Below are 922,746 nucleotides of genomic sequence, written 5' to 3' on the forward strand. Positions count from 1 at the left end.
TTTCCGGATGCGCGTGAACGTGCTCGCGCCGCTCGGCATCGCCGAATTGGCCGCGCACGACACGAGCGCGGCCATCGCGGCGCGCAGCGTGACGAATGCCGTCGAAGCCCACATTACCCAGCACCTGTTCGATTATGGATTCTTTAAAACTGGAAATTAAAAAGCTTCTGATCGAAGCTCTCGATCTCGAAGACCTGAGCCCGGCCGATATCGACGACGATGCACCGTTGTTCGGTTCCGACGGCATCGGTCTCGACTCGATCGACGCGCTCGAGATCGGCATCGTGCTGCGCAAACAATACCAACTGACCATCGCGGCGAACGACGAACGCACGCGCGAGCACTTTCGCTCGATCAACACGCTCGCCGCGTTGGTCGAGAGTCAGCGCGAAGCGGCGCACGCTGCGAACGAAACCACAAGGAAGGGGGATTAACCGTGTCTGAGACTGAGATTCTTGAGCGCATCCGCGCGATCTTCAAGGAAAACTTCGCGATCGAGCCGGAGCGCGTGACACCCGACGCTCATCTGTTCGACGAGCTCGATCTCGACAGCATCGACGCGGTCGATCTCGCGATCAAGCTGCAGGAAATGACCGGCCGCCGCATCAAGCCGGAGGACTTCAAGTCCGTGCGCACGGTCGGCGACGTGATCGACGCGGTCGAATCGCTGCTCGCGGCGCAAGGCTGATGCCGCCCGCGCGCCCGCGCCCGCAGATGTCAAAGCCACGCCCCGCCGCAAGCGAATCCGGCACGCGCCTTCACTGGAGCAGGACCGCCGTGCAGGTGCCGCTGAGACTTGCTTACCCTGCGCTGATTTTGTGCGCATGGCACTGGGACGCGCCGCGTCTCGTCGGCTGCTTGCTGCTCGCGACTGTATGGCTGCAGCGCTGGGCCGGCGGCGGTCCGGTCGCGATGCCGCTGCGCCAGTTGTCCGCGCTCGACTGGGGCGTGGTGATGCTGCTGAGCTGCGCGTCGGTGGCGATCGTCGTCACCGATAGCGAGCTGCTGCTGCGCTTCTATCCGTCGCTCGTCAATCTCGGTTTGCTGATCGCGTTCGGCGCGACGCTCGTGCGCGGGCCGTCGATGATCGAAAAATTCGCGCGCCTCGGCAGCCCTGAACTGCCGCCGGGCGCGGTGCGCTATACGCGGCGCGTGACCCAGGTCTGGTGCGGCTTTTTCATGCTGAACGGGGTGTTTTCCGCCTATACCGCGCTCGATTGGAGCCGCGCGAGCTGGTCGCTGTACAACGGCGCCGTCGCGTATGGGCTGATCGGCGCGCTGCTTGCCGGCGAGTACGTGTGGCGGCGCCTCTTCATGCTGCCGCGCGCCGCGCGGGCGGGTTCGGAGGCGGCCTGGTGATCGCGTTGCACGATCTGTTGTCGCCCGACGCCGCGCTCGTCGCGGGTGATGCGCTTGCCGCACCGGTGTGCCGCGACGGCGCGGTGCTGCTCGATCGTGCGGCGTTTCGCGCGCGCGTCGAGGGCTTGGTCGAGCTCGTGCGCATGCACGACGCGCCACGCTGCGCGGTCTGTATCGACGATCCGTTTGAGTTCGCCTGCGCATTGTTCGCGCTGCTCGCGTGCGGCAAGGAGCCGGTGATCCCGGCCAATGCGACGCCGGGCTATCTCGCCGATCTCGCGGGCGCCTACGACTTCATGCTGACGGACGCGGATCTGCCGCCGTTCGTCGCATCGGCGCATGCACATGCCGCCGCTAGCGCCGCCTACCTGATCGACCCGCACGCGCCGCTCACGCTCTACACGTCGGGCAGCAGCGGCACGCCGAAGCCGATTCGCAAGACGCTCGCGCAATTCAACGCTGAAGTGCACACGCTGGAACTGCAGTGGGGTGGGTTGCTCGGCAACGCGACGATGCTCGCGAGCGTGCCGCATCACCACATCTACGGCCTGCTGTTTCGCGTGTTGTGGCCGCTCGCGGCCGGCCGCTCGTTCGATCGCGCGATCGGCATGGAGCCGCAGCAGCTGCAGGCGCGCATCGCGCAATGCGGCGCGACGGCGATCGTGTCGACACCCGCGCAACTATCGCGCTGGCCCGCGTTGCCGGGCTTCGCCGCGCTGACGCCCGCGCCGCGCGCGTTCTTTTCGTCGGGTGGTCCGCTCGCGGCCGACGCCGCGCAGCCCTATGCGGCGAGCTTCGGCGCGGCGCCGCTCGAAATCTACGGCAGCACGGAAACCGGCGGGATCGCGTGGCGGCGCCAGGATCAGGGCGACGCGTGGCAGCCGGTCGCCGGCGCCGAGCTGCGCCGCGACGACGACGGCGCGCTGTGCGTGCGTTCGCCGCATCTCGATCACGACGGCTGGCATCGCACGGGCGACCGCATCGCGTTCGATGCCGACGGGCGCTTCCGTTTGCAAGGGCGCCTCGACCGCGTGCTGAAGCTCGGCGGCAAGCGCGTATCGCTGCCGGAACTCGAGGCGCGTCTCGCGCTGCATCCGTTTGTCGCGCAAGCGGCGCTGGTGCCGCTCGACGGCGCATCGCGCGAACGGGTCGGCGCAGTGGTCGCGCTGAGCGAAGCGGGCAGCGCGGCGTTGCGCGACGAAGGCCGCGTTGCGCTCGCGAAAACGCTGCGCCGGCATCTGGCCGACTACTTCGATGCGGTCGTGCTGCCGCGTCACTGGCGTTTTCGCATCAGTCTGCCGTTCGACGCGCGCGGCAAGCTGCCCGCCAGCGCGGTGGCCGCCGCGTTCGCGCCGCGCGCCGAGGGCATGGAAGTGCTCGCCGAAACGCGCGACGGCGACACGCTGCACTACGTGCTGCGCGTGCCGCCGTCGCTCGTGCATTTCGCCGGCCACTTTCCGGGCTTGCCGATTCTGCCGGGCGTCGTGCAGGTCGACTGGGCGGCGCGACTCGCGGCCGGGCATTGGCCGCGGGCGCGCGAGGTGGCGTCGGTCGACCGCTTGAAGTTCATGGCGCCGGTGTCACCCGGTGCGGTGCTCGAACTCACGCTCGCGTACGAGCTCGAGCGTCGGCGCGTGCAGTTCGCGTACCGGCTCGACGGACGCGAATGCGCGTCGGCCGTGCTCGTGCATCGGGAGGACGCATGATCGAGTTCGCGCCCTGCATCGTCATTCCGATCTACAACCACAAGGACGCGATCGGCGCGACCGTCGCGCATCTCGCGGTGCACGGCCTGCCGATGTTCGTCGTCGACGACGGCAGCGACGAGCCGACCCAGCAGGTGCTCGCCGGGCTCGCGCGGCAGTACGCCGGACAGATGACGCTGCTGCGTCTGCTCGAAAACGGCGGCAAGGGTGCGGCGGTGATGGCGGGCCTGCGCGCGGCGCGCGCCGCGGGCTACACGCACGCGCTGCAGATCGACGCCGACGGCCAGCACGACGCGGCCGACGTGCCGCGCTTCATCGACGCGGCGCGCACTGAACCCGCTGCGGTGATTCTCGGCCGTCCGGTCTACGACGACAGCGTGCCGAAGGCACGTCTGTATGGCCGCTATCTGACCCACGTGTGGGTGTGGATCGAGACGCTGTCGCTGACGATCCGCGATTCGATGTGCGGCTTTCGTCTGTATCCGCTCGCGCTCGCGTGCGAGCTGATCGACACCGTGCAGCTGCCGACGCGCATGGACTTCGACATCGAGATCCTCGTGCGTCTGTACTGGCGGCGCGCCGCGTTCCGCTCGATCGCGACGCGCGTCACCTATGCGTCCGACGGCGTGTCGCATTTCGACGTGCTGTGGGACAACGTGCGCATCAGCCGCAGCCATACGCGGCTCGTGTTCGGCATGCTGTCGCGCCTGCCGATGCTGCTCGCGCACAAGGTGATGCCGCGCCGCGGCGTGGTGGCCGACGACATCGATGAAGCCCAGCCCGAAGCATGGTGGCGTCTCGCCGAACGCGGAAGCCACCTCGGCATGAGCCTGCTCGCGCTCAGCTGCAAGCTGTTCGGGCGCCGCTTCACCGCGCTGTGGCTGCATCCGATCGTCGCGTATTTTCTGCTGACGGGCCGCGCCGCGCGCGCCGCGTCGGGCAACTACTTCACGCGTCTGAACGCGGTGGCGCCGTCGGTGGATACGCCGCGTCCGGGCTGGCTGTCCGCGTATCGCCATATGCTCGCGTTCGCGCAGTCGGGCTTCGACAAGCTCGCCGCGTGGAGCGGCCGCGTCAACGAAACCGATGTGACGTTCGACGATCCTTCGGCGTTCGAAGCACTGAGCGCGAGCGGCAACGGTGCGCTCGTGATCGGCGCGCACCTCGGCAATCTGGAGATGATGCGCGCGCTCGCCGTGCGCGGTGAGCACGCGAAGGTCACGGCGGTCGTCTACACCGAGCACGCGCGCCGCTTCAATCGCGTGCTGGCGTCGTCGAATCGCGACTTCGCGCGGCATCTGCTCGAGGTCGGCGACTTTGGTCCCGAGACGGCGGTGCTGATGCAACAACGTATCGATGCGGGCGAGCTGCTGGTGATCGTCGGCGATCGGGTGCCGGCGCGCGAAGCGGGACGCACCACCGACGCGCAATTTCTCGGCGCGAGCGCGCCGTTCGCGCAAGGGCCGTACGTGCTCGCGCATGCGCTCGGCTGTCCGGTCTACCTGTTTTTCTGCCTGAAGGAACGCGACGGCTATCGCATGTACTTCGAGCCGTTCGCCCAGCGCATCGAGCTGCCGCGCCGCGAACGCGCGCAGCATCTGGCCGCGTGGGCGCAACGCTACGCGCTGCGCCTCGAACACTATTGCCGCAAGGCACCTTATCAATGGTTCAACTTCTTCGATTTCTGGGCCAGCCCCAAGCGAGGCGCGAATGGCCGAACATGATCTGAACGATGTGCGGCCCGCATGCGGTGTGGCGAATGCCGACGTCGCTGCTCATGCCGATTGCACGCCGATCGTCGTCGGTGCACGCCGGCTGACGATCGAAGAGGTCGTCGCGATTGCGCGACGGCGGGCGTCTGTCGCGCTGAGTGACGATCCCGCATGGCGCGCGCGCATTGAGCGCGGCGCCGCGTTCCTGCGCCGCCAGTTGGCCGCCGGCGCGACCGTGTACGGCGTCAACACTGGGTACGGCGACGCCTGCGTGGTCGACGTGCCGATGGCGCTCGTCGAGGCGTTGCCGCTGCAACTGACGCGGTATCACGGCTGCGGCATGGGCGCCTATCTCGACGACGCGCAAACGCTCGCGGTGATCGCCGCGCGCCTCAATTCCCTCGCCTATGGCTTTTCGGGCGTGCGTACGGTGCTGCTCGAACGCCTCGCAGCCCTGATCAATCATCGCGTGTTGCCGCGCATTCCGTCCGAGGGTTCGGTCGGCGCGAGCGGCGATCTGACGCCGCTGTCCTACGTGGCGGCCGCGCTCGCGGGCGAGCGCGACGTGCAGTACGCCGGCGGGTTGCGCGCGGCGCGCGACGTGTGGACCGAGCTGGGTGTCGAGCCGCTGACGCTCGCGCCGAAGGAAGGCCTCGCGCTGATGAACGGCACGGCCGTGATGACCGGCCTCGCCTGTCTCGCGGTGGTGCGCGCGGAGCACCTGACGCGGCTTGCCGCGCGTTTGACCGCGCTGTCGACCGTCGCGCTCGACGGCCGTGCCGCGCACTTCGACGCGACGCTGTTCGAGGTGAAGCCGCACGCGGGCCAGGCCGAAGCGGCCGCGTGGATCCGCGCCGATCTGGCCGGCCGCGCCGACACGCCCGGGCATCGCCTGCAGGACCGCTATTCGATTCGCTGCGCGCCGCACGTGATCGGCGTCGCGCGCGATGCGCTCGGCTGGGTGCGGCGCGACGTCGAAAACGAGCTGAACAGCGCGAACGACAATCCGCTCGTCGATCCCGACAACGAACGCATTTTGCACGGCGGCAACTTCTATGGCGGCCATATCGCGTTCGCGATGGATGCACTGAAAGTCGCCGTCGCGAATCTGGCGGATCTGATGGACCGGCAGCTCGCGTTACTCGTCGATGTCAACTTCAACAACGGCTTGCCGCGCAATCTGTCGGGCGCGGCGCCCGAACGCGCCGCGATCAATCACGGCTTCAAGGCCGTGCAGATTTCGTCGTCCGCATGGACCGCCGAGGCGCTGAAGAACACGATGCCCGCGAGCGTGTTTTCGCGCTCGACCGAGGCGCACAATCAGGACAAGGTCAGCATGGGCACGATCGCCGCGCGCGATTGCCTGCGCGTGCTCGAATTGACGGAACAGGTCGCCGCCGCGCACACGCTCGCGACGGTGCAGGCCGTGCATTTGCGCTTGTGCATCGACAGTGCGACACCGGTGCCCGCGCCGCTGCGCGCGTTTGTCGACGACGTCGGCGCGCGCTCGCCGTTCGTCGCCGAGGACCGCGCGCTCGAAGGCGAGTTGCGCGCGTTGACCGCGCGCATTGCCGGGTGCGAACTGCTGGACAGGGACGACTATCGCGAGGGAGCCAACGCATGAGCGACGCCGCGAAACTGAACCAGGTGCTGACTGCCAGCGCGACGCTCGAAGTGCCGTTTCACGACGTCGACGCGATGAACGTGTGCTGGCACGGCAATTATCTGAAGTACTTCGAGATGGGCCGTGCGGCGCTACTGCGCGCGTTCGACTACGACTATCGCGAGATGCGGGCGTCCGGCTATCTGTGGCCGATCGTCGAGGCGCATCTGAAATACGTGCGGCCGGCCGTGTACGGACAGACCCTCGAAGTGCGCGCCCAACTGCTCGAATACGAAAACCGCCTGAAAATAGACTATGAAATCGTCGATTGCGCGTCGGGCACGCGGCTCACGAAGGGCTATACAATCCAGGTCGCCGTCGATGCCGCCACCGAGGAATTGCAGTTCGTGTCGCCGCCGGTCGTATTCGACAAGCTGGAGCGTGTATGGGGACGATGAATCGCCGTGCGCTGACAGTGGTCGTGTCACGGCTCGCGGGGGTGATCGGCGTGATGGGGGCGCTCGCATTGCCCGCGGGGTCGGCCGCTGCGGCTACCGCAAGCAACCCAGCCCCGACCAACGAGTCCGCCAACAGTGCCGCCAACAACGCCAACGCCGCGCTGGTCTCGCAGATCGCCGCGCATCTCGCGCAACCCAAGGGCGTGCGCGCGCGATTCACGCAGACGCAGACGCTCGCCGCGATGAAGCAGCCGCTCGTCAGCAACGGCACGTTGCTGTTCTTCCGCGAGCGCGGCGTGATCTGGCAGATCGACACGCCCTACAAGTCCACTTACGTGATCACCGACGCTAACGTCGCGCAGCTCGACGCCAGCGGCCATCGCGTCAGCACCCATAGCGCGCAGGCCACGCGCGGCGTCGCGCAGGTCTCGAAGATGATGCGCGCGATGCTCGGCGGCGATCTGTCGGCGCTGTACTCGCAGTTCGACGTGAGTGCCGAAGGCAACGCCGCGCAATGGCGCATGCGACTCACGCCGAATCAACCGCAGCTCGCGCAGTCGATCAAGGGCCTCGACATGAGCGGCGGCGATTATCTGCAAAGCCTGCGCATCACGCTCGCGAACGGCGACGTGACGAAGCTCGAGTTCGCCGACAGCACGGCCGTCGCCGAGCCGACGCCGGACGAGCTCAGCCTGTTCGGAGCACCGTGATGGCGGTGCCGCAGCAGCGAGCCGCGAAACAGGCCGCGAAACAAGCCGCAAAGCGCGCATGGGGCGTGCGTGCCGCATGGCTCGCGCTCGCGCTGCTGGCGGCGCTCTATTGCGGTTGGCGCTTCGCGGGAGCGTCGCCGCTCGAAACCAATCTGCTCGCACTGCTGCCCGCAACCGAAGCGGACCCCGTCGCCGAAAAAGCGGTCGACACGCTCGCCGGCGCGCTCGGCGACCGCACCGTGCTGCTGGTCACGAGCCGCGACGATGCACACGCAAAAGCGGCCGCGAAGCAACTGGGCGCGTCGTTGCGAAAGAGCGGCGCATTCGCATCGGTGACGGCCGAGCTGCCGCCGTTCGACCTGTCACAGATCGCGGCGCTGTATCTGCCGTATCGCTTCGGCCTGCTCGCGCCGGCCGATCGCAGCGCGCTCGCGAGCGCCAGCGCAACGACGCTGCACGACCTGCTCGCGCAACGCATCTATAGCCCGCTGCAAGGCGGCCTCAGCACCCAGCTCGCCGACGATCCGTTCGGCTGGCTCGAACGCTGGCTCGGCAATCTGCCGCTCGCGACGTCGAATCTCGAAGTCGAGGACGGCCTGCTCGTGGCGCACCGTCACGACGCGCAGGGCGACACGACCAGCGTGCTGATCGTCGCGACGCTGCCCGGCTCCGCCTACGAAACGAAGACGCAGCAGGCGGTGCGCGCGGTGCTCGCCGATGCGCAAAGCAGCTTGCGTCAGACGTTCCCCGACGTATCGCTGGCGCGCACCGGCGCCGTGTTCTATGCCGAGGCCGCGCGCAGCGCATCCGAACGCGAAGTGCACGTCATCGGTATCGCGTCGCTGTGCGGCATCGCGCTGCTGATGACGTGGGTGTTCCGCTCGCCGCGTCTATTGCTGCTTGGCTTCGTATCGACGGCGCTCGGCATCGTCTGTGCGCTCGCGGCGACGCTGCTGGTGTTCGGCAAGCTGCATCTGTTGACGCTCGTGTTCGGTGCGAGCCTGATCGGCGAGGCGGTCGACTATTCGATCCAGTATTTCGTCGTCTACCTCGGCGCGGGCCGCGACTGGGAGGCGCGGCGCGGCGCGCGCACGGTGCGGCCCGCGCTCAGCGTTGCGCTCGCGACGAGTCTGCTCGGCTACGCGATCCTGATCTGGGTGCCGTTCCCCGCGTTGAAGCAGATCGCGTGTTTCGCGATGGTGGGCATCACGACCGCGTTCGTGTCGGTGCTGTCGCTGCTGCCCGCGCTGCTCACGCGCGCGCCGAAGCGCAGCCCGCAACGCGTGTTCGCGGGCGCGGCGCGGCTGCTCGTGCGCTGGCAGCAGGCGCTCGGCGGCAAACGCGCGTGGCTGGTCGCGGCGCTGCTGCTGATCGCGGCGGTGCCCGGCTGGCTGCGTCTGACGAGCGACGACGACGTTCATCTGCTGATCCAGCGCGACGCGTCGCTGGTCGCGCAGGAAGACACAGTGCGCGCAGCGGTCGGCGTCGATAACAGCGCGCAGTTTTTCGTCGTGCGCGGCGCGACGCAGGAAGCGGTGCTGCAACGCGCCGAAGCGCTCGGCGCGCAGCTCGATGCGCTGAACGGCACCGCGGATAGCGTCGGCGGCTATCAGTCGGTCGCGCAGTTCGTACCGTCCGCGCAGCGTCAGAACGACGATCGCGCGCTGCTCGCGCAGCACGCGTTCCACGACCCCGCCGCCTTGCGCGCGACGCTGCTGCAAGCCGGCTTCAAGGACGAAGTCGCCGATGCGTGGCTCGCCGCGTTCGCGAAGCCGGCAGCGCCGCTCACCGTCGAGCGCTGGCTCGCGGCGCCCTGGTCGCAGCCGTATCGGCATCTGTGGCTCGGCGCGGTGGGATCGAACCGGGCGAACCGAGCGCATGCGCCGGCAGGCTACGCCGCCGTCGTGATCCCGCAAGGCGTGACGCCGCGCAACGAGCCTGCGCTGATCGCGCTCGCGCACGGCTTACCCGGCATCGTGTTCGTCGACAAGGCCGGGAGCGTGTCGAAGCTGTTCGGCGCCTATCGCGTGGACACCGGCTGGTGGTTGGGCGGCGCGCTCGCGCTGGTGTGCGCGCTGCTGATGCTGCGCTACGGAGCGCGCGGCGGTATCGCGACGACTTTGCCCGTGCTGCTCGCGCTCGGCGTCGCGTTGGCGGTGTTCGGCTATGCGGGCGTGCCGCTCAATCTGTTCAACTGGCTCGCGCTGATGCTGGTGCTCGGCGTCGGCGCAAACTATGCGGTGTTTCTGCGCGAAGGCTGTTCGCGCGCGGATGCGAATCTCGGCGCGGTGTGGACCGGCGTGTTGCTGTCGGCGGCCACCGCGTTGTTGTCGTTCGGCATGCTCGGCATCAGCGCGATGCCCGCGCTCAGAAGCTTCGGCACGACGCTCGCGCTCGGCATCGCGGTCGCGGTGCTGCTTGCGCCTATCGGCATGCCATCGGAATCACGGAGGGCGGCATGAACGCGCCATCAGTTTATTTGCACGCGCTCGGCATGATCAACGCGCTCGGCGGCGATGTCGACGAGATCGTGCCGGCGCTCGCCGCCGCGCGCTCGCGCGGCATGGGCAACGTGCATACCGGCATCGGCGATGCGTTCGTCGGCAGTGTGCTTGCGCCGCTCGATCTCGCGCCGCGCGCCGATCTCGCGCGCTACGACTGCCGCAACAACCGGCTGCTGCTCGCGGCGCTCGCGCAGATCGCGCCCGCGATCGAAGCCGCGCGCGAGCGCTACGGCCCTGAGCGCATCGGCGTCGTGCTCGGCACCAGCACGTCGGGCATCGAGGCGGCCGAGAGCGCGTTCGTCTATCACGCGCAAGCCGGCGAATTGCCGGGCAGCTTCAACTACCGGCAGATGGAAATCGGCACCGCCGCGCCATTCGCGGCCGCCGCGCTCGACCTGCAGGGGCCGGCGTTCACGATTTCGACGGCCTGCACGTCGAGTGCCAAGGCGTTCGCGTCGGCGCGTCGGCTGCTGCAATTGCGGTTGTGCGATGCGGTTGTCGTCGGTGGCGTCGATTCGCTATGCGAGTTGACCGTGCAGGGCTTCGCGTCGCTCGAATCGACCAGCCGCGTGCGCACCAATCCGATGAGCCGCAACCGTTGCGGCATCAACGTCGGTGAGGGCACGGCCGTGTTCCTGATGAGTCGCGATGAAGCGGCGGTGCGGCTCGCGGGTCTCGGCGAATCGAGCGACGCGCATCATATTTCGGCGCCGGACCCGCACGGCGTCGGCGGCGAAATCGCGTTGCGCGAGGCGCTGGCGGACGCGGGCATCGCGGCGTCGGCGGTGGGCTATGTGAATCTGCACGCGACCGCCACGCAGAAGAACGACGACATGGAAGCGCATCTGATGGCGCGCGTATTCCCCGACGGCGTCGCCGCGAGCGGCACCAAGCCGCTCACCGGCCACCAGCTCGGCGCGGCCGGGGCGACCGAAGTGGGCTTCGCGTGGCTCACGCTCGCGCGCGAGAACGCGACGTTGCCGCCGCATCTGTGGGACGGCGAGGCCGATCCCGCGCTGCCCGCGCTCGACCTCGTCGACGGCACGCGCTATTTGCCGCGCGGCACGGCCACGCAGTACGCAATGAGCAACTCGTTCGCATTCGGCGGCAGCAATGTCAGCCTGATTCTGGCCCGGTAACACGCATGACGACTTCTCTGCTGACCGACGCGCAACTCGCGCGGCAACCGATCGAGGCGATGATCCCGCATCGCGGCAGCATGCTGCTGCTCGATGCGATCGACAGGTTCGCCGACACCACATTGAGCGCGTTCGCCAACGTCGACCCGCATGCATGGTATGCGGACGCCGCCGGCGCGATGCCCGCATGGATCGGCATCGAGGTGATGGCGCAAGCGATCGCCGCGCACGTCGCGCTCATCGCGATGCGCGCCGGCGGCCACGCGCGTGCCGGCGTGCTGCTCGGCTCGCGCAGCTATCGGGCGCTGCAACCGGCGTTCCGAAGCGGCGCGCGTTTGCGCGTTCAGGTCAGCGAACTGCTTCGCAGCGAAGCAGGCCACGGCGCCTACGAATGCACGCTCGACGACGACGGCGGCGTGCGCTGCGCAGAAGCCGTGATCAAGGTGTTTCAACCGCCCGATTTTCAGTCATTCATCGAAGGGAGTGTCAGTTCATGAGCCGGCGAGTTCTCGTTACCGGCGCAAGCCGCGGCATCGGCCGCGCGATTGCGTACAAGTTGGCCGCCGACGGCTTCGCCGTGACCGTGCATTGCCGCACGGGACGCAGCGAAGCCGACGCGGTCGCGACGGGCATCGCCGCGCAGGGCGGCATCGCGCGGGTGCTGCAATTCGACGTGCGCGAGCGCGCCGCGTGCCGCGAGGCGCTCGAAGCGGACGTGGCCGCGCACGGTCCCTACTACGGCATCGTGTGCAGCGCGGGCGTCACGCGCGACGCCGCGTTCCCGGCACTCACCGAAGAAGACTGGGACGTCGTGATCGAAACCGGCCTCGACGCGTTCTACAACGTCGTACATCCGCTGACGATGCCGATGGTGCGCGCGCGCCAGGGCGGACGCATCGTGACGATCGCGTCGGTGTCGGGCGTGATGGGCAATCGCGGCCAGGTCAACTACAGCGCGGCGAAGGCCGGACTCATCGGCGCGAGCAAGGCACTCGCGGTCGAGCTCGCGTCGCGCAATATCACCGTCAATTGCGTCGCGCCGGGGCTGATCGAGACCGGCATGCTCGAACAGATGACGCTCGATCACGCGCTGAAGACCGTGCCGATGAACCGCGTCGGCCAGCCGGCCGAGGTCGCGTCGGTCGTGAGCTTTCTGATGTCGGATGGCGCGTCGTACCTGACGCGCCAGGTGATCGGCGTGAACGGCGGGATGATCTGATGAAGCGCGTCGTCATTACCGGCATGGGCGGCGTGACCGCGTTCGGCGATAGCTGGGACGCGGTCGAAACCCGCCTGAAACGCGGCGAGAACGCGGTGCGGCGCATGCCCGAATGGGACTACTTCGCGTCACTGCATACGCGGCTCGCGTGTCCGCTGCCCGAGTTCACGACCCCCGCCCATTACCCGCGCAAGAAGGTGCGCTCGATGGGCCCGGTATCGCTGTACTCGGTGCGCGCGAGCGAATTCGCGCTCGCCGACGCGGGCCTTGCCCACGACACCCGCATCGCCGACGGCCGCATGGGCGTCGCGTACGGGTCGTCGTCGGGTTCCGTGCAGCCGATCCGCGCGTTCGGCTCGATGCTCGAAACCGGCTCGATGAGCAACGTCACGTCGAACAGCTACGTGCAGATGATGCCGCACACGACGGCCGTCAACGTGAGCCTGTTCTGGGATCTGAAAGGCCGCATCATCCCGACCTCGTGCGCATGCGCGTCGGGCAGCCAGGCGATCGGCTACGCGTACGAGGCGATCCAGTCCGGCAAGCAGACGCTGATGCTGGCAGGCGGCGCGGAAGAGTTATCCGGCCCGGCGGTGGCCGTGTTCGACACGCTGTACGCGACCAGCACGCGCAACGGCGAGCCGCATCTGACGCCGCGTCCGTTCGATGCCGCGCGCGACGGCCTCGTGGTCGGCGAGGGCGCGGCGACGCTGGTGCTCGAAGAATACGAGCACGCGCTGGCGCGCGGCGCACGGATTCACGCGGAGGTCGTCGGCTTCGGCTGCAACTCGGACGGCGCGCACATGACGCAACCGACCGCCGACACGATGGCGCTCGCGATGCAACTCGCGCTGCGCGACGCGCAATTGCCGCCCGAGGCGATTGCCTATGTGAACGCGCACGGCACCTCGACCGATCGCGGCGACATGGCCGAAAGCCACGCGACCGCGCAGACCTTCGGTGCGCGCATGCCGATCAGCTCGCTGAAAAGCTATATCGGTCACACGCTCGGCGCGTGCGGCGCGATCGAGGCGTGGTGGACGATCGAGATGATGAAGCGCAACTGGTACGCGCCGACGCTGAATCTCGAGAACGTCGATCCGGCCTGCGCGCCGCTCGACTACATCGTCGGCGGTGCGCGCGAGATCGACGCCGAGTACGTGATCAGCAACAACTTCGCGTTCGGCGGCATCAACACGTCGCTGATTTTCCGGCGCGTTCGATGAGCGTCAGCCTGCAACGCGTAGTCGTGACCGGCATGGGCATCGTGTCGTGCCTCGGCAATACGCTCGACGATGTCTCGACTGCCTTGCGCGCTGGGCGCTCGCGCGTCGAGCGGATCGATGCGTGGCGCGAGCGCGGGTTTGCGTCGCAGGTGGCCGGCGTCGCGTCGGTCGCGCGCGAGGCGCCATTCGAGCGCAAGCTCGAACGCTTCATGGGCGACACCGCGCGCTTCGCGTGCCACGCGGCGCAACGTGCGATCGACGATGCCGGGCTCGCCGTCGCGGCCTTGCAGTCGCCGCGCGCGGGCGTCGTGATCGGCTCGGGCGTCGGCGCGATGGCGAGCTACGACGCGGCGCTCGCGATCGCGCAAACGCGCGGCGTCGACAAGGTGCCGCCGTACACGGTGCCGCATGCGATGAGCAGCACCGCGTCGGCGAACGTCGCGCAGACATTCGGGCTCGAAGGCGTCAGCTATTCGCCATCGTCGGCATGCACGACATCGGCGCTCGCGATCGGTCAGGCGATGCAACTGATCCAGACCGGGCGGCAGCAGATCGTGCTCGCGGGCGGCAGCGAAGCGCTGCACGACAACATGACGCTGATGTTCGACGCGATGGGCGCGCTGTCGCGCCGCTTCAATGACACGCCTGACCGCGCATCGCGGCCGTACGACACGCAGCGCGACGGTTTCGTGATTGCGTCGGGCGGTGGCGTGCTGGTGCTCGAAGCGCTCGATCATGCGCTCGCGCGCGGCGCGCGCATCTACGCGGAGCTGACGGGCTTCGGCGATTGCACGGATCGCGCGGGCATGGTCGCGCCTCGCGCGGCCGGCATCGCGCGCGCGATGCGCGGTGCGCTCGGACCGGCGGGCCGCCGTCCCGACTACGTGAACACGCATGCGCCGTCGACACCGCTCGGCGATCTCGAAGAACTGCACGCGTTGCGCGACGTGTTCGGCGCATCGGGCCAAGGGGTGCCGGCGTTTTCGTCGACCAAGGGCATGACCGGGCATTCGCTTGGCGCGTGCGGCGCGCACGAAGCGATCTATACGCTGTTGATGATGCGCGACGGTTTTATCGCGGGGACGGCCGAGGTCGACGCGCCGGAGCCGCAAGTGCGCGACATGCCGCTCGCGCGCACCGCGCGCGATGCAAGCATCGACACGGCGATGTCGATTTCATTCGGGTTCGGCGGCAGTTGCGCGAGCCTGATGTTCGAAGCGTGGCGAGCGTTTGAGCCAGCTGCACCGACTCGCCACGATCACTGGCCGCGCAACGCGTGAGCGGCCGCAAATGCGTAGACAGGGAAGAGGATAAGAATGAAAAAGTTTTCTTTGGTGGGTGCGATGTTGGTGGTGGCATTGGCGCAGGCCGGCTGCGGCACGGAAGTGAAATCGTTGCCGTTCACGGCGTCGGGTGGCGAATCGCGCGGCGAGGTGCCGGTGTACTTCGGCGATCAACCTCACCAGCCGGTGAAGACGCGGCTCGGCGAAGTGTCGTACTCGGTGCGCATTGCGCGCAAGATGTCCGAGCCGAACGAAGCGTGCCACCTGGCGCTCGCCGAAGCGGTCGGCAAGCTGCGCGCCGCGGCGCGCGAGCGTCACGCGAATGCGGTGATCGACGTGTCGACGCGCTTTCATGGCACCGAAACCGACTCGTCGAGCGACTTCACCTGCGGCGTGAGCCCGAGCGCGGCCGCGATCGCGGTGCGCGGCCAACTGGTGGTGCTGGACGCGGGCTGACTTTGAGTCAGGCTTCGCCAGTTTTCACGGCCGCGACATTGACCAGCGTCTCGCGACGCTTGCCGGGTTGCGGCCGGTACAAACCGAATCGTTCGAGCAGACCGAAGTCTGTCGCGCGGCTCCACCACAGGTACGGCAGCGAAACATGGTGAGAGCCGAAGCTGAAGCCGCCGCGGCGGATCATGTCGAGATAGCCGTCGGCGCTCTTTTGCACCTGCATTGGATGACGAAACAACAGCCGGATCACCCACGACTTGATGTACGCATCGGTCGATTCCGCGAACAGCAGCACGCCCCCGGGTTTGAGCACGCGGTGGAACTCGGCGAGCGCGCGCTCCTGCTCGACGAGGTGATGGAAGGTCTGATGGCAGAACACGATGTCGGCGCTCGCATCGGGCAGCGGCAGTTGCGCGCAGTCGCCATGCAGCAGTTCGATGTCGGCGAGCGTCTCGCGGCAGGCGTGCGCGGCCCGCGCGGCGAGCGTCAGCGACGGTGCATGAAAATCGATGCCGACGATGCGGCGTGGTCGGAACGCCTCAGCGAGCAGGCGAAACGAAATGCCTTGCCCGCAGCCCGCATCGACGATGACCGGCGCGTCGGGCAATGGCGCATCGATCAGGCGCTTCAGATCGTTGATCGCGACCCGCAACACGTGGTGCTCCCACGTGTGCGTGCGCAGGAACCAGATGCCAAAGGCCGTCTCCGGCACAAAGGGCACACTGGACAGTTCGGATGACGGCACGATGCACTCCCCGGCGAAACGTCGTTGTTGGTGTGGAGGGAGGATTGTATCGACAAGACGCTGCATTGCGCGACGTTGCGCGGTGCGCGACCCCCCCGCATGCGTTGCAGCAACGCGTGCAAATCGTTGGAGCAGTGAATTGAATAGCGATACTTCAATGCGGACCGTGGTCGATGTCGCGATCATCGGTGCCGGTCCGGCCGGCTCGGTGGCTGCCGCGCTGTTGCGTCAAGCAGGCCGCTCGGTGCTGGTGCTGGAGCGTCAGCACTTTCCGCGCTTCTCGATCGGCGAGAGCCTGTTGCCGCAAAGCATGGCGTACCTCGAAGAGGCCGGCATGTTGCAGGCCGTCGTCGAGGCGGGCTTCCAGTACAAGAACGGCGCGTATTTCGTGTATCGCGACCAGAGCTCGTCGTTCGACTTTCGCGATAAGTATTCGCCGGGCTGGGGCACCACGTATCAGGTCGAGCGCGCGCTGTTCGACGACGTGCTGATTCGCTGCGCGGCCGCGCAGGGCGCCGACGTGCGTTTCGGCCACACGGTGAGCGCGGTGTGCACCGATACGGCGCCGCTGCTCGACGTCTCCGATGAAGCGGGGCACGCGTATCAGGTCGAAGCGCGTTTCGTGCTCGATGCGAGCGGTTTCGGGCGCGTGCTGCCGCGCCTGCTGCAGCTGGAGACGCCGGCGCGGATGCCGACGCGCGCCGCTCTCTTCACGCATGTGCGCGATGGTCTGGCTCCCGACGACATCGATCGCAACAAGATTTGCATCGCCACGCATCCCGAGCGTCGCGACGTGTGGTTCTGGATGATTCCGCTCGCGGGTGGCCGTGCTTCGGTGGGGTGTGTCGCCGAGGCGAGCTTTCTCGATGTGCCGCAAGCGCAGCGCGAGGCGACGCTGCGCGCGCTGATCCAGCAGGAGCCGACGCTGAACCTGCTGATCGGCCAGGCGCCGTTCCTGATGCCGGTGCGGCAGATCGGCGGTTATGCGGCGAACGTCGCGAGCCTGCACGGGCCGGGCTATGCGTTGCTCGGCAACGCGGGCGAGTTTCTCGACCCGGTGTTTTCGTCGGGCGTGACGATCGCGCTGCGCTCCGCGCATCTGGCGGCGCGCACGCTGAACCGGCAGCTCGACGGCAACACGGTCGACTGGTCAGCCGATTACGACGTGCCGTTGCGCAAGGGCATCGATACGTTCCGCGCGTTCGTCGAGCGTTGGTACACGGGCGAGCTGCAGGACATCATCTACTACCCGGAGCAGACACCGACGATTCGTCGCATGATCTGCGCGGTGCTCGCCGGTTATGCGTGGGACGAGTCGAATCCGTATGTCGCGGACCCGGTGCGGCGGCTCAACGCGTTGCACGAGGTGTGCAAGCCGGGCTGAGGCGCGGCCCGGTTCGCATCGGCGTGAAGCCAGCCTCCAGCCAACCTCAGGCCGCGACGACGCGCCCCGGCACGCGCTGGCGCGCGTCGTCGCGGCGATGCACGCACTTGCCGGCCGCATACGTTTCATACACGGCGCGATCGTCACCGAGCAGCGCGAATGCGAATAGCAGCTCCTCGAGCGATTCGCGCCGCGCGGTGCGGCGCGCGAGCAGCGGCGTCGCCCGCGGATCGAGCACGACGAAGTCCGCTTCCGAGCCGTCCCTCAGCGTGCCGATCTTGTCGCCGAGATCGAGCGCTTCGGCCGCGCCGGCGGTCGCGAGATAGAACATGCGCGTCGCCGTCAGATGATGGCCGCCGAGGCGCGCAACCTTGTGCGCTTCGTTCATCGTCTGCAGCATCGAGAACGACGTGCCGCCGCCGACGTCGGTCGCGAGCGCGATCGGCATGCCGGCCGAGTCGGCCTTGTCGAAGTCGAACAGGCCGCTGCCGAGGAACAGGTTCGAGGTCGGGCAGTGCGAGGCGAGCGCGCCGGTTTGCGCCATGCGCTTGCGGTCCTCGTCGTCGAGGTAGATGCAATGGCCGTACACCGCGCGACGGCGCAAGAGCCCATAGTGATCGTAGATGTCGAGATAGCTGCGGTGGCCGGGGAACAGCTCGGCGACCCATTTCACCTCGTCGGAGTTCTCGGCCACGTGGCTCTGAATGAACACGTCCGGATGCAGCCGCGCGAGCGCGCCGCACGCTTCGAGTTGCGCCTCGGTCGAGGTCGGCGCGAAGCGCGGCGTCAGCGCGTACATCTGGCGGCCGCGATCGTGCCAGCGGCCGATCAGCTCGGCGCTGTCGTCGTAGCCCGATTGCGCGGTGTCGCGCAGGAACGCGGGGCAGTGGCGGTCCATCAGCACCTTGCCCGCGACCATGCGCAGATTGCGCGCTTCGCTCTCGGCGAAGAGGGCGTCGGCGGATTCCTTGTGCACCGTGCAGTACACGAGCGCGGTCGTCGTGCCGCAGGCGAGCAGTTCGTCGAGGAAAAAGCTCGCCGTGTCGCGGGCCTGCGCGATGTCGGCGAAGCGGCGCTCGGTTGGGAACGTGTACGTGTCGAGCCACGGCAGCAGACCCGGCGCCGGCGACGCGATCATGTCGGTCTGCGGATAGTGGATGTGGGTATCGATGAAGCCCGGCACGATCAGCTTGTCGCGCCGCTCCACGACCTGCGTGCCGGGCGCGAGCCGCGACGCGAGCGCCGCATACGCGTCCGCCGCGACGACGCGGCCGTCTTCCACGATCAGGAGACCGTCCTCGTGGAACACCGCGGCGTTCGGCGCGTGCGCCGGATCGCCGTTGAAGGTCAGCAGAGGGGCGCGGAATGCCGCTTGCGCCGCTTGCGCGGTATGAGCCGATTCAGTCATGGAAAAGCTGTCTCCGAATGTTGAAAGCTGGGCGGCGCGGGCAGCGGCAGCGGCTTCCCGGTTCGGGTCGTTGCCGTTTGCCCGAACGAAGCGAAGCCGCCGGCCGCCGACCTCGGTCGAGGCCCGTCAGTTGAAATCCGTCGGCGCGCGGCTCAGTGCCGCCAATGCGCGTCGAGCTTGCCGATCAGCATCGCGCGTTCCTCGGGCGTCACGAAAGAGGCCTCGAAGCCGTTGCGGATGATCGTGTAGACCTCGGCGTCGTCGAGCTTCAGCGCGTCGATCGTCGCCAGATAGTTCGCGTTCACGTAGCCGCCGAAATAGGCCGGATCGTCGGAATTGACGGTCACCGCGACGCCGCGATCGAGCAGGTCTTTCAGCGTGTGTTTGGTCAGGTCGTCGAACACGCACAGCTTCAGGTTCGACAGCGGGCACACGGTCAGCGCGACGCGCGTGTCGGCGAGGCGCGTGACGAGCGCCGGATCCTCGATGCTGCGCACGCCGTGATCGACGCGGTCGACCTTCAGCACGTCGAGCGCCTCGTAGATGTAGGACGGCGGGCCTTCCTCGCCCGCATGCGCGACGAGCTTCAGACCGAGCGCGCGCGCCTTCGCGAACACGCGCTCGAACTTCGACGGCGGATGGCCGCGTTCCGACGAATCGAGCCCCACGCCGATCAGCCGATGCTCGTACTGCTCGAACAGCGGCAGCGCTTCGTCGAAAGTGGCGAGCGCATCGTCCTCGGACAGATGGCGCAGGAAACACAGGATCAGCTTGCTCGACATGCCGCGCTTCTCCGCCTCGGCGAGCGCGCGTTCGATGCCGGCCACGACGGTCGCGATTCGCACGCCGCGCTCGGTATGCGTCTGCGGGTCGAAGAAGATTTCGCTATGCACGACGTTGTCGGCGAGACAGCGCTCGACGTAGGCCATCGTCATGTCGTAGAAGTCCTGCTCGTGCAGCAGCACGCTCGCGCCCGCATAGTAGATGTCGAGGAACGATTGCAGGTCGGTGAACGCATAGGCGGCGCGCAAGGCTTCCACCGAGTCGTAGGCGAGCTTCACGCCGTTGCGTTGCGCGAGCGCGAAAATCAGCTCCGGTTCGAGCGAGCCTTCGATGTGGATATGCAGCTCGGCCTTCGGTGCGCGCGCGGTTTTGTCGGCGAGCGTAACGGGGGAAACGGGGGTAGCGGTTGTCGGGTTCATCGTGGTTTGGAATTGTGTGGTGGGTAACGAGCGGCGCCGGCCGCGTATCAAACCGCCTGCGTCGGGTGGCGCGCACCCGCGTTCGCCTCGACGGCTTGCAGCAACTGCGCGGCCGCCGAGATCGCGATGACCTCGGGCGACTTGTCGACGATGCCGTCGACGCCGAGCGGACACTTCATCCGCGCGATCCGCGCCGGATCGATGCCGCGAGCCGCGAGCCGATGCTCGAACTGCTTGCGCTTGGTATGCGAGCCGATCATGCCGAAGAACGCGAAGTCGCCGCGCCGCAGGATGCGTTCGGCCAGTTCGAGATCGCGCGCGTGGTTGTGCGTCATCACGACGAAGTACGTGTTCGGCGCGGCCTGATCGATCGCCTCGTCGGGTGCGTCGTTCGCGTCGATCATCACGTTCGCCGCGTGCAGCGCATCGAGCGACGGAAACTGCGCGTCGCGCTCGTCGACCCAGCGCACCGTGCAAGGCAGTGTCGCCAGCACGCGCACGAGCGCCGCGCCGACGTGACCGGCGCCGAACAGCACGACGGCGAATTCGCCTGGCGCGATGGTTTCGGTGAGGAGCGCGCTGCTGTCGTCGAAACCGGCGCCGTCCCACAGCAGACAGTCGGCGCCGTCGATGCCGGGCTCCGGTTCGGACAGCATCACCGCATCCGGCGCGGGGCCGAACGATACGCTACGCACCGTCGATTGCCCCGCCACGAGGCGCTTGGCGAGCGACGTGAGCCAGCCGAGATCGCCGACGTCGAGCCGCTCGAACGCGAGGATCACGGCGCCGCCGCAGCACTGGCCGAGGCTCGGCCCCAGCGCGAAGCGTTCGAGCCGCCGCATATGCGGCGCGCGCATGCCGTCGCGCAGCACCTGGCGCGCGGTCTCGATCGCCTTCCATTCGAGGTGGCCGCCGCCAATCGTATGCTTGGCCGCCTCGCGCGTGACGATCATCTTCGTGCCGGCTTCGCGCGGCGCCGAACCTTCGACGCGCGCGACCGTCACCAGCACGGCGGCGTCGCCATGCGCGAGCAGATGTTGCAGGTCAGTGAGCCAGGCTTGCATCCGGCGATTCTCCGTGGGGGGCCGCGTGGGGCGTTTCCGCGGCGGGTTGCGTGTTTGTGTCGGTGCTATCGGGGTGCGCGGCGGCTTCGGTCGAATCTGCGTTCTGCGACGCGTTCATCGCACTCAACGTGTCCAGCGCATCGAGTATCGCCTCGGGCGTCGCCGGCGCGCGCAACGGCGGAGCATGTCGCGCGCCCGGCACTGCGGCCGCGATCGCGTCGCGAATCGCGAGAAACACCGAAAACGGCAGCAGCAACGGCGGCTCGCCGACCGCCTTCGAGCGGAACACGGTCGGCTCGGCGTTGCTGTTGTCGTAGAGCCGAACGTGGAACGCGGCGGGCGTGTCGCTGACCGCGGGAATCTTGTACGTCGACGGCGCGTGCGTCATCAGGCGGCCGTCGCGGTTCCACCATAGCTCTTCAGTGGTGAGCCAGCCCATGCCCTGAATGAAGCCGCCTTCGATCTGGCCGAGATCGATCGCCGGATTGATCGACTGGCCCGCGTCGTGCAGCACGTCCGCGCGCACGAGCTTCCACTCGCCGGTCAGCGTATCGACGACGACCTCCGACACCGCCGCACCATACGCGAAGTAATAGAACGGATGACCGGTCAACGACTTCGCATCCCAATGCACTTTCGGCGTCGCGTAGAAGCCGTCCGACCACAACTGCACGCGCGCGAGATACGCGGCGTTGACGATCTGTTCGAACGGCAGCGCGCCGCCGTTCACCGACACGCTGCCGCGCGCGAATTGCACGTCGTTGGCGTCGCCGCCGAGCTGGCGCGCCGCGACTTCCGCGAGCCGCGCGCGGATCGTCCGCGCGGCGGCTTCGGCGGCCATGCCGTTCAGGTCGCTGCCGGTCGAGGCCGCGGTTGCCGACGTGTTGGCGATCTTCGAGGTATCGGTCGCGGTCACCCGGACGCGCGATAATGGCAAGCCGAACTGATTCGCGACAACCTGCGCGACTTTCGTGTTGAGCCCCTGGCCCATCTCGGTGCCGCCGTGATTGACGAGCACGGAGCCGTCCTTGTACACGTGCACGAGCGCGCCGGCCTGATTCAGGAACGGCACGTTGAACGAGATGCCGAACTTGACCGGCGAAAACGCGAGGCCGCGTTTGAGCACGGGACTCTTCGCATTGAATTCGGCGAGTGCCGCGCGACGCGCGCGGTAGTCACTCGAATCTAGCAGCGCGTCGGTCAGCGGCGCGATGATGTTGTCTTCGACGCGTTGTCCGTACGGCGTCGTATCGCGTTCGCCGACGCCGTAGTAATTCGCGAGCCGCACGTCGAGCGGATCGAGCCGCAGCTCGCGCGCGATGCCGTCGAGCAGCACCTCCATCACGAGCGCGCCCTGCGGTCCGCCGAAGCCGCGAAACGCGGTGTTCGACTGCGTATTGGTCTTGCAGCACAGCGCGACGATATCGACGTCGGACAGGTAGTACGCGTTGTCGAAGTGGCACACCGCGCGCGTCGCGACCGCGCCGGACAGATCCGCGGAATAGCCGGCGCGCAATGCGATTTCGACGCGCACGCCAAGCAGGCGGCCTTGCTCGTCAAAGCCCGCTTCGTACTCGTAGACCGCATCGTGGCGCTTGCCGGTGATCAGAAAGTCGTCGTCGCGATCGGCGCGCAGCTTGACCGGGCGACGCAGGCGTTGCGCCGCAAGCGCGGCCACGCACGCGAACAGCGCCGATTGCGATTCTTTGCCGCCGAAGCCGCCGCCCATGCGCCGGCATTCGCAGACGACGTTATGCGCGGGCCAGTCGAGCATGTGCGCGACGACCTGCTGCATTTCGCTCGGATGCTGCGTCGAGCTGTAGACGAGCATGCCGTCCATTTCCTTCGGCACCGCATAGGCGATCTGGCCTTCGAGATAGAACTGCTCCTGGCCGCCGACCTCGAACGTGCCGGCCAGTCGATGCGGCGCGGCGGCGATCTTCGCGTCGGGGTCGCCGCGCCGCAGATGCAGTGGCGGCAGCACGAACTGCTTCGCGGCTTTCGCATCGGCGGCGGTGAGGATCGCGTCGAGCGGCTCGTAGCGGATCACGTCGTCGCTTTTCGCGAGCGCGGCGGCGCGACGTGCGAGTTCGTGGCTCTCGGCGATCACCGCGAAGACCGGCTGGCCCAGATAGAGCACTTCGCCGTCGGCGAGGATCGGATCGTCGTGGAGCACCGGGCCGCAATTGTTTTCGCCGGGGATATCGTCGGCGCTCAGCACTGCGATCACGCCGGGCGCGTTTCTCACTGCGTCGAGATCCATCGACACGATGCGCGCATGTGCATGGCGCGACAGGCCGAGCGCCGCGTGCAGCGTGCCGTGCAGCTCGGCGATGTCGTCCGTGTAGGTCGCTTCGCCGCTCACGTGCAGCGCGGCGGATTCGTGCGGCAGTGGTACGCCGATCGACGCGTCCTCGCGTTGATCGGCACGCGCGTCCGCGCGTTCGATAAAGGCATCGGTCCGGTTCATCACGGCGACTCCTTCACGACGGCTGCGTCCGCCTCGAACGCGAACGCGTTCACGTCGCAGAGCGCGAGCGGCGCGTCGTCGCGCGTTTCGAGGTAGAAGCGCCACAGCAGATTGCGCGCGACCTTCAGCCGATACGCGCTCGACGCGCGCATGTCGGTGAGCGGCTGGTAGTCGGCGGCGAGCGCGTCCATCGCGCGACGGGCCGTCGGTTCGTTCCACGCCGCGCCGTTGAGCGCGGCTTCGGCATGCGCGGCCCGCTTCGGCGTCGCCGCCATGCCGCCGAACGCGACCCGCGCCGCGCGGATCGTCCCATCTTCCGCGACGTGCAGCGCAAACGCCGCGCACACCGCCGAGATGTCCTGGTCGTAACGCTTCGCCACCTTGTAGGTGCGAAACCGCAGCGCGCCGGCCGGGCGGGGCACGCGCAGCGCGCTGACGAATTCGCCTTCGGCGAGCGCGGTCTTCTGGTAGCCGAGGTAGAACGCGTCGAGCGGCAGGGTGCGGGTCGTGCGATCGCGGCGCAGCACGACCTCGGCGCCGAGCGCGAGCAGTGCCGGCATCGAATCGCCGATCGGCGAGCCGTTCGCGACGTTGCCGCCGAGCGTGCCCGCATTGCGGATCGGTAGCGATGCGAAGCGCGTCCACAGTTCGGCGAGCTCGGGGTAATCGGCGGTGAGCGCCGCGTACGCGTCTTCGAGTGTGACCGCTGCACCGATTGTCAGCGTTTGCGCATCGTGCGCGATCGCCTTCAACTCCGCGACGTTGCCGGTGTACAGCAGCTCGTCGAGATCGCGGAACTGCTTGGTGACCCAAAGCCCGACGTCGGTGCTGCCCGCAACGATGCGCGCGTCCGGATGCTGCGCGCGCAGCGTCGCGAACGCGTCGAGCGTGAGCGGGGCGTGGAAGGTGGGCGAGCCGAAGGCGGCGCCGCGTGCGTTGGGTGCGCTGTATTCGAACGTGTCTTCGCGTTGCAGCGTGCGCAGCGTGGCCGCGATGGCCTCGCGGTCGAGCGCGACGCGCGGATGCTGCGCGTAGTCGAACATCTTCTGCGCGGCGTCGATGATCGGCCGGTAGCCCGTGCAGCGGCACAGGTTGCCGGACAGCGCGGCGTCGATTTCATGGCGGGTCGGCAGGCCGGCGGCGACGGGCTGGTTTTCGTAGAGCGCCCACATAGACATGACGAAGCCGGGTGTGCAGAAGCCGCATTGCGAACCGTGACAGTCGACCAGCGCCTGTTGCACCGGATGCAGCGCGCCGTTCGCGGCGCGCAGGTCTTCGACGGTGAAGAGGGCGCGGCCGTCGAGTGTCGGCAGGAACTGGATGCAGGCGTTGACCGCCTTCAACGTGAGATCGCCGCGCGCATCGAGTTCGCCGATCACGACCGTGCATGCGCCGCAGTCGCCTTCCGCGCAGCCCTCCTTGGTGCCGGTGCAGCGTAAGTCCTCGCGCAGGTGCTGCAGCACGGTGCGCGTCGCCGGAACGCCCGTGACCTCGCGGACGGACCCCTGGTGGTAGAAGCGGATGGTTTGCGTTGTCATGGCGAATCGGAAGACAGTGCGGACCGGGCGCGCGTTACGCATGGGGTCGCAAAAGCCGGCCTCGCGCACGTAGATCGCCATCCTTATCCAAAGATAGCACTACCCCGGCCCGAAAATATTTCCTGTGTCGCATGAAGCTCATGCGGCGGCGGTCATGATGCCGGTACGATTCGCGCCGAGGCGAGAAGTTGCGTGCGCCGGAGCGGGGACCGACAGGAACGGCGCGCGATCGCGGAACGTCGCGTAGAAAAAACGCCGGACTTCGGTGCCCAGCATGGGCAACACGAAGTCCGGCGCCATTGGCGATGCGAATCGGTAAGCGCCCTGGCGGCGAGTTCGGCGCTTCAGGCGGTGTTCGAAGCTCGCTCGACCAGGCTGCCCGCCGTCAGGACACCCGATGGCGATTGCGCACCAGGCTCAGCACCAGCGCGACGAACGCGACGATAAACGCGACGCCCGACCACATCGGCAGCGTCAGCCCGAGAATCGGCGGATATGCGGTTTCGCACAGACCCGCGACCTTGAACACGCTCGGCAGCCAGTGCGCGGGGGGCAGGCTGTCGACCACCGGCTGCAGTGCGTCGAAGCCGCAGCTGAAGCCAGGATTCGCCTGAATGTACACATGGCGCGCCGCGGTCGCGATGCCGGCGAGCGCCGACAGCGCCGCCATCACTTCGAGCAGGCGCACGCCGCGCCAGTGCCTGAAGAGCGCGCCGAGGAACGCGAAGATCGCGATCAGCAGGAAGAAATAGCGCTGGATGATGCACAGCGGGCACGGGTCTTCGCGCAGGCCGAACTGCAGATACAGCGCACCGCCCACGAGGGCGAGGCAGATCAGGCCGAGCAGAACCAGCAGGGTTCGCTCGCGGCGCAGCATTGCGGAGTCGTTAGTCATGGATCTTCGATTGCTCTGGAGACGAAAGGGCGGGTGCCCGCGATTCTAGCGCGAACCCCGGCCGCGCCACTTGTTGCCTGAACATTGCGCGGCGGCGACCGCGCCGGGCGGCCAACCCCGGCGCGCTTTACCGGATCGCTTTCAGCACTGCCTCGGCCGCGCGGCCGATCGCGAGCAGCGCGTCGTCGGCGTGCGGTGCGCCCGCCAGCATCAGGCCGACCGGCGCGTCGCCGCGCAGATGGCACGGCATCGACAGCGCGCAGCTATCGAGGAAGTTGAACGCGCTCGGATTGCGCAGGATCAGCGCATTGGTGCGGCCGAACGCGTCGTCGTCGTTGAGCAGGTCGGCGAGGCGTGGCGGCACGACCGGCACGGTCGGCGCGACGACCGCGTCGAAACGCTGCCACAGCGTGCGCGCGGCTTCGTCGAGCATCGCGTCGCGCTCGGCGACCAGGTCCAGATAGTCGACCGCGCTGGCCGGTTGCCCCTTCATGATGCGCACGAGCACGCGCGGATCGTACTGCTCGCGATGCTTGTCGAGCAGCGGACGATGCCACGCATACGCCTCGATCGACGAAAAGCCGAAGCGGTTGATCTCCGGCAGCCGGTCGAGCGGCGCGAAGCGCACCTCGCTGACAATCGCGCCGGCCGCCTCCAGATGCTTGAGCGCGGTATCGATCGCGCGCGCGACTTCAGGCTCGACGCCGTCGGTCACGAAATTGGTCAGCACACCGAGGCGCACGCCTTCCAGCGGCCGCGCGGCCGGGATGCGCGGCTCGAGCCCGGCGAGCATCCGGTCGACCAGCGCGCAGCATGCGACCGACACGCCGATCGGCCCGAACGAATCGAGCGTCGGCGACAGCGGCACGCCGCCCTGCTTCGGGATGCGCGCGGCGGTCGGCTTGAAGCCGGTCAGCCCGCACAAGGCGGCCGGGATGCGGATCGAGCCGCCGGTGTCGGTGCCGAGTGCAACCGCGGCCATGCCGTCGGCGACCGAGGCCGCCGCGCCCGACGACGAGCCGCCCGAAATCCGCTCGTCGCCCTTCACGCCGCGCCGGTACGGCGACAGCGGATGGCCGTAGTGCGGATTCAGGCCAAGTCCGGAAAACGCGAACTCGCTCATGTTGGTCCGCCCGACGATCACGGCGCCGGCCCGCTTCAGACGCGCGACCGCGACCGCGTCGGCCTTCGCGGCGGGCGCGTCGGCGAGCACGACGGAGCCCGCGCGGGTCGGCTGGCCTTCGATGTCGAACAGGTCCTTGACCGACACCGGAATCCCGGCGAGCGGCGACAGCACGGTGCCGGCCGCGCGCAGGCGGTCGTGCGCGTCGGCGGCGGCGCGCGCGGCGTCGGTGTCGACGTGCATGAAGACGGCGGCGCCCTGGCCGGCCGGATCGGCGATCCGGTCCAGCGCGGTTTCGACGAGCGCGCGGCTCGTCGTGCGGCCGGCGGCGAGATCGGCGGCAAGCTGGGCAAGCGGCGGGAAGGGGGCGAATTCAGTGGCCATGATGTCGGTAGAAATCCGGTTGAGCGCAGCGCGGGCGCATGAGCGAGGCAGTGCGGAGCCAAAGGGAAAGCTCCGTCCGCATTGTAGAGCAAGGTTTTGCGGCCGAGCGGCCTGCTACTGGCGGCGCGGCGCGGCGCGCGAATTCGCCAAAAAGATGGCCGGTTCGTTTGCTACACTGCGCTTTCAGAGATTACTGTTTGTAAGGAAAGCGCTCATGCACCATGGCATCGGCTTCATCCAGGATCTGGCCGTCGTGATGGCGCTGGCCGGCGTCGTCACCGTGCTGTTCCATCGCATGAAGCAGCCGGTGGTGCTCGGCTATATCGCGGCCGGCGTGATCATCGGACCGTACACGCCGCCGTTCCAATTGATCCACGACGAACAGACGATCCAGACGCTCGGCGAGCTGGGCGTGGTGTTCCTGATGTTTTCGCTGGGCCTCGAATTCAGCCTGCGCAAGCTGTTCAAGGTCGGCGCGACGGCGATCGTCGCCGCGCTGTCCGAAATCGTGCTGATGCTGTGGATCGGCTACGAGATCGGCAGCGCGTTCGGCTGGACTCCGATGGACTCGCTGTTCCTCGGCGCGATCCTCGCGATCTCGTCGACGACGATCATCGTGAAGGCGCTGTCCGACCTCGGACTCAAACGCGAAAGCTTCGCGCAGCTCGTGTTCGGCATTCTGATCGTCGAGGACATTCTCGGTATCGCGATGCTTGTGCTGCTGACCGGCATCGCGCAGACCGGGCAGCTGTCGGCCGGGCTCGCGGCCGTCACGCTCGGCAAGCTGCTGCTATTCATGACGGTGTCGCTGCTGGTCGGCGTGCTGCTCGTGCCGCGCGCGCTGAACTACGTAGCGCGCACGGGCAGCGACGAGATGATGCTCGTGTCCGTGCTCGGCTTCTGCTTCGGCTTCTGTCTGCTGGTCGTCAAGCTCGATTACAGCATCGCGCTCGGCGCGTTCCTGATCGGCGCGATCATGGCCGAGTCGCGCCATCTGCATCGGATCGAGCATCTGATCGCGCCGCTGCGCGACGCGTTTTCCGCGATCTTCTTCGTGACGATCGGACTGATGCTGAACCCGGCCGTGATGCTCGACTACGGGTGGCCGATCGTCGTCATCACGCTCGCGGTGGTCGTCGGCAAGATCGTGTCGTGCGGGCTCGGCACGTTTCTGTCGGGGCAAGACGCGCGCACCTCGATGCGCGTCGGCATGACCGTGTCGCAGATCGGCGAGTTCTCGTTCATCATCGCGACGCTCGGTCTGACGTTGAAGGTGACGAGCGGGTTTCTGTATCCGATCGCGGTCGCCGTGTCGGCATTGACGACGCTGACGACGCCATATCTGATCCGCGTGGCCGATCCGCTCACGCGCCGCATCGGGCAGGCGATGCCCGCCACGTTGTCCAACGTGTTCGGTATGTACGGGCAATGGCTGCGCAGTTTGATCACGGCGCGCGGCGAGCCGACACTCATGAGCATGACGCGGCGCATCGTATTGCAGATCGCGGTGAATCTCGCGCTCGTCGCGGCCATTTTCCTGGCCGTGTCGTATAGCGCGCCGCATAGCGGCCGGCTGCTCGCGCACTGGCTCGACGACGAGCCGCTGCAACGCGTCGTGCAGTGGAGCGTCGCGCTCGTCGTTTCGCTGCCGTTTCTCGTGGCCGTGTATCGCAAGACCAAGTCGCTCGCGCTGCTACTCGCCGAAGTCAGCGTGCAGCCGACCACCGCGGGGCGCTTCACGAGCGCGCTGCGTCACGCGATCGCCGATCTCGTGCCGATCGTGTCGATGATCGGCGTGTTTCTGCTGGTGGCGGCGCTGTCGAGCAGCATCCTCCCGCCGACTGGCCTGCTCGTCGCGGTGCTCGTGTGCGCCGCGCTGCTGCTCGCGCTCGTGTGGCGCTGGTGTGTGAAGATTCATGCGTCGATGCAGATCGCGTTGCGGGAAACCTTCGACGAGCAGCCAGATCCTTGACTCATCGGGGTCGGTGTAACGCTTCGCAACAATGTGAGCAATTGTGTGCGGATTTGCGGGGGCTGCAGCAGTGACGGATAATCAGGGCATATTCATTCGTTCGCGTGTAAGGCGCCTGTCCGACAGTCATGAGCGAAAACAAACCCGAAAACGCCGGCACGACCGGCAGTCCGCAGCCGGCCTCACCCGCGCCGAGCAGTGCACCGGCCGAACCGGCCGCCTCGCTTCCTCCGTCGCATGAAGATGCCACCCAGTCGGCCGCCAAAGACACGAGCCCGGCGGCCGAGGAGGCGACCGCGAGGTCGTCGACCGACGATCCGCTCAGCGCATCGTCGGTCACGCCCGAAAATCCGCGCACGGCGCGGCTGCGCGACGCAGTCGAGGCACGCAGCGCCGCCGCCGAATCGACCGCGCGCCAGGAAGCCGCGGTGCACGAGCGCGAAGCGCGGCGCGCGGGTACGCACAGCGGCGGCGCGACCACGGTGAAACCCGATCCAGTCGTCAAACCGACGGCGGCCGCCGGCGAGCCGCACGCGGGCGGCGTTAGCGCCGCGGACATTGCCACCGACGACGAAATCGCCACCGAGCCCGCCGCACCCGCGGCGCGTGCGCCCGGCTCGCCGCCGCGCGGTTTCGGCGCGGCACCCGATTTCAGCGCCACCAACCCGCCGCCGCCCAACGCGCTGCCACCGTCGCCGCCGCGCTATCTGAGGCAGAGCGATTCGGCGTGGAGCGTGTTCGGCCGCATCATCGCGGCGCGCGCGCGGCAGCTGTTCGATCGCGCGGGGCAGCGGATCACGCAGCGCACGCTGCGCATCGGCGTGTCGGCGCGCATCTTCCACCCGGAACCGGGCGCGAAGGGCTTGCGCGGCAAGACGCTGCAGTATCTGGAGGAATCGATCGCGCACTGGGTGATGTCGCGCGACGTGCTGGTGTTCATGATCCCGACCGTCGGTCATCAGGGCATGCTGCACCCGAGCAACATCCGTCTGCGCGACTATGCGAAGCATCTCGATGGCCTGCTGCTGCAAGGCGGCGCCGACGTGTCGCCGCAGACCTATGCGGAAGCGGCGAACAGCCACGAATGGCCCGGCGACCGCGTGCGCGACATGTACGAGCTCGAGCTGCTGCACGAGTTCATCGAGTCGGGCAAGCCGGTGCTCGGCGTGTGCCGTGGCTGCCAGCTGATCAACGTCGCGTTCGGCGGCACGCTGTATCAGGACATCGCAACGGAAGTGCCGACCGCGAACGCTCACGTCAACGAGAACTACGATCAGCACCGGCACGGCGTGCACTTTCCGGATGGCTCGACGCTGGTGAACATGTTTCCCGGGCGACGCGACGCGATCGTCAACTCGATTCACCATCAGGCGGTAAAGACGCTGGGCCGCGATCTGAATATCGAGGCGGTGTCGGCGTCGGACGGCATCATCGAGGCCGTGCGCTACCGGCGCGCGCCGTTCGTGATGGGCGTGCAGTGGCACCCGGAGTTTCATCGCGCGGGCGGGCCGGAGCTGCTCGATTGCACGCCGTTGCTCGATACGTTCCTGCGGGTCGCGCGGGAGACGCGGTTTTAAGCATCGCGGGTTTGCGTTGGCGCGGCGTGCGCGGTCGAGGTTGAGTCCGCGGCGTGGTTGCGCATCGGTCCCGCGCTTTCGCTGTTTTCCGCAGCCCGAGGGAGCCATTCCATCCATCTGACGCACTGTCATGTTATGTGGCAGTGCATTTTCTTCTCTCGAAATAATCAGGAGTGCGAGTAGCTTTGCGTCGCGATAAATCCGCGCGATAGTCCAACATTATTCTGGATCGGCGTGGAGCAGGCATATGAAGTACTCCTTGATTATCCGGCGCGCTATGTTGCTCGCCGGTGCCTATGCGTTGTTGCATACGGGAGTTGCGGTGGCACAGCAGGACGGCGTGAGCGCGCCGCTGGTGGACACGCGGCCGGCTCCAGGCGAGTTGGCGCCGCGAGAGGCTGGCCCCCAGTCCGTCGCTGAGCCCGAGGTGTCCGCGAATACGCCCGCCGCCGCGCGCGGCGACGTCGCCGATTTGATCCAGTTGATTCACGACGCGAACCTCAGCGAACTACGCACGACCTACAACGGCAGCTACGGTGCGGGCCTGTTCTTCCATCCGCCGCGGATGACGTACTACGTCGCGTTGTTTCAGAACAAGCATTTCTGGCGCGTGATCAGGAGCGATTCGGCAGAGCGCGCGGAAGCGATCTACGCCGGTTTCGCGCAGCAGACGCAGCAACCCGCGGACGTCGGGATTCGTCGCACGCGCTTGCAGGCGCAGAATGCGTATCTGCAGGGCAGCATCGCGATATCGCAGCAGCAGGCGCAATTGCTGCAGACCGATCTCGACGTCGCCCGCACGCAGCAGGCGAAGGTCGACGACCGGCAGCGCCAGACGCGCGACGAGGCGCTCGCGCTGCGCGCGGAGCGCGACAACGCGCAGGCGCAATTGCGTCAACTTCAGAGCGCGGTCACGCGCTTGCAGCAGCAGACGGAAGCGGGTTTGCCTGCGTCGAAGTAAAGGCGGCGCTCATTGCGCGAATTGTTCCGGGATTTCGGTGACACGACGCTGCGATATGTGGTTCATCCACTCGGTGCTATTTGCCGGCAGATTGTTCGATACGGTGGAGCGCGGCAGCGGCGCGACGTCGCGCAAAGACATCATGGCGAACGTCGTCATATCAGCGTATCCGTCTTCGCCGAACCGGGTACGAACGCGCGCTTCATGCGATGGGTCGTTCGCGGCATGGCGATTTACCGGAAGCGGATGCGTTTGCATGCGAAGCGCGCGACGCGGAGGCGATGAGTAAATCGCGTCACGCGGAGTGGGCGCATGTCGCGTGGCGGTGCGCTGAGGCAAAGCCGCGATGCGCGCGGGTGCGGCGGCGGCCACGTCGACAGGTAATGGCGGAAGCACAGGAGCCGGTGTGACGGCCTCCGCAATCACCGGTGCTTCGGGACTCGCAACCAGATGCTGCGCACGACGCTTTTCTACCGGCGTCGGCGATGGGGTAGCGCGAATGCGCCTTCGATCGGGATGAGCGGCGTGCTGGTCATCGGTTTCTTCCGGTGTCTCGGACAGTCACACCGGTGCGGCAGTGACGGAATCTGTAGGGGGCCGATGAAGCCATCGGCAACAGAAAATCATGCCTCGAAGCGACGCCACGCGCATCAAGCACCCTCAACCACGGCGTTCAAGCCTTCAACCGGTACACGTAGCGCAACGCGGTGATATCCACGCCGCCCATCTGATCGGGCTCCGCGCCGACCAACTGCCAGCCGTGTCGCTCGTAAAAGCCGATCGCCGCCGTATTGCCCTCGAGCACGTACAGATACAGCTGTGCCTCGCCTTGCGCGCGCGTCCAGTCTACGGCTGCGTGCATCAGTGTTTTGCCGACGCCGATGCCCTGATAACCGGGCAGCGCATGCAGGTTGTCGAGCAGCACGCCCCACGCGGACTCGGGTTGGCGCTCGACACATACGAAGCCGGCCGGCTCGCCGGCCAGCTCGGCGATCAGCACGATGCGGCGCTCGCCGCCCGGCGCGCCGAGACGTGCTTCCCAATACGCGGCGCGTTCGCGCGTGACTTCGCCGTCGAGGAACGCGTCGGGCAACAGACCGCGATAGGTCGCCTGCCAACTGGCACTGTGGATCGACGCAATCAGCGCGGCGTCCTCGAGCGTGGCGGGGCGCAGGGAAAGAGCAGGGGTGGTTCGCATCGGCGTAATCGACTGAATGGCCTCGCGCGGACAGTCTGCGGTCGCCCGCGGGTGTCGCGCGTAAGCAAACTGTATGCGTTTCGCGTCGACCCTATCAGCAGTAACATTACGTGGCATCGGCCCGGCATCGAGATCAGCGTTTACCCTGATATCGAATGAACGCCGTGAGCAGCAGAATGCGACGCCCCCGGGCGCGCTTGCTTATATCTGTGTGTGCGCCTGCGGCATCCGCTTGCCACACGCAGCGGATCGTTCCAACTGCCCGCTCGTCACCGTCCGCGTCGATCCGTCCGACAGGGCGACGGGCCTATCCGAGAGTGTCATGTCTACAGCGACCCACGCCGCTTCCACCACCGAAGAATCCAAGGTCAAGACAGTGTTCCGCGTCGTCAGCGGCAACTTTCTTGAAATGTACGACTTCATGGTTTATGGCTACTACGCTTCCGCGATCGCCAAGACCTACTTTCCCAGCGGCAGCGATTTCGCGTCGCTGATGCTGTCGCTGTCCGTGTTCGGCGCGGGCTTCCTGATGCGTCCGCTCGGCGCGATCGTGCTCGGCGCCTACATCGACCATCACGGCCGTCGCAAAGGCCTGATCCTCACACTGAGCCTGATGGCGCTCGGCACGCTGACGGTCGCGACGATACCGGGCTACGCGACCATCGGGCTCATGGCGCCCGTGCTCGTGCTGCTCGGCCGGCTGCTGCAAGGCTTCTCCGCCGGCGCTGAGCTCGGCGGCGTGTCGGTGTATCTGTCGGAGATCGCGACGAAGGGCAACAAGGGCTTCTATTGCTCGTGGCAGTCGGGCAGCCAGCAGGTCGCGGTGGTATTCGCCGCGCTGATCGGCGTGGGGCTCAACAAGATTCTGCCCGCCGACCAGATGTTCGCGTGGGGCTGGCGCGTGCCGTTCCTGATCGGCTGTCTGATCGTGCCGTTCCTGTTCATCATCCGCCGCTCGCTGCAGGAAACCGAGGAGTTCACGGCGCGCAAGCATCGTCCGAGCGTGGGCGAGATCCTGAAGTCGATGCTCGCGAACTACCCGATCGTGCTTGGCGGCATGGGTATGGTCGTCATGACGACCGTGTCGTTCTACATGATCACCGCTTACACGCCGACCTTCGGCAGGGAAGTGCTGAAGCTGTCGGCGATCGACGCGCTCGTCGTCACCGTCTGCGTCGGTATCTCGAATCTGATCTGGCTGCCGTTGTCCGGCGCGTTGTCGGACCGCATCGGCCGCCGTCCGGTGCTGCTCGCGTTCACGATCCTGACGATCCTCACCGCGTATCCGGCGCTGCAATGGCTCGTCGCCGAACCGTCGTTCGCGCGTCTGCTCGCCGTGCAGCTGTGGTTGTCGTTCCTGTACGGCTGCTACAACGGCGCGATGGTCGTCGCGCTGACCGAAGTGATGCCGGTCGAAGTGCGTACCGCAGGCTTCTCGCTCGCGTACAGTCTCGCGACGACGATCGGTGGCTTCACGCCGGCCATTGCCACGCTGCTGATCCACGTGACCAGCAACAAGGCGGCGCCGGGTCTGGTCCTCGGCGTGGCGGCGATCTGCGGTCTGCTCGCGACGCTGTTCCTGTATCGCACGCCGGAGGCGCGCAATCAATATCGGGCGGCCTGACGGTTCACTTCGTGTTCTGAAAACAAAAGACCCCGCGAAAGCGGGGTTTTTTGTTTGCGGCGGGCGCGTGGTCTGTGGCTACCCGTGCTGCAATTCGTTAGCGACCACCTCGACGACTTCGTCCCACGCGCCCGGCCGCGGCTGACGCACGAGCGTCGCGCCGGGATACCACGGGCTGCGTGTGTCGCCGTCGAACCAGCGCCAGTCGGCGGCGAACGGCAGCATCAGCCACAGCGGCTTGCGCAGCGCGCCCGCGAGGTGCGCGATCGACGTGTCGATCGACACCACCGCGTCGAGCCGCTCGACGATCGCGGCGGTATCCGCGAAGTCGCCGATGCGGTGGTCGAAACGATGGATCGCGGCCGCGCGCGGATGCGCGTCGAGCGCCGCGCGGTCGTCCTCGGACAGATCGGGCTGCAACACGATCCAGTCGATGCCATTCAGTGCGAACAGCGGCTCCAGCGCGGCGAGCGGCATCGTGCGGGTTTCGTTGCGCTGGATGCGCCCCGACCATGCGATCCCGATCTTGCGCTTCGCCTGACCGCCGAGCGAGCCGCGCCATCTGCGGCTATAGGCCGGCGGCACGCTCAGATAGGGCGTGCGCGCGTCAATCGTGTCGTAGCGCGTGCCGAGCGCTAGCGGCAGGCTCAAGAGCGGAATCTGCAGATCGGCGGCGGGGCGCGGCTGGCCCTGCGCGATCAGCGAGACGCGCCACGTCATCGCGACGGGCGCGAAGAGCGGCATCAACTGCGGCTGCACTTCGAGCACGACGCGCGCGGCGCGTTGCGCGGCAAGCGGTACGAAGCGCGCGAACTGCAACGTGTCGCCGAAACCCTGTTCAGCATGGATCAGCAGCGTGTATTTTTCGATCGACTCGCCGTGCCAGCGCGGCAACGTCTGGATCACCGGTTGTGCGACAGTTTGCAAGCGCCATTCGTATTCGGGCAGCCCGCGCTCGAAGTCGCGCATCGCGAGCCACGCGAGCGCACGGTTCATATGTGCGGACGCCAGATCCGGGCGCAGCCGCAGCGCCTGATCGAGCGCGCGCACCGCGGCCGCGTGCGCGCCGAGCGCCTGATGCGCGGTACCGAGCGCAAGCCACGCGAGCGCGAATTGCGGATCGAGCCCGACCGCGCGCTCCAGATACGGCAGGGCCTGTTCGGCACGGCCGAGCGACGCGAGCGCGTTGCCCATGCCATAGATCGCGGGCGGCAGGTTCGGCTGCAGACGCAGTGCCGCTTCAAATGACGCGACTGCCTGCGCATGGCGGCCGGTCGCATCGAACGTATTCGCGAGATTGAAGTGCGCGGCGACGAAGCGCGGCTCGGCGGCGAGCGCGGCCTCGAAGCAGGGCACCGCCTCGTTCGGTCGATCGAGCGCGTTCAGCGACATGCCCATGTTGTTCAGCGCGCCCGCGTGACCGGGGCGCAGCTCGAGCGCGCGCCGGAACGACGCGATCGCGTCCGCGTGACGGCCGAGCGCGTGCAGCGCGTTGCCGAGATTGTTGTGCGACGACGCGTCGTTCGGCTGCAGGCGCAGCGAACGTTCGAACGCATCGGCGGCGTCTTCGTGACGGCCTAGCGACGCGTACGCGTTACCGAGGTTGTAGTGCGCCATCGGGAAGGTCGGCGCGAGCGTCAGCGCGTTGCGGAACTGCTCGATCGCGTCGTCGATCTGGCCGAGCGCCTTCAGCGCATTGCCGAGGTTCAGCTGCAGCGCCGCGTCTTCGGGGCGCAGATCGACCGCGCGCCGCACCAGCGCCGCGGCTTCGGCGTGCTGGCCCTGCTGGTGGCGCAGCACGCCGAGCAGATGCAGCGCGTCGACGTGGCTGGGGTCGTGGTCGAGCGTGGTGCGGTAGCCGCGTTCGGCGTCGTCGAGGCGGCCGTCACGATGCGCCGCGAACGCGCGGTCAAATACAGGTTGCATGACGGGGAGGGCATTCGGATCAATCAGACTGAGGGCGCATTTTCCCATACTTGCGCAAGTGGCCCGGATTTGCGCGGAGCGTGAGTTCATGGCAACGACGGATGGAACCCCGCGCGACCCTCTTGCCGACGCGCGATTGATGCAGCGCACCCGTGTGCGCAAGAGCGGCGGCGTACACTAGATCGCATTGTTGCCTCCGGAGTTCCGCATGGACGCTGCCGCTTACGACGCGTCGCCGGTGCTGATCGTCGGGGCCGGTCCGACCGGACTTGCCGCAGCGATGAGTCTCGCGCGCGCCCACATCCCCGTGCGCCTGATCGACAAGGCGCCCCAGCCGAACCTTTACTCGCGCGCGATCGGCATTCAGGCACGTACGCTCGAACTGCTCGAGCAGCATCGGCTGGTCGAACCGTTTCTCGAGCTCGGCCATCGCGCGCGCGTGGCGAATCTGTTTTCGAACGGCATGCGACTTGCGCAGCTCGATTTCGACCCGTTGCACACGCGCTATCCCTATCTGCTGTTTCTTGACCAGTCGGTGACTGAGCGGCTCCTGACCGAGCATCTGGCGACGCTCGGCGTGAAGGTCGAGCGCGGCGTCGAGCTCATGGCATTCATGCAAGGCTCCGCGAGCGTTCAGGCGACCTTGCGCCGCGCAGACGGCCGCACGGAAGCCATGCGCCCGTCGTATCTGCTCGCGGCCGATGGCGCGCACAGTTCGATTCGCCATCGCCTCGGCCTGAACTTCGAGGGCAAGACCTTCGACCAGACCTTTCTGCTCGCCGACCTGCACGCCGAAACCGACTGGCCCGACGACGAGTTCCATATCTTCGCGTCGGGCGACGGTCTCGTCGCGCTGTTTCCGATGGGCCACGGCCGCCATCGTCTTATCGCCGATCATGCGGTCGAGCCGTCCGCCAGTGCCGCGCCGCCGACCCCCGCGGTGCTCGGCGAGCCGCCGCTGGACCGGGCGCCGGCGCCGTCGCTCGAACAATGCAAGGCGCTGATCGCGCGACGCGTGCGCGAGCGCGTCGACGTGTCGGATCTGGCGTGGTCGGCGTACTTCCACGTGAACAGCCGGATGGTCGATCGGCTGCGCGTGGGCCGCATCTTCCTCGCCGGCGATGCCGCGCACGTACACAGCCCCGCGGCCGCGCAAGGCATGAACACCGGCATCCAGGAAGCGCTCAATCTCGGCTGGAAGCTCGCGCGCGTGATCGGCGGCGCGGCGCCGGATCGTCTGCTCGACACGTATCACGCCGAGCGACATCCGATCGAGCGCGAGGTGCTGCGGCAGACCGGTTTCATCACGCAGATGGCCGAGGCCGATCACGGGCCACTGAAGCTGCTGCGCGAGCGCGTGATGCCGCTGCTGGCCGCGCTCGGTCCGCTGCGCGATGCCGCACGCGCGACGATCAGCGAGCTGTCGATCCAGTATCGGCGCAGTCCGCTGACGCTCGAACGCGTGCTCGACGGCGGCCCGCGCGCGGGCGAGCGCGCACCCGATGCGCTCGTGCACGTCGTCGACGGTCCGCTCGGGCGCGCGCCGGGTGTCGGCTGCATTTTCGATCTGCACGATCCGGCGTTCTTCTCGCTGTTTCTGCTGTTGCCGCCGCTGCCCGTCGATGGCACGCCGCTCGATCCCGCCGCGAAACATGCACCGCCGCCGGACCCCGAAGTAGAAAAGCTCGCCGCCGAGGTCGAGCGGCTGCTGCCGAACGCGGTGCGGATCTGGCGCGTCACCGATACGAGCGGCGACGGCGGCCCGGCGTTGTCCGAATCGTACGGGCGCACGCGGCCGTCGTTTTATCTGGTGCGGCCCGACGGCTACATCAGCGCGCGCGGACGCACCGGCTCGGACCTGCACGGTCTCGTACGGCACTGCGAAGCGTGGTTTACGGTTGGTGGAGAGATATCGGAGCAGGCGACGTTGTAATTGGCGCCGCCTGTTGCGTCGCACGGGCACGCACGCGGCAGCGGATCGCGCCGCCGCGCCTGGTTGATTGGGGGAAACGGCCCGAGCCTAAGCGGCCGGCGCCTGGGCCTGCGCCTGCGCCGGCGTCAACTTCTCGCGATACCTGACGATCGCCTCGCGCGTGAAGTCTGATAGCGCGATGTCATACGTGTCCGGCGCTTCGTCGAGCGTCGCGAGCAGCGCGCGCCGCATGCGCGGCTCCCAGAAGCGGCGGATGTGTTCGGCGACGCCGGTCAGCGCTTCCTCGTGGTCGGGCATCGACTCGAAGAAGTCGCCGATCCGGTTCGCCATGTCGATCAGATTCCGATTGTCCATGGTTCGCCTCACTTGCCCGCGGTGACGGCCGCGGCCGCATTGGCCAGCTCGCGCTGCTTCAGCAGTTCGAGCTGTTCGCTATTGAAGCGCGAATAGTCCTTCTGCCATTGCGACGGCTGCTCGACCGGCATCACCTGCACCGCGGTGACCTTGTATTCGGGGCAGTTGGTCGCCCAGTCGGAGCTGTCGGTCGTGATCACGTTCGCGCCCGATTCGGGGAAGTGGAACGTCGTATAGACGACGCCCGGCTGCATCCGCTCCGTCACCTTCGCGCGCAACACGGTCTGCCCCGCGCGCGATTCGATGCCGACCCAGTCGCCGGTTTGGATGCCGCGTTCCTCGGCATCGTGCGGATGCAGTTCGAGGCGGTCTTCGTCGTGCCAGAGCGAGTTCTCGGTGCGGCGCGTCTGCGCGCCGACGTTGTATTGCGTCAGAATGCGCCCGGTCGTCAGCAGCAACGGATACTTGCGCGTGACCTTCTCCGGCGATGCGATGAACTTCGTGATCACGAACCTGCCCTTGCCGCGCACGAAGGTGTCGACGTGCATCGTCGGCGTGCCGTCGGGCGCGTCCTCGTTGCATGGCCACTGGATGCTGCCCATTTCGTCGATCTTCTGGTACGACACGCCGTGGAAGGTCGGCGTGAGCCGCGCGATTTCGTCCATGATCTCGGACGGATGCGTGTAATCCATCTCGTAGCCGAGCGCGCGCGACAGCAACTGCGTGACCTCCCAGTCCGCGTAGCCGCCGAGCGGCGGCATCACCTTGCGCACGCGCGAGATGCGGCGCTCGGCATTGGTGAACGTGCCGTCCTTTTCGAGGAACGACGAGCCGGGCAGCAGCACGTGTGCATACTTGGCGGTCTCGTTCAGGAAGATGTCCTGCACGACGATGCATTCCATCGACGACAGCGCCGCCGCCACATGATGCGTGTTCGGGTCCGACTGCACGATGTCCTCGCCCTGGCAGTAGAGGCCCATGAAGCTACCGTGCAGCGCGGCGTCGAACATGTTCGGAATGCGCAGGCCAGGTTCCGGTTGCAGTGTGACGGCCCAGGCGTTTTCGAACTGCGTGCGCACGAGCGGATCGCCGATGTGACGATAGCCGGGCAGCTCGTGCGGGAACGAGCCCATGTCGCACGAACCCTGCACGTTGTTCTGGCCGCGCAGCGGATTCACGCCGACACCTTCGCGGCCGATGTTGCCGGTCGCCATCGCCAGGTTCGCGATGCCGATCACCATCGTCGAGCCCTGCGCGTGTTCGGTGACGCCGAGGCCGTAGTAGATCGCGGCGTTGCCGGCGCTCGCGTAGATGCGCGCGGCTTCGCGTACCTGTTGCGCGGGCACGCCGGTCGCCGCTTCGGTCGCTTCCGGCGAGTTCTCCGGCAGCGCGACGAAATCGCGCCACTGCTCGAACGCGCGGGTTTCGCAGCGCTCGGCGACGAACGCTTCGTCGAGCAGGCCTTCGGTGACGATCACATGCGCGAGCGCGTTGACGATCGCGACGTTGGTGCCGGGCCGCAATTGCAGATGGTGTGACGCTTTCACGTGCGGCGTATCGACGATGTCGATCCGGCGCGGATCGACGACGATCAGCTTTGCACCCTCACGCACGCGCCGCTTCAGACGCGAGGCGAACACCGGGTGGCCGTCGGTCGGATTCGCGCCGATCACCATGATCACGTCGGCTTTGTCGACCGATGCGAACGTCTGGGTGCCCGCCGATTCGCCGATCGTGGTTTTCAGACCGTAGCCGGTCGGCGAATGGCAGACGCGCGCGCAGGTGTCGACGTTGTTGTTGCCGAACGCGGCGCGCACGAGCTTCTGCACGAGGTAAGTCTCTTCGTTCGTGCAGCGCGACGACGTGATGCCGCCGATCGAATCGCGCCCATGCTTCGCCTGGATGCGACGGAATTCCGATGCCGCGTACGAGATCGCTTCGTCCCAGCTGACTTCGCGCCACGGGTCGGTGATCTTCGCGCGGATCATCGGTTTCGTGATGCGGTCCTTGTGCGTCGCGTAGCCCCACGCGAAGCGACCCTTCACGCACGCATGGCCTTCGTTGGCCTGGCCGTTCTTGTGCGGCACCATCCGCACGACCTGGTTGCCCTTCATCTCTGCCTTCAGCGAGCAACCGACGCCGCAATAGGCACAGGTGGTGACGACCGAGTGCTCGGGCTGGCCGAGCATCACGATGGACTTTTCCTGCAAGGTCGCGGTCGGGCACGCGGCCACGCAGGCGCCGCACGACACGCATTCCGATTCCATGAACGGCTCGTTCTCGCTGGGCGCGACGCGAGATTCGAAGCCGCGTCCGGTGATCGTCAGGGCGAACGTGCCTTGGGTTTCCTCGCACGCGCGCACGCAGCGATTGCAGACGATGCACTTCGCCGGGTCGTACGTGAAGTACGGATTCGATTCGTCCTTTTTGTCCTTCAGATGATTCGCGCCGTCGAAGCCGTAGCGCACTTCGCGCAGGCCGGTGACGCCCGCCATGTCCTGCAGTTCGCAGTCGCCGTTGGCGGGGCAGGTCAGGCAATCGAGCGGATGGTCGGAGATGTACAACTCCATCACGTTGCGACGCAGCGACTGCAGACGGTCGGTCTGCGTGCGCACCTTCATGCCGGCTTCGACCGGTGTCGTGCACGAGGCCGGATAGCCGCGCCGTCCTTCGATCTCGACTAGACAGAGGCGGCATGAGCCGAACGGTTCGAGCGAATCGGTCGCGCACAGCTTCGGCACGTTGACGCCGGCTTCAGCGGCCGCGCGCATCACCGACGTGCCCGCGGGTACGGTCACCGCCTGGCCGTCGATTTCGAGCGTCACGTCGACGTCCGAGTGGCGGGCGGGGGTGCCGTAGTCGATGTCGGCGGCGAATGGGTTGGCGGCGCGTGCCTGGGCTTGCGACTTGCACGCGCAGTTGCCTGAGCCGCAGCCGCCCGCCAGGGGGACTTCCTTCGGGGCGCCGGCAGGGGAGTTGAACTGGTCGGACATGGTGAACTCCTGGAGTCAGGCCGCGGCCGCTTTGGTGGCGTGGTCGGCAGTGGGATCGGCGGCGAGACCGAAGTCTTCAGGGAAATGATCGAGCGCGGACAGCACCGGATACGGCGTCATGCCGCCCATCGCGCACAACGAGCCGGCTACCATCGTGTCGCACAGATCGCGCAGCAATTGCACCTGACGCGTCGACGTGTCGCCGTTGCGAATCCGCGCGATCACCTCGACGCCGCGCGTCGAGCCGATCCGGCACGGTGTGCATTTGCCGCACGATTCGAGCGCGCAGAAGTGCATCGCGTATTGCGCGAGCTCGGCAAGGTTCGAGGTGTCGTCATGCACGACGAGACCGCCGTGGCCGATTACCGCGCCGACTGCCGCATACGCCTCGTAGTCCATCGGAATGTCCCACTGGCCTGGCGGCAGATAGGTGCCGAGCGGACCGCCGACCTGCACCGCGCGCGCCGGCCGGCCGCTCGCGGTGCCGCCGCCGAAGTCGTCGAGCAGTTCGCGCAAGGTCACGCCGAACGCGAGTTCCACGAGGCCGCCTCGCTTGATGTTGCCGGCCAGTTGGAACGGCAGCGTGCCGCGCGAGCGGCCCATGCCGAAGTCTTTATAGAACGCGGCGCCGCGCGCGAAGATGATCGGCACGGTGGCGAGCGTGATCGCGTTGTTGATCACGGTGGGTTGGCCATAGAGACCCACGAGCGCGGGCACCGGCGGCTTTGCGCGGACGATGCCGCGCTTGCCTTCGAGCGATTCCAGCATCGCGGTTTCCTCGCCGCACACATACGAGCCCGCGCCTTTCGCGACGAACAGCTCGAAACGCTGCCCGCTCGAGAGCACGCTGTCGCCGAGCCAGCCGGCTGTGCGCGCACGGGCGATGGCAGCTTCGAGCGTCGCGATCGAATGCGGGTATTCGCTGCGCACATAGATGTAGCCGACGGTCGCGCCGGTGACGACGCCGGCGATGATCATGCCTTCGATGAGCACGTACGGATCGCTTTCCATCACGAGACGATCGGAGAAGGTGCCGGAATCGCCTTCGTCCGCATTGCAGACGACGTACTTCTGCGCGGCCTTCGCGCCGCGCACCGTGCGCCATTTGATGCCGGCCGGGAAGGCCGCGCCGCCGCGGCCGCGCAGACCGGATTCGATCAGCGCTTCGCAGGCGGCATCGCCGTCGGTTTGCAGGGCGTTGCGTAGGCCTTCGAGGCCGCCGTGCGCGACGTAATCGTCGATGGACAGCGGGTCGGTGATGCCGATCCGCGCGAAGGTCAGGCGCTGCTGCTTCTTCAGATACGGAATCTCGTCGACCACGCCGACGCGCCGCGCATGCTCGCCGCCGTCGACGAAGCCCGCGTCGAACAACGCGGCGACGTCTTCCACGTCGACATTCGCATAGCCGATGCGGCCTTCGGGCGTCGCAACTTCGACGAGCGGTTCGAGCCACAGCAACCCGCGCGAACCGTTGCGGATCAGTTCGATCGCAATGCCGCGGCGCGCGGCTTCGCTGGCAATGGCTTCGGCCAGCGCATCGGCGCCGAGCGCGAGCGCCGACGAATCTCGCGGAACATAGATGCGCGTCATGCCGGCACCTCCACGCATTTGCGGGCAGCGGCGAACAGCGCGTCGAATTTTTGCGGCGACACGCGCGCGTGCAGCGTGCCGTTGAGCATCATCGCCGGCGACAGCGCGCATTGGCCGAGGCAGTACACCGATTCGAGTTCCACCATTGCGCCGTCATGGTGACCGGCGTCGAAGCGACAACCGGTGTGCGCCTCGATGTGCTGGGCAAGCGCCTCGGTGCCCATGCTGCGGCACGCCTCGGCGCGGCAAAGCTGCACCGTGACGGGCGCGGCCGGCGAGGTGCGAAAGTGATGGTAGTAAGTGATGACGCCGTGCACTTCCGCTCGCGACAGGTTCAGCGCGCGGGCGAGCGGTCCGACCGCCGCGGGTGGCACAAAGCCGAGTTCGTCCTGGATCGCGTGCAGGATCGTGATGAGTGTGCGGCCCGGCTGCGCGTGACGTTGCACGAGCTGATCCGGCGCCGTGGCGAGAGAATCGTCCAAAGGGGGCTCCTCCAAAAGCGATATATGCACTTGTTATTCATAATGCATGCACGTATGCTTCGCTTATTCGATATGGTATAGCCGAAAGATAGGCGCGCCGACCGGCGCGCGCAATAGGAAACAGTCAAACATATATGGTCAGGATCGAATGTCAGGTCGATCTGGTGGTGAAGGGCGCGGACGGCCGCGGGGCCAGCCTGTCTGATGTGGTGCCGCTGCTCGCACTCGTCGATGAATCTGGCAGCATTGCGCAGGCCGCGGCGCTTAAGGGTTTGTCCTATCGGCACGCATGGGGTTTGCTGCGCAGCATCGAGGAGCGGCTTGGTGGTCCTCTGATCGCGAAAGAGCGTGGGCGCGGCTCGGTGTTGTCCGAGCTCGGTCACGCGGTGCTGCGCGGGCAGCGGCTCTGCGGCGAACGGCTCGACGGCAATTTGCAGGCGCTCGCGAGCGAAGTGGCGAGCGATCTGAACCGCTGGCTTGCGCCCCCCGCCGATGACGTGCGCATCCACGCGTCGCACGGTTACGCGGTGGCCGCGCTTGTTACGGCGCTGGTCGCCAACGATCTGCCGGTCGAGATCAAGTACCGCGACAGCGCCGAGGCGGTCAGTGCGCTCGCGCGCGGCGAGTGCGATCTGGCGGGCTTTCATCTGCCGCTCGGGGAGTTCCGCGCGGTGTGCGCCGATACCTACCGGCGCTGGCTCGATCCGCAACGCCATGTGCTCGTGCATCTGACCCGACGCAAGCAGGGTCTGTTCATCGGCAAGGGCAATCCAAAGCGGATCGGCGGGCTCGGCGATCTGGCGCGCGACGACATCCGTTTCGTCAACCGCCAGCCGGGCTCGGGTACGCGGATGCTGCTCGATCTCGCGCTGCGACAGGTCGGTGTGGACCCGGACCGCGTCAACGGCTATGCGTCGACCGAGCTGACGCACTCGGCGATCGCGGCGTTCGTCGCGAGCGGCATGGTGGACATAGGCTTCGGCGTCGAACCGGCCGCGCATCATTTCGGGCTCGACTTCATTCCTATCGTCGACGAGGACTACTACTTCGCGTGCGATCGCGCGCACCTCTCTCGCGCGCCGCTCGCGACGGTGATCAACCTGTTGCGCGGCAGCGCGTTTCACCAACGCGTCGAGCAGCTCGCCGGCTACGATCCGTGCGACTGCGGCAGGCTCGTCGATCTGGACGATGGGCTCGGCGGCGCGCTCGCGTAACGGCGAAGTAAGAGCCTGTAACCAGAAAAGCGGTGGCGCTCGGCATGCGCGGCTGCGCAGCGCGCCGGTTTCGGCTACTCTCTTGGCTTCGTATCCGCCTTGACCGCGCGCCAAGCCGCGCTGAACCGACATGAAAGCTCTTCTCCATGCATGTGCCGCCGCTGCCGCGGCTGGTGTACTCTGTGCCACCGTCTCCGTCGCTTACGCGCAAAATTCGCCTGGCGTGCCGGGTGGCATCCTGACCGACGAATTCCGCATTAACGAGCATCCGCAGATGCCGTTCGCCGCGTCCGCCCCGTCGGACAAGTATCAGCACGGCCGACGTTCGCAGGCGCGCAAGCGCGGCGACATGGGCGATCCGAATGGCTGCAATCTGCAGTGCCCGAAAGACGAGTAAGAATTGGCTTGGGCTTCGCTCGAGCTTCGAGGTTTGACGCAACGCCGGCCCGTGGGTCGGCGTTGTGCTTTGTGGCGAGGGCGATGGCGGCCCAGTTGCCGGCCGGAGTGGCTTCTTATGGCCTGGCGATGTGCCAGATCTCCTTGAGGCCGTCCCCCTTTGCATCGCCCGCCTGCTTGTCGGCCGCGTAGCGATACAGCGGATGGCCGTTGTACGTCCATTGTTGCTTACAGTCTGCGCTTGGGATCAGCGTCCAGTCGCCCGACGGCTTGTCGGTCGGTGCCGCCGTGGCCGCCGGCCAGTTGCTCATGCAGCCGCCGGTGTAGGCGCTGACGCCGGGCGTGGTGTCCTTGTCGAGCGTGTAGAGCGTCATGCCGTCGACGGTGACGAACGGCCGTCGAACAGTTTGGGCGGATCGGCGAAGGCGCCGGCGTGTAGAACGGCGAGCGCAAGCGGAGAATTGTAGCCGGCCCGCAAAGCGTCGCGGACGGTGCTGAAAATGAAAAACCCCGGCAGCGTTACGCTACCGGGGTTTTTCGGGGCCGTTCATTGCGAACGGCCTAGGTGTTTGGTGGAGGCGGCGGGAATCGAACCCGCGTCCAGAAGTCCTCTACGACCAGTTCTACATGTTTAGTTCTGTCTTTTGATTTAACCGTAGCGACGCGGACGAACACGCTGCGCTACGGCGATTCACTAAATTTTCGACCCGGACGTCGTGCCGCCGCCAAGGCTTAACTGACGTATATGACCTCTGTCGGTATTGCTACCGGTCTTGCGACACTAGCCCGTCAGTGAACTAGGCAGAGGACGGCGGCCCTTAGGCTGCCAGTGCGAACGTATCGTCGTTTGCAGTTACGTTTTTCCCATTGATTAACGAGGTGACGGGTCCTCGACATGCCCTAGCCGCTTCGCAACCCCTGTCGAAACCAGGTCGCCCCCGCGGTTCGTTGCTCACATATGTGAGCCAAAGGAGATTTTACAATAGATCGAGAGCCGCGTCGTGCATCCTGGGTGGCCGCTGAATGGTGCAACATGGTTAACAAAAGTGCCGGACGCGCCCTTCAGCCGATCTGTCTGACTTTGTCAGCCGATGTCGCGCAGCAGGGTTTGCAACTCGGCCGTCGATGCTACGACGTGTTGCGCGTGCCACCGTGTCGGCGGAATGTCGTTGCCGCAATAGCCGTACGCCGCGGCGACGGTCTTCATGCCGGCGGCAAAACCGGCCTGCACGTCGCGCAGATCGTCGCCGATATAGACGACGCGCTCCGGCGCGATGTCCAGCTCGCGCGCCGCGTGCAGCAACGGCGCGGGGTGCGGCTTCGAATGCGGGGTCGTATCGCCGCTCACCACGCAGCCGGCGCGCTCCTCGAGCCCGAGTTGCGCGACGAGCGGCTCGGTGAGCCGCGCGACCTTGTTCGTGACGATGCCCCAGCGCACGCCGCGCGCGTCGAGTTCGTCGAGCACTTCCGCGATACCCGGAAAGAGCGTTGTCTCGATGCACAGATCTGCTTCGTAGTTCGCGAGAAACTCCTCGCGCATCGATGCGAATTCGTGATGATCGGGCCCGATGCCGAACGCGCCGCAGATCAGTCCGCGCGCTCCGGCTGAAGCCAGCGGGCGCAGCTTCTCGAGCGGCACCATCTCCAGTCCCCGGTCGTGGCGCATCTTGTTGGCGGCGGCCGCGAGGTCGGGCGCCGTGTCGGCAAGTGTGCCGTCGAGGTCGAATAGCACGGCGAGGCAAAAGCCGAGCGTGTCGTCGTTGTCTTCGCGTTGCGGCAGGGGAGTCGGGTCGCTCATTGTTCGTTTCGGATAAGGCGGATCGGGGCGGTTCGGGCAATTCAGGCGTCGCGGCGACAGGCGAGCATATAGTTGACGCTCGTGTCGGACGACAGCGCGAAATGCTTGCTGAGCGGGTTGTACACGATGCCCTTGATGTCGGCCGTGCGCAACTCGGCGGCGCGCACGAAGCCGGCGAGCTCCGACGGGCGGATGAAGCGCGCGTAGTCGTGCGTGCCCTTCGGCAGCATTCGCGCGATGTATTCGGCGCCGATCACCGCGAACAGATACGACTTGACATTGCGGTTCAGCGTGGAGAAAAACACCCAGCCGCCCGGTTTCACGAGATTCTTGCAGGCCTCGACGATCTCGGCCGGCCTGGGCACGTGCTCGAGCATTTCCATGCAGGTGACCACGTCATAGGTGCCCGGTTCGCGTGCGGCCAGCGCCTCAGCCGCGATTTCTTCGTAATCGACGGTTACACCGCTTTCAAGACTGTGAAGGTCGGCGACACCGAGCGCCTGCGTCGACAGATCGATACCCTTCACATGAGCGCCCAAACCTGCCATCGATTCCGACAGGATGCCGCCGCCGCAGCCGATATCGAGCACCTTTTTGCCGGCGAGATGGGCGTGGGCGTCGATCCAGCTTAGACGAATCGGATTCAGTTCGTGCAGCGGCTTGAATTCGGCGTTCGGGTCCCACCAACGATGCGCGAGGTCGCTGAATTTCTGTAGTTCGTGGGGATCGGCGTTGGTCATGGTGAAGGCTGCCTCGATGAAAGCGGTGAGCGGACGCTCGAGGATAAACCCTGAGTATATAGGGCGAGAGAAAGAGCGGCAAAAGCGCGTCGTTAGCGGGTGCCGATGCGAGCTGCGAGCCGCTAGTAGCGGCGCGGGACGCTCCTGCGTCGCGCATCACGCCCCGTCGCGGCATCCGCGCATAAAAAAAGCCCCGCCGAAGCGGGGCTCTCGATACTGCGGTAATTTTCCAGCTTACTGCTTCGGCGTACCGACAACTTCGACTTCCACGCGGCGGTCCGGTGCGAGGCAGGCGATGAGTTGCTTGCGGTTCTTCTGATTGCAACCGGTGGTAACCGGGTTGCGCGGACCCTTGCCTTCCGTGTAGATACGGTTGGCTTCGACGCCCTTGCTGACCAGGAAGGCCTTCACAGCTTGAGCACGACGCAGCGACAGACGGTCGTTGTAGGCGACGGAACCGATACGGTCGGTGTGGCCCGTAGCAACGACGACTTCGAGGTTGATGCCCTGGATCTTCGATGCCAGTTCGCTCAGACGTTCCTTGCCGGCCGGCTTCAGGATTGCCTTGTCGAAGTCGAACAGCGCATCAGCTTGATACGTAATCTTTTCACTGGAGATAGCCGGAGCCGGAGCGACCGGTGCCGGCGGGGTCGGTGCCTGAGCAACCAGAGCGCCGTCGCACTTGGCGTTAGCCGTTGCGGGCGTCCAGAATGCATCGCGCCAGCAAAGCTCGTTCGTGCCATTCATCCACACGTATTCGCCAGTACCATTCACCCAGTTGTCGTTGGTAGCTTGTCGCGATGCCGGCACCGACTGCGCCATGGCGGATGCAGCCATAACTGCGGTAGCTGCAATGAACGCGAGCTTTGAAAGTTTATTCATATTTCTCCTCTCGAAATTGAGATTACCGCAGGTTTACTGCGAGCCTGTTGACGAAGACCAGTCATACATTGCTCGAAGTATAACATTGGTGAGGAACAAAAACCGTCTGTGTAGACTTCGAGCAGCGTCTCGACTCTTTGTGCGTTGGCATTTTGCCATATCGTTCCCTTCCGACGAAAAAAAAATCCGTCCCCGATCAAATCCCCCTCCAATTGTGGTGCATGCGCAACAAACGTTTTCGTCTGAGTGGTCCGCCGGCTCGGGCTGAGCGGCGAATCGGTCGCCTGCAGGAATCGAGCCTGACGAGACCGAAATTGTGCGATCGGCGAAGTGTTGGCGGGTGCCCCTCTAATATGTATACGTACCTTCGTCGGGCGTGGATTCGTGGCATGTTAGAATCGCGTGATGCGTTGCGCCTGCAATGCTTACGCGAAGAAGCGGCGAAACCGCGCCTTCGCACGTAAAAGATACGGATAATGGATCAATTCGCCAAAGAGACTCTGCCAATCTCCCTTGAGGAGGAAATGCGCCGTTCGTATCTCGATTACGCGATGAGCGTGATCGTAGGGCGAGCGCTTCCCGATGTCCGCGATGGCCTGAAGCCGGTGCACCGGCGCGTGCTGTACGCGATGCACGAGCTGAACAACGACTGGAACCGCGCCTACAAGAAGTCGGCGCGTATCGTCGGCGACGTCATCGGTAAATACCATCCGCACGGCGACACCGCTGTCTACGACACGATCGTACGGATGGCGCAGGACTTCTCGCTGCGCTACATGCTCGTCGACGGCCAGGGGAACTTCGGTTCCGTCGACGGCGACAACGCCGCGGCGATGCGTTACACCGAAATCCGCATGGCGAAGATCGGTCACGAGCTGCTGGCCGACATCGACAAGGAAACGGTCGACTTCGCGCCGAACTACGACGGCAGCGAGAACGAGCCGGCCATCCTGCCCGCGCGCATCCCTAATCTGCTGATCAATGGTTCGTCCGGCATCGCGGTCGGCATGGCGACCAATATCCCGCCGCACAACCTCAATGAAGTCGTCGACGCGTGTCAGCATCTGCTGAAGAACCCGGAAGCGACGATCGACGAGCTGATCGAGATCATCCCCGCGCCCGACTTCCCGACCGCCGGCATCATCTACGGCGTGGCCGGCGTGCGCGACGGCTATCGCACCGGTCGCGGCCGCGTCGTGATGCGCGCGCTGACACACTTCGAGGAAATCGACCGTGGCCAGCGCATGGCGATCATTGTCGACGAACTGCCATATCAGGTGAACAAGCGCTCGCTGCTCGAGCGCATCGCCGAGCTCGTCAATGAGAAGAAGCTCGAAGGCATTTCCGACATCCGCGACGAATCCGACAAGAGCGGCATGCGTGTCGTGATCGAACTGAAGCGCGGCGAAGTGCCCGAGGTCGTGCTGAACAATCTGTACAAGGCGACCCAGCTTCAGGACACGTTCGGTATGAACATGGTCGCGCTCGTCGACGGCCAGCCGAAGCTCCTGAATCTGAAGGAAATGCTGACGTGCTTCCTGTCGCATCGCCGGGAAGTGCTGACGCGGCGCACCGTCTATGAACTGCGCAAGGCGCGCGAACGTGGTCACGTGCTCGAAGGTCTCGCGGTTGCGCTCGCGAACATCGACGAATTCATCGCGCTCATCAAGGCCGCGCCGACACCGCCTATCGCCAAGCAGGAGCTGATGTCGCGCGCGTGGGATTCGTCGCTCGTGCGCGAAATGCTGTCGCGCGCCGAGTCGGAAAACGCGTCGGCGGGCGGTCGCGAAGCTTATCGTCCGGAGGGACTTAACCCGTCGTTCGGCATGCAGACCGACGGCCTCTACCGTCTGTCCGATACGCAGGCGCAGGAAATCCTGCAGATGCGCCTGCAGCGACTGACCGGTCTCGAGCAAGACAAGATCATCGGCGAATACCGCGACGTGATGGCACAGATCGCTGACCTGCTGGACATTCTGGCTCGCCCGGAACGCATTTCGGCGATCATCGTCGACGAACTCACGTCCATCAAGGCCGAATTCGGCGATGCGCGTCGCTCGAAGATCGAGTTGAACGCGACCGAGCTGAACACCGAAGACCTGATCACGCCGCAGGAAATGGTCGTGACCATGTCGCACGCGGGCTACGTGAAATCGCAACCGTTGTCCGAATATCGAGCCCAGAAACGCGGTGGTCGTGGCAAGCAGGCCACTTCCATGAAGGAAGACGACTGGATCGACACGCTGTTCATTGCCAATACGCACGACCACATCCTGTGCTTCTCAAACCGCGGCCGCGTGTACTGGGTCAAGGTCTACGAAGTGCCGCAGGGTTCGCGCAATTCGCGCGGCCGGCCGATCGTCAATATGTTCCCGCTGCTAGAAGGCGAAAAGATCACGGTCGTGCTGCCGGTCAAGGAGTTCTCGGCCGACAAGTTCGTGTTCATGGCGACCGCGTTGGGAACGGTAAAAAAGACGCCGCTGGAAGCATTTAGCCGGCCGCTGCGCAAGGGTATTATTGCGGTCGGTCTCGATGAGGGCGATTACCTGATCGGCGCCGCGATCACCGACGGCCAGCACGACGTGATGCTGTTCTCGGATTCGGGCAAGGCAGTGCGCTTCGACGAAAACGACGTGCGTCCGATGGGCCGCGAGGCGCGCGGCGTGCGCGGTATGCAGCTCGAGGACGGCCAGAACGTGATCGCGTTGCTGGTGGCCGGCGACGAGCAGCAGTCGGTGCTCACCGCAACCGAGAACGGCTACGGCAAGCGCACCCCAATCACCGAGTACACGCGTCACGGCCGCGGCACGAAGGGCATGATCGCAATCCAGACGTCGGAGCGTAACGGCAAGGTCGTTGCCGCGACGCTCGTGGACCCGGAAGCGCAGATCATGCTGATTACCACGACGGGCGTGCTGATTCGCACGCGCGTGTCGGAAATTCGCGAAATGGGACGCGCAACGCAAGGTGTTACACTCATCAGCCTTGACGAAGGGACCAAGCTGTCCGGTCTGCAACAGGTAGCTGAGGCCGAGGTCGAGTCGGAAAGCGATTCCGACGGCTCCACTGAAGGTGATAACGGCGGTGAGAGCGGCGGCGCGGCTTGATCCGTGCCAGCGGCTTTCAGTCTGAGTTAATACGTTGAAGCTACGCTGCGGGTCACCGCGTACCGGGCCGGTACGCCTTCCCGTGTGGCGTGCAGTTCAAGTTAATTTCTCTTAGGGAGTAATGATGCAAAAACGATTCAAACAACTGATGTTGCTGGCTGCCATCGTGCCGACCTTCGCCATGGCTCAAGCGCTGCAGAACCAGGCGCCTGCAGCGCCGGCTGCCGCAGCAGCACCGGTTGATCCGGCCAAGCAAGCTGCCATCAAGGAGCTGCTCGACGCCATCGATGCGCAGAAGCTGGTTGGCGCAATCGGCAACAGCGCGCAGATGCAGGCCAAGCAGCTCGTTCCGGCAATCCTGTCGGACGCGCTGACCGAGAACAAGACGATGACGGACAAGCAGAAGCAAGCCGCCGTGCCGACGCTGCAAAAGAACGCGGTGCCGAAGCTGGTGGACAGCGCGGGCCAGGTGTTCGCGACCGACTCTTTCCGTCAGGACGCGATGCAAGCTCAGTATGACGCGTACGCGAAGTACTACAGCACGTCGGAAATCAAGGATCTGACCACGTTCTACAAGAGCCCGACCGGTCGCAAGTTCATCCAGGTGCAAGACCAGGTTGGCCGCGACGTCGTGAATGGTCTGATGCAGAAGTACATGCCGGAATCGATCAAGGCAACGCGTGACCAGGCCGACAAGGAAGTCGCATCGGTCAAGCCGGCTGCCAAGTAATTCCGCTCGCAGGCTGCGCTGATCAGCGGGCCTGTCGTCGCACCCGTTGGGCCACCTGGCGTGGCGGGTTGGCGGCGACAATGCGATAATGGCCGTTTGCGCACTGGCGCAGACGGCCATTTTCTTTTTCGGCGAGCCATTTCGCAGTTCTTTTCGCCGATTCCCGCGCGACTTCGTTATTTCGCGCCCGCTTCCAGGACCTCACATGCGCGTCTTCAATTTCTCCGCCGGCCCGGCGGCCATGCCCGAAGAAGTGCTGCGCCAGGCAGCCGACGAGATGCTGAATTGGCAAGGCAGTGGTATGAGCGTGATGGAAATGAGCCATCGCGGCAAGGAATTCATGTTGATCCACGAGGAAGCGCTGACCGATCTGCGCGAGTTGCTGCAGGTTCCGGCAAGCCACCGCATCCTGTTTCTGCAGGGCGGCGGACTCGGCGAAAACGCGATCGTGCCGATGAACCTGCTCGGCTCGAAACCGCGCGCCGATTTCGTCATCACCGGCTCGTGGTCGGAGAAATCGTTCAAGGAAGCGCGGAAATACGGCAGCGTGCATCTCGCCGCGACCGGCAAGACAGGCGAGGGCTTCACTCGCGCGCCGGTGCACTCGGAATGGCAGCTGTCGGATGATCCGGCTTACGTGCACTTGTGCACCAACGAGACCATTCACGGCGTCGAAACCTTCGAGATTCCCGACCTCGGCGATATTCCGCTCGTCGCCGACGCGTCGTCGCATATCCTGTCGCGCCCGATGGACATCGCCAAATACGGCGTGCTATTCGGCGGTGCGCAGAAGAACATCGGCATGGCCGGCGTGACGGTCGTGATCGTGCGTGAGGACATGCTCGATCGCGCGATGCCGATCTGCCCGTCGGCGTTCGAATGGAAGACCGTCGCCGAGAACAATTCGATGTACAACACGCCGCCCACCTACGCGATCTATATCGCCGGGCTCGTGTTCAAGTGGTTGAAGAAGCAGGGCGGCCTCATAGGGATGGAGGCACGCAACCTCGAAAAATCGAAGCTGCTGTACGACACGATCGACTCGAGCAGCTTCTATCTGAACAAGGTCGAGCGTGGGTCGCGCTCCCGGATGAACGTACCGTTCTTCCTCGCCGACGAGTCGCGCAACGAAGATTTCCTGTCCGGCGCGAAAGCGCGGAGATTGGTGCAGCTAAAGGGCCACAAGTCCGTCGGCGGCATGCGGGCGTCGATTTATAACGCCGTCCCGCTCGAAGGCGTCAAAGCGCTTGTCGAATACATGAAGGAATTCGAACAGCGCAGTGCCTGAGTCACACTGACCGGCAGGCGTGCGCATCTTTTCCAGCAGTTACCCGGCAGAGCCGTTTTACGCATGGACGACGAACTCAATACACGACTCAAACCTCTGCGCGATCGCATCGACGCGCTCGACGCGCAGCTGATCGCGCTCCTGAACCAGCGTGCGTCGGTCGCGCTCGAAGTGGGCGAGGTCAAGAAGCATTTCAACGCGCCGGTGTTCCGGCCCGAGCGCGAGATGCAGGTGATCGCGCGCCTGCAGGAGATGAGCGCGGGGCCGCTTGCGGACGAACACATCAGCGCGATCTGGCGCGAGATCATGGCTGCGAGCCGCGCGCTGGAAAAAACCATCAAGGCCGCGTACCTCGGGCCGGTCGGCACCTATAGCGAACAGGCGATGCACGAGTACTTCGGTCAGTCGATCGAAGGGCTGCCGTGCCCGTCGATCGACGAAGTGTTCCGCTCGGTCGAGGCGGGCGCCGCCGACTACGGCGTCGTGCCGGTCGAGAATTCGACCGAAGGTGCAGTGTCGCGCACGCTGGATCTGCTGCTGCAAACGCAACTGACCATCGGCGGCGAACTCGCATTGCCGATTCATCACAACCTGCTCACGCAAAACGGGCTCGCCGGCGTCACGCGCGTGTGCGCGCACGCCCAGGCGCTCGCGCAGTGCCAGCGCTGGCTGTCGACCAACGCGCCGCATCTCGAGCGCCAGGCGGTATCGAGCAACGCGGAAGCCGCACGGATGGCAGCCGAAGATCCGACCGTCGCGGCCATCGCCGGCGATCGCGCCGCGATCCACTACGGTCTGCAGGTCACCAACGCGCTGATCCAGGACGATCCGCACAACCGCACGCGCTTCGTGATGATCGGCAAGCAGCCGACCGGTCCGAGCGGCTACGACCAGACCTCGCTGATTGTGTCCGTCGTGAACGAACCGGGCGCGATGGTCAAGCTGCTCGAGCCGCTGGCGCGCCACGGCGTGTCGATGACGCGTTTCGAATCGCGCCCGGCGCGCGTCGGCACGTGGGAGTACTACTTCTATATCGACGTCGAAGGCCATCGCGACGACCCGGCCGTGGCCGCCGCGCTCGCCGGGCTCGGCGAGAAGGCCGCGTTCCTGAAAATACTCGGCTCGTATCCGCGCGCCCGGTAAGGGCTGGCAGCGCAGTCCGGGCGGCACCAAGTGCGCTGCCCGAACGCATATTTCACTATCCATCGTCGTTCGGAGATTTTCATGACAGCGTCTTTCGGCCCTTCCTATGTACGTGCGATCGCGCCGTACATCGCCGGCAAGCCGATTTCGGAAGTGGCCCGCGAGTTTGGTCTCGACGAGGCGAGCATCGTGAAGCTGGCATCGAACGAGAATCCGCTCGGCATGCCGGAATCCGCTCAACGCGCGATGGCGCAGGCGATCGCCGACCTCGGCCGCTATCCGGACTCGAACGGTTTCGAACTGAAGGCGGCACTCGCCGCGCGCTACGGCGTGCCGGCCGAGTGGATCACGCTCGGCAACGGCAGCAATGACATCCTCGAACTCGCCGCGCACGCGTTCGTCGAGAAGGGCCAGGCGGTAGTGTTTTCGCAGTATTCGTTCGCGGTCTATGCGCTCGCAACGCAAGGCGTCGGCGCGCGCGCGATCGTCGTGCCGGCCGTGCACTATGGTCACGACCTCGACGCGATGCTTGCCGCGATCGACGACGACACGCGTCTCGTGTTCGTCGCCAATCCGAACAATCCGACCGGTACGTTCGTCGACGGTCCGACGCTCGATGCGTTTCTCGGCAAAGTGCCGCGCCATGTGGTCGTCGTGCTCGACGAGGCGTACACAGAGTATCTGTCGGCGGACAAGCGCTATGACTCGATCGACTGGGTGCGCCGCTATCCGAACCTGCTGGTGTCGCGCACTTTCTCGAAGGCGTTCGGCCTGGCGGGCCTGCGTATCGGCTTCGCGATCGCGCAGCCCGGGTTGACCGATCTGCTGAATCGACTGCGTCAGCCGTTTAACGTCAATACACTCGCGCAGGCCGCGGCGATTGCGGCACTGAACGACAGCGCATTTCTGGAAAAGAGCGCGGCGCTGAACGCGCAGGGCTATAAGCTTTTGACCGGGGCGTTCGACAAGCTCGGTCTCGAATACGTGCCGTCCGAAGGTAACTTCGTGCTCGTGCGCGTCGGCGGTGACGACGAAGCCGGCGCCCGGGTGAATCTCGCGCTGCTGAAACAGGCTGTGATCGTGCGACCGGTGGGCAACTACGGTTTGCCGCAGTGGCTACGCATCACGATCGGCCTGCCGGAGGAAAACGAAGCGTTCCTCGCGGCGCTCGAAAAGACGCTTGCCGAGCCTGCCGCTGCGTAAGCATTGCTCCTTGATCCCGCGCGTCGGCCGGCAGGAGCGGCGCGCTTATTGTCCGTATTGTGTGAGCGACGTGGCCGCGTTTTCTTTTAACAAGCTGGTGATTTTCGGTGTCGGCCTGATTGGCGGATCGCTCGCGCGCGCGTTGCGTGAACGCGGCGAGGCCGGCGGGGCACGCACGGTGGTTGGGGTGGGACGGACGTCCGCGTCGAGCGAGCGCGCTTTGGCGCTCGGGGTGATCGACGGCGCTGCGGCGCTCACCGACGACGCCGCGCTGCGCGACGCGCTCGCGGGCGCGGACTTCGTGCTGCTCGCGGCGCCGGTCGCGCAGACGCAGCCGCTGCTCGAACGCATCGCGCTGCATCTCGACGCCAACACGATCGTCACCGATGCGGGCAGCACCAAGTCCGACGTGGTCGCCGCCGCGCGCGCGGCGCTCGGTGCACGGATCGGCCAGTTCGTGCCGGGCCATCCGATCGCCGGCCGCGAGTCGAGCGGCGTCGACGCCGCGTTGCCCGATCTCTACGTGAACCGCAACGTCGTGCTGTGCCCGCTGCCGGAGAACGCGCCGGAAGCGGTCGAGCGCGTCGCGGCGATGTGGCGCGCCACCGGCGCCTTGGTGCGGGACATGACGCCGCAGCAGCACGATCGCGTGTTCGCGTCGGTCAGTCATCTACCGCACGTGCTGTCGTTCGCGCTCGTCGAACAGATCCTCAATTCGCCCGACGCCGCTTTGAAGTTGTCGTTCGCGGCGGGCGGATTCCGCGACTTCACGCGCATCGCCGCGTCGAGTCCGGAGATGTGGCGCGACGTCTGCCTCGCCAATCGAGCGGCGCTGCTCGACGAGCTCGACGCGTATACCGCGGTGCTCGCGCGCCTGCGCACGGCGATCGAGGCCGGCGACGGCGCCGCGCTCGAAGCGGTGTTCGCGCGCTCGCGCGTCGCGCGCAGTCAGTGGCAGGAGCAGCGCGCGGCTGGCGTGGCCGCCAGCGACGCGTCCAAATAACCGGAAACTGGACACATCATGGAATTCCTCGATCTCGGACCTTTTTCCCGTGCGTCCGGCACGGTTCGTCTGCCCGGCTCGAAGAGCATCTCGAACCGCGTGCTGCTGCTCGCCGCGCTCGCCGAAGGCGAGACGACGATCACGAACCTGCTCGATTCCGATGACACCCGCGTGATGCTCGCCGCGCTCGAAAAGCTTGGCGTACGTCTGAAGCGCGACGGGGACACCTGCGTCGTGACCGGCACGCGCGGCGCGTTCACCGCGCGCACGGCCGACCTGTTCCTCGGCAACGCGGGTACGGCGGTGCGTCCGCTGACCGCGGCCCTCTCCGTGAACGGTGGCGACTACCGGATCCACGGCGTGCCGCGCATGCACGAGCGGCCGATCGGCGATCTCGTCGACGGCCTGCGCCAGATCGGCGCGAAGATCGACTACGAACAGAACGAAGGCTATCCGCCGCTACGCATCCGTCCCGCCCAGATCACGGCCGACGCGCCGATCCGCGTGCGCGGCGACGTGTCGAGCCAGTTCCTGACCTCGCTGCTGCTGACGCTGCCGCTCTTGCGCACCGCGAGCGGCGTCACCACCGTGCAGGTCGACGGCGAGCTGATCTCGAAGCCGTACATCGAGATCACGATCAAGCTGATGGCGCGCTTCGGCATCGACGTCGAGCGTCATGGCTGGCACCGGTTCGTGGTGCCAGCGGGGCAACGTTATCAGTCGCCAGGCACGATCATGGTGGAAGGGGATGCGTCGTCGGCGTCGTATTTCCTCGCCGCGGGAGCGCTCGGCGGCGGCCCGCTGAGAGTGGAAGGGGTGGGCCGCGCGAGCATCCAGGGCGACGTCGGCTTTGCCGATGCTCTGATCAAGATGGGCGCGAACCTGCAGATGGGCGAAGACTGGATCGAAGTGCGCGGCGTCGGCAACGATCATGGCAAGCTCGATCCAATCGACATGGACTTCAACCTGATCCCCGACGCGGCGATGACGATCGCGGTCGCCGCGCTGTTCGCGGACGGCACGACCACGCTGCGCAACATCGCGAGCTGGCGCGTCAAGGAAACCGACCGCATTGCCGCGATGGCGACCGAGCTGCGCAAGGTCGGCGCGAAGGTGCAGGAGGGCGAGGATTTCCTCGTCGTCACGCCACCCGAAAAGCTGATTCCGAATGCCGCGATCGACACCTACGACGACCACCGTATGGCGATGTGCTTCTCGCTCGTGAGCTTGGGCGGTGTGCCGATCCGCATCAACGACCCGAGGTGCGTCGGCAAGACGTTCCCCGATTATTTCGAGCGCTTCACGGCGCTCGCGCAACCCTGATGCAACCCAGATTCGCGCGCGAATTGCCCGATGTGCGACATTTTTAGATGAAATCGATCCGTCCCTTTCACCAGACGCCCGTCATTACGATCGACGGCCCCAGCGCCTCCGGCAAAGGCACTGTGGCCGCGATGGTGGCCGCCAATCTCGGCTTTCACCTGCTCGACAGCGGCGCGCTCTACCGGCTCGCGGCACTCGCGAGCCTGCGCTACGAGATCGCGGCAGACGACGTCGACGCACTTGTCAAACTGATCGACGACCTTCATATCACGTTTCGCGAGGGGCTCGCGCAGCTCGACGGCGTCGATGTATCGACCGAAATTCGTGCCGAGGAAGTGGGTAGCCGCGCCTCGGCGATCGCCGTGCACGCGCCCGTGCGAACCGCGCTGGTGGCGCGTCAGCGGGCGTTTCGCAAGGAGCCGGGGCTCGTCGCCGACGGGCGTGACATGGGCACCGTGATCTTTCAGGATGCCGTGCTGAAGGTGTTCATGACGGCGAGCGTCGAGGCCCGCGCGACGCGCCGGCATAAGCAATTGATCCAAAAAGGATTTTCTGCTAATATAGATGACTTGCTCCGGGATTTGCGTGAGCGCGACGAGCGTGACAGTCAGCGCGCGGCCGCGCCGCTCAAGCCGGCGGCGGATGCAAAGCTGCTTGATACCTCCGCATTGTCGGTCGACCAGGCGGTCGAGCAGGTGGTGCAATGGTACGAAGCGCTGGTCCCGCATGCGTAACTGAAACGGTCACGCGGTAGTGGCCACACAGCGGCAGTCCTGTTGTTGGTAGGTGCTTCGCGATGGTCGCGAAGCGTTGTTTTTTTAACCCTTTAACCCCGCGTGGCGTTCGCGTATTTGCCGCAGTTGCTGACCAGTCCGGTGAGCCAGGCGTTCCGAAGACCATGCAAACTCTGATTTTTATGTCCGACCTGCAAACCTCTACCCCGAATACCGAATCTTTTGCGGCTCTGTTCGAAGAGTCGCTGACCAAGCAGGACATGCGCGCTGGCGAAGTGATCTCCGCGGAAGTCGTGCGTGTCGACCACAACTTCGTGGTCGTGAACGCTGGTCTGAAGTCCGAAGCCTACATCCCGCTCGAAGAGTTCCTGAACGACGCGGGCGAGGTAGAAGTGCAGGCGGGCGACTTCGTTTCCGTCGCGATCGACGCGCTGGAAAACGGCTATGGCGACACCATCCTGTCGCGTGACAAGGCGAAGCGTCTGGCTTCGTGGCTGTCGCTGGAAAAGGCGCTGGACAACAACGAACTCGTAACCGGCACGATCACGGGCAAGGTCAAGGGCGGTATGACCGTGATGGTCAACGGCATCCGCGCGTTCCTGCCGGGTTCGCTGGTTGATACGCGTCCGGTCAAGGACACCACCCCGTACGAAGGCAAGACGCTCGAATTCCGCGTCATCAAGCTCGACCGCAAGCGTAACAACGTCGTGCTGTCGCGCCGCGCTGTCATCGAGGCAACGCAAGGCGAAGAGCGCGCGAAGCTGCTCGAAACGCTGAAGGAAGGCGCGATCGTCGAAGGCGTGGTCAAGAACATCACCGACTACGGCGCGTTCGTGGACCTCGGCGGTATCGACGGCCTGCTGCACATCACCGACATTGCATGGCGTCGTGTGCGTCACCCGAGCGAAGTTCTGTCGGTTGGCCAGGAAGTCACCGCGAAGATCCTCAAGTTCGACCAGGAAAAGAACCGCGTTTCGCTTGGTATCAAGCAACTGGGCGACGATCCGTGGGAAGGCATCTCGCGCCGTTACCCGTCGGGCACGCGTCTGTTCGGTAAGGTCACCAACATCACCGACTACGGCGCATTCGTCGAAGTGGAATCGGGCATCGAAGGCCTCGTCCACGTGTCGGAAATGGACTGGACCAACAAGAACGTTGCTCCGTCGAAGGTTGTCCAATTGGGCGACGAAGTCGAAGTCATGGTTCTCGAAATCGACGAAGACCGCCGTCGTATCAGCCTCGGCATGAAGCAGTGCAAGCCGAACCCGTGGGACGACTTCAGCCGCAACTTCAAGAAGGGCGACAAGATCAGCGGCGCCATCAAGTCGATCACCGACTTCGGCGTGTTCATCGGTCTGCCGGGCGGCATCGACGGTCTGGTTCACCTGTCGGATCTGTCGTGGAGCGAAACCGGCGAGGAAGCCGTTCGCAAGTACAAGAAGGGCGACGAAGTGGAAGCGATCGTTCTCGGCATCGACGTCGAGAAGGAACGTATTTCGCTGGGTATCAAGCAGCTTGAAGGCGACCCGTTCAGCAACTACGTTGCAATGAACGACAAGGGTTCGGTCGTCGACGGTACGGTCAAGTCGGTGGACGCGAAGGGTGCTGTGGTCCAGCTGTCGGGTGAAGTCGAAGGCTACCTGCGTGCTTCGGAAATCGCCCAGGACCGCGTGGAAGACGCTCGCAACGTGCTGAAGGAAGGTGACAAGGTCAACGCGATGATCATCAACATCGATCGCAAGTCGCGTGGAATCAACCTGTCGATCAAGGCGAAGGATTCGGCTGAGCAGCAGGAAGCCATCCGCGGTCTCGCTGCTTCGGATTCGAGCGCGGCCGCTACCGGCACGACGAACCTGGGCGCGCTGCTGAAGGCCAAGCTCGACGGCCAGAACCAGTAAGCCTGAGAGGTCTGCTGCAGTATGACCAAATCGGAATTGGTCGCCCAGCTGGCTACGCGATTTCCGCAACTTGTTCTCAAAGATGCGGATTTCGCGGTGAAGACGATGCTCGATGCGATGTCGGAGGCGCTTGCCAAAGGTCATCGCATCGAAATTCGTGGCTTCGGCAGCTTCGGCCTCAACCGCCGTCCCTCCCGCGTCGGACGCAATCCGAAGTCGGGCGAGAAGGTGCTGGTACCCGAGAAGTACGTACCGCACTTCAAGCCGGGCAAGGAATTGCGTGAGCGGGTGGATCGTCGCGCGGGCGAGCCGCTGAAGGCCGAGGAGCCGGATGACGACCTTTAATGGCTCCGCTGTGCGTCTTGCAGCGTGGCATAGCCAGCGTCAGCGGCCAAAGCCAGTCGGCAAAAGACCAGGAAAAGCGCCTTCGGGCGCTTTTTTTTCGTCCATCGTTTGAGAAGAGGGCGCCTTCCGGTGCGGTCTTTGCATTTCGCGAATCACCCGTAAGTGCGCCATCCCGCCACTTGCTGCCCAGCCCCGAGGTCATCCATTACAATACGGGTCACTTCGGCGCGGGCAACACCGTGGCGCGACGCGTCATCGAGCCGGCGTCACCCCGCAACTGCCGTCAAGAGATCTATTCATGAAATTTATCGTCTGGCTGATCCGCGTGCTGGTGTTCGTGCTGCTGCTGGTGCTGGCGCTCTCCAACACGCAACCCGCTACGCTGAATTTCCTCGCCGGCTACGTCTGGTCGGCGCCTCTGATTTTGATCGGCCTCGCGTTTTTCGTGATCGGCTTGCTCGCGGGGCTCGTGTCGGCGATGCCGGCCGTCGTACGTCTGCGCATGGAGAATGGCCGGCTCAGGCGCGAGTTGCGCGTGGCGCGCGAAACTCCGGCCGTCGTCGAGCAGCCGCCGATGCCACCGCTGATCTGAACTCCGTTGCGCCGCGCGCTCTGAGTGCGGCTTTTCGTTTTCGCTTTCCCGCACATTTGCATTAATCGCATGGATCTAGACTTCTGGTGGCTGCTGGTCATACCCGTCGCATTCGCGTTCGGCTGGATGGCGGCGCGCTACGACCTCAAGACGCTGCTGTCCGAAAGCGCGAACCTGCCGCGGTCCTATTTTCGCGGCCTGAACTTCCTGCTGAACGAGCAGCCCGACCAGGCGATCGACGCATTCATCGAGGTCGTCAAGCTCGACCCTGAAACGGTCGAATTGCATTTCGCGCTCGGCAATCTGTTCCGCCGGCGCGGCGAAACGGATCGAGCGATCCGCGTGCATCAAAATCTGCTGAGCCGCGCGGACCTGCCGGTCAGCGAGCGCGATCACGCGCTGTACGAACTCGGCCAGGACTTCCTGAAAGCGGGCCTGCTCGACCGTGCCGAGGAAACCTTCCGCTCGCTGCAGGCGGGCGATTACGCACTGGGCGCGCAACGCGCGCTGTTGACGATCTACGAGATCGAGAAGGACTGGGTCAAGTCGATCGATACCGCGCGTCACCTCGAAACGATGGGCGCGCCGTCGCTCGACAAGGAAATCGCGCAGTTCCATTGCGAACTTGCTCAGGAAGCGCTGCAGCAGAAGAAACCGGACGAAGCGCGCCATCAGCTCCGTCTCGCGCTGAAGGCGAACCCGACCAACGTGCGCGCGACGATCCTGTTCGGCGACGTCGACGCGGTCGGCGGCGCGTCCGAAGCGGCGATCGGTCAATGGCGCCGCGTCGAGGAGCAGAACCCCGCGTATCTGCCGCTCGTCGCCGAGAAAATCATGAAGGAGTATGAAGCGCTCGGCCGCGCGCAGGAGGGCGCCGATCTGTTGACCACGTGGGTCGACCGTCATCCGAACAACGATCTGCTCGACGTCGCGTATCAGCACGTCGCGTCGCTGCGCGGCGCCGATGCCGCGCATGCGCTCGCGCGCACGCAGATGCAGAAGTCGCCGAATCTGGCCGGCATGACGCGTCTGCTCGAAGCGCAGCAGGCCGTCGCCGAAGAGCCGAGGCGCAGCGAGCTCGAACTGATGCGCACACTGATCCGCCAGCGCACCAAGAATCTGCCACGCTATACGTGCCAGAATTGTGGTTTCCGGGCGCGGCTTTTCTACTGGCAGTGCCCGGGATGCAGCGGTTGGGAAACCTATGCGCCGCGCCGCATCGAGCCGATTACCGCGTCGAGTTGACGCCGCACGGGCGGCTTTGGCCGCGTCGGCGTTCATTGCCCCGCAACCGCTCCGCGAATTTCGCAACGAGTTTATCGCCGGCCTCATGAGCGGCATTCATCACCGGAACCTTCCACCGGAAAGCGTATGAAAATCACCATTATCGGCACCGGCTATGTGGGCCTTGTCACCGGCGCATGTCTCGCCGAAATCGGCAATGACGTCTTCTGTCTCGACGTCGATCAGCGCAAGATCGACATCCTCAACAAAGGCGGCGTGCCGATTCACGAACCGGGCTTGCAGGAGATGATCGCCCGCACGCGCGCGGCTGGCCGCATCACGTTCTCGACCGATGTCGCCGCGAGCGTCGCGCACGGTGACGTGCAGTTCATCGCGGTCGGCACACCGCCCGACGAAGACGGCTCCGCCGATCTGCAATATGTGCTCGAGGCCGCGCGCAACATCGGCCGCACGATGAATGGTTTCAAGGTGATCGTCGACAAATCGACCGTGCCGGTCGGCACCGCGCAGCGCGTGCGCGCGGTGGTCAATGAAGAGCTCGCGAAACGCGGGCTCGCCGGCAGCGCGCAGCATCGCTTCTCGGTCGTGTCGAATCCCGAGTTCCTGAAGGAAGGTGCGGCCGTCGACGACTTCATGCGCCCCGACCGTATCGTGATCGGTATCGACGAAGACGAACCGGGCGTGCGGGCGCGCGAAATGATGAAGCGTTTGTACGCGCCGTTCAACCGCAATCACGAACGCACGTTGTACATGGACGTTCGCTCGGCCGAGTTCACCAAGTACGCGGCCAACGCGATGCTCGCGACGCGCATCTCGTTCATGAACGAGATGTCGAACCTCGCGGACAAGGTCGGCGCCGACATCGAAGCGGTGCGCCGCGGCATCGGTTCCGATCCGCGCATCGGCTATCACTTCCTGTATGCGGGCTGCGGCTATGGCGGCTCGTGCTTCCCGAAGGATGTGCAGGCGCTGATCCGCACCGCGAGCGAGAGCGGCCACAACCTGCGGATTCTCGAGGCGGTCGAGGAAGTGAACTACCAGCAGAAGGACGTGCTCGTGAACAAGATCACCGCGAAGCTCGGCGAGGATTTGAGCGGCCGCGCGTTCGCGGTGTGGGGTCTCGCGTTCAAGCCGAATACCGACGACATGCGCGAGGCGCCGAGCCGTCGCGTGATCGGCGAGTTGCTTGCGCGCGGCGCGAACGTGCGTGCGTACGATCCGGTCGCCGTGACCGAGGCGCGTCGCGTATTCGCGATGGATCTGCACGCTGCGCCGGAGCATCTGGCGCGTCTCACCTTCATGAGCACCCAGGACGAAACGCTGATCGGCGCCGACGCGCTCGTGATCGTGACCGAGTGGAAGGAGTTCAAGAGTCCTGATTTCGTGCATCTGAAATCGGTGCTGAAGACACCGCTGATTTTCGACGGCCGCAATCTGTACGAACCGGACGCGATGACCGAGCTCGGTATCGACTACCACGCCATTGGACGCCCCTATGCCCAACCCTCTGAACTTCCGGCCGATGCCTGAGGTCATGCCCGCGGCGCCCGCGTCCATGACGGCGCAGAAGCTCACGGTCGTGCCGCGCGCGCAGCTCAACGCGGCGCGCGTGCTGGTGGTCGGCGACGTGATGCTCGACCGATACTGGTTCGGCGACGTCAATCGCATTTCTCCGGAGGCGCCCGTGCCGGTCGTGCACGTGCAGCGCCAGGAAGATCGGCTGGGCGGCGCGGCGAACGTCGCGCGCAACGCGGTCGCGCTCAGCGCGCAGGCGGGTCTTCTGTGCGTGGTCGGTCATGACGAGCCCGGCGAGCGCATCGTGCAGCTGCTCGGCGAAAGCGGTGTGACGCCGCATCTGGAGCGAGATCCGGCCTTGCTGACGACGATCAAGCTGCGCGTGCTGTCGCGTCAGCAGCAATTGCTGCGCGTCGATTTCGAAAACTCGCCGGCACACGAGGTGCTGCTAGCGGGCCTCGCGCGTTTCGACGAGCTGCTGCCGTCATACGACGTGATCCTGATGTCCGACTACGCGAAGGGCGGCCTCACGCACGTCACGCAAATGATCGCGAAGGCGCACGCGGCTGGCAAACCGGTGTTGGTCGATCCGAAGGGTGACGACTGGGAGCGCTATCGCGGCGCGACGCTGATCACGCCGAATCGCGCGGAATTGCGCGAGGTCATCGGACAGTGGAAGTCCGAGGAAGATCTGATCGCGCGCGTCACGAAGCTGCGCGCCGAGCTCCAGTTCAAGGCGCTGCTGCTGACGCGCTCGGAGGAGGGCATGACGCTGTTCTCCGACGATGGCATCCTGCACGCGTCGGCCGTTGCGCGCGAAGTGTATGATGTGTCGGGCGCGGGCGACACGGTGATTGCGACACTCGCCGCGATGCTCGGCGCAGGTCTTTCGCTCGTCGACGCGGTCGGACTCGCGAATCGCGCGGCCGGCATCGTGGTCGGCAAACTGGGCACCGCCACCGTCGACTACGACGAACTCTTTTCCTGATGCAGCCCGCGGGGCGCCGTCGTCCGACGGACCAGCGGGCCCCGCGCGGCGTTGACTGAACGAAGCTCACTACCGCAGGATCACCATGACCGTCATCGTCACCGGCGCGGCCGGTTTTATCGGCAGCAATCTCGTGAAGGCGCTCAACGAGCGCGGCGAACAGCGCATCATCGCCGTCGATAACCTCACGCGCGCGGACAAGTTCAGGAATCTGGTCGACTGCGAAATCGACGACTATCTCGACAAAACCGAATTCGTCGAGCGCTTCAGGCGCGGCGACTTCGGCAAGGTGCGCGCTATCTTCCACGAAGGCGCCTGCTCGGACACGATGGAAACCGACGGCCGCTACATGATGGACAACAACTACCGCTATAGCCGCGACGTGCTGGACATCTGCCTCGCGCAGAACGTCCAGTTCCTGTACGCGTCGTCGGCGGCGACGTATGGCGGCTCGAGCCGCTTCGTCGAGGAGCGCGAGGTCGAGCAGCCGCTGAACGTGTACGGCTATTCGAAGTTCCTGTTCGATCAGGTGATTCGCCGCGTGCTGCCGACGGCGAAGAGCCAGATTGTGGGCTTCCGTTATTTCAACGTCTACGGTCCCCGCGAAACGCACAAGGCGCGCATGGCGTCGGTCGCGTTTCATAACTTCAACCAGTTCCGCGCCGAGGGCAAGGTCAAGCTGTTCGGCGAGTACAACGGCTATGCGGCCGGCGAGCAGACGCGCGATTTCATCTCGGTCGAAGACGTCGTCAAGGTCAACCTGTTCTTCTTCGATCATCCGGAGAAGTCAGGCATTTTCAATCTCGGCACCGGCCGCGCGCAGCCGTTCAACGATATCGCGAGCACTGTGGTCAACACGCTGCGCGCGCTGAACAACGAGCCGGCGCTGTCGCTTGCGGATCAGGTGCAACGCGGCCTGATCGAATACATTCCGTTCCCCGACGCGCTGCGCGGCAAGTATCAGTGCTTCACGCAGGCCGATCAGTCGAAACTGCGCACGGCCGGCTACGACGCGCCATTTCTGAGCGTGCAGGAAGGCGTCGATCGTTACGTGCGTTGGCTGTTCGGCCAGGTGTGATTCGTACGTCATCCTCTTTAAACTGGAATCTCCTGGCCGGTGATGGTCGCCGGCCAGTGGCAACAGGGAGATTCCAATATGTTTCGAAAAGTACTGGTTACCGCGGCGATGCTCGCCGCTTTCGGCCACGCGTATGCGGCGGTCGACGTCAACACGGCTAACGAAGACGCGCTGCGCGGCATTAAGGGCATCGGTCCGGCAAAAGCCAAAGCGATTGTCGAGGAACGTAATGCGCACGGCCCGTTCAAGGACGCGGCGGATCTCGGCAAGCGCGTCAAGGGCATGGGCGCGCACACCATCGAGCGCCTGCAGGCGGAGGGTCTCGCTGTCGGACCGGCTGGCGCGGCTGCTAGCACGCAGGTTGCGGCAGCTGCGGCGGGCAAGGAGCCGGCCGCTACGGCCGCGTCCGCCGCCACGCAGAAGGGCGCCGCCGCAGTGGCGGTGAAGAAGTAAGCGGCCGCGAGCCTTGCGCGTGCCATGCCGACGAGCGGCTTGCGGCGCGCAGGGTTCGCGAACGTTCCATTGCATCGATTGGTACGCACGTTTTCCCGCGGCTCGCAGCCGCGGGGTTTTTGCGTAGCATCCGCCTGCATCCATGCGGACAGAAGGGCTGCAGGGCAGCGCCGGAGATCGTGGTTTAGAATCGATGGATTGAAGACACTCTTTCGCGCATCGATTGCTAGACCCCATATGGCATACAAAACGATTGAAGACACGGTCGGCAACACGCCGCTCGTACAACTCGTCCGGCTTCCCGACGACGAGATCCGTAGCCGCAACAATGTGATCCTCGCGAAGCTCGAGGGCAACAATCCTGCGGGGTCGGTGAAAGACCGGCCGGCGTTGTCGATGATCAAGAAGGCCGAAGCGCGCGGACGCATCAAGCCGGGCGACACGCTGATCGAATCGACGAGCGGCAACACCGGCATCGCGCTCGCGATGGCCGCCGCGGTTCGCGGCTACAAAATGGTGCTGATCATGCCGGAAGATCTGTCGGTCGAGCGCCGTCAGAGCATGGCCGCCTACGGCGCGGAAATCATTCTGACGCCGGTCAAAGGCGGCATGGAATACGCCCGCGATCTCGCCGAGCAGATGCAGCGCGAGGGGAAGGGCATCATCCTCGATCAGTTCGCGAACCCGGACAATCCCGCCTCGCACATCGAAGGCACGGGCCCGGAAATCTGGCGCGACACGGAAGGGCGCATCACGCACTTCGTGTCGTCGATGGGCACGACCGGCACGATCATGGGCGTGTCGACGTATCTGAAAACGCAGAACCAGCAGATCGAAATCATCGGCGCGCAGCCGGAAGAGGGCTCGCGTATTCCGGGTATTCGCAAGTGGCCGGAAGCGTATCTGCCGAAAATCTTCGACCGCAGCCGCGTCGATCGCGTGGAGAACGTCAGTCAATCCGCGGCCGAGGCGATGGCGCGCCGCCTTGCGTCGGTCGAAGGCATCTTCGCGGGCATTTCGTCGGGTGGCGCGTGCGAAGTCGCGCTGCGCATCGCGCGTCAGGTCGAGAACGCGACGATCGTGTTCATCGTCTGCGATCGCGGCGACCGTTATCTGTCCACGGGGGTATTTCCCGCGTAAGCGGGTCGCCGGCGCCTTCGTGGGTGCGCGAACCAATAAAAATGCGCCGGTCGAGCCGGCGCTTTTTTACGTCCTTCAACGCGAGGGGCGCACGGCGACTCGCGGCGCGACTCACTGCGAATCTGAGTTCGACTGATCCGCCTGGCCTTGCGACGCGCCGCCGTTGTTGGCCGCTTTCGCGGCATTCGCCGCGTCGATCGCCTCCATCTGCGCCTTGACCTTCTGACCGAGCTGGTACACCGCGAGCGCATAGAAGAAGCTGCGGTTGTAGCGCGTGAGCACGTAGAAATTTTTCAGGCCGAGCACGAACTCGGTGCCGCGTCCCGGCGTCGGCAGATCGACCACCGTGACCGGCGTGCCCGCTTCGGAAGCAATGTCGAGGTTCGGCTCGTTCAGCACGAGGCCGGCACGCAGCAACTGGTCGAGCGGCCAGTGCGGCTCCGGCTGCCCATTGGCCGCGGCCTGCGCGACACCGAGGCTGCCCGCGTCCGAGCCGATTCGCCATACCACCGGCCGGCCGCTTTCCCAGCCGTTCTGGCGCAGATAATTCGCGACGCTGCCGATCGCATCCGCATCGCTCGTGCGCAGATCGATGCGCTTGTTGCCTTCGTAGTCGACCGCGTATTGGACGATGCTGCTCGGCAGGAACTGCGGAATGCCGATCGCGCCGGTGTACGAGCCGAGCACCGTGTTCGGGTCGATCTGCGCGTCGCGCGTCCACACCAGGTAGTCTTCGAGATTCTTGCGGAAGGTCGCCTGGCGGTCCGCGCGATTCGCGGTGTTCGGATAATCGAAGCTCAGTGTGGTCAGTGCATCGAGCACGCGGAAATTACCCATGTAGCGACCGTATATCGTCTCGACGCCGATGATGCCGACGATCATCTCCGGCGGCACGCCGAACTCCTGATACGCGCGCTGCAGCGTGGCCCGGTTCTCGCGCCAGAACTGCACGCCGGCATTGACGCGAACCGGGTCGAGGAAGCGCGCCTGATACGAGCGCCAGTTCTTGACCGACGGCGTCGGCGACGGCGTGACCAGCTTCACCGCGGTCGCCGAGTAGCTGACGCCGGTGAACAGCGCGTGCAGCGACGCTTCGTCGAAATCGTAGCGCGCGACCATCTCGTTGATGAACGCATCGACGTTCGCATTGTTCGCATAGCGCTGCGGAATGATCTCTTCCTCGAACGTCTGTCCTTGCGGTACCGGCTGCTGCGGCTGGCTCTGCGCGAGTTGCACCGGCGCTTTCCTCGTGGCGCTTTGCGCGCTCGCGGGATTTGCTGCGATGAACATGCACGATGCGACGATCAGTGAGGCGGCGTGGGTGCCGAGGCGAAGACGGTTGCGTGGGGATCCTGCGGACAGAGCAAGCTTGACGGTCATGGTGAGCAGTGAGCGCGATGCGTGAAAGGCTGGAAGCAGTCGGAAAGCGGCAGGAACGAAACGGCGAATAACGGGTCGGGGAAGTATACCCGACGGCTCCCGCAAAACCGTGCTGAATCGGCGACAGCGGCGTCGTGTGGTAACTTGACGAATGGAGGCGCGCGGGGGCGCGCGCCGCTCGACGGAGACACGCCGCGCGCGCAGTTCATGCGCCGCGCAGAAGAGACGCACAACACGAACTATGGCAACAGGCTTCTATTCCCATCCCGACTGTCTGCTGCACGACATGGGGCAGTGGCACCCCGAGTGTCCCGCGCGCCTGCAGGCGATCGAGGATCAACTGATCGCAAGCCGCATCGACGCGCTGATCGAGCGCGAATCGCCGCCGCTCGTCGACGAGGCCGCGCTGCTGCGAGTGCACACGCGGGCGCACGTCGACTACATCCGCGGTCGCTCGCCCGTCGAGGGCATGGCCGAGATCGATCCCGACACGGCGATGAATCCGCACACGTGGCAGGCCGCGTTGCGCGCGGCGGGCGCGGCGGTCGCCGCCACCGACGCGGTGATCGAAGGCCGCTACGACAACGCGTTCTGCAGCGTGCGGCCGCCGGGCCATCACGCGGAGCCGGCGCGTGCGATGGGCTTCTGCTTTTTCAACAACATCGCGATCGCCGCGCGCCACGCGCTCGACGTGCATGGTCTCGCGCGCGTCGCCATCATCGACTTCGACGTGCATCACGGCAACGGCACCGAGGCCGCGTTCTCGGGCGACCCGCGCGTGCTGATGTGCAGCATCTTCCAGCACCCGTTCTATCCGTTCACCGGCGCCGACAACCAGGCGTCCAACATGTGCAACGTGCCGATGCCGGCGCGTTCGAACGGCATGGCTGTGCGCGAAGCGGTCGATATGCTGTGGTTGCCGCGGCTGCACGAATTCAGGCCGGAGATGCTGTTCATCTCGGCCGGCTTCGACGCGCATCGCGAGGACGACCTCGGCAACATGGGCCTCGTCGAAGACGATTACGCGTGGATCACTGACCAGATGCGCGAGATCGCGCGGCGTTATGCGCGTGGGCGCATCGTCAGTTGTCTCGAGGGCGGCTACAACCTGTCGGCGCTCGGACGCAGCGTGGTCGCGCACGTGCGGTCGCTGGCGGAGATCTGAGGTTGCCCGCCTGCACGCGGCGACAGCGGCTCGAAAGCCAGCGAGCGAAAATCGACATTCACGCACCGAGGAGCGAGCCATGAACAGCAGTCCCGCCAGCACCGGCGATGCGTCGCTGGTTACGATCGAACACGATGCGTATCGCGTAGCGGGCGTCGTGCGCGTGACGATGAACCGGCCCGATGCGTTCAACGCGCTGTCCGAAGCGTTGCTCGACGGACTGCAGCAGACGCTGACCGGGATCGCGAAGACCGATGCCCGCGTGGTCGTGATCGCCGGCGCTGGCCGCGCGTTCTGCGCGGGGCACGACCTGAAGGAAATGCGCGCGGCGCCATCGCTTGCTTACTACCAGCAACTGTTCGCGCGCTGCACGAAGCTGATGCTGACGATCCAGCGCATGCCGCAGCCGGTGATCGCGCGCGTGCATGGCATTGCGACCGCCGCCGGCTGCCAGCTGGTCGCGATGTGCGATCTCGCGGTCGCCGCCGATACCGCGCGCTTCGCCGTATCGGGCGTGAACCTCGGATTATTCTGCGCGACACCGTCGGTGCCGCTGTCGCGCAACCTTTCGCGCAAGGCCGCGCTCGAAATGCTGCTGACCGGGGATTTCATCGACGCCGCCGAAGCGCGCAAGCAGGGGCTCGTGAACCGCGTCGCCCCTGCCGATGCGCTCGACGACGAAGTCGCGCGGCTCGCCGCGAGCATCTGCGCGAAGCCGGTCGAAGCTGTCAGCGCGGGCAAGGGCCTGTTCTACCGGCAGCTCGAAATGGGTATCGAAGCCGCGTACCAGCTCGCGGGTCAGACGATGGCCTGCAACATGATGGACGACTCGGCGCTCGAAGGCGTGCAGGCTTTCATCGACAAACGCGCGCCGGAGTGGAAGCGGTAGTCGACGGCCAGCAAGCGCCGCGTCTCGTCAACTCGATCCCACCGCCCGCCTTTCGATCCACTCGACCAACGCCTCGATCACCCGATCGCGATCGAGGTCGTTCATCGTCTCGTGGTAGCTACCCTCGTGCAGCGTGAGCGTCTTGTCCGGCGAGCCCGCGTGCTCGCCGAACGCGCGGCTGCCGTCGGGCTCGGTCAGTTTGTCGTCGGTGCCATGAAACACGAGCAGCGGCATGCGCAGCCTCTCGCGTCCGCGTTCGATGCGCGCCATCGCGAGCAGCAGCTCGGCGCCCGTGCGCGCCGGAATCGCGTCGTGATGCACGAGCGGATCGTTGAGGTTGGCTTTGACCACCGGCTGAAGGCGCGAGAGCAGCGCAGCGTCGATCTTCATCGCCGGGAAGGTTGGGTAGACGCGGCTGATCACCTGGCTTAGCGCGAGCATCCACTTCGGCACGTCGCGGCCCGGCGCGAGCGCGGGGCTCGACAGGATCAGGCCGGCAAGGCGCCGCCCGCTCGCGTCGAGGCGCTCTATCGCATACAGCGCCGCCACCGCGCCACCCATGCTGTGCCCCATCAGGAATAACGGCGCGCAGCTTTGCGCGGCGGCGTCGAGCAGCGCCTGCGCATCGAGCAGGTAGTCGTCGAAGCGTCTCACATAGGCGCGCTTGCCGGGGGCGTGGCCGTGGCCGCGCAGATCGATCGCGACGAGCTCGATGCCCGCCGCGTTGAGCCGGCCCGCTACGGCGGCGTAACGGCCGGCGTGCTCGGCGAGGCCGTGCAGCAGCGCGACCGTCGCGCGTATCGGCCCGTTCGGCCGCCAGCGGTACAGCGGCAACTGGATGCCATCGCCGGTAGTCACCGACGCGCGCTGCGGCGCATCCTTATTGAGACTGCCGGCGCTCGCGCGCACGGTGTGGCTCGGGGGAGTCTGCATGGCGGCGGCCTGTGCTGAAGGAGAGTGGCCCGATCATAGTCGTAGCGGCGCGAAGCGCGTGAGCTTCGTGCATAAGGCGCGGCTCTAATGCCCTTAGGTTATGAAAAGATCAAAATTGATTATTAAAGGGTATGTCGCCGCTGCGGTAGAATGACGACCTCAAATCCCAATAAAAGAAACGGCGGCCGCTTGTCGGGAGCACGATGCTCGCCGGCAGCCTCCGCCGTTTTCGTTTGTCCATGATCGAAATACACAATGTTTCCCAGCGGTTTGCCGGGCCCCGGGGGTGGGTCGAGGCGCTGCACAATGTCAATCTGACGATTCCGGCGGGCGAGGTATTCGGCATCATCGGCCGCAGCGGCGCGGGCAAGAGCACGCTCGTGCGCACGATCAACCTGCTGACGCGCCCATCCGAGGGCAACATCCTCGTCAACGGCCGCGATCTGACGACGCTGCCCGCCGCGCAACTGCGCGACGCGCGTCGCGACATCGGCATGATCTTCCAGCACTTCAATCTGTTGTCGTCGCGCACCGTGTACGAGAACGTCGCGCTGCCGCTCGAACTGGCAAGCATGAAGCGCGACGAGATCGAGGCGAACGTGCTGCCGCTGCTTGAGCTCGTCGGTCTGTCGGCGCAGAAGGACCGCTATCCGGCGCAGATCAGCGGCGGGCAGAAGCAGCGCGTGGGCATCGCGCGCGCGCTCGCGAGCAAGCCGAAGGTGCTGCTGTCGGACGAGGCGACCTCCGCGCTCGACCCCGAAACCACCCGCGCGATCCTCGATCTGCTCAAGCGCATCAACCGCGAACTGAATCTGACGATCGTGATGATCACTCACCAGATGGACGTGATCAAGCAGGTCTGCGATCGCGTCGCGGTGCTCGACGCGGGCCGCGTGGTCGAAGAGGGCAAGGTCATCGACGTGTTCCTGCAGCCGCACCACGAAGTCACGCGCGCGCTGATCGGCGACGTGATCGCGCAGGAGCTGCCGCCCGCTATGAAGGCGCGCGTCGCGCAGCGGCTGAAGACCGGCAGCGGCCATCTGCTGCGCCTCGCGTTCACCGGTTCCGGCGTCGATCAGCCGATCCTGTCGGAGACGATTCGCCGCTACGAGCTCGACTTCAACATCCTGCACGGCCAGATCGACGAGATCCAGGGGCAGGCGTTCGGCTCGCTCGCGGTGCTCGTGGGCGGCGATCCGGCCAAGGTTGCGCAGGCGATCACGTTTCTGCGCGAGCAGGGTGTCGTAGTCGAGGAGCTCTCGCATGTTGAGTGAAATGTTCGATATGTTCGTCCAGTCGTTCTGGGAGACGCTCATCATGGTGGGCATCTCCGGACTGATTGGCGCCGTGGTCGGCGTGCCGCTCGGCGTGCTGCTGTATCTGACCGACCGTCAGGGCGTGCTCGAAAACGTCGCGTTGAATCGCGTGATGGGCGTGATCGTCAACGCGGTGCGCTCGACGCCGTTCATCATCCTGCTGGTCGCGGTGATTCCGTTTACGCGACTTGTCGTCGGTTCGTCGATCGGCACCGCGGCCGCGATCGTGCCGCTGACGATCGCCGCGGCGCCGTTCATCGCGCGCCTGGTCGAAACGGCGCTGCGCGAGGTCGATCGCGGGCTCATCGAGGCGGCCCAGGCGATGGGCGCGACCACCAGCCAGATCGTCCTCAAGGTGCTGTTGCCGGAATCGCTGCCGGGGGTGGTCGCCGGGTTGACGATCACGTTCGTGTCGCTGGTCGGCTATTCGGCGATGGCCGGCGCGATCGGCGGCGGCGGCCTTGGCGACCTCGGCATCCGCTACGGCTATCAGCGCTTCCTGCCGGAAGTGATGCTTGCGGTCGTGCTGATACTGATCGTGTTCGTGCAACTGGTGCAGTCGTTTGGGGATTGGCTCGTGCGTCGTCTGAGCCACAAATAAACAAGGGCGTTCGGAAGCCCGCTAAGAAAGATTCGGAAAAGGTCCATCATGCAACGTCGCTTCATTCTCAAGCTGGTCGCCGTATTCGGCGCGGCAACGCTCTTCGCCACCACCGCGGCGCATGCCGAAGACACGATCAAGGTTGGCGTCACCGGCGGCCCGCACGCGCAGATCATGGACGTCGTGAAGACGATCGCCGCGAAGAACGGCCTGAACATCAAGATCGTCGAATTCTCCGACTACGTGCAGCCGAACGCAGCGCTCGCGGGCGGCGATCTGGATGCGAACAGCTACCAGCACGACCCGTACTTGCAGGCGCAGGTGAAGGATCGCGGCTACAAGCTGATCCGTATCGCCGATACGGTCACATACCCGATGGGTATCTACTCGAAGAAGGTGAAGTCGCTCGCCGAACTGCAGCCGGGCGCGAAGATCGCCGTGCCGAACGACCCGACCAACGGCGGCCGCGCGCTGCTGTTGCTGCAGAGGCAGGGCTTGCTGAAGCTGCGCGCCGAGGCGGGTCTGAAGGCGACGCCGCTCGACATCGTCGACAATCCGAAGAAACTAAAGATCGTCGAGCTTGACGCGGCGCAGATTCCGCGTTCGCTGGGCGATGTCGATGCCGCCGCGATCAACACCAACTTCGCGATGGAAGCGGGCCTCCAGCCAACGCAGGACGCTATCGCGATCGAGGACCGGAAAGGTCCCTACGTGAACGTGATCGCGATTCGCGAAGCGGACAAGAACAAGCCGTGGGTCGCGAAGCTCGTCGCGGCGTACCACTCGCCGGAAGTGAAGCAGTTCGTCGACAGCAAATTCGGCGGCTCGGTGATCACCTCCTGGTGATGCAACGCGCGCGGACCTCGCAGAACACGACGGCAATGCGAAATTAGAGGTCTGAGTCGGAACCCGGGGTTGTCTCCGGGTTTTTTGGAGATTAAAATAGAACGATCGTTCGATATTGCCGTCACGCCGCTGAGGAGCGATATCCTCCTGCAAAGCGCCCGCGACACGGCTGTCATGAGGGCAGTCGCTATAATGTTCGTCGGGTTGACGTATTCGTAACTTTGGAGCGAGTGCATGAAAATTCTGGTGCCAGTGAAAAGAGTGGTCGACTACAACGTGAAGGTCCGCGTGAAATCGGACGGGACGGGCGTCGATATCGCGAACGTGAAAATGTCGATGAACCCGTTCGACGAGATCGCGGTTGAAGAAGCCGTGCGTCTGAAGGAAGCGGGCGTCGCGACCGAAGTGATCGCCGTGTCGGCCGGTGTGGTTCAGGCGCAGGAAACGCTGCGCACCGCGCTCGCCATCGGCGCGGATCGCGCGATCCTGATCGAATCGAACGAAGACCTGCAGCCGCTCGCAGTCGCGAAGCTGCTCAAGGCGCTCGTCGACAGGGAGCAGCCGCAACTGGTGATCCTCGGCAAGCAGGCGATCGACGACGACTCCAATCAGACCGGCCAGATGCTCGCCGCGCTCGCGAATCTGCCGCAGGCGACGTTCGCGTCGAAGGTCGTCGTGGCGGACGGCAAGGCGACGGTGTCGCGTGAAGTGGACGGCGGCGCGGAAACGCTGTCGCTGACGCTGCCGGCCGTGGTCACGACCGATCTGCGCCTGAACGAGCCGCGTTACGTAACGCTGCCGAACATCATGAAGGCGAAGAAAAAGCCGCTGGAAACGGTCAAGCCCGAAGATCTCGGTGTCGATGTCACGCCGCGTCTGAAGACGCTGAAAGTCGCTGAGCCGCCGAAGCGCTCGGCCGGTGTGAAGGTGCCGGACGTGAAGACGCTGGTCGAGAAGCTGAAGACCGAAGCGAAGGTGCTGTGAGGAGACCCAAGAAATGACGAACCTGGTAATAGCAGAACACGATAACGCGTCGATCAAGGCCGCGACGCTGAACACGATCGCAGCGGCACAGAAGATCGGCGGTGATATTCACGTGCTGGTCGCGGGGCATAACGCGCAGGGCGCAGCCGATGCGGCAGCGAAGATCGCGGGTGTCAGCAAGGTGCTGCTCGCCGATGCGCCGCAACTCGCCGCAGGCCTCGCGGAAAACGTTGAAGCGACGGTCCTGACGCTTGTGCAAGATGCGGCGAAGCACTACACGCACATCCTCGCGCCGGCCACTGCTTACGGCAAGAACATCGCGCCGCGTATCGCCGCGAAGCTCGACGTCGCGCAGATCAGCGACATCACCGCAGTGGATAGCGCCGACACGTTCGAGCGGCCGATCTACGCCGGCAACGCCATCGCGATCGTGCAATCGGCTGATCCGATCAAGGTCATCACCGTGCGCTCGACCGGTTTTGATGCCGTCGCGGCCGAAGGCGGCAGCGCAGCGGTCGAGAAGATCGAAGCGGCAGCCGACGCAGGCCTCTCGCAGTTCGTGAGCCGCGAAGTGACGAAGCTCGATCGTCCGGAACTGACGAGCGCGAAGATCATCGTGTCGGGTGGCCGTGGTCTCGGCAATGGCGAGAACTACATGAAGGTGCTCGAGCCGCTGGCCGACAAGCTCGGCGCGGCACTGGGCGCATCGCGTGCGGCGGTCGACGCGGGCTTCGTACCGAACGACTATCAGGTCGGCCAGACCGGCAAGATCGTCGCGCCGCAACTGTATGTCGCGGTCGGCATCTCGGGGGCAATCCAGCACCTCGCCGGCATGAAGGATTCGAAAGTCATCGTCGCGATCAACAAGGACGCGGAAGCGCCGATTTTCAGCGTGGCCGATTACGGCCTGGTTGGCGATCTGTTCACCCTCGTGCCGGAACTCGTGAGCGAACTCGGCTAAGCGCCGCGGCGCCTGAAAGAGGCCGCCGAAAGCAAGCGAAGGGCGCAGGACCGACCAAGTCCCGCGCCTTTTTTCATATCAAGGGAGGAGAACCGAAATGAGCTATACGGCGCCCATCAAGGACATGCTGTTCGTGATGAAAGAACTGGCCGGACTCGAAGACATCGCGAAGCTGCCCGGCTTCGAAGACGCGAACCTCGACACCGCGCAGGCCGTGCTCGACGAGTCGGCGAAACTGTGCGGCGAAGTCCTCGCGCCGCTGAACGTCGACGGCGATCGCAATCCGAGCAGTTGGAAGGATGGCGTCGTCACTGCGACGCCGGGTTTCAGGGAAGCCTTCCGCCAGTTTGCCGAAGGCGGTTGGCAGGGCGTGCAACATCCGCTCGACTACGAAGGCCAGGGCCTGCCGAAGCTGATCGCGACGCCTTGCATCGAAATGCTCAACGCGTCGAACCTCTCTTTTGCGCTGTGTCCGTTGCTGACCGACGGCGCTATCGAAGCGCTGCTAACCGCTGGCAGCGAAGCGCAAAAACAGACCTATGTGCCCAAGCTGATTTCCGGCGAATGGACCGGTACGATGAACCTGACCGAGCCGCAGGCCGGCTCCGATCTCGCGCTCGTACGCACGCGCGCCGAGCCGCGGGCCGACGGTTCGTTCAAGCTGTTCGGCACGAAGATTTTCATCACATGGGGCGAGCACGACATGGCGAAGAACATCGTGCATCTGGTGCTCGCACGCACGCCGAATGCGCCCGATGGGGTGAAAGGCATTTCGCTGTTCCTTGTGCCGAAGTTTCTCGTCAACGAAGACGGCTCGCTCGGTGAGCGCAACGACGTGCATTGCGTGTCGATCGAACACAAGCTCGGCATCAAGGCGAGCCCGACCGCGGTTCTGCAGTTCGGCGATCACGGCGGCGCGCTCGGTCAGCTGATCGGCGAAGAGAATCGCGGCCTCGAATACATGTTCATCATGATGAACGCCGCCCGTTTCGCGGTCGGGATGCAAGGCGTCGCGATCTCGGATCGCGCGTATCAGAAGGCGGTCGCGTACGCGAAGGAGCGCGTGCAGAGCCGTCCCGTGGACGGCTCTGCGAAGCAGTCAGTCGCGATCATCCAGCACCCGGACGTGCGCCGCATGCTGTCGACGATGCGCAGCCTCACCGAGGCGTCGCGCGCGCTCGCCTACGTCGCGGCCTCGCACTGCGACGTCGCGCATCGTCATCCGGACGATGCGACGCGCGCGAAGCATCAGGCGATCTACGAATATCTGGTGCCGATCGTGAAGGGCTGGAGCACGGAACTGTCGCTCGACGTGACGAGCCTCGGCGTGCAGGTGCATGGCGGCATGGGCTTCATCGAGGAAACCGGCGCTGCCCAGTACTACCGCGACGCGCGCATTCTGCCGATTTACGAAGGCACGACCGCGATCCAGGCCAACGACCTGGTCGGTCGCAAGACGCTGCGCGACGGCGGCAAGATCGCGAAGGAACTGCTCGCTGGCATTGCCGAAACGATTGAAGCGCTTGGCGCGCAGCAGGGCGCGGCATGCGCGTCGATGCGCACACAGCTCGCGCAGGGCCAGCGCGCGCTGGGCACGGTCGTCGATTTCGTCGTCGCGAACGCGAAGGGCGATCCGAATGCGGTGTTCGCGGGCAGCGTGCCCTATCTCAAGCTCGCGGGCATCGTGCTGGGCGGCTGGCAGATGGCGCGTGCGCAGCTTGCCGCGGCGACGAAGCGCGACGAGGACCCGGCGTTTCATGACGCGAAGATCGCGACCGCGCGGTTCTACGCCGAGCACGTGCTGCCCCAGGCGGCGGCGCTCGAAGTGGCGATCGTCAGCGCGAAGGGGGGCGAGGGCGTGCTGGCTCTGTCGGAAGACCAGTTCTGAGCATGCCTCGATGCCGGCCGCGATCGCGGCAGCACATTGAAATGCAAACGGCGCCCCGCGAGGCGCCGTTTGTATGTATGGCTGCAGTTTGTTGCGGCCTGCGCCGCGGCCAGGGCCGCGTCAGCGCACGCACTCAACTCACGCATACGCCGGCCGATGCTCGCCCGCGGTCTCGCCGAAATAGCGATGCACCGACAGATCGTCCGCGCGAATCGCGGGCTGCTTGCCCGACATCAAGTCGGCGAGCAGTTGGCCCGAGCCGCACGACATCGTCCAGCCAAGCGTGCCGTGGCCGGTGTTCAGGAACAGGTTCGGCACCGGCGTGCGGCCGACGATCGGCGTGCCGTCCGGCGTCATCGGCCGCAGACCGGTCCAGAACGTCGCCTTCGACGTGTCGCCGCCGCCCGGGAACAGGTCATTCACAGAAAGTTCGAGCGTCTCGCGGCGCGCCTGGCGCAGCGATTTGTCGAAGCCGACGATCTCGGCCATCCCGCCGACACGAATCCGGTCATCGAAGCGCGTGATCGCGATCTTGTAGGTCTCATCGAGCACGGTCGACACCGGCGCGGCAGCCGCGTCGACGATCGGCGCGGTGATCGAATAGCCCTTCAGCGGATAGACCGGAACTTTCACTATGCCATCGAGGAAGCGCGTCGAATACGAGCCGAGCGCGACCACGAACGAATCCGCGCGCACGAGCTCGCCGCCGCACTGCACGCCGGCGATGCGGCCGCCCGCCATCGCGAGCGCGTCGATCGACGTCTCGTAGCGGAACTTGACGCCCAGTTCTTCGGCTAGCGCCGCGAGGCGCGTCGTGAACATCTGGCAGTCGCCGGTTTCGTCGCCGGGCAGGCGCAGGCCGCCGGTGAGCTTGTGCGATACCGCGGCGAGCGCGGGTTCGGCCTTGGCGAGTTCGTCGGCCGTCAGCAGCTCGTATGGCACGTTGGCTTCCTGCAGCACAGCGATGTCTTTCGCGGCGCCGTCGAACTGCTGTTGCGTGCGAAATACCTGCAGCGTGCCGCCGGTGCGGCCTTCGTACTGGATGCCGGTGTCGGCGCGCAACGCCTGCAGGCAGTCGCGGCTGTATTCGGCCAGCCGCACCATACGGCCCTTGTTCACCGCATAGCGCGGCGCTGTGCAGTTCTGCAGCATCTGCCACATCCATTGCAGTTGGAACGCGGTGCCGTCGAGGCGAATCGCTAGCGGCGCGTGCTTCTGGAACATCCACTTGACGGCCTTCAGCGGCACGCCCGGGGCGGCCCACGGCGAAGCGTAGCCCGGCGAGATCTGGCCCGCGTTGGCGAAACTGGTTTCGAGCGCCGGGCCGGCCTCGCGATCGATGACGGTCACTTCGTGACCGGCGCGCGCGAGGTAATACGCACTCGTCACGCCGACGACGCCACTGCCGAAAACGACGACTCGCATAGCTGCTCCAGATATCCAAAAATTGAGTGAGGGCAAGGCGCTCGTCGGAGGTTCGATCTGGTTCGATTCGGCGAGCTGCAATGTGAGGTGAAATGCTGTTTGCCCAGTGTTAACCGCTATACTATTAGCAGTGAGGCAGGTTTTGTTATTGTATTTTCATCATTTTTAGAAAAAACACCATGCGTACCCAGCGCCAGCCCGTGCGGGCTCTCGACAAGCTCGATCACAAGATCCTGCGGCTCCTGCAGCAGGACGGCCGCATGGCGATGAAGGACCTGGCGGAGCAGGTCGGTCTGTCGGTGACGCCGTGCATCGAGCGCGTCAAGCGGATGGAGCGCGACGGCGTGATCACCGGCTACTACGCGCGCGTGAACCCGGCCGAGCTGGGCGCGGCGCTGCTCGTGTTCGTCGAGATCACGCTCGATCACAAGAGTGGCAACATGTTCGACTTGTTCCGGCGCGAGGTGCAGAAGATCCCCGAGGTGCTCGAGTGCCACCTCGTGTCGGGCGATTTCGACTATCTGATCAAGGCGCGCATTGGCGAAATGGCCGATTACCGCAAGTTGCTCGGCGATATCCTGCTGCAGCTGCCGGGCGCGGTGCAGTCGAAGAGCTATGTGGTGATGGAGGAAATCAAGGAGACGCTGACGATCGCGGTGGGCGAGTAGGTGCCGGTTCGCTGAGGGGGTTGGACGCGCATCAAGCGACCAACGAAGTGCTCGACAAACGGCGTAAACACTGTATATTTATACAGGTGATTTGCGCCGTTTTCCTTTGGCGCTGCCTGTTTCCTGTTTCCTGTTTCCTGTTTCCTGTTTGCGTTTGCTTTGCGTGGCCCGCCGTGGATGACTCCGACACCCCTGACATTCCCGAATTTCCGATCGCGCCGCCGGCGCCTCGCAAGGGGCGCGGCGCGGTCACGAACCTGCAAGGCCGCTACGAAGTCGACCAGCGCGAAGCCGTCCACGACGGCTGGCAGACGGCCGAGAAAGACGAGGAGCCGAAGGTCCTGCGCACGCAGGTGTTCGAGGAGCGCGCAAAAACCATCCTCACACGCAACGCGTCGCCGGATATTCCGTTCAATGTGTCGCTGAATCCTTACCGGGGCTGCGAACACGGCTGCATCTATTGCTTCGCGCGGCCCACGCACAGCTACCTGGGCTTGTCGCCCGGGCTCGATTTCGAAAGCCGCATCTACGCGAAGATCAACGCGCCCGAACTGCTCGAGCGGGAACTGTCGAAGAAGTCCTATGTACCCGAGCCGATCGCGCTCGGCGTCGCTACCGATGCATGGCAGCCGGCCGAACGTGACTTGCGTCTTACGCGTCGTGTGATCGAGGTGCTCAGCGAGCGCAACCACCCGTTCGCGGCGATCACCAAATCATCGCTGATCGAGCGCGACATCGACCTGCTTGCGGCGATGGCCGGGCGCGGGCAATTCATGGCGGCGATCACCATCACCACGCTGGACGCCGACATCGCGCGCACGCTCGAACCACGCGCGGCCGCGCCGTCGCGCCGGCTGCGCACGATCCGTACGCTCAGCGAGGCGGGCATTCCGGTCGGCGTCAGCATCGCGCCGGTGATCCCGTTCGTCACCGAACCGGATATGGAGCGCGTGCTCGAAGCATGCGCCGAAGCGGGCGCCAGCAATGCGAGCTATATCGTGCTGCGGCTGCCGTGGGAGGTCGCGCCGCTGTTCAAGGATTGGCTGAGCGCACATTTCCCGGATCGGGCCGAGCGCGTGATGAGCCGTGTGCGCGACATGCGAGGCGGCAAGGACTACGATTCTTCGTTCTCGACCCGCATGAAGGGAGAGGGCTTATGGGCGGATCTGCTCAGGCAGCGCTTTCACAAGGCCGTGCGCCGGTTAGGGTTGAACGGGCGCGACCGCGGCATTCTCGACATGTCGCACTTCCGCCGGATCGAGCCGCCGCGCGCCGAGCAGGCGACCGCACCGGCGCGCGACAATCCGCAACTGAGGCTTTTCTAGCGCGCAGGAACGTCTGCGAGTCCCGCGACGGGGGGCATTACTGCGAAATCGCTTTGGCCGCTTCGACCTGACTTTCGAAGTAGGTCTGGAACGCGAGCGCGAGACCGGTCATCAGCAGAAACGCACCGATCAGCAGCGAAAAGATCACGACGAAAATGACCGTCCAGCCGGAGCGGCTTTTGCGTTGCGTGTGGGTGTTGAATTGCGCATCCCATTTCTGATCCGGGCGCAGCCCGTAGACGAGCGCGGCCAGAAACGCGGCAAACAGCGAAACCGCGCCGATCGACGCGAGCACCCAGCCCAGGATCGACGCGCGCTCGGTCGCGACCAGCAGCATCACGCCGGGAATGCCGATCAGCGTGCCGAGTAGATGCGCCCAGCCGTAGATGTCCCGGGTGCCGTACAGATAGAAGCGGTGAGCGCCGAGGCTGCCGAGCAGGAACGCCAACGCGGCGGTGAGCGTCTTGGATCTGAAGCGCGGGGAAGTCGAGGCAGCGGTGGGCATGAACGCGTGGGCAGAGTGACAGGCGGTCGAAAGGAGCGGCGCGCCGCGGGGGCGAGGACCGACGCGCATTCTACGCCTGCGGCGCGCGGGTGGTCACGTGGAGGACGATCGCCCAGGCTGAAAGCGGCGCGGCGGGATGCGCCGGAGCTGGCTCAAGGTCAGTGCAGCCGTTCAGCCGGACATGCGTGCATCCGCGCGTTACGGCGCTGAATACGTGACGCGATAGATTGCGCCGGCGGTATCGTCGCTGATAAGTAGCGAACCGTCTGGCAGCGGTAACACGTCGGCGGGGCGGCCCCAGACCGATTCGCCGGGTTGCAGCCAGCCTTCGGCAAAGACCTGCTGGCGTGCGTGGCTGCCGTCAGGGTCGGTGATCACGCGCACGACGCGGTAGCCGACCTTCTTGCTGCGGTTCCACGAGCCGTGCTCGGCGATGAAGATGTTGTTGCGGTAGTCGGCTGGAAACATCGGGCCGTCGTAGAAGCGCATGCCAAGCGCCGCCACGTGCGCGCCAAGCTTGACCACTGGCGGCGTGAATTCGCTGCACGGATGATCCTTGCCGAACTCGGGGTCGGGCGTGTCACCGCCGTGACAGTACGGAAAGCCGAAGTTCATGCCGACTAGCGGCGCGCGGTTGAGCTTGTCGCTCGGAATATCGTCGCCGAGCAGGTCGCGACCGTTGTCGGTGAACCACAGTTCGTGGGTGACCGGATGCCACGCGAAGCCGACCGAATTGCGGATGCCGCGCGCGACGACCTCGTAGTGGCTGCCGTCCGGGTTCATGCGGCCAATCATCGCAAAGCGGTCCGGATCTCTCTGGCAAATGTTGCACGGCGCGCCTTGTGGCACGTACAGCTTGCCATCCGGGCCGAACGCGATGAATTTCCAGCCGTGATGCGTGTCCGTTGGCAGCTTGTCTGTGACAACGACCGGTTTCGGCGGATCGTTCAGGTGCGAGTCGATCGCATCGAAGCGCACGATTTTCGACACGGCCGACACATACAGCGCGCCGTCGCGCCACGCGACGCCGGCGGGAATCTGCAGCCCGGACGCGATCACGTGGTGACCCGTCACGCGGCCGTTCCGCAGCTCGAGCGCATACACGTGGCCATCCTCGCTGCCCACGTAGAGAATGCCCTTGGGCGACAACGTCATCGCGCGCGCGCTCGGCACCTCGTCCGACAACACTTCGATGTGAAAGCCCGGCGGCAGCTTGATTTTCTCGATGGGCAGCGCGGCGATTGCCGTCAACGCCTGCGCGGCGATAACCGCGGCCGCTACCGCACGTAGAATCCGGCTGCACGAGGTGCGCGAAAGTCCAGCAAAGCGTACGAAAAAGGCACAAAAGGCGAACGGAAACGGGAGTTTCGGCTGGCGTTGCACAGGCGCTCCTTCACGTAATTCGGGCGTTTGAACGGGTTCTCGCACCTCTTGTAGAAGGTGGGTGCAGCCCGGTTCCGCAGTTTATCCCGGTAAGTGTTTGTTATGGCGTCGGTTTCCCGCTATAATCGCGTGTTTCAGTCGTTCCGAACCCCGGTTTTCAAGGATTCTAGTATGGTCATCATCCGCTTGGCTCGTGGCGGCTCCAAGAAGCGCCCGTTCTACAACATCGTCGCCACCGACTCGCGCAGCCGTCGTGACGGCCGCTTCATCGAGCGCGTCGGTTTCTACAATCCGGTCGCTACGAAGGGCGAGTCCCTGCGTATCGCTCAGGATCGCCTGACGTACTGGCAAGGTGTTGGCGCGCAACTGTCGCCTACCGTCGAACGTCTCGTGAAGGAAGCACAAAAGGCACAGCCGGCTGCTTGATATGGCGGCCCGCAGGCGTATCGTCGTCGGTTCGGCCGGCGGCTCGCGCAACTCTCGTGAGCAGTCCGATGCGCAATTTGTTTTACTGAAGCAGACGCCAAAGATGGCTGCGAAGTTGTTGTCGAGGTTATTCGATGTCTGAGCGTGATTCCGGCAGTTCTGGTAGCGTCAAGGCAGCTTCGCGGACAAAGGCGTCTGGTCAGGCGTCGTTCGGTGCATTCGTCCGCAAGCCGGTCGAACGAACCGACGGCAACGCGAAAGAGGCGCAAGCCAATGCCGCGAGCGCCGATTTCGAAGCTGCAGAAATGCGCATCGAAACGGCGGCAAGTTGGCCGGCCGATGCAGTCGAAGTCGGCGCAATCGTCGACGCCTATGGTCTCAAAGGCTGGGTCAAGGTAGCCGCGCATGCGGATGCCGGGCAAGGCGGCGACGTCTTGCTGAGCGCGAAGCGCTGGTGGCTGCTGAAAGGCCAGCAGCGCAAATCGGCGCCGTCCTTGCAGGCCAAAACACATAGCGACAGCGTGGTCGCCCGTCTGGGTGGCGTCGTTGACCGCGATACGGCGTTGGCTTTGCGCGGTTCTCGCGTATACATCGGCCGTAGCGAATTTCCGGCGCTCGAAGCCGACGAATTCTACTGGGTCGATCTGATCGGCCTGGACGTGGTGAATCTCGCCGGGCTCAACCTCGGCAAAGTCGCCAGCATGATCGACAACGGCGCGCAGTCGGTGCTGCGCATCGAATATCCGGCTACCGACAAAAACGGCAAGCCGGTCGCAGGCGAGCGTTTGATCCCGTTTGTCGGCGTCTTTGTCAAAACGGTGGACCAGGCGGCAAAGCAAATCGTCGTCGACTGGGAAGCTAACTATTGAAATCTATCGTTGAGTGGGGAGAGCGATGCAGTTCGATGTCGTGACGCTCTTTCCAGAAATGTTCCGCGCGCTGACTGACTGGGGTATCACCAGCCGGGCCGCGAAGCAGCAGCGCTACGGGTTGCGTACGTGGAATCCGCGCGATTTCACGACCGACAACTACCGCACAATCGACGATCGCCCATACGGTGGCGGCCCTGGCATGGTTATGCTGGCCCGGCCGCTCGAAGACGCGATCAGTGCCGCGAAAGCGGCGCAGTCGGAGCAGGGCATCGGTGCGTCGCGCGTCGTGATGATGTCGCCGCAAGGCGACACACTGAATCACGAGCGCGTGATGAAGTTCGCGGCCGAACCCGGTCTGATCCTGTTGTGCGGGCGCTACGAAGCGATCGACCAGCGTCTGCTGGACCGTGTCGTCGACGAAGAATTAAGCCTTGGCGACTTCGTGCTGTCGGGCGGCGAGTTGCCCGCGATGGCGTTGATGGATGCGGTCGTGCGTCAGTTGCCTGGCGTGCTGAACGACTCACAGTCGGCGGTGCAGGATAGCTTCGTCGATGTGCTGCTCGATTGTCCACACTACACGCGTCCCGAGGAATACCAGGGCGTGCGGGTACCTGATGTGCTGCTCGGCGGCCATCATGCGGAAATCGAAGTGTGGCGGCGGCGCGAAGCATTGCGCAACACGTTGAACAAGCGGCCCGATCTGATCGTGAAGGCCAGAAAGAATAGAATGCTGAGCCGTGCCGACGAGGCGTGGCTCGCGAGTCTCGCGAAGGAAGAGCCGAAGGCCTGAGGCCCCGGTCTTTCGAGCGGACACAAGGCGGTGCCGCACATGCGTGTGCGGTGCCAGATGTGAACCCATCCTCTATCGGGGCCGTAGCCCAACGCAGTAAGCGCGTGAGGCAGGTACGAACGCCGACAAGATGGATCTAGGAGTCAGTGATGAATCTGATTGCAAAACTCGAGCAGGAAGAAATCGCGCGCGTTCTCGGCGAAAAGACCATTCCGGATTTTGGTCCCGGCGATACGGTCATCGTCAGCGTGAACGTGGTTGAAGGCACGCGTAAGCGTGTGCAGGCTTACGAAGGCGTCGTGATCGCCAAGCGTAACCGTGGTCTGAATTCGTCGTTCATCGTCCGTAAGATTTCGTCGGGTGAAGGCGTCGAGCGTACGTTCCAGACGTATTCGCCGCTGCTGGCTAGCATCGTCGTCAAGCGTCGCGGCGATGTGCGTCGTGCGAAGCTGTACTATCTGCGCGAGCGTTCGGGCAAGTCGGCTCGAATCAAGGAAAAGCTGGTCTCGAAAGACCGCGCTGCTTCCCAAGCGTAAATGCTGTAAGAAAAAGCACCCCTCGCGGGTGCTTTTTTGTTGGCCAGGTCAAAATAGCGGCATGTCCCCGCTCATCAGAGAGACCCGTTGATCCGCCCCGTCTTTGAACCCGAAACTCTGCCTGTCATCGCGACAGGCGCCGGTCTGCCACCGGTCGCGCGCGAGCGTCTGACGCCCGATGCACTGCGGGCGCGCTTTGATCGGCAGCTTGCCTGGACACCCGAGAAAATTGCCGATGCGCCGTGGCGCAATACCGACCTCGATCCGCGCGTGGCCGCGGTGCTGGTGCCGCTCGTCGTGCGCGCGCGTGGTCTTACCGTGTTGCTCACGCAGCGCGCGGACCATCTGAACGATCACGCCGGTCAGGTGAGTTTTCCCGGCGGCCGCCAGGAACCGTTCGACGCTGATGCGACTGCAACGGCTCTGCGCGAAGCGCGCGAAGAGGTGGGCCTCGACGCGTCGCACGTCGAAGTTCTCGGCGCGTTGCCCGACTATCTGACTGGCACCGGCTTTCGCGTGTCGCCGGTCATCGCTCTTGTGCACCCGCCGTTCTCGCTGGAGATCGATACGCTCGAAGTGGCCGAGGTCTTCGAAGTGCCGCTCGCGTTCCTGATGGACCCGTCCAACCACGAAGAGCGCCTGTTCCGCTACGAGGGCGGAGAGCGCCGCTTCTTCGCGATGCCGTATCCGCGCGGCGAATTGACGGTGGCTCCGGAGGCCGCCGAGCAGCGCGGCGCGCACCATGCGCAGACGGTCACGCCAGCAGCCGTGCAAGGCGGCCATCATTTCATCTGGGGCGCGACGGCTGCGATGCTGCGCAACCTGTATCGGTTCCTCGCCGCATAAATTACGTGAGTCGCGTCGCCGTGTCGACGATGCACAGTTGCGCGAACGACGCACTTGTCGGCGCTTTGTCAGCATCCGCGTTCAGACTCATCCGACCCTGTGCTATCGTTATAAAACAATCGTAAAAACTTAAAAAGCACGGCGCATCGCATGACTTTTTTCTCCGTATTGCTGGCTCTGATCATTGAACAGGTACGCGCGCTGTCGCCGAACAATCCGGTGTCCGCGTTGCTTCAATACCATGCGGAGTCGGCGGCGCACGGATTCGATGCTGGCAAGCAACGTCACGGTCTGCTCGCGTGGCTCGTCGTGGTGGTGCCCTGGACGCTCGTGGTCGCGCTCGTCTACTACGTGCTGTATCACATTCACTTCATGCTCGCGTTCCTGTGGAACGTCGTGGTGCTGTACTTCACGCTCGGCTTCCGGCAGTTCAGCCATTACTTCACCGACATCCATCTCGCGTTGAACAATGACGACGTGCCACGCGCGCGCGAAATTCTCAACGAATGGACCGGGCTCGAGACCGTCGACATGCCGGTCAGCGAGATCGTGCGTCACACGCTGATCCACGCGGTGGTCGCGTCGCATCGCCATGTGTTCGGCGTGTTCTTCTGGTTCCTGATTCCGGTCGGTCCAGCTGGCGCGGTGCTGTACCGTTGCGCGGAATATCTCGCGCGCGCATGGGCGCGGCCGGCCGACGACCGCACCGTCGCGTTTTCGAGCTTCGCGCAGCGCGCGTTCTTCGTGATCGACTGGGTTCCGGCGCGGCTGACATCGCTGGGCTTTGCGATCGTCGGCAATTTCGAGGATGCGATTTACGCGTGGCGCAATCATGCGCGGCAGTGGCCCGATACGAACGACGGCGTGTTGCTCGCCGCGGGCAGCGGGGCGCTCGGCGCGCGCCTGGCTGGGCCGCTCGCGGAGCCGTCGAGCCTCGACGCGCTCGCCACCGGTGACGGCGGTCCGATGCAGGTCGGCGACGACTGCACGCCGCGCACGCTGCAATCGGCAGTGGGGCTGGTATGGCGTGCAGTCGTACTGTGGATGATTCTGCTGTTGATGCTGACGATCGCGGTCTGGCTCGCCTGAAGCGGCCAAGCCACGCGCGCAGCATAAGAAAAAGCCGGGCAATGCCCGGCTTCTTCAATTCCCGACTCCGCTTCACCCCTTCAACGGATCGCGCACAGTCCCGCATTGCCAGCACACGGTGAACTGCGCCTCGAGCACCTCGCCGCACTGCTGACATTGCCATGGAGGCGCGCCCGGCGCCGGTCCTCGCGAGGCCGCTTCGATCAGCCGCCGCGCGATCGCCTCATCGCGCTCATCGACGAGCCACAGCTCCGGCGCGCACTGGTCGGCCGGAATCTCGCCGAGCGCACCGTTCAGATAGCGGTTGTGCAGCTCGCAAGCGATGCCCGCGGTCTCCAGCACGTTGACCCAATGCTGTCCGATGATCAGGTTCGGCGCGCGCATCAGTTTCATGTCAGCGGACAATCTGGCTCGCCTCGTGCACGAGCTGCGCATAAAGCGCATGCCGTTCGCGGCGGATGCGCCCGTCGGCGACCGCTTCGAGGATCGCGCAGCCAGGCTCGTGCAAGTGGTGGCAGTTGTAGAAACGGCAGTTTGGAAGCAGCGGCCGGAACTCGGGGAACGCGCGTTCGAGCCGGCCTTCGGACAGGTGATGCAGGCCGAATTCCTGAAAGCCCGGCGAGTCGATCAGTGCGCCGGCCGCGCCGTTGACGCCATTCACGCCGGTCGTGCTCTCCGACTGCGGCAGCGGATAAAGACGCGTGAACGTCGTGGTATGGCGCCCGCTATTCAATGCGGTCGAGATCTCGCGCGTCGCAACTTCGGCATCGGGAATCAGCAGGTTCACGAGCGTCGATTTGCCCATGCCGGACTGGCCGAGCAGCAGCGTCGCGTGACCATGCAGATGTTCGGTCAGCGTGGCGCGTGCCGCCTCGGGCTGCATCCGGATCGACGCTTCGAGCACCGGATAGCCGAGCGCGCGATACGGCTCGAGCCGCTTGCGCGCGCCGTCCAGAGCATCGGTGACGTCGATCTTGTTCAGCACGATCAGCGGCTTCAATTCGTTCGCCTCGGCGGCGACGAGCGCGCGGCCGAGCAGATCCTCGCTGAAATGCGGCTCGGTGGCGAGCACGATCAGCAACTGGTCGAGGTTCGCGGCGAACAGCTTCGACTTGTACTGATCCGAGCGATAGAGCAGATTGCGCCGCTCGCCGATCTCGACGATCACGCCTTGATCCGCCGAGGTCGGCTCATAGATCACGCGATCGCCGACCGCGACCTCGCTGCGCTTGCCGCGTGGGAAACATTGCAGCAACGCGCCGCCGTCTTCGGGAGCGACCAGATAGTGGCGGCCGTGCGCGGCCACCACGAGGCCGCCCGTGCGCACGCCGTACATGCCGGATGCGGTGGCCGACGCGCCGCGCGACGCCTTCTTCGGAGCGCGGCCGCTCATGCGTGCTGCAGCAGTCGGTCGATCCGCTGCGAGGCCGGCGGATGCGAATAGTAGAACGCGGTGTAGATCGGATCGGGCGTCAGCGTCGACGCGTTGTCCTCGTACAGCTTGACGAGCGCGTTGACGAGATCGTGCGCGTCGGTTTGCGTCGCCGCGAACGCGTCGGCTTCGAACTCGTGCTTGCGCGAGCTGAGACTGCCAAGCGGCGTGACGAAGAACATGAACACCGGCAGCGCGAGGAAGAACAGCACGAGCGCGAGTCCGCTATTGCCGCCGACGAGCGACGGCCGCACGCCGAGCCCTTCGTAGAACCACACGCATTGCGTCAGCCAGCCGAGCAGCGCGAGCATCGCGAGGCTGATCGCGAACGTGACCAGCATGCGCTTCATCACGTGACGACGCTTGAAGTGGCCGAGCTCGTGCGCGAGCACCGCTTCGATCTCGCGGCCCGACAGGCGCGCGAGCAGCGTGTCGAAAAACACGATGCGCTTGCTCGCGCCGAAGCCGGTGAAGTACGCGTTGCCGTGCGCCGAACGGCGGCTGCCGTCCATCACGAACAGGCCCTTCGCGGCGAAGCCGCAGCGCTTCATCAGCGCCTCGATGCGGGTCACGAGCGCTTCATCCTTCAGCGGCTCGAACTTGTTGAAGAGCGGCGCGATGAAGGTCGGGAAAATCAGCAGGCCGAACATCTGGAACGCGACCCACACGACCCATGCCCACAGCCACCACAGGTTGCCCGCGCGGTTCATCAGCCACAGCACGACGAACAACAACGGCAGGCCGAACGCGATGCCGAGCAGCACGCCCTTCAGGCGGTCGAAAAAGAACAGGCTTTTGCTCATGCGATTGAAGCCGAAGCGTTGCTCGACGACGAACTGCCGGTAGTAATCGAACGGCAGGTCGATCGCGCTCGTGATCGCGATCACAGCGGCAACCAGCGCGATCTGACCGACGTAGCCGCGGCCGAGCCAGTCGGAGATCGCGAGATCGAGCATTTGCACGCCGCCGAGCAGCGTGAGCCAGATCAGCACGGCCGCGCCGACGACGATCTCGACCATCGCGAGCCGCGTGCGCTCGACCGTGTAGTCGGCCGCGCGCTGATGCGCGGTGAGCGCGATGGTGTTCGCGAACTGGCTCGGCACCTGTTCGCGATGCGCGACGACGAAGCGGATCTGCCGCGAGGCGAGCCAGAGTTTGGTGCCGACCATCGCGACGACGGCGACGACGAACAGGGCGGTGAAGTACAGGGTAGGCATCCGGGGATTCCGTGGTATCTATGCGAGAATTATATGTTTCTTCCCGCCTTGCGGCGGAGATACGGTTTAACGCGACGGTTAAGCAACAGTACCGGGTAGCAGTTCAGGGCGGCGCTTTGGCGCGGCCGGCCCGACTCGAACCGCGCGAATCGATTTCAAACGAACACATGCCGCGCCGCGCGGGTTGCCAGCTAAGCCCGCCGCGCGGCCCTCAGGGTTGCCTTCATGACTGACATCCTCGCATCCACCGAACAGCCGCCGCTCGTGCGCAGCGACATGAATCTCGTCTGGCTGGACATGGAAATGACCGGGCTCGTGCCCGACACCGACCGCATCATCGAGATCGCGGTGGTGGTGACGAATTCGACGCTCGACAGGATGGTCGAAGGTCCGGTGCTCGCGATTCATCAGAGCGATGAAACGCTCGCGAAGATGGACGAGTGGAACCGGAACACGCATGGCCGCTCGGGGCTGATCGATCGCGTGAAGGCGTCGACTGTCAGCGAGGTCGACGCGACCGCGCAAATCCGCGAGTTCCTCGGCCAGTACGTGCCGCCCGGCAAGTCGCCGATGTGCGGCAACTCGATCTGCCAGGACCGCCGCTTCATGGCGCGCTGGATGCCGGATCTGGAGAGCTTCTTCCACTACCGCAACCTCGACGTGAGCACGCTGAAGGAGCTGTGCCGGCGCTGGCAGCCGGTCATCTACAAGGGCTTCCAGAAGCGCGCGATGCATACGGCGCTGGCCGATATCCACGAGTCGATCGACGAGCTGAAGTACTACCGCGAGCATTTCCTCGTGCCGTCGGCGCCGGACGCCGCCGCCAGCGCTCAGTAAAGCGCGGGCCTGCACGGGCAGGCCCCGAACCTCGAACCTCAGTCTTGCCGTGGCGCGCGCTGCGCGCTTTTCGGCCGGAACGCCTTGACCACGTCGACGTTCGTTTCTACGTAAGGGCCGCCGATCAGGTCGATGCAGTAGGGCACCGCCGCGAAAATCCCTGGCACCTTGACCATGCCGTCATCGCGCAGGCCTTCCAGCGTTTCCCTGATCGATTTCGGCTGGCCGGGCAGGTTGATGATCAGCGCGGCGTGTCGTTCGGTTTCGCGGATCACCGCGACCTGGCGCGACAGGATCGCGGTCGGCACGAAATTCAGGCTGATCTGCCGCATCTGCTCGCCGAAGCCGGGCATCTCCCTGGTTCCGACAGCGAGTGTCGCCTCGGGCGTCACGTCGCGGCGCGATGGTCCGGTGCCCCCGGTCGTCAGCACCAGATCGCAGCCCACTTCGTCGACCAGCTCGATCAGCGTCGCCGAGATGGTCGGCGCATCGTCGGCGATCAGCCGCGTGACCACCTGCCATGGCGAGCTCAAGGCCGCGCCGAGCCACTCCTGCAGCGCCGGAATGCCCTTGTCCTCGTACACGCCCGTCGACGCGCGGTCGCTGATCGACACGAGGCCGATCACGATTTCGTCGGGGTGCTGACGTTGCTTACGTCGATCAGGCGTCGCGGTCGTCATCGTCGTCTTCCGCGGCGAGGTTGGGGTCGTGCGCGTCTTCCGCTTCGTCGTCGGTGCCTGCCGCGCTCTTGACCCACTGGAACAACTCGCGGAAGTAGCGCGGCGGCTTGCTCTGCTCCGCTTCCTTGCGCGCGTTGCGGATCAGCGTACGGCCCTGCTGCGGGTCGGCGCTCGGGTGCTGGCGGATGAATTCGGTCAGCGCGGCGTCGTCGGCAAGCAGCTTCTCGCGGGTGCGCTCGATCCAGTGGAGCTTCGCCGTTTCCGACTTGTTGATGCCCTTGTAGGTGTCGAGCGCGGTGCGCAGCGCGGCGGTTTCGGTGTCGAGCAGCGAGCGCATCACGCGGCCGACGTACTGGATCTGGCGGCGCTTGCCTTCGTGGTCGGTGATGCGGCGCGCTTCGCGCACGGCTTCGTCGAGCTTTTCGGGCATCGGCATGCGCTTGAGCGCGTCTTTCGGCAGCGCGACGAGTTCCAAGCCCAGATCCTGCAGCGCTTGCATTTCGCGCTTGACCTGAGACTTGCTCGGACGATCGTAGCCGTTTTCGTCGACTTCCGTGACGACGGATTCGATCGGTTGAATGCGGGTTTTGCGTGTCATGCCGGTATTGTAACTTGCCGCGCCGGCCCGACCCGCGGCGGCGCGTACCTTGCTATGATCGCGGGATGCATTTATCCCGAACCCGCGCGCCTGCGCCGAATACGGTGCGCATACCCACGGCCGCGCGGCCCCAACAGGACGGCAACCACAATGGCAGCAGACATGGACGTCAAGCAGCGCTTTTTTCCGCATACCCAGGATGAGCTGAAGGAAATCGCCTCGGACATCCTCCGTCACGCGAAGGCGCTCGGCGGCACCGACGCCGCGACCGAAATCTCCGAAGGCGACGGCCTGTCCGTCTCGGTACGGCGCGGCGAAGTCGAGACGATCGAGCACAACCGCGACAAGATGGTCGGCGTGACGGTGTTCATCGGCAACAAACGCGGTAACGCCAGCACCTCGGACTTCTCCCCGCAGGCATTGAAGGACACGGTCGCGGCCGCCTACAACATCGCGCGCTTCACCGCCGAAGACAATTGCGCGGGCCTCGCCGAAGCCGAGCTGCTCGAAACCGCGCCCCGCGACCTCGATCTGTACCACCCGTGGAATCTGTCCGCCGACGAAGCGGTCGAAATCGCGCGCCGCGCCGAAGACGCCGCGTTCGCGACCGATCCGCAGATCAAGAACTCGGAAGGCGCGAGCGTGTCGGCACAGCACTCGCAGTTCGTGCTGGCGACCTCGCGCGGCTTCCTCGCCGGCTATCCGTATTCGCGCCACTACGTCGCGTGCGCGCCGATCGCCGGCAGCGGCCGCAACATGCAGCGCGACGACTGGTACACATCGACGCGCAGCGCCGACGAGCTCGCCGATCCCGAAGCGGTCGGTCGTTACGCGGCGCAGCGCGCGCTCGCGCGCATCGGCGCGCGCGGCCTCGACACGCGCAAGGTGCCGGTGCTGTTCGAGGCACCGCTCGCGGCGGGCCTCCTCGGCGCGTTCGTGCAGGCGACGAGCGGCGGCGCGCTGTATCGCAAGACCTCGTTTCTGGTCGACAGCCTCGGCAAGCCGGTGTTCGCGCCGCACGTGCAGGTGGTTGAAGACCCGCACGTCGCGCGCGCGATGGGCAGCGCGCCGTTCGACGAGGAAGGCGTGCGCACGCGCCAGCGCTCGGTCGTGAAGGACGGCGTCGTCGAGGGCTACTTCCTGTCCACCTACTCGGCGCGCAAGCTCGGCATGAAGACCACCGGCAACGCGGGCGGCTCGCACAACCTGTCGCTGCTCAGTTCGAACACGCGTCCCGAAGACGACTTCGAGGCGATGCTGAAGAAGCTCGGCACGGGCCTGCTGCTGACCGAACTGATGGGGCAGGGCGTCAACTACGTGACCGGCGACTACTCGCGCGGCGCGTCGGGTTTCTGGGTCGAGAACGGCAAGATCCAGTATCCGGTCGAGGAAATCACGGTCGCGAGCACGCTGCAGGAGATGTTCCGCCATATCGTCGCGATCGGCGCGGATACGATCACGCGCGGCACCAAGCAGACCGGCTCGGTGCTGATCGAGCGGATGACGATCGCGGGGCAGTAAGCCACACGGCTCGTTCCAGCGCAGCCCCGTATCAAACGAAAACGCCACGCAACTGAACGTTGCGTGGCGTTTTTTATCGCTTGCGTGGCGCGCGCCGTCAGACGTCTTTGCGCTGATACGTGACGAATGCGTAATCGAAGTCGTTGGGCGCATTCGAATGATGCGCTTCGCGCGCGATTTCTTCCCACACCTGCGGGTCGATCGCGGGGAAGGTCGCGTCGCCGTCGAAGTCGGCGGCGATTTCGGTGACGATCAGCTTGTCCGCATGGCGCAGCCCTTCGTCGTAGAGCTCTGCGCCGCCGATCAGAAACGCCTGCGGCGCCTGGTCCTGCGCGGCGAGCGCGAGCGCTTCGTCGAGATTGGTCGCGGTGTCGCAGCCCTGAAAGCGTCGCGAGGCATCGCGCGTGACGACTATATTGCGGCGTCCCGGCAGTGGCCGGCCGATCGATTCATGCGTTTTGCGGCCCATGATGATGGGCGCGCCCATCGTCGTGCGCTTGAAGAATTTGAGGTCTTCGGGCAGTCGCCAGGGCAACTGGTTGTCGCGGCCGATCACGCCGTTGCTGGCGCGAGCGACGATCAGGGTGAGCGTCGTCATCGAATGGAAAGAGGAGGGTAACCGGGCGATTCTACCCGAGCCGTCGATGCACACCGACGCGTACCCGCCGCTCACTTTCGCGCCGGCCCGTCCGCGGCGAACGCTCCCTTGTCGTCGGCGCTGCCCGGTTCGCGCAAGCCGTGCACGCCCATCAGCCGATACAGCGTCACGCGGGAAATGTTCAGATCCACCGCCGCCTCGTTCAACCGGTGCCGATGGCGCAGCAGCGCGGCCTCGATCGCGCGCTTCTCGGCAGCCTCGCGCGCCTGCGTGAGCGTCATGCTTTCCTGCTCGGTGTAGCCCGCGAGGTCGAGGTCGTCGGCCGAGATCAGCTTGTTCTCGGCCATCACGATCGCGCGGCGCACGCGGTTGATCAGCTCGCGCACGTTGCCGGGCCAGTTGTAGTTGTAGAGCGCTTCGATCGCCGACGGCGTGAAGCCGCGAATCTTGCGCGCGTTGTCGGTCTTGAACTTGTGCAGGATGTGGTACGCGAGAATCTCGATGTCGCGCCCCCGCGCGCGCAGCGGCGGCTCATCGACGCGCAGCACGCGCAGGCGATGAAACAGATCCGCACGGAACTGGCCCTCGCGCATCGCGCCGTCGAGATCGACGTGGGTCGCCGAGATGATGCGCACGTCGACCGGAATCGATTCGCGTCCGCCGAGCCGCTCGATCTTGCGTTCCTGCAGAAAGCGCAGCAAGCTCGCCTGGCTTACGAGCGGCAGATCGCCGATCTCGTCGAGAAACAGCGTGCCGCCGTCTGCCGCCTCGACGCGCCGGCGTATTTGCCGGTCTGGGTCGCGAGCGCGTCGTCGCCGACGAGTTGCACCCGCAGGGGCGCGGCGCCTGGCTCGGGCGCTATCGAAAGTTCGGGAGCCGGTGGCGAGGCGGCGCCCTCCGAAGCGTGGGCAAGGCTGCTTGCGCCGCAGGCGACGGCGCAGAGCACGAACCCAAGCTGTGTGAAGTGTGACTTCATGGCGGGATCAGAACATGTCTGCCTTGTTCAAGCCGTACTCGAAAAAGGGAGTCGCGGCGGTGCCGGCTGCCAGCGCAGCGGCGCGCAACTTCAGCGCGAGCGACTCGTTGTCCTGCAACAGTGGTGAATCCTCCCTGAAGGGTTTGCCGAGGACCGCGAACACGAGACCGTTCCAGGTCTTCGCGAAGTCCTCTTCGAGCACGGTGCGATTGCCGAGCGCCGGGTCCGCGATGAACACGCGGCCGTCCTGCGCATGTTTGACGATCACGAAATGCTCGTAGCCGTCGATGTTCATCAGGACCATCACGGGGATCTGAAGATGGTGGAGCGCTTCGACGTTGACGCGAAAGCCGCGGCCGCGCAGTCCGATGGTCTCGACGAAGTGCTTCATGTCGAGCATCGAGAAGCCGTTCTTGACGACGACTTCGGGCGTTGAAAAGACCATCATCCGGCGAATCAGTTCGGTTTCCGGAATATCGATGCCGTAGCCGTACTTGAGGAGGGTGGCGAGCGCCGCCGCGCCGCAGCTGTAATCGAATTGCTGATTGACGATGTGGTTGTAGCGCAGGTCCTTCATCGAACGGACCGTCTTCGTCAACGGCACGCCGACGAACGTGGACGTGTCGATGCTCGACTGTGCGGCGGCGTAATCCGCGCACAGCACGCACCCTGCCAGCGCTACGGCGAACGGTAGCGCCGGGAACCCCTTGAACCCGGTCATGCTGGTCTCCTGCCCGATCCGCGCCGGCAGCTTCTATGGCTGCCGGCGCGCCCCTCCGACTGCTTTGTGCTTCTTCTGCTTGCCCGCGCTCGCCGCGTCGCGTGCTTACTTGCCGCTGTTCAACGCCGCGATGGCGAGGCCGTTGTGCTGCAAGTTGCCCGCGCCGCCGGCAATGTTCACGCCGATGTTTCCGGAGGCGCCTTTCAGCGTATCGGCACCCAGACTCGCGGTGCCCTGGAATTGCCCGTGGACGGTCATCGTTGCGGATTGCGAGTTGTCGTCCGTCGCATCCATCGCGGTGGTCAGCGCCTTGCCCGGCGAGGTCGTCGTCATGGCGCCGGCAAGCGGGTTGTCCTGCGCGTTGCCGATACCGGAAGCGATGTTCACACCGACGTTGCCCGTCACACCCGACAGCGACCCGTTGCCGACCGACGCGTTCAGATTGAAGTTGTGAATCGTTGCGCTGCCGCCCGAGGACTGCACGTTGAAGGCCTGCGCGTTGCCGAACACGTTGCCGACGTCGACCGAGGCGAGCGACACGTCGTTGCTCTGCGCGTTGTCGATGCCTTCCGCGATGTTGATCCCGAGGTTGCCCGACACGTTGCTGGCTGCGTTGGTGCCGGTGGTTGCATTCAGCGTGGCGGCAGCTTCGTTGTTGATGTGCTGCGTGATCGAGCCGCCCGTCGTCACGTCGGTCGTCGACATGCCTGCGTCGATGCCCCATGCGGCGCCATACGAGTCGCTCGACGACAAGCGGCTGCGGGAGTAGCCCGACGATTGCTCGCCGACCATCGCATAGCCGGAGCCTTCGCTCGCTTTGAAGCCCCACGAATGGCCTTGCCCGGACGCTTCGCTTGCTTCTAAGCCGCCGGCGACGCCCGACGAGTTCGCGTAGCTCGATTCGCGATAACCGGCCTGCAGGCCGCCGCGGGCGCTGAACGAGCCGCTGCCGTGCGAGAACGTGTTGTGGTCCTGATAGCTGTAGCCGCCGCCGATCGAGCCGCCGGCAGACAGATGGCCGCCAGAGTTCTGACTTGTGTGCGAGAAGCTGCCCGCGATGCCGGCTGCCTGCTGGCTGGTTTCATAGCCGCCGCTCGTCACGCTCGCGCTCTGGTTGCCGTACGCATAGCCGCCGGACGCTTCGAAGCCCTGCGAGCCCGAGCTCGACGACGTATGGTTTTGTGTCGTGAACGCGAATGCCGAGCCGCCGCCTCTGACCGACGTTCTGCTGTTGTTCAGCGTCGTGGTCACGTTGCCGCTGGTGTAGGTCTGCGCCTGCGGATCGAGCGTCGCATTCACGTTGACGGTCTGATTGTTGTTGATCACCGCGTTAGCCGTGCTGGACACATGCACGCAGCCAAACAGTCCGACCAGACCTTCGACGCCGACCATCTCGCCGACGACCGTCGTATTGAACAGGTAGGCCTTCTGCGGCGCGGCAAGCACGCTGCCGGATGCGGCAACGAGAACGGCCGTGGCAATAAGAGTGCGCTTCATGATTCGCTCCGATACTTAAGTGTGGTCAGTTAAAAAAAGTGCCCGCCGGGGGACGGAGCACAAAACTGTTTGCCGTGGCATTACCGGCGCCGGCTGCCTGGTTGATTTGCACGATTCCGTTCGCGTTGCGAAAGGCATCGCTGGAAATGCTTGCCTCGCGCACGCCGTGAATCGCGTTCGACCGCCCCGGACTGCCGTTTTTCGGGGCCGTCGCGGAGAGCTCCCCATCCGGGACGGTCTCGACTCCGAGCGCCGCAGTCCCGATCTGGGTACTGTTGCGCTGCAGATTCCCTACTCCGGCCGACTGGTTCATCAGCACCGCGCCGGATGTGTTCGAAAACGCACTGGCTTCGATCGACGCCTGCGCGCGCGGCACGTTCGCGGCCACCGACGCGCTTTGCACGCTCGCGTTCGCGTTGCCGACCGCGGCGCCTTTCGTCACCGTGATCTGGTTGGCCTGCGCGTTGTCGAGGCCAGCCGTTTCGTTGACCGTGAGCGCGCCCGTCGCGCCCATGCCCGCGCCGCTGCCGATCGTCGCGATGGCGCCGACGATGGGTATCGCTTGCGCCTGCGCGTGAGCCGTGCCGGCGACGAACGCAGCGACGCCCATGCACAGGCACGCGCACACGCGCAGGGCCGGGCGTGCCGCAGCGATTTGCAGCGAGCGAAGCGAGGGGCGCAGGCGTGCGCTCATTTCAGGCCTCCGAGCGCGCCGCCGAGCACGTTCGATAGCGGCGCGAGCGCGCCCGTCACCGACGAGCTGATCGCGCCGCCGACGCCCGTCGCCGGTCCGCCGATGCCGCCCGAGTTCAGCGCGGGATCGTGTTGCCGGTCGCCTTGCCGGAGAGGATCTGCGTGACGGCCCGCATGCCGGTGCCTCCGGGTACGCCGCAGGCGGCGACGCCGTTCGAGCCGTGCGCGTTCGTCAGATCGGTGTCGCCGACGAGTGTCGCGATCGTCGGATCGAACGAGTTGGCCGGGAACGTGGTGGCGCGCACGGCGACCGGGTCCTGGTCGCGCGGCACGGGGACGAACGCGTCACGCGGCGTGACGCTGCGCTCGACGACGATGTCGCCCGGATTGGCGACCTGCTCGGCATAGGCATGGCTCGCGAAGCAGGCGGTGGGCCGAAGCGGCGCGCGGCAAGACGGGAGCGTTGCTGAACGACGCCGCCGGCAGCCCGAGGGCGTGCGGCGTCTGCTGGTTCGTACTCATGTCCCGGTCCCTTCTCTCTTGTTACTTGTGTCCCGCCGTCGTGGGGCGCGTCATCTCTCGCGCGGCCACCGGTCCTGCATTGCCTGGTTATTTGCCGTCTGTTCGTTGCTTCGTCCTGCTTACTTGCGCTGGTATGTCGCGACGTTGTCCTGGGCGGCGCGCGCGGCATCGACGGGCACCGGCAGCGGCGAGGGTGGCGCGATCTCGTCCCACAACGTCACCTGGTTGCCGCCGCTTTGCATCAACCGGGGCGTCGCGGCGACCATCAACATGCCGACCGCGCCGCCGCGTTGCGGCGACAGCATCTGGTCATCGAGCGAAATATCGTTCATGGATGCAGCATCGGCAGCCGGGGTCGACGGTTTGGCGGCAATCTGGCTGTCGTCCTCCGCGGCAACCGGCGTGGTGGCTTGCAGGCTGGCGCAGGCGGGGTCAGCGGCATCGCTGGAATCCGTCAGCGTGGCGAATCGCGCCGGGGCGGCTTGCGCTGTCGGGGTGCCGGCACTCGCCGGCGGGGCGCTGAACGCTAGAGCTGCGCAGATCGCGAAGAATGGCGCGGGGCGGCTTATCAGATCGATGCGCAATGCGAGTCGCATGATGTGTCTCCCTGTGCACGCGAATTAGCGAAACATGTGCCATCGCTCGCAATCCATTGATACGCCTGGCGCCAATCAGCACAAACGCGACTAATGCGTTCCAAATCGGCAAAAAACGTTGCAGGCCTGAAACGGATCAGCAGAAAATACCTATAATTCGTTAATCCACGAGGTAACGAAATACTGTCGCGAGAACGCCACAAAAAGCGCTTCCACTAATGTTTTATTTGTCGGCTGAATAAATCGCGATCAGCCGCTAAGCCTTGATGGGCAACGGGTCCATCGATTAAATTCGCATAATTGTTTTCGAAGCGGCGCGCGTATAGTAAGCTCTCGAAAACAGCTTCACATTTAAAAAAGGCCCATATCGGGCCGTCTCGAACACACACGCCGCTTTCTTGGGGATCAGCTGTCCGCACGGAATGGAATGGCCGTTCGGGTTTTGCGATTCGCGAATCCTGGACGAGTCAGCGTGTCTGAACCGCAATTTCAGGTGCATGCGTCGTCCTTAACGTTCGTTGACGAGAGGATCTGAATAATGGAACCCGCAACGCGGCAACTGATTTACGTTTCGCGTGACCCGAGCGCGGAACTGAATACGCGTTTTATGCAGCGTGGCTGGCATGTCGAAGTCGTGGGATCGGCGCGCGATGCGCGCCGGGCAGTGCGCACCGGCTCGGCTGCTGGCGGCCTGCTCGATCTGTCCAGTGATTTCCAGCCGCACGAAATCGCCGCTTTTGAATCCTGTTTGACCATGCCGAACGTCGGCTGGGTCGCTGCCACTACGCCTGGCCAACTCCAGGACGCCGCGTTGCGCCGGCTCGTGCGCGACTACTGCTTCGATTACGTGACGGTGCCGTCTTCGGGCGACCGTATCGTCGACTCGGTCGGTCATGCGTACGGCATGATCTCGCTTAGCGAAACGGCGTCGCACGACGGCTCGCAAGGCGCCGAGGGTGAGATGGTCGGCTCGTGCGACGCGATGCTCGCGCTGTTCCGCTCGATCCGCAAGGTCGCGATGACCGACGCGCCGGTGTTCATCTCCGGCGAATCGGGTACCGGCAAGGAGCTGACGGCAGTCGCCATTCATGAACGCTCGGCGCGGCGCAACGCGCCGTTCGTACCGATCAATTGCGGTGCGATCCCGCCGCATCTTCTGCAATCGGAGCTGTTCGGCTACGAGCGCGGTGCGTTCACCGGCGCGAACCAGCGCAAGATCGGCCGGGTCGAGGCGGCCAACGGCGGCACGCTGTTTCTCGACGAAATCGGTGATCTGCCGCTCGAAAGCCAGGCGAGCCTGTTGCGCTTCCTGCAAGAGCGCAAGGTCGAGCGGCTCGGCGGCCATAGCGCGATCGACGTCGACGTGCGCATCATTTCGGCCACGCACGTGGACATGACCGCGGCGATGATCGAAGGGCGCTTCCGTTCCGACCTCTATCACCGCCTCTGCGTGCTGCAGATCGACGAGCCGCCGCTGCGCGCGCGCGGCAAGGACATCGAACTGCTCGCGCGGCACATGCTCGAACGTTTCAAGAAGGATGCGAGCCGCCGCCTGCGTGGCTTCGCGCCCGACGCGATCGCCGCGCTGCATAACTACGGCTGGCCCGGCAACGTGCGCGAGCTGATCAATCGGGTGCGGCGCGCGATCGTGATGTCGGAGGGACGCGCGATCACCGCGCGCGACCTCGAACTTGCCGAATACGTCGAGATCGTGCCGGTGTCGCTCGCGCAGGCGCGCGAAGCGGCCGAGCGTCAGGCGATCGAGCTTGCGTTGCTGCGGCATCGCGGGCGGCTCGGAGACGCGGCGCAGGAACTTGGCATCTCGCGAGTGACGCTGTATCGGCTGCTGTGCTCGCACGGCATGCGCCATATGGAAGGTGAGCCGATGTCGGCGCCGCACGGCGATTTGCCGGCGTCGGTGCAGCATCTGTAGGCGGCGCGGGCGAGCGGCGAGACTGGCGACGTGGCATGTGAAGGTCTGGCGCGTCGCCGCGGATCTCGGGCTGTGCCGGTTCGGACGGATTGACTGTGCCTTCCGGGCGCAGCGACGCCAGCCGGCAAGCGTCGCGTCGAAGCACTTTTGCATGCACGTGTTTGCCGCTCGTATATCGCATACCGCGGTGTTTTCCTTTCCGTCTGATATTTCCCTCGATATTCCCCATGCGGCGCGCCATGCTCCGGCGGCGCGCGGTCGCGCTTGTTAGAATCGGGTTTTGCTCAATTCCGTGAGCGCGCCTGATCGGGTTCGCGCCGCGCCGAAGGAAACTGCATGAAACAATACCTCGACCTCGTCCGTACGATTCTCGACACCGGCACGTGGCAGGAAAACCGCACCGGCATCCGCACCATCAGCATGCCCGGCGCGATGCTACGCTTCGATCTGCAACAAGGCTTTCCAGCGGTCACGACGAAGAAGCTCGCGTTCAAGTCGGCGATCGGCGAGCTGGTCGGGTTTCTGCGTGCTTCGCGCAGCGCCGCGGATTTCCGCGAGCTCGGCTGCAAGGTGTGGGACGGGAACGCGAATCAGAACGCGCAGTGGCTCGCCAATCCGTACCGCGAGGGCCCGGATGATCTCGGTGATGTCTACGGCGTGCAATGGCGCAAGTGGCCGGCCTACAAGGTGCTCGACGCCAGCGCGAGTGCGCAACTCGCTGACGCGCAGGCGCGCGGTTTTCGCATGATCACGCAGTTCGACGAAGAAGGCCGCTCGAAGGTGCTGCTTTACAAGGCGATCGACCAGCTGCGCCAGTGTCTCGACACGATCATGCAGAACCCCGCAGATCGACGCATTCTGTTCCATGCCTGGAACCCAGCCGTGCTCGACCAGATCGCTCTACCGGCTTGCCATCTGCTGTACCAGTTTCTGCCGAACGTTACGCGCCGCGAAATTTCGTTGTGCCTGTATATCCGCAGCAACGACGTCGGGCTTGGCACGCCCTTCAATCTGACCGAGGGCGCGGCGCTGCTGCATCTGGTCGGACGGCTGACGGGCTATACGCCGCGCTGGTTCAGCTATTTCATCGGCGATGCGCATATCTACGAGAATCAGCTCGATATGCTGCACCAGCAGCTCGAGCGCGAGCCGTACGAGAGTCCGCGGCTCGCGATTTCCGATCGTGTGCCCGACTACGCGAAGACCGGCGTGTACGAGCCGGAATGGCTCGAAACGATTGAGCCTGCGGATTTCTCTCTGGTCGGCTATCGGCATCACGAGCCGCTGACGGCGCCGATGGCGATCTGATGCCGGTGGGAGCGGGGCGGTAGCGCTCGCCCTCTTCGTCGTCGAATAACAAAAGCCCCGCGATGGTTTGCATCGCGGGGCTTTTTTATTGCCGGGACGGCAGGCGTCCTGCTCAGCTCTTGTGATGCTCGTCGCGACTGCCGCCGCCCTGGCGCTGCTCGGCATGTTGCGGTTGCGGCTGGGGTTGCGGACGTGGCTGCTGCACCTGCTGGGGCCGCGATTCGGGGCGTGGCTGCTGCATCTGCGGACGCGGCTCGGGCCGGGCTTGCGGCATCGGCTGCGGACGCGGTTCGAAATGCGGCTGCTGCGCCTGCTGGAACTGCGGTTGGGGCCGAGGCGCCTGCGGCATCGGCTGTGGACGCGGTTCGACTCGCGGCTGCTGCGCCTGCTGGAACTGTGGTTCGGGCCGAGGGGCTTGCGGCATCGGCTGCGGACGCGGCGCGAAGTGCGGCTGCTGTGCCTGCTGGAATTGCGGTTCGGGTCGAGGAGCTTGCGGCATCGGCTGCGGACGCGGTTCGACTCGCGGCTGTTGCGCCTGCTGCATTTGTGGTTCGGGACGCGGTTGCTGCGGCGGGAGGGCGCGCGGCGCCTGTTGCGTCACAGGCGGATGCCAGTTTGGCACACGCGCCTGTTGCTGCGCGGCCGGGTTGTCCGGCGGATGGGGCACACCAGAGTGTTGCGCGAAGCTCGGCTGTTGCGGGCCGCCCGGCTGCGCCATGCGCGGTGCCTGCTGCGCCATCGGGGTATGCGGCTGCGTCCATGCCGGCTGAGACCTGCCGACCGCGCCCCATTCCTGCGGCGCGCCGCGCTGCCGTGCGTACGCCGCCGCGTTGGCTGAATTCCCACCGGCTGCTTGCGGCGGCCGCGGCACACCGTTCGACGGATGGCCCATATTGCCCGCGAGCCCGCTCTCGCCAGGCTGCGGCGGACGCGGGTTGCCGACCATCTGCGTCGGCATGCCCGGACGCGCTTGCGGCGCTTCGCCATGCGGCCCCACGACGCCGGCTTCGCCGGACCGCTGGCCAGCCTGCTCGACGCCATGCGGCCCGTTACCGACCATTGCGCTGGGGGCGCCAGGCGCGCCAGCCGCCATCCCCGGCGGACGTCCCGGCACGTGTGATTGCACGACCCGCACGTTCGCCATCGGCAGCGCGCTCGGTGCGCCGGTCATATGCGCCGGCACTGCGGTGCGCACGACCGGCTGGCCGCCGCCGGGTACCCGACCGCCGCTTTGCGCGAAGCGCTGCGCGAGCTCGTCGTGATAAGCGGCCGGCATGACGGGAGTGCGAGTCGCAACGACCGGCCGGCCGACGACGCTCGCCGGTGGCCGGTAGTTCGCGCGCCGCAGATCCGACCCGAAGCTTTCGCGCACCGGCGCGATCCCCGGTGCGCCCGGGTTGATCCGCGCGTTGCGCCACTGCGCCGGATCGACCTTCTGCGAAAAGCGTCGGACTGGCTGACCGTGGACGAACGCTGTCGCCGGCACGGCCGTCACTCCCCCCGGCACGCGATAGTTCACGTACGCGTTGTGGATGTTCAGGTTGCGGCGGTAGTCGTTGACGATCGTCGTGCGGTTCACGCGGTTGTAGTACCCAGCGCTCCAGCGGTCGTGACCGCCCCAATGCGGATGCCACCGCTCGCCCGGCCCGAGCGGAAACCACGCGACGCCCGCCGCGATGACCCCGCCGACCGCCAGGTTCACACCCCAGTCGACACCGCCGTCGTCGTCGCCGACGAATGCGACCAGCGCCGGCGCATAGACCGGCGCCGCGTCCGCTTCGAGCGGACCTGGCACCCAGGCCCACGTGCCGTCGACCTCGGCCCAGCGGCCGTAGTGGTACGGCGCGAAGCCCCAAGGTTGGTCGTCGACCCAGGTCCAGCCCCACGGCGCCTGCCAGACCCAGTGGCCGTCGTGATACGGCGCCCAGCCGGCCGGCGTCGCGTTCGGCACCCACACTTCGCCGTACTGCGGCGTCTCGCGCCATGTGCCGTTGGCATCGAGGTCCTCGTAGCCGGGGATGTCGCGCGACACGTAGCGCGCCGACAGCGAGCGGTCTTCGGTGGCGTCGCGGCTGGCGGCCCACTGGTCGAGCTCGTCGACAGCGGGCGCGCGGTTGTCGGCGAGCTGCTGCAGGCTGGTGCCGGCAAAGCGGATCTGCTGACCCGCCGCGACCGGCACCTGGCCGCCGTCGCCGTACGCGATCGCACTACCGCTGCGCACGGTGACGGTCGTGCTGCTGCCGTCCGGCGCGACGTCGACGCGGTAGTCGCCTGGACCATTCACGCCGAGCGCAAGATTCGGCGTGTCGATTTCATACGACGACCCCGGCGCGAGCTCGCGCACGCGCGTCGATAGCGTGCCTTGCGCGACTTTCAGTTGCGCGGTCGTGTCGTCGAGATTGAGCACGTCGAGGCTCGTGTTCTGGCCGAGGCGCACCGCGGTCGAGCCGATGTGCAACTCGGAGCGTGCGTTCTGGTCGTTCCATAGCTGGTCGCCGGTTGTCAGCGGCCGGTTGATCTGCGCGTACGACCAGTCGGTCGCGCCGGCGGGCTCGGTGGTCACGGCTCCGGCCGTGTAGTTCAGCCGCGCGATGCGCCCCGGCGGGTCGCCGCCCGACGGAGCGCCGCCCGACGGATCGCCGCCCGGCCCGACGGCCGCCGCGGCTTGTGGCGTGGGTGTCGCTTGCTGCGCCAGGGCGCTCTGCGCCGCGAGTGCGACGACGGCGGTCGCGATCAGCGTATATCCGCTCATCCGGAGTCGGATCCCGGCTTGCTGCACGGGCTGCTTGGCGTGTGTCATGACTGATCTCCGACGGACGTGGCAATGGGCCGGGTCCGTTAAGTCACTGTACTTGCCGCCAATGTTTCAAGACCCGCTCATTTGTAAGGTGGATTCGCTGGCGTGTAACAAAAGATCTCGCCACGTCGGGCCACCGGCAGGTGAACGGTCTACCCGGCCAGAAACGCATCGAATTGTTGATGGCCGGCCGGCGTGACGCGCAGCACGCGCGGCCGTTCGGTTCGCTCGACCCAGCCATGCGCCGACCACGCATCGAGCAACGCCGCGCCGAGAGCGCCGCCCAGATGCGGTCGGCGCATGCTCCAGTCGAGGCAGGTGCACGCGAAGCGCCGCCGGCGGGTCTTCTGCGCGGCCAGGTCGATGCCCCAGTCGGCGAAGCGGGCGACGCCCTGCGCGGTCGCTTCTAGCGATGCGCCGTCTTGCGTCAGCAGTCCGCGCTCGAGCATGCGCTCGAACATGCGCACCGACAGCTCGCCTGCCATGTGGTCGTAACAGGTGCGCGCATAGCGCATTTCTAGTGGCACGGTGCGTGCCGGACGCGGCACGGAGCGCTGTGGCGCGCTGACCTGCGCGACGTTGGCGAGTGCTTCGATCGATGCGGCGATGTCCGCCGACGCGATACGGAAATAGCGATGCCGGCCGCGCACTTCGAGCGCGAGCAGCCCGCCGTCGGTGAGCCGTCCGAGATGGGCGCTCGCCGCCGATGGCGACAGCCCCGCGATCATCGTCAGTTCGCCGGCCGGGCGGGCGCTGCCGTCCATTAGCGCCCACAGCATCGCGGCGCGGCCGGGATCGGCGAGTAGCGCGCCGATGCGGCTCAGGCCGGGGAAGTGGTTCTGGTCGTCTAAGAAGGGGGCGGTCATGGCGCGTCTCCTGAATGGGCGGCAAAGGGCGGCGCGGTCCAATCGCAAAGACCGCCGCCACGATTCCTACTCTACGCGCATCGGGTATTCGATGTTTCAGCTTGGCGTGAACAATCAATGCGACGGACGTGTCCGGCTCGGCCGCGTTTGCGCGGCGTCGCGTGCCACAGGCTAGAATCGAAGCCTGTCCTTGCAGGAAATCGATGTGATGAAAACTCTTCTCGCCGTCGCCGCGGCGGTTCTGCTGTTCAGCGCCTGCGCGGGGGGCGGAGCCGGCTCGGGGTCGGCCGGCAGCGGCAGCATCAACATGTACGGCACCATCGACACAGGGATCAGCGTCCACAACTAGGCCCACCGTCGGCCCATCGGCGCGCTTCGCGCCGCGTCCCCCAATCGATGCCCCGTCGCGCGCAATATTGCGCTCGTATAATCGCCTCCTTTCAATGCATCCGATTGACCGGAGTCAAGATGAGCACTGTTCCCACCGCACCGCTGGACCGTTCGGAAACCACCTTCCGCTTTCTCGCCGAGCCGACCTCGGTCAACTTCGGCGGCAAGGTGCATGGCGGCGCGCTGATGAAGTGGATCGACGAAACCGCCTACGCATGCGCGGCGGTATGGTCTGGGCGCTATTGCGTGACGGTCAGCGTCGGCAATATCCGTTTCCGTCGGCCGATCCTCGTCGGCAATCTGGTCGAGCTGCGGGCGCGCGTCGTCGCGACGGGCCGCACCAGCATGCACATCCACGTGTCGGTGCACGCGGGCGACCCGAAGGGCGGCGAACTGCTGCAGACCACCGACTGTCTCGTCGTAATGGTCGCCGTCAACGAGAACGGCCATCCGGTGCCGGTGCCCGCCTTCCTGCCAGAGACCGAGGAGCAGAAACGCCTCGCCAGGTACGCGATGGACGTGAAGGAAGCGCTCGACGCGATCATCGAGCTGAAGCCGGAAGAAGTCGCGCAGGGAAAGATCTAGGCGCAGCGCATCATCATGCGGTGCGTCCGACCATATCCTCGGGTCGCACCCACTCGTCGAACTGCTGCTCGGTGACATAACCGAGCGCCAGCGCCGACGCCTTCAGCGTCGTGCCTTCCTTGTGCGCCTTCTTCGCGATCTGCGCGGCCTTGTCGTAGCCGATGTGTGGATTGAGCGCCGTCACCAGCATCAGCGATTCGTTGAGCAAGGTATCGATGCGCTCGTGATTCGGCTCGATGCCGGCCGCGCAGTTGTCGTTGAAACTATGCGCGCCGTCGGCGAGCAGGCGCACCGACTGCAGCACGTTGTGCGCGATCATCGGACGGAACACGTTGAGCTCGAAATTGCCGCTCGCGCCGCCGATGTTCACGGCGACGTCGTTGCCGAACACCTGCGCGCACAGCATCGTCAATGCTTCGGACTGGGTCGGATTGACCTTGCCCGGCATGATCGAGCTGCCCGGCTCGTTTTCGGGGATCGACAGCTCGCCGAGACCGCAGCGTGGGCCGCTCGCGAGCCAGCGAATGTCGTTGGCGATCTTGTTCAGGCTCGCGGCCACCGTTTTGAGCGCGCCGTGCGCGAATACCAGCGCGTCGGCGGCCGCCATCACCTCGAACTTGTTCGGCGCCGACACGAACGGCAGACCGGTCAGCTTGCCGATCGCGGCGGCGACGCCGTCGGCGAACTTCGGGTGCGCGTTCAGTCCCGTGCCGACCGCGGTGCCGCCCTGCGCAAGCTCGTACAGATGCGGCAACGCCGACTCGACGTGCCGGATGCCGTGCTCGAGCTGCGCGACATAGCCCGAGAATTCCTGGCCGAGCGTGAGCGGCGTCGCGTCCTGCAGGTGCGTGCGGCCGATCTTGACGACGTCGGTGAACGCTTTCGCCTTGCCGTCGAGCGTGTCGTGCAACGTCTTCAGCGCGGGTAGCAGATGCTTGACGATGGCATCCGCGGCAGCCACATGCATCGCAGTCGGAAACACATCGTTCGACGACTGCCCGCGATTCACGTCATCGTTCGGATGCACCTTGCGCGCTTCGCCGCGCTCGCCGCCGAGTAGCTCGCTTGCGCGGTTGGCAATCACCTCGTTCAGGTTCATGTTGGTCTGCGTGCCCGAGCCGGTCTGCCAGACCGCCAGCGGAAATTCGTCCGGATGTTTGCCGTCGATGATCTCGTCGGCCGCCTGCATGATCGCGAGGGCCTTCTGCTCGTCGAGCACACCGAGGCCGAGGTTGACCTCGGCGGCCGCGCGCTTGATCACCGCGAGCGCGGTGATCAGCTCGGGCGACTGCTTTTCCGTCGAAATCTTGAAGTTCTGCAGCGAGCGCTGCGTCTGCGCGCCCCACAGGCGGGCATTCGGCACCGCGATTTCGCCGAACGTGTCGCGCTCCATCCGTACGTCTTCAGTCATGGTTGACTCCGCTTCTCAAAGTTCCGAGTTGACAGGCAATAACGAGAATAGACCCGTTAGCGCATTCCGGTAAAAACCGGCCTGCGGATCGAAAATGTAGGTGCGTGTCTGGCCGTTCTCGACGTCGGTCCAGACGAGCGGCGACAGTGGCGCGCCGATCGAGCGCAGATAGGCGAGCTGGGCCGCGTCGGCGAGCGTCACGTGGTAGCTGTGATCGGGCTGGATGGCACGCTCGAAGATGCTGGCGACCTGATTCGCGAGTTTGGGGCTGTGGATCACGAGTGCGAGCTCGGTGTTCAGATTGGCCGAGCGGGGGTCGAGGTTCATCGAGCCGATGACGAGAATCTGGTGATCGATCACAAAAGTCTTCGCATGCAAACTCGCGCGCGAACGCGAGCCGACCAGCCCCACGTCCGGCGTGTCCTGGTATGGCCTTAATTCGTACAGTTCGACGCCTGCCTTTAGCAGCGGCACCCGGAACGGGCTGTAGCCCGCCTGCACGGCGACGGCGTCGGTAGCCGCGAGCGAGTTGGTCAGCACTGCGATGCGGATGCCGCGGCGCGTGAGCTCGCCGGCCGCCTGCACGCCCGACGCGTGCGGCACGAAGTAGGGCGAGACGATCAGGAAGTCGTGCTGCGCGTCGCGCATCAGTTCGCGCAGCCGCGCGAGCGGCGGGCTCACGTAGTCCGGCGACGGATGCGCGATTTTCTCCGGCAAGTCCGCCCTGAATTCCGCACCCGCCCACGTGAGGCCGAGCTGCTCGCTCGTAATCTGCGCGGCGAGCGGCGTCGCGTTCAGCGGTTTCGCGTTGTACGGATCGGCATTGGTGCGCCAGTGGTGGCGCAGGTCGTCGCGCGTCTGGTCGAGTTCTTTCTGGTTGAATTTCTGCTTGTTCAGCGCGCGCAGCGGATAGGCGAGGTCGCTGTTCCAGTAGTCGTCGAAACTCGCTGAGACGTCGGCGACGATCGGGCCGGCCGCGAGCACGTCCATGTCGCGGAACTGCAGCGTTTCGCTGGCGCTGAAGTACTCGTCGCCAAGATTGCGCCCGCCGACGATCGCGAGCTGGTTGTCCGCGATCATCGCCTTGTTATGCATGCGGCGCGTGAAGTGGCCGATCTGCGTGAACACGTTCGTGGTGCGCTCGAACATGCCTTGCTGGGCGCTGCCGAACGGATTGAAGACGCGAATCTCGATGTTGTCGTGCGAGTTCAGCCCCGCCATGATGCGGTCGATGTCCTTGAAGTTCAGATCGTCGACCAGCATGCGCACGCGCACGCCGTGATCGGCCGCATACAGCGCGGCGCCGAGCAGCAGCTTGCCGGTGGTGTCCTCGTTGGCAATGTAGTACTGCATGTCGAGGGTTTTGGTCGCCGCGCGCGCGAGCGCGATGCGCATCTGCAGCGCGTCGGTGCCCTTCGCCAGCACGCGAAAGCCCGACTGCTCCGGATGCTTCGCCTCGAACGGCGCGAGCGCTTCGCGCAGCGGCGAATCCGCGGTGGCGGGGAGTGCGTGTGTGAGCTGGCGGTCGAACGCCGTGGCGGGCGGCTTCGTCGCGCAGGCGGTCAAAAATGCCGCCGCGCAACAGAGCAGGAAAAATTGCCTCGTCGTGCTGACTATCGAGTGGCGGCGCGCGGCCCGCCGATGTTGTTCGAATTGGCCCTGCACGCTGTTTTTCCCCTTGTTTTGCAAGCTTTCGCGTGGCGACAGCGAAGGCCTGCGCACGCTGTCGAGAAAACCATTCTAAGGGAATTGGGGCGCGTGTTCGTCGTTCGTCTGCAAACGCAGCAGAGTGCCGCGCGTCGGTCGGGAGGGCGCCGCGATTGGGTGATCCATCAACTGATGCCAACCGCGGCGCGCGGATGCTCTATCAGACGCGCTCGGCGTGCAGCGCGCGCTCGCCATCGGGATGGGTCGAGCCTTTCGCCGGGCGACCCGCCCACACTCCCGCGAGCAGCGAGCCCGACAGGTTGTGCCAGACCGAGAACAGCGCACCCGGCAGCGCGGCGAGGGGCGCGAAGTAGAGCTTGCCGAGCGTCGCGGCGAGACCGGAGTTCTGCATGCCCACTTCGATCGCGAGCGTACGGCAGACGGCTTCGTCGAAACCGAGCAGACGGCCGCCCCAGTAGCCGCCGAGCAGGCCGATGCCGTTGTGCAGGATGACGCCGACCATCACGACGAGGCCCACCGACGCGATGCTCTTCTGCGTGCCGCCCACCACCGCGCCGATGATCAGCACGATCGCGACCATCGACACGAGCGGCAGGATCGGTTCGATCTTGCGCACGAGCTTGCCGAACAGATGATTGACGACGAGACCGACGACGATCGGCAGCGCGACTATCTGCAGGATGCTCATCAACATGCCGTGCACGTCGACGACGATCGACGCGTCGACGTAAAGGCGCGTGAGCAGCGGGGTCGCGAACACGCCGACGAGCGTCGACAGCGCGCTGATCGTCACCGACAGCGCGACGTCGCCGCGCGCGAGATAAATCATCACGTTCGACGCGGTGCCGCTCGCGACGCTGCCGACCAGCACCATGCCGGCGGTCAGGTCGGGCGGCATGCGCAGCGTCTTGGCGATGACCCATGCGGCGAGCGGCATCACGAGGTAGTGCAGCACGATGCCGGCGATCACCGGCGCGGGACGCGTGAACACGCGCAGGAAATCGCCGGCCGACAGCGTGACGCCCATCGCCAGCATGATGATTGTGAGGAGCGTGGTGACGTGCGGCGCGACGCCGGAAAACGAGGCCGGCGAGAAGTACGCGGCGACCGAGACGAGCACGGCCCAGAGCGGGAACAGGCGGGTGACGCGGGCAAGCATGACGGGTGGTCCTTGGTTATGTTGTATCGCGGGAAAGCGGGGCTGCGGCCCGGCCGGGTGTCGGCTGGCGTTGCGGCGTTCGCCGCGCCAAAGCGGGTGAAGCGGCTACGGCAAGTGCCGTGGCGAAAGCGCGGCAAAGACGGCCGGCCAATTGAAGCCGCACGCGACGCGGGCAATGGTGAGTGCGCGCGCGATGCCAGTCCGGCGCCTGCCTTCGTGAGGCGCGCCGTCGTGCGGTTCGTGGCGCGTGAGCGCGGGATAGCGCTCACGAGCCGTGACGGCCATTTTACCTTTTGCAGGGAGTGCTTCAGGAGTGGGGCTTGCCACTACTTCGCTCAAACCGAGCGCGCGGGCGGCGTGGCCGTTGCGGCCGTCGGCGCCTGCCGCCGGCTCAGCCTGTGAAAACGCAGCGTCATCAGCAGCGCGACGCTCGCGAGGCCTGCGGCGAGCCCCCACCACAAGCCGCGCGCGCCGAGGCCGGCGTGGAACGCGAGCAGATAGCCGGTCGGAAAACCGATCACCCAGTAACCGAACGCGGCGGCGATCATCGGTACGCGCGTGTCCTTCAGCCCGCGCAGACAGCCGGAGCCCACCGCCTGCATCCCGTCGACGATCTGGAAAATCGCCGCCACGCCGAGCAGCGAACTGGCGAGCGCGATGGTCGGCGCATTCGCCGGGTCGTCCAGATGCAGATACAGGCCGACGATCCAATGCGGCGCGGTGATCAGCACGAGGCCCGACATCGACATGAAGCCGACGCCGAGCGCGAGCGCGACGAAGCCCGCGTGGCGCGCGGCGAGCGGCTGACCGGCGCCGGCCCAGTAGCCTACCCGCACGTTGGCCGCCTGGCCGATCGACAGCGGCACCATAAACGCGACCGATGCGACGTTCAGCGCGATCTGATGCGCGGCCAGTTGCGATTCGCCGAGCAGGCCAACCATCAGACCAGTGGCGAGGAACAGCGTCGACTCGACGCCGTAGGTGATCGCGACCGGCCAGCCGATGCCGAACAATTCGCCCATCAACGGCAGCTTCGGCCGCGTCGCGACGACGAAATGGCGGAAGCGCGGCCGCAGATGCAGCAGCGCCATCAGCACGAGCGCGGTCAGCCACACGGTGATCGTGGTCGCGGCCGCCGAGCCGAGAAAACCCAGCCGCGGCAGCCCGTACGCGCCGTGGATGAGCCCGTAGTTCAGGAAGCCGTTCACGCCGACGCTCGCGATCGACACCCACAACAGGCGCCGTGCCGCGCCGATCGCCGGCAGAAACGAGCGCATCAGGCCGACGCCGATCAGGCTCGCGGGTGCGCCCCAGCGCAACACCGCCGCGTATCGGCCGATGTTGTGCGCGAGCAGGCCCGGCTCGCCGACCGCGAGCAGGATCCTCGACGCGAACGACAGCAGGATGAACGCCGGCACCGACAGCAGCACCGACAGCACGAAACCGGTCCAGTAAATATGCGGCACCCGGCCGTCGTCCTGCGCGCCGCGCGCGTGCGCGACGCTGACGCTGACCGAGGTCAGCACGCCCTGCAGCAGCGTGACGACGACGAAAAAGAGGTTCGCGCCGAGGCCGCCGGCGGCGAGCGCATCGGGGCCGAGCGAGCCGAGCAGGATCGTGTCGGTGACGCTCATCGCCATTTGCGACAGTTGCGCGATCGCGAGCGGCGCGGCGAGCCGCGCGGTGTCGGCCGCGTGGCGGGATAGGGTCGGCGGCCGGCTGGCGGCGCGGGCGAAGCTGGGTTGAGTCATCGAATGCCTGACGGCGAAAAGTGGCAACAGCGGTGGTAACAGCGAAAGGCGGGCTCAAACGGCGCCGCATTGCATCTCGGCGCGCGCTCCGACGGGCGTTGCAGCGATAGGGCAGCGGGCGGGAAAACCGCAACGCAGCGGCAAGCCGGTCAGCCACTTCTCGCCTGTGGCGCGGTCCGTCGTTTACCTGTCGAAACAGACAGCTTATTGCCTCCTCCGGCCGCTGTCGATGGACGACGCACAATTCTGGTGCGTGCCGTTCTGCGAATTTCCGGACTGCCGTCAGCCTTCGTGGACCGCGATTCGCGTATCGCCGAGCAGCACGACCTGGCCCGCGCGGATCTTGCAGGTCTTACGTGTCTCGACCCGGCCATCGACCATGACGGCGCCGTCGGCAACCATCATTTTCGCGGAGCCGCCGCTATCCGCGAGACCCGTGATCTTCAGCAGATTGTGGAGTTCGACATATTCGCCGGTCAGCGTGAAATTGAGGTTTGGCATGGCGTTTGCACCTTTGGGCGGGGGTCGCGTTGGGGTTCGCATCATAAGGCAAGCGCACACGGAGCGGCGGCGCGGCCATCCAGCGAGCCCTTCGCGCAAGCAAATGAAAGTAGATGTTATTCAGTTGTCGGAAAGTGAAACGTTCCGTAACGCTGGTCGCACCGGACGGATTTCACTCCTAGAGTGCAATTCAGCAGCAAAGCCCGCTGGCTTCCGGGATCGCTCCCCGGCCACCCATCCAGCGACGCACAGTTCGAACGAGGCGCGCGCGACGTTCCGTCATCACGACGCGAGCGAGTCCGCCCGTGTCACAACAACTCCAGAGAGGATAGCCATGACCCAGATTCGTTCGCTCCTGATCGGTACCGCCCTCACTGCTTTTGCCGCGACGGCCGCCGTCGCGCAGACCGCGCAGCCGGCAGCAGGCATCGGCGCTCAGGCGCAGATCCGGAGCCAGGGCACCGCCGACATGGCGCCGCCGTCCGCGGCTGGCGCCCAGCGCATGCAGGCGCCGCCTTCGAGGCAAGGCATGCAGCAAGTCCCGGGCGCACCTGCCGCGCAAGGCGTCGAGGCGCCGCCGCCGGCCCGTTTGACGGCTTCGGGCTCCACCGACCCGCTCGTGCAGAAGCGCGACGCCGACGCGAAGGCCAACGCCGAGTATCGCGCGGCCAGGAAGTCCTCGAAAGCGGAATTGAAGGCGGAGCAGAAGGCCGCGAAGGACCAGTACAAGAAGCAGATGCGCGGCGCGAAGCTGAACCAGAAGGCGGACAAACAGACCGCCAATAACGAAATGAAGATGAACATGGAAGGGCAGGCTGCGGCGCAGGGCGACGGCGCGGACGTCAAGCACTAAGCCCTGCTGGATGCCGCGCCGCGCGGGTCTGTGAGGCTCGCGCGCCGCGGGCGTCTGTCGCTTGGCAAGAGGTACTTCAGGGAGATTTGAGATGAACATCAACCGTTCCACCCGAAACCGCATTTACGCCGTGCTGATGGCGGGTTGTCTGTCGTCGGCGGTGTTCGCGCAGACGACAGACCCGGCCGCGGCGCCCCCCACGCATGCGGACAAAAAGGCCGCGAAAGAACAGGCGAAGGCCGACAAGAAAGCCGCGGTCGCCCAGGCGAAAGCGGACAAGACCAAAGCCGACGCGCAGGCCGACGCCGACAAGGCCAGCGCTACTGCCGACCTGAAGGACGCGAAGAAACAGTAGTGCGCGGCGTAGACCGGTGGATAGGCGCCCGAAAAAAGGGGCGCTTGTCGCATCAGGTTGTATGGATATACAGTATGCGTCGCATCCTGAAAATCCATCCAACCGCGAAACCGATCAGTGTCCACCGTCGCCGAATCCGCTCCGTCGTTCGATACCGCCGCCTGGCTAGCGAAGCTCAACGATGCCCAACGCGAAGCCGTCGAATACGGGACCGACACGCCAGACGCGCTGCCCGGCGCGCTGCTCGTGATCGCGGGCGCCGGCTCCGGCAAGACCAACACGCTCGCGCACCGCGTCGCCAATCTGGTGGTGAAGGGCGCCGATCCGCAGCGCATCCTGCTGTTGACCTTCTCGCGCCGCGCGGCGCTCGAAATGACCCGCCGCGTGACCCGCATCGCGGGCGCCGCGGCCGCTACCGTCGGCGCACGCGCCGCGCTCGCGCAAGGGCTCACGTGGGCGGGTACCTTCCATAGTGTCGGCGCGCGGCTGTTGCGCGAATACGCGGATCTGATCGGCCTCGCGCCCGCGTTCACGATCAACGACCGCGAAGACTCCGCCGATCTGATGAACCTCGTGCGCCACGAGCTTGGACTGTCCGCGAAGGAGCGGCGGTTTCCGGCGAAGGGCACCTGCTTCGCGATCTACTCGCGTGTCGTCAACACCGGCGCATCGCTCGGCCAGGTATTGGACCGCGCGTTTCCGTGGTGTCGCGAGTGGGAGGACGATCTGCGCCGGCTGTTCGCCGCATACGTCGACGCCAAACAGAAGCAGAGCGTGCTCGACTACGACGATCTGCTGCTCTACTGGTCGCACATGGCCGCCGAGCCCAGCATCGCGGCCGATCTGTCGGCACGTTTCGATCATGTTCTGGTCGACGAATACCAGGACACCAACCGCCTGCAGGCGTCGATCCTGCTCGCCATGAAGCCGGACGGTCGTGGCCTGACCGTGGTCGGCGACGACGCGCAGTCCATCTATTCGTTTCGCGGCGCGACGGTGCGCAATATCCTCGACTTCCCCACGCAGTTCGAGCCGCCCGCCAGGCAGGTCACGCTCGAGCGCAACTATCGCTCGACCGAGCCGATTCTCGCCGCGTCGAACGCGGTGATCGAACTCGCGAGCGAGCGCTACACCAAGAATCTGTGGACCGACAAGGCGTCGGCGCAGCGCCCGCGCCTCGTCACGGTCGCCGACGATGCCGCGCAAGCTCGCTACGTCGTCGAGCAGGTGCTCGAGGCGCGCGAGCAGGGCGTGAAGCTGAAGTCGCAGGCGGTATTGTTTCGCGCCGCGCATCACAGTGCCGCGCTCGAGATCGAGCTCACGCGCCGCAACATTCCATTCGTCAAGTTCGGCGGGCTCAAATTTCTCGACTCGGTGCATGTGAAGGACGTGCTCGCGGTGCTGCGCTGGGCCGAGAATCCGCGCGATCGCGTCGCCGGCTTTCGCGTCGTGCAGCTGCTGCCGGGCGTCGGCCCGGCCACCGCGGCGAAGGTGCTCGACGACATCGTCGCGCGCGCGGACGGCGGCGATCCGGTCTCGACCGCGGGCGGTGTGCTGGCCGCGTTTGCGGCGCCCGCGCGCACGCAGCAAGACTGGCACCCGTTCGTCAAGCTGATGTCGAGCGTGTACGGCCGGCAAACGCCGTGGCCCGCCGAGTTCGAGATGGTGCGGCGCTGGTACGAGCCGCATCTGGAGCGCAACCACGAGGACGCCGCGATCCGTCACGCGGACCTGCTGCAAATGGAAAGCATCGCGGGTACGTATCCGTCGCGAGAACGCTTCCTGACCGAGTTGACGCTCGATCCGCCCGACGCGACCAGCGACGAATCCGGCGTGCCACTGATCGACGAGGACTACCTGATCCTGTCGACGATCCATTCGGCGAAGGGTCAGGAGTGGCGCAATGTGTTCGTGCTGAACGGCGTTGACGGCTGCATTCCGTCCGATCTCGGCACCGGCAGCGACGAGGAAATCGACGAGGAGCGGCGCCTGCTTTACGTGGCGATGACGCGCTCGAAGGAAGACCTGCACATCGTCGTGCCGCAGCGCTTTTACGTGCACAACCAGACGCATCTGGGCGACCGCCATGTGTGGGCGTCGCGCACGCGCTTCATCGCCACACCGATGCTGTCGCTGTTCGACGCCTATGCATGGCCGCGCATTCCAGTGGCGAGCGCGCCGAGCGCGGCAGGGCTCGCCGCGGCCGCGCAGGCGAAGATCGAGATCGCGGCGAAGCTCAGGAAGATGTGGGATTGAGCGGCTAGCACCGCGCGTTGGGATCGACGCGCGGACAGGGGGCGCGTTGATCCGACTAAGGGACGTGCGCCGCGCGGGTCAGTGGAAGCTCAGCGCGACTGCCGCTGCTGTTGCTGCGCGACTGGAGGCGCCGGCACGAAGAAATTGCGCAGCCATGCCGCGAGCCGCGAGAACACGTCGTACGGCTCCTCGACGAAAATCTCCGGCTTCAAGAGCCGCAGATACTCCATGATCTGCTGCGCTTCCTGCTTCTGAAACGTGCCGTGCGAAATGCCTAGCCGCAACAGCCCACGCAGTTCGCCGAGCTTCTCGCGCGCGGTGCTGCCCACGCTCGTCTCGCACGCGACCTTCGCCTCGTAGACGCGCTGGCGCAGCGACTCGACGAGCCGCCATGCCGGCGTCTGCATCACTTCCTCGAGCGCCTGAATGTCCTGCACCGTGCTCTTGATCTGCGAGGCGAGGGGATCGACCAGCGTCGCATCGCCTTCCGCTTCCTTGACGATAGCGGCGGCCCAGTCGCGGCATTGCTTGGTGAGTTCCTCGGGCGTCCATTCCGAGCGCGCCGCGAAACCGAAGCCGAACTCGCCCGCCTGCCGCATCAGGATCGACACGACGTCCGGGAATTCCTTGTCGAGCGTGCGTTTGGCCCACGCGTACTGGCCGCCTTGCAGCATCCGCTGTACCGCGTGCTCGGTGAGCGGCACCATGTTGTCGAGCAGCTTGGCGCGTAAGAAATCCTCGAACGACGGCGTCGCGAACTGCGGATCGAGCTTCAGCGAGACCCGTAAAAAGGCCTCGAAGTCCTTGCGCAGCGACGCGACGGTCTCGTCCTTGAGCTTCAGGGTGATTTGACCCATGTGTTATCCCGTTTAATGCAGCCGCGCGCGGCGCGCCGTCGCAAGATCGCCCGGCCGCTCGCGGACCGAGGCGACGCGACGCCGGTTGCCGACGCGCTTGATTCCAGCCTGTTGCCGCATAACCAGCGGGACGACTCCCGATGAGCGGACCTCGACTGCATATCGGCGGAGTGGCGGGAAACTTGAGGGCGGCCCGGCGATGCGCGGGCGCTTTGGAGGGAAGCTTCGGGCCCTGGCCCGCCTGGGAGTCGCTTGGAGGGGAGTGGTGCGGCCCGCGACGCGGCGAGGTGTCGACGGACCGCTGATGAGTCGATGAGCGTAGAGACAGGGCGCGCTTACTTCAGCACCACGCACTGCCAGATAAAGAACACGCTTAGACCGACTGCGATCGTCAGCAGCGGCCGGCGCGTCAGCGCGCTAACGACGATCGCGGCGAGCGCGCCGACCAGCTGCGGATTGCGCCAGCTCAGCTCGGCGTTATTTCCGTGCGGCGACACGGCCATCGGGACGATGATCGCGGTCAGCACGGTGACCGGCACGAAGCTAAGCGCGGTGCGCAGAAGCGGCGGGAACACGAGCCGGTCGCCGAGCACGAACACGGCCGCGCGGATCAACCACGTAATCGCGGCCATGCCGACGATCAGAACGACGTAGTTCATCGCGTGGCCTCCACGGGACGGCGCGCGCCACGCAGGTTCAGACGCGACATCGACAGCAGCACGCCGACCGCGACTCCCGCGAACACCGCGCCGAGCAGGCCGAGCTTGTACGGCCACGCCTGCCAGAAAAACGCCAGCGTGCCGGCGGTGACAGCCGCCGCGATATAGCGCAGCGCGACCAGTTGCGGCACGACGATCGCAATGAACGTCGCAACCATCGCAAAGTCGAGACCGAGCGACTGCAGGCCGGGGAAGGCCGCGCCGAACAGCAGGCCGGCGACGGTCCATAGCTGCCAGTTCAGATACATCGCGACGCCGGCGCCGAAGAAGTAGTACGGGCCGACCGTTCCCGGCTCGCGATGCCGGTAGTGCTCCCACGCCACCGCGAAGACTTCGTCGGTGAGCAGCGCGCCGAGCGCCAAACGCCAGCGCCTCGGCAGATGCGCGACGTGCGGCGCGAGCGTCGCGCTATACAGCACGTGACGCAGATTGACGACGAGCGTGGTCGCCCAGATCACGGCGAAGCTCGCATGCCCGGCGATCAGCCCGAGCGCGATGAACTGCGCGGAGCCCGCGAAAACGACGAGCGACATCAACTGGCCGTGCCACAGATGCAGCGGGCTGGAGGTCACGAGCGTGCCGAAAATGACGCCGAACGGCGCGGCGCCGACCATCATCGGGATGATGTCGCGCGCGCCGGCGGCGAATTCTTTGAGATGGCCGCCCCGGGTGGGCTGGCCTTGGGTGGAATCGGTCAATCTAAGCCTCCTTGATTTCGGAAGCATAGCGACTGACCGGCGTTCGGACTTGTACGATCTTGCGGCGGATTGCTGATGGGGTGCTACGGTGTAGCGGGGGATGGCTGACGACGAGCTGACGGATTGCGGCGGCACGCTCAAGGCGCGCGGTGCAGGCGCCGGCGGTGCCGCATCGCGTTATGAACCGCGCTGCGTTCCTTGCCATTGGCCCGGCGGCACGCCGAACATGCGCCGGAAATGCCGCGTGAAATGGCTCTGATCGGTGAAGCCGCTCGCGGCGGCGACGTCGGTCACCGGGACGCCGGCGCGCAACGGCGTGAGCGCGCGCTGCAGGCGCACCTGATTGCGCCATGCGTGGGGCGGCAGGCCGGTCGATTGGGTGAATAGCCGCGCCGCGTGGAACGGCGACAGACCCGCTGCCTTCGCGACCTCGGCGAGTGTCACCGGTTCGACGAGGTCGCCGGTCAGACGCTCCTGCATCAGTGCGACGCGGGTGTCGTCGGTGGCGACGCGCGCGGCGGCGGGGCGCGTCCGCGCATAGCGGACCAGCAACGTTGACAGCGCGTCGAGCATCGCGGCTTCGGCGGCGAGCGCGTCGTCGCCGGCTTCGAGCAGGCGGTGGGCGTGCGCGAGCCGCGTCGCGAGATCGGAATCGCGGATCACGCCGGGCGCGAACCACGGTAGGGCCTGCGGCTTGCCGGCGACTTCGTCGGCCAGCGCGCAGAGGAACTCGACCGGCGCATACATCACGCGATACCGCCAGCCCGCCTCGACCGCCTTCGACCCCGTATGCAACTCGCCCGGATTGATGACCGGCACGCTGCCCGCTTCGGCGACATGGTGCTCGCCGCTATATCGATAGCATTCCGCACCTGCGACGATCACCGGGATCGTGTAGGCGTCGTGCCAATGCGGCGCGAACTCGTGATCGTGATATTCGGCGGTGAGCAGATCCGCGCCGGGCAGTAGGGGCGTGCGCCAGTAGCGGGCGGAATCGCGGAAACGAGGGGTGGCGGTCATGACGAAAGCCTAGCTGGACCGGTCAGTTTAACGCGTCGTTGTCGAGGACGGCGGCGGGTGCGCAGCGCCGCGCCGCGTGCCGCTGGTGCCGCCAATTGCCGGTACTTGTCCTGACTTGCCCTTACTTGATCGGAATCGTCGTGCCAGTAGGCATTGGCACGGCGCTCACGCTGTTTTTCGCGCTGCCGCTGACGACGCGGTCGCTGTAGGTCAGATAGACCAGGGCGTTGCGCTTCGTGTCGACCACGCGCACCACGTGCAGCGACTTGAAGATCAGCGACATGCTGACCGAGAACACGTCGTCCTTCTGCTTGACGGGGCCGGTGAAATGCAACTCCCCGATCTGACGGCACGCGATCGAAGCCTCGGTCGGATCTTCGGCAATGCCGAGCGTGCCTTTGACGCCGCCCGTCCGCGCCCGCGAGACGTAGCAGGTGACGCCTTGCACGATGGGATCGTCATAGGCTTCCACGACCACGCGGTCGGAGCCGGTAACGTGAAAATTCGTATTGACGCTGGCGATTTCTTCGCCGCGCGCCGAAGAAAGCAGCAGGGCGCCGATGGCCGCGAGCGCGATGCGTAGCGAGGTGGATTTCATGAGCGTGCCGGTTGAGTGTCTGGAGTGGGCCGGCGCCAGAGCGGGATGAAACTTGCGCGCCGTGAAGCCGCCATCGTATAACGGCCCGCTGCGCGCGTGAGACTGTCGATCAGGGCGCAAAAAACAAAAAGGCCCGCACGGATGCGGGCCTTTCAAATTTTGGCTCCTCGACCTGGGCTCGAACCAGGGACCTACGGATTAACAGTCCGGCGCTCTACCGACTGAGCTATCGAGGAACAGCAGTACAACTTGATCTACATAAAAAAACCCGTCTGATTAACGGGCTTTTGCAATTCTTGGCTCCTCGACCTGGGCTCGAACCAGGGACCTACGGATTAACAGTCCGGCGCTCTACCGACTGAGCTATCGAGGAACAGAACAACAACAGCAGAGAAGCGAAATTGTAGAGGCAGCTGAAACGTCTGTCAATACGTCGGCGTTCATCCTGATACTGAATCTGAACGGCCAAGGCAGGTGACAGGCGGCCGCGCTCAGCGCGCGAGCAGCGCGAGCTTTTCCTTCACATCCTTGAATTCCTCGGCTTCCGGCAGCGGTGCCTTGGTCTTCGTGATGCTCGGCCACGCTTTCGCCAGGTCGGCGTTCAGCGCAACGAAGTCCTGCTGGTCGCCCGGCACGTCTTCTTCGGCATAGATGGCGTTCACCGGGCACTCGGCCACGCACACGGCGCAGTCGATGCATTCATCGGGATCGATCGCGAGGAAGTTGGGACCTTCGCGAAAGCAGTCCACCGGGCACACATCGACGCAGTCGGTATAGCGGCACTTGATGCAGCTTTCGGTCACAACGTGAGTCATTCAGGCAGCTCCTGCATGCGGAATCGGGGAGGGCGCGGACGCCAAAAGAGTTATTGTAACGTAACGTCAACAGACGCATAAAGCATCGGGCCGCGAGTCTTATATGTTTTTGTGATTAGTTTATGGGGTGCCGCGAGCGGCCGCGCAATGGCGGCGAAGGCCCGGTGGCACGCTGGATGCGGACGCATTCGGGTAACATGCATCGGGTTGGCGCGCCGCTCGGCTCAGCGCGTCCGTGGCAAGGGTGCAGTGAGCCCTTTTCGTTTTTTCAGCGGTCCAGTTCGTACCATCATGATTATTACTTCGCTGCTCGATACCGATCTGTACAAGTTCACGATGATGCAGGTGGTGTTGCATCACTTCCCCGCCGCCAACGTGGAGTACCGCTTCCGCTGCCGCACGCCGAATGTCGATCTGGTGCCGTACATCGACGAGATTCGCGACGAAGTGCGCAAGCTCTGCGAACTGCGTTTCACCGACGACGAACTCGACTACCTGCGCCGCATGCGCTTTATCAAGGGCGACTTCATCGAGTTCCTCGCGTTGTTCCATCTGAACGAGAAGTACATTTCGATCATGCCGTCGCCGAAGGGCAATGGCGAAATCGACATCGACATCAAGGGGCCGTGGCTGCATACGATCCTCTTCGAAATTCCGGTGCTCGCGATCGTCAACGAAGTCTATTTCCGCAACACCCAGCAAACGCCCGACTATCACGTAGGCCGTGGCCGTCTGCTCGACAAGATTCAACTGCTCGGCGCTCGTCCGGAGTTCGCCGACTGCAAGATCGCCGATTACGGCACGCGCCGCCGCTTCTCGAAGCAGTGGCACGAGGAAGTGACCCTCACGCTGAAGGACGGTCTCGGCGAGCAGTTCGCCGGCACGAGCAATGTCTTCTACGCGATGAAGCACAGCCTGACACCGCTCGGCACGATGGCGCACGAGTACCTGCAGGCTTGCCAGGCGCTCGGTCCGCGGCTGCGCGACTCGCAGATCTTCGGCTTCGAGATGTGGGCGAAGGAATATCGCGGCGACCTCGGGATCGCGCTCTCCGACGTGTACGGCATGCAGGCGTTCCTGCGCGATTTCGACATGTACTTTTGCAAGCTGTTCGACGGCGCTCGCCACGATTCCGGCGACCCATTCGACTGGGGCGAGCGCCTGCTCAAACACTACGAGGCGAATCGTTGCGACCCACGCACCAAGATCCTCGTGTTCTCCGACGCGCTCGACATCCCGAAGGTGCTGCAGCTATACGAGCGCTTCCGCGGCCGCTGCAAGCTCGCGTTCGGCGTGGGCACCAATCTGACCAACGACCTTGGCTACAACCCGCTGCAGATCGTGATCAAGATGGTTCGTTGCAACGGTCAGCCGGTCGCGAAATTGTCGGACTCGCCGGGCAAGAACATGTGCGAGGACAAGGCGTATCTCGCGTATCTGCGCCAGGTGTTCGGCATCGCGCAGCCGGAAGAAGATGCGGCCAGGTAGCGCGCTTCGCGGACTGCTTTTCGGTTCATCGCCTGATCATGATCTGCTCGCGTTCGGGAGGCACGGCGAACAGTGTCGCCGCGCTACCGACTGGCGGCAATATGCCGTTCGGCCAGGGTGTTCGCGCGGAGGGCGGCCGGTATAATCCTCGCCATATCGCACGGCCGTCGACACGAGGATTTCGCCCATGGACACATCGATTGCCCGCCGCAACATCCTGGCGCGCATCCGCGCCGCGCAAGGGCGCGAGCCCGAACCGAGCGCCGCCGAGCGCGAAGCCGCGGCGGACTATCTCGCGCGTCATCCGGCCGGTCCGCGTCCGGACATGCCCACCGATTTGCGCGCGCGCTTCATCGAGGAAGCGCAGAAAATGGCGAGTACTGTCGACACCGTTCAAACCTTCGCCGATGTACCCGCCGCCGCGCATCGCTATCTGACGCAACACGGTTTGCCGTTGCAGGCCATCGCGTGGCAAACGCTGCGCGATCTGCCGTGGGCCGCAGCCGGCCTCGCCGTCGAATTTCGCAAACCGCAAGACAATGACGTGGTCGGTCTCACCGGCTGTTTCTGCGCGACCGCGGAGACCGGCACGCTCGTGTTGCTGTCCGGTCCCGAGACGTATGCGTCGGCCGGGCTGCTGCCGGAGACGCACATTGCGATCGTGCCGGGCTCGCGCATCGTCGCGGGTCATGAAGAGGCGTTCGACCTGATCCGCAAGGAACGCGGCGAACTGCCGCGCGCGGTCAATTTCGTGTCGGGACCATCGCGCACCGGCGACATCGAGCAGACCATCGTGCTGGGCGCGCACGGCCCCTACCGGGTGCATGCGATCGTCGTGCAGGATGCTTGAACGCGTGGCGCGGCGGCGTGCCAGCGCATACGCGATACACGCGGTATCTGTCGTGCGTGCGGTTGCAAGCCGTCGCGCGGCCTGTATCGGCATGAATTCGCAGGCCGGCCGCGCGGGCCGGTGGCTCGCCGTTGCGTCGGTGCTTGCGCTGTGCTCGCCGTTCGCGCAGGCTGAGACGCTCGACGGCGCGCGCTTGTCGGCGTTGTGGGGCTTGCCCTTCGCGGGCGTGCTGCTGTCGATCGCGATCGTTCCGCTGATCGCGCCAGCCCTCTGGCACCACCACTTCGGCAAGATCGCCGCGGCGTGGGCGCTCGCGTTCATCGTGCCGTTTGCCGTGAGCTTTGGCGCGAGCGCGGCGTTCGGCGCGCTCGCGCATGCCATGCTCGACGAGTACATCCCGTTCATCATTCTGCTGACCGCGCTCTATACCGTCGCGGGCGGCATCTGCGTGCGCGGCAATCTGCATGGCACACCGCGTCTGAACACCGCGATTCTCGCGCTCGGCACCTTGCTCGCGAGCGTGATGGGTACGACCGGCGCGGCGATGCTGCTGATCCGCCCGTTGCTGCGCGCAAACGACAATCGCCGCCACGTGACCCACGTGGTCGTGTTCTTCATCTTCCTCGTCGCGAACGTCGGTGGCTCGCTGTCGCCGCTCGGCGACCCGCCGCTGTTCCTCGGTTTTCTCGAAGGCGTGAGCTTCTTCTGGACCACTACGCATCTCGCGCCCCCGATGCTGTTCGTGAGCGGCCTGCTGCTTGCCGTTTTCTATGCACTCGACTCGTACTACTTTCACCAGCGCGAGGAAGCGCGTTCGGCTTTCCTCGATCCGACGCCCGACGGCGCGCCGCTCGGCATCGACGGCAAGATCAATTTCGTGCTGCTCGCCGCGGTGATTGCGCTCGTGTTGATGAGCGGACTGTGGCGCCCGCAAATCACATTCGACGTGCTCGGCACGCACGTCGCGTTGCAAAACATCGTGCGCGACGCCGCGCTGATCGTCGTCACGCTGCTATCGCTCGCGTGGACACCGCGCGCGGCCCGCGCGGGCAATGACTTCAACTGGGCGCCGATCGAGGAAGTCGCCAAACTGTTCGCCGGCATCTTCGTGACTATCGTGCCGGTCATCATGATCCTGCGCGCGGGAGAAGCCGGCGCGTTCGCGGGCATCGTCCATCTGGTCAATGATCCCTCAGGCGAGCCGCGCGACATCATGTACTTCTGGGCGACCGGCCTGCTATCTTCGTTTCTCGACAACGCGCCGACCTACCTTGTGTTCTTCAACCTGGCCGGCGGCGATGCGCAGACCTTGATGACCACCGGCGCGACCACGCTCGCGGCGATTTCGGCCGGTGCCGTGTTCATGGGCGCGAACACCTACATCGGCAACGCGCCGAACTTCATGGTGAAGGCAATCGCGCAATCGCGCGGCGTGCGCATGCCGAGCTTTTTTGGGTATCTGGGCTGGTCCGGCGCGGTGCTGCTGCCGTTGTTGGCGCTGACCGGCTGGCTCTTTTTTGGACGCTGACTCTGCAACGCAGAGACAATCCCTCGACGTGCGATACGGAGACTTGCAATGCAGAAAATCCTCGTTGCCCGTTCGATCTTTCCCGACGTGATCGACCGGCTCAAGCAGTACTTCGACGTCGACTGGAATGAGGGCGACGTATTGCCCGCCGACGATCTGAAGTGCCGTCTCGCGGACAAGGACGGCGCGCTGACGGCCGGCGAGGTGATCGACGCGGGCGTGCTCGCCGCGGCGCCGCGTCTGCGCGTCGTGTCGAACATGGCGGTCGGCTACAACAACTTCGACATGGCCGCGTTCAACGCGGCGAACGTGCTCGGCACCAACACGCCGGACGTGCTGAACGAATCGACTGCCGATTTCGGCTGGGCGCTGATGATGGCCGCCGCGCGCCGCATCGCCGAATCGGAGCACTGGCTGCGCGCCGGACATTGGCAGAAGTGGAGCTACGACGGCTTCCTCGGCAGCGACCTATACGGTTCGACGCTCGGCGTGATCGGCATGGGCCGGATCGGTCAGGCGCTCGCGCGGCGCGCGCAGGGCTTCAACATGCGGGTCATCTATCACAATCGCTCGCGCGTCGCGCCGCAAATCGAGGCCGAACTGAACGCGGAGTACGTGTCGAAAGAGGATCTGCTGCGGCGCGCCGACCACGTCGTGCTGGTGTTGCCGTACAACAAAAGCAACCACCACACGGTCGGCGCGGCCGAACTGGCGCTGATGAAGCCGAGCGCAACGCTCACGAACATCGCGCGCGGCGGCATCGTCGACGATGCGGCGTTGGCCGACGCGCTGCGTGACAGGCGCATCGCGGCGGCCGGTCTGGACGTGTTCGAAGGCGAGCCGCAGCTGCACCCGGCGCTGCTGAACGTGCCGAACGTCGTGCTGACACCGCACATCGCGAGCGCGACCGAAACCACCCGCCGCGCCATGGCGAATCTCGCCGCGGACAACCTGATCGCCGGCCTCGGTGCGGGACCGCGCGCCGGTCAGCCGCCGAATCCGATCAACCCCGACGTGATCGGCAAGGCGCGTTCATGACAATGATTCTGGTGGCGGCCGTCGCGGTGCTGGCGGTTGCCCTTGTGATCGCACTCGCCTTGCTGCTACGCGGTCACGACCGCACGGAGCAGCGCGAACAGTTCGAGATGCAGAACGAACGCGTCGATGCCCTCGTCGACGCGCAGGCGCATACCGCCGAGCGGCTCGAGCGGCAACTGCGCAACGACATCGCCGAGACCGCGCGCGTGTCGCGCACCGAGCAAAGCAGCGGCTTCGCGCATTTTCAGCAGACGCTCGCCGCGCAGTTCAGCAGCATGACGACGGTGCAGGGCGGCAAGATCGACGGCTTCGCGCAACAGCTCGACGCCGTGCGTCACAGCCTGCAGGCGCAGGCGCAGCAGGCGCGCGACGAGCAGGGCCGCTCGCTGAAGCAGTTCGGCGACACGCTGAGCCTGCAACTCGGGCAACTAACCGAGGCGAACGACCGGCGCTTCGCCGAAGTGCGCGCGACGATCGAGCAGCGTCTGAAGGACATCGAGGCGAACAACGCGACGCGGCTCGAGGAAATGCGCCGCACCGTGGACGAAAAACTGCACGCAACGCTTGAGCAACGTCTCGGCGAATCGTTCAAGCTCGTGTCCGACCGGCTCGAACAGGTGCATCGCGGCCTCGGTGAAATGCAGACGCTGGCGGCCGGCGTCGGCGATCTGAAGCGCGTGCTGACCAACGTGAAGACGCGCGGCACGTGGGGCGAAGTGCAGCTCGAAGCCTTGCTCGAACAACTGCTGACCGTCGATCAATACGCGAAGAACGTCGCGACGGTGCCGAAGAGCGCCGATCGCGTGGAGTTCGCGGTTCGTCTGCCGGGGCGGCCGGAGCCCGGCGGCGCGAATACGCCGGTATGGCTGCCGATCGACGCCAAATTCCCGCGCGAGGACTACGAGCGGCTGATCGAAGCGCAGGAGCGCGCCGATCCGGTCGCGGTCGAGGAAGCATCGCGCGCGCTCGAAGTGCGAATTCGCGCGGAGGCGCGCACGATCGCGGAGAAGTACGTGGCGCCGCCGCATACGACCGACTTCGCGCTGCTGTTCCTGCCGACCGAAGGCCTGTATGCGGAAGTGCTGCGCCGACCGGGACTCACGGATCTGCTGCAGCGGGACTATCGCGTGACGATTGCGGGGCCGACCACGCTGACCGCGTTGCTCAATAGTCTGCAGATGGGTTTCCGCACGCTCGCGATCGAAAAGCGTTCGAGCGAGGTGTGGCAGGTACTCGGCGCGGTGAAGACGGAGTTCGGCAAATTCGGCGACGTGCTCGCGAAGACCAAGGCGCAGCTCGAAACCGTCACGCGTTCGATCGAGGCCGCGGAAACGCGCACGCGTATGATGAACCGCAAGCTGCGCGACGTCGAGGCGTTACCGGGAGACGAGGCGAGCGGGTTGCTCGGCGATGCGCTGTCGAATGTGGAGCCTGATGAGCAATGAGGGGCGAGGCGCTGGAATTCACGCCCTTGCAGCCAGCCGCGCCAGCGCATCGCCCGTCACGCGCACGACGCGCCAGTCCGGCAACACCGTTGCCCCCATCTTCTGATAGAAGCTGATCGCCGGCTGATTCCAGTCGAGCACGGTCCACTCGAAGCGCGCGCATTGCCGCTCCACCGCCAGTGCCGCGACGTGTCGCAGAAGCGCGGTGCCGAGCCCGCTGCCCCGCTGCCCCGCTGCGCGGGCTGCACGTAGACGTCTTCGAGATAGAGCCCGCGGCGGCCTGCGAAGCTCGAAAAATTGTGGAAGAACAGTGCATAGCCCACGATGCTCCCCGCGTCTTCGGCAACCAGCGCTTCGATCGACGGCCGCGCGCCGAACAGCGCGTCGCGCAGGCTACCTTCCGTCGCGACGAAGATGTGCGTGAGGTTCTCGAACTGCGCGAGTTCGTAGGTGAGCGCGAAGATCGCGCCGGTATCCGCGGGCTTGGCGGCGCGGATCGTCGCGGGCATTACGCTTCTTCCGGTGCGTCGGCCAGATGGATTTCGATACCACCGAAGCGCGACGCGACCCAGTTGTAGGCGTGGCACGCGATCCACAACAGCACGAAGCCGAGGATCGCGTTCAGCAGCAGCGCGCTGAACACGGTGCTTAGCTCGACCGAGCCATAGCGCACGAACGCGACCACCACGCCGAGCAGCACGATCGGCACCGAGAACGTCAGATACACGAGGATCAGCGCTTTGGCCGTCTGTCCCGGTGCGATGAACGAGATCTGTTTTTTCATGTAAGTCAAACCCGTGTGTCGGAGTAGTAATCGTGGGTGGAGTGTCGATGAAGTGCTGCTGTGGTGCCGATGTCGTGCGATCGATGCGCCGCCTGGAACGTCAGATGAGACCGTCGAACAGCATGATCGACACGCGATCGCCGACGTCGATGTCGCCCTCGTCGTGGCCGAGCACGATGAAGCAGTTCGCTTCGCTCATCGAGCTCAGCACGCCTGAGCTTTGCGACCCGGTCGGGCTCACGTGCCAGTGTCCGTGCGCGTTCTGTTCGGCGATGCCGCGCTGGAATTCGGTGCGGCCCGCGCGCTTGCCCACCGCCACTCGGCTCGTCGCGTGAATCACCGGCAGCGGCCGCGGCGTCGCGCCGGCCATCAGAAGCAGCGCTTCGCGCACGATCTGATAGAACGTCACCATCACGGCGACCGGGTTGCCGGGCAGGCCGAAGAATAGCGCAGGTTTGCCGAGCCCGGGCTTTTCGCCGGACCACAGGCGGCCGAACGCGAGCGGCCGGCCGGGACGCATCGCGAGACTCCAGAAGGCGACGTCGCCAAAAGTCTGTAGCAGTCGCTTCGTGAAGTCCGCTTCGCCCACCGACACGCCGCCCGAAGTCAGCACCACGTCGGCGTTGGCCGCGGCACTGCGCAGCGCGGCTTCGAGCGCGGCCGGCTCGTCACGCACGACGCCGAGATCGAGCGCGTCGATGTTCAGGTGCCGCAGCATCGCATACAGCGTGTAGCGGTTGCTGTCGTACACCGAGCCCGCGTCGAGCGGCTCGCCGAGCGAGCGCAGTTCGTCGCCGGTCGAAAAGAACGCGACGCGCAGACGCCGCCGCACGCTGACTTCGCCAATGCCGAGCGACGCGAGCAGGCCGAGGTCCGAGGCGCGCACGATGCGGCCGGCATGCAGCGCGACGTGGCCGCGCGCGAGGTCTTCGCCGGCACGGCGGCGGTTCGCGCCCGCCGCCACCGCGCTGGCGGCGAAGCGGATCGACGTGGAATCCGCACCGTCGCGCTCCACCTGTTCCTGCGGCACGACGGTGTCGCAACCGGCGGGCATGCAGGCGCCCGTCATCACGCGCACGCACTGGTTCGCCGCGACGCGGCCCGTGAACGGATGACCGGCGAGCGCCTTGCCGGCGAGCGTCAGCTCGACGCTGTCCGCGCCGCCTCGCATACCGGCGGCGAGCGCTGCGTGATTGAACGCGTAGCCGTCCATCGCGGAGTTGTCGTGCGCGGGCACGTCGATCGGCGACACGATGTCGGCGGCTAGCACGCGGTCGAGTGCATCGCGCAACGCCAAGCGCTCGACGGCCGCGACCGGCGTCGCCCATTGCCGGACGATCGCCTGAGCGGCCGGGACGGGTAGCGCATGAGGATCGTACTGCGCGACGCAGCGGGAAAAGTCGTTGAGCGTGGTCATGAATGGCTGGGCGTCGCGACCGGTGACGGGCGCGGCTGTTGCCGTGCGGCCGGAGCGGATGTCAGCCGGGGCCTCGATTGCGTTCGAGGTCGGCGAGTTCTTGTAACGAGTTGGCATTGTAAAACGCGCGCTCGTCGGCAAAGACGACTTCGACCGTCTTGTGGCGCGCGTACCACGCGCGGACCTTGCGCTCGCCGGAGGCCAGAAACGCGGCCAGGTCGTCCGCGACGGCGGTGCGCATCAGTGCGAATACCGGGTGCAGGGAGGTTTCTCCACCGGTGTCGACGGTGGTGACCGCTGCGATGTCGGCGTGGTTCGCGTCGAGCGCATCCGCGAGGCGCGCGGCGAGGTCGGCCGGTAGCCACGGCGAATCGCAGGGCGCGCTCAGCAGGTACGCCGTGCCGGCGGCGCGCAGTCCGGCGAGCATGCCGGCGAGCGGGCCGGGAAAGTCGGGGAGGGTGTCGGCGACGAGCGTTGCGCGATATGGCGCGCCGAGCGCCGCATAGGTGTCGGGATGGCGGTTCGCGCTGATCATCAGCGGGCCGGTCTGCGGCGCGAGGCGCCGCAGCACGTGAGCGGCGAGCGGTTCGCCGTGCAGCGGCTGCAACCCCTTGTCGACGCCGCCCATGCGCGTGCCGCGCCCGCCCGCGAGCACGAGGCCAGTGATCTGTTCGCGGGGGATGGACATGCGTCGGCCGCTCAGCCGCCGATGTAGGACATTTCGACGCGACGCTTGGCCGGCTCGCCCTGATCGGCCGGCTGGCTGCCGCGCAGCTGCGAGTAGCGGTCGCCGCGGCCCTGCCAGATTTCGGCGATGGCGGTGGCGATCCCGGCATCGCTCGCACCGCCGCGCAACAGCGCGCGCAGGTCATGTCCGGTCGATGCGAACAGGCACAGGTATAGCTTGCCCTCGGTCGACAAACGCGCGCGCGTGCAATTGCCGCAGAACGCGCGGGTGACGCTCGAAATGACGCCGATCTCGCCGCCGCCGTCGACATAACCCCAGCGTTGCGCAGTTTCGGCGGCGCTATGCGCTTCGAGCGGCACCAGCGGGAAATGCTCGGCGATGCGCGTGACGACGTCGGCGGAAGGCAGCACTTCGGTCATGTTCCAGCCGTTCGAGGTGCCGACGTCCATGTATTCGATGAAGCGCAGCATCGCGCCCGTGCCTTTGAAATGACGCGCCATGGGGACAATTTCGCCGTCGTTGGTACCGCGTTTGACGACCATGTTTATTTTGACCGGCGCGAGCCCGACCGCGTGCGCGGCGGCGATGCCATCGAGCACGTCGGCGACCGCGAAGTCGGCGTCGTTCATGCGGCGGAACAGCGCGTCGTCGAGCGCGTCGAGGCTGACGGTCACGCGCGTGAGGCCGGCATCCTTCAGGCTGCGCGCCTTGCGCGCGAGCAGCGAGCCGTTGGTGGTCAGCGTGAGATCGAGCGGACGGCCCGCAGGCGTGGTCAACCGGGCGAGCCGGTCGACCAGGAATTCGAGGTTTTTGCGCAGTAGCGGCTCGCCGCCAGTCAGGCGAATTTTCTCGACGCCATGCGCGACGAACAACTGCGCGAGCCGCTCGATCTCCTCGAAACTCAACAACGCGCTGTGCGGCAGGAAAGCATAGTCCTTGTCGAACACTGCGCGCGGCATGCAATACACGCAGCGGAAGTTGCAGCGGTCCGTCACCGAGATGCGCAGATCGTGCAGCGGACGCGCGAGCGCATCGTGCAGCACGCCGCTAGGTGTCTGCACTGGGCCGGTGATGACCGGCGCTGCGCTGAGATCGGCAACAGGGATGATGCGTCGTGACATGAAATGCTTCGTCAGGTGCTTTAACGGACTGGGATGATTGATTCTATCGGAAATGTCGGTGGCGGCAGGTGCGCGACGGACGTTGTCGGGGTATACGGGGAGCGGCGCGGCTCGCGGCGACAAATGACCGCCTAAAGAAAAAGCCCGCCAGAAAGGGCGGGCTTTTTCACGAACAACGACGCGGCTTACTGCGGATGCTTGATCGTTTCGACCTGTTGCATCGGCGTGTGGTCGTCTGGCGGCAGCGCCTTGCGCTCACGGATCACGCGCGGCGGCTTGACCGTCTGCGCCGCCGCTTCCTGCGCGGCACGCAGCTTGTCGGCGTCGGTGTTCACCCAGATCAGGCCAGCCTGCTCGAGGATCGGCTGCAAGGCGTCGGCCGATGCGGCGGCGGGGGCTGCGCTGCGGACGGGGGCCGGCTGCGGTGCCGCGGCGACGGGCGCCGGCTCGACCACGGCCGGTTCTGTTGCGACGACCGGTCGCGGTTCGACGATTTCGGCCTGCGGTGCCGGCACGGCTGCCGGCGCCTCGACGATCGTGGCCGGAGCCGCGGTGTCGAGCGCAGCCGGGACGGCTCGCGGTTCGGTCGGGACGGTCGGCTGCACTTCCACGGCCGGCTCGACTGCCGGGGATTCGGCATGCGCGGCGGGTTCGACCGAAGCGGCCGGCGTAACCGGTTCGCTCGCGGCCGACGCGGCTTGCTCTGCCTGCGCTGGCGCTTCGATAGCCGGCTCCGCCGCCACGGGTTCGATCGACGCCGCCGGGGCCTCTTCCACCGGCACGACTTTTTCGGTCTTCGCGGCATTTTCCGCGGCGAGAGCCGGCGTTTCGGCTGCCGCATGCAGTTCGGCCACGACGGCGCTTTCCGTTGCGACAGCGGCGACCACCACTTCGACCGGGGTCACTTCCTTCGCTTCGCTGGCTGCAGGCGTGTGCTCGACCGGCTGCTGGGTGCGCACCGGCGCTTCGTCGCTGGCGGCAACGTTGTCGCCTTCTGCTTCGGCGACATCCGCCGCGAGATTGCCATTCACGTCCTCTTCACGCTCGCGACGACCACCACGACGGCCGCGGCGGCGGCGGCGACGCTCTTCGCCGTCACGTGCGACTGTTTCCTGATCGACCGGCACGCCGTTTTCACCCGCTGCGGCGCGGTTGCGCGCCAGTTCGTCGGCAGCTTGCGTGTCGGTTTGCGTCAGCGCCGAGGCGGCTTCCGCCTGCGGCTTGCGACGCTCGCCACGCTCGACGCGTTCAGCGCGCTCGCCACGCTCGCGACGCTCACCGCGTGCCGTGCCTTCGACGGCTTCCGCGCGCTCGGCGCCGCGGGTGTCGCGTTCGCGAGCCTCGCGCGGTTCACGCGCTTCACGCGGCTCGCGAGCCTCACGCAGTTCACGGCCTTCACGGGCCTCACGCGGTTCGCGTTGCTCACGCGGCGCGCGCGGTTCGCGGCCCTCGCGTGCCTCGCGGCCTTCGCGTTCCTCGCGACGCGGCGACGGCTGCTGACCTTGCGCCTGACGGCCGCCGGTCACGCCTTCGCCACGCGCTGCCGCGTCGCGACCGCCTGCGCCGCCACGGCGATTGCGGTTGCGATCGCCGCCGCGCTCGCCCGTGCGCTCACCGCGCTCGGTGCGCTCGCCGCGTTGCGGACGAGCCTGCTTGTCGGTGGTGGCCGGCGCGGCGGGCGCCGGAGCAGCCGGCTGCATGCCGAACAGATTCTTCAGCCAGCCGATGAAGCCCCCACTGGCCGGCGTCACCGCGACCGGAGCGGGGATAGCCGCCGGGCGGGCCGGCGCGCTCGGAGCCGGCTTCTCGGGCGTGATGCCCTTGACGGCCGCTTCCTGCTTCGGCTTCACTTCCTCAGCGCGCTTGCTGTAGCCGGTTTCCGATTCGAGTTCGCGGGCCGCTTCTTCGGCCATCTTCCACGATGCGCGCGGCTCGTCGAGGCGCGTGTCGTCGTGACGCAGACGCTCGAGCTTGTAGTGCGGCGTGTCGAGATGCTTGTTCGGGATCAGCACGACGTTGACTTTGAAACGCGACTCGATCTTGTTGATTTCGGCGCGCTTCTCGTTCAACAGGAAGGCGGTCACTTCGACCGGCACCTGGCAGTGGATCGCCGCGGTGTTTTCCTTCATCGCTTCTTCCTGAATGATCCGCAGCACTTGCAGCGCGGACGATTCGGTATCGCGGATGTGGCCCGTGCCGTTACAGCGCGGACACGTCACATGGCTGCCTTCCGACAGCGCCGGACGCAGACGCTGACGCGACAGTTCCATCAGGCCGAAGCGCGAGATCTTGCCCATCTGGACGCGGGCGCGGTCGTGCTTCAGCGCGTCTTTCAGGCGCTGTTCGACTTCGCGCTGGCTCTTGGCCGATTCCATGTCGATGAAGTCGATCACGATCAGGCCGCCCAGGTCGCGCAGACGCAGCTGGCGAGCGACTTCGTCGGCGGCTTCGAGGTTCGTGCGCGCGGCCGTTTCCTCGATGTCCGCGCCTTTGGTGGCGCGCGCCGAGTTCACGTCGATCGCGACGAGCGCTTCGGTGTGATCGATGACGATCGCGCCGCCCGACGGCAGCGGCACGGTGCGTGAGTACGCGGTTTCGATCTGGTGCTCGATCTGGAAGCGCGAGAAGAGCGGCACGTCGTCGTGATAGCGCTTCACCTTGCCGACGTTGTCCGGCATCACGATGTCCATGAAGGCGCGCGCCTGGTCATGGATTTCGGTCGTGTCGATCAGGATTTCGCCGATATCGGGCTGGAAGTAGTCGCGAATCGCGCGGATCACGAGGCTCGATTCGAGATAGATCAGCATCGGCTGGCCGGCCGTGCCGCTCTGCGACGCGGCTTCGATTGCGCGCCACAGCTGCATCAGGTAGTTCAGGTCCCACTGCAGCTCTTCGGCGCTGCGGCCGATGCCGGCCGTGCGCGCGATGATGCTCATGCCTTCCGGCAGTTGCAGCTGCGCCATGGTTTCGCGCAGTTCCTGACGGTCGTCGCCTTCGATCCGGCGCGACACGCCGCCGCCGCGCGGGTTGTTCGGCATCAGCACCAGATAGCGGCCGGCGAGCGAAATGAAGGTGGTCAGGGCTGCGCCCTTGTTGCCGCGTTCTTCCTTTTCGACCTGGACGATCAGTTCCTGACCTTCCTTCAGTGCGTCCTGGATGCGTGCGGAACGCATGTCGACGCCATCGCGGAAGTACTGGCGGGCGACTTCCTTGAACGGCAGAAAGCCGTGACGGTCTTCGCCGTAGTTGACGAAGCAGGCCTCGAGCGACGGCTCGATGCGCGTGATGATGCCCTTGTAAATATTGCCTTTGCGCTGTTCGCGGCCGGCGGTTTCGATATCGATGTCGATGAGTTTTTGCCCATCGACGATGGCGACGCGCAGCTCTTCCTGCTGCGTCGCATTGAACAACATTCGTTTCATTGAACGGCTCCAGAGCGGCCTCGCCGGCCCAGCTGCTCGGTTGTCAGTCGCGAGAGCGGGGAGAGTAGGCGTGCCGCGCCTTATTGTGTTTTCACAAACACGCTGGAGCGGGAAAGATGGCGGGAGAATTGCCTGAGAGGGCCCAGCCCGATAAAAAACGGGCACGGTGCCGCAGGGCACATGCGAACACGGCTTCAAATCATGGCCTGACACGCCGCGTTTAGCCAGCAGACCTTCATAAGTCTTCGCCCTCTGAAGCCGGCGCGCCAAATGGGCGCGCGAGCGAAGGGCCGAAGTCCGCGGTCATGCCGCAACGGGAAGTTCGCGCAGGCGGCGCGTCTTTTCCTGCTGGGGGTGTCTCGCCTTCTTTTGACGTCGCCATGTCTTGTACTTTCTACAAGACGCCTTGGGCGCACGCCGTATTTTCGCGACTTGCAGCTTCGTCCAGCTGGGCGTCATACCACCCGGATCACGAAGCTGAAAGCTAAATTCTTTTTTACCAAAATTCCGTTACCGTCGAAGCCGACCTTGACCGAACGCGCCTGCGGGCGCCGTCCCTGCCGGGTGCTGACTTCGTGCGTGCAACTTGTTGCATCTCAATTTCAGGGCGAGCAACCAGACCCCGGCGCAAGTAAAATAACGGTTTATCGCTTGCGCTCGCGCAATCCGCCCGCATGCCGGACACTGCGCCGGCCGTCGCGGACTGCTGGGCAAATTATATTCAGAATGAAAGAGTTAGGCAAAACATCCCAGAGATCGGTTGCAGGCGCGGTCGAAGACTCGATTTCAAGCGACCAGGTTTCGCTGCTCGAAATCGACGACCGGTCGGCTGGTCAGCGCATCGATAATTTCCTGTTGCGCGTCTGCAAGGGCGTGCCGAAAAGCCATATTTATCGCATCCTGCGTAGTGGTGAAGTGCGGGTGAACAAGGGCCGGATCGACGCGCAGTACCGGCTCGAACTGGGCGATCTGGTGCGTGTGCCGCCGATCCGCGTCGCGCAGCCGAATCAGACCGCAGCCCGCGTGCCCGTGCCCGTGCCCGCGCCGGGCTTTCACATCCTGTTCGAAGACGAGCATCTGCTCGTGATCGACAAGCCGGCCGGCGTTGCGGTCCACGGAGGCAGCGGTGTCGCGTTCGGCGTGATCGAGCAGATGCGCGAGGCGCAGCCGCAGGCGAAATTCCTGGAACTCGTGCATCGGCTGGATCGAGAGACTTCGGGCATCCTGATGCTCGCGAAGAAGCGCGCGGCGCTCGTCCATCTGCACGAGCAGATTCGCGATAACCGGATGGACAAGCGCTACTACGCTTGCGTGCACGGCGAATGGGCGAGCGACTGGGGGCGCCGCCGCGCGGTGAAGGAGCCACTTCACAAGTACCTGACCGCCGACGGCGAGCGCCGCGTGCGCGTGCAGGCCGATGGCCTCGCTTCGCACACGATCTTCAATCTGGTCGAGCGCTGGCCGGAATATGCGCTGCTGGAGGCGGAACTGAAGACGGGGCGTACGCACCAGATTCGCGTGCATCTGCAGCATCTGGCACTACCGATCGTCGGCGACGCCAAATATGGTGATTTCGCGCTGAACAAGGCGCTTGCGCGCGCCAACGCGAAGCCCGGCATCAAACGGATGTTTCTGCACGCTTACCGGCTCAGGCTCACGCATCCTGCGACGGGCGCGCCGCTGCAGCTGGAGGCACCGCTGCCTGCCGACTGCCGCGGCTTTATAGAACAACTCAACGAACTACGCACTGGGTCCAACCCGGAGACGACCTTGCATGGCTAGAGAGCAATTCGATCTGATCGTGTTTGACTGGGATGGCACGCTGATGGATTCCACTGCGCATATCACGCGCAGTATCCAGGCGGCGTGCCGCGATCTCGGCATGCCTGTTCCCGCGGACGAAGCCGCGAGCTACGTCATCGGCCTCGGCCTGCGCGACGCGCTGCAGATTGCCGCACCGACGCTCGATCCGGCCGACTATCCGCGGCTTTCTGAGCGTTACCGCTTCCATTTTCTTGTAAAAGACCAGGCTACCGAGCTGTTCCCCGGCGTGCGCGAGATGCTCCAGGAGTTGCGCGACGTCGGCTATCTGCTCGCGGTCGCGACCGGCAAGAGCCGCGTCGGGCTCAATCGCGCGCTTGACCAGGCGCGCCTGACGAGCCTGTTCGACGGCACGCGCTGCGCTGACGAAACCTTCTCGAAACCGCATCCGGCAATGCTGCACGAGCTCACCCGCGAATTGGGGCAGGATACGGCGCGCACGGTCATGATCGGCGATACGACACACGATCTGCAGATGGCGCTCAACGCTGGCGTGGCGGGCATTGGCGTGACTTATGGCGCGCATCCGGCGAATTCGCTGAATGCGATGTCACCGAAGTTCGTTGCTTCGAGCGTCAGCGATCTGTCCGGTTGGCTACGGGAGAACGCATGAGCGCCGACAGCGTGGATACTGCTAATCCCGCGGCTGCGCAGGCAATGCGCATTTGCGCGGCCGACGAGTTGGTCGACGGTGGCGACGGCATCCGGCGCGACGCGCGGCTCGGCGGGCAGGATGCCGTGGTGTTTTTCGTCCGCTATGATGGCTGCGCCTACGGCTATTTGAATCGTTGCGCTCATGTGCCGATGGAGCTCGACTGGCAGGAGGGGCAGTTCTTCGAATCGTCCGGCTTATACTTGATGTGCGCGACACATGGCGCGATTTACGCGCCGGATACTGGCAAATGCGTCGGTGGTCCGTGTCGCGGGGGCAGATTGCGTCCCGTGCAGGTCGAGGAACGCGATTCGGTCGAGGGCCGTGCGGTATTCTGGCTGCCTGACGGCGATTTGCTGCCGGTCACGCGCTGATTTCCCCTTCCATTTTTCCACTGTCCGCATGTCCGACAACTTGACCCCCGAAAAGGACCCTGCCTCGGGAGGCGGCTCCCGTGCACTCGCCGACCAGCCCGGCTGGGAAAGGGCCGCGCTCGAGCGCATCGCGCTCGCCGCGATCAACGAGCAACGCGCCGCGCGACGGTGGCGGATTTTCTTCCGCTTCCTGTTCCTCGCATTGCTCGCACTGGCGGTATGGGGTGCGCTGAACGTCTCGGGCGAGCGGGTCGCCACGACTGGCCGTCATACGGCAATGGTTTCACTTGATGGCGAGATCGCGACGGACGCAGGTGCGAACGCCGAAGATATCAACACTGCACTCGATTCCGCGTTTGAAGATTCCGATACAGCCGGCGTGATTCTTTATTGCAACAGCCCCGGCGGCAGTCCAGTGCAAGCGGGCATTATCAACAGCGAAATTCGGCGATTGCGCGGCAAATATCCGGCTGTTCCGCTCTACGTCGTGGTCGGCGACATGTGCGCGTCGGGCGGCTACTACGCGGCCGCGGCGGCGGAGAAGATCTACGTCGACAAGGCGAGCATCGTCGGTTCGATCGGCGTGCTGATGGACAGCTTTGGTTTCACCGGCCTGATGGACAAGTTGGGGATTCAGCGCCGACTGCGCACATCGGGCGAGAACAAAGGCTTTTTTGATCCGTTTTCGCCTGAAACGCCGAAGATGGACGAACATGCGCAGACTATGCTCGATCAGATCCACGCGCAGTTCATCGACGCGGTGCGTCAGGGGCGCGGCAAGCGTTTGCATGAGACACCGGACATGTTCTCGGGTCTTTTCTGGACGGGGCAGAAGAGCGTCGAACTTGGACTCGCGGACGGTTTTGGCGATGCGGATTACGTCGCACGTGAGATCTTCAAGGCGCCGGATATCATCGATTACACGGTGAAGGAGAGCATTACGGATCGCGTCGCCCGCAAATTCGGCGCGGCCATCGGCGCCGCCGCGGTTCGGACGATGGCGCTCGGCGCGAAAATGAATCTGCGTTGAACCCGCAGTTTTAAAAAGACGCCCGCGCGGTCGGTTTTGGCCGATCGCGCGGACTTTGCGTTGTGAGTTTCGGGCCCTGGTCGCCCTCAGTTGCCTGGCCGGTGTCTACGTTCAGGCCGCCAGAATCAGAAAAATCGCCGGCCGCTTATGCAGGTCGATCTCCGCCTTCTTTTTCCAGTCGGCGACGCTCCGGCTTGCGATCACTTCGCTCGGCAGCGTCAGATCGACCGCCACGCAGACCAGCGTCGACGGCGCGCAGGTCGCGAGCAAGGTATCGAGCAGCGCGCGATTCCGGTACGGCGTTTCGATGAAGATCTGCGTTTGTCTGCTCTTGCGCGACTGTTGCTCGAGATCGCGCAGACGTTTGGCGCGCTCGGTGATGTCGACGGGCAGGTAGCCGTGAAACGCGAAGCTTTGGCCGTTCAGCCCCGATGCCATCAGCGCGAGCAGAATCGAACTCGGCCCGACCAGCGGCACGACCTTTACGCCGCGCTCGTGCGCGCGTCGCACCAGCAGCGCGCCCGGGTCCGCGACTGCCGGGCAGCCAGCCTCGGAGACGAGGCCCGCATCGGTGCCCGACAGCAGCGGCGCGAGCAGTTTGTCGATTTCGCCGGCCGGCGTATTGACGTTCAGTTCGCGAATCTCGATTTCTTGAATCGGCCGATCGGGGCCGACTTTCTTCAGGAACGCGCGCGTGCTTTTGGCGTTTTCGCCAATGTAATAGTGCAGCAACGCCGCGCGGGCGCGTACGGGCGCTGGCAGCACCAGATCGAGCGCGCTTGCGTCGCCTTCGCCGAGCGTGTTGGGAATGAGATAGAGCGTACCGGTCATGGGGCCCCCAAAAGCGGGTAGTTGGCCGCGAGCAGCATGTGCGACAGCGCGATAAGCGGCAGGCCGACGAGCGCGGTCGGGTCGTCGGAATGGATGGCCTCCAGCAGCGCGATGCCAAGCCCTTCGGATTTGGCGCTGCCGGCCACGTCGTACGGTGTTTCAGCGTGCAGGTAGGCGTCGAGCGCCGCGTCCGGCAGATCGCGAAAGCGCACGCGGGTGATCACGTCGATCGTTTGCGCGCTGTCCGTCGCGCTGTCGAACAGACACAGCGCGCTGTGGAACAACACGTCGCGGCCGCGCATCGCCTGCAATTGCGCGAGCGCCCTGTCATGCGTGCCGGGTTTGCCGATCTGCAGGCCGTCGTAGGTTGCGACCTGATCGGAGCCGATCACGAGCGCGTGTTCGTCGGCGGCGAAGCCTTGGGCGACCGCACGCGCTTTGGCTTCGGCGAGGCGCAGCGCAGTGGCTTCGGGCGTTTCGGCGGCGAGCGGGGTTTCGTCGATCGCGGGCACTACGACGTCGAACGGCACGCGCAGGCGTTCGAGCAACTCGCGGCGATACCGCGAACTCGACGCTAGAATCAGGCGTGGCGGGCGTTTGTAGGATTCAGGCATGGTTTGCGGGCAACGGGAGAGGCGGGTCGTACGGGATCGCGCGAGGCTCCCGTACGTACGGGCTTAAGTGTTTGACTCGAAAAGACAAAACGGATATGATTTCGGGCTTTTCACGGTATGCTTGCACTTGAAGGGGCTCGGCGCAGATTGAAGAAAGCACGGCAGGGTTGAACGCAACGGCCGCGGACTCCACTGGCTACCTGCATACCGGATTATCTTCGCGGCGGATCTGATCATCCTTCGCGAATCACCCCCGCAACATGCTTGCCAACGCAGGAGCGCACATGACTCAACATCCTGGCAAACCTGCAGGTCTGTCCGACCCGCATGAATTCGATCTGTTTGAATTTGCGCGGAGCGGGCGTCAGGCCGCGGGTGTCGTGCGCGTCTCGCAACTGCCGCGCATGTTAAACGAAGTCCCGGCGGAAGCGCCAGATCGCGACACCGCGTTCACATGGCAGGCCGAAGGGACGACGCAGCCGGAATTGCAGGACGATGGCACCGAAGGTTCCCAGCCTTATCTGCGGCTGGCGATTCACGGTGCCGCGTGGCTCGAATGCCAGCGGTGCTTGACGCCGTATTCGCAGGCGTTCAACGTCGATGCAACTTACCGGATCGTCAATACGGAGGCGGAAGCCGAAGAGTTTCCGCTCGACGAGGATGAAGTCGAGGTGATCGTCGGCTCGCGCCAGTTCGATCTCATCGACTTGATCGAAGAAGAGTTGCTGCTTTCCTTGCCGCTCGTGCCCAAACACGAGGTCTGTCCCGAAGTGCACGAGAGCCTTGTCTCGGGCGCGGACGGTAGCGAAGGCGAGGGCGACGAAGCCGCGCAGAAAGAAGCTGGCGATCCCAGCAAGCCGGACCAGTCCAGCGAGCGGCGCAATCCGTTCGCGGCGCTCGAAAGTCTGAAGCGCGACGAACCGGGCGGCAAGAAGCACTAAACAGTTGCAGGGGGCGCGATGCGGGCGCATTGGCCATTCGGCCAGTGGTTAAGTCTGTGTCGGGCTGTGTTAGAATTCGGAAAATTTTTTGGAGTTTTAGTCATGGCAGTTCAACAAAACAAGAAGTCGCCGTCGAAGCGCGGCATGCACCGTTCGCACGATTTCCTGACGACAGCGCCGCTGGCCGTCGAGCCGAGCACAGGCGAAGTGCATCTGCGTCACCACATTAGCCCGAACGGCTACTATCGCGGCAAGAAAGTCGTCAAGACGAAGAACGACTAATCGTTGACTGCGATGCGCCCTGTGGCGTTTCGCGTAGCGATCGGCTCGCTTGACATTTTCCCGGTTCGGCAAAAAGGCGGCATTCAACTGCCGCTTTTTTGTGTCTGAAATTCGTCGCACTCCATGACAGTAAAGCTCACGATAGATTGCATGGGAGGCGACCACGGCCCGTCCGTGACCGTTCCCGCTGCCGTCAATTTCGTTCGTTCGCATCCCGATGCGCAGTTGCTGCTCGTCGGCATTGAAAGTGCGATTCGTGCGCAGCTGAAGAAGCTCAAGGCTCAGGATCTGCCGGCGCTGACCGTCGTACCTGCTACCGAGGTCGTCGCGATGGACGACCCGGTCGAGGTTGCGCTGCGCAAGAAAAAAGATTCGTCGATGCGCGTGGCGCTGAACCGCGTCAAGGAAGGCGAGGCGCAAGCCTGCATTTCCGCCGGCAATACCGGCGCGTTGATGGCGGTCTCGCGCTATGTGCTGAAAACGCTGTCGGGCATCGAACGCCCGGCCATCGCGTTTGCCCTTCCTAATCCCGCCGGCTATACGATGATGCTCGACCTGGGCGCCAACGTCGACTGCGAGCCGCAGCATCTGCTGCAGTTCGCTGAGATGGGGCACGCGCTCGTGTCCGCGCTCGAAGGAACAGAGCGACCCACCATCGGTCTGCTCAACATCGGTGAAGAAGTCATCAAGGGCAACGACATCATCAAACGCGCCGGCGAACTGTTGCGTGCGAGTACACTGAACTTTCACGGCAATGTCGAAGGCGACGACATCTACAAGGGCACCGTCGACGTGATCGTCTGCGATGGCTTTGTCGGCAATGTCGCTCTGAAGACGTCGGAAGGTCTCGCGCAGATGCTGTCCAACATCATCAAGGAAGAGTTCGGCCGTTCGTGGCTGACCAAGGTGATGGCGGTGCTCGCGCTGCCGGTATTGATGCGCTTCAAGAAACGTGTCGATCATCGGCAATACAATGGCGCCGCGCTGCTCGGCTTGCGCGGTCTCGTGATTAAAAGCCACGGTTCAGCCGATGCGTACGCGTTTGAGTGGGCTATCAAACGCGGGTATGATGCCGTCAAAAACGGCGTGCTGGAGCGCCTTGCGCGAGCGATGGAAGAGAACGCGGGTTCTCTCGAACAGGCGGCGCGCGACGCAAGCGGTGCGGGTCACGCAAGCCCGATCGCAGGCCAGCCGGCCGAGCCCTACGCTGCGCAATCCTCGAAGGCATAATGGCTCAATCCACAATCTACTCCCGCGTGCTGGGCACCGGCAGCTGTCTGCCGCCCAACCGCGTCACCAATCAGGATCTGGCTGAGCGTCTCGCCAGGCAAGGCGTCGAAACGAGCGACGAATGGATTGTTGCGCGCACGGGCATCCATGCGCGTCACTTCGCCGAGCCGGACGTCATGACCAGCGACCTCGCGTTGATCGCCTCGCAGCGAGCGATCGAAGCGGCGGACATCGATCCGCAGTCCATCGACCTGATCGTCGTCGCCACCTCCACGCCGGACTTCGTGTTCCCGAGCACCGCCTGCCTGCTGCAGAACAAGCTCGGGATCAAGAATCACGGTGCCGCGTTCGACGTACAGGCGGTCTGCTCCGGCTTCGCCTATGCGGTGGCAACGGTGGACGCCCTGATTCGCAGCGGCCAGCATCGCACGGCGCTCGTGGTCGGCGCGGAAACTTTCTCGCGCATTCTCGATTTCAACGACCGCACCACCTGCGTGCTGTTCGGCGACGGGGCCGGCGCAGTGATCCTGCAAGCGTCCGACGAACCGGGCGTGCTTTCGAGCGCGCTGCACGCGGACGGCAGCCATTCGAACATTCTGTGCACGCCGGGCAACGTGAATGGCGGCGTGGTCGCCGGCAGCGCGTTCCTGCACATGGACGGTCAGGCGGTGTTCAAGCTTGCCGTCAACGTGCTCGAGAAGGTCGCGATCGAAGCATTGGAAAAAGCTGATCTGAAGCCCGAGCAGATCGACTGGCTGATTCCGCATCAGGCCAACATCCGCATCATGCAAAGCACCTGCCGCAAGCTTGGCCTGCTGCAGGAGCGCATGGTCGTCACGGTGGGCGAGCACGGCAATACGTCGGCGGCGTCCATTCCGCTTGCACTCGACGTCGCGGTGCGCGACGGCCGCATCAAGCGCGGCCATAACGTGCTGATCGAAGGCGTCGGCGGCGGCTTCACGTGGGGCGCGTCGGTCATCCGCTACTGAGCGGGACGACGCATCCGTGGTGTCGCTGGCGGCGCCCGTGCGGCCGGAATAACACCGCGCGCCATCTGGCAGCCGCGGCCGGCTGCCACATCCGATTAAACAGATTTTTGGGGACGATATGAAATTCGCGTTCGTTTTTCCTGGGCAGGGTTCGCAGGCGGTCGGCATGCTCAACGCATTCGCCGATTACGCAATCGTGCGCGAGACGGTTCAGGAAGCCTCCGACGCACTCAACCAGGACCTCGGCAAGCTGATCGCCGAAGGCCCCGCCGAAGATCTCAATCTCACCACCAATACCCAGCCGGTCATGCTGACTGCGGGCTACGCTATCTATCGTGCGTGGCAGCAGGCGGGCGGCCCGGCGCCGGCGCTCGTCGCCGGCCATAGCCTTGGCGAATACACGGCGCTCGTCGCGGCCGGCGCGCTTGCGTTCCGCGACGCGGTGCCGCTCGTGCGTTTTCGTGCGCAGGCGATGCAAACCGCGGTACCGGTAGGCGAAGGCGGCATGGCCGCAATTCTCGGCCTCGACGACGACACGGTGCGGGCGGTCTGCGCGGAAGCGTCGGCGGCGGGCGTCGTCGAAGCGGTCAATTTCAACGCGCCGGCGCAAGTCGTGATCGCGGGCCACAAAGCCGCGGTCGAGAAAGCCTGCGAAGTCGCGAAGGCGAAGGGCGCGAAGCGCGCGCTGCCGCTGCCGGTGTCGGCGCCGTTCCACTCGTCGCTGCTCAAGCCGGCGTCGGATCAATTGCGCGAATACCTCGCGAGCATCGACGTGCAGGTGCCGTCGATTCCCGTCATCAACAACGTCGACGTCGCCGTGGTCAACGAGCCGGCCAAAATCACGGACGCGCTCGTGCGCCAGGCGGCTGGTGCGGTGCGCTGGGTCGAATGCGTACAGGCAATGGCAGCGCAGGGCGTCACGCACGTGATCGAATGCGGTCCGGGCAAGGTCCTTGCGGGTTTGACCAGGCGCATCGACGGCAATCTCGTCGGCGCGTCGGTGTTCGATCCGGCGTCGCTCGAAGAAACGCTGAAGCTTGTGATGGCAGACTGAGCGCGCATTCGCGAACGGGTATCGACAGAGCAATGCCGCGCTGGAGCGGCATCCCTCGACAGACGAATCAACAAGAATCAATCGGCCCTATTTGAAGGGCATCCGGACTGACCCATGGAAAAGACTCTCGACAAGCAGATCGCAATCGTGACGGGTGCGTCGCGCGGCATCGGCCGTGCGATCGCGATGGAACTCGCCCGTCAGGGCGCGACGGTCATCGGCACCGCGACGAGCGAAAGCGGCGCGACGGCGATCACCGAAGCGTTCAAGGCGGCGGGCGTGAACGGCCGCGGCGCGGTGCTCGACGTCAACGACGCGGCCGCGGCCGAAGCGCTGATCGACGGCACGCTCAAGGAATTCGGCGCGCTGAACGTGCTGGTGAACAACGCAGGCATCACGCAGGATCAACTGGCGATGCGCATGAAGGACGACGACTGGGACGCCGTGGTCGACACCAACTTGAAGTCGGTGTTCCGTCTGTCGCGTGCGGTGCTGCGTCCGATGATGAAAGCGAAGGGCGGTCGGATCATCAACATCACGTCGGTGGTCGGCTCGGCCGGCAACCCGGGGCAGATCAACTACGCGGCCGCGAAGGCCGGCGTCGCGGGCATGACGCGCGCGCTTGCGCGCGAGATCGGCAGCCGCGGCATCACGGTCAATTGCGTGGCACCTGGTTTCATCGATACCGACATGACGAAGGCGCTGCCCGAAGAGCAGCAGACCGCGCTGAAAACGCAGATTCCGCTCGGCCGTCTCGGCAGCCCGGAAGACATCGCGCACGCGGTCGCGTTCCTCGCGTCGCCGCAAGCGGGCTACATCACCGGCACGACGCTGCACGTGAACGGCGGCATGTATATGCAGTAACCAATTTCGGTTACTATCCGCGCCTTGATGCGTTTGCGGAAAGCACGAGGCGCATGCGTTGACAGGAACCCGATGCGCCGCTTTTTTGCCGGGTCAAACCTGATAAAATGCGCGCACCTGTATTTTTGAACTTCTTTTCCCTTGGAGGGGTAATGGACAATATCGAACAGCGCGTCAAGAAGATCGTCGCGGAACAACTGGGCGTTGCGGAAGCGGAAATCAAGAACGAAGCGTCGTTCGTGAACGATCTCGGCGCCGACTCGCTCGACACCGTTGAGCTCGTGATGGCCCTCGAAGACGAATTCGGCATGGAAATTCCAGATGAAGAAGCCGAGAAGATCACCACCGTTCAGCAAGCGATCGACTACGCTCGCGCGAACGTCAAGGCCTAAGGTCATTCGCGCCTGCGTTTCTGCACGGGCCGCGCATGACGCCCTGCCGTGCCGCTTGCCGGCGCCAGCACGGTCGACGCTATCGGGCGTGTCCATGGCACACCATACGTCGCGCCGCTTGCCACGCAGGAGCCAGCGATGTTGACAGCGCAACTTTCCGCGCGATTGCCGACTTAAACAGCCACAGGGCACACAGGGCGATTCCTGTGGCCGCTGTGGCTTTTGCTTTTTGTCATTTATGAAAAAGGGGTTACCGTGAGCCGCCGTCGTGTTGTTGTTACAGGCCTGGGGCTGATTTCGCCTGTTGGCAATAATGTTGCCGATGGCTGGGCCAATCTGGTCGCCGGCAAGTCTGGGATTGCCAATATCACGAAGTTCGATGCGTCGAACTTCTCGACTCGTTTCGCCGGCGAGGTGAAGGGCTTCAATATCGAGGACTACGTCCCCGGTAAGGAAGCGCGCCACATGGATACGTTCATCCATTACGGCGTGGCTGCGGGCATCCAGGCGATGCGGGACAGCGGCCTCGAAGTCACCGACGAGAATTCGGAGCGCATTGGCGTGGTGGTCGGTTCGGGCATCGGCGGTCTGCCGATGATCGAAATCACCCAAACCGAATTGCTCAATCGCGGCCCGCGTCGCATTTCGCCATTCTTCGTGCCGGCTTCGATCATCAACATGATCTCCGGCCACCTGTCGATCAAGTTCGGCATCAAGGGTCCGAATCTGTCGATCGTTACCGCGTGTACGACCGGTCTGCACTGCATCGGCGAGGCTTCGCGCCTGATCGAATATGGCGACGCCGACGTGATGATCGCGGGCGGCGCGGAATCTACCGTGTCGCCGCTCGGTGTCGGCGGCTTTGCGGCGGCGCGCGCGCTGTCGCAACGCAATGACGATCCGGCTACCGCGAGCCGTCCGTGGGACATGGACCGCGACGGCTTCGTGCTGGGCGAAGGCGCCGGCGTAATGGTGCTCGAAGAATACGAGCACGCAAAGGCGCGCGGCGCGAAGATCTACGCGGAAATCGGCGGCTACGGCATGAGCGGCGATGCGTATCACATGACCGCGCCGCTCGAAGACGGTGACGGCGCACGTCGCTGCATGCTCGCAGCGCTGAAGAACGCGGGCATCAACGGCGATCAGGTGAGCTACCTGAACGCGCACGGCACGTCCACACCCCTCGGCGATCTGGCGGAAACGACCGGCATCAAGCGGGCGTTCGGCGACCACGCGAAGAACATGGTAGTCAACTCGACCAAGTCGATGACGGGTCACCTGCTGGGCGGCGCTGGCGGTCTGGAGTCGGTGTTCACGGTGCTCGCCGTGCATCACCAGGTGTCGCCTCCGACCATCAATATTTTCAACCAGGACCCGGCCTGTGATCTCGATTACTGCGCGAACACCGCGCGGGAAATGAAGATCGACGTCGCGCTGAAGAACTCGTTCGGGTTCGGCGGCACGAACGGCACGCTGGTGTTCAAGCGCGCCTGATCGCCTGATCTCGGGTGACGCGTAAGTTCACGACGCCGGCTTCGCCGGCGCTTTCCCCCGCACCGGCAACGTTGGGTAGGGCGGCGCAGCGGATCACGCTGCGTCGCTCTATCGCAATGCGTGCCGCGGTGGGGGCGTTCGTGCTGATTGCGACGTTAGCCGTTTATACCTGTCTTGCGCCGCGAGTGGGCGCTTGGCAGGCCGCTCCGTTAACGCTCGCCGTCGCAGCACTGCTCATGCTCTGCGCGGTGAGGCATGACGCGGCACAGGCCATCGCGCTGCATGTCGCGATGAGCGAGATTTCCGCCTGGAACCACGCGGGTGAGTTGCTCGCGCGGGGCCGGGTGGTCGGTTGCGCGCAGTGGAGCGGCCGTTTGCTGGTGCTTGAGTTCGAGCCCGAGGGTGGTCGAAGGCGCGGCCCCATGCGTGCAACGACGGGTCGCAGGCGCTCCCTGCTGCTCGCCGCGGACGCGCTGCCGTCCACTGTTTTCCGCGAACTTTCCGTGCTGGGCCGGCGTGCGGCGGGCGCCTGACTGTAACGACTGTAACCGCTGTTACCGTAGTAACGTGCCCTCACGAGGGGGACGCTACAATGGTCCCCCGCCATGCGCCCTATAGTTAACGGATTTATCAGGTGAGCGAAAAAGAAATTGATCAGGTGCTGGTCGAGCGCGTCCAGAAGGGCGACAAGGCCGCGTTCGAGCTCCTGGTCTCCAAATACCACCGCAAGATTCTCCGGCTGATCTCGCGTCTCGTGCGGGACCCCGCCGAAGTCGAAGACGTCGCGCAAGACGCTTTTATCAAGGCGTATCGCGCGTTGCCGCAGTTTCGCGGTGAATCGGCGTTTTATACGTGGTTGTACCGGATTGCGGTCAATACCGCGAAGAACTACCTTGCCACCCAAGGCCGGCGCGCGCCGACCTCGACCGAAGCGGATGCTGAAGAAGCTGAAACTTTCTCCGATGCCGACCAACTAAGGGATATCAACACGCCTGAGTCGATGTTGATGAGCAAGCAGATCGCTGAGACGGTCAATGCTGCAATGGCGGTTTTGCCGGAAGAATTGCGCACCGCCATTACTCTCCGAGAAATTGAGGGTTTGAGTTACGAGGAAATCGCCGAGATGATGGGTTGCCCGATCGGCACAGTCAGATCACGAATTTTCCGCGCTCGCGAAGCCATTGCGGCAAAATTGCGACCGTTGCTTGACACACCCGAAGGCAAGCGCTGGTAGACGTTTCCGAACGTACAGCCGGCTTGGCGGGGGGGCAGCGGTGCAATATCTGGATTAGTGGTGTCACTACGGGGTATTTGGAAGATGGGGAGCATCATGGGGTCGGTCTCGATGCAATCGCAAGCGGGCTCGCACGGCGAGCGTCTGTCAGCTTTCGTCGACGGTGAGTTGTTCGGCGAAGAGCATCTGAATCTGGACAAGTTTCTTGCGGAGCTGGACGGCGATAATCGCGCTGCCTGGTCGAGCTACCACCTGATCGGCGACGCGCTACGTTCCGACGATCTGGCAGTCAGCCCCGCACGGAGCAGTGCCTTTCTGAGCGGCTTTGCCGCGCGTCTTGAAAGCGAGCCGCATGTGCTGGCGCCCGCCGCCGCATCCGCATCGGTCGCGCGCCGCCTGCTCGGGCTGCGCCGGCGAGTCGTGCCGGCTTTTGCCGTCGCTGCCGCGGCCGCTACGTTGACCTGGATCGTCGTGCCGCAACTGCAGGGCGTGCCGGGTGGTTCGGGTGCCCAGCTCGCTTCGGTCCAATCGCACGGCGACGCGGTGCAGCGTGTCGCCATGGCCTCGGTGCCCGGGCAGGACTCCAACATCATTCGCGACGCGAGCCTCGATCAATACCTCGAAGCTCATCAGCAATTCGCGCAACAACCGGCGATGGCAGGCTCGATGCCGGTGATTCGCGCTGCCTCAGTCTCCACGCAGGGCCAATAGTTTGATGCAGACTCCGCGGTTCAATAAAACGACTATCTGGGGGCGGTTGCCAGCATTTCTGTTCTGTGCAGCCGTGTTGTTGTCCGCAACACCGCGGGTCTTCGCACAAGACGATCCTGCCGTCGCCCGTCGCACGGCCGCGGAGCTGCTCGATCGCATCCACCAGGCCGCCCAGCAGCAGAACTACGAGGGCGCGTTCGTCTATCAGCGCGGCAGTTTCGTGCAGACGTCGCGCATCGCACATTACTCCACGCGTACGGACGGCGAGTTCGAGCAGCTCGAAAGCCTCGACGGCAAGCCGCGCAAAATGCTGCGCCACGACGACGATATGTACACGTTCTTGCCGGAGCGGCGTATCGTGGTCTTCGAAAAACGGCAGAACAAGGACTCATTCCCTGCGCTGCTGTCGGTGAACGGCGAGCAGGTGTTGTCCGTATACGAGCCGAAGATGCTTGGCGACGACCGCGTCGCGGGCGTCGACAGCCTCGTGATGGAACTCGAACCGAAAGACGCGTACCGCTTCGCGTACAAGCTGTGGGCCGACAAAAAGACCGGTCTGCTGTTGCGCGCGCAGACGCTCGACCCGATCGGTCAGGTGCTCGAGCAGTTGTCGTTTTCGCAGGTCCGCATCGGCGTGCCGGTCGACAAGACGGGCATCGTCAACGGCATCCGCAATCTCACGGGCTGGACGCTAGTGCGTCCGCCACTCGAGCCGGTCGACATGGCCGCGCAGGGTTGGCAAATCACGCCGTCGGTACCGGGCTTCCATATGATCCGCCAGTTGCGTCGTCCGATGGCGTCGCGCGAGGCGGGGCAGCCTCCGATCCCGGTCGACCAGGCCGTGTTTTCCGACGGCCTCGCGGCGATTTCGGTGTTCGTCGAGCCCGTCGAGAAAAATACGCGTAAGGAAGGCACGGGCGATAGCGGCGCGACGCACGTACTGGTCAAGCGTCAGGGCGACTTCTGGATTACCCTGCTCGGTGAGGTGCCCCAAACCACATTGCAGCAGTTCGCGTCTGCCATAGAATACAAAGCTCCGAAGTAACCCTTCCGAATCCTGAAATCCCTCGGCTTGCTACGATATGACGACTTTCTCGGTGCGCAAATTCCTCGCGGCCGTAGTGGTGGCGGCGTGCTTGCCGCTCGTGCCGCATGTGGCATCGGCGGCTCCCGCTGCCAACTTGCCCGACTTCACCGACCTCGTCGACAAGGTCGGCCCGGCGGTCGTCAACATTCGCACGACAACGCGCGTGTCGAACGGTAGTTCCCGCGGCGGCCTGCCGCCGGGTATGGACGACGGCGACATGTCGGAGTTCTTCCGGCGCTTCTTCGGGATTCCGTTGCCGCAGTCACCGCAATCGCCGCACGGGGGTGATAACGGTGGCGCCGGTGGCGGCGGTAGTGGCGGCAGCCCGGATTCACCGGACAACTCGGACGCCGAACAGAACAGCGGGGTAGGCTCGGGCTTCATCCTGTCGGCGGACGGCTACGTGATGACCAACGCGCACGTCATCGACGACGCGGACACGATCTACGTGACGCTGACCGACAAGCGCGAATTCAAGGCGAAGCTGATCGGCGTCGACGACCGTACCGACGTCGCGGTCGTGAAGATCAACGCATCGAATCTGCCGACCATCACGATCGGCGACTCGAACAAGGTGCGCGTCGGCGAATGGGTCGTCGCGATCGGTTCGCCGTTCGGTCTCGAAAACACGGTGACTGCCGGTATCGTCAGCGCGAAGGGACGCGACACCGGCGACTACCTGCCGTTCATCCAGACTGACGTGGCCGTCAATCCGGGCAATTCGGGCGGTCCGCTGATCAACATGCAGGGCGAGGTGATCGGCATCAATTCGCAGATCTATAGCCGCACCGGCGGGTTCATGGGCATTTCGTTCGCGATTCCGATCGACGAGGCGATGCGCGTGGCCGATCAGCTGAAGAGTTCGGGCAAGGTGGTGCGCGGCCGCATCGCGGTGGCGATTGGTGAAGTGACGAAGGACGTCGCCGATTCGCTTGGTTTGCCGAAAGCGCAGGGCGCGCTTGTGAGCAGCGTGGAGCCGGGCGGACCCGCCGATAAGGCCGGCGTGCAGCCGGGCGACATCATCCTGAAGTTCAACGGTCATTCGGTCGACACGGCGACGGACCTGCCACGCATGGTCGGCGATACGAAGCCGGGCACGAAGACGTCGATCACGATCTGGCGCAAGGGTCAAACGCGCGAACTGCCGGTCACGATCGCAGAGATGCAGCCGGACAAGGTCGCGAAGGCGGATCAGAAGAAGCCGCAAGCGCCGAAGCAGCGCGCGACCAACGCGCTCGGCATCGCGGTCAGCGACATTCCCGCCGATCAGCAGAAAGCGCTGAAGATTCAGAACGGCGTGCAGATCGACGCGGTCGACGGTCCGGCAGCGCGTGTCGGGCTCCAAAAGGGCGACATCATCCTGCGGGTTGGCGATACGGATGTGACGAGCACGAAACAGTTCGACGAGCTGACCTCACACCTCGATTCGCAGAAGATGGTCGCGTTGCTGGTTCGTCGCGGCGACAACACGCAGTTCGTGCCGATTCGTCCGCGCAGCGCGCAGAAATGACGAAGACGGCATCGCTCACGCTCTATGGGCGCGCGTGGTGCCATCTGTGCGAGGACATGCGCGCTGCGCTCGAGCCATTGCTGGCCGAGTTCGGAGCGCAACTGGCGGTGATCGACGTCGACAGCGATCCGTTGCTCGAAGCGCGTTACAACGAGTTGGTGCCGGTGCTGGTTTGCGATGGCGTCGAACTGTGCCACTATCATCTCGACGAAGCGCCCGTGCGGGCAGCATTGGCTGCACATGCGTCGCGTGTCGCGGCGGCATCCTGATACGCACCCGCGCGGCATCTGGTTTCGCGCGATCCATGCGCATTTGCCGCGGCTCACTGCGATGCGCGCGGTAAGTTTCTCCATCCTCTACGCCGTCTTGAGGCCGCGCTTCGCAAGATGCGCCGGCCGATGGGCTTTTCGGCTAAAATAGATAAGATTTTCACCTACTTACAAGGCGTGCTCCGCTATTGTCCGGGGCGCGCCTTTTCGCTTGATCGGCACTGAATGGATCATATTCGTAACTTCTCGATCATCGCGCACATCGATCATGGCAAGTCGACGCTCGCCGATCGCATCATCCAGATTTGTGGCGGTTTGTCCGACCGCGAGATGGAAGCTCAGGTGCTCGACTCTATGGATCTCGAGCGCGAGCGCGGCATTACCATCAAGGCGCAAACCGCCGCGTTGTCGTATCGCGCGCGCGATGGGCAGCTCTACAACCTGAACATGATCGACACCCCAGGGCACGTCGACTTCTCGTACGAAGTCAGCCGCTCGCTGTCCGCGTGCGAAGGCGCGCTGCTCGTCGTCGACGCGAGCCAGGGTGTGGAGGCGCAAACCGTCGCCAATTGCTACACGGCCATCGAACTCGGCGTCGAAGTGGTGCCGGTGTTGAACAAGATCGATCTGCCGGCGGCGAACCCCGAAAACGCGATCGCCGAAATCGAAGACGTGATCGGCATCGACGCGACCGACGCGACGCGTTGCAGCGCGAAAACGGGCCTCGGCGTCGAAGACGTCCTCGAAGCGCTGATCGCGAAAGTGCCGCCGCCGAAGGGCGATCCGCAAGCGCCGCTGCAGGCTCTCATCATCGACTCGTGGTTCGACAACTACGTCGGCGTCGTGATGCTGGTGCGCATCGTCAACGGCACGCTGCGTCCGAAGGACAAGATCCGGCTGATGGCAACCGGCGCGCAGTATCCGGTTGAACATATCGGCGTCTTCACGCCGAAGTCGAAGGATCTCGAATCACTGTCGGCGGGGCAGGTGGGCTTCATCATCGCCGGCATCAAGGAACTCGCGGCGGCGAAGGTCGGCGACACGGTTACGCTCTTGAACCAGCCGGCGGCCGAGCCGCTGCCGGGTTTCAAGGAAGTGAAGCCGCAGGTGTTCGCGGGTCTCTATCCGGTCGAAGCGAATCAGTACGACGCGCTGCGCGATTCGCTCGAAAAGCTGAAGCTGAACGACGCGTCGCTGCAGTACGAACCGGAAGTGTCGCAGGCGCTCGGTTTCGGTTTCCGCTGCGGCTTCCTCGGTTTGTTGCACATGGAAATCGTGCAGGAACGTCTCGAACGTGAGTTCGACATGGACCTGATCACGACGGCGCCGACCGTGGTCTACGAAGTCCTGCAGCGCGACGGCACGATCCTGATGGTCGAGAATCCGGCCAAGATGCCGGAGCCGTCGAAGATCGAGGAAGTGCGCGAGCCGATCGTCACCGTGAACCTGTACATGCCGCAAGACTACGTCGGCGCGGTGATCACGTTGTGTACGCAGAAGCGCGGCAACCAGATCAACATGCAGTATCACGGTCGTCAGGTTCAGCTTACGTACGAAATTCCGATGGGCGAAGTCGTGCTCGATTTCTTCGACCGTCTGAAGTCGATTTCGCGCGGTTATGCGTCGATGGATTACGAGTTCAAGGAATACCGCGCGTCGGACGTCGTGAAGGTCGACATGCTGATCAACGGCGACAAGGTCGATGCGCTGTCGGTTATCGTGCACCGTTCGCAAAGCCAGTACCGCGGCCGCGAAGTGGCGGCGAAAATGCGCGAGCTGATTCCGCGTCAGATGTACGACGTAGCGGTTCAAGCCACGATCGGTTCGAACATAATTGCGCGCGAAAACATTAAAGCGTTGCGTAAGAACGTGCTGGCAAAATGCTACGGCGGTGATATCACGCGTAAGAAGAAGCTGCTTGAAAAGCAGAAGGCGGGCAAGAAGCGAATGAAGCAGGTGGGCTCGGTTGAAATCCCGCAAGAGGCTTTCCTCGCTATTCTGCGTGTCGAAGACAAATAAGTTGAATAACGGAACCCTATGAATTTTGCGTTGATTCTTTTTGTGCTCGTCGTTTTGACGGGTGTCGCATGGGTCGCGGACAAACTGGTTTTCCTGCCGAAACGGCGCCGCGAGGCGGAAGCCGCAGTCGCCGAATTCGATCGTCAGCAGGCACGAATCGGCGAGCGTTTCGCCGATGAAAACGCCGCGCAAACGCGCGCGCGTCTGCGCGACGACAAGCTGCGTCAGCCGTGGTGGCTCGAATATACGGCGAGCTTTTTTCCGGTGATTCTGGTGGTGTTCGTCGTGCGCTCGTTCGTGGTCGAGCCGTTCAAGATCCCATCGGGCTCCATGGTGCCGACGCTGCTGGTGGGCGACTTCATCCTCGTCAATAAATTCGAATATGGTCTACGTTTGCCGATTACCAACACGAGGATCACGCAGGGCAGTCCGGTCCATCGCGGCGACGTGGTGGTGTTCCGTTATCCGAAAGACGAATCGGTCGACTACATCAAGCGCGTCATTGGCCTGCCCGGCGACGTGATCGAGTATCAGGACAAGAAACTCACGATCAACGGCAAGCCGGTGCCTGAAACGCCGCTGCCCGATTATCTCGACGAAGAGCGTCTCGGTTATGCGAAGCAGTTCCAGGAAGATATCGACGGCCGCAAGAATGCGATTCTGAATAATCCGGCGGTGCCGCCGTTCATCGTCGGTGCGGAAGATTATCCGTATCGCGACAACTGCCAGTACAACGCGCGTGGCGTGATCTGCAAAGTGCCGCCGGGCAATTTGTTCATGATGGGCGATAACCGCGACAACAGCGCGGATAGCAGGTACTGGGGTTTTGCGCCTGAACGCAATATCGTCGGCCGCGCATTTTTCATCTGGATGAACTTCAGCGATCTGCGGCGCATCGGCTCTTTCCAGTGAGTCGCGTGCATCGATCGCTTCATGAGCGCTTCTCACACGCCGCGCGAATAACCGGCACCCGGTTATCTCGGTCGCGGCGTGTTGTCATGCTACTTTAAGAACTCGCGGTAACGTCGTTTCACCACGCTTTTTCCGCTGGCGCCCCGTGTTTCCGCCGGGTCAGGCGCCCGCGTTATACTCTGCCCATGCCCCTATCTCCGTTGGAAAGCCGTTTGCGCTACGAATTTCGCAATGCGGAATTGCTGCGTCAGGCTTTAACACACCGCAGTCATAGCTCCACGCATAACGAACGGCTCGAATTTCTCGGCGACTCCGTTCTGAATTGCGCGGTGGCTGCGCTTTTGTTCCAACGTTTCGGCAAACTCGACGAAGGCGACCTGTCTCGCGTGCGCGCCAATCTGGTCAAACAGCAGTCCCTCTACGAGATTGCTCAGGCACTGAATATTTCGGAGGGCCTGCGCCTCGGCGAGGGCGAGTTGCGCAGCGGCGGTTTCCGCCGCCCGTCGATCCTTGCGGATACGCTCGAGGCCGTGCTCGGTGCGATATTTCTGGACAGCGGATTCGACGCTGCGCAGACGGTCATCAAGCGCCTTTACGTACCGATTCTCGACCATATCGACCCGCGTACGCTTGGCAAGGACGCGAAGACGCTGCTGCAGGAGTATCTGCAAGGCCACAAGATTGCATTGCCTACCTATACGGTGGTCGCCACCCATGGTGCGGCACACAATCAGCAGTTCGAAGTGGAATGTACGGTGCCGAAGCTCGACGTCAAGGTGTCTGGCTCCGGCGCGAGTCGTCGCGCTGCGGAACAGGCGGCCGCAAAGAAGGCGCTCGACGAAGTGATGGCCGCGGCGCCTGCCGTGGTCGCGAAGCCGAAGCGCTCGAAGGGCGCGCGTGCCGCGAAAAATGCCGAGCAGGAAATCGTGCCGGGCGTGACCGGCGTGCAGGCCGCACTGGATCTGCGCACACCGGATCGCAAGAGCGCGCGCGGTGAAGGGCGCGTCGCTGCCGCGCTGGAAGCCGATGCCGACCAGCCTGTCGTGGAAAAATCAGCCGCTGAAAGACCGGCGGCCGAACGTGCCGCGCCGGGTGCCGCCGGTGCGCCGTTGGCTGTAATTCGTGCCGCGCATGTGGAGTACAGCGGACAGGACAAGCCGGAGCGCGCCGAGAAGTCCGAAAAGACGGAGAGGGTTGACAAGGTTTCGATCCACGCGGGCGAGAAACCTGTCGACAAGCCGGCCGAAAAACCCGCAGCGGACAAAACCCCCGACCTCAAAGCCGACACGCCGTCACACGCTCGCAGCGCAGACCGTCAGCGCAGCCGCGAAGCCGCGCCGGGGACTGCTGCATCGAGCGTGACCGCCGCGCCTGCGTCGGTTGTCTCGGTGCCCCCGGCACCTGCCGAACACGAACCCGGCGTCGCCGACGCGGTGCAAACGCGCGTCGCCGACGCGGGCCATTGATTGTCATCGGCGTGCGCGTCGCGCGCGCCGAACTGAACCTGCCGTAGTCCGAATATGAACGCTCCCACTCCCACTGGTTTTCGCTGCGGCATGGTCGCGATCGTCGGCCGCCCGAATGTCGGCAAGTCCACGCTGATGAACGCGCTGGTCGGCCAGAAAGTCAGCATCACCTCGCGCAAGGCGCAGACCACGCGCCATCGCATTACCGGCATCAATACGCTCGAAGACGCCCAGTACATCTTTGTCGACACGCCCGGTTTTCAGACCAAACACAGCGGCGCCCTGAACCGCTCGCTGAATCGCGCCGTTACGTCGACGCTGACCTCGGTCGACGCGATCCTGTTCGTCATCGAAGCAGGCCGCTTCGGCCCTGACGACCAGAAGGTACTCGACCTGATCCCGGCGAAGGTCCCGACGCTGCTGATCGCGAACAAGCTCGATCGCGTGTCGGATAAAGACTCGTTGTTCCCGTTCATGCAGCAGATGAGTACGCTGCGCGAGTTCAACGAGATCGTACCGCTGTCGGCGAAAAATCCCGACGACATCAAACGTCTGATGGCCACCGTCAAGCCGTTCCTGCCGGAAGGCGAGCCGATCTACGGCGAGGACGACCTGACCGATCGCAGCGAGCGCTTCCTTGCCGCCGAAATCCTGCGCGAGAAAGTCTTTCGCTGGACCGGCGACGAGCTGCCGTACACGAGCACCGTGCTGATCGAGAAGTTCGAAACCGAAGGGCGGCTGCGCCGTATTTTTGCGACGATCCTCGTCGATCGCGACATGCACAAGGCGATGATCATCGGTCAGAAGGGCGCGAAGCTGAAGCAGATCAGCACGGAGGCTCGCCTCGACATGGCAAAGCTGTTCGACGGGCCGGTGTACCTCGAAACCTTCGTCAAGGTGAAGAGCGGCTGGGCCGACAACGAAGCCGGGCTTCGTGCGTATGGGTACGAATGACGCGTGGATGACGCTCAATTCAGACGAGGCTTCGGATCAGCCGGAGCACGAACCGTCTCGGCCCGCGCGTAGCGCGAGGAAATCGTCGGCCGACGCAAAAAGCCCAAAAAGCGCGAAAAGCGCGCCCGCCGACGATGGCGAGCCGCGCAAAACGCCGGCGCGTCGCGCGCCGCGCACCCCCACATCCGAATACCGGATCAGCGAACAGCCCGCGTTCGTGCTGCATAGCTACCCGTATCGCGAGACCAGCCTGATCATCGACGTGCTGTCGCGCGATCACGGCCGTCTCGCGCTCGTCGCGAAGGGCGCAAAGCGCCCACACTCCGCGCTGCGCGGCGTGCTGCAAACGTTCCAGCCGCTGTCGCTCGCGTGGTCGGGCAAGTCCGAAATGCGCACGCTGACCGGCGCCGAATGGGTCGGCGGCATGCTGCCGCTGACCGGCGACGCGCTGCTGTGCGGTTTCTACGTCAACGAACTGCTGGTGCGCTTCTGCGCGCGCGAAGACCCGCATCCTCAGTTGTTCCATCACTACGTCGTCACGCTGACGCGGCTCGCGCACGATGAGCCGCCGGTGCAGGTGCTGCGCTCGTTCGAACGCGTGCTGCTACGCGAGACCGGTTACGCGATGGCGCTCGACCGCACGGTCGCACGCAAAGCGGTGCTCGCCGACGGCCGCTACGTGTTCGATCCCGAGCGCGGAGTACGCGAGGCATCGGACGAATGGCCCGCGCAGTGGCCGGTAGTGACGGGACAAACCTTGCTCGATATGGAAAAGGACGATTACCATCGAGCGCAGACCGTCGCGCAAAGCAAAACGCTGATGCGCTTCCTGCTCAACACCTATCTCGGCGGCGCGCCGCTTGCTACCCGCCAGATCCTGATCGACCTGCAGAACCTATGAGCTTCTTCCTGACTTCGCCGACCGCGATCGACCTCGGCGTGAATATCGACCACGTCGCCACGCTGCGCAACGCGCGTGGCACGTCCTATCCGGATCCGATCCGCGCCGCGCTGATGGCCGAAGAAGCCGGCGCCGACGTGATCACGCTGCATCTACGCGAAGACCGCCGGCATATCGTCGACGCCGACGTACACAAGCTGCGTCCGCTGCTGAAAACGCGCATGAATCTCGAATGCGCGGTCACACCGGAAATGCTCGACATCGCGTGCGAAGTGCAACCGCACGACGTGTGCCTCGTGCCGGAAAAGCGCGAGGAGCTGACGACCGAAGGCGGTCTCGACGCCGCCGGACAGTTCGAGGCGGTGCGCGCCGCATGCAAGCAACTGGCGGACGCGAACTCGCGCGTGTCGCTCTTCATCGACCCCGAGGAGACGCAGATTCGCGCCGCGCACGAAGCCGGCGCGCCGGTGATCGAACTGCACACAGGCCGTTACGCGGAAGCTCATGATCCCGCGGAACAGCAGCGCGAATACGAGCGCATCGTGCGAGCAGTCGAATTCGGCGCGACGCTCGGCCTCAAAGTGAACGCGGGCCACGGCCTGCACTACACGAACGTGCAGCAGATCGCGGCGATCGACGGCATCGTCGAACTCAACATCGGCCATGCGATCGTCGCGCACGCGATCTTCGCCGGCTGGGACAACGCGGTACGCGAGATGAAGGCGATCATGGTCGCCGCGCGTCTCGGCGCGCGCGCGTAACGCAATCTCGCGACGGACGCACGCATGGCAATCTACGGGATCGGCACCGATATCGTTCAGATCAGCCGCGTAGCAGCGGTGATGACTCGCACCAATGGCCGTTTCGCCGAGAAGGTGCTCGGTCCCGACGAATTACGCGTCTACCACGCGCGCCACGCCCGTTCGGCGGCGCGCGGTCTCGCGTTTCTCGCGACGCGCTTCTCGGCGAAAGAGGCGTTCTCGAAGGCAATCGGCCTCGGCATGCACTGGCCGATGAGCTGGCGCGCGCTGCAAACGCTGAACCGGCCGAGCGGCGAGCCGATGGTGGTCGCCTCCGGCGAGTTGGCCGACTGGCTCGACGCGCGCGGCATCACGGCGCGCGTGACGATCAGCGACGAGCGCGACTACGCAGTGTCGTTCGTGATCGCGGAGACGCCGCGGCCGGGCGATATGGAAGGTTCGTTGGCGGCGTCGGCGTCGCGGGCTTCGTCCGCGCGTTCCGCCACAGAATGAAAAGATTGAGCGCGGCCGCTGGCGGTCGCGTTTGTGTTGTCTCACAGTCCTTTCCAGCGGAATTCGATGAAAACCACACCCGGACCGGTGATGCTCGACGTGGTCGGCAAAACGCTGAACCGCGATGACAAAAGGCGTCTCGCTCACCCGATGACCGGCGGCGTGATCCTGTTCTCGCGCCACTACGAGAGCCGTGCGCAACTGGTCGGGCTGACCGATGCCATCCGCGCGATTCGCCCGGATCTGCTGATCGCCGTCGATCACGAAGGCGGCCGCGTGCAGCGTTTCCGCACCGACGGCTTCACGGTGCTGCCGTCGATGGGTAAGCTCGGCGCGCTGTGGGACCAGGACGTGCTGCACGCGACCAAAGTGACGACCGCGGTCGGCTATATCCTCGCCGCGGAACTGCGCGCGTGCGGTATCGACATGAGCTTCACGCCGGTGCTCGACCTCGACTATGGGCACTCGCAGGTGATCGGCGATCGCGCGTTCCATCGCGATGCGCGCGTGGTCGCGCTGCTCGCGAAGAGTTTGAACCACGGCCTCGCGCTCGCCGGCATGAGCAATTGCGGCAAGCATTTTCCAGGGCACGGTTTCGCGCAGGCAGATTCGCACGTCGCGATGCCCGTCGACGAACGCCCGATCGACGAAATCCTCGGCAACGACGTCGCGCCGTACGACTGGCTCGGTCTGTCGCTTGGCGCGGTGCTGCCCGCGCACGTCGTCTATCCGCGGGTCGATACGAAGCCGGCTGGCTTCTCGCGCATCTGGTTGCAAGACATCCTGCGCGGCAAGCTTGGCTTCGAAGGCGCGATCTTCAGCGACGATCTGTCGATGGAAGCCGCGCGCCAGGGCGGCACGCTGACCGAAGGAGCGCAAGCGGCCCTCGAGGCCGGCTGCGACATGGTGCTGATCTGCAACCAGCCGGACGAAGCGGAGAAGGTGCTCGACGCGCTGCGCGTCACGCCGTCGAGGGAATCGCAGCGGCGGCTGAAGCGCATGAGGCCGCGCGGTAATGCGCTCACGTGGAGCAAGCTGATGGCCGAGCCACGGTACGCCGAAGCGCAGAGGCTGCTGCGCAGTACCTTTGCATAAACGGAAATGGCGCCTTGAAGCAATTCAAGGCGCCATTTTTATCAGCTTCGAACGGTGCGAGCCGCCGTCAAGCTTTGGTAGACAACCGCAGCACGCGCGATCCGATCGCTCAGTTCAAGCGCATGCGCTGCAACTTGTTGTACAGCGTCTTCGGGCTGATTCCCAGCAACGACGCCGCGCGATGCCGCGTGCCGCCGACCGCGTCGAGCGTCGCGCGAATCAGCATTTCTTCGACGTCCGCGAGCGGTGTACCGACGGTCACCTGCACGCGGCTGCCGTTCAGATCGCGGCCGTTCGCCAAGCCGGCTTCGTCGGCGCGCAACGACTCGATCACGTCGCCCGATGCCTGATAAGCGCGCCGCACGCGCTCCTGCAGTTCGCGCACGTTGCCCGGCCAATCGTATGCGAGGCATTCGCGCAGGAAATTCGGCCCCCCCTGCTTCGCGACCTCGGCCGTACCGCGCGCGGTCGCTTCCACATTCAGTTCGTCGACGGCTGCCTGCGCAATCAGCACCGGATCTTCACCACGCTCGCGCAGCGGCGGCAGCGTGACCGCGGCGGCTTCGAGGCGCAGCGCGAGGTCCTGATGCAGCGAGCCGTCCGCGACCGCCGCGCGCGGCGGCTTGCGCGTCGACGCGATGAGCCGGAAGTCGGTCACGATCTGATTGGTACCGCCCACGCGCATGAAGGTCTGCGAATCGAGCGCGCGCAACAGCGCTTCCTGCTGCGCGCGCGGCAACTCGGTGATTTCGTCGATGAACAACGTGCCGCCGCTCGCCTGTTCGAAGAGGCCCGGCTCGCGCTGCTCGGCGCCGCCGAACGCTCCGCGTTCGTGACCGAACAGCATGCTGTCGAGCGAGCGATTGGGACCGCCCGCGGTCGCGCCGCGGCAATCGAACGTGACGAACGGGCCTTTGCGGCGGCGGCTCATGTCGTGCAGCGTGCGCGCGGCGATCTGCTTGCCGGTGCCGGCCTCGCCGGAGATCAGCACCGCGGCTTCTGTCGGCGCGAGACGCTCGATCGTGTCGTACACGTGCTGAATTGCGCCGCTGCGACCGAGCATCGAGCCGAAGCGCCCAAGCTGACGCAGCGCCGCGCGCAGCGCCTGGACCTCCTCGGTCAGCTCATAAGGCCGCGGAATGCGCGCGAGCAGGCTGCGCAGGCGCGGAATGTTGACCGGCTTCAGCAGATAGTCCCAGATACCGTGCCGCAAGCCCTCGATCGCACTCTCGACGGTCGCATTGCCGGTCATCACGATCACCGGAAGCGCGCCGCCCGGCGGATGCGCGGGCAGATGCTGCAACAGATCGAGGCCGCTGCCGTCCGGCAGATTCAGGTCGACGAGCACGACGTCGGGAATGAAGCGCGTCAATGCGCCGCGGGCCTCGGCGAGCGTGGTCGCGGTGTCGACTGAAAAGCCGTCGGCGGCGAGGATTGCCGACAGACCGGACAGGCTATTGGGATCGTCTTCAACAATCAGGGCGTGTGGCATGGCGAGCGCAATTTTATGAATGGGTCGAATGCCCGGCGCGCCGCCAACGCTGATGGCGCGCACTCCGGGCTCTGGGGGCTCGATGACAGGGCTAAACCAACGGTCCTTGGGCGGTGAAAAAACGACAGCCGCCGGCACTGCGCCTTGAGTCGCGCGGGCCGGCGCCTGTAGTTCCTTCATTGGTCCTGTCAGAAATCCCGGTTGCTATCGAAAAACCGGCGTACTTCGAGTTCCGCCTCTTCACGGGTTTTGCCATAGCGTTCCTGAATCAGACCAGCGAGCTTGTCGGCCCGACCTTCGGCCTTGGTCAACTCGTCGTCCGTCAGTTCGCCCCATGCGGTCTTCGCCTTGCCGATCATCTGTCTCCATTTACCTTCAGCGATGTCGTTGTTCATGGTGCCTCTCCCAAGAGTGGAAAATGAGCGTACTCGCGTGACTCTCTCCACCTAGCAGAGATCGTGCCAAAGGGTGCGAATGAAATCGATCAAGGGCTTGCCGCGCGCCCAACGCGAAATCCGGATGTCGCGATGGTAATTTTGAGAAATTTGCCGGTAAAGTTTTCCTAAACAATACACGGCGCGACAGAAAAGAAAAAGCGCCCAAAACTGAGCGCTTTTGTGCAGGCCGGCAGAGCGCCGGCGCTGTCGGGGTGACGCAGGCGGGCGCTTAGGCGCGGCTGCGGTACTCGTGCGTACGCGTGTCGATTTCGATCTTGTCGCCGATGTTGCAGAAGAGCGGCACTTGCAGTTCAAAGCCGGTGTTCAGCTTGGCGTTCTTGAGCACCTTGCCCGAAGACGTATCGCCCTTGACGGCCGGTTCCGTGTAGATGATTTCGCGAACGAGCGTGGTCGGCAGTTCGACCGAGATCGCCTTCTCGTTGTAGAACACAACTTCGCAAGCCATGCCGTCTTCGAGGTAGTGCATCGCGTCGCCCATCATTTCGGCTTCGACTTCGTACTGGTTGTAGTCGGCGTCCATGAACACGTACATCGGGTCGGCGAAGTACGAGTACGTCACTTCCTTGCGCTCTAGCACGACGACGTCGAACTTGTCGTCCGCCTTGTAGACGGTTTCCATGCCTGCGCCGGTCAGCAGGTTCTTGAACTTCATCTTGACGACGGCGGAGTTACGGCCCGATTTGTTGTATTCGGCCTTTTGCACGACCATTGCGTCTGCGCCGATCATCACGACGTTGCCGGTGCGGAGTTCCTGTGCGGTCTTCATAAAACTGTCCTGTACGAGATAAATAGCTTAACTGTTGCTCAACGGCATACGGCGCCAAGCGGCTTCGGCGTTTCGCCCACCGCCTGCCGCGCGCCGCGTGAAGCGGCCGCGCAGCCCGGATGCGTGAAACGGGATCGGCTCGCGGCGAAAACCCGTGGGCGTGATGCCTCGGCGTTCCACCTGTCCGTTACCTGATTTTTACCCTGTTCGGGCGTGTACACGAGTGGCGCCGATCAGCAACACGCCCAAACATACGTCCCTTTTTTGACATTCGCGTGCCCGACCGGAAGATTGGAACGCGTGCTGTGTTTTTCGAGGGGACGGTCAGACGGGCTGACCATGGGGTTGTTGGTCTAATCGGGCCGCGCTTGCGTCGTCGGCCGTTGGATAACCGCTTATTTTAACTGAGTTTTTGCGAACGAGGTCAGATTTCCGGCGAGATCGCCGACTTGCGCGAGTTCGACCGCCCAGCTGGCGGCGCGCCGTTTCAGGGGCGGATAGTGGCGCTGGAATTCCGCCCAGTCCGGCTGACCAGCGCCGTTCCACGCGTGCCAGAAGCGCTCGAGCGCGGCGCGCGCGTCAGCTGGGAGCGTGCGGGTGTAGTGCGCAAGTGCGGCGTCGAGCTTTGGCAGATGGGCGTCGTCGGCCTGCGGGTAGATGTGCCAGACGAACGGCTTGGCGGCCCACTGCGCGCGCACGAACGAGTCCTCGCCGCGTACGAAATTGACGTCGCTCGCCCAGAGCAGTACGTCGTAGCCAGGCTGTTCGGTGAACGCGAGCGCGTGCGCGCTGAGGTTGCCGCGTGTCGCATGGGTGCCCGCTGCAAACGACGGTAGGCCGAAAAAGCGCGCCAGCGCGCCGGAAATGCGTCCTTCGGGCACCAGCAGCACGATCGGGCTTGCGTTGTCGCGCCATTGTTCGAGCAGGCTGTCGATGGCCGGGTTTTCGTAGGCGAACAGCGACACGACCGTCGCGTCGGCGGGCGGCGGCGCGTGGCCCGTGACGTTGCGCCACCAGTCGGTGCGCGCGGCGGGCGATGCTTCGAACGCGGCGCGCGCCGCGTCGAGATCGCGCTCCTTCAGGACGCCACCGGTGCCGGGGCCGAGTCCGGGGAAAAAGAAGGTCTTGCTGAGCGCGTAGCGCGGATGCGGCGACGGCCGCAGATGAAAATCTGCGATCCAGTCCTCGGCGCTCAGATATTCGAGGTTGAACCAGAGCGGCGCGCGCGCTCGCTCTGTCATCGCCGCGATATAGACGGGCGGCAGTTCGCAGGCGAACGCCTCGATCACGACGTCGGCGACTTCGAGCCTATCGCCAGCATGGGACGGCTCGTGCCAATGCTCGACGACGATGCCGTCGAGCGTCTGCCGCGCACGCTCCAGCTCGAGCGACGGGCACAGCCTCCTGAACGCATGCAGATCGTCGACGAACACGCGCACCTGCCAGCCGTGCTCGCGCGCGAGTTGGCGCGCAAGGCGCCAGCACACGCCGATGTCGCCGAAGTTGTCGATCACCGCGCAGAAGATATCGCAGGCGATCGGGTTGGCGGCGGCGGTGGGTGATCCGGAATCGGGCGCGAGGGAGGACATGGCGGCTCGGCTGGCTCGATGACTCCGGCGAACGGAGCAGGTTCGAACGAACGCGGAATGTTCTAAACTGGCGATTCTAAAGCCTCGCTCGCGATCGCGCGCGCCCTTTGTCCGCCATGCGGGCCGCATCGGCGACACGCGACACGACCCCCGGCGCACGATGCCGGGCACCCGGCGGCGCAATCGGTGCAATCGGTGCAATCGGTGCAAGCGGCGAGGCAGCGCGAGACAGTCCCACCCCAATCGATCCCGCATGACCGAACCCGAAGCCAGCGACGCCCCCGACACCTTCGAGCCGAAAACAGTGCTCGCCCAACTGCCGCATCTGCCCGGCGTCTACCGCTATTACGACACGAGTGGCGCGGTGCTCTACGTCGGCAAGGCGCGCGATCTGAAGAAGCGCGTATCGAGCTACTTCACGAAGACGCAGCTATCGCCGCGTATCGCGATGATGGTCATGCGCATCGCGCGCATCGAGACCACGGTCACGCGTTCCGAGGCCGAGGCGCTGCTGCTCGAAAACAACCTGATCAAGGCGCTCACGCCGCGTTACAACATCCTGTTTCGCGACGACAAGTCGTATCCCTATCTGAAGCTGACCGGCCACAAGTTTCCGCGCATGGCCTATTACCGCGGCTCGGTCGATCGCAAGAACCAGTACTTCGGCCCGTTCCCGAGCGCGTGGGCGGTGCGCGAGAGCATCCAGATCCTGCAGCGCGTGTTCCAGCTGCGCACCTGCGAAGACTCGGTGTTCAACAACCGCACGCGGCCGTGTCTGCTGCATCAGATCGGCCGTTGCACGGCGCCGTGCGTCGCGAACATCAGCGAGGAGGATTACGCGCGCGACGTCGCCAACGCGTCGCGCTTTCTGCTGGGCCGCCAGGGCGAGGTGATGAAGGAGCTCGAGCAGAAGATGCATGCGTTCGCGAGCGAGCTGAAGTTCGAGCAGGCCGCGGCGGTGCGCAACCAGATGAGTTCGCTGTCGACGGTGCTGCATCAGCAGGCAATCGAAGTCGGCAGCGACAGCGACGTCGACATTCTCGCGGTAGTCGCGCTGGGCGGCCGCGTGTGCGTGAATCTCGCGATGGTGCGCGGCGGACGACATCTCGGCGACAAGGCGTACTTTCCCACCCACGTGGAGAGCGCGTTGACGGCGGAGGAAGGCGGGCTCGAAGAAGACGGCGATCAGCGCGATGCATTGGCGGACGCGCGAGCGGTCGCGCCATCGGCCGCGGCGGCGAGCGCCTCGGCCGATGCGCTCGCGATCGCTCAGGAGATGCCGTCGGAAGACGAGGACGCCGATGGTAGTGAGGAAGACGCGATCGACGAGGCTGCCGAAGCGACCCGGGACGTCGTCAGCGACGAAGGCGCGGACGAAGGCGCCGACGGGAACGCCGAATCCGGCCCCGCGGCGAAGCGCCGCCAAGGCCGCGCAACAGATGGCATCGAATCCGAAGTGCTCGAAGCGTTCATCGCGCAGCATTACCTCGGCAATCGCGTGCCGCCGGTGCTGGTGGTCAGCCACGCGCCGGCGCGCGAACTCGTCGACGTGCTGACCGAGCAGGCGGGCCACAAGGTGACCGTACTGCGTCAACCGCAAGGACAGCGGCGTGCGTGGCTCGCGATGGCCGAGCAGAACGCGCGGCTCGCGCTCGCGCGCCTGCTCTCCGAGCAGGGCTCGCAGCAGGCGCGCACGCGCGCGTTGACCGACACGCTCGGCATGGAGTGCGACGATCTCGCGCATCTGCGCATCGAATGCTTCGACATCAGTCACACGATGGGCGAGGCGACGCAGGCGTCATGCGTCGTCTATCACCACCACAAGATGCAGTCGTCCGAGTATCGCCGCTACAACATCGCCGGCATCACGCCCGGTGACGATTACGCGGCGATGCGCCAGGTGCTCACGCGCCGCTACGAAAAGATGGTCGCGCAGGCCGCCGCGAATGCGAGCGACGAAGCCGCCGAATCGCAAAGTGACGCGGCCGCCGATCCCGCGCTCGCCGCCGATGCCGCCGAGCCGGCCTCGGCCGGCGGCGTGCTGCCGACCATCGTGCTGATCGACGGCGGCAAGGGGCAGGTGGAGATCGCGCGGCAGGTGTTCACCGAGTTGGGGCTCGATACTGGCATGCTCGTCGGCGTCGCGAAGGGCGAGGGGCGCAAGGTCGGTCTCGAGACGCTGATTTTCGCGGACGGCCGCACGCCGCTCGAACTCGGCAAGGAAAGCGCCGCGCTGATGCTGGTCGCGCAGATCCGCGACGAAGCGCACCGTTTCGCCATCACCGGCATGCGCGCCAAACGCGGCAAGACGCGCCAGACCTCGCGGCTCGAAGAACTCGAAGGCGTAGGGGCGAAGCGGCGTCAGCGCCTGCTGGCACGCTTTGGCGGCTTGCGCGGCGTGGTGGCCGCGAGCGTCGAGGATCTCGCGAGCGTCGAAGGCATTTCGCAGGCGCTCGCCGAGCAGATCTACCGGCAACTGCATTGAATTGGCGGGCCGCGCCGCGCTGTGATCGGAACGACGGTTCGTCGGACCCGAGGCGTCGCGCTGCGGATGCGCTGGCTGCGAACCACGCGCCGGGGGCGGCTCGCTTACCGCCCCGCGCGGCCATGCCTGGGCGTGCTTGCTTGTGGCAGGCCCTGTGACACGGCACAATTGCAACTCACTCGTCAGACGCTGCGCCTGCCCCATGCCGTTTAATTTCCCGATATTCCTGACCTGGCTGCGGATCGTGCTGATTCCGCTCGTCGTCGGTGTGTTCTATTTGCCCGACATGATGATGAGCCCCGCGCACCGCAATCTCGCGGCCGCGACGATCTTCATCCTGGCGGCGCTCACCGACTGGTTCGACGGCTTTCTGGCCCGCAAATGGAATCAGACCTCGGCGTTCGGCGCGTTTCTCGATCCGGTCGCCGACAAGCTGATGGTGACCGCGGCGCTGCTCGTGCTCTTGCAACTCACGCGGATCGATTCCGCGATCGCGCTCGTGATCGTCGGACGTGAAATCGCGATATCGGCGCTGCGCGAATGGATGGCGCAGATCGGTGCGTCGAAGAGCGTCGCGGTGAACTCGCTCGGCAAGTTCAAGACCGCTTGCCAGATGGTGGCGATTCCGATGCTGCTGTTCTATGGCCCGCTGCCGCTCGGTGGCGGCGTGACGGTCGACACGCGCGTGTGGGGCCTGTGGCTGATCTATCTGGCCGCGTTCCTGACGATCTGGTCGATGCTGTACTACATGAAGCTCGCGTGGCCGCAGATTCGCGAGCGCGGCGGTATCGCGTGACCGTGTGAATAGAAGAGCGCGGTGGGCGCAAAAGTGTGTTCGAACCCCGCGCTACTACGAGCGAAATATTTTCTTTAAAACAGATGGACAAGGGGGTTGACACGTTTCAGTCGATTCTCCATAATTTCGCTTCTCCGATGCACGCAACGCGAAACACCGGAAACGCCGTAAAGCAGTAAATGCAGCACAATGCGGGAATAGCTCAGTTGGTAGAGCGCAACCTTGCCAAGGTTGAGGTCGCGAGTTCGAGCCTCGTTTCCCGCTCCAGAATTCGAAGCATCGCGTTGTTTGGCGAAGTAAAAAACGCAGCGCGATGTGAAGTAGTTCAATGCGGGAGTAGCTCAGTTGGTAGAGCGCAACCTTGCCAAGGTTGAGGTCGCGAGTTCGAGCCTCGTCTCCCGCTCCATACATCAGGGGAAGCAACGCTTCCCTTTTTGTTTGGAAGGCCGCTCGTTCTGAATTTTTCAGAGCTTCGGTTCTTCTGGTAATCACCAGATAAATCTGCGAACCCGTGTCCAGGTTCCAGTCTGCTTGCGGCGCGATAGCAAAGCGGTTATGCAGCGGCCTGCAAAGCCGTTTAGGCCGGTTCGACTCCGGCTCGCGCCTCCAGTCTTTGATGTAAAGCGAAAGCCCCGACTTGTCGGGGCTTTTCTTTTTCTGTTCCTCTCTTCGCCAGCCTTGTCGACCGTCGTCATCAATGTGAGGGGACGGGTCAATCCGACCGCGTGCCGCAGACGTCCCTCCGAATCGATCAGAAATTGAGCGCGGATTTGATTGACTGCACGCAGCATTGTTCAGGAAGTAGTAGTCCTCTTGCGGCGTACCGCCTCCGAGCGGTGCTATCTGCATCATTGTGCCGCTCCTGATCATGTGACCCGCGTAGATGCCGGCGTTGTACTGGTAATACACGCGATAGTCGATCGAGCTGGCCATCGGAAAGCTGATAGGTCTTATCGTCCGTCGAGCTGGCTTTTTTGCTTTTTAAAGTCCGTCGTCGAGTATTCGCCCGGATATTCGCGGCTGCTTATTCGTTGCACATAAAACCTACATTCGACCTATGAAAAAAATAAGAATCGCCGCCCTTATGCTGAGCCTCGTTTTGCCGCTGTCGGCGATTGCGCAATCGGCGCCAGCCCCCGACGTCAAACCCGGGGACACCTGGACATATACGTCGACGAGGGAGAGAGGGCCGTCGGGCTGGAACCAGACGCACGAGCAGGTAACGGTGCTGCGGGCGACGTCATCGCACATCTATTTCGAATCGAAGATCTCGGGTTCGACGCAGGCGCCACGCGAAGTCATCGCCGGAGCGGACTGGAGCCGCGAGCGCAGCGTGAACGGCACCGATACAGTCGTGAACCGGCCGTTCGTGTTTCCGTTGTCGCCGGGCAAGAGCTGGACGGTCGAATACGCCGAGCAGCATCCCAGCCGGGTATTCGCTTCGCGGAAGTGGAACTCGCAGTATCGGGTGGTCGGAACGGAAAGCGTCGAAGTGCCCGCCGGCAAATTTCAGGCGATCAAGATCGAAGCCGAAGGCGACTGGGTCGCGCAACTCGAGCCGCGGCAGACGGTCACGCAAGCCACCCAGGTCGAGCAGGGCGACACCGCGATGATCACGCATGCGCAGAAAATCGGTCCTGTTCAGGCGACGGGACGTACGTATAAAGCGTTCTGGTATGTGCCGGAAGTCGGCCGTTGGGTGAAATCGGTTGAAGAGTATTACGGCAGCAATGGCGTGAGAAACGAGCGCTATACGACCGAACTCGAGTCGTTTAAAAAAGGCGGGCAATAATCGGGTTCAGGCGTTTGAGGCGTTCTCGCATTCATTGGGGGATCGCAAATATCGCGTCTGATTTTTTGGCTCACGCGCGAGCGCCGCATTCCGATTAACGGCGTGTCCGGCACGCGCACGGGAAGGGCAACGCACGCCGGCGCGCCTCATCCAGGCCGGGCGATAGAATCGCACCATCGTCATCGCCCGTTTTCATTGAGGCCGCATGTATTTCCAACTCACCGGCACTCAGGTCCGCCTGCTCGGCTCGATGCATCTGTTTCCCGCGACGAGCCGTCGAACGCCGCCATGGGTCGCCGAAGCGTATGACTGGGCCGACGTGCTCGTATTCGAGTCCGACCCAGCAACGATCCTGCCGTTTCTCAAAGCCGACGCGCACCCCGACGCCGCGCAACTGCGGCCCCTGATGCGCGACGAAACCTGGACGCAACTGCGGGCGCTGTGGCCGACCGATGGCCTGCTCGCGCCGCTTGAAACACTGCGTCCGTGGGCCGCGATGATCGTCGCGCCGACACTGCTGCAGCAGGTCGTGGAGGGTGTCGAGCCGCGCATGTTGCGCTCGGCGCTCGCGCAGGCGAAGCCGTATCGCTATCTCGAGTCCGCGCGGGACGTCGCAGTCGCGCTCGAATCGATTCCGCTCGAAGCCATTGCCGCCGCGCTCGACATGCTGATGGCCGACCGCGGCGAACCGCAGCGCACGCTCGAACGGATGCACGCGGCGTGGCTGGAGGGCGATCTGCACGCGATACAGCAAATCGCCGTCGAATCGCCGATGTTCAATCTGGCCGGCATCCGTCAGGCGATTTTCGACGTGCGCAATCGCGCGTGGTCCGCGCGGCTGAGCGAATTGCTGGACGTGCGCGAGCGTACGCTGATGGTCGTCGGCGCGCTGCATCTGTGCGGCCCCGGTAATCTCCCCGACCGTCTCGCGCGACCCGTGCAAGCGGTGTTCTGAACGCGTGCGCGGCTTTCGCGACTGAATACAGCCGTGTCGACCGCCCGGATGCTGGGCCTGCACATGCTCGATGACGAGGCGCGCGGCATAATTGCGGATCGTTGCCCGCGCTGTCGCGCATTGACCCTGAAAGCTACCGATGACTGAACCGCAGCACACCGCCGCCGCGCGGCTCGCCCAGTTCGAATGGCGCTGGAAGCCGTTCGGGAACCTCACGAGCGTCGAAGTCTATGAGATGCTGGCCGCTCGCAGCGCGGTGTTCGTCGTCGAACAGAACTGCGTGTATGGCGACATCGATGGGCTCGACGTCGAAGCCTGGCATCTGCTCGCCTATGGCACCGGCGACGGTGCGGCGCTGCCGCCGTTGGCCGGCTATCTGCGCGTGTTGTTGCCCGATGCGGCGGATGCCGACGTGCGCATCGGCCGGGTGTTGACGACCGCGTCGTTTCGCGGCATCGGCCTCGGTAATGCGATGCTCGAACGCTCGCTCGCGCAGATCCGTGCGCAGTGGCCCGATACGCCGATCCGTCTGCACGCGCAGGCGCATCTGCAAGGCTTTTACGGTGCGTTCGGCTTCGAGCCGGTCTCGGAGGTTCACGACGAAGACGGCATCCCGCATGTGTGGATGCGCTCGCTCTGAGCGCGAGCGGGTCAACGATGCCCGTTTGCCGTCGTCGACGCCGCATGCGTGAGCCCGCGCGCCACTTTTGCACGCCGCTCGGCGCGCAGGCGTCCGCGCGACGACAGCCGCATCCAGTGACGCAGCGCGATTAGCGCGCCGACCACGCTCATCATCGAACCCGGAATCCATAGCAGGAGCCCGCCGATCTGCTGATCGCGCATCGGGCTCAGCCACGTGAACGCGCGGCCGCAGATCGAATAGATCGGATACAGCTCGTGCGGCGTAAAGAAGATGAACGCGCCGAGGATGATCTGCGGCGGAATCGCCGCGATCACGACGAGCACGCGCTTGCCCGGAGACAGACGCGCGGGCGGCGCCGGACGCGGATCGAGTACGAGCCACCAGAACAGCAGGCCGTCGATCGCCATGCTCCAGTTCATCACGCGATAGAGCCGCCAGTCGAGCATCGCGACGAAATGGATCGGCGACAGCAGCCAGAAATAGATCAGCCCTACGAATAGCGTGACCGCGACGACCGGGTGCATGACGACGTCGAGCGCCCTGCGCACGAGCGGTGTTTGCAGCGCGGGCCGCACGAAGCGCTGTCGCCAGCGCAACGGAATTCCCGCGCGCAACGCCGTGCCCGGATACGACAGCGCAATGAAGAACGGCCCGAGATGATGCAGCACCAGATGCTGCAAGCGATGCATGAAGAATTCATGCTCGAAGTAATAATCGAGCCGCGTATGCAGCACGACATACAGCGCGACCAGCCCGAACCAGAATGACAGACGCCGCGCGAACGACAGCCGCGCCTTGCGCGCGCCGCGCACGAACAGGATCGCGGGGATCAGCAACGCGATCACAACGGTCGGCGAAAACTCCCAGGGATCGAGCCAGTAGAGCAGGTTCATGGCGATGGCGCGTGCTGTGGCGGCGGCCCGTGGTGCCGCTTACTTGGTCTGGCCCGGCGACTTGACCGCGAACGGCGCACTCACTGTTTCGCCGTCCGAGAACTTCAGCGTCAGACGCACGGTGTCGCCCGGCGCGACCTTGTGCTTCGCGTCCTCGAGCATCACGTGATAGCCGCCCGGCGCGATCGCGACCTGGCCATGCGCGGGCACCGTCAGCTTATCGACCATCACCATCTTCTGCGTCGAACCGTTCGATACGGTTTGATGCAGCATCGCGTCGCCGTAGTCGTCGCTCGACACATCGACGAGATCGATCGGCTTGTCGCTCGCGTTGACGAGCGTCGCATAGCCGGCCGCGGGCAGGTTGTTCGGCAGCCAGCGCACCCACGCGTCCTTGATGCTGATCGCGTGAGCATCGGCCGCTTGCGCGGCCGATGCGGCGCCGAATGACAGCGCGAGCGCGCAGGCGAGGGAAGCGAATGGTTTGAGCTTGATCGTCATGATGGAATGGAGTGGGATCAAAGAAGAATCAGGATTGGTCATCGATGATGCGGCGCAGGTCCTGCGCGATCGCATCGGGCGTGTCGTGATCGGTGGCGAGCAGGCGCGCGCGGCCCCGGCTGTCGAACACATAGACGGCGGAGCTGTGCGTGACCTCGTAGTTGCCGTTCGGGTCGCGCTTTTCCATCTGATAAGCGACACGATAGCGCTTGGCCAGCGACTCGATCTGCCAGTCGGTGCCGGTCAGCCCTTCGGCGTGCTGTGCGTCGAACGCGCCGACATAGTCGTGCAAGGCCCGCGGCGTGTCACGCGCGGGATCGACGGTGATGAACAGGATGCGCACTTTCTGCGCATCGGGGCCGAGCTTGCCGAGCACCTGCATCAGGCGTCCCATCGTTTCGGGACAGACGTCCGGGCAATGCGTGTAGCCGAAGTAGACGAGCGACGTGTGGCCCTTGAACGAAGCAGCGTTGACGGGACGGCCGGTGTCGTCGGTCAAGGTGAAGTCCAGATCCGGCAGGTGGCCGGTCACGTTGGTCAACTGCCACGGCTCGGTGTGCTGCGTGCAACCGGTCAGTGCGGCAAGCGCGACCAGCGTGCCCAGCGCCGCTGCCGCCGCAAACCGGCGTGCCAACCCGTGCGTCAACCGGTGCGTGAGTCGCCTCGGTCGTGCGCGGGACAGGTTCGGCTGCGGGCGCTGGGGTGGAAGGATCGGGAACAAAGCAGGGTTCAATGACTCGATTGAAGAGCAGGCAACACGAATCGATGGAGCAGGCAGGCCGCACCGTCTCCCGATCATGCCGCGCAAGATTCGCGCGCCACACGCGATTGATTGAGAGCGTGCAACGATGTCCATCACGCCGACGGTCCGCGTGGCAGCGACTGTAGCGCAAAATTGGCGCCAGCGTCGCGCGACGCGCCGGGCGCACGAATTGCGAGTCAATTTGCCGCAGCTGGCTGAAAGCTCGGCGAAATCGAATCGTTGCGCTTTGAACGCAATCGACAGAAGCGGATGGATAGACCGCCCATCGGGCTTGAGTCCCAGCTTACCTTCTCGAAAAATTGACGGATGCGCGGTAAGATGCGCACACTTTTCCGGCCATAGATGGCTGAAAGGCGAACCTAGGCGATGCAAGCACTTCCGGCTGTTCTGTCTCCGAGCGAGACGGCATTTTTCTTCGACTTCGATGGCACGCTCGTCGAACTCGCCCCCACGCCGGACGGCGTGCTGGTGCAGCCGCGCGTGATCGACCTGCTGCGCGAACTGAGCAGTCTGACGAATGGCGCGGTCGCGGTGGTGTCGGGGCGCGGCATCGACAGCATCGACAGTTTTCTCGGCATGCCCGATCTGCCGGTCGCGGGTCTGCACGGCGCCGAGCGGCGCGATGCGAATGGCGACACGCAGCGCATCGGCTTTCACGACGAGCGCCTGTTGCGCATGGAGCAGGTGCTCGCGCAGGTCGTCAACGAACATCCGGGCATGCTGCTCGAGATCAAGGGCGCGGCGCTCGCGCTGCACTACCGCAACGCGCCGGACCGCGAGCCGGTCGCGCGCGAGGCGACCGAGCGGCTCGTCGCCGACTACCCCGCTTCTTACGTGCTGCAGCCCGGCAAGATGGTCTACGAGATCAAGCCGAAGGACGTCGACAAGGGCCGCGCGACACGCGCCTTCCTCGACGAGCTGCCGTTCACCGGCCGCACGCCGATCTTCGCCGGCGACGATCTGACCGACGAGAAGGGTTTCGCGGTCGTCAACGAGCGCGGTGGTCTGTCGATCAAGGTTGGCGCGGGCGAAACGATGGCGCGCACGCGCGTCGAGTCGGTGTCGTCACTGCTCGACTGGCTCGAAACGATTGTCGCGGCGGCGCGCGGCGCATGACGCCGACGCCCCGTTCAACGAAAACAACATACTGCATCGGGAATCGCGCTTCATGAGCCGATTGATCATTGTTTCGAACCGGGTGGCGCCTATTTCGGAGGGCGGTCCGGCGGCGGGCGGTCTGGCGGTCGGCGTGTACGACGCGCTGAAGGAGACCGGCGGCATGTGGTTCGGCTGGAGCGGCGACGTGCTTACCTCCGGCCAGCCGCAGATCAAGCTCGAGGAGCGCGGTCCGGTGACCTTCGCGACCGTTCCGCTGATGCGCCGCGATTACGACCAGTACTACCGCGGTTTCTCGAACGCGACGCTGTGGCCCGCGTTCCACTATCGATCCGACCTGCTGCATTACGACCGGCACGACTTCGAAGGCTACTGCCGCGTCAACGCGTGGCTTGCGCAGCAACTCCTGCCGCTCCTGCGCGAAGACGACGTGGTCTGGGTGCACGACTATCACCTGATTCCGTTCGCTCAGGCGCTGCGCTCGGCTGGCGTGAAGAACCGCATCGGTTTTTTTCTGCACATTCCGTTTCCGGCCGCGCAGGTGCTGCTGACGGTGCCGCCGCATCGCGAACTCGTCGAGGCGCTGTGTTCGTTCGACCTGCTCGGCTTCCAGACCGGTCCCGATCTGCGCGCGTTCTGCGACTACGTGATCAACGAGGCGGGCGGCTCGATCGACGCGTCGGCGAAAGGACCGCTGAGTGTGCATGCGTTCGGCCGCACGTTGCGCGCCTCTGCGTATCCGATCGGCGTCTATCCGGATGAGATCGCCGAGCTCGCGAAGGCAGGCGAACGCGGCAAGCCGGTGCGCACGATGAAGGCGACGCTGCATTCGCGCAAGTTGATCATGAGTGTCGACCGGCTCGATTATTCGAAGGGGCTGGTCGAGCGATTCCGCGCGTTCGAGCGCCTGCTCGAGCATACGGCCGCGCAGCGCAACAAGGTGTCGTTCCTGCAGATCGCCCCGCCGACGCGCGCCGACCTGCACGCGTATCAAGACATCCGGCTACAGCTCGAAGGCGAGTCGGGACGGATCAACGGACGTTTCGCCGAGCTGGACTGGACGCCGATCCTATACATCCACAAGCAGTACGAGCGCTCGGTGCTGGCGGCGCTGTTCCGCACCGCGCACGTCGGCTATGTGACGCCGTTGCGCGACGGCATGAACCTCGTCGCGAAGGAATACGTGTCGGCGCAGGATCCGGAGAATCCCGGCGTGCTGGTGCTGTCGCGCTTCGCGGGCGCGGCGCAGGAGCTCGACGGCGCGCTGATCGTCAATCCGGTCGATATCGACGGCATGGCCGAAGCGCTCGCGCGGGCGCTCGACATGCCGCTCGCCGAGCGGCAGGCGCGCTATCGCGACATGATGGTGCAACTGCGCGCGAACAACGTGTCGGTGTGGCGCGATAACTTCATGCGCAATCTGCAGAGCGTCGAGGGCGCGAAGCGCGCCAGAAGCGGGAAAGCGCGCGCGGCCACGGGTGCGGCGGGCGCCGCGCGGAAGAGGGCGGCGCGCGAGAGCGTGACCGGCTAAGCCAAGCCGGGCCGCGAGCCAGACAGCAAAAAGCCGCTCCAGGGAGCGGCTTTTTTTCAAGCGATGCGCAGCGCGTGGACCCGGTGTGCGTCAAGCTACGTGCTGTTCGTCGACCTTCTTGCCGCCGATATGCAGCGTCTGTCCCTTGCCATACTGCTTCGCGAGCAGGTCGCGATAGAGGCCCGGACGCTGGCGCAGTTCTTCCGGCGTGCCGTCGTCGATGACCTTGCCGGCGCTCATCACGATGATCCGGTCGAAGTTGTTCAGCGTCGACAGACGGTGCGCGATCGCGATCACGGTACGGCCGACCATCAGCCGGTCGAGCGCCTTCTGGATCGCTTCCTCGGACGCGCTGTCGAGCGCGGACGTGGCTTCGTCGAGCAGCAGGATCGGCGCGTTTTTCAGAATCGCGCGCGCGATTGCGATGCGCTGGCGCTGGCCGCCCGACAGCTTCACGCCGCGGTCGCCGACGATCGTGTCGTAGCCTTCCGGCATCGCTTCGATAAACTCAGAGCAACGCGCCTCGCGCGCGGCGGCGAGCACTTCCTCACGGCTCGCGTCCGGGCGGCCATACGCGATGTTCTCGTACACCGAGCGATGGAACAGCGAGATGTCCTGGGGCACCAGCGCCATCGCGTGGCGCAGGCTGTCCTGGGTGATCGACGCGATGTCCTGGCCGTCGATCTTGATCGCGCCGCCCTGGGTTTCGTAGAAACGCTGCAACAGCGCGAGTACCGTCGATTTGCCCGCGCCCGACTTGCCGATCAGTCCGACGCGCTGACCCGGTTCGATATTGAGGTCGAAGTGATCGAGAATCGGCCGGCGCCGCGGATAGGCGAACGTGACGCTGTCGAACGTGACGCGGCCGCCTTGCGGCACGAGTTCGCTCGCGTCGTCGCGATCGGGCATGCCGTGCGGCTCGAGCAGCGTGCGCACGGCTTCCGCGAGTCGCGCGACGTGCTGCGTGACGTCGACGAGCGCGACGGCCAGATCGCGCGTGCCGTGCAGGATCGTGAAGCCGAGCGAGCTGACGAGCACGATGTCGCCCGAGGTCGCGCGGCCCTGGTCCCACAGCCACAGCGCCCAGCCGAGCAGGCCGGCCGACAGCAGCGCGGTGACCACGGCGTGCAACAGACGCAGCTTTTCCAGATACAGCAGGCTCTGCTGGCGCGCGTCCATCTCCGACTTGACCGTCGAGGCAAAGCGGCGCTGCTCGCTAAACGTCATGCCGAACGCGCGCACGAGGCCCATGTTGCTGATCACGTCGACGAGTTCGCCGTCGACCGATGCCGCCTTGGTCGCGAAATTATGGTGGCGCGCGGAGCCCCGGCCCGCGAGCTTGTACAGCACCACCGACAGGATCGCCGAGCACAGCATCAGGCCGGCTGCCATCAACGGGTTCACCGCGATGATCATGACGATCGCGCCGAGCACCGCGATGCACGGCGGCAGCACGTTCCACGCGGTGGTGTTTTCGGCGGTGTAAACGGCGTTCGACGTCGCGGTGATCCGGCTTGCCAGCATGCCGGGCTGCTTCTCCGCATAGTAGGTCGGCGAGTGGCCGCTCAGGTACTGGAACAGGTCGCGCCGCAGATCGCCCGTCACGGCGACGAACGTGTGCGCTGCGAACCAGCCGCCGATCCGCCACAACAGGTTGTCGGCGGCGATCAGCCCGACGAGGATCGCGAACGCGCCCCACAGCGGCCCCGGATGATGCCGGCCGCCGCCGAGCACGTCGATCAGATGCTTGATCGCGTATTGCGAAGCGAGTGCACAGCCCACGGCCGCAAACACGCTGCACAACACGATCGCATGCGCGAGCGGATGACGGCGGATAAAGCGGAAGAGAAACGCCAGCGGCCGGTGCGCATAGCTCGCGAGCTTTGCGTTCTGGGCATTACGCTGGGCAATGGTCAAGTGTTCCAATTGAGCTTAGATCGATATGTTGCGGGTTGTGCATGCAATGCGCGCGGACCACACGGACAAGCATGGCTCTCCGTGAAGCCGATGCTTCGCATTGTAAACATGCAAAGGCGATTGCGCCCTGTGTATCCGGGCTTTGACGCGATTGATTTCGCGATGGACCTCCGCGATCTGCGCCGTCTCGACACCACGAGCCGACAGGCCATTCAGGCAGATTGCGGAAAATTTCGAGATATAATTACGGATTGCATTCAACCATTACAGGTGCATTCAACCGCGCTGCGGCAATTTTGCAATTCCTACCGGCAACGTTGATGGGCGAGAACGCACAGACACCCGTACCGTCGTGCCTCCTGAAACCTCTGATACTGTAGAACTGTCTTTGAAAACAAGGGTTTGCAAAGTGTTTCGCGTTTGTAACAACGTAAAGACTTTGAAATGTCGTGGTGCTGCAACAATCCGGGCATTGATAATGCGTGCTCGTTAGCCCGCCAATTTTTCTGACAGTTTGTCAACGTAGGTGCAACGTGCGCGTTTACTCGCACATGCCCAGTCGCTGATCCACTTGTCTGGGCTCCTTACCAAGCGATCCATCGCAGGATTTCTCAAAAGAATCAGGCCCGCGCCGGCATTTCCGGCCAGACCGCCCTGGCGAGCAAGCGAGTCGCTTTTTCCAAATGCAGTACTTTTGCCTGATTTTTTACTAGGAGTTCGTCAATATGCGAATCGCTCAAATCGCTCCGCTGCACGAGGCGGTGCCTCCCAAGCTGTACGGTGGTACCGAACGCGTGGTGTCCTATCTGACCGAGGCGCTGGTCGAGCAGGGCCACGACGTCACGCTGTTTGCAAGCGGCGATTCGCAAACCTCGGCGAAGCTCGAAGCTTTCTGGCCGCAGGCGCTGCGCCTCGACCCGACGATCCGCGACGTGATGGCGCCGCACATGCTGCTGCTCGAAGAAGTGCGCCGCCGCGCGGACGAATTCGACGTGCTGCATTTCCACATCGACTACTACCCGTTCTCGCTGTTCGCGCGTCAGCCTGTGCCGTTCGTCACGACGCTGCACGGCCGTCTCGATCTGCCTGAACTGCAGCCGATCTTCAACACGTTCAATGACGTGCCGGTCGTGTCGATCTCGGACAACCAGCGCATTCCGCTGCCGCAGGCGCACTGGCTGCAAACCGTCTATCACGGTCTGCCGGAAGACGTGCTCAAGCCGATCCCCAACGTCGAGCCCGGCTACCTCGCATTCCTCGGCCGCGTCTCGCCGGAGAAGGGGCTTGACAGGGCGATTCGCATCGCCGGGCAGGCAGGCATGAAGCTCAAGGTCGCCGCCAAGATCGACAAGGCCGACCGTGCCTACTACGAAGAAGTCATCAAGCCGCTGATGTCGTTGTCGCACGTCGAGTATATCGGCGAAATCGGCGAAGCTGAAAAGCGCGAGTTTCTCGGCAATGCGCACGCACTGGTGTTCCCGATCGACTGGCCGGAGCCCTTCGGTCTCGTGATGATCGAGGCGATGGCTTGCGGCACGCCGGTGATCGCGTTCAATCGCGGTTCGGTGCCGGAAGTGATCGAAAACGGCGTGTCGGGTTTCGTCGTCGAGGACGAAATCAGCGCGGTCGCCGCCGTCAAACGTCTGCACACGCTGCCCCGCGCTGGCGTGCGCAAGGCGTTCGAGGCACGCTTCTCGTCGAAGGTGATGGCGCAGAACTACGTCGCCACCTATGAAGAGCTCCTGCGCCGCAAGCATCGCACGGTGCTGCGCGAAGTCAACGCGAGCTGATTGCGGTCGATTCGCCGCGGTTGTTTCGCGGTAGAAAAACGCTGGCGGCAGGAACCCGTTGCACGCTTCCCTCGCTGCTCTGAACGCCCCGCCGGCACGTCGCCGGCGGGGCGTTGTTGCATGTGCGCCGCGTTTTTCATAGGCGCACAACTGAAAATACGGGATTCCGCGCGGCGCGAACGAGCCAGTCTCGGTAATATCCCTATAATTGCCGTGCCGCAAATTGGGCTGCGGTGCCGCCGACGACAGGAGGATGCCTTGGCGAGAACGAAAGAGACGCGTGCGAATGCCGCGCCCGGCGCCGGCACGATTTTTACGTTGCGCGCCATCGGACTCGTGCTCGCCGCCCGCTGGCTTTTCTCGATGTCCGAGATGAATCTGAGCACCGCGCTGACCGCGATGGCGTCTTCGCCGTGGGCATGTATCAACCTTGTCTTTCTATTCCTGCTGATCTTCCTGCCGGGCGCGCGCGCCCTCGCGGAGCGTCCGTTCCATCCGTTGCCGCAATGGCTGCGTCAGGCGCTGCGCCTGTTCGCGTTCCTCGGGTTTCTGTTTGCGCTGTGGTCGGTCGGCGCGTTCGTCGCGAGCGCAGGCTGGCGTCGCGCGATGCAGGCGGTCGCGGCCACCAACGGTTGGCTCGTCGCGGCGCCGGTGCTGTACGCGATCGTCTTGTGGATCTGCCGGCCGCTGCCGTTGTGGCGCACCAATGTGGCCGCGCGGCGCTTTGCGATCGGCCGCTATGCGGTGTCGCTCGATCCGCTGACCCGCACCGTCGTCGTGTGGGCCGAGCGGCGCAAGGTGGGGCAATACGATGCGCGCGAATTGTCGGTGCGCTGGGCGAGCGGTTCCAATGCGCGCGCGACGCCGGCGCCCGCGGTCGCGTTCGGCGCGGCGGGCGAGGCCGGCGCGTCAGCGGCGCCGATAGGGTCGGTCGCGGCGGCCTCGCTTGCGCGCAGCGCGTTCGGCGTACGTCCGAAGGTCGAGTTGCTGTGGGATTCGCCGGCCGCCGCGGGTCATAACCGGCAGACCGTTTTCCGCGCCGCGCTGACGACCGAAGGCGATCGCGTCGCCGCCCGCGCGCTCGACACGACGCTGCGCCAGGTATGACGATGCATGTTTTGTGCTATCGGTCACATCGCGTGGCCGATGCACGCATCCCGAAGCGAAGCTTCGTCGATAATGCAATCAAGGCGCCCGGCCTGCAGGCGGGCGAGTGGGACACTCATCGATCGTATTGCGTCTTTCGCAGGAGTCGCCATGCTGGTTCGCTGGTTGCTTGCCGCCCTTCATCTGCTCGCTTATGGTTTTGCGCTCGCATCGATTCTCAGACGCACGTGGTCGCTGCGTCGCGCGTCGGTGCCCGCCGCATTGCGTTCGGTGTTCCGCGCCGATTCACGCTGGGGCATCGCCGCGCTGGTGCTGATCGTGACCGGTCTGATGCGCGTGTTCGGTAGCTATGAGAAGGGCGCCGACTACTACCTGCACCAGCCGCTCTTTCACGTGAAGATGACGTTACTGGTGCTGATCCTGATCCTCGAAGTGCCCACGATGCTCGGCCTGATGCGCTGGCGCGCGTCGATCCGCAGCGGCGCGGCGCCGAATCTGAAGAAGGCGCGATCCTACGCGCATTTCAGCGTGATCCAGACCGTGCTGCTGGTTCTGATGGTGTTTGCCGCGACCGGAATGGCGCGCGGCATCGGGTTGCCCGCCGGCGCGGTATAGCGCGGCGGGCCTTCTATTGCCAGGGGCTGGTGGCGCCAGGCGTGGCATCGTTTGCCGTGAAGCCTGGCGCATGCCTGCGTCGCGCTAGCCGACCAACAAGCCAGAATCGTCGACCCGGTCGGCTTTGACCTTTGCCGACTCGCGCACGAGCTCCGGCTCGCCGAGACCCTTGATCAGCTCCAGCGCCTGACGCTCGAACAAGCGACGGTACAAGCCGCTGTCGCGTTTGATCAGCGCGTCGTGGCTGCCTTCCTCGATCACCTTGCCCTTGTCGAGCACGAGGAGCCGGTCGAGCGCGCGCACCGTCGACAGCCGATGCGCGACCACCAGCGTCGTGCGCCCCTGCATCAGCCGGTCCATCGCGCGCTGGATCAGCACTTCGCTTTCGCTGTCGAGGCTCGACGTGGCTTCGTCGAGGATCAGGATCGGCGCGTCGGCGATAAATGCCCGCGCGATCGCGACGCGTTGACGCTCGCCGCCCGATAGCTTGATGCCGCGTTCGCCGACCAGCGTGTCGTAGCCGTTCGGCAGCGCGGCGATGAAGTCGTGCGCGCTCGCGAGCCGCGCGGCCCGCTCGATGTCGGCGCGGCTCGCGCCGGGCCGTCCATACGCGATGTTCTCGGCAAGCGAGCGGTGAAACAGTACCGGCTCCTGCTGGACGATCGCGATCTGGCTGCGCAGCGACGCTTGCTGGACCTGCGCGATGTCCTGGCCGTCGATCGTGATCCGCCCGCCCGAAATGTCGTGAAGGCGCTGGATCAGCTTGATGAAGGTCGTCTTTCCCGAGCCGGAATGACCGACCAGCCCAACGCGCTCGCCCGGCGCGATGCGGATGGAAAAGTCGTCGTAGAGCGGCCGGCTGTGCGCGCCATAGTGAAACGACACGTGCTCGAAGCGGATCTCGCCGTCGCGAATCGCGATGGGGCCGGCGCCGGGACGATCCTCGACGCCGAGCGGCTGACTCTCGAGCGACACCAGCTCCTCCATGTCGTTGACCGAGCGCTGCAGGTTACGGATGTGCATGCCGATGTCACGCAGATAGCCTTGCAGCATGAAGAACATCGTCAGCGCGAACGTGATGTCGCCGACGCTCGCTTCGCCGCGTGCCCACAGCAGTACCGCCACGCCGAGAATCGCCGCCTGGATCGCGGCCAGCATGCCGCCCTGGAGGCCGCCGTTGAGCGTGCCGCGCACCCACGTGCGGCGTGTGCGTTGCCGCCATTTGCCGATCACGTGCGCGAGGCGCGCTTCCTCGCGCGCTTCCGCGCCGAATGCCTTGACGACCCCGTTGCAACTGACCGCATCGGCGAGCGCGCCGCCCATGCGTGTGTCCCACGCGTTGGCCAGACGCGCGGACGGCGCGACGAAGCCCAGCGACACCGTCACGGTCACGCCGATGTACAGCAGCGAGCCGATGCCGACGACGATGCCCATCATGGGCCAGCGCGAGCCGAGCAGCAGGGTCGCGCCGATCAGCATCGCCAGCGATGGCAGCAGCGCGATCAGCAGTGTGTCATTCAGCAGGTCGAGCGCCCACATGCCGCGCGTGATCTTGCGCACGGTGGAGCCGGCGAAGCTGTTCGCGTGCCAGTCGGTCGAAAAGCGCTGCACGCGATGAAACGCGCGCGCGGCGATCTCGCTCATCATCTTCAGCGTGAAGCGGATGATGTTGAAGTACACGCCCTGGCGCAGCAGCGTCGCGGCGAGGCCGAGCGCGGCGAGCGCGCCGAAGGCCGCGAGCGCGTGATGCCAGACGGGCGCCGACGATGCCGGACCGGCCGCGATCGCGTCGACGAGACGTCCGGCGAAGACCGGCGTCAGGATGTCCGCGCCCGCCGTGAACAGCGCGAGCGCCGCGATCACGACGATGCGCCACGGCTGTTGCGCCCAGTGACGGAAGGTGAAGCCGAGGACATCCTTGAAGGCTTGTCCGCGAAAGTCGAGTTTTCTGTTGGCCATTTGCTTTGGACCCGGCGAAGCACGTGCGCGCCGAGATTCCAGTCAGAAGCGAAAAAAAAGGGTAGACAGCCAGCGGATGCCGGAATGCGCGCGGGAACGCGCGAAAAAATACGACGGCAAACAACAGCAACGGAACAACGGACTGTCTGGAATGAACGCGGCGCCTGCCGAGGCGGAGGCGCATCAGCGACAACGCTGCGGCTTCAAGGTCGCATCGGTCGTGGCGGACGGGCCGACGGTCGTGGAACCATGCCGGGGAGCGCGCGATGCACTGCAAACATGTGGCGCCTCCCTGAGATGGTTCAAGATGGAGAAACCGGACGGAGCCGGACCGGGCGAATGCCCGTTTGCCGAATATAGCAACAGTGCGGGGCGCTCGCCAACCTACGGAACGACGTGGTTCTATAGCCAACGGTATCTCGTATGGCGCACGCGACGTATTTGCCGACAATAGAAAAAGGGCTTACGCATTGCTGCGTAAGCCCTTTTGTCTTCGGTGATCGACACACCAAGAATCTGGTGGGTAGTACTGGGATCGAACCAGTGACCCCTGCCGTGTGAAGGCAGTGCTCTACCGCTGAGCTAACCACCCGAAGAGATTGAAATTATGTCAGGGAATTTAGGGTTCGTCTAGCTTTTTTAAGCAGTTTGCTCATCAGTTGCTGGCGCGGGTTCAAGACGCCATACGCTCGCGCCTTTGAGAGCCTTGTCGAGATCGTCGAGTACGGCTTCGTGCGCGGCGCTTTCGTCGTCGCTCGCAGCGATCACGACCAGCTCCAGCGAGTCGAGCGCGACACGCGGCGCATGCGTATCGCCGCCGACCTGCGCTTCGCCGAGCATGTCAATGACGAGGCTTTCCTGACCGCGCGTCATCGCCAGATAGACCTCGGCGAGCAGTTCCGAGTCGAGCAGCGCGCCGTGCAGCGTACGGTGTGCATTGCTGATGCCGAAGCGGTCGCACAGCGCATCGAGCGAATTGCGCTTGCCGGGAAACATCTGCTTGGCTTGCGCGAGCGTGTCGATGATCTCGCCGCAGTGCGTGCTCACTGGCGGCAGACCGAGCAGCGCGAACTCGGCGTCGAGAAAACCGATGTCGAATGGCGCGTTGTGGATGATCAGGTCTGCGTCCTGGATGAAATCGCGGACCTGGTCGATGATCTCCGCGAACTTCGGCTTGTCGCTCAAAAATTCCGTGGTGAGGCCGTGCACCGCGAGCGCGCCCGGATCGCTGTCGCGCTCGGGGTTGATATAGAAATGCAGGTTGTTGCCGGTCAGCCGGCGGTTCACGAGCTCGACGCAACCGAGTTCGAGAATCCGGTCGCCGCCGCGGGCGTTCAGGCCGGTAGTTTCGGTATCGAGGATCAGTTGGCGCATGTCGGATTAGCCTGCTTCGAAAAAATTGCGGAAAAAAAGCGGGGAGGGCGGCGCGCGTCGTTGCCGATGCACGCACGCACGCTCTTTACATCTCGGCGAGCGATGCCACGCCGCGATTGGCCAACTGATCGGCGCGCTCGTTTTCCGGATGGCCATTGTGGCCGCGCACCCAGCGCCATTCAATCTCGTGTTGCGCGACGAGCGTATCGAGCCGCTTCCACAGATCGGCGTTCTTGACCGGCTGCTTCGCCGCGGTGATCCAGCCTTTTTTTTTCCAGCCGTGAATCCACTCGCTGATGCCTTTCTGTACGTATTGCGAATCGGTGTGCACGATCGCCTTGCAAGGGCGCTTCAACGCCTCGAGCGCGGAAATTACGCCCATCAGCTCCATGCGATTGTTGGTCGTGTTGGCCTCGCCGCCGAACAGTTCTTTTTCCTGGCTGCCGAAGCGCAGCAACGCGCCCCAGCCGCCAGGGCCGGGATTGCCCTTGCAAGCGCCGTCGGTATAGATGTCGATGTGATCTGGAGTCATTCGGTGTGGTTTCGTGTATTCGGGGTGGCGGCGGGCGCGAGGCCTGCCGCGAGCACGGGCTTTTTCACTTTGAGCGGCCCGACGAGACGCATGCCGCGCACGCGCTTGATCGCCTTGATCATGTAGGTGGCGCCGAAAATCGGCCACCAGCGGTCGCCGGCGGCTTCCATGAAGCCGTAACGCGCGAGCCATTGATCGCTCGCGAGGGGCGGACGATAGCAGCCGAAGCGCCCGCGTTCAAGGTCGAAGCCGAGGAGCTTGATCCAGTCCTTCAGGCGCGTGAACGCGATCAGATCGACGGCGGAGGGCACGAACGGGCGGCCTGTCATCTTGCCGATCGACTGCCGTACGCCCCACACCGACAGCGAGTTGAAGCCGAGGATGATCAGTTGGCCTTCAGGCACCAGCACGCGTTCGGCTTCGCGCAGCAGCCGATGCGGGTCGCTGGTGAATTCGAGCGTATGCGGCATCACGAGCAAGTCGACGCTTTGCGCTTCGAACGGCAGATCGAGCAGGTCGCACCAGACCGCGCTGCGCCCGGCCGGCGCGTGCAGACCAGGGGCGCCTGGCGCGGCGTTCGCGGGATTGTCGTCGCCAGCGGTGCCCGCGCTGCTGATGCCGCTCACGCTACCACGACGTGCCGAGCGCGGATACGTGTACGGCGCGCTCGCGCCGCTCGCCGCGTCGAGCACGAGGCCGCGGCACGGCATGCGGTTCTCGCGCAACGCGTCGAGCTGCGGCAGGCCGAGTTGTAGCGCATGATAGCCGAACACGTCCGACACCACGCGATCGAGCTGCGTTTGCTCCCAGTCGAGCACGTAGCGGCCTGGCGGCGAATCGGTCCAGGCGGGCCAGTCTATAATCGCTCGGTCAGTCATATTAAAAATGCGTCGCCTATGAATGCGCTCGAGTACGTACCGGTCCCGGCGTTTGAAGACAATTACATCTGGGTCGTTGCCGACGGACACCACGCGGTCGTCGTCGATCCGGGCGAAGCCGCCCCTGTGCGCGCCTGTCTGGCGCAACGAGGCTGGCGGCTGAGCGCTATTTTACTCACGCACCATCATCAAGACCACGTCGGCGGGGTGGCCGATCTGCTGAACGGCCAGGACGTCCCGGTCTACGGCCCCGCCGGCGAAGCGATCGCGCACCTGACACATCGTCTCAAAAGTGGCGATCACGTGACGATCGCCGCACCCGCACTTGAATTCAGCGTGCTCGACGTGCCCGGTCACACGAGCGGACACATCGCCTATTTCCAGGCGGCCGATACGCGCGGCACGCCGCACGTGTTTTGCGGCGACACACTGTTCGCGTGCGGTTGCGGGCGCCTCTTCGAAGGCACGCCGCAGCAGATGCTGAACTCGCTCGATTCGCTCGCCGCACTGCCCGGCGCAACCGAAGTGCACTGCGCACACGAATACACGCTGTCGAACATTCGCTTCGCGCTCGCTTGCGAGCCGCACAATGCCGAACTACAGGCGTGGCGCGACAAGGCGAACGAGTTGCGCGCCCGCCACCAGCCGACGCTGCCGACCACGATCGCGCACGAGCGCGCGGTCAATCCGTTCCTGCGCGCAGGCGAGCCGGCGATCCAGTCGAACCTCGAAGCACGATTGCACGAAACGGTGTCCGACCGGCTGAAAGCCTTCACATTGATGCGCGAATGGAAGAACCGCTTCCGTTGATCCGGAGCGCATTCGGAGGTTCTTCACGCGATGAATCGGAAAAATTCGCCAAGCCCCAGATTTGGTTGATTTTTTTCTTGATTTTCCAATTGACGGAAACGTTGACGTTTCGTACTATCGGCTGCAAATTCCAGCCCTTGTGGAAACCGAGACGTTCATGCGATTTATCTTAAGTGCGTTATTGGTCCTGACACTCGCCGCGTGCGCGAGTCAGGGACCGACGACGAATACCGCCAATAACCCCGCCAGCCAGCAGGCCGTAGCCGACGCCCTTCGCAAGAACGCCACCGCTAAAGAAACCATCAATGTCGACCAGAGCTCCGTCAATCAGTTGACGAGCCAGGACGCCGATCTGTGGGGCCGCATTCGCCGTGGCTTCCAGATGCCGGACCTGCAGAGCGACCTCGTCGACATGCAGCTGAACTGGTATCTGCAGCGTCCCGATTATGTGCAGCGCATGACCGAGCGTTCGCAGAAATACCTGTATCACATCGTCGAGGAACTTGAGTCGCGCCATATGCCGACCGAGCTCGCGCTCTTGCCGTTCATCGAGTCTGCATATAGCCCGCAGGCTTTGTCGGTCGCCAAGGCTGCAGGTATGTGGCAGTTCATGCCGGGCACGGGCCGGACCTACAACCTGAAGCAGAACATGTGGCAGGACGAGCGCCGCGACGTGCTTGCGTCGACCAGTGCCGCGCTCGACTACCTGTCGAACCTGCACGACATGTTCGGCGACTGGCAACTCGCGCTCGCTGCGTATAACTGGGGCGAGGGCAACGTGCAGCGCGCGATCGCGCGCAACGAGGCGGCGGGTCTGCCGACCGACTACATGAGCCTGCGTCTGCCGAACGAAACGCGCAACTACGTGCCGAAGCTGCAAGCGGTCAAGAACCTCGTGATGAACCCGCAGATGTACGGGCTCACTCTGCCGTCTATTCCGAACCACCCGTACTTCGTGACGGTCACGACCTCGCACGACATCGACGTCGACGTCGCCGCGCGGCTCGCCAACATGTCGACGGACGAGTTCCGTTCGCTGAACCCGTCGTTCAGGAAGCCGGTGATTCTCGGCGCGACGCAGCCGCAGATTCTGTTGCCTTTCGACAACGCGTCCGCGTTTGAGCGCAATCTGAAAACGTACTCGGGCTCGCTGTCGTCCTGGACCACCTACACGGTCGACGCACGCGCGACGCCCGCGGCGATCGCACAGAAGATCGGCGTCGACCCCGACACGCTGATGGAAGTGAACAAGATTCCGGTCGGTATGCGCCTGAAGCCGGGCTCGACGATCGTCGTGCCGCGCGGCTCGGACGACGATGAAGACATCAGCGCCGACGTCGCCGAAAGCGCGGTGCTCGCGATGGAACCCGACGTACCCGACACGCGCAAGATGCTGATCCGCGTGCGTCGCAATCAGTCGATGGCGGCCATCGCATTGCGCTACGGCGTTTCGGTCGGTCAGCTGAAGGCGTGGAACAGGACGCATCGTGATCAGGTTTCGCGCGGCCAGGTGATCGTGCTGCACGTGCCGGTCGGCAAGCGGGTACCCAGCGAGCCGGGTCCGGAAAAGATCGCCGCCGACGTGCAAGGCGGCAGTGTGCAGAAGATTGGCGTCCACGTCGCAGACGCACACGGCGATTCACACTACGATAAGAAGAAAGGGCGCGGCCACTCCGCCGTCGTCAAGGTCTCCGAGCCGGGCGCCAGGGGTAACAAGCCGGCGGCGCCCGTTGCCAGCAAAGGCAAGGTCGAGAAGGTCTCGGCCTCGGAGCCCGGCAAGGCGTCGAAGGCCGCAGCTGAGAGCCGCCCGAAGACCGTGGCCAACGCGAAGAAGAAGGATAAATAGACCAATAGCGGCTCTCACGGTAGTGACCACATGCGTTGCGGGGGCAGCGCATGGATTGCGCTCCGATCACGTATCGTGTTCATCCAACGCCGTCACCTCAGGGTGACGGCGTTTTTCATTGCGCGGACGATTCCTGCGCGTTTGCGGTATTTACTTTATTGTTCGTGCTTCGGCCCGCGGGGTGCCGGTCCGTCCTGATCCGTCCGAACCTCGAGAGAGGTTCTTGAGGTCATTTCCAGGTTTACTTCCTGATTTATGTCGTCGACCCAACTGCGCGTCTTTCTGCTTTTTTCCGCCGGCTACTTCGTCTCTTACGTGTTTCGCGGCGTCAATCTTGGTTTCGCGCCGTTCATCACGCGCGATCTCGGTCTGTCAGCCGCCGATCTGGGTGTGCTGACGAGTCTGTATTTCCTCGGTTTCGCGGGCGCGCAGATCCCCGCTGGCGTGCTGCTCGATCACTTCGGCGCGCGTCGCGTGACGTCCGTCACGCTGCTTTTTGCCGCGCTCGGCATCTGGGTATTCGGCGCCGCGCACAGTCTCGCCATGATGATGGTCGGGCGGCTGCTGATCGGCGTTGGCGTGTCGGTGTGCCTCGGCGCCGCGTTCAAGGCGCTCGCGCAGCATTTTCCGGTGGCGCGTTTGCCATTGATGAACGGGCTTGTGATGGCGATCGGCGGTTTCGGCGGCGTGATGGTCGGTTCGCCGCTCACGTGGGTGCTCGGTTTTTCCAACTGGCGCCCGGTTTGCGTCGGACTCGGTGTGCTGACGGTAGCGGTTGCGCTCGCGCAATGGACGCTCGCTCCGGACGCGCGCGAAACGCATCGCCAGGCGAGCATCGTCGCGCAGTTCAAGGGTACATGGCACATCCTGCGCAGCGCGGCGTTCTGGAAAATCGCGTCGTTCTCGGTCGTTACGCAAGGCGTCTTCTACGCGATGCAGTCGTTGTGGGTCGGAGCATGGCTGCGCGACGTACAAGGCTTCGAGCCGCACCAGGCGGCGGCGCTCGTGTCGATTCTCGGCTTCGCGATGATGGCCGGCTGCGTCGGTTTCGGCGCGGCGGCGCGTAGTCTCGAGCGGCGCGGCCTCTCGCTGTACGCGTTCTGCGGCATCGGCATGGCGCTGTATGTGCTGACGCAGATGCTCATCATGTTTAACGCGCCGTTGCCGGCGAGCCTGTTGTGGGCCGCCTACGGCATCTTCGGCGGCACCGGGATTCTGAGCTACGCGGTGATGGCGCGGCATTTCCCGCCGCAGATGATCGGCCGGGTCAACACGACGCTGACGCTAATTATTTTTCTGCTGATCTTCGGTTTCCAGATCGGCGTTGGCGCGGTGCTGTCGCACTGGCCGGCGAGCGGCGGGCATTACCCGGCGCTCGCGCATCTGAGCGCGTGGAAAATCCTCGTCGCGCTGCAGGTGCTGAGTGCGATCTGGTACGTGTTGCCGGGTCGGCAGCTTGCCCGTTCTGGCGAGATGCGCTCGGAGCAGGAGGCCTGAACGGCCGCGCCAGGCCTTGCGTCGGACCCGGAGGGGCCGCGACGGCGGTTCAGTCCCGTCGGCCCGGCAAGGCTTTGAAGGTCCGCCCCGGCACGCCGCCTCAACGCCTCGTCCTATCTCAGATTTGGAGGGAACAGTGGATTCAGGCTATAATTTCAAGGTTTGAGCTTATCCACCCGCACCCTAGCGCCTACCTCCCTCATACCGTTCATCCGCCGCGCGCCATTGGCGTAGCAAGAAGGGCTCCACACCCAGCCGAGTCGTCCGCACAATGGACCCATCGCGCCCCTTGCAGCGTCACCGGCAGCTCGCGAGCGAGTCTGCGCGCGCATCCACGATGTGCTTCGCTGCGGCTTGCAATCGGATAGACAGGTGGCAACAGGGTGTTCCCCCAAGGAGTCTCCCGTGTTGCCGTCATTTTCTCCCGCTCTACTCGCGCTCGCCGACGGCACGGTCTTTCGTGGTTATTCGATCGGCGCCCCAGGGCATACCATCGGTGAAGTCGTGTTCAACACCGCCATCACCGGCTATCAGGAAATCCTGACTGACCCGAGCTACGCGCGCCAGATCGTGACACTCACGTACCCGCATATCGGCAACGTCGGCGTGAACGCCGAAGACGTCGAAGCGACGAAAGTCCATGCCGCCGGCCTGATCATCCGTGACCTGCCGGTTCTCGCGTCGAACTTCCGCATGGAGCGCACGCTCCCGCAATATCTGCAGGATGAAGGCGTGGTCGCCATCGCCGGCATCGACACCCGCAAGCTGACCCGCCTCCTGCGCGACAAGGGCGCGCAAAGCGGCGCGATCCTCGCTGGTTCCGACGACGAAGCGAAGGCAATCGAACTCGCGCGCTCGTTCCCCGGCCTCGCCGGCATGGACCTCGCGAAGGTCGTGTCGACCCAGGAAACCTACGAGTGGACCAAAACCGAATGGCGTCTGGGCACGGGCTACGGCGAGCAGAAAGCGCCGACATACCGCGTGGTCGCGTTCGACTACGGCGTCAAGCAGAACATCCTGCGCATGCTGGCCGAGCGCGGCTGCCATGTCACCGTGCTGCCGGCGCAAGCGAGCGCCGCTGACGCGCTCGCGCTCAACCCCGACGGCGTGTTCCTGTCGAACGGCCCGGGCGACCCTGAGCCGTGCGACTACGCGATCGCGGCGACCAAGGAGTTCATCGAGCGCGGCATTCCGACCTTCGGCATCTGCCTGGGCCACCAGATCATGGGCCTCGCGGTCGGCGCGAAGACGATGAAGATGAAGACCGGCCACCACGGCGCGAACCATCCGGTCAAGGATCTCGAAGACGGCCGCGTGGTGATCACGTCGCAAAACCATGGTTTCGCGGTCGATACCGATACGCTGCCCGCCAACGCTCGCGTCACCCACGTGTCGCTGTTCGACGGCACGCTGCAGGGCTTCGCGCTGACCGACAAGCCGGCGTTCTGCTTCCAGGGCCACCCGGAAGCGTCGCCCGGTCCAAACGACGTCGCATACCTGTTCGACCGCTTCACCGCGTTGATGGACGCGCACAAGAACGGCAAGAGCGCCGCGGCTTGAAGTAGTACAGGCCAGCCGCAGAGGCCAGCCGGAAACCGCTCGCGGCGGCCGCCGCAGCCCGCGGCGCTACGCGGCGGACATGCCGCGAAACAGCGCGCGCAACGTGAAAATGGCGCGCGCCGACGGAAAGAATTCAGCAATACATTAGCGAGAGCGTTATGCCCAAGCGGACAGACATCAAGAGCATCCTCATCATCGGCGCGGGTCCGATCATCATCGGTCAGGCGTGCGAGTTCGATTATTCGGGCGCGCAGGCATGCAAGGCGCTGCGTGAGGAAGGCTACAAGGTCATTCTCGTCAACAGCAATCCGGCGACGATCATGACCGACCCGAACACGGCCGACGTGACTTATATCGAGCCGATCACATGGGAAGTGGTCGAGCGCATCATCGCGAAGGAGCGCCCGGACGCGATCCTGCCGACGATGGGCGGCCAGACCGCGCTGAACTGCGCGCTCGACCTGCACGCGCACGGCGTGCTGGCGAAGTACGAGGTCGAGCTGATCGGCGCATCGCCGGAAGCGATCGACAAGGCGGAAGACCGTCAGAAGTTCAAGGACGCGATGACGAAGATCGGCCTCGGTTCGGCCAAGTCGGGCACCGCGCATTCGATGGAAGAAGCGCTGCAGGTGCAGGCGAAGATCGGCGCGGAAACCGGCAGCGGCGGCTATCCGGTCGTGATCCGTCCGTCGTTTACGCTGGGCGGCTCGGGCGGCGGCATCGCGTACAACCGCGACGAGTTCGAAGAGATCTGCAAGCGCGGTCTCGACCTGTCGCCGACGCGCGAGCTGCTGATCGAAGAGTCGCTGCTCGGCTGGAAAGAGTACGAGATGGAAGTGGTCCGCGACAAGGCGGACAACTGCATCATCGTCTGCTCGATCGAAAACCTCGACCCGATGGGCATCCACACCGGCGACTCGATCACGGTCGCGCCGGCGCAGACGCTGACCGACAAGGAATACCAGATCCTGCGTAACGCGTCGCTCGCGGTGCTGCGCGAGATCGGCGTCGACACCGGCGGCTCGAACGTGCAGTTCTCGATCAATCCGAAAGACGGCCGCATGATCGTGATCGAAATGAACCCGCGCGTGTCGCGTTCGTCGGCGCTGGCGTCGAAGGCAACCGGCTTCCCGATCGCGAAGGTCGCGGCGAAGCTGGCGGTCGGCTACACGCTGGATGAACTCAAGAACGAAATCACCGGCGGCCAGACCCCGGCGTCGTTTGAACCGACGATCGACTACGTCGTCACGAAGATCCCGCGTTTCGCGTTCGAGAAGTTCCGCGAAGCCGATTCGCGCCTGACCACGCAGATGAAATCGGTCGGCGAAGTGATGGCGATTGGCCGCACGTTCCAGGAGTCGTTCCAGAAAGCGCTGCGCGGCCTCGAAGTCGGCGTCGATGGTCTCGACGAAAAGACCGCCAATCGCGACGAGATCATCCGCGAGATCGGCGAAGCCGGTCCGGATCGCATCTGGTATGTTGGCGACGCGTTCCGCGTGGGCATGAGCGCGCAAGAGATTTTCGAGGAGACCGCGATCGACCCGTGGTTCCTCGCGCAGATCGAACAGATCGTGCTGAAGGAAAAGGCGCTGGCAGGCCGCACGCTGGCGAGCGTGACGAAGGAGGAGCTGAAGTATCTGAAACAGAGCGGCTTCTCGGATCGTCGTCTGGCCAGGCTGCTCGGCGCGAAGCCGGCGGACGTGCGCGCGCGTCGTATCGAGTTGAACGTGCGTCCGGTGTATAAGCGCGTCGACACCTGCGCGGCCGAGTTCGCAACCAGGACCGCGTACATGTACTCGACCTACGAGGAAGAGTGCGAAGCGAATCCGACCAGCAACAAGAAGATCATGGTGCTGGGCGGCGGCCCGAACCGGATCGGCCAGGGTATCGAATTCGACTACTGCTGCGTGCATGCCGCGCTCGCGATGCGCGAGGACGGCTATGAAACGATCATGGTCAACTGCAACCCGGAAACCGTGTCGACCGACTACGACACCTCCGACCGTCTGTACTTCGAATCGCTGACGCTCGAAGACGTGCTCGAAATCGTCGACAAGGAAAAGCCGGTCGGCGTGATCGTGCAGTACGGCGGCCAGACGCCGCTGAAGCTCGCGCTCGACCTCGAGGCGAACGGTGTGCCGATCATCGGTACGTCGCCGGACATGATCGACGCGGCCGAAGACCGCGAGCGCTTCCAGAAGCTGCTGCAGGACCTCGGTCTGCGCCAGCCGCCTAACCGCACCGCGCGCGCCGAAGACGAAGCACTGAAGCTCGCCGACGAAATCGGCTATCCGCTCGTCGTGCGTCCGTCGTACGTGCTGGGCGGCCGCGCGATGGAAATCGTCCACGAGCCGCGAGATCTCGAGCGCTATATGCGGGAGGCGGTGAAGGTGTCGAACGACTCGCCGGTGCTGCTCGACCGCTTCCTGAACGACGCGATCGAATGCGACGTGGATTGCATTTCCGATGGCGATGCCGTGTTCATCGGCGGCGTGATGGAGCACATCGAACAGGCGGGCGTGCACTCGGGCGACTCAGCCTGCTCGCTGCCGCCGTATTCGCTATCGAAGGCCACCGTCGCCGAACTGAAGCGCCAGACCGCCGCGATGGCGAAGGCGCTGAACGTGGTCGGCCTGATGAACGTGCAGTTCGCGATCCAGCAGGTACCGCAGGCTGACCGCTCGAAGGACGACATTATCTACGTGCTCGAAGTGAACCCCCGCGCGTCGCGCACGGTGCCGTACGTGTCGAAGGCGACCAGCCTGCCGCTCGCGAAGATCGCAGCGCGCGCGATGGTCGGCCAGAAGCTCGCCGCGCAAGGCGTGACGAAGGAAGTCGAGCCGCCGTACTTCAGCGTGAAGGAAGCGGTGTTCCCGTTCGTCAAGTTCCCGGCTGTCGACCCGGTGCTCGGACCTGAAATGCGTTCGACCGGCGAAGTAATGGGCGTCGGCCAGACGTTCGGCGAGGCTCTGTTCAAGTCGCAGCTCGCGGCGGGTTCGCGTCTGCCTGAATCGGGCACGGTGCTGCTGACAGTGATGGACGCCGACAAACCGAAGGCAGTCGAAGTCGCGCGCATGCTGCACGAGCTCGGCTACCCGATCGTCGCGACCAAGGGCACGGCTGCCGCGATCGAAGCGGCCGGCGTGCCAGTCAAGGTCGTCAACAAGGTGAAGGACGGCCGTCCGCACATCGTCGACATGATCAAGAACGGCGAGATCGCGCTCGTCTTCACGACCGTCGACGAAACGCGCGCGGCGATCGCCGATTCGCGTTCGATCCGCATGAGCGCGCAGGCGAACAAGGTCACCTACTACACGACGATGTCGGGCGCACGCGCGGCGGTGGAGGGTCTTCGTTATCTGAAGGACCTGGAAGTCTATGATTTACAAGGACTCCATGCTCGCCTAAACTAAGGCTTCGACTACCTGTCCAAGATGTAAGTGCCGCGGTTAAGCGGCGTTCCGCAGGTGCTGCGGCCCGGGTTTGTCCACGGGCGGCGGCTTTCGCGGAATGCACTTAACCGCGGTGATTTTTTTTATGGCCGTTTTTTGCCTCCAGAGTTGTTTATGAGCACTATTCCATTGACGAAGCGCGGCGCAGACATGCTGCGCGATGAATTGCAGCGCCTGAAATCGGTTGAACGTCCGGCTGTGATCAACTCGATCGCGGAAGCGCGCGCCCAGGGCGATCTGTCGGAAAACGCGGAATACGACGCTGCGAAGGAAAAGCAGGGCTTCATCGAAGGCCGTATCGCTGAGATCGAGTCGAAGCTCGCGGGCGCGCAGGTGATCGATCCGTCGCAAGTGGAAGCGGACGGCCGCGTGGTGTTCGGCGCGACGCTCGAGCTCGAAGATCTCGAGTCGGGCGCGTCGGTTAAATACCAGATCGTCGGCGACGACGAAGCGGACATCGACCACGGCCTGATCTCGATCAGCTCGCCGATCGCGCGTGCGCTGATCGGCAAGTCGGAAGGCGATGTCGCGTCGGTGCAAGCGCCGGGCGGCGTGCGCGAATACGAAATCATCGCGGTCAGCTACATCTGAGGGTGGCGCCGGTGTCTTTGATGCCTCATCGTTTTTTCCGCCTGTTGACGGTGGTGTGGGTCGGTAGTCTATTGACTATCGGCTATGCGGTTGCGCCCGTGCTGTTCACGACGCTCGACCGGATGACGGCGGGCGCCGTCGCTGCGCAGCTGTTTCGTATTCAGGGTGTGATTGGCGTCGTGTGCGGCATTTTGCTGCTCGGTCTCGCCAATTTGCTCGTGCGGCGCGGGAATGGCGCGTATCGCCGCTTGCGCTGGCTGCTCGCCGGTATGCTCGTATGCGTGCTGGTTGGCTATTTCGCGTTGCAGCCATTCATGAACGCGATGCGCGTGGCGGCGCTCGAGGCGGGCAGCGACATCGGCCATTCCGTTTATGCGACGCGCTTCGGCATCCTGCATGGCGTGTCGAGTCTGTTCTACCTGATCGAGAGCCTGCTAGGGGTTGCGCTCGTTTGGCTGCTGCCGGCGCCTGTTGGTGCCGCGGCCGAGGAAGAGGGCGCGCGCGGCGCCACGGGCAAGGTGGCGGGCTGAAGCTGGCGGGTGGCTGATGGTGCGACGGTGCGCGTGCCATGGCCGCCGGGTCGATGCCGATGCCCGCGATGATTCTCACATTGCGACGAATCGTCGCGATTCCGGTGGCCAACTACGGTTCATTCGCGCTGCTTCGGGCCTCGCGCTCAAGGCCGCCAATGCGCAGTGCGGAGTCGGTCCGCACCTTGGGCGCGTATTCTCTACTTCGACTGATGCGAACGCTTCGCGCTGGTTTGACGCTTCTTCGCGCGCTTGATGTTGCCGCCCTGCGTCACGCGTTCATTGCCGCGCACCAGCACCGCTTTCGCTCGCGGCTTGCGCATCGGCACGTCGGTCGGCTTGGCGACCTTGACGATGCGGGGTGCGCGTCCCTTGGCCGGCCGGGTTTCTTCGGCTGCCGCTTCGCGGGCGCTCGGCAACGCGCCGCGCTTCGCTTTTGCCGCCGGCTGTGCCGATTCTGGCTTCCAGATCACGAGCAGCTTGCCGATATGCTGGATCGGTGCCGCGTTCAGCGCGTCGCAGATTTCTTCGTAGATAGCGATGCGCTCCTCGCGCTCATCGCCGAACACGCGAATTTTGATCAGTTGATGCGCGGCGAGGTGCACCTTGATTTCGGCGAGCACAGCGTCGGTCAAGCCTTCGGTCCCGACGAGCACGACCGGTTTGAGCGCATGTGCCTGGGAGCGCAACTCGGCGCGTTGGTCGGAAGAGACTTTAAGGGCTGGCATGGAAAGTGGGAGACTCGACTAAAATGGCGGCTCCTGCGGTTTCGTCCGATCGCCGAGCGATTCGGGCGACTCGATTCAGCAGGGCGCGCGTCAGAACAACAGAATCGCGGATCGCCGCCAGTCTGGCGGGGGGCCGCGCGAAATAACCGCGTATTATCCCCTAAAGCGCGACCCGACGCAGCAATAGTTCAATCTTTAATGGCAAAAAACAAATTCAATACCGCGTGGCTGCACGACCACATCAACGATCCGTACGTCAAAATGGCGCAGCGGGAAGGTTATCGCGCCCGCGCGGCCTACAAGCTCAAGGAAATCGACGAGCAGGACAAGCTGATCCGTCCCGGACAAGTGATCGTCGATCTCGGTTCCTCGCCGGGCAGCTGGAGCCAGTACGTGCGCAACAAACTCGCGGGCGGCTCGCAGCGCAACGCGGAGCGCGAAGGTGGCATCGACGGCACGATCATCGCTTTGGACCTTCTGCCGATGGAGCCGGTGGCCGACGTGCACTTCATCCAGGGCGATTTCCGCGAAGACGCGGTGCTGATCCAGCTCGAAGAATTGGTCGGTGCGCGCCAGGTAGACCTTGTAATTTCGGATATGGCGCCCAACCTGTCGGGCGTGGCGATCGCGGATGCGGCGCGGATCGAGCATTTATGCGATCTCGCGCTCGAATTCGCGCAAAATCACCTGAAGCCGGATGGTACCCTTTTAGTCAAATGCTTTCACGGCAGCGGATATAGTCAGATTGTCGAAAAGTTCAAACGCCAATTCAAGGTGGTGGCGGCCCGCAAGCCGAAGGCGTCGCGGGACAAATCGTCAGAAACATTTATTTTGGGTAAGCATCTGAAGCGTCCCGCATAGGGATGCCGCGAGCCGGTTCCATCCCTGCCAATAATGAACCCGATGCGTCCGGAGACGGGCGTCAAGTCGGCCCGCTACCCTATTTCCGTGGTAGTGAAACGTTATGGCAGGGGTCTGCGGACTGGATTAGAATGCTTTCGTGGTGCCGCAAGGCAAGTGTAGGCGCCCGTCTAAGTGAAGGAGTGGTGCTTTGAACAACAATATGTTTTCGAAAGCAGCAGTGTGGCTGGTAATCGCACTGGTGCTGTTTACGGTGTTCAAGCAGTTCGACAAGCCCCGTGTCCAGGAAGGCGTTTCCTATTCGCAGTTCATGGACGACGCGAAGAACGGCAAAGTCAAGAACGTCATCGTCCAGGGGCGGAACCTCACGGTCACTCCAGCAGACGGCCAGAAGTACCAGATCGTGTCGCCCGGCGACATCTGGATGGTCGGCGATCTGATGAAGTATGGCGTACAGGTGAGCGGCAAGGCTGACGACGAACCCAATGCACTGATGTCCGTGCTGTATTACCTCGGACCGACGATCCTGATCATCGGTTTCTGGTTTTACATGATGCGACAGATGCAGGGGGGCGGCAAAGGCGGGGCGTTCTCGTTTGGCAAGTCGCGCGCGCGGCTGATCGACGAGAACAACAACGCAATCAATTTCACCGACGTCGCCGGTTGCGACGAAGCCAAGGAAGAGGTGTCGGAACTCGTCGACTTCCTGCGCGATCCGCAGAAATTCCAGAAGCTCGGTGGTCGTATTCCGCGCGGCGTGCTGCTCGTTGGCCCGCCGGGAACCGGTAAGACCCTGCTCGCGCGCGCCATCGCCGGCGAGGCGAAGGTGCCGTTCTTCAGCATTTCAGGTTCAGATTTCGTGGAAATGTTCGTCGGCGTCGGCGCGGCTCGCGTGCGCGACATGTTCGAGCAGGCCAAGAAGCACGCGCCGTGTATCGTGTTCATCGACGAAATCGACGCGGTCGGCCGTCATCGAGGCGCCGGCATGGGCGGCGGCAACGACGAGCGCGAACAGACGCTGAACCAGATGCTCGTCGAAATGGACGGCTTCGAGGCGAACTCGGGCGTCATCGTGATCGCCGCGACGAACCGTTCAGATGTGCTCGACAAGGCGCTGTTGCGTCCGGGCCGTTTCGACCGTCAGGTGTACGTGGGTCTGCCCGATATTCGCGGCCGCGAGCACATCATGAAGGTGCACCTGCGCAAGGTGCCGATCTCGAACGACGTCGATGCGGCAGTGATCGCGCGCGGCACGCCGGGTTTCTCGGGCGCAGATCTCGCAAACCTCGTCAACGAAGCAGCACTGTTTGCGGCGCGCCGCGGCAAGCGCATCGTAGAAATGACGGACTTCGAGGACGCGAAGGACAAGATCTTCATGGGTCCAGAGCGCAAGTCGGCTGTGATCCGCGAAGAATCCAAGCGTGCTACCGCGTATCACGAATCGGGTCACGCGGTGATCGCGAAGCTGTTGCCGAAGGCCGATCCGGTGCACAAGGTCACGATCATTCCGCGCGGCCGTGCGCTGGGCGTCACATGGCAGTTGCCGGAGCATGACAACGAAACGTACTCGAAGGAATATCTGCTCGACCGCCTTGCCATCCTGTTCGGTGGCCGCGTCGCGGAAGAGCTGTTCCTGAACCTGATCAGCACCGGTGCGTCGGACGACTTCAACAAGGCGACGCAGACGGCTCGCGCAATGGTTGCCCGCTTCGGCATGACGGATGCGCTCGGACCGATGGTTTATGTCGATGACGAGAACGACGCTTCGCCGTTCGGCCGTGGCTTCACGCGGACCATTTCGGAAGCGACGCAGCAGAAGGTCGACGCGGAAATCCGTCATGTGCTGGACGAGCAGTACAATCTCGCACGGCGCCTGCTCGAAGAGAACCGCGACAAGGTCGAAGCGATGACCGCCGCACTGATGGAGTGGGAAACGATCGACGCCGATCAGATCAACGACATCATGGCAGGCCGTCCGCCGCGTTCGCCGAAGAGCTCGCCTCCGTCGGCAAGCGACGCCTCGTCGGGCGGCAGCCCGGGCACCGAAGTCAAGCCGGGCAGCGCAACCGCGCCGGCCTGATCGGCAGCCAGTAGAAAGTGCGGGCCGGTGTGCTACACACCGGCCCGTATTGCATTTATCCGTTCCAAGTGAAGCATTGCTACGTGTCGAAAGCCGATTCTTCTTCCGCACCCCTTCCAGAGCCGCTGCAGTGTGGCCGCTTCAAGCTGACGTTCGAACGCCCGTTGGTCATGGGCATCCTGAACGTCACTCCCGATTCCTTTTCCGATGGCGGCAAGTTCGCGACGCGCGGCGATGCGCTGCGCCAAGCCGAGCGCATGATGCTCGAGGGCGCGGACATCATCGATATCGGCGGGGAATCGACGCGTCCTGGCGCGCCGCCGGTGCCGCTCGACGAAGAGCTGGAGCGCGTGTTGCCGCTCGTCGAGCAACTGCGTGGCGCGAACGTGCCATTGTCGGTTGATACGTACAAGCCGGAAGTGATGCGTCATGCGTTGAACGCGGGCGCCGACCTGATCAACGACATCTGGGGCTTCCGCTTGCCTGGCGCGATCGACGCGGTGCGCGACAGCGACTGCGGCCTTTGTGTCATGCATATGCTGGGTGAGCCGCAGACCATGCAGCTGGGCGAGCCTCACTATGACGACGTCGTCGGCGAAGTGCGCCACTTCCTCGAGGAGCGTGTCGCGACGTTGCAGCAGGCGGGGATTGCGCGCGAGCGCATCAGCGTCGATCCGGGTTTCGGCTTCGGCAAGGTCGTCGTCGAGCATAACTACGCGCTGCTCGCGCATCTGCGCGACGCGGCCCCGCGCGCCGCTTCGCCGTATCCGATTCTTGCGGGCATGTCGCGCAAGTCGATGGTTGGCGCGATAACGGGGCGGCCGGCGCCGGAGCGCGTGGCCGGCAGCATCGCCGCGGCGGTGTGCGCGGCCGAACGGGGCGCCGCGATTCTGCGCGTACACGACGTCGCGCAAACAGTCGATGCATTGAAAGTATGGGCAACCCTGCGCGACGCGGACAAGCACAGCCGCGCGCACGGTTGAACCCGCAGCCACGGACAGGGAGAACAAAGATGGCACGTCGTTACTTCGGAACGGACGGCATTCGGGGCAAGGTCGGCGAAGGCCCGATCACGCCGGAATTCGTGTTGCGGCTCGGCTATGCGGCCGGCAAGGTGCTCGCGGGCGCCGATCAATGGGCGAAAACAGGCACCCGTCCGACCGTGCTGATCGGCAAAGACACGCGGGTGTCGGGCTACATGCTCGAAGCCGCGCTCGAATCGGGCTTCTCGGCGGCCGGCGTCGACGTGATGCTGGCCGGCCCGATGCCGACGCCCGGCATCGCCTATCTCACGCGCGCACTGCGGCTTGCCGCCGGTGTCGTGATCAGCGCATCGCACAACCCGTACTACGACAACGGCATCAAGTTCTTCTCGGCCGACGGCAACAAGCTGCCGGACGACGTCGAGGCGCAGATCGAGGAGCAGCTCGAGCTGCCGCTCGCGTGCGCGGCCTCCGAGCAACTGGGCAAAGCGCGCCGTCTCGATGACGCAGCTGGCCGCTACATCGAGTTCTGCAAGAGCACGTTCCCGGCCGCGTACGACCTGCGCGGCATGAAGCTCGTCGTCGATTGCGCGCATGGTGCCGCGTACGACGTCGCGCCGCACGTGTTCCATGAGCTCGGCGCGGAAGTGATCCCGATCGGCGTCTCGCCGAACGGCTTCAATATCAACGACGGCGTCGGCGCGACCGCGCCGGATGCGCTGGTTCGCGCGGTGCGCGCGAACCACGCGGACCTCGGTATCGCGCTCGATGGCGATGCTGACCGTCTGCAGGTCGTCGACGAGTCCGGCCGCCTTTTCAACGGCGACGAGCTGTTGTACGTGCTGGTCAAGGACCGTATCGCGACCGCCGGCCACGTGGAAGGAGCAGTCGGCACGCTGATGACCAACATGGCCGTGGAGGTCGCACTGCAGAATGCCGGCGTCAAGTTCGTGCGCGCCGCGGTCGGCGACCGCTATGTGCTCGAACAGCTTCGCGAGCACGGCTGGCAGCTCGGCGCCGAAGGTTCGGGCCACATTCTGTCACTCGATCGCCATTCGACCGGCGACGGCATCGTGTCCGCTCTGCTCGTGCTGGCGGCGATGCAGCGGAGCGGCAAATCGCTCGCGGATCTGCTCGACGGTGTCACCCTGTTCCCGCAGAAGCTGATCAACGTGCGCATGAAGCCCGGTGCAGACTGGAAGGGCAGCGAGACGATCCGCAGCGCGATCAAGGTGGCCGAAGGCGCGCTCGACGGCCGCGGTCGCGTACTGATCCGCGCGTCGGGCACCGAGCCGGTACTGCGCGTGATGGTGGAGGCGCAGAACTTCGCGGACGCGCTCGAGCATTCTGAAGCGATTGCCGAAGCCGTGCGGGTAGCGACGGCCTGATCGATTCCCGAGACGGCGGCGGGCGGTGGCGGCCGCTTGCCGCCTGTCTGAGCGTCGCAAGCAGAAGATTCAGCGGACTCCATAAACTGGGTGGGCGGGCTTTCACACCCGACGAGGCTCATTCCTCACCCCATCGAATCCCAACTCCGCAGTCGCCAAAAGGACGGCACACCCCGCACAAAACCGACCTCCGCCCGAAGCGCAAACGTTCGCGCCCCATCTTTTTCGTCTACCTTGAAAAATTCGATGCAACGGGCATCGGCACAGCGGCAATTCGGCGGCTTTGGCACCTTTCACCGGGTAATATTACTGTCACATCTGATTCATTATCAGTCACGTTTTTGTCATAAAGAGACCCTAAGCTTCGCGGTGTTCGAGTTTCACGCTCACACCACACGCTCACACCCACCTGGAGGTCTCATGAAATTGATGCAAACCGTGTTCGCTGGCGTCGCTGGCGCGCTCTTCGCAATCGCAGCGCAAGCCGCAGACATCACCGGCGCGGGCAGCACGTTCGCGGCACCGATTTACACGAAGTGGGCCGACGCTTATCAGAAGACCGGCGGCGGCAAGGTTAACTACCAAGGCATCGGTTCGTCAGGCGGCATCAAGCAGATCGAGGCGAAGACCGTCGATTTCGCAGGGTCGGACGCTCCGCTGAAGGACGACGAACTCGCGAAGGCAGGCCTGTTCCAGTTCCCGACGGTGGTCGGCGGCGTGGTGCCGGCAGTCAACGTGCCGGGCGTGAAGCCGGGCGAACTGGTGCTGTCGGGTGAAGTGCTCGGCGACATCTACCTGGGCAAGATCAAGAAGTGGAACGACCCGGCAATCGTCGCGCTGAACCCGAAGGTCAAGCTGCCGGATCTGGACATCGCCGTGGTGCGCCGCGCCGACGGTTCGGGCACCAGCTTCATCTGGACGAACTACCTGTCGAAGGTCAACCCGGAATGGAAGACGAAGGTCGGTGAAGGTGCGACGGTCAGCTGGCCGACCGGCACGGGTGGCAAGGGCAACGACGGCGTCGCGGCTTTCGTGCAGCGTCTGCCGGGCGCGATCGGTTACGTCGAATGGGCGTACGCCAAGCAGAACCACATGAACTATGTCGCGATGAAGAACGAATCCGGCGCGGTGGTTCAGCCGGAGACCGACACGTTCAAGGCAGCGGCTGCTGGCGCCGACTGGTCGAAGTCGTTCTACCAGATCCTGACGAACGAGCCGGGCAAGAACGCATGGCCGATCGTCGGCGCGACGTTCGTGCTGCTGCACACGACGCAGGACAAGGCACCGCAAGGCGCGGAAACGCTGAAGTTCTTCGACTGGGCGTTCAAGAACGGCGGCCAGGCTGCGAACGATCTGGACTACATCTCGCTGCCGCAGTCGGTCGTCTCGGAAATCCGCACGCAGTGGAAGCAGAAGGTCAAGGATTCGGCAGGCAAGACGCTCGCCGAGTAACAGGGTAAGCTGGCGCGGTCGATCTGGGCCGCGCCCTGTAGCACCCCGGCCGTCCTCGTGCGAGGACGGCCGGCGACTTTCACGCGGCATGCGCCGCATGTATCACCGACCGCCCGACATGTGTCGTCCGGCAACTGGAAACAGGTCCCTCAGGCTCTCATGTCCGATATCGATTTTGCGTCCGGCACGAGCCGGGCCACTCCGCCTGGCAGCGCGTCGCAGCAGAAAGCGCCTGGCCGCTCGGGCGATGTGATCTTCGGCGGCCTCGCACGCCTTTCCGCCATCGTCACGCTGCTGCTGCTCGGCGGCATCATCGTGTCGCTGATCATCGCCTCGATGCCGTCGATTCGCGAGTTTGGTCTCGCGTTCCTGTGGACGGCGGTGTGGGATCCACCCAGCAAACAATTTGGCGCGCTCGTGCCGATCTACGGCACCCTCGCGACGTCGATCATCGCTCTCCTTATCGCGGTGCCCGTCAGCTTCGGTATCGCGCTGTTTCTGACCGAACTGTCGCCCGCGTGGCTGCGCCGGCCGCTCGGCATCGCGATCGAGCTGCTCGCCGCGATTCCGTCGATCGTGTACGGCATGTGGGGTCTGCTCGTGTTCGCCCCGATCTTCGCGGTGTGGTTCCAGAAGCCGCTAGGCGCGGTGCTCGGCAGTATTCCTATCGTCGGCGCGCTGTTCGCCGGTCCGCCGATCGGGATCGGCATTCTGTGCGCGGGCGTGATCCTTGCGATCATGATCATCCCGTACATCGCAGCGGTGATGCGCGACGTGTTCGAAGTCACGCCGGTGCTGCTGAAGGAATCGGCGTACGGTATCGGCTGCACGACGTGGGAAGTGATGTGGAAGATCGTGCTGCCGTTCACGAAGAGCGGTGTGATCGGCGGCGTCATGCTCGGTCTCGGCCGCGCGCTGGGTGAGACGATGGCGGTCACGTTCGTGATCGGCAACACCAATCTGCTCGACAATATTTCGCTGTTTTCGCCGGGCAACAGCATCACGTCGGCGCTCGCCAACGAGTTCGCGGAAGCGGACCCGGGCCTGCATACGTCGGCGCTGATGGAACTCGGCCTGATCCTGTTCGTGATTACATTCATCGTGCTGGCGATTTCGAAAATCATGCTGCTGCGTCTCGAGAAAGGGGAGGGCGCGAAATGAGCGGGCCGTCCCTGAACATGCCAGGTCTGAAGGACGCCGCGACGCTCGAAAGGATGCGCGTGCGTCTGCAAGGACGCCGTCGCATGACCAACGCGCTTGCGCTGACGCTGTCGCTCGCGGCGATGGCGTTCGGCCTGCTGTGGCTCGTGTGGATTCTCTATACGACGCTGCGTCTTGGTATCGGCGGTCTGTCGGTCGACCTGTTCACGCAGTCGACGCCGCCGCCGAACACCGATGGCGGCGGTCTCGCCAACGCGATCGTCGGCAGCGTGATGCTGGTAGGGCTCGCAACGTTCGTCGGCACGCCGATCGGCATCATGGCGGGCGTCTATCTCGCCGAATACGGCCAGAAGGGCTGGCTCGCGAACCTCACGCGCTTCATCAACGACATCCTGCTGTCGGCGCCGTCGATCGTGATCGGTCTGTTCGTCTACGCGCTCGTCGTCGCGAAGATGGGCCACTTCAGCGGCTGGGCCGGCGTGCTCTCCCTCGCGTTGCTGCAGATTCCGATCGTGATCCGCACGACCGAAAACATGCTGAAACTCGTGCCGAGCGCGATGCGTGAAGCCGCGTTCGCGCTCGGCACGCCGAAGTGGAAGATGGTGCTGTCGATCACGCTGAAGGCGTCGATCGCGGGCATCGTCACCGGTGTGCTGCTCGGTGTCGCGCGGATTGCCGGCGAAACCGCGCCGCTCCTCTTCACCGCGTTGTCGAACCAGTTCTTCTCGGTCGATATGGGCCAGCCGGTCGCGAACCTGCCGGTCACGATCTACAAGTTTGCGATGAGCCCGTTCGCGCAGTGGCAATCGCTCGCGTGGGCCGGCGTCTTTCTGATCACGCTCGCGGTGCTGGGACTGAACATCCTCGCGCGCACGATCTTCACGAACAAGTAAGGGCGGAGTGAATCCGATGAACATGGCAGAAACCCAACTCAATCCGATCGGGCACGCAGCCGCGCCCGCGGGCTCCGACCCCGAAAGCAGCGCTCACGCACAAACGCCGTCGCGTCCGAAGATCGAGGTCAAGGACCTCAACTTCTTCTACGGCAAGTATCACGCGCTGAAGAACATCAATCTGGAGATTCCCGAAGGCAAGGTGACCGCGTTCATCGGCCCGTCCGGCTGCGGCAAGTCCACGCTGCTGCGTACCTTCAACAAGATGTACGCGCTCTATCCGGAGCAGCGCGCGGAAGGCGAGATCGTGATGGACGGCGAAAACCTGCTGACCACGCGCCAGGACATTTCGCTGCTGCGCGCGCGCATCGGCATGGTGTTCCAGAAGCCGACGCCGTTCCCGATGTCGATCTACGACAACATCGCTTTCGGCGTGAAGATGTTCGAGAAGTTGTCGCGCTCGGAAATGGACGACCGCGTCGAATGGGCGCTTACCAAGGCGGCGCTGTGGAACGAGGTGAAGGACAAGCTCGGCCAGAGTGGCTACGGTTTGTCGGGCGGCCAGCAGCAGCGTCTGTGCATCGCGCGCGGCATTGCGATTCGCCCCGAAGTGCTGCTGCTCGACGAGCCGTGCTCGGCGCTCGACCCGATCTCGACGGGCCGCATCGAAGAGCTGATCGCTGAACTCAAGAGCGACTACACGGTGGTGATCGTCACGCACAACATGCAGCAGGCGGCCCGCTGTTCGGACTACACTGCCTATATGTACCTCGGTGAACTGATCGAATTCGGCGATACCGAAAAGATCTTCATCAAGCCGGTCCGCAAGGAAACCGAGGACTACATCACTGGCCGCTTCGGCTGATCCGCCGGGCAATACAACGGAGTACGACATGTCCGATAAACATCTGTCCAGCCAGTTCGACGCCGACCTGAACCTCGTTTCGTCGAAGGTGCTCGAAATGGGCGGTCTCGTCGAATCGCAGATCGTCAACGCGATGCAGGCGCTCAACGAATTCGACCTCGACATCGCCGAGCAGGTAATCGTCGCCGAAGACCGTCTGAACAAGATGGAAGTCGAGATCGACGAAGAGTGCAGCAACATCATCGCGCGCCGTCAGCCGGCCGCTCGCGATCTGCGCCTGCTGATCGCGATCTCGAAGACCATCACGAACCTCGAGCGCGCCGGCGACGAAGCCGAAAAGATCGCGAAGCGTACCAAGCGTCTGATGGAAGACGGCGCGTCGCGCACCATCAACATCGCCGAGATCAAGCTGTCCGGCGAAATGGCCGTGTCGATCCTGCGCCGTGCGCTGGACGCGTTCGCGCGTCTGGACACGGTCGCCGCCGCGCAGATCGTACGCGACGACAAGGCGATCGACGAGGAATTCCGCGCGTTCGTGCGCAAGCTGATTTCGTATATGACCGAAGATCCGCGTTCGATTTCGGTGGGCCTCGACTTCCTGTTCATCGCCAAGGCGATCGAGCGGATCGGCGACCACGCGAAGAACATCGCGGAATTCATCATCTACATCGTCAAGGGTACCGACGTGCGGCACCAATCGCGCGACGCGCTCGAACGCGAAGCGCTCAGCTAATCCAGAGATAAGGAACAGAGGTGCCGATGCCCAGCAGCATTCTCGTCATTGAAGATGAGCCCGCCATTTCCGAACTGATTTCGGTCAATCTTCAACACGCCGGGCACTGCCCGATTCGCGCCTACAACGCGGAGCAGGCGCACAACCTGATCAGCGACGTGCTGCCCGATCTCGTGCTGCTCGACTGGATGTTGCCGGGCAAATCGGGTATTTCGTTCGCGCGCGATCTGCGCAACAACGAGCGCACGAAGCATATCCCGATCATCATGCTGACCGCGCGAGGCGACGAGCAGGACAAGGTGCTCGGCCTCGAGATCGGCGCCGACGACTACGTGACGAAGCCGTTCTCGCCGAAGGAGCTGATGGCGCGCATCAAGGCGGTGCTGCGCCGCCGCGCGCCGCAGCTGACCGAAGACGTGGTCGCGATCAACGGCCTGAAGCTCGATCCGGCCACGCACCGCGTCGCCGCGCATGCGGAAGGCAGCGAGATCAAGCTCGATCTCGGCCCGACCGAATTCCGTCTGCTGCACTTCTTCATGACTCACCCGGAGCGCGTGCACAGCCGCACGCAACTGCTCGATCAGGTGTGGGGCGATCACGTGTTCGTCGAAGAGCGGACCGTTGACGTGCACATCAAGCGTCTGCGCGCGGCGCTCAAGCCGGCAGGGTGCGATGCTATGATTGAAACGGTACGCGGCAGCGGTTACCGGCTGGCGAAGAGCGCCTGATAGCCATCGGCGGCGCGCTGCATTGCATGGCGCTGTGCCGCCGTACCTCCCTCCTGCGCTGTATTTTCTCTTCGATCGCTAGACCATGAACATCATCTGGGCGCGCTCCATCGTGTCGGTCGTGCTGCTTGCTGTTCTGTGCGCGGTGGTCGGCGCACTGGTGAACGTCAAGGCAGGGCTCGCTCTCGCCATCGTCCTGCTGCTCGGACAGAGCGTCTTCAGTACCTTCCACAAGCAGCGTCTGTGGCGTCTGCTCGACGCGCCGGTGTATGGCGAAGTGCCGAGCGCCCCCGGCATCTGGGGCGAAATCTACTATCGTCTGCACAAGCTCGCGAAGCGCTGGCACGCCCAGGTGCGCCAGGTCGAGCAGCAGCATTCGCGTTTCATCCAGGCGATCCAGGCGTCGCCTAACGGTGTCGCGATGCTCGACGATCATGATCAGATCGAGTGGTGCAATGCGATTTCCGAAAGCCACTTTGGGCTCGATGCGAAGCGCGATCTGCGTCAGCACATTACGCATCTGGTGCGTCATCCGGATTTCGTGCGCTATCTGAATTCGCATCGGTACGAGGAAATGCTGATCATGCGCGGCATGGGCGACAAGCGCCAGAACGTGCTGTCGGTGCAGGTGTTTCCTTACGGCGACAATCGCAAGCTCGTGCTGTCGCAGGACATCACCGAACTCGAGCGCACCGATGCGATGCGGCGTGACTTCGTCGCCAACGTGTCGCACGAATTGAAAACACCGCTCACCGTGTTGTCCGGCTTTCTCGAGACGATGCGCGAGCTGCCGTTGGGCGAAGCCGAGCGCGCGCGTTATCTCGAGCTGATGGAGCAGCAGGCGTCGCGCATGCGTCATATCGTCAGCGATCTGCTCGTGCTAGCGAGGCTCGAAGGCGACAACAAGCCGCCGAGCGATCAGATGATCGACATGCGCGCGGTGTTGCGGCATCTGCGCGACGACGCGCAGAGCCTGTCCAGCGATCATCACAAGATCGTCTTCGATGCCGACGAAGCGCTGACCGTCACCGGCGTCGAAACCGAGATTTTCAGCGCATTCGGCAATCTGGTGACGAACGCGATCCGCTACACGCCGGACGGCGGCTCGATCAAGGTTAACTGGCGTGCGCAGGGTGGCCATGCGGTGTTCTCGGTCACCGATAGCGGCCTCGGCATTCCGGCCGCCGATATCCCGCGGCTCACCGAGCGCTTCTATCGCGTCGATCGCAGCCGTTCGCGCGATACGGGCGGCACCGGGCTCGGTCTCGCGATCGTCAAGCACGTACTGCAACGGCACGATGCGCAACTCGACGTAAAGAGCGAAGAAGGGCGCGGCAGCACGTTCACGGTGCGCTTTCCGGTGTATCGGACGGCGCACGTTCAAACCGCACAGGTTTGAACGCGGCAGTCGACTGAAACGCGGGCGACTACGAACAGAACTTGCCGAGCAGACTCATCTGCGCATTGCGCGACGCCTTGCCCGGCCGGCGCCGGCGATAGTGACCGTCGCTCTGCATCAGCCAGGCCGACTGGTTGTCGCCGAGAAACGCCGACAGCCCTTCCGCGATCACGCGCCGCTTCAGCCGCCGGTTGTTGACCGGGAATGCGACTTCGACGCGCCGGAACAGATTGCGATCCATCCAGTCGGCGCTTGACAGATAAACCTGTTCCTTGCCGCCGTCGTAGAAGTAGTAGATGCGATGGTGTTCGAGAAAGCGCCCGACGATCGAGCGCACCGTGATGTTCTCGGAGAGCCCTTGCACGCCCGGCTGCAGCGAGCACACGCCGCGCACGATCAGATCGATCTTCACGCCGGCCTGCGATGCTTCGTACAGCTCGGCGATCACCGTCGGCTCGAGCAGCGCGTTCATCTTCGCGACGATGCGCGCCTTTTTGCCCGCGCGCGCATGCTCGGCTTCCTGGCGGATCGCGTCGACGAGCTTAGGATGCAGCGTGAACGGCGACTGCCACAGCTCGTGCAGCTTCAACTCGCCGCCGATGCCGGTGAGCTGCTGGAACACATGGTGCACGTCCTCGCAGATCTTCTGATCGGCGGTCATCAGACCGAAATCGGTATAGAGGCGCGCGGTGCGCGGGTGATAGTTGCCCGTGCCGAGGTGTACGTAGCGCTTCAGGATCGCCTTGCCGCCCGCCGACACGCGTCGCACGATCAGCATCATCTTCGCGTGACACTTGTGGCCGACTACGCCGTAGACCACGTGCGCGCCGACCGCTTCGAGCTGCGAGGCCCAGTTGATGTTGGTTTCCTCGTCGAAGCGCGCGAGCAGCTCGACGACCACCGTGACTTCCTTGCCGTTGCGCGCGGCCTGCATCAGCGCATCCATCAGCGGCGAGTCGGTGCCGGTCCGATAGATGGTCTGCTTGATCGCGACCACGTTCGGGTCCTTGGCCGCCTGCAACAGCAGCTCGAGCACCGGCTGGAAGCTCTCGTACGGATGATGCAGCAGCACGTCGCCCTGGTCGATCACGTCGAACATGCTCGCGCTGTTGGCGATCTGCCTCGGCGTTGACGGAATGTGCGGCACGAACTTCAGATCCGGCCGGTCGACCATCTCGGGCAGCTGCATCAGCCGCACCAGATTGACGGGGCCGTTCACGTAGTAGCAGTCCTTGTTCGACAGACCGCTTTCGTCGAGCAGGCGCCGCACCACATGCGTGGGCGTTTCCGCCGACACTTCGAGCCGCACCGCATTGCCCAGATGCCGCGCCGGCAGTTCGCCCTGCAACGCGACGCGCAGATTGGTGATTTCGTCTTCGTCGACGAACAGCTCGCTATTGCGCGTGATGCGAAACTGATTGCAGCTGCGCACGACGAGATTCGGAAACAGCTCGCCGACAAAGTGTTGGAGCAGCGAGCTCAGTAGCACGAAGCCATGCGGATAACCCGACAGCTCCTGCGGCATGCGCACGAGTCGCGGCAGCGCGCGCGGCGCCTGCACGATGCCCATCATCGCCTGACGACCGAACGCGTCCTTGCCCTCGAGCTCGACGACGAAGTTCAGGCTCTTGTTCAGCACGCGCGGAAACGGATGCGCGGGGTCGAGACCGATCGGCGTGAGCACCGGCAGCAGTTCGTTGAAGAAGTAGTTGCGCGCCCATTCGGTCTGCGCGTCGCTCCAGGCTTCGTTGCCGTGGAAATAGATGCCTTCCTGTTCGAGCGCGGTGAGCACCGTGTCGTGCAGCATCGTGTACTGGCGATGCACGAGCTTCTGCGCGCGTTCGACCACGAGGTCGTACATGTGAAGCAGCGACATGCCGTCGGGCGACAATGCGCCGGGGTTGTCGCCCATCTGTTCCTGAAGCCCGGCCATGCGGACTTCGAAGAATTCGTCGAGATTGCTACTGGTGATGCAGATAAAGCGGAGACGTTCGAGCAGGGGGACGGCGGGATCGGCGGCTTGCGCCAACACACGCTCGTTGAAACCCAGAATGCCCAGCTCGCGATTCAATAAGGGATAGCGGACGGACATCGGCGGCGAGATTGAAATGTCTGAAATGGAGACAGAAAGACGCTCGGAAATTCTCACGGTTTGGTGACGTCCTGATGACATCGGTGATGTTCTTAAGATTTTATGCCGCAATCGTCGTCTGTCGTCAATATGACGCGCTACCTATGCGACGATACCGAACTCCCTGCGCCGCGAGGTGACACCGTGAAGGCTGCTACGCTTAGAATGGCGTCTTTGAACAGTGCGGCCGGCCGCGACGCGCATCGTGCGCCGAAGGCGCCGGGCAGGCGCGTGGCGCTGCCGGAGTCCGCCGCCACGCCCTCGGCCGCATCCGCCGCGCTCGCGCGCATGGAGTACGCTTACCCGATGGTCAATATTCCTCATCTCCTCGCCGCCGTCGATCTCGGTTCGAACAGCTTCCGGCTAATCGTGGGCCGGGTCGAGGAAACCGACGCGGGCAGCCAGATCTATCAGGTGGACGCCTTGCGCGAGCCGGTGCGGCTCGCGGCCGGGCTATCGAGCGACAAGATGCTCGATCGCGCGTCGCAGGTGCGTGGCTGGGATGCGCTGAAGCGCTTCGGCGAGCGGTTGCGCGATTTTCATCCGGACCACGTGCGCGCGGTCGCGACCAATACGCTGCGCATCGCGAAGAATGCGGGCGAATTTCTCGGCGAAGCGCAGGCCGCGCTCGGTTTTCCGATCGAAGTGATCGCCGGTCGCGAGGAAGCGCGCCTGATTTATGCGGGCGCCGCGCACTCGGTGCCGGCGAGCGCGGGCAAGCGGCTCGTCGTCGATATCGGCGGTGGCTCGACGGAATTCATCATCGGCTCGCACTACACGCCGATCATGATGGAGAGCTTGTATATCGGCTGCGTGAGCCATAGCCGCGCGTTTTTCCCGGCCGGCAACGTCGACGAGTACACGATGCGCCAGGCCGAGCTCGCCGCGCGCCGCGAAATCCAGATCATTTCCGCCGAATACAAGAAGACCGGCTGGGAGCAGGCGATCGGCTCGTCGGGCACCGCGCGCGCGCTCGCCGAACTGGTCGAGGCGAACAATTTCAACGATGCGGGCGTCACGCACGGCATTTCGCGCGGCGGCCTCGAGCGGCTCAAGCGCGCGCTGATCAAGGCCGAAAACGTCAACCGGCTGAAACTGATTGCGCTGAAGAGCGACCGCGTGCCGGTGCTCGCGGGCGGGCTGTCGATCATGATCGCGGTGTTCGACGAACTGGGCGTCGACTATGTCGACACCACCGACGGCGCGCTGCGCCTCGGCGTCATGTACGACCTGCTCGGCCGTTCGCAGCACGAGGACATGCGTACGGTGACGGTCGAGGGCTTCATGCGCCGCTATGGCGTCGATCGCCCGCAGGCGGGGCGCATCGGCGATCTGTCGACGAGCTTCTACGACCAGTTCGTCGAACCGGACGAGGAACGCCGCACGGAAAACCGCATGTTCATCGGCTGGGCGGCGTCGCTACACGAAATCGGGCTGTCGATCTCGCATAGCGCGTATCACAAACACTCGGCTTATATCGCAAGCAATGCCGACATGCCGGGCTTTTCGCGTACCGACCAGGCGCGCCTCGCCGCGCTCGTGCTCGGCCACGCGGGCAAGCTCGGCAAGCTGTCGCAGACGCGCGACGTGGAATGGCCGCTGCTGTTCTGTCTGCGGCTCGCGGCGTTGCTGTGCCGTCGACGCGCGGACGTCGGCCTGCCGGGCATCACGGTTGCTCAGGCGAACGGCGGCTACGAGGTGCGTTTGCCGAACGCGTGGGTCGCCAACAATCCGTTGACGGATTACAGCCTGATCCAGGAGGCGGCGGAGTGGGAGAAAGTCGGGATTCCGTACCGTGTCGTTTATACGGACGATTGACGCGATGCGATTCGACGCACGCGTCGATTCGCGGCGTGTGCATGAACAAAAAAAGCCCTGCAAATGCAGGGCTTTTTCGTATCTCGGTGCAGCTTATCGCGGCAACGCGTCGCCGAGGAAGTGCCGCGCATAGCGCGCGTTGATATCGGACAGACGGAACAGCGTCAGGAAATCCGCGGTATTGAAGTCGGGGTCCCACGCCGGTGCGCCGCAAATCTTCGCGCCGAGACGCAAGTAGCCCTTCACGAGCGGCGGCGGCGCGACGGCGGCACCCGTCTGCAGTTCGTCGACCGGCAGCGGCGTATGCGGGAACGCGCGGTATTCGGGCGCGGTAAGCGCGTTGTCGCGCAGCGAGCAATACAGGTTCGCCGCATAGTGGCCGCCGTCGGCCATCGCGACGCTCGCGCAGCCGAGCATCGTTTCGTAGCCGTTGTGCTTCATGTACGCGGCGAGCCCAGCCCACAGCGACATGATCACCGAGCCGCTGCGATAGTCGGGATGCACGCACGAGCGGCCGACCTCGACCATCTTCGCGCGCAGATGAGTGAGACGCGACACGTCGAACTCGCTTTCCGCATATAGACGGCCGATGCGCGCGGCCTGATGCGGCGGCAGAGCGCGATACGTGCCGACTACTTTCAACGTGTCGAGATCGCGTACCAGCAAATGGTCGCAGTACGAATCGAAGGCATCGACGTCGAGGCCCGCGGGGCCGCTGAGGCGTGCGCCCATTTCGTCGGCGAAGACGCGATAGCGTAGACGCTGCGCTTCACGCAGCTCTTCGTCGGTACGCGCCCACGACACTTGCAGGCGATGCTGCGCGGTGACCGTTTCCTCGGCACGCGGCAGACGGCGCGGTTCGAAAAGCGAGGCGAAGGGCAGGGTGGGCGTCGGCAGTTCTCGCATTGGCTGTCCTGGTCGAAAAGAGTGAGGATTTCTTTTTTCGCCAATGTAGTAACGCGCGGTGACGCTCGCATGGCAAAGCCGTGACGATTGGATGACTGCCCGTAAGCCCTCGCGTGGGTGCCTGTAATGTCGGAGGCGTCGCGCGACACGCGCGCTCAGATCAGATCGGGGCTGATGGCGGCGCGCAACACCGCCTCATCTTCGCCGTTGCGCTCGCGGCTCTCGATCCACCAGATGCCGGCTTTTTTCAGTGGCCAGCTCGCGCGGCTGTCGCCGAGCAGTTGCGCGGCGACGTGGCCGAGCGTCGGTTGATGGCCGACGATCACCACGGTTTGCGCGATGCCGCCGGGCCAGCCGGCCGCTTCCAGGACGTCGTTCGCGCTCGCGTTCGGCGCGAGTTCGCGCACGACGCGGTACTGGTCGCTCAACGTCTCGGCGGTCTGGATGGTGCGCACGGCGGGGCTCGCGAGTATGACCGCGTCGTCGGGCAAACGGGCGCGCAGCCATTTCGCGGCGTTCTGCGCCTGCTTGCGGCCGCGCGTGGTGAGTGCGCGGGAGAGATCGCTCGCGGCGACATCTTCTGCTTCGGCGTGACGCCAGAGGATCAGGTCCATGGGAGTCTCCTTTTTGAGCGGCTTGGGATGGCGTTGCGGCGGGCTTACGCGTCTTCGCAGCGAGGTACCTGCGCAAGCACTGTCGCATGCGCGAGTGATGATTTGCAAGGCGAGTGCCTGACGGGGCGGCTGTCGGCGTCCACGTGAACGCGAGCCCAAAAAGCAAAAACCCGCGAAGCCGGAGGCTTCGCGGGTTTCGACCTGCTTTTCGTGGTCGGAGCGATAGGATTCGAACCTACGACCCTCTGATCCCAAATCAGATGCGCTACCAGGCTGCGCTACGCTCCGACGAATCCGAGAGTATAGGGGGTGCGTGCAGGAGCGTCAATCCCTTGGCGGCAACAACCGTACGGGCAACGACGTTCGCCGTAGCGGGCTCGCGCCGGCCTCGCGGTGGGCTATATACGCCCCATCAACAGCAGAATGATCACGATGATCAGCACGACGCCGACGAGTCCAGTCGGCCGATAGCCCCAGCCGCTGCTATACGGCCAGCTTGGCAACGCGCCGATCAGCAGCAGGATGAGCACGATTAGCAGGATGGTTCCGACGGTCATGGCGTTCTCCTTTTTGCGGGGGCCGCGAAATCGCTGGCCGCATCGTCACGCTGGTGTGGCGCACGCGCCGCGACAATCGACGCGCGTGTCGCGCGTCTGTTGCTGGATCGGAATCAGCAAGGCATGTGCCCAGCACCCGTTAAGCTCGATGCAGTGAGGCCTTGGACGAAGGCGCAGAAGGAGAGAGCGACGCAGGAAGCGTCGTCGTTCGATGTATGTATGCCCAAAGAACCGGAAAGGCGTCGCGCACGTCCAGCGGACCTCGATGCGCGCAGGCGCCGCAAAGCCGGTCAACGCGTCATCGCGCGGACGCGCGACTGAGGCACCGTGACATGCCGGTGCCGCGGCCAGAGGCCATTCGGTCCGAGTCGAAGATCACCTGCATCAATGCCTTGGACGCCTCCAATGCGGCATATGTAGATGCTGATGCGTCCAGTGATGCAGCATGCCCTCGCCATCGTGTTCACGCCGGTATGCCCGCGATTCGAAAATCGACAACGCCACCAGCACGATCAGACCTATTGCGAGCCCGATCAGGCCCGCGATCGATTCACCGTCCATGGCAGTCTCCCGGTAGGTTCAGCCATGAACCCATAGTAGCGCAGCTCTGGCGAAATCTCACGAAATGGAACGGGCGGAACGCGCTTTGCGGTTAGACTCTCGGCGCGCCGGCGGACGTCCGCCATCGCTTTGTCCGGAGACGATTGCAAAATGACCCGCGTTCTGACTCTTGCCTTGCTGTTTTGCGCCGGCGTCGCCGGCTGTGCGGACAATCCGTCCGCGCATCGCGGCAGCCCGCCACATGATCCCGCCGACTACCACGGCGTGCCCACCGATGATCGGCCGCCCGCGATGGTGCCCGCCCCCGTCGCACAGTGAGCGCTCGTTCAGCGAAGAGAAAAGAGTGCAGCCCGTGATGAAGCTGTGCAACGAGAAAGCGCCTGCAGCGCGAAACCGTCGTTGAAGTGAAAACGACCGGGAAAGGATGGGGAAAGCGAAGCACCGGCGCGGGCACGCCGGCACTTCTGACCCGTGCCGACTGTTCGCGCGGAGAGCACGGGCTGAGAGCATTCTAGGACGCGCTCGTTATGCGATATGTATGCGCTTGTTTCAAGCCGTAACGGTCTGTCGTCCGCCGGATAGCCAATGACGCCCAACGCACCGCGCTACGCGGCCGCAATCCCCCGCGACACGCCCGGCAGGTAACGCGCGAGCGTTGCGCCACGCGTGGCCATGAAGATCAGCAGCGCGATCCACAGCCCGTGATTGCCGTGCCACGCTAGCAATGCCGACGCCGCCGCCACGAACACCGCAAGCGACACCACCATCGACATCATCAGCTCGCGCGTTCGCGTCGCGCCGATGAACACGCCGTCGAGCAGGAAGCCCCACACCGAAATTACCGGCGACAGCGCCGCCCACGGCAGATAGGTTTCGGCCGCGGCACGCACAGCGGCCTGATTGGTCAGCCGCTCGATGATCCACGCACCCGCGCCCCAGTACACACACGAGAAGCCGATCGCGCCGAGCGCCGACCACAGCGCGGTGACCTTGAGCGCCTGCGCGAACGCGTGACGATCGCGCGCACCGATCGCCGCGCCGACCAGCGCCTCGGCCGCGTGCGCGAAGCCGTCGAGGCCGTACGCCATGAAGGTCTGGAAATTGAGTAGCAATGCGTTCGCGGCGAGCGTCGCGTCGCCTTGCCGCGCGCCGAGATGCGCGAACCAGCCGAACGACGACAGCAGGCACAGCGTGCGCACGAAAATGTCGCGATTGAGCACGACGAGCCGCTTCAGCGCGGCGGCGTCGAACAAGGCGGCGCGATTCAGCGCGGGTAGGCCGCGCGGCCTGCCGTGCCATAGCAGGGCGAGCCCGAGCACGAAGCCGAGCGCGTCGGCGGTCGCGGTAGCCGCGCCGATGCCGGCCACACCCCAATGAAACGCGTACACGTACAGCAGCACCGCGACGATGTTCACGCTGTTGATGAAGACCTGCGACAGCAACGCGAGCCGCACCCGCTGCGTGCCGAGCAGCCAGCCGAGCACCACGTAGTTGCCGAGCGCGAGCGGTGCGGCCCAGATGCGCGCGTGGCAATAAATCTGCGCGTGCCGCTGCACGGCGTCGCTGCCGCCGATCGCCCGCAGCGCATAGTCGATCAGCGGTTGCTGCACGAGCAGCACCAGCGCGCCGATCGCGGCCGCCATCAGCAGTGCGCGCACGACGGTATTGCGCAACTCGTCGCTGCGGCCCGCGCCGTGCGCCTGCGCGACGAGGCCGGTCGTGCCCATGCGCAGGAAGCCGAAGCCCCAGAACACGAAGTTGAAGAACAGCCCGCCGAGCGCGACGCCGCCGAGGTACGAGGCACTGTCCAGATGACCAGCGACGGCGGTGTCGACCGCGCCGAGGATCGGTTGCGTCAGATTCGCGAGGACGATCGGGAATGCGAGCGCGAGCACCCGGCGATGCCAGCGCACCGGCAGCGCGGGCGCGCTGGCTGGGTGTGCGGCGGTTTCGGATGGCGCGGCGGGGGGCGTACCGGGATCGGGCATAACGGCATCGGGCATACCGGCATCGGGCGTCCTCGCGTCGTTCAAGAGCGCTCCTGCACACACACCCAAGGCGAGACGACGACCGCCCAAAGCTCGGGGTCGCGCGCGGCGAAATCGGCGGCCGTCTCCGGCTGCACGCGCTCGACGAGGCCGGAGGACAACCATTGGGCGACCTGGGTGGTGTCGTCGTTGGCGATTGCTTCGGCGACGCTCACGAGATCGAGGTCGCGCGCGACGTGCAGCAGTATGCCGCCCGCCAAGAAACGTTGGAGTTCGCTCCAGCCGATCTTGGCGGTTTCGCCGAGCAGCTTCGCGTAAAGGGGGCTTTGGGAGGCGTCGCTGGAAGTCATCGTGCGCAGGGTCGGACGGGGCCGTCACTATAAACTATTGGCAAGGACCGGCGGGCTGCGTGGCGGCCTTGCGCAACGCGCCGGGCGGTCTTTTATGCAGCGCGGACTGAATCGGATTCTGAACCTGGATGACGGCGGATTCAACGACGGCGGCGCACGAGGCGTGCCGCCCATCAGCACCGGCCATTAATCGTCCGAATGTTCAAAGCGGAAACGAGTTTGAATGCGGTTTCAATATTGTCGGCGGAATTGTCAATGTTAAAGATTTCACTATTCGCGAATTATTGTGAAGAAGTATTGACGCTTATTCGGAAGAGTTGCCGCGACCAATCGATGCGTTACGTGCGTTTCCGCACCAAGTTAATATTCGCAACCCGGAGCTGCGTTATTGCCGAATGAGTTAGTGTTATTCGGCCAGACGTCTTTCCTCTGCTGTTTTGGCGGGACTTTCCGCTGATAGCCTAGGAACATTGGCCGATGCGATACTCCGACATTCCTGTTCGAATGATCTGGCGTGTGGAGTATCCCAGCTGCGGCGCATTAAGCCGGTCTGATTCCGACATTTCCGATTCACGGATTGCGGAATCCGTACGCCGTGTAACACTGTCCGCAAAATTAATGCATTGCGCTTGTAAATGCAGATTGTTAGATTTCGTTCTGGCGCATGGTGAACCGGTCCTTTGCCGATATGCGCCGAACCCCCGTTAGCCCGGCCTCGTGCCGGGCTTTTTTTTGAATGGATTTACGCAGATGTTTAACCGTGCCTCAGCGATCTTCACCGCGAATTCACAATATGCGGCCGATGATAGCGGATTATTTATCGGCGCGAGACTCATGACCGGGGTGATCATTTTTGTCGGCGTGTGGCTAATCGCGCTCGCGTTGCTGGTGCGCTTCGCCGCGCGCATCGATCCGCGCTCCGGGCGCCGGCGAGGCCGCTAAGCGGTGGCGCTCGGCGGCCGCGCGTGCCGCACGGCGCGCTGCCTTTACTGCTTGCAGCGGACGACCATCGAACGGTTTTTCACATTCGCGCCGAAAATCCCACCGATCGTGCCGCCCGACGTCGCGCCGTTGTCGACGTCTTTCGAAACCACGTCGTACCCGTAGTTGCCGCAGGTTTCGCCCGCGCGCTTATAGCACTCGGCCCAGCTCGTGCTGGCGTCGCTGCCGCTGCAGTTGATCGCGAAGCCGGTGTCGCCGCTTGGCAGATAGGTCATCGTGGTCGTGGTCGAGCAGCCGCCGAGGCCGCCAAGCGTCAGGAGGCCAAGACTGATCGTTGCCGCCGTCGCGACGCGCGCCAATGGGCTTTTCATTTCAGATTCCTTGCAAATAGCGGAAGGGCGTGGCGCGCAGCCACGCCGCTTCGAATTGAGCGTTTATAGCACGGCGGGTTCCCGCGCCCGCCGCCTAGCGCGGCGGCAGTTCTTTCGACGGATCGATCGAGCGGCCCTGGTAGCGCAGTTCGAAATGCAGCATCACGCGATCGGTATCGGTGTCGCCCATTTCGGCGATTTTCTGGCCGCGCTTGACCGATTCGCCTTCCTTCACCAACAGCGCGCGGTTATGCGCGTAAGCGGTCAGATAGTCGGCGTTGTGCTTGAGGATCAGCAGATTGCCGTAGCCGCGCAGACCGTTGCCCGCATAGACGACGGTGCCAGGCGCCGCCGCGACGATGGGCGTGCCGGCCGGCGCGGAAATATCGATACCCTTCGAGTTGCCGCCGTCGAAACGGCGGAACACCGTGCCGTCGGCCGGCCATACCAGCGAGATCGGCGCGGGTGCGGTCGCCGGCGTAGTGTCCGCGGGCGCAGGACGCGGCGTGGCCGCCGCGCTCGCGCTGCCACTGCTGCTACCGCCACCGCCGCTGCGGATCGCGCCGCTCGTCGACGCCGCGCCGGCTGGTGGCGCGACGCGCAGGACCTGCCCGACCTCGATGCTGTCGGGATTGGTCAGGTTGTTCCAGCGTGCGATGTTCTGCACCGATTGCCGGTTGCCGCGCGCGATTTTCGACAGCGTGTCGCCCCGTTCGACCCGGTAGTAGCCCGGCCCCACCGGCGCCGACCCGCACGCGGCGAGCAGCGCGAGCAATGCCGCGCAGCCGAGTCGTTTGATTCTTGTCGTTTCCAGCATTGGACCTCGCAAAGCACTGCCGCGCTGATCCCGATCACGCGGCACAGACAGACAAAGCGTTCGATTCTAACGGTTTTGTGTTGCGCCCCCCGGCGAGGGGGGCGAGGTGGCAGGCGGGCGCTTCGAGCGGCTCGCCGCCGGCGTCGGCGTATCAGCTGGTCTTCTCGACGGTAATGCGCAGTGCCGCCGTTTCGGTTTGTCCCGGCTCGAGCCAGCGCAAACCTCGGCCGTTGTGGATCGCATCGGGCAAGCCGAGCCACGGCTCCACGCAGTAAAAGTCCGACTGCGGCGTTTCAGTCCATGTCGTCACCGAGTACCAGGGCACCGAGCCGGGCCGCTGCAGATCGATCGTGATCACGCGATCGATGCCCGGCGCCTCGACCCTCACCGGTCGATCGGGCGTGCCGGTCAGGCAATGGAAGCGGTCGTAGATGCGGTCTTCGTCGAGCGTGTAGCTCGCTTCGCCCGGCTCGGCGGGGCTGATCGAGCCGTCGTCGAGCTGACGGCACCGCTCGGTGCGCGGCAGTTCGATCGTCGTCTGCGCGCGCTGCGTATGCGGCAGCGCGAAGTAGAAGTGATGGCCGGCGTAGTAAGGCAGGGGCGTGTCGCCGGTATTGGTGGTGGTCAGCGTCACGTCGAGCGTGCGCGGATCGATGAGCTCGTAGACGGCCTCGAAGCGGAAGCCGAACGGATAGGAGCCGCAGGTCGCTTCACTGTCGGTCAGTACCATCCGCAGGCCGGCGCCATGCACGTCGGCGTGAGGCTCGAACGGCAGGTCGCGCGCGAAGCCGTGCATCGGCAGCTCGCGCACGGTGCCCTGCGCGTCACGCCAATAGCCGATCTTGCCGTCGACGCGATGACGGCCGAGAAATGGAAACAGCAGCGGATTGCCGCCGCGAATCCGCGCGGGCACGCTCCAGTCGGCGTGCTCGGGCCAGTGAATCACCTCTTCGCCGTCGATCGTCCACGACAGCAGACGGCCGCCGGCTTGCGGCGAAAAACGGAGCACCGAGGCGTCCTGGGCGATCTCGAGAATGTCCTGTTCCGGGGAGAGGGGCATGGTCAATAGGTAGCCAGATAGAGGTTGAGGGTCGCACAAGGCGGCCGCGTGCGTCGGCCGTTGCAACCGCATCGAAGCGGCGTTTTGCGCCATTCGCTGCGACTGCGTCTTGCGCGGCGAAACCGCGATTTTGCGCTGCTTTGCGCTACGGGGAAACCCTTCCCGGGAAATTGCGGGTGTCGGAAAAGAGCGAATCCTATTGATAATCCGCCTCAGCGTCCGGTCCATCCGACTCCCGGGCGAATCGGCTCAGGAGGCATCATGGATCTCGCAACGGCAATGGCGGTGGCCTTATTCGGTATATTCACTGCCAGCACGTACTACTTCTTCCATTCGCTCGAACGCTGATCCCGCTGGTTTCATTCTCTGTTTCACAGCACGCGCGCGACGAATCCGCCGCCCGCTTCCTTGCACTCGCGTAATAACGGTGTCGAGTTGTGACGCGGCGCGTCAATATCTCTCCGAATGTCGCCTAACCGCTTGGCGCTGGGTGTGTAGCCAGGCATAATCGGTGCGCCTTTGACGCGCCGGCTCCCCCTTTTGTGCGGCGCGCAGTTCCCCGACACTTTCCTTACAAGGACCGCCGCGTGAACCTGTCGTTTCTCATTTTTCTGAGCGTGCTGCAAGGCGTTACCGAACTGTTTCCGGTGAGCAGCCTTGGCCACACGCTGCTCGTGCCAGCCCTGTTCGACATGCATATCGACAAGCATGCGCCGCAACTGCTGCCGTTCCTCGTCGCCCTGCATCTCGGCACCGCGTTCGCGCTGCTGTGGTACTTCCGCGCGCGCTGGTACGCGCTGGTGCGCGGTTTCTTCGCGTCGCTCGGCGGCCGCCGCAACGACGACGGTCACATGATGTGGGCGCTGATCATCGGTACGATTCCGGCGGGCCTCGTCGGTCTCGTGCTGGAAAAGCGCCTCGAGGCGCTTTTTCATGATCTGCGGATCGTCGCGATTGCGTTGATCGTGAACGGCGTGCTGCTGTGGTTCGGCGATCGCCTGCAACGCGCGCGCGCGCATCAGGCGCCGGAAAAGCTGACGTTCCGCCAGGCCTTCTTCGTCGGCCTCGCGCAGATCGGCGCGCTGATTCCGGGCTTCTCGCGCAGTGGCCTGACGATGATCGCCGGCAATGCGGCCGGCCTCACCACCGAGAAAGCCGCCGAGTTTTCGTTCTTGCTCGGCACGCCGATCATTTTCGCCGCTGGCGTACTCGAAGTGCCGAAGCTGCTTCACGCGCCGAGCCAGCTTGCCGACGCGGTGCTCGGCGGCGTGCTGACCGCGATCGCAGCGTACCTGAGCGTGCGTTTCCTGATGCGCTATTTCGAAGGCCGCGGACGTCTCGCGTCGTTCGGCGCGTACTGCGCGATCGCGGGAATCCTGTTCCTCGGCTGGTTCATGCTGCATCCGCAGCCGGTCTGAGCGCGCCGGGCGATCGGTTATAATCCGGGCCCGCCTGGTTGCAGGTCAGTTAGAATTTCAGTTTGTGGGAAATCGGGTGGCTCGCGGCGAGTGCCGGTTTCATGCAGATATCGATCCATACGGCAGTAGCTCAGCTGGATAGAGCATCGGCCTTCTAAGCCGAGGGTCGGGGGTTCGAGCCCCTCCTGCCGTACCAGTAAAATCAAGCAATTAGCCCGGTTTTTAAAACCGGGCTTTTTGTTTTTTAGGATCCGTGTAACCGCTGTGTAACCGAATTCCATCAATCGGGTCACCGGTTAAATGCCGATCCTCAGGCCCGCGGGCAGCGAGCAGAAACACCGCCTCCGCCGCTGGCGACATAAACCGAACGACGCGATGAATCAAGCTCACAACCGCCTGCCGCTCACCGATATCGTTAGGCTCATCATCAGGCACGAGGCCGCGACACAGACTGCCAAAAGCAAGCTCAATGTGCAGTGGGAGCGTGAATGGCCGCTGCTCGATAAGCTGATGACAGCGGCAAGATCGGGCGACCTGAAGGTCTACAACCCCGGCGAATTCCAGAGCATCGCGCTCGACAAGCTGCAGCAGCCCTCGCTGTTAATGAATTGCGAGGCATATCTCGAAGACGTGGACGCGTGGCTGGACCTGCACGAGTCGCGCACTCCGTTCAGGTTCGCGCGATTTGCCGTGATGCCCGCGCCTCTCGCGAATCAGCTGGCGTTAGCCCAAGCTAGGACTGTCCAACATTCGATTGAGCCGGACGTGCGCCGACCGGTGACGCGGCATCAGCACCAAGAGGAAGAAGTGCTACGCGTTATCCGCGAGTTAGGCCACGACCCGAAGAAGCTGCCGAAGCAGAGAGCGGGACACAGGGGCATTAAGGCGGCCGTGCGCTCAAAACTCTCTTTCAGTCCGAGCATCTTTAACAAGGCATGGGAACGCCTGCGCAAGAGCCGCGACATTGGCGAGGACGAGGTATCCCCCAAATTGGAGTAGAGGGGACCGTTGCCAAGGGACGGTGTGTGGGAGATTTAATGCAATCACCTTAAATCAACGTCTATGGCGGCAAGGTGACATTCATAATGCAGCAACTCACGGCGTACCAAGTCCCGCGTCGCCCGATGACGACGGAGGAACTGGCGACGCTCCTCTCGATTCGTCCGCAGTCCGTCCGCAAGCGCTACTGCCTGACCGGCTCGTATTTCTCGCTGCGCCCGGTCAAGCTGCCTAATGGCCGCCTGATGTGGCCGGCTGACGCTCTTGCCCAACTGACAGCGGAGGCGGTGTGACTTGCGCACGGCCTGTGAGAATGCCAACATGCGGACGCCCCGCGCCAGACTGGCGCGATGGGAAGCGGCAGGAACGGGCGTGGCGCGCCCGTTCCTGCCTGACCACGCAAACGACCTTTAACGGAGGCCGCTGATGGCTAACGCCTATTTTACCGAGCGCGGGCGCTCGCCCCTCGAAATTATTCGTACCGCACTGCGCGATGCCGCATTGGCGCCGACCGTCTTCGACGCGCTCGACTTGGCCGGCGATGCGCTGCGCCGCCTTGCTGAACTGGCCCGCGCAGATGAGTTCCGCCATGCATGACAACTTCCTCGGAACCGATTCTGAAGTGCGCGCTCAGCGCGAGCGCACGATCACGCAACTTGGGCACGCCTATGCCTTGGTTCGACAGCTCGGCGGCACGGACGCGACGCGCCTCGACGAGCTTGTTTGCGCCCTGCTCGAGGCAGGCGCAGCCGAGGAGATCGACGCGGTGCTCGAGCATCTCGACGTCGCTTCCGGCGCATGGCGCGAGTTGGCCGATCATGCCGACCGCGTGATCGAAGGCGTGGCCGCGTCGCTCACTCGTGCCGTTCTGGCGCGCGCGGCAACCATCGAGGTGGGGAACGCATGATGCCGGCGTTCGAACCGGTGCGCATTGAGCCGCCGTCCGACTGGCGCGCGCTCGAGGAAGGAGTGCGCCTCGCGGTCGGCGCGCTCGGCTTCGATGCGCGCGGGCTTGTTGCGGGTCTTGAGCGCTTGCGTGCTGATGACGGTCTGCGCAACGCGTACGAGCTGTTGCAGATGCTCGTGGCGGGCTCTGCGGCGTGCATATGGTCGCCAGCTGTGTGCAGGAAGCGGCGGTCCGTCTGACGGCCTCATTGCACCACGTCGTCGAGCAGCGCGCTGCCATTTTTTCGGTGGGCGCGATTCCGCTGATAAAGCCCAGAAAATGTGGGCGTCGCCCCGATGACCAAACCTTTTCATGAGGATGTTGCGTTTCTATATAACGGAAAATTCTATAGATCGGTTTCCGTTGAAAACGCTCCGAATCTGACGGAACGCACGTGCTCAACACTGCTTTGTCGTGTTCCGAGCCGGTTGAGGCAGAGCTAACATCCGACCGTTCGCTGAGCGATGGGCAAAAAAAATGCCCGCGCAAGGCGGGCATTATCACTCGAACCAGCAGGTGCAGTAGATTTGCTAGGATCTAATCGCGTTGCCACACGACGATCCCCGCTGACTGACGCAGTCTAGCATTGGCCTCCTTTGCGTCTCAAGCAGAAATTGCAAATTTTCTGCTACTGCTCCCTAACAGGAGTTAGTAGTGCACATGATTAATAAGAGAAGTGCTTTTGAGCGGATGTGCGCCACGCTCGGCGAAGACATTCCGCGATTTTTCAGCCAGTTGAATTCTCCGAGGCGCCGGTACGTGGCGATCGGTTCCGAGCGATTGGCGCTGACCCATAACGAGCATCATGTGCCGCGTTCGGTCGAAGATTGCCAATCCGCGATCAAACAGGCGCTACGCCGTGCGATATGCACAGTCGCTATCCCCAACGGTTGGGAACAGGAGGATGTTCTCTGCTCGGTCATCATGGCATTGGTGGGCGCAGCGTCGCTGGATGGAGAGGAGCGGGATGCATACATTGTCAAGGCCAAATCCGATCTGCAGCAATTGCGTGTGAAATATCGCGATGCATATTCGCAATTGCTGGCTCGCATCGGCGTCGCGGAGATCGCGTGATGGATTGGTTCCGCTGGTGGCACGGCACCGTGACTGATCCAAAATTCAAGTGGGTCGCGCGGCGAAGCAAGCAAACGGTGGCAAATGTCGTTTCCGTTTGGGCATGCCTTCTTGAATGCGCCAGCACTGCAACGCACTGCAACGCAGATGCAACACGAGGCAACGTTGCCGCGTTCGATTGCAACGATATCGATGTTTTGCTCGAGCTCGATGATGGGACCGTGCAGCAAATTCACGATGCCATGGTCGAGAAAAAGTTGATCGTTGATGGTCGCCTCGCGAGTTGGGATGGCCGTCAGCCAAAGCGTGAAGATTCCGGCAATCCCAATACTGGCGCGCTTTCCAGCACTGAACGCAGTCGCGTTCGGCGGGAAAGATTGAAACACGAAGCAACGCGTGCCACGGAAATGCAACGCGAAGCAACGCACGGCAACGACAGAGAAGATGAGAGGAGAGTAGAAGACAAAGACAAAACCACTACATTCCCGTCGCCTCTTGGCAACGGCGACTCGGTAGCGGCGCCGGCCGCGAGTAACGATCCTGTTTCGTCAGGCGTCCATGGTGATCCGCTGTTCGCGCTGACGGAGCCCACCGGGCCGACGCCCGTGACGAAGAAGTTGCCTCCGTGTCCGGTCGAGGAGATCGTCGCGCTGTACCACGAGTGCATGCCTCGAAATCCCACAGTGCGCGTGCTGAGCAGGTTGCGCCGACGCCTCACTGAGACCCGCTGGCGTGAAGCTGCAATGATGACGTGTGCGCCGTTCGGCTACAGAACTAAGGCGGAAGGCTTGGCTGCATGGCGTGCGTTCTTCGAGGTCTGTAACGAATCGGCGTTCCTGACGAACCAGACGCCGCCAAGCCCCGGCCACGAAAACTGGAAGGCAGATTTCGAATTCCTGATGGGCGAGAAGGGCTTCACCCGCGCCCTTGAAGACAAGTATCACGGAGAGGCAGCAGCATGAGCACGGTTCCCGAAAGCCCGGTAGCAGACGTCACCACTGAAGCCGAACAGTCAATCCTCGGAGCTTTGCTAGTCGATTCGCGCGCAATCGACAAGGTTGATTTCCTGCGCGAGGAGCACTTCCTGGTGCAGACTCACCGTCGCATCTTTGCCGCCATCCGCAGACTGTCGATGAAGGGCGACGTGCCAGACTTGGTGTTGGTGTGGTCCGCGATGAAGGACGCGGGCCATGTCGACGGTGATTCGCTTCCGTACCTCAACCAACTGGCGCAGAGCACTCCCGGCGGCGCCAACGCGAAGCGCTACGCTCAGATGGTGGTCGACCGCTGGACACTGCGCAACATCGTCCGCGTCGCGCTCGATCTGGCCGCGAAGGCGCGTAACCCGCAGGGCACCGAGCCGCGCAAGATCCTCGAGAGCGCGTTTGCGTCGCTGGAGGAGTTGATGCCGAAGGTTCCGAAGGGCCGGCGGTTCCTGAGCGGCTGGTTGTCCGCTATCGTTGAACGCATCGACGCCGAGTACAGCGGCAGCGACGAGCACACGAAGCTGGCGTCCACCGGTCTACGCGCGCTCGACGTGAAGCTCGATGGTGGCATGCGTGCTGGCGAGGTCATCATCGTCGCCGGCCGTCCGGGCATGGGCAAAACGGCTGCTGCGCTCGGTATTGCGGACGCCGCCAGTGCCTCGGATACGCCTGCGCTGATCTTCAGTCAGGAAATGCCGGGCGAGCAGTTGACGCTGCGCGCGCTGTCGCGTGCGTCCGGCATCCCGATCAATAGGCTGAAAGATGGTCGCAAGATGGAGGTCGCTGACTTCGATCTTCTCACGCGAGGCGTCACTGCCTTAATGGGCGACAAGATCATCATCGATGACCGTCCTGCACTTTCGATTGCCGAGATCCGGAGCACCGCGCGCGAGGTCAAGCGCGAGCACGGGAAGTTAGGCATCGTCGTGGTCGACTACCTTCAACTAATGGCCGAGTCCGCAGGTGACAACCGGACGCAATCGGTCGGCGCGAACAGCCGCGGGCTCAAAGCGCTGGCGAAGGAACTGGATGTCCCTGTCGTTGTGCTCGCGCAGCTCTCGCGGAAGGTCGAAGAGCGCCCGAACAAGCGGCCGCTGATGTCGGACCTGCGTGACTCTGGCGAAATCGAGCAGGATGCCGACATCGTGGTGCTGCTTTACCGGGACGAGTACTACTACCCTGACTCGATGGACAAGGGCATCGTCGAGATCAACGTCGCGAAGCAGCGCAACGGCTCAATCGGCATCGTGCCCGCAATCTACGTCGGCGAGCGTACAGCGTTCTATGACGCGGAGCCCGGTGTGAATTTCGGTTCGCCGCGCGAGAGAGCGTCGAAGGGCTTTGGCGCGAGGGCGCGCAGCTAGACGAACTGGGCGCGCAGTGGGTGTGCACATCGGTTATATTTAACTAAGGATTACTATGCAAAAAGAAAGTCGCAAAGAAACTACGGCCGTCATCTACCCGGGTGGTGCAGCGGTCCGTCTCGTAGAATTCAAAGGTCGTTCGGCCGCACTTCTCTTGGATCTTCTGAACGCCGTTACTGGGGATCGCGTGCGCACTCACCTGGTGCCAGACGTGACCGCCGCGGTGAAAGTGTACGAGCGTCGCAAGTGGGTTTCTCGCTGGATAGCATCGACCGTCGACAACGCAGTGCGTGCGGCCCGCGATCTTGGCGTGGACCATGCGGCACTGGCACAACTGGAGTCGTTCGGGAAGGCGCACATCGGCAATCCGGTCGAGGTGCGGGCTCCGGCGCAATTCAAGCACGAATATGCGGCTGACGAGGATCTGATGTGGGCGCGGGCACTCGAAAAACTCGGTTTCACGAAGGATGTGGTGCTCGCGGAATACCTGGCGATCTTGAATGCCGACGGGAAGGCCCGAGTAGCCGAAGTGAGCGAACCGCCGAAAGCCGCGGCGCAGACACGCGAGATCGATGCTAACGAGATCGCGAAGCGTGCGCTTGAAATGCATCGCCACGAAGAGGCGGCGGCAGCGGCGCGTGCGCAGTCACTCCGTCGCTGCGAGATCTTCAAACTGCGCCACTGCATCGAGCATCTCGATCATGATGATCCGACATTTCGAGCGTTCACGGATCGCACGTACGGAGAGTATTTGCGTCAGCGCTCCCTTGCCACGCAAGCCCGCGAACGTCTGCGTATTGCGCTAAAGCACTTTGACGCGGAGCAGAAGGCGGCAGCTGCGATAGCTCGTGCGGCCACGGCAGAAGCGGCGGTTTAGCATCCTCTCCGTAGTGACGGTTCAATCTGCTTGATCAAGAGGTCTCCAGGTACCCAGCCTCGACGGGCGTTTTGGCCGGGGCTTCTAGTATCCAGTGAGCATTCACGCGTTCGACCTTTCCAGCGTGCGCGGAGTCATCGCCGTGCCGCCTTCTGCAGATCCGGATGCGGCAGTGGTCCATCGTACCCGCCGTGCGGCGGATTTTCGACGGCGATATCCCAATCCGTCGAAAGCGGCGCGTCCGCGTCCTCGAGCAAGTGCGAGTCCGTTGCGCCTTCGGGGAGCGGTGATGAGCCATCCCACTCCGCGACGTGCGCGGGCTTGTCGTTTTGCTCCATTTTTTCCCCCATGCGGCTGTACGGTTTCCGATTATGCCTGCGGACCCGCGCGACATTTGCGCGGTGCTGAACGATCTATACGGTCAACTCAGTGGCGCGTTTGAGAGCGTGGCGCACACTGTCAATTGACGGGCCTTTTTCGGCGGTTAGCGTTGAAAAGGCGGGCGATTTATACGGGGCCTGTCGGGAACCTGTCGCCCGACAGGCACGGGCGTTGTCGTGACAGCAGAGTGGACGCGGGTCAATCAACGTTCATCGAATCATGGGTCGCGTAGTCATCGCGAAGGAACAATGGGAGCGTGCTCGCCTGCAATGGGAGGGCGAGCCGCTTCTCACATACGCGGATATTGCGGAAAACCTTGGCATTACGAGGCAATCCGTCCGCGAGCACGCAGCTAAGAAGGGGTGGCAGCGTCGCCTCGACCTGCAGGCTGTCGCCGAAAAGGCCCACGCGCAGGCGGATTCAAAATTTACATATTCGGCTGTTGATTCGTCCGAAAGAGCGGCGTTGCCTGTCGCTCTGGCTGCCGAAAATGTGGACCGCGCGCTGATGTTGCCGACCGGGCTCCCGAATCCCCCGGTGGGCATGCCGCTTGAGCAGGCGCAGGCGGACATGGAGCGCACCGCTGTCGATCAGCGCTCGGAGGTATTGACGCGGCACCGCAAGGAATTGCTTGCGGCGCGGTCGACTCTTTACGCTTCGATGAAGGCCGCGGATCTCGAGCCCGCGCGGCGCGCGAAGGTCATCACGGAGACGATGAAATTGTTGCACGAAGCTGAACGGCGCGCGTGGGGACTGGACAGCGAGACCCCGAAGCCTGGGGCGCCCGGCGCGAACGTGAAGTTGACGATCGTGCGCAGGCCTGGGAGGGCTCCGGCGTGAAACGAAGCAGCATTTCTCCGTCGCGATGGAAACTCGCACGCGTTTCCTGGGAGTGGGACGAGGGCGTCTCCTACGCCGAGCTTGGGCGCCGGCTACGGGTCACGCGGCAGGCCGTCTATCAGCATGCATGCCGCGATGGATGGGCGCGGACGGAAGGGGGCGGCGATCCTTTGCTCGCCGAAGTGGCCCGCGCGGGCCTAAGCTGGCTGCCGCCTTCCATCGCGCAGTCTCTCGCGGCGACGCTGGGTGAGATGGCGGAAGCTATCGGCGGTCTGCCGCCGCTCGTGCCCGCGTAAGCCTGAGAAGCACGGCCGTCGCTGCGGTGCGCTGATCTGCTGGAAGCGTCGCGAGCCTCGCGCGCCAGTTAAGCAGGGCGTCGCTGACTTTGTCGCCCGTCATAAGGCCACCTGCTGCGCGCTGTCGCGGATTCGCGAGACCGTTGGGCGGCTGATTTTGAAATCGCGGGCGATGCTGGCCACGCTGTGGCCAGCGGCGAGCCGGTCGAGAACCGCGCCTCTCTTCTGATTGTCGAGGGCGCGAGGGCGCCCCATGACCTTTCCCTCGGCACGGGCACGTGCGAGGCCCGCGTGCGTGCGCTCGATCAGCAAATCACGTTCGAACTCGGCGACGGCAGTCAGCACGCCCATCGTCATCTTGCCGGCCGCACTGGTGAGATCCATGCCGCCCAGCGCGAGGCAATGCACGCGCACGCCAATCCCTGTGAGGCGTTCGATGGTAGCGCGCACGTCCATAGCGTTGCGGCCAAGTCGATCGAGCTTCGTGACGATCAGGACGTCGCCGGCTTCGAGGCGATCGAGCAGCTTCGCGAAGCCGGGCCGCTCGCTGGCCGGCAAGCTGCCGCTGATGCACTCCGCGACGATACGCTTCGTCTCGACGGCGAAGCCGGCCGCCTGCACTTCGTTGAGTTGGTTCGCGGTGGTCTGCTCCGCGGTGCTCACGCGAGCGTAAAGAAAGGTGCGGCTCATTTTTTCCTTCGTTATCAACGTTAATCGGGCTGCTCAAAAACGCCGTAACGATTATGCGGAGCGTCCGAAAGTAGTCAACCTGATTTTTGTGCACCCCTTGAGGCGGAGCACAGAACCGGTCGGTTTTGGTCATGGCGCCGTGGCGCGGCCGGTCTGACTGCCGCGCCTCGCCGGCGCGGCCGGTGGAACTCCCCGGCTACTGGTCATGAGCAATCTCGTTTTTTCATTTCCTTTCGAGGCGTCGCGGGTGCGCGTGACACAGGTCGACGGCGAGCCGTGGTTCGTTGGGCGCGATGTCGCGGACGCCCTCGGGTACAAGTGGCAGGTGAATCTGATCAGCCATATTCCGGGTGAGTGGAAGGGGGTTGAACGGATTAACACCCCCGGAGGAGCGCAGGAACCGCACTGGTTCGTACGTCGCGCCAGCGCCGGCACCTAAACCTGTTCCGATTGTCTCCCCTGTCGGCGACCTTGCCCTAATCGAAACTTACGCGCGCCTTTGCAACGTCTCGCAGAGCAGCTGCGTTGCGCTTCTACGCAAGGTCGCTGAGAACCACGGGCTCGACACGGGTTTGTTGCCGGCGTACGTGGTTGACTCGCCATATGGCTCGGTCGACGGCTCAGGCGAGGCGACCGCAGCCCTTACGGAGCTTCTGAGGGCGCGCGGTGTCTCCATCTCTCTCTGCGCACGACTTTAACCTTTTGCCCGAGCAGGCTGGGCTGAAACAGAAACGCACGCGTAAAACGCGTTCGCAGCGTTACGCGGATAAGCGCGGCGTCAAAAGCTACTGGTGCATCACGTCGGCGGGGCTCGCGTACGGCACGAACCTGACGGTGCCGGAGTCGCTGCGCCATGACGTGAAGCGTTCAGTTTATCGACTGGCTTGCCGGGGCGTGATCGCACTTCCGCCGTTGGCGTAAGTCCTAATGCGGGACCGGGGCCGCGTACGATCGACGAATTCTGCGTCAGCGAACGCTCCGTCTACGTGCTCATTGGACAGTTGTTGCTCGGCTCCGCTGCACGGCTCGTAGGCCGCCGGCAGGAGGTTGCAGGTGCGGGAGCTGCGGCTGACGTCATCGCTATCCGTTCGATCGTAAGACGGCTGTCAACCCGAGCTGCCGTTCGAAACGCAGCACGCCGGGAGTCTCTCGATGACGTGCAACGGTCAGTCGCACATCTTTCGCCGCGTCCGGTGGGCGTCGTCGGCGACAAGTTCGAACTAGGGCATAGTCGGCACGTTATCGGTGCCGCTCTGTTCGCGCGCCGGGCTCAAACCGACGTTGGCGCGGACGGTTCGCCGCTGTCGCCCGGTTCCCGCTCCAAGACGAACTTGTCGGACACTGCGTTCGCTCGTTCCGAGCTGCTTTCGGTGAGACCAAGTCGCTTGATAAGGCCCGGGTGGACCTTAACGACATCTGCGTCACTGAACGCCTGGCTCGGAAAGAAGCACTTGTATCGCCACTGTTTCGACTTTCCGACCGTGATACCAATGATCGAGTTCTCAAAGAGGAATCGCATGATCGACCTAAACTCTGCATGATCGCTCGCCAGTCCTTTTAAAATCAGCGCCTCTTTCAGTTCGTCTGAGGTGATAGCAGCGTATCTGAGGTTCTCGAAAGTTCTTAGATATTCAAGAAAGTGCTGATTTTGGTTCCTCCATTCGTCACTAAGTTCTTCGAATAGATAGTCGCCGTAGCCGGACTCTGCGTCGTAGATCGCTTGCGTCGAGATCTGAGTTCCGTCGACGCTGTGCAGCTCGTCAGCTTTAGCAATTTTGAAGGTCTTGTCGAGAAACGCCACCATATCGCGCGGTCTGCACATCGTTCTATTGAAGATATGTTTAACGGGCGTTGCCCGGCTTCGCATCTCCTTTTCAATGAAGATCTGCTGTAGCTCGTTCAACGCGGATACAGACTTCTGCGCCGCATAGAAGTTGACGCGCTCCAAGATGAGTCGCTCAATGCTTTCTTGGTCCCATAACAAGCTCTCACTACAGTCATGCTTTAACTTGTTTCGGTCGTTGATATCAAACGTTGAGAAGATATCCTCACGCAAGAATACGATCGGTCGTAGTCGACCATCAAACTGGTGCAGAACATGTTCTGATGCGTGTAACAAGCCCGAAACAATCGACTTGGATTCATCAATGAAACTGTTGACCCATGCCTCGTCCAGCCTGTCGAACAGGAAGAAGACTCTAATATTTTCTGGCGTTTCCGAAAGGCTTGACTCCAAGAACGCCGTGAGGCCCTCGACATTCTTGTTCAACTGATGCTTAAGTCCCGCGTCATCGCGGAGTTGCTCGAAGCTGATCTCGCCGCCCCCCACGGACAGGCCATCGTCGTCCAGTCCGGCCTTTGGGAGTTCAACCTTCGCCAGATTGAACAGCTTCTGACCGAGCAAGTCGGTCCATGACGGTACCGGCGTAGCGAAGATCCTCTCCAGAGCTTTTGCCGCCCTTTCGATTTTCTTGGGAACGGCTGCGCCGTGGGCCCGCAATTTTTCGCGAACCGCTTTAACAGCTTCAACGTACAGCACGAACCGCCAAGAGTCGCGATGCTGAAATCCGCCGGCCTTCTGATTATCAGATAGGAGATTATGGGCCTGCCAATTGTAGCTTTGAAGGGACAGCGGAACGATGACGTCAGTTTGAGCAAAAATACCAGCGGGGCTACTCGCCAAGTGCGAGAAGACCGCGGTTTTGCCCGCGCCTTTTCGCCCTAATAATAGGTATTGCTTGTTGTTGCCAATCAGTTTCTTAGAAACGCCGTTGTCGTAAAAATAATGGCGAAGATTCTGGTCCCGCTCGGCCGAAACTTCACCGACGTCAATCCAATCCGTGATCATAAATCCCTCGTGGAAGTTTCATCTTCGAAACGAGGATTATGCCAGCCCTTAGGCGGGTGTTCACGTGTTCAGGGCTTGGCGCGCCCCCGCGCCTGCGCGAGATCTCGCAAAACCCTACTTCGAAAGCCTGCCCTTAATCCCGGTTCGTGGGACGCGCCTTCAGGCCGCGACGTTCGGCGGACTCGGATCCGAAAACTCAAGGGTTATGTCGCACCGGCCTTTACCCTGTCAAGTAAGGCCGCGTTGAATCGACCGGTTGAATCCGCCGCCGAAGCTTGCCGGTTGCCGCGTCGCGCGTGAGGTCCCCGGTCGTGCGTCGCCCGTCAGACGGCGAACGACCCACTTGAGTCGTTCGAGGTACCACTGCGCCAACGGCAGCTTTCAACGATGCTACGGCCGTTGAGGCGGCCGTATCGGCCGCAGAATACTCGGCCTTATGAGCGGCTCCCCTCCATTTGTTTCGGTCTGCGCCACGCCGAACCTCTGCCCGAGCTGTCGTGCGTCGTCCGTCCACAGTGGATGCTTAGGTTCAGAAGCGTGGTTTGGCTCAACCTCCGCAGGAACCCGATCTGCGGCGACCGCCCGGGCGCACCGGCGGCGCAAAGCCTCCTTCCTCCTGGAGGGGAAAGGTGAAGGGTTTCTTCGGATGCACAGGCCCGTCATCGTCCATCAGAGAGGGAAGTGCATGCATCCCCTCGGCGATACCTTTTGCGTCGAAGTATCGAAGAATTTTTTCGGCAAACCCGTCCGGACAGCGGAACTGTCGGCCCGTGGACAACGGGGAACCGGTCAGTGCAGCCCACCCACTGTCCGGCACGAAGCAGTTGCGTCCAAAGTAGTAGAAGCGTCCTGCGACCAGCGCATTCACGCCGGACGTGTCGCGGCGGATATCCTCTCGCGTGTGGTAACGGTTCTCAAGCTGCTCGTATTGCCCGAGATGGTTGCGATAGTAAATGTTGTCTCCGCACAAGGCGACGGCGTCTGACGACTCACGCGGCGGCTGTTTGACCGCAAAGCGGCTGTCGTCAAAGTACGCGTGCAGCGGCAGAATCTCCTGGATCTGCATGAGGTGCACGAGTCCGTCGCGCGGGATAGCCACGCCTCGGCGAGCTGCGCTCGTGACCAGCTCCTGAGAAGCAAACCCAGCCACCCAGTCGCCGGCGTTCCGGCATGCGCGGATCTTCGGCTTGCACGTGGCAAGCGTCAGCACGCCGTGAAACGGGTTGGGGGCGAAGCCGGTGTCGTGGGTCATTTTGTAGCCCATGGTGACGCTCATACCAACACTCCTGTCGAGGTGCCATGACGGGACACCAGGCTCTCCAGCCACTGAGAGGCCTCCGTGCAGTTGCCCACGTCGATCACGAACTCTTGGCCCTTACCGACCGATTGCAAGATGGCCCAGTCGTTGTCGAGACGCCACCGGCCCGGATCCCGGTGGTAGCTAAGCGTCGGCTGCTCGGGGTTTTTGAGCAGCCAGCGTGGCACACGCCATACAGAGCGTGAACACCCCGGGGCAGTCAGCTGCAAATCAGGTCCCCAGTTCCGGAATACACCGGCCGCTGGTACTCGTTGGCGCGAACCAGCTAAGCTCTCGCCGGCAATATAGATCATGTTGTTCACGCCGATGCGCGCGGCATGCTGTACGTGCGGATGATCCTCGAGCCACTCCGGGCACTCAGATGCGTCCACCTTGTGCACTTGTCCCACCTTTAGCCAGCCGAACAAGGCATGGAGGTTCGGCGCGCCCGGTACATACCGCCACCGACCGTTAACGCGTTCGGCCTGACGGAACCATCCGAAGAACAGGAACACGTCTCCCGGCCCCACGCCCTGTTTGGCAAGGTGCTTCTGCGCTGAGCCCACCTGCCCGAGCGAAGCCATCCATCCCGGCCGGCGCGCCACGCTGCCGTCACTCAGGTCAGGATCGAGATGGACGGAAGTGCGCGCTGTGATCGCGCCTTGCGTAAGGTCGCTAGCCAGTTCGTGCATAGGACCCAGTGGACCTTGGATGTCTCCGAGCGGTCGGCCGTAACGTGATGGGATCGGGAAGGTCAGAAGCGACCCATCGGAGAGAATCGGGCTCGGCACCCGGCCATACTGTGAATCAAATCCTTTGCGGCTAAAGATGATTTTCAAACGTAGCCTCCTGAAAACTACCTCGGTAGCCGGATTGAACTTCGAAAGACGCCTGCGTTAACGGGAGGAAACTTGTAAGACTTTAACGTTTCGAGGCAGCGAAATGAGAAGCGCGTTCAAGTGCGGGCTGCTGTTGCAAGCTTTAACGCAATTTGCAGGCTCAGCTTGCAACGTGACGCTTCGCATGACCCTCGATTCACCCGGAAGCTAGTCTCCATGCTCGGACCGACGCGAAATCTAGTCACGTCCCGGAACTCGATGACGCATAAATTGAATGGCCGCTATCGAGGAATGCGGCTGTCTCTTCGGGGTCGGCTACGGTCAAACGCATCGGGCGACTGTCGGCCATGATGGGACGTTGGTCGGAAAGTTATCCGCTGGTACAGGAGGCGGCTCCGCGTCCGCTAGCGGCCAATCATCGACGAGAACCAGCGCTGCTTAAGAGATAGGTTGCACGGGCGGGAGGAGAGGGATGCATAGCGACGCAGAGCTTGTTTCCTTCAGGGGCGCGAAAGTACGCACCGTAGTAGTCAGTGCATTACCCAGCGCTTGTCCACAGCGCGTGATACCGCAACGGTGGAGTGGGGCGCTAAACGTCGCGCGATGAATTCTTTCCCACACTAGGTAACTGCAGTAGAGTACAGGTGCGTCTAAAAATGCGGCCAACTATGCAGGATGCATGAAGCGGTCATTGAGGCCGCCGGGGAAAAAATGAAAAACCTGAGTTATAAGCTGTTTTCAGACCTCAATCTTGACGATGTTTTTTTTGATTCGCTGAAGGCGGACTACAAAGAATTCGTAGATTGGTTCAAGAAGAAAGCGAAAGAAGGCGCTCGCGGCTACGCGTTCTTTAAGTCGAACGGTAAATTGGACGGGTTCCTCTTCTTGAAAATTGAAGAAGGAATCGTCGGGGACGTTGAACCGCCGCTGCCCGCAGCAAAGCATCTCAAAATCGGGACGCTGAAAATCAACGCCCACGGCACAAAACTTGGCGAAAGATTCATAAAGAAAATCTTTGACCACGCTATAGACGCCAACGTCGATGACATCTACGTCACGGCTTTTGAGAAGCATGAGGGGCTGATTAACCTTTTGAAGCGGTATGGGTTTGTCGAGCACGCAAAAAAAGAAACGAAAAACGGAACCGAAATGGTTCTTTTGCGTAATCTTCATGAATTAAGTGGAGATGTTTTGCTGGATTTTCCCTTTATCTCGCTCGAAGACAAGGATTGCTACTTGCTGGCGATTTACCCGGAATATCACACGAAATTCTTGCCGGACTCCATTCTGAATAACGAATCGCACGACATCGTAACGGATGTGTCCCACACAAACAGCATTCATAAAGTTTATATCTCTGGTATACATCGCACGAATAAAATGAAGCGTGGCGATGTGCTTGTCATTTATCGTACATCGGATAAAAAAGGCCCCGCCTATTACCGTTCGGTGGCAACGTCAATCGGAGTTGTCGAGGAAGTTAGGAAAATCAACTCTTTCGCGTCAGAGACTGCGTTTGTTAAATATGCAAAACCGTATAGCATCTTCACAGATATAGAATTAAAAAATTATTATGCTACCAAGCAGCGCTCGTATATAATACGCTTTGTGTACAATGCTGCCCTTACAAAGCGAGTAACACGCGGGCGTCTAATGGGAGAAGCCGGTTTGCCCACTGCAAAAGGGATTCGATGGGATTTTCTGAATCTTTCGAATGAGCAACTTAGGAATATTGCAACCATGGGTGAAGTCAATGAAAATATTATTATCGATTAAGCCTCAGTTTGCAGAAAAGATTTTGGATGGGGAGAAGCGATTTGAATTTAGAAAAGTCACTTTCGACACTGAGTCAATAAAATCGGTAGTGATTTACGCCACGAAGCCTGTCGGGAAAGTCGTCGGTGAATTCGAGGTGAATGGAATTTACAAGGATAAACCGGCAAAAATTTGGGCAAAGACCAAAAAATTTGCTGGAATCGACAAAGTATTTTTCGACGAATATTACGAGGGACGCGAGGTCGCAGTCGCTATTGGGGTGGGGACCGTACAGCGCTATGAGACGCCGCTAGAGTTGTCGGCATTCGGCGCTGATATCACACCTCCTCAGTCGTTTCGATACCTCACGGAATTGAACGCGAGCGACCGACAGGCGGAGTTACAGTTTGCCTGATGATAGGACGCCTCAGGAAAAAATTGACGTGAAAAGCGGCTGAACTTCTTCCGGATTACAATGAACACATGAACGTGCAGCTGCTCGACGCCTCTCTATTGCGGAGTGACCCCGAAGCATTTCGGATGCGACTCCGGGACGCGCGAGGCTACCTCGAAACATTGTCGGATTTCTATCCGAGCTTTGGGACATGGTTCACTGAGAAGGTGATGCCAGGGGTTGCTGCGGGCGAGCGGACTATCGTTCTTCAGAATATATCCGGCGTGCTCTCGGGGATAGCGGTTCTTAAAGTTACTCCGGACGAGCAGAAGCTCTGCTGTCTGCGTGTGCTTCCAGCATTCCAAGGCACGGGTGCCGGAGTGCGACTTTTTGACAAGTCCTTCGATTTATTGAATAACAAAGCGCCGCTCCTTTCTGTCTCGGAAGAGCAGTTGCCGGCGTTCGAAAAGATATTCAGATATTTTGGATTTGAGCATGCGGAAGCGTATTGTGGAATTTATAGGCCAAAGAAGACGGAGATTAGCTTCAATGGTCTATTAATTCCGGAGAATAATACCCTCGCCTGCAATTAAATTTAGAGGCCGGCGTTTCGTTCGTGGTCGTACAATTTTTTAGACCGCTCCAAACACACACTCTCACTGTCTTGATCGTGTCACGAGACAGGACAGTCAAAAGCCAAGCAGAGAAGAAAAGTTCGCCAACGAATCGCAACGTCTTCCAATGGTTAACTGCGGCAGTCGTCAAACTGTCGTCGCCTTGACTTTGAGGCTGAAAAACATCCCACAGTGCGTTACCAGCAACGCCAAAAAGCAGGACCAGTGCTAGAAATCTCATTATATAAATGAAACGGGAGCGAGTTTTAAAACCAGGACTTGGGACGTTCGTCCCCAAGAATCAGTTTATGCGGTCGACCGTCGCGGCACGTTGCAGGCTGTGCGGAAGGTGTGTGAATCGTCCACCTCCGTATGGGCGCGCGCAGATCAGGTGGAGCGGATTTGGACGGCTGGCATGGTCGCGTAGAACGCTCGGCGCTGCTCGTCGGTCGTCCTCGTTGCTGTGTCGGCGCGCTCCTTTCCGCCGCATCCGCAGTCCCGACGCCGCCGTGCGAGGTCGATGGTCAGCTCGGCGCCGCACGCGCATCTCCATCGCCACAGAGATCCGCGCACGGGCCGCAGGGCGGTCAAATATCCTCGCTGCGTGCCTGCGACGACGGGCGGCGTTCTGCGGAGCCCCGACGATTCGCTGGCGGGCTGCCGCGGCGGACCGTGCGGTACGGTAGGCGCGCGCGCTGCGCATCCGCATGAGGGCTCTCGCGTGCCGCGGAGTGGGGTGGCGTGCATTACCAACCCCCGACCGCAGTCGCAACGACACGCCCACTTGCTGCGGCCGACATCGCGCTGCAGCTCGAGACGGCCGACCCGCGCGCCGATGACCAGCTTGTGCGGTACCGTGGTGGCCGGCCGCTGCTCCGTCACTGAAACACGATGTTTATCATTGGTTTCCGTTTCGGATGGCGCCTGTGTAATGCGTTGCGCCGCGGCTCGCGCCTTCTTTTGCGCTGCGATGCGTTCGCGACGCTCCCATTTCGCACGGTCGAGCCCTTCGCCGTGCGGTGCGATGAGCAAGTAGAAATCATCCGCCACGAAGATACCGATGACGCGAGCCCTCGGATGGACGCGCGCGGCATGGCGCAGTGCTTCGTCGACGCCGGTAGACAGGCCGATCGGGATGCGCTTTTGTAGGCCAGCTTCGACGCAGACGAGCCGCGTCTCGAACAGCTTTTCGTCCCACATCCTCGGGCGCGCGCCTTTCGCGTTCTTGCCGGTGATCACCTCGCGCTCCCGGTTATAGCAACTGACGCAGAGTGTGTGGTCGCGCACGAGACGCAGCCGCCCGACCAGGCGCTCGGCAGTGCGAGCTGTTCGCTCGCATCGCACGCATGAATGCGCCGCCAATCGGCTGCCAGTCGCCAGAGCTGCGGCGCGGCGCCGAAGACGGTCCTCGATGTCTGATTCGGTTCGGATCGCCTTGAACGACGAGGGATACTCGAGCCGTTGCGTGGGCGCTTTCTGCGCTGCTGTTTCGCGTTGAAAACGTTCGCCGATCGGGCAGATGGTGCAGGCCTCGCTGCGAGGGGCTTCGAAATTCCTCGCGCACGCGGTCGGCGAGATCTCGGCATGCAGCGCGGCGCATCTGAACACCAGGAACCCGGGCATGCCGTCCAGCTCGTGAAGGTCGACACGGTCGGCGGATGCCGTGGGCGCTACGCGCTGTCGGATAACTGCGACGGGCCGCGCGAAAGCGAGTTCGGTCATGGGCTGCGGCGCGTGGTGGTAACGCACTCGATCCTCGCGTCACGACTTCCTGGTGTTTTCTTCTCCCTGAAAAGTCGGTTTTTTCTGTGGCGATGCGGTCTCATTCGGTCACTCATCGCATCTCATGGCACCTCACGCGCGAGTCGTGACAGGACACTGGCGGTGTCGCAACTTAGAGGGGTCCAATGGCACGCCCACCTGAAAAACTAATTCGTCGGCCGGCCGTTCTCAATCTGACCGGGCTCGCGTCGGCGACGCTCGATCGTCTGATTGCCTCTGGCGGCTTCCCAGTTCCGATTCGCACCTCGCCGGCGACGATCGCGTGGCGTCAGTCGGAAGTGTCGAACTGGATCAGGACCAGACCGCGTGCGGTGCGCGGCTCGATCAATCAACCGGTGGTTTATCAGTGAATTTCAACGAATTGAAGGCGTTGCTTCATGCGGAAGTGGCCGGCCGGCGCTCGGCGTCGAGCGTGCCAAGAGTGACGGGTGCGCAGCCGCTAATGAAGGCGCTCGGCGACGTGCCAAACCAGATGATCAAGGACGCCGCGGTCGACTCTGCCTCGCGCCGTCGCAAAGTTCCGAATGCCGGCCAGCTGCTCGGCGGCGGAAAACGCGCTTACCGCGTCGTCCACCGTGGATCTTCGCTGACTGAGGCGGAGGCGCGTGCGGCGTGTGCGCGTGCAATCAGGGGCAGCCGCCTTACCGCCGACGAAGCGATACGCATTGAGCACTGCCTGAACGAGCACCGCACGGTACCAGCCGCGCTGGCTGCGAAGCTCTTTTGAGGACCGTCATGCCGAAAAGAACAATCGAATCCCTACGCGCTGCCTTGAGTGCCGCGCTGCTGGCCGGCGAGGACGCTTCGGCGATCCGTGCCGATCTCCAGGTCGCCGGGCGTGCCCAGAGCGACGAAGCCGCGCGCCGCGCGCGCGCCACAGCCGAGGCAATAGCGGCTGAAAACGCTGCAATTCAACGCGACGCCCGCGCGCGCGCCGAAGCCTCGGCGAGCCGTCTCCAAATTCTTCTCTCCACACTGGAAGCTTGACCATGAACGAAAACGCATATGAGCAGTCGGTTCTCGCCGAGCGCGAGCACAAAGCGGCCTCTCAGGCTTTGTCCGTCATCACAGGCGAAGTGCTCGCGATCGAGCAGCGCATTTCCGAAAAGTCCGCCGCACGCGCGCAGGTGGTAGCCGACGTGCGTGCTGGCAATCTCGAAGAGCCGACGGCCGCGCTGCGCCTCGCGATCCTCGACGAGGACGTGCGCGACTTACAAGGATTGGCGAGCGAGGCGAAGTCGCGTGCATCTGCCGCCGGGGTCCTGGTCGAGCAGACCGGGCGTGTGGTCCGTGCTGCAGCGGCAGCGGTGGCTGCCTACGAGCGCGGCGTTACTGCTCAGGCGCTGGACCGTCAGATCCTTGATCTCGAAACGAAACTGCTGCGCGCGCTGGTCGAGCGCTACCGTGCGAGCGGCAAGCGCGATGATTCGCTGTGGAATCTGTGGAGTCCCAGCGAAGCGCTGCGCGGGGCCGTCAGCAGCTACCGCCTTCCCCAGATCTGATCGTCCCCAAGGGTGCCTTGTGCGCCTTGCGTGTGCGGTGAGCTAGATGCCACCGCCCCGTTTCAAAAATGCAGGTATGCCTGTCGCGATAATCGCGAGTCTCTAATCGTGAGGGCCGGGAGCCCATCAGAACTTCGCCGCGTCCCCTGCACGATACCGGACGGTTGCGTGCCCCGTAGAACGACGTGCTCACAACCTCGGGTTTCTCGTTTTGGGCACCCCGAACATTTCATACGTCCTATCCACGGAGGCGGCTTGTTCGACGAGCAGCGCGTTCCGCACCGCAGCAATCAACAGTCCAAGCGCCGTGGCGCCGAAGTCGCCGTTCTTGTCTGCGAAATTGATGATGTGCGGGAAGTACAGCATGAACGCGTCGAGCACGGCGTGGCGCGTCTTGCCGTCGATCACGCGCGCATGCTGCGCGTATTGGCCCATTCTTGTCCGGCGCGTACCAGGGACCGCGCTGGTCAACTGCCGGAGAATGAGCCAGTGGGCAAGCGCACGTCTAGAGTGCGGGACCGTCGCTGATCGACCCCTATTGCCGTCGGTCGCGCAGTCGGGGCACCACTGGCAGCTAACCGAGTCGTTCGGTCATTCAATAATCCTCTTCGGAGACAGCAGTCGGGCCGATGACCCGTTGGTGGCCTTTGTCCCGGGACCATACGCTCCGCTCAATAAGGAATCGCCGATGCTTAGACGTGCCGCAATGCCGCTCCATGGTTGGTCACGCCGACCGCGGCAGGTGGTCATTAGTCAAAAAGCACCGCCTAGGCATGTCACGGTTCGGACGTCAGGGCGCCCGCTTGAATCATGCTGTGAGCGAAAAGGGTGGAAATAATCTCGCCGTTTGTCACTGCGTTGTCACGTGCTCAGCAGTTGATCTTGGTGTCGCCCCGTTCTCCTCGTGATGGGTGTCGCAGCCGCTCGATTGGTCTCGCGCCGGCTCGGCCGACTCTCTTGGCGCGGCTATGCTTTTTTCCACAAGGGTTCGACGCACCGAAACGAACAACAGCGAAGCGGCGACGAGCGGGCCGATCCCCACATGCAGAAAAATTCCGAATAGGTCGCCCAGTCCCGGATATAGCCACGCGATGCATAAAATCTCGCGCTCCCAGCGCAACCATCCGTCTCGAAGCGCTTTCGCGGTAAACAGCGCGACAGGCACGCCCAGCCAAGTCGTGTCGTAGTTGAAGATATATGGACTCACCATGCACGTGCCGGCGACTAATGCCGTCGCCCGCACGCTCGAATCGCTCGGTTGTCGCCAAACCCAAATGACGACGCCTGCGGCAGAGATCGCGCTGCATGCCTGCGCCACAAAAGCGGGCGCCAACGGCACGTGAGCGAGGCGCAAGGTCGCGAAGAGGCTCGCGGTCTGGCCCCACGGTAGCGCACCGGTCGAAATCGCGTGATTGGCGAGAGAAAGCGCATGCAGGAATGCCGGGATCGCAGCCGAGCCGAAGACGAAGATCGATATGCACGTCAGCAGCACGGCGGTCACGCCGGCGGCAACAAAGGCGGACCACATTCCCGCGCATGCTAGCGCTATAGGAAACAGAATCGCCAGATGAGGTTTGATCGACAACATCCCCAGGCATATTCCGGCCGTAACGGGACGCTTCTCCAGCATCATCAGCGAACCGAGAGCGAGAGATGCGGTAAGGCATGAGTTCTGCCCTTGGGCCGTCGTCAGCCATATACCGGGGAACGCGATGATCGGCAGAAGGGCCCCGCGCATCGGCAATACCTTGCGCAGCAGCAGGACGAAGGCGGCGGCAGTGGCCAGTGCAAACACCACATAGGAGACAGGGCTCGGCAACCACGCGAGCGGCCGCAGCAGAAGCAAGAAGTTCGGCGGGTAGAAAAACGGTCCCGGCGCCGGAAGGGTCGCCGAGATCTGCCGCGCCGCGTGATTCAACGCCGGGTAAAAATAGGCATCAAGCGGTGCACCGTCGAGCCACAAGCGTGACGCCGCCCAGAATGTCGTGAAGTCCGCCCCGTTTGGATGACCGTAGAGTTTCCAGCTATGCCAAGCGCAGCGGAGCAGGTAGATGAGTGACGCGAGAAGAATCGTCCCGCTGTATGCACGCAAACGTACACGGTTCAGCCAATGCGCGCCGCATGCTTGCGTTTTTTCGAATATGATTTGCATGGTCCCTGTGCTATCGGCGAAAATGGCCTGAACCTTTAGACCAATCGACCGAGTGCTTTTAGACGCCAACCAGGCGAAGCGCGTGAGGGCAAATGATTCCCGCGGGTGTTGCTTTGATTAAGGGAGTTGGCCTTCGGCATCTTACTGATGGAGAGGCCAATGGCGTGACGACCTCGAAATATTCGCCGACCGCCTCGATACCTCATTTCACTCCTGCTCGCCTTGCGTAGAATCTCTCCGCAGCTTGATGCACACGATGTACTCGCCGCGCTATTTCTCTTGGCATGCGGGACATGCGTATCCCGCACAAATCTGCTTGCTCGACAGCCGAGCGGGCGTCTCCAGGCCGACAAACCGGTCGCTTGACGGTTCGGCGACTGATTGCGTTGATCGAATCACTCAGGACTTCACTGGCCGCAACGGCCGCGTTGCTCTCGCTGAAAATTGGGCGGGTTTCGAATTGGATCAGCCGTTCGAGTGACCGCTCCATGGCTCTAGCGAACGGCAAGAACTGGCCGAACTGAGCCGCTTCTGTCCCGACAGTCGCACGAATTCGCGAAGCAAATCCTGCCAGTCTCACGAATTCAGCGTTGTGGCCGAGCCTCGCGATGACGGAATTCGTGAGCAAGTCATTGATTTTTCGAATGCGCCAGTCTCACGAGTCCGATATTCCTGCAAAACTGCAGGGAAACGGGATTAGTGAGACTGGGGCGCTTTTCGTGAGACTGGAATTACCGAATTACTCAGACTGCCCGGATGCGGGTCGGCACGGGCTTCAAGTTCGCGCAGTTCGAGAATGCCGGCGGCCTCGGTCTCCTAGTCGTCACTAGGTTCCAGCGTCTTGTCGTTGACCGTATCTTGATCGACTATCGCGCGACGCGGATGGTCGCCTTCGTTTGCAAGCGCACTTTCATTGATCCTCCGTACATCTGTTACATTCTGGAACTATGTACCGCTTGACGCTCTCCCGCCCTGGAAGAATGGAATGGCCGAATCAGAAAAAGAGACTCCAAAGCGAAAGCGGCGCGCGCCGAGGCCGGTTTCTCCCGAGACTTACGCCGACGCCTATGCGCTCGCACGACAGGTCTTGCAGGGTTCGCTAAGCCAGCCGGAAGCTGAGCGATCCTGACCGCACGCTATGACCTTGGGGACCGCGTTGCCCTTGGCTGCATCGGCAACTACCTTTCGACGAAACGCGGCGCACCGAAATATTCGGCGGGCATGCAGGCAACGAGGAACAGGCAGAACCAGTGCCACGGCGCGGGCAGAAGTTTCCGGATCAAGCGCCACATGCCACTCCACCACAGTAGTACTTGAGCGACGAATAGGCAGGCGAGATTGCTCGCGCGGATCCCGAACGTCGAAAGCAGCTTACTGTAAAGCGTTTCGTAAACGCCTGCGTGGTGTAAAGAATGGCGTCGTGCCGTATGCCGGTATAAGGGTGTGTCAACAGGAATAGGGCGGCAAGGGAAAGAACAAGTGTGATTTCCGCGGGCCGATGCCGTGTGGCTTGATTCATGGCTCGATACCTGTCGTCCGTCGATGGCCTTGCTGATCCGGCTTCAGGCCCTTGCATTTCTTCGCAACGCGCGCAACCCGCCGGGTTGCACTCAGGAATGGTTCGCACATCGCTTAGCCAGTCTGCCTGCAAAACGGCTTGACAAGGAACGAACACCGGCGGCCATGGCGCTCGCCCGTGTTTGTTTCGGCGTTGGGTCAGAATGCGAGACGCGGCGCGACATAGCCACCGTAGCTGACGGTGCCGACGCCCGATGCTTGCGCCGGTATCGTATAGCCACTGACGAAGTGGCCCTGGATATACTTGCTGCTGCCGCCATACGATCCGTCAATCTTAATGGCAGCAAACGCGAGGATCGGTCCGTAGCTCGTGGTCGCGACTTGGGCGACGACCGGCATCACGACGGTGATACCCCCACTAGGGACGTTTCCGTAAATCGTCGTCTTGACCCCGGGCTCGATGTAGATGTTGTCGCCGATCGACAGCGCCGTCGGATTGCCGTTCGTGATCAGATCGCGGATGGTGGGAACGTCGCTCGCATTGGTCGTAAATGATGTCCACTGGCCCGCCGTGCAGGAGGAGCCATAACTCTGGCCATTGCCGACCTCGAATTCGTAGGGTTGGTTCGTGGACGGGTCGACTTTTGGCTGGTTGGTATTCGAGTTCCAGTACTGGTTGAACACACACTGATCCATGGCGACGGGAAAAAGCCCACCGGCCGGAACGGTGGAGGGAGGCGAGATGACCGCGACAGCCGTCGCGCTTTCCGCCGCAGTCGGTTTTCCAAGCAGTGAGCCGAGCAGGAGCGCCACGAGGCCACCGTTGTCATTGGCATCGCGCGTGATCGTGACTTGCACAGCGGGCTCTGGCAACTGCCCGGCAGGGGCCGGCAGCGTGACTGTGCTCGGCGCCAGCAAAGAGGGCGACGATGCGGCGAGATTCCAGTACCCTGTTGTGACCGTGCCGCTCTTAAGCTTGATGCCGTCCGAGGCATTTAGTGGAACGGCAGCGGTCGCCGAGGCAGCGGCAGCCGACCAGTTCAGGCTGTTCGCACTCGCGAGCGCCGAGGCTCCGGCCATAGCCGCCGCATCCGCAGCGTTCTGTAATTCGTTGCGGACAGTGATGACGCGCGGCACGTCGACTGCAAACGCACCGAACGCCAGCAGAAACGTCAGCGTCAAGAGAAACCACAGCGTGATCGATCCGCGCTGGCGAGCGCATACGGAAGCCGGCGGCCGTCGACGACGTGTCATCGGATGCGCGCGAGCGCTGATGAACGGCGCACTGTGCTGGTCGGCATGCTTATTCACAATACTTCACCGCGTCGGCTGTAATCGTGACCGGTCCTGTCAGCGCACTCAGCGTCGAACCGAGGACGAGCCCCTGATAGATGTAGGTGATCGTGACCTGAAGCGTATTGCCGCTGCCGGACGGTGGACATTGTCCAGACGGAACCGATACGCTCGGCGTCGTTGCCGTACCGCCCGTGACCAGGCTGTTCTGCATATACGAAAGGGCAACGCTCTGGATCCGGCTGACACTGGCGCGCGGCATGCTCAGTACGGCGCCCTGGCGCGCGGCTTCGCCTGCGGCATTCGTGATGACGGCCTTGTCGCAAAGCAGCAGGCTGACATCGATGATGCCGAACATCACCATCAGCACGAACGGCAACATCAGCACGAACTCGAGCGCGGCGATGCCACGCTCGCTGGCCGCGAGGCGCTGGCGGTGTCTCATTTCAGCGCTCCGCGCGACGTCACGCCGGCATCGGGTACCAGTCGCGCCTGCGCCGCGCCGTCACCCGCTTGCGCCATGAACCGCTCGCGCAGGTTACTGTAGAACCGCAGGTTGTCCTCCACGGAATCGCTCGGCATCGCAGCGATCAGGATGCGCTTGGCTGCCGCGCTATTGCCGAGCAGACCGTAGGCGAGGGCGAGGTTCTCGCGAGCCGCCGGTGGCGCATCGGGAAGGCTCGCAATATCGAGCAGCACGTTTGCGCCCGCGCGCGCGTTGCCGGACAGAGCCAGCGACAGGCCAAGATCCGCCCTCAGCCCCTCTATCTCGGGATGGCGCTGCAAGGCCGTCTGATAGACCTGCTGCGCCTCGGTATGCTTGCCCTGCAAATCGAGCGCGGTGCCGAGGCCTTCAGCGGCCACGGGGTTGTCGGGGTGAACTGCGACAAGCTCGCGATAACGCGACACGGCCTCGTCGAGCCGGCGCTCGCGCAGTGCCACCCGTGCGAGCCCCAGATGAGCGCGTGGATCGGCAGGCGCGGCGGCCACGACGCCCGCATAAAAGACGCCGGCTCGCGCGAGATCGCCGATCTGGTACATCGCATCGCCAAGCCCGAGCTGGGCCGTGATCGAGTGCGGATCGGCCTTTAGCATTTTTTCAAAGAGGGACACGGCGAGCTGCGTGTCGCCGGCCTCGAGGGCGCTCTCAGCGATATGCTGGTCAGTGCGCCCATCGGGTACATGCGTGGACGCGACGGGCTGCGACGTCACATAGTGAGTGTGTGCGCAACCAGTCGCAAGCGCCGCGACGGCGACAGGCGCGCATAGCGCTCGCAGCGCCCTATGCAGTGACAAGGGACGGTGCGTGGTCATTTCACCTCCAGGACCGAAACATTAGTGATGACGAAAGAGGATCATGAGCCGGATCACGGCGGGGCCCGCCGCGATGAGCCCGACGGTCGGCATGATGAACAGCATCATCGGAATCGTCATTTTCGGTGCGAGCTTCGCGGCCTTTTCCTCGAGCCTGACCATCTGCATGGTGCGCTCGGTGCGCGAGAGCGTGCGCAGCGATTGAGTGATCGGCGTGCCGTACTTTTGGGACTGGACAAGCGTGGTCACGAGCGCGCGCATCGACGGCAAGCCGACTCGGGCCGCCAACGCTTGGAGCGCACGCGCGCTGTCGCCGCCGATGCTGAGCTCATCCGCCGTGACGGCAAGCTCGTCGGCGAGTGCAGGAGAAATCGTCCGCAATTCGGCCGAGACGCGCTTGAGCGCAGCGACGAGACTGTTGCCTGCATTCGTGCAGATAACGAGCAGATCGAGCGCATCGGGCAGCGCGACTGCAATCGCCGTGCGGCGTCGCCCGATCATGAAGCCGAGCGCATACTCGGGCAGCGTCATGCCGATGACGAAGGCACCCGCCATCAGCAAGGCGCGAAACACAAAGTGCTGGCCGAGCGCCGGCAGATGCCCGCCGAGCGCGATCGCGCCGAGCGCAAGACAGGCACCAACGACGATCTTGGCCCCCGACACGACGGCAACCGCGCGCCGTTCGCGAAAGCCAGCGCTGGCGAGGCGGGTTGCAAGCTTGGCTCGGTCTTCGGCCTGCACGACGGGGATCCGTTCACCGAGCGTGGCCACGCGTTTGGCGAGGTTCTCCGGCATGCTCCTCGCGGCGAGCGCGGCGGGCGTGTTTTCGGCCGCCGCGCTCGCCACGCTTTGCCGCGCGCGCTGGGCAATGCGCGCGCGCCTGCTGGTGCTGCGCAAGACGAGCCAGAGCGTAGCCAAGATGAGCAGGGCGAGCAGAGCGGCATCGCGCCAAAGGTCGGCGTTCATCATCGTGACGTATCGAGGTTCGAGATTTTGCTGATCATGCAGAGCCCAATGGTCAACAGCACGGCCGCGAGCGTGAGTATCTTGTGCCCGGCGTGCGTGTGCGTCAGGGTGTCCAGATATGGCCGGTTCACCAAGTAAAGAAAGCCCATGATCGAGAACGGGACCGCCGCAATCATCTTGCTGGCGAGCCTGCCTTCAGCGGTGAGCGCCTTGCTTTTAGCGCGAATGTCGCGCCGTGAGCGCACGATTGCCGAGAGGTTCTCGAGCGTGTCGCCGAGATTGCCCCCCGTCTCACGCTGCAGGATCAGGCAGACCGAGAAAAACGAAAAGTCGGACAGCTGCAGACGCGCTGCTGCCTGTTGAAGCACGTCCTTAAGTTCGGCACCGACGAGCAAGGCGTCGCCCATCGTGCGAAACGTCGCCCGAACAGGTTCCTCGCTTTCGACGCCCGCGGTGCTGATCGCCTGGACGACGGGAATACCAGCCCGCACGGCGCGAATGATGAGGTCGAGCGTATCGGGAAAGGCAGCGAGGAAGCGCTGCCGAAAGCGCGCGATCATCCAGCGGTAGGCCGCGCGGCCGGCGATGCCCGTAATGCCGATGGAAGTCAGCAACCGCAGGAGCGGAGCCATCGATGCGTACGACGTTCCGATGAGTGAAGCTGCAAGCGCTGCCGCGGCGACGAAGCAGATTGCGCGCATGCCGCCAGGACCGCCGACCGCGCGTACGCGCTCGTGCCAGACCGCGAACATGGCCAGCAGGGCCGCCTGATCGCCTACGCGGCGCTTCGGGTGCAAGAGCTGATGCTGGTCCTCGTTGTCGTGCTCGGGCTTAACTGGCTGACGCTCATCGCGCAACGTTGCGACGCGCGTCCTGATGCGGGCACTCGGGCGCTGCCTCACGATTTCTCGAACCGCACGCGTGATGAGGCCCGCTATGACGATGGCGAAAAAACTGCCGACAGCGACGACATTCGCGGCATTCATGATTGGATTGCCCTGAGTAGAGCCTCCTCGAGCCCATAGTAGGCGGCACGCTGCGCAAAGACAGGCCGCAGCGATGATCCTTCGAACACCCCGCGAACCTGTGCTTCGTAAGCGCTCGCGCTGTAGCGAAATTTGAAGAGGTCCTGCGTGATGACGACGTCGCCTTCCATGCCTGCGATTTCGGTCACATGCGTGACGCGCCGCACGCCATCGCGCATGCGCTCGATTTGCAGGATCAGGTGAACCGCACTTGTGATCTGCCGGCGGATCGACATCAGCGGCAGATTACCGTTCGCCATCATGACCATGCTTTCGAGCCGCGTAATAGCATCGCGCGGGGTATTCGCGTGGACCGTAGTCATTGATCCGTCATGCCCCGTGTTCATCGCCTGCAGCACGTCGAAGGCTTCCGTGCCGCGCGTCTCGCCGAGGATGATGCGGTCAGGGCGCATCCGCAGCGCGTTTCGTACGAGGTCGCGCTGCGAGACGCCGCCGAGCCCCTCGCCGTTCTCCGGCCGCGTCTCGAGGCTGACGACGTGCGGCTGCTGAAGCTGAAGTTCGGCCGCGTCCTCGATCGTCACAATGCGCTCGTTCTTCGTCAATGAAGCGCGACAGTGCGTTGAGCAGCGTCGTCTTGCCAGAGCCCGTGCCGCCGGAGATGACGATGTTGAGCCGGCATGCGGTAGCGATGCGTAGCACGTCAACCATAGCCGCAGAGATGTTGCCCTGCTGTGACATGCGTCCGAGCGTGATGTTGCGTTTGGAGAACTTGCGAATCGAAATGGAGGCGCCGCGCAGGGCAATCGGCGGCAGTACGACGTTCACACGGCTGCCATCGGCAAGCCGCGCATCGACCATCGGACTGCTCTCATCGACGCGCCGCCCAACGGCCGTAGCGATGCGCTGCGCGACGTTGATGACATGGGCGTTGTCCCGGAACTTCAGCGCAGTTAGCTCGAGGCGTCCCCCGCGCTCGACGTAGACCTGGTCCGGCCCGTTCACCAGAATGTCGGTGACGCGTTCGTCGGCGAGCAGCGGCTCGATTGGGCCGATGCCGAACATGTCATTGAGGATCTCGTCGACGATGGACGTTTGCTCGGCAAGCGTCAGCGTCAGACGGTCGCGGACGATCGTTTCGCCCGTGATCTGCTCGATGCCTGCGCGCACGTCGCTGCGTGACATCATCAGCGCAGCCGACATGTTCATCGACGAGAAGACGGCGGCGCGAATTGTCCTGAACGTTTCCGAGCGGATCGGTGCGCCTTGGCGGTTCGCGGCGGATAGGGCCGTCGCAACGGTCAAGCTCGCCGACGTTGCCTCCGCAATCCCGCCCGGATCGGTGGCCGCCCTGACAGCGGCGGAGCCGGTTGCCGCTTGCGAGGGTTGCAGCTCGTCCGAATTGGCTGCGAACGAATCGGTCGCATGGGCGCTGCGGCGGCCAAACATCAGTGCATCCCCCAGTTTGGCAACAGGCGGCTGTACCATGGTTGACGCGCTGCTACCGCCACTTCGCCTCCCGTGATTGCATTGGCAAGCGATATGATCTCTGCTGCAAACGGCGAACGTTGCGCTTCGGCGAGCGGTTCCCCGAGGTTCTCGGCGAGCGCTAGCATCTGGGGCTCATAGGGGAGCGGACGGATTGACCCATGTGCGAGTGCGGCAACGAAGTCGGCTGGGCTGACGCGGCCCGTTACAGGCTGCCGCGATTCGTTGAGCAGCACCAAAATTGAGGGATTCGTATCCCGACCTTCTGCGAACCGGCACAAGCGCGCGGCTTCGCGAGTTGAATGCACCGAGTGATCCGCTACCACATTGATCATTGCACTCGCGTTGAACGCTTCGTCGACGAGTCCACCCGCCCGCTCGGGCAGGTCGAGCATGATGTAGTGGTAATCGCGCTTCAGCATTCCGATAAGTTCCGTCAGCGCGCCGGGCCGTAGAACAAAGTCATCGTTGAATGGGAATTCCGGCGCGAGCACGAAAAGTCGGTCGCTGTGGGCGACGAAGGCCTGACTGATGAGTTGTTGATCGAGCCGCTGCGGGTTTTGCAACAGCTCCATCAGCCCGTTGTTGCTTGCGACGCCGAGCATCGAGGCAGCGGCGCCGCCGTACGGGTCGAGGTCGACATAGGCGATGCGGCGCCGCGTCTTGTCGGCGAGGTGGCGCGCCAACGCTGTCGCAATCGTCGTGACACCAACGCCGCCGCGCGCGCCCACGAAGCTGAGCGTCTTGCCCATGCGCGCCGACGTGCTGGAGTCGGTCGACGCGAACGCGCGCTGCACGAGCTCGACGGTAAGCGGCTTGACGAGATAGTCCTGCACGCCGAGCTGCAACAGGCTGCGAAAGAGCCCGACGTCGTTCCGCTCGCCGACGACGACGACGCAAACGGAAGGATCGACCACCTCCGAGAGTCTCTGGAGGTCGGAGATCGGCATGGTCGAACCTGACACATCGACGATCAGGTATCGCGGTGATTCCTTAAGCGAGGTCATGATCGCGACCACATCGTCGAGGGTGCCGCACGCTACATGCGAGGTTGCGATGCCCTGGTCGACGACAAAGCTGTTGACGACCGCCTCGCTTGCCGCGTCCGAGACCACGGCAATGAGCTTCTCGGCGCCGGATGGGCGGCGGCCGCGTTTGAGAACGTTCGATTCGAAAGCGCCCATTTGTGCCCTCTCTCCGTTACTGTGATCCAGTCGAGGTCGTCGACGATGACGAAGACGACGAAGACCACGAGTTCAACGGGGTCGCGCGTCCTTCCTCGTAACGCCGTACCGCACTGGCTGCGAGCGGCGCGTCCGCGCCCGCGTACGGCAGCGGTGCCGTGAGATCGGCAGGCCGCGCGACCATCGCCGCCAGATTCGAGTAAGTGGCGCAGCCGAAAGCGACACCGGGCCGAGCCATGCCGGCGTCGATCATTTGGGAGCGCTGATTGAGTGCTTCGCACGAGGGCGGGATCGCATGCCCGCTTTCGCCTGGCGCGACGCTGATGATGGACGGATCGGGCATGCCAAGCGGCGGAGGCGGCGACATGCACGACGCAAGGCCGACGCTTGCGGCGCAAGCGAGGACTGTTGCAGTGGAGGTGAGCCGTGCGTTCATGGTGTTCCCCTTCGGCATTCAATAGACGAAGCCAGCTGCACCGACGAGGCGCGGCGAATTGCCGGAAAGTGAGTCGATGCCGAGCGAATGCTGGACGGCATACTCGATATCGCTGCTTGGGCGCATGACCTCGTCGAGCGCGCCGTGCAATTGCCCGGGCCCGGTCGGCGCGACGATATACGGCGTGACAATCGCAACGAGCTCGGTTTTCTTGTTCTGGTAGTTCTTTGACGAAAAAAGCTTGCCGAGCACCGGTAGACTGCCGAGCCCGGGCAGCGCGGAAAGTACGTCGCTCGTCGAGCTTTGCAGCAGTCCGCCGATAGCGAAGCTCTGCCCGCTAGACAGTTCCACGGTGGTTTGCATGCGGCGTACCGTCAGTGCCGGAACCACGATCGAGTTCAGTGTGATGCTATTGCTCGGGTCGATCTGGCTCACTTCAGGCCGCACATTGAGGCTGATACGGTTGTCGGCGAGCACCGTCGGGGTGAAGTTGAGCGAGACGCCGTAGGGCTTGTATTCGATCGTGATTGTGCTCGTCGTGCCGCTCTGAGGCACCGGGATCGGCAGTTCGCCGCCAGCGAGGAAACTGGCCGTTTGGCCTGACATTGCTGTCAGGTTCGGCTCCGCCAGCATTGTCAGCAGTCCCTCCTGATCGAGGGCGTTGAGAACGGCTTCGATCGAGCTCCCACCTGTGACGAACTTGCCGATGATCGAGAAAGCGCTCGCCGTGGGCGTCGCTGTCGTGCCGTAGGCAAGCCCGCCCCCGAAGTTGCCGCTCGTGCCGAGCGCATCCCAGTTGATGCCGAGCTGTTGCGTTACGTTGCGGTCGACCTCGGTGATACGCACGCGGAGTAGGACCTGGACGGGGTGAGCGATCGTCAGACTGTTGACGAGCTGCTCCTTGCTGTGCAGGTACGGCTGCAGCGCTTGCACGACGGCGTCGGCATCGATTGCGCTCGGCACTGCCCCGCTCACCGTCAACGACCCGGGTGCGCTCGTCACCCTGATGCCGAACCGGGGGAAGCTGCTGTCTATGAGGCGCTGAATCGAAGCGGTATCGGTCGAAACGCTGACCGTTTTGCGCAGAATTTCTCTGTTGTTAGCGCCGAGCGCAAAGAGCGTCGTCGTGCCAGCTTTCTTGCCTAGCACGAAGACGGAGCGCGTCGACGGCACCTGTACGTCGGCTACGTCGGGGTCGGCGACGAAGACGGCGACGGCCGGGGCAGGCAGCGTGATCATCGTGCCGCTGCCGGCAGGGACGGAAAGTACGTCAGCGGGCTGCGCCGCGCGCGCGAGGCCTGCACCCGGGCCAGCAAGCACCACGGTGCAAAGGAGTCCGGCGAAAAAGGCAGAAACGGCGATCCTGCTGCCTGCAAAGCGGCCGGCGCTGCGTGAAAAGAAGGGCGCGCGTGTGAAGCTGGCCATGAGTGGTCCTATGATCCTGCGGCTGTTGTGCCGCGTGCCTCGGCGGTGGCTGTCGGTGCTATAGGCGGAGTGCCTGACGGTAGCGGCGGCACGCCCTGCGTACCTGCCCAAGCGCCGCTAGTCGGCTGGCCGCGTGCCTGCTCGATGTTCGAGCCGCGGTAAATGGTCACGTGCGGGGTTGGCGCGGAAGTTCTTCCCTGTGGATCAGATGGCATCGCGCGCAGCGCGCGCGAAACGTCACCTGCCCACACCGGAGGCGTGGATGTTTGGGCCACGTCTTCGAGATCGGGGGCGTGCCTGTCACGCGTCGCGAAACTGCGCAGCGCGAGCGACAGGGTGCCGAGATGCGCGGCGACTGTGATGATCTGAGCGCTTGTCGGTGTCACTTCGAATGTTGCGGTGCGCACGTTCATACTCGGCGCGGCCGCATCCTCCTTCGGACGCCGGAACGCCGAGCCGACCGCGAGCACGCGCACGCGCTCGGCGACCCTCTCAGACTCGACGGATCGAGCCGGCGCGACGTTGACGCCGGCGTCCGCGCGGATCTGCTGTGTGAGCAGCACGTCGACATAGTCGCCCGGCTGGATCAGTCCTGCATTGCCAGATACATCGTCGACGGCGACCGAGATCGCACGCATGCCGGGTTTGAGCGCGGCGGCCAAAAATCCGGGCGCGCTCGGCAGAATTACGTCGGCCGGGCCGAGCGGCGTGCCCGCGCGCACCGCGTGCCGCAGGAGATCGCCTTTCAGATCCAGATCGGCTCCGACCTCCGCCGAGCCTTCGAGGAACGCTCCTGCGGGAGCCTGGCCGCGAGGCATCGTTTTCCAGATGAGATCCGAGTCGCGCAAGAGAAGCCCGTCGGGAAGGTCGTCGGCCGCGGCGCGCACGCGAACCATCGGCGGTGGCGCCGCCGCCCTGGGGCCGGACGAGGCAACGAAGAGCGCGCGGATGATGAAAGCGCCAATCGTGGCGATGACGACAAGCGCGGCAAGCTTGATGATGTTTTGCATGGAGGCGCTTTTTCTTCAGGCTAGACGCGCAGGAGCAGGAAGCGCAAATTCAGCGTGATGGCTAACAGTGGGCTTGAGCGGGCCAAGCGCAGTGTGGTTGTCGACGGTGGGCTGTAGCAGGACCGCAATGATGCCCCCCAAGGCGAGTGCGACGCCATACGGCACGCCGCGCGACAGGGCAATCCAGTCGAGCCGACTTACCACTGCTGCCAACGTAGGGATGCGCGTCATGGCAGCCGCGCTGAGTACCGCGAGAGCCACAAGCAATCCGCAAAAGGACACAATGACGAAAACTGTCCAGTATTCAGGCCCTGCCCAAAGAAAGACCGCGGCGGCAAGCTTTACGTCGCCGCCGCCGAGCCAGCCGAAACGGAAAACCAACGCAGCCAGCGCCAGCGACAAGGCACCCGCGGCCACATGCAACTGCAGTGAGGCAAGGGTACTTTGGGTAAGTGCTGCATCAACGAAGTAAAGTGCGGCAAAGGCGGCGACGGCGGCGTTCGGCAAACGCCGCGTGCGCAGGTCAAGAAGGGCGAGCATCGCCAGAGTCATGCAGGCGGCAGCTTTGATCACGTCCATGTGGGTCATCTGTCGCCGAATGAGCCGAAAAGAGCGGGCCGCCGGACTCGCGCGTACGCGTTTTGCGCCGGACGGCCAGCGGATCAGGTGCCAATCGCAGTGGTAACCTTGGTGACCATGTCCGTAAAGACGGTTGTGAGGGCAGTGTTGAAGTAAGTCCCGGCCAGGACCAAGGCGGCCACAACGATGCCGGCGAGAACCGCATATTCCAGCGCACTGACGCCGCGCTCGTCGCGCGACAGGGATCGGATGAAACGCAGCATGAAAGACTCCTTGAAATATGGCCGTTATGGCCGCTTTGCCGTTTAGCTACAAAAGAGGACCAGCTCAATCCCCAAGCTCGGTTAACAGCAAAATGGCCGTGGGACGTGAGCCCGGCGCCCGAGGGCCGGAGTACGTGGTGGTTATCCGTGAGTGCATGTTATTCCCGGCCGCAACAGTGCGATCCGATGAGAAGAGGCCTGAAGTGGGTCCAATTCGCCTGACCGGTCTCGCTTCGTTGCGCGCAAAGTCATACGGCACTGATTTAAAGATGAATAATCGCTGGGAGCGGCCGACCCGCAGATCTAAAGCCGGATTGCCAGCGCTTGCTGTAAACGCAGCCAGGAAGGGGTTTGAGACGGGCACCAAGCTTGGAACATGAATGCTGATGGATTTGCGCTGAGTGAGTCTGGTTACATGGCGGTTACACGAACGCCATGAACGAAAAAAGGGCTATAAGCGAAAACGCTGTAACCCTTTGAATTTCTCGCTGGGGCGTGAGTGACGCGAACATACGGGTGGCCGAGGACGCGTCGAACATGATTGCTAGGGGAAGGTCCCTTAACTGAGCGAAGCTGACGTTCGAATGTCCACCTGAAAGCGCCCTCGGGCCTCCGAAACTGGCCGATTGTTGCCGATCCCAGTACTTTTTGTAGTTGGATAGAGTCCACGTAAATGCTGGGTCTGCTGCTTGCCTGCGGGCATTCATTGCGTCGAGCGCGCGGCCTATGAGCGGCTAGCGAATTGGCCTACCAGCGCCCGACTTAGATCGTCAATGAGCGGCTCCAAGGCTGCGTCATTGAACCGTCCGCAGTCTTTTGCGAGGTCCAGCGCACGCGAGAAGTACACCATGAAGGCGTCGCGCACTGCGAGGCGCGTCTCGCCTGTGATTTGTAGCGCCTTGAGCAAGTGTTCGCCCAACTGATCGGGCGTGTTCCACTGCGCGCGCTCGTAGCGCTCGGCCGGCGCCGGACCGCCGAGGAATAGGCTGTTCATGCGGCGGCACTCGAAGTCGAGGTAAGCCATGAAATCGGCTCTACCTACGGCGTCTAGAGCCGTGCGCGTGAAGTCGCGGATTAGCCGGTCGACGACGGCAGTCTCGTTGAGGTGGGGGCGGTTGGTCGCATCCGGCTGCGTGTCTGCCGAGCGCATATGCGACTGTCGTTCCATGCTATTCCCCGTAGTCGATTTTCGTTCGTTATCAGCGGAATCGCGAGCGCGATACTCCACTCTCTGGTAGTCGGCGCAGTCGCGCTCGGCGGCAGTGACGGCGTTCCGCTCGGTGTCATGCACTGACCTGCGGTCCCCGTTGGCTCTGCTCAGGCTTGAAATCAATATCAGCCTCCTCGAGAATCCATGCCTCGATTGTGTCGTGCCACTTGCGCAGCAGGTCGAGCGGGCGGCGGCGGTAGTGCTTCTCGGCCAAAGCCGACGGCTTGTGACCTTGGATTTGTGCGACTACGCCGACTGGCACCTCAACCCATTCGGCTAGCGTGCCAAACGAACGACGCAGGCCGTGCAGGCTCACGTGCGGCAGTCCGGCGGCCAGTTGCGCCCGGTCATGCGCGTCGCGCGGCTCAACCAGCCTGCCACTGGCAGCGCGTGCGCTCCAGAATACCCACGGCGACGGCTGCCACGTCTTGTCGTTCGCTTTTAGCTTCCGCATCTGCCGGACGTTCGGTGGCGTGTTGTTGATGCGCTTCAATTCGAGCAACAGGCTCGCGAGATAAGGCGTCAGGGGAATGACGCGACCTGTTTCAGTCTCGACCTTGTCCGCGATACGCATGCTGCGCCATTGAAAATCCACGTCATCCCAGCGAAGCCCGGTCATCTCCTCACGTCGAGCGCCAGTTAGAAGCAAGGCTTGCAGGTAGGTGGACGCAACCGGATTGCCGAGCTGTCGGACGGCAGCAAACCACGAAAAAAGCTGCTCTCGCTGGAGGCAGTCATTTTTTGCCTTTGGGCGCGGAACAACGTCGCGCACTATGCGGGCCGTGTAGACATCGGCGGGAATGAGGCCGGCATAGTCGAAGCGGTCGGCGCACCACCGAACGAACGCACGCAGCTTGCGGTATGACTGCTCCGCGCCCGTCCGTCGAACCTGCGCCTCGGCCTCCAGCCAGTCGGCGACGCGTTGCGCGCTGAGGTCAGACAGTCTGAGCGTCATCAATGCCGCCAGTGGCCCGGCGACAGTCAAGCCCTTACCGCGCTTCTTGCTTGCTCCCCCAGCTTGGGCCAGGTTCACGTGGTCACGGTAGTGTCGCTCGCTCCATCTCGATTTGTGGCCTTCCAAGTAGTCGTGCCACGCCTCGCTAACGATCACATCTTTGCGACGTGCCTCAGCCTTTCGCGCTTCGTGGGCTGCGCGCTGCTCGGCGGCTTCAAGGCGCGGGTCTTTGCTGGCGTCGATCAGCCGTTGCAGGCGACGCGCTTCTTCCCTCGCATCGTCAATCCCCCAGTCCTTCGGGGAGCCAATGGTGACGCGCACCGTCGCGCCGTTCAGCTTGCCCTGAAACACATAGGACAGGCGGCCTGCCGCTGTGGCACGAAGGCCCAAGCCGGACGTCCCGCTGTCCCATATAAACGCCTGGGACTTGCCAGCAGGGCAGCTATGTCCATTCACTCGGCCCACTGTGAAGTTTACTTTCGCCATTGTTGTGATCGGTCCCGTTTCGGGTTACGCGGAATTCCATGTAACCGCCATGTAACCGCATTTTATGGAAATCGATCTATTCCGGTCAACGCCTGGATTTGGTACAAATGCCTGAAACCCTTGACAGGCGGCAGTTTTTAGCCAACAGTGGAATCTAAGTCAACGCGAGGAAATGCGGGATTATTCGGCCTTCTAAGCCGAGGGTGGGGGGTTCGAGTCCCTCCTGCCGTACCAGAATCATCGAAGGGTTACAGGTTTCGCGCCTGTAACCCTTTTTGTTTTTGTGCAAATGTTGCGCGCCCGGTGGCTGTCGGGCTGTCGCGTGTTCGTACGGCTCGCTTCGGGTGTTTCCCGACTCAGGAAATCGCGCGCGGCGCCGTTAATTCAACAGAACCGTATGACGCGCCGCGATGGAGGAATCAGCGTGAACCGACTTAGCCTCAACACCAAACTCTGGCTCGCGCTGCTGATTACGTGGCTCGGCCTGCTCGGCCTCGGCGGCTGGGCCGCATGGCAGTCGCGCGCGACGATGCTGGCCGAGCGCAAGTCGGCCGTGCAGAACGTCGTGGAAAGCGCGTACGGCATCGTCGCCGACTACGCGCAGCGCGCCGACCAGCATGAGCTGACGCCCGAACAGGCGCGGCAGCAGGCGCTGGCGCGGCTGTCCGCGATGCGCTACCACGGCAGCGGCTACATGATCGTATCGACTGCCACGCCGGTCGTGATCATGCATCCGATGCTCGCCGATCTGCGCAACAAGGACGTGTCGCACTACGCGGACAGCGACGGCAAGCTGCTGTTCGTCGAAATGGTCAAGGTCGCGCAGGCGCACGGGCAGGGCTTCGTCGATTACATGGGCCGCCTCGCCGGCAACAACGAGCGCGTGCCGAAGATCAGCTTCGTCAAGCGCTTTGCCGCGTGGGACTGGTATCTGATTTCGGGTGTCTACGTCAACGACATCGACGCGGCGTTCCGCGCCGACCTGCTGCGCTATCTGCTGACGATCCTCGTGATCGGCAGCTTCAGCACCCTCGCGCTCGTGCTGATCATCCGCAACGTGAAGCGCAGTCTCGGCGGCGAGCCCGCCTATGCGGCGAGCGTCGCGGAGACGATCGCCGACGGCGATCTTTCGTGCCCGGTCACGCTGGCCGGCGACGATCGGGAAAGCATGCTGTTCGCGATGCAGCGCATGCAAAGCCGCCTCGCCGACGCGATCCGGCGCATTCGCGGCGGCACCGAAACGATCACGGTCGCGGCCGAAGAGATCGCCGCGGGCAATCTCGACCTGTCGGCGCGGACGGAACAGCAGGCGTCGTCGCTCGGCGAAACGGCCGCGAGCATGGAGCAGCTGACGGCGACCGTCAAGCAGAACGCCGACAACGCGCTGCAGGCCAACCGCATGGCGCGCTCGGCGTCGCAGCTCGCGGGCGAGGGCGGCGAGGCCGTGCAACACGTCGTCGCGAACATGCAGAGCATCGCGGCGAGCTCGGCGCGGGTGGTCGATATCATCGGCGTGATCGAAAGCATCGCGTTTCAGACCAACATCCTCGCGCTGAACGCGGCCGTCGAAGCCGCGCGCGCCGGCGAGGAGGGCCGCGGCTTCGCGGTCGTCGCGGGCGAGGTGCGCAACCTCGCGCGCCGCAGCGCCGACGCGGCCAAGGAGATCAAGACGTTGATCGAGGATTCGGTCGCGCGCGTCGGCAGCGGCAAGACGCTCGTCGAGAAGGCGGGCGGCACAATGGAGTCGCTCGTCGATGCGGTGAAGCGCGTGACCGACATCATCAGCGAGATTTCCGCCGCGTCCGACGAGCAGAGCCGCGGCATCGAGCAGGTCAATCTCGCGATCGCGCAGATGGACGAGACCACGCAGCAGAACGCGGCGATGGTCGAACAGGCGGCGGCCGCCGCGCAGTCGATGCAGGAGCAGGCGCAGATGCTGCGCGACGTCGTCAACACGTTCCGCCTGCAGGGGACGGCCGCCGCGCGTTGATGGCCGCGTCGATGGCGCGCTGCCCGCCGAAGTGTGCATGCTATGCTTTTGAGGTCAGGATCAAAGCCGCCGTGCGCCGTGCGCGCCGTGCACACTTCGAGGAGAGTCCTACATGTCGACGCGAACCCGTGTGCTGTTCCACCTCAGTGCCGCGAGCCTCCTGCTCGGCGCGGCGATCGGCGCGCAAGCGGCGAACCTCGGCTTCCTGAGCGACACGCCGATCACCTATATGAGACAGCGCGACAACGCCTCGATCAAGCATGCGGTCATGAGCGCGCTCAATGACAGGAAGGACGGCGAGAGCTTCACGTGGGTCAACGACGGCACCGGCAATAGCGTGAAGATCGACGCGACCATCTCGATGGACAGCACCTCGACCGAAGGCGGACGCACCTGCCGCACCCTCGGGGTCGTACTCAATGCGAAAGGGCAATCGATGAACCTGCGTCCGAACTTCTGCAAGGAAGGCGGCGCCTGGCAGCTGCAGAAGCGTTGAGCATGCGTGAGCGCGGCGCGAAAGGTGCATGCAATGAGGCTGAGCGATGAGCCCGCGAATCGTCTCGTGCGGGATCGTGCTGCTCGATCCCGACGGACGCGTGCTGCTCGCGCACGCCACCGAAACGACGCACTGGGACATCCCGAAAGGCCAGGGCGAGGACGGCGAGGCGCCGCACGTGACGGCGCTGCGCGAGATGGTCGAGGAAACCGGCATCGCGCTCGAGGCCGATCGGCTGAAGGATCTCGGCCTGTTCGTCTACCGGCGCGACAAGGACCTGCATCTGTTCGCGGCGCGCGCGGGTGCCGGCGAGCTCGATCTGAGCACGTGCACCTGCACGTCGCTGTTTCCGCGCCGCTCGGACGGCACGCTGATCCCCGAAATGGATGACTACCGCTGGGCGTCGATCGAAGAGGTGCCGCGCTATGCGAGCCGTAGTCTGACGCGGCTCTTCGAGACGACGCTGTCGCTCGCGGAGTTGCACCGGTCGCTATAGGCGGCGCACGCCGCCTTCAATCGAGCGCGTGGTCGTTCGGATGCGCGAACAACGCGCGGTTCTGCTCCGACAGCGGGAAATTGACGTTGATGCCATGCGGCGGAATCGGCTGCGTGAACCACTGCCGATACAGACGCTCGGCGTCGCCGGACGTCTGCGAGCGCGCGATCACGCGATTCACGAGCGCGCGGAACGGCTCGTCGCCCTTGCGGAACATGCACGCATAAACTTCGTAGCCAAGCGGCGTGCCCGTCACGATGAAATCGTCGGGATGCGGGTCGGTCACCTTGAAACCGTAGACGATCGGCTCGTCCATCACGAACGCCACCGCGTGGCCTTCCTTCATCGCGTTGAAGGCTTCCTGGTGGTCGCGCGCGCTCGTGATGCGCATGTTCAGCTGCTTGTCGGTGTTGAGGCTGCGCAGCAGGCGCTCGTCGGACGTGCCGGCGGTCGTCACGACCGGCTTGCCGGCCAGATCGGGGAAATCAGTGATGCCGCTGTTCCTGCGCGTGATCATGCGCACCGCGTACTGGAAAAAGCTGTCTGAAAACGCGGCGACGTTTTCGCGCTCGACCGTGTGTGTGGTCGAGCCGCATTCGAGATCGATCTGGTTGTTCAGCAGCATCGGCATGCGGTTCGACGACGTGACCGTGACTTCGTGAACCCGCAGCTGCGCCATGCCGAGCGTTTTCCTGATTTCATCGACGATCTGCATCGCGATCGCCTGCGAGTAGCCGACCGTGCGCCTGCCGTCGAAGTACGAGAACGGGATCGACGCCTCTCGCACGCCGAGCACGACGACGCCGTCGTCGTGGATCTTTCTCAGCGTGCCGGTCAGTTCATCCGCGCGGGCGGGGCCGGTGAACGCGAGCGCGCCGCAGGCGGCCAGCGTAAGCAGCATGCTGTGCATGCCGCGCAGCAGATGCGGGAAGCGTGAGCCGCACGCGCTCCGTGCGACGCGAACCCTACCTTCAGACCCTTCCCCGTGGCGGTCTGCAACCTTCATCGGACCTCCCGGACCGGCGCGCTCAGGCGAGCGCGCAGTGAGTGTCGATCGAAACATCCGGCAACCCGGACGGGCCCGTAACGCCGGGCCCTCGCTGGCGGCGGCTCAGGCCGGCTTGCCCCAACTGTCGCGCAGACTGACGATGCGGTTGAACACGGGCTTACCCGGCTTCGAATCGACGCGGTCGGCGACGAAGTAGCCGTGGCGCTCGAACTGGTAGCGCTGCTCCGGCATTGCATGGTGCGCGCCGGTTTCGAGGTAGGCCTGGACCACACGCTTCGAGTCCGGATTCAGCGCTTCGAGGAAATCGCGGCCGCCGGCGTCCGGTTGCGGTTCCTTGAACAGCCGGTCGTAGATGCGCACTTCGGCCGGGCACGCGGCCGCCGCGCTGACCCAGTGGATATTGCCCTTGACCTTGTAATTGTTCGCGCCTTCGGTGCCCGATTTGCTGTCCGGGAAGTAGTTGCAGTGCACCGCGACGATATTGCCGTTCTCGTCCTTGTCCGCGTGCGTGCATTCGATCACGTAGCCGTACCGCAGGCGCACCTTGTTGCCCGGGAACAGGCGGAAGTAGCCCTTCGGCGGCGTCTCCGTGAAGTCCTCGCGCTCGATCCACAGCTCGCGCGAAATCGGAAACTCGCGCAGGCCCTGTTCAGGATGATGCGGATGCACCGGTGCGTGGCACGGCTCGGTGAGACGTTCGGGGAAGTTGTCGATGATCAGCTTGACCGGATCGAGCACGGCGGCGATGCGCGGCGCCTTCTCGTCGAGATCGTCGCGCAGCGCGCCTTCGAACACGCTCATGTCGATCCACGAGTCGACCTTGGTCACGCCGATGCGCTCGCAGAACAGCTGGATCGACTCGGGCGTGAAGCCACGCCGGCGCAGGCCGACGATGGTCGGCATGCGTGGGTCGTCCCAGCCTTCCACATGGCCTTCGTTGACGAGTTGCAGCAGCTTGCGCTTGCTGGTGATCGCATAGGTCAGGTTCAGGCGCGAAAACTCGATTTGCTGCGGCAGCGGACGCCTGAAGACACCGGCCTCGGCGAGTTCGTTCAGGATCCAGTCGTACAGTGGGCGGTGATCTTCGAACTCGAGCGTGCACAGCGAATGCGTGATGTTTTCGAGCGCGTCCGAGATGCAGTGCGTGTAGTCGTACATCGGGTACACGCACCAGGCGTCGCCGGTACGGTAGTGATGCGCGAAGCGGATGCGGTAGATGACCGGGTCGCGCATGTTGAAGTTCGGCGACGACATGTCGATCTTCGCACGCAGCACGTGCTCGCCTTCCTTGAACTCGCCCGCCTTCATGCGGCGGAACAGGTCGAGGTTTTCCGCGACCGGACGCTCGCGGAAGCGCGACGGCGTGCCGACTTCGGTGGCCGAGCCGCGGTTCGCGCGGATTTCCTCGGCCGACTGGCTATCCACGTACGCGCGGCCGCGCTGGATCAGCAGCTCCGCGAACTCGTACAGCTTGTCGTAGTAGTCGCTCGCGAAGTACAGATGCTCGGTGCGGTCCTTTTCCCATTCGAAGCCGAGCCAGCGCACCGAGTCGATGATCGACTCGACGTACTCGACGCTTTCCTTCTCCGGATTGGTGTCGTCGAAACGCAGATGGCACACGCCGCCGTAGCTGCGCGCGACGCCGAAGTTCAGGCAGATGCTCTTTGCGTGACCGATGTGCAGATAGCCGTTCGGCTCCGGCGGGAAGCGCGTTTCGACGCGCTGACTCCATTTGCCGGTGCGATTGTCGTCGTCGATGATGTTGCGGATGAAATTGGATGCCGCGGGCGCGTCGTTGCGTTCGGTATTCATGCGAGAAGATGAGAGTCCATGGGGGCGCGCAATGCGCCCGTTTAGCCGTCAATTCTACCTGACGAGCCCGTTCGCGGCAGGTGGTTGCGGCGCGCAGCCAACGGCGGGGCGGGTTTGGCGCGGCTGCCGGAGTCAGGGACGCCGGCGCGCGGGGCTGTAACAGGAGGTAAAACGGGTTGGCGACGCGCGACGCGCCGACTTAGGATGCGCTGCTGCGCGCGGCCCGCTCGCCTGTGCTGGGCCTTCGCGCGGGCGGGCTTGCCCGAGCCGTCCACGCTGTCCTTCATCTTCCTGCACGAGGCTCCGCTGCTCGTGCGCCATGCTCGCCTCGTTGCCGGAGTTTTATCGGATGTCTGTCCCGACGCACGGCGCGTTTCGCGCGCCTTTTGCCCGCGCTTTGGCTAGCGCCCGATTTTCTTGCCGTAACCGTCGTGTGCTCGCTTCGGCCTGGTTTGCCGCGCTTGCCGTGAACGTGGCCGCGCCGCTGTCCGCCGCCGCGAAAACACCGGCGCCGAAGCCGGCGCTCGATGCGTCGGCAGTCGCCGCGCCGGATAGCTACAGCGCTGACACCGCGCAGCAGATCTTCGCCGAAGGCGGCAACGCGGTCGATGCCGCGGTCGCGATGGCCTTCACGCTCGCCGTCACGCGGCCCGATGCGGGCAACCTCGGCGGCGGCGGTTTCATGACGCTGCTGGTCGACGGCAAGCCGTATTTTCTCGACTATCGCGAGCGCGCGCCGCAGCAAGCGACCCGCGACATGTACCTCGACGACAAGGGTAACGTGGCGCCGGGCGTGAGCACGGTCGGGCATCGCGCGGCGGCCGTGCCGGGCACTGTCGATGGCATGTGGGAAGCGCAGCGGCGCTTCGGCAAGCTCAAATGGAAGCAGGTGCTCGCGCCCGCGATCCATTACGCGACCGACGGCTTCCAGGTCGACCCGCGGCTGCAGCAGCGACACGACGCGGCCGCGAAGAGTTTCGCCGGCAAGACCAATTTCGACGCCTACTTCGCGAACCTGAAGGCGGGCGCGATGCTGCGCCAACCGGAACTCGCGCAGACGCTGGGGCGGATCGCAAGCGACGGCGGCCGCGAGTTTTACGAGGGCCGCACCGCTCAAATGATCGCCGCGCAGATGTACGGCCACGGCCTGATCACGAGCCAGGATCTGAGGCAGTACAAGGCTCTGTGGCGCGAGCCGCTCGCGGCCGACTGGCACGGCTACCGCGTGATCACCGCGCCGCCGCCGAGCTCGGGCGGCCTCGGGCTGATCCAGATGCTGAAGATGCGGGCCGATCTGCAGCCGGCGTTCGACGGCCTTGCGTTGAATTCAGCGCCGTACATCCATCTGATCGCGCAGATCGAGGATCGCGTGTTCGCGGACCGGCAACGCCATATCGGCGACCCGGACGCATCGCCCGTGCCGGTCGCGAAGCTGATCGACGACGCCTACCTCGCGCAGCGCGCGGCCGAAGTCAAAACCGACGAAGCGCCGGCCGCCGCGACGGCGAAACCCGGTGTCGACGGCGGCGCGGCGACGGAGAAGGCGCAAACCACGCATTTCTCGGTGGTCGACAAATGGGGCAACGCGGTGTCGAACACCTACACGCTGAACGGCGATTTCGGCTCGGGCGTCGTGGTAGACGGCGGCGGGTTCCTGCTGAACGATGCAATGGACGATTTCGTGATCAAGCCAGCCGGCGCTGGCGCGACGGGCGCGGCGTCGACACCCGGCGCCGCCGATGCCGAGCCGGATACGATCGCGCCGGGCCGCCGCCCGATTTCGTCGATGACGCCCACGCTGCTGCTGAAGGACGGCAAGATCGCGCTAGCGATCGGCACGCCCGGCGGCTCTCGCATCCTGACGACGATCTTCCAGGTGATGACGAATCTGTACGACTTCGACATGTCACCGACGGACGCGCTCGCCGCGATGCGTTTCCATCATCAGCTGCTGCCGCAAAAGACAATCTACTTCGAGCCGTACCGTCCCGCGCCGGATGAGCTCGCCACGCAATTGAAGGCGTTCGGCTATACGGTCGAGCAGCAGTCGTTCAACGGCGACGTGCAGATGATCCGCGTGGACGGCACGACACCCGAGCCCGCAAGCGATCCCCGTGGTGGCGGCGTGGCACGCGTGATACGGTAGACGGCCCGCCGCGCTATCCCGCGAGCGGGCCATAAGCCGAATACGGGTAAGCACGATGAGCGAACAACAACCAACCACACTCGTTCTGCCGGGCTATCTGGACTCCGGCCCAGGCCACTGGCAAACGCGCTGGGAAGCGCTCGATCCCGCGTTCGTCCGCGTGCAGATGCCGGACTGGGACCACCCTTCGCGCGACGCCTGGTGCCGTACGCTGGCCGCCGCGCTTGACGCCGTGGATGCGCCGGTCGTGTTCGCCGCTCACAGCCTCGGCTGTCTGACCACGGCGTTCTGGGCCTCGCAGTACGCAAGCGCGGCGCAGCTCGCGAAGGTGGCCGGCGCGCTGCTGGTCGCCGTGCCCGATCCGGACGCAGCGCACTTCCCGAGGGACGCGGGCGGCTTTGCGCCGGTGCCGCTCACCCGCCTGCCGTTTGCGACGATCGTGGTGGCGAGCAGCGACGATCCTTATGGCGGCGTGCCGTTTTCACAAACCTGCGCGAACGCGTGGGGCAGCCGCTGGATCGGGATCGGCGCGCGCGGCCACATCAACGCCGACAGCGGTCTCGACGATTGGGACGAGGGGCGGGGCTGGCTGGCTTCCCTAACGGCGATGCGCTGAGTCTCGCCGTCTCCTCGATCAGATCACCGCTTTGCGCTTCAACTCGGCAATCGTCTGCGCGTCGTATCCGAGCACGTCGCTCAGCACCCGCTCGGTATGCTCGCCGAGCAGCGGCGGATGGCTCAGCGCCTGCGGCGGCGTGCCGGTCATGGTGATCGGATTGCGCACGAGCTTGACGGTGCCGCCCGACGGATGCGGCAGATCGACCTGCAGACCGCGCGCGACCACCTGCTCGTTGTCGAACACTTCGTCGAGGTTGTTGATCGGCCCGCACGGCACGCCGGCCGCTTCGAGCGCCGCGATCCATTGCTGCTTGCCCTGCAGGCGGACCATGTCCGCGAGCATCGGCACGAGCAGTTCGCGGTTGCGCACGCGCGCGGGGTTGGTTGCGAAACGCTCGTCGTCGGCGAGTTCCGGGTGGCCGCCCACCTCGACGAACTTGCGGAACTGTCCGTCATTGCCGACCGCGACGATGATCCAGCCATCGCTGGTCTGGAAGGTCTGGTAGGGCACGATGTTCGGATGCGCATTGCCCCAGCGCACCGGCGGCTGGCCGCTCGCGAGGTAGTTCGAGTTCATGTTGGCGAGCATCGCGACCTGCACGTCGAGCAGCGCCATGTCGATGTATTGGCCAACGCCGGTGCGGTCGCGGTGCGTGAGCGCGGTCAGCACCGCGATCGTCGAGTACATGCCGGTCATCAGGTCGGCGATCGCGACGCCAGCCTTCTGCGGGCCGCCGCCCGGCTGAGCGTCGCGCTCGCCGGTGATGCTCATGAAGCCGCCGATGCCCTGCACGATGAAGTCGTAACCGGCGCGCTGCGCATACGGGCCGGTCTGCCCGAAGCCCGTCACCGAGCAGTAGATCAGGTCGGGCTTGACCTCTTTGAGCGATTCATAGTCGAGGCCGTACTTCTTCAACTGGCCGACCTTGTAGTTCTCGAGCACGACGTCGCTTTGCGCGGCCAGTTCGCGCACGATCCGCTGACCCTCGGGCGACGCGATGTCGAGCGTGACCGAGCGCTTGTTGCGGTTCGCCGCGAGATAGTAGGCGGCCTCGCGCGTGTCCGCGCCGTCCGGCGTTTTCAGATAGGGAGGCCCCCAGTGGCGCGTGTCGTCGCCGATCTCGGGGCGTTCGATCTTGATGACGTCGGCGCCGAAATCGGCGAGCGTCTGCGCGCACCACGGACCGGCGAGCACGCGGGTGAGATCCAGCACGCGGATGTGACTGAGAGCGCCCATGTTCTTGAATGTCTCCTGATGGTTGCAGGCCGCGCGGCGAGTTGCCATGCGTTATTTCGCGCGTAGTTTCGCGGAAGTCATCTTAAGCGATTCGCGCTCGCGGGCGCAGTCAGCCGAACGTCATGGCGCGGATCGGACGATCGGACGCGCGAGCGCCCACCAGGCGGCGCGCAGTGCCGCGCGCGCTTGCCGATCCCGTATAATCAGTCGTTTAAAGAAACCGACAGTTGGCGCATCCCACCGACCGCCAGTCTCCGTCAGGAACCGTCAGGACCGTCCCCCGCCCGCTATGAAAGCCGCTGAAATCCGCGAGAAATTCCTCAAGTTCTTCGAATCGAAGGGCCATACGATCGTCCGTTCGTCGAGCCTCGTGCCCGGCAACGACCCGACACTGCTCTTCACCAATTCGGGGATGGTGCAGTTCAAAGATGTGTTCCTCGGCGCGGAATCGCGTCCGTATTCGCGCGCCACGACCGCGCAGCGCAGCGTGCGTGCCGGCGGCAAGCACAACGACCTCGAGAACGTCGGCTACACCGCGCGTCACCACACGTTCTTCGAGATGCTCGGCAACTTCTCGTTCGGCGACTACTTCAAGCGCGACGCGATCCACTACGCGTGGGAACTGCTGACCGGCGTCTACCAGCTGCCCAAAGACAAGCTGTGGGTCACCGTCTACCAGGAAGACGACGAAGCGCACGACATCTGGGCGAAGGAAGTGGGCGTGCCGGTCGAGCGCATCATCCGCATCGGCGACAACAAGGGCGCGCGCTACGCATCGGACAACTTCTGGCAGATGGCCGACACCGGCCCGTGCGGCCCGTGCTCGGAAATCTTCTACGACCACGGCCCGGACGTGTGGGGCGGCCCGCCGGGATCGCCCGAGGAAGACGGCGACCGCTACATCGAAATCTGGAACCTCGTGTTCATGCAGTTCAACCGCGACGCGCAGGGCAACATGACGCCGCTGCCGAAGCAATGCGTGGACACCGGCATGGGCCTCGAGCGCATCGCCGCCGTGCTGCAGCACGTGCACAGCAACTACGAGATCGACCTGTTCCAGGCGCTCATTCAAGCCGCTGGCCGCGAAACCGGCGTGACCGATCTGGGCAACAACTCGCTGAAGGTGATCGCCGATCACATCCGCGCGTGCTCGTTCCTGATCGTCGACGGCGTGATTCCGGGCAACGAAGGCCGCGGCTACGTGCTGCGCCGTATCGTGCGCCGCGCGATCCGCCACGGCTACAAGCTCGGCAAGAAGGGTTCGTTCTTCCATCGCCTCGTGGCCGACCTGGTCGCGCAGATGGGCGACGCTTACCCTGAACTGAAGCAGGCCGAGCAGCGCGTGACCGACGTGCTGCGTCAGGAAGAAGAGCGCTTCTTCGAGACGATCGAACACGGCATGTCGATTCTCGAAACCGCTCTGGCCGATCTCGACACGAAGGGCGGCAAGACGCTCGACGGCGAACTCGCGTTCAAGCTGCACGACACCTACGGCTTCCCGCTCGACCTGACCGCGGACGTCTGCCGCGAGCGCGAAGTGACGGTCGACGAATCCGCGTTCGACGACGCGATGGCGCGTCAGCGCGAGCAGGCTCGCGCGGCGGGCAAGTTCAAGATGGCGCAGGGTCTCGAATACTCGGGCGCGAAGACCACCTTCCACGGCTACGAAGAAATCGTCTTCGACGACGCGAAGGTCGTCGCGCTGTACGTGGACGGCGCGTCGGTGCAGCAGGCGCAGGCCGGCCAGCAGGCGGTCGTCGTGCTCGATCACACGCCGTTCTACGCGGAGTCGGGCGGCCAGGTCGGCGACCAGGGGGTGCTCGCGAACGCCAGCACGCGCTTTGCGGTCGTCGATACGCTGAAGGTTCAGGCCGACGTAGTCGGCCACCACGGCACGCTCGAGCAGGGCACGCTGAAGCTCGGCGACATCGTCAAGGCCGAAATCGACGCGGTGCGGCGCGCCCGCACGGCGCGCAACCACTCGGCCACGCACCTGATGCACAAGGCCTTGCGCGAAGTGCTCGGTTCGCACGTGCAGCAGAAGGGCTCGCTCGTCGACGCCGACAAGACCCGCTTCGACTTCGCGCACAACGCGCCGATGACGGACAGGCAGATCCGCCGCGTCGAGGAAATCGTCAACGCCGAAGTGCTGGCGAACGCGCCCGGCATCGTGCGTGTGATGTCGTACGACGAGGCCGTGAAGGGCGGCGCAATGGCGCTGTTCGGCGAAAAGTACGGCGACGAAGTGCGCGTGCTCGACCTCGGCTTCTCGCGTGAGCTGTGCGGCGGTACGCACGTGAATCGCTCGGGCGACATCGGTTTCTTCAAGATCGTGATGGAAGGCGGCGTCGCGGCCGGTATCCGTCGCGTCGAGGCGATCACCGGCGACAACGCGGTGCGCTACGTGCAGGAGCTCGAAGCGCGCGTCAATGCAGCCGCGGCCGTGCTGAAGGCACAACCGGCGGAACTCACGCAGCGCATCGGCCAGGTGCAAGACCAGGTGAAGGCGCTCGAGAAGGAACTGGGCGCACTGAAGTCGAAGATGGCGTCGAGCCAGGGCGACGAACTCGCGGGCCAGGCGATCGAAGTCGGCGGCGTGCATGTGCTCGCGGCGACGCTCGAAGGCGCGGACGTGAAGACGCTGCGCGAAACGGTCGACAAGCTCAAGGACAAGCTGAAGAGCGCGGCGATCGTGCTCGCGTCGGTGGAAGGCGGCAAGGTCAGCCTGATCGCGGGCGTGACCGCAGACGCCAGCAAGAAGGTCAAGGCGGGCGAACTGGTCAACTTCGTGGCCCAGCAGGTGGGCGGCAAGGGCGGCGGCCGTCCGGACATGGCGCAGGCCGGCGGTACCGAGCCGGCCAACCTGCCGGCGGCGCTCGCGGGCGTCAAGGGCTGGGTCGAAGGGCAGCTTTGATTCTGATGGTCGGTTGAGTCCGGCTCGACTCGAAGTCGAGCCGGGTTCGACGAAGGGGTCACGCGGTGCGCCAGCAGGATCGGCGCGTTGCGTGGCCCCTTCGCTTTTGCTGAAGCCGACCGGGTTGCGCCGAACCTTGTTGCTGGGGCGGATTCAACGATCAGACCACATTCGCATCCGCGGCCGCCACCGCATCCACCTCGGCCGCCCCTTCCTGCGACGCCACCAGCGTGCGTCGCAACGCATTGAGCGCCGACGAAAAATGCCCGCGTCGCCACACCAGCAGCGTGTCGATCATGCCGATATCGGGCAATTCGTGCACCGCGATATTGCTCCTGTCGGTCGCCAGATCGAGCACCGAGCGCGGAGCGACCGCGAGGCCAGCGCCGGCCGCCACGCACGCGACGATCGCGTGATACGAGCCGAGTTCCAGTACCCGTTGCGGTCGCGTGCCGTGCTCCAGATACCACTTCTCGATATACGCGCGATACGCGCAGCCCCGCTCGAACGCGATCAGCGTCGATAGCGCGATGTCGCGCACTTCGCGGATCGGCCGATGACCGCGCGGCGTCAGCATCACGAGTTCCTCGCGGAAGATCGGCACGGTCTCGAACAGATCGCCGAGGGTGGCCGGATCGAGCGGCGTCGCGACCAGCGCCGCATCGACCTCGAACTCGCGCACCCGTTCGATCAGCCTGCCGGTCGTACCGGTCTCCAGTTCCAGTTCGACGGCCGGCCATTGCTGGTGATATTGCGCGAGCAGGCCCGGCAGACGCGTCGCCGCGACGCTTTCCATCGTGCCGAGACGCAGACGCCCGCTGGGACGATCCTCGCGCACCGCGTGCCGCGCCTCGTCGGCGAGCGCGAGCAGCCGTTCCGCGTAGGGCAGCAGCGTCTCGCCGGCCGGCGTCAGCACGAGCCGGCGGCCGTCGCGGATGAACAGCTCGGTGCCGAGCTGCTCCTCGAGCTGCTTGATGCGCGTGGTCACGTTCGATTGCACGCGATTGAGCTTCGCCGCGGCGCGCGTCACGCCGTTTTCGCGCACGACCGCGCGAAAAATGGTCAGAGCGGCCAGATCCATGATTCTCTCCTGGCGATGAATAACATCCTAATTATTCATTTTTTGTGATTCAAAGGTCAAGCTAGTATGGATTCATACCATCGCCGTTTGCCCGTCCGATCATGAACGATCTCGCTTCCCACGCGTACCCGCGCTTCCACGAGCCGCACTCCGCCCGGCGCGCGGCGCTCGCCTGCATGGTCACGCTGGCCGTCGCGCTCGGTATCGGGCGCTTCGCATTCACGCCGCTGCTGCCGCTGATGCTGCACGGCGCCGCGCTCGGCCAGCCGCAGATCGATATCCAGCATGGCAGCTGGCTCGCGTCGTTCAATTACGCGGGCTATTTCGCCGGCGCGATGACGTGCGCGGCGCTGCGGATCGAGCCCGCGCGGATGGTGCGCGTCGGACTTGCTGCGACCGTGCTGCTGACGCTCGCGATGGGCGTCACCGGCCAGTTCTGGGCGTGGGCGCTGGTGCGCTTCGTCGCCGGCGCGGTCAGCGCGTGGACCTTCGTGTTCGCGTCGCAGTGGGGCTTGCGGCGGCTCGCCGAACTCGGCGCGCATGCGTGGAGCGGCGTCATCTATACGGGACCGGGCGTGGGCATCGTCGGCACTGGCTTGCTGGTCAGCGTCGCGGGTGGCTATGGCGCGGTGGTCGGATGGATCGGCTTCGCGGTGATCGGCGCGGTGCTGTCGGTGCTGGTGTGGCCGGTGTTTGGCGAAGCGCGGCGTGCGGGAACAGCGAAGCCTGGCGCTGCAAGCTCCGCAACCGCAAAGCCCGCCACCGGATCGCGCGCCAGCGCAAACCAGCCGCCTCGTACTGCCGGCATTGAGACGAGCCATGCCGTCCACCGCGCCGACGCGTTCTGGCTGGTCCTGCTCTACGGTATCCCGGGCTTCGGCTACATCATCACCGCGACCTTTCTGCCGGTCATCGCGCGCCACGCATTGCCGGGCTCGGCGTGGCCGGACCTGTTCTGGCCGATGCTCGGTGCGGCGCTGATCGTCGGCGCGTTGCTCGCCGCGCGTTTGCCCGTGCATTGGGACAACCGCGCGCTGCTCGCGGGCTCGTATGTGCTGCAGGCGCTCGGCATTGCGCTGGGCATCGTATGGCCGACGGCGGGCGGGTTCTCGCTCGGCAGCATCCTGATCGGCCTGCCGTTCACCGCGATCACGCTATTCGCGATGCGCGAGGCGCGGCGTCTGCGCGGCGACGACGCGGCCGGGCTGATGGGTTATGCGACGGCCGCCTATGGCATCGGTCAGATCGCAGGTCCCCTGGTGGCCGCGCCGATTGCCGCGCACACGGGGTCGTTTTCGCTGGCGCTGTGGCTCGCCGCGGGCGCGCTGCTGGCGGGGGCGGCGGGACTGATCGCAGTGACGCGCATGCCGCGTGGCCCACGCCGTGGCCGCGCGCCGGATTGCGGTTGCAGCTAGGACTCGAAAACAAATCTCGCACGAGCGCACTAAAATGACCGCTTTCCGTCATTCCCTCGCGCCTGTCGCCGGGCGCGTCGCTCGACCATGCAACATTTCGCGTCCGACAACTACGCCGGCATCTGTCCCGAAGCGCTCGACGCGCTGATCGCCGCCAACGACAGTGGCCACGAGCCGGCCTACGGCGACGACTCCTGGACCAACCAGGTCTGCGACCGTCTGCGCGGCCTGTTTCAGACCGATTGCGAAGTGTTCTTCGTGTTCAACGGCACAGCGGCCAATTCGCTCGCGCTCGCGTCGTTGTGCCAGTCGTACCACTCGGTGATCTGCCACGAACTCGCGCACATCGAGACCGACGAATGCGGCGGTCCCGAGTTCTTTTCAGGCGGCTCTAAACTGCTCACGGCGCCGGGCATCGCCGGCAAGCTCACACCCGATGCGATCGAGTCCATCGTCACGCGGCGCGCCGATATCCACTATCCGAAGCCCAAGGTCGTCACGCTGACGCAGTCGACCGAGGTCGGCACCGTCTACAGCGTCGAGGAAGTGCGCGCCATCGCGGCGATCGCGAAGCGTCGTCATATGAAGGTGCACATGGACGGCGCGCGCTTCGCGAACGCGGTCGCCGCGCTCGACGTGCATCCATCTGAAATCACGTGGCGCGCGGGCGTCGACGTGCTGTGTTTCGGCGGCACCAAGAACGGCTTGCCGGTCGGCGAGGCGGTGGTGTTCTTCGACCGCGCGCTCGCCGACGATTTCGCCTATCGGCTGAAGCAGGCGGGACAGCTCGCATCGAAGATGCGCTTCATCTCCGCGCCGTGGCTCGGCCTGCTCGACAACGACGTATGGCTGCGCAATGCGCGTCACGCGAACGCGATGGCGCGTCTGCTGGAGACGCGGTTGCAGGAAATCCCCGGCGTGAGCATCATGTTTGCGAGCGAATCGAACGCGGTGTTCGCGCAGTTGCCGCCGCATGCCGCGAAGGCGATGCGCGCGCGCGGCTGGAAGTTCTACGAGTTCATCGGCGCGGGCGGTTGCCGGCTGATGTGCGCGTGGGACACGCAGCCCGACACGGTCGAGCGTTTCGCCGCCGACGTGCGTGAGCTGTGCGTCGCGTGATGGAAGACGCGTGAGGTCGCTGGAACCTGAATTGCCCCGGCGCCTCGACGTACCCATCGGCACACAAGCAAGGCCGCCTGACTGCGACCCGCCAGAAAACACGAAACAAAGAGACGTCCCCCGCCATGACCGAGTACCGATTCTGTCCCCGCTGCGCGAAACCCCTGACCGAACGCGCCGACCCCGACCACGAGGGCGGCCGCGTCCGTCAGAGCTGTCCCGATACCGGGTGCGGCTACGTCCATTGGAATAACCCGCTGCCGGTCGTCGCGGCGATCGTCGAGTACGAGGGCAAGATCCTGCTTGCGCGCAATGCGGCGTGGCCCGAGGGCATGTTCGCGCTGATCACCGGCTTCCTCGAAAACGGCGAGACGCCGGAGCAGGGCATCGCGCGCGAAGTGATGGAGGAGACGTCGCTGCACGCCGAGTCGGTCGAACTGATCGGCGTGTACGAATTCATCCGCAAGAACGAGCTGATCATCGCGTATCACGTGAAGGCGCATGGGACGATCGCGCTGTCGCCCGAGCTGCTCGAATACCGGCTCGTCGAGCCCGCGAAGCTGCGGCCGTGGCGCGCGGGCACCGGCCAGGCGCTCGGCGAATGGATGCGGCGACGCGGGTTGCCGTTCGAATTCGTCGAGCGGCCGGGGCAGTGAGGCGTTCGGCCCACCGAGCCGCAACATCAGCCAGCACACAGACGACGCAGAAATCACAGCCAACATGGAGACAGCCCACAACCCACGCGACACCACACGACCCGGCAGATCCATCGACGCATCACCGAACCGATCATCCACGTCAATCGGCGGTCAATGAGCGCACGCTCAGGGAGAAACGGCATGGCCTACATCTACTACCTGACCCACATTCATCTGGGCTACGACGCACTGTCGCAACTGTCGTCCGAGTGCGCGCGCATCGGCATCGAGCGGCCTCTGGTGATCAGCGACAAGGGCGTCGTCGCGGCCGGCATCGCGCGGCAGGCACTCGACGCGCTGAAGCTCGGCGACGTGCCGCTGTTCGACGACACGCCGTCGAACCCGACCGAGGAAATGGTGCTCGCGGCCGCCCAGGTGTATCGCGACGAGCGCTGCGACGGGCTGATCGCGGTGGGCGGCGGTTCGTCGATCGATCTCGCGAAGGGCGTCGCGATCGCGGCCACGCATCCGGGGCCGCTCACGCAGTACGCGACGATCGAAGGCGGCAGCGCGAAGATCACCGACGCCGTCGCGCCGCTGATCGCGATTCCGACCACGGCCGGCACTGGCAGCGAAGTCGCCCGCGGCGCGATCGTGATTCTGAACGACGGCCGCAAGCTCGGCTTTCACTCGTGGAATCTGCTGCCGAAATCGGCGCCGTGCGATCCCGGTCTCACGCTCGGCCTGCCGCCGGGGCTGACCGCCGCGACCGGCATGGACGCGATCGCGCATTGCATCGAGACCTTCCTCGCGCCGACCTTCAATCCGCCCGCCGACGGTATCGCGCTCGACGGCCTCGAACGCGCGTGGCACAGCATCGAGCGCGCGTGCGCGGACGGCCGCGATCGCGAGGCACGCCTGAACATGATGAGCGCGTCGATGCAGGGCGGGATGGCGTTCCAGAAGGGCCTCGGCTGTGTGCACTCGCTGTCGCATCCGCTGGGCGGCCTGAAGGTGAACGGCCGCACGTCGCTGCATCACGGCACGCTGAACGCGGTCGTGCTGCCCGCGGTGCTGCGCTTCAACGAGCGCGCGCCGAGCGTGGTGGCCGAGCGTCGCTATGCGCGCATGCGTCGCGTGATGGGGGTGCCCGAGCATGCGGATCTCGCGCATGCGCTGTTCGACATGACGGCGCGGCTTGGACTGCCGACCGGCCTCAGGCAAATGGGCGTCGACGAAAGCATGTTCGACAAGGTCGTGCAGGGCGCGCTGGTCGACCATTGTCATCGCACGAATCCGCGCGAGGCGAGCGCCGACGACTATCGCCGCATGCTGACCGAGTCGCTGTGATCCTCGCATCCACCAACGGCCACGTCCGATGAACAAACCCGCCCCCGCCGGCCGCGCCGCGTATCCGCACTTCCTGCCGATCACCACGCGCTGGATGGACAACGACGTCTACGGCCACGTGAACAACGTCGTCTACTACAGCTATTTCGACACCGTCGTGAACGAGTATCTGGTCCGCGCGCGCGTACTCGATTTCGAGCACGGCACGACGATCGGGCTGGTCGTCGAGACGCAGTGCAACTACTTCGCGCCGCTCGTGTTTCCCGATCGCATCGACGCGGGCTTGCGCGTCGCGCGGCTCGGCACGTCGAGCGTGCGCTACGAGGTGGGGCTATTTCGCGACGGCGACGCCGAGCCCGCCGCGCAAGGGCACTTCGTGCACGTCTACGTGGACCGCGCGACGCGCCGTCCCGTGAACCTGCCCGCCGAGCTGCGCGCGGCGCTCGAACCGTTGTGCGTCGTCGGGCCGGCGGACTAGACGCGTGCAGTCGTTCATCATCACTCTGCTCAACGGCCTGAGCTACGGGCTGTTGCTGTTCATGCTGTCGGCCGGGCTGACGCTGATCTTCAGCATGCTCGGCGTGCTCAACTTCGCGCATGCGAGCTTCTATATGCTCGGCGCGTACGTCGGCTTTTCGGTGGCGGCGCGCGCCGGCTTCTGGAGCGCGCTGGTGGTCGCGCCGCTCCTCGTCGGTCTGCTCGGCGCGGCGCTCGAACGCTGGCTGCTGCGGCGCGTGCGCGGGCACGGGCATCTGCCCGAACTGCTGCTGACGTTCGGCGCCGCCTATCTGCTCGGCGAACTCGTCAAGCTCGGCTGGGGGCTCGGTTCGCTGTCGGCGAAGATTCCGGCGGTGCTCGACGGTCCGCTGTTCTCGCTGTACGGCGCGGTCTTCACGCGCTATCGCGCGTTCATGATGGCGGTGTCGCTCGCGATGCTCGCGGCGCTCGTCGCGATGCTGCGCGTGTCGAAGACTGGCTTGATCGTGCGCGCCGCGCTCACGCATGCGCAGGCCGTCGAAGCGCTCGGGCACGACGTGCCGCGCGTGTTCACCGGCGTGTTCGCGGCCGGCACCGCGCTCGCCGCGCTGGCCGGCGTGATCGGCGCGCCGCTATTCGTCATCGAGCCGGCGATGGCGGAGTCGCTCGGCTCGATCGTGTTCGTCGTGGTCGTGATCGGCGGGCTCGGGTCGCTGAGCGGGGCGCTCGTCGCGTCGCTGCTGGTGGGGTGCCTGCAAACGCTGGCGGTCGCGAGCGATCTGTCGTTGGGCGACGTGGTGTCGCTCGCCGGCGCGGTGCTGCCGCCCGAATGGGACGCGCTGACGCTCGCGCAACTCGCGCCGCTGCTGCCGTACCTGTTGCTCGTCGCAGTGCTGGCGACGAGGCCGCGCGGGCTGTTCGGACGGCGTGACGATCATGCGTAAGCGGGGCGGGTCGTCAGACGCGCTGGAAAGCGAGGTGCAGCCTCGCGGGGGCGGCCGTGCGGTCGCGCCGTGGCTCGCGCTCGTCGCCTTTCTGGCCGTACCGCCTTTCATCTGGCCGCACAGCTGGCTGCTCGCGTATCTCGCGCAAAGCGCGACGATGATCGTGTTCGCGCTGTCGTACAACCTGCTGCTGGGCGGGACCGGGCTGCTGTCGTTCGGGCACGCCGCTTATGCGGGGCTCGGCGCGTTGATCGCCGCGCGGGTGTTCAACGCGGGCGGCATGCCGCTCGTGCTGCTGCCGTTGGTCGGCGGCATCGGCGGCGCGCTGTGCGGCGTGCTGTTCGGCTTCATCGCGACGCGCCGAGCCGGCACCGCATTCGCGATGATCACGCTCGGTCTCGGCGAGCTTGTCGTCGCGGCCGCGTGGACGCTGCCGGACTGGTTCGGCGGCGAGGCGGGCGTCGCGATCGATCGCGCGAGCGGGCCAGTCCTCGGCGGCTGGAGCTTCGGTCCGGCGCGCGAGGCCTATGCGCTGATCGCGCTGTGGTGCGTCGTCGCCAGTGTCGCGATGTTCGCGCTGTCGCGCACACCGTTCATGCGGCTCGCGAACGCCGTGCGCGACAACCCGGCGCGCGCGGCGGCGATCGGCTGCTATCCGCGGCGGGTTCGCTATGGCGTGGTCGTGCTGTCGGCGTTTTTCGCGGGCGTCGCGGGCACGCTCGGGCTGATCAATATCGAACTCGTATCGACCGAGAGCGTCGGCACGATGCGCTCGGGCGCGGTGCTGATCGCGACCGTGATCGGCGGCACGGCGGCGTTCTTCGGGCCGGTCGCGGGGGCGATCGTGCTGACGTTTTTCAGCGTGGTGGTCGCCAGTGTCACGCGGGCGTGGCTGTTCTACCTCGGGCTGTTCTTCGTCGCCGTCGTGCTGGCCGCGCCGGATGGGCTCGCCGGCTTTGCCTCGCGGCAGACGGCGCGGATTGCCGCCAACGGCTGGCGACGTTGCCGCGCCGCGTATTGGTGGAGCGCGGCGGCGGGGTTGCTGTGGCTCGCGGCCATCGTGTTCGCGGTGCAGTGGGCTTATGCGGCGCAGTTCGGCGCGGACGAGGGTGCGGCTTCTGGTGTGTTGTTCGGCGCATTGTTCCGCGCCGGTGCAGGTGCGGGCGCTGGCGCGGATACCGATGCCACCATCGCGCCGCCGCCGCTGTCGCCGCTTGCCGCCTCGCCACTTCTGCTCGCGCTGGCGCTCGTTGCGCTCGCCGCTCTGGCTGCGCTGACCACGCGCCACGCGCTGCGCGCGCATGCGCGCGTCACGGCCCACGCACGCGCGGCACGATTCCCCGGAGCCGCACGATGATCCCCGCACTCGCGCTCTACGGCATCGAAAAGCGTTTCGGCTCGACGCAAATCCTGCGCGGCGTCGATCTCGCGATCGAGCCAGGCGAGCGGCACGCGCTGATCGGCCCGAACGGCGCGGGCAAGTCCACGCTGTTCAATCTGATCGGGGGCGGCGCACGGCCGAGCGCGGGGCGTATCCACCTGTTCGGCGCGGACATCACGCGGCTCGCGCCGGCCGCGATCGCGCGCCGTGGCCTCGCGCGCAGCTTTCAGAGCACCAGCGTGTTCGCGCGGCTGTCCGTGTTCGACAACCTGCGCTGCGCGGCGCAGCTTGCCGAACGCGATCGCACGCGCTGGTGGCAGTGTCTGACCGGCACGGCCGCGGTCGATGCGCGCGCCGCCGACGTGCTCGACGCGGTCGGCCTCGGCGCGCGCCGCGACGTCGCGGCCGGCACGCTCAGCTACGCGGAGCAGCGCGCGCTCGACCTCGGCATCGCGCTCGCGGGCGGCGCGCACACGCTGCTGCTCGACGAACCGACGGCGGGCATGAACCGCGCGGAAGCGGCGCGCGCGATCGAGCTGATCCGCGACACCACCGCCGGCCGCACGCTGCTGATGGTCGAGCACGATATGGATGCGGTGTTCGCGATCGCCGATCGCATTTCGGTGCTGGTGCAGGGGTGCATCATCGCAAGTGGATCGCCGGCCGCGATTCGTGCGGACGCGGCGGTACGGGCCGCGTATCTGGGCGAACGCTTCGACGTCGGCTCAGGCGCGCGAGCGGGTGATGAACCGGACCACGGAGCAGGCCGATGAGCGCGCTGCTCGACATTTGCGACCTGAATGCGTGGTATGGCGCGAGCCAGGCGTTGCACGGCGTCACGCTGAGCATCGAGCCCGGCGAAGTGGTCGCGCTGGTCGGCCGCAACGGCTCGGGCCGCTCGACGCTCGCACGCGCGATCATGGGCCTCGTGCGCTGCGAGGGCGAACTACGTTTCGCGGGGCGTCCGCTCGCCGGTCGGCGCACGTTCGAGATCGCGCGGCTCGGGCTCGGCTATGTGGCCGAGCATCGCGACGTGTTCACCGCGCTGAGCGTGCATGAAAACCTGCTGCTTGGCATTGCGCCGGCCGCCGCATCGCGTGCGCGCGGCCGAGCGCCGCGCTTCACGCTCGACGACGCGTACGCGCTGTTCCCTGTGCTCGCCGAGCGCAAGCGAACGCGCGCCGGCGCGCTGTCGGGCGGCGAGCAACAGATGCTCGCGCTCGCGCGGGCGCTGCTCGGAGATCCCGATCTGCTGTTGATCGACGAGCCCGGCGAAGGGCTCGCGAGTCTCGTGATGCAGCAGGTCGCCGCCTGCCTGCACGCGCTGCGCGAGCGTGGCGTCGCGATGTTGCTGATCGAGCAGAGGCTCGTGATCGCGCGGGACATCGCGTGCCGCGTCGCGGTGATGGGGCACGGCGAGATCGTGTTCGACGGCGCGCTGGCGTCGTTTATGTCGCGCGACGACGTGATGCGCGAATGGCTCGGAGTTGGCTGACGCGCGACTACGAACAAATTAGTCAAGCATCCTTGTTGATGATCCATTCGTGCGCCGGATCGTTATGGAAATGCCAGACTCGCTGGCTGCCCGCCATCACGTTCAGATAATACGAGTCGTAGCCGTACGGCACGACGACCGGGTGATAGCCGCGCGGCACCATCACGACGTCGTGATCCTCGACGGCCATCGATTCGTCGATATCGCGCGAGTCGGTGTACACGCGTTGGAAGGCGAAGCCTTGCGGCGGATCGAGCCGGTGGTAATAGGTTTCTTCGAGCGAGCTTTCGAGCGGGATATTGTCGGTGTCGTGCTTGTGCGGCGGGTAGCTCGACGCGTGACCGCCCGGCGTCCTCACTTCGACCACCAGCAGCGATTCCGCCGGCTCGGTGTGCGGAAGAATGTCGCACACATAACGCGTATTCAGCGACTTACCGCGCGTCGAGCGCTTCATCGACGCCGGCTCGATCAGCCGCGCCGGATACTCGCCCCTGGCCGGCGCGCTCGCGACACCGATCTCCGCGTCGCGGCACGCGCGCACCGTCGCGCGCACATTCGGCGGCACATACACCGCGTACGGCGCCGCGTCTTCGAACACGCTGTCGCGTGAACCGAGCGAGCTCCACGTCCTGTCCCGCGTTTCGATATCGACCGCGCCGCTCAGCACAACGATGCACGCTTCGCGCGCCGGCTCGAACACGTAGACGAGTTCGTTCGCGCCGAGCCGGTACGCGGCGAATCCCACATAGCGCCAGCAGGCCGACTGCGGCGTCACGCGCGCGATCGTCTGGCCTTCGCGCTCTGCCTTCACCAATAAGCTCATGCTGCCTCCTTGCCGAGGGGCGCATCGACGAGCGCCCGCAAAGTTCCGTATCCCTTCTGCGCATAGTCGAACGGCGGCGCGACCACCGGGTCCTGCTCCGCCTCGACGACGAGCCAGCCGCAATAACCGTGCCGCTTCAACCGGTCGATCAGCGCCGGAAAATCGACCGCGCCGTCGCCGGGCACCGTGAACGCACCGGCGATCACCGCATCGAGAAAACTCCAGTTGCGATTGCGTGCGAGCTTCATCACGGCGGGGCGCACGTCCTTGCAGTGCACGTGGCAAACGCGCGCGATGTGTTGGTCGAGCACGGCCAACGGATCGCCGCCCGCGAACGTGATGTGCCCGGCGTCGAACAGCAGGCCGACCGCGTCGCTTGTGCGCGCCATCAACCGGTCGACGTCGGCCGGCGTTTCGACGTACGCGCCCATATGATGATGATAGGCGAGCCGCACGCCGCGACTCAGTGTATAACGCGCGAATTCATCGACGCGTGCCGCGTAGCCGGCCCATTGCGCGTCGCTGAAAAAGCGCGGCCGTTGATACAACGGGCGCGGCGCGCCCTGGATCGAATCGGCGACTTCGCCATACACCATCACGGTCGCGCCGTTCTGCGCGAGCAACTCCAGATGCGGGCCGACCGTGTCGATTTCTTCGGCGACGCTGCGCCTGGCCAGTTGTCCCGAGTACCAGCCGGACACGAGCGCGAGGTCGTATTGTGCGAGCAGCGTTTTCAGCGCTTGCGGCTCGCGAGGAAACTTGTTGCCGAGTTCGAAGCCCTGATAGCCGATCTGGCGACCCTCGGTCAGCGCGACTTCGAGCGGCGTCTCGCCGCCGAGCGACGGCAGGTCGTCGTTCATCCACGACAGCGGGTTGATGCCGATGCGTACGTCGAAAGCAGTCATGCCGGAGTCCTCATGGTTCTCAGTCGTGATCGGCGCCCTGTGACGGCGCAGGCGTCGCGGACGGCGCCGCGCGCGCGACGAGCTGCGCGTCGTACTTCGCGCGGGCGTCGCGCACCTCGGTGCGCGTCGATACTTCGGGCACCGCGACTTCCCACCACCAGCCACCGTCTTCCGTGGTGCGAGCCGGGTCGGTGTCGATGCTGATCACGTACGTGCCTCGCGCCGCGCGCGCGCGTTGCAGTGCGGCTTCGAGCTCGGCGAGATTGCGTGCATGCTCGGCTTGCGCGCCGAGCGCGCGCGCATGCGCGGCGAAGTCGATGTGCGGCGCGCCTTCCGGTGCGTGCACGCAATCGTCGAGCAGATTGTTGAACGGTGCGCTACCGCAAGCCTGTTGCAGTCGATTGATGCAGCCGAAGCCGCGATTGTCGAGCACGACGACGATCAGCTTCGCGCCGAGCATCACCGAGCTCGCGATCTCGCTGTTCATCATCAGATAGCTGCCGTCGCCGAGAATCACGATCACCTCGCGCTCGGGCCGCGCGAGCTTGACGCCGAGGCCGCCCGCGATCTCGTAGCCCATGCACGAATAGCCGTATTCGACGTGATACGCGCCGGGCCGGCCCGCGCGCCATAGCTTGTGCAGATCGGCGGGCAGCGTGCCGGCCGCGCAGACGACGATGTCGTCGGTCGGCGAGTGCGCGCTCGAACGCTGCACCGCGCCGATCACGTCGCCCTCGTAGGGCAGTACCGCGTCGCGTTGCGGCGCATGGGTGAGCGTTTGCACGGTGTCGCGCCAGCTCGCAGCGAGCTTGTGTGCGCGCGCGGTCCAGCTGCGCTCGGCGTGCCAGCCTTGCAGCGGCCCCGTTAGCGCATCGAGCGCGAGTTTCACATCGGCTTCGACGACGAAGCCGCGATGCTTGAGCGCGTCGAATCCGTTCGCGTTGATCGCGATCACGTCGGCTTGCGTGAACAGCGTGTTCGAGCCGGTCGTGAAGTCCTGCAGCCGCGTGCCGAGCGCGAGCACGCAGTCGGCGTCATGCGCAAGCGCGTTGGCAGCCGCAGAGCCGGTCACACCGAGCGCGCCTGCATTCAGCGGATCGTTCCACGCGAGCGAGCTTTTGCCGGCCTGCGTTTCCGCGACCGGCACGCCATGCGCGCTCGCGAGGCGGTGCAGCGCATCTGCCGCGCGGCTGTACAGCACGCCGCCGCCCGCGACGATCAACGGACGCTTCGCGTGCCGCAAGCGCGCGCACGCGGCGTCGATATCGTCGCTACGCGGCGCGGGTGCGTGAAAGCGCACGACACGCGGCGTGAAAAAGTCCTCCGGGAAGTCCCACGCCTGCGCCTGCACGTCCTGCGGCAGCGCCAGCGTGACGGGGCCGCACAACGCGGCATCGGTGAGCACGCGGATCGCGCGCGGCAGCGCGCTCAGCAATTGCGCAGGATGCACGATGCGGTCGAAGTAGCGCGACAGCGGCTTGAACGCGTCATTCGCGGATACGCCGCCATCGTTGAAATCCTCGACCTGCTGCAAGACCGGATCGGGCGCGCGCGACACGAAGATGTCGCCGGGCAACAGCAGCACCGGCAAACGGTTCACGTGCGCGAGCGCGGCCGCGGTCAGCAGATTGGTGGCACCTGGGCCGATCGACGTCGTCACGGCCATCATGCGGCGGCGAAAGTGCGCCTTCGCGTAGGCGATCGCACTGTGTGCCATCGCCTGCTCGTTGTGCGCGCGCAACGTCGGCAGCGCGTCGCGATGCTGATACAGCGCCTCGCCGATGCCCGCGACGTTGCCGTGACCGAAAATCGCGAACACGCCGCCGAACAGCGGTTCGACGTTGGTGCCGTCTTCGCTGGCGACGCGCTGCGCGGCCAGATAGCGCACGAGCGCCTGCGCCATCGTCAGGCGAATCGTGCCGCCGGCGCGCGCAGGCGCGTGCGCTTGCGTCGCGCCGCTGGCGGATGGGGTGTCGTCATGCATGATGCGCTCGTTCATGCGGCCTGCTCCTGATGAGCGTGATGAGGTGTGCCGTGCGCCGCCGGTTCGCCGCGCGCACCGCGCCACGCGGTGATCAGCGTTTCGAACGTGAGGCGCACACGCGCGATCAGTTCGTCGTCGCCAATTTCACCGGCGAGCCACGCATGGCTTGGTTCGTGAAAGATCGTGCGGCCGACCGTAAAGCCGCGGCACGTCGCCGCTTGCGCGGCCGCGCGAAAGCCCTCGCTCAATTGCTCGACCGCCGCCGATAAACCGAGCAGCACGACGCCACGGCAATACGGATCGCGCTCGGCGATCAGCGCGTCGATGGCCTGCCATTGCGCCGCGTCCATCGGTTCGAGCTTCCACCACTCGGGGTAGATGCCGAGGTTGTACAGGCGCTTCAACGCGCGATACACGATGTCCGGTCCCTGCGGCAGCGCCGCATGCTTCGGAGGAATCACTTCGAGCAGCAGTTCGTGGCCGCTTGTCTGGGTCGCGTCATACAGCGCGCGCAGTTGCGCCTCCTGTTCGAGCCGCTGCTCGATCGGCTCGTCGGGATGAAACTGCACGAGGCATTTCACGACGTGTTCCTGCGGCCACGCGATCAACGTGGTGCCGATCGAACGACCATGATCCAATACGAGCGGCACGGAGCCGGGCAGTTCGACCGGGCGGCCGATCCACCAGCCGCGACCGGTCGCGGCATTCAGCGCGTCCTGACCATAGCGGTCGTCGATCAGTACGCCGATGCGTCCCTGCAAGTTCAATGCACGTTCGGTTTGCGCGACCGCTTCGACGAACAGGCCCTTCAACCGGGCAATGCGCGCTTCGTCGGCGCCGGTCTGCTGCGCGAGTTCGAAGAACGAGTTGCGATGATCGAAAGCGAAGCCGAGCACCTCGTGCCACGCTTTGCGCGCCGGCGACACGCGATGCAGTCTTGCGAGCTTCGCATCGCGATCGGGGCGGCGCATGCGTTGCGGATCGGCCTGCGCTTCGCGCAGGAAGTAGTCGAGTTCGGCCGGTGTCGGCATCGCCGGGGCGCAGCCGTGCCGGGACACGACCAGCGCGCCGCTCGCATTCGCGGCGTGCGCGCAGGCGTCGAGCGGCTGATCGCGCAGCCAGCCGGACAGGAAGCCGGAAGCGAACGCGTCGCCCGCGCCGAGCACGTTCAGCACTTCGACTTCGACGCCGCCATGAACCGGCGCATCGTCGAGCGATGCAGGCACCTCGCCGTCGATGATCTGACAGCCGAGCGGCCCGCGTTTCAGCACGAGCGTGGCCGCCGTCACCGCGCGCACCATCGCGAGCGCGTCGGCGAGGTCGGTCTTGCCGCCGGCGATGCGAAACTCTTCCTCGGTGCCGATCACCAGATCGAACAGCGGCAGAATCCGCTGCAAATGCGCGCTGACGCCTTCGCTCGCGACGAAACGCGTCTCGCCGTCGGCCTTGCCCGTAAGTCCCCACAGCACCGGGCGGTAGTCGATGTCGAGCACGGTGCGCACGTCGTTGCGACGCGCGTAGTCGAGCGCGCGACGGCTCGTGCGATTGACCTGCTCGGTCGAGAAATGCGTGCCGGTGATCAGCAGCGCTTTCGACGACGCGATGAAGGCCTCGTCGAAATCGGCCTCGTCGACCGCCATGTCCGCGCAGTTCTCGCGGTAGAAGATCAGCGGAAAGGTGTCACGGTCCTTCAGGCCGAGCAGCACGAGCGCGGTCAGCCGATCGTGATCGATGCGCACGTGACTCACGTCGCAGCCTTCCTTCGTGAGCGTCTCCGTCAGGAAGCGCCCCATATGATCGTTGCCGACGCGCGCCAGCATGGCTGCGGCAAGCCCGAGCCGCGCGCAGCCGAACGCGATGTTCGCCGACGAGCCGCCGAGATACTTCGCGAAGCTCGACACGTCTTCGAGCCGTGCGCCGACCTGCTGCGCGTACAGATCGACGGCCAGCCGGCCGAGGCACACGATGTCGCGGGCGCGCCCCGGCGCGAACCGGCTGCCCGCTGCGTTACCGCTGGAGGTGCTGGAGTGAGCCATGAATAGTCCTGAGTAACAGTGCGCGGTGGGTGCGCGTTGGCCAGCCGGGCAAAACGCGCCGAGGCTGGACGTGCCGCGCGAATCGGTCAGATCGTCGCGCCTTCGAGTTCGCCGATCATCTTCTGCATCTCGGCGCCGCCGGCCATCATGTCGAGCACTTCGTCCTTGCTGATCGTCTGTTTGGTGAACGTGCCGAGCGAGCGGCCGCGATTGAGCAGCGTGAACGAATCGCCGATCGGATACGCGTGGTGCACGTTGTGCGTGATGAAGATCACCGAGATGCCTTTGGCGCGCGCCTTGTGGATCAGCTTCAGCACGTTGAAGCTCTGCTTGACGCCGAGCGCGGCGGTCGGTTCGTCGAGAATCAGCACGCGCGCGCCGAAGTGGATCGCACGCGCAATCGCCAGACATTGACGCTCGCCGCCCGACATCGTGCCGATCGGCTGATGCGGGTCGCGCACGTTGATGCCCATTTCGGCGAGCTTGTCGCGCGCGGTGGTTGCGCAGGTTTCGAGGTCCATCACGTTCAGAAGGCCGAACAGCTTTTTCTGCGGCTCGCGGCCCATGAAAAAATTGCGCGCGACCGATAGCAGCGGCACCAGCGCGAGATCCTGGTAGACGGTTGCGATACCGAGGTCGAGCGCGTCTTTCGGCGACGTGAAGTGCACCGGTTTGCCGTCCACCCGGTAGGTGCCTTTGCTCGGCTGATACACGCCTGCGAGCGTCTTGATCAGCGTCGACTTGCCGGCGCCGTTGTCGCCGAGCAGGCAATGCACTTCGCCGCGTATGAGGCGCAGCGTGATGTCGTTCAGCGCGATGATGTTGCCGAAATAACGGCTGACGTTTTCCAGCGACAGAATAATGTCGTCGGTGTTCTGTTCGGGGGTGCTCATCGTGAACCTCCGTCTAACGCGATGCCGCGACGCGGCCGCGCACGTAGTGGTTGAACAGCACGGCGAACAGCAGCATCACGCCGAGGAACACGCGGAACCAGTCGGAATCGACGTTGGTGTACGTGATGCCGATCTGCACGACGCCGAAGATCAGCGCACCGAAGCATGCGCCGATCACCGAGCCGTAGCCGCCTGTCAGCAGCGTGCCGCCGATCACCGCGGCGATGATCGCCTCGAACTCCGCCTGCAAACCGCGGTCGGCCGCGGCCGAACCGATGTCGCACACCTGAAGTACTGCATACAGGGCCGAGCAGAACGCGGTCAGCACGAACAGCGAAATCTTCACGCGACGCACCGGCACGCCGACGTTCTTGGCCGCGTTGGCATCGCCGCCGACCGCGAAAATCCAGTTGCCGAAGCGCGTCTTGGCGAGCGTGAACGCGCAGACCACGGCGAGCACGAGCCACCACAGCAGCACCTTGGGAATGCCCGGCACGAGCGGCGTGCCGTTGTCGAGCATCTTCACGAGGCCGAGGTGGCCGAGCCATACGAACAGACCTCTGAACGCGACGCCCTGGAAGAACGTGTGCGCGAACCAGTCCTGACGCGCGACGTCGCCGACGCCGGAGATGATGGTGCGATCGGCGAACATCACCGATAGCGCGAGCGTGAGACCGCGCAGTATGAACAGGAACGCGAGCGTGACGATGAACGACGGCAGGCGCGTGCGCATCACCAGATAGCCGTTGAGCGCGCCGAGCAGCATCGAGCCGACGAACGCGAACACGATTGCCAGCCAGATCGGCCAGTGGAAGTACATGGTCGGCAGCGCGACCATCATGCCGGCAAAGCCGATCATCGAACCGATCGACAGATCGAACTCGCCGGCGATCATCAGCAGGCACGCGCCGACCGAGATCAGACCGAGATAGGCGGCGACCTGCGACCAGTTCATCACGCCGTCGAGGTTGAACATCCCCGAGTTGCCGGCCGCCACGCCGAACACGATGAACACCATCACGGTGCCGGCGAGCGCCGCGAATTCCGGTCGGCCGAGCAGATGGCGGAACCAGGATTCCTCGCGCACGCGTTCGTCGACGGCAGCGGATTGCGAGGCGGTCGTCGCAGCAGACTTCGCCGGGTCCTGCGGATCAGGCGGCGGTTGCTTGCGGTGATGGGGATGAAACAGGTCGGCGACACCCATTGAAGCTCTCCTTGATACGCCCGCGACCGGCGGGTCGGCGCAATGCCGTGGGCGTTTGCGAATCCGCTGCGGAGGCGAGCGCCGGCAAGACGCCATGCGTCCCGCCAGTCACTGCCTTTTAACCTTGCCGCCGGCGCGGCGGCTTAGGCGCGCGATGCGATGCGTTGCCGTGCGTTCAGCGGTACTGGCCGGCGTACTTCAGCACCTTGTCGACGTTGGCCTTCGTGATGAAGCCCGGACCCGAGCCGATATTGCGCGGCCCATACGACGGCGTGAGTCCGTAGGTCGCAAGACGTTCCTTGAACTTCGGATTCGCCTGCAGAATCTCGCGGATCTTGGCGGGATCGGTGGTGTGGTCCTTCTTCACGATCGCGAGCACGGCAACCGGGATATAGCCCTGCAAGTACGGTTGCTGGTCGATCGCGAACTGGATCGTGCCGTCCTGGATGCCCTTCGCGATGTCGCTGTCGAAGTCGAACGTCGCGAACCAGATCTTGCCGGCGAGGCCCATCTGCTGCAGCGCCTTCAGCGTCGGATCGGCCGACAGCGGACCGAGCGTCAGCACCGCCTGGGTATCCGGATGATTGCGCAGGAACGCGCTGACCTTCGACTGCACGCCGGTCGGGTCCTGACCCGTGTCGAGCGTCGAGGTTTTGAAGTTGGCGCCGATCGCTTCGGCGAAACCGCGGCAGCGTTCGAACGAAGCCGGGTTCGTCGCGTAGTGGTTCACGCACAGGAACGACTTGATGCCGGCGGCCTTGGCCTTTTCTCCGGCGGCTTTGCCGGCCGCGAACTCGGGCTGGCCGACGTGCATGATCGCGCCGAGCTTCGCGCTTTGCTCCTCGGTGCCCGAATTGATCGTGACGAGCGGAATGTGTTTCTCGGTGACCTTCGCGATCGAGCTCTTCAGCACGTCGAAGTCGGCGATCGACACGATCACGCCGTCGTAGTTGCGCGCGGCCGCCTGCTCGACGAGACGCGCCATGTCGGCGATGTCGCCGTTCGGCGGGTTGCGGTAGTCGGTCTGAACGTTGAAGTCCTCGTCGGCCTGCTTGATCGCGTTCTTGATCGTGTTCCACCACGAGTCCGAATCCGGCGCGTGGCTGATCAGCACGAAGTGGGCGTCCGCCGCGCGGGCGGCCGAGGCCGCGCCGAATCCCGTCGCCAACGTCAACGCCGTCACCAGAAGCCTGAGCGTTGCCTTGCCTCTGCAAAGTCTCATTGTCTCCACCTTTCTCGGTCTGTCGTTCGTTATTGAGGGAGCGACTGGCGGGCGGCTTTCCATTCCGATGACCCAGACAACGAGGCCGAAGCGCCATCGCTCACGACCAAGAGTAGGTCATCTTCCGAAGCCTTGCAAAGAAAATTTCATGAGAAATAAAAATGGAAAATACGTTCCATTTGATGGGGCGGCCGCCTATACTCGGCAACGTCGGATGCACGTTGCGGCGGGCCGCGGGCGCGTCTGCCGCATTGCAGGAAACCCCGAGAGGCAGTCATGGCGGAACAGATCACCGAAGAAGCGTTGCCGAGCGTCGACGAATTGATGCAGCGCATCGCGGATACCTACGAGTCGCTGCCGCGGCAATTGAAAAGCGTCGCGACGTACATCGAGCAGCATCGCTCGAGCGTGATGATGGATCGCACCAGCGATATCGCCGCGAGCTGCGCCGTGCATCCGTCGGCGGTCGTGCGCTTTGCGCAGCGCTTCGGCTTTTCCGGGTTTTCGGATCTGCAGGCGGTGTTTCGTCAGGCGTATACGGAGCAGGGCGTGTCGTCGTCGAGCTATCAGCAGCGCATTCGCAAGCTGATCGACGAGAAGCCCGGCACGTTGTCGGGCGGCGCGGTCGCGCGCGAGTTCATCGCCGCGTCGCGCGGCGGCCTCGAAGAACTCGAAGCGGGCCTCGACGACAAGCAGTTCGACGCCGCCGTGAAGATGCTGCAGCAGGCCGACAACATCTACGTAATCGGCGTGCGGCGCTCGTTTCCGGTCGCGAGCTACATCGTCTATGCGTTGCAGCACACGCATAAGCGCGTGCATCTGGTGTCTGGCTTCGGCGGCATGTATCGCGAGCAGATCCGCAGTGTGAGGAAGGGCGACGTGGTGATTGCGATCAGTTTCGCGCCGTACGGCAAGGAGACACAGTACTGTCTGCGCGTCGCGCATCATCTTCAGGCGAAGACGCTCGTCATTACGGATAGCCAACTATCGCCGCTCGCACGCTACGCCAGCACGCAGCTGTACGTGAAAGAGGGCAGCGCGTTCGCGTTCCGCTCGCTGACCAGCACGATCTGCCTGTGCCAGGCGCTCTTCATCGCGCTCGCGTACAAGCTCGAACTGAACGTTGAAGAATCCAACGACACTGGAGGCTACGATGACTGACGCGGTAAACACGATCGACGTCGCCGTATTCGGCGCGGGGCGCATCGGCAAGATCCATGCGGCGAATCTCGCGCGGCAGCCCGGCGTGCGGCTCAAATACGTGGTCGACGTGAATCGCGAGGCGGCCGCCGCGCTCGCCGCGCAGCATGGCGCGCGGGTTGCGGATAGCGACGGCGCGATCGGCGATGCATCGATCGGTGCGACCGTGATCTGTTCGAGCACCGACACGCATGCGGACCTGATCGTCAAATCGGCCGCGCAGAACAAGCACGTGTTCTGCGAGAAGCCGGTCGATCTCACGTTGGAGCGCGCGCGGATGTGCGCAGAAGCGGTGGAGCGCGCCGGTGTCGTGTGCATGATCGGCTTTCAGCGGCGCTTCGATCCGACGTTTTCGGCGTTGAAAACGCGTCTCGACGCGGGCGAGATCGGCACGCCGGAAATGCTCGTCGTCACGAGCCGCGATCCGGGCGCGCCGCCGGTCGAGTACATCCGGCACTCGGGCGGCATCTTCAAGGACATGCTGATTCACGACTTCGACATCTGTCGCTGGATTCTCGACGACGAAGCCGACACGCTGCACGCCACCGGCAGTTGCCTCACCGACCCCGCGATCGCCGACGCGGGCGACATCGATTCGACCGCGGTGACGATCCGCACGAAGCGCGGCCGGCTGTGCCAGATCAACACCGCGCGGCGCGCTGCCTACGGCTACGACCAGCGCTTCGAAGTGCTCGGCAGCACCGGCATGCTGCAGGCGGGCAACGTGCGGCCGACCGAGGTCACCGCTTACTCGAAGACGGAAGTGTCGACCGACGTGCCCGAGGCGTTCTTTCTCGAACGCTATCGCGCGGCGTACGCGCTCGAAATCGCGCATTTCTTCGACGCGGTCACGCACGGCAAGCCGGTGCGCACGACCGTCGCGGATGGCCTGAAAGCGCTCGAACTCGCGGAAGCCGCGACGCGTTCGTGGCGCGAGGGCCGCGCGGTCAAACTCGGCGAGGCAGCGTGATGAAGCGCGCCACGGAACGCTTGCGGCTCGGCGTGGTAGGCCTTGGGCGGCTCGGCAAGCGGCATGCGGAGAATCTCGCGTATCGCGTGCCGGGCGCGACGCTCGCGGCCGCGTGCAGCCCGCTCGAAGACGAGCTCGCATGGGCGCGCGATGCACTACCCGAACCGCGTCTCTACGCCGATTACACGGACCTGCTCGCCGATCCGCACGTCGACGCGGTATGGCTCGTCACGCCGTCGTCGCTGCACGCGCAGCAGATCGTCGACGCGTTGCGCGCCGGCAAGCATGTGTTCTGCGAAAAGCCGCTGTCGCTTGATGTCGCCGAATGCGAGCGCGTGTTGGCCGAAGCGGCGCACTATCCGCACCTGCAGGCGACGATCGGCTTCATGCGCCGCTTCGATCCGAGCTACCGCGACGCGTTCGATAAAATCGCCGCCGGCCAGATCGGCCGGCCGTTCCTCGTGCGCTCGCAAACCACCGATAAAAACGACGACGACGGTTTCTTCGTGCGCTTCGCGGCGACCTCGGGCGGCATCTTTCTCGACTGCACGGTGCACGACATCGACGTCGCCCGCTGGCTGCTCGGCAAGCCGCGCGCGACGCGCGTGTTCGCGGCGGGCACGATCGCTCTGCACGAGGGTCTGCGCGAATTCGGCGACGTCGACAACGGTGTCGCGATCTGCGAATTCGAGGGCGGCAAGCTCGCGATGTTCTATGCGTCGCGCACCCAGGCGCACGGCAACGATACGCATAGCGAAGTGATCGGCACGGCGGGCGCGCTGACGATCGGCCGCAATCCGCGCGCGAACCGCGTCGAGATCTACGACGCGACCGGCATTCGCAACGAATGCACGCCGAACTTTTTCGACCGGTTCGAGGACGCGTTTCTGCACGAGGCACGCGCGTTCGTCGCATCGGTGCAAAAAGGGCCGGGGAGGGGCGACGCGGCACAGAGTGGCGCGACGCTCGCCGATGCGCTCGAAGCGACGCGTATCGGTGTGGCGCTGCGCGAGTCGCTGCAAAGCGGTGAGGCGGTGACGCTGTAACGGCGCGCGGCACGGCTCGCGCGTGGAAGTGGGCGTCGTGGCGATGCCCGGCGGCGCCGCTCCGCCTGCTGTAGAATTTGACCCTCTGTCCGGCGTTGTCAGCGACGCCCCGTCCCGAAGGTCATCGTCGATGCAAATTCAGATTCACAAGGAAGTCGATGCGCGCGGGCTCATGTGCCCGCTGCCCATCCTGCGCGCCAAAAAGGCGCTCGCCGACATGGAAAGCGGCCAGATTCTCAAGGTGCTCGCCACCGATCCCGGCTCGCAGCGCGATTTCGCCGCGTTCGCGAAGCAGACCGGCAACGAGATCGTCGAAAGCTCGGCGCATGACAAGGTGTTTACGTTTCTGATGCGGCGTCGATGAGCTGCATTCGGTAAAACTGTCGGTCCGATGTAAAAAAGAAGGCGCTGTCCCCATTATTCGGGGTACAGCGCCTTCTTCGTCTCAGCCGGACTTTCGACGTCAGCCTTCGAGAACAGGCGAGCGGGTACGCAGATATTCTTCGAAATCGGCGGCTACTTCCGGGTGACGCAGGGCGAACTCGACGGTCGCCTTCAGGTAGCCCAGCTTGCTGCCGCAGTCGAAACGTGTGCCGTGATACTTGTACGCGAGCACCTGTTCGTCGGCGAGCAGCGACTGGATCGCGTCCGTCAGTTGCAATTCACCGCCCGCGCCCGGCTTGATGGAGCGCAGGTGATCGAAGATACGCGGCTTCAGCACATAACGGCCCACCACGCCGAGGTTCGACGGCGCCACGCTCGGCTCCGGCTTTTCGACGATGCCCGACATCTTGATGATCGAGTCTTCCCATTCCTTGCCGTCGACGATGCCGTACGACTTCGTGTCTTGCGGCGGGATCTCTTCGACGCCGATCACCGAGCTGTGATAGTGATCGAACACCTCGATCATCTGCGTCATCACGGGCGGCGTGCCGTACAACAGGTCATCCGCGAGAATCACGGCGAAAGGGTTGTCGCCGACCAGCTTCTCGGCGCACAGCACGGCGTGGCCGAGGCCCAGCGCCTCGGCCTGGCGCACGTAAAAGCAGTCGACGTGGCTCGGCTTGATGCTGCGCACGAGTTCGAGCAGCTTGTCCTTGCCGCGCGCCTCGAGTTCGGCCTCGATCTCATAGGACTTGTCGAAATGGTCTTCGATCGCGCGTTTGCTGCGGCCCGTGACGAAGATCATTTCGGTGATGCCGGCCGCCATCGCCTCTTCGACCGCGTACTGAATCAGCGGCTTGTCGACGATCGGCAGCATCTCCTTCGGGCTAGCCTTCGTGGCGGGGAGGAAGCGGGTGCCAAGACCGGCTACCGGAAAGACCGCCTTCGTAACTTTTAGCATGTGAATACCCTGAGTCCTCTGGTTAAATCCTTGCCCGCCGTTGAGGGGGGCGGGCGCGTCGGTCAGGCCGGCAAGCGGGCCAGTTGGGCTTTCAGCTTGCCGACGGTGGCTTCGAAATCGGCCAGCCGCTTCTGCTCCTGTTCCACGACCGCCGCCGGTGCCTTCGCAACGAAGGCCTGGTTCTGCAGCTTACCGTTGCACTTGACGATTTCGGCGCTCAACCGCGTGATCTCTTTCGACAGGCGTTCGCGTTCGACCGCTGCATCGATTTCGACCTTCAACACGAGCTTGTCCGTTCCTACGATAGCAATTGGCGCGCCATCCGCCTGGGCATCGAGCGCGCCCTCGTCGGCGATGATCTGCACCTCCGACAGACGCGCAAGTGCCTGAGCGTAAGGCGCGAAAGTACGAAGACGCTCGGCGTTCCCGGTGGCGAGCAACGGCACCTTCACCGCCGGCGACAGGTTCATTTCGCCGCGCAGATTCCGGCACGCATCGATCACCGCTTTGAGGTCGATCGCCCACCGCTCGGCGTCTTCATCGAGCTTCGACGGCTCCGCGACCGGGTACTGCTGCACCATGATGGACGCCTCGCCCTCGGCCTTGCCTTCCGGGTAGCGTCCCGCGAGCGGCGCCACTTTCTGCCACAGCGCTTCGGTGATGAACGGGATCACCGGATGCGCGAGGCGCAGCACCGTTTCGAGCACACGCAAAAGCGTGCGCCGCGTGGCACGCTGCTGGTTCGGCTGCCCCGTCTGGATCTGCACTTTGGCGAGTTCGACGTACCAGTCACAATATTCGTCCCATACGAACTTGTATATGGCGTTGGCCACATTGTCAAAACGATAGTCGGAAAAACCCTTGACGACTTCCGCTTCCACGCGCTGCAGTTGCGACACGATCCAGCGGTCGGCCTGCGAGAAATGCAGATTGCCTTCTGGCCCGCATTCGCCACATTGCGCCGGCTGGCCGAAACCGCAGTCGTGGCCTTCGCAGTTCATCAGCACGAAGCGCGTGGCGTTCCACAGCTTGTTGCAGAAGTTGCGATAGCCTTCGCAGCGCGCGAGGTCGAAATTGACGTTGCGGCCGAGCGTGGCCATCGACGCCATCGTGAAGCGCAGCGCGTCGGTGCCGAACGCCGCAATGCCGTCCGGAAACTCCTTGCGGGTCTTCTTCTCGATCGACGCGGCCAGCTTCGGATTCATCAGGCCGGTGGTGCGCTTCGCGACGAGCGCGTCGAGGTCGATGCCATCGACGATGTCGATCGGGTCGAGCGTGTTGCCCTTGCTCTTCGACATTTTCTGGCCTTCGGCGTCGCGCACCAGACCGTGCATATAGACCGTTTCGAACGGCACCTTGCCCGTGAAGTGCGTGGTCATCATGACCATGCGCGCGACCCAGAAGAAGATGATGTCGAAGCCGGTGACGAGCACCGACGACGGCAGGAAGTGCGTCAGCTCTTCCGTCTGGTTCGGCCAGCCGAGCGACGAAAACGGCACGAGAGCCGACGAGAACCACGTGTCGAGCACGTCTTCGTCACGCTTCAATGCGCCGGTGTAGCCGGCCGCGACGGCCTTCGCGCGCGCGCCTTCCTCGGTACTGGCGACGAACACTTCGCCGTTCTCGCCGTACCACGCCGGAATCTGATGACCCCACCACAGCTGACGCGAGATGCACCAGTCCTGGATGTTTTCGAGCCACTGGTAGTACGTGGTGGTCCAGTTTTCCGGCACGAACCTGATCTGGCCGTTGCGCACGACGTCGAGCGCGGTCTCGGTGATCGACTTGCCCGGATTGAACGTGCCTTCGGGCGCCGGCTTGCTCATCGCGACGAACCACTGGTCGGTCAGCATCGGCTCGATCACGACGCCGGTGCGGTCGCCGCGCGGCACCATCAGCTTGTGCGGCTTGACCGATTCGAGCGCGCCGAGCGCCTCGAGATCGGCGACCACCAGCTTGCGGGCTTCGAAACGGTCGAGGCCGCGGTATTTTTCGGGCGCGTTGCCGTTGATCTTCGCGTCGAGCGTGAGGATTTCGATTTGAGGCAGCTTGTGGCGCAGGCCGACCTGATAATCGTTGAAATCATGCGCGGGCGTGACCTTGACGACGCCTGTGCCGAATTCGCGGTCGACGTAATCGTCGGCGATGATCGGCACTTCGCGGTTCGACAGCGGCAGCGTGATGGTCTTGCCGATCAGGTGGGCGTAGCGCTTGTCTTCCGGGTGCACCATGACGGCGGTGTCGCCAAGCATGGTTTCCGGACGGGTCGTGGCGACGGTCAGATGGCCCGAGCCGTCGGTCAACGGATAGTGGATGTGCCACAGGTGGCCGTTTTCTTCTTCGCTGACCACTTCGAGGTCGGAGACGGCGGTGAGCAGCACCGGGTCCCAGTTCACGAGGCGCTTGCCGCGATAGATCAGGCCCTGTTCATACAGACGCACGAACACGTCGCGCACGGTGGCCGATGTCTTGTCGTCCATCGTGAAGTATTCGCGCGACCAGTCGATCGATGCACCGAGACGACGCACCTGATTCGTGATCGTGGAGCCGGATTGCTGCTTCCACTCCCACACGCGCTCGACGAACTTCTCGCGGCCGAGGTCGTGGCGCGACACGCCCTGCGCGTCGAGCTGGCGTTCGACGACGATCTGCGTGGCGATGCCCGCGTGGTCGGTGCCCGGCACCCACAGCGTGTTCTCGCCGAGCATGCGGTGATAGCGGGTCAGGCCGTCCATGATGGTCTGGTTGAACGCGTGGCCCATGTGCAGCGTGCCCGTGACGTTCGGCGGCGGCAACTGGATCGAGAAATCCTTGCGGTTCGCGTCGAAGGAGGGTGCGGCGTAGGCGCGCTTTTCCCATTCAGGGCCCCAGTGGGCTTCGATGGTGTGGGGTTCGAAGCTTTTTGCAAGCGTCGAGGTCGGGTCGCTCGGGGTGTCGCTCATGTTTCTGTTAAAGGCAGGATTTTGGAGGCGGGGAAGGGTTGATTATAGCTGGACGAGGTTTTTTGCCGGCTGGCGGCCGGTGTGGACAGGGGTTTGCGCTTTTTTCGTTGTTCTGGCGGTGTTGGCCTTTCCTTGCTGTCTTATCGGTCTATTAGCGTTGCCCCTGTGCGGGGCGGCACCTACTTTCTTTGCTGCTGCAAAGAAAGTAGGCAAAGAAGACAGCTAAAACCGCCAACCCTTAAGCGGGTCCCTCGGTCCGCAGAAGGTAGTGGTGCATCTGGAATCCGTGCTCCCGCACATTCGGCGCCAGTGACAAGGCAGTCATTCCTCCGGCGGCGCTGCGCGCGCCGAAACCCCGTTCAAAACCCACCGGTTGTTTCGGCGCATCGCCGAGGCGCAGCCGATGGCCCCCCGCTGCGGGGGCAAAACCATTGGTTTCCCAGGCAGACCCCTCCGCGACGCACGTAGTGCGGAGTGGGAGGGATGACGGCCTTGTCACGAGCGGGGAATGTGCGGGGGCCCGGATTCCAGATGCACCACTACCGCTTCCAAGCCAGGGGACCCGCTTATGAGCTGGCGGTTTGAGCTGTCTTCTTTGCCTACTTTCTTTGCAGCAGCAAAGAAAGTAGGTGCCGCCCCGCACAGGGGCAACGCTAATAGACCGACAACAAAGCAAGGAAAGGCCAACACCGCCAGAACAACGAAAAACCCCCAACCCATATCCAGAAGAACAAAAAAACCAAAAAAAGCGCAGCCCCCGCCGGGGCATATAATGTCCCCCGAACTGCGCCTCAGCAAAAAAATGCCCGACCTCCTCTCGAATCTAAACCCCGAACAACACGCCGCCGTAACGCTCCCGAATGAGCCCGCCCTGATCCTGGCGGGCGCGGGGAGCGGCAAAACCCGCGTCCTGATCACCCGCATCGCGTGGCTGATTCAGCAAGGCCTCGCGTCCCCCGCGACCGTCCTCGCGGTGACCTTCACGAACAAAGCCGCCCGCGAAATGATGGCGCGCCTCTCGGCGCTATTGCCGATCGACACGCGCGGCATGTGGATCGGCACGTTCCACGGCCTGTGCAACCGTATGCTGCGCGCGCATCACCGCGACGCCGGGCTGCCCGCCACGTTCCAGATTCTCGATACCGCGGACCAGCTGTCGGCGATCAAGCGCCTGATGAAGGGCCTCAACATCGACGACGAAAAGTACCCCGCGAAAAATCTCCAGTACTTCATCAACAACGCGAAAGAGCAGGGCCTGCGCCCCAAAGACGTCGACGCCACCGACAACTTCAACCGCAAGTTCGTCGAACTCTACGAAGCCTACGATCAGCAATGCCAGCGCGAAGGCGTCGTCGACTTCCCCGAACTGCTGCTGCGCTGCTACGAACTGCTCGCGCACAATCCGCCGCTGCGCGCGCATTATCAGGCGCGCTTCAGGCACATCCTCGTCGACGAGTTTCAGGACACCAACAAGCTGCAATACGCGTGGCTCAAGCTGCTCGCGGGCCAGCACAACGCGATCTTCGCGGTCGGCGACGACGACCAGTCGATCTACGCGTTCCGCGGCGCGAACGTCGGCAACATGCGCGACTTCGAGCACGAGTTCAACGTGCGCAATCTGATCAAGCTCGAGCAGAACTATCGTTCGCACGGCCATATTCTCGATGCCGCCAACCAGCTGATCGCGAACAACTCGCGACGCCTCGGCAAGAATCTGCGTACCGACGCGGGTCACGGCGAACCGGTGCGCGTCTACGAATCGGCGACCGATTCGCAGGAGGCCGGCTGGATCGTCGAAGAGATCCGCGCGCTGATCAACACCGGCCTGTCGCGCAGCGAAATCGCGGTGCTCTACCGCAGCAACGCGCAGTCGCGCACGATCGAGCACACGCTCGTCAACGCGGGCATCGCGTATCGCGTGTATGGCGGCCTGCGCTTTTTCGAACGTCAGGAAGTCAAGCACGCGCTCGCATACCTGCGCCTGATCGACAACCCGAACGACGACACCGCGTTCGGCCGCGTCGTCAATTTCCCGACTCGCGGCATCGGCGCGCGTTCGATCGAACAGCTGGCCGACGCGGCGCGTCTGTACAACTGCTCGATGGCCGCGGCGATTCCCTACGTCGCCGGCAAGGCCGGCTCGAGCCTCGCCGCGTTCGCGAACCTGGTCGGCAAGATGCGCGCCGACACGCAGCAGATGAGCTTGCCGGAGACCGTCGAGTACGTGGTCCGCGCGAGCGGTCTTGCCGACTTCTATCAGAACGAGCGCGAAGGTCAGGAGCGGCTCGAGAACTTGCAGGAACTCGTCAACGCGGCAGCCGCGTTCGTCAGCGAAGAAGGTTACGGGCTCGATACGCCCGCGCGCTCGATTCCGCTGCGCCCAGGAGCCAGCGCCGCGCCCGAACTCGCGGTCGCGACCGACGATCCGACCACGGTGGTCCTCGACGCACCGGACATCGCCGATCCGGCGCAAAACCCCGACACGATGACGCCGCTCGCGGGCTTTCTGTCGCACGCATCGCTCGAAGCGGGCGACAACCAGGCGCAGGCCGGCCAGGAAGCGGTGCAACTGATGACGGTGCACGCGGCAAAGGGGCTCGAATTCACCGCGGTGTTCATCACCGGCCTCGAAGAGGGGCTGTTCCCGCACGAGAACAGCGCGATGGAGGCCGACGGCCTCGAAGAAGAGCGGCGTCTGATGTACGTCGCAATCACGCGCGCGAAGGAGCGGCTGTACCTGTCTTTCGCGCAGAGCCGGATGCTGCACGGCCAGACCCGCTACAACATCCGCTCGCGTTTCTTCGACGAATTGCCGCAGGAAACGCTGAAGTGGCTGACGCCGAAGGTCGAGGCGGGCTCGCGCTGGGGCGGCCGCTCGGACAACGCCGGCTACGGGCGCGACTGGTTCGCGCGGCCGGGGTACGGCGGCGGTTCGGCGTCGACGGCGGCGGTGACCTCCGCGCCGGCGCCCGCGTTCGCGAACGAGCAGCGCGCGGCCGACACGGGCTTCCGCGTTGGCCAGCAGGTCTTCCATACGAAGTTCGGCGAAGGCACGATCACCGCGCTCGAAGGCAGCGGCACCGACGCGAAGGCGCAGGTCCGCTTCAAGCGGCACGGCGAGAAGTGGCTGGCGCTGGCGGTGGCTAAATTGCAGGCGGTCGAATGAGCACGCCCTTGAATCTCAGCCACGATGCGCGGCGGCCGCTCGGCGTTCTGGCCGCGTTACCGCAGGAACTCGGCGACCTGATCGAAGCGATGCGCGCTGAGTCCGGCGTGCGCACGGTCACGCACGGCCAGCGTGACTACCACGTCGGCACCGTGCACGGCACGCCGTGCGTCGTCACGCTCGCGCGCGTCGGCAAGGTCGCGGCGGCCGCGACGGTCAGCGCGCTGATCCACGCGTTCGATGTCGAGGCGATCGTGTTCACCGGTGTCGCGGGCGGTGTCGGCGGCGACGTGCATGTCGGCGACATCGTCGTTGCGAGCGCGCTGATGCAGCACGATGTCGACGCGTCGCCGCTTTTTCCGCGCTTCGAGGTGCCGCTGCTCGGCATGTCGCGCTTCACCACCGATGCGGCGCTCGCCGACCGTCTAACCGCCGCATGCGAGCAGTTCGTCGCCGAGGAAGGCGTGGCCTGCGCGGCGCGCTTCGGCACGCGCGCGCCGCGCGTGCATCGCGGCTTGATCGTCAGCGGCGATCAGTTCGTCGCGAGCGCGGCGGCCGTCGCGGCGTTGCGCGACGCGCTGCCCGACGCGCTCGCGGTCGAGATGGAAGGCGCGGCGATCGCGCAGGTCTGCTATGAGTACGGCGTGCCGTGCGCGGTCGTGCGCACGATCTCCGATACCGCCGACGACCACGCGCCGGGATCGTTCATGTCGTTCCTGACCGGGATCGCGGGCACGTATTCGAACGCGATTCTCGCGCGCTTTCTCGGCACGCGGGACACCGCGGGCTGAGCGCCCGCTTGGTCGTCCGCTGATCGGCCCGCTTATTTCTTGCTGCCGTCGCCGAGCGCGTCGCGCACCTGCTGCAGCGCGGCCGGATCTTCGATCGTCGGCAAATCGCCCGGCTCGCGCCCTTCGGCGAGCGCCGCGATAGCGCGGCGCAATAGCTTGCCGGAGCGCGTTTTCGGCAGCATCGATACCATCACCACGCGCGCGGGCCGCGCAATCGAGCCGAGATGGCGGTCGACCGTCATCGCCAGCTCGGTTTCGAGCCGTGCGCGCTCGCTCGGGTCGCCTTCTCCATGCGCGCCGCGCAGCACGACGAAGGCCATGGCCACCTGACCCTTGACCGGATCGGTCACACCGACCACCGCGACTTCCGCGACAGCCGCATGGCTCGACAGCGCCTCCTCGATCTCGCGCGTGCCGAGGCGATGGCCCGCGACGTTGATGACGTCGTCGGTGCGGCCGAGGATCGTCACGTAGCCGTCCTTGTCCTGCACGCCCCAGTCGAACGTCGAATAGACCTGCTGGTTCGGCACGCTCGACCAGTAGGTGCCGACGAAGCGCCTGTCATCGCCCCATACCGTCGACATGCAGCCCGGCGGCAGCGGATAGTCGAGCGTCAGCACGCCTTTCTCGCCGGGCGCGCAGGGCTCGCCGGTCAGCTCGTCGCGCACGGTCAGGCTATAACCGATCGAGGGTACGCCCGGCGAACCGAGCTTGGTCGGCAGTGCCTCGATGCCGCGCGGAATCGCGAGCATCGGCCAGCCGGTTTCCGTCTGCCAGTAGTTGTCGATCACCGGCTTGTTCAACGCGCTGGAGATCCATTCGGCGGTCGGTTCGTCGAGTGGTTCGCCGGCGAGAAACAGCGTGCGCAGGCTCGACAGATTGGCCGCCTTCATCAGCGCCGGGTCCTGCTTCTTCAGCACGCGTATCGCGGTCGGCGCGGTGAACATCAGGTTGATCTTGTGCTGTTCGACGAGCCGCCACCAGATGCCGCCGTCCGGGCGAACCGGCGTGCCTTCGTACATCACGGTGGTCAGCCCCGCGATCAGCGGCGCGTAAACGATGTAGCTGTGGCCGACCACCCAGCCGACGTCGGACGCGGTGAACATGGTGTCGCCGGGCTTGCCCTCGAAGATGTACTCCATCGATGCCGCGAGCGCCACCGCATAGCCGCCGACATCGCGCTGCACGCCCTTCGGTTTGCCGGTCGTGCCCGACGTGTACAGCACGTACGACGGCTCGTTCGATTCGAGCCATTCGCACGGGACGTGGGCGTCGAAGAACTGTTCGCGCAGCGGCTCGTAGGCGACGAGGTAGGGTGCGTTCAGTCGGGCGGGCGCGAGCTGCCGGTCGATCAGCAGCACATGCGGTGTCTTGTGCATGGCGCGCGCGAGCGCTTCGTCGACGAGCGGCGTGTAGTCGACCACCTTGCCGCCGCGCGCGCCGGCGTCGGCAGTGACAATCAGCACGGGCTTCGCGTCGTCGATACGCGTGGCGAGGTTCGGCGCCGCGAAGCCGCCGAACACGACCGAGTGGATCGCGCCGAGCCGCGCGCACGCGAGCATCGCGAACAGCGCCTCGGGGATCATCGGCAGATAGAGCAGCACGACGTCGCCGCGCTTCACGCCGAGCGAGCGCATGACGGCGGCCATCCGGTTGATTTCGGCGTACAGATCGGCATACGTGTAGCGCCGCTCGATGCCGGTTTCGGTCGATACGTAGACGAGCGCGTTCTGCTGCGCGCGTTCGGCCAGATGCCGATCGACCGCGTTATGGCAGAGGTTCGTGCGACCGCCGACGAACCAGCGCGCGAACGGCGGCTTCGAGCGGTCGAGCACGGTGCCGAATGGCGTGTGCCAGTGAATGCGCCGGGCTTCTTCGCGCCAGAAGGCTTCGGGGTGGTCGATCGAGCGGCGGTGGAAATCGCGGTAGCGGGTCATCGGCGGCGATCCTCGTGCGGCGGGAGTGGACGGGGTTGGATGAAACGGAATTGCAAATTGCGCGCCCGGTGCGGCGCTGGTTATGCGCACAAGCATAGTCACGGGCGGGGGGAGGGGCAAGCAAGGGCAACAGAAGAAGTCGTTGTTCTGGCGGTGTTGGCCTTTCCTTGCTTTGTTGTCGGTCTATTAGCGTTGCCCCTGTGCGGGGCGGCACCTACTTTCTTTGCTGCTGCAAAGAAAGTAGGCAAAGAAGACAGCTAAAACCGCCAGCTCTTAAGCGGGGCCCTCGGTCGGCGTGAGGTAGTGGTGCATCTGGAATCCGTGCTCCCGCACATTCCGCGGTAGTGACAAGGCAGTCATTCTTCCGGCGGCGCTACGCGCGCCGAAACCCCGTTCCCAAACCACCGGTTGTTTCGGCGCATCGCCGAGGCGCAGCCGACGGCCCCCGCTGCGCGGGCAAAACCATTGGTTTCCCAGACAGACCCGTCCGCGACGCACGTAGTGCGGAGTGGGAGGGATGACGGCTTTGTCACGAACGGGGAATGTGCGGGGGCCCGGATTCCAGATGCACCACTACCGCTTCCAAGCCAGGGGACCCGCTTATGAGCTGGCGGTTTTAGCTGTCTTCTTTGCCTACTTTCTTTGCAGCAGCAAAGAAAGTAGGTGCCGCCCCGCACAGGGGCAACGCCAATAGACCGATAACAAAGCAAGGAAAGGCCAACACCGCACGATAAGGAAAAGGCGAAAAGCCCCCAACCCCGCGGCACGCGCTCACCCTTTAAGCCGCTTCCCCTCAACATCCGGCAACAACACAGTCAGCACCCCAATCAACGGCAAAAACGAACAAACCTTATAAACAAACGCAATACTGGTAGCGTCGGCGAGTTCCCCAAGCACTGCGGCGCCCACGCCGCCAAGCCCAAAGGCAAAACCAAAGAACAACCCAGCCACCATCCCAACCTTCCCAGGGATCAACTCCTGCGCATAAACAAGAATCGCCGAGAACGCCGAGGCGAGCACCACCCCAATAACAACCGTCAGCACACCAGTCCAGAACAGATCCGCATACGGCAACAGCAGCGTAAAAGGCGCGACGCCAAGAATCGACACCCAGATCACGTACTTGCGCCCGATCTTGTCGCCGATCGGCCCGCCGATCACCGTCCCCGCCGCGACCGCCGCGAGGAACACGAATAGATGGATCTGCGCGGCCTGCACCGACAGATGGAACCTCTCGATCAGATAGAACGTGAAATAGCTATTGATGCTGGCGAGATAGAAGTACTTGGAGAACACCAGCAACACCAGCACGCTCATCGCCAGGATGATCTTGTTACGCGGCAGCGTCACATGCGCGCCCTGGCCGCGCGCCTTCCTGACCGACGGATGACGCTTGTACCAGCGGCCGATCTGCGTGAGCACGACGATCGCGACGAGCGCCGCCGCCGAGAACCACGCAATGCTGCGTTGCCCGTGCGGAATCACGATCAGCGCGGCAAGCAGCGGCCCGAGCGACGAACCCGCATTGCCGCCGACCTGGAACAACGACTGCGCGAGACCGTGACGGCCACCCGAGGCCATCCGCGCGACCCGCGACGATTCCGGATGGAACACCGACGACCCGCAGCCGACCAGCGCCGCGGCGACCAGCAGCACGCCGAAGTTCGGCGCGACCGACATCAGCAGCAGCCCGGTCAGCGTGAAGCCCATGCCGACCGGCAGCGAGTACGGCTTCGGATGTTTGTCGGTATAGCTGCCGACGAGCGGCTGCAGCAGCGACGCGGTGATCTGGTAGGTCAGCGTGATCAGACCGATCTGCCCGAACGACAACGAGAAGTTGTCCTTGAACATCGGGTAGATGGCGAGGATCAGCGACTGGATCATGTCGTTGAGCAAGTGCGAAAAGCTGATCGCACCGAGCACGGAATACACCGTGCGCTGGACCTTGGTGGCCGCCGGCGCGGCGGCGGCCGGGGACGCGCTCGCCCCCGTGGCGGATGCGCCGGCAAGGGCGTTTTTATCGAGGCTCGTTTCCATACGCTAGAAAAAGATCGGGGAAAACGGTGGAATGAAAAATCGGCGCCGAAAACCGGTGCGGGCAGCACACGCCTGCGAGGCGCGTTCCGCGAAGCGCTGCGGCATTTCGTCGCGACAACCGGCGTTTTGAATATTTAGCCGAAGTTTAATGTGGCCGGAGCGAATTGTAAGGACAAGTTTTGTCGCGAATCGGACAAGGGGGCGGATGACTTTTCATTCGGCGGTGAAAGGACGAATGGTCAGCCCTGGCCTGAAGAAACTTCTTTTAGCGAGTTTTTGGCCACGGTATAAAGCGCTCGCGATTGCGCGGCTCACGAAGCGGCGCGTCGAGCATGGAACCGGGAACGGCAAGCGGCGCACGACCCGCCGCGGCTTGCGCAAGCGAAATTCAAGATCGCGGGACGGTCTGCCGTAGACCCGGAGAGATAAGTGGTGATGCCGGAACCGACCTTCCGGCGCGTCGACACGTGGGGACGGAGACTATGGAAGCAGTGGCACACAGCGCAGCGGCAACGAAGTTCAATGGCCTGTCGGTCAAGGCGACGCTGCGGATCGCGTTTGCGATTCTGCTCGCCGGCACGCTGCTGATCGGCGTGTTTTCGCTGCTGCAGATCGGCCGGCTGAACGCGTCCGCGCAATCGATCTACGACCAGGGCCACGTCGCGAGCCGCGCCGCCGAGGAAGCGCGCGGCCACATGCTGCGCGCGAGCCGCGCGCAAAAGATGCTGCTCACGGCGACCACCGCGAAGGAGCGCGACGAACTCGGGGCCGATATCGAGCGCGGCCTTGCGGGTCTCGACGAGCAACTGCGCACGCTCCAGCAGTACGTCAATAAGTCGGACGCGAAGGCGGTCGGCGCGCAGAAGGCGTTCGCCGCGGCGGTCGCGGTATGGAGCGGTCATCTGCGCGACTTTGTCACACTCGTGAAAGCGCAGCCGCTCGATCTGTCGCAGATGAACTGGCAGGTCGGCACGCAGGACGTGTCGCTGCTCGTCGAAACCGGCAAGCTCGAAAAGCTCGTCGACGAACTCGTCGCGCAGCGCGGCACCGCCGCGAAGGCGACGATCGACGCGTCCGGCTTCATCTATCACTCGTCGTTCGTGATGATCGCGGCGATGACGCTCGCACTGATCGTGCTCGCGGTCGGCATCGCCGCGTGGGTCGTGCGGCGGCTCACCGCGCAGCTCGGCGGCGAGCCCGCGTACGCGAAGGAGATCGCGCGCCGCATCGCCGCGGGCGATCTGTCGAACCGCATCGTGCTCGGCGGCAAGGACCGTGCGAGCATGCTGTTCGCGCTGTCCGACATGCAAAGCGGACTCGCGACGACGGTTGCCGACATCGCGTCGAGCGCCGATGCGATCGCGACCGCGTCCGGGCAGATTTCGATGGGCAATCTCGATCTGTCGCAGCGTACCGAGCAGCAGGCGCTCGCACTCGAGCGCACCGCGAGCAGCATGGAGCAGCTGACCTCGACGGTGCGTCAGAACGCCGACAACGCAAAGCAGGCGAGCACGCTCGCGAACAACGCGTCGGCGATCGCCGAGCAGGGCGGCGCGGTCGTGAGCCGCGTGGTCGCGACGATGAACGACATCAACGACAGCGCGCGCAGCATCGGCGACATCATCGGCGTGATCGAAGGGATCGCGTTCCAGACCAACATCCTCGCGTTGAACGCGGCCGTCGAGGCGGCGCGCGCGGGCGAGGAGGGGCGCGGCTTTTCGGTCGTCGCGGCGGAAGTGCGCAACCTCGCGCAACGCAGCGCGGCGGCCGCCAAGGAGATCAAGGGCTTGATCCAGACTTCGGTCGAGCGCGTCGGCAACGGCTCGACGCTCGCCGCGGACGCCGGTCAGACGATGGACGAAGTCGTCAAGGCCGTGAAGCGCGTGACCGACATCATGGGCGAGATTTCGGCGGCGTCGTCCGAGCAGAGTGCCGGTATCGAGGCGATCAATCTCGCGGTCACGCAGATGGACTCGGGCACGCAGCAGAACGCCGCGCTGGTGGAGGAGGCCACCGCCGCGGCCCGCTCGCTCGACGATCAGGCACGCGGGCTGAAGGCGATGGTGGGACAGTTCAGGCTATAAAAGGCGGCGCGGGCGTCAGCTCGCGTTGGCCAACGAGGAGCCGGAGCCTGTCCCCGGCCGCACCACCACCGTGCAGGTCGTGCCCGCCGCCAGCATCACGTCGGGCGGCACCGAGTCGATCCGCACGCGCACCGGCACGCGCTGCGCGAGGCGCACCCAGTTGAAGGTCGGATTCACGTCCGCGAGCAGTTCGTGGCTTTGCGGATTGTCGCGGTCGTAGATGCCGCGCGAGATGCTCTCCACGTGGCCTTGCAGCGTGCCGCCGCTCATCAGCCGCACTTCGGCCCGATCGCCGACGCGCACGTGCGGCAGCTTGGTTTCCTCGAAGTAGCCATACACCCAGAACGAGTGACTGTCGACGATCGCGAGCTTCGCGGCGCCGGCAGTCGCATAGTCGCCGCGGAACACGGACAGGTTCGTCACGTAACCGTCGACCGGCGACACCACGCGCGTGCGCTCGAGGTTCAGCTTCGCGGCGTCGAGCGCGGCGAGTGCCTGCTGATAGGCGGCATCGGCGGCGGACGCGGTGTGCGTGGCGTTTTCGCGGCTTTCCTTCGACACCACCTGCGAATCCATGTCGGCACGCCGTTGCGCGTCGTCGCGCTTCATCTGCAATTCGGCCTTGCGCGCGGCAACGGCGGCCTGCGCCTGCTCGACCGCGATCTGGTAATGCGACGGATCGATCTGCATCAGCAGGTCGCCCTTCTTCACGAACTGGTTGTCCTTGACCGGCAGATCGACGATCGCGCCCGACACGTCCGGCGCGACGTTGACGATCTCGGCGCGCACGCGGCCGTCGCGGGTCCACGGTTCGTCCATGTAATGGACCCACAGCACGCGGCCAATCACGATTGCGACGATGAAAATGACGGCTGTCGCGATGAAGCCCACAAGATTTCGGATGGTCATGTTTCGACTCTGATCAACGATAAACGGCGAGGCCGAGAAGGCCGCACACGGACACGAGCAAGCTGGCCCGGAACAGGGAGGGGTGCCACACCACGCGATAGAGGCCCGTATAGGCGACCACGCGGTCGACGAGCCAGGTCAGCGCGGCGCCCGCGATGAACAGCAGCACAATGGCCGGCACATAGGCATCGAGCACGGCGATTTCACGCGGCATGAGGAACTCCTTTTTCTTCTGATGCGTCCGCGCGCGCGCCGATCGCCGAGGCAAGCGGCGACTGCGGATCGAGCAGCGCGGTACGGATGAAATGCAGTTGACTGAGGATGCGCAACAGCTGATGGCGTTCTTCGCGCGATGGCGTGAAGCCTGCCATCAGCTGCTGCACTTGCGCGATCGCATCGGCGGTCGCCGCGAGCGCGCGCGCGAAGTGCTGCTGCCGCGGCCGCTCGAACAGCGCCGCGAGCGCATCGCGCAGCGCGCGCAGCGCGACGCGCCACGGTGCCGCTTTGTGGTAGCGCGGCTCGTTGGGCAGCGTCGCGATTTCGCGGCGCAGGTCGATCACCGCGTTGCCGATCTCCAACACCGAAAACAGCCAGCGCAGCGTGTCGCGCTTCGTTTCGGGCTCGTTCTGCGACAGCGCGTCGATCTGGAACATCAGATCGCGCGCGCCGCTTTCGAAGCGCGAGCGCACGCGTGCCAGACCCGCGCGGCCGGCCAGCAGCACCTGGCGGCGCAGGTCGACGAGCAGGCGGTTGCGCAGCCACGGCGTCGACGGCGGAAGCAGCACCGCGAACGCGATCGACGACACCAGCATCGACAGCACCAGCGCGAGCGCGTCGTTCATGAACGCGCTCGGGTCGTAGTGAATCACGTTGTCGGGGCCGGCGAGGAAGCAGAAGAAGATGCAGTAGCCGACGCCGTAGCCCGCGAGCGTCGGACGCGTGGTCATCAACACGCCGAGCAGCAGGAACGGCGTGAGCGCGACGCACAGCATCACGAAGCCGTCGATGTGCGGATACACGCCGTACACCGCGATCATGCCCATCAGCGTCGCGAGCACCGTGCCGCCGGCCATCTTGAACGCGGTGCGCTTCGGATCCGGCGACGCCGACGCGAGCGCGCACACGGTCGCTGCGACCAGCGTCAACGTCGAGCCGCTCGGCCAAGCGGTGGCGATCCAGAACGCCCCGAGCACCATCATCACGATGGCCGCGCGCAGGCCCGCGACGCCGGCCGCGATCGCGTTGGTTTTCGGCTCGTAGCGCTCGATCCAGCGTTCGCGCGCGTGCTTGTCGACGGCGAGCGACGCGTAGGTCGCCGCGTACGCGTGCAGGTCGTCGATGAAGCGGTACAGCAGCTCGGCGCCCGTGTCGAAATCGAGCAACGGCGCGTCGGGGTGTGTTTCGAGCTCGTCGCGCGTCGCGCGCACGCGTTTGGGCAACTCGCTCCTGTAGGTGTCGAGCTGGGCCGCGGCGTGCGCGGCGTCGGCCGCGCTCAGCACCGGCTCGCCCGACTTCGCGAGCAACGGCGCGATCTCCTTGAAGTACGGTTCGAGCGCGGCGATCGCGATCGCCGCGCCGTGCATGCCGCCGTCGCGCAGACGGTTCATCAGCTGATGCAGCGCGTGAAAGCGCGTAGACGCGGTCATGAACTCGCTGTTCAGACGCGCGAGGCGCCCGCCGCGCATCCGCGAATCGGGGCCTTCGAACACGGCGATGCTGCGCGCGGCCTCGAAGCCGACGATGTCGGCGACGAAGCGCGCATTGGTCGCCTCGATCTGGGCGCGGTCGTTGCGCCCGGCAAGCGACGCCGACACGTACTCGACGAACGCGGAGAAGCGCGCACGCACGGTGCCGCGCATCTGCAGGCCGGCGAACTGCGGAAACACGAGGCCGCTGACCGCGCCCGCGCAGATGATGCCGATCACCACTTCCGCGACCCGCGTGAGCGCGCTCAGGAACGCGCCGTCCGGATGCTGCGAAGCGGGGATGCCGATCAGCGCGGCCGTATAGCCCGCCAGCACGAAGCCGTACGAACGGAAGTTGCGATTGCGCGCGGCGCCGGCTGTGCAGATGCCGACCCAGATCGCGGTCGTGACGAGGAACAGCTCCGGCTGCTGCGCGAACAGTCCGATCAGCGCGAGCATCACGACGAGACCGACCAGCGTGCCGCAGATCCGATAGAAGCTCTTCGCGAACACTGCGCCGCTTTGCGGCTGCATCACGATGAACACGGTGGTCATCGCGGTGCGCGGCTGCGGCAGATCGAGCTTCATCGCGATGCCGAGCGCGAGGAAGCACGCGGCGAGCGACTTGAACAGATAGATCCATACGAGGCCGTCGGTGCGCGCCCAGTGGGCGGCGGCTTCGTAGAGCGCGGCGAACGAGGCGGGGCGCGCGCTCGACGGGGAGGGCGAGGAGGACATGGCCTTCCTCACTCGGACGCGCGCGCGTTCGGGGCGTGCGAGGCGGTGGTGGCGGTGATGGTCTTGGCGTTGGCATCCGCATCCGCTGTTGCCGTGTCGCTAATCGCCGCGCCGCTCTTGCTCTCGCCGCTGCCCTTGCCATGCGCCGGCAACGTTTCGTTATCCCGCGGACCGTTGGCCGGATCGTCGAGACCGCCGCCGAGCGCCGTCATCAACGACGCATGCGCGCGGAGCCGCTCGGCCTGCACTTTGGCGACGCCTTCCTGGGCGCGCAGCAACTGGTTTTGCGCGACCAGCACGTTCAGATAGTCGGTCAAGCCGCGCCGGTAGCCTTCGCGCGACAGCTCGTAGTTCCTGCGCGCGGCGGCGACCGAGCGGTCGGCGTCGTCGGCCTGGGTGGTCAGCGAACGGATGCGGATCACCTGGTCGGAGATGTCCTTCAGCGCGCCCACGATCGACTGGTTGTAGCGCTCGACGGCCTCGTCGTAGCCCGCCGACGCCGCGCCGAGCTGCGAGCGCAGCCGGCCGCCGTCGAAGATCGGCAGCGTCAGCGCGGGACCCACGCTCCAGCTATGCGACGGATTCTTCAGGAACTGGAACAGCGGCCCCATCGCCGCATAGCCGCCGATCGACGCGAGCAGGTTGATGTCCGGATAGAACCCGGCCTTGGCGACGTCGATGCCACGCGCCTGCGCGGCGACCGTCCAGCGTGCCGCGACCACGTCCGGCCGGTGGCCGATCAGATCCGCGGGCAGCGCGGCCGGCAGGCCGGCGGGCGCGGCGAGCGACAGCGTCGGGCGCTGGATCGCGTCGCCGGCGCCCGGACCCTTGCCCGCGAGCGCGGCCAACTGATTGCGGCCGAGCGCGATCTTCTCCTCGATCGCATCGATCTGGCGCTCGTACTCGGGCATCGGCGTCTCGGCCTGGCTCACTTCGAGCTGCGTGCCGATGCCGCCCTTCAGGCGCCGGTTCGCGAGGTCGACGATCTGCTGCTGTTGCTGCAGCGTGGCCTTCGCGATGTCGAGCAACGCGTAGTTCAGCGACATCTCGATATAGGTGCGCACGACGTTCGCCTGCAGTTCGAGCTGCGCGGCGCGCGCGTCGGCGGCGCTGGCGTGCGCGAGGTCGAGCGCGCGCTCGGCGGCGTTCTTGTCCTTGCCCCAGAAGTCGAGGTGATAGGCGAGGGCGAGCGTGCCGGTGTTGTTCCACGACTGCTCGCCGGCGAGCGGACCCGGACCGTAGTACACGTTGTCGGCCCACTGCTGGCGCTGGATCGACAGGCTGCCGTTGACTTGCGGCGCGAGCGCCGCGCGCGCGACGCCGGCCATCGACGCCGCCTCACGCACGCGCGCCTGGGCGACCGCGAGACTGGGATTGCCGGCTTGCGCGTCCGCGATCCACCGGTCCAGCTGCGGGTCGTCATAGGCGCGCCACCAGTCGGCGGCGGGCCACTGTGCATCGGCGTTGGCGGCGCGGATTGCGTTGCCCGCATCGAGCGACGCAGGATTGATCGTGTGCGTTTGCGGCGCGACGCCTCCGGTACTTGCGCATCCGGCGATTGTTAATAGGATCGTAAGAACCGCGGCTGCGGCGATCCCCTTGGGTACCGGAGACTGCACGATTTCCTCCAAATTTGACTATAGAAGCTTGTGCGCAATTATATTTTTCGATCGATTGCGGAATAACCGGTAAAGATGCAAGGCATTTTTACCAGACATGAGATAATCGCCATTGCTGATCGTGTAACAATCGCTGCCGATTTCTGAGGATAGGTATGGACACGCTTCAAAACATGCGCGTTTTCGTCCGCGTCGTCGAAGCGGGCAGCTTCACGGGCGCCGCGCAGCATCTGAATACGACGACGGCCTACGCGTCGCGCGCGGTTTCGGATCTGGAAGCGCATCTGCGCACACGGCTTTTGAACCGGACCACGCGCCGCATCGCGCTGACCGAAGCTGGCGAGCGCTATCTGCAGCGCTGCGAGCAGATTCTCGCCTACGTGGATCAGGCGGAGGCCGAGGCGAGCGACGCGCACGCGCGTCCGTCCGGCAAGCTCAAGGTTCACGCGATGACGAGCTTCGGCCAGCACTATGTGGTGCCGGCCGTGGGCCGTTATCAGCAGCGCTACCCGGACGTGCATATCGAACTGACGCTCGCGCAGCGCATGCCCGATCTGCTCGACGAAGGCTTCGACGTGTCGCTGACCCTCGCAACCGGCCTGCCGGATTCGGGGCTCGTGTCGCAGCGCCTTGGCAGCGCGTTCAGCATTGCGTGCGCGTCGCCGGCGTACCTCGAACGGCGCGGCGTGCCGCAAACGCCTGCGGACCTCGCGCAGCACGCCTGCCTGCAGATGGTGACGCCGGTGAATCCGCCGGACAAATGGACCTTCGACGGCCCGAACGGCGAGGAAGTCGTCTCGCTCGGCGCGGCGACGTTTCAGGTGAACGTGGCCGAGGCGATGGTCGTGGCCGTCGCCCAGGGCATGGGCGTAGCGCTGATTCCGATCTACTCGGCGATCAGCCGTTTGCGCAGCGGTGAACTGGTCTGGCTGATGCCCGAGTACACGTCGCAGCAGATGAATCTGTATGCGCTGTATCCGTCGCGGCAGTATCTCGATGCGAAGATCCGCACGTGGGTCGAATTCCTGCGCGACGAGTTGCCTTCGACGCTGGCGGCGGATCAGGAGGAGTTGCGGCAGTTCGTGCGGACCTGAACGGTCTGCTCGTCATGCATTGACGTTCGAGCGGCACGCGGAGTGCGGCACGCGGAGTGGGCACGCGGCGTGACAGCTGTTACACACGCGCCGCGTCGCAACATTTCTTTACTTCTCCCGCGCAGCCGATTTGTTAACGTGTCGTTCACGCGTCGCCGCTCTTGCCGGACGCGCTGGATTCGCCGCTGTTCGGCGCCTCGCAACCACTGAAGGACGACACATCCATGGATACGCACCTGATGATCGGCTTGGCCGTCATGTTTGGACTGATCGGCGTCGCCGCGTCGCGCGATCTGCTGCGCCGCATGCGCGAACAGCAGCCGCAACTCGTGCCGGTCGAGGTCGAGTCACAGGATGCGCAGCGGCGCGAGCGGTGAGCGGCGGCGGGTTGATCCGATGCAAGAGGCCCGCTAGTACCCGCTAGATCTCGACGACCTTGTCCCACGCAAACAGTGGATTTTCCCACTGGCGCGTGCGCCGGTCGAAATAGCCGCGCGGATTGCACACGACGCGCGTGCCGTCCACCACGTAGTCGAACGACGTATGCGTGTGGCCATGAATCCACAACGCGACAGGCGCGCGCACGAGCTCGGGCAGATGGTTGACGAAGCCCGCCGATACGCGGTCTTCGGCAAAACGCCCGGCCAGGCTCAGCCGATGCGGCGCGTGATGCGTGACCACGATCGTTTGGCCGGCGAACGGTTTGGCAAGCTCGCTTTCGAGCCACGCGCGCGCATGCTGGTGCAGCGCTAGCGAATCGGCGGGCGTGAAGTCGCGCGCGGCGTCGCGCGGGTCGTGCGGCCAGTTCATCTGGATCAGCCCGCGATAGTCGAGCATGACCCGGCGCGCGGCGACGATCGATTCCTCGATTGCATCCGGCGTCGCGCCGTACAGCGCGAAGTCGGTCCACAACGTCGTGCCGAGCACGCGCCAGCGGCCCTGGCTGTCGACCAGCGCGGCGTTGTTCAGCATATGCACGTTATCGACCTGCGCGGCCGCGTCGAGCATCGCGCTCTCCAGCGCGCCGAATTCACCGTCGTAGTACTCATGATTACCCGGCACGTAGACGACCGGCACCGCGTCGTCGAACGCCTGCGCTGCCCAGCGCGGGCCGGCCGCATGATTGTGGATGTCGCCCGCCAGCACCACGAGATCCGCCTGCGCATGCGGGATCAGTTCAGGCTCGTCGTTTTCCAGATGCAGATCGGACAGCACGCGAATCTTCACGGACGCGACTCCTGCAAAACGCCTGCGCGCCGGATCGTGCAGGCTTCAGACATTAGCGTAGCACCTTGCCCGGATTCATCAGGTTCAGCGGATCGAGCGCCTGCTTGATCGCGCGCATCATCCGCACCTCGACGTCCTGCTTGTAGCGGGCGGCTTCGTCGATCTTCAACTGGCCGAGTCCGTGTTCCGCGCTGATGCTGCCGCGATGCGCATCGACGCTGTCGTAGACGATCCGGTTGATCGGGCTCTGGTACTGCCGCAGAAACGCCTTCGCATCGACGCCCTCGGGCGCCTGCACGTTGTAGTGCAGATTGCCGTCGCCGAGATGGCCGAACGTGACCATGCGCGCGCCCGGCGCGGCTTGCGCGATTGCCGCATCGGTGGTTTCGATGAAGTGGCCGATGCGTGAAATCGGCACCGCGATGTCGTGCTTGATGTTCAGGCCCTCCTCGGCCTGGGCGAGCGGAATGTGCTCGCGCAGATTCCAGAACGCCCGAGACTGCGCGAGGTTTTCCGCCACCACGGCGTCTTCCACGAGACCTTGTTCGAGGGCGGTTTCCATCAGCCCCTCGAACAGCGTGCGCGCGTGCACTTCGCTTTCGCTGTCCGACAGTTCGAGCAGCACGACCTGCGCATGCGGTTCGGCGAACGGATAACGCATCTGCTCGAAATGCCGGCCGACGAGGCGCAGGCAGAAATCCGACATCAGTTCGAAGCCGGTCAGGAGCGGCCCGGCGACGCGTTGCGTGAGCGCGAGAAAATCGAGCGCCGCATGCGGCGACGCGAGCGCGGCGAGCGCGGTGACGCGCGCGGCCGGCTGCGGATGCAGCTTGAGCACCGCCGCGGTGATCAGGCCGAGCGTGCCTTCCGCGCCGATGAACAGGTCGCGCAGATCGTAGCCGGTGTTGTCCTTGCGCAGCCCGCGCAGGCCGTCCCACAGTTCGCCTTGCGGCGTCACCACTTCGAGGCCGAGGCATAGCTCGCGCGTATTGCCATAGCGCAGCACGCCGGTGCCGCCCGCGTTGGTCGACAGATTGCCGCCGATCGTGCAGCTGCCTTCGGCGGCGAGGCTCAGCGGAAACAGACGCCCGGCCGCTTCGGCGTGCTTCTGCACGTCGGCGAGGATCACGCCGGCTTCGACCGTGATCGTGTTGTTGTGCGGATCGATGTCGCGCACGCGATTCAGGCGGCGCAGGCTGATGACCGCCTGAGCGCCGCTCGCGTCGGGTGTCGCGCCACCCGCGAGGCCGGTGTTGCCGCCCTGCGGCACCAGCGCGACGCAATGTTCGACCGCGAGCCTGACGAGCGCGGCGGCTTCCGCGGACGTGGCCGGGCACAGCACCGCGCAGGCCGCGCCGGTGTAGCGGCGGCGCCAGTCGGTCAGAAAGGGAGCGGTGTCGTGCGCATCGGTCAGTACGTGAGTCGCGCCGATGGCGTCGCGGCAGGCGGCGAGAAAAGCGGTGTGGGTCATGTGGATCGGTTGACGGTGTTGGGGCTTGGGCGTCAGGCGGGCGGGGTCGGTTCGCTGACGGCCTGCTTTGCAGCCTGCTTTACAGCCTGCTTCGCGGCCCGTTTCGCCGCGCGCTTGAACGGTCCGACATACGCGAGTGCGCAGGCGAAGAAGATCATGGCGAGCGCTGCCTGAAGCCAACCGAGCCGTGCGCTCAAGCCATGATCGCTCCAGCCACGCACGACGCCTTCGGCGAAATACAGCAGGATCAGCATCGACGCCCATTGCATCGTGTAAAGCCGACGTCGCCACACGCCCGGCAACGCGGAGAGTAGCGGCAACGCTTTCAGCACGAGCAGCGAGCCGCCAGAGCGCAACGGCGCGAGCCACCATTCCCATGCGACGGCAAGCACGATCATCGAGACCAGTGTGAAAGCGGCGACGAGCGCGGCGGCAGCTTTGGGTTGGACGGGCACGACGGTTGCAGATACCGACGCGTTCGCCGCGAGGCTTGCGGGCGCCGCGTTCGCGTGGCCCCCGGAGTTCGTGGCCGCGAGTTCAGCGCCACCCGCGTGACGACGGGCGTCGTCGCGTTCGGAGGGTTGCCGATCCGGTTCGTTCACGGCTTTACGCTCACGGCCTTTCGGACATCGACGCCGCCGTGCGCGCAACGCGCGCGCCAAGCGCAATCGCCAGCGTCCGTTCGTCGGCGGAGATGCCATGGCCAGCCGTGCCCGCGCGCGCGTAATGCGACGCGCCGTACGGCGTGCCGCCGGTCTGCGTAGTGGACAGCGCGCTCTCCGTGTACGGAATGCCGACGATCAGCATGCCGTGATGGAGCAGCGGCAGCATCATCGACAGCAGCGTGGATTCCTGGCCGCCGTGCAGGCTGCCGGTCGACGTGAACACGCAGGCCGGCTTGCCCGACAGTGCACCGGATAGCCACTGCGGCGTGGTGCCGTCGAGAAAGTATTTGAGCGCGGCCGCCATGTTGCCGAAGCGGGTCGGCGAGCCGAGCGCGAGGCCCGCGCATTCTTCGAGGTCGTGCAGCTCGACGTACGGTGGTCCTTCGGTGGGAATGTCCGGCTCGCTCGCCTCGCAAACCGTGGAAACCGCCGGCACGGTGCGCACGCGCGCCTGCGTGCCGGGGACGCTGTCGACGCCGTGCGCGATCGCCAGCGCGAGCTCGCGCGTGGCGCCGTGACGGCTGTAATAAAGCACGAGAATGTCTTTCATAGGCCTCATCATTGAACGGGTATTATAGGGGCTCGGTCCGTTGCACAGGCCGCTCATAGCCGTTCGGCCAGGTGCTTCGGCCAAACGCCGCGCGGAGTTCCCGCAGTCCCGGTCTGACGGTTCAGCAAGCAAGGAGGCAGGTTTGTTGGTTAAGGTGCGTTTCGATCTCGACACGCTCAAACGGCTCGCGCAATTCGCGGCGCAACGCATCGGCGAGGACCGGATTCCGCAGGTCGCGGGCAGCCTGACGTTCACGACGATGCTCGCGCTCGTGCCGCTCGCCACCGTCGCGTTTGCGCTGTTCACCGCGTTTCCGATCTTCAGCTCGTTCCAGGCGTCGCTGCAGTTTTTTCTTGCCGACCACCTGATGCCCGCGCAACTGAACGATCAGATCTTCAAGTATCTGAACCAGTTCGCATCGAAGGCCAAAGGGCTGACCACGATCGGCATGATCATTCTGTTCGTCACCGCGGTGATGACGATGATGACCGTCGAGTCCGCGTTCAATGTGATCTGGCGCGTGCGCAAGGCGCGGCCCGTCGCGCAGCGCATTCTCGTGTACTGGGCGATCATCACGCTCGGTCCGATCCTGATCGGCGTGAGCCTGTCCATCTCGTCGTATCTGTTCACGCAATCGATGTCGTTTAGCGCCGCGCAGCGCATCACACCGCTGATCGAATGGGCGCTCGCGAGCGCCTCGCTGCCGTTCACGATGCTCGCGTTCACGATCCTTTACGTTTATCTGCCGAACTGCCGTGTCGAATGGCGCGACGCGGTGGTCGGCGGCGTGATCGCCGCAGTCGCTTTCGAGCTCGCCAAGCGCGGCTTCGGCTACTACGTGCGCCGTATTCCGACCTATACGGCGGTGTACGGCGCGTTCGCCGCGGTGCCGCTGTTCCTGGTGTGGATGTACCTGTGCTGGTTCATCACGCTGACCGGCGCGATGATCGCATCGGCGTTGCCGGCGATTCGCATCGGTCAGTTTCACCGCCCTGTGTTCTATGGCAGCAATCTGTTCGATTCGCTCGAATTGCTCGCGCGGCTGTGCGAGGCGCGTGAGGGCGGCAGACCCGGCTACACGATGCCCGAGCTTGCCCGGATGCTTCGCCGCGACAAGGATACGACGCTGATGCTGTTGCAGCGTCTCGAGGAGATCGAGTGGATCGCGCGGCTGGAGGAGGACCATACCGGCCCGCACTTCGTGCTGCTCGCGAACCCGGCGCAGGTGACCGTGCAGCGGCTGTACGACCTGTTCGTGATCGACCGCGCGGAGCTTGCGTATCAGCTCGAACTCGACTCCACGCGCGTGGACGGCGGCATGCTGCTCGCCGCGCTCGACAACGACCAGCTGAAGGTGACGCTCGCCGCGTTGCTCGCCTCGCGCGCGGCGGCACGGGCGGCGCAAGCCGGCGATGGCGAGCGCGCGGCGGCTTCGATGCCGCACCAGGCAGCATGATAGGGCGGCCAGACTTCGAGCCGCCCGATAAAGCTACAACGAAATCTTCCCCACGCAGATGTCCTTGAACATCACCCAGTCGCCCATCAGGCTGTAAAACGGATGACGGAAGGTGGCCGGCCTGTTCTTTTCGAAGAAGAAATGGCCGACCCACGCGAAGCCGTAGCCGCACACCACGGCCGCCGGCAACCATAGCCAGTCGCCGGTGGCGAGCGCCATCGCGAGGCAGCCAATGACGCCTAGCGAGCCGACGAAATGCAGCCGCCGCGACACGAGGTTGCGATGCTCGCTCAGGTAGTACGGATAAAACTCCGCGAAGTTCGCGAAGTGATCGGTATGCGCTGTATGAGCCATGACGGCCTCCGGAGGCTGAAAAAGACAGCTTCAATCATTCTCCGGCGATCGCCTGCCTGGCGCAACCTGGCCATTCGGCAGATGGCGCGGCGGGTTCGGCGTGGGTATCGTGGTCGTTCGTAGCGATTCGGTGGCGATTCGCAACGGCATTCCCGACGGCCGCCCGCGGAGCACCGAGGCGCGCGACGAGCCGCCAACTCGCGCCCCTTCAGCGCGCTTCGTGCGGCGGCCGCGAAGCGAAGCCGTAGAGCGCATCGAGCGTCGCGTCGGGTTGCTCGGTCATCAACGCGTGGCCCGCATCGAGCGTGACGGTGTCGACCGGCGTGCCCGCCTGCGCGAGCGCATCGGCAAGCGCTTTCGCCGCGCGCGGCGGCGTCATCGCATCGCGCCGGCCAACGATCAGGCGCGTGGCGCAACGTACCTGCTCCGCACGAGCGTGGCCGTCCGCATAGGTATGGCAGGCGGTGAAATCGGTGTGGAACAGATGCGGCTCGCCGCTGGCGGACACGTGCTCCATCAGCCGCTGGTTCATGCCGTGCAGCCAGAAGCCGGGGCCGGGGCACGAGGGCTTCGCGGCGAGCGTTGAATGCGACCACTGGTTGACCATGCCGATTGCCTCGGGCTCGCGATTGAGCGCGGCGTCGAGCAGCGCGTCGGAGACCGTCATCGGCAGCGCGGTGGCGAGCAGCGCAAGATGCGTTGCGCGCTGCGGATAGCGGCCGGCGAAGTCGAGCGCGATCAGCGAGCCCATGCTGTGACCGGCGACGAACGCACGCGTGACGCCCACGGCATCGAGCAGCGCGGCGAGCCAGTCGGCCAGCGCGGCGATGCTGGCGAGCGCGGGGCCGGCGCTGCGTCGGTGGCCCGGCAGATCGACTGCGAGCACGCCGAAGCCGTGATGCGCGAAGTAGCGGCTTTGCAGCGCCCACACGCTGTGATCGTGCTCGGCACCGTGGATGAACACGGCGGTTGGCAGGCTCGCGTCGAAGGGTTTGCCGCCGGTGTAGGCGTAGGCCGGTTTGCCTTGAACGGTGACGATCATTCGGACTCCGGGCGGGCGGGGGTGCTCGTGGCGGCGGGCGCGGCAGTGGCGGTCTGTTGTGAGGCGCTGCCGTTCGGCGTTGCGGTACGACCGCCGCTCGCCGGTTGCGCGGTTCTTTGCGCGGCCTTCAGCGCGCGCTTCAGATCGTCGATCAGGTCATCCGGATCTTCGAGCCCGATTGACAGACGGATCGTGCCTTCGGTGATACCGGCCGCGGCGAGCGCGGCGGCATCCATGCGGAAGTGCGTCGTCGATGCCGGGTGAATCACCAGCGAGCGCGCGTCGCCGACGTTCGCGAGGTGCGAGAAGAGCGTGAGCGCTTCGATGAAGGCTCGCCCGGCCGCGCGGTCGCCGCGCAGGTTGAAGCTGAACACGGCGCCCGCGCCGCGCGGTAGCAGCCGCCTGGCGAGCGCGTGGTCGGGATGCGTCGGCAACTCGGGATAGGCGACCGATTCGACCGCCGCATGACCGGCGAGAAACTCGACCACGCGCCGTGTGTTGACGACGTGACGCTCCATGCGCAACGGCAGTGTCTCGATGCCTTGCAGCAGCTGCCACGCGGCCTGCGGATGCAGGCACGCGCCGAAGTCGCGCAAGCCTTCCCGACGCGCGCGCAGCAGGAACGGCGCGACGGTGCTTTCCTCCGCGAATACCATGCCATGGAAACCGTCGTACGGCTCGGTGAATTCGGGAAAGCGGCCGGAAGCTTCGAAGTCGAACGTGCCGCCGTCGACCAGCACCCCGCCGATCGTCGTGCCGTGGCCGCCGAGAAACTTGGTCGCCGAGTGGTAGACGAGGTCGGCGCCGTGCTCGAAGGGGCGCAGCAGGTAGGGCGTCGTGAAGGTCGAGTCGACCAGCAACGGCACGCGGTGCGCGTGCGCGATCTGTGCGAGCGCGGCGATGTCGAGCACGTCGAGGCCCGGATTGCCGAGCGTTTCGCCGAATAGCAGGCGCGTGTTGGGGCGCAGCGCGGCGCGCCACGCGTCGAAGTCGCCGGGCTTGACGAAGCTCGTCTCGATACCGAAGCGTCGCAGCGTGTAATGCAGCAGATTGTGCGAGCCGCCGTACAGCGCGCTCGACGCGACGATGTGCGAACCCGCGCCCATCAGCGTCGCGATCGCCAGATGCAGCGCGGCCTGGCCGCTCGCGGTGCCGATTGCGCCGGCGCCGTTTTCGAGCGCGGCGACGCGCTCCTCGAACACGGCGACGGTCGGATTCGAGATGCGCGAGTAGACGTGGCCGGCGCGCTCCATGTTGAACAGCGCGGCGGCGTGATCCGAGTCGCGGAACGAAAACGACGTGGTCTGGTAGATCGGCGTCGCGCGCGCGCCGGTGGCAGGGTCGGGGGCTGCGCCGGCGTGCAGCGCAAGCGTATCGAAACGGTTGGCGGACATCGTGGGCGGCGGGCCGCGAGCGGCCTCGCGAAAGATCGGGGTGGGCGGCCATCCTATCATTGGCGCGCGCCGCTTCAAGCGCGGTTTTCCCGCGGGTTCGTGCGGCTCGAGCCGGGAGCGTGGCATGCTCGCAATCTGGAAGTCGGATGAATACGAGTCTCCGAAGCCCGCCGCGCCTTGGCTGGCGGGCCGCTTTCCTTTTATGGGCCTTTCCGATAGGATCGAAAAAACATTTCATGCACTGCAAGATTGGCGGTATCAGGAGATAGATCATGCGAGTCAGCGACATTCTTAAAGTCAAGGGCAATACCCTTTTTACGGTCACGCCGGATACCACGCTGCATGACGCCGTCAATACCATGGCCGAGCACGACATCGGCTCGCTCGTCGTGATGGAGTACGGCGACCTCGTCGGCATGCTGACGTTTCGCGAAATCATTCTGACCTTGAGCGAGAACGGCGGCAGCGTCGGCACCTCGACGATCCGCAAGGTGATGGACGACCATCCGCTCACCTGCACACCCGAAACCGACGTCAACGAAGTGCGCCGCATGATGCTCGAGCATCACGTGCGCTATCTGCCCGTCATGGAAAGCCGCACGCTGATGGGCGTCATCTCGTTTTACGACGTCGCGAAGGCGGTGGTCGAGGAGCAGGGGTTCGAGAACCGCATGCTGAAGGCCTATATCCGCGACTGGCCGGAAGAGCAGGAGGGACAGGACCAGCAGCCGGCGCGTTGATGCGCGTGGCTCGAAGGTCGCGCTCCGGCCGTCGCCGCGAGCGCGAATCCGCCGACAGGGCGCGCGCGCAAGCGGGCGCTTTTTTTTGTGCCTGGAGCTGGTGCGGGCGGATTGCGGGAGCCGCGTGCGCGAGTCGCGGCGATCCGCTTGCCGGCCGTGCCGCCCGCTTCATCGCCATTTTTCCGCGCCGTTCTCCTGACTTCATGAACGATCGTCCGTTGCCCGCCGCCCGCCGCGCCGCTCGCGCGCACGAAGCGCACGAATCCCAGTTCCGCCTGCTCGGCCAGCGCCGCTTCGCGCCGTTCTTCTGGACACAGTTTCTCGGCGCGATGAACGACAACGTGTTCAAGATCGGCTTCACGTCGCTTGTCACGTATCAGGCGGCGCGGTTTTCGGGCGTCGACCCGAAAACCGCCGCGTTCCTGATCTCCGCGATTTTCATTCTGCCTTTCGTGCTGTTTTCGGCCACTTCCGGCCAGATCGCGGACAAGTACGACAAGGCGTTGCTCACGCGCCTCGTCAAGACTTTCGAGATCGCGGTGATGCTGGTCGGCGGCGCGGGGTTCTGGCTGCATAGCGCGCCGTTGCTGTACCTGTGCACGTTCCTGATGGGCGTGCATTCGACGGTATTCGGGCCGGTCAAGTACTCGTATCTGCCGCAGCATCTCTCGCAGGCGGAGCTGGTCGGCGGCAATGGCATGGTCGAGATGGGCACCTTCGTCGCGATCCTGATCGGCACGATCGTCGGCGGCGCGGGCGCGGGGTTCGCCGAGCATGGCGCGGTGGTGCTCGCTTGCGCGTGTATCGCGATCGCGCTGATCGGGCGCGCCGTGTCGGGCTTCGTGCCGGCTACGTCCGCGCCGCAGCCCGGATTGCGCATCAACTGGAACCCGGTCAGCGAAACGTGGCGCAATCTGAAGCTCGCGCACGAAAACCGCACGGTGTTTCTTGGTCTGCTCGGCATTTCGTGGCTGTGGTTCGTCGGCGCGACGTTCCTCGCGTCGTTCTTCAACTTCGCGAAGGACGTGCTGTCCGCCGATCCCGACGTCGTGACCGTGCTGCTCGCCACGTTTTCGATCGGCATCGGCATCGGCTCGCTGTTGTGCGAACGGCTCTCGAAGCGGCGAATCGAAGTCGGCCTCGTGCCGCTCGGCTCGATCGGCATGAGCGTGTTCGCGATCGATCTTTTTTTCGCGAGCCACGCGCTGCCGCCGGCGGGGCATCTGCTCAGCGTTGGCGAATTTCTCGCGCGGCTAGCGCATTGGCGCGTGCTCGCCGATCTGTTCCTGCTCGCGATGTTCGGCGGCTTTTACAGCGTGCCGCTGTATGCGCTGATCCAGAGTCGTAGTCAGCCGAGCCATCGCGCGCGCATCATCGCCGCGAACAACATCCTCAACTCGCTGTTCATGATCGTGTCGGCGCTGATGGCAGTGGGCCTGACCGCTGCGGGCTTCAGTATTCCGGCGATCTTCCTCGTCACCGCGCTTCTGAATGTGGTCGTCGCGGGCCACATCTATTCGCTCGTGCCCGAGTTCCTGCTGCGCTTCATCGCGTGGCTGCTCGTGCATACGTTCTACCGGATCCGGCTCGTGCACGCGGAGCGGATTCCGGAGCAGGGCGCGGCGGTGCTCGTGTGCAATCACGTCAGTTTCGTCGATGCGATCGTCATCATGGCCGAAAGCCCGCGGCCGATCCGCTTCGTGATGGACCACCAGATCTTCCGCTCGCCGTTCGTCGGCTGGCTGTTCCGGCACGCGAAGGCGATTCCGATCGCGTCCGCGCATCAGGACGCGGCGCTGCTCGCGCGTGCGTACGACCTGTGCGCGCAGGCGCTCGCGGACGGCGAACTCGTCTGCATCTTTCCCGAAGGGAAGCTGACGCGTACCGGCGAGCTGAATCCGTTTCGCCACGGCGTCGCCGAGATCGTCAGGCGGACGCCGGCGCCCGTCATTCCGATGGCGTTGCGCGGGCTGTGGGGCAGCGTGTTTTCGCGCGCGGTGGACGCAACCTGGCCGCGGCCGATCAGCAAAGGTGTGATGAGCCGGCTGAGCCTCGCCGTCGGCGAGCCGATCGACCCGGCGCTCGCGACGCCGGAGACACTGCAGCGGATCGTGACCGATCTGCGAGGCGCCCGCAAATAGCCGTGGGCCGGTGCGCGGACGCCGAGAGAGATGGCGAGCTCGCCCGCCATCAATCGTGGTCGGCCGAGTGCGCCTTGACCGATCGGCCATCGCCGTCGCCAGGCCCGGCTTCGAGGCGAGCGGGCTGGCATAATAGCGTTCTCCCCGTATTTCTTTGGACGACGCTCATGTCCGGCAACACGCTCGGTACGCTTTTCACTGTCACGACCTTCGGCGAATCGCACGGCCCCGCTATCGGCTGCGTGATCGACGGCTGCCCGCCGGGCATGGCGCTCAACGAAGCCGACATCCAGTTCGAACTCGATCGCCGCAAGCCGGGCACGTCGCGCCACGTGACGCAGCGCCAGGAAGAAGACAAGGTCGAGATCCTCTCGGGCGTGTTCGAAGGTCAAACCACCGGCGCGCCAATTGCGCTGCTGATCCGCAATACCGACCAGCGCAGCAAGGACTACGGCAACATCGCGGAAACGTTCCGCCCCGGCCACGCCGACTACACGTACTGGCAAAAGTACGGCATTCGCGATTACCGCGGTGGCGGCCGCTCGTCGGCACGGCTGACGGCGCCGACGGTCGCGGCGGGCGCGGTCGCGAAGAAGTGGCTGCGCGAGAAGTTCGGCACCGAAATTCGCGGCTATATGGCCGCGCTCGGCGAGATCGACGTGCCGTTCGTCGATTGGGCGCAGGTGCGCGAAAACCCGTTTTTCGTGCCGAATGCGGAGATCGTTCCGCAGCTTGAGGCGTATATGGACGCGCTGCGCAAGGACGGTGATTCGATCGGCGCGCGCATCAACGTGGTTGCCTCCGGTGTGCCGGTCGGCCTCGGCGAGCCGCTGTTCGACCGCCTCGACGCCGACATCGCGCACGCGATGATGGGCATCAACGCGGTGAAGGGCGTCGAGATCGGCGCGGGCTTCGCGAGCGTCGCGCAACGCGGCTCGGTGCATGGCGACGAGCTGACGCCGGAAGGTTTCGTCGGCAATCACGCGGGCGGCGTGCTCGGCGGTATTTCGACGGGGCAGGACATCACGGTGTCGATCGCGATCAAGCCGACGTCGAGCATTCGCACGCCGCGCCGTTCGATCGACAAAGAGGGGAACCCCGCGATCGTCGAGACCTTCGGGCGGCACGACCCCTGCGTCGGCATTCGTGCGACGCCGATTGCCGAGTCGATGCTTGCGCTCGTGCTGATCGATCACGCGTTGCGCCATCGCGCGCAATGCGGTGATGTGGCCGTGAGCACGCCGAAGATCGCGGCGAGCGCGCCGTAACCCTGACGCGGTCCCGCGATTGGCGGCGAACGAGCCGCCATAGAAAAGAATAGGGAAGGGGACCAACGAAACGCGCAAGAATGCGCGCAGACGAAAGCGCGAGCGCGCTATCGGAATTTGCCTGCGCGACGCTGCCGGTTATCGCGCAGCGCCGCAAAGGCAAACGGCATCTCAATCACATATTCGGATAGTTCGGACCGCCACCGCCTTCCGGCGTGACCCACACGATATTCTGCGTCGGGTCCTTGATATCGCAGGTCTTGCAGTGCACGCAGTTCTGCGCATTGATGACGAGCCGCTCGCTGCCGTCGTCGTTCTTCACGAACTCGTACACTGCAGCGGGGCAATAACGTGCCTCCGGTCCCGCGTAGGTCTGCCAGTTCACGTTGACCGGCACGGTCGGATCCTTCAGCGTCAGGTGCGCCGGCTGATTTTCCTCGTGATTCGTGTTCGAGATGAACACCGAGGACAGCCGGTCGAACGTCAGCTTGCCGTCCGGCTTCGGATACGTAATCGGCTTGCACTGCGAAGCCGGCTTCAGCATCTCATGATCGGAATGCTGATGGTGCAGCGTCCACGGCACATTGCCGCCGAGCAGCTTCTGCTCGAGACCGACCATCAGCGTGCCGAGGTAGAGACCCTTGCTCATCCACTGCTTGAAGTTACGTGCGCGATACAGCTCGGTGTAGAGCCACGACGTCTTGAACGCTTCCGGGTAGGCGCTCAATTCGTCTGATTGACGGCCTGCCTGGACAGCGTCGAACGCGGCATCGGCGGCGAGCATGCCGGTCTTGATCGCAGCGTGCGAACCCTTGATGCGCGACGCATTCAGGAAGCCCGCGTCGTCGCCGACCAGCGCACCGCCCGGGAACACCAGCTTCGGCAACGACATCAGGCCGCCCGCGGTGATCGCGCGCGCACCGTAGGACACGCGCTTGCCGCCTTCGAGAATCGCGCGGATCGCCGGATGCGTCTTGTAGCGCTGGAATTCCTCGAACGGCGACAGATACGGATTCGAATAGCCGAGGCCGACCACGAAGCCGACCACGACCTGGTTGTTGTCCATGTGGTAGAGGAACGAGCCGCCGTACGTGTCGTTTTCGAGCGGCCAGCCGGCCGTGTGCATCACCAGACCCGGCTTGTGCCTGGCGGGATCGATCTCCCACAGCTCCTTGATACCGATGCCGTACACCTGCGGATCGACGCCGTCGCGCAGCTTGAACTTCTCGTTCAGCTGGCGGCCGAGGTGGCCGCGGGCGCCTTCGCAGAACAGCGTGTACTTCGCGTGCAGTTCCATGCCGAGCTGGAAGTTCTCGGTCGGCTCGCCGTCCTTGCCGATGCCGAGGTTGCCCGTCGCGACGCCCTTGACCGAGCCGTCGTCGTTGTACAGCACTTCAGCCGCCGAAAAGCCCGGGAAAATCTCGACGCCGAGCGCCTCGGCCTGCTGACCCAGCCAGCGCGTCACGTTCGCGAGGCTGATCACGTAGTTGCCGTGATTCTTGAAATTGTCCGGTAACGCCCAGTTCGGCACGCTCTTCGCGCCCGTCTCCGACAGGAACAGGAAGCGGTCTTCGGTCACGTCGACCGTCAGCGGCGCGCCTTTCTCCTTCCAGTCCGGGATCAATTCGGTCAGCGCGCGCGGATCCATCACCGCGCCCGACAGAATATGCGCCCCGATCTCAGAGCCTTTTTCGAGTACGCATACGCCAATGTCAGCGCCTTGTTCGGCGGCGCGCTGCTTCAGGCGAATGGCCGCCGACAGGCCCGCAGGGCCGCCGCCGACGATGACGACGTCATACTCCATCGACTCGCGCGGGCCGTACTGCTCAATGAGACTTGCGGGGGTCATTGATGCTCCTCTTACCGTTAGAATGCTTTTTTCGGGTTCGTATTGTGGGCGATCGATCCCCGCGCCGCAACCTGAAAAGCCACAGATTAGCACGAGCGTACTATTTCATGATACGGTAAAGACCCTTAGTCGGATCCTACCGAACCCGTCAACCGCAGTTGTCACCACAACCGAACAAGGAAAGACAATGGGCCGTTCGATCAATCTGGAAGGCAAGGTCGCGCTGATTACGGGCGCCTCGAGCGGGCTGGGCAAGCGCTTCGCGCAGGTGCTGTCGCAGGCGGGCGCGAAGGTCGTGCTGGCGAGCCGACGTACCGAGCGGCTCAAGGAGCTGCGCGCGGAAATCGAGGCGTCCGGCGGCGCCGCGCACGTCGTGTCGCTCGACGTGACCGACTATCAGAGCATCAAGTCGGCGGTCGCGCACGCGGAGACCGAGGCCGGCACCATCGATATCCTCGTCAACAACTCGGGCGTGTCGACCACGCAGAAGCTGTCCGAGGTCACGCCGGCGGACTTCGAATACGTGTTCGACACGAATACGCGCGGCGCGTTTTTCGTGGCGCAGGAAGTCGCCAAGCGCATGATCATGCGCGGCAACAACGCGCAGAAGCCGTCGTACCGGATCATCAACATCGCGTCGATGGCGGGCTTGCGCGTGCTGCCGCAAATCGGCCTGTATTCGATGAGCAAGGCCGCGGTGGTCCACATGACGAAGGCGATGGCGCTCGAGTGGGGCAAGCACGGCATCAATGTGAACGCGATCTGCCCCGGGTATATCGACACCGAGATCAACCATCACCACTGGTCGACCGATCAGGGGCAGAAACTCGTGGCGATGCTGCCGCGTCATCGGGTCGGCAAGCCGGAGGATCTCGACGGGCTGCTCCTGCTGCTCGCGGCGGATGAATCGCAGTTCATCAACGGCTCGGTGATCGTCGCCGACGACGGCTTCGGACTCGCGTGAGCGGGTCGTCCAAAGTTTCAAAAGTCAGGCAGAAAAAGGAAGAACGGAAGTACAGAATGAGCGATTTTCACGCAGTTTTCGAAATGACGATGCCGATCCGCTGGGGCGACATGGACGCCTTCGGTCACGTCAACAACACGGTTTATTTCCGCTACATGGAGCAGGTGCGGATTTCCTGGTTCGAGCACATGGACTTTGTCGGCCAGCGCGCGGACGGGCAGGGGCCGGTGATCGTCAATGCGTCGATGGAGTTTCTGAAGCAGCTGCACTATCCGGGCGACGTGATCGGCCGGATGTCGGTGGCGACACCGGGGCGCAGCAGCTTCGATACGGCTTTCGAGCTCCTGCGCGCCGATGAGCCGGATACGCTCTATGCGCGAGGCGCCGCGCGATGCGTGTGGATCGACTACGCGGCGGGCAAGTCGGTGCCGGTGCCTGACGTACTGCGCGCGGCCATCGAGAGCGCGGCGCTCGTCAAGGTGGCCTGAGCGCGCGGCTTGACAGCGCTGTCGCGCGCTTCAAACGCCCTCTCTCAATCCCCGAGCAGCCGCTGCAACAGCTCGGTCGCATTGCCCGTATCGTATTTGCGCATGAGCCGCGCGCGGTAGACGTCGACCGTTCGCGGGCTGATGTCGAGCACGCGGCCGATCTGCTTGCTGGTCTTGCCCGTCACCAGTTGCGCGGCGATTTCGCGCTCGCGTGGCGTCAGTTCCACCGCGACCCGCCGGGTTGCGCTCAAATCCTCGAAGGTCCAGACACCCGCCGCGTGCGGGTCGGTGCGCTGCTGCGCGCGGCCCGTCACGTGACACCAGAACAGCTCGCCGTTCGCGCGCTTCATGATCCGGTCGTCCGCATAGCTGCCTTGCGCGGTCATGATCGGCGGAATGCGCGCGCCGATCCGCTCGAACTCATCCGCCGATGGATACAACACCTGGAACGACTGACCGATCAGCACGTCGCGCGCGTAGCCGAATATCGACGCTAGCTCGTCGTTGCAGTCTTCGATGGTCCGCTCGCGGGACAGCACGAGTCCGATCGGCGCGAGGTGAAACGCAGTGCGGTAATCCAGGGCGGGCATGGGCGGGAGGCAAGTACTTATGTATTTTTGCGTATTGTGCCGCATGGCGGGCCCAGCGTACTCTTTCGGGCAGATGACAACGCGGCTCAAGCCGCGGATGACTAGAATGACGTAGCGGTATCGTGAGGCGACGTGAAGTTCGCCCGTTGCGATATCAGCCGCAATGATCCGGCGCACTACGTACACGTTTCGGGTTTCCATAGAGGAAGGGACATACAGATGAACAAGGTCTATCCAGGCGCCGCCGAGGCGCTGAAGGACATCGTCAAGGACGGGCAGACGTTCGCCGTCGGCGGCTTCGGGCTGTGCGGCATTCCTGAGGCGCTGATCGCTGCGCTGCGCGATTCGAAGGTGCAGGGCATCACCTGCATCAGCAACAACGCGGGCGTCGACGGTTTCGGCCTCGGCCTGCTGCTCGAGACGCGTCAGATCAAGAAGATGATCTCGTCGTACGTCGGCGAAAACAAGGAGTTCGAGCGCCAGTACCTGGCCGGCGAACTCGAGCTCGAATTCACGCCGCAAGGCACGCTCGCCGAGAAGCTGCGCGCGGGCGGCTCGGGCATCCCGGCGTTTTTCACGAACACCGGCTTCGGCACGCAGATCGCCGAGGGCAAGGAAACCCGCCAGTTCGGCGAGAACCACTACGTGCTCGAACATTCGCTGACCGCCGATGTCGCGCTCGTCAAGGCATGGAAGGCCGACAAGGCCGGCAACCTGATCTATCGCCGCACCGCTCGCAACTTCAATCCGATGTGCGCGATGGCGGGCCGCATCACCGTCGCGGAAGTCGAAGAGATCGTCGAAGTGGGCGAGCTCGATCCGGACGCGATCCACACGCCCGGCATCTTCGTGCAGCGCATCGTGCTGAATGCGCATCCGGAAAAACGCATCGAACAACGCGTCATCCGCGCGAAAGGAGACTGATCATGGCATGGACTCGTGACGAAATGGCCGCGCGCGCGGCGAAGGAACTGCAGGACGGCTTTTACGTGAACCTCGGCATCGGCTTGCCGACGCTGGTCGCAAACCACGTGCCGGCGGGCGCGGAAGTGTGGCTGCAGTCGGAGAACGGTCTGCTCGGTATCGGCCCGTCGCCGACCGAAGACGAAGTCGACGCCGACTTGATCAACGCCGGCAAGCAAACGGTGACGACGCTGCCCGGTTCGTCGATTTTCTCTTCGGCGGATTCGTTCGCGATGATTCGCGGCGGCCACATCAATCTCGCGATTCTCGGTGCGATGCAGATCAGCAGGAAGGGCGATCTCGCGAACTGGATGATCCCGGGCAAGATGATCAAAGGCATGGGCGGCGCGATGGACCTGGTCGCGGGCGTCAAGCGAGTGGTCGTGCTGATGGAGCATGTCGCGAAGGGCGACCAGCACAAGATCCTCGAAGAATGCACGCTCCCGCTGACCGGTGTGGGTGTGGTCGACGAGATCATCACCGATCTCGGCGTGATCGAAGTGACCGAAAACGGCTTGAAAGTGACCGAACTCGCGCCGGGTGTGAGCGTCGACGAAATCAAGGCGAAAACCGGCGCGCCGCTCGATGTGAGCGCGGTGAGCTGACGCGGGTTGAAGCGCCGCTGCGCGCGTCGACGCGACCGCGCGGCGGCAAGGGTGTTTTCCGAACGGGCGAGACGTGAGTCTTGCCCGTTCTGTTTTTGGCGCGCGGCGGCTGATGCGCCGGACGGTTGGACCGACCTTCCTAAGCCTTCTGGCCGATGCTTGCCGCGCGACGAAGCGGTTTACAATCGTTCGCAGCGCAATCCGCAGCGTCTTTGCAAGGACACCAGATGACCGCAACGACTTCCGCTTTCACCACCGGGCGGCCCGCGCCGCGTCAACGTTACGTGCGGTGCGCGAGCGCTGCCGGCCTGCATCGCGTCGCCTATACCGAGTGGGGCGATCCGGACAATCCGCGGGTGTTGCTGTGCGTGCACGGACTCACGCGATCGGGACGCGATTTCGACCGCCTCGCCGCCAACTTCGCGGACGCCTATCGCGTCGTGTGCCCGGACGTGGTTGGCCGGGGCTTGTCGTCGTGGCTCGCGAACCCCAACTTATACGCGGTGCCGCAGTACGTCGCCGACATGGTCACGCTGATCGCGCGGCTAGACGTCGACACCGTCGACTGGTTCGGCACCTCGATGGGCGGCCTGATCGGCATGGGGCTCGCCGGCCTGCCGGACACGCCGATTCGCAAGCTGCTGCTGAACGACGTCGGGCCGCATCTGGAGCCGGTCGCGGTCAAGCGCATCGGCGATTACCTTGGCAAGCCCGCGCGCTTCGAAACGCTGCAGCAGGGCGTTGACTATGCCGCGCAGCTCGCGGAGAGCTTCGGACCGCTGACTCCGGACGAATGGCGCGAAATCAATACGCCGTTGCTGCGCGAACAGGACGGCGCATGGGTGCTGCGCTATGACCCGCGCATCGCGCAGCCGTTCGCGGCGGTCACCGAGGAAGCGGCGAAGCTCGGCGAGGCGGCGCTGTGGCATTCGCTCGCGTCGTTCCAGGGGCCGGTGCTGGTGGTGCGCGGCGAGCAGTCGGATTTGCTGTCGCGGGAAACGGTCGCGAAGATGGTGTCGACCGGGCGTGCCGCATCGAGCGTGGAGATCGCCGGCGTCGGGCATGCGCCGGCCTTCCTGGCGGCGGACCAGATCGCGCTCGCGAGGGAGTTCTTCATCGGTCAGGCCACGAACGCGTCATAATATTGAGTTTCGCATGACGTTTTCGTTTTCATCGGCAGTGTCGTGCGGGACGTAGTTCGATTAACCCCTCAGCTCAGGACTTTTCATGGCAGTCATTCGTTATCACGTCGGCAAGCGTCTCTCGGAAATGGCCGTGCACAACGGCACCGTGTACCTCGCGGGTCAGATCGCCGAAGACGACGGTCAGGACATCGCCGGCCAGACGCGCGAAGTGCTCGGTCACATCGACCGTCTGCTCGCCGAAGCGAACAGCGACAAGTCGCTGTTGCTGTCGGTGCAGATCTATATTTCGGACATGGCGCATTTCGCCGGCATGAACGCCGTGTGGGACGAGTGGGTCGCGCAGGGCGACACGCCGCCGCGCGCGACCGTCGAGGCAAAGCTCGCGAATCCGAAGTGCCTCGTCGAAATCGTCGTGATCGCGGCGCAGCGCAACTGAGTCGCGGCCGTCCGGCAGCACCGTGGTTGATTTTCCGTTGAATCGTCTGGCCCGGCGGGCCGTCGCACCATGAACACCGATACCGTTCCGAGCGCGCCTCATCATCCCCATCGTTCCTTCGACGAAGCGATGGCGTTCGTGCGCGAACATGCGGGCGAGGTGCGGCTGTCGTCGGGCGAATCGCTCGCGGATCACGCGGCGGGCACCGCGTCGATCATGCGCAAGCTCAACGTCGATCCGCCGGCGGTGCTGGCCGCTGCGCTGTTTGCGCTGACACCGCATCTGCGCGATCCGGAGCGCGTGATCGCCGACGACTTCGGCGAAGAAGTCGCCCAACTGGTCGGCGACGTACGCAAGCTCCTGCGGCTCGGCACGGTCAGTTTGCGCGCGGCGCAAAACGCGATGCCCGAGGCCGGGCGTGACGCGCAGGCTGCGCGCCGCGTGCAGGTCGAGGCGCTGCGCAAAATGCTGCTCGCGTTCGCGCAGGACATTCGCGTCGTGCTGATCCGCCTCGCGTCGCGGCTGCAAACGCTGCGTTACTACGCGGCCGCGAAGCTCACGCCGTCGCCCGACATCGCACGCGAAACGCTCGATATCTACGCGCCGCTCGCGAACCGCCTCGGTATCTGGCAATTGAAGTGGGAGCTCGAGGACCTCGCGTTCCGTTTCGAGGAGCCGGACACCTACAAGCGCATCGCGAAACTGCTCGACGAGAAGCGCGTCGAGCGCGAGACCTATGTCGCGCAGGCGATCGAACGCCTGCAGCAGGAGCTGGCCGCCGCGCATATCCGCGCGGAAGTGAGCGGTCGGCCGAAGCATATCTACAGCATCTGGCGCAAGATGCGCGGCAAGGAGCTGGACTTCGCCGAGTTGTACGACGTGCGCGCGTTTCGCGTGATCGTGCCGGACATCAAGGACTGCTACACCGTGCTCGGCATCGTGCACAACCTGTGGCAGCCGGTGCCGAAGGAGTTCGACGATTACATCTCCCGGCCGAAGCCGAACGGCTACAAGTCGCTGCACACGGTCGTGATCGGTGACGACGGCCGCGCGTTCGAAGTGCAGATCCGGACGCGGGAAATGCATCGCTTCGCCGAATACGGGGTGGCCGCGCACTGGCGCTACAAGGAAGCGGGCGCGCGCGGCTATGGCGGCACGTTCACCGCGAGCGAGAAATACGACGAGAAGATCGCCTGGCTGCGGCAATTGCTTGCGTGGAAGGACGAGGTCTCCGAGGGCGAGCATGCCGAAGCGGGCTCGGCGCAGCCGTGGGAGCAGTTGCGCCGGGCCACGCTCGACGACGATCACATCTACGTGCTGACGCCGCAGGCACGCGTGATTCCGTTGCCGCACGGCGCGACGCCGATCGACTTCGCGTATCACCTGCACAGCGAGCTGGGGCATCGCTGCCGCGGCGCGCGCGTCGACGGCGCGATGGTGCCGCTCAACACGCCGCTGCAGAACGGCCAGACGGTCGAGATCGTGGCGGTAAAGGAGGGCGGTCCGTCGCGCGACTGGCTTAATTCGCAGCTTGGCTATCTGCAAAGCCCGCGCGCGCGGCAGAAGGTGCGCGCGTGGTTCAACGCAGTGGAGTTACAAGAGCACATCGCGAACGGTCGCGCGATGGTTGAAAAAACCCTGCAGCGCGAAGGCAAGACCTCGGTCAATCTCGATCAGCTGGCCGCACGGCTCGGTTTCAAGACCACCGACGACCTGTTTTCCGTAGTCGGTAAGGAGGAGTTCAGCCTGCGGCTCGTCGAGCAGGCGCTGCAGGATGCGCCGCCGCCCGAGCCCGAGGTCGATGCACCGGAGAAATTCGAGAAACGCAGCAGCGGCGCGAGTGTCGCGCGCGGCGCGTCCACGGGCGTGCTGGTGGTCGGCGTCGATGCATTGCTTACCCAGCTCGCGCGCTGCTGCCGGCCCGCGCCGCCCGACGACATCTGCGGCTTTGTCACGCGCGGCAAGGGCATGTCAGTTCACCGCAGCGACTGCGCGATGTTCCGCCGCATGGCAGAGCGCACGCCGGAGCGCGTGTTGCAGACCGCATGGTCGGCGGACGTGATGAGCGGCCGCGGCCAGTCCGTCTACCCGGTTGACCTCAGCATCGAGGCGACGGACCGGCAAGGTCTGCTGCGCGATATCTCCGAAGTATTCGCGCGGGAAAAGATGAACGTGATCGGCGTAAAGACGCAATCGCGCGGCAATGCCGCGTTCATGCAATTTACCGTCGAGGTGTCGAGCTCCGCGCAGATTCAGCGCGCGTGCACGCTGCTGGGCGAGATCACGGGTGTCGTGCGGGCGACGCGCAAGAACTGAGGCGCGGGCGGTTGGAAAAGACCCGCTAGTGGCGCGACGAATTAAAGTCGCTGCATAAAAGCACTTGCCAAGCTGCGCTATACTCCATATACTCTCGTTTCTTCAGGCTCGTAGCTCAGCTGGTTAGAGCACCACCTTGACATGGTGGGGGTCGTTGGTTCGAGTCCAATCGAGCCTACCAACGAAAATGAAATTCCGGCCTCGCCGGGGTTTCGCAAGCTGCAGTAAGCGCTTTGAGCGCAAAAAGGCGAATACGGTTATGACACCGCGAACGTTGACCGAAACCACTTCGGAGCGACGCTAGTCGAGGACCACTTTCGCCAGTGAAGTTTGCATAAAATGTGAATGCGGCCCCTCGAAAGCGGGGCCGCATTTTTTTTATCTTTTTGACCCTGGTTGTATGTGCCGCCGCCGGTCGGCACCACGGAGAACGCAATGGTTTCGATACGTTTGCCTGACGGTTCTGTTCGACAGTACGAGCATCCGGTGACCGTCGCCGAAGTGGCCGCCTCGATCGGGCCGGGTCTCTCGAAGGCCGCGCTCGGCGGCAAGATCGACGGGGAGTTGGTCGATACGTCCGCGCTGATCGATCACGACGTGGCGCTCGCCATCGTCACGGAAAAGGACGCAGACGGTCTCGATATCATCCGCCACTCGACGGCGCACCTGCTCGCGTACGCGGTGAAGGATCTGTACCCGGAAGCGCAGGTCACGATCGGCCCAGTCATCGACAACGGCTTCTATTACGACTTCTCCTATAACCGTCCTTTCACGCCGGAAGATCTCGAAAAGATCGAAAAGCGCATGCAAGAACTCTCGAAGAGGGACGAGCCGGTGTCGCGTCGCGTGGTGTCCCGCGACGAAGCGGTCGAGTACTTCAAGAGCATCGGTGAAAAGTACAAGGCCGAGATCATCGAATCGATCCCCGCTAGCGACGAAATCAAACTGTACTCGCATGGCGGCTTCACGGACCTGTGCCGCGGCCCCCACGTGCCGTCCACCGGCAAGCTGAAGGTCTTCAAGCTGATGAAAGTCGCGGGCGCGTACTGGCGTGGCGACTCGAAGAACGAGCAACTGCAGCGCATTTACGGCACGGCCTGGACGAAGAAGGAAGATCAGGAAGCGTATCTCCACATGCTCGAAGAAGCCGAGAAGCGCGACCATCGCAAGCTTGGTAAGCAGCTCGACCTGTTCCACATGCAGGACGAGTCGCCGGGCATGGTGTTCTGGCATCCGCGCGGCTGGACGCTGTGGCAGCAAGTCGAGCAGTACATGCGCCGTCGCGTGAACGACGCCGGCTACCTGGAAATCAAGACGCCGTTGATCATGGACCGCTCGCTGTGGGAAGCGTCGGGCCACTGGCAGAACTATCGTGAAAACATGTTCACGACGGAATCGGAAAAGCGCGACTACGCGATCAAGCCGATGAACTGCCCCGGTCACGTGCAAGTGTTCAACCACGGTCTGCGCTCGTATCGCGATCTGCCGCTGCGTTACGCGGAGTTCGGTTCGTGCCATCGCAACGAATCGTCGGGCGCGCTGCATGGACTGATGCGCGTGCGCGGCTTCGTGCAGGACGACGCGCATATTTTTTGTACAGAAGATCAGTTCATCAGTGAATCGATCGCGTTCAACACGCTGGCCATGAGCGTCTACCGCGACTTCGGCTTCGACAACGTCGAGATCAAGCTGTCGCTGCGCCCGGATGCGCGCGCCGGCACCGACGAAACTTGGGAACGCGCGGAGCAGGGACTGCGCGAGGCGCTGACGGCCTGCGGCGTCACGTGGGAAGAGTTGCCCGGCGAGGGTGCATTCTACGGCCCGAAGGTCGAGTATCACATCAAGGACGCGCTCGGCCGCTCGTGGCAGTGCGGTACGCTGCAGCTCGACATGGTGTTGCCGGAACGGCTGGGTGCCGAATACGTCGCCGAAGACAACAGTCGCCGTCGCCCGATCATGCTGCACCGGGCGATCGTCGGATCGATGGAGCGTTTCCTCGGGATTCTGATCGAGCACCATGCTGGTGCAATGCCCGCTTGGCTCGCGCCGATGCAGGTCGTTGTGATGAATATTGCGGAAAGTCAGGCCGAATACGCACACGCGCTAGCCCAATCGTTGCAAAAACAAGGGGTTAGAGTCGAGGCCGATTTGCGCAACGAGAAGATTAGCTATAAAATACGCGAGCACACGCTGGAAAAGGTCCCCTACCTGTTGGTGGTCGGCGACAAGGAGCGTGAAGCGCAAACGGTAGCCGTGCGTGCCCGTGGTGGTGTCGATATGGGTGTAATGCCTGTTGACGCCTTCATTGAGCGTCTGCGCCAGGACGTGCAGTCGTTCAACTGAGCCACTTGGTACCCGGCTCGTTTTTTTTAATTTTTAGAGGAAACGTAACATCGCTACTGATAAGTCTGCGCACCGCATCAACGGTGAAATTACAGCACCCGAGGTGCGACTGGTCGGCGTCGAGAACGAACCGCTCGGCATCGTGAAACTCGCTGATGCGTTCCGCATGTCGGAACAGCAGGACGTAGATCTGGTCGAAATCGCTCCGCAAGCGGTTCCGCCAGTTTGCCGCTTGATGGACTACGGCAAGTTCAAGTACCAGGAAGCGAAGAAGCAACACGAGGCTAAGCTCAAGCAGAAGGTCATCCAGGTCAAGGAAGTCAAATTCCGCCCGGGTACCGACGACGGTGATTACAACGTCAAGCTGCGCAACCTCGTTCGCTTCCTCGAAGACGGCGACAAGACGAAAATCACGCTGCGTTTCCGTGGCCGCGAAATGGCTCACCAGGAAATCGGCATGCGCATGCTCGAACGCCTGCGCACCGACCTCGACGAAGTGGGTCAGGTCGAGCAGATGCCGAAAATGGAAGGGCGCCAGATGATCATGGTGCTCGCTCCGAAGAAAAAGAAATAAGCGCGAAGCAGTTGGCCGGAGCGGCGGCGTGCCATGTGGCGCGCGCTCTGGTGGCGCAAGGTTGTTTGATGCTGTGCTGGGTGTCCGGCTTGGTGTCGGAAGGTTTCGGAACGTCGCGCATGCAAGTGCGCAGTGGTTCCCGAAAAGCGGCCGCTGGCGGTTTCGGCGGTCTGCATACCAAGTGGAATGGGTTTCGAAGGGCGGGAAATGGCCATCTGGCCGATCGCACACCCATGTCCATCTAATAATGGAGTTGTCATGCCGAAGATGAAGACCAAGAAGAGCGCTGCAAAGCGCTTCGTGGTGCGTCCGGGCGGGACCGTCAAGCGCGGTCAGGCCTTCAAGCGTCACATTCTTACCAAGAAGACCACCAAGAACAAACGCCATCTGCGCGGCTCCACGGCAGTTCATGATTCCGATCTGAACTCCGTTCGCGCAATGCTGCCGTTCGCTTAACCCTTAACCGACACTCATAGGAGCGAAACATGCCTCGAGTAAAACGTGGGGTTACCGCACGGGCCCGTCACAAGAAGATCATCAAGCTGGCCAAGGGTTACCGCGGCCGTCGCAATAACGTCTATCGCATCGCCAAGCAGGCGGTCATGCGCGCAGGCCAGTATGCCTACCGCGATCGCCGCAATAAGAAGCGTGTGTTCCGCGCATTGTGGATCACGCGTATCAACGCGGCGGTGCGTCAGCACGACATGACGTACAGCGTGTTCATCAACGGCCTGAAGAAGGCGTCGATCGAACTGGACCGCAAGGTGCTGGCCGACATGGCTGTGTTCGACAAGGCTGCTTTTGCTGCGATCGTTCAGCAGGTGAAAGCCGCCGTTGCAGCCTGATTGCGCTTCTGGCAATTAAAACTGCGTGGTTCGTTGCAGCGAACATCCGGTAGTCTCGGTGACGCTGCAACAAAAACGGGGCTCCTCACCGAGCCCCGTTTTTGTTGGTAGAACCAGTTTTGTTTCGATAGAACACTGACGTTGAAATGATGGGATCAATGGATCTGGACCAGATTGTCGCCGACGCGCAAAAAGCCTTCGCAGAAGCCCCCGACGTCACCACCCTCGAGAACGAGAAAGCACGCTTTCTCGGTAAGGCGGGTGCGCTGACCGAGCTGTTGAAGGGCCTTGGCAAACTCGATCCCGAAGCGCGCAAGACCGAAGGCGCACGGATCAACCTCGTCAAGCAACAGGTTGAAGCCGCGCTGACGGCACATCGTCAGGCGCTCGCCGACGCACTTCTGAACCAGCGTCTCGCTGCTGAAGCGATTGACGTCACGCTGCCCGGCCGCGGCGCCAATGCAGGTAGCCTGCACCCGGTGATGCGCACCTGGGAGCGCGTCGAACAGATTTTTCGTACGATCGGATTCGACGTGGCCGACGGCCCCGAGATCGAAACCGACTGGTACAACTTCACCTCGCTGAACAGCCCGGAAAACCATCCGGCGCGTTCGATGCAGGACACCTTCTACGTCGACGGCAAGGATGCCGACGGCCGCCCGCTGCTGCTGCGCACGCATACGAGCCCGATGCAGGTGCGCTACGCGCGCACCAACACGCCGCCGGTCAAGGTGATCGTGCCGGGCCGCACGTATCGCGTGGATAGCGACGCGACGCATTCGCCGATGTTCAACCAGGTCGAAGGCCTGTGGATTGACGAGAACATCAGCTTCGCGGACCTGAAGGGCGTCTATACCGACTTCCTGAAGAAATTCTTCGAGCGCGACGACATTCTCGTGCGCTTCCGTCCGTCGTATTTCCCGTTCACCGAACCGTCGGCCGAGATCGACATGCAGTTCGAAACGGGCAAGAACGCGGGCAAGTGGCTCGAAATCTCGGGCTCCGGCCAGGTGCATCCGACTGTGATCCGCAACATGGGTCTCGACCCGGAGCGCTACATCGGCTTCGCTTTCGGCAGTGGCCTCGAGCGTCTCACGATGCTGCGTTACGGCGTGCAGGACCTGCGCCTGTTTTTCGAAAACGACCTGCGATTCCTGCGTCAATTCGCGTGACCCGGCGCGCGCGAGCGCGACGAAGCATAAATCGCGGCAGCGCACCTGGTGCGCGCCGCGAGCGTCCCCGGCAGAGTTCGCTGAACCGGCGCAAGACCACCGGGCTTTACGAAGCATCTGCCGGACGTGGACCTAACCTGATCACAACGTACACAGAACCATGCAATTTCCGGAATCCTGGCTCAGAACTTTTGTCGATCCGCAACTGACCACCGACGAGCTGTCGCACGCGTTGACGATGGCGGGTCTCGAAGTCGAAGACCTGCGGACGGCCGCGCCGCCGACCTCGAAGATCGTCGTCGGCCAGGTGCTGGAAGTCGTCAAGCACCCGGATGCGGACAAGCTCAACGTGTGTCAGGTCGACGCTGGCACCGGCGCGACGCTCAACATCGTGTGCGGCGCGCCGAATGTTGCGCCCGGCATCAAGGTGCCGGTCGCGCTGGTCGGCGCGCAACTGCCGCCGGCCGAAGAGGGCGGCGCACCGTTCGCGATCAAGCTGTCGAAGCTGCGCGGCGTGGAAAGCCAGGGCATGCTGTGCTCGGCGCGCGAGCTGAAGCTCTCCGAAGATCACAGCGGTCTGATGATCCTGGCGGAAGACACGCCGATCGGCCAGGACATCCGCGACACGCTCAATCTCGACGACACCGTTTTTGAAATCAAGCTGACGCCGAACAAGGCCGACTGTCTGTCGGTATTCGGCGTCGCGCGAGAAACGTCGGCGATTACCGGAGCGCCGCTGCGTCCGCTCGAAATCAAGCCGGCTCCGGTCGCGCTCAACGAAACGCTGCCCGTGAAAATCTCCGCGCCCGATCTGTGCGGCCGTTTCTCGGGCCGCGTGATCCGCGGCGTCAATGCACGCGCGAAGTCGCCGCAATGGATGATCGAGCGTCTCGAGCGCTCCGGCCAGCGCAGCATTTCCGCGCTCGTCGACATCTCGAACTATGTGATGCTCGAGCTGGGGCGTCCGTCGCACGTATTCGATCTCGACAAGATCCACGGCGGCATGGACGTACGCTGGGGCCGCAAGGGCGAAACGCTGAAGCTGCTGAACGGGAACACGGTCGAGCTCGACGAAACGGTCGGCGTGATCGCCGACGAGCAGCATATCGAAAGCCTCGCAGGCATCATGGGCGGCGACAGCACCGCGGTCACGCTCGACACCACCAACATCTATCTCGAGGCCGCGTTCTGGTGGCCCGACAGCATTCGTGGGCGCTCGCGCAAGTACAACTTCTCGACCGATGCAGGCCATCGCTTCGAGCGCGGCGTCGACTACGCGACGACCGTCGATCATATCGAGCGCATCACGCAGATGATCCTCGACATCTGCGGCGGCGAAGCGGGTCCGGTCGACGATCAGATCGTCAACGTGCCGAAGCGCGCGCCCGTGAAGATGCGCGTTTCGCGCGCGAACCGCATCATCGGCGTCGCGATCGGTGTCGATGAAATCGCGCAGATTTTCACGCGCCTTGGCCTCTCGTTCGAGCGTGACGGCGATACGTTCTCGGTGATGCCGCCGTCATACCGCTTCGATATCGAAATCGAAGAGGACCTGATCGAAGAAATCGCGCGTATCCACGGCTTCGAAAAGATTCCGGCGCGCCCGCCGGTCGCGACCAGCGAAATGCGCGCGACCAACGAGACGCAACGCTCCATCCACGCGATCCGTCATGCGCTCGCCGCGCGCGACTACGCGGAAACGGTGAACTTCAGCTTCGTCGACGCGGAGTGGGAGCAGGACTTCGCAGGTAACAGCAACCCCGTGCGTCTGATCAACCCGATCGCGAGCCAGCTGTCGGTGATGCGCACGACGCTGTTCGGCAGCCTGATTCATGTGTTGCGCACGAATCTGAACCGTCGCGCGGCGGACCGCGTGCGCGTGTTTGAAGCAGGTCGTGTATTCCTGCACGATCCGTCGATCAAGGCCGGCGAGTTGACCGTCGAGGGTTTCGCGCAGCCGAAGATGATCGGCGCGCTCGCCTATGGGCCCGCGCTCGACGAGCAGTGGGGCGCACCGACGCGTGCCGTCGACTTCTTCGACGTGAAGGGTGACCTCGAAGCGCTGGTCGCACCGGCGCTCGCGCGGTTCGTACAGGCCGAGCATCCGGCGCTGCATCCGGGACGCAGCGCGACTATCGAATTGAATGGCCGCGCAGTGGGCTGGATTGGCGAATTGCATCCGCGCTGGATGCAAAAATATGATTTGCCGCATGCGCCGATTCTGTTTGAAATCGAAGCGGAAGCATTAATGCAGCGGGTATTGCCGATTCCGTCGGAAGTTTCAAAATTCCCGCCGGTACGACGTGATATTGCGGTGGTCGTCGATCAGAAAATCGAGGTTCAGGCGCTGCTCGACGAGCTTCAGAAGGCCCAGTCCGAACCGGCCTGCAAGGCTGTCCAGAAGGTTGCACTTTTCGACGAATTTCGTCCAAAATCAAACACTTCCGGTGGTCTGGCCGCGCACGAGAAAAGCCTTGCGTTCCGGGTGACCTTGCAAGATACTGGCGGAACCCTTCAGGATGAAACGGTCGATCTGGCTATTCAAACTCTGGTGGAACGTCTAGCTCGAGTATATGGCGCACGGTTGCGCGGATAACCCGCATTCAACAATTGCACGGCTGTTTCCGCATCCATTGTTTTACGCTTGGCGCGCCATTTGATAGATATGAATGAAATGAACTCGAGTGATTTCGAAGCCCTTCTTACGGCGCAACGCAGCGCCATGATTCGAGATATTCCGACATCATCCGCCGTCGTTTCCAATGAAACGCCGACACTCACCAAGGCGGAACTTGCCGAGTTGCTGTTCGACAATGTCGGGCTCAACAAGCGGGAAGCGAAGGACATGGTCGAGGCGTTCTTCGAGGTGATCCGCGATGCGCTCGAGAGCGGCGACAGCGTGAAGCTGTCGGGCTTCGGCAACTTCCAGTTGCGTGACAAGCCGCAGCGTCCCGGCAGAAATCCGAAGACGGGCGAGGCGATTCCGATTGCGGCACGTCGAGTGGTGACGTTTCATGCAAGTCAAAAGCTGAAGGCGCTCGTCGAAAACGGCGCCGAAGCGAGCTTCGCGCGCTGATTGACTGGCGCGCTTTCGGGCAACCAATCACGGCTAACTGACGATGACAGCGACGATCGAAAAAGTCGTCTTGCCTCCGATTCCGGCGAAGCGGTACTTCACGATTGGTGAGGTCAGCGAACTTTGTGGGGTAAAGCCTCACGTGCTGCGTTACTGGGAGCAGGAGTTCACCCAGTTGAGACCGGTCAAGCGGCGCGGCAATCGTCGGTATTATCAGCATCACGAGGTGCTGCTGATCCGGCGGATTCGAGAGTTGCTGTACGAGCAGGGTTTTACGATCAACGGGGCGCGCAACCGGCTCGATTCGCATGGCGGCGGTGGCCCGGATGCGGTGGTCGAAGAGGGTGAGGCTGCCGCCGGAGTCGCGGGTCAGGTGCAGGCATCGGCGGCAACGGTTGCGCTCGATGTCGAGAAGTTGCGCAAGGAACTGCAAAACGTAATCGATCTGCTGGGCCACTAATTCATGGACTTGTTCGCTTTGTTCGGGTCGGGCGGTTCTAATCGAATGAAGTGTCTGTTATAATTTTTTTCTGTTCGGGGCGTAGCGCAGCCTGGTAGCGTACCTGCATGGGGTGCAGGTGGTCGGAGGTTCAAATCCTCTCGCCCCGACCAAAGAAATCAAGGCCTTACGGTGAAAGCCGTAAGTCCTTTTTTCTTGCCCGTCGCGCGGGGCAGCGTTTCCCGCTGTCAACGCTTCGCCCACGCTCATCTGCATCCCGAAGCCTCGATTGCTTTGCTCATGCGCTCGGTTTCGGCTGTCTTGCACGTCGCGACCGCCGTGGGCAGCATCGACCCGCCGCCCCATTCTCGCGAAGCCGATTTTTTGCAGTTGGCGTCACGGCGCGTTTTCCACGCGGTGAGCCTCTTCCCGATCGCCGCTTTGCAACTCGCCGACACCGCGGCCTTGGCCTTGACCACCTGCTCGAGTTTGTGCTCCGCGACGATCTGATCGCGCCACGCGCACAGATTCATGCTCATCTGATTCGCGTCGCAATGCGACAGGGCCGCGTCGACCTCACTGGCGGGCAGTCCACTGCGGGTTGCGATGACGTCGGCTGGATTGGATGCGGCTGCCAGTGCCGAACTGCTAACAAGCGCAAGTGCGACACACAGCCGTCTCATTGCCGGCCCTGCATCAGGAACGGCGCCGCTTCTTCGCGGAGGCGATTTAGCAAGCCTGGCACTCGCACAGGCGGTAGCCGTCGCCCGTGGGCATCGCGAGGATGTGCATGGACGTTGCGTTCCATTTCGATTGCGACTTCATCGTTCTGCGCACGACTTGCTACCGCTAAAGCGTCGAACCGCTGCTGCGTTAGCTCATGATCCGTAACTCTGCTTTTGACTGCACCATCCGCGGCACGAACCCTTGTTGCGAGTTAAGCGTTGACCTCTGCCAAGTCACCGGTCGCCGCATTTCGTCATTCGTGCATCGGCCAAAGTGCGCAAGCGCGCATATCCCGAAGGTGCAATTGTTCGCTACGTCGTTGTCGTAGCGAAGGACAGCGCGCTCGCGCATCCGCAATGCAGTCCATTCGGCATCGCTCAACTTTTTTGATTCGCTTGTCACGTTCAGCTCCTCAAGAACAGGCGAGTGCAATCTAGCGGACTTGTCACCGGCACGCGTTCGCATTCGCAAGCGCGCACGAATCACCGCCCTTGCGCCCCAACGCCACAAACCGCTCCAGATGATGATCCTCGTCCCCAAGCTGATGATCGATCATCACGAGCCGCTTCGCGTAATGCGCGAGCGGCAGTTCCCACGTCATACCGATCCCGCCGTGCAACTGGATGCATTCTTCCGCGACCCGCGTGCCGATCCGGCCGATGCTGTACTTCGCGGCCGACACCGCGCGCTCGCGCGCGTTGCGTTCGCCTTCGAGCACCGCAGCTGCATTGATCACCGCCGAGCGCGCCTGCTCGATTTCGAGCAGCAGATCGGCCATGCGATGCTGCAACGCCTGGAAACTGCCGATCGGCACGCCGAACTGCTTGCGCGTGCGCAGATAGTCGAGCGTGTAGTCTTTCGCGACGTCCATTGCGCCGACCGCTTCCGCGCACAGCGCGAGCACGCCGCAACTCACCGCATATTCGAGCGTCGCAAAGCCGTGATCCACTGAGCCGAGCACGGTGTCGTCGCCGAGCGTGACGTCGTCGAACGTCACTTCCGCAGCGCGTCCTCCGTCGATCTTGCGGTAGCCGCGCACGCTCACACCTGTCGCGTGCCTCGGCACCAGAAACAGCGTGATGCCGGCTTCGGCATCGTCCTCGCCGCTCGTGCGTGCCGAGACGAGGAACACCTGAGCATGCTCGCCATGCTGAACGACGGCCTTTGCGCCGTGCAACGTCCACACGCCGCTGTTGCCATTTACGCTGCGGCGCGCGCGCGTCGTCTCGACCCGGGCAAGCTCGTAATGACTGTCCGGTTCGCCATGCGCCAGCGCAACGATCCGCGAGCCGTCGATCAACGAACCCAGCGCCGCTTTCTGCGCGCCGCTGCCGCTGCGAGCGATCGCCCGGCCGACGATCAGCGTATCGAGAAACGGCTCGACGACGAGCCCGCGGCCGATGCTCTCGAACACCACGGAAATATCGAACCCGGCGCCGCCAAAACCGCCGCTCGCTTCGTCGAACAGTGCGCCGATCACGCCGAGCTCCGCGAAGCGTGCCCACAATTCGGTGCTGAAGCCTTGCGTCGAGCCTGCGATTTCATCGCGGGTCGCGAAGCCGTACTGCTCGCTGATAAACCGATTCAGCGTATCCGCCAGCATGCGGCGGTCTTCGGTGTGCTGGAAATTCATGACGTGCGCCTCTTACAGTCCGAGGATCATTTTGGAAATGATGTTCTTCTGGATTTCGTTCGAGCCGCCGAAGATCGACAGCTTGCGATTATTGAAGTACTGCGACGCGGCACTTGCGGCTTCGTCGGGGCCGACCGGCACGCCGTCGAAGCCTTCGTGCAGCGCTTCCTCGACGAATGGCTGCGCATAAGCGCCCATCGCACGCCGCGTCAGCGACGAGATCTCCTGACGGATCTCCGTGCCGCGAATCTTCAGCATCGAACTCTCGGCACCGGGTACGCCGCCGCCCGCCACGGCCGCGATCACCCGAAGATTGGTCGTCTTCATGTTCTCGAGATCGATCTCGACGCGCGCCATGAGTGCCGCGAACGCCGGATCCTCGGCGAGCGGCCGGCCATTGCGCAGCTGTGTCGCGGCGATCTTGCACAGACGGTTGAAGGCGGCGACGGAAAAGCCGACGCCGGCGATATTGGTGCGCTCGTACGTAAGCAAATATTTCGCGTAGGTCCAGCCCTTGTTTTCTTCGCCGACGAGATTTCCGACCGGCACGCGCACGTCGGTGAAGAACACTTCATTGACCTCATGCTCGCCGTCGAGCGTGATGATCGGCCGGACTTCGACGCCCGGCGTGTTCATGTCGATCAGCAGAAAGCTGATGCCTTCCTGTTTGCGCACGTCGGTCGCGGTGCGCACGAGGCAGAAGATCATGTTCGCGTAATGACCGAGTGTGGTCCACGTCTTCTGGCCATTGACGAGGTAGTGCTCGCCCTGCGCGTCCTTGCCTCGCAGTGCCGTCGTCTTGACCGACGCGAGATCGGAGCCCGCGCCCGGCTCCGAATAGCCCTGGCACCACCAGTCGGAACCATCGAGAATGCGCGGCAGCCAGTGACGCTTCTGCGCCTCGCTGCCGTACTTGATCAGCACCGGCCCGAGCATGTTGACGCCGAACGGCACGACGCGTGGCGCGCCGGCGAGTGCGCATTCGTTTTCGAAAATGAATTTCTGCACTGCGCTCCAGCCCGGGCCGCCGTACTCTTTCGGCCAGTGATTCGCGAGCCAGCCTTGCGCGTTCAGAATCGCGTGCCACCCGGCCATGTCGTCGCGCGTCAGACGCCGCCCGCCGTGCACCTTGCCGGCGAGACGTCGCGGGAGCTTGTCGCGCAGAAACGCCAGCACGCTGGCGCGAAACGCTTCTTCCTCGGAGGTGAAGTTCAGATCCATCGCAGTCGTTCCGTCAGTGTTCGTGGTGGTTCAGGCCGTCGTGTTCAGGCTCGCGAAATCCGCGCCGCGCTCGACCAGATCGACGAGCAGCGGCGACGGCCGCCAGAACAGCGGGTCTTCCTTCGCGAACTCGCGGATGTCGGCGAGAATCGTCGGCAGGCCGACGCTATCCGCGTATTTCATCGGACCGCCGCGGTAGCGCGGAAAGCCGTAGCCGTACAGCAGGGTCACGTCGACGTCGAGCGGGCGCAGCGCGATACCTTCGTGGACGACGTTCGCGCCTTCGTTGATCATCGCGGCCAGATAGCGGCGCATGATCTGCTCGTCGGTGAAGCTGCGCGGCGTGATGCCCGCGCGCGCACGCTCGGCGTCGATGATCGCCTCGACTTCAGGATCGGGCATGCCGCCGCGCGATCCTTCGGGGTACAGATAGAATCCGCGGCCGGTCTTCTGGCCGAACCAGCCGCGCTCGCACAGGCGGTCGGCGATATGCACGTAGCGCGCGTTCGGGTCGCGCGTGGCCGCGCGGCGTTTGCGCGCCGCCCAGCCGATGTCGCCGCCCGCGAGGTCGACCACCTGAAACGGGCCCATCGGCAAGCCGAACGCGCGCACCGCCGCGTCGATCTGATACGGCGACGCACCGTCTTCCATCAGCGCGTCCGCGGCGGCGCGGTACACGGCAAGCAGGCGATTGCCGATGAAGCCGTCGCACACGCCGGCGCGCACCGGCGTCTTGCGCAGCTTTTTTGCGAGCTCGAACGCGGTTGCGACGACGTCGGCGCTGACCTGCTTCGGCACCACGACTTCGAGCAGCTTCATGATGTTGGCGGGCGAGAAGAAGTGCAGGCCGATTACGTCGGCGGGGCGCGAGATGCTGGCTGCGATCGCGTCGATGTCCAGATACGACGTGTTGGTCGCGAGCACCGCGCCGGACTTGCAGACGCGATCGAGCTCGGCGAATACGGCCTTTTTGATGTCGAGATCCTCGAACACGGCTTCGATTACGAGGTCGGCGTGAGCAAGCGCATCGTACGACGTGCTGCCGCTCCAGCGCGCCATGGTCGCGGCTTTCTTCTCAGCGGTGAGGCGGCCCCTGGCGATCAGCCCGTCGTAGACCTTGTCGATGTGCGCGCGACCACGCGCGAGCGCCGCTTCGTCGCGTTCGATCAGCATGACGGGCGGCCCCGCGTCGAGCACTGCGACCGCGATGCCCGCGCCCATCGTCCCGCCGCCGATCACGCCGATCGCCTCGAGCGCGCGCGCTTTCGCGTGGCGCGTTTCGGGCGCCTTCAGCACTTCGCGTTCGGCGAAGAACGCGTGAACCAGGCCGGCGCGCTGCGGGCTGTCGAGGCATTGCAGGAACAGCTTGCGTTCGAGCTTCAAGCCCTCCTCGAAGGGCTGTCCGATCGCGGCTTCGACGGCATCGACGATTTTCAGCGGCGAGAACAGGCCGCGCGCTTTCTTCGCGGTTTCGTCACGCGCTTTCGCGACGGCGGCGCGACTCGCGGCGCGATCGTTCAATGCGGCGGCGTCGCGCGTGCGGCGTACCGGCGCGTGCGCGGCGAGCAGCTCGTGCGCGTAGGCGAGCCCTTCGGCGAGGATGTCGCCGCTGTCGCCGAGACGGTCGACGAGGCCGAGCGCGAGCGCCTCCTTCGCGCTCGCGTGACGGCCGCTCAGCATCAGGTCGAGCGCCGCCGGCGCGCCGATCAGACGCGGCGTGCGTTGCGTGCCGCCCGCGCCAGGCAGCAGACCCAGCTGCACTTCGGGCAGGCCGAGCTTCGCGCCGTCGACGGTGATCCTGTAATGCGCGGCGAGCGCCACTTCGAGCCCGCCGCCGAGCGCGGCGCCATGCAGCGCGGCAATCACGGGTTTCGTACATGCCTCGATGCGGTTGCACACGTCCGCAAGCGAAGGCGGCACCGGCGGCTTGCCGAACTCGCGAATATCGGCACCGGCGACGAAGTTGCGCCCCGCGCCGACGATCAGCACGGCTTCGACCGCGCGGTCGGCGTCGGCGGCTTCGATCGCGGCCAGCAGGCCGCGCCGCACGTCGGCGGATAGCGCGTTGACCGGCGCGTGGTCGATCGTGAGGAGCAGGACCTTGCCGCGCAATTCACGCGTGACGACGTCGGCTGAGGAGGAAAGGGTCATCGTAGGTGTCTCCGATTGAGGATGGCGAGGCGCGCCGGATCGTCCCATTCTGGAGTGGTCAACGTTCATTGACAATTACACCGTTGATTGACAGACTGTCAAAATTATTTTGACAAAGACTGGGCGATGGACGTCAACTCGCTGACCCTGCTCGTCGACATCCTCGACGCCGGCAATCTGAGCGAAGCGGCACGCCGGCTCAAGATGAGCCGCGCGAACGTCAGCTATCACCTGAATCAGCTCGAGCGTTCGGTCGGCCTGCAATTGGTGCGACGCACCACGCGTCGCGTCGAGCCGACCGAGATCGGTCTGCGGCTCTACGAGCACGGCCGCACGATCCGCAACGCGCTGCTGGCCGCGCGCGAGTCGGTGACGACACTGGGCCAGAGCCTGCAGGGGCGCGTGCGGCTCAGCGTGCCGAGCGGCTATGGCCAGCTCGTGATGTCCGGCTGGCTGATCGCGTTTAAGCGGCTGTATCCGGGGATCGTGCTCGATGTGATGTTCGAGAACCGCGTCGAGGATCTGATGCGCGACGAGATCGACATCGCGGTGCGCGTGATGTCGGAGCCGCCGCAAAACCTCGTCGCGCGGGACATGGGGCCAGTCCGGTACGTGGCCTGCGCATCCCCCGAATTCGCGGGGACACACGGCATGCCCGCGACGCTCGATGACCTGCGCACCGCGCCGCTGATTACCGCGGCCGTGATCGGCAAGCAGTTGCGGCTCGCCGCGTATCTGCGCGACGAGCGTCATGAAGTCCTGCTCGAACCGACGATTATTTCGGAAAACTTTCTATTTTTGCGCCAGGCGGTGCTGGCCGGTCTCGGTGTCGGACTCGTGCCCGACTACGTGGTGCAGGACGATCTGAAGCTCGGCGCCGTGCTGACCGCGCTCGATGCCTGGCGGCTCAGCATCTTCGGCACGCACATGTACATGCTGTACATGCCGGATCGGCATCACACGCGCGCGGCGGCGACGTTCATCGACTTCGTGCTGGAGCAGGCGCAGGGCTCGGGCAGGGGCGGCGCGAACTGAAGCTGCGAACTCAGGCGCCGAGTCTGCGCGCGATGGCCATCGTGACCATCGGCACGCCGACGCGCAGCAGCTTGCGCACGCCTTCGTCGCTGCCGACTTTCTCCACCGCGTTGTCGATCATCGCCTGCATCACGCTCGCCGGATAAAACTCGCGAAACAGCGTGTTGGCGCCGGTTTGCTCGAACACGTGGTGCAGGAACGACCCAACGGGGGGGCCGATGCGCTTGAACAGGCCCATCTTGACCACCCGGTTGTTCCACAGATGCAGCGTGTACGCATTGGAACAGAGCGCCGCGCACTCGTCGAAATAGCGCGGCAGGAACACCTTGTAGTAATCGTTGAAGTGCACCGGATAGAACAGGCTTTCGGGAAGACCGGCCTTCACGCCGTAGATGGCGGTCAGCAGACGCGGGCCAGTGTCGCCCCACTTCAGTGCCGTGCCCTTCATTGCTTCGACACGTTCGATGAGTTCGTGCAAGCGCGGCTGATCCGGGTCGAGCCGCAGCATCGCCGTGCAGATGCTCGATGAAGTCTCTCGCCCGATCAGGTCGCCCTTGGCGTTGAGATCGAAATCCCGCAACAGCAGCAGATCGGTATCGACCCAGATCTCGTCGGTCCTCGTGAACATCACGAAGCGGAAATAGTCGGTGAAATGCGCCATCGACGGTACGCCGTGAATCGGGAAATCGTGCAGCGAATCGCGCGGCAGTATCGCGGTCGCGTCCTTCGCGATCACGCCGGGCGGCAGACCGGCGATCGGTTCGTAGCTATAAAGCGCGACCTCGCTGCCATACAGCGTGAACGAATTCAGACAGGCGATCTCGTAGTGGGAAAGTTCCGGGCCATGCCAGAACGATGCAAATCTTGCCTTGCGCATATGTCATCCGGGTAGCGATCGTGCGGCGCAACATGCGCGCCGAACCTGTGTAACGATCCTAGACGGGCACGGCAGAGGTCAGATGTAAAGGGCTTGAATCGCACAGGAGTTGTCGCAAAACGTTGAGTGCAGCGCGACGAGTCGGCGATTATGAGCGGAACTATGTCGTATCTGGCGAATTCAGTTGCACACGGCAATGCATCAACTGACTGCGCAAGGTCGTGGGCTAAACTGCAGGACACCGGCCATATGCGCAGGGTCAGCAAGCGACGGACCATGCATCACGCCATGCAGCGACAACGACGATATCCAGGAGACCCGATGAACCTCGACGGCGAGACTTACGATTCGCTCACGGCCAGATTCGCTTGGCGCATTCCACCGCGCTACAACATCGGCGTCGACACATGCGACAAGTGGGCCGATGGCTCGGGGCGTCTTGCACTGATCTATGAAGACGCCGACGGCCGCGCGACCCGCTATACGTTCGACGAACTGAAAGCCTTGTCCGACCGCTTCGCCAATGCGCTGCTCGCGGCGGGCGCAGGGCGCGGCGAGCGCATCGGCATCTTCCTGTCGCAGTCGATCGAAACGGCAATCGCGCATCTCGCGGCCTACAAGGCCGGCATGGTCGCGGTGCCGCTGTTCGCGCTGTTCGGCGTGGACGCGATCGAGCATCGGCTCGGCGATAGCGCTGCGGTCGCGCTGATCACCGATCGCGCCGGCGTGCAAAAGATCGACGAAATTCGCGGCGCGCTGCCCGAGTTGCGACACGTGTTCAGTGTCGACATCGAGCAGGACGACGAAGCATCGGATGCGCCCGTGCGGTCGTTCTGGCAGGCGTTGAATAGCGCTTGCGCCGAGTTCACGCCGGTCGATACCGCCGCGGACGATCCGGCGATCATCATCTATACGTCGGGCACGACCGGAAAACCGAAGGGCGCGTTGCACGGGCATCGCGTTTTGCTCGGGCATCTGCCCGGCGTGGAGATGTCGCAGCAGGGCTTTCCCGCGCACGCGACGCTGATGTGGACGCCCGCTGACTGGGCGTGGATCGGCGGGCTATTCGACGTGCTGCTGCCATCGTGGCATCACGGCGTCGCGGTGCTGGCGCGCCGTTTTGCGAAATTCGACGGCCACGCCGCGTTCGATCTGCTCGCGCGTCACGCGGTCTCCCATGCGTTTCTACCGCCGACCGCGCTGAAGATGATGCGCGGCGTCGAGCGGCCCGCTCATCTGCGTCTCGCGTTGCAATCGGTCGCGAGCGGCGGCGAATCGCTGGGCGAGGAACTGATCGGCTGGGGGCGCGACGCGCTCGGCGTGACGATCAACGAGTTCTACGGGCAGACCGAGTGCAACGTCGTGGTGTCGTCGTGCGCGGCGCTGTTCGAGCCGCGCTTCGGCGCGATCGGGCGCGCGGTGCCGGGGCACCATGTCGCGATCGTCGATGCCGCCGGCAACGAACTGCCGCCCGGCGCGATCGGCGATATCGCGGTGGCGGCGCCCGATCCGGTGATGTTTCTCGGCTACTGGCGCAACGTTGCGGCCACCAACGACAAATTCCGCGGCAGGTTTCTGCTGACCGGCGATCTCGGCACCCGCGACGCGGACGGCTTCATTCGCTTCGTCGGCCGTGGCGACGACGTGATCACGAGCGCCGGTTACCGGATTGGGCCGGCGTCGATCGAGGATTCGCTGCTGCGTCATCCGGCCGTAGCGATGGCGGCCGTGGTCGGCGCCCCCGATCGCGAGCGCACCGAAATCGTGATGGCGTTTGTCGTGCTGAAAGCGGGTTTCGTCGGCGACGATGCGCTCGTGCGCGAGATCCAGCAGCACGTGAAGACGCGTCTGGCCGCGCACGAATACCCGCGCGAGATTCGCTTCGTCGAAAGCCTGCCGATGACGGCCACCGGCAAGGTGATCCGCAAGACGCTGCGCGAGGCGGTGACGCACGGCCCGGACGCGATCCCACCGGCGAAAACCTGAGTCTGCTACGATGACCAACCCACGATGGGAATCACAGCGGAGAGGTTGGATGCGCCCCGAGAGTGCAATTCGTTTCGACCAGGAGTTCGCGCCGCGCATTGCCGAGGCGATCGCCGCGTGTATCGCAAAGACCGTGTACACCGACGTGTTGCCGCATGGCGAACAGGGTCAGCCCACCCGCGTGCGGATTCACGCCACGCCGCTCGATGAGCTCGGTCATTACCCGCATCCGTTGAATCTGTATCTGACCTGGGACAGCGACGAAATAGAAAGGCTGATGGGCGAGCAGGGCGCGACGCGTTTCGCCAGATATCTGGCCGCGCTGCCGCGCAAGCTCAATGCGTGGACCCAGGCGCGCGAACTCGATTTCTCCACGCACACGCAGGGTGAGCCGGTTACGTTGATCGGCGGGCTCGATTTCGAATCGTAGACGCTCGCGCGCGTTTCCAGGTTCGCGTTCGAGAGCCGGATAAAAAACGGCCGCTGTGCTCGAAGAGCCAGCGGCCGTTGCTTTTACAGCGTTGGGTTACAGCGACGCTCAGCCGCCCAGCGCCGGATCGCTCATGCTGTTGTTTCCCGTCTCGACATGACCGGCGATGCGGCGCGCGAACGTCGGGTCCGTGTCGACGGTAATCGCGAGATCGTACCAGCCGTATGCTTTGCGCAGATCGAGGTACAGATTGTCGGTGTCGCCGCCGCGTACCGAATGCTTGATCACATGGCTCGCGTCGTACGCGTTGACGATCGTGAACTGGCAACGCGCGCTGCCGACGTTCTCGAGCCGCAGTTGCAGATTGCCGTTCGCGACATCGTAGCCTTCGGCGACGGCCGGCCGTGCGGTGTCCGAACCCTTCCACCAGTTCCGTGTGACCACCTTGCCCGCGAAGCGGCGCAGGAAGCCGTTCGGCCCGTGCACGCTGAAGTCGTAGCTGCCGTCGGCGTTGAGCAGCAGCGTGTCCTGCAGATGCTTGCCCGCTTCGACGGTATAGCTGCGCGGCGCGTCGGCGCTATTGGCCGCGTACACGAGGAACACCGCGCCCGCGCGGCCCGTGTTGACGAAGCGCATCGTCAGCTTGCCGTTCGAGCCTTCGTCGACGCGCACGAACAGTTCGTACGGCAACCCGCGCGCCGGGCGCACGCCCGCTTCCTGCTTCGGCACCGTCTGCACCGTCGGCGGTTGCGGCACGTAGTCGGGGTGACGGTTCTGGTCGGCCGGCACATAGCCGCTCGTGCCCGGCAGCGACGGCACCGACGCGTTCGGATTCGCGAAGTTGAACGCGGAGGTCAGATCGCCGCACACCGCGCGACGCCACGGCGTGATGTTCGATTCGCCGAGATTGTGCTGCTGGCCGAAGCGCTTTTCGATGAAGCGGATCACCGAGGTATGGTCGAACACTTCCGAGCACACGTAGCCGCCTTTGGACCACGGCGAGACCACCAGCATCGGCACGCGCGGTCCGAGCCCGTAGGGCCCGGCGACGTTCTTCGGATCGCCCGCATAGATTTCGTGCGTGATGTCGACGGTCGACAAACCGTTCGCGCTCGACGCGGCCGCGAACGGCGCGGCGATGTGGTCGAAGAAGCCGTCGTTTTCGTCGTAGTTGATCAGCAGCACGGTCTTGCTCCACACGTCCGGGTTCGACGTGAGGATCTGCAGCACCTGATCGATGTACCACGCGCCGTAGTTGGTCGGCCAGTTCGGATGCTCGCTGTACGCTTCGGGCGCGACGATCCACGACACCTGCGGCAGCGTGCCGTTCTGCACGTCGCGCTTCAGAATGTCGAAGTAGCCGTCGCCGTTGGCCGCGTTGGTGCCGGTCCGCGCATTGTCGTACAGCGGGTTGCCCGGCTGCGCGTTGCGGTACTGATTGAAATACAGCAGCGAGTTGTCACCGTAGTTGCCGATGTACGCGTTCTGCGTCCAGCCCCACGAGCCGTTCGCGTCGAGCCCGGTGCCGATGTCCTGATAGATCTTCCACGAGATGCCCGCGTTCTGCAGCACTTCGGGGTAGGTCGACCAGCCGTAGCCGAGTTCCGAATTGTCGATTACCGGACCGCCGCCGCTGCCGTCGTTGCCGACCCAGCCGCTCCACATGTAGTAGCGATTCGGATCGGTCGGGCCCATCAGCGAGCAGTGGTAGGCGTCGCAGATCGTGAATGCGTCGGCGAGCTGATAGTGGAACGGGATGTCGTCGCGCGTCAGGTAGGCCATCGTGGTCGCGCCCTTCGTCGGCACCCACTGATCGTTGCGGCCGCCGTTCCATGCGGCATGCGTGGAGCCCCAGTCGTGCGCAAGATCCTGCAGGAATTGCAGGCCGAGGTTCGGCGCGCCCGGACGGAACGGCAGCACGTAGCTGGCACCGCTGGCATCGGCGGTTTGCGGCTGATACCACACCGGCTGGCCGTTCGCGAGGTTGATCGCGCGCGTGTCGCCGAAGCCGCGCACGCCTTTGAGCGTGCCGAAGTAGTGGTCGAACGAACGGTTCTCCTGCATCAGCACGACGATGTGCTCGACGTCGCGGATCGTGCCGGTCCGGTTGTTGGCCGGAATCGCGAGCGCATTGCGGATGCCCGGCGGCAGCATGCTCAACGCGGTGAAGGAACCGGCGGCTTGCGCGGCCGAGCGCAGAAAATCACGACGATTGTTTGAAGTCATGGTTGGGGCGGTGGTGGCTTTGATCTTCGGTGGAGGAAAAGGCACGGGGACGACAAATTGCGGTACTGAAACGGCGATGCTGCGTCGGACGCGCGAAGGCGGGCTAGCCGCCGCGCGCGGCGCGATTCTCAATCGACGGTATGAATGACGGGGCTGGCCAGCGGCGGCGAGGTGGCGGACAGCGCCGTGCCGGCTTCGGATGCGGGTGCCGCCGGTGTCTGTATCGTCAGCGTCGGCGGCGCGGAGTCGGCCGGCGGCGGGGCGATCGATGGGTCGCCGGGGTTAGCGGCGGGATGTTCCGTTGAACTGATCGTATTCGTCTTGGCGGGCGGGGCGTCGTCGCTGCACGCTCCCGCTAGCGCGCACAGCGTGATCACCGCGATGGCGCCCGTCAAACGTTTGCGACGGGGCGCACGAATCGGCTTCGACACGAAGGGCATGGCACTGTCTCCGGACGGGGAAGGGATGCCTCGCCATCGAGGTGCCGAGGTCAGCGATGCAGCAGCATAATCGCCGATCCGTGTAATTTTTATGAAGTATCGGTAACAGACGGACGCCGCTTATCGTTGTGCGCGCACGAATGCCGCGATGGCGTCGTTGAGCGCGGCGGGCGCGTCGCGATGCGGCGAGTGTCCGCATGCGTCGAGCTTCACGAGTTGCGCGTGCGGCACGCGCACGGCGATCGTGTCGATCTGCGCCATCGTGCCGTAGTTGTCGTCGTGGCCCTGGATCGCGAGCAGCGGTCGACGGATCGGCGCGAGCGCCTCCACGATCGACCACCGCCTGAACGCAGGGTCGAGCCAGATATCGTTCCAGCCGTAGAACGCGGAATCGACGTCCGCGTGATAGCGGGTGAGCTTCGCGCGAAGATCGGTGGTTTCGTAAAGCTGCTTCGTTTGGGCGATGCTTTGCACCGAGATGTCTTCGACGAATACGTGCGGCGCGATCACGACCGCGCCCGCGAGCGCATCGGGGTACAGCGCCGCATACAGCAGCGCGATCGAGCCGCCGTCGCTATGACCGATCACCCACATGCGTTGGCGTTGGCGCAGGTCGATATCGAGCGCGTCCAGCAGGGTGGGGAGGATGTCGCGCGCCTGTGCGGTCATGAAATCGACCGGCCATTTGTCGTCAGGCGCACGCGCTGTCGAGAGTCCGTAGCCTGGCCGCGAATAGACGAGCCCGCGCATGCCGAGTCGCGCGCACAACGTCTGCGGCCAGTCGCGCCACATCGCGATCGAGCCGAGACCTTCGTGCAGGAATACCGCGATCGGCGAATCGTCCTGCTGAGCATTCGCCTGCTCGTTGACCCAGCGGTACTCGATGCGCAGCGATCCATGCGACGCGCTCGCCGGCAGTTCGGCAAAGCAACTGGCGGCACTCGCGGAGGAAGTGGCTGGGGCAGTACCTCGATTCTGCATCAATGACTCACCTATGACTGTTCGCGTAGCTTGAAGCGTTGAATCTTGCCGGTGGCGGTCTTCGGCAGATCGTCGGTGAACACGATATCGCGCGGGTACTTGTGCGGCGCGAGCCGTTCCTTGACGAAGGTCTTCAGTTCCTCGGCGAGCAGGTCGGACGGCATGAAGTCGCGCTTGAGCACGACGAACGCGCGAGTTTTCACGAGCCCGCCATGATCGACGCCGACCACCGCCGCTTCGAGCACCGCCGGATGCGCGACGAGCACCATCTCGACCTCGACTGGCGACACATATTGGCCGCTCACTTTCAGCATGTCGTCGCTGCGGCCCGCGTAAACATAGCAGCCGTTCGTGAGACGCCGATATTTGTCGCCGCTTCTGATCCATTCGCCGAGAAACGTCGCGCGCGTTTTCTCGCGATTGCTCCAGTACATCAGCGCCGCGCTCGGCCCCTTGATGAACAGATCGCCGACTTCGCCATCGGGCACCGGCCGCCCGGCCTCGTCGCGCAACTCGACTTCGTAGCCCGGCACGGGGCGCCCGGTCGTGCCGTATTCGACTTCGCCAGCGCGATTCGACAGGAAGATATGCAGCATTTCCGTCGAGCCGATGCCATCGAGAATCTCGGCGCCGAAATGCGCGGTGAAGCGTTCGCCGACGTCGCGTGGCAACGCCTCGCCGGCCGACGCACACACGCGGATCGCGACGTCGGCGCGCGCGGGCAGGTTGAGCGACACCAGCATGTTCGCGTACAAGGTCGGCACGCCGTAGAACACGGTCGGGCGATGCTGGACGAGGCGCGCGAAAATCGCGTCGGCGGTCGGGCGCTCGGCCATCAGGATCGCGGTCGCGCCGACCGACAGCGGAAACGTCAGCGCGTTGCCGAGCCCATATGCAAAGAACAGTTTCGCCGCCGAAAACACCACGTCGCTCTCGACGATGCCGAGCACTGGCTTCGCATACAGCTCGGCGGTCCAGTACAGATTCGCGTGCGTATGGACGGTGCCTTTCGGCTTGCCGGTCGAGCCCGACGAATAGAGCCAGAACGCGATGTCGTCCGCGTTGCTTGCACAGCCTTTGACGGCAGGTAGCGCTGTGTCGACCAGCGTTTCGAAGCGGGGCGCCGCGAGCGGCGCTTCGGTGGAGGCGTGAGTCTGGGAGACGATCGGTTGGCAGCCGTCGTCGTCGATGCTGCGCAGCGCCTCCGTCACGTTAGGTAGCAACGGTTCCGATACGATCACCGCTCGCGCGTGGCTGTGCGTCAGCATGTACGTATAGTCGGCGGCGGTCAGCAAGGTGTTCGCGACGACCGGCACGATGCCGGCGTAAAGCGCGCCGAGAAATGCGACCGGCAGCGATACGGTGTCGAGCATCACGAGCAGCACGCGTTCCTCGGGATGCACGCCGAGCGCACGCAGTGCGCTGGCGCAACGCCGCGCGCGCTGTTCGAGTTCGCCGTAGGTCATCGTGCCGTAGTCGTCGATATAGGCGACTTTGCTCGCGCGCGCTTCGTTCAACTGGAACAGATGCCTCGCGAAGTTGAACAGCGGGGGCGGCGGCGCAACCGGCTCGCGCGGGCTCGTTTCCAGCAGGGCTTCCATATGTCTCCTCCATCCGTGGACACGGTCCGGCTCTTGTGTGATCGTGATCCGCTCGCGGCTCACGCGCGCGTGAATTCGATCGCCCCTTGCGGCAGCAGATACAGCACCAGCGCCTGGCCGTTCGCGACGGTCGGACGATGCGCCGAGCCGGGGCCGTACACGCACCAGCCGGCCGGATGTCCGTCGAACGTCGCGCCGTCGGTGAGGGGCATGATCAGATCGATCTCGCCGTGCGGATGGGCGTGGTGCGGACCGGCAATGTCCTGCATGTCGACGACGTCGACGGAAAAGCCGTGCGTGTCGGGGAGCGCCTTGAAGATGCGGCCGTAGCGGATGCCGCCGGACTCGCGGTTGCACAGCCAGCCTTCGGCGACGCCGTTGCGGCATGCGTTCGCGAGTTCGTGAAAGGTGGGGCTGCCGGCGGGCCAGGTGTCGTTCAGCCAGTCCGCGAGCGCGGCGTCGAGCGGCCGCCCGGCGAGTTGCGCAGTGACGCCTGCGATCAGACGCTGGAATTCCTGTGGGGACATGCGAGCCTCCAGAAGCGCGCTCACGCAGGCCGGATGTCCGGAAGGCCGGCCGCCGGATCGCCGGCCGCCGGAACTTTGGTGCATGCGTATTGCGGCGCCGTCTCCGTGACGCGGCCGGAATGCCAAGGCGGCGCGCGACTGTGTTTGTGATTGGATCAGCTTTTGGCGAAAATTAAACCGTTCACCTGATGCATGTCAAGCACTATAGTACATGTAACGTAGTCACGAGGTCGCAAAACATGAATCAAAAGTACCCTCCCGCACCGTTGGACGAAACCGACGACGCGGCCCGCGCCGAACGCACCGAGCCCGCGGGTGAACGCACGGCCGAACGTGGCGGCGAGCGCGAAGAACGCGATCCGTTCCTGACCGCGATGGGCGAGCGTGTGCGTTTGCTGCGCGCGCGCCGCGGCATGACACGCAAGACGCTAGCGGCCGAAACCGGTTTGTCGGAGCGGCATCTGGCGAACCTCGAATCAGGCGTCGGCAATGCGTCGGTGCTGGTGCTGCGGCAGCTCGCGGCCACGCTGAACTGCCCGCTCGCCGAAGTGATCGGCGACGAAACCACCGCGTCCGCCGAATGGCTGCTGATCCGCGAGCTGTTGCAGGGGCGCGACCAGGCGGCACTGCAGCGCGCGCGCATCGCGCTCGCCGAGATGTTCGCGCAGGCGCCGCGCGATCCGCACCGCAGCGACCGCATCGCGCTGATCGGCCTGCGCGGCGCGGGTAAATCGACGCTAGGGCGCATGCTCGCGCAGGAGCGCAAAGTGCCGTTCATCGAGCTCACGCGCGTGATCGAACAGCTCGCGGGCTGTCCGCCGTCGGAGATCCATTCGCTGTACGGCGCGAGCGCGTATCGACGCTACGAGCAACGCGCGCTCGAGGCGGTGATCCACGAGCATCCGCGCGCGGTGATCGCGTCGCCGGGCGGGCTCGTGTCGGAATCGGGCACGTTCAACATGCTGCTGTCGCACTGCTTCACGGTGTGGTTGCAGGCGACGCCCGAGGAACATATGCGTCGCGTCGTCGCGCAAGGCGATCTGCGGCCGATGTCCGGCAACCGCGAGGCGATGGACGACCTGAAGCGCATCCTGGCCGGGCGCGCCGAGCTGTACGGACGTGCGGACATGTCGTTCGACACCAGCGAAAAGACGCTCGCCGATGCGTACCTGCAGTTGCGCGACCGTCTCGCCGCGCGTCTCGCGGCCGAAGCCCCCGACGAGGCGCGCGTGAACTGACCGATCGCGGGCGCCAGGGTTTCCCCGTAAAAATGCACTAAAGTGCTTTACGCGGGTATGACGATGCACTATTGTTCAAAAAACAGATTGCATCGTCCAGTCAGGAGACGCCCCATGTCCACAGCAGCCACCGCCGTCGCTCAGGCCGCGCCGGTCGACTATCGCACCGACCCGTCGCAGTACAGGCATTGGAAGCTCAGTTTCAACGGTCCGGTCGCGACGCTCGGCATCGACATCGCCGAGGACGGCGGCATTCGCGACGGCTACAAGCTGAAGCTCAATTCGTATGATCTCGGCGTCGATATCGAACTGCACGACGCGATTCAGCGCATTCGCTTCGAGCATCCGGAAGTCCGCACGGTGGTGGTGACGAGCCTGAAGGACCGGGTGTTCTGCTCCGGCGCGAATATCTTCATGCTGGGGCTGTCATCGCACGCGTGGAAGGTCAACTTCTGCAAGTTCACGAACGAAACGCGCAACGGGCTCGAAGATTCGTCGCGCCATTCGGGTCTCAAGTTTCTCGCCGCGGTGAACGGCGCGTGCGCGGGCGGCGGCTATGAGCTCGCGCTCGCCTGCGATGAAATCTATCTGATCGACGATCGTTCCTCTTCGGTGTCGCTGCCGGAAGTGCCGCTGCTCGGCGTGCTGCCCGGCACCGGCGGACTCACGCGCGTGACCGATAAGCGCAAGGTGCGCCACGATCGCGCGGATATCTTCTGCACGGTGGTGGAGGGCGTGCGCGGCGAACGCGCGAAGGCATGGCGCCTCGTCGACGAAGTCGTGAAGCCGAATCAGTTCGAGCAGGCCATTCAGGTGCGCGCGCTCGAACTCGGCGCGCACAGCGATCGTCCGGCCGGAGCGCCGGGCGTCGCGCTCACGCGCATCGAACGCACGGATCGCGAAGCTGGCCTTAGCTATCGAACGGTCGACGTCACGATTGATCGCGCGAAACGTATGGCGACCTTCACCGCGCGCGCGCCACAGACCGGGCAACCGACCGACCTCGCCGCGATCGTCGCGGCGGGCGCCAACTGGTGGCCGCTGCAATTCGCCCGCGAACTCGACGACGCGATCCTCTCGATGCGCACCAACGCGCTCGACATCGGCACCTGGGTGTTCAAGACCGAAGGCGACGCGCGACACCTGCTCGCAGTCGACGCGACGCTGCTGCAGCACAAGGATCACTGGTTCGTGCGCGAAACGATCGGCATGCTGCGCCGCACGCTCGCGCGCCTCGACGTGTCGTCGCGCTCCATCTTCACGCTGATCGAGCCGGGTTCATGCTTCGCCGGCACGTTCGCGGAACTCGCGTTCGCCGCCGATCGCACCTACATGGCCGCGCTGCCCGACAACGAGGACGAGGAGCCGGCGATCACGCTGTCGGAAGTCAACTTCGGCCTGTATCCGATGGTCACGCATCAGTCGCGGCTCGCGCGGCGCTTCTACGAGGAAGCCGAGCCGCTCGACGCGGCGCGCGCGCTGATCGGCCAGCCGGTCAAGGCGCTCGACGCGGAGCGCCTCGGTCTCGTCACCGCGTCGCCGGACGACATCGATTGGGGTGACGAAATCCGCATCGCGCTCGAAGAACGCGCGGCAATGTCGCCCGATGCCTTGACCGGCCTCGAAGCGAATCTGCGCTTCAATGGGCCGGAGACGATGGAGACGCGCATTTTCGGCCGTCTCACCGCCTGGCAGAACTGGATCTTCAACCGGCCGAACGCAGTGGGCGAGAAGGGTGCGCTCAAGGTGTACGGCAAGGGCAGTAAGGCGCAATTCGATGTGTCGCGCGTGTGAGATGCGCCGCGCTCACTCCGACTAAACGACGCCGCCTGCCGATACGCGCCTCTCGCCACTGCAGCTTCCGAACAGGGAATTGACCCAGGGAACCGACCATGTCCTCGATCAACTACAGCGAAAAGATTCCGAACAACGTCAACCTCGCCGACGACCGCGCGCTGCAACGCGCGCTCGAACAATGGCAGCCGAACTTTCTGTCATGGTGGGGCGACATGGGCCCGGAAGGCTCGCACGGGTACGACGTGTATCTGCGCACCGCGGTCAGCGTCGATGCGGGCGGCTGGGCGCACTTCGACTACGTGAAGATGCCCGAGTACCGCTGGGGCATTTTCCTCACGCCGGGCGAGCAGGATCGCAAGATCCACTTCGGCGAACACAAGGGCGAAGCCGCGTGGCAGGACGTGCCCGGCGAGCATCGCGCGAACCTGCGCCGCATCATCGTCACGCAGGGCGATACGGAGCCGGCCTCGGTCGAGCAGCAGCGTCACCTCGGTTTGACCGCGCCGTCGCTGTACGATCTTCGCAACCTGTTCCAGGTCAACGTCGAGGAAGGCCGTCATCTGTGGGCGATGGTGTATCTGCTGCATCGCTACTTCGGCCGCGACGGTCGTGAGGAAGCCGAAGCCTTGCTCGGCCGTCGCTCGGGCGACGAGGACAACCCGCGCATTCTCGGCGCGTTCAACGAGAAAACGCCGGACTGGCTCGCGTTCTATATGTTCACCTACTTCACCGACCGCGACGGCAAGTTCCAGTTGTCGGCGCTCGCGGAGTCGGGCTTCGATCCGCTCGCGCGCACGACGAAGTTCATGCTGACCGAGGAAGCGCATCATATGTTCGTCGGCGAATCGGGCGTGTCGCGCGTGATCCAGCGTACCGCGCAGGTGATGAACGAACTCGGTACCGACGACGTCGCGAAGATCCGCGCGGCCGGCGTGATCGATCTGCCGACCATCCAGCGCTATCTGAACTTCCATTACTCGGTCACGATCGACCTGTTCGGCGCCGATCATTCGTCGAACGCGGCGACGTTCTATAGCTCGGGCCTGAAGGGCCGCTACGAGGAAGGCAAGCGCGCCGACGATCATCGCCTGAACGAGCATGCTTACAAGCTGCTCGACGTGCAGGACGGCAAGCTCGTCGAGCGCGAAGTGCCGATGCTCAACGCGATGAACGAAGTGCTGCGCGACGATTACATCAAGGACTCGATTGCGGGCGTTGGGCGCTGGAACAAGGTGCTCGAGAAGGCCGGCATCGACTTTCGCATGACGGTGCCGCACAAGGCGTTCAACCGGCAGATCGGCACGTTCGCGGGCACGCGGGTGTCGCCCGATGGCCGCGTGCTCAGCGAAGCCGAATGGGCCGCCAACGAAGCGAACTGGCTCGCCACGCCGGAAGATCGCGCGTTCGTCGCTTCGCTGATGGGCCGCGTCGCCGAGCCGGGCAAGTTCGCGAACTGGATCGCGCCGCCCGCGATGGGCGTGAACCGTCAGCCGGTCGATTTCGAATACGTGCGCTTCAACTGAAGCAGGCGAAGCACGAAAGGCGCGTTACGCGCTCGCCGTATCCAGGTGGAGGAAGTCATGAACGGCCCAGTATCGGTCGAAGTTCTGCGGCAGCATCTGATCGATCCGGAGATCTGCATTCGCTGCAATACCTGCGAAGAGACCTGTCCGGTCGATGCGATCACGCACGACGCCAACAACTACGTCGTGAAGGCCGACGTCTGCAACGGCTGCATGGCCTGCGTGCCGCCGTGCCCGACTGGCGCGATCGATAACTGGCGCACGGTGCTGAAGGCCGACGCGTATTCGATCGACGAGCAGTTCACATGGGACGTGTTGCCGGAGCAGAACACGATGGCGGTGCCGGCTGAAGAAGCGGCGGCCGCTTCCGCTTCGGGCGACAGCTCCGCCGAAGCGGACGGCATCGAGGTCGATACCGTGCGCGGCGCTGTCGTGCCACCGTGGTCTGCCGCGAAGCCGTACGTGAATCTCTACACGCACAAGGCGCCGACCACCGCGACCGTGGTCGGCAACTACCGGCTCACCGACAGCGCGACGTCGAGCGACATCCATCACATCGTGCTCGATTTCGGCTCGATGCCGTTTCCGGTGCTCGAAGGCCAGTCGATCGGCATTCTGCCGCCGGGAGCTGCTGCCGACGGCCGTGTGCATCACGCGCGCCAGTACTCGATCGCGAGTCCGCGCGATGGCGAGCGGCCCGGCCATAACAACGTGTCGCTGACGGTGAAGCGGGTGTCGCAGCAGCACGGCGACGCGATCGACGGCGTGTGCTCGAACTATCTGTGCGATCTGAAGAAGGGCGACGTGGTCAACGTGATCGGTCCGTTCGGCAGCACCTTCCTGATGCCGAATCATCCAAACTCGCACCTGTTGATGATCTGCACGGGCACCGGTTCCGCGCCGATGCGCGCGATGACCGAGTACCGCCGCCGCAAGCGCCTCAAAGGCGCGACCGGCAAGCTGATGCTGTTCTTCGGCGCGCGCACGAAGGAGGAGCTGCCGTACTTTGGACCGCTGACGAATCTGCCGAAGGATTTCATCGACACCACGCTCGCGTTTTCGCGCACGCCGGGACAGGCGAAGCGCTACGTGCAGGACGCAATGCGCGAACGTTCGGCCGATGTCGCGAACCTGCTGAGGGACGACAATACCTATATCTACGTGTGCGGCCTCAAGGGCATGGAGGACGGTGTGCTGCAGGCGCTCAAGGATATCGGCGAACAGCATCAGCTCGACTGGGAAGCGTTGTGGGCGAAGCTGAAGCGGGAAGGGCGGCTGCATCTGGAGACGTACTGAGCGGCGCGCCGACACGCCGACCCACACCGAAAGCTCCGCGAAAAGGCTCCGCAAAGGCTCGTGAAAGCATGAGCGCTTGCGGGGCCTTTTTGTCTGCGCCATATGCTTGACGGAACAGCGCCGCGGCTGACCTGTGCGGATCGACGCACCGCGCGCGAAGCGCTTTTAAAATCGCGGACGGTTTGCTACAGTCGGCCGCACGCCGGCACTCCCCGCCAAACGCGGCAGTCCGCCACTTGCGCAGCCACTCAGACGGAGCCGTCCGATGAAGCCGATTCGTTCACTTGCGATGATTGCGCTGTTGCAGGCAGCACTGGCCCATCCGGCTAGCGCCGACGATCTCGCGCGGATCAAGGCATCGGGCGTGTTCCGGATCGGCACCGAAGGTACGTACGCCCCGTTCACCTACCGCGACGACGCGGGCAAGCTGACCGGCTTCGACGTCGAGCTTGGGAGCGCGATCGCGCGGCGTCTCGGCGTCAAGCCGCAATTCATCGAAGGCAAATGGGAAGGACTGATCGCCGGTCTCGACGTCAATCGCTACGACGCGGTGATCAATGAGGTCGCGATCACCGACGAGCGCAAGCTCAAATACGATTACTCGGACCCGTACATCACGTCGCACGCGGTGCTGATCGTCGCATCGGACAACACGACGATCAGATCTTTCGACGACCTGAAGGGCCGCAAATCGGCCAATACGCTAGCCAGCAACGTCGGCAGGATCGCGGCCGCGCACGGCGCGCAGGTGATTCCGGCGCAGGGCTTCGACGAATCGATCGATCTGCTCGTCGCGGGCCGCGTCGACGCGACCGTCAACGATTCATTGTCGTTTCTCGACTACAGGAAGCGCGAGCCCGACGCTAGGATCAAGGTCGCCGCGGTCGATACGTCGCCCGATAGCAGCGACAAGTCGGCCGTACTGATCCGCAAGGGCAATCCGAAGCTGCGCCTGGCGATCGACGACGCGCTCGCCGGCATGAGAAAAGACGGTACGTATCAGCGGATTTCACTGAAGTACTTCGGTCGGGACGTGTTTCATTGACCGTCGGCCGAGGTTGGCGCGGATAAATCCACATTAAAAAAGAAGGGGCGTCGAAACGCCCCTTCTTCGTTGTCGTCAGCCCGTCGAACATGCGGCATGCCGCACGTTCAACGCGGCAGACGCTGGCCTCACACCGTCGCGTCGCTCAGCGCGGCGTCGAAGAAGCGCTCCTGGGCATCCGTGTTCACGCGTGCATACGCGCGGTTCACGCCGCTGATCACCGCGCGGATCGACGCGGTGATCAGGTTCGCATCGACACCGACGCCGAACGCGCTGCCGGCCACATCGGCGCCGGCCATTTCCGCGATTGCGATCGCGCGTGCATCGGCGCCCTGCGTGAGCGCGCGTTCCTCGTAGTGCTGGATGCGCACGGGCACGTCGAAGGCGTGCATCAGCGCGTCGAGCGGGCCGTTGCCGGCGCCGCTCAGCACGCGCGGCGTGCCGTTGATTTCGACATTGAGCTTGATGTGCTCGCGGCCGTCGTGCTCGGACAGGCTGTGGCTGATATAGCGGACCGGCTCCGCCGTGCGCACGTATTCCTGCTGGAACAGTTCCCAGATCTGCGCGGGCGTGACTTCCTGGCCGCTCTGGTCGGTGAAGCGCTGCACGGCCGAGCTGAAGTCGACCTGCAGGCGGCGCGGCAACACGACGCCGTAGCTCTGCTCGAGCAGATAAGCGATGCCGCCTTTGCCCGACTGGCTGTTCACGCGAATTACGGAGTCGTAGGTGCGGCCGAGGTCGCTCGGATCGATCGGCATGTACGGCACTTCCCAGATCGCGTCCGGCTTCTGCGCGGCGAAGCCTTTCTTGATCGCGTCCTGGTGCGAGCCCGAGAACGCAGTGAAGACGAGATCGCCGACATACGGATGACGCGGATGCACCGGCAACTGCGTGCATTCCTCGGCCGTGCGCGCGACTTCGTTGATGTTCGAGAAATCGAGCTCGGGGTCGACGCCCTGCGTGTACAGGTTCAACGCGAGCGTGACGAGGTCGACGTTGCCGGTGCGCTCGCCGTTGCCGAACAGGCAACCTTCGACGCGATCCGCGCCCGCCATCACCGCGAGCTCCGCGGCCGCGACGGCCGTGCCGCGGTCGTTATGCGGGTGCACGGAGACGATCAGCGAGTCGCGACGCGCGAGATTGCGGTGCATCCATTCGATCTGGTCGGCGTAGACGTTCGGCGTGGCCATTTCCACGGTGGCCGGCAGATTGACGATCGCCTTGTGCTCGGGCGTCGGTTGCCAGATGTCGAACACCGCGTCGCAGACTTCCTTCGCGAATTCGAGCTCGGTGCCGCTGAATACTTCCGGGCTGTATTGCAGCGTGAAGTGCGTGTCCGATTGCGCGTCTGCGAGGCGCTTCATCGTGCGCGCGGCCTTCCGCGCGAGTTCGATCACGCCGCTCTTTTCGAGGCCGAACACGATCTTGCGGAATTCCGGCGCGGTCGCGTTGTACAGATGGACGATCGCGCGCGGGGCGCCGCGCAACGATTCGAAGGTGCGCTCGATCAGATCGTCGCGCGCCTGCGTGAGCACTTCGATCGTCACGTCGTCGGGAATATGGCCGCCCTCGATCAGCTCGCGCACGAAGTTGAAGTCGGTCTGCGACGCCGAGGGAAACGCGACTTCGATTTCCTTGAAGCCGATCTGCACCAGCGTCTTGAACATGCGCATCTTGCGCTCGGCGTTCATCGGCTCGAACAGCGCCTGGTTGCCGTCGCGCAGATCGGTGCTCATCCAGATCGGCGCGCGCGTGATGGTGCGCGACGGCCACTGGCGATCCGTCAAATTGATCGGCTTGAACGAACGGTACTTGGTAGCAGGGTTTTTCAACATTTTCATCATCCGGGGGAGAGACCGTGGAATGGGTGTCGACCGGACGACGAAAACGCGATACTGGGCCGCCGGTCGAAAACCGGGGCTGGGTCAGTTACTGGGGATTCAAGCGATGCTTCGGTGTATCAGAGAGAAGCGGACGCGCGCAGCAGCAGACCTAGCCCGGTAGAGCGGGCTAGTAGTAGCGATAGGGTGGTCTGGGCGCGGTACATAGTGCGCAATGGGAACATATTATTGAGAAAGCGTCAAGGGCCGAGGTCAGGTGGGCCGCGGCCTGCTCGGCTGCAGAAAGGGGGCGACCGGCCCCCTCGCAGGGAAGGTGCCGCGGGACGCTCGCGCGGCACTCGATTCAAGGGTGAGCTCACGAGGCGTCGTCAATTCACAGAGCAGGAGGTGAACATGAAAAGGGTAGCGAAGATATCCGGCCTCGCGAGGATCTGCGCGTGGGCGGCGTTGGCATGTGGATTTGTCGGACAGGCCGGCGCGCAGGGCCTCGGCGCGCAGAACGACATGAACGCGCCGCAGAACAGTACGCGTCTGATGCCGGAGGCGGCGCGCGGCAGCGAGTATCCGACGCATGGCAACCAGCAGGCGGGCGAGCTGAATCTGAATCCGACCGATCCGCGTGCGCAACTGGTCAACGGCTTGCCGAACAACGCGAGCGCGGGCGGCTATGGCGCGCCGCTGGCGGGCGTGCGTACGTACGTGCAACCGCCCCAGCCGGCGAATTGAGACTGGCGAAGCAGGATCGGCAGACGAAGACTACGACGCTGAAGGCGGCAAGCTGAAGCCGTTGCGTGCCGCGCAGTCTTCGTCGACGCCCCCGGTGATCACGCGCCGGACAAAAGTCGCCACGTATCGCCGTTCACGATCACCGATACGCCTATCGCGAGCAGGATCGGCGGCAGCAGCGCCGAGCCGTATCGTCGGATCGGCGCGCCGAGCAACGGGTGGTCGACTAGCCATGCCGCGCCCGCGCACCAGAGCCCGATCATCACGACGAACACGAGCGAAACCAGCGCGTTCTCGGCGTGCGTACGACTCGCGTACAGCGGCACGTAGACGGCGAGGTTGTCCGAGCCGTTGGCGATGGCGACGCTCGCGACGGTCCAGCTCGATGAGCCGCGAACGGATGGCGGAGCGCTTGCGCGGCTGTCCTCGCTGTCTTCGCTGGCGTTGCGCCGCGCGTGGCCGGGACCGAAGCGCCGCCATGCCTTGTGCAGGCCAACGACGATCGGCAGTAAGCCGAGCAGGCCCACATAACCGGCCGGCAGGCGCGTGAGAAAGGCCGCGAGCACGAGCGCCGCGGCGACGAGGATCAAAGAGCCCGCGTACTGTCCCGCGACCACACGGCGCCGCTCCACGCCCGCTTCGGTCAGAAAGCCGAGCAGCACGAACAGGTTGTCGATATTGGTCGCGGCATAGGCGACGATCGCGAGCAGGACGAGGCTGAGCATGAAGAAGCCGGGATCGTTACCGGGGGTAGAGTCGTTTTGAATTCGCCGCGCAATTTGGGCAAGCGGGCGGCAGGCTGCGCCACCGAGGGCGCGGCCGGTCAACACGATGCCGATGCGCCGCGTCAAGGTCAAGCGGCAGGCGGCCGCGAAGCCGGGCGACGGGGTCGTAAGCTACAATGATCGAGGCTTGGAACAACGGAACATCGATGAATATTCGCCTTCTCTCTATCGCCTGTGTCGCGAGCGCCGTGGCGCTGCTGGCGGCCTGCACGAGCGTTACCCGCAACTCGAGCGCATGCGAACAATTGATGCGCAGCAAGCTGGCCGAGGCGTCGTCGGGGATGTCGTCGGATACGCTGCGGATCACGCATCGCGGGGCCGCGATTCGCGGCTCGCGCGTCGTGGTGGAGGGGACGATCGAGCATCGGGTAAGCGCGTCCGAGGTGGCGGTCTCCGCGCCGCTCGCGGCATCGGCATCGCAAGCGGCGACGGACGTCAACGTCGCCGCGAAGCCGACCGAGCCGAAGAGGGTCAGGACGCCGGCCGCCGCCGAGTGCACCTTCCACGGCGAAGAGCTGGACGTATTCCGCTGGCTCGCGCCGGCAAAGCTGGCCGCGCCGGCCGCGCAACCGGCCAGCGCGGCGGGCTGAGTTCCCGTCCGCGTTCCGCGCCCTCGCTGCGCATCCAACCCAATCGATCTCAGAACGCGTAATACGGCCCCTGGCCGGCCGACGTATTGCGCGTCGCAATCGCCGTGTAAATGCGTTTGCCGTAAAAGAACGGCAAGCCCCAGCCGAAGCCCTGACTCGAATTGCCGGCGAGATTGTCGAACGCGTTGTTCGACGACGAGAATAGCGTGCTCGAATTGGCTATGTCGAACGACACCGTGCTCGACACCCCATCGATGCCGGTGATCGACGCGCTCGCCGACTGCGTCGAAGTCGGGCAGTACCAGAAGCCGCACAACGGGAACTGCGTCGAGTGGAAGAACAGACCGTTCGAGCCGCTGTCGAGATAGCTCACCGCATAGGTCTGACCGCCCGAGTTCGTCGTCACGTAGCCGGTCGCCGCGTTCGCCTTCAGGACGTTCGGGCTCGTCAGCGTGTTGTTCGACTGGGTGCCGATGCCGAAGATCAACGAGCCCGACACGCTGGCCGCGCCCGCATCGGCGACGGCCGGCAGGTCGATCACGACGCCGTTGTTGTCGAGCGGGAAGCCGCTGACCGGGTTGGTCACCTGCTGTGCGAGCGGCTGCGCGGTTGCGGTGCAGCCGCTCGTCGTGCAGCTGTAGTACCAGCGCGGCAATGCGGAGTTCGAGCAGCCGTTGCCGCAGTCGACCGGGAACAGGCCCACGCCGAGGATCCCGTTCGAGTGCAGGCTCGACACCGTCAGCAGCGACGCGCCGGAGTTCGCGCAGTCGGTGGGTGCGGCGGGCAGCGCACTGTCGGCGATGACCTGGATCGGAATCGATGACGCCTGTTGGCCAGCCATGCGTACGTCCGCGTTGCGGATCGAGCCCCACGCATAACCGCTGCCGAACACCGCGCATTCGGCGCTCACGCCGCCGCCCGCGGCGATGGTCGGCAGCGACAGGGTCGTCGGCAGCGCCGATGCGAGGATGCGCAGGCCGTTCGAGCCGGTGTCGACCTGGATGTCGTCGATCGTCGCGCAGTTGCTGGTGCCGGCCAGGCAGACGGTGACGCTCGTCGTCAGCATGTTGCGTGTATTGCCGGGCGATAGGCCGACCGTGACCGGCTGCACGTTGGGCGTGGTCGATTGCGGCACGTTCGCGCTCTGCGTCGTGTTCGACGCGCTCGTGGAACCGGTCGACGAGCTCGGCGCGGTCGCGGACGGCGTCGAGCCCGAGCCGGACGAGCTGGACGAGGAACTGCCGCCTCCGCCGCCGCAGCCGACGAGGGCCGCGCAGACGATCAGAAGCAGGGCATGGAAACGCAAGGCGGATTTCATGGCGTGGCGATCCGTCGGGTGGAACTCAGGCGTGAAGGGGGCGCGAGCGACGCGTGCGGGGCGCACGCGTTACTGGATGTCGTCGGAGGTGACGCCGGCGGGCAAAGCCGCCGGCAGCCACGCTCGGCCGACGTAGCCGCGCATCGGTCCGCCGGACTCGACGATCACGTCGGCGCGCGTGACGCGCGACGAATGCAGATTGCCGCTGCCGGCCGCCGCCGCGGCGCCTGTCTTGTAAGAGTCGCCATATTTGCCGAGTAGCGCGTGCAGATCCGGCATCGTCGGGCCTTGCCACGCGTAGGCGACGATCAGGCCGGTGCTGGTCGCGTATTCGTTGATGGTCGTATTGCCGGCGTCGGTCCACGTGCGCTCGCGCAGTGCGCCATTGAGTAGCGTGCGCGGCGCGCTCGCGCCCGACACCGCCTGGCTCGGCATCGTGCCGCCCAATTCGGCATGCGCGCCGAAGCTCACGCAGCACGCGACGACGGCGATCGCCGAGGCGATCGCGGATGGATTGAGACAGGACTGGGACATGAGGCCTTCCTCGTTTGGCGCCGGATTTTTTATTGAGATAACTCGATTAACGTAGCACCGGTTTTTTCTGGTCTTTGCACATCGCGGCGGACAGGACCGCGCGCCATGTTTAAAAGCAAGCCGCATGCAGACCGGAAGCCCTTATTCGGCGGGCCTCCGGTGTAGACTTGGGAATACTCCCGATGTCAACTCGAAAGTGTTATCGAGTGTTAAATTTACCCCATAAGAAGGCAAATATCATGACGGGCGCGGACTTTTTTCCCGTGGTCGTTTCGTAGCCGCGGCATGCGGCGATTCGCGGGCAAACCCCAGTTTTTGCACAGGCCTCGCCGGGACCGGTAAAATGTTGGGTTGATCCACGGAAACTTGCCGTGGCGTAGCGGAAGGATTCCCCGAACATGACTGATTTTCGTCTCACCAAGCGGTTTGCAGTAATGCTCATGGCAGGCGGGCTGGTCGCCGGCTGCGGCACCTCGTCGCCGACCAAAATCGACTATAGGAGCGACTCGCGTTCGAAGCAGGTATCGCTTGCCGTACCGCCGAACATGATCGACGAGACGGCCGATCAGCGTTCGCTGCCGCCGCAGGGCGGCGAAACCTCGCTGTCCATGCTGAAACAGGTCCAGGCACAGTCGCCGGCCGGCGACGCGGTCGCGGTCGTGCCGCCCGTCCAGGGCATCCACATCCAGCGCGACGGCACCGAGAGCTGGCTCGTGATCGACAATAAAACGCCCGATCAGGCCTGGCCGCAAATCCGCCGCTTCTGGCAGGAACAGGGCTTCCTGCTCGTCGTCGACCAGCGCGACAAGGGCGTGATGGAAACGGACTGGAACGAAACCCACGCGCAGATCAACGACGGCTTTATCCGCAACACGCTGTCGAAGGCTATGGGCAACAGCTACGTGAGTTCGGAGCGCAACAAGTTCCGCACGCGTCTCGAAGCGGCGCCGAAGGGCGGCACCTATGTGTTCGTCAGCCAGAAAGGCATGCGTGAGGCGATCACCGGTACGAACAACGAGTCGACCCAGTGGCAACCCAAGCCGAACGACCCGGCGCTCGAGCAGGAATATCTGAAGCGCCTGATGGTCTCGCTGGCGCGGGCCGATTCGGGTAGCAACGCGGGTGGCACGCAGAACGCCGAGCTGTCGCCCGCGGGCACGCAGATCGCGCCGAACGCGGCGACGGCGGGTGCGAAGTCGGCGACGGCCTCCGTCGCCGCGCAGAACGTCGTGCTCGCGGCGCAACCGCCTATGCCGGACGCGGATTCGGCCAACAACACGTCGGCGCAGCTCTCATCGACCGAACTCACGCTCGCCGAGCCGTATGACCGCGCGTGGCTGCGCGTGGGCCTCGCGCTCGATCGCAGCAATTTCACGGTCGACGATCGCGACCTGAGCCGCGGCCTCTATTTCGTGCGCTACGTCGATCCGAAGGATATGTCGTCGGCCGAGCAGGGCTTCTGGAGCCAGGTCTTCCACGGCAAGAAGGAGAAGGTCGCCAGGCAGTATCGCGTGAACGTGCGCGCGGTGACGCCGAACGAGACCCGCGTGGCCGTGGTCGACGACAAGGGTCAACTCGACGAAAGCTCGCAGGCCAAGCAGATCATGAGCCTGATGGCCGACCAGTTGCACTGATACGAGAGCCTCGCGGCCGACGCCGCCGGTTCGACGAGACCGCCCGGAGAAATCCGGGCGGTTTTTTTTGACTATGCATTTGACGCGCGAAGGGCGCGCGCGTGAGCCCATGTAACGTGACCGGATCGGCAAGCCGCGACCGGGCGCGGTTGCGGACTGACTCCGTGCGCTCAGGTATCCGCGCGCCGCGTCCCCATCCACGGCAAGCGCTTGACCACGCCGGTCGCCAACGCGGTGCCGACCAGGATCACCGCGCACCCTTCGAGCATGCCGGGCGACACCGTCTCGCCGAGAAACAACGCGCCCCACAGAATGCCGAAGATCGGAATCACGAAGGTCACGGTGATCGCGCGCGTCGGCCCGGCGACCGCGATCAGATGGAAGAAGAGCATGTACGCGATGCCGGTACAGGCGACGCCGAGCGCGATCACCGCGCCCCACGCGCGCAGCGAGATTGGCGCGGCGGGCCAGTAGATGACCGCGAGCGGCAGCAGCACGATCGTCGCGCCGATCATCGTGCCGGTCGCGACGGTCAGCGCGTCGACGCCAGTCAGGTGACGCTTCGTGTAGTTGGCGGCGATGCCGTAGAGCAGCGTAGCGCCGAGCGCGGCGCCGGCCGCGAGCGCGACGCTCAGCGGCGAGGCGGCCGAGCCGGCCGGCGCCGCGATCTGATCCCACACGAGCATCAGCACGCCGAGAAACCCGACCACGAGACCGAGAGTGCGCAACGCGCTGAGCCGGTCGCGCAGCCACAGGAAGCCGACCAGCGCGCCCCACAGCGGCGCGCACGCATTGATCACCGACGTGACGCCCGCCGACAGCGTCAGCTCGGCATACGCGAACAGGCAGAATGGTGCCGCCGAATTGAGGATACCGACCACGAGCAGCGGCACTGCGCGCGTGCGCAACACGGTGGCGGACTGTTGCAGCGGCCGTCGCGCGATCAGGACGATCGCGAGAAAGAGTGCGCCGATGCCGACGCGCAGCGCCATCAGCGGTGCGACGCCGAAGTCGGTCACGCCGACGCGGATGAACAGGAACGATGCGCCCCACAGGGCAGCGAGGATCAGCAGTTGCAGCAGGTTTCTGGTTTGCATTGGAATGGCGCCGCGCGCAGTTGAGTCGGGACGCCAGCTCATCGTAACAGTGCGATCGCGCGAATCGTTTCAGTACAGGATGAAACGGCAAGATCCGGGAGACAGCCGCGTCCGATGAGGTCGATGGTAAGCGCTGCGAGGGCGCGCGCCAAACGAGCAATTCTCGCCGATATGTGAGAAAAATTGCAATGGGCGGAACGGAAGTGGGGATCGGATCGGAAACGGCGCCCGCGATGCGCGGGCGGCCGTCCGAGAAGATGTGAATTGCATTGCGCCGTTACTGGCGCGACCTCAATGCGGAATCATCCATTGCAGGACGTTCTGCTGCGCCCAGACGAGCACGCCGAGCAGCACCGTCAGCAGAATCGAATGTTTGAAGGTCTTGGCGAACACGACGCCTTCCTTGCCCTTCAACTCGGTGGTCGCGACGCCGGTCGCGATGTTCTGCGGCGAGATCATCTTGCCCATCACGCCGCCCGACGAGTTGGTCGCCGCCATCAGCACCGGATTCAGATTGAGCTGGTTGGCCGCGACCACCTGCAGATTGCCGAACAGCGCATTGCCCGACGTATCGCTGCCCGACAGGAACACCGCAACCCAGCCGAGGAACGCCGACACGAGCGGAAACAGCGGCCCGACCGACGCAACGCCGAGACCGAGCGTGTAGGTGAGTCCCGAGTAGTTCATCAGGAAAGCGAGGCCGACGATCGTTGCCACGGTCAGGATCGCGATGCGCGTTTGCACCCACGTATCGGAGATCGCCTTGCCGAACTCGGCGGGCGAGAGCCGTACGACGAACGCGGTGATGAACGCGGCGACGAGGATCGCGGTACCGGTCGCGAGCGGCTGGAAGTCCCAGATCGCGCCGTACGGCGTGTTGTAGAGCGTGATGAACACGGCCTTGTCGAGACCGGGCCACGACACCTTGATGTCGCCGATCGTGAAGATCCTCGCGATCGTCCAGATGATCACGACGACCGACACAATGATCCACGGATACCAGCCCTGTGCGCCGCCGATCTTGCCACGCACCTCGCTGATGCGATCGACGTTGACCGCGAATTTCGGATCGACGACGGGCTTCCAGACGCGCAGGAACGCAACGGTGAGGATCAGCGAAACCAGCGAAGACAGCACGTCGGTCAGGCTGTAGTTGACGAAGTTCGAGACGACGAACTGGGTCAGCGCGAAGCTGACGCCCGAGACCAGCAGCACCGGCCAGATCCGCAGCATGTTGCGAAAACCCGCGTACACGCCGATCACATAGAAGGGCAGCAGGACCGCGAAGAAAGGCAATTGCCGCCCGACCATTTTCGCGAGCACGTCGGACGGCAGATGCGTGACCGCGCCGAGCACCGTGATCGGCACACCGAGCGCGCCGAATGCGACTGGCGCGGTGTTGAAGATCAGCGTGAAGGTCAGCGCTTCGAGCGCCGGAAAGCCGAGCATGATCAGCAGCGAACTCGTGATCGCGACCGGCGTGCCGAATCCCGAAATGCCCTCGAGCAGCGCGCCGAACGAAAAGCCGACCACGACGAGCACGATGCGCCGGTCGTTCGGCAGGTTGTCGATCATCCACAGGCGGAAGGCCTCGAAGCGTCCCGAGCGCTGCGCGATGTTGTACAGCAGGATCGCGGTGAACACGATCCACATCACTGGCCAGATCGCGAACACGACGCCAGCCGCGACCGAGTTGAACGCGAGCCCGACCGGAAACTGCCACACGAAAATCGCCACGATCAAACCGATGATCAGTCCCGCGAGCGATGCTTGCCACGCGGGTCTACGCGCCCAGCCGAGCAGCGCGAGCACGGCGATGATCGGCAGCGCCGCGACGATGAACGACGGAAAAAGCGAATTGCCAACCGGAGTGAGTAGTTGATGAAACATCACGTCTCCTTCGTTGTTGTGTAATTCGACGCGGGGGATTGCGCATGACGGCGCGTCGCTCTGATTCGGCGGACGCTCACAAGTGGCCTCGACAAAGCGGCGTCGCCCGATTTAAGCGGGTGCTGCATGAAACCTTCTAAGGATAGAGCGCCATATCGGCGCGTCAAGCCGGGAAAGTACGGGCGGGGTATGCGCGGTGGAGGGCGATACGCGCGGAAAAACGACTCTTGAAAAAGCGCGCGCGCCGGCAGTTGAAGTGCCGGCGCGTGCACGCTCCGCGACGAAAGAGGACGGGTCAATGCCAGTGGCCGCCCCCATGGCCGCCCCAATGGCCGCCCCAATAACCGCCAATGCCGATCGCAATCGACGGTCCGTAGTAGGCGGGGTAGCCGTAATAAGCGGGATAAGGATAAGTCGGCGGCGGATAGTAGGCGGGATAGACCGGCGGCGCCGCATACACGGGCGCGGGAACCGCATAACCGGGCGGCATGTCTTGCGGTGCGACCTGCATTTGCGCCTGGGCTTGAGGCGGCTGCTGTTGATCGGTCGCCGGCGCGGTTTGGTCGGCTGTGGTCGCGGGCGCGGTCGAATAGTACGACGGGTAATAGCCGGCGGGATAGTAGCCGGCGGGGTAATAGCAGCCGGCAAAACAGAGACTCGAGGCGAGCACGCAAATCGCGGTGGCGGGCCGCGCGAACCTCGCGGAAAAACTGGACGAATCGCGTGGCGTCGAGAGGCGCACCACGCAAGAATGGGTGACGACGCGGGACTTCATGGCGTGCTCCTCGATGAACCGATGCCGCCTTGCGCGACGTCGTTATGAGGAGCTTACGCTCTTGCCGGGGCAGCGCTGTGGCAAAACCGCAACCGCATATTTCAGCCTATTTCCACGCGCGTTGTCGGGACGAGGGCGCGCCGCATCCGGCGCCCTCGGCAGTCCGGATCGTGGTCCGAAAAAATCGTTTGCTGTCCTGTATGAACCGTTAGACGCTCATCGGCCGCAACGCTCACTTGCCGACCTGATTACCAATGACACCGCCTACCGCGGCGCCGCCCAGCGTCGACCAGCCATTGCCGCCGATCGCCGCGCCAGCGGCGCCGCCGACACCCGCGCCGATCGCGGTGTCGCGTGTACGCGGAGACATGTCGCCGCATGCCGCGAGGCCCGCGACGAGTGAAAGGGCGGCTGCGACCGTACCAAGACGAGTACCGAGATGACGGATCGATTTCATGATGCTGACTCCGCTCGTTGTTGGAAACAGATGTTTCCTTTCTCTCAGCACGCAACGTGCCTGCTCGATGCGGTGGAAAAGAAAAGCCCGCCATGCCGGCGGGCTTCGATACTTCAGTGCTGGTTCGCGCGAATCGCGCAACCCGCTTATTGCCGCTGATAAATCTCCGCGCCTTGCTTCATGAACTCGATCGACTTTACTTCCATGCCTTTCTTCAGCGCTTCGTCGTCGGTGACGCCTTGTTGCGCGGCGAACTCGCGTACGTCCTGGGTGATCTTCATCGAGCAGAAGTGCGGGCCGCACATCGAGCAGAAATGCGCGACCTTGGCCGAATCCTTCGGCAGTGTTTCGTCGTGGAATTCGCGCGCCTTGTCCGGGTCGAGACCGAGATTGAACTGGTCTTCCCAGCGGAATTCGAAGCGCGCCTTCGACAGGGCGTTGTCGCGCACCTGCGCACCCGGATGACCCTTCGCGAGATCGGCGGCATGCGCGGCGAGCTTGTACGTGATGATGCCGGTCTTCACGTCGTCCTTGTTCGGCAGACCGAGGTGTTCCTTCGGCGTCACGTAGCACAGCATCGCGGTGCCGAACCAGCCGATCATCGCGGCGCCAATGCCCGACGTGATGTGGTCGTAGCCCGGCGCGATGTCGGTGGTCAGCGGCCCGAGCGTGTAGAACGGCGCTTCGTCGCACCAGTCGAGCTGCAGGTCCATGTTTTCCTTGATCAGCTGCATCGGCACATGGCCCGGACCTTCGATCATCACCTGCACGTCGTGCTTCCACGCGATCTGCGTGAGTTCGCCGAGCGTCTTCAGCTCGCCCAGTTGCGCTTCGTCGTTCGCGTCGTAGATCGAGCCGGGACGCAGGCCGTCGCCGAGCGAGAAGGCCACGTCGTAGGCCTTCATGATTTCGCAGATCTCTTCGAAATGCTCGTACAGAAAGCTTTCCTTGTGATGCGCGAGACACCACTTCGCCATGATCGAGCCGCCGCGCGACACGATGCCGGTCATCCGGTTCGCCGTGAGCGGCACATATTGCAGACGCACGCCCGCGTGGATCGTGAAGTAGTCGACGCCTTGCTCGGCCTGCTCGATCAGCGTGTCGCGGAAGATTTCCCAGGTGAGGTCTTCAGCCTTGCCGTTGACCTTTTCGAGCGCCTGATAGATCGGCACCGTGCCGATCGGCACCGGGCTGTTGCGGATGATCCATTCGCGCGTTTCATGAATGTGCTTGCCGGTCGACAGATCCATCACCGTGTCGCCGCCCCAGCGGATCGCCCACGTCATCTTGTCGACTTCCTCGCCGATCGACGATGTCACCGCCGAGTTGCCGATGTTCGCATTGACCTTCACGAGGAAGTTGCGGCCGATGATCATCGGCTCGCTTTCCGGGTGATTGATGTTGTTCGGGATGATCGCGCGGCCGCGCGCGATTTCCTCGCGCACGAATTCCGCGGTGATTTCGGTGAGGCCGTTCGGACCGAACGCGCTCGCGCCGAATGCCTGGCCGGGGTGCTGACGGCCCATCATCGCGGCGAGCTTCGCGCCGTTCGGGCCGCTCGTCTTCAGGGTCTCCAGGTACTCGGCACGGCGCTGGTTTTCGCGAATCGCGATGTATTCCATTTCCGGCGTGATGATGCCTTGCTTCGCGTAGTGCATCTGCGTCACGTTCCTGCCGGCGATCGCGCGGCGCGGCGTGCGATGCAGTCCCGGAAAACGCAGCTGCGCGGTGGCCGGATCGGCGGCGCGCTCGCGGCTGAAGCTGCTCGACAGACCGGTCAGCGGCTCGGTGTCGCCGCGCTCCTCGATCCACGCCTGGCGCAGCGCGGGCAGACCCGCGCGGATGTCGATCTCCGCGTCCGGGTCGGAGTAGGGGCCCGACGTGTCGTACACGTAGATCGGCGGATTCTTTTCGCCGCCGAAGCTGTCGGGCGTGTCGGCCTGCGAGATTTCGCGCATCGGCACGCGGATGTCCGGGCGCGAGCCGCTCACGTAGACCTTGCGCGAATTCGGCAACGGCGCGACGGCCGCCTCGTCCACGTGGGCTTCGGCGGAAATAAACTTCGGATTGGCGTTCATGTAAGTCTCCGTACAAAGTGGGGCGGCTAAGCAGGAGACCGAGATGGAAGTAGTCGGAAATCGCGGAGAGGTGAGGCCCTTGAGGCTGGAGCGAAATCCGTACGCTTCCCTGCGCTGGCATTATCCAGATCAGGTTCAAAGGGTATTTCTCACCCACGCAACACGGACCTCCAGCTCCGCGCTACGCAGGACCCCCGCGTTAGCAGCGCACACGATACACCGCCCGCCCGCGGTTTGGCAACCTGTCTGAATGACTCAAAAAAACTGGTCCGGATGAAACCAGACATCTCCTATGCTTGATTCGACACCGCATCAGACAAGGCAACTTACAGCGAGGGAACGGCCGGCTTACAGTGAAAAATCGTCGGCGGCTTCAGGCTGATACAGGATTTTGTCGAGCTTGAGCACTTTCTGGTCGCCGCTTGGTGGCGTGAAGCGGACGCTCTCGCCGCGGCGCGCGCCGAGCAGCGCGAGGCCAGCCGGCGAGAACACGTTCAGGCGCCCTTGCCCGAAATCGGCGTTGGGCGGATAGACGACGGTCCACGTCATCTGTTCGCCGCTCGCCGTGTCGATCAGCGTCGCTTGCGAGTTCATCGTGACGACGTCGGCGGGGATGTCGTGCGAGTCGACGATCACCGCGCGTTCGAGCACATCGTCGAGCATGTGCTGCAACTTGGCGTCGGCGGCCGCGTATTTCTCGAGGCGGGTCACGTCGAGTTCGGTCAGGTAGCAGGTTTTGATCTTCTTCATCATCAGGACTCCGGATAAGGCGGTCATGGATGGCCGCGTGCAACGACCCATGGGGTGGTCGGCGGATGAGTGGACGAATGGGAGAGCCCGGTGCCCGGCGACGCGGCCCTGGGTATTGGCGGGCTGCGTCAGCGAGGGCGCCGGGCGGCGTGAAGCGGGACCGTTCGGGACGTCTCGCCGGGGCCGTGCGACGCGACGCCCGCGCGCGCGCACTCGCCTGCGCGGCATGGGCGCAAGCGGGCGAGAGCACGGAAAGTCGGACGACGCAGAGAAGTCACGGGCAAAACGACCAGGTGTTGGGGACGAGCGATCGAGAGGTGCCGGGCGACAAAGCGTGAGGCCGCGCGGCAGCAGCGAGACGAAAGCTTAATGTTAGCACGCTGTCTCACGCAGCTCCGTTTGCGACGTCGCGCCCGTCGATTGACCGTTTTTGTGCGGTGCGAGAGGAAAGCGGTGTGGTCCGCATTGCGTTCAAGCCAGTCAAAGGATTGCCGTTTGACGGTGGTGGTCAGTTACGACTGAGTCGCGGGCGAGCTTTGGCTGGCTTATCCGACGCCGGAAAAAAATTAAAAGAGGCGTGTCATAACCGGCCACGCGGTTCGACAAACGTGCAGATTACGATCGGAGCACGTCATGTCGACCGCGCACAATCGCTCGATACTTCAGCGCCTTACGACTTTTTCGACGCCCGCCGTCGGCCTCGCGCTTTTTCTGCTGAGCGGTTCTGGCGTAAGTGCGGCCGACGCGGCCGGGCCCCTGTGCGCCACGCACAGCCCCGCGCACCGCGTCGCGCTCGTCGAGCTGTACAGCAGCGAAGGCTGCGATAGCTGCCCGCCCGCCGACCGCTGGCTCAGTCAATGGAAAAGCGACGGTGCCGCGCACGGCATCGTGCCGCTCGCGCTGCACGTCGACTACTGGAACAGCCTCGGCTGGACCGACCGCTTTTCCCAGCATCGCTTCACCGAACGTCAGCAAACGCTGACGCGTCTCGCGGGCGCGCACACGCTCTATACGCCGGAAGTGTTCGTCGCGGGCCGCGAGCTGCGCGACTGGTCGCAACGCGACAGTTTCGAGCGCCGCATCGCCGAGCTCGTCGCCGAACCCGCCCAGGCGAGCGTCGCACTTGCGCTGAGCCCGCGTGCGCCCGGCGCGTTCGATGTCGATGCGCAGTTCAGCACGACGCCAACCGCCACCACGGGTGCGTCGAGCGCCTATCTCGCGGTCTATGAAAACGCGCTGACGACGCAGGTCGGCGCGGGCGAAAACCGCGGCGCGACGCTGCATCACGAGCGCGTCGTGCGCGCCTGGTTCGGGCCCGTGCCGCTCGTCTCCGGTCACGCGCGGATTCATCAGGACATCGATGTACACGCTGCGAGCGTCGATGCGCAAGCCGATCCGAGCGCCAACGCCGCCGACCGCTTCGGCGTGGTAGCGTTTGTCGAAAGCGACACGAGCGGCGACGTGCTGCAAGCGTCCGATCTTCCCGCGTGCCGTTGATCGACATCGCGCGCCGCATTCTCCACCGCTACCTGAGGAGAGCCCCATGGCCACACCCCACGCCTTGCGCCCCGGCGCACCCGCCGCGCCCGCCGCACCGAAGCGCGGCGTCATTCACCCGCTGTGGCTGCGCATCACGCATTGGCTGAATGCGCTCGCGGCGATCGTGATGATGCTGTCGGGCTGGCGCATCTACGACGCGTCGCCGATCTTTCCAGCGTTCAGCTTCCCGACCGCGATCACGCTGGGCGGCTGGCTCGGCGGCGCGCTGCAATGGCACTTCGCGGCGATGTGGCTGCTGGTGTTCAACGGTCTCATGTATATCGCGCTGAATCTCGCGAGCGGGCGTTTCGTGCGCAAGTTCCTGCCACTGACGCCGCGCGCGGTACTGCGCGATTTCATCGCCGCCTTGCGCGGGAAGCTGTCGCACGACGATCTGCGCGTCTACAACGCGGTGCAGAAATTTGCCTACCTGTTCGCGATCGTCGATCTGATCGTGCTCGTGCTATCGGGGCTCGCGATCTGGAAGTCAGTTCAGTTTCCGCTGCTGCGCGAACTGATGGGCGGCTACGACAACGCGCGCATCGTGCACTTCAGCGCGATGTCGCTGCTGGCCGCGTTTCTTGCGGTGCATCTGGCGATGGTGGCGCTCGTGCCGCGCTCGCTGCTCGCGATGCTGCGCGGACGTTGAGCCGCGGCTACCCACGCTCATGCTCACGCTCATGAAAACGCAACGCGAATTCCAAACGGATACCGAATCATGAACAAGCCGATAGAGAAACCAGCGGACCCATCCACACATCGTGTTAGTCACAAGCTCGACCGCGCATCGATCCTGCTCGATGCGACGCGCGAACTGGCGATGCCGTCGCGGCGCCTGTTCGGCAAGCAGCTCTTGACGCTCGGCGGCCTGTCGATGCTGACCGGCTGCTCGCTGACCGACGACGCTTCCGTGAACCGTTTCCTGACCGCCGTGTCGCGGCTGAACGATCGCGCGCAGGCCGCGCTGTTCGATCCGAAGCAGCTCGCGCCGACCTACACCGAAGCGCAGATCACGCGGCCGTTTCCATTCAACGCGTACTACGGCATCGACGACGTGCCGCACGTCGACGGCTCAGATTATCAATTGAAGCTGAGCGGTCTCGTGACCGGCCAGCGCGTGTGGACGCTGCCCGAGCTGTACGCGCTGCCTCACGCGGAGCAGATCACGCGACATATCTGCGTCGAAGGCTGGAGCGCGATCGGCCGCTGGGGCGGTACGCCATTCCGCGATTTTCTGCGGCGCGTCGGCGCGGACACGACGGCGAAGTACGTCGGCTTCAAATGCGCGGACGACTACTTCGAAAGCATCGACATGCCGACCGCTTTGCATCCGCAAACGCTGCTGACGTTTTCCTACGACGGCGAACGGCTGCCCGCGAAATACGGCTACCCGATGAAGCTGCGCATGCCGACCAAGCTCGGCTACAAGAACCCGAAGCACATCGTCGAAATATTCGTCACCAACACGTATCCCGGCGGCTATTGGGTCGACCAGGGCTACAACTGGTTCGGAGGCTCCTGACGCATGCGGGCGCACGCGCGCTTGCGGCAGCGGCTTCGGAAGCACGCCGGCTCTCGCCGGCTTCGATTCATCCACCACCAAGGAGTCATCCCATGAAGAAGATTGCAGTTACCACGATCGCGTTGTTGATGCTGGCAAGCGGCGGCACGGCCTTCGCGCAGGCGAGCGGCGCGATGTCCAACGATGAGATGTCGAAGAATGCGATGTCCAAAGATTCGATGTCCAAAGACAGCATGTCGAAGGACGGCACGAAAAAGGACACGATGAAGCACGACTCGATGAAAAAGGGCGGCGACGCGATGAAGCACGAGGCGTCGGGCACGATGGGCAACTGAGTCGGCGCCGAGGGCGCTTAGCGATCCTTTCGATGCATGGCCGCGCATCGAAAGGATCCGACACTGACCGCAAGCCGGGGATGCGTCCCCGGCTTTTCTGTTGCGGGAAACCAAAAAGTTACGATTCTGTCGCGTGGCGTTCTCGGCGCTTACTGCATAATGCGGTGCGCGCCGCGGCTTTGCCAATCTTGCCGCCGCGCAGCGCGGCCGAGTTCCATCGTGTCGGTCTGACCGGCGCGGCCGCCACCGCCGTTTCTGGCGCTTCCGGCGCCGCCCATCGTCTTACCGTTCCACCGACATGTCCGCCAGCCTCGCCCGTCCGACCGCATCGCCGATGCGGTGCCCGCCATCCCGCCCGAAAGGTATCGACGCAGGCTCGGCGCCTCGCGGGCATCGAGCGCATCGCGCGGGTCGAGTGGCGACGGCGGACTGAAGCATGTCGCTGCAACGTTCAGCTTTTTCTCCGCGCGGCTGGCCGCTGCGTCTGCCGCAGTCGCGCAGCGGGCGGATCGCGCTCGCGCTTGCCGTCGTTTATCTGGTGTGGGGCTCGACGTACCTCGGCGTGCACGTCGCGCTCGGCTCGTTCCCGCCGCTGCTGATGTCGGGCTTGCGCAACCTGTTCGCCGGCATCGGTCTGTTCGTGTTCGCCGCGCGCCGCAAGCCAATCTGGCCGAGCTTCGCCGAAATCCGCAGCGCGGGCCTCGTCGGCACGATGCTGGTGGGTCTGTCGAGCGGCATGCTCGCCTACGGCATGCGCACGGTCGGCACCGGCACCGCGGCCGTGATGGTCGCGACCGTGCCGCTGTTCGCGACCGTGATCGCGGCCGTCGCCGGACGCAAGATCGGCCGAGGCGAATGGTTCGCGGTTGGGCTAGGGCTCGCCGGCATCGTGATTCTGAGTCACGGCGACAGCACGCCGGGCTCGACGGGCGGCAGTCTCGCGATTCTGTGCGGCGCGCTGTTCTGGGCCGGCGGCGCGCATCTGGCCGGACAGCTGAAGCTGCCGTCGGACCTGTTTCTGTCGACCTCGCTGCAGATCGGCCTCGGCGGCGCGATGTCGACGCTGGTCGCGTGGGCGTCGGGAGAGCGGATGCTCGAGCTGCATTTTCTGCCTCTCGTCGCGTTCCTGTATCTGATGTTGATTGGGACGATGGCGGCGTACGTCGCGTACGGTTATCTGATTCGCCACACGAGCCCGATCATCGCGAGCAGCTGCATGTACGTGAATCCGGTCGTCGCGGTCGCGCTGGGCGCGCTGCTGCTCGGCGAGCCGGTCACCCGCTCGACGGTAATCGCGACGATCGTGATTCTGATCAGCGTCGGCATGTCTTTCTGGTTCGATTACCGGAAGAAGCGCAGCGCCTGATAGCGGCGCGGTTCTCATCGAACCGATGCCGGCAATCGCCGGCCGCCGCGGCACGATGCCGGTCGCGACGTTGGTAAGACATGCAGGGACCGTGTAAGTGGGGGCCGCACGAACGATACACCGCGCGCCGGGCGGGACGGCACGGCGATCCGCGAGGGTGGGTCGCCGTGCCGTTTCGTCGCGTTCTGAAAACGTGTCGCGTCGAGTGCCAGCCAGCACGCAAAAAAAGCCCGCCGCAGCATTCCGCGACGGGCTTTGCAAATCCTGCTGCCATGTGCCGGCTTATTTCGCCTTATCCGCCTCGTTCGTGATGGCGTGGCCGCCCTTCGAAATATCTTCGCCGGCGCCCGCCATCGTGTTGCAGCCGGTGACAAGCATGGCGGTTCCTGCAAGCACAAGCAAAGCGATCAGTCGAGTCATGAAACTTCTCCTTGTCGAGAATGCATCGGTTGATGTCGTCCGACCGGGGCCATGCCAGTCGATCAGGTCTGGACCCGGTTTCGAACCGGCCTGATTGCATGGTAAAAAAAGGGCGGGGGCGGCGCTGTCGGCCGTGCCGCGATTTTGTTGTAGGCGTGCTCCGGTGTTTGCGTCGGCGCACTCCTACAACGGCTTGGGGGCGCTGCGGCGAGCGTCTGTCAGACGGGGCTTTGCGACGAAGTGGCCGGCGACGTCAGCGGCTGATCGACCGAAGGCGTCGCGGCGCTCGCGCTCGGCATCACGACGTCGATGTCGGTGCCGTTTTGCGCGCCACGGCGGATGTCGAAGCGCCCGCCATGCGCGGCCACGCGCTGACGCATGCCGAGCAGGCCGTGCGTATGTGTGCGCTTCAGGTCGGCCGGCATGATGCCGACGCCGTTGTCCGCGATATGCAGCGCGACCTCGCCGTCGCCGACCCGCAATGCGATTCCGACCTTCGAGGCCCGCGCGTACTTGGCGGCGTTCGTCAGCGATTCCTGCGCGACCCGAAACAGCGCGATTTCGGTCTGCTCGTCGAGCTGGATATCGTCGGCGGGCAGGTGCAGATCGAGCGTCCAGTTGTTGCGCTGCGCGGCTTCGTCGGCGAGCGTGCGCAGCGCGGTAACGAGCCCGAAATTGGCCAACACGGTCGGCCGCATGTCCTCGATGATGCGCCGCTTCAACGCGATGCCCTGGTCGAGATTGGCGAGCGCGCGCTGCAGCTTGTCGGCGATGTCCGGCTCGCTGTCCTTCAGCTTGCGGCGCGCCCATGCGACGTCCATCCGGCATGCGGTCAGAATCGCGCCGAGCTCGTCGTGCAACTCGCGCGCGAGCTGGGTCTTTTCGTTTTCGCTGACCGCCTGCAGATGCCAGCCGAGCGCTTCGAGCTGCCGCGTGCGCTCGTTGACGAGCTGGTCGAGTTCCTCCTGCTGCGTGATCAACTGACGCTGCGCGCGCGCCTGCCGGTCGATCTGGATGCCGAGATTGCGAAACAGCAGGATGAACAGCACGATGTTCAGCGCCGACAGACCCGCCGCGCACAGCGTCGACAGCCGCTGATCGGCGCGGCTCGCGGCCAGCGCGTGCTGAGCGCGGCGCTCCTCGTTGTCGCGCAGCAGCGTGAGCGTACTGTCGATCAGTGACGCGTCCGCCGGATTGACGTCGCGCGCGGGCCCGCATGCGCCGAGATCGAGCGGATGCGGCGCGGCGTGCTGCATCGCGGCGGCGCCCGCACCGATGCGCGCGTCGATTAGCGCGAGAATCTGCGTGAAGCTCGCGAGTTCCGCGCTGTCCGCGCGGCCGCCGCGATAGAAGTGGTCCAACTGCTGCGTGGTGTCGCGGATGCGCGCGGCGCTCGCGCAGAACGCGTGGGCAGATGCGTCGTCCTTCGTCAGAAGAAACTGGTTTTGTTGCGCGGTGAGGCGCGACAGATCGCTCGCGAGTGTGCTCAGTCGCACGGTGACGTCGCGCGCTTCAAGCGCGGTTTCATACTCGGCGGTGATGCGCTGACGCGCGGTCTCCAGAATCACGAGGCCTCCCACCGTGATCACGATCGCCACGGTCATCGCGATCGCCCAGCTGCGATTGCGCATCCAGTCGGCAAGCCGCGCCGTGGCGCGCGCGCCAGGTTGTTCCGGCGGGTTCTGCAGATTCGACACTTCCGGCTCCAGAAAGAGGGCATCGACTCCAGCATGGCGCGAAGCCGCGCGTAATGTCGTCGTAATCCAATGTAAGCGGATTCTCACACGAAAAACGGCGAGCGTCGGAATGCGCGCGGCGCCGCACATCGATAGCATGGACCCGATCGTTCATGCAATGTTTCGGGAGGAAGCCATCATGTTGAAGTGGGCACTGTTCTTCGCGATCGTCGCGGTGATCGCCGGTCTTCTCGGCTTCACCGGCATCGCGGCCGGCGCGGCGGCGATCGCGAAGTTCCTGTTCTTCGTCTTTGTCGTGCTGTGCGTGGTGTTCCTCGTACTGGGCTTCGTCGTGACGAAGAAAACGATCGATTAGCGCGGCCATCGCAGTGGCGGCAAGCCGCGCCCTCACAGCAGGCGAGCGATTTGCTGGTAGTCGATTGGAAGGCCAACAAAAGGGAGAAATGCCATGCTTCACTATGCTCTCGTCTTCTTCGTGATTGCGATCATCGCAGCCGTGTTCGGCTTTACCGGCATCGCGGCCGGCGCGGCCGAAATCGCGAAGATCCTGTTCTACATCTTCCTCGTCGTGTTCGTGGTCACGTTGCTGCTCGGCGTGTTTCGAACCTAGCCGAGCGAGCCGGATGAACGCAACATGAGGTAGGCAGCGAAGTACGCAATACGTAGGAACAGGTAGTCAACGAGGCGCGTGAACGCGCGGCGTTTGAGTCCCCGATTGAGGCGCCCGAGTTCGAAACGCGCCGTCATTCCACCCTCGGCGCATCAGGCGCGATTCGTGCTGATGCGCGATTCACCCAATACCGGATAAAGGAGAAGTTCGATGACGAAGCAATCTGGCGACACGTTCGTGATGGACATCAAGAAGATCCGCGAGGACGCGCGCAAGCATATGTCGGATGGTCCGGTCACGCAGAGCTATGGCGCGAATCGCGAGACGGTGCTCAAGCTGCTCAACGACGCGCTCGCCACCGAGATCGTCTGCACGCTGCGCTACAAGCGCCATTACTTCATGGCGAAGGGCATCAATTCGGAAGCGGTCGCGAGGGAATTCGCCGAGCACGCAACCGAGGAGCAGGAGCACGCCGATCGCATCGCCGAGCGCATCGTGCAGCTTGGCGGCGAACCGGATTTCGCGCCGGACGGCATCAAGGCACGCGCGCATTCGGAATACAAGGAAGGCACCGATCTGACCGACATGATTCGCGAGAACCTGATAGCGGAGCGCATCGCGATCGACACGTACCGCGAGATCGTACGGTATCTCGGCGAGAAGGACGTGACCACGCGCCGGCTGTTCGAGGAGATTCTCGCGGTCGAAGAAGAGCATGCCGACGATATGGCGGATCTGCTCGCGGGGCGAGAGTAGCGCACCAGGCGACAGGGAAGCGTCGACGGACCGGGTCGCGGGCGAACTCGGGAATGCCGGCGGCTGCGGTGCGAACCCGCCCTCGCGTTCCGCGTCCAGCCGAGGCCCCGGATCATTTCAATGTCCGCGTCGGAGCGACTCCCTTTGCACGGAACCCAACCGATGATTCGAGTGCTGATAGCTGACGATCATGCGATCGTTCGAGGTGGTTTCAGACAGTTCGTCGCCGACGAGCCGGACATGTGCGTCGCCGCCGAGGCCGCCACCGGCGAGGAAGCGATCTGCCTCGTGCGCGAGCAGGCATTCGATGTCGTGCTGCTCGACATCGCGATGCCGGACAAGAACGGCATCGACACCTTGCGTGTGATCAGGCAGGTGCGTCCCGAGCAGGGCGTGCTGATCCTGTCGGGCTACCCCGAGAGCCAGTACGCGATCAATCTGCTGCGCGCGGGCGCGAACGGCTATCTGAACAAGGACTGCGAGCCGGAGGAAATCGTGCGCGCGATCCGCTCGGTCGCGCGCGGGCATCGCTATCTGTCGGAGGCGGTCGCCGACGCGCTTGCCGACAATCTCGACAAGCCTGCCGCGGGGCGTCCGCATGAAGCGCTGTCGGAGCGCGAATTCCAGATCTTCTGCAAGCTCGCGGCCGGCCAGTTGCCGACCGAAATTGCCGAAGAGCTGCATCTGTCGGTCAAAACGGTGAGCACGTATCGCGCGCGGGTGCTCGAGAAGATGCGTCTCGCGAACAACTCGGACCTCACGTATTACGCGATCAAGAATGGCCTGATCGAATGACGGACGATCGAGATATCCCGATGAACAGCGAACCGAACCCCGCTACCGAGTCTGCCAGCCGCGCGCCGTTGCGCGTGCTGCTGATCGAGGATTCGCCGCTGATCCGCCGCAGCCTCGTGGAGGCGATCGATGCGTCGGGCCTGCTGCGCGTGGCCGCCTATGCCGATTCCGCCGATCAGGCGATCGCGCTGCTCGGCGACGAAGCGTTCGACGCGGTGATCGTCGATTTGCAGCTGAAGCAGGGCTCGGGCGTGCCGGTGCTCGCGTATCTGCAGCGCGAGGGGCTGATCGATTCGATGTTCGCGGCGGTGCTGACCAATCACGCGTTGCCCGCGTACCGCGAGCGCTGCGAGCAGTATGGCGTGCGGCACTTTTACGACAAATCGTTCGAGTTCGATCGCGTGCTCGATGCGCTGCATGAGTATGCGTTGGGGCGGGGTGGCGGGGTGTAACGACTCGACCGGCGGGAGTGCGCATTTCGCGGATGAACCGAGCGAGATCGAGCCACGTGTCGTTCATTGCAGACGATCCTCCGGTTTCACCGGGCGGTTATATGCATTGATCGTCTCGCAGCCGATTATTGCCACGTCAGATGCGGTGACTATCCACCCCACTCTGGGAATTGCTCGACCGACGGATGCGCCGAGATGGTGCTGGCCAGCCTGATATCAATGCCCAGCCCGCGCCGGCAACCGCAAATGATTCCACGCGCCGAGCCCGGCAAACGCGATCCCCGCGATAGTCACGCCGATCCACCCGAACACCGGCCACACGATCGCGCCGACACCCGAGCCCAGCGCCCCGCCGATGAAATACGCGACCATGTACACGGTATTCACGCGGCTGCGCGCATCGGGCTTCAAGGCGTAGATGCGCGACTGATTCGAAATCTGCGCGGCCTGCACGCCGATGTCGAGAACGATCACGCCGACCACGAGGCCCGCGATGCTCTTCGCCGAAGCGCCGAAAATCACGAACGCGATCACGACCAGCACGAGCGACACGGTGATGATGGCGCGCGGTCCACGCCGATCGGCGAACTTGCCGGCGAGCGGCGCGGCCAGCGCGCCGGCCGCGCCGACGATACCGAACAGCCCCGCGGCCTGCGGCCCGAGATGAAACGGCGCGCCCGCGAGCAGCAGCGCGAGCACCGACCAGAAAATGCTGAACGCGCCGAACAACGCCGCACCGGTCAGCGATGCCTCGCGCAGCGCGCGATGCTCGCTCACCAGGTGCCACATCGACACGAGCAGCTTGCCGTACGGCAACGTCGAGGTGGGCTGACTCTTCGGCAAACGCAAAATGATGACGACCGCGAGCGCGAGCAGCGCGACGACGGATGCGCCAAACACCGCGCGCCAGCCGAAGTATTCGGCGACGATGCCCGCCGCGGTCCGCGCGAGCAGGATGCCGAGCAGCAGGCCGCTCATCACGGTGCCGACCGCATGGCCGCGTTCGGATGGCGGTGCGAGTTCGGCCGCGAACGGCACCGCCTGTTGCGCGATCGTCGCGAGCACGCCGATCGCGAGACTCGTGACGATCAGCACCGCGAGCGTCGGCGCCGACGCTGCGACGATAAGCGCGACGCACATGCCGGCGATCTGCAGCAGGATCAGCAGACGCCGGTCGAAGCGATCGCCGAGCGGCGCGAGCAGCAGCATGCCGGCGGCGTAGCCGAGTTGCGTGACGGCCGGCACCGCGCCGACCCATGACGCGCTGTCCGGAAACGACTGGCGGAAGTTGTCGAGCAACGGCTGGTTGAAATAGATGTTCGCGACCGAGATACCGGCGATCGTCGCTAGCAGCAGCAAGACGCCGCGCAACGACCGGGCGGAGGAAGCGGAAGTGGAAGCGTCGGAAGTGGACATGACAGGGGCGGATCGACGGACCGGCCCATGCGCGGTCCTCAAGCGTGCCGATCATACCGGAGCGGCGGGGTTCGTGCTGACGGCCGCGCGAGGCTCGCCCGCGCATCCGGTGTCTGGCGGTTGCGAAGTGTGTCCGGCGGTTCAGTCGATCAACGCGCCAGCGTCGTAGAACGGATACGGGCCGTCGGCCGCGTCGACATACGCATGGTGCGTGACGATGCCCGTCGCCGGATCGTAGTAATGGAGCGCATACGCGGGCGGCTCCATCACGAACGCCGACGGTCCGTCCTCGCGAAAATCGAGCGCCACCTGGTGCGCGGGCGCTGGAATCGCGCTCGCGATCGTGCCGCCGAAGCGCACGAACATCGACCGATGCACGTGCCCGCAGAGCACGCGCTCGACGTTGGGATGCTGAGCGATCAACGCCGCGAGCTTGTGCGACGCCGCCCGGTCGAGCCGGATCTCGTCCATATGCCCGATGCCGCACGCGAACGGCGGGTGATGCAGCGCGACCACGACCGGCTTGCCGCGCGCCGCATCGAGCTGCCGCTCGAGCCACGCGAGCCGCGTGTCGCACAGCATGCCGGCGCTCGAACCGGTCACCAGCGAATCGAGCGCGATCACGCGCAGCGGGCCGACGTCGAGCGCGTACTGCACGAACTCGCCGCCGCTCAGCAATTCCTCGCGCTCGGGAAACGCCGCGCGCAGCGCGTTGCGTTCGTCGTGATTGCCGACCATCAGGAAGTAGGGAATCGCGAGCGGCGCGAGCAGTGTTTTCAGGTGTGCGTACTGCTGGGGGTCACCCTGATCGACGAGGTCGCCGGTGATCAACACCGCGTCGGGGCGCGGTGTGAGCGCGTTGAGCGCGTCGACGCAGCGCGCGAGGTAGGGGGCGGTATCGACGCGGCGATACGCGAGTGCGCCGGGTTGCTTGATATGCAGGTCGCTAATTTGAGCCAGCAGCATGACAGAGGTCCTTCGGGTTGCTTCGTGTTGGGAGCCAGGATGCGGCGCTGTTTTTACCTACGATAGCGCAATCAGTGCGTCCGGCTCGATCGAGATGCCGACCGGCGTGCCGCGCGCAAGCTCGATGCGGCCCGCGACGTCGACGAAAAGCGGCTCGGGCGCGGCACCGCCAATCGTCAGACGCGTGCGTTCGCCGAGGAACGCGGTGCTTTCGATCTGGCCGCGCAGCTGCGCGAGCGCGGGGTCGGTGAGCCGGGCATCCTCGGGGCGAAAGAAGATTTCGTGCGCGCCGCGTGCGTTCGACGCATGCGCGGGCAACGGCACGGCGCCGCCGCTCGTCGCCAGCATGCCGTCGCGCGGCTCGCCCGCGACACGGTTGATCGTGCCGACGAACTGCGCGACCGTGCGATTGGCCGGACGATAGTAGATGTCGCGCGGCGAACCGATCTGCTCGATGCGTCCGGCGCTCATCACGACGATGCGATCGCCGAGCTCCATCGCTTCGGCCTGATCGTGCGTCACGTAGACGGTCGTGATGCCGAGTTCGCGCAACAGCGCGTTCATCTCGCTGCGCAATGCGTCGCGCAGACGCGCGTCGAGCGCGGTCAGCGGTTCGTCGAGCAGCAGCACGCGCGGCTGCACCGCGAGTGCGCGCGCGAGCGCCACACGTTGACGCTGGCCGCCCGACAGTTGATCGATCGGTTTGTCGGCGTGCGCGATGAGCCGCATCATGCCGAGCAGTTCGTCGACGCGTTGTCGCGCGACTGCGGCCGGCACGCGTTTGATCTTCAGACCGTAGCCGATGTTGCCGCGCACGGTCAGATTCGGAAACAGCGCGTAGCTCTGGAACACCATACCGACCGCGCGTTTTTCGATCGGCAGCGTGGTCACGTCGTCGTCGCCGAATGCGATTCGGCCGCCGGCGTCAGGTGTTTCGAGGCCCGCGATCAGGCGCAGCGTCGTCGTCTTGCCGCAGCCCGACGGTCCGAGCAGCACGAGGGTTTCGCCCGCGCCGATCGTCAGGTCGAGCGGTTCGAGCACGCGCGTGCCGCGAAACGTTTTGGCGCACTGCGTGAGCGTGATGGGAATCGAGGTCAGTTTCATGGCGTATCGATGGGCTTCGCGGAAGAGGCGGCGCCGCGCTTTTTCGATGCGCTGCGCTGGCCGGTCGCATCGACGCCGAGCCATTGCATCGCGACGAGCAGCGGCATCGTCATGATGAAGAACAGGATCGTGTACGCGCTGCCGATCTCGATGCGCATCGACGCGTAGGTGTCGGCGAGGCCCACCGGCAGCGTCTTCGTGTCGGGCGTGTGCAGCATCCACGTGAGGTTGAATTCGCCGATCGACAGCGTGAGCACCGCGAGCGCGCCCGCGACGATGCCTGGCCGCGCGTTCGGCAGCACGATGGTGACGAAGCGCGTGAAGAAGCTCGCGCCGAGGCTCGCCGCGCCTTCTTCGAGCGTACGCAGATTGCTGCTCGCGCAGACCGCCGCGACCGCGCGCACCATGAACGGCAGCGTGAACACCACATGCCCGACGACGATGAATGCCGCGCTCATCCGAAACGCCGTGAAGCCGCCGTAGATCACGAGCAGCGCGAGTGCCGATGCGAGGCCGGGCAGCGCGATCGGCAGCACCAGAAACTCCTCGACGATGCGTGCGAAGCGCGTCTTGCTGCGCGCGAGCACATAGCCCGCGGGCACGCCGGTCAGTAGCGTGACGACGAGTGTCGCCGCGGCCACTTCGAGCGATAGCCACACCGAGTCGTGATACTGGATCCACACTTCGACGAGCCAGCGCAGCGTGAGTCCGCTCGACACGCCCTTGAAGTAGTTGACCGTGAGCCCCGCGACGATCGACATGACGACCGGCACGATCAGGAACGCGCACAGCAGCAGTGTGACGAACCATTGACCCGCGGCGAGCCATGTTCGCATGGAAGGCCACGCGCGTCGCGCGCGCGGCCCCGCTGCCGGTTGCGACGGAGACGAGGGCGAAGGAGCCGTGACTGAGTTCATGGATAGGTTGTCGTCGTGTGCGCTCATGCTGGCTTCAAGCGACGCGCCGTTCATGCGCTCGCCGCCACGCCCGAACCGCTCGCGCTGCGCGCGATCGCCAGCACCGCCCACGTGACGATGCCCAGCACGATCGACAGGCCCGCGGCCGTCACCATGTTCGCGTTCAGCGTGAACTCGGTATAGATGGTCATCGGCAGCACGTCGATGTCGGTGGCGAGCGTGAACGCCGTGCCGAACGCGCCCATCGCGGTCGCGAAGCACACGGCGCCCGCCGCGATCAGTCCGGGCGACAGCGCCGGCAACACGATGTCGCGCATGATGCGCCACGGCGATGCGCCGAGCGAGCGCGCGGCCTCTTCGAGCGATGCATCGAGCTTGGTCGCCGATGCCATCACGGTGACTATCACGCGCGGAATCGAGAAGTACAGATAGCCCAGAAACAGGCCGCTCATCGAATACGCGAACACCCAGCGATCGCCTGCGAGTTTCAGCGACAGCGCGCCGATCAACCCCTGACGTCCGGCGAGCATGATGACCATGAAGCCCACGACGACGCCCGGAAACGCGAGCGGAAACGTCAGCAGCGCGAGCAGCGTGCGCTTGCCGGCGAACTCTCGACGCGCGAGCAGCAGCCCCGCGATCACCGACAGCACCAGCGTGGCCGCCGTGACCGCCGCCGACAGCACGACGGTCGCGCCAAGGCTCGACATATAGCGCGGATTCGTCAGCATCGCGCGATAGGTCGCGAACGCGTGGCCGCCGCCGGAGAGCTGCGCGAGCGCGCCCATCGGCAGCAGCCAGAACGCGATGAACACCGCGAGCGCGGGCGCGGGCAACGCGATGCGCCAGCGCAGCGGGAACGTGACGTCGTTCAATGCATCACCTGCAGATAGCGCTCGCCGAAGCTCGACTGCTTGCCGGCCATCTTCGCAAAGTCGACAGGCTTCGCGCGCGCGTATTCGCTGGCGGGCAGGAACTGCGCGGCGGTCTGGGCGCTCATCGCACTCGCGCGCACCGGCCGCAGATACGCCTGCGCCCACAGCTTCTGGCCTTCGTCGGACAGCACGAAGTCGAGCACCTTCTTGCCGTTCGTTTCGTGCGGGGCGCCCTTCACGAGGCTCATCACGTACGGCACCGAAATCGTGCCTTCCTGCGGAATCACGAACTCGACGTTCGCGTGATCCTTGTACTTCGCGCGGTACGCGTCGAAGTCGTAGTCGAGCAGGATCGGAATTTCGCCGGACAGCACACGCGCGTACGCGGTTTGCTTCGGCACGATCGGCGCGTTCGCCTTGAGCTTTCTGAACCAGTCGAGACCCGGCTCGAAGTTGTCGAGCGTGCCGCCGAGCGCCTGGTTCACCGCGACCGCGCCCGCATAGCCGACGAACGCGCTCGACGGATCGAGATAACCGATCATGCCTTTGTATTCCGGCTTCAGCAGATCGGCCCACGAGCGCGGCACCGGCTTGCCTTCGAGCGCGTCCTTGTTGACGAAGAAGCCGAGCGTGCCCGAGTGGATCGTGAACCAGTAGCCTTGCGGGTCTTTCAGGCCGGCGGGAATGTCGTCCCAGTGCGCGGGCTTGTACGGCTGGATCACGCCCTTGTCCTTGGCCTGGAACGCCGACGATACGCCGAGATACACGACGTCGGCGACCGGGCTTTTCTGCTCGGCCATCAGCTGTGCGATCGATTGTCCCGAGTTCTTGTTGTCGAACGGCACGCGAATGCCGGTCTTTTGCTGGATCGCCTTGATCTGGCTCGCCCAGTCGGCCCATTCGGGCGGGCAGTTGTAGCAGATCGCGGTTTCGTCGGCGTGCGCGGCTTGCGGCGCCAGCGCGACGAGCGCCGCGCCGGCGACGAGCAGGCTCGCCGGCAGTGCGGTCGCGGCGGCGCGCGAGAGTTTTTGCCACAGCGGTATGAGCGAGGATGCGAAGCGTGAGGTTGAGCGGGGCACTGCGGGTCTCCCTGTGTCGGATGGGTTGCGCGGGTTGGGGATAACAGCCAGGGCGCGCGTATGCGCGTGCCTTCATTGGGCTTCTTATGCGGGCGGCTTCTCGATGGCGGCCGCAGCGCTCGGGACGTGGGTCGGCGACGCTCCGTCGAGATTCGCGTGCGACCCGAGCGCCGCGATCGTCGCGCCTTCGCGCAAGCTGTGCGGCAGCGTCAACGCGCGCGAGGTTGCGCAGAACGCGCGCGCGTCGCGCGCGACGCCGATGCGTGCGAGCAAGCGCTGCCACGCCGCACAGCCGATTTCGCGATTCGGCGCGCAGATGCTCGCGAGCGCCGGCGACAGCAGTTCGCCCATTGCGAGGCCGTCGAAGCCGAGAATCGACATGTCCTGCGGAATCCTCAGACGCGCGCGACGCAGGCCGCGCATCACGACCATCGCGAGCAGATCGTTGCTGCAGAAGAGGGCGGTCGGACGGTTTGCGCCGTGCGTCAGGTGCGCGAGCACGGACGGCGCGAGTTCGTCGGCGTTGAAATCGACTTCGAGCGCGGGCGCGGCCGTGAGGCCGGCCTGCTGCATCGCCTGCGTGTAGCCGAGATGCCGCTGACGCGCGCGATCCGACGCCGCGAATGACCCGGCCAGCATCAGAATGCGGCGATGGCCGTGCGCGATGAGCCGGCGCACGCCGTCGTAGGCGGCGAGGCGATTGTCGACCGACACCGACGGGCGGCGCACCGTGTCGTTGTGCATCAGCACGTATAGCAGGCCGTCGCGGTCGAGTTCGTCGAGCAGCGGATGGGTGTCGGCATCGGCGACGGTCAGGATCAGTCCTTCGACGCGATGCTCGCGCAGCGTTTCGATTGCGTGACGTTCACGGTCCACGTCGTACTGCGTGGTCATCAGCATCAGCCGATAGCCTTGCGCTGACGCGAGATCGTCGATGCCTTGCAGGCATTCGGCGAACACCGGGTTCGCGAGCGTCGGCAGGACGACGCCGACGAGGCGCGTGCGCTCGCCGCGCAATTGCCGGCCGAGCGGGCTGGGGCGGAAGTTCAGCGCATCGATCGACTGACGTACCTTGTCGAGCGTGACGGGGTTCACGGTGTGCGGCGCGTTGATCGCGCGCGATACCGTGGCGATGGAAAAGCCCGCGTGGGCGGCGACATCCTTGATCGTCGGCGTCATCGGTTTGCGGCCCGCTGTAATCGTTTTCGTGACCGGATTATCGGCAACGTTTGTGACTTGTGGATGAATGCGGGTGTCGGGCGCTTTTTTGGGGCTGCCGCGAGGCGATGGTAGAATTCGCGACCACGCGCGATTGCCACCTCTGCCGGGGTGATGAAATTGGTAAACATAGCGGACTTAAAATCCGCCGCCTTCGGGCCTGCCGGTTCAAGTCCGGTCCCCGGCACCACAAGACCAGTATGGGTTTCGCGGACTTCGCCATCTAGAGACGTCCGCTAGCCGTGCGGGTTTTTCTGCCCTAAACCGGATTCGTCGATTCCTTCCGTTTCTGACCGATCTTCGCCACTGCATCGGCTAGGGAAACACTGATTTATTCGGCTCGGCGGTCATCGCATCGGCCACCGAGGACGTTAAGAGGCTCACGGAACGGATCCACGGCGATGAAGCGGCAGATCGGTTTTGCAGAAGCGGAAAGCAAGGGCGCGAAGCGCGTAATCAGGCGGCAGCGCTTTCTGGCGGAGATGGAGAAGGTTGTCCCTTGGCCACGTTTGCTGTCGGCCATCGCGCCGTACTACCCGAAGGGCAAGCGGGGCCGACCGCCGATAGGCCTGGAACGTATGCTGAGAATCTACTTCCTGCAACAGTGGTACGGGCTGTCGGACGAAGGGTTGGAAGACGCGCTGTATGACAGCATCGCTATGCGTGCGTTTGCCGGCGTCGATCTGGCGGTCGACGACGTGCCAGACGCGACCACGTTGTTGAAGTTCCGCCGCCTGCTGGTCGAGCATGACTTGACGCGCAAGCTGTTCGACGAGATCGGCATTTCGCTGTGCGAACGCGGCTTGCTGATGAAGGAAGGCACGTTGGTCGATGCGACGATTATCGAGGCGCCGCCGTCGACCAGGAACGCCGGGAACAGCCGCGATCCCGAGATACATCAAACGAAGAAGGGCAACGAATGGCATTTTGGCATGAAGGCGCATATCGGCGTCGATGCCGACTCGGGTCTGGTGCATAGCCTGGTGGGTACATCGGCCAACGTATCGGACGTATCGCAAGCCCATGCCTTGTTGCACGGGCATGAGCGGGAAGCGTTCGGCGATGCCGGCTACACGGGCGTTGAAAAGCGCGACGGGATGCACGGCAATCCGGTGCAGTGGCGTGTGGCTGTCAAGCGCGGAAAAATCAAGGCAATGCGTGACGGTGCGCTGAAGGATCTGCTGATCCAGGTCGAGCGAACCAAGGCGCAGATTCGCGCACGGGTCGAGCATCCGTTTCATGTCGTCAAGAATCTGTTCCGCCATCGCAAGGTCCGCTACAAAGGTCTAGCCAAGAACACGGCGCAACTGTTCAGTCTGTTCGCCTTGGCTAATCTGGTGATCGCGAAGAACCGACTGCGCTCGACACATGGGGAAAGTCCGTCATGTGTATGAAAAACGCGAGCAGTTGGCCCGTATTCGAGCAAAACTCATCCCGGTCACAACAAAAATTCGTTCGCCGTTCTGACGCTTTCAAACTGACTCGTCGACAACGGTGGCGGCGAACCCATTGATCAGCGTTTCCTGAAGGGTCATTCGACACCGGGCTAGGAATCTTAGCTATTCGACTAGCCTGAGCGCTGATGACTGTGCTTGCGTGCGCAGTGGCTTATTAAAAATCCAAGGGACGCGCGCATGGGCTATCCCCTAAGACACGAAACGACGCTATGGATGAAATACTTGAAGCGCGCTACTCCGAGATCCTGGAGCGAATAGACCCGTCCTTTCTGGATCCCGCTATAGCGAAAGATCGAGGGCTTTCGACGCCATTTCTAGTGAGCGGGCCAAAAGATCCTGATGCGCGGCGCATCATGGTTATTGGCAGGGAATTCGGTGGAAAGGGTTGGATAGTACGGCCCGAGGGTGCTGGGGCAAGTGCGTACGTAGCAAAGGCGGTCGCCAAGAATCGCAAATTCCTCGAAGAATGGCTAAAGAAGGGTCCGGACAAGGGTTCCACATTCTTCAACTTCATGCGCGATTTGGGGAACCTTCGGTACTGAAGGACTTATCTACGCCAACCTGCTGTGCATCGATTTGGGGTGCGCCGGCCTTCTTGAGTACGCTAAGCACAGCGATCGGGTCGGTCGGCGAAATCAATGTCCCAAACGCCAGGCACCACAGCAGACTGATCGGGTGTCCAAGCAATTGAGCCACGTAATAGAACCCCGCTCCAGCCGCGCCAATGGAGATGAGCACACCGACAGTAGCCAACATCAGCACTACGCGCCGCTGCTCGCGCATGCGTGACAGGTCGACGTGAAGCGCTCCTGCGAAAAGTAGCAGGCTCAAAAAGCCATGAAATACGATATCGGAGAAGTCGATCCGGGTGACGATCTTGCGGGCCTGCGTAACCATCTCAGGATAGTGGAAAGCCAGCGCCGATACGATCAGGCAGGTGATCAATCCAACAGCTGTGATGCCGAGTGTATCGGGCAGCTTGATGTAGCGGTGGTTGATAACGCCAAAAATCGCGACTAGGGTGAACAAACACTCCCGCCACCTGAAATACTGTCATAGGATAATTCCGTGCATTGCAATTAGAAGATCTGAAAAGAATTCAGCCGGACCGAACCGATAAGTACAACGATCAGGCCCGGAAGTCTATTCAGAAAACACATGGCGGTTCAAGCTGCGTGATTTTCCAGGACGGTCACGACGATTCGTGACACTAACGGATTTCAGCTCACGATCAAGACGTTGTTTCCAATGGCCGCCAGTGGTGACAGGTCTGCACATTGGTGGTCGGCCATGTGTAGCGAGCTATGAGCGTAGTCGGTTTTCGGCCGGCGCCTCCGCCCGAAGGACAACATGAACATGATTATGGCAAGAGCCGATGCGGCAATGAGTGTTATCGCCGCGATCACCCTCAGACCCTCGCGGATTGCGTGATCGCACCGGCGGCAGCATGCGCATCGATCCTGATCGCGCTGTCTTCGAACACCGTTATCTATGTCAGATGATGGTTAGCACAAGCAGCGCGCCGACGACGAATTGACAGATCATATGACCCCGCGAAGTCCGCGCGATAAAAATGCCGGCTAAAGGCGGCCACGTAATCCGCCACTTTCAGTAGAGAATCGTCCGGTCATTGAGCCCGTCATCGGCGCGCAGAGATTCATATGCATAGCTACGCATCGACAAAGTGGCGAGATTCGACAGATAGTTGCCAGCGTTCTCGCCTAACCCTCGTACAAGGAGTGTGGTGGGTTCCGTCAAAATCACAATCAAAAGCAGATCGAAACCAAAGATCGATTTGCGGTGGTGAAGATTTTCCGTAGCGAGACTACGTGCCCTCAGACCTGCAGGTGACAGACAAAGTGGCTAACGACGCAGCAGTCGGCACTTTGGCATTACCCTTCTCCTTCACAGTTTCTCGCCCCGACAGGCGGAAATGCGTGAACCTGGAAGATATGTTGCACATCTTAGCGATGCGCGCCAAACAGATTTCGCAGCACCGACAGCATGCCCACGGGAACGAGACGGAAGTGGGCATGGTTCGCGATGCTTGCATGGCTGTGCGAGTTCGAAAATTCAATCAGAGAGAAGCGCTTCATGGCTATCTCCGTGCAGAACTCAAGAACATAAATGAGATGGTATGAGAATAACATTTTGCAGTATATCGAACTAGTCAGAAACGATGCCGCTCCCAGGACTTTCGAACGCGGCAGGAAATCGTGTGACAACTTCACTGTTCGGCACAGCCATGAACGTGCCCTATCCGCACCTCGCCGCACGCCTGTTCAACACGCCGCTCTCGCGCCAACGGTTCGATGAAAATAGGCGAGCAATGGGTCGGCCACTGTCGATACGGGCAGCCCTATCTGGTCAGACAATCGCGCGCGGAAGTGCTTGTGAAAGACTGCGAACTAAAAATTCGTACCAGTCTCACTATGTTGTCGCGGCTGTCTGATTTCGCGGGGTCACCGATATCCGGACAATTGGAGCCAGTACGAAATCTCGTGTTTCGTTCATCAGGTCACCCGAATTAGCCGAATCGATCCTTTAAACGACGAGCATTGTTTCATTGTTTTCTGAGTCTGGATTGCGGTTCAGGTGTCGCACCACATACTTCAATCTAACCGGTTACGATCATGACTCGAAACGATTTTCCTGACGTACAGGCTGCCGCGCCCCTCACCAACGGGGACGGTTTCTCCGCTTTGCGGCTCCGCCCCCTGTCATTGCTGGTTTCGTCGCTGCTGGTCGTGCTCGCCTTGCCGGCGAGTGCCATTGCGGGCGCTCAAACGAAGTCTGATCTGGCGCTGGCGAGCGATGCAGCAACTGCAAGCAGATCGACTCCGGTCGAGATTAAACAGCCGTCGATCCCGGGAAGCCATGCTCCTCCGGTGACGTTCTCACAGTGGCTCGAAACGCAACCGTCCAGTAGCGAGGGAGGACCTCCGGTGGATTCCGCCACGCTGCGCCGTATCTTCCTGAGCGCCGTCGAGGAAGCGGAGAAGCGCAGTCCCGAAGTCGGGCAGGCGTATGCCGCCTACGAAGCCGCGAAATCAGACGTCGACGAAGCGAAAGGCTTGCGGTGGCCGCAAGTCGACATCGGTTCGCAGACACAGGGTGTGCAATTTGGTCCCGGTAATCGAAATGGCTCCAACAACGGGAACGTAGTGACGGCGAACGTCACGACAACGGTGTACGACTGGGGGCGCACAAAGAACACAATCGGAAGTCGTGAACAACTTTCGGATGCCGCGCTCAGTAGTTATGTAGCGGCCCGCAATCAGAATGCGTTCGAGGTGACGAGCACGCTCGTTGAACTGGGCAAGCAGCGCACGATCGTTGACGTGAGCCAGCAATTTGTTGAGCGTATGGCCACGCTCGTGACGATGCTCAGCGAAATTGTGGCTGTCGACCGTGGTCGCGGCAGCGAACTCACGCAGGCCAAGGCGCGTCTGCTGCAGGCTGAAGCTGCGCGCGATTCAGCGCAAGCGAAGGCACGTGATGCGGAACTGGCGTTGCACAAGCTGCTGGGCGAAAGCGTACCGCCGATTCCGCACGCGCGCGACTGGCCGCTCCAACCGGGCAATCTGCCGCAACTCCTGGAGCGGGTGAATGCTCATCCGAGCTTGCATCAGATTCAGTCCGAGGCAAATGCGGCCGACCTGAATGCCAAAGTGGTGAAAGCGTCGGGCCTGCCGTCGGTGAATTTGGTTGTCAATGCGAATGCCGGAATCGGAGGCACGGGCGCGGGACAACGTGCGCCATGGCAAACCATGTTGACGCTCAACTGGGCGGCATTCCGCGGCGGTTCGACGCAGGCGGCGACGGCTGCGGCAGGGTACCGGGCACAGGCTTCGTGGCAGCGCCTCGACCAGCAGCGGCGTGACCTCGAGTACGGCATTCGCACCGCCGATCAGGATGCGCACACCATGCTCAGCCGTGCGGAGCAGTATAAACGCCTCTCTGCTGAAACCGATCAGGTGCGCAAGGCCTTCTTCGAACAGTGGTACCACCTGGGCAAACGAACCCTGCTCGATGTGCTCCTTGCGGAGAACGATCACTACGGCAACAGCGTGAGCGAAGTGATGAACCGGTTCGATGGCTACGCGGCGGTACTGCGGGAGCACGCATCCGCAGGTTCGCTCGTTGACTGGCTGGAGACCGGGCGCTCCGGCGGTTAGGTGTTGCGGATCAGAGCCGCACCGGATACAGGGCTTCGCGGTGGGCTGCCTTCCTTTCTGGATGGCGGCCCTTTTTGCGTCTGGCGCACAGAGGCGAGAAACATCGGACAACTGTCTGTTTAGCCCTTACGCAATCGTGCACAGGCACCGCTGCTCGCGATTCCCGTGCCGAGAAATGTCTCGTTTCTGTCTCGTCCAAATTCGAACTCGTCATATTTCGTTTTATTGCTCACCCATCAAGAATAGAGGGAGGTAGAGCAGCAATCTTGCGACTGCCATGTCGCCATTTTCTATCTATACGCTGGCCAGGTGGACCAGCATACGCACTTAAAGAGGCACTACTATGAGTACCAGTTCAGTGAAGCTGGCCGTTGTCGACGGCAGCACCATCAAGCAGACTGTTGAATTGCGCGGGTCCGCGCAAGGCGCTCCCGTTCGTGTAAGCGCCATCAAAGGTGGCAAATTCATTCTGGCCGAGAGCAAGACCGGCCACGGCCCCGAAAACATTACCGTGCGACGCTCCGGCAAGAATCTTCTGGTCAGCCTGGAAGGGGCGGAGCTCGACCAGCCGCAACTGATCATTGAGGACTTCTACGGCAATGAAGGCGAGCTGGTCGGCCTGGGTGAAGACGGGTCGTATCACGAATATATCGCTGCGGACGGCGAGGATGATCATGAGGCCGCTTTTCTTGTGGATGGCGCGGACTCGCCTCTGGTTCTGGGTGCGGCGCAACTGAACGGTTTCGGCGCGAATCTCGTCGCTGCGCCGGGTGTCGGTCTGGTGGGCTTCGGCCTCCTGGGCCTGGGTGCGCTTGCCGCGCTGGGTGCGGGGATTGCTGCCGCGAGCGGTGGTGGTAATGGCGGCAGCGCTCCTGCTGTAGTGGATGAACAGACGCCGCCGGGTGCAGTTGACGACGATACGGATGCGGATGCTGATTCCGATGCGGATGCTGACGCCGATGCTGACGCGGATGCCGATGCGGATGCAGATGCAGATGCAGATGCAGATGCAGATGCAGATGCAGATGCAGATGCAGATGCAGATGCTGACGCGGATGCGGATGCGGATGCGGATGCGGATGCGGATGCTGACGCTGATGCTGATACGGATGCGGATGCCGATGCCGATGCCGATGCCGATGCCGATGCTGATGCCGATGCGGACGCTGACGCTGATTCTGATGCCGACGCGGATGCCGATGCCGATGCCGATGCCGATGCCGATGCCGATGCGGACGCGGATGCTGACGCGGATGCTGACGCTGATGCTGACGCTGATGCTGACGCGGATGCTGACGCGGATGCGGATGCGGATGCGGATGCGGATGCGGATGCGGACGCGGATGCGGATGCGGATGCGGATGCGGATGCTGACGCGGATGCCGATGCGGATGCCGATGCCGACGCCGATGCCGATGCCGATGCCGATGCCGATGCCGATGCGGACGCCGACGCGGATGCTGACGCGGATGCCGATGCCGACGCGGACGCCGACGCGGACGCCGATGCCGACGCGGATGCCGATGCTGACGCTGATGCGGATGCGGACGCCGACGCGGATGCTGATGCTGATGCGGATGCGGACGCGGACGCGGATGCTGACGCTGATGCTGATACGGATGCGGATGCGGATGCGGATGCGGATGCTGATGCTGATGCTGATGCTGATGCGGACGCTGACGCTGATTCTGATGCCGACGCGGACGCGGATGCGGACGCCGATGCCGATGCGGACGCGGATGCGGACGCGGATGCGGATGCGGACACGGATGCGGATGCGGATGCTGATGCTGATGCGGATGCGGACGCCGATGCTGACGCCGATGCGGATGCGGATGCGGATGCTGATGCTGACGCCGATGCGGATGCTGACGCCGATGCGGATGCTGACGCCGATGCGGATGCGGATGCGGATGCTGATGCTGATGCTGACGCGGATGCCGATGCTGACGCCGACGCCGACGCCGACGCCGACGCCGACGCGGATGCTGACGCCGATGCGGACGCTGATGCGGATGCGGATGCTGACGCTGATGCGGATGCGGATGCGGATGCGGACGCGGATGCGGATGCTGATGCCGATGCTGATGCTGATGCTGATGCTGATGCTGATGCTGATGCTGATGCTGATGCTGATGCTGATGCGGATGCCGACGCCGACGCGGATGCCGATGCGGATGCGGATGCGGATGCGGATGCGGATGCGGATGCGGATGCGGACGCGGACGCGGATGCTGATGCCGACGCGGATGCCGATGCCGATGCCGATGCCGATGCCGATGCCGATGCCGATGCCGATGCGGATGCGGATGCGGATGCGGATGCGGATGCGGATGCGGATGCGGATGCGGATGCGGATGCGGATGCCGACGCCGACGCGGATGCCGATGCGGATGCTGATGCTGATGCTGACGCCGATGCTGACGCTGATGCTGATGCTGATGCTGATGCGGATGCGGATGCGGATGCTGACGCGGATGCGGATGCGGATGCGGATGCTGACGCGGATGCTGACGCCGACGCCGACACTGATGCTGATGCTGATGCTGATGCTGATGCTGATGCGGATGCTGACGCCGATGCGGATGCGGATGCGGATGCTGACGCGGATGCTGACGCCGACGCCGACACTGATGCTGATGCTGATGCGGACGCGGACGCCGACGCGGATGCCGATGCTGACGCAGATGCGGATGCCGATGCGGACGCCGATGCGGATGCAGATGCCGATGCGGATGCCGATGCCGATGCGGATGCGGATGCGGATGCGGATGCGGATGCGGACGCGGATGCTGATGCCGACGCCGATGCGGATGCGGATGCGGATGCGGATGCGGACGCGGATGCTGATGCCGACGCGGATGCTGATGCCGACGCGGATGCTGATGCTGATGCTGACGCTGATGCGGATGCTGACGCTGATGCGGATGCAGATGCAGATGCAGATGCAGATGCAGATGCCGACGCGGATGCTGATGCAGATGCCGATGCGGATGCTGACGCTGATGCGGATGCTGACGCTGATGCGGATGCTGACGCCGACGCCGACGCCGACGCCGACGCGGATGCTGACGCGGATGCGGATGCGGATGCCGATGCTGACGCTGATGCGGACGCTGACGCCGATGCTGACGCGGATGCTGACGCGGATGCGGATGCGGACGCGGACGCGGACGCCGATGCCGATGCCGATGTTGATGCGCCGGACCAGCCAGTCATTGGCGAAGTGATTGACGACGTGGGTCTGGTTCAGGGTCCTGTGGACAATGGCGGCAGCACGGACGACACGACGCCGACGCTGGTGGGCAAGGGCGAACCGGGTGACACGATCGTAGTGATCGACAACGGCACGCCGGTTGGCGAGACGGAGGTCGACGAGGACGGCAACTGGAGCTTCACGCCGGACACGCCGCTGGACGAAGGCGAGCACGAGTTCACGGTGGTGGAGCGTGATCCCGCGGGCAACGAAAGCAGGCCGTCGGAGCCGCACGTGGTGATCGTGGACACGACGCCGCCGGACCAGCCGGTCATTGGCGAAGTGATTGACGACGTGGGTCTGGTTCAGGGACCGGTGGGCAATGGCGAGAGTACGGACGACACGACGCCGACGCTGGTGGGCAAGGGCGAACCGGGTGACACGATCGTCGTGATCGACAACGGCACGCCGGTTGGCGAGACGGAGGTCGACGAGGACGGCAACTGGAGCTTCACGCCGGACACGCCGCTGGACGAAGGCGAGCACGAGTTCACGGTGGTGGAGCGTGATCCCGCGGGCAACGAAAGCAGGCCGTCGGAGCCGCACGTGGTGATCGTGGACACGACTGCGCCGGACCAGCCGGTCATTGGCGAAGTGATTGACGACGTGGGTCTGGTTCAGGGACCGGTGGGCAATGGCGAGAGCACGGACGACACGACGCCGACGCTGGTGGGCAAGGGCGAACCGGGTGACACGATCGTCGTGATCGACAACGGCACGCCGGTTGGCGAGACGGAGGTCGACGAGGATGGCAACTGGAGCTTCACGCCTGATACGCCGCTGGACGAAGGCGAGCACGAGTTCACGGTGGTGGAGCGTGATCCCGCGGGCAACGAAAGCAGGCCGTCGGAGCCGCACGTGGTGATCGTGGACACGACTGCGCCGGACCAGCCGGTCATTGGCGAAGTGATTGACGACGTGGGTCTGGTTCAGGGTCCTGTGGACAATGGCGGCAGCACGGACGACACGACGCCGACGCTGGTGGGCAAGGGCGAACCGGGTGACACGATCGTAGTGATCGACAACGGCACGCCGGTTGGCGAGACGGAGGTCGACGAGGACGGCAACTGGAGCTTCACGCCGGACACGCCGCTGGACGAAGGCGAGCACGAGTTCACGGTGGTGGAGCGTGATCCCGCGGGCAACGAAAGCAGGCCGTCGGAGCCGCACGTGGTGATCGTGGACACGACGCCGCCGGACCAGCCGGTCATTGGCGAAGTGATTGACGACGTGGGTCTGGTTCAGGGACCGGTGGGCAATGGCGAGAGCACGGACGACACGACGCCGACGCTGGTGGGCAAGGGCGAACCGGGTGACACGATCGTCGTGATCGACAACGGCACGCCGGTTGGCGAGACGGAGGTCGACGAGGACGGCAACTGGAGCTTCACGCCGGACACGCCGCTGGACGAAGGCGAGCACGAGTTCACGGTGGTGGAGCGTGATCCCGCGGGCAACGAAAGCAGGCCGTCGGAGCCGCACGTGGTGATCGTGGACACGACGCCGCCGGACCAGCCGGTCATTGGCGAAGTGATTGACGACGTGGGTCTGGTTCAGGGTCCGGTGGACAATGGCGGCAGCACGGACGACACGACGCCGACGCTGGTGGGCAAGGGCGAACCGGGTGACACGATCGTCGTGATCGACAACGGCACGCCGGTTGGCGAGACGGAGGTCGACGAGGACGGCAACTGGAGCTTCACGCCGGACACGCCGCTGGACGAAGGCGAGCACGAGTTCACGGTGGTGGAGCGTGATCCCGCGGGCAACGAAAGCAGGCCGTCGGAGCCGCACGTGGTAGTCGTGGACACGACGCCGCCGGACCAGCCGGTCATTGGCGAAGTGATTGACGACGAAGGTCCGATCCAGGGTGCTGTGGACAATGGCGGCAGCACGGACGACACGACGCCGACGCTGGTGGGCAAGGGCGAACCGGGTGACACGATCGTCGTGATCGACAACGGCACGCCGGTTGGCGAGACGGAGGTCGACGAGGATGGCAACTGGAGCTTCACGCCTGATACGCCGCTGGACGAAGGCGAGCATGAGTTCACGGTGGTGGAACGCGATCCGGCGGGTAATGAAAGCAGGCCGTCGGACCCGTGGACCGTGATCGTGGAGCCTAGGGAGCCTGTGCTCGCGCATGTCACCTATATGGGCAAGGATAGCGGCACCGTCGACTTCCTGACCCATGACGGTTCAGCGGGGCGCCTGATCATGGGTTCGCTGACGGCGGAACTGGCGGCTGGCGAGATGGTTCAGGTCTCAACGGACGATGGCAAGACGTGGCACGACGCGTTGATCGACGATAAGGGAAACTGGTTGTTCCAGGACGATACGGCGCACGTCGCCGACTGGACGATACAGACACGCGTGGCCGATGCGTACGGCAACAGCGGCGAGGTGGTATCGCAAGATGTAGCGCTCGAGACGACGGGCCCGGGTGCGCCGATCTCGTGGGAGGTACGTGGTAATAAGCTGGTGATCGTATTGCCTGAAGGTGCGGCAGCGGGTGATAGAGTCATCTATAACAACGCGACCGTCAATTCGATTGAATCAGGTTACGAGCTGACGCCTTCCGACATCGCCTCGGGGATTGCAGTCGTGGATTGTTTTGTCTTGGAAGTGGGTTCGTGGATTAGCGCGGTTGGGCTTGTTGATGGTGCTGGCAATCTCTATTTGAACACCCATCACCATGAGGACTTTGAAACTGTGACGTGGAGTATAGGAGCGGATCAGAAACTTATCGGCTTCAACGGCTTTACTCTGGACTCAACTAAGGTGAACGGCTATTCGTCGTCTTGGGGGGGACAGAGGTCTTGTGCTCGGGCCGAAGGGGGCATTGGTGTCGGAATCCATCAACATCGAGCTCGAAGACCCCGCAAGTTCGGTGTCGCTCCGTTTGAGCAAGGTTGGTATCGGTTCGGGCAACTACATAGCGTATCTGGATGCAGCAGGACACGAGATTGGAAGAACCGCTATCACTGCAAGTACTGGCAGCGTGGACTATCACTTTGACGCGCCGTTAAACGGCGAGCCGATCGCCACGGTCAAATTGGTGTTCGGCTTCTCGCAGGACAGCGTTAGTCTTCTGGACTTCTCTTTCGATACTGTTGTCGATGGGCTACATGCCTGCTATGGACCTTTCGTCGGCGACGATGAGAGCAACGTGTTCCAGTTCGGTCAACCTGAGCTTGGACCGGCGTTTACGGAGGCGACAGGTTTGGCGAGTTTCCAGGGTGGCAGTGTCTCTTTTGATGGCGAAGGCGGTATCGATACGCTGAAGCTGTCAGGAGCAGGCTTGACCTTGGACCTGCTTAACGAGCATCACGGCAAGCTGTCGTCGATTGAAGTGTTCGACATCACTGGCACGGGCAACAACACGCTCAGGCTTTCGCTGGGCGATGTGCTCGATCTGGGCGGCAAGGACCTGTTCGTTGCCGACGGCCGCACGCAGGTGATGGTCAAGGGCAATGCGGGGGACAAGGTCGACCTGTCCGATCTGCTGCCGGACGGAGGCGACGTCGGCAACTGGATGCAGCAGTCTGGCACCACGACCGTGGGCGGCGTCGCGTATGACGTCTTCTACCACTCGGGTCTGAACGCCGAACTGCTGGTACAGCACGGTGTCGATACGACGCTGCTTAACCACTGAACTCCGGATGATCCGCGACGCATGACCTGCGTCGCGGACCCGGAATCACCAACCATTTAATCAGGCTCCCTGAGCAGCATCGCTGCTGCCCGGGGGACCGTTTTTGACGAACTGATCATGACTTTCAATCAAACCCTGATGCGTGCGCTCGCAGGCGCATTGCTCGTGACAGCCGGCATCTTGCCCGCCGTCGCACAGCACACTTTCTCCAACCAGCAGTCGCTGGCTACCCAGACAGGCGCATCCGGTGCCGGACCGATGGCCGGCGCCGGCACACAGCCGGGCAAGGTATTCGGCCAGACCTACGCGCCGGTCGGACAGGTCGGCCCGCAGCAGGCGCAGATCGTCTACTACCGTGACGCATCGGCCGGGGCGGGTCGTTCGGCCGCCGCTGACGTCTACGTTGATGGCGAACTGCAGACCGCGTTGCTGCCTAACGGCTACAGCATCTTCTGCGTGAAGCCGGGCGAACACACGCTGGGTGCGTACATCCACGATGCGCCGCTGTACACAGGCAAGACCACCGGTGGATCCCGCGCTGAACTGAAGGGCGGGATGACCTACTTCGTGAAGGTCAGGCCGGCTGGCAGCAATGACGCACCGATCATGATGCCGCGCAACGAAGCCGAAGCCCAGTTGCAAGGCATGCGCGCCCAGATGCACGTGCTTTCCCGCGCATCGGCAGTGGAGGCGTGTGACCCTGCGTCGATCCCGGTGACGTCAGCCCCGGTGGCGCAGCCTGTCGCGGCGAAAGAATACACGCTCAAGGGCGACACGCTGTTCGCCTTCGGCAAGTCTGGCAATCGCGACATGACTGTCAAAGGCCATGCGGCAATTGCACATCTGGCTGAGCAGATTCGCGGGGAAAACACCTCGCTGCAAGCCGTGACGGTGATCGGCCACGCGGACCTGATCGGCTCGGCGGCGGCGGCGCAGAAGCTTGGCGAGCAGCGTGCGATGACGGTTCGCCGGATGCTGATCGAGCAGGGTATTCCGGCGCAGAAGATCACCGCGGAAAGTGCGGGCAATTCCGATCCGGTGGTCGCCGACTGCAGCGGCACGATGCAGCAGAAGATTGCCTGCAATGAGCCCAACCGCCGGGTGGTGGTGCAACTGAGTCTGTCGGGCCCGGCCCGATAAAGGCATGGGGGGATGCTGAGCCCTGATGTTGAGCCCTGAGGCGCGATCTTCCTGAATCGGGAAGGTCGCGTACCTACCGGCCTTTACCGCATGCCCAGGCAAACGGTGAGGGCCTTCCGAGAACGGGGAGTGTCGCGATGACCAGACAAACAGAGACTCCTGCAATCAATGTGCTGCTCGCCTATGCAGAGTTGCGCGACAGGGATCAGGTATGTTTTAACGGGAAGCTCAATGAGTTCGTGTTTGCGTCCCAATCGAGCAAACGTGAGTTCATCGAGCAGTGGCAGCGAGCGCTCGCGGCCACCGGAACAACGCCGATAGACACGAATCTTCAAAAAGAAGGGCACTGTCAGGTGCAGTCAGATCTTCGGGCTGTAACGGATTAGTTGCGGTTGATTCAGGGCTAAATTCTTCCATGCACTGCGTGCGCGAGCACAGCGCTTGTTAAATGACATTTCTGGCCGGAACTCGCCATGTACTTTGCCAATCCGGGCAGGATCATTGGCAGCTTCTTCATCCGCCACCATGCCTTCCGGGTCCGCATTGACGACGTCGAGCACTATTTATCGGGTTTCGTCGCCTATCTGAACCATCTGGAATCGCAGCGGCATTCAATATTCTCCACGCTGGCGCGGGGGTGGAACGCCTCCCTGATCGGGGCGGCTACGCAGGGGACGTGGCTCACGCCGCCATCGGGGTGGACAGCAAGCGGCCTTTGCATTTACGCGCCTGCCATGCAGGCCGGGGGATCTCTGTTCCTGTCATTCGGCAAATGCAGCCGGGCCCGGCGGGCGTCATCACGAGCCGCGCACTGCGGATCAGGGCTCGCCCGCGCGGAGTAGTACAAACGACTCTCCGCTGAAACCGATCAGGTGCGCAAGGCCTTCTTCGAACAGTGGTACCACCTGGGCAAACGAACCCTGCTCGATGTGCTCCTTGCGGAGAACGATCACTACGGCAACAGCGTGAGCGAAGTGACGAACCGGTTCGATGGCTACGCGGCGGTACTGCGGGAGCACGCGTCCGCAGGTTCGCTCGTTGACTGGCTGGAGACCGGGCGCTCCGGCGGTTAGGTGTTGCGGATCAGAGCCGCACCGGATACAGGGCGTCGCGGTGGGCTGCCTTCCTTTCTGGATGGCGGCCCTTTTTGCGTCTGGCGCACAGAGGCGAGAAACATCGGACAACTGTCTGTTTAGCCCTTACGCAATCGTGCACAGGCACCGCTGCTCGCGATTCCCGTGCCGAGAAATGTCTCGTTTCTGTCTCGTCAAATTCGAACTCGTCATATTTCGTTTTATTGCTCACCCATCAAGAATAGAGGGAGGTAGAGCAGCAATCTTGCGACTGCCATGTCGCCGTTTTCTATCTATACGCTGGCCAGGTGGACCAGCATACGCACTCAAAGAGGCACTACTAACTACTATGATGAGTACCAGTTCAGTGAAGCTGGCCGTTGTCGACGGCAGCACCATCAAGCAGACTGTTGAATTGCGCGGGTCCGCGCAAGGCGCTCCCGTTCGTGTAAGCGCCATCAAAGGTGGCAAATTCATTCTGGCCGAGAGCAAGACCGGCCACGGCCCCGAAAACATTACCGTGCGACGCTCCGGCAAGAATCTTCTGGTCAGCCTGGAAGGGGCGGAGCTCGACCAGCCGCAACTGATCATTGAGGACTTCTACGGCAATGAAGGCGAGCTGGTCGGCCTGGGTGAAGACGGGTCGTATCACGAATATATCGCTGCGGACGGCGAGGATGATCATGAGGCCGCTTTTCTTGTGGATGGCGCGGACTCGCCTCTGGTTCTGGGTGCGGCGCAACTGAACGGTTTCGGCGCGAATCTCGTCGCTGCGCCGGGTGTCGGTCTGGTGGGCTTCGGCCTCCTGGGCCTGGGTGCGCTTGCCGCGCTGGGTGCGGGGATTGCTGCCGCGAGCGGTGGTGGTAATGGCGGCAGCGCTCCTGCTGTAGTGGATGAACAGACGCCGCCGGGTGCAGTTGACGACGATACGGATGCGGATGCTGATTCCGATGCGGATGCTGACGCCGATGCTGACGCGGATGCCGATGCGGATGCGGACGCTGACGCGGATGCCGATGCCGATGCTGATGCGGATGCGGATGCGGATGCGGATGCGGATGCGGATGCTGACGCCGACGCGGATGCGGACGCGGACGCTGACGCCGATGCGGATGCTGACGCCGACGCGGATGCTGACGCCGATGCGGATGCGGATGCGGATGCCGACGCGGATGCGGATGCTGACGCGGATGCCGATGCGGATGCCGATGCCGATGCCGACGCGGATGCCGATGCCGACGCAGATGCCGACGCAGATGCCGACGCGGATGCCGACGCGGATGCTGACGCCGATGCGGATGCTGACGCCGATGCGGATGCTGACGCCGATGCGGATGCTGACGCCGATGCGGATGCGGATGCGGACGCCGACGCGGATGCTGACGCCGATGCCGATGCCGATGCCGATGCCGATGCCGATGCCGATGCCGATGCGGATGCGGATGCCGACGCCGATGCGGACGCTGACGCTGACGCGGATGCTGATTCTGATGCCGACGCGGATGCCGATGCTGATGCAGATGCCGATGCTGATGCCGATGCGGATGCCGATGCCGATGCCGATGCCGATGCGGATGCCGACGCGGATGCGGATGCCGACGCGGATGCCGACGCGGATGCGGATGCCGATGCGGACGCGGATGCTGACGCGGATGCGGATGCGGATGCGGATGCCGATGCGGATGCGGATGCTGATGCTGATGCTGATGCTGATGCGGATGCTGACGCCGACGCGGATGCTGACGCGGATGCTGACGCGGATGCGGATGCGGATGCTGATGCGGATGCGGATGCGGATGCGGATGCGGACGCGGACGCGGACGCGGATGCCGATGCGGACGCGGATGCGGATGCGGATGCGGATGCGGATGCGGATGCGGATGCTGACGCTGATGCTGATACGGATGCGGATGCGGATGCCGATGCCGATGCCGATGCCGATGCCGATGCCGATGCCGATGCTGATGCCGATGCGGACGCTGACGCTGATTCTGATGCCGACGCGGATGCCGATGCCGATGCCGATGCCGATGCCGATGCCGATGCGGACGCTGACGCTGACGCGGATGCTGACGCGGATGCTGACGCTGATGCTGACGCTGATGCTGACGCCGATGCGGATGCTGACGCCGATGCGGATGCTGACGCCGATGCGGATGCTGACGCCGATGCGGATGCGGATGCGGACGCCGACGCGGATGCTGACGCGGATGCCGATGCCGACGCGGACGCCGACGCGGACGCCGATGCCGACGCGGATGCCGATGCTGACGCTGATGCGGATGCGGACGCCGACGCGGATGCTGATGCTGATGCGGATGCGGACGCGGACGCGGATGCTGACGCTGATGCTGATACGGATGCGGATGCGGATGCGGATGCGGATGCGGATGCGGATGCGGATGCGGATGCGGATGCGGATGCCGACGCCGACGCGGATGCCGATGCGGATGCTGATGCTGATGCTGACGCCGATGCTGACGCTGATGCTGATGCTGATGCTGATGCGGATGCGGATGCGGATGCTGACGCGGATGCGGATGCGGATGCGGATGCTGACGCGGATGCTGACGCCGACGCCGACACTGATGCTGATGCTGATGCTGATGCTGATGCTGATGCGGATGCTGACGCCGATGCGGATGCGGATGCGGATGCTGACGCGGATGCTGACGCCGATGCGGATGCCGATGCCGATGCGGATGCGGATGCGGATGCGGATGCGGATGCGGACGCGGACGCTGATGCCGACGCCGATGCGGATGCGGATGCGGATGCGGATGCCGACGCGGATGCCGATGCGGATGCGGATGCTGATGCCGATGCTGATGCTGATGCTGATGCTGATGCTGATGCTGATGCTGATGCTGATGCTGATGCCGACGCCGATGCTGATGCGGATGCGGATGCGGATGCCGACGCGGATGCCGATGCGGATGCGGATGCGGATGCGGATGCGGATGCGGATGCGGATGCGGATGCGGATGCGGATGCGGACGCGGACGCGGATGCTGATGCCGACGCGGATGCCGATGCCGATGCCGATGCCGATGCCGATGCCGATGCCGATGCCGATGCCGATGCCGATGCCGATGCCGATGCCGATGCGGATGCGGATGCGGATGCGGATGCGGATGCGGATGCGGATGCGGATGCGGATGCGGATGCGGATGCGGATGCGGATGCCGACGCCGACGCGGATGCCGATGCGGATGCTGATGCGGATGCTGATGCTGATGCTGATGCGGATGCGGATGCGGATGCGGATGCGGACGCTGATGCGGATGCGGACGCGGACGCGGATGCGGACGCGGATGCGGACGCGGATGCGGATGCGGATGCGGATGCTGATGCTGACGCCGATGCGGACGCTGATGCTGATGCTGATGCTGATGCTGATGCTGATGCTGATGCTGATGCTGATGCTGATGCTGACGCCGATGCTGACGCTGATGCGGATGCGGATGCGGATGCGGATGCCGATGCCGATGCCGATGCGGATGCCGATGCCGATGCGGATGCCGATGCGGATGCGGATGCGGACGCTGACGCGGATGGTGATGCGGATGCTGATGCGGACGCCGACGCGGATGCCGATGCCGATGCCGATGCCGATGCCGATGCGGATGCGGATGCGGATGCGGATGCGGATGCGGATGCGGATGCGGATGCGGATGCGGATGCGGATGCGGATGCCGATGCTGATGCTGATGCTGATGCTGATCAGGATGCGCCGGGCAAGCCGTCGGTTGACGAGGTCATTGACGACAAGGGTGCGATCCAGGGTCCGGTGGGCAATGGCGAGAGCACGGACGACACGACGCCGACGCTGGTGGGCAAGGGTGAGCCGGGCGACACGATCATCGTGATCGACAACGGCACGCCGATTGGCGAGACGCAGGTCGACGAGGACGGCAACTGGAGCTTCACGCCTGAGACGCCGCTGGACGAAGGCGAGCATGAGTTCACGCTGGTGGAACGCGATCCGGCGGGCAACGAAAGCGAGCCGTCGGATCCGTGGACGGTGATCGTGGACACGACGCCGCCGGGCAAGCCGTCGGTTGACGAGGTCATTGACGACGAGGGTGCGATCCAGGGTCCGGTGGGCAATGGCGAGAGCACGGACGACACGACGCCGACGCTGGTGGGCAAGGGTGAGCCGGGCGACACGATCATCGTGATCGACAACGGCACGCCGATTGGCGAGACGCAGGTCGACGAGGACGGCAACTGGAGCTTCACGCCTGAGACGCCGCTGGACGAAGGCGAGCATGAGTTCACGCTGGTGGAACGCGATCCGGCGGGCAACGAAAGCGAGCCGTCGGATCCGTGGACGGTGATCGTGGACACGACGCCGCCGGGCAAGCCGTCGGTTGACGAGGTCATTGACGACAAGGGTGCGATCCAGGGTCCGGTGGGCAATGGCGAGAGCACGGACGACACGACGCCGACGCTGGTGGGCAAGGGTGAGCCGGGCGACACGATCATCGTGATCGACAACGGCACGCCGATTGGCGAGACGCAGGTCGACGAGGACGGCAACTGGAGCTTCACGCCGGACACGCCGCTGGATGAAGGCGAGCATGAGTTCACGGTGGTGGAGCGCGATCCTGCGGGCAACGAAAGCGAGCCGTCGGATCCGTGGACGGTGATCGTGGACACGACGCCGCCGGGCAAGCCGTCGGTTGACGAGGTCATTGACGACAAGGGTGCGATCCAGGGTCCGGTGGGCAATGGCGAGAGCACGGACGACACGACGCCGACGCTGGCGGGCAAGGGTGAGCCGGGCGACACGATCATCGTGATCGACAACGGCACGCCGATTGGCGAGACGCAGGTCGACGAGGACGGCAACTGGAGCTTCACGCCGGACACGCCGCTGGATGAAGGCGAGCATGAGTTCACGCTGGTGGAGCGCGATCCTGCGGGCAACGAAAGCGAGCCGTCGGATCCGTGGACGGTGATCGTGGACACGACGCCGCCGGGCAAGCCGTCGGTTGACGAGGTCATTGACGACAAGGGTGCGATCCAGGGTCCGGTGGGCAATGGCGAGAGCACGGACGACACGACGCCGACGCTGGTGGGCAAGGGTGAGCCGGGCGACACGATCATCGTGATCGACAACGGCACGCCGATTGGCGAGACGCAGGTCGACGAGGACGGCAACTGGAGCTTCACGCCGGACACGCCGCTGGATGAAGGCGAGCATGAGTTCACGGTGGTGGAGCGCGATCCTGCGGGCAACGAAAGCGAGCCGTCGGATCCGTGGACGGTGATCGTGGACACGACGCCGCCGGGCAAGCCGTCGGTTGACGAGGTCATTGACGACAAGGGTGCGATCCAGGGTCCGGTGGGCAATGGCGAGAGCACGGACGACACGACGCCGACGCTGGTGGGCAAGGGTGAGCCGGGTGACACGATCATCGTGATCGACAACGGCACGCCGATTGGCGAGACGCAGGTCGACGAGGAGGGCAACTGGAGCTTCACGCCGGACACGCCGCTGGACGAAGGCGAGCATGAGTTCACGCTGGTGGAACGCGATCCGGCGGGCAACGAAAGCGAGCCGTCGGATCCGTGGACGGTGATCGTGGACACGACGCCGCCGGGCAAGCCGTCGGTTGACGAGGTCATTGACGACAAGGGTGCGATCCAGGGTCCGGTGGGCAATGGCGAGAGCACGGACGACACGACGCCGACGCTGGTGGGCAAGGGTGAGCCGGGCGACACGATCATCGTGATCGACAACGGCACGCCGATTGGCGAGACGCAGGTCGACGAGGAGGGCAACTGGAGCTTCACGCCGGACACGCCGCTGGACGAAGGCGAGCATGAGTTCACGCTGGTGGAGCGCGATCCGGCGGGCAACGAAAGCGAGCCGTCGGATCCGTGGACGGTGATCGTGGACACGACGCCGCCGGGCAAGCCGTCGGTTGACGAGGTCATTGACGACAAGGGTGCGATCCAGGGTCCGGTGGGCAATGGCGAGAGCACGGACGACACGACGCCGACGCTGGTGGGCAAGGGTGAGCCGGGTGACACGATCATCGTGATCGACAACGGCACGCCGATTGGCGAGACGCAGGTCGACGAGGAGGGCAACTGGAGCTTCACGCCTGAGACGCCGCTGGACGAAGGCGAGCATGAGTTCACGGTGGTGGAACGCGATCCGGCGGGCAACGAAAGCGAGCCGTCGGATCCGTGGACGGTGATCGTGGACACGACGCCGCCGGGCAAGCCGTCGGTTGACGAGGTCATTGACGACAAGGGTGCGATCCAGGGTCCGGTGGGCAATGGCGAGAGCACGGACGACACGACGCCGACGCTGGTGGGCAAGGGTGAGCCGGGCGACACGATCATCGTGATCGACAACGGCACGCCGATTGGCAAGACGCAGGTCGACGAGGAGGGCAACTGGAGCTTCACGCCGGACACGCCGCTGGACGAAGGCGAGCATGAGTTCACGGTGGTGGAACGTGATCCGGCGGGCAACGAAAGCGAGCCGTCGGATCCGTGGACGGTGATCGTGGACACGACGCCGCCGGGCAAGCCGTCGATTGTCGAAGTCATTGATCACGTAGGTGCCATCCAGGGGCCGATCAATAACGGCGATACGACCGACGATGCCAGGCCGACGCTGGTGGGCAAGGGTGAGCCGGGCAAGATAGTGATTATCACCATCGACGGTAACGTGGCAGGAGCCGTGTTCGTGGACAACAACGGTGACTGGACGTATACGCCGCACGTGCTAGCCGATGGCTCGCATGAATTCAGGGCGCATTACCCTGATAGCGTGGAGGGCACGGATAATTTGTCGGATCCGTGGACCGTGATCGTGGAAACGGCCGCGCCGGACGCACCGTCGGTTGACAAAGTCATTGACGACGTGGGTCCGATCCAGGGCCCGGTGGCCAAGGGTGGGGTAACCGACGACGCGCGGCCAACCATTGAGGGTACGGCCGAAGCGGGCTCGACCGTCTCGGTGTACGAGAACGGCAAGCTGTTGGGTACGGTGGTGGCGAACGGCAGCGGTCAGTGGAGCTTTACGCCTTCCACAGATCTGGCCGACGGATCGCACAACATCACGGCGACCGTGACGGACACGGTGACCGGTAAGGTCAGTCCGGAGACGGCGGCCTGGCCGGTCACGGTGAATACCAGCGCGTCAGCACCGGTCATCACCACGGTGACTGACGACGTGGGTGCGATCCAGGGTCCGGTGGCCAAGAGTGGGGTAACCGACGACGCGCGGCCAACCATTCAGGGTACGGCCGAAGCGGGCTCGACCGTCTCGGTGTACGAGAACGGCAAGCTGTTGGGTACGGTGGTGGCGAACGGCAGCGGTCAGTGGAGCTTTACGCCGTCAACCAACCTGGCTGACGGATCGCACAACTTCACGGCGACCGCGACGAATCCGGCGACCGGTAAGGTCAGTGCGGAGTCGACGGCGTGGCCGGTCACGGTGAATACCGGCGCGTCAGCACCGGTCATCACCACGGTGACTGACGACGTGGGTCCGATCCAGGGCCCGGTGGCCAAGGGTGGGGTAACCGACGACGCGCGGCCAACCATTCAGGGTACGGCCGAAGCGGGCTCGACCGTCTCGGTGTACGAGAACGGCAAGCTGTTGGGTACGGTGGTGGCGAACGGCAGCGGTCAGTGGAGCTTTACGCCGTCAACCGACCTGGCTGACGGATCGCACAACTTCACGGCGACCGCGACGAACGCGGCGACCGGTAAGGTCAGTGCGGAGTCGACGGCCTGGCCGGTCACGGTGAATACCAGCGCGCCAGCACCGGTCATCACTACGGTGACTGACGACGTGGGTGCGATCCAGGGTCCGGTGGCCAAGAGTGGGGTAACCGACGATGCGCGGCCAACCATTCAGGGTACGGCCGAAGCGGGCTCGACCGTCTCGGTGTACGAGAACGGCAAGCTGTTGGGTACGGTGGTGGCGAACGGCAGCGGTCAGTGGAGCTTTACGCCGTCAACCGACCTGGCTGACGGGTCGCACAACTTCACGGCGACCGCGACGAACGCGGCGACCGGTAAGGTCAGTGCGGAGTCGACGGCCTGGCCGGTCACGGTGGATACCGGCGCGTCAGCACCGGTCATCACTACGGTGACTGACGACGTGGGTGCGATCCAGGGTGCGGTGGCCAAGGGCGGGGTCACCGACGACGCTCGGCCAACCATTCAGGGTACGGCCGAAGCGGGCTCGACCGTCTCGGTGTACGAGAACGGCAGGCTGTTGGGTACGACGGTGGCGAACGGCAGCGGTCAGTGGAGCTTTACGCCGTCAACCAACCTGGCTGACGGATCGCACAGCTTCACGGCGACCGCGACGAATCCGGCGACCGGCAAGGTCAGTGCGGAGGCGGGTTCGTGGAACGTGACCGTAGACACGGTGGCGCCGGGTGCTCAGCCGTCCATCTCGTATATGGGCAAGGACGCTGGCCTCTTGTCGACCGACTTCTTGACCAATGATGGTTCGGCCGGGCGCTACGTAGTTGGCCGTCTGACGGCATCACTCGCGGCTAACGAGAAGGTTCAGGTGTCGTTGGACGGCGGAAAGACCTGGCAGGATGCGCTGGTCAACGGGAACCGCTGGGTGTTCCAGGACAATACGACACATAACGCCTCCTGGACGATCCAAACGCGCGTGATCGATGCGGCCGGTAATATTGGCAAAATCGTATCGCAAGATGTAACGCTTGATCAGATTGCCCCAGCCATACCGGATGGGGTCAGCTATGAGGCCGGGGTCATCAGCTACAAACTGCCTGCGGGAACCAAGGTGGGGGATTCCGTCAGCATTCTCATGGGCGACCATGTCATATTTCAATACGTGAGCGCTGAGAGGCTCGCTGAGGGTAGAGGAGGTTGGCCGCTAGATCAGGTCGATCAGCTCGCAATTCAATCAGGCGCTGTATGGGGAGTTCGGATGGTTGATGAGGCTGGAAATTGCTCCGCTTATGTCGGGAAAGGTCCCATCGATACGACAGAGATGCATATCTTCCACATAGGCCCGGAGGCGGGCTTTTACGTCGGCACGGGCGGAGCCGACACATTCATCCTGGATGACGTGAGGAGTTTCGACAGCCATCCGGGGGGTAGTGACATTCTCCAAGGCAACGGCGGCATCGACACGTTGAAGCTGACAGGTGCAGGCCAGACCTTGGACTTGAGCAACGTTCACGTGAGGATGTCATCGGTCGAAGTGGTGGACATCACCGGCAGCGGCAACAACACGCTGAAGCTGTCGCTGGGCGATGTGCTTGACCAGGGCGGCCAGAACCTGTTCATCGCCGATGGTCGCACGCAGATGATGGTCAAGGGCAATGCGGGCGACAAGGTCAACCTGTCCGACCTGCTGCGGGACGACTGGGACGTCGGCAACTGGATGCAGCAGTCTGGCACCACGACCGTGGACGGCGTCGCGTATGACGTCTTCTACCACTCGGGTCTGAGCGCCGAACTGCTGGTACAGCACGGTGTCGATACGACGCTGCTTAACCACTGAACTCCGGATGGTCCGCGACGCATGACCTGCGTCGCGGACCCTGGACTTGACCAATCATTTGACCAGGTCCCCTGAACCGCTTCAGGCGGTGCGGGGAACCGTTTTTGGTGAACTAACATGACTTTCAATAAAACCCTGAAGCATGCGCTCGCAGGCGCATTGCTCGTGACAGCCGGCATCTTGCCCGCCGTCGCACAGCACACTTTCTCCAACCAGCAGTCGCTGGCTACCCGGGCAGGCGCATCCGGTGCCGGACCGATGGCCGGCGCCGGCACACAGCCGGGCAAGGTATTCGGCCAGACCTACGCGCCGGTTGGCCAGGTCGGCCCGCAGCAGGCGCAGATCGTCTACTACCGTGACGCATCGGCCGGGGCGGGTCGTTCGGCCGCCGCTGACGTCTACGTTGATGGCGAGCTGCAGACCGCGTTGCTGCCTAACGGCTACAGCATCTTCTGCGTGAAGCCGGGCGAGCACACGCTGGGTGCGTACATCCACGATGCGCCGCTGTACACAGGCAAGACCACCGGTGGATCCCGCGCTGAACTGAAGGGCGGGATGACCTACTTCGTGAAGGTCAGGCCGGCTGGCAGCAATGACGCACCGATCATGGTGCCGCGCAACGAAGCCGAAGCCCAGTTGCAAGGCATGCGCGCCCAGATGCACGTGCTTTCCCGCGCATCGGCAGTGGAGGCGTGTGGCCCTGCGTCGATCCCGGTGACGTCAGCCCCGGTGGCGCAGCCTGTCGCGGCGAAAGAATACACGCTCAAGGGCGACACGCTGTTCGCCTTCGGCAAGTCTGGCAATCGCGACATGACTGTCAAAGGCCATGCGGCAATTGCACATCTGGCTGAGCAGATTCGCGGGGAAAACACCTCGCTGCAAGCCGTGACGGTGATCGGCCACGCGGACCTGATCGGCTCGGCGGCGGCGGCGCAGAAGCTTGGCGAGCAGCGTGCGATGACGGTTCGCCGGATGCTGATCGAGCAGGGTATTCCGGCGCAGAAGATCACCGCGGAAAGTGCGGGCAATTCCGATCCGGTGGTCGCCGACTGCAGCGGCACGATGCAGCAGAAGATTGCCTGCAATGAGCCCAACCGCCGGGTGGTGGTGCAACTGAGTCTGTCGGGCCCGGCCCGATAAAGGGCATGGGGGGATGCTGAGCCCTGATGTTGAGCCCTGAGGCGCGATCTTCCTGAATCGGGAAGGTCGCGTACCTACCGGCCTTTACCGCATGCCCAGGCAAACGGTGAGGGCCTTCCGAGAACGGGGAGTGTCGCGATGACCAGACAAACAGAGACTCCTGCAATCAATGTGCTGCTCGCCTATGCAGAGTTGCGCGACAGGGATCAGGTATTTTTTAACGGGAAGCTCAATGAGTTCGTGTTTGCGTCCCGATCGAGCAAACGTGAGTTCATCGAGCAGTGGCAGCGAGCGCTCACGGCTACCGGAACAACGCCGATAGACACGAATCTTCAAAATGAAGGGCACTGTCAGGCGTAGTCAGATCTCCAGGCTGCAACGGATTAGTTGCAGTTGCTGAAATGCAGATCCTGGCGGCTGGAGAATTTGCCGGAGTGCAGAGCATGAGTCTTTCGATCCACGCGGATCGTGCCCCTGCAAAAATCTCGAACAACAAATGTATATACTGAAGAGCGAAATCGTGTTCGGTAAGATTTTAATGTCTGCGGCCAGACGAGACATCGTCGCCAGGTATCTGGCCGCAGGCGTGCTGGCTGCCTCTACCCGAGGGTAAAACCACATGACATCTACCCCGTCTGAGCACGCGCGTCCCCACCCCACAGGCTTCGCCGCATTATTCGCGCGATTGCGCTCCGTCGTTGAACCGCAGGTCAATCCCCTTGCGGCGTCCTGGCCGCCCTTTGTCCTGTTCTTTTCATGGAGCGACGGGCAGCGGCGGGCCGACGTCGTGACCACAACGGCGGCGACATTTGCCGAGGCCTGGGACGCAGGCATGGAGCAGGTGACGCAGGCTGCCGGCGCGGCCGGACTGGTCGTCCAGTGGCTTCGGGTGGACTGGGTTACCAGCGTTGAAGGCATGACCTGGGAGGCACTGCGGGGCCGCCTCGAACAGACCCGGCGCAGTTATTTTCGTTGCGGCCTGTCGCTGGACAGTAATTTCAGGCATGCCTTTCTGGAGACCGAACTGAATGGCAATGCCATGCTGTATGGCGGCCCGGCACAGACGCATGCGGTTGTGAACACAAAGAACTTCGAACGGTATGCCGCCATTCGGCACCAGCTTGCCAGCGTGAATTTCGAGGATCAGCAAAACGTTAATGTGTTCTCGACCCGCGGGGCGTTCGCAAGCCTGCAAGCGCCGGAGGTACACCTTCTGCACGGGACTGGTCTGAACGCGGGCCGCCGCATCATCGAACATCTCCGGCCGGCAGACGTCAGGGCGCTCGTCGCATCCGGCAGCCGTTATCTGGCCGGCCAGGTACAGCCTGGCGGGCGCTTCCACTATGGCTGGCATCCCTGTTTCGATCGCGAAATCGGCACTTACAACACCCTGCGTCATGCAAGTTCGATCTATGCGATGCTCGAAGCCTGGGAAGTGACCCAGGACAACGACCTCAAGACAGCAATCGACGCAGCGCTGCATTATCTCGTCAATGAACTCATCATGCCGGCGGAATTGCCGTCCGGTGCCCGCGCGGCGTTTCTGGTTGACCGGCAGGGCGAAGTCAAACTGGGTGGCAACGGCGTGTGCCTTCTGGCGCTGGTCAAATACAGCCAGCTGACCGGCTCAGACGAATATCTGACTCTGCTAGAACAGCTCGCAACAGGCATCCTCTTCATGCAGGATGCGGACACCGGCAAATTCAGCCATGTGCTGAACTATCCGGATCTGTCGGTTAAGCAGGCATTCCGGATCATCTATTACGATGGCGAAGCGGCCTTCGGCCTGATGCGCCTCTATGGTCTGACTGGCGATGCGAGGTGGCTCGCAGCAGTAGAAAAGGCGTTCGGCCATTTCATCGAGGCAAAACACTGGAAGGCGCATGACCACTGGCTCAGTTATTGTGTGAACGAACTGACCCGTCACAGGCCACTGGAAGCGTATTACAAATTTGGAATCCAGAACTTCGCCACCTATCTTGATTTCGTGGCTGAAAGGGTGACGACGTTTCCAACCCTGCTTGAATTGATGACGGCTGCCGAGCAGATGATTAGCCGCATGCAGCAGCAGCCCGGCCTGGAGCACCTGCTTGCCGAGGTCGATCTGGATAAGTTCTTTCATGCACTGCATGCGCGGGCGCAGCGCCTGTTAGATGGCCATTTCTGGCCGGAACTTGCCATGTACTTTGCCAATCCGGGCAGGATCACCGGCAGCTTCTTCATTCGCCACCATGCCTTCCGGGTCCGCATTGACGATGTCGAACACTATCTATCGGGTTTTGTCGCCTATCTGAACTATCTGGAGTCGCAGCGGCATTCAGTATCCTCAACGCTGGCGCGGGAATGGAACGCCTCCCTGATCGAGGCGGCCACGCAGGGGACGTGGCTCAAGCAGCCGCCATTGGGGTGGACGGCGAGCGGCCTTTGCATTTACGCGCCTGCCATGCAGCCTGGAAACGTCGTGGTTGCCCGAACCGGCGAGGTAAGCCGGGGGATCCCTGTTCCTGTCATTCGACGGATGCAGCCGCGCCCGGCGGGTGTTATCTCGAGCCATTCTGATGTGCAGGCTCAACTTGCCGATTTGCCGGTCCTGCATGTCGCAGATACGGCCGCGGCAATTCTTGCGATGGGAGCCTATGCACGCAGCCAGATGAGCGGCACTGTCCTGGCGGTGACCGGAAGCGCTGGCAAGACCACACTCGTGGCCATGCTGGCTGACGCCCTCAATGCTTACGGTCCGACAGCGGCGAGCGCGTTCAACGCAAACCTTCCCCAAGGTGTGAGCTGGAATCTTGCGTCAATCAAGTGGGACACCCCTCATGTCGTCCTGGAAGTTGCCGTGGGCAAAATGAGACAGAGCGCGGCCATTGCCCGCCCGGACGTCGGCATTTTCACTAACATCCAGCCCGCTCACCTCGGGAAAAACAGCACAATCACTGATATTGCCCGGACCAAAAGCATGCTTTTTCTTGGCATGTCTGCGGGAAGTGTCGTGGTGCTCAATCGTGACATGCTGGAATGGGATACCGTCTACCAGGCGGCCATCGAACGGGATCTGAAAATCTTTACTTACGGCACGACTGCCGAGAGCGAGTTTCAACTCGTGGATCATGACGCGTCGGGGCAGCGGGTCGATGCGCGTATTAGAGGCCGCGATATCACCTATCCGATCGGGGCGGCAGGCTTGCACATGGCGTTGAACAGCCTGGCAGTACTTGCCGCTGTCTCGGCGCTCAACTATCCGTTCGAACCTGCGCTCGAACGGATCGCACGCTTTGCTGCCCTGTCCGGCCGCGGCGAGGAGTTTGAGCTGACGCTCGACGGACGGCACGTGACCATTGTGGACCATGCCTACAATGCCAATCCCGGCTCGATGCAGGCCGCTCTGGAACATTTGCGGGACATGAAGAATGCAGCCAGACGAGTCGCTGTGCTGGGCGAGATGGCGGAGCTCGGTCCCCAGGCGTCGCTGCTTCATACCGACCTGGCTGCAGTGGTCGAGCGTTGCGGGATCGATCGCGTCTATGTCATGGGCAAACTCTATACCGACTTCTGGGAACGGTTGCCGGCTGCACGCCGTGGGCGCTACACGAATTCGCTTGACGAATTGAAGCTTGCACTTCAAGAAGAGCTTGTCGACAAGGACGTAGTGCTGCTCAAGGGCTCGAACAGTACGCGTCTCCATGAGGTCGTAGCGTGGCTGCGAGCTGGCGCGCAAAAGTAGCATTGACCTCTGGCCCTGCGAGCAATGGGTCTTCAGGCGTGCCTGAACGACCCGAAAGCTTGCAACGCTCACCCCCGATGGTGGTAAGCCGCGCGGGGTAGTCTGCGCGCAGCACGGGACCCGAATGCCAAATCAGCCGTACTACCCAAGGTGCTCGCCTGCGTCTGGTGCAGGCGAGCTCGTTGTCCGCGCGCATGGCCATCGTTGATCATTTCTGTCTTTTCTGCATAACCTCACGGAACCTTATTTATGAAATGGTTTGGCCGACATTGTCGGCGTTTATCGCACCTTCTGCGCTGGAGACTCCGGCGCTTCCTGTTCGTTGTCTTTGGCGTTTTGGGCGTTACCGAACCCGGTCTGGCGGACCGACCCACACTGGGGCCGTTTGAGACTCCACGGCCTGGGGAGCTTAATATCCCTGTGGGACGCGAGCCATTCGATGCCGCACAAGCCCTGAACGGTTCATTCAGTTCACCGGAACACTGCGCGCGAGTGCCCGATAGCCTGTGGGTCGAAGTCAACGGCAAGGGAGATTGCATTCGATACTACGCGCATGGATTGTCCGGCAGCGAAAGCCCCACTGTGCTGGTTTATTTCAGCGGGGATGTCATGCTGAGAACGACGAAGGGAGTCAGGTACGTTACACAATCCTACCTGTCTGTTTCGCCCATGGAGATTGGGAAAGATATGGCTAAATGGTCCGCTGATTCCGGCCGTCCCACGCTCTATCTTGCCCGGCCGGGTATCTATGGCTCCTCTGGCGACCATAACATGCGCCGCACGCATCGCGAGATCGAACTGATGGATCGCGCACTGGACATGCTCAAGGAGCGTTACAACATTGCATCATTCATTCTGACCGGACATTCCGCAGGAGGCCAGATCGCCGCTGCGCTCCTGAACAGACGCGGAGACGTCGCGGCATCGGTGGTTTCTTCTGCCCTTGTTTCCGCCAAACAGGTCGCGGCGTACTGGGAATACAAGCGGGAAATCCCCGGTCGACTGCTTTACGATGCCCGGAGCTATTACGATCCTGTGGACGAAATCGGGCGCATTCGCCAGAATCCACGACCGGAAATCTATGTGATTTCTGATCCGGAGGATCGTGTGGTTCCCTTTTACAGCCAGCTGTATTATGTCCGCCGTCTGCGTGCCGCCGGCCTCAAGCCGCATCACATCTACGCCAATGCTCCCGGGCCGCAACATCACCTGCTCGCCGGACACGCGAAACGCGCTGCAACGCTTTTGGCTCAAGGGAAATCAGCGAAGGAAATCCACATGGCGCTTGCAGAACTTGACCTGTCGCAGGTTAAGTAAGCCACGAAAAGGTGCGACCTCCGGGGAGCACTGACTGGCGTTGTCATGGTGAGGAGCATTGGTCAGCAAATCGGGCCGGGCGTGGGGGGCTGACGTTGATGCCGTCAAGCGACCCATGCAGCCGATTCGTAGTGGTCCGAAAGCTCGTTGTGTCGTTGTCGCCGTCAGCCTGCGGCAGCCGATCGGACAGACCGCGCGCTTTCGTTTGGGTAGTTGTTTCCGTCGTTACGTTAGCCCGGAACAGCATCCACTGTCGATGGACACCTGACGGTATTTTTCCTAAACTTGTTCACGGCTGGTTGCTTGTTATTCGCTGCGTCCTTGGCTTCGACAGTGAGATTTGTGGTTGAAAGTTGCCGCCTCAATTTCCGTTCCGATTTGGCTGTATGACGCTTCGAAACCGGGCTCGTGCCGAAGTTGCTTGCGATGGGATGATCGCGAAACGGTGGTCGTGGGTTTGAGCAGGGGGCTATGTTTTTTGTCGCGCGTTAGGGGCACCCCCAGATACCGGCCTCGCTGGTCAAAGTCTCGATTAGCGGACGAGAAGATAAAGGTGCCTTGCGCATAAATAGGGAGCTCGATGGACAGTATCGATCCGAAGCGATTCGGCAAGGTGGCAGTGTTGTTTGGTGGAGTGTCCGCCGAGCGTGACGTGTCGCTCAATTCTGGTTGTCTCGTGTTGCAGAGACTGCGCGATGCAGGCGTCGACGCACACCCCTTCGATCCATCCACGCGGCCGTTGTCAGCGTTAAAGGACGAGGGCTTTGTGCGCGCGTTCAACGTCCTGCACGGCGGCTACGGCGAAAATGGACAGATTCAGGGCGCGCTCGATTTTTATGGGATCCGATATACGGGCAGCGGCGTGCTTGGTTCGGCGCTCGGGCTGGACAAGTTCCGCGCGAAACTTGTGTGGCAGCAACTGGGTGTTCCGACGCCGCCGTTCGAGGCCGTGATGCGCGGCGACGATTACGATGCGCGTGCGCAGGAGATCGTCGCGCAACTCGGGTTGCCGCTATTTGTGAAGGCGGCGAGCGAAGGCTCAAGCGTCGCCGTGATCAAGGTAAAAGCGGCCGAGGCGCTACCCTCAGCGATCGCGGAAGCAGCAAAGTTCGACGCTATCGTGCTGGTCGAGAAGAGTATCGAAGGCGGCGGTGAATACACTGCGTGCATTGCGGGCGACCTCGATCTGCCGGTCATCCAAATTGTGCCAGCGGGCGAGTTCTACGACTATGACGCGAAGTACGTTCACGATTCGACGCAGTACCTGATTCCATGCGGACTGGCATCCCAGGAAGAGATGCGCCTGAAGCAACTCGCGCGCCGCGCGTTTGACGTGCTCGGTTGCTGGGACTGGGGGCGTGTCGACTTCATGATGGATGGCGAGGGCAAGCCGTACTTCCTCGAAGTGAACACATCACCAGGAATGACCGATCACTCGCTGTTGCCGAAGGCTGCTCGCGCGGTTGGTATCAGCTATCAGGAACTGGTCGTGAGGGTATTGTCGCTCACGCTGAAGGATTGACCTCGCCGAGAGGTGTAGCAGAGTTCGTCAATCCGGTCCCGGCGTCGGCGCCCTGCTGGGTAAGGGCTGTGGGGCAATCGCAGTCCCGACCGGGGCAAAGAACGGCGTTGTCACATTAGCGTTCACGCGGCGGAAGATTGGCAGGCGATGCCATCATTCAAAGCTTAACGGACGGAACTAGGGAATCGCTGATTAATAGGCCATCCCGCGAGGTTGTCGGCGGCGCTGGTTCGGAATTTCCGGATGCCGAAATGGAGCGTTGGCAATTCTGGTGAGTTTTGACCTGAGGATGCGCCTCATTTCTCGCATTTTTCACACGCATGACGGACTGCTCCCATGAACCGACCGCAACCGGTTTCGCGCGATCACCAGGTTCGCCAGGGCGAACAGACTGAACAGTTGCGCCGTGTTCTTGGCCAGTCCCTTGTAGCGCACCTTGCGATGACGGAACAGGTTCTTGACGATATGAAACGGATGCTCGACCCGTGCGCGAATCTGCGCCTTGGTTCGCTCGACCGCAACCACCAGGTCCTTCAGCGGACCGTCCTGCATCGCCTTGATCTTTCCGCGCTTGGCCGCCACGCGCCACTTCACCGACTTGCCCTTCATTTCGTCGCGTTTGTCTACGCCGATGTAGCCCGCGTCGCCGAACGCTTCCTCTTCATGCCCGTGCAGCAGCGCATAGGCTTGCGAGACATCCGACACGTTGGCGGACGTGCCGACCACGCTGTGAACCAGTCCCGAATCGGCATCGACGCCGATGTGCGCCTTCATGCCGAAGTGCCACTCGTTACCTTTCTTCGTTTGATGCATTTCCGGATCGCGACTCTTCCCGGCGTTCTTGGTCGACGACGGCGCTTCGATGATCGTCGCGTCGACCAGCGTGCCTTCCTTCATCATCAATCCGCGTTCGCACAGCGAAATGCCGATCTCGTCGAACAGCTTCCGCGTCAGGTCATATTCGACCAGCAGGCGCCGGAACTTCAACAGCGTGGTCGCGTCCGGAACGTCCTCGACCGCCAGATCGATGCCGGCGAAGGCTCGCATCGCGATGCTGTCGTACATCGCGTCTTCCAGACCTTCGTCCGACAGGCCGTACCACTGCTGCAGAAAGTAGATTCGAAGCATCCGCTCCAGACCAATCGGCGGACGGCCACGCTCACCCTTCGGGTAGTACGGCTCGATCGCCGACAGCAACCGCGGCCATGGGACGACCCTCTCCATCTCTGTCAGGAAGCGCTGACGCCTGGTCACCCGCTTCTTGCCCGCACTTTCCGCTTCTGCAAAGCTGATCTGCCGCTTCATCACTATGGGTCCGTTCCGTGAGCTTCCTTCTACAACGCACTCGGACACCTCAGCGATGACGGCCAAGCCTGATAAATCAGTGTTTCCCTAGGGCGACGCCTATGAAAAACGCCACGCATTGCGCGGCGAATTATTGGCGATAAAGCGAACAGCGCAGCAGTTGATGTGCTTCACGCTTGCCAGCGCGGCGAGTTCTGCTTTCGCGGTCAGGTAAATGCGTAACAGGTCGGTAACGATTTTCTTCGGTGCTTCGGGACAGGCCGTCAGCACGCGTGTAAAGAAGCGTTTCGCTGTCGCGCCGCGCGGTGGATAATCAGATTGTTACCTGCCACGTGAACCTTCCTTCGAGGGGGCACCCGGCGAAAGCGTCAACTCCGCTGGCACCTATGACTCCATACGCACAACGTAATGTGTTGGACCGCTTTCGCCGCTATCAGCATTTGTTGATGTTCGGCGGCGGGGCAGTGGTAACGGCGGTGGTGCTGGTTGCGTTCGTCCTGAACACGGTGGCCACTGTACGTACCTATGTTGCGCTCGAGCATCAAGAACTGATGTCCGGCGTGAACCGGCTCACCGACCTTAACTCGCGCAACGTCGTGCTTATGCAAAACGGCGTCCGGCTCATCGAGGTCGCCTGGAGGGCCGGCGAACGGGCCGAGCCACGCCTTATCGAACAGTTCACAGGCAATGGCCAGATGCTTCGTCTTCAGCAGGCCCCAGATCATCTGCCGGTGCTCGTGGTGGGTGCCTCGTCTTCAACGCCTCCCGATTTGCTGGCAACCCGGTACATTCGGCTTGCTAAACAGATAAGTCAGGCGGCGACGGCAGCTTCCGAAAGAAACGGAGGCCTGTTGACATTCTGGTTGTACAGACCTGACCGTCCACTGCTCATCCTGGTACCATCGCCTGACGATGCCCGGATGGCGACGTTGCTTGCCGATCGTGCTGCTTTTTTTTCTGCACTCGCGGGACCTGGCGGCAATCTCCTTGTTCCGCGAGACGTGCCCTTGCTCGATCCCCGCACCGGTGGGCGTGCATTTCGGTGGCTCCCTCCCTACGATAGTCCGTTAAGCGGCAGGCGATCAGTTCGAGTTGCAGCGACCCTGTTTGACAAGGAGCGGAAGCCGTTCGCCGTCGCTGTTTACGAGTTACCGGTCACCATTATCACTGCCGCTCTAGGGGAGAGTGGGCTTGACGGCTCTCTTATGCTGTTCGCGCGCAATGGACAGGTTATCTCTTCATTTTCGCGTCAACCGGTCGACCCGAAGGCGTCGGATACCGCCCGTGCTTTAGGTGTCGCAGGAATTGTCGAGCCGACAGGCAGGATCTTTCGTGACGGCCACATGCTGTTTGGCTGGCCAATCGGCGAGACTGGCGCAACGCTCGTGTTTGCGCAGTCGTGGCGCTCGATTGCCCGGGCACTGACTGGTCAGATTGGAACGTCGGCCGCGACGACTGGAGTGATCCTCCTCGTGGTGTGGTCGCTGATTCTACTGTTCAACCGGCGCGTGTTCCTGCCTGTTCTTGAGCGCTCTCGACGCGTGTTCGAGAGCGAGCACCTGAGCCGCGCGCTGATCGAGACGGCACCGGTAGGGCTCGGGCTGATTGCCGTCGAGAGCGGTAAGCCGTTGTTGCGCAGTCCGACGATGATCGAGGCCGCGGCGCGGGTGGTCCTGCCGGCGGCACGGACACTTTCGGCAGAACTGGTTCACCGTCACCGGCAACGCGCAGATGTAAGCGGTGTAACCGGTACAAACAGCATGGCGCACGAGGCGTGGTCGCTGCCGACACGCGAGGGTGGGACGATGGATCTCTCGGTGAGTGTCGTGCCGGCGCGCTACCAGGGCGAGGACGTGCTGGTGACGGCGTTCACGGACGTGACGGTGGAAAAGCGCCTCAATCGGCAACTGCGGGAAGCAAAGCAGGCGGCGGACTCGGCCAATGCCGCGAAATCCGCTTTCCTGGCGGCGATGAGCCATGAGATCCGCACACCGCTCAACGCGATCCTGGGGAATCTCGAGCTGCTGTCGCACTCGCAGCTCGATGCGCTGCAGCGTGACCGGCTGAAAACGATTCGGGGTTCATCGGACGGACTTCTTGCAATCGTGAGCGACGTGCTCGATTTCTCGAAGATCGAGGCCGGTGAGATGACGCTCGAGCGGATCGTGTTCGACGCGCAGGAGGTGGCCTCGCGGGCTCTGACGATGTTCGGGCCGGTGGCGCGGGCGAAGGGCGTGAGGTTGTCGGGCGAATTTGGCACATCGACCACTCAACCGATGCAGGGCGATCCGACGAGGCTTGGCCAGGTGATGAACAATTTGCTGTCGAACGCCATCAAGTTTTCCGGGCACGGAGAGGTGACATTGAGACTGTCGGCGGAAGCGGGCAGTGATAATCAGCCAGAGCTTGTGATCGAAGTTGAAGACAGCGGGATCGGGATATCGCCAGAGCAGCAGGCGATGCTGTTCCGCGCGTTCAGCCAGGCGGATACGACGATCAACCGTCGCTTCGGTGGCACCGGTCTGGGACTGGCATTATGCGCGCGGCTGACGGATGCGATGGGAGGGACGATCGCAGTGCACAGCGTGCCCGGCGAGGGTAGCCTCTTTACGGTGCGGGTGCCGCTGGGCGACTGTCACGGCGAGCTTGGGCTGGATATGCCGCACTTTGAGGGCGAGCAGGTGCTGTTCGTCGCGGCGGCGGACACCTGGCACGCGTATGCGGTGCCGGCACTGGAGGCCTGGGGGCTGAAGGTTCAGGCGTATCGTCATCCTGCGCAACTCGATCTGGAGACGCTGGAGGAGGCGGATACCCTGATTGTCTGCGGCGAGCACGACACCTGGCATGCGGACGACGTCCGTCGTCTGCTGGAAGCGTCGTCCTGGATGATTGACTGCAGCGCGGAAGGACCGGCGTATCCCGTAGCGACGGGACGGGCGGTGAAGGTCTCAAACTATGGTCTGAAAGGGCTGGCGGCGGCGCTACGCCATACCTTGCAGGGCATGCCGCTGGAGGCGGGCAAAGAGACACAGCGGGTATTGTCGCGCCCCCTGAAGGTGCTGGTGGCGGAAGACAACGCGGTGAACCGGGAACTGTTCAGCGAGCAGTTGAAGATGCTCGGCTGTGAGCCGCAGGTGGCGGAAGACGGGCTGCAGGCGCTGGAACGTCTCTCGCGGGAGCGCTTCGATGTGCTGGTGACCGATCTGGCGATGCCGGTGCTGGACGGTTATGGGCTCGTGCGAGAGGCACAGGCACGCTGGCCAGAAATGCCGATCGTGGTGGCGACGGCGAGCGTGACGCAGGAGGAGCGAGTGCGTTGCGAGGCAGCCGGGGTAATGCGGGTCGTGGCCAAGCCGCTGCAGCTGGACGAGCTGTCGGCAACGCTGTCGGAGGTGACCGGCATGCCGGGTGTGGCGGTGCAGGCGGAGGAACAGGAACAGGAACAGGAAAGGAAACGTGATGGGATGCTGGGCGGCCGTGCAATGCCAGCCCACGTGCGGGCTACATTCCTGAAATCGTGCGAAGAGGCGCTGGCGGCGATCCATGCCGCGTACGATGCCGGCGACGCGGCCCGGATACTCGCCGAGTTGCATTCGTTGCGGGGCGCGCTAAATGTGTTTGGATACCGCACGCTTGCAGAGCAGTGCGCTCAAATGGAAGTCGCGATATCGAAGGAGGGTGTCGGGGCGGCGCAGGACATGATTGATGCTTTCGATAACCAGTTGAGTGCCACTATCCTGACTTGATCCACTTGAAGTTTGAAGTTTGTTGGGCTCGAAGAACTGCCAGCTTCGCGATCCCGGCACGCGACTCGCTGATTTGTATTAGTCTGGACTGCACCTGACAGGTAGTCGGGCGAGTAAAGGAAGAAGGCGATTTAGTGAGGGATCAGTTTCTCCCTGGCGAGCCCGAGCGAATCGAGGAAGGTTCGCATGGGTGTCTTGCCATAGCACCATCGTCCCTGATGTTCGCGCTCATTGTTGTACTGGTCAAGCCATACGTCGAGATCATTCTGCAGGGCGGCGATCGAGTCGTAGATCGTCCTGCGGAAGGCGATGCGATAGAACTCGTTGAGCATGCGCGCGGAAAAACCATGGCAATCAACTCACCAACAAAGATCTGAAGGCCGAGGCTGCGCTTGATGTGAAAGGTAATGCTTCAAAAGCGGGTTGTGCAGACCTTCCTTAACGGCCGTTCGTGCGATGGCCCTGGTCATGCTAGTCGTTGGCACGATTAGTAATACTGGTCATATTGACATTTGTCGGGATCATCTTCCATGTAGCGACGCAATCGGGATTCTTGCTTTTTTGAGCAAGGTTCTTGCTGGAAAAACGCGGGCAGACATGCTAAGGTTAACTTCGAAAAGGAGTGGTAGTTCAGTTGGTTAGAATACCGGCCTGTCACGCCGGGGGTCGCGGGTTCGAGTCCCGTCCACTCCGCCAACATCTCAAGAAAGTCGTCAACTTTTTCGCGGGCTACTTAAGGCTAAGCTGAACAAGCCACTAAATCGGCGACGTGTCAGCGACTTGAACGTCGCCAAGTCATGAGGCCGAGCTTAAGCCATTGCTTTTCGGCCCTCGCAGGCCTGTTGGGCGGGCACTTTGCCCGCCTTTCGCCCACTATGGGCGTACCGGTGCCATCAGTTTCTTTCGCGACAGGTAGACGTTCGCCAGTGCGAGCGCGACGAACGCCCGGTTGGCGTTCTTTGCCAACCCGCGATAGCGCACCTTCGTAAATCCCCACAGTCGCTTCACGACCGCGAAGACATGTTCCACCCGGGCGCGGATCTTCGACTTGTTGCGGTTCTTGCCCCGTTGCACTTCGTCGACTTCGCCGCACGCACGGCGCGTGCGCTGATTGGTAAAGTCGCGCGCCCTGGGGGCCTTGCTGTGGATCAGTTCCTTCTGGCTCGCATAGGCGCTGTCGCCGTAGACGCGCCGCTCCTGCCCGTGCAGCAATTGCGGCAGTGGATGCTTGTCATGCACGTTGGCCGGCGTGTGCACCGCGCTGTGCGCCAGACCGCTTTGGCTGTCCACACCGATGTGCAGCTTGGCGCCGAAATACCATTGGCGACCCTTGCGGGTCTGATGCATCTCGGGGTCGCGCGCCTTCTGCTCATTCTTCGTCGAACTCGGCGCGCCGATGATCGTCGCGTCCATGATGGTGCCGCTTTTGAGCTTCATGCCGCTGGCCTGCAGCACCCGGCCGACTTCGGCAAACAATTGCCCGCCCAGTTTGTGCGTCTCCAGCAGGCGCCAGAATTTGAGCAGCGTCGTCGCGTCCGGTACGGCTTCACAACCCAGGTCAATTCCGGCAAAGCGACGCAGGCTGGCGCTGTCGTAGAGGGCCTCTTCGCAAGGTAAGCGGCTTGGCACGGCCGTTCCCCCATGCTGATTTAGCCGAAGCATGATGGTCGCGTTCAGATTGATGGAGACAGTCAGCCATGTCGAACGCAGCGGGCCGTGCGCATTCCCATCGCACGTATGCGCAAGAATTCAAGCAGCAGGTGATCAGGGAGACATTGGAGCCCGGCATGTCGGTCTCGATTGTTGCGCGACGGCACGACATCAACGCCAATGTGGTGTTCGGATGGCGCAAGCAACATCGTGAAGGCAAGCTTCTCGTCCCTGCACTCGAAGCTGCACCGAGCGTGCCCAGCACGAATCTGCTGAGCGTCGACGTGATCGACTCGGCCTTGGTACTGCGATCGCCGGAGCCGGCAGTGTCGTCGCAAGCGACGAGCGGCGTACCGATGCCGACACCCGTGTGCGAAATCGAGGTGGAGATCGGCAAACGGCGCGTGAGGATTCGCGGCCTGTCTGTCGAGCGTGCTGAAGCGTTCCTGCAGGAATGCCTGAAGTGATCGCGCTGCCGGCAGGTACGCGCGTTTGGCTCGTGGCCGGCGTGACCGATATGCGCTCCGGGTTCCCGGGGCTGGCCGCGAAAGTGCAGACAGCGCTCGAAGAGAATCCGCTGGGCGGCAATGTATTCATCTTCCGAGGTCGCCGCGGCGATCTCGTGAAGCTGCTTTGGGCGACCGACGACGGACTCTGGCTGCTCGCAAAACGATTGGAGCGAGGCCGGTTTATTTGGCCTCAAGCCGACGGCGGAAAGATCCATCTGACGAGCGCCCAGCTGTCGATGTTGCTCGAGGGCATCGACTGGCGACAGCCGCGGCGCACCGCTGCTCTGTCGATGTTGTAAACCACATCGAAGACTCGTAAACTGCGACGCATGGGAGGTGTCAGAAATCTTGTGTGCTGAGGTCGGTTAAAAAATCTCAGCTCATGGCGGCGGTGAATCGCTCGCCGAACAGAATGGCGAACTGATTGACCGCCTGCCGCCAGGTGATAGGGGGCATCCTCCAATCCTTTTCGATGTTGCGCAAGGCCAGATACAGCAGCTTGCTGGCGGCTTCGTCGCTGGGGAAGTGGCCGCGGTTCTTGACGATCTTGCGCAACTGCATGTGCATGCTCTCGATGGCGTTGGTCGTATAGATGATTCGACGCACTTCGGGCGGATAGGCAAAGAAGGGGATCACCTGTTCCCATTGGCGTTGCCACATCGCCGCGACGGTGGGGAATTTGCGGCCCCACTCGCTTTGCGCGAAGGCGTCGAGCGCCGCCGCAGCGGCTTCAGCCGTGGCGGCCTGATAGATCGGTTTGAGCGCGGATGCCAGCGGCTTGCGGTCCTTCCAACTCGCCAGATTCAGCGAATTGCGGATCAAATGCACGATGCAGGTCTGGATCTGGGCGGCCGGATAGACCGCCTCGATTGCCTCCGGAAAGCCGCGCAGGCCGTCGACGACCGCGATCAGAACGTCATGCAAGCCGCGGTTCTTCAGTTCGTTAAAGACCTTCAGCCAGAACTTGGCGCCTTCCGTTTGCTCGATCCACAAGCCCAGCACTTCCTTGCGGCCGTCGGCGCGGATGCCCAGCGCCAGATACACCGCCTTGTTCCTGAGCGTGCCTTCGTCGCGAATCTTCAGCCTCAGGGCATCGAAATACACGATCGGGTACATCGCCTCGAGCGGGCGTTGCTGCCATTGCTCAACTTCAGCCAGCACTTCATCGGTGACGGTGGAAATCAGGTCGGGCGAGACTTGCAGCCCGTACAACTCCAGCAAATGGCCCTGGATCTCGCGCACGCTCATGCCGCGCGCGTACATGCTGATGACGTGGTCGTCGAATCCCGGCAGCCGACGTTGATACTTGCCAATCAGTTGCGGCTCGAACGTCGCCTGACGGTCACGCGGAATATCGAGGTGCAGCTCGCCATTGGGCGTGATGACCGTCTTCGAACTGGTGCCGTTACGGTGGTTGCCGCTCTTGCCTTGCCCGCCCTCGGTTTCCAGGTGATGCGTCAGTTCGGCCGCCAGCATGCGCTCGGCCAGTTGCTTCTTCAGTTGCCCGGCCAGGCCCGATTCGCCGAGGATCGACCCGGCATCCTTGTTCTGCACCTGCGCCAGCAGTTGATCGATCAGCTCATCGGGGAACAGCTTCGGCGCCTTCAGGTTCTTGCTTTTCTTGATCACTGTTGTGTCGGTCATAGGACGTTATTTCCGTTATCGTCTCATGACCTCGACACACTAAATTTCTGACAGGCTCTTTCTCGCGCCCATACGATATTGGCGAGAAGCATGCTCTTGGGACGATGCATTGCCACTAGCTCCCTGATCAGGTAAAGCCTGGTCGCAAGGTGGACCCTTTGAACACAGGCTATGTAAAATGAAACGAGTTCATCGCGCGTATCGATCAGGGCATGATCCAATCGATAGTCATGCAGGTGAAAGCAAGATGAGGATTGGTCTGACAAGAACGTCTCACATCAAGTTCAATGAGCGAGAGAAAGATCTGGCATTATTTTCCCCCTGCAATACTTTTCAGAATCACAGTGCGGGCGTTTGACCAACTTGTACGGTAACCACGATGTTTTAGAAGACCTGGAATCTTCGAGCGATGTGGAATTGAGGAATTGCCAAATTGCTAAATTGCCAGAATGACGTGAATGAGAAAGTGAGTGACGTTAGTTATACTAATCTAGTAGAAAAAGCGATCAAGAATCGGGTTTCCGGTTGCAGCTTCTTGCGCCTCGAAGACATCCTTGGGTCTTCACCGACCAGCGTCGCACCGTTTCGTATGTGAATTCCATACCGTCCCAGCAATATCTGACTGACGCTCTCGCCGCCCGAAGCTCGTTGAAAACGAACCACTCTGTCGTCGGATCATACGGGTGGCAATGCGCTATCTCAAGAAATATCCCGTTGGTTTTTCGGATTAGTCAGACAATTTTGTTGGTTGAATGAGGCTAGTAAGATACCCGCCCTCGATGGCCGCCGTTACATTAAGCATTCAAAAATTCGATTCATAAATGCAGTTGACCGATCGAGCGAGCAATGAAAATCAAGCTGATACTTGCAGACGACCACCCGGCATTAATCACTGGCGTCAAATACGAACTATCCAGAGTCCATACTCTCAGCGTCCTTGGGACGGCGCAGGATTCGACGGAAATCGTCAATTTGCTGTCAAATGTCGAATGTGACATTCTCATCACAGACTACTCGATGCCTGGGGGAGAATACGGTGACGGGATGGCCATGCTTTCGTTCTTAAAGCGCCGATATCCCGACCTTAAGATAATCGTCTTCACCACGATCGACAATTTCGCCATTGCTTCCAAGATGCGGAAAATTGGTATCCAATCCGTACTGAACAAATCGAAAGATGTTGACTATCTGATTACCGCTATACATGCAGTTCACGCGGGTGCAACCTACTTTTCGCCGACTTCACGCGAGCAACCCGAAAGAGTCAGCCCAACGCAAGCCATACCCCCGCGCAATCTTTCGGGGCGGGAAGCCGAGGTTGTACGTCTGTACGTGTCCGGCGTCACGATTAACGAAATAGCCGCTCAGTTGAATCGGACGAAGCAGACAGTGAGCGCACAGAAAAGAGCGGCGATGCGCAAGCTGGGCATAGAACGTGACGCTGATTTATTCAGGTTTGCATATGAAAGCGGATTTTCGGCCTCCGCGATTCATGCAGAGGATATCGACGCGAATGTCAGGTTATACCCAAATACGGGTATATAATCGTCAGCCAATGCCTGGTACTATTTAGTGGAAAGAATTCGAGCGATTTTGTTGAAAGGAGGAGTCGACGAATCTGACGAATATATATGAACTGGAGCGCAGACGTTAGGATGCCATATCGCCATGTCAGGTTTGAGGATTGATGTCGGGCCTGGTACTGCCATTGACACGCAAGAGCGTCGAGCCTTATCCAGTTCACGCGAGCGCGAAGCATCGTTGGCATGATGGACTCGTCGCCGTTGATCGGAGCAATGCCCGCTGATCCTCAGAAGGCTTCGAGTTCCGTTGTGACGATGGCTCGCCGTTACGTGGGACCTTCGCGCTGGACTGCCATGGCCGGTAGGTGACACCCGTTGGGCAGCGACTACTGGCGCACATAATGACGACGCGTCGTGCGTGATGTGATGCTCGCTGCGGTCGAGCGACGCTTCGGAGCGACCCAGGCGGGTGCGGCCGTCGAACGGCTGTCGGACAACGGCCCTGCCTACATCGACCGTGGCACGCGCAGCTTCGCTCGCGGGTTCCGGCGAACTGCTGCGCCATCAACCTAACGGTGTCCACGTCCTGAGTTACAGGAGCAACTCTAGCCTCTTTCTATGCGCCGCAACAACACCAAAAACAAATTTATGACGAGTCCGACTGGTGTAAAAGAAAAATAACACCCGTCGCATTTCCGTCGATACTCAGAAAAATAGAATGTATGAAAGGCGGTGGTTGATGCTATTTGTATAGAAAGTGCTTTTATTCCAGCATGAATATTCCGAGTGCGATCTGAATTCATAAAACTCACGGCAATGCAGGGTTTTGGATTGTGCACCTGGAGTCGCGACTCAGGCGAGATGGCGCAAAAAACCGTCTTTCCGATAGATCGCGTGGTAGTAAAGTGCAAGGAATAATCAATATTATTGTGGTTGATGCCCACCCTGTCGTATTATCGGGTGTCAGAATGGTACTGAGCGGACATACTGATTTAAGAATGGTAGCGACTGCGTGCGACTCGATTCAGGTTGTTGAACGTCTTGCTCGCGTGCCCTGCGACGTACTCGTCACTGACGACGCGATGCCCGGAGGCGAATACGGCGTCGGAGTTCCCTATCTGGCGTTCTTGAGAAAGTGTTTTCCGGATTTGAAGATCATCGTATTCAGTATGAATGGCGACCCTGATCTTCGACGGTCGCTCGCGCGGATTGGGGTGCATTCCCTTATTCTAAAGAGTGCTGACGTCGGCGAGCTTGTATCGGCAATACGCAGTGCGTTCTCGGGAAACCTTTGCAACTTCAGTTAGCAACGTTTGGCTGTTATTTTTTTGAGTTCTGCTTGATTTTTTCAGGGCGATATAAGCCTTTCCCTTCTTCGGCAGTTTTACAACTTGCGATGTAGTGTGAAGATCAAAGGAAATCGAAATGTCGAATAACAAAGGGGCCGCAACTGTTCAGGCGCTACTCGCTTTCGTCAATCTCAAAAAGAATGAAGAGCGCGAATTTATAGTAACAATGAACCTCCTGCTTCGAGCCTCTCCAAAAGGACGGCGGGAAATCATTGCCCAACTTCAGGGCAAAACTTTGGTGAACTCTGATGTTCCCGGAAGGCTATAGGCATTGTCGTCGCTGGCCCGGCGCGGCGAATACAAACGGTTTGATAGCCGTTATTGACGGCAAACACCGGCGGATTCAACCGGTCGATGCAACACAATGAACGTCGCATGAGCGGCGGGGGTGTTGCAAATGAAACAGAGGCGCCGGATCTATTACAGCGAAAGCCAGAACGCTACAAGGTCTCCCCGTTGAGCACAAGCTCAATCGAAGTTCGCGTGATGCATGCTGCAATGCCGTGCGGGTATATGTGGGAAGGTGAAGGACTGCGGTTCTACAACCGGTCATGTTGGGCCAATGGCCCGGACCCTGATGAAAGACGCGCGCAGAGGCCTCATTCTCTAGCCGGGAATGGATATCCCCGCCGTGTTAGTCAGGTACGCCCCACGCGGGGTCCAACCCGCTTCACATCACCGCTGGCAGTGCAAAGTAATCGTTTCTATGTGCTCATGACGTCTGCGCTCGTGTCTCGTTGCCGGTTGATCGACAGGCTCGGATCAAAGTCAGTCTGCCACTGGTTCGAGCTTGAAGTCATCGCCATATTTCAGCGAGGCCCGCGCCAATCTTGCGTTCTTTGCGGCGATCGCGATGGCGGCCCGCCAGTAGCCCCGGCGCTCGACCAGAGTTCGGACCCACCGGCTGAAGCAATCCTGTTTCTCGCCGAGACTGGCAATAACGGCGCGGGCGCCATTGACCAGCAGGCCGCGCAGATAGGCGTCGCCTGCCTTCGTAATGCTGCCCAGCCGTGCCTTACCGCCACTGCTGTGTTGACCCGGCGTAAGTCCGATCCAGGCTGCCACCTGCCGGCCGTTTCTGAAGTCGTGCCCAGCACCGATACTGGCGAGCAACGCACTGGCCGTGGTTGGGCCGATGCCGCGCAACTGCATCAGCCTCTTGCTACGCGCATCGTCACGCGCGATTTCAGCGATCGCGCGATCGTATTCAACCAGGCGATCCTCAATATTGCCAGCATGCTGGAGCAGATCGCTGATACTGTGCTTCGCCCAGCCAGGCAATGTGTCCAGATGTTCTGCTTAAGGTCACCAAGACGGTCCAACTCACGTAGCCGTTGCTCGACGCCCAATCGCTCATCGGTCGGCAGAGGCTGATCGGCCAGCCAGGCGCGCCCCTTCCTGCCAAACAGATCCGTAGCGGGGCAGCGCTCAATCAGATGCGCGGCGAGCACTGCATGCACTTCGTTCTTCAGGCGGGTGCGTTGCGGTACGATCTGCGCTCGTCGTGACACCTGCCGTCGCATCGCCTGCGTAGTCTCATCAGGAATCCACGCCTGAGGCAGAAAGCCGCTAGCGTATAGCTGGGCCAGGATTGCCGCGTCGATCTTGTCGGTCTTGACCCGTGCTTCGGCAATCAGCCTGACCTGCAGAGGGTTAGCAACGATGACCTGACCGACATGTGCCCGAAGCACGTTGACGATCGCCGCAGTATTGCCAGTCGCTTCGAGCACAACGTGATCGTCAGGTCTAGGCCGAGCAGCAAATCTCTCGAGTTCATCCCGGCGTAGTCCGGCACGACCGCCGGCACGCAGTACGCCATCTTCCAGATACGCGATCTCGGCGACCGATCGCGACACGTCCAGACCAACAATGCGCATAGCCGTTCTCCCATGGAAACACACACGGAGCCGGTGGGACAGCACGACAACTATGGATTCGCGCTCACAGCGCAACCGGGCGGGTCGCAGGGGCGGCCAACTACTAACACGAGCTCGCGGCTCATCGTGTACGAACGGCCTGCCCACCCGAAGTGCTCCCCCGGTGCCCCTGTCCCGGATGGTCGTACGATACGCCTGAAACTTCACGGCGGGGACGCGCTGGGGCACCGGTTCATATCATGCCGGTTACGAATGCCATAGAATCGATCAACATGAGCCTGCGCAAGGTGATCAAGACCCGCAGTTCGTTCCCGACCGATGAGGCCGTCACCAAGCTGTTTTACCTGGCCCTGAACAACATCAGCAAGTAGTGGACGATGCCGATCCGCGGCTGGAAGGCTGCACTGAACCGCTTCACGATCCAGTTCGAAGAGCGGCTGGTGCCGGGTTAGACCTCAACCCGTTTACACAAAATTCCGGACACCCCCGTCGGGCCGCTTTCAAGCGGTATCAAAGCCTGCACGGAATCTGTCGCACCAGCCTCGGATCGTCTGGTACGTCACGACCACGCTGCGCTCGAGGAGCAACTCCTCGATGACGTGCAAGCTCAACTGAAGGAGAAAATACCAACGCACGCCGTGCTGATGACGCCAGCGGACAAACGGTGACCGTGAAGCGGCGATTTTGATTTCTTCATCTGGCCCTCTTCGCGACGACCTCAGCTACCTGACAACGTCGACAATGGCCCGGCTCTCGGTTCCAGGTGGCCAGCCCTCGGAAATCCGACACATACGAGGGAAAGCCATAAATTCTCCAGTCAGTCGAATTTGCCCCACTTTTTTTGCTTTCCAGTTTTCCAGAGGATATTCTCGGATAAGTCAGATTCGGGTACATTGAGCTTGCCGTCGCGGCCCGGTTCATCCCATTTCCGCGGAGCTTTGCATGAGCAAAATGAAAATCCGTGTCGTGCTGGCCGACGATCATCCGGCACTCCTTTCCGGTATCAAGCACGAACTTTCCGCTGTACCTACGCTGGAAATTACAGGCACGGCAGGAGACTCCGGCGAACTCATCAAGGTGCTGAACAGCGCCCCTTGCGATGTCCTCATTACCGATTTCGCGATGCCCGGTGGAGAGTACGGGGACGGCTTGACGTTGCTGGCATTCTTGCGACGAACCTACCCGGCGCTCAAGATCGTAGTCTTCACGACTATCGAAAACCCTGCCATTACGCGTGAAATGTCAAAGCGTGGCGTGCATTCGGTGTTAAGTAAAGCTCATGACACGAGCCATTTGATCTCCGCGATTCACGCTGTCTATGCGGGCGCCACCTACTTTCTTTCTACCTCGCGAAGCCTGAAAGACGCTATTCCGGATTCCTCTCCTGGTCGGAACGAACGCACCCAAACGCTGAGCACGCGCGAAACGGAAGTCATCCGGCTGTTCGTGTCAGGTCTGTCTGTGAATGAAATCGCCGACCGACTACATCGCACTAAGCAGACAATCAGTGCCCAAAAGACCAGCGCGATGCGAAAGCTCGGGATTGAACGGGACGCCGACCTGTTTCACTTTGCATACGAAGCTGGGCTTGGTGTCGCGACCGATGGGTCGCAGCCGGAGATCTGACCGGATCAGTCTTCGCATCACACGCGTCCAAACTCATCGCTTTTGCGCTTTTAGTGTTTTTTGTTGCGATGCGACCCTCGGTCGCGTATGCACTTAAAGGCCCTCGTCGTCGCTCTCATCTCGTCGTCAGGGTTTGCCGTCGCGTGGCTGCGTCGGATCGGACGCATCATGGGCACCATCTTCCGGTACGAGGGTAGGCGCCGTGTCAATCGAACACTTAATCAGCTCGATGTCGTTTCCCACGCCTAGCTTGCGCATTGCGCTGGCTTTCTGCGAACTGATGGTTTGTTTACTGCGCTTGAGTTGCGCTGCGATTTCGTTGACCGACCGTCCCGACACGAAGAGCCGGACAACTTCGGATTCGCGTGCAGTAAGCGCTCGACTGCCGGAGGCAGGCGTATCCACGTTGAGTTGCCAGACAATCTTTGAAATGGTTGGAGAGAAATAACGTACGTCCGCATATGCGCCGTGAATCGCGGCGACCAGATGTTCCATCGGGTCGGCCTTGCTCAGAATGCACTGAATGCCGAGCTTGAGCAGCGAGCGGATGATACCTGGGTTGTCGATCATCGTCAGCACGACAATGCGCATGGCCGGGTATCGGCGCCGCAAAAATGAAAACAGCGTAATGCCGTCACCGTAATTGCCGCCCGGCATGGAGTAATCGCACACCAGTACATCGCATGGCTGCGTGCCGAGTTCCGCGATCAGCTCGGTCGAGTTTGTGCAGGTGCCCACTGTCGTGATGGTACGGTGTTCTTCAAGCATGTAAATCAGTCCGGCAACGATCGCAGGGTGATCGTCGGCAAACATGACCTGGATGGCGGCATTCTCCATTTGGGGCGTCCTTTATCTCCAGTCACAAATGCCTTGCATTACAACGAGACAAGATTAACAGGCGAATAGTGGGTTGGCCACCATTGATACTGGCGGCCCTATCTGGTCAGACAATCGCGCGCGGAAGTGCTTGTGAAAGACTGCGAACTAAAAATTCGTACCAGTCTCACTATGTTGTCGCGGCTGTCTGATTTCGCGGGGTCACCGATATCCGGACAATTGGAGCCAGTACGAAATCTCGTGTTTCGTTCATCAGGTCACCCGAATTAGCCGAATCGATCCTTTAAACGACGAGCTTGCTTCATTGTTTTCTGAGTCTGGATTGCGGTTCAGGTGTCGCACCACATACTTCAATCTAACCGGTTACGATCATGACTCGAAACGATTTTCCTGACGTACAGGCTGCCGCGCCCCTCACCAACGAGGATGGCCTCCTCGGTTCCGTGATGTGGATCTGCGAGCGCTACGGTTGCGGCAAGACGGCGCAGGCGCTCACCGCGGGGCTGCCGAAGAGCGGCATGCTTTCGCCGTCACTGGCGCTCGACTCCCTGTCAAACGCGGGCCTCACGGCGGGCCTGGTGCAGCGTCTTCTGCAACTGCTGCCGGAGCACGTGCTGCCGGTCATCTTGCTGCACCGCCGCACGGGTGGCTGCGTGCTGCTGGGTCGGCGTGCGAATCCGGACAAGGAAGCCAAAAGCCGCGTTCTATATCAGGTGATGGTGCCGGAAATTGGTTCCGAGCCCGTGGAGTACACCCAAGAGGAAATGGATGAAATCTATTCGGGCTACGCCATTCTGGTCAAGCCGACGGCCAAAGTCGAACTGCGCGAAGGGGATAGCGTCGAACCGGCCGGCCACTGGTTGCTGGGCACGCTATGGCGTTATCGACGCTACTACGCGAGTGCTGCGCTCGGTGCATTGCTGATCAATGTGCTCGGCCTTGCCAGCGTCTTTTTTACGATGAACGTGTATGATCGCGTGGTCCCGAACCAGGCCTACGTCACCCTCTGGTCGCTCGCGATCGGGGTTGGAATTGCGATGCTGTTCGAAGCGATTTCGCGCCATGTACGTAGCCATTTACTCGACGTCGCCGGCAAGAAAGCCGACCTGGTCATGGGCACGCTTTTGTTCCGCCAGGCGCTCTCCATCCGCATGGAGCACAAACCGTCGTCGGCAGGGTCATTCGCCAACCAGTTGCGCGAGTTCGAGTCGGTGCGCGACTTCGCAACCTCTGCCACGCTCTCTGCAATTTCCGATCTGCCATTCGTGCTCGTCTTTGTAGGCGTGGTATTCGCGGTCGGCGGTTCGCTCGGCTGGGTGCCGTTGCTGATGATCCCGTTGATCATCGGTGTGAGTCTGTTGGTGCAATGGCCGCTCGCGCGGATCATGAAAGGGAACCTCAAGGAAGCGTCGCTCAAGCAGGGCGTGCTGATCGAATCGGTTGAAGGTCTGGAAACACTCAAGGCGGTGGGTGGCGAAGGGCATATGCAAAAGCGCTGGGAGTCTTTCAGCGCGATGGCGGCATCTTCTTCGATGAAGTCGCGTCAGATTTCCAGCAAGGCGACGAGCTTCATTACCTTGTTGCAGCAGTTGCAGACCGTGGTGCTGATCGTGTTCGGCGTCTACCTGATCGACGCAGGCGAGCTCACGCAAGGCGCGTTGATCGGTACGGTGATGCTGGCTGGCCGGATTACTGCGCCGCTGAGCCAGGTGATGGGACTCGCCTTGCGCTTCCAGCAGGCAAAGGCCGCGCTACATTCGTTGAATAGCTTGATGGCGATGCCTGTCGATCGCGATTCATCGCGCACATATCTGCCGAAGCCTTCGCTCTCGGGGCAAATCACCCTGAAGGACGTCTGCTTTTCGTATCCCACACAGGAGATGCAACCGAATCCGCCGGTTCTGAAGGACGTGAATTTGAGCATCCAGTCCGGCGAGCGGGTTGCTATCCTGGGCCGTATTGGGAGCGGTAAATCGACCCTTCTGCGTGTGATGGCGCGTCTTTACTCGCCGGTCGGAGGGCAGATGTTCACGGACGGTCTGGACGTTGAGCAGATTGACCTCGCCGACTGGCGCAAAGCTGTGGGGTACGTGGGCCAGGACGCGCGTCTTTTTCACGGCAGTCTGCGCGAAAACGTGATGATCGGACGGCCTGAAGCGAGCGCCGACGAGTTTCTACGCGTGATACGTTTGACAGGGCTTGATCATGTCGCTAGCCGCCACCCACAGGGTATCAACCTCCCAATCGGAGAAGGTGGTGCGGGCATCTCCGGTGGCCAGCGTCAGCTGGTGTCGCTGGCCCGCAGCCTCCTTGCCCGGCCGGAGCTCCTGTTGCTCGATGAGCCGACGAGCGCAATGGACGCCCAAACCGAGGCGCTCTTCCTTGAACATCTCGCGCGTGCAACTGCGGGGCAGGCGATCGTTGTGGTGACCCATCGCCCATCCTTGCTGGCCCTGGTTGACCGGATTGTCGTAGTCGAAGAAGGCAAGGTCGTGGCCGATGGTCCGAAGGACAAGATCCTCGCGATGCTGTCAGGCAAGAGCGAACCGGCAGCGGTGGATGGAACGCCGAAGCACGCGCGACCGGACACCTCGCCCGGCGTCGCGGCCGCAACAAATACGCCCGTGGCGCCTCAGACCGTTGCCACGAAGATCAGGATCATGAGCGCCAAAAGGACGGTACCGGCAGCCGATGCGCAAGCGGGTAGTACGCAGGCAGTCGCACCGAACAAGGAGCAATCGCAATGAACTTCAATATTTTCAAACGAGGCAAGAAAAAGGCTAAGCTCGCCAAAGGCGACGCTGCTTTCATGAGCGACATCCGGGAATCGCTGCTGACGCAGTCGACGCCGGGCTCAATGATCATGCTTTACGTCATTCTCACGGTCCTGGCCGGCGGGCTGACCTGGGCGTACTTTGCGCGCGTGGAGGAGATAACGCACGGCGAGGGGACCATCATTTCGAAGAGCCGCGAACAGGTCATCCAGAGTCTTGAGGGCGGCATTCTCGAACAACTGGACGTACGTGAAGGCGACGTTGTCAAGAAGGGACAAGTGCTGGCAAAGATCGATCCGACGCGAGCCGAGACGAGTTATCGCGAAGCGTGGTCCAAGTCAGTAGGACTGAAGGCGACGATTGCGCGTTTGCGTGCCGAGGCGTACGAGCAGCCGCTGACCTTTCCTGACGACGTGAAAGCCGTGCCTACGGTCGTGAAGCAGGAGACGCTTGCTTACAACGCGCGACGTCGTGCACTGAACGATAGCGTGGCCGCGTTGGAAAAGAGCTACTCGCTGTCGAACAAGGAAATTGGCCTGGCCGAGCCGCTGGCAGCCAAAGGTCTTGTTTCTGAAGTCGAACTGCTCCGCATGCGCCGGCAGGCAAACGAGCTGCGCTCACAGATCGTGGAGCGTCGCAACAGATTTCAGGCCGACGCAAACTCGGAACTCACGAAGCTGGAACTGGAACTGGCGCAAACCAGCGAAACCGTAGTGGGTCGTGCGGATGTTCTACAGCGTACGACTGTGATTGCACCGGTGTACGGCACGGTGAAGAATATACGCTTCAATACGATTGGCGGGGTCATCCAGCCGGGCGAGCACATCATGGAAATTGTCCCGCTGGAAGATCAATTGCTCGTCGAGGCACGCATCAAGCCTTCGGACGTCGCATTCCTGCATCCTAATCAACCGTCCACCGTGAAGATTACGGCTTACGACTACGGAATTTATGGAGGCTTGAAAGGCACGGTTCAGCACATCAGCCCCGACACGCTCAAGGACGACCAGAAGGCCGCCGCGGGTCGGCCCGATGCGACGTATTACCGCGTGCTTGTGCTGACAGACTCCAGTGAGTTGCATGCAGGCGGAAAGAGCTTACCGATTCTGCCCGGGATGGTCGCGACGGTCGACATCCGTACCGGTGAGAAAACCATTCTTGACTACATTCTGAAGCCGATTTTCAAGGCTCGTGAAGCGTTCCGGGAGCGGTGATTATCTCGTTGGATCTGGTGACTTCCGGTAATGCCATGCACGGGTGAGCATGGAGGAAACCGGAAGATTCCCGGTTGGAAGCCCGCGTCTTTCCGGGTCTGCATGCCGTGGTCAGAAGAAGCTCGCTGCGCTGGAGCGCGCCTGACCCGGCACGAGACGCTGCGACGCTTGGAATGATTCGCGCGTCGTTGTTGATCGTGGCGCTACGGTACGCATGATTGCGGCCGGTTGAACGAGCAAGAGGCGAATCCAATGACTACGAGTACGCAGATCAACGTATTGCCGGTGCTCAAGACCGGATCAATGACATAGCGAAGGGTGCAACCATGGTCATAACTGCGACGGCGCTATGACGATTCCCTATACGAGCATGGGTAAGGCGCTGTCGTTTGTGCCTCTATGCTGCACGTTGCTGACTTGCTCAACTATTTGTCCACGATGAGGTGGCTGCCGTGAAAACAGATTCTTAAATCCGCCAAGCTGATGAACGTCTGCTATGACATCCGCGGGCCTGTCCTCGAGCATGCAAAGCGTCTCGAAGAAGAAGGCCACCGCATCATCAAGCTGAACATCGGCAATCTCGTGCCGTTTGGCTTTGATGCCCCGGACGAGATCATCCAGGACATGATCCTGAACTTGCCGGACTCGTCCGGCTACTCAGACTCGAAGGGCGTATTCGCCGCGCGCAAGGCGATCATGCACTACGCCCTGCAAAAAGGCGTGCGTGGGGTCGAGCTGGACGACATCTACATCGGCAACGGCGCGTCCGAACTGATCGTGATGGCGATGCAGGGGCTACTGAACGATGGCGACGAACTGCTGCTACCGGCGCCCGACTATCCGCTGTGGACGGCCGGCGTGAGCCTCGCGGGCGGCACGCCAGTGCACTACATCTGCGACGAGTCGAATAGCTGGATGCCCGACCTCGATGACATCCGCGAGAAAATCACGCCGAACACGCGTGCGCTCGTCGTCACCAACCCGAACAATCCGACCGGCGCGCGGTATTCGGACGAACTGCTGCTCGGCCTGATCGAGATCGCGCGCCAGCACGGTCTTGTGATCTTTGCCGATGAGGTCTACGACAAGATCGTCTACGACAGCAAGAAGCACACGGCAATGGCCGCGCTGTCGGAAGACGTGCTAACCATCACGTTCAACAGCCTGTCGAAAAGTTACCGCTCGTGCGGCTATCGGTGCGGCAGAAATCTTGGACTCGCTTATGCTGCAAGTCTGAGGCGCCCGGTATTCGCGGGGACTGAGGGAGCCCGGTGAGATTTTGATCCGCTTTTCGTTATACCAGCGGATGTAGGAATCGACTACCGCGATGAATTGCTCAATGGTTGTAGCCTGCCGGTCCCGGCACCACTAGAGTTCACAAGGATTCAGCCGGCGCGATTGCGCCGCCTCGAGTGTGAGCACAAAGCCGGCGCCCTGATTGGATTACGGGCGTGGACGGTTCCACATAAATGAGCGGCCCGCGTGCGAGCGAGCCGATTCCCTGGATCAGGCATCCGCGCCACGATGGAAGCGCGAACACATCAAGTTCGGGCACGACATGCGTAGCCTACGTCGCGCCATCAATCTATGCGCTTACTTCTCCTCCGATATTTGCGCCATAGTCTCACGATCCCATATAGGCAAGAACTGTAACGATCAGTTCGGTAACTATCATTACGGGGATATAAATATCGCCAGGATCATGCAGACCAAACCCGTTCGCGATGGAAAGCCAGGCAAGCGCCAGGCTTTCGGGCATAGGCCACGGATACGTATGGAGTAACCAGTGCCGATGATACTAAGCATGGTCGCCCCACAATCATTCGTCATCTCATACAACGACGAAATTCAGCAATTCGAAATGTGCTCGCTCAAAGACTCAGATCTTGCGGAACTGCGCCGCTCGACGTCAAGCATGCACGGTGACGCCTACGCGCCTTAAGTCGTCCGGAAAGAATCAAACTTGTCGCCACGCCGGACCATGCGTAACATCACCCCCGCCAACCTCACTCCGCCTTCATGTCCCTCCTCAAATACCTCACCGGCTACCCCGCACCTCTGCAAGACAAGGTGAGAAACCTGATCGCCGCCGATCACCTCGGCTCCTACGTCGCGCAGAAGTACCCGAGCACGCACGAGGTGCAAACCGACCGCGCCCTCTACGAGTACTGCGCGGAACTCAAACGCGAATACCTGCGCAGCGCGGATCAGATCGACAAGGTCACTTACGACAGCAAACTCGACGTGATGCGTCACGCGCTCGGCCTGCACACGAGCATTTCGAGGGTGCAGGGCAGCAAGCTGAAAGCGAAGAAGGAAATCCGCATCGCGTCGTTATTCAAGGCCGCGGCGCCGGAGTTTCTGAAGATGATCGTGGTGCACGAACTCGCTCATCTGAAGGAGAGCGATCACAACAAAGCGTTCTATCGTCTGTGCGAGTTCATGCAGCCGGGTTATCACCAGATCGAATTCGATCTACGTCTGTATCTGACGCATCGCGATCTGGCGAAAAAGACCGTGTGAGGTACGCCGCGCGGCCGGCGCGACAAACGGAGCTGACTTCAAGCCGCCAGTTCCGCGGCGTCCTCCACCATCGACGCGGTCAACAACACCGGAATCGACTTCGACGTCGGCGTACCCGCGCCATCCGCGACCGAGGAGAGCGGCACCAGCGGATTCGTCTCCGGATAATAAGCGCCGAGACAGCCGCGCGGAATGTCGTACTCGACGAGCAGAAAACCGTCCACGCGTCGCTCGATGCCATCGGCCCACACGCTCGTAATATCGACGCGCTGACCAGCCGCGAACCCGAGCATCGCGAGATCGTCCTTGTTGGCGAACAGCACGCGCCGCTGTCCGTACACACCGCGATAGCGATCGTCGAGACCGTAAATCGTCGTGTTGTACTGATCATGTGAGCGGGTGGTCATCAGCGTCATCAGGCGTTCGCCATGTTGCTTCTTCGCCTGATGAATCGGCGTGTCGAGCGCGATCGCGTGCGCGATGAACTGCGCCTTGCCGCTCGGCGTTTTCCAGATGCGATCGCGCGATGCGACGCCGAGATGGAAGCCGCCCGGCTTCTTCAGACGCTCGTTGTAGTCGTCGAAACCGTCGATCACCTTCGCGATGCCGTCGCGAATCAGCGCGTAGTCGGCCGCATGGGCGAGCCAGTCCAGCTTGCCGCTGCCCAAAGTCGCATGCGCCATGCGCGCGACGATCGCCACTTCGGAAAGCAGATTGTCCGACGCCGGCTTGTTCATCCCATACGAGATGTGCACCATGCTCATCGAATCCTCGACGCTAACGCCTTGCGCCACGCCGTTCTGTAGATCGATCTCGGTGCGTCCGAGCGTCGGCAGGATCAGCGCGTCGCGGCCATGCACGAGATGGCTGCGATTGAGCTTCGTCGTCACGTGCACGGTCAGATCGCATGCGCGCATCGCGTCCCACGTGCGCGGCGTGTCCGGCGTCGCGATCGAGAAATTGCCGCCCAGCCCGATGAACACCTTCACCTTGCCGTCGAGCATCGCCTGAATCGTGTTGACGACGTCGAGTCCGTGCTCGCGCGGCGGCGCGAAGTCGTAGGCTGCGCCGAGCTTGTCGAGAAACGCTTCAGTAGGCTTTTCCTCGATACCGACCGTGCGGTCGCCCTGCACGTTCGAGTGGCCGCGCACCGGGCACAACCCAGCGCCGCGCCGGCCGATATTGCCGCGCATCATCATCAGATTCGACAGCAGCTGTACCGTCGCGACCGAGTTCTTGTGCTGCGTGAGACCCATGCCCCAGGTCGAAATCACCGCGCGGCCCTTCACGTAGATATCGGCGAGCTTCAGCACCTCATCGAGCGGCACGCCTGCCTCGGCGACGATCGTGTCCCAGCGCTCGGCGCGCAGATCGTCGGCGAAGGCAGCGAAGCCGACTGTGTGCTGCGCGATGAAGCCGACGTCGAGCACGCGCTCGAAGCCCGACACGAGCGCTTCGTCATCCAGTTCGAGCACGCGTTTGGCGACGCCCTTGATCAGCGCGAAATCGCCGCCGACCTTCGGACGGATGAACACCGAGCTGATTTTCGTGCTGCCCATCGTCAGCATTTCGACCGGATGCTGCGGGCTCGCGAAGCGTTCGAGGCCGCGCTCCTTCAGCGGATTGATCGACACGATCGTGGCGCCGCGCTTCGCGCATTCGCGCAGCTCGCCGAGCATGCGCGGATGGTTGGTGGCCGGATTCTGGCCGAAGATCAGCAGCGTATCCGCGTGTTCGAAGTCATCGAGCGTGACCGTGCCCTTGCCGATGCCGACCGTGTGCGGCAGGCCACGGCTCGTCGCCTCGTGGCACATGTTCGAGCAATCGGGAAAATTGTTGGTGCCGTACATGCGCACGAACAGCTGGTACAGGAACGCGGCTTCGTTGCTCGCGCGGCCCGAGGTATAGAACGCGGCGCGGTCAGGATCGTCGAGACGCTTCAGATGGCTCGCGATCAGCGCGAACGCATCGTCCCAGCCGATCGGCATATAGCGGTCGCGCGCGGCGTCGTAGACAAGCGGATCGGTCAGGCGGCCGTGCTGCTCGAGTTCGAAGTCGGATTGCGTCATCAGCTCCGTGACGCTGTGCCGCTCGAAGAACGCGGGCGTCACGCGCTTTCCGGTCGCCTCGGCGGCCACGGCCTTCACGCCGTTTTCGCAGAACTCGAATGTCGACGCGTGCTCGCGATCCGGCCACGCGCAGCCGGGGCAGTCGAAGCCGTCAGGCTGATTCTGCTTGAGCAGCGTGCGGTAGTTGCCGCCCGCGACCTTTTCCTTGAGCAGGTTGATGGCGACATACTTCAGCGCGCCCCAGCCAGCGGCGGGGTGCTTGTACGGCTCGATGCGGGCTTCGGCTTGTGTTTCGTTCTTCTTCATGACGTGGCGGTGGATAGATTCGACAGGCTTTGCAGACCAATGCCGAGGAGCCTACTGTGTTCCACAAACCGCGTCGGATACAGAAAACCGGAAAGAATAGGAGTACAGTTGCGCGACGATGCCTGAAGCCGCCCGAATCCACCCGAATCGCATGAAGCTCTACGAAAAACTCGCCGACGAAATTACCGAAACCGTGCGCCGCGGCGTGTTCGCGGCCGGCGAGCGGATTGCGTCGGTGCGTCAGGCGAGCCAGCAGCACGGCGTCAGCATCAAGACGGTGCTGCACGCGTATGCGCTGCTGGAGAGCCGCGGCATCGTCGAGAGCCGGCCGCAGTCGGGCTATTTCGTGCGCGACGCGGCCGCGTGGGCGCTTGCGCCGGCGCCCGCCGCGGCCCGCGCGGGCCGCAAGTCCGCGCTGCCGCCCGTGCCCGCGACGGTCGACGTGAGCCGGCTCGTGCTGTCGACCCTACGCAGCATCCGCGCGCACGACGCCGTGCCGTTCGGCTCGCCGTATCCCGATCCGTCGCTGTTCCCGTGGCGGCGCATCAACCAGTATGCCAACGGGATCGCGCGGCGGCACGCGAGCTGGAATCTGATCGACGATCTGCCGCCGGGCAACCCCGAGCTGATCCGGCAGATCGCGCGGCGCTATGCGGAAAACGGTCTGCCGGTCGATCCGGGCGAAATCGTGATCACGCTCGGCGCGACCGAGGCGATCAACCTGAGCCTGCAGGCGGTCGCCAAGCCGGGCGACACCGTCGCGGTCGAGTCGCCGACCTACTACGCGATGCTGCACGCCATCGAGCGCCTCGGCATGCGCGCGATCGAGGTGGCGACGCATCCGGTCGACGGCATCGACATCGACGCGCTCGCGAAGGCGATCGCGCGGCAGAAGATCGCCGCGTGCATGGTTATGCCGAATTTCCAGAATCCGCTCGGTTTCTGCATGTCCGACGAGCGCAAGCGGCAACTGGTCGAACTGCTGGCTGCGCACGAGATTCCGGCGATCGAGAACGATGTCTACCAGGAGCTGTATTTCGGCGACACGCGGCCGTCGACGCTGAAGACCTTCGACACCCAAGGGCTCGTGCTGCACTGTGCGTCGTTTTCGAAAAGCCTGACGGCGTCGTACCGGATCGGCTGGGCACTGCCGGGGCGCTATCGCGCGCAGGTCGAGAAGCTCAAATTCCTCAATACGCTGACGACGCCGTCGGTGCCGCAGGTCGCGGTCGCCGATTATTTGCGTCAGGATGGCTACGACCGCCATCTGCGGCATGTGCGCCGCGTGTACCGGCAGCAGGCGAGCATCATGAGCGCGCTGGTGCTGCGCTTTTTCCCGGTCGGCACGCGCGTGTCGACGCCGCAGGGCGGCTACGTGCTGTGGGTCGAGTTGCCCGTTGCGATCGATTCGATGCGGCTTTATCAGGCGGCGCTCGAACGCGGGATAACGGTCGGGCCGGGGATGATGTTTTCGACGCGCAACGATTTTCGGCACTTCATCCGGCTCAACTACAGCTATCCGTGGACCGCGCAGGCCGAGGCGGCGTTGAAGACGCTCGGTGAGCTGGCTACGGCGATGGCGTGACAGGCGCCAGGGCGATGCAAAACGACACATCACGACAGGTAGACCGACATGGACGACGACATCGACCCGCAACTCGCCGCGATACTCGCGCAGCTATGGCGCGCGCATCGCGAGACACCCCGGCGCGCGTGGTCGCTCGCGAAGCTGTCGAAGCAGGCCGGCGTGCCGATGAGCAGCTTGCGGCGGCAATTGGCGGCGCTCTCGGGAAGCGGTCTCGTCGATACGATGTTCCAGGACGATGGCACCGGAGCCGCGTCGCTGAGCGAAATCGGCGCGCAGCTTTGCGCGGAGCTGTTCGGCACGAGCCAGGGCGGCGAGCCGTCGGCCGCCGACTGAGCTACCCGGCGCGACTGCCACCGGCGCGCAATTGATCCGGCGCACGGGTTGATTGTTGTCGTAGTCAGCGCGTTCCGCCGTCTCATTGCCCAACGCTCGCCTGCACCTGCGATTGTGATTGCGATGGCGCCATGTCCGCCGCCTCTAAAGTGGCCACGCCGCAGAACCAGTCGGCATCGCGCGGCTGATACTTCCACCGCTTGCTCGACTGCCCGATCACGCTCGCACACTGCTCGTTCACCGCAAGGTCGGGCTTTGCGGCCGTGCATTGCAGCGTCGACGGGTCGGAGTGCGCATCCACATTCACGGACGCCGCGTTCCGCGCGCCGCTCGGCAAGCTCGCCAGCAGTCGCTGCAATTCGTCGATACGCGTCGCGTACCACGTCCGCAGACACGCGGCGTCGCGGCAGTTCGCTTCGCGCCAGGCCCACTTGCTGTCGCTGTCGTCGATGAACGCGCGGCGTTGGGCGACTCGCCGACGTGCTTTCCAGTAGAGTTGGCCCAACGTGTCGTCGAGCGTCGACAGCGCGGCGTCGCCGCAAATCATGCGCTCGGCCGGCGAGCGGCCGCGCTGGCAATCGAAGCTCGCAGCGTTGGCGTACGGATGCGCGAGCAGCAGTCCGGCGATCAGGAGAGGGCGGAAGAGGGTCATCAGGGTCTGGGCGGTGCATCGATTGATCATGCCGCCGATGATCGACCGGTCGCGCGCCTCGTGGACGTCCGAACAACGCGGGAATTCGGGCGGGTCGTTACCAGATGTTGCCGCGCGGGCTGCCGGCTCAGGTCGGCGCTCGCGCACCTTCGCGTGTCATGAAGTAGGCGCAACGTCTAGATATTGGAAGTGGGGGCACTTGGGCCGGCGTGTTCGAAGGCGGCCATCGAAAGAGGGAGAACGAATGCAACGACGACTCGTGATCGGTCTTTACATGGCAGCGGGCCTTCTGACTTTACCCGGCGCGGCCAGCGCGCAGTCACAGGCCTATACGAACAGCGGGACCAACGTGCGCGCGGGCCCTGCGGCCGACTACCCGATCGTCGCGCAGCTGCCGGGCGGCGTTCCGGTGACGGTGATGGGGTGCCTGAGCAACTACCAGTGGTGCGACGTCGCCGCGCCGAGTCTGCGCGGCTGGGTGTATGCATCGCGGCTCAGTTCGCCGTACCAGGGCTACAACATGCCGCTGAACTACGGCGCCGCGCTCGGCCTGCCGATCCTCGCGTTCTCGATCAACGATTACTGGGGCAACTACTACCGCGGCCAGCCGTGGTACGGCCAGCGGTCCCGCTGGGCGCGTCATGCGCCGCCCCCGCCGCCGCGACCGGGCGCCGGGCATCCGCCGCCGAAGTGGCGGCCGTCGCCGGGGCATGTCGGCGGACGTCCGCCGGGCGGGACGCCGCCGGGCAATGCGGGTGGACGGCCTCCAGGTCACGAGGGCGCCCGACCACCAGGCAACGCGGGCGGACGCCCACCGGGCGGCCCGCCGCCGGGCAACGCCGGGGGGCGTCCTCCCGGCGCGGAGCAAGGCGGTGGGGGCGGTCGGCCACCGGGCGGCGGACCGCAAGGCGGCGGAGGCGGTCGGCCACCGGGTGGCGACCAGCAGGGCGGCGGCAATCGCCCCCCAGGCGGCCATCAGGGCGGACCCCAAGGCGGTCCCCAAGGCGGTGGAGGTGGCGGCGGAACACGGCCTCCCGGAGGCGGTGGCAACCATTGAGGATTGACGCCGCCGCCACGCTGCAGACCATCAAGCCAAATGGGCCGTCGCAGTCTGCCGCGGCCGGCCCAGCGTCGAGCCGCTGCGGCGCCTCGAGGCCACGAACAGACGGCGCCCGCACTGCCGTCGCCCGTCGTACCGGCATCAACCGATGCTGGCACGCCACACCGGAGCCGTCCGCACGCGATGCATGGCAGATTTTCACGCTGGGCTTAGCGTAAACCCCGGTGTGCCGCGTACACTAACTTGCCGATGTTGGGTTGGGGGGCGCAACTATGATTTGCGAAGCAACATCACGTGGCACGACGACAGCCGCGCCGGAGGGCGCCCGCTATCGGCCGGAACGGGCCGAAGAGGTACTCGCATCCGAGCGCAGCGTGTTGCGGCTGATCACCCGCAACACGCCGCTGCCCGAGCTGCTCGACGAAGTCTGCCGTCGCGCCGAGGCGCTGCTCGGCGACGGCGCGTGCTGCTCGATCCTGCTGCTCGACCCGGATGGCGTGCATGTGCGCGTCGGCGGCGCGCCGTCGCTGCCGCCCGCATACAGCGCCGCGATCGAGGGCGCGGCGATCGGTCCGCGCGCCGGCTCGTGCGGCACGGCGATGTTCGAGCGGCGTCTGGTGATCGTCGACGACATCGAATCCGATCCGCTGTGGGAAAACTTCCGCGATGTCGCGTTGCCGCACGGCTTGCGCGCATGCTGGTCCGTGCCCTTCGAAAACGACGCGGGCATCGTGCTCGGCGCGTTCGCCGTCTACTACCGCGCCACCCGCCGTCCGACCGTCGAGGAAGAGGCGATGCTGCGCGACATCGGCAGCAGTGTCGGCCTTGCGGTCCATCAGGACGCGATGGCGCAGCGCCTCGCGCATAGCGAGGAGCGTCACCGGCTGGTCGTCGATCATCTCAGCGAGGGCATCGTCGTGCAGTCGCGCACCGGCATCGTGCTCGCCTGCAATCCGAGTGCGCAGCGCATGCTGCACGTGACACCGGAGGTCGTCGGCAGCAGCATGCGGACCGTGATGACACGCGCGTTCGGCGAGGACGGCTCGGTCATCGGCGAAGTCAACCGTCCGGTCTCGGAGGTCTTTGCGACCGGCAAGCCGATGCTCGGCGTGACGGTCGGCCTCGAACTGATCGGCGGCGAAGTCGTGTGGATCACGCAGAACGTCGTGCCGATCCTGCGGCCCGGCGACAGCGAGCCGGACTCCGTGCTGATTTCGTTTTCCGACATCGGGCCGGTGCGCGAGGCGCAGCGCCAGCTGAAGTACCTCGCCACGCGCGATTCGCTAACCGGCCTCTACAACCGCGCCTACCTGACCGAGCGGATGCGCGACCTGTTCGCGCCGCGCGCCGGCGGCGACCATGACGGCGAGCTCACCAGCGTCGCCGTGCTATTCGTCGATCTCGACGGCTTCAAGAAGGTCAACGACACCGCCGGTCACGAAGCTGGCGACGCGTTGCTGTGCAGCGTCGCCGAACGGCTGTCGGCCTGCGTCGGGTGCGGCGACACGCTGGCGCGCGTCGGCGGCGACGAGTTCGTGATCGTCGCCAGTGCGTACGGCAATACCGGCGAGCTGATCGGCCTCGCGCACCGCATTCTGGACATGATCGCGGTGCCGTTCGCGGTGGCGGGCAACGAGTACTACCTGGGCGCGTCGATCGGTATCAGCCTGTTTCCCGAAGACGGCCAGGACGTCGCGACGCTGATGCGCAACGCCGATTCGGCGATGTATCACGCGAAGCAGCGCGGCCGCAACAACTTCCAGTTCTTCACCGCCGAGCTGAACCAGCATCTGCAGCGGCGTTTCACGATCGAACAGTCGCTGCGGCGCGCGCTTGCGGCCAACGAGCTGAGCCTCGTGTACCAGCCGATCGTCGATAGCCAAAGCGGCCGCACGATCGGCGCGGAAGCGCTGCTGCGCTGGTACAACAGCGAGCTGGGCAACGTGTCGCCGGGCGAATTCATTCCGGTCGCCGAGGATGCCGGGCTGATCGTCGAGATCGGCGACTGGGTGCTCGAGCACGCCTGCCAGCAGGTCGCGCAGTGGCGGCGCTCGCTCGCGCCGCATCTGATCGTCGCGGTCAATCTGTCGCCGCGGCAGTTCAACGACGGGCTGCTCGAGCGCATCGAAGGTTGTCTCGCGCAGTCCGGGCTCGAACCGGCCGCGCTCGAACTCGAGATCACCGAGCGATTGCTGATGAGCGACAGCGATACCGTGCTGCCGATGCTGAGCGCGCTGAACGCAATGGGCGTGCGCGTCTCGGTCGACGATTTCGGCACCGGTTATTCGTCGCTGTCGTACCTGAAGCGCTTTCCGCTGCATAACCTGAAGATCGACCGCTCGTTCGTCGCGGGGCTGCCCGATCATCGCGATTCGGTCGCGATCACGCAGGCGGTCGTCGCGATGGCGCACTCGCTCGGTATGAACGTGACCGCCGAGGGCGTCGAGACCGCCGAACAGGCGGCGTTCCTGCGCGCGATCGATTGCGACAAGCAGCAGGGCTACCTGTACAGCCGGCCGGTCGGCGCGAGCGCGTATGCGCGCACGCTGTACGACGCGCAGCTGATCGGCATGGCGAAGGCATCCTGACGCGATTGTTCAGATTGCCGAACAAGTGACTTCGCGTTGCCGCTATTTATCGGCGGCGACGCGCTCCCTAAAATTCCCCCATCGAAACGTTATTGGTGCGTGGTGCCGAAGCGGCGCCCCGCGTTTGGGGGTCGTGATGTCAGAGTTGATCAGAAACCAGCTTTACCGGCCATCGGTCGTACTGCCGATGGTCGCGCTGATGCAGGTGATGGTGTCGCAGGACTTCAATCTCGGCCAGGTCGGCTGGGTGTTCGCGGCACGCGGCGCGCAGGCCGCATTGCAACGTTCGCGCGAGTTGATTTGCGCGGTTCATTGCCACGCCTGAGGAGTCGCGTGGAGGATCTGCAGTAATCCAGACTGATTGGCGCCGCCTCGCGCGCGGCGCCTGGCAAGACGGGCCGTCGCCAAAGCGCCCGCGCAATCAGACATGGCATGGCAGCCCGTGGCGCGAAGCGTAAGATGCTACGACCTGCACCCAGACCCTGGAGAGTTGCCATGGCACAGCACTTCGACGCAGTCGTGATCGGTACGGGACAAGGCGGTTCGCCGCTCGCCGTGCGCCTCGCTCAAAGCGGGCGCCGCACCGCGGTGATCGAGCGCGCGGAGTTCGGCGGCACTTGCGTGAACGTCGGCTGCACGCCGACCAAATCCTATGTGGCGAGCGCCCGAGCGGCGCACGTGGCGCGCCATGCGGCGGACCTCGGCGTGCAGGTGGGTTCGGTCGGCGTCGATCTGGCGGCCGTGAAGGCGCGCAAGGACCGGATCATCGGAGAGTCGCGCAGCGGCGTCGAAAAATGGCTGCGCGCCACGGAAAACATCATGGTGTTCAACGGCCACGCGCGCTTCACCGGCGCGCGCATGCTCGCGATCAGCGGGCACGACGGTCAACTGCTGGACGAGCTCAGCGCGTTCGAAATCTTCATCAACACCGGCACGCGCGCCGTCGTGCCGCCGCTCGAAGGCATCCAGCGGATTCCGTACTACACGAACTCGACGCTGCTCGAACTGACCGCGTTGCCGGATCATCTGGTGATCGTCGGCGGCAGTTATATTGCGCTCGAATTCGCGCAGGTGTTTCGCCGCTTCGGGAGCCGCGTCAGCGTGCTGGTGCGCGGCGAGCGCGTGCTCAACCGCGAGGATGCCGATTTCGCGGAGTCGGTGCAGAAGGTGCTCGCGCGCGAGGGCGTCGAGTTTCATTTCGGCGTGCAGCCGACGCGCGTCCAGCCGCATGCGCATCGCGCGAATGACGTGTGCATCGGCTTCGAGCAGAACATCCCGGCCATGGAGGCATCGCACCTGCTGGTTGCCACCGGCCGCAGGCCGAATACCGACGACCTCGGCCTCGGCGCCGCCGGCATCGAGACCGACCGGCACGGCACGATCATCGTCGACGGCCAGCTGCGCACCAGCGTGCCGGGCGTGTGGGCGATCGGCGACGTGAACGGCCGCGGCGCGTTCACGCATACGTCCTACGACGACTGCCAGATCGTCGCGGCGAACCTGCTCGACGGCGGCGCGCGCAGCGTCGACACGCGGATCATGACCTATGCGGTGTTCGTCGATCCGCCGCTCGCGCGCGTCGGCATGTCCGAGCAGGAGGTGCGCAACAGCGGCCGCGACGCGCTGATCGCGACGATGCCGATGTCGCGCGTGGGCCGTGCGCGTGAGCGTGGCGAAACCGACGGCTTCATGAAGGCGCTCGTCGATGCGCACAGCAAACAGATACTCGGCGCGGCAATTCACGGCATCGAGGGCGACGAGGCGATCCATACGTTCGTCGACATCATGACCGCAGGCGCGCCGTATCCGACTTTGCAATACGCGATGCACGTGCATCCGACCATCAGCGAACTGGTGCCGACGCTGCTCGATGGGCTCAAGCCGATGCAATGAACTGCCTTGACGCTGGCGCGACACGCTGATGACAAGCCCGCTCAAACCCGCACGTAACAGCGGCAACCTGTTCGACGCCGTCGCGCAGCTGGGGACGACGCCCGAGGAGCAGGTCGACGCGCTCGTCGAGCGTGGCGGCGTGACGATCGAGCGGATCGTCTCGACCGGGCAGGCGAGTCCGCCCGGCTTCTGGTACGACAGCCCGCGCGCCGAATGGGTCGTGCTGCTCACCGGCGCGGCGGTGCTCGAATTCGACGGCGACCCCCAGCCGCATCCGATGAAGCCCGGCGATCACGTGCTGATCGAGGCGCATTGCCGGCACCGCGTCGCATGGACGAGCGACACCGAGCCGAGCGTGTGGCTCGCGGTCCATTACCCGTGAGCGGCGGCGGATCGAGCCATCCGCGCGGCCCGCTCTCGCGCATCGACAAATCCTCACACCATCACCGATAATCGGCAGCGGCGCGGCCCGCGCGCAAGGCGAAGGCGGGCTGTGCGCCCCACCGCATTGATCTTCGGGACTCGCATGGGCAAGGGACGCGTCGAAGCCTTCAGCGATGGCGTAATCGCCATCATCATCACGATCATGGTGCTCGAGCTGAAGGTGCCTGAAGGCCACGATCTCGCGGCGCTGCGCCCGGTCGTGCCGGTGTTCTGCGCATACGTGCTGAGCTTCGTGTACGTCGGCATTTACTGGAACAATCACCATCACATGTTCCATGCGGTGCAGAAGGTCAACGGCAAGGTGCTGTGGGCGAACCTGCACCTGCTGTTCTGGCTGTCGCTGTTGCCGGCCGTCACGCACTGGGTCGGCGCGAACCATCTGGCCGCGTGGCCGACCGCGATGTACGGCATCGTGCTGTTCATGGCGGCGATCGCGTATTTCATCCTGACGCGCGCGCTGATTTCGCAGCATGGACACGACTCGACGCTGGCCAAAGCGCTCGGCAACGACTTCAAGGGCAAGGTCTCCGTCGTCATTTACCTGACCGGCATCGGGCTCGCGTTCGTCGTGCCGTGGGCGTCGGCCGTGCTGTACGCGCTCGCCGCCGCGTGGTGGTTCGTACCGGACCGTCGAATCGAACACGTGCTGGAGGCCTGAGCATGCTGCTCGCACTGAAGCTCGTGCTGGTGCCGGCCTTTCTCGCCGCGCTGACGGCGGCCGCGCGCGTCTGGGGGCCGTCGGTCGCGGGATGGCTCGCGGGACTGCCGGTCGTCGCCGGACCGATCGTGCTGCTGCTCGCAGTCGAGCGCGGGCCGGCGTTCGCGGCGCAGGCGTCGGCGGCGTCGGTTGCGGCAATCGCCGCATCCGAGGCATTCAATCTTGCTTATGGATGGAGCTGCCGACGCTTCGACTGGCCGCTCGCACTGGTCGCGGGCATGGCCGGCTGGCTCGGCGCGGGACTGCTGATCGTGCGGATGCCCGGCTCGCTTGGGTGGGCGCTGGCGGCGGCGTGCGTGGCCGTCGCGGTGTCGCAGAGCGGCTTGCCGCGCGCGACGGGCCATGTGCCGGCGGCGCGCGTCGGGCGTGCGGATCTGGCCGTGCGGATGCTCGCGGGCGCATTGCTGACGCTCGCGGTGACGGCTGCCTCGGCATCGATGGGCGCCGCGTGGAGTGGCGTGGTGTCGGTGTTTCCGCTGCTCGGCATCGTGCTCGCGGTGTCGGCGCAGCGTGCGCATGGCGCGGACTTCGTGGCGCTGCTGATGCGCGGCATGGTGGTCGGGCGCGGCTCGTTCGCGGCGTTCTTCGCGGTGACGGCGATGCTGCTGCCGCGGTACGGTGTGGCGACGGGGTTTGCGTGCGCGGCGGTGGTGTCGGTCGTCGTGCAGGGGTTGACGCGGCGCATGCTGGCTGGGCAGCGCCGTGCTCAGGCGACGGCGCGAGAGTTGACGCAGCCGCAGACGGAGTGAGACTGCGCATGGCTTCACGTCGCTCACCTTCGACCGCTACCCGCATCGGGCTCATCTCGGATACGCACAACCTCGTGCGTCCGGAAGCGTTGTGCTATCTCGACGGCTGCGACGCAATCATTCACGCGGGCGATATCTGCAACCCGGACGTGCTCGACACGCTCGCGCGGATCGCGCCGCTCACCGCGGTGCGCGGCAACAACGATACCGGTGACTGGGCCGCGTCTCTACCGACGCATGCGCGGCTGACGATCCAGCAGGTGACGATTCTGGTCGTGCACGATATCGCCGAGCTGGGCTGCGTGCCGCAGCACGATGGCATTCGCGTCGTGGTGAGCGGCCACTCGCACAAGCCGTCGATCGCCGAGCGCGACGGCGTGCTGTATGTCAATCCTGGCAGCGCGGGGCCGCGGCGCTTCAAGCTGCCGGTCTGCGCGGGCACGCTGACCGTCGAAGGCGCGCAGGTTGGTGCGACGTTCGATTCGCTCCTGATGTAAAAGAAGCGGGCCGGCGAATTTCGCCGGCCCGCTCAGAAACAACGCTTGGTGTGATGACTGCGCGGATCAGGCACGCGCGGTCGCAGCCGCCGCGAACCGTTCATCCATCTCCTCGGCCTCGCGCTCACCGCGCAGCACCGCGTGCGCTTCAGCGCGCGTCCCGACGCACGGACCCGAGCCGAGCAGCGGCTTGCGCGCGGTTTCGCGCAGCGCGAGCACCGACACGATGCCGATCAGCGATGCACCCATCAGGTAGTACGCGGGCATCATCAGATTGCCGGTCCGGTCGACGAGCCATGCGGTCACGAGCGGCGTCGTGCCGCCGAACAGCGACACCGAGATATTGAAGCCGATCGCGAGCGCGCCGTAGCGGATCCGGGTCGGGAACAGCGCCGGCAGCGCCGACGGCATCACCCCGGTGAAGCACGACAGCAGCACGCCGAGAATCATCAGACCGCCGAACACCGGCAGCACCGTGCCCATGCGAATCAGCAGCAGCGCGGGAATCGACAGCGCGAACAGACCGACGCAGCCGAGCAGCATCACGGGCTTGCGGCCGATCGCGTCGGAAAGACGGCCGGCGGCGAGCGTCATCGGCATCATCAGGATCATTACGAGCAGCACGAGGAACAGACCGTGCGTTTCGTTGAAGTGCAGCGTGGCGGACAGATAGCTCGGCAGATACGACAGCGCCATATAGTCGGTCACGTTGAAAATCAGCACGAGGCCGACACACAGCAGCAGCGGCTTCCACTGCTGCACGAGCAACTGGCGCAACGACTGGCTGGGCAGCGCGCGGTCTTCGGCTTCGCGCTCTTCGGCCTGCTTTTTGAACGCGGGCGTTTCCTCGAGCTTCATGCGGATGTACAGACCCACCAGACCGAGCGGTCCGGCGATCAGGAACGGTACGCGCCAGCCCCAGGACAGCAGCGCGTCGTTCGACAGCGTCGCCGTCAGCAGCGCGACCGTGCCCGCGCCGAGCACGTAGCCGATCAGCGTGCCGAACTCGAGAAAGCTGCCCATGAAGCCGCGGCGCTTGTCGGTCGAGAATTCGGCGATGAAAGTCGCGGCGCCGCCGTATTCGCCGCCGGTCGAGAAGCCCTGCACGAGGCGCGCAAGCAGCAACAGCGCCGGTGCGAGAATGCCGATCGTCGCGTAGTTGGGGATTAGGCCGATCGCGAAGGTGCCCGCGGCCATCATGATCATCGTCATCGCCAGCACGCGCTGACGGCCGATGCGGTCACCGAGCGGCCCGAATACCATGCCGCCGATCGGCCGCACGAGAAACGCCGCGGCAAACGTGCCGAATGTCGCAATGAGTTGCGCCGATGGGCTCGACGAAGGGAAGAACACCTTGCCGAGCGTGACCGCGATGTAGCTGTACACGCCGAAATCGAACCATTCCATCGCGTTGCCGAGCGCCATGGCGCCGACGGCCCGTTTCAGGAGGGAGTGATCGACAACGGTGATGTCGTCGAGGGAAAGACGCTGTTCCGGTTTGTGATGTCGCCAGAAGCCGTTGCTGGAAGCGGTCAAGGTTGAAACTCCAATGACTGCGACGAAACTCGTGATGCGTTCCGCCACGGTTGCTGGGAAGTGTAATTTCGTGAGCAAGGCGAGGCTATTCGCGGCACCGGTTATCCGGCGGCGGAACGGATGGCGAAAAGAAGCAAACGCCCGTGCCTCGCGGTAAGTTCGCGAAAAAACACTCGACTAGATTGTGCTGACTGTTGCACCTGCGTGGCCGTGGAAGGGGGGCAGATGCATGAAGGACGCGGGGCTGGCGGGAAACTGACCCATGCGCCACTGAAGGCTTGAAACGAAAAAGGCCGGTCTTGAATTTTCCGCTTCAGGCGGGGAAACGACCGACGAGCCTTCTTGTTTAAAAACAGCTCGATTCAGGATGACGCACGCGCGGAAAACGCACGGCGAGCCAACTTGAATAGAACACGAATGAAGGCGAATTGCTGTTGAAACGCCGCACATATTAGCACGATGACAGAGGATCGTGCAAACCGGTGGTGCGGGCGAAGGCCGCCGATGTGGCTCAATCCATTGCGGGGCGGGGGATCTGGCGGGATCGGCCGAATTGGAAAACGGACCGCCTGGAACATTTGCAGACTCATTTTCGAGGCGAAGGCGACACGAACTGCGGACACGACACGCGGCCGGTATCGGGGCGAAAAAAATCCGCGCTCGCGGCGCGGACTTTCAGGCGTGTGTTTGCTCGGTTTGGGCGACGCGTTGTGTCGTGTCGTCCTCGACGAGGCAAGCTCAGGCTGACGGCGGCACGTACCCCGATGCGGTATCCGCGCCTTCGCCGAAGAAGAACTTTTCGGTCTGCTTCATCAGATACTGACGCGCGCGCGGATCGGCCATGTTCAGGCGATTTTCGTTGATCAGCATGGTCTGCTGCTTCAACCAGCTCTGCCAGGCTTCCTTCGAGATACTTTCGTAGATCCGCTTGCCGAGTTCGCCCGGCAGCGGCGGGAAATCGAGGCCTTCGGCTTCCTTGCCGAGCTTCGCGCATTGAACCATACGAGTCATGCTGTGCTTCTCCTGTAATCGATGTGGGGCGGGCAGGCGCCGGTTCGGATCAGATGGGGGCGATCACGAAGTACTCAAAGCTGTTTCATCAGCACGAGCGACTTGCGCTGCCAGTTATAGAGTCGGCGGCGGTCTTCGGGCAGGTCGTCGACCGAAACCTTGACGAAGCCGCGTTTCAGGAACCAGTGTTCGGTGCGTGTGGTGAGCACGAAAATGCGCGTGAGGCCGCGTGCCCGCGCGCGCTGCTCGATCCGCTTGAGCAAACGCTCGCCGTCGCCAGTGCCTTGCGCTTCCGGCGCGACCGTCAGGCACGCCATTTCGCCGATGCGCTCCTGCGGATACGGATACAGCGCCGCGCAGCCGAACAGCACGCCATCGTGCTCGATCACCGAGAAATGGTCGATGTCGCGTTCGATCTGGTGACGGCCGCGCCGTACCAGCGTGCCGTCAGTTTCGAGCGGCTCGATCAGCGCGAGAATGCCGCCGACGTCGTCCGGCGTTGCTTCGCGCAGGCTTTCGAGGTTCTCGTACGAAATCATCGTGCCGACGCCATCGTGCAGGAACAGTTCGAGCAGCAGGCTGCCGTCGAGCGCGTACGGGATGATGTGCGCACGCGCCACGCCGCCGCGGCAGGCGCGAATCGAATGCTTCAGGTAGAACGCGGCGTCGCCGGTCACTTCGCCGCTTTCGTTCAGCTTGTAGGCGTCGTCGAGCGACAGTTCGCGGATCAGCGCGGTGCCGCTTTCGCCGGTTTCCATCAAGCCCGGCGTTTCGGTCAGGAACACGATCTTGTCGGCGCGCAGCGCGATCGCCGCGGCCGAGGCCACGTCTTCCATCGACAGATTGAATGCCTCACCGGTGGGCGAGAAGCCGAGCGGCGATAGCAGCACGAGCTTGCGGCTCGCAAGCGAGTGTCGGATCGAATCCGCGTCGATCTTGCGCACGAGGCCCGTGTGCTGGAAGTCGACGCCGTCCAGAATGCCGACGGGGCGCGCCGTCACGAAGTTGCCCGATACGACGCTGATGTGCGCGTGCGCCATTGGCGTGTTCGGCAGACCCTGGCTGATCGCGGCTTCGATGTCCAGACGCACTTCGCCGGCCGCCTCCTTCGCGGACTCGAGCGCGCGCGCGTCGGTGATGCGCATGCCGTGTGAAAACTCCGATTCGACGCCGTGCAGGCTCATCTGCTCCTCGACCTGCGGGCGCGAGCCATGCACGAGCACGATCTGGATGCCCATTGCCTGCAGCAGCGCGATGTCGGACACGAGCGCATTCAGCAGCCCCTGATGCACCACTTCGCCGCCGAAACCCACGACGAATGTCTTGTTTCGGAACGCGTGGATATACGGGGCGACGGAACGCATCCAGTCGACGAATTGCGCGTGCTGGGCGAGAGTTTCCGGCGAGTCGGAGGGCGCCGGAACGCTCGCGGGCGCGGGGACGAGGTCGGTTTGGGAATTCATGCCGGGGATTATAATGCGCCCCCATGTCGAATGTACCCAAAAGTCCCGCTGGGGCGAACGAGAAACCGGCGTCGGCCGGCGAGCCGGCCAACCCCGGCGATACGATGCGCCGCCCAGCGCAGGATGCGAGACCCGATCAGGCGCGTGACGAGCGTCGGGGGGCGGGCGCGTCTGCGCGAAAGGTGCCGCCTGAAGGGGGCGGTGCAGGTCGAAAAGATCGCGAAGAGCACGCTGGCGCGCGTGACGAACGGCGCGGTGAATCCCGCGATGAATCGGATCAAGCGTCTGGTGCGAAGCGGGGCGGTGGGGCTCGTGGCGAGCAACGTGGCGCTTCGTTGAGCGAGCAGCTTGGACAATTCCGTACTGCGCTTCATAACGCGGCCCGTGAGCAGCAGGGCGATGGGCCGCAAAGCGGGCAGCGGGGTGGACCGCAAAGCGAGCGCCGCAATACGCCTTCGGCCGTGCCTCGCGGTGAGCATGGCCAGCAGGCTCGCGACGAGGGAGTTGAACAGCGTCGTGCGTCTCGCAACGAACAGGGAGATCGCGGGCCACGTAGCGAGCAACGCGAATCTACCCGCGGCGAGCAACGTCACGGATCGCGCGACAAACAATCGGGCGAGCCGCGCAAGGAACCTCGCGCGCCGCGCGAAGCGCGGCCGTCGCGGGTCGTCGAGCCGAATCCGATCCCACCGGTCACGTTCCCCGAAGCGCTTCCTGTCTCCGGTCGTCGCGACGAGATCGCGCGGGCGATCGCGGAGAATCAGGTCGTGATCGTGTCAGGCGAAACCGGCTCGGGCAAGACCACGCAGTTGCCGAAAATCTGCCTCGCGCTGGGCCGTGGTCTCGGTGCCGGCGGCAATGGTCTGATCGGCCATACGCAGCCGCGCCGGATCGCCGCGTCGGCGACCGGGCGCCGTATCGCCGAGGAGCTCGGCACGCCGTTCGGCGAAGTGGTCGGCTATAAGGTGCGCTTCAACGACAACCTCGCGCCGGGCGCATCGGTCAAGCTGATGACCGACGGCATTCTGCTTGCTGAAACGCAGACCGATCCGCTGCTGAATGCCTACGACACGCTGATCATCGACGAAGCACACGAGCGCAGCCTCAACATCGATTTTCTGCTCGGCTACCTGAAGGAGATTCTTCCCAGGCGTCCCGACCTGAAGCTGATCGTCACCTCGGCGACAATCGATGCCGACCGTTTTGCGCGTCATTTCGGCAGCGACGACAAGCCCGCGCCGGTAATCGAAGTGAGCGGCCGGATGTATCCGGTCGAGGTACGTTACCGTCCGGTCGTCGAGGACAGCCCGGCGGTCAAGGCGGCGCAAGGGACCTCGGGTGCAACCTCGTCTGGCCGCGAGCGCCCGAAGACGCAGCGCGAGACTGATCGTGATCTGATGGAGGCGATCGTCGACGCTGTCGACGAACTGTGTCGCGAAGGCCCCGGCGACGTACTGGTGTTCCTGCCCGGCGAGCGCGAGATTCGCGACGCCGCCGAGGCGCTGCGCAAACATCATCCGCCCCATACGGAGATCCTGCCCCTGTTCGCGCGGCTCTCGGCCGCCGAGCAGGAGCGCGTCTTCCGCACGTCGAACGCGCGCCGCATCGTGCTCGCGACCAACGTCGCCGAAACTTCGCTGACGGTACCGGGCATCCGCTACGTGGTCGACACCGGCCTTGCGCGCGTGAAGCGCTACTCGTATCGCAACAAGGTCGAGCAGTTGCAGGTCGAGTCGATTTCGCAGGCCGCCGCGAATCAGCGCGCGGGGCGTTGCGGCCGAGTCGCCGATGGCATCTGCATTCGTCTGTATGAGGACAGCGACTTCCAAGGCCGCGCGCGCTTCACCGATCCGGAAATTCTGCGCTCGTCGCTTGCTTCGGTGATTCTGCGCATGAAGTCGCTGCATCTGACGGCGATCGAAACCTTCCCGTTTATCGAACCGCCGCCGGGCCGTGCGATTTCCGATGGCTACCAGTTGCTCAACGAGCTCGGCGCCGTCGACGACGACACCCACCTGACGCCGCTCGGCCGCGCACTCGCGCGATTGCCGCTCGATCCGCGCGTCGGCCGCATGATCCTCGCCGCGCGCGACCAGCAGGCGCTGAAGGAAGTGCTGATCATTGCGAGTGCGCTGTCCGTGCAGGACCCGCGAGATCGCCCGATCGAAGCGCAGGAGCAGGCGGACCAGGCGCATCGCCGGTTCGCCGACGAGCGCTCCGAATTCCTGCAGTGGCTGAAGATCTGGAACTGGTTCGACGAAGCGATCGCGCACAAGAAATCGAACCGGCAGCTGCAGGACGAGTGCCGCAAGAACTTCCTGTCGCAACTGCGGCTGCGCGAATGGCGCGACGTCCACTCGCAACTGCTGACGGTGGTGCGCGAGCACGGCTGGCGGCTGAACGAAGCGGAGGCGACATTCGAGCAGATCCACCTGGCGCTGCTGACCGGTCTGCTCGGCAACATCGGCCTGAAAGCCGACGACGAGCCGTACTACCTCGGCGCGCGCGGCATCAAGTTCTATTTGTGGCCCGGCTCGGCGCTCGTGAAAAAAGCAGGCAAGTGGGCGATGGCCGCCGAGCTCGTCGAAACGAGCCGTCTGTACGCGCGCTGTATCGCGAAAATCGAGCCGGAGTGGGTCGAGAAGGTCGGCGCGCATCTGCTCAAGAAGTCGTTGTCCGAGCCGCATTGGGAAAAGCGCGCGGCGCAGGTGTCCGCGTTCGAGCGCGCGATGCTGTACGGCCTGCCGATCTATCACCGGCGGCGCGTCGCATTCGGCACGCAGGACCCGGCGCGGGCGCGCGAGCTGTTCATTCGCGGTGCGCTCGTCGAAGGCGAGTTCGACACGAAGCTTGCGTTCTTCGCGCACAACCGCAAGTTGCTCGCCGACATCGAGCAGCTCGAGCACAAGTCGCGCCGCCAGGACGTGCTGGTCGACGATGAATTGATCTACGCGTTCTACGATCAGGCGCTGCCGGACGGCATCCATACCGGCGCCGCGTTCGAGCGCTGGTATCGCGACGAGGTCAAAAAGAGTGGCCAGGCGGAGGACAAGCTGCGGCTGTTGTATTTGTCCCGAGACGATCTGATGCGGCACGAGGCGGCGGGTGTCACGACGGATCTGTTCCCTAAGCGGCTGACGATGGCGGGCATCGAGATGGCGCTGACCTATCACTTCGAGCCGGGCACGCCGCGCGACGGCGTGACGCTCGCAGTGCCGCTGTACGCGCTGAACCAGGTCGACGCGCGCCGCTGTGAGTGGCTCGTGCCCGGGATGCTGAAAGAAAAGGCGCAGATGCTGCTGAAGTCGCTGCCGCAAAAGCTGCGTCGGCATTGCGTGCCGCTCCCCGAGTACGCGGCGGGCTTCGCCGAACGGCACGGCGCACAGCGCTTCGGAGGAGGCGGCCTGCTCGAGGCGCTGATCGCCGACCTGCGCGAGCAGACCCAAGTCACGATGAAGCAGTCCGACTTCAAGCTCGAGACGCTGCCCGCGCATCTGTTCATGAACTTCAAGGTCATCGACGAACATGGCCGGCAGCTCGCGATGGGGCGCAATTTGTCGCAACTGCGCGCCGAGCTCGGCGCTCAGGCGCAGCAGCATTTCCAGAAGCTCGTTTCGGGCGCGGCGGGCGCCGCCTTGGCCGACGCGGGCGGCGGCGGTGTTGCGGCACCTGCACGCTCTCCAGATCTGCCTCAGAGTGGCGCGTCGCGCGGCAAGGGCGCGGCCGCGCCACAGCCCGCGACACCGGAAGGCGCACCAGCCACCGCGCTGTATGAAAACCTGACCACGTGGAATTTCGGCAAGTTGCCCGAGTTGCTCGAAATTCGCCGTGGTGGTCAGACGCTGTTTGGCTACCCGGCGCTCGTGGACCGTAGCACCCATTGCGACGTCGAGGTGTTCGATTCGCCGGAAGAAGCCGCGCGGATTCATCGGGCGGGCTTGCGTCGGCTCTTCGCGCTGCAGTTGAAGGAGCCGATCAAGTATCTGGAGAAAAATCTGCCGGGCCTGCGCGAAATGGCCATGCAGTTCATGCCGCGCGGCACGCAGGAGGAACTGCGCGATCAGCTGATCGACACCGCACTCGACCGCGCGTGTCTGCAGGATCCGCTGCCCGACGACGATGCGAGCTTCCATGTCCGCCGCGACGAAGGGCGTAGCCGCCTCACATTGCTCGCGCAGGAAATTTCGCGGCTGGTCGGTCAGATTCTTGGCGAATACGCGAGCCTGACGAAGAAGCTCCTGCAGGCGAAGCCATTCGCGGCCGCGTACACCGATCTGCAGAATCAGCTCGATGCGCTGATCGGCAAGCGTTTTGTCGTCGATACGCCGTATGCCCAACTCGCACATTTCCCGCGTTATCTGAAGGGGATGGCGCTGCGTATCGACAAGCTGCGCGCGGACGCCATACGCGACGCGCGCCAGTTCGCCGAATTCCAGCCGCTGCTGCAGCACTATCAGCGCGCGGTGTCGCAGCGCGGCGGCGTCGTGGATCCGCGGCTTGCGGAATTCCGCTGGCTGCTCGAGGAATTGCGCATCTCGCTGTTTGCGCAGGAGCTGCGCACCCCGATGCCGGTTTCGGTGAAGCGCCTGCACAAGGTGTGGGAGTCGATGCAGCGCTAAGGCCAGGGCGCTCGCTCGCGGACGCTGGACACTGGATGTGCACCGCGGCCGATGAGCGGGCCCGCGCACCGATGCGCGCGGGGTACGCCGAGCGTCCTCTGAGCGCCGTCGCGGCCGTACTCTGTTCGACACGTTCGCTCGAGCTGATTTCACCAATGCATCCCCGCGCCGATCGATGCGCCGAACTTTCGGCGAGAGTCGGTGCTGCCTTGGACCTTGTAGATCCATTTGCCGGTGTCCGACAACTGCGACACGCTGATCGCGAGCGCAGATTGACCGCCGTACGTGCCCTCGCCATGGCGACCATGCCGTGTCCCGGCAGGACCGCTTGCGGCAAAGCTGCCATCGCGAGCGCCGATGCCGTGCTCCCGTAGCAGTCCCGACGGGCGGAGCGGATCTGGTCGTCGGTATAGCGGTTCGACGCGCTGATCGCGCCGCTCACGCTTTGCTGCAACTGATTGACGTTGACCGCGTCGGTGCCTCGCACGCCGGCCGCGACGTTGGCGATCTGGCGTTCCTGGCCCGCCGCGCCAACCGATACCGTGTTAGCTCGGTCGCGCGTTCGCCCCGGCCGCAATCGCGTGCGCGCCGGACGCCTGCGCGCTCTCAGTCGCGCTATCGCCTGCCGCGCTGAACAACGCGTCGGCTGAGCCGATCGTCGCGTTATTGATCGCGCCTTCGAGCGCCGCGTTCAGCTGACCGAGGTTCATTAATTAAAAATCCTCCGCATTATTGGAGTTAGTGGCACGCAGCGCGTATTCCGACTTTGACGTGATGTTATTGCGTGGTTTTGAAAATATTGAAAATACAAAAACGCCGGTCATTGGTAAGGCTTGCATTATTTGGTCGAGCGCGCGTCGGCCCGGCGATATACGCTCGGGTTTCATGGGAGAGGCGCTACCGGGGCGGCGCGTATGGAGAATTCTCCGCTGTCCGCGTGCAATTCAGATATCAGCAAACTCCGAAATTCAATCGGGCTAAAAAATATATTAATACGGCTAGGTTTTTATTGATAAGGAAAGAGGAGTATTCTTATTGCTCCCGCTAATCATTTGCGCGATTTTAACGTGTGGCTGATGCATGATTGGCCCTGACAGGGAGAGCACATTGATTCCTCGCTCGAAAACCCGCGGCGCGAGCATCAAACCGGACGTGGCAGACGAAACCTCCCGCACCCGGCCGCGCTTCATCGCAACCCGTCATTTTTCGGTCGTCGCAAGTGACTTACGTCAACCGCCCGGACCAGCAAACGTTCTACAATGACCGTTGTTCTCCGAAGCGAGTTTTCATGCGTAAATTTTTTCTTCCCGGCTTGAGTGCCACGTTCGCCGCGACCGCGGTGCTGGTCGCCGCCGCAGGCTTTTTTTCTCCAGCGGCGCACGCCAATAACGTGATCGTGCTCAATTCCGGCGAGGCCACGCTGAGCCTGATCGACGAGAACAGCCGCCAGGTCATCGGCACCGTGCCCACGGGCAAGGAACCGCATCACCTGATGGCCACGCCGGACAATTCCTCGCTGATCGTCGCCAATTCGGTGTCGAACAACCTGATGTTCGTCGATCCGAAAACGGGGCAGTTACAGCGTTGGGTCGAGAACATCGAAGATCCCTATCAAATCGGTTTTTCGCCTGATCGCAAGTGGCTCGTCACTACGGGACTGCGGCTCGACCGACTCGATATCTATCACTACGACAACCAGAAAAACCAGATGACGCTGGCTTCACGGCTGCCGCTCGCGGTGATGCCGAGCCACATGGCGTTCTCGAATGACAGCAAGACGGTGTTCGTCTCGCTGCAGATCTCGGGCGAGCTCGCCGCCATCGACCTGCCCACGCAAACCGTCAAATGGAAGATGAAGGTCGGCAAGGTGCCCGCGGGTCTTTGGATGACGCCGGGGGAAAAGTACCTGCTCGTCGGCATGACCGGCGAGGACTGCGTCGCCGTGGTGGACTGGCGCAACCAGAAGGTCGTCAAGACGATTCACACGGGCAAGGGCGCTCACAATTTCCGCTCGCTCGCCGACGGCAAGCATGTCGCGGTGTCTAACCGCGTCGCTAGCACGATCAGCATCATCGACGAAGACACGCTCACCAACGTCGGCGACATCACCGGCCTGATGCCGGGACCGGACGATATGGAACTTTCCGCCGACAAACGCTATCTGTGGGTTACCTTCCGCTTCGCGAAGCACGTTGGCATCATCGATCTCAACACGCGCAAGCTGATCCAGACGATTGCGGTGGGCCGCTCGCCGCACGGCATCTATTTCTTCAACCGCGCGCCGGTGACGGCGCCGAACGGTGCGTGAGGGGCCTGAGGGCACCAGAGCAGAGCCAGGGCGCCATGAGCCATCAAGGATGAAGTAACAGGCCAGCATCATGTTCCATCTGATTTTCTCCTCACTCGACAGCTTCGTTTCAGCCGTGCAGACGTGGCTGTACGTCGACGTGGTGCAGCCGCTGCTGTTCCGGTTCAATCTGATGGACTACGACGAGGACACCTACGACAGCCTGTACTGGGTCATCGTCGGTGTGCTCGAGGTGCTCGCGATGTACGCGATCCTGCGTCCGCTCGAGGCGCTGCGCCCGGCCGAGCAATGGGAGAACCGCAAGGCCGTGCGCGTCGACGTGCTGTACACGTGGATAGCCAAGCTCGGCATTCTGAACCTGTTCTTTTTCTTCGCGATGCAACCGCTCTTCGACAACGTGCAAGGCTGGCTGCGGCTGCACGGCATCGCGAACCTGAACTTCGACAACCTGTGGCCCGGCGTGACCACGCAGCCGCTCGTCACATTCGTCATGTACCTGCTCGTGCTCGATTTCGCCGGCTACTGGTATCACCGCTGGCAGCACCGCTTCGGCGTGTGGTGGGAACTGCATGCGGTACACCATAGTCAGCGGCAGATGTCGCTGTGGTCCGACGATCGCAACCATCTGCTCGACGATCTGCTGCAGGCGTCGTTCTTCGCGATGATCGCGCTCGCAATCGGTGTGCCGCCGTCGCAGTTCGTCGTGCTGGTTGCGATCACGAATCTCGCGCAAAGCGTGCAGCACGCGAACATCCGTCTGTATTACGGCTGGCTCGGTGAGCGGCTGCTCGTCAGCCCGGCGTTCCACCGCCGTCACCACGCGATCGGGTACGGTCATGAAGGGCTCAATTACGGTTGCAATTTCGGCGTGCTGTTCCCGTGGTGGGACATGTTGTTCCGCAGCGTGTCGTGGAGCCGCGATATGGAGCCGACCGGTATCAGCGATCAGCTCGAAGGCCGCCGCTATGGCGATGGATTCTGGGCGCAGCACTGGTTCGCCTTCGTGCGCATCGCGCATCGCCTCGTATCGAAGCGCCGCGCACCCGGCAACGACACCGCCGCCGTTTGAGTCGATTCAGAGTCGGTTCAGAGTCCGTTCTGAGTCCATTGCGGATCCATTCGAGCGCGCACTCCGCCGCGCTGCTCACTTCCGCCGGCGGCGCGGTCCCTTGGTTTATGCTGTGCACGTTCGAGCGCACCCTCCAGTGCCCCAGCATGCCTGGCCCGCGCGCAGCGCGTTTTTCCCGTCCATCGTTTCGTTCGCAGGCACTGGCTCGCATGAATGATCTGTTGCGCTCGTTTGGGCGCGCGCTCGCAAGCGCGTTGCATCCGCGCATGCTCTGGCTGACCTTCAAACCGTTTTTCGTCGCGACGGTCGGCTGGGGCATACTCCTGTGGTTCTTCTGGCAGACGCTGACCGGCGCGACGCGCACCTGGCTCGACGACTGGTCCTTCACCGCCACGCTTTATCATCTGTTCGACGTGCTCGGTTTTTCGACGCTGCACGCGGTCATCGCGCCGTTCATCGTGATCGCGATGGCGATCCCGCTGATCGTCGTCACGGTGCTGCTGCTGATCGCCATGCTGTCGATGCCAGCCGTGATCCGCTTTCTCGCGGCCCGCCAGTTCGCCGGCCTGGAGATGCGCCGCGGCGGAACGTGGTACGGTAGCCTCGGTCAGGCGCTCTGGACCACGCTGCTGTGTCTCGCGCTGCTGATCGTCACGTTGCCGCTGTGGCTAGTGCCGCCGTTCTTCGCGTTGATTCCGCCGCTGCTGTGGGGATGGCTCACGTATCGCGTGATGACCTACGATGCGCTCTCGTTGCATGCGACGCGCGACGAGCGGCGCGAACTGGTGCGGCGCCACCGGCTGCCGTTGCTGCTGATCGGTATCGTGAGCGGCCTGCTAGGTTCGCTGCCGACGCTGTTGTGGGCATCGTCGGTATGGCTGATTGTGCTGTTCCCGGTGATCACGGCGGTGACGATCTGGATTTACGCGTTCATCCTCGTGTTCTCGGCGCTATGGTTCGGCAACTACTGCCTGCGCGCGCTGCAGCGCATGCGGGCGGAAGCGCATGGCGGCGCGCGCGAGATCGCGCCGGTTCCCTATTGATCAAACGAAAGAGGCGGCAATGGCATTTGGCGTCATCATCATCGGCGATGAAATCCTGTCGGGCAGACGCGTCGACAAGCATCTGCCGAAGGTCATCGAGTTGCTCCGCGCGCGCGGGCTGTCGCTCGGCTGGGCGGAGTACATCGGCGACGATCCGGAGCGCATCACGGCGACGCTGCGGCGCACGTTCGCGTCGGGCGACATCGTGTTCTCGACGGGCGGTATCGGTGCAACACCGGACGACCACACGCGCCAATGCGCGGCGGCCGCGCTCGGTGTGCCGCTCGAGCTGCATCCGGAAGCCGCGAAGCTGATCCAGGAGCGTATCCGCGACATGTATCCGGCGAACTCGCCGGCGCCGCTCGATCTGAACTCGCCCGAGAACCGGCATCGCCTGAATATGGGCACGTACCCGCAGGCCGCCGATATCATTCCGAACGGCTACAACAAGATTCCGGGCTTTTCGATCCGCCAACACCATTTCGTGCCGGGTTTCCCGGTGATGGCCTGGCCGATGATCGAATGGGTGCTCGACACGCAGTACGCGCATCTGCATCACACGACGCCGCACGCTGAAAAGTCGCTGCTGGTGTTCGAGTTGCCGGAGTCGCGCGTGACGCCGTTGATGGAGAAAATCGAGCGCGATTTTCCGGGCGTGCGGGTGTTCAGCCTGCCGAGCGTCGGGGATGCGGAGCGGGGCGGCGTGTATGCGCGGCATCACATCGATCTGGGTGTGAAGGGCGAGCCGGAAGCCGTCGCCGCGGCGTTCGTGAAGCTGCGAGAGGGAGTGCATCTGCTCGGTGGCGATATCGTCGAGCCTGAAGCGGCGGCAGCGGCGGCGGCCACGGGTAAGCCGCGAAGCTGAGCGGGCGACAGCGGTCCGCCGGGCAGCTGTAGTGTACGACCCGTGCAGTTCAGGATGTCGGGCGCCGCGCGCGCATGCAGCTTCAACGCCCATCGACATGCGCGCGGCGCGGGGACGGCAACTCCGCGCAACTAACCGCCGCTTCTTCTGCGTGCCTCTCGATGCGACTCATCGTCGGCATTCAAGTATCTCTACGGGCATTGCTAAATAAAATTCGTTATGCATAACCGGGCATTCCTCCAGACCCGGTTCATTCCATTGCCTCGATTAGTCCAATAATTGGATATTCCATCGCGAATTTTAGTTTGTTTAGTAAATTAAAATAAACTTAAATCGGAATGGATAATCGATTGACGCAATTCGAATCGCTCCTATAGCACGGCCTCCGTTCATTGAGCCGATTGTCAAACGATAATCGAGACGACCAAACGGATGACTAAACAATACTCAGGAGGCAGCCGTGATAGATATACGCCGTCTTTCGGTCGCTTTGCTTATTACCGGTGCTTTGACGGGTTGTGGACGAGCGCGGCGGACGCACCCCTTCGTATGGCGTACCGCTCGCGCGGAATGTGGCCGACGCATTCAACAACCACGGCATCGGCAGCGACGGCAGCACCGATACCGATGGTCCGGGTGCGGACTTCGACGGCTCGCTGTTCAGCTACTCGTCGCAGGCCTTGACGGCGGCGGGTGCGGCGCCGGGCAAACCGTTCTCGTTCGGTGGCGCGAGCTTCGTCTTGTCTGGCGGTCCGCTCGATAACGCGGTGGCGGTGGGGCAGGCCATCGCGATGCCGCCCGGCACGACCAAACCTTTCACGCTCTGGTTCGACGACTGGACGCTCAATGGTGGCGGTGCGGCGCCGGTGGACCCGATCGCGTCGACGACGAGCTATCGCAATGCCGGCGACGGCAGCAACGACGGCGTCAAGACCTATCTGTTCGCGCAGAGCGTGCCACTGTCGCCGGGCAAGCTCGTGGCGAGCGTCACGTTGCCGAAACAGGTCAGCGCGGGCAAGTTGCACGTGTTCGGGAATTCGGCCGCGCCCTGAACACAATGGAGCGCCGCGCGCGCGGCGCTCGACGAAACAAGCGGTCCGCGCCTGAGGGTTAGGTTGGCGCGAACCGCGACATCGCAGTGTCACAACCCGCGCCGACGATGCAATCAATGCGTGGTCGGCGCGAACCGTTTCAATCGGCCTGCTTCAGCGCCGCGCCACGGGCTTGCGCAGATGCGGGCAGTGCGCCACGCGCCATCAGGCTCCGATCCACGGCAAGCCGCGAAAACACCATCCGGACACCGTCTTCCGATGCCCCTGGCTGTCCTTGTCGCCTTCGAAGCCTTCCAGCAGGTCATACGCCTTCGTGAAGCCGGCCTGGGTCGCGGCGATCGCGGCGAGCTTCGAGCGCGCGGCGCTGCGGCACAGGAACAGCACCGGCGTATCGGGCGAGGCGACCTGCGCGAGTTGCTGCACGAATTCCTGATTGGGCACCGCGCCCGGATAGCGCGTCCATTCGACATGCGCGTATTGGCCATCACCGATCACCGGCCGGCCGACCCAATCGAGCTCGGCGCGGGTACGCACGTCGACGAGACGCGTGCGCGGATCGAGTTCCAGCAGTTCGAACGCCTCGGCCGGCGATACCGCGCCCGCATAGGGCAGTTGGTTCTCGGTGCGGCGGGCGTCCGCCTTCGCGTAAAGTTGTTCGAGCGTGCTCATGAGCGTCAACTCCTTCGGACCAAATGATTATTCTAGCGCGCGGCAGGCAGCGCACGGACCTGTGTAGACTGGACGGCGCCGGACAGTCGACGGGCAGCGCCCCAATCTCGATGCGCGAATATGGTGCATTTCTCGCTGAATGCACCAAAATGGTAGAGAGCGCCGTTTCCAAAGCGGTGAATGCACGAAATGGGTGCGTCGCAGTGCCCGCACGTTTGTTTGCGACGCGGCTCGCGCCTCGTGCGTGGCCGGCAAATCCAAGCGGCGCAGTGGTGTGCGCCGGATTGGCCCGCCCGGGCCCAGACGTGGCACACTATCTGCTTTATTGGTGCCGATCGATTTTGCCCCGGCAGAATTTTCCGCCCTGCGACGCCATATGGGTGGAGGTTCCGGGACGGGTCAGCTAGATTGGGCGGCGGCTGAATCCGCCGAAATTGTTAATCAGGAGATAGGTTATGAGTAAATCCGTGGCCGACGTCATTCAACTCGTCAAAGACGAAGACGTCAAGTTTGTCGACTTCCGTTTCACCGACACGCGCGGCAAGGAGCAACACGTTTCGGTGCCGGTGTCGGCGTTCGATGAAGACAAGTTCGAAAGCGGCCATGCGTTTGACGGTTCGTCGATTGCCGGCTGGAAGGGCATCGAAGCATCGGACATGTTGCTGGTCCCGGACGCGAACACCGCCTTCATCGACCCGTTCTACGAAGAATCGACCCTCGTGCTGACCTGTGACGTCGTCGAACCGGCTGACGGCAAGGGCTACGAGCGCGACCCGCGCTCGCTCGCGAAGCGCGCCGAAGCGTACCTGAAGAACTCGGGCCTCGGCGACACCGCGTACTTCGGTCCGGAACCCGAATTCTTCATTTTCGACTCGGTCCAGTGGAATACGGATCAGTCGGGCTGCTTCATCAAGATCGGTTCGGAAGAAGCACCGTGGTCGTCGGCGAAGGAATTCGAAGGCGGCAACACCGGTCATCGTCCGGGCACCAAGGGCGGCTACTTCCCGGTCGCGCCGGTCGACTCGTTCCAGGACATCCGCTCGGAAATGTGTCTGCTGCTCGAACAGATCGGCATTCCGGTCGAAGTGCATCACCACGAAGTGGCGGGCCAGGGCCAGAACGAAATCGGCACCAAGTTCTCGACGCTCGTGCAGCGCGCCGACTGGCTGCAGCAGATGAAGTACGTCATCCACAACGTCGCGCACACGTACGGCAAGACGGCGACATTCATGCCGAAGCCGGTCGTCGGCGATAACGGTTCGGGCATGCACGTCCACCAGTCGATCTGGAAGGACGGCCAGAACCTGTTCGCGGGCAATGGCTACGCGGGTCTGTCGGAATTCGCGCTGTTCTACATCGGCGGCATCATCAAGCACGCTCGCGCGCTGAACGCGATCACGAACCCGGGTACGAACTCGTACAAGCGTCTCGTGCCGCACTTCGAAGCTCCGGTCAAGCTCGCTTACTCGGCTCGCAACCGTTCGGCATCGATCCGTATTCCGCACGTCTCGAACCCGAAGGGCCGCCGTATCGAAACGCGCTTCCCGGATCCGCTGGCGAATCCGTACCTGTGCTTCTCCGCGCTGATGATGGCGGGTCTGGACGGCGTGCAGAACAAGATTCACCCGGGCGAAGCCGCCGACAAGAACCTGTACGACCTGCCGCCGGAAGAGGATGCAAAGATCCCGACCGTGTGCGCGGGCCTCGACCAGGCGCTCGACTCGCTCGACGCGGACCGCGAGTTCCTGACGCGCGGTGGCGTGTTCACGGATGCGATGCTCGACGCGTACATCGAACTGAAGACGACAGAACTGCAGCGTTATCGTCAGTCGGTGCACCCGATCGAATTCGAAATGTACTACTCGCTGTAAGCGGCCATGGCGCTTCGCCCATCACCCGGCGAAGCGCTTTGCCCGACGCTCGCGATCGGTCACAAAGGGACGGCGGCGCCGTCCCTTTTTTGTTAGGCCGTACGCACGGCCGGCCGCGCGCAGGCAACCCGGCATTCGGTGAAGCACAATAAAGCAGCACTCCTGATTTATCACCATCTCCTACCGGCCAGACTGCAAGATGGTTCTGAAGAATCTGATCAAGGCAAGGAAAGGACACGAACAGACGCTGTCGGACGACGTGCAGCTCGTGAGCTCCGGTTTGTTGCCCGGTTTCGAGGCGCTGCCGACCGTCGTGCTGGTGCTCGAAAAGCGCACGCTGCGCGTCGCGTTCGCGAATCCGTCGGCGGAATCGATGCTCGAGATGTCTCGCAAGCAACTCACGCAGATGGCGTGGCCAGACATCTTCTCGAACGCGGACGAGCTGGTCGCGACGATCACCGCGATCGCCGCGCACCGTTTTCACGCGACGCATCTGGACGCCGTGCTCGAGCGTCCCGGCCACGAGCCGCTGCACGTGCATGCGATCGTCGGTTTTCTGGAAAGCGCGCAGGACTACGTGTTGCTCGAACTGTTCGAGAACGAGCGGCATCTGCGCACCGACCGCGAAGAGCGCATCAACGACCTGACGGCCGTCAACAAGCATCTGATCCGCAATCTCGCGCACGAAATCAAGAATCCGCTGGGCGGGATTCGCGGCGCCGCGCAACTGCTCGAGTTCGAACTCGGCGAACGTCAGCGCGACGAGTTGCGCGAGTACACCCAGGTCATCATCAAGGAGTCGGACCGTCTGCAGACGCTGGTCGACCGCTTGCTCGAACCGCACCGGCATCCGCACATCGTCGGCGACGTGAATATTCACGAGGTGTGCGAGCGCGTGCGTCAGGTGATTCTCGCGGAGTTTCCGCGCGGCCTGACGATCGAGCGCGACTACGACGTCAGCGTGCCGGATCTGCGCGGCGACAAGGAGCAGCTGATCCAGGCGCTGCTGAACATCGTGCGCAATGCGGCCGAGGCGTTGCGCGAGCGGATCTCGCAGGGCGATGCGCGCATCGAATTGCGTACGCGCGTGGCGCGCAAGGTCACGATTTCAAAACGCCTGTGCAAGCTGGCATTGGACTTGCATATCATCGACAACGGCCCAGGCATTCCCGAAGAGATTCGCGACCGCATTTTCTACCCGCTCGTGTCGGGGCGCGACGACGGCAGCGGTCTCGGTCTCACACTAGCGCAGACCTTCGTGCAGCAGCACGAAGGTCTGATCGAAGTGGACAGCCGGCCGGGCCATACCGAGTTTCAGATTCTGCTGCCGCTCGACCTCTAGATAACACAAGCACCTCAAGACTTCTGACCGACCTATATGAAGCCGATCTGGATAGTAGACGACGATCAATCAATTCGCTGGGTGCTCGAGAAAGCGCTGGCTCGCGAGAACTTCGCGACGCGCAGCTTCGCGAACGTGCGCGAAGCGTCGGCCGCGCTCGATCACGACAGCCCGCAGGTGCTGGTCTCCGATATCCGCATGCCTGGCGGCTCCGGGCTGGAACTGCTGCAAACCGTACGCGACAAGGTGCCGGGCTTGCCGGTCATCATCATGACCGCGTTCTCGGATCTCGATAGCGCGGTCGCCGCATTCCAGGGCGGCGCGTTCGAGTATCTGGCGAAGCCGTTCGACGTCGACAAGGCCGTCGAGCTGATTCGCCGCGCGGTCGACGAAAGCATGCGCGGCGAGCAGACGTGGGACGAGCGCGTCGCCGAAGCGCCCGAGATGCTCGGCCAGGCGCCCGCGATGCAGGACATGTTTCGCGCGATCGGCCGCCTGTCGCATTCGGCGGCCACCGTGCTCATTACGGGCGAATCAGGCACCGGGAAGGAACTGGTCGCGCGTGCGTTGCACCGACATAGCCCACGCGCGAATGGCCCCTTCATCGCGTTGAACACGGCCGCGATTCCGAAGGATTTGCTGGAGTCCGAACTGTTCGGTCATGAGCGCGGGGCGTTCACCGGCGCGCAGGCGATGCGCCAGGGACGCTTCGAGCAGGCCGAGAACGGCACGCTGTTTCTCGACGAAATCGGCGACATGCCGTTCGATCTGCAGACGCGTCTGTTGCGCGTACTGTCGGACGGGCAGTTCTATCGCGTGGGCGGCCACAATCCGTTGCGCGCGAATGTGCGGGTGATCGCGGCGACGCACCAGAATCTCGAATCGCGCGTGCGGCAGGGACTGTTTCGCGAGGACCTGTATCACCGTCTGAACGTGATCCGTCTGCGCTTGCCCGCGTTGCGCGAGCGCAACGAGGATATCCCGCTGCTGACGCGGCATTTCCTGCAAAAGAGTGCGCGCGATCTCGGCGTCGAACCGAAGCGCGTGTCCGAGGAGGCGCTCGCGTATCTCGCGTCGCTGCCGTTTCCGGGCAACGTGCGACAACTCGAGAACCTCGCGAACTGGCTCACGGTGATGGCGCCCGCGCAGACGATCGAAATCAAGGATCTGCCGCCCGATCTCGGTCCCGCGCACGGCGGCGGGAGCGAGCTTGGTGCGGGCGCCGCTGTTGGCGCGACGACGGATGGCACCGTGGCGACCAATGCGGGAATCGCGGGCGGCGTGCCGCTCGCTGGCACGAGCGGCGGCGCGCTTGTGCATCCGGGTGGGGCGGCCGGTGCGTCGGTCGCCACCGCGCTGAGCGCATGGGAAGGCGGCTTGCGCACCGAAGTGGCGCGCATGCTGCGCGAGAACGCGGCCGACGTGATGGACGAACTCGCGCGCCGCTTCGAAGCGGCCGTGATCCGCGAGGCGCTCGACTTCACGCGCGGCCGCAAGGTCGAGGCGGCCGAGCGGCTCGGCATCGGGCGCAATACGATTACGCGCAAGATTCAGGAACTCAATCTGGAGCCATGACGCGCTCGGTCTGAGCGATGCTGCATGGCAGGCGGGGGCGGCTCAGGCCGCCTTCGTCGTTTTTGCATCGCGCCCCGCGGCAAACCGTCAACCACCGCGCACGAGGCATAATCAACGCTGTTCCGATCCAACAGCCGACGATGCCAGCTTCTTCAGCTTCTCCCGCCCCGTTCGAGTGGCCGCTTTCCCCCGATCCTTTCCTGTCGCTCGAAGAGCTGTACGACGCTGACGCACTCGCATGGGTCGACGCGCAGAATGCGCGCACCCGCGTGGCGTGGTGCAGCGGCGAGTCGTTCGACACGCTCAGACGGCGGCTTGCCGATGCCTATCTGCCGCGCGAGCGTCCGGTGATTCCGGATCGCTGGAAGGACTGGGCCTACGATTTGTGGCAGGACGAGCGCAATCCGCGCGGTATCTGGCGACGCACCGCGTGGGCCGCATGGCGCAACGGCGCGCCGGTGTGGCAGAACCTGCTCGACTTCGACGCGCTCGGCGCGGCCGAAGGCACGCCGTGGGTGTGCGTCGATCTCGATATCCTTTATCCGGACGGCGACCGCGCGCTGATCACGATGTCGCCGGGCGGTTCGGATGCGCTCGTCGTGCGCGAGTTCGATCTCGACGCGCGGCGTTTCGTCGACGATGGCTTCGCGATTGCGAAGGCGGGCAAGCACACGGCGTCGTGGATCGATCGCGATACGCTGTACGTCGGCTGGGACAATGGGCGCAAGACGCTGACGCGCTCCGGTTATCCGCGCGACGTGCGGCGCTGGACCCGCGGTACCGCGCTCGCCGATGCGCCCGTCGTGTTTCGCGGCGAGTTTGGCGACATCGGCGTGGAGGCGCATTACGATCCGGTCGATCGCCGGCATACGGTAACGAGCAGCGTCGACTTTTTCGATTCGCACGCGTATTACCTCGACGACGCTAGCGACGCCTGGCATCGTTACGAAGTGCCGTCGCACGTCGCGGTGGGGGCGTGGCAGGGCTGGCTGTTGCTTGAGCCGCGGCTCGATTGGGAATGCGAGTGGGACGGCAATCTCGCGCGCTATCCGGGCGGCGCGCTGCTCGCGATTCGCGAGGACGCGTTTCTGCGCGGCGAGCGTGACGTGACGCCGCTCTTCACGCCGACGCCGCTGACCTCGGCCTGCGAGTGGTCGCATACGCGCCATCATCTGATCGTGTCGTATCTCGACGACGTGCGCGGCAAGACGCTGATCTGGACGCCGTCGCAGCGCGAGGACGGCACGTGGCAGTGGCGTGAGCGCGTGTTCGCGTCGCGCGGCGATGCGCAGGTCGACGTGTCTCCGGTCGAGTCGATACTGAACGACGAAGTGTTCGTCGACACCGACGATTATCTGCAACCGCCCGCCTACTGGCTCTCCGATCTCGCGCTCGAGGAGCCCGACGAATGGGAGTTGCTCGACCGTTGGCCGACGCAGTTCGACGCGACGCGCGTTGTGGTGACGCGCGGACATGCGGTATCGGCCGATGGCACGCGCGTACCGTACACGGTGATTGGGCCGAAGGAAGCGCTGTCATCGCCGGGCGATGACAGCCCGACGCGCCCATGTCTGCTGAGCGGCTACGGCGGCTTCGCGATTCCGCTGCTGCCGAGCTATCTGACGGGGCAGGGCATCGGCTGGCTCGAACGCGGCGGCGTGTACGTGGTCGCGCATATTCGCGGCGGCGGCGAGTTCGGCACGCGCTGGCACACGGCGGCGCAAGGCGAGCATCGCCAGCGCGCGTTCGATGATTTCATCGCGGTCGCCGAGGCGCTGATCGCGACCGGCGTGACGAGCGCCGCACAGCTTGGGATTCAGGGCGGCAGCAACGGCGGTCTGCTGGTGGCCGCCTGCATGGTGCAGCGGCCGCAGCTATTCGGCGCGGTCGTCTGCGAGGTGCCGTTGCTCGATATGAGCCGCTATCACCTGCTGCATGCGGGCGCCTCGTGGATCGACGAGTACGGCGACCCCGATGAACCCGATGAAGCGCGCTCGCTCGCCGCGTATTCGCCGTATCACAACCTCGCGGCGGGTGTCGCGTATCCGCCGGTGCTATTCACGACGTCGACCGCCGACGATCGCGTGCATCCCGGCCATGCGCGCAAAATGGCCGCGCGCATGCAGGCGCTGGGCGCGCAGCACGTGTGGTATCGGGAGAATACGGAAGGCGGCCACGGCGGCTCCGATGAGTTGGAGCAGGCAGAGCATGATGCGATGGTGTTCGGGTTCTTGTGGGGTGTGCTGGGCGGCGCTTGAAGCAATAGGGAAGCGAGGCAGCGCTGCCTCGTTTCATCGCTGTATGCCGGATCAACCCAGCTGCGCGAACACTGGCGCGTGATCCGACGGCTGCTCCCACTTGCGCGGCACCTTGTCGATGTCGCACGCCGAGCAGATGTCGGCCAATGCCTTCGACAGCAGGATGTGATCGATGCGCAGTCCCGCGTTGCGACGGAACGCCATCATCCGGTAGTCCCACCACGAATAGATTTTTTCCTGCTGCTCGAACTGGCGGAACGCGTCGAGCAGGCCGAGGCCGATCAGCCGCACGAACGCCGCGCGTTCCTCGGGCGACACCAGATTCTGACCTTCCCATGCCTTCGGATCGTGCACGTCGCGATCGTCGGGCGCGATGTTGTAGTCGCCGAGCAAGGCGAGCTTCGGATGCAGCGTCATCTCGGTTGCGAGCCAGTCGTGCAGCGCGTCGAGCCAGCGCAGCTTGTACGCGAACTTGTCGGTGCCGGGCGCCTGGCCGTTGGGGAAATACGCGGAGATGATGCGCACGCCGTCGATGGTTGCCGCGATCACGCGCTGCTGCGGGTCCTCGAAACCGGGGATGTTGCGCACGATGCTGCTTTCGTCGACGTTCAAACCTTCGCGCACCAGAATGCCGACACCGTTATAAGTTTTCTGACCCGCGTACCAGCATCGATAGCCGACCGCCTCGAGTTCGGCGCGCGGAAATTTTTCGTCGGGAAGCTTCAGCTCCTGCAGGCACAGCACGTCGGTGCCGCTGCTCGCGAGCCAGTCGATGACGTGCTGCTGGCGGACTTTGAGGGAGTTGACGTTCCAGGTGGCGATTTTCATCAGTTGCACAAATTGTTGATTTTCAATAAATATTTGACCACGAGTGGTGTTCCGTTACTCAGGAGTCAAACGCCATGCCAGTCCGGCGTCGCAGCCTATATGATACGGCCTGTCACGCCGGGGGGCGCGGGTTCGAGTCCCGTCCACTCCGCCGGACAAAGCCCGTTCATGGGAACTTGAACGGGCTTTTTGCTTTTGGCCCATCAACAGGCTGGTGCTTGAGGTTGCCGGCCGCCTCGATGAGACGACGCACTTCATCGGACTGAGCAACGACGGGCAATATGCGGGGCACGCGCACCGGGTGCATTCTGACCATCAGCTCGGGCCGGTCGAGCGTGGGCTTTCACCACTGGCCCGGTTGTTGAACTCCCGCCCATGAGAGAGGCGCTATTCGGTAGGAACGGGAACCCGGATGCACGCAACCCGCCGTGCATCACCTTGCTGGGAAACCGCTTGCGGTTGCGCCTCGCCGCATTCGTCGATCGCGGCGGGGCAGCGCGTGCGGAACGCGCATCCCGACGGCGGTTGCAAGGGCGACGGAATCTCGCCTTGAAGCAGCAGATGCCGTCGCGCGCGCTCGACGGTCGGGTCGGGAACCGGTACGGCCGACAGCAATGCACGGGTATAGGGATGCGCAGGTGCCGCGTACAGCGCGCGTTTTTCGCCGAACTCTATCACGCGCCCCATATACATCACCATCACGCGATGGCTGATTGCTTTCACCACGGCCAGATCGTGTGCGACGAACAGCAGCGACAACGACAGTTCGCGTTGCAAGTCGCGCAATAGATTAACGATTTGCGCTTGAATCGACACGTCGAGCGCGGACACCGGTTCATCGCAGATCACGAGTTGCGGCTCGCTGATCAATGCCCGTGCAATTCCGACGCGCTGACATTGCCCGCCCGAAAACTCATGCGGATAGCGCCGCAAATGCTGCGCATTCAGGCCGACGCGTTCGAGGATGGTCAGCACGCGAGCGCGCACATCGGCGCGCGCGACATCGGGTCGATGCGTGATCAACGGCTCCGCGACGATCTGCTCGATCGTCATGCGCGGATCGAGCGACGCCAGCGGGTCCTGAAAGATCATCTGCACGTCGCGCCGCAAGATGCCGAGATCGCGCTTCGCGCCTTGCACGGTTTCGACGCCATGAAGCTTGACGCTGCCGCCCGACGCAGGCGCAAGACCGACGATCGCGCGCGCGAGCGTGGACTTGCCGCAGCCGGATTCACCCACCAGCCCGACAGTTTCGCCGCGCCGTACATCGAACGACACGCCGTCGACAGCGCGCAGCGTGGCCTTGCCAGACCACGGTAATTTGCCGCGTGGCACGCTGAAATGCACCTTCAGTTCGTTCACCGACAGCAGCGGTTCGGTAGTGTTGCAAGCGGAATGCTGGTTCATCGAACGGCCTCCAGAATGGCTGAAACCGGACGGTGGCACGCGCGCAATGCACCCGCCAGATCGCTACGCGCATCGAGCGACGGCACTGTGGTGCGGCAAGTATCGTCTGCAAACGAACAACGCGGTGCGAACGCGCAACCCGCGCCGATTTGCCCCGGCAAAGGCGGATTGCCCGGAATGGTTTGCAACGGGCGGTCGTCGTCGTCGGTGATGCGCGGCAGCGCGTTCAGCAGGCCGATCGTGTACGGATGGGTTGGCGCGGCGAACAGCGCACGCGCGTCTGCCTGCTCGACCGTGCGCCCTGCGTACATCACCATCACGGTATCGCACAATCCGGCAACCACGCCCATGTCGTGCGTGATGAGGACGATTGCCGTGCCGCGCTCGCGATTCAGTTCGCGCAGCAATTCGATGATTTGCGCCTGAACGGTGACGTCGAGCGCGGTAGTCGGTTCGTCGGCAATCAAAATTTCCGGTTCGGACAGCAACGCCATCGCAATCATCACGCGCTGCCGCATACCACCGGAAAACTCATGCGGATACATGCCGATGCGGCGTGCGGCATCGGGAATCCGCACCGTGTCGAGCACCTCGATGGCACGCCGACGCGCTTCGCGACGCGACAGCTTCTTGTGCAATTGCAGCGATTCCGTCATCTGCCGTTCAATGGTCAAAAACGGATTGAGCGCCGTCATCGGGTCCTGAAACACCATGCCGATCCGGTTGCCGCGAATCCTGTTCAGCGCTGCGTTGTTCATCGTCAGCAGATCGCCGCCGTCTTCGCCACGATACAGTGCGGTGCCCGACACGCTGCCGTTCGACGACAGCAAACCGAGCAACGCCATCACGGTCTGACTCTTGCCCGACCCCGATTCGCCGACGATGCCGAGCGTGCTGCCCGCGTCGAGCGAAAACGACACGCGTTGGACCGCATCGACCGGCGGTCCTTCGCGGCGCGTGAAGCGCACACTCAGGTCCTTCACTTCGAGCAGCGCCATGTCAATGATCCTTGGGGTCGAGAGCGTCGCGCAAACCGTCGCCGACGAAGTTCACGCAATAAAGCGTCACGCACAGCATGACGGCAGGGCAGAGCAGAAGCCACGGCATCGATTCGAGTTTTTGGGCACCGTCTTCGATCAGCACGCCCCAACTCGTCATCGGCTCCTGGACGCCGAGTCCGAGAAACGACAGCACTGATTCCGTCAGCACGATCGACGGAACTGTGACCGTGGCATACACGACCACCACGCCGATCAGGTTCGGCACGATATGCCGCGCGATGATGGCGCGGGTGCTGACGCCAGTCGCACGCGCCGCGTCGACGAATTCGCGCGAACGCAGCGACAGCGTCTGACCGCGCACCACGCGCGCCATATCGAGCCACGAAAACGCGCTGATGGTCAGCACGACCAGATAGAATGCGCGGCCGAACAGCGTCATCATCATGATCGCGATCAGCATGTACGGAATCGCGTACATCACGTCGACGACGCGCATCATAACGGCATCGACGCGTCCGCCCATGAAGCCGGCTGTCGCGCCCCACGCGACGCCGATCAGTCCGGACACCAGCGCGCCGAGCAACCCGACTTCGAGCGATACGCGCCCGCCCACCAGCGTGCGCGCGAGCAGGTCGCGACCGAGTTCGTCGGTACCGAACAGATGCATGCCGAGCCACGACGGCGGCAGACTGATCGATCCCCAGTCGCTGTCGACCGGATTGTTGGGCAGAAACAGCGGCCCCGCAAAGCATGCGACGACGATCAGCAGCAGGATCACGAGACTTGCAAATGCCGCGCGATTACGCAAAAAGCGCATGCCGGCAATCGCGAACGGTCCGCGCGCAGCCTTCGTGACGATGTCGCCGGACAGACAGCCGCCTGCGGACGCCGCATCGGCCGGCGGCGCGACGAACGCACGCGCGGCCAGGTTGAATAGACGAATCTTCATGTCAGTACCGGATGCGCGGATCGAGCCATGCGTAAGCAAGATCGACCAGCAGATTGAACAGGACCGCGAATGCCGTGATCAATGCGACCAGACCGAGCACCAGCGTGTAGTCGCGATTGATCGCGCCGTTCACGACCAGTTGCCCGAGACCGGGCAGTGCGAATACGGATTCGGTGACGACCGCAGCGGTGATCGACGAAATGCACAGCGAGCCGAGCAGCGATACGACCGGCATCAGCGCCGGTTTCAGCGCATGACGCAAGACGATGGTGCGCCCGGCCAGACCTTTCGCGCGCGCGGTCCGGATGAAGTTGCCGGACAGCACTTCGATCATGCTGCCGCGCATCACGCGCGCAATCGTCGATACGTTGATAATCACGAGCAGTACGATCGGCAATACGCGGTAGTGCCAGTCGCCATCGCCCCAACCGCCAGCGGGCAGCAGACCATGCTCGCCGCGCTTGATCAGGATCGCGAAGACCCACACCAGCACGGGGCCGAGGATGAATGGCGGCACCACACTGCCGAGATTGCCGAGCAACATCACGCCGTAGTCGATCACGCCATTGCGGCGCACTGCCGCAACCGTGCCGAGCGCCACACCGATCACCAGCGCGATCGGTACCGAAATGCCGCCGACGCCGAGGCTGACCGGTAGGGCTTTCCACACCAGTTCGCTGACCGACCAATCCGTGTAACGGAACGACGCGCCGAGATCGCCGTGCAGCAGCGAGTCGATGTACAGCAAATACTGCTTCCACAGCGGCTGATCGATGTGATATTTCGCGTCGAGATTCGCAAGCACGGCCGCCGACAGATGCTTCTCCGAATCGAACGGGCCGCCGGGCGTCAGGTGCAGCAGCAGGTAGCACGCGGTGATCACGGCGAGAATCGTCGGGATCGCCCATAACGCGCGGCGCAATGTATAAGCCAGCATGGCAAGGCTCCTTGCGCTCAGTGCTTGATGATGTACATGTCCTGCGACTGCCGCTGATCGACGTAGTTGGTCGGCGAATAGCCGCCCACGTACGATTTCACGAGCCGCACCGCCGAGTACTGGAACATCGGAATCAGCGGATAGTCGTTCATCGCGATGTCGTGCGCCTGCGTTAGCATCGCGGTGCGCTTCGCTTCGTCCATCTGCTGGTTCGCCTGATCGATCAACGCATCGACCTTCGGATTGCAGTAGTGCTGGTCGTTTTGCACGCTATTGCAGCGGATCAGGTCGAAGAACGACATCGCGTCGTTGTAGTCGACGAACCAGCCGTCGCGCGACGCCTGCACCTTGCCGTCGTGGCGCATTTTGAGCAGCACGCGGTTCTCGACGTTTTCGAGCTTCACGTTGACGCCGAGCTTGGTGCGCCATTCCGACGTCGTGAATAGCGCGACCTTCTTGTGCAGGTCGTTGGTGTTGTATGTCAGCGTGAACGTCAACGGCTTTGCAGCGGAATAGCCCGCCTGTTTCAGCAGGTCTCGCGCGGTTTCGATGCGTTTCGCCATCGGCCACGCGGCCCAGTCGGGCTGGAATTGCGCCGCGCCTTGCGTGCCTTTTGCAATCAGGCCGTACAGCGGCAACTCGCCGCTTGCGGTCAGTTTAGACGTCAGCAGGTTGCGGTCGATCACCATCGATAGCGCCTCGCGCACGCGCTTGTCCCTGAAGGCCGGGTCGGCGTTGTTCAGCGAGTAGTAGTACGTGGCGATAAACATTCCGGTCTTCAGTTCGGAGCCGAACTGCTTGCTGACCTGGTTATAGATGCCGGACGGAATCGAATACGTGTAATCGAACTGGCCGGCCTGATACATCCGCATTGCCGTTTCGTCGCTTTCGATCGGCAGATAGGTGACTTTCGTGATCGCGACCTTGCTCGCATCCCAGTACTTGTCGTTCTTCACCATCACTAGACGGTTGCCCGGTTGCCAGTCGCTCAACGCATATGCACCGTCGCTGACCATGTGGCCGGGACGGGTCCATTCGTCGCCGTACTTCGCGACCGTCGCGCGGTTCACCGGCGCCATCGTCGACATTGCGGTCAGTTGCGGAAAGAACGCGGTCGGGTCTTCGGTCTTGACCTCTAGCGTGTACGGATCGACCGCGCGCACGCCGAGACTGGAGAGCGGCGCCTTGCCCGCCAGAATCGCCTTCGCGTTCTTCACGAACTCGACCAGGATCGTGTATTTCGAGCCGGTCTTCGGATCGACCACGCGTTGCCATGAATAGACGAAATCGGCGGCCGTGACCGGCTCGCCGTTACTCCAGCGCGCGTTGTGGCGCAGCTTGAAGATCCATGTATCGGGCGCGCTGCGGCTCCACGATTGCGCGACGCCCGCCACGACCGCACCGTCGGCGGCGATTCGCGTCAAGCCTTCGAACAGGTCGAGGCCGATGGTATTAGCGGCCCAGGATTCGATATGCGCGGGGTCGATCGATTCTGCCTCGACCGGGGTTTGTCGCGTGAGTTCCTGGGTGGCTGCGAGCGTGACGCCGGGCGGGATCGTCACGGAGTGGGCGGGAGAGAGAAAGGCGAGCGCCAACGCGGCCAACGCCGCCCGAGTGGCGTGAATCGGTTTCATTGCGTATTCCAAGTGGCATCCGAAAAGCAAAAAAGCTGGCGGTGCGCGAGGCACCGCCGCCAATCCTCTTCAACAACGAAGAAGAGGCAAGAGGAGACCTTCGGTCCTGCGATAAAGCCCGCTGCGACGATCAGAAGCGGTAGGTCGCACCGATCTGGAAGAAGCGGCCCAGATTCGTGTACAGCGACTGGTCGTAGCCGGTGATGTCCGGCGTTGCTTGCCACTCCACGTCAAACGGCGGCGTCCTGTCGAAGATGTTCTGGATGCCACCATAGATCGTCCAGTTCTTGAAGCCGCGATACGTCATCATCAGGTTGAACTGGCTATACGACGCCACCGAACCCGTGCCACCGTCGCCGAACTCGGCCGCCACCGCGTTGGTGTACGGACCCGTGTACTGCCAGCTCAGCGTCGTGGTCATCTTGCGGTAATCCCACGTCAGGTTCGTGTTGCCCTTCCAGCGGGGATTCGATGCACCGAACGGTTGCAGCAGCGCGAGGTTGTTACCCGCGAAGTCCTGCGTTGCAGAGCCCGGGCTGTTCAGCTTGAAGTGCCACACGTACGCCCAGTCGCCCGACAGCGTGAACGTGCCGTACTTCGTGCCGACCGATTTGCGGAAGTTCATATCGAAGCCGTCGGTGTCCAGCGAGCCGAGGTTGACGAACTGTTGCGCGATGTAGCGGACCGTGCCGTCGGGATTGCGCACGACCCTCGACGGGTCGTTGGCATCCAGCACGGCATTCGGATCGTCGGTACCGATTACGCCGTCGATATGAATCTTGTAGAACGCTGCACCGATATCGGTCGACGCATCCGGCGACAGTTCGAAGCCGATGTTGTAGTTCTTGGTGTGCTCCGGTTGGAGGTTCGGGTTGCCGTTGATCTGTTCCGTCGTGAAGTGCTTGGTCGGCACGCCGCTCGGGTCGTTCGGATCGACGAGGTTCTGGTGAGCCAGGTAGGTTGCCTGCGAGTTTTCGACCAGCGTCGGCGCGCGGAAACCACGGCTGTACGACGCGTACGTCGTCAGCATCTGGACCGGCTGGAAGCGCAGTGCGAAGTTCGGCGAGAACGCGCCGCCGAAATCGCTATAGTGGTCGTAGCGGCCCGCTTGCGTGAACGTCAGGTTGTGGATGATCGGAATATCGATCTGGTAATACACGGCCGCGATGTTGCGTTCGCCGTCGACGGACTGAACGTTCGCCGGCACGACGATCCCTTGCGACGAGTACGTGCGCGGGTTGATCAGCGAGCTTTCGTGACGGAATTCCGTACCGAAACCCATGCCGACCGGGCCAGCCGGAAGGTTGAACAGATTGCCGGTCGAGGTCTTCGCCGTCACGCTGTCGAGCTTCGAGATCGCCTGCTGGTTGTCGTTCTGGAACAGGCCGTTCAGACCGTTCGGTGTCGATGCCGGGTTCGCGAAGTTGTAGCCGCCGTTCGGGCCGAGGATGTTTTCAAGCGCGGCCGTGTTGATCATGTTCGAGTACGTCGTGTCGACCGTGCTCTGCGAATGACCATAGTCCACCGACCAGTCCCAGTCGCCGATCTTCGCCGTGGTGAACGAACCCTTCACGCCCGTCGACGCCTTCCAGAACGTCGATACCGTGTCTGCGCGCTGCGCAACGCCCGGGAAGGTCAGGTTGATCGGCGTATCGACACCGTACGGGTTGTACGGATTCAGCGCCGACACCGTGCGGTCGAGTTGCGACACCGAGCCGGTCGCTGGATTGAAAACGTTCGACGTGCTGCTGATGGCCGGGCTGCCGAAATACTGGACCGTCTCGTTGCGGCTCGCCCACAGGTCGGCGTAAGCCTGTATGTCGTCGTTGATCTTGAAGGTGCCACGCACCTTCGCGTTCATACGCGTCGTCTGCGGAATCAGCGAGTACGTGTTCGCGTTCTTGTACACGCACGATGCACCCGCCGCGTTAGTGCTGCCCGGAGGGCATGGGCTCAACGCGGCGGTCGAGCCGTCGGGCAGTTGCCAGAATGACTGCTGATTCGGACCCAGAGGACCAGCCGACCCACCAGGGAACTGACTGAAGTCTTCGTTTTTGGTCATGTCGCGCTGGTCGAGCGTCGAACCGGAATCGCGATAGTAGCTGGCGGCTGCCGTCACGTTGAAACGATCCGAGTTCAGGTTGCCGAAGCCGCCGAGCACGCTGAAGTTGCCCTGACCGTCACCCGGATGCTGTGCCTTGCCGAGCTGCCCGTCGATCTGAAGACCCTGGAAGTTCTTCTTCGTGATGATGTTGACCACGCCGGCAATCGCGTCGGAACCGTATTCGGACACGGCGCCCGTCTTCACGACTTCGATGTGATCGACGATGTTCAGCGGGATCGTGTTGACGTCGAAGAACGTGTCGGTGAAGTTCACCGCCTGTGCGTAGTTCGCGACGCGTTGGCCGTCCACCAGCACCAGCGTGTACTTCTCGGACAGACCGCGCAATGCGATCCCCGAGCCGCCCGGCGCCGTGCCGTTCATCGTGGTGGAACCCCAACTGGACGCGGAGTTGGCAGACATGCCGCGCAGGAAGTCGGCCACGGTCGTGTAGCCGCTTTGCTGGATTTCCTTTGCTGTAACGGTCTGGACTTCGACGTTGCCGGTCTTGTCCGATGTGCGGATCAGCGAACCGGTGACTTCTACTTTTTCGAGCTTGCTGACGGCGGGGGGAGTCGCCGCTGGCGTGCTTGCGGCCGTCGGAACGGCCGCTGTATCAGGTTGGCTTTGTGCGTGAGCCAGCGGGACGAACGCCGCTGTCAACACCAGCTCGGCTCCGATGATTCTTTTGATGGCTGAGGCCAATCGCTTTTGTTTCACTTCCGCTCCTTCTTGTTGTTAAGGCCACTTCCGTTGAACGATCACGCAAACGCAGGCGCGAGTTGCGCATGCGCTGCCGTGCGTTGACGTCAGCGAGTTCTTCGCTGTCCGGCGCATCCCCGCGCCGTCCCGCACATCCCGTCCAGGGTGCGTCGCCGATCGTGTCGGACGCGCGCCTTGGTCTTGAAGCGAGCGCAGCAAGAGCACGAGATATGCCATGTGTGAGGTCGCGGACCGTCGGAAAGGCCTTGAGCGGCCTCCGCAAATGCATCGAGGCGATTGATTTGCTTAGGAATTAAGTCTTACGAAAAATTTTGTTACGCGGGTAATGCCTGGAAATAAAGCTCTCCTCGTGCGTGTAACAGAACACAAGAAAATTTCAATTAAAAAAGAATACAGGCCGGTGGTTCGTTGTTGTTACGATTGGTGCGAAATTCGCACCGCGCGAATGCGTTAATTCCGAATTGGTGCATTAAATAAAGGTGGATCAAACGCAATGAGATTCCCTAATTCTGGGCAATTAAGATGCCTTAAAAACGCTAAGTAATAAATGTAAGGAAATGATCGGTAAGATGGCTTCGCGTTGCGTGAAGCGTTTTTGTGGCGGGGATTGGTCTTCAATTGGTGTTTAGGGTGTAAGACAGCAGAAAGTAGAAAGAACGATACATGTAATAAAGTTGGCTATGTCGTATTGGGCGTTGCACCAAAGCGTTTCAATTGCGATTTTTCGCACCATTTCGGCAATGGCGAATTAAAGACCTTGCCAGGGTAAGTCTTCGAAAGCGGCTTTACGACATTACCGAAATCAATTTGTTTTGATATACGCGTGTGCGAGCGCCACGCAAGCCTTCGGGATGCGAGTTTTTGTTGCGCTACGTAAGGCCATGAAATAAAAGGCAAAGCGTTCCATGTAAGGGGTTGGCGACGTCTTTACGGCGCAATCAGACACTCGACCTGGTACGGGCTTTGCATTGCTGGCAGGCCTTTTTAGCTGGCGACCCATAAGGCAGCCGGCATCTCGATACCCACCGTTATTCAACGGCCGCTTGAGCCCGTACTAACCGGAGTCCGCAGTGCTGAATACCCTCATTAACTACTCGATCCAGTCGATGGGTCTGATCCCTCTCCTCGCGTTCATCTTCCTGCTCGGCATCGCGATCATCATCGAACGATTCATGTTCTTCTCGCGTGCCGTGCGTGCCGGCAGGACCCTCGAACATGACCTGAAACTCGTCGATGCAGCCAATCCCGACGATGCCGCCAAAGTGGCCGAGCACTACAAGCAGACCGTGCAAGGCGAACTCGTGAAGTCGGCGATGAAAGTGAAGGGCAAGAGCGAAGCCGTGGTCGAACGCGAGATCGAGGAAACGATCATGTTCCAGTTGCCGCGTCTCGACCGTAACCTGTGGATTCTCGACACGGCCGTGACGCTCGGCCCGTTGCTGGGTCTGCTTGGCACGATCATCGGCATGGTCGAATCGTTCAACGTGCTCGGCACCAGCGGCACCGCGAACCCGAACGGTGTGACGGGCGGCATCGGTCACGCACTGACGGCCACCGCGTGCGGGCTGACCATCGCGATCATCTGCGTGATCTTCCTGAACTACTTCAACAAGCGTATCCGGATGACGGTCAACCAGTTCGATCTCATCAAGTCGTTGCTCGTATCGCGCTTCGCAGTCTGACGCCCTCACTCAAGGAGACGGACCATGCGAAACCATCGCAGCCATTACCTCGGCGGTGAAGAGAAAGCGCGCATCGAGATCATCCCGATGATCGACATCATGATGTTCCTGCTGGTGTTCTTCATGCTCGCGACGCTGAAGATGATCCAGGGCACAGGCATCAAGCTCGACCTGCCGCAATCGAGCACCGCCGAGCAGTTGCAGCAGACCGTCAAGCTATCGATCGGCGTGACGAAGACGGATGAAATCTATCTGGATTCGAAGCCCGTGACGCCGGAAGAACTGACCGCGCGTCTGCAAGGTCTGGTTCACGACTCGAAGAAAGTGGATGTCGCGATTGCCGGCGACGAAGGCACGAGCTACAAGAATATCGTCAAGGTGATGGACCTGGTGCGCGCGGCGGGCATCAGTTCGGTTGCATTGGCCACGAACCCGACGACATGAGTTCACCGGCCATCGACATGAAAGATCCGCAAAACCGCCTGGACGGCGCACTCTGGGCATCGACGACGCCGGCGCATCACGGTCGCATGCCCATGAAGCTGGCGATCGGCGTTGCGGTGCTGGTCGAGGCGCTGGTGATTCTGGGCGTGTCGCACATGAAGTTCCAGCCGCCGCCGCCTCCGCCGCCGAAGGAGATGCGCGTGCAGATTGCGCCGCCGCCTCCGCCACCGCCGCCGCCCGAGGTGAAGAAGCTGGAGCCGCCGCCGGCGCCGCCAAAAGCGCAGCCGAAGCACGAAATACCGAAGCCGACCCCGACGCCGCCGCCGCCGCGACCGACGCCGCAGCCGGTGATCCAGCCCACGGCGAATCCGGCTCCGAACGCTCCGGCAGTCGCGTCGCCGACGCCTGCGCCGGCACCCGCTCCTGCACCGGCCGCGCCGCCGGCGCCACCCGCGCTGCATGGCGTGGTGGACGGCCGCGGTCATTGCCAGTCGGTGCAGCCGGTGATTCCGCGCAAGGCATTGACGGACGGTATTTCGGCGGACGTGATCGCGCATCTGACGATCGGTACGGACGGCAAGGTCAGCGACGTGAAGATCATTCGCGTCACGCCGCCGACGTCGGTGTTCAACGAAGCCGTGATTGCCGCAGGCAAGGCGTACAAGTGCGAGAAGAATGCCGAGCCGTATGTCGGCGAAGTTCAGTTCTCGTTCAAGACCACACCGTCCGACGACGAGTAACCACGACGAGTAACGACGACGAATAAGCTCAGCTTCGACGCGAACTTCCGGCCTTCGCAATTTACCCATCCGGCCTTCAACCCGGAACCGCGCGAGCGGTGGCTACCCGCCGCTGCCCGCGCGGTTTCGAAGCATCGCGCGTCGGCTACGAGCCGATGCGCGTCCAGACACGCATGATGACAACCGACAGGTTTCGAGGCCCGCGCGCGAGCGTCGTTACGGCGCGGGTTGCGATGACGCTCGTCGCGGGGCTGCTGGTCGTGCCGTTGACGACCGCGCCCGCGTTCGCGAGGGCGTCGATCGCGCAGTACGACGCGCCGAAGTATCCGTCCGGGTTCACGCATTTCGATTACGCGGACCCGAATGCGCCGACCGACGGCACACTGGTTTTCCAGAACTACGACGAAGCGCAAAGCTACGATTCGCTGAATCCGTTCCTGACGCGTGGTGCGTCGGCGCCGGACATCCTGCATCTGATGTTCGATACGCTGATGCAGCGCAGCTGGGACGAACTCGCGTCGGAATACGCATTGATCGCCGACGACGTCGAGGTGGCGCCGGATGGCAAATCAGCGGTGTTTCATATCGACCCGCGAGCGCGCTTTTCGAACGGCGATCCGATCACCGCCGAGGACGTCAAGTATTCGTTCGATACGCTGACCAGCCCGCAGGCATCGCCGCTGTTCAACTCGCAGTTCGCGGTGATCAGCCGCGCCACGGTGCTCGACCCGTCGCGGGTGCGCTTCGACTTCAGGCACGTCGAACGCGACGCGCCGTTGATCGCAGGCGACCTGCCGGTTTTCTCGCGCAAGTGGGCAATGCAAGCCAACGGCACGCGCATCGCGTTCGATCAGTTGACCAACGTGCCGCCGGTGTCGAGCGGCCCGTATCTGATCGAGCAGCGCAAGAACGACACGCATATCGTCTACCGTCGCAATCCGGCTTACTGGGCTGCAAATTTGCCGTCGCGGCGCGGCATGGACCATTTCGCGCGCGTCGCGTTCAAGCTCTATCACGATCATTACACGCAGCTCGAATCGCTGAAAGCGCTCGATACCGACGTGATGGTCGAATACAGTTCGATGCAATGGGCGCGCCGTTATATCGGCAAGAACTTCGAGAACGGCGCGTTGCAGCGCAAACTCTTTCCGGATCACGGCGCGCAGATGCAGGGGCTGATGTTCAACACGCGCAGGCCGATGTTTTCGGATGTGCGGGTGCGGCATGCCCTTGCACTCGCGTTCGACTACGACTGGCTGAACCGGATGACCTTCTATGGCCAGTACCGGCGCACCAACAGCTACTTCGACGATAGCCCGTTCGCCGCGCAAGGCGTGCCCACCGCTGCCGAACTCACGCTGCTCGACCCGTATCGCGCGAGTTTGCCGGCGGCCGTGTTCGGTCCAATGGTCAGGCAGGCCGACACGATTGCGCCGCACACGTTGCGCGACAACCTGCTCGAAGCGCGCGGCCTGCTCGCCGAAGCGGGTTGGACGGTGCGCGACGGCCAGTTGCGCGACGCGCACGGCAACCCGATGTCGATCGAAATCATCGACGATCAGCCTGGCAACGATCGCGTACTGTTGCCGTATATGCGCAACCTGCAACTGCTCGGCATCGATGCGCATATGCGCGAGATAGATAGTGCGTTGTATCAGAAGCGGATCGACAACTTCGAGTTCGATATGACGACGTTCATCTATCTGCGCGTGACGATTCCCGGTTCAGAACTGGAGCGTCGTTTCAGCAGCGCATCGGCATCGCAGGTCGGCTCGGAGAACTATCCGGGCGTGAGGTCGCCGGCGGTCGATGCGCTGGTGCGCGCGGTGATGCGCGCGAGCACGCTGAACGAACTCGAAACCGCGACCCATGCGCTCGACCGCGTGCTGATCAACGGCTATTACCTGGTGCCCGAATATTTCGCGCCGGATACGCGCATAGCGTACAAAAGCGCGCTCGGCTACCCGTCGGTGACGCCGGTCAGTTTCCAGGGCGAGGACTGGATCGTCAGCTACTGGTATCGCAAGACGCCGTCCGCTGCGGCCAACACCGCCGAGGCGAAGTGAGGGGCTTATGTTTATCTACATCATCAAACGTCTGCTGCTGATGATCCCGACGCTGATCGGCGTCGTAACGCTGACGTTCTTCGTGACGCAGTTCGTGCCGGGCGGCCCGGTCGAACAGATGATGACGCAGTTGCGTCACGGCCAGCAGCGCGACGGCGAAGGCGGAGGCGGAGGCAACGCGTATCACGGCAGCCAGGGCGTCGATCCGCAGCAGATCGAGCAGATCAAGAAGCAGTTCGGCTTCGATAAACCGCCGCTGACGCGCTATCTGAAGATGCTGAGGGACTACGCGCGTTTCGATCTCGGCCAGTCCTACTATCACCATCAGAGCGTGTGGGCGGTGATCCGCTCGAAACTGCCGGTGTCGATCACGCTTGGGTTATGGACGGTCGTGCTGACCTACATCGTGTCGGTGCCGCTCGGGATCGCGAAAGCGGTGCGCAACGGCTCGCGCTTCGACACCGCCACCAGCGTGATGGTGCTGACCGGCTACGCGATTCCGGGCTTCGTGTTCGGCGTGCTGCTGCTGATGCTGTTTGGCGGCGGCACGTTCTGGCAGGTCTTCCCGATGCGCGGCCTCACGTCCGATAACTTCGACGAACTCAATGCGTTCGGCAAGGTGCTCGATTATCTATGGCACATCGTGTTGCCGGTGACGGCGTCGGTGGTTGGCAACTTCGCGATCGTCACGATCCTGACCAAGAATACGTTTCTCGAAGAGATTGGTCGTCAATATGTGCTGACCGCGCGGGCGAAAGGCGCGCCCAAGCGTGACGTGCTGTGGAAGCACGTATTGCGCAACGCCGCGATTCCGCTGCTGACCGGGCTGCCCGCTGCGTTTATCGGCGCCTTCCTGAACGGTAACCTGCTGATCGAAACACTGTTTTCGCTCGACGGCATGGGCCAACTGTCTTATGACTCGGTGATCCGCCGCGACTATCCGGTCGTGCTGGGTTCGCTGTTCCTGTTCACGCTGATTGGTCTCGTGACCAAACTCATTGCTGACGTCTGCTATGTCCTCGTCGACCCCCGTATCCAATTCAACAGCCTGGACCGATGAACTGCCGCCCGGCGCGTTGCCGGTATCCGTGTCGCCTGGGCGACGCGTATGGCAGCGTTTCCGCCGGCAGAAGCTCGGTTACTGGAGTCTGATCGTGTTCGCAACGCTGTTCGTGCTGAGCTTGCTCGGCGAAGTGCTCGCGAATGACCGGCCGTTGATGGTCCGCTACGACGGCCATTACTATTTTCCGATCGTGAAGGATTATCCGGAAACGATGTTCGGCGGCGATTTTCCGACCCGCGCGAACTATCTCGATCCGTTTATCCGCAAGCAGTTGACGGAGAAAGGCAACTTCGCGATCTACCCGCCGAATCACTACCACTACGACACGATCGATTACTTCGCGACGCGGCCGTTTCCGGCGTCGCCGTCCGCGACCAACTGGCTCGGCACCGATCAATACGGCCGCGACGTGCTGTCGCGATTGCTGTACGGCTTCAGGCTGTCGGTGTTGATGGCGCTTGCGCTGACGGTATCGGGTATCGTGCTGGGCGTGCTGGCTGGTGCGTTGCAAGGCTTTTACGGCGGCCGCACCGACCTGATCGGGCAGCGCCTGATCGAAGTATGGGGTTCGATGCCGGACCTGTATCTGCTGATCATCTTCGCCTCGATCTTCGAGCCGAGTTTGTGGCTGCTGTTTATCCTGCTGTCGATGTTCGGCTGGCTGGTGCTGTCCGACTATGTGCGCGCCGAATTCCTGCGCAACCGTTCGCTCGATTACGTTCGCGCCGCGCGCACGATGGGTTTGAGCAACTGGCAGATCATCTGGCGTCATCTGCTGCCGAACAGCATGACGCCGGTGATCACCTTCCTGCCGTTCCGGATGAGCGCCGCGATTCTGTCGCTGACGAGTCTGGACTTTCTGGGGCTGGGTGTCGCACCGCCCACGCCGAGCCTGGGCGAACTGCTTCAGGAAGGCAAGAACAACCTCGACGCATGGTGGATTTCGGTATCTGCGTTTGCCGCGCTGGTGATCACGTTGTTGCTGCTGACGTTCATGGGCGACGCGTTGCGCAATGCGCTCGACACGCGTTCGCGCGGGTCGGCGTTCGGCGGGGGAAAGTGATGAGCGATGCAACGTTGCACAAGCCTTTGCTGGAAATCGATACGTTCTCGATCCGTTTCGGCAACAAGGTCGCGGTTCGCGAACTGAACCTGACGATCGGGCGTGGCGAGCGCGTTGCGCTGGTCGGCGAATCCGGTTCGGGCAAGAGCGTCACGGCGCTGTCGATCCTGCGCCTCGTCGAACATGCACAGACCAGCGGCGAGATACGTCTCGACGGCGTCGATCTATTGCGGAAAACCGAACAGCAGATGCGCGGGATTCGCGGCGCCGACGTCGCGATGGTGTTTCAGGAGCCGATGACCGCGCTCAATCCGCTGTTCACGATCGGTCAGCAGATCGCCGAAAGCCTGCGTTTGCACGAAGGCTTGCGGCCGAACGCGGCGCACGCACGGGGCATCGAACTGCTGCGCCGTACCGGCATTCCCGAGCCGGAACGGCGGATCGACAGCTACCCGCATCAACTGTCCGGCGGACAACGCCAGCGCGCGATGATCGCGATGGCGCTCGCGTGCCGTCCGCGCCTGCTGCTCGCCGACGAACCCACTACCGCGCTCGACGTCACCGTGCGTCAGCAGATCGTCGATCTGCTGATCGAGTTGCAGGAACAGGAAGCCGCCGATCGCGGCATGGCGGTGCTGCTGATCACGCACGACCTGAATCTCGTGCGCCGTTTCGCCCAACGCGTGGCGGTAATGGAAAAGGGTGTGCTGGTCGAAACCAATACGACCCAGGCGCTGTTCGCAGCGCCGCAGCATCCTTACACGCAGCGATTGCTCGACAGCGAACCGCATCGCGAGATCGAGCCGATCGAACCGCACGCGCGTCGGTTGCTCGAGGTGCAAGGCCTCGCGGTCGATTACCGGACGGCCGCGAAAGGCTGGCGCTCGCTGTTCAGCGGTTCGACGTTTCGCGCAGTGCACGACGTCGATCTGACGCTGCGTCGCGGTGAGACGCTCGGCGTGGTCGGCGAATCGGGCTCCGGAAAATCGACGCTGGCGGCGACGCTGCTCGGTCTGCAACGGCCCGCCGCCGGTTATATCCATATCGACGGCGCGCCGTTGTCCGCTTTGCGTGGAGCGAACTCGCGCCGCGCGTTGTACTCGCGGATGCAGGTGGTGTTTCAGGACCCGTTCGGGTCGCTATCGCCGCGCATGACGGTCGAGCAGATCGTCGGGGAATGGATCGAGGTGCACCGGCCGGAAATCGACGCGCGCACGCGTCGCGCGCGGGTGGGGACGATGCTCGAAGAAGTGGGCATGCCGCAAGAATCGATGCTGCGGTATCCGCACGAGTTTTCCGGCGGGCAGCGGCAGCGCATAGCGATCGCGCGTGCGTTGGCGGTCGAACCGGAAGTGCTGATTCTCGACGAGCCGACCAGCGCGCTCGATGTGTCGATCCAGCAACAGGTGCTTAAGTTGTTGGCGGGCTTGCAGAAGAAGTACCGGTTAAGTTATCTATTGATCACCCATGATCTGGCGGTGATGCGTGCGATGGCGCATCGCGTGATCGTGATGAAGAACGGCCGCGTGGTCGAGGCGGGAGACACGCTCGACGTACTGCATGCGCCGTCACATCCTTATACGCAGTCGTTGCTCGCCGCGTCGATGATCGCGCCGGAGCACGACGAACCCGAGGTGCTGCAATGAGTGAATCGCGCTGGACGCAGGCCACCCGTGCGTTGAAGAGCACCGCGGCGTTCTGGTCCTTACGGATTTGCGATGAACAGATCGACGACCACGAAGTGCGCAACGACGTCGCGCAGCCGCTGCGCACGCAGCGCGAACGCGGCGCCATGCTGACCGCGTGGGCCGGCGCGGGCGCAGGCTATGCGGCGAGCACGGATCTGTCCATCGCGGGCTTGCAGGCTGCGCTCGATATCGCGACGCAACGTGCGCTGGCGAGCGCCGGCGCATCGCTGATCGACCATCGCGCGGTGTCGCGCGAAGCGCTCAGCGGCGCGTATGTCTCGCCCAATGCCGACCAGCCGCTGCCGACGCGCGGCGAATGGCTCGCGCGTCTCGCGCACGAATGCGCCGCCGCGAAAATCGACGACCGGATCGTCGAGCGCACGGCATCCGTGCAGATCACGCGCACCGAACAGGTCTATCTGACCAGCGACGGCGCGCGAATCGAGCAGCGCTTTTGCCTCGTCATGCCGGAAATGAGCGTCGCGGCGCACGCGAACGGCGACACGCAGGTGCGCACGCTCGGCGGCAATTACGGCACGCTCGCGCAAGGCGGCGTCGAAGTGCTGGACCGCTACGCGTTCGACGGCGCAGGCGTGCGGCTCGCCACCGACGCGCTGACCTTGCTGGCCGCGCCGAACTGTCCGTCTGGTCCGCGCGACCTTCTGCTGATGCCCGATCAGATGATGTTGCAGATTCACGAATCGATCGGGCATCCGCTCGAACTCGACCGGATTCTCGGCGACGAACGCAACTTCGCCGGATGGAGTTTCGTGAAGCCGGAGATGTTCGGCACTTACCGTTACGGCTCGGAACTGCTCAACGTGACATTCGATCCGTCGTTGCGCGAAGAAGCCGCGTCGTACGCATTCGACGACGACGGCACTGAAGCGCGCAAACAGTATCTGATTCGCGATGGCGTACTCGAACGTCCGCTCGGTGGCGCGCTGTCGCAACAGCGCGCAAAGATGGCGGGCGTCGCGAATTCGCGTGCGTCGAGCTGGAATCGTGCGCCGATCGACCGGATGGCGAACCTGAATATCGAACCGGGAACCAGCACGCTGGGCGAAATGATTTCCGGCATCGAACGCGGCATCCTGATGCGAACCAATACGTCGTGGTCGATCGACGATCACCGCAACAAGTTTCAATTCGGCTGCGAGCTCGGCCAGTTGATCGAAAACGGCAAGCTCACGCAAATCGTCAAGCAACCGAATTATCGCGGCATATCCGCGAATTTCTGGCGCAGCCTGAGCGCGGTCGGCAATGCCGGCACGCGCGAAGTGTTCGGCACGTCGATGTGCGGCAAAGGCGAACCGACGCAGATGGTGCGCGTCGGCCATGCGTCGCCGCCGTGCGTGTTCACGCATGTCGATGTATTCGGAGGCGCGCGATGACTACAACCCATGCAGTCAATGCATCGAGCGGCTTCGATTTCGCCTCGAACGCGCAGTCGCCGGATTGGCACGCGCATTTCGCGCTGCTCGCCGATGCGATCGACACGTTGCTCAGCGGCGACGAAGTGGCGTTGACGCGGCTGTCGGCGGAGCAATCCGACTTTATCCGCTTCAACGGTGGCAAGGTTCGGCAGATCGGCCGGGTGTCGCAAGGCAAACTGACCGTCCGCCTGATCGACGGCGCCAGCCAGGCGTATTCGAGCTTCACGGTATGCGGCGATCCAGCGACGGATCTGCGCGATATCGCCGATGCGCTGAATACGTTGCGCGACGGCTTGCGCGATGCGCCCGACGACCCGCATCTGTTGTACGACGCCACCCAATGGACCCAATCGACGCGCCGCAGCGGCAAGCTGCCCGCGCCCGACGCGCTGTTGCGGATCGCCACCGAAAGCGCGCGCGGACTCGATTTCGTCGGCTTCTATGCAGGTGGCTCGATGGTGCGCGGCTTCTCGTCGTCGCGCGGCAGTCGCGGCTGGTACGAAGTCAGCAACTTCAGCTTTAGCTGGTCGTTGTACGACCCGAGCGGTCGTGCGATCAAAAGCACGTACACCGGCGACCACTGGGACGACAGCGTGTTCGCCGCGAAGGTCGAACAGGGCGCCGCACGTTTGCCGGTGCTTGGACGCACGCCGCGCGTGTTGTCGCCGGGGCGGTATCGCACGTATTTGGCGCCGTCGGCGATGCTGGAACTGCTCGGCACGGCGTCGTGGGGCGGGTTTTCCGCGCGCGCGAATGCCACCGCGCGCAGCCCGTTTTACCGGCTGCACAGCGGCGAAGTCGCGCTCGATCCGCGCGTGTCGATGACCGAAGACCTGAGCCTGAATATCACGCCGCGCTTCAACGAAGACGGTTATCAGCGCGACAGCGTGCCGTTGATTCACGACGGCCGCAACGCCGGGCAACTGACCAACGCCCGTAGCGCGCGCGAATACGGATTGACGCCGAACGGCGCGCTCGCCAGCGAAACGCCCGACTCGCTGGCGATGGCCGGCGGCGATCTCGACGCCGCCGATATCCTTGCCGAACTCGATACCGGACTGTATGTCGGCAATCTCTGGTACGTGAATTTTTCTGACCGGATGAATTGCCGGTTGACCGGCATGACGCGTTTCGCGACGTTCTGGGTCGAACGCGGCCAGATCGTCGCGCCGGTCGACGCGATGCGTTTCGACGACAGCCTGTACCGTTTGCTGTCGAGCGAACTCGAACGTCTCGACGCCCAGCCGGAACTGCTGCTGAACGATGGAACGGAGGGCGAGCGGCAGACCGGCGGCTGGAAACTACCCGGCTTGCTGGCACGCTCGTTCGAACTGACGCTGTGAGTGAGTTTCCGATGACAGACTGAACGCCATAACAATGACAGAACCAACGACAATATTTGAGAGCACGACACGGTTCGGGGCCGAACCGGTCGAGATCAGCATCAGGCCGCTGGATCCGGACGACGCCGCGCAACTCCACGCGCTGCGTTTATGCCCCGGTGTGATGCGCCAGAACCCGATGCGTCCGTATCCGACCTTGCAGCAGACTCAAGGCTGGCTCGCGAAGCTCGCGGCGCCGTCGATGGCGATTGCAGCGCTGGTGGGCGATACGCTGGTCGGCTCGGCCGATCTGCATCCGGGCGCGCTGCGTCGCGCGCATAGCGGCTGGCTGGGTATCAGCGTGCACGACGACTGGCAGGGCAAGGGCATCGGCACGCGGCTGATGGCCGAACTGATCGATGCCGCCGACAACTGGTACGGGCTGCGCCGTCTCGAGCTGAACGTGTTCGCCGACAACCATCGCGCGATTGCGCTGTATCGCAAGTTCGGTTTTTCGCACGAAGCGACCTTTCGCGGCGCCGTGCTGCGCGACGGCATGCTGATCGACTCGGTGTTCATGGGCCGCTTACGCGCGCCGATGGGTCATCTGCAAGCGGAAATCGAGGCGACCGTATGAACGTCTCGTTGAAACCCGACACGGCGCATGTGATTATCCGCGCCCGCGAAGTGTCCGACCTCGACGCGATCACTTCGTTGATGAACTGCCCCGGCGCGCGGCATGGCACGTTGCAGACGCCGTATCGCTCGAACGCGACGGTCGGGAGCTGGCTCGAAAAAATGCCCGCGAACACGCTCGGGCTGTGCGCGGAGGCGGGCGGTCGCGTGGTCGGGATGATCGACGTGTTGCCGCGCATGCACCGGATGGCGCATTGCGCGGGAATCGGTCTGTCCGTGCATGACGATTACGTCGGGCGCGGCGTCGGCACGGCGCTGCTCGCGGCGGCCGTCGAGTGCGCGGATACGCTGCTCGGCCTGCGTCGGCTGGAGTTGACCGTGTTCGTCGACAACCACCGCGCGATCGCTCTGTACCAGCGCTTCGGTTTCGTCGAGGAAGGACGCTCGCCAGCGTTCGCAATGCGCGACGGCAAGCTGGTCGATGCATTCCATATGGCCCGTTTCGCCGATGCGCCGGTGTTCGCTTCGCCGGTCGCGCTCGCACCGAACCCACACGCGTGAGCATGCCTTGGCCGCCTTTTTTATCGACCGACCGGTCTTTGCGTGGATTCTGGCGCTTGCGGTAGTCATCGCGGGCGCGCTTGCGTTGACGCAACTGCCGGTCGCGCAATATCCCCGACTCGCGCCGCCGCGTATCGTGATCGACGCCGTCTATCCGGGTGCATCGACGGAAGCCGTGGATGCGAACGTTGGCAGCATCATCGAAGAAAGTCTCGACGGTGCCGACGGGATGCTTTACTACGAAACCGGCAGCGACGGCCTCGGCAACCTTGAAATCGCGGCGACCTTCGCGCCCGGCACCAACCCCGATATCGCGATGATGGACGTGCAGAACCGGCTCAAGCAGGTCGAGCCGCGTTTGCCGCAACAGGTGGTGCAGCAGGGTATCAGCGTTTTCAAGGCCGCCAACACGTTCCTGATGCTGGTCGCGCTGACATCCACCGATGGCACGCGCGATTCCGCGCAACTGAGCGACATCCTCAGCCGCGACATCATGCGCGAACTGAAGCGCGCGCCGGGCGTCGGTTCCGCGCAACTGTGGGACGCCGACGAAGCGTTGCGCATCTGGCTCGATCCGATGAAGCTGCGCGAATTCGGCCTCGCCGCGTCCGACGTCAACGCCGCGATTGCCGCGCAAAACGTGAGCGTCGCGGCAGGCACACTCGGCGACGCGCCGCTGGTGGACGGCCAGCAGCTGACCGCGTCGGTGAACGTCAAAGGGCAGTTGCTGTCGCCGGAGGAATTCGGCCAGATCGTGCTGAAAGCGCACCCCGACGGCTCGGCAGTGCGGCTTGCCGATGTCGCGCGGGTCGAGATCGGCCGCGACAACTATACGTTCTGGTCGCGCCTGAACGGCAAGCCGTCGGCGACGGTCGGGATTCAACTCGGGCCGCGCGGCAACGCGCTCGAAACATCCGACGCGATTCGGGCGCGGCTCGCGGAACTGGCGAACCGTTTGCCGCCGGGCGTCGCGGTTCAGGTGCCGTTCGATAGCGCGCGCTTCGTCAACGTTGCAATTCGCGAAGTGCTGATCACGCTGGCCGAGGCGATCGTGCTGGTGTTTCTCGTGATGTGGCTGTTCCTGCGCGATCTGCGCTACGCGCTGGTGCCGACAGTGGTGATTCCGGTCACGCTGATGGGTGCGTTTGTCACGATGTACGCATTCGGCTTGTCGATCAACGTGTTCACGATGTTCGGCCTCGTGCTGGCGATCGGCATTCTGGTCGACGACGCGATCGTGGTGGTCGAGAGCGTGCATCGCGTGATGGACGAGGAGGGCATGGCGCCGCGCGACGCGACATTGAAAGCGATGAAACAGATCGGCGGTGCGATCGTCGGCGTGACGGCGGTGCTGACCGCCGTGTTCGTGCCGATGGCGTTCTTTCCTGGCGGCGTCGGTGGGATTTACCGGCAATTCGCGGTCGCGATGATTGCGTCGATGCTGGTGTCGTCTTTCATGGCGCTTTCGTTGACGCCCGCGTTGTGCGCGAACCTGCTGGGCGCGCCTGCGCAATCGGTCCGTCAGCGTGACGCGCGACGCGGTTTGCGTGGCGTTGCCGCCCGCCTCTCGACGCATTTCGAACAGGGCTTTGATCGCGCGTCGCGCGTCTACCGGGCCATGACGGCCGCCGCGATGCGCCGGGTCGGGCCGCTGCTCGCGGTGTATGCCGTCTTGCTGCTGCTGTGCGGCGCGTTGTACTGGCGGATGCCGGGCGGCTTCCTGCCCGTCGAAGACCAGGGCCAGCTGCAGGTGATGATCCAGTTGCCGGCCGGCGCGACGCAGGCGCGCACGCTCGCCGTCGTCGAAAAGACCGAGTCGATTTTGCGCATGCAAACGGCGGTGGCGAACGTGACAAGCGTGATCGGCTGGAGTTTCGAGGGCAGCGGACAGAACGTAGCGATGTCATTCGTCACGCTGAAAGACTGGGGCCAGCGCGGCGTTGATGCGATGACGCTGCGCGACACGTTGAACCGGTCGTTCAGCCGGATTCTCGACGGCAACGTGCAGGCGCAATTGCCGCCGTCGGTGCCGGGCGTCGGGCATTCGGACGGCTTCACGTTCCGACTCGAAGATCGCGGCGGCTTGGGCCGCGACGCGTTGAAGGCCGCCCGCGACCAGCTTGCCGAGCGCGCGAAGGCCGATCCGTCGCTGGCGTCGATTCATTTCGAGGATCTGCCCGACGCGCCGCGTATCGAACTCGACGTGGACCGCGCGAAGGCGTACGCGCTCGGCGTATCGTTCGACCGGATTGCGGACGTGTTCGGCAGCACCTTTGGCTCGCACTACGTCGACGATTTTCCGGCGGGTGGCCGGATGCGTCGCGTACTGGTGGCGGGCGATGCGTCGACGCGGATGACGGAAACCGATCTGCTGGCGTTGTCGGTGCCGAACCAGTCGGGCGCGATGGTGCCGCTGTCGTCGGTTGCGACGCGCCGCTGGACCATCGGGCCAGTCGCATTGACGCGCTACAACGGCTATCCGTCGCTCGATCTGAACGGCCGTGCGGCGAGCGGTGTCAGTTCGGGGGCGGCGATGGAGGCGATGGAGCGGCTCGCGGCGAGCTTGCCTGCGGGCATCGCGTTCGACTGGGTCGATGCGGCGCGCGAAGAACGCGCGGCGGCGCGGCTGACGCCGTTGCTGCTCGGACTGTCGCTGCTGGCGGTGTTCATGGCGCTGGCCGCGCTATACGAAAGCTGGACGATTCCGCTCGCGGTGTTGATGGTCGTACCGCTTGGCGTAGTCGGCGCCATTGCGGCGATGCTGATGCGCGGCATGCCGAACGACGTCTACTTCAAGGTTGGGATGATCACAGTGATCGGCTTGTCCGCGAAAAACGCGATCTTGATCGTGCAATTCGCGCGCGACCTGAGCCTACGCGGCGTGCCGCTGACGCGCGCGGTGATACGCGCGGCGGGCGCGCGATTTCGCCCGATCGTGATGACGTCGTCGGCGTTCCTGCTGGGCGTCGTGCCGCTGGTGCTGGCGAGCGGCGGCGGTGCGGAAAGCCGCCGGTCGATCGGTACGGGCGTGTTCGGCGGCGTCGTGACGGCGACCTTGCTCGGGCTGGTGTTTGCGCCGGTCGCGTTTCAGGCGGTGGCGGTGGTCGCGCAGCAAGGGCCGCGCGGCGCGCTGCGGCGCTTGCATGGCTATCGGCGTCAGTCGCGCGAGTTGATTCGCGATGTCAGCACATGATCGGCTCACGCGCCGTCGGGCAGCGCAGCAAGAATTGCATCGGGTGGATACGTCATATCAAGTTCCGCTCAACGATGAAGTTAGCTTCTTGCGTTGTTGCGTTCGCGCGGGCGAGGCTCGATGAATGAAGTCCCGGCCAGTTGCTCCGATTCGCGGTAGTCCCGTATCTTATCCGCGTGCGCGAGCGGGGAGTGTGCAACTTGCCGTTGCGATGTTTCGTAGCGCGTGCGACGCATCGCGCCGCGCGAATGTGCCGCTTGGTCGACCGCACTCGATATGTATTTCGCGCCAACATTTGACGTTGTGTCAGCGATCCGATATACTCTTTTTTTCTGACGCGGGGTGGAGCAGTCTGGCAGCTCGTCGGGCTCATAACCCGAAGGTCGTAGGTTCAAATCCTACCCCCGCAACCAATGAAATCAAAGGGTTACACCGCATCGGCGTGTAACCCTTTTGTGTTTCTGGCGCCCGTGTAACCTATGTGTAACCGGTGAAAAGTGAAGTAGAGCGATATCGCTTGCCACGCCATTGCATCAACGTCTCCGTAAGGCATGCATGAGCGCCCCACACGCGGATGGACGGTTCAGACGAACACATCACCACCGAACAGATCAGGCTGACCGCCTGCGTGCTTCATCTGGAACCGTCTCTCCCGCCCTTGCGGTGTCTCGTGGGTCTTGCCGGTCCCATCGACTTTATCAAGCACGGTGGTGACTCGATAACCGGTAACCTTAGCTTTGCCGGCCTCGTCCAGCTGGCGGTCTGTCTCCAAAATGCATCGGAAGCAGTCTCCATGCTGGAAACGCTCCTCCTTTCGGAACACCTGTTCTTTGAACGCCCTGTCATCCATCGCGAAAGAGATATTCTGATCGTTCCAGCGGCCCTTCCATTGGATGTCTCCTTGGACAATAACAGGGGACACAATTTCGATTACAGCCTCTGTGACATTGGGCGAAAGCTTATCGGAATGCCACACGAAACTGGAGAACTCCGACCTTTGGATAATCTGCTCTTTCATTGCTGGCTCGTCATCGGTAGTCCAACGAACACCAACTGCTGTGACCTGTTGATAGGTAATCAGTTGGGCTCTTTTGAAAGTGGAGTGGGTTATGCGGCTCACGAGGCATGCGGGTTGATGCTGGAGAAGTCGAGTTTGCCTGCGATGAGAAACAGGACCGTTCGCATAGTTTCGAAGCGAGCGTATCCGCGTGCCTTGCGCTTGGCGGCCTGAAACAGTCCATTGATGGCTTCGATGAATCCGTTGGTCTGGCGGGTCTGGGTCCAGGCGACGATTCCGTCGAAGTGTCGGCGAATCAATCGCACCACATCCTTCATCGGTTCGACCTTCGAACGCATAACGTTGGTGCACCACTGCTGCAGCATGTCGGAGACGACATTGATTTGCTTGCGCTCGAGAATCTCGCGCAGTTGCTCGCGATATAGCCATGCGCGGGCGGTGCGCTTCGTGGTGTACTGACTGACGAGCGCCTCGAGGTCGGTCAATTGCGCCAGGTTGAGTTTGTTCGCGTCTTTCAGCAGCGTCCAGCGCATGCCTTTGAGTTCCGGGTCGACTTTCTGTTGTTGTCGACGCACGGTATCGAGCGCCTTGGACGCGTGAGCGACGACGTGAAACTTGTCGAAGGTCAGCCGCGCATCGGGCAGATGTTCGTTGACTCCCTTGATGAAAGCCGGCGACATGTCGATGCTGACCGAATCGACTTGCTCGGGCTTGCCACCATGCTGGCCAAGATAAGCCGCGAAGCGTTCAATTGTGCCGGCATCCTTGCCGGTCGTCACGAACACGACGCGCCGCGCCTGCATGTCGGCCACCAGTGTCAGATACTCATGACCGCGCCGGTACGAGGTTTCGTCAATCGCCACCATCGTCACCTCCGACAGGTCCGCCGACGCGAGCGCCAGTTCCACATAGCGCGAGCAGATGGCATGCACCCGGTGCCACGACAGGTTGACGATGCGCGCCACGGCAGCAAACGGCATCTGCTGAGCGAGCATCAGCACAAGCGCCTCGAACAGCAACGTGAAGCCGCTGAGTTGGCCGACCCAATCAGGTTCCACCAACCGTACCGAGCCGTCCGGCAAACGCACACGCGGCACACGTACTTCCAGAAAGCACTCGTGCTGAAAGAAATTCAAATGGCGCAGACGCTTGATTTGCGTGTCGTGCACGGGGTGCTCGCCGGCTACGTCAGCATAGGCAAACCGGCTACCCGCGACGAAGTCCACGGCAATCGTGAGCTGGCGTTTGCCGGTATCAAAGTCGACGCTTTGTACGTACCACGGGGCCCTGATTCCCAAGGCGGCTTCAAACAATTGGTTCGTCATTATTCGTTTCGTCTTGCATGGCTGGTTGCACCATTCTGCCGCAACCAGCCATGACTCAGCTTATCGAATCAGTGCGCATCAAGGGTTCGCTGCGCCGGGCTTACGCCCGCCCTTGACCCGCCAAACCACCCATTGAGAATTCAAAAGAGGCATCAGTTGTTTATAAAAATTAGAACGCTTCCTGTTGACCTTGACGTCCATTTGCAGATTTAGGCCTTTAGCCCCATTGCTCCCTGGCAAACCGTACCCAGTTGACTGCGCGAGATGATGGATCGATGAAGGCGCGGAAACTGACGACGCGGAATTTTGGCCTGCGGGCGGTGCGGGTAACGCGGGACGAGGCGTTGATGGCGGTTCACTGTTAATTTCACGTTGTAGCTTCTGTACTTCTAGCTCCAAGCGCAGATTTTCTATTTTCGAGTGCTCAATGGCCAAGCGGTTCATCTCCAACTGTTGCCTCTCCAGTTCCTCATTCGGCTTGGCGGGAGCAAGCCATATCTGCACTATCAAAGGCAAGAGCGCGACCAAAAAGGCGGTAAATGCAGGGATTGAGACGGCTCGGTTGTCCTTGTGAATCAATACCGTCCAAATGTCGCGAAAACCACCTTCGGCAGGGATGCTTGCCTCAAACTGAAGCTCGACGCCTAGACGGTGCGCGATATAGGAGACTGCGGCCAAAAATTCCGCTTCGCAGCGGTTTCGGATGAACGCGTCCATGGCATGCGAATTATTCTTCAGGTAATAGTGGGCCTCAAGGCGCACAGCATTCTCCACGTTGGCATCTCCTTATTTTTTGGGGCGACAATAGTTTAGCAAGCCAAGCGATGCCCATTTCCAGTTCACTGCCGGATTAACGCGCCTCGCATATCATCTTGGCGCTGATTGTTCCGAGGGTCGTCCGGCGCTGCTACCTGGAGGCCGAGCGCGGTGGACGGGGCTAGAAAGCCGACGCGGTGCATAGATGCTCGCATCCGCTAACAAGTCATACCTGAACGTGCCGAGTCACGACGATAGCGAGACGATCAGATTGTTGGAAGCGCCCGCGAGATGCGCGTGCTACTCCCACTCCGCGACGCCACCATGCCGCGAGCAGGTCCCCGAGTGATGCTGGCTGAAGCTGTAGCTTCCGTCGCTGCAATGGGCCGTAGCGCCCGGTGGAACAGCGTCATCTTTCGTTCTTGAGGGAGCGTGCCCATTATGGCCATCGTGGTTGATGTAGTGGCCGTGGCGCGTCAGGTCGGCCTCGTCTGGCTGGGTCCAGTCGTCTGCCGTCGAGTTGCGAGCATAAACCGGTGTCACCGCCAATGCGGCTATCGCAAGAGCAAGTGCTGTAGCCAATTTCGCTTTGGACATCTGAAAAGTGATTTTCATGAAAATTGGAAACGTGATCGGAAACATCAACTGAATCGGTATCAAACGCACTATTTCGATTCGAGTCGGCGCTTTAGCCGCAATAAACCCTAGCCCGAAGTTGTGAAGCGGTTCGCTTACGGGGATGCGGATTCGAGCTCACTCTCCTTGTCGTCCTCCAAGCCTGCCTCGTAAGCATTTTGTTGACTGAACCACTTGTCTCGCTGCTCCGGGTCCGCCTCAATCTGGCGCGCAATCGAAAGACTTTCGCGGTACTCTATAGCAGCGGCGGTCATCGTCCACGACACATTCAGTCCCATGTCTTCCACGGTCGCACGCAAATCCGCAAGCCCGACGCGGAAAAATTCCTTGCGCGGATTCACCTTGTTGACCTGCGCCTCGAAGAACTTGCGATGCAACGTCCGTTCGAGGTCAGGAGCATTCTCGGACCAGATCATGGCGTGGACATCGAACGAGAATGGCACGCTCGCGTCACCAAGCTCCCGGACGCGGTCCATTGGTTCAAGACGGCGTGTCAGGCCAACCTTGTAAACGTGATCACCAAACGAGCCGACGTTTGAAATGATGTAGACGTGCCCAGCCTTCGTCTGCTGTGCCATCGAAAGCGCACGCTGGTTCTTTTCCTCCGCCTGGCGGAGCTTTTCTTCAAGCTCTGCGAACTGAGCCTCGAACTGCGCCTTCTGCTCTTCCGTTGCGCGCGCAATCTGACCTTGCGCCTTCTCCATCGCGCGTCGAATCAGGTCCTCCTCCTTCGCTGCCTCACGCATCGCGCGCTCGTACTCCCGACGAGCTTTCTCCTCCTCACGCATCTGCTCGCGAATCTGTCGTTGCTCTTCCTTTTCACGCTCACGAAGTTCGTGTGTGCGCACCGCCCAGACCAGTTCCTCGATGCGCGCGCCAATGTACTCCTTCAGAATCCGCGCGTTCCGGAACGCCGCCCCATTGTGGTTCACCAGTGCGGCGGCATCCTTGATTTCCTGTTGCAACGTGCCGAAGTTGTCTACCTTGGCACGAGAAAGGATGGAGTCCACCTTACCGTTGAAAGCGTCGACAACAAACCTGATAGCAGTGTCACGGCGGATTTTTTCGACGTAGTTGCACTCAGCCGCGCGGTTCTGCGTTGCCATCAATTTCGAATAGTCGCGTGCGACCTTGAGCTGTTTTCCTGCTTCCGTATGCGAGTAGGTCTCCGCGAGGTCGTCCAGCAAACTGTGGCTGGGAATCATGTAGGAGTCCCCATAGCCATCGATAACGTTTTTCATTGCGGCAACAGTCGCCGTCAGGCTGTCGGCGTCCTGTAGCGCGCGCAGGGCATCGCCGCCAATTTCCTCCGCTCTTTTGCTGGCATCCTCGATAACCTTTGCCGCCTGCAAGCTGGTGCGCGAAATCATCTGCTCAGCCTCGCCACGCTTCTGCTTGGCCGCAGCGGTCGCCTCTGCCATCAGTCGCGCGACCTCTTCCTCTGTGGCCGCGAGCGATGCGGTTGATTTGCTCTCGGCGAAGTTCAGGATTTGTATCGCTTCGGCTCTGATACGATCGGCCTCGACCGAGGTGTCGCGTATGCTGACAAACTGGCAAAGGGAGTCCCTGTCGGCGGCTGTTGCTGCCAGTTGCTCCCTCAAGGCAGCTATCGCATGTGCATTAGTAGCGTCGTTTTCCTCTTTGACCGTTCGCAACACGTCGAAGCGCGCGCTTAGGTCAATGGACTCCTTCCTGCTTGCCGACAACGCCTTGGAGGCAACAGAGTACCGCCAAAGCAGCACCGTGACGAGGATGACGAGAATTATTAAAGTTAAGACCACGATCTCTCTCAAAGTTCTGCGAGCAATGCCTAGGTTGTGTTAGTGACTCTCAATCCGAAAAGACATATTCCCCATTCGCCTTTCGTGGCGATCCTTGATGCCTTTTCCAGAGAGTGCAGTAAACAGTCCCGTTTTTTCGCAACGGCAGAGAGCATTTCTTCAATCCGGGCGATCGCTTCCTTCTTATTCATGGCGGTTTCAAGAGTGAAGCGCAACAGCGGGTTTAATGTTTAGAGCCTTGAGGTTGACTTGCCGAGGCAAGGGTCGCGGCGAAGACCTCGAATGGCGAATGGAAGGCATGAGTCGCGCGAGGTCGGCTGTTCAGACTGTCGGCGATAGCGTCAAGTTCGTCCTGACTGTAGACCGAAAGGTCTGCGCTTTTGGGCAGATACTGGCGCAGTAGCCCGTTGGTGTTTTCGCAAGTGCCGCGTTGCCAGGGACTGTGGGGGTCGCAGAAGTACACCTTCACGCCGGTTGCGGCGGTGAGCTCTTTATGGCGCGACATTTCTTTGCCCTGGTCGTAGGTGAAGCTCTGCCGTAATGGCGCGACAATCGAATTGAGTTTGGCGGAGAAGCCCGCCAGCGCTGAAGCGGCGGTGGCGTCTTCCATCTTGGCAAGCAGCACCAGCCGGCTGGTCCGTTCGACCAGCACGCCTACCGAGGACTGGTTGCCGGCACCCTTGATGAAGTCGCCTTCCCAGTGCCCAGGCAGCAGTCGGTCTTCGATTTCGGGCGGCCGCACATGAATACTGACCATGTCAGGAATCTGTCCGCGCCGGTCTGTGCCCCGTGTACGCGGCATGCGCGTGCTGTGGCCATGGCGCAAGCACGCAATGAGCTGACGGCGCAGTTCGCCGCGCGGCTGGGCATAGATGGCCGTGTAGATGGTTTCGTGCGAAACCTGTTGGGTCGGGTCGGTCGGATACATACGCTTGAGTGTGCCCGATATCTGCTGGGGTGACCATTTCCACTCGAGCAGGGTGAGAACGATACGCCAGCAGACGCTTTGCAGGCAAAGCTTTGTGGGATGGCGACCCGCGCTGCGGCGTGCGGCACTGAGTGCTTCAGCCGACACGGACGCGTAGCCAGCGGGAGAGCTGTTTCGCGTCAGTTCCCGGCTAACGGTGGCCGGCGAGCGCCCGAGTATCCGGGCCATGGCCCGGATACTCGAACCCTGCAGATGCAGGCTTGCAATGGTCAGACGCTCTTCAGGTTGAAGTTGCTGGTACTGAGTTCTTTCGTGCATCGCAACACCTTATACGAGATAGGTGTTGCACTTCAGATTTGAGGCCGCCCATCCTTTAACCTTGGTTCGGCGTACAACCGCACAAAATTCATTCGCGCGCGCCGCGAGATGATGCAGGAGTGGGCCGATTACCTTGACCGGACAAGGACGGGACGGTCGCCTGACTACCTCAGCGGGACAACCTTTTGGACCAGCGGCGTCCGATGATGGAGGCATGGGCGGCGCATATCTGTTCCGTGGCGCGAAGGGCACCGCGCGCCGGCCGTCTCCCGGATGGTAAATTACTGAGTCGGTCTCCAAGCCTCGAACGTAATCGGATGCTTTCTGTCTGCTTTCGTAACATGGGGCGGATCTGCCAGCATGGCATCGCCGCTTGAGGCGGGGTTAAGACGCCAGCTTTGCGCAATCTCGTTGTGGAACAACCAATTATGCTGCTTCACGTCGTAATGGAACGTAATGTAATCCGTCCAGTGATTTCCACAGGCCACACTATTCTGGACCGTAAAGTAACGATCTTTAATTGCTAACCCGTTGTCACCGCTATCTGTGAAGGGCTCGCACTGCCCACCTTCGTCGGCCTGCATGACAACAGCGTCATTCCGTGTCGCGAGTCTGAACGTCCCATCGATATTTTGAGTAAAGATAAGTAGAGGGCGCACAGACGGCCGCTGCATAGTGTCAACAGGATGATGGATGACGATCAGATAGTCTTGACGATTATCATCAGTTAGCTGGCCCACTGCGTAGCTCAATACCTCAAACCCCTTCGGTATGAGTTTGACAATGTTTGCTGGCAATACAGCTGCGTGGACCATGCCCGCCGTCAACAGGGCAAGTAAGAAACAATTTTTTGCACAATCAATTCTGCGAAAAAAATTCAATTTCACGTCCTCATTCTTGGAAAGGCTGCCACGAAATATTTTTTAACAAAGGCGAAACAGTCAAAATGCCTACCCGCAAGGAGGGCTCGTGCTATTGGTTACATTCAGCAAGCCGTTTTCGTGCGGTAGCAAGCTCGCCAATCTGATTCCCCGGACCCAGGCAACTATCGTCCTGGCGGATCGAGAGTGAGCCGTCCGGGTGAGGGGTCAGCACAAGCAGCGCGGTGAAACGGTGATAGTTGTTCCCGATCTCGTCTATCGACTTGGCCGGGTCGATGCCACGACTGTATTGAACCGTCGTAAGCAATGCGGGCTGGCCCTTATACGTCACGGCAGAAACGCCTTCGATCCAGTTACAGACGTTTGTGTCGCTATGGTCCTGAATATTGACCCGGATGCCATTCACGTACCTGTAGTTTTGGTCAAAGAAATCGAATTCGCACCAGCCACGTCCGCCAGGATACCCGTGGGTAACAGGCTTTACGACTGGCGAAAGCATCGTGCTTGACGAAAGAAAATAAATACTTCCGTTTTCAAATTGCGTGCGGAAAGACTGTACTTCGTTTAAACGGAAGAAGTCCGGCCGCTGTTTTATTGAAACCTCAAGCCTGCCAATATCAAGTGCTCCGACCTTATTGCTTAGGGTTGTGGCTGCGGAAAAAACTGCATGTCCGTACAGGACAGCAAGCATGCTAAACATGTAGAGTGCCTGCCTTGATTTTTTCATAAGCCTCCCTGAGTTGAGTGTCGTAATTATTTTCACTGTAACCCGGTCCATTATAGAGCCAGGCGGCGTTTTCCCAATTTTTCTCAATTAACGCATTTCTCAACGTCCCACGCCCATATTTGGGATCACGCTTGCTCAGTGCGAAGGGTATAAACAAGTCGAGAAGATGTCTGCGCTCGGAAGTGCAGGCCGCTTCAAGAAACCTCTGTACAGTTAAAAAGCCCAAATCCCGGTAGTTCTCGCCTAACACCTGAAATTTACCCCACGAACAGGCCTGGATCGCTGCATCCGCATCCAGCAGGTATGCGCGCTCGAAACGTTCATACTGGTCTGCACCATATCGATCGTTCGGGGCGATGGGATGCCCAGCCTTGTCAAGTTTTTTCCGCGTATAGTGTTTTTCGCTGGAAATATCGGCGTTTGCCGCATCAAAGCGGTGATTCGAATGCTTAGAAAATTTATGCCTCTCATAGAGGATAGTCGGACGATGATTCCGGTCGAACGCCGCGACTCCCGATTCAACGTGGGCGAACGCCTTAATGACCGCTATTTCGCACGTGATAGTCCTTGCGGCTTGATCCCAATCGGCGTCTGTGATTTTTTCGCCCGTGTATAGCGCGAAATATTTTTGCAGGTCGGGCCGGTCCTTGCTGTAGTGCGTATCGGTCGCGCCCTGCGGAGTCCTGGTCTGCTGACCCTTCATGCCCTTGTCCGCGCCTTTTGCCGCTGGATGATGCATGTCACCGCTGGCCTGGTGCGGCGTACCAATCGGAACAGGCCTGGGCCTGGGTGCCGATGGTTGATCACTGACCGGCAAGCCGTCCGGCGTCTGCGGATGCGGCTCCATCCTGAGGGGCAGGACAATCCTGCGGCTCTTCAGCGTGACAAGCTTTTCGCCAATTCGCGCCTGGGTTTCGTGTATGAGCTTCCATGTGCCATCGAGCTTACGCACCTGAATGCGGACAACATCGCCTTCGGTCTTTGTAATGAACCGCTCACCAAGACCATTTAGCTGGCTCACCCCTTCAAACGCCGATGCACGCCCACTTTCGATACGGTAGCGCAGTCCCTTGATTGGATTGCGGTCCCGATCAATGAACAGTGGCACGACCGCACACACCTTCTTTTCGCTGACCACCAGCCGCTGACCAACGGTTAGCCGGTCGGGATTCTGAAGCCTGTTCATCTTTGCAAGCACGTGAGTTGTCGTGCCATAGGTCCGTGCAATCCCGCCCAGCGTATCGCCGGGCTGGACGACATAGACTTCCGGCGCATCCGTCATTGGATTGGCACTCATGCGGTTTCCTCCTCGTCCCCGTTGTCGATTAGCGTTTGCTCGTCGGCATCCCATCCGGTCGTGCCAACCCATACCTGCGCATCCGTGGCTTTCCGGCTGAAGAAGCGCGGGCCGGAGCCTGCTTCGTCCAGCAGGCCGGAATCCAGTTGGGTGCCCGTCTTGTTCGTCACGACGTAGGGAAGGTTCGCCCAGGGACAACCGAGACGTTCTGCAGCAAAAGCTGCCCTGGAAAGGTCAACCCGGTTGCTGAAAAGGTGTTCGTCCGGAGAAAGCGGAAGCGCAGACACCGGGATGTGCAGCGACGCCTTGCCCTGCTTCTGCACGGTGATGGTCTTGATGAACAGGTCGAGCGGGCCGCCCAAGGTGATGCTGCCGTCCTTCATGTGGATGAACGCACCGCCGCATTCGAGGATGATTTCCTTCGCGGCAGACAGATTGACCTTGCCGTTGACGCTGGCAACGTTCACGTCCTTGTCCGCAATGAGGGACATCGGGCCACTCTGGGCCTGGACTTCAACCGGACCTTTGGCGGCAAAAATCCTGATGCCAAACTTCTGCGCGAACAGCGACAGCTTTTCGCCCGCCGCAATCGTAAAGCGCTTGACCACGCTCCAGTCGGCGTTCTTCCCTGCGACGGTCGAGATGCTATCCTGCGCCGAAAACTGTACGCCGCCGCCCGCGACAAGCGCCGCCGAGGCGGGCGTGCTCATCAGCAGGCCCGGCTGCTTCAGGCCGTCCAGATCGTCCTTCATCTGCTGCTGCGCGTCGGTATCGGCAGGCTCGGCCTTCGCGCTCGCGGCCGATGCGGCGAGCGCCTTTGCGGTCGCCAGCGCGCTTTCAAGCTGCGCGATGGTCTCCTGCATGTCAAGCTGCTTGCCGGTGGCGCCGGGACGGTCATAGGTCGTAACCATCACGCCTTTGCCTGCGCGAAGCGCCCCCCAGCCCGACGATCTGAGCTCATACCCTTCGCCCCTATATTCGAGCTTGCTGTTGACGAGGTAGCCGAGATTCAGTTGCGACTTGCCCGAATGGTCGGTGCTGAGCTTGACGCCTTCCTGACCCTCCCAGTCCTCCATACGCAGCTTGTTGTTTTTCTGCGTGCGGATCGTGTTGCGCGAGAGCCAGCGGCGGTCATTCGTCACCAGGTCGCGCGCCTGGCTGTGGTGATGGAAAGCCGTGATTTCCGGCTTGTCCGGGTCCCCGTCCCTGAAGGAGATGACTGCTTCGTCGTTATCCAGCGCAACGAAGTGCATGCCGGTCTGCAGCTTGCCCGCGAACGGTTTCGCGAGACGCAGCGGCACGCTCTCACCGCCGTTGGGCCAGGTGCCGAAATCGGCATCGAGCCGAACCACGTAGTAGCCTGCGGAATTCAGATAGCCATAGGTGTACTTGTCCGGGCTGCAAATACGAGCGGAGAGCGTTCCCGGAATTTTTGGCCAGGTCTCGGGCTTCAGTTCCAGCCGGAAACGCCGGTCGGCAGGGATCGCCTTGTAGCTGTTGGTGTAGGATGCGTCGCGCGCGCCGCTGTGCGTGACCTCGATCACGACCTGACCTTTGGGCGCATCGGGCAGCACGATATCCGTTTCGAGTACGCTCGCGCACTGCAATGCGAGCACGTTGCTCTCGCCCTCATACACGATCTGGCGGGCAATGGCCGCCTCGTGGCGGAGCTGCGCCTCCCACTTGGCCCCGGCCTGGTCCAGGTGGTTCGTGCCATAGAGGTACGGCTGGCCGTAGGTGGTCGGATCGGCAGGCGCGACATTCGCCGTGTCGCGCAAACGCTCCCAGGCGCCTTCCGGGTTGTAGTCTGCCACGATGAACGATTGCGGCACCGTCACGGTATGGGTCCTGATGACCGTGACGGCTTCCACCCCGTCCGCTTCGAGTCCCGCCGCCTCGCGGTACGGCACGATCCGTTGCGGCTCGTCGTAGAGGTAGTGGTCGATGTCATCGGCAAAAACGGTCATGTCGCCATGTTCCGTTTCCACGATATAGCTGTAGATGCCGGCCTTCTGCATCAACATCTGGACATAGGCCAGATCATTCACCTGGTACTGGAAACGCCACGCGTGAACCGGATACTGGCGGCGCAGGCGGACCGCCATCAGGTGAGCCGGGATACCGTGCCGGCCCAGGACGGCCTGGATAATCTGCGGTGTCGTGAGGTGCTGGTAAGGCTGGGTGGTCGTGACGGCGGCGAGCCGCCCGAAGTGCGACCTCAGCGTGATCGCATACTTCGTAAAATCCTTCGCTGTCTGAATGGTCGAGAAGCGCTCGATATAGCCCGAGAACTTCCGTACGGTCCCGTCCCCGGCCACGATGGTGAACACCGCGTCGAGGTTGAGATAGTCCGAGCGCAGCAGTTGCTGCGGGTGGCTCAACTCGATATGGACGACGTTGGGTTCGCCCATCGTCTCGGTGGCCGTGAACGAAACGACCGATAAGGCTGACGCGCTGTCGGTGCCTGGCACCGACAGGTGGCACGCCTGGTGCCCCGTGATACCCTGGCTTAACGGGTCGAATTCTGCCACTCCCTGCTCCTTGAAAAGACCAGCGACACAGCATTGGCTGTAAAACCCGTTAACTGACCATTTAGATTTCGCGAGGTCAACGGAAACAATATGAGATAGGCGCATCTTGACAATCGTTAAAGAAAATCCGGCACATGTGATTCATTGCGCATCAGAACGGCTCCGGCCGCCCTCGCCTGGCAAGCGACTTGACACTTCCTGCCGCCGGCCCAAGAAAAACAAGACAATCAGCACGACACACAGCAACAAGGCGCATATCGTTTGCGCAGCGCCTCTCCATAGAATTGCAGCAGCGTGACGGGCAGGACATCATGGCGGCCACCCTTGATCCAGGCTTTGGTGAAAGCCGGAAGTATCGGAAGCGTGCTCATGCTGCGCCTCCGTTCAGCAGCAGGGCGAGGTCCGAGACTTTCCAGGCGAGACGACCATTGATGCGGATCGGACCATTTTCGAGGCAGGCCAACTTGCGCAACGTCTGCGGCTTGCGGTTAAGCACAGCGGCGGCTTCATCAGTCGGCAGGACTTGCAGCAATCCAGCGCGCTGCATCAGCGAGTTGACCATCTGCATCTGAAACCTCATCTGTCGTTAGAGCAGACTCAATTTCAGAATCGGCGCATACGCCTGTCAAACAATCAACGCGCCCGCTGAGCGCTTTGTCTGGCGCGGGTTTGCGGTGTACGTTGGATCGGGGCATTGAATCGGCGCAGGGTTGAACCGGCGCGCCGATTCAACGCCGAATCAAACCTATCAGGGGGACCACCTCATGAGAACGCATTTCGGCCAGGACTTCGACCTGTTCGGAGAAACCGTCCCGGAAATAGTCGCGGGTTACAAGCAGGACAGTCCTCATGATTACGCCAATTTAGTTCGGGAAATAGACTCGTTCAGGAACGAACACCCGCACGATCGGGCCATTGCGTTCGATCAGATGTATGGGCGCGGATTTTCTCCCGAGCCGTGGGGCTACACCGTCGCCTCTTTTCTTGACGAGATCCAGCGCCTCCTCAACGCGTAATCGGCTTGTTGCAAGGCGCGGACAGTTCCATCCGGACCGATGTGTATGCACGGGACGTTATGAGTGTCGATCTATCGCTTTCGACTCGCGCCTTCTCTCACCGACAAAGGGAGGCGAATCTGTTTTCCTTCCGGCGCAAAACCAGAGTCCCGCGCCCATCCTCACTCCGACCCGATCGCCCACTCCACCGCCGCCTGCGCATGCAACGCAGTAGTATCGAACACAGGCAGCACCGAATCTTCCGGCTTGATCAGCAGCGTGATCTCTGTGCAGCCGAGTATCACCGCCTGCGCGCCACGCGCGGCCAGGTGCTCGATCACGCGTTGATAAACCTTGCGCGACGCGTCGGCCACGTTGCCGTGGCATAGCTCGTCGTAAATGATGCGGTGCACGTCCGCGCGCTCATCGTCTTCAGGCACGAGCGTGTCGAGTCCATAGCGCTCGCGCAGCCGGCCCATATAGAACGTCTGCTCCATCGTGTAGCGCGTGCCGAGCAGGCCCACGCGCTCGATGCCCGCTGCGCGCAGCGCCGCGCCGGTCGGATCGGCGATGTGCAGGAACGGCACCGTGATTGCCTGCTCGATCGATTCGCACACGCGATGCATCGTGTTCGTCGCAAGGATCACGAGATCGGCGCCGCCGCGTTCGAGCTGGCGCGCGGCGTCGGCCATCTGCTCGCCGAGCGCGTGCCAGTCGCCGGCGCGCTGGTTCGCCTCGATCGACGCGAAATCGACGGTCAACAGCAGACTGCGCGCGTTGTGATGTCCGCCGAGCCGCGCCTTCGCGTGGCGGTTCAGCAGCCGGTAGTACTCGGTGGACGACTCCCAGCTCATTCCGCCGATCACGCCGATCGTTTTCATCTGTACGCTCCGTCATTGCATGGCCGAAACGGCGAGTATAGGCGCGTCGCATCGCGCGCAGCCGGTACGGAATTCGGCCTGCGCGCCGGTACGCATCGGTGCCCGCATTTTTCTGGCGCCGATAGAATCGTAGCGAGTCCGAACGCGATCAACCGGAGCGAACATGGATCTGATCATCCGCCGCGCGACGCTGCCGCGCAGTGCCGCCCAGCTGTCCCCGCATCACCAGTCCCCAATCGACATCGGCGTCGACGCGGGCCGTATCGTCGCCATCGAGCCGAACCTGGCCGCGAGCGCGCGCGACGAAATCGACGCAGCCGGTTCGCTCGTCACGCCGCCATTCGTCGACCCGCATTTCCATATGGACGCGACGCTGTCGTACGGTTTGCCGCGCGTGAACGCGTCGGGCACGCTGCTCGAAGGCATCGCGCTATGGGGTGAGCTGAAGCCCGAGCTCACGCAGCAAGCGCTGATCGAACGCGCGATGCAGTATTGCGATTGGGCGGTCGCGCGCGGCCTGCTCGCGATCCGCAGCCACGTCGACGTGTGCGATCCGCGTCTGCTCGCGGTCGAGGCATTGCTAGAAGTGAAGCGCCGCGTCGCGCCGTATCTCGATCTGCAATTGGTCGCCTTCCCGCAAGACGGTCTGCTGCGCAGCGCCGGGGCGTTCGACAATCTGAAGCGCGCGATCGACATGGGCGTCGACGTGGTCGGCGGCATTCCGCATTTTGAGCGCACGATGGCCGACGGCGCCCAGTCGGTGCGCATGCTGTGCGAGTACGCGGCCGAAAAGGGCCTGCGCGTCGACATGCATTGCGACGAATCGGACGATCCGCTGTCGCGCCACATCGAAACGCTCGCGGCCGAAACGCACCGGCTCGGCCTGCACGGACGTGTCGCCGGTTCGCACCTGACGTCGATGCATTCGATGGACAACTACTACGTGAGCAAGCTGTTGCCGCTGATGCGCGAGTCGGGCGTCGCGGCGATCGCGAATCCGCTGATCAACATCACGCTGCAAGGCCGCAGCGACACATACCCGAAACGGCGTGGCATGACGCGGGTGCCGGAGATGCTGGCCGCGGGCATAACGGTCGCGTTCGGCCACGACTGCGTGATGGACCCGTGGTACAGCCTTGGTTCGGCCGACATGCTCGAAGTCGCGCAGATGGGCCTGCATGTTGCGCAGATGACCAGCGTCGACGGCATGCACGCCTGTTTCGACGCGGTGACCGTGAACGCGGCGCGCATTCTCGGTCTGGAAGACTATGGCATCGCGCCCGGATGCGCGGCCAATCTCGTCGTGCTCGATGCGCGCGACGAGGTCGAGGCGATCCGTCTGCGCGCCGCGCGGCTCGTGGTGGTGAGCCGGGGCAGGGTGGTCGGCCGCGCGCCGGCCGCGAGCGTGTCGTTATCGCTAGAAGGGCGGCCTGAGCAGGTCGATTTCAAGCTGCATCGCGCGTAGCGACGTATCTCGCGCATCAATGAAAAACCGGCGGCCTGCTTGCGCAGACCGCCGGTTTTTCTATCGGCATCGTTCATTCAGCGCCATCGCATCCAGGCCGAACGATCATCGCGACGTTTCAATCGCTCAGTGCGCGGCACCCGGCGCCATGCCGTTATGCCGCAGCAGCGCATCGATATTCGGCTCGCGGCCACGAAACGCCTTGAACGATTCCATCGCCGGACGGCTGCCGCCCACTTCGAGAATCTCGCGACGATAACGCATGCCGGTCGTCTGATCGAGCACGCTGCCCGCGGCTTGCGCGGCTTCCTCGAACGCCGCGTACGCGTCGGCCGACAGCACTTCCGCCCACTTGTAGCTGTAGTAGCCGGCCGCGTAACCGCCCGCGAAAATATGGCTGAACGTATTCGGCCAACGCGAGAACGGCGCTTGCGGCACGACATGGAAGCGCTCGTTGATTTCGCGCGCGAGTTCGTTGGCGCTCTTCGCGCCGTTCGCATCGAAGCCCGTATGCAGTTGCATGTCGAACATCGAGAACACGATCTGCCGCAGCGTGCCGAGGCCGCTCTGAAAGTTCTTCGCGGCGAGCATCTTGTCGAACAGCTCGCGCGGCAGCGGCTTCGCAGTATCGACGTGCGAGGTCATGTCGGATAGCACGTCCCACTCCCAGCAAAAGTTCTCCATGAACTGCGAAGGCAGCTCGACCGCATCCCATTCGACGCCGTTGATGCCCGACACGCCGAGCTCATCGACGCGCGTGAGCATGTGATGCAAGCCGTGGCCGAACTCATGGAACAGCGTGATCACTTCGTCGTGCGTAAAGCAGGCGGGCTTGCCGCCGACCGGCGCCGAGAAATTACAGGTTAGATACGCGACCGGCGTTTGCACCGCGCCATGCGCGAGCTTGTGACGGCCGCGCGCGTCGTCCATCCATGCGCCGCCGCGCTTGCCTTCGCGTGCATACAGGTCGAGATAGAACTGCGCGACGAGGCCGCCGTCCTGATTCTCGACGCGGAAGAAGCGCACGTCCGGATGCCAGACGGCCGCTTCGTCGCGGCGGATGCGCACGCCAAACAGCGTCTCGGTGACCTTGAACAGGCCCTTGAACACCGCGTCTTCCGGGAAGTACTGCTTCACTTCGTTTTCCGAGAACGAATAGCGTTTCTGACGCAGACGCTCGGCGGCGAACGTCATATCCCACGGCTGCAGATCGGTCATGCCGAGTTCGCTCGCCGCAAATTCGCGCAGCTCTTTCCAGTCCTGCTCGGCATGCGGACGCGCGCGCGTCGCGAGGTCTTCGAGGAACGCCATCACCTGCGCCGGCGATTCGGCCATCTTCGGTGCGAGCGACACTTCGGCGAAGTTGCCGTAGCCGAGCATCTGCGCTTCTTCGGCGCGCAGCTTCAGTTCGTCGGCGAGCACCTGGGTGTTGTCCCACTCGGTCTTGCCGTTGCCGTATTGCGCGCCGAGTTCGGACGCGCGCGTCACGTACGCGCGATACATCGCTTCACGCATCGGACGGTTCTCCGAGTACTGCATGACCGGGAAATACGACGGGAAGTGCAGCGTGAACTTGTAGCCGGTCTTGCCGTCGCGTACAGCCGCTTCCTTCGCGGCTTCGATCACGTCTTCGGGCAGCCCCGCCAGTTGCGTTTCGTTGCCCGCATCGACGATGTACGCATACGCGTTGGTCGCATCGAGCACGTGATCCGAAAATGCCTTCGACAGCGCCGCCTGGCGCTCCTGCAATTCGGCGAAACGCGGCTTCTGGTCTTCCGGCAACTCGGCGCCGGACAGACGGAAATCACGCAGCGCGTTGCTGAGGATTTTTTTGCGTTCGCCGTTCAGCGATGCGAATTCGTCGCTGGCGTTCAGTGCCTTGTACTTCTCGTAGAGCGCGAGATTCTGGCCGACGCTCGACCAGAACTCGGTCACGCGCGGCAGGTTTTCGCCGTACACGGCGCGCAGCTCGGGCGTATCGGCGACGGCATTGAGATGACCGATCACGCTCCACGCGCGCGACAGCGGCTCGGTGGCGCGCTCGACCGGTTCGACGACGTCGGCCCACGACGCGGGCGTGGCCGGCAGCGCGGCACGCTCGACGGCGGCCGCCGCGTCGGCGAGCAGCACGTCGAGGGCGGGCGTCACGTGTTCGGGTCGGATGGAGCCAAAGCGCGGCAGATCGGAAAAATCGAGGAGCGGGTTGTCTTGATGCGTGGCGGTAGTGGACATAAGGCTTCCTGTCTGACGCGGGTGAAGGGGGCGGTGCGGCGCTCGCGCGTGCCGTCTCGTGGTGGGTCGCTCGACGCTCGGCGCATGGCGGCACCGGCTATGGACATTATTGGGGCGGGGGGCGCCGATTCCAATCCATCGGCTGACAAATTAACAGATGTTGCGGCGCGCTGGGCGCGCGTTGGGGCGGGGCGTGGCGTGGGCCGCGGGTTCCGGCGACGCGGTAAGGAGGTGGTGCTTCTGCGAGAGAGAAGGGCGGGTGATGTCCCCGGGGAACGAGACGGATGAGTCGCCTCACTCCGCCTCGCGCTCACCGCCCGGCGGTTACGCCTTGGTCGCGTCCGCCTCGCGCTCGGCCGCTTCGATCGTGTTGACCAGCAGCATCGTGATCGTCATCGGGCCGACGCCGCCCGGCACCGGCGTGATGTGGCCGGCCACTTCCTTGACACCCGCGAAGTCGACGTCGCCGCACAGCTTGCCGGCGTCGTCGCGATTCATGCCGACGTCGATCACGGTCGCGCCCGGCTTCACCATGTCCGCGGTCAGGATGTTGCGCAGGCCGGTCGCGGCGACCACGACGTCGGCGTTGCGCGTGTGCGCGGCCAGATCGCGCGTCTTGCTGTGGCAGATCGTGACGGTCGCGCCCGCTTCGAGCAGCAGCAGCGCCATCGGCTTGCCGACGATGTTCGAGCGGCCGATCACGACCGCGTTCGCGCCCTTCAGATCGATGCCGTAGGCCTCGAACATCTTCATCACGCCGTACGGCGTGCACGGACGGAACAGCGGCTGACCCGTCAATAGCGCGCCCGCATTGGCGACGTGGAAACCGTCGACGTCCTTCTCGGGCGCGATCGCCTCGATCACCTTGTGGCTGTCGATGTGCTTCGGCAGCGGCAACTGCACGAGAATGCCGTGGATGGCCGGATCGCGATTCAGCTCGTCGATGCGCGCGAGCAGGTCGGCTTCGGGCAGATTGGCCGGATAGCGGTCAAACGACGAGCCGAGGCCGTTGTCGTGGCAGGCCTTTACCTTGTTGCGCACATACACTTCGCTGGCCGGATTGTCGCCGACCAGAATCACGGCGAGGCCCGGCTGATGGCCGCGGGCGGTCAGGGCGGCGGCGCGCGCCGCGACGTCGGCGCGCAGGGTCTTGGAGAGGGCGAGGCCGTCGATCAGTTTGGCTGTCATGGTCGGTCGAACGTTGGGTCGAGATTGGGATCGGGAATCAGGTCGGGACAGGCGATTTGGCAGGCGGGGCGAAGCGCTCGCGCGGAGGGGCGCGCGACGGCGTGCTTCGGCTGGCTGACGGAGCCCCGTCGCCCTGCGAGAGGCGCGCTTCGGGTTCGGGCAAGGCGCCGCCGCGAAGTCAAACATTATACCGGCGCGGGGGCGCGCTTCCGCAGTCGATTCGGGGCGCTGCGCGCGTGGGAGCGTCCGGGATGTGAGGCGGCGGTCCTGTGGCAGCAAGGAAGCGCACTGCGAGCGCCGGGGCAGGCCGCTCGCACGCCGGACTCGGCGTCGGTCAGACCGTCGCGAACCGGCGACGCAACCGCCACGGATGGCGGCCACGTACCAACGGCCCCTCCGAACGAAGGGCCGCCCGTGCCTCTGTTACTGCGCCGTTTGCGGCTTGTTCGACAGCGCGAGTCGCAGCAGATCGGCGACCGTGTTGACGTTCAGCTTTTCCATGATGTTCGCGCGATGCGCTTCGACCGTCTTGATGCTGATGCCGAGGTCGTCGGCGATCTGCTTGTTCAGGCGGCCCGCGATGATCCGCTCGAGCACCTGATGCTCGCGCGCGGTCAACTTGCCGAGGCGCTCGGCCGCGGCGCGCTGCTGCTGGACGCTGGTGCTTTCGCTGCGTGCCTTGTTGAGCATGCGCTCGACGAGCTTGCGCAGTTCGGCTTCGTCGAACGGCTTTTCGATGAAGTCCATCGCGCCTTTTTTCATCGTCGACACCGCCATCGGCACGTCGCCGTGGCCCGTCACGAAGATGATCGGCAACGACGCGTTGTCGGCGATCAGGCGTTCCTGCAACTCGAGCCCGCTCATGCCGGACATCCGCACGTCGAGGATCAGACACGCGATCTGGCCCGGATGCTGATGCGGCTGCCATGCGTCGATGAACTGCTCGGCGCTCGAGAAGCACTGAACGCGGTAGCCGTTCGCCTCCAGCAGCCAGCGCAGCGAATCTCGCACGGCCTCGTCGTCGTCGACGACAAAGACGGTTTCCTGTGTGGTGACTGGGCTGTTCATAGCTCTCCCGTAACGGTTTGTGGTATCGGCGCCTCGGACCCGCCGTTGCTCGGGCCGTCAGGCTCCCCAATGGGCAGACTGCAATGGAACGTGGCGCCCGTGATGTGGCCGTCGGATTCGACGTTGTTGACCACCCACAGACGGCCGCGGTGCGATTCGATAATCGAACGGCAAATGTTCAGCCCCATGCCCATGCCATCGGACTTGGTGCTGTAAAACGGTTCGAACAGACGCTCGGCGGTCGCTTCGTCGACGCCGGGCCCCTGGTCGACGACGCTGATGCAAACGAATCCGCTCTCCAGTCGCACGACCACGCGGATGACTGGGTCGACCGCGTTGGGGCGCGCTTCGGCCATCGCTTCGACGCCGTTCTTCAGCAGGTTCACGAGCACCTGCTCGATCAGCACCGGATCGACGTAGATCACCGGCAGCCGCGAGCGCAGATCGGTAACGATGCGAATCCGCCGCTTCCTTGCCTCGATTTCGGCGAGACCCACCGCGTCCGCGACGATATCCGCGACCCGCGTGGCCTGCCGCTTCGGCTCGCTGCGCTTCACGAACTCGCGGATGCGCTTGATGATCATGCCGGCGCGCACCGCCTGCTGCGCAGTCTTTTCGAGCACCGGCAGCAGATTGTCGGGCGTCGTTCGACCGGATTTAACCAGTGCGACGGTTCCGGAGCAATAGTTATTGATGGCGGCGAGCGGCTGGTTCAGTTCGTGCGCGAGCGACGAGGCCATTTCACCCATCGTCATCAGGCGGCTCGTGAACTGCAGCTTCTCGTCCTGCTGGCGCGCGAGTTCCTGCGCGCGCTTGCGGGTCGTGATGTCGGTCGCGATCTGCATCTGCGCAAGATGGCCGTCGACCCACTGGATGTACTGGCGTCGCACCTCGAACCACTTCTGGATGCCGGGGATGTAGATTTCCTGCGCGTCGGCGGCGCTTTCGGTCAGCGCGGCGGCGGGCAGGCCGACGAAGGTGTCGACCATGTCGATCGAATCGGACGACGCCTGCGAGCTGTCGAAGCCGCCGCCCGCGAGTTCGAGGTGGCCGTCCGGGCGGATGCCGAACAGATGCCGGTAGTAGCGGTTCGCGAACAGCAGCTCGGCTTCATCGGCGGCGAGCACGGACACCGCGGCATCGAGGCTTTCGAGCACGGTCGTGAAGCGTTCGTGGGCGGCGGCGAGCTCTTCGCGCGCGCGCTTCGGCTCGGTGATGTCGGTCATCGACGACATCCAGCCGGTCTGGCGGCCCGAGCTGTCGATCAGCGGCGACACGTAGAGCCGCGCGTGGAACGTCGAGCCGTCCTTGCGCCGCACGCGCAACTCGAAGCCGGACGAGGGCGCCTTGCCACGCAGTGTCATGTCGAGCTGGCGCTGCATTTCGGGGTATGCATCGCGCGGCCAGTAGGCGAACGGTGCGCTCTTGCCGACGAGGTCGCTTTCGTCCCAGCCGGTCATGCGGCAGAACGCCGGATTCACGTGCGTGATGCGGCCGTGCATGTCGAGCACGCGCATGCCGATCAGCACCGAATTTTCCATCGCGCGGCGGAAAAACGCTTCCGCGTAGAGCGCCTGCTGCGCCTCGAAGCGCTGGCGCGTGTGCTTCCACAGACTCCACAGGCTCCACAGCACGAAGCAGGAGAGGCCGGCCACCAGCCACACCAGCGTGTTGTTCGTGAAGTTGGTGATCTGCGGGAACGCGTACACGCGCACCGAAATGCCTTGGCCCGGCGGGTCGAGCGGCAGGTCGTAGAACATGTCGCGCGGCAGGCGCGGGCGGGTCGACGTGGTGGTCAACTCGCGGTTGTTCACGTCGATGATCGAGATCTTGTATTTGGCCGACAGCTCGGGCGGGATGTCGCGCTTCAGAATGCCTTCCACCGAGAACACCGCGGCGATGGTGCCGAGGAAATCGCGGTCGCGGAAGATCGGCGTTTGCAGCGTGATGAAGCCGTTGCCGAGGTCGTCGTAGATGAGCGGCGAGTACACCTGGCGGCGCGTGTTGCGCGCCTCTGCGAAGCCGGCCTTGACAGCCTCGTCCATCTGCGCGTCGTTCGGACGCGCGAGCCGCTGGCCGAGAACCGGCGGCGCGGCGTTGGGCCAGCGCGGCTGCTGCTGGCCCGTGTACCAGTTCATGTAGAGGATCTCAGGATGCCCCTGCATGATGTCCGTGGTGCTCACCTGGAACGAATGCTCGTCGGCATGGCCGGCGGCGAGGTCGCGCGCGAGCGCCTGGATCTGCTCCTGCGCGCCCGTCATCGACAGGCGGATCTGCTGCTGCGCCCACGCGACGTTGCGGTACAGCGTGTCTTCCTGCTGTTGCTGCTCGCGCCGGTTCAGACTCCACAGAATCAGACTCATGACGACCAGGAACACCAGGATCGACAGGAGCGGCGTCAGCAAATAGGAATTGGACCACCAGGGTCCGTGGTGCCAGCGCGAGGACGGCGACGAATCCGCCGGCGAACCCGCGGTGCGCGCCGAGCGAGAGAAGAGCCGTTCGGTCAACATGCGTGGCATTGTAGCTCAGCACGTCCCCGACAAATGACGCAAAAAAGCACGGAAAGTGCAGTTGATCGGCGCAAACTAGCCGACGGATCAGTCGATCGGCAGTCAAACCAGGTTGCGTTGCAGCAATTTTCCGCATTATGAGAATTGATCTCGTAATTTGAAAATTTGGTTGCGCTGACGTCTGGACCCTCATTACAATCGCCGGGAGCTGCCGCGGCCATTCCTGCGTCCGCGTCGTCTGTTCAAAAGTGCGTTCCCATATCCAGGAGACGAGCATGTCCGCTGTACCCGACGAAGTCATGAAATATGTCGCCGCCGATAAAGACGACGATCCCCAGGAAACCGGCGAATGGCTGGAAGCGCTGGATGGCGTGATTTCTGCTGTTGGCCCTGACCGTGCCCACTACCTGATCGAAAAACAGATCGAATTCGCACGCGTGCACGGCGAACATCTGCCGTTCTCCGCTAACACTCCTTACATCAACACGATTCCGGTCGCGCGCCAGGCCAAGAACCCCGGCGACCAGGACATCGAGCACCGTATCCGCTCATACACCCGCTGGAACGCGATGGCGATGGTGCTGCGCGCCGGCAAGGAAACCAACGTCGGCGGCCACATCGCGTCGTTCGCGTCGGCCGCCACGCTGTACGACGTCGGCTACAACCACTTCTGGCACGCACCGTCGGCCGAGCATGGCGGTGACCTCGTGTTCGTGCAGGGCCACTCGTCGCCGGGCGTCTACTCGCGCGCGTTCCTGCTCGGTCGCCTGACCGACAAGCAGCTCGACAACTTCCGCCAGGAAGTCGGCGGCGAGGGCATCTCGTCGTATCCGCATCCGTGGCTGATGCCGGACTTCTGGCAATTCCCGACCGTGTCGATGGGCCTGGGTCCGATCATGGCGATCTACCAGGCGCGCTTCATGAAGTACCTGCAGGCGCGCGGCATCGCGAAGACCGACGGCCGCAAGGTCTGGGCCTTCCTCGGCGACGGCGAAACGGATGAGCCGGAATCGCTCGGCGCGATCGGCATGGCCGGCCGCGAGCGTCTGGACAATCTCGTGTTCGTGATCAACTGCAACCTGCAGCGTCTCGACGGTCCGGTGCGCGGCAACGGCAAGATCATCCAGGAACTCGAAAGCGAATTCCGCGGCGCCGGCTGGAACGTCATCAAGGTCATCTGGGGCAGCCGCTGGGACGCGCTGTTCGCGCGCGACAAGTCGGGCGTGCTGATGCGCCGCATGATGGAAGTGGTCGACGGCGAGTACCAGACGTACAAGTCGGAGTCGGGCGCGTTCGTGCGCGAGCACTTCTTCAACACGCCGGAGCTGAAGGCGCTCGTCGCCGACTGGTCCGACGACGACATCTGGAATCTGAACCGCGGCGGCCATGATCCGCACAAGATCTACGCGGCGTTCACGGAAGCGTCGAATTCGAAGGGCCAGCCGACCGTCATCCTCGCGAAGACGATCAAAGGCTACGGCATGGGCGAAGCCGGCCAGGCGATGAACATCACCCACCAGCAGAAGAAGATGCAGGTGGAGCAGCTGAAGAAGTTCCGCGACCAGTTCCGTCTACCGATCACGGACGAGCAGATCGTCGACGTGCCGTACCTGACGTTCGAGGAAGGCTCGAAGGAACTCGAATACATGCGCCAGAAGCGCATGGACCTCGGCGGCTATCTCCCGGCGCGTCGTCAGAAGGCCGAGTCGCTGCCGGTGCCGGAACTGTCGGCATTCGAGCCGCTGCTCAAGGGCACGGGCGAAGGCCGCGAGATCTCCACGACGATGGCGTTCGTGCGGATCCTGAACATCCTGCTGAAGGACAAGACGCTCGGCAAGCGCGTCGTGCCGATCGTGCCGGACGAATCGCGTACGTTCGGTATGGAAGGTCTGTTCCGTCAGATCGGTATCTGGAATCAGGACGGCCAGAAGTACGTGCCGGAAGATTCCGACCAGCTGATGTTCTACCGTGAGTCGGAGACCGGTCAGATCCTGCAGGAGGGCATCAACGAAGCCGGCGGCATGGCCGACTGGATCGCGGCCGCGACGTCGTACTCGACGCACGGCGAGATCATGATCCCGTTCTACATCTTCTACTCGATGTTCGGCTTCCAGCGCATCGGCGACCTCGCATGGGCCGCTGGCGACATGCGCTCGCGCGGCTTCCTGCTGGGCGGCACGGCGGGCCGCACGACGCTGAACGGCGAAGGCCTGCAACACGAAGACGGCCACTCGCTGATGTGGGCGGCTTCGGTGCCGAACTGCATCAGCTACGACCCGACGTTCGGCTACGAACTCGCGGTCATCGTGCAGGACGGTCTGCGCCGCATGGTCGCCGACCAGGAAGACGTCTACTACTACGTCACCGTGATGAACGAGAACTACGAGCACCCGGCGATTCCGCAGGGCGAGACCGTGGCGGCCGACATCATCAAGGGCATGTACTCGTTCAGCAAGACCGCAGCCGATAAAAAGGCGCCGCACGTGCAACTGATGGGCGCAGGCACGATCTTCAACGAAGTGATCGCCGCGGCCGACCTGCTGAAAAACGACTGGGGCGTCAACGCCGACTTGTGGAGCGTGCCGAGCTTCACCGAGCTCGCGCGCGAAGGTCACGAAGTGCAGCGCTGGAACCTGTTGCACCCGACCGAAGAGAAGAAGCTGTCGCACGTCGAGAAGCTGCTGAAGGATGCGCCGGGTCCGGTCATCGCATCGACCGACTACGTGCGCGCGCTGACCGAGCAGATCCGCGCGTTCGTGCCGCAGAAGTTCGTCGTGCTGGGCACCGACGGCTACGGCCGTTCGGACACGCGCGAAAAGCTGCGTCACTTCTTCGAAGTCGATCGCTACTGGGTCACGGTCGCCGCGTTGAACGCGCTGGCGGACGAAGGCTCGATCGAACGCAAGGTGGTCGCCGAGGCGCTCAAGAAGTACGACCTTGATCCCGCCAAACCCAACCCGATGACCGTCTAAGGCATCACCCGTGTGCCATGGCGTACGCGCCCGCTCCTCATCGCGAGGGGCAGGCGGCGTGCGCGGCCCAGGAGACACTAACAATGAGTCAAGCGATCGAAGTCAAGGTGCCGGACATCGGCGATTACAAGGACATCCCTGTGATCGAGGTGCTGGTGAAGGCGGGTGACACCGTCGAAAAAGAGCAATCGCTCGTTACGCTGGAATCCGACAAGGCGACGATGGACGTGCCGAGCTCGGCCGACGGCGTCGTCAAGGAAGTGAAGGTCAAGGTTGGCGATGCGGTGTCCGAAGGCACGCTGATCATCGTGCTGGAAGGCGCCAACGCCACTGCCGCGGCGCCTGCGGCGGCTGCCGCGCCGGCTCCTGCTCCGGCTCCGGCTCCTGCTCCTGCGCCGGCGGCAGCTCCCGCTGCGGCGCCCGCCCCCGCGGCGGCAGGCGGTGGCGTGCAGGAAATCAAGGTGCCGGATATCGGCGACTACAAAGACGTCCCCGTGATCGAGATCGCGGTGAAGGTCGGCGATCGTGTCGAGAAGGAACAGTCGCTCGTCACGCTCGAATCCGACAAGGCGACGATGGATGTGCCCAGCTCGGCCGCCGGTGTCGTCAAGGAAGTGAAGGTCAAGGTTGGCGATACCGTGTCGGAAGGCTCGGTCATCGTCGTGATCGAAGCGGAAGGCGGCGCTGCCCCGGCACCCGCGCCGGCACCGGCCGCGAAGGCGCCGACTGAAATGCCGTCCGACGCGCCGGCCACGCCGACTCCGGCACCGGCCGCGCCGTCCGCGCTCGCGCAGGCGCCGCTGATCCCGGCTGGAGAAGGCGGCTCGCGTCATCCGAGCCATGCGTCGCCGTCGGTGCGCAAGTTCGCGCGCGAACTTGGGGTGGACGTGGGCCAGGTGAAGGGCACCGGTCCGAAGGGCCGCATTACGCAGGCCGACGTGACCGCGTTCGTGAAGGGCGTGATGACGGGCCAGCGCGCGGCGCCGGCTGGTGCGGCCGCGCCGGCCGCCGGCGGTGGCGAGCTGAATCTGCTGCCGTGGCCGAAGGTCGACTTCACGAAGTTCGGTCCGATCGATCCGAAGCCGTTGTCGCGTATCAAGAAGATCTCGGGCGCGAACCTGCATCGCAACTGGGTCATGATCCCGCACGTCACGAACAACGACGAAGCGGACATCACCGAGCTCGAAGCGCTGCGCGTCAAGCTGAACAAGGAACACGAGAAGGCGGGCGTCAAGTTCACGATGCTCGCGTTCGTGATCAAGGCCTGCGTGGCGGCCCTGAAGAAATTCCCGACCTTCAACGCGAGCCTCGACGGCGACAACCTGGTGTTCAAGCAGTACTACCACATCGGTTTTGCCGCTGACACGCCGAACGGCCTCATGGTGCCGGTGATTCGCGACGCGGACAAGAAGGGCCTCGTCGACATCGCGAAGGAAATGGCCGACCTGTCGAAGGCCGCGCGCGAGGGCAAGCTGAAGCCGGACCAGATGCAGGGCGGCTGCTTCTCGATCTCGTCGCTGGGCGGTATCGGCGGCACGCACTTCACGCCGATCATCAATGCGCCTGAAGTCGCGATTCTCGGCCTGTCGCGCAGCGCGATGAAGCCGGTGTGGGACGGCAAGCAGTTCGAGCCGCGCCTGACCATGCCGCTGTCGCTGTCGTACGACCATCGCGTGATCGACGGAGCGGAAGCCGCGCGCTTCAACGCATACCTCGGTTCGATTCTTGCCGATTTCCGGCGTGTGATTCTTTGACCGGCTGGTGAGGTTCGCCGGCGCGGGCGCGGATGGTTTCGACCGATCCGCCTCGCGCCGTCCGCGCGTTCGCATTCCCGTGCGCTGTACGCGAGCGCGAACGCGCTGCTCATCATCGGTCAATAAGAGAAGGGGACACCATGAGTCTCGTCGAAGTAAAAGTGCCGGACATCGGTGACTTCAAGGACGTCGACGTCATCGAAGTCAACATCAAGCCGGGCGACACCATCGAAAAAGAGCAGTCGCTGCTGACGCTCGAATCCGACAAGGCGTCGATGGAAGTGCCGAGCGATACCGCCGGCACCGTCAAGGAAGTGCGTATCAAGCCGGGCGACAAGGTCTCGCAGGGCACGGTCATCGCGCTCGTCGAGGCAACGGCGGGCGGCGCGGCTGCGGCCGCGCCGGCGCCGGCGCCGAAAGCGCCCGAGAAGGCGGCTCCCGCGCCGGCGCCTGCTGCTGCGGCGCCGAAGGCAGCCGCACCGGCTGCGCAAGCCAGCAGCTATTCGGGCAGCGCCGACATCGAGTGCGACATGCTCGTGCTCGGTTCGGGCCCCGGCGGTTATTCGGCCGCGTTCCGCTCCGCCGACCTCGGCATGAAGACCGTGCTGGTCGAGCGTTATCCGACGCTCGGCGGCGTGTGTCTGAACGTCGGCTGCATCCCGTCGAAGGCGCTGCTGCACACCGCGCTCGTCATCGACGAAGCGGCTGATCTTGCCGCCCACGGCATCACGTTCGGCAAGCCGCAGATCGATCTCGACAAGCTGCGCGATTTCAAGTCCGGCGTGGTCAAGAAGCTGACCGGCGGTCTCGCCGGCATGGCGAAGGCGCGCAAGGTCGAAGTGGTGGTCGGTACGGGTGCGTTCGCCGATCCGAACCACATGGAAGTGCAGACCGAGGGCGGCAAGAAGGTCGTCAGGTTCAAGCAGGCGATCATCGCAGCGGGCTCGGAAGCGGTGAAGCTGCCGTTCATTCCGGAAGATCCGCGGGTCGTCGATTCGACCGGCGCGCTCGAACTGCGCCAGATTCCGCAGCGCATGCTCGTGATCGGCGGCGGCATCATCGGTCTCGAAATGGCGACCGTGTACTCGACGCTCGGCGCGCAGATCGACGTCGTCGAAATGCTCGAAGACCTGATGACCGGCGCGGACCGCGATCTGGTCAAGGTCTGGGAAAAGTACAACAGCAAGCGTTTCGCGAACGTGATGCTGAAGACCAAGACCGTCGCCGCCGAAGCGAAGGACGACGGTATCTACGTGTCGTTCGAGGGCGAGCAGGCGCCGGCCGAGCCGCAACGCTACGACCTCGTGCTGGTGGCCGTCGGCCGCTCGCCGAACGGCAAGCGGATCGGCGCGGAAAAGGCCGGTGTCGCGGTGACGGATCGCGGCTTCATCGAAGTCGACAGGCAACAGCGCACGAATGTGCCGCACATCTTCGCGATCGGCGACCTCGTCGGTCAGCCGATGCTCGCGCACAAGGCCGTGCACGAAGGCCACGTGGCGGCGGAAGCCGCGCATGGCGAGAAGGCGTACTTCGACGCGCTGCAGATTCCGTCGGTGGCCTATACCGATCCGGAAGTGGCATGGGCCGGCAAGACGGAAGACCAGCTGAAAGCCGAAGGCGTCAAGTTCGGCAAGGCGGTGTTCCCGTGGGCCGCATCGGGTCGCGCGATCGCCAACGGTCGCGACGAGGGCTTCACGAAGCTGCTGTTCGATGAGCAAACGCATCGCGTGATCGGCGGCGGTATCGTCGGTCTGAATGCGGGCGACCTGATCAGCGAAGTCTGTCTCGCGATCGAGATGGGCGCGGACGCAACGGATATCGGCAAGACGATCCATCCGCATCCGACGCTCGGCGAATCGATCGGCATGGCGGCCGAGTTGTATGAAGGCGTCTGTACCGATCTGCCGCCCGTCAAGAAGAAGTAACGCGGTGCACCGCGCCTGCGTGACGACATGCGGGCGCGGCAAAGCCGGTCGAGCCGTACGGCAAAGAAAAACGGCGCGCTCCATGTCGGAGCGCGCCGTTTCTGTTTTCGTGGCGGCCGGTAGCGGGCAAAAAAATCCCGGCTTGGCGGCCGGGCAAACGATACGTCATTGCAACGTATCGGAGCGTTCGGCTCATCAAACCGTATAAGCGGCAACGGCACGACGCTGTTGCTTGCGATAACGCCGGCGCAGCGCATAGGCTGGGCCGGCGTGAAAGACGCCGCCAGGCATAAAGCCTGGCGTGTTGACGCGTAAAGCTTAGACGGCCTTCTTGGCAGCGGCGCGCGATGCTTGCGCAGCGGCTTGCGAAGCTGCCTTCGAAGCGGCCGTTGCAGCTGCGTTGAAGTTGCTTTCGGCGATTTCGACAGCCTGGCGGGTTGCCTTGTGGACCGTTTCGTACGTGGTGTTGGCGGCGGTGATAGCCGATTTCATCACGGCGACAGCGGTTTCCGAACCGGCCGGTGCGTTCTTGGCCACGTTTTCGACGAGCGCCTGAACCTTGCGGTTTTGCTCTTCGAATTGCGCTTCCGCGACGCGGGTGAATTCACCCTGCGTTGCCGAAACGATTTCGTACACATGGCGGCCATACGACAGCGCCTTTTCAGCCACCGGCTGCGCGAGGCTTGCTTGCAGTGCCAGCAGTTCCTGCGCGTCCTTCACGGAAAGCGCGCGTTGGGCATTTTCCTGGCTTTCGGCGAGCGTCGACTTCACAACTTGCAGGTTCAGTTCGACCAGCTTTTCGACACCTTCAAATGCTTTGGTCGTCAGGCCGAACAGGGTTTCGAAGTTGGCTTTCTGGGCTGCGGCGAATTGCTCAGGGGTCAGCAGAGTCATGGTTTACGCTCCTGGATCGCGGCCGGTCTGTGCGGACCGCGTTGGGTGGGTGGCAAGACGCGGATTCATCGTCTGCCCGGACCGCGATGTATTGTGCATCGCAGCAATGGTTCCCATTTTAGGATGGCTACAAGGAATGTCAAGCGTTTTTTGTGCATCGCACAATGTTAAGAAAATGCTGACAAAACAACAGCTTATGCAGTAGGCATGTCATTAATATGACCCGGAACGATTGCGCGTTGCACCGTGCTGGTGCGACATAAAATAACTGATCGGCAGGCCGTCGGGAGATTATTTTTCCGTGTAGCAGCGATTCGCCCCTGAAAAACCAATTCTCGTCGATTCGATGTAAACCACAAGTTGACAAGGAACGTTAAAGAACGATGGCAGTCGAACGCGCGTTAGCGACTTTCGTCGGACACTTAAAAGTCTGTCGCACGTTCGCAACGCCTTCATGGCGCGGTGCAGTAGTTTCCGCCTGTGCTCTGACAGTATTTCCCCGGATCAAGGTTGTCTCAAAATTGCCGTTATCCTGCAAGGATCTGCTCGATTGGAGCGGGCGGCGGCAATGGCGAGGCTTGCTGGCGACGATCGTTTTTTTCGATCGAGGCACGGCACTTATTTGCGTTTTCGCGATCGGAGCTGACAAGCCGGTTTAAGGAGCGTGTATAAGTGCTTCAAATTGCTAATTTTTCGTTGCTTTACTACACTTGCGGAAACCTCTCGCCGCTCCCTATCGAACACCCATGAAAACCGACATGTTTTCGTCGCTAAAAGTGCTCCACGGCGCGGCGCGCAGCACCGCTCTGTCGGTGGCCGTCTCGCTGGCCATCGCAGCGTTCGCTACGCCTGTCAGCACTTTTGCAGCTACGTCTGCTGCAACCGCAAAAACTTCCAAACACGCTAAAACTGCCAGGAAACCGGCGCAGGCGGCCGCCACCGAAAAGGTGTCGAGCCATGCGGCGAAAGCCGGCAAGGGCGAGGCCGTGAAAGGCGCTGCCGCGGATGAAGATGCGCCGCACGCCGGCGTCAAACGCAAGCGCGTCACATTCACGGCGAACGGCCGGCACCGTTCGGTGATGCGACGCGTCGCGTACGAGCCGCGCCAACCGAGCGTCGGCCAGGCGTTTGGTCTGCACGAGACGCCGGACGCGCTGATGCTGCGCTCGAGCGTCGCCTATGTGATCGACCAGAACAGCGGCGAGACGCTGTTCGACAAGAACTCGCGCGCGGTGGTACCGATCGCATCGATCAGCAAGCTGATGACGGCGATGGTGGTGCTCGATTCGAAAGAGCCGATGACCGATCAGATCGAAGTCACCGACGAAGACCGCGACTACGAGAAGAACACCGGTTCGCGTCTGTCGGTGGGCTCGGTGCTGTCGCGCGAGGACATGCTGCACATCGCGCTGATGGCGTCGGAAAACCGCGCGGCGGCGGCGCTGTCGCGCTACTACCCGGGCGGCCGTCCGGCGTTCCTCGCGGCGATGAACGCGAAGGCGAGGCAGCTCGGCATGAGCGACACACACTTCGAGAACCCGACCGGTCTGACGAGCATGAACGTGTCGAGCGCGCGCGATCTCGTGAAGATGGTCAACGCGGCGTATCAGTACCCGTTGATCCGCAAGTTCTCGACCGATCACAGCTATGAGGTGTACACCGGCAAGCGCACGCTCGCGTACAACAGCACGAACGCGCTGGTGCGCAACCCGACGTGGGACATCGGTCTGCAGAAGACCGGCTTCATCAACGAAGCGGGCGAGTGTCTCGTGATGCAGGCGACCATCCACGGCCGGCCGATGATCCTGGTGCTGCTCGATTCGTCGGGCAAGTACTCGCGGTTCGCGGACGCGACGCGTCTGCGTACGTGGCTGGACAACGGCGGCGACCAGCCGCGTATCACGAGCGCCGATGCCGGCGGTCCGGGCACCTGAAGCCGCAACACATACTCAGCCGGTGGTAGTCAGTCCGGCTGCAGAGAAAAAGCCTCGCGGATGCGAGGCTTTTTTATTGGCGTTGACGAAGGCACGACGGGAAAGGGTGCAACCGCGACCCGACGGCCGCTGCGTCGCCTACGAATGCTGGCTGTGGGAACTGTGCGAAGCGTGCGAATGGTCTTGCTGCGCCTGCGGCCGGTAGCCGAGCGATTCCGAAATCATCAACGCGGTCTGGCTCAACTGCCCGAGCCACGAATCCTGCAAACGATCGGCCGGCGCCGACAGCGACAGCCCCGCGACCAGCTTGCCGGTATCGTCGTAGATGCCGGCGGCGATGCAGCGCACGCCCAGCTCCAGTTCCTCGTTGTCGCGCGCGCAGGCCTGCTGGCGCACATGCGACAGCTCTCGCTCGAGTTTCGCGAGATCGGTGATGCTGTTCTGCGTGTGGCCCGACAGACCGGTGCGGGTTGCGTAGGCACGCACGCGGGTGGCTTCGTCGGCCGCGAGGAACAGCTTGCCGACCGAGGTCAGATGAAGCGGCGCGCGCCCGCCGATCGCCCGCACCACCTGCATGCCCGAGCGCTCCGAATACGCGCGTTCGATATAGACGATTTCGTCGCCCTGACGCACCGACAGGTTCACGGTCTGCCCGGTCTCGCGGTGCAGCTCGCGCATCGGCGTGAGCGCCGCGTCGCGCACCGACAGGCGCGCCTTGACGAGATTGCCCAGTTCGAGCAGGCGCATGCCGAGACGGTAGGTGCCGGGGTCTGAGCGGTCGACCAGCCGGCACATCACCATATCGTTCAGGATGCGGTGCGCGGTGGATGGATGCAGCTCCGTGCGGAGGGCCAGTTCTTTCAGGCTGACCGGGTCGCTATGCGCCGCCAGTGCGTCGAGCAGGCGCATCATGCGTTCGATCACCTGGATCGAAGTTTTGGGATCCGGGTTCGTATCGCTCATATGAGAATTGGTGAATGCGTCAAACTGCGGAAATTGATTGTATCTCGTATTGTGAAAAAAGCGAACGCGCTTCGAGGCGCGTTTCCAATCCAGCGCGGCGTACTTCCTATGCCTTCCGGCCGTTGGTATTGCACCACCAAACAGCGGATAATCAGGGACGTTTCCCCGAAAGGAGGGCTCATGCGAGTCGGATTGTTCGTCACGTGCCTGATTGACCTGATGCGTCCCGAGATCGGTTTTTCGGTCATCAAGCTGATCGAAGGCGCCGGTTTCGAGGTCGTGGTGCCGCCCGCGCAAACCTGTTGCGGCCAACCTGCGTATAACTCGGGAGACCGCCGCCTCGCGCGCGACCTTGCCGAGAAAACGCTGCGCGAGTTCGAACAGTTTGACTATGTGGTGGTGCCGTCGGGCTCGTGCGGCGGCATGATCCGCGCGCACTACGGCGACCTGTTCCGCGACGATCCCGAACTGATGAACCGTTTCGGCCGCCTGCGCGGCAAGGTGTTCGAACTCACGGATTTCCTCGTCAACGTCGCGAAGGTGCAGTTGCAACCGGGCGAGTTCACGGGACAGGTGACTTATCACGACTCGTGTTCGGGCTTGCGCGAACTGGGCGTCAAGGAACAGCCGCGCGAACTGCTCGCGCAGGTCGGCGTCTCGGTCACCGAGATGAAAGGCTGCGAGCATTGTTGCGGCTTCGGCGGCACTTTCGCGGTCAAATACGGCAATATCTCGACCGCGATCGTCGACGAAAAGTGCGCGAACATCGCCGCGAGCGGCGCCGGTGCGGTGGTGCTCGGCGACCTCGGCTGCATGTTGAATATCGAAGGGCGGCTGCGCCGCAACGGCGACTCGACGACGCGCGTGCTGCATATCGCGCAGGTGCTGGCCGGCGACGTGTAATCCCCGCGCGGCGAACACCGCCATTGTTCGCGTCACGTTTATCTTGTCTGTCACGCATTGCGTCGGGCGCGAATGCGCCGCGCGTTTCACTCCGATCTCATCAGGACCGCCATGCAAGTCCAATCGATGCAGTTCAAGGCTCGCGCCGGTCAGAAACTCGCCGACCAGCGCCTGCAGCAGAACCTGACCAAGCTGTCCACGAAGTTCGTGTCGGCGCGCGCGAGCGCGATGACCGCGATCGATTTCCCCGCGACGCGGGCCGCGCTCAAGGAGCGCCGTGATCGCGCGCTCGAAAATCTCGACGTGTGGCTCGAAACCTTCGAGCGCGAGGCGACCCGGCGCGGCGTGACTGTGCTGTTCGCGGAGACCACGCAAGAGGCCGCGCGGCTCGTCGGCGACATTGCGCGCAAGCACGACGTGAAGAAGGTGATCAAGACCAAGTCGATGGTCACCGAGGAAATGCGCCTGAACGAAGTGCTCGGGCAGATGGGCGTGCAGTCGATCGAAACCGACCTTGGCGAATACATCCTGCAGATCAACGATAACGAGCCGCCAAGTCACATCATCGCGCCGGTCGTTCACAAGGATAAGGACGAGATCGCCGATCTGTTCGCGAAAACGCATGGCCGGCCGCGGCTCACCGAGATTCCCGACATGACGCGCGAGGCGCGCGAGATGCTGCGGCCGCATTTTCTGAGCGCGGACATGGGCGTGACGGGCGGCAATTTCATCATCGCGGAAACGGGCTCGGTCGCGGTCGTGACCAACGAGGGCAACGAAGGCATGTGCACGGTGATGCCGCGCGTGCATGTCGCTGTCACCGGCATCGAGAAGGTGCTGCCGACGCTCGAGGATCTCGCGACTGCTATGCGCCTGCTGCCGCGTTCGGCAACCGGCCAGGCCACCTCGAACTATTTTTCGATGCTGACGGGGCCGCGTGGCGCGGGCGATCAGGATGGGCCCGACCAGATGTACGTGGTGCTCGTCGACGGTGGCCGCACGGGGCTGATCGGCGGCGACTTCCAGGAGATGCTTCGCTGCATCCGCTGCGGCGCGTGCATGAACCATTGCCCGGTGTATCAGAAGGTCGGCGGGCACGCGTATGGCTGGGTCTATCCGGGGCCGATGGGGTCCGTGCTGACGCCGAGCTATGTCGGCATCGACAAGGCGCTCGATCTGCCGCAAGCGGCGACGTTATGCGGCGAATGCAATAGCGTGTGCCCGGTCGGTATCCCGCTGTCCGATCTGTTGCGCAAGCTGCGCGAAAAGCAGATGGAGCGACACCTACGTCCGTGGAAGGAGCGCGCCGGGTTGGCGCTGTGGGGCTGGCTAGCGCTGCATCCCGATGCCTATGCGCTCTTTACCAAACTCGCCGTGCGCGTGCTGGAGCGCATGGGCGGACGCAATCGGTCGATCGCCAAACTGCCGCTCGGCGGCGCGGGCTGGACCGATACGCGCGACATGCCGGCGCCGGTGGGTCGTACGTTTCGCGAGTTGTATGCCGCGCAGCGCAGCCATATTGGCTGAGCGGGCGGCATTGGGATTGGTTTGACGGCTGCGCGCTCGCGCAACCGTCGAGATGGGCGAAGAAGCCGGCGGGATACTTCAGCGCCGCTCCGTCTTCAATGTTCGGTAATCTGCCCCGGATGACGCGCGGGTGCATTTCTCCCCAAATCGTTGCCTCGTCCGCCGCCGTTGCCGGCTTGCGGCTGGCCCGGCGGCGGGCCGCCCGCGCCGGGATGCGGGCCGCCATTGGCGCCACCAGGGCCGTGCGGACCGCCCGCTGCGCCCTGCGGCGGCGGGCCGCCGTGCGGTTGTCCAGGACCGCCGCCGTTGTTGCCACGACCGTTGCCGTGATCGCCGTGGTGCCAGTCGTTGTCGTTCGGGTGACCGCGATCCGGATAGCCGCGATAGCCGGAGCCCGGCGCCGGGCCGTAGTAGCGTCCCGGACCGTAATCGCCGTAGCCGAGGTACACATTGGTTTGCGGCACGAGCGCGGCGCCCGGGGCGTATGCGGAATCGTCATAACCGTTGTAGCCGCTATAGGCGCCGTAGCCGTTGCCGTACATCGGCGTGCCGTCCGGATAGACCGCGCAGCCGCCGAGCAGCGCAGCGGCCACCAGGCCAGTGAGAGGTGCAATGCGTTTCATTTTGTGGGGCCAATGCCAGTGCAAAGAAATGTAGGGGTAAGAATAAGACCATTATTATGGCCGTCCGTCGCGGCGGCTTTGTATGCGTTTGTAAGCTTTACTTTTGTGTGCCAGCGATGCGCCATTCGTTCCCGCAAGAGGTCTCAATGGACTGTTTCGTGTCGAGCAACGATCTATCTCGCGCGGCCGGGTTTTTCCCGATTGTGAATTCCTATAGGATTCAATTAGGGCATAGCGCGTCATAAGCTCATACGCCCCTAATTGAAAAACCATCATGAAAAACACAATATCGGTGTACTGGCCCATAGCCATCGTTGTACCGCTCGCGGTGCTCGCCTTTCTGCATGTCAACGGCCAAACCGGTTCGCGCGCTTCGCAGATGCCGCTCGACGCCAACCATCTGACCGCCGAACTCGCACGCGCGGTGTCGTACGGCATGATCGACACGGCGTCGGCATTGCCGGCCAAGCCGATGCGTGCCGCCACGGCGACGCCGCTCGCCGAGTCATCGTAAGCCGGCGCGGCGGACCGCGACGGTCCGAAGCCGCTGGTCTTGCGTGGCTGCGCCCCGCTCGGCGCAAATCTGTCGAGATTTGTATAATCGCGGCGCAGTCCGCTGACTGTCTGACGACCTCACGCGCGGCGCCTCGAGCGTCGAAAAATCCCTGATGAAAACTGTGTCGATCTGTTTCGTTTGCCTCGGGAATATCTGCCGTTCACCGACGGCGGAGGGCGTGATGCGTCATCTGGTCGACGAGGCGAAGCTTGCGGACTGCATCCTGATCGATTCGGCCGGCACCGGCGATTGGCACATCGGCGCGGCGCCCGACGAACGCGCGCAACACGCGGCGCGCCAGCGCGGCTATGCGCTCGACGCGCTGCGCGGCCGCCAGATCACGGTCGCGGACTTCGAGCGCTTCGATCTGCTGATTGCCATGGACGACCGAAACGTCGCCGCGTTGCGTCAACTGTGCCCGCCCGCACAGCGCGACAAGATCCGTCTGCTGATGGAGTTCGTGCCTGAGTCGGATGGCCGCTGGAGCGGCGCGCGAGAGGTTGTCGATCCGTATTTCGGCGGCGCGGAAGGCTTCGAGTTGGTGCTCGATCAGTGCGAAGCAGCCTGCCGCGGGCTGATCGCCGCGCTGCGCCCGCAGTTGCTCGCGTAGGCATCGGGCGAAGAATGCAGACGCATCACACGGGTGGGGGCGCGGCGTCGAAGTATGGTGATCAATTAAGCGAATGACACAAAATTCACCGCACATACTTGACTAAATCGCTCATGTATTTATACTTGACCAAACTTGTCGAGAATTGCGGTTCCCACATCATATGAGACTCACCACGAAAGGCCGTTTCGCCGTCACGGCGATGATCGACCTGGCGCTGCGCCAGGAGCAGGGCCCGGTGACGCTTGCGGGTATCAGCCAGCGCCAACACATCTCCCTGTCGTATCTCGAGCAGCTGTTTGGCAAGCTGCGCCGTCATGAAATCGTCGAGTCCGTGCGCGGACCGGGCGGTGGCTACAATCTCGCGCGCCGTGCCGAAGAGGTGACGGTGGCCGACATCATCATCGCGGTCGACGAACCGCTCGACGCCACCCAGTGCGGCGGTAAGGGCACGTGCGAAGGCACCAAGCAGCACGACGGCCACTGCATGACGCATGAGCTGTGGTCGACGCTGAACCAGAAAATGGTCGAATACCTCGATTCGGTTTCGCTGAAGGATCTGGTCGATCAGCAGCGTTCGCGCGAAGGCACGCCGGCCGTGCTGCGCGACAGGCGCAACGACGCTCCGGCGGTCGAACCCGTCCGCGTGGCGCCCAAGGGTCCCAATTCCGTTTTCAACATGGCCGGTTCGTGAAGCGCGGCACGCAATAGAAAACCCTCGCCGCAGCCCCATATCGAACCCAGAAGCCAGAGCACATGACGTCCCCGGAGCAATTGATGAACAACGACTCTCTCCATCTGCCCATCTACATGGACTACAGCGCCACGACGCCGATCGATCCGCGTGTGGTGGACAAGATGATCCCGTATCTGCGCGAGCAGTTCGGCAATCCCGCATCGCGTAGTCACGCTTATGGCTGGACCGCCGAGCGCGCAGTCGAGGAAGCGCGCGAGCAGGTGGCCGCGCTCGTGAACGCCGATCCACGCGAAATCATCTGGACCTCGGGTGCGACGGAGTCGGACAACCTCGCTCTGAAAGGTGCCGCGCACTTCTACAAGAGCAAGGGCAAGCACATCATCACGGTGAAGACCGAGCACAAGGCGGTGCTGGACACCACCCGCGAGCTCGAGCGCGAAGGCTTCGAAGTCACCTATCTGGATGTCAAGGACGACGGTCTGATCGACCTCGACGCGTTCAAGGCGGCGCTGCGCCCGGACACGATTCTGGTGTCGGTGATGTCGGTCAACAACGAGATCGGCGTCATCCAGGACATCGAGGCGATTGGCGAGATCACGCGTGAGAAGGGCATCATTTTTCACGTCGACGCGGCGCAGTCCACCGGCAAGATCCAGATCGATCTGCAGAAGCTGAAGGTCGACCTGATGTCGTTCTCGGCGCACAAGACCTACGGCCCGAAAGGCATCGGCGCGCTTTACGTGCGTCGCAAGCCGCGTATCCGTATCGAGGCGCAGATGCACGGCGGCGGTCACGAGCGCGGCATGCGTTCGGGCACGCTCGCCACGCACCAGATCGTCGGCATGGGAGAAGCGTTCCGTATCGCGCGTGAAGAGATGGCGACCGAAAACGAGCGCATCCGCATGCTGCGTGACCGGCTGCTGAAAGGCCTGTCGCAAATCGAGGAAGTGTATGTGAACGGCGACATGGAAAAGCGTGTGCCGCACAACCTGAACATCAGCTTCAATTTCGTCGAAGGCGAATCGCTGATCATGGCGGTGAAGGACGTCGCGGTGTCGTCGGGCTCGGCGTGCACATCGGCGTCGCTGGAGCCGTCGTACGTGCTGCGAGCGCTTGGCCGCAACGACGAACTCGCGCACAGCTCGATCCGCTTCACGGTGGGACGGTTCACGACCGAGCAGGAAATCGACTACGTGATCAACCTGCTGAAGTCGAAGATTTCCAAGCTGCGCGATCTGTCGCCGCTGTGGGAAATGCACAAGGACGGGATCGATCTGTCGACCATCCAGTGGGCCGCGCACTGACGCGCCGGCTGGACGAAGCGGACATCGAACGATCATCGCATTGCAGGTTGAAACGAATCAAGGAGTGTAATCATGGCTTATAGCGACAAGGTCCTCGACCACTACGAAAACCCGCGCAACGTCGGTTCCTTCGCGAAGGACGACGACACGGTCGGTACCGGCATGGTCGGCGCGCCGGCCTGCGGCGACGTGATGAAGCTGCAGATCCGCGTCGGCGCGGATGGCATCATCGAAGACGCGAAGTTCAAGACCTACGGCTGCGGCTCGGCGATCGCATCGAGCTCGCTCGTCACCGAATGGGTGAAGGGCAAGACGCTCGACCAGGCGATGTCGATCAAGAACACGCAGATCGCCGAAGAACTGGCACTGCCGCCGGTGAAGATCCATTGCTCGATCCTCGCGGAAGACGCGATCAAGGCAGCCGTCGCCGACTACAAGCAGCGCCACGGCGAAGCAGCGGTTGCCGAAGACGGCAAGGCCGCCTGAGCAACAGGGTAAGAAAGAAGCAACCGGTGAGCGCGGCGCGAACACGCGCGCCGCGCACTCTGGCAACTGAGAAACGTTATGGCAATTACGTTGACCGAAAAGGCAGCACAGCACGTCCAGAAGTATCTGATCCGCCGCGGTAAAGGCATTGGGTTGCGCGTCGGCGTGCGCACCACCGGTTGCTCGGGCCTCGCCTACAAGCTCGAGTACGTGGACGAACTCGCGCCGGAAGATCAGGTGTTCGAGACTGGCGGCGTGAAGGTCATCGTCGACCCGAAGAGTCTCGCGTATATCGACGGGACGGAGCTCGACTTCGCGCGCGAAGGGCTGAATGAAGGCTTCAAGTTCAACAACCCGAACGTGAAAGACGAATGCGGCTGCGGCGAGTCGTTCCGCGTCTAGATTCGTTACCTTCCGCGTGCGGCGGATAAAAGGCGGCGCGGGCCGCCTTTTTAGTTTTGATCCGCGCTCCACTGAACCGGTCACGCCTGACAAGGCCCAACGTCTCCATACCAGTTTTCATCAACGGACTTTAATCCGATGGTCTCGCTGAACGACAGCCATTTCGACCTATTTGGTCTGCCGGCGCAATTCGCGCTCGACGCGAGCACGCTCGATCACGCTTACCGCACCGTGCAGGCGCAGGTGCATCCGGATCGCTTCGCGGCGGCCGGCGATGCGCAAAAGCGTATCGCGATGCAGTGGGCGACGCGCGCGAACGAGGCCTATCAGACGCTGCGCGATCCGCTCAAGCGCGCGACCTACCTGCTGTCGTTGCGCGGCATCAACGTCGGCGCGGAGAACAACACCGCGATGGAGCCCGCGTTCCTGATGCACCAGATGGAGTGGCGCGAGAACATCGAGGACGCGGCCGCGGCGAAGAACGTCGACGCGCTCGACGCGCTGCTCATCGAGTTGCGCGACGAGGAGCGTCGGCGCTTCGACAAGCTCGGCGCATCGCTCGATAGCGGCGCGAATCAGGCGGCGGGCGAGGCGGTGCGGCAGCTGATGTTCATCGAGCGCGTCGCGTCGGAAATCGATGCCCAGATCGAGCGGCTCGAAGGCTAGCGCGGTTTCGTGCGACGCGCGCAAAAGCGCGGCGCGGGCAAGCAGCAACAGTAGGCAGCGACGTAGTAAGCGACAAACAAAAAATCAGAGCGGCCGCGAGCCGCGGCATCACCCCCAGCAACGCGAACATTCAGGACGGGGCACGACGTCCCCGAGAAAATCCAGATGGCCTTACTGCAAATCTCCGAACCCGGCATGGCGCCGGCGCCTCACCAGCGGCGTCTGGCGGTCGGTATCGATCTTGGCACCACTAACTCCCTCGTCGCCGCCGTGCGCAGCGGCCTGCCCGATGTGCTGCCCGACGAAGACGGGCACGTGCTGCTGCCGTCGGTGGTGCGTTACCTGGAGCAGGGCGGCCGTCGCATCGGCCGCCGGGCGAAGGCCGAGGCCGCGAGCGACCCGCGCAATACGATCGTGTCGGTCAAGCGCCTCATGGGTCGCGGCAAGGCTGAGGTGGAGGGCGCCGAAAACGCGCCGTACGACTTCGTCGATGCACCCGGCATGGTGCAGATCCGCACCGTCGACGGCGTGAAGAGCCCGGTCGAGGTATCGGCTGAAATTCTCGCGACGCTGCGCCAGCGCGCCGAAGACACGCTCGGCGACGAGCTCGTCGGCGCGGTAATCACGGTGCCCGCTTACTTCGACGAAGCGCAGCGCCAGGCGACCAAGGACGCCGCGCGTCTCGCGGGGCTGAACGTGCTGCGTCTGCTCAACGAACCGACCGCTGCGGCGATCGCCTACGGTCTCGACAACGGCGCCGAAGGTTTGTACGCGGTCTACGACCTCGGCGGCGGCACCTTCGACCTGTCGATCCTGAAGCTCACCAAGGGCGTGTTCGAAGTGCTCGCGGCGGGCGGCGATTCCGCGCTCGGCGGCGACGACTTCGACCACACGCTGTACCGCCATGTGCTCGAACAGGCCGGCATCGCGCCGCAGACGCTCGCGCCGCACGACGTGCGCCTGCTGCTCGATAGTGTGCGCGAGGCCAAGGAGGCGCTGTCGAGCGCGTCGCAAACTAGCCTCAAGCTCACGCTTTCCAACGGCACCGCGCTCGACCTGACGATCGACGAAGCCACTTTCGAGACCATCACGGCCGCGCTGGTGCAACGCACGCTGGGCCCGACGAAAAAGGCGCTGCGCGACGCGAAGGTCACCACGAAGGAAATCAAGGGCGTCGTGCTGGTCGGCGGCGCGACGCGCATGCCGGTGATCCGCCGCGCGGTCGAGGCGTTCTTCGGCCAGCCGCCGCTCGTCAACCTCGATCCGGATCAGGTCGTCGCACTCGGTGCCGCGATCCAGGCCGATCTGCTGGCCGGCAACCGCGGGGCGGAAGGCGACGAGTGGCTATTGCTCGACGTGATTCCGCTGTCGCTCGGCGTCGAGACGATGGGTGGTCTCACCGAAAAGATCATTCCGCGCAACTCGACGATTCCAGTCGCGCGCGCCCAGGATTTCACGACCTTCAAGGACGGCCAGACCGCGATGGCGATTCACGTCGTCCAGGGCGAGCGCGAGCTCGTCAGCGATTGCCGTTCGCTCGCGCGCTTCGAGCTGCGCGGCATTCCGCCGATGGCCGCCGGCGCCGCGCGCATTCGCGTGACCTATCAGGTCGACGCCGACGGCCTGCTGTCGGTGTTTGCGCGCGAGCTGGCGTCGGGCGTGGAGGCATCGGTCGTCGTGAAGCCTTCGTATGGCCTCGCCGACGACGACATCGCGCGCATGCTCGAAGACAGCTTTTCGACCGCTGAAATCGACATGCGGGCGCGCGCTCTGCGCGAGGCGCAGGTCGAAGCGCAGCGTCTCGTCGAAGCGACCGACGCGGCGCTCGCCGCCGACGCCGAGCTGCTCGACGACAGCGAACGCGCCGAACTCGACGCGCTGCTCGCCGCGCTGCGCAACGTCGCGCCAGGCGAAGACGTCGGCGCGATCGAAGCCGCGACGAAGGCGCTCGCCGAAGGCACCGACGAATTCGCCGCGCGCCGCATGAACAAGGGAATTCGCCGCGCGCTGGCGGGACGCAAGCTCGACGAGATCTGAACGGGCGAACGTAGCGAAGGCCGCGCACGCGCTATGCGCGTTGCGTGAGCGAACCGGCAACGCGCGCTCCACCCACGGACGAATTGCGAACATCCCACGAACCACCGGAGCGCGCCGCGTGGGCTTAAAAAGTCCGCGCGACGCCAGTAAAATGACACGGAGCCTGCACGCGGCAATATGCTGGCAGCCGCCGTGCCTCAGACCCAAACGGAAACTGTATGCCTCAAATCGTTGTGCTGCCTCACGTCGAACTGTGCCCGGAAGGTGCGGTGATCGACGCCGTTCCCGGCAAGAGCATCTGCGACAACCTGCTCGATAACGGTATCGAAATCGAGCATGCGTGCGAGAAGTCGTGCGCGTGCACGACCTGTCACGTGATCGTGCGTGAGGGTTTCGCCGCCTTGACGCCGTCCGAGGAAGACGAGGACGATCTGTTGGACAAGGCATGGGGGCTCGAACCCGCTTCGCGCCTGTCGTGTCAGGCGCTCGTGCCGGACGAGCAGGATCTGGTCGTCGAAATTCCGCGTTACTCGATCAATCACGCGAAGGAAAATCACTAACAGGAGGGCGCCGCCATGAAGTGGACCGATACGCAAGACATCGCGATGGCTCTGACGGACAAGCATCAGGACGTCGATCCGCAGCAGGTTCGTTTCACCGACCTGCATCGCTGGGTGACCGAGCTCGAAGGCTTCGACGACGATCCGAACCGCTCGAACGAAAAGATTCTCGAAGCGATTCAGGCGGCGTGGATCGAAGACGCGGATTACTGAGCGCGTGTTCGAACGGGTGCATTGAACTCCAAAGAAAAGGCGATTCCACTGGAATCGCCTTTTTTCATTGCTGCGTCGAAGAAACTGGAGCGCTGACCTCAGTCGGCGAGGAGGCGGCCGTTCTGGACGCGCACGCGCTCGCCGTCGCGGAACGGCGGCGCCTCTTGATAGGTGAAGTAGCGCATCTTGCCGTCTTCCATGCGCACGCGCACCGAATACGACGTCGTGCTGCGCAGATGTTTTTCGACCGAGTTGCCGGCGAACCCGCCGCCGAGCGCGCCAAGGAGCGTCATCGCGGTACGCCCCCCGCCGGCACCGAACTGGTTACCGACGACGCCGCCGGCCACCGCGCCGCCGACCGCGCCAATACCGGTGCCATGTCCTTCATGGCGAAGCGCCGAGATCGCGACGACGGTGCCGCAAGTCGCGCAATAAGCGGCTTGCGGAGCCGGCTGCTGCGCATGCTGCGGCGCCGCTTGCGGCTCGGGTGGTTGTGTGTATTGCGACTGGGGTGCGGCCTGCGCCTGCTGCTGCGAGTACTGCTGTTGCTGCACCGAAGCAGGAGCCGGGGCAGGAGCGGATGGCGCCGCTTGCTGAGCCTGAACCTGCGGCTGTTGCGCGGATGGATTGACCGGCGCGGCCGAATCCACGACGCCCGGCGGTTGCGTGCTGACCTGCGCGGCCTGCGTCTGATTGTTCTGTGCGCCGTTGCCCGACGCCTTCGGGAACACGCCGGTGATCGCCGCGGTAGCGACGAGACTCGCGACGAGCACCGCGCCGGCGGCCACCGCGATCAACGGATGAAGACGACGTGGCTGCGTGGGTTGATGAGTAGGGGTGTCCATGTAGGGCCTCCGTTTCTGGCAGAGCCGACTTCTGATGAGACTGGGTGTCGGGCAATTCGATCCGGGCAGCGTTTCTATTTGTAACCGCTCAGGTGGCGCCCTCGGGCGTGGGTAGGCGCCCTTCACGCGGTGCGCTTTGTTGCAACAAGCTTCCAGGACCATCGAGTCCGCGGCGACTTGCGCGCGAACGAGCAGCTTTTACCGCTGGTTACAAACGATGAGAAGCAGAAAACGGTCCCGCAAAGCGAAAACGCGCGCATAAGAAAACGCCCGGCATCGACCGGGCGCTCTTCAAACCATCGCATTGCGCGCGAAGCATATCGAGCGCTCGCGCCGAGCGTCGCTCAGTCTTCGCGACGCAGATGCGGGAACAGAATCACGTCGCGGATGCTCGGGCTATCGGTCAGCATCATGACCAGACGATCGATGCCGATACCGCAGCCGCCCGCCGGCGGCATGCCGTACTCGAGCGCGCGGATGTAGTCGGCGTCGTAGAACATCGCTTCCTCGTCGCCGGCGTCTTTCTGGTCGACCTGCTTCCTGAAGCGCGCGGCCTGATCTTCCGGATCGTTCAGCTCCGAGAACCCGTTGGCGATTTCGCGGCCAGTGATGAACAGCTCGAAACGCTCGGTGATGCCTTCCACCTTGTCCGACGCACGCGCGAGCGGCGACACCTCGATCGGGTAGTCGATGATGTAGGTCGGCTCCCACAGTTGCGACTCGGCGGTCTCTTCGAACAGTGCCAGTTGCAGCGAGCCGACGCCCGCGTTGAGGAACTGCGGCTGCGACGCATCGACGCCGAACTTCTTCAGCTCGGCGCGCAGGAACGTGCCGTCGGCGAGCTGCTCGTTCGTGTATTGCGGCGCGTATTTCTGGATCGCCTGCGTGATCGTGAGCCGATGGAACGGCTTCGACAGATCGAGCTCGCGGCCCTGATAAGTGATGGTGGCCGTGCCGAGCGCATCGATCGCGGCCTGGCGAATCAGCTGCTCGGTGAAGTCCATCAGCCACTTGTAATCGGTGTAGGCCGCGTAGAACTCGATCATCGTGAATTCCGGATTGTGGCGCACGGACACGCCCTCGTTGCGGAAATTACGATTGATCTCGAACACGCGCTCGAAGCCGCCCACCACCAGCCGCTTGAGGTACAGCTCCGGCGCGATGCGCAGGAACATCTGCATGTCGAGCGCGTTGTGGTGCGTCGAGAACGGCTTGGCCGCCGCGCCGCCCGGAATAGGGTGCAGCATCGGCGTTTCGACTTCCATGAAGTTCGCGTCGGCCATGTACTTGCGGATCGACGAAATCGCCTTCGTGCGCGCGACGAACGTGCGGCGCGTTTCCGGCGTGACGATCAGATCGACATAGCGCTGGCGGTACTTCATTTCCTGGTCGGCGAGACCGTGGAACTTGTCCGGCAGCGGACGCAGCGACTTCGACAGCAGACGCAGCTCCGTGCAGCGCACCGATAGCTCGCCCTTGTTGGTGCGGAACAGCACGCCGCGCGCGGCGACGATGTCGCCCATGTCCCACTTCTTGAATGCGTCGTAGGTCTCCTGTCCGACGTCGGCCGGCGTGATGAAGAACTGGATCTGACCCGAGCCGTCGCGCACGGTCGCGAAACTTGCCTTGCCCATCACGCGTTTCAGCATCATGCGGCCGGCGATCGCGACTTCGAGCGGATTCGCTTCGAGCGCTTCCTTGTCGGCGTGCTCGTACTGCGCCTGCAGATCTTCGGCGCGGTGCGTGGGACGGAAATCGTTCGGATAGGCGACGCCTTGCTCACGCAGTTCGCGCAGCTTTTCGCGGCGCTCGGCGATGATCTTGTTGTCGTCCGCTTCGGGCACGACAGTCGGCTGGGTCGGTTCAGTCATGATGATTTGGTATTCGGTGGCCCGCCGCGGAGTGCTCCGCTGGCGGGAAGCCAGTCAGTGTAAAAACCTCAGGCGGTACGGGAAAAACGGCGAACAACTAGCGCGGAAGCAACGCAAAAGCAGCAACGGAGAAGGCGCGGTCCCGATCGGTGAACGGGGCCGCGCCGTGCGCGCCTAGACGCCCTGTTTCAGGCTCGCGCTGATGAACGGATCGAGATCACCGTCGAGCACGCTCTTCGTGTTGCTGATTTCGACGTTGGTGCGCAGATCCTTGATGCGGCTGTTGTCGAGCACGTACGAACGGATCTGATGGCCCCAACCCACATCGGTCTTGCCGGCTTCCAGCTTGTCCTGCTCGGCCTGACGCTTGCGGATTTCCGCTTCATACAGGCGCGATTTCAGCATCGCCATTGCTTCGGCGCGGTTGCGGTGCTGCGAGCGGTCGTTCTGGCACTGCACGACGATGCCCGACGGCATGTGTGTAATACGCACCGCCGAGTCGGTCTTGTTGATGTGCTGACCGCCCGCTCCAGAAGCACGGTACGTGTCGATGCGCAGATCGGCCGGGTTGATGTCGACTTCGATCGAGTCGTCGATTTCCGGGTACACGAATACCGACGAGAACGACGTGTGACGACCGCCCGACGAGTCGAACGGTGACTTGCGCACGAGCCGGTGCACGCCGGTTTCGGTACGCAGGAAGCCGTACGCGTATTCGCCTTCGATCTTGATCGTCGCGTTCTTGATGCCGGCGACGTCGCCTTCGGTCTGCTCGAGCACTTCGGTCTTGAAGCCCTTGCGCTCGCAATAACGCAAATACTGGCGCAACAGCATCGACGCCCAGTCGCATGCTTCGGTACCGCCGGCGCCGGCCTGGATGTCGAGAAAGGCGTTGTTGGGGTCGGCCGGGTTCGCGAACATCCGGCGGAATTCCATGTCGGCGACGCGCGCCTCGATAGCCTGGGCGTCACCCTCGCAGGCGAGCAGCGTCTCGTCGTCGGCTTCTTCGCGTGCCATCTCGAACAGGTCTTGCGCGTCGCGCACGTCGTTCGTGATCGACGTGAGCTTGCCCACCGTGTCGTCGAGCAGCTTCTTTTCCTTACCGAGTGCCTGGGCGTGCTTCGAGTCGTTCCAGACGTCCGGGTCTTCGAGTTCCCGGTTGACTTCGATTAGACGCAATGCTTTGTCGTCGTAGTCAAAGATACCCCCGTAGGTCGTCCGCGCGCTTGCGCAGGTCGGCCAGAGAGGCTTCGATCGCGTTGAGACGTTCCGCTTCCATGTCGATCTTCTATTCTGCGTAAAAAGCAGAAATTATAGCCGATCGGCACGCCGCGCCGGAGCCTCGCGGGCGATCCAGCGCGTGTTCGCGATTGATTTTGCGGGAGATTTCAGCTCACCGCGTGCTCGACGATCAGTTGCACGCGCGACACACCGTTCCATGTATCGCTTGCGAGCCGGTAGGCGACGGTCGTGCGCGCGGGTAGCGTGTCGGTGTGATTGAACCAGATCGCGTTGAAGCGCTGGCGGCCGCGCAGAAGTTGCAGCTTCAGGTGCTTGTCCTTCACCAACGCCTGCGAGGCGACCTCGAATTCGCCGGAGAACACCGGCGCCGGAAAACCCTGGCCCCAGACGGCCGCGTCGAGCATTTCGACGAATTGCGGCGTGAAGTACGCGTCTTCGAGCTCGCCGTCGGTTTCGATCGTGCGCGCGAGCGCCTGCGCGGACAGCCACTCGCGGCCGACCGCCTCGAACGCGGCGGTGAAGCGCGGCACGTCGGCGGCGGCGATCGTCAGGCCCGCGGCCATCGCGTGGCCGCCGAATTTGACGATCAGGTCCGGCTCGCGCTTCGAGATCAGATCGAGCGCGTCGCGCAGATGGAAGCCCGCGATCGAGCGGCCAGAGCCCTTGACGAGCACGCCGGTATCGTCGGCCGGCGCGAACGTGAACGACGGGCGGTGGAACTTCTCTTTCAGCCGTCCCGCGACGATGCCGATCACGCCCTGATGCCAGCCCGGATTGAACAACGTGATCGTGGTCGCGCCGTCGGGATCGACCGTCGACAGGTCGTCCAGCGCCTGCTGCTGCATGCCGGCCTCGATTTCGCGGCGCTCGCGGTTCATCATGTCGAGCTGCTGCGCGAGTTCCCAGGCACGGCCGACGTCGTCGGTGGTCAGACATTCGATGCCGAGCGACATGTCCGACAGCCGACCCGCCGCGTTCAGGCGCGGTCCCAGCGCGAAGCCGAGGTCGAAGCCGGAGGCGTTGCGCGCATCGCGCGCGGCGGCGCGAAACAGCGCGGCGATGCCCGGCTGCATGCGGCCGCGGCGGATGCGCTGCAGACCTTGTGCGACCAGCACGCGGTTGTTGCCGTCGAGTTTGACGACATCGGCGACGGTGCCGAGTGCGACCAGATCGAGCAGGCCGTCGAGGCGCGGCTCGGGCAGCGCGTCGCCGAACGCCCCACGGCGGCGCAGTTCGGCGCGCAGAGCGAGCAGCACATAGAACATCACGCCGACGCCGGCGAGACATTTGCTCGGGAACGTGCAGCCCGGCTGGTTCGGATTGACGATTGCACGCGCGACGGGCAGCTCGTCGCCGGGCAGGTGGTGGTCTGTGACGAGCACGTCGATGCCGAGCGCGTTGGCAGCCGCGACGCCGTCGACGCTCGCGATGCCGTTGTCGACGGTGATCAGCAGATCAGGCTTGCCGGCCGCGCTACGCGCCGCCAGCTCGACGATGTCCGGCGTGAGCCCGTAGCCGTGCTCCATGCGGTTCGGCACCAGGTAGTCGATGCGCGCGCCGAACATGCGCAGCCCGCGCACCGCGACCGCGCAGGCGGTCGCGCCGTCGCAGTCGTAGTCGGCGACGACCAGCATGCGGCGCTGCTGCTGGAGCGCGTCGGCGAGCAGCGCGGCGGCCGCGTCGCAGCCCTTCAGTTCGGCGGGCGGCACGAGCCGCGCGAGGCCGGTTTCGACGTCCTCGGGCAGGCACACGCCGCGCGATGCATACAGGCGCGCGAGCACCGGATGCAGGCCGCAGCGGGTCAGCACTTCGGCGTCGACGGGGGAGCAGGGGCGCGTAACGATTCGGGTCATGCGGAAGGGCCGTGGATCATTCGATGAAAAGCGAGGCCAGCACGCGCCGCCGCCAGAATTTGCGGAGATCGCCGCGCGTGACCGTCAGCGTCACCGAGCCGGTGTCGCCGCACAGCGTGAGGCCGAGCTCGGCGAGTTCGCCCGACTGCAGTGCCGCGAGCGCGGGCGCGAACCAGTCGGTCTGCAGCGCGGCGAATGCCTGGTTCCAGCGCGCCCAGTCCTGTTCGATGTAGGGCGCGGAGAAGGGGTCGAGTTCGACGAGCGTTGCGCCGCTGCCGTTGGTGGTACCGCGCAGCGCCGCGGCCAGTTCGCGATACGACGCCGGCGGCGCGCCTGTCGCGACCCCCGCGCTGAGCGCGAGACCGCGCGTTGCGGCGGCATCGGACAGCACCTGCGCGAACGGACTGCGCACGTTCCGCGCGGCGCCTTGCGCATGAAACCAGATCGAGTTGACGGCCGGCAGCCCGCGCGCCTCCCGCGCTTCGTTCACCGGATGCTCGAACCACGCCATCTGCACTTCGTTCTGCAGCTTCATCCACGCGCGCGAGCGTTCGCCGGAATGCGCTTCGTGCGGCAACCAGATCTCGATGTTGCGGCCGCTCGCGCGCAACGGCGACGCGCCCGCGAGCGAGCCGAAAGCGTCGCTCGACAGATACCAGCGGATTGGCTTGGGCGCCTCGATGCGCACGCCGAGTTCCTCGATCAGCGGACGCGCGAGCGCGAGCAGCGTGCTCGCTTCGTCGTCCGACAGATTGAGCGACGCCGGGTCGATCAGCACCAGGTGGTCGTGCGCGATGTGCACGTGTACCGGCTGCACGCAGGCCCACGTCGCGTTGCCGGGTTCGCCGCCGTCGGCGCGCAGCATGTAGGGCGCGAGCGGGGCTTCGTCGGCGGCGGCCGAGGCGCCGCCGGGCAGCGCGCCGAATTGTCGCGCGACCCAGCGCTCGTGCGGCAGCGTGCGCTGAAAATCCTCGCCGATCACGCGTTCGATCAGCGTCGCGCGCGCGATCAGCCTGTCGAGAGCGGGACACTGGATGTCGTGAAGCGCGGTGGAGGCGTCGGCCGCGGCAGGCAGCGCGAAGGGCAGCAGAAGATGGAGGCGGTCGGCAGGCATGATGCTGCGCATTGTAGGGCAAACGGTGCGAGTATTTCGACGAAGCGCGGCCGGTTTGTCGATGGCGCGGCCGAGGCACGTCCTTTGCGCGAGCCGGCGGCATTGTGTGGCAAACTTCGCGCTTGATCGCTGGACCCGGCAGGGTGGCGCATCGCGGCGCCGCGGCTCTATGCGCCGGCAGAGCTGCGCAGCGGCCGGGCGAGCGAGGAACGATCCGCGCCGCCGCGAGCCCAACGATCACGACGCTCGGGCCGCACGGCGGACGCTCGATGACCGCCGGTCCCGACATACAGTCGAAGAACGCACAAAAGGATTCGCTTGAAATTTCCCTACGAATGGCAGATTGGCTGGCGCTACACACGCGCCGGCAAACGCACGACCGGTAACGGCTTCATTTCGTTCATCGCGCTGGTGTCGATGTCGGGTATCGCGCTTGGCGTCGCGGCGCTGATCGTGGTGTTGTCGGTGATGAACGGCTTTCAGAAAGAGGTGCGCGACCGCATGCTGTCGGTGCTCGCGCACGTCGAGATCTTTTCGCCGACCGGTTCGATGCCCGACTGGCAACTGACCGCGAAGGAGGCGCGCCAGAACAAGGAGGTGATCGGCGCGGCGCCTTACGTCGAGGCCCAGGCGCTGCTCACGCGCCAGGATGCGGTGAGCGGCGTCGCGTTGCGCGGCATCGAGCCGACGCTCGAGCCTGAAGTGTCCGACATCGGCAAGGAAATGAAAAGCGGCAAGCTGGCCGACCTCGTGCCCGGCGGCTTCGGCATCGTGCTCGGCGCCGATCTGGCGGCCAATCTCGGCGTGCAGCTGAACGACAAGATCACGCTCGTCGCGCCCGAAGGCACGATCACGCCGGCCGGCATGCTGCCGCGCCTGAAGCAGTTCACGGTGGTCGGCATCTTCGAGTCGGGCCATTACGAATACGACAGCACCCTCGCGCTGATCAACATCAAGGACGCACAGGCGCTGTTCCGGCTGCCCGCACCGACCGGCGTGCGGCTGCGCCTCACCGACATGCAGCGCGCGCCGGAAGTGGCGCATCAGCTCGCGCGCACGCTGTCGGGCGATCTGTACATTCGCGACTGGACCCAGCAGAACAAGACCTGGTTCTCGGCGGTGCAGATCGAGAAGCGCATGATGTTCATCATCCTGACGCTGATCATTGCGGTGGCCGCGTTCAATCTTGTGTCGTCGCTGGTGATGACGGTGACCAACAAGCAGGCCGATATCGCGATCCTGCGCACGCTCGGCGCGCAGCCCGGCTCGATCATGAAGATCTTCGTCGTGCAGGGCGTGACGATCGGCTTCATCGGCACGGCGACCGGCGTCGCGCTCGGCTGCCTGATCGCGTGGAGCATTCCGTGGCTCGTGCCGATGATCGAGCATCTGCTCGGCGTGCAATTCCTGCCGCCGTCGGTGTACTTCATCAGCGAGCTGCCGTCCGAGCTGGTTCCGGCGGACGTCGCGCGCATCGGCACCATCGCGTTCGTGCTGTCGGCGCTCGCGACGCTCTATCCGAGCTGGCGCGGCGCGAAGGTCCGTCCGGCGGAGGCGCTGCGCTATGAATGACCGCCTCGCCCATCCCTCAACCGATTCACCCATGACCGCTCAGGACTCCGCGTCGCATCCGCTCGTGCTCGAAGCCACCGGCATTTCCAAATCGTTCGTGCAGGGCGGGCTGAACGTGCAGGTGCTCAACAATGCGCAACTCGCCGTGCGGCGCGGCGAGAAGCTCGCGATCGTCGGCGCGTCGGGCTCCGGCAAGAGCACGCTGCTGCACGTGCTCGGCGGTCTCGACGATCCGAGCGCGGGCCACGTGTCGGTGCTCGGCAAGCCGTTCACGAAGCTCTCCGAGCGCGAGCGCAACGATCTGCGCAATCGCGCGCTCGGTTTCGTGTATCAGTTTCACCATCTGCTGCCGGAGTTTTCCGCGCTCGATAACGTCGCGATGCCGCTGCGGATTCGTCGCGAGACGACCGAAGTCGCGCGCCGCGAGGCCATGGCGGTGCTGGAGCGCGTCGGCATGGGGAATCGCGCGAAGCATCGACCAGGCGAGCTGTCGGGCGGCGAGCGTCAGCGTGTCGCGATCGCGCGTGCGCTCGTCACGAAGCCCGCCTGCGTGCTCGCCGACGAGCCGACCGGTAACCTTGACGGCGGCACCGCCGACACGGTCTTCAACCTGATGCTCGAACTGTCGCGCACGCTCGAGACGAGCTTCGTGATCGTCACGCACGACCCGGAGCTGGCGGGCCGCTGTGATCGCATCATGCGGTTGCGCGACGGCGTCCTGCACGAAGAGCCGCCGGTGCCAGTCTGAGTGCGGGCCGGCACGGTCGTGGCGGGTCGCGGATGACTCACCGCCACGCGGACCGCCGGGCCGCCTTCGGTCCGTCCTCTTGCCAGCGAGATAACCCATGTGGATCGATACGCATTGCCATCTCGACGCTTCGGAATTCGACCCCGACCGTGATGCGGTTGCGGCGTCCGCGCGCCATGCGGGGGTGTCGCGCATCGTGATTCCGGCGATCGGGCGACAGAACTTCGCGGCGGTGCGCGAGCTCGCGCATCGCGTCGACGGCGGCGCGTACGCGCTCGGCATTCATCCGCTGCTCACGCCGCACGCCGTCGATGCCGACCTCGACCTGCTGCGCATGGAGATCGAGGCGAGTCTCGACGATCCGCGCTTCGTCGGCATCGGCGAGATCGGGCTCGACTATTTCGTCGACGGTCTCGACGATGCGCGCCAGCAGTTTTTCTACAACGGCCAGTTGCAGCTCGCGCGCGAATTCGATTTGCCGGTCATCTGCCATGTGCGCAAATCGCAGGATCAGGTGATCAAAGGGCTGCGCCGGCATCAGATCCATCGCGGCATCGCGCACGCGTTCAATGGCAGTTTCCAGCAGGCGCAGGCGTACATCGATCAGGGCATGCATCTTGGATTCGGCGGCAACCTGACGTTCGAGCGCGCCCGGCAGATCCGGCGACTCGCCGAACAGCTGCCGTTCGATGCGCTGGTCGTCGAGACCGACGCGCCGGATATAGCGCCGTCATGGATGTACAGACAGCGCAATTCACCCGAGCAGATTCCGGCGATCGGCGCGAGCCTCGCGCGACTGCGCGGTGTCACTTCCGACGCAGCCGCCCTTGGCACAACGGCTAACGCGCTCGCCGCGCTGCCGCGACTCGCGCTTTCCTCTGCATAATCGATTCCGTTGATCGAAAGGGTTCGCGTCGGGCGATCCCCACGCCCGGCGGGCTCGCTGCTGCCCGTTCGCTGGCGCGGTGACGACGCCCGGCGCCAGCGGATACGGAGGGCGGATGCGGGCGGTCTGGTGTGGGTTTGCGTTGGGCGTGGTCTGGCTGCAGCGACAGGCGGTGTTGCCGGATACAGGTGGATGGTGCGCGTTGATACTGGTCGGCTGCACGGCGGCCGGCGTTGCGGTGTGGGGTTTGCGTGGCGGCGGAGCGGCTGCGGCGGGTGTGACAGGTGCGACCGGTGCGGCCGGTGTGGCGCTCCAGCGCGAATACGAGCGGGGCTTCTCGCACCAGTTCGCTAGCCGCGTATGGCGCGACGCTCGGATGCGGCGGGTGGCCGGTTGGGGCGCGGTGTGGTGCGCGGCGATCTGCGTCGGCTTCGGCTACGCGGCGGTGCGCGCGCAAGCGCGGCTCGCGGTGAGCCTGCCGCACGAGTGGGAAGGGCGCGATATCGAGGTGGTCGGCACGATCAAGGGATTGCCGACGCGTGACGACAAAGGCGCGCGCTTCCTGTTCGACGTCGATACGAACGGTGCGCGGCTCGCCGCTTTCCCGCGCGTGATCCAGCTAGCCTGGATCGCACGCAACGCCGCGGCGCCGCGGCTCGAACCGGGCGAACGCTGGCGTCTGACCGTGCGCCTGAAGCGCCCGCACGGCAACGCGAATTTCGGCGTGCGCGATGCAGAGGCGAGTCTGCTCGCGCGCAACGTCCGCGCGACCGGCTATGTGAGCGTGCCGGACCATGCGCGGCGCCTGACCGGTCACGCGCGCGGGCTCCCCGTGCTGGTCGACCGCTGGCGTGCCGGGTTGCGTGCGCGTATCGACACGGTGCTTGCCGATGCGCCGCATCGCGGCGTCGTCGTCGCGCTCGCGATCGGCGCGCAGGACGAAGTGAGCCCCGCCGACCGGCAATTGATGCGCGGCACCGGCACGAGTCATCTGGTGGCGATTTCGGGCTTGCATATCGGCCTGGTCGCGGGGCTGACCGGCTGGCTCGCGGCAGCAATCTGGCGACGTTCGGGGTGGCTCGGCCACAACTGGCCGCTACGCTTGCCCGCGCAGTTCGTCGGCGTGACGGCCGGTGCGATGTTCGCCACACTGCATGCCGCGCTCGCGGGATTCAACGTGCCAGCGCAACGCGCGCTGTGGATGGCCGCGCTCGTCGCGCTGGCGTTCGTCGGCGGCCGGCAGCTAGCGCGCTCCACTGTGCTCGCGTGGGCGCTCGGGCTCGTGCTGCTGGTCGATCCGTGGGCGGTCGTGTCGGCCGGATTCTGGCTGTCGTTTTGCGCAGTCGGCGCGATCCTGTTCGCGATGTCGGGGCGGCCGCGCGTGCGGGGTCCACTGGCGTCCCATCATCATGAAGACGAGGAGGGCAGCGCGGCGGGTCCCGTATCGATCCGGCGTCTGCGCGTACTCGCCGAACGATTGCGCAGCGCCGCTCACGCGCAATTCGCGGTGACGGTCGCGCTGGCGCCGCTGACCGCCTACTGGTTCGCGCAAATTCCGCTCGCCGGTCCGCTCGCGAACGCATTCGCGATTCCCTGGGTGAGCCTGCTCGTCACGCCGACGGTGCTCGCGGGCGTCGCATTGCCCGCGCCGCTCGATGCGTTCGCGTGGCGCGCCGCGCACACGCTGCTCGATGGTCTCGCGGCCGGACTGCAACTGGCGTCGGGACCGCGCTGGACGCTGTGGTGGCTGCCGCAGCCGCATGCGTGGGCGCTGGCCGCGGCGGCGCTCGGTGTGCTGTGGTGTCTCGCGCCGCGCGGCTGGCCCCTGCGCTGGGCGGCGCCGCTGTCGTGGCTGCCGCTACTGATGCCCAGCGCAAGCGGCGCACTCGCCGAGCCATCAGGCGCGTTCCGTCTGACTGCGCTCGATGTCGGGCAGGGCTCGTCGGTGCTCGTGCAGACCGCGCATCACGCGTTGCTGTTCGATGCGGGTCCCGGTCCGGAATCGAGCCACGCTGGCGAGCGCGTGGTGGTGCCGTTCCTGCAGGCGCAAGGCGTGACGACGCTCGATACGCTGATGATCAGTCACGCAGATTCGGATCATGCGGGCGGCGCGCCTGCCGTTTTCGATGCGATCGAGGTGCGTCAGCTGGTGGCTGCTCTGGAGCCGGACAATCCGCTGTGGCCGAAGGCAAAACAGCATGGCACGCAGACGCTGCCGTGCGTGGCGGGACAGCGCTGGCAGTGGGATGGTGTTGAGTTCGCCGTGCTGTGGCCTGACGTCGGGGCACTCACGGGCAAGGCGAACGAGCATTGCTGCGTGTTGAGGGTCAGCACGTTGCCGGCCACCGACGCAAGCCGGGCGGCGGCGTTGGTCGGTGCGAACGCGCCGCGTTTCACGGCCCTGCTGACCGCCGACATCCAAGCGCCGACCGAACGCGCGCTGCTCGCGCGCGATCCCGCTATGCTGCGCGCACAAGTGTTGATGGTGCCGCATCATGGCAGCAAGACGTCGTCGACCGAACCGTTCCTCGACTCTGTCGATCCGTCCATCGCGTTATTTCAGGTAGGCTACGAGAATCGCTTCCATCATCCGAATGCGGGCGTGTTCGCGCGCTACGCGGCGCGTCATATCGAACTCGGGCGCAGCGATCGCGATGGCGCCGTGAGGGTCGACGTCGATCCGGGCGCGCGCGGTGCGGAGGGCGCCGCGCTCACGCTCGAGCGCTATCGGGACACGCAGCGCCGCTACTGGATGGAGCCATGAGCGCGTCGCGGCCCGATGAGCGCAACAGCGCAGACAACAGGCTCAAGCAGGGGTATAAGCAGCGGCACAGGCAAAGCACCGCCCACGCGTAAAAAACACAACGGAGATCGCCGCAGTTGAAAAACATCATCCATTTCTCGCATGCGAACGGCTTTCCGGCCTCGACTTACCGGACGATCTTCGCCGAACTCTCCGACGACTACGACGTGCGCTCGATCGAGCGGATCGGCCATGATCCGCGCTTTCCGGTCACGCAGGACTGGCCCCATCTGGTCGAGCAACTGCTCGACGACATCGCCCGCAAGTACGAGCAGCCGGTGTGGCTCGTCGGGCATTCGCTCGGCGGTTATCTGTCGCTGATGGCGGCGCTGAAAAAGCCGCAGTGGGTGAGAGGCGTCGTGATGCTCGACTCGCCGGTGATCGCCGGCTGGCGCAGCAGCATGCTGCGCGTGTCGCAATGGACCGGGCTCGACGAGCGGCTGTCGCCCGCCGCCGCGACGCGCAAGCGGCGCACGCAATGGACGAGCCGCGACGAAGCATGGCGGCACTTCCATTCGAAGCCCGCGTTCGCCCGCTGGGACGAGCGCATGCTGTCCGACTACATCGACTTCGGCATTCCGCAGAGTTCGCCCGACGGCACCCGGGTGCTCGCGTTCGATCGTCGCACCGAATACCAGATCTACCGGACGCTGCCGCATACGCTCGGCGCGCGGCTCGCGCGCGGCGCGCCGGTGCCGGTCGGCTTCATCGCCGGGACACACTCGAAGGAAATCCGCCAGGCCGGGCTCGACGCGACGCGACGCGCGACCGGCGGGCATATCGAGTGGATCGAGGGCAGCCATCTGTATCCGATGGAAAGGCCGATCGAAACCGCGCGCGCAGTGCAACGCATGCTGCGTGAACTGGAGCGAACCGCCTGACGTTGCGCGCACGAAGCGGGCCCCAAACCTCTGCTCCAGCTGCCACGCGAGGCGGCATCGGCACGCGTGGGTCGGCCGTTTTTTGCTGGGTCGGGACCATCCTTTACGGTATAATCCGTTTTTCCCGCGAGCATCCAGCGATGACCAAATATGTTTTCGTCACCGGCGGCGTAGTATCTTCCCTCGGCAAGGGTATTGCCGCCGCTTCCCTCGCCGCGATCCTCGAATCGCGCGGTCTTAAAGTCACCCTCCTCAAACTCGATCCCTACATCAACGTCGACCCCGGCACGATGAGCCCGTTTCAGCACGGCGAAGTGTTCGTGACGGAAGACGGAGCGGAAACCGACCTCGACCTTGGCCACTACGAGCGCTTCATCAGCACGAAGATGCGCAAGGCCAACAACTTCACCACGGGCCAGATTTACGAGTCGGTAATCCGCAAGGAACGCCGCGGCGATTATCTCGGCAAGACCGTGCAGGTCATCCCGCACATCACGAACGAAATCCAGGCATTCGTCGAGCGCGGCGCAGCGTCTGCGACGTGCGGCGAGCCGGATGTCGCGATCGTCGAAGTGGGTGGCACGGTGGGTGACATCGAATCGCTGCCGTTCCTCGAAGCCGCGCGCCAGATGAGCCTGCGCCTCGGCCGCAACAGCGCGTGCTTCGTGCACCTGACGCTGGTGCCCTGGGTCGCCACGGCCGGCGAACTCAAAACCAAGCCGACCCAGCACAGCGTGCAGAAGCTGCGCGAAATCGGTATCTTGCCGCACGTGCTGCTGTGCCGTGCCGACCGCCGCATTCCGGACGACGAGCGCGCGAAGATCTCGCTGTTCTCGAACGTGCCCGAAGACGCGGTGATTTCCGTGTGGGACGCGGACAGCATCTACAAGATTCCGCAGATGCTGCACGACCAGGGTCTCGACGCGATCATCTGCGAAGAGCTCAGGCTCACGCCGAAGGCGGCGGACCTGTCCATGTGGTCTGACCTCGTCGAGAAGCTGCAGAACCCGAAGCACGACGTGACGATCGGCATGGTCGGCAAGTACGTCGATCTGACCGAGTCGTACAAGTCGCTGATCGAAGCGCTGCGTCATGCGTCGATGCATACGTCGACGCGCGTGAATATCGAGTACATCGACTCCGAAGAAATCGAAACGCAAGGCGTCGGGAGCCTCAAGCATCTCGACGCGGTGCTCGTGCCGGGCGGCTTCGGCCGTCGCGGCACCGAAGGCAAGATCGCCGCGATCCGTTATGCGCGCGAAGCGAAGGTGCCGTATCTCGGCATCTGCCTCGGCATGCAGCTCGCCGTGATCGAATTCGCCCGCGACGTCGTCGGCCTGAAGGACGCGAACAGCACCGAATTCGATCAGGAAACGAAGAACCGCGTGGTCGCGCTGATCACCGAGTGGTACGACCGCGAAGGCCGCGTCGAGAAGCGTACCGAAGAGTCGGATCTCGGCGGCACGATGCGCCTCGGCTCGCAGCGCTGCCCGATCAAGCCCGGCACGCTCGCCGAAGAGATTTACGGCACCGATGTGAACGAACGCCACCGTCACCGCTATGAGGTGAATAACCGTTTCGTGCCCCAACTCGAAGGCGGTGGCCTCATCATTAGCGCCCGTACCCCGAGCGAGGATTTGCCGGAAATGATGGAGCTGCCGCGCAGCATGCACCCGTGGTTCGTCGGCGTCCAGTTCCACCCTGAATTCACGTCTACGCCGCGTGACGGTCATCCGCTGTTCAAGTCGTTCGTCGAAGCGGCGCTCGCGCATCAGCAGTCGAGGGTCGAGGAGAAAGCATGAAACTGGGCGATTTCGACATCGGGCTCGACAAGCCGTTCTTCCTGATCGCCGGTACCTGTGTCGTCGAATCCGAACAGATGACGATCGACACGGCCGGCCGCCTGAAGGAAATCTGCGCGAAGCTGAACATTCCGTTCATCTACAAATCGTCGTACGACAAGGCCAATCGCAGCAGCGGCAAGTCGTTTCGCGGTCTGGGCATGGACGAAGGTTTGCGCATCCTGTCGGAAGTGAAGCGCCAGCTCGGTCTGCCGGTGCTGACCGACGTGCACGCCGAACACGAGATCGAGCAGGTGGCGTCGGTCGTCGACGTGCTGCAAACGCCCGCGTTCCTGTGCCGTCAGACCGACTTCATCCACGCGTGCGCGCGCTCGGGCAAGCCAGTCAACATCAAGAAGGGCCAGTTTCTCGCGCCGCACGACATGAAGAACGTGATCGACAAGGCGCGCGACGCCGCGCGTGAAGCGGGTCTGTCCGAAGACCGCTTCATGGCGTGCGAGCGCGGCGTGTCGTTCGGCTATAACAACCTCGTGTCGGACATGCGTTCGCTCGCGATCATGCGCGAGACCCACGCGCCGGTCGTGTTCGACGCGACGCATTCGGTGCAGTTGCCGGGCGGTCAGGGCACGAGCTCGGGCGGGCAGCGCGAATTCGTGCCGGTGCTCGCGCGCGCCGCGGTCGCGGTCGGCGTCGCCGGTCTGTTCATGGAAACGCACCCGAATCCGGCGCAAGCGAAGTCGGACGGGCCGAACGCGGTGCCGCTCAATCGCATGGCCGACCTGCTCGAGACGCTCGTCACGCTCGACCGGGCCGTCAAGCGCGGGCCGTTCCTCGAAAGCGATTTCAACTGATTCAGGTGTGCGCCGCGTGTCACGATTGCCCTCGACAATCAAGCCGCGGCGTTTTCGCATAGTGGTCGTCGAACGTATCGGCGCGCGAGTTGTCTGTCGGGGAGACCGGCAGGTGCGCGATGCAAGGTCACAGTAAAGAATTCAACGTCATCCTTTGAGGAAACCATGAGTGCTATCGTAGACATCATCGGTCGAGAGATTCTCGATTCGCGAGGCAACCCCACCGTCGAATGCGACGTGCTGCTCGAGTCGGGCACGATGGGGCGCGCAGCCGTGCCGTCGGGCGCGTCGACCGGCTCGCGCGAAGCGATCGAACTGCGCGACGGCGAAGCCGGCCGCTACGGCGGCAAGGGTGTGCTGAAGGCCGTCGAGCACATCAACACTGAAATCTCCGAAGCGATCATGGGTCTCGACGCTTCCGAGCAGGCATTCCTCGACAAGACGCTGCTCGAGCTCGACGGCACCGACAACAAGTCGCGCCTCGGCGCGAACGCGATGCTGGCCGTGTCGATGGCCGTCGCGAAGGCCGCGGCTGAAGAAGCCGGCCTTCCGCTGTACCGCTACTTCGGCGGCTCGGGCGCGATGCAATTGCCGGTGCCGATGATGAACATCGTCAACGGCGGCGCGCACGCGAACAATAGCCTGGACATCCAGGAATTCATGATCGTGCCGGTCAGCCAGCCGAGCTTCCGCGAAGCACTGCGCTGCGGCGCCGAAGTGTTCCACGCGCTGAAGAAGATCCTGTCGGATCGTGGCATGAGCACGGCAGTCGGCGACGAGGGCGGCTTCGCGCCGAACTTCGGCAGCAACGAGGAATGTCTGTCCACCATTTTGCAAGCCATCGAGAAAGCAGGCTATCGCGCCGGTGAAGACGTGCTGCTCGCGCTCGATTGTGCGGCGAGCGAGTTCTACCACGACGGCAAATACCAGCTCGCGGGCGAAGGCCTGCAGCTGTCGTCGACGGAATTCGCGGACTACCTCGCGAACCTCGCCGACAAGTTCCCGATCGTGTCGATCGAAGACGGCATGCATGAGGGCGACTGGGAAGGTTGGAAGACCCTGACCGACAAGCTCGGCAACAAGGTCCAGCTGGTCGGCGACGACCTGTTCGTGACGAACACGCGCATCCTGAAGGAAGGCATCGAGAAGGGCATCGCGAACTCGATCCTGATCAAGATCAACCAGATCGGCACGCTGACGGAAACCTTCGCGGCGATCGAAATGGCCAAGCGCGCGGGCTACACGGCGGTGATTTCGCACCGTTCGGGCGAAACCGAAGACTCGACGATCGCGGACATCGCCGTCGGTCTGAACGCCGGCCAGATCAAGACAGGTTCGCTGTCGCGTTCCGACCGCATCTCGAAGTACAACCAGCTGCTGCGTATCGAGGAAGATCTCGGCGATATCGCGAGCTACCCGGGCAAGTCGGCCTTCTACAATCTGCGCTAAGCGGCCTTCGCCAAATTGTTCACACCGATCGATGAGCCGGTTATCCTTCGTTTCTGATTGACCTCGCCGCCCTGCGTATAGCGCAGGGCGGCGCGTATTTATTGTGCTTACTTCATGCGGCTTGTCACTGCTGTCCTGATCGTTCTGCTGGCGTTGATCCAGTACCCGCTCTGGTGGGGGCACGGCGGCTGGCTGCGCGTGCATGAGTTGCAGGGACAACTCGCGCAGCAACTGCAGAAGAATGCCGACGCGAAGCTGCGCATCGAGCGCATCCAGGGCGAAGTGCAGGACCTGCAGAATGGCACGGCCGCGGTCGAAGAGCGGGCGCGCTACGAAATGGGCATGGTCAAGGACGGCGAAGTGTTCGTTCAGTTCGTGTCGCCGAACCAGCCGTTGCCGTTGGCGAATACCCCGTCGGCGAATACCTCGACGCGCGGTGAGGTGTCAGCCGCGCCGCTGCATGTGGTACCGAATCCGGAGTCGCGCGCGAAGCCGGATCGCAAGCATGGCGGGAAGGCAGCGGCTGCGAAGGAGAAGAAGCCGGTGCACTGAGGTTCGATATTCGCAGCGGCCTCGCAGGAAGGCACAAAAAAGCGCGGTTCATTTTGAACCGCGCTTTTTTGTTTTTATGCTGCCGTGTTCGGCCTACCAGCCCCAATACGGCCCGAACCCGACGCCGATCCCGGTTCCCCAGCCACGTCCCCAGCCGCCACTCGAGAAGCCCGCGGAAAACCTCACGGGCGGCGAACGCGAGTAATAGCGCGACCAGGTTTGCGCGGCGGCGTCGGCGGCCATCGTCTGATTCTGTTCGAACATGACCTGTTGCTCGATCGCGTCATAGCGCGCGCGTTCCTCCGGTGTCAGCGTCTGCTGATGGCTGATGGCTTCGGCCTGATCAGGCGGCAGACGGCTCAGAATCGGCGCTGGGCCAGGCGGATCGATCGAGCAGCCGGCCAGCACCGCGCTGCCCGTGAGGATGGCAAGGATCAACGAAAGCATGTGCTTCATGGTCGAATCTCCATCGGTCCGATGGCTCGAGCAAGCGTCTTCCAACGCACAGCGCCGCATCCTTCCAGAGTATCAACACCGCGCTCAAAAGCAACGCGCCGCCCGAGCCGTGACGAGGCATGGGGCGGCGCGGTCAGGACTAGCGTTGAAGAGCGCGATCAGTTCACGGGCACGTATTCCGCTTCGGCGAAAGCGCGGTCTAGTGCCGCTGCGCGGCCGCTGGCGTCACACCTTGTGAGAGTCCGCCGGCCACGAAAAGTTGCGCGACGTCGACCGGGTCGAACTCGTAGCGCTGATTACAAAACTCGCAGTGAATCTCGACGTGGCCGCGTTCCTCGATCACGCCGTCGACTTCATCGCGGCCAAGCATCTTCAGCATCGCGCCGACTTTTTCGCGCGAGCACGTGCATTCGAAGCGCGCGGTAACCGGCTCGAAATGCTGGACGTTTTCCTGCCAGAACAGGCGTCGGAACACCGTCTCAGGTTCTTCCTTCAGCAGTTCGTCCTGCGACAGCGTGCCGCCGAGCGTGCACACGCGTTCCCACGTATCCGCGTCGAGCTCGCCCGGATGCGGGACGATGCCGCCGTCGCCCGGCAGCTTCTGCAGCAGCATGCCGACGGCGCACTCGGTGTTCGCTGCGAGCCACATGCGCGTGTCGAGCTGCTCGGAGTGATGCATATAGTGCTCGAGCACCTCGGCGATCGACTTCAGCGGTCCGTTCACGCCCGACAGCGGCACGATACTCTGGTACGGCTGCTGGCCGGGCTGCTTGTCGGTCGGGTCGAGCGTGATCACGCAGCGGCCATGGCCGCTCGCGTTCACCAGATCGATGAGCGAGGTCGTGTCGTCGATCGTATGGGCGGCTTCGCCGGACAGCTTCGCGGTGGCGCGCATCGTCAGATTCGAGCTGCACTGCACGACCAGCATCTTGACGGGGCCATCGCCGAAAATCTGCATGACGAGCGTGCCGTCGAACTTCAGGTTCGCCGACAGCAGCGCGCACGCGGCCATCATTTCGCCCAGAATCGTTCGCACGGGCGCCGGATAATCGCGGCGCGTCAGCACGTCCTGCCAGGTGTTGCGCAGGGAAACGATCTCGCCGCGCACCGGCGCCGCGCTGAACATGAATTTTTGCAACTGGTCGCTCACAACTTTTCCTCGCTGGAATGACGCGGCATGACGCCGTGCCTTTGCGCACCGCGCGCCGGCCGTCTAGCCGATGCGTACGAGCTGCGCCTTGAAATACTCGCGGCGCCCGGCATAGCTTGCCGCGCCGCGCTGCATGTTGGCGATATCCGCTTCCGTCAGTTCGCGCACCGCCTTCGCGGGCGCGCCAAGGATCAGCGTATTGTCGGGAAAAACCTTGCCCTCGGTGACGATGGCGCCCGCTCCGACCAGACAGTTGCGGCCGATCACCGCGCCATTCAAGACCACCGCCTGAATTCCGATCAACGCACCTTCCTTGATCGTGCAGCCGTGCAGCATCGCCTGATGGCCGATCGTCACGTTCGACTCGACCTTCAGCGGATAGCCGGGGTCGGTGTGCAGCACCGCGCTTTCCTGCACGTTGCTGCCGGCGCCGATCGTGATCGGCTCATTGTCGCCGCGCAGTGTCGCGCCGAACCACACGCTCGCGTTCTCCTCGAGCGTTACGTTGCCGATGATGTTCGCCGAATCCGCGACAAACACGCTTTCATGAATGATCGGGGCGGCTTCGCCCAGCTTGTAAATCGTCACAACGTCTCCTTGTTGGTCAGAGCCAGGCCTTCGGTGACTCCGATTCTGTGCACGGTGATGGTCTGATCGGTTGCCACGCACGGGCAGGGCGGCGTGCACCCGGCGCGGTGCGAAGCTGGCGGTCTTGCGTCGCCAACTGACGGGCGTGCCCGAAAGCGCGCGCCGGATGGTCGAATCGAGTATTGTAAACGGTTGTGTGCTTGAGCCGCCTGGCCGCTCGCGCGCGGCTCAGCCGCCGTCTGTCCGCCGTCTTTACCGCTTCCATCGCCGATCCGTTTGTCATGACGTCCGCCGCTTCGCCCGTTTCTGTCGCTTCTCCCGCGTCGAATTCTCACGACGAGCCGCCGTGCGCGCGCCGCGCCGCACTCGCGGCGTTGCGCGAGCGGGATCCGGGCGCGAAGGCCGCGGCGGCCCGCGAGCTGTACGCTGCGGTACTCGACGGTCGCGCGCTCTGTGACTCCGGCCTCGATCTCGCCGAGCCCGCTGGCCTGCCGGGCCGCCCCGAACGGCCCGACCTCGTCGAACCGCGCCAACTCGGTCGACGCAGCATGCAGTCACCGCAGGGCCGCGCGGTGTTGCTCCACGCCCTCGCGCACATCGAGTTCAATGCGATCAATCTGGCGCTCGACGCCGTCTGGCGTTTCCCCGGTATGCCCGCCGGGTTCTATACCGACTGGCTCAAGGTCGCCGCCGAAGAGGCGTATCACTACTCGCTGCTCGCCGCGCGTCTCGCCGAATATGGCCACGCGTACGGCGACTTCCCGGCGCACGGCGGCCTATGGGACATGTGCGAGCGCACCCGTGGCGACGTGCTCGCGCGCATGGCGCTCGTGCCGCGTACGCTCGAAGCGCGCGGCCTCGACGCGTCGCCGCCGATCCGCGCGCGTCTGCAGCAGGCCGGCGATCACGCGTCGGCGACGATTCTCGACGTGATCCTGCGCGATGAAATCGGCCACGTGCTGATCGGCAACCGCTGGTTTCGTCACCTGTGCGAAGCGGACGGTCTCGATCCGCACCACACCTATCTGCGTCTCGCCGACCAGTATCACGCGCCGAAACTGCGTGGCCCATTCAATTTCGAAGCGCGCCGCGACGCTGGTTTCGACGATGCCGAACTCGCCGCGCTCGCGAGTCAGGATGCACAGCAAGCCATGCAGGCAACGGACGACCGAGCATCGCGTCAATAAACCGTTACCGCTTCTTGCGCCGCTGTCCCTATAATCGAACGACCATTCTTTTTTACGGTGCGCCGTTCATGAATACATCCCGCTCTGAGTTCGTTGCCGTGCGCGGCGTCCGGCTGCACGTGCGGCGCTGGGGCCATCCAGATGCGCGGACACTGTTCATGCTGCACGGCTGGATGGACGTCGGCGCGTCGTTCCAGTTCGTCGTCGATGCGCTCGGTGGCGACTGGCAGGTGATCGCGCCCGACATGCGCGGCTTCGGTCTGTCCGACTGGCCGGTCGCCGAGCGCGGCGGCGGCAGCTACTGGGTGCAGGATTATCTCGGCGATCTCGACGCGCTGATCGACCACTACGCGCCGGACGGCCAGGTGAACCTCGTCGGTCACAGCATGGGCGCGAACGTCGTGTGCCTGTATGCGGGCGTGCGGCCGCAGCGGGTACGGCGCGTGGTCGATCTGGAGGGCTTCGGGCTCGCGCCATCGCATCCGGCGCAGGCGCCGAAGCGCCTGCTCAATTGGCTCGACGAATTGCGCGATCCACCGCAGCTCAAGCGCTACGCGTCACTCGACGAGGTCGCCGCGCGTCTGATCAAAACCAATCCGCGCCTCGTTCCGCGGCGTGCGCACTTTCTCGCCCAGCACTGGTCGAAGCCGGATGGCGAAGGGCGCTTCATGCTGCTCGCCGATCCGGCGCACAAGGTCCGCGGCCCGACGCTGTATCGCCTCGACGAGGTGATGGCGGTGTGGCGTAAGGTCAGCGCGAAGGTGCTGCACGTCGAGGCCGCCGGCTCGCCGACGCTCGCGCAGATCGCCGGCGACACTCCGCTCGACGAATTCAAGGCGCGTTTCCAGGCGTTTCCCGATTGGTGCGAGAAGATCATCGACGGCGCGGGGCACATGGTGCATCACGACCAGCCGGAGCAGATCGCCGCGTTGATCGAGGGGTTCTGCGCCTGACACTGCGCCAGAAGCTACGTTTGAAACGGCGCTCGTGGGTCGCCCGGAGGTCGCGGGATCGGCGCTGACTGGTCTTGACCTCGCGGAACGCGGCAACCGGCACTGGCGTCGCGAGATACCCCTGCGGCCCCTTACTGCATTGCAGTAAAATGACCGCAGCACCCTTCCAGGACCACGATGAACGCCGATCTTCACTGCCACTCCACCGTTTCCGACGGCCAGTTCGCGCCGGCCGACGTCGCGCGCCGCGCGCACGCTAACGGCGTGACGCTGTGGGCGCTCACCGATCACGACGAAGTGGGCGGCCAGCACGAGGCGCGCACCGCGGCCGAGGCTCTCGGCATGAATTACCTGAGCGGCGTCGAGATTTCGGTCACGTGGGCGGGGCGCACCGTGCACATCGTCGGACTCGGCATCGATCCGGGCAGCCAGATCCTGATCGACGGTCTCGCTCGCACGCGCGACGGCCGCGCCGCGCGCGCCGAAGCAATCGGCGAGCAACTGGCCACGCTCGGCATTCCAGACGCGTACGAGGGCGCGCTGCATTTCGTGTCGAATCCCGACATGATGTCGCGCACCCATTTCGCGCGCTTCCTGGTCGAGCAAGGCCACTGCGCAAACACCCAGGAAGTGTTCGACCGCTATCTCGGCGATGGCAAGCCGGCGTACGTCGCGCACCGCTGGGCCAAGCTCGCCGACGCACTCGGCTGGATCCAGGCCGCGGGCGGCGTCGCGATCGTCGCGCATCCCGGTCGTTACGCGTATTCGCAACTCGAATTCGACGCATTCTTTGGCGAATTCATCGACCTCGGTGGCGAGGCGATCGAGGTCGTGACGGGCAGCCACACGCCCGACCAGTACCGCGAATATGCGGACGTCGCGCGTCGCTATGGCTTCGAGGCCTCGCGCGGTTCTGATTTCCATGCGCCTGGCGAAGGCCGCATCGAACTCGGTGCACTGCCGCCGCTGCCCGCCGATCTGAAGCCCGTTTGGGAACGCTGGCTGTGACCGCGCGCCGGCTGGCTGCGGCACGCGCTCTGCTCGCCGCAGCCCATCCGCCGCAGTTCGTCTGCCGCCATCATGAGTCTCCATGTCCCAATACTTTCGGCTTCACCCCGACAATCCGCAACCGCGTCTCGTCAAGCAGGCCGTGCAGATCATCAACGACGGCGCCGTGGTCGCCTTGCCGACCGATTCGACCTACGCGCTCGCCTGCCGTCTCGACGACAAGGATGCGGTCGAACGCCTGCGGCGCATCCGCGGACTCGACGAAAAGCAACTACTGTCGCTGCTCGTGCGTGATCTGTCGGAGCTCGCCAATTTTGCGATGGTGGACAACTGGCAGTACAGGCTGCTTAAGTCGGTGACCCCGGGTCCGTACGTGTTCGTGCTGCAGGCCACCAAGGAAGTGCCGCGGCGCGTGTCGCATCCGTCACGCAAGACGATCGGCCTGCGCGTGCCGGATCACGCGATCACGCTCGCGATTCTCGAGGAGCTCGGCCAGCCGCTGCTCGGCTCGACACTGATCATGCCCGGCGAAACAGAGCCGCTGAACGACCCCGAGGAAATCCGCGCGCGGCTCGAAAAGCAGCTCGATCTGGTGATTGACGGCGGCGCGTGCGTGTGCGAGCCGTCCACCGTAATCGATCTGACCGGCTCGGAGCCGGTGCTGGTGCGGGCAGGGCGCGGCCCGCTCGAGCCGTTCGGTCTCGAGGAAACGGCGTGAGCGGCATGAACGAAAGCGGACAGACACGCGCGAGCGCATTGTTACAATAGCGAGCTATGGATTCTTCCCTGATACAGACGATTGCGGTGTACGCGCTGCCGGTGATCTTCGCGATCACGCTGCACGAGGCTGCGCACGGCTACGTCGCGCGCTGGCTCGGCGACAACACCGCGTACGTGCTCGGCCGCGTGTCGCTGAACCCGATGCGGCACATCGATCCGCTCGGCACGATCGCCATTCCGTTGCTGCTGTACTTCGCGACGAGCGGCGCGTTCATGTTCGGCTATGCGAAGCCGGTGCCGGTCGCGTTCGGCAATCTGCGCAACCCGCGCTGGGGCAGCCTATGGGTCGCGGCGGCCGGGCCCGTGTGCAATTTCATCCAGGCGCTGTTCTGGGGCGTGTTCGGCGTTGCGCTCGCGGGGCTCAATGTCAACGAACCGTTTTTCACGCGCATGGCGGGCGCGGGCGTCGGCGTCAATCTCGTGCTCGGCGTGCTGAACCTGTTTCCGCTGCCGCCGCTCGATGGCGGCCGCGTGGTGATGGCCCTGTTGCCGCCGAAGCAATCGATTGCGTTGTCGCGGCTCGAGCCGTACGGCTTTTTCATCGTGATGGCGCTGGTGATGACGGGTACGCTCACGCGTTTCTGGTTGAGGCCACTCGTGACGCTCGGCTATAGCGCGATCACCGCAATTCTGACTCCACTTGTTTCGCTTTTCTAAATAACCATGTTCCCAGACCGTATCTTCTCCGGCATGCGGCCCACCGGGTCGCTGCACCTCGGCCACTATCACGGCGTGCTGAAAAACTGGGTGCGGCTGCAGTCCGAATACCCGTGCTTCTTCTGCGTGGTCGACTGGCACGCACTGACGACGCACTACGAAACGCCCGAAGTGATCGAAAAGAACGTGTGGGACGTGCTGATCGACTGGCTCGCTTCCGGCATCGATCCGGCGCAGGCGACGCTGTTCATCCAGAGCAAGGTGCCCGAGCATGCCGAGCTGGCGCTGCTGCTCGGCATGAGCACGCCGCTCGGCTGGCTCGAACGCGTGCCGACTTACAAGGAGCAGATGGAAAAGCTGAAGGACAGGGACCTGTCCACCTACGGCTTCCTCGGCTATCCGGTGCTGATGGCGGCGGACATTCTGCTGTATCGCGGCTCGCTCGTGCCGGTCGGTGAAGACCAGGTGCCGCACGTCGAGATGACGCGTGAAATCGCCCGTCGTTTCAACTACCTGTACGGCCGTGAGCCGGGCTTCGAGGAGAAGGCGAACGAAGCCGCGAAGAAGCTCGGCGGCAAGCGCTCGAAGCTGTATCACGAGTTGCGCAACGCGTATCAGCAGGAAGGCGACGACGAAGCGCTCGAACGCGCGCGGGCGATGCTGCAGGAATCGCAAAGCTTGTCGATGAGCGATCGCGAGCGCCTGTTCGGCTATCTCGAAGGTTCGCGCAAGATCATCCTCGTCGAACCGCAGGCGATGCTGACCGAGGCGTCGCGCATGCCGGGTCTCGACGGCCAGAAGATGTCGAAGTCGTACGGCAACACGATCGGCCTGCGCGAAGACGCGGAAACCATCACGAAGAAGGTCCGCACGATGCCGACCGACCCCGCGCGCGTGCGCCGCACCGATCCGGGCGATCCCGACAAGTGCCCGGTGTGGCAACTGCATCAGGTCTACACCGACGAAGCGACCCACGAGTGGGTGCAGAAAGGCTGCCGCTCGGCAGGCATCGGTTGCCTCGATTGCAAGCAGCCGGTCGTCGAAGGGATTCTGCGCGAGCAGCAGCCGATGCTCGAGCGCGCGCAGAAGTACATGGACGACCCGTCGCTGTTGCGCGCGATCGTCGCCGATGGCTGCGACAAGGCACGCCGGTTCGCGACCGAAACGATGCGCGAGGTCCGTGAGGCGATGGGGCTGTCGTACAACTGATGCGCACTCGACGCACCGCGGCGCAGCGATGAGCACGCCCGTTACCAGTGGCTTGCATGGCCTCGGTGAACCGTCGCGCTGGGTGCGTCACTGGGCGCACCTGATCGCGCCGGGTGGCGCGGTGCTCGACGTCGCGTCGGGGGCCGGGCGGCACGCGCGCTTTTTTGCATCGCTCGGCCATCCGGTCACCGCGATCGATCGCGACGCGGCTGCTCTCGACCTGCTGCGCGACGCGCCGCTCGTCACACCTCTCGTGGCCGATCTCGAAGGCGCGACGTGGCCACTACCGGCCGATGCGGCGTTCGCCGCTGTCATGGTCACCAACTACCTGCACCGGCCGCTTTTTCCGCAGTTGCTGCGCGCGCTCGCGCCCGGCGGCGTACTGGTTTACGAGACCTTCGCGCAAGGAAACGAAAGCGTCGGCAAACCCTCCAATCCGGTGTTTTTGCTCGCGCCTGGCGAGCTGCTCGACACCGTGCGGGGCCACCTGCGGGTGATCGCATTTCAGGACGGATTTCTCGCCGAGCCGCGTCCGGCCTACGTTCAGCGCATCTGCGCGGTTCGGGAAACGGCTCGGGCGCATGATCCCGCACGGGCAACAGCGCCACCTTGTTACGAGTTGGCTGGCTAATCCGCTACAATCGCGCTTTACCTGATCATATTCATGGCGTTTCATGACTAACGGCAACTACAGCGGTCACCAGGACGGCGTTCAGATCCGCGGCAGCATTCCTGCCATCATCACTCCGATGCTCGAAGACGGCAGCCTCGATCTGCCGGCGTTTCGCAAACTGATCGACTGGCACGTCGAGGAAGGCACGAATGCGCTCGTCGTGGTCGGCACGAGCGGCGAGTCGGCCACGCTGTCGGTCGAAGAACACGTGCTGATGGTCAAGACCGCGGTCGAGCACACCGCTGGACGCATTCCTGTCATCGCGGGCGCGGGTGCCAATTCCACCGCTGAGGCGATCGAACTCACGCAACACGCGAAGGACGTCGGCGCGGATGCCACGCTGCAGGTCGTGCCGTACTACAACAAGCCGACCCAGGAAGGCATCTACCGCCATTTCGCGAAGATCGCCGAAACCGTCGATCTGCCAGTGATTCTGTACAACGTGCCGGGCCGCACCGTCGCCGACATGAGCAACGAGACCATCCTGCGCTGCGCGCAGGTGCCGGGCATCGTCGGCGTGAAGGAGGCCACGGGCAACATCGACCGCGCCGCGCATCTGATCAAGTCGGCGCCGGCGTACTTCGGCATCTATAGCGGCGACGACCCCACCGCGATCGCGCTGATGCTGCTCGGCGGTCACGGCAATATTTCGGTCACCGCGAACGTCGCGCCGCGCGCAATGAGCGAACTGTGCAAGGCCGCGCTCGCCGCGGACGTGAAGACCGCGCGCGACATTCATCTGAAACTCCTGTCGCTGCACAAGTACCTGTTTGCCGAAGCGAATCCGATTCCGGCGAAGTGGGCGCTGCAGCAACTGGGGCGTGTGCAGGGCGGCATCCGCCTGCCGCTCACGCCGCTCGACGCGCAATACCACGAAGTGGTGCGCGGCGCGCTGCGCGAAGCGGGCCTGCTCGGCTGAACGGGCCGACCGTCCCGCCGCCCACGCAAGACCGCCACCGGCATTTCATTAACCGACGTCGCTTCAGCCCACGTTCCCGGCAGATCGAACGAGGCATCGCGTTCCAGCATCACGAAGGACCTCATGAAACGTTCCGCACTTTCCCTCCACGCAACCCGCATGGCGGCGCTGGCGCTTGCCCTATCGACGCTCGCCGGCTGTGACACGCTGAACGACTGGTTCGCTTCCGACCGCGTCAACTACAAGGCGACCTCGAGCGCGCCGCCGCTCGCCGTGCCGAGCGATCTGAGCACGTCGCCGAACGACCAACGCTATGTGGCACCGCCCGCCAATCTGGCGCTTGGTGGCACGCCGACGCGCGCTGTCACGGCGGCCGGCAACGCGACCGAAGGTCAGCCGAACGCGCAGGATCCGCTCGGCATGCATATCGACCGCGACGGCGACCGTCGCTGGCTAGTGGTAGACGGCCGTTCCCCGGAACAGCTCTGGCCGCAGCTGCAGGAGTTCTGGCAGGAGAACGGCTTCGTGCTGAAGACCGATGCGCCGGCCACTGGCATCATGACGACCGACTGGGCGGAAAACCGCGCGAACATTCCGGACGACTGGTTCCGCCGCACGATCGGCAAGGTCATCGACTTCGCCTATTCGTCGGGCACCCGCGACAGTTTCCGCACGCTGGTATCGCGCGGTTCGGACAGCGCGACCGATATCTCGATCACGCACAGCGCGATGGAAGAGGTGATGACCGGGCAGGACAAGACGTCTTCGCGCTGGGAAGAGCGTCCGCGTGATCCGGCGCTCGAGGCGCTGTTTCTCGCCAAGCTGATGCAGAAATTCGGCCTGACTGAAGCTCAGTCGAAGCAGCTGCTGACCGACGCGCGCCCCGCCGCCGCGCCGACCACGATCGAGCAGAACGCGGGTGCGTCGACGCTCGATCTGCAGGAGTCGTTCGACCGTGCCTGGCTGCGTGTGGGCCTCGCGCTCGATCGTACCAACTTTACGGTCGACAACCGCGATCGCGAGAAGGGCATCTACTACGTCCGCTACGCGGATTCGATGCAGGAACTGAAGAAGGAAGGCCTGTTCGGCAAACTGTTCTACAGCGGCAATTCGACGCGCAAGCCGGGCCAGGAATTCCTCGTCAACGTGCGCGCGAAGGGCGACGCGGTGACGCAGATCGCGGTCGTCGACGCGAATGGGCAGATTGACACGTCGTCGGACGCGCAGCGCATCGTGTCGCTGCTGCACGCGCAACTGAACTAGGCGGGTCGTGCGCTTCGCAAGTCTCGGCAGCGGCAGTGAAGGCAACGCGCTGCTGGTGGAGGCGCACAGCGGCGCGGTCACCACGCGCGTGCTGCTCGATTGCGGTTTTTCCGCGCGCGAAGTCGAGCGCCGTCTGGCGCGGCTCGGCGCGAGTGCCGAGCACCTCGACGCGATCCTGATTACGCATGAACATAGCGATCACATCGGCAGCACATTGACGCTGGCGCGCAAGTGGTCGATTCCGCTGTACATGAGCTGGGGCACCGCGCGCGCGGTGGGCGCCGACGAAGCCGATGTTGACCTGCAGGTGCTGTGGGGCGACGAGGCGGTAGCGATCGGAGAGCTCAGCATTCTCCCTTATACCGTTCCGCACGACGCCCGCGAACCGCTGCAATACGTGTTCTCGAACGGCGCGAGCCGGCTTGGCGTGCTCACCGACGTGGGCACGTCCACGCCGCATATCAGCGCGGTGCTAAGTGGCTGCGACGCGCTCGTGCTCGAATGCAATCACGACGTGCAGATGCTCGCGGGCAGTCGTTATCCGCCGTCGCTGAAGGCCCGTATCGGCGGCAATCACGGGCATCTGAACAATCACGCGGCGGCTGAAATCCTGGCGTCGCTCGACCGCTCGCGCTTGCAGCATCTGGTCGCGGCGCATCTGAGCCAGCAGAACAATCTGCCGGAACTTGCGCAGGCGGCGCTGGCGGGCGTGCTTGACGCGGCTCCCACGGAGGTGGTGGTTGCGTCGCAGAGCGAAGGTTTCGCGTGGTTGACGTTGTGACTGTGGCGCCCGATTGGCTTTCAGTCGCGCTGCACGCCATGCACCGGCCGGTCAGGTAATGAAACAAAGCCCATAACGAGCAATCGTTATGGGCTTCTAATTTGAGCGTCGAGTGCGGCGTGGGGCACGCCGCGCGACCGGCCAAACTTAATTGCGGTTGCCGCCAAAAATGCCGAGCAGCGCAAGCAGATTGACGAACACGTTGTACAGATCCAGGTAGATCGCCAGCGTTGCCGTGATGTAATTCGTCTCGCCGCCGTTCACGACGCGCTGCACGTCGAACATGATGTAGGCGGAAAAGATCACGATTGCCATGACTGAAACCGTCAGCATCAGCGCCGGCAGTTGCAGGAACACGTTCGCGACCGAAGCCAGCAGGATCACGATCACGCCCATGAAGAGCCACTTGCCGAGGCCCGAGAAGTCGCGTTTGCTGACCGTGGCGATGGTCGCCATGGCCGCGAAGATCACACCGGTGCCACCAAAAGCAAGCATGATCAGCGACGGGCCGTTCGAGAAGCCGAGCACGAACGCGAGAATGCGCGACAGCATCAGCCCCATGAAGAACGTGAAGCCGAGCAGTACGAAGACGCCGACGGCGCTGTCCTTGGTGCGCTGGATCGCGAACATGAAGCCGAAGGCGATCGCGAAGAATGCCAGCATGCTCATGGCGGGGCTGGTGGCGGCGAACAGTGAGAAGCCGGTGGCAAGACCCACCCACGCGCCGAGCACGGTCGGAATCATGGACAGTGCGAGCAGCCAGTAGGTATTCCGTAGCACGCGGTTGCGTGTTTCGACCGTGCTGACCGCGCCGTTGCGGCCAAACATATACGGATGTTCGTTCATGATCTCTCCTTACCTCGGAAGCGTGTTTCGTGATGGTGATACGGCAATTTGCGAAGCGCCGGCGGGCGCACCGTTCATCCGTAAGATTAGCGCGGCAGCACGGAGTTTCAATGCCTCCAGTCGCCCACATGGCCTACGCTACCAGTATTTCGCGCCCTTTGCTTTGATCCTTTCAGTGCTGTAAGGGTTCAATCGCAATGATACACGGGAACATGCTACAATAGCGGATTCATTTGAATCTGTAACTTCTTAATTTTTTGGAGTTTTTATGGCGATCGAGCGCACCCTGTCGATTATCAAGCCGGACGCAGTGGCCAAGAACGTGATCGGCCAGATCTATACCCGTTTTGAAAACGCTGGTCTGAAGATCGTGGCATCGCGCATGGTTCATCTGTCGCGTGCTGACGCCGAGAAGTTCTACGCCGTGCACGCAGCACGTCCGTTCTTCAAGGACCTCGTCGAATTCATGATCTCGGGTCCGGTGGTCGTGCAAGCGCTGGAAGGCGAAAACGCGGTCCTGAAACACCGTGATCTGATGGGTGCGACTGACCCGAAGAAGGCAGAAAAGGGCACGATCCGTGCCGACTTCGCGGACAGCATCGACGCCAACGCGGTGCACGGCTCGGACGCACCGGAAACGGCCGCGATTGAAATCGCATTTTTCTTTCCCCAAGTAAACGTCTACTCGCGTTGAGCGCCTCGCGCTGAGGTCAGGCACTGGCCTCGGTCGTAAGCCGTGTTCCGCCTGGCGCGTTTCGTGCAGCCGAATTGTTTTATCGCATGAATCGCGCGCGTTGCACGACAAAGTAGTAAGGTAAAAGCAGCAGGAATGGGCGCGAACGGGCACGGCGTTCATGCAGCTTGTTGCATGAACGTAGTCTCGCAATGAAATGGCAGGATTCGATATGACGAGCAGTCCCTCCGTCAACCTTCTCGACCTCGACGCCCAAGGGCTCGTCGCCTACTGCGACAGCCTGGGCGAGAAACCGTTTCGCGCCAAGCAATTGCAGCGCTGGATTCATCAATACAACGCTTCCGACTTCGATGGCATGACCGATCTCGCGAAGTCCTTGCGCGAAAAGCTCAAAGGGCGCGCCGCGATCACGATGCCGGGCGTCGTCAGCGACCACGTTTCGTCGGACGGCACACGCAAGTGGCTGATCGACGTCGGAAACGGCAACGCCGTTGAAACCGTCTACATCCCCGAAGAAACGCGCGGCACGCTGTGTGTGTCGTCACAGGCCGGGTGTGCGGTCAACTGCCGGTTCTGCTCGACCGGCAAGCAAGGGTTCTCCCGCAATCTCACCACCGGCGAAATCATCGGCCAGTTGCGCATGGCTGAGTTTGCGCTGCGCGCGTCGCGTGGTGATGTTGGCGGCCGCGCGATGGGCGGCGACGGCAAGGGCGAGCGCGTCGTCACGAACGTCGTGATGATGGGAATGGGCGAGCCGCTGCTCAATTACGACGCGGTCGTGCCGGCCATGCGCCTGATGCTCGACGACAATGCGTACGGCCTGTCGCGCCGGCGCGTCACGTTGTCCACTTCGGGCGTCGTACCGATGATGGACCGGCTCGGCGCGGATCTGCCCGTGGCGCTCGCGGTGTCGCTGCATGCCTCGAACGACGCGCTGCGCGACGTGCTGGTGCCGCTCAACAAAAAGTATCCGCTGGGCGAGCTGATGGCGGCGTGCGAGCGCTATCTGAAAGTTGCGCCGCGAGATTTCATTACGTTCGAATACTGCATGCTCGATGGCGTGAACGACAGCGAGGCGCACGCGCGCGAGTTGCTCGCCGTCACGCGTAACGTGCCGTGCAAGTTCAATCTGATTCCGTTCAATCCGTTCCCCGAATCGGGCCTTATCCGCTCGAAGCCGGAACAGATCAAGCGGTTTGCGCAGGTGTTGATCGACGCTGGCGTCGTCACCACTGTGCGCAAGACCCGCGGCGACGATATCGATGCTGCCTGCGGTCAGCTGGCCGGCGCGGTGAAAGACCGCACGCGTCTTGCTGAGCGCACCGGGAAGGCGGCGAAGATGATCGAGGTTCGCGCCGTGTAATCGCGAGGGGCAGCAGGGCGTCGGCGTTCGGCGGAAAGCACCGCGAGCGCAAAAATGCTCCCATGTCACCGGCGATTAAATGAAAGTTTGCAGAATCGATCGGGAGCAGTACACAAAGCCGCACATTTTGTTATAAACGGTCTGCGATTTGGACGTGACGCTCGAGCCCGTCCGGTCGCACGATTAAAAAGAATCGACGCGAAAGGATTTGGGATGAGTGAGCCGCAGCACCCGCAGCCGCACGAGACAGACACGAACGATGGCCATCCTGCACCTGTTGCAAGGGCGGTGGTCCAGCCTGTCGTGCACCCGGCCCTTGATTCGCTGGCAGCGGTTGGCGCGCGCTTGACCCAGTTGCGCGAGTCGAAAGGCTGGACTATCGAGGACGTGTCGGCGCGACTGAAGGTGTCGGTCGTCAAGCTGAGCGCGCTCGAGGCGGGCGACGTCAGCCATCTGCCGGACACGACGTTTGCACTCGGCGTCGTGCGCAGCTACGCGAAAATGCTCGGCGCCGATCCAGCGCCTTTTACGGCGGCGTTGCGTCGCGAGAAGGGCGTGCCGGCGCCGAATCTGTCGATGCCGGCGTCATCGGGCAAGGATCTGCCGCGCGGCAAGGTTTCGCTGTCGCTCGGCGACAGCGGGCACAAGAGCCGTTCGTGGCTGTGGGGCATTGCGGCGATCGTCGTCGCGGTCATCGCACTCGGGATGTGGCGCACTAACGGCGGTGATTCGTCCGCGTGGCTCGCGCGCCTGAAGGCAAGCGCGAATAGTTCGACTAGCAGCGACACGGCGGCTTCGGGCGCGGTCGCTCAGGGTCCGGCGACGGCGGCGGAAGGGGCATCGGCGGCGGCCACGGCGGACAACGCGGCGAGCGCGGATAATGCGGCGTCTGCGTCGGCAACGCCGATGCCGGCTCCGCTTGCCACTGGCACCACGCCGGGCTCGGGCCCGGCAGCGAATACAGCGGCAACGCCGGCACCGACGGCCGCGGCACCGAAGGCCGGCTCGCAGGCTCAGGCACAGGCCGCCATGGAGAGCGCAAATGCGCCGGTGGTCGTGGCGAACGCGTCGGCACCGGCGGTCACGCCAGCGCTCGGCGAGGCGGTCGTCGCGCTGCGCGTGACGCAGGACAGCTGGTTCAGCGTGCGTGACAAGAACGGCAAGGAACTGTTCTCCGGCCTCGTGCATGCCGGCGATCCGAAGCAAGTGACGGGTGTCGGTCCGTTCAAGGTCACGGTCGGCAACAAGGCGGGTCTCGAGTCGGTGACGCTCGACGGCCAGCCGGTCGATCCGTCGAAATATGCGACAGCAAAGGGCAACGTGGCGCGCTTTGCGCTGCCTTGACAGATACGGTACGCGCCGCGGCCAACCGGTCCGCGGCGCTTTTTCAATTCAGGCGCTGCGTTTTTGCATAGCGCGTGCGGCGTAAATGGGTTTTTCGATGCAAACCGAAGCTCAATCCCAATCCTGTAGCAAGATCGTTTCAGACGAGCCGGTGTTCGGCGGCCCCGCGATGCGGCGCAAGTCGCATGCGGTCAACGTCCGCTGGGGCGGCCAGCTCGTGACCATCGGCGGCGATGCGCCGGTGCGCGTGCAGTCGATGACCAACACCGACACCGCCGACGCGATCGGCACCGCTATCCAGATCAAGGAACTGGCGCAAGCCGGGTCCGAACTGGTGCGTATCACCGTGAATACGCCGGAAGCGGCGGCGGCCGTGCCGGCGATCCGCGAGCAACTCGACCGCATGGGCGTGATGGTGCCGCTCGTCGGCGACTTCCATTACAACGGCCACCTGCTGCTGCGCGACTATCCGGGCTGCGCGGAATCGCTGTCGAAGTACCGGATCAATCCGGGCAACGTCGGGCACGGCGCGAAGCGCGACACGCAGTTTGCGCAGATGATCGAGACGGCGGTCAAATACGACAAGCCGGTGCGCATCGGCGTGAACTGGGGCAGCCTCGACCAGGACCTGCTCGCGAAGATGATGGACGAAAACGGCTCGCGCGCCGCTCCGTGGGAAGCGCAAAGCGTGATGTACGAAGCGCTGATCCAGTCGGCGATCGGCTCGGCGGAACGTGCGGTCGAACTCGGCCTCGGGCGCGACCAGATCATCCTGTCGTGCAAGGTCAGCGGCGTGCAGGATCTGATTGCCGTGTACCGCGAACTCGCGCGCCGTTGCGATTTCGCGCTGCATCTTGGCCTGACCGAAGCGGGCATGGGTTCGAAGGGCATCGTCGCGTCAACCGCGGCGCTGTCGGTTCTGCTGCAGCAGGGCATCGGCGATACGATCCGTATTTCGCTGACGCCGGAACCGGGCGGGTCGCGCACAGGCGAAGTGATCGTTGGTCAGGAGATTCTGCAGACAATGGGCCTGCGGTCGTTCACGCCGATGGTGATCGCGTGCCCCGGCTGCGGGCGCACCACGAGCACGCTGTTCCAGGAACTCGCGTCGCAGATCCAGACCTACCTGCGTCAGCAGATGCCGGTGTGGCGCGACCAGTATCCCGGCGTCGAGCAGATGCACGTCGCGGTGATGGGCTGCATCGTCAATGGTCCGGGCGAATCGAAGCAGGCGAATATCGGCATCAGCTTGCCGGGCTCGGGCGAGAATCCGGCCGCGCCGGTGTTCATCGACGGCGAAAAGGCAAAGACGCTGCGCGGCGAGAACATCGCGCAAGAATTCCAGCAAATCGTGAGCGACTACGTCGAGCGCCGCTATGGCCGCGCCGACGCGCTCAACTAAATACCGGCTATCGAAACACAGATGACTGAACAGAAGAAAAAGCTCGAGAAGCTGTCCGGCGTGAAAGGCATGAACGACATCCTTCCGCAGGAAGCAGGGCTCTGGGAATTTTTCGAAACCACCGTCAAGTCGATGCTGCGTTCGTACGGATACCAGAATATCCGCACGCCGATCGTCGAGCATACGCAGCTGTTCACACGCGGTATCGGCGAAGTGACCGACATCGTCGAAAAAGAGATGTACAGCTTCACCGACGCATTGAACGGCGAAAACCTGACGATGCGCCCGGAAAACACGGCGGCGGTGGTGCGCGCGTCGATCGAACACAACATGCTGTACGATGGCCCGAAGCGTCTGTGGTATATCGGTCCGATGTTCCGTCACGAGCGTCCGCAGCGCGGCCGTTATCGCCAGTTCCACCAGGTCGGTGTCGAGGCGCTCGGTTTCGCGGGTCCGGATGCGGACGCGGAAATCATCATGATGTGCCAGCGTCTGTGGGACGATCTCGGACTGACTGGCATCAAGCTCGAAATCAACTCGTTGGGCCTCGCTGAAGAGCGCGCCGCGCATCGTGTCGAACTGATCGCGTATCTCGAAATGCACATGGACGTGCTCGACGAAGACGCGAAGCGCCGTCTCTATACGAACCCGCTGCGCGTGCTCGATACGAAGAATCCTGCGCTGCAGGAAGTCGCGCTGAACGCGCCGAAGCTGATCGATTTTCTTGGGGAAGAATCGCGCGCGCACTTCGAAGCTCTGCAGCGTCTGCTGAAGGCGAACAACCTTCCGTTCACGATCAATCCGCGTCTCGTGCGCGGTCTCGATTACTACAATCTGACCGTGTTCGAGTGGGTGACCGACAAACTCGGCGCGCAAGGCACGGTCGCGGCGGGCGGCCGCTACGATCCGCTGATCGAACAGCTCGGCGGCAAGCCGACGGCTGCGTGCGGCTGGGCGATGGGCGTCGAGCGGATTCTCGAGCTGCTGAAGGAAGAGCAGCTCGTGCCGGAAGACGACGGTTGCGACGTGTACGTGGTCCATCAGGGCGACGCCGCGCGCGAGCAGGCGTTCATCATCGCCGAGCGTCTGCGCGATACCGGTCTCGACGTGATTCTGCATTGCAGCGCGGACGGTCAGTCGGCAAGCTTCAAGTCGCAGATGAAGCGCGCCGACGCGAGCGGCGCCGCGTTCGCGGTCGTGCTCGGCGAAGATGAGATCGCCAACGGCACGGTCGGCGTGAAACCGCTGCGCGATACGCAAGCCAACGGTGGTAAGAACGAGCAACAGAACGTGGCCGCCGAAGACTTGACCGAATATCTAATCAATGCGATGGTTGCATCCGCCGAAGACGGCGACGACTGATCGCGATGTCGTTGGGCCGGCTGGCTCGACACGCACACGTAGCAAGAAAGAGGAAATCGCCGGGCAATGAGTTACCACGACGAACAAGAATCGATTGAAAGTCTGAGGGCATGGTGGAAGCAGTGGGGCAATGCGACCACGTGGATCGTGCTGGTGGTGTTGCTGGCAGGCGCGAGCTGGAACGGCTGGAATTTCTGGCAGCGTCGTCAGGCCGCGGAAGCCGCGGTGCTGTATGACCAGGTTCAGCAAGCCGCGGCATCGGGCGATAAGGCGCAGATTGCGCGCGTCGCCGCCGACATGGAAGACAAGTTCGGCCGCACTGCCTACGCGCAGATGACTGCGCTCGGCGCCGCCAAGGCGCTCTACGCCGCTGGCGACGAAGCCGGCGCGAAAGCGCAGCTGCAATGGACGATCGATCACGCGAAGGACGACGAGTTCAAGCAGATAGCGAAGCTGCGCATGGCATCGCTGCTGCTCGACGACAAGGCATACGACCAGGGCCTCGCGCTCCTGGTCGAGCCACAATCCGATGCCTTCAAGGGCGTCGTGGCGGACCGCCGCGGCGACCTGCTCGCCGCCCAGGGCAAGCGCGACGACGCGCGCGCGGCCTACAAGCTCGCGCTCGACTCGCTGTCGAACAGCGACAGTTCGGCGCGCCAGCTGATCCAGTTCAAGCTGGATGCGCTTGGCGGCTGAGCGTCCCGCGCGGCGCGCCGCGAGCCACGACCGCAAGGCGGTCTCCTTTAATCCAATTTCCTGAATGCTTCGTCCACCGATGAATCTGCTGAAACGTTACGCCGTGCCCGTTATCTGTGCGATGACCGTTCTCACGCTGGCGGCTTGCTCATCCACGAAAGACGAGCGCCGTGTGCCGACGCCGCTCACCGAGTTCAAACCCGTGCTCGACGTGCAGCAGTCCTGGTCGGCGAGCGTCGGCAAGGCGGGCCGCTACCTGTTCTCGCCGGTTGCGGTCGGCAATGCCGTGTACGCTGCCGGCACGAATGGCACGGTCGCCAAGATCGACGCGCAAACGGGCAAGGACGTGTGGCGAGTCAAGTTGCACGATGATCTGTCGGCGGGCGTCGGCAGCGATGGCACGCTCACCGCGGTCGGTGGCTTGAAGGGCGACGTGTACGTGCTAGGCGCGGACGGCAAGCAGCTGTGGACCGCGAAGGCGCCGGGCGAGATCATTACGCCGCCGCTCGTCGGCAACGGCCTTGTGATCGTGCGCACGATCGACGGCCAGATCGTCGCGTTCAACGCGCAAACCGGCGAGCAGAAGTGGAACTTCCGCAACCGCGCCGTGCCGCTGAACCTGCGCGTGTCGTCGGGCATGACGTTCGCAGGTGACGCGGCCGTGCTGGCCGGCTTCCCGGGCGGCTCGTTCGCCGCGATCAACCTGCAGACGGGCGACGCCTACTGGCAGACGCCGGTGTCGTATCCGAAGGGCGTGACCGAGGTCGAGCGTATCAACGACGTGACCGGCCCACCCACGCTGGTGGGTTCGGAGACCTGCGCGGTGACGTTCCAGGGCCAGATTGGCTGTTTCGACGCCAACTCGGGTCGCGCGCTGTGGGGCAAGCCGTTCTCGAGCACGAGCGGCCTCGCACAGGATGAGCGCAGCGTGGTCGCCGCCGACGACTGGTCGGTCGTGTCCGCATTCGACGTGAGCAACGGCTCGGTGCTGTGGAAGAACGACACGCTGAAGAACCGCGACCTGAGCGTGCCGACGCTGCTCGGCCGCGCGGCCGTGTTCGGCGACTACAAGGGCTTCGTGCATTTCCTGTCGACCGTCGACGGCACGCTCGTCGCACGAGTGAAGACCGACGGCAGCGCGATTACCGCGGCGCCGGTGCTGGCTGGCGACACGCTGGTCGTACAGACGCGCGACGGCGGCCTGTTCGGCTATCGTCCGCGCTGATCGCGATAGATGATGTCAGGCGCGCAGGCCGGCTTTGCCGGCCGCGCGCTTTTTAATTGAAGTCTGCGCCGGCTTTGGCGTGCGGCTCCTGCGTCGGGTTGCCACGCTGCCCGTCGCGTGATCGGGCAGGCTCAATAAAAAAATCGCCGGATGGGCTGGTCCGGCAAGTCGGATCGAGGCTGTGGCCGCCGACATGCAAGGCGGCACGTGCGCTTCGTCGGCGGCCTTGCGAATTAAAGACGCCCTCGAACACGAGCGCGTCAGCCGTCGAGCAGCCCGGTCTGAAGCAGGCGCCCCCCGGCGGCGTCTGTGAAGCCCACGCCCGTCTGCCTGGATGCGCATATCGATCGCGCATCCGGAGCAGACTGAATTCGTGATAATTTCGTCAGAACGCCACCCCGTGGCGGCCGCCTGGCGATCGCTACGCGCGCGATCGGTTGCGATCCCGCGTTTCACCGTGAACAACATCAGATGAAACCCGTTATTGCCCTCGTTGGGCGCCCCAATGTGGGGAAATCCACGCTGTTCAACCGCCTTACGCGTTCGCGTGACGCGCTGGTTGCCGACCTGCCCGGTCTCACGCGCGATCGCCATTACGGCGAAGGACGCGCCGGCGAGCGGCCGTATCTGGTCGTCGACACCGGCGGCTTCGAGCCGGTCGCGAAAGACGGCATCCTGCACGAGATGGCGCGCCAGACCCGCCAGGCGGTCGAGGAGTCGGACGTCGTCGTGTTCATCGTCGATGGCCGCAACGGTCTCGCGCCGCAGGACAAGTCGATTGCCGACTATCTGCGCAAGGTCGGCCGGCCGATCTTCCTCGTCGTGAACAAGGCCGAGGGCATGAAGTACGCCAACGTCGCGGCCGACTTCTACGAACTCGGTCTCGGCGATCCGCGCGCGATTTCGGCCGCGCACGGCGACGGCGTCACCGACATGATCAACGAGGCGCTCGAAGTCGCGTATGCCGGTCAGCCGGAAGAGAGCGAGGAAGACAAGGAAGCGCGCGGCGTGAAGATCGCCATCGTCGGCCGGCCGAACGTTGGTAAGTCGACACTGATCAATGCGCTGGTCGGCGAAGAGCGCGTGATCGCGTTCGACATGCCCGGCACTACGCGCGACTCGATCTACGTCGATTTCGAGCGCAACGGCAAACCGTATACGCTGATCGACACGGCCGGCCTGCGCCGCCGCGGCAAGGTGTTCGAGGCGATCGAAAAGTTCTCGGTCGTGAAGACGCTGCAGTCAATCTCCGATGCGAACGTCGTGATCCTGCTGCTCGACGCGCGTCAGGACATCTCGGACCAGGATGCGCACATTGCTGGCTTCGTCGTCGAGCAGGGCCGCGCGCTGGTGGTTGGCGTGAACAAATGGGACGGTCTCGATCCGCATGTGCGCGAGCGCACCAAAGCCGACCTCGAACGCAAACTAAAATTTCTGGACTTCGCCAAATTCCATTTCATTTCCGCCGCGGAAAAAACCGGAATCGGGCCGCTGATGCGTTCGGTCGACGACGCGTACACGGCCGCGATGTCGAAGCTGCCGACGCCGAAGCTGACGCGCGCGCTGATCGAGGCGGTCGAATTCCAGCAGCCGCGCCGTCGCGGTCCGGTGCGCCCGAAGCTGCGTTACGCACACCAGGGCGGGCAGAATCCGCCGATTATCGTGATTCACGGCAATGCGCTCGACGCGATCACCGACACGTATAAGCGGTACCTCGAAAATCGCTTCCGGGAAACTTTCAAGCTGACGGGGACTCCATTGCGAATAGAGTTCAGATCGTCGACGAACCCTTACGCGGACAAAGGCTGAAGCAAGCGGAAGCTGGTCTTAAACCTGGGCTGAAACCCGCGTGTATGCTGGGTTTGGCCGGGGGTCCCGGGCCCGCGCGTCGAAATGAAAATCAGCTATAGTGTAGCGGTTGGCGGCGGATCTCTTTTTCTTCGCCGTCAATTCAGTCAACCTGCAAAAAAATACGGAGTTTGCTATGAGCAACAAAGGGCAATTGTTACAAGACCCGTTTTTGAACGCACTGCGTAAAGAGCATGTGCCGGTGTCGATCTACCTGGTCAACGGCATCAAGCTTCAAGGGAACATCGAATCGTTCGACCAGTACGTCGTGTTGCTCCGGAATACGGTTACCCAGATGGTCTACAAGCACGCCATTTCGACGGTCGTGCCTGCCCGTCCGGTGAATTTCCACCCGGATTCCGAACAGTCCTAACCCTCGCCGCGGCCGGCACACCGTCGCCCGTTGGCGATCATTCCCGGCCGCGTCATTTTGATATCCTCCAATTTGATCAATGCAGCGCTCGTTGGCATCGACTTCGGCAAGATCGATTTCGAAGCCAGTCTCGAAGAACTCGGCCTGCTCGCGCAAAGCGCGGGCGCGAACCCCCTGGTCACCCTCACCGGACGCCGTTCCAGTCCCGACGCGAAGATGTTCGTCGGCAGCGGCAAGGCCGAAGAATTGCGCCTTGCGTGCGAAGCAAACGACATCGAACTCGTGATCTTCAACCATGCTCTGGCGCCTGCGCAGCAGCGCAATCTGGAGCGGGCGCTTAATCGGCGCGTGGTCGATCGCACCAGTCTGATCCTCGACATTTTCGCGCAGCGCGCGCGCAGCCACGAAGGCAAACTGCAGGTCGAGCTCGCGCAGCTGCAATATCTGTCAACCCGGCTGATTCGCGCGTGGACCCACCTCGAACGTCAGAAGGGCGGTATCGGATTGCGCGGTCCAGGCGAAACGCAGCTCGAAACCGACCGCCGGCTGATCGGCGAGCGCATCAAGGCGCTCAAGATCCGCCTCGACAAGCTGCGCCGCCAGCATGGCACGCAACGCCGGGCGCGTAATCGCAACCAGACGATGTCGGTGTCGCTCGTCGGCTACACGAACGCCGGCAAATCGACGCTCTTCAACGCGCTGACCAAGGCGCAGGCGTATGCCGCCGACCAGTTGTTCGCCACGCTCGATACCACCTCGCGGCGCGTGTATCTGGGCGACGAAGCGGGGCAGGTGGTGGTGTCCGATACCGTCGGTTTCATCCGCGAGCTGCCGCACCAGCTCGTCGCCGCGTTCCGCGCGACGCTCGAGGAAACCATTCACGCGGACCTGCTGCTGCATGTCGTCGATGCATCGAGCGCGGTGCGGCTCGACCAGATCGATCAGGTCAACGAGGTGTTGCACGCGATCGGCGCGGACACGATCCGTCAGGTGCTCGTGTTCAACAAGATCGACGCGGTGCCAGAGCTGGCAGCCCGTGGCGACGCGGTCGAGCGGGACGAGTATGGTAATATTTCGCGCGTCTTTTTGAGCGCGCGCACCGGGCAGGGGCTGGATGCGTTGCGCGCTGCCATCGCTGAAATCGCTACAGCCGAACCGCTTGCCGACATGCCGCTCGATGCGTCGCAAGATGACCGCGCGGCGCAACTGCGCGACGACCACAAGATTCCAGAACTCGGGCACTGACCCGTTCCAATTGCACTGACCCGCTGTCTACTCTGGTGAACGAACACAGGTGAACGATTACAACGAGCGGAGTATCTGGCTGCGTATGCGCGCCTTGCTTTCACTGAACGATCCGCGTTGGGGCCGGGGCGACGGCAACGGCGACCGGCAACGGCCGAACGATCCGAAGCGACCGGCACGCGACGGTGAAGGTCCGCCCGATCTCGACGAAATGTGGCGCGATTTCAATCGCCGTCTGTCCCGGATTTTCGGGCGCAGGGGCGGCGGTGTCGGCGGTGGCCGGCCGGACAACGGCCGTGGCGCGCGCATCGGCGTCGGCATCGTAATCGGCGTGCTGATCGCAATCTATCTCGGCAGCGGCGTGTTCGTCGTGCAGGATGGCCAGGCGGCCGTCGTGCTGCAGTTCGGCAAGTATCGCTATACCGCGGCGCAGGGCGTGCACTGGCGTCTGCCGTATCCGTTCGAGTCCCACGAGTTCGTCAATGTCGGGCAGATCCGCCAGGTCGAGATCGGCCGTAGCAATGTGGTGCGTCTTGCGAACGTGAAGGACGCGTCAATGCTCACGCACGACGGCGACATCGTCGACGTGCGCTTCGCCGTGCAGTACCAGGTGCGCAAGCCCAACGACTTTCTGTTTCGCAGCGTCGATCCCGATCAGAGCGTGATGCATGCCGCGCAGGCGGCGGTGCGCGGCATCGTCGGCGCGCAGAGCACTAGCGATATTCTCGATCAGGATCACGAAACTTTGCGCCAGCAGCTGATTGCGGCGATCCAGCAATCGCTCGATCAGTACCAGTCCGGTCTGGCAGTCACGGGCGTGACGATCCAGAGTGTGCAGGTGCCCGAGCAGGTGCAACCGGCGTTCGCCGACGCTGCGAAGGTGCACGACGAAAACGAACGCGCGAAACGCGATGCGCAGGCTTATGCGGCCGATCTCCTGCCGCGCGCGCAGGCCGACGTCGATCGTCGGGTCCAGGAAGCCAAAACCTATAGCCAGACCACGGTCGCGCAGGCACAGGCCGAGGCCGAGCGCTTCAAGCAGATCTACGCCCAATACGCGCAGGCGCCGGCCGTCGTGCGCTTCCGCCTGTATATGGAAACCATGCAGCAGATTTACGCGAACGCGACCAAGGTGTTCGTCGACGCGAAGAACGGCAACAACGTTCTGTATCTGCCGCTCGACAGGCTCGTCGAGCAGAACCGCGAACGCCAGGCCGCGGCGGCGGGCGCCGCCGCTTCGGGTCCTGCTGTCGCGGGCGCGCCGCAAGCGGCGAGTGCGGCCGCACCGTCGGCCGCGTCAGCCGCCGAGACCGGTGCCGCGGCAGGCTCCGCCGCCGATGGCGCATCCGGACCCGCCGCTTCCGCGCCTGCGCCAGCGAGCCGGCCGAGCGCCGCGTCGCTGCGCTCGCGCGATGCGTTCCGCAATCGCATGCGCGAAGACGACGTTCAATAAGGAGCGCACAAGAATATGAACCGAATCATTGCGCTCGTCGTCGCCGTCGTTATCGTGCTGTTCGCGGCATCGTCGATGGTGTTCGTCGTCGATCAACGGCATATGGCCGTGCTGTCCGCGCGCGGCGACGCGACGCCCACGCTGCTCGGCCCAGGACTGCACGTGAAGCTGCCGCCGCCGCTGCAAACGGTCACGCTCGTCGACAATCGCATCCAGTCGCTCGACGCACCCGACGAAGATCATTACGTCACGTCCGACAAAACCGATCTGCTGGTCAACCCAGTCATCAAGTTCCGCGTGGCCGATCCGCTGAAGCTGATCGCCGAAACGAAGGGTGATCCGGAGAGTCTGCCCGACCGGCTCGCGCTGCTGTCGCGCGGCGCGCTCGGCGACGCGTTCGGCAAGTTCACGCTGTCCGACGCGCTCGCCAAACAACAGGCGGTCGCCGAGGAGGCCCGCGGTGCGATGGACAAGGGCGCGGCATCGCTCGGCGTATCGGTCGTGGATGTGCAACTCACCCGCGTCGATTTCCCGGCCGCGGTGGCCGACTCGGTATTCAAGCGCATGATCGCCGCGCGCCAGCAGGTCGCGGCGGACGAGCGAGCGAAGGGCGCCGCCGAAGCGAACCAGATCCGCGCGGACGCGCTCGCGAAGCAGCAGACGGTGCTCGCCGACGGCCTCGCGCAGGCGCAGGGCATTCGCGGCGAAGGCGATGCAAAGGCCGCGGAGATCGCTGCCGAAGCGTTCGGCAAGGATCCACAGTTCTACCAGTTTTATCAAAGCATGCAGGCGTACCGGAAGACCTTCAAGCCGGGCGACCTGATCGTGGTCGACTCCAGTAGCGAGTTCTTCCGCTTCATGCGTAGCCCGACCGGCGGCGTCGCCCCGGACGCTTCCGCGCCTGCTGCGCGCAAACGCTGATTACCGAAGGCCGCGGCATCCGTATCGCGGCCGCTTCACTCGCATGGACATAGCTGGTTCGTTATTGCTCGCGATTGCGCTGATGCTGATTATCGAGGGGATGTTTCCGTTCGTTTTTCCGAGCGCCTGGCGCGACACGTTCCGTAAAATTGCGGAACGACCGTCGCATCAGATTCGTGTCGGTGGGCTCATCGTGATGTTGCTCGGGCTGGTTCTACTGTTCATCGCGACCTGAAGCCGGCTTGCTTGTCTGATGAACGCCGCGTGTTGCGGCGTGTTATGCCGGCCCGAGCAAAACGCCTACTGACCGGTCAGGCCGCCGCGCGGCGCGCGCGTGCCGCGAAACGCCGCCCGAGCGTCTGTGTCAGCCGCCGGAGTCAAGCCGCTATACGCCATTCACACTCATCATCGGCGCTTCAAGACGCCGCTTTCAACGCCGTAGGACTGTATCGATGTCGACCTGGTTGCTTCCTGAGAATATCGCCGACGTGCTGCCGTCGGAGGCCCGCAAGATCGAAGAATTGCGGCGTCATTTGCTGGACCGTTTCCGCTCGTACGGCTACGAGATGGTGATGCCGCCGCTGCTCGAATACCTCGAGTCGCTGCTGACGGGCGGTGGGCACGATCTGAATCTGCGCACCTTCAAGCTCGTCGATCAGCTGTCGGGCCGCACGCTCGGTCTGCGCGCCGACATCACGCCGCAGGTCGCGCGCATCGATGCGCATCTGCTGAACCGCCAGGGCGTCACGCGTCTTTGCTATGCGGGCAACGTCGCGCATACGCGCCCGCGCGGCCTGCATGCGACGCGTGAGCAGATCCAGATCGGTGCGGAAATATACGGCCACGCGGGGCTCGAAGCGGACCTCGAAATTCAGCAGCTGATGCTCGACGCGCTGCGTCTCGCCGGCCTCGCGAAGGTGCGTCTGGACCTGTGTCACGCGGGCGTGCTGGCGGCGCTAATCGAAGCCGAGCCGGCCGCCGAGGAACTCGGCCAGGCGCTCTACGACGCGCTCGCCGGCAAGGACGTGCCGCGTCTCGTCGAGATGACCGCGCAATTCTCGCCGGTGATTCGCGACGCGCTGCGCGCGCTGCCGACGCTGTACGGTGACGCGTCGGTGCTCGAAGAGGCCCGCGCGCGTCTGCCGAATTCACCGGCGATCGCCCGCGCGCTCGACGACCTCGCGTTCCTCGCGAGCCAGGTCGACGGCGCCGAAGTGATGATCGACCTCGCCGATCTGCGCGGCTACGCGTACCACAGCGGCGTGATGTTCTCCGCTTACGTGGACGGCGTGCCGAACGCGGTCGCGCGCGGCGGCCGTTACGACCACGTCGGTCAGGCCTATGGCCGCGCTCGCGCGGCAACCGGCTTTTCGCTGGATCTGCGCGAAGTCGCGCGCATCTCGCCGGTCGAAGCGCGCAGCAGCGCGATCCTTGCGCCGTGGCGGCACGACGAAGGCTTGCGCGTCGCGGTCGCGGCATTGCGTGATGGCGGTGAAGTGGTGATCCAGGCGCTGCCTGGCCACAAGCACGATCTCGATGAATTCGCGTTCGACCGAGTGCTGGTCGAGCGCAATGGCGCATGGGTGGTCGAACCGCGCGCTTGAGCCGCGCATTCCGATCGACACTGCTGGGAAAGCGTCCCCGGTGTTCGCCACAGGGCGGCCACGCAGTCGCCCGAACCGGGCGCGGTAGAGGGCAGACACGCGGCCGCGCATCCCTCGCATACTCAACATAACGTGCATACCGTTGAGCGGAAACGGAAAAATTCCGGAAGCTTCCGTGAACCTAGGTAAAATACGTTTTTAACCAGCTTACGAAACAACATGTCTGCCAGCGCAGTGAATGTGAACCCCGGGCGCAACGTCGTCGTCGTGGGTACCCAATGGGGTGATGAAGGCAAGGGCAAGATCGTCGACTGGCTGACGGACCACGCTCAGGGCGTCGTTCGCTTCCAGGGCGGTCACAATGCCGGTCACACGCTTATCATTGGCGGCAAGAAAACCATCTTGCGTCTGATTCCGTCGGGCATCATGCATCCCGGCGTCGCGTGCTATATCGGCAATGGCGTCGTGTTGTCGCCGGAAGCGCTGTTCAAGGAAATCGGCGAACTCGAAGCCGCCGGCATCGACGTTCAGAAACGCCTGTTCATTTCCGAAGCCACCACACTGATCCTGCCGTATCACATCGCGATCGACCAGGGCCGCGAAGCGCGCCGTGGCGCGAGCAAGATCGGCACGACCGGCCGCGGCATCGGCCCGGCCTATGAGGACAAGGTAGCGCGCCGTGGCCTGCGCGTGCAGGACCTGTTCGACGCGCAAGCCTTCGCCGAGCGTCTGCGCGAAAACCTCGACTATCACAACTTCGTGCTCACGCAGTACCTTGGCGTCGCCGCGGTCGACTTCCAGCAAACGCTCGACACGATGCTGGGCTACGCCGACCGTCTGAAGCCGATGGTCACCGACGTGTCGCGCCGTCTGTACGACGTCAACGCGAACGGCGGCAATCTGCTGTTCGAAGGCGCGCAGGGCACGCTGCTCGACATCGACCACGGCACCTATCCGTTCGTCACGTCGAGCAACTGCGTCGCGGGTGCCGCCACGGCAGGCGCGGGCGTCGGTCCGCAAAAGCTCAACTACATCCTCGGCATCACGAAGGCGTATTGCACGCGCGTCGGTTCGGGCCCGTTCCCGAGCGAGCTCTACGATGCGGACAACGCGTCGCGCCAGGAGCCAATCGGCCTCGAACTCGCTACCGTCGGCAAGGAATTCGGCTCGGTCACCGGCCGTCCGCGCCGCACCGGCTGGCTCGACGTCGCGGCGCTGCGCCGCTCGATCCAGATCAACGGTGTGTCGGGTCTGTGCATGACCAAGCTCGACGTGCTCGACGGTCTCGACGAAGTGAAGCTGTGCATCGGCTATACGATCGACGGCCAGAACGTCGATCTGCTGCCGCGCGGCGCGACGGAAGTCGCGCGCTGCGAGCCGGTCTACGAAAGCTTCGCGGGCTGGAAAGAAAGCACGGTCGGCATCAAGGAGTGGGACAAGCTGCCCGCCAACGCGCGTGCGTATCTCACGCGCGTGCAGGAAGTCGCGGGTATTCCGATCGACATGGTCTCCACCGGTCCGGATCGCGACGAAACGATTCTGCGGCGTCATCCGTTCAAGGTCTAAGCGATGCAAGGTGTACCCATGATCGCGATGAAAGATCCGCGTAACGACGACAAGAACCTGTGGGTCGGCTGGGATGAATATCACCGGCTGATCGAGACGCTCGCACTTGCCGTGCACGAATCGGGCTGGAAATTCGACAAGATCCTGTGCCTCGCGCGCGGCGGTCTGCGCGTCGGTGACCAGCTGTCGCGCATCTATGATCTGCCTCTGGCGATTCTGGCAACGAGCTCGTATCGCGAGGCGGCAGGCACGGAACAGGGCGAACTCGACATCGCGCAATACATCACGATGACGCGCGGCGAACTGCACGGCAACGTGCTGCTCGTCGACGACCTCGTCGATTCGGGCGTCACGCTCGCGCGCGTGCAGCAGCATCTGAAGGAGCGCTATCCGGCCATCACCGCGGTGCGCTCGGCGGTGCTGTGGTACAAGGGCTGCTCGAAGGTGAAGCCCGATTACCACGTGCAGTATCTGCCGACCAACCCGTGGATTCATCAGCCGTTCGAGGAGTGGGACACGGTGCGTCCGCATAACCTCGGCGCGTGGATCAAGCGCGGCATCGCCCAGGCCGATGAGGCGTCGGGCAATTGACGCGAAGCCGCGCGCCTCATGCTTTGTCGCATCGGATCTCGCGCGTCATCGCAGTGTCACAAAACGGAGCCCAGCCGGGCTCCGTTTTTTTATGCGTCACGCGCGGCGCCAGGACGTCCGCACCGCGACAGGCGCGTCCATATCGCAGTGCTACACTGCGCGGACATCCACGTGGCGTATCCACAACAAGCCGGGCGGTACCGGATGGGCAGTTTAAAATAGCGGTCGTTTTTTCCGCCCGGGAACGGATTTCCTCGCGTCCATGACAGATAACAATCACGTACACAAACAGCCACTGCCTTCCCTTGCGATTGCCGCGATCGGAGTGGTGTTCGGCGACATCGGTACGAGCCCGTTGTACGCGCTGAAGGAAGCCTTCAGTCCGTCGCACGGCATCCCGTTGACCGATCAGTCGATCCTTGGCGTTATTTCGCTGCTGTTCTGGGCGATCGTGATCGTGGTCGGCGTCAAGTACGTGCTGTTCGTGATGCGCGCCGACAACAACGGCGAGGGCGGCGTCCTCGCGCTGATGGCGCTGGCGATACGCTCGGTCGATCAGAAATCGAAAATGGCCGGTCTTCTGATGATGCTCGGCATCTTCGGCGCCTGCATGTTTTACGGCGACGCGGTGATCACGCCGGCAATCTCGGTGATCTCGGCGGTCGAAGGTCTCGAAATCGCCGCGCCGCATCTGGCGCATCTGGTGATTCCGCTGACCGTCGTGATCCTGATCGTGCTGTTCTGGATCCAGCGGCACGGCACGGCCACGGTCGGCCGTCTGTTCGGGCCGATCATGACGCTTTGGTTCCTCGTGCTCGCCGTGCTCGGCCTGTGGCACATCATGCAGTCGCCGAATGTGATCCAGGCGCTCAATCCCTACTACGCGTACACGTTCATGGCCGCGCACGTGCTGCAGGCCTACGTGGTGCTCGGCTCGGTCGTGCTGGTGCTGACCGGCGCGGAGGCGCTGTACGCGGACATGGGCCACTTCGGCGCGCAGCCGATCCGCATGGCGTGGTACGTGCTCGTGATGCCTTCGCTCGTTCTGAACTACTTCGGCCAGGGCGCGCTGCTGATGCACGACCCAAAGGCGATCGAAAATCCGTTCTTCCTGCTGGCGCCGGACTGGGCGTTGTTGCCGCTCGTCGTGCTTTCGACGGTCGCGACGGTGATCGCGTCGCAGGCGGTGATTTCGGGCGCGTACTCGCTGACGAGCCAGGCGATCCAGCTCGGCTACGTGCCACGCATGAAGGTCCTGCACACGTCCGAACTCGCGATCGGGCAGATCTATGTGCCGGTCGTGAACTGGTTGCTGCTGTTCATCATCCTGTGCATCGTGATCGCGTTCAAGAGTTCCGACAATCTGGCGGCCGCGTACGGTATTGCGGTGACGGCAACGATGGTGATCACGACGATCCTTGCCTGCGTGGTGATGGTGAAGGTGTGGAACTGGAACAAACTGCTCGTTGGGCTCATCATCGGCGTGTTCATGGTGGTCGACCTGGGCTTTTTCGGCGCGAACCTGCTGAAGGTCGAAGAGGGCGGCTGGTTGCCGCTGTGCATCGGCGGCCTGCTGTTCTTCCTGCTGATGACGTGGTTCAAGGGCAGGATGATCGTGAAGGAACGCACGGCCGCCGACGGTATTCCGCTGATGCCGTTCCTGCAAGGCCTGCTCGCGCATCCGCCGCATCGCGTGTCGGGCACTGCGATCTATCTGACCGGCAGCGATTCGCTGGTGCCGGTGAGCCTGCTGCACAATCTGAAACACAACAAGGTGCTGCACGAGCGCACGATCTTTCTGACCTTCGTCACGCGCGACATTCCATACGTGAAGGACGCCGATCGCGTGACCGTGAAGGACATGAACGGTGGGCTGTGGCTGGTGAAGGCAGCCTATGGCTTTAACGAAACGCCCGACGTGAAGGCGGTGCTGCTCGACGTCGGCCGCACGCACGACATGACCTTCGAATTGATGGACACGTCATTCTTCCTCGCGCGCGAAACGGTGGTGCCGACGCAATTGCCGGGCATGTCGGTATGGCGCGAGCGTGTGTTCGCGTGGATGCATCAGAACGCCGCGAAGCCGACCGACTTCTTCAGCATCCCGGCTAACCGGGTCGTGGAACTGGGAACGAAGATCGAGATTTGACGGCCCGCGCGTGACGTGCGAGAGCGCAAACAAAAAGCCCACGCAATGCGTGGGCTTTTTGTTCATGCGTGCGTGCAAGCGGTTGAGCGCGCGACGCAGTCATGTCACGGACCGGAGCGCGTGCGACGACGTGCTCCGGTCCGTGACCCTTACTTCTGCTTGAGCTTCGCAAACGCAGCCGCCATCGCGCCGCCCGGCTCCGGTTCGCGCGAACGTTGCGGCGCGCCGCGTGCCGCTCCGCCGCGATTGAAGCTGCCGCCCGAGCCACCGCGATCCTGCTGCGCACCACCGCTGCTGCGCGCGGCCGCGGCGCCGGGTTCGTCGTCGAGACGCATCGTCAGCGCGATACGCTGACGCTTCACGTCGACTTCGAGCACCTTGACCTTGACGATCTGACCGGCTTTCACGACCTCGTGCGGGTCCTTCACGAATTTCGTCGACATCGCCGACACGTGCACGAGGCCATCCTGATGCACACCGACGTCGATGAACGCGCCGAACGCCGCGACGTTCGTCACGACGCCTTCGAGCACCATGCCCGGGATCAGATCGCTGACCTTCTCGACACCTTCGCGGAACGTCGCGGTCTTGAACTCGGGACGCGGATCGCGGCCCGGCTTCTCGAGTTCGACCAGGATGTCGCGCACGGTTGGAAGACCGAAACGCTCGTCGACGAATTCGGTGGGTGACAGTCCGCGCAACGCGTCGCGATTGCCGAGCACTTCGCCGACCTGCTTACTGATCTTCGCGAGGATGCGCTGGACAACCGGATACGCTTCCGGGTGCACCGACGAACGGTCGAGCGGATTCTCGCCGTTATTGATGCGCAGGAAGCCGGCAGCCTGCTCGAAGGTCTTGTCGCCGAGACGCGGCACCTTGCGTAGATGCTCGCGCGACGGGAACGGCCCGTTCGCATCGCGATAGTCGACGATGTTGCGCGCGAGCGTTGCGTTTAAACCCGACACCCGTGCGAGCAGCGCGACCGACGCGGTGTTCGCATCGACGCCGACCGCGTTCACGCAGTCTTCGACGACCGCGTCGAGCGAGCGCGCGAGTTCGCGCTGGTTCACGTCGTGCTGATACTGGCCGACGCCGATCGCCTTCGGCTCGATCTTCACGAGCTCGGCGAGCGGGTCCTGCAGACGTCGTGCAATCGACACCGCGCCGCGCAGCGACACGTCCATGTCGGGGAATTCCTTCGCGGCGAGTTCGGACGCCGAGTACACCGACGCGCCGGCTTCGGACACGACGATCTTCTGCAGCTTCAGCTCCGGATGACGCGCGATCAGCTCGCTCGCGAGCTTGTCCGTCTCACGCGACGCGGTGCCGTTGCCGATGCTGATCAGCTCGGCCTGCGTCTGCGCGGCGATTCGCGCGAGCTTCGCGAGCGAGCCGTCCCAGTCGCGGCGCGGCTCGTGCGGGTAGATCGTGTCGGTCGCGAGCACCTTGCCGGTGCGGTCGACCACCGCCACCTTCACGCCGGTGCGCAAGCCCGGATCGAGACCGATCACGGCCTTCGGACCAGCCGGCGCCGCGAGCAGCAGGTCTTTCAGATTGCGCGCGAACACGCGGATCGCTTCGTGTTCGGCTTCGTCGCGCAGATTGGTCAGCAGCTCGTTTTCGAGGTGCGGCTGCACCTTCACGCGCCAGCACCAGCGGCACACGTCGGAGAGCCACTTGTCGGCGGGGCGGTTCTGATTGGCGATGCCGAAGTGCCGCGCGATCAGCGCTTCGCCCGGATGCGGCACCTGCGCGTCGAGCTCTTCGCCGAGGCCGAGCTTGACGATCAGCACGCCGGCATTGCGGCCGCGGAATAGCGCGAGCGCGCGATGCGACGGCACCGTGCGGATCGTTTCGGCGTAGTCGTAGTAGTCGCGGAATTTCTCTTCTTCCGCCGTTTCCTTGCCTTCCACGACCTTCGACGACACCACGCCCTGGTTGAACAGATAGTCGCGCAGCTTGCCGAGCAGTTCGGCAGTCTCGCCGAATTGTTCGGAGAGGATGTCGCGCGCGCCGTCGAGCGCGGCCTTCACATCGGCGACGCCTTTGTCCGCGTCCACGTACGCCGCGGCTTCGGCTTGCGGATCGAGCAGCGGATTGCCGAGCAGCGCGTCGGCGAGCGGCTGCAAACCGGCTTCGCGCGCGATCTGCGCGCGCGTGCGGCGCTTCGGTTTGTATGGCAGATAGAGGTCTTCGAGCACCTGTTTGCTGTCGGCGCCTTCGATCGCGCCGCGCAGCTCGTCGGTGAGCTTGCCCTGTTCGTCGATGCTCGCGATGATCGCCGCGCGCCGGTCTTCCAGCTCGCGCAAATAGACCAGGCGTTCCTCGAGATTGCGCAGTTGCGTGTCGTCGAGATTGTCGGTCACTTCCTTGCGATAACGGGCGATGAACGGAACGGTCGCGCCTTCGTCGAGAAGTTCCACCGCGGCCGCGACCTGGCGCGGCTGGACGGACAGTTCGGTGGCGATGCGCTGGACGATCTTGAGTGCTACGGTTTCCGTCATAAGGTCTTGGTGTTCCTGCGGACTCAGTGATGGGCCGCGCGCGGGCGGCAAATCGGACAGGCCGGGCGTGCGCCGCGACCAGGTTGCTAGAGCGGGGCATTTTGCCATAAATGCCAAAGGGCTCAACCGCGGGGTGTTAGAATTTCGGGCATGTTCCGTTGACCCTCTACGACGTTGCCAATCTCCTTGTCCCTCAACCGCCTGGTCTCTTCGCTGGCGTCAGGTTCACTGCCGGGTTCACTGCCGGGTTCGTCTCAATTGCCGCTGGTTTCTTTGCGCTCGTTCGGTCGGTCGGCTTTAACGGCTGCCGCGTCGTGCGTGATCGCCGCAGCGCTCGTCGTGCCGGTGTCGGCCGTGGCGCAAAGCGCGACGCCGGCGCAAGGTACGGCGCCCGTCGCGGCCTCGGGCCCGCAAGCCGCCGCAACCGCCGACGGCCCTCAAAGCGCAAGTGACGTAGCCGTGCTGGACAAGTCGTTCGACGAGCGGCAACAGGTGCTCAATCAGCGCACCGACGACAACAACTATCAATTCGCTGTCGCGCAACACAACTGCTACAGCCGCTTCTTCGTCAATCACTGTCTGAACCGCGCGCGCGACGCGATGCGCAGCGTGCAGGCGGACATCCGCAAGGAACAGCTCGCGCTCGACGCCGAGCAGCGTGCGCAGCGCGCCCGTGAACGCGACGAACGCACCGCGTTGCGGCGCGCGCAAAACGAGGCGGAAGCGCCGCAACGTGCCGCCGAAGACGCGCGCAACGAGCAGGCGTATCAGGAAAAGCAGCGTCAACACGCGCTCGATCAGGCGCAGCACAACGCCGAGGCGCCGCAGCGCGAAGCCAATGCGCAGGCCTACGCGGAGAAGCAACGTCAGCACGCGCTCGATCAGGCGCAGCGCAACGCCGCGGCACCGCAGCACGAAGCCAACGCGCAGGCCTACGAGGAGAAGCAGCGCCAGCATGCGCTCGATCAGGCGCAGCGTGGTGTCACGCCTGCGCAGGCGGCGGCCAATCAGAAGGCCTACGACCAGAAGCAGAGCGACTACCAGCGCAAGCTCGAGGAAGCGCGTCGGCAGGGTGCGCAAAAGGCCGCGGAGCGCCAGCAGAAACAGGAGACTTTCGAGCGGAAGCAGGCCGAGGCCGCGCAGCACAAGCTCGATGTTGAAGCACGTCAAAAGCAGGCCGACGAGAAGGCCGAGCAGAAGCGTCAGGACGAGTTGAAGCAGCAACAGCTCGAAGACCAGCAAAAGCAGCAACAAGAGCAACAGTAAGCGTGCTGTAGTGGCTGTGCCGTAGAGTAAGCCGTGGCGGTCGTGGCCAGGCCGCCGTAGTCGCCGTAATGCGTTTTGAGGCGGACAGCAACCTCAGGCATCGGACCGCGCGCACGCGGTTCGTGCCGCCGACCAGAGGAGGCGAGCATGCGTGATCGTCATCACGTCATCGACGCAAACACACTTCGCGATCGCATTCTGCAACTGGAATCGGAGCATAGTGGACTCGACCGGTTGATCGACCGGATGTCGGATGAACCCGGCATCGACGACTTCGAGTTGCAGCGCCTGAAAAAGCGCAAACTTAAAGTGAAGGACACCATCATCTTGCTGCAATTGCAGCTCGAACCGGACGCGCGCGCCTGAGTTCGCGGCCTGGCAGGCGCCGGGCGCGCAGCGCGCGAGCCGGACTTAGCAGGAACGCTTGCCTTGAATTCATCGCATGACACTTCATCCCGGGCCGCGCCGGACAACGCATCTGCTTCGGGCACGCCCGCGCCGCGCGCGGCAGCACCGGTGCCAGGTGTGTCGCTGAATCGGCGCCGCGCGAGCGAGCTCGACGACATCTTCGCCGACAATGGTCTGCTCGCACGGCAGATCGACGGTTATCGGCCGCGTGCGTCGCAGATCGAGATGGCGCGCGCGGTTGCCGCGGCGATGGAGGCGTCGGGCCGCGCGATGCCCGAGCCCGTGATGTTCGAGACGCAGAAACGCCCGGCGCGGCGCCTGCAGCAGACCGGCGCTGAAGCCGTCTCTGAGTCGACCGCGAGCAACGCACAAGCCGATGGCGTCGACGGTGGTGAGAATACGCTGATCGTAGAGGCGGGTACCGGCACCGGCAAGACCTATGCGTACCTCGTGCCGGCCATGCTGTGGGGCGGCAAGGTGATCGTCTCGACCGGCACCAAGCATCTGCAGGATCAGCTGTTCCAGCGCGACATTCCGACCGTACGCGACGCGCTCGCGGTGCCGGTGTCGGTCGCGATGCTGAAAGGCCGCGCGAACTACCTGTGCCATTACTACCTGCAACGCACCGCGGACAACGGCCGTCTGCCGTCGCGCCAGGAGACCTCGTATCTGCAGGACATCGTGCGCTTCGCGAAGATCACGCGCACGGGCGACAAGGCCGAACTCGCGAGCGTGCCGGAAACGGCGCAGGTGTGGTCGATGGTCACGTCGACGCGCGACAACTGTCTCGGCCAGGAGTGTCCCCACTACAAGGACTGCTTCGTGATGCAGGCGCGCCGCGAAGCGCAGCAGGCCGATATCGTGGTGGTCAACCACCATCTGTTTTTCGCCGACATCATGCTGCGCGATACCGGCATGGCGGAGCTGCTGCCGACTGCGAATACGGTCATCTTCGACGAAGCGCACCAGCTGCCCGAAACCGCGACGCTGTTTTTCGGCGAGACGCTATCGACCGCGCAGTTTCTCGAACTCGCTCGCGATTCGGTGGCCGAGGGCCTCGGTCACGCACGCGATGCGGTCGATTGGGTCAAGCTCGGCGCGACGCTCGAGCGCGCCGCGCGCGACGTGCGGCTCGCGTTCAAGGAAGACTCGGTGCGTCTGTCGATCGGCCAGCTGCCCGACGATCACCCGCTGTTCGCCGCGCTCGAGACGCTCGAGGCCGAACTCGACGCGTTGGCCTCGGCGTTGGCGGGGCAGGCCGAGCGAGCCGAATCGCTCGGCGCGTGTTTGCGTCGCGCGCGCGAGTTGCAGGACGTGCTGAGCGGCTGGACCACGCCACCCACGAGTGCAGAACGCGACGCGGTTGCGACCCGCGAGGGTGACGCCAGCGCAGAGCGCGCCGATCCGAACGAAATGGTGCGCTGGATCGAGGTGTTCTCGCACACGGTGCAGCTGCACGAAACGCCGTTGTCGGTCGCGCCGATTTTCGCGAAGCAGCGCGCCGGCGTACCGCGCGCGTGGATCTTCACATCGGCGACGCTGTCGGTGCGCGGCGACTTCACGCACTATGCGGCGCAGATGGGCTTGAACTCGAAGCGCTCGATGACATTGCCGAGCCCATTCGACTATCCATCGCAAGGGCTTCTGTACGTACCGCGCAATCTGCCACAGCCGTCATCGCCGATGTTCACGGACGCCGTGTTCGATGCCGCATTGCCCGCGATCGAAGCCTCGGGCGGCGGCGTCTTCATGCTGTGCACGACGCTGCGCGCGGTGGATCGTATCTCGGCGAAGCTGCGCGACGCGATCGAGTCGCGCGGCTGGGACTATCCGCTACTCGTGCAGGGCGATGCGAGCCGCACCGAACTGCTCGACCGCTTTCGCGCCTACGGCAATGCGATCCTGGTCGGCAGTCAGAGCTTCTGGGAAGGGGTGGACGTGCGCGGCGACGCGCTGTCGCTGGTAGTGATCGACAAGCTGCCGTTTGCGCCGCCGGACGATCCCGTGCTGGCCGCGCGGCTCGACGCACTGACGAAGAAGGGCTTGAGCCCGTTCGCCGTGCATCAGCTGCCGCAGGCCGTCATCACGCTGAAGCAGGGCGCCGGCCGGCTGATTCGCGCGGAGACCGATCGTGGCGTGCTGATGATCTGCGATACACGTCTCGTCGATAAACCTTATGGCCGCCGCATCTGGCAGAGTCTGCCGCCGTTCAAGCGCACCCGCGAGATCGACGTGGTGCGTGAGTTCTTTGAGGAGAGCGCTGGGCCAGCGGCGCCGGTTCGATAGGGGATGTGTTCCACACATGCGATAAGCTCCGCAGCGGAAAGCGGCCCTGAATGACAAAACGCCACGGATGTGAATTCGTGGCGTTTTTCTTTTCCCGTTTGCGGCTCGCGCCGTTTCCGGCCAGCCTCCAAACGTTTCATGCGCAGGCGCTGTAGCGGGAGCGCCGCTACAGCGCCGAACCGTTGCGGCTTACTGGCTTGCGCCTGCTGCCGGCGATGCTGCTTCAGCCGGCGATGCTGCCATTGCCGGCGATGCTGCTTCGGCCGGCGATGCTGCTTCGGCCGGCGATGCCGCAACTGCCGGCGATGCTGCTTCAGCAGGCGACGCTGCCGCCGGTGCGGACGCAGCTTCCGACGGTGCAGCAGCCTGATCGTTGCTCTTGTTGCATGCAGCGAGTGCCACAACTGCCAACAGGGATGCTACGAGGAGGGATTTCTTCATGATCACGTCCTTTTATGGTTTAAAGGTAAGCAACAGCGCAAAATAAAACCGGTAATGTGCTCCAACACCGACCTGGGCCGCTGGTGGAGATGCTCTTTTGACGAGCTGGAATCTTCCCTACGGCTTGGGCGGAAATTATATGCACTTTCGTACTGACAGTCGATAAATGCGGGTCAATACGTTGTCTTTCTCATACAAAATTTCACTGTACGGTATAACAGGCGGGCAGAGTTACGCAATCTCGCCTACCTGTATCCAGCCCGCACAATACCACTCGTGTAGCAGTGCTGTCACCGATGAATCGTGCGATAGTGTTACAAAGCGTTTCGCACTCATGCACCGTAGATTTGCGAGTTCAAACAGCCATTTTTTCGCGCCGGTCCACGATATTTCTTCTCCATTTACGAAGAAAAAACGTCGTTCATACAACAGGTTACTCTTGCGATCGAGCCGTAGACCGGATCGGGACGCTGCGCCAATGAAACGGGCTTCGTTGAGCGGCCGTTGCGGCGGATCGAAGACCACACTCGGCTTGGGTTCGCTGAGGTACGTGCCAAGGAACGACGCAATGTCCTGCTCATTCCATCGCACATTAGCAAGCATCGCGCCCACCCGTTCGACGAGCGCCGCGGGCAACTCGGCCGGCTGTTCGACGGCGGCCTGCCGTGGGTCGCGATAAAGGGCGCCCGCCTTGCCGGTGGCCTCTCCGCGCTCGGCCAGGTGGTACAGGAACTGCGCGGTCAGCTCGCTTTCGGAGGGCGCGCGAAAACCGATCGAGCAGGTCATGCATTCGCCCTCGGCGATGCCGTCGTGCGCGATGTGCGGCGGCAGGTACAGCATGTCGCCAGGCTCGAGTACCCATTCACGTTCGTGCTCGAAGTGCTGTAAAACTTTCAATGGCAAGCCCGGCTGCAGAGTCAGATCTTTCTGCGCGCTAATGCGCCAGCGGCGCTTGCCTTTTACTTGCAAAAGAAACACATCGTAGGAATCGAAGTGCGGGCCGACGCCGCCGCCATCGGTCGCATACGAAATCATCAGGTCGTCGAGACGCGCGTCCGGCACGAAAACGGAAACGGTCGAGCAACGCGCGCGCGCGGTCGTCGTGCAGGTCCACGCCCTGCACGAGCAGTGTCCATGCGCGCTGTTTTACGGACGGCAGTTCGTCGGGCGCGAACGGGCCGTGCTCCAGCTGCCATTTGTTGCGAAAGTGCGTGATCAGGCGCGCTTCGACGTCGTCCCGATCGGCCAGCTCGAACAACTCGTCGCGCGATAGCGGCGCTTCGATGTCCGGAATCGCTTGACGGATCAGCAGCGCCTTCTTCTGCCAGTAGCGGCGCATGAATTGCGACGGGCTCAGATTGCCGAGAAGTGCGGTCGGAACGTGGGGCGAGGGCGGAAGAATGGGCCGCGTGGCCGGCTTTGCGGCAGACGGCGAATTGCTTGCCGAACCTGCATCGGCCGGGAGGTGAGTGGGCCGCCTGGGCATCGTATAATGTGAGTTGTATTCTGGAGAATCGAATGAAAATCGCAAAGAACACCGTCGTGTCGGTCGCCTACAAACTGTCGGATGCGCAGGGCAATCTGATCGAGGAAAGCGAAGAGCCGATGGTCTATCTTCACGGCGGCTATGATGGCACGTTCCCCAAGATCGAGGAAGAGCTCGACGGCCGCGAGGCTGGCTTCGAGACCCAGATCCAGCTCGAGCCGCAAGACGCGTTCGGCGAATACGATCCTGAGCTTGTGAAGATCGAGCCGCGCGATCGCTTCCCGGAACCGCTCGAAGTCGGCATGCAGTTCGAAGGCACCCCGGAAGATGGCGACGAGGAAATCGATGCGCTGGTGTACGTGGTGACCGACGTCGCGGAAGACAAGGTCGTGCTCGATGGCAATCATCCGCTCGCCGGCATGGCGCTGCGTTTCGCGTTGACCGTCAAAGACGTGCGTCCGGCTACTGAAGACGAAATCCAGCACGAGCACGCGCATGGCGCGGACGGCCTCGAAGTTCTCGACGACGATGAAGACGAGGACGAACAAGACGACTCAAAACCGACCCTGCACTGAGTTTGCGGGCATGCGCGGTGTTGTCGCGGGGGCAGGCGGCACCGATGCGGGCAACGCAGGCGAGGCTGGCAGTATCGACCCCGGCGGCATCGAGATAGCGGGCCCATAGTCGCCGCCGCCCTGGTCGGACGGGATGCGCGGCTGCTGGTCCTGCGACTCTCCAGGCGTCCCCAATACGGGCGGCAATTCCGACGCCGGCCTGAAACCTTCCACATTCGGCATCTCTGGCGCAACCGGCATCGACGCGCCGGATCCGTCGCGCGGCGATGCGGGCGGCAAGACCGGCGGCGTGGTGGGCAGCGGCATCTGCTTCGGCACATCGCGTACGCTGACTCTGAACGGCGGCTTCCTGCCGAAATCCGCTTCTATCTGAATCCATTGGTTGAGACGATCATGCGGCGCGAGCGCAATCCGCGTGAGGTTCGTCACGACCGTCCCCTTGTCGTTGCGTAGCGGCTGATCGATGACGAAACCGCCGGCCGGCCGGTCGTCGTCTGCATGAATGACGACCACGGGTCCGGGGAAAATCTGCGCGAGCTTGACCAGACTGCGCTTGAATTCTAGAAAGCCGTCGCGGCGCGAGCTATGTGCGAAGTGCAGCCAGGCGAACCGTTCGGGTCGTTCGTAGCGCTCTGGGTCGAAGTCGCCCTGAATGAACACGACGATCGCGCGCGCGTCGCGGCGCTTCGCGTATTCGGCCGCGTGCTCGAGCCAGAATGCGTTGGCGATCACGCGATCTTCGAACTCGCCGTTGCGGCCGCCCGCGCTCAGGTAGTGATTGTTCGGACCCGGCGCGTTCAGGCCGATGAAGACGATGTCGCCGGCTTTGGTGTTCGCTTTGTCGTTCGTTTTTTCGTTGACCACCCAGCGCACGTTTTCACGGAACGTGCGGAAGCGCGACACCTCGCTCTCGCGTGTCAACGCGATCGGGTTCTGCCCCATCGACGTTGGATCGGCGAACAGCGTTTGCCGCAACTGGTCGAGCCGCTCGACCGGATCGAAGCCGCCGGCTTCCGCCGTGCCGCAATCGACCCAGTCATGCTGGCCGGGGATAAAGAAGAGGGCAGTGCGCGAGCTGTCGAGCAGCGCTTGGCGGCGCTCGAACAGCGCGTCGCGGCAAACTTCCTTCGGCCCCTTCAGATTGCCGTCGTAGACGATGAAGCGCACGTCGCGCTCGCGGCCCATCGCCTCGAGCAGCCGTTGCGTGGCGGCTTCGTCGGCGGGGCTGTGCATCGTGCCGGAAATCACCGCGAACGCGAAGCGCGAGGCCTCGGCGTGCGCCGGCGCGGTCCATGCGCACACTGCCGCGAGCACGACGATGCCGCCTGCCGGTGCGAGCACGTGGCGCAGCGCCGCGCGAAGCCCGCACGGGCGCGGCTGGTGTCTCGGCGTGTCAGTGGTCCGCATCCGGCGCGACGGCCAGTTCATGCAGTTCGTACAGCAGATCGAGCGCTTCGCGCGGCCGCAGATCGTTCGGATCGATGCCGCGCAGACGCTCGACGAGTGTCTGCATCGCAGGCGACGCAGGCGTTGCGTCGCTCGCCGCCTCGTGGTCGTCGTCGGCGTCTTCGGCGAGCATGGCAGGCTGCGTCGCGAACAAATCGAGTTGCGGCGCGGGCTGCGCGGCCGATTGCTGCTCCAGATGCGCGAGATGCTTGCGTGCCGCGCGGATCACCGCGTTCGGCACGCCGGCGAGTTGCGCGACCTGCAGACCGTAGCTCTGATTGGCGGGCCCTTCGTTGACCGCGTGCAGGAACACGATGCCGTGCCCATGCTCGACCGCCGACAGATGCACGTTGGCCGCGTGCGGAAACTCTGCGGGTAGTTGCGTCAGCTCGAAATAGTGCGTCGCGAACAGCGTGTAGCAGCCGTTGTGGGCGAGCAGGTGGCGCGCGATCGCCCACGCGAGCGCGAGGCCGTCGAACGTCGACGTGCCGCGGCCGATCTCGTCCATCAGCACGAGGCTTTGCGGTGTCGCGTCGTTGAGGATCGCGGCGGCTTCGGTCATCTCCACCATGAAGGTCGAGCGGCCGCCGGCGAGGTCGTCGGCCGCGCCGATGCGCGTGAAGATGCGGTCGATCGGTCCGAAGGCTGCGCGCCGCGCTGGTACATAGCTGCCTACGTAAGCGAGCAGCGCGATCAGCGCGGTCTGGCGCATGAAAGTCGACTTACCGCCCATGTTCGGACCGGTGATCAACAGCAGCTTGCGCTCGGTCGCGAGTGAGCAATCGTTGGCGATGAACTGCTCGACCTGCGCCTCGACCACCGGATGACGACCCTGCTCGATGTCGATACCCGCGTTCGCCGAGAACGTCGGCGCAACCCAGTCGAGCGCGCGAGCGCGTTCGCCGAGCGCGGCCAGCAGATCGAGTTCGGCGAGCGCGAGCGCAACGCGCTGACAGTCGGGAATGAACGGCAGCAACGATTGCAACAACGCGTCGTACAGTGCGCGTTCGCGCGCGAGCGCGCGTTCCTGCGCGGACAGCGCTTTGTCCTCGAAGGTCTTCAGCTCGGGCGTGATGTAGCGCTCGGCATTCTTCAGCGTTTGCCGACGGCGATAGTCGTCCGGCACCTTGTCGGTCTGGCCGCGCGTGACTTCGATATAGAAGCCGTGCACCTTGTTGTACTCGACGCGCAGATTGCCGATGCCGGTGCGCGCGCGTTCGCGTGTTTCGAGATCGATCAGGAACTGTCCGCAGTTCTCCGAAATATCGCGCAGTTCGTCGAGCTCGGCGTCATAACCACGCGCGATGATGCCGCCGTCGCGCACCATCGCGGCCGGCTCTTGCGCGACCGCGAGCTTCAGCAAATCGACGCACGCGTGCGGCGGTTCGAGCGCCGCGTCGATGCGCGCGAGCGAATCCGCGTCCGATGCCACCGCCGCGAGCTGCGCGCGCAATGCAGGTAGCGCGATGAAGGTATCGCGCAGGCTCGACAGATCGCGCGGCCGCGCCGACAGCAGCGCGAGACGTCCGGTGATCCGTTCGATGTCCGAAATCTGCCGCAATGCGCCGCGCAATGTATCGAGATCGGCGCCCGGCGGCGCGTCGAGCAACGCGCCGATCGCCTGCTGACGCGCCTGAGCCACCGCCGATTCGCGCGGCGGATGATGGAGCCAGTGCCGCAGCAGGCGGCTGCCCATCGTCGTGCAGCAGGTGTCGAGCAGCGAGCACAGCGTCGGCGATTCGGTGCCGCGCAGCGTCTCCGTGAGTTCGAGGTTGCGGCGCGTGGCCGGATCGAGGCCGATGTATTCGGATTCGTATTCGACCTTCAGGCTGCGCACATGACGCAGTTGCTGGCCTTGCGTGGACGCCGCATACAGCAGCAACGCGCCGGCCGCGCCGCACGCGCAGCCGAGCGAATGCGCGCCGAAGCCGTCGAGGCTAGCGACTTCGAGCTGGTCGCACAGGCGCTTCGTGCCCGAGGTGATATCGAAGTGCCAGGCCGGTACACGCTTGAGCGCGCTGGCGTTGACAGGCGGTGTCCAACTGGTCGAATCGGCGGTGGCGTCGGCGACCAGAATTTCCGCGGGACGGATACGCTCCAGAGCGGCGGCGACCTGATCGGGCGCGACTTCGGCGAGGCGCAGCGCGCCGCTCGCGAGATTGAGCCACGCGAGACCGACACTCGTGGCGACACCGCGGCGATTGTGCGCGACGCCCAGCGCGAGCAGATAGACGTCGCTCTTGTCGGACAGCAGCGCGGCGTCGGTCAGCGTGCCGGGCGTAACCACGCGCATGACCTTGCGCTCGACCGGGCCTTTCGAGGTCGCCGGGTCGCCGACCTGTTCGCAGATCGCGACCGATTCGCCGAGCTTCACGAGCCTGGCCAGATACTGTTCGACAGCGTGATGCGGCACGCCGGCCATCTTGATCGGATTGCCCGCCGACGCGCCGCGCTGCGTGAGCGTCAGGTCGAGCAGGCGCGCGGCTTTTTCCGCATCGTCGAAAAAGAGTTCGTAGAAGTCGCCCATCCGGTAGAACACCAGCGTGCCCGGATGCTCCGCCTTGATGCGCAGGTACTGCTGCATCATCGGCGTGTGTTGTGCGACGTCGTTGGCCGCTGCGGTTTGAATACCCATCCTTCGTGTCTTCTTGCGGTAGATGCTCAGGGCGTGAGTTTAACCCGCCGGCGCGGCGAGCGGACCCTGGCCGAACGGACGATGCCAAACCCGAGAGCCGAATGGCAGCATGACTGCTTCGATCGAAGCGTGCGTTTCACGCGGTCGCGGCGCGTTGCGCACGTCGAGCCGCGCCTCGTGCTGTCATTATTGGAGCTCTGTGATGCATTCATTCCTCGATCATCGCCCGCATGTCCACGCTGCGTTCGTTCGCGGCGCTGCGGCGCTTCGCGAGCCACATCATCAGCGTGACGAAGCTGCCGAACACGACGATGATCCACTGCGCGGGCATCTTCGCCGTGAGCAGCAGCGCGTATGCCCCGAGCATCAGCAGCACCGCGAGGTTCTGGTTGAAATTTTGCACGGCGATCGAGTGACCGGCCGACAGCAGCGTCGCGCCGCGATGCTGCAGGATCGCGTTCATCGGCACGATGAAAAAGCCCGACAGCGCGCCGAGCACGATCATCAGCGGATAGGCCAGCAGAATGTAGTAGGGCGCGACGTGCGTGCCGAAGCGCAGGCCCGCGCCCGCCGGGAACAAGTCCTTGTTGTAGAAGGCCATCGCGATCGCCACCGCGCCCGTCAGCACGCCGACCGGCAAAACCTTCAGCGAGCGGCGCAGCGGAATCAGCGCGGCCGCGCCCGCCGCGCCGATTGCGATGCCGAAGCCTGTCACGCCTTGCATCACCGCCGCCTTTGACAACGACAGCCCGAGGTTCACGTTCGCCCATTTGAGCACCAGCAGCTGCATCGTCACGGCGGCGCCCCACATCAGCGTGGTCACCCACAGCGCGATCTGCGCGAGCTTGTCGGCCCACAGCACCCGGAAGCAGTGATGGAAGTCGCCGACCAGCTTATTCGGCTCGGTTAGCCGGTTCGGATAGCGCGCGCCAGTGTCTGGAATGAAGATGTTGATCGCGGCGGCGATCGCGTAGGTGAGCATGACCGCGCCCATCGCGAGATCGGCGGCCGAGCGGATCAGCGGCATATGCGCACGCGTGACGAAATGCTCGACGACGGTGCTGATCAGCGCACCGCCGAGCATCGTGCCGGCGATCGTCGACAGCACCGTCGCCGATTCGAGCCACGCATTCGCCTGCACGAGCTTTTCGGCGGGCAGCAGCTCGGTGAGGATGCCGTACTTGGCGGGCGAATACGCGGCTGCGCCGAAGCCGACCACGCCGTAGGCGATCATCGGATGAACGCCGAGGATCATCATCAGGCAGCCGCTCGCTTTCAGCGCGTTGGAGATGAACATCACGTGGCGCTTCTGCATCGAATCGGCGAACGCGCCGACGAACGGCGCGAGCAGCACGTACGAGATCGTGAAAAAAATCTGCAGCAGCGGCGTAACCCACGCGGCCGAGCGCATCACGGAAAGCAGGGCGATGGCGGCGATCAACAGCGCATTGTCGGCCAGCGACGAAATGAACTGTGCCGCGATGATCGTATGGAAGCCTTTTTTCATGGGGCAGATTGGAGGCTGCGCCCGGGGCGAAAGTCGGGCAGGGTCAAAGCGGCATGGAGCAGGGAACGGTCCCGGCGGAGTACCGCCCCGAATTACTTTCCGCTTTTTAGCACGACGCCCCACACACTGGAGCGCCGCCAACAGAAAAGCGGCCGAAGCCGCTTTTCTCAGCAATCGTTATGCGTTGCCGCGGACCGGCCGCGGCGGCGCACCTTACGCCGACTGCTGACGCGTGCGGCTGTAGCGCGACAGGATCGGAATCATCTGCGCGTAGACCTTCGGGTTGCCCGCGACGACTTCGCCGACGTGCAGGAACTCCGAATCACCGGTGTAGTTGCCGACCAGGCCGCCGGCTTCGGTGATCAGCAGGCTGCCCGCCGCGACGTCCCATGCGTTCAGGCCCTGCTCGAAGAAGCCGTCCATGTGGCCGGCCGCGACGTTGGCCAGATCGAGCGCGGCGGCGCCCGGACGGCGCAGGCCGGCGCAGGCTTCGGTCATCTCGGCGAACTGATGTCCGTACGATTCGAGGCTGTCCTGCGCGCGGAACGGAAAGCCGGTGCCGATCAGGCAGTCGGCCAGGCGGTCGCGCTTGGCGACGCGGATGCGGCGATCGTTGAGAAACGCGCCACGGCCGCGCGATGCGGTGAACAGATCGTTGCGGGTCGGATCGTAGACGACGGCCTGCGTGACGACACCCTTGTGCGCGAGCGCGATCGACACGCAGTAGTAAGGGAAGCCGTGGATGAAGTTGGTGGTGCCGTCGAGTGGATCGATGATCCACTGGTATTCGGAATCGTGGTCCGACTTGCCCGACTCTTCGGCAAGGATGGCGTGATCGGGATAGGCGGTCTTCAGCGTTTCGATGATTGCCGCTTCAGACGCTTTGTCGACCTCCGTGACGAAATCGTTATGCTGCTTTTTGCTGACCTGAATCAGGTCGAGATCGAGCGATGCGCGGTTGATGATCTGAGCTGCGCGGCGCGCGGCTTTCACAGCGATATTGAGCATGGGATGCATAAACTGATCCTTGTGCCGGGGCAGCACGGCTGCCGGCCGGTAAATAAGCGCGAAACTGCGCTGACGGGCGCCGCAACGACGCAAAAACAGCACGGAACGGCAGACCGGCTATCAAACCGGAGAGCATTCCGTCGACGGAGACGAATTGAATAAGAACGGTGCGACCGGTTCGACGGAAGCTTCAGCAAACGTCGGCGCCGGACGCGAGAAGCGGTATTTTACCTGAGTCCGGGCGCCCTCGCGCCGGTGCTCGCTCACGTGCGGCTGATGTACCGCGTAGGCGGCCGCCGGTGCCGGTCAGATGCTGCGCCCTCGTCCGCGCGCGTGAGTCGCGCGCGCGCCTGATTCGGCATAGGTGCCCGTTGGCGCTACCATACGCGTCTTGAGTCCTAGCCAGTCGAGTTTCATCGTGGATCACACCCACCATTCCTCCGACCCCGCCGTGGCCGATTTGCGCGGCGGCTTCACGTCGACGCGTTTCGTGCTGGTCGAGCCCAGCCATCCGGGCAATGTCGGCGCCGCGGCGCGCGCGCTGAAAACCATGGGCTTTTCGCGGCTAGTGCTCGTGTCGCCACGCGTGCCGAACGTGCAGAACGACCCCGAGGCGATTGCGATGGCGAGCGGCGCCGATGACGTACTCGCCTCCGTGCACGTGGTGCCGTCGCTCGCCGATGCACTGACTGGCGTGCACTGGTCGATTGCGCTGACCGCGCGGCTGCGCGAATACGGTCCGCCGCAATGGACGCCGCGTGCGGCTGCCGCCGCCGCGCACGCAGAGGCGATGCACGGCGAGATCGCGCTGGTGTTCGGCAACGAGCGCACGGGCTTGTCGAACGAGGACGTCGAGCGATGCAGCGCGATCGCGCATATTCCGGCCAATCCGGCCTATAGCTCGCTCAATCTCGCGCAGGCGGTGCAGGTGCTCGCCTACGAGCTACGCACCGCGTACCTCGGCGCCGACGAAGCGAGCGACGGCGCACCCACCGCGGGAGCACACGCGGCGCTGGCCGAACCCGCCGCTCCACGCGCGCAGATGGCGGCCAGCGACGAGATCGAGAGCATGTTCGCGCATCTGGAAAGCGCACTGGTCGCGCTCGAGTTTCTCGATCCGGCCAATCCGAAGAAGCTGATGTCACGGCTGCGGCGGCTCTTCGCGCGCTCGGGCCTCGAGCGCGAGGAGGTCAACATCATGCGCGGCATCGCCAAGCACATCCTGCTCAAGACCAGGCGGACCGACTGACGGTCCGTCGACCAGCCCGTGACGGCGCACCTGATGCGCCGCCTTCGTCTGACGACAACCTTGCAGGTGACGGGGACTTCCGGCAGGTTTCGCGCAATCGCCCTACAATCCACGAAACGTTAGAAGCAAAGCTGCCGCCGTGCTAAGCGGCAGCGATGCCGCTACCTATGGCGTGAAATGCAGAGTCCCGCGCACGCGCAAACCGCGCGGATCCGCTCACGCAGACGGATTTTTCCCCCAACAATACAGTCCCTGCCATGTTCACGAGACTTCGCGAAGATATCGCCACCATCCGCGAGCGCGATCCCGCCGCCCGCAGCGCATGGGAAGTGCTCACGTGTTATCCGGGGCTGCACGCGCTCGTGCTGCATCGGATCGCTCACGCGTGCTGGCGCGCGAAGCGCCGCTGGCTCGCGCGTTTCGTGTCCCAGATGGCGCGCTTCATGACCGGCATCGAGATTCATCCGGGCGCGACCGTCGGGCGGCGCGTGTTTATCGATCACGGCATGGGCGTCGTGATCGGCGAGACCGCGCAGATCGGCGACGACTGCACGATCTACCAGGGTGTGACGCTCGGTGGCACGTCGCTCACGCGCGGCGCGAAGCGGCATCCGACGCTCGAGCGCGGTGTGATCGTCGGTGCGGGCGCGAAGGTGCTCGGCGGCTTCACCGTCGGCGCGGACGCGAAGATCGGATCGAACGCGGTCGTGACGAAGCCGGTGCCCGCGCGTGGCACGGCGGTCGGCAATCCGGCGCGGATCATCGTGCCGGCCGCGGCGGCTGCGAACGGTGCGAACCCGAATGCGAACAATGCCGCGCGTGACGCGAAGCGCGGCAGCGAAATCAGCGCGTTTTGCGCATACGGCATCACGCCCAACGCGGACGATCCGGTTTCGCTCGCGATTCACGGTCTGATCGACCATGCGGCGACTCAGGCGCGACGTATAGATGAAATCGTCGATGCGCTCGAGCGGCTCGGCACGAGCCTCGAAGGGCTGCAAGGCGCGGATGCGGCGTTGCTCGATTTGCGGCGGCTATCGGCGGCGATCGCGGGGAAGGTGGAGGGGCTGGCGGCGGAGCGCTAGATATCGGCGCCTCGGCGTCTCCGCAGCGCGAAGCGCACGCCGTACCCACGAAGTCAATCCAGCGGCAACGCTCGAATCCCGTCGGCATCGATCTTCAGATAGCCGCCCCGGCGCTCGCCGTGATCGAGATCCCAGTCGGGCAGAACCCAGCGCGTGCCGCCCGGCTCGCGATGCCGCGCGGGCAGATGGGTATGCCCATGAATGATCGTCGCGGTCTTCGATTTCCTGAACAGCGCGGCGACACCTTGCGGGGTCACGTCATACTTGATCGGCATCGGCCGCGTGCGGCCATGCTCGCTCTTCGAGCGCATGTTCTCGGCGAGCTTGCGACGCCAACGAAATGGCCACGCGAGAAACAGAATCTGCGCGAGTCGATTGCGCGCGAAACGCCTGAACAACTGATAGCCGCGATCCGCGGTGCACAGACCATCGCCATGGGCGAGTGCAATGCGCGTGCCGAACGCGGTAATCACGAACGGATCGGGCAGCCAGATCGCGCCGGCCGCTTTCATGAAGCGCTTGCCCAGCAGAAAGTCGCGATTGCCGTGCATGATGTAGAGCGCGATGCCGCGCTCGGATAGCGTGTGCAGCAGCGCCGCAATATGGGCGAAGAACGGCTCGCTCAGCATGTCGTCGCCGACCCAGTACTCGAACAGGTCGCCGAGGATGAACACCGAGTCGGCCGCTTCCGCGCTCACGCGGATGAAATGCTCGAACGCGGCCACCGTGCGCGGAATTGCCCCGCTCAGATGCAGATCGGAGAGGAAGAAAAAAGGGCGCGCGGCGTGCGGGCGTTGGCCTTCGCCTGGGACGCCCGCGGCGACGCTTCGCAGCGGCGTCTCTTGCAGCATTGAAGGTGCCTGATTTCAGTTCAAACGAGTCGACGCCCGGATGAGGCGCGACTCACTCACGGCTTAGCCGACGACGACAGCTTTTTCGATCACGACGTCATCGACCGGCACGTCCTGATGGAAGCCCTTCGAACCGGTCTTGACCTTCTTGATCTTCTCGACCACGTCCATGCCTTCGACGACCTTGCCGAACACCGCGTAGCCCCAGCCTTGCGGCGTCGGCGACGAGTGGTTCAGGAAGTCGTTGTCGTTCACGTTGATGAAGAATTGCGCGGTCGCCGAATGAGGGTCGTTGGTACGCGCCATCGCGATCGAGCCGTTCTCGTTCTTCAGACCGTTGTTCGCCTCGTTGGTGACCGGCTCGGCCGTCGGCTTCTGCTTCATGCCGGGTTCGAAGCCGCCGCCCTGGATCATGAAGCCGTCGATCACGCGGTGAAACACCGTGTTGTCGTAGTGGCCGGCCTTCACGTAGTTCAGGAAGTTCTCGACCGACTTCGGCGCCTTTTCGGCGTTCAGCTCGAGTTTGATGACGCCGTGGTTCGTATGCAGTTCAACCATGATGGAATCCTTTGATGAACAGGTGGATAAAAGGCGCGGCGCGTCGTCATGTGCTGACGACCGGCCGCGCCGGGGCGTTGGTTGGGGCCGGGCTTCGGCCGCGCGGGTTCGCTTGCTCGTTCGCTCGCTGGTTCGTTTTTACTTGCTCACCACCGTCGCCGACTGGATCACGACCGGCTTCTGCGGTACATCGCTCATCGGGCCGCGCGTGGTGGTGGGCGTGGCTTCGATGCGTTTCACGACGTCCATGCCGCTCGTGACCTTGCCGAATACCGCATAGCCGTTGCCGTCCGGATTCGGGTAGTCGAGATTGGCATTGTCCACCGTGTTGATGAAGAATTGCGCGGTGGCCGAATTCGGGTCGCTGGTGCGCGCCATCGCGATCGTGCCAGCGGTGTTCTTCAGACCGGTGCGGCTCTCGAGCGGAATCGGCGCGCGCGTCGGCTTCTCGACGAAGCTCTGCGTATAGCCGCCGCCCTGGATCATGAAGCCCGGAATCACGCGATGGAAGATCGTGCCGCTATATTGGCCGGCTTTCACGTAGTCGAGGAAATTGGCGACCGTCTTTGGCGCTTTCTCGGGATACAGCTCGACGCGGATGTCACCCTCCGACGTCTTCAGCAGCACGGAAGGATGAGCGGCCTGCGAACCGGACTGCGCAAAGGCGGGTGCGTTTGCGATCAGGGCGGCGCTGCCGAGCGCCAACATCAACCATTTCATGAAAGTCCTCGGGGTTGGAGAAAAGTTGCGGCAGGCAACGAGCCCGGCGCTCAGCGCGACGGCGCCATGTACGGCGGCATGGCGAGCGAGCCATTCGGGCCGCCGAACTGGAAGCTCGGACTGTCCGTGATGTTCGACGTGGGGTGCGCGGCGGGCACGGTCGTCTGCTCGGCGGCAGGCTGCGACGCCGCGGCAGCGGGCGTTGCCGGCGACACGACCTTCTGGATATCCGCGAGACGCTGCGCGGTCCTCGGGCTCGCCTTGCCGAGGCTCTCCGCGCGACGGTACGCGGCATCGGCGAGGCGCAGATAGAGGTCGCCGAGGTTCTCGAACGCGAGGCCGTAGTTCGGATTCACCTTGGTGGCCATCTCGAGCGCCGCGCGCGCTTCGGTCAGGCGGCCTTGTCTCGCGAAGAGTGTGGCGAGGTTGTTGTACGGCTCGGGCAACTCGGGATACAGCTGCGTGAGTTCGGTGAACGCTGTGATCGCTTCGTCGTCGCGATTCAGATGCACGAGCACGTTTGCGCGTTTGAACTTCGCTTGTGCGTCGCGCGGATTCGCGGCGACGCGCGCATCGAGTTGGGTCAGCGCGGCTTGCCAGTTTTTCTGTGCGATCGACGCGTCGATTTCCGGCGTATTGTCGCGCACGGCGGGGCCTTGCGGCATCACCGCGGCCTTCTGCGCATAAGCGCTGGCGACCGGCACCGCGGCAAGCGCGGCAACGACGGTGACGCGCCACGCGAGGGCACGCGCCGCTTCGAAAGTAACGCCACCGACAACGTTGCCAAACGCAGTCGCGGCGAGGGTCGCAGCGCTGCGCGCGCGGCCGCTGGAGTGTTTCATAGGCTCAGGTCTGGATGTTATACTCCGAGCCATTCTAACAAAAGGTCTGCGCGTTCCGTCGAACCGCCGACTGTCTTTTCGCCACTCGTGGCCGTCTCCGCCCGGTTCGCAGCCTCGTCTGCAGCCTGATCGCCGCACGAGGTGCGCCGGTTTCAGCTGTATGCGATGCACCCCGTCATCCTGTTCGTTTCGCGGGTCGTGGCGCGCATGAAGCACAATGCGGACTTCTTTCGGCCCACGCACCGCTCTCTATGGAATCTCTGCGCATTTACAACACGCTCGCGCGTGACAAACAGACTTTCGTGCCGCTGCGCGAAGGTGTCGTGCGGATGTACGTCTGCGGGATGACCGTGTACGACTATTGTCACGTCGGTCATGCGCGCGTGATGGTCGTGTTCGACATCGTGCAGCGCTGGTTGCGTGCGCTTGGCTACAACGTGACCTACGTGCGCAACATTACCGATATCGACGACAAGATCATCAGGCGCGCAGTCGAGAACGGTGAAACCATCAAATCGCTGACCGATCGCTTCATCGCCGCGCTGCATGAAGACGCGGACGCGCTCGGCATCGAGCGTCCGGACATCGAGCCGCGCGCGACCGACTTCATTCCGCAGATGCTCGGCATGATCGAGACGCTCGAGAAAAACGGCTACGCCTACCAGGCGAGCGACGGCGACGTCAACTACGCGGTACGCAAATTCGCAGGCTACGGCAAGCTGTCGGGGAAGTCGCTCGAAGACCTGCGCGCAGGCGAACGCGTCGCGGCCAACGACGCGAAACAGGACCCGCTCGACTTCGTGCTGTGGAAGCAGGCGAAGCCCGAGGAACCGGCCGACACTGGCTGGGATTCGAAGTACGGGCGCGGTCGTCCCGGCTGGCACATCGAGTGCTCGGCGATGGGCTGCACGCTGCTCGGTGAACAGTTCGACATTCACGGTGGCGGCCAGGATCTGCAGTTTCCGCACCACGAAAACGAGATCGCGCAAAGTGAGGCCGCGACCGGACAAACATTCGTCAATTACTGGATGCACAACGGCTACGTACAGATCGACAATGAGAAGATGTCGAAGTCGTTGAACAATTTTTTTACGATTCGCGAAGTGCTCGCGCAGTACGATGCAGAGGTGGTGCGTTTCTTCATCGCGCGCGCGCATTACCGCTCGCCGTTGAACTACAGCGATGTACATATCGACGACGCGCGCAATGCACTCGCGCGTTTGTACACGGCGTTGAAAGACGTGACGCCCGATAGCGCCGTGCTCGACTGGAACGAAGCGTACGCGCAGCGTTTCCAGGCGGCAATGAACGACGACTTCAACACGCCGGTGGCCGTGTCGGTGCTGTTCGAGCTGGCCACCGAAGTGAACCGCACGTGCGACCCCGCGCTGGCCCGTCAATTGCGCGCGCTTGGCGCGGTGCTCGGGCTGCTCGGACGCGAACCGCGTGCATACCTGCAGCAGGCAGCGGGTGCTGCAGCCGAAGGCGCGCTCGAGCCCGCCGCGATCGAAGCGAAGATCGCCGCGCGTATCGCCGCCAAGCAGGCAAAGGACTATGCGGCAGCAGACCGGATCCGGGCCGAATTGCTCGATGCCGGCGTTGCCCTTGAAGACAAACCCGGCGGGTTGACCGAGTGGCGGCGCGTGTGAGCGCACCTCGTACTTCCCTCTGAACGACTCGCCAGGCAGGAGGCAGGATGGCAACGGCCACGAAGACGCCGGCTAAACGCGCGGCGTCTCAAACCAGTGCGGCAGCCGCGGCATCGGCTGCCGCAGCTCAGTCGACTCGTGCGAGCGGCGGCGCGGTAGACAAAGCACCCTCGAAAGCGGGCGGGGCGGCGGCGAAAGCCGACTCGGCCGCGGCAAAGAAGAGCGCGGCCAAACGCTTGCTCAATGGCGCAGGCACTGAAGCTGCACACGCGCCTGCGAAACGCGCGAAAACGGCGTCGCGTGCGAAGGGCAACGGTGCGTTGCCGGCCAAACTCGCGGCCGAACTCGCCGGCGACGTGCAGGAACTCGCGCGCGACACGAACGCGGGCGAAGTCGTGCGCAAGACGCGCGTATCGGCCACCTCGGCGAGCACGGCCAGCGCGGGCGGCGAAGCGGCCGGTGTCGCATCGCTCGCGAACGAAGTCGCGGTGCCGGTGCAGATCGGCGGTCTCGCGCCTGAAGTCACGCGTCCCGCGTACTGGGACAGGGCGTGCGCGGATCTCGTCAAGCGCGATCGCATTTTGAAGAAGCTGATTCCGAAGTTCGGCCCCGTGCATTTGCTGAGTCGTGGCGATCCTTTCGTCACGCTTGCGCGCTCGGTGGTCGGCCAGCAGATCTCGGTCGCGTCGGCGCAGGCCGTGTGGGCGAGGGTCGAAGTCGCGTGTCCGAAGCTCGTGCCGCAGCAGTTCATCAAGCTCGGTCTCGAGAAGCTGACCGCGTGCGGTTTGTCGAAACGCAAGGCCGAATACGTGCTCGATCTCGCGAGGCATTTCGTGTCGGGCGCGTTGCACGTCGGCAAGTGGACGTCGATGGACGACGAGGCGGTGATCGCCGAACTCACGCAGATTCGCGGCATCGGCCGCTGGACCGCGGAGATGTTCCTGATTTTCAACCTGTCGCGTCCCGACGTGCTACCGCTCGACGACCTCGGGCTGATCCGCGCGATCAGCGTCAACTATTTCAGCGGCGAACCCGTCACGCGCAGCGAAGCGCGCGAGGTTGCCGCGAATTGGGAGCCGTGGCGCACGGTGGCGACCTGGTACATGTGGCGTAGTCTCGATCCGTTACCGGTCGACTACTAAAGAAGAACAGGAAACGAAGCCGTTTCAAAGACTATCGCGTATATGATATCGATAGTTGAGAAATGGTTTTGACATCGGCGCACGCGGTTAGAATACGCGCTGCCCGGTAAGTCCAAGGATTACAACCAATGAAGACCACGTTTCTGGATTTCGAACAGCCGATCGCTGAACTCGAAGCGAAGATCGAAGAATTGCGCTTCGTGCAGGACGACTCGGCCGTCGATATTTCGGAAGAGATCGAGCGGCTGTCCAAGAAGAGCCAGCAGCTCACCAAAGATCTGTATGCGAACCTCACGCCGTGGCAGGTTTCGCAAATCGCCCGTCATCCGCAGCGTCCGTACACGTTCGACTACGTGAGCGAGCTGTTTACCGATTTCCATGAACTGCACGGCGACCGCAGCTTCGCCGACGATCTGTCGATCGTCGGCGGTCTCGCGCGGTTCAACGGCCAGGCGTGCATGGTGATCGGTCATCAGAAGGGCCGCGACACCAAGGAGCGCGCGCTGCGCAACTTCGGCATGCCGCGTCCGGAAGGCTATCGCAAGGCCGAGCGGCTGATGCGCCTCGCCGAGAAGTTCGGCCTGCCGATCTTCACGTTCATCGACACACCGGGCGCGTACCCGGGCATCGGCGCGGAAGAGCGCGGCCAGTCCGAGGCGATCGGCCGCAACCTGTATGTGATGGCCGAGCTGAAGACGCCACTGATCGCGACGATCATCGGCGAGGGCGGCTCGGGAGGCGCACTCGCTATCGCGGTGGGCGACAGCGTGCTGATGTTGCAGTTCTCGACCTACTCGGTGATCTCGCCGGAAGGCTGCGCATCGATCCTGTGGAAGAGCGCCGCCAAGGCACCGGAAGCGGCGGAGGCGCTGGGCCTGACCGCGCATCGTCTGAAGGCGCTCGGTCTGATCGACAAGATCGTCAACGAGCCTCTCGGTGGCGCGCATCGCGATCCGAAGGGCATGGCGGCGATGCTGCGCCGTGCGCTCGCCGATTCGCTGCGCCAGTTCCAGGGTATGAGCACCAACGACCTGCGCGAACGCCGTTTCGAACGGCTGATGGCGTACGGCAAATTCAAGGAAACGACGCCGGGCGCATAAGCCCGCGCGTTGGCCCGTCTCTTTCGTCCACCGGCGCTTTCCGCGCTAACGACGTGACCACCACCGCCGACTCATCCGCCGAGCGCCTCGTGATCGAGGCGCTCGGCGCCGCCCTGTCCGGGCTCGATTCGAACGCGCGCATTGCGGTCGCATTCAGCGGCGGCGTCGATTCGAGCGTGCTCCTCGATGCGGCGGTGCGCGTCGCGGGTGCGTCGCGCTGTATCGCGCTGCACGTGCATCATGGTTTGAGTCCACATGCCGATACGTGGCTCGCGCATTGCGAGGCTTTCGCGCGCGAACGTGGCGTCGAATTCGACGCGCGACGCGTGGATGTTTCGCGCGCGCCGGGCCTGAGCATCGAGGCCGCGGCACGCGACGCGCGTTATCGCGCGCTCGATGCGATGTGCGCGACGCACGGCATTAGCATGCTATGGCTCGCGCAGCATGCGGACGATCAGGCCGAGACCGTGCTGCTGCAACTGCTGCGCGGCGCGGGGCTCGCGGGTCTCGCGGCGATGGCGCCCGGCACGCTGCCGACAGGTGCGTCGACGACACGTGTGCGGCCGCTTTTGCATCTGCTGCGCGCGCAGCTCGAACACTATGCGAGCGCGCGCAAGCTGCGCTGGATCGACGACGAATCGAACGCGGACACGCGTTATGCGCGCAACGCCTTGCGTCATCAGGTGTTGCCGGTGCTCGCGGTGCACTTCCCGGGCTTTCGCGATGCGCTCGCGCGCACGGCCGCGCATGCGGCATCGGCGCAGCGATTGCTCGACACGCTCGCGCGCGCCGACATGGAAAGCGCGTCGCGCGATGAAGGACGCGCCCTCGCGCACGACGTGCTGCTCGCTCTCGACGACGATCGCGCGCTGAATCTGCTGCGTTACTGGATGCGTACGCTCGGCTTCGTCGCGGCATCGAGCGCGCGTGTCGCGGATGCGCTGCGGCAGTTGCGCGAAGTGGCTGCGGGGAAGGACGGACATCGGCTCCGCATCGATCATGCGGGGCATGCGTTGCGCAGCTATCGCGGCCTCGTCTACTGGGAAGCCGGAGATAGCAGCGAACCCGCCGACGAAACCGCGCTCGTCGAGCGCGAGATCAGTGAACTCGCGTGGCAAGGGCAAGAGATCTGGCATTTGCCGCAATGGCGCGGCACGTTTGTGTTCGCGATGGTGGATGCAGCCGCTGCTTCCGACGTAGCCGACGCAGCCCACGCGGCGCCACGTAACGAAGCATGCGGCATGGTTCCCGTCAGCGTCCTGCAACGAGCCTCTCTAAGCGTGCGGGCGCGCCGCGGCGGAGAACGCATGCGCATCGGTGTGCCGAACACGCCGAGCCGCACGCTGAAGAACCTGTTTCAGGAGCGCGGCATTCCCGCATGGAAGCGCGACGTGCCATTGCTTTACGTTGGCGATCAACTGCTGTTCGTGCCGCTGATCGGCGTGAATCGCGGGACCGTGCGCGACGCATCTCCGGAACGCGAAGCGTGCGTGAAAATCGTCTGGCGCGAGGATCTGCTGATTGCCTGAGCGCCGGCCGGACAGTTGCGCAAGCCGTGCGTGCCCATGTCGAAAGCGTGAAACAGGGCGCAAATCAGCGATAAAACAGGCCATTGCAGGCCTGATTCGACGCATTTGAGCGCTCGTTGCGTCTTGTCTTTTTGCGCCTAATCAGGTACGTTAACTTGTTTGCCCGACCCGATTTCGCCGTCGCTTTTGTCGCTATCGGTCGGTAGTGCCGGCAGGCGTGCGTGATCCGTCGTCGCCGCTCAATTCCGATCAGCCATTTGCGATTTCATCCCGGGCAAATCCGCGCGTGCTGCACGCGTGCTGCATCTACGCCGCCACACACTTTGCCGCCGTTCACGAGACGTTGCGCCCCTGTGCTTTCTGTGCGGTCGTCTCCAGCGCGCCAGCGCGGTTTCTCTTCCAGTTCAGAACGACAATGGCACTCATCGTACATAAATACGGCGGCACCTCGATGGGCTCGGTCGAGCGCATCAAGAACGTCGCCAGGCGCGTCGCGAAATGGCACAAGGCCGGCCATCAGATGGTCGTCGTGCCGTCGGCAATGTCCGGCGAAACCAATCGCCTGCTTGGCCTCGCGAAAGAAATCACGACTCAACCGAGCCCGCGTGAACTCGACATGATCGCCGCCACCGGCGAGCAGGTCAGCTCGGGTCTGCTCGCGATCGCGCTGCAGGAAGCCGGCGTCGAAGCAGTCAGCTACGCAGGCTGGCAGGTGCCGGTCAAGACCGATAGCGCGTTTACGAAAGCGCGCATCAGCGACATCGACGGCGAGCGCGTCATGCAAGACCTCGCAGCCGGCAAGGTGGTCGTGATCACCGGCTTCCAGGGCATTGACCCGGACGGCCACATCACGACGCTCGGCCGCGGCGGCTCGGACACGTCGGCGGTCGCGGTCGCGGCCGCGCTGAAGGCCGACGAGTGCCTGATCTACACGGACGTCGACGGTGTGTACACGACGGACCCGCGCGTCGTTGAAGAAGCGCGCCGGCTCGACCGCGTGACGTTCGAAGAAATGCTGGAAATGGCCAGCCTGGGTTCGAAGGTGCTGCAGATCCGCTCGGTGGAATTCGCCGGCAAATATCAGGTGAAGACGCGCGTGCTGTCGAGCCTGACCGATCCGCTGATGCCGCTCGACGAAGAAATGAAGTCGGGCACCCTGATTACTTTTGAAGAAGACGAGACCATGGAAAAAGCAGTCATCTCGGGCATCGCGTTCCAGCGCGACGAAGCTCGTATCGCCGTGATGGGCGTGCCCGACAAGCCGGGCATCGCGTATCAGATTCTCGGCCCGGTGGCGGACGCGAATATCGATGTCGACATGATCATCCAGAACCAGAGCGTCGAGGGCAAGACGGCATTCACGTTCACGGTTGGCCGCGGCGACTATGCGCGTGCAATGGAAATCCTCACCGGCACGGTAAAGGCGCACGTCCAGGCCGAGCAGGTGCTGGGCGACCCGAAGGTGTCGAAGGTGTCGGTGGTCGGCGTCGGGATGCGCTCGCACGTCGGCATCGCCAGCAAGATGTTCCGCACGCTGTCGGAAGAGGGCATCAACATTCAGATGATCTCGACCTCGGAAATCAAGATTTCGGTGTTGATCGACGAAAAGTACATGGAGCTCGCGGTACGCGCGCTGCATAAGGCCTTCGAACTCGATCAGGCATAAGTGGCGGTAAAAACGGGGTGCTCTAGAGCATCCCGTTTGTTTTGTGGCGTTCATGTGAATGAATTGCGTGATGAGACGCCACGTTGGCACAAAAAATGTTGGTCAGACATTGACCTTATCGGCCCGGCCCGCTATCATCTTGGCTTCGTCGCACTGACTCCCTGTGCGACAGAAAGTTTGGGAGACGTGGCCGAGAGGTCGAAGGCACTCCCCTGCTAAGGGAGCATCTGGGCCAAAACCTGGATCGAGGGTTCGAATCCCTCCGTCTCCGCCAGCAATGGTGGCGAAACCCCGCAGAGTCCAGGCTCTGCGGGGTTTTTGTTTTTCCGCGGCTTGATTTTGATCTCGCTCGATACTTCAGCGATGTCAGCGGCATTCCCAACCCTCCAGCATGTGACCACGTCCTACGTGAATATGCAGGTCTGCTGATCAATGCATGGCGCCGTTCGCCCAGACACGCTGGTCCGCAGAAAACCGCGCCAGATCCAGCGCGGCGCGCGCAAGGAGTCTGCATGACCGATCCCATCGTGCTGCTGACCGAGACCGCCTCGCTTAGAACGCGTGTCGCAACCCTACCATGCCGACGAACTGAGACGGACCCGATGACGGCGTCGTGTTCTGCGAGTCGCCGACCACCGCGACCGCGTCGGCGATGGTCACGCCGCTGCCCGACGAGATCAGCGACTTGCCGCCTGCATGCTGATAGGCCTCGAGCGCATACAGCGTGGTGCGGGTCGACAGGTTGTACGTTTGTTCGAGCGAGATCTGATGATAGTGTGCCGGATCGCTGATGCCGTTCGCCTTGCTTGCCTGGGTGAAGCTATAGCCGCCGCCGACCGTCACGCTCGGCGTGATCCGGTACGTCGCGATCGCGCCGTACGTGTTGAACACGGCCTTGTCGAAGAACAGCGAGCCGTGGCCCGGCGCGTACTGCACATTCGAGTAGTTGAGGCCAACCATCAGATCGTGCCACGTATAGCGACCCGCCGCGGCGAACAGTTGTGCGCTGCGCGCGCTGGCGTAACCGTTGTTGACCGGCGAGTTGATCGCGAAGCTGCCGAGCGCCGCGCTCGTCGAAATGTCCTTCAGCTTCACGTAGCCGGCTGCGAGCGACACGGGCTGGAAGTCATAACGCAGCGCTGCGCTGAACAGGCTGCCGTTCGCGACGCTGCCGGGCACGCCACCGAGACCATACTGCGCGCTTGCCTGCAGGCCCCCGATCGTCGGCGATAGGTAGGTTACCGAATTATTGAAGCGCAGCGTCGTGTCGAGGGCGTCGAGATCGCCGGGGTGCGCCCCGGTCGCGCCGGTCAGCACGCCGGTCGGTCCGAGCGCGCCGACCATCTGGAAGTAGGGTGTGTACTGGCGGCCGAGCGTCACCGTGCCGTAGCGGTCGTTCGCGAGGCCGACATAGGCCTGGCGATTGAACAGGTAGCCCGCGGTGCTTTGCGCGCCAGTCAGCGAATTGAAGCCGCTCTCAAGCCGGAAGATCGCCTTCGTCCCGCCGCCGAGATCTTCCGAGCCGAGGAAGCCGAACTTGCTCGCCTGCAGGTTGCCCTGGCTCATATAGAAATTCGAATGCCCTTTCTGGTTGCTGGCATAGGCGAACGCATTGTCGACGACGCCATACAGCGTGACGCTGCTTTGCGCCGATGCGCTGGTGGACAACGCGGTGCCCGCGAACGGCAGGCAGCAGAGGACGAACGCGCGGGTGCGCGCGCGCTGGTTTATTTTCATGATTGGGATGTCTCCAGACTGATGGGTCGGCCTGATCCCTCAGGCCGGTGCGGTGGGTTGTTCAGTGCGGCACCGAAATCGTCAGGCAGCGCCAGCCGTCCGCGGTGTGATCGGTGACGAGCGTGCCGTTAGCGCAGACGACCGCTCGTGTTTCGCGCATCGGCACGAATACGCGCACTTGAGGCTGCACGCGCGGCATCCATTGCGTACGCTCGAGCGTCACCCGCAAAGTGTTTGCGTCGCCCGTCAGCGTGACGTTCCAGCGGCCTTGCTCGCCGTTGCGCCAGGCTTCGGTCTCGCCGTCGTCCTCGATCGAGCCGCCTTGCGCGGTGCCCGCGTCGGAATACGGCACCGCGAGGAATGCGCGTTCGTCGGCAGGGCGGCCAAAATGCTGCTCGGCGATGTTGAGCGGAATCACGCTGCCTTCACGCAGCAGGAACACCGGCCGCTCGAACGGCGCGGGCAACGTGACGGTCTGGCCGCCGTCGAACGTTTCGCCGCTCCAGTACGACACCCAGCGCGAACCGGCCGGTAGGTACACGGCGCGCGTGCTCTGGCCCGGATCGACCACTGGCGCGACCAGCATCGACGAGCCGAGCATCATGTCGTCGCCATCGACGAGGCAGCCCGGATCATGCGGAAACTCCGCGAACAGCGGCCGCAGCACCGGCTCGTACGCGCTATGCGATTGCCACAGCAACTCGTAGAGATAAGGGATCAGGCGATAGCGCAGCTTGATCAGGTCTGCCACGTGCCGCGTGACTTCGGGATGCATCCATGGCTCGTTGACGGTGCCGTCGTCGTTCCACGAGTGAATCGAAAAGCGCGGCAGGAAGATGCCGAACCCGACCCAGCGCGCAAACAGCTCCGGCTCCGGCGCCGGACCCGAGAAGCCGCCGATGTCGTGACCGCTATTCGACACGCCCGACATCGCGAGCCCGAGACCCATCTTCAGATTGAAGCGCAGCGTTTCCCACGACGTGTAGTTGTCGCCCGACCACGTCTGTACATAGCGATGCATGCCGACGCCGCCCGAGCGCGACACGAGGAATGGGCGCCTGTCAGGCGCATGCTCGCGCTGCGCGTCGTGCGACGCGCGCATCATAAGCTGCGTCTGCAGCACCTTCGCCTGGTGTGCCGGATACGGCTTGCCGAAGCCGCGCGCGATCGCATGCGGCGACCAGATCTCGAACTCGTTGTTGTCGTTCCAGGTGGCCGCGATGCCGTATTTGAGCAGTGCGTCCTTCACGCGAGCTTTCCACCAGTCGATCGTCGCGGGATTCGTGAAGTCGAGGTACGCGCCGACTTCGTCCCAGAACTGCACCCATGCGGGCTCGCCATCGGGCGCTTCGATCAGCAGGCCGGCCTGGGCGACGTCGTCGAACGCCGGGTGGTCTTGCAGCAGACACGGCTTGATGTTCGCGCACAGACGCACGCCGTGATCGAGATAGCTCCGCACGAAGCCGTCGATGTCCGGAAACTTCTCGCGATTCCAGTTGAACACGTAGCGCTTAGGCCCGATCGACGTATAGCCTGACGACAGATGAAACGAATCGCACAGCATGTCGTGTTCGCGGCAGCGCTCGATGAATTCGCCCATCTGCTTTTGCGCGTCCGGCGCGTCGGTGTAGCTCATCGTCGAGCCCGAGTAGCCGAGGCCCCACTTCGGCATCCACGCGGGACGTCCGGTGAGCCACGTGAAGCGGCGCACCGCGTCGAGCGGCGAACCGGGCGACGCGATGAAGTAGTAGTCGAGATCGCCATGCTCGGCGATGAAGTGCCGATAGTGGCCGTGATAGTTGTCGAGCTCGCGGCCCATGTCGAAGCGGCAATCGGCGAGCGTGTCATAGAACAGGCCGAAACCCGTCGACGTCTGCGGCTGCCACGTCACGTAGAACGGGATGTGCTTATACAGCGGGTCCGTGGTGCGCGCGCTGTAGCCCATCGCGTCGATGTTGCGCATCTCGTAACTTTGCCGCGCGCGATCGAGCGAGCCGGCACGCTCGCCGAGGCCCACGTACATCTCGTCGCGGCGCCGCTCGACGTAGTGATAGACGCGCGAATCCCACCAGCCGAAGTTGTACGCCTGAGTCTTGCGATCGCTCATCACGCGATGCCACTTGCCTTCGTGCAGGATGTCCCAGGCGCAGGCGCCGCCTTCGAGCGCTACGCTCACGCGCACGCGCGCCGTTTCGATCACGATGTGACCGGCTGCTTCGTTCACCGTGAACGGCGGCGGCGTGAAGCCATTCAGGTCGCGGCGTTCGCGGCCTTCGAGCGGCACGTCGTCCATACCGGGCGCGATCGCCCACGTGCGCGGGCCGCGCGTTGCGCCGTCCGGCAGCACGAGCACGCGGATGATGTCATCGGCGAGCACGAACAGCTCTATGCGGCAATTCGGTTGCGCGCTTAGCACGACCGGGTTGGCCGCGGGGTTGCCAGCGTGAGGGGCGAGCGCGAAGCGCGGCGGATGTTTGAGATTGATCTGTGAACGCATGATGAGTCTTCGAGGGAGGTCAGGCAGCAGTGTTGACGCTCAGGTCGGCGCGGCGCGCGCGGCCGTGGCGCGGCACATCGCGCATCAGGATGATCAGCAGCGTCGCGCCGATGATGTCGAATGCGCCGAGCGCACCGAACAGCGGCGTGTAGCCGATCGAATCGGCGAGCGCGCCGACCATCAGCGAGAAGCCGAGGCCGCCGGTCCACGCGGCCATGCCCGCGAAGCCGGCGACGGTGCCGACTTCGCCCGGATCGAATACGTCGGCGGCGAGCGTGTTCACGAGCGCCGAGATCATCTGGTGCGCGAAGCCGCCGACGCAGAAGAGGGCAATGGCCTGGTAGGGCGACGCGACGAGACCGATCGATGCGGGCCCGATCATCATCAGCGCGCCGAGCACGACGCCCGAGATGCGCGACCAGATCAGCGGCACGCGAAAATGCTTCATCAGGAATGGCGACAGATAGCCGCCGAACAGACCGCCCAGGTCCGCGGCGAGAAACGGCAGCCACGCGAACATCGCGATCTGCTTCAGATCCATATGACGCTGCGTGGCGAGATAGAGCGGAATCCAGAAGCTGAACGTTTGCCACGCGGGCTCGGCGAAAAAGCGCGCTTGCGCGATCGCCCAGAAGCGGCGCGTGCGCAGCACTTCACGCACGCTCGCGCGGCGTGCCGCGGGCGGTGCCTGGCCTTCGGCGATCGCGGTGCGCTCGGCGTCGCTCACGCGCTTGTGCTCGGCGGGCGAGCGGTACAGCACGAACCATGCGGCGGCCCACACGAAGCCGAGCGCGCCAGTCACCGCGAACGCGCTCTGCCAGCCGTAGCGCAGCGACAGGAAAACGACGAGCGGCGGCGCGAGCAGCGAGCCGAGCGAGGTGCCGGCATTGAAATAGCCGACCGCGACGGATTTCTCGCGATCGGGAAACCATTCGGCGACGACCTTCATGCCGGCCGGAATCGCGACCGCTTCGGACAGGCCCATGAAGCCGCGCAGCGCCGCGAGCGAAAACCAGCTGCCCGCGAAACCGTGGAACACGCCGGTCAGCGACCACAGGCACGCGAACAGCGCGAAGCCGAGGCGCAGGCCGATCAGATCGATGATCAGGCCGCAGACGGGCTGCATCACCGTATAGCCCACCTGGAACGCGCCGACCACGTACGAGTACTGCCGCGTGTTCATGTGCAGCAGTTTCATCAGCTCGGGCGCCATCACGCCGAGCGCGTTGCGCGACAGATAGTTGACGATCGTCCCAACGCACACGAGGGCGATGATCCACCAGCGCAATCCCTTGATCGTTTTCAAAATCAGTCTCCGTGGCGCATTGAGCAGTTGCTTCCGATGCAGTGCTCAGGGATGCGCGAATTCGAACATTTGTTGGTTTTCGATGGAAGTCATCCTACCACTTGGAAGTGACCTGGATATCCGGGGAAACCATAGCTATTGCCGCGTTTTCCGTGATATACCGGGGACATTTTGATTTTTTTGCCCGGTCTCCCGATCAGTGATCGGATGACTTCGATGAATAATGTCGAAAAGATATGTTCTTTCGAACTTGAAAATGTTCGTTTTAGGATGTCGGCCAGGCCGCGAGCCGGCGCCCGCGCGGAGGGTGTTTTTTACCGCCGTCTGGCGTGTGTAACCAGACATTACGCCGCCGCCCGGCGAGGCGATTTTCAGCATCAGTTATTACAAAGTTGAAATACGCGCGTTGCTGCCTTGCGTTATATTTCCGCCAACAAAACATGTTCCTACAAAGGTGATCAATGAAGTCCGCTCGTCTTGTTCCGCTTGTGCTCGGAGTGTTGACGTTGGCTGCATCGGGTGCCGCGATGGCCGCGGGGCTCAACGTCGGGGTCAATATCGGCATTCCCGCGCCGGTCTACGTCGCACCGGCGCCGGTCTACGCACCGCCACCGCCTCCGCCGCCGCCCGTCGTCTATCAGCCGGCTCCCGTGTACTACGGCGGTCCGCAAATCGTGATCGGCTGGCATGGCGACCGTTACTGGGACGGCCGTCGCTACTGGGCGCGCGACGACTGGTATCGCCACCATCCGCCGGGCCACGGCGGCTATACGCGCGGCCATTACGACCAGCATCGCGGCTGGCACTGAGTCGCCACTGCGTCGGCGCTGAAGCGCGCCAACCGGCCGCAGCGATGACAGAACCGCCCTTGGAGGGCGGTTTTGTTTTTTGTGCTGAAACATCCGTCGCTGACGCATTTCGTCGAAGTCGCCCGCCAGATCGCGCAAGCTAATTGGGTAGAATCCCCCACATCGCTACTGCCCACTTACCAGCACGACTCCATGACAACTGGCTCGCGACGGGTTCAAACGCCTGAGGGACTTCGACACAGCGTGATCCACGGACCCTTCCGCGCCGCGCTCGCCATCGCGCTTCTGTGCGCGAGTCTGCTCGTCGCGCCGCACGCGCATGCCGCGCATGCGATCGCGCAATACGGCGAGCCCAAATATCCGGCCGGCTTCAAGCACTTCGACTACGTCAATCCTGATGCGCCGAAAGGCGGCACGCTCGTGCTCGCGAACCCGAGCCGTCTAACGAGCTTCGACAAGTTCAACCCGTTCACTCTGCGTGGAAATGCGGCGCCCGGCCTCGAATTGATGTTCGAGAGCCTGACGATCGGCAGCAGCGACGAAGTCGCGTCCGCCTACGGGCTGCTCGCCGACGACATCGTCGTCGCGCCCGACGGCCTGTCGGTCACGTTCCGCATCAATCCGCGCGCGCGCTTTTCGAACGGCGACCCTGTGACCGCCGACGACGTCAAGTTCTCTCTCGACACGCTGAAGAGCCCGCAGGCCGCGCCGCAGTTCGCATCGCTTTTCAGCGAGATCAAGCGCGCGGTCGTCGTCGATCCGGCCACGGTGCGCTTCGAGTTTCGCGAGCGCAATCGCGAGTTGCCGCTGCTCGCGGGCAGCATGCCGGTGTTCTCGCGCAAGTGGGGGATGAAGCCCGACGGCAGCCGCGTTCCGTTCGACCAGCTCGCATTCGAAAAGCCAATCGGCAGCGGGCCGTATCTGATCGACAGCTACGACAACGGCCGCACGATCACGTTCAAACGCGACCCGCACTATTGGGGCGCCGATTTGCCGGTGCGCGTCGGCATGAACAACTTCGATCGCCTCGTCTACAAGCTGTATGCCGATAGCACCGCGCGGCTCGAGGCGTTCAAGGCTGGCGAGTACGACGCGCTGGTCGAATACATCGCGCGCAACTGGGTGCGGCGCGACGTCGGCAAGAAGTTCGACAGTGGCGAGTTGATCAAGCGCGAGTTTGCGCAGCACAACGGCACCGGCATGCAGGGCTTTTTCCTGAACACGCGCCGGCCGCTGTTCCAGGACGTGCGGGTGCGCAAGGCGCTCGATCTCGCGCTCGACTTTCAGTGGCTGAACCGCCAGCTGTTTTTCAGCCAGTACACGCGCATCGACAGCTATTTTGCCAACACCGAATGGCAGGCGAAGGGGCTGCCTTCACCGGGCGAGCTCGCGCTGCTGGAGCCGTTTCGCGCCCAACTCGACCCGGCGGTATTCGGGCCGCCGCCGAAGCAGCCCGATACCGATCCGCCCGGCTCGCTGCGCGCGAATCTGCTGCAGGCGCGCGATCTGCTGCAGCAGGCCGGCTGGACCTATCGTGACGGCGCGCTGCGCAACGCGAAGGGCGAGCCGTTCCAGTTCGAGATACTCGACGACTCGGGTTCGGCCTCGTCGATGGAGCCGATCATCGCGACCTTCACGCGCAATCTGCAAAAGCTCGGCATTACCGCGAACTTCCGCACCACCGACTTCGCGGTCTATCAGAAGCGGCTCGACGCATTCGACTTCGACGTGACGACGATTCGCATGCCCGACGTGCAGGTGCCGGGCTCCGAGCAGATCACCCGCTTCGGCAGCAAGGCCGCCGATACGCCCGGCTCGGACAACGCGATCGGCTTGAAGTCGCCGGCCGTCGACGCGGTGTTGAACGCGCTCGTGCATGCGCAAACGCGCGAGCAACTGACCGATGCCGCGCACGCGCTCGACCGTCTGCTGACGCATGGCTACTATGTGGTGCCGCACTGGTATAGCGGCACGCATCGCGTCGCGTTCAAGCGCGGGCTCGCGTGGCCGAAGACTTTGCCGCTGTACTATGGCGCGGAGGGCTGGATCACGACGATGTGGTGGTACGAGGACCCGCAGGCGCGCACGCCCACGGGCAGCGCCGACTGATTCGCCGATCCATCGCCCCCACCAACGCGTTCGCACTGGAACACCGCCTATGTGGAGCTACATCCTCAAACGCCTGCTGCTGATGATCCCGACGCTGCTCGGCGTGCTGACGCTGACCTTCGTCGTGATCCAGTTTGTGCCGGGCGGCCCCGTCGAGCAGATGCAGCACGAACTGCGCAAGGGCGCGGAGGGCGCCTCGCCGTTCGGGCTGCGCTCGCATAGCGGCGTCGATGCGCAACAGATCGCGCAACTGAAGCAGCTGTACGGCTTCGACAAACCGCCACTCGAACGCTATGTGCTGATGCTCAAGCGCTTCGCGACCTTCGATCTCGGCCAGAGCTATTTCCGTCATCAAAGCGTGTGGTCGCTGATCGTGTCGAAGCTGCCGGTGTCGATCAGCATCGGCCTGTGGACGTTCTTTCTCACCTATCTGATATCGGTGCCGCTCGGCATCGCGAAGGCGGTGCGCAACGGCTCGCACTTCGATATCGCGACGAGCCTCGTCGTGCTGGTCGGCTACGCGATTCCGGGCTTCGTGCTTGGCGTGCTGCTGCTCGTGCTGTTCGGCGGCGGCACGTTCCTGCAGCTGTTTCCGCTGCGCAACCTCACTTCCGACAACTGGGACCAGTTGAGCCTCGTCGGCAAGATCCTCGACTATCTATGGCATATCACGCTGCCGATCACGGCGTCGGTGGTGGGCAGCTTCGCGGTCGTCACGATGCTGACAAAAAACGCGTTCCTCGACGAAATCCGCAAGCAGTACGTGCTGACCGCGCGTGCCAAAGGTTTGTCCGAGCGGCGAGTGTTGTGGAAGCACGTGTTTCGCAATGCGCTGCTGCCGCTGATCGTCAATTTTCCGGGCGCGTTCATCGGCGCGTTCTTCACCGGCAGCCTGCTGATCGAAACGCTGTTCTCGCTCGACGGGCTCGGGTTGCTGTCGTATGAATCGGTGATGCGGCGGGACTATCCGGTCGTGCTCGGCACGTTGTATCTGTTCACGCTGATCGGCCTCGTCACGCGGCTGATCTCCGACCTTTGCTATGTGTGGGTCGATCCCCGCATCCAATTCGAACAACTGGAGCGCTGATGAATCGAGCCCGCCTTTCCGCCGACGCGGCGGCGCGTACCGAACCCGCGCGCGCACTGATGTCGCCGTCGCCGGCGCGTCGCGTGTGGCAGCGTTTTCGCCAGCAGCGTCTCGGCTACTGGAGCCTGATCATCTTCGTCGTCGCGTTCGCGGCGAGCCTCGTGGGGCCGCTGTGGTCGAACGACAAGCCGGTCGTCGTGCGCTACGACGGCCATCTGTATTTCCCGCTCGTCAAGACCTACGCCGAGACCACCTTCGGTGGCGACTTCCCCACGCCGACCGATTATCTCGATCCGTACATCCGTCACCGCTTCGATGCGCCGGGCAACTTCGCGCTGTATCCGCCGAATCATTACTACTACGACACGCTCAATTACTTTTCGAAGGCGCCCAACCCGGCGCCACCGTCGCGCGAGAACTGGCTCGGCACCGACGACCGTGGCCGCGATCTGTTCGCGCGTCTGCTGTACGGCTTCGGCGTGTCCGTCGTGTTCGGCCTCGTGCTGACCGTGATCAGCACGATCGTCGGCATCGTCGCGGGGGCAGTGCAAGGTTACTTCGGAGGGCGAACGGATATCGTCGGGCAGCGTCTGATCGAGATCTGGAACGCGATGCCGCAGCTCTATCTGCTGATCATCTTTTCATCGATCTTCGAGCGCAGCTTCGCTCTTTTGATCGTGCTGCTGTCGCTGTTCAACTGGATCGGCCTGTCCGACTACGTGCGCGCCGAGTTCCTGCGCAATCGCCAGCAGGACTATGTGCGCGCCGCGCGCGCGATGGGCTTGTCCCATTGGCAGATCATGTGGCGTCACGTGTTGCCGAACAGTCTGACGCCGGTCATTACGTTCCTGCCGTTCAGCATGAGCAGCGCGATTCTCGCGCTGACGAGTCTCGACTTCCTCGGCCTCGGCGTGCCGCCGCCGACGCCGAGCCTGGGCGAACTGCTCGCTCAGGGCAAGGCGAATCTCGACGCGTGGTGGATCTCGGTGTCGACCTTCGGCGTGCTGGTGGCGATGCTGCTGCTATTGACCTTCATGGGCGACGCGCTGCGCAACGCGCTCGACACGCGTATCTCCGATGCGATACACGCCGGAGGTGGTCAATGAGCGCGCTGCCGCAAATCGATCCGCAGTCGACGGACGCGCCGCTGCTCGAACTCGACCATCTGCGCGTCGCGTTCGGCGACACGGTGGCCGTCGACGACGTCACGCTCGCGATCGCGCGCGGTGAACGCGTCGCGCTCGTCGGCGAGTCGGGCTCGGGCAAGAGCGTGACCGCGCTGTCGGTGCTGCGCCTGCTGAACGACGCGCAGGTGAGCGGGGCGATCCGCTTCGATGGCGAAGATCTGCTCGCGAAGAGCGAGCGTGCGATGCGTGGCCTGCGCGGCTCGGACATCGCGATGATCTTCCAGGAACCGATGACCGCGCTCAATCCGCTGTATACGATCGGCGACCAGATTGCGGAAACGATCGTCGTGCATGACGGCGTCAGCGCGACCGAAGCGTGCAGGCGGGCGGTCGCGCTGCTCGCGCGCACCGGCATCACCGAGCCGGAGAAGCGCATCAACAGCTACCCGCATCAGCTGTCGGGCGGGCAGCGGCAGCGCGCGATGATCGCGATGGCACTCGCCTGCCGGCCGCGCCTGTTGCTCGCCGATGAGCCGACCACCGCGCTCGACGTGACGATTCGCGCGCAAATCGTCGAGCTTCTGCTGGAACTGCAGCGCGACGAAGCACAAAAGCGCGGCACGGCCGTGCTGCTGATCACGCACGACCTGAACCTCGTGCGTCACTTCGCGCAGCGCGTCGCGGTGATGGAGCGAGGCGTGCTGGTCGAAACCGGCACGGTCGAGCAGGTGTTCGAGGCGCCGCGCCATCCGTATACCCAGCGACTGCTCGCGAGCCGGCCGCAGCGCGAGGTCGTGCCGGTGCTGCCGATCTCGCCGGTGCTGCTCGAAGCGCGCGACGTGGTGGTCGACTTCAGAACGAAACTGCCCGGCCTGCGTGGCTGGTTCGGCGCGGGGCGGTTTCGCGCGGTCGACGCGGCGAACGTGTCGGTGCGCCAGGGCGAGACGCTCGGGATCGTCGGTGAATCGGGATCGGGCAAGTCGACGCTCGCGATGGCACTGCTCGGTCTGCAGCGCACCGCGCGTGGCGAGATCCAGTTTCAGGGCAGGGCGCTCGCGAGCTATCGCGGCGCCGAAAAGACCGCACTGCGCTCGAATATGCAGGTCGTCTTTCAAGACCCTTTTAGTTCGCTTTCGCCGCGGCAGACGATCGAGCGGATCGTCGGCGAGGGGCTCGCGCTGCATCGTCCGCAGATGACTCCGCAGGCGCGGCGCGACAAGGTCGTTGCGGTGCTGCGCGAAGTCGGCATCGACCGGACCGCGCTGTATCGCTATCCGCATGAATTTTCGGGCGGGCAGCGGCAGCGCATCGCGATCGCGCGCGCGCTGGTACTCGAGCCGCGCGTGCTGATCCTCGACGAACCGACCAGCGCGCTCGACGTCTCGATCCAGCAGCAGGTGCTCAAGCTGCTCACCGGTTTGCAGCACAAATACAACCTCGGCTTCGTGTTCATCAGTCACGACCTGGAAGTGATCGGGGCGATGGCGCACCGAGTCTTGGTGATGCAGAACGGATCGATCGTCGAAACCGGCGAAGTCGAGAAAATTTTTGCTGCCCCCGCGCATCCTTACACGCGAAAGCTACTGAAAGCGGCGCTGGATCGTTGATTTTTCACCCTTTCCCCAATTGAGTGCGCCCGTCGATTGATTTTTCCTATTCCTTTTGACACGCAAATACTTACTGGCTAGTATCGAGCAAACTTTTTTTCTAGACCCCTGATTTTTTGGCAAAAACTACCGACCAATGCAGCACAGAAACTTCACCCAGGCTTGCACGCGCGTCGTCGCCGGGATGTTCATTGGCGTCTTGATGGCAGCAGCTCCCGGCGCATTCGCCGACGAAGTCAGCGGTTTTAATCAGAATGCCCCATATCCGGCCACCAACGGCTCGGATCCTCTTTTTCTTCTCACTCCGCAAACCAAGGCCGCCGGCAGCGAAAGCGGCAGCGCCAAATCGTTCCTTTCGGGCATGGCCGGCAAAGCGGGCGACGTGGTGGTCGGCGCGTTGAACATGATCGGCGTTCGCTACCGTTGGGGCGGCAATACGCCTGATTCGGGGCTCGATTGCAGCGGTTTCGTGCGCTACGTGTTTCAGGACACGCTCGGTCTCGCGCTGCCGCGCCGTGCCGAGGAAATGAGCCGCTTGGGCGAGAAGGTGCGGGTAAGCGACCTGAAGCCGGGCGATCTGGTGTTCTTCAATACGATGCGCCGCACGTTCTCGCACGTCGGCATCTATATCGGCGACAATAAGTTCGTGCACTCGCCGTCCACCGGCAGCACGATCCGCGTCGACGACATGGATGACGGCTACTGGGAAAAACGCTTTACGGGTGCGCGTCGGATCGAGACCTCGTATCAGGCCGACGATCTGCGCAAGCGCGTGACCGCGACGATCGGCGGGAATAACTGATTCCGCGTTGCGCCGGGGCGATAAAAAAGCCTGCTTCGTTCGAAGCAGGCTTTTTGCGTTTGATGCGCGCATTTTTGCCATGGCGACGCACAGCGACTGTGCGCCAACGGGCTTTCAGGCTCCCATCTGCCGCGCGGCTAGCTTGCGCTGCAACTCCGGCATCATCTTCGCGACCGCTTCCTCGCCGGCGAGAATCGCGGCGTTGCGCTGTGAGAAATCGCTGCCGCTCATTGCCGCGAGATTCGGCCGGATCACCACGTCGGCGTACTTGTCGAGTTCGTAGACCTTGATCGTCTGGCCCATGATCGTGAAGGTTTGCATCAACACGTCGAACGAGCTTGCCGTGACGCCGGTTTCCGGTCGCTGGGAAATATCGACGGCGATCACGAAATCCGCGCCCATCTTGCGCGCGAACGACGCCGGTACCGGACTCACGAGACCCCCATCCACGTACTCGTGACCGCCGATCTTCACCGGCTCGAAAATCGACGGCACGCTACACGACGCGCGCACCGCGATGCCGGTGTTGCCGCGCTGGAACAGGATCGGCTGGCCGGTTTGCAGATCTGTCGCGACCACGCCGAGCGGCCTCGCCATCTTCTCGATCGGGCGGTTGTTCAGCGTCGTGTTCAGGTAGTTCTGCAGCGCGACGCCCTGCAGGAAGCCGCGCGTACGAAACGGCATCGCCCAGTCGCTGATCGACGCTTCGTCCATCGACAGCGCGAGCTTGTTCAGCGCGAAGCCGTTCATGCCCGACGCGTACAGCGCGCCGACGACGGAGCCGGCGCTCGTGCCGGCGATCAGGTCGATCTGGATATTGCGCGCCTCGAGAGCCTTGATGACGCCGATGTGCGCAAAGCCGCGCGCGGCGCCGCCGCCGAGAGCGAGCGCGACGCGAACCGGCTTCTGTTGCGCTTTTTCAGGCGGCGGGGGAACGGCGGGCGTCGCGGTGATCGGCGTACCATCGAGTTTGCCGGCGGTCGTGGTGCAGGCAGCAAGCACCGCGGATGCAGCCGCCAGCGAAAAGCTGCGGCGGCTCAAGTTCGGGGATGAGGGTTTCAACGAGTTCTCCAGCAACGGCGCGGGCGACGCGAGCGGCGTCGCGCGTACCGCGATCAGGCTGAGGTCAGACCGGGCGGATCGCCGACGGCGATTGCGCGCGCTGCAGCGGTGTTCGCTCCGGATCGGATCGATGTGCGGTAAGCCCGCATCGCAGCGCGCGCACATCTTAATGCAAACGATCGGCTCGCGCGGTCCGCTGTAATGAAACGTTGCAGAGGAAGTATTCGGAACTGACGCGGCGCTTTTTCAAGATGAGTTGGGCGAGCGTTGGGAAGGTGCGTACGCAGATGTCCGGACGCCGTTCGCCCATGCGCCATAGGCCGTTCGGACGAGGGCGGCAACCCGCGTGCGGAAGGTATAATTCGGCTCTTGCACTTATTCCCTCGTGGCCGTGCGCGACGTCGCGCGCAGCATGGGCACGCTTCGCAGTCATGTTCGCCTGAGCGCCGGCGCCTGTTTTCCGAGTAACCGCTAATGACCACCTCCGTTCGTACCCGTTTCGCACCGAGTCCCACCGGCTTCATCCACCTGGGCAACATCCGCTCCGCGCTGTATCCGTGGGCGTTCGCGCGCAAGATGAAAGGGACCTTCGTGCTGCGGGTCGAGGACACCGACCTCGAGCGCTCCACGACCGAATCCGTCGACGCGATTCTCGAAGGCATGGCGTGGCTCGGCCTCGATTTCGACGAAGGCCCGTTCTACCAGATGCAGCGCATGGACCGGTACCGCGAAGTGCTGAAGCAAATGCGGGAGGCGGGGCTTGTCTATCCGTGCTACATGTCGACCGAAGAGCTCGACGCGCTGCGCGAGCGCCAGCGCGAAGCAGGCGAAAAGCCGCGCTACGACGGCACGTGGCGCCCGGAGCCGGGCAAGGTGCTGCCGGAGCCGCCCGTGGGCGTGAAGCCGGTGCTAAGGTTTCGCAATCCGCTGACCGGCGTGGTCGCGTGGGACGACGCGGTGAAAGGCCGCATCGAAATCTCGAACGAAGAACTCGACGACCTCGTGATCGCGCGTCCAGACGGCACGCCGACGTATAACTTCTGCGTCGTCGTCGACGATCTCGACATGCGCATCACTCACGTGATTCGTGGCGACGACCACGTCAACAACACGCCGCGCCAGATCAACATACTGCGCGCGCTCGGTGGCGAGCCGCCGGTGTATGCACACCTGCCGACCGTGCTGAACGAGCAGGGCGAGAAGATGAGCAAGCGCCACGGCGCGATGAGCGTGATGGGTTATCGCGATGCGGGGTATCTGCCGGAAGCGGTAGTCAACTATCTGGCGCGCCTCGGCTGGTCGCATGGTGACGCGGAGATTTTCACGCGCGAGCAGTTCGTCGAGTGGTTCGATCTCGAGCACCTCGGCAAGTCGCCGGCGCAGTACGACCATGACAAGCTGAACTGGCTCAACGCGCACTACATCAAGGAAGCCGACAACGCACGCCTCGCCGAACTGGCGAAACCGTTCTTCGCGGAGCTCGGCATCGAGGAAGCCACACTCGCCCAAGGTCCGGACCTGACGGGCGTGGTGGGACTGATGAAGGATCGGGCGTCGACCGTGAAGGAGATCGCGCAGAACGCCGCGATGTTCTATCGCACCCCGGCACCCGACGCTGAGTTGCTTGCACAGCACGTAACCGATGCGGTTCGTCCGGCGCTCGCTGATCTGGCCGCTGCATTGAAGACGGTCGAATGGACCAAGGAGACGATCGCTGCCGCGCTGAAAGCGACGCTCGGCACGCACAAGCTGAAGATGCCGCAGCTCGCGATGCCGGTGCGTCTGCTGGTGGCGGGTGCGACGCATACACCGTCGATCGATAGCGTGCTGATGCTGTTCGGTCGCGACGTCGTCGTTAGCCGCATCGAAAAAGCGCTTGGCTAATCCGTTGGCGGCGTGCGTCAGAGGTTTCGCATGCCGCCGGAAAAATCCGCATGTAATTGCTCAAAGGGTATTTACAAAGCGCAGATCGCCCTCTAGAATCTCGTTTCTCTGATGTGCGCGGGGGTATAGCTCAGCTGGGAGAGCGCTTGCATGGCATGCAAGAGGTCAGCGGTTCGATCCCGCTTACCTCCACCAACAGAGCAGAGAGATTAAAGTGGTTAAGAAGTCTGATGGTTGTAGAAAAAAGACTTCACAAACCGCTGAAATGTAGTTAAAGTAGCGGTCTTCGCTTTTGACCAGAAGATAGCTTGGCGAATTAACTGAAAAGTTAGCGCGAGTTGATCAAGTCAAAAGCGAATTGAGACGGATCTGAAAAGATTTTGTCCCCTTCGTCTAGAGGCCTAGGACATCACCCTTTCACGGTGAGTACAGGGGTTCGAATCCCCTAGGGGACGCCAAACATCAGCGTCGCTTTGGTATTCAAGTAGTAGTAAAGCAGCGCAGCTTGCAGAGAATTAACCGACGCTCGCAAGCAGGGTGTAAAGACTGGAGTGGTAGTTCAGTCGGTTAGAATACCGGCCTGTCACGCCGGGGGTCGCGGGTTCGAGTCCCGTCCACTCCGCCAGACAAAGCCCGTTCACACATACTTGAACGGGCTTTTTCATTAAAGGTGTAAGCAGTACGTTGTCCCCTTCGTCTAGAGGCCTAGGACATCACCCTTTCACGGTGAGTACAGGGGTTCGAATCCCCTAGGGGACGCCAGAACATCGGCATCGTTCGGTTGGAAGTTTGAACGGTGCAGCAAGCTGAGAGTATGGCATCGCAGGCTGCGGTGCAAAATCTGGAGCGGTAGTTCAGTTGGTTAGAATACCGGCCTGTCACGCCGGGGGTCGCGGGTTCGAGCCCCGTCCGCTCCGCCAGAATTGAGAAAGCCCACTTCGCAAGAAGCGGGCTTTTTTTTATTGTGCGCCCAGCATGGGCGCACTCCTGCGGGTGCAAGTTCCGCCATAAGCTGGTCACAGCGAATGAAGTGAAGCTCAACTGTATGAGGGCGGCCGAATGTGGGAAGGAAGCGTGGAGCGAAAATAGCGAGCCGATGAACATGAACTGCATAGAAGGCGTTGTCAAGCACGGCGGGCGAGCAATAGATCGCGAAGCTCTCGTGACCAAGGCGAAGCGGCGTAAATGCGGCGGCTGTGCGATGAAGGAGTGCGCTCGTACCTTGGGAGATTTCGCCTCATGCCTGAAAGGGCGACGGCGTCGAGCCGGAGCTAGAAGTCAGCAGAGGCCGTAGTAGTCGCAGGACAGATCGGTGAGACTGAAGCTGGTGATGAAGGGCCGAACGGGAGGGAGTGTCCAGCGCCATGTCGATGCGACAGGAATTGCGTCAGATGCCCGCGCAAGCCGGGCGATCGGAGGCACGCACGGTGAAGCTGCGCCTATTTCCGTGAGCGACGAAGCCTGTTGCCCGCGCCATGAATCCGGGCACACAGGGTCACCGCTGTCATCGCTGCTGGTAGCGGCGTTGACGAAAGAGAACCTGAAGCACGCGTTTAAACGGGTACGGGCCAACAAGGGAACCGCTGGGCGTGGACCGTCTGGACATTGACCAGACGTCGCGCGATCTGGTGACAGCGTGGCCCGCGATCCGTGAACAGTTTTGCTGAAGGGGACGTACCGGCCCAGTCCGGTAGGGCGGCTGATGATGCCGAAACCGGACGGAGGTGAGCGCGAGCCTGGCATCCCGACGGTAACGGACCGGCTGATGCAGCAGGCGCTGCAGCAGGTGCTGCAGCCGGTTCTGGGACCCTTCCTTCAACGAGCACAGCTGCGGCTTCCGGCCCGGACGGCGTGCGCACGATGCGGTGCTTGCCGCGCAGTCGTACGTGTAGTCGGGCCGGTGAATCGTGGTGGACGTTGATCTGGAGAAGTTCTTCGACCGGGTCAACCACGACATCCTGATTGACCGTCTACAGAAACGAATTGGGGAGGCCAGCGCGATCCGGCTGATCCGCCGTTGCTGGCTAACGTGTTGCTCGACGAGGTGGACAAGGAACTGGAACGGCGCGGCCACTGCTTCGTGCGCTGTGCCGACGATGCGAACGTGTATGTCCGCAGCCGTCGTCGTGCTGGTGAGCGGATGATGGCGCCTGCACATAGGACCGCAACCGCTCCGTTTCTACTGCCGTTGCCGGCCGCCTCCCGGAAGGCTCGGGACAAACAGCCATTGCCAGCGCGCGCGGCCTGTTTTACCGTTTATCCGACTTATCCTCGCGGTCCTGCCATGTTCGATCCCACCGAAGCTCCGTCACCGTTTCACCTGCGCACGGCCAGCATGGACGATTTCGAGTTTGCCGAGGCGCTGACCCGCAATAACATGGGCGGTTACTATCGCCGGCATCATCTGGTGTGGCGCAGCGATCTGTTTCTCGGCAGTTGGCGTGAATCGGAGAATTTCATTCTCGAAGTGGATGGCGTGCCGATGGGCGTGCTGCGTATCACCGAGGAGGGTGATTCGCTGCATATCCGCGACGTGCAGATCGCCGAAGGATATCGTCGGCTTGGCGCCGGTACGTTTCTGCTCGACATCTCGCATCAATGGGCGCGCGAGCGCGGGCTGCGCGAGTTGCAGTTGCGCGTGTTCGTCGACAATCCGGCGGCGCGGCTCTATCAGCGCAAGGGCTATAAGCTCGCCGGGCCGCGGCTCGCGCAGCTAGGCGCAATCCGTCATCTGGCGCGGCGGGTTTGAGGCGGGGCTCCGCGTTGATGGCCGACGCGCACCGCTAGTTGTCGCCATTCACCGCTCGGCGACGTCCGTCGAACCGGCTTGATCCTGTGCCGTTTCATCATCCGCTTGGGCGTCATCATGCTCGCCGTTGCTCGCGCGATGCTCGGCGCCTCGCTCGATAAACGCGCGCGGACTCGCGCCGAACGCACGCCGGAACATCGCGGAGAAGGCGCTCTGGCTCTGATAGCCCAGTTCCTGCGCGACGTGCGACAGCGGCCGTCCCTGGCTCAACAATGGAATGGCGCGCGCGAGAATCGCCTGCTGACGCCACTGCGAAAAACTCACACCCAGCTCCTGGCGAAACAGCCGCGCGATCGTGCGCGTGCTCGCGCCCACCGTCGATGCCCACTGCTCGAGCGACTCGCCATGCATCGGGTCGGCGATCACGGCCTCGCACAGCGCGCGCAGGCGCTTTTCGCTGGGCATCGGCACGGACAGCGGCAACGGCTCCGAGCGCGTCAGTTCATCGAGCGCGAGCGCGCCGAGCAGCTGCTCGCGCGCGGCGGACAGGCCAGGCGTATCGAGCGCGGCAATCACCTCGCGCAACAGGTTCGATACTTCGACGACGCGCGGCGTATCGAGCCCGGCCGGCACCGTACTCTCGGTGATGTACAGCGTGCGCAGGAACGCATCCTCGACGGCGACCACTTCGTGCGTCACATGCGGCGGCAACCAGATTGCGCGCGATGGCGGCACCATCCATGTCGTGCCCGTCGTTGCGACCCGCAGCACGCCGCGCGACGCATACGCGACCTGCGCCCAGGCATGCGTATGACGCGCGATATGCCAGCCCGCCGGCATGGGCCGCGAGCGCACGCGGATCGGATGCATGTCGTTCGGCGCGAACTCGGGCGGTATGTCGGCGAAACGCACGCGGCTCGACAGGTCGGAGTCGGTGGGCGAAGTCATGGCAAGGTCGGTTGGGATCACGGAGCAGCAAAGGCGAAGCGCGCTCGAGGCCATTCTCCGCCGCGGGCATCAAGCATTGTAGGGCGTGCCCAGTTTTCTGTTGCCGACGGGCCGCCGTTGCATAATGTCCCGATGGCCCCCCGAGCCACCGACATCACCTCTGACCATGGAGACTCAACGACGATGCAGACCGTCTTTGTCTACGGCACGCTGCGTGCCGGTGAAACCAACGACATCAGCGAAGCCGCCGCCCGCAACGAGATCCCCGCACCGAGCCTGCTCGGCAGTACCACCGTGCGCGGCCATCTGTTCGATTTTGGCGACTATCCGGGTCTCGTCGTCGACGAAACGGGCATCGAAGTGCGCGGCGACGTCTATGAAATCGACGATGCGCTCGTCGCGGTGCTCGACGAAATCGAAGCCGTGTATCCGGGCGTCGAGAATCGTTTTCTGGCACGTGAGGTGATGGTCAAAGTGGACGGCAACGTCGTGAATTGCCGCTTCTATCCGGTCGCGCCGAGCGCGGTAAGAGGGCTGCCCGAGATCCGTTCAGGAGATTGGGTCGAACATCGGCGCACGCGCTGAGCTGGTCCACGAAGGCGAGCAAAAAAACGGCGCGCCACGTATGTCCGCGGCGTGCCGTCGTTCAAGCGGATGCGATCACCTGGCTCGAGCAGGCCCAAGGCGCTCGAGCCCGCATCGTCAACACCATCAAATCTCTTCGTAAAGCGGCAGCGTCAGAAAATCGGTGAACTGCTCCGCGGTCGACATCTGCTCGAAGATCTGCGCGGCACGCTCATACGGCTTCGTATCTCCGCCCACCGTCTGTTTGACCTTGTCGAGCTCTTGCGCCGCGAGCTCGCGCACCAGTTCGACCGTCACCTTGCGACCGTCGTCGAGTTTGCCCTTCGGCGAGCGGATCCACTGCCAGACCTGCGAGCGCGAAATCTCGGCGGTGGCCGCATCTTCCATCAGGTTGTGAATCGGCACACAGCCATTGCCCGCGAGCCACGAACCGAGGTAGTGAATGCCGACGTTGATGTTGTTGCGCAAGCCCGCTTCGGTGATCGGCGTTTCCGGGCGGAAGTCGAGCAAGTCGGTCGCGGTCACGAGCACGTCGACGCGCTGCTTGCCGATCTGGTTCGGCTGGTCGCCGAGCACCTTGACGAACTCTTCCATCGCGACCGGCACGAGGCCGGGGTGCGCGACCCAGCCGCCGTCGTAGCCGTCGCCCGCGTCGCGCGCCTTGTCTGAACGCACGCCGGCCATTGCCTTGTCGTTAGCGGCCGCATCGTTCTTGATCGGAATCAGCGCGCTCATGCCGCCGATCGCCGGCGCATTGCGGCGATGGCAGGTCTTCAGCAGCAGCAACGCGTACGCGCGCATGAACGGCGAAGTCATCGTGATCTGCGAGCGATCGGCAAGGCAGAAGTCGCGGTCGCTCTTGAACTTCTTGATCGCCGAGAAGATGTAGTCCCAGCGGCCCGCGTTCAGGCCCGAGCTATGTTCGCGCAGTTCGTACAGGATCTCGTCCATTTCGAACGCGGCGACGATCGTCTCGATCAGCACCGTCGCGCGAATCGTGCCGCGCGGCACGCCGACCGCTTCCTGCGCGGCGACGAAGATGTCGTTCCACAGCCGCGCTTCGAGATGGCTCTCCATCTTCGGCAGATAGAAGTACGGGCCCGAGCCGCGCGCGATCAACTCCTTCGCGTTGTGCACCATGTACAGCGCGAAATCGAAGATGCCACCCGACACGCGCTGGCCGTCGACCTTCACGTGCTTCTCGTCGAGATGCCAGCCGCGCGGACGTACGATCAGCGTCGCGGTCCTGTCGTTGAGCCGGTACGACTTGCCGTTTTGTTCGAGCGAGATCGTGCGGCGCACCGCGTCCTTCAGATTGATATGACCGGTGATCTGATTGTCCCAGCTCGGCGCATTCGAATCCTCGAAGTCGGTCATGTAGGAGTCGGCGCCCGAATTGAGCGCGTTGATGATCATCTTGCGCTCGACGGGGCCGGTGATCTCGACGCGCCGGCACTGCAGATCCTGCGGCAGCGGCGCGATCTTCCAGTCGCCTTCGCGCACGCTCTTCGTGGCGGCGAGGAAGTCAGGCCGCTCGCCTGCGTCGAGCCGGTTCGCGCGCTCGACGCGCGCCTGCAGCAACTGCTGACGGCGCGGCTCGAACGTACGGTGCAAGGCCGCGACGAGTTCCAGCGCTTCGCGGGTGAGGATCGCTTCAAAGCCGGGCTTGATGTCGCCGGTGATTTCCATGCCTTGCGGCAACGACAGCGGATTAGCCATGTTTTCTCCTTGGTCGGTCAGATTGCAAAAATGCGAAGGTTGAGAAGGGGGAAGTGGATTGCCGAATGCGAGGGGCGCCGTCATACGCGCGGGCCGGCGCGCTTGCGACTGCCACTTTCAGGAACTTTCGTTTGACGGCCGCCGCTCGAGCGTGACGACGTCGCGAGTGTGTGCAGAAAGTCCAGCAGATCGTTCATGCCGCCGCCGGTGCCATGCGGCGTCACGCCGAGTTCTTCGACGGGCAGGTTCTGCCGGTTCAGCCAGAATGTCGTGAAGCCGAACCATGTCGCGCCCGCGACGTCCCAGCCGTTCGACGACACGAACACGATCTCGCGCGCGGCCACGCCGAACGCGTCGGGGCCGAGCGCATACGCGGCCGGCGAGGGTTTGTACGCGCGCACGGCGTCGACCGACAGCACGTGATCGAAGAGGGCGTTCATGCCGGCGCTCTTGACCGCGATGTCGAGCATTTGCGGATTGCCGTTTGACAGAATCGCGAGCCCCACGCGTGGCCCGGCGGCGGCCTCGCGCAACGCGCGCAGCACGGGCACCGCGTCGGGAAACGCGGACAGGCACGCGTATTCGTCCATTAGCCGCTTTTCGGCCGCGCGGCCCAGCGTGAGCTGCAGTCTTTTCGCGGCGAAGCGCAGCGCGTCGAGCGTGATGTCCCAGAACGGGCGGTAGTGTTCGCCGGGGGCGTCGCTGCGCGCGGCGAGCGTGCGCAATTGCGTGTATTCGATCTGCTTCTGGCGCCACAGCTGCGACAGCGCGTCGCCGTGGCTGGGGAACAGTTGCTCCGCGGCGGCGATCACCGAATGCACGTCAAACAACGTGCCGTAGGCGTCGAAAATCACTGCTCGCGGGGAAGGTGTCGTTGTGGCCGACATTGCCATGCGCTCCTGTCAGAGGTCGGAATCGATTGTATTGCTGACCTTAGGTGCTAAAAAATAGGCTAAAGATCACTTGATCTTTTACTTTTTCGTGCCTAATCTGACGCGCACTGCTCACTTTTCCGGCTCGCCGCGGCGCGTATCGTTCATGGACCGTTTCAAGCAGATCGAGACCTTCGCCACTGTCGCGGCCAAAGGGAGCCTGTCCGCGGCGGCGCTCGCCGAGGGCGTCGCGCCCGCGATCATCGGCCGGCGCATCGACGCACTGGAGGAGCGCCTCGGTGTGAAGCTGCTCGTGCGCACGACGCGCAAGATCACGCTGACCTTCGAAGGCTCGGCCTTTCTCGAAGACTGCCAGCGCATTCTTCACGACATGCAGAACGCCGAGGCGAGCGTGTCGGCGGGCGGCGTGAAGGCGAGCGGCCATCTCCGGCTGTCGGCACCGGCCGGCTTCGGGCGCCGGCACGTGGCGCCACTGGTGCCCGCGTTCACGGTCGCGCATCCGGACGTGTCGATCACGCTCGATCTGTCCGACCGCCTCGTCGACCTCGTCAACGAAGGCTTCGATTGCGCGGTGCGGCTCGGCGAGTTGCCCGATTCGTCGCTGGTGTCGCTGAAGCTCGCGGAGAACCGGCGCGTATGCGTCGCGTCGCCCGCGTATCTGAGCCGGCGCGGCGCGCCGCACAGCCTGGCCGATCTCGCGCGTCACAACTGCCTCGCGCTCGCCGCCAGCGCGAACCAGCAGCGCGGCTGGATGTTTCAGCACGATGGCAAGGTCGTGTCGATCAAAGTGTCCGGCACGATGGAGTGCTCGGACGGCGCGGTGCTGCACGAATGGTGTCTCGCCGGACACGGGCTCGCGTGGCGCTCGTGGTGGGAGGTCGGCGCGGAGATGGCGACAGGCCGCCTCGTCAGCGTGCTCGACGAATTCGCCGCGCCGCCGATCGGCATCCACGCGGTGTTCCCGCAGCGCCGTCATCTGCCGCTGCGGGTGCGGCTGTTTCTGGACTTTCTCAAGCATACGTACGGCGAACCCGGTTACTGGGACTGATGCGCCAATCTCCAGACAGACGCGAATACCCGCATTCATACGCATTACAATCGTTTCGAGCAGCCTGCACCCTGGGCTTTGTTGGACGCTGACGCCGTGCTGCGCGCAGCCGGCGACGGAGGGGAACATGTTCAGGCACATCCTGGTTCCGACCGATGGTTCAGATCTGTCACGCAAGGCGATAGCGGGCGCGATCGACCTCGCGCAGGCCGTGGGCGCCCGCGTTACCGCATACGCCTGTCTGCCGCAATATCCGTACTCGCCGTTCTCCGATGTCGTGGTCGAACCGCCCGGCGAGTTCCTGCGACGCAGCGAGCGCGAGGCGCGTGTGCATCTGCGCGAAGTCGAGCATGCGGCGCACCGCGTCGGCGTCAGTGTCGAGAGCCGCACGAGCGTGCATCCGGCGCCGTATCTCGGCATCATCGAAGCGGCCGAGCAGGGGCGCTGCGACGTGATCTTCATGGCATCGCATGGGCGGCGCGGGCTCGGCAGCCTGCTGATCGGCAGTGAAACGCAGCGCGTGCTCACGCATACGAAAATTCCTGTGATCGTCTATCGCTGAATCGCTTGGCACTGCCGGCCGCGTGCCGGCATGCACCGCCCTCGAAAAAAAAACGCGCCGGCGGCGCTGCCGGCGCGTTCAGGTTCGCCGCACGCTTGCCGCGCGCTGGCTTTTTTCAGACTTTCCGGCCGTCGGCATTCGCGCTGACGCTCTCGCCAATTCGGGACGGCACGGCCCTCCGTGCGTCGGCGGCAATCTGGTGGTGCCGCTCGACGTTTGCCGATCGTTCCTGCGCTCAGGCCACGGGACTGCATAACCCGACTGGCTGATCTCAGGCGACCTTCTTGTCGAAGAACTGCTCGTTTTCCGTCGAACCGTGCAGCGCGGTCGTCGATGCTTCGCGCTCGACCGTCTGCGTGACGGCGTCGAAGTAGCCGGTGCCGACTTCGCGCTGATGCTTGACCGCGGTGAAGCCCTTTTCGGCCGCCGCGAACTCCGCCTGCTGCATTTCGACGAACGCGGTCATCTGGTTGCGCGCATAGCCGTACGCGAGGTTGAACATCGAGTAGTTCAGCGCGTGGAAGCCGGCCAGCGTGATGAACTGGAACTTGTAGCCCATCGCGCCGAGTTCGCGCTGGAACTTCGCGATCGTCGCGTCGTCGAGGTTCTTCTTCCAGTTGAACGACGGCGAGCAGTTGTACGACAGCAGCTGCTCCGGGTATTCCTTGTGGATCGCGTCGGCGAATTTCTTCGCGAACTCGAGGTCCGGCTTGCCGGTTTCGCACCAGATCATGTCGGCGTACGGCGCATAGGCGAGGCCGCGCGAGATTGCCTGGTCGAGACCGGGCTTCGTGCGGTAGAAGCCTTCGACGGTACGCTCGCCGGTCAGGAACGGGCGGTCGTTGTCGTCGATGTCCGAGGTCACGAGGTCGGCGGCTTCCGCGTCGGTGCGGGCGAGCAGCACGGTCGGCACGCCCGACACATCGGCGGCCAGACGCGCGGCGGTCAGCTTCGCGACGGCTTCGCGGGTCGGCACGAGCACCTTGCCACCCATGTGACCGCACTTCTTGACCGATGCGAGCTGGTCTTCGAAGTGCACGCCGGACGCGCCCGCTTCGATCATCGCCTTCATCAGTTCGAACGCGTTCAGTACGCCGCCGAAACCGGCTTCCGCGTCGGCCACGATCGGTGCGAAGTAATCGACGTAGCCTTCGTCGCCCGGGTTCTTGCCTTCTGACCACTGGATCTGGTCGGCGCGCGTCAGCGTGTTGTTGATGCGCTTGACGACGAGCGGCACCGAGTTGGCCGGATACAGCGACTGGTCCGGGTACATTTCACCGGCGACGTTGGCATCGCCCGCGACCTGCCAGCCTGACAGATAGATTGCCTTCAGACCAGCTTTCACCTGCTGCATCGCCTGGTTGCCGGTCAGCGCGCCAAGCGAGTTGACGAACGGCTCGTTGTTGACGGCGGCCCACAGCTTTTCCGCGCCGCGCTTCGCGAGCGTGTGCTCGGGTTGCACCGAGCCGCGCAGACGCACCACGTCTTCGGCCGAGTAGGTGCGCTTGACACCTTTCCAACGCGGGTCCGCTTCCCATTGCTGCTTGAGTTGCTGCACTTGCTGTTCGCGGGTCATGGTCATGATGTGCTCCTTCGATGCCAGTTATGGAGGATGGGTGACTCTGTCTTCTCGAAGCGGCGGGCCCGGAGAGGCGTTCTGTTTCGTGAAGTCTTATATAAGAGTCTAGGCAAATCGAAGGACGCGCCATAGACGCCGCAATGTGTTTTTTCAATATATATTTCTGTATGAAATCAATGGCTTGACGTCTGCGTTTCGCGATAAGAAACGATATTTTCCCTGTTGCAATAGTCCTTCTTGTGCTTTGCAGCATGACTTTTTACGACGCAAAAAAATTTTTTACATCGTGAAATTTGGGTCGGGCAGTCGATAGACGAAAAAAAACCGGCGCCCGAGCGCCGGTTTTCTTTTTGTGTCACGGACGGCGCGAAGCCATCCGGTCGGTCAGGTCGCTATTAGCTGCCGCGACGTGCCGAACGGGGACCGTCGTTGCGGCGCGCGCCGTAGCCGTCACGCGAACCACCGCCGAAGCCTTCGCGCGAGCCACCGCCGAAGCCTTCGCGCGAACCGCCGGCCGACTTGTTGCCCCAGCCGCCGCCGTTGCCATTGCCACTGCCATTGCCATTACCGCTGCGCGAGCCGCCGTAGCCGCCCGGCTTGCCCGAGCCGCTGCCGAAGCGACGGCCGTTACCAGCCGGACGACCACGGCCGCCGAAGCCAGGACGGCCACTGCCCGAAGACGGGGCCTTGCGCGGCTCGAAGCCTTCGACGACGTTGACCGGCAGCGGCGTGCGCACGAAGCGCTCGATACGCTTCAACGCGCCCTGTTCGGCGTGATGCACGAGGCTCACCGCGATACCCGAGCGGCCCGCGCGGCCGGTACGGCCGATACGGTGCACGTAGTCTTCGGCGAACTTCGGCAGGTCATAGTTGAACACGTGCGTGATGCCGGGGATGTCGATACCGCGAGCGGCGACGTCGGTCGCAACCAGCACGCGCACGCGGCGCTCGCGCAGTGCGCGGATCGTGCGGTTACGCGCGCCTTGCGGCAGATCGCCGTGCAGCGCGGCCGATTCGAAGCCGGCATCGGCCAGACGGCCCGCCAGCTGGTCGGCGTCCAACTTGGTGGCCGTGAAGACGATGGCCTGGTCGAGGCCGTCGTCACGCAGCAGATGGTCGAGCAGACGGTCCTTGTGATCGCGGTCGTCGACGTAGTGGACGGTTTGCGCGATGTTGGTGCGTTGTTCCAGGCGCTGGACGATCTCGATCCGCTCCGGGTCCTTCAACAGACGGCCAGTCAGCGAGCCGATCTTACCGTCGAGCGTGGCCGAGAACAGCATGGTCTGACGCGTAGCCGGCGTTTCGGCGACGATCGTGTCGATGTCGTCGATGAAGCCCATGTCGAGCATGCGGTCCGCTTCGTCTAGCACGAGGATCTGCAGTTGCGACAGATCGATGCGGCCGCGCTCGAGGTGGTCGATCAGACGGCCCGGCGTCGCGACGAGGATTTCAGGGTTCTTCGCGAGCAGCATCAGCTGCTGGCCATAAGCGACGCCGCCGAGAATGCTGACGGTGCGCAGGCGCTTCAGGTGCTTACCATACGTTGCTGCGGCGGTCGTGACCTGCATCGCGAGCTCACGGGTCGGGGTCAGCACCAGCATGGTCGGACGTGCGATCGGCTGCGGACGGCGGCCGCGGCCACCGTCGGCCGGGCGCGGTTCGCGCGGCTGGCTCGCCTGCGTCTTTTGCAACTGCGAGAAACGCTCGATGGCGGGCAGCATGAATGCGGCAGTCTTGCCCGAACCGGTCGGGCTCGAAACCAGCAGGTCGCGGCCGGCGATAGCTGCCGGCACCGCGCGTTGCTGCACCGGCGTCGGGTGCTCGTAGCCGGCGGCGGTCAGCGCGGAGACGACGTCCGCGGACAGGCCGAGCGACGCGAAGGTCGGCTTGGCGTCAGCCTGCGCGACGGCTTCGGGAGCGGCGGGCGTAAGACCGAGTGCTTCGTCGGCGACGGCGTTCAACGGGCTGCTGGGGGTGTGGCTCAAAGTCATTTGAATCCTTGAAAACGATCCTGGGTGGTTCATCGGATGAAAACGTCAACGCCAATCGGCATACCCAAGTCGTCGGATTCAGCGAGCAAAAAAGCAGCGAGCAAATCGAAAAACGGGGGCAACTCGCGACCGTGAAGGCGAGTTTTTCGTTAGAAGCTGTATCGGATGCGACGTGCCAACATGGCGAGTCGCCAGCCTGGGACTTGAGCCCGTAGGGGGCTAGGCAGAAGGGGACAGGTTCTAAACTGGATTGGAGCAAACGCTATGGACGCTGCGCCGCGAGGACCGCTGGAAAAAACGGGCAAAGCAGTGAAGCGCAGGCGGCATTATAGCGACATTTGCTGCACTGCGCCACCATTCAGGCAGTTCCGACAGAAGAAAGTGCCGGAATGAAGTAGGCGAGTGAGGGCGGCGGCCCGGAGCTTCGGGTCCGAAATCGCCGCGAGGCGGTCGCAGAATTGCCAGACGGTCATTTCGACAGATGATTGGCGCGCCGGAAACTCAGGCCGCGGCGCCGCTCTTCAGCGATTCGACGAGTTCGATGTATTGCTGCTTCGCAGCGTCCTGCGCGGTGCCCTTGAGCGCCGCCCACGCATCGTACTTGTATTTGCCGACAATGTCGGTGAAGCCCGGCTTGTCGCCGTGCACGTCGCCTTCGCTCGCCTGCTTGAAGAGCGCATAGAGACGCAGCAGCGTCAGATTGCCCGGACGCTCGGGCAATTGCTTGACGTCTTGCTGGGCTTGCTCGAACTGGGAATTGATGTCGGTCATGGTCGTTTGGCCCGCGTGGCGGGATAGATGAGATCGGCCGAAAATCATACCAATTGCCTGCCGCCGTGGGGCCGAGGGCTTATTCCAAACGGTGGCGGCCGCGAAGCCTGGCAGCGCGGCCGCGCAATCCACCATTCACGCGCACCGCGCCGATTACAATACGGTCCATGACTCAAACAGTGCTTCTTGCCCTCGATACATCGACCGAGTTCTGCTCGGTGGCGCTCGTGTCCGCGTCCGTCGATGCCGCCGGTCAGCTCAGCGCCGAACCGCGCGTCTGGGTTCGTCACGAACAAACCGGCGCGGTGTCCAGTACCCGCCTGCTGCCGGCGATTCGCGAACTGTTCGACGAAGCCGGCCTCACGCTGGCGGATTGCGACGCGATCGCGTTCGGCTCGGGTCCGGGTTCGTTCACCGGACTGCGTACGGCGACCGGCGTGGCCCAAGGCCTTGCGTTCGGCCTGAAGCTGCCGGTCGTACCGATCGGCACGCTGCTCGCGTGCGCGGAGAGCGCCCGCCTGCGCGATCCGTCGACGACGCGCGTGCTTGCCGCGCTCGACGCGCGCATGGACGAAATCTACTGGGCCGACTATGCGTGGGACGACACGCAACACGAATGGCGCACCGTGCAGACGGCGACGCTCGATGCACCCGAGCGGCTCGTGCTGCCCGACGTGCCGTTCATACTCGCCGGCAACGCGGCCGCCGCGTTCGGCGAGCGGTTGCCGGCGGTCGCGGCCGCGCGGAGCGTCGATGGCGAAGCGTTGCCGCATGCTTTGCCGCTCGCGTACGCGGCGCTGCGCGCGTTTCATGCGGGCCGCACGGTGCGCGCCGATCAGGCCGCACCCGAGTACGTGCGCGACAAGGTCGCGCAGACGACCGCAGAGCGCATGGCCGACAAAGCGGCGAAATCAGCTAAAGCGGCTCATAGCGCCGAGCAGTCCGCGCAGCACGCGCCCGATGGCGGCTCAGGCCAACCGTCCCACGACGAGGCGCGCCCATGAGCGGCGTGCTGCTCACGGACCGCTACATGTCGCCGATGACCGAAAGCGACCTGGACGAAGTCGCCGCGATCGAGAAGCTCGCGTATGAGTTTCCGTGGAGCCGCGGCAACTTCGGCGACTCGCTGCGCAATGGCTATTTCGGCGTCTGTCTGCGTCACGTGACGGGGACGTTGATCGGCTACTGCGTGCTGATGCCAGTCGTCGATGAAATGCATCTGCTGAATCTATGCGTCACGCCGCAAGCACAAGGCGCCGGCGCAGGTCTCGCGCTGCTGCGCGAGGCGGTGCGCATCACGCACGCGGAGAGGCTCGAGGGGCTGCTGCTCGAAGTGCGGCCGTCGAATCATCGGGCGATCCGGTTGTATGAGCGCTTCGGCTTCGCGTCGATCGGCCGGCGCAAAAATTATTATCCGGCGCGGCATCGCGGCCGGGAGGACGCGATCGTGATGCGTCTGTCGTTAGCCACGGAGGGCGCAGATGGCGCTGCATGAATCGGTGCTCGAAGAATTCGGACTCGCGCCGTTGTGGGTGCGTCGCGGTCTCGCGGCGCGCGAGGAGGCCGGGCGGAGTGATGCAATTGCGGCGCAAACGCCCAGCGATCGACGTGCGCCGGTGCGCGACGACGCGGCTATGGCGGATGACGCAACTCAGCCGTCTTGCGAGCCCGCGACGCTGAAGCAAGCGGAGGAGCCGTTGCAGTCGCTGCGGGAACACGCAGACGACGTGCGTCGCGCGGAGCCTGTGACGCAGACCTCGCGCGAACCGCTGCGGGCGTCCGCAGAGGTGCAGCCGCCGCAAGCGCAGAGCGAATCCACTGCGCGCTTCGACGAAACTTCAGCGCGGCGCGAAACATCGCAACCGCAAACTGACTTTTCAGTCCCGGCGACTTTCGACGCCCCTTCCGAGGACGACTTCGCGTGGTTCGACGATCCAGCCGCATCGGCCCCCGCGCCCGCCGAAGCGCGCCGCGACGCGCCGGCGCTGCCGTCTATCCACACACTCGACTGGGACGCGCTCGCCGAGCGCGTCGCCGGATGCGAGGCGTGCCGGCTGTGCGAGAAGCGCACGAACACGGTGTTCGGCGTCGGCGATCGCGAGGCCGACTGGATGCTGATCGGCGAAGCGCCCGGCGAGAACGAGGACCGTCAAGGCGAACCGTTCGTTGGCCAGGCCGGCAAGCTGCTCGACAACATGCTGCACTCGCTCGCGCTCGCGCGCGGCACCAACGTGTATATCGCGAACGTGATCAAGTGCCGGCCGCCTGGCAATCGCAATCCGCAGCCGGACGAAGTCGCGCGTTGTGAGCCTTATTTACAGCGCCAGGTGTCGCTCGTGAAGCCGAAGCTGATCGTCGCGCTCGGCCGTTTCGCCGCGCAAAGTCTGCTCAAGACCGACGCGAGCATTTCGTCCATGCGCGGCCGCGTGCACACGTACGAGGGCGTACCGGTGATCGTCACCTATCACCCGGCCTATCTGCTGCGTAGCCTGCCCGACAAGGCCAAGGCCTGGGCGGATCTGTGCCTCGCGCGTACCACGTGGCTCGCGAACGGCGGCGTGCCGTCGAACGAATCAAAGTGACGATGCCCGAGGGACCGGCGGCGCGCATGCCCGCCGCGTCTGTCAGCCGCGCGGCGCTTCTCGATACCTTGCTGGGTTTGCGTGGCGATGCTTCAGTCGATGCGCTGCGCGATCCCGCTGTCCGCGATCTCGCGTGGCTGCTGCTCAGTCCCGATCTGTTGCGCCCTCAGCTTCCCACAGGCGCGCTCGCCGATCCTTTCGGCACACCGCGGGAATTGCGGGCCACGCTCGACTGGCTGCGCGCGCTCGACGCCGCGCCGGCACTTCTGCGTCAGGATCTCGCGGCAACGCGTATTACGCGCCTTGGCCGCTACGCCGAACGCCTGCTGGGCTTTTTCCTTCGTCATGGACCGGCGACGCAACTGATCGCAGCGGGTGTGCCGCTACGACATGCGGGTCTCACGCTCGGTGAATGCGATTTCCTCGTGCGCACGCGCCAAGGCGCGCGACGGCATTGGGAACTCGCGGTGAAGTGCTATCTGCATGCGGGCGATGCGAATGGGGCAGAGGCGGCGCGTCTCGCCGATTATGTCGGCCCCAATCTGAAAGACCGCTTCGATCTGAAGCTCGCGCATTTGCTCGCTCATCAGTTGCCGCTCAGCGCGCGCGAGGAATTTGCCTCGACGGGCTATGCGGGCGCGTGGACGCCGCAGATGTTCGTCAAAGGCTGGCTGTTTTACCGGCATGGCGAGAGGCCCACCGATCCTGCCGAACTCGATCCCGCGCACGGTCGCGGCTGGTGGGTCACGCATCGCGACTGGCCGGGTTTCGCGTGCGCGCATGCGCACAGGTGGCGAGTGTTGCCGCGGCTCGAATGGCTCGCGCCGCAATATCGAACGCAAGCCGGTGCGGACGACACGCGGTACGCCGACGCAAACACGCTCGCCGCGCAGATCTCACCGCAACATGGCCCGACGATGGTCGCCGGATTCATCGAAGACAACACGGGGCGAGTACTTGAACGCTCGCGCGGTTTTATCGTGCCCGACGACTGGCCCGAGCACGCGCGGCGTTACGCGAAGCAATGACGTCGCTCACCACCACCGATGAAAGTGATGCACCGGCCCCACGCCGTGGCCGACGTCGAGCCGCTCGCTCGCCTGCAACGCACCCGTCAGATAAACCTTCGCATCGGCGACCGCGCTAGCGAGATCGTCGCGCTGCGCAATCAAGGCCGCGATCGCCGACGACAACGTGCAGCCCGTTCCGTGCGTGTTCTTCACCGGCACGCGCGGACCGCCGAGACGCAACGTGCCGCTTTCCTGCACGAGCCAGTCGGGGCTATCGGTCGCGCTCAGATGGCCGCCCTTCATCAGCACCGCGCGCGCGCCGAGCGCGCGCAACGCTTCGCCTTGCTCGACCATGCCGGCTTCGTCGTCGGCGAGTTGCATGCCCAGCAATGCGGCCGCTTCCGGTAGATTCGGCGTCAGCAGGTCGGCGAGCGGCAGCAGTTCGTCGCGTACCACCGCGACCGCATCGGGTAGTAATAGCGCGTGATTGCTCTTCGAGATCATCACCGTGTCGAGCACGATGTGTTTGGGCTGGTGACGGCGCAGCGCGTCGGCGACCGCACGCGCGATCGGCGCATTCGCGAGCATGCCGATCTTCACCGCGTCGATGCGGATGTCGTCGAACACCGCGTCGAGCTGCGCGGTGACGAAGCCCGGGTCCGGCGCGTGTATCGCGGTCACGCCGCGCGTGTTCTGCGCGGTCAGCGCGGTGATCACGCTCGCGCCATAGGCGCCGAGCGCGGAGAAGGTCTTCAGATCGGCCTGGATGCCGGCGCCGCCGCCGGAGTCGGAACCGGCGATCGTCAGCACATTGGGAATCGATTGAGTCATGGTCGAGCGAGGAAGAAGGAGGGCGCGCTCGTGTATGTCGCGGCCGGCCCGGCGCAGCCGATCAGTGCTTGGCTTCGCCGATCAGCGCGACCGAATCGAAGGCGCGCTGGTTCGCCTGATGGCGTCGCATCACGAGCCACATCATCAGGCAGACGAAGGTGCCGAACAGCACGATCACGACGGTGACCGGCACGTCGAGCCACACGAGCACCGCGTACAGGCACAGCATCACGAGCACGGACAGATTCTCGTTGAAGTTCTGCACGGCGATCGAATGGCCCGCCGACAGCAGCACGTGCCCGCGATGCTGTAGCAGCGCATTCATCGGCACGACGAAAAAGCCCGACAGGCCGCCCACGAACATCAGGAAGATATACGCGAAAATCAGATAGCCCGACACGTGCATGCGGCCAAAATACACGCCCCAGTGCGGGGGAAACAGATCGCGCGTGTAGAACGCCATCAGCATCACGGAGATACCCATCATGATGCCGACCGGCAATACCGACAGCGACTTCTTCAACGGCACACGCGAAGCCGCGAAAATCGCGCCGAACGCGACGCCAACCGCGACCACCGCCTGCAGGATCGCCGCCTCGGACAGCGACATGCCCAGCGACACCTCGGCCCACTTCAGCACGATGAATTGCAGCGTCGCGCCCGCACCCCAGAACAGCGTCGTCACGGCGAGTGAAATCTGTCCGAGCTTGTCACGCCACAGCACGAGAAAGCAGTCGGCGAAATCGGTGATCAGGCGGATCGGCCCGTGCTCCTGTCGCGGATAGCGCGCGCCGGTGTCGGGAATGCGCAGATTGAACAGCGCGGCGATCACGTAAATGGCCATGATCACGAGCATCGCGCCTTCCGCGGGCGTGTTGACGGTGGGGACGTGCCATTTGAGAATCGGCGCGGCGATATGCGGGCTGATCAGCGCGCCGCCGAGCACCGTGCCGAGAATGATCGAGCCGACCGTGGTGCCTTCGATCCAGCCGTTCGCGGCAACGAGCCGGTCAGGCGGCAACAGTTCGGTGAGAATGCCGTATTTGGCGGGCGAGTAGGCCGCCGCGCCGAACCCGACGATGCCGTACGCAATCAGCGGATGCGCGCCGACCAGCATCGTTATGCAGCCAACCACCTTGATCGTATTGGTGATGAACATCACGCGTCCTTTCGGACGGGAATCGGCGAATGCGCCCACGAAGGCGGCAAGAACGACGTATGACAGCACGAAAAACAGCTTGAGCAGCGGCGTCATCCAGTTCGGAGCGTGAAGATCTTTCAACAGTGCGATAGCAGCGATCAGAAGCGCATTGTCGGCCAGCGACGAAAAAAACTGCGCGGCCATGATGGTGTAAAAACCTTTTTTCATCTGATGCGATGCTGTCCTCGCTGCGGTCTGTCCGCCCCGGCCGTTTGTCATGCGTGCGGGCTTATGCCGATCGAAATGGGTTGTGCGCACGGCTTTATATCATGAAAATAGCTGAATTCGGACTAGCAGAATCCTTGATCGCACCGCCCAGCGGGCCGCCGAGCGCTGAAAACGCCCAGTAAGCCGCTGATTCGCAAGTGTCTTTACGAAAAAATCCCATGCCGCGCCCCCTTTCCGCCACGATTCATACCGCTGCTCTCGCCAATAACCTCGCTGTCGCGCGGCGCTATGCGCCGAAATCGAAAATCTGGGCCGTTGTCAAGGCTAATGCCTATGGGCATGGCCTCGCGCGCGTGTTTCCCGGTTTGCGCGCTACGGACGGCTTTGGGTTGCTGGACCTCGAAGAAGCGGTGAAGTTGCGTGAATTGGGCTGGGCGGGCCCAATTCTTCTGCTGGAAGGCTTTTTTCGGCCGACCGATATCGACGTAATCGACCGCTACAGTCTGACCACGGCGCTGCATTCGGACGAGCAGCTGCGCATGCTCGAAATGGCGCGTCTGTCGAAACCGGTCAATATCCAGTTGAAGATGAACACCGGCATGAACCGGCTCGGCTACACGGTCGAAAAATTCCGTGCCGCGTGGGAACGTGCGCGCGCCTGTCAGGGTGTCGGCCAGATCACGTTGATGACGCATTTTTCCGATGCCGATGCCGAGCGCGGCATCGCGCATCAGATGGAGGCGTTCCAGCGTGGCGCGCAGGGCATCGCTGGTGCGCGCAGTCTGTCAAATTCGGCCGCGACGCTGTGGCATCCGGAAGCGCATTTCGACTGGGTGCGTCCGGGCATCATCCTGTACGGCGCGTCGCCGTCCGGCGTGACGGCCGCGATCGACGGCACGGGTCTGCAGCCCGCGATGACGCTCGCGTCGGAACTGATCGCCGTGCAGACGCTCAGCGAAGGCAGCTCGGTCGGCTATGGGTCGAGGTTCACTGCGCGCGGTCCGATGCGCATCGGCGTGGTCGCGTGCGGTTACGCGGACGGCTATCCGCGCGTCGCGCCGGAAGGCACGCCGGTGATCGTCGATGGCGTGCGCACACGGGTCGTTGGACGTGTGTCGATGGACATGCTGACCGTCGACCTGACCCCGGTGCCGACCGCCAACGTCGGCTCGCGCGTGGAATTGTGGGGCACCGCGCTGCCCATCGACGACGTCGCGCAAGCCTGCGGTACGATCGGCTACGAGCTGATGTGCGCGGTCGCGCCGCGTGTGCCGGTTCGGGCGGAGTAACGCGTGGCGAAAGCGAAGACGTTGTACATCTGCGGGGAATGCGGCGGACAGTCGCCGAAGTGGTCCGGTCAATGCCCGTCCTGCCAGACGTGGAACACGCTCGTAGAATCGGTCGCGGAGGCGCCGTCCGGTCACCGTTTCCAGTCGCTCGCGAAGAGCACGCCGGTACGGCGCCTCGCCGACATCGACGCGTCGGACGTGCCGCGCTTTTCCACCGGTGTCGGCGAATTCGACCGCGTGCTCGGCGGCGGCCTCGTGCCGGGCGGCGTGGTGCTGATTGGCGGCGATCCGGGCATCGGTAAATCGACGCTGTTGTTGCAATCGCTCGCGGAAATCGCGGCGGACAAACGCGCGCTCTATATCAGCGGCGAAGAATCTGGCGCGCAGATCGCGTTGCGCGCGCAACGGCTGGCGTTGCTCGAACCCGGCTCGAAGGCGAGCGAGCTGCAATTGCTCGCAGAAATCCAGCTCGAAAAAATTCAGGCGACGATCACGGAGCAACGGCCTGAAGTCGCCGTGATCGATTCGATCCAGACTGTCTATTCGGATGCTTTGACATCGGCGCCGGGCTCGGTCGCGCAGGTGCGCGAGTGCGCGGCGCAACTCACGCGCATCGCCAAGCAGTCGGGCACGACGATCATCATGGTCGGGCACGTGACTAAAGAGGGCGCGCTCGCGGGTCCGCGCGTGCTCGAACATATCGTCGATACGGTGCTGTATTTCGAGGGGGATACGCACTCGTCGTACCGTCTCGTGCGCGCGATCAAGAACCGTTTCGGCGCGGTCAACGAGCTCGGCGTGTTCGCGATGACCGAGCGTGGTTTGCGCGGCGTCGCGAATCCGTCGGCATTGTTTTTATCGCAGCACGAGCAGTCGGTGCCGGGCTCATGTGTGCTCGTCACGCAGGAAGGCACGCGGCCGTTGCTCGTCGAAGTGCAGGCGCTCGTCGATGCGGCCAACGCGCCAAATCCGCGACGCCTGGCGGTCGGTCTCGAACAGAACCGGCTCGCGATGCTGCTCGCGGTGCTGCATCGGCACGCGGGCATCGCCTGTTTCGATCAGGACGTGTTCCTGAACGCGGTGGGCGGGGTGAAGATCTCCGAGCCCGCCGCCGACCTCGCGGTATTGCTCGCGATCCATTCGTCGATGCGCAACAAGCCGCTGCCGAAGGGGCTCGTCGTATTCGGCGAAGTGGGCCTCGCCGGCGAAATCCGGCCGTCGCCGCGCGGTCAGGAGCGCCTGAAGGAAGCAGCCAAACTCGGCTTCTCGGTGGCGGTGATTCCGAAGGCCAATGCGCCGAAACAGCCAATCGAAGGCTTACAGGTCGTTGCGGTCGAACGGATCGAACAGGCCATCGACCGCGTCCGCACGCTCGAATAGACGGGGGCGAGGACGGCTCGCCAGTATTTTGTACGCTTGCGGTCCCGTAATGCCCGGTAAATATCTTCATATTGGCTGTAACCTGGCCGCCATACCATTTTTCTAAGCTGTAACGATATGCATCCCTTCTGATGCTCGAAAAAAGGATCGCGCCTTGAAACAGTCTCGTGAAACCGCTGCCGACCATCACATTCTGGTGCGCGGCTGCCGGATCTCCGCACCGATTCATCAGCCGTGGGGCGGCGCTTGCCGGATCGTCGAGTGGATCGACACCGCGGGCCAGATCTCGCGGCGGGTGGTGGCCGAAGACGTAACGGCCGCCGAAGTGCGTGCCACGATTAGCCGCCATGTGGAAGGCCGCAAGCACCTGCTGTACGACGACGAAAAGTCGCCGCGGCAAACACTGCCGAGGCAGACGCCGACGCGGCGTTGATGGCGGCGGGTTTTTCGATTGCCCGGGCCTTGATCTTCATTGCGCCCGCCCGCGTCGCGGCTGCGCCACGCGCATTAGGCCCCGTCGTCGTGTGAGTCGGCGGCGCTCGCGGCCACCGCCGCATACGCGTGCGGATTGAACAGCGGATGCTGCGCCGCTTCAGCGGGCGTAAGCACCGGCGACACGCAGCAATCGAGCGATTCCAGCGATTCCACCCATTCGCCGAGCGTGCGCGTCGCAATCAGATTGGCGACTTCCTGAATGAGTGCCACGGCATCGGGACCGCCGATCGCCTGACCCAGGCTCCAGTGACGCGTCGCCCATTCCGGCCGATCGAGCGCCATGCACAGCGTTTCCCAGAACTTCAATTCGAGCGCGCCGACCGCGAGCCAGCGTTCATCGCTGGTGCGGTAGAGGTTGTAGCAGGGCACGCCGCCGTTCAAGAGACCACTGCCCGCGGCGGGCGCCGCACCTTCGTTGACGAGCGACACCTGCGCGACGAAGTTGTGCGCATAGCTCGTGTGCGTCATCGATACATCGACGAAGCGGCCCGCACCGCCTCGCGCGACATGCCAGAGCGCGGCGAGAATCTGCGTGACCGCGCTCAATGCGCCGCCGAGCAGATCGGCGATCTGGAAGTTCGGCAGGATCGGCGCACCGTCGCGGTTCGCCAGTTGATCGAGCACGCCTGCGTAGCCGATGTAATTCAGATCGTGGCCGGCATGGTCCGCGAACGGACCGCTCGCGCCATATCCGCTGATCGCGCAATAGACGAGCCGCGGATTGGCTGCGCTGAGCGTCGCGTAGCCGAGGCCGAGCCGCTCCATCACGCCGGGCCGGAAGCTCTCGATCAGCACGTCGGCTTCAGCCGCGAGTGCGCGCAGCACCTGGCGTCCTGCTTCGGACTTGAGGTCGAGGCGCGTCTCGCGCTTGCCGCGATTGACCATCCGGTAAAACGCGCCGGGTCGGCCCGCGACACGATCGCTCGACGACTGCATCATCGTGCGAGTCGGGTCGCCCGCGCCGGGCGCCTCGATCTTCAGCACATCGGCGCCGAGCTCGGCGAGGCGCAGCGCGGCCACCGGACCTGGCAGCAGACGCGTGAGGTCGAGCACGCGCAGTCCTTGCAACGGCGGCGCATCGGTTGCCGATGCAGTTGCTGATTCTGGGGCCGATAACCCGGACGATGAATTCGCAAATGACAAAGCCAAGCTCCCGTGGATGCCGGCGCGGTGCCGCTAGCCGATCTGTTCGAGTTCCTCGTGCGTCTCGAGCCATTCGGCTTCGAGCGTGTCGAGGCGCGCGTTCACGTCTGCCTGACGGCGGATCGCCTCCGTCAGCTTGCTCTTCTGCTCCGGTTCGTAACTCGCGGGATCGGCGACGAATGTATCGAGCGTCGCTTTCTCCGCGTTGAGTGCGTCCATTTCCTTTTCGATCTTCGCGATGCGGCTTTGCAGCGGCTTCTTCAGATGCGCGAGCTTCTGCCGCGTTTCCGCTTCGAGGCGGCGCTGCTCCTTGCGATTGACGTTGCTGTCGCCACTCGCCGCGCCGTTGGACGCTGGGTCCGACGCACCGGAAGCATTGGCCTTCAGCGCGGCGCGCTGCTCGGCCGCATGCTGCAGCAGCCAGTCGCGGTAGTCGTCGAGATCGCCGTCGAATTCCTGCAGACGATGCTTCGCGACCAGCATGAACTGATCGGTCGTCGCGCGCAGCAGATGCCGGTCGTGCGAGACCAGGATCAGCGTGCCTTCGAATTGCGCGAGCGCCATCGTCAGCGCGTGGCGCGTTTCGAGGTCGAGGTGGTTGGTCGGCTCGTCGAGCAGCAGCAGGTTCGGCTTTTGCCAGATGATCAGCGCGAGCGCGAGGCGTGCCTTCTCGCCACCGGAGAATGGCGCGATCTTCGCGGTCGCCATGTCGCCGGAAAAGTTGAAGCCGCCGAGGAAGTCGCGCAGCTCCTGCTCGCGCGTATCGGGCGCGAGACGCGCGAGGTGCTGCAACGGGGTGTCGTCCGGACGCAGCGTTTCGAGCTGATGCTGCGCGAAGTAGCCGATGCGCAGACCCTTGCCTTCGCGTACGTGGCCGCTCAACGGTTCGAGCGTGCCCGCGAGCGTCTTGATCAGCGTCGATTTGCCCTGGCCATTCGCGCCAAGCAGGCCGATGCGCTGACCGTTCTGGATCGACAGCATCACGCGCTCGACGATCGGAATCTCGCTGCCGTCTTCGGCATGGTAGCCGCAGCGCACGTCTTCCATCACCATCATCGGATTCGGCGCGGAGTCAGGGGTGCGGAACTCGAACGTGAACGGCGACGCGACGTGCGCGGGCGCGATCAGCTCCATTTTCTCGAGCGCCTTCACCCGGCTTTGCGCCTGACGCGCCTTGGTGGCCTGCGCCTTGAAGCGGTTGATGTAGCTCTGCAGATGCGCGACCGTGCGCTGCTGTTTTTCGTACGCGCTCTGTTGCAGCGCGATCTGCTGCGCGCGCAGCACTTCGAATTGCGAGTAGTTGCCGCCGTAGCGTTTGATCTGCTGGTTCTCGAGATGCAGCGTGACGTTGCAGACGGAATCGAGAAACTCGCGGTCGTGCGAGATCACGATCAGCGTGCCCGCATAGCGATTCAGCCAATCTTCCAGCCAGACGATCGCGTCGAGGTCGAGGTGGTTGGTCGGTTCGTCGAGCAGCAGCAGATCGGAGCGGCACATCAGCGCCTGCGCCAGGTTCAGGCGCATGCGCCAGCCGCCCGAGAAGCTGCTGACCGGCTCGCGGGTCTGATCGAGCGTGAAGCCGAGGCCGAGCAGCAACGCTTCGGCGCGAGCCGGCGCGGTGTAGCCGTCGGCGTCGGCGAACGCGGCGTGCGCTTCGGCTTCTGCCGCGCCGTCGTGCGCCGCGGAGGCTGAAGCGATGCGCGCTTCGACGTCGCGCAGCGCGGCGTCGCCGTCTAGCGTGTAGGCGAGGGCGGTTTTGTCGACGGCGGGCGTTTCCTGCGCGACGTGCGCGATGCGCCAGGTCGGCGGGATCGAGAAATCGCCGCCGTCCGCATGCAGCTGGCCGAGCAGCACGGCGAACAGCGTCGACTTGCCCGCGCCGTTCGCCCCGATGAGGCCGGCTTTTTCACCGGGGTTCAAGGTGAACGTGGTGTTGTCGAAAAGCGGCTTGGTGCCGCGTGCGAGGCTGAACTGATTGAAGCGGATCACGACGTGGCCGGCTGAAGAAAACCGCTATTTTAGACTGCCCGGCGCGTTGCCGGGCGCGCGGCGCCGATGGCCCGGCTGTCACTTTACGCGCGGCCGCCATCCGCCATCCGGCTAACTGTATCGGCAGCGCTTTTGGCATAGACTGACGGCTTTCACAGGAGGGCACATGACATCGATTTATTCGTTCTCGGCACGCACGCTCGGCGGCGCGGAAGCGAGTCTCGCGAAGTACGAAGGCAAGGTGATACTGATCGTCAATACCGCGAGCGAATGCGGGTTCACGCCGCAATACGCGGGCTTGCAGAAGTTGTATGACGCGTACGCGGCGCGCGGACTTGCAGTGCTCGGTTTTCCGTGCAATCAGTTTGGCAAGCAGGAGCCGGGCGACGCCGCGCAGATCGGCAGCTTCTGCGAGAAGAACTACGGCGTGACGTTTCCGATGTTCGACAAGATCGACGTGAACGGCCCGAACGCGCACCCGCTGTTCCGCTATCTGACGATCGAGGCGCCGGGACTGCTCGGTCTCGAGGCGATCAAGTGGAATTTCACGAAGTTTCTGATCGGCCGCGACGGCAATGTCGTCAAGCGCTATGCGCCGCTGACCAAGCCCGAGGCGATCACCGCGGATATCGAAGCGCTGCTGTAAGCGGGCACGCTTACAGGATCGGCGAAAAGAGCCGCGCGACGTGCATCAGCATGCGTCGCAGCGCGTTCGACTTGCGGTACTCGTCGCGGTCGATTTCGCGCGACTCGGCAAAGTCGTCGAGCAGCATCGTCTCGACTTCGAGCGCGAAGCCGCGGTCGACGGTCAGCACCATGATCTCGAAGTTCAGGCGAAACGAGCGGTTGTCGAGATTGGCGCTGCCGATCGCGGCCGCGCTGCTGTCGATCAGCACGACCTTCTGATGCAGGAAGCCCGGCTGATAGCGGAAGATGCGAATGCCCGCGCGCAGCGAGTCGTACGCATAGAGCTTCGACGCCGCGAACACCACGAGGTGATCGCGCCGGCTCGGAATCAGGATGCGCACCTCGACGCCGCGCAGTACCGCGAGCCGCAGCGCGGCGAACACGGCTTCGTCGGGGACGAGGTAGGGCGTCGTGATCCAGATGCGTTCACGTGCCGCGTTGATTGCTTCGACGAAAAACAGCGAGCAGGTCTCCTGCTTGTCGGCCGGGCCGCTCGGCAGCACGAGGCAGTGCATGTTGTTCGCGGCGCGTTCGTTGGCGCCGTGGTCGCCGGGCTGGTCGAAGGATGGGGTCACGGAATCCGCGGCCGGCGCGTCGAACTCGGGCAACTGCTGCGTGGCCCAGTACCAGTCCTCGATAAAGACGAACTGGATGCTTGCGACTGCTGGCCCGCGCACTTCGATGTGCGTATCGCGCCACGGCGACAGCGGCGGCTTCGCGCCCAGATATTCGACCCCGACGTTATGACCGCCGACAAACGCGCGCTCGCCGTCGACCGCCACGATCTTGCGGTGATTGCGGAAATTCAGTTGCAGACGGTTGACGAAGCGGCGGTTCGTGGCGAACGGCTGCATCTCGATGCCGGCGGCGCGCAGCGCCGCGACGTAGCGGTGCGGCAGATCGAAGCTGCCGATACTGTCATACAGGAAGTAGACCCGCACGCCCTGTTTGGCTTTGGCGATCAGCGCGTCCTTCAGCATGTCGCCGAGCGCGTCGTCGCGCACGATGAAGAATTGCACGATCACATAGCGGCGCGCGTTCTCGATCGCCTCGAAGATCGCCTCGAAAGTCGCCGTGCCGTTGACCAGCGTGCGCACGGTATTGCCTGGCAGGAACGGCATGCCGCCGAGGCGCGTCAGCGACTGCACGAGCCGCGAGCCGAGCTGCTGCGTCGGCGCCCCGGCCGACGACGCGTGCGTGTCCCACACCTGCGGATGCGCGTGCGTGCGCAGCAGCTCGTTCTCGACGCGGCGCGCGTCCGCGTAGCCGGCGAACTTGCTGCGGCCAAGGAACAGGTAGGGCACGAGCGTCAGATAAGGCATCGCGACCAGCGACACGGCCCATGCAATCGCCCCTTGCGAGGTGCGGGTATGGAGAATCGCGTGAGCGGCCGCGATGATGCCGAGAATGTGGGCAACAGCAACCAGCGTGCCGACGTGAAGCAGGTCGAATGACATAAGCTCGCGAACAGTTGGCGAAGCGCCGTGGTTCAGGAAACGGAGGCGGGCACGGGCTCGCTCCGTGGTCTGCGGCGAACGCGTCGGGCAACGGGCTCAGGCTGCGGTTGCGGGCAAGGCCACGCGCTGTCGCGGCGATTGCTCGTGACCCTGCCTGAGAAACGCGCTTGAAACGACGATCAAACGGTCAGCATGCCGGACTCAGACCGGCAAGTCGCTGGCCTGGATCAGAAACACGTTGTCGTCGCCGGCGCTGGTCGACAGCCACACGAGATCGAGACCGCCGAACGCCGCTTCGACGTGCTCGCGTTCGTTGCCGATCTCGATGACGAGCACGCCGTCTTCGGTCAGCCAGTTGCGCGCGTCGGCTATGATCCGTCGCACGATGTCCATACCGTCGGCGCCACCCGCGAGCGCCATCTCCGGCTCGTGCTTGTATTCGGCCGGCAGCTCCTGCATCGACGTGGCGTTCACGTACGGCGGATTGCTGATGATCACGTCGTAGCGGCGCTCGGCGAGCGGCGCATACAGATCGCCTTCGAACAGCGCGATGCGCTCGTCGAGGTGGTAGTCCAACACGTTGCGCGTCGCGACTTCGAGCGCGGGCGCGGACAGATCGACCGCGTCGACGTCGGCGTTCGGGAACGCGTGCGCGGCGAGGATCGCGAGGCACCCGGAGCCGGTGCACAGTTCGAGCACCGCGCCGACCTGCTCGGGGTCCTCGACGTACGGCTGCAGGCCGTCCTGCAGCAACTCGCCGATGAACGAGCGCGGCACGATCACGCGCTCGTCGACGTAAAAGCGATAGCCGTGCATCCACGCTTCCTGCGTGATGTACGCGGCCGGTACGCGTTCGGCGGCGCGTCGCTCGATCACTTTCAGCACCGCCTCGATTTCGGCCGTGGTCAGGCGCGCGTCGAGAAACGGCTCGAGCAGGTCGAGCGGCAAATGAAGCGTGTGCAGGATCAGGTAGGCGGCTTCGTCGTAGGCATTGGCCGAGCCGTGGCCGAACGACAGTTTGGCCTCGCTAAAACGCGACACTGCATAACGCAGCAGGTCGCGGACGGTGCAAAAAGGAAGCGTCATCGCAAAGTTCCAGGTTACGCGATCAGTTGTTCGAGCACGCGGCGATACACGTTCTTCAGCGGCTCGATATGGGCGACTTCGATATGTTCGTCGATCTTGTGGATGCTCGCGTTCAGCGGACCGAACTCGATCACCTGCTCGCAGATGCGCGCGATGAAGCGGCCGTCCGACGTGCCGCCGGTGGTCGACAGCTCGGTGTCCACGCCGGTTTCGTCCTTGATCGCTTGCGCGAGCGCGCTCGACAGCTCGCCGTGCGGGGTGAGAAATGGCAGGCCGCTCACGGTCCATTGCAGTTCGTATTCGAGGCCGTGTTTGTCGAGAATCGCATGCACGCGCTTTTGCAGTCCTTCGACGGTGCTCGCAGTCGAGAAGCGGAAGTTGAACATCACGTCCGCATGGCCGGGGATCACGTTGGTCGCGCCGGCGCCGCTGTGGAGGTTCGACACCTGCCAGGTGGTCGGCGGGAAATATTCGTTGCCTTCGTCCCAGCGCTCGGCGACGAGTTCGGCGAGCGCTGGCGCCAGCACGTGCACCGGATTCTTCGCCAGATGCGGGTAGGCGATATGGCCCTGCACGCCCTTGACGATCAGCTTGCCCGACATCGAGCCGCGCCGGCCGTTCTTGACCATGTCGCCGAAACGTTCGCTCGACGTCGGCTCGCCGACGATGCAGTAGTCCATGCGCTCACCCCGCTGCTGCAATGCTTCGACGACCTTGACGGTGCCGTCGGTGGCGGGGCCTTCCTCGTCGCTCGTGATCAGGAGCGCGATCGAGCCGCGGTGCTCGGGGTGCGCGGCGACGAACTCCTCGCTCGCGACGACGAAGCCGGCGATCGACGCCTTCATGTCCGCCGCGCCGCGGCCGTACAGCTTGCCGTCGCGCTGGGTCGGCTCGAACGGCGCCGAGTGCCATTGTTCGAGCGGGCCGGTCGGTACCACGTCGGTGTGGCCGGCGAACGCGAGCAGCTTGCCTTGCGTGCCGTCGACGCCGCGTTTGACGGCCCACAGGTTGGTCACGCCGTTGGATTCGATCGTCTCGTGCTCGAAGCCGAGCGCGGCGAGGCGCTCGATCAGGAGACGCTGGCAATGCTGATCGTCGGGCGTGACGGACGCGCGCGCGATCAGTTGTTCGGTAAGGGCGAGGGTGCCGGACATGGATTTAGGACAAGCCATTTTGAAATGAAAAAATGCCGGCTCGCGGTGAGGCACCGCAGCCGGCAACAGCCTTTGAACGACGCGGCGCGAGGCCGCGCGTTCGACTACCTCGTGCTCGAGCCTGGCGCTTCAGCGCCGCGCTCAGACAAACAGCGCCGCGTACTCATCCGCCGAAAAGCCGAGCGACTTCACCCGTCCGTTCACGACCAGCACCGGCCGCTTGATCACCGACGGCTTGTGGATCATCAGCGCGATCGCGCCCGGCTGCGTTTCCGCGGCCGCCTTCATGTCGTCGGACAGAGCGCGCCACGTCGTGCCGCGGCGGTTCAGCAGCGCATCGAGCTTGACGTCCTTGAGCCAGTCCTGCACGAGCGGCTCGGTCACGCCGGCCTTCTTGAAGTCGTGGAACTCGAACTCGACGCCGTGCTCTTCGAGCCATACACGGGCCTTCTTCACGGTGTCGCAGTTCGGAATGCCGTAGACGACGGTTTTGGTGCCGCGCGCCATCAATCGCCTCGCAGCAACTCGTTCAGGCCGACCTTCGCGCGCGTCTTCGCGTCGACCTTCTTGACGATGACCGCGCAGTACAAGCTGTGCGTGCCGTCCTTCGACGGCAGGTTGCCCGCCACCACGACCGATCCCGCCGGAATGCGGCCGTACGTGACTTCGCCGGTTTCGCGGTCGTAAATCTTGGTGCTCTGGCCGAGGTACACGCCCATCGAGATCACCGAGTTTTCCTCGACGATCACGCCTTCGACGACTTCCGAGCGCGCGCCGATGAAGCAGTTGTCTTCGATGATGACCGGGTTGGCCTGCAGCGGCTCCAGCACGCCGCCGATGCCGACGCCGCCCGACAGGTGCACGTTCTTGCCGATCTGCGCGCACGAGCCGACGGTGGCCCACGTGTCGACCATCGTGCCTTCGTCGACGTACGCGCCGATGTTGGTGTACGACGGCATCAGCACGACGTTCTTCGCGATGAACGAGCCGCGGCGCGCGATCGCGGGCGGCACGACGCGGAAGCCGCCGGCGGCGAAGTCTTCAGCGGTGTAGTTCGCGAACTTCGACGGCACCTTGTCGTAGAACTGGCTGTAGCCGCCGGCCGGCATCGGCGCGTTGTCTTCCAGACGGAACGACAGCAGCACGGCCTTCTTCAGCCACTGGTTGACGACCCAGTCGCCGTCCTTCTTTTCGGCGACGCGCAGCGCGCCCTTATCGAGTTGCTCGATCGCATGGGCGACGGCTTCGCGCACTTCTGCCGGCGCGGCTTTCGGCGACAGTTCGGCGCGGTTGTCCCAGGCGGTATCGATGATGCTCTGAAGTTGTTGCGACATATGCGTGATTATCTGAAGGGTTGAAGTCTGAAGAAGGGGATGCCGTGTAGCTCAAGCGAGGCTCAGGCTGCACTCAGTTGACACTGAGCGAGCGGCAGAATTCGACGATCCGCTGCGCGCCCGCCGTGCATTCGTCGACGTCGGTGACGAGCGCGAGGCGCACGAAATTGCGGCCGGGGTTCACGCCATGCGCGGTGCGCGCGAGGAACGAGCCCGGCAGAACCGTCACATTATAGTCGGCGTAGAGGCGCTGGGCGAACTCGGTGTCCGTGAGGCCGGTGCGCTCGACGTTGGCCCACAGGTAGAACGCGGCGTCGGGCAGGCGCACGTCGAGCACCTCGGCGAGCATCGGCGTGACGGTCGTGAACTTCCGCAGGTACCTGGCGCGGTTCTCGCGCACGTGCGTCTCGTCGCTCCACGCGACCACGCTCGCGCTCTGGAACACGGTCGACAGCGCCGTGCCGTGGTACGTGCGATACAGCAGGAATGCCTTGAGAATCGCGGCGTCGCCGGCGACGAAGCCCGAGCGCATGCCCGGCACGTTCGAGCGCTTCGACAGGCTCGACAGCATCACGAGGCGCTCGAAACCGCGTCCGAGCTTGTGGGCCGCTTCGAGGCCGCCGAGCGGCGGCTTCGACTCGTCGAAATAGATTTCCGAGTAGCACTCGTCCGAAGCGATCACGAAGCCGTAGCGGTCCGATAGCGCGAACAGCTCGCGCCAGTCGTCGAGCGTGAGGACGGCGCCGGTCGGGTTGCCCGGCGAGCAGACGTACAGCAGTTGCGTGCGGGCCCACACGTCGGCGGGCACCGCCGAGTAGTCGCACGCGAAGTTGCGCGCCGGGTCGCTGTTGACGAAGTACGGCTGCGCGCCGCCGAGCAGCGCCGCGCCTTCGTAGATTTGGTAGAACGGGTTCGGACAGAGTACGATCGCAGGCTCGCCGTCAGCATCGCGGCGCGGATTGAGCACCGTCTGCGCGAGCGCGAACAGCGCCTCGCGCGAGCCCGCCACCGGCAGCACCTCGGTCAGCGGATCGAGCGGCGGCAGGTTGTAGCGTTGCGTGACCCATTTGGCGATCGACTCGCGCAGCGGCGACGAGCCGAGCGTGGCCGGATACGCGGCGAGGCCACCGAGCGAATCGATGACGGCGTCGCGGATCAGCGGCGGGGTTGGATGTTTCGGCTCGCCAATGCCGAAGCTGATATGCGCGAGGCCGGCCGGCGGCGTGACGTCCTTGAAAAGCAGGCGCAGCTTTTCGAACGGATAGGGCTGAAGGGAGTCGAGTAGCGGATTCACGGACGAAATGGCCTGATCGGAATGGACGCGGATGAAAGGCGGGACAACCGGGCACGCGCGCCGGCGGGCGGCGGTGCATCAATCATGAATCGGCATCCCTGCGCGCGATGGACTGGCCAGCGACGAGCCGGCCACCAGTGGCGGCGAACGGACGATTATAGCGTGGCGCGCCCGCGGACCAGGCGGGAGCCTGGCGCGCGGCGCGGGAGCAATCCGCGAGGCCGCGCACCGGGGCGCCGCGGCGGGAACGGCGCGAATCCGCCACGGTTCGCGTAAAAGAATACGCAGGAGCAGCAATGTACGCAGCAGTTCAGGAGACGGCCGGCTGGACCCTCATACGACCCGCCCACGACGCCCGTCGGAGTCCCGCCCCATGACCAACTGGCTTCGCAACGGCTGGCCGACGCTCGCGATCATGCTGGGCGCGTCGGTCTGGGGGATGGTCTGGTATCCGCTGCGGATGCTGGCCGCGCTCGGCGTGACCGGCACCGCCGCGAGCGCGCTCACGAGCGGCACCGGCTGCCTGTTCGTGCTGCTCGTGCGGAATGGCGCGCTGAAGACCGTGCGGTGGCACTGGCTGCTGCCGGCGCTCGCGCTCGCCGCGGGTGTCACGAATCTCGGCTTCGTGTGGGGCGCGATCCACGGTCAGGTGATGCGCGTGCTGCTGCTGTTCTATCTGACGCCCGCGTGGACCGCGCTGTTCGCGCATTTCATCCTGCACGAGCGCCTCACGTGGTCGGGCGCGGCGCTGGCCGCGCTATCGCTCGCGGGCGCGATGACGATGCTATGGTCGCCGCGTCTCGGCATTCCGGTACCCGGCAATCCCGCCGAATGGGCCGGGCTCGCCGGCGGCATGGGCTTCGCGATGAGCAACGTGCTGATCCTGAAGACGAGCCGCGTGCTGCCGGACATGAAGCCCGAAATGCGCACCGCGGTGATCTTCGGCGGCGCGGCGCTGTTCGGCGCGCTGGCGTCGCTGTTCGAGCCGATGCCCGCGCCGCCCGTCGGCGCACATCTCGGCACCGCGGCGCTGCTGGTGCTCGGTCTCGGTCTGCTGCTCGCGTCGAACAACATGCTCGTGCAATACGGGCTCTCGCGCGTGCCGGCCAATCGCGCGTCGATCATCATGCTGTTCGAACTCGTCGTGACGGCGCTGTCGGCGTGGCTGTTCGCCGGCGAAGTACCGGGCCCGCGCGAATGGGCCGGCGGCGCCTGCATCGTGCTCGCGTCGGCCTTGTCGAGCTGGGTGCATCGGACGAAATTGGCGCCGCCCGATCCCGCCATTGGGGACACGGACGGGCACGGCGGCGACGATGGACGCGGTGGTCAATGCCGTGGCAAACGCGGTGACCACCGCGGTGACGAACCCGGCCCTGACGGCGACAGCGACGACCACCGAAAGGACGGTAAGAATCGTCCACGCGCGATGGTATGATTCCCCCTCATTAGCCGGCGCATGCGTACCTGCGTGTGCCTCAGATGTGCATGAGCGCATGCAGCCGGCAACCAAATTGCGAAGGCTCGCGAGGTTGCGTGGGGCCGTCCCGCTGCGGCGGTGAACGACTGGCGCAACCTCGCGAGCCACCTATCACTCTCTCTTTTCAAACAGCGAAATCGCCGTGCGGCTCACCTCGATCAAACTCGCTGGTTTCAAATCCTTCGTCGATCCCACGCATTTCCAGGTCCCAGGCCAGTTAGTTGGCGTGGTCGGTCCGAATGGGTGCGGCAAATCCAACATCATCGACGCCGTGCGCTGGGTGCTCGGCGAATCGCGCGCCTCTGAATTGCGCGGCGAGTCGATGCAGGACGTGATCTTCAACGGCTCGACCGCCCGCAAGCCCGGCAGCCGCGCGAGCGTCGAACTCGTGTTCGACAACGCGGACGGCCGCGCCGCCGGCCAGTGGGGCCAGTATGCGGAGATCGCCGTGAAGCGCGTGCTGACGCGCGACGGCACGTCGAGCTACTACATCAACAATCTGCCGGCGCGGCGCCGCGACATCCAGGACATCTTCCTCGGCACCGGCCTCGGGCCGCGTGCGTACGCGATCATCGGGCAGGGCATGATCGCGCGGCTGATCGAGGCGAAGCCCGAAGAGCTGCGCGTGTTCCTCGAAGAAGCCGCCGGCGTGTCGAAGTACAAGGAGCGCCGCCGCGAGACCGAGAACCGTTTGCACGACACGCGCGAGAACCTGACGCGCGTCGAGGACATCGTCCGCGAGCTCGGCGCGAATCTCGAGAAGCTGGAGGGGCAGGCGGTCGTCGCGACGCGTTATCGCGAGCTGCAAAGCGACGGCGAGGAAAAACAGCGTCTGCTGTGGTTGCTGCGCAAGAACGAGGCGGCCGGCGAGCAGCAGCGCCAGCAACGCGCGATCGAGCAGGCGCAGATCGACCTCGAGGCGCAAACCGCGAAGCTGCGCGAAGTCGAGGCGGAACTCGAAACGCTGCGCGTCGCGCACTATTCGGCGAGCGATGCGATGCAAGGCGCGCAGGGCGCGCTGTACGAGGCGAACGCGGAAGTGAGCCGGCTGGAAGCCGAGATCCGCTTCATCGTCGAATCGCGCAACCGCGTGCAGGCGCAGATCGCCGCGCTGACCGCGCAGCGCGAGCAGTGGCAATCGCAGGCCGACAAGGCGCGGGACGATATCGCCGACGCTGAAGAGCAACTGGCCGTCGCTGAAGAAAAAGCCGTGCTCGCCGAAGAGAACGCCGCCGCGAAGCACGATGCGCTGCCCGCCCTCGAAGCGCGCTGGCGCGACGCTCAGGCGGAGCTGAACACCGAGCGCGGCGGCATCGCGCAGACCGAGCAGGCGCTGAAGCTCGAAGCCGCGCATCAGCGCAATGCCGATCAGCAGTTGCAGCAGCTGCAGCAGCGCCATGAGCGGCTGAAATCGGAAGAGGGTGGCCTCGACGCGCCCGACGAGGCGCAGCTCGAGGAGTTGCGCATGCAGCTCGCCGAGCACGAGGAAATCCTTCACGACGCGCAGGGCCGCCTCGCCGACGCGCAGGAAACACTGCCGCGGCTCGACGGTGAACGCCGCGCCGCGCAGGAGCGCGTGCAGGCCGAAAGCGCGCAGATCCATCAGCTCGACGCGCGCCTCGCCGCGCTCAGGCAGTTGCAGGAAAACGTGCAGACCGAAGGCAAGATCCAGCCGTGGCTCGACAAACACGAGCTGGGCAGCCTGCCGCGTCTGTGGAAGAAGCTGCATGTCGAGGCCGGTTGGGAAACCGCGCTCGAAGCGGTGCTGCGCGAGCGCCTCGCCGCGCTCGAGGTGTCGAATCTCGACTGGGTCAAGGCGTTCGCAACCGACGCGCCACCGGCCAAGCTGGCGTTCTACGCGCCGCCCGCGGCTGGTCAGCCGGCCCCGGCGGCGGGCGCGCTGCGCTCGCTGCTGTCGCTCGTGCGCATCGAGGACGCGGGCATCCGCGCGGTGCTGACCGACTGGCTGGGCCTCGCGTTCGTCGCCGACGATCTGCAGCAGGCGCTTTCGATGCGCGCACAGCTGCCCGAGGGCGGCGCGTTCGTCGTCAAGGCGGGGCACGTGGTCACGCGCGTCGGCGTGCAGCTGTATGCGGCCGATTCCGAACAGGCCGGCATGCTCGCGCGTCAGCAGGAAATCGAAAACCTCGGCCGCCAGGTGCGCGCACAGGCATTGCTTGCCGACGAGGCGAAGGCCGCCGCGATCCGCGCCGAAGCCGCGCACACGCAAGCCGCGCAGGCGCTCGCCGAGCTGCGCCAGCAGGCCGAACGCGCGACGCAGCGGGTGCACGCGTTGCAGATGGACGTGCTGAGGCTCACCCAGGCGCACGAACGCTACACGCAGCGCAGCACGCAGATTCGCGAGGAACTCGAAGAGATAGCCGCGCAGACCGACGAGCAGCGGGCGCTGCGCGCCGAGTCGGAAGCGAACTTCGAGCGTCACGACGGCGAGCTCGCCGAACTGCAGGCGCGCTTCGAAGACCACCAGCTCGCGTTCGAAGCACTCGACGAAGAACTGACGACGGCCCGCGGCGAAGCACGCGACCTCGACCGCGCCGCTACCGACGCGCGCTTCGCGGCGCGCAACATGGCGAACCGCATCGACGAATTGAAGCGCAGCATCCAGGTCGCGCACGAGCAGAGCGAGCGCGTCGCGGGCGCGCTCGAAGACGCGCGCGCCGAACTGGAAACGATCAACGAGCAGACCGCGCACACCGGTCTGCAGGACGCGCTCGACATCCGCGCCGTGAAAGAAGAGGCGCTGCGCGCCGCGCGCGTCGAGCTTGACGACCTGACCGCGAAGCTGCGCTCGGCCGACGAAACGCGTCTCACCGCCGAGCGCGCCCTGCAGCCGCTGCGCGACCGCATCAATGAATTGCAGTTGAAGGAACAGGCTGCGCGCATCAACGGCGAGCAGTTCGTCGAGCAGTTGGCCGCGGCCGGTGTCGATGAAGCCGAACTGCAAGCCAAGCTGACGGCGGACATGAAGCCGTCGTACCTGCAGGGCGAAGTCACGCGCATCAACAACGCGATCATGGCGCTGGGGCCGGTCAACATGGCCGCGCTCGACGAGCTGAAGGCCGCGACCGAGCGCAAGAGCTTCCTCGATTCGCAGTCGGCCGACCTGACGAGCGCGATCGAAACGCTCGAAGACGCGATCCGCAAGATCGACGCCGAAACGCGCACGCTGCTGCAAAGCACGTTCGACGAAGTGAACCGTCATTTCGGCGAGCTGTTCCCGCGTCTCTTTGGCGGCGGCCAGGCGAAGCTGATCATGACCGGCGACGAAATTCTCGACGCCGGCGTGCAGGTGATGGCGCAACCGCCGGGCAAGAAGAATTCGACGATTCACCTGCTGTCGGGCGGCGAGAAAGCGCTGACCGCGACCGCGCTCGTGTTCGCGATGTTCCAGCTGAATCCGGCGCCGTTCTGTCTGCTCGACGAAGTGGACGCGCCGCTCGACGACGCCAACACCGAGCGTTTCGCGAATCTGGTACGGGCGATGTCGGACAAAACCCAGTTCCTGTTCATCTCGCACAACAAGATCGCGATGGAGATGGCGCAGCAGCTGATCGGCGTGACGATGCAGGAGCAGGGCGTCTCGCGGATCGTCGCGGTCGACATGGAATCGGCGGCGGGTTTCGCCCAGAATATCGTTTGAGTTAACGCTTTCGCGGGCATCCGCATCCAGCGCAGCGGCCTCGATGAGCGCCGCGCGGTACGTGGAGCGGACGACAGGCCCGCGCGGATAGAAGAATTGCTGATGGAGCATGCATGGACGAGTTGACACTCGGTTTGATCGGCGCGGGTGCCGTGGTGGTGGGGGGCGTGGTCGTGTACAACGCCTGGCAGGGCGCGAAGGTGCGCCGCAAGATGCCGCGGTCGATGCCGGCCGACACCGCCGAGAGCTTTGCGCGGGACGAGCATGAGGAGCAGAGCCCGTTCATCGAGCCGGCCCGGCCGACCACGCGGCGCGAGCCGAGCGTGAGCGCGGAGGCGGCGGCGGGCCCGACCGCGGCGCGCGTCGAGCCGACGTTCGGCGCGGGCGCCGCACCGCTCGATACACCGGCCGATATCCAGGCCGAGATGACGTCGCCGAACGGTTATCCATCGGCGGACGGCGATACCGTGGGCGAAGGCGAACATGCGGCGGCGCCGGGCGCGCACGCGGAGCGGCCCGCGTCCGCCGGGCACGAGCGGGTCGAACCGATCCTGCCGGCCGCCACGACGATTTCGTCGGCGCCGCCCGCGATCGTCGATCGGCGCATCGACTGTATCGTGCCGATCCGGCTGAACGGCCCCGTGGCCGGCGACAAGATGCTTCCGCTCGCGCAGCGCTTGCGTCGCGCGGGCAGCAAGCCCGTGCACATCGAAGGCAAGCCCGAAGGCGGTGGCGCGTGGGAGCTGCTGCAGAACGGCACGCGCTACGAAGAGCTGCGCGCGGCCGCGCAGCTCGCGAACCGTAGCGGCGCTCTGAACGAGCTCGAATTTTCCGAGTTCGTGACCGGCGTACAGCAGTTCGCCGATGCGCTCGACGCGGCGCCGGAATTCCCCGACATGCTCGAAACCGTCGCGATGGCGCGCGAGCTCGACGGCTTTGCCGCCCAGTGCGACGCGCAGTTGTCGATCAACGTGCTGTCGGACGGCGCGCCGTGGTCGGCCAACTACGTGCAGGCGGTCGCATCGCAGGACGGTCTGCTGCTGTCGCGCGACGGCACGCGCTTCGTCAAGCTCGACTCGCGGCAAAGCCCGGTGTTCATGCTGCAGTTCGGCGACACCAACTTCCTGCGCGACGACCTCACGTACAAAGGCGGCGAGATGATTACGCTGGTGCTCGACGTGCCGGTCGCCGACGAAGACATCCTGCCGTTCCGGCTGATGTGCGATTACGCGAAGTCGCTGGCCGAGCGCATCGGCGGACGCGTGGTCGACGACGGTCGCCGGCCGCTGCCGGAAAGCGCGCTGCTCGCGATCGAAAAACAGTTGATGACGCTGTACGCGAAGCTCGAACAGGCGGGTATTCCGGCGGGTTCGCCGGCCACGCGGCGCCTGTTCAGCCAGTAAGCCTTTGCAGCGTTCTACGCGTTTTGACGACGGCCGCACGATGTGCGGCCGTCGTCGCTTCCGGCTTACGTCGTAGCGCGGCCCGCCCCGATTCAGCGATGTAAAGGGGCACGCTTCCTGCGATAATCCGATGTCCGACTTTCTTCTCGAGAAGCTTCCGACAGCATGGCCCGATCCTCCGTCCCTCCTTCTGCAACCAGCGCTCCGGCCGAGCGGGCCGTGTGGTTGCGCGCGGAACTCGAACGCGCGAACTACGCGTATTACGTGCTCGATCAACCGGACCTGCCGGACGCCGAGTACGACAAGCTGTTCAAGGAGCTGGAGCGCATCGAGGCCGAGCATCCCGATCTGATCGTGCCGGATTCGCCGACGCAGCGCGTCGGCGGCGAGGCCGCGAGCGGTTTCGAGCCGGTCGTGCACGATCTGCCGATGCTGTCGTTGAACAACGGTTTCGCCGACGAAGACATCGTCGCGTTCGACAAGCGCATCGGCGACGCGCTCGGCAACAACGCGAGCGAGCCGCCGGTCCCCGTCGACTACGCGGCCGAGCTGAAATTCGACGGCCTCGCGATCTCGCTGCGCTACGTCGACGGCGTGTTCGTGCAGGCTTCCACGCGCGGTGACGGCACAACCGGTGAGAACGTCACCGAAAACGTCCGCACGATTCGCTCGATTCCGTTGAAGCTGAAGGGTAAGCGCGTGCCGCGCGTGCTCGACGTGCGCGGCGAAGTGCTGATGTTCAAGCGCGATTTCGAGCGCCTGAACGAACGCCAGCGCACCGCCGAACAACGCGAATTCGCGAACCCGCGCAACGCGGCGGCGGGCAGCTTGCGGCAGCTCGATTCGAAGATCACCGCGCAGCGGCCGCTGTCGTTTTTCGCGTATGGCATCGGCGTGCTCGAAGGCATCGAGATGCCGGCCACCCATAGCGAACTGCTCGACTGGTACAAGGAGATGGGCTTGCCGGTCAATGGCGAGCGCGCGGTCGTGCAGGGCGCCGAAGGCCTGCTCGGCTTCTTCCACGCGGTCGGCGAGAAGCGCGACAGGCTGCCCTACGACATCGACGGCGTGGTCTACAAGGTCAACCGGCGCGACGAGCAGGATGCGCTCGGTTTCGTGTCGCGCGCGCCGCGCTTCGCGCTCGCGCACAAATTCCCCGCGCAGGAAGCGCTGACGAAGCTCGTCGCGATCGACGTGCAGGTCGGCCGCACCGGCGCGATCACGCCGGTCGCGCGGCTGGAACCGGTGTTCGTCGGCGGCGCGACGGTCACGAACGCGACCTTGCACAACGAGGACGAAGTGCGCCGCAAGGACATCCGCATCGGCGACACGGTAATCGTGCGGCGCGCTGGCGACGTGATTCCGGAGGTGGTCAACGCGCTGCTCGAGCGTCGTCCGGCCGACGCGCGCGAGTTCGTTATGCCGACGCAGTGCCCGGTGTGCGGTTCGGCGATCGAGCGGCTGCCCGACGAGGCCATCGCGCGCTGCACGGGCGGGCTCTTCTGTCCGGCGCAGCGCAAGCAGGCGTTGTGGCACTTCGCGCAGCGCCGCGCGCTCGATATCGACGGCCTCGGTGAGAAGATCATCGATCAACTGGTCGAACAGAGCCTAGTCCGTACGCCGGCCGATCTATTCAACCTCGGCTTCGCGACGCTCGCGGAACTCGACCGCTTCGCCGAAAAGTCCGCGCAGAACCTGCTCGACTCGCTCGAAAAGGCCAAGCACACGACGCTCGCGCGCTTTATCTACGCGTTGGGGATTCGCCATGTCGGCGAATCGACCGCGAAGGATCTCGCGAAGCACTTCGGCTCGCTCGATCCGATCATGGATGCGTCGCTGGAGGAACTGCTCGAAGTCAACGATGTGGGGCCGGTCGTCGCCGAATCGATCCACCAGTTCTTCGCCGAGGACCACAACCGCACGGTGATCGAACAGCTGCGCGCGCCGGGCAAGGTCACGTGGCCCGAGGGGCCGCCCGCGCCGAAGGCGCCGCAGGGCGTGCTGGCCGGGCAGACGGTCGTGCTGACCGGTACGCTGCCAAACCTGTCGCGCGAGGACGCGAAAGAAATGCTCGAGGCAGCCGGCGCGAAGGTGGCGGGGTCGGTATCGAAGAAAACCGGTTACGTGGTGGCGGGGGCCGACGCGGGCAGCAAACTCGCGAAGGCGGAGGAACTTGGCATCCCCGTACTCGACGAAGATGGTATGCGCAAGCTCCTGGAGGGGCACTGATGATTCACGACATTCTGAAGATGGGCGATCCGCGCCTGCTGCGAATCGCCGAGCCGGTCGCTCACTTCGATACGCCCGAGCTGCACCGGCTCGTGGAAGACATGTTCGAGACCATGCACGCGGCGAATGGCGCGGGTCTCGCCGCGCCGCAGATCGGCGTCGATCTGCAGGTGGTGATCTTCGGTTTCGGTTCGAACGAGCGCTATCCGGACGCGCCGCCCGTGCCGGAGACGGTGCTGATCAACCCGACCATCACGCCGGTCTCGCAAGACATGGAAGAAAGCTGGGAAGGTTGCCTGTCGGTGCCGGGGCTGCGCGGCGTGGTGAGCCGGTTTTCGATGATCCGTTATCACGGCTTCGATCAGTTCGGCAATCCGATCGACCGGGTCGCCGAGGGTTTTCACGCACGGGTTGTGCAGCACGAATGCGATCATCTGATCGGCAAGCTGTATCCGATGCGGATTACCGATTTCTCGAAGTTCGGCTTTACCGAGGTCCTGTTCCCGGATCTCGATCCGAATAGCGACGACTGACAAAACTGCCGCCAACAAAAAACCCACGCCATTGCGGCGTGGGTTTTTTGTTGTGCCGATGCGCCCGCTCTCAGCAAGGAGGCGCATTGGACGGACCTCAGAACGACTCGTCTTCCGACAGATAGCGCCACTGTCCCGGCGGCAGCGCGCCGAGCATCACCTGGCCCATGCGCACGCGCTTCAGGCCCACCACCTCGAGACCGACCAGTTCGCACATGCGGCGAATCTGACGCTTCTTGCCTTCGCGCAGCACGAAACGCAACTGCTCGCCGTTCTGCCAGCTGACCTGCGCGGGCTTCAGCGCGACGTCGTCGAGCGACAGGCCGTGGCGCAGCAGCGCGATTTTTTCGGCCGGGAAATGGCTTTCGACGTCGACCGTGTGATCGCCGTAGGCGACGCGCACCAGATACTCCTTGTCCACGTCCGAGTGACCGCCGATCAGTTGCTTCGCGATGCGGCCGTCCTGCGTCAGCACGAGCAGGCCCGTCGAATCGATGTCGAGACGCCCGGCCGGCGCGAGTTGGCGCAGATGCGACGCCGAGAAGCGGATCCCCGAATGGTCGCCTTCCCAGCGATTCTCCGGCGTGACGAGCGTGATGGCCGGCTGATAGCCGTCCTCCGCCTGGCCCGACACGAGCCCGACCGGCTTGTGAACGATCACGGTCACCTGGCTCGACTGAAAGGCTTGGGCGGCCGGGTCGATGTCGATGCGCTGATCCGGGAACACCTTTGTGCCGAGCGTATCGACGCGCTCGCCGTCGACCATGACCCAGCCTTTCTCGATCCATTCGTCGGCCTCGCGACGCGAGCACATGCCGAGCTTGGACATCAGCTTCGACAGACGCAGCATGCCCGGCGCGTCTTCGCGATCGCGGCGGGGCGGGTGGGGGGTGTCGATGGTGCTGTCGACGGGGCGGGCGGTTGCTGATGCCGAGGCCCGCGGCTTGGCGGCGCGGGCTGGTCGGTCGTCGCCGAAGCGGCGGTTCGCGGCCGGCAACGTGTCGTCGAAGCTGCGCGCAGGGCGCTCGCGACGCTCGGTGCGTTCGCCGTAGCCGCCTTTTGCCGGCTTCGCGAAGCTGCGCTCGCTTTCGAAGCGGCGCGAGGTGTTGTCGCTGCGCGCGCCTCGATCGCCACCGCGACGCTCCTGCGGCTCACCGCGATCGCTACCGAAGCGCGGATGGTCGGCGGCCTCGCGCTCCCGGCGCACCGGACGATCGCCACGCGCGCCGCCTTCCGGCGGCCTGCCTGTGCCTGGACGCGGACCGCTGAACGGACGGCGTTCGCCGGCGTCGCGGCCCGGTGCGCGCTCACCAAAACTGCGCGGTGCGCGCTCGCCGCGCTCCGCATTGCCCTCGAAACGACGGGGTGCGCGTTCTGCACGCTCGCCGAATTCGCGCCGAGGAGCGCGTTCGCCACGCTCAGCGCTGCCTTCGAAGCGACGCGGCGCGCGTTCGCCACGCTCGCCGAATTCGCGCCGTGGAGCGCGTTCGCCGCGCTCAGCGCTGCCTTCGAAACGACGCGGCGCGCGTTCAGTCCGTTCGCCGACATCGCGCCGAGGCGCGCGTTCGCCGCGCTCAGCGCTGCCTTCGAAACGACGCGGCGCGCGTTCAGTCCGCTCGCCGAAATCGCGCCGAGGCGCGCGTTCGCCGCGCTCAGCGCTGCCTTCGAAACGACGCGGCGTGCGTTCAGTCCGTTCGCCGAAATCGCGCCGAGGCGCCCGTTCGCCACGCTCGGCGCCGCCTTCAAAGCGACGCGGCGCGCGCTCTCCGCGCTCGCCTCGCTCAGCCGCACCTTCGAAGCGGCGCGGTGCGCCCGCGGCAGCCGTGCCCCGTTCGCGCACGCCCGACCCTTCGGCACGCGGCGCGCGTGCACGGGCACCCGCCGGCTTCGCGCCGACCGGCCGCTTCGCGCCACCACCCGTCGATGCCGCGCCTTCACGCTTCGCGCCGGCCTCGGCCTCGAATGGCTTCGGCCGCGCTGGACGGGTCGGCTTACGCGCCGACGCGCTGCCGGAGCGGACAGGGGCGCGTTCGGACGACGCCGGCCGCGGATGTTTTGCTGTTAATTTGGTTCGCATGAAATCTCACACTGCAATCGCGCGCAGCAGTTCGGTCTCGACCTGAATTTGCAGGCGGTTGTCCGACAGGCTGTGTCCTTCGAGCAGGAACACGTCCTCGACGCGTTCGCCGAGCGTATTGATCCGCGCCGAGGCGACGCCGACCCGGTGCTCGGCCAGCACGCGCGCGATCGAATAAAGAAGGCCCGGCCGGTCGTTCGCGGACACGGACAGGATGTAGTATTGGCCGCGCTCATCGGCCCGCAGGTCGACGCGCGGCGTAATGGGGAAGGTGCGCGACAGCCGTGACAGCCGGCCCTTCGACGGTCCCGGCAGCAAGGTGCCGTGGCCCGCGAGGCGCGCGGTCAGCTCCTGCTCGACCAGATTGGCGATGTCGCGATAGTGCACGTCCTCTTCGGTGTGCGCGACGAGGAAGTTGTCGAGCGCATAGCCGTGGCGCGTCGTGCTGACGCGCGCATCGAGCACCGACAGGCCGTTGCGGTCGAAATACGCGCAGATGCCCGCGAACAGATCGGGCTGGTCCTTCACGTAGACGAGCACCTGCAGCGCCTCGCCGATCGGCGACGGCCGCGCGCGTACGAGCGGCGTCGGCGTTTCGACGTGGCGATACAGCACGCGCGTCTGCCACGCGATGTCCGCCGCGTCGTGGCGCAGGAAATAGCCGACGTCCAGCTTGTCCCACAGCGCCCGTTGCGCGCCTTCCGGCACGGTTTCGAGACGCAGCAGCGCGAGCGCCTCTTCCTGGCGCGACTTCAGCTCGGAATGCTCGTCCGGCTGGGCACCGCCAAGCACGGCGAGCGTGGTGCGGTAGAGGTCTTCGAGCAGCTTGCCTTTCCACGTGTTCCAGACCTTCGGGCTGGTGCCGCGGATGTCGGCGACGGTCAGCAGATAGAGCGCGGTCAGGCGGCGCTCGGTGCCGACCAGCTCGGCGAAGCGCCTGATCACTTCAGGGTCGCTCGTGTCCTGCTTCTGCGCGACCTGGCTCATCGTCAGATGCTGCTGCACGAGCCACACGACCAGCTCGCCATCCTCGCCTTCGATGCCGTGCTGGCGGCAGAAGCGCCGTGCGTCGGCCATGCCCAGCGTGGAATGATCGCCGCCGCGGCCCTTCGCGATGTCATGAAACAGCGCGGCCACGTACAGCACCCACGGCCGGTCGAAGTTGACGATCAGCTGGCTGCAGAACGGGTATTCGTGCGCATGCTCGGCGACCGCGAAGCGGCGCAGATTGCGCAGCACCATCAGAATATGCTGATCGACCGTGAACACGTGGTACAGGTCGTGCTGCATCTGCCCGACGATGCGCCGGAAATTCAGCAGATAACGCCCGAGCACGCTCGTCTGGTTCATCAGCCGGAACGCATGCGTGATACCGGCCGGCTGCTTCAGAATTTCCATGAAGAGCCGGCGATTTTCCGGATCGCGCCGCCAGTGCTGGTCCATCACGTCGCGGGCGTTGTAGATCGCGCGCAGCGTGCGCGCCGACAGACCCTTCACGCCGGGGGTGCGCTGGTATAGCAGGAACGCCTCGAGGATCGCGTTCGGCTCGCGCTGGAACACGTCGTCGGAGGCGATTTCGAGCATGCCCTGCTTTTCGACGAAGCGATCCGACAGCACGCGCGTGATGCCGCTCGTGCTCGGAAACAGCTGCGCCTCGATGTTCTGGATCAGGATCGTCGCGAGTTGCGTGACCGCTTTCGCGGCCCAGTAGTAGCGGCGCATCAGCTGCTCGCTCGCGCGCTTGGTCGCGGTCGGCTTGAGGCCGAAGCTTTCCGCGACCGGCGTCTGCAGGTCGAACACCAGGATGTCCTGGCGGCGTCCGGCGATCACGTGCAGCCGCGCGCGCAGCGACTTCAGAAAGCCTTCGTTGTGGCGCAGCTCGCGCGCCTCGCGCTCGGTAATGAGTCCGCGCGCTTCGAGTTCGCGCCAGCTGCTGCCGAAGCCAGCCGCCTGTGTGATCCACAGGATCAGCTGCAGGTCGCGCAGCCCGCCCGGGCTTTCCTTGATGTTCGGCTCGAGCGCGTAGGGCGTGTCCTGAAACTTCGCGTGACGCTGGCGCATTTCGAGCACCTTCGCCTGGAAGAACGCCTTCGGGTCGAGCGCCGCACGGTAGCGCCGAGCGAAATCGTCGAACAGTGCGGCGCTGCCGGTGATGCGGCGCGCTTCCAGCAGCGAGGTACGCACCGTGACGTCGTTGGCCGCTTCCTCGAGGCATTGCGACACGCTGCGCACGCTGCTGCCGAGTTCCAGCCCGAGATCCCACGCGAGGCTGATGAAGCGCTCGATGCGCGCGTCCAGATGCTCGAGCCGCGCGTCGGGCAACAGCACCAGGATGTCGATGTCGGAGTGCGGCGCGAGTTCGCCGCGCCCATAGCCGCCAACCGCGACCAGCGCGAGGTCGTCGGGCAGCTCGCAGGTGTCCCAGGCGGCGCGCAGCGAATGGTCCGTGGCGCGCGCGAGGGCGGCCATCAACGCGTCGACGTTGGTGGCCGTTCGGAAGCGTTCCAGCAACTGGGCTTTGGCCACTTTGTAGTCCGCCTTGAGCGACGAGGCATGGGAGGGGGCGACGGCTGGAACGCTACTCATTGGCAGGAAGGCGGTGAGGTCGGAATCGGTCAGGCCGTGGCCGCGACCACGGGCGGGCGCGCGGGCGTGCCGGCCGACACGGTCAGCACGTCGTAGCCGGTCTCGGTGACGAGCACCGTGTGCTCCCACTGCGCGGACAGGCTGCGGTCCTTGGTCTTGACGGTCCACTGGTCGGGCATCGTGCGGATGTCACGGCGGCCGGCGTTGATCATCGGCTCGATCGTGAAGATCATGCCGGCCTGCAGTTCGAATCCGCTGCCGGGGCGACCGTAGTGCAGGATCTGCGGATCTTCGTGGAATACGGTGCCGATGCCATGTCCGCAATATTCGCGCACCACGCTGTAGCCGAGGCCTTCGGCGTGCTTCTGGATCGCATAGCCGATGTCGCCGAGATGCGCGCCGGGTCGCACCTGGTCGATGCCGAGCCACATGCATTCGAAAGTGGCCTGCACGAGGCGCTTTGCCATGATCGACCCTTCGCCGACGATGAACATGCGGCTCGTGTCGCCGAAATAGCCGTCCTTGATCACGGTGACGTCGATGTTCAGCGCGTCGCCGGTTTTGAGCGCCTTGTCGCCCGGAATGCCGTGGCAGATCACGTCGTTGACGGAAATGCAGGTGGCTTTCGGGTAGGGCGGGTAGCCGGGCGGCTGGTAATTCAGCGGCGCGGGGACCGTGCCCTGGTCCTTCAGCATGTATTCGTGACACAGACGGTCGAGCTCGCCAGTGGTGACGCCGGCCTTGACGAACGGCGTGATGTAGTCGAGCACTTCGCTCGCGAGCCGGCAGGCGACGCGCATCTTCGCGATATCGTCTTCGTTTTTGATGGTGATAGCCATGGTTTCCTCGGAAGCCTTGCTGGATAAGGCTTGCTGGGTATTGCGGTGGCCTGGCGGAGGGGCGTCTGCCGGGCACGGAATGCCGGTCGATCCTTAACGATCCCTCGCGCGTGGCGGAATCGAGCCATTTTACAGCAGTGGGGGCCGGGTCGTTGCGCTGGATCGGCCGGTAATGGGCTAAAAGCGACCAGAATCGGCTAATTGGCGGCCCAAAGGACGCCAGCCCGGGCTTCGGGCCCAGCGGCGCGGTCCCGTGCGTAGGGTCATCGGCCGCTGGTCGGGCCGGTTGAGTCAGCCGGTCGTCGCGTGCTATAATCTTTGGCTAAGTCGGTCCTAGTCCGCTTTTATTCGCGAGTCCGCAAATTCGCGCATGGCAGCTTGGCGGAACAGCTTCTCGCGGCACTCCGGTTGCTGGTGTCGTGAGTGAGAGAAAGTCGTGTCAGGCAACCAATTCGCAAGCCGGCGCACCCAGGGTGTCGACGCGTTCCAGCCCAAGTCAGGGCGAGCGCGACCGATGCGGCAGCCGGCTTAAGACCCAACCCTCGTGGAGAATTTCATGGCAGTTACGATGCGTCAAATGCTGGAAGCAGGTGTCCACTTCGGTCACCAGACCCGCTTCTGGAACCCGAAGATGGCCCCCTTCATTTTCGGTCATCGCAACAAGATTCACATCATCAACCTCGAAAAGACGCTGCCGATGTACAACGACGCGCTGAAGTACGCGCGTCAGTTGGCATCGAACCGCGGCACGATCCTGTTCGTCGGTACGAAGCGTCAATCGCGCGACACGATCGCCCAGGAAGCGCAGCGCGCTGGTATGCCGTTCGTGAACGCACGCTGGCTCGGCGGCATGCTGACCAACTTCAAGACGCTGAAGGTTTCGATCAAGCGCCTGAAGGACATGGAAGCGGCGCTGGAAGCCGGCGAAACGGAGCGCATGAGCAAGAAGGAAGCGCTGCTGTTCGAACGCGAAATGGCCAAGCTGCAGAAGTCGATCGGCGGCGTGAAGGATATGGGCGGCATTCCGGACGCGATCTTCGTGGTTGACGTCGGCTACCACAAGATTGCCGTGACCGAAGCGAACAAGCTCGGCATTCCGGTCATCGCCGTGGTCGATACGAACCACTCGCCGGAAGGTGTGGACTACGTGATCCCGGGTAACGACGACGCCAGCAAGGCCGTCGTTCTGTACGCGGCTGGCGTGGCCGACGCGATCCTCGAAGGCCGTGCGAACGCGGTCAACGAAGTGGTCCAGGCTGCACGTGGCGGCGACGGCGACGAGTTCGTCGAGGTCAACTCGGAAGCGTAAGGCTGCCCAGTGTCCGGCACAAAAGGGGGCTTTCGACAGGCCCCCTTTTTTTAAGCCGCGACGTCTATGACAGTTGTCGTAACGGGCATCTGGCAGAGTGTTCGAGGCGACGCGTCGCGCGTCGCTCGCAAAAAATGCGCGAAAACGCTGAAACGAATTCCTGCCGCCGGCATCGAAATGCGGGCGGCGTGTGACAGACAGAACTCAAGGAGCAAATGATGGCGGCAATTACCGCAAGCATGGTTGCAGAACTGCGCGCGAAGACCGACGCGCCGATGATGGAATGCAAGAAGGCGCTGACGGAAGCCGACGGCGATCTGGCGCGCGCTGAAGAACTGCTGCGCGTGAAGCTCGGCAACAAGGCGAGCAAGGCGGCATCGCGCGTGACGGCCGAAGGCGTCGTCGCATCGTTCATCAACGGCAACGCTGGTTCGCTCGTCGAGCTGAACTGCGAAACCGACTTCGTCTCGAAGAACGACGACTTCCTCGCATTCTCGAAGAAGGTCGCCGAACTCGTCGCGACGCAAAACCCGGCTGACGTCGCCGCGTTGTCGGCACTGCCGCTCGACGGCCAGACCGTAGACGCAGTGCGCCTCGCGCTGGTCGGCAAGATCGGCGAAAACCTGTCGATTCGCCGTTTCGTGCGCTTCGACACCGCGAACAAGTTGGCGGCGTACCTGCACGGCACGCGCATCGGCGTGCTGGTCGAGTACACCGGCGCGGACGAGCAGGTCGGCAAGGACGTGGCAATGCACATCGCCGCGATGAAGCCGGTCTCACTGTCGTCGGACGACGTGCCGGCGGACCTGATCGCCAAGGAACGCAGCATCGCTGAACAGAAGGCCGCCGAATCGGGCAAGTCGGCTGAAATCGTCGCGAAGATGGTCGACGGCAGCGTGCAGAAGTACCTGAAGGAAGTGTCGCTGCTGAACCAGACGTTCGTGAAGAACGACAAGCAGACGATCGAGCAGATGCTGAAGGCGGGCAACTCAAGCGTGCAGAAGTTCGCGCTGTTCGTGGTCGGCGAAGGGATCGAGAAGAAGCAGGACGACTTCGCAGCGGAAGTGGCCGCCCAGGTCGCTGCTGCAAAGCAACAATAAGCGTTACCTAAGCTTCACCGCCGTACCGTTTGGACCCGCGGCGAGGCAAGACCTCGCTGCGGTCGGCAGCGCCGCAAGGCCGCGCACGAGTTGACCCTCGCGGCGCGGCCGCCGCTGGCGAACCCTAGGGTTCGCCAATTTGGCGGTGCTTGCCCGAATCAGCATTTCACCCCTACATTAGTCCCTTGTTGTTGCCCTGTTCCGCGCGATCTGGATACCCCTATGCCCATTGCCTATAAACGCGTCCTGCTCAAACTCTCCGGTGAAGCTCTGATGGGCGACGATGCCTTCGGCATCAATCGCGGAACCATCGAACGAATGGTGGCGGACGTGGCCGAAGTGGTCCGTCTCGGAACGCAACTGGCCGTGGTGATCGGCGGCGGCAATATTTTTCGCGGCGTCGCGGGCGGTGCGGCGGGTATGGACCGCGCAACGGCCGACTACATGGGTATGCTCGCCACGATGATGAACGCGCTGGCGCTGCAGGACGCGATGCGCCACGCCGGCATCGAGGCGCGCGTGCAATCGGCGCTGCGCATGGACCAGGTCGTCGAGCCGTACATCCGGCCCCGCGCGATCCGCCAGCTCGAGGAAGGCAAGGTCGTGATCTTCGCGGCCGGCACCGGCAACCCGTTCTTCACGACCGACACGGCCGCTGCATTGCGCGGCGCGGAAATCGGCGCGGAAGTGGTGCTGAAGGCGACCAAGGTGGACGGCGTCTATTCGGCCGATCCGAAGAAGGATTCGAGCGCGACCCGCTACAGCACGATCAGCTTCGACGAGGCAATCGGCCGCAATCTGCAGGTGATGGATGCGACGGCTTTCGCTCTGTGCCGCGACCAGAAGCTGCCGATCCGCGTGTTTTCGATCGTCAAACCCGGTGCGCTCAAGCGCATCGTGCTAGGTGAGGACGAGGGCACCCTCGTCCACGTGTAAACTTCGTTTACTTTACGTGGGCTTTGACGCGAGCCCGGGCCGCCGCATCGAGCGTGCCGGGCGGCTCGCACCGTTTTGAAGGTTCGGAGGTTTAAAAATGTCTGTGGCTGATATCAGGAAGGGCGCTGAACAGAAGATGCAGCGCTCCATCGACGCGTTCAAGAACGACCTGTCGAAGATCCGCACGGGCCGTGCGCACACGGGCCTGCTCGATCATATCCAGTGCGACTACTATGGCTCGCCGGTGCCGATTTCGCAGGTCGCGAACCTGACGCTGATCGACGCGCGCACGATCGGCGTGCAGCCGTGGGAAAAGAAAATGGTCCAGGTCGTCGAAAAGGCGATCCGCGAGTCGGATCTCGGTCTGAACCCAGCTACCCATGGCGATGTGATCCGCGTACCGATGCCCGCGTTGACCGAAGAGCGTCGCCGCGAGCTGACCAAGGTCGTTCGCAGCGAAGCCGAAACGGCCAAGGTGGCCGTGCGCAACCTGCGCCGCGACGCCAACGAGCAACTGAAGAAGCTCGTCAAGGACAAGGAAATCTCGGAAGACGACGAGCGTCGTGCCGGTGACGACGTCCAGAAGCTGACGGACAAGTTCGTCGCCGAAATCGACAAGCTCGTCACAACGAAAGAAGCCGAGATCATGACGGTCTGACGCCGTTCGGCTCAGCACCTTCTGATTTCCACTTCTTTACTGGCATTACTGTCCCAACGGCCATGACCTATACCAGCTCAACCGTGCGCGTGCCTGAAGTCGCCGCGGTGCCGCGACATATCGCGATCATCATGGATGGCAACGGCCGTTGGGCCACGCAGCGGCGTCTGCCCCGCGTGGCGGGCCATACGCGCGGCGTCGACGCGGTGCGGGCGGCCGTCGAGGCGTGCGCGCGGCGGGGCGTCGAATATCTGACGCTGTTCGCGTTCAGCTCGGAGAACTGGCGCCGTCCGAACGAGGAAGTATCGTTCCTGATGCGCCTGTTCGTTACCGCGCTCGAGCGCGAGATCGGCAAGCTGCACGCGAACGGTATCCGTTTGCGCGTGGTGGGCGATCTCGAGCGTTTCGACGACAAGATCCGCGATCTGATCAAGCGCGCGGAAACCAAGACCGCGCGCAACGCCCGTCTCACGCTGACCATCGCCGCGAACTACGGCGGGCGCTGGGACATCATGCAGGCCACCCGCAAGCTCGTCGAGCAAGCGGCGGCGGCGGGCAAGCCGGTCGAGGTCAACGAGGACGCGTTCGCCGAGCACCTGTCGATGGCCTACGCACCCGAGCCGGACCTGTTCATCCGCACCGGCGGCGAGCGCCGCGTCAGCAACTTCCTGCTGTGGCAGCTTGCCTACACCGAGTTCTATTTCACCGACACGTTCTGGCCGGATTTCGACGCCGACGCGCTCGGTCACGCCATCGCTTCGTACGCGGAGCGGGAACGCCGCTTCGGCCGCACCAGTGCTCAGCTTGAGCCGCAATCGCAGAACGTCGATTCGCTTCCATGCTAAAGACCCGTGTCATCACGGCGATCGTGTTGCTGGCAGTGTTCCTGCCTGTCACGCTGTTCGCGCCTGTCGGCGCATTCGGCGCGCTGATCGCTTTCGTCGTCGTGTTCGCCGCGTGGGAGTGGGCGCGCCTGCTAAAGCTCGGCGGCGCGGGCCCGGTGCTGTACGCGCTCGTCGCGGCACTCGGACTCGTCACCAGTACGCGGGTGGGCATCGGCACCGAGCCTGCGCGGCCGTTCTTCCAGGCGGCGTCGATTTTCTGGGTGATCGCCGGTCCGTTCGTGCTGCTGCGCAAGCCCGTGCTCGCGCAGGGCGCCTGGCGCGCCTTTCTGTTTCTTGCCGGAATCGTTGGTTTCATCGCGTGCTGGCATGCTCTCGTCGCTGCGCGCATGCAGGGTGTGCCGTTCGTGCTGTCGCTGCTGCTGTTGGTATGGCTTGCCGATATCGGCGCATACTTCTCCGGGAAGGCATTTGGCAAGCACAAGCTGGCGCCAGCCATCAGTCCGGGTAAAACCTGGGAGGGGGCGATCGGTGGCTGGCTGCTGGTCATGATCGTCGCGGCGGCGGCGATCTTTTTGCACGCGTTCGAGCCGACCCTGTATTCTGCGCTGCTGGCGCAACTGGGTGCGCTGCGCACGGTGCTCGCGCTGACCCTGCTGGTGGTTTTCAGCGTGGTCGGTGACCTGTTCGAATCGATGATGAAACGCCAGGCCGGCGTCAAAGACTCGAGCGGACTGTTGCCGGGGCACGGCGGCGTGCTCGATCGCATCGACGCGTTGTTGCCGGTGCTGCCGCTCGCCATGCTGCTGCTCGGCTAGAGAAAAGAGATATGCAAAAACGTCTGACATTGCTCGGTTCCACGGGCTCGATTGGAGACAGTACGCTCGACGTGGTCGCGCGTCACCCCGAGCGTTTTTCGATTTACGCGCTGAGCGCGCATCGCAACGGCGACAAGCTCGTCGGGCAATGCCTGCGCTTTGCGCCCGAAGTGGCGGTGGTCGGCGACGCCGACACGGCCGCGAAGGTCGCCGCGAAGCTGCGCGAAGCGGGCAGCAAGACCGAGGTCACGTACGGGCCGCAGGCGCTCGTCGACGTGGCGAAGAGCGAGGGCTGCGACACGGTGGTCGCGGCGATCGTCGGCGCGGCCGGTCTCGCGCCGAGCCTTGCCGCGGCGCGCACCGGCAAGCGCATCCTGCTCGCGAACAAGGAAGCGCTGGTGATGTCCGGCGCGATCTTCATGGACGCGGTGCGCGACAACGGCGCGGTGCTGCTGCCGGTCGACAGCGAACACAACGCGATTTTCCAGTGCCTGCCGCGCGAAGCGTCGCTGCATGGCGGCGTCTCGAAGATCATCCTGACCGCGTCGGGCGGTCCGTTCCGCACGCGCGAACCGGCCACGCTGGTCGACGTGACGCCTGACGAAGCCTGCAAGCATCCGAACTGGGTGATGGGCCGCAAGATCTCGGTCGACTCGGCCACGATGATGAACAAGGGCCTCGAAGTGATCGAGGCGCACTGGCTGTTCAACCTGCCCGGCGAGCGCATCGACGTGCTGATCCATCCGCAGAGCGTGATTCATTCGCTGGTGTCGTATGCGGACGGCTCGGTGCTCGCGCAGCTCGGCAACCCCGATATGCGCACGCCGATCGCGCACGCGCTCGCGTTTCCGGATCGCGTCGATTCCGGCGTCGCGCAGCTCGATCTCGCGGAGATCGCGTCGCTATCGTTCGAAAAACCCGACTACGCGCGCTTCCCGTGCCTCGCGCTCGCCATGAAGGCGCTCGCGGAAGGCGGCGTCGCGAGCGCGGCGTTGAACGCCGCGAACGAGGTCGCGGTGGAGGCGTTTCTCGCGCGCCGCATCGGCTTCATGGCGATTGCCGAGGCGGTCGACTCGGTGCTGAACGCGTTGCCGAACCGCAGCGCGCACGCGCTCGACGACGTCATCGAGGCGGACGCCGCCGCGCGCCGAGCTGCTACCGAATTCATCGCGCGTCTGCCTGACGGCGCCCGTCGCACGGAACGCGCCGTCCAGTGAGGCGCCTATGAACCTGCTGATCGAACTGCTCGCGTTCGCGGTTGCGATTGGCGTACTCGTGGTGGTCCACGAGTACGGGCACTACAGCGTCGCGCGTCTGTGCGGCGTGAAGGTGCTGCGCTTTTCAATCGGCTTCGGCAAGCCGCTCGTTCAGTGGGTCAGTCCGAAGACGGGCACCGAGTGGACGATTGCCGCGCTGCCACTCGGCGGCTACGTGAAGATGCTCGATGAGCGCGAGACCGGCCCCGGTTCGATTCCCGAAGCGGATCTGCCGCATGCGTTCAACCGCCAGTCGGTGTGGCGGCGCTTCGCGATCGTCGCGGCCGGTCCGGTCGCGAATTTCCTGCTCGCGATCGTGCTGTTCGCGCTCGTGTTCGCAACTGGCGTGACCGAACCGGCCGCCGTGATCGCGACACCCGCGCCGAACACGCCGGCCGCGCTGGCGGGTTTCGAGGGCGGCGAGACGATAGTCGGTGTGCGCACCGGCCATAGCGATGAGACCGAGCCGGTGCGGTCGTGGTCGGATCTGCGCTGGAAGCTGCTCGGCGCCGCGTTCGATCAGCAGCGCATCGTGCTCAGTGCAAAGGACGCGCACGGCACGTCCGATTTTCCGATGGACCTGCGCGGCCTCGGCGAGAAAGACGTCGACGACGATCTGATGTCGCGCCTCGGCTTCGAGCCCGGCGGCGGCAAGCTGACGGTGGCGGGCGTGCAGGCGGGTAGCGCCGCGCAAAAGGCGGGGCTCGTCGCCGGCGATCGGCTGCGCGCGATCAACGGCACGCCGACCGATAACGCCTCGGCCTTCATCGCATTTGTAAAGTCGCACGCCGGCGTGCCGGTCACGCTGCGGGTGGAGCGCGGCGGCCGTGGCGGTCATGCGGCGGGCGCGCTCGAAGAAATCACCATCGTGCCGCAGCTGCAGCGCGATGCGGCGAGCGGGCAGCAGATCGGCCGCATCGGCGCGGAGCTGGCGACCCAGGTGCCGTCGATCGACGTGCGCTACGGGCCGCTCGAGAGCCTCCACCTCGGCGCGCGCCGTACCTGGGATCTCGCGGTGTACTCGGTCAGGATGTTCGGCCGGATGATCGTCGGCGAGGCGTCGCTGAAGAATCTGTCCGGTCCGGTGACGATCGCCGACTACGCGGGAAAGAGCGCACGTCTGGGTCCTGCCGCGTTTCTGTCGTTCCTGGCCCTTGTCAGCATTAGCCTCGGCGTGCTGAACCTGCTACCAATTCCGGTATTGGACGGGGGTCATCTGTTATATTACTTGGTTGAAGCTGTGACCGGTAAAGTTGTCTCCGATCGCTGGCAACTCGTTTTTCAGAGAGCGGGGCTTGCCTGCATCGTCGCGTTGTCGGCGATTGCGCTGTTCAACGATCTGGCTCGTTTAATCCATTTTTAAAGTGTCCGGCGGCGTTCACGAGGGCGGCCGCCAGGCCTGATGCAGCTATACACACTGGGGAAGCACGTTGTTCAAACCTCATCGCTTTGGTCCAAAGACGGTTGTAGCCGCGGCGTTCGCCGCGCATGGGCTGGTTGCTCACGCAACGACGCCCTTCGTGGTGCAAGACATTCGCATTGAGGGATTGCAACGCGTCGAACCGGGCACGGTGTTCGCGTACCTGCCCATCAAGCAAGGCGATACCTTTTCCGACGACAAGGCGTCCGAAGCGATTCGCGCGCTGTACGCGACGGGCTTCTTCAACGACGTCAAGATCGCGACCGAAGGCAACGTGGTGATCGTGCAGGTGCAAGAGCGCCCGGCCATCGGCACGATCGACTTCGCCGGTATCCACGAGTTCGACAAGGACAACCTGATCAAGGCGCTGCGCGCGGTCGGGCTGTCGCAAGGCCGCTACTACGACAAGGCCCTCGTCGACAAGGCCGAGCAGGAACTGAAGCGCCAGTATCTGACGCGCGGATTTTACGCGGCTGAAGTCACCACGACGATCACGCCGATCGACCGCAACCGCGTCGGCATCCTGTTCTCGGTGGCCGAAGGTCCGAGCGCGAAGATCCGTCAGATCAACTTCATCGGCAACAAGACATTCAGCACCGGCACGCTGCGCGACGAAATGCAGCTGTCCACGCCGAACTGGTTCTCGTGGTACACGAAGAACGACCTATACGCGAAAGACAAGCTCACCGGCGACCTCGAGAACGTCCGCTCGTACTACCTGAACCGCGGCTATCTCGAGTTCAGCATCGAATCGACCCAGGTGTCGATTTCGCCGGACAAGAAGGACATGTACCTGACGGTCACGCTGCATGAAGGTCAGCCGTACACGATTTCGAACATCCGCCTCGCCGGCAATCTGCTAGACCGCGAAGCGGAGCTGAAGAAGCTGATCAAGATCAAGCCGGGCGACCGCTTCTCGGCCGAAAAGCTGCAGGCCACCACGAAGGCGATCGTCGACAAGCTCGGCGAGTACGGCTACGCGTTCGCGACCGTCAATGCACAGCCGCAGATCGACCAGAACAACCACACCGTCGACCTGACGCTTCAGGTCGACCCGAGCCGTCGCGTGTACGTGCGCCGCATCAACGTGGTCGGCAACACGCGCACGCGCGACGAAGTGGTGCGCCGTGAAATGCGCCAGCTCGAAAGCTCGTGGTTCGATTCGAACCGCCTCGCGCTGTCGAAGGATCGTATCAACCGTCTCGGCTACTTCACCGACGTCGACGTGACCACGGTGCCGGTCGAAGGCACGCCCGACCAGGTCGACATCGACGTGAAGGTCGCCGAAAAGCCGACCGGCGCGATCACGCTTGGCGCGGGCTTCTCATCGACGGACAAGGTGGTGCTGTCGGCGGGTATCTCGCAGGACAACGTGTTCGGCTCCGGCACGAGCCTCTCGGTGAACATCAATACCGCGAAGACGTACCGTACGCTGACGGTCACGCAGGTCGACCCGTACTTCACGGTGGACGGCATCAAGCGGATCACCGACGTCTACTACCGCACGTACCAGCCGCTGTACTATTCGACCGATTCGAGCTTCAAGATCGTCACGATCGGCGGTGACCTGAAGTTCGGCATCCCGTTCTCTGAAGTCGACACGGTATTTTTCGGCGTGGGCTTCGAGCAGAATCAGCTCGACATCGACTCGAACACGCCGCAAAGCTATATAGACTACGTGCACGAGTTCGGCCGCGTGTCGAACAACGTACCGCTGACGGTCGGCTGGTCGCGGGACGCGCGCGACAGCGCACTGGTGCCGAGCCGCGGCTACTTCACGCAGGCGAACGCCGAGTACGGCACGCCGGTCGGCGGCACGCAGTACTACAAGGCCGACATCAACGCGCAGTACTATTACTCGTTCGCGCGGGGCTTCGTGCTGGGCTTCAACTTCCAGGGCGGTTACGGTAACGGCCTTGGCGGCAAGCCATATCCGATTTTCAAGAACTACTTCGCCGGCGGTATCGGTTCGGTCCGCGGCTACGAGCCGAGCTCGCTCGGTCCGCGCGACGCGAAGACCGGCGACCCGATCGGCGGCTCGAAGCTGCTCGTCGGCAATATCGAGCTCACGTTCCCGCTGCCGGGCACGGGCTACGATCGCACGCTGCGTGTGTTCACCTTCCTCGACGCCGGTAACGTGTGGGGAACGGAAGGTAACAGCATCGGCGCAAATGGCCTGCGTTACGGCTACGGTGTTGGTCTCGCGTGGATCTCGCCGATCGGCCCGCTCAAGTTGAGCCTTGGCTTCCCGCTCACGAAGCACACTGGCGACCAGTACCAGAAGTTCCAGTTCCAGATCGGGACCGCGTTCTGATCGGGCGGCGGGTGTTCCCGGCGGCCGGCGTTGCCGGCGGCCGGCTGCGGCGGCGGACCCGGCCAAACTACAGTATCGAGAGGATGACTTTGCTAACCGGTATGTTTTCGAAACGTGTAGCGTGCGCATTGGCGCTGGCAATGACCCTCGGGGTCGGCATGGCGCACGCGCAGGAGGCGAGAATCGCCGCGGTGAATTCCGACCGCATCCTGCGCGAATCGGCGGCGGCGAAAGCCGCGCAGCTGAAGCTCGAGGCCGAATTCGCGAAGCGGGACAAGGATCTCGCCGACATGGCGCAAAAGCTCAAGTCGATGTCCGATGCACTCGACAAGAATGGCGCGACAATGTCGGCGACCGATCGCGCGCAGAAGCAGCGCGACCTGTCGCAGCTCGACTCGGACTTCCAACGCAAGCAGCGTGAGTTCCGCGAAGACCTGAACCAGCGCCGCAACGAGGAACTCGCGGCGGTGCTCGATCGCGCGAACAAGGTCATCAAGCAGATCGCCGAAACGCAGCACTACGATCTGATCGTCCAGGAAGCGGTGTACGTGAGCCCGCGCATCGATATCACCGACCAGGTGCTGAAGGCACTGGCGGCATCGGGCAATTGAGGGCAACTGAGGGCAACTGAGGGCGGCGCACGGTCGCCCCGCACGCCTCGGCGCGCGCCCTCCAATGATTGAACGGGTTGGAGACAGGATAGGCATGGCATTTACGCTCGAGGACATCGTCCAGCGGTTCGGCGGTGAATTAGTCGGTAACGGGGCGCAGCGCGTGAGCAGTCTTGCGCCGCTCGACCAGGCAGGGCCGGACCAGTTGGCGTTCCTCGCCAATCCGAAATATCTGTCGCAGGTCGAAACGACCCGCGCCGGCGCAGTGCTGATCAATGCCGGCGACCTTGCGAAGCTCGCCTCGCGCGAAGCTCGAAACTTCATCGTCACGCCGAATCCCTACGCTTACTTTGCGCGCATCGCGCAAACCTTCATCGACCTGGCCGCGCCGAGGGCGGTCCCCGGCGTGCATCCGAGCGCAACCATCGATCCTGCCGCCCAGGTCGCCGCGAGCGCGGTGATCGGTCCGCGTGTCACCGTGGAAGCGGGCGCGGTGATCGGCGAGCATGCGCGGCTCGACGCCAACGTCGTGATCGGCCGCGGCACGCGTGTCGGCGCGAACGCGCATCTGTATCCGAACGTGACCGTGTACCACGGCTGCAAGCTCGGCGAGCGCGTGATCGTCCACGCCGGCGCGGTGATCGGCTCGGACGGCTTCGGCTTCGCACCGGACTTCGTCGGCGAGGGCGACGCGCGCACCGGCAGTTGGGTGAAGATTCCCCAGGTCGGCGGCGTGTCGATCGCGAACGACGTCGAAATCGGCGCGAACACCACGATCGACCGCGGCGCGATGGCCGACACGATCATCGAGGAGTGCGTGAAGATCGACAACCTCGTGCAGATCGGCCACAACTGCAAGGTCGGCGCCTACACGGTGATCGCGGGCTGCGCGGGCATTGCGGGCAGCACGACGATCGGCCGTCATTGCATGATCGGCGGCGCGGTCGGCATCGCCGGACACGTGACGCTCGCCGATTACGTGATCGTCACCGCAAAGTCGGGCGTGTCTAAGTCGCTGCTGAAGCCCGGCATGTACACGAGCGCGTTCCCGGCCGTGAACCACGCGGACTGGAACAAAAGCGCCGCGCTGCTGCGCAATATCGACAAGCTTCGCGATCGCATCAAAGCGCTGGAGAACGCCACCGTCGACAAAGCCGGCAATGCCACTGACGGCGCCGCAGGTCAACCCGCAGGCAACAAGATCTGACAGTTATCCCGGCGACCCATCGGCACCACGTAAAATAGTGGTCGAGCATCATGAAGCGAAGCCGGTGGCCGTGACCGGGTGGCACGGCCACCGGTCATCAGAGGCGCCGGTCGTGCGCGTTTTCAACCCACCTGCACCAGCATCCGCAGTCATCATCGCGCAGTCAATGCGTGAGCAGAAACACCATGAGCACCGAAAAAATCAATCTCGACATTCATAAGATTCTCACGCTGCTGCCGCATCGTTATCCGATCCTGCTGGTCGACCGGGTGCTCGAACTCGAACCGCACAAGAGCATCAAAGCGTTGAAGAACGTGTCGATCAATGAGCCGTATTTCCAGGGACATTTCCCGACGCGGCCGGTGATGCCAGGCGTGCTGATCCTCGAAGCGCTCGCGCAGACCGCGGCGCTGCTGACGTTCTCGGAAGAACCGAGCGATCCGTCGAACACGCTGTACCTGTTCGTCGGCATCGACAACGCGCGCTTCAAGCGCGTGGTGGAACCGGGCGATCAGCTGATCCTGAACTGCACGTTCGAGCGTCACATGCGCGGCATCTGGAAGTTCAAGGCGCGCGCCGAAGTGGATGGCGTCGTCGCGGCGGAAGCCGATCTGATGTGCGCAGTGCGCCACACGGACAAAGACGCGTAAAGCCCGTGTCGGGGCAGGTCGCGGCGCGGCAAGGCACGCGCGCGATGGCCCTGACGGCAAGGCCATCCACACAACGCAACAGAATCAGAAGCGAGGACGCATGAGCAGGATCCATCCCACTGCGATCATCGAGCCGGGCGCGCAGCTCGACGAATCCGTCGAAGTCGGACCCTATGCCGTGATCGGCGCACACGTGACGATCGGTGCGCGCAGCACGGTCGGCTCGCACAGCGTGATCGAAGGCTATACCACGCTCGGTGAAGACAACCGCATCGGCCATTACGCATCGGTCGGCGGCCGCCCGCAGGACATGAAGTACCGGGACGAGCCGACCAGGCTCGTGATCGGCAACCGCAACATGATCCGCGAGTTCACGACGATCCACACCGGCACGGTGCAGGACGCGGGCGTCACCACGCTCGGCGACGACAACTGGATCATGGCCTACGTGCACATTGGTCACGACTGCCACGTCGGCAACAACGTGATTCTGTCGAGTAACGCGCAGATGGCCGGTCACGTGACGATCGGCGACTACGCGATCATCGGCGGCATGTCGGGCGTGCATCAGTTCGTGCGCATCGGTGCGCATTCGATGCTCGGCGGCGCGTCGGCGCTCGTGCAGGACGTGCCGCCGTACGTGATCGCCGCGGGCAACAAGGCCGAGCCGCACGGCATCAACGTCGAAGGGTTGCGCCGCCGCGGCTTCTCGGCCGACGCGATCTCGGTGCTGCGCACCGCGTATCGCGTGCTGTACAAGAACGGCCTGTCGCTCGAAGAAGCGAAGGTGCAATTGAAGGAACTCGGTTCGGCCGGCGGTGACGGCGACGCCCCGGTGCAGACGCTGCTCACGTTCGTCGAAGCGTCGCAGCGCGGCATCATCCGCTAACCGATGACGTTGCAACCCAGTCCGCTGCGCGTCGCGATGGTGGCCGGCGAGCCGTCCGGCGACCTGCTCGCCGCGTCGCTGCTCGACGGTCTCGCCAGCACGCTGCCGGCCACCACCCAGTACTACGGCATCGGTGGTCCGCGCATGATGGCCGCGGGCTTCGACGCCCACTGGCCGATGGAAAAGCTGACGGTGCGCGGCTATGTCGAAGCACTGCGGCACATTCCCGAAATCCTCGGTATCCGCAACGAGCTCAAGCGTCAACTGCTCGCCGAACCGCCGTCCGTATTCGTCGGCGTCGACGCGCCCGACTTCAATTTCGGGCTCGAGCACGCACTGCGCGACGCCGGCATTCCGACCGTGCACTTCGTCTGCCCGTCCATCTGGGCGTGGCGTGGCGGGCGCATCAAAAAGATCGCCAAGGCCGTCGACCACATGCTGTGCGTGTTCCCGTTCGAAACCGCGCTGCTTGAAAAGGCGGGTGTCGCGGCGTCGTACGTCGGGCATCCGCTGGCCGATCAGATCCCGCTCGAACCTGACACCCTCGGTGCGCGCCGCGCGCTCGATCTCGCGGAAAGCGGGCCGGTGATCGCGGTGCTGCCGGGCAGCCGGCGCTCCGAGATCGACCTGATCGGCCCGACGTTCTTCGCGGCGATGGAGATGATGCAGCACCAGGAGCCCAGCGTGCGCTTCGTGATGCCGGCGGCGACGCCCGCGTTGCGCGCGTTGCTGCAGCCGCTCGTCGATGCGCATCCGGGCCTCGCGCTGACCATCACCGAAGGGCAGTCGCAACTCGCGATGACCGCCGCCGACGCGATTCTCGTGAAGAGCGGCACCGTCACGCTCGAAGCCGCGCTGCTGAAAAAGCCGATGGTGATTTCGTACAAAGTGCCCTGGCTAACCGGCCAGATCATGCGCCGGCAGGGCTATCTGCCGTACGTCGGCCTGCCGAACATCCTGGCCGGGCGTTTCGTGGTGCCGGAGATCCTGCAGCACTTCGCGACGCCGCAGGCGCTCGCCGAGGCGACGCTGAAACAGTTGCGCGACGAGGCGAACCGGCGCACGCTGAAGGAAATCTTCACGGAGATGCATCACGTGCTGAAGCAGAACACCGCGCAGCGCGCGGCCGAAGTCGTGGCGAGCGTCGTCGAGCAGCGGGCGGGGCGGCCATGACCGCCGCGCCCGCGCCTCGCAGGAAGATCGCGGCCACCGTTCGGGTCGTGGCGCAAGCCGGCCTGAACTTCGAGAGCGCCGACGACATCGTCTGCGGCGTCGACGAGGCAGGGCGCGGACCGCTGGCTGGTCCGGTCGTCGCGGCGGCGGTGATTTTCGATCCCGCCAAACCGATGATCCGCGGCCTCGACGATTCGAAGGTGCTGAGCGCACTCAAGCGCGAAGCGCTGTACGACAAGATCGTCGAGCGTGCGCTCGCGTACTGCATCGCGTCGGCGACAGTCGAGGAAATCGATTCGCTGAACATCCTGCACGCCACCATGCTCGCGATGAAACGCGCGGTCGAGGGCCTGTCGGTCGTGCCGACGCTCGTGAAGATCGACGGCAACCGTTGCCCGACGCTCAGTATTCGTAGCGAAGCCGTGATCGGCGGCGACGCGCTCGTGAAGAGCATTTCGGCTGCGTCGATTCTCGCGAAGGTCACGCGCGACCGCATGCTGGTCGAACTGCACCAGGCGTATCCGATGTACGGCTTCGACGCGCATGCCGGTTACGGCACGCCGCAGCATCTCGCGGCGCTGCTCGAGCATGGGCCGTGCGAACATCATCGGCGGTCGTTCGCGCCGGTGCGCGAAGCGCATCTGCGGTTCGGCACAGGCGTGCCGTTGCCGCCGGCGGACGCCGTCATCGTGGCCGACGCGCTGCTGCTCGACGGCGATGCGTTCGGCGAGGCCGGCCTCGCTTGACCGACCCCATCAGCGCGGCTCGAGCGCGCTCCGCGCTTGCGTGCCGTTGATTGCCGCCGATTCCTTTTCCCTTCTCACCGCCTTCGCTGCCTGTGAAAGCCATCACCTCGCGGGACAATCCGCTCTACAAGCGCCTGAAGGCACTGGCGGGCTCGACGCATCAACAGCGCCGCAGCGGCCACGCGCTGCTCGAGGGCTTCCATCTCGCGAGCACGTATCTCGATATCGCCGGTCAGCCGGAGCTATGCGTCGTCACTGATGGCGCGCTGCGTCACGACGAAGCGCGGGCGATCGTTTCGCGCATCGGTGAGCATCGGCTCGTGACGTTACCGGATGCATTGTTCGGGCAGTTGTCGAATGTCGTGCATGGGGTCGGAATTCTGCTGCTCGTCGAGAAGCTCGACGCGCCGCTGCCCGAGCGCGTCGAGCAAAACTGTCTCGTGCTCGACGGCGTGCAGGACGCGGGCAACGTCGGATCGATTCTGCGCAGCGCAGCGGCTGCGGGTATCGAGCACGTGTTCTGCGCGCCGGGCACCGCATACGCGTGGTCGTCGAAGGTGCTGCGTTCCGGGATGGGCGCGCACTTCCTGTTGCAGATTCATGAGGATGTCGAAGCGCGTGCGCTGATCGAACGGCTCGCGGTACCGGTCGCCATCACAGATTCGCACGGTGCCGAAGCGATCTACGACTGTGACCTGAGCAGGCCGCTCGCGTGGGTGTTCGGAAACGAAGGGGCGGGCGTGTCGCAGGTGTGGCGCGATGCCGTGTCGTTGCGCGTGACGATCCCGCAGCCCGGCGGCATGGAGTCGCTGAACGTGGCGGCCGCGGCGGCGGTCTGCCTGTTCGAGCAGTGCCGGCAGCAGCGCGGGCGCAAAAAGTAGACTCACCGTAAGTGGCGTTGCCAGGGCTCTGGCGCGGCAACGCAATGCCTGCCCGGCTGTCCGTCAATACGACGGCCGATCCAGCTTGATCTCCTGCAGGATCGTCGTCGCGATCTCCTCGATCGACTTGTGCGTCGACGACAGCCACTTGATCCCCTCGCGCCGCATCATCGCTTCCGCTTCGTTGATCTCGTAGCGACAGTTTTCCAGCGCCGCATACTTGCTACCCGGCCGCCGCTCGTTGCGGATTTCCGACAAGCGCTGCGGATCGATCGACAACCCGAACATCTTCTGCCGATGCTCGAGCAGCGGCGTGGGCAGCTTGCCGCGTTCGAAATCTTCGGGAATCAGCGGATAGTTCGCCGCTTTCACGCCGTACTGCATCGCCAGATAAAGGCTCGTCGGCGTCTTGCCGCTGCGCGACACGCCGACGAGAATCACGTCGGCGTCTGCGAGATTGCGGTTCGATTGACCGTCGTCGTGCGCGAGCGAGAAATTGATCGCCTCGATCCGGTTCTTGTACTCCTCGGTGTCCGCGTTCTGGTGGCCGCGGCCCATCGCGTGGCTCGACTTCAGCTCCAGTTCCTGCTCGAGCGGCTCGACGAAGGTCTGGAACATGTCGAGCACGAGCGCGTTCGAATCCTTCACGATCTGATTCGACGAGCTATCGACCAGCGTGGTGAACACGATCGGACGACGGCCGTCCTGCACGACCGCTTCGTTGATCTTTTCGAGCGTCGCATAGGCCTTCTCGGTCGAGTCGACGAAAGGCACGCGGACCAGGCGGAATTTCTGGTCGAACTGGGAGAGGATCGAATGCGCGAAGGTTTCGGCAGTAATCCCGGTACCGTCTGAGACGATGAATACGGTGGGCGGCATCAGTGGAGCTGTGAACGTGAAAGGCAAATTAGCCGGAAAGCGCGAGCGCGACAACGCGCTCGAATCAAACCGCGCGGCGGCGGGCGCGCCACGCTCGCGCCCGCGCGGGCGGTCTCGCAAAAGCCCGCTGGCTCGTTCGGGGCGCGATTCGAGGCGCAATTCTCGACCGACTGTCACATTTCAGGAGTCGGCACGGTAGAATAACGGCAACCTGTTGGATAAGCAATTGCAGGCGATTGGCCGCTAACTTGCCGCGAACGGTCGTTCAACGTCATGCTATCTAATGGCAATGTGCGTTGAACGCGACAGATCGAGCGGTAAGTCCGCTCAACCGCGTTCTTCGGTGCGTCCGCCTCGTGCTGCACGGCCGGCGCGCCATACAACGCATCTCCGCTGTCCAGGCGATTGCTTATCTAACAGGTTGTGCAAGACACGGGGTCGAGCTTCCAATGGGCTGCCCGTGTTCAAGCCCACTTGCACAGCCGCGAATTTCTTTCACACTTAGGGGCTTGTATGACTAACGCAGTTACCGTCGCAAAGGACAAGGCGTATGTAGTTCCGTTCGAGCAGTTGCGGATGACCGACGTGGAAATCGTCGGCGGCAAGAACGCGTCGCTGGGCGAGATGATCAGCCAGCTCGCGGAAGCCGGCGTGCGCGTGCCGACTGGCTTCGCGACCACCGCGCTCGCGTTCCGTGACTTCCTGCAGCACAACGATCTGACTGAACGCATCGCCAAACGTCTCGAGACGCTCGACGTCGACGACGTGAAGGCGCTCGCCGAAGCGGGCAAGGAGATCCGTCAATGGATCGTCGACGCGCCGCTGCAGCCGCAACTCGAGGCTGACATTCGCGCGGGGTTCGACACGCTGCAAAAGAGCTCGCCCGAGGAGCTGTCGTTTGCCGTGCGTTCATCCGCGACCGCGGAAGACCTGCCGGACGCATCGTTCGCCGGTCAGCAGGAAAGCTATCTGAACGTGGTCGGCATCGACGACGTGCTCGATCGCATGAAGCATGTGTTCGCGTCGCTGTACAACGACCGTGCCATCTCCTATCGCGTGCACAAGGGCTTCACGCATGCTGAAGTCGCGTTGTCGGCGGGTGTGCAGCGCATGGTGCGCTCGGATGTCGGCGCCGCGGGCGTGATGTTCACGCTCGATACCGAATCCGGTTTCAAGGACGCCGTCTTCATCACGTCGAGCTATGGCCTTGGCGAAACCGTCGTGCAGGGCGCGGTGAATCCGGACGAGTTCTACGTGTTCAAGACCACGCTCGCCCAGGGCAAGTACCCGATCATCCGCCGCTCGATCGGCTCGAAGCTGATCAAGATGGAGTTCACGAAGCCGGGCGAGCCGGGCCGCGTGAAGACCGTCGACATCGCGCACGAACAGCGCAACCGCTTCTCGATCACCGACGAAGACGTGATCGAGCTCGCGAAGTACGCGGTGATCATCGAGAAGCACTACCAGCGTCCGATGGACATCGAGTGGGGCAAAGACGGCCGCGACGGCAAGATTTTCATCCTGCAGGCGCGTCCGGAAACGGTGAAGAGCCAGGGCGGCGGCAAGGCCGAGCAGCGCTTCAAGCTGAAGGGCCAGTCGAACGTGCTGGCAACGGGCCGCGCGATCGGTCAGAAGATCGGCGCGGGCCCGGTGCGCGTGATCCACGATCCGTCGGAGATGGACCGTGTGCAGCCGGGCGACGTGCTCGTCGCGGACATGACCGACCCGAACTGGGAGCCGGTCATGAAGCGTGCGTCGGCGATCGTCACGAACCGTGGCGGCCGCACCTGCCATGCGGCGATCATCGCGCGTGAGCTGGGCGTGCCGGCCGTGGTCGGCTGCGGCGACGCGACCGACGTGCTGAAGGACGGCGCGCTCGTCACCGTGTCATGTGCGGAAGGCGACGAAGGCAAGATCTACGACGGCCTGCTCGAAACCGAAGTCACCGAAGTGCAGCGCGGCGAACTGCCGCCGATTCCGGTGAAGATCATGATGAACGTCGGCAATCCGCAGCTCGCATTCGACTTCTCGCAACTGCCGAACGCAGGTGTGGGTCTCGCGCGGCTCGAGTTCATCATCAACAACAACATCGGCGTGCACCCGAAGGCGATCCTCGAGTACCCGAACGTCGATCAGGACCTGAAGAAGGCGGTCGAAAGCGTCGCACGCGGTCACGCCTCGCCGCGCGCGTTCTACGTCGACAAGCTGACCGAAGGTATCGCAACGATCGCGGCGGCGTTCTATCCGAAGCCCGTCATCGTGCGTCTGTCGGACTTCAAGTCGAACGAGTACAAGAAGCTGATCGGCGGCTCGCGCTATGAGCCGGACGAGGAAAACCCGATGCTGGGCTTCCGCGGCGCGTCGCGCTATATCGCGGAAGACTTCGCCGAGGCGTTCCAGATGGAATGCGTCGCGCTGAAGAAGGTGCGTGAAGAGATGGGCCTCGACAACGTCGAGATCATGGTGCCGTTCGTGCGTACGCTGAAGCAGGCAGAGCGCGTGGTCGGGCTGCTCGCGAAGTTCGGCCTGAAGCGCGGCGAGAAGGGCCTGCGTCTGATCATGATGTGCGAAGTGCCGACGAACGCGATCCTCGCGGAAGAGTTCCTGCAGTACTTCGACGGATTCTCGATCGGCTCGAACGACCTGACGCAGCTCACGCTCGGCCTCGACCGCGACTCGGGCATGGAGCTCCTCGCGGTCGATTTCGACGAGCGTGATCCAGCGGTCAAGTTCCTGCTCAAGCGCGCAATCGAAACCTGTCTGCGTCTGGACAAGTACGTCGGTATCTGCGGCCAGGGGCCGTCGGATCATCCGGACTTCGCGCAATGGCTGACGGACGAAGGCATCAAGTCGATCTCGCTCAACCCCGACACGATCATCGATACGTGGCAGCAATTGGCAAAGGCGAAGCAGTAACTCGCGAGGCATCGAATGCCGCTTCGCAGGCGGCATTCGGCACGCGTTAAAGGCACGTCCGCTTCGTGCTATAAACACCCCGGTAGAACCGGGGTGTTTTGCTTTGTGGAGGTCGATGTGGCGCCTGGTGGACTGTTCTGGTGGATCGGGGCGGGTGTGCTTGTCGTGCTGGAACTGATGAGCGGCACCTTCTATCTGTTGATGATCGCGTTCGGCTTCGTCGCGGCCGCACTTGCGCGCATTGCCGGCGCCGGGACCGATCTGCAATTCGTAGTGGCGGCGCTGGTTGCGCTTGCGGCGGTCGTGGTGCTCAGACGCTCGCGCTTCGGCCGTCGTAGGCGCGAGCAGGCGTCGCGCAATCCGGATGTCAATCTGGATATCGGGCAGACGCTGAACGTGCCGGCCTGGCAGGGGCGCAAAGCACGCGCGACCTATCGTGGCGCGGCATGGGACGTCGAGCTGGCCGCGGGCGAACCGGAAGACGCGCAGGTCTACGAGATCCGGGAGTTACGGGGCAGTTGCCTCGTCGTCGTCGCGAGCCGGCAGCCGAAGGCGCGCGCGAGCGCGACCTGATCATCTGAGCGCCGGCCGCCTAAGCTGAAAACGCAGGCCCGACCAACCTGCGCACAACTATTCGAAGCAGAACCGGAGGATAAAGATATGGATTCAACCATCGTCGGGGCAGTGCTGCTGATCGTCGTAATCGTGCTCGCGTCGCAGACCATCAAGATCGTGCCGCAGCAGCATGCGTGGGTGCTCGAGCGCCTCGGCCGTTATCACGCGACGCTGACGCCGGGTCTGAGCTTCGCGTTCCCGTTCGTCGACCGGGTCGCGTACAAGCACGTGCTGAAGGAAATTCCTCTCGAAGTGCCGAGCCAGGTCTGTATTACGCGCGACAACACGCAACTGCAGGTCGACGGTGTGCTGTATTTCCAGGTCACCGATCCGATGAAGGCATCGTATGGATCGAGCAACTTCGTGTTCGCGATCACGCAGTTGTCGCAGACCACGCTGCGCTCGGTCATCGGCAAGCTGGAGCTGGACCGGACCTTCGAGGAGCGGGATTTCATCAATCACAGCATCGTGTCCGCGCTGGACGAGGCGGCCGCGAACTGGGGCGTAAAAGTGCTGCGCTACGAGATCAAGGACCTGACGCCGCCAAAGGAAATTCTTCACGCGATGCAGGCGCAGATCACCGCCGAGCGCGAGAAGCGCGCGCTGATCGCGGCATCGGAAGGGCGCAAGCAGGAGCAGATCAATATCGCGTCGGGCGGCCGCGAGGCGGCGATCCAGAAGTCCGAGGGCGAGCGTCAGGCAGCGATCAACCAGGCGCAGGGGCAGGCCGCGGCGATTCTGGCGGTGGCCGAGGCGAACGCGCAGGCGATCCAGAAGATCGCGGCGGCGATCCAGCTGAACGGCGGCATGGACGCGGTGAATCTGAAGGTGGCCGAACAATACGTGAACGCGTTCTCGAACCTCGCCAGGCAGGGCACGACACTGATCGTGCCGGGCGACATGTCGAACATGAGTTCGATGATCGCGTCGGCGCTGACCATCGTGAACAAGGGCAAGGCGGCAGCGGAGCCGCCGCGCGGCGACTTGCGCTGACGAACGGGCAATGCATGCGCAATGAGCGCGTGACGTAAAAACAAATGGCCCGCACATCGATGTGCGGGCCATTTTTGCATGAGCCGGAAACGAATCGCGTTCAGGTCGGCGAGCGCATCAAGCGCGCCTTCTCGCGCTCCCAGTCGCGCTTCTTCTCGGTCTCGCGCTTGTCGTGCATCTTCTTGCCTTTCGCGAGACCGATCTCGCATTTGACGCGACCGTTCTTGTAGTGAAAATTCAGCGGCACGAGCGTGTAGCCGCGCTGCTCGACCTTGCCGATCAGCTTGCTGATCTCCTCGCTATGCAGGAGCAGCTTGCGCGTGCGCACCGGATCGGGATGGATGTGCGTCGACGCTTCGGGCAGCGGGCTGATGTGCGTGCCGATCAGGAACAGCTCGCCGTTGCGGATCACCACGTAGCCTTCCTTGATCTGGCCGCGCCCGGCGCGCAACGCCTTGACCTCCCATCCTTCGAGCACGAGGCCTGCCTCATAGCGTTCCTCGACCGAGTAGTCGTAGAAGGCTTTTCTGTTGTCTATGATGCTCATGAATGGAAAGTGCCCAACTCGTTTAAAATCACGATTTTAGCAAAGCGGGGCAAGGAAAGCCCGCGGCGCTCGTCCACCGTTGCCACGCGCTGTTCAATTTATGGCAGATGTCCAGAAAACCGTTTTGATTCGCCATTCGGCGGAGCAGATGTTCGACCTCGTCACCGACGTCGACGATTACCCCAAGTTCCTGCCATGGTGCGGGGGCATCGAAATTCGTCACCGGGACGACACCAGCATGGAGGCGAGGATCGATATCAACTTCAAGGGCATCAAGCAGCATTTCGCCACGCGTAACTCGATGGAGCGCCCCACGCGCATCGACATGGAATTCGCCGACGGTCCGTTTCGCAAGTTCACCGGTTTCTGGCGCTTCACGCCGCTGCGCGCCGATGCATGCAAGATCGAATTCGCGCTGCACTACGAGTTCACCAGCATCCTGCTCGAGAAGATCATCGGGCCGGTGTTCAATCACATCGCCAATACCTTCGTCGAATCTTTCGTGAAGCGCGCCAACCAGCGCTATGGTCAGTCATGAGCGCGCGGCTAACGGTCGAGGTCTGCTATGCGCTCGCTGCCGAGCAGGCGCTGATTGCGGTCGAGTTGCCCGCGGGCGCGACGCTGCAACAGGCGATCGGCGCAAGCGGGATTCTGCAGCGCTTTCCGTCGATCGATCTGAACACGCAGAAGGTGGGCGTGTTCGGCAAGCTCAAGGCGCTCGATACGGTGCTGGCCGACCATGATCGCGTCGAGATTTACCGGCCGTTGCTGGTGGACCCGAAGGTGTCGCGCCAACGCCGCGTCGAAAAGACACGCAAGGCGGGGTCGATCGAGGGGCGGCGTTGGTTGAACAAGGATTCGCGCTAGGCGGCGCTAGTTAGGAGGGCGGCGGACTTTTTCGCGCGCCGCCCGACTTGCATCATCGCGTCACGTCACCTCAAGGCGCCGCCGTCTGCGCCTTATCGTTCATGCCCTCGATGCGCGCCGCACCCGACGAATCGTCGTCCGAATGCCGGCGCACCGACCACCAGACCCCCGCCACCAGCAGCAGGATCGCCGCGAGTTCGAGCGGGCGCGGCAGGCGCTCGTCGTAAATGAACGCGTAAAGCAGCGCGAACAGCGTCTCGAACACGATCATCTGGCCGGACAGCGTAAGCGGCAGCCGTTTTGCCGCGGCATTCCACAGGCCGTTGCCGAGCCACGACGCGCCGATCGCGAGTGCGAGGTTGAGCAGCCAGAACGTGTGCCAGCGCGGGTCGGCCAACTCACCCCGCGGGCCGCCCGACGGCAGCGCCGCGACCACGAGCCACAACGCGCCGCCTAGCGCGCCAGTCACGACGCCCCACAGCACCGACCACTCATTGCCGCTGAAATGCGTCTGACGCTGCAGGTAACGGGCGTTCTCGACCGCGAACCAGGTCCAGCAGACGAGCGCGCCCACCGCGCAGGCCACGCCGAGCAGGCGCGTCGCGATGCTCACCGGCGCCGCGCCGGCCACCGTAAAGACGTCGATATTGATGCAGACGATGCCCGCCATCACGGTCGCGAGCGGCCATGCGAGGCGCGCGAGCGGCACCGCGCCGTGATCGCGCCGGCCGAGCAGCGTGACCGTGACCGGCAGCACGCCGACGATCAGCGAGGCCGGCGCGATTCCGATCAGGTGCACGGCGGCCGTCAGCAGAAGGTAATAGACGATATTGCCGGCCAGCGCGAGCTTGACGAGCGCGATCAGATCCTCGCGGCTCAGCCGTTTGGCGAGCGAACGCGCGATCGGTAGCGCCGCGGCGAGCGACACGACGCCGTACATCGAGTAGCGGCCGGCGACGAGCAGGAGCGGGGAGAAGTCGGGCAGCACCCGCGGCACCAGAAACACCATGCCCCACAAGGCTCCGGCCATGACGCCGTATACGACACCGCGCTGCATCGACTGCCTCTGCTGGATAAACTGGAATGGCCGGCAGAATAGCGGTTATGCGAGCGGGGTGTCTTGTTCGATCCTGCATTCGGGCCGCTCGACCGCCGCTCGACAGGGTACGTGCCGCGAAAATGCCGCCGGCTCTGCCCCGATTTCGCCTGCGAACGCGCAAACGAAACCCGATCGAACCCGACGCGAACAGGCAAGCGAAATCGACGTATGCCGGAGCGGCAAAAAATCGTCTGAAATTCGCTAAGCTGCTGTTCGCGCAGTGAAAACCGGGGTGGTATCGCGTATAATTCGCTTTTGCGCCTATAGGATTTGCCATGCGTCTGATCCAAACAGCACTCACATTCGATGACGTGCTCCTCGTCCCGGCCTTCTCCGACGTTCTGCCGCGCGACACCAGCCTCAAGACCCGGCTGACCCGCAACATCTCCCTCAACATGCCGCTCGTGTCCGCCGCGATGGACACGGTCACCGAAGCACGTCTGGCAATCGCCATGGCGCAAATGGGCGGCGTCGGCATCATCCACAAGAACCTCACACCGGCCGAGCAGGCGCGTGAAGTCGCGAAGGTCAAGCGTTTCGAGTCGGGCGTCGTGCGCGATCCGATCACCGTGCCGCCGCAAATGAAAGTGCGCGACGTGATCGCGCTGTCGCGCCAGCATGGCATTTCGGGCTTCCCGGTCGTCGAAGGCTCGCAGCTCGTCGGCATCGTGACCAACCGCGACCTGCGCTTCGAAGAGCGTCTGGACGAGCCGGTGCGCAACATCATGACGCCGCGCGAGCGCCTCGTCACCGTCAAGGAAGGCACGCCGCTCGCCGAAGCGAAGGCGCTGATGCACAGCCACCGCCTCGAGCGCGTGCTGGTCATCAACGACGCCTTCGATCTGCGCGGCCTGATGACCGTCAAGGACATCACCAAGCAGACCGAGCACCCGGACGCATGCAAGGACGAGCACGGCAAGCTGCGCGCGGGCGCGGCGGTCGGCGTCGGCGCGGACAACGAAGAGCGCGTCGAGCTGCTCGTGCAGGCCGGCGTCGACGTGATCGTCGTCGATACCGCGCATGGCCACAGCATGGGCGTGCTCGAGCGCGTCAAGTGGGTCAAGCAGAACTTCCCGCACGTCGAGGTGATCGGCGGCAACATCGCAACCGCCGCGGCCGCCAAGGCGCTCGTCGAATACGGCGCGGACGGCGTCAAGGTCGGTATCGGCCCGGGCTCCATCTGCACGACGCGAGTCGTCGCAGGCGTCGGCGTGCCGCAGGTCACCGCTATCTCCAACGTGTCCGAAGCGCTGAACGGCACCGGCGTGCCGGTCGTCGCCGACGGCGGCGTGCGCTTCTCGGGCGACGTCAGCAAGGCGCTCGCGGCGGGCGCCAGCGCGGTCATGATGGGCAGCATGTTCGCCGGTACCGAGGAGTCGCCGGGCGAGGTATTCCTGTACCAGGGCCGCCAGTACAAGTCGTACCGTGGCATGGGCTCGGTCGGCGCCATGAAGGACGGCGCGGCGGACCGCTACTTCCAGGACAACTCGGCCAACATCGACAAGCTGGTGCCGGAAGGCATCGAAGGTCGCGTCGCGTACAAGGGTTCGGTCAACGCGATCCTGTTCCAGTTGATCGGCGGCGTGCGTGCGAGCATGGGCTACTGCGGCTGCCGCACCATCGCCGAAATGAACGAGAAGGCCGAGTTCGTGCAGATCACCGGTGCGGGCCTGCGCGAGTCGCATGTGCACGACGTGCAAATCACCAAGGAAGCGCCCAACTACCACGTGGACTAAACGCCCATGAAGCCACTGCTGCGCGTTGTACTGATCCTCGATGCGTTGTTGCTGCTGGCGTTTGGCCTGCTGTTCGTGCTGACGCCGTGGACCTCGCTGTACGACGCGTTGCAACTGGTGCCAACGGAGCCGATGCTGGTCGGCCAGGCGTTCGGCGTCGCGCTGATCGGGCTCGCGTGGCTCGCGGTGCATGCGTCGTTCGACGGGGCGCTGACCTCGACGGTCGCGAAGGTCGTCGGTCATGCGCACTGGCTGATCGGCGTGCTGATGCTGGTCTGGCTGCTGGGGCTGCATACGCCGTCGATGACCGGCTTCGGGCAGATGGTGGCGGTGCTGGCCGGTGTCGTGCTGGTGGTGATCGGGCTCGGCGGCGTGCGGCTGTCGGGTGCGGTGCGGCGGCGCGAGAAGGGGATCGTGATCAAGCCCTCGTCGAGCAAGGCCGACAGTCGTGCCGATAAGCGTGTCGCGAAAGAAGCCGAAAAGGATGCCGCACGGCAGCGTGAACCCGAACGCGACAACGCGCGCGAGCCACGTGCCTCAGCGGGCTTTCCGGTCTATCACGCCGAACCGGTGCCAGAGCCCGTCGTGCCGGTCACGCGGCCGGCCAATCCGGCTGCCGCGGCTTCCGTTGGCACTACCGCGCCGCTTCATCCGGCCGCAAGCGAGCCCGGCCTGAGCGAGTCCGAACGCGCCGCGCACGACACCAGCAACGACGTGCCCGGCGCTCCCCGCCCGCCGTTTCATGGTTGAAGCGCCGCGCGCCAGGCCGTTTGCCGAAGCTACCGGATTGCGTTCGCGCGCATCGCAGGCGGCGAATTCCGTGGTTTGCCGCGCCCTTGTGCTTCATCGTAATGTTTGCTGTCCGCGCCGCGCCAAGACCGTCGCCGCGTGGACCGCTTTGAATTCGACGCCGCGCCTCGCGCGCGGCATTCCGTATCCGCTCACTTCTGATTCCGTCCGCTGCCATGCATGACAAGATCCTGATTCTCGACTTCGGTTCGCAAGTCACCCAATTGATTGCACGTCGCGTTCGCGAAGCCAACGTGTATTCGGAAATCCATCCGTACGACGTCGACGCGTCGTTCATCCGCGACTTCGCGCCGAAGGGCGTGATTCTGTCGGGCGGCCCGAGCTCGGTCACCGAGGAAGACACGCCGCGCGTGCCGCAAGCCGTGTTCGAACTCGGCGTGCCGGTGCTCGGCATCTGCTACGGCATGCAGGCGATGGCGCAGCAGCTCGGCGGCAAGGTCGACATCGGTCATCTGCGCGAATTCGGCTACGCCGAAGTGCGCGCGCGCAACCATACGAGCCTGCTCGAAGGCATCAGCGACTTCACCACGTCCGAAGGCCACGGCATGCTGAAGGTATGGATGAGCCACGGCGACAAGGTGCTGGAGATGCCGCCGGGTTTCGCGCTGATGGCATCGACGGAATCGTGCCCGATCGCCGCGATGGCCGACGAACAGCGCCGCTTTTACGGCCTGCAATGGCATCCGGAAGTCACGCACACGGTGCAGGGCCGCGCGATGCTCGAGCGCTTCGTGCTGCAGATCTGCGGCGCGAAGGCCGATTGGGAAATGGGCCACTACATCGACGAAGCCGTCGCGAAGATTCGCGAGCAGGTTGGTAACGAGCACGTCATTCTGGGCTTGTCGGGCGGCGTGGATTCGTCGGTGGCGGCGGCGCTGCTGCACCGCGCGATCGGCGATCAACTGACCTGCGTGTTCGTCGATCATGGCCTGCTGCGCCTGAACGAAGCCGAGCAGGTGATGGCGCTGTTCGCCGATCACCTTGGCGTGAAGGTGATTCATGTCGACGCGAGCGAAGCGTTCCTCGGCAAGCTCGCCGGCGTGACCGATCCTGAAGCGAAGCGCAAGATCATCGGCGCGGAGTTCGTCGAAGTGTTCCAGGCGGAAGCCGGCAAGCTCACCGACGCGAAGTGGCTGGCACAAGGCACGATCTATCCGGACGTGATCGAATCGGCGGGCAAGGGCAAGAAGGCCGCGCAAACCATCAAGAGCCACCACAACGTCGGTGGTCTGCCGGAGACGCTGAACCTGAAGCTGCTCGAACCGCTGCGCGAGCTGTTCAAGGACGAAGTGCGCGAGCTTGGCGTGAAGCTCGGTCTGCCGCACTCGATGGTGTATCGCCATCCGTTCCCGGGTCCGGGTCTGGGCGTGCGGATCCTCGGCGAAGTGAAGCGCGATTTCGCGGACCTGCTGCGCCGCGCGGACGCGATTTTCATCGAGACGCTGCGCAACACGATCGACAACGAAACCGGCAAGTCGTGGTACGACCTGACGAGCCAGGCGTTCGCGGTGTTCCTGCCGGTCAAGAGCGTCGGCGTGATGGGCGACGGGCGCACCTACGAGTACGTCGTCGCGTTGCGCGCGGTGCAGACGCTCGACTTCATGACCGCGCATTGGGCGCATCTGCCGCATGAACTGCTTGGGCATGTGTCGAACCGGATCATCAACGAAGTGCGCGGGATCAACCGGGTCGTCTACGACATCTCGGGGAAGCCGCCTGCGACGATCGAGTGGGAATAATTTAGACTGCTCCCAAGTCGTTCCGAGAGTTCCGGTTTTTAGTGTTTTTACGTTAAAAAACAGTGGGTTACTATCCGCGATGATCCGCTGTGATCCGGACAGTGCCAGGAGGAAATGTCGGTATCGCTGACGGTATCGCGATTTCCCCCTCGGACGGCCTTATCCGATACCGTCACGTCGGTTTGACGGTATCGGCTGACGGTATACGTTCGAGGAGTTCTTATGCTCACAGACATGCAGTTGCGAGCGTTGAAGCCCGCTGAGAAAATCTACAAGATCGCCGATCAGCAGGGGCTATATGCGGCGGTGATGCCGTCGGGTGCGGTGAGCTTCCGGTACGACTACCGAGTGAACGGTCGCCGTGAAACCTTGGTTATTGGCCGGTACGATCCATCACTGTCTGCACGAAAGCCGCGGAAGCCGGACGAACTCGGATTTGGGATGGCGATCAGCCTCCCGGAAGCCAGGCTACTGCGTGACCACGCCTACGGGGCGATCCAGCGTGGGCACAGTCCATCACGTGCGAAAGTCGAGAAACGGGTCGAAGCGGCCGAGGCGATGACATTTGGAAAATGGGCGGAGAAATACTTTGCGGAGACCGCCCTTGCGGATTCCACGCGTTCGATGCGTAAATCGGTGTATGAACGCAATCTCGCGTCCGAATTCGGTCGGCTGAAATTGGAAGAGATCACGCCCGTGCGACTGATGGCGCGCTGCGAGAAAATCAAGGAGCGCGGGGCGGCTGCTCAAGCGGTTCACGCGCGGGAAATCGTGCTGCAGGTCTTCCGATTCGTTGAAGCTCGGGGTATTAAGGTAGTCAATCCGGCGGCAGCTATCCGTCCAAGCGCCATAGCGACGTTTAAGGCACGCGATAGGGCGCTGAGTCCGGAGGAGATTTACATCTTCTTTAACGCGTTGGATCTGACGCCAACGACGCCGACGTTGCGGCTTGCCATCAAATTTCTGCTGCTGACGTTGGTGCGCAAATCTGAATTCATCGATGCCACGTGGGATGAGGTGAATTTCGAGACCGCAACTTGGACTATCCCGAAAGAGCGCATGAAGGCCAGGCGCCCTCATCACGTATACCTAAGTGAGCAGGCGCTGGAGATTCTCGTCGCGTTCAAAACCTGTTTCGGGTCAAGTCAGTACCTGCACCCAGGACGGTATGAAACGGCGGCGCCGATCAGTGCGGCCACGTTGAACCGAGTCATCGATAGTACGGTGAAGCTAATTTGCGCCAGAGGCGACGCGTTTGAGCCGTTCACCGTGCATGACTTGCGACGCACGGCAAGTACTCATCTACATGAAGCTGGTTTCAACTCCGACTGGATTGAAAAGTGTCTAGCGCACGAACAGCGTGGTGTTCGAGCGATATACAGCAAGGCCGAATACGCGGAGCAGAGAAGGGTGATGCTGCAGGCTTGGGCGGACGCCCTGGATCGTTGGATCAAAGATGGGCCACGCACGACTTTTATGCAAGCTGGATTCGATGGCATCGCTATGCTGACCAAATCTCTCCGTGGCGATATGGAAGACAGTGGTAGGAACGAGGTTCAACAAGCAGGTCGTGTCGAGTGCTCCGATTAGGGTTCGACGTCGAACCGCCAACTTCTGCATGGGGTGCAGGTGGTCGCAGGTTCAAATCCTCTCGCCCCGACCAATAGATATAAGGCTCTCATGGCTTCGGCTCTGAGAGCCTTTTTCGTTTGGGGCGATTTTGCCCCCACGTTTGCCCCCACGGACGGCTCTCGCGGGAACAAAGCGGAATTTTCGGGGACGGGTAGCGGACGCGTTCGTTGCTCAGTTCGGGACGGCTTTGCTCGCGCGTTTACCGGTGCGTGCTATGCCCACGGCAACCGCACACACCGGTAACGACATGCCGTTTTCTGACGGTTTCGGAGGGGGCTAGCATTTTGCCGAACATTCCCGATGCCGTCGCGTCGCTGACGACAAACGCTACGTAGCGCCCACAGACGGCACAACGGACCCTCGCGGCGGGACGTGGCGCCGAATACGAAGGCCGGCGCGGCGGCAACTGCCCGCTGAACGAAGCGGACTGGGTCGTGACGAAGCACGGCGTGTCGCTCGTCGGCTACACGAACGTCCCGTCGATGGTCGCGGCCGACGCGTCGTCGCTCTACGCGCACAATCTGCTCGACTTCCTGAATCTGATCGTCACGAACGAAGGCGCGCTGAACATTGATCTCTCCGACGATATCGTCGCGGCCACGTTTCTGTCCCGCGATGGCGAAGTCGCGCGCAGGTCATAAAGGAGAGCAGGGATGGAAGTCATCAATCACACGGTGATCAACCTGACCATCTTCGTGCTGGCGATCTACGTCGTCACGCTGCTGTATCCGGTCGCTTCGGTCTGCTTCATTCAGGCCCCCAAGGGGCTATCGAATACGAAGATGGCGGGTATCGGCAATACCTTCGGCATGGTCCGGATGGCGATCGCGATCCTCGCGACCATCGCGCTGATCGCCAAGCAGGCCGCAGCGGTCGGCTCGAATCTCGGCCCGGGCTCGGCCTGCTGCTGGTTGCGCTGGTGGATCGGCGGCGCAGTGGGTGCGTTCGTCGCGGCGCGCGTCGCCATAGGCATGAAAATAGCGGTGCCGGAGGCCGACATGATGTTCTTTGCCGTGTCGTTCGCCTCCATGCTCATATGCCTTACGCATCGTAACGCGTCATGTACTTCGTCTTCTATACCGATGTGCTGCGGCTTCAGTTGCGGTTTTCCATTGTTGCACAGAGTGCATCTACCGTAGGATTCACCGGGCCGTGCTAAGGTACCGACGTCCGAGCAGTTTGTCTGGGCATGAAGCCCGGCGGTCTTTTAACCTCGCACCCTAACCGTGGTCCGGACCAATATCGGGGCAGCTCTATATGAATTTCGACCGTCAACAACTGGAAACATTTTTTGCAGTCGTTGAGTTTCGACATTTTGGGCAAGCGGCGCGCGCGTTAAACATTACTCGTGGTGCTGTCTCCCAACGAATAATCGCGCTAGAAGAGTCGTTTGGTACGCCGTTGCTTGTGCGTAATGGGGCTACGCCAACACCGGCTGGTGAAGCGCTCCTCCGGCATATCCATATGCTGAGGTCATTGGAGGCGGATACTATTCAGCAAATCAAGCCAGATGCACGCGCGCGGGCAAAGATCGCAATTGCGGTCAATGCAGATTCGCTGGCGACATGGTTTGGCCCCGCCGCCTGTGCTATAGCGAAGGCGAGTTTCGCGCTGGAACTTGTAGTCGACGACCAGGATCACACCCTGCCGGTATTGGCACGCGGAGAGGCTATCGGGTGTGTTTCGACGGCGAGTACTGCGCCGACCGGATTTGTTGCAGAACCTCTTGGTGCGATGGAGTATGAGTGTGTGGCTGCTCCGGAATTTTCTGCGGCCTGTTTTACGCATGGACTCAATATGCACAATATCCTGGCCGCCCCCGCTGTGCTCTTTAATCGAAAGGATGGCTTACATGCAGCGTTCCTTGAACGCCTGCTCGGTTTCCCAGTGAGCGGTTACGCCACGCATTATTTCCCCTCCCCAATGGCGCTCTTGACGGCGATTCGGGTGGGTGTCGGGTATGGCCTTGTTCCGTCCATGCAGGCTCAATCTCTGATTGATTCCGGTGATCTGGTTGCCCTGGCGCCGCGTAACAGGATTGCCGTTGATCTGTATTGGCATCATTGGGAGGTGGCACCGCCTAATGCGACCGCGATTAGCGAAACTGTGATGCGTGAGGCCCGTCGAGCATTGGTTCAACCAGCGCCCGCGTCGTCCGGTAAGGGGGATGAGGGCGAAGTCGCGGACTGACCATTTGAGGATTCCTTCGGCCAATATGGTAGTCGATGCCCAGCGCGGGTAGCTGAAGCAAAGTTGTTGGATCGGCGAACCATCAAAGCTCCAATCGCAAGCGAAGTCGGCAACGCGAAAAGCATGGGGGCCGCTTCAGGTATTTCTGTTGCCCCTGTCCAGCGCATCAGGTAACAGGTCATGGCGATGCAGAATCCGGTCACCATTGTTGCGTTGGCAGTTGCATGCGAGACGGATGTACGTACCAAGCCGAATATTAGAAGCGGACCCACTGCGGAGATGTAGACCATATTGAGGTCGATCATCATGTCGACGAGACTTTGTTCGCGCGTGGCGACGAGGGAACCCAGTACGACGGGCAGGACGCGGGACCAGATTGGTCCTGTCATGGAGGGTGGGCCGAGTGTGGCCGTAGCTTCAGCCATCGCTCGCAGAATCGAGCATCCGGCACCAAGAGCTGTTATGCCTAGTACGGCGACAACGAGACCGCTCGCGGCGCTCACTGCGTAACTCGAAAGGGTATGCATCAGTACAATCGGAACAACCTGTACGGGATCGACGACGTGCTCCAGATGCCAGACCGGGGCAGCCGCGATTACAGCGGAGGCCGGCAGAAATCCGATAAAGAACACGAGCGCTGCTGCAAACAGGCAGCCAGCGCGGGCCGTCGTAGGAGCTCGCGCTGCGACCACGAACTGTTGATAGTCCGCTCCACATATGACCATCACCACGACGGAGACGACGGTAAATCCGGTATGCGCCAGCGTCATTGTGCGAAGCCCATCCAGGAACTGCATTGGCGCATGCAGCCAGACGCTGAACCCGTCCGTTTCGAGCAGCGTACGCACGAGTGCGACGTTGCACGCAACCATGCAGATCGCGAATCCTGCGGCAAGCCATGAGAGCCGCATCAGCGAAAGGCAAATCAAAAGACCAGCTATCAGTAGGAGTGCCGTAGTCGGTCGAAAGCCGGCCAGCGTCAGTATTGCGGCTCCTCCCCGCATCTGAGCAGCAAGGACACCGGTCATCCAGACGAGCGACAGTAGCGCTACGCTGCGGCTGACCGAGGCACCGTAGAGTTGATCAAATCTGACCCAGATGGATTGCCGTCCAATCGACAGGGCTGGCGCCCATGCGGCGAGTACGATCAGACCCAAGGCGCTCGCGATTGCGTAGAGGCAGCCAGCCATCCCCCCGCGCAGGGCGAGTTCGCCTGTGCCCAGGAGAAAGCCAATACCGCAGCTCGTAGAGACCAGCAGGCTCGTTACCTGTGCCAGGTTCAATGTTCGTTCAGACATGAGCTGCTCCCCAACCCTTTACGCTGGCGTGTACGCCGCTCAGGTAGCTGTCGCAGATGATCGCACGGCAATTGAATGCAGAAATGTGCTTCAGGTGTGCGTGCGCCTGCGGCAGATGGCGATAGGGAATATGTGGGAGGAGATGGTGTGTCAGGTGGTAGCCATTGTGATGCGGATGCAGCAAGATCGAGGCGAATCCGTGGTCCGGAACGTCACGGGTGTATTGGAAAATTCCTCCGGGTTGCAGTCCGTAATGATCGGTCATTTCGCGGAACGTTGTGATGGCATGGAACACGGTACCTCTCGCAATCATCCACAGTGCGAAGAACAGAAGCGCGAAACGGATGCCGAAGACTACGTCGAGTAAGGTTTCGCATGAAACCCACCACAGAACGATCTCGAGCCGCTGGCGGTGTGCGAGTCGCCTTCCGGCGAAGTGCCCGAAGAGAGAACCAGCCAATATCGCTGGATTATTGAGTACTCGCCCGTAAGCGTCGAACCAGTGATCACCCTCATGCGTAACGCTCGATAGGTAGTCAGGGTCGTGAGTTGGATCGCCGAGCCAGGCATGATGCCGCGCGTGCTGGAGGCGGTAGAGCGTCAGGTCATTGAAGAGTGCTGGAGCGAGGAAGATGCGCGCGATCCAGTCATTGACGTTGCGGCGGGCACTCAGGTTTTGGTGGCTGGCTTCGTGCAGCAGGTTGCCGAGTGCCCGCTGCCGGTTGCCGATCACGAAGATTGCCACAACCGTAATCCAGGCGCCGATGCGGTAGGCACTCCAGACCGCAAAGCACATGATCGCCCAGTCCAGGGCGATGTCCAATAGCGATCGCCAAGCGCTGGCGCGAGGGATGTGCCAGCGTGCGCCTGTCAGGGCGATAGCTGAATGTATAGTTGTCTGATCGGCCATGACCGACGATGATGTTGCTAAACTCATCGCGGGCTCCTTCTGGTTACGTTAAGTCCCCGATGGATCTACTCTCGAATACGTTTTGGTGTCAGTAGAGGCATTGATCTGATCTTAGTCGGCCAATCGTATTTGGGAGGCTGCGGTTAGAACTGCTACGCAGCGTCTAGAATTTCTAAACACAGGGAGCGTGAACACCCTCTCTGTGGCATAACGTCACTTTTTTCGGAGGGGTACGTTGAGCGAAAAGAATCTTGCAAAGCTGTGTGCGACTCTCAGTCCAGTTATGGCGGAGCCGACCTATGTCTATTGTTCTTTTCCAGACTTCGCCCTGCCGTCCGGGCTATTAGCCTTTGGTACCGTAAGGGAGCGAGAGGGGCTAACGGCAATCGTCGAGCGCGATGATGCCCAACGCCTTGGGTTCCCGTACATATACGACGCCCGTCTGATCACCTTGTCGGTTCACTCCAGCCTGGAGGCAGTTGGATTAATCGCAGTAGTCAGCCGCGAGCTCGCAGCGGCGGGTATCCCATGCAATACGATCGCCGGCTATTACCACGATCACATTCTCGTTCCGGTTGGCCGGGCGGAACAGGCAATGACCGTGCTACGAACAATCGCGGCGGCGTCCTGCGATTGTCCTTGAGCGGGCCGTATACGTCGGATTTCGCAGACTGCCCGGGCCCGTTATTTTTTCTGCATTGCTGGCAATTTTCTTCGCGCCTACAGGTTCGGTCTTGCTCCGGTGTCATGTGTTCAAATAAATTAAAGAAGCCTCTTTTGAATTCTCAATGGGTGGTTTGGCGGGTCAAGGGCGGGCGTAAGCCCGGCGCAGCGAACCCTTGATGCGCACTGATTCGATAAGCTGAGTCATGGCTGGTTGCGGCAGAATGGTGCAACCAGCCATGCAAGACGAAACGAATAATGACGAACCAATTGTTTGAAGCCGCCTTGGGAATCAGGGCCCCGTGGTACGTACAAAGCGTCGACTTTGATACCGGCAAACGCCAGCTCACGATTGCCGTGGACTTCGTCGCGGGTAGCCGGTTTGCCTATGCTGACGTAGCCGGCGAGCACCCCGTGCACGACACGCAAATCAAGCGTCTGCGCCATTTGAATTTCTTTCAGCACGAGTGCTTTCTGGAAGTACGTGTGCCGCGTGTGCGTTTGCCGGACGGCTCGGTACGGTTGGTGGAACCTGATTGGGTCGGCCAACTCAGCGGCTTCACGTTGCTGTTCGAGGCGCTTGTGCTGATGCTCGCTCAGCAGATGCCGTTTGCTGCCGTGGCGCGCATCGTCAACCTGTCGTGGCACCGGGTGCATGCCATCTGCTCGCGCTATGTGGAACTGGCGCTCGCGTCGGCGGACCTGTCGGAGGTGACGATGGTGGCGATTGACGAAACCTCGTACCGGCGCGGTCATGAGTATCTGACACTGGTGGCCGACATGCAGGCGCGGCGCGTCGTGTTCGTGACGACCGGCAAGGATGCCGGCACAATTGAACGCTTCGCGGCTTATCTTGGCCAGCATGGTGGCAAGCCCGAGCAAGTCGATTCGGTCAGCATCGACATGTCGCCGGCTTTCATCAAGGGAGTCAACGAACATCTGCCCGATGCGCGGCTGACCTTCGACAAGTTTCACGTCGTCGCTCACGCGTCCAAGGCGCTCGATACCGTGCGTCGACAACAACAGAAAGTCGACCCGGAACTCAAAGGCATGCGCTGGACGCTGCTGAAAGACGCGAACAAACTCAACCTGGCGCAATTGACCGACCTCGAGGCGCTCGTCAGTCAGTACACCACGAAGCGCACCGCCCGCGCATGGCTATATCGCGAGCAACTGCGCGAGATTCTCGAGCGCAAGCAAATCAATGTCGTCTCCGACATGCTGCAGCAGTGGTGCACCAACGTTATGCGTTCGAAGGTCGAACCGATGAAGGATGTGGTGCGATTGATTCGCCGACACTTCGACGGAATCGTCGCCTGGACCCAGACCCGCCAGACCAACGGATTCATCGAAGCCATCAATGGACTGTTTCAGGCCGCCAAGCGCAAGGCACGCGGATACGCTCGCTTCGAAACTATGCGAACGGTCCTGTTTCTCATCGCAGGCAAACTCGACTTCTCCAGCATCAACCCGCATGCCTCGTGAGCCGCATAACCCACTCCACTTTCAAAAGAGCCTTAAAGAAAACATAAGAAGATATGTCGGAGGACTGTCGGAGCATCTGGTCCAGTCGTGCTTTGACTGAGGGGGCTACATTTGTGTAGTACGACTCCGCGCAGAGTTGGGAAGGAGGGAATATGTTCGAATCGGCTGAGGATCATCCAGCCCCGACACTACCGGAAATCGATGCAAACCCTGATCTTGAATACTGGCGCCGTCGTAGTGAGGAATCGCAGGCTTTAATTGCACGTCTGACGGCCCGTCTTAGAGGGCGTGATCGTCGTATCAGGTTGCTGGAACTCGCCATATCCCGGACGGCCGTCATGCATCATGTCTGGGCCACACATCTGGAACGCAGGCTCGAGCGGTTGCCTTTGGCCGGTGTGGCAGGTCAGGCCCGCAGGCATGAAGCCGTTTCAGAGCGTGAGGGCGCAGTAATTGTTCATCTTCCTCACCTGACGCACACTCTCGAGGCTCTTTTCGACGTTATGCGGGAGCATTGGTCGGAGTGGGATCCCGAACGACCCCCTAAATCTTCTACAGTTGCGCGCGCCATTGATGAGAAGCTGGGCCTCAAGGGGCAGGCCAATGGTGAAGCCTCGCGCAGCGGGCAGACCTTTGCTGCCGCACTGAGGCCGGATTCGGTTGTTGAGTCCGATGGCCGCCATCGCTGACGTTCACTACCCGACGGGATGTTCCGACGATATGACGGAATTGCCCGTCAGGTTCTCCCGCTGCTTGAATGGAGCCCATGCAGGAACTCATTCGGGCAATACAGCGGGAGGTCAATCATGTCCGATAGATTGCGTGGGGTGGGCGCGATATTGCGGCGCGGCCAGGTCGAACAGGAAGTCGGGCTGAAACGATCGACAATCTACCAGCGGATGCAGGAGGGGACTTTTCCGCGTCCGATCCGCCTGGGTGAACGGGCGGTTGGCTGGCGTGCGACCGACATCGAGCTTTTTCTTGAAGATCCCGCTGGGTATCGCACGCCCCCGTCCGACGACGAGGCACGCGATGGATGATCACCTGAAACCGCGTTCGCTCGATGCCCGTCTGGATAACTGGGCGAGTGCGGGTCGCGGTCCGTATGACCCGGCGGATGCAGTTCGCATAGAAGAGGCGTGGCGGCGGCTCGCAACGCCTCAGCGGGATTTGTTGCGCATGGTGTACCTGTGGCGCGCCGGTCGCGAAGTGATTTGCCGTCGACTCAGGATTCCACGATATCCGTGGTCCCGGTTTGAACTCGAACTGGCCTGCGCCAAGCAGGCATTAGCGGGTTTGCTGATGGAGAAGCCATGAGGTAGAACGGCCCGGCAATACGCTCGGAAACGGAGCAGATGGCCGATAAGATTCAATTTCGGTTGCCGGCGGTAAAGCTCCGTTCGTAGTCGACAATCTGTTCCGGTCAACGTGCCAATGTGTGATTGGCACAACCGAGTACGCGTGAGCGGCCCCGACGTATCGACGGATGCGTGTATGCACGGTGGTTATTTCACGTCCCGAAGCCTGCGTTTGAAGGCTTCTCTGCTTTGATCCCCCTTGAGCTTGCGGTGAGCCTCTCGGCGCCGCGGGCTCCTCTTCCCGCTTCCGCTCTCATACGCCGGTGCTGCATTGATGGAAGGAAGCGGATCATGAAGATGTTTCAGCCGATAGTGGACGGATCGCGGTTGCGCACGATGCACGGCATCATGCGCCGGCGGTCGCTTGCCTTGTCGTTGCTCGCCGGTACGTCGGTCTTCGCGCCCGGCCTGGCTCTGGCTCACGCCGACGACTGGGGCTGCCAGGTTCTCCTCTGTCTCTCCAATCCGGGTGGTCCCGAACAATACGGCGCGTGCGTGCCGCCGATCGAGAAACTTTGGAACGCGCTGCGCCACGGCGATCCTTTCCCGACCTGTGATTTTGGCGCAGGCGGCTCGCAGGGTACGTTCGCGACCAACATCTTCGCGAGCGGCACTTACTGCCGAGAAGATCTCCTGTACTGGGGCGGTCCCGAGCAGAGCGAGCTGCTGTGCCATGCCACCGGGGCAATCAACGTCGAGATCGACAATCAGCTATATACCCGCGTCTGGTGGGACGTATCGGGTTCGGAACCGACGATCAACGAGTTCTATGGTGCGGGCAGCACGCAGGTGCCGTATGACCCGTCGCAGTCCGCTGCGCTGTTCCTGCAGCAGACCGAACAGCAAAACGGCTTCGGTGAAGGAGGGCAATGATGCCGCCGCTCGATTTCACCACGCTCGCTCAGTTGTGTGCGCCACAAGCCGCGCCGATCACTATGGCGGCGATCGTGCGGACTGAGTCGGGCTTCAATCCGTATGCGATCGGCGTCACGCACGGCCGGTTGGTGCGTCAGCCGGTGAGCGAGGCCGAGGCGGTGGCCACCACCCATGCGCTCGCTGCCGGTGGCTGGAATTTCAGCGTCGGGCTTGCACAGGTGAACCGTGCGAACTGGTCCGCGTACGGGCTGAGCGAGCGGAGCGCCTTCGACCCGTGCCGTAACCTAGCCGCGGGCGCCGCAATACTGCAGGGCTGTTTCGAAACCGCGCGGCGCGCGCGAGCGGATACCAAGCGCGATTTGCAGTCGACCCTGCGCGCGAGCCTGTCGTGCTACGCAAGTGGCAATTTCTCGACAGGTTACCGCACCGGCTATGTACAACGGGTTATCGATAACGCGCGGCTGCCGGCGCCACCGTCCTCTCATGCAGTCGTACCGGCGATTGAGCCCATTCCGGTTATTCCGGTTGATCACGCCGTGCCTTCGAATCCGGTGCGATCCCGATCAGCTGATCACCCGGTATCGGAGCCACCTGACACCGCACCGGGTACAAACGTTGGTGAGCCAGGCAGCAGCGCCGTGGTGTTCTAGCCCACCGGCCAGACGATAGCAGATCCATCGAAAGGAGAAAGGAGCTGATCATGAATTCAGGAATGCATATTATGTGTCGGCGATATCGGGATGTGTCTGTCGGGTCTCAGTCCAATCATAGGTTAGCAAGGCAGATCGCCGCTACGGTCGCGACGCTGCTCCTCGCTTCGCCGGCCTGGGCGCAGCTCTCGCAGGTCAACACGCTCCTGAGCACAATCCAGACGACGCTGCTCGGCGTGGGCGGTGTGATCTGCTCGATTTCCATCATCTGGGCGGGCTTCCGGATGATGTTCCAGCATGCCCGGTTCGGTGATATCGCAAACGTGTTTATCGGCGGTCTCTTTGTCGGTTGCGCGACGGTGATCGCCGGCATGCTGATTCCGACGAGCTGATCCGAGGCGACGAATCATGAACTCGCTCAAGGATCCGGTTTTCAAGGGATGCACGCGGCCCGCGATGATCTGGGGTGTACCGCTCGTGCCATTCCTCATGATTGGTGGCGGCATGCTGATCCCGGCAATCTGGGCGCTGCTGGCCAGTCCGCCGCTCGGCGTCGGACTGTTGTTCCTGATGATCCCGGTGTTCGTTGCGATGCGCGTCATCACGCGCCGCGACGACCAGCGCCTGGCGCAGCACGCACTGCGCTTGCGCATGGTCCTGCGTCAGGGTAACCGCCGCTCCTGGGGCGTACACGCTTACGTGCCGGTCCGCCTCAAGAGGAGGGCGTGACATGCCAGCTACCGCGAAACACGTCGCCGTCGCGAACCGCGAAGTGGCACTCGCCGACACCATCCCGTATTCGACGCACGTGACGGATCAGGTGATCAGCACGCGCGAGGGCGACTACCTGCGGATCTGGAAGCTCGCGGGCATCGCATTCGAGGCCACCGATCCGGTGGACATCCTCGTGCGTCATGACGGATTCAATCAGCTGGTGCGTGGGCTGCCCGGCGGCCACGTGGCGCTCTGGTCGCACCGTCTACGTCGGTGCGTGTCGGATCACTTTGCCACGCCGTACGGCAACCGATTCTGCCAGGAACTGGCGACACGCTATTACGCGGGCTTTGCAGGCTACCGGATGATGGCGAACGAGCTTTATCTGACGCTCGTCTACCGGCCGAACCGCACGAAGCTGGGGCGCGTCTTCAGTCGGGCTGCGCGTCGCACGCCTGACGATATCCGGCGTGACCAGCATGAAGCACTCAAGGCAATGGACGAGCTGGCGGCTCAACTCGAATCAGGCCTGAAACCCTATGATCCGGTGGCGCTCGGGGCCTATCGCAAGCCAGGCCCTTATACCCGGCGTCCTCGCCGGTACTCGTCGGCGCTGGAACTGCTTGGCTATCTCATCAATGCCGTCTGGGAGCCGCAGCCGGTTCCCTCGGGGTCAATCCGTGAGGCGCTGCCGACCTCCCGCCTGTTCGTCGGAGTGGAGAAGGTCGAGATCCGCATGCCGGCCGCGACACGGTATGCCGCGTTACTCGACCTTAAGGACTATCCCGAAGACACTGAGCCCGGCATGCTTAACGGCCTGCTGTACGGCGACTTCGAATATATCGAAACGCAGAGTTTCACCATCCTCGACAAGCCTGGCGCAAAGGAAGCGCTCGAGCGGCAGCGCAACCAGCTCATTGCCGGCGAAGATGTGGCGGTCTCCCAGATCGGGGCAATGGATCAGGCATTGAATGACCTGATCAACGGCGATTTCGTGCTTGGCGAGTATCACTATTCGCTTGCCGTACTGGCCGATACGCCTGGAGACGTGTCGAAGCACGTCGCGAAGGCGCGCACGCAGCTCGCCGACGCTGGATTCCAGACTGCGCTGATAGATCTCGTGGCCGATGCCGCGTGGTTTGCGCAGCTGCCGGGCAACTGGCGCTACCGGCCCCGTGAGGCAAAGCTCACGTCCCGGAATTTCTGTGGACTGTCCAGCCTGCACAACTTTGCGACCGGCAAGCGCGACGGCAATCCATGGGGCGAGGCGATCACGATCGTCAGGACGCCGAGCGGTCAGCCGCTGTACCTGAATTTCCACGTCACACAGGAGAAGCAGGATTCGGCCGATGCAAAGGCGCTCGCCAACACCCAGATCGTCGGCCAGGCCGGTGCGGGCAAAACGGTGCTTGAGCTGTTCCTGCTCGCGATGGCGATGAAGTACGGCGTCACGGCCGTGCTGTATGACAAGGACCGTGGTACCGAGATCGCGATTCGCGCGATGGGCGGCACATACACCGTGTTTCGCCGGGGCGTGCCGACCGGGCTCAACCCGTTCCAGATGACACCCGATGAATCCGTGCTCGATTTCTGGGAGCGGCTCGTGCGCAAGCTCGTTGACACGGGTTGGCCGCTGTCCGCGAAAGACGAGCTCGACATCTCGCGCGCGGTGCGGGAAGTCGCCCGCATGGACAAGCCGTTGCGACGCCTGTCGATGCTGCGGCAACTGCTGCCAAACGTGGGCGAGAACAGCCTGCATGCGCGCCTCGCGAAATGGTGCATGGGCGGGCGGCTCGGCTGGGTGCTTGACAACCCGACCGACCGAATTGATCTTGCGCGCTCGGGTCTTTTCGGGTTCGACGATACCGAGCTGCTCGATGGCGCAGAAGTCTCAACGCCCGTCACGATGTACCTGCTGCATCTGACGGAAAGCCTGATCGATGGCCGGCGCTTCATCTATGTGATGACGGAGTTCTGGAAACGGCTCTCCGACCCCGTCTTCACGGATTTCGCGAAGAACAAGCAGAAGACGATCCGCAAGCAGAACGGCCTGGGGATTTTCGATACGCAGTCGCCGGCCGATGTGCTGCGCAGTGATATTGCGCGCGCACTGGTCGAGCAGAGCGCGACCTTCTTCTTTCTGCCGAACCCGCGGGCGGATTACGACGATTATGTGCACGGCTTCAAGCTGACCGAAGCCGAGTTCAACATCGTGCGCAATCTCGGCGAGAACAGCCGCATGTTCCTCGTCAAGCAGGGCCACCGCTCGGCCGTCGGGCGGCTTGATCTTGCGGGCCTGGGCGATGTGCTCGATGTGCTGTCTGGCACCACCGATACCGTCGAACTGCTCGACACGATCCGCGCACAGGTTGGCGACGACCCCGACGTGTGGCTGCCGGTTTTCCACGCGCAACTGGCGAAGCGCCGCGCAGCGCAGCGGGGAGGCGTGTAATGAGCGGCCTCTTTACCGCGATCGGCGGCACGCTCGAGAACGGCATGTCGACCTACGTGACGAACGTGTCGTCAGCGCTGTCCGGCGCGCTTGTTCCAGTTGTGACCACCGCCGTCACGATCTGGGTCATCGCCTATGGTCTGGCGATCGTGCGTGGCGAGGCGCAGGAAGCTGTGCCCGCGTTCGCGTGGCGTGGGCTCAAGGTCGCCGCGATTCTCACCTTTGCGCTCGGCAGCGGCATCTATCAGCAGCAGGTCGTGACGGCCGTCAGTGGTGCGACGGCGGGCCTCGCCCAGACGATCCAGAACGCGGCGAACACGACGGGCGGTGGCAATCCCGGATGCGGGTCAGTCAGCGGTAGCAGCGTGACGGCGACCAGTGTCACAAGTATCTATCAGACGCTCGACTGCTACGACCAGCAGATCGATCTTGTGCTGGATGCTTATTCCGAAAAGGCGACGCATGAAGGGCTCAGCCCGAGCGGACTTGCCGCGGCCATTGGCGACATTGTGTGCGGGTTCGTGGCCGCCGTGGGTGGCTCGATTTTCCTGATCGTGCTCGCGTTCGAGGTCGTGATGGGCCGCATGCTGCTTGACCTTGTGCTCGGCATCGGACCGATGTTCATAGCGTGCGCCGCGTTTGCACCGACTGCCCGCTTCTTCGAAGCGTGGACCGCCAAAGTCGCGAATTACGCCCTGCTGCAGGTGCTGGTTGCAGTTTTCCTGGGCATGGCCCTGACGGCATTCTCGACCGAGCTCGCGCCGTTCCAGGTGACAACGTCGGCGCCCGGTACCAACCCAGCCGCCCTCGTTGCAGCGGGCCAGGCAGCGCTGGAGGCGTCGGCCGCGTGGGGCGCAGCACTTGGCATGTTTGCGACGGCCATTTTCCTGGCGATGGTCGGCTGGCAGCTGCCCTCTGTGGCGTCCGGACTGTCCGGCGGCGCCACGGTATCCGGATTCGGGGCATTCGTGGCCGGTGTCGCGTCGCGCCGCATCGCGACCGCGATCGGACAGGCATTCAATCGCAGCGGAAACGGTCCGCGCCCCGGTGGCACGATTCGCGACCGGACGGGCTCAGGCGGCGGGTCGGGGAATTCAGGTGGTGGATCGATGCCCGCGTATCAACGCGCGGCGCGCGCGAACCTCGGACGGCAGGGTAGTTGAGTGAGGTGATCATCATGACAGGACGATTCAGGATAGTCGGTATCGCAGTCATATGGGCGGGGCTTTCTTCCGCGGGTCATGCGCAGGGCATTCCGGTATTCGACGCGCAGAACGTGGCTCAGGCCATTGCGACGGTGCTCCAGCTTGAGCAGGAGGTCCAGCAGGAAATCCAGATCTACCAGTCGACGGTCGGCACGCGCGGCTTTGGTGCGCTTTTGGGTAATCCGGTGGTTGCCAGCTCGCTGCCGTCGAACTGGCAGAGCGTCTATACCGCGGTTCAGAACGGAGGCTACGACGGGCTGACGGGGAGCGCTCAGTCCCTGCGCTCGGCGAGTGAGATTTACAACTGCCAGGACCAGGCGGGTATCGACCAGCAGGTGTGCCAGCGCGCGCTGAACAAGCCGTTTCAGGACAAGGCGTTCGGCCTGCAGGCGTATCAGACCGAGCTGCAGGAACTGAACCAGATCCAGAGCCTGATGCAGCAGATCGACGTGACGCAGGATCCGAAGGGCGTGGCGGAGCTGCAGGCGCGCATCCAGACCGAGACCACGACGGTCGGCAACGAAATGACGAAACTGCAGCTTTTCCGGATGCTGGCTGAGACCGAAGACAGGCTCGTGGCCGAGCAGCAGAGCGAACTGGTGTTGAGCCGGGCCGGTAATACTGCCCGGCTGCAGGATCAGATGGCGCCGGCTTCATTCGGGAACTGAGGGGACGGCCATGTACAGAATTCTGATGGGATCATTTCTAGTAAATTTCGTTATCCTGATCAGTGGATGTTCGTCAGGGCCGCCAAAGGCCGTCCTGCCGGACGGGTCACATCGCGTGCCGATCAACCGCGTGTTTCCTGTTCCAGCGTCATCCGTTCCGTCAGTACCGCCCGCCGCATCGACCGTCGGAGCCGGATCATGAGCGCGCACGAAGACTATGGGCGCGTGCTTGACATCGAGGCGTCGCTGACCCACCTACAGGAGCGCTCCGAACGGCGGGCATGGCATGTTGCCTACGCCGCAGTCTGCGTTGCGGCGCTCAGTGCGGTGGCACTTGCTGTGATGTTGCCGTTCTACCGGGTCGTGCCGTTACCGATCGAGGTTGATCGCCTGACGGGCGAGTCCCAGGTGATCGACGTGCTTGATGCGCGTCATGTGCACACAAAGGAAATCCAGGACAAGCATTGGGTCGAGGCATACGTGCGTGCTCGTGAACGCTTTGACTGGGGCCTGCTGCAGATGGATTACGACAGCGTGCTGGCCATGAGCGATGACGTGGTCGCACGTGATTACCGGGGTGTTTACAGCGGACCCGATGCGCTGGACCGGCAGCTTGGTCCGGGCACCGAACGGCGTGTGCGGATTCTCTCGACCACGCTGCCGCCCGACGAACCAGGGCATGCGGTGGTGCATCTCGAGCGCACGACGTTTAAAAACGGCCAGGCGAACGCCGAGCCCACGCAGCGTTTTGTGATCACGCTCGCTTATACCTACCGCCCACCGGTATTCACGCGCGAAAGCGTTGCCGTCGCGAATCCGTTCGGTTTCAGGGTGACGGCTTACAGCCGCGATCCCGAATATACGCCGCCGGCTTCGACCGCGGCAGCGGGAGGTACGCCATGAGAGCAGTTTCTGTCCCGGCTCTCTGGTTTGCTTGCCTGCTGGTCGTGAGCCTGTCCGCCCGCGCGTATGACGTGCCTGGCTGGTCCAACGATTCGCGGGTCCGGCAGATCGTGTATGCGTCTGACGCCGTTGTGCGTATCGAAGCGCAGCGCGGCTTTGCCACCCATATTGCGCTTGATCCGTACGAACAGATCCAGGTGGTGGCGCCCGGTGACCGCGACGGCTGGCAGGTGGTGGCGAACAGGGGGGAACACGACGTGTACCTGAAGCCGCAGCTTGCCGCGCATGACTCGAATCTCGAAATCCGTACGGACAAACGCAGCTACAGCCTCGATCTGGTGGTGCTGCCGCTGAAGGCGAGGTTCGCAAACGGCGACGAGATGTATCGCGTGACGTTCGTGTACCCGGGGGAGATGAAGGCTCAGGCGCAGGCTGAAACCGATGCTGAAGTCGTTTCCCGGCGCCTCGCCCAGTCGCCCGCGATACGCAACACGCGTTATTCGATGCAGGCCATGCTGCATTCGGACGATATCGCGCCGACGGCGGCCTGGGATGATGGCAGGTTCACGTACATCCGCATTCCCAGCAACCGGCGCATCCCGGCGACGTTCCGGGTGGCGGACGACGGTACGGAAAGCGTGGTCGACAAACATATGGAAGGCGACACGATCGTCGTTCACGAGGTGGCGAAGCGCTTCGTGTTACGTCTCGGTGAGGAGGTTGTCGGTATCTGGAACGACGCGTATGACATGGATGGCGTGCCGCCCAGTGATGGCACGACGGTTAGCGGCGTGAAACGCGTGTTGCGGAGTCGCGATGATGAATGACGATACCCGCGACACGATCGAACCGGACGAACCTGCCGATGGTGGTTCGACGGGGTATGGCCGGGATGCAGAGGGCGTGTCCGGAACGTCGGCCGATCGCGGGATGCCGGTGCTCGGGCAGTACCGGGGCACGCGCCCGCGCGCCTGGTGGCTGACGCCGCTTGTCATCGTCCTCGTAGCCGGTGCCGGCGCGGTCTGGACGATTCACACGTTCCTTGCGCGTCACGACGCAGAAACGAAAGCGCATCGCGATGCCGTAGCGGAGACATCGACTCAGGGGCGCGTGTTCAACGACACGCCGGCTGCGGCGAGCGCGGCATCCGCGCCACCCGTGGCGAGCGCACCTGTCCCAGTGTCGGTGCCAGTCGTGGCCAGTCCACCTGTTTCGGTTCAGCATCGGGCGCCTGCTCGCAGCTACTACGATGCGCCGTTACTCGCGGCGGGCAGCACGTCCGGGGCGGGGGGGCAGGAAGGTGGCGTGACGGGCATGCTCCCGGCGGCGGGTATGTCTGGCGGAGTCGCGGAAGCAGCCTCGCCGGTGGCTGCAACCGTCTCCGCCCGGTCGGCTGCCGCACCCGGTCAGAGCGGGACCGGAACACTTGTCCAGGCGTTGACCCCGACCGCCACGCCGCGGGTGCGCGCGGACATGCTGGGCGACCGCAGCCTCATCCTTGCGCAGGGCGCCAAGATCGACTGCGCAGGCGACACCGCTTTTGATTCGACCGAGGCAGGGCTGTCGAGCTGCACGGTGACAAAGAACGTCTATTCCGATGACGGGCGGGTGGTGCTGATCGAGCGCGGGTCCCAGATCAACAGCCAGTATCGCTCGAACCTGTCACCTGGGCAGAAGCGGACCTTCATCCTCTCGGCCCGCATCGAGACGCCTCACGGTGTGACCGTCGAGATCGATTCGCCAGCGGCTGACTCGCTCGGGCGCATGGGGATTGACGGGTACGTGGATAACCACTGGCGTGCGCGTATCGGCGCAGCCATGCTGCTCGGCTTCACCCAGGACGCGATCGGCTATCTGGCCACGCGCGGCGGCAACAGCAATGGGTCCGTCGTTTACGAGAACACGCAGCAGCAGGGCAACGACATGGCCACGCGGGTGCTCGACAGCAGGATCAACATCCCGCCGACGCTGACGCAGAAGCAGGGAGCCGAATTTACGATCGTGGTCGCGCGTGATCTGGATTTCAGATCCGTCTACGCCCTACGGCCGGAGGGCGCCCCATGATCGCCCACGCTGCCATGCAGGATCGAGCTGGCGATGCGGTGCTCGCGCGGCTTCCCGACGACGCATCGGTCCGCGAACTGATGCGGCCATTCGCGCCACTGCTCGACGATTCCGACGTCACGGAACTGGTCATCAATCGTCCGCAGCGCGTGCTGACTGAGACACACCTCGGCTGGCACGGCCACGACTATGCCGATCTTGACTACGAGCGTCTGATGTCGTTCGCGGTGGCGGTCGCGACCCTCACAAACCAGGAAGTGTCGGCCCAGCATCCCGTTCTGTCCGCGCTGTTGCCCGATGACGCGCGTATCCAGATCGTGGTGCCGCCCGTCGTGCCGCCGCGTACGGTCTCGGTCACGATCCGCCGGCCGTCCGCAAGCGAAAAGAGCCTCGACGTGTATCGCGACGAAGGGTTGTTCGACGACATCGTGTGGCATCGTCCGAATGGCCTCGACGCGGCGCTGCCGGTGCTGCGCGCTGAGGATCGCAAGCTCGTCCAGTGCCTGGAGGCGCGGGACTGGGGCGCGTTCTTCCGGCTGGCCGTGACCGGGAGGCTCAATATCGTCATCGTCGGCAATACGGGCTCCGGCAAGACCAGTTTCATGAAAACCCTGTGCCGGTCGATTCCGTCAACCGAGAGGATCGTTACGATCGAAGATGTCCGGGAACTGTTTATCCGACACATCGAGAACTGCGTCCACCTTCTGTACAGCAAGGGTGGGCATGGGCAGGCGCGCGTAACGCCGGCCGATCTCATCGCGAGCACGATGCGCATGCGGCCCGATCGCGTGCTGCTTGCCGAACTGCGCGGTGCTGAAGCCTATGACTTCCTGAAGTTGCTGACAACCGGACACGCAGGCTCGATCACGAGCTATCACGCATCAAGTGCAACCGTCGCGATCGAACGCTTTGCGCTGATGGCGAAAGAGCATCCCGAAGCCGCCGCATACGACGATGCCGCGCTGAAGCGCCTGCTGTTTCTGACCATCGACGTGATCGCGCACATGGAAGCGCACGCGCTTTACGACGGCGCGGGTAAGCAGATCGGCAAGCGCTGGGGCATGACGGAAATCTGGTTCGATCCTGTGCGCAAGGTGCGCACGGCGTTCGCGTGAGAACGGCATGAACACGAACCATCGATTCCTGACTCACATGGAAGCCGCCGGCACCGTAGCGCATCACGCGCGGACCGCCCTGGTCACGCTCGTGATATTGGTGGTGGTAACGGGCGCTCTGGTGGCTTCGCTGTGGCTCGCGTCCTTCTTCCTGTACGCGAGCCTGCGACTTAATCCCTTCCATGCAGGGCTATGGGGTTGGCCCGATGCGCTGCTTGCCTGGCATGACGGCCAGATGCCGCACGGCGGCCGGCGCCTGGCGGGTGCGGCGATTCTGGGCTTACTCGTTGCGGTGGGAGGGCCCGCGATGGGGCTTTACACACTATGGGAGCACTCTGTGCGTCGGCGCCTCTATGGCAGCGCGCGGTTTGCCAGCGAAGCGGAAATCCGCGCGGCGAGGTTGCTATGAACGCGCGCCCCAATGTGGATGCACCGGCCATTGTCGTCGGCGTATGGCGAGGGCGTTATCTGCGCTTCACCGGTCAGCAGTTCGTGCTGCTCGCTGCTCCCGCACGCTCGGGCAAGGGTGTGGGCATCGTGATCCCGAACCTGTTGAGCTACCCCGATTCAGTCGTGGTACTCGACATCAAGCGTGAAAACTATGCGCTCACGGCCGGGTTCCGGCGTGCGCACGGGCAGGAGGTGTACCTGTTCGATCCGTTCGCCGAGGATGGTCGCACGCATCGGTACAACCCGCTATCGGCTATCTCGGACGGGCTGTTCCGCGTAGGCGACATCCTCGCGATTGGTTATGCCCTGTATCCGCCGGGCGGCCACGACGATTTCTGGAAGGACCAGGCGCGCAACCTGTTTCTCGGTATCGTGCTGTTGCTGTGTGAGTGGCGCGACGCGAGAAGGACCGGGAAGGGGCAGTCGATTCCCGACTATCCGGTCACGATCGGGGAGGTGCTGCGGCAGTCCTCGGGCAACGGCATGCCGGTCAAGGCGTACCTGCAGCGCGCGCTCGTCCAGTACCGTGGTTTGCTGACCGGGCCCTGTGTCGACGCCCTGAACCGCTTCCTGTCGAACGACGACAAGGTACTCGCGAGCATTCTCGCGACGTTCCACGCGCCACTCACAGTCTGGGCCAATCCGATTGTCGATGCGGCCACGAGCGCCAACGACTTTGATCCGCGCGACCTGCGGCGCCGTCGGATGTCAGTCTATATCGGGATTACGCCCGATCACCTGTCGGAAGCAGCCCTGATCGTGAATCTGCTGTTTTCGCAAGTCGTCAATCTCAACACGAAGCAGTTGCCGGAGGCCGATCCCGCACTCCGGTTCCAGTGCCTGTTGCTGCTCGATGAGATGACGGCGATCGGCAAGATCCACATCATCGCGCGCGCAGTCGCGTACATGGCGGGCTACAACCTGCGCCTGCTGTCCATCGTCCAGTCAGTGGCGCAACTCGAATCCGTCTACGGCCGGGCCGACGCACGTACCTTCCTGACGAACCACGCGATGCAGATCCTGTATGCACCGCGCGAGCAGAAAGATGCGAACGACTACTCCGAAATGCTCGGCACCTTCACAGATCAGTCCCGTAGCATCAGCCGTTCGAATGCGATTTTCGGTGGCCGCGGTGGATCGAGCGAGAGCATATCCGAGCAGCGCAGGCCGCTACTGTTGCCGCAGGAGATCAAGGAACTCGGGCGTGACAAGGAAATTATCGTGCTGGAGAACACCAAGCCGATTCTCGCCGACAGGATCTCCTACTGGCGCGATCCCGTCTTTGCCTCGCGGGTGTTAAGCGCACCATCGGTGCCTGCCATGAATCTCGCGCGTTTCAGTGCCCAGGTCGAGCGGCGGCTGCGCGAGGTGCAGCCCGCGGAGATCGATCCTGAAGGCACCGGCCTCGTTCATCTGCCGGCTGAGTATCTGGAAGTGCTGCAGGCCTGGGATCCGCGCGACCTGCCGCCGCGTCTGGCTGATCTCAGTGAGGACGAAGTGACAGCCTATGTCGAACGGCACTTCATGCTGCTGGGTATTCCGGCCGCACGGGTTGCGCAGGCGAAGCGTCGCTTGTCGGTGGCGGACCTCGATGCCGCGGAGCTGGTGCCAGCTAAACCCATCCGTGCGAAGCGTAGACCTGTGCCCGCCGCCAGATCGAGTGTTGTGCAGATACAGGGAGGCTGGAAATGAGTGCACCGCATGTTGACGAGACCGCACGCGCGCGTGCTGCGCTCGCTGTAATTCCCGCGGACGAATACGGTACGTGGGTAGACATGGCATTTGCGCTCAAGAACGGCTTCGGTGACGCTGGTTTCGAGCTATGGGACGAATGGAGCCGCACGGCCGGCAATTACAACGAGCGTGCTGCCCGCACCACGTGGCGCTCGGTGAAGGAGTCGGGTGGCAAGACGCTCGCCTCGCTGTTCTGGCTCGCGCGGCAGCACGGTTTCGATCTGAAGCGCACGCATTATCCCGACCGGATGGCGACAACATTTGCGGTGAGTCCCGAAGTGCTTGAACGGCGGGTACGTGAAGAGGCACGGCAGCAGGCCCGTCATGAGGCAGTAGCCCGTGAAGCGCAGGCGATCTGGCAGTGGGCGCGACCAGTCGGCCCCGAACACCCGTATCTCGTACGCAAACACCTCCAGCCGGTGCCGGCACTGCGTGAGCTGGAGGCCGTTGAACTGCACGCGTTGCTGGGCTATGCGCCAGCGAGCGAAGAGCAGCCGCTCACGGGACGCGTGCTGGTGGTGCCGTTCTGGATCGGCGAGGCGATCTCTACGCTGGAGCTGATCGATGAACATGGCCTCAAATCTTCACTGGCAGGTGGCCTCAAGAAGGGTGGGTACTGGATTGCCGGGCCGGCACCGGCTGCCGGAGACCCCTCCACACCGATTCTGATCGGCGAGGGCATGGCCACCGTACTGTCCGCCTACCGGGCGACGGACTGGCCGGCGCTCGCGACGCTGTCGAGCGGGACGCTGCCTCAGGTCGCCGCAATCCTGCGCGAACGATATCCCGCCGTCGGGCTGGTTGTGCTTGGGGATCTCGGGCCGGGCGAGACGAGAGCCCGTCAGGCGGTGGAAGAGTCGCAGGCGCGTCTGGCACTGCCGGTATTCGCCGACGGCGCGCGTATCAACTACAAGGTGCCGACCGATTTCAACGACATGGCGGTGCTGTCGGGCTTTGGGGATGTGGGCGATTGCCTGCGGGAAATCGCGTACCGGGATGTCGAGCTGGCGGCTGTGGGTGTGGAGTCGACAGTAGGTATTGCAACCGGCGGAAAGCTGGACGAACTGAAGGAGGAAATCATGAGCCGCGCGAAAGAAACTCTGGTGAACGATGCAGAGGATGTTTCTCGTCGTCGCTCGTCGAAGCGTACCGAGCCAAGGCAGCACAACATGCCGGAATCCTCTGGGCCGACGAGCGAATCAGCGACTCCAGAGCGCCCGCCAACGGAGCCTTCCGTGGTACCTCCGGTTGGTGGTTCTCCTGCGGTCGAGTCGCGACGTCTGGCGCCGATACGCCCACCGGTGGGTGAGCCGCTGTTCGAAGTGGCCGATGTGCCCAACGAGATCCGGGCGCTGGCCGAACATCGTTTCGGCACACCGTTGCGCATGGGGACACCGCGTGAGAACGGCGGCCCCTACCGCGGCGAGGTGTTCAACACTGAGCACTACCTGATCCAGGAGGTGGCGACGCGCAGTGTCGTCTTTCATCCAAAGGCGCAGATGGAGTTCGCCTCCGACCGGCTCAGATGGATGGATCAGAACGCCCGGCTGAATGGCTCGGAATTGCAGGTCGGTTACGACGGTGACCGGCCGAAGGTCTATCCGTGGGATCGGGCGCGTGACCTGCTGGAGCGCACCGTCGGCTCACTCAAGAAATCCGCGCGTGAGTTGAATTTCAGTCCGAACCTCGAGGGAATGCTCGACCAGTTGCAGGCGCGGTCGTGGGCACGAATACGCGAAGCACGCGCGGCGGCGCTGGAGCAGTCAAAGGAGCGGGCGGCGTCGCAGGATCCTCCCGGGCCGGACCGCTAAGCCGTCTCACGTGTCGCCGGTTGAGGCGAGTCGTACCTGATCAGGAAGAGGTCGCATCATGACTGAAACATCTCCTTTTGCCGCTCCGGTCATCAACGTGATCGAGCAGGATATTCCCGGGCGTCCGGGGTTTGCGGAGCAGTCCGGTGGCGATGGTCGGACCCGTCAACTGGACGCGGCCGCGATGGATGCCGTATCAGCCCAGCGCCGCCGGGAGTTCGATGCGGCGCGCTCACGCCTGCGTGATCAGGCGATCCGCGATGATGCCGAGGCGGTACGGCAGCCCGGTACGCGTCCGACCGCAGATGCGCCGCCGGGGATCAATGACACAGCGCGCGTGCCACTCGATCAGCCGCCCGAACGGGTTCGTAAGCGATACCTGCGTGCAGGTCACCAGTATTTCCTCAAAGATGCGCCGTATCAGCTCGCGTTCGAGGATCTGGGACCGTACCTCGTCACGGAACACAATCGGCCGGATGTCGTGGAGTCGATGGTAGACATCGTGGCGGCAAAATCGTGGCGTCGCGTTCGGGTGTCGGGACATGAGGTATTCCGAAGCGAAGTTTGGCTGCGGGGGACGTTGCTCGGCATTGAGGTGAGTGGCTATGAGCCGAAGGTGGCGGATCTCGCGCGTCTGGCGGATGCCCGGCAATCACGCTTGCACAACCGGATCGAGGTCGATGCGTCGATGCCTGCGGCCACGTCGCAAGCGCGTGCCGAAGAGACCAGCACGTCGGCGCCCGCATCCGCGTCCACAACCGGAATACCTCAGGGAGTGAGCGGCACATTTCGCGCGGCGCCGTCCCGCACCGGAGAACATGTGGGGTCACGCCGGGTTGGACGACAGCCGGCGAATGGCGACGAGCCCGATGCTCCGCGGCGGTATGCCGGCGAACTGCGCGAACATGACCGCGCACCCTATCAGAACAACCCGGCTCGCAGCGACTCGTATTACGCGGTGTTCCGCGATGCGACGGGTGCCGATCACGTTGTCTGGGGTGTGGATCTCGAACGGGCGGTGCTGGAGTCGCGTGCCGAACCCGGGCAGCAGGTCACGCTGGAAAACCTGGGTCGGCGGCTCGTCACTGTCAATGTGCCGATCCTCGATGACCGCGGCATGGTGGTGGGCGAGGAAGAGAAGGACGTTTACCGCAATACCTGGCAGGTCGAAGTGGTGGAGCACGAACGCTCGGCGGCCGGGTCTGTGTCCCGCTCCGGGCGCGCACTCGATCGTGTCACGGCTCCTATTGACAAGCCGACGAACGAGGACAGGCAGGAACGTCAGCCTTCCACGATATCCGACGAGGATAAGGTTCTTCACCTGGCGGTTCTGGTCGGCGCCATGCGGGAGCAGGGGTTTAGCGCGCGGTCGATTTCACGCGTGCAGCGGCGTGCCGAACAGATGCTGGACGCGTTTGGCAGGGAGGGTATCCTATTGCCGCGGCCGAAGGTCTTTGATCCGAAAGCACCTTCGGAGCGGGACCGCCGGGCACGGCCGGGTGACGGGCGTGCACCGGTCCGCGAGATCGAGCGGACACCCACCGAACCCTCACCTGCGCGCTAGAGGGAGCCATGCCTCAGCGCGAACGCCTGTGCGTTGAACTCGGCGAAATGCGGCCGGGTTGGGATCAATGGTGCGCGCGCAGGGGCATGGCGGCTGGTGAAGGCGTGCGGCAACTGATGGCATCCGCACTGCGTGCCGATGCTGACGACACCGACATCCGTGCCGAAGCAAATCTCCGATGGAGCGCTATCGGCGTTCCTCGCACTCGAATCGAGATCAGGCTGACGCTCGCTGAACAGGAGGCGGTCGAGCGGCGTGCAGTGGTGTCGGGCCTGACCAGCAACCGCTGGATTGTGGCGTTGATCCGAGCGCAGTTCTTGAAGGAACCCCAGTTCGGCGTGCAGGAGATGCAAGTGCTGACAGATTCGAACCGGCACCTTGCTGCGATCAACCGGTGGCTTGGACAGATCGCGCGTGACGGGAGTTTGGCAGATATCGGACGAAATGGGGGTGGAAATATGGACGCAATCCGGGACGTGATAGATGTTCATCTGCGCGCCGTGGCAGCCGTAATTCGCGCGAATCTTGATCGATGGAGCCGGTGACATGCCTTATCCGAAGGTCTACATTGATGCGATGCTTTTGAACTGGGGCGACCGTCTGTTTCAGGAACCGTTCAGGCATGCCCGCGCACAGCGGCTTTCGCGTGCAGGCATGCGTGATGAAGCCACGCGCATGCGCGATCAGTTGGCCCGGACGCTCAGGCGCTCGCCTGAAGTCATGGTCAAAATCACCAACAAGGCGTCGAGTGCTCAGGGTATGGGCGCGGTGCGTCGGCATCTGCGCTATATCTCCCGCAATGGGCGGGTCGAGCTGGAAGACCAGAACGGGGACTCGATTGCTGGTGCCGACGCTGTACGTGACCTTGTGCGGACCTGGCAACTCGGCGGGTGGGGGATTCCGGAGACGAATACGCGTCGTGAGGTATTCAATATTCTGCTGTCGATGCCGCCAGGGACGAACCGACAGGCCGTGCGCGATGCTGCGCGGGATTTCGCGGCGCTCGAGTTCGGGGATGGGCGCGCTTATGTGTTTGCGGCGCACGACGACGAGGCTCATCCGCATATCCATCTGAGCGTGCAAGTGCGTGGGCCGGATGGTCGGCGTCTCAATCCGCGTAAGCAGGATCTTTGGCGCTGGCGTCAACGGTTCGCAGAGCAGCTTCGCGAGCACGGCGTCGAAGCGAATGCGACCCCCCGGCGCACGCGCGGTATTACGCAGCGTTATCCCAGGCAGGGTGTGGCGCACATGCAGGTGCGTGGAGAAGTGCCGATGTACTGGCGGGCGGGCGCGAGCACGGAGCAGAGGCAGGCAGGCTGGAACTCTCACGATGGAGTATTTGCTGCGTGGCGGGAGGTAGCGCAGATGATGGCATCGTCGCCCACAAGAGCGGATCGAGCGATGGCTATCGACATTGTGGATTTCGTGAAAGCACTGCCAGTGCAGCGGGATGCGCCCGCTATTGGACCGCGACCGGAAAGGGAGCCCGTCGGCGGGAGTCCCATAGTGCCGGACCGTGGCGCCCAACTCGACAAAACAGGTCCCGATGTCGAACGTTGATACGAAGATGCCCGGTTCGCCTCGGATCGCGGCAAGCGGCATCTCGCCGATATCCTGCTTTTGCGCTCTCTGCTGCATCTCTGCCATATGGAGGTGTTTGCCGACGCCGCGGCACTTCTTCATGCGGCCGTGAGCGGGCTCCAACTGATGGGCCCCTGTTCAAGGATTATGGATCGACAAACCATGCAGGTCCGCCCTTATAAGTCGCGAAAAGCAGGAAAAACATCACGACCACGAGAAGCGGAATACCGTAGAGGGCAGCAGGGAAAAACAGTACGAACTGGAGCGACGAGCCGCCGATGCCGTGAAGGAGGTCGGTGTCACGAACGTTTTCAACTACCAGCCAGATCGCCATAGCGAGGCCCATCGCCATGAGGACAAGTCCGCCGGACGGCTGCGTATGGCGAAGCGGCGCAGTTACCCAGAAATAGTATCCCCACCAGAGGAAATTGATGCCGATTGCCGCGAGCCAGAAGCCACGCGCCGAAAAGAAACTGTAACCGAACCGACGCCAGCAATGGCGACTGAATAGCTGGATTCCCTTTGCAACCCCGCACAGGATAGCCACGACGATGGCGAGCTTCAGGATGTCCATGCGACGTTCTCCTTTGCGAGGTGTTCCTTTCAGCGCTGGATTCGCGGGAAAGACATGTCTCGCTATCTTCTTCCCCAATATAGACGGTCGTCGGACGAATGCAACGTGGCTTTCGTAGAGCGGTCAAGAATGGTGCGGTTGGAGACACGACGTGGCACATCACTATGCCGGTCACTGATTGTCAGAGAACGCGACAGGTTGATCGCTGTCGCCGTGCGACCACAGCAAAACTGTGGTCGGGTCCTTCCCACTGATTTTGTGAGTGCTTCACCGGTTTAACGGAGATGAGTACATTGAGTGCGGGAGCGCTGTCGTTGTCTGCGAATCACTGAAAAGGAGTAGTTGGAATCCTTAGCAATGTCGTGCCAGATTGCAGCGCCCATTGCAGACTCGAACTTGCGACAAGCGGTTTGCAAGACGGCGGACGGTTCAAGGATCAGTCTAGTCTTGCAGAGGCTTGATTTGCGTAAGGCGACTTAGTGGCCGACATACAGCTCTTGCGGTCGGGTAGCAGCGGTGCATTACTGCACCGCCGCCCCCTAAGAACCGTGCATGCGAGTTTCCCAGCACACGGCTCAAGCCTTTCAAAGCCCCATTGCCGAGGCCGGTTTCACTACTGAGAGTCCGAGGGCACGCGCGGCCCGATGGCAATCCGGGTGAAGCATCGTCAGGTTGCTGATCGTGTCCTTACCGCCATCGATCTTTCGCTCCAGGTGGTACAGCCGCCAGCCACTGGATTTCGTGATCATTTGACGACAGACCGGACAGGACCTCTGCTGATCGAGCCACAACCGGATCAGACGCATCCGGCCCTTGAGCGAGTCCATCATCGTGAAGCCCAACCGCTCTTCGAAATAACTTTCCCACTGCGGGTCGAACGGGTTTGCGGCACCCTTGATCTTGCGGTGCCGCCGGATTGGCGTGCCAACAATGTCGTACAGCTTCAGAAGTTCACGCTTTCCATCGCTGAGCACTTTGTCCGTCGCCGTACCAAAGACCCATTGGCGGGCGCCAACGGTTCGAAAGTACTTCCGACGTACCCAGTGCGAGTTCTTCTGCGGGTGTCGGCGCTTCGCCCAACGCCATAGACATTGCCAAATCGCATGAGCAACCTTGTTAAAGGTACGCTTCGCCACGACATGCCGATAATAATCCGCCCAACCGCGAATCTTTGGGTTGAGCAGGCGGATCAGACGATCGTGTCTTAGCGTTGCATTGCCTTTCACGATGTCCCGAAGCTTCCGCATGAAGCGCTGAACGCTCGTTTTGGCTGGCTTGATCAACAACTTGCCGTCGTACTTGCGAACGTTCATGCCCAGGAAATCGAACCCATCGTTGATATGCGTGATCCGGGTCTTCTCCCGTGACAGCGATAATCCCCGCTGTGCAAGAAACTGCACGACCAGCGGCATGACTTCATCCTCCAGCACTTCTCGCGTCGCGCCAGTGATAACAAAGTCATCTGCATATCGAACGACGTTAACCTTCGACGGATTCCGGCCGCCTCTGCAGAACTTCGCAAGAAGTGTTCGTTCTAACCCATCGAGAGTCATGTTCATCAACGTGGGCGAGATAATACCGCCCTGAGGCGTACCCGCTTCCGTCGAATGAAAGACACGGTTGTGAAGGTAGCCAGCCTTCAACCACTTTCGCAGTATCGCTTTATCCGTTGGGATGTGGGCGACCAACCAATCATGCGAAATTTCATCAAAGCAGCTGCGGATGTCGGCCTCCAGAATCCACTGCGCGCGATTGCTGCTGGCCAGTGAGATAAAGCACTGTTCTATCGCGTCGGCCGTGGAGCGGGCGGCTCTGAACCCATAAGAGTTCGGATCCGCCATGGTTTCTGCAACAGGTTCGAGTGCAAGCAGATGAAGCGCCTGTTGCGCTCTGTCGACCATGCAGGGAATTCCAAGAGGTCTCAGCCGTTTCCCGTCGGCTTTCAGGATATATATTCGTCTCAGCGGCAGAGGGCGGTAGCCCCGCCGCTTTAGAGACTTCACTGCCTGGAGGCGGGACCTCGGCGTAGACCATGTGAGGCCGTCTACGCCGGGAGTCCGTCTACCCTGATTCTCAGTCACCCGTCTGACGGCGAGTGCCTTGCCGCTGAACGAGTGGGTCAGCAACCACTGCAAAGCCTTCACCTTGCCGTATTTGCCGTCCTGTGTCGCCTTCACGATGCGAGCCTGCAGCCTTCGAATCCCACGATAGCATCGGGCCCAATCGACATCGTTCCAATGCATTGCGCGATCGGAGGACGCACCGGTGCCGGCTTGCTGCACTGTCATTTGCTTCTCCTCCTTTGAAGGTTCGTCAGACTCTTTCGTGACGAAAGACCATGCGGAAGTCTGCCCGCTTTCGCGTAGGATGAGGTTGCCTTGCGGCGCAATCCCTATCCGTCCGATTACAGGACGGCGTTCGCTTTCTCCGCACTCCTGTTCCCGCACCTCCAACAGCTTTCCTCACGGTCGGCTTGCCCGACTGGGCAGAGATACGGGGTTTCCGTGTTCCGCATCGTTCGCAGGAATGGTTTAGGCTCTGCTTCTCCACCGGTAGCACCATGTCCGCGCTGCCCCATCTTATAAAGGGCAGACCTGCTACGTTCCCGTTTTGGGTGGGGCCTATCAGTGTCTTTGGCCCGTCTAAGTTAACGATGTTTATCAGCAGTTCAAATACTTTAGCCATGCCATCCAGTCTAGCGCCCCCTCCGCATTGACACTCGCAGGGGCACCGTCGTCTCACGACCACGGCTTAGCTTGCGCCGGGCTACATTGTCTCGGTGGCTTCACACGGCGCCGTTACCAGCCCCGCATGCACCAATAGACTACGGGCGACGGAACGCCCGGTTTCCTCCCGCCAGGCATCGACGGTAAAACAACGAACGAAGCGACCTCACGTCGCACATAAGAAAACTTATCTTTATAGCGCGCTTCACCTTGAGGTAGTTGGAACTCGCTTTGAAGCGCGTGCTCAGGTTTGTTGAAATTTCGAGGAAACGAAGGTTGGATAGTCGGAGCTATCCGCCCCCTCGCGTTTGAAGGAAACATGAGGGAAGAGGGCGACGAGAACCGCTCACACGACAAGATCTTGCTAGCTTTCAACCGCTCTTGTTGCTATCCTTGCTGGAAAAACTGTCACTTGCCGTCCGACCCATTTGCGCGATGAAGCCTTGCGCTTCGGTGAGATCAGGGTCGGATACTAGGTGTCTTCGACAGAATGCGCTTTTCAGACTTTAAAAACTGTGCGACAGACGGGCGCATTCAGCGCAACTTGTGCGACGAACGCCGCCAGCCTTCGGATCACATCATCGGCATATGCAGATGATGCGGGTCTTCTAGCGTATCGGCGACCCGTTGCAGCCCGTCGCGGCAATCGTCGCGGTTCTGCGGCCCACCAATGCAGAGGCGGATCGCATTCGGCGGATTGCCGTCGGTCGAAAACGCCGCGCCCGCGACTGCCCCGATGCCCTGATTGCGCAGCTGCAATGCGAGTTCGGACGCGCTCCAGCTGCATTGCGTCGGAATCGGTAGCCACAGATGGAAGCCGTCCGGGTGCGCTTCGTACTGCCAGTCCGCGAGCACTTGCGCTGCAATCTCTTGCCGCGCGTGGGCTTCGGCGCGGATCGCGCGCAGCATGTCGGTTGCGGTGCCGTCGTTGATCCATTGTGTCGCGAGCAGCATCGTGTAGGGGTTCGGCATCACGGTCGTCGCCCGTAACGCACCTGCAATCCGCTGCGTCTGCCGCACGGTCGGCGCGCACAGATACGCCACCCGCAAACCCGCACCAAAACTCTTGGACATCCCCGTCACGTAGTACGTCAGCTCGGGCGCAAGCGAAGCGAGCGACATCGGCGCGTCTTGTGGGAGCATCGCGTATGCGTCGTCTTCGATGATCGGCACGCTATAGCGCAACGCGACGTCCGCAAGCGCTTCGCGACGCTGCACGGAAAGCGTCAGCGTGCTTGGGTTTTGCAGTGTCGGATTGCAGTAGAGCGCGCGGGGCGTTTCCGCTTTGCAGAGCGCTTCGAGCGCGTGCGGCAACGGCCCTTCGTCGTCCCGCGGCAAAGCCTGCAAACGCACGCCGAGTTGCGATGCAATCGCCTTGATGCCGGGATACGCGAGCGAGTCGAGACAGATGGTCTCACCGGGGCGCGCCAGTTGCGACACCAGCGCGACCAGCACGCTATGAATGCCGGGGCACACCAACGTTCGGTCATCCTCACAATCGGGCACGCGTTGCCGAAGCCAGTTGCGGCCCGCTGCGCGATCCGCCGCCGTGCCGCCGAAGTCCTGATAGCGCAACAGACGATACGGGTCCGCGCTCAGCATCAACTTCGCGGTAGACTCGCGCAGCCGCGCGGCAAGCTCGGGCGGTTCGGGCGGCATGTTCATGGACATCTCGACGCTGCTGCCCGCCGTGAGCGGCAAGCTCGGCGTGCGACCTCGCACGAATGTACCGCTGCCCGCGCGAGCGTCGAGCAGGCCGCGCTTGCGCGCCTCCGCATACGCACGCGCGACGGTCGTGTAGTTCAGTCGCAGCGTGCCCGCGAGATCGCGCAAACCGGGCAAACGGTCGCGCGGGCGCAGCCGGCCACTCGCGACGTCTTCTTCGATCAGATCCGGTATTACCAGATAGGCCGGTTTGCGGCTTTCTTCGAGCCGTTTGAGCCAGTGATGCATCAACGTATTCATGATGGCGTGCCCGTTCAAATTCCTTAATTCACAGTACCACGCTGTATCTGCAAAAGGTAATCAAGATCGCATCCGAATAATCCTTTGATCGCATTGATCGGGGCAGTGCACTCTTTTGGTAATGCATGCACTATCAAGATGCGAAAAATGCTCGGATAGCGTGCCGGATCAACGCGTTACCAAACTCTCGTTGTTCGCTGAAGCGCCTGCCAGACCGCCGTCCGAAAATTTTTTTGGGGCGTCTCTGATAATTTCCGTTTGATTGATCGGAAGATGATTGCATTTTTCGGGCCGCTGATTGGCATAGCCGTTGCGTTAATGCCATCGCCGATACATCCATTGATCGGAATTCATTTTCAACTGACGCGATAAACCGGAGAGTGCCATGCCAGCAGTCAATCAACCCCATCATAAGAGCGGCGATTATCTGGTCGACTACGAGGAGAAAGTTTTCGAGGACGTCAAGGCCGAGCCCGGCGAGAAAGCGCTCGTGACCTTCCATACGGTCGCGTTCGAAGGTTCGATCGGCTTTGTGAATCTGCTTCAGGCCACGCGCCTCAAGCGCAAAGGCTTCGATACGTCGGTGCTGCTGTATGGCCCGGGCGTCACGCTGGGTCTGCAACGCGGTTTCCCGACGCTCGGCGACGAGGCGTTTCCGGGTCACCTGAACTTCAACAAGCAGTTGATCAAGTTCATGGAGGAAGGCGGCAAGGTCTATGCGTGCCGCTTCGCGCTGCAGGCGCTGTACGGCCACGGCGAAGCGTCGCTGATCGAAGGCATCCGTCCAATCAGTCCGCTCGACGTGCTCGACATCCAGCTACTCCATCGCAAGGAGAACGCGCTGGTCATCCACACCTGGACCGTCTGACGGAGTCAGGGAAGCCCATCATCATGTCCGATAAACGCGTCATTCGCGCCGCTGCCGTCCAGATCGCGCCGGACCTCGAACGTGCTGCCGGCACGCTCGACAAGGTCTGCGCGGCGATCGACGAAGCTGCCGGCAAAGGCGTGCAGCTGATCGTCTTTCCCGAGACGTTCGTGCCGTACTACCCGTACTTTTCTTTCGTGCGGCCACCGGTTGCGTCGGGTGCGGATCATATGCGGCTCTACGACGAAGCGGTCGTCGTGCCGGGGCCGGTCACGCATGCGGTCGCGGAGCGTGCGCGAATGCACGGGATGGTGGTGGTGCTCGGCGTCAACGAACGCGATCACGGCAGCCTGTACAACACGCAACTGATCTTCGACGCGGATGGGCGGCTCGTGCTGAAGCGCCGAAAGATCACGCCGACGTTTCATGAACGCATGATCTGGGGGCAGGGCGACGCGGCCGGCCTCAAGGTCGCGCAAACGGCCATTGCACGGGTCGGCGCCCTTGCGTGCTGGGAACACTACAACCCGCTTGCGCGTTATGCGTTGATGACCCAGCACGAAGAGATTCATTGCGCGCAATTCCCCGGCTCGCTGGTCGGGCCGATTTTTGCCGAGCAGATCGAAGTAACGATCCGCCATCACGCGCTCGAATCGGGCTGCTTCGTCGTCAACTCGACGGGCTGGCTGACCGATGCACAGATCGACTCCGTGACGAGCGATCCAAAGCTGCAAAAAGCGCTGCGCGGCGGCTGCATGACCGCCATCGTGTCGCCGGAAGGCCAGCATCTCTGCGAACCGTTGCGCGAAGGCGAGGGCATGGTGATCGCCGATCTCGACATGTCGCTGATCACAAAACGCAAACGCATGATGGATTCGGTCGGTCACTATGCGCGGCCCGAACTGCTGCGTCTTGCGATCAATGATTCGCCCGCATTGCCCGTCACGTCGATGGCCCCGGCCGACGACGCCTTCCACGCCACTACAGGAGCCTTCCGTGAGCGCACGCGAGAATGTGTCGGCAGCGAGCCGGCAATTGATGACTGAATTGCAGTCGACGGGACTGCGTCTCGTCGATCCGCATGCGGGCGCTGCGAGCCGGCGCGGCGGCGCCGGTCCGTCGGACCACAAGGCGGTCACTGTCGATGGCGTGACGATCATGGTGCCGGTGCATACCAGCACCGCGTGGAATTCGCCGTTCGTTGCGGCGCAACCGGATGTCAGCGGCACCAGCGCGCTGATGCGCGGCACGATCCCGATTGCGAATATCAGTTTCCCGAAACCGCCGCGCTTCTATGCGTTGCAGACATTCGACGGTGTGCCGTATTCGCACATCGCTACGCTGCATAGCAAGGACGTGCTCGCCACCACGGTCCTTCAAACCTGCATCCGTTACGAAAGCCGCCGCAAGACATGCAAGTTCTGCGCAATCGGGCAGTCGCTCGCGGCGGGTCGCACGATTGCACGCAAGACGCCCGAGCAACTCGCGGAAGTCGCGCGTGCCGCGGTCCTGCTCGATGGCGTCAAGCATATGGTACTGACGACCGGCACGCCCGCGACTTCCGATCGCGGCGCGCAGATTCTGTGCGACAGCGCATTCGCGATCAAGGCGGCTGTCGATTTGCCGATCCAGGCGCAGTGCGAACCGCCCGACGACGACCGCTGGTTCGAATGCATGAAAGCGAGCGGTATCGATACGCTTGGCATGCATCTCGAAGTGGTTACGCCCGAAGTGCGCGAGCGTGTGATGCCCGGCAAGGCGAGCGTGCCGCTGTCGCGCTACATGGAAGCGTTCGAGGCGTCGGTGGCTGTGTTCGGACGCGGTCAGGTCAGCACGTACATACTCGCGGGTCTCGGCGATACGGCCGACGCGATCGTCGCGATGGCGCGCGAACTGATCGACCTTGGCGTGTATCCGTTCGTCGTGCCCTTCGTGCCGATCAGCGGCACGCCGCTCGAAGATCACCCGGCGCCGACGCCAGAGTTCATGCGTTCGGTGCTCGCGCCGATCGGCGTGATGCTCGCCGAGGCTGGGATGCGCTCGGCGGATATCAAAGCCGGTTGCGGCAAGTGCGGTGCGTGTTCGTCGCTGTCTTCGTACGAGGAGTGATTCATGTTCTGTGACGCAACCGATACCTTGACGCTCGACGCCGCCTATACGCCGAGCGAGTTTCGCATCAAGTGGACGACGCTCCCGTGGGAAGCTGCCGAAGCGTACAAGCTGCGCCGTGCGGTGTTTTGCGTCGAGCAGGGAATTTTCGTCGGCGACGATCGCGACGAGATCGACACGCTTGCGCATCTGCTCGTCGCGTTGAGTTGTGTCGCCGGCATGCCGGAACAGGTGGTGGGCACCGTGCGCATTCACGAGAGCGAGCCTGGCGTGTGGGTCGGTTCGCGGTTGGCCGTCCATGCGGCGTTCCGCTCGTACGGCAAGATCGGCTCCTCACTGATCCGGCTGGCAGTGAGCAGTGCGCATGCACTCGGATGCGAGAGTTTTTTTGCGCACGTGCAGAGCCAGAACGTGCCGCTATTCAAGCGGTTGCGCTGGGACACGATCCAGGAAGAGACGTTGTTCGGGCGTTCGCATCATCTGATGCAGGCGCAACTCGACGCGTATCCGCCGTGCGCGACGCCCGAGAGCGGTTTCGTGGTGCCGTATCGGAGAGCGTCATGAGCCGTGCGAACGCGATTGACGTGAAGCGCCTCGTCGAACGATTGCGCGCAAGCCGTGGCTTTCAGCACAAGACGGATATCGCGGGCGTGGTCGCGTCACTGGCGAGCCGCTTACCGCGCGGCACCGACGACCTCGCGCAGGCGGTGGGCGTCGGCGACGATTGCGCGGCGATTCGCGATGGCGACGGCTACCTGCTCTTTGCAATCGAAGGCATGGTCACGGACTTCGTTGCGGCGATGCCATGGTTTGCGGGCTACAGCAGCGTGATGGTCAACGTCAGCGATATCTACGCGATGGGCGGCCGTCCGCTCGCAGTCGTCGACGCGTTGTGGAGCGACGGCATCGACTCGGCCGATCAGGTCCTCGCGGGCATGGCGGCGGCGTCGGTCGCGTATCGCGTGCCGGTGGTCGGTGGACATACGAATACGCGCAGCGCCACGTCGCAACTCGCGGTGTCGATCGTTGGCCGCGCGCAGGCTTTGTTGTCGAGCTTTCATGCCCGTCCCGGCGATCGCCTGTTGATGGCGGTCGATCTGCGTGGCCGTTTCGAAGATCCCCATCCGTTCTGGAATGCGTCGGTCGGTTCGCCTGCCCAACGCTTGCGCGCGGACCTGGAACTGTTGCCGTCACTCGCGGAAGACGGTCTGTGCGATACAGCCAAAGACATCAGCATGGCTGGTACGCTCGGCACGGCGCTGATGTTGCTGGAATGCTCGAAGGTCGGCGCGCGCATCGACCTCGATGCGATTCCGCGTCCGGATGGCGTCGATTTCGAGCGCTGGCTCAGCGCGTTCCCGAGCTACGGATTCCTGCTGTCGGTACGCGAGGCGCATGTCGAGCAGGTGGTCGCGCGCTTTGCCGCCCGTTCGCTCGCGTGCGCGGAAATTGGCACCGTCGATGTATCGCACGAAGTCGTGCTTCAGCAGCGCGATGAGTCCGCGTTGTTGTGGGACTTCCGCGACGGCGCATTCATCGGCGCCGGCACCGTCGCCCCGGCCAGAGACCTCGCATCATGAACGGCGCGTCGTTGCGCATCGCGCTGTTCACGCATTCGGTCAATCCGCGCGGCGGCGTCGTGCATACGCTTGAACTGGCACAGGCACTCCATATGCACGGCCATCACGTGACGATCTTCGCGCCGGCCGCCGACGGTGACGTGATGTTTCGTGAATCTCCATGCAATGTCGTGCTCGCGCCGGTGACTGAACCGGAAACGAATACCGTCGACATGGTCGTTGCGCGGATTCAAGCGTTGAAATGCGCCTTCATGCGAACGCATCGCGAGCACGATGCAGACGCATTTGAAGTGCTGCACGCGCAGGACAGCATCAGCGGCAACGCACTGGCCGAACTGAAGGAAGAAGGCGCGATTCACGGCTTCGTGCGCACGGTCCATCATCTCGACCACTTCACGGACCCAAAGCTCGCGCAGTGGCAAACGCGAGCGTGGCGCGATGCGGACACCGTGCTTTGCGTGAGCGACACGTGGACCCGTCAGATGCGCGACGTCTATCACGTCGACGCTCTAACGGTGCCAAACGGCGTGGATGTACAGCGCTTTAGCGCGAGCGCCGCGACGCCTGGTGAATCAGCGGCGTTGCGCGGGAAGCTCGGCATCGTCGGTGCGCCGGTCGTGCTGGCGGTCGGCGGTATCGAGGCGCGCAAGAATACGATGATGCTGCTCGACGCGTTTGCACAACTGCGGGCGACGCACCCCAATGCGCAGCTCGTGATCGCAGGCGGCGCGAGTCTGCTCGATCACCACGCGTACACGCGTGAATTTTTCGCGCGTGCGGCGAAGCTGGGTCTCGCGGTCGGTGAGGGGGAACCGGTTCTCGTGACAGGGCCGATCGACGATGCGCTCATTCCCGCGCTATTCCGTTGCTCTGATGCGGTCGCGATGGTGTCGCTGCGCGAAGGCTTTGGCCTCGTCGTGCTGGAAGCGTTGGCATCGGGCAAGCCGGTAGTCGTCTCACGCATCGCGCCGTTCACCGAATACCTCAATGACTCTCTGTGCCATTGGGCCGATCCGTACGACGCCGCATCGATTGCATGCGCATTGTGCGATGTGCTGGATCGACCCGACGCAACCGACTTCGTTTATGCGGTGCCGGCATTGCTCGGCCGGTTCAGCTGGCTGACGAGCGCGCGCCGTCATCTCGACATCTACCAGCACTGGCTTGCGAAGCAGCCGTGCAACACCACCGAGGACCTGTGATGCCAGTCATGCACTTCCGCATTCAATGGCCCGACGGCACCGAAGCGAACTGCTATTCGCCGTCGACCGTCGTCAGCGACTTTTTCACGCCGGGCACGTGCTATCCCGTCGACGATTTTGTGCGGCGCTCGCGCGAAGCGCTCCATATCGGCTCAGAACGGGTACGCGAGAAATTCGGCTTCGCCTGTTCTTCCGCAATGGATCAGCTCGCGCAAATCGAAGCGCACGCCGCGCGCTTCGCTGCGCAGCCGGATGCCACGGTGACCGTGCTCGCGCTCGGCTGACGTTGCGTCCCGTTCGCTCAACCGCTCAATCAATCATCGACATTTTCCTGGAGGAGCACGTCATGTCAAGCACAGCAATCCCGCAGCAACTAATCTCCGAAAGCGGCCATTACAGCGTGCTGGTCATCGGCGGCGGTCAGGCAGGATTGTCGATCAGCTATTACCTGAAGCAAGCCGGTATCGATCATCTGGTGTTCGAAAAGAACACCGTCACGCATACCTGGCGCAACCAGCGCTGGGATGCATTCTGTCTCGTCACGCCGAACTGGCAATGCGCGTTGCCGGGGCATCCGTATGAAGGCGACGATCCGCACGGCTTCATGAAGAAGGACGAGATCATCGCGTACCTTGACAGGTTCGTTGCGAAGCTCGATGCCCCCGTGCTCCAACACACGGCCGTGCAACGCGTGACGCGTGGAATCGATGGCCGCTATGCAGTGAATGCGTCGGCGGGCGCGTTTACGGCGGATCATGTGGTGGTCGCGTCGGGCGGCTATCACACACCGATCGTGCCGCGCATGGCAGAGCGTCTGCCCGCTGGCATCGTGCAGCTTCAGTCGTCCGAATACCGCAATCCGCAGGCGTTGCCGGATGGAGCGGTGCTGGTCGTCGGCTCGGGACAGTCGGGTGCGCAGATCGCGGAAGACCTGCATCTCGCCGGAAAGAAAGTGGTGCTCGCGGTGGGTGAGGCGCCCCGTTGCGCGCGATTCTATCGCGGACGCGATGTGGTGGACTGGCTGGCCGACATGCGCTACTACGATATGCCGGTCGAGCAGCATCCATTACGCGAAGGCGTTCGTGACAACACCAATCACTACGTAACCGGTCGTGACGGCGGGCGTGATATCGATCTGCGGAAGTTCGCCGCCGAGGGCATGGAACTGTACGGCCGTCTCGAAGATCTGCGCGACGGGCAGTTGCGCTTTACACCGAACCTTGGCGCGAATCTCGACGACGCGGACGATACGTATAACCGCATCAACGCGAGCATCGACGGCTACATCGAAAGGAATGGCATCGACGCGCCCGCCGGCACGCGTTACGAACCTGTATGGCGACCGCACAGCGAGCGCACGACGCTCGATCTCGCGGCGAGCGGCATCACGTCGGTGATCTGGTGTATTGGCTTTACGCCGGACTTTGCGTGGCTCGACGCGCCCGTGTTCAACGGACGCGGCTATCCGGCGCATTCGCGTGGCATCACTGCCCTGCCTGGGCTTTATTTCGTTGGCCTGCCGTGGCTGCATACGTGGGGTTCCGGGCGCTTCTCGGGCATCGCTCGCGATGCGCAACATATTGTTGATGCGATTTGTGCTGCGCGCGGGGTGGCAGTCGGCTCAGCGAGCGCGGCAGCGCTCGCTGCATAAGCCGATGCAGCGGTCTTCAGCACGATACCGCGCCGGTATGCCGCAATTGAGCCTGACCGGCTTGTCCGAAAGCTGGCTGCTAAAGGAGTGCGGACACCGTCATTGGGAAGCGTTAGCAGTGGACACGGGCCGCGCGGTGCCTGAGTTCATCGCCGACGATGGGGTGCGATCCTATGCCGCGTTTACCGCGCTCAGCTTGCGTGCGCAATCGCTTGACGATATCGACGAAAACGATGACTTCAGCATTGACACAGAACTATGTCGCGTCGGTCCGGTGCGTCACTTCAGCCGGCACCGGATCGTTGATGCTCAGCAAACCGTGGCGACGCTGTCGATGATGTCGACCTTCGTCAATCGCACCGAAGCGGGCAACAACCGCTCCGTGGTACGCGCGGCATTCAAGGAACTGGCAGGTGACATCAAGTCTGTGCCAGACGAAGCGGTTGAGATGACCGAGGCGGGCAAGCGCTTTCGTAAAGGCGGAGGCCGTTATGAGACGAGTGCGAGGATGAGTACTTTGGAGCTTCCCGAGGCGGTCGAGTTTTTGCCTTGCCCCAATAACGATTTCAATGGTGCCGACTTTCTCTATTTCGCTAGTTTCGCTTCGTTTGTCGACCGCGCAGAGTGGCAAACGTATCGCTTTCCCAAACCGCCCGTTACGGTCAGTCGCGACGTGTTCTATCACGGCAATATCAATGTCGGCGATGCGCTTGAAGTGACTTTCGTTGCACGTTCGGTCGATTCCGATGACTTGGCTCACTGGTGCGAAGTGAAGCGTCTGAGCGACGGTCAGAAGATTGCGGATGTCTTGACGAAGAAGCGCTGGAGGAGAGGATGAGCCCACGGGAGAAGCCACGTACCGTGCCGCTCCGGCAGCTTTACACCTCCGCTGATCTCTCAGGTATAGACCACCTCGACAGCTTGCCCGGCAATGTGCCGTTTGTGCGCGGACCTTACCCGTCGATGTACACGCAGAAGCCGTGGACGATTCGTCAATACACGGGCTACGGGGACGCCGCGGATTCGAATCGGGCGTTTCGTGCAGCGTTGCAGGACGGCGCGCAAGGCCTGTCGGTTGCGTTCGATCTGCCGACTCAACGCGGCTACGATTCGACCGATGCAGAGGCGCTTGCCGATGTCGGTATGGCGGGCGTTGCAATCGACACCGTCGAAGACATGGCGCGGCTGTTCGCAGGCATTCCGCTCGATCGCGTGTCGGTGTCGATGACCATGAATGGCGCCGTGCTTCCGGTGCTTGCCGCGTTCATCGTCGCGGCGCAAGAGAGCGGCGTCAGTGCCGACGCACTTAGCGGTACGATCCAGAACGACATCCTGAAGGAGTACATGGTCCGCAACACGTGGATTTATGCGCCCGAACCTTCGATGCGGATCGTTGCCGATGTCGCCGATTATCTCGCTGCACGGATGCCGCGTTTCAATGCGTTATCGGTGTCCGGCTATCACTTCCAGGAGGCCGGTGCAGATGCCGTTCTCGAATTGGCGCTGACATTCGCCAATGCGCGCGAATATGTGTCGACGCTATCCCGGCGCGGTCGCACACCCGACGACGTGTGTGCTCAACTCAGTTTCTTTTTCGGTGTCGGCACGGACTTCTTCGTAGAGGTTGCGAAGCTGCGGGCGGCGCGCATCGTCTGGTCACGCATTGCAGCCGGGTTGGGCGCGCGCTCGACAAAAGCGCTAGCGCTGCGGATGCATTGTCAGACTTCGGGATGGTCGCTCAGCGCGCATCGCCCGCAAAACAACATCGTCCGTACAGCGGTCGAGGCGATGGCGGCGGTATTCGGCGGTACGCAATCCTTGCACACCAACGCGTATGACGAGGCGCTCGCACTGCCGTCGGCGGCGTCGTCGCGGCTGGCGCGCGACACCCAATTGATCCTGCAACACGAGATGGGCTTGTGCGATGTCGTGGATCCGTGGGCCGGCTCATACATGATGGAGTCGCTGACTGCGGATATCGTTGCGAAAACCGAGGCCGCGATGGCCGAAATGGACGCGCACGGCGGTGTGCTCGCGGCGATTCATTCCGGCTGGGTACAGCAGCGGATCCGCGCATGTGCGGCGAAAACGCAGGCGCGGATCGATTCGGGCGGCACGCGGATTGTCGGAGAAAATTGCTTTCGCGATGAATCGTCGGACGTCGCCCCCGAGTGTTTCGAGGTCGATAACCGGCACGTGCGTCAGCTGCAAGCACTTCGGATCCAGGCGGTGCGCGCCCAGAGGAATGATCGGGACGTGGCTGCAAGTCTTGCGAGGTTCGCCCAGACGGCACGCGACGGGCAAGGGAATCTACTGGCGGCGACGGTCGAATGTATTCGCTTGCGGGCGACCGTCGGCGAATGCACACGCGCGCTCGAAGCGGTATGGCCGCGTTACATGCCACCGCGCACGAATAGCACAGGACACTATGGCAACGAGAGAGGCAACAATCCTGAGTGGGTTCGCGCGTGTAACGATGTGCAGGCGCTGAGCGGGGAGTTGGGTAGACGCCCACGCATTCTGATCGCGAAAATCGGGCAGGACGGTCATGATCGCGGCATGAAGATCGTAGCGGGCGCGTTGTCGGATGCCGGTTTCGACGTGAGGGAAGGGCAATTGTTTGAATCAGTCTCGGAGATCGTCGAGCGGACGGTGCAATGCGAATGCGAAGTTCTGGGCATATCGACGATGGCGGGGGCGCACCTGACGGTCGTGCCGCAACTACTCACCGAACTTGCCTCAAGGGGACTCAGCATTCCCGTCGTAGTCGGTGGCATCGTGGCGCACGCCCATCATCAGCAGCTATTCGACCACGGGGTAGCGGCGATTTTTGGTCCAGGAACACCTATCGATACGATCGTTCGCTTCTTGTGTGACTTGAGCGCAAAGCGTTGCGTTGCTGAGAGAACGGTCCGAGAGGCAAGCGCGATGGAGGCCGATGTGTGCCATGACGGCGAGTGTGCTTTCTCTTTATGCGCTGACGCGGCCGAGCGGATGGGCCGTGAATGAAATGCGCGACTTACGATCGCGTCGGCGGATGCCCCGGCTGCAGTCCACCGCGAGGGAACTCATCGGCCTCTGTCAGGTTGAGGGACCTAGATAACCTGTCGCCCAGTAGCAGTTTTCTTCACGGAACAATTTCTCGGCTGCGGCATGGACGGTCTAGCACGCTGCGGAAAGGTTGTGTCGAATGAAAGGGACTTCCCCGTCCCGAGGCTGCGGCGCAAGCCGCGAATCGGCATCAACGTGCCATGATGAAGTGTCGACCTTCATCAACACGACAGGAGGGGAAGTCCATGTCCATTGTCACCATCCGAATCGATCTTGCCAAGAACGTCTTTGCGGTTCACGGAGTGGATGAAGCTGGCAAGGCGGTATTGATCAGGCCACGTGTCTCACGCGATCAACTGGTCACGCTGATTGCCCAGTTACCGGCTTGTCTCATTGGCATGGAAGCCTGCTCGGGTGCACATCACTGGGCGCAAATGTTCCAGCAGTACGGCCACACGGTAAAGCTGATGGCACCGGAAACTTGCCGCCAGGTGATAGGCGGCATCTTCCAATCCTTTTCAATGTTGCGCAAGGCCAGATACAGCAGCTTGCGGGCGACTTCGTGGCTCGGGGCTCCGGGTGGATGTTATCTCAACCAAGATTACTATTACTATCACTGCACCTCTCTCAACCGGTATTGCCGGGCTCTTCAAAAGGAACTCAATCATGGATCGAAATGAAGTCACGAAGAAAATCGTCGCCGCGAAGGTTGCCGGCAAGCTGACGTGGGCCGAGATCGCCGCGAAGATCGGCAAGAGCAAGGAGTGGACGACCGCCGCGCTGCTCGGTCAGATGACGCTCGATGCGAAACAGGCGGGGGTCGCCCGCGAACTGTTTGACCTCACCGACGAAGAAACCGCGTGGCTGCAAATCGTCCCGTACAAAGGTTCGCTGCCGAACGCGGTGCCGACCGACCCGCTGATCTATCGCTGGTACGAGATCGTCAATGTGTACAGCACCACGATCAAGGAGTTGATCCACGAGGAGTTCGGCGACGGCATCATGAGCGCGATCGACTTTTCGATGGATATCCAGCGCGAGCCGAATGCGAATGGCGACCGGGTCCAGGTGGTGCTCAGCGGCAAATTCCTGCCCTACAAGTCGTACTGATAGCGTCATCCGGCCAGGGCAAGCGACACGCCCGGCGCGCCGCTTGCGATCGCGAAGCAGCTCGTCGATCCGCGCCGCCCAACGCTGCGGCGCCGGCAGAACCCGCCGCACTGGCGCGGATAACCGTCCCTCCTGTTCGACCGGGCGACTGGCGTATGCGCGTTTCAGGAACTGCTCATTGTTGGGCATTGTCACGTTCGTAAGATGGTGCGATGAAGAAATCAAAATCGCTTTATCACGGTCATCGTTTTCCCGCTGGCGTTATCAGTTGCGCCGTGCGTTGGTATTTCCGCTTTCAGTTACCGGCCAGGGCACCGTGCACCGTGCACCGTGCACCATTAGAGAGGAAGTGCGCAGCGATGCGGTCTCGCCGATTTGCGCGACTTCGCTGTGCAGCCAGCAACATGGTGGGGCGTCGGGCGCCGCAGCGAGGCTGCGCCGCTCCTTCTTCTCCCGCCCGCGCACGAAGCGCGAATCTGGGCGCCACCTGAGCACCGCGTCGCGTGCGCATTCGCCTGCCGTCTGGTGATCAGCGACGCACGAAGTCGGTCGGTGTCAGTTCAAGCGTTGTGGTCGGATGGGCGAGCAGCTTCCGTTCGGCGATGGCCCGGATGCGGCTGTAACCGTCACGAAATGTCTTCAGGATCCGCGCGTCGCTGGCCTGCGGTTCAAGCCAGAAACAGGCTTCCAGCGCCCGGATGGTGATGACGCATCCAACCGTGCTGTTCTGATGGGGGAGGCCGAAGGCCACTCCGCGGCGATTCGCGAGCACTTGCGGTTCAAGGTCGAGGAGTTCCATAGGCGGTCAGGGGCGACGCTTCAGGGAGCGTTAAGAACATTTTTGCACAGGCGATGCAATCTGAATATGGGACGGCTGTCAGTTATCGCCATTGGAATGATGCGGCCCTGATAATAAGCAAGAACTTTCAGGCGCGGCTGCGGCGCCTGCCGCCGGCGCGGGAAGCATCGCGCTTCGACGTCACGCGGCGATGGGCGTGGCGCGGCGGACCGGATCCAGTTACCAGCGGCGATTGCGCAAACGCGCGCCGATGCGGTAGGGTGGCGCGATCAACAACCACAACGAGGAATGACTCATGAACAAGCAGGAACTGGTCGACGCCGTCGCTGCAGCGACGGGTGACAGCAAGACGGCAACGGCGGAAATGATCGACGCCTTCATCGGCACCGTGACGGTGGCGATCACGGAAGGTGAGACCGTGCAATTGATCGGTTTCGGTTCGTTTTCGACAGGCGCGCGCGCCGCGCGCGTGGGCCGCAATCCGGCAACCGGCGCCGAAATCCAGATCGCCGCCGCGAAAACCGTGAAGTTCACGGCCGGCAAGGCGTTCAAGGATGCGGTGAACGGCGCCTGACAGCAGGATCACGTTGCCTGTGTCGCCGGAGGCGGCAATGCCAGAGGGCTTGCCGTCTGCACAAAGGCTGTTGTTGCTACCGGCGACTATCGTTGAGACGCGCAACGCGCGGCCAGCCGCCTGGATCGGTCGCCGTCGACCTGGTAGCATGAGCGGCGAAAATGCCGTGGCGCACCGGGGCGCTGCTGCGCTACCAGGCGCGCATCGTGCGGGTTGTCGCCGAAGCGCGGATTCAGCGCGCCATGTACAAGGGCGAAATTACACGCTGGCGCGAGGCCGTGCGTCGTCACCGGCGGGAAGGCGTCTCTGGACATACGTTCCTCTTTGGGCTGTCCGATGGACGCGTGATTGACGGCAGCCGTGGCGGCACTAGCGCGCGATGGCTGAACCATGCGTGTGCCCCCAACTGCGAGACCATCGAAGACGGCAGTCGCATCTTCATCCAGACGCTGCGGCCGATCGACGTCGGCGAAGAACTGTTTATTTAATATCTGCTGGCGACTGACGATCCGCTCGATGAAGAGGTTCGCGCGCAGTACGCGTGCCGGTGCGCCGCATTGGATTGTCGTCAGTCGATGCTGGCGGACGCGCGGTGAACAGGGTGTCGAAGGTAGTCAGTAAACAGCGAGGTTCTGGAAAGCGGCCACGCAACGAAGCCGTAGAACGCAATAATTCTGTCAACCCGAAATTGCGATTCCAGCCGGGTCTCGATCGGGATCGCATCATGGCGCTGGCAGAACTCGACTTCATCGAACGACGTCAGGCCGTGCATTTCCTCGGTCCGCCCGGAACCGGCAAATCACACCTGTGCATAGCGCTTGGCGTTGAGGCCGTTCGTGCCGGTAAGAGTGTCTACTTCGGTACGCTTGCCGAGATCGTCGCGTCGATGATGAAGGCCGAGCGCGAAGGTAACCTCGCACAGCGCGTGCGCTTCCTTGCATGGCGGCAGATTTGCCACGAGAGGCGTACTCAAGGTTCCTTGGACGGCGTTCGTTCGATGAAATCTTGGGCGATGGCGCGCCCGGCAAGTCTGGATGCGGGGCCGACGCATTGCGTCTCATCATTCCGGAAGGGATAGTCAGACATACGTCAGTATGATGGACAAGTCGACGCTCCAGGGTCTAGATTGAATAAGCAATCATTGGCAAGCGACCTTATGTCCTCCCGAAGCCCCTCGCAACGACAGCCGCGGGCTTCCGTTTCCGGGATCGTCTGGATTGTCGACGACGACGAATCATCCCGCCTGGCGCTCGAAAGCCTGGTGCAATCGCTCGGCTATTCGACCGAAACTTACTCGCTGCCTTCGGACTATCTGGCGGCGCGGGCGTCGCACCTTCGCACCGAAAACGGAGTCCTGCTTTCCGACGTCCGCATGCCCGGCATGTCAGGACTGGAATTGCTTGACCGTCTTGTCGCACTGGGCGCCGCGCCGCCGACGATCTTCGTGAGCGCGTTTCCCAGCGACGCGCTGCGAGTGCAGGTGCAGTCCAGCACAGCCATCACGCTGCTCGACAAGCCCGTGGACGCGGCGCTCCTAAAGCGAGCACTCGGCAACGCCGGGAGTTAGGCAGGGGCGCACAAAACAGCGTTTTGCGGACCTCTTTCCGTCAATGGCGGCTGGCGCGTGCCTAAGGGCGCGGCTTTGTTTATTGCGGCCCAATTTCGAGTGCGGCGGCCTTGAAAACGAGATCCGGGAGTGAGCGCGCGTCCATTTTCTTCATCAACTGGCCGCGATGGATTTTCACCGTGACTTCGCTCAGGTTGAGTTGCGCGGCGATCTGCTTGTTGAGCATTCCGCTGACCACCAGCGCCAGGATCTCGCGTTCGCGCGGCGTCAGCGAGGCGTACGCGGCGCGTACAGCCGCCAGGCTGTGTTCCTTTTCGATGCGTTGCGAGTCTTTCGAAATTGCCTCGGAAATCGCGTCGAGCATATCCTGGTCACGAAACGGCTTCGGGAAAAAATGGAATGCACCAGCTCTCATCGCTCGCACCGACATTTCCATATCGCCGTGCCCCGTCATGAAGAGAACCGGCATTTGCAGTCCCTCGCGTGCCATCGCCTGCTGGAACGCCAGCCCGCTTTCGCCTTTGAGCCTGACATCGAGGATGAGACAGCTTGGGCCGGCGGGTTTGCGAAACGTCACGAATTCCTGCACCGAACAGAACGTCTCGACGGAATACCCGACCGACTCCAGTAGGTCGCACAGCGCGAGGCGGATGGACTCTTCGTCGTCGACGACAAAGACTGTCGAGCCGCGGATTCCACCCGTGGACGACGGTACATGCCGATCGGTAGCCATAAACGAGTCCTCAACACGCCACAATGCGGCGGACTGATGAGACATTTTCGCCGCTTGACAGAGACGCGTCCCCGCCGTTTTGCGCCGATAAGACGCGTTCCGAGTATGACACGGTAAGACGAGAGTAGGGTAGATCTCCGAATGTAGGTTTGCCGCCGCCCAAGCGGCCCGCTACCCTTTGCATCTACGTCTGCAATGCGTCGCACAAAGCGGCTAGAACATGAACCGCGGCATGGGGCGAGCGATACACCCTCTTTTCGGCGCTTACTATGCCGTCGATGCCAGAGGCGTGCTGCAGATTTACCTCTACGCGCCTTCAAACGCAGTCACCCCGGCCCCGCTCGCCGCGGGGGGCAGCACAAAGCAGGAGATACCGGAAAACAACTGCTGTTGGCCGCTGCATGCCCGGCAGCACAAACGCCGCCGCAAATCGCCCCTGCTGCCGCGGGCTTTAAACCTGCGGTCTTAGGCGCGCTGAGCTGCTGCACGCGGACAATCATGCCGTTCGACAGGGATGGCGAAGCGAAACACCGCACTGGCAGGCTTTCGGCGCCTGTGTCGATGCGCCCGCCATGAGTCTCGGCAATGGACCTGCAGATGGCAGGGCTCATGCCTATGCCTCCCGCTTTCGTCGTATAAAACGATTCAAAAAGGTGTTCCAGCTCTCCGTCGCGCAGCCCCACGCCCGTATATTGGCAGGGAACATGGTCGGATATGTCATGACCTTCCTACGCCGTTTCCAGACAGACAACAGTCGCAAAACTCCACCGTCCACCTGAGCCCCAATCCGTCCAAGTTAAGAAATGGAGATCTTTCAGCAAGGCTTTTGCGTCATGGATTTGTGGGGTTTCGAGCGGGGTTTCCGTTGCTTTGAGATTCCCTGGTCGATGACGGAAGGTATGGCGTGCGATGAGGGCCAGGGCGTCCGCCAGCGAGGTCGCCGCGGCGATGCCGAGCAACAGGTATGGCAGTAGAGGCTTGAGCACGGAATGCACGTAAGCGCGGTTAATGCATCGGTCGGGCGGCAATTCATGGCAGGCGTGGGCCGTCAGGGTGGTCAAGGCCTGCAAGTTGTCGCACAGCACCTTGGCGGCGAGATCTTGTACCACCGCGTGTTGCGACAGCCCCGAAACATGCTCGAGGTTCAAGCGGTGCTTGAGGCGCTTGAACGCTTCTTCTATTCGCCAGCGCTGAATAACGTCTGAAGCCGGAAGAACCCATCGCGCCAACCGAACGGGCGACGCGTGTCCAGAACTGGAACCGCTCGCCCGGTAGAAACTACGGTCAGGCGTTGCAGATCAGTGAAAGGCCGGCAACGCAATTCCGTATGTCGGCGCATGAGGTAATCCGCCTCGTTTTCCCAGAGGAGCCAATCATGACCTCCTCACACGCAAACGTCCCCCTGAAGCTCCAGCGCATGTTTGTCCACCGCCGAGGACCTGCGGCGCTACCAGCATCTGGTCGATCACGGCACCTCGCCTCTATCACTGAATGCCGCAATCGCGCGACAGAAATCCCTTTTCGAAGTCGCGCTCGACCGCCCCGAACGGATGGTCAGTAAGGATGCACCCGGTGCGCCTGCCCGCACGCTGCCCGTCATGCTCAGCCCCGATGAAGTTGCGCTGTGCGCTCGGCCACGCGCTGGTCCAACTCTGCGGTGGGGCTGAACCACTTGGGCGCAAGTTGAACAACCGTCTACGCGAGCGCCTGCCGCACGGCGGAACGCTATTTAGGGGCTATTTTTTGGGGCTGCCAAAAGAGACTCGGTGTGGCCGGGCATGCAGTGGTTCACCACAGCGAGCCTCTCAGGATAGCTAACTACGAGCGATGTCATGCGGCAATCGTCAAGACCCGATCGGACAAATCAAATTCAATTGCGATTGATTTAAGGCGACGCTCCCAATCCCATACGCCAAACACGTCATGCAAAGTTTGCAGAGGGGTAAGCAGCGATACGGTGCGACTATCGTCGATAGCGATTCGCGAATGGAGCAGCGCTTCCTTCAGAGCAGTGACGCGGGATCTGGGATAGTGCGGTGGTATAGTCAACTTGTTGAAGGGCGCGCTTGTGACAGCGCTTAACATACGGATCACTAATTTATGCGGCAATGCGATCCAGCATCAGATTTTCCGTTACGGTTTCCCACGCCTTGAACGCCTGCTTGCGGGCCTGCCGTTTCTGTTGCGCGTTCGCGTTGTAGCGGCAGTGCATGAACAGGTTGCTCACCTGAGCATGGACCGACGTGAATCGCTGTAGATGGCGCGCCGACTTGAAGCGGCGCATCACCTTCTCGCGCACGCGTGTGGGCTGGTGCGAATTCTCCGCCCGGTTGTTCAGTCCTTTGTGCTGCCAATGCCCCACGTTCAGGCCCAGTTCGCTGTTCGCCGCCGCGTAGCTGCGCAGCTTGTCCGTGACGATCACGCGTGGGCAGCCGTGGCGCCTGGGACCTATCCGTCATTTCGTGGGCGAGGCATATCATGAGGTAAAAGATCATGGATATGCCGATGAAGAAGAAACGCACCGTGGCTTCTCAGGCAGCGGCCCGAGGGCCGCTGCCTGCCCTGCCGGAAGGTTTGCTTGACGAGCTGGTCAAGGGACCGATGACACCCACCGAGGTTCAGGACCTGATGCTGGCTTTCAACAAGGCCGTCATCGAGCGCGCCATGGGCGCGGAGATGAACATGCATCTGGGCTACCCGCCGGGTCACCTCATCCAAGTGCTAGGTGCCACTTGTCGCCGCGACCCGGCGCTGTCGAACGGATACGCTTCGCGATCGCAAGACCGAACTTCGTCGGCCAGCACCGCACCGCTTCGTACGTAAGCTCGATTCCCCGTGCCGCCAGCAGCTCCTCGACCATGCGCAGGCTGAGCGGGAACCGGTAGTACAGCCACACCGCGTAACTGATGATTTCCGGCGGAAATCGATAGCCCTTGAACGAAATCGGCGCCTCGGCCGACGGCAAAACGGAGACGGAAGCTTTCTTCATGCCCCATTATATTTGTCGACCCCGGCCTCAACTTGACAATACCCTTGGCGCTCATAGCGCTGAAGTACTTCGCCGCCGCTCCATTCATCGACCTTACGAATGGCTGTCTCATACCTGCGTATGACTGGCTTACTGTGACGGCTCCCGCTACATTGCCGGAAAGACTCGAACCCTCGCTACCTGGACGCCTCGCTGCATCCAAAGGTATGAGCGCGTTATGCCCATGGAGGGCTGCGGCGACCGTTCGTACAATGGTTTTCTTTTGGTTGTCCGTCTACCTTGATTCCATGGAATTCGCGATTTTCATTTGAGTGGCAGCCATGTTAGACGTTCCGCGTGGCTGGGCTTATATCCGTAGCAGCGCGTACGACGAGTACACGTTCGTCCCCTGTCTGGATAAGAACTGTATCGCCGGACTGTTGACCTTAGCTTGGCCGCATCTGTATCCAGTGAGGGTCACGATGAGCAGGAACGCAAGAGATCTGGTCCAGCTGGCGTCGAGACGATCCGATGTCGACGGTAGCGACCAGCGTCTTCTAGGCGGTACATAAAACGAACGCTGATCAAAACGCTCGACCAGCCTATCGTCTGGCCGACTGGACGAAGGGCGCCAAGGCCCCGTTGATCGGGGATGCCACAGGAGATTGTCATGTTCATCTATTCGATCCGTTATCGCGATGTCTGCGGCCGGTGGTCGGTTGCCTTCGCACAGGCTGCTTCACAGTCCGACGCTGAAGCGATTGCAACCTGCCGTTATGGCGCGTTCCATTCCGTCAGCCATGCGCGATTGGTTCCTTGAACAACGTAGCCTGGTAGCCCGAACGGCCAAATTGGACCGGAGCAGCAAGTTTAGCCCATCGCGTCGCGTACGCAGCGAATGGCTGCTCGCGAGCCCCCGGGCTCGGCGTCGCATGCGGCTACCTCATCCGTTCCAATACACACAACAAGGAATTCCTCGCGTCTTACCCAGCTTATCCTTAGGGAAACATGCTCTATCAATTGCACGAATTCCAGCGGGCACTTCTGAGCCCACTCACCGCCTGGGCCCAGGCGGCATCGAAATCGTTCGCGAATCCCGCCAGTCCATTGGCTTACGTGCCGGGCGCCACGCGTCTGTCGGCCGGTTACGAGCTGCTGTACCGGCTCGGCAAGGACTACGAAAAACCGGAGTTCAACCTGCATCAGATCGTCAAGGACGGGCACAATATCCCGATCGTCGAACAGACGATCATCGAAAAACCGTTTTGCCGTCTGATGCGCTTCAAGCGTTTCGCCGACGACAGCGACGCCGTTACTCAATTGAAAGATGAACCGGTCGTGCTGGTATGCGCACCGTTGTCGGGACACCACGCCACGCTGCTGCGCGACACCGTGCGCACGCTGCTGCAGGACCACAAGGTGTACATCACCGACTGGATCGACGCGCGCATGGTGCCGCTCGAAGACGGTCCGTTCCATCTCGACGACTACGTCGCGTACATCCAGGAGTTCATCCGCCACATCGGCTCGCAGAACCTGCACGTGATCTCGGTCTGCCAGCCGACGGTGCCGGTGCTCGCCGCGATTTCGCTGATGGCGAGCCGCGGCGAAGACACGCCGCGCACGATGACGATGATGGGCGGTCCGATCGACGCGCGCAAGAGCCCGACTTCGGTGAACTCGCTCGCCACCCAGCACTCGTACGAGTGGTTCGATAACAACGTGATCTTCACGGTGCCCCCGAACTATCCGGGCGTGGGCCGGAAGGTCTATCCGGGCTTCCTGCAGCACACCGGTTTTGTCGCGATGAATCCGGAACGTCACGCGGCTTCGCACTGGGACTTCTACCAGAGCCTGCTGCGCGGCGACGAAGACGACGCGCAAGCGCATCGCCGTTTCTACGACGAGTACAACGCGGTGCTCGACATGGACGCGAACTATTACCTCGACACGATCCGCGTGGTGTTCCAGGAGTTTCGTCTTGCAGAAGGCACGTGGGACGTCGCCGGCGAGCGCGTGCGGCCACAGGATATCGAGAAGACGGCGCTCTTCACGATCGAAGGCGAACTCGACGACATTTCCGGCAGCGGCCAGACACGCGCCGCTCATGAGCTGTGCACCGGCATCCCCGAGAAAAACCGGCGGCATTTCACCGCCGAAAAGTGCGGCCACTACGGGATCTTCTCCGGCCGCCGCTGGCGCACCATCATCTATCCGCAACTGCGCGAGTTCATCGTAGAACACGATCCGGCGCCAAGAAGTGTCTGCAAAGAAGATCGGCGCGAAGAAATCGACGGTAACGAAAGTAATACGAGCTATTCCTGCGCGACCGTCTGACGGTCGCGCCAGTTGCCAGGCGGCGTTCGGCTGTGGTCGGTGGCCGTCCGGAAAGGGGCTGCCCTTTATTGTCCAATGTTGAAGAGCAGAACCTGCCCGAAAGCGCCAGTTGGTCCATGGTTCCGCGAAACAGTCATTCAGTGGGGATCCGAAGCATGACGCGACCGGCCGGTATGGCCGTGAAGCAACGTTCAACATCGTGAATTGAATGGCCGCCACCTGAACCAGCCAGCCAGTCCATAAGCGGTGCGTTACCGCGACTCAAGGGCGTCGTGTCGCACTTGCGCAATCTCGCCCGGATGTTGGCCGCGGTATGCATCGAAGAGCTGTGAGCATAGCTGGGCGAGCGAATCAAGGTCTACGGCCTGGTCTGCGTGGTCGACCTCGCCTGCGCTGAGTATGTCGTCGAGAACCGGGGCGAGACGGCGTAGTCGCACGAACGTGGCGGCCTCAAGTTTCATATTGAACCTCCTGTGGCCAGGCGGTGGAGAGCACCCTGAGACCGCCTGTGTTCTGGGGATGCTTTAGCTGAGTGAGCCCGAGTCCAACATACATCAACTCCAGCGCGTGTCAGGCGCCTGTGCGGGCTTGGACCAGCTCGCTGGCGAGAATCATTGCGTCTCTGTTAAGTGGTATGACTCGTCCGCGGACTCGTGGACGGTAGACCGAGTCGCCCAGATTGATATGCTTGCCGGATAGGGCGCAACACCCTGACGCGCGAGCGAGACAGGCCGACCAGACCTGCTCTTCGTAGTTGCAAAGCGTCGCGTCACGCCAGCGCAGCACGAAGAGAGAATTGGACAGTTCGTCAACGACGGTCACAGTGAAGGGTCGCACGTCGCCGCCCGTCTGCCGGGGACGGAACGGCTCGCCCGTGGAGCGGGGACGGACGGACAGGGCCGGAGTAGTTCGCATCGGGTCTGGCGGGGAAGAAAATCGATGGATGGCTGCGAGCGTCGATGCCCAGGGGTCCATGCCATTCGGCGAAGAAGTGCCGCAAGCGGACTTTGACTGGGCGAGCCGGCCCGGCCGGTGCGGCGACGGATAATGGGCTGAAGGCAGCGCGGGGACAATAGACGTACGATTGGAGCCACTCTCTGACAGGATGTCAGAGTCCGTACTCGGTTCAGCGTTCAACATCGTGTTCCTCCCTTTAGCACAGCGGCCTCAAATCTGAAGTGCAACACCTATCTCGTATAAGGTGTTGCGATGCACGAAAGAACTCAGTACCAGCAACTTCAACCTGAAGAGCGTCTGACCATTGCAAGCCTGCATCTGCAGGGTTCGAGTATCCGGGCCATGGCCCGGATACTCGGGCGCTCGCCGGCCACCGTTAGCCGGGAACTGACGCGAAACAGCTCTCCCGCTGGCTACGCGTCCGTGTCGGCTGAAGCACTCAGTGCCGCACGCCGCAGCGCGGGTCGCCATCCCACAAAGCTTTGCCTGCAAAGCGTCTGCGGGCGTATCGTTCTCACCCTGCTCGAGTGGAAATGGTCACCCCAGCAGATATCCGGCACACTCAAGCGTATGTATCCGACCGACCCGACCCAGCAGGTTTCGCACGAAACCATCTACACGGCCATCTACGCCCAGCCGTGCTTGCGCCATGGTCACAGCACACGCATGCCGCGTACACGGGGCACAGACCGGCGCGGACAGATTCCTGACATGGTCAGTATTCATGTGCGGCCGCCCGAAATCGAAGACCGACTGCTGCCTGGGCACTGGGAAGGCGACTTCATCAAGGGTGCCGGCAACCAGTCCTCGGTAGGCGTGCTGGTCGAACGGACCAGCCGGCTGGTGCTGCTTGCCAAGATGGAAGACGCCACCGCCGCTTCAGCGCTGGCGGGCTTCTCCGCCAAACTCAATTCGATTGTCGCGCCATTACGGCAGAGCTTCACCTACGACCAGGGCAAAGAAATGTCGCGCCATAAAGGGCTCACCGCCGCAACCGGCGTGAAGGTGTACTTCTGCGACCCCCACAGTCCCTGGCAACGCGGCACTTGCGAAAACACCAATGGGCTACTGCGCCAGTATCTGCCCAAAAGCACAGACCTTTCGGTCTACAGTCAGGACGAACTTGACGCTATCGCCGACAGTCTGAACAGCCGACCTCGCGCGACTCATGCCTTCCATTCACCCTTCGAGGTCTTCGCCGCGACCCTTGCCTCAGCAAGCCAACCTCAAGGCTCTAAACATTAATCCCGCTGTTGCGCTTCACTCTTGAAACCGCCCACTGTTTCCAGCGGCTGCCCTTTCTTCGAAAATGCGGTACTCCTTGATGAAGGCAGGAATGGCTTTTTTATTGGCGGCATATCGAAGTGACCAGTCAAGGCGATTGGGCGTTACTGTGACTGTGCAGTCGAAGCAGTTCGAGCAGGCGCGAGGGTGCGACTGGCTTTCTCAGAAACGCCGACACCTGCAGGTGGGCCGGTGGTGTCGCCACCGCTGAGTTCAGAAGGACAGGAATGGTTGCGAAGTCCGGCTCGGCCGCGAGCGCGCCTATGAGCGTGGGTCCGTCCATGACCGGCATCATGAAATCGGAAACCACGATGTCAGGGCGCCTTCGGCGTGCTGCCTGCAGTGCCTCATCTCCGTTCAACGCAGTCATTACCTCGTAACCTTCTCCGCAAATCAACGTTTCAAGCGCCTGAAGCAGGCTCATGTCGTCATCGACCAGTAACACCGTCACCATGACCCGCCCCCGAAGCGGTGGTCTTTCACTTCGTCTGTTTGCCGGCAACAGCTATTCCGCTGCTCCCACGCGTTGAAAGCAGTCCATTGGACGGGAGCGTTCTCGCGGCAGCTGACGCCGCCAACAGCAAAGTCTGTGCTTCCGTCTTCATCCGGTGCGCATGTTTGCCCGGTGGGTGCAGCCTGACTCGCGCGTATTACCGCGACAAGCGATGGCCGACATTCCGACGCTGACTTTCCGCCTGCGAGCATTTTCGGTTCAAACGCCCCTCGCAGAAACTCTGGGACCGCGTCGCTTAGCGCCTGCGACAGACGGTCGAGCGTCTGTTCTCTTCCGTCGTCGAGGGCGGCTGCCCACAGCGCCGCGAGTTCTTCCGTCAGTGCGGTGGCAATGGGCGCGAGCTGTGTTTTGAGGTCTTCGCGTAGAGTCGGAATTCCCGATGGGGTAATGCTCCTCAATGCAGACTTGCGCTTTGCGGCCATTGGTGACTCCCCAAGGTCTTTCGGTAGCGTGCATCCGTGCAATGCGTCAGTGCGGGGAGCCGTTGAAATGCAACGACCTGCACAACAGAGCTTCGCAGCACGTGGCTAGAGGTCGAATAATCCCTGACCTACGGCTACTGGATGCATATTGCGGAGAGGTCGACGGTACGGCGATAGATGTTCCTGCCACGCCACGCCACGGCACGAACGTGTACTCCGCATACGCGTTACTGCCGATATATATCCAGTTATGCAGAACAGCCGACACGACGAATCCTTGAAGACGTTAAAAAAGCGAACGGGTCGGGCCACCCCAAAGGGGATGTTGTGGTTGGGCCGAACCGTGAGCTTTGCGCTGTCGTAACGGAAACGCTGTCTCGATGAGAGAAGAGTAGGTTTTGCCGAATGGCAAATCTACTATGCGGTCGGATATGTCGATACCGCGTTAGCGTTACGTGGTTATACGGGCGTATAACTTCGCTTAGGAGATTAACGGGCGGTGCCGAACCGTGCATAGTCCAGTCCCGCCTTGACCCTGAAGGCGATGTTATCGCCGCGGTTAACGACTCGGGGTCTGGTATTCGTGAGGAAAAGCTTCCGCGACCTTCGAACCGTTCTGTACGACATGCATTTCCGGCAGGGTGATGAGTCTGCGATTTCCAGTTCTATTGATGCAGCCCATGGTGGGCAAATCTGGGCCACCAGTTGTTCCTACGGCGGCGCAACATTCTCATTCAGCCTCTCGGCAGCCCTGACACAGGAGGTGAATACCTAGGCGGCATGTAAGCGCTCCGCGCGGGTTGCGTCTACAAGGAAGCAGTATTGACTGCCATGCCGGTCTCGACCGCGATATCCCGGAGGCTGTTGCCCTGGCGACGCAGAATCTCGATTTCCATGTACTCCTCGTAGCTGATCACGGGCCGCCCAAAAGGAGCAACCCTACAACGAGGCGTATCAATTCCTAACTGCGTTGCTGTATCAATTCACAACTGCGCGCGACATCCACCATACGCCCCGCTGATGTGATTGTGGGTGGATTTGCCCCTATACCTTCGGTCATCGCCTAGACACCAAGGTTGATGATTGGAGCGGTGCCCGAACTGTCACTGGTCGATTGCATTGCAGCGCACGCTCGAACTTCCTCGCGCCGAGCTGTCGGAACTACATGCCTGCGAAGCCAGAGGCAGTCGTGGTGCCGGGATGACCATCGTCAGCCGTGGCGGCGCCACCTCAGCCAACGACTCGATCGCCAGCGCGTCATGCGCGCACGCATCGGCGCCGTTCGGCTCGTAGCTGTCTGGGCAGCCCGGATTGTTGTCCGCGCGCACAGGCGGGCCGCGCGACTCAGAACACAATGAAGCACAAGCGACCTCCCTGTATCAAGCTGTACAGTGCGAATCTTGGCGTGCAAGAAAAACAACCCGATCGATGCGATGCTCGTCACCGGTTCCTGTCGTCCTCCGGGCAATTGAATGCGGACACGGCTCAGATTCACTGTTCCCCGATACACGATCCCGCCTAGCCACGATACGAACGTGCATAACGTTCTCCGACCGAAGAAACTGATGACCAAAGAAGACGCTGCCGTTGCGGAGATGTACCGCGAACGCACCGACCATGGAACCAACGTAAACGTGCAAGACAAAAAAGACCATTCTACGAATGGCACGCATTGCTCCTGCTTAGGAATGGCTGTCCCATACCTAGGTATGACTGGCTTACCGTAACGGATCCCGTTACATCGCCACTCGAACACTCACTTCCGGGATGCCTCGAGGTATCCAAACGTATAAGCGCGCTATGCCAACGGAGGATTGCAGCAACCGTTCGTAGAATGGTTTTCTTTGGGTCGTCCGTCTATCTTGATTCCATGGACTTTGCGTTTTCATTTGAGTGGCGCCATGTTAAATGTTCTGCATAACTGGATTCACGTTCGTCCCCTGGCTGAAGAAAAGCGTGTATCGCCGGACTGTTGACCTTAGCCGCATCTGTATCCAGTGAGGGCCACGATGAGCACGAACGCAAGATATTTGCTTGAGCTGTGCCGAGATGATCCGACGTCGGCAAAACTGAAGATGGCCGCGAACATCATCGCCGTCGGCGTCGCAGATCAACACGAGGGCTGCTGACATGAACGCGCTCGAACAGTGGCGCTCCCGACCGCTGCAGGTCAGTGTTCTGGATCGCTGCGATGAATGCGGCGAGATGAAGGAAGACGTCCAAAAGCGCGTGAACTATTGGCCGAATATTACTGCCGTCTGCTGTGGGAAGTGCTTCATCGAAATGATCGGCGAACACGGCGGATTTTGAGTCCTACGAGGAGTCAGCGATGACCGGAATGATTGTGACTGCTGCCGGCGGTTGGCACCCCTGGCAACCGCTTTTCGATCGCAGCATGCAGCACGCAGGATGCCCGCGTGTCTCGAGTCGGAGAAACGGCGGCGTTCCCGTCCGCCCTTGTTCGCACGCAGCGGGCGACTCGGGCTGACGGCATGCGCCAAAAGCGGTGGGAGTCCGGCGCGGGCATGAGTTAGATGACGGTGGCCGTTCGGCGCGCGCAGCGCAGAGCGCCGCACATGTTCGCAGTAGTCGCCATGTGGCTGCGCTCAAAGCGGAGAGAGGCCACGAGTTTTTTCTTGGCTTGTGGGGGGAAGGGCGCCAACTCAGATCAAGCGCCTCGGACAATATCCCGTTTCTGAGGCAGCGGTTCTTCAGGGATGGACGTCAGCCATGCCGGCTGTGAGCTGACGGCAGCATAACCATCGACGATCAACGCTAACGCATGACGCCGAGGCTCGATTTAGCCGTTGTTACCCGCGACGCGGGGATCATTCGGACAGCCGCTAGAGAGTGTTCGGCCACCGGACCTGGCGCTGCCGGGCGTGGGACTGGAGACTCAGGGGCTGGACTCCCAGGCGCCTGCAAACGGCGGAGAGATAAGGCTTGCCGAATCACCTCCATCAGGAGCCTGAAAGACTGCGGTGGCGATGGGCTTCCTTGGTACGGCAAAGGCTTGAGGTTATTGAGGCACGCGGAGCCCATAATGGGGCGCCGGCCGCCGCCTGACGGGTGATGACCCGGTGGTCATTTCCCAGACCGACGTTAAGGAAGTCTGTGCCATGCGAATAATCTTGGGGCTCCTGGCAATCGTTGCAATTTTTCCGGCGCCGGCATTCAGTCATGCGCTGGACAATCACTTGACGTGCGGAGAAACGGCACATGACTTCGTCACCAGTCTCGTCGACACTCAGTCCATCGTGACCCCCGCCATGCGGGTTGAGCCGAATTCGGTGAACGTGTTTCGCCCCACGAGCGACGCCGGGTTGACTGCATTCGGCCTCCGCGTTCATGCCGTTTTTGGATACCAGCCGGATGATCCACTTTTCAAAGCTGGCGGAAGCAACGCTTCGCCAGGTGCGGTTTACGGTGTGGTTGTGCTGGGTTCGGCGGATTCGGTCAAGCGTCTTCTCGGAGACGCTGGGAGCACTGCAGTCGTTCATCCGGTCATTCCCCTGGTGCTGACGGCCATCGTATGCAGGCAGCCCTCGAGTGCAGCCGCCAGACGGCTTTCCGCCGATGGGCAATGATCAAGGTCACATCGAGAGCCTTGTCGCTGAAGGCTTCGGAGAGCAGCCGTCAGATGGGTCTGAAAGGATGGAGGCGACTGCCCACTTCGGCACGTGCGTCCAGCGCGCCGTGACCCTGGACGAGGCTTTGAGGATCATCCGGCCGCGCCTGCCTCAAGAGACGAAAACATAAATGCAGCAGATCGATAGAAGCGGCCGCCGAAACTGCACCAGCCGAGAAACCGCCGCGCATGCCTGGGCGAGCTGATCCAGATCAACGGCAGCGATCATCGCTCGTTCGAGGAAACGCGCGCCGGCGTGCACGCTGCTGGTGTTCATCGACGATGCAACCAGCCGGCTGATGGCGCTGCACTTCTCAGCGACCGAGTCGACTTTCAGTTACCTTGAGGCGATGCGTAGCTACCTGGAACAGCATGGCAAGCCGGTCGCGCTGTACAGCGACAAGGCGAGCGTGTTTCACTGCAACAGTCATTCAACCACGCCTGGCAAGGGCGTCACGCAGTTTGGCCGCGCGCTGTACGAGCTGAATGTGGATACGTTCTGCGCGAACAGCAGCCAGGCCAAGGGACGCGTCGAGCGCGCGAACCTTACACTGCAGGATCGCCTCGTGAAGGAGTTGCGGCTACGCGGCATCAGCACGAAGGAGGCGGCCAACGCTTACGCGGGCACTGTCAAGTTGAGAAGCATAGGCTACGTGCCGGCCTCAAGAATAGTTATCCTTATCAGATAGCCCGGTTGGCTGCGAGTGAGGCGCTCCAGTCATGCCATGTAGCGAGCCGTTCTTGCGACATGGCGCGATGACATGCCGCGTTCATCCGATGTCTGGGCAACGCGAAGTGCTGCCGGATCGGGCCGAAGCATGAGAGAAACGCCTGCGTGCGACGGGCATCGCGAAAGCCGCACATCTGGCGTTCGCGCCTGCGGGTTGGCTGGTGACTATTCTCGGCGCGGTTGTTCACGCGCGCAGCCGATTTGACGAAGACGTGCTTCACTTGGGCGAGCTCAGGAATATCGGCCTTCGCCGCCGGATAACTGCGCAACTGGTCGGTAACGATCTTGCGCGGCACCGGATTGGATCGCAGCACCCGCCGAAAGAAGCGCGTGGCCGCGGCCTTGTCGCGCCGCTTTTGCACCAGCACGTCGAGTTCGACACCTTGCTCGTCTACCGCTCGCCACAACAGGTACGGCTCGCCGCGCAGCGTCACGAACATCTCGTCCAGATGCCATGTGCTGCCCGGCTTGCGCCGCGCCGCTTTGGCGCAACGGGCGAATCCAGCGCCGAATTTGTCGCACCAGCAACGGATCGTTTCGTACGTGACCACGACACCACGCTCGAGCAACAACTCTTCAATGTCGCGCAGGCTCAGGCTGAACCGGAAATACCAGCGAACCGCGCAGCTGATGACGACGGGCAACTCCGGAAACGGTTGCGCCGGGCTCGAAGGTCTCGCGCACTATCGCGAGCTTCTCCTCGACAGAGCGCCGAAGGCGCTGTTCGGGCTCGGTCAAAACTTCAATGGGTTCCACGTTAGAACTGGGCTTAAACATAGGCGTAAGACTACCTCAAAGTTTAAGCGTTACCTCGTGTCCGGTTTTCGCGGGGGCCGGCCCATTTTCGCAGCGGCCGACCAGTCGCTTGAAGATGCTCAAACCGCAAGTTTCGGCCTGAGCTTGTAGTGAACTCATGATTCTCTAACCCTTTCGGGAGCCGAACCCGAAAGGGACGCTCCCATTCTTGTACGGAGCGAACAGATGGAACGTGATATTCATAGGCTTTGTTCGGAAGGGTGCCTAGTCGTTGTAAAATTGTAAGCTCAAGAGACCCGGAAAGACGTGGATGCCGTACAAAGCCAGACTCAAAGACGGTCAGGAGCGTAAGCGCAAAAAGCCCGCCTACCGGGTGATGAACTGTCGTGAATACAACGAGAGCCTGAAGAAGCGCGGAAAAATCAGCCTCTATTTCCCCGAGGGCGATCTCAAGGCGCAATTCATCACGGCGTCGCCGTACGTGCGTGGCGTCTCGGGCAGGCTGCCATCGTACACCCCGGCCTACGTTGAACTGCTCTATACGTTCTACCGCCTGTTCGGCTGGGGGATGCGGCAGATCACCGGCTATATGGAAGATTACTGGGCCGGCCATGGGTTGGAAATTCGGGTTCCCAGCTTCGGCCACCTGTGTGATCTGTTCGCCGCGCTGGAGGTCAAGGTCACGCAGCGTTGCGAACGGCTGGCCAGACGACTGGCCGACGGCGAGGACGTGAGCATCATTGTGGACAGCACAGGGATGAGTTTTGGTCGGGCCAGTGAGTGGTACGAGCAGAAGTACGGCAAAAAGGCGGCGAAAACGCCGTGGCGCAAGATGCACCTGTCGATTGACGCGGACATGAACGTTCACGCGATCGCCATCACCGGCACGGACGTTTCGGATAGCGAAGGGATGGACTGTGTCCTGCCCGCCGACATCCGGGTTGACCGTGTGATTGCAGACGGCGCCTACTACAGCATCGAGCGGGCCGAAGCCCTGTCGCGATCAGGCGCGCTGCCTGTTATTCCACCGCCTTCTCATGCGGTGGTGCACGGCGAAGAACGGACTCAATGGCATGACAGGATCGTTGGCTACATCAGGGAAAAAGGCATTTATGCGTTCCACAAAAAATATGGCTATGGGCAACGCGCGCTGGTCGAAGCGCAGATCTCCCGGATCAAGAGATGCATCGGCTCGTCCCTGCTGACACGACAACCCGCGTCACAGGAACGCGAGGGTGTGGTCATCGCCAACCTCCTTAACCGATGGAACTCGTTTGGCAGGCCGGTTTCTTGCAAAAATGGATAGTTGCGCCTGTAGCAGGGAAACTCGGACCCTTCCGAACAAAGCCCCACCTATGTCCTGACTGGCGCAGGATTGCTTACGAAATATGTTTAATCAAACGCGAAGATTTTCGCGTCCAGCGAACTGCTACATAACGTCCTTGGAAAGAAGGCAGGACTGTCATGAAAAACGCGAAGCTTAATCCTAACAACGAAGGATCCGGCGCAATTTCGGCGAGGCATTTTTCGTTCCTATCCTATCTGTTCGCCGCCGTCTTTTTAGGTGCCTGGATGTCCGTCGCGTCCGGGCAGTCAGTTGGACAGCCTTTATCTCCAGAAGTCACCGACTTAGCTCCTGCCGCGACGGCATCTCCGATCAATACGTTGGCGGCCACGTCCGCGAACGTGTTGACCTATCATGGCGACACGAATCGTACTGGTTGGAATTCGAGCGAGACGACCCTTACCCCTTCCAACGTCAGAGCCGGTTCGTTCGGCGTCGCGCATGCAATCAAGCTCGGCGACCCAGTGAACGACTGGGTCGACGCGCAGCCATTGGTTGTTTCAGCGTTGAGCGTAAACGGGACAACGCAGGATGTCGTATACGTCGCCACCGAAGCCAACAACATTTACGCCTACTCGGCTTCCACCGGCAAGCTGCTCCTCCAACGGAACCTCGGGACTCCGGTACCGCGATCGAGGCTTCCCGGCGGCTGTGGCAACAACGGCCCCACCGTGGGAATCAACTCCACGCCGGTGATCGATCTGGGCACCCACACGCTATATGTGGTCTCGTTCAAGCTGGTAAGCGGCACGCCGAGCTATTGGCTCCACGCTCTTGACATCACCGCCTTGGCTGACAAAGCGGGTTCTCCGACCTCGGTCTCGGCTTCGCATACCCTGACGAACGGCACGACCCACCATTTCGCCGCACAGTTCAGCCGCCAGCGTGCCGGTCTTCTTCTGGCGAACGGAAACGTCTACGCCGCTTTCGGCAGCTTTTGCGACATACGCGCCGATGAGTCGAGAGGCTGGTTGTTGGGATGGAAGGCGAGCACGCTGTCACCGCTGCCTGCGAATCAGTTGATGGACAAGCTGTCGACTTCACCCAACACCTTTTTTCTGTCATCCATCTGGATGTCCGGGTATGGCATTGCCGCAGGTCCGTCGGGGGTGCTGTACGCTGTCACCGGGAACTCAGACCCGTCTGGTACGACCTACGCTCCTCCAAACAACATCCAGGAAAGCGTGGTGAGGCTCTCTGCCGACTTGACCACCTTGCAGGACTATTTCACCCCTTCAGGTACTAATGGTGTCGCATCGCTAGATGAAACGGACGACGATTTCGGCGCCGGTGGGGCCATGGTTATACCGGACATCCCTGGACAATCGGCTTCTACGCTCGTTGCCGGCGGAAAGCGCGGCCGTCTGTACCTCATCGACCGGGCCGCGATGGGTCACAACGACTCCGGCAGAGCGCGTTCCATCGCCGATTTCGGTTCCTGCTGGTGCGGCCCATCGTATTTTATGGGATCGGACGGCGTCCGCCGCGTTGTCAGCAGCGGCGGCAGAAGCATCAAACTATGGAAGGTTCCGGCAACGGCGACGCTGCAACTGGAAAAATCGTTTTCTAGCATCCAATCCGGCCAGGATGGTGGCTTTTTCACGACGATTTCATCGAACGGCACAACATCCGGGTCCGCGATCATCTGGGCCGTCGGTCGCCCCACCTCCACTACTGCGCCGGCCAACGTGACGCTATACGCCTTCGACGCCTCAGGTGGCACAACACCGATCTTCTCGTCCGTCGCCGGCTCCTGGCCTCACGGCGCCAACGCCAACATCGTGCCCACTGTCGCCAACGGCAAGGTCTTTGTGGCCAGCTTCGCAGCCCTGAACATCTTCGCTCCGGGCGGGACGCTCGCTCCGGTCGTAGTCCCGCCCCCGGCTACTCCGCCAGGACCTCTGCCCAGCCAAATCTACGGAATTGTCACTTCGGTAGGCACGTTGCAAATAACCATCCAACCTCAGACTGGAGCCCCTGTGCTCGTTGACACTTCGGCTGCCGAGCAGGCTCACCTGAGCGTTCCGCTCGTGGTCGGAAAGGCCGTCCACGTCTTCGGCCCATTCAGCAGTGGAGCGTGGCACGCGGAAACAATTCTTCGTGCCAAGGACGACCCTGAATCTTGGGTGCCCACGAACTGACGCCTTTGCCAATTCCAGTTTGTGCCGAAACCGATTGGCGCTAATGGAAGAACTGCTGCAATCGGTTTCAATCTGAACGAGGCAAAGACTGGTGGTCACCATTTACATAAGGGCTAGCCCTAGCTTCGCATGTGATGCCGGCTGCTGTCGACACCGGGCATGAAATTTCGCCGGGCCGCCGGCGCAACGCTGTTCCAACCGCTGTTTCAACCGAAGGAGAAAGCACGTATGCAATGGACGACTCCGAGCTACACCGACGTACGCCTCGGTTTTGAAATCGTGATGTATGTCGCTATGCGTTAAGCCCGCAACCGGGCCGCACGCCGCGGCCCCTTGCGGTTTCGGTTTGTGTTTGACCTCTGCTTCGAAAAGACATTTCGCAAGCACAAGCGCCCGGTGGGCAGGAGTTGGCGCATGGATGAAAGTTATATCAAGGTCAAAGGCCCGGCTTGAGGCGTAATCGCTGTCGGCCTCAACCCGCTCGATAAAACTGAATCCGCCGACGTGTGCTCAAAGATTTGGCGAAAATCCCAGATTGATATTGTCTCGCCGCGTGGCTATAACACTCGAGCATCCCGTCCCAGCACCACTCATCGTTGCCCGGCACAGATAAACGATGGGCTTCTCCAATCCTTCTTTTCATTGAAGGACCTGCTCTCCGCGTGGCAAGAAACCGCATTTTGGTCGTGGTGTGGTTGCCTGTCGTCGAGGACATTAACTCGTTTTCCTACGGAGAGATTCACCGAAGCGGCCAGGTGTTGATGGTGTTCATTATCTGGTGAAATCGAATCAACGTCGTTCTAATGATTAGGAAAACACAATGGATATCGAAATTGATGGAGTGCTTAAGGCGGCGAAGGTCAAGGCGTCTGCTTGCGCCATTGTATGTGTGCTCGGCTGGTCTACGTTAGGCCACGCGGCAACGTGGACAAAGCTGACGAATGCTGCACCCAGTGGAGTGGGGACCATGGTGCTGTTGACGGACGGCACAGTCATGGTGCAGGGAAATCCTTACGACACCTGGTTGCGCCTGAGCCCCTCCGCTACCGGAAGCTATGTGGACGGCACTTGGTCCGCTTTGGCGCCGATGAGCAAGGCGCGTCTGTATTTTGCGTTGAATGTGTTACCGAGCGGCAAGGTCTGGGTTCTTGGCGGCGAATATAGCGGCACCCCACTCCAGCAGAACATAACGAACACGGGCGAGTTGTACGATCCGCTGGCCAATACGTGGGCTCCCGTAACGGACTTTCCGGAGCAGTACTTTGGAGATGATCCTTCGATGTTGCTACCGAACGGGAAAATCCTCGCCGGGTCGATTTTCACAAACCAAACCTACCTTTACGATATCGCATCGAATTCGTGGTCGTTTGGGGGATCCAAGGTTTATCCAGATCGCAGCGACGAGGAGACCTGGGTCAAGATGGTCCGCGGTAAAGTACTTACCTACGACCTTTTCGAAAGCGTCGCGCAGAATGGTCAATATGCCGAGACCTACGATCCCACCACGCATACGTGGTCGAGCATCAGTCCGAGCGACGGCTCTGCACGCGGGACCATTCCAGCCCTGAGCAGCGCCGCAATCGGATACGAGCTTGGCCCGTTCCTGAAAATTCGTGGCAATGGAGTTCAGGGGCAGATCTTTGGTATCGGTGCGACCGGGCATACCGCTCTGTACTCACCCTCGACCAACACGTGGACACCCGGCCCGGATGTCTTTGGTTCGCTTGCCGGCAAGTCGGTTCTTTTTGGTTCTGACGATGCACCCGGCGCGGTGATGCCGAGCGGCCATGTCGTCTTTGCTGCGGACGCCGGGCCCACAAGCGGTTTGTTCGGTCCTCCGACGCAACTGTTTGATTACAACCCAGTCGCAAATTCGATTACGCCTCTGTCGCCGAGCATCCCTGATTCTAACCTTGGCAGCATTCCGGCATTTATCACAAGGCTGCTGGTGTTGCCGAACGGCCAGATACTGTTCTCTGACTCGTCACGCCAACTCTGGATATATAGCCCGGATGGCGCTCCACAGCCATCATGGCTACCCGTTTTTTCGAACGTCAAGTACAGCGGCGCAGGGGTTTTCACGTTGCACGGCGTCCGCATGAATGGCCAAGCCGCGGGATCAAGCTACGGCGACGATGTTGAATCGGATGAAAACTACCCCATCGTTCGCCTCCAGGACGCGGCGGGCCACGTGTATTACGGAAGGACCACGAATTGGGCCAAGACGGGCGTCGGTCAGGGTGCGAACGAGGAGACGGTCGATTTCACTCTGAAGACAGGCATGGTACCCGGCGACTATTCGATTATCGTGAGCGGCGCGGGAATCTCATCCACGCCGCGGTGCGTCACGATCACGAGCGATCAGATCAAGGGAGTCGCTGGGACATCAAACGCCGCCATTACGTGCCACGGTAACTGACGGTTACACCTGAATCCGGGACGCCTGCGGCCTTCGCCCGCTGACCGCAGGCCGCTCCGGGCACGCGAACTCGCCAACGATGCCGCATTGGGCAGCAGGTTGCCGACCAAGCTTGGGCGAGCCGCCAAAAGTGACGTCTCTCGGGGCATAGTAATGGCCGCTCCAGAACAAAAGCCGCCCACTACACGTCAGTGGGTCGACCCGACGGCTCAGGGTCGTGTGCCGCCCCTCGATGTCAGGCAGCACCCGGCCATCTTGAGACACTCGTAGGCGCGCCGCGGCGGACATTGCAACGTCGGCTTCGAGCCAGACAGCGGACGCTGGCCGATCGACCATAGCTGCCGCATCGCCGGCTCAGCCGGCTCGCGGACCGCAACCGCCAGAAAAGTGCTCGTGCTGCGTGCAATCACGATGAAAGTTCTGGATAAACCGGCACGGTGAACTGAAAGACAGCGCCGCGCGGCACGTTCGCGCTCGCCCACAATCGGCCGCCGTGTGCTTCGATGATCGAACGGCAGATTGACAGTCCCATCCCCAAACCGGCGGACTTCGTGGTGTAGAACGGGGCGAAAACGTGTTCGGCGCTGTCCGCGGCAAAACCCGGCCCCGAATCGAGCACCGCCACGAGCACGCAGCCAGCGTCGGCTGTCCCCGTGGTGACTATTATTTCTCGTGCGCCATCGCTGACGCCGCTCATCGCCTCGATCGCGTTGATGACCAGATTGAGGAGGACTTGTTGCAGTTGCACCCGGTCGCCTTCGATATGCGGCAAGCGCCCCGCGAGTCGCGTCTGCACTGAGGCGCCGCGCTTCGTTGCTTCGCCACGCGTGAGTTCGATCACCTCGCGGATCGCCTCGTTGAGGTCCATCCGTTCCTTCCGTGGTGGCGCCTTCCTGATCAGCTCACGAATCCGGCCGATGACGTCCTCCGCACGATTGGCGTCTTTCACGATACGGCCGAGCGCCTGCCGGACCTTATCCGCGTCAAGAGGCTGCGCGCTCAGCCAGCGCAGCGCCGCCTGGGCGTTAGTGACCGTCGCGGCGATCGGCTGGTTGACCTCATGGGCGATCGAGGCCGCGAGCTGGCCCATGGTGGCCACGCGGTTCGCGTGTGCCAGCTCGATCTGCACCTCACGCAAAGCCTCCGCTGCGCGCTTGGCCTCGGTGATGTCCTCGCACACGATCAAGACGACCGGTCGCTCCTTGATCAACATCGTTCTGGCCGTCTCGCGAACCCAGAGCACCGCGCCATCCTTGCGGACCTTGCGCAGTTCCCAGCTCATCGGTCGGCCGAGTTGTTCGAGACAAAGGGCGGTATTCCTCTGGACGGCCTCCCGGTCCGCCTCGAGAAACAGGTTCTGCACGGGAGAACCGATCAATTCGTCGGCCGTGTAGCCAAGCTGCTCGGCACCAAGGAGGTTCACGGACAGGATGATGCCGGCCGCATCCACCATGAAGAACATGGTCGGGTTGTTCTCGAAGACGGCCTTCCATTGCTCCTCGCTCTGCCGCAGCGCCTCTTCCGCCCGCTTGCGCTCGGTCAGATCGAGCACGAACGCGACACCTTCCTTCCGACTTGCTTCAAACGCGGCCGTACCGATCATGACGGGCACACGGCTGCCGTCCTTCCTGATGTACTCCTTTTCGAAGGGCTGCGCGCGCCCCGTCTCCCTGATCTCTCGCAGGACTCGTTCGTCGCCCTGACGCCATTCCGGCGGCGTCAGGTCCGTCCACCTTATGCGGCCTGCAACAAGGTCCTTACGGTCGTAGCCTACCATCCGAAGAAACGCGTCATTAGCCTCGAGAATGTCACCATCGTGATTCCGGACGATGATCCCGATGATATTGGCGTCGACGAGGCGCCGGATCTTGGCTTCGCGTCCGGCGAGGTCGCGGTACAAACGGGCATTCTCCAGCGCGATCGCCGCCTGCGAGGCCACCAGCCTCAGCACGGCGATCCGGGCCGGGCCGAACACGCGGGTAGTCAGATTGTTTTCGAGGTAGAGCGCGCCGGTCAGCCTGGCCTGATTCATCAGGGGCAGGCAGAGAATCGAACGGGCACGTTGCTGACGGATGTAAGGATCAGTGGCAAACGGGGGCTCGGCCACGGCCTCGTCGAGAATGACGCTCTCGCGGGTGCGCAGGACGTGGTAGAGGACCGACTCCGGCAGCATCGCCGCGCTCACCGGCACATCGCGCAGCTGCAACTGGGTCGCGTCGCCGCCGCTCGTCGCTTCTGCTGCTATCCGGTGTTCGCCGCCGTCCGACAGAATCAACAGGCCGCGTTCGGCGCCGGCCTGTTCAATCGCCGTGCGCATCAGCGTATTGATCAGCTTTTCTAGGAGAATGTCACCCGAGACGGCCTGCGATACCTTGATCACGGTGGCGAGATCGAGGCGCTCGACCGGTGTCGCGATCGTGCCCGCGGGGCCGGGTGCGGGCTCTTCCGTCCTCAAATGCGGATACAACTCCTCAAGCTGCCGCACCTTGCCATCGGCGCCCCAGCGAAGGTAGCCGTAGCGGGCGTTGCGCAGGTACAGCTCGGCGAACTGGTCGAATCGGCGTGCTCGGTAGAAGGCGGAAGCACGCTCATAGGCGATCGCCTCGTTGTGGACAAAGCCGTTCTCCCGTGCCGAGCGAATCGCCTGCTCATACAGGTGCTCGGCATCGACCGCGCGGCCTTCGATGCGGGCGAGCTCCGCGCCCACCAACGCGGCCCGGTTCTCGAAGTTCTCCGGGCAATTCTCTTTCCAGACTTGGAGCTGTCGGTGATGGGCGGCGAGCGCCGCGACGTGCGGCCGGCGCTGGCCGGCCGCGGCGGTGTCGCAAGCTGCCGCGTGGGAAAGCGCGCCGTAAAAGTGATATTCCGCCGTTTCGAACAGTGACTGCGATGTCCACAGCAGCCGTTGCGCCATCGATGACGCCTCAATAGCTGCCCCATAGTCGCAAGCAAGGAAGCGCGCCTGCAGCTTGCGGATCCAATACCAACATTCGGCACGCGCCAAATCCCGGTTGCTTGCGAAACGGCGCTCAATCCGAAACTCGTCAAACCGCTCGTCATTAAAGGAGCCGAACGTCGGCGTCAGGCCGCGGAGCATCCGGACGAGCCCGAGCTGCGTGCCGATGATGTCGCCCGCGAGACCGAACCGCAGTTTCTGCGCAACCGCCAGGCCATGCTCGGCTTCGCGCTGCACGTCGACGAGCGGATCGCCCGCCGCGAGCAGGTTCGTGACAATGTGGTAGCTGGCATACGCCGTATAAGTGAGATCGCCAATCTCGTTTGCGACTTCGAACGCACGACGCACCAGATCGCGGCCAGCGCGGACATGTCTCACCCAGGGCAGGCAGACAGCGCCAAAGTTCATATAGGTCCTCGCCTGAAAGCGCTTCAATCCACGTTGTTCGACCAACTCATAGCCGAGTCGGCCAAACCGAAATGCGGCTTGATAGTCGCCAAAGCGCGCACCGGCGACCGGGCCGAGCACTACATAGGCGAGGCATGAGCCATCGCTGTTGCCCCGCTCGAGGCTGAGATTGATGGCCCTACAGACGACCAAGGAAACAAGGTTCTCATCCGTAAAAAATGCAGGCGGCAGAATCTTCGTCAAAACGTCCAGCGTCGCAAGGGATGTCGTATCGCTCATCAAAGGCAGATCAAAGATCTCTTCGATTCTGCGGCCTCCGAGCTGGGACCAGATCCGGTCGTATTCGCGTTGCACTTCCTCTTCCGTCGGATGCGGCGACCAGTCGACGCCCAGATGTCGAAGGTACTCGAGCCCGACTGATACCGCGCGGTCGCTCTGACCGAGGTTCGTGTACAAATCGGCGCGCAAGCACGCGACCGTGGCTCGTTCACGCGTATTTGCGGTGCGGGGCGAAAGCGCATTCAATCGCTGCTCTGCGGCCGCCAGGGCGCCGGTGAGGAACTCGCATTCGGCCCCGTGCAGCTTCAGCGCAAAGATCAGCTCATGCTGGCGCTCCCAGCTGTCCTCCGCCAACAGTGCCGCGCCGACATTGAGATAGGCGAGTGCCGAGGCGTATGCGGTGGACTTCTTGGCTCGCGTGCCGGCGATCAGATTGAGTTCGGCGAGTTGGTCCCGCTCCTGTTGCTCGGTAATCAGAGCGACGCCGCGGTTGAGCTGGTTGACGATGTCGAAGATCGCCTCCTCTCGTTTGTCGGGAGACGTTTGAGCCGCGAGCAGCAGCCTGCCGATCCGGAGATGGACTGCCGCGCGCGAGGCACCCGGGAGCAATGAATAGGCGGCCTCCTGCACCCGGTCGTGCACAAATTTGTAGGAGCCGTCGAGGTGCATCACCAGTTCCTGACGGACCGCTGGCCACAGCGCCGCATGAACGTGCTCGTCCGGTGTCTGGAGAACGATCGACAGCATCGCCAGCTCGGCGATGTTGCCGAAGCCGGCGAACTGTTGCAAAGCATTCAGCGTCTCGACCGGCAAGCGGGTCAGCTTGCCCACCATGAGGTCCACGACATTGTCGGTGTAGCCCTTGTCGTCAATGCGATCGAGATCCCACAACCAGCGCGCCGCCTTATGATCGAAGCGGAGCAAGCCCTCTTCGGCGAGCGCTTGCAAAAACTGAATCACGAAGAATGGATTGCCGGCGGCCTTTTCGTGCACCAGCTGCGCCAGCGGCGCCGGACCCGAGGCTTCGCAGCGGAGCGCATCGGCGATCAACTGCCCGACGTCGTCACGGCCGAGCGGCGCGAGGTGAATCTCCTGCATGTGCGCTCCGGCTTGGCGGATCGCACCGAGCTTGCGCATCAGCGGATGAGCGGCATCGATCTCGTTGTCGCGATAGGCGCCGATCAACATGAGGTGTTGCAGATCCGAGCGGGTCAGCAGGTCCGCGAGCAGGTCAAGCGTCGCCGCATCGAGCCATTGCAGATCGTCGAGGAAGAGCGCCAGGGGATGGTCCGGCCGGGCAAAGACGCCGATGAAGTGGCGGAACACGAGCTGGAAACGGCTTTGCGCCTGCTGCGGCTCGAGCTCCGGGACCGGTGGCGGGTCCCCGATGATGAGCTTCAGTTCGGGGACGAGGTCGGTGATGAGCCGTGCATTGGGCTCCAGCGACCCCAGCAACGCGTCGCGCCAGCTCGCCAGCTCGGTATCGCTCTTGCCCAGAAGCGGCAGCACCAGGCTTTGAAACGCCTGCACCAGCGTCGCATAGGGAATGTCGCGCTTATACTGGTCGAACTTGCCGGAGGCGAAGAGCCCGCGCGGCGGCACCAGCACCTTTTGCAGCTCATTGACGACCGAGGACTTGCCGATCCCGGAATAGCCGGAGACCAGCACCAGTTCGGGCGCACCGCAGGTGACGACCCGATCGAACGCGGCAACGAGGGTATCGATCTCGCGCTCCCGTCCGTACAGCTTCTCGGGAATCAGCAGCCGGTCGGGGGTGTCGTGTTCGCCCAGCGGGAAATCATCGATGCGGTGCCGATGCTCCCATTCGGTCAGGCAGCGCCGCAGGTCGCGCTCGACGCCGTCGGCGGTCTGGTAGCGCTCCTCGGCGGTCTTGGCGAGCAGCTTCAGGGCGATCCGAGAGAGCGGAGCAGGGACGGTCTCCAACCGCTCGCTGGGCGGCACCGGCTTTCTGGCGATATGGCAGTGCACCCATTCCATGGGGTCGGCGGCCGCAAAGGGCAGCACGCCGGTGAGCATCTGATAGAGCGTGACGCCAAACGCATAGAGATCACTGCGGGTATCGATCGAGCGGTTCATCCGGCCGGTCTGCTCGGGCGCCATGTAGGCGAGCGTGCCGGCGATGGTCTCGGGCGGCTCGGGCGCCTGTCGCTCGCGCGGCAGGCGCGATGCTATGCCGAAGCCGGTGAGCCGAGCCTGTCCGTCCGCGCAGTTCACGAGGATATGGGCGGGCTTGAGGTCCTTATGGACGAGGCCGCGCTGGTGGAGCTTGCCCAGCGCCGCGGCGATGCCGACGGCGATGCGTAAAAAACGTCCCACCTCCATGGGCGCGCCGAGCAGCCGCGCGAGCGGCTCGCCGCCCGGATCCTCGAGCACCAGCAGGGTCCGGCCGCCTTCGTGCACCAGCTCCAGTGGCCGCACCGCCCACCCGCCATCGAGTTCGTCCTTCAATCCGAATTCGTGCGCGAGGCGTTCGAGGATGCCGAGTGGGGGATGTTCGGCGGCGGGCCGCGCAATCAGGACGTTGTCGCCGCCGCCGCCATCGCCATCGCCCGGGCGCCGCCCTCGACAGAAGACGCGCTCGCCATCGTTCCATAAGATTTGAAAGCTGTTACCCATCGCGCCCGAACCATACTACACATTTATCTGTCGCACTCTGCCGTCAGACTGCCGCCTGTTATTGAGTTAAGAGGACGATAACATCCGTCCGCCTAAATGGGCCGGGTGCGCGCGCGACGGCATCGCTATGGGCTGCAACGTTCTACAGCCGCAAGCGTCTCGTCAGGATACACTTCGGCGACCGCGGCGCCATCGGGATTGGGTCGAGGGCCGCGGTGAGGACCTGCACGTTACTCGGACTGTGCCATCGAACGGGTGGGGCCTGGCGCGCCACCGACGCGGCTTCGGCGCCGTGGCCAAGGCTGGCCCGAACCGTGCCGCGGAGGGTTCGCTGCAGAGGCGCTCCTGGTTCGTGACCCTCCGCCCCTCCATCAGACTTCATGCGGGTGCCGTCAGCGTGGCCCATCACTCGACAATTTTCCGGCTCGCAAGCGCCACCGGACAAAGCCGTGAGACACGATACTTGCGATCCGCGACCGTAGGCAAAGGCAGTGAGCGTACCGGCAGCCGCGGAGGCACGGATGACCGTTGCGCCTCGGAAGCTGCCGTCTACATGATGAGGCGTCCAACGGCAGAGATGGGTCGCGTGCTGCCGATCGATGCCATGCGGTGTTCAAGCTGTGTATGCAGATCGCATGAGGCAGCGACCGGGGCGGACCCGCCGTCTGAATGTCTGCGCGACGGAACGGACGAATGACGCTTGATGGCTGAAAGTGCCCTTCTTTGAACGATGCCATCAGGTGGGTCGTCGGCCAGATCTGCGATTCTCGAGCCGCACGCGGCTATCGTGACCGACCGCCCGCTTCCGGGAGGCACCCGGCGGTGCCGCGCCAGTGCTTGACCCTACCTGATCGGGATGGAAAGACCCTTAAACGCGGGTAGGGGCGATCGCGGTACGCGGCCGCAGCGTCGCCATGATCAGGTAAATGCCGCCGCCGATCGCTACGCCGAAGAACCAGCCATATGTATTCCACCAGGCCGGCAGCAGGTTGGTGAAGTTGGGCAGGAAGGTCGAAAACACGCTGCCGACCGCCGCCGCGGCCAGCGCGTTGACGTTCCAGCCGCCTTCGTAGCGATACTCGCCGTGCTCCTGGTAGAGCGCCGCGACGTTGATGTTGCCCTTGGCCACCAGATAGTAGTCGACCAGGATGATCCCCAGCAGCGGGCCCATCGTGGCGCCGATGGCGTTGACGAAGTGCGCGGCGTTGCCTTCCCACGGCGCAAACGGGTAGAGCACCAGCGCGATGACTGCAGCGATGAAACCGCCCTTCCTGAAGCTGATCTGCCTCGGGAACGTGTTGGAGATGTCGAACGCCGCCGAGACGAAATTGGCCACCACGTTGATGCCTAGCGTGGCGACTGCGAAGGTCACCGCCGCGATGAGTGCCAGTATCCAGCTGTCGAACTTGGCTGATATCTGCTCGGGGTGCAGCAGCACTTCGCCGTACACCCTGAAGGCGGCGATGGTGGTGACGCCGGCGACCAGCGAGAACGCAATCAGGTTGACCGGCAGGCCCCACAGATTTCCTTTCTTGACTGCGTCGCGGTTTTTCGCATAGCGCGAGAAGTCGCAAAAGTTCAGGTACAGCGCCGCGAAGTAGGTGATCCAGGTCGCGCCCACGGCCATCAGCGCCCAGAACGACCCGGGCTCGCCGCTGACGCCGGCGTCCTTGGTCTTCTCGAGCAGCGCGTCCATCGGAATGCCATGTTCGAACGAGAAGCCGCCGGCCTTGACGCACAGGCCGATCGCCAGGATCAGCATCGCGATCCACACCGCCGGACCGGCCAGGTCCTGGAATTTGCGCACCGTTTCCATGCCCTTCTGAATGATGAGCAGCTGCAGCGCCCAGACGATGAAGTAGCAGATCACTTCCAGCCCCGAGTGGCCGAGAAAGTGCGTGCCCTTGTGGAACTCCATCAGGCTGGTGCTGCGGATCAACAGCGCGACTATCGCGCTCGAAGCCGCTGCTGTCTGCGCGCCGTACCAGAAGCAGGCCACCACGGCGCGCACCAGCGCGGCGAAGTTGGCGCCCCACACGCCGAAAGAGGCGCGCGCCAGCACCGGGTATGGCACGCCGGTCTTCTCGCCGGCGTAGCCGATCAGATTCATCAGCGCGAAGATCACGAGTGAGCCGAGCCCGATCGCCAGCACAAAGTTGGTAAAGCTGCCGCACAGCAGGAACAGGCTGGCGGCGAGGTAGTAGCCCCAGAGGCTGTGCACGTCCGAGGTCCAGACGTTGAAAATGCTGAAGGCACCCCAGTTGCGCACCCTGGCAGGTGCGAGATCTTCGTTGTAGAGGCCGGGGGAAGGGTTGCGGATTTCCATCTGTCATCTCCTTTGATTTCGTGGAACTGAGGAAACACCGCCAGACGACCATGGGCGGCGATGCCCCCGCGTCTGAAGCAGGCTCGCATGCAAGAACTGTATGTACTTTGCGGCACAGCTCTGAATGGGTTAACCCTGATCGAGTGCATGCCGGCGCAACTTGCGATTGCACTCATTGTGCGTGGGATTGGACGGTTGACTTCTTCGTCGTTGTTGTCCGTATGACCGCGTAAATCAATAAAATTGCGCGACGCTTACCGTTGCGGCGTCCCGCTCGAAATCTGAGGGCCGTCGATCTGGAGATGGCTGGAGGACCCCTCGTCGAAGGGTTCGATGTGGGGGCAGCCCGACTCAAATGCCGTGTTCGATTGACCTCCGATGGTCCCGCATCGGGCGACAGCTGGCGTTCGTCAGTTCAGATACGATCCCAAATGGCAGAAGTGGATGGGTGCCGCCGAACGCAACCGGCGGTGCTCAGCCCCCTCACCGAAGTTTGCTGTCGGACCGGGTTCGGCCACGAAGCGTCATTCGCCGGCTCGGTCGCACGGACATTCAGGCGTCGGTTCCACCCAGGAAGTGGCCATTCAATTCGCGATGTTGATCGTTGCTTCATTGGCCTTTATAGCCGCCGCTCGCTCATGGGTGGAGGCCGTCAACACCGTCATCAGCATCCGGGTGAGCTTCGCGGCGAATGCGTTCGACATTGTGACCGGCGACGTCGAGCGCCTTGGCGGCCGGTCGCCCGAGCCTCTCCGCGACGTGCTTGCTGGGGCGCTGAAATCTCTGGGCCAGAAGGGCATGCCCGGGCACATTTCAGTGAGGGTCGCAACATGGACGTACAGCTAAACCACACTGTCGTCTGGTGCAGCGATAAGCAGAAGTCGACAAGGTTCCTCATGGACATCCTAGGCTTCCGGATCCCATTGAGTTAAATGGCGTCTCACTCGACTTCTTCGAAAGCGACAGCGCAATTTCCATGCAGCATTACGCGTTTCTGATCAGTGAGGACGAGTTCGACCGGGTCTTCGCTCGTATTCGTGACAGAGGGCATCAGTATTGGGCCGATCCGAGCAAACAGCGTGCCGGCGAAAACTATCTGCACAACGGCGGCCGGGGAATGTATTTCGACGATCCTGACGGTCATTTTCTTCAGGTCATGACCCGCCCTTATAGGATTGGCGTCTAGCGGATTGAAGTTCAACGGGGATCGGCGCCCGCACTTCGTGGCGGACGTGTTGGCTTTAACGGGGTCGCGGCCCGAGCTCAAACATTGAATAGCTGCTTGCCGCAGAATGATCTGGTCGCTCCGGGTCCGCGTGCCGCCAGTGGCCGACAGGCAGAGGCCGGGCCAATTGCGGACGTTGGCTGAAGGCACCAGGATTTTGCACGGCTTGCCCGGTTTACTACGACGGCAAAGTTACTACACCTGGTAAGGTTGGTAAGGTCGCGGATATCCGGTGCGCGGTCTTCTCAATGAGTTGCGCGCACTCCACGCTTTCGGAAAGAGCAGTTAGAGCCTGCGCACATTGTTTGTGCGGCGTAACTCGTCTCGTTGGTCCATCAACAGGAGGACCCAATCATGCAGACTGTTATAAGGCGGTATTCCGGAAAGGGTGCAAAGGAGTTATTCGATCTGCTGGAGAAGCGAACGACTGACGTCGAAGAACTGATGCGTTCGGTCAAAGGCTTTGTCGGCTACACCCTTGCACGCAGCGGCGATGGCGGATTCTCGGTGACTGTTTGCCAGGACAAGGCAGGCATTGATGAAAGCGTGCAAAAGGCGAAGGACTGGATCGCTAAAAACGCCGGAGACACCGGCGCGACCGGGCCGGAAGTATCGGAGGGATCAGTCCTCATTCACCTGAAGTAAGTAACTTCGGCTGGCGACTGGCAGCGCGTGAGTTCAGCGACCGGATTGGCAGGTACGTAACCGGCCTCAGCGGCTGCTCCTCACGCACACACTGCTTGCCAGGTTCGTCCAGACCGGCCTGAGCACGTTAATCAGGAAGATCCCACAGAGCGGATTGGGCAAGGTACGGCGTCTGAACCGGAGTGCGGATGGTGCACCGCTTGGAGTCGCCAGGCAAGCGTTGAGCAAAAACAATTACAACAGGCGGGAAGCAGATACCCTTTGCGTTTGTCATCGGTTCAGCCTTCGTACTTGAACCACAAAGACACCCGCGCACGGTATTCAACGACCTTGCCGCTATCGGGTGAGTTATTGATGAAAGATTGATGTTTTTTCGTCTCATCTGGCACCCGAGCCTTATGTGAAGACGAAGAGGGATCGGAGACAAAAATGCCACACGCGTTCCTTCCCATCCTGACCCGCCGGCCGCTGGGGCGCGCCGGGTTCGAGGTGACCACGCTGACGCTTGGCGGAGCCGGCCTCGGCGGCCGCTACGGCCCCGTGCCGGAGGACGCGGCGGTCCAGACGGTGCTTCGCGCGATTGACCTCGGTGTCAACTACATTGAAGGCTCCCCTTTCTACGGCGTGTGCGAGCAGCGGTTTGCCAAAGCGCTAGCCGCGATCGGCGGGCGCCCCAGCGGGCTCCACGTGTGCACAAAGGTCGGCATGCACCCCGCCCGACACGGCGATTACTCGGCGGGCGCCACCCGCTGGTCTGTAGAGGAGAGCCTCAAGATCCTCGGCCTCGATTCAGTTGATCTCGTGCAGGTGCATGCGACCGATGCCATCGACATGGCCGCCGTTCTGGGGCCACACGGCGCCGTCGGCGAACTCGAACGCATGCGCGACGAAGGTAAAGTCCGCGCCATCGCCTTCGCGATCCGGGGAGCCAGCTATCATCGCCAGGCAATCGCTTCTGGCCGCTTCGATGCCATTCTCATCCACGACGATTTCTCGTTGATCCGAAGCAGCGATGCCTGCGTGATCGCGGAGGCCGCCGCCGCGGGCATGGGAGTGCTCGTGGGGCGAGCGCTGATGACCGGTCTTCTTGCCGGTCCTAATCCCATGGTGAGCGCGCGCCTAGCCGCCCATCCTGACGCAGCCGCAGCGCTGGACTGGTGGCGATGGGCGCAGGAGCGCGGCGTGTCGCTGCAGGCCGTGGCGCTGCAATTTGCCATACGTCACATGGGCGTGAGCAGCGTTCTCGTTGGCGCCAGTTCGCCGCGGGAGATCGAGGAGAACGTCAGCGCCGCAACGTTCCCACTACCCGAAGACATCTGGGCGGAAGTCGACGAACGCATGCGGCGAATCGGGTGAGGGAGCGAGTGGAGCGGGACATGGCCGGGTTACCTGCTGGCACAGTCACTTTCCTCTTCACCGACGTCGAGGGCTCGACGCGCCTCCTCGAGCGATATCCCGAGGTGTACGTGACCGCTATAGCCCGCCACTACGCCATGCTCCGTGAGGTCGTGGAGGCTCACGGCGGGTGCGTGTTCGAGACAGTCGGCGATGCCGTCTGCGCGGCGTTCCCGGCGGCAACCGACGCGGTGGCGGCTGCGCTGCGCGGGCAGCACGACCTCCAAGCGTCGGACTGGGGAGTGCTGGGCGCGCTGAAGGTTCGGATGGGCCTGCATACGGGCGAGGTTGAGCTACAGGGGGATCAATACTTCGGTGCTCCGCTGCACCGCTGCGCTCGCCTCACCAGCACTGCTCACGGGGGGCAGACGGTGGTCTCCTCTGCGACCGCGGCGCTCGTGCGCGACGGCTTGCCGGCCGGCGCAGTTCTCCTCGACCTCGGAGAGTATCGACTCAAGGACCTGCTGCGGCCGGAGCGAATCTTCCAGCTCATGGCCTGCGGCCTCGCCGCCGACTTCCCGCCGCTCCGCACTCTCGGAGAGCGTCGCAACAACCTGCCCGTGGAGCCAACAACGTTCATCGGGCGTGAGCGGGAGATCGCAGCCGCCCGTGATCTGCTCCGACGGCCATATACGCGGCTCCTCACCTTGACCGGGCCCGGCGGGGTCGGGAAAACGCGGCTGAGCCTGCACGTTGCGGCAGACGCGCTCGACGAGTACGTCGACGGCGTTTTCTTCGTAGAGTTCGCGCCCGTGCCGTCCCCCGAACTCGTGGTGCCGACCTTGGCAAAGGTTCTCGGCTTGCACGAGACCCCCAGCCGGCCGCTCGCCGAGGCCTTGCAGGAATACCTTTGTGACAAGCAACTGCTCCTCGTGCTAGACAACTTCGAGCACCTTCTGGCGGCTGCTCCCCACGTGGCTGACCTGCTTGCGGGGTGCCCACGAGTGAAGGCGCTCGTCACGAGCCGCGAGGTCCTGCACCTGAGCGGCGAGCAGCAATTGTGCGTTCCACCCCTGGCCCTGCCTGATCTGTTGCGCTCGCAGTCCGTCGACGAGATGTCGCGCTATGAATCCATCCGGCTAATCGTGGAGCGGGCAAAGACCGTAAAGCCCAACTTCGAACTCTGCGCGGCGAACGCGAGCACCGTGGCGGAAATCTGCCATCGCCTCGACGGCCTGCCCCTGGCTATCGAGTTGGCCGCCGCCCGCGTGAAGATGTTTTCGCCCGCTGCAATCCTCGCGCGGCTGGGCCAGCGCATGGCGGTGCTCACGGGCGGTCCAAGGGATGTGGCGCTGCGCCAACAAACGCTGCGGCAGGCGATCACCTGGAGCCATGAGCTCCTGAGCACAGAGGAGCAGCGGCTGTTCCGTCGCTTGGCTGTGTTCGTCGGAGGTTGTACGCTGACCGCGGCTGAGGTCGTGGTCGGCTCGGCGGATTGCGCCTGCGGATCGGTTGCCGACGTGCTTACGGGCTTGGCCTCCCTCATCGATAAGAGTCTCCTGCGGCAGGACGAGCGGGGTGAGGACGACGAGCCGCGTTTCGCCATGCTCGAAACCCTTCGTGAGTATGCGCTGGAGCGTCTCGCTGAGGCCGGCGAGAGCGACACGCTCCGCGTGCGACACGCCGACTGGTACCTAACGCTGGCGGAACAGGCGGAGCCCGGCCTCATCGGACCGCGGCAGGGCGTCTGGCTCGACCGTCTGCAACAGGAGCACGACAACCTGCGCGCTGCCTTGCGATGGTTCGTCGAGCACGGGCCGGCCGAGCATGGGCTGCGGCTGGCGGCGGCGCTGGCGCGTTTCTGGCGCGCCCACAGCTACGTCACCGAGGCGCGTCAGCGGCTCGCCACGCTGCTGGCGCTACCCACCGCGGGACGTCGCAACAAGTCGCGCGCCAAGGCGCTGCACGCGGCGGGCTGGCTCGCCCGCGAACAAGGCGACTACGCCGAGGCCCGCACCCTCTTTGATGAAAGCCTCGACATGTATCGTGCGCTCGCTGACCCGCGCGGAATCGGCTGGGCGCTCGTTGATCTGGCCTTTGTCGCCCGCTACCAGGCCGACTACGTCCGCGCCTGCAAGCTCCTCGACGAGAGCCTGCCGCAGCTTCGGCAGGCGGGCGACAGTGAAGGTGTGGCGGTGGCGCTCGGTAACCTGGGGCTTATCGCGCGGGATGAAGGCGATGCGGGTGCCGCCGAGGTGCAGCTCCAGGCGAGCCTTGAGTTGTGGCAGAAGCTGGGTGATCCCATTGGGAAAGGGTGGGCGCTCACGGCCTTGGGGATCGTGGCTCGCTCCGGCGGGCAGCGCGACCTTGCCCGCTCGCGTCTTGACCAAGCGCTCGCGGTATGGCGCGAGATTGGCGACAGACAGAACCAGGCCAACGTGCTGGGGACGCTGGCGGCGCTCGCGCGCGACGCCGGCGAGTTCGACCGCGCGGCTGCCCTGTTGCACGATAGTCTGGCGATCCTCCGCGAAATGGGGGATCGGCGCGGGATCGCCTTCGTCCTGGAGGGATTCGCGAATCTGGCTGCCGCGCAGGGCTGGGCCGTGTGCGCCATCACCATTGCCGCTGCAGCGCAGGCCGTGCGCGAGCAGATAGGTGCCCCCGCGCCGCCGGCTTGGCGCGCCGAGCTCGACCGCACGTTGCAGCAGGCAGGCTCGGGCCTCAAAGCCGAAGCCATCGCGGACGCGAATAGGCAGGGGAGATCCATGACGCTACTGGAGGCGATCGGGTTTGCCCTCGATCTACGTGCGTAATGAGCGGGATGTGGGTATGTCAAGACTGCGACCAAGCCATCCGACGACACAAGGGCCAGGTGAGTCGCGGATACGATCGATCAAACGTTCGTGGGAAAGCAACCTGAACTTACGCTTGTCCTTTTCGTCGCTCCGACTGGTTTGGGTATGTTTCGCGATGGTGTCGCGTGTCTTCTTGCCGACCTGACTACCAGCGCCGAAGCGCGATGCGCCGACTACGCCCCGATTGGTCTCGAGCGCGGATCTATGCCTGATCTGGTCGTGCTGGACGGCGACCTACGTGCGCGGAACTCCTGATGCAGTAGGGATGTGGAAATTCGGCTGCCCCCCAGAGTGGGCCGCGAATCGCGTTGCTGCTGAAACCTTTATCTAATTAACAGACGTGGTCAGTCCGATGTCGGAATGTGGGTCGATATCGTGTCGGCGTCAACAGTCGTAATGGGTCTACCGCGGATAGATTGGGGCAGGTTGAGACGCTCGACCGGCAATTCACACGTACATTTGGAATGTCTGTTCTACCTGGCGCGTGCCGCCGATCGCTGCCTTGTGAAGTTCGAGCGATGTATGCCGATTGCATGAGGCAGTGATCGGCCCAGAGCGTGTCAAAACGGGCAGCGACTGGGAATTAACGAAACCTGGCTTGACGCAGGTCTCGACTTTTCGATTGCGGCGAACCGAGCGTCAAATCACAGCGAAAGTATTGCGAAGGCGCAGCACCTCCCAACAGGGCTCACGCCCGCATCGCTGTCATCAACGCTTCTGAACCGAGTAGCTTGATCACGCGCTTCATGTTGTACGCAAGCACGTGCAAGCTCATTTCTGTGCTCACGCGCTCGATGATCCGTGTCAGGAAATGAGTGGCGCCCATCCATGCCTTGATCGTCCCGAACGGATGCTCGACAGTCTGTCGCCGGATGCGCATCATCTCAGGCGCATGATCAAGTCGCGCCTGCATCTCATCGAGAACATCTTCGTGTTCCCAGCGTGCCACGCGACGTTGAGGGCCTGGAGTGCAATCCCCCTTTAGTGAGCATTGCTGGCAATTGGAACTCCAGTATTTACTGGTCTTCAGACCGCGCTCAACAGTTGAGAATCGCCAGATTAGCCGCTGGCCCGCCGGGCACCGATATTCGTCCGTCTGTGCGTTGTAAATGAAGTCATCCTTGCCGAAGCGGCCATTAGCCGTTGCGCTCGATGTCACCGGTTTCGGAACGAGCACGCTTATTCCAGCCTCATGGCATGCGAGTATTTCCTCGCTCTTGTAGTAGCCCCGGTCCGCAACTGCAGTGAGCTTGTCCACGGCCATCTCTGTACGGGCAAGCTTCGCCATTGACGTCAACTGATCACGATCGATCCCATCATTGATAACGACGTGCGCGACGATCAGGTGGTGCTTTGCGTCAACTGCAGTCTGCACGTTGTAACCAACAACCCCCGTACCTCGAGTCTTCATCGAACGGGCATCTGGATCCGTGAGCGATACCTGTTTGTCGGGTGCTGCGGTGAGTTGGACCTCGATCTCCTTGAGGCCTCGCATCTGCTCCTTCAAGGCCGCAATCCTGTCTTGCAGTCGCTCCGTCCTGACCTTCGCGATTGCAGGCTCCTGACGATCCGCTGTGTCCATCGCCTCAAGATAGCGAGCAATACTTGACTCGATGTCGCGCATGCGTCGTTCAAGCTTCGCGCTCGTGAAGTTACGGTCACGGTGGTTCACCGCCTTGAACTTGCTGCCGTCAATCGCAACGATCGCTTCGGCGAAGAGGTCCAGACGCTGGCATAGCATGACGAACTGACGGCAGACGCTACGGATCGCTTTGCCGTTGTCCTTACGGAACCGCGCAATGGTCTTGAAGTCCGGTGCAAGGCGGCCTGTAAGCCACATCAGTTCGATGTTGCGCTGGGCCTCGCGTTCAAGGCGGCGGCTCGACTGAATACGGTTCAGGTAACCGTAGATATAGATCTTGAGCATCACCTCGGGGTGATACGACGGCCGACCGGTCAATGCTGGTTCGACGCCTTCAAACCCAAGCTTATGCAGATCAAGCTCATCGACAAAGACATCAACTACGCGCACGGGATTGGTGTCCGTCACGTAGTCATCGAGGGCTTCGGGGAGGAGAAAAGCTTTGCGTACGATTGTCGCCTTGAACGAACCGTTTCATCTTGCTCATCCTTCGCCATCGGATGGCAAATTTTAGCGCTCCAAAATGCGTTTTGACACAATCTGGGCCATGAAGTGTCATTCGCCACTATTGTCGAACAGAGGTTCAGACGTCGGTTCTCCAATCGCATGCGGCCATTGGCCTCCCGAACACGCACGCCTATCCTCCCGAGTGCTTTGTTCCGCGGTGGTACGCGAGCATCTCGGCGTAGCTATCCGCTGCACTCGTTGTGTTGGTACTCGCCTGGATAATGTCGTACTTCTGGCGCATGGACGTCATATGCGGGACTGCCTCGCATGGCGTTCCTTCGTCGGACGCCAGACCGATAGTGCGAGACAAAAAAGGGGACTCCCAGGTTCGACAGTGCGTGTCAACGCGGTCAGGGCCAGCCCGTCGCAACAATCTCTTCAGTCCTTCGGTGAGTCATCATGATCCGCCGTGCCGCCTTGCCGCCCTTCCCTGACGTCCGGGTTCACGTTGGCTGTCCCGTTGTTGTTTCCAATGGTGAGCGCTATTGGCAACGGATTTTCGATCCCGCTAAGGTGACAGTCCTCACCCTTGACTGATAGCCTGTAGGGCCCAAGGTTCGTTCCCTCCAGGAAAACAGTCAGCCTGGTGTTATTGATGGTGCCCGCGAAAAAGTACCTGTTTCCCTGTGAACCCTTTTGCTGCAGTGAGCCAGCGGGAATTGTCAGCGTCAGGCCTCCGACTGTCAGCGTCGTCGACTGTGTCTGCGGCGTTAGCGCACTCGCTGTGGCCGCAAGCGTGAACGTCGCGTCGAATGTGAACGCCTTAGACCTCCGTGCGAGCTTGACTTTCGGTGCGAAGGAGGCAAATTGTAGTGCTCCAGCGGGGATCGCTATAGATACCGAGAAGGTTCCCGCGGGGAGGGGGATGGATCCGACGGACGCCAGGGACGTAGTGTCGATTTCGCCAACATGCGGAGGAAACTGAGCGATCTCACTGGTCACAAAAAGCGTTTTGCCATCCGCTGAAAGACCTAGCTCTTGAGGCCCGTCGTAGGATACCTGGGTATGCAGAGAGTTTGAAGTCAAATCGATTACGTAGATCGTGAGGGCGTACCGGGCTGCCTCATACAAGGTTTTGCCATCCGCGGAGATTACCCCGTACTGCACATAGGGAAGGTTCTGGATCGCTCCCACCAATGTGTTGGCCGATGTATCCAGAATCAGTACCACCCCGCCGCACGCAAGATATGCCCGAGGTGCGGTCGGGGACATGGCGATATTTGTACACCTCGACGCGGGTGATGAAATTTGTGTGACCGCAAAGGTCGTCGTATCGATGACAACGAACGACCCGTAAACCGTACTTGTGGCACTGACGAACAACTTCTTGCCGTCAGGGGTGAGACCGATGTTGGCGGCATTTTCCAGTCCAGTGGGCACGACCCTGGTTACCGTGTTCGTCGAGGTGTCGATGACGCTCACGTCAGGGCTGGTTCCGGAAGAGGCATAGACCCATTTTCCGTCCGGAGAAACAACAACCTGTTGTGGCAAGGTCAGCTGAGGTTGAGCAACAACTGTTCGAGATGCGGTATCAACGACGTAGATCAGGTTGGGGTAAGTACCGACGTATGCTCGCGAACCGTCAGGACTGAGTGCAACGCCGTAAGGCGAACTGATCTCGGATAGAGTCGTCAGAACGGTGTTTGTTGAGGTGTCGGCAATCGCGAGGCCGCTCGATGTCGTAATGTATGCGAGCTCTGCCTGTACCGGGTCGGATATTGCGGACAATCCCAAACCCACGACAACCATGCATGCAGCTAATACGCGGGGCACATCACGTGCAAGACGATATGAACACATTTCCCGTCTCCGGCTGTCGGATTCGCCGGATGCTTTGTCGAATCAGGGCGAAAGGCGCGAATAGCCATCAAAGTCGGAACGTTCGATGACCATCGTGGTTGGCAAGGCTTGCGGTCGGACGGACGGCGAACGTGACTTGAACGCCACGGGTGTCGAGGATAGGCCAGTTAGCGAACTGCTCATGGCGAGCCAGATGCATGCGCGACTGCAGTCGACGCAGTGCGCGTCGTGAGCCGAGGTCAGGCCCGGACGCGGTATACAGTACCATTCCGCGTGTGCGCGGAATGGCTGCCGACGACCCGCAGGGCCGACCGGAACCACGTGGATCGCCGCGTCTGAAGAATAGCAACTGGTGCCGCGAATGCGCGCCGATATCTCAGCGTTTTACGCCTTTTTGCAGGACTTCTGGTCTTTCTGTGGTGCACGCACAGAAGAACCAGCGCCATATTGCGCAGAATCCGAATACCCAAAAAAAAATGCCGGCATCTGCACAGGAAAGACTTCCACCCAATGCGGATTTGAGCGGTACGCACGCAGAAAGGCAAAACGAGATCTAATCGGTTTTCCCGAAACCGCGAAAATCAGTCACCGGCACCGATTTGCCAGCCGACTCGGATGTGTGGATGGCCGTTGAACACATCAAAGCGGCCGTAGAGGTGAGGCCGGGTTCCTGGTCCGGAAAGGGTCGGCGAACGAAACCGCTCGCGCGGTAGGGGGCTGCGGCTCGACTTGGAGAGTACTTGAGAGGTCTGCGGCGCGATTCCGTATGTTGAGGATCGGGGCAATCCGCCTCGTTCTTCAAACGCAGCTGCATCATGATCTCCACTCAACCGGGCGTCAGCCCTCTGCGTCAGCGTATGACAGACGACATGCGCATGCGCCAGTTTTCTCCCCAGACCCGGGCGGGCTATCTGCGCATCGTGCGTGAATTCGCTCGGTATCTGAAACGCTCGCCCGACACAGCGACGGTCGAAGACGTGCGAAACTACCAGTTGTATCTGGTTGATCACGGAACGTCGCCCATCTCCCTTAATGCCGCGATCACCGGGCTGAAGTTCTTCTTCGAGATCACACTTCAGAAGCCGGAATCGATGGCTCGGATGCAGCCGGTGCGCGTGCCGCGCATATTGCCGGTCGTGCTCAGCCCCGACGAGGTCCGGCGACTGATTGCGGCAACAGGTAATTAAAGCATCAGACGGCGTTGTCGCTGGCTTACGGCACAGGGTTGCGCGCTGGCGAAGTGGTCGCGCTTAAGGTCGGCGACATCGATAGCCAACGCATGACAGCTCTACGGCGAGAACCTCGGCATCCCCTTCAAGGAGGAGAGTGGTGGCTAACTTCATACGGAAGCTCTGAAGGGCGCAAAAAGTTTTGCCCTCTGGCCACTTTCTCAGGCGGCGCAGTCGTGTTTTGGCAAGGACTCCTCGCCCGACGACATTCCTGCTCCACAAGCCTGGCTCGAGTTTGATGTTGATAGTGTCGAAAAGGCAACGGCGGAGCTTGAATCGCGAGGACATCGGATGCCCGTCAGGAGCAGGAAAGAGCCTTCGGGGCAGACGGTGAGTCTTTTCATATCACCCGAAGGACTACTGGTCGGTATCACTTTCACGCCGGGGATGCGAGAAGAAAAGTAGCGTCGATTGTGCACAAATGAAGCAGCAAGGCGTCCAGCACGACGGGGCTCGTGTTGCGCAGTTCAGCATCTTCCGTCCGGCGACGACCGCGACTCGCCTGCTTCCGTCAGCTAACGCCCTTCGGAAGCCGCGCGTCGCCGGCGTCGTCGGGCGCGCAGAAATACCTGAACCAGGAAGTTTTTGTCCAATAACGCATTCCACCGTCCGCCGGTGCGAGGAAATCCGGAGGACAGCGGTTATCAGCGGAAACAGAGGGTTCGTCGCGTGAAGTTTCCATGATGCGCAAGGCGTGTTATCAGTTTTACCGGGCGGCTAAATAGTGCTGGTCACGAAGGTGCGTCAACGTACATACATAATACCTTGGAGTGCCGTCGCCAAACTCACGGACGTTCGTGCTGCTATTTTTAAGCTAAACGCCTAGTGGAGTTGGGCGTAACCATTTAACATACGTAAGCCATCCAAAACAATTAGGATAATATAATAATACGAATCAATGTTAACCCGAGTTTTTGGCATTTAAGGAGACATTGAATGGACGTGCTGGTCGTCGAAGATAATGAGGTGGTCGCGGACAGTCTGGCTTTCCTGCTTGACTGCTATGGTCACCGCGCCACCGTGGCGGAAGACGGAGAAAGCGCGCTCTCGCTGCTGTGCTGCCGCGCTTTCGAACTGGTCCTGCTGGACGAGAACCTGCCCGGAATTAAAGGAAGTGCTGTCGCACTGTCGATTGTCAACACGCCTTTCGCTGACCGGCCCTTCATGGTCTCCATGACTGGAGACAGTGAGGACGGCGGACTCGCACGGATTTTCGATGTCTGCCTGCAGAAGCCGTTCTCCCTCGAGGCACTTTTGCAAGTGATTGAAGAGGCTCAAAGCTGTGGTGATGCGAGCGCTCGCCTGGCCGCCTAGGCATTGCTTGGCTGTCAGATGCGGTCACCCCAAGGCCGAGCTAAACGCAAGCCAGGGTTGTCTCGTCCGGATGGTTCGGACGACCTTTTGGTCGTATGTGTGCAACGGCAAATGTGAACATTTACTTATTGGTTGGCGCCACGGCACACGCGAAGGAATAGTTGTTCTCGCAACTATAACGCCAACCACAGTGGCATCCGGCGTGCCGGCGAAAAGGCAACATGGCGTCATGAGGCCGTCATGACAAATACCTAGATTCGGCCGGCACCGAAATAACCGGTGTTGAGTTGCAAAAAATATAATCTGGGAGAAGTGAGACAAATGAATCGACATACCCAAAGTATCGGTCATCTCGAGCGCAGTGCCGGGAATGACCGCCTGAAGCGCGCCCTGGCCGCACGCCTCGACAGGGCATTGACACGCGCCGGCATCAGTTCGGCACGCGCAGCGAAGGGGCTGGGTGTGAGCGAATATGACGTGCAATATTGGCGACGCGGAATCACCGTGCCGCCGCTGAACGCTTGTACGCGTCTTGCCGCCGTCCTCCAACTCGATGTTCACTGGCTTTGCACCGGGCAGCCTCCGGTCGCCTGATTCGCAGTTCGCGGGAATCGCGGGCCGGGGAGTTTGTGCTCCGTGGATTCCCGTACGTTCTGAAGTTCGCAGCCCGGTCGGCATCGCACTCGCAATGATGCAGTGGTACGCATTTCGGATGCGGCACAGCAGGCGTCTCTTCCGCAAACCCGGAGGGAATCAATGTGAAGGAAGTTAAACAGGATGCGGCGTTCGACCAGGCGCCGCGTCTCAATAAGTACGAGATGGAGTTGTCGCGAGGCGCCTCGCATATCGCGAGCACGCTGTACGAGGAAAGCATGCTTGCGGCGACGACCTGATGGCATTTGCGCACGCCCTTCTCAGAAGACTGGAGCAGCGCGGGAAGCCGCTGGCGGGCAAGGTGCTCCAGCACTTTATTGAGGGCGGCCGTTTGCCAGAGGAGGTATCCAGCGCGCCGCCAGTACCTGTGTCTGCTCGCAAACCTGTTGCCCGGAAGCTGAAAGGTACGGCCTCGCGGACGCGCCAACGCGCCAACGCGCGCCAGGCAGCGTGAGCCGCATACATGCAGGCGAACTACAAGTTTCAATTCTTAACCGCAACAACCGAGGGAAGAACATGTCAAAGCGAATCGCTTATGTCACCGGCGGCATGGGTGGAATTGGTACAGAAATCTGTCAGCGGTTGTTCAAGGACGGATTCACGGTCGTCGCCGGTTGTGGGCCCAACTCTGCCCGGCGCGAAAGATGGCTGAAGGAGCAGGAGGTGCTTGGATTTTCCTTCACCGCATCCGAAGGGAATGTCGGTGACTGGGAGTCTACGGTGGCGGCATTTGCCAGGGTGACGAAGGACGTCGGCGAGATTGACGTGCTGGTGAATAACGCCGGCATTACGCGGGATGGCACGTTTCGCAAGATGTCGATGGAGAACTGGAACGATGTCATTGATACGAACCTGACCAGCCTCTTCAATGTCACCAAGCAGGTCATCGAGGGGATGGTCAGCAGGGAGTGGGGGCGAATCATCAACATCTCGTCGGTGAACGGGCAGAAAGGGCAGTTCGGCCAGACGAACTACTCGACTGCCAAGGCGGGTATTCACGGCTTCACGATGTCGCTTGCCCAGGAAGTGGCAACGAAGGGCATCACGGTGAATACGGTTTCCCCCGGATACATCGGCACGGATATGGTTCGTGCGGTGCGTCCTGAAGTACTGGACGCAATTATTCAGGGCATTCCGGTGCGCCGTCTCGGAGAGGCGTCGGAAATTGCTTCAATTGTCTCGTGGCTCGCCAGCAATGAGTCCGGCTTTGCGACCGGTGCTGATTTTTCGCTCAACGGTGGACTTCACATGGGTTGAGCCCTCGATGGACGCGTGCTTTACGCGTGCCGCTAGCTGTCCAGGCCTGCGTTCCCGTCGAAGTGGCGACGAGACGCAAGCGGCTTCGCGGCGCCCACACTGATGGCATAATACTGGGCCGGTCGCGCACATCGACGACCGATGTGACTCGCGAAGACAGTGTCAGCGTGGTGAGACTCTTCCTCCTGATTCGCCGCGCTGTGAAAATACAGCAAACGCGAATGCGACATTAAACTTTTGTGGAGTGAATATGGCAACCGGAACTGTAAAGTGGTTTAACGACGCCAAGGGCTTCGGCTTTATCACGCCGGACGACGGCGGAGAAGACCTGTTCGCCCACTTCTCTGAGGTTCAGGGCAGCGGCTTCAAATCCTTGCAGGAGAATCAGAAGGTCAGCTTCGAAGTGAAGCAGGGGCCGAAGGGCAAGCAGGCTGCCAACATCAAGCCGCTGTAACAAGCCCGACACTCGCCTCGTCGCGATGAATGGGACGTTATGCGGCCCATTTCGCAAAACGTAAGGACAACCAGCTGGGGACCTGCATGTGCGATGCGCCGCATATCGAACCCTCGTCCTACCAGGGTGATATGACTTCTCGTGTCAATATGATCGGTTCTGTGTTTTCGATGTTTGAATTTCCTGAGGGCGACGTAGCAGTAAGTCTCGACGGTGGATCAAGCTGATATCCGCGGATTGGCTACCGCATTACAGATGTCCGCCCAATGAGCCTTCCGCTACCTACCACCGCAATTCGGATGAGATCCGTTGCCTACCCTGGTCGCGGGTTACTCGTGTGCCGGGCTACGCCGCCTTCAGGAAACTCCTGCACGTGTCGTTACGGTGGATGCAGACGCAGGGCATTGCTGTACATCATGGCATCTGTGTCTCGCGCGGTATGGCCAGCGACAAGGAGAGCCGGCAGATGTCCCAGATGAATCCGCTGAGTTCACGGGCAACTGCGACTACGGCGATATTCTTCTGCTTGCCGCGCGCGACGAGTTTGCGATAGCGTCGGCACAAGCGCACCTGTGCGTCCCAGGCTCGATCTACAATCGGTTTAGGCAGACCTTCGTGACGACGCTGAATATCGGGGCTCACACGCGCAGGGTGGCGATAGCTCCATGCAGCTTCAACTAGCAGCTTTCTTGCATAACTGTTGCCGCTTTTAGTGATGCTGCCCTGACGACGCTTGCCGCCCGATGAGTGCTCGGACGGCGTCACCCCGAGCCACGCCATCAACTGGCGTGGGTGCACGAAGCGTGAGAGATCGCCCAGCTCGGCGAGCATGCCCACTGCCGTGGTGAACTGGACACCGCGCATTGCCTGCAGGCCCAGGACGGCGGGATAGAAGCGCCAGTTGACGACTGCCTCACGCAGCGCGGACTCCAGCCGGTCACATTGGGCGAGCCGGTCTTCGATCGCGCGACGTAGCTCTTCAAACGCAAACTGCTGCCACGCACTGTCGAAGCTGTATGCGCTCAGCCAGCGTCGGTGCGCCGGCCCCCAGTCGGCAGAGCCGGTGTAGCGCACGCCGTGCGACAGCAGAAAGGCTTTTACCCGTTGCCGTGCACGCTTGAGGTCGTCCTTGGCAATCACCCATGCGCGGGCCAGATCCCGGAATGCTTCATCGTCGATGCTGGGGACGTATACGGCCGACAGGTCGCCGGCACGCAGCGATCGGACGAGCTTGACGGCATCACGTCTGTCAGTCTTGATGTGCTCACCTGGCTTGCGGGGAATCAGCGAGGGCGCGCAGACCATGCACTGGAATTCTTTCTGGACAAGCTGCCGGTAAAGCCCATATCCGCACGGACCGGCTTCGTAGACGATGCTGACGCACCGCGCTTTAGATTGCAGTCTCTTGCACAACCGTTCCACGTCGGCCTGCGTAGTACCGATCTTGCCGAGCAGTTCAACCTCGCCCGAACCAATGGCATAGGCGACCGTGATCGAATCCTTATGAACATCAAGACCCACGTAAAGAGTGCTATCGTGCTCCATGCTGGCCTCCGCGTCGGAAATCGCCGGGTGCGGCACGTCCGCACCGTGCGGCTCTGACAGCAATGCTAACCCGCGTTTGATTCCGTTGCGGCAGGCCAGCCTCTGTCCCGCAGGAAGTCATACTGCCTACCCGCAAGACGTTGCGCTTTCTTGCACGCGACGCCCGAAATCCTAGCGCAGCCCTGGTTTACTGGCTGGGGGTGACGGAGCCCTCTGCGGAACCCAGCTTTTTCAACGCCATGCAAACATACGGACCGTTGATGCAGCTGGTTCTACCCGACGAACGTCCAGGCGTCTTCGTGAAACGGGACGCCGTTCAAAAAGTCCAGGATTGTGGAGTTGTAAAGCGACTCGTTTTCATGGACGAGTCATCGCTCGATGTTCGATATGGCGGCCCGTGCCGCGACCTCTTCAACGAGTGAGTGACGCTGGCGTGCCTCTGTTGTCGCGGGAGACGGATAGCGTCCGTGAATAACGGCAACGGAACGGTGATGCGACTTCGCAGCTAGCGGCGCCATTGTTCCAGGCGAGCCTTCGCTGCGCGGCTGGACATGACCATCAAGCGCGCAAAGGTTACTTCCAGTCGGGTGGCCAGGTCGCTCGGCGTACTGGAACGCGACGTGACCCTTTGGCGCGCCGGAGTTATCGTTCCGAAGAGTACGGATTGTGCGCGCCTGTCTGACCTTCCCGACGTGGACGTCGCCTGACTATGCGCAGGTCAGGCGTAGACGACAGCATGTCATGACAGTTCTCATCGGACCCGAACTCACAAGTTGTTCGGCTTGTCCCGATTCACCGCCGCGCCGGAACCGCGTGCCGGGCCCCTGCCATTGACCGGCATCACGGTCGAAATGGCATGTTTGTAAACAAGTTGCACGCCTGGGCCAGACTCCAACAGCACTGCAAACTGGTCAAAGCCGGCCAGTTGGCCAATCAGTCTGATACCGCTCACGAGGAACACGTTTACGGTGGTCTTGTCCCTTGCGAGCGTCTGCAGAAAATCGTCCTGTACGCATGGAGGTGCGGTCATGTTCTGGGTCAAAGCGATAGGTTCTTTGATTGTACCGGCGATACCTGAAGCCGCGAGCCAGTCCAGAGGAAGTGTGTTACTGCGACTCGAGGGCGTCGAGGCATGCCTGCTCCGTATTGTTCGGATGCAGGTGGCGGTATGCGTCGAACAATTGTGAGCACAGGGTTGCCAATGCAGTGAGATTCACAGCCTGGTCTGCATACTCGACCTCGCCTGCGTTAAGGATGTCGTCGAGGACGGGAGCCAGGCGACGCAGTTGCCGGAAAGTGGCGGCGTCAAGTTTCATATTGGAACTCCTCAGCGGGCAGAACTCACCCTAAGCTGACTGCCTCAAGGCGCTGTCCGGCCCCGCAAACTTGCGGGCGTCCCACCAGTTCAGTTAAGCACCCGCTTCGGCCTCCGACGGACATGAATCTCCGTTGACGGCTCATGTGACTCGCGGTGCTGGACGTCGTGTGGCAAGGCGGCCTCGGGGGTGCCTTCCGTTGCTGCCAAGCGAATTGTATTCCGGGTCGCGACCGCCCTCAGCGCTGCGCAGGTGCGGGCGCGGTTGACGCCACCCAATGTCCTTTCGGCACGTCGTGTCCTGGCTCTCATCGGTTTCCTCCTGCGGCAGTGCACAGCGAACCTGAGAAGCTACTTGAATACTAGGACTGCAAGGCCCCTAGGAGCAAGGGAACTGTCAGCCCATCGTGTCGGCTGCCGGCACTCGATAACGGCTGCTGGCCGAGCTGTAATTGTGCACTGCACAATACGAATGAAGTGTTACACGTTGTTAAACCACAGGGAGAGGGTATACGCTTAGCAGAATTTCCCTGCGAGACAACATGGACACGCCCATCCTGCTGGACCGCAACGGATTGCTTGCCGCATGGCATCGTGGGCACCTTGCCGCCATGGCAGTGCCGCGGTGACGCCATCGTTTGGTATCAGGGTCCCAGACGTGGTATGGATGGCGCCCGAAAAATGGGAAGGTCTGGACGGTGATACCCCCGTGCCGTTTGTACCCGACCTTTGCGTAGAAGTGTTGCTCGATAGCGACCGGCAGCGCGAGATGAACCGTAGGGTCGCGTCGTACCTGGAAGGCGGCGCGAAGGAGGTGATTGTGGTCAGACAGGATGGGGGACTTGAATTTTGGGGAGCAGAGGGCCGACGCCAGGCTTCCGCGTTCGCGATAGCACTCTCGCTCGAGCCCCTCTATTGCCAGGTCAGTGCGTCGGTCAGCACCATCGGCAGCCAGGTCTGCGACGATATACACCATCGAGTTGCGGAAATGACCTGGGCCCGGGATGTCAGCCATGACTTGGTGCAGTGGGAGGCGAAGCAGGCCAACGCTAATGCGCCGCTGCTGAATCGCGCGACATCGGCGCAGTCATAATCCGTGTGCGTCAACTCATCCTGATGTCGGCCCGCGTACTTGTCGCAACGACGCCGGCGCAGAACTGTCGTTCCTCGATGCGGACTTCCGCTTTGTAGCCATCGCCAACTCCAACCTCTGCGGCGTCCGCATTTCTTGCTTGTGACGGGCCGCTATGGGACGTATTGTTGCTGAAGCCCGCCCCTATGGGCCGGTTGATAAAGGCGATTCATAATCTGCTCGACAACGGCTCGGCGTGGTGCCCCCAATCTACTCCGCTTCTGCAAAAGCTAATGTGGAATCGATGAACGTCTCGTTGGCGCCTGGCTGCCAGCGTGTCGGCGTTTCGCTGTGCAATCGAACATGGCTTCCCCATTGGAAATTGGCCCGCATCCTGGCGGGACTATGGCAACGCGCGTTGCTACTTCAAGCGACGCGTGGCACGCAGGACGGCCTATGATGAAATCATTGAGGTGCGGAAACCGTGCCTCCTAACCCAGAGGAGCGAGAATCATGGCCAAGCAAGACACCGAATCCAGCGTCTACAGCGTCACGGAAATTATCGGCACCAGCCCAACTTCCTGGGAGGATGCGGCGAAAAATGCTGTGGAAATTGCAGCGAACTCGCTACGTGATTTGCGAGTCGCCGAAGTCTGCAAGCTCGACATGAGGGTCGATAGCGGCAAGGTCGTTGAATACCGAGCGCGAGTATCTTTGTCGTTCAAGTACGAAGCATGAAACGGCGACCCCGAACCACGGCAGAGAAGATGCTTCCGACACTGCAAGTTTGCGGCATCGAGCTTGTACGGCAGTTGCGGACGGCGCAACTCCCAGAATGCTCACGCTAGCGTGCAGTTCAGCCGGGCGGTATGACTGCGTCGCAGCGGGCTTCGGTCCGTCCTGCGCCCCTTGTCGCTGCGAGCTGGCGGGACGCGCTCGCCTTCAATGCACGTAAATTCGACCACGTTCGTCGCATCGCAGATAGCGCAGTCCATCCGGGCCCGGCTACTGTCGCGCCACGGTCAAACCGCCGCTGGCCGATGGGGCAGGAGTATTTTTTACATTGGCGCCTGCAGCGCTACAGCCACTCGCACGTGCGCAGAGCGTTCGGGCAACCACGGTCCGTGCCAGACTGAGACGGTGAGTCGCCGACGACCAGCGACATCAAGCAGGCGCCTTGCTACCATCGACTAGCCGTAATTAGCCTGCCCGCCCGGGCCACTTTCTTTAAGGAGGTTGAGATGGACGTGCCAGTCACTGAAGAACAAATCCGAACACTTGCTTTCTATCTGTGGGAGAAGGACGGCTCTCCCGAAGGACGCGCGGACGAATACTGGGAGAAGGCTCGACAGCAGTTGGATGCGGACGAGTCACCGGCAGCATCTGAGGGCGACACAGTAGCCTGAGCGGCGCGCGCCAAAGGCAATGCGGGCGCCTGAGCAAGGGCCCTCACGCGCCTGTCTTGGCGATTGACCGGACTGGTCTCAGGTACTCCGACCGTCCGGGTGTCGCCTTGCTCCTTACCAGTTCGAGTGCTTTATCCGCCAGTGAGCCAAAATCGGCGCCGCTAGCAGTTAGCACACCTGGATACCCTGCGAAAACAACTGGCGGTTCGCGCATGACCGAGCGCGAGGCGCGCGACGTCTCGGAGTTGGACTGACTCTGCGAAAGCTCTGGACGAACAGAAAGCTCAGTTCGCGTGCAAACGGCGGGTCTTTGCAACTGAAGGCGGCCTACGAGCATCCACGGGCATCTGAGTTGATTCGGCCTTCGGGAACCGGTTTCCCGGTGCTAAGCTTGCGAAAGCCGGGAGGGTATCGGCTAGCCTCCAACAGCTGGCTGGTGCAGCCGTAATCAGAAGCCGCGCGAGTTTCCTGCCGCCGGCTACGAGGAGAAGTCCATGGCAGCGCGCTCAATCGCATCGTTGACCCTTTCCTTCGGCTGGTTTCCATTCCGGTCAAACTGTATTCGGCCACCGAGAGTGCCTCAGGGGTAGGCTTCAATTTCCCGTCGCCGGAAGGCGGCCGGGTGAAACAGCAGTACGTTTGTGAAGCCACCGGCAAGGTCGTGACACGTGCTGACATGAAGAAAGGGTACGAGTTCGAGAAGGGACAGTTTGTCGTTTTCACGCCTGATGAGCTGAAAGCGCTCGAGGAAGGCGCGACGCATGTCGTGGAAATTGTCTCCTTCATGCCAGAGGAATCGGTCGACCCGCTGTACTACGACAAGGCGTATTTCATTGCGCCGGACAAACGGGGAGCCAAACTCTACAGTCTGCTGCGGCAAAGGCAGGGCTTAGTGCGCCACTTGAGCGCCTATCGTTGTCTCAATACCTGAAGCGCGTCTAGCGCGAAACACCGCCGCTGCGCTCTCGCGCGCGGTGTTTGACGCAGGTCGCCGTCGCGACGGCTGTCAAACGCGAACGTCAAGTGAATCGAAGCCTCATGGCGAGCTAGGCTGCCGTCGAATCTCATCGGCGATGCCTCGTGACCGCGTGCGCTAAGGGGATACGTGTGGCACTGAATATGCATTTCAGCATTCGAGGATGCAGGCCTCTGGCATACGCTTCATTGACAGATTCTATTTGCGATTTCCACGGTCGCGATCTTCACTACACTGCTATTAGTAGTAGATGGAGGACATATGAAGACAGCCGACCCGCAGAAAATTGTCCATGACATCGCCGAGTCCACGCACAACGACACGCCGTGGGACACACAGTGCACTCCAGGCACAGGGCGACGAATCACGCGATGGGAACATGAGTCGGTGCTGGAAGCAGTTCAACGTCGGCTCGACCGGACACCGGATGCGATGACGGTGCGCAGGCGAACCGTCGAACATGTCTTCGGCACGTTCAAGCACTGGATGGGCTACACGCATTTCCTGACACGCAGGCTGCCCAACGTGGGGACCGAGATGAGCCTGAACGTACTTGCCTACAATCTCATGCGAGTGCTGAGAATCCTGGGGTTCAGGAAAACGATGAAAGCGATGCGGCTGGTGGGTGCGTGAGCACCCCGTAGGTCCAAAAACTAACCCCTTGAACTTGATTGGAGCGCGCTAGAGACGTTCAGCGTCCCGTCATCGCCGCGACACCCCCAAAGACAGCCAAACGCGCCGACGGGCCAGGTTTACCCGTCGCATTGCAACTCCGTCGAGTTTCCACACGGCCTGGTCGATTTGCGACAGATCGTTATGTCGCTACCGTGCCTGTTTTCCGTTTTCTGCAGCGTCCCCAGGCAGATGTCGTCCGACCACGGTATTGCCTTGAGGGGCGGCGTCGGCGTCCATCGCGAGCAGCGCAAAGCATCGGCGTTGAAAGCCATACTGGCACGGAGCAGGCCTGCGCAGTCACCGACGCGAGTTGAACAACCGTAAAAGGTAAGCGCTAGTTATCGGCTGGCGTCTCCACCAATGTCCCGATCAGGCGAAGCAGTTCGGTATGCTCCGGACCTTTGCCATTTCGAACAAGGAAGTCGCCAATTGAGATGTCGGACGGCCGGCCACCTGACGAGAGGTTTGGCTCATGTCGGACGAAAACCCGGCCAGAGTCGTATTCGTGGACGAGCGACCAACGGTCTCCGTTCGCGCTCCTGTAAAGCTCTCGCGCCTTTTGAGTCATGGCCCCTCCTATTTCGGGCTAAGCATACAACGGCCGGGACGTCGCTGACAGGGTGTCAACGTGGTTTCAGCGATCGAATCGATCACGGCGATGATGCCGCGACATATGCGATCTTCGGTCCGCCTTTTCGGTCAACCGGCCGGAACTCGACCTTATGGAACGTATCGACCAGGCGCGCGTTGCCTTGCTTGAAAGTCGGCGCAAATAGAAGAACGCGTCGCAGTGATCCAGTTCCCGGTGGCGTTGTTTCGCGCAAGGGGACGGGCGGCAAATGCCCGATGGTGTTCATCAAGTGGCGCACCCTCAATGAGATTCGACAGACAGCACGCACCGGCTGTGCCTGAGGACTCGACAATCTTGATTGTCGCCCTGGAAAGGGACATCGAGCTTGGTCAGTCAGGCGGTGTGAGCCAGCAGGCATCGCGCGCCATCCCGCAAATCACCGCTGCGCGCCGCTCCTGCGAATTTCGCTGGTTTCACCAATCCACTCGCGTCAGAATGTGGAATGCGCCGCTCTCGCGATGCGTCTGCCAGCTTTCGCGCAATCGGCTACTGCATCGATCGGGACAAGCCATCCGGAGCGAGGAAAAGAATCATGCAGAGCGCGATTCGGCGGCATTGCCTGAACGTTGTGGCGCTGGCGACCTGTCTCGCGTTGGCAGCCGTCAGTACGGGTCTGACTGGCTGCAGTTCACTTTACAGTGAAGGCGCCACTGCGGGTGCCGGTATCGCCGGGGCGGCCATCGCCGGCACGGTGACCAACAACGCGGCCGTTGCCACCGGCATCGGCCTCGGCGCAGTGGCCGCTGCCCGAGCCGGCGTGCAGTACTCGGAACGCGTGATGCACGCGTATACGCAGGCGCAGATTGCGACCGCGGCGGGACCGCTCGCGGTCGGCGCCGTGGCACCCTGGTTCACCAGGCACAGCGTACCGATCGAGCCAGACGAACAAGGCCGCGTGACTGTAAGCCGGGTGATCAGTACCGGCATGCTCGACTGCAAGGAAATTGTCTTTTCCGTCGATACCGATGCGAAGAAGGATCAGCCCGCGACCAGTTCGTTCTACATCGCTGCGGTGTGCCGTGATGGCGATGACTGGAAATGGGCCTCGGCGGAACCGGCCACGGCACGCTGGGGTGCGCTGCAATGAAGCGCCGCCTTGATGCGATGCTTGCGGCCGGCGTTGTGGCGAGTTTGACGGTAATGATGAGTGGCTGCGCGTCGGCGCGGTGGCCGGTGCGGTCGCCGCGGTATCGACGGGCGCCGTCACCAGCAATCCTGCCATCGGCATCGGCGTGGGCATCGCGGTGCAGGCCGCCGCCGACGAAGCCGTCAGGCGCGTGATGAAGTCGCTGCACGGCGACCAGCAGATGGCGATCGCGGCCACGGCGGGTGAATTGCCGGTCGGCGAAACGAAGCCGTGGCGGGTCAAACACGTGCTGCCGCTCGAAAATGGTCACGGCGAGGTCCGCGTGCTGCGCGAGTTCGACAGCGCGCTGGCGACCTGTCGCGAGTTTGCATTTTCGGTCATTGCTGGCGAGAAGCCCGGTGCGCCCGCTGACTGGTTCGTCGCTTCGATCTGTAAGGATCAGGACGGTTGGAAGTGGGCTTCGGCCGAGCCGGCGGTCGGGCGATGGGGCACCTTGCAGTAAAGTCCAGCCGGAATGCGCGCGCAATCGCCACGTCGAATACGGCTGGTATTACGGATCGCTCTGTCGCAACAAGGCGTTAAGGTAAGGTCCGGTGGCCGGAAAATGCTGACGACCCCGATGGCCAGGACGACGAAGACCGCGCAGGACGTTGCCCCTGGCGTCGCCCAGGTGCTGAAGCGACTGCACTGTCCACTTGATGTGAGTTTGATGTGCGTGTGGTGGTCTGCTCGAGGATACGGCGCCTGCCGCCGCTTGCCCGGCAACGGGTGGACGGGTACGAGGCTAATGTTCGCGCGGAGATCCGCCAAGCTGGGCATCGATCGCGCGCCTGGCGAGGTCTATCGCGTCGCTGACTGCGGCCGCTACGCTGAGCAATGAGCGGTAGTGCTCCGGCTCAGGTATGCGGCCGCCCTTGCGGTCGATTTCGCCACGCCGCGACAGCTGCTCCACCAGCAACGTAACAGTCGACCCGCCGTCGTAGTCCTCTCGCGCGCTGACCGTGATAATGTAGCCCCGGTGCACCTGTTGCTCTTCCATGGCCAACTCCAGACAACAAATGCAATGTTATTCAGCGATGCCGGCGAGGTCTTCGATGTCGTTTTCAATACGTCCTCGCGCTTCAACCGCCGCTTCCTCCGTAGTTTTTGCAATCAGTGGGAAAATCAGTCCGTTGCCTTTGAATGCGCCGGCGAAATGGACCCATGCCGCGTAAGAACATACGCCGGATTCGAGCCGACAAATATTCAGAACTACATCATAGGTACGCTGCAGTCCCTGTCGACGCGCGTATTGAAATTTGTACACCTCGGTATCAGGCATGACGACCTCTTCCGCACCTTAAGCCTTAAGGGAAGGTGGCTACGTAGCGACGAAGATCTGCGCTCGTCGCTCGGCATAGCGCGGCTTCCTCCGTTCATACGAGGTTACGCCCTTCCGTATAGGTTGCGAAGGCACGCTCAGTTTGATAGTGCCCTTTCTTGTGCATATCGATGTCCGGACACTACGTGCACCGATCGCGGCAACGCGCGTTGCCGCACGCACTGACGCGGACGCGCGGCTCTTCAGCGCGCCGCACCATTACGTTGACCGGCCCGCTCAGGCGTCGAGATAACGCTTGAACCACTGCACCGCGTACCGTGAAACGGCTTCCAGTGTGCCGGGTTCTTCGAACAGGTGGGTCGCGCCGGGGACGATCACAAGATCCTTCGGACATTCGAGCAGAGCGAAGGCGTCCCGGTTGACTTCGATGACATTGACGTCGAGCCCGAGACGCTGGATTTGGGTGATCCACGGCGAGACCAGCGCGCGAAGGAGCTGGTCAGGCGGTTCGCCAGCCGGCCCACGGCCAGCATTCCGGGCGCGTGCGAAGGCTGGGCCGAGACGATGGCGGCATATCGCTTTCTGGGCAATGAGCGCATCGACTGGCGCGACATGATGCAGCCGCATTGGGACCGTACCACGACGCGCATGGAGCAGTTGCCGGTGGTGCTCTGCATTGCCGATACGACAGAGCTGAACTTTAACGGTCAGGACATCGATGGGGCCGGCCCGCTCAGTTATGAAGCACAGGTGGGCGTGTATCTTCACGCGACCTAGGCGGTGACACCGGATCGGGAGCCGCTGGATGTGATGAACGGATGGATGTGGGCGCGCGAGCCACGCGATGCAAACGGCAGGCGTGGCGGTGTCAGGGAAAGTGTGCGGTGGATCGAAAGCTATGAGATCGTGGCCGAACAGGCACGGGCCCTGCCTGACACGCGACTGGTGTATGTGGCCGATCGTGAAGGTGACATCGCCGCGCTCATGCAGCGTGCGCAGGAACTGGGTGAACCGGCGGACTGGCTGATCCGGTCCCAGCACAATCGTGCCCTGAGGGACGAAGAAAAGCTGTGGGAAAAGGTACATGCGAGTAACGTGCTCGGCCATATCAGCTTCGTACTGCCCGGGGCGCAGTGGCCAGAAGGCGCGTGAAGTGAGGCAGGAACTGCGTAGCCAGCGCGTCACGCTGGCCGGGCGCGCCGGTGTCACGCTCACCTGCGTCGAGGCGTATGAAGTGGATGCGCCAGCGGGTGTGAAGCCCGTCATCTGGCGTCTTGGGACCAACCGCGAAGCGGGCGATGCGCATGCGCTCATCGAACTCGTTGAATGGTACCGCGCGAGATGGGAAATAGAAATGTTCTTCAATGTCCTGAAGAACGCCTGCCGGGTTGAGGCGCTGCAACTCTCACAGATGGAGCGCGTGGAGAAGGCGCTCGCGCTGTACATGGTGGTATCGTGGCGTATCGCGCGGCTCATGCGTGTCGGCAGAACCTGTCCGGAGCTGGACGCGTCGTTGTTCTTCGCGGCTGACGAGATACACGGCGCTCTGTAAGGCTCTGGTGCAAATAGACGGTCTGGACGAGATTTCTGTAGAACGGAGACCTCATCAAGCAGACAGCACGGCCTTCCAAACTGCGGGCGCAGCGGTATCTTTGAGGTCGAGCTTCGCGAGGCTGAATTGGCCTTTGCGAATACGATGTACCAATTCGATACCTGAGAGAGTGATCGCTGCGTTCCTGAAACGTTTGAAACCGAGCATGACTTTCGTCCGGGACTTGATATTGCGGTGGTCCTGCTCGACCAGATTATTGAGATATTTCGAGGATCGGACCTTCGTGTCCTCAGGCAGCAAGCCATCGACCTGCATTTCGCGCGCAGCGCGATGCGAGGCCGCATAACCATCGAGCGTGATGGTCTTCGGTGGCTGCCCCTGATGCTTGATTGCCTTTTTGAAAAAGGCTTTTGCCGCCTTCACGTCGCGCCTGGCGCTGAGCATGAAGTCTACCGTCTGGCCTGCCCGATCCACCGCCCGATAAAGATAGACCCACTTGCCGCGCAGTTTGAGGTAAGTCTCGTCGACGCGCCACGACTGGCCAGTGGGCCTGCCAAAGCGGTTCCACCGTTTAACGAACTCCGGCGCATAGCGCCGCACCCAGCGCAGGATCGTCGTGTGCGCCAGCGAGAGACCTCGTTCCGCCATCATTTCGACCAGATCGCGCAGGCTAAGCTTGTAGCGCAAATACCAGCGAACACACAGAATGATCACTTCACGGTCAAAGTGACGGCCTGCGAACAGTTCGTCCAGGCTCTTCAGTTTGCTCATCGTCGGCTCTCAATTTGTTCAGTCCGACACCTTAACCGATTCGCACGCGCGCTATTTGCACCGGAGCCGCATAGGACCGGGTCGCAGAAACCATGCCGATCGCCGACAAGGCCGTGCTGACCGTCCGACATTCAGATGACTATGCTGTGGACCTAGATGGTTGGATGCAGCGCAACGGGCGTTGCAGACATACACGCAGCCTTGACCGGCACCGCAAGCAACCGCACCGCCAGCGTTTTGCAGCAACCCCCCGCCCATCGTCGCGAAGGATGTGATGGCGTCTGTGTCAGTAACATCCACTCCTCATTAAACGTTGTTTGCGGACGGGAGCCGATGACCACCGTTTCGCCTCAACAGTCACCGACAGCACCAACTTGACGAACGGCCGCTGACTCCTTGGCTGAAGTGGGTCGAGGGCGGCCCGTCGCGGCACGCCGCGTTCAGTCCTGTCACGCAAGCCATCCGTGGGACTGGGTTCGGCCACAACCGGTCATTCGACTGGGCGGCGACAATGACTACGTCCGGTGTACCGACATTCATCTTGGCCGGTAGTGAGGAGTCGGAGGCGGCGTAGCCGCCGGAGACGACGAACTGCCGGCGGCGCCGGGTCGGCGAGGTCTAGGATGGCTGACTGAATCGAAAAAGAGGCGGTCAGCCCATGTCTGGAACCCGCATCACCGACCAACAGGTCCGCCTCTACATGAACCAGCGCAAACACCATCCACAGAAGGTCGCCGCAGCGAAGTCGGGCATGAGCGAGCGCACGGCGCGACGCGTCGAACGTGAAGCCGGGCTTCCGTCGCAGCAGCCTCGGCGCTACTGGCGCTCGCGTCCTGATCCATTTGCCGACGTGTGGGAAGCCGAGGTCGTCCCATTGCTGCGTAGTGCGCCAAAGCTGAAGGCGATCACCCTGCTGCGCAAATTGCAGGACGACCATCCCGAACGCTTTCCCGACAGCATGCGTCGCACGTTTGAGCGGCATGTCAGCCAGTGGCGCGCGCTCGAAGGGCCGAACCAGGAAGTGTTCTTCCCTCAAACGTATCAGCCAGGCGCGCGAGGCCTGTCGGACTTCACCCACATGGACAAGCTGTGCGTGACAATTGGCGGCGTCCCGTTTGACCACCTGCTGTATCACTTTGTGCTGGCATTCTCGCGCTGGGAATACGCCAGCGTGGTCGATGGCGGCGAGAGCTTCCAGGCGCTCGCGACGGGATTGCAGAACGCGCTGTGGCAGGCCGGCGGCTGCCCACGCGAGCACCGCTCCGACAGTCTGTCGGCGGCCTTCAGGAACCTGCAGGAAGAGGAAGACTTCACAGCTCGCTATGCGGTGCTACTCGATCACTACGGGATGGAAGGCACGCGCAACAACCGTGGCATGGGTCATGAGAATGGCAGTGTGGAATCGTCGCATCGCTATCTGAAGGATCAGATCGATCAGGCTCTGGAGTTGCGCGGTCACCGCGACTTCGCAGACCGGGCCGCGTACGACGAGTTCGTACGCGGGGTGGTGATGCGCCGCAACCGGCGCAATGCTGCAGCGTTCCAGATCGAGCGCGAACACCTGCTGGATCTGCCTGAGCACCGTACCACCGACTTCGTTGAGGAAGAGGCGCGCGTGACCCGCTGCGGCACGTTCACCGTACGTTGCGTCCTGTACAGCGCCCGGTCGCGGCTGATCGGCCATCGCCTGAAGGTGCGCCTTTACAGTGACCGGCTCGATTGCTATCTGTCCGGCGCGCTCGTGCACAGCACGACGAGGGCCACGCACACCAGCAAGCGGCGCGGTCGCGGCATCGACTACCGGCACTTCATCGATTCGCTCAAACGCAAGCCGCAGGCCTTCAGGGGCCTCGCGTTCCGCGACGATCTGTTTCCACGTGAAGCCTATCGTCGCACCTGGGAACGGCTGGATCAGGCACTGACGCCGCGTAGCGCCTGCAAGACCATGGTGGGCCTGCTTGAACTCGCCGGGCACCACGGCGTTGAGGCGCAACTGGCCGAGCGGCTCGATGCATTGCTCGAACTCGGTGAACTGCCCGATCTGAAGGTGTTGTTCGATGAGTTCGCGCCGCGCCAGGCCGAGTGTCCGGTGGTTGTCGTCGAGATGCCGTCCGCCGCGCTTTACGACACGTTGCTCGATGAGGAGGTGCTCGCATGAACGCCGCCTACGATGCTGGCCGTATCGCACTTATGCTCAACGAACTGCGCCTGCCAACGATCGGCCGGTTGTGGCCGGACTTCGCTGAACGCTCGGACAAGGAAAGCTGGCAGGCGTCGCGGTTACTCGGTGCATTGCTCGAACATGAACTTGCCGAGCGCGCCAAACGAAGAATCGAACGTCATCGTGCCGAGTCACATCTGGATCCGACCAAGACGCTCGCCACCTTCGACTTCGGTGTTGTGCCTATGGTCTCAAAGGCGCATGTGATGGCGCTGGCCACCGGCGATTCGTGGCTTGAGAAAGGCGCCACGATTCTACTGTTCGGGCCGCCTGGAGGCGGGAAAAGTCATCTTGGAAGCGCAATCGGACATGCACTGATCGACGCCGGCTATCGCGTATTGTTCACGCGCACCGGCGAAATCGTGCAGAAGCTCCAGGTCGCACGTCAAAGTCTGCAACTGCCTTCGGCGCTTGCGAAGCTTGACCGCTTCGACCTGATCATCCTCGATGATCTGTCGTATGTGAGGAAGGACCAGGCCGAAACCAGCGTGCTGTTCGAGCTGATCGCCGAGAGGTATGAGCGGAAAAGTCTTCTGATAACGGCCAACCAGCCGTTCTCAGGCTGGAATGACGTCTTCCCCGACCCCGGCATGACAGTGGCGGCCATCGACCGGCTTGTGCATCACTCGACGATCTTCGAACTGAACGTTGAAAGCTATCGACGCCGCAAAGCCAGCGACAAACAGAAGGAGCGGCGCCGTCAATTACCCGCTGACAATCCGAACGGAGCGACAACCATGTCCAACTGACAGCGACAAACATCTCGACCGACCGGCCAAGATGTTTGTCGGTAAACCGGACTTCCTGCTTGACGCTATCCACATTCGACATCGACGCAGGAATCGTCGACAATTCGGTTCGTCGCCGTTGCTGGCACCAGCCCGGCCATCCCTGTTAAAGGCGAAAAACCCTGAAGGAGTCTTCTGTGGCATGCTCTCGATGTGAAGACGTTTGCGTTCGGTATGCAATCAAACATCCTCGCGAGCTACGCAAAGCGATACAGATCGCAGCGGAGAACATCGCGGACAAAACGCTCATAGAAGTGATTCCTGACAGCCCTTGGGTCTCCATCTCATTTGACAAACTCGCGGCAGGCGCTGCATGGGACGACTACGTCGAGTACCATTTTCGCTGCCTGCATTGCAATGAAGCTTTTTGGTTGCGCGCGGAAACGTATCACGGTAGCGGTGGGTACTGGGAACCGAAAGACCCAGCATCGATACGCGACAACATCACCAACTAGCCGCGAACGGCCACAACCGGCGGTTCGACATTGCCTGCTGGATCGTTGACAATGCGGCTGTGGACGACGTCGAGATCGGAAGAATGGATAAGAATCGGGCGTTTTTGCTGCCGTTCGGAATCAACCTCAGCGTTGAGGACGGAATCGCAATTATCGAATCCAATTTGCCGGAAGCACTGCCTAGTGTAGTGCTTCTGAATTAGTGGAACCAAGAAGGTCTTGCCATTGTCATGCTCTTTGTACGAATGATGGAGCGAGTCATGAAGACGGCGAGACCGATCGAATTGAGCAGCGAACAACGCATCAAACTTGAAGCGATGGCGAGATCGCAAACCCTCGAGGTAAGAGCCGTTCGGCGAGCGCAGATCGTCCTGTTGGCAGCCGATGGCATGGGCAATCGGGAGATTGCCGCAGCCTTGGGAATCGGGCGGGTGCAGGTGGGACGCTGGCGCGAGCGCTTTGTTCGGGGCGGCGTCGCGGCGATAAAAGATGACCTGCCGCGCAGTGGGCGCAAGCCACGCATCGATCGCGCCGAGATTGTACGGTTGACGACGCAGACCACGCCTGAAGCTGCGACTCACTGGAGCACGCGCACGCTCGCTAGGACAGCTGGCGTCAGCGACACAACGGTGCTGCGAATCTGGCAGGCCAACGGACTCAAGCCTCACCTGATCGAGAGCTTCAAAGTCTCGCGAGATCCGAAGTTTGCCGAGAAGCTCGAAGACATCGTGGGCTTGTATATGTCCCCGCCGGAGCACGCGTTGGTTCTGTGTTGCGACGAGAAGAGCCAGGTGCAGGCGCTCGATCGCACCCAGCCCGGACTGCCCTTGAAGAGAGGCCGTGCGGCCATCCAGACTCATGACTACAAGCGTCACGGCACCACGACCCTGTTCGCGGCGCTCAATACCGTCGATGGCTCGGTCATCGCCCGCTGTGATCAGCGCCACCGTCACAGCGAATGGCTCGCCTTCTTGCGCCAGATTGACCGTGAAACTCCCAAGGGCAAAGAGCTGCATTTGATCTGCGATAACTATGCCACGCACAAGCACCCTAAAGTTAAGGAGTGGCTCGCGAAACATCCTCGTTTCACCGTGCATTTCACGCCGACCTCCGCATCGTGGCTGAACATGGTGGAACGCTTCTTTCGCGATATCACTACCGAACGTTTGCGCCGTGGCGTGTTCCGCTGCGTTCCCGATCTGGTCCTCGCTATCAAGGAGTACATCGCCGTGCATAACCAGGATCCCAAACCATTCGTGTGGACTGCCAAGGCCAATGACATCTTGCAGAAAGTCATTCGCGCCAACCGTCGCCTTGGTTCCAAGAAAAACGAAGCACTACACTAGCTTTAGCGATCCCGTGGAAAACGGGCGCATCGTCGGGGTTGTTGAAGGCGTCGAGCAATTGTTGCTTTCGCTCGCGCGTGTCGGTATCGATTTGTCCAGTCCGCAGTTCGCGCGGGCCATCCACGATTGCGTAGCCAACCTCCATTCAGGCTGATCGGCAAACTGTCGTGTCCGGCCATTTTGGACAGACGTCGACATATAGACCGTTGACAATCAACTTGGGCGAGAGTGGATCTAGCGCTCACGGACATAATCGGCATGTTTTCGGAAGGACATACAAGTGAGCCGGAGAGAGATGGACGACGCATTGAAGACTCGCTTCGTTCCGGCACTTCGACGAATAGGCTTTAAGGGGGGCGGCCTCAAATCTGAAGTGCAACACCTATCTCGTATAAGGTGTTGCGATGCACGAAAGAACTCAGTACCAGCAACTTCAACCTGAAGAGCGTCTGACCATTGCAAGCCTGCATCTGCAGGGTTCGAGTATCCGGGCCATGGCCCGGATACTCGGGCGCTCGCCGGCCACCGTTAGCCGGGAACTGACGCGAAACAGCTCTCCCGCTGGCTACGCGTCCGTGTCGGCTGAAGCACTCAGTGCCGCACGCCGCAGCGCGGGTCGCCATCCCACAAAGCTTTGCCTGCAAAGCGTCTGCTGGCGTATCGTTCTCACCCTGCTCGAGTGGAAATGGTCACCCCAGCAGATATCGGGCACACTCAAGCGTATGTATCCGACCGACCCGACCCAACAGGTTTCGCACGAAACCATCTACACGGCCATCTATGCCCAGCCGCGCGGCGAACTGCGCCGTCAGCTCATTGCGTGCTTGCGCCATGGCCACAGCACGCGCATGCCGCGTACACGGGGCACAGACCGGCGCGGACAGATTCCTGACATGGTCAGTATTCATGTGCGGCCGCCCGAAATCGAAGACCGACTGCTGCCTGGGCACTGGGAAGGCGACTTCATCAAGGGTGCCGGCAACCAGTCCTCGGTAGGCGTGCTGGTCGAACGGACCAGCCGGCTGGTGCTGCTTGCCAAGATGGAAGACGCCACCGCCGCTTCAGCGCTGGCGGGCTTCTCCGCCAAACTCAATTCGATTGTCGCGCCATTACGGCAGAGCTTCACCTACGACCAGGGCAAAGAAATGTCGCGCCATAAAGAGCTCACCGCCGCAACCGGCGTGAAGGTGTACTTCTGCGACCCCCACAGTCCCTGGCAACGCGGCACTTGCGAAAACACCAACGGGCTACTGCGCCAGTATCTGCCCAAAAGCGCAGACCTTTCGGTCTACAGTCAGGACGAACTTGACGCTATCGCCGACAGTCTGAACAGCCGACCTCGCGCGACTCATGCCTTCCATTCGCCATTCGAGGTCTTCGCCGCGACCCTTGCCTCGGCAAGTCAACCTCAAGGCTCTAAACATTAAACCCGCTGTTGCGCTTCACTCTTGAAACCGCCGGGTCATTGCCTCATTTCCGACGCCTAGGAGCTGGCAAAATCGACCTTTTGACGGTGCAGTTTGACCGCCACGGCGGAGGATTCGTGGTTGAGATATCTCGGTGCGGAATCGATGGCATAGCCACCCACTTGGGGAAATCAATCCCCGCGACCAAGGTCACTGCGCATGATCTACTTCCTCGCCAGCGTCACAGGCTTGGCCAGCCCGCACCAGGGCTGGATGGTCGCTGGTTCAGGTTCGATGATGGCACTCCGCCGATGACAGTCGCAGAGTCTTTATGCACATACCTCGACGAAGCAGAGCGTTGGTGGGCCGCAAGTTGATGGAGAGACGCTACCTACCTCTCCTGTTTCTCGTTATTGCGGCGCCGAGTTGGGCCGGCGGTACTGTTGCGGGCGCGCAGGTCGTGATCTCCTTAGGGTATGGCAGTCGCGACTTGACACTACTGCATCAACTTGAGGACGAACTGGACGTCGCAGCGAGGGCGGCGAATTGCGGGGAACTTGACGGCGACGAGATTGCACCGGACGGTAGGAGCGCTTCCATATACATGACGAGCGGTGACGGCGATCGACTGGTCAGGGCGATACGCCCGATTCTCAAAGCACACGGTTTCTCACAGGACGCTCACATTAACACTGGAGGCTGACGACGCACCGTTGGCAAACATAGACGAGCGGTAGCGGAAAGCGAAATGAGGCGCTATGGGGCAGAAACTAGACGATACCGAGTTGGAACTTTACCGAAGAGTGGATGAGGTTCTGTACTACGTATGGGACCCTATCGGCGTTGCGCCCAATCCCGTTACGCGTGACGAATACCAAAGGTATTTGCCCGAAGTGTTCTCAATGTTGCAGGAGGGAGCGAGCGTCTCGCCCATCGCTGCATACTTGGATAACGTTGCTACTGAGAGGATGGGATTGAACGGAAATCCGGGACATTCCAAGCGAGTTGCCGAATTCCTGCTCGACTGGAAAACCGAGATTTACCGGATACGGTAGCGGTAAGCTTCAACCAAGCAGTGCGGCGGAGCAAGGTCTGTGCCTGACTATTACGCAGACGGTTCCCAAGACCCTGGGCGCGGTCGGCATTACCCACTGGTGCCCCTGACGGGGTATCCTTCCCCCCGCCGCGACGACAGTATAACGACCTCGCGGACCAGTCAAATAGTTGCTCGCGAATGTCCGCTAACGGGACCGCTGAAGGTCTCCTCAGGGTCGACATGAGCCCGATCGGATTTAATGCAATCTGAGCTCGGGGCAGTTGACCATCGGTCGCTAAGTGGACGGTCGCATTCGGACAATCGGCTACTTTGCAGCCAAACTATAAGTATTAACCCTTAAGTTTCCGTCCTTCTTGTCGTTATACAGAATTGCCCGGCAAGCCGGTGACCAGGTGGCAGATCTTGAAAGATGGAACTCTGATATGCGGTTGAACAACATGAAAATAGGAGCGCGCCTCGCGCTGGCGTTCGCAGTCACGTTGCTTCTAACGTTCGCACTTGCAGCCGTATCACTGAGTGGACTGAGTGGCTTCAACCAGGACGTCAATAACGTCACGCGCTCGCGCATGCCGGTGTTGTGGGATCTGCACAAGCTGCTCGAAATCACTCGCGGGCAGGCGGTGATGGAACGCGACGCATTGGCCGCGTTGGCAGGCAACCAGTCGGAGGTCGTAAGCGCCAATCTGCAATCGATCGGCAATGGTCACGATATCGTGTCCAAGGCAGTCGAAGAAATCCAGCAACTCCTCGACACGGACCAGGGCAAAGAGCTCTGGTCCAATGTAGCGTCCGCCCGTCAGGCGTATTTGTCCGACCGGGCGGCAGTCATCGCGCAGATCAAGGCCGGCGACGCCGAAGGGGCACGCCAGAAGTTACTGAGCGAACAGGTGCCGCTGGAGAACCAGTATCTCGGCGCAGTCCAAGCCCTGATCGATTATGTCGGCAACCAGGTGGCGACCGAGCACGACGCATCGAGCGCATCGTATGCCAACGCTCGCCTGCTCGTACTGGTGCTCGCGGCGCTCGCGCTGGCGGTCGGAGGGGCCTGCGCGCTGCTGGTCACGCGCTCGATCGTCCGGCCGCTGCAAGTAGCCGTCGATGCGGCTGAGAAAGTTGCGCAGGGCAACCTGGCCACGCGGATCGACGCGGATGGCAGGGACGAGACGGGGCAACTGCTTCGCTCGCTTCGCAGCATGACCGAAAGCCTGTCTAACACCGTCGGCGAGATCCGCATGGGCGCCGAGTCGGTAATGACGGGCGCGCGACAGATCGCGCAGGGCAACATCGACCTGTCTTCTCGCACGGAGGAGCAGGCGGCGTCGCTGCAGGAAACGGCGGCGAGCATGGAGGAACTCACGGCCACCGTCAAGCAGAACTCGGAGAACGCTCGCCAGGCGAGCGGCCTCGCGGACAGTGCGCATGCTGTTGCCAAAGAAGGTTCGGCAATCGTCGGGGAGGTAGTCGGGACGATGGCGGGCATCGAGGAAAGTGCGGGCAAGATCGCCGAAATCACCGGCGTGATCGAGGGCATCGCATTCCAGACCAACCTCCTTGCACTCAATGCGGCGGTGGAGGCAGCGCGTGCGGGCGAGCAGGGTCGGGGCTTCGCGGTGGTAGCCAGCGAAGTGCGCTCTCTGGCGCAGCGCTCGTCGGTAGCGGCGAAGGAAATCAAGGAGCTGATCGAGACCTCGGGCAGCCGCGTGCAAGCCGGAACCGACCTGGTCGCGCGGGCAGGAGAGACGATGGACAAGGTTGGCACAGCGATTCAGCGCGTGACCGACATCATGGGCGAGATCGCGTCGGCTTCGAGCGAGCAGAGCCGCGGCATTGAACAGGTGCACCAGGCGATCAGCCAAATGGACCAGGTCACGCAGCAGAACGCGGCGCTGGTCGAAGAGGCGGCGGCAGGGGCTGGCTCGCTGGAGGACCAGGCGAAGCAGTTGCGCGCTGCGGTTGCGGTGTTCCGCACGGCGCAGGCCGATATCGCCGCGCCAGCCGCGCGCCCGCTGTCTGTTGCGAAGCCGCCAGCAGCGAAGCGGCCCGTCCGTGTGGCCGAGCGTGCCGTATCAACCACGAAAGTCCCCGCGCCGATACCGCGGCGCGCTGACTCGCCGGTGACGGTCGAGGGCGCGGACTGGGAAACGTTCTGACAGCGTCGTATGAAGAGAAGACATCAACGCCGGTCCGCCAGTAGGTCGCCGCGGTAACTCGTCCCATCGTCTGGCGGACAGTCTGCAACGGTTTTGAACGGCGGCTTTCCGCAAAACCGACCGTCTCTTTGGGGGTCGATCCCGGCCTCTCGTTGCCACTGCGAAAAGCACGCCGCTCGCTCAACATACCATACGCAATCACCGGTCCAGGCACGACGCCGATAGCCACGTCGGTCCCGCCGATGCCCGGCCTTTCTGGCCTAAGATATTTCAAAGAAGATCCGTGCGAGGGGCATCATGAAAGCACTTATCGTTGCTGCGACATTGGCGGCTGGCTGTTCCATCACCTACGCGCAGACTTACCCGCAGGGAGCGCTGGCTGACCAAAGCACGGGGGCCTATAGAGCGCAATTGGAAGCGCAGAAGCAACAGATCGAACTCCAGAACGAACAACTCCAATTACTGAAACAACAGCGCGACCTGGATTTGCTGAGGCAGCAGCGCGAACTCGATTCGCTGAGACAACAGCGCCAATTTGACTTGCTCAGACAGAAGCGCTAGATCGCAGTGAGGCGCGGCACACGCCTCAAGATCCGGCTGAGGCGATTCCCGGCCACGAACGGTCCTTCATATTCTCTTGGCGAATGTCTGCTGATCAGCGTCTGGCCGCCATCCGCTCTCAGAGATTTGGTCAATTTGGCTTCGGTGCTTCCGTGACGGCTTCGATCGTTTGAGCACGAGCAGAGACCGCTGCGACGACACGATTCCGCCCCATAGCCTTTGCCGAATAAAGCGCCGCGTCGGATCGCGCCATCAGGTTTTTCAGCGATTCGCCCGTCTCATATTCCGAGACGCCAGCGCTGAACGTGCACTCCACTTCTCCGCCGGGGATGACTAGTGCAGCCGTGGCAATTTGCAGGCGCAAACGATCAACTATTGCAACAGCGTCTGCTCCGGAGGTTTCTGGCAACAGGACCGCAAACTCTTCCCCGCCAAGACGCCCAAAAATATCGCCTCGCCTGATACCCTTCGACATGATGGAAGCGAAGTGAACCAGCGCGCTGTCTCCGACTGCATGACCGTGTCCGTCGTTTATTGCTTTGAAATGGTCAATATCAAGGATTGCAACAGCCAAGCGCAACCTTGTACGGTTCGCGTGCGCTAGCAGCAATTCGGCGCGAGCCATAAACTCGCGCCGAACGAGCGCTCCGGTCAGATCATCAACAGTCGCCAGCCGCTCCATCCGCTCAGCCATGCGGTCATACGCGAGCATGACTACACCTATCGAAAGGCACGGCAAGGTTAATATGCCGATGCCGATATACGCGACGTTCATAGGTGTCAGGTCTAGAAAGTGTGCGTGCTGTTCCCAGCCTAGACCGGTCACGATCGCCCGAGCAATGTAGACGAGCCCTCCGAGCACCGCGACGGAGGCTAGGAATTGATAGCTGTACCGAGGCCGATGCGGAGGACGCATGATGTATACCGTCCAGCCGATACATAGACGAAAGTAGCCAACGAAGGCAGCCATCGAAATAATCCGGGCATCCGGGTTCGGCGAAACATAGGTCCAGTAAACAAGGCCGATTACCAGAATGACGTATGCCACAACCGCGTGGGGTTGCGAAGGGCGAAGGGCGAAAAACTTTCTGAAACCTTGCAGCGCTACGATTGGGATGGCTGCAAGGAGCGCACTGGATATGAGAATAGCCATGGGCGTTGGGGAGGCGCCACACAACGTCAGAACAACCAATGCGGACACGGCCAGAATGTTTGCACCGAACCAGCGGTACAGCCCAGGAATCCCGGACAGCGAACTCAATATGAGTACGCTCACGGCGGTCGACATGATTCCGACAATATAAAGACCAACAGGGCTGAACATAGCTTTGCGGTGTGAACCTTTCCCCCAGGATTAGAGCAAGGCGGAATGGGGAGCGTCCTGTTGCGTTCGAACCGATCTTTGTAAACATTGAAGCCCGCCTAAGTGGGCGGGCTGAATCCTTGTCGGGGAAGACATGAGAAGTCGTGGTAAGTATAAACCCCTAATGCCGGATAAGGTGGGCCCACACGGACTCTTGCACCGGTTCCACCCGTAGTCGGTCCGACATCGGCCCGGTCTTCGACATAAGACCTGTGAACGTTGGTGGGCAGCTAGAGGTGCGGATGGACCCGCAACCGGCATGTCCAATCGGATCACTTCTCGTGAACACGCACGGGACCGACCATTGATCGGCTTGAGCGGCTCGGTTTGAGCAAGCCGAAACGGCCGCTCTTGAACGTGGCGGAGACGTTCGCAAATATTCGCCGAAGGGCCGGAGTGGGTCGCTATGTAAACCTCATAGCGACCACTATGCTCAGGTCACAACTATGCGCAGATGGTTATAGCGAACGCGGCCAGCCCCTTAAGGGGTGCGGTACGGGCTGGCGGAGCCTACGCATAGTTACAGCGTCTGCAGGAATCGAAGCAACGAGTCCGGCGCCTGATACCGGCGAATCCTGGCATCGGGCGCCTCTAGCCGACCGAGCGCTTTCTCCTTCATCGCGAGGTCAGCTTCGACGTAGCGATGGCTTGTCATCGGGCTCTCGTGAGCGAGCCACCAGGCGATCACGTTGAATGGAACGCCCGCCTGCAACAGGTGCATCGTAGTCGTATGGAGCGGTACCCGTTCTGTTGACGCCATGAACTGGCTTTCGAGAGTTATCCACGGCCGGTCGGCGAAACCGTCTATGCCAGTGCGGTGGGGGCGGCGAACGATGCCCATGGTGATCTCCAGAAGTGGGACCATCACTGCATCCACAGACGAGAACTATGTCCAGATCCTTGCTCGCCCGCCTTGCCAGAGCTGTGCCATGCTTGGGTCGGCGCCGTCAGCGACTGACCATCTGCGCATAGTTGCGACCTGAGCATAGGGGTCGACCGGAGACGTTCGCGCGTCTCTGCGCTGGCATCATGAACCAAGTCTGGATAGTTCAAAATTAAATGAACCGCGGATTCGGCGTTCGTTGGACGGTTTCGCCGCAAAGCCTCATATCGTGGGTATGTGAAGTTCAACGTTACGTGGACATCGACAGCAGGAAGGCTCGCCTGCCCGCGCGTCGATGCCTTCGACCGCGCAGCTGCGATCGGCATGACGACAGAACGCTCAGCGCGCGTCGTGGACGACCGAGGGTTCGGCGCTAGCTGCTCGCAGACGGCTGGATGCCTTGTTCTGGTGGCGGTTCGACGCTGTTTTCCGGTGCTGGTTGGCCCTCTTCTTCCGGAAGTGGCTCGACGCTCTCAGCGGCGGCCGGCGAAATGCTCTTGACCACGACGGGCCGCTCAACGCTCTGCACGGCGGCCGGCGGATTGTTGTTGCCCGGGACGGGCGCCTCAACAATTGGCGCGGGGGCTCTGTGCTGCAGTTCGGTGCTCAGGCCCGTTCCGACGTTCGAGGTGGTGGTGTTCGCACTCTTGAGCACGCCGCGCGCATCGAACAGGAACACCGCCGCCGATGTGTGCGTGTCGGCACCACCAACCAGCGCCCCGATAATCGGGATGTAGTTTTCGGGGTGCGGCCTCGACGTCACATACGTGTACACGAGCAGCATCGAACCATCGTCGAGCGCGGTCTGCACTGATGCCGGACCGAGCGTGGCTGTCACTTCCTGAAGCGTCGTCACGCCACGCCTGAAGATCGCCATCTGTTCAGGCCTCACTTCGACCCCGGCGGACATGCAACCGACAAGCAGCGCACCGCTCAGCAGCCCAAGTACCAGTCCATGTTTCATGTTGCCCCCACACCGTACTTACAATTTTAGGACGACGCAGGGTCGGCGCGCGGCGATATTAACCTGCCGCCGTTGCGCTGGATCAGTCGCGCTTGACTTCGGCGCTTCAACAGATCGATCGCCTTGAACAGGTCGTCAACCATTCCAAGGCTCGCGTGTCAGCGCTCGGCATATATAAACCCCGCGCTGCGGCTGAAGGCGGGTTGATGCGTAATCGCTAATGCGGCCGAGAAGGTTGGTCCCGGTCGCCAACGTCGGGCGGCTGTCGGGCCACTTTCAGACGTTGGCCCATGCTTTTAGGAAGACGCTCGGAAGTCCACACCATCCAAACACCGGACGCTCGTGTTCACGTCATATGAGTTGAATGGCCGATCGAAACCGACATTCACGGGTTCCTTTGGTTTAAGGTCTGGCCCGCCAAATCGGTTTGTAGCGAATGCTACGAGACATATACTTTGGACACGCGCATCGCGCCGGTCGACAAGTATCTCAACAGTTAAGACACTGTTGGCCGATGGCGCATCGGCATCGTTCGAAACAACTGTTCGCTTAGGAGGTCGCGATGCTATATAAGGTTGCCGTTGGCTCCATCAGTTGGATTCACGCCGATTCGCACCCGGTATCATTTGCGTTCCAAGCCCTTACGCAAACACCGCACTGGATCCCGAAAACCTATATCGGATTGGCCGCCACGGCCAATCCGACACCTCCGAACGAGATTGCTGACTTCAAGTCTTTCCAAGCTCAGAAGCAATTTCGAGCGTTGTTGTGCTGCCGTTTCACCGTTGAACTAGATCCGACCACCAACGCAGTAGGCAGCTTCAATGTTCTTGATGCCGTACACGATCCGGGGTGGACGCCGCCTTTTGATAAATCGAAGTTCAGCAGCACAAAGTTGATGAAAAATTCGTCAATGAGTGACCCAAATTTTTATCCTGGAGAGGCCAGTAGCATCTCTCTAGCCCGGACGGTCAGTTGAAACTCCCCCACTTATGGTCGCGTAAATTCCCCCACCCTGTGCAGCAGGACCAAGAATTTTATTTAGCTGGTTTTCGATTTCCGCGCAAGCGTTTCAGCGGCTTCCTTGAGGCGATAGCTGCGGCCGTCGAACTCAAGCAGGTGGCAGTGATGCATGAGCCGGTCGAGGATCGTAGTGCTCATCGTGTTATCGCCAAGGTATGCGCCCCAATCCTGCACAACGCGGTTGGAGGTGACGATAACGCTGCGATGCAGTTTGTAGCGTTGATGGATCAGCGTTTGCAGCAGCGCGCCGGCGGCGTCGGGGATCGTACGCGACAGGAACAGGTCGTCCAGTACGAGCAGTTCGCTCTCGAGAGTGGCTCGCAGCCGGGCTTCGCGCTGGGCAGTCGGGCTCAGCGCGTAACGGTTAAAGAAGTCGTCGGTCTCAAGATACTGAACCTTGTGGCCTTGCAGGACGGCCTGGTAGGCGACGGCCTTCGCAACGTGCGATTTGCCGGTGCCAGGTTTGCCGATGATCAGCGCGTTGTCGCCGGCCGCGATGAACTTTAGCGTGTGTAGCTGGAAGCAGGTCTGGCGAGGCACTTTGGGATTGAAGCCCCAGTCGAATTCCGCGAGCGTGAGTTTCTCTTCGAGGCCGGAGAGCTTGTAGCGGCGTTCGATGAGCCGTGACTGGCGGCGATCCAGTTCGTCCTGCAGGATCAGTGCAAAGGTTTCAAGGAACGGCTGCTGGGAGCCTTGTGCCTGCAGCACGCGCGTTTCGAGCGTGTCACGCACGCCGGACAGGCGAAGCTGTCCGAGCGCCCGTTCGATTTCCGGTAATGTCATGGTCATGCCTGCGTTTCTCCCGTCGGAGGTTGAGGTTCGGCGCCGTGCTGCGCACCGAGGGTAAAGAGTTCGCCGTATTCGGCGGCAGGACGGATCAGCGGGTGGTCCTGCGTGAGAGGCAGTTCGAGTTGCGGTGCCTGATCGAGACGCTCGAGTGCCTGTTCGAACAGCTGCTCGACGATCGCGCGCACCTGTTTGTACCGGTAGACGTGATGACGTAACGCGTGGTCGCAGGCCTGTTCAACGAGCCGGGCGGGATACTTCTTCGCCAGACCGACGATGCCCCACATGGCGCGATGGCCGACGCGACCTTCGCTGTCGAACATGTGTTGGCAAAGCGCCTTTGTTTGCGGACCGATGTCGCCAGCGCTCGCGAGCAGGAAGGCGCTCTGGCGGGACGGATTGAACGGGCGTTCGTCTTCGGGCAGTTCAAGCGAACCGGCCTGCAGGGCGCGGGGATGGGTGCGCAGCAAGGCCTGCGTACGGCGATCGCGAATCTCGATGGTGGAATCGTAGATCCGCACTGAAACGAGACTACCGATCGGTGCGGGTCGTGCCGCATAGTTGCTGCGATCGATGTTGACAGTGGTGTCGTCCCAGACGGTACGCACGACCTCCATGAAGTAGCGAAAGCCGGTGGTCGGCAACGCCCGCAGATGCGGCCTCTCCTCCTGGAACATGGCCTCGACCTGACGCCGGGTGCTGCCATGAATGCGTTTGGCCGCCCAGTTCGCCTCCCAGTGCATCAGGAATTCGTTCTGGGCTTCGAGCGACTCGAAACGGCGGCCGGCGAGCGCGGTGCCCTGCGTATGTTGAATCGCGTTCTCGACGGTCCCCTTTCGATTCGGGTCGCGCACTCGGGCAGGGTCGGCGACGACGCCGTAATGCTCGAGCATCGCCTCGTAGAGCCGGTTGATCTCGGGTTCGTACAGATCGGGCGTGATGACGCCTTCCCGGAGATTGTCCAGGACGACATAGCTGACAGCGCCGCCGAAGTAGCGGAAGGCTTCCTCGTGAAGCTGGGCCCAGACCTGCTTGCTGGATTTCCAGACCACGCGCCGGAAACTGCGCCGCGAATATCGGAGAGTCATGACGAACAACCGCGGGCGCCGGTACCGGCCGGTCTTCGGATCGCGGGTCAGTGCGCCTTCGCCATAGTCCACTTGAGCTTCTTCGCCGGGGGCGAACGCGAGACGGTCGAACTGCTCGGGATCAATGTGGCGCAAGGCGCGCACGAAACGCTTGACGCTCTCGTAGCTCGCGGTGAATGCGAACTGATCGGCCAGATCCTGATAGATCGCCTGCGCGTTGCGCCTCAGGCGGACCTGCTGCTCGATCCATTCGCGATGCGGTTCGCTTGCCGAGCGGGCGAAATTGAACGCTGTGGTCTTGCTGGAATCGTCGCTAGCCGGTGGTCGCGGCGGTGGAGGAGTCTGCGTGACGACCGTTTCGGAGCCGGTGGTCACCATGGAGGAGTTTGCCGAAGCGGACTTCTCCGACTCGAAGATCGCCTGATAGCGACGGATCGTCTTGCGGTCGATGCCCGTGAGTCGCTCGATCTGGCGCTGGCTCTTGTTGCGTTCGAGTAATGTGAATACGGTGCTTTGCAGGTGCGGCTTCAAGACGTTCACTCCCTGAACTCCTTCTTGTTCGAAGGAGACGAAGATAGACGTCCTGCAACACCTCTCCCGGCAGCTTTAGTGGCTCAGCCGACGGTCGTCAGGTGGGGGAGTTTGAAGTGACCATACCCGGGGGAGTTTGACCGACCGCCGGGGCTCTAGTTAAGACACGCGCACGACACGCAAGTACTGTGCTGCCTCCCACGCCAAAGAATGAAGTGGTTTGCGTAAATGCACTGATTAAGTTTAGAGCTGGTTCGCATACTGATGGAATCGGAGTGAGCGACGATGTTGGCTCTCCCTTTCATGTTCCGTGGGTATGGTGTGAACTCCTCCTCACCTATGATAGAGGGATCTTTAAATTGCTTGGCTGCGGATCTATTTTTCCAACGCATTATTTTTACATTGATGGCAAGAAGGTACTCGCGCAAGAAGAAGTAGCAGATTTAAGTTTTCCGAAGAAAGGTGCACTGACCATTAATGAAAGTGCGTTGAAACTCTACCCGGTGTTGTCGAAGGGCGCGCCTGCATCAGGACCACAAACAAGTTTAGCCGCGGAGACAGGGCTGTCCGGCCCTGTCAGAAGGCATTTATATACGGCCGACGGGAGGGTAGATAGCTCCGGAAACATAAGCTCACTCGTCCACGTCTTCAGACTTTAGCTCATGGACCCAAACCACATGCCGGGCACGGACACGACTGCTGAGTCAGTTTTGGCCGAGGCCCAGGTTGACCAGACACCAGCCATCGAAAAGGCCAAACAAAAGGGCGGCGACAAACAGTCCCTGCGGCGCCTGGCGCATTGACTCAACTACGCACGGTGCGGGTCCAATACGCTGCGACTTGCTGCGTAAGGCGAGGTCGAAAGCGCATTCGCCGATTGGTCCATTGCGGGTGCTCTCACAACTTCCTTTCACCGTCGCCACAGTCTAACGCAGAACGATTAGGAAGCGGAGAATCGAGCACAATACCGCGCGTGACGAACGTTCTCATGTACCGAGAATTCGCCGGGCTAGACGGGTTGCTCGAATGACCGCTCCTGTTGGCAGGTTGCCACGGCGCTCGCTTCGGGTGGAAGGGCAGTTGTGGGTCGGGAATCGCCGGTTAAGCGGCAGTCGATGCGAAGGTACAGAATTACACGAGTTGCAATGCGCAGGGATGGGTGCGCCTGCATGTGCCTTAGCTCGCTTTCTGTGCGATCATGACGTAGAAATTATAACCACCGAAGAAGGTCCCCCCTTCACTGGCGCGAAGTTGTCGGGCAACGAACGCTTCCACTTCTTCAGGCGTCGCTGCGCCGGCTTTTGGCAACAGGACAGAAAACGATTGCAAGCCCGCCAGCAAGAAGTCCGCGCGTCCGATTTCGGTAAGCGCCCATCCGCGGCTATCGACTAGTTCAAGGTGTGCGTCTTTGAACATCGTCGGCAGTCTTCGCAAGACACGTGGATTTGCTATCAGTGCCGAAATAATCTTGTCATCCATGTCGGGATCGGCTCCGAACGTCAGCGTAGCGTAGTCACCGTCAAAAACAACGACTCTTCCACCGGGCCTGACGACGCGTGCTGCTTGTCGGATGACTTCTTCCGGCTCCGGTACGTGGCTGATCAACGTGTGCGCGATGACCACATCGAATGCCGCGTCCTGAAACCCAAGCCTTTGTGCATCGTCCACCAGCCACTCGATTCGATCCGCGAATCCCTGTTGTGCGGCGATGCATTTTCCGGTTTCGATCAGTGTCGGGCTTATGTCAACCGCTGTGACCTTTCCCGCAAAGGATGGCTGGCGAAGGAGTTCGCGAACTTCGACGCCCGTGCCACAGCCAAGAGCAAGCACGTCCCGAGCGGCGGTGAGATCGATAGCACCAAGGTAGTCGTGCAGCATATCCATGTACCGATCGCTGTTCGATCGTGCTTCCAGTCGCTTCGCGATTACTTCGACAGTGGGCGCATCAAGTTGGTGAGTGCGGCCGTACAGGTCACGGAAAGACATGTTTCGTCCTCGTTAGTTGGAGTCGGGAGGCCCTTTGGCAATGCATGAAGCAGGTCCGCCGCTGCGGCGTTATCTGGTGAGGGGTAGTCGGCAGCCGCATGGGAACACATGTGGCTAAATATAGTTATCCGGCTTAATCCACGCAAAAACTTAACTTGTCGGGTTCCATCGTGCGCCAACCTTGGATTGCGCTTTGTGACCGCGTTCGGCCATGAGCGGACACTGGTCTATGCCCTCATCTGGACGGCCGAACGTCGGCTCTGCACTAGGCAATGGACATTTCCCCCGACGTCTTTTCCATTTCACTGTATAGCAACGTGTCCGAATGAGTGCGCCTCGGTCAGGTTCAGGGCGCTAGCTGCCAGCGCAACACAGGGTGCGTTCCTCCCGGCGGCATAGCCCAGATCCCATTCGGGCTGAAATCGTACGTCGGGCCGAAGCTGGACGGCATGCTCATCTGCGCGGTGGTCAGACCTTGAGCGCTGCCCGCTTGTGCACCGCCGCCTACAGCGAGCACTGCGACCGTGGCGCCGGTCGTCTGCCTGTCCCAAAAGACGTCACTGGTGATGTTCACTTCTGGCCCATAATTGGCGCCGGCTATGCCCGCCCCACCTCCCGGCGCTTCCACCCTGCCGGTCGCGAACGACTGTTCAATCGTGCCTCCATTCTGCCCAACCAGTGCTCCCACCATCAAAGACTGAGTGGGCCTACTGACTGTGCCGGTCGCGTAGGACTGCGTGATCGTCTTTACATTGGCGCCAACCAGTCCGCCTACTGCACCTTCTCCCTCGACGTTTCCCGATGCAAACGACTGCCGGATGACTCCGACGTTTAATCCCACCAGGCCACCTATATAAATAGCTCCGAATACGACGTCTGCACTGCTGGAAGAACGCGTTACGGTGCCGCCGGAGAAACCGACGAGGCCTCCAGCGTCGTTGCCTCCCAGAGGTACCGGTGCCGGACCTACCACTCTGCCGCTGGTATGCACCGCGGCAATGGTGCCGGTGCTGACCCCTGCCAGAACTCCATAGTCGCCACCGTTCGCCGGGCTGCTGATATTTCCTTGCACGCTCAGGTTGCGCACGACACCCGGCGTCCCGATCGAGGCGAACAACCCTACGCCCGGAACGATCCCAAACGACGAGTCCACAACAATTGTAAGGTTGGAAATCGTGTGCCCCATGCCGTCGAACTGACCGGTAAAGGGACTCGACGGGAAACTGCCGATGGGCGTATTGAGTGTGCCGGGCGGCGGGCTGACGTCGATGTCCTTACCGAGTGCATAGATGCCAGCGAGATCCAGCGAGACTTTTTCCAGATCGGCGAGCGAGTTGACGAGCTTATAGCCTGTAACCTGGGTGACGAGACCGCTGTCCTGTGGCGCGGTCCATGCCTTGCTTGGAAGGATGTTTCCCGCGCTGTAGCTGCCGGTCATATCGTAGAGCGCGCTGACGATGCCGGTACTCTTCGACCAGTCGACCGTGCCGCCGTTGATGACGCTGCCGCCATTGTCGATGCCGGACGCGTCCGCGCGCAAGGTCAGATTGCCCGCGCCGTCGTTCGCGATCGTCGTGCCGCTCGTGACGGAGACATTGCGATATGCCGCAAGCGTGAGCGAAGCCGGACCCTGCCAGCGCAGGCTCGAAGCGATGCCCAGGTCGCCCGTTGCGCCGTTGCCACCCGTGGTCGTGACATCGACCGAGGTGCCCGCGCTCAGACTGCGCTGCAACGTGCGTGCCGCAGCGTCATCGATCGTGAAAGCAGGCGTTGAAAGATTCCACTGCCCGGCGTGAACGGCTGCGTGCCTGCCGAACGCCAGCTGCGCCGCCTGCGTGTCGACCGTTCCGCCGCTGCCGTCGGCATCCGTTGCCGCGATCTTGCCTTGCTGCCTGACCAGGCCGCTGTCCGCGATCAGCCAGACGTGGCCATCCCGGGTGGCCGTGCCCGTCGCGCGGATCCGGGTGCCGCTGCCTGCGAGCGCATAGACGTTGCCATCGGCAGCCTGAAGACTGACCTGCGCGGCCTTGATGCGCCCCTCGTTGACGACGGTGCCGTGACTGCCTGCCTGCACGAACACCTGCCTGCTGCTGGCCGAGTCCTGCAACAGCACCGTCTCGCCAGCCGCCAGTTCCACCGTGCCGCTGGGCGCTCTTACCGTGCCCGCGTTGACGACTGCCTGACGCGCGATCAGGAACACATCGCCGCCGCTGGAGCTGAGCCTGCCGAGGTTGATCACGCTCGCGTCCGACTTGCCCGACAGCGTGAGCGCATCGCCGCCGTTCATGAAGGCGCAGTTACAGATATCCAGCGTGGACGCGACGAACCGTCCGCCCGTGCTGACGACGCCGGAGGGCCCCACGAGGATGCCTTGCGGATTGATCAGGTAGAGGCTGCCGGTGGCGGTGAGCTTGCCAAGAATCGAAGAGGGATCGCCGCCCGTTACACGGTTCAGCGTCGCGCCCGAGCCGTTGTTGAAGGCGACGGTGTTGCCGTTGCCGATCGAGAAGCTGTGCCAGTCAATCACGCCGCGGGACGAGGTCTGGTCGATCGTTAGCGAATGGGTGCCGCTGCTCATCGCGCCCTGACCCCGGACGAAGGTGCCGCCCTGCGGCAGCGGTCCGGCCGCGTGGGCCATCGGCACGCACCACGCGGCAAGCGCAAGCGGCACCCATAGCGCAAGCGGCAGCGGGCGCAGAACACGCTTCCACGCGGAAGGCCGCGACCGAGGCGCGATGCGTACCGCGCCGGCATACGCCAGCGTAAAGGACAGCCCATTGCGCGGGGTTGGGGACGACTGGATCGCCAGTCTGGATGAATGATGCGACATGATCCCTCCCGAAACGTGGTTCGTGGAAAGTCGTCGTCGCGGAACGCAGGTTGTTGCGACCAGGCAAGGCGCGAAGGCCGCCATACCGCACAACACAGCCTAATGGTAGCAGCGCGTTTCGAAAGACCAACCGGTATTTGCGCATGCCCCGGCTGCTTGCTGGTACCTCTTCAAGCGGGGACATGTGTCGGTCGCCGCGGCGGCAGGAACGGCAGTTCAACCACTCGAAAGCTGCCGTTAAGCTGGTGCGGGATCCAACGGCCGGATCGGGTCGCGTGCCGCCGATCGCTGCCTTGCGAAGTTCGAGCGATGTATGCCGATTGCATGAGGCAGTGATCGGCCGAGTTTCGGCCGGTCAACACTGGCCCGCATATCGTCGACGATCGGTGCTGGAAATGGCGGCGAGACCATCAACGCTCATTATTGGCGGACGTTCATTTTCTGCTCGCGACAGCAAGTCTGAATGCCAATCCGGCGAACACCGACCCAAGCAGATATTGAGGGGCTCGCGACGGGCGGCGTCGGCCTGACCACCGCCGGCTAAGCTGACTTGCCGAGAGAATGACGACACCATTCACGATCAGACCGATAAAGTTGAGCACGGTTGCAAGCGTCAAGATCTGAAGGGCAACCGCGCCATCTTGCGGACGCACGAACTGCGGGAAAAGCGCAAGGACGAACAACGCCATCTTCGGATTGAGCAGATTGGTCAGCAACCCCTGCCTGAAAATCTTTCGAATGGGAAAACGAGCTTCGCTTGCTGCCGCTGAAGTCGACATGGGGGCCTCGCGAAAGGTCTTCCACGCAAGATAGAGCAGGTAGGTGGCGCCGGCGAACCGGACTACATCGTAGGCAATGGGGACAGCGAGAAACAACTGGGACAGGCCAAACGCCGCCGCCACTGCGTGGCAGTAGGTTCCCGCCAGAATTCCAGCAAGCGATGCAATGCCAGCAGATCGTCCCTGACTAACGCTTCTGGACGCTATCAACAGCATGTCCGGACCGGGCGTCATCGTAAGGGCGAGACAGGCCCCCGAGAAGAGTCCGAGGGTAGTAAGGCTAAGCATGAGAGGTCCCCTTTTGTCGACGCGACGCAAAAGGGAACTCAGTCTAATGAACGCATTTTATGGGGTCAATCAGTTTGACTGGCTGCTTTAGGTAATGCCGTCAGTCCGCTGTGGGTCGGCTCATGCCTCTTGCATTGCTCGCACGCCCGAGACGATCGTCGCGCTCGTTCGTCGGGCGCTGGTCGGCCATCAAGCGTCGTTCAACCCTCCCCTTGGACAGACGTTCAGACGTCGGCTCCGCACTGCAACCGGTCCCTGGCCTTTCGCGACCTTTAACAGTTTCACATTGATTTCCTGGACGCATCAGGTGAGGCCGCCACACAAACAGCGGCCACAACCGCACAGACAATAAGGCGCAAAACGCAGAGACATCGGCAGGCATACGCAGGGGCCAACAGCTATTCTTGAGACGCGGCGACCATTGCATTTGCGCTCGACTCTGCTGGTCATCGGCAGCCCTTCCGCATGCACGCGGAAAAGGGGGGGTATGTCACGTCCCAAACTACCTCAGCCTGCGCGACGCGCACTGCGACGTCAGCAATCAAACGCAGGCTTCTTGCTGGCCATCGGCATTTCGCTGACTGGACTTTCCCTGACACCCGTGACGCTCGCGGCTGGCCTCCTTCCACGAGGCGGCACATACGTGACCGGCACCGGCACGATAGCAAGCCAGGGCAACGGCCTCGTGATTACCCAACCGGGCGCGACGCGCGGCGTAATCGAGTGGAACAGCTTTTCGATCGGCAAAACCAACAGCGTGACGTTCGACAACGGCTCCGGCGCGACGCTGAACCGGGTGACGGGCGGTTCGCCCTCTGCCATCCTCGGCAGGCTCGGTGCGACGGGCAGCGTCTATGTGATCAATCCACAGGGCATCGTCGTCGGGCCATCGGGCGTGATTACCACCGGCGGACGTTTCGTCGCGTCGACGCTGGACATCTGCAACGACGCGTTCATACAGGGCAGCGGCTCGCTCACGCTATCCGGCAACTCGAACGCAGCCGTGATCAATCTCGGCAAGATCAGTTCGGGCGGCGGCGATGTATTCCTGATTGCGCGACACGACGTCATCAACGCAGGCACCGTCGCAGCGCCCAACGGCACGGCGGAACTGGCCGCCGGCGAGCAGGTGCTGCTGCAGGACTCGGCCGGCAGCAGGCAGGTGTTCGTGCAGACGGGCAGTCAGGGCACGGTCGTCAACAAGGGGCGGATAACCGCCGCGCAGGTCAGCCTGCAGGCCGCCGACGGCAACGTGTACGCGCTTGCGGGCAGCGGCACGCGCATCCGCGCGACGGGCACCGCGAGCCGCGATGGCCACGTCTGGCTCGTCGCCGACGGCGGCCGTGTCGAGCAGTTCGGCAAGATCACCGCAAACAACGCGGATGGCAGCGGCGGAACGGTCGACACGCAAGCGGCACAACTCACTTTCGGCAGGCACGCATCGGTTCACGCGGGGCAGTGGAATCTGTCGACGCCCGACTTCACGATCGACGACTCCGCCGCGCATACGTTGCAGCGCAGCCTGAACGCGGGCACGTCGATCGATGTCACGACCACAGGCGCGAACGGCGCAACGGGCGACCTGGGCGTCGCGTCGAGCCTGCGCTGGTCCGGTCCGGCTTCGCTCACGCTTGCCGCGTACCACAACGTCTCCGTGACGACGGGCACGACGATAGCGAACAATGGTGCAGGCAATCTGACCTTGCGCGCGGACGCGTCCGGCATCGACAACGGCGGCAGCGTCATCAACGGCGGCACGGTCGACTGGTCGAAAAGCACAGGCATCGTGACCGTGCTCTACGATATGGGCGCATACGGCGGGAGCTTTACGCCGGGCACACTCCTCAGTAACGCCGCATGGTCGGTCCCGCCAAATAGCGGCCTCGTCACGCAGATTACAGCTTATCGGCTCGTCAATTCGCTGACCGATCTTCAAAGCGTGTCGGCTGATCTCGCGGGCAACTATGCGATCGGCAAGGACATCGACGCGAGCGCCAGCACGAACAGCGGGTTCGTCCCCCTGGGCAATTACAGCACGCCGTTTTCGGGGCAGTTCGACGGGCGAGGGCACCAGATCCAGTCGCTCAGGCTCGCGCAGTCCGTGGACGGGGGCGTTAGCCAGCCGCCCGTTACGTTGCAGGCAGAAGGCCTATTCGGTTTGATCGGCAGCGCTGGCGTCGTGCGCAACATCGCAGTGAATGGCTCAATCAACTCATATGGCACATATGGCGGCTTCGGCATCCTTGCTGGCGTGAATGAAGGGACCATCGTGCGCGGCGCCAGTTCAGGTTCGATCAGACTGGTCGGTAACGCTGACGATGCATCGTCCGGCGGACTGGTGGGAATGAACCTCGGCACGGTCGCGCGCTCGTCAAGCAGCGTCGGCGTTTATACAGAAGGCTTGCCCGGGGGACTCGTCGGCGATAACGAACTCGGCGGCGTCATCGAGCAGTCGTATGCGAGCGGCGCAGTTACTGCTGTCGCCCACACGGTTGGCGGCGGTGGTCTTGCCGGCCGCAATGAAGGGACGATCACGCAGTCGTATGCGACTGGAGCCGTGGCGTTCGAGCCCAACTATTGCGGCGGAACTTCCTACGCTTGCGACTCAGGGGCCGCAGGGCTTGTCGCATCCAACTCCGGGAAGATCACTCAGTCGTTCGCGACGGGCCAGGTCACGCAGGCGGGCCTGCCCGGTCAGGTTCCCCCGTCAGTCGGTATCGCATTTTCGAACACAGGCACGATTGGTAACGACGTCTATTGGAACAAGGACACCACCGGGGCGAACATCGGGGTGTATTCCGGTACGGCCATGCCCGCCGCGAATGGGCTTACGAGTGCGCAGATGAGCATGCCGTCGTCCTTCGTCGGTTACGGCTTCGAACCGAACGGCGTATGGTCGATGCCCGCAGGTGCAACGCATCCGGTGCTGAGCTGGCAGCTCGCACCTTGACAAGCGGTGATTGCCATCGTGGGAGCGACGTTTACTGGAACGTCCAGACGACGGGGCCAACCATCGAGCGGCGGCAATCTGCCGGCGTCGAACGGGCTTACTACCGCCCAGATGAGCGACCCGACGAGTTTTGCTGGGTAGGACTTCGGTCCGAACGGCGTGTGGGTGATGCTGCCCGGTGCCACCCACCGTTCTCGCCTGGCAGGTCGCCCCGCACTGAACGATGGTCTCCGAACCGACGGCTTTATAGGCGTCTACCGAGTTGCACGACGTGCCGTCGTGCTGTCCGTACACATGGCCTGAAATCGCGAAAATTCGTCGATGGAGCAGTCCATCGGTCCGCCTGATCAATTGCGACGACCGATGTAGACCGGAAACCGCCATTGGGTCGGTGAATGCGCGAACGGCCGAGCCGGGTCGATCAGCGACATTCGAAACGCCGCTTCTGGACGACCTGTCCCGCCTCTGCTGGCAGGTACCTGCCCAGCTGTGACCAGTATCACCGAATGCGGGGCAGGCTACCTATATCGCAAGATTGTCGGTCACGAACCACGTCTCATCCGTGCTCGCGCCGGACAGCCAATTCACGTCAAGCCACCTTCTAAAGCCCGACGCCATACAAGGGTTGCGGATGCCTACTTGCCGCCGATGCCGACCTTGCCGCGCCCGACCTTTCGATGAGGCACACTGGGGCGCAGCCTCTTCCTTGAGCTAGCCGTCAATGTGACGTGCTCCGCAGGGTAGCGGGTCGTCCTGTTCAGCGCGGCCTGATAGGCGGAATGGCCCGGATCGATGCGCTTGAGAGCTGACATTACTGACTCCTCCTCCGAGGATTCTAGTCCGAAACGGCACGGCGGTTATGTCGCCTTCCTGAACATGCTGTAGTCGAAGTCCGCGACCCGGCGCTCGGCGAACCCGGGCGTGCCCTTGACGATTGCCATGCGCTCGTTCCGGTGTGTGCCCACAGGTAATTATTCGAGCGCGCGGCGCACACGCGCGGGATTCTAACCTTCAATCCAATCGGGACTCGTGCGTCCCTTCCCGGGTGGGGCGGGACACGGCATGCCGTCGGGGCGACAAAAACCGAATCTCGACGGGCACCCCAAGCAACGCATCCTTTCGGCCATCGATCACGACAGCGCGAGCCTGCTGGAACAGTCGGCTGATGCCGAACCGGCTCCGGCACCCCGGCCGCGCATGAAGGGGCGGCTTCATAATTCCTTCCGACAATAAAGCACGCTAAGCGGTGGACGCAGGTTGCCGGCTGCGCATTCGTGTCCGCCTCTTGTCGGCCGGCCATGAGCGGTCGCTGACCCTGCGAGAACTGTTACCCGAAGCGGTCGCTCATGAGCCTACAATAGGAACGCATCATCGCGGCCGCAGGCACCGAATTGCACTGCGGAGAACCAATGGGGGACGGCGATGTTCAAATTCATCGATGGGTTACCGCAAGATGTGCTCGCGATCGAAGCCACGGGCAAGGTTACGCACGACGACTACAAAAGTACACTCATACCCAAGGCTGAGGCGATGATGGGCAAGGGGCCGATCAAGATGCTCTATGTCGTCGGGAAAGAGTTCACGGGATTTGAGGTTGGAGCGCTTTGGGATGACGGCGCGTTCGGGCTGAGGCACTGGCACGATTTCAGCCACATCGCAGTGGTTACGGATCTCGCATGGCTACGGGTTATGGTTGGTATGCTAAAACCCTTTTTTCATGGCGATGTCCGCTTGTTCTCGCTTGCTGAATTGCCTACCGCGAGACGCTGGATCACGGACTCCAAGCGAGTTAGTCGATGAATAACATCCGCTGCTAAAAATCTGAAATCCATCTGCGCTACAAGGCGTTTCTACGGAAGATGAATTTGCCGGAACAACCTCATTGCACCATTTTCGATTCCCTATTGCTGTCAGTCGCGAGTGTCTCAAGCGGTCGGCCTCGGCCTTTCGCGCGAGACGCAGCTCGCGAATTCAGGCCCGTGGCGTCATCTGGCAGAGGTCGGCCAGTTAAAGACCTTCGACGTCTCGGCCAAAATTGACGACAATGTTCCCAAGGAAAGATTGCGGGTCGTGCTCCGTCGTCGGAGACGCCGCTGAATCTAAAAGGAAAACATGAGACGACTGTTCCTCGCTGGGCTCGCAGCCACCTCTTTCGTGACTTGCGTTCATGCGCAAAGCAACGCGTCTGGCCCGCTCGTCACGCCCTCGGGTAACTTGCAATTCGTGCGCGTCGACGGCGATTTCGTGGGGATGCTCGACAAGGAAATTTTCGATCGCTTTAGCGCGAGCATGCTCACGCATTTCGACGACGTAGGCAATGCAAATGACAGCGTCACGCGCACGCTCGTGCAGACTGATTCCGGCCCGGTGCTGTACGACTTTCGCCACCATCCGCCGCTTGTGCAACGCTCGGGTAAGCGCATGACGGTCAAGCGCGTGTTCTGGCAAGGCGATGAAGTCGTGATGCAAAGCTCGCAAGGCTGGTTCCAGTTCAAACGCGGCGTGCTGACGAAGCTGCAGTCGTCTACGACGACGTACCATTGATTACGCGCACACCCCCCAACACACGAGCCAGCGATGACATACGTCGCCTCGCCGCGCACGTCGTTGCCTTTTTCCAAGTTGCCTTAACCTCTTGCGGGTCGAGCTCAGCGCGTCGTCGTGGGACAGGTTTCGGCCAATCGACCCCGAAGGCTAAGTCGTTGAAAATCTGTCCGGCGGTGGGCTGGGGGCTAACGATTTGCGGTGCACGGTTGGCGGACTTCGAACGCTTGATGCACGTCTTCCGGTCACCCCATTATTCGAAGAGTTCCGCCGGTTTCTCAGTCATCCGGGTTGCAACCATATTGAGATTTCACGCATGCCGATGAAACCTTCAAACAAAACCACGTCCTCGAAAAGACGACGTATTTTGCAATCTGCGGTCGGAATCACATTTTTGCATGGTGCCCCGAAACAGATGCTCGCTTCGGCGCAAGCGGCGGTATCCGGAGCGTTCACTCGCGTGCGTCCGGGCGATCCAGGCTGGCCGTCCGAGGCGCATTGGAACGAACTCAGCCAGCAGGTCGGCAATGCACTGGTGAAAGTGCAATCGCCCCTGGTGGCTTGCCTGAACGCGCCCGTGACGACTGCAGGCAACTATTCAGGGAGCTCAATAACCCCTATTTTCTCGGCGACGAGGTGGGTCTAACGCAAACCCTCGGCTGGGTTGACGCGTGGACATCGACACCCAGCGTCTACGCGGTGGCTGCCCGCAACACGGATGACGTCGTCGTCGCCGTTAACTTCGCACGTCGGAACAATCTCCGCCTCGTGGTGAAGGGCGGCGGCCACAGCTATCAAGGCACATCGAATGCGCCGGACTCTCTGCTGGTCTGGACGCGAAAAATGAACAACATCACCGTGCAGGACGCGTTTGTCGGCACAGGATGCGAGGGACATGCGGCACCGGTGAGGGCGGTCACGGCCGGTGCCGGCGCGCTCTGGGCGCACGTCTACGATGCGGTCACTACCAAGGCGGGCGGTTCGACGGATAGATTTGCAGTTGAGTTTAATGCGGTGTGGCACCTGCGAATAAGGTTGGATCGCGGGTTGTCCACGGCCGGGCGGCGGGTCGCCTGTCACGACCACGACGCTGCCTGGCGGTGGACAACCCGCGCGTCGATAAGCTTTGACCTTGCGCATGCAGGTTTTCGAACTCGAGCGGCGAACAGTAGCCGATGCTGCTGTGCAGGCGGCGTATGTTGTACCAGCTCGTGCGACACGTGTCGCCGTCCGCCGGACGTAAATCGGCAATGTAGTGGATGGCAAAGTCTGTTTCTGTCTTGTCACGCGCGGCTTGCCGTGCCGTGACCTGCCGTACGACCGGCAGTTGCCTACCTGGACGTGCGTGACTGTTAACGGTCGGGTGCGAAGCTCCAGGGACAACGTCTCGTCGAAAGACGTCAACACTGGCGGCGGTGAGTGACGACGCTGCAAGCCGCAATGCGGCGTGGAGGCCTGGCAAGTTCCGCATGCGCAACAGATGTGAACCGTTGATAAACCTCGTAAACAACAACGGGCCGAAGCGACTTATAGGCCCGAGCCAAAAAGGCACGCAGCTGGATGCTCCTTTGGATTGTAGGAACACGTCGTCGCAACGCTGCCGGGGAAAAGACGGGCGCTAAACGGACAGGCCCGCTGCGAGGAGAAGTTCAAATTGCATCTGGGTCGGCAGGAACGGGAACGTGGTAAGCCCGATTCCCCGCCATCGGCCTGAAGTCGGGCCCGTGGCAGGTGAGCCGTGAGGCAAGCTGTTGGGGGAGGGGGTAAGAGAACGGGGAAAAAGCGAATGCCGGGCTGTAACCGCCCGGACAGCGGTTCGAAATTTGCCCCGACCTGAAAGGGTGCTGACTTCCGTGTGGTGCAGCTGTCGCAGACGCGCATCTGAGGTCTCGGAAAGGCAGCTTGAGAGTGGCCGGCGCAAGCTGGTTCAGCGCCCTTCCCCTGAGTTATCAGGTAGACCGACGACGCGAGGGTTTGCGAAGGCCCTGCGCGGTTCCGGCAAGGCCGGCGTCAGTGCGACGCTTAACGCGGTGCTCGAGGCGTATGCGGGGAAACTCGCACGTACGGTTCTTCGGGGGGCTCCGTGTCCGCAAGGGCACGGGGCTACCCAATTCCAGAAACGAGAACAGATGCCGCCGTGCCCGTTCGTGGGTCGCGAAGTGTTCGCGACAGAGCAGTTCGGCTTCGAGTGTGCCGAAGAACGACTCGCACATCGCGTTGTCATAGGCATCGCCGGCCGTGCCCATCGACGGCTGTACGCCTGCTTCGCGGCAGCGCCGCCCGAAGGCAATGGACGTGTATTGGGCGGATTCAACCGGTCGTCGCAACACAATGAACGTCGCATGAGCGGCGGGAGTGTTGCAAATGAAACAGAGGCGCCGGATCTATTACAGCGAAAGCCAGAAGGCATTGATGTGGGAACGCTGGCGTAAGGGCGAGTCGTTGCAGCACATCGCCCGGCTATTTGACCGCAATCACTCGTCGGTACAGGGAATTCTGGCGCAAACTGGAGGAATCCAGCCTGCACCCCGCCAGCGATCCAGGCTGGCGCTGACACTTGCCGAACGCGAGGAGATTTGGCGAGGCCTAGTCGCGGGCGATTCGATTCAGTCAATCGCCCGGCGGCTGTCGCGGTCACCGTCCACGGTCTGTCGCGAGATCAAGCGCAACAGTGGATAGGGCGGCTATCGGGCCAGCCACGCCGACCGGCTGGCAAGGGATCGGTCGCTGCGCCCCAAAGTCTGCAGACTGGTCGAACATCGGATGCTGGCCCATATCGTGGCCGACAAGCTCCAGTTGCAGTGGTCGCCCCAGCAGATCGCTGGATGGCTCAAACGAGCCTGGCAGGGCAACGAGTAAGCTCGTTGACCGTGGCCGCTTGTGCGTTCACCCCTGGCGCCGTAGCAGGCGTGACTGATTCCGTCCGGGCCGGGTGGGTTGGACCCCGAGGCTGCCGATTACCGGCGTGCCCGGTCGCCAGCGCCCGGGCACGACCGGCAACTCACGCTCACCCAGATAACGGGCGAGGGCATCCCACGCAAGCGGAGGTAGCGCAACACGTGCCAGCTACCTGCCTTTGCCGGTCACGCGAAGCCAGTACTCACCCCGCGCATTGATCTCGACGTGACCGAGCGTCGCGCCAACCAGTTCGCTCGCACGCAGTCCTGTTGCGTAACCAAAGTCGAGCAGAAACCGCAGCCGCCGCGCCGCCGGTGAAGACCAGCCATACGACCATTCGAGTGCGTCAGCGATTGTGCACACCAGCGCCCATTCGCCCTCTCTGAACTCGTGCGACACATCCAGTACATTCGCCCCGGAAGCCTCGCGCACCTTCACGAGAGCAGCCCACTTGCTGAGGACACGGCCGGGAGCGAGTCATAGCCTCTGGTCAGTTCGAGGGGATCTTGCCGACCTGGATCGCCCGCTGCACCGTATGGACCGCCTCCCCGCGATCGAGCAGCTGCCTGAAGCGGCAGCAAGTGCGAATAGCGTGGGTAATTGTCTTGATGTTCGGGGTTGGCCGAACGCACAGGACGGGCAAAAAAGTCAGAGTGCAACGCAGTCCAGCAAATCCTGGCATCTTCATCATTTGGTTCGGGAAAGCTGAAGTAGCCAAAATCCCCGCTCTGCAACTCGCATAAACAATCGAATACACAGACGATCGGTCAAAATTGTAACGTTACTGTGGTAGCGTGCTCCCCGAAAGCCGCAAGAATTGCTATTTCTTGCGCACTACGCCAAAACGAGTATCGGGGAATTGGTTTGAGAAGTACCGGAATTTGTTGTCCCGTTGTCTGTGCTGCGCTTTCGCTGTCCTGTCAGCACGTTTCGGCTCAGAGTTCGGTGACGTTGGGCGGCATGACTGATATCAGCATTCGCTATCTGACGAATGACGATTCCCAAAACGACGGCAGATTGTTCATGGCCAATGGTGCGGTCATCAACAGTCACTTCGGGCTGAGTGGCACGGAAGACCTTGGCAATGGCATGAAGACGGTCTTCGACATTGAGAACAACTTCAACCCTCAGAACGGCAGCATGGGTGATAGCGGGCGGCTGTTCAATAGTCAGGCCTGTGTGGGTCTTGCAAGCCAGTACTGGACGTTGACATTCGGCCGCCAAAACACGCCGCTGTTCGACAAGCTCATCAGCAGCTACGATCCGCTGACATACGCCAACTATCCGGAAAATTCATGGTTGCCTTATGCGCTCGGCGCAGGCTTGGCCGCCGACAACGCGATCAAATACACGGGCCAGTTCGGCAACATGTACGTCGGTGCGTTTTACTCGTTCGGCAGCAACTATGAAGCGACGGGCGCAAGTGGCTTCTCAGGCGAGATCCCCGGTCATCTTGGCGCAGCGACGTACGCGCTCCTTGCATCCTATTCAAAGGGTCCGCTTAGCGTGGGTGCTGGAATGCAGCAGGTGAGCGACAACGCGAACGACAAGCAAACGCTCTTTCACGGAAACTTCGCCTACGCGCTTGGACAGACCAAGGTTTATGCCGGTTACATGCGCTCCCACGACAATACCGGCCTTGTCGATACGCTGCTTGCCGAGCAGCCGATTCCGGACATCAACCAGTTGAAGAACACGGACCGCATTGATGATGGTCCGTATGCAGGTGTGTCGTGGAAAGCCAACGGCCCACTCTCGTTGTCGGGCGCGTTCTACTATGACCACATGCGCAATGCGACGACGGGCGTGAATACGACTGGCAGCGGTAGCCGCTATACGGTAGTCGCGCTGGCCGAATATTCACTGTCGAAACGGACCGAGGTGTACGCCACGGTCGATTTCAACAAGGTCAGCGGAGCGGCAGCGGTGGAGTTGCCGGGTCGCAGCAACCAGACGGGTGTCGCAATTGGCCTGCGAAATTTCTTCTGACCGTACGCCTGGATTGTCGGTCGCACCGACATCGGAGAGGGCTCATGCGCTCTTTGCAACTTTGGCGAAAGCTTCACCGAGCTTGTCGAAGTGACGCAGTGCCGCAGGTGTAAGCTCGATCTGCTTGCGGCGTGCGTCTTCGGTGTCGCTCAACATGATCCAGCCCTTTTCGCGCATTGATGTAATGCGGGCGTGAAGCGTGGCGGGCGAGCCAAGCTCGCTTTGCGCCATCATGTCCCGTACTGACAGCCGGTTCTTGGCCGGTGTTGCGCGAGCTACAAACTCAAGTATCCGCTCTTCGAGCGGATCGAGCCCGGGCAGTGTGGGCAAACCGCGCAATGCCTCGCTCAGTTGCAGGAATCGGAGATAGATATCAGCAGGACGTGTCATTGCTTACGCACCGTTGAAGATAGGCGCTCGCGGAACGACATACACGCGCGTTATGATTCGGTCGATAGTAACCATGGAAGGTACTTTACCGCAATGTCTAGCTTACGTTTGCATTTCTGGTCGATCACGGCCACAGTGATCGCGTTTATGGTGTCGCTGTGGATCAATCAGGTGGTTTTCACAGACACTTCGTTTGTACGCGGCATCAACTGGATATTTCTTCCTTCTGGCGTTCGGCTGTTGAGCACGTTGCTGGTTGGGTTTGATGGGTTCGTTGGCCTGCTGGTTGGCGGTCTGCTGATGGACTTTTTCTATTGGTTTCCACACGACCCGGTTCGCTCAATTGCGGGAGCTATTCTGGGTTCGCTAGCGCCCTATCTGGTTTATAGGCTTGCGCTGGAACGCTACGATCTGAAGGCGTCGCTGACAAATCTCACGCCGAAGCGACTGCTCGTACTGGCCGTTGCGTACTCGGTTGCGAATCCGCTGCTGCATCACATCTGGTTCGCGCTGCAAGGCAATACGCAGAACATTGGCGAAAGTTTCGTCATGATGTTCGTGGGCGACCTGACCGGTGCGCTAATGATGCTGTACTCGATGAAGGGCATTTTGGCCATGTTGCCGAAACAGCGAAGCACTTCCCGTATGTCGAATGGCATGTTCAACATTCAGCTGGCCTTAAACAGGGCATTTAACGACCAGTCAGCACGCCACGTCAAGTAACCCGCCTACTATTCCCTTCACGATCTCGTTCGCGCCATTATCGGCGCGATCATTAGTGCAGTGGAGTCTTGCGCGGTCTATTGTCTTGCACTTGGCGCGACGGCCTGAAAGAGCGAATCTCACGCCGAAGCGTCTTTCATGTTGGCCGTCGCAATATTCATTGCGAATCCGCTGCTGCACCACATCTGGTTCGCGTTGACCGGGGATGCTCACAACTTTGCCGAGCGTTTTTGGATGACGTTTGTCGGTGATCTATCCGGTGCGCTGATCTTGTTGTTTTCGTCAAGGACATTCTGTCTTTGTTGCCGACACAAGGGGGCCGCTCTCGCATGACCGATGGCCCGTTTAATATCCGATGGACGCTAGACAATACTTATAACAATCGCTTGGGTTAGCGCGTTGATCGCGAATCTGGCCAACACTATCTAGTTCAACGGACGTAGTGGCCGATGGGGTGAATAATGGTAATAGTCGGATGCCGTGTTTGTCGGCATCCGATTGGAAAATACGCGGTCAGGAATTATTTCTTTTTCTTTGCCTTGGAGGGATATTTTCCTGCGCGGCAATTATCGACAAACTCCCATACCTGATCGTAGGCGATTGGGGCGTCAGCGCCATTGGCCTTGTGAAAAGCCTTCTCCCACGCATCCGTGCATTTGTTGGATTCCGTTGGGAAATCATTTCGATCCTCCGCTTGCGCGACGAACGCCGCGCTAGACGCGCCGATAGCCGGCGCGGTGAGCATCGACGGAAGGACAATTTTCTTGAGAGCGAAGCTGATCATTTCGTTCGTGTTGTTTACCATGGCGGTTTCAAGAGTGAAGCGCAACAGCGGGTTTAATGTTTAGAGCCTTGAGGTTGACTTGCCGAGGCAAGGGTCGCGGCGAAGACCTCGAATGGCGAATGGAAGGCATGAGTCGCGCGAGGTCGGCTGTTCAGACTGTCGGCGATAGCGTCAAGTTCGTCCTGACTGTAGACCGAAAGGTCTGCGCTTTTGGGCAGATACTGGCGCAGTAGCCCGTTGGTGTTTTCGCAAGTGCCGCGTTGCCAGGGACTGTGGGGGTCGCAGAAGTACACCTTCACGCCGGTTGCGGCGGTGAGCTCTTTATGGCGCGACATTTCTTTGCCCTGGTCGTAGGTGAAGCTCTGCCGTAATGGCGCGACAATCGAATTGAGTTTGGCGGAGAAGCCCGCCAGCGCTGAAGCGGCGGTGGCGTCTTCCATCTTGGCAAGCAGCACCAGCCGGCTGGTCCGTTCGACCAGCACGCCTACCGAGGACTGGTTGCCGGCACCCTTGATGAAGTCGCCTTCCCAGTGCCCAGGCAGCAGTCGGTCTTCGATTTCGGGCGGCCGCACATGAATACTGACCATGTCAGGAATCTGTCCGCGCCGGTCTGTGCCCCGTGTACGCGGCATGCGCGTGCTGTGGCCATGGCGCAAGCACGCAATGAGCTGACGGCGCAGTTCGCCGCGCGGCTGGGCATAGATGGCCGTGTAGATGGTTTCGTGCGAAACCTGTTGGGTCGGGTCGGTCGGATACATACGCTTGAGTGTGCCCGATATCTGCTGGGGTGACCATTTCCACTCGAGCAGGGTGAGAACGATACGCCAGCAGACGCTTTGCAGGCAAAGCTTTGTGGGATGGCGACCCGCGCTGCGGCGTGCGGCACTGAGTGCTTCAGCCGACACGGACGCGTAGCCAGCGGGAGAGCTGTTTCGCGTCAGTTCCCGGCTAACGGTGGCCGGCGAGCGCCCGAGTATCCGGGCCATGGCCCGGATACTCGAACCCTGCAGATGCAGGCTTGCAATGGTCAGACGCTCTTCAGGTTGAAGTTGCTGGTACTGAGTTCTTTCGTGCATCGCAACACCTTATACGAGATAGGTGTTGCACTTCAGATTTGAGGCCGCCCAGGCTGATGGGACATTCAAGCGTATCTTCCGCCTCGGTGTCATGATGGCACTTTGACACTGTCCGCAGATCACCAATTCGAATCATTGCTCGAAGGCGTATTGCCGCTTTCCGAAGCATGCTTTTTGCCGACATGCAATGCAACCCGAGTGCTTGCCGCCAAATTGGCCTCCTTCGGTGTTGTTGCAGCCACCTGGCCGCGCAGTTCCATGCTGCCGGGAGTAAACGGAGCTGGAATCTGAACACCGTCTTCGACGATGTGGCCGTAGGATAAATTGACGCTCACGCGATCGATGCGGACTCTGCAACAAGGCGTTTCCGTCGGCCCCAACGATTGTCCTGACTGTGGGTCGGTAATTGGCTTACCCAGCGTGACGGCCTGATAGGTCGCGCCTTCCTGCAATGCATCACCGCCCTGATTGATGACGACATTCTTTCCCTGCGCCTGAACGACCGACAACGGGTAAGTGCTCTGGAGAATGGACGCGACAATGCTGTGATCCATCGAATCCATCATGCCTGAAGCGAGCTTCCTGCCTTCGACCGACACGCCTAGCGTCGTTGGCGCGGTAGACGGAAACTCGTACTTGAAGGACTGCGACATCACCATTTGCCCGGTGATCGCGTTGACGACGCGAAACGCAACCTCACCTCCACCCGAATAACTGACCAGCGTGCGGTCCGCCATTTCGAGCTTGTGCTGGTGGCGCGCGTACTCGAAGCGATTGATGGTCGGAATAACGATCAGGTCCGCCGTCAATTGCTGGCCAAGCCGGGCCGTATCGGCCGGCGTGGTATTGCCCGCTTGAATCCGCCTGATTTCCTCGCTGATCGCGGCATCCGCATTGCGATCCAGCACCGTGAAGCGGTGCGTTTGCGTCAAGGCTTCAGAAATCTTCGACTGCACTTCAGCCGCGATGGCGTCGGACGAAATGGAACTGTCGCCCACCTGGTACGATGGCTCCTGGACTTGAGGCTGCGCGACAACCACTATCGTCAGCTTGGCGCCGTCGGACTGCCGATATGTAGCGACATCAGCGCCGATGCGGACTTCCCATTTGGTGACGTAATCGACGTGCTTTTTGTTGTAGTCGACCTGTTGCGCTCCCTGGTGCTGGTCCCACGAGCCCTTCAGTTTCTCGGACTCGCTTGCCGATGCATGGCCGGACGCACTTGCATCTACGCTGGTGGAGTCGTCGTTGCCTGAAAGGCCGACACGCCGGGACATCGATGCATTCGATGAAGCGGATGCATCCACATTGCCTTTGTTCCAGCTTTCGCCCTGCGATGCCTTCAGGTTTTCCTCGTCCGTGCTGGTCGGCGCACTAATCTGCCGTTGCGAGAGAATCTGGAAATGCGACACTGCGCCGGAAGTGGCGGATGCCACCAGTTCTGCATAGGCAGGGGAGGAGACTTCTGTCCCTTTTCCGGAAGAACCGGTATTGACTTGCACCGAAGCAGAATCGATGCGCTTGCCGTTTGTTTGCTCAATGGCGAGGCGAATTGCGTTGTTGACTGCCGCTTCCTGAGTCGGACCGGTGGCCGTGACTTCGACGTGCTGCGTTGTCACGCCCCCGAAATCCGGCTTTGCTCTGAGCGGCGCGGACGCCGGGGCAGCCGCTGCCTGCTGCACGGTCGAAGCGGCAGGCGCGGATACCGCTTCGTTGTCGGTCGTTTTTTTCTGGCAGGCCGCCAGCAAAATGGCGGCCACGATAACGCCGCAGGTGACTTTGATCGAAGGAGATGTCATGGGTACGCTTGAGTAAGTATCCCCCGGCCCGGAGCCGGGGGCATCTCGTTTAATCGAGGCCGCCGAGGGCGGAAGTCACGTCGGCGGGGGCGTTCACGCCATTGTTCTCGCCAATGGTCACCGTCTTGCGGAAGACATCAAAAAGGTTCTTCGAATATGACGGCGTCGACTTGGCGATAAACATCCCGGCCGCCAGCTTCGACGTACCCACGGACAACAGGCTGCCGATATTCGTGCCCGTGTTCTTGAGACCCGAGGTGAAGGTGGCTGCCTTGCTCACGACGTCATGCGTTCCGATGATTCCCTTCGCAAAGTGGGGAAGGCTCTGAATATAGTATTGCTTCTCTTCGTCCGAAAGCGACGACTGCTTGCTCTGCTGTTCCGTGATCACATCCATCGCCTTGTTCGACACATCGACGGTCTTTTTCAACGTGTCCGAATCGACGCTGGTGCTTTGCAGGCTCTTTGCCTGGTCTTCGCAAAGCTTGGCCTCGTCCTTCAGGCCGTAAGCCTGTTCAAGCAGCGACTGGGCCGTCAGTACCTCGATCTCGGATGCCACGAACGACTTCACGAGCGCATCCTGCGTCGCCATGTTGTCGGTTGCGCCATTGGATGACGAACCGCTGGACGACGAACCGCCAAGAGCGGAAGAAAGATTGAAGGCACTTGCCGAGGTCGTTGCGAAGAGCGCTGCCACAACGCTGTATACGATGAGAGTCTTGACCGGTTTCATGAATGTTTCCTTTGTTTGTCTATGATTGAAACGGATGGTTAGTGAATGCCTTTGTTGCTCAATTGATCGATCATCTGACGCGCAGTCTGATTCGCAGCCTCCTTGAGCGCGTTGACCTGTGCAACTGACGGGTCGGGCCCGAGCCCCGCATATTGAACCGGGCCAATGGAAGTCAGCGTGCGTGCAAAACGGCCCTGGACGTTCAGCACCTTGCCCGTGACGACCACAAACACCCGCATATTGCCGCTAACCGGATCGCGGTCGGGCATGCCCACATCCAGCGTGCCAAGCGCCAGGTAATTGACGCCGGCGCGCTGAGCACCTTGTGTGGTGTCGTACATCACATTCGACGGAAGATCATTTCCGTGGCTATAGGCGGTTCTGATCTTCGCGATGTTCACGAGGCCCCCGCTCGCGCCTTCAACCTGATTGGCCTCGATCACGTCGTAACCAGCGTCCGAAAAGACGCCCGTCATGGCGGTATCGACTTCGCTCGCGTTACTAACGCTCCAGTTCACCTTGTCGGCCTGACGCAGAACGCTTCCACCCGTCGTCATGACGACGCTCGCGTGAACGCTCTTGCTGTCGGACGTGCCGATGTTGCTGGCGTGAATGGACTCGCCCTCGCTGGTGCGTTGGGAGAAGTTGCTGTCCACATCGGCCCGCTTCGTCACACGGTCGTCGAAGCTTTGCACGGTGCTCTGGCTTCTGGCGAGGAACAGGAACGTCATGCTGCCGTGCCCGTTCGCAGACACCTCCGTCGCCGATGCCGAACCCGTTCCGAGGTCGTTCATGAGCTTGTTGCTGTTGACGTCGGCGCGTATCACGACGCTGTACGTTTTAGCGTCCTTGTCCTGCTGCTCGTTTAGCGTGGTGCTTCCCAAAATATAGTCTTCGATGTGCGCAACGATGCTGTCTTTCTTCGCATCGAAAATGCGTGACTTTGCTGCGTCCGCATCGGCGATGTAGCGCTCTAGAGCATTCACTTCGGCCTTCTTGACGGCTTCCTGCCGGTCGGACGCGCTTAGCGACCACCCCGTATAGGTGACGCTCGCCATACCCTTTTCCGAAATGGTTTGGGCAAATGCGGAGAACGCGCTGAAGCACAATCCAATCGCAAGCGCGCTGCTGACCCACGGTTTCATCGACATGACTTGACTAGTTCCTCTAGAGATGAAAATTGGTCGTGAGCCTGCCTGTTGTCCGACAGTCCTGACTTCAGCCAGGCACTTCCGGAGTCGGACATGGCCTTGGTGAAGTTGTCAAAAAGGCTAAGTAACGTGTCTCTCGAAGCAGCCCAGTCGTCCACGGATGCTTGCGTCACAGGAATCGTTCTGGACGCTCCCTGCTTGATCCGCTGCGAGAAATAGATTTTTTGCGAGAGCGGCTCGAGCACATCGACATCGACGAAAGCGCCGTATAAAAGCAGCGCATCGACGTTGGAGCGCGACTGCTCGAATTTCTTGAAGCCGGCCACATTAAGATGAATCTCATAGTCGGCGTCCGGGACCTTCAGATTGAAGGATTCGCCCTCGACGAACCGGGCGGCCATTGACGAGCCAATTGCCTGATTGCTGCTATAAGGGAGAATCGAAAGCTGCTGATTGGCGCCGAGATACTTGCCGAATTCCCGTGCGACCTCTTGGGTAAAAGCCGCCTGATCCAGCTTTGGAGAGACTTGGTGAATGTATTCGACTGCCTTAGGTCCAAGTGTCGATAACGTTACGCGCAGATGCTTGTTTGCTGCATCGGGTGCACGCGAGCGTGTAAGGACGTTGACGAACTCGTCGGCGATGTCATGCCTCCCGGCCGCGCCGACGACCATGTCATGAAACGCTTTTTGTATGTCGCCATCACTGGGCGGGGTGGCACTGACGTCGATGTAATCGATGGTGAACGGGAAGCCGCCTAACACCTGCTTTTCCTTGAAATTGAAGAACAGTGCTTCGGCAGAGATCTCCGTACGGAGTTTGTAGACATTGCCGACGCGCTCGATCGAGGATGTCTCGCCGTCGAGAGCCAAAGCCATAGCAGTGGCTTTGGATGCGTCCTTGATCGAACCGAGGGCGTCGAAGACTATCGACTCGGGTAGTGCTTGGCTTTGAACAAGGCTTTTGATTCGTTTGTTCAGGGTTGCCGCGCCATCACCAGCGAGTTCCACTGAAAGATGCGGATAGACCTCCGCGATATTCGATGCGATACTTGTATAAGCAACGCCCGCGAAATATATATTGTTATCTGGAGCCGCGATTGCGATGTGCGATGCCAAAACCAGCGCACCGACTCCGGCGCGGTAGAGCAACTGGCGAAGAGCTGCGCCAGTCATGAGCCGTGCGCTCAATACGAATCTGTTGTGGATACGGTTTCGAAGGGAGTGAGTAGTGTGTGACCGGTCTTCAATAGAAACTGCAATGTTCAGAGTCGTCATGCTGTGACGTGTCGATCAGATGTCGGTTGGCCCGACATTGCCTTGTCGGACGGGTTGGGAACGGCACGCGGGCCGGACTGCTATAAAAAATATGACAAGTCGGGCGAAGCAAAACCCAATTGATCCAAGCTAGGTAACGGTGACTTTCGATGGAACTTTAGGGGCGGAGCAGGAAAAAGACAGAGTTCGTCGTGAATTTTGATGCGATAGGCGTTCGTACAAAACGGGCCAATCGACTGCGAGTAGAGGTATCGTTTTATCGTTGCGCGACCAATACGCGAAGAATCGCGCCCAGCCGATGAGGAAGATCGCATTGCCGGGGCTGAGCAAGCAAGGTTGCCTCGCTACCAAGGGCGCGCACATTGGCAGAAATTCCGCGGCGAGAACTTCCAGTACTGTCGGACTAATGTCCTGTAAGTTTTCGCTGTTTGTGCCAGCTGACAGGTAGCCTTCTATTGCCTCCCCCATACGAGTCGTAGCCAGTTCGACGTAAGCGACGCGAACTTCGTTAAGTATGGGCGCAGTAACGGTTGGTGAGTCCGCTCCCGTGGCTATGCGCTTTAGTACCGAAAGCTTCGCGCTATGAGGCAGTGCTCGAAAATTGGTCTCCCCGCCTTGCAGCGCGTCTTGGAACGTTGGATAGCACGCCAGCCACGAGGGTGAAACGCAGCCGACCGGTCGAGATTCTTTGACTATTCCATCAACCGTGACGGCGCGTTTCTGTTGCTGCAGTTCTCTCAGGTTCAGCGTTATAAAAACTATAACTATATAATTTCGCGTTGGCAAGTGCTGTCGCGCGAGGTGACGGCTACAGATAGGTTAGCGGCCACACTCGGATGAACTTTAGGGGGCCGCGCAAGTTTTTTCGGTCCGAGCTGCGGCCGTGAAGCGGGGCGCAGACGCGAGGCGGTGCTATGTGCAACTCCATCTAACTGTGCGTACTGTCGCGAGTGGTCGCTCGGTCAAGGTGGCGGTCAGGCAATGCTCGGCCGATGTAGTTGCAACATCGCAGTGCGTTCACTCGGCTATGCGTAGGCGTTGGCCGGAACGATGGTCTTGACGTTGGGCGACTGGGTTCGTGATTTGATTGGTTCTCGTACCTGGACCCGGGTACAGCAGCCCATGATCGCCGCTTTGCCGACATGTGCGGTGACACAATTCGTTCGCACGCGGTAACTGCTTAAAATTTCAAGACATTCTCTCGCTCGACAGAGTAAGCGCCGCGATTGACACGTTTCTTGGCGAAACTGTGACACATTTCGTGCGGTCTACGGCAAACGAAGAAACGCCGCCGGCGAGTTGACTGTAAGTGATACGTTTCGGGTTCATCCGGCGAAAGCCATCAAATCCGCTATGAGACGAGGCACGGTTCGCTTCTCAACGACCCCGGCCGTGACGGCTGCGGAGATCGCACTCCGTTCCGCCGGCAGCCCGGCCGCCGCGGAACTCAGGTGAATGGTTGGTTTGGGTCAGAGCAAAACTATCTGCTGCAGTAGCTCCAGCGCTTTCATTTCGTCCAGCCGTCCGGTACGTGCCTTACCGGCGAGCGTCTTGATCAGCGCCTCTGCGATCGGTTTAATACCGATCAGATCGTCGAGGCTGGTCACGGGAGCAGAACGGCGCGGCTTCCGTGATGACCTCGGTGAAGGAAGTCGCAGGCTGCTGGAGAGAAGCGGGCGGCGCGACGTCATTGGTGCTCATCGGTAATTGCGAGCGTTTGCTGATGGTCGCCAAGTACGCTGACCATATGCCGTTATACCGGCAGGCAGGAATCTATCGCCGTGCCGGCATTGAACTCGATCGTGCCACGCTGGCCTCGTGGGTTCGCGAGTGCGCCGCACTGCTGCAGCCGCTGGCGGATGCCGTTGGCCGGTATGTGCGTGAGGCGGAGAAAATCCATACGGATGACACGCCCGTCTCGGTGCTGGAACCCGGAGGCGGCAAGACACGTACGGCACGCTTGTGGACGTATGTGCGCGATGACCAGCCGGCGGGCAGCCGGGCACCCCCGGCAGTCTGGTACCAGTACTCGCCCGACCGTAAGGGAGAGCGACCTCGTACGCATCTGCAGGGCTGGTCGGGCATCCTGCAGGCAGATGCCTTTAGTGGCTATGATGCGCTGTACCGCGATGGCACGATCATCGAGGCAGCATGCTGGGCGCATGTGCGGCGCAAGTTCTACGACCTGTACGAACTGGAGCGTTCGCCGGTGTCACAGGAGGCACTCAGCCGTATCGCGGCCCTGTATGCCATCGAGCGCGAGGTGCGCGGCCGCAAGCCGGAGGTCCGGCAGTCCGTGCGCATGGCGCGGGCATTGCCGCTCGCAGACACACTGAAGGACTGGCTGGAACATACGCTCGCGCAGGTCTCGGCGAAGTCGGGCCTTGGCAAGGCGATCCGGTATGCGCTGGGAAACTGGCCTGCTCTGGTGCGCTACTGTGAAGACGGGCGCATCGAGATAGATAACAACACCGCGGAGCGATCGATCAGGCCGCTGGTTCTCGGCAGGCGCAACTATCTGTTCGCGGGTTCTGATGGCGGTGGACAGAGTGCGGCGGTCATCTACAGTTTGATCGGAACGGCACGCCTGAATGGCATCGAACCGTATGCATATCTGCGCACGGTGTTCGAGCGCATTGCCGAGCATCCCATCAACCGGATCGACGCGTTGCTGCCGTGGCATTTGATGCCGGTGGAGCAGCCATTCCAGCAGGCCGCATGACGATGGCATCGACTCGCAAACCCGCGTTACGCGCGGTCAATTCACAGGTGCCGGTCTACCAGTTGCACATCGAGCTGAAGTATCTGAAGCCAGCGGTCTGGAGACGGGTACTGGCCCCCGCCTCAATCAAGCTGCCGAAGCTGCACGTCGTGCTGCTGTGGGCGATGGGCTGGGATGGCGGCCACCTGCACGAATTCGTGTTCGGCGACACCAACTACGGGGTGCCCGATCCGGACTTCCCGAGTGACCCGCCGATGCTCAACGAGGCGCGGGTGAACCTGGGCCGCGCGCTCGGTGCGCTGAAGTCATTCACCTACATCTACGATTACGGTGACAACTGGCAGCATCCGTGTGAAGGTCGAGAAGGTCCTGCCGCCTGATCCCGAGTTGCGCTCGCCCATCTGCCTGGGCGGCCGCAATGCCTGTCCGCCGGAAGACGTTGGCGGCGTACCCGGCTACATCGAGTTCCTCGACACGATCATCGATCCCGCTCATGAGGAACACCAACGGTTGCTCGACTGGTGTGGCGGTAGCTTCGATCCTGCTGCCTTTGACCTCCAGGACGTCAACGAACGCCTCGTCGAGATCAAATTCTGATCGTCAAGACGGCCGCCAAATGTCGCTTACGAATTACAGCGTCTGCTTGCGCGTTAGATTGAAGGTCTGCGCCGCTTCAACGCTTCAACTTGTCCACGCTGAATTGATTTAAAGCCGGCGCCGAGAATTTGCGACTGGTAAGCGGCCGTATTCAGCGACAGCCCGGTCAGGCTGCACGCGAGACTGGACGCCAATCGGCGCCGTCACCCTCAATCCGGAGCGCGAGTCAGTCGTCACGATGGCCTCGCACGTCACACCTAGACAGCCTTTGGCTGCATGACTGAGGCGATAAGTAGCTTGACACGCGCCGAGGTGCAGGAACAAAACCGGATGCCATTTGCGCTGGCGGCGATCACTTCGTCACACAGCACCCAGGTCGGCGGCTTGCTGGTTCAACGAGCGTTGGCCAGCACCCGCACGGGCACGCCCGGCGGCCAGTTGATCGCATAGACGTCCGTGTGGACAGTATCGATGGCCTGCGCCTCCATAATGCGTTGCTTGTCGTAGTTGTGGGCAAACGATTCATGAGTCGGCAGGAACACGGTGCCGCAGTGAATGCCCGACGCGCCGAGTGCATGAGCGGCAAGGAGTCCACCGGCCGATCGGTCGCCGCACGCGTCATCCTGTCAGGCATCGAAGTGACGCATATGATCAGAATGGACAGGTGAAAGACGCTGGCATCCAGCGGATTGCCGCCGACCACTTCTATTCGCTGGTGATATAAGGAATCCTGATCATGTCGGGATTTAGCTCGTCCTGCCATTCTTGTCGCGACACTACCCCTTTGGTCAGCAGCGATGCGAGAAAAGGCGAGTCGCGCAACTTCTTCGCCTGTCCCGCTCCAAACTCATTTTCAGTTCGCGTTCCATGTGAAGTCGTCTCAATGAATCACCGCATCTATCGGCGGTTCGATATTCACGCCTGGCGCATCGTTTTCCCCGTCATCGTATTATTTAGCATAACTGATGTATGTCTTACGGCGATCTCTGCCACTCCCGTTAGAGCGCCCGATTTTGTTATCTTCTTTCTTGTGCAGCGAGACAATACATAACGCGCACATGCTTGCTCTGTGCGTTAGCCCACATGTGAACGCGTCGCCGCGAAGAGGGCGGTGCAGGCGTTGCGACACATCTTGCGGCAAACGTTCCAGAAGTGTTTTTCTGCACGCGTGCATCGAGATGTACTGGCTTATTCCCGTTCAGGATCGATTTCATCCGGTTTTTTCCACCCGTCAAAAGGGCGTCGACGCGATGCGGTGTTTTCGCCTTACGCACCATCATCGATGCATGGCTGGCGCGCTGTATCACCTTTGAAACACTCCGGACCTCCATTTCAATTGCACAAGCAGGCCATTGCTGCGCATGGGTCTGCGTCGAGCGAGCCCTTCGTGCCAACTGGCTATTCGCGTCCCTGACGATGATTTCACGTTTTTCGAACCGTTCACCGATGAAACGAATATAGCGGCGGGTCGTTGCGCCGCAAAAGTCTTTCAGCAGCCGAATCGTTGCCGGAGCAGGATCGGGTGCCGCCTGGTACGAACTTCGCTATATGCCTCGCCGCGCAAGTGGACCTGGTCGTTGCGAAGCAGTGACCGGATGCTGAATAAGACCCTGAACTTCCACGCCGCACGCCAGACCTCCGAGGCTCTCTGAATGTTCTCCATGCGTCATTTGCATGACGCATGGCCTCGATTTGTCTGAACGTCGGTATCGACAAACGAGGAACCATGAAAACGAAAAGCTCTAGCCGACGCAAGCACGCGGCAGTCAAGGCGACAGCCCTGCTGCTGATGCTGTTGATGCGTGACTATTGCGCGGCGCAGCCGGGCGCTGCGTCGGAGGCACCGGGGAACGTCGCAGAAGGGACCATCGCGAAAACCACGGTTGCACAAGGGAAGGTCGTGTCCGAACGCGATCAGCTTCGCAAACGCGTTTTTGAAGAAGCCAGCGCGGGCGCTCCGCAACTTGCGTTGCAGGAGGCGCGTGCCAGTGCGGATGCATTCTCCGAACATGATCTGCTGCAGATCGAAGCGCTCGTCGTTGAAACGGAAGTGCGTTGGGGACGTCAGCAATCGCTCGCCACGGACGAGCCCGATCGGCTTGCGCAAACCCGGGCCGCGCTTCACCACATCGACGACATGCTCGGTCGCATGCCGGCCGGCGAAGACTACGGGGATCTGCGCCGTGCGGTGCTCGCCGAACGTGTCGCGGTACTGCAAGGCGTCGGGCGCATGAAGGAAGCGACGGCGCTGTACGAAGATCTCGCGCGCTCGCCGCAACCGATGCCTGCGCATACCTACGCCGCTGCGGGTGACGCCTACACCTATCTCGACGAGCCGCGCAAGGCCGCGCCGGCTTATGAGCGTGCGTTGCAGACGCCTGTCGATCCACTCACGCCGTCGCTCGAACCGCACGCGCTCAAGCGCATCGACGTGCAGGAAGGTCTCTTCTTTGCCTACCTCGACTCGGGCCGTTTCGAGAATGCGCAGCAACTACTGAAGTCGATCACGGCGAGCACGCCGATTCGCGCGGATCTCGCCGAGCATCCGGAAGACGTCAGCGAAGACTATGGCCGTGTGAAGAAGCTGCAGGCGCAGTACCTGCTCTACACGGACCGCACGCGCGAAGGCGTTGCGGCGCTCGACAAACTGCGTCACGAAGCGCCGTTCGATCCCGCGTTGATCAGCGCACGAGCGGATGCAACGCTTGTGCAGCAGCGCCCGCATCAGGCGGAGCAGGTCTACGCGGGCACGCTCGTCGATCACCCCGGCGACGTGGAAACGCTTGCGGGCCTGGGCAGGACCGCGTTGCAACTGAATCAGTACGACCGCGCCGCGGACGTCAACGCGACGTTCGGCGACCGCTTCCCGGACAACAACACGGTGAAGACGTTTCAACGCGACTTCGAGGCATACAAGAGCCCGCAACTGATCGTCGCGGCGAACGGACAGAAGGGCAACTCGGTCATCGCGGACAACGACTGGGGCGTCGATACGCAACTCTATTCGATGCCGATCGCGAACTACTGGCGCGTCTTCGCGCATCAGTTCAGCGGACGCGCAAACACCGGCGACGGCAACAGCGTGAGCCGCATTCGCAACGGCATCGGCGGCGACTTCCGGTTTCATGGCATCGATGCAGCCGCCGAAGTGGACCGCTCGACAGGACCGCAGGCGAAAACGGGCGGCGCCGGCAGTCTGCGCTTCGCGCCCGACGATCACTGGAAATTCTCGGCGGGCGTCGACAGCAACGTCAACACGCTGCCGTGGAAGGCCTATCAGGCGGGCGTAACGGGCCGCGCGGCGACGGGCGAGATCCGCTACGACGTGGACGATTACCGCTACTTCGAACTCGCTTACGGTGCCGCGCGCTACAGCGACTCGAACCTCAATCAGTCGTGGGTGGCGACGTGGTACGAGCGCCTGATCAACACGCCCAGCCACCTCGTCGCGACCTGGGTCGAGCTGAATACGAGCAGCAACACGCTCACGAACGCCGCGTACTTCAGTCCGCATCGTGACCTGACCGCGCAGCTCACTGCGATGTACCAGTGGACCTCGTGGCGCAACGCGGACCAGTCGCTCGCGAACCGCGCCTATGCAACGGTCGGTGGCTACCGGCAGACCGACATCAGCACCAGCATGCTGTGGGAGGTTCGCCTCGAACAGCAGTGGCAGTTCAGCGCGCACGCATCGCTCGCCTACGGCATCGGTGTAGCGAGCCAGCGCATGGACCGCGTTCGCGAGACCAGCAAGCTCATCTACCTGAACCTGAACATTCCTCTGTAGGCCATCATGGACAAGCTCACCCGCAGACGTTTTCTGACTTTCGCCGCCGGCCTCGCCGCGGTTCCCGCCGCGCAGGCACGTCTTGCGCTCGACCGTTTGCCGCCGCCGGACGCCGACGACGGCCTCACGTTCCGCGTGCTCGCCATCCACGACGTGCGCGACGACCTTCACGCGGACGTGTCGACGGTCGCCGACACCTGCGCGATCAGTACCGCGACGCTCAGCACGATCTTCGCGTGGCTGAAGGCGAAAGACTTTCACCCGGTCAGCGTCGATCAGATCGTCGCGTCACGCAACGGCGGGCCGCGCCTGCCGCCGCGCGCCGTGCTGCTCACCTTCGACGATGCCTATAAAAGCCAGTACACCCGCGCGTTCCCGCTGTTGCAGCAATACGGCTATCCGGCGCTGCTCGGCGTCGTGACGCGCTGGACCGATACGCCGGCCGGTCAGGCGGTGCGGATCAGCCACAAGTCCGTGATGCCGCCCGACTACTTCATGAGCTGGGACGATCTGCGCGAAATGGCGCAATCCGGTCTCGTCGAAATCGCGTCGCACACGCACGACATGCACCACGGCGCGCTTGCGAATCCGCAAGGCAACGAGCTGCCCGCCGCCAGCGCGCATCTGTATCTCACCGATCTGAAACGCTACGAAACCGACGACGAATATCACGCACGCGTGCAGGGCGACCTGCAGCGCAGCGTCGATCTGATCCAGCAGAACACGGGCGTCACCGTGCGCTCCGCGGTATGGCCGTATGGCATGTACAACGCTGCGCTGATCAAGGCATCGCAGGCGCTCGGCATGGCCGTGCACTTCACCCTCGACGACGGGCCGAACACGCCCGACGTGCCGCTTACGCAGATCCGGCGCCTGCTCGTGTCGTACGACTGGGACGTCGGCACGCTGATCGCGCAGATGCGTTCGTCACAAGCGTATCGCGGCGAGCACAACCCGGTGGAGCGCGTCGTCAACGTATCGCTCGACGAGATGTACGACCCGGACCCGCAGAAGAGTGAAGAGAAGCTCGGCCGGCTGCTCGACCGCATCAAGGATCTCGAACCGAAATCGGTGTATCTGCAGGCGTATTCGGACCCGGACAACACGGGTGCTGCGCGCGCAATGTACTTCCCGAACCGTCACCTGCCGATGCGCGCCGATCTGTTCAACCGCACTGCGTGGCAACTGATCACGCGCGCCGGCGTGCAGGTCTACGCCCGCATGCCGCTGCTGGCGTTCGAATTGCCGCCGCTGCATCCGGCTTCGGGCCGTCTGGTCGAAGTGGCGGCCGGCAGCCCGGAGGCCGCGCGCGACGCGCGCATGCCGCGCCTAAGCCCATTCGATCCCGTCGCGCGCGCCGTGATCCAGGACCTCTACGACGACCTCACGCGCTATGCGAGCTTCAACGGCGTGGTGTTCGGCCCGGATGCGACGCTCAACGCCTACGAAGACACGGGCGCTGCGGCGCTCGCCGTCTACCGGTCGTGGGGCCTGCCGGCCGACATCGCGCAGATCCACGCATCGGACGAACTGATGCAGCGCTGGGTCGCCGCCAAGACCGCGTATCTGAACGCGTTCACGAACCAGCTCGCCGAGCGGGTGCGCGCCTATCAGGGCGGCGGCAACGTGCTGACCGCGCGCACCCTGCCCGCCGAAGCCGTACTCGATGCGAACGCGGAGCGCAACTTCTCGCAGAGCCTCGCGTCGTCGCTCGTGAATTACGACTTCATCGCACTGGTCGCGGCGCCCGGAGCCGCCGGTGAACGGCCGGACGATGCATGGCTCGACGGACTGACAAAGGCAGTGGGGAAGCAGCCGGGCGCACTGGCGAAGACAGTGTTCGAGTTGCCGGCCGTCAACCGTGAGTCGCAACGCCCTGTCGAAGCGGACGTGCTGCGCGCGCAGATGAAGCGGCTCAATGCGGCGGGCGTCGTGCACCTGGGCTACGGGCCCGACGACTTCATCGCGAACCGGCCGGACACGACCGTGTTGCGCGACGTGATGTCGGTGCAAGGCACGCTGCGATCCAACCAGGGAATGTTGGGCTGAGTGTCGGGTGAACCCGCCACGCACAGCCCATGCTAGGGGACAACAATGAAAAATGTGATGAGCGTCATATCGAACTTCGTCTTTTACTATCCGCTGCTGATGGCGTATCTGTGGATGGTGGGGGGACTGCTGCACTATCTGCTGATCGAACGGAAGCACGCGAGCCAGAAGACGGCCGGACCGCTGCCGTCTTATCCGAAAGTGTCGGTCGTGGTGCCCTGCTACAACGAGGCGGACAACGTGCGCGAGGTGATTGCGTGTCTGGATCAGCTGAACTATCCCAACTACACCATCATCGCAATCAACGACGGCAGTCGTGACGAAACGGGCGCGATCCTGAACGAGCTGGTCAACGTCTATCCGAAGCTGGTGGTCGTGCATCAGCATCAGAACGAGGGCAAGGCAATTGGCCTCACGACGGCAGCGATGCTGAGCGACGCCGAGTATCTGATGTGCATTGACGGCGACTCACTGCTCGACAAGGAAGCGATCGGCTGGATGCTGCGCCACTTTATTGATGACGCGTCGGTGGGCGCCGTGACGGGCAACCCGCGCATCCGCACGCGCTCGTCGCTGCTGGGACGCATGCAGGTGGGCGAATTCTCGTCAATCGTCGGCCTCATCAAACGCACACAGCATTTGTACGGGCGTTTGCTGACGGTATCGGGCGTGGTGTCGATGTTCCGCAAGCGCGCTTTGCAGGAAGTCGGCTACTGGAGTTCCGACATGCTGACAGAGGACATCGACATCAGCTGGAAGCTCCAGGTGCAGGGCTGGCACGTTCATTTCGAATCGCGCGCGCTGAGCTGGATCCTGATGCCCGAGACGCTCCGCGGCCTCTACAGGCAACGTCTGCGGTGGGCCAAGGGCGGTATCCAGGTGCTGTTCAAGTATGCGGGCGAGGTGCTGTCCCGTCGCAACATGATGATGTGGCCGATCTTTCTGGAATACGCAGTCAGCATCGTGTGGGCGTATTGCATGCTGTTCACACTTGTGATGATGGCGGTCACGGCGATATTTACGCTGCCCGAAACATGGCGCTTCGCCTTCGTCCCGCGTGGCACAGGTGTGCTGCTGTTCGCCACAGGCTGCGCGCAGATCCTGCTCGGCTGTCTGATCGACCGGCGCTACGACACCAACCTGTTGCGCTATTTCATCGACACCGTCTGGTATCCGGTCGCGTTCTGGGCCATCAGCATGATTGCGTCGGTCATCGCATTGCCCGGCGTCGTCAGCCAGCGGCGCCGCAAGCGCGCGCGCTGGGTCAGTCCCGATCGCGGCATCCGCGCGAGTGGCGCCGTCATGGTCGACTCATCCACAGGGTTGGCTGCGCAGCCGCAGCACGATGCCTCGCTCGAACTTACACAATCAAGTTAACCTTCCTGACAAGGGCACACACCATGAACTTCCCGATCATCGATGTCTCGAAGCAGTCCGTCGCTCAGTTCACAAGAGAATCCAGCAAGGGCCGGGCGATGCGCTCGGTCGCGTGGTATCGCATCGTACGGCCGGCACTCGTGCTGTGCATGTGGGTGCTGGCAGCCGCCTATATCCGCTGGTGCCTCGCGAATGCAAGCGACGAAGAGTTGTCGCTTGACGCGTTCATGCCCGGCATCGCCGGCATCGCGGCCGTCGCGACGGCGATGATCCTATGGACCTTCGGCCGCCAGATGGATGCGATGAACCCCAACCGCGCGCGCCGCATGCCCGTCAGCGCCGACGTGCCCCATCATGCCACGCGCGAAATCGCCGTCGGCAACCCGGGCCGCTGCCTTGTTGCCTATCACGACGACGACGGCATGATCTCGCACGTCGTGTCGATGCCCGAGTTCGAGCGTCAGGCTGCCTGAGGGCGTCGCGCAGAGGCTCACAACCATTACGGAACGCACCACGGAGACCACCATGTGCGGAATAGTAGGAGCAGTGGCGCAACGCGACGTTGTCGCGGTTCTGACCGAGGGATTGCGCCGCCTCGAATATCGCGGCTACGACTCGTGCGGTGTTGCGGTATTGCAGCACGGGGCGCCGCGCCGCGTGCGCAGCGTCGAGCGCGTCGCGAATCTCGCGGCGCAGATTGAGGAAGCACGGCTGTCAGGTACGGTAGGCATCGCGCATACGCGCTGGGCGACGCACGGCGCGCCCGTCACCGACAACGCGCACCCGATCTTTTCGCGCGGCGAGATCGCGCTGGTTCACAACGGCATCATCGAAAATCATGAAGCACTGCGTGAGGAACTGAAGGGGCTCGGCTACGCGTTCGAATCGGATACCGACACGGAAGTGATCGCGCATCTGATTCACTACACGCGCGAACAGGACGAATCGCGTGATCTGCTGACGGCCGTGCAAGGCTCGTTGCAGCGTCTGCGCGGCGCGTATGCGATCGCGGTGTTCGCGAAGAACGAGCCGGACCGCGTCATCGGCGCGCGTGCCGGTTCGCCGCTCGTGATCGGCGTCGGCGAGAGCAGCGGCACCTATCTGGCGTCGGATGCAATGGCGCTGTCAGGCACCGCGGAGCATTTCATGTTCCTCGAAGAGGGGGGGGGACGTCGCAGTGCTGTCGTGCGATGGCGTGCATATCGTCGATCGCGACGGCGCGAGCGTGCGGCGTGAAGTGCAGACGCAGCACGCGAGCCACTACGCGGCGGAACTCGGCCCGTATCGCCACTACATGCAGAAGGAAATCTTCGAGCAGCCGCAGGTGGTCGCCGATGCGACCGAGCGCGTGCGCGCGATCGCGCCCGCGCTGTTCGGCGCGAAGGCGGAACGCGCTTTCGGCGAGATCGATTCGCTGCTGCTGCTGGCGTGCGGCACGAGCTACTATTCGGCGCTGACGGCGAAATACTGGTTCGAATCGATCGCCGGGATTCCTACGCAGGTGGAAATCGCGAGCGAGTATCGCTATCGCGAGAGCGTGGTGAATCCGTGCGCGATGGTCGTCGTCGTATCGCAATCGGGCGAGACGGCTGATACGCTCGCCGCGCTGAAGCACGCGCAACAGATCGGCCATCACCATACGCTCGCAATCTGCAACGTGCCGTACAGCTCGATGATGCGGCTCACGGAATTGCGGTACCTGACCGGTGCGGGACCGGAGATCGGCGTCGCGTCGACGAAAGCCTTCACGACGCAACTGGTCGCGCTGTTCCTGCTTGCGCTCACGCTCGGCAAGGAACGCGGACACGTGCGCGCCGACCAGGAAGCGCACGCGTTGCGGCAACTGCATCATCTTCCGGCCGCGCTGAACAGCGTGCTCGCGCTGGAGCCGCAGATCGTTGCATGGGCGCAGGCGCTGGCGCGCAAGGATCATGCGCTCTTTCTGGGGCGCGGCGTGCACTTTCCGATCGCACTGGAAGGTGCACTGAAGCTGAAGGAAGTCTCCTACGTGCATGCCGAGGCGTATCCAGCGGGCGAGCTGAAGCATGGGCCGCTCGCGCTCGTCACGAACGAAATGCCGGTCATCACGATTGCGCCGAACGATGCGCTGCTCGAAAAGTTGAGGTCGAACATGCAGGAAGTGCGCGCGCGTGGCGGACAGCTGTTCGTGCTTGCGGATGCCGATGCGCAGGTCGCAAGCGGCGAAGGCGTGCGCGTGATCCGGCTGCCCGAGCACTATGGGCCGTTGTCGCCGATCCTGCATGTCGTGCCGTTGCAGTTGCTCGCGTATCACACTGCGTGCGCGCGGGGCACCGATGTCGACAAGCCGCGCAACCTCGCGAAATCCGTCACCGTGGAGTAACCGGACAGCATGCGAACGACCTTTGCAGTTCTCGCAGTGGCGGCCGCATGCGGCCTCGCGTCTGGCCTCGTCCCGTGCGCTTCGGCGGCCGGGCGCAGGGCGGAGGCGGCCAGCGTGCCGACGGGCGATCTGCGCGCCTATATGCACGGGATTGGCGTGACGACCGACGCGCGCGGCGTATCGACCGTGTTCTTCAGCAGCTCGGGCCTGCCGCCACGCGGCGCGGGCCGCGACCGTAACTGGACGCACGACGTGTACATCGCGCGCTGGACGCCGCAGCAGGCGAAGCTCGGCAAGCCGCACGTGTTCATCAGTCGGCCGGAAGCACAGGAGCCGGTGTCGGTTGCGCAGAACGACGGTGGCCGCGTGATGGTGACGTTCGAGGACGGATGGAATACGCCGAACGAGGTGAGCCAGCGTTACGGCGTCTACACGTCGAACCTTCATGATGTACGGCCTTATCCGGTCGGAGTACTGTCGGGCGGTCATTCGGGGCACGTCGCGGCGGTCGGCTCGCGCTTCGTTGTGTTCTATTCGAACGACTGGATCGACGGTGGCGGCGTCGACAATCTCGGTACCGGTAACGGCGTCTACGCGAAGATCTATGACCGTAATGGCGCACTGCTGCAGGCGGTCGATGTCGCGCGGCGGGTGCGCGAGTGGTGGCCGATGATCGCCGGTTCGCCGACGCGCGCGCTGCTGGTGTGGCAGCAATACGTGCCCGGCGAGACATTCGCGCGGCTCAAGGCCGCGACGCTCGATCCCGCGAGCGGTGCGCTCGGCGAGTCGCGTGTGATTGCACCACGCTTGCAGTACTACACGTATGCGGCGGCTTATGTGCCGTCCGTCGACCGCTTTCTGGTGGTCGCCACGGGGGTCGACGGCAAAGGCTTTGCGCAACTCATCGAGCAGAACGGCGAGACCACCGCGACGCTCGCGTGTATGCCGGCGTCGGTACGTGAGGCGGGTATCGCTGTGATTGGCGATCGAGCGTTCACGCCGTCACAGGATGGACGGCTGCTGCATTTGCGGGTGACGGCCTCGTCGATCGAACTGGAAGGCACGCAGCCATCGCCGATCAGATGGACCTACACCGGCAGCGTCGGGCTCGTGCGCTCGCAGACGCAATTGCATTGGGTCGCAACGAGTCCGAAAGGGCTGCAGGAAGCGGAGTTCGACCTGAATGCGGTGAAGCCGGCGACGGCTGCGGATCGCTGTGAGACTCCGTAAAGAGGGCTGATCACCGGCTGCAAGTCACGCGCGGCATCGACCTTCGTACCCTCGTCATCCGGGCGAACAGCCCGAAATTTTTTAATCGCTAACGACATGAATATCGTGATTCTGGCGGCAGGTACCGGCAAACGCATGCGGTCCGCGCTTCCCAAGGTGCTCCATACCCTGGCTGGCCGGCCGCTCCTCGCTCACGTGATTGACACTGCCCGGACGCTGGAACCCACGCGTCTTGTGGTGGTGGTAGGCCATGGCGCCGAAACGGTGCGCGAGGCGGTTGCGGCGCCCGACGTCCAGTTCGCTGTGCAGGAACAACAACTCGGTACGGGCCACGCGGTGCAGCAGGCCTTGCCGCTTCTCGATCCTTTGGCGCCCACGCTCGTGCTGTACGGCGACGTGCCGCTCACGCGTGCGAGCACGCTGCGGGCGTTGACCGATCGTGCGGGGAAGGGCTGCTACGGCGTTCTCACTGTGACGCTCGCCGATCCGACCGGTTATGGCCGCATCGTTCGCGATGAGCAGGGCAAGATGGCGCGCATCGTCGAACAGAAGGATGCGAATGCGGAGCAGTTGCGGATTGCCGAGATCAACACCGGCATCATCGTCGCGCCGACTGCGCGCCTCGGCGGCTGGCTCGCGGCGCTCAGAAACGACAACGCGCAAGGCGAGTTCTATCTGACCGACGCGGTCGAAATGGCGATCGAAGCCGGCCTCGACGTCGTCACCACGCAGCCCGACGACGAGTGGGAAACGCTCGGTGTCAACAGCAAGCAGCAGCTTGCCGAGCTCGAGCGGATTCATCAGCGCAATGTCGCCGACGCACTCCTGGTCGCGGGCGTGACGCTCGCCGACCCGGCGCGCGTCGACGTGCGCGGCACGCTCGAATGCGGCCGCGACGTGTCGATCGACGTCAACTGCGTGTTCGAAGGCCGTGTGAAGCTGGCCGACAACGTCAGCATCGGGCCGAACTGCGTGATTCGCAACGCGAGTATCGGCGCCGGTACGCGCGTCGATGCGTTCACGCACATCGAAGGCGCGGAAGTCGGCGCGAAGGCCGTTGTCGGTCCGTATGCGCGCTTGCGCACAGGCGCGGCGCTGCAAGACGAGTCTCATGTAGGGAACTTTGTCGAGATCAAGAACGCGGTGCTCGGTCAAGGCTCGAAGGCCAACCACCTCACCTACATCGGCGATGCGGATGTCGGCGCGCGCGTGAATATCGGCGCGGGCACGATCACCTGCAACTACGACGGCGCCAACAAATTCCGCACCGTGATCGAGGACGACGTGTTCGTCGGCTCGGACACGCAACTGGTCGCGCCGGTGCGGATCGGGCGCGGCGCGACGATCGCTGCGGGCACGACGGTCTGGAAGGACGTCGAAGCAGACATGCTGGTTCTGAACGACAAGGGCCAAACAGGCAGGACGGGTTATGCGCGGCCGGTGAGGAAGAAAGGCTGATGGGCACCTCGATGACCTTGAGCCGATCGATGGATTCCGGCAGTCAGAACCGGCACCCCGGCATGAGCCGAAAACGCTCAGGCTACGACATCTGATCTTTGCTCTAACATACTCTCCGCTAGACTCAAACTTCGCAATGAGGTTCTGCCGATCGAGCAGGAAGGACAAGGTTCGGTAAGGCTTATTCGTTCGTTAAGGCTTATTCGATGCCTGCCATCGCCCGCAGGAATGTGAATGCCTCCGCGCGTGCCGGCAGGCGTCGAATAAGCCCGATGGAGGAAACCGCGGAGTGCTTCGCTGTGGCCGGAACTCGCCGCTATGGCGATTGATAGGTCGGGATGTTCAGCGATGTCGGATGCGGTGCGGCCAGGCGCGATGCCGGACGGGCGCTGACGCCGTAGCGAAGCGGCGCTGTCGTGCAATCACGATGGTGATGCGCACGTGGGAGGCGCCTTTCGAAGCGCCCGGCGCGAACGTCCGCTCGTGGGCCGCGTTGCCGCAAAGCCGACGGTCGGTTCAGATATCGGGGAAACGTTGTGCTCATGTCTGAGCCCGGCACATCGGCGGTGCGCGGATCGGGGCGCTGCGCTCGAGGATGTCGACGACGATCATCGGTGCGCCGGCAGTGCCGGCAGATGAAGATGGGGCGGGCTGCGACGATGTCGTCCGAGGCTATCCGCTTTGTCTATCGGACGGTCACAACGAAGAACCCCATGCAGGTGAAGTTCGAGTTTGCGTTGTGGACGCGAGACATGGTGCGGGAGTTGATTCGCGAACATTTCAATGTCCGGCTCTCTGAGGTATCGGTCGGCCGGCTGCTCAGGAAGCTCGGACTTTCACCGCAGCGGCCGCTGGCGCGTGCTTACCAACGCGACCCTGAACTGGTCGAGTCATGGATGCGAGACGAATATCCGGCGATTGTCAGGCAGGCCAAACGCTGTGGGGCACAGCTTTTCTTCGTCGACGGATCGACGGTGCGCTCGGACTATCACAGCGGCACGACCTGGGCACCGATCGGCCAGACACGCGTTGTCGAAACCACTGGCGCTCGCTTCAAGGTGAACCTGATCTCGGCGATCAGTTCGCGCGGTCAACTCCGTTTCATGTGTTTTGAAGGCAGCTTCAGGATTGCGGCGTACGTCGATTTCGTCAGGCGACTGGTACTCAATGCCGATGCGCCGTTCTTCCTGATTGCGGATGGTCATCCAGTTCATCGTTGCAAAGCGATCCGCCAGCTTGCCGCAGCATCAGATGGACGCCTTTGTCTTTTCTTCCTGCCTGCTTACTCGCCGGATCTGAATCCGGATGAGCTCCTGTGGGGTTATCTCAAACATCACAAGATCGGCAAGCTTGCTATCAAAGGTCCCGGGCATCTTAAGCAGCGTGTTCGAGCAGTTCTGCGCTCGTTGCAGAGAATTCCGGCTTTGGTCCGATCCATGTTCCAGCATCCGTCAGACCGCTACGCGGCATGATCCATGTCCGGTACTTTGTTTCGGCTTATTAACTATGCTTCTTCCAGGATAGCCCACCTACACGCCAACACTAGGAGTTTTGCAGACCTTCCTTAGCTTTCGTCGCCATGCTGGTCGATGATCTGCGCCTCCTTGTTGAATCCCGGGCCGCCGCTCGATTGGTGCGGGCTGGATCAGCATCTGCCATACGAATGGATCGAGTATGCAGTGCAGGCCAGTGGCAGTGCCAGCGTACGTCGGCGTCGGCTGCCCGCGCAACAGGTCGTATGGCTGGTGATAGCGCTCGCGTTGTACCGGCACCAATCGATCAGCTAGGTTGTCGATGAGCTGGACCTTGCGTTACCTGTAGCCGATGCGTCGTTTGTCAGTAAGAGCGCCATCACCCAGGCGCGGCAGCGCGTCGGCGCGGCGCCACTGGCGTGGCTGCTTCACGAATCAGCCAGAAACTGGGTTGCGCAGGATCAGGATCAGTACCTCTTCAAGGGATTCTCGCTATTCGCGATGGATGGCACCACGCTGCGCACCGCCGACAGTGCCGCCAACCGCAGGCATTTCGGCGCCTCCCGCCGCCCATGGCCGCATTGGCAGCTATCCCCAACTGCGCGCGGTAACGCTCACCGCGCTTGCGACGCATCTGGTGCGTGATGCCGTGTTCGGTCCTTACGACATCAACGAGATGGTCTCGAGGCGTGAACTCATTCCTCGCGTGCCGGCCAATTCCATCACCCTATTCGACAGGGGGTTCATGTCGGCCCAGCACCTGCACCCGCAAGTAACCGTCAACAATCATCAACCAATCGTAAGTGCGCCATTTCGACGTGTGCGCCGATGGCGTACACCCATCCGCAGAATGGAATGGCCAGCAATACACCGAGCACCTCGTTGGCAAGCGCGACAGTTACAGGATCGTTCGTCCTGCAAGGCAGGACGGTGTGGCGACACCGGGGTGGCGAACATGTCACGCGTGACATTAAACGTGACGCCGTGATGGTCACGGCGAAGTCACGCGTACACACACAGAGAAAGACATGATACTGCGCTGGGCTGCGAATGACGGCCTGGTTCAAGACAGGGAGGTCTCCTTGTTTTTAAGGAGACCCTTCAAGCCGACCAACGGGGTCTCCGGTCGCAATCTCAAGCGCCTCGGCCATGAAGGGACGAACGAATCATTCAGCCCAATGCCGGGCGGCGCGTAGCACTGCAAGGGTGCCCGGATTCAGGGCATCCCTGCGCCGGTTGGCGTCCAACAGATAACCGTGATTCCTGAGCGCGATGTGTACCGCCTTGTCATGCCCTCGAAGTTCCCTGCCGCAGAGAAGTTCGGAGAGTGGGTCGTGCGCGAAGTGCTTCCGTCGGTCCGAAAGACTGGCTCGTATAGCCTCGCGCCCGCCGCGTCTGCGTCGTCTTGCCGAAGAACTTTGGCGAAGCCCTTCGCCTTGCGGCAGATCAAGCGGAACAACTCGAATGCCAGAAAAGCATTTGGCGTCGCCGTGCCTGCCGTCGAGTTCGTAGAGCGCTATGTCGAAGCAACCGGCCTGACGGGTTCCGCGAAGTCGCCAAGCTGCTCAACGCAAACGAGCGTGACTTCCGCACGTTCCTGCATGAAAAAGCATCATGTATCCCCTTGGCGGCGGCTGGACGCTTACCAGAAACATATCGATGTTTGCCGCTTCGTCGTCAAAACCGGCGAGGCGAACGAACACGCCTACGGCACGGCGAAATTCACGCCGATGCGCTCGACTACAGGTGTGAGCGCAGCAGCAGGCAGGGTAGGCCGTGCCGGGGACGTTCGCGAGCGCGGCCAGCGCTTTCGCGTCAGGCAGTTCCATGATCGCATACCGCTTTTCCATATCAATTCTCTTTCGTTGGCGGCTCGATAAATTCGAGTGCGACTATCTCGCACTTCCGTACAAAATCCTCTACGTTATCCGCCCACACGTACCCGGTTCCGCGCGCGCTTATCTGCCACATTTCGCCGTCCTTGAAGCTCGAATAGAGGGTCTTCGCCACGTCGCGGAAACCATCGTGCGTGACGATGCAGATAATGCTATGCGCCTTCGCCAGTTCGGCGAGTCGGGCATAGTCGCGCGAGACGCCGTAGTTCGCAATTTGATGCACATTGGTGCTCATTCAATCCTCACGGGTCCGCCGCTCATATGCCGCATAGTCGAACGTCGCGACGAGTGCAACGATCGACATGGGCGGGGCCAGTGCTCGATCACGATTACCGGGGCGTCAGCCGGCGTGCCTTCGCGAAATGCGATTTCCTGCTGCCGAAGAAAGTCCAGTGGGCTCATTCAATCCTCGTCAAACATGCCACGCCGGCGCGTAACGGGTTCAAATACCGTTCGGCCCGGCTGTGCCTGAATGAGCGACTCATACCCGCGCGCATCGCGCACCGTCACATAGAAGGGCGGATAGGTGATGTTGTGGCCGATCACGCGACCACGCTCGTGGACTGGCTCTCTCGTCATGGGTACTCCGTTTGTAGAGCGCGACCATTTCCGCTTCAGTGGCGACGTACGTTTCGTTCGGCCCCGCGCGGTTGAACGCCAGCAAGTCCGCCTTGGTGAAACCGAAATAGCCTCCGCTGCAACCGAACTCGCGAACGCACGCCACGCGCGCCTGAAACAGTTCCCAGTCCGTCGCGGGATTCTTCTCGCGCAGATCATGAAACCGTTCCCACTCGGTCATGAGGGTGGACGTCGGCGAGTTAGTGACCGTGCTCCACGCGCAGTACTTGCCGCCGAACTCTGCGATATATCCGGGCATTATCGGCTCCAATCCACAAGCGGCGTTGAATAGGCCAGCCTGAGCGGGTGTAACGGGTCGCCATACTTCGAGAAGCCGAACGTTTTTATCTGTCGCCCGCTATCAAGGAGCATCGCTTCCACCTGGTCAAACCGGTAGCGCAGGGCGCGCGGCACCTTCTCCCGAATGCCCCAACACGGGATCACTACATCGGCGTTCGCCATGATCGCGCGCAGGTGCTCGTCGTTCTCCGGGCCAACCGGATCACGCGCCGCCGCAAGCTCGCACACGTCCGTTGCGCGGTAGGCGAACAGATTGCCGACGACGAAATGCGAGCCGCCATAACGGATCGTGAAGCCGCGCCACTTGCGCACGGTCGCATCGTCTAGCGTGGCGTCCGCGGTGGACGGATTCATGCCGATATACGCCACGGTGTGCGACGTCACGGCGGTCTCAATCCGGCGTTCAAGCCGGTAGCGGTACGTGCCGCATTCACTCAGGATCGCGCTCACTTCGAGTGCCTCGTTACAGTGGCGGGCGGTCTTTCAACGTCTCGCCCGGCATGAGCGCGACGACCTTCATTGCGTGCTTCATGACGTAATCGCGCTGGCGTTCGTTCATGTCCGCGAGCAAACGCACCGTTGTTTTCGGCGGTACTTCATAGGTCGTCATCCATGCGACCGGTGCGGCAAGAGCCGCCCCGTCGCGCGCAAGCAACTCCGCAGCGGCCCGATAAACGTAGTCTTTCAGGTCGTTCTGGTCTTCCTTGATGCTGAAGCCGTTGCGCATGAAAATCACGCGAGTGTTCCACGCCTCGCACGCGGCGGCAGTCGTGGCGCGCTGAATCTGCGCCTTGCACATGTAGCAATGCACGATTCCGCTGCTGCCGCGGACGTCACCCGATCCGCAGAACGGGCAGTCTTCCAGTTCCTTCATTTCTTCTCCAATGTCTGCGCTTTCACGAGCGGGAACAGGCGTGAAACTTCGTCCGATGCTGTCGGCTCGACGTGCGCCGCACGCGCGGGAACGGACGGGAACTGCGGATGAAACGTCCAGTGCGTGTGATAGCCGGGCCAGTCACTACCATCCGGCTTGCCGATCCACGCCGGTTCGCCAAGCCATACGCCGTTTTCGTCCGCCGCCCACCCTACGACCGGACGCATGTCTTCGTGATACTCGTCAAGCGGCGCGGGGATACTGAGAATGCGCGCCTGCGCATCCTTCAACTGCGCTTCGAGCGTGGCGATACGCGCCTGCAAGACGACTTCCCGGTCGAGCGCGTCTTGTGCCGTGACCCTTCGTTCTTTCGAGACAAGCTGGGTTGCGAATGGGCGCTCGCTTACCAGTGCGCAGCATGGCTGATCCGGTGCAGGCGTTCCGGTGATCGGTCGCATGTGGGCATCGCTTGTCGCCGCAGTCCGGACACACGATCATACGTATGTCCGTCAACGTGAGAGGGTGGCACTTCTCGCACCAACAATCAGGCTTGCCGCCCGGATTCAGTATCAGGACTTCAGGCATGGTCGCCTCCGGTGAGCGCGAGAAGGCTTTGCAAATCCCTGGCTTCGATCGACACGCTGGTATCCGCGCTGTCGGCGACCGACGCGATGGTTCGATGGCCGTAGCGTTTCCATTCCCACGTCTTCAGAAAATTGCCGGATCCGGCAAGGACGATGTTAGGGAAACACTGATTTATCAGGCTCGGCCGTCATCGCTGAGGTGTCCGAGTGCGTTGTAGAAGGAAGCTCACGGAACGGACCCATAGTGATGAAGCGGCAGATCAGCTTTGCAGAAGCGGAAAGTGCGGGCAAGAAGCGGGTGACCAGGCGTCAGCGCTTCCTGACAGAGATGGAGAGGGTCGTCCCATGGCCGCGGTTGCTGTCGGCGATCGAGCCGTACTACCCGAAGGGTGAGCGTGGCCGTCCGCCGATTGGTCTGGAGCGGATGCTTCGAATCTACTTTCTGCAGCAGTGGTACGGCCTGTCGGACGAAGGTCTGGAAGACGCGATGTACGACAGCATCGCGATGCGAGCCTTCGCCGGCATCGATCTGGCGGTCGAGGACGTTCCGGACGCGACCACGCTGTTGAAGTTCCGGCGCCTGCTGGTCGAATATGACCTGACGCGGAAGCTGTTCGACGAGATCGGCATTTCGCTGTGCGAACGCGGATTGATGATGAAGGAAGGCACGCTGGTCGACGCGACGATCATCGAAGCGCCGTCGTCGACCAAGAACGCCGGGAAGAGTCGCGATCCGGAAATGCATCAAACGAAGAAAGGTAACGAGTGGCACTTCGGCATGAAGGCGCACATCGGCGTCGATGCCGATTCGGGACTGGTTCACAGCGTGGTCGGCACGTCCGCCAACGTGTCGGATGTCTCGCAAGCCTATGCGCTGCTGCACGGGCATGAAGAGGAAGCGTTCGGCGACGCGGGCTACATCGGCGTAGACAAACGCGACGAAATGAAGGGCAAGTCGGTGAAGTGGCGCGTGGCGGCCAAGCGCGGAAAGATCAAGGCGATGCAGGACGGTCCGCTGAAGGACCTGGTGGTTGCGGTCGAGCGAACCAAGGCGCAGATTCGCGCACGGGTCGAGCATCCGTTTCATATCGTCAAGAACCTGTTCCGTCATCGCAAGGTGCGCTACAAGGGACTGGCCAAGAACACGGCGCAACTGTTCAGTCTGTTCGCCCTGGCGAACCTGGTGATCGCGCGAAACCGGTTGCGGTCGGTTCATGGGAGCAGTCCGTCATGCGTGTGAAAAATGCGAGAAATGAGGCGCATCCTCAGGTCAAAACTCACCAGAATTGCCAACGCTTCATTTCGGCATCCGGAAATTCCGAACCAGCGCCGCCGACAACCTCGCGGGATGGCCTATTAATCAGCGATTCCTTAGTACGCCGTATGCTTTTATGTATGCGCTTTGGGGAAAGCCAGTTTTTTTTGTGTCGGCAAACGAACATAAGCCAGGCGAAAAACGACCCGTGGATGAGGGCAAGTGCAAAAAGTTTCTAGAGCTGCATGAAGAGGTTGTCTCCGCTATGTTTTATTCAACAGCAGCGTATCTGTCCGCCCAAACCGGTTCCAGGCACGTCCCCACGCCGACGTCAGCGGCCTGTAGCACGCTTGGCGGCCCACCGGTACGGGCCGTTTCGCAGATATCACAGCACTGCACTTCCAGGCTGGCTCACGAATTCAGGAGATCAGGTCCGTCGCATGAAATTCATCCATGAGCGAGGCGGCGCGAGATTTCAGCCCGGCCATGGGGCGTCAGTTGCGGCCACGCGATTGAAGAATGTCCGCGCATCACAGGAAGTCCGCCCGTGAGCGCCTGCGCCGTTGCGCGCCATCTGTCGTCGCTCGTGCGATACAGCCAGCTTTCGCGAAAGAGCAGTTCGAACAGGTCGCCGCGACGCAGGCCGAGGGCTTTCGCGGTCGCCGTCACGCTCATGCAGTCAGCATAAAAATTGTCCCTCCCGCAACGTTCGACCCGGCGCCCAAAGATGGCCTGCACCCGCGACTCGTCTAGCGGCGTCATCCCGAGCCGCTTGCAAAGGGCATTTAGCACTACAGCCGTAGATACGGCGGAGGCACGCCACCGCGTCGTCGGTAATGACATTGCTGGGCGCGGTATTGATGTCGACGCCGTTCCGTCTCACGCAAAGGCGAAAAAGCCAGAAGGCCCGTCGCGCGTGAGCAACAGTCGGTACGGAGTGCCCTCCTCGACGGGTGTCCTCAAAGTAGATAAGCAATCTGCTTGGGGGCTCACGGTCCTCAACGTCGCGCGCAACGCTCGACGGTTAGAGAACAACATTTTCGAGGATCAGGGGGCAGCACAACGCGAAGACCTTGATGGGCATCCTCGGCTCTGATGCGATCGTGCCGTGAGGTTGTAAGTTAGCAATCGGCCAGGAACGGTCCTTCCCAATCGGGTCGCGAGCGTCCGCTTGCTCGCGGCGAGCGGACCTTCGAGGCGCGGCGACTGACGACCCGTCGCTGACTCATTCCCGGGCCCACAAGGCGTGGCGCGTCCTCGAGCACTTGAGCCTTCGGTTCGGAACCATGTTCGTGATTGTGGACCACGTGATACCGAATGTCGTTCAACGTGATTCAAAGGAAGGTTCGATTTCATCGAACTAGGTCGGGTGCACGTGTACTTCCAAATCGCATCGCCTAGAAACGGGGGGTGGCCCGACGCCAAGCGGATTCGGGGGTCAACTGTTTTGTGTATCGCATGGTCTACGATAGATCAAGGCGATGAGTGCGTTCCCGGCTGACTAACTGGTTCCGGAAGAGAAACTCCGTGGCCGCAAAGCGGAAGCGTTGCGCGGCACGGAGTGAACAAAGTCTTTGGGCTTTCTTGACCTCAGAGGTATTCCATGCTTCAAGACAGCGACGTCGCAACTCGGATCCCAGCGCAAGACCTCGCTCGCGCAAGATCTTTCTACTCGAGCAGGCTCGGCCTTGAGCCGGTGGAAGAACGGGCTGGTGGCCTCCGCTACAAATGCGGCAGGGGCTACTTCACACTCTTTCAGTCGTCTGGGTCGGCCTCAGGGACTCATACACAAATGGCCTGGGAGGTCGATGACATCCAGGCAACCGTTAGTGAGCTGCGACAGCGTGGAGTCGCGTTCGAAGAATACGATCTTCCCGGCCTCAAAACGATAAACGGGATCGCTGATATAGAAGGGAATTACCCGTCCAAGGGTGGGGTAGGCGAAAGAGCTGCCTGGTTCCGAGATAGCGAGGGCAACCTGCTCGGCATCGGGCAACCGCTTAAGTGAGCAGGCCGACGCCATGCCTCAAAGCGCCGCTTAGGGTCAAAGCAGGCTATCGGTGCAAGGGAATCGACTATTGTCGATTTCTTGACTCCCCGCTCGTCGTGCGTATGGGCGGTCGTGTTGCGATGCGCTGCCGACCGGCACCTATAGTCCGTATGGGAAAAAGGAGATTGCGAATGACCTACGTCGATGGATTTGTTGTCCCCGTGCCTACAGCCAACCGCGAAGTTTACAGGCAGTTCGCCGAAAGAGCGGCGGCCGTCTTCAAGGAGCACGGCGCGTTGAAGGTGGTCGAATGCTGGGGTGAACCGCCCCGGGAATCGTGGAGGCTGGTTGGTTTAAGTTGATGCGGGTTCAGGGGCATCTGTTTCAAGTTGCCGATAGTAGTTTGCCTCAGCTTCGGCGGGCGGGATATAGCCGAGGGGTTCCATCAAGCGATGATGATTGAACCAGGCCACCCATTCCAATGTTGCCAGTTCAACGGATTCCCGCGTTTTCCAGGTGTGGCGATGAATCAGTTCGGCCTTGTACAAGCCGTTGATCGTTTCAGCCAAAGCGTTGTCATAGCTGTCGCCCCGGCTGCCGACTGACGGTTCGATGCCCGCTTCGGCCAGCCGTTCGCTGTAGCGAATGCTGACGTATTGGGACCCTCTGTCGGAATGGTGTATCAAGGTTCCGTCGTCGCCTGGGCGCCGCGCGTAAAGCGCCTGTTCAAGTGCATCCAGAATGAAGTCTGTGGTCATCGAGCTGCTGACTCGCCAGCCGACGATACGGCGAGCGAACACATCAATCACGAAGGCCACATACAGCCAGCCCTGCCACGTCGAAAGTGGAGTAAGAGACCGGGCGTAGTCGAGCTATCTCCCGGCCTCTCCTCCCCGAACCGGACTTGCACCTTTCAGCGCATCCGGCTCTCCATTCAAGCGTTGCTCATAGCAAAGGCGACATCGGCATAGCGCGACTCGATGGTACTGCGTGTCTCGTCGCGCAGGATGTACGGATTTTCCGACGGAGAACGCCACCTGAATTGACCCTTGCGACTGGTAACAAGCCGCCGAAGCGCCACCGCCCCATACCATCCTCGACTGTTCTGGCCGTGCAGCACCCAAGTTTTAGTCTGGCCCGGCTCTGGAGCCCGGATGTATTCGCGCATCAGCGACCGGAACCCGCGCCGATACCTGCGCGCAAGCCAGTAGCCGAATTTCCAGAAGACTGCGCGGTCCAGTTTTCTGAACATGGTGGCCGTAAAGTCGGTGAATTGATAAAAGGCTGCCCAGCCGGCAAGCTGCCGGTTCAGGCTTTCCATCAGGTCCATCCGGTTCATGCCATAGTTACCCGACAGTTGCTTGACGAGCCGCCCGGCAAAGCCCCGATACTTCTCCCACGGAATCGTCGTCACAGGTCGCATGCGACCACGTGCTCCACGCTTGCGGATGATGCGGTGACCGAGGAAGACGAAGCCGTCGTTCACATGCGTAATATGGGTTTTCTCCATATTCAGCGTAAGCTTCAGTTCGCCCTCGAGGAACCCACGGCACGCTTCGCGTATAGCTTCAGCGTGTTCGCGAGTCCCCTTGACAACGACCACAAAGTCATCTGCATACCGGCAGTAGGCGACCGCTGGTTTCCACTGCCGGTTCTCTCGCACAGCAATTGGACGCTGCTTGAGAATGGCGAAGTTCCACGCCCACCGATCCTTCCGCGCTTTCTTGTTCAGGTAGTTCTTTTCCATCCACACATCGAATTCGTGCAGCATGATGTTGGATAACAGGGGCGAAATGACACCGCCCTGAGGAACTCCTTCGCTTGCGGTGGGCGGCGACAATGACTACGTCCGGTGTACCGACATTCATCTTGGCCGGTAGTGAGGAGTCGGAGGCGGCGTAGCCGCCGGAGACGACGAACTGCCGGCGGCGCCGGAGCGGCGAGGCTTAGGATGGCTGACTGAACCTAAAAAGAGGCGGTCAGCCCATGTCTGGAAGCCGCATTACCGACCTGCAGGTCCGCCTCTACATGAACCATCGCAAACACCATCCGCAGAAGCTTGCTGCGGCGAAGTCAGGCATGAGCGAGCGCACGGCGCGGCGTGTCGAACACGAAGCCGGGCTACCGTCGCAGCAGCCCCGGCGCTACTGGCGCTCGCGCCCAGATCCGTTCGCCGATGTCTGGGATAGCGAAGTGGTGCCATTGCTACGCGCTGCGCCAAAGCTGAAGGCGATCACCCTGCTGCGCAAATTGCAGGAGGACCATCCCGAACGCTTTCCGGACAGCATGCGGCGCACGTTCGAGCGGCATGTCAGCCAGTGGCGCGCGCTCGAAGGGCCGAACCAGGAAGTGTTCTTCCCTCAAACGTATCAACCAGGCGCGCGAGGCCTGTCGGACTTCACGCACATGGACAAGTTGTGCGTAACGATTGGTGGCATCCCGTTCAACCACCTGCTGTATCACTTCGTGCTGGCGTTCTCGCGCTGGGAATACGCCAGCGTGGTCGATGGTGGCGAGAGCTTCCAGGCGCTCGCGACGGGACTGCAGAACGCGCTTTGGCAGGCCGGCGGCTGCCCACGCGAACACCGTTCCGACAGTCTGTCGGCGGCGTTCAGAAACCTGCAGGAAGAGGAAGACTTCACGGTTCGCTATGCAGCGCTGCTCGAACACTACGGGATGCAAGGCACGCGCAACAACCGTGGCATGGGTCATGAGAATGGCAGCGTCGAATCCTCGCATCGCTATCTGAAGGATCAGGTCGATCAGGCTCTGGAGTTGCGCGGTCACCGCGACTTCGCAGACCGCGCCGCGTACGACGAGTTCGTGCGCGGGGTGGTAATGCACCGCAACCGGCGCAATGCTGCAGCGTTCCAGATCGAGCGCGAACACCTGCTGGATCTGCCTGAGCACCGTACCACCGACTTCGTTGAGGAAGAGGCGCGCGTGACCCGCTGCGGCACGTTCACCGTACGTTGCGTCCTGTACAGCGCGCCGTCGCGGCTGATCGGCCATCGCCTGAAGGTGCGCCTTTACAGTGACCGGCTCGATTGCTATCTGTCCGGCGCGCTCGTGCACAGCACGACGAGGGCCACGCACACCAGCAAGCGGCGCGGTCGCGGCATCGACTACCGGCACTTCATCGATTCGCTCAAACGCAAGCCGCAGGCCTTCAGGGGTCTCGCGTTCCGTGACGATCTGTTTCCGCGTGAAGCCTATCGTCGCACCTGGGAACGGCTGGATCAGGCACTGACGCCGCGTAGCGCCTGCAAGACCATGGTGGGCCTGCTTGAACTCGCCGGGCACCACGGCGTTGAGGCGCAACTGGCCGAGCGGCTCGATGCTTTGCTCGAACTCGGTGAACTGCCCGATCTGAAGGTGTTGTTCGATGAGTTCGCGCCGCGCCAGGCCGAGTGTCCGGCGGTTGTCGTCGAGATGCCGTCCGCCGCGCTTTACGATACGTTGCTCGATGAGGAGGTGCTCGCATGAACGCCGCCTACGATACTGGCCGTATCGCACTTATGCTCAACGAACTGCGCCTGCCAACGATCGGCCGGTTGTGGCCGGACTTCGCTGAACGCTCGGACAAGGAAAGCTGGCAGGCGTCGCGGTTACTCGGTGCATTGCTCGAACATGAACTTGCCGAGCGCGCCAAACGAAGAATCGAACGTCATCGTGCCGAGTCACATCTGGATCCGACCAAGACGCTCGCCACCTTCGACTTCGGTGTTGTGCCTATGGTCTCAAAGGCGCATGTGATGGCGCTGGCCACCGGCGATTCGTGGCTTGAGAAAGGCGCCACGATTCTCCTGTTCGGGCCGCCTGGAGGCGGGAAAAGTCATCTTGGCAGCGCAATCGGACATGCCCTGATCGATGCCGGCTATCGCGTGTTGTTCACCCGGACCGGCGAAATCGTGCAGAAGCTCCAGGTCGCACGTCAAAGTTTGCAACTGCCTTCGGCGCTCGCCAAACTCGACCGGTTCGACCTGATCATCCTGGACGATCTGTCGTATGTGAGGAAGGACCAGGCCGAAACCAGCGTGCTGTTCGAGCTGATCGCCGAAAGATACGAGCGGAAAAGTCTTCTGATAACCGCCAACCAGCCATTCTCCGGCTGGAATGACGTCTTCCCGGACCCCGGCATGACGGTGGCGGCCATCGACCGGCTCGTCCATCACTCGACGATCTTTGAGCTGAATGTCGAAAGCTATCGGCGCCGCACAGCCAGCGACAAACAGAAAGAGCGCCGCCGTCAATTACCCACTGACAACCCGAACGGAGCGACAACCATGCTCCCCTGACGCAGCGACAATCACCTCGGCCGACCGGCCAAGATGTTTGTCGGTAAACCGGACGTCCTGCTTGACGCTATCCAGCTTGCGGCGCGAAACAGGCCGCGATCAACGCAACCCGCCTTGATGAACTTCCAGAGCAGGGCAAGGAAGCGCTGATCGGCGATCCGCTTGCGGATTCCCTTCAGAAGCAAACGGTGATGAACAGTGTCGAAGTAGCTGGCGAGGTCGCCCTCAATAACCCAGCGTCCAGCGATACTTTGCTCACCACCGTCCTGCAACTGAAGCTTCACCGTGCGAATCGCGTGGTGTACGCTACGGGCAGGTCTGAAGCCATACGAAGCCGGATGGAAATCACTCTCCCAGATAGGCTCCATCGCCATCAGCATTGCCCTTTGCACGATTCGATCCCGTAGACAAGGGATGCCGAGTGGTCTGAGCTTGCCTTTCGCCTTCGGTATGTACACGCGTCGCGCAGGCAGCGGACTATACGAGCCCGCCAACAGTTCGTCGCGTATCGTCGCCAATTCATGCTGGAGATTCGCCTCCATCATGCGCCTGTCAACACCGTCCACTCCTGGTGTGCGGGCTCCGCTGGATGCCAGCGTAATGCGAGCCGCTTCGCTCAGCCACTCCCTGTCAGCAATCAGTCTCAGGAGTCGATCGAACTTGCGCTCTTTGTTCTCCGTCGACCATGTCGCCAGTTTGCTTTGCATTTCACTGATTATCAAAGGTCTTCACCTCACTATGGTCAGTTAATTAACCCAGCAAACCACTTAAACTGCCTCCCTTCGCCATGTGGCCGGCTTTCCCGACCTCGGACTACTACGGAGGCTCCGCCAGCCTGCACGTCATCGGGGGCACACTCCCTTGGCATCCGTGCAGGCCTTCCCCAGTTCACATGCTGGACTCAACGCATGGGCGAGGCTGCCTGTCGCAGTCTTTATCCTTGCTTGCCGCAAGTCGTCGCGAACACCACGGTCTAGCTGCGCGCTCCCCGTGGTTCCCTGCTGACCGGCATACATATCCAGTCAGCGCTCGTGCCGCCGGGCCATACGTGTGACCGGCGACAGTTCGCGTCCTGCCCGTAAAGCGGTGTGGGCAGGGGTGACATTTCAACCCTCAGATGCGGTTTAACAGGTTCGTGTTCCTCAACCGTCCCATGCTCAGCCTGGAGGCTCATCTTGGCGTAACCGCTTCGCCGCAAGCCCCGTTTCCCACGGACTTCGTCACCTTGCCAGTGTCAGCAAGTCACCGCCGCTTCGGCTCACTTCCTCTCGCAGCAGAAGAAGGGCATGCCCCGGTATTGCAACGTCAACTACTCCGGAGTCCTGCATTCCAAGCATGCTCAAGCAGCTTCACCCCCAAACGGGCGGGCTACGCTGGCTGGGCGTACCATAGGTGAAATCCGAAACCCAGAGCTGGTTTGGCCGTGCCGCCTTGAACTGGCGATTAACCCGATCCAGCGGGCGCGGGGCTACGGCATCAGGAACAGTCGTGCGAACACGCTTGCCTCGCATTACGCCGCGCAAACCCAGTTGCTTCATTAACCGTTCGACCGTGCAGCGGGCCACCGCGATACGCTCCCGGTTCATCTGCTTCCAGACTTTATCTGCGCCGTAGACCTGCATGTTCGCCTGCCACACACGCTTGATCTCCGGTTGCAAACGTTCATCGCGGATTGCACGAACAGAGCGCCGCGACGGATCACGAAGCTGCGCGGCATGGCGTCGGTAGCCCGACGGGGCAATCCGCAAGACCTTGCAGATCGGCTCGACCCCGAAGGTGTCGCGATGCTGATCGATGAAGGCCTTCAGGACTTGAACCGGCGGTCGAGCTCCGCCTGGGCGAAAAACGCGCTCGCGACCTTGAGAATCTCGTTGGCACGACGCAACTCCTTGACTTCGCGCTCCAGAGCCTTGAGGCGCTCGCGCTCGTCTGTGGTCACGCCATCGCGCTCACCGTGGTCGACCTGATCGCGCTTGACCCATTCGTGCAGTGTCTGCGGTGTGCAGCCGATCATCGGCGCAATCGATTCAACCGCCGCCCACATCGACGGATGCTCGCTACGCTGCTCGCGCACCAGGCGCACCGCGCGCTCCCGGACTTCTGGCGAAAACTTCGTTACCTTCTTGTTCATTGCTCCATTCTCTCAAGAGTTGGAGCCTCCACCAAATCCGGGGCGGTTCAGTACAGAGGACAGAATTGAAGAAAGGCTTTGCGTTTCGCCTAACGGTCTTGGCAGGTGTCGTCTACGCGCTCGGCGGTTGCGCCAACGTACCCTCTGAGCCCAATACACTTGCCGATTTGCAAGGCTCGTACGACGTCGTCGACCAGTTCTCGTACAAGTACACTCATGCCACGCGGATTGACGTTCATTTCTTGCCGCCCGACGCACAGGGCAAGACTCAGGCAGATCTCGCGATCTACGATGGCGAACGCGTGCAGGCATTCCGCTTGGACGATTGCGGTTATCCGGGCGACCGCATCGCACATAACCTCGCTGACAGCGACGGCCACACGCATCTGAGGTGGTCCGTTGCGTCAACAGAGGGGACAGAAGCCGCCCAGTGCTCTTTCTGATCCGAAGTCTTGACGGGCATAGACTCGTGTTCCATCCGGACGGGGGGCTTATTTCGTCGCTAACCCACGATCCTATCTATTCGGCCACTGGGCTGATGGCGATCGTCAACTGGGCTCCCGTGTGGAAATCGGGATTTGTGATAAAACGCGCGGATCGTTAGAGTAGCCGTTTCGCAAGAGCGTACGCGCTGTCCAATGACCGGTCTCGAGAAATGCGAACGACCGCTTCGGGTCGAGGCCGTGTGAAAACGCAAAAGTACTCGGTTTTTGGGTGTCGCTTTACCCTTCCCGAGTTGCCACTAGGCCAACACAGAGCGATCTGGAGGGTCAATTTTTTCGAGCACCGCATTCCGCATGCATTTTCACACGGCCTCGGTCGCGAGGAGCCGATCGGAACCACGGTGTTGCAAGCGCGCGCTTGTCAGTCGCTGATAAAATGCCGACCCTTTGCCGGTGAAGGAAACTCCAGCTTCAAGGAACATTTGCGCGCTTTTCAAGCGAGGACGAGAATTGTCGTTCGTGCGCGGTTTGCCGCACCTGATACAGACGGAGGGGATATGGACGATCCCTATGATCTTCAGCGCTTTGTCGATGCGCAGGGCCCGATGCACGAACAGATATGTGATGAATTGCGTGACGGGCGCAAACGAAGCCACTGGATGTGGTTCGTGTTTCCGCAGATCCAGGGGCTTGGCGAAAGCGCAATGGCGCAGCGGTAAGCGATTTCTTCACTGGCCGAGGCTGAGGCGTATATGAGACATGCGGTACTCGGAGAACGGCTGCGGGAATGCACACGCCTAGTCAACCTCGTGGAAGACCGTTTCGATCAAGGAGATCTTCGGATACCCGGACTACTTGAAGTTTTGGTCCTCGATCAGCCTGTTCGCGCGCGCCACTCAAGAGAACGGGGTATTTCTGGACGCGCTGCACAAATATTTTGACGGCGAGGCCGATCCGCAAACGCTGAGCCGGATCTAGGCAACCTTCGAATTGGACTTCCGCGTCCGGCCGAGGCCGTGTGAAAACGGAAAAGTACTCGGTTTTCGGGTGTCGCTTTACCCTTCCCGAGTCGCCACCAGGCTGATACGCGGCGATCTGAAGGGTCGACTTTTGAGAAGGCTTCGTGCGGAGCGCGTTTTCACACGGCCTCGGCCAGGTCCGGTCAACGGCACAGCGTTCAACGTCCCCCTATTGAGTATGGCGTAGCTGTTGGGCGCTCCGGTCGCGATATATGTCGAAAGGTTTGTGCTATTCCGTACATGGTTTCGCGCGCTGTTTGCGGACCTTGGGCTGGAGTAGGCGGCCCGTAGTAACGGGACTGGTGGCATGGCAATGTGTGACTACGCTCGTCGACGCAGGACAGCACGAGCAATCCCTCACTGCTTCGGAATGTTCAGTGGAAGAAGTGGAGGCCGCACTTGCGGCTGGGGGGCCGATGTCGGCAACACCAGGTAAAGTGGGACAGTTACTATTCGCCGCGACACGTCCCGTCGCATTCCCGGTCGGATCGAGCGCTACTTCTCGAACGGGAAAAATGAAGAGAACGTATATCAGGAAGAACGCGAAGGTGATGCCGAGTAAGCTTATCCCGATCGCCGAAGATTGAACGGATAGTGAGAACCAATTTGCAGTCACGGTCGACTTCGTACTGTCATCTTGGAGACGACCTGCGTTTTCAGTCAGCGGAGCATTGGTGCTTACGTCCGCAACACGAGTAGCGCGCCGCGCCAGACGGAAGGATTCGAAGAAGTGCCATGCAGCGAGTGTCGCGCCGAGACTCATCATTAGGAGAACAACTGTCGCAACCCAGTTGCCGTGCACCCTCCGCTGGTCGTATGCTCTCCGGCGAATCGCAAAATCGGCGGGCTCACCTCCTGGCAAGCGTTGAAGGAGCGCGCCAATCTTCGGGCTGGCCAGAAGGTGTTCGTCCCCGCAGGGTCTGGCGGTATTGGCACGTTTGCGATCCAGCTGGCAAAGTACTTCGGCGCCAGGGTGGGAACGACCACCAGTACCGGCAATGTTCAACTGGTAACCAGTCTGGGCGCAGACGAGGTCGTCGACTATAAGAAGCAGGAATTCGAAAAAGTGCTGCACGGCTACGACGTTGTGCTTGGCACTATCAGAGGTGATGCGATTGAAAAATCGATGGACATCCTCAAACCGGGGAGCAAGATTGTGTCGCTTATCGGGCCGCTGGACGCAGCGTTCGCCCGCGCTCGCAGGCTGAACTTTATTCTGAGGTTTGTATTCGGGCTAATGAGCCGCAAGATCATGCGGCTTGCGAAAAAGCGGGAGGTGACGTATTCATTTCTCTTCGTGCGCCCCGATGGAACCCAGCTCGCCGAAATTGGCGAACTGATTAAGTCAGAACGCATCCGTCCAGTCATTGACAAGGTGTTTCCGTTTGAGCAAGCGAAGGAAGCGCTTGAATACCTGGCCCAGGGACGCGCCAGGGGCAAGGTCGTCGTCAAGGTCAAGTGACGCGCCAAACAGTTGGCTGTGGATGAACGTGCCATAGCGAAGCAGGCCTATCCGCACGGCTGCAGACAAGCGGGGCAGAACTCCCTCGACACCGGCACGGACACGACGCTGCTGCCGCACCCGTACTTTCCATCACTCGTGTGGAGAAAATCAGCGGATCATTGAGTATTCGATTTTTTTTGTCGGTACCTAGGACCGCGAGCCACGGTGCTCTCACGCTCAGGGAACTCAGAGATTTGCGTGTTCCATTCGGCAGTGACGTTTGCACGCAGTCAACCGGCAAAACGGAACACTGCGTGCGGCGAAGGCACCCTTGGCGGCTCATCCGTACTCCTCGGCAGATTCGCCATTCTGTAACAAATCTTCCGGTAATAACCGACCGGCTGAAGTGTGCCTGATCTCCGTCGTTCACCGTCGGGCCTCGGTGAGGAAGCGCGCTGCGTTTGACTGTCTCGTAAAAACCGGGATCCGGGCCGTCTTCGAGCAGCAAGCTAAAGTGATTTGCAGAAAGATTGACCTCTCCTTTCAGCGTGGCACGTCACGCCTGGCGACCGGCCATCACACCGCCGTCGACCGGCAACACCGCGCCCGTAATCCAGGAGGCGCTCGGCGATACCAGAAAAAGGATCGCCTCGGCGATATCGGCCGGTTGGCCGTTGCGCCCGAGAGGATGGAACGCATTGAATGACGGCAGCGTCTGCTTGACCTAATTGTCCGTCATGAACGTGTTGTAGATCGGCGTCTCAACAACGCCTGGAGCAACCGTGTTGATGCGGATATTCGCGGGCGCAAGCTCAATGGCCAGGTTGCGCGTGAGAGCATGTACTCCAGCATTCGCTGCCGAGTAGGCCGAAGACGGCGTCGCACCGATGGCCTGCAGGGCCCAGAGCGAGCCGGTCTGAACGATGGCGCCGCCGCCGCGTTGCTTCATCGCGCGCGCCGCGGCCTGTGCCATGAAGAACTTGCCTTTGAGGATGGTGTCGAGGAACCAGTCGTAATCGGACTCGCTCAGCTCCAAGAATTCCTTGGGTCGGAATACGCCCGCGTTGTTGATCAGGATGTCGACACCGCCAAACGCGTCGGTCGCGACATTCACAAGCGCAGCGCCCGTGGCTGGTAAAGCGATATCCCCTGCGTACGTGCGCACTTTGATTCCTGCGGGGTCGATTTCGGCAGCGGCTTGTTTGAGCTTAGCCTGATCGCGGCCACCGATAACCACGCTAGCGCCGGCGCGCACCAGACGGATGGCCACCTCCTTGCCGATACCGGAACCGCCGCCGGTGACGATGGCGACTTTGGACGAGAAACTATTCATTGTGGAAGTCCTTTGTGAACCGAACGCGGATTGAAACTTTCGAGTTGATTCGAAAGCTTTGCGTGGTGACCACATTATTGGATGACACGTATGGATTCACAAATGAGATATTCTGCCAGTCACTGAAAGAAATTCTTTACGTGATGACTGCTCCAATCTTCCTGAATGCGTTACGCGCGTTTGAAGCAAGCGCGCGCCACCAGCGTTTCTCTGCAGCGGCGACCGAGCTGAACGTCACGCCAGCGGCGGTGGGGCAGCTCGTCCGCAGCCTGGAAGAGTGGCTTGGCATGTCGCTATTCCATCGAGGCAGCGGTGGGCGGGCGCGTCTGGTGCCCACGGAGGCGGCGGTAAGGGCGCTGCCCGACATTCGCGACGGGTTCGATCGGTTGAACGTCGGATTCGCAAGACTTAGAGAGCGGTCAACGGTCGGGGTGCTGACAGTGACGGTCAGTCCCGCGTTCGCGGCCAAGTGGCTTCTGCCCCGCATCGACCGCTTTCAGACCGCATGGCCCGAAACTGACATTCGCCTTGACACAAATCTCAAGCTGGTGAACTTCGCGACACAAGGCATCGATATCGGCGTGCGCTATGGAGCCGGACACTGGCCGGATCTGGAGGCAGAAAAGCTGATGGACGAGGAAGTCTTCCCCGTCTGCTCGCCCGCGTTTCTTGAGCGTCATCCGGGAATCCGCAACCCCGCCGACCTGGATGGACTCACGCTGATCGATGATCTATCTGTCGATCGGCAAATAGGGTTCGTTACCTGGGACGCGTGGCTCGACAAAGTGGGCATTAAGCTGACTGCGGCCCGATCGAATTTGAAGATCAATAGTTCCTCTGCCGTCCTTCAAGCCTCGATCGATGGCCATGGGGTAGCGCTGGCGCGTAGCGCTCTTGCACGCGACGATGTGGCCTCAGGGCGATTGGTGCGGCTTTTTCCAGATATCGAGCGGCCGTCGGAACTTGCCTATTACATCGTCTATAGGAAGGAGTGCGCTAACCTTCCAAGACTCGTTGCGTTTCGCGAGTGGCTTCGTGAAGAGGCGTCCAGCGACAGAAATGCGGCCTAGTCGATGGCCTGCATGCGCTATCAAGCGGCCCGTATGGACGACAAGGTATCGGGGCCGACGCTATTGCGAATCGCGCATTGTGATGCGACTGCCTGACGAAGTAATGTTCGACGGCTCGCGCGATTTAGAAGCTGTTGCGAAATTAGTTAAACCAAGGTTTTAGGCGCGTCGCCTATCAGGCCCGCGCCCCCCGCGAGTCCGGTGTGTTCTAACTGGTCTTCAGCGAAAAAACCCAGAACGACGCACGCTTCAATGAGTTTATGGTTCGCACCACGTCGCGCCGTCGCATGCTTTCGCGGATGCCGCAACGGTCCCAGCCTGCCGACTCGATGCACTCGGAGCAGCTAGTGGTTTGAATCAAAGTGCGTTTAAGGCAACGCTTATGTGGACGCCTCCCGGATTGCAAGCGGTTTTATCACGTTGGCTGGTAGGTAAGGTCGCACGCTTATGTCCGGCCTGTTTGCGCAGGTCGTGATGCCTGCTGGCCTCTATGGAATGCGCTGGCGGGGTCCTCATCTGATCATCGAACACAAAGGTTCATATGCCTTATCGGGTTATCCCTGCCCCGGTCCAACCTGTTAGCCAATGTGGGTCTATCGCTTGCGCACCTCGATGAAGGAAGTAGGTTAATTCACTGGTTGTGACATCAGTTCGTCAGTCCGGCCGCTTGAATGGATTGATATCTGTCGGTGTGCGCCAGGACGGCCCAGATAGTTCTGGCTAGCTTGTTCGCTACCGCCGCGACGGCGACATTGAAGGGTCGGCGGCTGAGCAGTGCGTCGACCCAGTCGCTATGCTTACCCCGGAGGACAACGGAGCGTGCCCCGTGCATGAGTAGGGTGCGTAGGTAGGTATCTCCGCGTTTGCTCAGGCCGAGTTGACGCACTCGGCCACCGGTCCCGATCTGGCGCGGCACCAGGCCGAGCCACGCGGCAAACTCACGTCCTGATTTGAAGTTGCGTGCATCGCCAATGGCGGCCGCCATGGCTGTGGCGGTGAGGAGACCGACACCCGGAATGTCGCTGAGTTTGCGGCAGTCCTCGTTGTTCCTGAAGGCTTGGGCGAGGCGGCGCTCCAGAACGGCGATCTCGCCGTCGATTGCCTGTACACGGGTCCACTGTTCACGAAGGCTGTCGACGAGCAAACCCGGAAGACGGTCGGCAACTCTGGCGAGACAGGCGGAGATGTTGTCGGCAAACGCGCGATATCCCTCGGGCAGCACTTCGCCGAATTCGTAGAGAAGGCCGCGCAGGGCGTTGGTCTGCATGATGCGAAACTTCATCAGTTGCGCCCGGAGCCGGTGCAGCGCGAGAATGGCCTGCTGCGCTTCGGTCTTAACGGCGACAAACCGCGCATCGGGCTGCTGAGCAGCTATCCAGATCGCCCGCGCGTCGGCGGCGTCAGTCTTGTTACGCAGAACGAAGGGACGCACTGAGCGTGGGGCAATGAGCTTCACGTCGTGGCCGAGGCTCATCAGCTGTCTGGCCCAGCAGTGAGCGCTGCCACACGCTTCCATGACGACAAGCGAAGGCTCGCGCCTCGTGAAGAATTCGATGACCTGGTTGCGTTTGAGTTTTATGCGCTGAATCTCCCCGGTTTGAGCCATAACGGCATGCAATTGGAATACGTGCTTGGCTATGTCCATGCCGATTACGGTGGGTTTCATTTGAACCTCCTCAAGTGGCGAGCTGCAGGCAAACGCCGGAAGCTCTCACTGATGATGGCAGAAAGAGGCGGCGGTCGCCCGTGTCACATCGGACGGTAGATGATCGCCGCCGGAGGGAGGCGTCCATCCCATCTGATTAAGTCCACCGATCCGGCACCTCAAGCGTTATAGAACTCGGATTGAACGAGGAAGGCGAAACAGGATGAAGCAGCAGACGCTGGCGATGGCAGCCGATCAAGGAGCGGGTTTCGAGACCCGCCGCAAACGCACGCGGCGCGACGAGTTTCTCGACACGATGAATGCGATCGTGCCATGGGCGCAGCTGTGCGCGGTGATCGAGCCGCATTATCCGAAGCGCGGCAATGGCCGCCCGCCTATTGGTCTTGAGCGCATGCTGCGGATTCATTTCGTGCAGCACTGGTTCAATCTGGCCGACTTCGCTTGCGAAGAGGCGCTCTACGACAGCGCCAGCCTGCGTCGCTTTGCCGGAATTGACCTGGGTTGTGAAGCCGTACCGGACGCGACGACGCTGCTCAAATTCCGGCGCCTGCTGGAGACGCACAAACTGGGCGAGCAATTGTTTGCCGAAGTCGGCCGGGTGCTGCAGGCCAGCGGCATGAAGCTCAAAAGCGGCACCATCGTGGACGCGACGATCATCGGCGCGCCGAGCTCGACGAAGAATGAGCAGAAGGCGCGCGACCCCGAGATGCATCAGACCCGCAAGGGTCGCCAATGGTATTTCGGCGCCAAGCTGCACATCGGTGTGGACAGCCAAAGCGGCCTGGCGCACAGCGCAGTGCTCACGCCGGCCAACGTGCATGACAAGCACCCGCTACCGCAATTGCTGCACGGGAACGAGCGGCGCGTCTACGGCGATAGCGCCTATGCGAGCCAGAAAGCGCTGATCCACAGCAAGGCCCCCAGGGCGCGCGACTTCACCAATCAGCGCACCCGCCGTGCGGGCGGCGAAGTCGACGAAGTGCAACGGGGCAAGAACCGCAACAAGTCGAAGATCCGGGCCCGGGTCGAACATGTCTTCTCGGTCGTAAAACGACTGTGGGGATTTACGAAGGTGCGCTATCGCGGGTTGGCAAAGAACGCCAACCGGGCGTTCGTCGCGCTCGCGCTGGCCAACGTCTATCTGTCGCGCAGGCAACTGACGGCATCGGTACGCCCATAGTGGGCGAAAGGCGGGCAACGCGCCCGCCTACAAGGCCCGCGAGGGCCGAAAAGCAATTGCGCAAGCTCGGCTTCATGACTTGACGACGTTCAATTGCTGACAAGCTGCCAAATTCGCGGCTTGTTCAGCGTAGCCTTAAGGGAATCTTCAGGTAGCGGGTGCCGTTCTCGTCGGCAGGTGGCAAATCGCCAGCCCGTATATTTACCTGCACAGAAGGCAGGATGAGAACGGGCATCGCCAGCGTTGCATCGCGCGCTTCGCGCATGCTCGCGAACTGTTCCTCTGTGACACCGTCGTGCACATGGATGTTATGTGCACGCTGCGCGAGCACGGTAGTTTCCCATTCGGGTTCACGGCCCTTGGGTGGATAGTCGTGGCACATGAAGAGCCGGGTGTCGCCTGGCAGGTCCAACAGCTTTCGAATCGACCCGTACAACGTGTGTGCATTGCCACCCGGGAAGTCGCAGCGCGCGGTGCCGACATCCGGCATGAAGAGCGTGTCGCCCACGAAGACCACATCGCCAATCTGGTAGGTCGTGTCGGCAGGTGTATGACCGGGAACACACAGCGCTCTGGCCGTCAGAGCCCCGATAGAGAACGTTTCGTTTTCGCGAAACAGATGGTCAAACTGGGAGCCGTCAAGCCGGAATTCGGGCTCCAGATTGCAGAGCTTCTTGAACACGCCCTCAACGGTGCGAATGTGCTCTCCAATCGCAATCTTGCCGCCTAGCTGTTCGCGCAAATAGTGCGCTGCGGACAGGTGGTCCGCGTGTGCGTGCGTTTCCAGTATCCACTGAACGTGCAAGCCTCGCTGGCGCACGAACTCGATGACCCGGTCGGCGTTCGTCGTCGCAGTGCGTCCTGCCTTGGGGTCGTAGTCAAGGACCGGGTCAATGACTGCACATTCCTGATGCCCGGGCTGAAACACCACGTAAGTCACCGTGCCGGTGACCGGGTCGAAGAACGGCTGAACGATGGGCTGCATCCTGACCTCCTCAGATGTGCTCATTCTATTCACAAATAATCTATAATACAATATAATGTTTGTGTGTAAATTATGAGTGGTGAGATGAGGAAGAAGTCCGTCCCAATCGACCTGTCGGTGATGCAGGCATCGGCAGAGAAAGCCTGTGCGCTACTGAAGGTGCTGGCCAATCCCGACAGGTTGCTTCTGATGTGCCAGTTGTCGCAGGGCGAGTTGTGTGTGAGTGACCTGGAAGAACACTTGGGCATACGTCAGCCGACACTCTCCCAACAGCTCGGCGTACTTCGCGATAACGAGCTCGTGGCGACACGGCGAGAGGGAAAGAGCATCTTTTATTCCATCGCAAGCAAGGAAGCGATTGCGGTCATGAACGTGCTGTATGACCAGTTTTGCGCCCAATGAAGGTGAGGAGGGGGTATGTCGATTGATATCGCGAGTTTTACGCCGGGCCTGTCATTGACTGGCGGTCTGGTGATTGGCGCCGCGGCTGCCGTGCTTGTTTTATTCAACGGACGTATCGCCGGCATCAGCGGCATCCTCGGTGGCCTGCTGGGCACGCCTCAGAAAGATACGGGGTGGCGTGTCGCTTTTCTTGCAGGGTTGATTGGGGCACCTGCGCTGGCAAGCCTGCTCGGGAACCCGGTAGCGCCTGATATCCATGCGGGGTGGGGCGAAATACTTGTCGCGGGCTTTCTGGTTGGCATTGGAACGCGTTACGCAAGCGGTTGCACGAGCGGCCACGGTGTCTGTGGCATCTCGCGGGGCTCCGTCCGTTCGCTGGTCGCAACGGCCACCTTCATGGCAAGCGGTTTTCTGACCGTATTCGTGTCCAGACATCTGCTGGGAGGCTGAAATGGGTTTGCTCGCTGCTTTGATTTCCGGCCTGCTGTTCGGCGTCGGCCTGATGGTGTCCGGCATGGCCAATCCAGCAAAGGTGCTGGGATTTCTCGACCTCGCGGGACGATGGGACCCTTCACTGGCATTCGTGATGGCCGGGGCGATAGCCGTAGGCTCTGTCGCGTTCCTGTTTGCAAAGCACCGCAAAAAATCCCTGCTGGGGCTGCCCATGCAGATACCGGCCGGCACCAACGTAACGTTGAGACTTGTACTGGGAAGTGCGGTGTTTGGCGTCGGCTGGGGGCTTGCAGGATTTTGCCCGGGGCCCGCACTGGTCGCCTTGGGCGCTGGCCTCCCAAAGGCGTGGGGTTTTGTGGCCGCGATGTTCGGCGGCATGGCCGTGTTCGAGTTCATTGAGCGCGTGAACATGCGTCGACAAGAGGCTTGACCCGCTGGGCACTGATAGGCGGCTCGTCATCGGTTCATGATTATCAGAACCCTCGTCTCTACTATCCTGGAATCGTAGACACCGCATGGCATGACCCGCAAGCCGTGCCGTTTTGGCGAAAGCTCGTCAGGAACCGTCGGCAAGTCGAGCAAAGAATATATGGGCCGGTCTGCAGAAGCTTCTGGTTCGGCGTACACGCAAAACAACTTGCTAGATGCGTTCAAAGCCATAAAAGCCTTCCTCGTCTGATGCCGGGCGGGTGGGCAAGGACAACCAACCGCAGAACAGCAGGCGATAGTTGACGCCGTTCCGTCGGGCGGCCGAGCCCAAGCGGCCCGGCCCAGGTAGCTGTGCCTAGCGAGAAAGCGATCTTGCGGCTGAACCTCGACCGCGCATATGTCAGCAGGCAAGCTTAAGATAAAGGCTTATGCGGGCGCGGGCAAAACTTCGACTCTTCGCCTCGTTGCCGATCATCTTTCCCACCTGTGCGGCACCTATCGCGTTCAACCGCGAAATTGCCGAACACGATAGCCTGGATGTCAAAAAGGCGGCGAAAGCGTGTAGGAAAGCTGGGTAACTTTACATAAAAGGAATGGTCACCATTTCATACGCACTGCTTATCATTTGCGCGGGTTCCAGAAGTGAACGCCGGGCGACGTGCCATTGATCAGCAGGGCCTTGAAAGGCGCCTCACTTTCCGAAGGCAGCGTCCGGGTATGAGCGCATGTCGACGGCGACGGCAGTGAGTCGCCGGTTGCCCGCGATGAGCGATCGGCAGGATCAATTGGCCGTGGGAAGTCCTGAACCGAAAACGTCAGCTGACCGGAAACGCCGAGAGAAGCTGAATTTTCCTGCTGAAAAATATCTTACTCGTCCAAGTCGCTCGCTGGTCGCGTGGTCATCCATGCAGCATCGAATCGGAGGCTAGCGGGACTTATCTTTCGCCATCCGCGCGCCAGGACGCTTCGGTGTTATCGTTGCTTTCGGCGTTGCCGGCGGGTTCGTCGCCCGTGTCTTACTTGCAACGACGTTGCTAACCGATTTTCGCGGCCCGGCAGACGGCTTGACTGGGGCTTTCTTTATTGCCGCTTTACTGTCGGTCGCGGTTTTCGCAATCGGAGATGGCTTGCTGGGCGTCGCCACAGCCGACATGGTAGCCTCCTTCGCTGTCACCTTACCCGCTGCCGGCTTTTTATGTCCGGCAACAGGCTTCGTCGATGGGAAAACGTCGGCCATCTCAATACCGAACACGTCGGCCACTAGCGCGTCGTCGAGCACCTTGCCTGCAGGCGGTCGCTTTCCGGATTTGGGCAGACCGGTGCCGGCCTGCCTGACGAGATCATTGGCATCGACGCGGCGCAAGGCGAAAAGCAATTCCGGCTGTTGGTCGAGTCTCGCGCCGACGCCGTAGAGTACGGCAGCAACGTGCTTGCACATCGACGCCCAGTCAGGGCAACTGCAATTGAATTTGATTTCCTTCGGCACCGGGAAAAGACCCGTTCCGGGTTTGCAGATGCGCTCCATCACGGCAGTCGAGAATTTGCCCTGCAGCAGTTCTACCATCGAATCGATCGACCCCGAGCAGTCGGCACCAATTGTTCGCCATTGCTTTGCCGGGCACGCCGTCACGCTCACGCCGACCGTGTAGAGGCTCGAACCCATTACCTGCGCTCGCACTTCGCCTGCCGTAATCTGGAGGTCAATCACGGAACCATTGCGCACATAGGTACGGCCGCGCGGCAGGCGGCTGGCATAGTCGCTATAGCCTTCCAGATTGTCGCACCAGGCCTTGCCCCAGAAGGTCCTGGCGATGGCGCCTCGATACGACGCGATTGGCGACAGGACCGCACCGGCCTTCCTAGCCTTCGCGGCGGCCCGTTCAGCCTTTTTTCTGCGCTCGGCGACCGAGACATAGGGCTTCCATCCCCCGTAACCGTAACCCATTGCGCTTCCTCTCTCCTGACGATCAGTTTTCTTGCGCGGCATGAACGTCGAGCTTCACGAGATCGAGCAATTCACGATCGCTCATCTCGGTGAGCAGAAGCTCCGCGCCGCCCTCCAGCACATCCTTCACCAATTGCTGCTTCGCTTCGATCAACTGGTCGATACGGTCCTCGATCGTGCCACGGCAGATAAACTTATGCACCAGGACGTTCCTTTGCTGGCCGATACGAAACGCACGATCAGTCGCCTGATTTTCCACGGCCGGGTTCCACCAGCGGTCATAGTGGATCACATGCGAAGCGGCGGTGAGATTCAGACCCGCCCCACCGGCCTTGAGCGACAGCACGAAGAAGGGTATCAGCTCGTCTTCCTGGAATCTCCTGACCAGTTCGCGGCGCCTGGCTACCGGAGTGCCGCCATGGAGCACCAGACCTTCGCGACCAAAGATTGACCCCAGAAATGCCGCCAGCGGCTCAGTGGTCTCGCGGAACTGGGTGAATACCAGCACTTTTTCCTGCTTGGCGGCAATGACTTCGGCCAGTTGGCGCAGGCGGGCGAACTTGCCGCTGTCTTCCGCCTTCCAGGCCGCGTCACCCAACCACTGCGACGGATGGTTGCATATCTGTTTGAAGCGCATGAGGAAGCTCAGCACCACACCTTTGCGACCGATGCCTTCGGCGTCCTCAAGCGCGGCGGCCAGATCCTTCACCGCACGCTGGTAAAGCGCCGCCTGGGTCGGGCTCAGGTGGCACCAGGCCTTGAGCTCGGTCTTGTCCGGAAGGTCGTCGATTACCCGCTTGTCGGTCTTCAGGCGGCGCAGGATGTAGGGCCGTACGAGCGTTCGCAGCGGGCCGAAGTGCTCGGCCTTCGCCAGCCGCCTGGTAAAGTTGGCAAAGACTTTGTCCGAGCCCAGCAAACCGGGGTGGGTAAAATCGAAAATGGACCACAGGTCGGACAGGCGGTTTTCCACGGGCGTGCCAGTCAGCGCGATGCGCGATTGTGCCTGGAGTTGCTTGACCTGTCGCGTTTGCTTGGCGCCCGGATTCTTGATCGCCTGTGCTTCATCAACGATGGCAAGGCGCCATTGGATGGTCCCCAGTACCGGCTGGCGAAGCAGCGAGCCAAAGCTGGTGATGACGAGATCGATGTCCGCAAGCCGCGCGGCGTCCAGCGCGCGCAAATCGGCCGCCGGCATGACCGACGGATGGGCGATCAGCAGGCGCAAGCCCGGGGCGAAGCGCTCGGCCTCTGCCGCCCAGTTGGCCAGCAGCGATGCGGGGGCGACCAGCAGGCTGGGCCGCACCTCGGTGCTTTCACGCTTCAGCACGAGCAGCAGCGAGAGTACCTGCATGGTCTTGCCCAGGCCCATATCGTCCGCCAGGCAAGCGCCCAGTCCGAGCCGGGTGAGCAGGTACAACCACCGCACGCCGGCCCGTTGGTAGGGCCGCAGGTTCGCCTTGAGTTCCGGTCCCGGACTGATCTGCGCCAGCCCCTCCGGCTGACGCAATTCCTGCAGCATGTCGGCCAGCCACGGCCCTGCAACAAGCTGCGACCAGTCGCGGTCAGCGGGGTCGGCGTTACCGTCGAGCGAAACACCCGCCAGAAGGCGTAGGGCCTCATTAAAGGGCAGACCGGTTTGTGCCGCCTTTTCCATGGCCTCGAATCGCTTCAGGAGGCGACTGAGCTTTTTCTTGTCCACCTCGACCCAGCGACCGCGGATGAGTTGCAAGCCATCGGCGGCTTTGAGCAGATCCCTGACCTCGGAGGCGCTGAGACGCTCGCCGTCGAGGGAGACCTCCATGCTGAAATCGAGCAACGCGTCCTTGCCCAGGAGCGAAGGTGGTCTTGCTCCGACGCTGGCTCTTACTACGGGACGAGCAGGGCGGCCCGCCTGCCAGACGCCTGGCGTGCGTACGACAATCCCGGCGGCTTCAAGTTGGGACAGGTCCGAGAGAAAGCGATGGGCGTCAAGCGGCGTCCAGCGCAGCGGATGGTATATCTCGCCGGTATCCACCATTTCGCGAAGCCAATCGCAGTGTTCCGCGGCGCGCTGCACCGGCAGCAGTAATGACAGGAGCTGCGCCTTGCTCCTGGCTCCCGAAAATTCCGCCAGGGCTTGCGACAGTGGCTGGTGTTGCGCTTTGCCATGCGCCGACAGGCGCGAAGTGTAAGTCGCAAGGAAGGCGAACGGTGACTCCGTGTCCTT

Annotated in this window: 773 protein-coding genes, 20 tRNA genes, 1 other RNA gene, 52 pseudogenes, 1 riboswitch and 1 other annotated feature (2 of these 848 cut by a window edge); of the genes and pseudogenes, 524 read left to right on the top strand and 322 right to left on the bottom strand. The window is 63.2% G+C overall.

The features are described 5' to 3' along the window. The 16 genes in view from OKW45_RS17095 to OKW45_RS17170 are tightly spaced (at most 36 nt apart) and all read left to right on the top strand, a layout consistent with a single transcriptional unit that may run on beyond the window. A protein-coding gene (locus tag OKW45_RS17095) for a lysophospholipid acyltransferase family protein (protein ID WP_018421435.1) crosses the window boundary here: on the top strand, positions 1-160 show its 3' end. Its footprint begins 635 nt before the window's first position; only the last 160 of its 795 coding nucleotides appear in the window; its start codon lies off the left edge, out of view; the stop codon is at positions 158-160. Continuing rightward, on the top strand, positions 135-434 hold the full coding sequence (locus tag OKW45_RS17100) for a phosphopantetheine-binding protein (protein ID WP_018421434.1): 300 nt from the start codon (positions 135-137) through the stop codon (positions 432-434). Before OKW45_RS17095 ends, OKW45_RS17100 begins: the two co-directional genes overlap by 26 nt. A 2-nt stretch (positions 435-436) precedes the next feature. Next, a complete protein-coding gene (locus OKW45_RS17105; protein ID WP_018421433.1) occupies positions 437-688 on the top strand; it encodes an acyl carrier protein in 252 nt (83 codons plus the stop codon). Further along, entirely contained in the window at positions 688-1,359 is a 672-nt protein-coding gene (locus OKW45_RS17110) for a COG4648 family protein (protein ID WP_429470024.1), read from the top strand. Before OKW45_RS17105 ends, OKW45_RS17110 begins: the two co-directional genes overlap by 1 nt. Further along, positions 1,356-3,065, top strand: coding sequence for an ApeI family dehydratase (locus OKW45_RS17115; protein ID WP_429473297.1), 1,710 nt, complete (start codon positions 1,356-1,358; stop codon positions 3,063-3,065). The genes OKW45_RS17110 and OKW45_RS17115 overlap by 4 nt, the downstream gene beginning before the upstream one ends. Further along, positions 3,062-4,789 carry a glycosyltransferase family 2 protein gene (locus OKW45_RS17120; RefSeq protein ID WP_429470026.1) on the top strand — a complete coding sequence of 576 codons (1,728 nt, stop codon included), beginning with the start codon at positions 3,062-3,064 and terminating at the stop codon, positions 4,787-4,789. Before OKW45_RS17115 ends, OKW45_RS17120 begins: the two co-directional genes overlap by 4 nt. Then, positions 4,776-6,401 carry an HAL/PAL/TAL family ammonia-lyase gene (locus tag OKW45_RS17125; RefSeq protein WP_429470028.1) on the top strand — a complete coding sequence of 542 codons (1,626 nt, stop codon included), beginning with the start codon at positions 4,776-4,778 and terminating at the stop codon, positions 6,399-6,401. The genes OKW45_RS17120 and OKW45_RS17125 overlap by 14 nt, the downstream gene beginning before the upstream one ends. After that, positions 6,398-6,838 carry an acyl-CoA thioesterase gene (locus OKW45_RS17130; RefSeq protein ID WP_429470030.1) on the top strand — a complete coding sequence of 147 codons (441 nt, stop codon included), beginning with the start codon at positions 6,398-6,400 and terminating at the stop codon, positions 6,836-6,838. Before OKW45_RS17125 ends, OKW45_RS17130 begins: the two co-directional genes overlap by 4 nt. Further along, on the top strand, positions 6,826-7,548 hold the full coding sequence (locus OKW45_RS17135; RefSeq protein WP_429470032.1) for an outer membrane lipoprotein carrier protein LolA: 723 nt from the start codon (positions 6,826-6,828) through the stop codon (positions 7,546-7,548). The genes OKW45_RS17130 and OKW45_RS17135 overlap by 13 nt, the downstream gene beginning before the upstream one ends. Continuing rightward, complete coding sequence (locus OKW45_RS17140) at positions 7,548-10,010, top strand: MMPL family transporter (protein WP_429470034.1); 2,463 nt, start codon at positions 7,548-7,550, stop codon at positions 10,008-10,010. Before OKW45_RS17135 ends, OKW45_RS17140 begins: the two co-directional genes overlap by 1 nt. Next, positions 10,007-11,191 carry a beta-ketoacyl-[acyl-carrier-protein] synthase family protein gene (locus OKW45_RS17145; RefSeq protein ID WP_429470036.1) on the top strand — a complete coding sequence of 395 codons (1,185 nt, stop codon included), beginning with the start codon at positions 10,007-10,009 and terminating at the stop codon, positions 11,189-11,191. The genes OKW45_RS17140 and OKW45_RS17145 overlap by 4 nt, the downstream gene beginning before the upstream one ends. A gap of 5 nt (positions 11,192-11,196) precedes the next feature. Continuing rightward, a complete protein-coding gene (locus tag OKW45_RS17150; RefSeq protein WP_429470038.1) occupies positions 11,197-11,688 on the top strand; it encodes an ApeP family dehydratase in 492 nt (163 codons plus the stop codon). Beyond that, positions 11,685-12,410: a 3-ketoacyl-ACP reductase FabG2 gene (locus OKW45_RS17155; protein ID WP_429470040.1), complete on the top strand. Its 726-nt coding sequence runs from the start codon at positions 11,685-11,687 to the stop codon at positions 12,408-12,410. Before OKW45_RS17150 ends, OKW45_RS17155 begins: the two co-directional genes overlap by 4 nt. After that, a complete protein-coding gene (locus tag OKW45_RS17160) occupies positions 12,410-13,636 on the top strand; it encodes a beta-ketoacyl-ACP synthase (RefSeq protein WP_429470042.1) in 1,227 nt (408 codons plus the stop codon). The genes OKW45_RS17155 and OKW45_RS17160 overlap by 1 nt, the downstream gene beginning before the upstream one ends. Beyond that, the gene (locus tag OKW45_RS17165) at positions 13,633-14,916 is read left to right on the top strand and encodes a beta-ketoacyl-[acyl-carrier-protein] synthase family protein (protein ID WP_429470044.1); all 1,284 of its coding nucleotides are present in this window, start codon (positions 13,633-13,635) and stop codon (positions 14,914-14,916) included. The genes OKW45_RS17160 and OKW45_RS17165 overlap by 4 nt, the downstream gene beginning before the upstream one ends. 36 nt (positions 14,917-14,952) lie before the next feature. Beyond that, positions 14,953-15,375, top strand: coding sequence for a signal peptidase (locus tag OKW45_RS17170; RefSeq protein WP_429470046.1), 423 nt, complete (start codon positions 14,953-14,955; stop codon positions 15,373-15,375). Between the two features lie 7 nt (positions 15,376-15,382). On the opposite strand, the gene OKW45_RS17175 is transcribed toward OKW45_RS17170, so the two are convergent. Beyond that, complete coding sequence (locus OKW45_RS17175) at positions 15,383-16,117, bottom strand: class I SAM-dependent methyltransferase (protein ID WP_429470048.1); 735 nt, start codon at positions 16,115-16,117, stop codon at positions 15,383-15,385. A gap of 157 nt (positions 16,118-16,274) precedes the next feature. Between OKW45_RS17175 and OKW45_RS17180 the strand changes: the two genes are divergently transcribed. Next, positions 16,275-17,501: an NAD(P)/FAD-dependent oxidoreductase gene (locus OKW45_RS17180; protein WP_429473299.1), complete on the top strand. Its 1,227-nt coding sequence runs from the start codon at positions 16,275-16,277 to the stop codon at positions 17,499-17,501. 46 nt (positions 17,502-17,547) lie between these two features. On the opposite strand, the gene guaD is transcribed toward OKW45_RS17180, so the two are convergent. The 8 genes from guaD to OKW45_RS17220 form a co-directional block, all read right to left on the bottom strand. Then, a complete protein-coding gene (guaD, locus tag OKW45_RS17185; RefSeq protein ID WP_429470050.1) occupies positions 17,548-18,909 on the bottom strand; it encodes a guanine deaminase in 1,362 nt (453 codons plus the stop codon). Positions 18,910-19,061: 152 nt separating this feature from the next. After that, on the bottom strand, positions 19,062-20,111 hold the full coding sequence (locus OKW45_RS17190; RefSeq protein WP_429470052.1) for an adenosine deaminase: 1,050 nt from the start codon (positions 20,109-20,111) through the stop codon (positions 19,062-19,064). A 47-nt stretch (positions 20,112-20,158) separates the two neighbouring features. Next, positions 20,159-21,175 (bottom strand): xanthine dehydrogenase accessory protein XdhC, encoded by a 1,017-nt coding sequence (gene xdhC, locus OKW45_RS17195; protein WP_429470054.1) that lies wholly within the window; start codon positions 21,173-21,175, stop codon positions 20,159-20,161. Then, complete coding sequence (xdhB, locus tag OKW45_RS17200; protein ID WP_429470056.1) at positions 21,156-23,645, bottom strand: xanthine dehydrogenase molybdopterin binding subunit; 2,490 nt, start codon at positions 23,643-23,645, stop codon at positions 21,156-21,158. The genes xdhC and xdhB overlap by 20 nt, the downstream gene beginning before the upstream one ends. After that, positions 23,645-25,183 carry a xanthine dehydrogenase small subunit gene (gene xdhA / locus OKW45_RS17205; protein ID WP_429470058.1) on the bottom strand — a complete coding sequence of 513 codons (1,539 nt, stop codon included), beginning with the start codon at positions 25,181-25,183 and terminating at the stop codon, positions 23,645-23,647. The genes xdhB and xdhA overlap by 1 nt, the downstream gene beginning before the upstream one ends. A 138-nt stretch (positions 25,184-25,321) precedes the next feature. Next, positions 25,322-25,483: a hypothetical protein gene (locus tag OKW45_RS17210; RefSeq protein ID WP_018421412.1), complete on the bottom strand. Its 162-nt coding sequence runs from the start codon at positions 25,481-25,483 to the stop codon at positions 25,322-25,324. A gap of 85 nt (positions 25,484-25,568) precedes the next feature. Then, complete coding sequence (locus OKW45_RS17215) at positions 25,569-26,078, bottom strand: disulfide bond formation protein B (RefSeq protein ID WP_026225975.1); 510 nt, start codon at positions 26,076-26,078, stop codon at positions 25,569-25,571. A gap of 127 nt (positions 26,079-26,205) precedes the next feature. Continuing rightward, entirely contained in the window at positions 26,206-27,585 is a 1,380-nt protein-coding gene (locus OKW45_RS17220) for an amidase (protein ID WP_429470060.1), read from the bottom strand. A 214-nt stretch (positions 27,586-27,799) separates the two neighbouring features. Here OKW45_RS17220 and OKW45_RS17225 point away from each other — a divergent pair, with 214 nt between their 5' ends. The 3 genes from OKW45_RS17225 (at position 27,800) to OKW45_RS17235 (ending at position 32,095) form a co-directional block, all read left to right on the top strand. Continuing rightward, on the top strand, positions 27,800-29,557 hold the full coding sequence (locus OKW45_RS17225) for a cation:proton antiporter (protein WP_429470062.1): 1,758 nt from the start codon (positions 27,800-27,802) through the stop codon (positions 29,555-29,557). 128 nt (positions 29,558-29,685) lie between these two features. Then, positions 29,686-31,134: a gamma-glutamyl-gamma-aminobutyrate hydrolase family protein gene (locus OKW45_RS17230; RefSeq protein WP_429470064.1), complete on the top strand. Its 1,449-nt coding sequence runs from the start codon at positions 29,686-29,688 to the stop codon at positions 31,132-31,134. Between the two features lie 247 nt (positions 31,135-31,381). Beyond that, positions 31,382-32,095 carry a DUF2968 domain-containing protein gene (locus OKW45_RS17235; RefSeq protein ID WP_429470066.1) on the top strand — a complete coding sequence of 238 codons (714 nt, stop codon included), beginning with the start codon at positions 31,382-31,384 and terminating at the stop codon, positions 32,093-32,095. Between the two features lie 9 nt (positions 32,096-32,104). Here OKW45_RS17235 and OKW45_RS17240 read toward each other — a convergent pair whose 3' ends face one another. Then, a complete protein-coding gene (locus OKW45_RS17240; RefSeq protein ID WP_429470068.1) occupies positions 32,105-32,353 on the bottom strand; it encodes a hypothetical protein in 249 nt (82 codons plus the stop codon). A gap of 415 nt (positions 32,354-32,768) precedes the next feature. Next, on the bottom strand, positions 32,769-33,293 hold the full coding sequence (locus tag OKW45_RS17245; protein ID WP_018421404.1) for a GNAT family N-acetyltransferase: 525 nt from the start codon (positions 33,291-33,293) through the stop codon (positions 32,769-32,771). Positions 33,294-33,615: 322 nt separating this feature from the next. Here OKW45_RS17245 and OKW45_RS17250 point away from each other — a divergent pair, with 322 nt between their 5' ends. Beyond that, positions 33,616-34,917 (top strand): MFS transporter, encoded by a 1,302-nt coding sequence (locus OKW45_RS17250; protein WP_429470070.1) that lies wholly within the window; start codon positions 33,616-33,618, stop codon positions 34,915-34,917. 78 nt (positions 34,918-34,995) lie between these two features. Here OKW45_RS17250 and OKW45_RS17255 read toward each other — a convergent pair whose 3' ends face one another. Continuing rightward, the gene (locus tag OKW45_RS17255) at positions 34,996-36,843 is read right to left on the bottom strand and encodes a tetratricopeptide repeat protein (RefSeq protein ID WP_429470072.1); all 1,848 of its coding nucleotides are present in this window, start codon (positions 36,841-36,843) and stop codon (positions 34,996-34,998) included. Between the two features lie 208 nt (positions 36,844-37,051). Between OKW45_RS17255 and OKW45_RS17260 the strand changes: the two genes are divergently transcribed. After that, the gene (locus OKW45_RS17260; protein ID WP_429470074.1) at positions 37,052-38,776 is read left to right on the top strand and encodes an FAD-dependent monooxygenase; all 1,725 of its coding nucleotides are present in this window, start codon (positions 37,052-37,054) and stop codon (positions 38,774-38,776) included. Between the two features lie 87 nt (positions 38,777-38,863). Here the strand turns inward: OKW45_RS17260 and OKW45_RS17265 are convergent, their stop codons facing one another. From OKW45_RS17265 to OKW45_RS17280, 4 genes are read right to left on the bottom strand one after another with little or no spacing between them, the layout of a single operon-like run. Then, entirely contained in the window at positions 38,864-39,130 is a 267-nt protein-coding gene (locus tag OKW45_RS17265; protein ID WP_429470076.1) for a formate dehydrogenase subunit delta, read from the bottom strand. Between the two features lie 8 nt (positions 39,131-39,138). Continuing rightward, entirely contained in the window at positions 39,139-42,123 is a 2,985-nt protein-coding gene (gene fdhF / locus OKW45_RS17270) for a formate dehydrogenase subunit alpha (RefSeq protein WP_429470078.1), read from the bottom strand. A gap of 15 nt (positions 42,124-42,138) precedes the next feature. Continuing rightward, positions 42,139-43,713, bottom strand: a complete 1,575-nt coding sequence (locus tag OKW45_RS17275; protein ID WP_429470080.1) for a formate dehydrogenase beta subunit — start codon at positions 43,711-43,713, stop codon at positions 42,139-42,141. Then, the gene (locus OKW45_RS17280) at positions 43,710-44,195 is read right to left on the bottom strand and encodes an NAD(P)H-dependent oxidoreductase subunit E (protein ID WP_429470082.1); all 486 of its coding nucleotides are present in this window, start codon (positions 44,193-44,195) and stop codon (positions 43,710-43,712) included. The genes OKW45_RS17275 and OKW45_RS17280 overlap by 4 nt, the downstream gene beginning before the upstream one ends. 134 nt (positions 44,196-44,329) lie before the next feature. Between OKW45_RS17280 and OKW45_RS17285 the strand changes: the two genes are divergently transcribed. After that, positions 44,330-45,409 (top strand): substrate-binding domain-containing protein, encoded by a 1,080-nt coding sequence (locus OKW45_RS17285; protein ID WP_429470084.1) that lies wholly within the window; start codon positions 44,330-44,332, stop codon positions 45,407-45,409. Between the two features lie 130 nt (positions 45,410-45,539). Next, positions 45,540-45,806 (top strand): hypothetical protein, encoded by a 267-nt coding sequence (locus OKW45_RS17290; protein ID WP_018421395.1) that lies wholly within the window; start codon positions 45,540-45,542, stop codon positions 45,804-45,806. Between the two features lie 115 nt (positions 45,807-45,921). Here OKW45_RS17290 and OKW45_RS17295 read toward each other — a convergent pair. From OKW45_RS17295 to ompA, 5 genes and pseudogenes are all read right to left on the bottom strand, one after another. Beyond that, positions 45,922-46,283 (bottom strand): annotated as a pseudogene (locus OKW45_RS17295) (COG4315 family predicted lipoprotein). A 92-nt stretch (positions 46,284-46,375) separates the two neighbouring features. Beyond that, positions 46,376-46,745, bottom strand: a transfer-messenger RNA (tmRNA) gene (gene ssrA / locus OKW45_RS17300). Between the two features lie 144 nt (positions 46,746-46,889). Further along, a complete protein-coding gene (gene gph / locus OKW45_RS17305) occupies positions 46,890-47,603 on the bottom strand; it encodes a phosphoglycolate phosphatase (protein WP_429470086.1) in 714 nt (237 codons plus the stop codon). A 41-nt stretch (positions 47,604-47,644) separates the two neighbouring features. Next, positions 47,645-48,343, bottom strand: a complete 699-nt coding sequence (gene ubiG / locus OKW45_RS17310; RefSeq protein ID WP_429470088.1) for a bifunctional 2-polyprenyl-6-hydroxyphenol methylase/3-demethylubiquinol 3-O-methyltransferase UbiG — start codon at positions 48,341-48,343, stop codon at positions 47,645-47,647. Between the two features lie 234 nt (positions 48,344-48,577). After that, on the bottom strand, positions 48,578-49,225 hold the full coding sequence (gene ompA, locus OKW45_RS17315) for an outer membrane protein OmpA (RefSeq protein WP_026225971.1): 648 nt from the start codon (positions 49,223-49,225) through the stop codon (positions 48,578-48,580). A gap of 476 nt (positions 49,226-49,701) precedes the next feature. Here ompA and gyrA point away from each other — a divergent pair, with 476 nt between their 5' ends. The 17 genes from gyrA (at position 49,702) to cysM (ending at position 69,010) form a co-directional block, all read left to right on the top strand. Next, entirely contained in the window at positions 49,702-52,332 is a 2,631-nt protein-coding gene (gyrA, locus tag OKW45_RS17320; protein WP_429470090.1) for a DNA gyrase subunit A, read from the top strand. A 124-nt stretch (positions 52,333-52,456) separates the two neighbouring features. Then, on the top strand, positions 52,457-53,062 hold the full coding sequence (locus OKW45_RS17325) for a DUF2059 domain-containing protein (protein ID WP_026225970.1): 606 nt from the start codon (positions 52,457-52,459) through the stop codon (positions 53,060-53,062). A gap of 205 nt (positions 53,063-53,267) precedes the next feature. Then, a complete protein-coding gene (serC, locus tag OKW45_RS17330; RefSeq protein ID WP_429470092.1) occupies positions 53,268-54,350 on the top strand; it encodes a 3-phosphoserine/phosphohydroxythreonine transaminase in 1,083 nt (360 codons plus the stop codon). 63 nt (positions 54,351-54,413) lie between these two features. Continuing rightward, positions 54,414-55,493 (top strand): prephenate dehydratase, encoded by a 1,080-nt coding sequence (pheA, locus tag OKW45_RS17335; RefSeq protein ID WP_018421374.1) that lies wholly within the window; start codon positions 54,414-54,416, stop codon positions 55,491-55,493. An 81-nt stretch (positions 55,494-55,574) separates the two neighbouring features. After that, positions 55,575-56,696, top strand: a complete 1,122-nt coding sequence (gene hisC, locus OKW45_RS17340) for a histidinol-phosphate transaminase (protein WP_429470094.1) — start codon at positions 55,575-55,577, stop codon at positions 56,694-56,696. A 61-nt stretch (positions 56,697-56,757) separates the two neighbouring features. Continuing rightward, positions 56,758-57,699: a prephenate dehydrogenase gene (locus OKW45_RS17345; protein ID WP_429473301.1), complete on the top strand. Its 942-nt coding sequence runs from the start codon at positions 56,758-56,760 to the stop codon at positions 57,697-57,699. Between the two features lie 18 nt (positions 57,700-57,717). Beyond that, on the top strand, positions 57,718-59,022 hold the full coding sequence (aroA, locus tag OKW45_RS17350; protein WP_018421371.1) for a 3-phosphoshikimate 1-carboxyvinyltransferase: 1,305 nt from the start codon (positions 57,718-57,720) through the stop codon (positions 59,020-59,022). 47 nt (positions 59,023-59,069) lie between these two features. Next, a complete protein-coding gene (gene cmk / locus OKW45_RS17355) occupies positions 59,070-59,756 on the top strand; it encodes a (d)CMP kinase (protein ID WP_429470096.1) in 687 nt (228 codons plus the stop codon). A 164-nt stretch (positions 59,757-59,920) separates the two neighbouring features. After that, positions 59,921-61,654 (top strand): 30S ribosomal protein S1, encoded by a 1,734-nt coding sequence (gene rpsA, locus OKW45_RS17360; protein ID WP_008921410.1) that lies wholly within the window; start codon positions 59,921-59,923, stop codon positions 61,652-61,654. 21 nt (positions 61,655-61,675) lie between these two features. Beyond that, positions 61,676-61,999: an integration host factor subunit beta gene (locus tag OKW45_RS17365; RefSeq protein ID WP_006050255.1), complete on the top strand. Its 324-nt coding sequence runs from the start codon at positions 61,676-61,678 to the stop codon at positions 61,997-61,999. 298 nt (positions 62,000-62,297) lie between these two features. Next, entirely contained in the window at positions 62,298-62,591 is a 294-nt protein-coding gene (locus tag OKW45_RS17370; protein WP_013090140.1) for a LapA family protein, read from the top strand. 69 nt (positions 62,592-62,660) lie between these two features. After that, complete coding sequence (gene lapB / locus OKW45_RS17375; protein ID WP_018421369.1) at positions 62,661-63,836, top strand: lipopolysaccharide assembly protein LapB; 1,176 nt, start codon at positions 62,661-62,663, stop codon at positions 63,834-63,836. A 126-nt stretch (positions 63,837-63,962) separates the two neighbouring features. Further along, entirely contained in the window at positions 63,963-65,366 is a 1,404-nt protein-coding gene (locus OKW45_RS17380) for a UDP-glucose dehydrogenase family protein (RefSeq protein WP_429470098.1), read from the top strand. Further along, positions 65,332-66,339, top strand: coding sequence for a D-glycero-beta-D-manno-heptose-7-phosphate kinase (gene rfaE1 / locus OKW45_RS17385; RefSeq protein WP_429470100.1), 1,008 nt, complete (start codon positions 65,332-65,334; stop codon positions 66,337-66,339). The genes OKW45_RS17380 and rfaE1 overlap by 35 nt, the downstream gene beginning before the upstream one ends. An 85-nt stretch (positions 66,340-66,424) precedes the next feature. After that, entirely contained in the window at positions 66,425-67,417 is a 993-nt protein-coding gene (gene rfaD, locus OKW45_RS17390; protein WP_184011054.1) for an ADP-glyceromanno-heptose 6-epimerase, read from the top strand. Between the two features lie 78 nt (positions 67,418-67,495). After that, complete coding sequence (locus OKW45_RS17395; RefSeq protein WP_026225969.1) at positions 67,496-67,870, top strand: ComEA family DNA-binding protein; 375 nt, start codon at positions 67,496-67,498, stop codon at positions 67,868-67,870. A gap of 237 nt (positions 67,871-68,107) precedes the next feature. After that, positions 68,108-69,010 carry a cysteine synthase CysM gene (gene cysM, locus OKW45_RS17400; RefSeq protein WP_013090134.1) on the top strand — a complete coding sequence of 301 codons (903 nt, stop codon included), beginning with the start codon at positions 68,108-68,110 and terminating at the stop codon, positions 69,008-69,010. Between the two features lie 111 nt (positions 69,011-69,121). Here cysM and mltB read toward each other — a convergent pair whose 3' ends face one another. Continuing rightward, positions 69,122-70,300: a lytic murein transglycosylase B gene (mltB, locus tag OKW45_RS17405; RefSeq protein WP_429470102.1), complete on the bottom strand. Its 1,179-nt coding sequence runs from the start codon at positions 70,298-70,300 to the stop codon at positions 69,122-69,124. Between the two features lie 331 nt (positions 70,301-70,631). Here mltB and OKW45_RS17410 point away from each other — a divergent pair, with 331 nt between their 5' ends. Together OKW45_RS17410 and OKW45_RS17415 are read left to right on the top strand one after the other, a co-directional pair. Then, complete coding sequence (locus OKW45_RS17410; protein WP_429470103.1) at positions 70,632-71,555, top strand: histone deacetylase family protein; 924 nt, start codon at positions 70,632-70,634, stop codon at positions 71,553-71,555. Positions 71,556-71,634: 79 nt separating this feature from the next. Beyond that, entirely contained in the window at positions 71,635-72,444 is an 810-nt protein-coding gene (locus tag OKW45_RS17415; protein WP_429470105.1) for an enoyl-CoA hydratase, read from the top strand. Positions 72,445-72,471: 27 nt separating this feature from the next. Here OKW45_RS17415 and OKW45_RS17420 read toward each other — a convergent pair whose 3' ends face one another. Beyond that, positions 72,472-73,377, bottom strand: coding sequence for an alpha/beta hydrolase (locus OKW45_RS17420; RefSeq protein WP_429470107.1), 906 nt, complete (start codon positions 73,375-73,377; stop codon positions 72,472-72,474). 239 nt (positions 73,378-73,616) lie between these two features. On the opposite strand from OKW45_RS17420, the gene OKW45_RS17425 reads away from it, so the two are divergent. From OKW45_RS17425 to OKW45_RS17450, 6 genes are all read left to right on the top strand, one after another. Continuing rightward, complete coding sequence (locus OKW45_RS17425) at positions 73,617-74,651, top strand: methionine ABC transporter ATP-binding protein (RefSeq protein WP_429470109.1); 1,035 nt, start codon at positions 73,617-73,619, stop codon at positions 74,649-74,651. After that, complete coding sequence (locus OKW45_RS17430) at positions 74,641-75,294, top strand: methionine ABC transporter permease (RefSeq protein WP_018421357.1); 654 nt, start codon at positions 74,641-74,643, stop codon at positions 75,292-75,294. Before OKW45_RS17425 ends, OKW45_RS17430 begins: the two co-directional genes overlap by 11 nt. A 48-nt stretch (positions 75,295-75,342) precedes the next feature. Beyond that, positions 75,343-76,140 carry a MetQ/NlpA family ABC transporter substrate-binding protein gene (locus OKW45_RS17435; protein ID WP_429470111.1) on the top strand — a complete coding sequence of 266 codons (798 nt, stop codon included), beginning with the start codon at positions 75,343-75,345 and terminating at the stop codon, positions 76,138-76,140. 234 nt (positions 76,141-76,374) lie between these two features. Then, a complete protein-coding gene (locus OKW45_RS17440) occupies positions 76,375-77,124 on the top strand; it encodes an electron transfer flavoprotein subunit beta/FixA family protein (RefSeq protein WP_429470113.1) in 750 nt (249 codons plus the stop codon). A 13-nt stretch (positions 77,125-77,137) separates the two neighbouring features. Further along, positions 77,138-78,085, top strand: coding sequence for an electron transfer flavoprotein subunit alpha/FixB family protein (locus OKW45_RS17445; RefSeq protein WP_429470115.1), 948 nt, complete (start codon positions 77,138-77,140; stop codon positions 78,083-78,085). A gap of 97 nt (positions 78,086-78,182) precedes the next feature. After that, positions 78,183-79,973, top strand: coding sequence for an acyl-CoA dehydrogenase (locus tag OKW45_RS17450; protein WP_429470117.1), 1,791 nt, complete (start codon positions 78,183-78,185; stop codon positions 79,971-79,973). Between the two features lie 138 nt (positions 79,974-80,111). Here OKW45_RS17450 and OKW45_RS17455 read toward each other — a convergent pair whose 3' ends face one another. Next, complete coding sequence (locus OKW45_RS17455) at positions 80,112-81,398, bottom strand: D-amino acid dehydrogenase (RefSeq protein ID WP_429470119.1); 1,287 nt, start codon at positions 81,396-81,398, stop codon at positions 80,112-80,114. A gap of 179 nt (positions 81,399-81,577) precedes the next feature. Here OKW45_RS17455 and OKW45_RS17460 point away from each other — a divergent pair, with 179 nt between their 5' ends. Together OKW45_RS17460 and OKW45_RS17465 are read left to right on the top strand one after the other, a co-directional pair. Beyond that, the gene (locus OKW45_RS17460) at positions 81,578-82,066 is read left to right on the top strand and encodes an Lrp/AsnC ligand binding domain-containing protein (protein WP_090801287.1); all 489 of its coding nucleotides are present in this window, start codon (positions 81,578-81,580) and stop codon (positions 82,064-82,066) included. A 173-nt stretch (positions 82,067-82,239) separates the two neighbouring features. Then, positions 82,240-83,391 carry a PA0069 family radical SAM protein gene (locus OKW45_RS17465; protein WP_429473303.1) on the top strand — a complete coding sequence of 384 codons (1,152 nt, stop codon included), beginning with the start codon at positions 82,240-82,242 and terminating at the stop codon, positions 83,389-83,391. Between the two features lie 37 nt (positions 83,392-83,428). Here the strand turns inward: OKW45_RS17465 and OKW45_RS17470 are convergent, their stop codons facing one another. Further along, positions 83,429-83,896, bottom strand: a complete 468-nt coding sequence (locus OKW45_RS17470) for an NINE protein (protein WP_429470121.1) — start codon at positions 83,894-83,896, stop codon at positions 83,429-83,431. A 198-nt stretch (positions 83,897-84,094) separates the two neighbouring features. Beyond that, a complete protein-coding gene (locus OKW45_RS17475; RefSeq protein WP_429412524.1) occupies positions 84,095-85,189 on the bottom strand; it encodes a PQQ-dependent sugar dehydrogenase in 1,095 nt (364 codons plus the stop codon). Positions 85,190-85,450: 261 nt separating this feature from the next. Here OKW45_RS17475 and rpsP point away from each other — a divergent pair, with 261 nt between their 5' ends. The 6 genes from rpsP (at position 85,451) to OKW45_RS17505 (ending at position 89,838) form a co-directional block, all read left to right on the top strand. Continuing rightward, positions 85,451-85,705, top strand: coding sequence for a 30S ribosomal protein S16 (gene rpsP / locus OKW45_RS17480; protein ID WP_013090118.1), 255 nt, complete (start codon positions 85,451-85,453; stop codon positions 85,703-85,705). 134 nt (positions 85,706-85,839) lie between these two features. Beyond that, entirely contained in the window at positions 85,840-86,574 is a 735-nt protein-coding gene (gene rimM / locus OKW45_RS17485; RefSeq protein ID WP_429470123.1) for a ribosome maturation factor RimM, read from the top strand. Positions 86,575-86,599: 25 nt separating this feature from the next. Continuing rightward, positions 86,600-87,367 (top strand): tRNA (guanosine(37)-N1)-methyltransferase TrmD, encoded by a 768-nt coding sequence (gene trmD, locus OKW45_RS17490; protein WP_429470125.1) that lies wholly within the window; start codon positions 86,600-86,602, stop codon positions 87,365-87,367. 149 nt (positions 87,368-87,516) lie between these two features. Then, positions 87,517-87,903 carry a 50S ribosomal protein L19 gene (rplS, locus tag OKW45_RS17495; RefSeq protein WP_013090115.1) on the top strand — a complete coding sequence of 129 codons (387 nt, stop codon included), beginning with the start codon at positions 87,517-87,519 and terminating at the stop codon, positions 87,901-87,903. Positions 87,904-87,990: 87 nt separating this feature from the next. Continuing rightward, positions 87,991-88,749, top strand: a complete 759-nt coding sequence (locus OKW45_RS17500; RefSeq protein ID WP_429470127.1) for an NUDIX hydrolase — start codon at positions 87,991-87,993, stop codon at positions 88,747-88,749. Positions 88,750-88,899: 150 nt separating this feature from the next. Further along, on the top strand, positions 88,900-89,838 hold the full coding sequence (locus OKW45_RS17505) for a CobD/CbiB family protein (RefSeq protein ID WP_018421341.1): 939 nt from the start codon (positions 88,900-88,902) through the stop codon (positions 89,836-89,838). A gap of 72 nt (positions 89,839-89,910) precedes the next feature. On the opposite strand, the gene OKW45_RS17510 is transcribed toward OKW45_RS17505, so the two are convergent. From OKW45_RS17510 to OKW45_RS17520, 3 genes are read right to left on the bottom strand one after another with little or no spacing between them, the layout of a single operon-like run. After that, positions 89,911-90,231, bottom strand: coding sequence for a putative signal transducing protein (locus OKW45_RS17510; protein WP_184006321.1), 321 nt, complete (start codon positions 90,229-90,231; stop codon positions 89,911-89,913). Between the two features lies 1 nt (position 90,232). Further along, positions 90,233-91,231, bottom strand: coding sequence for a ribosome small subunit-dependent GTPase A (gene rsgA, locus OKW45_RS17515; protein WP_018421339.1), 999 nt, complete (start codon positions 91,229-91,231; stop codon positions 90,233-90,235). After that, positions 91,228-92,487: a M48 family metallopeptidase gene (locus tag OKW45_RS17520; RefSeq protein WP_018421338.1), complete on the bottom strand. Its 1,260-nt coding sequence runs from the start codon at positions 92,485-92,487 to the stop codon at positions 91,228-91,230. The genes rsgA and OKW45_RS17520 overlap by 4 nt, the downstream gene beginning before the upstream one ends. Before the next feature lie 225 nt (positions 92,488-92,712). Between OKW45_RS17520 and orn the strand changes: the two genes are divergently transcribed. Further along, positions 92,713-93,324, top strand: a complete 612-nt coding sequence (gene orn, locus OKW45_RS17525; protein ID WP_429470129.1) for an oligoribonuclease — start codon at positions 92,713-92,715, stop codon at positions 93,322-93,324. Between the two features lie 38 nt (positions 93,325-93,362). On the opposite strand, the gene mog is transcribed toward orn, so the two are convergent. Further along, positions 93,363-94,004, bottom strand: coding sequence for a molybdopterin adenylyltransferase (gene mog / locus OKW45_RS17530; RefSeq protein ID WP_429470131.1), 642 nt, complete (start codon positions 94,002-94,004; stop codon positions 93,363-93,365). Next, positions 93,985-94,602, bottom strand: a complete 618-nt coding sequence (yjgA, locus tag OKW45_RS17535) for a ribosome biogenesis factor YjgA (RefSeq protein ID WP_018421335.1) — start codon at positions 94,600-94,602, stop codon at positions 93,985-93,987. The genes mog and yjgA overlap by 20 nt, the downstream gene beginning before the upstream one ends. A gap of 150 nt (positions 94,603-94,752) precedes the next feature. On the opposite strand from yjgA, the gene pmbA reads away from it, so the two are divergent. Then, positions 94,753-96,123 (top strand): metalloprotease PmbA, encoded by a 1,371-nt coding sequence (pmbA, locus tag OKW45_RS17540; protein ID WP_026225964.1) that lies wholly within the window; start codon positions 94,753-94,755, stop codon positions 96,121-96,123. Positions 96,124-96,220: 97 nt separating this feature from the next. Here pmbA and OKW45_RS17545 read toward each other — a convergent pair whose 3' ends face one another. From OKW45_RS17545 to OKW45_RS17575, 7 genes and pseudogenes are all read right to left on the bottom strand, one after another. Beyond that, positions 96,221-96,721, bottom strand: coding sequence for a dihydrofolate reductase (locus OKW45_RS17545; RefSeq protein WP_018421333.1), 501 nt, complete (start codon positions 96,719-96,721; stop codon positions 96,221-96,223). A gap of 71 nt (positions 96,722-96,792) precedes the next feature. Then, positions 96,793-97,497: pseudogene (locus OKW45_RS17550) on the bottom strand (sigma 54-interacting transcriptional regulator); the annotation flags it as partial. A gap of 207 nt (positions 97,498-97,704) precedes the next feature. Next, on the bottom strand, positions 97,705-98,418 hold the full coding sequence (locus tag OKW45_RS17555) for a C39 family peptidase (protein WP_429470133.1): 714 nt from the start codon (positions 98,416-98,418) through the stop codon (positions 97,705-97,707). 105 nt (positions 98,419-98,523) lie between these two features. Further along, positions 98,524-99,915, bottom strand: coding sequence for a FapB/FapC family functional amyloid domain-containing protein (locus OKW45_RS17560; RefSeq protein WP_429470135.1), 1,392 nt, complete (start codon positions 99,913-99,915; stop codon positions 98,524-98,526). A gap of 25 nt (positions 99,916-99,940) precedes the next feature. Further along, entirely contained in the window at positions 99,941-100,609 is a 669-nt protein-coding gene (locus tag OKW45_RS17565) for a FapB/FapC family functional amyloid domain-containing protein (protein WP_429470137.1), read from the bottom strand. A 115-nt stretch (positions 100,610-100,724) separates the two neighbouring features. Further along, positions 100,725-100,985 carry a hypothetical protein gene (locus OKW45_RS17570; protein ID WP_503129163.1) on the bottom strand — a complete coding sequence of 87 codons (261 nt, stop codon included), beginning with the start codon at positions 100,983-100,985 and terminating at the stop codon, positions 100,725-100,727. A 264-nt stretch (positions 100,986-101,249) separates the two neighbouring features. Then, positions 101,250-101,726, bottom strand: a complete 477-nt coding sequence (locus OKW45_RS17575; RefSeq protein WP_429470140.1) for a hypothetical protein — start codon at positions 101,724-101,726, stop codon at positions 101,250-101,252. 538 nt (positions 101,727-102,264) lie between these two features. Between OKW45_RS17575 and OKW45_RS17580 the strand changes: the two genes are divergently transcribed. Both OKW45_RS17580 and OKW45_RS17585 read left to right on the top strand, forming a co-directional pair. Next, a complete protein-coding gene (locus OKW45_RS17580; protein ID WP_018421325.1) occupies positions 102,265-103,659 on the top strand; it encodes a sigma-54 dependent transcriptional regulator in 1,395 nt (464 codons plus the stop codon). Positions 103,660-103,995: 336 nt separating this feature from the next. After that, positions 103,996-104,967 (top strand): thymidylate synthase, encoded by a 972-nt coding sequence (locus tag OKW45_RS17585; protein ID WP_018421324.1) that lies wholly within the window; start codon positions 103,996-103,998, stop codon positions 104,965-104,967. A 112-nt stretch (positions 104,968-105,079) separates the two neighbouring features. On the opposite strand, the gene OKW45_RS17590 is transcribed toward OKW45_RS17585, so the two are convergent. Both OKW45_RS17590 and OKW45_RS17595 read right to left on the bottom strand, forming a co-directional pair. Further along, complete coding sequence (locus OKW45_RS17590; RefSeq protein ID WP_429470142.1) at positions 105,080-107,767, bottom strand: DUF6600 domain-containing protein; 2,688 nt, start codon at positions 107,765-107,767, stop codon at positions 105,080-105,082. A 149-nt stretch (positions 107,768-107,916) separates the two neighbouring features. Next, entirely contained in the window at positions 107,917-108,630 is a 714-nt protein-coding gene (locus tag OKW45_RS17595; protein WP_018421322.1) for an ArsR/SmtB family transcription factor, read from the bottom strand. Between the two features lie 208 nt (positions 108,631-108,838). Between OKW45_RS17595 and OKW45_RS17600 the strand changes: the two genes are divergently transcribed. Both OKW45_RS17600 and OKW45_RS17605 read left to right on the top strand, forming a co-directional pair. Next, a complete protein-coding gene (locus OKW45_RS17600; protein WP_204357138.1) occupies positions 108,839-108,979 on the top strand; it encodes a hypothetical protein in 141 nt (46 codons plus the stop codon). Positions 108,980-109,098: 119 nt separating this feature from the next. Next, positions 109,099-109,605, top strand: a complete 507-nt coding sequence (locus OKW45_RS17605) for an acyl-CoA thioesterase (protein WP_018421320.1) — start codon at positions 109,099-109,101, stop codon at positions 109,603-109,605. A 13-nt stretch (positions 109,606-109,618) separates the two neighbouring features. Here OKW45_RS17605 and fumC read toward each other — a convergent pair whose 3' ends face one another. From fumC to OKW45_RS17630, 5 genes are all read right to left on the bottom strand, one after another. Then, positions 109,619-111,016, bottom strand: coding sequence for a class II fumarate hydratase (gene fumC, locus OKW45_RS17610; protein ID WP_429470145.1), 1,398 nt, complete (start codon positions 111,014-111,016; stop codon positions 109,619-109,621). 15 nt (positions 111,017-111,031) lie between these two features. Further along, on the bottom strand, positions 111,032-112,633 hold the full coding sequence (locus tag OKW45_RS17615; protein WP_429473304.1) for a phospholipase D family protein: 1,602 nt from the start codon (positions 112,631-112,633) through the stop codon (positions 111,032-111,034). Positions 112,634-112,883: 250 nt separating this feature from the next. After that, positions 112,884-113,843 carry a ketopantoate/pantoate/pantothenate transporter PanS gene (gene panS / locus OKW45_RS17620; protein WP_429470147.1) on the bottom strand — a complete coding sequence of 320 codons (960 nt, stop codon included), beginning with the start codon at positions 113,841-113,843 and terminating at the stop codon, positions 112,884-112,886. A 335-nt stretch (positions 113,844-114,178) separates the two neighbouring features. Continuing rightward, entirely contained in the window at positions 114,179-115,594 is a 1,416-nt protein-coding gene (locus OKW45_RS17625) for an MATE family efflux transporter (protein WP_018421315.1), read from the bottom strand. 282 nt (positions 115,595-115,876) lie between these two features. Then, positions 115,877-116,095 (bottom strand): RNA-binding S4 domain-containing protein, encoded by a 219-nt coding sequence (locus OKW45_RS17630; RefSeq protein WP_013090085.1) that lies wholly within the window; start codon positions 116,093-116,095, stop codon positions 115,877-115,879. Positions 116,096-116,429: 334 nt separating this feature from the next. Here OKW45_RS17630 and OKW45_RS17635 point away from each other — a divergent pair, with 334 nt between their 5' ends. The 3 genes from OKW45_RS17635 (at position 116,430) to OKW45_RS17645 (ending at position 119,559) form a co-directional block, all read left to right on the top strand. After that, positions 116,430-116,948, top strand: coding sequence for a hypothetical protein (locus tag OKW45_RS17635; protein ID WP_429470148.1), 519 nt, complete (start codon positions 116,430-116,432; stop codon positions 116,946-116,948). Positions 116,949-117,039: 91 nt separating this feature from the next. Beyond that, positions 117,040-117,303 carry a hypothetical protein gene (locus OKW45_RS17640; protein ID WP_429470150.1) on the top strand — a complete coding sequence of 88 codons (264 nt, stop codon included), beginning with the start codon at positions 117,040-117,042 and terminating at the stop codon, positions 117,301-117,303. 117 nt (positions 117,304-117,420) lie between these two features. Next, the gene (locus tag OKW45_RS17645) at positions 117,421-119,559 is read left to right on the top strand and encodes an ATP-dependent helicase (protein ID WP_429470152.1); all 2,139 of its coding nucleotides are present in this window, start codon (positions 117,421-117,423) and stop codon (positions 119,557-119,559) included. A gap of 89 nt (positions 119,560-119,648) precedes the next feature. On the opposite strand, the gene OKW45_RS17650 is transcribed toward OKW45_RS17645, so the two are convergent. The 8 genes from OKW45_RS17650 to fdxA form a co-directional block, all read right to left on the bottom strand. Then, positions 119,649-120,416, bottom strand: coding sequence for a DUF4088 family protein (locus tag OKW45_RS17650; protein ID WP_018421311.1), 768 nt, complete (start codon positions 120,414-120,416; stop codon positions 119,649-119,651). 335 nt (positions 120,417-120,751) lie between these two features. Next, positions 120,752-121,075 (bottom strand): AzlD domain-containing protein, encoded by a 324-nt coding sequence (locus tag OKW45_RS17655; RefSeq protein WP_429470154.1) that lies wholly within the window; start codon positions 121,073-121,075, stop codon positions 120,752-120,754. Next, complete coding sequence (locus OKW45_RS17660; RefSeq protein ID WP_018421309.1) at positions 121,072-121,833, bottom strand: AzlC family ABC transporter permease; 762 nt, start codon at positions 121,831-121,833, stop codon at positions 121,072-121,074. The genes OKW45_RS17655 and OKW45_RS17660 overlap by 4 nt, the downstream gene beginning before the upstream one ends. Positions 121,834-122,010: 177 nt before the next feature. Beyond that, complete coding sequence (locus tag OKW45_RS17665; RefSeq protein WP_429470156.1) at positions 122,011-122,853, bottom strand: helix-turn-helix transcriptional regulator; 843 nt, start codon at positions 122,851-122,853, stop codon at positions 122,011-122,013. A 121-nt stretch (positions 122,854-122,974) separates the two neighbouring features. Beyond that, on the bottom strand, positions 122,975-123,451 hold the full coding sequence (locus tag OKW45_RS17670) for a CreA family protein (protein WP_429470158.1): 477 nt from the start codon (positions 123,449-123,451) through the stop codon (positions 122,975-122,977). A 160-nt stretch (positions 123,452-123,611) separates the two neighbouring features. Beyond that, positions 123,612-123,687: transfer RNA gene (locus tag OKW45_RS17675), tRNA-Asn, on the bottom strand. Positions 123,688-123,748: 61 nt separating this feature from the next. Next, positions 123,749-123,824: transfer RNA gene (locus OKW45_RS17680), tRNA-Asn, on the bottom strand. A gap of 118 nt (positions 123,825-123,942) precedes the next feature. Further along, positions 123,943-124,266, bottom strand: a complete 324-nt coding sequence (gene fdxA, locus OKW45_RS17685) for a ferredoxin FdxA (protein WP_018421306.1) — start codon at positions 124,264-124,266, stop codon at positions 123,943-123,945. A gap of 291 nt (positions 124,267-124,557) precedes the next feature. On the opposite strand from fdxA, the gene pncB reads away from it, so the two are divergent. From pncB to OKW45_RS17710, 5 genes are all read left to right on the top strand, one after another. Next, on the top strand, positions 124,558-125,754 hold the full coding sequence (pncB, locus tag OKW45_RS17690) for a nicotinate phosphoribosyltransferase (RefSeq protein WP_429470160.1): 1,197 nt from the start codon (positions 124,558-124,560) through the stop codon (positions 125,752-125,754). A 187-nt stretch (positions 125,755-125,941) separates the two neighbouring features. Next, on the top strand, positions 125,942-126,604 hold the full coding sequence (locus OKW45_RS17695; RefSeq protein WP_018421304.1) for a LutC/YkgG family protein: 663 nt from the start codon (positions 125,942-125,944) through the stop codon (positions 126,602-126,604). 91 nt (positions 126,605-126,695) lie between these two features. After that, entirely contained in the window at positions 126,696-128,132 is a 1,437-nt protein-coding gene (locus tag OKW45_RS17700) for a sodium:proton antiporter (RefSeq protein ID WP_429470161.1), read from the top strand. A 48-nt stretch (positions 128,133-128,180) separates the two neighbouring features. Further along, positions 128,181-129,170, top strand: coding sequence for a 2-hydroxyacid dehydrogenase (locus OKW45_RS17705; protein ID WP_429470163.1), 990 nt, complete (start codon positions 128,181-128,183; stop codon positions 129,168-129,170). Then, positions 129,167-130,615, top strand: a complete 1,449-nt coding sequence (locus tag OKW45_RS17710; RefSeq protein ID WP_429470165.1) for a DNA recombination protein RmuC — start codon at positions 129,167-129,169, stop codon at positions 130,613-130,615. Before OKW45_RS17705 ends, OKW45_RS17710 begins: the two co-directional genes overlap by 4 nt. An 18-nt stretch (positions 130,616-130,633) precedes the next feature. On the opposite strand, the pseudogene OKW45_RS17715 reads toward OKW45_RS17710, so the two are convergent. The 6 genes and pseudogenes from OKW45_RS17715 to OKW45_RS17740 all read right to left on the bottom strand — a co-directional run bounded on the left by OKW45_RS17715 (position 130,634) and on the right by OKW45_RS17740 (position 138,047). Continuing rightward, positions 130,634-131,124, bottom strand: a pseudogene (locus OKW45_RS17715) (GNAT family N-acetyltransferase). Further along, positions 131,124-131,399 (bottom strand): hypothetical protein, encoded by a 276-nt coding sequence (locus OKW45_RS17720; protein WP_008923126.1) that lies wholly within the window; start codon positions 131,397-131,399, stop codon positions 131,124-131,126. Before OKW45_RS17720 ends, OKW45_RS17715 begins: the two are co-directional and overlap by 1 nt. A 100-nt stretch (positions 131,400-131,499) precedes the next feature. After that, positions 131,500-132,816 (bottom strand): molybdopterin molybdotransferase MoeA, encoded by a 1,317-nt coding sequence (gene moeA / locus OKW45_RS17725; protein ID WP_429473306.1) that lies wholly within the window; start codon positions 132,814-132,816, stop codon positions 131,500-131,502. A gap of 61 nt (positions 132,817-132,877) precedes the next feature. Next, positions 132,878-133,504: a molybdenum cofactor guanylyltransferase MobA gene (mobA, locus tag OKW45_RS17730; protein ID WP_018421298.1), complete on the bottom strand. Its 627-nt coding sequence runs from the start codon at positions 133,502-133,504 to the stop codon at positions 132,878-132,880. Positions 133,505-133,515: 11 nt separating this feature from the next. Next, positions 133,516-134,625: a GTP 3',8-cyclase MoaA gene (gene moaA / locus OKW45_RS17735; RefSeq protein ID WP_429470167.1), complete on the bottom strand. Its 1,110-nt coding sequence runs from the start codon at positions 134,623-134,625 to the stop codon at positions 133,516-133,518. Positions 134,626-134,810: 185 nt separating this feature from the next. Further along, on the bottom strand, positions 134,811-138,047 hold the full coding sequence (locus tag OKW45_RS17740) for an Rne/Rng family ribonuclease (protein WP_429470169.1): 3,237 nt from the start codon (positions 138,045-138,047) through the stop codon (positions 134,811-134,813). Between the two features lie 726 nt (positions 138,048-138,773). On the opposite strand from OKW45_RS17740, the gene OKW45_RS17745 reads away from it, so the two are divergent. Genes OKW45_RS17745 through OKW45_RS17760 form a run of 4 tightly spaced genes read left to right on the top strand, consistent with a single transcriptional unit; the run spans position 138,774 to position 141,924 of the window. Beyond that, positions 138,774-139,829, top strand: a complete 1,056-nt coding sequence (locus tag OKW45_RS17745; RefSeq protein ID WP_429470171.1) for an RluA family pseudouridine synthase — start codon at positions 138,774-138,776, stop codon at positions 139,827-139,829. After that, on the top strand, positions 139,822-140,481 hold the full coding sequence (locus tag OKW45_RS17750; RefSeq protein WP_018421294.1) for an HAD-IA family hydrolase: 660 nt from the start codon (positions 139,822-139,824) through the stop codon (positions 140,479-140,481). The genes OKW45_RS17745 and OKW45_RS17750 overlap by 8 nt, the downstream gene beginning before the upstream one ends. Next, positions 140,478-140,894 (top strand): Rieske (2Fe-2S) protein, encoded by a 417-nt coding sequence (locus tag OKW45_RS17755; RefSeq protein WP_429470173.1) that lies wholly within the window; start codon positions 140,478-140,480, stop codon positions 140,892-140,894. Before OKW45_RS17750 ends, OKW45_RS17755 begins: the two co-directional genes overlap by 4 nt. Before the next feature lie 28 nt (positions 140,895-140,922). After that, a complete protein-coding gene (locus OKW45_RS17760) occupies positions 140,923-141,924 on the top strand; it encodes a S49 family peptidase (protein WP_429470175.1) in 1,002 nt (333 codons plus the stop codon). A 111-nt stretch (positions 141,925-142,035) separates the two neighbouring features. On the opposite strand, the gene OKW45_RS17765 is transcribed toward OKW45_RS17760, so the two are convergent. Further along, positions 142,036-142,755, bottom strand: coding sequence for an SAM-dependent methyltransferase (locus tag OKW45_RS17765; protein WP_018421291.1), 720 nt, complete (start codon positions 142,753-142,755; stop codon positions 142,036-142,038). After that, entirely contained in the window at positions 142,752-143,369 is a 618-nt protein-coding gene (locus OKW45_RS17770) for a Maf-like protein (RefSeq protein ID WP_018421290.1), read from the bottom strand. Before OKW45_RS17770 ends, OKW45_RS17765 begins: the two co-directional genes overlap by 4 nt. Before the next feature lie 284 nt (positions 143,370-143,653). Between OKW45_RS17770 and OKW45_RS17775 the strand changes: the two genes are divergently transcribed. From OKW45_RS17775 to nagZ, 22 genes are all read left to right on the top strand, one after another. Beyond that, complete coding sequence (locus tag OKW45_RS17775) at positions 143,654-144,310, top strand: DUF177 domain-containing protein (protein ID WP_429470177.1); 657 nt, start codon at positions 143,654-143,656, stop codon at positions 144,308-144,310. A gap of 102 nt (positions 144,311-144,412) precedes the next feature. Further along, positions 144,413-144,592: a 50S ribosomal protein L32 gene (rpmF, locus tag OKW45_RS17780; RefSeq protein WP_018421288.1), complete on the top strand. Its 180-nt coding sequence runs from the start codon at positions 144,413-144,415 to the stop codon at positions 144,590-144,592. A gap of 123 nt (positions 144,593-144,715) precedes the next feature. Then, positions 144,716-145,822: a phosphate acyltransferase PlsX gene (gene plsX, locus OKW45_RS17785; RefSeq protein ID WP_429470179.1), complete on the top strand. Its 1,107-nt coding sequence runs from the start codon at positions 144,716-144,718 to the stop codon at positions 145,820-145,822. Then, entirely contained in the window at positions 145,822-146,811 is a 990-nt protein-coding gene (locus tag OKW45_RS17790; RefSeq protein ID WP_018421286.1) for a beta-ketoacyl-ACP synthase III, read from the top strand. Before plsX ends, OKW45_RS17790 begins: the two co-directional genes overlap by 1 nt. Before the next feature lie 118 nt (positions 146,812-146,929). Then, positions 146,930-147,865, top strand: coding sequence for an ACP S-malonyltransferase (fabD, locus tag OKW45_RS17795; protein WP_429470181.1), 936 nt, complete (start codon positions 146,930-146,932; stop codon positions 147,863-147,865). 114 nt (positions 147,866-147,979) lie between these two features. Next, positions 147,980-148,729 (top strand): 3-oxoacyl-ACP reductase FabG, encoded by a 750-nt coding sequence (fabG, locus tag OKW45_RS17800; RefSeq protein WP_429470183.1) that lies wholly within the window; start codon positions 147,980-147,982, stop codon positions 148,727-148,729. Positions 148,730-148,881: 152 nt separating this feature from the next. Next, positions 148,882-149,121, top strand: a complete 240-nt coding sequence (acpP, locus tag OKW45_RS17805) for an acyl carrier protein (protein WP_004197638.1) — start codon at positions 148,882-148,884, stop codon at positions 149,119-149,121. A gap of 255 nt (positions 149,122-149,376) precedes the next feature. Then, on the top strand, positions 149,377-150,615 hold the full coding sequence (fabF, locus tag OKW45_RS17810) for a beta-ketoacyl-ACP synthase II (protein ID WP_018421283.1): 1,239 nt from the start codon (positions 149,377-149,379) through the stop codon (positions 150,613-150,615). A gap of 14 nt (positions 150,616-150,629) precedes the next feature. Further along, a complete protein-coding gene (locus tag OKW45_RS17815; RefSeq protein ID WP_429470185.1) occupies positions 150,630-151,148 on the top strand; it encodes a hypothetical protein in 519 nt (172 codons plus the stop codon). 101 nt (positions 151,149-151,249) lie between these two features. Beyond that, positions 151,250-151,849 carry an RNA polymerase sigma factor RpoE gene (gene rpoE / locus OKW45_RS17820; RefSeq protein ID WP_006051939.1) on the top strand — a complete coding sequence of 200 codons (600 nt, stop codon included), beginning with the start codon at positions 151,250-151,252 and terminating at the stop codon, positions 151,847-151,849. Positions 151,850-151,945: 96 nt separating this feature from the next. Beyond that, on the top strand, positions 151,946-152,560 hold the full coding sequence (locus OKW45_RS17825; protein WP_018421281.1) for a sigma-E factor negative regulatory protein: 615 nt from the start codon (positions 151,946-151,948) through the stop codon (positions 152,558-152,560). 4 nt (positions 152,561-152,564) lie between these two features. After that, on the top strand, positions 152,565-153,605 hold the full coding sequence (locus OKW45_RS17830) for a MucB/RseB C-terminal domain-containing protein (RefSeq protein ID WP_429470187.1): 1,041 nt from the start codon (positions 152,565-152,567) through the stop codon (positions 153,603-153,605). Between the two features lie 37 nt (positions 153,606-153,642). Continuing rightward, positions 153,643-155,157, top strand: coding sequence for a DegQ family serine endoprotease (locus OKW45_RS17835; protein WP_018421279.1), 1,515 nt, complete (start codon positions 153,643-153,645; stop codon positions 155,155-155,157). Next, complete coding sequence (locus tag OKW45_RS17840) at positions 155,154-155,426, top strand: glutaredoxin family protein (protein WP_018421278.1); 273 nt, start codon at positions 155,154-155,156, stop codon at positions 155,424-155,426. Before OKW45_RS17835 ends, OKW45_RS17840 begins: the two co-directional genes overlap by 4 nt. A gap of 225 nt (positions 155,427-155,651) precedes the next feature. Beyond that, positions 155,652-157,445, top strand: a complete 1,794-nt coding sequence (lepA, locus tag OKW45_RS17845) for a translation elongation factor 4 (RefSeq protein WP_184006269.1) — start codon at positions 155,652-155,654, stop codon at positions 157,443-157,445. 18 nt (positions 157,446-157,463) lie between these two features. Beyond that, on the top strand, positions 157,464-158,357 hold the full coding sequence (gene lepB, locus OKW45_RS17850; protein ID WP_429470189.1) for a signal peptidase I: 894 nt from the start codon (positions 157,464-157,466) through the stop codon (positions 158,355-158,357). A gap of 185 nt (positions 158,358-158,542) precedes the next feature. Beyond that, a complete protein-coding gene (gene rnc, locus OKW45_RS17855; protein WP_026225954.1) occupies positions 158,543-159,823 on the top strand; it encodes a ribonuclease III in 1,281 nt (426 codons plus the stop codon). Between the two features lie 54 nt (positions 159,824-159,877). Then, positions 159,878-160,777 carry a GTPase Era gene (gene era / locus OKW45_RS17860; RefSeq protein ID WP_184006266.1) on the top strand — a complete coding sequence of 300 codons (900 nt, stop codon included), beginning with the start codon at positions 159,878-159,880 and terminating at the stop codon, positions 160,775-160,777. Continuing rightward, positions 160,764-161,678 carry a DNA repair protein RecO gene (recO, locus tag OKW45_RS17865; RefSeq protein WP_429470192.1) on the top strand — a complete coding sequence of 305 codons (915 nt, stop codon included), beginning with the start codon at positions 160,764-160,766 and terminating at the stop codon, positions 161,676-161,678. The genes era and recO overlap by 14 nt, the downstream gene beginning before the upstream one ends. Continuing rightward, on the top strand, positions 161,675-162,439 hold the full coding sequence (gene pdxJ / locus OKW45_RS17870; RefSeq protein WP_429470193.1) for a pyridoxine 5'-phosphate synthase: 765 nt from the start codon (positions 161,675-161,677) through the stop codon (positions 162,437-162,439). Before recO ends, pdxJ begins: the two co-directional genes overlap by 4 nt. A 24-nt stretch (positions 162,440-162,463) precedes the next feature. Continuing rightward, complete coding sequence (acpS, locus tag OKW45_RS17875; protein ID WP_429470195.1) at positions 162,464-162,931, top strand: holo-ACP synthase; 468 nt, start codon at positions 162,464-162,466, stop codon at positions 162,929-162,931. A gap of 66 nt (positions 162,932-162,997) precedes the next feature. Then, a complete protein-coding gene (gene nagZ, locus OKW45_RS17880) occupies positions 162,998-164,026 on the top strand; it encodes a beta-N-acetylhexosaminidase (protein ID WP_429470197.1) in 1,029 nt (342 codons plus the stop codon). A gap of 109 nt (positions 164,027-164,135) precedes the next feature. On the opposite strand, the gene OKW45_RS17885 is transcribed toward nagZ, so the two are convergent. From OKW45_RS17885 to earP, 4 genes are all read right to left on the bottom strand, one after another. Continuing rightward, positions 164,136-165,518, bottom strand: coding sequence for a sigma-54-dependent transcriptional regulator (locus OKW45_RS17885; RefSeq protein ID WP_429470199.1), 1,383 nt, complete (start codon positions 165,516-165,518; stop codon positions 164,136-164,138). 188 nt (positions 165,519-165,706) lie between these two features. Then, a complete protein-coding gene (locus OKW45_RS17890) occupies positions 165,707-165,913 on the bottom strand; it encodes a CsbD family protein (RefSeq protein WP_026225950.1) in 207 nt (68 codons plus the stop codon). A 271-nt stretch (positions 165,914-166,184) separates the two neighbouring features. Next, the gene (gene efp, locus OKW45_RS17895) at positions 166,185-166,742 is read right to left on the bottom strand and encodes an elongation factor P (protein WP_008919334.1); all 558 of its coding nucleotides are present in this window, start codon (positions 166,740-166,742) and stop codon (positions 166,185-166,187) included. Positions 166,743-167,137: 395 nt separating this feature from the next. Further along, the gene (earP, locus tag OKW45_RS17900; protein WP_429470201.1) at positions 167,138-168,331 is read right to left on the bottom strand and encodes an elongation factor P maturation arginine rhamnosyltransferase EarP; all 1,194 of its coding nucleotides are present in this window, start codon (positions 168,329-168,331) and stop codon (positions 167,138-167,140) included. A gap of 253 nt (positions 168,332-168,584) precedes the next feature. Between earP and uvrC the strand changes: the two genes are divergently transcribed. The 8 genes from uvrC to OKW45_RS17940 all read left to right on the top strand — a co-directional run bounded on the left by uvrC (position 168,585) and on the right by OKW45_RS17940 (position 174,999). Beyond that, positions 168,585-170,816: an excinuclease ABC subunit UvrC gene (gene uvrC, locus OKW45_RS17905; RefSeq protein WP_429470203.1), complete on the top strand. Its 2,232-nt coding sequence runs from the start codon at positions 168,585-168,587 to the stop codon at positions 170,814-170,816. A 202-nt stretch (positions 170,817-171,018) separates the two neighbouring features. Then, complete coding sequence (gene pgsA / locus OKW45_RS17910) at positions 171,019-171,612, top strand: CDP-diacylglycerol--glycerol-3-phosphate 3-phosphatidyltransferase (protein WP_018421265.1); 594 nt, start codon at positions 171,019-171,021, stop codon at positions 171,610-171,612. Positions 171,613-171,803: 191 nt separating this feature from the next. Then, positions 171,804-171,879, top strand: a tRNA-Gly gene (locus OKW45_RS17915). A gap of 63 nt (positions 171,880-171,942) precedes the next feature. Next, positions 171,943-172,018 (top strand) — tRNA-Gly (locus OKW45_RS17920). A gap of 129 nt (positions 172,019-172,147) precedes the next feature. Then, positions 172,148-172,221 (top strand) — tRNA-Cys (locus tag OKW45_RS17925). A 475-nt stretch (positions 172,222-172,696) separates the two neighbouring features. After that, the gene (locus OKW45_RS17930; protein WP_429470205.1) at positions 172,697-173,404 is read left to right on the top strand and encodes a hypothetical protein; all 708 of its coding nucleotides are present in this window, start codon (positions 172,697-172,699) and stop codon (positions 173,402-173,404) included. 205 nt (positions 173,405-173,609) lie between these two features. Next, the gene (locus OKW45_RS17935; RefSeq protein WP_429470207.1) at positions 173,610-174,359 is read left to right on the top strand and encodes a TraB/GumN family protein; all 750 of its coding nucleotides are present in this window, start codon (positions 173,610-173,612) and stop codon (positions 174,357-174,359) included. A 139-nt stretch (positions 174,360-174,498) separates the two neighbouring features. Further along, on the top strand, positions 174,499-174,999 hold the full coding sequence (locus OKW45_RS17940) for a GNAT family N-acetyltransferase (RefSeq protein ID WP_429470209.1): 501 nt from the start codon (positions 174,499-174,501) through the stop codon (positions 174,997-174,999). An 11-nt stretch (positions 175,000-175,010) separates the two neighbouring features. Here OKW45_RS17940 and OKW45_RS17945 read toward each other — a convergent pair whose 3' ends face one another. From OKW45_RS17945 to OKW45_RS17955, 3 genes are read right to left on the bottom strand one after another with little or no spacing between them, the layout of a single operon-like run. Then, a complete protein-coding gene (locus OKW45_RS17945) occupies positions 175,011-175,895 on the bottom strand; it encodes a cytochrome c oxidase assembly protein (protein WP_429470211.1) in 885 nt (294 codons plus the stop codon). 39 nt (positions 175,896-175,934) lie between these two features. Continuing rightward, positions 175,935-176,396, bottom strand: coding sequence for a copper chaperone PCu(A)C (locus OKW45_RS17950; protein WP_429470213.1), 462 nt, complete (start codon positions 176,394-176,396; stop codon positions 175,935-175,937). Between the two features lie 28 nt (positions 176,397-176,424). Next, a complete protein-coding gene (locus OKW45_RS17955; protein WP_429412527.1) occupies positions 176,425-177,159 on the bottom strand; it encodes an SCO family protein in 735 nt (244 codons plus the stop codon). Between the two features lie 366 nt (positions 177,160-177,525). Here OKW45_RS17955 and otsB point away from each other — a divergent pair, with 366 nt between their 5' ends. Both otsB and otsA read left to right on the top strand, forming a co-directional pair. Next, entirely contained in the window at positions 177,526-178,275 is a 750-nt protein-coding gene (gene otsB / locus OKW45_RS17960; RefSeq protein ID WP_018421258.1) for a trehalose-phosphatase, read from the top strand. A 52-nt stretch (positions 178,276-178,327) separates the two neighbouring features. Beyond that, complete coding sequence (otsA, locus tag OKW45_RS17965; RefSeq protein ID WP_429470215.1) at positions 178,328-179,806, top strand: alpha,alpha-trehalose-phosphate synthase (UDP-forming); 1,479 nt, start codon at positions 178,328-178,330, stop codon at positions 179,804-179,806. Between the two features lie 90 nt (positions 179,807-179,896). Here the strand turns inward: otsA and OKW45_RS17970 are convergent, their stop codons facing one another. Next, positions 179,897-181,732 (bottom strand): ABC transporter ATP-binding protein, encoded by a 1,836-nt coding sequence (locus tag OKW45_RS17970; protein ID WP_429470217.1) that lies wholly within the window; start codon positions 181,730-181,732, stop codon positions 179,897-179,899. Between the two features lie 716 nt (positions 181,733-182,448). Here OKW45_RS17970 and OKW45_RS17975 point away from each other — a divergent pair. From OKW45_RS17975 to OKW45_RS17985, 3 genes are all read left to right on the top strand, one after another. After that, on the top strand, positions 182,449-183,513 hold the full coding sequence (locus OKW45_RS17975) for a glycosyltransferase family 4 protein (RefSeq protein ID WP_429470219.1): 1,065 nt from the start codon (positions 182,449-182,451) through the stop codon (positions 183,511-183,513). Positions 183,514-183,771: 258 nt separating this feature from the next. After that, positions 183,772-184,620: a hypothetical protein gene (locus OKW45_RS17980; protein WP_429470221.1), complete on the top strand. Its 849-nt coding sequence runs from the start codon at positions 183,772-183,774 to the stop codon at positions 184,618-184,620. A 150-nt stretch (positions 184,621-184,770) separates the two neighbouring features. Continuing rightward, complete coding sequence (locus OKW45_RS17985; RefSeq protein ID WP_018421253.1) at positions 184,771-185,235, top strand: DUF2214 family protein; 465 nt, start codon at positions 184,771-184,773, stop codon at positions 185,233-185,235. 84 nt (positions 185,236-185,319) lie between these two features. Here OKW45_RS17985 and OKW45_RS17990 read toward each other — a convergent pair whose 3' ends face one another. The 5 genes from OKW45_RS17990 to OKW45_RS18010 form a co-directional block, all read right to left on the bottom strand. Beyond that, entirely contained in the window at positions 185,320-187,194 is a 1,875-nt protein-coding gene (locus OKW45_RS17990) for an ABC transporter ATP-binding protein (RefSeq protein WP_429470223.1), read from the bottom strand. Between the two features lie 517 nt (positions 187,195-187,711). After that, positions 187,712-187,786 (bottom strand) — tRNA-Val (locus OKW45_RS17995). A gap of 47 nt (positions 187,787-187,833) precedes the next feature. Then, positions 187,834-188,568 (bottom strand): DNA polymerase III subunit epsilon, encoded by a 735-nt coding sequence (gene dnaQ / locus OKW45_RS18000; protein ID WP_018421251.1) that lies wholly within the window; start codon positions 188,566-188,568, stop codon positions 187,834-187,836. An 85-nt stretch (positions 188,569-188,653) separates the two neighbouring features. Continuing rightward, the gene (rnhA, locus tag OKW45_RS18005; protein WP_018421250.1) at positions 188,654-189,100 is read right to left on the bottom strand and encodes a ribonuclease HI; all 447 of its coding nucleotides are present in this window, start codon (positions 189,098-189,100) and stop codon (positions 188,654-188,656) included. Then, the gene (locus OKW45_RS18010; protein ID WP_429470225.1) at positions 189,097-189,978 is read right to left on the bottom strand and encodes a class I SAM-dependent methyltransferase; all 882 of its coding nucleotides are present in this window, start codon (positions 189,976-189,978) and stop codon (positions 189,097-189,099) included. Before OKW45_RS18010 ends, rnhA begins: the two co-directional genes overlap by 4 nt. An 18-nt stretch (positions 189,979-189,996) precedes the next feature. On the opposite strand from OKW45_RS18010, the gene gloB reads away from it, so the two are divergent. The 7 genes from gloB (at position 189,997) to OKW45_RS18045 (ending at position 200,264) form a co-directional block, all read left to right on the top strand. Next, a complete protein-coding gene (gloB, locus tag OKW45_RS18015; RefSeq protein ID WP_018421248.1) occupies positions 189,997-190,788 on the top strand; it encodes a hydroxyacylglutathione hydrolase in 792 nt (263 codons plus the stop codon). A 157-nt stretch (positions 190,789-190,945) separates the two neighbouring features. Then, complete coding sequence (locus tag OKW45_RS18020; protein ID WP_429470227.1) at positions 190,946-192,634, top strand: transglycosylase SLT domain-containing protein; 1,689 nt, start codon at positions 190,946-190,948, stop codon at positions 192,632-192,634. Positions 192,635-192,889: 255 nt separating this feature from the next. Further along, positions 192,890-194,131 carry an MFS transporter gene (locus OKW45_RS18025; protein WP_018421246.1) on the top strand — a complete coding sequence of 414 codons (1,242 nt, stop codon included), beginning with the start codon at positions 192,890-192,892 and terminating at the stop codon, positions 194,129-194,131. Positions 194,132-194,536: 405 nt separating this feature from the next. After that, positions 194,537-195,691 (top strand): glutamine-hydrolyzing carbamoyl-phosphate synthase small subunit, encoded by a 1,155-nt coding sequence (carA, locus tag OKW45_RS18030; RefSeq protein ID WP_018421245.1) that lies wholly within the window; start codon positions 194,537-194,539, stop codon positions 195,689-195,691. A gap of 158 nt (positions 195,692-195,849) precedes the next feature. Continuing rightward, a complete protein-coding gene (gene carB / locus OKW45_RS18035) occupies positions 195,850-199,104 on the top strand; it encodes a carbamoyl-phosphate synthase large subunit (RefSeq protein ID WP_429470229.1) in 3,255 nt (1,084 codons plus the stop codon). A gap of 153 nt (positions 199,105-199,257) precedes the next feature. Further along, positions 199,258-199,734, top strand: coding sequence for a transcription elongation factor GreA (gene greA / locus OKW45_RS18040; RefSeq protein WP_026225947.1), 477 nt, complete (start codon positions 199,258-199,260; stop codon positions 199,732-199,734). 20 nt (positions 199,735-199,754) lie between these two features. Continuing rightward, positions 199,755-200,264: a DUF4149 domain-containing protein gene (locus OKW45_RS18045; protein WP_429470231.1), complete on the top strand. Its 510-nt coding sequence runs from the start codon at positions 199,755-199,757 to the stop codon at positions 200,262-200,264. Positions 200,265-200,464: 200 nt separating this feature from the next. On the opposite strand, the gene OKW45_RS18050 is transcribed toward OKW45_RS18045, so the two are convergent. Then, positions 200,465-200,992, bottom strand: a complete 528-nt coding sequence (locus tag OKW45_RS18050) for a YhbY family RNA-binding protein (protein WP_429470233.1) — start codon at positions 200,990-200,992, stop codon at positions 200,465-200,467. A gap of 198 nt (positions 200,993-201,190) precedes the next feature. Here OKW45_RS18050 and OKW45_RS18055 point away from each other — a divergent pair, with 198 nt between their 5' ends. The 11 genes from OKW45_RS18055 to phoR all read left to right on the top strand — a co-directional run bounded on the left by OKW45_RS18055 (position 201,191) and on the right by phoR (position 213,535). After that, entirely contained in the window at positions 201,191-201,853 is a 663-nt protein-coding gene (locus tag OKW45_RS18055; RefSeq protein ID WP_429470235.1) for an RlmE family RNA methyltransferase, read from the top strand. Positions 201,854-202,043: 190 nt separating this feature from the next. Further along, positions 202,044-203,933 (top strand): ATP-dependent zinc metalloprotease FtsH, encoded by a 1,890-nt coding sequence (gene ftsH / locus OKW45_RS18060; RefSeq protein WP_018421239.1) that lies wholly within the window; start codon positions 202,044-202,046, stop codon positions 203,931-203,933. An 83-nt stretch (positions 203,934-204,016) separates the two neighbouring features. Next, complete coding sequence (gene folP / locus OKW45_RS18065) at positions 204,017-204,916, top strand: dihydropteroate synthase (protein ID WP_503129158.1); 900 nt, start codon at positions 204,017-204,019, stop codon at positions 204,914-204,916. 29 nt (positions 204,917-204,945) lie between these two features. Next, positions 204,946-206,304 carry a phosphoglucosamine mutase gene (gene glmM, locus OKW45_RS18070; protein WP_018421237.1) on the top strand — a complete coding sequence of 453 codons (1,359 nt, stop codon included), beginning with the start codon at positions 204,946-204,948 and terminating at the stop codon, positions 206,302-206,304. 420 nt (positions 206,305-206,724) lie between these two features. Next, positions 206,725-207,756, top strand: coding sequence for a phosphate ABC transporter substrate-binding protein PstS (gene pstS / locus OKW45_RS18075; RefSeq protein WP_018421236.1), 1,032 nt, complete (start codon positions 206,725-206,727; stop codon positions 207,754-207,756). 159 nt (positions 207,757-207,915) lie between these two features. Further along, positions 207,916-208,917: a phosphate ABC transporter permease PstC gene (gene pstC / locus OKW45_RS18080; RefSeq protein WP_184006234.1), complete on the top strand. Its 1,002-nt coding sequence runs from the start codon at positions 207,916-207,918 to the stop codon at positions 208,915-208,917. Continuing rightward, entirely contained in the window at positions 208,914-209,810 is an 897-nt protein-coding gene (gene pstA / locus OKW45_RS18085; RefSeq protein WP_429470237.1) for a phosphate ABC transporter permease PstA, read from the top strand. The genes pstC and pstA overlap by 4 nt, the downstream gene beginning before the upstream one ends. A 22-nt stretch (positions 209,811-209,832) precedes the next feature. Then, entirely contained in the window at positions 209,833-210,675 is an 843-nt protein-coding gene (pstB, locus tag OKW45_RS18090; RefSeq protein ID WP_409259166.1) for a phosphate ABC transporter ATP-binding protein PstB, read from the top strand. A 28-nt stretch (positions 210,676-210,703) separates the two neighbouring features. Next, on the top strand, positions 210,704-211,408 hold the full coding sequence (gene phoU, locus OKW45_RS18095; protein WP_027198295.1) for a phosphate signaling complex protein PhoU: 705 nt from the start codon (positions 210,704-210,706) through the stop codon (positions 211,406-211,408). Between the two features lie 26 nt (positions 211,409-211,434). Then, positions 211,435-212,136, top strand: coding sequence for a phosphate regulon transcriptional regulator PhoB (gene phoB, locus OKW45_RS18100; RefSeq protein ID WP_008922879.1), 702 nt, complete (start codon positions 211,435-211,437; stop codon positions 212,134-212,136). 85 nt (positions 212,137-212,221) lie between these two features. Then, a complete protein-coding gene (phoR, locus tag OKW45_RS18105) occupies positions 212,222-213,535 on the top strand; it encodes a phosphate regulon sensor histidine kinase PhoR (RefSeq protein WP_018421231.1) in 1,314 nt (437 codons plus the stop codon). 28 nt (positions 213,536-213,563) lie between these two features. On the opposite strand, the gene ppk1 is transcribed toward phoR, so the two are convergent. Further along, positions 213,564-215,627 carry a polyphosphate kinase 1 gene (ppk1, locus tag OKW45_RS18110; protein ID WP_018421230.1) on the bottom strand — a complete coding sequence of 688 codons (2,064 nt, stop codon included), beginning with the start codon at positions 215,625-215,627 and terminating at the stop codon, positions 213,564-213,566. A gap of 204 nt (positions 215,628-215,831) precedes the next feature. Here ppk1 and ppx point away from each other — a divergent pair, with 204 nt between their 5' ends. Then, positions 215,832-217,484 carry an exopolyphosphatase gene (ppx, locus tag OKW45_RS18115; RefSeq protein WP_429470239.1) on the top strand — a complete coding sequence of 551 codons (1,653 nt, stop codon included), beginning with the start codon at positions 215,832-215,834 and terminating at the stop codon, positions 217,482-217,484. A 93-nt stretch (positions 217,485-217,577) separates the two neighbouring features. On the opposite strand, the gene OKW45_RS18120 is transcribed toward ppx, so the two are convergent. The 5 genes from OKW45_RS18120 to OKW45_RS18140 form a co-directional block, all read right to left on the bottom strand. Beyond that, entirely contained in the window at positions 217,578-218,390 is an 813-nt protein-coding gene (locus OKW45_RS18120; RefSeq protein WP_184028352.1) for a GNAT family N-acetyltransferase, read from the bottom strand. Positions 218,391-218,545: 155 nt separating this feature from the next. Continuing rightward, complete coding sequence (locus OKW45_RS18125; RefSeq protein ID WP_018421227.1) at positions 218,546-219,004, bottom strand: SixA phosphatase family protein; 459 nt, start codon at positions 219,002-219,004, stop codon at positions 218,546-218,548. A gap of 211 nt (positions 219,005-219,215) precedes the next feature. Next, positions 219,216-219,292: transfer RNA gene (locus OKW45_RS18130), tRNA-Pro, on the bottom strand. 110 nt (positions 219,293-219,402) lie between these two features. After that, positions 219,403-219,561, bottom strand: coding sequence for a DUF3309 family protein (locus OKW45_RS18135; RefSeq protein WP_018421226.1), 159 nt, complete (start codon positions 219,559-219,561; stop codon positions 219,403-219,405). A 384-nt stretch (positions 219,562-219,945) separates the two neighbouring features. After that, positions 219,946-220,122, bottom strand: a complete 177-nt coding sequence (locus OKW45_RS18140; RefSeq protein ID WP_018421224.1) for a hypothetical protein — start codon at positions 220,120-220,122, stop codon at positions 219,946-219,948. A gap of 150 nt (positions 220,123-220,272) precedes the next feature. Between OKW45_RS18140 and OKW45_RS18145 the strand changes: the two genes are divergently transcribed. Continuing rightward, a complete protein-coding gene (locus tag OKW45_RS18145; protein WP_018421223.1) occupies positions 220,273-220,440 on the top strand; it encodes a hypothetical protein in 168 nt (55 codons plus the stop codon). A gap of 287 nt (positions 220,441-220,727) precedes the next feature. Here the strand turns inward: OKW45_RS18145 and OKW45_RS18150 are convergent, their stop codons facing one another. Next, positions 220,728-222,110, bottom strand: coding sequence for an MATE family efflux transporter (locus OKW45_RS18150; RefSeq protein WP_429473310.1), 1,383 nt, complete (start codon positions 222,108-222,110; stop codon positions 220,728-220,730). A gap of 41 nt (positions 222,111-222,151) precedes the next feature. Continuing rightward, positions 222,152-222,460, bottom strand: a complete 309-nt coding sequence (locus OKW45_RS18155) for a DUF2288 domain-containing protein (RefSeq protein WP_429470241.1) — start codon at positions 222,458-222,460, stop codon at positions 222,152-222,154. A gap of 717 nt (positions 222,461-223,177) precedes the next feature. On the opposite strand from OKW45_RS18155, the gene OKW45_RS18160 reads away from it, so the two are divergent. Beyond that, on the top strand, positions 223,178-223,402 hold the full coding sequence (locus OKW45_RS18160) for a hypothetical protein (protein WP_429470242.1): 225 nt from the start codon (positions 223,178-223,180) through the stop codon (positions 223,400-223,402). A 44-nt stretch (positions 223,403-223,446) separates the two neighbouring features. Here OKW45_RS18160 and OKW45_RS18165 read toward each other — a convergent pair whose 3' ends face one another. The 3 genes from OKW45_RS18165 to OKW45_RS18175 all read right to left on the bottom strand — a co-directional run bounded on the left by OKW45_RS18165 (position 223,447) and on the right by OKW45_RS18175 (position 225,650). Beyond that, a complete protein-coding gene (locus OKW45_RS18165; RefSeq protein ID WP_018421218.1) occupies positions 223,447-223,773 on the bottom strand; it encodes a hypothetical protein in 327 nt (108 codons plus the stop codon). Between the two features lie 94 nt (positions 223,774-223,867). Continuing rightward, positions 223,868-224,590 (bottom strand): peptidoglycan DD-metalloendopeptidase family protein, encoded by a 723-nt coding sequence (locus tag OKW45_RS18170; RefSeq protein WP_429470244.1) that lies wholly within the window; start codon positions 224,588-224,590, stop codon positions 223,868-223,870. A gap of 151 nt (positions 224,591-224,741) precedes the next feature. Next, complete coding sequence (locus OKW45_RS18175; RefSeq protein WP_429470246.1) at positions 224,742-225,650, bottom strand: aldose epimerase family protein; 909 nt, start codon at positions 225,648-225,650, stop codon at positions 224,742-224,744. 587 nt (positions 225,651-226,237) lie between these two features. Here OKW45_RS18175 and OKW45_RS18180 point away from each other — a divergent pair. The 11 genes from OKW45_RS18180 to OKW45_RS18230 all read left to right on the top strand — a co-directional run bounded on the left by OKW45_RS18180 (position 226,238) and on the right by OKW45_RS18230 (position 233,314). Continuing rightward, positions 226,238-227,068, top strand: a complete 831-nt coding sequence (locus OKW45_RS18180) for an undecaprenyl-diphosphate phosphatase (protein ID WP_018421215.1) — start codon at positions 226,238-226,240, stop codon at positions 227,066-227,068. Between the two features lie 119 nt (positions 227,069-227,187). Then, positions 227,188-227,264 (top strand) — tRNA-Arg (locus OKW45_RS18185). Between the two features lie 179 nt (positions 227,265-227,443). Continuing rightward, positions 227,444-228,067: a hypothetical protein gene (locus tag OKW45_RS18190; protein ID WP_429470248.1), complete on the top strand. Its 624-nt coding sequence runs from the start codon at positions 227,444-227,446 to the stop codon at positions 228,065-228,067. An 86-nt stretch (positions 228,068-228,153) separates the two neighbouring features. Continuing rightward, positions 228,154-228,360 carry a DNA-binding protein gene (locus OKW45_RS18195; RefSeq protein ID WP_429470250.1) on the top strand — a complete coding sequence of 69 codons (207 nt, stop codon included), beginning with the start codon at positions 228,154-228,156 and terminating at the stop codon, positions 228,358-228,360. Positions 228,361-228,493: 133 nt separating this feature from the next. Beyond that, positions 228,494-228,664: a hypothetical protein gene (locus OKW45_RS18200; protein ID WP_429470252.1), complete on the top strand. Its 171-nt coding sequence runs from the start codon at positions 228,494-228,496 to the stop codon at positions 228,662-228,664. Next, positions 228,657-228,974 (top strand): hypothetical protein, encoded by a 318-nt coding sequence (locus OKW45_RS18205; RefSeq protein WP_429470253.1) that lies wholly within the window; start codon positions 228,657-228,659, stop codon positions 228,972-228,974. Before OKW45_RS18200 ends, OKW45_RS18205 begins: the two co-directional genes overlap by 8 nt. After that, the gene (locus OKW45_RS18210; protein WP_429473406.1) at positions 228,971-229,213 is read left to right on the top strand and encodes a hypothetical protein; all 243 of its coding nucleotides are present in this window, start codon (positions 228,971-228,973) and stop codon (positions 229,211-229,213) included. The genes OKW45_RS18205 and OKW45_RS18210 overlap by 4 nt, the downstream gene beginning before the upstream one ends. A 454-nt stretch (positions 229,214-229,667) precedes the next feature. Further along, positions 229,668-230,087, top strand: coding sequence for a hypothetical protein (locus OKW45_RS18215; protein ID WP_429470254.1), 420 nt, complete (start codon positions 229,668-229,670; stop codon positions 230,085-230,087). Further along, a complete protein-coding gene (locus tag OKW45_RS18220; RefSeq protein ID WP_429470256.1) occupies positions 230,087-231,049 on the top strand; it encodes a hypothetical protein in 963 nt (320 codons plus the stop codon). The genes OKW45_RS18215 and OKW45_RS18220 overlap by 1 nt, the downstream gene beginning before the upstream one ends. After that, positions 231,046-232,437, top strand: a complete 1,392-nt coding sequence (gene dnaB / locus OKW45_RS18225; RefSeq protein WP_429470258.1) for a replicative DNA helicase — start codon at positions 231,046-231,048, stop codon at positions 232,435-232,437. Before OKW45_RS18220 ends, dnaB begins: the two co-directional genes overlap by 4 nt. Before the next feature lie 55 nt (positions 232,438-232,492). After that, a complete protein-coding gene (locus tag OKW45_RS18230; RefSeq protein ID WP_429470260.1) occupies positions 232,493-233,314 on the top strand; it encodes a hypothetical protein in 822 nt (273 codons plus the stop codon). Positions 233,315-233,448: 134 nt separating this feature from the next. Here OKW45_RS18230 and OKW45_RS18235 read toward each other — a convergent pair whose 3' ends face one another. Next, positions 233,449-233,652, bottom strand: coding sequence for a hypothetical protein (locus OKW45_RS18235; RefSeq protein WP_429470262.1), 204 nt, complete (start codon positions 233,650-233,652; stop codon positions 233,449-233,451). Between the two features lie 262 nt (positions 233,653-233,914). Here OKW45_RS18235 and OKW45_RS18240 point away from each other — a divergent pair, with 262 nt between their 5' ends. Continuing rightward, positions 233,915-234,535, top strand: coding sequence for a hypothetical protein (locus tag OKW45_RS18240; protein WP_429470264.1), 621 nt, complete (start codon positions 233,915-233,917; stop codon positions 234,533-234,535). Then, positions 234,532-234,831: a hypothetical protein gene (locus tag OKW45_RS18245; protein WP_429470266.1), complete on the top strand. Its 300-nt coding sequence runs from the start codon at positions 234,532-234,534 to the stop codon at positions 234,829-234,831. The genes OKW45_RS18240 and OKW45_RS18245 overlap by 4 nt, the downstream gene beginning before the upstream one ends. A gap of 99 nt (positions 234,832-234,930) precedes the next feature. Here OKW45_RS18245 and OKW45_RS18250 read toward each other — a convergent pair whose 3' ends face one another. Further along, positions 234,931-235,521 (bottom strand): recombinase family protein, encoded by a 591-nt coding sequence (locus OKW45_RS18250; protein WP_429470268.1) that lies wholly within the window; start codon positions 235,519-235,521, stop codon positions 234,931-234,933. 205 nt (positions 235,522-235,726) lie between these two features. Between OKW45_RS18250 and OKW45_RS18255 the strand changes: the two genes are divergently transcribed. Then, a complete protein-coding gene (locus OKW45_RS18255; protein WP_429470270.1) occupies positions 235,727-235,960 on the top strand; it encodes a BRO-N domain-containing protein in 234 nt (77 codons plus the stop codon). 831 nt (positions 235,961-236,791) lie between these two features. On the opposite strand, the gene OKW45_RS18260 is transcribed toward OKW45_RS18255, so the two are convergent. The 3 genes from OKW45_RS18260 to OKW45_RS18270 form a co-directional block, all read right to left on the bottom strand. After that, entirely contained in the window at positions 236,792-238,369 is a 1,578-nt protein-coding gene (locus OKW45_RS18260; RefSeq protein ID WP_429470272.1) for a P-loop ATPase, Sll1717 family, read from the bottom strand. Between the two features lie 547 nt (positions 238,370-238,916). Then, the gene (locus OKW45_RS18265; RefSeq protein WP_429470274.1) at positions 238,917-239,645 is read right to left on the bottom strand and encodes an Nmad2 family putative nucleotide modification protein; all 729 of its coding nucleotides are present in this window, start codon (positions 239,643-239,645) and stop codon (positions 238,917-238,919) included. Then, positions 239,642-240,505 carry an Nmad3 family putative nucleotide modification protein gene (locus tag OKW45_RS18270; RefSeq protein ID WP_429470276.1) on the bottom strand — a complete coding sequence of 288 codons (864 nt, stop codon included), beginning with the start codon at positions 240,503-240,505 and terminating at the stop codon, positions 239,642-239,644. The genes OKW45_RS18265 and OKW45_RS18270 overlap by 4 nt, the downstream gene beginning before the upstream one ends. Before the next feature lie 675 nt (positions 240,506-241,180). Between OKW45_RS18270 and OKW45_RS18275 the strand changes: the two genes are divergently transcribed. The 3 genes from OKW45_RS18275 to OKW45_RS18285 all read left to right on the top strand — a co-directional run bounded on the left by OKW45_RS18275 (position 241,181) and on the right by OKW45_RS18285 (position 243,247). Continuing rightward, on the top strand, positions 241,181-242,281 hold the full coding sequence (locus OKW45_RS18275; RefSeq protein WP_429470278.1) for an N-acetyltransferase: 1,101 nt from the start codon (positions 241,181-241,183) through the stop codon (positions 242,279-242,281). Further along, positions 242,259-242,675 (top strand): ASCH domain-containing protein, encoded by a 417-nt coding sequence (locus tag OKW45_RS18280; RefSeq protein ID WP_408399300.1) that lies wholly within the window; start codon positions 242,259-242,261, stop codon positions 242,673-242,675. The genes OKW45_RS18275 and OKW45_RS18280 overlap by 23 nt, the downstream gene beginning before the upstream one ends. 68 nt (positions 242,676-242,743) lie before the next feature. Next, complete coding sequence (locus OKW45_RS18285) at positions 242,744-243,247, top strand: GNAT family N-acetyltransferase (protein WP_429470280.1); 504 nt, start codon at positions 242,744-242,746, stop codon at positions 243,245-243,247. A 408-nt stretch (positions 243,248-243,655) separates the two neighbouring features. Here the strand turns inward: OKW45_RS18285 and OKW45_RS18290 are convergent, their stop codons facing one another. Beyond that, a complete protein-coding gene (locus tag OKW45_RS18290; RefSeq protein ID WP_429470282.1) occupies positions 243,656-244,990 on the bottom strand; it encodes a hypothetical protein in 1,335 nt (444 codons plus the stop codon). Positions 244,991-245,175: 185 nt separating this feature from the next. Between OKW45_RS18290 and OKW45_RS18295 the strand changes: the two genes are divergently transcribed. The 4 genes from OKW45_RS18295 (at position 245,176) to OKW45_RS18310 (ending at position 246,552) form a co-directional block, all read left to right on the top strand. Further along, positions 245,176-245,400: a helix-turn-helix transcriptional regulator gene (locus OKW45_RS18295; protein WP_429470284.1), complete on the top strand. Its 225-nt coding sequence runs from the start codon at positions 245,176-245,178 to the stop codon at positions 245,398-245,400. A gap of 92 nt (positions 245,401-245,492) precedes the next feature. Next, the gene (locus OKW45_RS18300) at positions 245,493-245,777 is read left to right on the top strand and encodes a hypothetical protein (protein WP_429470286.1); all 285 of its coding nucleotides are present in this window, start codon (positions 245,493-245,495) and stop codon (positions 245,775-245,777) included. Between the two features lie 8 nt (positions 245,778-245,785). Next, the gene (locus OKW45_RS18305; RefSeq protein ID WP_429470288.1) at positions 245,786-246,037 is read left to right on the top strand and encodes a hypothetical protein; all 252 of its coding nucleotides are present in this window, start codon (positions 245,786-245,788) and stop codon (positions 246,035-246,037) included. 2 nt (positions 246,038-246,039) lie between these two features. Continuing rightward, a complete protein-coding gene (locus OKW45_RS18310; RefSeq protein ID WP_429470289.1) occupies positions 246,040-246,552 on the top strand; it encodes a hypothetical protein in 513 nt (170 codons plus the stop codon). A 189-nt stretch (positions 246,553-246,741) separates the two neighbouring features. On the opposite strand, the gene OKW45_RS18315 is transcribed toward OKW45_RS18310, so the two are convergent. The 16 genes and pseudogenes from OKW45_RS18315 to OKW45_RS18390 form a co-directional block, all read right to left on the bottom strand. Beyond that, a complete protein-coding gene (locus OKW45_RS18315; RefSeq protein WP_429470291.1) occupies positions 246,742-246,960 on the bottom strand; it encodes a hypothetical protein in 219 nt (72 codons plus the stop codon). 442 nt (positions 246,961-247,402) lie between these two features. Then, positions 247,403-248,704, bottom strand: coding sequence for a glycosyltransferase family 87 protein (locus tag OKW45_RS18320; protein ID WP_429470293.1), 1,302 nt, complete (start codon positions 248,702-248,704; stop codon positions 247,403-247,405). A 1,716-nt stretch (positions 248,705-250,420) separates the two neighbouring features. Next, positions 250,421-251,476: a pilus assembly protein TadG-related protein gene (locus tag OKW45_RS18325; RefSeq protein WP_429473312.1), complete on the bottom strand. Its 1,056-nt coding sequence runs from the start codon at positions 251,474-251,476 to the stop codon at positions 250,421-250,423. Between the two features lie 49 nt (positions 251,477-251,525). After that, entirely contained in the window at positions 251,526-251,960 is a 435-nt protein-coding gene (locus OKW45_RS18330) for a TadE/TadG family type IV pilus assembly protein (RefSeq protein ID WP_429470295.1), read from the bottom strand. Continuing rightward, positions 251,957-252,829 carry a tetratricopeptide repeat protein gene (locus OKW45_RS18335; RefSeq protein ID WP_429470297.1) on the bottom strand — a complete coding sequence of 291 codons (873 nt, stop codon included), beginning with the start codon at positions 252,827-252,829 and terminating at the stop codon, positions 251,957-251,959. Before OKW45_RS18335 ends, OKW45_RS18330 begins: the two co-directional genes overlap by 4 nt. Before the next feature lie 21 nt (positions 252,830-252,850). Then, entirely contained in the window at positions 252,851-253,795 is a 945-nt protein-coding gene (locus tag OKW45_RS18340; protein WP_429473314.1) for a type II secretion system F family protein, read from the bottom strand. Then, positions 253,795-254,781 (bottom strand): type II secretion system F family protein, encoded by a 987-nt coding sequence (locus OKW45_RS18345; protein ID WP_429470299.1) that lies wholly within the window; start codon positions 254,779-254,781, stop codon positions 253,795-253,797. The genes OKW45_RS18340 and OKW45_RS18345 overlap by 1 nt, the downstream gene beginning before the upstream one ends. Further along, a pseudogene (locus tag OKW45_RS18350) lies at positions 254,778-256,266 on the bottom strand (TadA family conjugal transfer-associated ATPase). Before OKW45_RS18350 ends, OKW45_RS18345 begins: the two are co-directional and overlap by 4 nt. Next, positions 256,227-257,450, bottom strand: coding sequence for a CpaE/TadZ family protein (locus OKW45_RS18355; protein WP_429470301.1), 1,224 nt, complete (start codon positions 257,448-257,450; stop codon positions 256,227-256,229). Before OKW45_RS18355 ends, OKW45_RS18350 begins: the two are co-directional and overlap by 40 nt. 16 nt (positions 257,451-257,466) lie before the next feature. Continuing rightward, positions 257,467-257,886: a CpaD family pilus assembly lipoprotein gene (locus OKW45_RS18360; RefSeq protein ID WP_429470303.1), complete on the bottom strand. Its 420-nt coding sequence runs from the start codon at positions 257,884-257,886 to the stop codon at positions 257,467-257,469. Between the two features lie 18 nt (positions 257,887-257,904). Next, complete coding sequence (locus OKW45_RS18365; protein WP_429470305.1) at positions 257,905-259,311, bottom strand: type II and III secretion system protein family protein; 1,407 nt, start codon at positions 259,309-259,311, stop codon at positions 257,905-257,907. An 8-nt stretch (positions 259,312-259,319) separates the two neighbouring features. Then, positions 259,320-260,321: a Flp pilus assembly protein CpaB gene (gene cpaB, locus OKW45_RS18370; protein ID WP_429470307.1), complete on the bottom strand. Its 1,002-nt coding sequence runs from the start codon at positions 260,319-260,321 to the stop codon at positions 259,320-259,322. 15 nt (positions 260,322-260,336) lie between these two features. After that, positions 260,337-260,900, bottom strand: a complete 564-nt coding sequence (locus OKW45_RS18375) for an A24 family peptidase (protein ID WP_429470309.1) — start codon at positions 260,898-260,900, stop codon at positions 260,337-260,339. 83 nt (positions 260,901-260,983) lie between these two features. Next, entirely contained in the window at positions 260,984-261,163 is a 180-nt protein-coding gene (locus tag OKW45_RS18380; protein ID WP_429470311.1) for a Flp family type IVb pilin, read from the bottom strand. Between the two features lie 724 nt (positions 261,164-261,887). Next, positions 261,888-262,331, bottom strand: a complete 444-nt coding sequence (locus OKW45_RS18385; RefSeq protein ID WP_429470313.1) for a hypothetical protein — start codon at positions 262,329-262,331, stop codon at positions 261,888-261,890. Positions 262,332-262,446: 115 nt separating this feature from the next. Then, entirely contained in the window at positions 262,447-263,814 is a 1,368-nt protein-coding gene (locus OKW45_RS18390; RefSeq protein WP_429470315.1) for a tyrosine-type recombinase/integrase, read from the bottom strand. A 127-nt stretch (positions 263,815-263,941) separates the two neighbouring features. On the opposite strand from OKW45_RS18390, the gene OKW45_RS18395 reads away from it, so the two are divergent. From OKW45_RS18395 to OKW45_RS18410, 4 genes are all read left to right on the top strand, one after another. Beyond that, positions 263,942-264,048, top strand: a tRNA-OTHER gene (locus tag OKW45_RS18395). Between the two features lie 190 nt (positions 264,049-264,238). Beyond that, positions 264,239-265,804, top strand: a complete 1,566-nt coding sequence (locus OKW45_RS18400; RefSeq protein ID WP_026225941.1) for a methyl-accepting chemotaxis protein — start codon at positions 264,239-264,241, stop codon at positions 265,802-265,804. 112 nt (positions 265,805-265,916) lie between these two features. After that, on the top strand, positions 265,917-266,300 hold the full coding sequence (locus OKW45_RS18405; RefSeq protein ID WP_018421213.1) for an RT0821/Lpp0805 family surface protein: 384 nt from the start codon (positions 265,917-265,919) through the stop codon (positions 266,298-266,300). Positions 266,301-266,346: 46 nt separating this feature from the next. Further along, the gene (locus OKW45_RS18410) at positions 266,347-266,796 is read left to right on the top strand and encodes an NUDIX hydrolase (RefSeq protein ID WP_184061458.1); all 450 of its coding nucleotides are present in this window, start codon (positions 266,347-266,349) and stop codon (positions 266,794-266,796) included. Between the two features lie 16 nt (positions 266,797-266,812). Here OKW45_RS18410 and OKW45_RS18415 read toward each other — a convergent pair whose 3' ends face one another. Together OKW45_RS18415 and OKW45_RS18420 are read right to left on the bottom strand one after the other, a co-directional pair. Then, positions 266,813-267,802, bottom strand: a complete 990-nt coding sequence (locus OKW45_RS18415) for a transporter substrate-binding domain-containing protein (protein ID WP_429470318.1) — start codon at positions 267,800-267,802, stop codon at positions 266,813-266,815. A gap of 105 nt (positions 267,803-267,907) precedes the next feature. Further along, entirely contained in the window at positions 267,908-269,617 is a 1,710-nt protein-coding gene (locus OKW45_RS18420; RefSeq protein WP_429470320.1) for a glutamine--tRNA ligase/YqeY domain fusion protein, read from the bottom strand. Between the two features lie 349 nt (positions 269,618-269,966). On the opposite strand from OKW45_RS18420, the gene ggt reads away from it, so the two are divergent. Together ggt and OKW45_RS18430 are read left to right on the top strand one after the other, a co-directional pair. Next, positions 269,967-271,763, top strand: a complete 1,797-nt coding sequence (gene ggt / locus OKW45_RS18425; protein ID WP_429470322.1) for a gamma-glutamyltransferase — start codon at positions 269,967-269,969, stop codon at positions 271,761-271,763. A gap of 55 nt (positions 271,764-271,818) precedes the next feature. Continuing rightward, entirely contained in the window at positions 271,819-272,379 is a 561-nt protein-coding gene (locus tag OKW45_RS18430; protein WP_018421208.1) for an RBBP9/YdeN family alpha/beta hydrolase, read from the top strand. Between the two features lie 18 nt (positions 272,380-272,397). On the opposite strand, the gene OKW45_RS18435 is transcribed toward OKW45_RS18430, so the two are convergent. Then, complete coding sequence (locus OKW45_RS18435) at positions 272,398-273,618, bottom strand: CaiB/BaiF CoA transferase family protein (RefSeq protein ID WP_429473316.1); 1,221 nt, start codon at positions 273,616-273,618, stop codon at positions 272,398-272,400. A 289-nt stretch (positions 273,619-273,907) separates the two neighbouring features. On the opposite strand from OKW45_RS18435, the gene alaS reads away from it, so the two are divergent. After that, a complete protein-coding gene (alaS, locus tag OKW45_RS18440) occupies positions 273,908-276,532 on the top strand; it encodes an alanine--tRNA ligase (RefSeq protein WP_429470324.1) in 2,625 nt (874 codons plus the stop codon). 160 nt (positions 276,533-276,692) lie between these two features. Here alaS and OKW45_RS18445 read toward each other — a convergent pair whose 3' ends face one another. Beyond that, positions 276,693-277,613 carry a LysR family transcriptional regulator gene (locus tag OKW45_RS18445; RefSeq protein ID WP_429470326.1) on the bottom strand — a complete coding sequence of 307 codons (921 nt, stop codon included), beginning with the start codon at positions 277,611-277,613 and terminating at the stop codon, positions 276,693-276,695. 101 nt (positions 277,614-277,714) lie between these two features. Between OKW45_RS18445 and OKW45_RS18450 the strand changes: the two genes are divergently transcribed. The 9 genes from OKW45_RS18450 to OKW45_RS18490 all read left to right on the top strand — a co-directional run bounded on the left by OKW45_RS18450 (position 277,715) and on the right by OKW45_RS18490 (position 286,432). After that, complete coding sequence (locus OKW45_RS18450; RefSeq protein WP_429470328.1) at positions 277,715-279,028, top strand: YbfB/YjiJ family MFS transporter; 1,314 nt, start codon at positions 277,715-277,717, stop codon at positions 279,026-279,028. Positions 279,029-279,115: 87 nt separating this feature from the next. Next, positions 279,116-280,147 carry a threonine aldolase family protein gene (locus OKW45_RS18455; RefSeq protein WP_429470330.1) on the top strand — a complete coding sequence of 344 codons (1,032 nt, stop codon included), beginning with the start codon at positions 279,116-279,118 and terminating at the stop codon, positions 280,145-280,147. Positions 280,148-280,272: 125 nt separating this feature from the next. Further along, complete coding sequence (locus tag OKW45_RS18460) at positions 280,273-280,803, top strand: NUDIX domain-containing protein (RefSeq protein WP_018421202.1); 531 nt, start codon at positions 280,273-280,275, stop codon at positions 280,801-280,803. 183 nt (positions 280,804-280,986) lie between these two features. Then, a complete protein-coding gene (gene gbd, locus OKW45_RS18465) occupies positions 280,987-282,135 on the top strand; it encodes a 4-hydroxybutyrate dehydrogenase (protein ID WP_429470332.1) in 1,149 nt (382 codons plus the stop codon). 28 nt (positions 282,136-282,163) lie between these two features. Continuing rightward, positions 282,164-282,613 carry an acyl-CoA thioesterase gene (locus OKW45_RS18470; RefSeq protein WP_090801058.1) on the top strand — a complete coding sequence of 150 codons (450 nt, stop codon included), beginning with the start codon at positions 282,164-282,166 and terminating at the stop codon, positions 282,611-282,613. 4 nt (positions 282,614-282,617) lie between these two features. Further along, positions 282,618-283,556 carry a branched-chain amino acid ABC transporter permease gene (locus OKW45_RS18475; RefSeq protein WP_018421199.1) on the top strand — a complete coding sequence of 313 codons (939 nt, stop codon included), beginning with the start codon at positions 282,618-282,620 and terminating at the stop codon, positions 283,554-283,556. Next, positions 283,549-284,913, top strand: a complete 1,365-nt coding sequence (locus tag OKW45_RS18480; RefSeq protein WP_429470334.1) for a branched-chain amino acid ABC transporter permease — start codon at positions 283,549-283,551, stop codon at positions 284,911-284,913. The genes OKW45_RS18475 and OKW45_RS18480 overlap by 8 nt, the downstream gene beginning before the upstream one ends. Beyond that, positions 284,910-285,710, top strand: coding sequence for an ABC transporter ATP-binding protein (locus tag OKW45_RS18485; protein WP_429470336.1), 801 nt, complete (start codon positions 284,910-284,912; stop codon positions 285,708-285,710). Before OKW45_RS18480 ends, OKW45_RS18485 begins: the two co-directional genes overlap by 4 nt. Further along, the gene (locus OKW45_RS18490; RefSeq protein WP_429470338.1) at positions 285,707-286,432 is read left to right on the top strand and encodes an ABC transporter ATP-binding protein; all 726 of its coding nucleotides are present in this window, start codon (positions 285,707-285,709) and stop codon (positions 286,430-286,432) included. The genes OKW45_RS18485 and OKW45_RS18490 overlap by 4 nt, the downstream gene beginning before the upstream one ends. A 22-nt stretch (positions 286,433-286,454) precedes the next feature. Here OKW45_RS18490 and iolB read toward each other — a convergent pair whose 3' ends face one another. The 7 genes from iolB to OKW45_RS18525 form a co-directional block, all read right to left on the bottom strand. After that, on the bottom strand, positions 286,455-287,255 hold the full coding sequence (gene iolB, locus OKW45_RS18495; RefSeq protein ID WP_429470340.1) for a 5-deoxy-glucuronate isomerase: 801 nt from the start codon (positions 287,253-287,255) through the stop codon (positions 286,455-286,457). Beyond that, complete coding sequence (gene iolE / locus OKW45_RS18500; protein ID WP_429470342.1) at positions 287,252-288,160, bottom strand: myo-inosose-2 dehydratase; 909 nt, start codon at positions 288,158-288,160, stop codon at positions 287,252-287,254. Before iolE ends, iolB begins: the two co-directional genes overlap by 4 nt. Before the next feature lie 19 nt (positions 288,161-288,179). Next, positions 288,180-290,159, bottom strand: coding sequence for a 3D-(3,5/4)-trihydroxycyclohexane-1,2-dione acylhydrolase (decyclizing) (gene iolD / locus OKW45_RS18505; RefSeq protein WP_429470344.1), 1,980 nt, complete (start codon positions 290,157-290,159; stop codon positions 288,180-288,182). Beyond that, positions 290,156-292,180 (bottom strand): bifunctional 5-dehydro-2-deoxygluconokinase/5-dehydro-2-deoxyphosphogluconate aldolase, encoded by a 2,025-nt coding sequence (locus OKW45_RS18510; protein WP_429470346.1) that lies wholly within the window; start codon positions 292,178-292,180, stop codon positions 290,156-290,158. The genes iolD and OKW45_RS18510 overlap by 4 nt, the downstream gene beginning before the upstream one ends. An 86-nt stretch (positions 292,181-292,266) precedes the next feature. Next, a complete protein-coding gene (locus OKW45_RS18515; RefSeq protein ID WP_184006205.1) occupies positions 292,267-293,073 on the bottom strand; it encodes an ATP-binding cassette domain-containing protein in 807 nt (268 codons plus the stop codon). A 13-nt stretch (positions 293,074-293,086) separates the two neighbouring features. Beyond that, on the bottom strand, positions 293,087-294,277 hold the full coding sequence (locus tag OKW45_RS18520; RefSeq protein ID WP_018421190.1) for an ABC transporter permease: 1,191 nt from the start codon (positions 294,275-294,277) through the stop codon (positions 293,087-293,089). A gap of 175 nt (positions 294,278-294,452) precedes the next feature. Next, a complete protein-coding gene (locus OKW45_RS18525) occupies positions 294,453-295,499 on the bottom strand; it encodes a sugar ABC transporter substrate-binding protein (RefSeq protein ID WP_429470348.1) in 1,047 nt (348 codons plus the stop codon). A gap of 276 nt (positions 295,500-295,775) precedes the next feature. Between OKW45_RS18525 and OKW45_RS18530 the strand changes: the two genes are divergently transcribed. From OKW45_RS18530 to OKW45_RS18545, 4 genes are all read left to right on the top strand, one after another. Then, a complete protein-coding gene (locus OKW45_RS18530) occupies positions 295,776-296,660 on the top strand; it encodes a MurR/RpiR family transcriptional regulator (RefSeq protein ID WP_018421188.1) in 885 nt (294 codons plus the stop codon). Then, positions 296,653-297,669, top strand: coding sequence for an inositol 2-dehydrogenase (iolG, locus tag OKW45_RS18535; RefSeq protein ID WP_429470350.1), 1,017 nt, complete (start codon positions 296,653-296,655; stop codon positions 297,667-297,669). Before OKW45_RS18530 ends, iolG begins: the two co-directional genes overlap by 8 nt. Next, positions 297,669-298,715 (top strand): Gfo/Idh/MocA family oxidoreductase, encoded by a 1,047-nt coding sequence (locus OKW45_RS18540; RefSeq protein ID WP_429470352.1) that lies wholly within the window; start codon positions 297,669-297,671, stop codon positions 298,713-298,715. Before iolG ends, OKW45_RS18540 begins: the two co-directional genes overlap by 1 nt. Before the next feature lie 136 nt (positions 298,716-298,851). Beyond that, positions 298,852-299,079: a sulfurtransferase TusA family protein gene (locus OKW45_RS18545; RefSeq protein WP_026225937.1), complete on the top strand. Its 228-nt coding sequence runs from the start codon at positions 298,852-298,854 to the stop codon at positions 299,077-299,079. A 99-nt stretch (positions 299,080-299,178) separates the two neighbouring features. Here the strand turns inward: OKW45_RS18545 and galU are convergent, their stop codons facing one another. Continuing rightward, positions 299,179-300,060 carry a UTP--glucose-1-phosphate uridylyltransferase GalU gene (gene galU, locus OKW45_RS18550; RefSeq protein WP_008921346.1) on the bottom strand — a complete coding sequence of 294 codons (882 nt, stop codon included), beginning with the start codon at positions 300,058-300,060 and terminating at the stop codon, positions 299,179-299,181. Between the two features lie 62 nt (positions 300,061-300,122). Then, complete coding sequence (locus OKW45_RS18555; protein ID WP_429470355.1) at positions 300,123-303,002, bottom strand: valine--tRNA ligase; 2,880 nt, start codon at positions 303,000-303,002, stop codon at positions 300,123-300,125. An 802-nt stretch (positions 303,003-303,804) separates the two neighbouring features. Between OKW45_RS18555 and OKW45_RS18560 the strand changes: the two genes are divergently transcribed. After that, on the top strand, positions 303,805-306,168 hold the full coding sequence (locus OKW45_RS18560) for a UvrD-helicase domain-containing protein (RefSeq protein ID WP_429470357.1): 2,364 nt from the start codon (positions 303,805-303,807) through the stop codon (positions 306,166-306,168). Further along, on the top strand, positions 306,165-306,959 hold the full coding sequence (locus OKW45_RS18565; protein WP_429470359.1) for a 5'-methylthioadenosine/adenosylhomocysteine nucleosidase: 795 nt from the start codon (positions 306,165-306,167) through the stop codon (positions 306,957-306,959). Before OKW45_RS18560 ends, OKW45_RS18565 begins: the two co-directional genes overlap by 4 nt. A gap of 32 nt (positions 306,960-306,991) precedes the next feature. On the opposite strand, the gene OKW45_RS18570 is transcribed toward OKW45_RS18565, so the two are convergent. After that, complete coding sequence (locus OKW45_RS18570; RefSeq protein ID WP_429470361.1) at positions 306,992-308,896, bottom strand: propionate--CoA ligase; 1,905 nt, start codon at positions 308,894-308,896, stop codon at positions 306,992-306,994. Between the two features lie 771 nt (positions 308,897-309,667). Continuing rightward, positions 309,668-310,933, bottom strand: a complete 1,266-nt coding sequence (locus OKW45_RS18575) for an MFS transporter (RefSeq protein ID WP_429470363.1) — start codon at positions 310,931-310,933, stop codon at positions 309,668-309,670. Between the two features lie 482 nt (positions 310,934-311,415). Here OKW45_RS18575 and OKW45_RS18580 point away from each other — a divergent pair, with 482 nt between their 5' ends. After that, positions 311,416-313,017 (top strand): methyl-accepting chemotaxis protein, encoded by a 1,602-nt coding sequence (locus OKW45_RS18580; protein ID WP_018421179.1) that lies wholly within the window; start codon positions 311,416-311,418, stop codon positions 313,015-313,017. A 15-nt stretch (positions 313,018-313,032) separates the two neighbouring features. Here the strand turns inward: OKW45_RS18580 and OKW45_RS18585 are convergent, their stop codons facing one another. Genes OKW45_RS18585 through OKW45_RS18600 form a run of 4 tightly spaced genes read right to left on the bottom strand, consistent with a single transcriptional unit; the run spans position 313,033 to position 317,968 of the window. After that, positions 313,033-313,926 carry an efflux RND transporter periplasmic adaptor subunit gene (locus OKW45_RS18585; RefSeq protein ID WP_026225936.1) on the bottom strand — a complete coding sequence of 298 codons (894 nt, stop codon included), beginning with the start codon at positions 313,924-313,926 and terminating at the stop codon, positions 313,033-313,035. 13 nt (positions 313,927-313,939) lie between these two features. After that, positions 313,940-314,140 (bottom strand): DUF1656 domain-containing protein, encoded by a 201-nt coding sequence (locus OKW45_RS18590; RefSeq protein WP_429470365.1) that lies wholly within the window; start codon positions 314,138-314,140, stop codon positions 313,940-313,942. Further along, on the bottom strand, positions 314,130-316,349 hold the full coding sequence (locus tag OKW45_RS18595; RefSeq protein ID WP_429470367.1) for an FUSC family protein: 2,220 nt from the start codon (positions 316,347-316,349) through the stop codon (positions 314,130-314,132). Before OKW45_RS18595 ends, OKW45_RS18590 begins: the two co-directional genes overlap by 11 nt. An 8-nt stretch (positions 316,350-316,357) precedes the next feature. Further along, the gene (locus tag OKW45_RS18600; protein WP_429470369.1) at positions 316,358-317,968 is read right to left on the bottom strand and encodes an efflux transporter outer membrane subunit; all 1,611 of its coding nucleotides are present in this window, start codon (positions 317,966-317,968) and stop codon (positions 316,358-316,360) included. 155 nt (positions 317,969-318,123) lie between these two features. Between OKW45_RS18600 and OKW45_RS18605 the strand changes: the two genes are divergently transcribed. After that, positions 318,124-319,062, top strand: coding sequence for a LysR family transcriptional regulator (locus OKW45_RS18605; RefSeq protein ID WP_018421174.1), 939 nt, complete (start codon positions 318,124-318,126; stop codon positions 319,060-319,062). Positions 319,063-319,286: 224 nt separating this feature from the next. After that, the gene (locus tag OKW45_RS18610; RefSeq protein WP_184006189.1) at positions 319,287-319,439 is read left to right on the top strand and encodes a hypothetical protein; all 153 of its coding nucleotides are present in this window, start codon (positions 319,287-319,289) and stop codon (positions 319,437-319,439) included. A gap of 43 nt (positions 319,440-319,482) precedes the next feature. Here the strand turns inward: OKW45_RS18610 and OKW45_RS18615 are convergent, their stop codons facing one another. Genes OKW45_RS18615 through wrbA form a run of 4 tightly spaced genes read right to left on the bottom strand, consistent with a single transcriptional unit; the run spans position 319,483 to position 322,975 of the window. Continuing rightward, positions 319,483-320,289: a metallophosphoesterase gene (locus tag OKW45_RS18615; RefSeq protein ID WP_018421172.1), complete on the bottom strand. Its 807-nt coding sequence runs from the start codon at positions 320,287-320,289 to the stop codon at positions 319,483-319,485. Positions 320,290-320,341: 52 nt separating this feature from the next. Next, positions 320,342-321,760 (bottom strand): FAD-binding oxidoreductase, encoded by a 1,419-nt coding sequence (locus OKW45_RS18620; protein ID WP_429470370.1) that lies wholly within the window; start codon positions 321,758-321,760, stop codon positions 320,342-320,344. 32 nt (positions 321,761-321,792) lie between these two features. Continuing rightward, positions 321,793-322,362, bottom strand: a complete 570-nt coding sequence (locus OKW45_RS18625; protein ID WP_429470372.1) for a DUF2069 domain-containing protein — start codon at positions 322,360-322,362, stop codon at positions 321,793-321,795. A gap of 10 nt (positions 322,363-322,372) precedes the next feature. Beyond that, positions 322,373-322,975 carry an NAD(P)H:quinone oxidoreductase gene (gene wrbA, locus OKW45_RS18630; protein WP_429470374.1) on the bottom strand — a complete coding sequence of 201 codons (603 nt, stop codon included), beginning with the start codon at positions 322,973-322,975 and terminating at the stop codon, positions 322,373-322,375. A 142-nt stretch (positions 322,976-323,117) separates the two neighbouring features. Between wrbA and OKW45_RS18635 the strand changes: the two genes are divergently transcribed. Continuing rightward, positions 323,118-324,431: a YihY family inner membrane protein gene (locus OKW45_RS18635; protein WP_429470376.1), complete on the top strand. Its 1,314-nt coding sequence runs from the start codon at positions 323,118-323,120 to the stop codon at positions 324,429-324,431. A gap of 33 nt (positions 324,432-324,464) precedes the next feature. Here the strand turns inward: OKW45_RS18635 and OKW45_RS18640 are convergent, their stop codons facing one another. From OKW45_RS18640 to OKW45_RS18650, 3 genes are all read right to left on the bottom strand, one after another. Further along, on the bottom strand, positions 324,465-324,785 hold the full coding sequence (locus OKW45_RS18640) for an Mpo1-like protein (protein ID WP_184006183.1): 321 nt from the start codon (positions 324,783-324,785) through the stop codon (positions 324,465-324,467). 208 nt (positions 324,786-324,993) lie between these two features. Next, complete coding sequence (locus OKW45_RS18645) at positions 324,994-325,827, bottom strand: alpha/beta fold hydrolase (protein WP_429470378.1); 834 nt, start codon at positions 325,825-325,827, stop codon at positions 324,994-324,996. Then, a complete protein-coding gene (locus tag OKW45_RS18650; protein ID WP_429470380.1) occupies positions 325,824-327,221 on the bottom strand; it encodes an O-acetylhomoserine aminocarboxypropyltransferase in 1,398 nt (465 codons plus the stop codon). The genes OKW45_RS18645 and OKW45_RS18650 overlap by 4 nt, the downstream gene beginning before the upstream one ends. A gap of 272 nt (positions 327,222-327,493) precedes the next feature. On the opposite strand from OKW45_RS18650, the gene OKW45_RS18655 reads away from it, so the two are divergent. The 3 genes from OKW45_RS18655 to aroC all read left to right on the top strand — a co-directional run bounded on the left by OKW45_RS18655 (position 327,494) and on the right by aroC (position 331,370). Continuing rightward, positions 327,494-327,961 (top strand): CBS domain-containing protein, encoded by a 468-nt coding sequence (locus OKW45_RS18655; protein ID WP_018421164.1) that lies wholly within the window; start codon positions 327,494-327,496, stop codon positions 327,959-327,961. A gap of 203 nt (positions 327,962-328,164) precedes the next feature. Further along, positions 328,165-330,102: an MFS transporter gene (locus OKW45_RS18660; protein WP_429470382.1), complete on the top strand. Its 1,938-nt coding sequence runs from the start codon at positions 328,165-328,167 to the stop codon at positions 330,100-330,102. 167 nt (positions 330,103-330,269) lie between these two features. Beyond that, positions 330,270-331,370: a chorismate synthase gene (gene aroC, locus OKW45_RS18665; protein WP_429470384.1), complete on the top strand. Its 1,101-nt coding sequence runs from the start codon at positions 330,270-330,272 to the stop codon at positions 331,368-331,370. A 175-nt stretch (positions 331,371-331,545) separates the two neighbouring features. Here the strand turns inward: aroC and OKW45_RS18670 are convergent, their stop codons facing one another. Then, on the bottom strand, positions 331,546-333,219 hold the full coding sequence (locus OKW45_RS18670; protein WP_018421160.1) for an electron transfer flavoprotein-ubiquinone oxidoreductase: 1,674 nt from the start codon (positions 333,217-333,219) through the stop codon (positions 331,546-331,548). Positions 333,220-333,406: 187 nt separating this feature from the next. Here OKW45_RS18670 and OKW45_RS18675 point away from each other — a divergent pair, with 187 nt between their 5' ends. Both OKW45_RS18675 and OKW45_RS18680 read left to right on the top strand, forming a co-directional pair. Beyond that, positions 333,407-334,183 carry an SDR family oxidoreductase gene (locus tag OKW45_RS18675; RefSeq protein ID WP_018421159.1) on the top strand — a complete coding sequence of 259 codons (777 nt, stop codon included), beginning with the start codon at positions 333,407-333,409 and terminating at the stop codon, positions 334,181-334,183. Positions 334,184-334,239: 56 nt separating this feature from the next. After that, positions 334,240-334,671, top strand: a complete 432-nt coding sequence (locus OKW45_RS18680; RefSeq protein WP_018421158.1) for a thioesterase family protein — start codon at positions 334,240-334,242, stop codon at positions 334,669-334,671. Positions 334,672-334,715: 44 nt separating this feature from the next. On the opposite strand, the gene OKW45_RS18685 is transcribed toward OKW45_RS18680, so the two are convergent. Then, positions 334,716-335,261 carry a helix-turn-helix transcriptional regulator gene (locus tag OKW45_RS18685; protein ID WP_429470386.1) on the bottom strand — a complete coding sequence of 182 codons (546 nt, stop codon included), beginning with the start codon at positions 335,259-335,261 and terminating at the stop codon, positions 334,716-334,718. Between the two features lie 219 nt (positions 335,262-335,480). Here OKW45_RS18685 and OKW45_RS18690 point away from each other — a divergent pair, with 219 nt between their 5' ends. From OKW45_RS18690 to OKW45_RS18760, 15 genes are all read left to right on the top strand, one after another. Then, on the top strand, positions 335,481-336,185 hold the full coding sequence (locus OKW45_RS18690; protein WP_429470388.1) for a CoA transferase subunit A: 705 nt from the start codon (positions 335,481-335,483) through the stop codon (positions 336,183-336,185). Positions 336,186-336,187: 2 nt separating this feature from the next. Next, complete coding sequence (locus OKW45_RS18695) at positions 336,188-336,829, top strand: CoA transferase subunit B (RefSeq protein ID WP_026225934.1); 642 nt, start codon at positions 336,188-336,190, stop codon at positions 336,827-336,829. 227 nt (positions 336,830-337,056) lie between these two features. After that, positions 337,057-337,971, top strand: a complete 915-nt coding sequence (locus OKW45_RS18700; protein WP_429470390.1) for an alpha/beta fold hydrolase — start codon at positions 337,057-337,059, stop codon at positions 337,969-337,971. Positions 337,972-338,056: 85 nt separating this feature from the next. Then, complete coding sequence (locus tag OKW45_RS18705; RefSeq protein WP_018421153.1) at positions 338,057-338,410, top strand: RidA family protein; 354 nt, start codon at positions 338,057-338,059, stop codon at positions 338,408-338,410. A 69-nt stretch (positions 338,411-338,479) separates the two neighbouring features. Further along, the gene (locus OKW45_RS18710) at positions 338,480-340,726 is read left to right on the top strand and encodes a RelA/SpoT family protein (RefSeq protein WP_429470392.1); all 2,247 of its coding nucleotides are present in this window, start codon (positions 338,480-338,482) and stop codon (positions 340,724-340,726) included. Between the two features lie 104 nt (positions 340,727-340,830). Then, a tRNA-Val gene (locus OKW45_RS18715) sits at positions 340,831-340,907 on the top strand. Positions 340,908-341,161: 254 nt separating this feature from the next. After that, a complete protein-coding gene (gene thrS, locus OKW45_RS18720) occupies positions 341,162-343,069 on the top strand; it encodes a threonine--tRNA ligase (RefSeq protein ID WP_018421151.1) in 1,908 nt (635 codons plus the stop codon). A gap of 49 nt (positions 343,070-343,118) precedes the next feature. Further along, on the top strand, positions 343,119-343,643 hold the full coding sequence (gene infC / locus OKW45_RS18725; protein ID WP_075643713.1) for a translation initiation factor IF-3: 525 nt from the start codon (positions 343,119-343,121) through the stop codon (positions 343,641-343,643). 258 nt (positions 343,644-343,901) lie between these two features. Continuing rightward, on the top strand, positions 343,902-344,099 hold the full coding sequence (gene rpmI / locus OKW45_RS18730) for a 50S ribosomal protein L35 (protein WP_006052501.1): 198 nt from the start codon (positions 343,902-343,904) through the stop codon (positions 344,097-344,099). 29 nt (positions 344,100-344,128) lie between these two features. Next, on the top strand, positions 344,129-344,488 hold the full coding sequence (gene rplT / locus OKW45_RS18735) for a 50S ribosomal protein L20 (protein ID WP_006052502.1): 360 nt from the start codon (positions 344,129-344,131) through the stop codon (positions 344,486-344,488). A gap of 158 nt (positions 344,489-344,646) precedes the next feature. After that, positions 344,647-345,660 carry a phenylalanine--tRNA ligase subunit alpha gene (gene pheS / locus OKW45_RS18740; protein WP_429470394.1) on the top strand — a complete coding sequence of 338 codons (1,014 nt, stop codon included), beginning with the start codon at positions 344,647-344,649 and terminating at the stop codon, positions 345,658-345,660. 160 nt (positions 345,661-345,820) lie between these two features. Further along, positions 345,821-348,256, top strand: coding sequence for a phenylalanine--tRNA ligase subunit beta (gene pheT / locus OKW45_RS18745; protein ID WP_429470396.1), 2,436 nt, complete (start codon positions 345,821-345,823; stop codon positions 348,254-348,256). Positions 348,257-348,325: 69 nt separating this feature from the next. Continuing rightward, positions 348,326-348,736 carry an integration host factor subunit alpha gene (locus OKW45_RS18750; protein WP_026225933.1) on the top strand — a complete coding sequence of 137 codons (411 nt, stop codon included), beginning with the start codon at positions 348,326-348,328 and terminating at the stop codon, positions 348,734-348,736. 43 nt (positions 348,737-348,779) lie between these two features. Further along, on the top strand, positions 348,780-349,196 hold the full coding sequence (locus OKW45_RS18755; protein WP_018421147.1) for a MerR family transcriptional regulator: 417 nt from the start codon (positions 348,780-348,782) through the stop codon (positions 349,194-349,196). 75 nt (positions 349,197-349,271) lie between these two features. Continuing rightward, a tRNA-Pro gene (locus OKW45_RS18760) sits at positions 349,272-349,348 on the top strand. A 93-nt stretch (positions 349,349-349,441) separates the two neighbouring features. On the opposite strand, the gene OKW45_RS18765 is transcribed toward OKW45_RS18760, so the two are convergent. From OKW45_RS18765 to OKW45_RS18780, 4 genes are all read right to left on the bottom strand, one after another. Beyond that, entirely contained in the window at positions 349,442-349,858 is a 417-nt protein-coding gene (locus OKW45_RS18765; protein WP_429470398.1) for a lysozyme inhibitor LprI family protein, read from the bottom strand. Positions 349,859-350,346: 488 nt separating this feature from the next. Then, positions 350,347-351,534 (bottom strand): acyl-CoA dehydrogenase family protein, encoded by a 1,188-nt coding sequence (locus tag OKW45_RS18770; RefSeq protein WP_429470399.1) that lies wholly within the window; start codon positions 351,532-351,534, stop codon positions 350,347-350,349. A gap of 12 nt (positions 351,535-351,546) precedes the next feature. After that, on the bottom strand, positions 351,547-352,755 hold the full coding sequence (locus OKW45_RS18775; RefSeq protein ID WP_429470401.1) for an acyl-CoA dehydrogenase family protein: 1,209 nt from the start codon (positions 352,753-352,755) through the stop codon (positions 351,547-351,549). A 30-nt stretch (positions 352,756-352,785) separates the two neighbouring features. Continuing rightward, a complete protein-coding gene (locus OKW45_RS18780; RefSeq protein WP_429470402.1) occupies positions 352,786-354,906 on the bottom strand; it encodes a 3-hydroxyacyl-CoA dehydrogenase NAD-binding domain-containing protein in 2,121 nt (706 codons plus the stop codon). A 126-nt stretch (positions 354,907-355,032) separates the two neighbouring features. Here OKW45_RS18780 and OKW45_RS18785 point away from each other — a divergent pair, with 126 nt between their 5' ends. Continuing rightward, positions 355,033-355,941 (top strand): LysR family transcriptional regulator, encoded by a 909-nt coding sequence (locus OKW45_RS18785; protein WP_429470404.1) that lies wholly within the window; start codon positions 355,033-355,035, stop codon positions 355,939-355,941. 10 nt (positions 355,942-355,951) lie between these two features. On the opposite strand, the gene OKW45_RS18790 is transcribed toward OKW45_RS18785, so the two are convergent. Next, positions 355,952-356,818, bottom strand: a complete 867-nt coding sequence (locus OKW45_RS18790) for a hypothetical protein (protein ID WP_018421141.1) — start codon at positions 356,816-356,818, stop codon at positions 355,952-355,954. 321 nt (positions 356,819-357,139) lie between these two features. Between OKW45_RS18790 and OKW45_RS18795 the strand changes: the two genes are divergently transcribed. Continuing rightward, positions 357,140-358,804: an acyl-CoA synthetase gene (locus OKW45_RS18795; protein ID WP_429470406.1), complete on the top strand. Its 1,665-nt coding sequence runs from the start codon at positions 357,140-357,142 to the stop codon at positions 358,802-358,804. Between the two features lie 49 nt (positions 358,805-358,853). Beyond that, positions 358,854-359,234 (top strand): DUF5594 family protein, encoded by a 381-nt coding sequence (locus OKW45_RS18800; protein ID WP_429470407.1) that lies wholly within the window; start codon positions 358,854-358,856, stop codon positions 359,232-359,234. A 108-nt stretch (positions 359,235-359,342) separates the two neighbouring features. Here the strand turns inward: OKW45_RS18800 and OKW45_RS18805 are convergent, their stop codons facing one another. The 5 genes from OKW45_RS18805 to OKW45_RS18825 form a co-directional block, all read right to left on the bottom strand. Next, positions 359,343-361,460, bottom strand: coding sequence for a phosphocholine-specific phospholipase C (locus OKW45_RS18805; protein ID WP_429470409.1), 2,118 nt, complete (start codon positions 361,458-361,460; stop codon positions 359,343-359,345). Positions 361,461-361,588: 128 nt separating this feature from the next. After that, positions 361,589-361,900, bottom strand: a complete 312-nt coding sequence (locus OKW45_RS18810) for a hypothetical protein (RefSeq protein WP_429470411.1) — start codon at positions 361,898-361,900, stop codon at positions 361,589-361,591. A 120-nt stretch (positions 361,901-362,020) separates the two neighbouring features. Beyond that, positions 362,021-362,881, bottom strand: coding sequence for an alpha/beta fold hydrolase (locus OKW45_RS18815; RefSeq protein WP_018421136.1), 861 nt, complete (start codon positions 362,879-362,881; stop codon positions 362,021-362,023). Between the two features lie 11 nt (positions 362,882-362,892). Further along, entirely contained in the window at positions 362,893-364,482 is a 1,590-nt protein-coding gene (locus OKW45_RS18820) for a benzoate-CoA ligase family protein (protein ID WP_429470413.1), read from the bottom strand. 59 nt (positions 364,483-364,541) lie between these two features. Next, the gene (locus OKW45_RS18825) at positions 364,542-365,009 is read right to left on the bottom strand and encodes a DUF4863 family protein (protein WP_429470415.1); all 468 of its coding nucleotides are present in this window, start codon (positions 365,007-365,009) and stop codon (positions 364,542-364,544) included. A gap of 239 nt (positions 365,010-365,248) precedes the next feature. Here OKW45_RS18825 and OKW45_RS18830 point away from each other — a divergent pair, with 239 nt between their 5' ends. The 5 genes from OKW45_RS18830 to OKW45_RS18850 all read left to right on the top strand — a co-directional run bounded on the left by OKW45_RS18830 (position 365,249) and on the right by OKW45_RS18850 (position 371,908). Then, positions 365,249-366,247 carry a helix-turn-helix transcriptional regulator gene (locus OKW45_RS18830; RefSeq protein WP_429470417.1) on the top strand — a complete coding sequence of 333 codons (999 nt, stop codon included), beginning with the start codon at positions 365,249-365,251 and terminating at the stop codon, positions 366,245-366,247. A 114-nt stretch (positions 366,248-366,361) separates the two neighbouring features. Next, complete coding sequence (gene boxC / locus OKW45_RS18835; RefSeq protein ID WP_429470419.1) at positions 366,362-368,041, top strand: 2,3-epoxybenzoyl-CoA dihydrolase; 1,680 nt, start codon at positions 366,362-366,364, stop codon at positions 368,039-368,041. A 98-nt stretch (positions 368,042-368,139) separates the two neighbouring features. Continuing rightward, on the top strand, positions 368,140-369,567 hold the full coding sequence (boxB, locus tag OKW45_RS18840) for a benzoyl-CoA 2,3-epoxidase subunit BoxB (RefSeq protein ID WP_429470421.1): 1,428 nt from the start codon (positions 368,140-368,142) through the stop codon (positions 369,565-369,567). Positions 369,568-369,624: 57 nt separating this feature from the next. Beyond that, complete coding sequence (boxA, locus tag OKW45_RS18845) at positions 369,625-370,863, top strand: benzoyl-CoA 2,3-epoxidase subunit BoxA (RefSeq protein WP_429470422.1); 1,239 nt, start codon at positions 369,625-369,627, stop codon at positions 370,861-370,863. 265 nt (positions 370,864-371,128) lie between these two features. Then, the gene (locus tag OKW45_RS18850; RefSeq protein ID WP_429470424.1) at positions 371,129-371,908 is read left to right on the top strand and encodes an amino acid ABC transporter substrate-binding protein; all 780 of its coding nucleotides are present in this window, start codon (positions 371,129-371,131) and stop codon (positions 371,906-371,908) included. A 128-nt stretch (positions 371,909-372,036) separates the two neighbouring features. Here OKW45_RS18850 and leuA read toward each other — a convergent pair whose 3' ends face one another. Then, complete coding sequence (leuA, locus tag OKW45_RS18855; protein ID WP_429470426.1) at positions 372,037-373,743, bottom strand: 2-isopropylmalate synthase; 1,707 nt, start codon at positions 373,741-373,743, stop codon at positions 372,037-372,039. Positions 373,744-374,142: 399 nt separating this feature from the next. On the opposite strand from leuA, the gene OKW45_RS18860 reads away from it, so the two are divergent. Next, positions 374,143-374,475 carry a hypothetical protein gene (locus OKW45_RS18860; protein ID WP_018421127.1) on the top strand — a complete coding sequence of 111 codons (333 nt, stop codon included), beginning with the start codon at positions 374,143-374,145 and terminating at the stop codon, positions 374,473-374,475. Positions 374,476-374,573: 98 nt separating this feature from the next. Here OKW45_RS18860 and OKW45_RS18865 read toward each other — a convergent pair whose 3' ends face one another. After that, positions 374,574-375,200 (bottom strand): cadmium resistance transporter, encoded by a 627-nt coding sequence (locus OKW45_RS18865; RefSeq protein ID WP_429470428.1) that lies wholly within the window; start codon positions 375,198-375,200, stop codon positions 374,574-374,576. Positions 375,201-375,406: 206 nt separating this feature from the next. Between OKW45_RS18865 and OKW45_RS18870 the strand changes: the two genes are divergently transcribed. Next, positions 375,407-375,850, top strand: coding sequence for a hypothetical protein (locus OKW45_RS18870; RefSeq protein ID WP_429470430.1), 444 nt, complete (start codon positions 375,407-375,409; stop codon positions 375,848-375,850). A gap of 49 nt (positions 375,851-375,899) precedes the next feature. Here the strand turns inward: OKW45_RS18870 and OKW45_RS18875 are convergent, their stop codons facing one another. Both OKW45_RS18875 and OKW45_RS18880 read right to left on the bottom strand, forming a co-directional pair. After that, positions 375,900-377,168, bottom strand: a complete 1,269-nt coding sequence (locus OKW45_RS18875) for a DUF3443 domain-containing protein (protein ID WP_429470432.1) — start codon at positions 377,166-377,168, stop codon at positions 375,900-375,902. A 69-nt stretch (positions 377,169-377,237) separates the two neighbouring features. After that, the gene (locus OKW45_RS18880; protein ID WP_429470434.1) at positions 377,238-377,702 is read right to left on the bottom strand and encodes a DUF2844 domain-containing protein; all 465 of its coding nucleotides are present in this window, start codon (positions 377,700-377,702) and stop codon (positions 377,238-377,240) included. A gap of 398 nt (positions 377,703-378,100) precedes the next feature. Between OKW45_RS18880 and bamC (OKW45_RS18885) the strand changes: the two genes are divergently transcribed. After that, a complete protein-coding gene (bamC, locus tag OKW45_RS18885; protein WP_429470436.1) occupies positions 378,101-379,336 on the top strand; it encodes an NlpB/DapX family lipoprotein in 1,236 nt (411 codons plus the stop codon). 170 nt (positions 379,337-379,506) lie between these two features. On the opposite strand, the gene OKW45_RS18890 is transcribed toward bamC (OKW45_RS18885), so the two are convergent. From OKW45_RS18890 to OKW45_RS18915, 6 genes are all read right to left on the bottom strand, one after another. Next, complete coding sequence (locus OKW45_RS18890; protein WP_429470438.1) at positions 379,507-380,433, bottom strand: DMT family transporter; 927 nt, start codon at positions 380,431-380,433, stop codon at positions 379,507-379,509. 291 nt (positions 380,434-380,724) lie between these two features. Further along, positions 380,725-382,323 (bottom strand): L-lactate permease, encoded by a 1,599-nt coding sequence (locus OKW45_RS18895; protein WP_429470439.1) that lies wholly within the window; start codon positions 382,321-382,323, stop codon positions 380,725-380,727. Positions 382,324-382,618: 295 nt separating this feature from the next. Then, positions 382,619-383,098, bottom strand: a complete 480-nt coding sequence (locus tag OKW45_RS18900; RefSeq protein WP_429470441.1) for a hypothetical protein — start codon at positions 383,096-383,098, stop codon at positions 382,619-382,621. A 232-nt stretch (positions 383,099-383,330) separates the two neighbouring features. Further along, positions 383,331-383,555 (bottom strand): YMGG-like glycine zipper-containing protein, encoded by a 225-nt coding sequence (locus tag OKW45_RS18905; RefSeq protein WP_429470443.1) that lies wholly within the window; start codon positions 383,553-383,555, stop codon positions 383,331-383,333. 146 nt (positions 383,556-383,701) lie between these two features. After that, the gene (gene thiC / locus OKW45_RS18910; protein WP_018421117.1) at positions 383,702-385,633 is read right to left on the bottom strand and encodes a phosphomethylpyrimidine synthase ThiC; all 1,932 of its coding nucleotides are present in this window, start codon (positions 385,631-385,633) and stop codon (positions 383,702-383,704) included. 88 nt (positions 385,634-385,721) lie between these two features. After that, positions 385,722-385,839: riboswitch (TPP riboswitch) on the bottom strand. A 142-nt stretch (positions 385,840-385,981) separates the two neighbouring features. After that, on the bottom strand, positions 385,982-386,386 hold the full coding sequence (locus OKW45_RS18915) for a GreA/GreB family elongation factor (RefSeq protein WP_018421116.1): 405 nt from the start codon (positions 386,384-386,386) through the stop codon (positions 385,982-385,984). 630 nt (positions 386,387-387,016) lie between these two features. Here OKW45_RS18915 and OKW45_RS18920 point away from each other — a divergent pair. The 5 genes from OKW45_RS18920 to OKW45_RS18940 all read left to right on the top strand — a co-directional run bounded on the left by OKW45_RS18920 (position 387,017) and on the right by OKW45_RS18940 (position 391,145). After that, complete coding sequence (locus OKW45_RS18920) at positions 387,017-387,880, top strand: DUF1223 domain-containing protein (RefSeq protein WP_429470445.1); 864 nt, start codon at positions 387,017-387,019, stop codon at positions 387,878-387,880. A 46-nt stretch (positions 387,881-387,926) separates the two neighbouring features. Further along, positions 387,927-388,571 carry a cytochrome b/b6 domain-containing protein gene (locus tag OKW45_RS18925; protein WP_018421114.1) on the top strand — a complete coding sequence of 215 codons (645 nt, stop codon included), beginning with the start codon at positions 387,927-387,929 and terminating at the stop codon, positions 388,569-388,571. Positions 388,572-388,640: 69 nt separating this feature from the next. Next, complete coding sequence (locus tag OKW45_RS18930) at positions 388,641-389,444, top strand: molybdopterin-dependent oxidoreductase (RefSeq protein WP_429470447.1); 804 nt, start codon at positions 388,641-388,643, stop codon at positions 389,442-389,444. A gap of 92 nt (positions 389,445-389,536) precedes the next feature. Next, entirely contained in the window at positions 389,537-389,779 is a 243-nt protein-coding gene (locus OKW45_RS18935; RefSeq protein ID WP_018421112.1) for a pentapeptide MXKDX repeat protein, read from the top strand. A 436-nt stretch (positions 389,780-390,215) separates the two neighbouring features. Next, complete coding sequence (locus tag OKW45_RS18940; RefSeq protein WP_429470449.1) at positions 390,216-391,145, top strand: EamA family transporter; 930 nt, start codon at positions 390,216-390,218, stop codon at positions 391,143-391,145. Positions 391,146-391,427: 282 nt separating this feature from the next. Here OKW45_RS18940 and OKW45_RS18945 read toward each other — a convergent pair whose 3' ends face one another. Then, positions 391,428-391,565 carry an entericidin A/B family lipoprotein gene (locus tag OKW45_RS18945; protein ID WP_018421109.1) on the bottom strand — a complete coding sequence of 46 codons (138 nt, stop codon included), beginning with the start codon at positions 391,563-391,565 and terminating at the stop codon, positions 391,428-391,430. 218 nt (positions 391,566-391,783) lie between these two features. Next, positions 391,784-393,400 carry a sensor histidine kinase gene (locus OKW45_RS18950; RefSeq protein ID WP_429470451.1) on the bottom strand — a complete coding sequence of 539 codons (1,617 nt, stop codon included), beginning with the start codon at positions 393,398-393,400 and terminating at the stop codon, positions 391,784-391,786. 40 nt (positions 393,401-393,440) lie between these two features. On the opposite strand from OKW45_RS18950, the gene OKW45_RS18955 reads away from it, so the two are divergent. From OKW45_RS18955 to OKW45_RS18975, 5 genes are all read left to right on the top strand, one after another. Continuing rightward, positions 393,441-393,617 carry a DUF1328 family protein gene (locus tag OKW45_RS18955; RefSeq protein WP_026225929.1) on the top strand — a complete coding sequence of 59 codons (177 nt, stop codon included), beginning with the start codon at positions 393,441-393,443 and terminating at the stop codon, positions 393,615-393,617. A gap of 93 nt (positions 393,618-393,710) precedes the next feature. Further along, positions 393,711-393,872 carry a DUF1328 domain-containing protein gene (locus tag OKW45_RS18960; protein WP_012400904.1) on the top strand — a complete coding sequence of 54 codons (162 nt, stop codon included), beginning with the start codon at positions 393,711-393,713 and terminating at the stop codon, positions 393,870-393,872. 210 nt (positions 393,873-394,082) lie between these two features. After that, the gene (locus OKW45_RS18965) at positions 394,083-394,628 is read left to right on the top strand and encodes a ferritin-like domain-containing protein (protein WP_184063788.1); all 546 of its coding nucleotides are present in this window, start codon (positions 394,083-394,085) and stop codon (positions 394,626-394,628) included. 162 nt (positions 394,629-394,790) lie between these two features. Continuing rightward, on the top strand, positions 394,791-395,423 hold the full coding sequence (locus OKW45_RS18970; RefSeq protein ID WP_018421104.1) for a response regulator: 633 nt from the start codon (positions 394,791-394,793) through the stop codon (positions 395,421-395,423). Positions 395,424-395,443: 20 nt separating this feature from the next. Beyond that, entirely contained in the window at positions 395,444-395,875 is a 432-nt protein-coding gene (locus OKW45_RS18975) for a response regulator (protein WP_018421103.1), read from the top strand. A gap of 63 nt (positions 395,876-395,938) precedes the next feature. Here OKW45_RS18975 and OKW45_RS39655 read toward each other — a convergent pair. The 8 genes and pseudogenes from OKW45_RS39655 to OKW45_RS19010 form a co-directional block, all read right to left on the bottom strand. Then, a pseudogene (locus OKW45_RS39655) lies at positions 395,939-396,064 on the bottom strand (STM2901 family protein); the annotation flags it as partial. A 27-nt stretch (positions 396,065-396,091) separates the two neighbouring features. Beyond that, positions 396,092-397,291 carry an MFS transporter gene (locus OKW45_RS18980; RefSeq protein ID WP_429470453.1) on the bottom strand — a complete coding sequence of 400 codons (1,200 nt, stop codon included), beginning with the start codon at positions 397,289-397,291 and terminating at the stop codon, positions 396,092-396,094. Positions 397,292-397,432: 141 nt separating this feature from the next. Beyond that, on the bottom strand, positions 397,433-398,257 hold the full coding sequence (locus OKW45_RS18985; RefSeq protein ID WP_429470455.1) for a phosphodiesterase: 825 nt from the start codon (positions 398,255-398,257) through the stop codon (positions 397,433-397,435). Between the two features lie 57 nt (positions 398,258-398,314). Then, on the bottom strand, positions 398,315-399,361 hold the full coding sequence (locus OKW45_RS18990) for an ABC transporter ATP-binding protein (protein WP_429470457.1): 1,047 nt from the start codon (positions 399,359-399,361) through the stop codon (positions 398,315-398,317). Further along, positions 399,358-400,278: an ABC transporter permease gene (locus OKW45_RS18995; RefSeq protein WP_429470459.1), complete on the bottom strand. Its 921-nt coding sequence runs from the start codon at positions 400,276-400,278 to the stop codon at positions 399,358-399,360. Before OKW45_RS18995 ends, OKW45_RS18990 begins: the two co-directional genes overlap by 4 nt. A 50-nt stretch (positions 400,279-400,328) precedes the next feature. Beyond that, the gene (locus OKW45_RS19000) at positions 400,329-401,153 is read right to left on the bottom strand and encodes an ABC transporter permease (RefSeq protein ID WP_429470461.1); all 825 of its coding nucleotides are present in this window, start codon (positions 401,151-401,153) and stop codon (positions 400,329-400,331) included. Further along, positions 401,150-402,232: an ABC transporter substrate-binding protein gene (locus OKW45_RS19005; RefSeq protein ID WP_429470463.1), complete on the bottom strand. Its 1,083-nt coding sequence runs from the start codon at positions 402,230-402,232 to the stop codon at positions 401,150-401,152. Before OKW45_RS19005 ends, OKW45_RS19000 begins: the two co-directional genes overlap by 4 nt. 84 nt (positions 402,233-402,316) lie before the next feature. Next, a complete protein-coding gene (locus tag OKW45_RS19010; protein WP_018421097.1) occupies positions 402,317-403,411 on the bottom strand; it encodes a substrate-binding domain-containing protein in 1,095 nt (364 codons plus the stop codon). A 144-nt stretch (positions 403,412-403,555) separates the two neighbouring features. On the opposite strand from OKW45_RS19010, the gene OKW45_RS19015 reads away from it, so the two are divergent. From OKW45_RS19015 to OKW45_RS19025, 3 genes are all read left to right on the top strand, one after another. Then, positions 403,556-403,640: transfer RNA gene (locus OKW45_RS19015), tRNA-Leu, on the top strand. Positions 403,641-403,851: 211 nt separating this feature from the next. Then, the gene (locus OKW45_RS19020; RefSeq protein ID WP_429470465.1) at positions 403,852-404,844 is read left to right on the top strand and encodes an IS5 family transposase; all 993 of its coding nucleotides are present in this window, start codon (positions 403,852-403,854) and stop codon (positions 404,842-404,844) included. Positions 404,845-405,116: 272 nt separating this feature from the next. Then, on the top strand, positions 405,117-405,449 hold the full coding sequence (locus OKW45_RS19025; protein WP_429470466.1) for a hypothetical protein: 333 nt from the start codon (positions 405,117-405,119) through the stop codon (positions 405,447-405,449). On the opposite strand, the gene OKW45_RS19030 is transcribed toward OKW45_RS19025, so the two are convergent. The 3 genes from OKW45_RS19030 to OKW45_RS19040 form a co-directional block, all read right to left on the bottom strand. Continuing rightward, entirely contained in the window at positions 405,418-405,936 is a 519-nt protein-coding gene (locus OKW45_RS19030; RefSeq protein ID WP_429470468.1) for a cation:proton antiporter domain-containing protein, read from the bottom strand. The two genes, OKW45_RS19025 and OKW45_RS19030, sit on opposite strands and share 32 nt — an antisense overlap. Before the next feature lie 465 nt (positions 405,937-406,401). Continuing rightward, complete coding sequence (locus OKW45_RS19035) at positions 406,402-406,506, bottom strand: BCCT family transporter (protein WP_113061947.1); 105 nt, start codon at positions 406,504-406,506, stop codon at positions 406,402-406,404. 365 nt (positions 406,507-406,871) lie between these two features. After that, the gene (locus tag OKW45_RS19040; protein ID WP_429470469.1) at positions 406,872-407,003 is read right to left on the bottom strand and encodes a hypothetical protein; all 132 of its coding nucleotides are present in this window, start codon (positions 407,001-407,003) and stop codon (positions 406,872-406,874) included. Between the two features lie 537 nt (positions 407,004-407,540). On the opposite strand from OKW45_RS19040, the gene OKW45_RS19045 reads away from it, so the two are divergent. The 13 genes from OKW45_RS19045 (at position 407,541) to OKW45_RS19105 (ending at position 435,435) form a co-directional block, all read left to right on the top strand. Beyond that, the gene (locus OKW45_RS19045; protein WP_429470471.1) at positions 407,541-409,085 is read left to right on the top strand and encodes a TolC family protein; all 1,545 of its coding nucleotides are present in this window, start codon (positions 407,541-407,543) and stop codon (positions 409,083-409,085) included. Positions 409,086-409,428: 343 nt separating this feature from the next. Continuing rightward, positions 409,429-415,359, top strand: a complete 5,931-nt coding sequence (locus OKW45_RS19050) for an Ig-like domain-containing protein (protein WP_429470473.1) — start codon at positions 409,429-409,431, stop codon at positions 415,357-415,359. Next, positions 415,343-415,996: a hypothetical protein gene (locus tag OKW45_RS19055; protein WP_429470475.1), complete on the top strand. Its 654-nt coding sequence runs from the start codon at positions 415,343-415,345 to the stop codon at positions 415,994-415,996. The genes OKW45_RS19050 and OKW45_RS19055 overlap by 17 nt, the downstream gene beginning before the upstream one ends. 117 nt (positions 415,997-416,113) lie before the next feature. Next, positions 416,114-417,136, top strand: a complete 1,023-nt coding sequence (locus OKW45_RS19060; protein ID WP_429470476.1) for an OmpA family protein — start codon at positions 416,114-416,116, stop codon at positions 417,134-417,136. 137 nt (positions 417,137-417,273) lie between these two features. Then, positions 417,274-417,522, top strand: coding sequence for a hypothetical protein (locus OKW45_RS19065; protein ID WP_429470478.1), 249 nt, complete (start codon positions 417,274-417,276; stop codon positions 417,520-417,522). A gap of 87 nt (positions 417,523-417,609) precedes the next feature. Next, positions 417,610-417,978 carry a hypothetical protein gene (locus OKW45_RS19070; RefSeq protein ID WP_018417428.1) on the top strand — a complete coding sequence of 123 codons (369 nt, stop codon included), beginning with the start codon at positions 417,610-417,612 and terminating at the stop codon, positions 417,976-417,978. A gap of 30 nt (positions 417,979-418,008) precedes the next feature. After that, complete coding sequence (locus OKW45_RS19075; protein WP_018417429.1) at positions 418,009-418,209, top strand: hypothetical protein; 201 nt, start codon at positions 418,009-418,011, stop codon at positions 418,207-418,209. 3,790 nt (positions 418,210-421,999) lie between these two features. Next, positions 422,000-427,732, top strand: a complete 5,733-nt coding sequence (locus OKW45_RS19080; RefSeq protein WP_429470480.1) for an Ig-like domain-containing protein — start codon at positions 422,000-422,002, stop codon at positions 427,730-427,732. A gap of 117 nt (positions 427,733-427,849) precedes the next feature. Next, complete coding sequence (locus OKW45_RS19085; RefSeq protein ID WP_429470482.1) at positions 427,850-428,872, top strand: OmpA family protein; 1,023 nt, start codon at positions 427,850-427,852, stop codon at positions 428,870-428,872. 138 nt (positions 428,873-429,010) lie between these two features. After that, positions 429,011-429,232, top strand: a complete 222-nt coding sequence (locus tag OKW45_RS19090) for a hypothetical protein (protein WP_429470484.1) — start codon at positions 429,011-429,013, stop codon at positions 429,230-429,232. A 259-nt stretch (positions 429,233-429,491) separates the two neighbouring features. Next, positions 429,492-432,596, top strand: a complete 3,105-nt coding sequence (locus OKW45_RS19095) for a UDP-N-acetylmuramoyl-tripeptide--D-alanyl-D-alanine ligase (RefSeq protein ID WP_429470486.1) — start codon at positions 429,492-429,494, stop codon at positions 432,594-432,596. 249 nt (positions 432,597-432,845) lie between these two features. Further along, the gene (locus tag OKW45_RS19100) at positions 432,846-433,913 is read left to right on the top strand and encodes an alpha/beta hydrolase family protein (RefSeq protein WP_429470488.1); all 1,068 of its coding nucleotides are present in this window, start codon (positions 432,846-432,848) and stop codon (positions 433,911-433,913) included. A gap of 580 nt (positions 433,914-434,493) precedes the next feature. Then, the gene (locus OKW45_RS19105; RefSeq protein WP_018417436.1) at positions 434,494-435,435 is read left to right on the top strand and encodes a D-alanine--D-alanine ligase; all 942 of its coding nucleotides are present in this window, start codon (positions 434,494-434,496) and stop codon (positions 435,433-435,435) included. Positions 435,436-435,747: 312 nt separating this feature from the next. Here the strand turns inward: OKW45_RS19105 and OKW45_RS19110 are convergent, their stop codons facing one another. Beyond that, positions 435,748-436,740, bottom strand: a complete 993-nt coding sequence (locus tag OKW45_RS19110; RefSeq protein WP_018422560.1) for an IS5 family transposase — start codon at positions 436,738-436,740, stop codon at positions 435,748-435,750. Between the two features lie 99 nt (positions 436,741-436,839). Continuing rightward, positions 436,840-437,010, bottom strand: coding sequence for a hypothetical protein (locus OKW45_RS19115; protein ID WP_429470490.1), 171 nt, complete (start codon positions 437,008-437,010; stop codon positions 436,840-436,842). A gap of 143 nt (positions 437,011-437,153) precedes the next feature. Between OKW45_RS19115 and OKW45_RS19120 the strand changes: the two genes are divergently transcribed. Further along, positions 437,154-440,486: an ATP-binding protein gene (locus tag OKW45_RS19120; RefSeq protein WP_429470492.1), complete on the top strand. Its 3,333-nt coding sequence runs from the start codon at positions 437,154-437,156 to the stop codon at positions 440,484-440,486. A gap of 131 nt (positions 440,487-440,617) precedes the next feature. On the opposite strand, the pseudogene OKW45_RS19125 reads toward OKW45_RS19120, so the two are convergent. Continuing rightward, positions 440,618-440,830: pseudogene (locus OKW45_RS19125) on the bottom strand (IS481 family transposase); the annotation flags it as partial. Positions 440,831-441,105: 275 nt separating this feature from the next. On the opposite strand from OKW45_RS19125, the gene OKW45_RS19130 reads away from it, so the two are divergent. Continuing rightward, a tRNA-Asp gene (locus tag OKW45_RS19130) sits at positions 441,106-441,182 on the top strand. 177 nt (positions 441,183-441,359) lie between these two features. On the opposite strand, the pseudogene OKW45_RS19135 reads toward OKW45_RS19130, so the two are convergent. Then, positions 441,360-442,103 (bottom strand): annotated as a pseudogene (locus tag OKW45_RS19135) (IS5 family transposase); the annotation flags it as partial. A gap of 80 nt (positions 442,104-442,183) precedes the next feature. On the opposite strand from OKW45_RS19135, the gene tnpA reads away from it, so the two are divergent. Beyond that, a complete protein-coding gene (gene tnpA, locus OKW45_RS19140; RefSeq protein WP_121311487.1) occupies positions 442,184-442,603 on the top strand; it encodes an IS66-like element accessory protein TnpA in 420 nt (139 codons plus the stop codon). Further along, positions 442,600-442,944 carry an IS66 family insertion sequence element accessory protein TnpB gene (gene tnpB / locus OKW45_RS19145; protein ID WP_121311486.1) on the top strand — a complete coding sequence of 115 codons (345 nt, stop codon included), beginning with the start codon at positions 442,600-442,602 and terminating at the stop codon, positions 442,942-442,944. The genes tnpA and tnpB overlap by 4 nt, the downstream gene beginning before the upstream one ends. A gap of 76 nt (positions 442,945-443,020) precedes the next feature. Here tnpB and OKW45_RS19150 read toward each other — a convergent pair whose 3' ends face one another. After that, the gene (locus OKW45_RS19150; protein WP_429470495.1) at positions 443,021-444,289 is read right to left on the bottom strand and encodes an IS256 family transposase; all 1,269 of its coding nucleotides are present in this window, start codon (positions 444,287-444,289) and stop codon (positions 443,021-443,023) included. An 846-nt stretch (positions 444,290-445,135) separates the two neighbouring features. On the opposite strand from OKW45_RS19150, the gene OKW45_RS19155 reads away from it, so the two are divergent. From OKW45_RS19155 to OKW45_RS19170, 4 genes and pseudogenes are all read left to right on the top strand, one after another. Beyond that, positions 445,136-445,834, top strand: a complete 699-nt coding sequence (locus OKW45_RS19155; protein ID WP_429470497.1) for a response regulator — start codon at positions 445,136-445,138, stop codon at positions 445,832-445,834. Between the two features lie 214 nt (positions 445,835-446,048). Beyond that, positions 446,049-446,352 (top strand): annotated as a pseudogene (locus OKW45_RS19160) (transposase family protein); the annotation flags it as partial. A gap of 389 nt (positions 446,353-446,741) precedes the next feature. Continuing rightward, the gene (locus OKW45_RS19165; protein WP_429473317.1) at positions 446,742-447,119 is read left to right on the top strand and encodes a response regulator; all 378 of its coding nucleotides are present in this window, start codon (positions 446,742-446,744) and stop codon (positions 447,117-447,119) included. A gap of 118 nt (positions 447,120-447,237) precedes the next feature. Beyond that, on the top strand, positions 447,238-447,429 hold the full coding sequence (locus tag OKW45_RS19170; RefSeq protein WP_162633869.1) for a hypothetical protein: 192 nt from the start codon (positions 447,238-447,240) through the stop codon (positions 447,427-447,429). A gap of 500 nt (positions 447,430-447,929) precedes the next feature. Here OKW45_RS19170 and OKW45_RS19175 read toward each other — a convergent pair. Beyond that, a pseudogene (locus OKW45_RS19175) lies at positions 447,930-449,038 on the bottom strand (IS110 family RNA-guided transposase). Positions 449,039-449,274: 236 nt separating this feature from the next. Here OKW45_RS19175 and OKW45_RS19180 point away from each other — a divergent pair. Beyond that, a pseudogene (locus OKW45_RS19180) lies at positions 449,275-449,490 on the top strand (transposase); the annotation flags it as partial. Positions 449,491-449,550: 60 nt separating this feature from the next. Here OKW45_RS19180 and OKW45_RS19185 read toward each other — a convergent pair. Beyond that, positions 449,551-449,735: pseudogene (locus OKW45_RS19185) on the bottom strand (IS6 family transposase); the annotation flags it as partial. A gap of 245 nt (positions 449,736-449,980) precedes the next feature. On the opposite strand from OKW45_RS19185, the gene OKW45_RS19190 reads away from it, so the two are divergent. After that, positions 449,981-450,664: a response regulator gene (locus OKW45_RS19190; protein WP_429470499.1), complete on the top strand. Its 684-nt coding sequence runs from the start codon at positions 449,981-449,983 to the stop codon at positions 450,662-450,664. Positions 450,665-450,790: 126 nt separating this feature from the next. Here OKW45_RS19190 and OKW45_RS19195 read toward each other — a convergent pair whose 3' ends face one another. Further along, positions 450,791-451,501 carry a response regulator gene (locus OKW45_RS19195; RefSeq protein ID WP_429470501.1) on the bottom strand — a complete coding sequence of 237 codons (711 nt, stop codon included), beginning with the start codon at positions 451,499-451,501 and terminating at the stop codon, positions 450,791-450,793. A gap of 371 nt (positions 451,502-451,872) precedes the next feature. Between OKW45_RS19195 and OKW45_RS19200 the strand changes: the two genes are divergently transcribed. The 3 genes and pseudogenes from OKW45_RS19200 to OKW45_RS19210 form a co-directional block, all read left to right on the top strand. Continuing rightward, positions 451,873-454,248 (top strand): type I secretion system permease/ATPase, encoded by a 2,376-nt coding sequence (locus tag OKW45_RS19200; RefSeq protein ID WP_429470503.1) that lies wholly within the window; start codon positions 451,873-451,875, stop codon positions 454,246-454,248. Continuing rightward, complete coding sequence (locus tag OKW45_RS19205) at positions 454,245-455,489, top strand: HlyD family type I secretion periplasmic adaptor subunit (RefSeq protein WP_018417460.1); 1,245 nt, start codon at positions 454,245-454,247, stop codon at positions 455,487-455,489. The genes OKW45_RS19200 and OKW45_RS19205 overlap by 4 nt, the downstream gene beginning before the upstream one ends. 483 nt (positions 455,490-455,972) lie before the next feature. Next, positions 455,973-456,755, top strand: a pseudogene (locus tag OKW45_RS19210) (aminotransferase class I/II-fold pyridoxal phosphate-dependent enzyme); the annotation flags it as partial. On the opposite strand, the pseudogene OKW45_RS19215 reads toward OKW45_RS19210, so the two are convergent. After that, positions 456,732-456,851 (bottom strand): annotated as a pseudogene (locus OKW45_RS19215) (IS3 family transposase); the annotation flags it as partial. The pseudogenes OKW45_RS19210 and OKW45_RS19215 sit on opposite strands and share 24 nt — an antisense overlap. A gap of 657 nt (positions 456,852-457,508) precedes the next feature. Between OKW45_RS19215 and OKW45_RS19220 the strand changes: the two are divergent. Beyond that, on the top strand, positions 457,509-458,012 hold the full coding sequence (locus tag OKW45_RS19220) for a M48 metallopeptidase family protein (RefSeq protein ID WP_429470505.1): 504 nt from the start codon (positions 457,509-457,511) through the stop codon (positions 458,010-458,012). 38 nt (positions 458,013-458,050) lie between these two features. Here the strand turns inward: OKW45_RS19220 and OKW45_RS19225 are convergent, their stop codons facing one another. Further along, complete coding sequence (locus OKW45_RS19225; protein WP_429470507.1) at positions 458,051-460,387, bottom strand: FdhF/YdeP family oxidoreductase; 2,337 nt, start codon at positions 460,385-460,387, stop codon at positions 458,051-458,053. 151 nt (positions 460,388-460,538) lie between these two features. Between OKW45_RS19225 and OKW45_RS19230 the strand changes: the two genes are divergently transcribed. Both OKW45_RS19230 and OKW45_RS19235 read left to right on the top strand, forming a co-directional pair. Further along, complete coding sequence (locus OKW45_RS19230) at positions 460,539-461,972, top strand: aminotransferase-like domain-containing protein (protein ID WP_429470509.1); 1,434 nt, start codon at positions 460,539-460,541, stop codon at positions 461,970-461,972. A gap of 48 nt (positions 461,973-462,020) precedes the next feature. Beyond that, positions 462,021-462,308: an ArsR family transcriptional regulator gene (locus OKW45_RS19235; protein ID WP_429470511.1), complete on the top strand. Its 288-nt coding sequence runs from the start codon at positions 462,021-462,023 to the stop codon at positions 462,306-462,308. A gap of 82 nt (positions 462,309-462,390) precedes the next feature. On the opposite strand, the gene OKW45_RS19240 is transcribed toward OKW45_RS19235, so the two are convergent. Next, entirely contained in the window at positions 462,391-462,960 is a 570-nt protein-coding gene (locus OKW45_RS19240) for a lysozyme inhibitor LprI family protein (RefSeq protein ID WP_026225284.1), read from the bottom strand. 244 nt (positions 462,961-463,204) lie between these two features. Here OKW45_RS19240 and OKW45_RS19245 point away from each other — a divergent pair, with 244 nt between their 5' ends. From OKW45_RS19245 to OKW45_RS19280, 8 genes are all read left to right on the top strand, one after another. Continuing rightward, on the top strand, positions 463,205-464,017 hold the full coding sequence (locus OKW45_RS19245; RefSeq protein WP_429470513.1) for an SH3 domain-containing protein: 813 nt from the start codon (positions 463,205-463,207) through the stop codon (positions 464,015-464,017). Positions 464,018-464,292: 275 nt separating this feature from the next. Beyond that, complete coding sequence (locus tag OKW45_RS19250) at positions 464,293-466,608, top strand: putative bifunctional diguanylate cyclase/phosphodiesterase (RefSeq protein WP_429470515.1); 2,316 nt, start codon at positions 464,293-464,295, stop codon at positions 466,606-466,608. A 136-nt stretch (positions 466,609-466,744) separates the two neighbouring features. Continuing rightward, the gene (locus tag OKW45_RS19255; RefSeq protein WP_008922008.1) at positions 466,745-466,933 is read left to right on the top strand and encodes a hypothetical protein; all 189 of its coding nucleotides are present in this window, start codon (positions 466,745-466,747) and stop codon (positions 466,931-466,933) included. 170 nt (positions 466,934-467,103) lie between these two features. Then, on the top strand, positions 467,104-468,501 hold the full coding sequence (locus OKW45_RS19260) for an FAD-containing oxidoreductase (protein WP_429470517.1): 1,398 nt from the start codon (positions 467,104-467,106) through the stop codon (positions 468,499-468,501). 28 nt (positions 468,502-468,529) lie between these two features. Continuing rightward, entirely contained in the window at positions 468,530-468,883 is a 354-nt protein-coding gene (locus tag OKW45_RS19265; protein WP_429470519.1) for a cupin domain-containing protein, read from the top strand. Between the two features lie 144 nt (positions 468,884-469,027). Next, positions 469,028-469,603, top strand: coding sequence for a TMEM175 family protein (locus tag OKW45_RS19270; RefSeq protein WP_018417471.1), 576 nt, complete (start codon positions 469,028-469,030; stop codon positions 469,601-469,603). A 2-nt stretch (positions 469,604-469,605) separates the two neighbouring features. After that, positions 469,606-470,412 carry a hypothetical protein gene (locus OKW45_RS19275; protein ID WP_429470521.1) on the top strand — a complete coding sequence of 269 codons (807 nt, stop codon included), beginning with the start codon at positions 469,606-469,608 and terminating at the stop codon, positions 470,410-470,412. An 8-nt stretch (positions 470,413-470,420) separates the two neighbouring features. Next, positions 470,421-470,909 carry a metallophosphoesterase family protein gene (locus OKW45_RS19280; protein WP_429470522.1) on the top strand — a complete coding sequence of 163 codons (489 nt, stop codon included), beginning with the start codon at positions 470,421-470,423 and terminating at the stop codon, positions 470,907-470,909. A 66-nt stretch (positions 470,910-470,975) separates the two neighbouring features. On the opposite strand, the gene proP is transcribed toward OKW45_RS19280, so the two are convergent. From proP to argA, 3 genes are all read right to left on the bottom strand, one after another. Continuing rightward, positions 470,976-472,445 carry a glycine betaine/L-proline transporter ProP gene (gene proP, locus OKW45_RS19285; protein WP_429470523.1) on the bottom strand — a complete coding sequence of 490 codons (1,470 nt, stop codon included), beginning with the start codon at positions 472,443-472,445 and terminating at the stop codon, positions 470,976-470,978. A 738-nt stretch (positions 472,446-473,183) separates the two neighbouring features. Beyond that, positions 473,184-473,456: an oxidative damage protection protein gene (locus tag OKW45_RS19290; protein WP_026225286.1), complete on the bottom strand. Its 273-nt coding sequence runs from the start codon at positions 473,454-473,456 to the stop codon at positions 473,184-473,186. 74 nt (positions 473,457-473,530) lie between these two features. Further along, positions 473,531-474,919 (bottom strand): amino-acid N-acetyltransferase, encoded by a 1,389-nt coding sequence (argA, locus tag OKW45_RS19295; protein ID WP_018417476.1) that lies wholly within the window; start codon positions 474,917-474,919, stop codon positions 473,531-473,533. 123 nt (positions 474,920-475,042) lie between these two features. On the opposite strand from argA, the gene OKW45_RS19300 reads away from it, so the two are divergent. Next, positions 475,043-475,258 carry a hypothetical protein gene (locus tag OKW45_RS19300; protein WP_429470524.1) on the top strand — a complete coding sequence of 72 codons (216 nt, stop codon included), beginning with the start codon at positions 475,043-475,045 and terminating at the stop codon, positions 475,256-475,258. Then, positions 475,255-479,538 (top strand): ATP-dependent RNA helicase HrpA, encoded by a 4,284-nt coding sequence (gene hrpA, locus OKW45_RS19305; RefSeq protein ID WP_429470526.1) that lies wholly within the window; start codon positions 475,255-475,257, stop codon positions 479,536-479,538. Before OKW45_RS19300 ends, hrpA begins: the two co-directional genes overlap by 4 nt. A gap of 149 nt (positions 479,539-479,687) precedes the next feature. Here the strand turns inward: hrpA and OKW45_RS19310 are convergent. After that, positions 479,688-480,248 (bottom strand): annotated as a pseudogene (locus tag OKW45_RS19310) (YadA family autotransporter adhesin); the annotation flags it as partial. 578 nt (positions 480,249-480,826) lie between these two features. Between OKW45_RS19310 and OKW45_RS19315 the strand changes: the two are divergent. The 5 genes and pseudogenes from OKW45_RS19315 to OKW45_RS19335 all read left to right on the top strand — a co-directional run. Continuing rightward, a complete protein-coding gene (locus OKW45_RS19315) occupies positions 480,827-481,846 on the top strand; it encodes a YVTN family beta-propeller repeat protein (protein WP_018417479.1) in 1,020 nt (339 codons plus the stop codon). A 70-nt stretch (positions 481,847-481,916) separates the two neighbouring features. Continuing rightward, on the top strand, positions 481,917-482,915 hold the full coding sequence (locus tag OKW45_RS19320) for a sterol desaturase family protein (RefSeq protein ID WP_018417480.1): 999 nt from the start codon (positions 481,917-481,919) through the stop codon (positions 482,913-482,915). Between the two features lie 209 nt (positions 482,916-483,124). After that, positions 483,125-483,958 (top strand): EI24 domain-containing protein, encoded by an 834-nt coding sequence (locus OKW45_RS19325; RefSeq protein ID WP_429470527.1) that lies wholly within the window; start codon positions 483,125-483,127, stop codon positions 483,956-483,958. Between the two features lie 19 nt (positions 483,959-483,977). Beyond that, positions 483,978-484,823 carry a competence/damage-inducible protein A gene (locus OKW45_RS19330; RefSeq protein ID WP_429470528.1) on the top strand — a complete coding sequence of 282 codons (846 nt, stop codon included), beginning with the start codon at positions 483,978-483,980 and terminating at the stop codon, positions 484,821-484,823. A 530-nt stretch (positions 484,824-485,353) separates the two neighbouring features. Beyond that, positions 485,354-485,875, top strand: a pseudogene (locus OKW45_RS19335) (GH92 family glycosyl hydrolase); the annotation flags it as partial. Positions 485,876-486,079: 204 nt separating this feature from the next. Here OKW45_RS19335 and OKW45_RS19340 read toward each other — a convergent pair. After that, positions 486,080-486,544 carry a rhodanese-like domain-containing protein gene (locus tag OKW45_RS19340; protein ID WP_429470529.1) on the bottom strand — a complete coding sequence of 155 codons (465 nt, stop codon included), beginning with the start codon at positions 486,542-486,544 and terminating at the stop codon, positions 486,080-486,082. Between the two features lie 455 nt (positions 486,545-486,999). On the opposite strand from OKW45_RS19340, the gene glnA reads away from it, so the two are divergent. The 4 genes from glnA to OKW45_RS19360 all read left to right on the top strand — a co-directional run bounded on the left by glnA (position 487,000) and on the right by OKW45_RS19360 (position 493,590). Then, entirely contained in the window at positions 487,000-488,415 is a 1,416-nt protein-coding gene (glnA, locus tag OKW45_RS19345) for a type I glutamate--ammonia ligase (RefSeq protein WP_018417485.1), read from the top strand. A gap of 199 nt (positions 488,416-488,614) precedes the next feature. Further along, entirely contained in the window at positions 488,615-489,757 is a 1,143-nt protein-coding gene (glnL, locus tag OKW45_RS19350) for a nitrogen regulation protein NR(II) (protein WP_018417486.1), read from the top strand. Between the two features lie 36 nt (positions 489,758-489,793). Beyond that, positions 489,794-491,332, top strand: coding sequence for a nitrogen regulation protein NR(I) (ntrC, locus tag OKW45_RS19355; protein WP_018417487.1), 1,539 nt, complete (start codon positions 489,794-489,796; stop codon positions 491,330-491,332). Positions 491,333-491,472: 140 nt separating this feature from the next. Then, positions 491,473-493,590 (top strand): prolyl oligopeptidase family serine peptidase, encoded by a 2,118-nt coding sequence (locus tag OKW45_RS19360; protein ID WP_429470530.1) that lies wholly within the window; start codon positions 491,473-491,475, stop codon positions 493,588-493,590. Between the two features lie 51 nt (positions 493,591-493,641). Here the strand turns inward: OKW45_RS19360 and xth are convergent, their stop codons facing one another. The 8 genes and pseudogenes from xth to OKW45_RS19400 form a co-directional block, all read right to left on the bottom strand. Then, positions 493,642-494,418 carry an exodeoxyribonuclease III gene (xth, locus tag OKW45_RS19365; RefSeq protein ID WP_026225289.1) on the bottom strand — a complete coding sequence of 259 codons (777 nt, stop codon included), beginning with the start codon at positions 494,416-494,418 and terminating at the stop codon, positions 493,642-493,644. 211 nt (positions 494,419-494,629) lie between these two features. Continuing rightward, a pseudogene (locus OKW45_RS19370) lies at positions 494,630-494,755 on the bottom strand (integrase); the annotation flags it as partial. A 50-nt stretch (positions 494,756-494,805) separates the two neighbouring features. After that, positions 494,806-495,825 (bottom strand): ABC transporter ATP-binding protein, encoded by a 1,020-nt coding sequence (locus OKW45_RS19375; protein WP_429470531.1) that lies wholly within the window; start codon positions 495,823-495,825, stop codon positions 494,806-494,808. Continuing rightward, positions 495,822-496,823 carry an ABC transporter ATP-binding protein gene (locus OKW45_RS19380; RefSeq protein ID WP_184063910.1) on the bottom strand — a complete coding sequence of 334 codons (1,002 nt, stop codon included), beginning with the start codon at positions 496,821-496,823 and terminating at the stop codon, positions 495,822-495,824. Before OKW45_RS19380 ends, OKW45_RS19375 begins: the two co-directional genes overlap by 4 nt. Before the next feature lies 1 nt (position 496,824). Further along, complete coding sequence (locus OKW45_RS19385; RefSeq protein WP_429470532.1) at positions 496,825-497,775, bottom strand: ABC transporter permease; 951 nt, start codon at positions 497,773-497,775, stop codon at positions 496,825-496,827. 1 nt (position 497,776) lies between these two features. Next, positions 497,777-498,712: an ABC transporter permease subunit gene (locus OKW45_RS19390; RefSeq protein WP_018417493.1), complete on the bottom strand. Its 936-nt coding sequence runs from the start codon at positions 498,710-498,712 to the stop codon at positions 497,777-497,779. Between the two features lie 17 nt (positions 498,713-498,729). Beyond that, complete coding sequence (locus OKW45_RS19395; protein WP_429470533.1) at positions 498,730-500,346, bottom strand: peptide ABC transporter substrate-binding protein; 1,617 nt, start codon at positions 500,344-500,346, stop codon at positions 498,730-498,732. Positions 500,347-500,476: 130 nt separating this feature from the next. Beyond that, on the bottom strand, positions 500,477-503,167 hold the full coding sequence (locus OKW45_RS19400) for a TonB-dependent receptor plug domain-containing protein (protein ID WP_429470535.1): 2,691 nt from the start codon (positions 503,165-503,167) through the stop codon (positions 500,477-500,479). Between the two features lie 1,073 nt (positions 503,168-504,240). Here OKW45_RS19400 and OKW45_RS19405 point away from each other — a divergent pair. From OKW45_RS19405 to OKW45_RS19465, 13 genes are all read left to right on the top strand, one after another. Then, positions 504,241-504,852, top strand: coding sequence for a MotA/TolQ/ExbB proton channel family protein (locus tag OKW45_RS19405; protein WP_018417496.1), 612 nt, complete (start codon positions 504,241-504,243; stop codon positions 504,850-504,852). 24 nt (positions 504,853-504,876) lie between these two features. After that, the gene (locus tag OKW45_RS19410) at positions 504,877-505,296 is read left to right on the top strand and encodes an ExbD/TolR family protein (RefSeq protein ID WP_018417497.1); all 420 of its coding nucleotides are present in this window, start codon (positions 504,877-504,879) and stop codon (positions 505,294-505,296) included. Further along, positions 505,293-506,036: an energy transducer TonB gene (locus tag OKW45_RS19415; RefSeq protein ID WP_429470536.1), complete on the top strand. Its 744-nt coding sequence runs from the start codon at positions 505,293-505,295 to the stop codon at positions 506,034-506,036. Before OKW45_RS19410 ends, OKW45_RS19415 begins: the two co-directional genes overlap by 4 nt. Before the next feature lie 176 nt (positions 506,037-506,212). Continuing rightward, positions 506,213-508,102, top strand: a complete 1,890-nt coding sequence (locus tag OKW45_RS19420) for an extracellular solute-binding protein (RefSeq protein WP_429473318.1) — start codon at positions 506,213-506,215, stop codon at positions 508,100-508,102. Positions 508,103-508,109: 7 nt separating this feature from the next. After that, positions 508,110-509,162, top strand: a complete 1,053-nt coding sequence (locus OKW45_RS19425) for a microcin C ABC transporter permease YejB (RefSeq protein ID WP_429470537.1) — start codon at positions 508,110-508,112, stop codon at positions 509,160-509,162. Then, entirely contained in the window at positions 509,116-510,228 is a 1,113-nt protein-coding gene (locus OKW45_RS19430) for an ABC transporter permease (protein WP_429470539.1), read from the top strand. Before OKW45_RS19425 ends, OKW45_RS19430 begins: the two co-directional genes overlap by 47 nt. Then, positions 510,228-511,874 carry an ABC transporter ATP-binding protein gene (locus OKW45_RS19435; RefSeq protein WP_429470541.1) on the top strand — a complete coding sequence of 549 codons (1,647 nt, stop codon included), beginning with the start codon at positions 510,228-510,230 and terminating at the stop codon, positions 511,872-511,874. Before OKW45_RS19430 ends, OKW45_RS19435 begins: the two co-directional genes overlap by 1 nt. Beyond that, positions 511,871-513,310, top strand: coding sequence for a TldD/PmbA family protein (locus tag OKW45_RS19440; RefSeq protein WP_429470543.1), 1,440 nt, complete (start codon positions 511,871-511,873; stop codon positions 513,308-513,310). Before OKW45_RS19435 ends, OKW45_RS19440 begins: the two co-directional genes overlap by 4 nt. After that, positions 513,307-514,695: a TldD/PmbA family protein gene (locus OKW45_RS19445; RefSeq protein WP_429470545.1), complete on the top strand. Its 1,389-nt coding sequence runs from the start codon at positions 513,307-513,309 to the stop codon at positions 514,693-514,695. Before OKW45_RS19440 ends, OKW45_RS19445 begins: the two co-directional genes overlap by 4 nt. Positions 514,696-514,729: 34 nt before the next feature. Beyond that, positions 514,730-515,311, top strand: coding sequence for a GNAT family N-acetyltransferase (locus tag OKW45_RS19450; RefSeq protein ID WP_429470546.1), 582 nt, complete (start codon positions 514,730-514,732; stop codon positions 515,309-515,311). After that, positions 515,308-515,871, top strand: coding sequence for a GNAT family N-acetyltransferase (locus OKW45_RS19455; protein ID WP_429470548.1), 564 nt, complete (start codon positions 515,308-515,310; stop codon positions 515,869-515,871). Before OKW45_RS19450 ends, OKW45_RS19455 begins: the two co-directional genes overlap by 4 nt. A gap of 7 nt (positions 515,872-515,878) precedes the next feature. After that, a complete protein-coding gene (locus OKW45_RS19460) occupies positions 515,879-519,064 on the top strand; it encodes a multidrug efflux RND transporter permease subunit (protein ID WP_429470549.1) in 3,186 nt (1,061 codons plus the stop codon). A gap of 336 nt (positions 519,065-519,400) precedes the next feature. After that, a tRNA-Met gene (locus tag OKW45_RS19465) sits at positions 519,401-519,477 on the top strand. A 170-nt stretch (positions 519,478-519,647) separates the two neighbouring features. On the opposite strand, the gene OKW45_RS19470 is transcribed toward OKW45_RS19465, so the two are convergent. The 12 genes from OKW45_RS19470 to OKW45_RS19525 all read right to left on the bottom strand — a co-directional run bounded on the left by OKW45_RS19470 (position 519,648) and on the right by OKW45_RS19525 (position 531,830). Beyond that, positions 519,648-520,082 carry a hypothetical protein gene (locus tag OKW45_RS19470; RefSeq protein ID WP_429470551.1) on the bottom strand — a complete coding sequence of 145 codons (435 nt, stop codon included), beginning with the start codon at positions 520,080-520,082 and terminating at the stop codon, positions 519,648-519,650. Positions 520,083-520,180: 98 nt separating this feature from the next. Beyond that, positions 520,181-521,407: an ISL3 family transposase gene (locus tag OKW45_RS19475; protein ID WP_429470553.1), complete on the bottom strand. Its 1,227-nt coding sequence runs from the start codon at positions 521,405-521,407 to the stop codon at positions 520,181-520,183. Positions 521,408-521,485: 78 nt separating this feature from the next. Then, positions 521,486-522,181 carry a hypothetical protein gene (locus tag OKW45_RS19480; protein WP_429470555.1) on the bottom strand — a complete coding sequence of 232 codons (696 nt, stop codon included), beginning with the start codon at positions 522,179-522,181 and terminating at the stop codon, positions 521,486-521,488. A gap of 282 nt (positions 522,182-522,463) precedes the next feature. Next, the gene (locus tag OKW45_RS19485) at positions 522,464-522,805 is read right to left on the bottom strand and encodes a DUF3761 domain-containing protein (RefSeq protein ID WP_429470557.1); all 342 of its coding nucleotides are present in this window, start codon (positions 522,803-522,805) and stop codon (positions 522,464-522,466) included. A gap of 89 nt (positions 522,806-522,894) precedes the next feature. Further along, on the bottom strand, positions 522,895-524,592 hold the full coding sequence (locus tag OKW45_RS19490; RefSeq protein ID WP_429470559.1) for a GIY-YIG nuclease family protein: 1,698 nt from the start codon (positions 524,590-524,592) through the stop codon (positions 522,895-522,897). Positions 524,593-524,803: 211 nt separating this feature from the next. Then, positions 524,804-525,826 carry an IS30 family transposase gene (locus OKW45_RS19495; RefSeq protein WP_429409801.1) on the bottom strand — a complete coding sequence of 341 codons (1,023 nt, stop codon included), beginning with the start codon at positions 525,824-525,826 and terminating at the stop codon, positions 524,804-524,806. Between the two features lie 281 nt (positions 525,827-526,107). Further along, positions 526,108-526,713, bottom strand: coding sequence for a hypothetical protein (locus OKW45_RS19500; protein WP_429470560.1), 606 nt, complete (start codon positions 526,711-526,713; stop codon positions 526,108-526,110). 85 nt (positions 526,714-526,798) lie between these two features. Then, positions 526,799-527,407: a hypothetical protein gene (locus OKW45_RS19505; protein WP_429470562.1), complete on the bottom strand. Its 609-nt coding sequence runs from the start codon at positions 527,405-527,407 to the stop codon at positions 526,799-526,801. Then, positions 527,400-528,731 carry a LysM peptidoglycan-binding domain-containing protein gene (locus OKW45_RS19510; RefSeq protein WP_429470564.1) on the bottom strand — a complete coding sequence of 444 codons (1,332 nt, stop codon included), beginning with the start codon at positions 528,729-528,731 and terminating at the stop codon, positions 527,400-527,402. The genes OKW45_RS19505 and OKW45_RS19510 overlap by 8 nt, the downstream gene beginning before the upstream one ends. Then, a complete protein-coding gene (locus OKW45_RS19515; RefSeq protein ID WP_429473319.1) occupies positions 528,728-531,202 on the bottom strand; it encodes a type VI secretion system Vgr family protein in 2,475 nt (824 codons plus the stop codon). Before OKW45_RS19515 ends, OKW45_RS19510 begins: the two co-directional genes overlap by 4 nt. A gap of 287 nt (positions 531,203-531,489) precedes the next feature. Next, the gene (locus OKW45_RS19520) at positions 531,490-531,633 is read right to left on the bottom strand and encodes a hypothetical protein (protein ID WP_429470565.1); all 144 of its coding nucleotides are present in this window, start codon (positions 531,631-531,633) and stop codon (positions 531,490-531,492) included. After that, positions 531,630-531,830, bottom strand: a complete 201-nt coding sequence (locus tag OKW45_RS19525) for a hypothetical protein (RefSeq protein ID WP_018419563.1) — start codon at positions 531,828-531,830, stop codon at positions 531,630-531,632. Before OKW45_RS19525 ends, OKW45_RS19520 begins: the two co-directional genes overlap by 4 nt. 196 nt (positions 531,831-532,026) lie before the next feature. On the opposite strand from OKW45_RS19525, the gene OKW45_RS19530 reads away from it, so the two are divergent. After that, on the top strand, positions 532,027-532,278 hold the full coding sequence (locus OKW45_RS19530) for a contact-dependent growth inhibition system immunity protein (RefSeq protein WP_429470567.1): 252 nt from the start codon (positions 532,027-532,029) through the stop codon (positions 532,276-532,278). Between the two features lie 161 nt (positions 532,279-532,439). On the opposite strand, the gene OKW45_RS19535 is transcribed toward OKW45_RS19530, so the two are convergent. Beyond that, on the bottom strand, positions 532,440-533,138 hold the full coding sequence (locus OKW45_RS19535) for an aspartate/glutamate racemase family protein (RefSeq protein ID WP_429470569.1): 699 nt from the start codon (positions 533,136-533,138) through the stop codon (positions 532,440-532,442). Positions 533,139-533,301: 163 nt separating this feature from the next. Here OKW45_RS19535 and OKW45_RS19540 point away from each other — a divergent pair, with 163 nt between their 5' ends. After that, positions 533,302-534,603 (top strand): amidohydrolase family protein, encoded by a 1,302-nt coding sequence (locus tag OKW45_RS19540; RefSeq protein ID WP_429470571.1) that lies wholly within the window; start codon positions 533,302-533,304, stop codon positions 534,601-534,603. A gap of 126 nt (positions 534,604-534,729) precedes the next feature. Here OKW45_RS19540 and OKW45_RS19545 read toward each other — a convergent pair whose 3' ends face one another. From OKW45_RS19545 to fixL, 4 genes are all read right to left on the bottom strand, one after another. After that, a complete protein-coding gene (locus OKW45_RS19545; RefSeq protein ID WP_429470573.1) occupies positions 534,730-536,835 on the bottom strand; it encodes a M3 family metallopeptidase in 2,106 nt (701 codons plus the stop codon). Between the two features lie 324 nt (positions 536,836-537,159). Beyond that, positions 537,160-538,023 (bottom strand): bifunctional methylenetetrahydrofolate dehydrogenase/methenyltetrahydrofolate cyclohydrolase FolD, encoded by an 864-nt coding sequence (gene folD / locus OKW45_RS19550; RefSeq protein WP_429470574.1) that lies wholly within the window; start codon positions 538,021-538,023, stop codon positions 537,160-537,162. 423 nt (positions 538,024-538,446) lie between these two features. After that, a complete protein-coding gene (fixJ, locus tag OKW45_RS19555; RefSeq protein ID WP_018417512.1) occupies positions 538,447-539,091 on the bottom strand; it encodes an oxygen response regulator transcription factor FixJ in 645 nt (214 codons plus the stop codon). Next, on the bottom strand, positions 539,088-541,604 hold the full coding sequence (fixL, locus tag OKW45_RS19560) for an oxygen sensor histidine kinase FixL (RefSeq protein WP_035470140.1): 2,517 nt from the start codon (positions 541,602-541,604) through the stop codon (positions 539,088-539,090). The genes fixJ and fixL overlap by 4 nt, the downstream gene beginning before the upstream one ends. Before the next feature lie 275 nt (positions 541,605-541,879). Here fixL and aceE point away from each other — a divergent pair, with 275 nt between their 5' ends. The 3 genes from aceE (at position 541,880) to lpdA (ending at position 548,255) form a co-directional block, all read left to right on the top strand. Continuing rightward, positions 541,880-544,576, top strand: coding sequence for a pyruvate dehydrogenase (acetyl-transferring), homodimeric type (aceE, locus tag OKW45_RS19565; protein WP_429470576.1), 2,697 nt, complete (start codon positions 541,880-541,882; stop codon positions 544,574-544,576). 83 nt (positions 544,577-544,659) lie between these two features. Further along, on the top strand, positions 544,660-546,330 hold the full coding sequence (gene aceF, locus OKW45_RS19570) for a dihydrolipoyllysine-residue acetyltransferase (RefSeq protein ID WP_429470578.1): 1,671 nt from the start codon (positions 544,660-544,662) through the stop codon (positions 546,328-546,330). A gap of 140 nt (positions 546,331-546,470) precedes the next feature. Beyond that, positions 546,471-548,255, top strand: a complete 1,785-nt coding sequence (gene lpdA / locus OKW45_RS19575) for a dihydrolipoyl dehydrogenase (protein WP_429470579.1) — start codon at positions 546,471-546,473, stop codon at positions 548,253-548,255. A gap of 318 nt (positions 548,256-548,573) precedes the next feature. On the opposite strand, the gene OKW45_RS19580 is transcribed toward lpdA, so the two are convergent. After that, positions 548,574-549,149, bottom strand: a complete 576-nt coding sequence (locus OKW45_RS19580) for a phasin family protein (RefSeq protein ID WP_013089827.1) — start codon at positions 549,147-549,149, stop codon at positions 548,574-548,576. A gap of 746 nt (positions 549,150-549,895) precedes the next feature. On the opposite strand from OKW45_RS19580, the gene pbpG reads away from it, so the two are divergent. Beyond that, the gene (gene pbpG, locus OKW45_RS19585; RefSeq protein ID WP_018417517.1) at positions 549,896-551,083 is read left to right on the top strand and encodes a D-alanyl-D-alanine endopeptidase; all 1,188 of its coding nucleotides are present in this window, start codon (positions 549,896-549,898) and stop codon (positions 551,081-551,083) included. A gap of 138 nt (positions 551,084-551,221) precedes the next feature. On the opposite strand, the gene OKW45_RS19590 is transcribed toward pbpG, so the two are convergent. Then, entirely contained in the window at positions 551,222-552,046 is an 825-nt protein-coding gene (locus OKW45_RS19590; RefSeq protein WP_018417518.1) for an IclR family transcriptional regulator, read from the bottom strand. Between the two features lie 180 nt (positions 552,047-552,226). Here OKW45_RS19590 and OKW45_RS19595 point away from each other — a divergent pair, with 180 nt between their 5' ends. Together OKW45_RS19595 and OKW45_RS19600 are read left to right on the top strand one after the other, a co-directional pair. Further along, positions 552,227-552,949 carry a (Fe-S)-binding protein gene (locus tag OKW45_RS19595; RefSeq protein ID WP_018417519.1) on the top strand — a complete coding sequence of 241 codons (723 nt, stop codon included), beginning with the start codon at positions 552,227-552,229 and terminating at the stop codon, positions 552,947-552,949. A 111-nt stretch (positions 552,950-553,060) separates the two neighbouring features. Continuing rightward, the gene (locus OKW45_RS19600; RefSeq protein ID WP_026225293.1) at positions 553,061-554,476 is read left to right on the top strand and encodes a lactate utilization protein B; all 1,416 of its coding nucleotides are present in this window, start codon (positions 553,061-553,063) and stop codon (positions 554,474-554,476) included. Between the two features lie 95 nt (positions 554,477-554,571). Here the strand turns inward: OKW45_RS19600 and OKW45_RS19605 are convergent, their stop codons facing one another. Then, a complete protein-coding gene (locus OKW45_RS19605; RefSeq protein ID WP_429470581.1) occupies positions 554,572-555,099 on the bottom strand; it encodes a hypothetical protein in 528 nt (175 codons plus the stop codon). 274 nt (positions 555,100-555,373) lie between these two features. On the opposite strand from OKW45_RS19605, the gene OKW45_RS19610 reads away from it, so the two are divergent. The 10 genes from OKW45_RS19610 (at position 555,374) to iscX (ending at position 562,630) form a co-directional block, all read left to right on the top strand. Next, positions 555,374-555,613, top strand: a complete 240-nt coding sequence (locus tag OKW45_RS19610; protein ID WP_018417522.1) for a hypothetical protein — start codon at positions 555,374-555,376, stop codon at positions 555,611-555,613. A 154-nt stretch (positions 555,614-555,767) separates the two neighbouring features. Then, entirely contained in the window at positions 555,768-556,265 is a 498-nt protein-coding gene (locus OKW45_RS19615) for a low molecular weight protein-tyrosine-phosphatase (protein WP_018417523.1), read from the top strand. Positions 556,266-556,428: 163 nt separating this feature from the next. Next, a complete protein-coding gene (iscR, locus tag OKW45_RS19620; RefSeq protein WP_018417524.1) occupies positions 556,429-556,959 on the top strand; it encodes a Fe-S cluster assembly transcriptional regulator IscR in 531 nt (176 codons plus the stop codon). An 83-nt stretch (positions 556,960-557,042) separates the two neighbouring features. Beyond that, positions 557,043-558,266, top strand: coding sequence for an IscS subfamily cysteine desulfurase (locus OKW45_RS19625; protein WP_018417525.1), 1,224 nt, complete (start codon positions 557,043-557,045; stop codon positions 558,264-558,266). 72 nt (positions 558,267-558,338) lie between these two features. Further along, positions 558,339-558,752 carry a Fe-S cluster assembly scaffold IscU gene (gene iscU / locus OKW45_RS19630; protein WP_013089817.1) on the top strand — a complete coding sequence of 138 codons (414 nt, stop codon included), beginning with the start codon at positions 558,339-558,341 and terminating at the stop codon, positions 558,750-558,752. A gap of 78 nt (positions 558,753-558,830) precedes the next feature. Beyond that, positions 558,831-559,154, top strand: coding sequence for an iron-sulfur cluster assembly protein IscA (gene iscA, locus OKW45_RS19635; RefSeq protein WP_018417526.1), 324 nt, complete (start codon positions 558,831-558,833; stop codon positions 559,152-559,154). 138 nt (positions 559,155-559,292) lie between these two features. Beyond that, the gene (gene hscB, locus OKW45_RS19640; RefSeq protein WP_429470583.1) at positions 559,293-559,820 is read left to right on the top strand and encodes a Fe-S protein assembly co-chaperone HscB; all 528 of its coding nucleotides are present in this window, start codon (positions 559,293-559,295) and stop codon (positions 559,818-559,820) included. A 165-nt stretch (positions 559,821-559,985) separates the two neighbouring features. After that, positions 559,986-561,857 carry a Fe-S protein assembly chaperone HscA gene (gene hscA / locus OKW45_RS19645; RefSeq protein WP_429470585.1) on the top strand — a complete coding sequence of 624 codons (1,872 nt, stop codon included), beginning with the start codon at positions 559,986-559,988 and terminating at the stop codon, positions 561,855-561,857. 218 nt (positions 561,858-562,075) lie between these two features. Then, positions 562,076-562,417 (top strand): ISC system 2Fe-2S type ferredoxin, encoded by a 342-nt coding sequence (gene fdx / locus OKW45_RS19650; protein WP_018417529.1) that lies wholly within the window; start codon positions 562,076-562,078, stop codon positions 562,415-562,417. A gap of 15 nt (positions 562,418-562,432) precedes the next feature. Continuing rightward, complete coding sequence (gene iscX / locus OKW45_RS19655) at positions 562,433-562,630, top strand: Fe-S cluster assembly protein IscX (RefSeq protein WP_013588918.1); 198 nt, start codon at positions 562,433-562,435, stop codon at positions 562,628-562,630. A gap of 98 nt (positions 562,631-562,728) precedes the next feature. Here iscX and OKW45_RS19660 read toward each other — a convergent pair whose 3' ends face one another. From OKW45_RS19660 to OKW45_RS19680, 5 genes are all read right to left on the bottom strand, one after another. Continuing rightward, a complete protein-coding gene (locus tag OKW45_RS19660) occupies positions 562,729-563,475 on the bottom strand; it encodes a glycine zipper 2TM domain-containing protein (RefSeq protein WP_429470587.1) in 747 nt (248 codons plus the stop codon). Between the two features lie 344 nt (positions 563,476-563,819). Next, on the bottom strand, positions 563,820-565,346 hold the full coding sequence (gene lysS / locus OKW45_RS19665) for a lysine--tRNA ligase (protein WP_429470589.1): 1,527 nt from the start codon (positions 565,344-565,346) through the stop codon (positions 563,820-563,822). A 174-nt stretch (positions 565,347-565,520) separates the two neighbouring features. Beyond that, positions 565,521-566,625 (bottom strand): peptide chain release factor 2 gene (gene prfB, locus OKW45_RS19670; protein WP_429470590.1). Its coding sequence is split into 2 segments (ribosomal slippage): positions 565,521-566,543 and positions 566,545-566,625, totalling 1,104 coding nucleotides; the frame shifts between segments, so codons are not numbered across the junction. A 109-nt stretch (positions 566,626-566,734) separates the two neighbouring features. Then, the gene (recJ, locus tag OKW45_RS19675; protein WP_429470592.1) at positions 566,735-568,441 is read right to left on the bottom strand and encodes a single-stranded-DNA-specific exonuclease RecJ; all 1,707 of its coding nucleotides are present in this window, start codon (positions 568,439-568,441) and stop codon (positions 566,735-566,737) included. A gap of 16 nt (positions 568,442-568,457) precedes the next feature. Further along, entirely contained in the window at positions 568,458-569,567 is a 1,110-nt protein-coding gene (locus OKW45_RS19680; RefSeq protein ID WP_429470594.1) for a regulator, read from the bottom strand. Positions 569,568-569,873: 306 nt separating this feature from the next. Between OKW45_RS19680 and OKW45_RS19685 the strand changes: the two genes are divergently transcribed. The 9 genes from OKW45_RS19685 (at position 569,874) to ftsB (ending at position 581,099) form a co-directional block, all read left to right on the top strand. Continuing rightward, on the top strand, positions 569,874-571,127 hold the full coding sequence (locus OKW45_RS19685; RefSeq protein ID WP_429470596.1) for a lipoprotein-releasing ABC transporter permease subunit: 1,254 nt from the start codon (positions 569,874-569,876) through the stop codon (positions 571,125-571,127). Next, complete coding sequence (gene lolD, locus OKW45_RS19690; protein ID WP_429470597.1) at positions 571,120-571,875, top strand: lipoprotein-releasing ABC transporter ATP-binding protein LolD; 756 nt, start codon at positions 571,120-571,122, stop codon at positions 571,873-571,875. Before OKW45_RS19685 ends, lolD begins: the two co-directional genes overlap by 8 nt. A gap of 97 nt (positions 571,876-571,972) precedes the next feature. Beyond that, positions 571,973-572,761, top strand: a complete 789-nt coding sequence (locus OKW45_RS19695) for a TatD family hydrolase (RefSeq protein ID WP_018417537.1) — start codon at positions 571,973-571,975, stop codon at positions 572,759-572,761. A 115-nt stretch (positions 572,762-572,876) separates the two neighbouring features. Further along, positions 572,877-575,525 carry a DNA internalization-related competence protein ComEC/Rec2 gene (locus OKW45_RS19700; protein WP_429470599.1) on the top strand — a complete coding sequence of 883 codons (2,649 nt, stop codon included), beginning with the start codon at positions 572,877-572,879 and terminating at the stop codon, positions 575,523-575,525. Positions 575,526-575,641: 116 nt separating this feature from the next. Then, positions 575,642-576,445 carry an alpha/beta fold hydrolase gene (locus OKW45_RS19705; protein WP_018417540.1) on the top strand — a complete coding sequence of 268 codons (804 nt, stop codon included), beginning with the start codon at positions 575,642-575,644 and terminating at the stop codon, positions 576,443-576,445. Between the two features lie 140 nt (positions 576,446-576,585). Beyond that, positions 576,586-578,247 (top strand): CTP synthase, encoded by a 1,662-nt coding sequence (gene pyrG, locus OKW45_RS19710; protein ID WP_018417541.1) that lies wholly within the window; start codon positions 576,586-576,588, stop codon positions 578,245-578,247. After that, positions 578,244-579,098, top strand: coding sequence for a 3-deoxy-8-phosphooctulonate synthase (kdsA, locus tag OKW45_RS19715; protein ID WP_018417542.1), 855 nt, complete (start codon positions 578,244-578,246; stop codon positions 579,096-579,098). The genes pyrG and kdsA overlap by 4 nt, the downstream gene beginning before the upstream one ends. Positions 579,099-579,263: 165 nt before the next feature. Further along, positions 579,264-580,547, top strand: coding sequence for a phosphopyruvate hydratase (gene eno, locus OKW45_RS19720; RefSeq protein ID WP_018417543.1), 1,284 nt, complete (start codon positions 579,264-579,266; stop codon positions 580,545-580,547). A 114-nt stretch (positions 580,548-580,661) separates the two neighbouring features. Further along, complete coding sequence (ftsB, locus tag OKW45_RS19725; protein WP_184004149.1) at positions 580,662-581,099, top strand: cell division protein FtsB; 438 nt, start codon at positions 580,662-580,664, stop codon at positions 581,097-581,099. A gap of 93 nt (positions 581,100-581,192) precedes the next feature. On the opposite strand, the gene OKW45_RS19730 is transcribed toward ftsB, so the two are convergent. The 3 genes from OKW45_RS19730 to OKW45_RS19740 all read right to left on the bottom strand — a co-directional run bounded on the left by OKW45_RS19730 (position 581,193) and on the right by OKW45_RS19740 (position 583,293). Further along, positions 581,193-581,555, bottom strand: a complete 363-nt coding sequence (locus OKW45_RS19730; protein WP_429470601.1) for a hypothetical protein — start codon at positions 581,553-581,555, stop codon at positions 581,193-581,195. Positions 581,556-581,754: 199 nt separating this feature from the next. Further along, positions 581,755-582,705 (bottom strand): Hsp33 family molecular chaperone HslO, encoded by a 951-nt coding sequence (gene hslO, locus OKW45_RS19735; protein WP_429470602.1) that lies wholly within the window; start codon positions 582,703-582,705, stop codon positions 581,755-581,757. A 63-nt stretch (positions 582,706-582,768) separates the two neighbouring features. Continuing rightward, a complete protein-coding gene (locus tag OKW45_RS19740) occupies positions 582,769-583,293 on the bottom strand; it encodes a gamma carbonic anhydrase family protein (RefSeq protein WP_018417547.1) in 525 nt (174 codons plus the stop codon). 281 nt (positions 583,294-583,574) lie between these two features. Between OKW45_RS19740 and OKW45_RS19745 the strand changes: the two genes are divergently transcribed. The 10 genes from OKW45_RS19745 to OKW45_RS19790 all read left to right on the top strand — a co-directional run bounded on the left by OKW45_RS19745 (position 583,575) and on the right by OKW45_RS19790 (position 592,723). Then, positions 583,575-584,480 (top strand): ferritin-like domain-containing protein, encoded by a 906-nt coding sequence (locus tag OKW45_RS19745; RefSeq protein ID WP_429473320.1) that lies wholly within the window; start codon positions 583,575-583,577, stop codon positions 584,478-584,480. 68 nt (positions 584,481-584,548) lie between these two features. Beyond that, positions 584,549-585,433: an alpha/beta fold hydrolase gene (locus OKW45_RS19750; protein ID WP_018417549.1), complete on the top strand. Its 885-nt coding sequence runs from the start codon at positions 584,549-584,551 to the stop codon at positions 585,431-585,433. Positions 585,434-585,610: 177 nt separating this feature from the next. Continuing rightward, positions 585,611-586,441, top strand: a complete 831-nt coding sequence (locus tag OKW45_RS19755) for a 3',5'-nucleoside bisphosphate phosphatase (protein ID WP_429470604.1) — start codon at positions 585,611-585,613, stop codon at positions 586,439-586,441. An 82-nt stretch (positions 586,442-586,523) separates the two neighbouring features. Next, entirely contained in the window at positions 586,524-587,159 is a 636-nt protein-coding gene (locus OKW45_RS19760) for an L-threonylcarbamoyladenylate synthase (RefSeq protein ID WP_018417551.1), read from the top strand. A 56-nt stretch (positions 587,160-587,215) separates the two neighbouring features. Continuing rightward, complete coding sequence (locus OKW45_RS19765; protein ID WP_018417552.1) at positions 587,216-587,878, top strand: site-2 protease family protein; 663 nt, start codon at positions 587,216-587,218, stop codon at positions 587,876-587,878. A gap of 6 nt (positions 587,879-587,884) precedes the next feature. After that, on the top strand, positions 587,885-589,087 hold the full coding sequence (locus OKW45_RS19770; protein WP_429470605.1) for a tryptophan--tRNA ligase: 1,203 nt from the start codon (positions 587,885-587,887) through the stop codon (positions 589,085-589,087). Between the two features lie 28 nt (positions 589,088-589,115). After that, complete coding sequence (locus tag OKW45_RS19775; RefSeq protein WP_429470607.1) at positions 589,116-589,718, top strand: class I SAM-dependent methyltransferase; 603 nt, start codon at positions 589,116-589,118, stop codon at positions 589,716-589,718. Positions 589,719-589,761: 43 nt separating this feature from the next. After that, positions 589,762-590,679 (top strand): 4-hydroxy-tetrahydrodipicolinate synthase, encoded by a 918-nt coding sequence (dapA, locus tag OKW45_RS19780; RefSeq protein WP_429470609.1) that lies wholly within the window; start codon positions 589,762-589,764, stop codon positions 590,677-590,679. A 123-nt stretch (positions 590,680-590,802) separates the two neighbouring features. Beyond that, positions 590,803-591,942, top strand: coding sequence for an NlpB/DapX family lipoprotein (gene bamC, locus OKW45_RS19785; protein ID WP_026225298.1), 1,140 nt, complete (start codon positions 590,803-590,805; stop codon positions 591,940-591,942). A 7-nt stretch (positions 591,943-591,949) separates the two neighbouring features. After that, on the top strand, positions 591,950-592,723 hold the full coding sequence (locus OKW45_RS19790) for an MBL fold metallo-hydrolase (protein WP_429470611.1): 774 nt from the start codon (positions 591,950-591,952) through the stop codon (positions 592,721-592,723). Between the two features lie 147 nt (positions 592,724-592,870). Here OKW45_RS19790 and OKW45_RS19795 read toward each other — a convergent pair whose 3' ends face one another. After that, positions 592,871-593,569 carry a Bax inhibitor-1/YccA family protein gene (locus tag OKW45_RS19795; protein ID WP_018417558.1) on the bottom strand — a complete coding sequence of 233 codons (699 nt, stop codon included), beginning with the start codon at positions 593,567-593,569 and terminating at the stop codon, positions 592,871-592,873. Positions 593,570-593,837: 268 nt separating this feature from the next. Here OKW45_RS19795 and ndk point away from each other — a divergent pair, with 268 nt between their 5' ends. From ndk to OKW45_RS19880, 17 genes are all read left to right on the top strand, one after another. After that, entirely contained in the window at positions 593,838-594,263 is a 426-nt protein-coding gene (gene ndk, locus OKW45_RS19800) for a nucleoside-diphosphate kinase (protein WP_018417559.1), read from the top strand. A 211-nt stretch (positions 594,264-594,474) separates the two neighbouring features. Further along, positions 594,475-595,626 carry a dual-specificity RNA methyltransferase RlmN gene (rlmN, locus tag OKW45_RS19805; protein ID WP_429470613.1) on the top strand — a complete coding sequence of 384 codons (1,152 nt, stop codon included), beginning with the start codon at positions 594,475-594,477 and terminating at the stop codon, positions 595,624-595,626. 213 nt (positions 595,627-595,839) lie between these two features. After that, positions 595,840-596,970, top strand: coding sequence for a helix-turn-helix domain-containing protein (locus OKW45_RS19810; protein ID WP_018417561.1), 1,131 nt, complete (start codon positions 595,840-595,842; stop codon positions 596,968-596,970). A gap of 85 nt (positions 596,971-597,055) precedes the next feature. Next, positions 597,056-598,372 (top strand): flavodoxin-dependent (E)-4-hydroxy-3-methylbut-2-enyl-diphosphate synthase, encoded by a 1,317-nt coding sequence (gene ispG / locus OKW45_RS19815; RefSeq protein WP_429470615.1) that lies wholly within the window; start codon positions 597,056-597,058, stop codon positions 598,370-598,372. Between the two features lie 21 nt (positions 598,373-598,393). Beyond that, a complete protein-coding gene (gene hisS / locus OKW45_RS19820) occupies positions 598,394-599,734 on the top strand; it encodes a histidine--tRNA ligase (protein ID WP_429470616.1) in 1,341 nt (446 codons plus the stop codon). Between the two features lie 66 nt (positions 599,735-599,800). Then, positions 599,801-600,430 (top strand): YfgM family protein, encoded by a 630-nt coding sequence (locus tag OKW45_RS19825; protein ID WP_018417564.1) that lies wholly within the window; start codon positions 599,801-599,803, stop codon positions 600,428-600,430. Positions 600,431-600,509: 79 nt separating this feature from the next. Next, positions 600,510-601,655 (top strand): outer membrane protein assembly factor BamB, encoded by a 1,146-nt coding sequence (gene bamB, locus OKW45_RS19830; protein WP_184067625.1) that lies wholly within the window; start codon positions 600,510-600,512, stop codon positions 601,653-601,655. A 471-nt stretch (positions 601,656-602,126) separates the two neighbouring features. Then, complete coding sequence (gene der / locus OKW45_RS19835; protein WP_184022435.1) at positions 602,127-603,464, top strand: ribosome biogenesis GTPase Der; 1,338 nt, start codon at positions 602,127-602,129, stop codon at positions 603,462-603,464. 175 nt (positions 603,465-603,639) lie between these two features. Further along, on the top strand, positions 603,640-603,876 hold the full coding sequence (gene hfq, locus OKW45_RS19840; protein WP_006051315.1) for an RNA chaperone Hfq: 237 nt from the start codon (positions 603,640-603,642) through the stop codon (positions 603,874-603,876). A 57-nt stretch (positions 603,877-603,933) separates the two neighbouring features. Then, complete coding sequence (gene hflX, locus OKW45_RS19845; RefSeq protein ID WP_429470618.1) at positions 603,934-605,121, top strand: GTPase HflX; 1,188 nt, start codon at positions 603,934-603,936, stop codon at positions 605,119-605,121. A 49-nt stretch (positions 605,122-605,170) separates the two neighbouring features. Then, the gene (gene hflK, locus OKW45_RS19850; protein WP_018417569.1) at positions 605,171-606,574 is read left to right on the top strand and encodes an FtsH protease activity modulator HflK; all 1,404 of its coding nucleotides are present in this window, start codon (positions 605,171-605,173) and stop codon (positions 606,572-606,574) included. A gap of 15 nt (positions 606,575-606,589) precedes the next feature. Further along, positions 606,590-607,495 (top strand): protease modulator HflC, encoded by a 906-nt coding sequence (gene hflC, locus OKW45_RS19855; RefSeq protein ID WP_429470620.1) that lies wholly within the window; start codon positions 606,590-606,592, stop codon positions 607,493-607,495. Positions 607,496-607,538: 43 nt separating this feature from the next. After that, positions 607,539-607,730: a DUF2065 domain-containing protein gene (locus OKW45_RS19860; RefSeq protein WP_018417571.1), complete on the top strand. Its 192-nt coding sequence runs from the start codon at positions 607,539-607,541 to the stop codon at positions 607,728-607,730. A 217-nt stretch (positions 607,731-607,947) separates the two neighbouring features. Next, complete coding sequence (locus tag OKW45_RS19865) at positions 607,948-609,099, top strand: ATP phosphoribosyltransferase regulatory subunit (protein ID WP_429470622.1); 1,152 nt, start codon at positions 607,948-607,950, stop codon at positions 609,097-609,099. Positions 609,100-609,318: 219 nt separating this feature from the next. Beyond that, entirely contained in the window at positions 609,319-610,665 is a 1,347-nt protein-coding gene (locus OKW45_RS19870; RefSeq protein ID WP_184004101.1) for an adenylosuccinate synthase, read from the top strand. 18 nt (positions 610,666-610,683) lie between these two features. Continuing rightward, positions 610,684-611,256: a phosphoribosyltransferase gene (locus OKW45_RS19875; protein ID WP_184004099.1), complete on the top strand. Its 573-nt coding sequence runs from the start codon at positions 610,684-610,686 to the stop codon at positions 611,254-611,256. 262 nt (positions 611,257-611,518) lie between these two features. After that, a complete protein-coding gene (locus OKW45_RS19880) occupies positions 611,519-613,405 on the top strand; it encodes a potassium transporter Kup (protein WP_018417576.1) in 1,887 nt (628 codons plus the stop codon). A gap of 149 nt (positions 613,406-613,554) precedes the next feature. Here the strand turns inward: OKW45_RS19880 and OKW45_RS19885 are convergent, their stop codons facing one another. Then, positions 613,555-615,909 carry a Tex family protein gene (locus OKW45_RS19885; RefSeq protein ID WP_429470624.1) on the bottom strand — a complete coding sequence of 785 codons (2,355 nt, stop codon included), beginning with the start codon at positions 615,907-615,909 and terminating at the stop codon, positions 613,555-613,557. A gap of 318 nt (positions 615,910-616,227) precedes the next feature. Here OKW45_RS19885 and OKW45_RS19890 point away from each other — a divergent pair, with 318 nt between their 5' ends. The 3 genes from OKW45_RS19890 to yoaA all read left to right on the top strand — a co-directional run bounded on the left by OKW45_RS19890 (position 616,228) and on the right by yoaA (position 619,869). Further along, complete coding sequence (locus tag OKW45_RS19890; RefSeq protein WP_018417578.1) at positions 616,228-617,175, top strand: coiled-coil domain-containing protein; 948 nt, start codon at positions 616,228-616,230, stop codon at positions 617,173-617,175. A 147-nt stretch (positions 617,176-617,322) separates the two neighbouring features. Then, the gene (locus OKW45_RS19895) at positions 617,323-617,541 is read left to right on the top strand and encodes a DUF465 domain-containing protein (protein ID WP_013089766.1); all 219 of its coding nucleotides are present in this window, start codon (positions 617,323-617,325) and stop codon (positions 617,539-617,541) included. Positions 617,542-617,604: 63 nt separating this feature from the next. Next, entirely contained in the window at positions 617,605-619,869 is a 2,265-nt protein-coding gene (gene yoaA, locus OKW45_RS19900; protein WP_429470626.1) for a DNA repair helicase YoaA, read from the top strand. A 189-nt stretch (positions 619,870-620,058) separates the two neighbouring features. Here yoaA and OKW45_RS19905 read toward each other — a convergent pair whose 3' ends face one another. Then, positions 620,059-620,310, bottom strand: a complete 252-nt coding sequence (locus OKW45_RS19905; protein WP_084753953.1) for a hypothetical protein — start codon at positions 620,308-620,310, stop codon at positions 620,059-620,061. Between the two features lie 231 nt (positions 620,311-620,541). Further along, positions 620,542-621,796: pseudogene (locus OKW45_RS19910) on the bottom strand (JmjC domain-containing protein). 32 nt (positions 621,797-621,828) lie between these two features. Here OKW45_RS19910 and OKW45_RS19915 point away from each other — a divergent pair. Next, the gene (locus tag OKW45_RS19915; protein WP_018417582.1) at positions 621,829-622,371 is read left to right on the top strand and encodes an FKBP-type peptidyl-prolyl cis-trans isomerase; all 543 of its coding nucleotides are present in this window, start codon (positions 621,829-621,831) and stop codon (positions 622,369-622,371) included. On the opposite strand, the gene OKW45_RS19920 is transcribed toward OKW45_RS19915, so the two are convergent. The 4 genes from OKW45_RS19920 to OKW45_RS19935 form a co-directional block, all read right to left on the bottom strand. Further along, positions 622,351-623,778 carry a hypothetical protein gene (locus OKW45_RS19920; protein WP_429473321.1) on the bottom strand — a complete coding sequence of 476 codons (1,428 nt, stop codon included), beginning with the start codon at positions 623,776-623,778 and terminating at the stop codon, positions 622,351-622,353. The genes OKW45_RS19915 and OKW45_RS19920 overlap by 21 nt on opposite strands. Beyond that, positions 623,765-626,452 carry a DNA mismatch repair protein MutS gene (gene mutS / locus OKW45_RS19925; RefSeq protein WP_429470627.1) on the bottom strand — a complete coding sequence of 896 codons (2,688 nt, stop codon included), beginning with the start codon at positions 626,450-626,452 and terminating at the stop codon, positions 623,765-623,767. The genes OKW45_RS19920 and mutS overlap by 14 nt, the downstream gene beginning before the upstream one ends. Positions 626,453-626,660: 208 nt before the next feature. Next, entirely contained in the window at positions 626,661-627,959 is a 1,299-nt protein-coding gene (gene lplT / locus OKW45_RS19930) for a lysophospholipid transporter LplT (RefSeq protein ID WP_018417586.1), read from the bottom strand. A gap of 213 nt (positions 627,960-628,172) precedes the next feature. Beyond that, on the bottom strand, positions 628,173-628,976 hold the full coding sequence (locus tag OKW45_RS19935) for an inositol monophosphatase family protein (RefSeq protein ID WP_184004081.1): 804 nt from the start codon (positions 628,974-628,976) through the stop codon (positions 628,173-628,175). Positions 628,977-629,385: 409 nt separating this feature from the next. On the opposite strand from OKW45_RS19935, the gene OKW45_RS19940 reads away from it, so the two are divergent. Together OKW45_RS19940 and cysE are read left to right on the top strand one after the other, a co-directional pair. Next, the gene (locus OKW45_RS19940; RefSeq protein ID WP_026225304.1) at positions 629,386-630,216 is read left to right on the top strand and encodes an RNA methyltransferase; all 831 of its coding nucleotides are present in this window, start codon (positions 629,386-629,388) and stop codon (positions 630,214-630,216) included. 257 nt (positions 630,217-630,473) lie between these two features. Continuing rightward, positions 630,474-631,301 carry a serine O-acetyltransferase gene (gene cysE / locus OKW45_RS19945; RefSeq protein WP_429470630.1) on the top strand — a complete coding sequence of 276 codons (828 nt, stop codon included), beginning with the start codon at positions 630,474-630,476 and terminating at the stop codon, positions 631,299-631,301. Positions 631,302-631,354: 53 nt separating this feature from the next. On the opposite strand, the gene OKW45_RS19950 is transcribed toward cysE, so the two are convergent. The 4 genes from OKW45_RS19950 to OKW45_RS19965 form a co-directional block, all read right to left on the bottom strand. Then, on the bottom strand, positions 631,355-632,152 hold the full coding sequence (locus OKW45_RS19950; RefSeq protein WP_429470631.1) for a UDP-2,3-diacylglucosamine diphosphatase: 798 nt from the start codon (positions 632,150-632,152) through the stop codon (positions 631,355-631,357). 63 nt (positions 632,153-632,215) lie between these two features. Continuing rightward, entirely contained in the window at positions 632,216-632,710 is a 495-nt protein-coding gene (locus tag OKW45_RS19955; RefSeq protein ID WP_429470633.1) for a peptidylprolyl isomerase, read from the bottom strand. A 138-nt stretch (positions 632,711-632,848) separates the two neighbouring features. Then, a complete protein-coding gene (locus OKW45_RS19960; protein WP_184022474.1) occupies positions 632,849-633,430 on the bottom strand; it encodes a peptidylprolyl isomerase in 582 nt (193 codons plus the stop codon). A gap of 50 nt (positions 633,431-633,480) precedes the next feature. After that, positions 633,481-634,272, bottom strand: a complete 792-nt coding sequence (locus tag OKW45_RS19965; RefSeq protein WP_429470635.1) for a tetratricopeptide repeat protein — start codon at positions 634,270-634,272, stop codon at positions 633,481-633,483. A gap of 251 nt (positions 634,273-634,523) precedes the next feature. On the opposite strand from OKW45_RS19965, the gene cysS reads away from it, so the two are divergent. The 6 genes from cysS (at position 634,524) to OKW45_RS19995 (ending at position 641,632) form a co-directional block, all read left to right on the top strand. Next, positions 634,524-635,921, top strand: a complete 1,398-nt coding sequence (gene cysS, locus OKW45_RS19970) for a cysteine--tRNA ligase (RefSeq protein ID WP_018417594.1) — start codon at positions 634,524-634,526, stop codon at positions 635,919-635,921. A gap of 47 nt (positions 635,922-635,968) precedes the next feature. Then, positions 635,969-637,063 (top strand): DNA-3-methyladenine glycosylase family protein, encoded by a 1,095-nt coding sequence (locus OKW45_RS19975; RefSeq protein ID WP_429470637.1) that lies wholly within the window; start codon positions 635,969-635,971, stop codon positions 637,061-637,063. Positions 637,064-637,191: 128 nt separating this feature from the next. Next, positions 637,192-638,163, top strand: coding sequence for an acetyl-CoA carboxylase carboxyltransferase subunit alpha (locus OKW45_RS19980; protein WP_013089750.1), 972 nt, complete (start codon positions 637,192-637,194; stop codon positions 638,161-638,163). Positions 638,164-638,216: 53 nt separating this feature from the next. Beyond that, a complete protein-coding gene (gene tilS / locus OKW45_RS19985) occupies positions 638,217-639,692 on the top strand; it encodes a tRNA lysidine(34) synthetase TilS (protein WP_429470638.1) in 1,476 nt (491 codons plus the stop codon). Between the two features lie 415 nt (positions 639,693-640,107). After that, a complete protein-coding gene (locus OKW45_RS19990; RefSeq protein ID WP_090800687.1) occupies positions 640,108-641,358 on the top strand; it encodes an aspartate kinase in 1,251 nt (416 codons plus the stop codon). Between the two features lie 180 nt (positions 641,359-641,538). Continuing rightward, positions 641,539-641,632 (top strand) — tRNA-Ser (locus OKW45_RS19995). Between the two features lie 278 nt (positions 641,633-641,910). Here the strand turns inward: OKW45_RS19995 and OKW45_RS20000 are convergent. The 3 genes from OKW45_RS20000 to OKW45_RS20010 all read right to left on the bottom strand — a co-directional run bounded on the left by OKW45_RS20000 (position 641,911) and on the right by OKW45_RS20010 (position 646,898). Beyond that, positions 641,911-643,095, bottom strand: a complete 1,185-nt coding sequence (locus OKW45_RS20000; protein WP_090800656.1) for a porin — start codon at positions 643,093-643,095, stop codon at positions 641,911-641,913. A 61-nt stretch (positions 643,096-643,156) separates the two neighbouring features. Beyond that, positions 643,157-645,592 carry a glycoside hydrolase family 31 protein gene (locus OKW45_RS20005; RefSeq protein ID WP_429470639.1) on the bottom strand — a complete coding sequence of 812 codons (2,436 nt, stop codon included), beginning with the start codon at positions 645,590-645,592 and terminating at the stop codon, positions 643,157-643,159. Between the two features lie 19 nt (positions 645,593-645,611). Continuing rightward, complete coding sequence (locus tag OKW45_RS20010) at positions 645,612-646,898, bottom strand: MFS transporter (protein ID WP_429470641.1); 1,287 nt, start codon at positions 646,896-646,898, stop codon at positions 645,612-645,614. A 461-nt stretch (positions 646,899-647,359) separates the two neighbouring features. Here OKW45_RS20010 and OKW45_RS20015 point away from each other — a divergent pair, with 461 nt between their 5' ends. The 6 genes from OKW45_RS20015 to OKW45_RS20040 all read left to right on the top strand — a co-directional run bounded on the left by OKW45_RS20015 (position 647,360) and on the right by OKW45_RS20040 (position 654,439). Further along, entirely contained in the window at positions 647,360-647,707 is a 348-nt protein-coding gene (locus OKW45_RS20015; RefSeq protein ID WP_429470643.1) for a hypothetical protein, read from the top strand. Between the two features lie 192 nt (positions 647,708-647,899). After that, entirely contained in the window at positions 647,900-649,816 is a 1,917-nt protein-coding gene (locus OKW45_RS20020) for an extracellular solute-binding protein (RefSeq protein WP_429470644.1), read from the top strand. A gap of 49 nt (positions 649,817-649,865) precedes the next feature. Beyond that, entirely contained in the window at positions 649,866-650,903 is a 1,038-nt protein-coding gene (locus tag OKW45_RS20025) for a microcin C ABC transporter permease YejB (RefSeq protein WP_013089745.1), read from the top strand. Beyond that, positions 650,903-652,009, top strand: a complete 1,107-nt coding sequence (locus OKW45_RS20030) for an ABC transporter permease (protein WP_429470646.1) — start codon at positions 650,903-650,905, stop codon at positions 652,007-652,009. The genes OKW45_RS20025 and OKW45_RS20030 overlap by 1 nt, the downstream gene beginning before the upstream one ends. After that, entirely contained in the window at positions 652,006-653,637 is a 1,632-nt protein-coding gene (locus tag OKW45_RS20035) for an ABC transporter ATP-binding protein (protein WP_429470648.1), read from the top strand. Before OKW45_RS20030 ends, OKW45_RS20035 begins: the two co-directional genes overlap by 4 nt. Before the next feature lie 136 nt (positions 653,638-653,773). Continuing rightward, positions 653,774-654,439, top strand: a complete 666-nt coding sequence (locus OKW45_RS20040) for a C40 family peptidase (protein WP_429470649.1) — start codon at positions 653,774-653,776, stop codon at positions 654,437-654,439. Positions 654,440-654,553: 114 nt separating this feature from the next. Here OKW45_RS20040 and OKW45_RS20045 read toward each other — a convergent pair whose 3' ends face one another. Beyond that, the gene (locus OKW45_RS20045) at positions 654,554-655,501 is read right to left on the bottom strand and encodes a patatin-like phospholipase family protein (protein ID WP_429470651.1); all 948 of its coding nucleotides are present in this window, start codon (positions 655,499-655,501) and stop codon (positions 654,554-654,556) included. Between the two features lie 474 nt (positions 655,502-655,975). Between OKW45_RS20045 and gltX the strand changes: the two genes are divergently transcribed. The 8 genes and pseudogenes from gltX (at position 655,976) to OKW45_RS20085 (ending at position 660,134) form a co-directional block, all read left to right on the top strand. Beyond that, positions 655,976-657,385, top strand: coding sequence for a glutamate--tRNA ligase (gene gltX, locus OKW45_RS20050; RefSeq protein WP_018417608.1), 1,410 nt, complete (start codon positions 655,976-655,978; stop codon positions 657,383-657,385). A 119-nt stretch (positions 657,386-657,504) separates the two neighbouring features. Next, a tRNA-Ala gene (locus OKW45_RS20055) sits at positions 657,505-657,580 on the top strand. A gap of 187 nt (positions 657,581-657,767) precedes the next feature. Beyond that, positions 657,768-657,843, top strand: a tRNA-Glu gene (locus OKW45_RS20060). Positions 657,844-657,933: 90 nt separating this feature from the next. Next, positions 657,934-658,010, top strand: a tRNA-Asp gene (locus tag OKW45_RS20065). Positions 658,011-658,071: 61 nt separating this feature from the next. Continuing rightward, a tRNA-Glu gene (locus OKW45_RS20070) sits at positions 658,072-658,147 on the top strand. Positions 658,148-658,228: 81 nt separating this feature from the next. Continuing rightward, a tRNA-Asp gene (locus OKW45_RS20075) sits at positions 658,229-658,305 on the top strand. 444 nt (positions 658,306-658,749) lie between these two features. Then, a pseudogene (locus OKW45_RS20080) lies at positions 658,750-659,546 on the top strand (reverse transcriptase domain-containing protein); the annotation flags it as partial. Between the two features lie 123 nt (positions 659,547-659,669). Further along, positions 659,670-660,134, top strand: coding sequence for a GNAT family N-acetyltransferase (locus tag OKW45_RS20085; protein WP_018417609.1), 465 nt, complete (start codon positions 659,670-659,672; stop codon positions 660,132-660,134). Between the two features lie 48 nt (positions 660,135-660,182). Here OKW45_RS20085 and OKW45_RS20090 read toward each other — a convergent pair whose 3' ends face one another. Next, complete coding sequence (locus OKW45_RS20090; protein ID WP_184004041.1) at positions 660,183-661,082, bottom strand: AraC family transcriptional regulator; 900 nt, start codon at positions 661,080-661,082, stop codon at positions 660,183-660,185. Between the two features lie 183 nt (positions 661,083-661,265). On the opposite strand from OKW45_RS20090, the gene OKW45_RS20095 reads away from it, so the two are divergent. Next, positions 661,266-661,667 carry a gamma-glutamylcyclotransferase family protein gene (locus OKW45_RS20095; RefSeq protein ID WP_429470653.1) on the top strand — a complete coding sequence of 134 codons (402 nt, stop codon included), beginning with the start codon at positions 661,266-661,268 and terminating at the stop codon, positions 661,665-661,667. Between the two features lie 126 nt (positions 661,668-661,793). Here OKW45_RS20095 and aceB read toward each other — a convergent pair whose 3' ends face one another. Together aceB and OKW45_RS20105 are read right to left on the bottom strand one after the other, a co-directional pair. Beyond that, positions 661,794-663,386 (bottom strand): malate synthase A, encoded by a 1,593-nt coding sequence (gene aceB / locus OKW45_RS20100; RefSeq protein WP_429470655.1) that lies wholly within the window; start codon positions 663,384-663,386, stop codon positions 661,794-661,796. Between the two features lie 80 nt (positions 663,387-663,466). Beyond that, positions 663,467-664,273, bottom strand: a complete 807-nt coding sequence (locus tag OKW45_RS20105; protein WP_429470657.1) for a haloacid dehalogenase type II — start codon at positions 664,271-664,273, stop codon at positions 663,467-663,469. 151 nt (positions 664,274-664,424) lie between these two features. On the opposite strand from OKW45_RS20105, the gene OKW45_RS20110 reads away from it, so the two are divergent. Next, entirely contained in the window at positions 664,425-665,327 is a 903-nt protein-coding gene (locus tag OKW45_RS20110) for a LysR family transcriptional regulator (protein WP_018417614.1), read from the top strand. A gap of 127 nt (positions 665,328-665,454) precedes the next feature. Further along, positions 665,455-665,889 (top strand): universal stress protein, encoded by a 435-nt coding sequence (locus OKW45_RS20115; protein ID WP_018417615.1) that lies wholly within the window; start codon positions 665,455-665,457, stop codon positions 665,887-665,889. Positions 665,890-666,160: 271 nt separating this feature from the next. On the opposite strand, the gene aceA is transcribed toward OKW45_RS20115, so the two are convergent. The 3 genes from aceA to OKW45_RS20130 form a co-directional block, all read right to left on the bottom strand. Further along, positions 666,161-667,465: an isocitrate lyase gene (gene aceA, locus OKW45_RS20120; protein WP_429473322.1), complete on the bottom strand. Its 1,305-nt coding sequence runs from the start codon at positions 667,463-667,465 to the stop codon at positions 666,161-666,163. A gap of 398 nt (positions 667,466-667,863) precedes the next feature. Beyond that, positions 667,864-669,459 (bottom strand): DEAD/DEAH box helicase, encoded by a 1,596-nt coding sequence (locus OKW45_RS20125; protein WP_429470658.1) that lies wholly within the window; start codon positions 669,457-669,459, stop codon positions 667,864-667,866. 501 nt (positions 669,460-669,960) lie between these two features. Then, positions 669,961-670,230: an acyl-CoA-binding protein gene (locus tag OKW45_RS20130; RefSeq protein WP_018417619.1), complete on the bottom strand. Its 270-nt coding sequence runs from the start codon at positions 670,228-670,230 to the stop codon at positions 669,961-669,963. A 167-nt stretch (positions 670,231-670,397) separates the two neighbouring features. Between OKW45_RS20130 and tsaB the strand changes: the two genes are divergently transcribed. Genes tsaB through OKW45_RS20150 form a run of 4 tightly spaced genes read left to right on the top strand, consistent with a single transcriptional unit; the run spans position 670,398 to position 673,840 of the window. Next, entirely contained in the window at positions 670,398-671,234 is an 837-nt protein-coding gene (tsaB, locus tag OKW45_RS20135; RefSeq protein WP_429470659.1) for a tRNA (adenosine(37)-N6)-threonylcarbamoyltransferase complex dimerization subunit type 1 TsaB, read from the top strand. Next, on the top strand, positions 671,231-671,725 hold the full coding sequence (rimI, locus tag OKW45_RS20140) for a ribosomal protein S18-alanine N-acetyltransferase (protein ID WP_018417621.1): 495 nt from the start codon (positions 671,231-671,233) through the stop codon (positions 671,723-671,725). Before tsaB ends, rimI begins: the two co-directional genes overlap by 4 nt. Continuing rightward, a complete protein-coding gene (locus OKW45_RS20145) occupies positions 671,712-672,812 on the top strand; it encodes a uracil-DNA glycosylase (protein ID WP_429470661.1) in 1,101 nt (366 codons plus the stop codon). The genes rimI and OKW45_RS20145 overlap by 14 nt, the downstream gene beginning before the upstream one ends. A gap of 2 nt (positions 672,813-672,814) precedes the next feature. Next, positions 672,815-673,840 carry a DUF1853 family protein gene (locus OKW45_RS20150; protein WP_429473323.1) on the top strand — a complete coding sequence of 342 codons (1,026 nt, stop codon included), beginning with the start codon at positions 672,815-672,817 and terminating at the stop codon, positions 673,838-673,840. Positions 673,841-673,846: 6 nt separating this feature from the next. On the opposite strand, the gene thiD is transcribed toward OKW45_RS20150, so the two are convergent. After that, entirely contained in the window at positions 673,847-674,653 is an 807-nt protein-coding gene (gene thiD, locus OKW45_RS20155; RefSeq protein WP_429470663.1) for a bifunctional hydroxymethylpyrimidine kinase/phosphomethylpyrimidine kinase, read from the bottom strand. 61 nt (positions 674,654-674,714) lie between these two features. After that, a complete protein-coding gene (lplT, locus tag OKW45_RS20160) occupies positions 674,715-676,022 on the bottom strand; it encodes a lysophospholipid transporter LplT (protein WP_429470664.1) in 1,308 nt (435 codons plus the stop codon). A gap of 218 nt (positions 676,023-676,240) precedes the next feature. On the opposite strand from lplT (OKW45_RS20160), the gene alr reads away from it, so the two are divergent. The 3 genes from alr to OKW45_RS20175 all read left to right on the top strand — a co-directional run bounded on the left by alr (position 676,241) and on the right by OKW45_RS20175 (position 679,124). After that, positions 676,241-677,311, top strand: a complete 1,071-nt coding sequence (alr, locus tag OKW45_RS20165) for an alanine racemase (RefSeq protein WP_018417626.1) — start codon at positions 676,241-676,243, stop codon at positions 677,309-677,311. A 3-nt stretch (positions 677,312-677,314) separates the two neighbouring features. After that, on the top strand, positions 677,315-678,691 hold the full coding sequence (radA, locus tag OKW45_RS20170) for a DNA repair protein RadA (RefSeq protein WP_090800617.1): 1,377 nt from the start codon (positions 677,315-677,317) through the stop codon (positions 678,689-678,691). A gap of 154 nt (positions 678,692-678,845) precedes the next feature. Then, the gene (locus tag OKW45_RS20175) at positions 678,846-679,124 is read left to right on the top strand and encodes a DUF2866 domain-containing protein (protein WP_018417628.1); all 279 of its coding nucleotides are present in this window, start codon (positions 678,846-678,848) and stop codon (positions 679,122-679,124) included. Between the two features lie 74 nt (positions 679,125-679,198). On the opposite strand, the gene OKW45_RS20180 is transcribed toward OKW45_RS20175, so the two are convergent. Both OKW45_RS20180 and OKW45_RS20185 read right to left on the bottom strand, forming a co-directional pair. Next, entirely contained in the window at positions 679,199-680,254 is a 1,056-nt protein-coding gene (locus OKW45_RS20180) for a CaiB/BaiF CoA transferase family protein (RefSeq protein WP_018417629.1), read from the bottom strand. 108 nt (positions 680,255-680,362) lie between these two features. Continuing rightward, the gene (locus tag OKW45_RS20185; RefSeq protein ID WP_429470666.1) at positions 680,363-682,318 is read right to left on the bottom strand and encodes an ATP-binding cassette domain-containing protein; all 1,956 of its coding nucleotides are present in this window, start codon (positions 682,316-682,318) and stop codon (positions 680,363-680,365) included. Between the two features lie 166 nt (positions 682,319-682,484). Between OKW45_RS20185 and OKW45_RS20190 the strand changes: the two genes are divergently transcribed. Beyond that, entirely contained in the window at positions 682,485-682,964 is a 480-nt protein-coding gene (locus OKW45_RS20190) for a glutathione peroxidase (RefSeq protein ID WP_184004009.1), read from the top strand. Positions 682,965-682,974: 10 nt separating this feature from the next. On the opposite strand, the gene cls is transcribed toward OKW45_RS20190, so the two are convergent. The 6 genes from cls to dapC form a co-directional block, all read right to left on the bottom strand. Further along, positions 682,975-684,462, bottom strand: a complete 1,488-nt coding sequence (gene cls, locus OKW45_RS20195; protein ID WP_018417632.1) for a cardiolipin synthase — start codon at positions 684,460-684,462, stop codon at positions 682,975-682,977. Between the two features lie 201 nt (positions 684,463-684,663). Beyond that, complete coding sequence (prmB, locus tag OKW45_RS20200; protein WP_090800608.1) at positions 684,664-685,548, bottom strand: 50S ribosomal protein L3 N(5)-glutamine methyltransferase; 885 nt, start codon at positions 685,546-685,548, stop codon at positions 684,664-684,666. 14 nt (positions 685,549-685,562) lie between these two features. Further along, positions 685,563-686,702: a succinyl-diaminopimelate desuccinylase gene (gene dapE / locus OKW45_RS20205; protein ID WP_429470669.1), complete on the bottom strand. Its 1,140-nt coding sequence runs from the start codon at positions 686,700-686,702 to the stop codon at positions 685,563-685,565. 141 nt (positions 686,703-686,843) lie between these two features. Then, on the bottom strand, positions 686,844-687,209 hold the full coding sequence (locus OKW45_RS20210) for an ArsC family reductase (RefSeq protein WP_018417635.1): 366 nt from the start codon (positions 687,207-687,209) through the stop codon (positions 686,844-686,846). Further along, positions 687,209-688,036 carry a 2,3,4,5-tetrahydropyridine-2,6-dicarboxylate N-succinyltransferase gene (gene dapD, locus OKW45_RS20215; RefSeq protein WP_008923562.1) on the bottom strand — a complete coding sequence of 276 codons (828 nt, stop codon included), beginning with the start codon at positions 688,034-688,036 and terminating at the stop codon, positions 687,209-687,211. Before dapD ends, OKW45_RS20210 begins: the two co-directional genes overlap by 1 nt. A 73-nt stretch (positions 688,037-688,109) precedes the next feature. Then, the gene (gene dapC / locus OKW45_RS20220; RefSeq protein ID WP_429470670.1) at positions 688,110-689,330 is read right to left on the bottom strand and encodes a succinyldiaminopimelate transaminase; all 1,221 of its coding nucleotides are present in this window, start codon (positions 689,328-689,330) and stop codon (positions 688,110-688,112) included. Positions 689,331-689,703: 373 nt separating this feature from the next. Between dapC and OKW45_RS20225 the strand changes: the two genes are divergently transcribed. The 5 genes from OKW45_RS20225 (at position 689,704) to def (ending at position 698,633) form a co-directional block, all read left to right on the top strand. After that, positions 689,704-690,765, top strand: a complete 1,062-nt coding sequence (locus tag OKW45_RS20225) for a DMT family transporter (protein WP_429470672.1) — start codon at positions 689,704-689,706, stop codon at positions 690,763-690,765. Positions 690,766-690,949: 184 nt separating this feature from the next. Beyond that, positions 690,950-694,468 (top strand): chromosome segregation protein SMC, encoded by a 3,519-nt coding sequence (smc, locus tag OKW45_RS20230; RefSeq protein WP_429470674.1) that lies wholly within the window; start codon positions 690,950-690,952, stop codon positions 694,466-694,468. A 113-nt stretch (positions 694,469-694,581) separates the two neighbouring features. Beyond that, on the top strand, positions 694,582-695,871 hold the full coding sequence (locus tag OKW45_RS20235; protein ID WP_429470676.1) for a cell division protein ZipA C-terminal FtsZ-binding domain-containing protein: 1,290 nt from the start codon (positions 694,582-694,584) through the stop codon (positions 695,869-695,871). 165 nt (positions 695,872-696,036) lie between these two features. Continuing rightward, entirely contained in the window at positions 696,037-698,100 is a 2,064-nt protein-coding gene (gene ligA / locus OKW45_RS20240) for an NAD-dependent DNA ligase LigA (RefSeq protein ID WP_429470678.1), read from the top strand. Then, the gene (def, locus tag OKW45_RS20245; protein ID WP_018417641.1) at positions 698,100-698,633 is read left to right on the top strand and encodes a peptide deformylase; all 534 of its coding nucleotides are present in this window, start codon (positions 698,100-698,102) and stop codon (positions 698,631-698,633) included. The genes ligA and def overlap by 1 nt, the downstream gene beginning before the upstream one ends. A 97-nt stretch (positions 698,634-698,730) precedes the next feature. Here the strand turns inward: def and OKW45_RS20250 are convergent, their stop codons facing one another. Genes OKW45_RS20250 through map form a run of 3 tightly spaced genes read right to left on the bottom strand, consistent with a single transcriptional unit; the run spans position 698,731 to position 704,216 of the window. Further along, positions 698,731-700,710: a pseudouridine synthase gene (locus OKW45_RS20250; protein ID WP_429470680.1), complete on the bottom strand. Its 1,980-nt coding sequence runs from the start codon at positions 700,708-700,710 to the stop codon at positions 698,731-698,733. Positions 700,711-700,716: 6 nt separating this feature from the next. Further along, complete coding sequence (locus OKW45_RS20255) at positions 700,717-703,296, bottom strand: [protein-PII] uridylyltransferase (protein WP_026225316.1); 2,580 nt, start codon at positions 703,294-703,296, stop codon at positions 700,717-700,719. A gap of 29 nt (positions 703,297-703,325) precedes the next feature. After that, positions 703,326-704,216: a type I methionyl aminopeptidase gene (gene map, locus OKW45_RS20260; RefSeq protein WP_429473324.1), complete on the bottom strand. Its 891-nt coding sequence runs from the start codon at positions 704,214-704,216 to the stop codon at positions 703,326-703,328. Between the two features lie 475 nt (positions 704,217-704,691). On the opposite strand from map, the gene rpsB reads away from it, so the two are divergent. The 16 genes from rpsB to OKW45_RS20340 all read left to right on the top strand — a co-directional run bounded on the left by rpsB (position 704,692) and on the right by OKW45_RS20340 (position 720,945). After that, positions 704,692-705,444: a 30S ribosomal protein S2 gene (gene rpsB / locus OKW45_RS20265; protein WP_429470681.1), complete on the top strand. Its 753-nt coding sequence runs from the start codon at positions 704,692-704,694 to the stop codon at positions 705,442-705,444. 218 nt (positions 705,445-705,662) lie between these two features. Continuing rightward, positions 705,663-706,544, top strand: a complete 882-nt coding sequence (gene tsf, locus OKW45_RS20270) for a translation elongation factor Ts (protein WP_429470683.1) — start codon at positions 705,663-705,665, stop codon at positions 706,542-706,544. A gap of 222 nt (positions 706,545-706,766) precedes the next feature. Beyond that, complete coding sequence (gene pyrH, locus OKW45_RS20275; protein ID WP_018417648.1) at positions 706,767-707,480, top strand: UMP kinase; 714 nt, start codon at positions 706,767-706,769, stop codon at positions 707,478-707,480. Positions 707,481-707,577: 97 nt separating this feature from the next. Next, complete coding sequence (gene frr / locus OKW45_RS20280) at positions 707,578-708,138, top strand: ribosome recycling factor (RefSeq protein ID WP_013089702.1); 561 nt, start codon at positions 707,578-707,580, stop codon at positions 708,136-708,138. A 62-nt stretch (positions 708,139-708,200) separates the two neighbouring features. Further along, positions 708,201-708,983, top strand: coding sequence for a polyprenyl diphosphate synthase (gene uppS / locus OKW45_RS20285; protein WP_018417650.1), 783 nt, complete (start codon positions 708,201-708,203; stop codon positions 708,981-708,983). Then, complete coding sequence (locus OKW45_RS20290) at positions 708,977-709,798, top strand: phosphatidate cytidylyltransferase (protein WP_018417651.1); 822 nt, start codon at positions 708,977-708,979, stop codon at positions 709,796-709,798. The genes uppS and OKW45_RS20290 overlap by 7 nt, the downstream gene beginning before the upstream one ends. 11 nt (positions 709,799-709,809) lie before the next feature. Further along, positions 709,810-711,015, top strand: a complete 1,206-nt coding sequence (locus tag OKW45_RS20295; protein ID WP_429470685.1) for a 1-deoxy-D-xylulose-5-phosphate reductoisomerase — start codon at positions 709,810-709,812, stop codon at positions 711,013-711,015. Between the two features lie 7 nt (positions 711,016-711,022). Continuing rightward, entirely contained in the window at positions 711,023-712,417 is a 1,395-nt protein-coding gene (gene rseP / locus OKW45_RS20300; RefSeq protein ID WP_018417653.1) for an RIP metalloprotease RseP, read from the top strand. 67 nt (positions 712,418-712,484) lie between these two features. After that, on the top strand, positions 712,485-714,788 hold the full coding sequence (bamA, locus tag OKW45_RS20305; protein ID WP_026225317.1) for an outer membrane protein assembly factor BamA: 2,304 nt from the start codon (positions 712,485-712,487) through the stop codon (positions 714,786-714,788). 89 nt (positions 714,789-714,877) lie between these two features. Beyond that, positions 714,878-715,399, top strand: a complete 522-nt coding sequence (locus OKW45_RS20310; RefSeq protein WP_026225318.1) for an OmpH/Skp family outer membrane protein — start codon at positions 714,878-714,880, stop codon at positions 715,397-715,399. 94 nt (positions 715,400-715,493) lie between these two features. Continuing rightward, positions 715,494-716,606 (top strand): UDP-3-O-(3-hydroxymyristoyl)glucosamine N-acyltransferase, encoded by a 1,113-nt coding sequence (gene lpxD / locus OKW45_RS20315; RefSeq protein ID WP_018417656.1) that lies wholly within the window; start codon positions 715,494-715,496, stop codon positions 716,604-716,606. A gap of 185 nt (positions 716,607-716,791) precedes the next feature. Then, positions 716,792-717,256, top strand: coding sequence for a 3-hydroxyacyl-ACP dehydratase FabZ (gene fabZ, locus OKW45_RS20320; protein ID WP_006048683.1), 465 nt, complete (start codon positions 716,792-716,794; stop codon positions 717,254-717,256). 100 nt (positions 717,257-717,356) lie between these two features. Next, positions 717,357-718,145, top strand: coding sequence for an acyl-ACP--UDP-N-acetylglucosamine O-acyltransferase (gene lpxA / locus OKW45_RS20325; RefSeq protein ID WP_018417658.1), 789 nt, complete (start codon positions 717,357-717,359; stop codon positions 718,143-718,145). 3 nt (positions 718,146-718,148) lie between these two features. Continuing rightward, positions 718,149-719,318: a lipid-A-disaccharide synthase gene (gene lpxB / locus OKW45_RS20330; RefSeq protein ID WP_018417659.1), complete on the top strand. Its 1,170-nt coding sequence runs from the start codon at positions 718,149-718,151 to the stop codon at positions 719,316-719,318. Then, positions 719,315-720,064, top strand: coding sequence for a ribonuclease HII (rnhB, locus tag OKW45_RS20335; protein WP_429470687.1), 750 nt, complete (start codon positions 719,315-719,317; stop codon positions 720,062-720,064). Before lpxB ends, rnhB begins: the two co-directional genes overlap by 4 nt. 92 nt (positions 720,065-720,156) lie before the next feature. Continuing rightward, the gene (locus OKW45_RS20340) at positions 720,157-720,945 is read left to right on the top strand and encodes a TrmH family RNA methyltransferase (RefSeq protein ID WP_026225319.1); all 789 of its coding nucleotides are present in this window, start codon (positions 720,157-720,159) and stop codon (positions 720,943-720,945) included. A gap of 63 nt (positions 720,946-721,008) precedes the next feature. On the opposite strand, the gene ppsR is transcribed toward OKW45_RS20340, so the two are convergent. Continuing rightward, a complete protein-coding gene (gene ppsR, locus OKW45_RS20345) occupies positions 721,009-721,824 on the bottom strand; it encodes a posphoenolpyruvate synthetase regulatory kinase/phosphorylase PpsR (RefSeq protein WP_013089690.1) in 816 nt (271 codons plus the stop codon). 513 nt (positions 721,825-722,337) lie between these two features. Here ppsR and ppsA point away from each other — a divergent pair. The 3 genes from ppsA to OKW45_RS20360 all read left to right on the top strand — a co-directional run bounded on the left by ppsA (position 722,338) and on the right by OKW45_RS20360 (position 726,348). Continuing rightward, positions 722,338-724,740 (top strand): phosphoenolpyruvate synthase, encoded by a 2,403-nt coding sequence (ppsA, locus tag OKW45_RS20350; protein ID WP_429470689.1) that lies wholly within the window; start codon positions 722,338-722,340, stop codon positions 724,738-724,740. Between the two features lie 117 nt (positions 724,741-724,857). Continuing rightward, positions 724,858-725,313: an NfeD family protein gene (locus tag OKW45_RS20355; RefSeq protein WP_018417664.1), complete on the top strand. Its 456-nt coding sequence runs from the start codon at positions 724,858-724,860 to the stop codon at positions 725,311-725,313. Positions 725,314-725,400: 87 nt separating this feature from the next. Next, on the top strand, positions 725,401-726,348 hold the full coding sequence (locus tag OKW45_RS20360; protein ID WP_018417665.1) for an SPFH domain-containing protein: 948 nt from the start codon (positions 725,401-725,403) through the stop codon (positions 726,346-726,348). A gap of 100 nt (positions 726,349-726,448) precedes the next feature. Here the strand turns inward: OKW45_RS20360 and smpB are convergent, their stop codons facing one another. Further along, complete coding sequence (gene smpB, locus OKW45_RS20365; protein WP_013089686.1) at positions 726,449-726,895, bottom strand: SsrA-binding protein SmpB; 447 nt, start codon at positions 726,893-726,895, stop codon at positions 726,449-726,451. 100 nt (positions 726,896-726,995) lie between these two features. Between smpB and OKW45_RS20370 the strand changes: the two genes are divergently transcribed. After that, positions 726,996-727,433, top strand: coding sequence for a type II toxin-antitoxin system RatA family toxin (locus OKW45_RS20370; protein ID WP_018417666.1), 438 nt, complete (start codon positions 726,996-726,998; stop codon positions 727,431-727,433). Further along, positions 727,430-727,762, top strand: a complete 333-nt coding sequence (locus OKW45_RS20375) for an RnfH family protein (protein ID WP_018417667.1) — start codon at positions 727,430-727,432, stop codon at positions 727,760-727,762. The genes OKW45_RS20370 and OKW45_RS20375 overlap by 4 nt, the downstream gene beginning before the upstream one ends. 70 nt (positions 727,763-727,832) lie before the next feature. Here OKW45_RS20375 and OKW45_RS20380 read toward each other — a convergent pair whose 3' ends face one another. Beyond that, entirely contained in the window at positions 727,833-728,819 is a 987-nt protein-coding gene (locus OKW45_RS20380) for a DMT family transporter (protein ID WP_429470691.1), read from the bottom strand. 317 nt (positions 728,820-729,136) lie between these two features. Here OKW45_RS20380 and guaB point away from each other — a divergent pair, with 317 nt between their 5' ends. The 7 genes and pseudogenes from guaB to OKW45_RS20415 all read left to right on the top strand — a co-directional run bounded on the left by guaB (position 729,137) and on the right by OKW45_RS20415 (position 736,968). Continuing rightward, on the top strand, positions 729,137-730,597 hold the full coding sequence (gene guaB / locus OKW45_RS20385) for an IMP dehydrogenase (protein WP_429470693.1): 1,461 nt from the start codon (positions 729,137-729,139) through the stop codon (positions 730,595-730,597). A 6-nt stretch (positions 730,598-730,603) separates the two neighbouring features. Then, on the top strand, positions 730,604-731,347 hold the full coding sequence (locus tag OKW45_RS20390; RefSeq protein WP_429470695.1) for a hypothetical protein: 744 nt from the start codon (positions 730,604-730,606) through the stop codon (positions 731,345-731,347). 215 nt (positions 731,348-731,562) lie between these two features. Next, positions 731,563-733,146 (top strand): glutamine-hydrolyzing GMP synthase, encoded by a 1,584-nt coding sequence (gene guaA, locus OKW45_RS20395; protein WP_184003955.1) that lies wholly within the window; start codon positions 731,563-731,565, stop codon positions 733,144-733,146. Between the two features lie 222 nt (positions 733,147-733,368). Next, positions 733,369-734,736 carry a tyrosine-type recombinase/integrase gene (locus OKW45_RS20400; RefSeq protein ID WP_429470698.1) on the top strand — a complete coding sequence of 456 codons (1,368 nt, stop codon included), beginning with the start codon at positions 733,369-733,371 and terminating at the stop codon, positions 734,734-734,736. A gap of 398 nt (positions 734,737-735,134) precedes the next feature. After that, positions 735,135-735,419, top strand: a pseudogene (locus OKW45_RS20405) (NAD(P)(+) transhydrogenase (Re/Si-specific) subunit alpha); the annotation flags it as partial. Positions 735,420-735,476: 57 nt separating this feature from the next. Beyond that, entirely contained in the window at positions 735,477-735,917 is a 441-nt protein-coding gene (locus OKW45_RS20410) for an NAD(P)(+) transhydrogenase (Re/Si-specific) subunit beta (protein ID WP_429473325.1), read from the top strand. Between the two features lie 118 nt (positions 735,918-736,035). Next, the gene (locus OKW45_RS20415) at positions 736,036-736,968 is read left to right on the top strand and encodes an HTH-type transcriptional regulator ArgP (protein ID WP_429470700.1); all 933 of its coding nucleotides are present in this window, start codon (positions 736,036-736,038) and stop codon (positions 736,966-736,968) included. Here OKW45_RS20415 and OKW45_RS20420 read toward each other — a convergent pair. Then, positions 736,914-738,266, bottom strand: a complete 1,353-nt coding sequence (locus OKW45_RS20420) for an SLC5/6 family protein (RefSeq protein WP_429470702.1) — start codon at positions 738,264-738,266, stop codon at positions 736,914-736,916. The genes OKW45_RS20415 and OKW45_RS20420 overlap by 55 nt on opposite strands. Then, positions 738,259-739,203 carry a fatty acid desaturase family protein gene (locus OKW45_RS20425; RefSeq protein ID WP_429470704.1) on the bottom strand — a complete coding sequence of 315 codons (945 nt, stop codon included), beginning with the start codon at positions 739,201-739,203 and terminating at the stop codon, positions 738,259-738,261. The genes OKW45_RS20420 and OKW45_RS20425 overlap by 8 nt, the downstream gene beginning before the upstream one ends. A 208-nt stretch (positions 739,204-739,411) precedes the next feature. On the opposite strand from OKW45_RS20425, the gene OKW45_RS20430 reads away from it, so the two are divergent. The 22 genes from OKW45_RS20430 to OKW45_RS20535 all read left to right on the top strand — a co-directional run bounded on the left by OKW45_RS20430 (position 739,412) and on the right by OKW45_RS20535 (position 760,448). After that, positions 739,412-739,819, top strand: coding sequence for an ACT domain-containing protein (locus OKW45_RS20430; protein ID WP_429470706.1), 408 nt, complete (start codon positions 739,412-739,414; stop codon positions 739,817-739,819). Between the two features lie 278 nt (positions 739,820-740,097). Further along, positions 740,098-741,324 (top strand): ISL3 family transposase, encoded by a 1,227-nt coding sequence (locus OKW45_RS20435; RefSeq protein WP_429470553.1) that lies wholly within the window; start codon positions 740,098-740,100, stop codon positions 741,322-741,324. A 152-nt stretch (positions 741,325-741,476) separates the two neighbouring features. Next, the gene (locus tag OKW45_RS20440; RefSeq protein ID WP_429470708.1) at positions 741,477-742,013 is read left to right on the top strand and encodes a hypothetical protein; all 537 of its coding nucleotides are present in this window, start codon (positions 741,477-741,479) and stop codon (positions 742,011-742,013) included. A 117-nt stretch (positions 742,014-742,130) separates the two neighbouring features. Next, positions 742,131-742,364, top strand: coding sequence for a helix-turn-helix transcriptional regulator (locus OKW45_RS20445; protein WP_429450698.1), 234 nt, complete (start codon positions 742,131-742,133; stop codon positions 742,362-742,364). Next, positions 742,357-742,641: a hypothetical protein gene (locus OKW45_RS20450; RefSeq protein WP_429470710.1), complete on the top strand. Its 285-nt coding sequence runs from the start codon at positions 742,357-742,359 to the stop codon at positions 742,639-742,641. Before OKW45_RS20445 ends, OKW45_RS20450 begins: the two co-directional genes overlap by 8 nt. A 332-nt stretch (positions 742,642-742,973) precedes the next feature. Continuing rightward, positions 742,974-743,555 carry a hypothetical protein gene (locus OKW45_RS20455; protein WP_429470712.1) on the top strand — a complete coding sequence of 194 codons (582 nt, stop codon included), beginning with the start codon at positions 742,974-742,976 and terminating at the stop codon, positions 743,553-743,555. Continuing rightward, positions 743,555-744,208 (top strand): lytic transglycosylase domain-containing protein, encoded by a 654-nt coding sequence (locus OKW45_RS20460; RefSeq protein ID WP_429473326.1) that lies wholly within the window; start codon positions 743,555-743,557, stop codon positions 744,206-744,208. The genes OKW45_RS20455 and OKW45_RS20460 overlap by 1 nt, the downstream gene beginning before the upstream one ends. A 50-nt stretch (positions 744,209-744,258) precedes the next feature. Next, entirely contained in the window at positions 744,259-744,600 is a 342-nt protein-coding gene (locus OKW45_RS20465) for a TrbC/VirB2 family protein (protein WP_429470714.1), read from the top strand. Between the two features lie 16 nt (positions 744,601-744,616). Continuing rightward, the gene (locus OKW45_RS20470; protein WP_429470716.1) at positions 744,617-744,937 is read left to right on the top strand and encodes a VirB3 family type IV secretion system protein; all 321 of its coding nucleotides are present in this window, start codon (positions 744,617-744,619) and stop codon (positions 744,935-744,937) included. A 1-nt stretch (position 744,938) separates the two neighbouring features. Beyond that, positions 744,939-747,374, top strand: a complete 2,436-nt coding sequence (locus OKW45_RS20475; RefSeq protein ID WP_429470718.1) for a VirB4 family type IV secretion/conjugal transfer ATPase — start codon at positions 744,939-744,941, stop codon at positions 747,372-747,374. Then, positions 747,374-748,537, top strand: coding sequence for a TrbL/VirB6 family protein (locus OKW45_RS20480; protein ID WP_429470720.1), 1,164 nt, complete (start codon positions 747,374-747,376; stop codon positions 748,535-748,537). Before OKW45_RS20475 ends, OKW45_RS20480 begins: the two co-directional genes overlap by 1 nt. Before the next feature lie 14 nt (positions 748,538-748,551). Beyond that, positions 748,552-749,247, top strand: a complete 696-nt coding sequence (gene virB5, locus OKW45_RS20485; protein WP_429470722.1) for a P-type DNA transfer protein VirB5 — start codon at positions 748,552-748,554, stop codon at positions 749,245-749,247. Positions 749,248-749,445: 198 nt separating this feature from the next. Beyond that, complete coding sequence (locus OKW45_RS20490) at positions 749,446-750,150, top strand: VirB8 family type IV secretion system protein (protein WP_429470724.1); 705 nt, start codon at positions 749,446-749,448, stop codon at positions 750,148-750,150. After that, positions 750,147-750,977, top strand: coding sequence for a TrbG/VirB9 family P-type conjugative transfer protein (locus OKW45_RS20495; protein ID WP_429470726.1), 831 nt, complete (start codon positions 750,147-750,149; stop codon positions 750,975-750,977). The genes OKW45_RS20490 and OKW45_RS20495 overlap by 4 nt, the downstream gene beginning before the upstream one ends. Further along, positions 750,970-752,214, top strand: coding sequence for a type IV secretion system protein VirB10 (gene virB10 / locus OKW45_RS20500; RefSeq protein ID WP_429473327.1), 1,245 nt, complete (start codon positions 750,970-750,972; stop codon positions 752,212-752,214). Before OKW45_RS20495 ends, virB10 begins: the two co-directional genes overlap by 8 nt. Then, a complete protein-coding gene (virB11, locus tag OKW45_RS20505) occupies positions 752,211-753,329 on the top strand; it encodes a P-type DNA transfer ATPase VirB11 (protein ID WP_429470728.1) in 1,119 nt (372 codons plus the stop codon). The genes virB10 and virB11 overlap by 4 nt, the downstream gene beginning before the upstream one ends. A gap of 7 nt (positions 753,330-753,336) precedes the next feature. Continuing rightward, positions 753,337-753,738 (top strand): hypothetical protein, encoded by a 402-nt coding sequence (locus OKW45_RS20510; protein ID WP_429470730.1) that lies wholly within the window; start codon positions 753,337-753,339, stop codon positions 753,736-753,738. Continuing rightward, on the top strand, positions 753,735-755,471 hold the full coding sequence (locus OKW45_RS20515; protein WP_429470732.1) for a type IV secretory system conjugative DNA transfer family protein: 1,737 nt from the start codon (positions 753,735-753,737) through the stop codon (positions 755,469-755,471). Before OKW45_RS20510 ends, OKW45_RS20515 begins: the two co-directional genes overlap by 4 nt. Beyond that, positions 755,468-757,324 carry a PriCT-2 domain-containing protein gene (locus OKW45_RS20520; RefSeq protein WP_429470734.1) on the top strand — a complete coding sequence of 619 codons (1,857 nt, stop codon included), beginning with the start codon at positions 755,468-755,470 and terminating at the stop codon, positions 757,322-757,324. Before OKW45_RS20515 ends, OKW45_RS20520 begins: the two co-directional genes overlap by 4 nt. Before the next feature lie 58 nt (positions 757,325-757,382). Then, positions 757,383-758,888, top strand: a complete 1,506-nt coding sequence (locus OKW45_RS20525; RefSeq protein WP_429470736.1) for an LPD7 domain-containing protein — start codon at positions 757,383-757,385, stop codon at positions 758,886-758,888. A gap of 8 nt (positions 758,889-758,896) precedes the next feature. Continuing rightward, positions 758,897-759,433: a plasmid stabilization protein gene (locus OKW45_RS20530; RefSeq protein WP_429470738.1), complete on the top strand. Its 537-nt coding sequence runs from the start codon at positions 758,897-758,899 to the stop codon at positions 759,431-759,433. 1 nt (position 759,434) lies between these two features. Further along, entirely contained in the window at positions 759,435-760,448 is a 1,014-nt protein-coding gene (locus OKW45_RS20535) for a relaxase/mobilization nuclease domain-containing protein (RefSeq protein WP_429470740.1), read from the top strand. A gap of 166 nt (positions 760,449-760,614) precedes the next feature. On the opposite strand, the gene OKW45_RS20540 is transcribed toward OKW45_RS20535, so the two are convergent. The 3 genes from OKW45_RS20540 to OKW45_RS20550 all read right to left on the bottom strand — a co-directional run bounded on the left by OKW45_RS20540 (position 760,615) and on the right by OKW45_RS20550 (position 765,734). Beyond that, a complete protein-coding gene (locus OKW45_RS20540) occupies positions 760,615-761,043 on the bottom strand; it encodes a hypothetical protein (protein ID WP_429470742.1) in 429 nt (142 codons plus the stop codon). Between the two features lie 584 nt (positions 761,044-761,627). After that, positions 761,628-763,331, bottom strand: coding sequence for a group II intron reverse transcriptase/maturase (ltrA, locus tag OKW45_RS20545; protein WP_429467001.1), 1,704 nt, complete (start codon positions 763,329-763,331; stop codon positions 761,628-761,630). A 1,011-nt stretch (positions 763,332-764,342) separates the two neighbouring features. Then, complete coding sequence (locus OKW45_RS20550) at positions 764,343-765,734, bottom strand: aminotransferase-like domain-containing protein (protein ID WP_429470744.1); 1,392 nt, start codon at positions 765,732-765,734, stop codon at positions 764,343-764,345. A 385-nt stretch (positions 765,735-766,119) separates the two neighbouring features. Here OKW45_RS20550 and OKW45_RS20555 point away from each other — a divergent pair, with 385 nt between their 5' ends. The 13 genes and pseudogenes from OKW45_RS20555 to OKW45_RS20615 all read left to right on the top strand — a co-directional run. Then, on the top strand, positions 766,120-766,602 hold the full coding sequence (locus OKW45_RS20555; RefSeq protein WP_429470746.1) for an MSMEG_0572/Sll0783 family nitrogen starvation response protein: 483 nt from the start codon (positions 766,120-766,122) through the stop codon (positions 766,600-766,602). Between the two features lie 23 nt (positions 766,603-766,625). Further along, positions 766,626-767,648 carry a Nit6803 family nitrilase gene (locus OKW45_RS20560; protein ID WP_429470748.1) on the top strand — a complete coding sequence of 341 codons (1,023 nt, stop codon included), beginning with the start codon at positions 766,626-766,628 and terminating at the stop codon, positions 767,646-767,648. Next, positions 767,641-768,711, top strand: coding sequence for an MSMEG_0568 family radical SAM protein (locus OKW45_RS20565; protein WP_429473328.1), 1,071 nt, complete (start codon positions 767,641-767,643; stop codon positions 768,709-768,711). The genes OKW45_RS20560 and OKW45_RS20565 overlap by 8 nt, the downstream gene beginning before the upstream one ends. A 3-nt stretch (positions 768,712-768,714) precedes the next feature. Further along, on the top strand, positions 768,715-769,275 hold the full coding sequence (locus OKW45_RS20570; RefSeq protein WP_429470750.1) for an MSMEG_0567/Sll0786 family nitrogen starvation N-acetyltransferase: 561 nt from the start codon (positions 768,715-768,717) through the stop codon (positions 769,273-769,275). Further along, positions 769,272-770,291: a sll0787 family AIR synthase-like protein gene (locus OKW45_RS20575; RefSeq protein ID WP_429470752.1), complete on the top strand. Its 1,020-nt coding sequence runs from the start codon at positions 769,272-769,274 to the stop codon at positions 770,289-770,291. Before OKW45_RS20570 ends, OKW45_RS20575 begins: the two co-directional genes overlap by 4 nt. Further along, a complete protein-coding gene (locus OKW45_RS20580) occupies positions 770,288-771,493 on the top strand; it encodes an MSMEG_0565 family glycosyltransferase (protein WP_429470754.1) in 1,206 nt (401 codons plus the stop codon). The genes OKW45_RS20575 and OKW45_RS20580 overlap by 4 nt, the downstream gene beginning before the upstream one ends. After that, the gene (locus OKW45_RS20585; RefSeq protein ID WP_429470756.1) at positions 771,493-771,777 is read left to right on the top strand and encodes an MSMEG_0570 family nitrogen starvation response protein; all 285 of its coding nucleotides are present in this window, start codon (positions 771,493-771,495) and stop codon (positions 771,775-771,777) included. Before OKW45_RS20580 ends, OKW45_RS20585 begins: the two co-directional genes overlap by 1 nt. Before the next feature lie 62 nt (positions 771,778-771,839). Next, positions 771,840-773,144 (top strand): MSMEG_0569 family flavin-dependent oxidoreductase, encoded by a 1,305-nt coding sequence (locus tag OKW45_RS20590; RefSeq protein ID WP_018420678.1) that lies wholly within the window; start codon positions 771,840-771,842, stop codon positions 773,142-773,144. A 37-nt stretch (positions 773,145-773,181) separates the two neighbouring features. Beyond that, positions 773,182-773,982 carry a Pnap_2097 family protein gene (locus OKW45_RS20595; protein WP_429470758.1) on the top strand — a complete coding sequence of 267 codons (801 nt, stop codon included), beginning with the start codon at positions 773,182-773,184 and terminating at the stop codon, positions 773,980-773,982. Continuing rightward, a complete protein-coding gene (gene scpA, locus OKW45_RS20600) occupies positions 773,979-776,153 on the top strand; it encodes a methylmalonyl-CoA mutase (RefSeq protein ID WP_429470760.1) in 2,175 nt (724 codons plus the stop codon). Before OKW45_RS20595 ends, scpA begins: the two co-directional genes overlap by 4 nt. A gap of 287 nt (positions 776,154-776,440) precedes the next feature. Then, a pseudogene (locus OKW45_RS20605) lies at positions 776,441-776,674 on the top strand (IS110 family transposase); the annotation flags it as partial. Between the two features lie 187 nt (positions 776,675-776,861). Beyond that, a complete protein-coding gene (gene cynS, locus OKW45_RS20610; protein ID WP_429470762.1) occupies positions 776,862-777,305 on the top strand; it encodes a cyanase in 444 nt (147 codons plus the stop codon). A gap of 212 nt (positions 777,306-777,517) precedes the next feature. After that, positions 777,518-777,616: pseudogene (locus tag OKW45_RS20615) on the top strand (IS6 family transposase); the annotation flags it as partial. A gap of 218 nt (positions 777,617-777,834) precedes the next feature. On the opposite strand, the gene OKW45_RS20620 reads toward OKW45_RS20615, so the two are convergent. Then, entirely contained in the window at positions 777,835-778,104 is a 270-nt protein-coding gene (locus OKW45_RS20620) for a DUF1488 family protein (RefSeq protein ID WP_018420684.1), read from the bottom strand. 295 nt (positions 778,105-778,399) lie between these two features. Here OKW45_RS20620 and OKW45_RS20625 point away from each other — a divergent pair, with 295 nt between their 5' ends. Then, on the top strand, positions 778,400-778,678 hold the full coding sequence (locus OKW45_RS20625) for an HU family DNA-binding protein (RefSeq protein ID WP_429470764.1): 279 nt from the start codon (positions 778,400-778,402) through the stop codon (positions 778,676-778,678). Positions 778,679-778,920: 242 nt separating this feature from the next. Then, a pseudogene (locus OKW45_RS20630) lies at positions 778,921-779,274 on the top strand (SET domain-containing protein). Here the strand turns inward: OKW45_RS20630 and OKW45_RS20635 are convergent. Further along, on the bottom strand, positions 779,247-779,450 hold the full coding sequence (locus tag OKW45_RS20635; RefSeq protein WP_429473407.1) for a hypothetical protein: 204 nt from the start codon (positions 779,448-779,450) through the stop codon (positions 779,247-779,249). The pseudogene OKW45_RS20630 and the gene OKW45_RS20635 overlap by 28 nt on opposite strands. Here OKW45_RS20635 and OKW45_RS20640 point away from each other — a divergent pair. Further along, a pseudogene (locus OKW45_RS20640) lies at positions 779,373-779,618 on the top strand (ATP-binding protein); the annotation flags it as partial. The gene OKW45_RS20635 and the pseudogene OKW45_RS20640 overlap by 78 nt on opposite strands. A gap of 186 nt (positions 779,619-779,804) precedes the next feature. Beyond that, positions 779,805-780,245 carry a response regulator transcription factor gene (locus OKW45_RS20645; protein ID WP_429470766.1) on the top strand — a complete coding sequence of 147 codons (441 nt, stop codon included), beginning with the start codon at positions 779,805-779,807 and terminating at the stop codon, positions 780,243-780,245. Between the two features lie 79 nt (positions 780,246-780,324). Here OKW45_RS20645 and OKW45_RS20650 read toward each other — a convergent pair whose 3' ends face one another. From OKW45_RS20650 to OKW45_RS20660, 3 genes are all read right to left on the bottom strand, one after another. Then, on the bottom strand, positions 780,325-780,978 hold the full coding sequence (locus OKW45_RS20650; RefSeq protein WP_429470768.1) for a response regulator transcription factor: 654 nt from the start codon (positions 780,976-780,978) through the stop codon (positions 780,325-780,327). 326 nt (positions 780,979-781,304) lie between these two features. Continuing rightward, complete coding sequence (locus OKW45_RS20655) at positions 781,305-781,661, bottom strand: ATP-binding protein (RefSeq protein ID WP_429470770.1); 357 nt, start codon at positions 781,659-781,661, stop codon at positions 781,305-781,307. Positions 781,662-781,706: 45 nt separating this feature from the next. Then, entirely contained in the window at positions 781,707-782,126 is a 420-nt protein-coding gene (locus tag OKW45_RS20660) for a hypothetical protein (protein ID WP_239499108.1), read from the bottom strand. 273 nt (positions 782,127-782,399) lie between these two features. On the opposite strand from OKW45_RS20660, the gene OKW45_RS20665 reads away from it, so the two are divergent. Then, complete coding sequence (locus OKW45_RS20665) at positions 782,400-782,645, top strand: site-specific integrase (RefSeq protein WP_429470772.1); 246 nt, start codon at positions 782,400-782,402, stop codon at positions 782,643-782,645. Between the two features lie 431 nt (positions 782,646-783,076). Here the strand turns inward: OKW45_RS20665 and OKW45_RS20670 are convergent. After that, a pseudogene (locus OKW45_RS20670) lies at positions 783,077-783,432 on the bottom strand (DDE-type integrase/transposase/recombinase); the annotation flags it as partial. A gap of 39 nt (positions 783,433-783,471) precedes the next feature. Between OKW45_RS20670 and OKW45_RS20675 the strand changes: the two are divergent. The 3 genes and pseudogenes from OKW45_RS20675 to OKW45_RS20685 all read left to right on the top strand — a co-directional run. Further along, positions 783,472-783,684, top strand: a pseudogene (locus OKW45_RS20675) (IS256 family transposase); the annotation flags it as partial. Positions 783,685-784,616: 932 nt separating this feature from the next. Next, positions 784,617-784,766, top strand: a complete 150-nt coding sequence (locus OKW45_RS20680; protein WP_162633939.1) for a hypothetical protein — start codon at positions 784,617-784,619, stop codon at positions 784,764-784,766. Positions 784,767-784,954: 188 nt separating this feature from the next. Beyond that, complete coding sequence (locus tag OKW45_RS20685) at positions 784,955-786,283, top strand: polyhydroxyalkanoate depolymerase (RefSeq protein ID WP_429470774.1); 1,329 nt, start codon at positions 784,955-784,957, stop codon at positions 786,281-786,283. A 251-nt stretch (positions 786,284-786,534) separates the two neighbouring features. Here the strand turns inward: OKW45_RS20685 and OKW45_RS20690 are convergent, their stop codons facing one another. Together OKW45_RS20690 and OKW45_RS20695 are read right to left on the bottom strand one after the other, a co-directional pair. Then, positions 786,535-786,744, bottom strand: a complete 210-nt coding sequence (locus OKW45_RS20690; protein ID WP_018420695.1) for a hypothetical protein — start codon at positions 786,742-786,744, stop codon at positions 786,535-786,537. 109 nt (positions 786,745-786,853) lie between these two features. Continuing rightward, a complete protein-coding gene (locus OKW45_RS20695; protein ID WP_429470776.1) occupies positions 786,854-787,423 on the bottom strand; it encodes a DUF3331 domain-containing protein in 570 nt (189 codons plus the stop codon). Positions 787,424-787,492: 69 nt separating this feature from the next. Between OKW45_RS20695 and OKW45_RS20700 the strand changes: the two genes are divergently transcribed. Beyond that, on the top strand, positions 787,493-788,485 hold the full coding sequence (locus tag OKW45_RS20700) for an IS30 family transposase (RefSeq protein ID WP_429470777.1): 993 nt from the start codon (positions 787,493-787,495) through the stop codon (positions 788,483-788,485). 127 nt (positions 788,486-788,612) lie between these two features. Here the strand turns inward: OKW45_RS20700 and OKW45_RS20705 are convergent, their stop codons facing one another. After that, entirely contained in the window at positions 788,613-788,978 is a 366-nt protein-coding gene (locus tag OKW45_RS20705) for a response regulator (protein ID WP_429470778.1), read from the bottom strand. Positions 788,979-791,590: 2,612 nt separating this feature from the next. On the opposite strand from OKW45_RS20705, the gene OKW45_RS20710 reads away from it, so the two are divergent. The 3 genes and pseudogenes from OKW45_RS20710 to OKW45_RS20720 form a co-directional block, all read left to right on the top strand. After that, positions 791,591-791,770, top strand: coding sequence for a hypothetical protein (locus OKW45_RS20710; protein ID WP_429470780.1), 180 nt, complete (start codon positions 791,591-791,593; stop codon positions 791,768-791,770). A gap of 809 nt (positions 791,771-792,579) precedes the next feature. Further along, on the top strand, positions 792,580-793,047 hold the full coding sequence (locus tag OKW45_RS20715) for a hypothetical protein (protein WP_429470781.1): 468 nt from the start codon (positions 792,580-792,582) through the stop codon (positions 793,045-793,047). Between the two features lie 189 nt (positions 793,048-793,236). Beyond that, positions 793,237-793,711: pseudogene (locus tag OKW45_RS20720) on the top strand (ISNCY family transposase); the annotation flags it as partial. Between the two features lie 58 nt (positions 793,712-793,769). Here the strand turns inward: OKW45_RS20720 and OKW45_RS20725 are convergent. Next, the gene (locus OKW45_RS20725; RefSeq protein WP_429470782.1) at positions 793,770-794,462 is read right to left on the bottom strand and encodes an IS6 family transposase; all 693 of its coding nucleotides are present in this window, start codon (positions 794,460-794,462) and stop codon (positions 793,770-793,772) included. Then, a pseudogene (locus OKW45_RS20730) lies at positions 794,425-794,595 on the bottom strand (transposase); the annotation flags it as partial. The gene OKW45_RS20725 and the pseudogene OKW45_RS20730, both read right to left, overlap by 38 nt. 289 nt (positions 794,596-794,884) lie before the next feature. On the opposite strand from OKW45_RS20730, the gene OKW45_RS20735 reads away from it, so the two are divergent. The 5 genes and pseudogenes from OKW45_RS20735 to OKW45_RS20755 all read left to right on the top strand — a co-directional run bounded on the left by OKW45_RS20735 (position 794,885) and on the right by OKW45_RS20755 (position 800,479). Then, the gene (locus OKW45_RS20735) at positions 794,885-795,880 is read left to right on the top strand and encodes an IS5 family transposase (protein WP_429470784.1); all 996 of its coding nucleotides are present in this window, start codon (positions 794,885-794,887) and stop codon (positions 795,878-795,880) included. 158 nt (positions 795,881-796,038) lie between these two features. After that, positions 796,039-798,060, top strand: a complete 2,022-nt coding sequence (locus tag OKW45_RS20740) for a hypothetical protein (protein WP_429470786.1) — start codon at positions 796,039-796,041, stop codon at positions 798,058-798,060. A gap of 228 nt (positions 798,061-798,288) precedes the next feature. Next, a complete protein-coding gene (pqqA, locus tag OKW45_RS20745) occupies positions 798,289-798,363 on the top strand; it encodes a pyrroloquinoline quinone precursor peptide PqqA (protein WP_429473329.1) in 75 nt (24 codons plus the stop codon). Positions 798,364-798,423: 60 nt separating this feature from the next. Beyond that, positions 798,424-798,504: pseudogene (locus OKW45_RS20750) on the top strand (IS6 family transposase); the annotation flags it as partial. A 376-nt stretch (positions 798,505-798,880) separates the two neighbouring features. Further along, positions 798,881-800,479: a Kelch repeat-containing protein gene (locus OKW45_RS20755; protein WP_429470788.1), complete on the top strand. Its 1,599-nt coding sequence runs from the start codon at positions 798,881-798,883 to the stop codon at positions 800,477-800,479. 406 nt (positions 800,480-800,885) lie between these two features. Here the strand turns inward: OKW45_RS20755 and OKW45_RS20760 are convergent, their stop codons facing one another. Continuing rightward, positions 800,886-806,759 (bottom strand): ATP-binding sensor histidine kinase, encoded by a 5,874-nt coding sequence (locus tag OKW45_RS20760; protein WP_429470790.1) that lies wholly within the window; start codon positions 806,757-806,759, stop codon positions 800,886-800,888. A gap of 868 nt (positions 806,760-807,627) precedes the next feature. Continuing rightward, positions 807,628-809,085, bottom strand: coding sequence for an NCS1 family nucleobase:cation symporter-1 (locus OKW45_RS20765; RefSeq protein ID WP_429470792.1), 1,458 nt, complete (start codon positions 809,083-809,085; stop codon positions 807,628-807,630). A 576-nt stretch (positions 809,086-809,661) separates the two neighbouring features. Between OKW45_RS20765 and OKW45_RS20770 the strand changes: the two genes are divergently transcribed. From OKW45_RS20770 to OKW45_RS20790, 5 genes and pseudogenes are all read left to right on the top strand, one after another. Next, the gene (locus OKW45_RS20770; RefSeq protein WP_429470794.1) at positions 809,662-809,931 is read left to right on the top strand and encodes a hypothetical protein; all 270 of its coding nucleotides are present in this window, start codon (positions 809,662-809,664) and stop codon (positions 809,929-809,931) included. After that, positions 809,916-810,271, top strand: a pseudogene (locus OKW45_RS20775) (VOC family protein). Before OKW45_RS20770 ends, OKW45_RS20775 begins: the two are co-directional and overlap by 16 nt. Before the next feature lie 393 nt (positions 810,272-810,664). After that, positions 810,665-810,955 (top strand): hypothetical protein, encoded by a 291-nt coding sequence (locus OKW45_RS20780; RefSeq protein ID WP_429465754.1) that lies wholly within the window; start codon positions 810,665-810,667, stop codon positions 810,953-810,955. Between the two features lie 429 nt (positions 810,956-811,384). Continuing rightward, positions 811,385-812,311 carry an aldo/keto reductase gene (locus OKW45_RS20785; protein ID WP_429465752.1) on the top strand — a complete coding sequence of 309 codons (927 nt, stop codon included), beginning with the start codon at positions 811,385-811,387 and terminating at the stop codon, positions 812,309-812,311. A 20-nt stretch (positions 812,312-812,331) separates the two neighbouring features. After that, entirely contained in the window at positions 812,332-815,103 is a 2,772-nt protein-coding gene (locus tag OKW45_RS20790) for a tetratricopeptide repeat protein (protein ID WP_429465750.1), read from the top strand. Positions 815,104-815,833: 730 nt separating this feature from the next. On the opposite strand, the pseudogene OKW45_RS20795 reads toward OKW45_RS20790, so the two are convergent. Both OKW45_RS20795 and OKW45_RS20800 read right to left on the bottom strand, forming a co-directional pair. Continuing rightward, a pseudogene (locus OKW45_RS20795) lies at positions 815,834-817,265 on the bottom strand (IS1182 family transposase). 407 nt (positions 817,266-817,672) lie between these two features. Then, positions 817,673-819,094, bottom strand: coding sequence for a beta-propeller fold lactonase family protein (locus OKW45_RS20800; protein WP_429470796.1), 1,422 nt, complete (start codon positions 819,092-819,094; stop codon positions 817,673-817,675). 815 nt (positions 819,095-819,909) lie between these two features. Here OKW45_RS20800 and OKW45_RS20805 point away from each other — a divergent pair. The 7 genes and pseudogenes from OKW45_RS20805 to OKW45_RS20835 form a co-directional block, all read left to right on the top strand. Beyond that, positions 819,910-820,379: pseudogene (locus OKW45_RS20805) on the top strand (tyrosine-type recombinase/integrase); the annotation flags it as partial. Between the two features lies 1 nt (position 820,380). After that, positions 820,381-820,728: pseudogene (locus tag OKW45_RS20810) on the top strand (VOC family protein); the annotation flags it as partial. A 531-nt stretch (positions 820,729-821,259) separates the two neighbouring features. Beyond that, a complete protein-coding gene (locus tag OKW45_RS20815) occupies positions 821,260-821,637 on the top strand; it encodes a response regulator (protein WP_429470798.1) in 378 nt (125 codons plus the stop codon). A gap of 321 nt (positions 821,638-821,958) precedes the next feature. Beyond that, on the top strand, positions 821,959-822,231 hold the full coding sequence (locus OKW45_RS20820; RefSeq protein ID WP_429470800.1) for an XRE family transcriptional regulator: 273 nt from the start codon (positions 821,959-821,961) through the stop codon (positions 822,229-822,231). Between the two features lie 164 nt (positions 822,232-822,395). Continuing rightward, positions 822,396-822,530 (top strand): hypothetical protein, encoded by a 135-nt coding sequence (locus tag OKW45_RS20825; RefSeq protein WP_429470802.1) that lies wholly within the window; start codon positions 822,396-822,398, stop codon positions 822,528-822,530. 277 nt (positions 822,531-822,807) lie between these two features. Further along, positions 822,808-823,548 (top strand): 3-ketoacyl-ACP reductase, encoded by a 741-nt coding sequence (locus OKW45_RS20830; RefSeq protein WP_429470804.1) that lies wholly within the window; start codon positions 822,808-822,810, stop codon positions 823,546-823,548. 250 nt (positions 823,549-823,798) lie between these two features. Beyond that, positions 823,799-824,002 carry a cold-shock protein gene (locus tag OKW45_RS20835; protein ID WP_137333051.1) on the top strand — a complete coding sequence of 68 codons (204 nt, stop codon included), beginning with the start codon at positions 823,799-823,801 and terminating at the stop codon, positions 824,000-824,002. 414 nt (positions 824,003-824,416) lie between these two features. Here OKW45_RS20835 and OKW45_RS20840 read toward each other — a convergent pair whose 3' ends face one another. The 3 genes from OKW45_RS20840 to OKW45_RS20850 all read right to left on the bottom strand — a co-directional run bounded on the left by OKW45_RS20840 (position 824,417) and on the right by OKW45_RS20850 (position 826,863). Then, positions 824,417-825,547 (bottom strand): IS110 family RNA-guided transposase, encoded by a 1,131-nt coding sequence (locus OKW45_RS20840; protein WP_090812607.1) that lies wholly within the window; start codon positions 825,545-825,547, stop codon positions 824,417-824,419. A gap of 766 nt (positions 825,548-826,313) precedes the next feature. After that, positions 826,314-826,577, bottom strand: a complete 264-nt coding sequence (hfq, locus tag OKW45_RS20845) for an RNA chaperone Hfq (protein ID WP_429473330.1) — start codon at positions 826,575-826,577, stop codon at positions 826,314-826,316. 76 nt (positions 826,578-826,653) lie between these two features. Then, positions 826,654-826,863 carry a hypothetical protein gene (locus OKW45_RS20850; RefSeq protein ID WP_429470806.1) on the bottom strand — a complete coding sequence of 70 codons (210 nt, stop codon included), beginning with the start codon at positions 826,861-826,863 and terminating at the stop codon, positions 826,654-826,656. Positions 826,864-827,529: 666 nt separating this feature from the next. Here OKW45_RS20850 and OKW45_RS20855 point away from each other — a divergent pair. From OKW45_RS20855 to OKW45_RS20875, 5 genes and pseudogenes are all read left to right on the top strand, one after another. Beyond that, complete coding sequence (locus OKW45_RS20855; RefSeq protein WP_429470808.1) at positions 827,530-827,955, top strand: Uma2 family endonuclease; 426 nt, start codon at positions 827,530-827,532, stop codon at positions 827,953-827,955. Positions 827,956-828,447: 492 nt separating this feature from the next. After that, positions 828,448-828,672: a dodecin family protein gene (locus tag OKW45_RS20860; RefSeq protein ID WP_018419043.1), complete on the top strand. Its 225-nt coding sequence runs from the start codon at positions 828,448-828,450 to the stop codon at positions 828,670-828,672. A gap of 503 nt (positions 828,673-829,175) precedes the next feature. Beyond that, positions 829,176-829,340, top strand: a complete 165-nt coding sequence (locus OKW45_RS20865; RefSeq protein ID WP_429470810.1) for a DUF2934 domain-containing protein — start codon at positions 829,176-829,178, stop codon at positions 829,338-829,340. A 494-nt stretch (positions 829,341-829,834) separates the two neighbouring features. Beyond that, a pseudogene (locus tag OKW45_RS20870) lies at positions 829,835-830,220 on the top strand (Ku protein); the annotation flags it as partial. Positions 830,221-830,652: 432 nt separating this feature from the next. Next, a pseudogene (locus OKW45_RS20875) lies at positions 830,653-830,949 on the top strand (transposase); the annotation flags it as partial. 692 nt (positions 830,950-831,641) lie between these two features. On the opposite strand, the gene OKW45_RS20880 reads toward OKW45_RS20875, so the two are convergent. Then, positions 831,642-831,851: a hypothetical protein gene (locus OKW45_RS20880; RefSeq protein ID WP_429470812.1), complete on the bottom strand. Its 210-nt coding sequence runs from the start codon at positions 831,849-831,851 to the stop codon at positions 831,642-831,644. A 303-nt stretch (positions 831,852-832,154) separates the two neighbouring features. Between OKW45_RS20880 and OKW45_RS20885 the strand changes: the two genes are divergently transcribed. Next, positions 832,155-832,709, top strand: coding sequence for a hypothetical protein (locus OKW45_RS20885; protein WP_429470814.1), 555 nt, complete (start codon positions 832,155-832,157; stop codon positions 832,707-832,709). A 17-nt stretch (positions 832,710-832,726) separates the two neighbouring features. Beyond that, positions 832,727-833,211, top strand: a pseudogene (locus OKW45_RS20890) (hypothetical protein). Positions 833,212-833,493: 282 nt separating this feature from the next. Here OKW45_RS20890 and OKW45_RS20895 read toward each other — a convergent pair. The 3 genes and pseudogenes from OKW45_RS20895 to OKW45_RS20905 all read right to left on the bottom strand — a co-directional run. Next, a complete protein-coding gene (locus OKW45_RS20895) occupies positions 833,494-833,748 on the bottom strand; it encodes a hypothetical protein (RefSeq protein ID WP_429470816.1) in 255 nt (84 codons plus the stop codon). Positions 833,749-833,775: 27 nt separating this feature from the next. Continuing rightward, the gene (locus tag OKW45_RS20900; protein ID WP_018420610.1) at positions 833,776-834,030 is read right to left on the bottom strand and encodes a hypothetical protein; all 255 of its coding nucleotides are present in this window, start codon (positions 834,028-834,030) and stop codon (positions 833,776-833,778) included. A gap of 276 nt (positions 834,031-834,306) precedes the next feature. Next, positions 834,307-834,477: pseudogene (locus OKW45_RS20905) on the bottom strand (alpha/beta hydrolase); the annotation flags it as partial. Between OKW45_RS20905 and OKW45_RS20910 the strand changes: the two are divergent. Further along, positions 834,463-835,576 (top strand): annotated as a pseudogene (locus OKW45_RS20910) (IS4 family transposase); the annotation flags it as partial. The pseudogenes OKW45_RS20905 and OKW45_RS20910 overlap by 15 nt on opposite strands. Before the next feature lie 60 nt (positions 835,577-835,636). Here OKW45_RS20910 and OKW45_RS20915 read toward each other — a convergent pair. Then, entirely contained in the window at positions 835,637-836,344 is a 708-nt protein-coding gene (locus tag OKW45_RS20915; RefSeq protein ID WP_429473331.1) for an IS6 family transposase, read from the bottom strand. Positions 836,345-837,011: 667 nt separating this feature from the next. On the opposite strand from OKW45_RS20915, the gene istA (OKW45_RS20920) reads away from it, so the two are divergent. From istA (OKW45_RS20920) to OKW45_RS20950, 7 genes are all read left to right on the top strand, one after another. Further along, complete coding sequence (gene istA, locus OKW45_RS20920) at positions 837,012-838,511, top strand: IS21 family transposase (protein WP_429470818.1); 1,500 nt, start codon at positions 837,012-837,014, stop codon at positions 838,509-838,511. Continuing rightward, a complete protein-coding gene (gene istB / locus OKW45_RS20925) occupies positions 838,508-839,323 on the top strand; it encodes an IS21-like element helper ATPase IstB (RefSeq protein ID WP_187620122.1) in 816 nt (271 codons plus the stop codon). The genes istA (OKW45_RS20920) and istB (OKW45_RS20925) overlap by 4 nt, the downstream gene beginning before the upstream one ends. Positions 839,324-840,077: 754 nt before the next feature. Continuing rightward, entirely contained in the window at positions 840,078-841,163 is a 1,086-nt protein-coding gene (locus OKW45_RS20930) for an IS630 family transposase (RefSeq protein WP_429470820.1), read from the top strand. Between the two features lie 404 nt (positions 841,164-841,567). Further along, complete coding sequence (locus tag OKW45_RS20935; RefSeq protein WP_429409801.1) at positions 841,568-842,590, top strand: IS30 family transposase; 1,023 nt, start codon at positions 841,568-841,570, stop codon at positions 842,588-842,590. Positions 842,591-842,628: 38 nt separating this feature from the next. After that, complete coding sequence (locus tag OKW45_RS20940; protein WP_429473332.1) at positions 842,629-842,946, top strand: DUF4304 domain-containing protein; 318 nt, start codon at positions 842,629-842,631, stop codon at positions 842,944-842,946. Positions 842,947-844,063: 1,117 nt separating this feature from the next. After that, on the top strand, positions 844,064-845,776 hold the full coding sequence (locus OKW45_RS20945) for a methyl-accepting chemotaxis protein (protein WP_429473333.1): 1,713 nt from the start codon (positions 844,064-844,066) through the stop codon (positions 845,774-845,776). 297 nt (positions 845,777-846,073) lie between these two features. Then, positions 846,074-846,337, top strand: a complete 264-nt coding sequence (locus OKW45_RS20950; RefSeq protein ID WP_187639431.1) for a hypothetical protein — start codon at positions 846,074-846,076, stop codon at positions 846,335-846,337. Positions 846,338-846,467: 130 nt separating this feature from the next. Here the strand turns inward: OKW45_RS20950 and OKW45_RS20955 are convergent, their stop codons facing one another. From OKW45_RS20955 to OKW45_RS20965, 3 genes are all read right to left on the bottom strand, one after another. Then, positions 846,468-847,625: a GGDEF domain-containing protein gene (locus OKW45_RS20955; RefSeq protein ID WP_429470822.1), complete on the bottom strand. Its 1,158-nt coding sequence runs from the start codon at positions 847,623-847,625 to the stop codon at positions 846,468-846,470. 595 nt (positions 847,626-848,220) lie between these two features. Further along, positions 848,221-848,541, bottom strand: coding sequence for a site-specific integrase (locus tag OKW45_RS20960; RefSeq protein ID WP_239499056.1), 321 nt, complete (start codon positions 848,539-848,541; stop codon positions 848,221-848,223). A gap of 415 nt (positions 848,542-848,956) precedes the next feature. Beyond that, complete coding sequence (locus OKW45_RS20965) at positions 848,957-849,547, bottom strand: hypothetical protein (protein ID WP_187639761.1); 591 nt, start codon at positions 849,545-849,547, stop codon at positions 848,957-848,959. 562 nt (positions 849,548-850,109) lie between these two features. Here OKW45_RS20965 and OKW45_RS20970 point away from each other — a divergent pair. After that, entirely contained in the window at positions 850,110-850,526 is a 417-nt protein-coding gene (locus OKW45_RS20970) for a hypothetical protein (RefSeq protein ID WP_429470824.1), read from the top strand. A gap of 62 nt (positions 850,527-850,588) precedes the next feature. Here the strand turns inward: OKW45_RS20970 and istB (OKW45_RS20975) are convergent, their stop codons facing one another. Together istB (OKW45_RS20975) and istA (OKW45_RS20980) are read right to left on the bottom strand one after the other, a co-directional pair. After that, complete coding sequence (gene istB, locus OKW45_RS20975) at positions 850,589-851,359, bottom strand: IS21-like element helper ATPase IstB (RefSeq protein ID WP_429470826.1); 771 nt, start codon at positions 851,357-851,359, stop codon at positions 850,589-850,591. Then, on the bottom strand, positions 851,356-852,984 hold the full coding sequence (gene istA, locus OKW45_RS20980; RefSeq protein ID WP_429470828.1) for an IS21 family transposase: 1,629 nt from the start codon (positions 852,982-852,984) through the stop codon (positions 851,356-851,358). Before istA (OKW45_RS20980) ends, istB (OKW45_RS20975) begins: the two co-directional genes overlap by 4 nt. Before the next feature lie 266 nt (positions 852,985-853,250). Between istA (OKW45_RS20980) and OKW45_RS20985 the strand changes: the two genes are divergently transcribed. Continuing rightward, positions 853,251-853,634, top strand: coding sequence for a hypothetical protein (locus tag OKW45_RS20985; RefSeq protein WP_429470830.1), 384 nt, complete (start codon positions 853,251-853,253; stop codon positions 853,632-853,634). Positions 853,635-854,151: 517 nt separating this feature from the next. Here OKW45_RS20985 and OKW45_RS20990 read toward each other — a convergent pair. The 3 genes from OKW45_RS20990 to OKW45_RS21000 all read right to left on the bottom strand — a co-directional run bounded on the left by OKW45_RS20990 (position 854,152) and on the right by OKW45_RS21000 (position 858,858). Continuing rightward, positions 854,152-854,961, bottom strand: a complete 810-nt coding sequence (locus OKW45_RS20990; protein ID WP_429470832.1) for a methyltransferase domain-containing protein — start codon at positions 854,959-854,961, stop codon at positions 854,152-854,154. A 346-nt stretch (positions 854,962-855,307) separates the two neighbouring features. Next, on the bottom strand, positions 855,308-857,599 hold the full coding sequence (locus OKW45_RS20995; protein WP_429470834.1) for a two-partner secretion domain-containing protein: 2,292 nt from the start codon (positions 857,597-857,599) through the stop codon (positions 855,308-855,310). Between the two features lie 626 nt (positions 857,600-858,225). Beyond that, positions 858,226-858,858 (bottom strand): LysE family translocator, encoded by a 633-nt coding sequence (locus tag OKW45_RS21000; protein WP_429470836.1) that lies wholly within the window; start codon positions 858,856-858,858, stop codon positions 858,226-858,228. A 487-nt stretch (positions 858,859-859,345) separates the two neighbouring features. On the opposite strand from OKW45_RS21000, the gene OKW45_RS21005 reads away from it, so the two are divergent. Both OKW45_RS21005 and OKW45_RS21010 read left to right on the top strand, forming a co-directional pair. Further along, the gene (locus tag OKW45_RS21005) at positions 859,346-861,808 is read left to right on the top strand and encodes a two-partner secretion domain-containing protein (protein WP_429470837.1); all 2,463 of its coding nucleotides are present in this window, start codon (positions 859,346-859,348) and stop codon (positions 861,806-861,808) included. 20 nt (positions 861,809-861,828) lie between these two features. Next, a pseudogene (locus OKW45_RS21010) lies at positions 861,829-862,028 on the top strand (hypothetical protein); the annotation flags it as partial. A 415-nt stretch (positions 862,029-862,443) separates the two neighbouring features. Here the strand turns inward: OKW45_RS21010 and OKW45_RS21015 are convergent. Then, positions 862,444-862,620 carry a hypothetical protein gene (locus OKW45_RS21015; RefSeq protein WP_429470838.1) on the bottom strand — a complete coding sequence of 59 codons (177 nt, stop codon included), beginning with the start codon at positions 862,618-862,620 and terminating at the stop codon, positions 862,444-862,446. A gap of 610 nt (positions 862,621-863,230) precedes the next feature. On the opposite strand from OKW45_RS21015, the gene OKW45_RS21020 reads away from it, so the two are divergent. From OKW45_RS21020 to OKW45_RS21035, 4 genes are all read left to right on the top strand, one after another. Then, on the top strand, positions 863,231-863,608 hold the full coding sequence (locus tag OKW45_RS21020) for a SpoIIAA family protein (protein ID WP_090807178.1): 378 nt from the start codon (positions 863,231-863,233) through the stop codon (positions 863,606-863,608). Between the two features lie 312 nt (positions 863,609-863,920). Next, positions 863,921-864,352, top strand: coding sequence for a hypothetical protein (locus OKW45_RS21025; RefSeq protein ID WP_090807180.1), 432 nt, complete (start codon positions 863,921-863,923; stop codon positions 864,350-864,352). 316 nt (positions 864,353-864,668) lie between these two features. Beyond that, the gene (locus OKW45_RS21030; RefSeq protein ID WP_429473408.1) at positions 864,669-864,998 is read left to right on the top strand and encodes a hypothetical protein; all 330 of its coding nucleotides are present in this window, start codon (positions 864,669-864,671) and stop codon (positions 864,996-864,998) included. A 53-nt stretch (positions 864,999-865,051) separates the two neighbouring features. Beyond that, positions 865,052-865,660: an FAD-binding protein gene (locus tag OKW45_RS21035; protein WP_429473334.1), complete on the top strand. Its 609-nt coding sequence runs from the start codon at positions 865,052-865,054 to the stop codon at positions 865,658-865,660. A gap of 770 nt (positions 865,661-866,430) precedes the next feature. Here OKW45_RS21035 and OKW45_RS21040 read toward each other — a convergent pair. Further along, positions 866,431-866,682, bottom strand: a pseudogene (locus OKW45_RS21040) (integrase core domain-containing protein); the annotation flags it as partial. 34 nt (positions 866,683-866,716) lie between these two features. Between OKW45_RS21040 and OKW45_RS21045 the strand changes: the two are divergent. Next, positions 866,717-867,208, top strand: a pseudogene (locus OKW45_RS21045) (transposase); the annotation flags it as partial. Positions 867,209-867,298: 90 nt separating this feature from the next. On the opposite strand, the pseudogene OKW45_RS21050 reads toward OKW45_RS21045, so the two are convergent. Continuing rightward, positions 867,299-867,694 (bottom strand): annotated as a pseudogene (locus tag OKW45_RS21050) (site-specific integrase); the annotation flags it as partial. A 516-nt stretch (positions 867,695-868,210) separates the two neighbouring features. Between OKW45_RS21050 and OKW45_RS21055 the strand changes: the two are divergent. After that, complete coding sequence (locus tag OKW45_RS21055; RefSeq protein WP_503129159.1) at positions 868,211-869,239, top strand: porin; 1,029 nt, start codon at positions 868,211-868,213, stop codon at positions 869,237-869,239. Positions 869,240-869,281: 42 nt separating this feature from the next. On the opposite strand, the gene OKW45_RS21060 is transcribed toward OKW45_RS21055, so the two are convergent. Further along, positions 869,282-869,629, bottom strand: coding sequence for a winged helix DNA-binding protein (locus OKW45_RS21060; protein WP_429470842.1), 348 nt, complete (start codon positions 869,627-869,629; stop codon positions 869,282-869,284). 93 nt (positions 869,630-869,722) lie between these two features. Here OKW45_RS21060 and OKW45_RS21065 point away from each other — a divergent pair, with 93 nt between their 5' ends. Continuing rightward, positions 869,723-870,352: a hypothetical protein gene (locus OKW45_RS21065; RefSeq protein WP_429470843.1), complete on the top strand. Its 630-nt coding sequence runs from the start codon at positions 869,723-869,725 to the stop codon at positions 870,350-870,352. Positions 870,353-870,872: 520 nt separating this feature from the next. Here OKW45_RS21065 and OKW45_RS21070 read toward each other — a convergent pair. The 7 genes from OKW45_RS21070 to OKW45_RS21100 form a co-directional block, all read right to left on the bottom strand. Beyond that, positions 870,873-871,157 (bottom strand): hypothetical protein, encoded by a 285-nt coding sequence (locus OKW45_RS21070; RefSeq protein WP_429470845.1) that lies wholly within the window; start codon positions 871,155-871,157, stop codon positions 870,873-870,875. A 32-nt stretch (positions 871,158-871,189) separates the two neighbouring features. Then, on the bottom strand, positions 871,190-872,212 hold the full coding sequence (locus OKW45_RS21075; RefSeq protein WP_429409801.1) for an IS30 family transposase: 1,023 nt from the start codon (positions 872,210-872,212) through the stop codon (positions 871,190-871,192). Positions 872,213-872,331: 119 nt separating this feature from the next. Beyond that, positions 872,332-874,011, bottom strand: coding sequence for a CsgG/HfaB family protein (locus tag OKW45_RS21080; protein ID WP_429470847.1), 1,680 nt, complete (start codon positions 874,009-874,011; stop codon positions 872,332-872,334). A gap of 49 nt (positions 874,012-874,060) precedes the next feature. Continuing rightward, complete coding sequence (locus tag OKW45_RS21085) at positions 874,061-874,744, bottom strand: hypothetical protein (RefSeq protein WP_429470849.1); 684 nt, start codon at positions 874,742-874,744, stop codon at positions 874,061-874,063. A gap of 38 nt (positions 874,745-874,782) precedes the next feature. Beyond that, complete coding sequence (locus tag OKW45_RS21090; protein WP_429470851.1) at positions 874,783-875,802, bottom strand: hypothetical protein; 1,020 nt, start codon at positions 875,800-875,802, stop codon at positions 874,783-874,785. 83 nt (positions 875,803-875,885) lie between these two features. After that, positions 875,886-877,070 carry a hypothetical protein gene (locus OKW45_RS21095; protein WP_429470853.1) on the bottom strand — a complete coding sequence of 395 codons (1,185 nt, stop codon included), beginning with the start codon at positions 877,068-877,070 and terminating at the stop codon, positions 875,886-875,888. 1,571 nt (positions 877,071-878,641) lie between these two features. Continuing rightward, positions 878,642-878,779: a hypothetical protein gene (locus OKW45_RS21100; RefSeq protein WP_429473409.1), complete on the bottom strand. Its 138-nt coding sequence runs from the start codon at positions 878,777-878,779 to the stop codon at positions 878,642-878,644. Positions 878,780-878,892: 113 nt separating this feature from the next. Between OKW45_RS21100 and tnpC the strand changes: the two are divergent. From tnpC to OKW45_RS21115, 3 genes and pseudogenes are all read left to right on the top strand, one after another. Further along, positions 878,893-879,894 (top strand): annotated as a pseudogene (tnpC, locus tag OKW45_RS21105) (IS66 family transposase); the annotation flags it as partial. Further along, on the top strand, positions 879,891-880,274 hold the full coding sequence (locus OKW45_RS21110) for a plasmid pRiA4b ORF-3 family protein (RefSeq protein WP_429470855.1): 384 nt from the start codon (positions 879,891-879,893) through the stop codon (positions 880,272-880,274). The pseudogene tnpC and the gene OKW45_RS21110, both read left to right, overlap by 4 nt. Beyond that, a complete protein-coding gene (locus OKW45_RS21115) occupies positions 880,246-880,491 on the top strand; it encodes a plasmid pRiA4b ORF-3 family protein (protein WP_429470857.1) in 246 nt (81 codons plus the stop codon). Before OKW45_RS21110 ends, OKW45_RS21115 begins: the two co-directional genes overlap by 29 nt. Positions 880,492-880,883: 392 nt before the next feature. On the opposite strand, the pseudogene OKW45_RS21120 reads toward OKW45_RS21115, so the two are convergent. Beyond that, positions 880,884-881,078: pseudogene (locus OKW45_RS21120) on the bottom strand (nitronate monooxygenase); the annotation flags it as partial. Positions 881,079-882,217: 1,139 nt separating this feature from the next. Here OKW45_RS21120 and pgaA point away from each other — a divergent pair. The 11 genes and pseudogenes from pgaA to OKW45_RS21175 all read left to right on the top strand — a co-directional run bounded on the left by pgaA (position 882,218) and on the right by OKW45_RS21175 (position 896,106). Then, a complete protein-coding gene (pgaA, locus tag OKW45_RS21125) occupies positions 882,218-884,278 on the top strand; it encodes a poly-beta-1,6 N-acetyl-D-glucosamine export porin PgaA (RefSeq protein WP_429470859.1) in 2,061 nt (686 codons plus the stop codon). A 6-nt stretch (positions 884,279-884,284) separates the two neighbouring features. Continuing rightward, positions 884,285-886,327, top strand: coding sequence for a poly-beta-1,6-N-acetyl-D-glucosamine N-deacetylase PgaB (gene pgaB, locus OKW45_RS21130; RefSeq protein WP_429470861.1), 2,043 nt, complete (start codon positions 884,285-884,287; stop codon positions 886,325-886,327). A gap of 57 nt (positions 886,328-886,384) precedes the next feature. Beyond that, positions 886,385-887,704, top strand: coding sequence for a poly-beta-1,6-N-acetyl-D-glucosamine synthase (pgaC, locus tag OKW45_RS21135; protein WP_429470863.1), 1,320 nt, complete (start codon positions 886,385-886,387; stop codon positions 887,702-887,704). Between the two features lie 23 nt (positions 887,705-887,727). Continuing rightward, entirely contained in the window at positions 887,728-888,177 is a 450-nt protein-coding gene (locus OKW45_RS21140) for a hypothetical protein (protein ID WP_429470865.1), read from the top strand. 52 nt (positions 888,178-888,229) lie between these two features. After that, positions 888,230-890,066: pseudogene (gene glmS / locus OKW45_RS21145) on the top strand (glutamine--fructose-6-phosphate transaminase (isomerizing)). 9 nt (positions 890,067-890,075) lie between these two features. Then, the gene (locus OKW45_RS21150; protein ID WP_429470867.1) at positions 890,076-891,296 is read left to right on the top strand and encodes a hypothetical protein; all 1,221 of its coding nucleotides are present in this window, start codon (positions 890,076-890,078) and stop codon (positions 891,294-891,296) included. A 96-nt stretch (positions 891,297-891,392) separates the two neighbouring features. Continuing rightward, positions 891,393-892,754, top strand: coding sequence for a bifunctional UDP-N-acetylglucosamine diphosphorylase/glucosamine-1-phosphate N-acetyltransferase GlmU (glmU, locus tag OKW45_RS21155; protein ID WP_429470868.1), 1,362 nt, complete (start codon positions 891,393-891,395; stop codon positions 892,752-892,754). Positions 892,755-893,413: 659 nt separating this feature from the next. Further along, positions 893,414-894,226 carry an IS630 family transposase gene (locus tag OKW45_RS21160; protein WP_429473335.1) on the top strand — a complete coding sequence of 271 codons (813 nt, stop codon included), beginning with the start codon at positions 893,414-893,416 and terminating at the stop codon, positions 894,224-894,226. 117 nt (positions 894,227-894,343) lie between these two features. After that, positions 894,344-894,871, top strand: a pseudogene (locus OKW45_RS21165) (transposase domain-containing protein). 605 nt (positions 894,872-895,476) lie between these two features. Further along, positions 895,477-895,566, top strand: a pseudogene (locus OKW45_RS21170) (BRO family protein); the annotation flags it as partial. Positions 895,567-895,644: 78 nt separating this feature from the next. Further along, on the top strand, positions 895,645-896,106 hold the full coding sequence (locus tag OKW45_RS21175; RefSeq protein WP_429470870.1) for a hypothetical protein: 462 nt from the start codon (positions 895,645-895,647) through the stop codon (positions 896,104-896,106). Here the strand turns inward: OKW45_RS21175 and OKW45_RS21180 are convergent. From OKW45_RS21180 to OKW45_RS21200, 5 genes are all read right to left on the bottom strand, one after another. Next, complete coding sequence (locus OKW45_RS21180; protein WP_429470871.1) at positions 896,078-896,356, bottom strand: hypothetical protein; 279 nt, start codon at positions 896,354-896,356, stop codon at positions 896,078-896,080. The two genes, OKW45_RS21175 and OKW45_RS21180, sit on opposite strands and share 29 nt — an antisense overlap. 167 nt (positions 896,357-896,523) lie before the next feature. Next, positions 896,524-896,700: a hypothetical protein gene (locus OKW45_RS21185; RefSeq protein WP_429470872.1), complete on the bottom strand. Its 177-nt coding sequence runs from the start codon at positions 896,698-896,700 to the stop codon at positions 896,524-896,526. A 297-nt stretch (positions 896,701-896,997) separates the two neighbouring features. Beyond that, a complete protein-coding gene (locus tag OKW45_RS21190; RefSeq protein ID WP_429470874.1) occupies positions 896,998-897,489 on the bottom strand; it encodes a DUF1643 domain-containing protein in 492 nt (163 codons plus the stop codon). Between the two features lie 13 nt (positions 897,490-897,502). After that, complete coding sequence (locus OKW45_RS21195; protein ID WP_280785003.1) at positions 897,503-897,913, bottom strand: Lar family restriction alleviation protein; 411 nt, start codon at positions 897,911-897,913, stop codon at positions 897,503-897,505. Further along, entirely contained in the window at positions 897,910-898,371 is a 462-nt protein-coding gene (locus tag OKW45_RS21200; protein ID WP_429470876.1) for a hypothetical protein, read from the bottom strand. Before OKW45_RS21200 ends, OKW45_RS21195 begins: the two co-directional genes overlap by 4 nt. A gap of 373 nt (positions 898,372-898,744) precedes the next feature. Between OKW45_RS21200 and OKW45_RS21205 the strand changes: the two genes are divergently transcribed. Beyond that, positions 898,745-899,737: an IS5 family transposase gene (locus tag OKW45_RS21205; RefSeq protein ID WP_018422560.1), complete on the top strand. Its 993-nt coding sequence runs from the start codon at positions 898,745-898,747 to the stop codon at positions 899,735-899,737. Positions 899,738-900,199: 462 nt separating this feature from the next. Here the strand turns inward: OKW45_RS21205 and OKW45_RS21210 are convergent, their stop codons facing one another. Further along, positions 900,200-900,427: a phage antirepressor KilAC domain-containing protein gene (locus tag OKW45_RS21210; protein ID WP_429470878.1), complete on the bottom strand. Its 228-nt coding sequence runs from the start codon at positions 900,425-900,427 to the stop codon at positions 900,200-900,202. A gap of 928 nt (positions 900,428-901,355) precedes the next feature. On the opposite strand from OKW45_RS21210, the gene OKW45_RS21215 reads away from it, so the two are divergent. Beyond that, entirely contained in the window at positions 901,356-901,760 is a 405-nt protein-coding gene (locus tag OKW45_RS21215) for a VOC family protein (protein ID WP_184044705.1), read from the top strand. A gap of 173 nt (positions 901,761-901,933) precedes the next feature. Next, positions 901,934-902,065, top strand: a pseudogene (locus OKW45_RS21220) (DUF1428 family protein); the annotation flags it as partial. Positions 902,066-902,095: 30 nt separating this feature from the next. Here OKW45_RS21220 and OKW45_RS21225 read toward each other — a convergent pair. Beyond that, a pseudogene (locus tag OKW45_RS21225) lies at positions 902,096-902,593 on the bottom strand (IS3 family transposase); the annotation flags it as partial. Between the two features lie 83 nt (positions 902,594-902,676). After that, positions 902,677-903,582 (bottom strand): reverse transcriptase domain-containing protein, encoded by a 906-nt coding sequence (locus OKW45_RS21230; RefSeq protein WP_429470880.1) that lies wholly within the window; start codon positions 903,580-903,582, stop codon positions 902,677-902,679. 146 nt (positions 903,583-903,728) lie between these two features. On the opposite strand from OKW45_RS21230, the gene istA (OKW45_RS21235) reads away from it, so the two are divergent. After that, positions 903,729-905,228: an IS21 family transposase gene (gene istA / locus OKW45_RS21235; RefSeq protein ID WP_429470882.1), complete on the top strand. Its 1,500-nt coding sequence runs from the start codon at positions 903,729-903,731 to the stop codon at positions 905,226-905,228. Next, positions 905,225-906,040: an IS21-like element helper ATPase IstB gene (gene istB, locus OKW45_RS21240; RefSeq protein WP_429470884.1), complete on the top strand. Its 816-nt coding sequence runs from the start codon at positions 905,225-905,227 to the stop codon at positions 906,038-906,040. Before istA (OKW45_RS21235) ends, istB (OKW45_RS21240) begins: the two co-directional genes overlap by 4 nt. Positions 906,041-906,051: 11 nt before the next feature. Here the strand turns inward: istB (OKW45_RS21240) and OKW45_RS21245 are convergent, their stop codons facing one another. Together OKW45_RS21245 and OKW45_RS21250 are read right to left on the bottom strand one after the other, a co-directional pair. Next, complete coding sequence (locus tag OKW45_RS21245; RefSeq protein ID WP_429470886.1) at positions 906,052-906,747, bottom strand: reverse transcriptase domain-containing protein; 696 nt, start codon at positions 906,745-906,747, stop codon at positions 906,052-906,054. Positions 906,748-907,428: 681 nt separating this feature from the next. Further along, positions 907,429-908,171 (bottom strand): annotated as a pseudogene (locus OKW45_RS21250) (IS3 family transposase); the annotation flags it as partial. Continuing rightward, positions 907,774-907,890: a sequence feature (AL1L pseudoknot), on the bottom strand. (Overlaps the previous pseudogene by 117 nt.) A 65-nt stretch (positions 908,172-908,236) precedes the next feature. On the opposite strand from OKW45_RS21250, the gene OKW45_RS21255 reads away from it, so the two are divergent. From OKW45_RS21255 to OKW45_RS21265, 3 genes and pseudogenes are all read left to right on the top strand, one after another. Continuing rightward, entirely contained in the window at positions 908,237-908,614 is a 378-nt protein-coding gene (locus OKW45_RS21255) for a hypothetical protein (protein WP_429470887.1), read from the top strand. A 557-nt stretch (positions 908,615-909,171) separates the two neighbouring features. Then, a pseudogene (locus OKW45_RS21260) lies at positions 909,172-909,592 on the top strand (DUF1810 domain-containing protein). 885 nt (positions 909,593-910,477) lie between these two features. Beyond that, positions 910,478-911,095 (top strand): annotated as a pseudogene (locus OKW45_RS21265) (NADP-dependent oxidoreductase); the annotation flags it as partial. Between the two features lie 538 nt (positions 911,096-911,633). Here OKW45_RS21265 and OKW45_RS21270 read toward each other — a convergent pair. After that, a pseudogene (locus OKW45_RS21270) lies at positions 911,634-912,410 on the bottom strand (SDR family NAD(P)-dependent oxidoreductase). Positions 912,411-912,553: 143 nt separating this feature from the next. Here OKW45_RS21270 and gcvA point away from each other — a divergent pair. Beyond that, positions 912,554-913,480 (top strand): transcriptional regulator GcvA, encoded by a 927-nt coding sequence (gene gcvA, locus OKW45_RS21275; protein WP_429473336.1) that lies wholly within the window; start codon positions 912,554-912,556, stop codon positions 913,478-913,480. 646 nt (positions 913,481-914,126) lie between these two features. Here gcvA and OKW45_RS21280 read toward each other — a convergent pair. After that, entirely contained in the window at positions 914,127-915,146 is a 1,020-nt protein-coding gene (locus tag OKW45_RS21280) for an IS110 family RNA-guided transposase (RefSeq protein WP_429470889.1), read from the bottom strand. Positions 915,147-915,348: 202 nt separating this feature from the next. On the opposite strand from OKW45_RS21280, the gene OKW45_RS21285 reads away from it, so the two are divergent. Then, positions 915,349-916,326: an IS5 family transposase gene (locus OKW45_RS21285; RefSeq protein WP_429470891.1), complete on the top strand. Its 978-nt coding sequence runs from the start codon at positions 915,349-915,351 to the stop codon at positions 916,324-916,326. 124 nt (positions 916,327-916,450) lie between these two features. Here the strand turns inward: OKW45_RS21285 and OKW45_RS21290 are convergent, their stop codons facing one another. Next, positions 916,451-917,311 (bottom strand): MBL fold metallo-hydrolase, encoded by an 861-nt coding sequence (locus OKW45_RS21290; protein ID WP_429470893.1) that lies wholly within the window; start codon positions 917,309-917,311, stop codon positions 916,451-916,453. Between the two features lie 84 nt (positions 917,312-917,395). On the opposite strand from OKW45_RS21290, the gene OKW45_RS21295 reads away from it, so the two are divergent. From OKW45_RS21295 to OKW45_RS21305, 3 genes are read left to right on the top strand one after another with little or no spacing between them, the layout of a single operon-like run. Next, complete coding sequence (locus OKW45_RS21295; protein WP_429470895.1) at positions 917,396-917,713, top strand: metalloregulator ArsR/SmtB family transcription factor; 318 nt, start codon at positions 917,396-917,398, stop codon at positions 917,711-917,713. Between the two features lie 15 nt (positions 917,714-917,728). After that, positions 917,729-918,163 carry a YeeE/YedE family protein gene (locus OKW45_RS21300; protein ID WP_429470896.1) on the top strand — a complete coding sequence of 145 codons (435 nt, stop codon included), beginning with the start codon at positions 917,729-917,731 and terminating at the stop codon, positions 918,161-918,163. 1 nt (position 918,164) lies between these two features. Then, on the top strand, positions 918,165-918,596 hold the full coding sequence (locus OKW45_RS21305; RefSeq protein WP_429470898.1) for a DUF6691 family protein: 432 nt from the start codon (positions 918,165-918,167) through the stop codon (positions 918,594-918,596). A 924-nt stretch (positions 918,597-919,520) separates the two neighbouring features. Here the strand turns inward: OKW45_RS21305 and OKW45_RS21310 are convergent. Next, the gene (locus OKW45_RS21310) at positions 919,521-920,540 is read right to left on the bottom strand and encodes an SWIM zinc finger family protein (RefSeq protein WP_429473337.1); all 1,020 of its coding nucleotides are present in this window, start codon (positions 920,538-920,540) and stop codon (positions 919,521-919,523) included. Positions 920,541-920,562: 22 nt separating this feature from the next. Beyond that, a protein-coding gene (locus OKW45_RS21315; protein WP_429470900.1) for a DEAD/DEAH box helicase crosses the window boundary here: on the bottom strand, positions 920,563-922,746 show its 3' portion. 501 nt of this gene lie beyond the right edge of the window; 2,184 of the gene's 2,685 nt are visible here — the last part of the coding sequence; its start codon lies off the right edge, out of view; the stop codon is at positions 920,563-920,565.

It is taken from the genome of Paraburkholderia lebeckiae, from assembly GCF_050436225.1.
GTDB classification, from domain to species: Bacteria; Pseudomonadota; Gammaproteobacteria; order Burkholderiales; family Burkholderiaceae; genus Paraburkholderia; species Paraburkholderia tuberum.

Excerpts from the sequence above, each read along its gene's own strand:
- OKW45_RS17100 (WP_018421434.1), top strand. The coding sequence starts at position 135 with ATGGATTCTTTAAAACTGGAAATTAAAAAGCTTCTGATCGAAGCTCTC.
- OKW45_RS17110 (WP_429470024.1), top strand. The coding sequence starts at position 688 with ATGCCGCCCGCGCGCCCGCGCCCGCAGATGTCAAAGCCACGCCCCGCC.
- OKW45_RS17120 (WP_429470026.1), top strand. The coding sequence starts at position 3,062 with ATGATCGAGTTCGCGCCCTGCATCGTCATTCCGATCTACAACCACAAG.
- OKW45_RS17125 (WP_429470028.1), top strand. The coding sequence starts at position 4,776 with ATGGCCGAACATGATCTGAACGATGTGCGGCCCGCATGCGGTGTGGCG.
- OKW45_RS17130 (WP_429470030.1), top strand. The coding sequence starts at position 6,398 with ATGAGCGACGCCGCGAAACTGAACCAGGTGCTGACTGCCAGCGCGACG.
- OKW45_RS17135 (WP_429470032.1), top strand. The coding sequence starts at position 6,826 with ATGGGGACGATGAATCGCCGTGCGCTGACAGTGGTCGTGTCACGGCTC.
- OKW45_RS17140 (WP_429470034.1), top strand. The coding sequence starts at position 7,548 with ATGGCGGTGCCGCAGCAGCGAGCCGCGAAACAGGCCGCGAAACAAGCC.
- OKW45_RS17145 (WP_429470036.1), top strand. The coding sequence starts at position 10,007 with ATGAACGCGCCATCAGTTTATTTGCACGCGCTCGGCATGATCAACGCG.
- OKW45_RS17150 (WP_429470038.1), top strand. The coding sequence starts at position 11,197 with ATGACGACTTCTCTGCTGACCGACGCGCAACTCGCGCGGCAACCGATC.
- OKW45_RS17155 (WP_429470040.1), top strand. The coding sequence starts at position 11,685 with ATGAGCCGGCGAGTTCTCGTTACCGGCGCAAGCCGCGGCATCGGCCGC.
- OKW45_RS17160 (WP_429470042.1), top strand. The coding sequence starts at position 12,410 with ATGAAGCGCGTCGTCATTACCGGCATGGGCGGCGTGACCGCGTTCGGC.
- OKW45_RS17165 (WP_429470044.1), top strand. The coding sequence starts at position 13,633 with ATGAGCGTCAGCCTGCAACGCGTAGTCGTGACCGGCATGGGCATCGTG.
- OKW45_RS17170 (WP_429470046.1), top strand. The coding sequence starts at position 14,953 with ATGAAAAAGTTTTCTTTGGTGGGTGCGATGTTGGTGGTGGCATTGGCG.
- OKW45_RS17180 (WP_429473299.1), top strand. The coding sequence starts at position 16,275 with ATGCGGACCGTGGTCGATGTCGCGATCATCGGTGCCGGTCCGGCCGGC.
- guaD (WP_429470050.1), bottom strand. The coding sequence starts at position 18,909 with ATGACTGAATCGGCTCATACCGCGCAAGCGGCGCAAGCGGCATTCCGC.
- OKW45_RS17190 (WP_429470052.1), bottom strand. The coding sequence starts at position 20,111 with ATGAACCCGACAACCGCTACCCCCGTTTCCCCCGTTACGCTCGCCGAC.
- xdhC (WP_429470054.1), bottom strand. The coding sequence starts at position 21,175 with ATGCAAGCCTGGCTCACTGACCTGCAACATCTGCTCGCGCATGGCGAC.
- xdhB (WP_429470056.1), bottom strand. The coding sequence starts at position 23,645 with ATGAACCGGACCGATGCCTTTATCGAACGCGCGGACGCGCGTGCCGAT.
- xdhA (WP_429470058.1), bottom strand. The coding sequence starts at position 25,183 with ATGACAACGCAAACCATCCGCTTCTACCACCAGGGGTCCGTCCGCGAG.
- OKW45_RS17210 (WP_018421412.1), bottom strand. The coding sequence starts at position 25,483 with ATGGCGCCGGACTTCGTGTTGCCCATGCTGGGCACCGAAGTCCGGCGT.
- OKW45_RS17215 (WP_026225975.1), bottom strand. The coding sequence starts at position 26,078 with ATGACTAACGACTCCGCAATGCTGCGCCGCGAGCGAACCCTGCTGGTT.
- OKW45_RS17220 (WP_429470060.1), bottom strand. The coding sequence starts at position 27,585 with ATGGCCACTGAATTCGCCCCCTTCCCGCCGCTTGCCCAGCTTGCCGCC.
- OKW45_RS17225 (WP_429470062.1), top strand. The coding sequence starts at position 27,800 with ATGCACCATGGCATCGGCTTCATCCAGGATCTGGCCGTCGTGATGGCG.
- OKW45_RS17230 (WP_429470064.1), top strand. The coding sequence starts at position 29,686 with ATGAGCGAAAACAAACCCGAAAACGCCGGCACGACCGGCAGTCCGCAG.
- OKW45_RS17235 (WP_429470066.1), top strand. The coding sequence starts at position 31,382 with ATGAAGTACTCCTTGATTATCCGGCGCGCTATGTTGCTCGCCGGTGCC.
- OKW45_RS17240 (WP_429470068.1), bottom strand. The coding sequence starts at position 32,353 with ATGCAAACGCATCCGCTTCCGGTAAATCGCCATGCCGCGAACGACCCA.
- OKW45_RS17245 (WP_018421404.1), bottom strand. The coding sequence starts at position 33,293 with ATGCGAACCACCCCTGCTCTTTCCCTGCGCCCCGCCACGCTCGAGGAC.
- OKW45_RS17250 (WP_429470070.1), top strand. The coding sequence starts at position 33,616 with ATGTCTACAGCGACCCACGCCGCTTCCACCACCGAAGAATCCAAGGTC.
- OKW45_RS17255 (WP_429470072.1), bottom strand. The coding sequence starts at position 36,843 with ATGCAACCTGTATTTGACCGCGCGTTCGCGGCGCATCGTGACGGCCGC.
- OKW45_RS17260 (WP_429470074.1), top strand. The coding sequence starts at position 37,052 with ATGGACGCTGCCGCTTACGACGCGTCGCCGGTGCTGATCGTCGGGGCC.
- OKW45_RS17265 (WP_429470076.1), bottom strand. The coding sequence starts at position 39,130 with ATGGACAATCGGAATCTGATCGACATGGCGAACCGGATCGGCGACTTC.
- fdhF (WP_429470078.1), bottom strand. The coding sequence starts at position 42,123 with ATGTCCGACCAGTTCAACTCCCCTGCCGGCGCCCCGAAGGAAGTCCCC.
- OKW45_RS17275 (WP_429470080.1), bottom strand. The coding sequence starts at position 43,713 with ATGACGCGCATCTATGTTCCGCGAGATTCGTCGGCGCTCGCGCTCGGC.
- OKW45_RS17285 (WP_429470084.1), top strand. The coding sequence starts at position 44,330 with ATGGTCAGGATCGAATGTCAGGTCGATCTGGTGGTGAAGGGCGCGGAC.
- OKW45_RS17290 (WP_018421395.1), top strand. The coding sequence starts at position 45,540 with ATGAAAGCTCTTCTCCATGCATGTGCCGCCGCTGCCGCGGCTGGTGTA.
- gph (WP_429470086.1), bottom strand. The coding sequence starts at position 47,603 with ATGAGCGACCCGACTCCCCTGCCGCAACGCGAAGACAACGACGACACG.
- ubiG (WP_429470088.1), bottom strand. The coding sequence starts at position 48,343 with ATGACCAACGCCGATCCCCACGAACTACAGAAATTCAGCGACCTCGCG.
- ompA (WP_026225971.1), bottom strand. The coding sequence starts at position 49,225 with ATGAATAAACTTTCAAAGCTCGCGTTCATTGCAGCTACCGCAGTTATG.
- gyrA (WP_429470090.1), top strand. The coding sequence starts at position 49,702 with ATGGATCAATTCGCCAAAGAGACTCTGCCAATCTCCCTTGAGGAGGAA.
- OKW45_RS17325 (WP_026225970.1), top strand. The coding sequence starts at position 52,457 with ATGCAAAAACGATTCAAACAACTGATGTTGCTGGCTGCCATCGTGCCG.
- serC (WP_429470092.1), top strand. The coding sequence starts at position 53,268 with ATGCGCGTCTTCAATTTCTCCGCCGGCCCGGCGGCCATGCCCGAAGAA.
- pheA (WP_018421374.1), top strand. The coding sequence starts at position 54,414 with ATGGACGACGAACTCAATACACGACTCAAACCTCTGCGCGATCGCATC.
- hisC (WP_429470094.1), top strand. The coding sequence starts at position 55,575 with ATGACAGCGTCTTTCGGCCCTTCCTATGTACGTGCGATCGCGCCGTAC.
- aroA (WP_018421371.1), top strand. The coding sequence starts at position 57,718 with ATGGAATTCCTCGATCTCGGACCTTTTTCCCGTGCGTCCGGCACGGTT.
- cmk (WP_429470096.1), top strand. The coding sequence starts at position 59,070 with ATGAAATCGATCCGTCCCTTTCACCAGACGCCCGTCATTACGATCGAC.
- rpsA (WP_008921410.1), top strand. The coding sequence starts at position 59,921 with ATGCAAACTCTGATTTTTATGTCCGACCTGCAAACCTCTACCCCGAAT.
- OKW45_RS17365 (WP_006050255.1), top strand. The coding sequence starts at position 61,676 with ATGACCAAATCGGAATTGGTCGCCCAGCTGGCTACGCGATTTCCGCAA.
- OKW45_RS17370 (WP_013090140.1), top strand. The coding sequence starts at position 62,298 with ATGAAATTTATCGTCTGGCTGATCCGCGTGCTGGTGTTCGTGCTGCTG.
- lapB (WP_018421369.1), top strand. The coding sequence starts at position 62,661 with ATGGATCTAGACTTCTGGTGGCTGCTGGTCATACCCGTCGCATTCGCG.
- OKW45_RS17380 (WP_429470098.1), top strand. The coding sequence starts at position 63,963 with ATGAAAATCACCATTATCGGCACCGGCTATGTGGGCCTTGTCACCGGC.
- rfaE1 (WP_429470100.1), top strand. The coding sequence starts at position 65,332 with ATGCCCAACCCTCTGAACTTCCGGCCGATGCCTGAGGTCATGCCCGCG.
- rfaD (WP_184011054.1), top strand. The coding sequence starts at position 66,425 with ATGACCGTCATCGTCACCGGCGCGGCCGGTTTTATCGGCAGCAATCTC.
- OKW45_RS17395 (WP_026225969.1), top strand. The coding sequence starts at position 67,496 with ATGTTTCGAAAAGTACTGGTTACCGCGGCGATGCTCGCCGCTTTCGGC.
- cysM (WP_013090134.1), top strand. The coding sequence starts at position 68,108 with ATGGCATACAAAACGATTGAAGACACGGTCGGCAACACGCCGCTCGTA.
- mltB (WP_429470102.1), bottom strand. The coding sequence starts at position 70,300 with ATGTTCATCGCAGCAAATCCCGCGAGCGCGCAAAGCGCCACGAGGAAA.
- OKW45_RS17410 (WP_429470103.1), top strand. The coding sequence starts at position 70,632 with ATGGCAACAGGCTTCTATTCCCATCCCGACTGTCTGCTGCACGACATG.
- OKW45_RS17415 (WP_429470105.1), top strand. The coding sequence starts at position 71,635 with ATGAACAGCAGTCCCGCCAGCACCGGCGATGCGTCGCTGGTTACGATC.
- OKW45_RS17420 (WP_429470107.1), bottom strand. The coding sequence starts at position 73,377 with ATGCAGACTCCCCCGAGCCACACCGTGCGCGCGAGCGCCGGCAGTCTC.
- OKW45_RS17425 (WP_429470109.1), top strand. The coding sequence starts at position 73,617 with ATGATCGAAATACACAATGTTTCCCAGCGGTTTGCCGGGCCCCGGGGG.
- OKW45_RS17430 (WP_018421357.1), top strand. The coding sequence starts at position 74,641 with ATGTTGAGTGAAATGTTCGATATGTTCGTCCAGTCGTTCTGGGAGACG.
- OKW45_RS17435 (WP_429470111.1), top strand. The coding sequence starts at position 75,343 with ATGCAACGTCGCTTCATTCTCAAGCTGGTCGCCGTATTCGGCGCGGCA.
- OKW45_RS17440 (WP_429470113.1), top strand. The coding sequence starts at position 76,375 with ATGAAAATTCTGGTGCCAGTGAAAAGAGTGGTCGACTACAACGTGAAG.
- OKW45_RS17445 (WP_429470115.1), top strand. The coding sequence starts at position 77,138 with ATGACGAACCTGGTAATAGCAGAACACGATAACGCGTCGATCAAGGCC.
- OKW45_RS17450 (WP_429470117.1), top strand. The coding sequence starts at position 78,183 with ATGAGCTATACGGCGCCCATCAAGGACATGCTGTTCGTGATGAAAGAA.
- OKW45_RS17455 (WP_429470119.1), bottom strand. The coding sequence starts at position 81,398 with ATGCGAGTCGTCGTTTTCGGCAGTGGCGTCGTCGGCGTGACGAGTGCG.
- OKW45_RS17460 (WP_090801287.1), top strand. The coding sequence starts at position 81,578 with ATGCGTACCCAGCGCCAGCCCGTGCGGGCTCTCGACAAGCTCGATCAC.
- OKW45_RS17470 (WP_429470121.1), bottom strand. The coding sequence starts at position 83,896 with ATGCCCACCGCTGCCTCGACTTCCCCGCGCTTCAGATCCAAGACGCTC.
- rpsP (WP_013090118.1), top strand. The coding sequence starts at position 85,451 with ATGGTCATCATCCGCTTGGCTCGTGGCGGCTCCAAGAAGCGCCCGTTC.
- rimM (WP_429470123.1), top strand. The coding sequence starts at position 85,840 with ATGTCTGAGCGTGATTCCGGCAGTTCTGGTAGCGTCAAGGCAGCTTCG.
- trmD (WP_429470125.1), top strand. The coding sequence starts at position 86,600 with ATGCAGTTCGATGTCGTGACGCTCTTTCCAGAAATGTTCCGCGCGCTG.
- rplS (WP_013090115.1), top strand. The coding sequence starts at position 87,517 with ATGAATCTGATTGCAAAACTCGAGCAGGAAGAAATCGCGCGCGTTCTC.
- OKW45_RS17505 (WP_018421341.1), top strand. The coding sequence starts at position 88,900 with ATGACTTTTTTCTCCGTATTGCTGGCTCTGATCATTGAACAGGTACGC.
- OKW45_RS17510 (WP_184006321.1), bottom strand. The coding sequence starts at position 90,231 with ATGAAACTGATGCGCGCGCCGAACCTGATCATCGGACAGCATTGGGTC.
- rsgA (WP_018421339.1), bottom strand. The coding sequence starts at position 91,231 with ATGAGCGGCCGCGCTCCGAAGAAGGCGTCGCGCGGCGCGTCGGCCACC.
- OKW45_RS17520 (WP_018421338.1), bottom strand. The coding sequence starts at position 92,487 with ATGCCTACCCTGTACTTCACCGCCCTGTTCGTCGTCGCCGTCGTCGCG.
- orn (WP_429470129.1), top strand. The coding sequence starts at position 92,713 with ATGACTGACATCCTCGCATCCACCGAACAGCCGCCGCTCGTGCGCAGC.
- mog (WP_429470131.1), bottom strand. The coding sequence starts at position 94,004 with ATGACGACCGCGACGCCTGATCGACGTAAGCAACGTCAGCACCCCGAC.
- yjgA (WP_018421335.1), bottom strand. The coding sequence starts at position 94,602 with ATGACACGCAAAACCCGCATTCAACCGATCGAATCCGTCGTCACGGAA.
- pmbA (WP_026225964.1), top strand. The coding sequence starts at position 94,753 with ATGGCAGCAGACATGGACGTCAAGCAGCGCTTTTTTCCGCATACCCAG.
- OKW45_RS17545 (WP_018421333.1), bottom strand. The coding sequence starts at position 96,721 with ATGACGACGCTCACCCTGATCGTCGCTCGCGCCAGCAACGGCGTGATC.
- OKW45_RS17555 (WP_429470133.1), bottom strand. The coding sequence starts at position 98,418 with ATGACCGGGTTCAAGGGGTTCCCGGCGCTACCGTTCGCCGTAGCGCTG.
- OKW45_RS17560 (WP_429470135.1), bottom strand. The coding sequence starts at position 99,915 with ATGAAGCGCACTCTTATTGCCACGGCCGTTCTCGTTGCCGCATCCGGC.
- OKW45_RS17565 (WP_429470137.1), bottom strand. The coding sequence starts at position 100,609 with ATGAGCGCACGCCTGCGCCCCTCGCTTCGCTCGCTGCAAATCGCTGCG.
- OKW45_RS17575 (WP_429470140.1), bottom strand. The coding sequence starts at position 101,726 with ATGCGACTCGCATTGCGCATCGATCTGATAAGCCGCCCCGCGCCATTC.
- OKW45_RS17580 (WP_018421325.1), top strand. The coding sequence starts at position 102,265 with ATGGAACCCGCAACGCGGCAACTGATTTACGTTTCGCGTGACCCGAGC.
- OKW45_RS17585 (WP_018421324.1), top strand. The coding sequence starts at position 103,996 with ATGAAACAATACCTCGACCTCGTCCGTACGATTCTCGACACCGGCACG.
- OKW45_RS17590 (WP_429470142.1), bottom strand. The coding sequence starts at position 107,767 with ATGACACACGCCAAGCAGCCCGTGCAGCAAGCCGGGATCCGACTCCGG.
- OKW45_RS17595 (WP_018421322.1), bottom strand. The coding sequence starts at position 108,630 with ATGACCGCCCCCTTCTTAGACGACCAGAACCACTTCCCCGGCCTGAGC.
- OKW45_RS17600 (WP_204357138.1), top strand. The coding sequence starts at position 108,839 with ATGAAAACTCTTCTCGCCGTCGCCGCGGCGGTTCTGCTGTTCAGCGCC.
- OKW45_RS17605 (WP_018421320.1), top strand. The coding sequence starts at position 109,099 with ATGAGCACTGTTCCCACCGCACCGCTGGACCGTTCGGAAACCACCTTC.
- fumC (WP_429470145.1), bottom strand. The coding sequence starts at position 111,016 with ATGACTGAAGACGTACGGATGGAGCGCGACACGTTCGGCGAAATCGCG.
- panS (WP_429470147.1), bottom strand. The coding sequence starts at position 113,843 with ATGCTTGCCCGCGTCACCCGCCTGTTCCCGCTCTGGGCCGTGCTCGTC.
- OKW45_RS17625 (WP_018421315.1), bottom strand. The coding sequence starts at position 115,594 with ATGACTCAACCCAGCTTCGCCCGCGCCGCCAGCCGGCCGCCGACCCTA.
- OKW45_RS17630 (WP_013090085.1), bottom strand. The coding sequence starts at position 116,095 with ATGCCAAACCTCAATTTCACGCTGACCGGCGAATATGTCGAACTCCAC.
- OKW45_RS17635 (WP_429470148.1), top strand. The coding sequence starts at position 116,430 with ATGACCCAGATTCGTTCGCTCCTGATCGGTACCGCCCTCACTGCTTTT.
- OKW45_RS17640 (WP_429470150.1), top strand. The coding sequence starts at position 117,040 with ATGAACATCAACCGTTCCACCCGAAACCGCATTTACGCCGTGCTGATG.
- OKW45_RS17650 (WP_018421311.1), bottom strand. The coding sequence starts at position 120,416 with ATGGGTCAAATCACCCTGAAGCTCAAGGACGAGACCGTCGCGTCGCTG.
- OKW45_RS17655 (WP_429470154.1), bottom strand. The coding sequence starts at position 121,075 with ATGAACTACGTCGTTCTGATCGTCGGCATGGCCGCGATTACGTGGTTG.
- OKW45_RS17665 (WP_429470156.1), bottom strand. The coding sequence starts at position 122,853 with ATGACCGCCACCCCTCGTTTCCGCGATTCCGCCCGCTACTGGCGCACG.
- OKW45_RS17670 (WP_429470158.1), bottom strand. The coding sequence starts at position 123,451 with ATGAAATCCACCTCGCTACGCATCGCGCTCGCGGCCATCGGCGCCCTG.
- fdxA (WP_018421306.1), bottom strand. The coding sequence starts at position 124,266 with ATGACTCACGTTGTGACCGAAAGCTGCATCAAGTGCCGCTATACCGAC.
- pncB (WP_429470160.1), top strand. The coding sequence starts at position 124,558 with ATGATTATTACTTCGCTGCTCGATACCGATCTGTACAAGTTCACGATG.
- OKW45_RS17695 (WP_018421304.1), top strand. The coding sequence starts at position 125,942 with ATGGACACATCGATTGCCCGCCGCAACATCCTGGCGCGCATCCGCGCC.
- OKW45_RS17700 (WP_429470161.1), top strand. The coding sequence starts at position 126,696 with ATGAATTCGCAGGCCGGCCGCGCGGGCCGGTGGCTCGCCGTTGCGTCG.
- OKW45_RS17705 (WP_429470163.1), top strand. The coding sequence starts at position 128,181 with ATGCAGAAAATCCTCGTTGCCCGTTCGATCTTTCCCGACGTGATCGAC.
- OKW45_RS17710 (WP_429470165.1), top strand. The coding sequence starts at position 129,167 with ATGACAATGATTCTGGTGGCGGCCGTCGCGGTGCTGGCGGTTGCCCTT.
- OKW45_RS17720 (WP_008923126.1), bottom strand. The coding sequence starts at position 131,399 with ATGAAAAAACAGATCTCGTTCATCGCACCGGGACAGACGGCCAAAGCG.
- moeA (WP_429473306.1), bottom strand. The coding sequence starts at position 132,816 with ATGACCACGCTCAACGACTTTTCCCGCTGCGTCGCGCAGTACGATCCT.
- mobA (WP_018421298.1), bottom strand. The coding sequence starts at position 133,504 with ATGTCCATCCCCCGCGAACAGATCACTGGCCTCGTGCTCGCGGGCGGG.
- moaA (WP_429470167.1), bottom strand. The coding sequence starts at position 134,625 with ATGTCACGACGCATCATCCCTGTTGCCGATCTCAGCGCAGCGCCGGTC.
- OKW45_RS17740 (WP_429470169.1), bottom strand. The coding sequence starts at position 138,047 with ATGAAACGAATGTTGTTCAATGCGACGCAGCAGGAAGAGCTGCGCGTC.
- OKW45_RS17745 (WP_429470171.1), top strand. The coding sequence starts at position 138,774 with ATGAAAGAGTTAGGCAAAACATCCCAGAGATCGGTTGCAGGCGCGGTC.
- OKW45_RS17750 (WP_018421294.1), top strand. The coding sequence starts at position 139,822 with ATGGCTAGAGAGCAATTCGATCTGATCGTGTTTGACTGGGATGGCACG.
- OKW45_RS17755 (WP_429470173.1), top strand. The coding sequence starts at position 140,478 with ATGAGCGCCGACAGCGTGGATACTGCTAATCCCGCGGCTGCGCAGGCA.
- OKW45_RS17760 (WP_429470175.1), top strand. The coding sequence starts at position 140,923 with ATGTCCGACAACTTGACCCCCGAAAAGGACCCTGCCTCGGGAGGCGGC.
- OKW45_RS17765 (WP_018421291.1), bottom strand. The coding sequence starts at position 142,755 with ATGACCGGTACGCTCTATCTCATTCCCAACACGCTCGGCGAAGGCGAC.
- OKW45_RS17770 (WP_018421290.1), bottom strand. The coding sequence starts at position 143,369 with ATGCCTGAATCCTACAAACGCCCGCCACGCCTGATTCTAGCGTCGAGT.
- OKW45_RS17775 (WP_429470177.1), top strand. The coding sequence starts at position 143,654 with ATGACTCAACATCCTGGCAAACCTGCAGGTCTGTCCGACCCGCATGAA.
- rpmF (WP_018421288.1), top strand. The coding sequence starts at position 144,413 with ATGGCAGTTCAACAAAACAAGAAGTCGCCGTCGAAGCGCGGCATGCAC.
- plsX (WP_429470179.1), top strand. The coding sequence starts at position 144,716 with ATGACAGTAAAGCTCACGATAGATTGCATGGGAGGCGACCACGGCCCG.
- OKW45_RS17790 (WP_018421286.1), top strand. The coding sequence starts at position 145,822 with ATGGCTCAATCCACAATCTACTCCCGCGTGCTGGGCACCGGCAGCTGT.
- fabD (WP_429470181.1), top strand. The coding sequence starts at position 146,930 with ATGAAATTCGCGTTCGTTTTTCCTGGGCAGGGTTCGCAGGCGGTCGGC.
- fabG (WP_429470183.1), top strand. The coding sequence starts at position 147,980 with ATGGAAAAGACTCTCGACAAGCAGATCGCAATCGTGACGGGTGCGTCG.
- acpP (WP_004197638.1), top strand. The coding sequence starts at position 148,882 with ATGGACAATATCGAACAGCGCGTCAAGAAGATCGTCGCGGAACAACTG.
- OKW45_RS17825 (WP_018421281.1), top strand. The coding sequence starts at position 151,946 with ATGGGGTCGGTCTCGATGCAATCGCAAGCGGGCTCGCACGGCGAGCGT.
- OKW45_RS17830 (WP_429470187.1), top strand. The coding sequence starts at position 152,565 with ATGCAGACTCCGCGGTTCAATAAAACGACTATCTGGGGGCGGTTGCCA.
- OKW45_RS17835 (WP_018421279.1), top strand. The coding sequence starts at position 153,643 with ATGACGACTTTCTCGGTGCGCAAATTCCTCGCGGCCGTAGTGGTGGCG.
- OKW45_RS17840 (WP_018421278.1), top strand. The coding sequence starts at position 155,154 with ATGACGAAGACGGCATCGCTCACGCTCTATGGGCGCGCGTGGTGCCAT.
- lepA (WP_184006269.1), top strand. The coding sequence starts at position 155,652 with ATGGATCATATTCGTAACTTCTCGATCATCGCGCACATCGATCATGGC.
- lepB (WP_429470189.1), top strand. The coding sequence starts at position 157,464 with ATGAATTTTGCGTTGATTCTTTTTGTGCTCGTCGTTTTGACGGGTGTC.
- rnc (WP_026225954.1), top strand. The coding sequence starts at position 158,543 with ATGCCCCTATCTCCGTTGGAAAGCCGTTTGCGCTACGAATTTCGCAAT.
- era (WP_184006266.1), top strand. The coding sequence starts at position 159,878 with ATGAACGCTCCCACTCCCACTGGTTTTCGCTGCGGCATGGTCGCGATC.
- recO (WP_429470192.1), top strand. The coding sequence starts at position 160,764 with ATGGGTACGAATGACGCGTGGATGACGCTCAATTCAGACGAGGCTTCG.
- pdxJ (WP_429470193.1), top strand. The coding sequence starts at position 161,675 with ATGAGCTTCTTCCTGACTTCGCCGACCGCGATCGACCTCGGCGTGAAT.
- acpS (WP_429470195.1), top strand. The coding sequence starts at position 162,464 with ATGGCAATCTACGGGATCGGCACCGATATCGTTCAGATCAGCCGCGTA.
- nagZ (WP_429470197.1), top strand. The coding sequence starts at position 162,998 with ATGAAAACCACACCCGGACCGGTGATGCTCGACGTGGTCGGCAAAACG.
- OKW45_RS17885 (WP_429470199.1), bottom strand. The coding sequence starts at position 165,518 with ATGCCACACGCCCTGATTGTTGAAGACGATCCCAATAGCCTGTCCGGT.
- OKW45_RS17890 (WP_026225950.1), bottom strand. The coding sequence starts at position 165,913 with ATGAACAACGACATCGCTGAAGGTAAATGGAGACAGATGATCGGCAAG.
- efp (WP_008919334.1), bottom strand. The coding sequence starts at position 166,742 with ATGAAGACCGCACAGGAACTCCGCACCGGCAACGTCGTGATGATCGGC.
- earP (WP_429470201.1), bottom strand. The coding sequence starts at position 168,331 with ATGTCCTCCCTCGCGCCCGATTCCGGATCACCCACCGCCGCCGCCAAC.
- uvrC (WP_429470203.1), top strand. The coding sequence starts at position 168,585 with ATGACCGAACCCGAAGCCAGCGACGCCCCCGACACCTTCGAGCCGAAA.
- pgsA (WP_018421265.1), top strand. The coding sequence starts at position 171,019 with ATGCCGTTTAATTTCCCGATATTCCTGACCTGGCTGCGGATCGTGCTG.
- OKW45_RS17930 (WP_429470205.1), top strand. The coding sequence starts at position 172,697 with ATGCTGAGCCTCGTTTTGCCGCTGTCGGCGATTGCGCAATCGGCGCCA.
- OKW45_RS17935 (WP_429470207.1), top strand. The coding sequence starts at position 173,610 with ATGTATTTCCAACTCACCGGCACTCAGGTCCGCCTGCTCGGCTCGATG.
- OKW45_RS17940 (WP_429470209.1), top strand. The coding sequence starts at position 174,499 with ATGACTGAACCGCAGCACACCGCCGCCGCGCGGCTCGCCCAGTTCGAA.
- OKW45_RS17945 (WP_429470211.1), bottom strand. The coding sequence starts at position 175,895 with ATGAACCTGCTCTACTGGCTCGATCCCTGGGAGTTTTCGCCGACCGTT.
- OKW45_RS17950 (WP_429470213.1), bottom strand. The coding sequence starts at position 176,396 with ATGACGATCAAGCTCAAACCATTCGCTTCCCTCGCCTGCGCGCTCGCG.
- otsB (WP_018421258.1), top strand. The coding sequence starts at position 177,526 with ATGCAAGCACTTCCGGCTGTTCTGTCTCCGAGCGAGACGGCATTTTTC.
- otsA (WP_429470215.1), top strand. The coding sequence starts at position 178,328 with ATGAGCCGATTGATCATTGTTTCGAACCGGGTGGCGCCTATTTCGGAG.
- OKW45_RS17975 (WP_429470219.1), top strand. The coding sequence starts at position 182,449 with ATGCGAATCGCTCAAATCGCTCCGCTGCACGAGGCGGTGCCTCCCAAG.
- OKW45_RS17985 (WP_018421253.1), top strand. The coding sequence starts at position 184,771 with ATGCTGGTTCGCTGGTTGCTTGCCGCCCTTCATCTGCTCGCTTATGGT.
- OKW45_RS17990 (WP_429470223.1), bottom strand. The coding sequence starts at position 187,194 with ATGGCCAACAGAAAACTCGACTTTCGCGGACAAGCCTTCAAGGATGTC.
- dnaQ (WP_018421251.1), bottom strand. The coding sequence starts at position 188,568 with ATGCGCCAACTGATCCTCGATACCGAAACTACCGGCCTGAACGCCCGC.
- rnhA (WP_018421250.1), bottom strand. The coding sequence starts at position 189,100 with ATGACTCCAGATCACATCGACATCTATACCGACGGCGCTTGCAAGGGC.
- OKW45_RS18010 (WP_429470225.1), bottom strand. The coding sequence starts at position 189,978 with ATGACTGACCGAGCGATTATAGACTGGCCCGCCTGGACCGATTCGCCG.
- gloB (WP_018421248.1), top strand. The coding sequence starts at position 189,997 with ATGAATGCGCTCGAGTACGTACCGGTCCCGGCGTTTGAAGACAATTAC.
- OKW45_RS18020 (WP_429470227.1), top strand. The coding sequence starts at position 190,946 with ATGCGATTTATCTTAAGTGCGTTATTGGTCCTGACACTCGCCGCGTGC.
- OKW45_RS18025 (WP_018421246.1), top strand. The coding sequence starts at position 192,890 with ATGTCGTCGACCCAACTGCGCGTCTTTCTGCTTTTTTCCGCCGGCTAC.
- carB (WP_429470229.1), top strand. The coding sequence starts at position 195,850 with ATGCCCAAGCGGACAGACATCAAGAGCATCCTCATCATCGGCGCGGGT.
- greA (WP_026225947.1), top strand. The coding sequence starts at position 199,258 with ATGAGCACTATTCCATTGACGAAGCGCGGCGCAGACATGCTGCGCGAT.
- OKW45_RS18045 (WP_429470231.1), top strand. The coding sequence starts at position 199,755 with ATGCCTCATCGTTTTTTCCGCCTGTTGACGGTGGTGTGGGTCGGTAGT.
- OKW45_RS18050 (WP_429470233.1), bottom strand. The coding sequence starts at position 200,992 with ATGCCAGCCCTTAAAGTCTCTTCCGACCAACGCGCCGAGTTGCGCTCC.
- OKW45_RS18055 (WP_429470235.1), top strand. The coding sequence starts at position 201,191 with ATGGCAAAAAACAAATTCAATACCGCGTGGCTGCACGACCACATCAAC.
- glmM (WP_018421237.1), top strand. The coding sequence starts at position 204,946 with ATGGCACGTCGTTACTTCGGAACGGACGGCATTCGGGGCAAGGTCGGC.
- pstS (WP_018421236.1), top strand. The coding sequence starts at position 206,725 with ATGAAATTGATGCAAACCGTGTTCGCTGGCGTCGCTGGCGCGCTCTTC.
- pstC (WP_184006234.1), top strand. The coding sequence starts at position 207,916 with ATGTCCGATATCGATTTTGCGTCCGGCACGAGCCGGGCCACTCCGCCT.
- pstA (WP_429470237.1), top strand. The coding sequence starts at position 208,914 with ATGAGCGGGCCGTCCCTGAACATGCCAGGTCTGAAGGACGCCGCGACG.
- pstB (WP_409259166.1), top strand. The coding sequence starts at position 209,833 with ATGGCAGAAACCCAACTCAATCCGATCGGGCACGCAGCCGCGCCCGCG.
- phoU (WP_027198295.1), top strand. The coding sequence starts at position 210,704 with ATGTCCGATAAACATCTGTCCAGCCAGTTCGACGCCGACCTGAACCTC.
- phoB (WP_008922879.1), top strand. The coding sequence starts at position 211,435 with ATGCCCAGCAGCATTCTCGTCATTGAAGATGAGCCCGCCATTTCCGAA.
- phoR (WP_018421231.1), top strand. The coding sequence starts at position 212,222 with ATGAACATCATCTGGGCGCGCTCCATCGTGTCGGTCGTGCTGCTTGCT.
- ppk1 (WP_018421230.1), bottom strand. The coding sequence starts at position 215,627 with ATGTCCGTCCGCTATCCCTTATTGAATCGCGAGCTGGGCATTCTGGGT.
- ppx (WP_429470239.1), top strand. The coding sequence starts at position 215,832 with ATGGCGTCTTTGAACAGTGCGGCCGGCCGCGACGCGCATCGTGCGCCG.
- OKW45_RS18120 (WP_184028352.1), bottom strand. The coding sequence starts at position 218,390 with ATGCGAGAACTGCCGACGCCCACCCTGCCCTTCGCCTCGCTTTTCGAA.
- OKW45_RS18125 (WP_018421227.1), bottom strand. The coding sequence starts at position 219,004 with ATGGACCTGATCCTCTGGCGTCACGCCGAAGCAGAAGATGTCGCCGCG.
- OKW45_RS18135 (WP_018421226.1), bottom strand. The coding sequence starts at position 219,561 with ATGACCGTCGGAACCATCCTGCTAATCGTGCTCATCCTGCTGCTGATC.
- OKW45_RS18140 (WP_018421224.1), bottom strand. The coding sequence starts at position 220,122 with ATGGACGGTGAATCGATCGCGGGCCTGATCGGGCTCGCAATAGGTCTG.
- OKW45_RS18145 (WP_018421223.1), top strand. The coding sequence starts at position 220,273 with ATGACCCGCGTTCTGACTCTTGCCTTGCTGTTTTGCGCCGGCGTCGCC.
- OKW45_RS18150 (WP_429473310.1), bottom strand. The coding sequence starts at position 222,110 with ATGCCCGATCCCGGTACGCCCCCCGCCGCGCCATCCGAAACCGCCGCA.
- OKW45_RS18155 (WP_429470241.1), bottom strand. The coding sequence starts at position 222,460 with ATGACTTCCAGCGACGCCTCCCAAAGCCCCCTTTACGCGAAGCTGCTC.
- OKW45_RS18165 (WP_018421218.1), bottom strand. The coding sequence starts at position 223,773 with ATGAAAAGCCCATTGGCGCGCGTCGCGACGGCGGCAACGATCAGTCTT.
- OKW45_RS18170 (WP_429470244.1), bottom strand. The coding sequence starts at position 224,590 with ATGCTGGAAACGACAAGAATCAAACGACTCGGCTGCGCGGCATTGCTC.
- OKW45_RS18175 (WP_429470246.1), bottom strand. The coding sequence starts at position 225,650 with ATGCCCCTCTCCCCGGAACAGGACATTCTCGAGATCGCCCAGGACGCC.
- OKW45_RS18190 (WP_429470248.1), top strand. The coding sequence starts at position 227,444 with ATGAATCAAGCTCACAACCGCCTGCCGCTCACCGATATCGTTAGGCTC.
- OKW45_RS18195 (WP_429470250.1), top strand. The coding sequence starts at position 228,154 with ATGCAGCAACTCACGGCGTACCAAGTCCCGCGTCGCCCGATGACGACG.
- OKW45_RS18200 (WP_429470252.1), top strand. The coding sequence starts at position 228,494 with ATGGCTAACGCCTATTTTACCGAGCGCGGGCGCTCGCCCCTCGAAATT.
- OKW45_RS18205 (WP_429470253.1), top strand. The coding sequence starts at position 228,657 with ATGCATGACAACTTCCTCGGAACCGATTCTGAAGTGCGCGCTCAGCGC.
- OKW45_RS18210 (WP_429473406.1), top strand. The coding sequence starts at position 228,971 with ATGATGCCGGCGTTCGAACCGGTGCGCATTGAGCCGCCGTCCGACTGG.
- OKW45_RS18220 (WP_429470256.1), top strand. The coding sequence starts at position 230,087 with ATGGATTGGTTCCGCTGGTGGCACGGCACCGTGACTGATCCAAAATTC.
- dnaB (WP_429470258.1), top strand. The coding sequence starts at position 231,046 with ATGAGCACGGTTCCCGAAAGCCCGGTAGCAGACGTCACCACTGAAGCC.
- OKW45_RS18230 (WP_429470260.1), top strand. The coding sequence starts at position 232,493 with ATGCAAAAAGAAAGTCGCAAAGAAACTACGGCCGTCATCTACCCGGGT.
- OKW45_RS18235 (WP_429470262.1), bottom strand. The coding sequence starts at position 233,652 with ATGGAGCAAAACGACAAGCCCGCGCACGTCGCGGAGTGGGATGGCTCA.
- OKW45_RS18240 (WP_429470264.1), top strand. The coding sequence starts at position 233,915 with ATGGGTCGCGTAGTCATCGCGAAGGAACAATGGGAGCGTGCTCGCCTG.
- OKW45_RS18250 (WP_429470268.1), bottom strand. The coding sequence starts at position 235,521 with ATGAGCCGCACCTTTCTTTACGCTCGCGTGAGCACCGCGGAGCAGACC.
- OKW45_RS18255 (WP_429470270.1), top strand. The coding sequence starts at position 235,727 with ATGAGCAATCTCGTTTTTTCATTTCCTTTCGAGGCGTCGCGGGTGCGC.
- OKW45_RS18260 (WP_429470272.1), bottom strand. The coding sequence starts at position 238,369 with ATGATCACGGATTGGATTGACGTCGGTGAAGTTTCGGCCGAGCGGGAC.
- OKW45_RS18265 (WP_429470274.1), bottom strand. The coding sequence starts at position 239,645 with ATGAGCGTCACCATGGGCTACAAAATGACCCACGACACCGGCTTCGCC.
- OKW45_RS18275 (WP_429470278.1), top strand. The coding sequence starts at position 241,181 with ATGCATGAAGCGGTCATTGAGGCCGCCGGGGAAAAAATGAAAAACCTG.
- OKW45_RS18280 (WP_408399300.1), top strand. The coding sequence starts at position 242,259 with ATGAAAATATTATTATCGATTAAGCCTCAGTTTGCAGAAAAGATTTTG.
- OKW45_RS18285 (WP_429470280.1), top strand. The coding sequence starts at position 242,744 with ATGAACGTGCAGCTGCTCGACGCCTCTCTATTGCGGAGTGACCCCGAA.
- OKW45_RS18290 (WP_429470282.1), bottom strand. The coding sequence starts at position 244,990 with ATGACCGAACTCGCTTTCGCGCGGCCCGTCGCAGTTATCCGACAGCGC.
- OKW45_RS18295 (WP_429470284.1), top strand. The coding sequence starts at position 245,176 with ATGGCACGCCCACCTGAAAAACTAATTCGTCGGCCGGCCGTTCTCAAT.
- OKW45_RS18300 (WP_429470286.1), top strand. The coding sequence starts at position 245,493 with ATGAAGGCGCTCGGCGACGTGCCAAACCAGATGATCAAGGACGCCGCG.
- OKW45_RS18305 (WP_429470288.1), top strand. The coding sequence starts at position 245,786 with ATGCCGAAAAGAACAATCGAATCCCTACGCGCTGCCTTGAGTGCCGCG.
- OKW45_RS18310 (WP_429470289.1), top strand. The coding sequence starts at position 246,040 with ATGAACGAAAACGCATATGAGCAGTCGGTTCTCGCCGAGCGCGAGCAC.
- OKW45_RS18320 (WP_429470293.1), bottom strand. The coding sequence starts at position 248,704 with ATGCAAATCATATTCGAAAAAACGCAAGCATGCGGCGCGCATTGGCTG.
- OKW45_RS18325 (WP_429473312.1), bottom strand. The coding sequence starts at position 251,476 with ATGACACGTCGTCGACGGCCGCCGGCTTCCGTATGCGCTCGCCAGCGC.
- OKW45_RS18330 (WP_429470295.1), bottom strand. The coding sequence starts at position 251,960 with ATGAGACACCGCCAGCGCCTCGCGGCCAGCGAGCGTGGCATCGCCGCG.
- OKW45_RS18335 (WP_429470297.1), bottom strand. The coding sequence starts at position 252,829 with ATGACCACGCACCGTCCCTTGTCACTGCATAGGGCGCTGCGAGCGCTA.
- OKW45_RS18340 (WP_429473314.1), bottom strand. The coding sequence starts at position 253,795 with ATGAACGCCGACCTTTGGCGCGATGCCGCTCTGCTCGCCCTGCTCATC.
- OKW45_RS18345 (WP_429470299.1), bottom strand. The coding sequence starts at position 254,781 with ATGAATGCCGCGAATGTCGTCGCTGTCGGCAGTTTTTTCGCCATCGTC.
- OKW45_RS18355 (WP_429470301.1), bottom strand. The coding sequence starts at position 257,450 with ATGGGCGCTTTCGAATCGAACGTTCTCAAACGCGGCCGCCGCCCATCC.
- OKW45_RS18360 (WP_429470303.1), bottom strand. The coding sequence starts at position 257,886 with ATGAACGCACGGCTCACCTCCACTGCAACAGTCCTCGCTTGCGCCGCA.
- OKW45_RS18365 (WP_429470305.1), bottom strand. The coding sequence starts at position 259,311 with ATGGCCAGCTTCACACGCGCGCCCTTCTTTTCACGCAGCGCCGGCCGC.
- cpaB (WP_429470307.1), bottom strand. The coding sequence starts at position 260,321 with ATGCAAAACATCATCAAGCTTGCCGCGCTTGTCGTCATCGCCACGATT.
- OKW45_RS18375 (WP_429470309.1), bottom strand. The coding sequence starts at position 260,900 with ATGGACGTGATCAAAGCTGCCGCCTGCATGACTCTGGCGATGCTCGCC.
- OKW45_RS18380 (WP_429470311.1), bottom strand. The coding sequence starts at position 261,163 with ATGCTGCGTTTCATCCGATCCCTGTCGCGCGACGAGCGCGGCGTCAGT.
- OKW45_RS18385 (WP_429470313.1), bottom strand. The coding sequence starts at position 262,331 with ATGGAACGACAGTCGCATATGCGCTCGGCAGACACGCAGCCGGATGCG.
- OKW45_RS18390 (WP_429470315.1), bottom strand. The coding sequence starts at position 263,814 with ATGGCGAAAGTAAACTTCACAGTGGGCCGAGTGAATGGACATAGCTGC.
- OKW45_RS18405 (WP_018421213.1), top strand. The coding sequence starts at position 265,917 with ATGTCGACGCGAACCCGTGTGCTGTTCCACCTCAGTGCCGCGAGCCTC.
- OKW45_RS18410 (WP_184061458.1), top strand. The coding sequence starts at position 266,347 with ATGAGCCCGCGAATCGTCTCGTGCGGGATCGTGCTGCTCGATCCCGAC.
- OKW45_RS18415 (WP_429470318.1), bottom strand. The coding sequence starts at position 267,802 with ATGAAGGTTGCAGACCGCCACGGGGAAGGGTCTGAAGGTAGGGTTCGC.
- OKW45_RS18420 (WP_429470320.1), bottom strand. The coding sequence starts at position 269,617 with ATGAATACCGAACGCAACGACGCGCCCGCGGCATCCAATTTCATCCGC.
- ggt (WP_429470322.1), top strand. The coding sequence starts at position 269,967 with ATGTCTGTCCCGACGCACGGCGCGTTTCGCGCGCCTTTTGCCCGCGCT.
- OKW45_RS18430 (WP_018421208.1), top strand. The coding sequence starts at position 271,819 with ATGAGCGAACAACAACCAACCACACTCGTTCTGCCGGGCTATCTGGAC.
- OKW45_RS18435 (WP_429473316.1), bottom strand. The coding sequence starts at position 273,618 with ATGGGCGCTCTCAGTCACATCCGCGTGCTGGATCTCACCCGCGTGCTC.
- alaS (WP_429470324.1), top strand. The coding sequence starts at position 273,908 with ATGAAAGCCGCTGAAATCCGCGAGAAATTCCTCAAGTTCTTCGAATCG.
- OKW45_RS18445 (WP_429470326.1), bottom strand. The coding sequence starts at position 277,613 with ATGGATCTGGCCGCTCTGACCATTTTTCGCGCGGTCGTGCGCGAAAAC.
- OKW45_RS18450 (WP_429470328.1), top strand. The coding sequence starts at position 277,715 with ATGAACGATCTCGCTTCCCACGCGTACCCGCGCTTCCACGAGCCGCAC.
- OKW45_RS18455 (WP_429470330.1), top strand. The coding sequence starts at position 279,116 with ATGCAACATTTCGCGTCCGACAACTACGCCGGCATCTGTCCCGAAGCG.
- OKW45_RS18460 (WP_018421202.1), top strand. The coding sequence starts at position 280,273 with ATGACCGAGTACCGATTCTGTCCCCGCTGCGCGAAACCCCTGACCGAA.
- gbd (WP_429470332.1), top strand. The coding sequence starts at position 280,987 with ATGGCCTACATCTACTACCTGACCCACATTCATCTGGGCTACGACGCA.
- OKW45_RS18470 (WP_090801058.1), top strand. The coding sequence starts at position 282,164 with ATGAACAAACCCGCCCCCGCCGGCCGCGCCGCGTATCCGCACTTCCTG.
- OKW45_RS18480 (WP_429470334.1), top strand. The coding sequence starts at position 283,549 with ATGCGTAAGCGGGGCGGGTCGTCAGACGCGCTGGAAAGCGAGGTGCAG.
- OKW45_RS18485 (WP_429470336.1), top strand. The coding sequence starts at position 284,910 with ATGATCCCCGCACTCGCGCTCTACGGCATCGAAAAGCGTTTCGGCTCG.
- OKW45_RS18490 (WP_429470338.1), top strand. The coding sequence starts at position 285,707 with ATGAGCGCGCTGCTCGACATTTGCGACCTGAATGCGTGGTATGGCGCG.
- iolB (WP_429470340.1), bottom strand. The coding sequence starts at position 287,255 with ATGAGCTTATTGGTGAAGGCAGAGCGCGAAGGCCAGACGATCGCGCGC.
- iolE (WP_429470342.1), bottom strand. The coding sequence starts at position 288,160 with ATGACTGCTTTCGACGTACGCATCGGCATCAACCCGCTGTCGTGGATG.
- iolD (WP_429470344.1), bottom strand. The coding sequence starts at position 290,159 with ATGAACGAGCGCATCATGCATGACGACACCCCATCCGCCAGCGGCGCG.
- OKW45_RS18510 (WP_429470346.1), bottom strand. The coding sequence starts at position 292,180 with ATGGCTCACTCCAGCACCTCCAGCGGTAACGCAGCGGGCAGCCGGTTC.
- OKW45_RS18515 (WP_184006205.1), bottom strand. The coding sequence starts at position 293,073 with ATGAGCACCCCCGAACAGAACACCGACGACATTATTCTGTCGCTGGAA.
- OKW45_RS18520 (WP_018421190.1), bottom strand. The coding sequence starts at position 294,277 with ATGGGTGTCGCCGACCTGTTTCATCCCCATCACCGCAAGCAACCGCCG.
- OKW45_RS18525 (WP_429470348.1), bottom strand. The coding sequence starts at position 295,499 with ATGAGACTTTGCAGAGGCAAGGCAACGCTCAGGCTTCTGGTGACGGCG.
- OKW45_RS18530 (WP_018421188.1), top strand. The coding sequence starts at position 295,776 with ATGGCGGAACAGATCACCGAAGAAGCGTTGCCGAGCGTCGACGAATTG.
- iolG (WP_429470350.1), top strand. The coding sequence starts at position 296,653 with ATGACTGACGCGGTAAACACGATCGACGTCGCCGTATTCGGCGCGGGG.
- OKW45_RS18540 (WP_429470352.1), top strand. The coding sequence starts at position 297,669 with ATGAAGCGCGCCACGGAACGCTTGCGGCTCGGCGTGGTAGGCCTTGGG.
- galU (WP_008921346.1), bottom strand. The coding sequence starts at position 300,060 with ATGCTAAAAGTTACGAAGGCGGTCTTTCCGGTAGCCGGTCTTGGCACC.
- OKW45_RS18555 (WP_429470355.1), bottom strand. The coding sequence starts at position 303,002 with ATGAGCGACACCCCGAGCGACCCGACCTCGACGCTTGCAAAAAGCTTC.
- OKW45_RS18560 (WP_429470357.1), top strand. The coding sequence starts at position 303,805 with ATGCCCGACCTCCTCTCGAATCTAAACCCCGAACAACACGCCGCCGTA.
- OKW45_RS18565 (WP_429470359.1), top strand. The coding sequence starts at position 306,165 with ATGAGCACGCCCTTGAATCTCAGCCACGATGCGCGGCGGCCGCTCGGC.
- OKW45_RS18570 (WP_429470361.1), bottom strand. The coding sequence starts at position 308,896 with ATGACCCGCTACCGCGATTTCCACCGCCGCTCGATCGACCACCCCGAA.
- OKW45_RS18575 (WP_429470363.1), bottom strand. The coding sequence starts at position 310,933 with ATGGAAACGAGCCTCGATAAAAACGCCCTTGCCGGCGCATCCGCCACG.
- OKW45_RS18580 (WP_018421179.1), top strand. The coding sequence starts at position 311,416 with ATGGAAGCAGTGGCACACAGCGCAGCGGCAACGAAGTTCAATGGCCTG.
- OKW45_RS18585 (WP_026225936.1), bottom strand. The coding sequence starts at position 313,926 with ATGACCATCCGAAATCTTGTGGGCTTCATCGCGACAGCCGTCATTTTC.
- OKW45_RS18590 (WP_429470365.1), bottom strand. The coding sequence starts at position 314,140 with ATGCCGCGTGAAATCGCCGTGCTCGATGCCTATGTGCCGGCCATTGTG.
- OKW45_RS18595 (WP_429470367.1), bottom strand. The coding sequence starts at position 316,349 with ATGTCCTCCTCGCCCTCCCCGTCGAGCGCGCGCCCCGCCTCGTTCGCC.
- OKW45_RS18605 (WP_018421174.1), top strand. The coding sequence starts at position 318,124 with ATGGACACGCTTCAAAACATGCGCGTTTTCGTCCGCGTCGTCGAAGCG.
- OKW45_RS18610 (WP_184006189.1), top strand. The coding sequence starts at position 319,287 with ATGGATACGCACCTGATGATCGGCTTGGCCGTCATGTTTGGACTGATC.
- OKW45_RS18620 (WP_429470370.1), bottom strand. The coding sequence starts at position 321,760 with ATGACCCACACCGCTTTTCTCGCCGCCTGCCGCGACGCCATCGGCGCG.
- wrbA (WP_429470374.1), bottom strand. The coding sequence starts at position 322,975 with ATGAAAGACATTCTCGTGCTTTATTACAGCCGTCACGGCGCCACGCGC.
- OKW45_RS18640 (WP_184006183.1), bottom strand. The coding sequence starts at position 324,785 with ATGGCTCATACAGCGCATACCGATCACTTCGCGAACTTCGCGGAGTTT.
- OKW45_RS18645 (WP_429470378.1), bottom strand. The coding sequence starts at position 325,827 with ATGATCGTCACCGTTCAAGGCAAACCGGCCTACGCCTACACCGGCGGC.
- OKW45_RS18650 (WP_429470380.1), bottom strand. The coding sequence starts at position 327,221 with ATGTCCGCCAACCGTTTCGATACGCTTGCGCTGCACGCCGGCGCAGCC.
- OKW45_RS18655 (WP_018421164.1), top strand. The coding sequence starts at position 327,494 with ATGCGAGTCAGCGACATTCTTAAAGTCAAGGGCAATACCCTTTTTACG.
- OKW45_RS18660 (WP_429470382.1), top strand. The coding sequence starts at position 328,165 with ATGAACGATCGTCCGTTGCCCGCCGCCCGCCGCGCCGCTCGCGCGCAC.
- aroC (WP_429470384.1), top strand. The coding sequence starts at position 330,270 with ATGTCCGGCAACACGCTCGGTACGCTTTTCACTGTCACGACCTTCGGC.
- OKW45_RS18670 (WP_018421160.1), bottom strand. The coding sequence starts at position 333,219 with ATGACCCCCGCAAGTCTCATTGAGCAGTACGGCCCGCGCGAGTCGATG.
- OKW45_RS18675 (WP_018421159.1), top strand. The coding sequence starts at position 333,407 with ATGGGCCGTTCGATCAATCTGGAAGGCAAGGTCGCGCTGATTACGGGC.
- OKW45_RS18680 (WP_018421158.1), top strand. The coding sequence starts at position 334,240 with ATGAGCGATTTTCACGCAGTTTTCGAAATGACGATGCCGATCCGCTGG.
- OKW45_RS18685 (WP_429470386.1), bottom strand. The coding sequence starts at position 335,261 with ATGCCCGCCCTGGATTACCGCACTGCGTTTCACCTCGCGCCGATCGGA.
- OKW45_RS18690 (WP_429470388.1), top strand. The coding sequence starts at position 335,481 with ATGAACAAGGTCTATCCAGGCGCCGCCGAGGCGCTGAAGGACATCGTC.
- OKW45_RS18695 (WP_026225934.1), top strand. The coding sequence starts at position 336,188 with ATGGCATGGACTCGTGACGAAATGGCCGCGCGCGCGGCGAAGGAACTG.
- OKW45_RS18700 (WP_429470390.1), top strand. The coding sequence starts at position 337,057 with ATGACCGCAACGACTTCCGCTTTCACCACCGGGCGGCCCGCGCCGCGT.
- OKW45_RS18705 (WP_018421153.1), top strand. The coding sequence starts at position 338,057 with ATGGCAGTCATTCGTTATCACGTCGGCAAGCGTCTCTCGGAAATGGCC.
- OKW45_RS18710 (WP_429470392.1), top strand. The coding sequence starts at position 338,480 with ATGAACACCGATACCGTTCCGAGCGCGCCTCATCATCCCCATCGTTCC.
- thrS (WP_018421151.1), top strand. The coding sequence starts at position 341,162 with ATGGTTTCGATACGTTTGCCTGACGGTTCTGTTCGACAGTACGAGCAT.
- rpmI (WP_006052501.1), top strand. The coding sequence starts at position 343,902 with ATGCCGAAGATGAAGACCAAGAAGAGCGCTGCAAAGCGCTTCGTGGTG.
- rplT (WP_006052502.1), top strand. The coding sequence starts at position 344,129 with ATGCCTCGAGTAAAACGTGGGGTTACCGCACGGGCCCGTCACAAGAAG.
- pheS (WP_429470394.1), top strand. The coding sequence starts at position 344,647 with ATGGATCTGGACCAGATTGTCGCCGACGCGCAAAAAGCCTTCGCAGAA.
- pheT (WP_429470396.1), top strand. The coding sequence starts at position 345,821 with ATGCAATTTCCGGAATCCTGGCTCAGAACTTTTGTCGATCCGCAACTG.
- OKW45_RS18750 (WP_026225933.1), top strand. The coding sequence starts at position 348,326 with ATGAATGAAATGAACTCGAGTGATTTCGAAGCCCTTCTTACGGCGCAA.
- OKW45_RS18755 (WP_018421147.1), top strand. The coding sequence starts at position 348,780 with ATGACAGCGACGATCGAAAAAGTCGTCTTGCCTCCGATTCCGGCGAAG.
- OKW45_RS18765 (WP_429470398.1), bottom strand. The coding sequence starts at position 349,858 with ATGAGACGGCTGTGTGTCGCACTTGCGCTTGTTAGCAGTTCGGCACTG.
- OKW45_RS18770 (WP_429470399.1), bottom strand. The coding sequence starts at position 351,534 with ATGAATTTCCAGCACACCGAAGACCGCCGCATGCTGGCGGATACGCTG.
- OKW45_RS18775 (WP_429470401.1), bottom strand. The coding sequence starts at position 352,755 with ATGGATCTGAACTTCACCTCCGAGGAAGAAGCGTTTCGCGCCAGCGTG.
- OKW45_RS18780 (WP_429470402.1), bottom strand. The coding sequence starts at position 354,906 with ATGACCCTTTCCTCCTCAGCCGACGTCGTCACGCGTGAATTGCGCGGC.
- OKW45_RS18785 (WP_429470404.1), top strand. The coding sequence starts at position 355,033 with ATGGACGTCAACTCGCTGACCCTGCTCGTCGACATCCTCGACGCCGGC.
- OKW45_RS18790 (WP_018421141.1), bottom strand. The coding sequence starts at position 356,818 with ATGCGCAAGGCAAGATTTGCATCGTTCTGGCATGGCCCGGAACTTTCC.
- OKW45_RS18795 (WP_429470406.1), top strand. The coding sequence starts at position 357,140 with ATGAACCTCGACGGCGAGACTTACGATTCGCTCACGGCCAGATTCGCT.
- OKW45_RS18800 (WP_429470407.1), top strand. The coding sequence starts at position 358,854 with ATGCGCCCCGAGAGTGCAATTCGTTTCGACCAGGAGTTCGCGCCGCGC.
- OKW45_RS18805 (WP_429470409.1), bottom strand. The coding sequence starts at position 361,460 with ATGACTTCAAACAATCGTCGTGATTTTCTGCGCTCGGCCGCGCAAGCC.
- OKW45_RS18810 (WP_429470411.1), bottom strand. The coding sequence starts at position 361,900 with ATGCCCTTCGTGTCGAAGCCGATTCGTGCGCCCCGTCGCAAACGTTTG.
- OKW45_RS18815 (WP_018421136.1), bottom strand. The coding sequence starts at position 362,881 with ATGCAGAATCGAGGTACTGCCCCAGCCACTTCCTCCGCGAGTGCCGCC.
- OKW45_RS18820 (WP_429470413.1), bottom strand. The coding sequence starts at position 364,482 with ATGGAAGCCCTGCTGGAAACGAGCCCGCGCGAGCCGGTTGCGCCGCCG.
- OKW45_RS18825 (WP_429470415.1), bottom strand. The coding sequence starts at position 365,009 with ATGTCCCCACAGGAATTCCAGCGTCTGATCGCAGGCGTCACTGCGCAA.
- OKW45_RS18830 (WP_429470417.1), top strand. The coding sequence starts at position 365,249 with ATGAATCAAAAGTACCCTCCCGCACCGTTGGACGAAACCGACGACGCG.
- boxC (WP_429470419.1), top strand. The coding sequence starts at position 366,362 with ATGTCCACAGCAGCCACCGCCGTCGCTCAGGCCGCGCCGGTCGACTAT.
- boxB (WP_429470421.1), top strand. The coding sequence starts at position 368,140 with ATGTCCTCGATCAACTACAGCGAAAAGATTCCGAACAACGTCAACCTC.
- boxA (WP_429470422.1), top strand. The coding sequence starts at position 369,625 with ATGAACGGCCCAGTATCGGTCGAAGTTCTGCGGCAGCATCTGATCGAT.
- OKW45_RS18850 (WP_429470424.1), top strand. The coding sequence starts at position 371,129 with ATGAAGCCGATTCGTTCACTTGCGATGATTGCGCTGTTGCAGGCAGCA.
- leuA (WP_429470426.1), bottom strand. The coding sequence starts at position 373,743 with ATGTTGAAAAACCCTGCTACCAAGTACCGTTCGTTCAAGCCGATCAAT.
- OKW45_RS18860 (WP_018421127.1), top strand. The coding sequence starts at position 374,143 with ATGAAAAGGGTAGCGAAGATATCCGGCCTCGCGAGGATCTGCGCGTGG.
- OKW45_RS18865 (WP_429470428.1), bottom strand. The coding sequence starts at position 375,200 with ATGCTCAGCCTCGTCCTGCTCGCGATCGTCGCCTATGCCGCGACCAAT.
- OKW45_RS18870 (WP_429470430.1), top strand. The coding sequence starts at position 375,407 with ATGAATATTCGCCTTCTCTCTATCGCCTGTGTCGCGAGCGCCGTGGCG.
- OKW45_RS18875 (WP_429470432.1), bottom strand. The coding sequence starts at position 377,168 with ATGAAATCCGCCTTGCGTTTCCATGCCCTGCTTCTGATCGTCTGCGCG.
- OKW45_RS18880 (WP_429470434.1), bottom strand. The coding sequence starts at position 377,702 with ATGTCCCAGTCCTGTCTCAATCCATCCGCGATCGCCTCGGCGATCGCC.
- bamC (WP_429470436.1), top strand. The coding sequence starts at position 378,101 with ATGACTGATTTTCGTCTCACCAAGCGGTTTGCAGTAATGCTCATGGCA.
- OKW45_RS18890 (WP_429470438.1), bottom strand. The coding sequence starts at position 380,433 with ATGCAAACCAGAAACCTGCTGCAACTGCTGATCCTCGCTGCCCTGTGG.
- OKW45_RS18895 (WP_429470439.1), bottom strand. The coding sequence starts at position 382,323 with ATGTTTCATCAACTACTCACTCCGGTTGGCAATTCGCTTTTTCCGTCG.
- OKW45_RS18900 (WP_429470441.1), bottom strand. The coding sequence starts at position 383,098 with ATGAAGTCCCGCGTCGTCACCCATTCTTGCGTGGTGCGCCTCTCGACG.
- OKW45_RS18905 (WP_429470443.1), bottom strand. The coding sequence starts at position 383,555 with ATGAAATCGATCCGTCATCTCGGTACTCGTCTTGGTACGGTCGCAGCC.
- thiC (WP_018421117.1), bottom strand. The coding sequence starts at position 385,633 with ATGAACGCCAATCCGAAGTTTATTTCCGCCGAAGCCCACGTGGACGAG.
- OKW45_RS18915 (WP_018421116.1), bottom strand. The coding sequence starts at position 386,386 with ATGATGAAGAAGATCAAAACCTGCTACCTGACCGAACTCGACGTGACC.
- OKW45_RS18920 (WP_429470445.1), top strand. The coding sequence starts at position 387,017 with ATGTCGACCGCGCACAATCGCTCGATACTTCAGCGCCTTACGACTTTT.
- OKW45_RS18925 (WP_018421114.1), top strand. The coding sequence starts at position 387,927 with ATGGCCACACCCCACGCCTTGCGCCCCGGCGCACCCGCCGCGCCCGCC.
- OKW45_RS18930 (WP_429470447.1), top strand. The coding sequence starts at position 388,641 with ATGAACAAGCCGATAGAGAAACCAGCGGACCCATCCACACATCGTGTT.
- OKW45_RS18935 (WP_018421112.1), top strand. The coding sequence starts at position 389,537 with ATGAAGAAGATTGCAGTTACCACGATCGCGTTGTTGATGCTGGCAAGC.
- OKW45_RS18940 (WP_429470449.1), top strand. The coding sequence starts at position 390,216 with ATGTCGCTGCAACGTTCAGCTTTTTCTCCGCGCGGCTGGCCGCTGCGT.
- OKW45_RS18945 (WP_018421109.1), bottom strand. The coding sequence starts at position 391,565 with ATGACTCGACTGATCGCTTTGCTTGTGCTTGCAGGAACCGCCATGCTT.
- OKW45_RS18950 (WP_429470451.1), bottom strand. The coding sequence starts at position 393,400 with ATGCTATCGATGTGCGGCGCCGCGCGCATTCCGACGCTCGCCGTTTTT.
- OKW45_RS18955 (WP_026225929.1), top strand. The coding sequence starts at position 393,441 with ATGTTGAAGTGGGCACTGTTCTTCGCGATCGTCGCGGTGATCGCCGGT.
- OKW45_RS18960 (WP_012400904.1), top strand. The coding sequence starts at position 393,711 with ATGCTTCACTATGCTCTCGTCTTCTTCGTGATTGCGATCATCGCAGCC.
- OKW45_RS18965 (WP_184063788.1), top strand. The coding sequence starts at position 394,083 with ATGACGAAGCAATCTGGCGACACGTTCGTGATGGACATCAAGAAGATC.
- OKW45_RS18970 (WP_018421104.1), top strand. The coding sequence starts at position 394,791 with ATGATTCGAGTGCTGATAGCTGACGATCATGCGATCGTTCGAGGTGGT.
- OKW45_RS18975 (WP_018421103.1), top strand. The coding sequence starts at position 395,444 with ATGAACAGCGAACCGAACCCCGCTACCGAGTCTGCCAGCCGCGCGCCG.
- OKW45_RS18980 (WP_429470453.1), bottom strand. The coding sequence starts at position 397,291 with ATGTCCACTTCCGACGCTTCCACTTCCGCTTCCTCCGCCCGGTCGTTG.
- OKW45_RS18985 (WP_429470455.1), bottom strand. The coding sequence starts at position 398,257 with ATGCTGCTGGCTCAAATTAGCGACCTGCATATCAAGCAACCCGGCGCA.
- OKW45_RS18990 (WP_429470457.1), bottom strand. The coding sequence starts at position 399,361 with ATGAAACTGACCTCGATTCCCATCACGCTCACGCAGTGCGCCAAAACG.
- OKW45_RS18995 (WP_429470459.1), bottom strand. The coding sequence starts at position 400,278 with ATGAACTCAGTCACGGCTCCTTCGCCCTCGTCTCCGTCGCAACCGGCA.
- OKW45_RS19010 (WP_018421097.1), bottom strand. The coding sequence starts at position 403,411 with ATGACGCCGACGATCAAGGATGTCGCCGCCCACGCGGGCTTTTCCATC.
- OKW45_RS19020 (WP_429470465.1), top strand. The coding sequence starts at position 403,852 with ATGAAGCGGCAGATCGGTTTTGCAGAAGCGGAAAGCAAGGGCGCGAAG.
- OKW45_RS19025 (WP_429470466.1), top strand. The coding sequence starts at position 405,117 with ATGGATGAAATACTTGAAGCGCGCTACTCCGAGATCCTGGAGCGAATA.
- OKW45_RS19040 (WP_429470469.1), bottom strand. The coding sequence starts at position 407,003 with ATGAAGCGCTTCTCTCTGATTGAATTTTCGAACTCGCACAGCCATGCA.
- OKW45_RS19045 (WP_429470471.1), top strand. The coding sequence starts at position 407,541 with ATGACTCGAAACGATTTTCCTGACGTACAGGCTGCCGCGCCCCTCACC.
- OKW45_RS19050 (WP_429470473.1), top strand. The coding sequence starts at position 409,429 with ATGAGTACCAGTTCAGTGAAGCTGGCCGTTGTCGACGGCAGCACCATC.
- OKW45_RS19060 (WP_429470476.1), top strand. The coding sequence starts at position 416,114 with ATGACTTTCAATCAAACCCTGATGCGTGCGCTCGCAGGCGCATTGCTC.
- OKW45_RS19065 (WP_429470478.1), top strand. The coding sequence starts at position 417,274 with ATGACCAGACAAACAGAGACTCCTGCAATCAATGTGCTGCTCGCCTAT.
- OKW45_RS19070 (WP_018417428.1), top strand. The coding sequence starts at position 417,610 with ATGTACTTTGCCAATCCGGGCAGGATCATTGGCAGCTTCTTCATCCGC.
- OKW45_RS19085 (WP_429470482.1), top strand. The coding sequence starts at position 427,850 with ATGACTTTCAATAAAACCCTGAAGCATGCGCTCGCAGGCGCATTGCTC.
- OKW45_RS19090 (WP_429470484.1), top strand. The coding sequence starts at position 429,011 with ATGACCAGACAAACAGAGACTCCTGCAATCAATGTGCTGCTCGCCTAT.
- OKW45_RS19095 (WP_429470486.1), top strand. The coding sequence starts at position 429,492 with ATGACATCTACCCCGTCTGAGCACGCGCGTCCCCACCCCACAGGCTTC.
- OKW45_RS19100 (WP_429470488.1), top strand. The coding sequence starts at position 432,846 with ATGAAATGGTTTGGCCGACATTGTCGGCGTTTATCGCACCTTCTGCGC.
- OKW45_RS19105 (WP_018417436.1), top strand. The coding sequence starts at position 434,494 with ATGGACAGTATCGATCCGAAGCGATTCGGCAAGGTGGCAGTGTTGTTT.
- OKW45_RS19110 (WP_018422560.1), bottom strand. The coding sequence starts at position 436,740 with ATGAAGCGGCAGATCAGCTTTGCAGAAGCGGAAAGTGCGGGCAAGAAG.
- tnpA (WP_121311487.1), top strand. The coding sequence starts at position 442,184 with ATGTCGAACGCAGCGGGCCGTGCGCATTCCCATCGCACGTATGCGCAA.
- OKW45_RS19150 (WP_429470495.1), bottom strand. The coding sequence starts at position 444,289 with ATGACCGACACAACAGTGATCAAGAAAAGCAAGAACCTGAAGGCGCCG.
- OKW45_RS19155 (WP_429470497.1), top strand. The coding sequence starts at position 445,136 with ATGAAAATCAAGCTGATACTTGCAGACGACCACCCGGCATTAATCACT.
- OKW45_RS19170 (WP_162633869.1), top strand. The coding sequence starts at position 447,238 with ATGTCGAATAACAAAGGGGCCGCAACTGTTCAGGCGCTACTCGCTTTC.
- OKW45_RS19190 (WP_429470499.1), top strand. The coding sequence starts at position 449,981 with ATGAGCAAAATGAAAATCCGTGTCGTGCTGGCCGACGATCATCCGGCA.
- OKW45_RS19195 (WP_429470501.1), bottom strand. The coding sequence starts at position 451,501 with ATGGAGAATGCCGCCATCCAGGTCATGTTTGCCGACGATCACCCTGCG.
- OKW45_RS19200 (WP_429470503.1), top strand. The coding sequence starts at position 451,873 with ATGACTCGAAACGATTTTCCTGACGTACAGGCTGCCGCGCCCCTCACC.
- OKW45_RS19205 (WP_018417460.1), top strand. The coding sequence starts at position 454,245 with ATGAACTTCAATATTTTCAAACGAGGCAAGAAAAAGGCTAAGCTCGCC.
- OKW45_RS19220 (WP_429470505.1), top strand. The coding sequence starts at position 457,509 with ATGTCCCTCCTCAAATACCTCACCGGCTACCCCGCACCTCTGCAAGAC.
- OKW45_RS19225 (WP_429470507.1), bottom strand. The coding sequence starts at position 460,387 with ATGAAGAAGAACGAAACACAAGCCGAAGCCCGCATCGAGCCGTACAAG.
- OKW45_RS19230 (WP_429470509.1), top strand. The coding sequence starts at position 460,539 with ATGAAGCTCTACGAAAAACTCGCCGACGAAATTACCGAAACCGTGCGC.
- OKW45_RS19235 (WP_429470511.1), top strand. The coding sequence starts at position 462,021 with ATGGACGACGACATCGACCCGCAACTCGCCGCGATACTCGCGCAGCTA.
- OKW45_RS19240 (WP_026225284.1), bottom strand. The coding sequence starts at position 462,960 with ATGACCCTCTTCCGCCCTCTCCTGATCGCCGGACTGCTGCTCGCGCAT.
- OKW45_RS19245 (WP_429470513.1), top strand. The coding sequence starts at position 463,205 with ATGCAACGACGACTCGTGATCGGTCTTTACATGGCAGCGGGCCTTCTG.
- OKW45_RS19250 (WP_429470515.1), top strand. The coding sequence starts at position 464,293 with ATGATTTGCGAAGCAACATCACGTGGCACGACGACAGCCGCGCCGGAG.
- OKW45_RS19255 (WP_008922008.1), top strand. The coding sequence starts at position 466,745 with ATGTCAGAGTTGATCAGAAACCAGCTTTACCGGCCATCGGTCGTACTG.
- OKW45_RS19260 (WP_429470517.1), top strand. The coding sequence starts at position 467,104 with ATGGCACAGCACTTCGACGCAGTCGTGATCGGTACGGGACAAGGCGGT.
- OKW45_RS19265 (WP_429470519.1), top strand. The coding sequence starts at position 468,530 with ATGACAAGCCCGCTCAAACCCGCACGTAACAGCGGCAACCTGTTCGAC.
- OKW45_RS19270 (WP_018417471.1), top strand. The coding sequence starts at position 469,028 with ATGGGCAAGGGACGCGTCGAAGCCTTCAGCGATGGCGTAATCGCCATC.
- OKW45_RS19275 (WP_429470521.1), top strand. The coding sequence starts at position 469,606 with ATGCTGCTCGCACTGAAGCTCGTGCTGGTGCCGGCCTTTCTCGCCGCG.
- OKW45_RS19280 (WP_429470522.1), top strand. The coding sequence starts at position 470,421 with ATGGCTTCACGTCGCTCACCTTCGACCGCTACCCGCATCGGGCTCATC.
- OKW45_RS19290 (WP_026225286.1), bottom strand. The coding sequence starts at position 473,456 with ATGACTCGTATGGTTCAATGCGCGAAGCTCGGCAAGGAAGCCGAAGGC.
- argA (WP_018417476.1), bottom strand. The coding sequence starts at position 474,919 with ATGAATTCCCAAACCGACCTCGTCCCCGCGCCCGCGAGCGTTCCGGCG.
- OKW45_RS19300 (WP_429470524.1), top strand. The coding sequence starts at position 475,043 with ATGCGAGACCCGATCAGGCGCGTGACGAGCGTCGGGGGGCGGGCGCGT.
- OKW45_RS19315 (WP_018417479.1), top strand. The coding sequence starts at position 480,827 with ATGCGTAAATTTTTTCTTCCCGGCTTGAGTGCCACGTTCGCCGCGACC.
- OKW45_RS19320 (WP_018417480.1), top strand. The coding sequence starts at position 481,917 with ATGTTCCATCTGATTTTCTCCTCACTCGACAGCTTCGTTTCAGCCGTG.
- OKW45_RS19325 (WP_429470527.1), top strand. The coding sequence starts at position 483,125 with ATGAATGATCTGTTGCGCTCGTTTGGGCGCGCGCTCGCAAGCGCGTTG.
- OKW45_RS19330 (WP_429470528.1), top strand. The coding sequence starts at position 483,978 with ATGGCATTTGGCGTCATCATCATCGGCGATGAAATCCTGTCGGGCAGA.
- OKW45_RS19340 (WP_429470529.1), bottom strand. The coding sequence starts at position 486,544 with ATGAGCACGCTCGAACAACTTTACGCGAAGGCGGACGCCCGCCGCACC.
- glnA (WP_018417485.1), top strand. The coding sequence starts at position 487,000 with ATGAGTAAATCCGTGGCCGACGTCATTCAACTCGTCAAAGACGAAGAC.
- glnL (WP_018417486.1), top strand. The coding sequence starts at position 488,615 with ATGGTTCTGAAGAATCTGATCAAGGCAAGGAAAGGACACGAACAGACG.
- ntrC (WP_018417487.1), top strand. The coding sequence starts at position 489,794 with ATGAAGCCGATCTGGATAGTAGACGACGATCAATCAATTCGCTGGGTG.
- OKW45_RS19360 (WP_429470530.1), top strand. The coding sequence starts at position 491,473 with ATGCCAGCTTCTTCAGCTTCTCCCGCCCCGTTCGAGTGGCCGCTTTCC.
- xth (WP_026225289.1), bottom strand. The coding sequence starts at position 494,418 with ATGAAAATCGCCACCTGGAACGTCAACTCCCTCAAAGTCCGCCAGCAG.
- OKW45_RS19375 (WP_429470531.1), bottom strand. The coding sequence starts at position 495,825 with ATGAACCAGCATTCCGCTTGCAACACTACCGAACCGCTGCTGTCGGTG.
- OKW45_RS19380 (WP_184063910.1), bottom strand. The coding sequence starts at position 496,823 with ATGGCGCTGCTCGAAGTGAAGGACCTGAGTGTGCGCTTCACGCGCCGC.
- OKW45_RS19385 (WP_429470532.1), bottom strand. The coding sequence starts at position 497,775 with ATGAAGATTCGTCTATTCAACCTGGCCGCGCGTGCGTTCGTCGCGCCG.
- OKW45_RS19390 (WP_018417493.1), bottom strand. The coding sequence starts at position 498,712 with ATGCTGGCTTATACATTGCGCCGCGCGTTATGGGCGATCCCGACGATT.
- OKW45_RS19395 (WP_429470533.1), bottom strand. The coding sequence starts at position 500,346 with ATGAAACCGATTCACGCCACTCGGGCGGCGTTGGCCGCGTTGGCGCTC.
- OKW45_RS19410 (WP_018417497.1), top strand. The coding sequence starts at position 504,877 with ATGCGAAACCATCGCAGCCATTACCTCGGCGGTGAAGAGAAAGCGCGC.
- OKW45_RS19415 (WP_429470536.1), top strand. The coding sequence starts at position 505,293 with ATGAGTTCACCGGCCATCGACATGAAAGATCCGCAAAACCGCCTGGAC.
- OKW45_RS19420 (WP_429473318.1), top strand. The coding sequence starts at position 506,213 with ATGACAACCGACAGGTTTCGAGGCCCGCGCGCGAGCGTCGTTACGGCG.
- OKW45_RS19425 (WP_429470537.1), top strand. The coding sequence starts at position 508,110 with ATGTTTATCTACATCATCAAACGTCTGCTGCTGATGATCCCGACGCTG.
- OKW45_RS19430 (WP_429470539.1), top strand. The coding sequence starts at position 509,116 with ATGTCCTCGTCGACCCCCGTATCCAATTCAACAGCCTGGACCGATGAA.
- OKW45_RS19435 (WP_429470541.1), top strand. The coding sequence starts at position 510,228 with ATGAGCGATGCAACGTTGCACAAGCCTTTGCTGGAAATCGATACGTTC.
- OKW45_RS19440 (WP_429470543.1), top strand. The coding sequence starts at position 511,871 with ATGAGTGAATCGCGCTGGACGCAGGCCACCCGTGCGTTGAAGAGCACC.
- OKW45_RS19445 (WP_429470545.1), top strand. The coding sequence starts at position 513,307 with ATGACTACAACCCATGCAGTCAATGCATCGAGCGGCTTCGATTTCGCC.
- OKW45_RS19450 (WP_429470546.1), top strand. The coding sequence starts at position 514,730 with ATGACAGAACCAACGACAATATTTGAGAGCACGACACGGTTCGGGGCC.
- OKW45_RS19455 (WP_429470548.1), top strand. The coding sequence starts at position 515,308 with ATGAACGTCTCGTTGAAACCCGACACGGCGCATGTGATTATCCGCGCC.
- OKW45_RS19470 (WP_429470551.1), bottom strand. The coding sequence starts at position 520,082 with ATGAAAGAGCAGATTATCCAAAGGTCGGAGTTCTCCAGTTTCGTGTGG.
- OKW45_RS19475 (WP_429470553.1), bottom strand. The coding sequence starts at position 521,407 with ATGACGAACCAATTGTTTGAAGCCGCCTTGGGAATCAGGGCCCCGTGG.
- OKW45_RS19485 (WP_429470557.1), bottom strand. The coding sequence starts at position 522,805 with ATGTTTCCGATCACGTTTCCAATTTTCATGAAAATCACTTTTCAGATG.
- OKW45_RS19495 (WP_429409801.1), bottom strand. The coding sequence starts at position 525,826 with ATGCACGAAAGAACTCAGTACCAGCAACTTCAACCTGAAGAGCGTCTG.
- OKW45_RS19505 (WP_429470562.1), bottom strand. The coding sequence starts at position 527,407 with ATGTTTAGCATGCTTGCTGTCCTGTACGGACATGCAGTTTTTTCCGCA.
- OKW45_RS19510 (WP_429470564.1), bottom strand. The coding sequence starts at position 528,731 with ATGAGTGCCAATCCAATGACGGATGCGCCGGAAGTCTATGTCGTCCAG.
- OKW45_RS19520 (WP_429470565.1), bottom strand. The coding sequence starts at position 531,633 with ATGAGCACGCTTCCGATACTTCCGGCTTTCACCAAAGCCTGGATCAAG.
- OKW45_RS19525 (WP_018419563.1), bottom strand. The coding sequence starts at position 531,830 with ATGCAGATGGTCAACTCGCTGATGCAGCGCGCTGGATTGCTGCAAGTC.
- OKW45_RS19530 (WP_429470567.1), top strand. The coding sequence starts at position 532,027 with ATGAGAACGCATTTCGGCCAGGACTTCGACCTGTTCGGAGAAACCGTC.
- OKW45_RS19535 (WP_429470569.1), bottom strand. The coding sequence starts at position 533,138 with ATGAAAACGATCGGCGTGATCGGCGGAATGAGCTGGGAGTCGTCCACC.
- OKW45_RS19540 (WP_429470571.1), top strand. The coding sequence starts at position 533,302 with ATGGATCTGATCATCCGCCGCGCGACGCTGCCGCGCAGTGCCGCCCAG.
- OKW45_RS19545 (WP_429470573.1), bottom strand. The coding sequence starts at position 536,835 with ATGTCCACTACCGCCACGCATCAAGACAACCCGCTCCTCGATTTTTCC.
- folD (WP_429470574.1), bottom strand. The coding sequence starts at position 538,023 with ATGACAGCCAAACTGATCGACGGCCTCGCCCTCTCCAAGACCCTGCGC.
- fixJ (WP_018417512.1), bottom strand. The coding sequence starts at position 539,091 with ATGAACAGCCCAGTCACCACACAGGAAACCGTCTTTGTCGTCGACGAC.
- fixL (WP_035470140.1), bottom strand. The coding sequence starts at position 541,604 with ATGTTGACCGAACGGCTCTTCTCTCGCTCGGCGCGCACCGCGGGTTCG.
- aceE (WP_429470576.1), top strand. The coding sequence starts at position 541,880 with ATGTCCGCTGTACCCGACGAAGTCATGAAATATGTCGCCGCCGATAAA.
- aceF (WP_429470578.1), top strand. The coding sequence starts at position 544,660 with ATGAGTCAAGCGATCGAAGTCAAGGTGCCGGACATCGGCGATTACAAG.
- lpdA (WP_429470579.1), top strand. The coding sequence starts at position 546,471 with ATGAGTCTCGTCGAAGTAAAAGTGCCGGACATCGGTGACTTCAAGGAC.
- OKW45_RS19580 (WP_013089827.1), bottom strand. The coding sequence starts at position 549,149 with ATGACTCTGCTGACCCCTGAGCAATTCGCCGCAGCCCAGAAAGCCAAC.
- pbpG (WP_018417517.1), top strand. The coding sequence starts at position 549,896 with ATGAAAACCGACATGTTTTCGTCGCTAAAAGTGCTCCACGGCGCGGCG.
- OKW45_RS19590 (WP_018417518.1), bottom strand. The coding sequence starts at position 552,046 with ATGAGCGATACGAACCCGGATCCCAAAACTTCGATCCAGGTGATCGAA.
- OKW45_RS19595 (WP_018417519.1), top strand. The coding sequence starts at position 552,227 with ATGCGAGTCGGATTGTTCGTCACGTGCCTGATTGACCTGATGCGTCCC.
- OKW45_RS19600 (WP_026225293.1), top strand. The coding sequence starts at position 553,061 with ATGCAAGTCCAATCGATGCAGTTCAAGGCTCGCGCCGGTCAGAAACTC.
- OKW45_RS19605 (WP_429470581.1), bottom strand. The coding sequence starts at position 555,099 with ATGAAACGCATTGCACCTCTCACTGGCCTGGTGGCCGCTGCGCTGCTC.
- OKW45_RS19610 (WP_018417522.1), top strand. The coding sequence starts at position 555,374 with ATGAAAAACACAATATCGGTGTACTGGCCCATAGCCATCGTTGTACCG.
- OKW45_RS19615 (WP_018417523.1), top strand. The coding sequence starts at position 555,768 with ATGAAAACTGTGTCGATCTGTTTCGTTTGCCTCGGGAATATCTGCCGT.
- iscR (WP_018417524.1), top strand. The coding sequence starts at position 556,429 with ATGAGACTCACCACGAAAGGCCGTTTCGCCGTCACGGCGATGATCGAC.
- OKW45_RS19625 (WP_018417525.1), top strand. The coding sequence starts at position 557,043 with ATGAACAACGACTCTCTCCATCTGCCCATCTACATGGACTACAGCGCC.
- iscU (WP_013089817.1), top strand. The coding sequence starts at position 558,339 with ATGGCTTATAGCGACAAGGTCCTCGACCACTACGAAAACCCGCGCAAC.
- iscA (WP_018417526.1), top strand. The coding sequence starts at position 558,831 with ATGGCAATTACGTTGACCGAAAAGGCAGCACAGCACGTCCAGAAGTAT.
- hscB (WP_429470583.1), top strand. The coding sequence starts at position 559,293 with ATGGTCTCGCTGAACGACAGCCATTTCGACCTATTTGGTCTGCCGGCG.
- hscA (WP_429470585.1), top strand. The coding sequence starts at position 559,986 with ATGGCCTTACTGCAAATCTCCGAACCCGGCATGGCGCCGGCGCCTCAC.
- fdx (WP_018417529.1), top strand. The coding sequence starts at position 562,076 with ATGCCTCAAATCGTTGTGCTGCCTCACGTCGAACTGTGCCCGGAAGGT.
- iscX (WP_013588918.1), top strand. The coding sequence starts at position 562,433 with ATGAAGTGGACCGATACGCAAGACATCGCGATGGCTCTGACGGACAAG.
- OKW45_RS19660 (WP_429470587.1), bottom strand. The coding sequence starts at position 563,475 with ATGGACACCCCTACTCATCAACCCACGCAGCCACGTCGTCTTCATCCG.
- lysS (WP_429470589.1), bottom strand. The coding sequence starts at position 565,346 with ATGACTGAACCGACCCAGCCGACTGTCGTGCCCGAAGCGGACGACAAC.
- recJ (WP_429470592.1), bottom strand. The coding sequence starts at position 568,441 with ATGACCCGAATCGTTACGCGCCCCTGCTCCCCCGTCGACGCCGAAGTG.
- OKW45_RS19680 (WP_429470594.1), bottom strand. The coding sequence starts at position 569,567 with ATGCGCAGCATCATGCCTGCCGACCGCCTCCATCTTCTGCTGCCCTTC.
- lolD (WP_429470597.1), top strand. The coding sequence starts at position 571,120 with ATGAATGACCGCCTCGCCCATCCCTCAACCGATTCACCCATGACCGCT.
- OKW45_RS19695 (WP_018417537.1), top strand. The coding sequence starts at position 571,973 with ATGTGGATCGATACGCATTGCCATCTCGACGCTTCGGAATTCGACCCC.
- OKW45_RS19700 (WP_429470599.1), top strand. The coding sequence starts at position 572,877 with ATGCGGGCGGTCTGGTGTGGGTTTGCGTTGGGCGTGGTCTGGCTGCAG.
- pyrG (WP_018417541.1), top strand. The coding sequence starts at position 576,586 with ATGACCAAATATGTTTTCGTCACCGGCGGCGTAGTATCTTCCCTCGGC.
- kdsA (WP_018417542.1), top strand. The coding sequence starts at position 578,244 with ATGAAACTGGGCGATTTCGACATCGGGCTCGACAAGCCGTTCTTCCTG.
- eno (WP_018417543.1), top strand. The coding sequence starts at position 579,264 with ATGAGTGCTATCGTAGACATCATCGGTCGAGAGATTCTCGATTCGCGA.
- ftsB (WP_184004149.1), top strand. The coding sequence starts at position 580,662 with ATGCGGCTTGTCACTGCTGTCCTGATCGTTCTGCTGGCGTTGATCCAG.
- OKW45_RS19730 (WP_429470601.1), bottom strand. The coding sequence starts at position 581,555 with ATGAAGCACATGCTTTCGTTGATCCTTGCCATCCTCACGGGCAGCGCG.
- OKW45_RS19745 (WP_429473320.1), top strand. The coding sequence starts at position 583,575 with ATGACGTCCGCCGCTTCGCCCGTTTCTGTCGCTTCTCCCGCGTCGAAT.
- OKW45_RS19750 (WP_018417549.1), top strand. The coding sequence starts at position 584,549 with ATGAATACATCCCGCTCTGAGTTCGTTGCCGTGCGCGGCGTCCGGCTG.
- OKW45_RS19755 (WP_429470604.1), top strand. The coding sequence starts at position 585,611 with ATGAACGCCGATCTTCACTGCCACTCCACCGTTTCCGACGGCCAGTTC.
- OKW45_RS19760 (WP_018417551.1), top strand. The coding sequence starts at position 586,524 with ATGTCCCAATACTTTCGGCTTCACCCCGACAATCCGCAACCGCGTCTC.
- OKW45_RS19765 (WP_018417552.1), top strand. The coding sequence starts at position 587,216 with ATGGATTCTTCCCTGATACAGACGATTGCGGTGTACGCGCTGCCGGTG.
- OKW45_RS19770 (WP_429470605.1), top strand. The coding sequence starts at position 587,885 with ATGTTCCCAGACCGTATCTTCTCCGGCATGCGGCCCACCGGGTCGCTG.
- OKW45_RS19775 (WP_429470607.1), top strand. The coding sequence starts at position 589,116 with ATGAGCACGCCCGTTACCAGTGGCTTGCATGGCCTCGGTGAACCGTCG.
- dapA (WP_429470609.1), top strand. The coding sequence starts at position 589,762 with ATGACTAACGGCAACTACAGCGGTCACCAGGACGGCGTTCAGATCCGC.
- bamC (WP_026225298.1), top strand. The coding sequence starts at position 590,803 with ATGAAACGTTCCGCACTTTCCCTCCACGCAACCCGCATGGCGGCGCTG.
- OKW45_RS19795 (WP_018417558.1), bottom strand. The coding sequence starts at position 593,569 with ATGAACGAACATCCGTATATGTTTGGCCGCAACGGCGCGGTCAGCACG.
- ndk (WP_018417559.1), top strand. The coding sequence starts at position 593,838 with ATGGCGATCGAGCGCACCCTGTCGATTATCAAGCCGGACGCAGTGGCC.
- rlmN (WP_429470613.1), top strand. The coding sequence starts at position 594,475 with ATGACGAGCAGTCCCTCCGTCAACCTTCTCGACCTCGACGCCCAAGGG.
- OKW45_RS19810 (WP_018417561.1), top strand. The coding sequence starts at position 595,840 with ATGAGTGAGCCGCAGCACCCGCAGCCGCACGAGACAGACACGAACGAT.
- ispG (WP_429470615.1), top strand. The coding sequence starts at position 597,056 with ATGGGTTTTTCGATGCAAACCGAAGCTCAATCCCAATCCTGTAGCAAG.
- hisS (WP_429470616.1), top strand. The coding sequence starts at position 598,394 with ATGACTGAACAGAAGAAAAAGCTCGAGAAGCTGTCCGGCGTGAAAGGC.
- OKW45_RS19825 (WP_018417564.1), top strand. The coding sequence starts at position 599,801 with ATGAGTTACCACGACGAACAAGAATCGATTGAAAGTCTGAGGGCATGG.
- bamB (WP_184067625.1), top strand. The coding sequence starts at position 600,510 with ATGAATCTGCTGAAACGTTACGCCGTGCCCGTTATCTGTGCGATGACC.
- der (WP_184022435.1), top strand. The coding sequence starts at position 602,127 with ATGAAACCCGTTATTGCCCTCGTTGGGCGCCCCAATGTGGGGAAATCC.
- hfq (WP_006051315.1), top strand. The coding sequence starts at position 603,640 with ATGAGCAACAAAGGGCAATTGTTACAAGACCCGTTTTTGAACGCACTG.
- hflC (WP_429470620.1), top strand. The coding sequence starts at position 606,590 with ATGAACCGAATCATTGCGCTCGTCGTCGCCGTCGTTATCGTGCTGTTC.
- OKW45_RS19860 (WP_018417571.1), top strand. The coding sequence starts at position 607,539 with ATGGACATAGCTGGTTCGTTATTGCTCGCGATTGCGCTGATGCTGATT.
- OKW45_RS19865 (WP_429470622.1), top strand. The coding sequence starts at position 607,948 with ATGTCGACCTGGTTGCTTCCTGAGAATATCGCCGACGTGCTGCCGTCG.
- OKW45_RS19870 (WP_184004101.1), top strand. The coding sequence starts at position 609,319 with ATGTCTGCCAGCGCAGTGAATGTGAACCCCGGGCGCAACGTCGTCGTC.
- OKW45_RS19875 (WP_184004099.1), top strand. The coding sequence starts at position 610,684 with ATGATCGCGATGAAAGATCCGCGTAACGACGACAAGAACCTGTGGGTC.
- OKW45_RS19880 (WP_018417576.1), top strand. The coding sequence starts at position 611,519 with ATGACAGATAACAATCACGTACACAAACAGCCACTGCCTTCCCTTGCG.
- OKW45_RS19885 (WP_429470624.1), bottom strand. The coding sequence starts at position 615,909 with ATGACGGAAACCGTAGCACTCAAGATCGTCCAGCGCATCGCCACCGAA.
- OKW45_RS19895 (WP_013089766.1), top strand. The coding sequence starts at position 617,323 with ATGCGTGATCGTCATCACGTCATCGACGCAAACACACTTCGCGATCGC.
- OKW45_RS19905 (WP_084753953.1), bottom strand. The coding sequence starts at position 620,310 with ATGAAGAAATCCCTCCTCGTAGCATCCCTGTTGGCAGTTGTGGCACTC.
- OKW45_RS19915 (WP_018417582.1), top strand. The coding sequence starts at position 621,829 with ATGAAAATCGCAAAGAACACCGTCGTGTCGGTCGCCTACAAACTGTCG.
- OKW45_RS19920 (WP_429473321.1), bottom strand. The coding sequence starts at position 623,778 with ATGCGGACCACTGACACGCCGAGACACCAGCCGCGCCCGTGCGGGCTT.
- mutS (WP_429470627.1), bottom strand. The coding sequence starts at position 626,452 with ATGGGTATTCAAACCGCAGCGGCCAACGACGTCGCACAACACACGCCG.
- lplT (WP_018417586.1), bottom strand. The coding sequence starts at position 627,959 with ATGAAAAAAGGCTTCCATACGATCATCGCGGCACAGTTCATTTCGTCG.
- OKW45_RS19935 (WP_184004081.1), bottom strand. The coding sequence starts at position 628,976 with ATGCATCCCATGCTCAATATCGCTGTGAAAGCCGCGCGCCGCGCAGCT.
- cysE (WP_429470630.1), top strand. The coding sequence starts at position 630,474 with ATGTTCACGAGACTTCGCGAAGATATCGCCACCATCCGCGAGCGCGAT.
- OKW45_RS19950 (WP_429470631.1), bottom strand. The coding sequence starts at position 632,152 with ATGCTGCAAGAGACGCCGCTGCGAAGCGTCGCCGCGGGCGTCCCAGGC.
- OKW45_RS19955 (WP_429470633.1), bottom strand. The coding sequence starts at position 632,710 with ATGGTTGAACTGCATACGAACCACGGCGTCATCAAACTCGAGCTGAAC.
- OKW45_RS19960 (WP_184022474.1), bottom strand. The coding sequence starts at position 633,430 with ATGAAATGGTTGATGTTGGCGCTCGGCAGCGCCGCCCTGATCGCAAAC.
- OKW45_RS19965 (WP_429470635.1), bottom strand. The coding sequence starts at position 634,272 with ATGAAACACTCCAGCGGCCGCGCGCGCAGCGCTGCGACCCTCGCCGCG.
- cysS (WP_018417594.1), top strand. The coding sequence starts at position 634,524 with ATGGAATCTCTGCGCATTTACAACACGCTCGCGCGTGACAAACAGACT.
- OKW45_RS19975 (WP_429470637.1), top strand. The coding sequence starts at position 635,969 with ATGGCAACGGCCACGAAGACGCCGGCTAAACGCGCGGCGTCTCAAACC.
- OKW45_RS19980 (WP_013089750.1), top strand. The coding sequence starts at position 637,192 with ATGAAGACCACGTTTCTGGATTTCGAACAGCCGATCGCTGAACTCGAA.
- OKW45_RS19990 (WP_090800687.1), top strand. The coding sequence starts at position 640,108 with ATGGCACTCATCGTACATAAATACGGCGGCACCTCGATGGGCTCGGTC.
- OKW45_RS20000 (WP_090800656.1), bottom strand. The coding sequence starts at position 643,095 with ATGAAAATAAACCAGCGCGCGCGCACCCGCGCGTTCGTCCTCTGCTGC.
- OKW45_RS20005 (WP_429470639.1), bottom strand. The coding sequence starts at position 645,592 with ATGCGTTCACAGATCAATCTCAAACATCCGCCGCGCTTCGCGCTCGCC.
- OKW45_RS20015 (WP_429470643.1), top strand. The coding sequence starts at position 647,360 with ATGAAGTCCGCTCGTCTTGTTCCGCTTGTGCTCGGAGTGTTGACGTTG.
- OKW45_RS20020 (WP_429470644.1), top strand. The coding sequence starts at position 647,900 with ATGACAACTGGCTCGCGACGGGTTCAAACGCCTGAGGGACTTCGACAC.
- OKW45_RS20025 (WP_013089745.1), top strand. The coding sequence starts at position 649,866 with ATGTGGAGCTACATCCTCAAACGCCTGCTGCTGATGATCCCGACGCTG.
- OKW45_RS20030 (WP_429470646.1), top strand. The coding sequence starts at position 650,903 with ATGAATCGAGCCCGCCTTTCCGCCGACGCGGCGGCGCGTACCGAACCC.
- OKW45_RS20035 (WP_429470648.1), top strand. The coding sequence starts at position 652,006 with ATGAGCGCGCTGCCGCAAATCGATCCGCAGTCGACGGACGCGCCGCTG.
- OKW45_RS20040 (WP_429470649.1), top strand. The coding sequence starts at position 653,774 with ATGCAGCACAGAAACTTCACCCAGGCTTGCACGCGCGTCGTCGCCGGG.
- gltX (WP_018417608.1), top strand. The coding sequence starts at position 655,976 with ATGACCACCTCCGTTCGTACCCGTTTCGCACCGAGTCCCACCGGCTTC.
- OKW45_RS20085 (WP_018417609.1), top strand. The coding sequence starts at position 659,670 with ATGTTCGATCCCACCGAAGCTCCGTCACCGTTTCACCTGCGCACGGCC.
- OKW45_RS20090 (WP_184004041.1), bottom strand. The coding sequence starts at position 661,082 with ATGACTTCGCCCACCGACTCCGACCTGTCGAGCCGCGTGCGTTTCGCC.
- OKW45_RS20095 (WP_429470653.1), top strand. The coding sequence starts at position 661,266 with ATGCAGACCGTCTTTGTCTACGGCACGCTGCGTGCCGGTGAAACCAAC.
- aceB (WP_429470655.1), bottom strand. The coding sequence starts at position 663,386 with ATGGCTAATCCGCTGTCGTTGCCGCAAGGCATGGAAATCACCGGCGAC.
- OKW45_RS20105 (WP_429470657.1), bottom strand. The coding sequence starts at position 664,273 with ATGTCGGCCACAACGACACCTTCCCCGCGAGCAGTGATTTTCGACGCC.
- OKW45_RS20110 (WP_018417614.1), top strand. The coding sequence starts at position 664,425 with ATGGACCGTTTCAAGCAGATCGAGACCTTCGCCACTGTCGCGGCCAAA.
- OKW45_RS20115 (WP_018417615.1), top strand. The coding sequence starts at position 665,455 with ATGTTCAGGCACATCCTGGTTCCGACCGATGGTTCAGATCTGTCACGC.
- aceA (WP_429473322.1), bottom strand. The coding sequence starts at position 667,465 with ATGACCCGCGAACAGCAAGTGCAGCAACTCAAGCAGCAATGGGAAGCG.
- OKW45_RS20125 (WP_429470658.1), bottom strand. The coding sequence starts at position 669,459 with ATGACTTTGAGCCACACCCCCAGCAGCCCGTTGAACGCCGTCGCCGAC.
- OKW45_RS20130 (WP_018417619.1), bottom strand. The coding sequence starts at position 670,230 with ATGACCGACATCAATTCCCAGTTCGAGCAAGCCCAGCAAGACGTCAAG.
- tsaB (WP_429470659.1), top strand. The coding sequence starts at position 670,398 with ATGACTCAAACAGTGCTTCTTGCCCTCGATACATCGACCGAGTTCTGC.
- rimI (WP_018417621.1), top strand. The coding sequence starts at position 671,231 with ATGAGCGGCGTGCTGCTCACGGACCGCTACATGTCGCCGATGACCGAA.
- OKW45_RS20145 (WP_429470661.1), top strand. The coding sequence starts at position 671,712 with ATGGCGCTGCATGAATCGGTGCTCGAAGAATTCGGACTCGCGCCGTTG.
- OKW45_RS20150 (WP_429473323.1), top strand. The coding sequence starts at position 672,815 with ATGCCCGAGGGACCGGCGGCGCGCATGCCCGCCGCGTCTGTCAGCCGC.
- thiD (WP_429470663.1), bottom strand. The coding sequence starts at position 674,653 with ATGACTCAATCGATTCCCAATGTGCTGACGATCGCCGGTTCCGACTCC.
- lplT (WP_429470664.1), bottom strand. The coding sequence starts at position 676,022 with ATGAAAAAAGGTTTTTACACCATCATGGCCGCGCAGTTTTTTTCGTCG.
- alr (WP_018417626.1), top strand. The coding sequence starts at position 676,241 with ATGCCGCGCCCCCTTTCCGCCACGATTCATACCGCTGCTCTCGCCAAT.
- OKW45_RS20190 (WP_184004009.1), top strand. The coding sequence starts at position 682,485 with ATGACATCGATTTATTCGTTCTCGGCACGCACGCTCGGCGGCGCGGAA.
- cls (WP_018417632.1), bottom strand. The coding sequence starts at position 684,462 with ATGTCATTCGACCTGCTTCACGTCGGCACGCTGGTTGCTGTTGCCCAC.
- prmB (WP_090800608.1), bottom strand. The coding sequence starts at position 685,548 with ATGACGCTTCCTTTTTGCACCGTCCGCGACCTGCTGCGTTATGCAGTG.
- dapE (WP_429470669.1), bottom strand. The coding sequence starts at position 686,702 with ATGTCCGGCACCCTCGCCCTTACCGAACAACTGATCGCGCGCGCGTCC.
- OKW45_RS20210 (WP_018417635.1), bottom strand. The coding sequence starts at position 687,209 with ATGGCGCGCGGCACCAAAACCGTCGTCTACGGCATTCCGAACTGCGAC.
- dapD (WP_008923562.1), bottom strand. The coding sequence starts at position 688,036 with ATGTCGCAACAACTTCAGAGCATCATCGATACCGCCTGGGACAACCGC.
- OKW45_RS20225 (WP_429470672.1), top strand. The coding sequence starts at position 689,704 with ATGACCAACTGGCTTCGCAACGGCTGGCCGACGCTCGCGATCATGCTG.
- OKW45_RS20235 (WP_429470676.1), top strand. The coding sequence starts at position 694,582 with ATGGACGAGTTGACACTCGGTTTGATCGGCGCGGGTGCCGTGGTGGTG.
- ligA (WP_429470678.1), top strand. The coding sequence starts at position 696,037 with ATGGCCCGATCCTCCGTCCCTCCTTCTGCAACCAGCGCTCCGGCCGAG.
- def (WP_018417641.1), top strand. The coding sequence starts at position 698,100 with ATGATTCACGACATTCTGAAGATGGGCGATCCGCGCCTGCTGCGAATC.
- OKW45_RS20250 (WP_429470680.1), bottom strand. The coding sequence starts at position 700,710 with ATGCGAACCAAATTAACAGCAAAACATCCGCGGCCGGCGTCGTCCGAA.
- OKW45_RS20255 (WP_026225316.1), bottom strand. The coding sequence starts at position 703,296 with ATGAGTAGCGTTCCAGCCGTCGCCCCCTCCCATGCCTCGTCGCTCAAG.
- rpsB (WP_429470681.1), top strand. The coding sequence starts at position 704,692 with ATGGCAGTTACGATGCGTCAAATGCTGGAAGCAGGTGTCCACTTCGGT.
- tsf (WP_429470683.1), top strand. The coding sequence starts at position 705,663 with ATGGCGGCAATTACCGCAAGCATGGTTGCAGAACTGCGCGCGAAGACC.
- pyrH (WP_018417648.1), top strand. The coding sequence starts at position 706,767 with ATGCCCATTGCCTATAAACGCGTCCTGCTCAAACTCTCCGGTGAAGCT.
- frr (WP_013089702.1), top strand. The coding sequence starts at position 707,578 with ATGTCTGTGGCTGATATCAGGAAGGGCGCTGAACAGAAGATGCAGCGC.
- uppS (WP_018417650.1), top strand. The coding sequence starts at position 708,201 with ATGACCTATACCAGCTCAACCGTGCGCGTGCCTGAAGTCGCCGCGGTG.
- OKW45_RS20290 (WP_018417651.1), top strand. The coding sequence starts at position 708,977 with ATGCTAAAGACCCGTGTCATCACGGCGATCGTGTTGCTGGCAGTGTTC.
- OKW45_RS20295 (WP_429470685.1), top strand. The coding sequence starts at position 709,810 with ATGCAAAAACGTCTGACATTGCTCGGTTCCACGGGCTCGATTGGAGAC.
- rseP (WP_018417653.1), top strand. The coding sequence starts at position 711,023 with ATGAACCTGCTGATCGAACTGCTCGCGTTCGCGGTTGCGATTGGCGTA.
- lpxD (WP_018417656.1), top strand. The coding sequence starts at position 715,494 with ATGGCATTTACGCTCGAGGACATCGTCCAGCGGTTCGGCGGTGAATTA.
- fabZ (WP_006048683.1), top strand. The coding sequence starts at position 716,792 with ATGAGCACCGAAAAAATCAATCTCGACATTCATAAGATTCTCACGCTG.
- lpxA (WP_018417658.1), top strand. The coding sequence starts at position 717,357 with ATGAGCAGGATCCATCCCACTGCGATCATCGAGCCGGGCGCGCAGCTC.
- lpxB (WP_018417659.1), top strand. The coding sequence starts at position 718,149 with ATGACGTTGCAACCCAGTCCGCTGCGCGTCGCGATGGTGGCCGGCGAG.
- rnhB (WP_429470687.1), top strand. The coding sequence starts at position 719,315 with ATGACCGCCGCGCCCGCGCCTCGCAGGAAGATCGCGGCCACCGTTCGG.
- ppsR (WP_013089690.1), bottom strand. The coding sequence starts at position 721,824 with ATGCCGCCCACCGTATTCATCGTCTCAGACGGTACCGGGATTACTGCC.
- ppsA (WP_429470689.1), top strand. The coding sequence starts at position 722,338 with ATGACTAACGCAGTTACCGTCGCAAAGGACAAGGCGTATGTAGTTCCG.
- OKW45_RS20360 (WP_018417665.1), top strand. The coding sequence starts at position 725,401 with ATGGATTCAACCATCGTCGGGGCAGTGCTGCTGATCGTCGTAATCGTG.
- smpB (WP_013089686.1), bottom strand. The coding sequence starts at position 726,895 with ATGAGCATCATAGACAACAGAAAAGCCTTCTACGACTACTCGGTCGAG.
- OKW45_RS20370 (WP_018417666.1), top strand. The coding sequence starts at position 726,996 with ATGGCAGATGTCCAGAAAACCGTTTTGATTCGCCATTCGGCGGAGCAG.
- OKW45_RS20375 (WP_018417667.1), top strand. The coding sequence starts at position 727,430 with ATGAGCGCGCGGCTAACGGTCGAGGTCTGCTATGCGCTCGCTGCCGAG.
- OKW45_RS20380 (WP_429470691.1), bottom strand. The coding sequence starts at position 728,819 with ATGCAGCGCGGTGTCGTATACGGCGTCATGGCCGGAGCCTTGTGGGGC.
- guaB (WP_429470693.1), top strand. The coding sequence starts at position 729,137 with ATGCGTCTGATCCAAACAGCACTCACATTCGATGACGTGCTCCTCGTC.
- OKW45_RS20390 (WP_429470695.1), top strand. The coding sequence starts at position 730,604 with ATGAAGCCACTGCTGCGCGTTGTACTGATCCTCGATGCGTTGTTGCTG.
- guaA (WP_184003955.1), top strand. The coding sequence starts at position 731,563 with ATGCATGACAAGATCCTGATTCTCGACTTCGGTTCGCAAGTCACCCAA.
- OKW45_RS20400 (WP_429470698.1), top strand. The coding sequence starts at position 733,369 with ATGCTCACAGACATGCAGTTGCGAGCGTTGAAGCCCGCTGAGAAAATC.
- OKW45_RS20415 (WP_429470700.1), top strand. The coding sequence starts at position 736,036 with ATGAATTTCGACCGTCAACAACTGGAAACATTTTTTGCAGTCGTTGAG.
- OKW45_RS20420 (WP_429470702.1), bottom strand. The coding sequence starts at position 738,266 with ATGTCTGAACGAACATTGAACCTGGCACAGGTAACGAGCCTGCTGGTC.
- OKW45_RS20425 (WP_429470704.1), bottom strand. The coding sequence starts at position 739,203 with ATGAGTTTAGCAACATCATCGTCGGTCATGGCCGATCAGACAACTATA.
- OKW45_RS20435 (WP_429470553.1), top strand. The coding sequence starts at position 740,098 with ATGACGAACCAATTGTTTGAAGCCGCCTTGGGAATCAGGGCCCCGTGG.
- OKW45_RS20440 (WP_429470708.1), top strand. The coding sequence starts at position 741,477 with ATGTTCGAATCGGCTGAGGATCATCCAGCCCCGACACTACCGGAAATC.
- OKW45_RS20445 (WP_429450698.1), top strand. The coding sequence starts at position 742,131 with ATGTCCGATAGATTGCGTGGGGTGGGCGCGATATTGCGGCGCGGCCAG.
- OKW45_RS20450 (WP_429470710.1), top strand. The coding sequence starts at position 742,357 with ATGGATGATCACCTGAAACCGCGTTCGCTCGATGCCCGTCTGGATAAC.
- OKW45_RS20455 (WP_429470712.1), top strand. The coding sequence starts at position 742,974 with ATGAAGATGTTTCAGCCGATAGTGGACGGATCGCGGTTGCGCACGATG.
- OKW45_RS20460 (WP_429473326.1), top strand. The coding sequence starts at position 743,555 with ATGCCGCCGCTCGATTTCACCACGCTCGCTCAGTTGTGTGCGCCACAA.
- OKW45_RS20465 (WP_429470714.1), top strand. The coding sequence starts at position 744,259 with ATGAATTCAGGAATGCATATTATGTGTCGGCGATATCGGGATGTGTCT.
- OKW45_RS20470 (WP_429470716.1), top strand. The coding sequence starts at position 744,617 with ATGAACTCGCTCAAGGATCCGGTTTTCAAGGGATGCACGCGGCCCGCG.
- OKW45_RS20475 (WP_429470718.1), top strand. The coding sequence starts at position 744,939 with ATGCCAGCTACCGCGAAACACGTCGCCGTCGCGAACCGCGAAGTGGCA.
- OKW45_RS20480 (WP_429470720.1), top strand. The coding sequence starts at position 747,374 with ATGAGCGGCCTCTTTACCGCGATCGGCGGCACGCTCGAGAACGGCATG.
- virB5 (WP_429470722.1), top strand. The coding sequence starts at position 748,552 with ATGACAGGACGATTCAGGATAGTCGGTATCGCAGTCATATGGGCGGGG.
- OKW45_RS20490 (WP_429470724.1), top strand. The coding sequence starts at position 749,446 with ATGAGCGCGCACGAAGACTATGGGCGCGTGCTTGACATCGAGGCGTCG.
- OKW45_RS20495 (WP_429470726.1), top strand. The coding sequence starts at position 750,147 with ATGAGAGCAGTTTCTGTCCCGGCTCTCTGGTTTGCTTGCCTGCTGGTC.
- virB10 (WP_429473327.1), top strand. The coding sequence starts at position 750,970 with ATGAATGACGATACCCGCGACACGATCGAACCGGACGAACCTGCCGAT.
- virB11 (WP_429470728.1), top strand. The coding sequence starts at position 752,211 with ATGATCGCCCACGCTGCCATGCAGGATCGAGCTGGCGATGCGGTGCTC.
- OKW45_RS20510 (WP_429470730.1), top strand. The coding sequence starts at position 753,337 with ATGAACACGAACCATCGATTCCTGACTCACATGGAAGCCGCCGGCACC.
- OKW45_RS20515 (WP_429470732.1), top strand. The coding sequence starts at position 753,735 with ATGAACGCGCGCCCCAATGTGGATGCACCGGCCATTGTCGTCGGCGTA.
- OKW45_RS20520 (WP_429470734.1), top strand. The coding sequence starts at position 755,468 with ATGAGTGCACCGCATGTTGACGAGACCGCACGCGCGCGTGCTGCGCTC.
- OKW45_RS20525 (WP_429470736.1), top strand. The coding sequence starts at position 757,383 with ATGACTGAAACATCTCCTTTTGCCGCTCCGGTCATCAACGTGATCGAG.
- OKW45_RS20530 (WP_429470738.1), top strand. The coding sequence starts at position 758,897 with ATGCCTCAGCGCGAACGCCTGTGCGTTGAACTCGGCGAAATGCGGCCG.
- OKW45_RS20535 (WP_429470740.1), top strand. The coding sequence starts at position 759,435 with ATGCCTTATCCGAAGGTCTACATTGATGCGATGCTTTTGAACTGGGGC.
- OKW45_RS20540 (WP_429470742.1), bottom strand. The coding sequence starts at position 761,043 with ATGGACATCCTGAAGCTCGCCATCGTCGTGGCTATCCTGTGCGGGGTT.
- ltrA (WP_429467001.1), bottom strand. The coding sequence starts at position 763,331 with ATGACAGTGCAGCAAGCCGGCACCGGTGCGTCCTCCGATCGCGCAATG.
- OKW45_RS20550 (WP_429470744.1), bottom strand. The coding sequence starts at position 765,734 with ATGAATACGTTGATGCATCACTGGCTCAAACGGCTCGAAGAAAGCCGC.
- OKW45_RS20555 (WP_429470746.1), top strand. The coding sequence starts at position 766,120 with ATGCCAGCAGTCAATCAACCCCATCATAAGAGCGGCGATTATCTGGTC.
- OKW45_RS20560 (WP_429470748.1), top strand. The coding sequence starts at position 766,626 with ATGTCCGATAAACGCGTCATTCGCGCCGCTGCCGTCCAGATCGCGCCG.
- OKW45_RS20565 (WP_429473328.1), top strand. The coding sequence starts at position 767,641 with ATGACTGAATTGCAGTCGACGGGACTGCGTCTCGTCGATCCGCATGCG.
- OKW45_RS20570 (WP_429470750.1), top strand. The coding sequence starts at position 768,715 with ATGTTCTGTGACGCAACCGATACCTTGACGCTCGACGCCGCCTATACG.
- OKW45_RS20575 (WP_429470752.1), top strand. The coding sequence starts at position 769,272 with ATGAGCCGTGCGAACGCGATTGACGTGAAGCGCCTCGTCGAACGATTG.
- OKW45_RS20580 (WP_429470754.1), top strand. The coding sequence starts at position 770,288 with ATGAACGGCGCGTCGTTGCGCATCGCGCTGTTCACGCATTCGGTCAAT.
- OKW45_RS20585 (WP_429470756.1), top strand. The coding sequence starts at position 771,493 with ATGCCAGTCATGCACTTCCGCATTCAATGGCCCGACGGCACCGAAGCG.
- OKW45_RS20590 (WP_018420678.1), top strand. The coding sequence starts at position 771,840 with ATGTCAAGCACAGCAATCCCGCAGCAACTAATCTCCGAAAGCGGCCAT.
- OKW45_RS20595 (WP_429470758.1), top strand. The coding sequence starts at position 773,182 with ATGCCGCAATTGAGCCTGACCGGCTTGTCCGAAAGCTGGCTGCTAAAG.
- scpA (WP_429470760.1), top strand. The coding sequence starts at position 773,979 with ATGAGCCCACGGGAGAAGCCACGTACCGTGCCGCTCCGGCAGCTTTAC.
- cynS (WP_429470762.1), top strand. The coding sequence starts at position 776,862 with ATGGATCGAAATGAAGTCACGAAGAAAATCGTCGCCGCGAAGGTTGCC.
- OKW45_RS20620 (WP_018420684.1), bottom strand. The coding sequence starts at position 778,104 with ATGGAACTCCTCGACCTTGAACCGCAAGTGCTCGCGAATCGCCGCGGA.
- OKW45_RS20625 (WP_429470764.1), top strand. The coding sequence starts at position 778,400 with ATGAACAAGCAGGAACTGGTCGACGCCGTCGCTGCAGCGACGGGTGAC.
- OKW45_RS20635 (WP_429473407.1), bottom strand. The coding sequence starts at position 779,450 with ATGCACGGCCTGACGTCGTTCGATGAAGTCGAGTTCTGCCAGCGCCAT.
- OKW45_RS20650 (WP_429470768.1), bottom strand. The coding sequence starts at position 780,978 with ATGGCTACCGATCGGCATGTACCGTCGTCCACGGGTGGAATCCGCGGC.
- OKW45_RS20680 (WP_162633939.1), top strand. The coding sequence starts at position 784,617 with ATGTTCATCTATTCGATCCGTTATCGCGATGTCTGCGGCCGGTGGTCG.
- OKW45_RS20685 (WP_429470774.1), top strand. The coding sequence starts at position 784,955 with ATGCTCTATCAATTGCACGAATTCCAGCGGGCACTTCTGAGCCCACTC.
- OKW45_RS20690 (WP_018420695.1), bottom strand. The coding sequence starts at position 786,744 with ATGAAACTTGAGGCCGCCACGTTCGTGCGACTACGCCGTCTCGCCCCG.
- OKW45_RS20695 (WP_429470776.1), bottom strand. The coding sequence starts at position 787,423 with ATGTTGAACGCTGAACCGAGTACGGACTCTGACATCCTGTCAGAGAGT.
- OKW45_RS20700 (WP_429470777.1), top strand. The coding sequence starts at position 787,493 with ATGCACGAAAGAACTCAGTACCAGCAACTTCAACCTGAAGAGCGTCTG.
- OKW45_RS20705 (WP_429470778.1), bottom strand. The coding sequence starts at position 788,978 with ATGGTGACGGTGTTACTGGTCGATGACGACATGAGCCTGCTTCAGGCG.
- OKW45_RS20710 (WP_429470780.1), top strand. The coding sequence starts at position 791,591 with ATGAACGCGCTCGAACAGTGGCGCTCCCGACCGCTGCAGGTCAGTGTT.
- OKW45_RS20715 (WP_429470781.1), top strand. The coding sequence starts at position 792,580 with ATGCGAATAATCTTGGGGCTCCTGGCAATCGTTGCAATTTTTCCGGCG.
- OKW45_RS20735 (WP_429470784.1), top strand. The coding sequence starts at position 794,885 with ATGCCGTACAAAGCCAGACTCAAAGACGGTCAGGAGCGTAAGCGCAAA.
- OKW45_RS20740 (WP_429470786.1), top strand. The coding sequence starts at position 796,039 with ATGAAAAACGCGAAGCTTAATCCTAACAACGAAGGATCCGGCGCAATT.
- OKW45_RS20755 (WP_429470788.1), top strand. The coding sequence starts at position 798,881 with ATGGATATCGAAATTGATGGAGTGCTTAAGGCGGCGAAGGTCAAGGCG.
- OKW45_RS20760 (WP_429470790.1), bottom strand. The coding sequence starts at position 806,759 with ATGGGTAACAGCTTTCAAATCTTATGGAACGATGGCGAGCGCGTCTTC.
- OKW45_RS20765 (WP_429470792.1), bottom strand. The coding sequence starts at position 809,085 with ATGGAAATCCGCAACCCTTCCCCCGGCCTCTACAACGAAGATCTCGCA.
- OKW45_RS20780 (WP_429465754.1), top strand. The coding sequence starts at position 810,665 with ATGCAGACTGTTATAAGGCGGTATTCCGGAAAGGGTGCAAAGGAGTTA.
- OKW45_RS20785 (WP_429465752.1), top strand. The coding sequence starts at position 811,385 with ATGCCACACGCGTTCCTTCCCATCCTGACCCGCCGGCCGCTGGGGCGC.
- OKW45_RS20790 (WP_429465750.1), top strand. The coding sequence starts at position 812,332 with ATGGCCGGGTTACCTGCTGGCACAGTCACTTTCCTCTTCACCGACGTC.
- OKW45_RS20800 (WP_429470796.1), bottom strand. The coding sequence starts at position 819,094 with ATGTGTTCATATCGTCTTGCACGTGATGTGCCCCGCGTATTAGCTGCA.
- OKW45_RS20815 (WP_429470798.1), top strand. The coding sequence starts at position 821,260 with ATGGACGTGCTGGTCGTCGAAGATAATGAGGTGGTCGCGGACAGTCTG.
- OKW45_RS20820 (WP_429470800.1), top strand. The coding sequence starts at position 821,959 with ATGAATCGACATACCCAAAGTATCGGTCATCTCGAGCGCAGTGCCGGG.
- OKW45_RS20830 (WP_429470804.1), top strand. The coding sequence starts at position 822,808 with ATGTCAAAGCGAATCGCTTATGTCACCGGCGGCATGGGTGGAATTGGT.
- OKW45_RS20835 (WP_137333051.1), top strand. The coding sequence starts at position 823,799 with ATGGCAACCGGAACTGTAAAGTGGTTTAACGACGCCAAGGGCTTCGGC.
- OKW45_RS20840 (WP_090812607.1), bottom strand. The coding sequence starts at position 825,547 with ATGGAGCACGATAGCACTCTTTACGTGGGTCTTGATGTTCATAAGGAT.
- hfq (WP_429473330.1), bottom strand. The coding sequence starts at position 826,577 with ATGACCGCACCTCCATGCGTACAGGACGATTTTCTGCAGACGCTCGCA.
- OKW45_RS20850 (WP_429470806.1), bottom strand. The coding sequence starts at position 826,863 with ATGAAACTTGACGCCGCCACTTTCCGGCAACTGCGTCGCCTGGCTCCC.
- OKW45_RS20855 (WP_429470808.1), top strand. The coding sequence starts at position 827,530 with ATGGCGCCCGAAAAATGGGAAGGTCTGGACGGTGATACCCCCGTGCCG.
- OKW45_RS20860 (WP_018419043.1), top strand. The coding sequence starts at position 828,448 with ATGGCCAAGCAAGACACCGAATCCAGCGTCTACAGCGTCACGGAAATT.
- OKW45_RS20865 (WP_429470810.1), top strand. The coding sequence starts at position 829,176 with ATGGACGTGCCAGTCACTGAAGAACAAATCCGAACACTTGCTTTCTAT.
- OKW45_RS20885 (WP_429470814.1), top strand. The coding sequence starts at position 832,155 with ATGCAGAGCGCGATTCGGCGGCATTGCCTGAACGTTGTGGCGCTGGCG.
- OKW45_RS20895 (WP_429470816.1), bottom strand. The coding sequence starts at position 833,748 with ATGGAAGAGCAACAGGTGCACCGGGGCTACATTATCACGGTCAGCGCG.
- OKW45_RS20900 (WP_018420610.1), bottom strand. The coding sequence starts at position 834,030 with ATGCCTGATACCGAGGTGTACAAATTTCAATACGCGCGTCGACAGGGA.
- istA (WP_429470818.1), top strand. The coding sequence starts at position 837,012 with ATGTCTGGAACCCGCATCACCGACCAACAGGTCCGCCTCTACATGAAC.
- istB (WP_187620122.1), top strand. The coding sequence starts at position 838,508 with ATGAACGCCGCCTACGATGCTGGCCGTATCGCACTTATGCTCAACGAA.
- OKW45_RS20930 (WP_429470820.1), top strand. The coding sequence starts at position 840,078 with ATGAAGACGGCGAGACCGATCGAATTGAGCAGCGAACAACGCATCAAA.
- OKW45_RS20935 (WP_429409801.1), top strand. The coding sequence starts at position 841,568 with ATGCACGAAAGAACTCAGTACCAGCAACTTCAACCTGAAGAGCGTCTG.
- OKW45_RS20945 (WP_429473333.1), top strand. The coding sequence starts at position 844,064 with ATGAAAATAGGAGCGCGCCTCGCGCTGGCGTTCGCAGTCACGTTGCTT.
- OKW45_RS20950 (WP_187639431.1), top strand. The coding sequence starts at position 846,074 with ATGAAAGCACTTATCGTTGCTGCGACATTGGCGGCTGGCTGTTCCATC.
- OKW45_RS20955 (WP_429470822.1), bottom strand. The coding sequence starts at position 847,625 with ATGTCGACCGCCGTGAGCGTACTCATATTGAGTTCGCTGTCCGGGATT.
- OKW45_RS20960 (WP_239499056.1), bottom strand. The coding sequence starts at position 848,541 with ATGGGCATCGTTCGCCGCCCCCACCGCACTGGCATAGACGGTTTCGCC.
- OKW45_RS20965 (WP_187639761.1), bottom strand. The coding sequence starts at position 849,547 with ATGAAACATGGACTGGTACTTGGGCTGCTGAGCGGTGCGCTGCTTGTC.
- OKW45_RS20970 (WP_429470824.1), top strand. The coding sequence starts at position 850,110 with ATGCTATATAAGGTTGCCGTTGGCTCCATCAGTTGGATTCACGCCGAT.
- istB (WP_429470826.1), bottom strand. The coding sequence starts at position 851,359 with ATGACCATGACATTACCGGAAATCGAACGGGCGCTCGGACAGCTTCGC.
- OKW45_RS20990 (WP_429470832.1), bottom strand. The coding sequence starts at position 854,961 with ATGTCTTTCCGTGACCTGTACGGCCGCACTCACCAACTTGATGCGCCC.
- OKW45_RS20995 (WP_429470834.1), bottom strand. The coding sequence starts at position 857,599 with ATGGCCCACGCGGCCGGACCGCTGCCGCAGGGCGGCACCTTCGTCCGG.
- OKW45_RS21000 (WP_429470836.1), bottom strand. The coding sequence starts at position 858,858 with ATGCTTAGCCTTACTACCCTCGGACTCTTCTCGGGGGCCTGTCTCGCC.
- OKW45_RS21005 (WP_429470837.1), top strand. The coding sequence starts at position 859,346 with ATGTCACGTCCCAAACTACCTCAGCCTGCGCGACGCGCACTGCGACGT.
- OKW45_RS21015 (WP_429470838.1), bottom strand. The coding sequence starts at position 862,620 with ATGTCAGCTCTCAAGCGCATCGATCCGGGCCATTCCGCCTATCAGGCC.
- OKW45_RS21020 (WP_090807178.1), top strand. The coding sequence starts at position 863,231 with ATGTTCAAATTCATCGATGGGTTACCGCAAGATGTGCTCGCGATCGAA.
- OKW45_RS21025 (WP_090807180.1), top strand. The coding sequence starts at position 863,921 with ATGAGACGACTGTTCCTCGCTGGGCTCGCAGCCACCTCTTTCGTGACT.
- OKW45_RS21030 (WP_429473408.1), top strand. The coding sequence starts at position 864,669 with ATGCCGATGAAACCTTCAAACAAAACCACGTCCTCGAAAAGACGACGT.
- OKW45_RS21055 (WP_503129159.1), top strand. The coding sequence starts at position 868,211 with ATGACTGATATCAGCATTCGCTATCTGACGAATGACGATTCCCAAAAC.
- OKW45_RS21060 (WP_429470842.1), bottom strand. The coding sequence starts at position 869,629 with ATGACACGTCCTGCTGATATCTATCTCCGATTCCTGCAACTGAGCGAG.
- OKW45_RS21065 (WP_429470843.1), top strand. The coding sequence starts at position 869,723 with ATGTCTAGCTTACGTTTGCATTTCTGGTCGATCACGGCCACAGTGATC.
- OKW45_RS21070 (WP_429470845.1), bottom strand. The coding sequence starts at position 871,157 with ATGGTAAACAACACGAACGAAATGATCAGCTTCGCTCTCAAGAAAATT.
- OKW45_RS21075 (WP_429409801.1), bottom strand. The coding sequence starts at position 872,212 with ATGCACGAAAGAACTCAGTACCAGCAACTTCAACCTGAAGAGCGTCTG.
- OKW45_RS21080 (WP_429470847.1), bottom strand. The coding sequence starts at position 874,011 with ATGACATCTCCTTCGATCAAAGTCACCTGCGGCGTTATCGTGGCCGCC.
- OKW45_RS21085 (WP_429470849.1), bottom strand. The coding sequence starts at position 874,744 with ATGAAACCGGTCAAGACTCTCATCGTATACAGCGTTGTGGCAGCGCTC.
- OKW45_RS21090 (WP_429470851.1), bottom strand. The coding sequence starts at position 875,802 with ATGGCGAGCGTCACCTATACGGGGTGGTCGCTAAGCGCGTCCGACCGG.
- OKW45_RS21095 (WP_429470853.1), bottom strand. The coding sequence starts at position 877,070 with ATGACTGGCGCAGCTCTTCGCCAGTTGCTCTACCGCGCCGGAGTCGGT.
- OKW45_RS21110 (WP_429470855.1), top strand. The coding sequence starts at position 879,891 with ATGACGATGGCATCGACTCGCAAACCCGCGTTACGCGCGGTCAATTCA.
- pgaA (WP_429470859.1), top strand. The coding sequence starts at position 882,218 with ATGAAAACGAAAAGCTCTAGCCGACGCAAGCACGCGGCAGTCAAGGCG.
- pgaB (WP_429470861.1), top strand. The coding sequence starts at position 884,285 with ATGGACAAGCTCACCCGCAGACGTTTTCTGACTTTCGCCGCCGGCCTC.
- pgaC (WP_429470863.1), top strand. The coding sequence starts at position 886,385 with ATGAGCGTCATATCGAACTTCGTCTTTTACTATCCGCTGCTGATGGCG.
- OKW45_RS21140 (WP_429470865.1), top strand. The coding sequence starts at position 887,728 with ATGAACTTCCCGATCATCGATGTCTCGAAGCAGTCCGTCGCTCAGTTC.
- OKW45_RS21150 (WP_429470867.1), top strand. The coding sequence starts at position 890,076 with ATGCGAACGACCTTTGCAGTTCTCGCAGTGGCGGCCGCATGCGGCCTC.
- glmU (WP_429470868.1), top strand. The coding sequence starts at position 891,393 with ATGAATATCGTGATTCTGGCGGCAGGTACCGGCAAACGCATGCGGTCC.
- OKW45_RS21160 (WP_429473335.1), top strand. The coding sequence starts at position 893,414 with ATGTCGTCCGAGGCTATCCGCTTTGTCTATCGGACGGTCACAACGAAG.
- OKW45_RS21180 (WP_429470871.1), bottom strand. The coding sequence starts at position 896,356 with ATGAGCACCAATGTGCATCAAATTGCGAACTACGGCGTCTCGCGCGAC.
- OKW45_RS21185 (WP_429470872.1), bottom strand. The coding sequence starts at position 896,700 with ATGACGAGAGAGCCAGTCCACGAGCGTGGTCGCGTGATCGGCCACAAC.
- OKW45_RS21195 (WP_280785003.1), bottom strand. The coding sequence starts at position 897,913 with ATGAAGGAACTGGAAGACTGCCCGTTCTGCGGATCGGGTGACGTCCGC.
- OKW45_RS21200 (WP_429470876.1), bottom strand. The coding sequence starts at position 898,371 with ATGCGACCGATCACCGGAACGCCTGCACCGGATCAGCCATGCTGCGCA.
- OKW45_RS21205 (WP_018422560.1), top strand. The coding sequence starts at position 898,745 with ATGAAGCGGCAGATCAGCTTTGCAGAAGCGGAAAGTGCGGGCAAGAAG.
- OKW45_RS21210 (WP_429470878.1), bottom strand. The coding sequence starts at position 900,427 with ATGAGCGTGACGGCGACCGCGAAAGCCCTCGGCCTGCGTCGCGGCGAC.
- OKW45_RS21215 (WP_184044705.1), top strand. The coding sequence starts at position 901,356 with ATGCTTCAAGACAGCGACGTCGCAACTCGGATCCCAGCGCAAGACCTC.
- istA (WP_429470882.1), top strand. The coding sequence starts at position 903,729 with ATGTCTGGAAGCCGCATTACCGACCTGCAGGTCCGCCTCTACATGAAC.
- istB (WP_429470884.1), top strand. The coding sequence starts at position 905,225 with ATGAACGCCGCCTACGATACTGGCCGTATCGCACTTATGCTCAACGAA.
- OKW45_RS21245 (WP_429470886.1), bottom strand. The coding sequence starts at position 906,747 with ATGCAAAGCAAACTGGCGACATGGTCGACGGAGAACAAAGAGCGCAAG.
- gcvA (WP_429473336.1), top strand. The coding sequence starts at position 912,554 with ATGACTGCTCCAATCTTCCTGAATGCGTTACGCGCGTTTGAAGCAAGC.
- OKW45_RS21280 (WP_429470889.1), bottom strand. The coding sequence starts at position 915,146 with ATGAAACCCACCGTAATCGGCATGGACATAGCCAAGCACGTATTCCAA.
- OKW45_RS21285 (WP_429470891.1), top strand. The coding sequence starts at position 915,349 with ATGAAGCAGCAGACGCTGGCGATGGCAGCCGATCAAGGAGCGGGTTTC.
- OKW45_RS21290 (WP_429470893.1), bottom strand. The coding sequence starts at position 917,311 with ATGCAGCCCATCGTTCAGCCGTTCTTCGACCCGGTCACCGGCACGGTG.
- OKW45_RS21295 (WP_429470895.1), top strand. The coding sequence starts at position 917,396 with ATGAGGAAGAAGTCCGTCCCAATCGACCTGTCGGTGATGCAGGCATCG.
- OKW45_RS21300 (WP_429470896.1), top strand. The coding sequence starts at position 917,729 with ATGTCGATTGATATCGCGAGTTTTACGCCGGGCCTGTCATTGACTGGC.
- OKW45_RS21305 (WP_429470898.1), top strand. The coding sequence starts at position 918,165 with ATGGGTTTGCTCGCTGCTTTGATTTCCGGCCTGCTGTTCGGCGTCGGC.
- OKW45_RS21310 (WP_429473337.1), bottom strand. The coding sequence starts at position 920,540 with ATGGGTTACGGTTACGGGGGATGGAAGCCCTATGTCTCGGTCGCCGAG.